The 922,746-nt window shown below is 43.6% G+C and carries 914 protein-coding genes, 1 tRNA gene, 8 pseudogenes, 2 riboswitches and 3 other annotated features (2 of these 928 running past the window's edge); of the genes and pseudogenes, 257 read left to right on the forward strand and 666 right to left on the reverse strand.

Annotated features, from left to right (window positions below; translation table 11 throughout):
• Positions 1–567, forward strand: the final stretch of a protein-coding gene (locus tag NYE58_RS18575; protein WP_341002598.1) for an S-layer homology domain-containing protein. The gene continues 4,359 nt to the left of window position 1, outside the view; the window shows 567 of its 4,926 coding nt (coding positions 4,360–4,926); its start codon lies off the left edge, out of view; the stop codon is at positions 565–567.
• Positions 568–597: 30 nt separating this feature from the next.
• Positions 598–738: a hypothetical protein gene (locus tag NYE58_RS18580; protein WP_248548295.1), complete on the forward strand. Its 141-nt coding sequence runs from the start codon at positions 598–600 to the stop codon at positions 736–738.
• Between the two features lie 117 nt (positions 739–855).
• Here NYE58_RS18580 and NYE58_RS18585 read toward each other — a convergent pair whose 3' ends face one another.
• On the reverse strand, positions 856–3,597 hold the full coding sequence (locus tag NYE58_RS18585; protein ID WP_341002600.1) for a hypothetical protein: 2,742 nt from the start codon (positions 3,595–3,597) through the stop codon (positions 856–858).
• Between the two features lie 68 nt (positions 3,598–3,665).
• Entirely contained in the window at positions 3,666–4,562 is an 897-nt protein-coding gene (locus NYE58_RS18590) for a ketopantoate reductase family protein (protein WP_341002601.1), read from the reverse strand.
• A 161-nt stretch (positions 4,563–4,723) separates the two neighbouring features.
• Between NYE58_RS18590 and NYE58_RS18595 the strand changes: the two genes are divergently transcribed.
• The 12 genes from NYE58_RS18595 (at position 4,724) to NYE58_RS18650 (ending at position 21,414) form a co-directional block, all read left to right on the forward strand.
• Positions 4,724–5,302: a TetR/AcrR family transcriptional regulator gene (locus NYE58_RS18595; RefSeq protein ID WP_076278503.1), complete on the forward strand. Its 579-nt coding sequence runs from the start codon at positions 4,724–4,726 to the stop codon at positions 5,300–5,302.
• A gap of 594 nt (positions 5,303–5,896) precedes the next feature.
• Complete coding sequence (locus tag NYE58_RS18600) at positions 5,897–6,460, forward strand: TetR/AcrR family transcriptional regulator (RefSeq protein WP_076278078.1); 564 nt, start codon at positions 5,897–5,899, stop codon at positions 6,458–6,460.
• A 25-nt stretch (positions 6,461–6,485) separates the two neighbouring features.
• Positions 6,486–7,721, forward strand: coding sequence for an MFS transporter (locus NYE58_RS18605; RefSeq protein ID WP_341002602.1), 1,236 nt, complete (start codon positions 6,486–6,488; stop codon positions 7,719–7,721).
• A 5-nt stretch (positions 7,722–7,726) separates the two neighbouring features.
• Entirely contained in the window at positions 7,727–8,284 is a 558-nt protein-coding gene (locus tag NYE58_RS18610) for an FAD-dependent monooxygenase (RefSeq protein WP_341002603.1), read from the forward strand.
• Positions 8,221–8,937, forward strand: a complete 717-nt coding sequence (locus tag NYE58_RS18615) for an FAD-dependent monooxygenase (protein ID WP_341002604.1) — start codon at positions 8,221–8,223, stop codon at positions 8,935–8,937. Before NYE58_RS18610 ends, NYE58_RS18615 begins: the two co-directional genes overlap by 64 nt.
• A 142-nt stretch (positions 8,938–9,079) precedes the next feature.
• Positions 9,080–10,822: a sensor histidine kinase gene (locus tag NYE58_RS18620; protein WP_341002605.1), complete on the forward strand. Its 1,743-nt coding sequence runs from the start codon at positions 9,080–9,082 to the stop codon at positions 10,820–10,822.
• Positions 10,777–12,414 carry a response regulator gene (locus NYE58_RS18625; protein WP_341002606.1) on the forward strand — a complete coding sequence of 546 codons (1,638 nt, stop codon included), beginning with the start codon at positions 10,777–10,779 and terminating at the stop codon, positions 12,412–12,414. Before NYE58_RS18620 ends, NYE58_RS18625 begins: the two co-directional genes overlap by 46 nt.
• Complete coding sequence (locus tag NYE58_RS18630; RefSeq protein WP_076184975.1) at positions 12,411–14,153, forward strand: extracellular solute-binding protein; 1,743 nt, start codon at positions 12,411–12,413, stop codon at positions 14,151–14,153. The genes NYE58_RS18625 and NYE58_RS18630 overlap by 4 nt, the downstream gene beginning before the upstream one ends.
• 227 nt (positions 14,154–14,380) lie before the next feature.
• Positions 14,381–17,731 carry a glycoside hydrolase family 9 protein gene (locus tag NYE58_RS18635; protein WP_341002607.1) on the forward strand — a complete coding sequence of 1,117 codons (3,351 nt, stop codon included), beginning with the start codon at positions 14,381–14,383 and terminating at the stop codon, positions 17,729–17,731.
• 175 nt (positions 17,732–17,906) lie between these two features.
• Positions 17,907–18,812 carry an ABC transporter permease gene (locus NYE58_RS18640; protein WP_341002608.1) on the forward strand — a complete coding sequence of 302 codons (906 nt, stop codon included), beginning with the start codon at positions 17,907–17,909 and terminating at the stop codon, positions 18,810–18,812.
• 13 nt (positions 18,813–18,825) lie between these two features.
• Positions 18,826–19,761, forward strand: coding sequence for a carbohydrate ABC transporter permease (locus tag NYE58_RS18645; protein WP_081383287.1), 936 nt, complete (start codon positions 18,826–18,828; stop codon positions 19,759–19,761).
• A 90-nt stretch (positions 19,762–19,851) separates the two neighbouring features.
• On the forward strand, positions 19,852–21,414 hold the full coding sequence (locus NYE58_RS18650; RefSeq protein WP_076219240.1) for an ABC transporter substrate-binding protein: 1,563 nt from the start codon (positions 19,852–19,854) through the stop codon (positions 21,412–21,414).
• Positions 21,415–21,516: 102 nt separating this feature from the next.
• Here NYE58_RS18650 and NYE58_RS18655 read toward each other — a convergent pair whose 3' ends face one another.
• From NYE58_RS18655 to NYE58_RS18670, 4 genes are all read right to left on the reverse strand, one after another.
• Entirely contained in the window at positions 21,517–23,277 is a 1,761-nt protein-coding gene (locus tag NYE58_RS18655; RefSeq protein WP_036677200.1) for an ABC transporter ATP-binding protein, read from the reverse strand.
• Positions 23,277–25,028 (reverse strand): ABC transporter ATP-binding protein, encoded by a 1,752-nt coding sequence (locus NYE58_RS18660; protein ID WP_076130605.1) that lies wholly within the window; start codon positions 25,026–25,028, stop codon positions 23,277–23,279. Before NYE58_RS18660 ends, NYE58_RS18655 begins: the two co-directional genes overlap by 1 nt.
• 119 nt (positions 25,029–25,147) lie before the next feature.
• Positions 25,148–26,203 (reverse strand): HAMP domain-containing sensor histidine kinase, encoded by a 1,056-nt coding sequence (locus NYE58_RS18665; protein ID WP_081387692.1) that lies wholly within the window; start codon positions 26,201–26,203, stop codon positions 25,148–25,150.
• The gene (locus NYE58_RS18670; RefSeq protein WP_036677195.1) at positions 26,200–26,874 is read right to left on the reverse strand and encodes a response regulator transcription factor; all 675 of its coding nucleotides are present in this window, start codon (positions 26,872–26,874) and stop codon (positions 26,200–26,202) included. The genes NYE58_RS18665 and NYE58_RS18670 overlap by 4 nt, the downstream gene beginning before the upstream one ends.
• Before the next feature lie 325 nt (positions 26,875–27,199).
• On the opposite strand from NYE58_RS18670, the gene NYE58_RS18675 reads away from it, so the two are divergent.
• Positions 27,200–28,165 carry an aldo/keto reductase gene (locus NYE58_RS18675; protein ID WP_341002610.1) on the forward strand — a complete coding sequence of 322 codons (966 nt, stop codon included), beginning with the start codon at positions 27,200–27,202 and terminating at the stop codon, positions 28,163–28,165.
• Positions 28,166–28,201: 36 nt separating this feature from the next.
• Positions 28,202–29,053 (forward strand): aldo/keto reductase, encoded by an 852-nt coding sequence (locus NYE58_RS18680; protein WP_111504194.1) that lies wholly within the window; start codon positions 28,202–28,204, stop codon positions 29,051–29,053.
• A 119-nt stretch (positions 29,054–29,172) separates the two neighbouring features.
• On the opposite strand, the gene NYE58_RS18685 is transcribed toward NYE58_RS18680, so the two are convergent.
• The gene (locus NYE58_RS18685) at positions 29,173–30,669 is read right to left on the reverse strand and encodes a glycoside hydrolase family 43 protein (RefSeq protein ID WP_341002613.1); all 1,497 of its coding nucleotides are present in this window, start codon (positions 30,667–30,669) and stop codon (positions 29,173–29,175) included.
• Positions 30,670–30,843: 174 nt separating this feature from the next.
• Between NYE58_RS18685 and NYE58_RS18690 the strand changes: the two genes are divergently transcribed.
• The 7 genes from NYE58_RS18690 (at position 30,844) to NYE58_RS18720 (ending at position 41,908) form a co-directional block, all read left to right on the forward strand.
• Complete coding sequence (locus NYE58_RS18690) at positions 30,844–31,758, forward strand: ArsR/SmtB family transcription factor (RefSeq protein WP_341002615.1); 915 nt, start codon at positions 30,844–30,846, stop codon at positions 31,756–31,758.
• A 154-nt stretch (positions 31,759–31,912) separates the two neighbouring features.
• Positions 31,913–32,932 (forward strand): phosphotransferase enzyme family protein, encoded by a 1,020-nt coding sequence (locus NYE58_RS18695; RefSeq protein ID WP_341002617.1) that lies wholly within the window; start codon positions 31,913–31,915, stop codon positions 32,930–32,932.
• Between the two features lie 70 nt (positions 32,933–33,002).
• A complete protein-coding gene (locus tag NYE58_RS18700) occupies positions 33,003–33,926 on the forward strand; it encodes an aminoglycoside phosphotransferase family protein (protein WP_341002619.1) in 924 nt (307 codons plus the stop codon).
• A 226-nt stretch (positions 33,927–34,152) separates the two neighbouring features.
• On the forward strand, positions 34,153–36,804 hold the full coding sequence (locus NYE58_RS18705; protein ID WP_341002621.1) for an endo-beta-N-acetylglucosaminidase: 2,652 nt from the start codon (positions 34,153–34,155) through the stop codon (positions 36,802–36,804).
• Positions 36,805–37,089: 285 nt separating this feature from the next.
• A complete protein-coding gene (ppsA, locus tag NYE58_RS18710) occupies positions 37,090–39,705 on the forward strand; it encodes a phosphoenolpyruvate synthase (RefSeq protein ID WP_341002623.1) in 2,616 nt (871 codons plus the stop codon).
• A 93-nt stretch (positions 39,706–39,798) separates the two neighbouring features.
• Positions 39,799–40,407 carry a TetR/AcrR family transcriptional regulator gene (locus NYE58_RS18715; protein ID WP_076133162.1) on the forward strand — a complete coding sequence of 203 codons (609 nt, stop codon included), beginning with the start codon at positions 39,799–39,801 and terminating at the stop codon, positions 40,405–40,407.
• Between the two features lie 172 nt (positions 40,408–40,579).
• The gene (locus NYE58_RS18720) at positions 40,580–41,908 is read left to right on the forward strand and encodes a metal-dependent hydrolase family protein (RefSeq protein ID WP_341002625.1); all 1,329 of its coding nucleotides are present in this window, start codon (positions 40,580–40,582) and stop codon (positions 41,906–41,908) included.
• A gap of 98 nt (positions 41,909–42,006) precedes the next feature.
• On the opposite strand, the gene NYE58_RS18725 is transcribed toward NYE58_RS18720, so the two are convergent.
• Positions 42,007–42,555 (reverse strand): TetR/AcrR family transcriptional regulator, encoded by a 549-nt coding sequence (locus tag NYE58_RS18725; protein WP_076190311.1) that lies wholly within the window; start codon positions 42,553–42,555, stop codon positions 42,007–42,009.
• 184 nt (positions 42,556–42,739) lie between these two features.
• On the opposite strand from NYE58_RS18725, the gene NYE58_RS18730 reads away from it, so the two are divergent.
• The 3 genes from NYE58_RS18730 (at position 42,740) to NYE58_RS18740 (ending at position 45,580) form a co-directional block, all read left to right on the forward strand.
• Positions 42,740–43,741 (forward strand): NADP-dependent oxidoreductase, encoded by a 1,002-nt coding sequence (locus NYE58_RS18730; protein ID WP_143761937.1) that lies wholly within the window; start codon positions 42,740–42,742, stop codon positions 43,739–43,741.
• 229 nt (positions 43,742–43,970) lie between these two features.
• Positions 43,971–44,723, forward strand: a complete 753-nt coding sequence (locus NYE58_RS18735) for an SDR family NAD(P)-dependent oxidoreductase (RefSeq protein WP_076277330.1) — start codon at positions 43,971–43,973, stop codon at positions 44,721–44,723.
• A gap of 284 nt (positions 44,724–45,007) precedes the next feature.
• The gene (locus NYE58_RS18740) at positions 45,008–45,580 is read left to right on the forward strand and encodes a TetR/AcrR family transcriptional regulator (protein ID WP_076277331.1); all 573 of its coding nucleotides are present in this window, start codon (positions 45,008–45,010) and stop codon (positions 45,578–45,580) included.
• Positions 45,581–45,781: 201 nt separating this feature from the next.
• Here NYE58_RS18740 and NYE58_RS18745 read toward each other — a convergent pair whose 3' ends face one another.
• Entirely contained in the window at positions 45,782–47,491 is a 1,710-nt protein-coding gene (locus tag NYE58_RS18745; RefSeq protein ID WP_076277332.1) for a glycoside hydrolase family 2 protein, read from the reverse strand.
• Positions 47,492–47,640: 149 nt separating this feature from the next.
• Between NYE58_RS18745 and NYE58_RS18750 the strand changes: the two genes are divergently transcribed.
• The 4 genes from NYE58_RS18750 to NYE58_RS18765 all read left to right on the forward strand — a co-directional run bounded on the left by NYE58_RS18750 (position 47,641) and on the right by NYE58_RS18765 (position 51,944).
• Positions 47,641–48,483, forward strand: coding sequence for a helix-turn-helix transcriptional regulator (locus NYE58_RS18750; protein ID WP_076277333.1), 843 nt, complete (start codon positions 47,641–47,643; stop codon positions 48,481–48,483).
• Positions 48,484–48,595: 112 nt separating this feature from the next.
• Positions 48,596–49,378, forward strand: a complete 783-nt coding sequence (locus NYE58_RS18755; RefSeq protein ID WP_341002627.1) for an ABC transporter ATP-binding protein — start codon at positions 48,596–48,598, stop codon at positions 49,376–49,378.
• Positions 49,379–49,673: 295 nt separating this feature from the next.
• Complete coding sequence (locus NYE58_RS18760) at positions 49,674–50,357, forward strand: MarR family winged helix-turn-helix transcriptional regulator (RefSeq protein ID WP_076277334.1); 684 nt, start codon at positions 49,674–49,676, stop codon at positions 50,355–50,357.
• Between the two features lie 234 nt (positions 50,358–50,591).
• A complete protein-coding gene (locus NYE58_RS18765) occupies positions 50,592–51,944 on the forward strand; it encodes an MATE family efflux transporter (RefSeq protein ID WP_076184945.1) in 1,353 nt (450 codons plus the stop codon).
• A gap of 129 nt (positions 51,945–52,073) precedes the next feature.
• Here the strand turns inward: NYE58_RS18765 and NYE58_RS18770 are convergent, their stop codons facing one another.
• Positions 52,074–53,051 (reverse strand): biotin--[acetyl-CoA-carboxylase] ligase, encoded by a 978-nt coding sequence (locus tag NYE58_RS18770; RefSeq protein WP_076190305.1) that lies wholly within the window; start codon positions 53,049–53,051, stop codon positions 52,074–52,076.
• A gap of 247 nt (positions 53,052–53,298) precedes the next feature.
• Between NYE58_RS18770 and NYE58_RS18775 the strand changes: the two genes are divergently transcribed.
• From NYE58_RS18775 to NYE58_RS18835, 14 genes are all read left to right on the forward strand, one after another.
• Positions 53,299–53,850 carry a biotin transporter BioY gene (locus tag NYE58_RS18775; protein ID WP_076277335.1) on the forward strand — a complete coding sequence of 184 codons (552 nt, stop codon included), beginning with the start codon at positions 53,299–53,301 and terminating at the stop codon, positions 53,848–53,850.
• A 118-nt stretch (positions 53,851–53,968) separates the two neighbouring features.
• The gene (locus NYE58_RS18780) at positions 53,969–55,402 is read left to right on the forward strand and encodes a helix-turn-helix domain-containing protein (protein WP_076277336.1); all 1,434 of its coding nucleotides are present in this window, start codon (positions 53,969–53,971) and stop codon (positions 55,400–55,402) included.
• Between the two features lie 161 nt (positions 55,403–55,563).
• The gene (gene deoD / locus NYE58_RS18785; RefSeq protein WP_341004278.1) at positions 55,564–56,271 is read left to right on the forward strand and encodes a purine-nucleoside phosphorylase; all 708 of its coding nucleotides are present in this window, start codon (positions 55,564–55,566) and stop codon (positions 56,269–56,271) included.
• Positions 56,272–56,318: 47 nt separating this feature from the next.
• A complete protein-coding gene (locus NYE58_RS18790) occupies positions 56,319–57,623 on the forward strand; it encodes a purine/pyrimidine permease (protein ID WP_076277338.1) in 1,305 nt (434 codons plus the stop codon).
• Between the two features lie 15 nt (positions 57,624–57,638).
• Positions 57,639–58,820, forward strand: coding sequence for a NupC/NupG family nucleoside CNT transporter (locus NYE58_RS18795; RefSeq protein WP_076277339.1), 1,182 nt, complete (start codon positions 57,639–57,641; stop codon positions 58,818–58,820).
• Positions 58,821–58,840: 20 nt separating this feature from the next.
• Positions 58,841–60,028, forward strand: coding sequence for a phosphopentomutase (gene deoB / locus NYE58_RS18800; RefSeq protein ID WP_076277340.1), 1,188 nt, complete (start codon positions 58,841–58,843; stop codon positions 60,026–60,028).
• Between the two features lie 314 nt (positions 60,029–60,342).
• Entirely contained in the window at positions 60,343–62,046 is a 1,704-nt protein-coding gene (gene treC, locus NYE58_RS18805) for an alpha,alpha-phosphotrehalase (protein ID WP_445671764.1), read from the forward strand.
• Between the two features lie 50 nt (positions 62,047–62,096).
• The gene (gene treP, locus NYE58_RS18810; RefSeq protein ID WP_076277341.1) at positions 62,097–64,067 is read left to right on the forward strand and encodes a PTS system trehalose-specific EIIBC component; all 1,971 of its coding nucleotides are present in this window, start codon (positions 62,097–62,099) and stop codon (positions 64,065–64,067) included.
• 164 nt (positions 64,068–64,231) lie between these two features.
• On the forward strand, positions 64,232–64,951 hold the full coding sequence (gene treR, locus NYE58_RS18815; protein ID WP_036677129.1) for a trehalose operon repressor: 720 nt from the start codon (positions 64,232–64,234) through the stop codon (positions 64,949–64,951).
• A gap of 23 nt (positions 64,952–64,974) precedes the next feature.
• The gene (locus NYE58_RS37520; RefSeq protein ID WP_076277383.1) at positions 64,975–65,052 is read left to right on the forward strand and encodes an RCC1-like domain-containing protein; all 78 of its coding nucleotides are present in this window, start codon (positions 64,975–64,977) and stop codon (positions 65,050–65,052) included.
• Positions 65,053–65,261: 209 nt separating this feature from the next.
• Positions 65,262–66,272 carry a phosphotransferase enzyme family protein gene (locus NYE58_RS18820; protein ID WP_341002635.1) on the forward strand — a complete coding sequence of 337 codons (1,011 nt, stop codon included), beginning with the start codon at positions 65,262–65,264 and terminating at the stop codon, positions 66,270–66,272.
• Positions 66,273–66,409: 137 nt separating this feature from the next.
• Positions 66,410–66,997, forward strand: coding sequence for a DUF1349 domain-containing protein (locus NYE58_RS18825; protein WP_076277343.1), 588 nt, complete (start codon positions 66,410–66,412; stop codon positions 66,995–66,997).
• A 154-nt stretch (positions 66,998–67,151) separates the two neighbouring features.
• On the forward strand, positions 67,152–67,415 hold the full coding sequence (locus NYE58_RS18830; protein WP_076277344.1) for a hypothetical protein: 264 nt from the start codon (positions 67,152–67,154) through the stop codon (positions 67,413–67,415).
• Positions 67,416–67,546: 131 nt separating this feature from the next.
• Positions 67,547–67,735: a hypothetical protein gene (locus NYE58_RS18835; RefSeq protein WP_232061361.1), complete on the forward strand. Its 189-nt coding sequence runs from the start codon at positions 67,547–67,549 to the stop codon at positions 67,733–67,735.
• Positions 67,736–67,827: 92 nt separating this feature from the next.
• Here the strand turns inward: NYE58_RS18835 and NYE58_RS18840 are convergent, their stop codons facing one another.
• Together NYE58_RS18840 and NYE58_RS18845 are read right to left on the reverse strand one after the other, a co-directional pair.
• A complete protein-coding gene (locus NYE58_RS18840; protein WP_076130506.1) occupies positions 67,828–68,640 on the reverse strand; it encodes a class I SAM-dependent methyltransferase in 813 nt (270 codons plus the stop codon).
• 309 nt (positions 68,641–68,949) lie between these two features.
• Positions 68,950–69,633 (reverse strand): helix-turn-helix transcriptional regulator, encoded by a 684-nt coding sequence (locus tag NYE58_RS18845; protein WP_076217678.1) that lies wholly within the window; start codon positions 69,631–69,633, stop codon positions 68,950–68,952.
• A gap of 166 nt (positions 69,634–69,799) precedes the next feature.
• Here NYE58_RS18845 and NYE58_RS18850 point away from each other — a divergent pair, with 166 nt between their 5' ends.
• The 9 genes from NYE58_RS18850 to NYE58_RS18890 all read left to right on the forward strand — a co-directional run bounded on the left by NYE58_RS18850 (position 69,800) and on the right by NYE58_RS18890 (position 82,030).
• Positions 69,800–71,203 (forward strand): MFS transporter, encoded by a 1,404-nt coding sequence (locus NYE58_RS18850; protein WP_076184920.1) that lies wholly within the window; start codon positions 69,800–69,802, stop codon positions 71,201–71,203.
• 21 nt (positions 71,204–71,224) lie between these two features.
• The gene (locus NYE58_RS18855) at positions 71,225–71,581 is read left to right on the forward strand and encodes a HesB/IscA family protein (protein ID WP_076130520.1); all 357 of its coding nucleotides are present in this window, start codon (positions 71,225–71,227) and stop codon (positions 71,579–71,581) included.
• A 23-nt stretch (positions 71,582–71,604) separates the two neighbouring features.
• On the forward strand, positions 71,605–71,889 hold the full coding sequence (locus tag NYE58_RS18860) for a HesB/YadR/YfhF family protein (RefSeq protein ID WP_076217679.1): 285 nt from the start codon (positions 71,605–71,607) through the stop codon (positions 71,887–71,889).
• 146 nt (positions 71,890–72,035) lie between these two features.
• Complete coding sequence (locus NYE58_RS18865; RefSeq protein WP_341002640.1) at positions 72,036–72,842, forward strand: AraC family transcriptional regulator; 807 nt, start codon at positions 72,036–72,038, stop codon at positions 72,840–72,842.
• Between the two features lie 208 nt (positions 72,843–73,050).
• The gene (locus NYE58_RS18870) at positions 73,051–74,361 is read left to right on the forward strand and encodes an NtaA/DmoA family FMN-dependent monooxygenase (RefSeq protein WP_341002642.1); all 1,311 of its coding nucleotides are present in this window, start codon (positions 73,051–73,053) and stop codon (positions 74,359–74,361) included.
• Between the two features lie 25 nt (positions 74,362–74,386).
• The gene (locus NYE58_RS18875) at positions 74,387–75,436 is read left to right on the forward strand and encodes an NAD(P)/FAD-dependent oxidoreductase (protein ID WP_341002644.1); all 1,050 of its coding nucleotides are present in this window, start codon (positions 74,387–74,389) and stop codon (positions 75,434–75,436) included.
• A 25-nt stretch (positions 75,437–75,461) separates the two neighbouring features.
• A complete protein-coding gene (locus NYE58_RS18880) occupies positions 75,462–76,409 on the forward strand; it encodes an ABC transporter substrate-binding protein (protein WP_341002647.1) in 948 nt (315 codons plus the stop codon).
• 133 nt (positions 76,410–76,542) lie between these two features.
• The gene (locus NYE58_RS18885; protein ID WP_341002649.1) at positions 76,543–78,462 is read left to right on the forward strand and encodes an AraC family transcriptional regulator; all 1,920 of its coding nucleotides are present in this window, start codon (positions 76,543–76,545) and stop codon (positions 78,460–78,462) included.
• Between the two features lie 271 nt (positions 78,463–78,733).
• The gene (locus tag NYE58_RS18890; RefSeq protein WP_341002651.1) at positions 78,734–82,030 is read left to right on the forward strand and encodes a chitinase N-terminal domain-containing protein; all 3,297 of its coding nucleotides are present in this window, start codon (positions 78,734–78,736) and stop codon (positions 82,028–82,030) included.
• A gap of 137 nt (positions 82,031–82,167) precedes the next feature.
• On the opposite strand, the gene NYE58_RS18895 is transcribed toward NYE58_RS18890, so the two are convergent.
• Positions 82,168–82,863 (reverse strand): hypothetical protein, encoded by a 696-nt coding sequence (locus tag NYE58_RS18895; RefSeq protein ID WP_076217687.1) that lies wholly within the window; start codon positions 82,861–82,863, stop codon positions 82,168–82,170.
• A gap of 260 nt (positions 82,864–83,123) precedes the next feature.
• Here NYE58_RS18895 and nikB point away from each other — a divergent pair, with 260 nt between their 5' ends.
• From nikB to NYE58_RS18935, 8 genes are all read left to right on the forward strand, one after another.
• Positions 83,124–84,041, forward strand: coding sequence for a nickel ABC transporter permease (nikB, locus tag NYE58_RS18900; protein ID WP_341002653.1), 918 nt, complete (start codon positions 83,124–83,126; stop codon positions 84,039–84,041).
• A gap of 23 nt (positions 84,042–84,064) precedes the next feature.
• A complete protein-coding gene (nikC, locus tag NYE58_RS18905) occupies positions 84,065–84,910 on the forward strand; it encodes a nickel transporter permease (RefSeq protein WP_076279698.1) in 846 nt (281 codons plus the stop codon).
• Positions 84,907–85,692, forward strand: coding sequence for an ABC transporter ATP-binding protein (locus NYE58_RS18910; protein WP_076126508.1), 786 nt, complete (start codon positions 84,907–84,909; stop codon positions 85,690–85,692). Before nikC ends, NYE58_RS18910 begins: the two co-directional genes overlap by 4 nt.
• 36 nt (positions 85,693–85,728) lie before the next feature.
• Positions 85,729–86,577 (forward strand): ATP-binding cassette domain-containing protein, encoded by an 849-nt coding sequence (locus tag NYE58_RS18915; protein ID WP_076217688.1) that lies wholly within the window; start codon positions 85,729–85,731, stop codon positions 86,575–86,577.
• 18 nt (positions 86,578–86,595) lie between these two features.
• The gene (locus tag NYE58_RS18920) at positions 86,596–88,269 is read left to right on the forward strand and encodes a nickel ABC transporter substrate-binding protein (RefSeq protein WP_076277352.1); all 1,674 of its coding nucleotides are present in this window, start codon (positions 86,596–86,598) and stop codon (positions 88,267–88,269) included.
• Complete coding sequence (locus NYE58_RS18925; RefSeq protein WP_341002656.1) at positions 88,269–89,021, forward strand: class I SAM-dependent methyltransferase; 753 nt, start codon at positions 88,269–88,271, stop codon at positions 89,019–89,021. Before NYE58_RS18920 ends, NYE58_RS18925 begins: the two co-directional genes overlap by 1 nt.
• Positions 89,022–89,618, forward strand: coding sequence for a class I SAM-dependent methyltransferase (locus NYE58_RS18930; protein ID WP_076277354.1), 597 nt, complete (start codon positions 89,022–89,024; stop codon positions 89,616–89,618).
• A 255-nt stretch (positions 89,619–89,873) separates the two neighbouring features.
• Positions 89,874–90,863, forward strand: a complete 990-nt coding sequence (locus tag NYE58_RS18935; RefSeq protein ID WP_076277355.1) for an alpha/beta fold hydrolase — start codon at positions 89,874–89,876, stop codon at positions 90,861–90,863.
• An 82-nt stretch (positions 90,864–90,945) separates the two neighbouring features.
• Here NYE58_RS18935 and NYE58_RS18940 read toward each other — a convergent pair whose 3' ends face one another.
• A complete protein-coding gene (locus NYE58_RS18940) occupies positions 90,946–91,554 on the reverse strand; it encodes a TetR/AcrR family transcriptional regulator (RefSeq protein WP_081387564.1) in 609 nt (202 codons plus the stop codon).
• Between the two features lie 107 nt (positions 91,555–91,661).
• On the opposite strand from NYE58_RS18940, the gene NYE58_RS18945 reads away from it, so the two are divergent.
• The 5 genes from NYE58_RS18945 to cydC all read left to right on the forward strand — a co-directional run bounded on the left by NYE58_RS18945 (position 91,662) and on the right by cydC (position 100,074).
• Positions 91,662–93,509 (forward strand): hypothetical protein, encoded by a 1,848-nt coding sequence (locus NYE58_RS18945; RefSeq protein ID WP_341002660.1) that lies wholly within the window; start codon positions 91,662–91,664, stop codon positions 93,507–93,509.
• Positions 93,510–94,059: 550 nt separating this feature from the next.
• Positions 94,060–95,424, forward strand: a complete 1,365-nt coding sequence (locus NYE58_RS18950) for a cytochrome ubiquinol oxidase subunit I (protein WP_076126520.1) — start codon at positions 94,060–94,062, stop codon at positions 95,422–95,424.
• Positions 95,421–96,437: a cytochrome d ubiquinol oxidase subunit II gene (locus NYE58_RS18955; protein ID WP_076126522.1), complete on the forward strand. Its 1,017-nt coding sequence runs from the start codon at positions 95,421–95,423 to the stop codon at positions 96,435–96,437. The genes NYE58_RS18950 and NYE58_RS18955 overlap by 4 nt, the downstream gene beginning before the upstream one ends.
• A 68-nt stretch (positions 96,438–96,505) precedes the next feature.
• Positions 96,506–98,350: a thiol reductant ABC exporter subunit CydD gene (gene cydD, locus NYE58_RS18960; RefSeq protein WP_341002663.1), complete on the forward strand. Its 1,845-nt coding sequence runs from the start codon at positions 96,506–96,508 to the stop codon at positions 98,348–98,350.
• Positions 98,347–100,074 (forward strand): thiol reductant ABC exporter subunit CydC, encoded by a 1,728-nt coding sequence (gene cydC / locus NYE58_RS18965; protein WP_341002665.1) that lies wholly within the window; start codon positions 98,347–98,349, stop codon positions 100,072–100,074. Before cydD ends, cydC begins: the two co-directional genes overlap by 4 nt.
• Before the next feature lie 149 nt (positions 100,075–100,223).
• On the opposite strand, the gene NYE58_RS18970 is transcribed toward cydC, so the two are convergent.
• Positions 100,224–100,715: a DUF1036 domain-containing protein gene (locus tag NYE58_RS18970; protein ID WP_076277361.1), complete on the reverse strand. Its 492-nt coding sequence runs from the start codon at positions 100,713–100,715 to the stop codon at positions 100,224–100,226.
• A 272-nt stretch (positions 100,716–100,987) separates the two neighbouring features.
• Between NYE58_RS18970 and NYE58_RS18975 the strand changes: the two genes are divergently transcribed.
• Positions 100,988–101,581 carry an RNA polymerase sigma factor gene (locus NYE58_RS18975; RefSeq protein ID WP_076277362.1) on the forward strand — a complete coding sequence of 198 codons (594 nt, stop codon included), beginning with the start codon at positions 100,988–100,990 and terminating at the stop codon, positions 101,579–101,581.
• An 85-nt stretch (positions 101,582–101,666) separates the two neighbouring features.
• Complete coding sequence (locus tag NYE58_RS18980) at positions 101,667–102,491, forward strand: hypothetical protein (RefSeq protein WP_076277363.1); 825 nt, start codon at positions 101,667–101,669, stop codon at positions 102,489–102,491.
• A 95-nt stretch (positions 102,492–102,586) separates the two neighbouring features.
• Here the strand turns inward: NYE58_RS18980 and NYE58_RS18985 are convergent, their stop codons facing one another.
• Positions 102,587–102,709 (reverse strand): hypothetical protein, encoded by a 123-nt coding sequence (locus NYE58_RS18985; RefSeq protein ID WP_341002668.1) that lies wholly within the window; start codon positions 102,707–102,709, stop codon positions 102,587–102,589.
• Positions 102,693–103,715 carry an MBL fold metallo-hydrolase gene (locus tag NYE58_RS18990; RefSeq protein WP_341002671.1) on the reverse strand — a complete coding sequence of 341 codons (1,023 nt, stop codon included), beginning with the start codon at positions 103,713–103,715 and terminating at the stop codon, positions 102,693–102,695. Before NYE58_RS18990 ends, NYE58_RS18985 begins: the two co-directional genes overlap by 17 nt.
• A gap of 156 nt (positions 103,716–103,871) precedes the next feature.
• On the opposite strand from NYE58_RS18990, the gene NYE58_RS18995 reads away from it, so the two are divergent.
• From NYE58_RS18995 to NYE58_RS19160, 34 genes are all read left to right on the forward strand, one after another.
• Positions 103,872–104,882, forward strand: coding sequence for a fumarylacetoacetate hydrolase family protein (locus NYE58_RS18995; protein WP_076126539.1), 1,011 nt, complete (start codon positions 103,872–103,874; stop codon positions 104,880–104,882).
• 91 nt (positions 104,883–104,973) lie between these two features.
• Positions 104,974–105,555 (forward strand): TetR/AcrR family transcriptional regulator, encoded by a 582-nt coding sequence (locus NYE58_RS19000; protein ID WP_076277366.1) that lies wholly within the window; start codon positions 104,974–104,976, stop codon positions 105,553–105,555.
• Between the two features lie 363 nt (positions 105,556–105,918).
• On the forward strand, positions 105,919–106,866 hold the full coding sequence (locus NYE58_RS19005) for an ABC transporter permease (protein WP_341002675.1): 948 nt from the start codon (positions 105,919–105,921) through the stop codon (positions 106,864–106,866).
• A gap of 13 nt (positions 106,867–106,879) precedes the next feature.
• A complete protein-coding gene (locus NYE58_RS19010; protein ID WP_036677077.1) occupies positions 106,880–107,749 on the forward strand; it encodes a carbohydrate ABC transporter permease in 870 nt (289 codons plus the stop codon).
• A 66-nt stretch (positions 107,750–107,815) separates the two neighbouring features.
• Positions 107,816–109,402, forward strand: a complete 1,587-nt coding sequence (locus NYE58_RS19015; RefSeq protein ID WP_036677074.1) for an extracellular solute-binding protein — start codon at positions 107,816–107,818, stop codon at positions 109,400–109,402.
• Positions 109,403–109,592: 190 nt separating this feature from the next.
• Positions 109,593–111,332 (forward strand): sensor histidine kinase, encoded by a 1,740-nt coding sequence (locus tag NYE58_RS19020; protein ID WP_076217656.1) that lies wholly within the window; start codon positions 109,593–109,595, stop codon positions 111,330–111,332.
• A 2-nt stretch (positions 111,333–111,334) separates the two neighbouring features.
• Positions 111,335–112,954 carry a response regulator gene (locus tag NYE58_RS19025; RefSeq protein ID WP_341002678.1) on the forward strand — a complete coding sequence of 540 codons (1,620 nt, stop codon included), beginning with the start codon at positions 111,335–111,337 and terminating at the stop codon, positions 112,952–112,954.
• An 84-nt stretch (positions 112,955–113,038) separates the two neighbouring features.
• A complete protein-coding gene (locus NYE58_RS19030) occupies positions 113,039–115,270 on the forward strand; it encodes an FAD-dependent oxidoreductase (RefSeq protein WP_341002680.1) in 2,232 nt (743 codons plus the stop codon).
• Positions 115,271–115,287: 17 nt separating this feature from the next.
• The gene (locus NYE58_RS19035; protein ID WP_339810210.1) at positions 115,288–116,496 is read left to right on the forward strand and encodes a GDSL-type esterase/lipase family protein; all 1,209 of its coding nucleotides are present in this window, start codon (positions 115,288–115,290) and stop codon (positions 116,494–116,496) included.
• Between the two features lie 295 nt (positions 116,497–116,791).
• The gene (locus NYE58_RS19040; protein WP_341002683.1) at positions 116,792–122,398 is read left to right on the forward strand and encodes a golvesin C-terminal-like domain-containing protein; all 5,607 of its coding nucleotides are present in this window, start codon (positions 116,792–116,794) and stop codon (positions 122,396–122,398) included.
• A gap of 341 nt (positions 122,399–122,739) precedes the next feature.
• Positions 122,740–123,681, forward strand: coding sequence for a hypothetical protein (locus NYE58_RS19045; RefSeq protein WP_341002685.1), 942 nt, complete (start codon positions 122,740–122,742; stop codon positions 123,679–123,681).
• A gap of 108 nt (positions 123,682–123,789) precedes the next feature.
• Entirely contained in the window at positions 123,790–130,587 is a 6,798-nt protein-coding gene (locus tag NYE58_RS19050) for a putative Ig domain-containing protein (RefSeq protein WP_341002687.1), read from the forward strand.
• A 207-nt stretch (positions 130,588–130,794) separates the two neighbouring features.
• On the forward strand, positions 130,795–131,472 hold the full coding sequence (locus tag NYE58_RS19055; RefSeq protein WP_076184885.1) for a response regulator transcription factor: 678 nt from the start codon (positions 130,795–130,797) through the stop codon (positions 131,470–131,472).
• Positions 131,469–132,476: a sensor histidine kinase gene (locus tag NYE58_RS19060; RefSeq protein WP_341002690.1), complete on the forward strand. Its 1,008-nt coding sequence runs from the start codon at positions 131,469–131,471 to the stop codon at positions 132,474–132,476. Before NYE58_RS19055 ends, NYE58_RS19060 begins: the two co-directional genes overlap by 4 nt.
• Before the next feature lie 83 nt (positions 132,477–132,559).
• Positions 132,560–133,282, forward strand: coding sequence for an ABC transporter ATP-binding protein (locus NYE58_RS19065; RefSeq protein ID WP_249267692.1), 723 nt, complete (start codon positions 132,560–132,562; stop codon positions 133,280–133,282).
• Entirely contained in the window at positions 133,279–134,052 is a 774-nt protein-coding gene (locus NYE58_RS19070) for an ABC transporter permease (RefSeq protein WP_341002692.1), read from the forward strand. Before NYE58_RS19065 ends, NYE58_RS19070 begins: the two co-directional genes overlap by 4 nt.
• Positions 134,049–134,807, forward strand: coding sequence for an ABC transporter permease (locus NYE58_RS19075; RefSeq protein ID WP_076126564.1), 759 nt, complete (start codon positions 134,049–134,051; stop codon positions 134,805–134,807). The genes NYE58_RS19070 and NYE58_RS19075 overlap by 4 nt, the downstream gene beginning before the upstream one ends.
• Positions 134,808–134,997: 190 nt before the next feature.
• Entirely contained in the window at positions 134,998–135,582 is a 585-nt protein-coding gene (locus NYE58_RS19080; protein WP_341002694.1) for a TetR/AcrR family transcriptional regulator, read from the forward strand.
• A 157-nt stretch (positions 135,583–135,739) separates the two neighbouring features.
• On the forward strand, positions 135,740–136,609 hold the full coding sequence (locus tag NYE58_RS19085; protein WP_341002696.1) for an NAD(P)-dependent oxidoreductase: 870 nt from the start codon (positions 135,740–135,742) through the stop codon (positions 136,607–136,609).
• 63 nt (positions 136,610–136,672) lie between these two features.
• On the forward strand, positions 136,673–137,725 hold the full coding sequence (locus NYE58_RS19090) for an LLM class flavin-dependent oxidoreductase (RefSeq protein WP_341002698.1): 1,053 nt from the start codon (positions 136,673–136,675) through the stop codon (positions 137,723–137,725).
• A 60-nt stretch (positions 137,726–137,785) separates the two neighbouring features.
• Positions 137,786–138,727, forward strand: coding sequence for an alpha/beta hydrolase (locus NYE58_RS19095; protein WP_341002700.1), 942 nt, complete (start codon positions 137,786–137,788; stop codon positions 138,725–138,727).
• Positions 138,728–139,033: 306 nt separating this feature from the next.
• A complete protein-coding gene (locus NYE58_RS19100; RefSeq protein ID WP_076126570.1) occupies positions 139,034–139,960 on the forward strand; it encodes an ADP-ribosylglycohydrolase family protein in 927 nt (308 codons plus the stop codon).
• Between the two features lie 44 nt (positions 139,961–140,004).
• Positions 140,005–141,654 carry a DUF6138 family protein gene (locus NYE58_RS19105; RefSeq protein ID WP_341002702.1) on the forward strand — a complete coding sequence of 550 codons (1,650 nt, stop codon included), beginning with the start codon at positions 140,005–140,007 and terminating at the stop codon, positions 141,652–141,654.
• Positions 141,655–142,256: 602 nt separating this feature from the next.
• Positions 142,257–142,937: a nicotinamide riboside transporter PnuC gene (gene pnuC / locus NYE58_RS19110; RefSeq protein WP_076217644.1), complete on the forward strand. Its 681-nt coding sequence runs from the start codon at positions 142,257–142,259 to the stop codon at positions 142,935–142,937.
• Positions 142,934–143,944 (forward strand): AAA family ATPase, encoded by a 1,011-nt coding sequence (locus tag NYE58_RS19115; protein ID WP_076184878.1) that lies wholly within the window; start codon positions 142,934–142,936, stop codon positions 143,942–143,944. The genes pnuC and NYE58_RS19115 overlap by 4 nt, the downstream gene beginning before the upstream one ends.
• Positions 143,945–143,970: 26 nt before the next feature.
• A complete protein-coding gene (locus NYE58_RS19120) occupies positions 143,971–144,858 on the forward strand; it encodes an NUDIX domain-containing protein (protein WP_341002704.1) in 888 nt (295 codons plus the stop codon).
• Between the two features lie 2 nt (positions 144,859–144,860).
• Complete coding sequence (locus NYE58_RS19125; protein ID WP_076277377.1) at positions 144,861–145,412, forward strand: NADAR family protein; 552 nt, start codon at positions 144,861–144,863, stop codon at positions 145,410–145,412.
• 594 nt (positions 145,413–146,006) lie between these two features.
• Positions 146,007–147,962, forward strand: coding sequence for an AraC family transcriptional regulator (locus NYE58_RS19130; RefSeq protein ID WP_341002708.1), 1,956 nt, complete (start codon positions 146,007–146,009; stop codon positions 147,960–147,962).
• A gap of 74 nt (positions 147,963–148,036) precedes the next feature.
• The gene (locus NYE58_RS19135; RefSeq protein WP_076126583.1) at positions 148,037–149,062 is read left to right on the forward strand and encodes a FecCD family ABC transporter permease; all 1,026 of its coding nucleotides are present in this window, start codon (positions 148,037–148,039) and stop codon (positions 149,060–149,062) included.
• Positions 149,059–150,072 carry a FecCD family ABC transporter permease gene (locus NYE58_RS19140; protein ID WP_076316460.1) on the forward strand — a complete coding sequence of 338 codons (1,014 nt, stop codon included), beginning with the start codon at positions 149,059–149,061 and terminating at the stop codon, positions 150,070–150,072. The genes NYE58_RS19135 and NYE58_RS19140 overlap by 4 nt, the downstream gene beginning before the upstream one ends.
• 9 nt (positions 150,073–150,081) lie before the next feature.
• Positions 150,082–150,939: an ABC transporter ATP-binding protein gene (locus NYE58_RS19145; protein ID WP_076190254.1), complete on the forward strand. Its 858-nt coding sequence runs from the start codon at positions 150,082–150,084 to the stop codon at positions 150,937–150,939.
• A gap of 307 nt (positions 150,940–151,246) precedes the next feature.
• Positions 151,247–151,378 (forward strand): hypothetical protein, encoded by a 132-nt coding sequence (locus NYE58_RS19150; protein ID WP_341002710.1) that lies wholly within the window; start codon positions 151,247–151,249, stop codon positions 151,376–151,378.
• 324 nt (positions 151,379–151,702) lie between these two features.
• The gene (locus NYE58_RS19155) at positions 151,703–153,196 is read left to right on the forward strand and encodes an SMI1/KNR4 family protein (protein WP_341002712.1); all 1,494 of its coding nucleotides are present in this window, start codon (positions 151,703–151,705) and stop codon (positions 153,194–153,196) included.
• A gap of 366 nt (positions 153,197–153,562) precedes the next feature.
• On the forward strand, positions 153,563–155,041 hold the full coding sequence (locus NYE58_RS19160) for a serine hydrolase (RefSeq protein ID WP_341002713.1): 1,479 nt from the start codon (positions 153,563–153,565) through the stop codon (positions 155,039–155,041).
• 210 nt (positions 155,042–155,251) lie between these two features.
• Here NYE58_RS19160 and NYE58_RS19165 read toward each other — a convergent pair whose 3' ends face one another.
• From NYE58_RS19165 to NYE58_RS19180, 4 genes are all read right to left on the reverse strand, one after another.
• Positions 155,252–155,602, reverse strand: coding sequence for a DUF2178 domain-containing protein (locus tag NYE58_RS19165; RefSeq protein WP_341004280.1), 351 nt, complete (start codon positions 155,600–155,602; stop codon positions 155,252–155,254).
• Complete coding sequence (locus tag NYE58_RS19170) at positions 155,592–155,831, reverse strand: helix-turn-helix transcriptional regulator (protein WP_036677000.1); 240 nt, start codon at positions 155,829–155,831, stop codon at positions 155,592–155,594. The genes NYE58_RS19165 and NYE58_RS19170 overlap by 11 nt, the downstream gene beginning before the upstream one ends.
• A gap of 274 nt (positions 155,832–156,105) precedes the next feature.
• Entirely contained in the window at positions 156,106–156,774 is a 669-nt protein-coding gene (locus tag NYE58_RS19175) for an MFS transporter (protein WP_341002715.1), read from the reverse strand.
• Positions 156,775–156,908: 134 nt separating this feature from the next.
• The gene (locus NYE58_RS19180) at positions 156,909–157,832 is read right to left on the reverse strand and encodes a ketopantoate reductase family protein (protein WP_341002717.1); all 924 of its coding nucleotides are present in this window, start codon (positions 157,830–157,832) and stop codon (positions 156,909–156,911) included.
• A gap of 148 nt (positions 157,833–157,980) precedes the next feature.
• On the opposite strand from NYE58_RS19180, the gene NYE58_RS19185 reads away from it, so the two are divergent.
• The 3 genes from NYE58_RS19185 (at position 157,981) to NYE58_RS19195 (ending at position 160,035) form a co-directional block, all read left to right on the forward strand.
• On the forward strand, positions 157,981–158,532 hold the full coding sequence (locus NYE58_RS19185) for a TetR/AcrR family transcriptional regulator (protein WP_341002720.1): 552 nt from the start codon (positions 157,981–157,983) through the stop codon (positions 158,530–158,532).
• 408 nt (positions 158,533–158,940) lie between these two features.
• Positions 158,941–159,174 carry a transcriptional regulator gene (locus NYE58_RS19190; protein WP_076106729.1) on the forward strand — a complete coding sequence of 78 codons (234 nt, stop codon included), beginning with the start codon at positions 158,941–158,943 and terminating at the stop codon, positions 159,172–159,174.
• Positions 159,175–159,510: 336 nt separating this feature from the next.
• On the forward strand, positions 159,511–160,035 hold the full coding sequence (locus NYE58_RS19195; RefSeq protein ID WP_341002722.1) for an MFS transporter: 525 nt from the start codon (positions 159,511–159,513) through the stop codon (positions 160,033–160,035).
• 110 nt (positions 160,036–160,145) lie between these two features.
• On the opposite strand, the gene NYE58_RS19200 is transcribed toward NYE58_RS19195, so the two are convergent.
• Genes NYE58_RS19200 through NYE58_RS19215 form a run of 4 tightly spaced genes read right to left on the reverse strand, consistent with a single transcriptional unit; the run spans position 160,146 to position 162,432 of the window.
• A complete protein-coding gene (locus NYE58_RS19200) occupies positions 160,146–160,613 on the reverse strand; it encodes an SRPBCC family protein (protein WP_076217630.1) in 468 nt (155 codons plus the stop codon).
• A 23-nt stretch (positions 160,614–160,636) separates the two neighbouring features.
• Positions 160,637–161,380, reverse strand: a complete 744-nt coding sequence (locus NYE58_RS19205; protein ID WP_341002725.1) for a pirin family protein — start codon at positions 161,378–161,380, stop codon at positions 160,637–160,639.
• Positions 161,381–161,393: 13 nt separating this feature from the next.
• A complete protein-coding gene (locus NYE58_RS19210) occupies positions 161,394–162,245 on the reverse strand; it encodes a DsbA family protein (protein ID WP_076217628.1) in 852 nt (283 codons plus the stop codon).
• On the reverse strand, positions 162,235–162,432 hold the full coding sequence (locus NYE58_RS19215; RefSeq protein WP_076279732.1) for a hypothetical protein: 198 nt from the start codon (positions 162,430–162,432) through the stop codon (positions 162,235–162,237). The genes NYE58_RS19210 and NYE58_RS19215 overlap by 11 nt, the downstream gene beginning before the upstream one ends.
• Positions 162,433–162,584: 152 nt before the next feature.
• Between NYE58_RS19215 and NYE58_RS19220 the strand changes: the two genes are divergently transcribed.
• From NYE58_RS19220 to NYE58_RS19230, 3 genes are all read left to right on the forward strand, one after another.
• A complete protein-coding gene (locus NYE58_RS19220; RefSeq protein ID WP_076217626.1) occupies positions 162,585–162,959 on the forward strand; it encodes a winged helix-turn-helix transcriptional regulator in 375 nt (124 codons plus the stop codon).
• Between the two features lie 452 nt (positions 162,960–163,411).
• On the forward strand, positions 163,412–164,812 hold the full coding sequence (locus NYE58_RS19225; protein ID WP_341002730.1) for an MFS transporter: 1,401 nt from the start codon (positions 163,412–163,414) through the stop codon (positions 164,810–164,812).
• A 115-nt stretch (positions 164,813–164,927) separates the two neighbouring features.
• Positions 164,928–165,518, forward strand: coding sequence for a TetR/AcrR family transcriptional regulator (locus tag NYE58_RS19230; protein ID WP_254848813.1), 591 nt, complete (start codon positions 164,928–164,930; stop codon positions 165,516–165,518).
• A 162-nt stretch (positions 165,519–165,680) separates the two neighbouring features.
• On the opposite strand, the gene NYE58_RS19235 is transcribed toward NYE58_RS19230, so the two are convergent.
• Entirely contained in the window at positions 165,681–167,498 is a 1,818-nt protein-coding gene (locus tag NYE58_RS19235; RefSeq protein WP_076217624.1) for a GAF domain-containing protein, read from the reverse strand.
• 206 nt (positions 167,499–167,704) lie between these two features.
• Between NYE58_RS19235 and NYE58_RS19240 the strand changes: the two genes are divergently transcribed.
• The 13 genes and pseudogenes from NYE58_RS19240 (at position 167,705) to NYE58_RS19300 (ending at position 183,443) form a co-directional block, all read left to right on the forward strand.
• Positions 167,705–169,297 carry an ABC transporter substrate-binding protein gene (locus NYE58_RS19240; RefSeq protein WP_341002733.1) on the forward strand — a complete coding sequence of 531 codons (1,593 nt, stop codon included), beginning with the start codon at positions 167,705–167,707 and terminating at the stop codon, positions 169,295–169,297.
• Positions 169,298–169,322: 25 nt separating this feature from the next.
• Positions 169,323–170,270: an ABC transporter permease gene (locus tag NYE58_RS19245; protein WP_341002735.1), complete on the forward strand. Its 948-nt coding sequence runs from the start codon at positions 169,323–169,325 to the stop codon at positions 170,268–170,270.
• A 16-nt stretch (positions 170,271–170,286) separates the two neighbouring features.
• Entirely contained in the window at positions 170,287–171,183 is an 897-nt protein-coding gene (locus NYE58_RS19250) for an ABC transporter permease (protein ID WP_076279734.1), read from the forward strand.
• A 24-nt stretch (positions 171,184–171,207) separates the two neighbouring features.
• Positions 171,208–172,191, forward strand: coding sequence for an ABC transporter ATP-binding protein (locus tag NYE58_RS19255; protein WP_076217620.1), 984 nt, complete (start codon positions 171,208–171,210; stop codon positions 172,189–172,191).
• Between the two features lie 9 nt (positions 172,192–172,200).
• Positions 172,201–173,184 (forward strand): ABC transporter ATP-binding protein, encoded by a 984-nt coding sequence (locus tag NYE58_RS19260; RefSeq protein WP_076217619.1) that lies wholly within the window; start codon positions 172,201–172,203, stop codon positions 173,182–173,184.
• Between the two features lie 30 nt (positions 173,185–173,214).
• Positions 173,215–174,510, forward strand: coding sequence for a CapA family protein (locus NYE58_RS19265; protein WP_076217618.1), 1,296 nt, complete (start codon positions 173,215–173,217; stop codon positions 174,508–174,510).
• Between the two features lie 20 nt (positions 174,511–174,530).
• Complete coding sequence (locus NYE58_RS19270) at positions 174,531–175,955, forward strand: amidohydrolase (RefSeq protein WP_341002738.1); 1,425 nt, start codon at positions 174,531–174,533, stop codon at positions 175,953–175,955.
• 25 nt (positions 175,956–175,980) lie between these two features.
• Positions 175,981–177,399 (forward strand): M20 family metallopeptidase, encoded by a 1,419-nt coding sequence (locus tag NYE58_RS19275; RefSeq protein ID WP_341002740.1) that lies wholly within the window; start codon positions 175,981–175,983, stop codon positions 177,397–177,399.
• A gap of 43 nt (positions 177,400–177,442) precedes the next feature.
• Positions 177,443–178,324, forward strand: coding sequence for a DMT family transporter (locus NYE58_RS19280; protein WP_341002742.1), 882 nt, complete (start codon positions 177,443–177,445; stop codon positions 178,322–178,324).
• 164 nt (positions 178,325–178,488) lie between these two features.
• Complete coding sequence (aspA, locus tag NYE58_RS19285) at positions 178,489–179,913, forward strand: aspartate ammonia-lyase (RefSeq protein WP_341002743.1); 1,425 nt, start codon at positions 178,489–178,491, stop codon at positions 179,911–179,913.
• A gap of 16 nt (positions 179,914–179,929) precedes the next feature.
• Entirely contained in the window at positions 179,930–181,330 is a 1,401-nt protein-coding gene (locus NYE58_RS19290; RefSeq protein WP_076307877.1) for a M20 family metallopeptidase, read from the forward strand.
• Positions 181,282–182,601 (forward strand): annotated as a pseudogene (locus tag NYE58_RS19295) (NAD(P)-dependent malic enzyme); the annotation flags it as partial. The gene NYE58_RS19290 and the pseudogene NYE58_RS19295, both read left to right, overlap by 49 nt.
• Before the next feature lie 23 nt (positions 182,602–182,624).
• Positions 182,625–183,443: an alpha/beta fold hydrolase gene (locus NYE58_RS19300; protein WP_305954110.1), complete on the forward strand. Its 819-nt coding sequence runs from the start codon at positions 182,625–182,627 to the stop codon at positions 183,441–183,443.
• Between the two features lie 940 nt (positions 183,444–184,383).
• On the opposite strand, the gene NYE58_RS19305 is transcribed toward NYE58_RS19300, so the two are convergent.
• The 12 genes from NYE58_RS19305 to NYE58_RS19360 form a co-directional block, all read right to left on the reverse strand.
• Positions 184,384–184,917, reverse strand: coding sequence for a putative immunity protein (locus NYE58_RS19305; protein ID WP_341002745.1), 534 nt, complete (start codon positions 184,915–184,917; stop codon positions 184,384–184,386).
• A 15-nt stretch (positions 184,918–184,932) separates the two neighbouring features.
• Positions 184,933–186,810, reverse strand: coding sequence for an asparagine synthase (glutamine-hydrolyzing) (gene asnB, locus NYE58_RS19310; RefSeq protein ID WP_341004281.1), 1,878 nt, complete (start codon positions 186,808–186,810; stop codon positions 184,933–184,935).
• 147 nt (positions 186,811–186,957) lie between these two features.
• Positions 186,958–187,896, reverse strand: a complete 939-nt coding sequence (locus NYE58_RS19315) for an alpha/beta fold hydrolase (RefSeq protein WP_076126624.1) — start codon at positions 187,894–187,896, stop codon at positions 186,958–186,960.
• 278 nt (positions 187,897–188,174) lie between these two features.
• Positions 188,175–188,387 carry a DUF896 domain-containing protein gene (locus NYE58_RS19320; RefSeq protein ID WP_036676956.1) on the reverse strand — a complete coding sequence of 71 codons (213 nt, stop codon included), beginning with the start codon at positions 188,385–188,387 and terminating at the stop codon, positions 188,175–188,177.
• 60 nt (positions 188,388–188,447) lie between these two features.
• On the reverse strand, positions 188,448–188,864 hold the full coding sequence (locus tag NYE58_RS19325) for a MarR family winged helix-turn-helix transcriptional regulator (RefSeq protein WP_341002747.1): 417 nt from the start codon (positions 188,862–188,864) through the stop codon (positions 188,448–188,450).
• Between the two features lie 188 nt (positions 188,865–189,052).
• A complete protein-coding gene (locus tag NYE58_RS19330; RefSeq protein ID WP_036676951.1) occupies positions 189,053–190,147 on the reverse strand; it encodes a HAMP domain-containing sensor histidine kinase in 1,095 nt (364 codons plus the stop codon).
• Between the two features lie 81 nt (positions 190,148–190,228).
• Complete coding sequence (locus NYE58_RS19335; RefSeq protein WP_076126625.1) at positions 190,229–190,867, reverse strand: ABC-2 transporter permease; 639 nt, start codon at positions 190,865–190,867, stop codon at positions 190,229–190,231.
• Between the two features lie 17 nt (positions 190,868–190,884).
• A complete protein-coding gene (locus NYE58_RS19340; protein WP_076280407.1) occupies positions 190,885–191,520 on the reverse strand; it encodes an ABC-2 transporter permease in 636 nt (211 codons plus the stop codon).
• Positions 191,513–192,382 (reverse strand): ABC transporter ATP-binding protein, encoded by an 870-nt coding sequence (locus NYE58_RS19345; protein ID WP_076126629.1) that lies wholly within the window; start codon positions 192,380–192,382, stop codon positions 191,513–191,515. Before NYE58_RS19345 ends, NYE58_RS19340 begins: the two co-directional genes overlap by 8 nt.
• Positions 192,379–192,759: a GntR family transcriptional regulator gene (locus tag NYE58_RS19350; protein ID WP_076126630.1), complete on the reverse strand. Its 381-nt coding sequence runs from the start codon at positions 192,757–192,759 to the stop codon at positions 192,379–192,381. Before NYE58_RS19350 ends, NYE58_RS19345 begins: the two co-directional genes overlap by 4 nt.
• A 155-nt stretch (positions 192,760–192,914) precedes the next feature.
• Positions 192,915–193,592: a M99 family carboxypeptidase catalytic domain-containing protein gene (locus NYE58_RS19355; protein WP_076277587.1), complete on the reverse strand. Its 678-nt coding sequence runs from the start codon at positions 193,590–193,592 to the stop codon at positions 192,915–192,917.
• Positions 193,593–193,772: 180 nt separating this feature from the next.
• Positions 193,773–195,071, reverse strand: a complete 1,299-nt coding sequence (locus NYE58_RS19360) for an alpha-glucosidase/alpha-galactosidase (protein WP_341002750.1) — start codon at positions 195,069–195,071, stop codon at positions 193,773–193,775.
• Positions 195,072–195,328: 257 nt separating this feature from the next.
• Between NYE58_RS19360 and NYE58_RS19365 the strand changes: the two genes are divergently transcribed.
• Positions 195,329–196,192, forward strand: a complete 864-nt coding sequence (locus NYE58_RS19365; RefSeq protein ID WP_341002752.1) for an AraC family transcriptional regulator — start codon at positions 195,329–195,331, stop codon at positions 196,190–196,192.
• A gap of 10 nt (positions 196,193–196,202) precedes the next feature.
• On the opposite strand, the gene NYE58_RS19370 is transcribed toward NYE58_RS19365, so the two are convergent.
• Both NYE58_RS19370 and NYE58_RS19375 read right to left on the reverse strand, forming a co-directional pair.
• Positions 196,203–196,733: a GrpB family protein gene (locus NYE58_RS19370; RefSeq protein ID WP_370510713.1), complete on the reverse strand. Its 531-nt coding sequence runs from the start codon at positions 196,731–196,733 to the stop codon at positions 196,203–196,205.
• 39 nt (positions 196,734–196,772) lie between these two features.
• Entirely contained in the window at positions 196,773–197,993 is a 1,221-nt protein-coding gene (locus tag NYE58_RS19375) for an MFS transporter (protein ID WP_076106745.1), read from the reverse strand.
• Between the two features lie 281 nt (positions 197,994–198,274).
• Between NYE58_RS19375 and NYE58_RS19380 the strand changes: the two genes are divergently transcribed.
• Positions 198,275–198,961, forward strand: a complete 687-nt coding sequence (locus tag NYE58_RS19380) for a GNAT family N-acetyltransferase (protein WP_179086781.1) — start codon at positions 198,275–198,277, stop codon at positions 198,959–198,961.
• Positions 198,962–198,985: 24 nt separating this feature from the next.
• Complete coding sequence (locus tag NYE58_RS19385; protein WP_076277588.1) at positions 198,986–199,294, forward strand: DUF4190 domain-containing protein; 309 nt, start codon at positions 198,986–198,988, stop codon at positions 199,292–199,294.
• Between the two features lie 75 nt (positions 199,295–199,369).
• On the opposite strand, the gene NYE58_RS19390 is transcribed toward NYE58_RS19385, so the two are convergent.
• The 8 genes from NYE58_RS19390 to NYE58_RS19425 all read right to left on the reverse strand — a co-directional run bounded on the left by NYE58_RS19390 (position 199,370) and on the right by NYE58_RS19425 (position 210,869).
• Complete coding sequence (locus tag NYE58_RS19390) at positions 199,370–200,560, reverse strand: Ger(x)C family spore germination protein (RefSeq protein WP_341002756.1); 1,191 nt, start codon at positions 200,558–200,560, stop codon at positions 199,370–199,372.
• Entirely contained in the window at positions 200,553–201,656 is a 1,104-nt protein-coding gene (locus NYE58_RS19395) for a GerAB/ArcD/ProY family transporter (protein ID WP_076218056.1), read from the reverse strand. The genes NYE58_RS19390 and NYE58_RS19395 overlap by 8 nt, the downstream gene beginning before the upstream one ends.
• Positions 201,657–201,693: 37 nt before the next feature.
• Positions 201,694–203,364, reverse strand: a complete 1,671-nt coding sequence (locus NYE58_RS19400) for a spore germination protein (RefSeq protein WP_341002758.1) — start codon at positions 203,362–203,364, stop codon at positions 201,694–201,696.
• 172 nt (positions 203,365–203,536) lie between these two features.
• Entirely contained in the window at positions 203,537–205,735 is a 2,199-nt protein-coding gene (locus tag NYE58_RS19405) for a DEAD/DEAH box helicase (RefSeq protein ID WP_341002759.1), read from the reverse strand.
• Entirely contained in the window at positions 205,732–207,051 is a 1,320-nt protein-coding gene (locus tag NYE58_RS19410) for an ATP-binding protein (RefSeq protein WP_341002760.1), read from the reverse strand. The genes NYE58_RS19405 and NYE58_RS19410 overlap by 4 nt, the downstream gene beginning before the upstream one ends.
• A 15-nt stretch (positions 207,052–207,066) precedes the next feature.
• Positions 207,067–208,623: a TerB N-terminal domain-containing protein gene (locus NYE58_RS19415; protein ID WP_341002761.1), complete on the reverse strand. Its 1,557-nt coding sequence runs from the start codon at positions 208,621–208,623 to the stop codon at positions 207,067–207,069.
• 185 nt (positions 208,624–208,808) lie between these two features.
• Positions 208,809–210,011, reverse strand: coding sequence for an MFS transporter (locus tag NYE58_RS19420; protein WP_036677382.1), 1,203 nt, complete (start codon positions 210,009–210,011; stop codon positions 208,809–208,811).
• Positions 210,012–210,101: 90 nt separating this feature from the next.
• A complete protein-coding gene (locus tag NYE58_RS19425) occupies positions 210,102–210,869 on the reverse strand; it encodes a DUF1836 domain-containing protein (protein WP_036676915.1) in 768 nt (255 codons plus the stop codon).
• 114 nt (positions 210,870–210,983) lie between these two features.
• On the opposite strand from NYE58_RS19425, the gene NYE58_RS19430 reads away from it, so the two are divergent.
• A complete protein-coding gene (locus tag NYE58_RS19430) occupies positions 210,984–212,294 on the forward strand; it encodes a hemolysin family protein (RefSeq protein ID WP_076126650.1) in 1,311 nt (436 codons plus the stop codon).
• 50 nt (positions 212,295–212,344) lie between these two features.
• Here NYE58_RS19430 and NYE58_RS19435 read toward each other — a convergent pair whose 3' ends face one another.
• The 3 genes from NYE58_RS19435 to NYE58_RS19445 are packed head-to-tail and all read right to left on the reverse strand — an operon-like array spanning position 212,345 to position 213,710.
• Positions 212,345–212,878, reverse strand: a complete 534-nt coding sequence (locus tag NYE58_RS19435; protein WP_076309509.1) for a GNAT family N-acetyltransferase — start codon at positions 212,876–212,878, stop codon at positions 212,345–212,347.
• A gap of 24 nt (positions 212,879–212,902) precedes the next feature.
• Positions 212,903–213,331, reverse strand: a complete 429-nt coding sequence (locus NYE58_RS19440) for a GNAT family N-acetyltransferase (protein WP_076274573.1) — start codon at positions 213,329–213,331, stop codon at positions 212,903–212,905.
• Positions 213,332–213,356: 25 nt separating this feature from the next.
• Positions 213,357–213,710, reverse strand: a complete 354-nt coding sequence (locus NYE58_RS19445; protein WP_036677380.1) for a VOC family protein — start codon at positions 213,708–213,710, stop codon at positions 213,357–213,359.
• 191 nt (positions 213,711–213,901) lie between these two features.
• Between NYE58_RS19445 and NYE58_RS19450 the strand changes: the two genes are divergently transcribed.
• Positions 213,902–215,218 (forward strand): TrkH family potassium uptake protein, encoded by a 1,317-nt coding sequence (locus NYE58_RS19450; protein WP_076184980.1) that lies wholly within the window; start codon positions 213,902–213,904, stop codon positions 215,216–215,218.
• A gap of 54 nt (positions 215,219–215,272) precedes the next feature.
• Here NYE58_RS19450 and NYE58_RS19455 read toward each other — a convergent pair whose 3' ends face one another.
• Entirely contained in the window at positions 215,273–215,551 is a 279-nt protein-coding gene (locus NYE58_RS19455) for a hypothetical protein (protein WP_076126655.1), read from the reverse strand.
• Positions 215,552–215,729: 178 nt separating this feature from the next.
• On the opposite strand from NYE58_RS19455, the gene NYE58_RS19460 reads away from it, so the two are divergent.
• The 3 genes from NYE58_RS19460 (at position 215,730) to NYE58_RS19470 (ending at position 218,646) form a co-directional block, all read left to right on the forward strand.
• A complete protein-coding gene (locus NYE58_RS19460; protein WP_038571402.1) occupies positions 215,730–216,962 on the forward strand; it encodes an aminopeptidase in 1,233 nt (410 codons plus the stop codon).
• A 44-nt stretch (positions 216,963–217,006) separates the two neighbouring features.
• Positions 217,007–218,236 carry an aminopeptidase gene (locus NYE58_RS19465; RefSeq protein ID WP_076126659.1) on the forward strand — a complete coding sequence of 410 codons (1,230 nt, stop codon included), beginning with the start codon at positions 217,007–217,009 and terminating at the stop codon, positions 218,234–218,236.
• 227 nt (positions 218,237–218,463) lie between these two features.
• Positions 218,464–218,646, forward strand: a complete 183-nt coding sequence (locus NYE58_RS19470) for a hypothetical protein (RefSeq protein ID WP_076126661.1) — start codon at positions 218,464–218,466, stop codon at positions 218,644–218,646.
• A gap of 74 nt (positions 218,647–218,720) precedes the next feature.
• On the opposite strand, the gene NYE58_RS19475 is transcribed toward NYE58_RS19470, so the two are convergent.
• The 10 genes from NYE58_RS19475 to NYE58_RS19520 form a co-directional block, all read right to left on the reverse strand.
• Positions 218,721–219,413: an AlkZ-related protein gene (locus NYE58_RS19475; RefSeq protein WP_076281756.1), complete on the reverse strand. Its 693-nt coding sequence runs from the start codon at positions 219,411–219,413 to the stop codon at positions 218,721–218,723.
• Positions 219,414–219,438: 25 nt separating this feature from the next.
• Positions 219,439–220,011: a TetR/AcrR family transcriptional regulator gene (locus tag NYE58_RS19480; protein WP_076190237.1), complete on the reverse strand. Its 573-nt coding sequence runs from the start codon at positions 220,009–220,011 to the stop codon at positions 219,439–219,441.
• The gene (locus NYE58_RS19485; protein ID WP_341002764.1) at positions 220,012–220,728 is read right to left on the reverse strand and encodes an MBL fold metallo-hydrolase; all 717 of its coding nucleotides are present in this window, start codon (positions 220,726–220,728) and stop codon (positions 220,012–220,014) included. It lies immediately after the preceding gene.
• A gap of 90 nt (positions 220,729–220,818) precedes the next feature.
• Positions 220,819–221,286, reverse strand: a complete 468-nt coding sequence (locus NYE58_RS19490; RefSeq protein WP_076277594.1) for a DUF6773 family protein — start codon at positions 221,284–221,286, stop codon at positions 220,819–220,821.
• A 2-nt stretch (positions 221,287–221,288) separates the two neighbouring features.
• On the reverse strand, positions 221,289–221,492 hold the full coding sequence (locus tag NYE58_RS19495; RefSeq protein ID WP_036676881.1) for a helix-turn-helix transcriptional regulator: 204 nt from the start codon (positions 221,490–221,492) through the stop codon (positions 221,289–221,291).
• Between the two features lie 1,144 nt (positions 221,493–222,636).
• Entirely contained in the window at positions 222,637–223,239 is a 603-nt protein-coding gene (locus NYE58_RS19500) for a nitroreductase family protein (RefSeq protein ID WP_076143600.1), read from the reverse strand.
• 222 nt (positions 223,240–223,461) lie between these two features.
• The gene (gene pstB, locus NYE58_RS19505) at positions 223,462–224,238 is read right to left on the reverse strand and encodes a phosphate ABC transporter ATP-binding protein PstB (RefSeq protein WP_036687516.1); all 777 of its coding nucleotides are present in this window, start codon (positions 224,236–224,238) and stop codon (positions 223,462–223,464) included.
• Between the two features lie 38 nt (positions 224,239–224,276).
• Entirely contained in the window at positions 224,277–225,173 is an 897-nt protein-coding gene (gene pstA, locus NYE58_RS19510) for a phosphate ABC transporter permease PstA (protein ID WP_076184366.1), read from the reverse strand.
• A complete protein-coding gene (pstC, locus tag NYE58_RS19515; RefSeq protein WP_036687519.1) occupies positions 225,170–226,072 on the reverse strand; it encodes a phosphate ABC transporter permease subunit PstC in 903 nt (300 codons plus the stop codon). Before pstC ends, pstA begins: the two co-directional genes overlap by 4 nt.
• A gap of 90 nt (positions 226,073–226,162) precedes the next feature.
• Positions 226,163–227,098 carry a phosphate ABC transporter substrate-binding protein PstS family protein gene (locus NYE58_RS19520; protein WP_076126671.1) on the reverse strand — a complete coding sequence of 312 codons (936 nt, stop codon included), beginning with the start codon at positions 227,096–227,098 and terminating at the stop codon, positions 226,163–226,165.
• Positions 227,099–227,426: 328 nt separating this feature from the next.
• On the opposite strand from NYE58_RS19520, the gene NYE58_RS19525 reads away from it, so the two are divergent.
• Positions 227,427–228,317 carry a LysR family transcriptional regulator gene (locus NYE58_RS19525; RefSeq protein WP_076277595.1) on the forward strand — a complete coding sequence of 297 codons (891 nt, stop codon included), beginning with the start codon at positions 227,427–227,429 and terminating at the stop codon, positions 228,315–228,317.
• Positions 228,318–228,371: 54 nt separating this feature from the next.
• Here the strand turns inward: NYE58_RS19525 and NYE58_RS19530 are convergent, their stop codons facing one another.
• The 15 genes from NYE58_RS19530 to queF form a co-directional block, all read right to left on the reverse strand.
• Positions 228,372–229,361, reverse strand: coding sequence for a substrate-binding domain-containing protein (locus NYE58_RS19530; protein ID WP_076217760.1), 990 nt, complete (start codon positions 229,359–229,361; stop codon positions 228,372–228,374).
• Positions 229,358–231,142, reverse strand: a complete 1,785-nt coding sequence (locus tag NYE58_RS19535; RefSeq protein WP_076277596.1) for a cache domain-containing sensor histidine kinase — start codon at positions 231,140–231,142, stop codon at positions 229,358–229,360. The genes NYE58_RS19530 and NYE58_RS19535 overlap by 4 nt, the downstream gene beginning before the upstream one ends.
• A complete protein-coding gene (locus NYE58_RS19540) occupies positions 231,139–232,749 on the reverse strand; it encodes a response regulator transcription factor (RefSeq protein ID WP_341002765.1) in 1,611 nt (536 codons plus the stop codon). Before NYE58_RS19540 ends, NYE58_RS19535 begins: the two co-directional genes overlap by 4 nt.
• An 80-nt stretch (positions 232,750–232,829) precedes the next feature.
• On the reverse strand, positions 232,830–233,810 hold the full coding sequence (locus NYE58_RS19545; protein WP_341002766.1) for an ABC transporter substrate-binding protein: 981 nt from the start codon (positions 233,808–233,810) through the stop codon (positions 232,830–232,832).
• Positions 233,811–233,870: 60 nt separating this feature from the next.
• Positions 233,871–234,863: an ABC transporter permease gene (locus tag NYE58_RS19550; protein WP_445671765.1), complete on the reverse strand. Its 993-nt coding sequence runs from the start codon at positions 234,861–234,863 to the stop codon at positions 233,871–233,873.
• 32 nt (positions 234,864–234,895) lie between these two features.
• Entirely contained in the window at positions 234,896–236,395 is a 1,500-nt protein-coding gene (locus NYE58_RS19555) for a sugar ABC transporter ATP-binding protein (RefSeq protein ID WP_341002768.1), read from the reverse strand.
• 225 nt (positions 236,396–236,620) lie between these two features.
• Positions 236,621–237,466 carry a class I SAM-dependent methyltransferase gene (locus tag NYE58_RS19560; RefSeq protein WP_341002770.1) on the reverse strand — a complete coding sequence of 282 codons (846 nt, stop codon included), beginning with the start codon at positions 237,464–237,466 and terminating at the stop codon, positions 236,621–236,623.
• Between the two features lie 32 nt (positions 237,467–237,498).
• Positions 237,499–238,413, reverse strand: coding sequence for a DMT family transporter (locus NYE58_RS19565; protein WP_175618917.1), 915 nt, complete (start codon positions 238,411–238,413; stop codon positions 237,499–237,501).
• A gap of 142 nt (positions 238,414–238,555) precedes the next feature.
• Positions 238,556–239,692 carry a zinc-dependent alcohol dehydrogenase gene (locus NYE58_RS19570; RefSeq protein WP_076217754.1) on the reverse strand — a complete coding sequence of 379 codons (1,137 nt, stop codon included), beginning with the start codon at positions 239,690–239,692 and terminating at the stop codon, positions 238,556–238,558.
• Between the two features lie 81 nt (positions 239,693–239,773).
• Positions 239,774–240,592 (reverse strand): VanW family protein, encoded by an 819-nt coding sequence (locus NYE58_RS19575; RefSeq protein WP_341002772.1) that lies wholly within the window; start codon positions 240,590–240,592, stop codon positions 239,774–239,776.
• Entirely contained in the window at positions 240,593–241,114 is a 522-nt protein-coding gene (locus NYE58_RS19580) for a cysteine hydrolase family protein (protein WP_076138736.1), read from the reverse strand.
• 135 nt (positions 241,115–241,249) lie between these two features.
• Positions 241,250–241,972: a 7-carboxy-7-deazaguanine synthase QueE gene (gene queE, locus NYE58_RS19585; protein WP_036687542.1), complete on the reverse strand. Its 723-nt coding sequence runs from the start codon at positions 241,970–241,972 to the stop codon at positions 241,250–241,252.
• Positions 241,965–242,447 (reverse strand): 6-pyruvoyl trahydropterin synthase family protein, encoded by a 483-nt coding sequence (locus NYE58_RS19590; RefSeq protein WP_076277604.1) that lies wholly within the window; start codon positions 242,445–242,447, stop codon positions 241,965–241,967. The genes queE and NYE58_RS19590 overlap by 8 nt, the downstream gene beginning before the upstream one ends.
• Positions 242,447–243,109: a 7-cyano-7-deazaguanine synthase QueC gene (gene queC / locus NYE58_RS19595; protein ID WP_341002775.1), complete on the reverse strand. Its 663-nt coding sequence runs from the start codon at positions 243,107–243,109 to the stop codon at positions 242,447–242,449. Before queC ends, NYE58_RS19590 begins: the two co-directional genes overlap by 1 nt.
• Before the next feature lie 29 nt (positions 243,110–243,138).
• Complete coding sequence (gene queF / locus NYE58_RS19600; RefSeq protein WP_036687775.1) at positions 243,139–243,612, reverse strand: preQ(1) synthase; 474 nt, start codon at positions 243,610–243,612, stop codon at positions 243,139–243,141.
• Positions 243,613–243,775: 163 nt separating this feature from the next.
• Positions 243,776–243,819, reverse strand: a riboswitch (PreQ1 riboswitch).
• A gap of 311 nt (positions 243,820–244,130) precedes the next feature.
• Here queF and NYE58_RS19605 point away from each other — a divergent pair.
• The gene (locus NYE58_RS19605) at positions 244,131–244,466 is read left to right on the forward strand and encodes a hypothetical protein (RefSeq protein WP_076184379.1); all 336 of its coding nucleotides are present in this window, start codon (positions 244,131–244,133) and stop codon (positions 244,464–244,466) included.
• Between the two features lie 64 nt (positions 244,467–244,530).
• Here NYE58_RS19605 and murB read toward each other — a convergent pair whose 3' ends face one another.
• The 10 genes from murB to NYE58_RS19655 all read right to left on the reverse strand — a co-directional run bounded on the left by murB (position 244,531) and on the right by NYE58_RS19655 (position 255,548).
• On the reverse strand, positions 244,531–245,442 hold the full coding sequence (gene murB / locus NYE58_RS19610) for a UDP-N-acetylmuramate dehydrogenase (protein ID WP_341002778.1): 912 nt from the start codon (positions 245,440–245,442) through the stop codon (positions 244,531–244,533).
• Positions 245,443–245,592: 150 nt separating this feature from the next.
• On the reverse strand, positions 245,593–246,393 hold the full coding sequence (locus tag NYE58_RS19615) for an ABC transporter ATP-binding protein (RefSeq protein ID WP_036687549.1): 801 nt from the start codon (positions 246,391–246,393) through the stop codon (positions 245,593–245,595).
• Positions 246,394–246,448: 55 nt separating this feature from the next.
• Complete coding sequence (locus tag NYE58_RS19620) at positions 246,449–247,483, reverse strand: FecCD family ABC transporter permease (protein WP_076126695.1); 1,035 nt, start codon at positions 247,481–247,483, stop codon at positions 246,449–246,451.
• Positions 247,483–248,538 carry a FecCD family ABC transporter permease gene (locus NYE58_RS19625; protein ID WP_076217749.1) on the reverse strand — a complete coding sequence of 352 codons (1,056 nt, stop codon included), beginning with the start codon at positions 248,536–248,538 and terminating at the stop codon, positions 247,483–247,485. Before NYE58_RS19625 ends, NYE58_RS19620 begins: the two co-directional genes overlap by 1 nt.
• Positions 248,539–248,758: 220 nt before the next feature.
• Positions 248,759–249,766, reverse strand: a complete 1,008-nt coding sequence (locus tag NYE58_RS19630; RefSeq protein ID WP_341002780.1) for an iron-hydroxamate ABC transporter substrate-binding protein — start codon at positions 249,764–249,766, stop codon at positions 248,759–248,761.
• A 203-nt stretch (positions 249,767–249,969) separates the two neighbouring features.
• The gene (locus tag NYE58_RS19635; RefSeq protein WP_076126699.1) at positions 249,970–251,787 is read right to left on the reverse strand and encodes an APC family permease; all 1,818 of its coding nucleotides are present in this window, start codon (positions 251,785–251,787) and stop codon (positions 249,970–249,972) included.
• Positions 251,788–251,911: 124 nt separating this feature from the next.
• A riboswitch (cyclic di-AMP (ydaO/yuaA leader) is annotated at positions 251,912–252,071 on the reverse strand.
• 194 nt (positions 252,072–252,265) lie between these two features.
• The gene (locus NYE58_RS19640) at positions 252,266–252,730 is read right to left on the reverse strand and encodes a disulfide oxidoreductase (protein WP_076126701.1); all 465 of its coding nucleotides are present in this window, start codon (positions 252,728–252,730) and stop codon (positions 252,266–252,268) included.
• Entirely contained in the window at positions 252,727–253,443 is a 717-nt protein-coding gene (locus NYE58_RS19645) for a DsbA family protein (RefSeq protein ID WP_076217766.1), read from the reverse strand. The genes NYE58_RS19640 and NYE58_RS19645 overlap by 4 nt, the downstream gene beginning before the upstream one ends.
• Positions 253,444–253,640: 197 nt before the next feature.
• Positions 253,641–254,957 carry a hemolysin family protein gene (locus tag NYE58_RS19650; protein WP_036687555.1) on the reverse strand — a complete coding sequence of 439 codons (1,317 nt, stop codon included), beginning with the start codon at positions 254,955–254,957 and terminating at the stop codon, positions 253,641–253,643.
• Positions 254,958–255,305: 348 nt separating this feature from the next.
• Positions 255,306–255,548, reverse strand: coding sequence for a DUF7667 family protein (locus tag NYE58_RS19655; RefSeq protein ID WP_341002783.1), 243 nt, complete (start codon positions 255,546–255,548; stop codon positions 255,306–255,308).
• A 128-nt stretch (positions 255,549–255,676) separates the two neighbouring features.
• On the opposite strand from NYE58_RS19655, the gene NYE58_RS19660 reads away from it, so the two are divergent.
• Positions 255,677–255,898, forward strand: coding sequence for a helix-turn-helix domain-containing protein (locus NYE58_RS19660; RefSeq protein ID WP_341002785.1), 222 nt, complete (start codon positions 255,677–255,679; stop codon positions 255,896–255,898).
• 18 nt (positions 255,899–255,916) lie between these two features.
• Here the strand turns inward: NYE58_RS19660 and NYE58_RS19665 are convergent, their stop codons facing one another.
• The 3 genes from NYE58_RS19665 to NYE58_RS19675 are packed head-to-tail and all read right to left on the reverse strand — an operon-like array spanning position 255,917 to position 256,734.
• The gene (locus tag NYE58_RS19665; protein ID WP_076143583.1) at positions 255,917–256,243 is read right to left on the reverse strand and encodes a YolD-like family protein; all 327 of its coding nucleotides are present in this window, start codon (positions 256,241–256,243) and stop codon (positions 255,917–255,919) included.
• Between the two features lie 13 nt (positions 256,244–256,256).
• Positions 256,257–256,544, reverse strand: a complete 288-nt coding sequence (locus NYE58_RS19670) for a helix-turn-helix domain-containing protein (RefSeq protein WP_076143581.1) — start codon at positions 256,542–256,544, stop codon at positions 256,257–256,259.
• Entirely contained in the window at positions 256,537–256,734 is a 198-nt protein-coding gene (locus NYE58_RS19675) for a hypothetical protein (RefSeq protein ID WP_341002790.1), read from the reverse strand. Before NYE58_RS19675 ends, NYE58_RS19670 begins: the two co-directional genes overlap by 8 nt.
• 135 nt (positions 256,735–256,869) lie before the next feature.
• Between NYE58_RS19675 and NYE58_RS19680 the strand changes: the two genes are divergently transcribed.
• Positions 256,870–257,097, forward strand: coding sequence for a hypothetical protein (locus NYE58_RS19680; protein ID WP_340398129.1), 228 nt, complete (start codon positions 256,870–256,872; stop codon positions 257,095–257,097).
• Between the two features lie 71 nt (positions 257,098–257,168).
• Here the strand turns inward: NYE58_RS19680 and NYE58_RS19685 are convergent, their stop codons facing one another.
• The 31 genes from NYE58_RS19685 to terS form a co-directional block, all read right to left on the reverse strand.
• Positions 257,169–257,474: an STAS-like domain-containing protein gene (locus tag NYE58_RS19685; RefSeq protein ID WP_076201060.1), complete on the reverse strand. Its 306-nt coding sequence runs from the start codon at positions 257,472–257,474 to the stop codon at positions 257,169–257,171.
• Entirely contained in the window at positions 257,465–258,358 is an 894-nt protein-coding gene (locus NYE58_RS19690) for a hypothetical protein (protein WP_076201058.1), read from the reverse strand. Before NYE58_RS19690 ends, NYE58_RS19685 begins: the two co-directional genes overlap by 10 nt.
• Positions 258,359–258,459: 101 nt before the next feature.
• Complete coding sequence (locus NYE58_RS19695; protein WP_341002794.1) at positions 258,460–258,822, reverse strand: phage holin, LLH family; 363 nt, start codon at positions 258,820–258,822, stop codon at positions 258,460–258,462.
• Positions 258,823–258,833: 11 nt separating this feature from the next.
• Positions 258,834–259,751, reverse strand: a complete 918-nt coding sequence (locus NYE58_RS19700) for a peptidoglycan recognition protein family protein (RefSeq protein WP_341002797.1) — start codon at positions 259,749–259,751, stop codon at positions 258,834–258,836.
• On the reverse strand, positions 259,738–260,124 hold the full coding sequence (locus NYE58_RS19705) for a hypothetical protein (protein ID WP_341002799.1): 387 nt from the start codon (positions 260,122–260,124) through the stop codon (positions 259,738–259,740). Before NYE58_RS19705 ends, NYE58_RS19700 begins: the two co-directional genes overlap by 14 nt.
• A complete protein-coding gene (locus NYE58_RS19710; RefSeq protein ID WP_076138980.1) occupies positions 260,111–260,305 on the reverse strand; it encodes a hypothetical protein in 195 nt (64 codons plus the stop codon). Before NYE58_RS19710 ends, NYE58_RS19705 begins: the two co-directional genes overlap by 14 nt.
• Before the next feature lies 1 nt (position 260,306).
• Positions 260,307–260,606 (reverse strand): hypothetical protein, encoded by a 300-nt coding sequence (locus tag NYE58_RS19715; protein WP_076138979.1) that lies wholly within the window; start codon positions 260,604–260,606, stop codon positions 260,307–260,309.
• A 92-nt stretch (positions 260,607–260,698) separates the two neighbouring features.
• A complete protein-coding gene (locus NYE58_RS19720; protein WP_341002801.1) occupies positions 260,699–260,917 on the reverse strand; it encodes a hypothetical protein in 219 nt (72 codons plus the stop codon).
• Between the two features lie 63 nt (positions 260,918–260,980).
• Positions 260,981–261,817, reverse strand: coding sequence for a hypothetical protein (locus NYE58_RS19725; protein WP_341002804.1), 837 nt, complete (start codon positions 261,815–261,817; stop codon positions 260,981–260,983).
• A gap of 2 nt (positions 261,818–261,819) precedes the next feature.
• Complete coding sequence (locus tag NYE58_RS19730) at positions 261,820–262,368, reverse strand: hypothetical protein (RefSeq protein WP_341002807.1); 549 nt, start codon at positions 262,366–262,368, stop codon at positions 261,820–261,822.
• 66 nt (positions 262,369–262,434) lie between these two features.
• Positions 262,435–264,564: a prophage endopeptidase tail family protein gene (locus NYE58_RS19735; protein ID WP_341002810.1), complete on the reverse strand. Its 2,130-nt coding sequence runs from the start codon at positions 264,562–264,564 to the stop codon at positions 262,435–262,437.
• A 59-nt stretch (positions 264,565–264,623) separates the two neighbouring features.
• A complete protein-coding gene (locus NYE58_RS19740; RefSeq protein WP_076143554.1) occupies positions 264,624–265,238 on the reverse strand; it encodes a hypothetical protein in 615 nt (204 codons plus the stop codon).
• Between the two features lie 162 nt (positions 265,239–265,400).
• Positions 265,401–266,504, reverse strand: a complete 1,104-nt coding sequence (locus NYE58_RS19745) for an EpsG family protein (RefSeq protein WP_341002812.1) — start codon at positions 266,502–266,504, stop codon at positions 265,401–265,403.
• Positions 266,505–266,621: 117 nt separating this feature from the next.
• On the reverse strand, positions 266,622–268,046 hold the full coding sequence (locus NYE58_RS19750) for a hypothetical protein (protein ID WP_341002814.1): 1,425 nt from the start codon (positions 268,044–268,046) through the stop codon (positions 266,622–266,624).
• A 17-nt stretch (positions 268,047–268,063) separates the two neighbouring features.
• On the reverse strand, positions 268,064–268,858 hold the full coding sequence (locus tag NYE58_RS19755; protein WP_076143546.1) for a phage tail domain-containing protein: 795 nt from the start codon (positions 268,856–268,858) through the stop codon (positions 268,064–268,066).
• The gene (locus tag NYE58_RS19760) at positions 268,855–273,459 is read right to left on the reverse strand and encodes a phage tail tape measure protein (RefSeq protein ID WP_341002819.1); all 4,605 of its coding nucleotides are present in this window, start codon (positions 273,457–273,459) and stop codon (positions 268,855–268,857) included. The genes NYE58_RS19755 and NYE58_RS19760 overlap by 4 nt, the downstream gene beginning before the upstream one ends.
• Before the next feature lie 2 nt (positions 273,460–273,461).
• A complete protein-coding gene (locus NYE58_RS19765; protein ID WP_076143542.1) occupies positions 273,462–273,743 on the reverse strand; it encodes a hypothetical protein in 282 nt (93 codons plus the stop codon).
• A 17-nt stretch (positions 273,744–273,760) separates the two neighbouring features.
• The gene (locus tag NYE58_RS19770; RefSeq protein ID WP_076138964.1) at positions 273,761–274,168 is read right to left on the reverse strand and encodes a hypothetical protein; all 408 of its coding nucleotides are present in this window, start codon (positions 274,166–274,168) and stop codon (positions 273,761–273,763) included.
• A gap of 78 nt (positions 274,169–274,246) precedes the next feature.
• The gene (locus NYE58_RS19775) at positions 274,247–274,798 is read right to left on the reverse strand and encodes a hypothetical protein (RefSeq protein WP_076143539.1); all 552 of its coding nucleotides are present in this window, start codon (positions 274,796–274,798) and stop codon (positions 274,247–274,249) included.
• Positions 274,795–275,205, reverse strand: a complete 411-nt coding sequence (locus NYE58_RS19780) for a minor capsid protein (RefSeq protein ID WP_076201007.1) — start codon at positions 275,203–275,205, stop codon at positions 274,795–274,797. Before NYE58_RS19780 ends, NYE58_RS19775 begins: the two co-directional genes overlap by 4 nt.
• Before the next feature lie 4 nt (positions 275,206–275,209).
• On the reverse strand, positions 275,210–275,662 hold the full coding sequence (locus tag NYE58_RS19785; protein WP_341002824.1) for an HK97 gp10 family phage protein: 453 nt from the start codon (positions 275,660–275,662) through the stop codon (positions 275,210–275,212).
• Positions 275,655–275,972: a hypothetical protein gene (locus NYE58_RS19790; protein ID WP_280752915.1), complete on the reverse strand. Its 318-nt coding sequence runs from the start codon at positions 275,970–275,972 to the stop codon at positions 275,655–275,657. The genes NYE58_RS19785 and NYE58_RS19790 overlap by 8 nt, the downstream gene beginning before the upstream one ends.
• The gene (locus NYE58_RS19795; protein WP_341002829.1) at positions 275,969–276,349 is read right to left on the reverse strand and encodes a hypothetical protein; all 381 of its coding nucleotides are present in this window, start codon (positions 276,347–276,349) and stop codon (positions 275,969–275,971) included. The genes NYE58_RS19790 and NYE58_RS19795 overlap by 4 nt, the downstream gene beginning before the upstream one ends.
• A 10-nt stretch (positions 276,350–276,359) precedes the next feature.
• Entirely contained in the window at positions 276,360–276,710 is a 351-nt protein-coding gene (locus tag NYE58_RS19800; RefSeq protein ID WP_341002832.1) for a hypothetical protein, read from the reverse strand.
• A 51-nt stretch (positions 276,711–276,761) separates the two neighbouring features.
• The gene (locus NYE58_RS19805) at positions 276,762–277,895 is read right to left on the reverse strand and encodes a major capsid protein (protein ID WP_341002835.1); all 1,134 of its coding nucleotides are present in this window, start codon (positions 277,893–277,895) and stop codon (positions 276,762–276,764) included.
• 39 nt (positions 277,896–277,934) lie between these two features.
• On the reverse strand, positions 277,935–278,312 hold the full coding sequence (locus tag NYE58_RS19810) for a head decoration protein (protein WP_340398108.1): 378 nt from the start codon (positions 278,310–278,312) through the stop codon (positions 277,935–277,937).
• A gap of 14 nt (positions 278,313–278,326) precedes the next feature.
• Complete coding sequence (locus NYE58_RS19815) at positions 278,327–279,028, reverse strand: scaffolding protein (protein ID WP_341002840.1); 702 nt, start codon at positions 279,026–279,028, stop codon at positions 278,327–278,329.
• Positions 279,029–279,599: 571 nt separating this feature from the next.
• On the reverse strand, positions 279,600–280,649 hold the full coding sequence (locus NYE58_RS19820) for a phage minor capsid protein (RefSeq protein WP_341002843.1): 1,050 nt from the start codon (positions 280,647–280,649) through the stop codon (positions 279,600–279,602).
• Between the two features lies 1 nt (position 280,650).
• The gene (locus tag NYE58_RS19825; protein ID WP_341002845.1) at positions 280,651–282,150 is read right to left on the reverse strand and encodes a hypothetical protein; all 1,500 of its coding nucleotides are present in this window, start codon (positions 282,148–282,150) and stop codon (positions 280,651–280,653) included.
• Positions 282,151–282,293: 143 nt separating this feature from the next.
• Positions 282,294–283,724, reverse strand: coding sequence for a DEAD/DEAH box helicase family protein (locus NYE58_RS19830; RefSeq protein ID WP_341002847.1), 1,431 nt, complete (start codon positions 283,722–283,724; stop codon positions 282,294–282,296).
• A complete protein-coding gene (gene terS, locus NYE58_RS19835) occupies positions 283,717–284,622 on the reverse strand; it encodes a phage terminase small subunit (protein ID WP_341002849.1) in 906 nt (301 codons plus the stop codon). The genes NYE58_RS19830 and terS overlap by 8 nt, the downstream gene beginning before the upstream one ends.
• 87 nt (positions 284,623–284,709) lie before the next feature.
• On the opposite strand from terS, the gene NYE58_RS19840 reads away from it, so the two are divergent.
• Complete coding sequence (locus tag NYE58_RS19840) at positions 284,710–285,111, forward strand: hypothetical protein (protein ID WP_340398101.1); 402 nt, start codon at positions 284,710–284,712, stop codon at positions 285,109–285,111.
• A 235-nt stretch (positions 285,112–285,346) separates the two neighbouring features.
• Here NYE58_RS19840 and NYE58_RS19845 read toward each other — a convergent pair whose 3' ends face one another.
• The 11 genes from NYE58_RS19845 to NYE58_RS19895 all read right to left on the reverse strand — a co-directional run bounded on the left by NYE58_RS19845 (position 285,347) and on the right by NYE58_RS19895 (position 289,447).
• The gene (locus tag NYE58_RS19845) at positions 285,347–285,541 is read right to left on the reverse strand and encodes a hypothetical protein (RefSeq protein ID WP_076138927.1); all 195 of its coding nucleotides are present in this window, start codon (positions 285,539–285,541) and stop codon (positions 285,347–285,349) included.
• 167 nt (positions 285,542–285,708) lie between these two features.
• On the reverse strand, positions 285,709–286,065 hold the full coding sequence (locus NYE58_RS19850) for a hypothetical protein (protein WP_341002853.1): 357 nt from the start codon (positions 286,063–286,065) through the stop codon (positions 285,709–285,711).
• Positions 286,066–286,128: 63 nt separating this feature from the next.
• Entirely contained in the window at positions 286,129–286,374 is a 246-nt protein-coding gene (locus NYE58_RS19855; protein WP_076143511.1) for a hypothetical protein, read from the reverse strand.
• 677 nt (positions 286,375–287,051) lie between these two features.
• Positions 287,052–287,537, reverse strand: coding sequence for a hypothetical protein (locus NYE58_RS19860; RefSeq protein ID WP_341002855.1), 486 nt, complete (start codon positions 287,535–287,537; stop codon positions 287,052–287,054).
• A gap of 96 nt (positions 287,538–287,633) precedes the next feature.
• Positions 287,634–287,843, reverse strand: coding sequence for a hypothetical protein (locus NYE58_RS19865; RefSeq protein WP_341002857.1), 210 nt, complete (start codon positions 287,841–287,843; stop codon positions 287,634–287,636).
• A gap of 20 nt (positions 287,844–287,863) precedes the next feature.
• Positions 287,864–288,034 carry a hypothetical protein gene (locus NYE58_RS19870; RefSeq protein WP_341002859.1) on the reverse strand — a complete coding sequence of 57 codons (171 nt, stop codon included), beginning with the start codon at positions 288,032–288,034 and terminating at the stop codon, positions 287,864–287,866.
• A gap of 13 nt (positions 288,035–288,047) precedes the next feature.
• Positions 288,048–288,416 (reverse strand): YopX family protein, encoded by a 369-nt coding sequence (locus tag NYE58_RS19875; protein WP_341002860.1) that lies wholly within the window; start codon positions 288,414–288,416, stop codon positions 288,048–288,050.
• Positions 288,417–288,462: 46 nt separating this feature from the next.
• On the reverse strand, positions 288,463–288,603 hold the full coding sequence (locus NYE58_RS19880; RefSeq protein ID WP_341002862.1) for a hypothetical protein: 141 nt from the start codon (positions 288,601–288,603) through the stop codon (positions 288,463–288,465).
• Between the two features lie 52 nt (positions 288,604–288,655).
• On the reverse strand, positions 288,656–288,781 hold the full coding sequence (locus NYE58_RS19885; RefSeq protein WP_341002864.1) for a hypothetical protein: 126 nt from the start codon (positions 288,779–288,781) through the stop codon (positions 288,656–288,658).
• 4 nt (positions 288,782–288,785) lie between these two features.
• Positions 288,786–289,289, reverse strand: coding sequence for a hypothetical protein (locus tag NYE58_RS19890; protein WP_341002865.1), 504 nt, complete (start codon positions 289,287–289,289; stop codon positions 288,786–288,788).
• The gene (locus NYE58_RS19895; protein ID WP_341002867.1) at positions 289,286–289,447 is read right to left on the reverse strand and encodes a hypothetical protein; all 162 of its coding nucleotides are present in this window, start codon (positions 289,445–289,447) and stop codon (positions 289,286–289,288) included. The genes NYE58_RS19890 and NYE58_RS19895 overlap by 4 nt, the downstream gene beginning before the upstream one ends.
• Before the next feature lie 278 nt (positions 289,448–289,725).
• Between NYE58_RS19895 and NYE58_RS19900 the strand changes: the two genes are divergently transcribed.
• Positions 289,726–290,538 carry a nucleotidyltransferase domain-containing protein gene (locus tag NYE58_RS19900; protein WP_076277314.1) on the forward strand — a complete coding sequence of 271 codons (813 nt, stop codon included), beginning with the start codon at positions 289,726–289,728 and terminating at the stop codon, positions 290,536–290,538.
• A 247-nt stretch (positions 290,539–290,785) separates the two neighbouring features.
• On the opposite strand, the gene NYE58_RS19905 is transcribed toward NYE58_RS19900, so the two are convergent.
• The 32 genes from NYE58_RS19905 to NYE58_RS20055 all read right to left on the reverse strand — a co-directional run bounded on the left by NYE58_RS19905 (position 290,786) and on the right by NYE58_RS20055 (position 307,790).
• Positions 290,786–290,989, reverse strand: a complete 204-nt coding sequence (locus NYE58_RS19905) for a hypothetical protein (RefSeq protein ID WP_076277313.1) — start codon at positions 290,987–290,989, stop codon at positions 290,786–290,788.
• Positions 290,982–291,362: a hypothetical protein gene (locus NYE58_RS19910; protein ID WP_341002872.1), complete on the reverse strand. Its 381-nt coding sequence runs from the start codon at positions 291,360–291,362 to the stop codon at positions 290,982–290,984. The genes NYE58_RS19905 and NYE58_RS19910 overlap by 8 nt, the downstream gene beginning before the upstream one ends.
• Positions 291,359–291,589 carry a hypothetical protein gene (locus NYE58_RS19915; RefSeq protein WP_341002875.1) on the reverse strand — a complete coding sequence of 77 codons (231 nt, stop codon included), beginning with the start codon at positions 291,587–291,589 and terminating at the stop codon, positions 291,359–291,361. The genes NYE58_RS19910 and NYE58_RS19915 overlap by 4 nt, the downstream gene beginning before the upstream one ends.
• Positions 291,586–292,047, reverse strand: coding sequence for a hypothetical protein (locus NYE58_RS19920; RefSeq protein ID WP_341002877.1), 462 nt, complete (start codon positions 292,045–292,047; stop codon positions 291,586–291,588). The genes NYE58_RS19915 and NYE58_RS19920 overlap by 4 nt, the downstream gene beginning before the upstream one ends.
• 142 nt (positions 292,048–292,189) lie before the next feature.
• On the reverse strand, positions 292,190–292,570 hold the full coding sequence (locus tag NYE58_RS19925) for a hypothetical protein (RefSeq protein WP_341002879.1): 381 nt from the start codon (positions 292,568–292,570) through the stop codon (positions 292,190–292,192).
• Positions 292,567–292,968: a hypothetical protein gene (locus NYE58_RS19930; RefSeq protein WP_076277310.1), complete on the reverse strand. Its 402-nt coding sequence runs from the start codon at positions 292,966–292,968 to the stop codon at positions 292,567–292,569. The genes NYE58_RS19925 and NYE58_RS19930 overlap by 4 nt, the downstream gene beginning before the upstream one ends.
• 203 nt (positions 292,969–293,171) lie before the next feature.
• A complete protein-coding gene (locus tag NYE58_RS19935; protein WP_144024925.1) occupies positions 293,172–293,351 on the reverse strand; it encodes a hypothetical protein in 180 nt (59 codons plus the stop codon).
• Complete coding sequence (locus NYE58_RS19940) at positions 293,348–295,126, reverse strand: DNA cytosine methyltransferase (RefSeq protein ID WP_341002975.1); 1,779 nt, start codon at positions 295,124–295,126, stop codon at positions 293,348–293,350. Before NYE58_RS19940 ends, NYE58_RS19935 begins: the two co-directional genes overlap by 4 nt.
• Positions 295,127–295,168: 42 nt before the next feature.
• Complete coding sequence (locus NYE58_RS19945; RefSeq protein WP_341002881.1) at positions 295,169–295,591, reverse strand: hypothetical protein; 423 nt, start codon at positions 295,589–295,591, stop codon at positions 295,169–295,171.
• Positions 295,566–295,778: an IDEAL domain-containing protein gene (locus NYE58_RS19950; protein WP_341002883.1), complete on the reverse strand. Its 213-nt coding sequence runs from the start codon at positions 295,776–295,778 to the stop codon at positions 295,566–295,568. Before NYE58_RS19950 ends, NYE58_RS19945 begins: the two co-directional genes overlap by 26 nt.
• A gap of 36 nt (positions 295,779–295,814) precedes the next feature.
• On the reverse strand, positions 295,815–296,837 hold the full coding sequence (locus tag NYE58_RS19955; protein ID WP_341002885.1) for a hypothetical protein: 1,023 nt from the start codon (positions 296,835–296,837) through the stop codon (positions 295,815–295,817).
• Positions 296,838–296,839: 2 nt separating this feature from the next.
• The gene (locus NYE58_RS19960) at positions 296,840–297,373 is read right to left on the reverse strand and encodes a crossover junction endodeoxyribonuclease RuvC (protein WP_076143482.1); all 534 of its coding nucleotides are present in this window, start codon (positions 297,371–297,373) and stop codon (positions 296,840–296,842) included.
• Positions 297,354–297,515: a hypothetical protein gene (locus tag NYE58_RS19965; RefSeq protein ID WP_341002887.1), complete on the reverse strand. Its 162-nt coding sequence runs from the start codon at positions 297,513–297,515 to the stop codon at positions 297,354–297,356. Before NYE58_RS19965 ends, NYE58_RS19960 begins: the two co-directional genes overlap by 20 nt.
• A complete protein-coding gene (locus NYE58_RS19970; protein WP_076143481.1) occupies positions 297,512–297,691 on the reverse strand; it encodes a hypothetical protein in 180 nt (59 codons plus the stop codon). The genes NYE58_RS19965 and NYE58_RS19970 overlap by 4 nt, the downstream gene beginning before the upstream one ends.
• Positions 297,691–297,849, reverse strand: coding sequence for a DUF6906 family protein (locus tag NYE58_RS37525; RefSeq protein WP_179089007.1), 159 nt, complete (start codon positions 297,847–297,849; stop codon positions 297,691–297,693). Before NYE58_RS37525 ends, NYE58_RS19970 begins: the two co-directional genes overlap by 1 nt.
• Positions 297,782–298,009, reverse strand: coding sequence for a hypothetical protein (locus NYE58_RS19975; protein WP_341002890.1), 228 nt, complete (start codon positions 298,007–298,009; stop codon positions 297,782–297,784). Before NYE58_RS19975 ends, NYE58_RS37525 begins: the two co-directional genes overlap by 68 nt.
• A 9-nt stretch (positions 298,010–298,018) precedes the next feature.
• Positions 298,019–298,408: a hypothetical protein gene (locus NYE58_RS19980; protein ID WP_341002891.1), complete on the reverse strand. Its 390-nt coding sequence runs from the start codon at positions 298,406–298,408 to the stop codon at positions 298,019–298,021.
• Between the two features lie 12 nt (positions 298,409–298,420).
• Positions 298,421–299,707 (reverse strand): replicative DNA helicase, encoded by a 1,287-nt coding sequence (locus NYE58_RS19985; protein WP_341002892.1) that lies wholly within the window; start codon positions 299,705–299,707, stop codon positions 298,421–298,423.
• Positions 299,673–300,698 carry a replication protein gene (locus NYE58_RS19990; RefSeq protein ID WP_341002894.1) on the reverse strand — a complete coding sequence of 342 codons (1,026 nt, stop codon included), beginning with the start codon at positions 300,696–300,698 and terminating at the stop codon, positions 299,673–299,675. The genes NYE58_RS19985 and NYE58_RS19990 overlap by 35 nt, the downstream gene beginning before the upstream one ends.
• Before the next feature lie 26 nt (positions 300,699–300,724).
• Positions 300,725–301,333: a 3'-5' exonuclease gene (locus tag NYE58_RS19995; RefSeq protein ID WP_341002896.1), complete on the reverse strand. Its 609-nt coding sequence runs from the start codon at positions 301,331–301,333 to the stop codon at positions 300,725–300,727.
• Complete coding sequence (locus NYE58_RS20000) at positions 301,323–301,517, reverse strand: hypothetical protein (RefSeq protein ID WP_341002898.1); 195 nt, start codon at positions 301,515–301,517, stop codon at positions 301,323–301,325. The genes NYE58_RS19995 and NYE58_RS20000 overlap by 11 nt, the downstream gene beginning before the upstream one ends.
• Positions 301,514–301,693, reverse strand: a complete 180-nt coding sequence (locus tag NYE58_RS20005) for a hypothetical protein (RefSeq protein ID WP_341002900.1) — start codon at positions 301,691–301,693, stop codon at positions 301,514–301,516. Before NYE58_RS20005 ends, NYE58_RS20000 begins: the two co-directional genes overlap by 4 nt.
• A complete protein-coding gene (locus tag NYE58_RS20010; protein WP_341002902.1) occupies positions 301,690–302,397 on the reverse strand; it encodes an MBL fold metallo-hydrolase in 708 nt (235 codons plus the stop codon). The genes NYE58_RS20005 and NYE58_RS20010 overlap by 4 nt, the downstream gene beginning before the upstream one ends.
• On the reverse strand, positions 302,397–303,302 hold the full coding sequence (locus NYE58_RS20015) for a recombinase RecT (protein ID WP_341002904.1): 906 nt from the start codon (positions 303,300–303,302) through the stop codon (positions 302,397–302,399). The genes NYE58_RS20010 and NYE58_RS20015 overlap by 1 nt, the downstream gene beginning before the upstream one ends.
• 3 nt (positions 303,303–303,305) lie before the next feature.
• Positions 303,306–305,297, reverse strand: a complete 1,992-nt coding sequence (locus NYE58_RS20020; protein ID WP_341002905.1) for an AAA family ATPase — start codon at positions 305,295–305,297, stop codon at positions 303,306–303,308.
• Positions 305,294–305,554, reverse strand: a complete 261-nt coding sequence (locus tag NYE58_RS20025; protein WP_341002906.1) for a hypothetical protein — start codon at positions 305,552–305,554, stop codon at positions 305,294–305,296. The genes NYE58_RS20020 and NYE58_RS20025 overlap by 4 nt, the downstream gene beginning before the upstream one ends.
• 212 nt (positions 305,555–305,766) lie before the next feature.
• Positions 305,767–306,036: a hypothetical protein gene (locus NYE58_RS20030; protein WP_341002907.1), complete on the reverse strand. Its 270-nt coding sequence runs from the start codon at positions 306,034–306,036 to the stop codon at positions 305,767–305,769.
• Positions 306,033–306,323, reverse strand: a complete 291-nt coding sequence (locus NYE58_RS20035; protein ID WP_341002908.1) for a hypothetical protein — start codon at positions 306,321–306,323, stop codon at positions 306,033–306,035. The genes NYE58_RS20030 and NYE58_RS20035 overlap by 4 nt, the downstream gene beginning before the upstream one ends.
• Before the next feature lie 9 nt (positions 306,324–306,332).
• Positions 306,333–306,848, reverse strand: coding sequence for a transcriptional regulator (locus tag NYE58_RS20040; protein WP_076133696.1), 516 nt, complete (start codon positions 306,846–306,848; stop codon positions 306,333–306,335).
• A 129-nt stretch (positions 306,849–306,977) separates the two neighbouring features.
• Positions 306,978–307,301: a DNA-binding protein gene (locus tag NYE58_RS20045; protein ID WP_341002909.1), complete on the reverse strand. Its 324-nt coding sequence runs from the start codon at positions 307,299–307,301 to the stop codon at positions 306,978–306,980.
• On the reverse strand, positions 307,302–307,553 hold the full coding sequence (locus tag NYE58_RS20050) for a hypothetical protein (protein ID WP_341002910.1): 252 nt from the start codon (positions 307,551–307,553) through the stop codon (positions 307,302–307,304).
• Positions 307,554–307,790 (reverse strand): helix-turn-helix transcriptional regulator, encoded by a 237-nt coding sequence (locus NYE58_RS20055; RefSeq protein WP_341002911.1) that lies wholly within the window; start codon positions 307,788–307,790, stop codon positions 307,554–307,556.
• A gap of 130 nt (positions 307,791–307,920) precedes the next feature.
• On the opposite strand from NYE58_RS20055, the gene NYE58_RS20060 reads away from it, so the two are divergent.
• Positions 307,921–308,298, forward strand: coding sequence for a helix-turn-helix domain-containing protein (locus NYE58_RS20060; protein ID WP_341002912.1), 378 nt, complete (start codon positions 307,921–307,923; stop codon positions 308,296–308,298).
• 159 nt (positions 308,299–308,457) lie between these two features.
• The gene (locus NYE58_RS20065; protein WP_341002913.1) at positions 308,458–308,703 is read left to right on the forward strand and encodes a helix-turn-helix domain-containing protein; all 246 of its coding nucleotides are present in this window, start codon (positions 308,458–308,460) and stop codon (positions 308,701–308,703) included.
• 188 nt (positions 308,704–308,891) lie between these two features.
• Here the strand turns inward: NYE58_RS20065 and NYE58_RS20070 are convergent, their stop codons facing one another.
• Positions 308,892–309,224 (reverse strand): LytTR family transcriptional regulator DNA-binding domain-containing protein, encoded by a 333-nt coding sequence (locus NYE58_RS20070; protein ID WP_341002914.1) that lies wholly within the window; start codon positions 309,222–309,224, stop codon positions 308,892–308,894.
• Positions 309,225–309,356: 132 nt separating this feature from the next.
• Here NYE58_RS20070 and NYE58_RS20075 point away from each other — a divergent pair, with 132 nt between their 5' ends.
• The 3 genes from NYE58_RS20075 to NYE58_RS20085 are packed head-to-tail and all read left to right on the forward strand — an operon-like array spanning position 309,357 to position 312,103.
• Positions 309,357–310,307, forward strand: coding sequence for a hypothetical protein (locus NYE58_RS20075; RefSeq protein WP_341002915.1), 951 nt, complete (start codon positions 309,357–309,359; stop codon positions 310,305–310,307).
• Between the two features lie 10 nt (positions 310,308–310,317).
• Positions 310,318–310,839, forward strand: coding sequence for a hypothetical protein (locus tag NYE58_RS20080; RefSeq protein WP_341002916.1), 522 nt, complete (start codon positions 310,318–310,320; stop codon positions 310,837–310,839).
• 25 nt (positions 310,840–310,864) lie between these two features.
• Positions 310,865–312,103 (forward strand): tyrosine-type recombinase/integrase, encoded by a 1,239-nt coding sequence (locus NYE58_RS20085; RefSeq protein ID WP_341002917.1) that lies wholly within the window; start codon positions 310,865–310,867, stop codon positions 312,101–312,103.
• Between the two features lie 241 nt (positions 312,104–312,344).
• Here NYE58_RS20085 and gerQ read toward each other — a convergent pair whose 3' ends face one another.
• From gerQ to NYE58_RS20115, 6 genes are all read right to left on the reverse strand, one after another.
• On the reverse strand, positions 312,345–312,809 hold the full coding sequence (gerQ, locus tag NYE58_RS20090) for a spore coat protein GerQ (RefSeq protein WP_036687556.1): 465 nt from the start codon (positions 312,807–312,809) through the stop codon (positions 312,345–312,347).
• 144 nt (positions 312,810–312,953) lie between these two features.
• Entirely contained in the window at positions 312,954–313,385 is a 432-nt protein-coding gene (locus tag NYE58_RS20095) for a cell wall hydrolase (protein WP_076126705.1), read from the reverse strand.
• A gap of 920 nt (positions 313,386–314,305) precedes the next feature.
• Positions 314,306–314,698: a DUF2500 domain-containing protein gene (locus tag NYE58_RS20100; protein WP_036687780.1), complete on the reverse strand. Its 393-nt coding sequence runs from the start codon at positions 314,696–314,698 to the stop codon at positions 314,306–314,308.
• A gap of 194 nt (positions 314,699–314,892) precedes the next feature.
• Positions 314,893–315,069, reverse strand: a complete 177-nt coding sequence (locus tag NYE58_RS20105; RefSeq protein WP_169744776.1) for a hypothetical protein — start codon at positions 315,067–315,069, stop codon at positions 314,893–314,895.
• A 223-nt stretch (positions 315,070–315,292) separates the two neighbouring features.
• Complete coding sequence (locus tag NYE58_RS20110) at positions 315,293–316,582, reverse strand: VPS10 domain-containing protein (RefSeq protein WP_081387523.1); 1,290 nt, start codon at positions 316,580–316,582, stop codon at positions 315,293–315,295.
• A gap of 30 nt (positions 316,583–316,612) precedes the next feature.
• The gene (locus NYE58_RS20115; protein WP_076277012.1) at positions 316,613–317,995 is read right to left on the reverse strand and encodes an amino acid permease; all 1,383 of its coding nucleotides are present in this window, start codon (positions 317,993–317,995) and stop codon (positions 316,613–316,615) included.
• Positions 317,996–318,167: 172 nt separating this feature from the next.
• On the opposite strand from NYE58_RS20115, the gene NYE58_RS20120 reads away from it, so the two are divergent.
• Positions 318,168–319,091, forward strand: coding sequence for an L-lactate dehydrogenase (locus tag NYE58_RS20120; protein WP_036687562.1), 924 nt, complete (start codon positions 318,168–318,170; stop codon positions 319,089–319,091).
• Positions 319,092–319,282: 191 nt separating this feature from the next.
• Here the strand turns inward: NYE58_RS20120 and NYE58_RS20125 are convergent, their stop codons facing one another.
• The 3 genes from NYE58_RS20125 to NYE58_RS20135 all read right to left on the reverse strand — a co-directional run bounded on the left by NYE58_RS20125 (position 319,283) and on the right by NYE58_RS20135 (position 322,203).
• Positions 319,283–320,254 carry a glycoside hydrolase family 113 gene (locus tag NYE58_RS20125; protein WP_256719013.1) on the reverse strand — a complete coding sequence of 324 codons (972 nt, stop codon included), beginning with the start codon at positions 320,252–320,254 and terminating at the stop codon, positions 319,283–319,285.
• A 112-nt stretch (positions 320,255–320,366) separates the two neighbouring features.
• Complete coding sequence (locus NYE58_RS20130) at positions 320,367–321,272, reverse strand: tyrosine-type recombinase/integrase (RefSeq protein WP_076106781.1); 906 nt, start codon at positions 321,270–321,272, stop codon at positions 320,367–320,369.
• A gap of 28 nt (positions 321,273–321,300) precedes the next feature.
• Positions 321,301–322,203: a LysR family transcriptional regulator gene (locus NYE58_RS20135; RefSeq protein ID WP_341002918.1), complete on the reverse strand. Its 903-nt coding sequence runs from the start codon at positions 322,201–322,203 to the stop codon at positions 321,301–321,303.
• 128 nt (positions 322,204–322,331) lie between these two features.
• Between NYE58_RS20135 and NYE58_RS20140 the strand changes: the two genes are divergently transcribed.
• The 3 genes from NYE58_RS20140 (at position 322,332) to NYE58_RS20150 (ending at position 326,312) form a co-directional block, all read left to right on the forward strand.
• Complete coding sequence (locus NYE58_RS20140; RefSeq protein WP_076217746.1) at positions 322,332–323,654, forward strand: APC family permease; 1,323 nt, start codon at positions 322,332–322,334, stop codon at positions 323,652–323,654.
• Positions 323,655–323,852: 198 nt separating this feature from the next.
• Positions 323,853–324,809: an alpha/beta hydrolase gene (locus tag NYE58_RS20145; RefSeq protein WP_341002919.1), complete on the forward strand. Its 957-nt coding sequence runs from the start codon at positions 323,853–323,855 to the stop codon at positions 324,807–324,809.
• 189 nt (positions 324,810–324,998) lie between these two features.
• Positions 324,999–326,312: an outer membrane protein assembly factor BamB family protein gene (locus NYE58_RS20150; protein ID WP_341002920.1), complete on the forward strand. Its 1,314-nt coding sequence runs from the start codon at positions 324,999–325,001 to the stop codon at positions 326,310–326,312.
• 6 nt (positions 326,313–326,318) lie between these two features.
• On the opposite strand, the gene NYE58_RS20155 is transcribed toward NYE58_RS20150, so the two are convergent.
• The 5 genes from NYE58_RS20155 to NYE58_RS20175 are packed head-to-tail and all read right to left on the reverse strand — an operon-like array spanning position 326,319 to position 327,982.
• Positions 326,319–326,702: a hypothetical protein gene (locus tag NYE58_RS20155; protein ID WP_076217743.1), complete on the reverse strand. Its 384-nt coding sequence runs from the start codon at positions 326,700–326,702 to the stop codon at positions 326,319–326,321.
• Between the two features lie 3 nt (positions 326,703–326,705).
• Positions 326,706–326,882, reverse strand: coding sequence for a spore gernimation protein GerPD (locus tag NYE58_RS20160; protein WP_111504304.1), 177 nt, complete (start codon positions 326,880–326,882; stop codon positions 326,706–326,708).
• Positions 326,860–327,474: a spore germination protein GerPC gene (gene gerPC, locus NYE58_RS20165; RefSeq protein ID WP_341002921.1), complete on the reverse strand. Its 615-nt coding sequence runs from the start codon at positions 327,472–327,474 to the stop codon at positions 326,860–326,862. Before gerPC ends, NYE58_RS20160 begins: the two co-directional genes overlap by 23 nt.
• Before the next feature lie 42 nt (positions 327,475–327,516).
• Positions 327,517–327,744, reverse strand: coding sequence for a spore germination protein GerPB (locus tag NYE58_RS20170; protein ID WP_076184389.1), 228 nt, complete (start codon positions 327,742–327,744; stop codon positions 327,517–327,519).
• 13 nt (positions 327,745–327,757) lie between these two features.
• The gene (locus NYE58_RS20175) at positions 327,758–327,982 is read right to left on the reverse strand and encodes a spore germination protein (RefSeq protein ID WP_036687577.1); all 225 of its coding nucleotides are present in this window, start codon (positions 327,980–327,982) and stop codon (positions 327,758–327,760) included.
• A gap of 114 nt (positions 327,983–328,096) precedes the next feature.
• Between NYE58_RS20175 and NYE58_RS20180 the strand changes: the two genes are divergently transcribed.
• Both NYE58_RS20180 and NYE58_RS20185 read left to right on the forward strand, forming a co-directional pair.
• Positions 328,097–328,555, forward strand: a complete 459-nt coding sequence (locus NYE58_RS20180) for an Hsp20/alpha crystallin family protein (RefSeq protein WP_076126722.1) — start codon at positions 328,097–328,099, stop codon at positions 328,553–328,555.
• A gap of 220 nt (positions 328,556–328,775) precedes the next feature.
• Positions 328,776–328,943, forward strand: coding sequence for a hypothetical protein (locus NYE58_RS20185; RefSeq protein WP_169744777.1), 168 nt, complete (start codon positions 328,776–328,778; stop codon positions 328,941–328,943).
• Positions 328,944–329,064: 121 nt separating this feature from the next.
• Here the strand turns inward: NYE58_RS20185 and NYE58_RS20190 are convergent, their stop codons facing one another.
• Positions 329,065–329,970 (reverse strand): GNAT family N-acetyltransferase, encoded by a 906-nt coding sequence (locus NYE58_RS20190; RefSeq protein WP_370511598.1) that lies wholly within the window; start codon positions 329,968–329,970, stop codon positions 329,065–329,067.
• Positions 329,971–330,123: 153 nt separating this feature from the next.
• On the opposite strand from NYE58_RS20190, the gene NYE58_RS20195 reads away from it, so the two are divergent.
• On the forward strand, positions 330,124–330,516 hold the full coding sequence (locus tag NYE58_RS20195) for a hypothetical protein (RefSeq protein ID WP_076217741.1): 393 nt from the start codon (positions 330,124–330,126) through the stop codon (positions 330,514–330,516).
• Between the two features lie 197 nt (positions 330,517–330,713).
• Here the strand turns inward: NYE58_RS20195 and NYE58_RS20200 are convergent, their stop codons facing one another.
• The 3 genes from NYE58_RS20200 to NYE58_RS20210 form a co-directional block, all read right to left on the reverse strand.
• A complete protein-coding gene (locus NYE58_RS20200; RefSeq protein ID WP_076217738.1) occupies positions 330,714–331,127 on the reverse strand; it encodes a VOC family protein in 414 nt (137 codons plus the stop codon).
• Positions 331,128–331,161: 34 nt separating this feature from the next.
• The gene (locus NYE58_RS20205; RefSeq protein WP_341002922.1) at positions 331,162–332,085 is read right to left on the reverse strand and encodes a ketopantoate reductase family protein; all 924 of its coding nucleotides are present in this window, start codon (positions 332,083–332,085) and stop codon (positions 331,162–331,164) included.
• A 255-nt stretch (positions 332,086–332,340) separates the two neighbouring features.
• Positions 332,341–334,113 carry an ABC transporter substrate-binding protein gene (locus NYE58_RS20210; protein WP_248548704.1) on the reverse strand — a complete coding sequence of 591 codons (1,773 nt, stop codon included), beginning with the start codon at positions 334,111–334,113 and terminating at the stop codon, positions 332,341–332,343.
• A 143-nt stretch (positions 334,114–334,256) separates the two neighbouring features.
• On the opposite strand from NYE58_RS20210, the gene NYE58_RS20215 reads away from it, so the two are divergent.
• A complete protein-coding gene (locus NYE58_RS20215) occupies positions 334,257–335,501 on the forward strand; it encodes an MDR family MFS transporter (protein ID WP_076126732.1) in 1,245 nt (414 codons plus the stop codon).
• 163 nt (positions 335,502–335,664) lie between these two features.
• Here NYE58_RS20215 and NYE58_RS20220 read toward each other — a convergent pair whose 3' ends face one another.
• Positions 335,665–336,621: a helix-turn-helix transcriptional regulator gene (locus NYE58_RS20220; RefSeq protein WP_341002923.1), complete on the reverse strand. Its 957-nt coding sequence runs from the start codon at positions 336,619–336,621 to the stop codon at positions 335,665–335,667.
• 111 nt (positions 336,622–336,732) lie between these two features.
• Between NYE58_RS20220 and NYE58_RS20225 the strand changes: the two genes are divergently transcribed.
• Complete coding sequence (locus NYE58_RS20225) at positions 336,733–337,668, forward strand: Gfo/Idh/MocA family protein (protein WP_339243659.1); 936 nt, start codon at positions 336,733–336,735, stop codon at positions 337,666–337,668.
• Positions 337,669–338,024: 356 nt separating this feature from the next.
• On the opposite strand, the gene NYE58_RS20230 is transcribed toward NYE58_RS20225, so the two are convergent.
• The 7 genes from NYE58_RS20230 to NYE58_RS20260 all read right to left on the reverse strand — a co-directional run bounded on the left by NYE58_RS20230 (position 338,025) and on the right by NYE58_RS20260 (position 343,208).
• Positions 338,025–338,495, reverse strand: coding sequence for a DUF3889 domain-containing protein (locus NYE58_RS20230; RefSeq protein ID WP_254848769.1), 471 nt, complete (start codon positions 338,493–338,495; stop codon positions 338,025–338,027).
• A gap of 196 nt (positions 338,496–338,691) precedes the next feature.
• Complete coding sequence (locus tag NYE58_RS20235) at positions 338,692–339,318, reverse strand: type 1 glutamine amidotransferase family protein (RefSeq protein WP_341002924.1); 627 nt, start codon at positions 339,316–339,318, stop codon at positions 338,692–338,694.
• Between the two features lie 109 nt (positions 339,319–339,427).
• Complete coding sequence (locus NYE58_RS20240; protein WP_076190218.1) at positions 339,428–340,390, reverse strand: helix-turn-helix transcriptional regulator; 963 nt, start codon at positions 340,388–340,390, stop codon at positions 339,428–339,430.
• A gap of 558 nt (positions 340,391–340,948) precedes the next feature.
• A complete protein-coding gene (locus NYE58_RS20245) occupies positions 340,949–341,761 on the reverse strand; it encodes a hypothetical protein (RefSeq protein ID WP_076217732.1) in 813 nt (270 codons plus the stop codon).
• 244 nt (positions 341,762–342,005) lie between these two features.
• A complete protein-coding gene (locus NYE58_RS20250) occupies positions 342,006–342,260 on the reverse strand; it encodes a hypothetical protein (RefSeq protein ID WP_076217731.1) in 255 nt (84 codons plus the stop codon).
• A gap of 48 nt (positions 342,261–342,308) precedes the next feature.
• Complete coding sequence (locus NYE58_RS20255; RefSeq protein WP_076217730.1) at positions 342,309–342,734, reverse strand: hypothetical protein; 426 nt, start codon at positions 342,732–342,734, stop codon at positions 342,309–342,311.
• Between the two features lie 66 nt (positions 342,735–342,800).
• On the reverse strand, positions 342,801–343,208 hold the full coding sequence (locus NYE58_RS20260; RefSeq protein WP_256719014.1) for a hypothetical protein: 408 nt from the start codon (positions 343,206–343,208) through the stop codon (positions 342,801–342,803).
• A 319-nt stretch (positions 343,209–343,527) separates the two neighbouring features.
• Between NYE58_RS20260 and NYE58_RS20265 the strand changes: the two genes are divergently transcribed.
• On the forward strand, positions 343,528–343,761 hold the full coding sequence (locus NYE58_RS20265; RefSeq protein WP_076217729.1) for a hypothetical protein: 234 nt from the start codon (positions 343,528–343,530) through the stop codon (positions 343,759–343,761).
• Positions 343,762–343,790: 29 nt separating this feature from the next.
• Here the strand turns inward: NYE58_RS20265 and NYE58_RS20270 are convergent, their stop codons facing one another.
• Positions 343,791–344,744 (reverse strand): hypothetical protein, encoded by a 954-nt coding sequence (locus NYE58_RS20270; RefSeq protein WP_341002925.1) that lies wholly within the window; start codon positions 344,742–344,744, stop codon positions 343,791–343,793.
• A gap of 169 nt (positions 344,745–344,913) precedes the next feature.
• Positions 344,914–345,285: a hypothetical protein gene (locus NYE58_RS20275; RefSeq protein WP_341002926.1), complete on the reverse strand. Its 372-nt coding sequence runs from the start codon at positions 345,283–345,285 to the stop codon at positions 344,914–344,916.
• 428 nt (positions 345,286–345,713) lie between these two features.
• On the opposite strand from NYE58_RS20275, the gene NYE58_RS20280 reads away from it, so the two are divergent.
• Both NYE58_RS20280 and map read left to right on the forward strand, forming a co-directional pair.
• Positions 345,714–346,259: a TetR/AcrR family transcriptional regulator gene (locus NYE58_RS20280; protein ID WP_256719015.1), complete on the forward strand. Its 546-nt coding sequence runs from the start codon at positions 345,714–345,716 to the stop codon at positions 346,257–346,259.
• 7 nt (positions 346,260–346,266) lie between these two features.
• Positions 346,267–347,013 carry a type I methionyl aminopeptidase gene (gene map, locus NYE58_RS20285; RefSeq protein ID WP_076277026.1) on the forward strand — a complete coding sequence of 249 codons (747 nt, stop codon included), beginning with the start codon at positions 346,267–346,269 and terminating at the stop codon, positions 347,011–347,013.
• A 158-nt stretch (positions 347,014–347,171) separates the two neighbouring features.
• On the opposite strand, the gene NYE58_RS20290 is transcribed toward map, so the two are convergent.
• From NYE58_RS20290 to NYE58_RS20325, 8 genes are all read right to left on the reverse strand, one after another.
• Positions 347,172–347,912 carry a class I SAM-dependent DNA methyltransferase gene (locus tag NYE58_RS20290; RefSeq protein ID WP_081387526.1) on the reverse strand — a complete coding sequence of 247 codons (741 nt, stop codon included), beginning with the start codon at positions 347,910–347,912 and terminating at the stop codon, positions 347,172–347,174.
• A gap of 178 nt (positions 347,913–348,090) precedes the next feature.
• On the reverse strand, positions 348,091–349,065 hold the full coding sequence (locus tag NYE58_RS20295; RefSeq protein WP_341002927.1) for a phosphotransferase enzyme family protein: 975 nt from the start codon (positions 349,063–349,065) through the stop codon (positions 348,091–348,093).
• A gap of 227 nt (positions 349,066–349,292) precedes the next feature.
• Positions 349,293–350,165 (reverse strand): AraC family transcriptional regulator, encoded by an 873-nt coding sequence (locus tag NYE58_RS20300; protein ID WP_076220205.1) that lies wholly within the window; start codon positions 350,163–350,165, stop codon positions 349,293–349,295.
• 241 nt (positions 350,166–350,406) lie between these two features.
• Positions 350,407–350,886 (reverse strand): flavodoxin domain-containing protein, encoded by a 480-nt coding sequence (locus NYE58_RS20305; RefSeq protein WP_076220204.1) that lies wholly within the window; start codon positions 350,884–350,886, stop codon positions 350,407–350,409.
• Positions 350,887–350,919: 33 nt separating this feature from the next.
• Positions 350,920–351,771 (reverse strand): hypothetical protein, encoded by an 852-nt coding sequence (locus NYE58_RS20310; protein WP_341002929.1) that lies wholly within the window; start codon positions 351,769–351,771, stop codon positions 350,920–350,922.
• A gap of 60 nt (positions 351,772–351,831) precedes the next feature.
• Complete coding sequence (locus tag NYE58_RS20315; RefSeq protein ID WP_076277031.1) at positions 351,832–352,455, reverse strand: TetR/AcrR family transcriptional regulator; 624 nt, start codon at positions 352,453–352,455, stop codon at positions 351,832–351,834.
• 183 nt (positions 352,456–352,638) lie between these two features.
• A complete protein-coding gene (locus tag NYE58_RS20320; RefSeq protein ID WP_197069683.1) occupies positions 352,639–352,740 on the reverse strand; it encodes a sporulation protein YjcZ in 102 nt (33 codons plus the stop codon).
• Positions 352,741–353,103: 363 nt separating this feature from the next.
• Positions 353,104–353,613, reverse strand: a complete 510-nt coding sequence (locus NYE58_RS20325) for a GNAT family N-acetyltransferase (RefSeq protein ID WP_076184408.1) — start codon at positions 353,611–353,613, stop codon at positions 353,104–353,106.
• Positions 353,614–353,778: 165 nt separating this feature from the next.
• On the opposite strand from NYE58_RS20325, the gene xerS reads away from it, so the two are divergent.
• Positions 353,779–354,861 (forward strand): tyrosine recombinase XerS, encoded by a 1,083-nt coding sequence (gene xerS, locus NYE58_RS20330; protein ID WP_076130054.1) that lies wholly within the window; start codon positions 353,779–353,781, stop codon positions 354,859–354,861.
• A gap of 701 nt (positions 354,862–355,562) precedes the next feature.
• Here the strand turns inward: xerS and NYE58_RS20335 are convergent.
• The 8 genes from NYE58_RS20335 to NYE58_RS20370 all read right to left on the reverse strand — a co-directional run bounded on the left by NYE58_RS20335 (position 355,563) and on the right by NYE58_RS20370 (position 361,896).
• Complete coding sequence (locus NYE58_RS20335; RefSeq protein ID WP_341002930.1) at positions 355,563–356,825, reverse strand: molybdopterin molybdotransferase MoeA; 1,263 nt, start codon at positions 356,823–356,825, stop codon at positions 355,563–355,565.
• 168 nt (positions 356,826–356,993) lie between these two features.
• Entirely contained in the window at positions 356,994–357,500 is a 507-nt protein-coding gene (locus tag NYE58_RS20340; RefSeq protein ID WP_076130052.1) for a DUF4178 domain-containing protein, read from the reverse strand.
• 14 nt (positions 357,501–357,514) lie between these two features.
• Positions 357,515–357,919, reverse strand: coding sequence for a DUF350 domain-containing protein (locus tag NYE58_RS20345; RefSeq protein ID WP_036687618.1), 405 nt, complete (start codon positions 357,917–357,919; stop codon positions 357,515–357,517).
• 123 nt (positions 357,920–358,042) lie between these two features.
• Positions 358,043–358,711 carry a PspA/IM30 family protein gene (locus NYE58_RS20350; protein WP_036687619.1) on the reverse strand — a complete coding sequence of 223 codons (669 nt, stop codon included), beginning with the start codon at positions 358,709–358,711 and terminating at the stop codon, positions 358,043–358,045.
• Positions 358,712–358,781: 70 nt separating this feature from the next.
• Positions 358,782–359,120, reverse strand: a complete 339-nt coding sequence (gene lpdD / locus NYE58_RS20355; protein WP_076218215.1) for a prenylated flavin chaperone LpdD — start codon at positions 359,118–359,120, stop codon at positions 358,782–358,784.
• 24 nt (positions 359,121–359,144) lie between these two features.
• Positions 359,145–360,077 carry a dihydroorotate dehydrogenase gene (locus NYE58_RS20360; RefSeq protein WP_076098788.1) on the reverse strand — a complete coding sequence of 311 codons (933 nt, stop codon included), beginning with the start codon at positions 360,075–360,077 and terminating at the stop codon, positions 359,145–359,147.
• A complete protein-coding gene (locus NYE58_RS20365; protein WP_341002932.1) occupies positions 360,070–360,774 on the reverse strand; it encodes a dihydroorotate dehydrogenase electron transfer subunit in 705 nt (234 codons plus the stop codon). Before NYE58_RS20365 ends, NYE58_RS20360 begins: the two co-directional genes overlap by 8 nt.
• An 87-nt stretch (positions 360,775–360,861) precedes the next feature.
• On the reverse strand, positions 360,862–361,896 hold the full coding sequence (locus NYE58_RS20370) for an NADH:flavin oxidoreductase/NADH oxidase (RefSeq protein ID WP_076218217.1): 1,035 nt from the start codon (positions 361,894–361,896) through the stop codon (positions 360,862–360,864).
• Between the two features lie 187 nt (positions 361,897–362,083).
• Here NYE58_RS20370 and NYE58_RS20375 point away from each other — a divergent pair, with 187 nt between their 5' ends.
• A complete protein-coding gene (locus NYE58_RS20375; protein ID WP_076184412.1) occupies positions 362,084–362,965 on the forward strand; it encodes a polysaccharide deacetylase family protein in 882 nt (293 codons plus the stop codon).
• Between the two features lie 100 nt (positions 362,966–363,065).
• On the opposite strand, the gene NYE58_RS20380 is transcribed toward NYE58_RS20375, so the two are convergent.
• Complete coding sequence (locus NYE58_RS20380) at positions 363,066–363,722, reverse strand: 3D domain-containing protein (protein ID WP_341002933.1); 657 nt, start codon at positions 363,720–363,722, stop codon at positions 363,066–363,068.
• Between the two features lie 400 nt (positions 363,723–364,122).
• On the opposite strand from NYE58_RS20380, the gene ppk1 reads away from it, so the two are divergent.
• On the forward strand, positions 364,123–366,237 hold the full coding sequence (gene ppk1 / locus NYE58_RS20385; protein ID WP_341002934.1) for a polyphosphate kinase 1: 2,115 nt from the start codon (positions 364,123–364,125) through the stop codon (positions 366,235–366,237).
• Here the strand turns inward: ppk1 and NYE58_RS20390 are convergent.
• From NYE58_RS20390 to glgB, 6 genes are all read right to left on the reverse strand, one after another.
• Positions 366,185–367,714: a Ppx/GppA phosphatase family protein gene (locus NYE58_RS20390; protein WP_076218218.1), complete on the reverse strand. Its 1,530-nt coding sequence runs from the start codon at positions 367,712–367,714 to the stop codon at positions 366,185–366,187. The genes ppk1 and NYE58_RS20390 overlap by 53 nt on opposite strands.
• 162 nt (positions 367,715–367,876) lie before the next feature.
• The gene (locus NYE58_RS20395; protein ID WP_076130044.1) at positions 367,877–368,599 is read right to left on the reverse strand and encodes an amino acid ABC transporter ATP-binding protein; all 723 of its coding nucleotides are present in this window, start codon (positions 368,597–368,599) and stop codon (positions 367,877–367,879) included.
• Complete coding sequence (locus NYE58_RS37530) at positions 368,586–369,251, reverse strand: amino acid ABC transporter permease (protein ID WP_232061382.1); 666 nt, start codon at positions 369,249–369,251, stop codon at positions 368,586–368,588. Before NYE58_RS37530 ends, NYE58_RS20395 begins: the two co-directional genes overlap by 14 nt.
• A 105-nt stretch (positions 369,252–369,356) precedes the next feature.
• Positions 369,357–370,175, reverse strand: coding sequence for a transporter substrate-binding domain-containing protein (locus NYE58_RS37535; protein ID WP_036687634.1), 819 nt, complete (start codon positions 370,173–370,175; stop codon positions 369,357–369,359).
• A 326-nt stretch (positions 370,176–370,501) separates the two neighbouring features.
• On the reverse strand, positions 370,502–371,926 hold the full coding sequence (gene glgA, locus NYE58_RS20405) for a glycogen synthase GlgA (RefSeq protein ID WP_076130043.1): 1,425 nt from the start codon (positions 371,924–371,926) through the stop codon (positions 370,502–370,504).
• A 47-nt stretch (positions 371,927–371,973) separates the two neighbouring features.
• A complete protein-coding gene (gene glgB, locus NYE58_RS20410; RefSeq protein WP_339187259.1) occupies positions 371,974–373,911 on the reverse strand; it encodes a 1,4-alpha-glucan branching protein GlgB in 1,938 nt (645 codons plus the stop codon).
• 216 nt (positions 373,912–374,127) lie between these two features.
• Here glgB and NYE58_RS20415 point away from each other — a divergent pair, with 216 nt between their 5' ends.
• Positions 374,128–375,351, forward strand: a complete 1,224-nt coding sequence (locus NYE58_RS20415; RefSeq protein ID WP_076130041.1) for a glucose-1-phosphate adenylyltransferase — start codon at positions 374,128–374,130, stop codon at positions 375,349–375,351.
• Positions 375,352–375,451: 100 nt separating this feature from the next.
• Here the strand turns inward: NYE58_RS20415 and NYE58_RS20420 are convergent, their stop codons facing one another.
• From NYE58_RS20420 to NYE58_RS20445, 6 genes are all read right to left on the reverse strand, one after another.
• Positions 375,452–376,510, reverse strand: a complete 1,059-nt coding sequence (locus NYE58_RS20420) for a GNAT family N-acetyltransferase (RefSeq protein ID WP_081387185.1) — start codon at positions 376,508–376,510, stop codon at positions 375,452–375,454.
• Between the two features lie 6 nt (positions 376,511–376,516).
• Positions 376,517–377,983, reverse strand: coding sequence for a HAMP domain-containing sensor histidine kinase (locus NYE58_RS20425; RefSeq protein ID WP_081387528.1), 1,467 nt, complete (start codon positions 377,981–377,983; stop codon positions 376,517–376,519).
• Positions 377,980–378,678: a response regulator transcription factor gene (locus NYE58_RS20430; protein ID WP_036687642.1), complete on the reverse strand. Its 699-nt coding sequence runs from the start codon at positions 378,676–378,678 to the stop codon at positions 377,980–377,982. The genes NYE58_RS20425 and NYE58_RS20430 overlap by 4 nt, the downstream gene beginning before the upstream one ends.
• The gene (locus tag NYE58_RS20435; protein WP_256719017.1) at positions 378,671–379,951 is read right to left on the reverse strand and encodes a hypothetical protein; all 1,281 of its coding nucleotides are present in this window, start codon (positions 379,949–379,951) and stop codon (positions 378,671–378,673) included. Before NYE58_RS20435 ends, NYE58_RS20430 begins: the two co-directional genes overlap by 8 nt.
• A gap of 34 nt (positions 379,952–379,985) precedes the next feature.
• Positions 379,986–380,711, reverse strand: coding sequence for a phosphonate ABC transporter ATP-binding protein (locus NYE58_RS20440; RefSeq protein ID WP_036687647.1), 726 nt, complete (start codon positions 380,709–380,711; stop codon positions 379,986–379,988).
• 90 nt (positions 380,712–380,801) lie between these two features.
• Complete coding sequence (locus NYE58_RS20445) at positions 380,802–381,938, reverse strand: MFS transporter (protein WP_341004285.1); 1,137 nt, start codon at positions 381,936–381,938, stop codon at positions 380,802–380,804.
• A 178-nt stretch (positions 381,939–382,116) separates the two neighbouring features.
• On the opposite strand from NYE58_RS20445, the gene NYE58_RS20450 reads away from it, so the two are divergent.
• The 3 genes from NYE58_RS20450 to NYE58_RS20460 all read left to right on the forward strand — a co-directional run bounded on the left by NYE58_RS20450 (position 382,117) and on the right by NYE58_RS20460 (position 384,633).
• A complete protein-coding gene (locus tag NYE58_RS20450) occupies positions 382,117–383,034 on the forward strand; it encodes an ArsR/SmtB family transcription factor (protein WP_036687649.1) in 918 nt (305 codons plus the stop codon).
• Between the two features lie 36 nt (positions 383,035–383,070).
• The gene (locus tag NYE58_RS20455; protein ID WP_076277039.1) at positions 383,071–383,817 is read left to right on the forward strand and encodes an HAD family hydrolase; all 747 of its coding nucleotides are present in this window, start codon (positions 383,071–383,073) and stop codon (positions 383,815–383,817) included.
• Between the two features lie 108 nt (positions 383,818–383,925).
• Complete coding sequence (locus NYE58_RS20460) at positions 383,926–384,633, forward strand: DsbA family protein (RefSeq protein ID WP_036687653.1); 708 nt, start codon at positions 383,926–383,928, stop codon at positions 384,631–384,633.
• 142 nt (positions 384,634–384,775) lie between these two features.
• Here NYE58_RS20460 and NYE58_RS20465 read toward each other — a convergent pair whose 3' ends face one another.
• From NYE58_RS20465 to NYE58_RS20525, 13 genes are all read right to left on the reverse strand, one after another.
• Positions 384,776–385,732 carry an ABC transporter ATP-binding protein gene (locus NYE58_RS20465; RefSeq protein ID WP_076218222.1) on the reverse strand — a complete coding sequence of 319 codons (957 nt, stop codon included), beginning with the start codon at positions 385,730–385,732 and terminating at the stop codon, positions 384,776–384,778.
• Positions 385,722–386,708 (reverse strand): ABC transporter ATP-binding protein, encoded by a 987-nt coding sequence (locus NYE58_RS20470; protein ID WP_036687658.1) that lies wholly within the window; start codon positions 386,706–386,708, stop codon positions 385,722–385,724. The genes NYE58_RS20465 and NYE58_RS20470 overlap by 11 nt, the downstream gene beginning before the upstream one ends.
• Position 386,709: 1 nt before the next feature.
• Positions 386,710–387,612: an ABC transporter permease gene (locus tag NYE58_RS20475; protein WP_341002935.1), complete on the reverse strand. Its 903-nt coding sequence runs from the start codon at positions 387,610–387,612 to the stop codon at positions 386,710–386,712.
• A gap of 36 nt (positions 387,613–387,648) precedes the next feature.
• Positions 387,649–388,611 carry an ABC transporter permease gene (locus NYE58_RS20480; RefSeq protein ID WP_036687660.1) on the reverse strand — a complete coding sequence of 321 codons (963 nt, stop codon included), beginning with the start codon at positions 388,609–388,611 and terminating at the stop codon, positions 387,649–387,651.
• Between the two features lie 75 nt (positions 388,612–388,686).
• Positions 388,687–390,828 (reverse strand): peptide ABC transporter substrate-binding protein, encoded by a 2,142-nt coding sequence (locus NYE58_RS20485; RefSeq protein WP_076130036.1) that lies wholly within the window; start codon positions 390,826–390,828, stop codon positions 388,687–388,689.
• 549 nt (positions 390,829–391,377) lie between these two features.
• A complete protein-coding gene (locus NYE58_RS20490; protein ID WP_341002936.1) occupies positions 391,378–392,244 on the reverse strand; it encodes an SDR family oxidoreductase in 867 nt (288 codons plus the stop codon).
• A gap of 2 nt (positions 392,245–392,246) precedes the next feature.
• Positions 392,247–392,750, reverse strand: coding sequence for a hypothetical protein (locus NYE58_RS20495; RefSeq protein WP_175619959.1), 504 nt, complete (start codon positions 392,748–392,750; stop codon positions 392,247–392,249).
• A 116-nt stretch (positions 392,751–392,866) separates the two neighbouring features.
• The gene (locus tag NYE58_RS20500) at positions 392,867–393,427 is read right to left on the reverse strand and encodes a MarR family winged helix-turn-helix transcriptional regulator (RefSeq protein ID WP_076279322.1); all 561 of its coding nucleotides are present in this window, start codon (positions 393,425–393,427) and stop codon (positions 392,867–392,869) included.
• Between the two features lie 200 nt (positions 393,428–393,627).
• On the reverse strand, positions 393,628–394,494 hold the full coding sequence (locus tag NYE58_RS20505; protein WP_076277041.1) for a GNAT family N-acetyltransferase: 867 nt from the start codon (positions 394,492–394,494) through the stop codon (positions 393,628–393,630).
• 130 nt (positions 394,495–394,624) lie between these two features.
• Positions 394,625–394,859 (reverse strand) — a binding site (T-box leader).
• A 196-nt stretch (positions 394,860–395,055) separates the two neighbouring features.
• A complete protein-coding gene (locus NYE58_RS20510; RefSeq protein WP_076277042.1) occupies positions 395,056–396,048 on the reverse strand; it encodes a helix-turn-helix transcriptional regulator in 993 nt (330 codons plus the stop codon).
• 525 nt (positions 396,049–396,573) lie between these two features.
• The gene (locus tag NYE58_RS20515) at positions 396,574–397,029 is read right to left on the reverse strand and encodes a DinB family protein (protein WP_076277043.1); all 456 of its coding nucleotides are present in this window, start codon (positions 397,027–397,029) and stop codon (positions 396,574–396,576) included.
• Positions 397,030–397,188: 159 nt separating this feature from the next.
• Positions 397,189–397,677, reverse strand: a complete 489-nt coding sequence (locus NYE58_RS20520) for a YfbM family protein (protein WP_076130031.1) — start codon at positions 397,675–397,677, stop codon at positions 397,189–397,191.
• A gap of 510 nt (positions 397,678–398,187) precedes the next feature.
• A complete protein-coding gene (locus NYE58_RS20525; protein WP_341002937.1) occupies positions 398,188–400,443 on the reverse strand; it encodes a type IA DNA topoisomerase in 2,256 nt (751 codons plus the stop codon).
• Positions 400,444–400,607: 164 nt separating this feature from the next.
• Between NYE58_RS20525 and NYE58_RS20530 the strand changes: the two genes are divergently transcribed.
• Positions 400,608–401,471, forward strand: a complete 864-nt coding sequence (locus NYE58_RS20530) for a pentapeptide repeat-containing protein (protein ID WP_341002938.1) — start codon at positions 400,608–400,610, stop codon at positions 401,469–401,471.
• Positions 401,472–401,486: 15 nt separating this feature from the next.
• Here NYE58_RS20530 and NYE58_RS20535 read toward each other — a convergent pair whose 3' ends face one another.
• From NYE58_RS20535 to pdhA, 9 genes are all read right to left on the reverse strand, one after another.
• Positions 401,487–403,199 (reverse strand): proline--tRNA ligase, encoded by a 1,713-nt coding sequence (locus NYE58_RS20535; protein WP_341002939.1) that lies wholly within the window; start codon positions 403,197–403,199, stop codon positions 401,487–401,489.
• 400 nt (positions 403,200–403,599) lie between these two features.
• Entirely contained in the window at positions 403,600–405,087 is a 1,488-nt protein-coding gene (locus NYE58_RS20540) for a glutamate synthase subunit beta (RefSeq protein WP_076130028.1), read from the reverse strand.
• A 235-nt stretch (positions 405,088–405,322) separates the two neighbouring features.
• Positions 405,323–405,814, reverse strand: coding sequence for a dihydrofolate reductase (locus NYE58_RS20545; protein ID WP_341002940.1), 492 nt, complete (start codon positions 405,812–405,814; stop codon positions 405,323–405,325).
• Between the two features lie 81 nt (positions 405,815–405,895).
• Positions 405,896–406,876, reverse strand: a complete 981-nt coding sequence (locus NYE58_RS20550) for a thymidylate synthase (RefSeq protein ID WP_076277047.1) — start codon at positions 406,874–406,876, stop codon at positions 405,896–405,898.
• Between the two features lie 141 nt (positions 406,877–407,017).
• A complete protein-coding gene (locus tag NYE58_RS20555) occupies positions 407,018–407,992 on the reverse strand; it encodes a S66 family peptidase (protein ID WP_076277048.1) in 975 nt (324 codons plus the stop codon).
• A 152-nt stretch (positions 407,993–408,144) separates the two neighbouring features.
• The gene (gene lpdA, locus NYE58_RS20560) at positions 408,145–409,557 is read right to left on the reverse strand and encodes a dihydrolipoyl dehydrogenase (protein ID WP_036687684.1); all 1,413 of its coding nucleotides are present in this window, start codon (positions 409,555–409,557) and stop codon (positions 408,145–408,147) included.
• A gap of 2 nt (positions 409,558–409,559) precedes the next feature.
• Positions 409,560–411,215, reverse strand: a complete 1,656-nt coding sequence (locus tag NYE58_RS20565) for a 2-oxo acid dehydrogenase subunit E2 (RefSeq protein ID WP_341002941.1) — start codon at positions 411,213–411,215, stop codon at positions 409,560–409,562.
• Positions 411,216–411,321: 106 nt separating this feature from the next.
• Positions 411,322–412,299 carry an alpha-ketoacid dehydrogenase subunit beta gene (locus tag NYE58_RS20570; protein WP_038571553.1) on the reverse strand — a complete coding sequence of 326 codons (978 nt, stop codon included), beginning with the start codon at positions 412,297–412,299 and terminating at the stop codon, positions 411,322–411,324.
• A gap of 15 nt (positions 412,300–412,314) precedes the next feature.
• Positions 412,315–413,382 (reverse strand): pyruvate dehydrogenase (acetyl-transferring) E1 component subunit alpha, encoded by a 1,068-nt coding sequence (gene pdhA / locus NYE58_RS20575; protein ID WP_038571556.1) that lies wholly within the window; start codon positions 413,380–413,382, stop codon positions 412,315–412,317.
• A gap of 265 nt (positions 413,383–413,647) precedes the next feature.
• Here pdhA and NYE58_RS20580 point away from each other — a divergent pair, with 265 nt between their 5' ends.
• Positions 413,648–414,379: an alpha/beta hydrolase gene (locus tag NYE58_RS20580; RefSeq protein ID WP_076217979.1), complete on the forward strand. Its 732-nt coding sequence runs from the start codon at positions 413,648–413,650 to the stop codon at positions 414,377–414,379.
• Positions 414,380–414,516: 137 nt separating this feature from the next.
• On the opposite strand, the gene NYE58_RS20585 is transcribed toward NYE58_RS20580, so the two are convergent.
• A complete protein-coding gene (locus NYE58_RS20585) occupies positions 414,517–414,981 on the reverse strand; it encodes a low molecular weight protein-tyrosine-phosphatase (protein WP_076184504.1) in 465 nt (154 codons plus the stop codon).
• A gap of 165 nt (positions 414,982–415,146) precedes the next feature.
• Here NYE58_RS20585 and NYE58_RS20590 point away from each other — a divergent pair, with 165 nt between their 5' ends.
• Positions 415,147–415,788: a thiamine diphosphokinase gene (locus NYE58_RS20590; RefSeq protein ID WP_036687693.1), complete on the forward strand. Its 642-nt coding sequence runs from the start codon at positions 415,147–415,149 to the stop codon at positions 415,786–415,788.
• A 294-nt stretch (positions 415,789–416,082) separates the two neighbouring features.
• Entirely contained in the window at positions 416,083–416,583 is a 501-nt protein-coding gene (locus tag NYE58_RS20595) for a C40 family peptidase (RefSeq protein ID WP_076128433.1), read from the forward strand.
• A 45-nt stretch (positions 416,584–416,628) separates the two neighbouring features.
• Here NYE58_RS20595 and NYE58_RS20600 read toward each other — a convergent pair whose 3' ends face one another.
• The 18 genes from NYE58_RS20600 to NYE58_RS20685 form a co-directional block, all read right to left on the reverse strand.
• The gene (locus tag NYE58_RS20600) at positions 416,629–417,348 is read right to left on the reverse strand and encodes a response regulator transcription factor (protein ID WP_076128431.1); all 720 of its coding nucleotides are present in this window, start codon (positions 417,346–417,348) and stop codon (positions 416,629–416,631) included.
• A gap of 116 nt (positions 417,349–417,464) precedes the next feature.
• Complete coding sequence (locus NYE58_RS20605) at positions 417,465–418,505, reverse strand: ThiF family adenylyltransferase (protein WP_341002943.1); 1,041 nt, start codon at positions 418,503–418,505, stop codon at positions 417,465–417,467.
• Positions 418,506–418,578: 73 nt separating this feature from the next.
• Entirely contained in the window at positions 418,579–420,132 is a 1,554-nt protein-coding gene (locus tag NYE58_RS20610) for an ABC-F family ATP-binding cassette domain-containing protein (protein ID WP_036687697.1), read from the reverse strand.
• 114 nt (positions 420,133–420,246) lie between these two features.
• A complete protein-coding gene (locus NYE58_RS20615) occupies positions 420,247–421,740 on the reverse strand; it encodes a serine/threonine protein kinase (protein WP_341002944.1) in 1,494 nt (497 codons plus the stop codon).
• A gap of 125 nt (positions 421,741–421,865) precedes the next feature.
• Positions 421,866–422,882, reverse strand: a complete 1,017-nt coding sequence (locus NYE58_RS20620; protein ID WP_076184506.1) for an SAM-dependent methyltransferase — start codon at positions 422,880–422,882, stop codon at positions 421,866–421,868.
• A 47-nt stretch (positions 422,883–422,929) separates the two neighbouring features.
• Positions 422,930–423,712 carry an ABC transporter ATP-binding protein gene (locus tag NYE58_RS20625; protein WP_076218008.1) on the reverse strand — a complete coding sequence of 261 codons (783 nt, stop codon included), beginning with the start codon at positions 423,710–423,712 and terminating at the stop codon, positions 422,930–422,932.
• A complete protein-coding gene (locus NYE58_RS20630) occupies positions 423,712–424,035 on the reverse strand; it encodes a thioredoxin family protein (RefSeq protein ID WP_076128425.1) in 324 nt (107 codons plus the stop codon). Before NYE58_RS20630 ends, NYE58_RS20625 begins: the two co-directional genes overlap by 1 nt.
• On the reverse strand, positions 424,032–424,376 hold the full coding sequence (locus NYE58_RS20635) for a cyclic-phosphate processing receiver domain-containing protein (protein WP_076184432.1): 345 nt from the start codon (positions 424,374–424,376) through the stop codon (positions 424,032–424,034). Before NYE58_RS20635 ends, NYE58_RS20630 begins: the two co-directional genes overlap by 4 nt.
• Entirely contained in the window at positions 424,373–425,236 is an 864-nt protein-coding gene (locus NYE58_RS20640; protein WP_341002945.1) for a deoxyribonuclease IV, read from the reverse strand. The genes NYE58_RS20635 and NYE58_RS20640 overlap by 4 nt, the downstream gene beginning before the upstream one ends.
• Entirely contained in the window at positions 425,226–426,041 is an 816-nt protein-coding gene (locus tag NYE58_RS20645) for an Fpg/Nei family DNA glycosylase (RefSeq protein WP_076133771.1), read from the reverse strand. Before NYE58_RS20645 ends, NYE58_RS20640 begins: the two co-directional genes overlap by 11 nt.
• Positions 426,042–426,087: 46 nt before the next feature.
• Positions 426,088–426,876, reverse strand: coding sequence for a TIGR01457 family HAD-type hydrolase (locus NYE58_RS20650; RefSeq protein WP_076217983.1), 789 nt, complete (start codon positions 426,874–426,876; stop codon positions 426,088–426,090).
• Positions 426,877–427,160: 284 nt separating this feature from the next.
• On the reverse strand, positions 427,161–428,108 hold the full coding sequence (rnz, locus tag NYE58_RS20655; protein WP_076277053.1) for a ribonuclease Z: 948 nt from the start codon (positions 428,106–428,108) through the stop codon (positions 427,161–427,163).
• A 143-nt stretch (positions 428,109–428,251) separates the two neighbouring features.
• Positions 428,252–431,629 (reverse strand): methionine synthase, encoded by a 3,378-nt coding sequence (gene metH / locus NYE58_RS20660; protein ID WP_370511261.1) that lies wholly within the window; start codon positions 431,627–431,629, stop codon positions 428,252–428,254.
• Positions 431,630–431,808: 179 nt separating this feature from the next.
• Complete coding sequence (locus NYE58_RS20665) at positions 431,809–432,234, reverse strand: FixH family protein (protein ID WP_038571571.1); 426 nt, start codon at positions 432,232–432,234, stop codon at positions 431,809–431,811.
• Positions 432,235–432,496: 262 nt separating this feature from the next.
• Complete coding sequence (locus tag NYE58_RS20670) at positions 432,497–433,282, reverse strand: HAD family hydrolase (RefSeq protein ID WP_076217984.1); 786 nt, start codon at positions 433,280–433,282, stop codon at positions 432,497–432,499.
• Positions 433,283–433,316: 34 nt separating this feature from the next.
• A complete protein-coding gene (locus tag NYE58_RS20675; RefSeq protein WP_341002946.1) occupies positions 433,317–433,838 on the reverse strand; it encodes a hypothetical protein in 522 nt (173 codons plus the stop codon).
• A 49-nt stretch (positions 433,839–433,887) separates the two neighbouring features.
• Complete coding sequence (locus tag NYE58_RS20680) at positions 433,888–434,097, reverse strand: DUF896 domain-containing protein (RefSeq protein WP_036687717.1); 210 nt, start codon at positions 434,095–434,097, stop codon at positions 433,888–433,890.
• Between the two features lie 109 nt (positions 434,098–434,206).
• Positions 434,207–434,620 (reverse strand): LysM peptidoglycan-binding domain-containing protein, encoded by a 414-nt coding sequence (locus NYE58_RS20685; RefSeq protein WP_076128409.1) that lies wholly within the window; start codon positions 434,618–434,620, stop codon positions 434,207–434,209.
• Between the two features lie 251 nt (positions 434,621–434,871).
• On the opposite strand from NYE58_RS20685, the gene lexA reads away from it, so the two are divergent.
• From lexA to NYE58_RS20705, 4 genes are all read left to right on the forward strand, one after another.
• A complete protein-coding gene (lexA, locus tag NYE58_RS20690) occupies positions 434,872–435,498 on the forward strand; it encodes a transcriptional repressor LexA (RefSeq protein WP_036687720.1) in 627 nt (208 codons plus the stop codon).
• Between the two features lie 177 nt (positions 435,499–435,675).
• A complete protein-coding gene (locus NYE58_RS20695; RefSeq protein WP_076128407.1) occupies positions 435,676–436,014 on the forward strand; it encodes a L,D-transpeptidase in 339 nt (112 codons plus the stop codon).
• Between the two features lie 150 nt (positions 436,015–436,164).
• Complete coding sequence (locus NYE58_RS20700; RefSeq protein ID WP_139329870.1) at positions 436,165–436,545, forward strand: hypothetical protein; 381 nt, start codon at positions 436,165–436,167, stop codon at positions 436,543–436,545.
• A 222-nt stretch (positions 436,546–436,767) separates the two neighbouring features.
• A complete protein-coding gene (locus tag NYE58_RS20705; RefSeq protein ID WP_341002947.1) occupies positions 436,768–437,346 on the forward strand; it encodes a hypothetical protein in 579 nt (192 codons plus the stop codon).
• Here NYE58_RS20705 and NYE58_RS20710 read toward each other — a convergent pair whose 3' ends face one another.
• From NYE58_RS20710 to NYE58_RS20735, 6 genes are all read right to left on the reverse strand, one after another.
• Positions 437,347–438,123, reverse strand: coding sequence for a methyltransferase domain-containing protein (locus NYE58_RS20710; RefSeq protein ID WP_341002949.1), 777 nt, complete (start codon positions 438,121–438,123; stop codon positions 437,347–437,349).
• 38 nt (positions 438,124–438,161) lie between these two features.
• Positions 438,162–438,944 (reverse strand): MBL fold metallo-hydrolase, encoded by a 783-nt coding sequence (locus tag NYE58_RS20715; protein ID WP_341002950.1) that lies wholly within the window; start codon positions 438,942–438,944, stop codon positions 438,162–438,164.
• A 238-nt stretch (positions 438,945–439,182) separates the two neighbouring features.
• Positions 439,183–439,335, reverse strand: a complete 153-nt coding sequence (locus NYE58_RS20720; protein WP_179087018.1) for a hypothetical protein — start codon at positions 439,333–439,335, stop codon at positions 439,183–439,185.
• Positions 439,336–439,364: 29 nt separating this feature from the next.
• Complete coding sequence (locus tag NYE58_RS20725) at positions 439,365–439,568, reverse strand: DUF5316 domain-containing protein (protein ID WP_076217990.1); 204 nt, start codon at positions 439,566–439,568, stop codon at positions 439,365–439,367.
• A 430-nt stretch (positions 439,569–439,998) separates the two neighbouring features.
• Positions 439,999–440,688, reverse strand: a complete 690-nt coding sequence (locus NYE58_RS20730; protein ID WP_076217992.1) for a hypothetical protein — start codon at positions 440,686–440,688, stop codon at positions 439,999–440,001.
• Between the two features lie 298 nt (positions 440,689–440,986).
• Positions 440,987–441,487: a hypothetical protein gene (locus NYE58_RS20735; protein ID WP_076217993.1), complete on the reverse strand. Its 501-nt coding sequence runs from the start codon at positions 441,485–441,487 to the stop codon at positions 440,987–440,989.
• A 364-nt stretch (positions 441,488–441,851) separates the two neighbouring features.
• Here NYE58_RS20735 and NYE58_RS20740 point away from each other — a divergent pair, with 364 nt between their 5' ends.
• The 5 genes from NYE58_RS20740 (at position 441,852) to NYE58_RS20760 (ending at position 445,300) form a co-directional block, all read left to right on the forward strand.
• The gene (locus tag NYE58_RS20740; RefSeq protein ID WP_076217994.1) at positions 441,852–442,046 is read left to right on the forward strand and encodes a tyrosine-type recombinase/integrase; all 195 of its coding nucleotides are present in this window, start codon (positions 441,852–441,854) and stop codon (positions 442,044–442,046) included.
• A 677-nt stretch (positions 442,047–442,723) separates the two neighbouring features.
• A complete protein-coding gene (locus NYE58_RS20745; RefSeq protein ID WP_076217995.1) occupies positions 442,724–443,560 on the forward strand; it encodes a discoidin domain-containing protein in 837 nt (278 codons plus the stop codon).
• A 68-nt stretch (positions 443,561–443,628) separates the two neighbouring features.
• Complete coding sequence (locus NYE58_RS20750) at positions 443,629–444,027, forward strand: ATP-dependent DNA ligase (protein ID WP_081387530.1); 399 nt, start codon at positions 443,629–443,631, stop codon at positions 444,025–444,027.
• A 172-nt stretch (positions 444,028–444,199) separates the two neighbouring features.
• Positions 444,200–444,547 carry a hypothetical protein gene (locus NYE58_RS20755; protein ID WP_076217996.1) on the forward strand — a complete coding sequence of 116 codons (348 nt, stop codon included), beginning with the start codon at positions 444,200–444,202 and terminating at the stop codon, positions 444,545–444,547.
• A gap of 420 nt (positions 444,548–444,967) precedes the next feature.
• Positions 444,968–445,300 (forward strand): hypothetical protein, encoded by a 333-nt coding sequence (locus tag NYE58_RS20760; RefSeq protein ID WP_076217997.1) that lies wholly within the window; start codon positions 444,968–444,970, stop codon positions 445,298–445,300.
• Between the two features lie 413 nt (positions 445,301–445,713).
• On the opposite strand, the gene NYE58_RS20765 is transcribed toward NYE58_RS20760, so the two are convergent.
• The 16 genes and pseudogenes from NYE58_RS20765 to NYE58_RS37545 form a co-directional block, all read right to left on the reverse strand.
• Positions 445,714–446,316 (reverse strand): PBSX family phage terminase large subunit, encoded by a 603-nt coding sequence (locus tag NYE58_RS20765; RefSeq protein ID WP_076217998.1) that lies wholly within the window; start codon positions 446,314–446,316, stop codon positions 445,714–445,716.
• Positions 446,317–446,357: 41 nt separating this feature from the next.
• Positions 446,358–446,492: a hypothetical protein gene (locus tag NYE58_RS20770; protein WP_256719019.1), complete on the reverse strand. Its 135-nt coding sequence runs from the start codon at positions 446,490–446,492 to the stop codon at positions 446,358–446,360.
• Positions 446,493–446,615: 123 nt separating this feature from the next.
• Positions 446,616–446,666: pseudogene (locus NYE58_RS37540) on the reverse strand (hypothetical protein); the annotation flags it as partial.
• Between the two features lie 114 nt (positions 446,667–446,780).
• Positions 446,781–447,080, reverse strand: coding sequence for a hypothetical protein (locus NYE58_RS20775; RefSeq protein WP_076217999.1), 300 nt, complete (start codon positions 447,078–447,080; stop codon positions 446,781–446,783).
• 237 nt (positions 447,081–447,317) lie between these two features.
• Positions 447,318–447,566: a hypothetical protein gene (locus NYE58_RS20780; RefSeq protein ID WP_076218000.1), complete on the reverse strand. Its 249-nt coding sequence runs from the start codon at positions 447,564–447,566 to the stop codon at positions 447,318–447,320.
• Between the two features lie 168 nt (positions 447,567–447,734).
• Positions 447,735–447,968: a hypothetical protein gene (locus NYE58_RS20785; protein WP_341002953.1), complete on the reverse strand. Its 234-nt coding sequence runs from the start codon at positions 447,966–447,968 to the stop codon at positions 447,735–447,737.
• A gap of 325 nt (positions 447,969–448,293) precedes the next feature.
• Positions 448,294–448,479, reverse strand: a complete 186-nt coding sequence (locus tag NYE58_RS20790) for a DUF3797 domain-containing protein (protein ID WP_076218001.1) — start codon at positions 448,477–448,479, stop codon at positions 448,294–448,296.
• A 226-nt stretch (positions 448,480–448,705) separates the two neighbouring features.
• Positions 448,706–449,266, reverse strand: coding sequence for a sigma factor-like helix-turn-helix DNA-binding protein (locus NYE58_RS20795; protein ID WP_256719023.1), 561 nt, complete (start codon positions 449,264–449,266; stop codon positions 448,706–448,708).
• A gap of 57 nt (positions 449,267–449,323) precedes the next feature.
• On the reverse strand, positions 449,324–449,545 hold the full coding sequence (locus tag NYE58_RS20800; RefSeq protein ID WP_076218003.1) for a hypothetical protein: 222 nt from the start codon (positions 449,543–449,545) through the stop codon (positions 449,324–449,326).
• 640 nt (positions 449,546–450,185) lie between these two features.
• Positions 450,186–450,569 (reverse strand): annotated as a pseudogene (locus NYE58_RS20805) (YopX family protein).
• Between the two features lie 42 nt (positions 450,570–450,611).
• Entirely contained in the window at positions 450,612–450,752 is a 141-nt protein-coding gene (locus tag NYE58_RS20810) for a hypothetical protein (protein WP_179087019.1), read from the reverse strand.
• 14 nt (positions 450,753–450,766) lie between these two features.
• Positions 450,767–451,213, reverse strand: a complete 447-nt coding sequence (locus tag NYE58_RS20815) for a BC1872 family protein (protein WP_076218004.1) — start codon at positions 451,211–451,213, stop codon at positions 450,767–450,769.
• Entirely contained in the window at positions 451,210–451,416 is a 207-nt protein-coding gene (locus tag NYE58_RS20820; RefSeq protein ID WP_076218005.1) for a hypothetical protein, read from the reverse strand. The genes NYE58_RS20815 and NYE58_RS20820 overlap by 4 nt, the downstream gene beginning before the upstream one ends.
• Positions 451,413–451,703 carry a hypothetical protein gene (locus NYE58_RS20825; protein ID WP_076218006.1) on the reverse strand — a complete coding sequence of 97 codons (291 nt, stop codon included), beginning with the start codon at positions 451,701–451,703 and terminating at the stop codon, positions 451,413–451,415. The genes NYE58_RS20820 and NYE58_RS20825 overlap by 4 nt, the downstream gene beginning before the upstream one ends.
• A gap of 3 nt (positions 451,704–451,706) precedes the next feature.
• Positions 451,707–452,045 (reverse strand): hypothetical protein, encoded by a 339-nt coding sequence (locus NYE58_RS20830; RefSeq protein WP_339243733.1) that lies wholly within the window; start codon positions 452,043–452,045, stop codon positions 451,707–451,709.
• Positions 452,046–452,238: 193 nt separating this feature from the next.
• Positions 452,239–452,582 (reverse strand): annotated as a pseudogene (locus NYE58_RS37545) (DUF7448 domain-containing protein).
• Between the two features lie 167 nt (positions 452,583–452,749).
• On the opposite strand from NYE58_RS37545, the gene NYE58_RS20845 reads away from it, so the two are divergent.
• Positions 452,750–453,244, forward strand: a complete 495-nt coding sequence (locus NYE58_RS20845) for a GNAT family N-acetyltransferase (RefSeq protein WP_341002958.1) — start codon at positions 452,750–452,752, stop codon at positions 453,242–453,244.
• A 143-nt stretch (positions 453,245–453,387) separates the two neighbouring features.
• Here NYE58_RS20845 and NYE58_RS20850 read toward each other — a convergent pair whose 3' ends face one another.
• The 4 genes from NYE58_RS20850 to NYE58_RS20865 form a co-directional block, all read right to left on the reverse strand.
• The gene (locus tag NYE58_RS20850; RefSeq protein ID WP_076220380.1) at positions 453,388–453,696 is read right to left on the reverse strand and encodes a hypothetical protein; all 309 of its coding nucleotides are present in this window, start codon (positions 453,694–453,696) and stop codon (positions 453,388–453,390) included.
• Positions 453,693–453,977, reverse strand: coding sequence for a hypothetical protein (locus tag NYE58_RS20855; RefSeq protein ID WP_076220381.1), 285 nt, complete (start codon positions 453,975–453,977; stop codon positions 453,693–453,695). The genes NYE58_RS20850 and NYE58_RS20855 overlap by 4 nt, the downstream gene beginning before the upstream one ends.
• Positions 453,974–454,420 carry a hypothetical protein gene (locus NYE58_RS20860; RefSeq protein WP_076220382.1) on the reverse strand — a complete coding sequence of 149 codons (447 nt, stop codon included), beginning with the start codon at positions 454,418–454,420 and terminating at the stop codon, positions 453,974–453,976. The genes NYE58_RS20855 and NYE58_RS20860 overlap by 4 nt, the downstream gene beginning before the upstream one ends.
• 263 nt (positions 454,421–454,683) lie before the next feature.
• The gene (locus NYE58_RS20865) at positions 454,684–454,869 is read right to left on the reverse strand and encodes a dUTP diphosphatase (protein WP_076220383.1); all 186 of its coding nucleotides are present in this window, start codon (positions 454,867–454,869) and stop codon (positions 454,684–454,686) included.
• On the opposite strand from NYE58_RS20865, the gene NYE58_RS20870 reads away from it, so the two are divergent.
• Together NYE58_RS20870 and NYE58_RS20875 are read left to right on the forward strand one after the other, a co-directional pair.
• On the forward strand, positions 454,868–455,860 hold the full coding sequence (locus NYE58_RS20870) for a Kelch repeat-containing protein (protein ID WP_076220384.1): 993 nt from the start codon (positions 454,868–454,870) through the stop codon (positions 455,858–455,860). The two genes, NYE58_RS20865 and NYE58_RS20870, sit on opposite strands and share 2 nt — an antisense overlap.
• A 68-nt stretch (positions 455,861–455,928) precedes the next feature.
• Positions 455,929–456,792, forward strand: a pseudogene (locus tag NYE58_RS20875) (ATP-dependent DNA ligase).
• A gap of 186 nt (positions 456,793–456,978) precedes the next feature.
• On the opposite strand, the gene NYE58_RS20880 reads toward NYE58_RS20875, so the two are convergent.
• Positions 456,979–457,656: a hypothetical protein gene (locus NYE58_RS20880; RefSeq protein WP_076220385.1), complete on the reverse strand. Its 678-nt coding sequence runs from the start codon at positions 457,654–457,656 to the stop codon at positions 456,979–456,981.
• Positions 457,657–457,727: 71 nt separating this feature from the next.
• Entirely contained in the window at positions 457,728–458,267 is a 540-nt protein-coding gene (locus NYE58_RS20885) for a hypothetical protein (RefSeq protein WP_341002960.1), read from the reverse strand.
• A 728-nt stretch (positions 458,268–458,995) separates the two neighbouring features.
• Between NYE58_RS20885 and NYE58_RS20890 the strand changes: the two genes are divergently transcribed.
• Positions 458,996–459,337, forward strand: a complete 342-nt coding sequence (locus NYE58_RS20890; protein ID WP_076220981.1) for a hypothetical protein — start codon at positions 458,996–458,998, stop codon at positions 459,335–459,337.
• Positions 459,338–459,612: 275 nt separating this feature from the next.
• Here the strand turns inward: NYE58_RS20890 and NYE58_RS20895 are convergent, their stop codons facing one another.
• Positions 459,613–460,125 (reverse strand): hypothetical protein, encoded by a 513-nt coding sequence (locus tag NYE58_RS20895; RefSeq protein ID WP_076220983.1) that lies wholly within the window; start codon positions 460,123–460,125, stop codon positions 459,613–459,615.
• 189 nt (positions 460,126–460,314) lie between these two features.
• Here NYE58_RS20895 and NYE58_RS20900 point away from each other — a divergent pair.
• A pseudogene (locus NYE58_RS20900) lies at positions 460,315–460,596 on the forward strand (tyrosine-type recombinase/integrase); the annotation flags it as partial.
• 105 nt (positions 460,597–460,701) lie between these two features.
• On the opposite strand, the gene glnA reads toward NYE58_RS20900, so the two are convergent.
• From glnA to mutS, 13 genes are all read right to left on the reverse strand, one after another.
• Complete coding sequence (gene glnA / locus NYE58_RS20905; protein ID WP_036687730.1) at positions 460,702–462,030, reverse strand: type I glutamate--ammonia ligase; 1,329 nt, start codon at positions 462,028–462,030, stop codon at positions 460,702–460,704.
• A 33-nt stretch (positions 462,031–462,063) separates the two neighbouring features.
• Positions 462,064–462,474, reverse strand: coding sequence for a MerR family transcriptional regulator (locus tag NYE58_RS20910; RefSeq protein WP_019910684.1), 411 nt, complete (start codon positions 462,472–462,474; stop codon positions 462,064–462,066).
• A 62-nt stretch (positions 462,475–462,536) separates the two neighbouring features.
• Positions 462,537–463,811 (reverse strand): methionine gamma-lyase family protein, encoded by a 1,275-nt coding sequence (locus tag NYE58_RS20915; protein ID WP_341002963.1) that lies wholly within the window; start codon positions 463,809–463,811, stop codon positions 462,537–462,539.
• A gap of 133 nt (positions 463,812–463,944) precedes the next feature.
• Complete coding sequence (gene hflX / locus NYE58_RS20920) at positions 463,945–465,234, reverse strand: GTPase HflX (protein WP_341002964.1); 1,290 nt, start codon at positions 465,232–465,234, stop codon at positions 463,945–463,947.
• Between the two features lie 254 nt (positions 465,235–465,488).
• Positions 465,489–466,463, reverse strand: coding sequence for an AAA family ATPase (locus tag NYE58_RS20925; protein WP_076098759.1), 975 nt, complete (start codon positions 466,461–466,463; stop codon positions 465,489–465,491).
• A 317-nt stretch (positions 466,464–466,780) separates the two neighbouring features.
• On the reverse strand, positions 466,781–467,437 hold the full coding sequence (locus NYE58_RS20930; protein ID WP_076277324.1) for a YdcF family protein: 657 nt from the start codon (positions 467,435–467,437) through the stop codon (positions 466,781–466,783).
• A 2-nt stretch (positions 467,438–467,439) separates the two neighbouring features.
• Positions 467,440–467,994, reverse strand: a complete 555-nt coding sequence (locus NYE58_RS20935) for a DUF402 domain-containing protein (protein WP_076190185.1) — start codon at positions 467,992–467,994, stop codon at positions 467,440–467,442.
• A gap of 186 nt (positions 467,995–468,180) precedes the next feature.
• A complete protein-coding gene (locus NYE58_RS20940; RefSeq protein WP_076218629.1) occupies positions 468,181–470,739 on the reverse strand; it encodes a transglycosylase domain-containing protein in 2,559 nt (852 codons plus the stop codon).
• 139 nt (positions 470,740–470,878) lie between these two features.
• Complete coding sequence (gene hfq, locus NYE58_RS20945; RefSeq protein WP_036687741.1) at positions 470,879–471,118, reverse strand: RNA chaperone Hfq; 240 nt, start codon at positions 471,116–471,118, stop codon at positions 470,879–470,881.
• Between the two features lie 19 nt (positions 471,119–471,137).
• Positions 471,138–472,118 carry a tRNA (adenosine(37)-N6)-dimethylallyltransferase MiaA gene (gene miaA, locus NYE58_RS20950; protein ID WP_341002965.1) on the reverse strand — a complete coding sequence of 327 codons (981 nt, stop codon included), beginning with the start codon at positions 472,116–472,118 and terminating at the stop codon, positions 471,138–471,140.
• Positions 472,108–472,920 carry a class I SAM-dependent methyltransferase gene (locus NYE58_RS20955; RefSeq protein ID WP_305953964.1) on the reverse strand — a complete coding sequence of 271 codons (813 nt, stop codon included), beginning with the start codon at positions 472,918–472,920 and terminating at the stop codon, positions 472,108–472,110. Before NYE58_RS20955 ends, miaA begins: the two co-directional genes overlap by 11 nt.
• Positions 472,921–472,931: 11 nt before the next feature.
• Positions 472,932–474,917, reverse strand: coding sequence for a DNA mismatch repair endonuclease MutL (gene mutL / locus NYE58_RS20960; RefSeq protein ID WP_076277323.1), 1,986 nt, complete (start codon positions 474,915–474,917; stop codon positions 472,932–472,934).
• A gap of 42 nt (positions 474,918–474,959) precedes the next feature.
• Complete coding sequence (gene mutS, locus NYE58_RS20965; RefSeq protein WP_076184448.1) at positions 474,960–477,689, reverse strand: DNA mismatch repair protein MutS; 2,730 nt, start codon at positions 477,687–477,689, stop codon at positions 474,960–474,962.
• A gap of 207 nt (positions 477,690–477,896) precedes the next feature.
• Here mutS and NYE58_RS20970 point away from each other — a divergent pair, with 207 nt between their 5' ends.
• The gene (locus tag NYE58_RS20970) at positions 477,897–478,694 is read left to right on the forward strand and encodes a GNAT family N-acetyltransferase (RefSeq protein ID WP_076277322.1); all 798 of its coding nucleotides are present in this window, start codon (positions 477,897–477,899) and stop codon (positions 478,692–478,694) included.
• Between the two features lie 14 nt (positions 478,695–478,708).
• Here the strand turns inward: NYE58_RS20970 and NYE58_RS20975 are convergent, their stop codons facing one another.
• From NYE58_RS20975 to NYE58_RS21040, 14 genes and pseudogenes are all read right to left on the reverse strand, one after another.
• Positions 478,709–480,019 (reverse strand): putative amidoligase domain-containing protein, encoded by a 1,311-nt coding sequence (locus NYE58_RS20975; RefSeq protein WP_341002967.1) that lies wholly within the window; start codon positions 480,017–480,019, stop codon positions 478,709–478,711.
• Positions 480,020–480,169: 150 nt separating this feature from the next.
• Entirely contained in the window at positions 480,170–480,727 is a 558-nt protein-coding gene (locus tag NYE58_RS20980; RefSeq protein WP_036687755.1) for an outer spore coat protein CotE, read from the reverse strand.
• 226 nt (positions 480,728–480,953) lie between these two features.
• Positions 480,954–481,976 (reverse strand): HD-GYP domain-containing protein, encoded by a 1,023-nt coding sequence (locus tag NYE58_RS20985; protein WP_051491532.1) that lies wholly within the window; start codon positions 481,974–481,976, stop codon positions 480,954–480,956.
• A gap of 164 nt (positions 481,977–482,140) precedes the next feature.
• Positions 482,141–483,127 (reverse strand): aromatic acid exporter family protein, encoded by a 987-nt coding sequence (locus NYE58_RS20990; RefSeq protein WP_076128366.1) that lies wholly within the window; start codon positions 483,125–483,127, stop codon positions 482,141–482,143.
• 93 nt (positions 483,128–483,220) lie between these two features.
• Positions 483,221–484,057: an ABC transporter permease gene (locus NYE58_RS20995; RefSeq protein WP_076128364.1), complete on the reverse strand. Its 837-nt coding sequence runs from the start codon at positions 484,055–484,057 to the stop codon at positions 483,221–483,223.
• The gene (locus NYE58_RS21000) at positions 484,057–484,833 is read right to left on the reverse strand and encodes an ABC transporter ATP-binding protein (protein ID WP_076142119.1); all 777 of its coding nucleotides are present in this window, start codon (positions 484,831–484,833) and stop codon (positions 484,057–484,059) included. The genes NYE58_RS20995 and NYE58_RS21000 overlap by 1 nt, the downstream gene beginning before the upstream one ends.
• 50 nt (positions 484,834–484,883) lie before the next feature.
• Positions 484,884–485,492: pseudogene (locus tag NYE58_RS21005) on the reverse strand (ABC transporter substrate-binding protein); the annotation flags it as partial.
• A 61-nt stretch (positions 485,493–485,553) separates the two neighbouring features.
• Entirely contained in the window at positions 485,554–485,733 is a 180-nt protein-coding gene (locus tag NYE58_RS21010; RefSeq protein ID WP_143761934.1) for a hypothetical protein, read from the reverse strand.
• Between the two features lie 71 nt (positions 485,734–485,804).
• Complete coding sequence (locus tag NYE58_RS21015; RefSeq protein ID WP_076277318.1) at positions 485,805–486,275, reverse strand: ArpU family phage packaging/lysis transcriptional regulator; 471 nt, start codon at positions 486,273–486,275, stop codon at positions 485,805–485,807.
• A 56-nt stretch (positions 486,276–486,331) separates the two neighbouring features.
• Complete coding sequence (locus NYE58_RS21020; RefSeq protein WP_076277317.1) at positions 486,332–487,009, reverse strand: putative metallopeptidase; 678 nt, start codon at positions 487,007–487,009, stop codon at positions 486,332–486,334.
• Positions 487,010–487,037: 28 nt separating this feature from the next.
• Positions 487,038–487,190 carry a hypothetical protein gene (locus NYE58_RS21025; protein WP_179087030.1) on the reverse strand — a complete coding sequence of 51 codons (153 nt, stop codon included), beginning with the start codon at positions 487,188–487,190 and terminating at the stop codon, positions 487,038–487,040.
• 54 nt (positions 487,191–487,244) lie between these two features.
• Complete coding sequence (locus tag NYE58_RS21030; protein WP_341002968.1) at positions 487,245–487,436, reverse strand: hypothetical protein; 192 nt, start codon at positions 487,434–487,436, stop codon at positions 487,245–487,247.
• Entirely contained in the window at positions 487,433–487,993 is a 561-nt protein-coding gene (locus NYE58_RS21035; RefSeq protein ID WP_341002969.1) for a hypothetical protein, read from the reverse strand. The genes NYE58_RS21030 and NYE58_RS21035 overlap by 4 nt, the downstream gene beginning before the upstream one ends.
• Positions 487,990–488,280 carry a hypothetical protein gene (locus NYE58_RS21040; RefSeq protein WP_341002353.1) on the reverse strand — a complete coding sequence of 97 codons (291 nt, stop codon included), beginning with the start codon at positions 488,278–488,280 and terminating at the stop codon, positions 487,990–487,992. Before NYE58_RS21040 ends, NYE58_RS21035 begins: the two co-directional genes overlap by 4 nt.
• Before the next feature lie 165 nt (positions 488,281–488,445).
• Here NYE58_RS21040 and NYE58_RS21045 point away from each other — a divergent pair, with 165 nt between their 5' ends.
• Complete coding sequence (locus NYE58_RS21045; RefSeq protein WP_341002970.1) at positions 488,446–488,922, forward strand: ferritin-like domain-containing protein; 477 nt, start codon at positions 488,446–488,448, stop codon at positions 488,920–488,922.
• 70 nt (positions 488,923–488,992) lie between these two features.
• On the opposite strand, the gene NYE58_RS21050 is transcribed toward NYE58_RS21045, so the two are convergent.
• The 33 genes from NYE58_RS21050 to NYE58_RS21205 form a co-directional block, all read right to left on the reverse strand.
• Positions 488,993–489,436 (reverse strand): hypothetical protein, encoded by a 444-nt coding sequence (locus tag NYE58_RS21050; RefSeq protein WP_339245853.1) that lies wholly within the window; start codon positions 489,434–489,436, stop codon positions 488,993–488,995.
• Positions 489,429–489,785: a hypothetical protein gene (locus tag NYE58_RS21055; RefSeq protein ID WP_341002971.1), complete on the reverse strand. Its 357-nt coding sequence runs from the start codon at positions 489,783–489,785 to the stop codon at positions 489,429–489,431. Before NYE58_RS21055 ends, NYE58_RS21050 begins: the two co-directional genes overlap by 8 nt.
• Positions 489,782–490,012: a hypothetical protein gene (locus NYE58_RS21060; protein ID WP_341002973.1), complete on the reverse strand. Its 231-nt coding sequence runs from the start codon at positions 490,010–490,012 to the stop codon at positions 489,782–489,784. The genes NYE58_RS21055 and NYE58_RS21060 overlap by 4 nt, the downstream gene beginning before the upstream one ends.
• 44 nt (positions 490,013–490,056) lie before the next feature.
• Positions 490,057–490,422: a hypothetical protein gene (locus NYE58_RS21065; RefSeq protein WP_341002974.1), complete on the reverse strand. Its 366-nt coding sequence runs from the start codon at positions 490,420–490,422 to the stop codon at positions 490,057–490,059.
• Positions 490,423–490,564: 142 nt separating this feature from the next.
• Entirely contained in the window at positions 490,565–490,945 is a 381-nt protein-coding gene (locus NYE58_RS21070; protein ID WP_341002879.1) for a hypothetical protein, read from the reverse strand.
• On the reverse strand, positions 490,942–491,343 hold the full coding sequence (locus NYE58_RS21075) for a hypothetical protein (RefSeq protein ID WP_076277310.1): 402 nt from the start codon (positions 491,341–491,343) through the stop codon (positions 490,942–490,944). The genes NYE58_RS21070 and NYE58_RS21075 overlap by 4 nt, the downstream gene beginning before the upstream one ends.
• A 203-nt stretch (positions 491,344–491,546) precedes the next feature.
• Complete coding sequence (locus tag NYE58_RS21080; protein ID WP_144024925.1) at positions 491,547–491,726, reverse strand: hypothetical protein; 180 nt, start codon at positions 491,724–491,726, stop codon at positions 491,547–491,549.
• Entirely contained in the window at positions 491,723–493,501 is a 1,779-nt protein-coding gene (locus NYE58_RS21085) for a DNA cytosine methyltransferase (RefSeq protein ID WP_341002975.1), read from the reverse strand. Before NYE58_RS21085 ends, NYE58_RS21080 begins: the two co-directional genes overlap by 4 nt.
• Positions 493,498–493,662, reverse strand: coding sequence for a hypothetical protein (locus NYE58_RS21090; RefSeq protein ID WP_341001721.1), 165 nt, complete (start codon positions 493,660–493,662; stop codon positions 493,498–493,500). The genes NYE58_RS21085 and NYE58_RS21090 overlap by 4 nt, the downstream gene beginning before the upstream one ends.
• A 24-nt stretch (positions 493,663–493,686) precedes the next feature.
• Complete coding sequence (locus NYE58_RS21095; protein ID WP_341001717.1) at positions 493,687–494,160, reverse strand: hypothetical protein; 474 nt, start codon at positions 494,158–494,160, stop codon at positions 493,687–493,689.
• An 11-nt stretch (positions 494,161–494,171) separates the two neighbouring features.
• Positions 494,172–494,819: a hypothetical protein gene (locus tag NYE58_RS21100; protein WP_341001716.1), complete on the reverse strand. Its 648-nt coding sequence runs from the start codon at positions 494,817–494,819 to the stop codon at positions 494,172–494,174.
• A 208-nt stretch (positions 494,820–495,027) separates the two neighbouring features.
• Positions 495,028–495,276 carry a hypothetical protein gene (locus NYE58_RS21105; protein ID WP_341001714.1) on the reverse strand — a complete coding sequence of 83 codons (249 nt, stop codon included), beginning with the start codon at positions 495,274–495,276 and terminating at the stop codon, positions 495,028–495,030.
• Positions 495,248–496,600, reverse strand: a complete 1,353-nt coding sequence (locus NYE58_RS21110; protein WP_341001712.1) for a replicative DNA helicase — start codon at positions 496,598–496,600, stop codon at positions 495,248–495,250. The genes NYE58_RS21105 and NYE58_RS21110 overlap by 29 nt, the downstream gene beginning before the upstream one ends.
• Positions 496,590–496,916, reverse strand: coding sequence for a hypothetical protein (locus NYE58_RS21115; RefSeq protein ID WP_341001710.1), 327 nt, complete (start codon positions 496,914–496,916; stop codon positions 496,590–496,592). Before NYE58_RS21115 ends, NYE58_RS21110 begins: the two co-directional genes overlap by 11 nt.
• Positions 496,909–497,832 (reverse strand): replication protein, encoded by a 924-nt coding sequence (locus NYE58_RS21120; protein ID WP_341002977.1) that lies wholly within the window; start codon positions 497,830–497,832, stop codon positions 496,909–496,911. The genes NYE58_RS21115 and NYE58_RS21120 overlap by 8 nt, the downstream gene beginning before the upstream one ends.
• An 18-nt stretch (positions 497,833–497,850) precedes the next feature.
• On the reverse strand, positions 497,851–498,471 hold the full coding sequence (locus NYE58_RS21125) for a hypothetical protein (RefSeq protein WP_341002979.1): 621 nt from the start codon (positions 498,469–498,471) through the stop codon (positions 497,851–497,853).
• 16 nt (positions 498,472–498,487) lie between these two features.
• Positions 498,488–498,676, reverse strand: a complete 189-nt coding sequence (locus tag NYE58_RS37550) for a TraR/DksA C4-type zinc finger protein (protein WP_370511607.1) — start codon at positions 498,674–498,676, stop codon at positions 498,488–498,490.
• Complete coding sequence (locus NYE58_RS21130; RefSeq protein ID WP_076218639.1) at positions 498,666–498,995, reverse strand: hypothetical protein; 330 nt, start codon at positions 498,993–498,995, stop codon at positions 498,666–498,668. The genes NYE58_RS37550 and NYE58_RS21130 overlap by 11 nt, the downstream gene beginning before the upstream one ends.
• The gene (locus NYE58_RS21135; protein ID WP_076218640.1) at positions 498,995–499,813 is read right to left on the reverse strand and encodes a PD-(D/E)XK nuclease-like domain-containing protein; all 819 of its coding nucleotides are present in this window, start codon (positions 499,811–499,813) and stop codon (positions 498,995–498,997) included. The genes NYE58_RS21130 and NYE58_RS21135 overlap by 1 nt, the downstream gene beginning before the upstream one ends.
• Positions 499,800–500,609, reverse strand: a complete 810-nt coding sequence (locus NYE58_RS21140) for a RecT family recombinase (RefSeq protein ID WP_341002980.1) — start codon at positions 500,607–500,609, stop codon at positions 499,800–499,802. The genes NYE58_RS21135 and NYE58_RS21140 overlap by 14 nt, the downstream gene beginning before the upstream one ends.
• Positions 500,610–500,612: 3 nt before the next feature.
• Positions 500,613–502,244, reverse strand: coding sequence for an AAA family ATPase (locus NYE58_RS21145; RefSeq protein WP_076218642.1), 1,632 nt, complete (start codon positions 502,242–502,244; stop codon positions 500,613–500,615).
• A gap of 87 nt (positions 502,245–502,331) precedes the next feature.
• Positions 502,332–502,544 carry a hypothetical protein gene (locus tag NYE58_RS21150; protein ID WP_076218643.1) on the reverse strand — a complete coding sequence of 71 codons (213 nt, stop codon included), beginning with the start codon at positions 502,542–502,544 and terminating at the stop codon, positions 502,332–502,334.
• Positions 502,545–502,559: 15 nt separating this feature from the next.
• Positions 502,560–502,832, reverse strand: coding sequence for a hypothetical protein (locus NYE58_RS21155; protein WP_341002981.1), 273 nt, complete (start codon positions 502,830–502,832; stop codon positions 502,560–502,562).
• Between the two features lie 108 nt (positions 502,833–502,940).
• Entirely contained in the window at positions 502,941–503,216 is a 276-nt protein-coding gene (locus NYE58_RS21160) for a hypothetical protein (protein WP_076218645.1), read from the reverse strand.
• A complete protein-coding gene (locus NYE58_RS21165) occupies positions 503,213–503,560 on the reverse strand; it encodes a type II toxin-antitoxin system PemK/MazF family toxin (RefSeq protein ID WP_076218646.1) in 348 nt (115 codons plus the stop codon). The genes NYE58_RS21160 and NYE58_RS21165 overlap by 4 nt, the downstream gene beginning before the upstream one ends.
• Positions 503,557–503,748, reverse strand: a complete 192-nt coding sequence (locus NYE58_RS21170; RefSeq protein ID WP_076218647.1) for a hypothetical protein — start codon at positions 503,746–503,748, stop codon at positions 503,557–503,559. Before NYE58_RS21170 ends, NYE58_RS21165 begins: the two co-directional genes overlap by 4 nt.
• Positions 503,745–503,915 (reverse strand): hypothetical protein, encoded by a 171-nt coding sequence (locus NYE58_RS21175; RefSeq protein WP_179087480.1) that lies wholly within the window; start codon positions 503,913–503,915, stop codon positions 503,745–503,747. Before NYE58_RS21175 ends, NYE58_RS21170 begins: the two co-directional genes overlap by 4 nt.
• The gene (locus NYE58_RS21180; protein ID WP_076218648.1) at positions 503,912–504,166 is read right to left on the reverse strand and encodes a DUF7667 family protein; all 255 of its coding nucleotides are present in this window, start codon (positions 504,164–504,166) and stop codon (positions 503,912–503,914) included. The genes NYE58_RS21175 and NYE58_RS21180 overlap by 4 nt, the downstream gene beginning before the upstream one ends.
• 21 nt (positions 504,167–504,187) lie before the next feature.
• Entirely contained in the window at positions 504,188–504,709 is a 522-nt protein-coding gene (locus tag NYE58_RS21185) for a sigma-70 family RNA polymerase sigma factor (protein WP_076218649.1), read from the reverse strand.
• Positions 504,706–505,080 (reverse strand): ORF6C domain-containing protein, encoded by a 375-nt coding sequence (locus NYE58_RS21190; RefSeq protein ID WP_076218650.1) that lies wholly within the window; start codon positions 505,078–505,080, stop codon positions 504,706–504,708. Before NYE58_RS21190 ends, NYE58_RS21185 begins: the two co-directional genes overlap by 4 nt.
• On the reverse strand, positions 505,025–505,960 hold the full coding sequence (locus NYE58_RS21195; protein ID WP_076218651.1) for a hypothetical protein: 936 nt from the start codon (positions 505,958–505,960) through the stop codon (positions 505,025–505,027). The genes NYE58_RS21190 and NYE58_RS21195 overlap by 56 nt, the downstream gene beginning before the upstream one ends.
• Positions 505,935–506,123, reverse strand: a complete 189-nt coding sequence (locus NYE58_RS21200; protein ID WP_076277293.1) for a hypothetical protein — start codon at positions 506,121–506,123, stop codon at positions 505,935–505,937. Before NYE58_RS21200 ends, NYE58_RS21195 begins: the two co-directional genes overlap by 26 nt.
• A gap of 56 nt (positions 506,124–506,179) precedes the next feature.
• Complete coding sequence (locus NYE58_RS21205; protein WP_256719045.1) at positions 506,180–506,449, reverse strand: helix-turn-helix domain-containing protein; 270 nt, start codon at positions 506,447–506,449, stop codon at positions 506,180–506,182.
• 159 nt (positions 506,450–506,608) lie between these two features.
• Here NYE58_RS21205 and NYE58_RS21210 point away from each other — a divergent pair, with 159 nt between their 5' ends.
• Positions 506,609–507,025 carry a helix-turn-helix domain-containing protein gene (locus NYE58_RS21210; protein WP_076218653.1) on the forward strand — a complete coding sequence of 139 codons (417 nt, stop codon included), beginning with the start codon at positions 506,609–506,611 and terminating at the stop codon, positions 507,023–507,025.
• Between the two features lie 211 nt (positions 507,026–507,236).
• Positions 507,237–507,464 carry a helix-turn-helix transcriptional regulator gene (locus NYE58_RS37555; protein WP_076218654.1) on the forward strand — a complete coding sequence of 76 codons (228 nt, stop codon included), beginning with the start codon at positions 507,237–507,239 and terminating at the stop codon, positions 507,462–507,464.
• Positions 507,465–507,547: 83 nt separating this feature from the next.
• Here the strand turns inward: NYE58_RS37555 and NYE58_RS21215 are convergent, their stop codons facing one another.
• A complete protein-coding gene (locus NYE58_RS21215) occupies positions 507,548–507,922 on the reverse strand; it encodes a LytTR family DNA-binding domain-containing protein (RefSeq protein ID WP_076218655.1) in 375 nt (124 codons plus the stop codon).
• Between the two features lie 130 nt (positions 507,923–508,052).
• On the opposite strand from NYE58_RS21215, the gene NYE58_RS21220 reads away from it, so the two are divergent.
• The 3 genes from NYE58_RS21220 to NYE58_RS21230 all read left to right on the forward strand — a co-directional run bounded on the left by NYE58_RS21220 (position 508,053) and on the right by NYE58_RS21230 (position 509,883).
• The gene (locus tag NYE58_RS21220; protein ID WP_076218656.1) at positions 508,053–508,649 is read left to right on the forward strand and encodes an Ltp family lipoprotein; all 597 of its coding nucleotides are present in this window, start codon (positions 508,053–508,055) and stop codon (positions 508,647–508,649) included.
• Between the two features lie 210 nt (positions 508,650–508,859).
• Entirely contained in the window at positions 508,860–509,255 is a 396-nt protein-coding gene (locus NYE58_RS21225) for a hypothetical protein (RefSeq protein WP_076218657.1), read from the forward strand.
• Between the two features lie 70 nt (positions 509,256–509,325).
• A complete protein-coding gene (locus NYE58_RS21230; protein WP_076218658.1) occupies positions 509,326–509,883 on the forward strand; it encodes a hypothetical protein in 558 nt (185 codons plus the stop codon).
• Positions 509,884–509,913: 30 nt separating this feature from the next.
• Here NYE58_RS21230 and NYE58_RS21235 read toward each other — a convergent pair whose 3' ends face one another.
• The 6 genes from NYE58_RS21235 to NYE58_RS21260 all read right to left on the reverse strand — a co-directional run bounded on the left by NYE58_RS21235 (position 509,914) and on the right by NYE58_RS21260 (position 515,060).
• Complete coding sequence (locus NYE58_RS21235; protein ID WP_076218659.1) at positions 509,914–510,258, reverse strand: YolD-like family protein; 345 nt, start codon at positions 510,256–510,258, stop codon at positions 509,914–509,916.
• The gene (locus NYE58_RS21240; protein ID WP_076218660.1) at positions 510,239–510,484 is read right to left on the reverse strand and encodes a LexA family protein; all 246 of its coding nucleotides are present in this window, start codon (positions 510,482–510,484) and stop codon (positions 510,239–510,241) included. The genes NYE58_RS21235 and NYE58_RS21240 overlap by 20 nt, the downstream gene beginning before the upstream one ends.
• A 444-nt stretch (positions 510,485–510,928) precedes the next feature.
• Positions 510,929–512,449, reverse strand: coding sequence for an S-layer homology domain-containing protein (locus tag NYE58_RS21245; protein WP_076218661.1), 1,521 nt, complete (start codon positions 512,447–512,449; stop codon positions 510,929–510,931).
• Positions 512,450–513,061: 612 nt separating this feature from the next.
• Positions 513,062–513,502, reverse strand: a complete 441-nt coding sequence (locus tag NYE58_RS21250; protein ID WP_076218663.1) for a hypothetical protein — start codon at positions 513,500–513,502, stop codon at positions 513,062–513,064.
• A complete protein-coding gene (locus tag NYE58_RS21255; RefSeq protein ID WP_076218664.1) occupies positions 513,503–514,147 on the reverse strand; it encodes a S1 family peptidase in 645 nt (214 codons plus the stop codon).
• A gap of 217 nt (positions 514,148–514,364) precedes the next feature.
• Positions 514,365–515,060 carry a hypothetical protein gene (locus NYE58_RS21260; RefSeq protein ID WP_076218665.1) on the reverse strand — a complete coding sequence of 232 codons (696 nt, stop codon included), beginning with the start codon at positions 515,058–515,060 and terminating at the stop codon, positions 514,365–514,367.
• A gap of 208 nt (positions 515,061–515,268) precedes the next feature.
• Here NYE58_RS21260 and NYE58_RS21265 point away from each other — a divergent pair, with 208 nt between their 5' ends.
• Positions 515,269–515,799: a hypothetical protein gene (locus NYE58_RS21265; protein ID WP_341002982.1), complete on the forward strand. Its 531-nt coding sequence runs from the start codon at positions 515,269–515,271 to the stop codon at positions 515,797–515,799.
• Here NYE58_RS21265 and NYE58_RS21270 read toward each other — a convergent pair.
• Positions 515,791–516,000: a hypothetical protein gene (locus NYE58_RS21270; RefSeq protein WP_076218667.1), complete on the reverse strand. Its 210-nt coding sequence runs from the start codon at positions 515,998–516,000 to the stop codon at positions 515,791–515,793. The genes NYE58_RS21265 and NYE58_RS21270 overlap by 9 nt on opposite strands.
• Positions 516,001–516,087: 87 nt before the next feature.
• On the opposite strand from NYE58_RS21270, the gene NYE58_RS21275 reads away from it, so the two are divergent.
• A complete protein-coding gene (locus tag NYE58_RS21275) occupies positions 516,088–516,588 on the forward strand; it encodes a stalk domain-containing protein (protein ID WP_076218668.1) in 501 nt (166 codons plus the stop codon).
• Here NYE58_RS21275 and NYE58_RS21280 read toward each other — a convergent pair.
• The 40 genes from NYE58_RS21280 to NYE58_RS21475 form a co-directional block, all read right to left on the reverse strand.
• On the reverse strand, positions 516,585–518,615 hold the full coding sequence (locus NYE58_RS21280; protein ID WP_076218669.1) for a phage tail spike protein: 2,031 nt from the start codon (positions 518,613–518,615) through the stop codon (positions 516,585–516,587). The genes NYE58_RS21275 and NYE58_RS21280 overlap by 4 nt on opposite strands.
• A 12-nt stretch (positions 518,616–518,627) precedes the next feature.
• A complete protein-coding gene (locus NYE58_RS21285; protein WP_076218670.1) occupies positions 518,628–519,146 on the reverse strand; it encodes a phage distal tail protein in 519 nt (172 codons plus the stop codon).
• Positions 519,147–519,216: 70 nt separating this feature from the next.
• A complete protein-coding gene (locus tag NYE58_RS21290) occupies positions 519,217–519,492 on the reverse strand; it encodes a holin (protein WP_076218671.1) in 276 nt (91 codons plus the stop codon).
• Entirely contained in the window at positions 519,492–520,340 is an 849-nt protein-coding gene (locus tag NYE58_RS21295) for a M15 family metallopeptidase (protein ID WP_076218672.1), read from the reverse strand. The genes NYE58_RS21290 and NYE58_RS21295 overlap by 1 nt, the downstream gene beginning before the upstream one ends.
• Positions 520,340–520,744, reverse strand: a complete 405-nt coding sequence (locus NYE58_RS21300) for a hypothetical protein (protein ID WP_076218673.1) — start codon at positions 520,742–520,744, stop codon at positions 520,340–520,342. Before NYE58_RS21300 ends, NYE58_RS21295 begins: the two co-directional genes overlap by 1 nt.
• Before the next feature lie 151 nt (positions 520,745–520,895).
• A complete protein-coding gene (locus NYE58_RS21305; RefSeq protein ID WP_341002984.1) occupies positions 520,896–521,150 on the reverse strand; it encodes a hypothetical protein in 255 nt (84 codons plus the stop codon).
• A gap of 79 nt (positions 521,151–521,229) precedes the next feature.
• Positions 521,230–521,337 (reverse strand): CD1375 family protein, encoded by a 108-nt coding sequence (locus tag NYE58_RS21310; RefSeq protein ID WP_256719044.1) that lies wholly within the window; start codon positions 521,335–521,337, stop codon positions 521,230–521,232.
• 1 nt (position 521,338) lies between these two features.
• Positions 521,339–521,932, reverse strand: a complete 594-nt coding sequence (locus tag NYE58_RS21315; RefSeq protein WP_341002985.1) for a hypothetical protein — start codon at positions 521,930–521,932, stop codon at positions 521,339–521,341.
• Positions 521,933–521,945: 13 nt separating this feature from the next.
• On the reverse strand, positions 521,946–524,672 hold the full coding sequence (locus NYE58_RS21320; RefSeq protein WP_341002986.1) for a hypothetical protein: 2,727 nt from the start codon (positions 524,670–524,672) through the stop codon (positions 521,946–521,948).
• A gap of 14 nt (positions 524,673–524,686) precedes the next feature.
• Positions 524,687–525,082 (reverse strand): phage tail fiber protein, encoded by a 396-nt coding sequence (locus NYE58_RS21325; protein WP_076219198.1) that lies wholly within the window; start codon positions 525,080–525,082, stop codon positions 524,687–524,689.
• Between the two features lie 12 nt (positions 525,083–525,094).
• Complete coding sequence (locus NYE58_RS21330; RefSeq protein WP_076219197.1) at positions 525,095–525,688, reverse strand: phage tail domain-containing protein; 594 nt, start codon at positions 525,686–525,688, stop codon at positions 525,095–525,097.
• Positions 525,685–530,169, reverse strand: a complete 4,485-nt coding sequence (locus NYE58_RS21335) for a phage tail tape measure protein (protein WP_076219196.1) — start codon at positions 530,167–530,169, stop codon at positions 525,685–525,687. The genes NYE58_RS21330 and NYE58_RS21335 overlap by 4 nt, the downstream gene beginning before the upstream one ends.
• A complete protein-coding gene (locus tag NYE58_RS21340) occupies positions 530,166–530,438 on the reverse strand; it encodes a hypothetical protein (protein WP_076219195.1) in 273 nt (90 codons plus the stop codon). The genes NYE58_RS21335 and NYE58_RS21340 overlap by 4 nt, the downstream gene beginning before the upstream one ends.
• 23 nt (positions 530,439–530,461) lie before the next feature.
• On the reverse strand, positions 530,462–530,809 hold the full coding sequence (locus NYE58_RS21345; RefSeq protein ID WP_076219194.1) for a hypothetical protein: 348 nt from the start codon (positions 530,807–530,809) through the stop codon (positions 530,462–530,464).
• Between the two features lie 5 nt (positions 530,810–530,814).
• On the reverse strand, positions 530,815–531,609 hold the full coding sequence (locus NYE58_RS21350) for a hypothetical protein (protein ID WP_076219193.1): 795 nt from the start codon (positions 531,607–531,609) through the stop codon (positions 530,815–530,817).
• Positions 531,610–531,614: 5 nt separating this feature from the next.
• Positions 531,615–531,995 carry a tail completion protein gp17 gene (gene gp17 / locus NYE58_RS21355; protein WP_076219192.1) on the reverse strand — a complete coding sequence of 127 codons (381 nt, stop codon included), beginning with the start codon at positions 531,993–531,995 and terminating at the stop codon, positions 531,615–531,617.
• Positions 531,995–532,420 (reverse strand): HK97-gp10 family putative phage morphogenesis protein, encoded by a 426-nt coding sequence (locus NYE58_RS21360; RefSeq protein WP_076219191.1) that lies wholly within the window; start codon positions 532,418–532,420, stop codon positions 531,995–531,997. The genes gp17 and NYE58_RS21360 overlap by 1 nt, the downstream gene beginning before the upstream one ends.
• Entirely contained in the window at positions 532,420–532,749 is a 330-nt protein-coding gene (locus tag NYE58_RS21365; protein WP_076219190.1) for a phage head closure protein, read from the reverse strand. The genes NYE58_RS21360 and NYE58_RS21365 overlap by 1 nt, the downstream gene beginning before the upstream one ends.
• Positions 532,746–532,958, reverse strand: coding sequence for a hypothetical protein (locus tag NYE58_RS21370; RefSeq protein ID WP_076219189.1), 213 nt, complete (start codon positions 532,956–532,958; stop codon positions 532,746–532,748). Before NYE58_RS21370 ends, NYE58_RS21365 begins: the two co-directional genes overlap by 4 nt.
• A gap of 6 nt (positions 532,959–532,964) precedes the next feature.
• Positions 532,965–533,231 (reverse strand): head-tail connector protein, encoded by a 267-nt coding sequence (locus tag NYE58_RS21375; protein WP_076219188.1) that lies wholly within the window; start codon positions 533,229–533,231, stop codon positions 532,965–532,967.
• 18 nt (positions 533,232–533,249) lie between these two features.
• Positions 533,250–533,474 carry a hypothetical protein gene (locus NYE58_RS21380; protein ID WP_076219187.1) on the reverse strand — a complete coding sequence of 75 codons (225 nt, stop codon included), beginning with the start codon at positions 533,472–533,474 and terminating at the stop codon, positions 533,250–533,252.
• A gap of 53 nt (positions 533,475–533,527) precedes the next feature.
• Entirely contained in the window at positions 533,528–534,667 is a 1,140-nt protein-coding gene (locus NYE58_RS21385; RefSeq protein ID WP_076219186.1) for a phage major capsid protein, read from the reverse strand.
• On the reverse strand, positions 534,660–535,406 hold the full coding sequence (locus tag NYE58_RS21390; protein ID WP_076219185.1) for a head maturation protease, ClpP-related: 747 nt from the start codon (positions 535,404–535,406) through the stop codon (positions 534,660–534,662). Before NYE58_RS21390 ends, NYE58_RS21385 begins: the two co-directional genes overlap by 8 nt.
• Entirely contained in the window at positions 535,399–536,616 is a 1,218-nt protein-coding gene (locus NYE58_RS21395; protein WP_076219184.1) for a phage portal protein, read from the reverse strand. Before NYE58_RS21395 ends, NYE58_RS21390 begins: the two co-directional genes overlap by 8 nt.
• A 9-nt stretch (positions 536,617–536,625) precedes the next feature.
• Positions 536,626–538,332 (reverse strand): terminase large subunit, encoded by a 1,707-nt coding sequence (locus tag NYE58_RS21400; RefSeq protein ID WP_445671766.1) that lies wholly within the window; start codon positions 538,330–538,332, stop codon positions 536,626–536,628.
• Entirely contained in the window at positions 538,310–538,684 is a 375-nt protein-coding gene (locus NYE58_RS21405) for a P27 family phage terminase small subunit (RefSeq protein WP_076148440.1), read from the reverse strand. The genes NYE58_RS21400 and NYE58_RS21405 overlap by 23 nt, the downstream gene beginning before the upstream one ends.
• A gap of 294 nt (positions 538,685–538,978) precedes the next feature.
• Entirely contained in the window at positions 538,979–539,344 is a 366-nt protein-coding gene (locus NYE58_RS21410) for an HNH endonuclease (RefSeq protein ID WP_445671767.1), read from the reverse strand.
• Positions 539,301–539,660 (reverse strand): hypothetical protein, encoded by a 360-nt coding sequence (locus NYE58_RS21415; protein WP_341002988.1) that lies wholly within the window; start codon positions 539,658–539,660, stop codon positions 539,301–539,303. Before NYE58_RS21415 ends, NYE58_RS21410 begins: the two co-directional genes overlap by 44 nt.
• A 341-nt stretch (positions 539,661–540,001) precedes the next feature.
• Positions 540,002–540,286, reverse strand: coding sequence for a hypothetical protein (locus NYE58_RS21420; RefSeq protein WP_341002989.1), 285 nt, complete (start codon positions 540,284–540,286; stop codon positions 540,002–540,004).
• Positions 540,283–540,549, reverse strand: a complete 267-nt coding sequence (locus NYE58_RS21425) for a hypothetical protein (protein ID WP_341002990.1) — start codon at positions 540,547–540,549, stop codon at positions 540,283–540,285. Before NYE58_RS21425 ends, NYE58_RS21420 begins: the two co-directional genes overlap by 4 nt.
• Positions 540,550–540,634: 85 nt before the next feature.
• Positions 540,635–540,916: a hypothetical protein gene (locus NYE58_RS21430; protein ID WP_341002991.1), complete on the reverse strand. Its 282-nt coding sequence runs from the start codon at positions 540,914–540,916 to the stop codon at positions 540,635–540,637.
• A 112-nt stretch (positions 540,917–541,028) separates the two neighbouring features.
• Positions 541,029–541,283, reverse strand: a complete 255-nt coding sequence (locus NYE58_RS21435; protein WP_341002992.1) for a hypothetical protein — start codon at positions 541,281–541,283, stop codon at positions 541,029–541,031.
• Entirely contained in the window at positions 541,280–541,456 is a 177-nt protein-coding gene (locus tag NYE58_RS21440; protein ID WP_341002994.1) for a hypothetical protein, read from the reverse strand. The genes NYE58_RS21435 and NYE58_RS21440 overlap by 4 nt, the downstream gene beginning before the upstream one ends.
• Before the next feature lie 77 nt (positions 541,457–541,533).
• Positions 541,534–541,767, reverse strand: a complete 234-nt coding sequence (locus NYE58_RS21445; protein WP_076277263.1) for a hypothetical protein — start codon at positions 541,765–541,767, stop codon at positions 541,534–541,536.
• Positions 541,764–541,979 carry a hypothetical protein gene (locus NYE58_RS21450; protein ID WP_076277262.1) on the reverse strand — a complete coding sequence of 72 codons (216 nt, stop codon included), beginning with the start codon at positions 541,977–541,979 and terminating at the stop codon, positions 541,764–541,766. The genes NYE58_RS21445 and NYE58_RS21450 overlap by 4 nt, the downstream gene beginning before the upstream one ends.
• 64 nt (positions 541,980–542,043) lie before the next feature.
• Positions 542,044–542,259, reverse strand: a complete 216-nt coding sequence (locus NYE58_RS21455; RefSeq protein ID WP_076277261.1) for a hypothetical protein — start codon at positions 542,257–542,259, stop codon at positions 542,044–542,046.
• A gap of 99 nt (positions 542,260–542,358) precedes the next feature.
• Positions 542,359–542,628 (reverse strand): hypothetical protein, encoded by a 270-nt coding sequence (locus NYE58_RS21460; RefSeq protein ID WP_076277260.1) that lies wholly within the window; start codon positions 542,626–542,628, stop codon positions 542,359–542,361.
• A gap of 286 nt (positions 542,629–542,914) precedes the next feature.
• Positions 542,915–543,334, reverse strand: a complete 420-nt coding sequence (locus NYE58_RS21465) for a hypothetical protein (protein ID WP_341002995.1) — start codon at positions 543,332–543,334, stop codon at positions 542,915–542,917.
• A 112-nt stretch (positions 543,335–543,446) separates the two neighbouring features.
• Positions 543,447–543,644 carry a hypothetical protein gene (locus tag NYE58_RS21470; RefSeq protein WP_143761931.1) on the reverse strand — a complete coding sequence of 66 codons (198 nt, stop codon included), beginning with the start codon at positions 543,642–543,644 and terminating at the stop codon, positions 543,447–543,449.
• A 26-nt stretch (positions 543,645–543,670) separates the two neighbouring features.
• Positions 543,671–543,741, reverse strand: a tRNA-Gly gene (locus NYE58_RS21475).
• Positions 543,742–544,226: 485 nt separating this feature from the next.
• Here NYE58_RS21475 and NYE58_RS21480 point away from each other — a divergent pair.
• A complete protein-coding gene (locus NYE58_RS21480) occupies positions 544,227–545,669 on the forward strand; it encodes a recombinase family protein (RefSeq protein WP_076277257.1) in 1,443 nt (480 codons plus the stop codon).
• A gap of 32 nt (positions 545,670–545,701) precedes the next feature.
• On the opposite strand, the pseudogene NYE58_RS21485 reads toward NYE58_RS21480, so the two are convergent.
• Positions 545,702–546,130: pseudogene (locus NYE58_RS21485) on the reverse strand (ABC transporter substrate-binding protein); the annotation flags it as partial.
• A 271-nt stretch (positions 546,131–546,401) separates the two neighbouring features.
• On the opposite strand from NYE58_RS21485, the gene NYE58_RS21490 reads away from it, so the two are divergent.
• Complete coding sequence (locus NYE58_RS21490) at positions 546,402–548,105, forward strand: alpha-amylase family glycosyl hydrolase (RefSeq protein ID WP_341002996.1); 1,704 nt, start codon at positions 546,402–546,404, stop codon at positions 548,103–548,105.
• Here the strand turns inward: NYE58_RS21490 and NYE58_RS21495 are convergent.
• Positions 548,092–548,772 (reverse strand): hypothetical protein, encoded by a 681-nt coding sequence (locus NYE58_RS21495; RefSeq protein WP_076277255.1) that lies wholly within the window; start codon positions 548,770–548,772, stop codon positions 548,092–548,094. The genes NYE58_RS21490 and NYE58_RS21495 overlap by 14 nt on opposite strands.
• A 142-nt stretch (positions 548,773–548,914) precedes the next feature.
• Here NYE58_RS21495 and NYE58_RS21500 point away from each other — a divergent pair, with 142 nt between their 5' ends.
• A complete protein-coding gene (locus NYE58_RS21500) occupies positions 548,915–549,154 on the forward strand; it encodes a hypothetical protein (RefSeq protein ID WP_036687997.1) in 240 nt (79 codons plus the stop codon).
• A gap of 2,015 nt (positions 549,155–551,169) precedes the next feature.
• On the opposite strand, the gene NYE58_RS21505 is transcribed toward NYE58_RS21500, so the two are convergent.
• Positions 551,170–551,397, reverse strand: a complete 228-nt coding sequence (locus NYE58_RS21505) for a hypothetical protein (protein WP_038571602.1) — start codon at positions 551,395–551,397, stop codon at positions 551,170–551,172.
• Positions 551,398–551,519: 122 nt separating this feature from the next.
• On the opposite strand from NYE58_RS21505, the gene NYE58_RS21510 reads away from it, so the two are divergent.
• On the forward strand, positions 551,520–552,146 hold the full coding sequence (locus tag NYE58_RS21510) for an FMN-dependent NADH-azoreductase (protein ID WP_076128352.1): 627 nt from the start codon (positions 551,520–551,522) through the stop codon (positions 552,144–552,146).
• Positions 552,147–552,249: 103 nt separating this feature from the next.
• On the opposite strand, the gene rsgA is transcribed toward NYE58_RS21510, so the two are convergent.
• From rsgA to NYE58_RS21530, 4 genes are all read right to left on the reverse strand, one after another.
• Positions 552,250–553,341, reverse strand: a complete 1,092-nt coding sequence (gene rsgA / locus NYE58_RS21515; RefSeq protein ID WP_076133795.1) for a ribosome small subunit-dependent GTPase A — start codon at positions 553,339–553,341, stop codon at positions 552,250–552,252.
• Positions 553,342–553,722: 381 nt separating this feature from the next.
• Entirely contained in the window at positions 553,723–554,394 is a 672-nt protein-coding gene (locus tag NYE58_RS21520; protein WP_076277253.1) for an HAD family hydrolase, read from the reverse strand.
• Between the two features lie 160 nt (positions 554,395–554,554).
• Positions 554,555–555,010, reverse strand: coding sequence for a DUF3939 domain-containing protein (locus NYE58_RS21525; RefSeq protein ID WP_036688004.1), 456 nt, complete (start codon positions 555,008–555,010; stop codon positions 554,555–554,557).
• 120 nt (positions 555,011–555,130) lie between these two features.
• Entirely contained in the window at positions 555,131–555,727 is a 597-nt protein-coding gene (locus NYE58_RS21530; RefSeq protein ID WP_341002998.1) for a DUF2087 domain-containing protein, read from the reverse strand.
• Between the two features lie 179 nt (positions 555,728–555,906).
• Between NYE58_RS21530 and NYE58_RS21535 the strand changes: the two genes are divergently transcribed.
• Together NYE58_RS21535 and NYE58_RS21540 are read left to right on the forward strand one after the other, a co-directional pair.
• A complete protein-coding gene (locus NYE58_RS21535; protein WP_036688007.1) occupies positions 555,907–556,911 on the forward strand; it encodes a YpdA family putative bacillithiol disulfide reductase in 1,005 nt (334 codons plus the stop codon).
• Between the two features lies 1 nt (position 556,912).
• Positions 556,913–557,356: a DUF441 domain-containing protein gene (locus NYE58_RS21540; RefSeq protein ID WP_076219219.1), complete on the forward strand. Its 444-nt coding sequence runs from the start codon at positions 556,913–556,915 to the stop codon at positions 557,354–557,356.
• Positions 557,357–557,426: 70 nt separating this feature from the next.
• On the opposite strand, the gene NYE58_RS21545 is transcribed toward NYE58_RS21540, so the two are convergent.
• The 3 genes from NYE58_RS21545 to NYE58_RS21555 form a co-directional block, all read right to left on the reverse strand.
• Positions 557,427–558,362 (reverse strand): DUF4179 domain-containing protein, encoded by a 936-nt coding sequence (locus tag NYE58_RS21545; protein WP_076128342.1) that lies wholly within the window; start codon positions 558,360–558,362, stop codon positions 557,427–557,429.
• Entirely contained in the window at positions 558,355–558,873 is a 519-nt protein-coding gene (locus NYE58_RS21550; RefSeq protein ID WP_076128340.1) for a sigma-70 family RNA polymerase sigma factor, read from the reverse strand. The genes NYE58_RS21545 and NYE58_RS21550 overlap by 8 nt, the downstream gene beginning before the upstream one ends.
• A 190-nt stretch (positions 558,874–559,063) precedes the next feature.
• Positions 559,064–560,812 carry an ABC transporter ATP-binding protein gene (locus NYE58_RS21555; protein ID WP_076213460.1) on the reverse strand — a complete coding sequence of 583 codons (1,749 nt, stop codon included), beginning with the start codon at positions 560,810–560,812 and terminating at the stop codon, positions 559,064–559,066.
• Between the two features lie 122 nt (positions 560,813–560,934).
• Here NYE58_RS21555 and NYE58_RS21560 point away from each other — a divergent pair, with 122 nt between their 5' ends.
• Positions 560,935–561,450 (forward strand): hypothetical protein, encoded by a 516-nt coding sequence (locus NYE58_RS21560; protein ID WP_038571616.1) that lies wholly within the window; start codon positions 560,935–560,937, stop codon positions 561,448–561,450.
• Positions 561,451–561,562: 112 nt separating this feature from the next.
• Here the strand turns inward: NYE58_RS21560 and NYE58_RS21565 are convergent, their stop codons facing one another.
• Entirely contained in the window at positions 561,563–561,880 is a 318-nt protein-coding gene (locus NYE58_RS21565) for a HesB/YadR/YfhF family protein (RefSeq protein WP_036688019.1), read from the reverse strand.
• Between the two features lie 493 nt (positions 561,881–562,373).
• On the opposite strand from NYE58_RS21565, the gene NYE58_RS21570 reads away from it, so the two are divergent.
• The 3 genes from NYE58_RS21570 (at position 562,374) to NYE58_RS21580 (ending at position 567,615) form a co-directional block, all read left to right on the forward strand.
• A complete protein-coding gene (locus tag NYE58_RS21570; protein ID WP_076184456.1) occupies positions 562,374–564,122 on the forward strand; it encodes an ABC transporter ATP-binding protein in 1,749 nt (582 codons plus the stop codon).
• Positions 564,123–564,180: 58 nt separating this feature from the next.
• On the forward strand, positions 564,181–566,268 hold the full coding sequence (locus NYE58_RS21575; protein ID WP_076219221.1) for an ABC transporter ATP-binding protein: 2,088 nt from the start codon (positions 564,181–564,183) through the stop codon (positions 566,266–566,268).
• Positions 566,269–566,376: 108 nt separating this feature from the next.
• Complete coding sequence (locus tag NYE58_RS21580) at positions 566,377–567,615, forward strand: winged helix-turn-helix domain-containing protein (RefSeq protein WP_076219222.1); 1,239 nt, start codon at positions 566,377–566,379, stop codon at positions 567,613–567,615.
• Here the strand turns inward: NYE58_RS21580 and NYE58_RS21585 are convergent.
• From NYE58_RS21585 to NYE58_RS21605, 5 genes are all read right to left on the reverse strand, one after another.
• Entirely contained in the window at positions 567,607–568,071 is a 465-nt protein-coding gene (locus NYE58_RS21585) for a hypothetical protein (RefSeq protein WP_038571625.1), read from the reverse strand. The two genes, NYE58_RS21580 and NYE58_RS21585, sit on opposite strands and share 9 nt — an antisense overlap.
• Positions 568,072–568,115: 44 nt before the next feature.
• The gene (locus tag NYE58_RS21590) at positions 568,116–568,829 is read right to left on the reverse strand and encodes a hypothetical protein (protein WP_076219223.1); all 714 of its coding nucleotides are present in this window, start codon (positions 568,827–568,829) and stop codon (positions 568,116–568,118) included.
• Between the two features lie 14 nt (positions 568,830–568,843).
• Positions 568,844–569,788, reverse strand: coding sequence for an ABC transporter ATP-binding protein (locus NYE58_RS21595; RefSeq protein WP_341002999.1), 945 nt, complete (start codon positions 569,786–569,788; stop codon positions 568,844–568,846).
• Between the two features lie 251 nt (positions 569,789–570,039).
• Entirely contained in the window at positions 570,040–570,387 is a 348-nt protein-coding gene (locus tag NYE58_RS21600) for a four-helix bundle copper-binding protein (RefSeq protein ID WP_036688030.1), read from the reverse strand.
• 91 nt (positions 570,388–570,478) lie between these two features.
• A complete protein-coding gene (locus tag NYE58_RS21605; RefSeq protein WP_076128306.1) occupies positions 570,479–571,498 on the reverse strand; it encodes a CobW family GTP-binding protein in 1,020 nt (339 codons plus the stop codon).
• Between the two features lie 165 nt (positions 571,499–571,663).
• Here NYE58_RS21605 and NYE58_RS21610 point away from each other — a divergent pair, with 165 nt between their 5' ends.
• The 5 genes from NYE58_RS21610 to NYE58_RS21630 all read left to right on the forward strand — a co-directional run bounded on the left by NYE58_RS21610 (position 571,664) and on the right by NYE58_RS21630 (position 576,401).
• On the forward strand, positions 571,664–572,182 hold the full coding sequence (locus tag NYE58_RS21610) for a MogA/MoaB family molybdenum cofactor biosynthesis protein (protein ID WP_341004287.1): 519 nt from the start codon (positions 571,664–571,666) through the stop codon (positions 572,180–572,182).
• Between the two features lie 503 nt (positions 572,183–572,685).
• Positions 572,686–573,723, forward strand: a complete 1,038-nt coding sequence (locus NYE58_RS21615; protein WP_341003001.1) for an ArsR/SmtB family transcription factor — start codon at positions 572,686–572,688, stop codon at positions 573,721–573,723.
• Positions 573,724–573,747: 24 nt separating this feature from the next.
• Positions 573,748–574,545 carry an ABC transporter permease gene (locus tag NYE58_RS21620; RefSeq protein ID WP_341003002.1) on the forward strand — a complete coding sequence of 266 codons (798 nt, stop codon included), beginning with the start codon at positions 573,748–573,750 and terminating at the stop codon, positions 574,543–574,545.
• A gap of 21 nt (positions 574,546–574,566) precedes the next feature.
• The gene (locus NYE58_RS21625; RefSeq protein ID WP_445671768.1) at positions 574,567–575,586 is read left to right on the forward strand and encodes an ABC transporter ATP-binding protein; all 1,020 of its coding nucleotides are present in this window, start codon (positions 574,567–574,569) and stop codon (positions 575,584–575,586) included.
• On the forward strand, positions 575,583–576,401 hold the full coding sequence (locus NYE58_RS21630; protein WP_076219894.1) for an ABC transporter permease: 819 nt from the start codon (positions 575,583–575,585) through the stop codon (positions 576,399–576,401). The genes NYE58_RS21625 and NYE58_RS21630 overlap by 4 nt, the downstream gene beginning before the upstream one ends.
• A gap of 305 nt (positions 576,402–576,706) precedes the next feature.
• Here the strand turns inward: NYE58_RS21630 and NYE58_RS21635 are convergent, their stop codons facing one another.
• Entirely contained in the window at positions 576,707–579,013 is a 2,307-nt protein-coding gene (locus NYE58_RS21635; protein WP_076128294.1) for a thiamine pyrophosphate-dependent enzyme, read from the reverse strand.
• 25 nt (positions 579,014–579,038) lie between these two features.
• Positions 579,039–580,049 (reverse strand): 2-oxoacid:acceptor oxidoreductase family protein, encoded by a 1,011-nt coding sequence (locus NYE58_RS21640; protein WP_038571642.1) that lies wholly within the window; start codon positions 580,047–580,049, stop codon positions 579,039–579,041.
• 322 nt (positions 580,050–580,371) lie between these two features.
• Between NYE58_RS21640 and NYE58_RS21645 the strand changes: the two genes are divergently transcribed.
• Complete coding sequence (locus NYE58_RS21645; protein ID WP_076277243.1) at positions 580,372–581,715, forward strand: amino acid permease; 1,344 nt, start codon at positions 580,372–580,374, stop codon at positions 581,713–581,715.
• A gap of 20 nt (positions 581,716–581,735) precedes the next feature.
• Complete coding sequence (locus NYE58_RS21650; RefSeq protein ID WP_341003003.1) at positions 581,736–582,512, forward strand: hypothetical protein; 777 nt, start codon at positions 581,736–581,738, stop codon at positions 582,510–582,512.
• 228 nt (positions 582,513–582,740) lie between these two features.
• Here NYE58_RS21650 and NYE58_RS21655 read toward each other — a convergent pair whose 3' ends face one another.
• The 10 genes from NYE58_RS21655 to NYE58_RS21700 all read right to left on the reverse strand — a co-directional run bounded on the left by NYE58_RS21655 (position 582,741) and on the right by NYE58_RS21700 (position 594,233).
• The gene (locus tag NYE58_RS21655; RefSeq protein WP_076194691.1) at positions 582,741–584,192 is read right to left on the reverse strand and encodes a nicotinate phosphoribosyltransferase; all 1,452 of its coding nucleotides are present in this window, start codon (positions 584,190–584,192) and stop codon (positions 582,741–582,743) included.
• A 51-nt stretch (positions 584,193–584,243) separates the two neighbouring features.
• Positions 584,244–584,783 carry a cysteine hydrolase family protein gene (locus NYE58_RS21660; protein ID WP_076194688.1) on the reverse strand — a complete coding sequence of 180 codons (540 nt, stop codon included), beginning with the start codon at positions 584,781–584,783 and terminating at the stop codon, positions 584,244–584,246.
• 29 nt (positions 584,784–584,812) lie between these two features.
• Positions 584,813–585,583 (reverse strand): NUDIX domain-containing protein, encoded by a 771-nt coding sequence (locus tag NYE58_RS21665; protein ID WP_036688055.1) that lies wholly within the window; start codon positions 585,581–585,583, stop codon positions 584,813–584,815.
• 242 nt (positions 585,584–585,825) lie between these two features.
• Positions 585,826–586,275, reverse strand: a complete 450-nt coding sequence (locus NYE58_RS21670) for a RicAFT regulatory complex protein RicA family protein (RefSeq protein ID WP_076128288.1) — start codon at positions 586,273–586,275, stop codon at positions 585,826–585,828.
• A 25-nt stretch (positions 586,276–586,300) separates the two neighbouring features.
• Positions 586,301–587,887, reverse strand: coding sequence for a tRNA (N6-isopentenyl adenosine(37)-C2)-methylthiotransferase MiaB (gene miaB / locus NYE58_RS21675; protein WP_038571650.1), 1,587 nt, complete (start codon positions 587,885–587,887; stop codon positions 586,301–586,303).
• A 273-nt stretch (positions 587,888–588,160) separates the two neighbouring features.
• Positions 588,161–589,255 carry an NADH:flavin oxidoreductase gene (locus NYE58_RS21680; RefSeq protein ID WP_341003004.1) on the reverse strand — a complete coding sequence of 365 codons (1,095 nt, stop codon included), beginning with the start codon at positions 589,253–589,255 and terminating at the stop codon, positions 588,161–588,163.
• Between the two features lie 148 nt (positions 589,256–589,403).
• Positions 589,404–590,249 (reverse strand): rhamnulose-1-phosphate aldolase, encoded by an 846-nt coding sequence (gene rhaD / locus NYE58_RS21685; RefSeq protein ID WP_036688060.1) that lies wholly within the window; start codon positions 590,247–590,249, stop codon positions 589,404–589,406.
• 43 nt (positions 590,250–590,292) lie between these two features.
• Entirely contained in the window at positions 590,293–591,549 is a 1,257-nt protein-coding gene (rhaA, locus tag NYE58_RS21690) for an L-rhamnose isomerase (protein ID WP_341003006.1), read from the reverse strand.
• Between the two features lie 38 nt (positions 591,550–591,587).
• Complete coding sequence (gene rhaB / locus NYE58_RS21695; protein WP_076278116.1) at positions 591,588–593,054, reverse strand: rhamnulokinase; 1,467 nt, start codon at positions 593,052–593,054, stop codon at positions 591,588–591,590.
• Positions 593,055–593,081: 27 nt separating this feature from the next.
• Positions 593,082–594,233 (reverse strand): iron-containing alcohol dehydrogenase, encoded by a 1,152-nt coding sequence (locus NYE58_RS21700; protein ID WP_076219347.1) that lies wholly within the window; start codon positions 594,231–594,233, stop codon positions 593,082–593,084.
• A 358-nt stretch (positions 594,234–594,591) separates the two neighbouring features.
• Here NYE58_RS21700 and NYE58_RS21705 point away from each other — a divergent pair, with 358 nt between their 5' ends.
• On the forward strand, positions 594,592–595,347 hold the full coding sequence (locus NYE58_RS21705) for a DeoR/GlpR family DNA-binding transcription regulator (RefSeq protein WP_076100077.1): 756 nt from the start codon (positions 594,592–594,594) through the stop codon (positions 595,345–595,347).
• Positions 595,348–595,431: 84 nt separating this feature from the next.
• On the opposite strand, the gene NYE58_RS21710 is transcribed toward NYE58_RS21705, so the two are convergent.
• From NYE58_RS21710 to zwf, 3 genes are all read right to left on the reverse strand, one after another.
• A complete protein-coding gene (locus NYE58_RS21710) occupies positions 595,432–596,073 on the reverse strand; it encodes a class I SAM-dependent methyltransferase (RefSeq protein ID WP_076219346.1) in 642 nt (213 codons plus the stop codon).
• Between the two features lie 183 nt (positions 596,074–596,256).
• Entirely contained in the window at positions 596,257–597,150 is an 894-nt protein-coding gene (gnd, locus tag NYE58_RS21715) for a phosphogluconate dehydrogenase (NAD(+)-dependent, decarboxylating) (protein ID WP_036688068.1), read from the reverse strand.
• A gap of 71 nt (positions 597,151–597,221) precedes the next feature.
• The gene (zwf, locus tag NYE58_RS21720; protein WP_076278115.1) at positions 597,222–598,757 is read right to left on the reverse strand and encodes a glucose-6-phosphate dehydrogenase; all 1,536 of its coding nucleotides are present in this window, start codon (positions 598,755–598,757) and stop codon (positions 597,222–597,224) included.
• Positions 598,758–600,501: 1,744 nt separating this feature from the next.
• Between zwf and NYE58_RS21725 the strand changes: the two genes are divergently transcribed.
• A complete protein-coding gene (locus tag NYE58_RS21725; protein WP_341003007.1) occupies positions 600,502–601,389 on the forward strand; it encodes a fructose bisphosphate aldolase in 888 nt (295 codons plus the stop codon).
• Between the two features lie 378 nt (positions 601,390–601,767).
• Here the strand turns inward: NYE58_RS21725 and NYE58_RS21730 are convergent, their stop codons facing one another.
• The 3 genes from NYE58_RS21730 to NYE58_RS21740 all read right to left on the reverse strand — a co-directional run bounded on the left by NYE58_RS21730 (position 601,768) and on the right by NYE58_RS21740 (position 604,802).
• A complete protein-coding gene (locus NYE58_RS21730; RefSeq protein ID WP_076128270.1) occupies positions 601,768–602,130 on the reverse strand; it encodes a DUF1304 domain-containing protein in 363 nt (120 codons plus the stop codon).
• A gap of 162 nt (positions 602,131–602,292) precedes the next feature.
• Complete coding sequence (locus NYE58_RS21735; protein ID WP_143761999.1) at positions 602,293–603,126, reverse strand: hypothetical protein; 834 nt, start codon at positions 603,124–603,126, stop codon at positions 602,293–602,295.
• A 92-nt stretch (positions 603,127–603,218) separates the two neighbouring features.
• Positions 603,219–604,802, reverse strand: coding sequence for a glycoside hydrolase family 43 protein (locus NYE58_RS21740; RefSeq protein WP_076278113.1), 1,584 nt, complete (start codon positions 604,800–604,802; stop codon positions 603,219–603,221).
• Between the two features lie 121 nt (positions 604,803–604,923).
• Between NYE58_RS21740 and NYE58_RS21745 the strand changes: the two genes are divergently transcribed.
• Entirely contained in the window at positions 604,924–605,781 is an 858-nt protein-coding gene (locus tag NYE58_RS21745) for an AraC family transcriptional regulator (RefSeq protein ID WP_076128265.1), read from the forward strand.
• A 7-nt stretch (positions 605,782–605,788) separates the two neighbouring features.
• Here the strand turns inward: NYE58_RS21745 and NYE58_RS21750 are convergent, their stop codons facing one another.
• The gene (locus NYE58_RS21750; protein ID WP_341003009.1) at positions 605,789–607,243 is read right to left on the reverse strand and encodes a glycosyl hydrolase family 28 protein; all 1,455 of its coding nucleotides are present in this window, start codon (positions 607,241–607,243) and stop codon (positions 605,789–605,791) included.
• Between the two features lie 212 nt (positions 607,244–607,455).
• Between NYE58_RS21750 and NYE58_RS21755 the strand changes: the two genes are divergently transcribed.
• On the forward strand, positions 607,456–608,562 hold the full coding sequence (locus NYE58_RS21755) for a glycoside hydrolase family 88 protein (RefSeq protein WP_341003010.1): 1,107 nt from the start codon (positions 607,456–607,458) through the stop codon (positions 608,560–608,562).
• Positions 608,563–608,626: 64 nt separating this feature from the next.
• Here NYE58_RS21755 and NYE58_RS21760 read toward each other — a convergent pair whose 3' ends face one another.
• From NYE58_RS21760 to NYE58_RS21790, 7 genes are all read right to left on the reverse strand, one after another.
• Positions 608,627–609,688 carry a glycoside hydrolase family 76 protein gene (locus tag NYE58_RS21760; protein ID WP_076218845.1) on the reverse strand — a complete coding sequence of 354 codons (1,062 nt, stop codon included), beginning with the start codon at positions 609,686–609,688 and terminating at the stop codon, positions 608,627–608,629.
• A 12-nt stretch (positions 609,689–609,700) separates the two neighbouring features.
• On the reverse strand, positions 609,701–610,756 hold the full coding sequence (locus NYE58_RS21765; protein ID WP_076218844.1) for a glycoside hydrolase family 76 protein: 1,056 nt from the start codon (positions 610,754–610,756) through the stop codon (positions 609,701–609,703).
• Positions 610,757–610,789: 33 nt separating this feature from the next.
• Positions 610,790–611,677 carry a carbohydrate ABC transporter permease gene (locus NYE58_RS21770; protein ID WP_076306116.1) on the reverse strand — a complete coding sequence of 296 codons (888 nt, stop codon included), beginning with the start codon at positions 611,675–611,677 and terminating at the stop codon, positions 610,790–610,792.
• Positions 611,678–611,710: 33 nt separating this feature from the next.
• Positions 611,711–612,598 carry a carbohydrate ABC transporter permease gene (locus NYE58_RS21775; protein ID WP_036688088.1) on the reverse strand — a complete coding sequence of 296 codons (888 nt, stop codon included), beginning with the start codon at positions 612,596–612,598 and terminating at the stop codon, positions 611,711–611,713.
• Positions 612,599–612,662: 64 nt separating this feature from the next.
• Entirely contained in the window at positions 612,663–613,967 is a 1,305-nt protein-coding gene (locus NYE58_RS21780; RefSeq protein ID WP_341003011.1) for an ABC transporter substrate-binding protein, read from the reverse strand.
• Positions 613,968–614,011: 44 nt separating this feature from the next.
• The gene (locus tag NYE58_RS21785; RefSeq protein ID WP_341003013.1) at positions 614,012–615,277 is read right to left on the reverse strand and encodes a glycoside hydrolase family 125 protein; all 1,266 of its coding nucleotides are present in this window, start codon (positions 615,275–615,277) and stop codon (positions 614,012–614,014) included.
• A gap of 246 nt (positions 615,278–615,523) precedes the next feature.
• The gene (locus NYE58_RS21790) at positions 615,524–616,708 is read right to left on the reverse strand and encodes a GntR family transcriptional regulator (protein ID WP_341003014.1); all 1,185 of its coding nucleotides are present in this window, start codon (positions 616,706–616,708) and stop codon (positions 615,524–615,526) included.
• 383 nt (positions 616,709–617,091) lie between these two features.
• Here NYE58_RS21790 and NYE58_RS21795 point away from each other — a divergent pair, with 383 nt between their 5' ends.
• Positions 617,092–618,786 carry a M3 family oligoendopeptidase gene (locus NYE58_RS21795; protein WP_076278186.1) on the forward strand — a complete coding sequence of 565 codons (1,695 nt, stop codon included), beginning with the start codon at positions 617,092–617,094 and terminating at the stop codon, positions 618,784–618,786.
• Between the two features lie 76 nt (positions 618,787–618,862).
• Here the strand turns inward: NYE58_RS21795 and NYE58_RS21800 are convergent, their stop codons facing one another.
• Positions 618,863–621,616 (reverse strand): glycoside hydrolase family 2 protein, encoded by a 2,754-nt coding sequence (locus tag NYE58_RS21800; protein ID WP_076278185.1) that lies wholly within the window; start codon positions 621,614–621,616, stop codon positions 618,863–618,865.
• A 146-nt stretch (positions 621,617–621,762) separates the two neighbouring features.
• Between NYE58_RS21800 and NYE58_RS21805 the strand changes: the two genes are divergently transcribed.
• Positions 621,763–622,692 carry an ArsR/SmtB family transcription factor gene (locus NYE58_RS21805; RefSeq protein WP_076218850.1) on the forward strand — a complete coding sequence of 310 codons (930 nt, stop codon included), beginning with the start codon at positions 621,763–621,765 and terminating at the stop codon, positions 622,690–622,692.
• Positions 622,693–622,819: 127 nt separating this feature from the next.
• Here NYE58_RS21805 and NYE58_RS21810 read toward each other — a convergent pair whose 3' ends face one another.
• From NYE58_RS21810 to NYE58_RS21830, 5 genes are all read right to left on the reverse strand, one after another.
• A complete protein-coding gene (locus NYE58_RS21810) occupies positions 622,820–623,194 on the reverse strand; it encodes an iron chaperone (protein ID WP_076304056.1) in 375 nt (124 codons plus the stop codon).
• A 19-nt stretch (positions 623,195–623,213) separates the two neighbouring features.
• Positions 623,214–623,588: a DUF4180 domain-containing protein gene (locus tag NYE58_RS21815; protein WP_076128242.1), complete on the reverse strand. Its 375-nt coding sequence runs from the start codon at positions 623,586–623,588 to the stop codon at positions 623,214–623,216.
• Between the two features lie 440 nt (positions 623,589–624,028).
• The gene (locus NYE58_RS21820; protein ID WP_341003015.1) at positions 624,029–628,423 is read right to left on the reverse strand and encodes an Ig-like domain-containing protein; all 4,395 of its coding nucleotides are present in this window, start codon (positions 628,421–628,423) and stop codon (positions 624,029–624,031) included.
• A 133-nt stretch (positions 628,424–628,556) separates the two neighbouring features.
• Complete coding sequence (locus NYE58_RS21825) at positions 628,557–629,648, reverse strand: response regulator (protein ID WP_076129707.1); 1,092 nt, start codon at positions 629,646–629,648, stop codon at positions 628,557–628,559.
• Between the two features lie 3 nt (positions 629,649–629,651).
• Positions 629,652–632,762: an ATP-binding protein gene (locus NYE58_RS21830; RefSeq protein WP_341003017.1), complete on the reverse strand. Its 3,111-nt coding sequence runs from the start codon at positions 632,760–632,762 to the stop codon at positions 629,652–629,654.
• Positions 632,763–633,958: 1,196 nt separating this feature from the next.
• Here NYE58_RS21830 and NYE58_RS21835 point away from each other — a divergent pair.
• The 5 genes from NYE58_RS21835 (at position 633,959) to NYE58_RS21855 (ending at position 644,230) form a co-directional block, all read left to right on the forward strand.
• Complete coding sequence (locus NYE58_RS21835; RefSeq protein WP_076219940.1) at positions 633,959–634,606, forward strand: transcriptional regulator; 648 nt, start codon at positions 633,959–633,961, stop codon at positions 634,604–634,606.
• 476 nt (positions 634,607–635,082) lie between these two features.
• The gene (locus tag NYE58_RS21840) at positions 635,083–635,871 is read left to right on the forward strand and encodes a MerR family transcriptional regulator (RefSeq protein WP_076277746.1); all 789 of its coding nucleotides are present in this window, start codon (positions 635,083–635,085) and stop codon (positions 635,869–635,871) included.
• Complete coding sequence (locus tag NYE58_RS21845) at positions 635,868–636,527, forward strand: GNAT family N-acetyltransferase (RefSeq protein ID WP_076277747.1); 660 nt, start codon at positions 635,868–635,870, stop codon at positions 636,525–636,527. The genes NYE58_RS21840 and NYE58_RS21845 overlap by 4 nt, the downstream gene beginning before the upstream one ends.
• Positions 636,528–637,535, forward strand: a complete 1,008-nt coding sequence (locus NYE58_RS21850) for an alpha/beta hydrolase family protein (RefSeq protein ID WP_076277748.1) — start codon at positions 636,528–636,530, stop codon at positions 637,533–637,535.
• 833 nt (positions 637,536–638,368) lie between these two features.
• A complete protein-coding gene (locus NYE58_RS21855) occupies positions 638,369–644,230 on the forward strand; it encodes a bacterial Ig-like domain-containing protein (RefSeq protein ID WP_341003019.1) in 5,862 nt (1,953 codons plus the stop codon).
• A 74-nt stretch (positions 644,231–644,304) separates the two neighbouring features.
• Here NYE58_RS21855 and NYE58_RS21860 read toward each other — a convergent pair whose 3' ends face one another.
• Positions 644,305–645,084 (reverse strand): helix-turn-helix transcriptional regulator, encoded by a 780-nt coding sequence (locus NYE58_RS21860; protein ID WP_076218689.1) that lies wholly within the window; start codon positions 645,082–645,084, stop codon positions 644,305–644,307.
• 120 nt (positions 645,085–645,204) lie between these two features.
• On the opposite strand from NYE58_RS21860, the gene NYE58_RS21865 reads away from it, so the two are divergent.
• The gene (locus tag NYE58_RS21865) at positions 645,205–647,121 is read left to right on the forward strand and encodes a right-handed parallel beta-helix repeat-containing protein (RefSeq protein ID WP_076277750.1); all 1,917 of its coding nucleotides are present in this window, start codon (positions 645,205–645,207) and stop codon (positions 647,119–647,121) included.
• Positions 647,122–647,368: 247 nt separating this feature from the next.
• On the opposite strand, the gene NYE58_RS21870 is transcribed toward NYE58_RS21865, so the two are convergent.
• Positions 647,369–648,535: a hypothetical protein gene (locus NYE58_RS21870; protein WP_076277751.1), complete on the reverse strand. Its 1,167-nt coding sequence runs from the start codon at positions 648,533–648,535 to the stop codon at positions 647,369–647,371.
• Complete coding sequence (locus NYE58_RS21875) at positions 648,532–649,083, reverse strand: RNA polymerase sigma factor (RefSeq protein WP_076277752.1); 552 nt, start codon at positions 649,081–649,083, stop codon at positions 648,532–648,534. Before NYE58_RS21875 ends, NYE58_RS21870 begins: the two co-directional genes overlap by 4 nt.
• A gap of 146 nt (positions 649,084–649,229) precedes the next feature.
• Here NYE58_RS21875 and NYE58_RS21880 point away from each other — a divergent pair, with 146 nt between their 5' ends.
• Together NYE58_RS21880 and NYE58_RS21885 are read left to right on the forward strand one after the other, a co-directional pair.
• Positions 649,230–650,060, forward strand: coding sequence for a MerR family transcriptional regulator (locus tag NYE58_RS21880; RefSeq protein ID WP_076277753.1), 831 nt, complete (start codon positions 649,230–649,232; stop codon positions 650,058–650,060).
• Positions 650,061–650,073: 13 nt separating this feature from the next.
• Positions 650,074–651,099 carry a serine hydrolase domain-containing protein gene (locus NYE58_RS21885; protein ID WP_076277754.1) on the forward strand — a complete coding sequence of 342 codons (1,026 nt, stop codon included), beginning with the start codon at positions 650,074–650,076 and terminating at the stop codon, positions 651,097–651,099.
• A gap of 84 nt (positions 651,100–651,183) precedes the next feature.
• Here the strand turns inward: NYE58_RS21885 and NYE58_RS21890 are convergent, their stop codons facing one another.
• Together NYE58_RS21890 and NYE58_RS21895 are read right to left on the reverse strand one after the other, a co-directional pair.
• Entirely contained in the window at positions 651,184–651,573 is a 390-nt protein-coding gene (locus NYE58_RS21890; RefSeq protein ID WP_076277755.1) for a hypothetical protein, read from the reverse strand.
• Positions 651,574–651,704: 131 nt separating this feature from the next.
• Positions 651,705–653,450, reverse strand: a complete 1,746-nt coding sequence (locus NYE58_RS21895; RefSeq protein WP_076277756.1) for a glycoside hydrolase family 35 protein — start codon at positions 653,448–653,450, stop codon at positions 651,705–651,707.
• Positions 653,451–653,604: 154 nt separating this feature from the next.
• Here NYE58_RS21895 and NYE58_RS21900 point away from each other — a divergent pair, with 154 nt between their 5' ends.
• Positions 653,605–655,059 carry a sulfatase family protein gene (locus NYE58_RS21900; protein WP_341003023.1) on the forward strand — a complete coding sequence of 485 codons (1,455 nt, stop codon included), beginning with the start codon at positions 653,605–653,607 and terminating at the stop codon, positions 655,057–655,059.
• Positions 655,060–655,199: 140 nt separating this feature from the next.
• Here NYE58_RS21900 and NYE58_RS21905 read toward each other — a convergent pair whose 3' ends face one another.
• The 5 genes from NYE58_RS21905 to NYE58_RS21925 all read right to left on the reverse strand — a co-directional run bounded on the left by NYE58_RS21905 (position 655,200) and on the right by NYE58_RS21925 (position 662,244).
• Entirely contained in the window at positions 655,200–656,630 is a 1,431-nt protein-coding gene (locus NYE58_RS21905; protein WP_341003024.1) for an arylsulfatase, read from the reverse strand.
• A gap of 15 nt (positions 656,631–656,645) precedes the next feature.
• Entirely contained in the window at positions 656,646–658,541 is a 1,896-nt protein-coding gene (locus tag NYE58_RS21910) for a family 20 glycosylhydrolase (protein WP_341003025.1), read from the reverse strand.
• Between the two features lie 121 nt (positions 658,542–658,662).
• The gene (locus NYE58_RS21915) at positions 658,663–660,294 is read right to left on the reverse strand and encodes an extracellular solute-binding protein (protein WP_076218680.1); all 1,632 of its coding nucleotides are present in this window, start codon (positions 660,292–660,294) and stop codon (positions 658,663–658,665) included.
• Positions 660,295–660,351: 57 nt separating this feature from the next.
• Positions 660,352–661,251 carry a carbohydrate ABC transporter permease gene (locus tag NYE58_RS21920; protein WP_076129726.1) on the reverse strand — a complete coding sequence of 300 codons (900 nt, stop codon included), beginning with the start codon at positions 661,249–661,251 and terminating at the stop codon, positions 660,352–660,354.
• Positions 661,252–661,275: 24 nt separating this feature from the next.
• Entirely contained in the window at positions 661,276–662,244 is a 969-nt protein-coding gene (locus NYE58_RS21925) for an ABC transporter permease (RefSeq protein ID WP_341003026.1), read from the reverse strand.
• Positions 662,245–662,493: 249 nt separating this feature from the next.
• On the opposite strand from NYE58_RS21925, the gene NYE58_RS21930 reads away from it, so the two are divergent.
• Both NYE58_RS21930 and NYE58_RS21935 read left to right on the forward strand, forming a co-directional pair.
• Positions 662,494–663,933 (forward strand): response regulator, encoded by a 1,440-nt coding sequence (locus tag NYE58_RS21930; protein ID WP_341003027.1) that lies wholly within the window; start codon positions 662,494–662,496, stop codon positions 663,931–663,933.
• Positions 663,920–665,698, forward strand: coding sequence for a cache domain-containing sensor histidine kinase (locus NYE58_RS21935; protein WP_341003029.1), 1,779 nt, complete (start codon positions 663,920–663,922; stop codon positions 665,696–665,698). The genes NYE58_RS21930 and NYE58_RS21935 overlap by 14 nt, the downstream gene beginning before the upstream one ends.
• Before the next feature lie 81 nt (positions 665,699–665,779).
• On the opposite strand, the gene NYE58_RS21940 is transcribed toward NYE58_RS21935, so the two are convergent.
• The 5 genes from NYE58_RS21940 to NYE58_RS21960 all read right to left on the reverse strand — a co-directional run bounded on the left by NYE58_RS21940 (position 665,780) and on the right by NYE58_RS21960 (position 670,368).
• Positions 665,780–667,168 carry a sulfatase gene (locus NYE58_RS21940; RefSeq protein WP_076129730.1) on the reverse strand — a complete coding sequence of 463 codons (1,389 nt, stop codon included), beginning with the start codon at positions 667,166–667,168 and terminating at the stop codon, positions 665,780–665,782.
• Positions 667,169–667,274: 106 nt separating this feature from the next.
• On the reverse strand, positions 667,275–668,108 hold the full coding sequence (locus tag NYE58_RS21945; RefSeq protein WP_340010432.1) for an AraC family transcriptional regulator: 834 nt from the start codon (positions 668,106–668,108) through the stop codon (positions 667,275–667,277).
• A 39-nt stretch (positions 668,109–668,147) separates the two neighbouring features.
• Positions 668,148–669,125 (reverse strand): formylglycine-generating enzyme family protein, encoded by a 978-nt coding sequence (locus NYE58_RS21950; RefSeq protein ID WP_341003030.1) that lies wholly within the window; start codon positions 669,123–669,125, stop codon positions 668,148–668,150.
• Between the two features lie 35 nt (positions 669,126–669,160).
• The gene (locus tag NYE58_RS21955; protein WP_341003031.1) at positions 669,161–669,694 is read right to left on the reverse strand and encodes a chromate transporter; all 534 of its coding nucleotides are present in this window, start codon (positions 669,692–669,694) and stop codon (positions 669,161–669,163) included.
• A gap of 11 nt (positions 669,695–669,705) precedes the next feature.
• Positions 669,706–670,368, reverse strand: a complete 663-nt coding sequence (locus NYE58_RS21960; protein WP_341003032.1) for a chromate transporter — start codon at positions 670,366–670,368, stop codon at positions 669,706–669,708.
• 186 nt (positions 670,369–670,554) lie between these two features.
• Between NYE58_RS21960 and NYE58_RS21965 the strand changes: the two genes are divergently transcribed.
• Positions 670,555–671,754, forward strand: a complete 1,200-nt coding sequence (locus NYE58_RS21965; protein WP_341003033.1) for an ROK family protein — start codon at positions 670,555–670,557, stop codon at positions 671,752–671,754.
• Between the two features lie 63 nt (positions 671,755–671,817).
• Here the strand turns inward: NYE58_RS21965 and NYE58_RS21970 are convergent, their stop codons facing one another.
• The 3 genes from NYE58_RS21970 to tyrS all read right to left on the reverse strand — a co-directional run bounded on the left by NYE58_RS21970 (position 671,818) and on the right by tyrS (position 675,034).
• Positions 671,818–673,062, reverse strand: coding sequence for an anaerobic sulfatase maturase (locus NYE58_RS21970; protein WP_248548786.1), 1,245 nt, complete (start codon positions 673,060–673,062; stop codon positions 671,818–671,820).
• Between the two features lie 219 nt (positions 673,063–673,281).
• On the reverse strand, positions 673,282–673,569 hold the full coding sequence (locus NYE58_RS21975; RefSeq protein WP_036688213.1) for a hypothetical protein: 288 nt from the start codon (positions 673,567–673,569) through the stop codon (positions 673,282–673,284).
• A 205-nt stretch (positions 673,570–673,774) separates the two neighbouring features.
• Positions 673,775–675,034 carry a tyrosine--tRNA ligase gene (tyrS, locus tag NYE58_RS21980; RefSeq protein ID WP_076129736.1) on the reverse strand — a complete coding sequence of 420 codons (1,260 nt, stop codon included), beginning with the start codon at positions 675,032–675,034 and terminating at the stop codon, positions 673,775–673,777.
• A 187-nt stretch (positions 675,035–675,221) separates the two neighbouring features.
• Positions 675,222–675,452 (reverse strand) — a binding site (T-box leader).
• A 152-nt stretch (positions 675,453–675,604) separates the two neighbouring features.
• On the opposite strand from tyrS, the gene NYE58_RS21985 reads away from it, so the two are divergent.
• On the forward strand, positions 675,605–676,051 hold the full coding sequence (locus tag NYE58_RS21985; protein ID WP_038571749.1) for an Lrp/AsnC family transcriptional regulator: 447 nt from the start codon (positions 675,605–675,607) through the stop codon (positions 676,049–676,051).
• 53 nt (positions 676,052–676,104) lie between these two features.
• On the opposite strand, the gene NYE58_RS21990 is transcribed toward NYE58_RS21985, so the two are convergent.
• The 6 genes from NYE58_RS21990 to NYE58_RS22015 form a co-directional block, all read right to left on the reverse strand.
• On the reverse strand, positions 676,105–677,679 hold the full coding sequence (locus tag NYE58_RS21990; protein ID WP_341003034.1) for an acetamidase/formamidase family protein: 1,575 nt from the start codon (positions 677,677–677,679) through the stop codon (positions 676,105–676,107).
• A 240-nt stretch (positions 677,680–677,919) separates the two neighbouring features.
• The gene (locus NYE58_RS21995) at positions 677,920–678,732 is read right to left on the reverse strand and encodes a DNA alkylation repair protein (protein WP_341003035.1); all 813 of its coding nucleotides are present in this window, start codon (positions 678,730–678,732) and stop codon (positions 677,920–677,922) included.
• 108 nt (positions 678,733–678,840) lie between these two features.
• Positions 678,841–679,524, reverse strand: a complete 684-nt coding sequence (locus NYE58_RS22000) for a Crp/Fnr family transcriptional regulator (RefSeq protein WP_076129738.1) — start codon at positions 679,522–679,524, stop codon at positions 678,841–678,843.
• Between the two features lie 82 nt (positions 679,525–679,606).
• Positions 679,607–680,662 carry an LLM class flavin-dependent oxidoreductase gene (locus NYE58_RS22005; RefSeq protein WP_076219534.1) on the reverse strand — a complete coding sequence of 352 codons (1,056 nt, stop codon included), beginning with the start codon at positions 680,660–680,662 and terminating at the stop codon, positions 679,607–679,609.
• Positions 680,663–681,487: 825 nt separating this feature from the next.
• Positions 681,488–682,606, reverse strand: a complete 1,119-nt coding sequence (locus NYE58_RS22010) for an acyltransferase family protein (protein ID WP_341003037.1) — start codon at positions 682,604–682,606, stop codon at positions 681,488–681,490.
• A 27-nt stretch (positions 682,607–682,633) separates the two neighbouring features.
• Positions 682,634–683,578: an NAD-dependent epimerase/dehydratase family protein gene (locus NYE58_RS22015; protein ID WP_076129741.1), complete on the reverse strand. Its 945-nt coding sequence runs from the start codon at positions 683,576–683,578 to the stop codon at positions 682,634–682,636.
• A 101-nt stretch (positions 683,579–683,679) separates the two neighbouring features.
• On the opposite strand from NYE58_RS22015, the gene NYE58_RS22020 reads away from it, so the two are divergent.
• The gene (locus NYE58_RS22020) at positions 683,680–685,326 is read left to right on the forward strand and encodes a glycosyl hydrolase family 28-related protein (RefSeq protein ID WP_076219537.1); all 1,647 of its coding nucleotides are present in this window, start codon (positions 683,680–683,682) and stop codon (positions 685,324–685,326) included.
• 6 nt (positions 685,327–685,332) lie between these two features.
• Here the strand turns inward: NYE58_RS22020 and NYE58_RS22025 are convergent, their stop codons facing one another.
• From NYE58_RS22025 to NYE58_RS22085, 13 genes are all read right to left on the reverse strand, one after another.
• Complete coding sequence (locus tag NYE58_RS22025) at positions 685,333–686,499, reverse strand: DegT/DnrJ/EryC1/StrS family aminotransferase (RefSeq protein WP_076219538.1); 1,167 nt, start codon at positions 686,497–686,499, stop codon at positions 685,333–685,335.
• Positions 686,496–687,629 (reverse strand): GNAT family N-acetyltransferase, encoded by a 1,134-nt coding sequence (locus NYE58_RS22030; protein ID WP_076219539.1) that lies wholly within the window; start codon positions 687,627–687,629, stop codon positions 686,496–686,498. Before NYE58_RS22030 ends, NYE58_RS22025 begins: the two co-directional genes overlap by 4 nt.
• Entirely contained in the window at positions 687,622–688,419 is a 798-nt protein-coding gene (locus NYE58_RS22035; RefSeq protein WP_076277769.1) for a GNAT family N-acetyltransferase, read from the reverse strand. Before NYE58_RS22035 ends, NYE58_RS22030 begins: the two co-directional genes overlap by 8 nt.
• The gene (locus NYE58_RS22040; protein ID WP_081383499.1) at positions 688,416–689,030 is read right to left on the reverse strand and encodes a sugar transferase; all 615 of its coding nucleotides are present in this window, start codon (positions 689,028–689,030) and stop codon (positions 688,416–688,418) included. The genes NYE58_RS22035 and NYE58_RS22040 overlap by 4 nt, the downstream gene beginning before the upstream one ends.
• Positions 689,031–689,066: 36 nt before the next feature.
• Positions 689,067–690,161 (reverse strand): LCP family protein, encoded by a 1,095-nt coding sequence (locus NYE58_RS22045; RefSeq protein WP_341003038.1) that lies wholly within the window; start codon positions 690,159–690,161, stop codon positions 689,067–689,069.
• A gap of 27 nt (positions 690,162–690,188) precedes the next feature.
• Positions 690,189–692,099 carry a polysaccharide biosynthesis protein gene (locus NYE58_RS22050; protein ID WP_076194875.1) on the reverse strand — a complete coding sequence of 637 codons (1,911 nt, stop codon included), beginning with the start codon at positions 692,097–692,099 and terminating at the stop codon, positions 690,189–690,191.
• Positions 692,100–692,173: 74 nt separating this feature from the next.
• Positions 692,174–693,484, reverse strand: coding sequence for a glycosyltransferase family 4 protein (locus NYE58_RS22055; RefSeq protein ID WP_081398283.1), 1,311 nt, complete (start codon positions 693,482–693,484; stop codon positions 692,174–692,176).
• On the reverse strand, positions 693,432–694,694 hold the full coding sequence (locus NYE58_RS22060; RefSeq protein WP_081387638.1) for an O-antigen ligase family protein: 1,263 nt from the start codon (positions 694,692–694,694) through the stop codon (positions 693,432–693,434). The genes NYE58_RS22055 and NYE58_RS22060 overlap by 53 nt, the downstream gene beginning before the upstream one ends.
• Before the next feature lie 40 nt (positions 694,695–694,734).
• Positions 694,735–695,970 (reverse strand): oligosaccharide flippase family protein, encoded by a 1,236-nt coding sequence (locus NYE58_RS22065; protein ID WP_076194869.1) that lies wholly within the window; start codon positions 695,968–695,970, stop codon positions 694,735–694,737.
• 5 nt (positions 695,971–695,975) lie between these two features.
• The gene (locus tag NYE58_RS22070; protein WP_076277771.1) at positions 695,976–696,683 is read right to left on the reverse strand and encodes a CpsD/CapB family tyrosine-protein kinase; all 708 of its coding nucleotides are present in this window, start codon (positions 696,681–696,683) and stop codon (positions 695,976–695,978) included.
• Complete coding sequence (locus NYE58_RS22075; protein ID WP_341003040.1) at positions 696,631–697,389, reverse strand: YveK family protein; 759 nt, start codon at positions 697,387–697,389, stop codon at positions 696,631–696,633. Before NYE58_RS22075 ends, NYE58_RS22070 begins: the two co-directional genes overlap by 53 nt.
• Positions 697,390–697,640: 251 nt before the next feature.
• On the reverse strand, positions 697,641–698,603 hold the full coding sequence (locus NYE58_RS22080; protein ID WP_076219900.1) for a permease prefix domain 1-containing protein: 963 nt from the start codon (positions 698,601–698,603) through the stop codon (positions 697,641–697,643).
• 6 nt (positions 698,604–698,609) lie between these two features.
• Positions 698,610–698,936, reverse strand: coding sequence for a PadR family transcriptional regulator (locus NYE58_RS22085; RefSeq protein ID WP_076129753.1), 327 nt, complete (start codon positions 698,934–698,936; stop codon positions 698,610–698,612).
• A 118-nt stretch (positions 698,937–699,054) separates the two neighbouring features.
• On the opposite strand from NYE58_RS22085, the gene NYE58_RS22090 reads away from it, so the two are divergent.
• Positions 699,055–699,309 carry a hypothetical protein gene (locus NYE58_RS22090; protein ID WP_341003041.1) on the forward strand — a complete coding sequence of 85 codons (255 nt, stop codon included), beginning with the start codon at positions 699,055–699,057 and terminating at the stop codon, positions 699,307–699,309.
• 1,403 nt (positions 699,310–700,712) lie between these two features.
• On the opposite strand, the gene NYE58_RS22095 is transcribed toward NYE58_RS22090, so the two are convergent.
• Complete coding sequence (locus NYE58_RS22095; protein WP_076277776.1) at positions 700,713–701,498, reverse strand: SDR family NAD(P)-dependent oxidoreductase; 786 nt, start codon at positions 701,496–701,498, stop codon at positions 700,713–700,715.
• 199 nt (positions 701,499–701,697) lie between these two features.
• Here NYE58_RS22095 and NYE58_RS22100 point away from each other — a divergent pair, with 199 nt between their 5' ends.
• Complete coding sequence (locus tag NYE58_RS22100) at positions 701,698–702,351, forward strand: TetR/AcrR family transcriptional regulator (protein WP_076220107.1); 654 nt, start codon at positions 701,698–701,700, stop codon at positions 702,349–702,351.
• 140 nt (positions 702,352–702,491) lie between these two features.
• Here NYE58_RS22100 and NYE58_RS22105 read toward each other — a convergent pair whose 3' ends face one another.
• The 23 genes from NYE58_RS22105 to NYE58_RS22215 all read right to left on the reverse strand — a co-directional run bounded on the left by NYE58_RS22105 (position 702,492) and on the right by NYE58_RS22215 (position 733,011).
• Entirely contained in the window at positions 702,492–703,307 is an 816-nt protein-coding gene (locus NYE58_RS22105) for an ABC transporter permease (RefSeq protein ID WP_038574573.1), read from the reverse strand.
• A gap of 2 nt (positions 703,308–703,309) precedes the next feature.
• Entirely contained in the window at positions 703,310–704,341 is a 1,032-nt protein-coding gene (locus NYE58_RS22110; protein ID WP_339243851.1) for an ATP-binding cassette domain-containing protein, read from the reverse strand.
• A gap of 109 nt (positions 704,342–704,450) precedes the next feature.
• Positions 704,451–704,783 carry an ArsR/SmtB family transcription factor gene (locus tag NYE58_RS22115; RefSeq protein ID WP_341003043.1) on the reverse strand — a complete coding sequence of 111 codons (333 nt, stop codon included), beginning with the start codon at positions 704,781–704,783 and terminating at the stop codon, positions 704,451–704,453.
• 1 nt (position 704,784) lies between these two features.
• Positions 704,785–705,207: an SRPBCC family protein gene (locus NYE58_RS22120; RefSeq protein WP_076129854.1), complete on the reverse strand. Its 423-nt coding sequence runs from the start codon at positions 705,205–705,207 to the stop codon at positions 704,785–704,787.
• Between the two features lie 214 nt (positions 705,208–705,421).
• Positions 705,422–710,941: a discoidin domain-containing protein gene (locus tag NYE58_RS22125; protein ID WP_341003045.1), complete on the reverse strand. Its 5,520-nt coding sequence runs from the start codon at positions 710,939–710,941 to the stop codon at positions 705,422–705,424.
• Between the two features lie 31 nt (positions 710,942–710,972).
• Positions 710,973–712,409 (reverse strand): glycosyl hydrolase family 28 protein, encoded by a 1,437-nt coding sequence (locus NYE58_RS22130; RefSeq protein ID WP_341003046.1) that lies wholly within the window; start codon positions 712,407–712,409, stop codon positions 710,973–710,975.
• Between the two features lie 104 nt (positions 712,410–712,513).
• The gene (locus tag NYE58_RS22135; protein WP_341003048.1) at positions 712,514–714,100 is read right to left on the reverse strand and encodes an extracellular solute-binding protein; all 1,587 of its coding nucleotides are present in this window, start codon (positions 714,098–714,100) and stop codon (positions 712,514–712,516) included.
• An 87-nt stretch (positions 714,101–714,187) separates the two neighbouring features.
• The gene (locus NYE58_RS22140) at positions 714,188–715,051 is read right to left on the reverse strand and encodes a carbohydrate ABC transporter permease (protein ID WP_076129850.1); all 864 of its coding nucleotides are present in this window, start codon (positions 715,049–715,051) and stop codon (positions 714,188–714,190) included.
• Positions 715,052–715,081: 30 nt separating this feature from the next.
• Positions 715,082–716,056, reverse strand: coding sequence for an ABC transporter permease (locus NYE58_RS22145; RefSeq protein WP_076217808.1), 975 nt, complete (start codon positions 716,054–716,056; stop codon positions 715,082–715,084).
• A 195-nt stretch (positions 716,057–716,251) separates the two neighbouring features.
• Complete coding sequence (locus NYE58_RS22150) at positions 716,252–718,483, reverse strand: AraC family transcriptional regulator (protein ID WP_341003049.1); 2,232 nt, start codon at positions 718,481–718,483, stop codon at positions 716,252–716,254.
• A gap of 224 nt (positions 718,484–718,707) precedes the next feature.
• Positions 718,708–719,325 carry a glycerol-3-phosphate acyltransferase gene (locus tag NYE58_RS22155; RefSeq protein ID WP_341003051.1) on the reverse strand — a complete coding sequence of 206 codons (618 nt, stop codon included), beginning with the start codon at positions 719,323–719,325 and terminating at the stop codon, positions 718,708–718,710.
• Complete coding sequence (locus NYE58_RS22160) at positions 719,325–720,416, reverse strand: glycosyltransferase (RefSeq protein ID WP_341003052.1); 1,092 nt, start codon at positions 720,414–720,416, stop codon at positions 719,325–719,327. Before NYE58_RS22160 ends, NYE58_RS22155 begins: the two co-directional genes overlap by 1 nt.
• A 65-nt stretch (positions 720,417–720,481) precedes the next feature.
• Positions 720,482–721,684, reverse strand: a complete 1,203-nt coding sequence (locus NYE58_RS22165; protein WP_076129845.1) for an MFS transporter — start codon at positions 721,682–721,684, stop codon at positions 720,482–720,484.
• Between the two features lie 10 nt (positions 721,685–721,694).
• Entirely contained in the window at positions 721,695–722,732 is a 1,038-nt protein-coding gene (locus NYE58_RS22170) for an ROK family transcriptional regulator (RefSeq protein ID WP_076280110.1), read from the reverse strand.
• A 187-nt stretch (positions 722,733–722,919) separates the two neighbouring features.
• A complete protein-coding gene (locus NYE58_RS22175) occupies positions 722,920–723,408 on the reverse strand; it encodes a GNAT family N-acetyltransferase (protein WP_143761973.1) in 489 nt (162 codons plus the stop codon).
• Positions 723,409–723,437: 29 nt separating this feature from the next.
• Entirely contained in the window at positions 723,438–724,640 is a 1,203-nt protein-coding gene (locus NYE58_RS22180; RefSeq protein ID WP_341003053.1) for a Gfo/Idh/MocA family protein, read from the reverse strand.
• The gene (locus tag NYE58_RS22185; protein WP_076217815.1) at positions 724,637–725,497 is read right to left on the reverse strand and encodes a metallophosphoesterase family protein; all 861 of its coding nucleotides are present in this window, start codon (positions 725,495–725,497) and stop codon (positions 724,637–724,639) included. The genes NYE58_RS22180 and NYE58_RS22185 overlap by 4 nt, the downstream gene beginning before the upstream one ends.
• A 12-nt stretch (positions 725,498–725,509) precedes the next feature.
• The gene (locus NYE58_RS22190) at positions 725,510–726,346 is read right to left on the reverse strand and encodes a carbohydrate ABC transporter permease (protein ID WP_076277808.1); all 837 of its coding nucleotides are present in this window, start codon (positions 726,344–726,346) and stop codon (positions 725,510–725,512) included.
• Between the two features lie 84 nt (positions 726,347–726,430).
• Positions 726,431–727,321 (reverse strand): carbohydrate ABC transporter permease, encoded by an 891-nt coding sequence (locus NYE58_RS22195; RefSeq protein WP_341003054.1) that lies wholly within the window; start codon positions 727,319–727,321, stop codon positions 726,431–726,433.
• Positions 727,322–727,425: 104 nt separating this feature from the next.
• The gene (locus NYE58_RS22200) at positions 727,426–728,802 is read right to left on the reverse strand and encodes an ABC transporter substrate-binding protein (protein ID WP_076277789.1); all 1,377 of its coding nucleotides are present in this window, start codon (positions 728,800–728,802) and stop codon (positions 727,426–727,428) included.
• Between the two features lie 32 nt (positions 728,803–728,834).
• On the reverse strand, positions 728,835–729,722 hold the full coding sequence (locus tag NYE58_RS22205) for a DUF6923 family protein (RefSeq protein WP_340033241.1): 888 nt from the start codon (positions 729,720–729,722) through the stop codon (positions 728,835–728,837).
• Between the two features lie 138 nt (positions 729,723–729,860).
• Positions 729,861–730,715 carry an AraC family transcriptional regulator gene (locus NYE58_RS22210; RefSeq protein ID WP_076277791.1) on the reverse strand — a complete coding sequence of 285 codons (855 nt, stop codon included), beginning with the start codon at positions 730,713–730,715 and terminating at the stop codon, positions 729,861–729,863.
• A gap of 184 nt (positions 730,716–730,899) precedes the next feature.
• Entirely contained in the window at positions 730,900–733,011 is a 2,112-nt protein-coding gene (locus NYE58_RS22215) for a glycoside hydrolase family 52 protein (protein ID WP_341003055.1), read from the reverse strand.
• Between the two features lie 173 nt (positions 733,012–733,184).
• Here NYE58_RS22215 and NYE58_RS22220 point away from each other — a divergent pair, with 173 nt between their 5' ends.
• Positions 733,185–734,099, forward strand: coding sequence for a helix-turn-helix domain-containing protein (locus tag NYE58_RS22220; protein ID WP_076217819.1), 915 nt, complete (start codon positions 733,185–733,187; stop codon positions 734,097–734,099).
• Positions 734,100–734,177: 78 nt separating this feature from the next.
• On the opposite strand, the gene NYE58_RS22225 is transcribed toward NYE58_RS22220, so the two are convergent.
• The 5 genes from NYE58_RS22225 to NYE58_RS22245 form a co-directional block, all read right to left on the reverse strand.
• A complete protein-coding gene (locus NYE58_RS22225; RefSeq protein ID WP_175619013.1) occupies positions 734,178–735,014 on the reverse strand; it encodes a carbohydrate ABC transporter permease in 837 nt (278 codons plus the stop codon).
• A 1-nt stretch (position 735,015) separates the two neighbouring features.
• Positions 735,016–735,954 (reverse strand): carbohydrate ABC transporter permease, encoded by a 939-nt coding sequence (locus NYE58_RS22230; protein WP_076129834.1) that lies wholly within the window; start codon positions 735,952–735,954, stop codon positions 735,016–735,018.
• 83 nt (positions 735,955–736,037) lie between these two features.
• Positions 736,038–737,387, reverse strand: a complete 1,350-nt coding sequence (locus NYE58_RS22235; protein WP_076190970.1) for an ABC transporter substrate-binding protein — start codon at positions 737,385–737,387, stop codon at positions 736,038–736,040.
• A gap of 203 nt (positions 737,388–737,590) precedes the next feature.
• Complete coding sequence (locus tag NYE58_RS22240; RefSeq protein WP_341003057.1) at positions 737,591–739,372, reverse strand: cache domain-containing sensor histidine kinase; 1,782 nt, start codon at positions 739,370–739,372, stop codon at positions 737,591–737,593.
• A gap of 32 nt (positions 739,373–739,404) precedes the next feature.
• Positions 739,405–741,006, reverse strand: a complete 1,602-nt coding sequence (locus tag NYE58_RS22245) for a response regulator (protein ID WP_341003058.1) — start codon at positions 741,004–741,006, stop codon at positions 739,405–739,407.
• Between the two features lie 279 nt (positions 741,007–741,285).
• On the opposite strand from NYE58_RS22245, the gene NYE58_RS22250 reads away from it, so the two are divergent.
• The 3 genes from NYE58_RS22250 to NYE58_RS22260 all read left to right on the forward strand — a co-directional run bounded on the left by NYE58_RS22250 (position 741,286) and on the right by NYE58_RS22260 (position 743,974).
• Positions 741,286–741,768 carry a MarR family transcriptional regulator gene (locus tag NYE58_RS22250; RefSeq protein ID WP_076304451.1) on the forward strand — a complete coding sequence of 161 codons (483 nt, stop codon included), beginning with the start codon at positions 741,286–741,288 and terminating at the stop codon, positions 741,766–741,768.
• A 156-nt stretch (positions 741,769–741,924) separates the two neighbouring features.
• The gene (locus tag NYE58_RS22255) at positions 741,925–743,160 is read left to right on the forward strand and encodes an MFS transporter (RefSeq protein WP_341003059.1); all 1,236 of its coding nucleotides are present in this window, start codon (positions 741,925–741,927) and stop codon (positions 743,158–743,160) included.
• A 61-nt stretch (positions 743,161–743,221) separates the two neighbouring features.
• Positions 743,222–743,974 (forward strand): YdcF family protein, encoded by a 753-nt coding sequence (locus tag NYE58_RS22260; RefSeq protein WP_076217824.1) that lies wholly within the window; start codon positions 743,222–743,224, stop codon positions 743,972–743,974.
• Here the strand turns inward: NYE58_RS22260 and ybaK are convergent.
• From ybaK to NYE58_RS22285, 5 genes are all read right to left on the reverse strand, one after another.
• Positions 743,963–744,436: a Cys-tRNA(Pro) deacylase gene (gene ybaK / locus NYE58_RS22265; protein WP_341003063.1), complete on the reverse strand. Its 474-nt coding sequence runs from the start codon at positions 744,434–744,436 to the stop codon at positions 743,963–743,965. The two genes, NYE58_RS22260 and ybaK, sit on opposite strands and share 12 nt — an antisense overlap.
• A 100-nt stretch (positions 744,437–744,536) precedes the next feature.
• Complete coding sequence (locus tag NYE58_RS22270) at positions 744,537–744,788, reverse strand: YolD-like family protein (RefSeq protein ID WP_036688306.1); 252 nt, start codon at positions 744,786–744,788, stop codon at positions 744,537–744,539.
• A gap of 85 nt (positions 744,789–744,873) precedes the next feature.
• Complete coding sequence (locus tag NYE58_RS22275) at positions 744,874–745,692, reverse strand: SPL family radical SAM protein (protein WP_341003065.1); 819 nt, start codon at positions 745,690–745,692, stop codon at positions 744,874–744,876.
• On the reverse strand, positions 745,689–746,222 hold the full coding sequence (locus tag NYE58_RS22280; protein WP_341003066.1) for a methylated-DNA--[protein]-cysteine S-methyltransferase: 534 nt from the start codon (positions 746,220–746,222) through the stop codon (positions 745,689–745,691). Before NYE58_RS22280 ends, NYE58_RS22275 begins: the two co-directional genes overlap by 4 nt.
• Positions 746,212–746,832 carry a bifunctional transcriptional activator/DNA repair enzyme AdaA gene (locus tag NYE58_RS22285; protein ID WP_076217828.1) on the reverse strand — a complete coding sequence of 207 codons (621 nt, stop codon included), beginning with the start codon at positions 746,830–746,832 and terminating at the stop codon, positions 746,212–746,214. The genes NYE58_RS22280 and NYE58_RS22285 overlap by 11 nt, the downstream gene beginning before the upstream one ends.
• A 58-nt stretch (positions 746,833–746,890) precedes the next feature.
• Between NYE58_RS22285 and NYE58_RS22290 the strand changes: the two genes are divergently transcribed.
• Positions 746,891–747,022, forward strand: coding sequence for a hypothetical protein (locus NYE58_RS22290; protein ID WP_256716016.1), 132 nt, complete (start codon positions 746,891–746,893; stop codon positions 747,020–747,022).
• Between the two features lie 23 nt (positions 747,023–747,045).
• Positions 747,046–747,588: a MerR family transcriptional regulator gene (locus NYE58_RS22295; RefSeq protein WP_280753091.1), complete on the forward strand. Its 543-nt coding sequence runs from the start codon at positions 747,046–747,048 to the stop codon at positions 747,586–747,588.
• Between the two features lie 146 nt (positions 747,589–747,734).
• Here the strand turns inward: NYE58_RS22295 and aspA (NYE58_RS22300) are convergent, their stop codons facing one another.
• Together aspA (NYE58_RS22300) and NYE58_RS22305 are read right to left on the reverse strand one after the other, a co-directional pair.
• Positions 747,735–749,159: an aspartate ammonia-lyase gene (aspA, locus tag NYE58_RS22300; protein ID WP_036689072.1), complete on the reverse strand. Its 1,425-nt coding sequence runs from the start codon at positions 749,157–749,159 to the stop codon at positions 747,735–747,737.
• 400 nt (positions 749,160–749,559) lie between these two features.
• Positions 749,560–751,236: a hypothetical protein gene (locus tag NYE58_RS22305; RefSeq protein WP_341003067.1), complete on the reverse strand. Its 1,677-nt coding sequence runs from the start codon at positions 751,234–751,236 to the stop codon at positions 749,560–749,562.
• A gap of 229 nt (positions 751,237–751,465) precedes the next feature.
• On the opposite strand from NYE58_RS22305, the gene kduI reads away from it, so the two are divergent.
• Genes kduI through kduD form a run of 3 tightly spaced genes read left to right on the forward strand, consistent with a single transcriptional unit; the run spans position 751,466 to position 753,888 of the window.
• Positions 751,466–752,299 (forward strand): 5-dehydro-4-deoxy-D-glucuronate isomerase, encoded by an 834-nt coding sequence (kduI, locus tag NYE58_RS22310; protein WP_036688322.1) that lies wholly within the window; start codon positions 751,466–751,468, stop codon positions 752,297–752,299.
• A gap of 34 nt (positions 752,300–752,333) precedes the next feature.
• Entirely contained in the window at positions 752,334–753,089 is a 756-nt protein-coding gene (locus tag NYE58_RS22315; RefSeq protein ID WP_076129821.1) for a DeoR/GlpR family DNA-binding transcription regulator, read from the forward strand.
• Between the two features lie 43 nt (positions 753,090–753,132).
• Complete coding sequence (gene kduD / locus NYE58_RS22320) at positions 753,133–753,888, forward strand: 2-dehydro-3-deoxy-D-gluconate 5-dehydrogenase KduD (RefSeq protein WP_036688326.1); 756 nt, start codon at positions 753,133–753,135, stop codon at positions 753,886–753,888.
• 385 nt (positions 753,889–754,273) lie between these two features.
• Here kduD and NYE58_RS22325 read toward each other — a convergent pair whose 3' ends face one another.
• Positions 754,274–754,714 carry a hypothetical protein gene (locus NYE58_RS22325; RefSeq protein ID WP_341003069.1) on the reverse strand — a complete coding sequence of 147 codons (441 nt, stop codon included), beginning with the start codon at positions 754,712–754,714 and terminating at the stop codon, positions 754,274–754,276.
• Between the two features lie 2 nt (positions 754,715–754,716).
• Positions 754,717–755,241, reverse strand: a complete 525-nt coding sequence (locus NYE58_RS22330) for a hypothetical protein (protein ID WP_076217831.1) — start codon at positions 755,239–755,241, stop codon at positions 754,717–754,719.
• Positions 755,242–755,383: 142 nt separating this feature from the next.
• On the opposite strand from NYE58_RS22330, the gene NYE58_RS22335 reads away from it, so the two are divergent.
• Both NYE58_RS22335 and NYE58_RS22340 read left to right on the forward strand, forming a co-directional pair.
• Entirely contained in the window at positions 755,384–756,034 is a 651-nt protein-coding gene (locus tag NYE58_RS22335; RefSeq protein WP_341003072.1) for an NUDIX hydrolase, read from the forward strand.
• The gene (locus tag NYE58_RS22340) at positions 756,031–756,576 is read left to right on the forward strand and encodes a GNAT family N-acetyltransferase (RefSeq protein ID WP_076129818.1); all 546 of its coding nucleotides are present in this window, start codon (positions 756,031–756,033) and stop codon (positions 756,574–756,576) included. The genes NYE58_RS22335 and NYE58_RS22340 overlap by 4 nt, the downstream gene beginning before the upstream one ends.
• 49 nt (positions 756,577–756,625) lie before the next feature.
• Here NYE58_RS22340 and NYE58_RS22345 read toward each other — a convergent pair whose 3' ends face one another.
• Positions 756,626–758,701, reverse strand: a complete 2,076-nt coding sequence (locus tag NYE58_RS22345; protein WP_339168370.1) for a beta-galactosidase — start codon at positions 758,699–758,701, stop codon at positions 756,626–756,628.
• Positions 758,702–758,856: 155 nt separating this feature from the next.
• Here NYE58_RS22345 and NYE58_RS22350 point away from each other — a divergent pair, with 155 nt between their 5' ends.
• From NYE58_RS22350 to NYE58_RS22370, 5 genes are all read left to right on the forward strand, one after another.
• Positions 758,857–759,762, forward strand: coding sequence for a helix-turn-helix transcriptional regulator (locus NYE58_RS22350; protein WP_341003073.1), 906 nt, complete (start codon positions 758,857–758,859; stop codon positions 759,760–759,762).
• A gap of 69 nt (positions 759,763–759,831) precedes the next feature.
• Positions 759,832–760,704, forward strand: a complete 873-nt coding sequence (locus tag NYE58_RS22355) for a glycoside hydrolase family 43 protein (RefSeq protein ID WP_076277802.1) — start codon at positions 759,832–759,834, stop codon at positions 760,702–760,704.
• Between the two features lie 20 nt (positions 760,705–760,724).
• Entirely contained in the window at positions 760,725–761,711 is a 987-nt protein-coding gene (locus NYE58_RS22360; RefSeq protein WP_076217835.1) for a phosphotransferase enzyme family protein, read from the forward strand.
• Positions 761,712–761,898: 187 nt separating this feature from the next.
• Positions 761,899–762,636 (forward strand): glycosyltransferase, encoded by a 738-nt coding sequence (locus tag NYE58_RS22365; protein ID WP_076277804.1) that lies wholly within the window; start codon positions 761,899–761,901, stop codon positions 762,634–762,636.
• Entirely contained in the window at positions 762,633–763,349 is a 717-nt protein-coding gene (locus NYE58_RS22370) for a glycosyltransferase family 2 protein (protein ID WP_076190933.1), read from the forward strand. Before NYE58_RS22365 ends, NYE58_RS22370 begins: the two co-directional genes overlap by 4 nt.
• A gap of 100 nt (positions 763,350–763,449) precedes the next feature.
• Here NYE58_RS22370 and NYE58_RS22375 read toward each other — a convergent pair whose 3' ends face one another.
• Positions 763,450–765,060: an S-layer homology domain-containing protein gene (locus NYE58_RS22375; RefSeq protein ID WP_081387640.1), complete on the reverse strand. Its 1,611-nt coding sequence runs from the start codon at positions 765,058–765,060 to the stop codon at positions 763,450–763,452.
• A 94-nt stretch (positions 765,061–765,154) separates the two neighbouring features.
• Entirely contained in the window at positions 765,155–766,588 is a 1,434-nt protein-coding gene (locus tag NYE58_RS22380) for an MDR family MFS transporter (protein WP_076277805.1), read from the reverse strand.
• Between the two features lie 231 nt (positions 766,589–766,819).
• On the opposite strand from NYE58_RS22380, the gene NYE58_RS22385 reads away from it, so the two are divergent.
• On the forward strand, positions 766,820–767,515 hold the full coding sequence (locus NYE58_RS22385) for a TetR/AcrR family transcriptional regulator (protein ID WP_076217839.1): 696 nt from the start codon (positions 766,820–766,822) through the stop codon (positions 767,513–767,515).
• A gap of 85 nt (positions 767,516–767,600) precedes the next feature.
• On the opposite strand, the gene NYE58_RS22390 is transcribed toward NYE58_RS22385, so the two are convergent.
• From NYE58_RS22390 to NYE58_RS22405, 4 genes are all read right to left on the reverse strand, one after another.
• Positions 767,601–769,202 carry a hypothetical protein gene (locus tag NYE58_RS22390; RefSeq protein ID WP_341003074.1) on the reverse strand — a complete coding sequence of 534 codons (1,602 nt, stop codon included), beginning with the start codon at positions 769,200–769,202 and terminating at the stop codon, positions 767,601–767,603.
• The gene (locus tag NYE58_RS22395) at positions 769,195–769,908 is read right to left on the reverse strand and encodes an ABC transporter ATP-binding protein (protein WP_036688363.1); all 714 of its coding nucleotides are present in this window, start codon (positions 769,906–769,908) and stop codon (positions 769,195–769,197) included. Before NYE58_RS22395 ends, NYE58_RS22390 begins: the two co-directional genes overlap by 8 nt.
• A 924-nt stretch (positions 769,909–770,832) precedes the next feature.
• On the reverse strand, positions 770,833–772,572 hold the full coding sequence (locus NYE58_RS22400; RefSeq protein WP_076218623.1) for an ABC transporter ATP-binding protein: 1,740 nt from the start codon (positions 772,570–772,572) through the stop codon (positions 770,833–770,835).
• The gene (locus NYE58_RS22405) at positions 772,569–774,305 is read right to left on the reverse strand and encodes an ABC transporter ATP-binding protein (RefSeq protein ID WP_076179894.1); all 1,737 of its coding nucleotides are present in this window, start codon (positions 774,303–774,305) and stop codon (positions 772,569–772,571) included. Before NYE58_RS22405 ends, NYE58_RS22400 begins: the two co-directional genes overlap by 4 nt.
• 150 nt (positions 774,306–774,455) lie before the next feature.
• On the opposite strand from NYE58_RS22405, the gene NYE58_RS22410 reads away from it, so the two are divergent.
• On the forward strand, positions 774,456–775,325 hold the full coding sequence (locus tag NYE58_RS22410) for a LysR family transcriptional regulator (protein ID WP_076182582.1): 870 nt from the start codon (positions 774,456–774,458) through the stop codon (positions 775,323–775,325).
• Between the two features lie 9 nt (positions 775,326–775,334).
• Here the strand turns inward: NYE58_RS22410 and metG are convergent, their stop codons facing one another.
• A complete protein-coding gene (gene metG, locus NYE58_RS22415; RefSeq protein ID WP_076190930.1) occupies positions 775,335–776,981 on the reverse strand; it encodes a methionine--tRNA ligase in 1,647 nt (548 codons plus the stop codon).
• A 44-nt stretch (positions 776,982–777,025) separates the two neighbouring features.
• Positions 777,026–777,287: a binding site (T-box leader), on the reverse strand.
• A gap of 125 nt (positions 777,288–777,412) precedes the next feature.
• Between metG and NYE58_RS22420 the strand changes: the two genes are divergently transcribed.
• A complete protein-coding gene (locus tag NYE58_RS22420; RefSeq protein ID WP_076276228.1) occupies positions 777,413–777,877 on the forward strand; it encodes a DUF4362 domain-containing protein in 465 nt (154 codons plus the stop codon).
• A gap of 61 nt (positions 777,878–777,938) precedes the next feature.
• On the opposite strand, the gene htpG is transcribed toward NYE58_RS22420, so the two are convergent.
• On the reverse strand, positions 777,939–779,819 hold the full coding sequence (gene htpG, locus NYE58_RS22425) for a molecular chaperone HtpG (RefSeq protein WP_076276227.1): 1,881 nt from the start codon (positions 779,817–779,819) through the stop codon (positions 777,939–777,941).
• A gap of 280 nt (positions 779,820–780,099) precedes the next feature.
• Between htpG and NYE58_RS22430 the strand changes: the two genes are divergently transcribed.
• The gene (locus tag NYE58_RS22430; protein ID WP_341003075.1) at positions 780,100–780,522 is read left to right on the forward strand and encodes a VOC family protein; all 423 of its coding nucleotides are present in this window, start codon (positions 780,100–780,102) and stop codon (positions 780,520–780,522) included.
• On the opposite strand, the gene NYE58_RS22435 is transcribed toward NYE58_RS22430, so the two are convergent.
• Positions 780,493–781,368, reverse strand: coding sequence for a LysR family transcriptional regulator (locus NYE58_RS22435; RefSeq protein ID WP_076127886.1), 876 nt, complete (start codon positions 781,366–781,368; stop codon positions 780,493–780,495). The genes NYE58_RS22430 and NYE58_RS22435 overlap by 30 nt on opposite strands.
• Positions 781,369–781,489: 121 nt before the next feature.
• On the opposite strand from NYE58_RS22435, the gene dapA (NYE58_RS22440) reads away from it, so the two are divergent.
• A complete protein-coding gene (gene dapA / locus NYE58_RS22440; RefSeq protein ID WP_076218618.1) occupies positions 781,490–782,386 on the forward strand; it encodes a 4-hydroxy-tetrahydrodipicolinate synthase in 897 nt (298 codons plus the stop codon).
• 148 nt (positions 782,387–782,534) lie between these two features.
• Here dapA (NYE58_RS22440) and NYE58_RS22445 read toward each other — a convergent pair whose 3' ends face one another.
• The 19 genes from NYE58_RS22445 to sleB form a co-directional block, all read right to left on the reverse strand.
• Entirely contained in the window at positions 782,535–783,923 is a 1,389-nt protein-coding gene (locus NYE58_RS22445) for a DEAD/DEAH box helicase (RefSeq protein ID WP_081383205.1), read from the reverse strand.
• 689 nt (positions 783,924–784,612) lie between these two features.
• Positions 784,613–785,185, reverse strand: coding sequence for a phosphate propanoyltransferase (gene pduL / locus NYE58_RS22450; RefSeq protein WP_036688383.1), 573 nt, complete (start codon positions 785,183–785,185; stop codon positions 784,613–784,615).
• Between the two features lie 138 nt (positions 785,186–785,323).
• Positions 785,324–786,289 (reverse strand): dipeptidase, encoded by a 966-nt coding sequence (locus NYE58_RS22455; RefSeq protein WP_076276225.1) that lies wholly within the window; start codon positions 786,287–786,289, stop codon positions 785,324–785,326.
• A gap of 121 nt (positions 786,290–786,410) precedes the next feature.
• On the reverse strand, positions 786,411–786,671 hold the full coding sequence (locus NYE58_RS22460; RefSeq protein ID WP_019910496.1) for a stage V sporulation protein S: 261 nt from the start codon (positions 786,669–786,671) through the stop codon (positions 786,411–786,413).
• Between the two features lie 199 nt (positions 786,672–786,870).
• Entirely contained in the window at positions 786,871–787,665 is a 795-nt protein-coding gene (locus NYE58_RS22465; protein WP_076100408.1) for a TIGR00282 family metallophosphoesterase, read from the reverse strand.
• A 211-nt stretch (positions 787,666–787,876) separates the two neighbouring features.
• Positions 787,877–789,421 (reverse strand): ribonuclease Y, encoded by a 1,545-nt coding sequence (rny, locus tag NYE58_RS22470; protein WP_370510565.1) that lies wholly within the window; start codon positions 789,419–789,421, stop codon positions 787,877–787,879.
• A gap of 316 nt (positions 789,422–789,737) precedes the next feature.
• Positions 789,738–790,463: a regulatory protein RecX gene (locus NYE58_RS22475; protein ID WP_076182595.1), complete on the reverse strand. Its 726-nt coding sequence runs from the start codon at positions 790,461–790,463 to the stop codon at positions 789,738–789,740.
• A 110-nt stretch (positions 790,464–790,573) separates the two neighbouring features.
• Entirely contained in the window at positions 790,574–791,638 is a 1,065-nt protein-coding gene (gene recA, locus NYE58_RS22480; protein WP_076127879.1) for a recombinase RecA, read from the reverse strand.
• A gap of 300 nt (positions 791,639–791,938) precedes the next feature.
• Complete coding sequence (locus NYE58_RS22485) at positions 791,939–793,225, reverse strand: competence/damage-inducible protein A (protein ID WP_341003077.1); 1,287 nt, start codon at positions 793,223–793,225, stop codon at positions 791,939–791,941.
• Positions 793,226–793,333: 108 nt separating this feature from the next.
• Positions 793,334–793,921 carry a CDP-diacylglycerol--glycerol-3-phosphate 3-phosphatidyltransferase gene (gene pgsA / locus NYE58_RS22490; RefSeq protein WP_036688397.1) on the reverse strand — a complete coding sequence of 196 codons (588 nt, stop codon included), beginning with the start codon at positions 793,919–793,921 and terminating at the stop codon, positions 793,334–793,336.
• 155 nt (positions 793,922–794,076) lie between these two features.
• Positions 794,077–794,568, reverse strand: a complete 492-nt coding sequence (locus NYE58_RS22495) for a YajQ family cyclic di-GMP-binding protein (RefSeq protein ID WP_076127877.1) — start codon at positions 794,566–794,568, stop codon at positions 794,077–794,079.
• 210 nt (positions 794,569–794,778) lie between these two features.
• Positions 794,779–794,940 (reverse strand): hypothetical protein, encoded by a 162-nt coding sequence (locus tag NYE58_RS22500; protein WP_169744781.1) that lies wholly within the window; start codon positions 794,938–794,940, stop codon positions 794,779–794,781.
• A gap of 79 nt (positions 794,941–795,019) precedes the next feature.
• Positions 795,020–795,952 (reverse strand): helix-turn-helix domain-containing protein, encoded by a 933-nt coding sequence (locus NYE58_RS22505; RefSeq protein ID WP_076276222.1) that lies wholly within the window; start codon positions 795,950–795,952, stop codon positions 795,020–795,022.
• 93 nt (positions 795,953–796,045) lie between these two features.
• Positions 796,046–796,813 carry a DUF3388 domain-containing protein gene (locus NYE58_RS22510; protein ID WP_036688406.1) on the reverse strand — a complete coding sequence of 256 codons (768 nt, stop codon included), beginning with the start codon at positions 796,811–796,813 and terminating at the stop codon, positions 796,046–796,048.
• Positions 796,814–796,990: 177 nt separating this feature from the next.
• Positions 796,991–797,254: a DUF3243 domain-containing protein gene (locus NYE58_RS22515; RefSeq protein ID WP_036688409.1), complete on the reverse strand. Its 264-nt coding sequence runs from the start codon at positions 797,252–797,254 to the stop codon at positions 796,991–796,993.
• Between the two features lie 137 nt (positions 797,255–797,391).
• Positions 797,392–798,159: an elongation factor P 5-aminopentanone reductase gene (ymfI, locus tag NYE58_RS22520; RefSeq protein WP_076218615.1), complete on the reverse strand. Its 768-nt coding sequence runs from the start codon at positions 798,157–798,159 to the stop codon at positions 797,392–797,394.
• The gene (yfmH, locus tag NYE58_RS22525; protein WP_076276221.1) at positions 798,160–799,440 is read right to left on the reverse strand and encodes an EF-P 5-aminopentanol modification-associated protein YfmH; all 1,281 of its coding nucleotides are present in this window, start codon (positions 799,438–799,440) and stop codon (positions 798,160–798,162) included.
• A gap of 2 nt (positions 799,441–799,442) precedes the next feature.
• Positions 799,443–800,681: an EF-P 5-aminopentanol modification-associated protein YfmF gene (gene yfmF, locus NYE58_RS22530; protein ID WP_254848801.1), complete on the reverse strand. Its 1,239-nt coding sequence runs from the start codon at positions 800,679–800,681 to the stop codon at positions 799,443–799,445.
• Between the two features lie 176 nt (positions 800,682–800,857).
• Positions 800,858–801,724 carry a spore cortex-lytic enzyme gene (sleB, locus tag NYE58_RS22535; RefSeq protein WP_076127869.1) on the reverse strand — a complete coding sequence of 289 codons (867 nt, stop codon included), beginning with the start codon at positions 801,722–801,724 and terminating at the stop codon, positions 800,858–800,860.
• A 172-nt stretch (positions 801,725–801,896) separates the two neighbouring features.
• Between sleB and NYE58_RS22540 the strand changes: the two genes are divergently transcribed.
• Positions 801,897–803,861 carry an AraC family transcriptional regulator gene (locus NYE58_RS22540; RefSeq protein ID WP_076276220.1) on the forward strand — a complete coding sequence of 655 codons (1,965 nt, stop codon included), beginning with the start codon at positions 801,897–801,899 and terminating at the stop codon, positions 803,859–803,861.
• 89 nt (positions 803,862–803,950) lie between these two features.
• On the opposite strand, the gene NYE58_RS22545 is transcribed toward NYE58_RS22540, so the two are convergent.
• The 77 genes from NYE58_RS22545 to NYE58_RS22925 form a co-directional block, all read right to left on the reverse strand.
• Entirely contained in the window at positions 803,951–806,611 is a 2,661-nt protein-coding gene (locus NYE58_RS22545) for an FtsK/SpoIIIE family DNA translocase (protein ID WP_076276219.1), read from the reverse strand.
• Between the two features lie 78 nt (positions 806,612–806,689).
• Positions 806,690–806,902: a YlzJ-like family protein gene (locus tag NYE58_RS22550; RefSeq protein WP_076127863.1), complete on the reverse strand. Its 213-nt coding sequence runs from the start codon at positions 806,900–806,902 to the stop codon at positions 806,690–806,692.
• Complete coding sequence (locus NYE58_RS22555) at positions 806,899–807,666, reverse strand: ClpP family protease (protein ID WP_076136428.1); 768 nt, start codon at positions 807,664–807,666, stop codon at positions 806,899–806,901. The genes NYE58_RS22550 and NYE58_RS22555 overlap by 4 nt, the downstream gene beginning before the upstream one ends.
• A gap of 203 nt (positions 807,667–807,869) precedes the next feature.
• Positions 807,870–809,549 (reverse strand): ribonuclease J, encoded by a 1,680-nt coding sequence (locus NYE58_RS22560; RefSeq protein ID WP_076127859.1) that lies wholly within the window; start codon positions 809,547–809,549, stop codon positions 807,870–807,872.
• Positions 809,550–810,059: 510 nt separating this feature from the next.
• Positions 810,060–810,935, reverse strand: a complete 876-nt coding sequence (gene dapA / locus NYE58_RS22565; protein ID WP_340010494.1) for a 4-hydroxy-tetrahydrodipicolinate synthase — start codon at positions 810,933–810,935, stop codon at positions 810,060–810,062.
• 16 nt (positions 810,936–810,951) lie between these two features.
• Complete coding sequence (gene dapG, locus NYE58_RS22570) at positions 810,952–812,175, reverse strand: aspartate kinase (protein WP_036688442.1); 1,224 nt, start codon at positions 812,173–812,175, stop codon at positions 810,952–810,954.
• A 260-nt stretch (positions 812,176–812,435) separates the two neighbouring features.
• A complete protein-coding gene (locus NYE58_RS22575) occupies positions 812,436–813,032 on the reverse strand; it encodes a dipicolinate synthase subunit B (protein ID WP_036688443.1) in 597 nt (198 codons plus the stop codon).
• A gap of 1 nt (position 813,033) precedes the next feature.
• Positions 813,034–813,930, reverse strand: a complete 897-nt coding sequence (gene dpsA, locus NYE58_RS22580) for a dipicolinate synthase subunit DpsA (protein WP_076127855.1) — start codon at positions 813,928–813,930, stop codon at positions 813,034–813,036.
• 607 nt (positions 813,931–814,537) lie between these two features.
• Positions 814,538–814,984, reverse strand: a complete 447-nt coding sequence (dut, locus tag NYE58_RS22585; RefSeq protein WP_172628834.1) for a dUTP diphosphatase — start codon at positions 814,982–814,984, stop codon at positions 814,538–814,540.
• Entirely contained in the window at positions 814,959–816,227 is a 1,269-nt protein-coding gene (locus NYE58_RS22590) for a M16 family metallopeptidase (protein ID WP_036688449.1), read from the reverse strand. Before NYE58_RS22590 ends, dut begins: the two co-directional genes overlap by 26 nt.
• A gap of 78 nt (positions 816,228–816,305) precedes the next feature.
• On the reverse strand, positions 816,306–817,289 hold the full coding sequence (locus NYE58_RS22595) for a polysaccharide deacetylase family protein (RefSeq protein ID WP_076182607.1): 984 nt from the start codon (positions 817,287–817,289) through the stop codon (positions 816,306–816,308).
• A 235-nt stretch (positions 817,290–817,524) separates the two neighbouring features.
• Complete coding sequence (pnp, locus tag NYE58_RS22600; RefSeq protein WP_076127850.1) at positions 817,525–819,627, reverse strand: polyribonucleotide nucleotidyltransferase; 2,103 nt, start codon at positions 819,625–819,627, stop codon at positions 817,525–817,527.
• A gap of 293 nt (positions 819,628–819,920) precedes the next feature.
• Complete coding sequence (gene rpsO / locus NYE58_RS22605) at positions 819,921–820,190, reverse strand: 30S ribosomal protein S15 (protein ID WP_036656390.1); 270 nt, start codon at positions 820,188–820,190, stop codon at positions 819,921–819,923.
• 148 nt (positions 820,191–820,338) lie between these two features.
• Positions 820,339–821,286, reverse strand: coding sequence for a bifunctional riboflavin kinase/FAD synthetase (locus tag NYE58_RS22610; RefSeq protein ID WP_076127848.1), 948 nt, complete (start codon positions 821,284–821,286; stop codon positions 820,339–820,341).
• A 37-nt stretch (positions 821,287–821,323) separates the two neighbouring features.
• On the reverse strand, positions 821,324–822,238 hold the full coding sequence (gene truB / locus NYE58_RS22615; RefSeq protein ID WP_076127847.1) for a tRNA pseudouridine(55) synthase TruB: 915 nt from the start codon (positions 822,236–822,238) through the stop codon (positions 821,324–821,326).
• Positions 822,235–823,212 carry a DHH family phosphoesterase gene (locus NYE58_RS22620; RefSeq protein ID WP_076106341.1) on the reverse strand — a complete coding sequence of 326 codons (978 nt, stop codon included), beginning with the start codon at positions 823,210–823,212 and terminating at the stop codon, positions 822,235–822,237. Before NYE58_RS22620 ends, truB begins: the two co-directional genes overlap by 4 nt.
• 72 nt (positions 823,213–823,284) lie before the next feature.
• Positions 823,285–823,632 (reverse strand): 30S ribosome-binding factor RbfA, encoded by a 348-nt coding sequence (gene rbfA / locus NYE58_RS22625; protein WP_076127845.1) that lies wholly within the window; start codon positions 823,630–823,632, stop codon positions 823,285–823,287.
• Positions 823,633–823,650: 18 nt separating this feature from the next.
• Positions 823,651–826,320 carry a translation initiation factor IF-2 gene (gene infB / locus NYE58_RS22630; protein ID WP_076276214.1) on the reverse strand — a complete coding sequence of 890 codons (2,670 nt, stop codon included), beginning with the start codon at positions 826,318–826,320 and terminating at the stop codon, positions 823,651–823,653.
• A complete protein-coding gene (locus tag NYE58_RS22635) occupies positions 826,313–826,636 on the reverse strand; it encodes a YlxQ family RNA-binding protein (protein ID WP_036688466.1) in 324 nt (107 codons plus the stop codon). Before NYE58_RS22635 ends, infB begins: the two co-directional genes overlap by 8 nt.
• Positions 826,629–826,937 (reverse strand): RNase P modulator RnpM, encoded by a 309-nt coding sequence (rnpM, locus tag NYE58_RS22640; protein ID WP_036688467.1) that lies wholly within the window; start codon positions 826,935–826,937, stop codon positions 826,629–826,631. The genes NYE58_RS22635 and rnpM overlap by 8 nt, the downstream gene beginning before the upstream one ends.
• 28 nt (positions 826,938–826,965) lie before the next feature.
• Positions 826,966–828,063, reverse strand: a complete 1,098-nt coding sequence (nusA, locus tag NYE58_RS22645; RefSeq protein ID WP_036688470.1) for a transcription termination factor NusA — start codon at positions 828,061–828,063, stop codon at positions 826,966–826,968.
• A gap of 26 nt (positions 828,064–828,089) precedes the next feature.
• A complete protein-coding gene (rimP, locus tag NYE58_RS22650) occupies positions 828,090–828,557 on the reverse strand; it encodes a ribosome maturation factor RimP (protein WP_076127842.1) in 468 nt (155 codons plus the stop codon).
• A 199-nt stretch (positions 828,558–828,756) separates the two neighbouring features.
• Positions 828,757–833,085 (reverse strand): PolC-type DNA polymerase III, encoded by a 4,329-nt coding sequence (locus NYE58_RS22655; protein WP_076276213.1) that lies wholly within the window; start codon positions 833,083–833,085, stop codon positions 828,757–828,759.
• 266 nt (positions 833,086–833,351) lie between these two features.
• Positions 833,352–834,800: a proline--tRNA ligase gene (gene proS, locus NYE58_RS22660; protein ID WP_036688477.1), complete on the reverse strand. Its 1,449-nt coding sequence runs from the start codon at positions 834,798–834,800 to the stop codon at positions 833,352–833,354.
• Positions 834,801–834,825: 25 nt separating this feature from the next.
• Positions 834,826–836,100 (reverse strand): RIP metalloprotease RseP, encoded by a 1,275-nt coding sequence (gene rseP / locus NYE58_RS22665; protein WP_076127839.1) that lies wholly within the window; start codon positions 836,098–836,100, stop codon positions 834,826–834,828.
• A 247-nt stretch (positions 836,101–836,347) separates the two neighbouring features.
• Positions 836,348–837,487, reverse strand: coding sequence for a 1-deoxy-D-xylulose-5-phosphate reductoisomerase (locus tag NYE58_RS22670; protein WP_076182634.1), 1,140 nt, complete (start codon positions 837,485–837,487; stop codon positions 836,348–836,350).
• A gap of 23 nt (positions 837,488–837,510) precedes the next feature.
• Complete coding sequence (locus NYE58_RS22675) at positions 837,511–838,314, reverse strand: phosphatidate cytidylyltransferase (RefSeq protein WP_076276212.1); 804 nt, start codon at positions 838,312–838,314, stop codon at positions 837,511–837,513.
• 20 nt (positions 838,315–838,334) lie between these two features.
• Positions 838,335–839,102, reverse strand: a complete 768-nt coding sequence (locus NYE58_RS22680) for an isoprenyl transferase (protein ID WP_076127834.1) — start codon at positions 839,100–839,102, stop codon at positions 838,335–838,337.
• Positions 839,103–839,180: 78 nt separating this feature from the next.
• Entirely contained in the window at positions 839,181–839,735 is a 555-nt protein-coding gene (gene frr / locus NYE58_RS22685; protein WP_076127832.1) for a ribosome recycling factor, read from the reverse strand.
• Positions 839,735–840,463: a UMP kinase gene (gene pyrH / locus NYE58_RS22690; protein WP_036688491.1), complete on the reverse strand. Its 729-nt coding sequence runs from the start codon at positions 840,461–840,463 to the stop codon at positions 839,735–839,737. The genes frr and pyrH overlap by 1 nt, the downstream gene beginning before the upstream one ends.
• Positions 840,464–840,565: 102 nt before the next feature.
• Positions 840,566–841,216: a translation elongation factor Ts gene (gene tsf / locus NYE58_RS22695; RefSeq protein ID WP_036688492.1), complete on the reverse strand. Its 651-nt coding sequence runs from the start codon at positions 841,214–841,216 to the stop codon at positions 840,566–840,568.
• A 132-nt stretch (positions 841,217–841,348) separates the two neighbouring features.
• A complete protein-coding gene (gene rpsB / locus NYE58_RS22700; RefSeq protein ID WP_036688493.1) occupies positions 841,349–842,050 on the reverse strand; it encodes a 30S ribosomal protein S2 in 702 nt (233 codons plus the stop codon).
• Positions 842,051–842,211: 161 nt separating this feature from the next.
• Positions 842,212–842,868 (reverse strand): endolytic transglycosylase MltG, encoded by a 657-nt coding sequence (locus tag NYE58_RS22705; protein ID WP_341003081.1) that lies wholly within the window; start codon positions 842,866–842,868, stop codon positions 842,212–842,214.
• Positions 842,865–843,443 carry a hypothetical protein gene (locus NYE58_RS22710; protein ID WP_076276210.1) on the reverse strand — a complete coding sequence of 193 codons (579 nt, stop codon included), beginning with the start codon at positions 843,441–843,443 and terminating at the stop codon, positions 842,865–842,867. Before NYE58_RS22710 ends, NYE58_RS22705 begins: the two co-directional genes overlap by 4 nt.
• 49 nt (positions 843,444–843,492) lie before the next feature.
• Entirely contained in the window at positions 843,493–843,807 is a 315-nt protein-coding gene (locus NYE58_RS22715) for a hypothetical protein (RefSeq protein WP_076276209.1), read from the reverse strand.
• A gap of 51 nt (positions 843,808–843,858) precedes the next feature.
• Positions 843,859–845,262 (reverse strand): DUF342 domain-containing protein, encoded by a 1,404-nt coding sequence (locus NYE58_RS22720; RefSeq protein WP_341003082.1) that lies wholly within the window; start codon positions 845,260–845,262, stop codon positions 843,859–843,861.
• Between the two features lie 29 nt (positions 845,263–845,291).
• The gene (locus NYE58_RS22725) at positions 845,292–846,080 is read right to left on the reverse strand and encodes a FliA/WhiG family RNA polymerase sigma factor (protein ID WP_076127824.1); all 789 of its coding nucleotides are present in this window, start codon (positions 846,078–846,080) and stop codon (positions 845,292–845,294) included.
• A gap of 90 nt (positions 846,081–846,170) precedes the next feature.
• Complete coding sequence (locus NYE58_RS22730) at positions 846,171–846,581, reverse strand: hypothetical protein (RefSeq protein ID WP_370510671.1); 411 nt, start codon at positions 846,579–846,581, stop codon at positions 846,171–846,173.
• A gap of 2 nt (positions 846,582–846,583) precedes the next feature.
• Positions 846,584–847,081, reverse strand: a complete 498-nt coding sequence (locus tag NYE58_RS22735) for a chemotaxis protein CheD (protein WP_076219965.1) — start codon at positions 847,079–847,081, stop codon at positions 846,584–846,586.
• Positions 847,074–847,667, reverse strand: a complete 594-nt coding sequence (locus NYE58_RS22740) for a chemotaxis protein CheC (protein ID WP_370511156.1) — start codon at positions 847,665–847,667, stop codon at positions 847,074–847,076. Before NYE58_RS22740 ends, NYE58_RS22735 begins: the two co-directional genes overlap by 8 nt.
• A gap of 36 nt (positions 847,668–847,703) precedes the next feature.
• Positions 847,704–848,165 carry a chemotaxis protein CheW gene (locus NYE58_RS22745; protein ID WP_341003085.1) on the reverse strand — a complete coding sequence of 154 codons (462 nt, stop codon included), beginning with the start codon at positions 848,163–848,165 and terminating at the stop codon, positions 847,704–847,706.
• Between the two features lie 27 nt (positions 848,166–848,192).
• Complete coding sequence (locus NYE58_RS22750; protein WP_076140998.1) at positions 848,193–850,265, reverse strand: chemotaxis protein CheA; 2,073 nt, start codon at positions 850,263–850,265, stop codon at positions 848,193–848,195.
• 34 nt (positions 850,266–850,299) lie between these two features.
• The gene (locus tag NYE58_RS22755) at positions 850,300–851,631 is read right to left on the reverse strand and encodes a protein-glutamate methylesterase/protein-glutamine glutaminase (RefSeq protein WP_341003086.1); all 1,332 of its coding nucleotides are present in this window, start codon (positions 851,629–851,631) and stop codon (positions 850,300–850,302) included.
• 33 nt (positions 851,632–851,664) lie between these two features.
• On the reverse strand, positions 851,665–852,546 hold the full coding sequence (locus NYE58_RS22760; RefSeq protein WP_076276206.1) for a MinD/ParA family protein: 882 nt from the start codon (positions 852,544–852,546) through the stop codon (positions 851,665–851,667).
• The gene (flhF, locus tag NYE58_RS22765; protein WP_076276205.1) at positions 852,543–853,928 is read right to left on the reverse strand and encodes a flagellar biosynthesis protein FlhF; all 1,386 of its coding nucleotides are present in this window, start codon (positions 853,926–853,928) and stop codon (positions 852,543–852,545) included. The genes NYE58_RS22760 and flhF overlap by 4 nt, the downstream gene beginning before the upstream one ends.
• On the reverse strand, positions 853,925–855,958 hold the full coding sequence (gene flhA, locus NYE58_RS22770; RefSeq protein ID WP_036688509.1) for a flagellar biosynthesis protein FlhA: 2,034 nt from the start codon (positions 855,956–855,958) through the stop codon (positions 853,925–853,927). Before flhA ends, flhF begins: the two co-directional genes overlap by 4 nt.
• A gap of 18 nt (positions 855,959–855,976) precedes the next feature.
• The gene (gene flhB / locus NYE58_RS22775; RefSeq protein ID WP_341003087.1) at positions 855,977–857,077 is read right to left on the reverse strand and encodes a flagellar biosynthesis protein FlhB; all 1,101 of its coding nucleotides are present in this window, start codon (positions 857,075–857,077) and stop codon (positions 855,977–855,979) included.
• A 22-nt stretch (positions 857,078–857,099) separates the two neighbouring features.
• Entirely contained in the window at positions 857,100–857,885 is a 786-nt protein-coding gene (gene fliR / locus NYE58_RS22780; protein ID WP_076276204.1) for a flagellar biosynthetic protein FliR, read from the reverse strand.
• Between the two features lie 9 nt (positions 857,886–857,894).
• Entirely contained in the window at positions 857,895–858,164 is a 270-nt protein-coding gene (gene fliQ / locus NYE58_RS22785; protein WP_341003088.1) for a flagellar biosynthesis protein FliQ, read from the reverse strand.
• A gap of 21 nt (positions 858,165–858,185) precedes the next feature.
• Positions 858,186–858,947 (reverse strand): flagellar type III secretion system pore protein FliP, encoded by a 762-nt coding sequence (gene fliP, locus NYE58_RS22790; protein WP_076220247.1) that lies wholly within the window; start codon positions 858,945–858,947, stop codon positions 858,186–858,188.
• Positions 858,944–859,468 (reverse strand): flagellar biosynthetic protein FliO, encoded by a 525-nt coding sequence (locus tag NYE58_RS22795; protein ID WP_076127813.1) that lies wholly within the window; start codon positions 859,466–859,468, stop codon positions 858,944–858,946. Before NYE58_RS22795 ends, fliP begins: the two co-directional genes overlap by 4 nt.
• 9 nt (positions 859,469–859,477) lie before the next feature.
• Positions 859,478–859,843 (reverse strand): response regulator, encoded by a 366-nt coding sequence (locus NYE58_RS22800; protein ID WP_076127811.1) that lies wholly within the window; start codon positions 859,841–859,843, stop codon positions 859,478–859,480.
• A gap of 26 nt (positions 859,844–859,869) precedes the next feature.
• Positions 859,870–861,174 carry a flagellar motor switch phosphatase FliY gene (gene fliY, locus NYE58_RS22805; RefSeq protein ID WP_341004290.1) on the reverse strand — a complete coding sequence of 435 codons (1,305 nt, stop codon included), beginning with the start codon at positions 861,172–861,174 and terminating at the stop codon, positions 859,870–859,872.
• Positions 861,164–862,162 (reverse strand): flagellar motor switch protein FliM, encoded by a 999-nt coding sequence (gene fliM, locus NYE58_RS22810; protein WP_036688529.1) that lies wholly within the window; start codon positions 862,160–862,162, stop codon positions 861,164–861,166. Before fliM ends, fliY begins: the two co-directional genes overlap by 11 nt.
• Positions 862,163–862,201: 39 nt before the next feature.
• A complete protein-coding gene (locus NYE58_RS22815; RefSeq protein ID WP_076100380.1) occupies positions 862,202–862,669 on the reverse strand; it encodes a flagellar basal body-associated FliL family protein in 468 nt (155 codons plus the stop codon).
• A complete protein-coding gene (locus NYE58_RS22820; protein WP_036688535.1) occupies positions 862,666–862,890 on the reverse strand; it encodes a flagellar FlbD family protein in 225 nt (74 codons plus the stop codon). Before NYE58_RS22820 ends, NYE58_RS22815 begins: the two co-directional genes overlap by 4 nt.
• A gap of 89 nt (positions 862,891–862,979) precedes the next feature.
• Entirely contained in the window at positions 862,980–863,798 is an 819-nt protein-coding gene (gene flgG / locus NYE58_RS22825; RefSeq protein ID WP_341003089.1) for a flagellar basal body rod protein FlgG, read from the reverse strand.
• A gap of 104 nt (positions 863,799–863,902) precedes the next feature.
• Entirely contained in the window at positions 863,903–864,286 is a 384-nt protein-coding gene (locus NYE58_RS22830) for a TIGR02530 family flagellar biosynthesis protein (protein ID WP_076221004.1), read from the reverse strand.
• On the reverse strand, positions 864,283–864,780 hold the full coding sequence (locus NYE58_RS22835; RefSeq protein ID WP_076276202.1) for a flagellar hook capping FlgD N-terminal domain-containing protein: 498 nt from the start codon (positions 864,778–864,780) through the stop codon (positions 864,283–864,285). The genes NYE58_RS22830 and NYE58_RS22835 overlap by 4 nt, the downstream gene beginning before the upstream one ends.
• A gap of 33 nt (positions 864,781–864,813) precedes the next feature.
• Positions 864,814–866,295: a flagellar hook-length control protein FliK gene (locus tag NYE58_RS22840; protein ID WP_341003091.1), complete on the reverse strand. Its 1,482-nt coding sequence runs from the start codon at positions 866,293–866,295 to the stop codon at positions 864,814–864,816.
• 24 nt (positions 866,296–866,319) lie between these two features.
• On the reverse strand, positions 866,320–867,237 hold the full coding sequence (locus NYE58_RS22845; RefSeq protein WP_076220696.1) for a MotE family protein: 918 nt from the start codon (positions 867,235–867,237) through the stop codon (positions 866,320–866,322).
• Positions 867,238–867,276: 39 nt separating this feature from the next.
• The gene (gene fliJ / locus NYE58_RS22850) at positions 867,277–867,720 is read right to left on the reverse strand and encodes a flagellar export protein FliJ (RefSeq protein ID WP_036688544.1); all 444 of its coding nucleotides are present in this window, start codon (positions 867,718–867,720) and stop codon (positions 867,277–867,279) included.
• A 9-nt stretch (positions 867,721–867,729) separates the two neighbouring features.
• Positions 867,730–869,043: a flagellar protein export ATPase FliI gene (fliI, locus tag NYE58_RS22855; RefSeq protein WP_036688546.1), complete on the reverse strand. Its 1,314-nt coding sequence runs from the start codon at positions 869,041–869,043 to the stop codon at positions 867,730–867,732.
• A complete protein-coding gene (locus NYE58_RS22860; RefSeq protein WP_036688548.1) occupies positions 869,036–869,884 on the reverse strand; it encodes a FliH/SctL family protein in 849 nt (282 codons plus the stop codon). Before NYE58_RS22860 ends, fliI begins: the two co-directional genes overlap by 8 nt.
• On the reverse strand, positions 869,877–870,893 hold the full coding sequence (gene fliG / locus NYE58_RS22865) for a flagellar motor switch protein FliG (RefSeq protein ID WP_036688550.1): 1,017 nt from the start codon (positions 870,891–870,893) through the stop codon (positions 869,877–869,879). The genes NYE58_RS22860 and fliG overlap by 8 nt, the downstream gene beginning before the upstream one ends.
• Before the next feature lie 4 nt (positions 870,894–870,897).
• Positions 870,898–872,484, reverse strand: a complete 1,587-nt coding sequence (gene fliF / locus NYE58_RS22870) for a flagellar basal-body MS-ring/collar protein FliF (RefSeq protein WP_076127802.1) — start codon at positions 872,482–872,484, stop codon at positions 870,898–870,900.
• Positions 872,485–872,518: 34 nt separating this feature from the next.
• Positions 872,519–872,830 (reverse strand): flagellar hook-basal body complex protein FliE, encoded by a 312-nt coding sequence (gene fliE / locus NYE58_RS22875; protein WP_076276201.1) that lies wholly within the window; start codon positions 872,828–872,830, stop codon positions 872,519–872,521.
• Between the two features lie 32 nt (positions 872,831–872,862).
• The gene (flgC, locus tag NYE58_RS22880) at positions 872,863–873,309 is read right to left on the reverse strand and encodes a flagellar basal body rod protein FlgC (RefSeq protein ID WP_036688555.1); all 447 of its coding nucleotides are present in this window, start codon (positions 873,307–873,309) and stop codon (positions 872,863–872,865) included.
• 6 nt (positions 873,310–873,315) lie between these two features.
• A complete protein-coding gene (gene flgB, locus NYE58_RS22885) occupies positions 873,316–873,723 on the reverse strand; it encodes a flagellar basal body rod protein FlgB (RefSeq protein ID WP_036688558.1) in 408 nt (135 codons plus the stop codon).
• Between the two features lie 388 nt (positions 873,724–874,111).
• A complete protein-coding gene (hslU, locus tag NYE58_RS22890; RefSeq protein WP_036688559.1) occupies positions 874,112–875,512 on the reverse strand; it encodes an ATP-dependent protease ATPase subunit HslU in 1,401 nt (466 codons plus the stop codon).
• Positions 875,513–875,545: 33 nt separating this feature from the next.
• Complete coding sequence (hslV, locus tag NYE58_RS22895) at positions 875,546–876,088, reverse strand: ATP-dependent protease subunit HslV (RefSeq protein ID WP_036688562.1); 543 nt, start codon at positions 876,086–876,088, stop codon at positions 875,546–875,548.
• Between the two features lie 17 nt (positions 876,089–876,105).
• Positions 876,106–877,488 carry an FADH(2)-oxidizing methylenetetrahydrofolate--tRNA-(uracil(54)-C(5))-methyltransferase TrmFO gene (trmFO, locus tag NYE58_RS22900; RefSeq protein WP_076100371.1) on the reverse strand — a complete coding sequence of 461 codons (1,383 nt, stop codon included), beginning with the start codon at positions 877,486–877,488 and terminating at the stop codon, positions 876,106–876,108.
• Between the two features lie 8 nt (positions 877,489–877,496).
• A complete protein-coding gene (topA, locus tag NYE58_RS22905) occupies positions 877,497–879,596 on the reverse strand; it encodes a type I DNA topoisomerase (RefSeq protein ID WP_076219530.1) in 2,100 nt (699 codons plus the stop codon).
• 36 nt (positions 879,597–879,632) lie between these two features.
• Complete coding sequence (gene dprA / locus NYE58_RS22910; protein WP_341003092.1) at positions 879,633–880,751, reverse strand: DNA-processing protein DprA; 1,119 nt, start codon at positions 880,749–880,751, stop codon at positions 879,633–879,635.
• A 225-nt stretch (positions 880,752–880,976) separates the two neighbouring features.
• The gene (gene sucD / locus NYE58_RS22915) at positions 880,977–881,906 is read right to left on the reverse strand and encodes a succinate--CoA ligase subunit alpha (RefSeq protein ID WP_036688571.1); all 930 of its coding nucleotides are present in this window, start codon (positions 881,904–881,906) and stop codon (positions 880,977–880,979) included.
• Between the two features lie 62 nt (positions 881,907–881,968).
• Positions 881,969–883,129 carry an ADP-forming succinate--CoA ligase subunit beta gene (sucC, locus tag NYE58_RS22920; protein ID WP_076219532.1) on the reverse strand — a complete coding sequence of 387 codons (1,161 nt, stop codon included), beginning with the start codon at positions 883,127–883,129 and terminating at the stop codon, positions 881,969–881,971.
• Between the two features lie 352 nt (positions 883,130–883,481).
• The gene (locus tag NYE58_RS22925) at positions 883,482–883,970 is read right to left on the reverse strand and encodes a MarR family winged helix-turn-helix transcriptional regulator (protein ID WP_235219564.1); all 489 of its coding nucleotides are present in this window, start codon (positions 883,968–883,970) and stop codon (positions 883,482–883,484) included.
• A gap of 142 nt (positions 883,971–884,112) precedes the next feature.
• On the opposite strand from NYE58_RS22925, the gene NYE58_RS22930 reads away from it, so the two are divergent.
• Positions 884,113–884,541 carry an organic hydroperoxide resistance protein gene (locus tag NYE58_RS22930; protein ID WP_036688575.1) on the forward strand — a complete coding sequence of 143 codons (429 nt, stop codon included), beginning with the start codon at positions 884,113–884,115 and terminating at the stop codon, positions 884,539–884,541.
• Positions 884,542–884,904: 363 nt separating this feature from the next.
• On the opposite strand, the gene NYE58_RS22935 is transcribed toward NYE58_RS22930, so the two are convergent.
• The 11 genes from NYE58_RS22935 to NYE58_RS22985 form a co-directional block, all read right to left on the reverse strand.
• Complete coding sequence (locus NYE58_RS22935; RefSeq protein WP_076276197.1) at positions 884,905–886,590, reverse strand: YifB family Mg chelatase-like AAA ATPase; 1,686 nt, start codon at positions 886,588–886,590, stop codon at positions 884,905–884,907.
• A gap of 205 nt (positions 886,591–886,795) precedes the next feature.
• The gene (locus NYE58_RS22940; RefSeq protein WP_076218229.1) at positions 886,796–887,305 is read right to left on the reverse strand and encodes a metallophosphoesterase; all 510 of its coding nucleotides are present in this window, start codon (positions 887,303–887,305) and stop codon (positions 886,796–886,798) included.
• A gap of 174 nt (positions 887,306–887,479) precedes the next feature.
• Complete coding sequence (locus NYE58_RS22945; protein WP_051491578.1) at positions 887,480–887,896, reverse strand: hypothetical protein; 417 nt, start codon at positions 887,894–887,896, stop codon at positions 887,480–887,482.
• A 154-nt stretch (positions 887,897–888,050) separates the two neighbouring features.
• The gene (locus NYE58_RS22950; RefSeq protein WP_076127091.1) at positions 888,051–888,437 is read right to left on the reverse strand and encodes a YraN family protein; all 387 of its coding nucleotides are present in this window, start codon (positions 888,435–888,437) and stop codon (positions 888,051–888,053) included.
• Positions 888,434–888,736, reverse strand: coding sequence for an EscU/YscU/HrcU family type III secretion system export apparatus switch protein (locus NYE58_RS22955; protein ID WP_038571992.1), 303 nt, complete (start codon positions 888,734–888,736; stop codon positions 888,434–888,436). The genes NYE58_RS22950 and NYE58_RS22955 overlap by 4 nt, the downstream gene beginning before the upstream one ends.
• Entirely contained in the window at positions 888,733–890,904 is a 2,172-nt protein-coding gene (locus NYE58_RS22960; protein ID WP_341003094.1) for a DNA ligase, read from the reverse strand. The genes NYE58_RS22955 and NYE58_RS22960 overlap by 4 nt, the downstream gene beginning before the upstream one ends.
• 118 nt (positions 890,905–891,022) lie before the next feature.
• Positions 891,023–891,634: a ribonuclease HII gene (locus NYE58_RS22965; protein ID WP_076100429.1), complete on the reverse strand. Its 612-nt coding sequence runs from the start codon at positions 891,632–891,634 to the stop codon at positions 891,023–891,025.
• Positions 891,635–891,821: 187 nt separating this feature from the next.
• Entirely contained in the window at positions 891,822–892,682 is an 861-nt protein-coding gene (gene ylqF, locus NYE58_RS22970) for a ribosome biogenesis GTPase YlqF (protein ID WP_076276195.1), read from the reverse strand.
• A 29-nt stretch (positions 892,683–892,711) separates the two neighbouring features.
• Positions 892,712–893,320 carry a signal peptidase I gene (gene lepB, locus NYE58_RS22975; RefSeq protein ID WP_036688589.1) on the reverse strand — a complete coding sequence of 203 codons (609 nt, stop codon included), beginning with the start codon at positions 893,318–893,320 and terminating at the stop codon, positions 892,712–892,714.
• Positions 893,321–893,618: 298 nt separating this feature from the next.
• On the reverse strand, positions 893,619–893,963 hold the full coding sequence (gene rplS, locus NYE58_RS22980) for a 50S ribosomal protein L19 (protein WP_036688590.1): 345 nt from the start codon (positions 893,961–893,963) through the stop codon (positions 893,619–893,621).
• 147 nt (positions 893,964–894,110) lie between these two features.
• Positions 894,111–894,401: a hypothetical protein gene (locus NYE58_RS22985; RefSeq protein WP_051491579.1), complete on the reverse strand. Its 291-nt coding sequence runs from the start codon at positions 894,399–894,401 to the stop codon at positions 894,111–894,113.
• A 412-nt stretch (positions 894,402–894,813) separates the two neighbouring features.
• Here NYE58_RS22985 and NYE58_RS22990 point away from each other — a divergent pair, with 412 nt between their 5' ends.
• A complete protein-coding gene (locus tag NYE58_RS22990) occupies positions 894,814–895,764 on the forward strand; it encodes a hypothetical protein (protein WP_076218231.1) in 951 nt (316 codons plus the stop codon).
• A 58-nt stretch (positions 895,765–895,822) separates the two neighbouring features.
• On the opposite strand, the gene NYE58_RS22995 is transcribed toward NYE58_RS22990, so the two are convergent.
• The gene (locus tag NYE58_RS22995; RefSeq protein WP_036688596.1) at positions 895,823–896,053 is read right to left on the reverse strand and encodes a hypothetical protein; all 231 of its coding nucleotides are present in this window, start codon (positions 896,051–896,053) and stop codon (positions 895,823–895,825) included.
• 205 nt (positions 896,054–896,258) lie between these two features.
• Between NYE58_RS22995 and NYE58_RS23000 the strand changes: the two genes are divergently transcribed.
• Complete coding sequence (locus tag NYE58_RS23000) at positions 896,259–896,435, forward strand: hypothetical protein (protein WP_155288145.1); 177 nt, start codon at positions 896,259–896,261, stop codon at positions 896,433–896,435.
• A gap of 602 nt (positions 896,436–897,037) precedes the next feature.
• Here the strand turns inward: NYE58_RS23000 and trmD are convergent.
• The 8 genes from trmD to NYE58_RS23040 form a co-directional block, all read right to left on the reverse strand.
• Positions 897,038–897,829: a tRNA (guanosine(37)-N1)-methyltransferase TrmD gene (gene trmD, locus NYE58_RS23005; protein ID WP_036689109.1), complete on the reverse strand. Its 792-nt coding sequence runs from the start codon at positions 897,827–897,829 to the stop codon at positions 897,038–897,040.
• On the reverse strand, positions 897,829–898,353 hold the full coding sequence (gene rimM, locus NYE58_RS23010; protein WP_036688599.1) for a ribosome maturation factor RimM: 525 nt from the start codon (positions 898,351–898,353) through the stop codon (positions 897,829–897,831). Before rimM ends, trmD begins: the two co-directional genes overlap by 1 nt.
• A gap of 89 nt (positions 898,354–898,442) precedes the next feature.
• A complete protein-coding gene (locus NYE58_RS23015; protein WP_036688600.1) occupies positions 898,443–898,673 on the reverse strand; it encodes a KH domain-containing protein in 231 nt (76 codons plus the stop codon).
• A gap of 22 nt (positions 898,674–898,695) precedes the next feature.
• On the reverse strand, positions 898,696–898,968 hold the full coding sequence (rpsP, locus tag NYE58_RS23020; RefSeq protein WP_036688604.1) for a 30S ribosomal protein S16: 273 nt from the start codon (positions 898,966–898,968) through the stop codon (positions 898,696–898,698).
• A gap of 54 nt (positions 898,969–899,022) precedes the next feature.
• Entirely contained in the window at positions 899,023–900,411 is a 1,389-nt protein-coding gene (ffh, locus tag NYE58_RS23025) for a signal recognition particle protein (protein ID WP_036688607.1), read from the reverse strand.
• 21 nt (positions 900,412–900,432) lie between these two features.
• Entirely contained in the window at positions 900,433–900,789 is a 357-nt protein-coding gene (ylxM, locus tag NYE58_RS23030) for a YlxM family DNA-binding protein (RefSeq protein ID WP_036688609.1), read from the reverse strand.
• A 149-nt stretch (positions 900,790–900,938) separates the two neighbouring features.
• Positions 900,939–901,586, reverse strand: coding sequence for a PAQR family membrane homeostasis protein TrhA (gene trhA, locus NYE58_RS23035; protein ID WP_036688612.1), 648 nt, complete (start codon positions 901,584–901,586; stop codon positions 900,939–900,941).
• Positions 901,587–901,642: 56 nt separating this feature from the next.
• Complete coding sequence (locus NYE58_RS23040) at positions 901,643–903,160, reverse strand: carboxypeptidase M32 (protein ID WP_076276193.1); 1,518 nt, start codon at positions 903,158–903,160, stop codon at positions 901,643–901,645.
• A gap of 163 nt (positions 903,161–903,323) precedes the next feature.
• Between NYE58_RS23040 and NYE58_RS23045 the strand changes: the two genes are divergently transcribed.
• The 4 genes from NYE58_RS23045 to NYE58_RS23060 all read left to right on the forward strand — a co-directional run bounded on the left by NYE58_RS23045 (position 903,324) and on the right by NYE58_RS23060 (position 905,139).
• Positions 903,324–903,665, forward strand: coding sequence for an iron-sulfur cluster biosynthesis family protein (locus NYE58_RS23045; RefSeq protein ID WP_076127099.1), 342 nt, complete (start codon positions 903,324–903,326; stop codon positions 903,663–903,665).
• 14 nt (positions 903,666–903,679) lie between these two features.
• A complete protein-coding gene (locus tag NYE58_RS23050) occupies positions 903,680–904,240 on the forward strand; it encodes a beta-class carbonic anhydrase (RefSeq protein WP_036688619.1) in 561 nt (186 codons plus the stop codon).
• Between the two features lie 174 nt (positions 904,241–904,414).
• Complete coding sequence (locus NYE58_RS23055; RefSeq protein WP_081383222.1) at positions 904,415–904,846, forward strand: hypothetical protein; 432 nt, start codon at positions 904,415–904,417, stop codon at positions 904,844–904,846.
• Between the two features lie 8 nt (positions 904,847–904,854).
• Positions 904,855–905,139 carry a YxcD family protein gene (locus tag NYE58_RS23060; protein WP_341004291.1) on the forward strand — a complete coding sequence of 95 codons (285 nt, stop codon included), beginning with the start codon at positions 904,855–904,857 and terminating at the stop codon, positions 905,137–905,139.
• Positions 905,140–905,187: 48 nt separating this feature from the next.
• Here NYE58_RS23060 and NYE58_RS23065 read toward each other — a convergent pair whose 3' ends face one another.
• From NYE58_RS23065 to NYE58_RS23095, 7 genes are all read right to left on the reverse strand, one after another.
• Positions 905,188–906,204 carry a S66 family peptidase gene (locus tag NYE58_RS23065; RefSeq protein ID WP_076218233.1) on the reverse strand — a complete coding sequence of 339 codons (1,017 nt, stop codon included), beginning with the start codon at positions 906,202–906,204 and terminating at the stop codon, positions 905,188–905,190.
• A 159-nt stretch (positions 906,205–906,363) separates the two neighbouring features.
• On the reverse strand, positions 906,364–906,741 hold the full coding sequence (locus NYE58_RS23070; RefSeq protein ID WP_341003095.1) for a hypothetical protein: 378 nt from the start codon (positions 906,739–906,741) through the stop codon (positions 906,364–906,366).
• An 80-nt stretch (positions 906,742–906,821) separates the two neighbouring features.
• A complete protein-coding gene (locus NYE58_RS23075; RefSeq protein WP_036688625.1) occupies positions 906,822–907,172 on the reverse strand; it encodes an Asp23/Gls24 family envelope stress response protein in 351 nt (116 codons plus the stop codon).
• Between the two features lie 28 nt (positions 907,173–907,200).
• Positions 907,201–908,307, reverse strand: coding sequence for an AI-2E family transporter (locus tag NYE58_RS23080; protein ID WP_076276190.1), 1,107 nt, complete (start codon positions 908,305–908,307; stop codon positions 907,201–907,203).
• A gap of 41 nt (positions 908,308–908,348) precedes the next feature.
• Positions 908,349–909,767 (reverse strand): sensor histidine kinase, encoded by a 1,419-nt coding sequence (locus NYE58_RS23085; protein ID WP_076218234.1) that lies wholly within the window; start codon positions 909,765–909,767, stop codon positions 908,349–908,351.
• The gene (locus tag NYE58_RS23090) at positions 909,745–910,452 is read right to left on the reverse strand and encodes a response regulator transcription factor (protein WP_143761880.1); all 708 of its coding nucleotides are present in this window, start codon (positions 910,450–910,452) and stop codon (positions 909,745–909,747) included. Before NYE58_RS23090 ends, NYE58_RS23085 begins: the two co-directional genes overlap by 23 nt.
• Before the next feature lie 155 nt (positions 910,453–910,607).
• Positions 910,608–911,447: a DegV family protein gene (locus NYE58_RS23095; protein ID WP_076218235.1), complete on the reverse strand. Its 840-nt coding sequence runs from the start codon at positions 911,445–911,447 to the stop codon at positions 910,608–910,610.
• Positions 911,448–911,617: 170 nt separating this feature from the next.
• Between NYE58_RS23095 and NYE58_RS23100 the strand changes: the two genes are divergently transcribed.
• Positions 911,618–911,842, forward strand: a complete 225-nt coding sequence (locus NYE58_RS23100; protein WP_076190853.1) for a hypothetical protein — start codon at positions 911,618–911,620, stop codon at positions 911,840–911,842.
• A gap of 308 nt (positions 911,843–912,150) precedes the next feature.
• On the opposite strand, the gene NYE58_RS23105 is transcribed toward NYE58_RS23100, so the two are convergent.
• Genes NYE58_RS23105 through NYE58_RS23120 form a run of 4 tightly spaced genes read right to left on the reverse strand, consistent with a single transcriptional unit; the run spans position 912,151 to position 916,416 of the window.
• A complete protein-coding gene (locus NYE58_RS23105) occupies positions 912,151–912,948 on the reverse strand; it encodes a PHP domain-containing protein (protein WP_305954096.1) in 798 nt (265 codons plus the stop codon).
• 34 nt (positions 912,949–912,982) lie between these two features.
• The gene (locus NYE58_RS23110; protein WP_076100351.1) at positions 912,983–913,816 is read right to left on the reverse strand and encodes an energy-coupling factor transporter transmembrane component T family protein; all 834 of its coding nucleotides are present in this window, start codon (positions 913,814–913,816) and stop codon (positions 912,983–912,985) included.
• Complete coding sequence (locus NYE58_RS23115) at positions 913,803–915,545, reverse strand: ABC transporter ATP-binding protein (protein ID WP_076276187.1); 1,743 nt, start codon at positions 915,543–915,545, stop codon at positions 913,803–913,805. The genes NYE58_RS23110 and NYE58_RS23115 overlap by 14 nt, the downstream gene beginning before the upstream one ends.
• Positions 915,538–916,416, reverse strand: a complete 879-nt coding sequence (locus tag NYE58_RS23120; protein ID WP_341003098.1) for a cell division protein FtsQ — start codon at positions 916,414–916,416, stop codon at positions 915,538–915,540. Before NYE58_RS23120 ends, NYE58_RS23115 begins: the two co-directional genes overlap by 8 nt.
• A gap of 181 nt (positions 916,417–916,597) precedes the next feature.
• Between NYE58_RS23120 and NYE58_RS23125 the strand changes: the two genes are divergently transcribed.
• Complete coding sequence (locus NYE58_RS23125; protein ID WP_076276185.1) at positions 916,598–917,431, forward strand: MurR/RpiR family transcriptional regulator; 834 nt, start codon at positions 916,598–916,600, stop codon at positions 917,429–917,431.
• Between the two features lie 31 nt (positions 917,432–917,462).
• Here the strand turns inward: NYE58_RS23125 and NYE58_RS23130 are convergent, their stop codons facing one another.
• The 4 genes from NYE58_RS23130 to NYE58_RS23145 form a co-directional block, all read right to left on the reverse strand.
• On the reverse strand, positions 917,463–917,723 hold the full coding sequence (locus tag NYE58_RS23130) for a helix-turn-helix domain-containing protein (protein WP_036688642.1): 261 nt from the start codon (positions 917,721–917,723) through the stop codon (positions 917,463–917,465).
• Between the two features lie 15 nt (positions 917,724–917,738).
• Complete coding sequence (locus tag NYE58_RS23135; RefSeq protein WP_076276184.1) at positions 917,739–918,731, reverse strand: hypothetical protein; 993 nt, start codon at positions 918,729–918,731, stop codon at positions 917,739–917,741.
• 736 nt (positions 918,732–919,467) lie between these two features.
• Positions 919,468–919,662: a hypothetical protein gene (locus tag NYE58_RS23140; protein ID WP_076190844.1), complete on the reverse strand. Its 195-nt coding sequence runs from the start codon at positions 919,660–919,662 to the stop codon at positions 919,468–919,470.
• A gap of 142 nt (positions 919,663–919,804) precedes the next feature.
• Entirely contained in the window at positions 919,805–920,044 is a 240-nt protein-coding gene (locus NYE58_RS23145; RefSeq protein WP_076276183.1) for a DUF6809 family protein, read from the reverse strand.
• A gap of 105 nt (positions 920,045–920,149) precedes the next feature.
• Here NYE58_RS23145 and NYE58_RS23150 point away from each other — a divergent pair, with 105 nt between their 5' ends.
• Positions 920,150–920,368: a helix-turn-helix domain-containing protein gene (locus NYE58_RS23150; RefSeq protein ID WP_076100339.1), complete on the forward strand. Its 219-nt coding sequence runs from the start codon at positions 920,150–920,152 to the stop codon at positions 920,366–920,368.
• Positions 920,369–920,742: 374 nt separating this feature from the next.
• On the opposite strand, the gene NYE58_RS23155 is transcribed toward NYE58_RS23150, so the two are convergent.
• Both NYE58_RS23155 and NYE58_RS23160 read right to left on the reverse strand, forming a co-directional pair.
• Positions 920,743–922,464: an AraC family transcriptional regulator gene (locus tag NYE58_RS23155; RefSeq protein ID WP_341003099.1), complete on the reverse strand. Its 1,722-nt coding sequence runs from the start codon at positions 922,462–922,464 to the stop codon at positions 920,743–920,745.
• A 108-nt stretch (positions 922,465–922,572) separates the two neighbouring features.
• Positions 922,573–922,746 carry the final stretch of an IucA/IucC family C-terminal-domain containing protein gene (locus NYE58_RS23160; protein ID WP_341003101.1) on the reverse strand. The gene runs 603 nt beyond the window's last position, so the window shows 174 of its 777 coding nt (coding positions 604–777); its start codon lies beyond the right edge, outside the window; the stop codon is at positions 922,573–922,575.

Here is a 922,746-nt window from a genome sequence, read left to right on the forward strand (position 1 = left end):
GATTTTGGACTCTATGCTGCAGCTAATGCAAATATCCACTTCTCTGATGTTGATTCAGGCTCCACAGTCATCTTGGAAGCTTTGGCTTCCCGTGATCTTATTCATGGCACAGGCGGGGGCAAATTCGAGCCTGCCCGGCAAATTACAAGAGCGGAATTTGTTCAGCTGTTAGTATCAGCGCTAGAACTTCAAGCCGAGAGTAGCAGTACTTTCAAAGATGTGAGTTCAAATGCTTGGTATTACCAAGCTGTCTCAACAGCTCTGGCGCTAAAGCTTGTTAACGGACGTAGCGAAGGCGTATTTGCCGCAAAAGAACCTATTTCCCGCCAAGAAATGGCTGTTATTCTGTTTCGCGCTCTGAGCTTAACTGCTCTCCAGTCGGATATCTCCGGCAAGGCAGCAACTTTTGCCGATGAGAATCAAATCGGTTCTTACGCGATGGATGCGGTTGAGTACCTGCGGGAGACAGGAATTGTCAACGGTTATGCCGACGGTACCTTCAGACCACTGAGCCTGACCACACGTGCGGAAGCCGCTGCTTTAATTTACAGAGTAATGGAATTGTAAGCACCACAAAAGAGCTGGAGCCAAGTTCACTTGGCTCTAGCTCTTTTTGCTTTCGGAAATGATAGTTGGGATGGTGACGGCAGTTTCAAAATCACGATGAATCTGGCTGAGCTGGTGAACAGCAGCGGGATCACACGTAGCAAAGAAATGACCGTAGTCGTTAAGGAATAGAACAGGGACAAAAAATCACAAATTTAGGCAACCAGTCGCCGAAAAAACAGGGATGACTGGTTGCCTTTTTTGAGTTATAAACTGCATTATAAGGGAACTGGAATCTTGAATATTCCTTTAATTACTATACTTTTTCAAAGCATCTGCCATATCCAATTTATATTGATCTACTTTTTTTAAATTATCGATAGTTGCTACAACCATTTGGAAAAGATACTCAGATGTTCCTCCTAATTTTAGATTGTTACGTATTAAATTCATTACAATGTCCAAAACGATTGATGACGGAATGAGGACATCTGTAAGTCTAAACGTATGAGAAAAGGATTGTGACCCTAAAGGCCATGGTAAGTCAATCGAAAAAGAAACCGGCACCTTAATATCCAATTTGAAATTTTTCATATTTAAACCTTTTTCAAGTTGATTCTGGATCTCCCCAAAAATATAATCGTTAAAAATCTCGGAAAATTTAGTAAAAGTAAAGTCGGAAACGTCTCGGCAAAGATCCACGAGCTTACGAGGATTGAACTTGATTTCTTTCACTGTCATAACAACAGGAGGGATGATTGCTTCTTGAATTATAGCTTCGACTGCTCCTCTTAACCCTTTGAAAAATTCATCTTTTACTTTACCGGCACCGATTAGAGAAAAAATGTTAAACGTTAATACGTCAGCGGCTTTTTCAGCGATTTCCATTACTGGTTCAATCAGTTCTTTCATTAGTTTTTCTTGCATCAGCTTAGTTATGAAGTCGGTAATAGTATTTAATATCTTGGCTATTTCATTTAGCCAGCGTTCGATTATGGCGAGTAGTTCATCGATCAAGGCTTGAAACAACGCTGGAATCAGATTTAGAGCGAATTGAATCATATGATCAGTTAAATGATTTATCAATATTTTGGCTATTGCTTCTATTTCAGCCATTTGAGGCATCCACATCGGATCGCTTTGCAAATGGTTGGCAAAGTCCACGGCGTTACCTTTTATTGGAGTAAATATGTTTAAAGCATTCTCAAAAAGCTGTTCTTGTGCTTCAGGTGTCAAAGGCGCTACCATTTCCGCAATAATTTTAACAGCTGCCTCCAACGGTTTCTTTAAAATATCTTGAGCTCCAAGTGGTCCAAGAACATTTGCAGCCTGACCTGCAGCTTCGCGAAGAAGACCCTCGATTTGTTCATTAACTGAAGTCTGAATTCCGTCCATGACATGAATAACGCTTCTTCCAAGCATTGTGAGTAATACGCTGGATAATGCTTCTTGCATAGTTTTTATGTCAAAATTTTGAAATCCATTAACGATCTCTGGAATCAGAACATCAGAAGTCAGTTGTATGCAGGGAATCAGGGCTTGCTCAAACAGTATCTTAATCTCTTCCTCGCCAGCCAAAGTGTTCGAGATTGCAGTTTTTCTAGCACTTATTTCCGTATCCACATAATGATCGAAAGCTTGGTTTATGGCTCCAAGCGTTGATCTATAAGAGTTTTCCCCTGTAGTCGAAGGAAATGAGGGACTAAATAAGAACTTCATTGCATCTTGGGCAGTTCCTGAAACGGCAGGTTTCAGAATTGCTGCTATCTCCCGAACGCTATCTACATGTTGAATGGCAATCGTCAAAGGTTTATCAAGTTGAAATGAAAGAAGATCACCCTGGTTCAAATTTGTGTCAGACGGACGGTTCAAATCTGTATTAATTGCACTTTTGACAGCGGGAGGAGGTTGGTAAGACAATTGTGCCGTAAAAGTAGGGATGGTTGCTTTATCTGCCGCTTCCACTGCAAGGGGGAGCAACAAAGCTGATACCCACAAAGCAGAAATACTTCGGACAAACTCCTTCTTAAGCTGCTCGTTTTGAATTAATGCTGATAATGAGTCTAAACGAACAAAGATTTCATGGTTATCCGGCACTAACTGAAAAGAATTAAAACCTTTCAGGGTTTGAATGACTTCTGTGGTTTGTTCAGCTGGTAAAGAAGCAAGGCCAAGTAAACGAAGGATCTCTTCCTTAAAGAACACATTCATAGTCAAGAAGAACAACGATTGGAATTGCCCCCCAATAAATGTAAGAACGGTTTGCGCTAGTTTTTCGGTATTGCTCCCGGTACCTTCATTTAATTGTCTACTGACCTCATAGGCTGATTTCACTCCTATCCTAAGCATAGTACCGAGCATTAATGCTTGTTCCTGCTGTGTGTCAATAGCTTTATTAACAATGCCCTCAATTAAGCCGTTCCCATAACGATTGACCAGTTTTGCAGGATCGGGGAATTTAAAATTGATGCCACCTCTATAACCACCCCCCGCAATAAATCCCATTCCCGCCTCATAGACAAATTGGAATCCAGATTCCCCTAGAGTAGCTGTCTTATGTAAATTACCAAGCATAACAAAATTGGCATACGCCATAAAACCAACCGCAAATTGGGCATACAAATAACCTTCGAGCTCTGATTCTTCTAACAATAGCTCAATCAATTCACCGGATAAACCATTTCCTGACGGTTTATTCTTCAGGATTTTCAATAACTCTTTAACGGTCATATTCATACTTAATCCAGCCGCTACCGCCGCTTTAAGAACGGCTTGAAGTCGTCCAGATAGCCCGGCTTCGTCGAATAGATCCAGGGGCGTTTGTATCTGTACTTGGAGAAGAAGTGAAACTTCGGCACTCCCCAATATTTTTAATTCAGCCCATTTATTTAATAAATTATTGATTTGTGCCATAGCCTGTGCGCCTAACTTATAGTTCATTCCTCTTCTCAAGCTACCCTGGCCCGCAACTAAGGTCTGTCCCTGAATATTTCCCCAGTTTTGAGTTGTTGTACTTTGTTGAAAGATCTGCTGATCTTGATTCAGTGGCAATCTAACACCTCCATATTTACGTTGTTTTAGTATTAAGTAATATGGGCTATGAACTCATTTGATAACTTTTATGGAAAAATTTGCTTGGACAAAAACGAAAACTTCTCATGAAACTTTTCATCCAATAACATTATTTCTGCTTTTCTGCTGATAGCTTGGTTTCCAAACTTAACATCAATGATAAATTCATTACTCAGCATCTGCCGATACCGGGATATAATCTCTTCTTCCATCAATTCTCCCATTGACTTCGTTTCGGCCGGGATTACAGGGATTCCAGCTTGCTCTACTAAGTGAAGATTTTGTTTGATATCTGTAGCTACTTTGCTAAGAATGCTTTCACTTATTGCTGTCTCAATATCTACCATTCCTTCATTCGTATAAAAATGCTTGTTGACTGCAGCGAGTGCAGCATGTGAAACATGAAATGCTTGAATATCTTTTTGTATTTCATAATGCATTTCAGCTGTTTCGAATATCAAAGCAAGCTCCTTAACTCTTTCGGTCGTTTGTCCATTTATTTCACCAAAATAAGTTTTGGAACCAAATTGAGCGTATAAAATATCCTCTTTAATGTCTCCACCTGCACCAGGGAAACCTGGAAGTAACCGATCACCTACGATCTCTAGCCAGGAATTATAACCAATAGTGTTGGTCAGTGTAATTATTGTTTTGCTCTGATTATTTTTGATCGCAGACAGGGCAGATTCTGCCTGATCATATCGTACAGGAACAAAGATAAAATCATAGATGTCATCATCTGCAAGCTTTTCGACCGTCTTAATGGATAGTTGCTTTATCATTCCGTTGTCGTTGTATCTCAAACCCTTCCGCTTAAGTTCATCCAGCCTTTTTCCCCGAGCCAGTAAAGTGACGTCAAACCCCGATTGTGCAAATCTAAGAGCGTATAAACTGCCAATCACACCCGCCCCAAAAATTAGAAGTCTATTTTGTTTTATGTTCACTATTATCATTCCTTCCGACTAACTAGACACTGATTGTTTAAGCAACATCTGTTTGATAAGATAATAGTATGGCAAGTTTATGCTTACAACCGTCAGTGTAAGAAAAGAGTTGCATAGACAACAAATTCCGATAATTGATGTTTTAGAAAGGGGATATTCAGATGGTACATCAAGAAGATCCGAGAGTAATACGGACTCGCCTGTTAATAAGAGAAGCTTTCAGAAATCTTTTACAGACTAAAGGATTTGATTCAATGACAATAAAAGATATCTCACAGAAAGCTACGATAAACCGGGCTACTTTTTATGCTCATTATGAAGATAAATATGCATTACTCGATGAATTTACAGAACAGTCTTTTCATCAAATGATTCCTGAACAAGTAATAAATGCACGGGAGTTTTCAGATGAAATATGTAACCAGCTGATCTTGTTGACTCATCAGTACATCGTTGATTTTTATCAGAAATGCAGAATGGATTCCAAATCCATTGCTAAGCTGGTGGATGAGAAAGTAAAAAATATGCTGCAGCAAATCATTGAAAACATATTTCTGAGAGGGGATAAATACGATATTGCAGACCGCCAACATACAAAGATCATTTCAGCAATGACAGGTTCAGCGATCTATGGCGCTGCATTTTCTTGGTTAATTGAGGGGGAGGCTGATCAGACCGATTTACTTGTGGACATTGTTCGTCCTTATGTAATGAGTGGCCTGGGACTCTTGATAAGATAGAATAGGAGCGCTTACAAGTATTACTCTCGGGACAAATCCCACGAACATTAAAATTTAATCACTTCGCCAAGATTATTAGAAAGGTGGAACCTATGGTTGATTTTGACTGGTCATTTTGGGAGACGGTATTACTATATTTCATGCTCATTTTTTTCGAATCACCAGTAGGTATAATTATCGTAATTATTTTTGTTATTATTTTTATTATGTTTATAGTTGATAAAATCAAGAGAAAAAGAACAAAGAAAAAACAATGATTAACTTAGCTTTGATATCCATGATTTATATGTGAAAATTTAAATAAAAAGGATCATATTGTACATATCGCACATAATTAATCAGTCATCGAATCCTTAATTGCAAATATCCACGAAAACTAACGCTTCGGACCATTCCGAAGCGTTAATTTTTGTATGCGCAAGTTATGTTTCGTCATCTAACGCATGCCTAAATCCAGGAAATAATAATTCTCAAATTAACTATTTTAAATTTCATGAAAATGATATAAGATAGTTTAACAAATGAAACGATACGTATCGTTCTATAATTACACCCTTTTAAAAACTTAAATAACATCTAGGAGGTGAAATGAATATGAACGTGAAAAACAAAGAACCTCGAAGTAAAAAAGAGATTCTTACTGCAACACTTGAAATGTTAGAATCCAACAGTTATTCATCTTTAACGATTGAGGCGATTGCAGCACAAGCTGGAGTAGGCAAAACAACCATCTATAGATGGTGGGAAAATAAAGCGCGTCTTGTACTGGACGCTTTTCTAATGACCGTAGAATCAGAGTTTGAATTTGATAGTAATAAATCCATTCAGGATAACTTCAAACAACAGCTTGAAGCTTTAGCTCGTATCCTCAATAGCAAAATCGGGAAATCCACTTTAACTATAGTTACAGAGAGCGAAGAAATCGCGAAAGATTTTTACGTATTGTTTTTAATGACAAAAAGAAATGAAGCCAAACAATTACTCCAAGCAGCCATAGATATGGGAGAATTGAAACCAGCAATCAACCTTGATATAACTTTAGATCTGCTTTATGGTCCCATATACTTTCAAATTCTCATCTATAAACAAATTCCGGATGCGGATTACATAAACGATTTGTTGATCCATGTCTTGGAAGGCATCATTGTTGCAAATTAATAGTAAACCGGGGGATATTTACTTTATGAATCAGACGATAGACGTTCAGAATTACAATAAGAACTATTCATTAATGACGATTATTTTATTTTGGTGTGGATTAGTTATTTTAACTAGCATGTATATTACAATTCCATTATCCGAAGTATTTTCACATGCCTTTCAGATTAGCTCGAGTGAGGCAGCCTGGATTGGGAGTTCATTTTCTCTTTGTTATGCTTTGGGCTGTCTTTTGTATGGACCTTTTTCAGACAGATATGGACGTAAAGTATTTTTAGTAGCCAGCATTATTGGGTTAACCGTAGTTACGCTTGCATTAGGATTTGTGGATAGTTTTTACGGGCTTATTATGCTCAGAGGAGTACAAGGCCTAGTGGCTGCTGCTTTTGCACCTATTGCGCTAGTGTATGCAGGGGAGATGTTCCCGCCTCATAAAAGACTAACAGCCGTTGGATTTATAAGCTCAGGACTGTTAATGGCAGGTATAGTAGGCCAGGTTTTTAGTGGGATTGTTAACGAAGCTCTTGACTGGCGTGCTATTTTCTTTATTTTGGGGATTGTGTATGGTATTACTTCAGTGATAGTAATGAGGTTCCTTCCTAAAGATGAAATGCTAAGACCGAAAGAAAATGTTCTGCGGAAGTTTAAACAAATGACAATTCTGCTAAAACAATCACAATTGCTTTTGGCTTTTGCGATAACCTTTATGCTTCTATTAACTTTAGTTGGCATGTACACCGTTTTGGGAAGTTATTTAAGCTCAGCTAAGTTTGGACTTTCCTCACAGGATATCCTTTATATTCGTGCATTTGGAATCGCGGGGATGCTTTTAGCACCCTTTTCCGGAAGAATTGCTCAAAAACTTGGAATGGCCGCTGTTCTAAGGGGAGGCTTAGCATTAGCTGCAATTGGGTTGCTTGCTCTAGGTTTTAGCACGAACCTGCCACTTCTTGTCCTAATGAGCGTTGTATTTGTGGCTGGTATCGCGCTGGTAACTCCAGTTATCATCTCAATCGTTAGTCAATTAGGGGGAAATGCAAGAGGGTCTGCGATTTCATTCAATGCATTTATTCTATTCCTAGGCGCTAGCACAGGCCCGATATTAGCTTTGAAATTACTAAAAACAGAAAATTATTCGTTATCCTTTACTATATTAGGTTCTATTCTTTTATTAGGTTTTTTAATCTCTCTTTTTCTTAGATTATCGGCTAGGGTTCCAGTAGTGAAAAATGAACGGGCTGCTTCTTTACCCACAGAGTGATAGGAATGAATAAAGAAACGGAGATTTGCATAGTTGGTGGTGGACCTTCTGGTCTCTTTCTAGGGCTGCTGTTAGCCAAAAACGGAATTAGAGTTACCGTACTGGAAAGTCAAACAAGCTTTAATCGCAAGTTCAGAGGAGAAGTTCTTCAGCCTCGATTTGTAAGGCTCATGAAAGAGTTGAATCTGGAACAGCGTCTTGAAAAGTATGAGCATATAAAATTATTTAATGCTGAAATATGGAATAATAAGAAATATATCACTCAAATTGATTATGAAAAAGAAATGCCGGAGGGACCTTACGCAATTAAAATAAAACAATCCGTCCTGTTAACTTTTCTTTATGATCTGGCAAAGGATTATAGTAATTTCGAGCTCATTTTTAACGCAAAGGTCACTTCAACTATTAAAAGTGCAAATCGAACAGTCGGAGTAAACGCCTTAGTAGATGGACAAATGACTGCGATCCATGCTTCTTTAGTAGTCGGAGCGGATGGACAATGTCCACGGTTAGGAAGACAAGCGATTTTTCTTTTAAGTATAAAAAAGAAGATTTTGATTTAATCTGGTGCAAAATATCGACTAATGAGTTCAAGCTAAATCAAAAACTCCTTTTCAGATTGTCTGATTTTAGTAACTTCATAGGGCTTCCTTATTCCTCTGATTGTGTGCAGATAGGTTTTACAATGAGGAAAGACCAATGGAATTCCATAAAAAGCAAAGGCATCGAACCATTAAAGCTTGAATTCATAAAGGCCTTTCCTGAGCTTAAAGAAGACATTGAAAAGATCATTGATTTCAAATCGTTTGTTTCTATCCAATCAGAGACTTTCATGGTGGACAATTGGCATAATAAGGGTTGTATTCTAATCGGTGATTCTGCACATTGTTCCTCACCACTCGGAGCTATCGGATTGTCCTTGGCTTTTGAAACAGCGCTGGTCGCTGCTGAACTTATTGTTGCATCAAAATTAGAGCCAAATCATGAATACAAGTGTTTAGATCGTTTGCAGCCCATTCGTAATCGGGAAATTCGTTTTGTGCATTTTGCTCAACAGTTGATAATCAGCATGGCCGTTAAATCCCCTAAAGGGGTTAAAAAATTCTCGCTAGCCTGCATGAAACTGATGGGAAATAGCAGGATCGCAAGATATTTAATGCGGAGATTCTTTTTGGGGAGTCCTAAAATAACGGTTGATAATGCCTTTAAATTTTAACGCAGCCTCATTCCTAAGTAGAGTTCATTGGGAATGAGGTTATTTTAATTTGCTGAAACGCAAAGAATTTGTATAGAAAACGCTTTCTATCCATTGTAAAATACAGGTTGAGGTGTAATTACAAAACAAGGATGGAAATCCCATGCGGATCAAATTTAATATTTTTCAGAAAATGTTAGTGTTGTTGCTGATTCTGCTAACTCCGGTCGTGGCGCTGTACTATTATTCTACCTCTAAGAGCATCAACGTCATACAGGAGGAGCTTATCAAAGCCAGCCTGAACCGGATGGAGCTTTTCGTGGCACAACTGGATGCCAGCATTGAGAAGTTCGACTTAGTCTCCGCACCTATGCTCGTTGACACGAACGTGCTGGAGTACCTTTACAACCTCAACATGAGCGATTATTCCCTAATGAAAACAAGGCTGCTGATCCAAGAGAAGCTGTCGCTGGCCAGCGCATCGGGCAACTGGCGCAATGACGTGACCGTCTATTTCCCGCAACGAGACGATAGTATTTCTTCTTCCCCCTCCTATGAATATGACCTTAAAGAGTTTGAAAGCCGATTTTCGCTAGGGTGGAGCTACAGCGAAGATATGGAGATTGGCTCCGGTTTTACTCGAACTTATGTCACTACGGGTTACAAACCAGCCCGTCCGGACGATCTGGATGTTGCCGTTCGCATTAACCTCTACAAGTGGAGCTTCGAAAATTTGCTTGATACCTACAAATCTGGTCACTCTGACAACCCGTTTTTTTACAAAGAAGGACATGCCATTATCGCCAGCCGATCCGCAGATGGGCCCAAGATGGACCAAATTATCGCGGAATTAGGCGACAGGATCAATAGCCGGGATTCAAGTTTTTTAATTCATTCCTTCGACGGCAGGCCTTATCTGATTACCTATTATTATTCCAATATTCTTGAGTGGCATCTCGTCGATTCAGTTCCACTTAACCAGATTATCGGACCTATCAAGCAACAGAGGTTATTATTTGGAGCTTCTTCGATTATTTTGCTCCTATCCTGTATTACCGCCGCATCTGCTTTGTACTGGAACGTACATCGACCTATCTTCCAACTTGTGCGTGCGGTGCAGCGGATTAAGGAAGGCGATTACGCGTACCGGCTACCGAAGAAATCAAACAATGAATTCACGTTCCTGATGCAGAACTTTAACGAGATGGCGACGCAGATCCAAGATCTCATCGAGAATGTCCTACAATCGCGTATCCTTGCGCGCGATGCCACGCTAAAACAGCTACAAGCACAGATCCATCCTCATTTTCTGTACAATTGTTTGGGTTTCATCATTAATATGACCAAAATGGGAAAGAATCGGGCAGTTATAGACATGGCGTATCATCTGGCCGACTATTACCGGTATACGACGCGAATGGATAATCAAGGAGTCAGCCTGGGTGAAGAACTGGCGTTCGTGCGCATTCACCTCGAGATTCTTCGGCTTCGCAATGAGACACTGTCCTACAGCATCGAACTGCCTGAAGAGTTGGCGGAGCTGCGAATTCCCCGGCTTCTTATCCAACCAATCGTGGAGAATGCGATCGTGCATGGACTTGAGAACGTCGAATATCCAGGCCGGGTTGAAATTAGAGTTTACGTCAATGAAGACCAATTGCACTTGGAAGTGGAGGATAACGGAAAAGGATTAAATAAAGAACGGATGGACCAACTGCAAATGGAGCTTCATATTCCGGCCAGCGAATATGCAGGCTGCGGTCTTTGGAACGTATATCAAAGACTGCAGGGCAACTTCGGTTCAGACGCTCAAATTGAGTTTTGCCCGTCCAGACTGGGTGGTCTAAACGTGAGGCTGATTTGGAGACAGGGGATGAAAGAAGAAACGAAGGAGGAAGAGCATTGAATAGCCTGCTTGTAGTTGATGACGAGAAACATTATGCGGACAGTCTGGCAGATACGATTCCATGGGAAACACTTGGTATCTCCCGCGTTTGGAAGGCTTACAGCGCGAGCGAGGCACTTGCTCTGATAGACTCCTTCCCCATTGACATCCTTATGACGGATATCCGTATGCCACGCATGAACGGCCTGGAACTGATCGAACAGGCCAGGCTTCGTATTCCAGGGCTGAAGTGCCTGCTGCTCACAGGTTATGCGGACTTCGATTACGCCCGAAAAGCGATTGAGCTGCAAGCGCTCGATTACCTGATGAAGCCCGCGAAGGACGAGCAGCTACTTACGGCAATGGGCCGGATCATTAAGCAGCTTGAGCAGGAGCGATCAATCGAACAGGGCTTCCGTATCTACCGAGACAATAGTGCAGAACTGAAAGCAGGGTTGTTGCTCAAAGTGCTCAGCGGAAATCTGAATGGCAAGGCGCTTGCGGAGAAGTTAAAGCTGTTTGACCTCCCTCTTCCAATACCAGGTCATGTCTCTATGTGCCTTGTTCGGTTGGGTTCCCCTTTCGACGGACAAGATCTCTATTCGCAGTCACTGATCCGGTTCGCGGTAACAAACATGCTGGAAGAATTGCTGATGGACCGCTATGACTGCTGGTCGGCTGCGGATGATGAAGGAAACCTGCTCGCTCTGGTATACGACCTATCAGGAGCACCACCCGAACCGGAATGGGTGCTTGAGCGGATAGAGCGATTAAAGAAAGAAGTACAGCGTTTGCTTAAAGGTGAAATTTCTGTAGGAAAAACCGACTGTCTATTCCCGGAAGAACTGCAAGCTAGTTATATGACAGCTAAATCACGATTGGATAGTGACAGTTTTTCGGATGGGCAGGTGCCAGAGCGAAATGAAGAGGAAGCGCGTCTTATGCGCAAGCTCTATGAAACGCCTCTGCTGACACATCTTTTGGAAACGGAGCAATGGGAAGCGGCGGAAGCTAAGATCCGAGCGTTCGTGTCACCGCTTATGCATACGGGTTCACCTTACCTCATGCGCGACGTCTTTTTCTTTCTCTCCAATGCCTTCCAGTATATCGCGAATCGCAGTGGCAGGACGCTGGCCCAAATGCTCACTCCTGAGCAATCGGCTTTCGTAAAAGGAAAAGCAATGCTGCACGCGTCGCAGCTGGAAAGCTGGGCGCTCGACTTACTACGCACACTTCGCGATAAGCTAGGGGAGGAGACCGAGGACCACAGCCAGGTGATCGTCCGGAAGACGCAACTCTACATCCAGAAGGAGCTGGACAAGGACTTGTCACTTACTTTGCTGGCCAAACGCGTCTTCGTACATCCTAACCATCTGTCAAAAATCTTTAAGCAGTGTACAGGCACTACCGTATCCCAATATATTTACGAGCAGCGTATGCTCAAAGCCTGCGAGATACTCAAGCATACAAATAATAAAATCTACCATATTGGTGAAAGCATTGGCTATCCCAATACTAACTGGTTTATTCGGAAATTCCGTGACTATTATCAGGTGACGCCGCAGGAATTCAGGGATAGATACCGATCGGGAATGGAGGGATTGGGCCGGTGAAAAAACAAAAAAGAAAGGCCATCTTTCTATGGGCAGTTCTGAGCGGAGTGCTGCTAGTTTCCGGCTGTTTAAGTAGCACAGGGAAAACGGCACAAAACAGTACATCCAATGGGGAAAAGATTCCGGTATGGGACTTTAAATACGATCCGCCTATAACGATCACAACAGGAATCGTAGACGAGAATCGGCCTAACGCATTCAAGCCAGATGAGAGCCTTACTGACAACGTGCATACCCGCTGGATGGAAGATAATCTGGGAATCGTCACGAAGTTTGATTGGATTGTCAGCAAGTTCGAAGATGCAGATACCAAAATTCGGCTCGCGCTGGCTGTGAATGGCAAGCTGCCGGACACCCTTAGCGCTGAAGGAGACATCCTGAAGTATCTGCTCAAAGCCGACAAGTTGCTTCCGCTGGATGATGCCATCGAGAAGTATGCTCATCCCAAACTTAAAGAGGCGCTGGAGAAGTACGCTTATACCATGGCAGAAGTGACCAAAGACGGCAAGATATATGGACTTCCCCGTTTTAGTGCAGGAGATGAGGGAACGGTCATGTGGATCCGTAAGGATTGGCTTGAGAAACTGTCGCTGAACCCGCCTACGACGATAAGTGAGTTGGAGAACGTGCTGAAGGCATTTTCTGAACAAGATCCTAATGGGAATGGCGAAGATGACGAAGTTGGTCTAGCGGTTCCGCTGAAGGAAGGTCCCTGGAGCTGGATGGGGCAGACAGATGCGATTGCCGGAGCTTTTTCAAGGCAGATGATTAGCACGTCTGACATCAAACTGTTCTGGAATGAAGACGAGAAGGGCAGCTTGATCTTTGGCGCCGTACACCCGGATGCTAAGAAATACCTGGAAACGATGGCATCCTGGATGGCGAAGGGCTATATGGACAGGGATGCAGGCATGCAGGACCCGAGCCAAGCGTCCGAACTGGCGGTTAACGGAATGGCCGGTGTCATGTTCGGCCCGTTTTGGATGGGAGCCTGGCCGCTCGGCGATACAGTGAAGGTCGATCCCGAAGCGGCTTGGCAGGCTTACCCCCTTCCTGCCGGACCAGATGGGTTAAAGGGCAAGGCACAAAAGCCGTTGTACGGTATCTACACGGTGTTCAGCAAGGATTTCACGAATATGGAAGCCTGGTTCGCTTATTATAACAAGTTGCTTGCCAAAAATTTCGGCCCGGATGACCCGTACTTCGATCCCCGATTCGCAAAAGGGTTTCACGAAGGTTACGATTATGTGATCATGAACGACAAGGTCATTACTGTCAATTTCGCCACTGAAGGCGTGCCAAATGATAAGTGGCCGCTTGCGGACGGGTCTTCAATGGATATGCGCTGGATGCTCTATCCGCTGACAGGTGGCGCTCCAGCCTTGCCTTATATGAATGCGGATGCAATCAGAAAATTATCTGAAAATTCGGAAGCCATAGTGACGACGCCGATCGAACAAGCTATTAAAGGTTTAAATTCAGCTCAACTTACGGCGGCTGGGGTGGCGATTGCCGAGCAGGGACTCGAAATCCCAAACCGGTACCACGGACCTTTAACGGACGGGATGGAGAAACACGGAGTGTTCCTGCAGAAACTCGCAACGGAGAGTTATCTGAGCATCATTTATGGCGAGAAGCCGATCTCCTACTTTGATGAGTTCGTAGCCCAATTTTACAAGAATGGCGGCGACGTAATCACGAGAGAAGTAAATAATTGGTACATGGAAAACAAGCCATAATATTGTGGCTTGTTTTCTTCTATGTTCCCTTATTTCTTCTATATAACAGGATTAACTTCGTGAATTAAAATGATTTTATTAGAAAGCGTTTTCAAAAAAAGAGGTGATGGTATACGAAGTTAATCATAGAGTAACTCTCACTAACTAAGTGTAAACTTTCGAACTGATTTTTGTATGAAGCGGAGCGAAGCAGTTTATGCTCACAAAACTTTTTAGGAGGAGAGGTAATGAGGAAAAAAGTAAGCGTGTTTCTGGCATTAACTATGTTTGTGGCTATCTTTTTTTCAAATCCGATCAAGACTAATGCGGCAACCCCCGAAGCGCCTGCAGGGTGGAGAGACTTACTAGATTACCAAATATTCAGTAATATATCCGACGGCTGGGCAGGAGATAGCGGGTTTGGATTGGAGACGGAGAACAGCAAGCTGCCCATTGATACTACAGCAATGTACAATGGATTGCCTTCATTATTGTTGAATGCAAAGACGCCTACCAGTCCTTCCTGGTACAACGCTTTAATTACGGTTGCCGGCTGGAAAGCATATGATTTTACCTCTTATCATCCAAATGGATTCCTTGAGTTTAATATCAAAGGAAATGCGGGCGGAGAGTCCTTTTTACTGGGCTTCAAAGACCGGGTATTCGAAAGAGCTGCCGGCAATGAAATTACCACTACTGTAAACATTAACAACTACGTCAACATTTCTACAAGTTGGACCCATGTGAAGATCCCGTTAAAGGATCTAATTCAGGTCTCCCAAGGAATTGATGTATCTTCCATAGATGCATTATCCATCAAGAATAATGGTTTTCAACCTTTAAAAGTGTGGCTTAATGACATTAGGGTTACGTCTCCCGATAAGGAGAAAGAGTACGCCCCCATCAAGGTTAATCAATTAGGATATCCCGTAGATGGAGTAAAGCAAGCGCTTGTAACCGGTTTTGAGGATGTGCTCGCGGTCGATGCAGGTACTCCGTTTAACATTATTAACGCCACAAATAATTCGACAGCTTACTCCGGAACGCTTGTACTCACCAAAAATTATGATGCTATCGATAGCGGGGAGCGTATTTTTACCGCCGATTTCACAAATTTAACGATTCCGGGAAAATATTATGTTTCAGTGCAGGGTCTCCAGAATTCGCCCAAGTTCACTATCGGCGAAGCTAACGAAATCTATGAACCCTTTTTAAATGACGTAACAAGATACTTCTATTACCAGAGAACCGGGATTAATATTACCAGCCCATACACTCAAAATTATCAAAGAACAGATTTTACTCCTGACACCGCAGTGCCTTTAATGTCTAACCCTTCCATCAAAAAAGATGTTTCCAAGGGATGGTACGATGCGGGTGATAAAGGCAAGTACGTTAACGCAGGAGCCAAAGCCTTGTCGGATCTCTTCTGGGCCTATGAAATGATGCCGGAGAAATTTACAGACAATCAATTTAATATTCCTGAGAGCGGAAACGGCATTCCCGACATCCTGGATGAGGCAAGGTGGGAACTGGAATGGATGCTCAAAATGCAGGATGCTGCAACTGGCGGTTTCTATGCTCGAGTGACCTTTCAGGATGACGACAATATGGTAGACAGAGAAATTATCGATAAGGATACGGTAAGCTCGCGGACTGATATCAAAACGACCGCCGATACAGCTACCGCAGCCGGTGTATTGGCACATGCCTACTTAATTTATCAGAATATTGATCCGGCTTTTGCCCAAAGTTGCTTGGATGCGGCAATAGACGCATGGGGGTACCTGGAAGCACATCCGGAAAATATTCGGACGCCTAACACGGGCAGATGGCCTTACGATGTGACGGATGACGCTTCGAATCGTCTGTGGGCTGCAGGCTCCCTGTACCGATCGACCGGCGATGCCGAATACAATGATTATTTCCTGGCGAATTACACCGATATGGGAATATTTTTTGAGGATACCCTTGATTTCGCCAGTGGTTGGGCAAACACCTGGAATACAGGCTTCTTCAGTTATCTGAAAGCCGCTAATCCGGACTCCGGAGTCTTAAGCTGGTATTCGGATAAATTCCAGCAATGGTTCAATGACAAAGTGAGCAGATATAACGATAGCCCTTGGAAAAGCATCATAAAAGATGGTAACTACTATTGGGGAATCACTATGCAGGTTGCGGACACACCGATGGAAATGATCATCGGTACGAAGTTACTGGGAACTTTTGAGAGCAACCGCGCTATCATTAATGAGATTAACAATAGTCAGTTAGACTGGATTCTTGGCCAGAACCCGGTAGGCGTATCTTTTGTATCAGGTTACGGCGATAACAGCGTGAAATATCCGTTCAGCATCATGTATAGAACAGATGGATTACCTGGTGTACCTAAGGGATATCTTGTCGGAGGACCGAATAAATACTCCAACGACATAACCGTAGGAAACCAGATATCAAGATTTGCAGCCAAAAACTATACCGATAACTTCCAAGAATGGACTACAAATGAACATACCGTTTATTGGAATTCAGGGTTGGTATTCATTGCCGCATTCGCAACCGGAAATAGCAGCAACTCGACCATTAGTCCAACGACTGCTGCCTTTGATAAGAAAACAGCAAATCAAGCTGATATTCCGGTGACTCTAACGTTGAACGGCAACACGCTCACCGACATTAAGAACGGTACGACATCTCTTGTTGTGGACACGGACTATACCGTTTCGGGCAACACGGTCACTCTACACAAGAGCTATCTCGCGCAGCAGCCAATCGGCAAGGCGAACCTCACTTTCCTGTTTAACGCCGGTTCATCTGCTACGCTATCCGTTGCTGTGAACGATTCGTCGGTTATTAACTCAACGATCAGTCCGACGACCGCTGCCTTTGACAAGCAAACCGCGAATCAGACCGACATTCCGGTGACCTTGACGCTGAACGATAACACACTCATCGGCATTAATAATGGCACGACTGCCCTAGTTGCTGGTACGGACTACACCGTATCAGGCACGACAGTGACGATTCAGAAGGCATATCTGGCTGCCCAACCGGTGGGAACAACGACGCTGACGTTCAACTTTAGCGCAGGAGCAAGTGCGAATCTTGAGGTCTCCGTGGTCGATACCCCCACTGCCGAAAGTGGATCTATCAAAGTGCAGCAGTACAATTCTCCTGTTACGGCAACGAGCAATTCGTTGAGCCCACGGATAAAGCTGAAGAACACCGGTACCACTGCCATCAATCTGTCCGACGTGAAGCTTCATTATTATTACACGATCGATGGGGAGAAGGACCAGAATTTCTGGTGCGATTGGTCCACTGTCGGCAGTAGCAACGTAACTGGCGACTTCGTCAAGTTGCCGGCTCCTTTGACAGGAGCTGATCATTATCTGGAAATCGGCTTTACGAGCGGAGCCGGAAGTTTGGCAGCTGGAGCCAGCATTGAGCTTCAGATCCGCGTGAACAAGACCGATTGGACGAACTACACGCAGACGGGAGATTACTCCTTCGATCCGACCGATTCGACTTACACCGATTGGAGCCATACAACTGGCTATATCGCAGGCGCTCTTCAGTGGGGAACAGAACCTCAATAAGTAACGTCACAATTGACGTTACGGCTCAATAGTGAAAACCTGAACTCCCCATTACCGCCTAAACAACGGTGTGGGGAGTGTGTAAGACAGTGAAAGGAGTGCAACAACTCTATTGAAAGCTATGCCGCTTCCTACAAATAGGAAACCAATACGTACTGTACGTAATTTTTCCATCGTGAAGAATATTCGTACTTACTGGATGTTCTACGCAATGATGCTGCCGGGAATCGTTCTGCTTGTAATAAATAACTACATCCCTTTGTTCGGGATCGTTATTGCCTTTAAAACAATCAATTACCAGGACGGAATCCTGGGAAGCCCATGGACAGGGATGAAGAATTTCGAATATCTGTTTGCCTCGAAGGATTCGTACATCATCATTCGCAACACATTGCTTTATAATTCGCTGTTTATTGTATTGAACATGGCGCTTCCTCTAGGGTTCGCCTTGATGCTTAACGAGATGAAGAACCGCTTCCTCTCGAAGCTACACCAAACGATCATGTTCCTGCCATACTTCCTGTCGATGATCGTCATCTCGTACTTAGTGTATGGGTTCATGAGCGACGAGCGAGGATACTTCAACGGCACGTTGCTGCCGGCGCTTGGTCTTGATTCCGTACGCTGGTACTTCACGAAAGAAGTGTGGCCGATCGTTTTGCCGATCATTAACACGTGGAAAAACATGGGGTACTACACGGTTGTGTACATGGCAGCAATCATTGGTATCGACGAGGAGTACTACGAAGCCGCGACAATTGATGGGGCAAACAAGTGGCAGCAGATCAAGAAAATCACGATTCCCTTGATCATGCCTGTCCTCACGATTATGACTTTGCTGCAGGTTGGCCGGATCTTCAATGCCGACTTTGGTCTATTCTTCCAAGTGCCACGTGAATCGGGGGCATTGTTCCCTGTGACAAACGTTATCGATACCTATGTCTACCGCACCTTCCTGACCGTTGGGGATATCGGACTTTCCTCAGCAGCAGGCCTGTTCCAATCAGTCGTTGGTTTCATCTTGATTTTTGTATCTAATTGGGTCGTTCGCCGCTTTAACCGCGAGAACGCGCTGTTCTAAGAGAGGAGCCCTTATGACCAATACAATGAGTAAATCCTTATCTGGGTCCAATCCAAAGAATCAGCTGTCGGGATGGGCGTCAACCCTCATCAACATCTTCTTTGTCATCTATTCGGCGCTCTGTATCCTACCGCTTTTGCTGATTCTTTCGGTATCGTTCTCCGATGAGCAGTCCGTTATGACACACGGATATCGATTTATGCCCGAAAATTTCAATCTGGCAGCCTATCGATTCCTAATGAAAGATATCAGTCAAATCGTTCATTCCTATGGAATCTCACTAACCGTCACGGTGATAGGTACGATACTAAGTGTCATCATAATAGCTCTGTATGCGTACCCCATTTCACGGAATAATTTTCCACAGGCAAAGTATTTTACATTTTTTGTTTTTCTAACGATGCTGATTTCCGGCGGCTTAGTCCCTTGGTACTTGGTATACGTACAGATGCTGGAATTAAAAGATACACTTTGGGCACTGATCATGCCGCTGATCATGTCCGCATTCTGGGTACTGATCATGCGCACTTTCTTTAAGGAGACCGTACCTGAAGCTGTGCTGGAGTCAGCAAAAATAGATGGGGCAGGGGAGCTACGGATATTTATCCGAATTGTATTGCCATTATCTCTGCCGGTTCTAGCAACCGTTGCACTGTTCCAAACACTGACATACTGGAACGACTGGTTCCTAAGCCTAATGTTTATTACAGACAACCACAATATATCCGTGCAGTACTTTCTTTACAAGATGATGGTCAACATCCAGTACTTATCCAGTAACCCGAACGCGATGGCTGAAATTACCCGAGCTGGCGGAATGATCAACTTCCCAAGTGAAACCGTGCGTATGGCGATGGTGGTTGTAGGTGTTGGACCTATCGTATTTGCTTACCCGTTCTTCCAGAAATACTTTATCAGAGGCCTGACAGTAGGCTCCGTCAAAGGCTAAGATTGCCGATCACTTACGTGGGCACGGAAACGGCTAAAACCAGTATATGGTTTAGCATATCATTCTATTTTATGGGGGGATTACTTGAAAATGAAGGATACGAAAAGCAAGGCTTCACTGCTTCTCACACTGATGCTTATTTCAGCATTAGCCACTACGGCTTGCGGCAATTCAAACAACTCGAACAACGCTACACCAGATAATGCCGGAAAAGAAAGCGCCGCACCGAGCTCATCAGCGAACTCAACCACCGATAACACATCCAATGAGCCCTCGAAGCTGGAGCCTTATAAACTAAAGCTGGTCTACGAAGGAGCTCCACAGGCGGACGAGGCTATCGTCGAGGAAGCGCTGAACAAGATCTTGACCGAAAAAATCAACGCGACGGTAGATATCGCACCAATCGATTGGGGAGCATGGGATGATAAGACTAACCTCATCATCGCTTCTCGAGAGCCCGTAGACATTCTATTTACAGCCTCATGGAACGGGTATGCAAAGAACGTTGCCAAAGGTGCTTACTTAGATCTCGGTCCCTTGCTCGATCAGTATGGCCAGGGCATTAAGGATAGCTTGGATCCAGCTTTTCTCGATGGCTCCAAAATCGGCGGCAAAAATTATGCAGTCCCTACGAATAAAGAGTTGGCATCGTCAGGGGGCATTGTGTACCGGAAGGACATTGCCGATGAACTCGGCATCGACATGAGTAAAGTGCAAAAAATCGAAGATTTAGATGCCGTTTATAAGATCGTTAAAGAGAAGAAGCCAACCATGTATCCGCTGTATACAACGGGTGGCACATTCGCCTCTCACTCTTTTGTGGAATTGGATTTTTTAGGTGATACGACGATACCTGGCGCTATCGATAAGAATGGCACGGAAGCGACAGTCAAACCGGCCGAAGAGTATCCACAATACTTAAATGCATTAAAAGTAACCCGTGATTTCTTCCAGAAGGGGTATCTTAACAAAGATGCGGCCACTTCCCAAACGTCATCCCTTGATGCTTATAAGACGGGCAATGTATTTTCCACTGTAGAGCCTCTTAAGCCAGGCAAAGCAGAAGAAATCGCATCCGCGACAGGACTTGATGGCAAGCTTGCACAAATTACTTTAACAGGTAAAACGGTCGCCACATCGGAGACTACCGGCGCCATGTTAGCCATCTCATCAACGTCTAAGAATCCGGAACGCGCCATGATGCTGATTAACCTGCTTCATACAGATCAAGAGATTATTAATCTGCTTAACTTCGGTATTGAAGGTACACACTTTACACTTAATGGTAATGTTATGACGCAGACGGAGAAGTCAGGACAGTACGCACCGGGCGTCGCTTGGGAGCTGGGAAATCAATTCCTGAACTATGTCTGGAGTTCGGAAGCTCCAGACAAGTGGGAGCAGTTCAAAAAGTTCAACGAAGGCGCTAAATCATCGCCGGCACTGGGCTTCACCTTTGACAGCGAGCCAGTCAAATCCGAAGTCGGAGCACTAGCAAACGTTCTAAGAGAATATCAAAAGATGCTTGAGACCGGCTCGGTTGATCTGGACAAAGAATTGCCGAAATTTATCGCCGCCCAAAAATCGGCCGGCCTAGATAAAGTCATTGCTGAAAAGCAAAAACAGCTTGATGAATTCCTTGCCAGTAGATGATATGTGTTCATAGCAAATAAAGGACCTACTCATTGTTCTGGATAAGAACAATGAGTAGGTCCTTTTGACTTTCGTTATTTAATTCACAGTGTCAACTAGGCTTTAAGAGGCTTGGTCGAATTGGCTATTATAAAGCTCCGCATAAAAACCATTTTTGGCAAGTAGTTCTTCGTGGCTGCCGCTTTCAAGGATATCGCCTTCCTTCAGAACCAGAATCACATCGGCGTTCTTAATGGTTGAGAGTCTATGCGCAATAACAAAAGAGGTTCTTCCCTCCATGAGCTTATCCATTGCCTGCTGAATCAAGAGCTCTGTTCTTGTATCGACTGAGCTTGTAGCTTCATCGAGGATGAGCATTGGGGCATTTTTGAGCATCGCGCGGGCGATCGTAAGCTGTTGCTTTTGGCCCGTGGATAAATTAACTTTGTCATTTAGTATGGTATTATAACCGGCACTTAAGGTCTGAATGAAATGATGCAAGCCTACCGACTTACAAGCATCTTCAACTTCTTTATCGGTTACACCTGTTTTGTTGTACACTAGATTTTCCCTGATAGTGCCCTCAAAAAGCCAGGTGTCCTGCAAGACCATACAGAATAGATCATGGATGTTTTCTCTTGTTAAGCTGCTGATGGGGGTATCATCAATATATATTTCTCCGCCCTTTAATTCATTAAACCGTATTAGAAGATTTATCAGTGTAGTTTTACCTGCGCCGGTAGGACCGACTATAGCAATTTTTTGCCCAGGCTTAATCTCTGCAGAAAAATCTTTAATCACAAGTTTATCTGAATTTTCATAAGCAAATTGCACATGTTCAAAATCAACTTTGCCCACAGCAGTTTTAAGATGTCTTTCTTTATGACTTTCATTGTCCATTTCGTCAGCATCGAGGAACTCAAAGACACGTTTGCTTGCCGCGGAAGCCGATTGCAGACTTTGTGCGGCTTGAGCAATCTGAGAGAGCGGTTGTGTAAAGTAACGGACATACAGTATAAAGGCTACAATGACCCCAAAGGATATCGTTCCGTTCATAGCAAGTACAGCACCAACTACACAAACGGCCACAAAACCTAGATTGCCTATAAACATCATAATCGGCATCATAAGACCGGAGAGGAACTGCGCTTTAAATGCACTATCTTTAAGATTCATATTCAGGGATTCAAATGTATTGCGCATTTGCGATTCACCATTGTAGGCTTTCACTACAGTATGTCCTGTATATACTTCCTCCACATGGCCATTGATTTTCCCTAAGTATTCTTGCTGACTTTGAAAATACTTTTGGGATTTTTTCATAATTGCCGCTATGAGGCCAAAGCCAATGATAGTTGCAACAACCGCCGTAATAGTCATGATCACATTTGTTTTGAACATCATGATGATGGATCCCGTAAAGAGGGCAAGGGCAGTTACCAGTGTGCCGACGCTTTGGTTTAAAGCTTGCCCGATCGTATCCACATCGTTGGTAACCCGGGACAGGATGTCACCGGTTGTAGAATTATTATAATAAGAGATCGGAAGTTTGTTCATTTTGCGTGAGAGATCGGCTCTTAAGTTTTTGGAGACCTTTTGCGTAACTGCGGACATAATTAATCCTTGTACCAAAGATAACACAGCGCTAAGGATATAGATAAATACAAGGAAAAGGCCGATAGAAGTTACTGCTTCCATATCAATTCCGGTGACGAGGCCGGCCGTGATCAAGTCTGTCATCTCCGAAAGCTTATCCGGTCCAAGCAGAGTCAGAACCGTACCGATTGCTGCACTAATAATAGCTATAAGAACTACAGGGATATATTTTCTGCAATAGTGGAGAAGTTTGCTCCACGTGTTGAGTTGCTCTTTGCTTTTGTTCATTAAGCTAGCTCCTCCTTTGAAAGTTGTGAGTAAGCAATCTCTTGGTAGACATCACAGGTCTGCATCAATTCATCATGTGTTCCCATGCCTGCCATTCGTCCGGCTTCCAGTACAATGATTTTGTCTGCATCTTTGATTGTACCGATACGTTGGGCAACGATTAGTATCGTTGTACCGCTGGATTTTTTCTTCAATTCACTTCGCAATTTGCGATCCGTCTTATAATCAAGCGCTGAGAAGGAATCGTCGAAGATTAATATTTCAGGACGACGGGCAATGGCTCGGGCAATGGAAAGACGTTGTTTTTGACCGCCAGACAAGTTCGTACCGCCTTGAGAGACATGAGCCTCGTAGCTTCCTTCCATCTTTTCAACAAAATCTGAAGCTTGAGAGGTGTAAATGGCATCAACAACATCCGAGGACAGATCACTGCCATTATCGCCAAAAGCAACATTAGAGCTCACCGTGCCGCCAAACAAAATCGCTTTCTGAGATACATATCCCATTTTATTGCGCAGTGCAGTTTGCTCATATTGGTTAACATTAATTCCATCCACCAACACTTCACCTGCTGTAGCATCATAAAAGCGAGGAATCAGGTTCACGACGGTACTTTTTCCGCATCCGGTTGAACCGATGAAGGCTACAGTTTCTCCTTTTTTCACCGTAAAGCTGATATCTTCAATAACGTATTCTTCTGCATCCGGATATTTAAAGCTGACATTTTTGAATTCGACCTCACCCAACCGATTTGCCTTGGAGGAAGTAAGTGATCCGTTCTCTAAGCTTGGCTTAGTATCCAGCACTTCATTGATTCTTTTAGCGGATACATGGGCACGAGGCATCAGGATAAAAATCATGATCAGCATCATGAATGCCATAACCACCTGCATTGCATAGGATGAGAAGACAATCATATCTGAAAATAAGCCCATCTTCGCCGTACCATTGGCATTTTGAATCAAAATAGCACCAATCCAATATATTGCGAGACTTAAACCGCTCATAATCAGAGAAATACTTGGCATCATCATGGATAGTACATTATTGGCGAATAAATTCGTTCGGGTAAGCTCGCTGTTGGCTACGCTAAATTTATCTTCCTGGTAACTTTCCGCATTATACGCACGAATGACACGAAGGCCGGTAAGATTCTCTCTTGCAACACGATTAAGATTATCAGTCAGTTGCTGCAATTTTTGGAATTTCGGAAGCACTAGCACGATCACTATGCCGACAATAAGAATCAATACCCCAATGGCGACACCGGTAGCAAGCGACCACTGCCAACTCTTGCCTGTAATTTTGAGCATTGCCCAAACGGCAAGGATGGGAGCCTTCACCAGCAGTTGCAGACCAATGACAATCAGCATTTGCACTTGCGTAATGTCATTCGTTGAACGGGTAATTAAACTAGCTGTAGAGAAGTTGTTGATTTCTTCCATAGAAAAAGATTGTACCTTATCAAACAATTTAGAGCGTAATCTTGAAGAGAAGTTAGCGGCAATTTTAGCGGCGATCCCTGCCACTATGATTGATGTAGCTAAGCTGCCGAGGGCACAGAGCAACATCCAGCCTCCGGCTGCAATGATTTCGCTCATTTCACTCCCTGGTATCTGTACAAGACGAGTAATCTCGCTCATATAACCGGGCAATTCCAGATCCAGCCATACCTGTGTGACAATGAATAGGATGCTGATACCGATTAGGGCCCATTCCTTCGGTTTTAAGTACTTAAGTATAGTTACCATACATCTGACTCCTTTATGTGGCGTTGCTAAAATGATAACGAAAGAAGATAAACTGAAAGTTAACTTTTCTGAAAAATAAAAAAACCCTGAAAGAACGATGAGGTTCTCCAGGGCTCGTACTACATTCCAATCGGAATCGTAACTGTAAATGTGGTTCCTTGTAATGGAATGCTTTCGCAAGAAATGGTTCCATGGTGTAGATGAATGATTTTTTTAACAATTGCTAATCCAAGTCCATTGCCTGCAGTCGAGTGGGAAGTATCCTGCTGATAAAATTTATCGAATATCTTGGGAAGAGCCTCAGGATGAATACCGATTCCGCAGTCATGAACTAGAATCACCAGGTTATCATCGTTTTTCTTCATCTTAACTTCAATTTCACCATGCTCAGGAGTGAATTTGATCGCGTTATCCAATAAATTTAACCAAACTTGATTTAAAAGCTCTTTGTTGCCGGAGAGTTCATAATCCTGAATATTAACATTCAGCTTCAGGTGCTTCTTCTCAAATTTGGCAGCCAGTAAAAGCACAGACTGGCGAATTTGTTCCCCAACATTAAACCGCATTTTGTTTGTCAGAATCTTTTGCGTCTCAACCTGCGTCAGCTCCAGTACATTCGAAGCAAGGGAGGCAAGTCTGGTCGATTCCTCAATGACAATATCTAGATATTCATCACGTTCCTCTTTAGTAAGATCATCATTCTTTAAGACTTCAGCAAACCCTTTAATAGATACAATCGGTGTTTTGAATTCATGGGAAAAATTGTTTACAAAATCAGTTCGCAGAATTTCGATACCCCCAAGCTCTTCAGCCATACGGTTAAAGTTCTCTGATAGAATTTCAAACTCTGGCGGGCTTTTGAGCTGGAGCCGCATGGAGAAGTCACCACTGGCAAGACGCTCTGTGGCCTCTATAAATATCCGGATGGATTTTACCATTTTCCGGCTTGTGATGGCTGATATCGTGGTACCGATAATTGTACAAGCGATTAATACCATTATGGGTAGTACGAATCCATCCTGGGCAAGCTCTTCGTTCAACAAACCAAAAACCTGTGCGAGAAAGAAGAGTAGTCCTGTAATCACAACGGTAATAAGAAAGATGAAAAATATGATAAGAGAAAAATAGATGGGAAGGCTGATTCTGTTGCTGAGCTTGTTACTTATTTTGCTCACTGGCTTCGCACCGCCTTGTATCCAAGACCTCTGACGGAAACCAGTTCAAACTCTGGATAAGCGTCAAACCGTTTCCGCAAACGATTGATATGCACATTAACGGTTGTATCCGTACTTTCACTTTCCATGCCCCATATCTCGTCCATAAGCTGGATGCGCGTGAAAATCCGTTCAGGATAGGACAACAACTTATACAACAAATAGAATTCTTTTTGCGGAAGCGTTTGTTTCTCGTCCTCCCGGGTTACTGTCAATGCGTCATAATCAAGGATCACTTTACCCACTACTAATTTACGGGCACTTGCGATTTGCGAACGGCGAAGCAGCGCTTGGATTCTGAGCAGCATTTCTTCGGTATCAATGGGTTTGGTCATATAATCATCAGTTCCAATCCGGAACCCCTTTTTCTTATCTTCAGGCAGCTGTTTTGCTGTAGCCATAAGAATGGGGACCAAGCTATCGGCATCTCTTACTTCCTTGGCGAATTCATAACCATCCATATTAGGCATCATGATATCCAGAATGATTAGATCAATATGCTGTGAATCAAGGACCTCCAAAGCTTTAACTCCGTCTTCAGCTGTTACAACATCATATCCTTCGCGTTTCAGAACAGCTTCAAGAAGTCTTCTTACATGCTTATCATCTTCAACTACGAGTATGTTAATCATTACTGTTCACTCCAATAGTAGGTTTGTATCCATTATTACCTGTGGGGAATTTGTTTTAAAGGGAGCAGAATCAATATTTATCTAATCTTAAGATTTGGTTTGAAATCCTTGTAGTCGATATAAAGTGACTCATACATAGGGAGGATTCAATGAAATGAGAGGAATAGGCAATGATTTAATACTATTATGATATCTGTTTTGTGAAAAATTGTTGCATACTAAAATAGTACCCAAACTAATTTAGCTGGATTAACGTGCTGAAAATAATGCAGACTACGTCGAACGTTGAACTTTGACTGAACTTCATGCGAAAGGAAGATCACAGATGCAAATGCGTAAATTAGGAAATAGTGGCTTGGAAGTTTCGGCAATAGGGCTTGGCTGTATGGGAATGGATCATGCCTATGGAAAGCCAGCCGATCGTAATGAAATGGTTAAATTAATTCGCAGAGCAGTTGAACTAGGATGTAATTTCTTTGATACTGCTGCTTTTTATGGAGATTCCAATGAGGAATTAGTAGGCGAAGCCCTTGCAACACTAAGAGATCAAGTTGTGATTGCAACTAAATTTGGAATTTTAGGACAAGAAGCTGTAGACGGTCAACCTCAACTTATTTTGAATAGCACACCAGATTCTATTCGTGAGCAAATAGAAGGCTCATTAAAAAGGTTGAAGGTCAATTGCATTGATTTATATTATCAGCACCGAGTGGATCCGAATGTCGAACCTGAAGCTGTCGCAGAAACAATGAAAGATTTAATAGCTGAAGGGAAGATTAAAACATGGGGAGTCTCTAATGCACCGATTGATTATATGAAACGAGCACATGCTGTATGTTCGATTACTGCAACCCAAAATCAGTACTCCATGATGTGGCGTGAACCGGAAAAAGAGTTGTTTGAGCTTTGTGAAGAGTTAGGAATTGCTTTTATCGCTTACAGTCCATTAGGAAATGGTTTCTTAAGTGGTAAATATACCAAGGAAACCAAATATGATGAAGGTGACTATCGAAGTTTCATGGGAAGATTCAAACCTGATGTGATTGATCATAATCAAGTGTTATTAGATTTAATTACTCAAGTTGCAAAAAGTAAAAATGCAACACCAGCTCAAGTCGTACTCGCGTGGGAATTAGCTCAAAAACCATATATCATTCCAATTCCAGGCACTACAAAATTAAACAGATTAGAAGAAAACCTATATGGAGCTGATCTCAAATTAACAAAGGAAGATGTAGATAGTCTAAATGAAGCTTTGTCTAAAATGGATATTGATAGTTCACACTTTTAAATAGAGCTATATCATCAACTAATAGGAGGATTTTTTATGCAAAAAGTTATTTTGAACAATGGTGTTGAAATGCCGATACTTGGTTTTGGGGTTTTTCAAATTCAAGATGAAGCTGAATGTGAACAAGCTGTTTACGATGCGATCATGTCAGGTTATCGACTGATAGATACCGCAGCCTCATACCTAAACGAAGAAGCGGTGGGAAGAGCCCTCAAACGGAGTGGAGTACCAAGAGAGGATCTATTTATTACTACGAAATTATGGGTTCAAGATACAGGATACGAACGTACAAAGGAAGCATTTGAAAAATCCCTTTCAAGATTGCAACTTGATTATTTGGATTTGTATTTAATTCATCAGCCATTTGGCGATGTGCATGGTTCTTGGCGGGCGCTGGAGGAATTGTACCGTGAAGGAAAAATCAGAGCGATTGGCGTAAGTAACTTCCAGAACGATCGTCTGATTGATTTGATTATTCATAATGAAGTAACACCTGCCGTTAATCAAGTTGAGACACATCCCTTCTGCCAACAAATTGAAAGTGCTGCATTCATGAAAGAAAACAATGTTCAGATTGAATCATGGGGTCCATTTGCTGAAGGTAAAAACAACATGTTCCAGAACGAAGTTTTAGTATCAATAGCTCAAAAATATAATAAATCTGTTGCCCAAGTGGTTTTACGCTGGTTGACGCAAAGAGGAGTTGTTGTGATTCCAAAGTCTGTCCGGAAAGAAAGAATAATTGAAAACTTTAATATCTTTGATTTTGAATTAAACTCAGAGGATATAGAACAAATTGCGCTGTTAGACACAAAAGAGAGTTTGTTCTTTTCACATAGAGATCCTGTAATGGTAAAAGCGTTAAGTACCAGGAAGCTGGATATCTAATTTTTCTTAGGATCTTGTAGGTTTTGATAAAAGAGGGGTTAACCATAATTAAGGGGTTAACCCCTCTTTTATTTATAAGAACACCCTTAGCCTTGTACAGTTCATTCTAATTTGGAGGTTTAAGAATAAAGGCAGCTAAAATTTGTGAATATCGCATTATAATCTTGGTCTTCTCCAGTGGCGTACAAACCAATAAGCACACCTGTGAATCCTCCGGCTATTTCAGAGGATAGATATTTGGTTTGCGCAGCTCCGAATAAGATCTCAGTACCGTCTACCTGGATATAAAAGTGATAATGCGTTGGACTGCTTTTGACAACTAATGAAGCATGGTTGCACTGACCTATATTTTTTGTTTTTTCAATGGATTTGATATCTCCGATATTCAGCCGTTCGATAATCTCATAACCCTCTGGATGTTTACGCAAGGCCAAGTCATAATGGTGATTTTCGTCCATGTAAAGTGTAATTCCGGCTTCACCATTCGTAAGGCTGACTTCGCATGAAATAATTGCGTTAAAGTCTTTTTGACGAATACCAATAAATGTCGGGGTAGCCGGGATATCTAACGTTACAGCAGTTCCTTTAAGCTTTATTTTATCAGCTTCTAACCTATAATTTTCTGTAACCGGGTGACGCAGGTAACACCAGTCCAAATTCCAATCTGTGTTCTCGAACGTAAAGACTCTTTTCTCCTGCTGAATGACTTTGTCCGCAATACGATCAGTCTCGAAACTTATAAGAGTGGTACCTTCATGACCTGCTGTAAACCATCCCTCCTCGCCAAAGGTAATCGGAGTTAGAAAAACCTCGCGCCCCAAATGGTGATAGGTAAGATACTGGCCAGTCTGCCGGAATCCAAGATGTAACAGCCACCAATCCCCCTCATGGTCTTGTACCAAATCTCCATGTCCAACTCCCTGAAGCTCGTAACCGCCTAAATTTCGATTAGTCAATACGGGGTTATGCGGGTAGGCTTTGAATGGACCAGTAGGAGAATTGCCTCTTGCATAAGTAACCATATGCCCATATTCGGTTCCGCCCTCAGCTGCTAGCAGATAGTATTGTCCATTAATTTTGTATAAATGAGGACTCTCCAAATAACGCCCACCGGATCCTTGCCAGATTGAACGGCTTGGCGACAGCTTCTGCCCGGTTTCAATTTCAATTTCACATTGGACTATACCATTAACTCCGTAATCGTCTGTCCCATTACTCATGAAATATGTTTTGCCGTCTTCAAAATACAAATCCGGATCAATACCGCCTTGATTTACATTAATCGGATCAGACCATTCGCCGTAAATATTGTCAGTCCAGACATAAAAGTTCTGGCGCAAAGTGTCATTAGTGGTCGTCATGTAGAATCGTCCATTATTGTACCGCAGGGTGGGGGCGAATACACCACCGGAGCTGTCCACAGTATCCAGTTGAATCTGGTTTTTTCGGGTTAAGCAATGACCGATTTGGGTCCAATTAATTAAATCTTTACTTTCAAAAATCGGAACACCGGGAAAATATTGAAAGGAACTGCAAACCAAATAATAAGTGTCTTCAACTTTACATGCACTGGGATCAGGATAAAACCCTTTGATGACCGGGTTATTGTATTTCATTTCTCCACCTCATTAATAAATTCATATAAATAAGAATTCAATATATTTAACTACTAAGAAAATTAAACACTATTGCTTATAGGTTTTCAATGAATCAGGGTTGAAGATATACGTTATATTTATTAAATTAATATATATGTAATTTCAATAAGCACAGGTCAGGTGATTATGATGATGATCAAAGCAAACGGCGAAGCAAAATTCATGTCGTTGTATGAAGCGCTGGCAAGCGAAGTCAGATGGAGGATTATGAGCCTCATTGCAGATAATGAAATGAATGTGAAGGAGATCGCGGCTAAGTTAGAGCTTAGCCCTTCCATAGTTACTATGCATATCCGAAAGCTCGAACAAGCTGGACTTACAGGAAGTCACAGGATACGCCTAAACGGAGGAACACACAAAATGTGCTTCCTTAAACAAAAAAGAGTTGAAATCGAACTCCCCACTGCCACTCAAACTCCGAGGATCAGAGAGCAGACCATTTCAGTCGGTCATTATACCTCGTTTGATGTCCATCCTACATGTGGTCTTGGGACACAAGAGAAAGAAATTGGGGTTTGGGACGATCCCCGCTATTTTCTCGATCCCGAGCGGGTCAACGCCGGCATTTTGTGGTTTGGGAGAGGTTACGTAGAGTACAAAACGCCTAACTACTTACTTCCCGGTCAAATGCCCGAGGCCATCGAGATTTCAATGGAAATTGCTTCTGAAGCGCCAGGCTTGAAAGATCATTGGCCTTCGGATATTGAGTTCTTTTTTAACGGTGTGAAGCTTGGAACTTGGACCAGTCCGGCAGACTTTGGAAGAGCGGCACGAGGCATATATACTCCGGATTGGTGGCATCGGAATGTAAATCAATACGGGTTATTGAAGACGATCCGCATTGACACTTCGGGCACATTTATTGATGAAGAAAGGATGTCGGACATTACTGTCGCAGATATTTTGCTACGGGAACAATTCTGGACGCTTCGTTTCGCAGTTGACGAGAAGGCTGTTAATGTTGGTGGTTTGACACTTTATGGGGCTGGATTCGGTAACCATGACCAAGATATTTTAATTTGTGTGTACCTAGGAACGATGACCTAATGAAGCAGGATAGTTCAGTTATAGTTGTTTTCTCCATCCAGTTTATCAGCTGGAACTGGTAAACTATCCATATATTGAAGAAGTTGAGAGGAGAGATATTCTGAATTATAACGAGGTTATTAAAATCGCTGATACACACTTACTTCCATTAGTGATGGAATTGTACGGATTGGAAGGTTATGAAATCAGGCTTATCAATGCACATGAAGGAGGACGGAATGTCGCATATAACTGTGATAAAGCTGATTCTGAAGCAAAAATAATCAGAATTGCCTTCTTAAGTGACAGAAGCCGAGAAGATATTTTGGGTGAAGTGGAATATATCAGGTATTTGTACGAGCATGGCGGCAGTGTTTCGAATGTGGTCAACTCCCAGAAGGGGAATCTGCTGGAAACGTTAACTCTTAATAATCATACCTTTTTTGTCTGCTTGTTTGAAAAGGCCAAGGGGGGGATGCTCGTGGAAAATAATTATCAGTATCGGGAAGGCGTTCCTATTACGGAATACTATTATAACTGTGGCAAAGTTCTTGGGAAAATGCATCAATTGTCGAAGGGTTATACACCTGTCCATTCCCGGTATGATTTTTTTGATAAATACAATGCCGATTATATAGATAAGCTAATACCTGACTCGTTATCTCTTTTGAAGGAGAAACTGGTAGATCTCTTAACAACCTTAGAAGGGATGGACAGGAATCACGAGTCTTTTGGGATGGTTCATTTTGATTACTGCGATGGGAATTATATGATCGATTTTAATACAGGGCAAATAACTGTTTTTGATTTCGATAACTCCTGCTTTTGTTGGTATATGTATGACCTGGCAAATCTCTGGACACTTGGAGTGGGCTGGATACAATTTGAACAAGACACTGATAAACGCAAACAGTTTATGGATGATTATTTTAAAACAGTCCTTGATGGCTACAGATCCGAGACCAGGATCGAAGATTCGATGTTAGACACATTGCCATTGTTTATCCAAGTAACCCTCATGGAAAACATCGTTGATGCATTCGAGGTAATGCGGAACAATGGTGAAGACCCGGAATGCGATGAAGAGCTGTCATATCGTATAAAATGTCTAGAAGACGATATCCCATATGTAGGATTTTTTCATGAAATTTACTCATGTGATGAACCCTTTGAGTATGAGGAACGAGATATTTAGGATGAGGGTGTTTTTGATATGCTGCGGATAAATTCATAGTAGACTCAAATAAGCAGGAGTTGGAGTAAAAATGGCTTACGAAAAACCGGAATTGACCATGAGTGAAATTGAAAAAGTACTGTGGAATCATCTTGGACAGGGAGCGGCTGAGATTACACCGTTGTCTGGCGGCAATATAAGCAACGTGTTTTCTTTTATTTTAGAAGGAAAAGACTATGTTGTGAAATTCAGCGATTTGGAACGAGCATATGAGACCGAACAATTTGTATCCAATTTGCTACTCGACCAAGGTATCCCTTTCCCAAAATGTTTGGGGTTAGGGAGGACTAATCAGTTAACCTATTTGATCATGGAGCGAATGGAAGGTCGCAATCTATCCGATTGTACAGCAGAGGAACAAACCCGTCTGATGCCGGAAATTATCGGCATTTTAACAAGAATGGCCGAAACGGATATTGGGGGAACTAACGGTTATGGTTGGATCGGACCTGACGGCAATGGTTCCTATTCATCTTGGAAAGACTTCGTCATTGCCGTAAATGCGGAAGATCAGACGGGGACATTCTGGGAGAATTGGCATGAACTCTTCCGCACGTCTTGCTTGGAAAGAGAAGTATACGAAGAAATCTATAGTCGTTTGATGACCTACGTACCCTATAATGAATCTAATAGAAGCTTTATACACGGAGATTTTCAACAGTGGAATATGTTGTCCAACGGAACACGGATAACCGGCATTATTGATGGTAATTGCATGTATGGCGATTCTCTCATAGACCTTGCGGTTCTCGACAAGCATATGCCTTGGTGTGATGTCATTAACACATATCAAAATTATCAAAAGAAAGCTAGAATAGTGACCCCGAATTTTGAGGAGCGGCTAATCGGTGCCTATTATTTTAAGGGACTCGATGGACTTCGATTCTATGCTAAGATGGGCTGGACAGAGGCTTATCAGGACACACGGCATTTTCTTTTAAACCTAAAAGCGTAATAACTGACGCTATACCTTATCCTATACATTTAATAGCCGCATAATTGCGGCTTTTTGTATATAAATATCAAATTTCAAGGAGCGAATTCCCCACTGGGATTATAGCCTAGGCTGACGACCTGTAATAAATGCACCTGAACTTGCCATTAATCCACTATCTATAGCTTTGTCCAACTTGATAAAATGTAAGCGCAATCATTTAATCAATCGATTGGAGGAGTATGGCATGAAAAAGATTGGGGCAGGTTTTATATTCTTACTTGTGATGTGCGCAGCCTTATCCACAACTGCGTTCGCGAAACAGCCTTATTCATCCTATTGGTTTCCGGAGCAATTGCTTCAGTGGAGTCCGGCATCCGACCCGGATGCGGCATTTAACCGGAGCACAGTCCCGCTGCAGGACCGTTTTGTAGCAGATGGAGTCAACGCTCATGCAACCAAAGCGCCAAAAGTCATGGCTTTATCAGCACTGAACCCGGGAACAAGCGGAGTTCCATCGCAGGGTTCAAGCAAATTCGAAGCTAACACATTTACCTATTGGCAATATGTTGACAAGCTGGTCTATTGGGGTGGTTCCGCGGGCGAAGGGATCATCGTACCTCCAAGCGCTGATACGATCGACGCGGCTCATAAAAATGGCGTGCCGATCATCGGAACGGTGTTCTTCCCACCAACCGTATATGGCGGGAAGTATGAATGGGTCAAGCAGATGCTTCAGCAGAATAGTGACGGCTCCTTTCCTGCTGCTGACAAGTTGATCCAGGTTGCGAGCCATTACGGATTTGACGGCTGGTTTATTAACCAGGAGACTGAGGGCGGAACGCCGGCTGACGCACAGCAAATGCAAGCTTTCCTAAGTTATCTGGAATCGCACAAGTCAAATTCTATGCACATCGTATGGTATGATTCCATGACTAATGAGGGCAGTATTAGTTGGCAAAATGCACTTAACGACAAGAATGCGATGTTCCTGCAAGACAATAAAAAGCAAATAACAGACAATATGTTCCTGAACTTTTGGTGGAAGGATCTTAAAAGCTCGGCAGAGAAGGCTAGAAGCTTGGGCAGAAGTCCTTATGACTTGTATGCCGGCATCGATGTCGAAGCCAAGGGTTACGATACAAAGGTGAACTGGAATCTGTTGTTTCCGGATAAAGATCCTGCCGTTACTTCCCTTGGTATTTACCGCCCCGATTGGGCTTTTAACAGCGCAGAGAGTATGGAAGATTTCTTCGTACGCGAGAATAAATTCTGGGTGGGTCCAAACGGGAATCCGAGTAACACCTCGAGTGATCAAGCCTGGAAAGGTATCGCTAACGATGTGATCGAATCATCACCAATCAATGAGCTGCCTTTCACCACCAACTTCAACACGGGAAGCGGACAGAAATATTTTGTAAGAGGGAAGCAGGTGCGGGATAAAGGCTGGAACAACCGGAGTCTGCAGGATATTCTTCCCTCCTGGCGCTGGATTGCAGACAGCAAAGGTACCCCGCTTTCACCAGTGCTCGATTGGTCCGATGCCTATTACGGCGGCAGTTCGTTGAAGGTATCAGGCGTGCTGAACCCTAACAATGCGACACATTTGAAGCTCTACAAGACTGACCTTAAGATCGAAGCAAGCACAAAGCTGTCTATTACGTACAAAACACAAAATAAGCCAAGCCTGAAGGTTGGTCTTGCATTCGCAGATCAGCCCGATCAAAATATCTTCCTTAATGTGAAGGATAAGACATCGCCAGACTGGACAACTGAAACATTGAATTTGACCCCATACAAAGGGAAACGGATCGTAGCGTTGTCACTGTATTTTGATTCTAAGAATGCGATTAATAATTACAACATTCAAATTGGCCAGCTCTCCATTCAAAATGCTAATGACCCGATCAAACCACTACCCGCGGTTCGCGATCTTAAGGTCACTCAAACTGATTTTCGCAATGGTATTTATGGAGATGCCAGATTACAGTGGAAACAGCTTGACCAACAGGTCAAGCAATACGAAATCTATCGAGTGCTTCCAGATGGCAGTGAGATGTTCATAGGTGCAACACCAAATCATGTGTTTTACGTTCCTGAGATGCGAAGAATAGACAAAGAAACTATCACAGTATTGAAGGCTGTTGCCGTCAATGGAAGATACGAGCAAGGTCAATCCTCTAGCGTGAAGATCAGCTGGCCGGATTATCCAAAGCCGACTGCGGAGTTCAAAACTGATCAAACCCTAGTCGCTCCAGGCGAGAGCGTAAACTTCACCGACCTGTCGACTGAAGTGACAGAAGGATGGTCATGGACCTTCGAAAGCGGAAGCCCCGCGGTCAGCACATCAAAGAACCCAGTTGTGACGTTCGCTCAGGAAGGCGTTTATAGTGTGACGCTGACTGCAACTAACAGCTCGGGCCAAGACACAATTACGAAAAAAGAGCTCATCACAGTGAGTAAGGAAGCTGGAGCAGTGAAAAATCTGGCACTTGGTAAAACTGCAACAGCCGATCATGCCTGCGGGGAAAAGGAAGGTGCACCTAACGCCGTAGATGGTAAAGTGACGGATAACAGTAAATGGTGCGCAATTGGTAATCTGCCCCATTGGCTTCAGGTCGACCTCGGCGCCGAACATCAACTCAGCGCTTTTGTTATCAAGCATGCTGAGAGCGGAGGAGAGTGGTCCGGTTTTAATACCAGTGATTATACGATTCAGGTCAGCAGTGACGGAACGAACTGGAAGGATGTCGTCAACGTCCAAGGAAACTCGGCTGCCGAGTCGACTGATTCAATTGCGTTAGTAAAAGCCCGCTATGTAAAATTATTGATTCTCAAACCTACGCAGGGAGCCGATACGGCAGCGCGGATCTATGAGTTTGAAGTGAAGGGATTATAATATACCCTATTACGTCATTCTAATATTAAAGCAAATAAACCGTAGGCCACTTGAGGGGCTACGGTTTATTTGTTTTAACACTAATGATAGCTGAAATCAAAAAAAGAACCTGATTTATCTCATCAGATTCTTATATATTGCATATGAAAAGACACGATGATATAATCAACTCACGACTGAAATTCTATAGTTAGGCATAAAAAATGCATCTTATATATTTATATTATCATGCCGTTAAATTCTTGTCAATTTTTTTCTCAATTTAATAGTTAGGAGCGATAATAAATGCGTTCTTTAGTTCTCGGTTTTCAGGAAGTGGACAATACACAGCTTTTGCTCGTTGGCGGAAAAGGGTTAAATTTAGGGAAACTATCACAAATAGAAGGAATACAAGTACCAGAAGGATTCTGTATTACAACAGTAGGATATCACCAAGCCCTCGAACAGAACCAAACGTATCATGCTTTGTTGGATCAACTAACTATGCTAAAAGTAGAAGATCGGGATCAAATCGGTGAAATCAGTAGGAAGATTCGGCAAATCATTGTGGAAGCAGAAATTCCTTCCGATGTTGTGAAGGCAGTTTCTCACTATCTCACCCAGCTGGGTGATGAACATGCTTATGCAGTGCGTTCTAGTGCGACCGCTGAAGATTTACCACATGCCTCTTTTGCAGGTCAACAAGATACCTATTTAAATATCATCGGCATAGAAGCAATCCTTCAGCATATCAGCAAATGTTGGGCTTCTCTATTTACGGATCGTGCCGTAATCTACCGTATGCAAAATGGATTTGACCACAGTCAAGTTTATTTATCCGTTATCGTTCAAAGGATTGTTTTTCCACAGGCTTCAGGCATTTTATTTACCGCTGATCCGATTACTTCTAACCGGAAACTGCTATCCATCGATGCCAGTTTTGGACTTGGCGAAGCTCTGGTCTCTGGCTTGGTATCTGCCGATGGTTATAAAGTACAGCAAGAGAAAATTGTCGATAAGAGAATAGCAACCAAAAAATTGGCTATTTACGGACTAAAAGAAGGCGGAACAGAGACCCGGCAGATCGAACTCGATCAGCAAGAGACTCAAACACTTACTGAACATCAAATTTTACAATTAGCAAGGATAGGCAGACAGATTGAAGCTTATTTTGGTTGCCCACAAGATATCGAATGGTGTTTGGCCGAGGATACATTTTATATCGTCCAGAGTCGGCCAATCACGACTTTATTCCCCATCCCAGAAGCGAATGATCAAGAAAACCACGTTTATGTATCTGTTGGTCATCAACAAATGATGACAGATCCCATGAAACCGCTGGGATTGGCCTTTTACCTGTTAACGACTCCTGCACCTATGCGTACAGCTGGCGGAAGATTGTTTGTTGATGTCACACCAAGTCTTGCTTCATCTGGCAGCAGAGAAATGATCATAGAAGCCTTAGGTAAATCTGATCCCCTCATAAAAGACGCACTCATAACCATCGTAGAGCGAGAAGATTTTATAAAATTTTCGGCAGATAATGAAAAGGCTTCTACTCCGAGTAAGAGAAATACAAGCCTGCCACCTAGTGATTCTCAAGTACAACTCGAAAATGATCCGACAATCGTTTCTGACCTCATTAAGAGCAACCAAGCCTCGATAGAAGAGTTGCAACAAATCATTCAAACCAAATCAGGGGCGGAGTTGTTTGATTTTATTCTGGAAGATATGCAGCAATTAAAGAAGATTCTATTCAACCCACAAAGTATGCGTGTGATTATGGCGGCTATGGATGCCTCAGCATGGATCAATGAAAAAATAAATGAGTGGTTAGGTGAAAAAAACGCAGCGGATACGCTTTCTCAATCTGTACAGGGCAATATTACTTCAGAAATGGGTCTGGCGCTACTCAATCTCGCTGATGTGATTCGGCCTTATCCGGAAGTCATTGATTACTTACAGCAGGTTAAAGATGAAAATTTCTTAAATGAACTGGTTAGCTTTGAGGGTGGGCAGGAAACCCAAGACGCTTTCTATGACTATCTCAGTAAATACGGAATGCGATGTACCGGAGAAATCGATCTTACAAGAACTCGTTGGAGCGAAAAACCAACTACACTTGTCCCCATGATTCTCAGTAATATCAAAAACTTTAAACCTAATGCTGGCCATCGGAAATTTGAGCAAGGTCGACAGGAAGCTTTGAAAAAAGAACAAGAGCTATTAGATCGATTGAAGCAATTACCCGATGGTGAACAAAAAGCGAATGAAACAAAACGAATGATTGATCTCATCCGGAATTTCAGCGGGTTTAGAGAATACCCAAATTACGGCATGGTTAATCGCTACTTCGTTTATAAACAAGCTTTACTGAAAGAAGCAGAACAACTAGTACAAGCGGGAGTTATTCCTGAAAAAGGAGATATATACTACCTCACTTTTGAAGAACTATGCGAAGTTGTAAGCACAAATAAAATGGATTACCAGATCATCAGCAAACGCAAAGAAGAGTACAAATTATTTGAAAAACTAACTCCACCACGTGTTATTACGTCTGATGGTGAAATCATTGCGGGGAAGTATAAACGAGAAAACCTCCCAACTGAAGCTATTGTAGGTTTAGCGGTTTCTTCCGGTGTTATAGAGGGACGTGCGCGTGTCATCTTAAACATAGAGGATGCTGATCTAGAAAACGGAGATATATTAGTTACCTTATTTACTGACCCTAGCTGGACTCCATTGTTTGTATCTGTAAAAGGCCTAGTTACTGAAGTTGGTGGACTAATGACCCATGGGGCAGTTATTGCGCGTGAATATGGCTTGCCAGCAGTTGTCGGAGTGGAGAATGCTACCAAATTGATAAAAGACGGGCAACGAATTCGTGTGCATGGAACAGAAGGCTATATCGAGATATTGTAATGGCTGAATCACGAATGTGGTTTGACAAATTCAATCTTTTGAATTATTTTTTAATAGTGAATTTTAAATTCATTATTAAAGGTGAGGGGCAATATGCAGTCTAAAAAAGATGAAGTGAAACAGGAAATTGAATCCGCCGCTTTAAAGGTATTTTTCCAAAAAGGCTTCTCTGATGCCAAAATGAATGATATTGCCGATGAAATTCAAATTTCTGTTGGAAATATTTATACTTATTTTAAAAATAAAAAAGAGTTGTTCTATTCGGTTGTTCCGCCGTCTTTAGTGGACTATTTGAAGAATGTGTTAGTGGAAAATATTCGCATCGATAACCAGACTTTTTTTGATGATGTTAATAATGAGAAAAAATCAGCTATCGTTCAAGAGCAAATAACTATATTAACCCAGTACAGCAGGCAGATTGTTATTATTTTTGAAAAGAATAAAGGGACCGTATATAGCAATGCCAAAAACGAGCTGATCGATCTGATGATCGAAACTAAAAGGCCCTATATTAAGGATCATTATAAAAGATACGAAATCGGAACCGAAGAAAATATGATTCTGCTGAAGATCATCGCGAACAATGTCATCAATATGATTCTGGATTTATTAAAGCACGAGATGAGCGCCGATAGCCGGAAACGGATTTTTGAGGCATTAAGCTTATACTGGCTGCATGGACTAAAAAGCTTAAACGAATAACGTCAATGCGCCGAATTTAGGTGTGGGGTGGAACTGGCGTACAACACTGCAATGAGGGACAACCAAGTGGATATGCACATTTAGCATCTACGAGGGTCCCTATTTTTTTAATCCAATAATGAATAATTAATTCACTATTGAAGGGTGTAATCATGAAACGGGGGAAGCTACGATGAAGATAGGTTATGCGTTTAAGGACTGCAATGTTATATATGGAGATGCAATAAAAGGCACAGATACCCATATGACTATTTTGATTCAGGAAAACGGGTTGATTCAAGAGATCGGGAAAGCAAGCGCTGTAACTGTTCCGACCCATTACCAAACGATCGATTGTTCGGGGAAATATGTGATGCCCGGTCTCATCAACGCGCATGTTCATCTTTTTGCCGATGGGAAGCCATTTACGCTATCTGCCAGTGAAGGGCTGCTGAATTTTGCGTTTCATCATATTTTGGATACGAGACTGGGCAGAAACGTGTTGAAGAAACGGATGAAAAAAAATGCCCTAACCGCACTGCATTCCGGAGTAACAACGATGCGTAGTGTAGGTGAATTTTTTTATACTGATGTTCTTTTGAGGGATGAGATTAAGGCAAATCAATTTATTGGACCTAATCTTTTGGTGTCTGGGTATTTCCTGAGCGTAACGGATGGCCACGGTGCACCTTATTTGGCTTTGGTCGGTGATTCACCATGGGAAGGGAGAAGAAATGTAAGAATCAATGTAAAAAACGGAGTGGACCTAATCAAAATATGTGTAACTGGCGGGGTTACCGATGCCAAAAGGGTCGGAGAAGCAGGCCGCTTGCAAATGACGGAAGAAGAGGTGGCTGCGATTTGCGAGGAAGCTCATAAAATTGGGATGCGTGTGGCGGCACATGCAGAAAGTACCGAAGGTGTAAGAGTTGCGTTAAAGGGTGGGGTGGATACTATTGAACACGGCGCGGAGATGGATGAGGAAATGATCAGGCTGTACAAAAATAATCCCAGAGCCTTAAAGGGCTACACCGCTGTGATCCCTACTTTACAAGCAGCTTATCCCAGTGCGAAATTAGATCCGAGCCTGACAAAGTTGAATACAACCGTTAAGGAAAATGCCCGGCTTGTGTATGGCTCTATGTTAAAAGGGCTACAGCAGGCTATAGAACATGATATCAAAATTGGTGTGGGCACGGATGCCGCTATGTCCTATGTAACCCACTATGATCTTTGGCGTGAGCTTGATCATTTCATGCGACAAACAAAGCTGAACGCAAGTCAGGTTATTGAACTAGTAACCAAATCAAATGCAGAGATTTTGGGAATCGATCACCAGACAGGGACAATAGAAGTTGGCAAATATGCGGATTTAATCATGATGGAGCAAAACCCATTGGAGAACATAAAAACTTTGTCTGATGTAGCTATGGTTATGGTCAGAGGGAATTTAATACAAACACCCTCTGTGACCAGAATTCAAGCAGTGGACGAGCTGCTGGATACGGTTTGGAGTATTTAGGAGTGAGATAAATGATTGTAGAAGCTAAGCATATTTCAGCAATTCATGAACTCTACGAATTAGAATTTGTAGCCGTAAGATACCCTAAAACTTTGAATTCAAAGACCCTTATTAATTAAACTCCAGATGCGTTCAAACCTGTCTTGGTAGTCAGGTAAATTCCAGGATTCTTTGAAGGATGGGAGGCTAAATACTGCAAACGCAGAGAGAATCGCCTCAGCCCGTTCCAAGTGGGGATCGTGATAGTCCATGAGGCCGTCAATGATTTGGTAGGAATCCCAGAGAACATCGCGTAATACCAGTGGATTGCTATCCACGTATTGAGTATTCAAGGCAAACATCTTGGGATTCTCGTTATAAGCGCGTTTTTTTGCGTTAACAAATGCCCATAGCCAATCGTGAAGCAATTCTTGCGGTTTAGTTAAATTAGTCATATCTAATTTAATTTGTTCTGAAATCATCCGGTTGAACCAGCTCTTAGATACGGCTGCCCAGAGCTCTTGCTTATTTTTAAAGTGCTTATAGAGCGCTGCATGGGTGATACTTAATTCATCCGCAATTTGTGAGAGTGTCACTTCGGATTTTTCCGTGCGTTTAATTAATGCCTCCGCTGTTTCAATAATGAGCTCTTGAGTGATTTTAGCCACCGTACTGCTAACCCTTCTTTCTTCAATAAATTCCCTTTTATCGTTAATACACTTGCGAGTATTCTAACATATAAAATATTCAGTAACAATTGTTGATTTTTGTAACTTATTGTTTTATGCTTGTTGTGTAAGTTACAAAACCAAATAAATGTTACTTTTTTTAACGCATAGGAGGTCATTAATTATGAAAGCAGCACAGATCACCAAATATTCAAAAAAGTTCATAGTAAAAGTGAACGATATTCCAATCCCAGAAATAAGTGATAACGAAGTCTTGGTTCAGGTGAAAGCAGCAGCAGTTAATCATTTGGAATTGCTTATTGGTACCGGAAGTGTAAAGCTGATTCAGGATTATGAATTCCCATTAGTACTTGGTAACGAGCTGACGGGTGTTATTGAAAAAGTGGGTAAGAAGGTGCAAGGTTTCAAAGTTGGCGATGCAATTTATTCACGTCTGCCACTACAAAAAATCGGTGCCTTTGCGGAATACGCGACAATTAATGCAGATGCCATCGGGTACCTACCTGCCAATCTGAATTTTGTGACTGGTGCTGCTGCGCCATTAACAGGATTAACAGCTTATCAAGGATTAAATGAAGAATTAAATGCTAAAGCTGGCGAAAGCGTGTTTATCCCTGGAGGGTCTGGTTCGTTTGGCCAAATGGCCATTCCTATCGCCAAAAGCATGGGGCTCAAGGTCATTATCAGTGGAAATCCAGAAGCACGTGAACGGACAATGGCCGCTGGTGCAGACCAATATATTGATTATACGACTACGAACTATTGGGAACAGCTTAGTGATGTTGATTATGTGATAGATACCTTGGGACCCAGCGAATTTGATCATGAACTTTCAATTATTAAAGCAGGAGGCCGCCTTCTTTCTCTGCGGACCGGTCCTAACAAACGTTTTGCAGAAGATCTGGGCTTCTCTGGCTGGAAACAAAAGCTCTTCACCATCGCCGGGGCTAAGTATGATCATAAAGCGAAGAAAAAGGAGATTCAATATCATTTCATTTTTGTTCGCAGTGATGGCGAACAATTAAAGAAAATTACGAAGATTATTGAAGATAATGGGATTGTACCAGCAGTGGACCCTACAGAATTCCACATAGAAGATATTAACGAAGCACTGACTTTTGTTGCTGAAGGTCATCCTAAAGGGAAAGTTATTATCAGATTTTAAGGAGGGCTCAATTGTTGTCAAAAAATTCTTTACTGATCATTCTAGAATTGATATACTGATGCAAATTAGAGTTAATAGTGTAGTTTTTTACCTTAACTAGAATGATCGTTCTTGAATATTTTGAAGAAATTTATTAAGGGAGGGGGGAATGAGATACAAGTTTAATCGTGAACAAAACTCTATTGAAATGTTGTTAATTGATCAAAAAACTTAAATGGGAGAGAATAATATGAAATATACAGTGATTACAGGAGCAAGCTCAGGAATTGGGTATGAAACAGCATTGGCGTTTGCTGCACGCGGTAAAAATTTAATTTTGGTAGCTAGAAGATTAGATAAATTAGAAGAACTTAAATCAACAATTCAGAATATTGATCCTAATGTAAATGTTATTATTATTTCAAATGATCTGTCTATTACAGAGCAGGCTTACACACTGTATAACACTTTGAAGGTATACCAAATAGAAACCTGGATTAATAATGCAGGACTTGGTGAAGCTTCTTTTGTGGTAGAACAGAATTTAGATAAAGTTGAAATTATGTTACGTGTTAACATCGAATCCTTGACGATCCTTTCTACACTATTTGTGCGAGATTATGCTGATGTAGAAGGAACTCAGTTAATTAACGTATCATCCGCACTCGGATATGCCATTGCTGTTGGGAGCGTTGCTTATTCTGCATCTAAATATTATGTTAGTGCCTTCACCGAAGGGCTTGCAAAGGAACTAGAGCTTAAAGGCGCGAAATTAAAAGCAAAGGTTTTAGCACCAGCAATAACTGAAACGGAATTTGTGAAGAAATCAATAGATGCTGAAGAATTTGATTACAAAGCAAACATGCCTAAATACCACACTGCCAAACAAATGGCGAGTTTCATGGTAGAGCTTTATGATAGCAATGATATGATAGGGATTGTTGACCAGAACTATGACTTCAATCTGAGAGATCAAATCTATCCAATTATATCTGAGTTTTAAATCGAATTAGATATTAGTCACTAAAACGATCGTTGAAGAAACTGGAGCAAAAAGAACTGGCTTCCCTATTCTTAATCGTGGGGTACAACTTTTTTGCACACGCTGGAAAAAGATTGGACTCTGGATTGTTTATAAGCAGACAAAGTAAGAATTCTTCGGTAAGCATCAGTTAAGTTATCATGTTATGAATAAAATCAAGCATCTTGCTTGATTTTATTTACGTTTTATATATTAGTTTGCGGATCGTTTACTTAAATGTATAATGATTGCTTGAGGTGATTACAATGGCAAGAAGCAAAGAATTTGAAATTAATGAAGTACTAGATAAAGCGATAAAACTATTTTGGATGCAAGGTTACGAGAAAACTTCAATGCAAGATTTGGTAGACTGTATGGGAATTCACAGAAGAAGTATCTATGATACATTTGGTGATAAGCACGCCTTATATTTGACGGCACTCCAACGGTACGAATCTACTCAAAACAAAAAAATGAGCTTCTTGGTTGAGAAACAAGAACCCGTAAAGGAGATCATTCGACAATTTCTAGAATCTTCGATGAGGAGCGAAGGAGAACCTCAAGGATGTTTCATAGTTAATTCGGGTGTGGAGTTGGGAGTACTGGATCCGGAGGTTGCATCCTTTGTTGAGAATAGCTATTCAAAAACGGAGAAGTTGTTATATGACCTCGTTCAGACTGGCCAGCAAAGAGGTGAACTTAGAATTTCACTGGAGCCCGAGGCTATTTCCCATTATTTAATGAATGCCTGGTTAGGACTACGTACAATGGTAAAAACGGCAACGGACCATGAGAAATTAACAAGTATTATTCATACCATACTGATCACTCTAGATTAAAACTCCTTTATCTAGCACTTGTATCGAATGCCGAAAATAGACAATCAACTTACTGCTACCCGAGTACGCAAAGAATAGAACCGACTTAATACGCCCAGTTTAACTATATAAATACCGCGTCCGACACCAACTGTAAGGAACTAAGAATGCAGACACTAAAAAAACCCATGTTGACGATGGGCTTCTTAGTCAATGTGGATATTAATCTGTCCAAGATCGATAGATACGGCGCACTTCACGGAAGGATTGTTTAGGTTTGCGGTATTCATTAACCAGACCCTTGTTGTTGAAGCCGCGGGCACGGTCGCGAAAGTTCTTGCTGCTGCTCTTCAGATCGCCGCGGATGTCTGCAAACTGCCAGATGTAAGTCCCGCCAATTTTCGAATCATTTTTGAAGATCGCCAGTGCTTCAGTTACAATATCTGCCTGATAATCCTCGCTGAACAATCTCTGCTCCCAGCCCACATCCCCAAATAGTCCAGCACCACCGAATTCGGTCATGAGCACTACCTTGTCACCGGCTCCCATCTGCTCCGCACGCACATGGAACTGTTCCAGCATGTCTTTAAAGCTGGCTGTATCGCCTTCGTACCAACCAAAATATTTATTAATACCGATAACATCGAATAAAGGAAGTAGAATATCTTCGAGTGGATGCATCGTAGCGTAGGTGACAAGCCTAGTACTGTCGAGTTTCTTCACCAATCCGACTAGAGCTTGTGTGAAAGCATATGCTTCTTGCGTCCGGGTATCAATCTCATTATGAACGGACCAAAAGATCACACTTGGGTGATGCATATGCAAGCTGATCATTTCTTCAATCATAGTCAGTGCACGCTCCTGGAAGAGCGGCTCACTTACTGTTTCGTTCGGCAGAAAGGCTCCCCATATCGGAATTTCGCTCCAGTATACAATCCCTTGCTCATCGAGTAGATCAAGCCAATATGGGCTTTGGGGATAATGAGAACCCCGGACGGAATTGCAACCTAACTCCAAAATGATACTGAGCTCCTTGTGCATCAGCTTCGGAGGGAAGGCGAAACCCCACTCAGGATGCTCTTCATGTCTATTCACCCCCTTAAGATAAACGGGTGAACCGTTAATTAGAATCCGATGATCCTTTGTTTCAATATAGCGAAAACCGATCCGTTCAATCTTGTCGTCTTCCTCTGTCCGCAGTTGAAAGGTATACAGTTCTGGAAGACCTACGTTCCACAAACGTACTTCAGGCATAAGCAACTTGAACGTATGACTGAGGGTCTGGCCAGTTTCAATCTGTACTTCTTCCGAGTGCAATTCATGTCCGCTTTCGGAGAATGTGATCTTTGTAGTGTGCTGCTCCTTAAAGAAGGAATGGAGCCTCACCTGAACAGTGACATCGGCATCTGGTCCATGCAGTTCATAATCAATCTTCAGTTGTTCGATGTAAAGTTCAGGCAAATATTGCAGCTCCACCGACCGTATGATTCCCCCATAATGAAACCAATCCACCTGCTCCGTAGGAATCGTAAGTCGGTCCAAGGTGCTGTCCGTCCGGACGATAATCTCATGTTCTCCTGCTCCTAAGGAAGGAACAATAAATTCAAAAGGTGTAAATCCTCCATAGTGATACCCAAGGTGCTGCCCGTCCAAATAGACATCGGCGTGGCCCAGCACGGCATGAAAGATGAGTCTGACATGCTGCGAATTCACAATCTGTATTTTTTTACGATACCAACCGACACCTTCAAAATCGTACATTCCCAGTTCATTATTCCAGCACGAGGGCACATAAAGAGACTGCCAAGAATGTGGAAATCGCTCAAACCATTTTTCTTGAACACCCGTATTTAACGGATCCTTCATGAAATCCCAAGGCCCATCCAACAGCGCAGTTCTCCGAATTTGATACTCGCTAAAAGTCCTTAACAAGTGTGTTCCTCCTTTTTTTCCTGTAATGTATTGTGAATTTCAGACATCTTGATAATATGGATAGTAACATTTGGAGTTTAAGCATTGAATAGAAAAAAACGTTACCGTCTTGTTTAAATCGCTCTTTTAGTAGCAGGAGGGGATATTAATTGGAAGAAAATGATTACAAGCTGAATGACCTCACAGTGCATATCCATTTTGTACTCGACAAAGCTACTTATCCCGGGTGGGAGGACATCCGTAACATGGTAAATGTGCACAGCTTGTACTGGATTCATGAAGGTAAAGGGGTTTTCCTGACCAATGTTGAGCACAACGTAGAGGCTGGAATGCTAATCTATTTAAAACCAGGCCTTAAACTGTCCATGCGCTCGCAGATGGATGCTCCACTTCGTATAACGATGTTGCTCTTCGATTGTGCAGAGCTTGGTTATGATGCGGTATGGAAGGAAGTCAAGCCAATCGTAAAACTGAGACTTCCCTTCTTAAGCCAATATAACCAACAGCAGGCTGAGGAAATTAGCCAGCTGGTCTGGGAGATTCACCAGGACTGGCTGCCCGGACTAACCGAAGGCATAGCCGTATCCCGGGCTAAAATGCAGATCCTGCTGCATATGCTACACCAGACCGTTCAACCGGACTGGAATCTGATGGAGTCTGGAGCTTTCGCCGCCTTCGAACAGATCAAGAAAACACTCGAGAACGACTATAAGGATCATCACCGGATCGAGAAATTAGCGGAGAAATACGGCATTTCGCCATCTTACTTGCGGAAGATGTTCCTGAAATTTACGGGGATGGGGCCGAAGGAATACCATATGCACTTACAGAACAAGCAAGCTTGTCGTTATCTGGTTTTTACCGATTATCCAGTTAAGGAAATCGCCAAATTATGCGGGTACTACGAAGAATATCATTTCAGTAAGATTTTTAAACAGCTTAACGGGATCCCTCCGACAGTATACCGAAACAAACAGAGAATCAAAGATTAATTGTCCGCAGAACCGCTGGTAAAAAATCTTGAGGTTATGTTTTTTTACGGGAAGGACTTTACCATGTTAATATTGAACTCATTGAAGCATGTTTAAGGAGGGAAAATTGGGCATGATTATATCACTCAAAAATGTATCATGGCAACGTGATACGACAATGATCTTACGCGATATGAACTGGGAAGTGAAGCAAGGACAACACTGGTGTATCGTCGGTTTGAACGGTTCAGGAAAAACGACGATGCTAAATGTAGTGAACGGCTATATCTGGCCGACAACAGGACAAGTCGAGGTGCTGGACCATCGCTTCGGCGATGTGGACTTGAGAGAGCTACGCAAACGAATCGGTTGGGTAAGCACCTCCTTGCAGCAGAAGCTGTACGGCCATCAGACTGCCCTGAACATCGTCCTAAGCGGAAAATTCGCGACGATTGGTCTGTATGATAAGACGAATGAAGAGGATCAAAAGCAAGCCGAGGAGTTAATGGAGTTTCTAGACTGCTCTTCTTTGGCTGGTCGTACATATGATACCTTGTCGCAAGGACAGCGTCAGAAAGTCCTCATTGCACGCGCACTAATGGCCAATCCAGATCTACTAATCCTTGATGAGCCGTGCACGGGACTAGATATTTTTGCCCGTGAACAGCTGCTGCAGATGATCGAGAAGATAACAAAGCAACCTGGTGGACCAACCTTGCTGTATGTAACCCATCATATCGAGGAGATAACACCATGCTTCACGCACACGCTGCTGGTAAAGAACGGTGAAATCTACAAAGGTGACGAGACAGTAAACTGCTTGCAGTCAGATGTTTTGAGTGATTTCTTCGATACCCCCGTTGAAGTAAAGGAACATCATAACCGCAAGTGGCTTACACTTGCCGGTGATAAGTAGCATATCAAGGCACATCGAATAGGCGAGCAAACCGCTCTGAAGTGGTTTGAAGGATTGCTTGCAGATATAAAAAATGAAAACTAATCACAATATAATTTTAAAATAACCCGCGCACCGCGCGGGTTTTATATTTGTTTGCAAGCTTATAAGCCACGTCCATAAACAGTCAAACAACATATTAACGGTACCTGTAAAAAACATTTTGACATATCTAACAGGTACCGTTATAATACAAATCAACAGGTACCGTTATAAAGTTCAACAGGTACCGTAAAAACTTAATGGAGGATTCATTATGGACATGAATACTGAATTGTACGAAAAACTCGCGAAACTGCAATGGCTGTTGCAAAGGCAACACTTGAAGTCTCATGCCACGGTTGGTCCTATGGCCGACGCATCACGTGGGCAAGGGAGGATATTAGCGTTTCTTCGGATGAAAGACGGTATCAGCACCAAAGACTTATCCTATATGTTGGACATCCGTGTATCATCCCTCAATGAATTGCTTGGTAAACTGGAGAAAGCAGAATACATCACCCGTAAACCCTCAGAAACAGACAAACGTATCATTTTGATTTACCTAACGCAAAAAGGACAAGAGGAAGAGAAACAAGAGATAGACAGCGGCAACATATTTTCTCGCTTATCGCCAGAAGAGCAGATAGCTTTCGGGGATTACCTAACTCGCGTCATTACAGCTTTGGAGGAAGAACTTGGATCGGGCGAAGAACGTGATTTGATGGCTATGTGGATGGAAGCTGCCAAGGCGCGCATGGGAACAGAGGAATTTGAAAAAATGATGGCTATGCGCGGACAAATGCACAGAATGTGGGGAAATTCTAGGGACGAACGCTTTAGCGGAAGGTTCCCTGGATTTGGTGGAGAAGGGCGTGGTGACATGCGCGGATTCGGCTGGCCTTCCAGCGATGACAGTAATTCGTCACCTGACAAGTCACATGGCCCGGACGATAAGTAATTAAAGTCTTTTAGCAAACAGTAGCTGAGGCGCTGTCTTTCCACCAGAGAAAGATGAACGGCAAAGGCAGCGTAATGTGAAACTAAAGAATAGTCAAATTTCGTACGCCAAATCTGAAAACTCGTCGTTAGGGTACAGGTTTGCTTGTTGCTGCGTCACGGATCATATTGGACCGATAGTTAGAATTCTAAGTAATTTCAAAAAACAAAATAAAGAAAGATAGTGGTGAACCTTATGGATGCAGAAAACCTCCATTACTTTGAAAAAGCACCTGTCGCAAAAGCCGTAGCTCACTTCGCAGTACCGATGATGCTAGGCATGTCGATGAGTGTCATATACTCCATTTTGAATGCCTATTTCCTTGGTACACTGGGCAATACTGCGATGTTAACCGCACTCGCACTAACTTTACCGTTATTCGCCGCCATTATGGCGCTAGGTAACTTGATTGGTATCGGTAGCAGTGCATTCATCTCCCGTTTGCTGGGAGAGAAAAAATATGATGATGTAAAGCATGTGTCTTCATTCGCCTTTTACAGCAGTTTAGCTCTCGGTCTTATTTTGATGGCTGCCGGCATCCCCTTGATCGATTCAATCGTCCATGGCTTGGGAGCGACGCCTGACTCCTTCGGGTTCACGAAGGACTATGTCACGATTATGCTTATTGGTTCACCATTCGTCGTTCTATTCTTCACGCTGGAGAATATCGTGCGCTCGGAGGGGGCAGCGATCACTTCGATGATCGGCATGCTTCTCAGTGTTGTTGTGAATATTATTCTCGATGCGCTAGTCATTTTCGTCTTCCATTGGGACGTGATCGGGGTTGCATCTGCTACAGTCATTTCTAACTTGGTTGCAAGTGCATTCTACGCCTTCCACATGGGATATAAGAGCCAATTCTTAACCCTCTCTGTTAAATGGTTCAAAGCTTCCAAAGACATTCTGAGCAATGTATTTAAAATTGGAGTACCCGTTTTTGTTATGAGTCTCTTCATGGGTGCAATGTCACTTATCTTTAACCGTTTTCTGGTCGAATATGGGGAGCAGGCCATTGCGGCCTTCGGAATTTCATCACGATTATTACAATTTCCAGAGGTTATTCTGATGGGCTTATGTGAGGGAGTCGTGCCGCTGATTGCCTTCTCTTTTACAGCCAATAAATTACGCATGAAGCATACCATAACATTCACAATCAAAGTGACTGTGGCATTAGCAGCCGTATTCGGCATTATTGTATATCTGATTTCCGACCACTTAATCGGTTTATTTACGAATGACCCGCAATTAATTGAACTGGGCAGCTACATTCTTCATGTAACGTTCTTATCCCTGTTCATTTCAGGAACGACCGCGTTGTTTACGGGGATCTTCCAAGCGACAGCACAAGGAACCGCCGCCTTTATTATGTCAATTATTCAAGGTGTTACTCTGATTCCAGTATTGTATATCGCTAATCGAATGAACGGTTTCCACGGAGTAGTCTGGTCGCTCGTCATTTCAGATGCTGTTGCGTTCCTTGTGGGTGCCATCATGCTGTATGTTCTGCGGAACAAATTGCAGCCTGATTTAGATACTTTAGTACAGTAGAATCCTAAGCTTTAAGTTGATATTTTTAGTTCATCTAAAAAAACCTTGAATCAGCAAGGTTTTTTTGGCTCGTATGATGAAGCAGCCTGCCATGAGGCAGCACTAGCTGCTTTGGAGGCGAAGCTCCAGTTAAATTTTAATGCTAACTTCTCCACTTGAAAGATACTCTTCGTCACCATTCTCATATCTGACTTTCAGATGGCAATCGTCATCGATATCAATGGCTGTTGCTTTACGTTGTTCATTATCCTTTATCACGGTCACAGGTTCGCCAAGTGAAATTAACCTTTTTTTGTATTCGGAAAGAAACAATCTGTCCGTTAAATGTTCATAATATCTCATGAAATGGTTTAGTACTTCTGCAACGAGACGGTTGCGCAGATCACCATAAGGATTGTTTTCTGAAATTACAGTTGTTGCAATCTCGGTAAGATCATTGGGAAAGCCTTCGGAAGGGAGGACTACATTGATACCGATGCCGAGGACAGCATAATCAAGCCAGCCGTTTTCCAGTGACACGGATGCTTCGGTAAGGATCCCGCATACTTTTTTACCTTCCATAAAAACGTCATTTACCCATTTAATCTGCGTTTCTTTACCGGATACGCTCTCGATAGAAAGGGCTACAGCTACAGCGGCGCAAGTGGTCAATAAAGCTGAGTCTGTTGCGGACAGCTTGGGACGCAGCAGGATGCTCATATAGATACCCGTTCCAGGTGGAGAAAAAAATTTCCGGCCCATTCGCCCGCGACCAGCTGTTTGTTCTTCCGAAAGAATCACTTTACCTTCAGCTTCTCCATTTGAGGCAAGGTTTTTTACGGCTTCATTCGTGGAAGATATGGTCTTAAAGACTTCAACACGTAACTTTTGCCCCTGAGTATCCAGGTACTTTGAAATTGCACTGGCTGATAAGATATCCGTTTGTGGTGACATGGAATATCCTTTATTGGTTACAGCTTGTATCGAATAACCGTCTGTCTGTAAAGATTTTATGGCTTTCCAGACCGCGCTGCGCGTCACGGATAACTGAACGGCTATTTCCTCGCCGGAAAAATATTCACCCTTATTACTGTCGAGCAAGGCAAGAATATGTTCTTTTACTGTCATGAACTTAAACCTCCAAAAGTATAACTCTCCGACCAAAACCCATTGAATAGATTAACATCCAACGATTGCGACTGAATACTCTAATTCTATATAACAATAGGAAAAACTCAAGCATGGTATTTTATTCTATTGTAAACCATATATTAATTTATGGTTTACAATAAAGAATAACTCCATTATAATTCAGCTTACTGGACGTATTTACTAACCAGAATACAATCATTGATATCCAATGGAGGTCATTTTTTTGAAGACAAAAGAACTAATTTATGCTGCATTATTCGCAGCACTTATCGCGGTGTTGGGGATGATACCGCCCATCCCCCTCGGCTTCATCCCCGTTCCGATCACTGCCCAGACGCTTGGCGTCATGTTGGCTGGATGTTTTCTGGGGAAACGGATGGGCGCCCTCAGTCTCATTATTTTCATCATACTAGTAGCCATTGGGCTGCCTGTACTGACTGGCGGTCGCGGCGGAATCGCGGTGTTAGTTGGACCTTCTGCAGGATACATATTTAGTTTTCCAATCGCGGCCGGCCTTATTGGCTGGTATTCCGAAAAAATCTGGCCGAAGGTTCGAACTTGGAAGCTGGTAGCTATCAACATAATCTTCGGTGTATTACTAGTGAGTCTGATTGGTGCCCCTGTCATGGCATTGATAACCAATACTTCGATCTGGGCTGGTCTTGTCGGAGCGTTGGCCTTTCTTCCGGGAGACATCATCAAAGCCGTTATTGCAGCCGTCATAACGATGCAGCTGAAAGCAATAAGCCCTATAGAAGAAAAAACACAAATATAATGTGATGTGAAACTCGGGTAAATAAAACCCGGGTTTTTTTATTGAAAAAGAATAGGGTTATGGTTGCGAATTTGTTTATACTATAAAAATTAAACGAAATTGAAGTGGGTGTAGAAAAATGGATAAGGGATTTAATTTAGCTAGTCAACTATTAACGCTGCTTGATACAGAACATAGATGGTTTACCTTAGCGGAAATCGAAAAAAGTTTAGGGATCTCTGATAAGACCATCCGGAAGATGGTGGAGGAAATCAGCAAGCAATTACCATCTACTGTAACCATTGAGGTTTCTAGAGGAAAGGGAATAGTTCTTCAACGTGATGGGCGAAGTACGATTAGTGAAGTGATTTCTTCTATGTTCAGACAAACCATCTTTTATCGGCTGATGGATTTTTTGTTTATGAATGTGGGTCGACTGTCTGTGGAGGAGCTCTCCGAAGCCATGTTTATGAGTACCTCGTCTTTAAAGAAATTGATTGTGCAATTAAATAATGATGATCTAAAAGCTTATAAGCTACGCATTAGTTTTTCTACCCCCATGATCAAAGGGAATGAAATGAATATTCGATATTTTTATTGGAAGTTATATTGTGATGCGTATGAGTTTACAGGCTGGCCCTTTGCGAATGTTGATTTTGCTTATATGAATCAGTTAATCACAAATATAGAAAATGAGAATAACATTGTATATTTTATCAATTCCAAAAGGAGATTATCGTTTTTGTTGGCCATTGTTATAGAAAGAGTGGCTAAAGGAAAATGTGTGAACATCGACGAAAATGCTTACCCTTGGGAAAAGGGGATGTTTTATTTTCCAGTGAAAACTATTACAGGACGTCTTGAGGACAAGCTGTCCCTTGAATTTCCAAACAGTGAAATATTCTTTATGCAATCCATGGTTAGTCTCAGCCAATATCATTATTATGAAGGGTCAGAGATCACTCCGATGAAAGAAGTCGAATTACACAAGGATAAAGAAGAATATCAAATGGGGAATCTGCTTCTAATGTTATTAGCAAAGGTATACCCGAACTTAGATATACAAGAACGGTTTATTTTGGAGATTTACGGTTTCTTTGACAAGCTATTAATCGAAAATGCCATTCCTGAATGGATGATGATTTCAACAAGTCATTTAACAACATATGTTCAAAAGGAATGCCAGCAGATTTATCAAGAATTGCAAACCTGTATGCAAACGTGGAATAAAACTTACCCTTCCGTTTTGTTTAATCATTTTCATTTAACAAAGCTAACCTTAATTGTCCGCTCGAGTTTACGTTATAAAAGTAAGAGGGCCTTTTTAGTGATCGGGGAAGAATTTTCAATTCGTCATTACATAGCAGATTTGATAAAGAAGGAGATTGGGGATCAGTTGATCCTTAATACTTCCATAATGAAAGGCTTGACCGACGAGATCATGCAGCAAAATAATATCGATCTTGTCATTAGTAATATCCCGGTTGCATTAACGACAGTGCCTGTTGTTATTATTTCCACGATCCCCTCTAAAAGAGATTTAGACAACATTCGTAAAGAACTGCTTTTATAATTTGACCAATTATTTTCCGTAAGCTCCGTAAGTTTTTGGTCTAGTTTGTAATGTTAAAAAACCTTATGCTCAATCTAGTTTCGAAACTGATTTTACTTGAAGGCAAATGGAAAGCGATTTCGGTAAACCTCAGTTTACTATTAAAAGTTGGAGGAAGAACTATGAGTAGGCATTTAGGTGCAAATAAGGGAGAAATAGCAGAGCTCGTTTTGCTCCCAGGAGATCCTTTACGTGCAAAGTTTGTGGCAGAACACTTTTTAGAGGAGGCTTATTGTTATAACGAAGTAAGAGGGATGTTTGGATACACTGGATTATACAAGGGTGTGCCTGTGTCGGTTCAGGGGACAGGGATGGGAAATCCATCGATGAGTATCTATGCAACAGAATTGATCGTCGATTATGAAGTTAAGAAATTGATTCGCATTGGTACATGTGGCGCGATGCAGGAAGAAATAAATATCCGCGATATTATATTAGCCCAAGCAGTATCTTCAGACAGTAATATGACGGAAAAGATCTTTTATGGCTGTAATTTTGCACCAACGGCAGATTTCTCATTGCTAATGAAAGCATATCAACAAGCACAAGCTAAAAATGCAAAGGTGTTTGTTGGTAACATCTATAATTCTGATGAATTCTATCGTGAAAATTTAGATCGGCTTCATAAGTTCATGGATTTCGGTGTATTAGCTGTAGAAATGGAAAGTACCGCCCTATACACTTTAGCCCCTAAATATGGTGTAAAAGCGTTATCGATTTTGACCGTCGGCAGTCAATTGTTAAGACAGGAGCACCTAACTCATAAAGAAAGTGAACAATCCTTTTATGAAATGGTCGAAGTAGCTCTTAACACAGTCGTTGAAGGCTGATTTATTGATAAGAGTGCAGTGTTGTTAGAAAAGAGAGTGAGAAAGAAATGAAGGTAATACTGTCAGGATTGCAGTGGATGATTTTTATGATCGCTGGTGCAATTGCTGCACCCATTGCTATCGCAGATTTATATAACTTAACACCCATAGAGACTTCTGGACTCATTCAGAGCACCATGATTACTTTAGCAATAGCTGGATTTTTACAAGGCCTGATGGGTCATAAATTCCCTATTCATGAAGGTCCGGCAGGGTTATGGTGGAGCATTTTTACCATTTACGCGAGTTTAGTGGGGGGACTCTATTCCTCTAACAACGGCGCTTTACAGGCTTTAAGTGGAGCGATGATCATTAGCGGAGTGTTGTTTATCCTAATTTCAGCATTTAAGCTAATGGATAAAATCGCTCGTCTTTTTACTCCAACCATCACCTTTATTTATTTACTTTTATTGATCTTTCAATTAAGCGGATCTTTTATGAAAGGGATGATGGGGATTACCATCGCCCACACCATGTTAGATGTTAAAGTATTCATCCTTAGTGTGATCGTGGTCTGCATTACCTTTTGGTTAGGCAACAGCCGCTTTGTATTACTAAGCCAGTTTTCAATAATTCTCAGTATAGTGATAGGCTGCCTATTATTTATAATCTGCGGTAGTATGCCGGCGGTTTCTCGTGCGGATACTCTATTTAAGCTGCCGGAAATATTCCCATTTGGAACACCCCGATTCGATGCCGGGACAATTACTACTGCATTTTTACTAACCCTATTATTAATAACCAATGCGGTGGCATCCATCCGTTTGATGGAGACCGTTATGAAACCAAAGCAAGGGGATCATCGCCGTTATTTGCGCGCCGGGTTTACTTCTGGAATTACGCATCTTATAAGTGGTGGTTTAGGAGCGGTCGGCTCAGTCCCTATTTCGGGAGCGGCGGGATATGTTGAGCAAACAGGGATGAGGGAGCGCAAATCATTTTTAATAGGCTGCAGCTTAGTGATCTCAATATCCTTGGTTCCGCCCATGATGAATTTCATATCTGCGATTCCAGCTCCCATAGGCTATTCTGTTACCTTCGTCATTTTTGTGAAGATGGTCGGACTAGCGCTAAAGGAATTGAAAAAGGTTATTCATGAAGAGCGAACATTTATTGTCAGTGGGCTTTCCCTTTTAGTGGGTGTAGGTTTAATGTTTATACCTGCATCAGCTACGGCCCATTTATCTCCGATCGTGATCGCCATTTTAAATAATGGATTAATATGCGGAAGCCTGTTAGCGATTATTTTGGAACAAGGGTTAATGTGGAAAGATGCATTTCGATATGAGGATTCCAAGAAAATTAACCGATAATTTGGAGGGCTAAAAATGCATTATCTAATTTCTATTGCTGGTCTGGTTATTGTTCTATTACTGGCATGGCTAGGAAGTAACAATAAGAAAAAGATTAAATATCGTCCGATCATTGTAATGATTGCTATTCAAATAGGTTTGGGATTAATTATCCTAAAAACGAGCATTGGAGAATTTTTGATTAAAGGGTTTGCTGATAGTTTTTCAAAATTACTTGGATACGCCAATGAAGGTACTGACTTTGTGTTTGGCGGCATTGCAAATGAAGGGGCGCATACATTTTTCCTTTATGTTTTGATGCCCATTGTTTTTATGTCAGCATTGATAGGGATTTTGCAACATTACAAAATACTGCCATTCATTATAAAGTATATTGGACTGGTACTGAGTAAAATAAATGGCATGGGTAAATTGGAATCTTATAATGCAGTTGCAGCCGCAATTGTCGGACAAAATGAAGTATTTATTTCGGTGAAAAACCAGCTTGGACTATTGCCAAAACATCGCTTGTATACATTATGTGCGTCTGCAATGTCTACGGTATCCATGTCAATCGTTGGTTCCTATATGACGATGCTAGAACCTCGGTATGTAGTAGCTGCATTGATATTAAACCTATTTGGCGGATTTATCATTTCATCCATCATTAATCCGTATGAAGTTACACCTGAAGAAGATATTGTTGAAGTTCAGGTAGAAGAAAAACAAACGTTTTTTGAAATGCTAGGCGAATATATTATGGATGGCTTTAAAGTAGCCATAGTAGTTGGGGTAATGTTAGTTGGTTTTGTGGGAATCATTGCTTTGATTAACGGGGTCTTCAGTGGCATATTCGGAATTTCGTTCCAAGGAGTGTTAGGCTACGTCTTTGCACCCATCGCCTTTCTTATCGGTGTGCCATGGCATGAAGCTGTTGAGGCCGGTAGTATTATGGCGACAAAGCTTGTTGCGAATGAATTCGTTGCTATGCTTGACTTTGTTAAGATTCAAGAAGGTTTAAGTGGCCGTACTACAGCCATTGTCTCCGTTTTTCTAATCTCATTTGCTAACTTTGGGTCGATTGGTACCATTGTGGGTGCAGTGAAGGGATTGAATGAAAAGCAAGGGAATATCGTCGCACGATTTGGATTAAAGCTGTTATTTGGCGCCACACTTGTAAGCGTTTTATCAGCTTTGATTATCGGTATCATATTCTAGTTGTAGCAAGGAGTATTAACATGAAACAAACACCCCGGTTTAAGCGGATTTTCGTCATCGTTATGGATTCTGTAGGCATTGGTGAAGCTCCAGATGCTGAAAAGTTTGGGGATGCAGGATCACATACATTACGGCATATTGCAGAAAAAATGAATGGGCTACATGTTCCTGCGTTATCCAAGCTAGGGTTAAGTCATATCGACTCAATACCCGGAGTTCCCAAAGTGGAGCGCCCTTTAGCTTATTGGACCAAAATGCAGGAAGCTTCTAATGGAAAGGATACGATGACAGGTCACTGGGAAATCATGGGCCTACGAATTGATGTTCCTTTCAAAGTGTTTTCTGAAGGGTTTCCTTATGAATTAATTAATGAATTAGAAGAAAGAACAGGACGAAAGGTGATTGGGAATAAACCCGCTAGTGGTACAGCTATTCTCGATGAGCTTGGACAAGAGCATATGAACACAGGCGCACTCATTGTCTATACTTCAGCAGATTCCGTGATTCAGATTGCGGCTCATGAAGAGGTTATTCCTTTGGAAGAACTGTATCAAATCTGCGAGATTGCCAGAGAGATTACTTTACGTGAGGAGTACATGCTAGGCAGAGTGATTGCTAGACCCTTCCTCGGGCAGCCCGGAAATTTCAAAAGAACATCGAACCGTCATGATTATGCCTTGAAGCCTTATGGAAGAACCGTGATGAATGAGCTCAAGGATGCCGGGTTCGATGTACTAGCGATTGGCAAGATCTCAGATATATACGATGGGGAAGGTGTCACCAAGTCTTTCAGAACAGTGTCTAACATGGATGGCATGGATAAACTCATGGAGACCCTTCATACTGATTTTACAGGACTTAGTTTCTTGAATCTTGTCGATTTTGATGCACTTTATGGCCATCGTAGAGATCCGATCGGGTATGGGAAAGCGCTTGAAGAATTTGATGATCGATTACATGAAGTTCTAGCAGAGCTATGCGAAGATGATCTTCTTATAATTACGGCAGACCATGGCAATGATCCCATTCATGCGGGTACGGATCACACCCGTGAATATGTTCCTTTACTCCTCTACAGTAAGAGTTTCAATCGACAAGGCGAGCTGCCTATATCGAAGACTTTTTCGGATATTGGAGCAACAGTTGCTGATAACTTTGTTGTGACCATGCCCCAATTCGGTAAGAGCCTCCTACAGGAGCTTAAATAAACTATAATTTGAATAGACACTTTGAATAGAAACAGGATACCTAACTTGTATTAGTAAAAGGTATCCTGTTTGTTTTTTTGTCTACATATCTTTGTATCTAAAAAGCTGCCGAGAAAGCGGCTTTTTTTGTTATTACGGATCAAATATTAGGGTAATACAACGTTATAAATAATCTAGTTTCTACTCATGCCACTCCTTCTATAGTTATAGTATTGACAACCTGTATATACAGGTTTAAACTATGTGAAGTGTTTGAACTTGTATATACAGGTTTAATGGTTGAAATAAAGGAATTCTTTTTGGAGGTGTTCAACTTGAGTCAGTCCCAGTATTCGGAATGGTGGCGCCGCTCCACGGTGTATCAGGTGTACCCGAAGAGCTTTAAGGACACTACAGGCAACGGAACAGGAGATATTAAAGGACTTATTGAGAAATTAGATTATTTGCAGAAGCTTGGAATCGATATTGTCTGGTTACAGCCGGTTTATGTTTCGCCGCAACATGATAACGGTTACGATGTAGCAGATTATGAAAATATTAACCCGGATTTCGGTACGATGGAGGATTTTGACGAGCTAATACAGGAACTGCATAGACGCGAAATGAAGCTAATGATCGATATCGTGGTTAACCATACCTCGACTGAACATGAGTGGTTCAAACAGTCCATTTCAAGCAGGAACAATCCTTTCCGTGATTACTATATCTGGAAGGACCCGGCTCCGGACGGCGGCTTACCCAACAACTGGCAGTCGAAGTTCGGTGGGCCTGCCTGGCAGTTCGACGAAGCGTCGGGACAATATTATCTTACTCTCTTCGATAAAACCCAAGCGGATCTGAACTGGGAGAATGAGAAGGTACGCAGAGCAGTGAATGATATGATGTTATTCTGGGCTAAAAAGGGTGTCGACGGCTTCCGCATGGATGTAATTAATTTAATCTCCAAAGATCAGCGCTTCCCTAACGATGACGGGAGTGTTCCACCGGGGGATGGACGTAAATTCTATACTGACGGTCCACAGGTCCATGCATACATCAAAGCAATGTATGAAGAGGTGTTTGGTCCGTTTGAGATGGTGACTGTAGGAGAGATGTCCTCAACTACACTGGAGCATTGTATCCGGTACTCAAGTCCCGAAGAGCGGGAATTTTCCATGACCTTCAATTTTCATCATTTAAAAGTCGACTATCCGAATGGACAGAAGTGGGAACTGATGCCTTATGATTTCGAGGCAATGAAACGGTTGTTCGCGCAGTGGCAGACCGGAATGCAGAAAGGCGGAGGCTGGAACGCACTATTTTTTAACAATCATGATCAACCGCGTGCTCTTTCCAGATTCACTGATGATAAGGTCTACCGTGTGGAAAGCGCCAAGCTGCTCGCGACAACTCTGCATGGCCTTCAGGGAACACCTTATGTATATCAAGGGGAAGAAATCGGTATGCCGAATCCGGTATGGAAAAGCATCGATGAGTTCCGCGACATTGAGTCACTAAATATGTACCGCATTCTGTGTGAACAGGGGAAAAGCCCGGAGGTTGCTCTCAGCATTCTCCAAGAACGTTCGCGGGACAATTCACGTACGCCGATGCAGTGGGATGACAGCCGGAATGCCGGATTTACCACTGGTACTCCATGGTTGAAGGTAGATGAGCGGTATCCAGACATCAATGTGCAGAAGGAACTGGAAAACCCTGATTCCATCTTCCACCATTACCGCAAACTAATTGCACTTCGCAAGGAGTATGGAGTATTCATAGAAGGTATTTTCAAGAGACTCGATGAAGGTCATCCTGAAGTCTTCGCTTACGCCAGAACAGGAGATGGAGAGACACTTGTTGTGGTCTCGAACTTTAGCAATAAAGAAATCTCTTTCCGCTTTAAAGACAATCACTGGACTGAATTGTCGCCAAGTGGTAAGGACGAGCTTCTGATTGGGAATACAGCAGATGCACCATCATTAACACAAGAGCTTCAGCTTAGTCCTTATGCTTCCTACATGTGGTTAGTCCGCTAACGAGGTGTACTTGAGAAGGAGCACACATCAATTTTGTAAGGAGTGAAGATATGGCTATAGACCGCAAAAATGTTGAAGATATTGTACGGGCGGTTGGGGGCAAGGAGAATATTGAGGTTGCGACGCATTGTGTAACCCGGCTGAGATTCTCGCTGTATGACGAGAGCAAGGTGGATTCGGAAGCCCTGGACCGTAACGAACTCGTAAAAGGACAATTCTCTACGCAAGGGCAGTTCCAGATCGTTATCGGACCAGGAACTGTAGATAAAGTATACGATGAAATGATTCAAATCACTGGTGGTGCCCGCTCTTCCAAGGATGACGTGAAATCAGCGGCAGCACGGAAACAGAATCCATTGCAGCGGGCGATCAAAACACTGGCTGATATTTTTATTCCGATTCTTCCGGCCATCGTAACCGCAGGTTTGCTGCTTGGGATTAATAATATTTTGACCGGACCTGGTATCTTTTTTGATAGTAAGTCATTGGTAGATGTCTATCCTGCATGGAAAGACATTGCTGCGATTATTAACACGATTGCCAGCACAGCCTTCACCTTTTTACCAGCCCTTATCGGTTGGGCAGCTGTTACACGTTTCGGGGGCAGTCCTCTACTCGGAATCGTGCTGGGTCTCATTCTCGTACATCCGGATCTATTAAGTGCCTACAGTTATGCAAGTGCTTCAACTGAGGGAACCGTTCCGACCTGGAATTTGTTCGGCTGGCATTTGGAGAAGATCGGTTATCAGGGGCAAGTATTGCCTGTACTGGTTTCGGCCTATATTCTGGCTAGACTGGAGAAGTTCCTCAACCGCCGGGTGCTTGATTCCATTAAACTACTGGTCGTTGCTCCAGTGACCCTGCTGGTTACAGGTTTTCTGGCCTTCACCATTATCGGACCCGTTACGTTCGCCATTGCCAATGCTATCACCTCGGGTTTGATCTATGTATTTGATCATTTTGCGCTCCTTGGTGGTTTGATCTATGGTGGATTCTATGCACTTCTGGTCATCACTGGGATGCATCATACTTTCTTGGCAGTCGATGTTCAGCTCATCGGCAGTGAGGGAGGCACCTTCCTCTGGCCGATGCTGGCGCTCTCCAATATTGCGCAAGGCGCTGCGGCACTGGCGATGATGTTCGTTGTTAGAGAACAAAAGGCAAAAGGTTTGGCGGCTACGTCTTCCGTCTCTGCATTCCTCGGCGTGACTGAACCGGCAATCTTTGGGGTGAATATCCGCTATCGCTATCCTTTCATCTTCGGGATGATCGGCTCAGCAATTGCCGGTATGCTCCTTACCGTTAACCAGGTTCGAGCTTCATCCATTGGCGTAGGGGGAATTCCCGGTTTCCTTTCGATTTTCCCGAATCAGTGGGGCGTTTTCTTTATTGGCATGGTTATTGTTCTCGTTGTGCCATTTGCCGCCACAGTATTGTACGGACGTTCTGTAGTGGGTCGTTCCGAAAAGAACACAGCTACAGAGGCTTCTAGTACTACGAGCGAACCAGAGGAATTGAGTAGCCGTCATTCCGTTCAAGGGTCACAGGAATCAGTTAATACTCTGGAGCTTGTCTCACCGCTTAGTGGAACTGCAGTATCGCTGGAACAGGTGCCCGATCCTGCCTTTGCTGAAAAGCAAATGGGTGAGGGAATTGCAATCGAACCTTCTGAGGGGAAAGTATATGCTCCCTTTGATGCTACAGTAGCCCATGTGATTAAGAGCAAACATGCGCTTATACTGGAGCATGCCAGCGGTGTTCAGGTATTAATCCACGTTGGAATTAACACGGTGGCGCTTAAAGGTAGCGGTTTTACCAGCCTGAAGAATATTGGTGATAAGGTTCAAGCAGGAGAGCTTCTACTAGAATTTGATATGGAAGCTATCCGCGCAGCAGGTTACCCGGTGATTACTCCAATCATCATTCCTGCAGGTCAGGAGATGGTCGAGAAGATCGAGGAGAAGACCGGACCAGCTACGGCCAAACAAACAAGCATCTTGACTATTCATCTCAAGGGTTGATAAAGGCTATATTGGCAAAGACTTTATACTTTAGAAAGACAGCCCCTTGGGGGCTGTTTTTCTATAAATATAAGAATTTATATGTTCAACGCTATAAATTCCCTTCCAATTGAATCGATGCTTCCAAAGGCATGACGTGATACAATAAAGGGCGGTGATCAAAATTGAGAGAAAATAAATATTTGCAAATTTATAATGAATACAGCAATCAAATCCATTCTGGACAATTGCTGCCGGGAACCAAGCTGCCTTCCGAAAGTGAACTCGCCGAAGCTTATGCCACTTCACGAGAGACCGTGCGCAAAGCGCTGAATCTACTTTTCCGTGAAGGATATATTCACAAAATTAAGGGCAGAGGCTCCTTTGTGCTTGACATGACCCGAATGGATTTCCCTGTTACCGGTTTGATTTCATTTAAAGAAATGGCCGATACCCTGGGTACTGCCTCACGGACACTGGTAGAGCGGACGATACAAGAGCCGGCAGGCTCCGCAATCGCCAGACATCTGCAGATTCCACCTGAAACTCTGATTTGGAAGGTTGTTCGCGCCAGAGAAATTGAAGGTGAACGGATCATTTTGGATAAGGATTATTTTCGTGCGGATATTGTTTCCTTTCTGAGTGAGGAAATCGCGGAAGGCTCAATCTATGAATATCTGGAGCTGGAATTGGGGCTTAAGATCAGTTATGCGAAGAAGCTGATATCCGTTGAGCCTTCTACCGAGGAGGATCATAGACTGCTCGATTTGAAGAATTTTACGCATATTGTAGTAGTACGAAACTATGTGTATTTGGAGAACACGGTGCTTTACCAATATACCGAGTCTAGACACCGGCTGGATAAATTCCAGTTCGTGGATTTTGCTCGAAGGGTGAGGCGATAAGCTGATCCGAGGGTGTCCCAGTTATCAGTGTATCCGCTGGTGCCTTGCATAGCATGGCTCTGAAAAGCGATGGAAACGTATGGATATGGGGCGAACAATGAGAGCCAGCAGAACCTGTTGCAATTTCGCTTGTAGAAGAATCTTAATAGATTTGAAGAGTAGGGAATTTCATGCCTAAGTGGCAATGAATTCCCTATTTTTATAGGTGAGTCAAAAAGAGAAAACTCTTTTCATATTCATTCTTTATCATTACAGCTATCCGTCTAGACTGTTAAAATGATGGAAGTATGGTAGACAAAGGAGATAAGCAATGAATAATGGCTTTCGGATCAATACTGAGGAGAACCGACACCGAACTCTGAGGCAAGTAAAACAAGCGGCGTTTCATGCTTTACAGGAATATGAAATAGACTGGAACTCCATTCACTTCATTCAAGTATCCGAACATGTCACCTTCCGCATTGTAAACGATGTGGGGGAACAGTTCTTGCTCCGCATTCACCCGGATAACAAACAACGCGAAGGAACCATTTCAGAAATTGAGTGGTTGTTGGCTTTGAAGAGCAAAGACCTCCTCTTGCCCGAAGCTGTAATCAATCGTGAAGGGGCCTTTATTACGGAAACATCGGTGTGTGACGGACAACGGTTTTATTCGAGCTTAATGCGATGGGTCGAGGGAAAGCATGTAGACAAAAGCGAACTAACGGAGGAGGTCATCCGTAAAACAGGATCATTGATGGCAAAGCTTCATGAGGCCAGCTCTGATTTTAGTCCTTCCAGCGGTTTTACTCGTCCTTCTTGGGGTGCACTGAGCTTTAAACGGGACTGGGATCACCTAAGTCTACATCGCAAACATTTCATATCGGATGAGGGTTTTAAGTTATATTCCGCAGCCGCCACTAAAGTGGCAACATGTCTCGAAACGTTCACAAGACATGAACAAAATTATGGGATGATCCACGCGGACTTACATAATGGAAATGTCATTTTTCGGGATAATGAACCTTATCCTATCGATTTTGGCAGGTGTGGCTTCGGCTATCATCTTTACGATATAGCTCAGGCTATTATGGGATTATACCCAACACAGAGAGCTTATTTCGTCGAAGGATATCAGAGAATCAGGAAGCTGGAAAATGAATATATAATGAAGCTAGAGTGCTTCTTAGTCATGGCAATAATCGAAGCCTATAGCTTTCATGCAGAGAATCCGCTAGAGACCGAGGGTTTGATTGAAGAGCAGCCATATGCTCAAGCGATTTTGAGAGCGTATGTAAACGGGACAACCTTTTTATTTAATTCTCTGGATACTTCAAAATAAAAGATTAGAAAATGTAATGCGTTATATTTTTCAAATGGTATTATTAGGATGAACTGCTGAAAACTATTTAAATTGTATTTGGATTCTTAGCAATGAAAATGGTTGACAAAACTTTATAAAAAGTGAGGAGTAGAGCAATGAACTTTGAGAAAGAACAGCTTTTTTGGATAAATCCAATCAGTGATTATTCTATTACAGAAAACAGGATTGAATTTGTAACGATGCCGAATACAGATTTTTGGCAACGAACCTATTATGGTTTTAGAAATGATAATTCACCTGCACTGTTAATGAAAACTGCTGAGAAGTATTTTTCATTTATAGTAAGAACAGATTATGATAGTACACATAGATACGAGCAGTGTGGGATAGTCATCTATCAGGACAGTGATAATTGGTTCAAGGCATCGGTAGAATATGAAAATGAGGAATTCCAAAGACTTGGAAGTGTGGTTACAAATCACGGATATTCAGATTGGGCAACAACTGATATCGATGCAAACATTAAAACTATGTATTATAGACTAAGTCGACGCGAAAGTGATTTCTGTATTGAAAGCTCTTTGGACGGGACTATATTTGAACAGATGCGTATTTTTCATTTGTTTGAAGGGAATGAGGAAATAAATTTTGGCTTATATGCTTGTAGCCCAGAGAATTCTTCATTTAAAGGTGTTTTCACCGAAATGGAAATTACAGAGTGTAAGTGGTTGGAGCATAAATAGTCGTTTACGCAGCTGAAAGTGAATATTACTCAAAAGGGCCTTCCTAAAAGGAAGGTCTTTTTTTATGAGCGGTATAAAGTTGTCATCAGTTTCCGATTTCTACAGTTACCCATGTGGTAAAATTAGGATAATTGGATCTTGGGAGGCGAGGACAATGAGTCTTGTGATGATCATTTTATTACTGTTCTTAAATATTCCAGTATATAAATTTTTGTTTCGCGTGTTCTTCGTGGATAATGATGATTATAACGAATCGATTAGGCATACTTTTACACCTAACATCATTTCATTATTCCGGGGAGAGTATTGGAAGGATAGAATGAATACGGCAAGGCTTCAGTTTTTTATACTCATTTGCGGTGGAATTGTTGTTTTGGAATACCTTGTTTTGCATAAAATAATTGATATTTTTCGTTAACTAGAACTTCATTTAGAAACTTCTGCTTATGGTGAGCAGGAGTTTTTTTATCTTGCATAAGCACCGCCCTATTATGGAAAACTTATGTAGTGCGAATAAACAGCATGAATCTATTTTGCGAGGTGATAATGATGACAAATCAAGATCCGCAGGAGCTTCTTAAAAGTAAACACAAGCTGGATGAGCAGAAGAGGCAATTCACAAATTTTGCCCGAAGTGCTTCCGGTCATGGTGAAGCAGAAGCAGGCCAGGAATTCAGTAATGACCGAGTGCCAGATGATCAAAACCGCATGAAATCTGTTGAGAACAGACAAGATTGATCTTAAAAAGCTATCAAATAAGCCGATCCTTTTCTGGATCGGCTTAGAAAAATAATTTTTACGTTGTAAGGTTGTTCAATAGGTATCGGATGCTAGAGTTTTCTTGCTTTAATTACAAAAGTTACAGGAAGCATCTTTGCTTTTTTTGCAAAATCGCTTTTATCGTCCCGCGACTGCATAAGTTCATCATCAGATTGCTCAATCATTTGCTCAATAACAAATCCAGCTTTAGATAGCGCATTCACATAAGTTGATAATTTACGATCCGATAAAGTTAGCGTACTTTCATCAAGAGATACTGAATACCAAGATTCATCGAAATAACATTTTTTAAAAACAAGCATATCATTTTCTGCAACAACACATTTGTGTATAGGGTGAGACCAGCTGAAAATAAATGATCCATCTTTTTTAAGGTAAGAAGCAATCCGGCTAAAAGTACCCTCAAGGTCAGTTGTCCAGCCTATGGCATAAACCGAATATACAAAGTCAAAATAATCCTCTGGCAGGCCACATTCTTCTTCCATGGGTGAGCAAATCAATTTTGCTGAAAGACCGTGCTCCGTCAAAAGTTGCCTAGTCTTTTCGATTTGGTTCTCTGCTATATCCGTACCCCATAGTTCAGATGCATTGCGTTCCCCCAGATATTGCAAAGATTGACCGCTTCCACAGCCTATCTCCAGCAACTTTTTCCCTGAGACATCACCAAAAAGTTGGCATTGTTCTTCCGATACAAATGCTCCATAAAGAGGAAGTGCAGTAGCTCCTAAAACTTCATTTCCTTTTGTATCCCAAAATAAGCTGTTTGTTTCATGAATAGTATTCGTATCCATATCGACCGAGATGGCGACGCCAACCTCACCAGCGCCTATAACGTTTGTTCTATAACCAGAATTTTTGTCCATGCAGACACCCGCCCCAAATATAGATTATATAAGCCTAAACATATCTCCCGACTTGCGCGTAATCCCAATAACATATATCGAACACGAACAAGCTGAGGGATTAACCATAGAATAATCTACCATTTTCCCATGAACATATCCATCCAAAATTTCCCACTAAAATTCCCAATTGTGAAATAAAGCATGATATGACCGTATCAGAAAAGGAAAGTTATGCCCCACGAATTTGTTACAATATGTAAAACCGCTGCAGGGTACCGCTTCAAATTATGAATATTTCAACGGGAACACCTTCCCTTAGTGGCGCGGTCATTCGGCATGGCAGCTTGGAAACAAGAGCTTATTTTGTCTAACCGTATAAACACAGTTTCTTCCTCCCGCTAATATGTACTCCCCCCGTTCAATATGAACATTATTACCTAGAACAGTTTTAAATAGATGTAACTCATTTTTGCATAACCCGGTACATACAGCAGCAGCTTCACAGATCGGGCAATGTTTCTCAATGAATAAAAGACTGCCATCATCCTGCTCCTTAACCTCGGCCATATACCCTTCATTTGTTCGAATCTCGGCCAGTTTCTCCAGCTTCTCTCTAACGTCTGCTGTATCACCAAGATGCTGAAGATATTGTTCTTGCATATTCTTATTTCGAACAGCCAGCAGCTTGTCCAGCCCCTCATTTCCGAAAGCTTCTTTCATGGAATGGATCAGACTGACGGATAAATCCGAATATCCGCTTGGGAAAAACCGATCGGCCGCGGGGGTTAAGATCCATAGCTTGGTTGGCCGCCCCATGGGACGGGACTCTTCTATATTAGTAACTAGCCCTTCTTCTTTCAGCGCATTCAAATGTTGACGAATAGCCATTCCAGATAGCGAAAACTGGGAGGAGAGTGCCATAACATCCATTCCCCCTTGTTGCTTTAACAGATCAATAATCGCTCTTCGGGTCTTGGTTGAGACATCCTTTTTGGTTTGATTTCGGCTCATGTTGCACCTCCTACTGAAACAACTAAATCTACATCACAGACTACATTTTAAACAAAAATGTTGACAAAGTCAAAGCTGAACTGTAGCTTAGACATTATAAACAAAAATGTTTACTAAGTGTCCGGATACGATGTATACATACCAATTTTCTTGGAGGTCACATTTCATGTCGTCTAATCATCAAAGTATTTTCAGCCCACGTTATTTTGCACTATCCATAGGTATTATTCTGTCAGTGATGGCCGTTGGATTCGAAGGCCTGTCCGTAACTACCATTGCCCCTTCAATTGCTGGAGATTTGAACGGCCTTAGCCTGTTTGGCTGGATATTCAGTACTTATCTGCTTGCGCAGATTATCGGAACTCTGGTCGTCGGTCGAATCATAGATAGAAGAGGACCTGCAGTACCGTTCACTATCGCACTTCTTTTGTTTATCGTTGGGTTGATTGCTGCCGCAACATCAGGCGATATGTATACCATGATAGGATCACGGGCCATGCAGGGTTTGGGTGCCGGAGCTATGATGACTTGTGTGTACACAGCAATATCCTTAAGCTACCCGGATGAATTACGCGCCAAAATACTCGGAGCATTTGGTACGGCCTATGTTCTTCCGTCCATGCTCGGTCCATACGTTGCAGGTCTTATCGCAGATCAGTGGTCCTGGCGGTTTGTTTTCTGGGGAATATTACCGATCCTGATGATTTCAGCACTGCTTAGTTTACCTGCGTTCACGAAATTAAAAACACCGAAGACGCAAGGGGATATCGGAGCTTCATCAACTTGGAATGCGTTACTGTTAACGATGGGTACAGGGATTTTCTTAGTTGGTCTAAGCATGCTTCCGAGCATTATGGGATTTGTTTTAGTCATTATCGGCTTAGTACTTATGATATTTCCGCTCCGCAAACTGCTACCGAAGGGAACTCTTACGCTTCGAAGAGGCATGCCAGCTATTCTGGCAACACGTGGGCTGTTCTTCGCTGCCTATACCAGCACACAGAATTTCTTGGTATTGGCTCTAATCGATGTGAAAGGAATAACGCCTTCTCAGGCCGGATTGATTGTAGCGAGTGCTGCGTTGAGTTGGTGCGTCATAGCGTATCTGCAAGGACGGTGGGATTCGGCAGATCAGGGCCGTGGACGGCATACGCGAATTATTCTGGGTGTATTGCTGCTTGCCATAGGGATTACTATCGTATTTTGGATACCCGTTGTGACCGTTACCGTAGCAGTTATTGGACAGATCATCGCTGGAATCGGCATTGGATTGGCGCATCCGATTAGCGGTGTTGTGGCGTTTTCTCAGACAGGAGAAGGAGGTGTCGGCAACACCTCGGCAAATCTGCAATTTGCGGATTCTTTTACACCCGGTGTAGTTATCGGGATCGGCGGTTCCATCCTTGTGGTTTGTCAGGCTGGCGGAATGTCACTCCAATCCGGATTAATTGTAGCAATGGGTTTCCATCTCTTGTTGATTGTAATGAGTTTATTTGCGAGCACTCGGATCTCACCAGTAGCTGAACAAATAGGAACGGGTATCCAATCTTTAGGTTTGAAAAACAAATAAACGAAGGAGGAGTTCACAATGATCATCGAGGTCAGTGACAAAGCATCAGAAAAAATCGCCGAAATCTTATCAAGTGCGAATATCCGAAATCCATTTCTAAGAGTGGGTGTTGATGAAGGGGGATGCAGTGGACTATCCTATACCCTAGTCGTGGATGAGCAGCAAGCAGAAGAGGATATTATATTAAATAAACAAGATTTTAGTATATTGGTTCACCCGAATAGTATTCCATATATTGACGGTCTTGAAATTGACTATGAAGAGAGTGGAATGGTAGGCGGATTCACTATGAATAACCCTAATGCAAAAGCTTCATGTGGATGCGGAGCCAGTTTCAGAATGGCCAATTATCGTGGCGAAATAAAAAAATGTGATTAAACAGCAGGAAGGAGAGAAGAGGAATGATATCATTTGCAGTATCCGAAAAAGCATTGGATTCATTTAAGAATGAATGGGGTTTGGAAGAGGGGCAATATGTAAGAATTTACGCAAAATATGCCGGTGGAGGCTCTGATGCTTTCACTGTTGGAATTAATGCAAGTGCTACACCGATCGATCCCGCATGGGTTCAATCCATTGGCGGATTTCATTTCTTTGTTGAAAAAACTGATGTTTGGATTTTACAGGATGAACTTCTTCAAATTGATTGTAATGAAAACGGCATATTTTCAAGCAAAATCTCCTGAGCATCTTCTTGGGTTGCAGTGTACAGTAGAATATCTACTACACTTCTAGCAATTTCGCATACTATTGTCTATACTGTTTTAAATAAATATCAGAATTGGATCTGATTTTTATAAGAAGCATGGTGCTAGGAAGCAGGTGCAGAGCATTGATAAATTTGGACAAATTAGCAAAGGCATTTACTAAAGGTGTCTATGAAATAGAAGATAGAAGCCGCTTAGTCATCCAGCCCAAAAGCTTATTAAGTGAATTCACCACCGTTAAGCATGGATTTCTATTTATCATTCGCGGGGGAGCCAGAATACGTGTGAATGGAACGGTATATGAATTACGGCCAGGATCAGTTTTTCATGCTGCTCCGGGCATGCAGATGGATTCGCAGGTTATAGGACAATCTGAGCTCGAGTATTACTCCCTTTTTTATAAATTGGATATGCCGGAAGAAATGAATAGTACTCACGAATTTGACTCTCATTTCAAGCTGGAGCCGGGAGCGAATCTAAAAATTATTGAATTACTAATTATGCTCCATCAGAATGCCCATCCATCCGGAGAAATTGGGAAGCTGCGTATCAAGGAGTTGTTCTTAAGCCTGATGCACCAGGTTCTGATTGCGTGCAGTTACAGAGAGAACGATCGTTCTCCGAATCAAAGAATGGTAGACGAAGCCCTTACGTATATTAAACTTCATTATATGAATTCACTTACACTCGGTGAGTTAGCGGAACAGCATGCAATGAGTGCCAACCGCTTCTCTTACCTCTTTCATAAATATACGGGACTACGACCCATCGACTATGTTGTTAATTATCGTTTGGAACGGGCCTGTGAATTACTCAAAGCAGGTAATTTTCCTATCCGCGAGATTGCTGACCGTGTCGGTTATGACAATCCACTATATTTCAGCCGATTATTCAAAAAGAAATTCGGTGTTTCTCCCTCTGCCTATAAATAATGTACATAATGAGCTTCTTGTACTTGAACTACGTCTGCAGCTACTGGTGATAAGCCAGAAGTGCAGACTTTTTTTATTTAGATTAAATAATGATGCATGCTGGATTTGAGATTTGTACATTTGAATTTATTTAAATTTTTGATAAACTCACTTTTGTAACTGAGAATCATTATCAGTAAATTGATTTATAAATGAAAGGCTGGTAGAAATGACAGAAAAAAGACTAAGACAATTATGTATTGGCCTGTCCTTAAATGCAACCTGGATGAAAGGAGACGGCTGGCGGCACCCGGATAGCGGAGTAGAAAAGATGGAGTCTATTGATTACTATATTGATTTGGCAAAAATAGCGGAGAATTCAAAGCTCGATTTTCTTTTCAGGGCTGATTATCTGTATGTTAGCCCGCAGATGTTAGGAGATTCCTCAAATTTCGGCAGCCCAGACCCTGCATTGTTTTTTGCAGCGATAGCTCGTGAAACCGAGCGGATCGGACTGGTAACGACGATTTCCACTACTTTTAATCCGCCGTATGTTGTTGCAAGGCAGCTGCAGTCCTTACACTGGCTGAGCAATGGACGCGCTGGCTGGAATATTGTCACTTCTATTGAAGGCGCCGATAATTTCAGCGACTCACCTATGCCGTCACCGGAAGAGAGATATGCCATGGCTATGGAGTTCACGGATGTTGTATGCAAGCTTTGGGAGAGTTTTCCGAATGAAGCGATTGTTATCGACCGTCAGTCAGGTATGTTTTCGGATAAGGATAAAGTGACTGCCATTAATCATTCCGGGGAATTTTTCAGTGTAAAAGGGCCGCTTACTTTGCCTGCTCACAAGTCAGGAACGCCGCCGCTATTCCAAGCTGGTGCTTCGGATATTGGACGGAATTTCGCCTCATCTGTAGCTGATGCTATTTTTGCGGCAATGCCGGATATCGAATCGGGAGTGGAACTAAGAAATGATCTGAGAAGAAGAGCGGCTGAGCAGGGCCGTGATCCGGATGCTATCAAAGTTTTGCCGGGCTTATATTTTTTCCTGGCCGATACGCGCGAAGAAGCACTTGAATTACATAAAGCTGCACATGCGAATTTAAGCCTTGAACGCAGACATGCTTCGCTCAAATCGGTGCTGGGTCTTGATTTAAGCGGTTATCCCTTAGATAAGCGAGTAACTGCCGATATGTTACCCGATTCCAGTCAGGCTGTCCGCAGCCGGACTCATGCCGAATTGTTACGGCGGTATATAATTAAAAATCAGCCTACAGTGAAAGAAATCTTGGACAGGCCGGAGGTTGTCGGATCTGCACACTGGGTATCTGTCGGGACAGTCGAGGAAGTGCTGAACGATATTATTGAACGGTTTGAAGCGGGGGCTATAGATGGCTTCATCGCCCTGCCAGGCGGCTCGGAACAATCTATGGAGCTGTTTTTTGAGAAGTTGGTACCGGAGCTGGCTGAAAGAGGCTTATTCCGGAGCGAATATACGGGTAGCACTTTCCGTGAGCATTTAGGGATTTAAAAAAGAGAAATGAGGCGATTGAACGATGCATGAAGAGGAATTGTTTGATGTTACGATTATTGGCGGCGGTCCGGCTGGATTATTTGCTGCATTTTATAGCGGACTCCGTGAAATGAAAACCAAAATTATAGAATTCCAACCTGTGCTTGGCGGCAAGGTGCATGTCTATCCGGAAAAGATGATCTGGGACGTGGGAGGCTTACAGCCTATTCTTGGCTCACAGCTTATTGAACAAATGGTTGGTCAAGGGATGACTTTCCAACCGGAGGTTGCCTTTAATGAAAAGGTCACATCCATCTCGAAAGATGAAGCAGGTTACTTTATTTTACACACGGCCGCAAACCGGAAGCATTTCACTAAAACTGTCATATTGGCCATTGGAGGAGGCATTCTGAAGCCGGTCAAGCTCGAAATCGAGGGTGCCGAAAGATTCGAAATCACAAATTTGCATTATACGGTGAAGTCACTTGCCCGCTTTAAAGAGAAGACTATCCTAATATCGGGAGGCGGCCATTCTGCTGTTGACTGGGCGAATGAACTGGCTCCGATTGCCAAAAAGGTATTTCTGACGTACCGGAAAGAGAACTTAAAGGGGCATGAAGCCGATATTTCACGCTTGGCAAACAATGGCGTAGTGTGCTTGTTAAATACTTCAATCGAAAAGTTGATTGCCACACCGGATCACGAAAGAATAGGGACTGTACTGCTAAAAAGTAATGACAACGGAGAGGCATTTGAGCTGTCTGTCGATGAGGTCATCATTAATCACGGTTATGAGCGCGACAAAGAACTGCTGGTGAACAGTGAAATTAAAATGGATCTGTGGGAACACCGGATTTCAGGATCAGTAATGAGCGGGACATCCGTGCCGGGTATTTATGCGGCAGGGGATGTTCTACATCATGATGGGAAACTGCATCTGATCGCGGGGGCATTCCAGGATGCTGCCAATGCGGTAAACCAAGCCAAACAATACATCACACCGGAGGCAAATTCATCCGGGATGGTGTCTTCACATAATGACCTGTTCACGCAGAAAAACCGTGATTTAATGAAGCATTTATATAGACAGTAATGATAACAACTCAAGGGGGAGCCAAATGAAAAGACTATATGGATGGATTGCATCCTTAATTATACTAGCAGGATTACTGGCTGGGTGTTCCGAAACTTCATTCACGCCTACACCAGAAGTTGGCAAGATCGAAGAAGCAGGATGGCCAAGAACAATTGCGGATGCCAGCGACAATGGAGTGGTGCTCAAGACACGACCTGAGCGTATAGCGGTTCTGCATCCCTTGTATTTAGATTACTTTTTTGCTCTTGATACGCCTCCAATCGCATCAACTAACGCAGCGGAAGCGATGAAGGATTTTGCTACTTTACAGCCTTACGCTGGAACTGCTGAAATCATTGATTTGGGCAGCAGCAATGCGAATCTGGAAATGATCATGGAAGCAAAGCCTGATGTGATTGTAACCTTCAAGGGTTCTGTTGATAGCAATTATGAAGAGTTGAATAAGATTGCACCAGTCATCTTAATTGACTACACCGATACCTGGGAAAAAACGACGATGCTGTGTGCTCAGATTGTTGGTAAAGAGACATTAGCGGAACAAGCCATTAAGGAAACCCAAGAAATGATTGCAAAAACAAAAGAACAGCTAAGTAGTCTTGAGAATAAAACCTTTGCTTTACTACGGGTCGACGGAAAAGCTAATTTTAATGCTCAAGGCTCTAAAAACACGATGTACTACAATCAAACTGTAGGCTTCGGGTTGTTGCCACCGAAGGGATATCCTGAAGAGGGAGGAGCCCTTTCTCTGGAAGGGATATACAGCATGAATCCTGATTATATTATTATCCAGCATGATATGGATATCGCAAAGGCAGCCATCAAGGACAAGGAAACTTCGAACGTGTGGAACTCACTGGAAGCAGTGAAAAATAATCATGTTCTTATCTTTGATAACTCACTTAATAGCGCAAGTATCCTGGCTGTCCGTTTGGCTGCAGATCATTTTCTGCAATTGGCGTCTGAACAATAAATTTATATTAAAAAATCCGATTGCACCTTTTGGGGCAATCGGATTTTTGTTATTAAGTTAAATATCTTGACTGTTATTGATAATGGTTATCATTTATGATGAGGATTAGACAGATAACGGAGGGGTAGTCATTATGTACAAAAGCAATGAAATATTGCTTTGGGACCAAGCGACGGTCAAGTTATTGGATGTGCGCCATATTGAAAGGGTTCAAGGCGAAATTCTTCATAAGTACAAGATTCCTGCCAGTATATTTTTACTTTCGGTACAAGGGAGCGCTCAAGTTCAGTTAGATGACTCTGAATTTTCTTTTACAGGATTTCAAGTCCTGCATAGCGGGAAAGGGGCGATACTTAATATTGTTCCGACAAGTAAGAATTTTGTTTACTATATCATTTATTACCGTGCATGGATTCAAGAGGAGGATCTGTTCCAATCACAATATTGTTTTTCCCCTGATGCACCCATTTTACTTTATAACAAAATGCAATTGATGTATCAAAAATGGAACGAGCAAGAAGAGAGACTCAACGTAAAATCACTTTTTTATCAATTCATTCATCAGGTTTTAAAAGAATTACATAGAAAAGAGACTGAGGTGAAACAGACCAGTGTTGCAGTCCAAGTAATCACCTACATTCAGGAGTACTATGCGGAGCCAATTACATTAGATTCTCTTGCGGAAGTATTTAATTTCAGTGCTTATCATTTGTCATCCTTGTTTAAAGAGTACACAGGCATGAGTCCGATTGATTACTTAATTCGGTTTCGGCTTGAACTTGCAACAGAGCTTTTAATGACAACAGATGCTTCGGTCGGGGAAATATCAGCAAGCGTTGGTTATAAAGACGTATATTATTTCAGCCGAATTTTCAAGAAAAGAAAAGGTGTATCCCCTGCACATTTTAGAACAAAAGAGTCACTGCGGCCAAAAGTTGCTGAAAGTCCATTAAACTTCCCCATATCCTCTATTTTTGAACCCATCGTTCAACAGTATATTAATAATGATAATCATTATCATAATACGGAAAAAGGGGAATTACATATGTTTAAAATGACAAAATCTCAGACGACGGCTGCTTTACTGCTTTGCGGTTCTCTATTATTAGGTGCTTGCTCAAGTGGGACGGGTACTGCTACGAAGGAACAAAGTAATGGGAATGGAACCGTAAATCAAGCAACATCAGAAGAAAGTACGAACACTCGAATAGTATCAACGCCTAAGGGAGATGTGGAAGTACCAGCAGAGCCGAAAAGAGTGGCGGCTGACCAATATATGGGGCATTTATTGAAATTAGGAATTGTACCCATCGGAGCAAGAACGTTTATGCTGGATGAAGGCTGGATGGAAAAAGCGGACATACCCAAAGAAACGATCGAGAAAATTGAGGATTTAGGGGATTTCCCTTTAAATCTGGAAAAATTAACGATGCTAGATCCGGACTTAATTATCGGTTCGATCGATGAGAACATAGAACAATATGAGAAAATTGGGACCACTGTTTTTCTGCCTTATTGGGAGGGGTTAAAAACAGCAGGGCCGCTTGATAAATTTAGGAGTGTAAGCAAAATATTCGGAAAAGAAAAAGAAGCAGAAGAATGGATTACGGAATATGAACAGAAAGTAGCTGAAGCAAAGTCTAAACTTGCCGGGGTTATCAAGGAAGGGGAAACCGTTTCGATTGTTCAGTTTTCACAAAAGGCGGTATACGTCTTAGCGGCAAAGGGAGGAAACTATGGTTCTTCCACTATATACAATATGCTTCAGCTGCCTCCAACAGAAAGTGCAAAAAATATGGCGGAGGGATTTGAATCGATTTCATTAGAAGTGCTTCCAGAATATTTAGGTGATTATGTTTTTGTTTATAATGGCGATGCGGATGCTACCAATAAAGCAATGGAAAGTAACATATGGAAAGGCATCCCTGCAGTGAAAAATGGCAAAGTTTATTTGTATGGTGATAATTATCATGATGAATTCGTAATGGAAGATCCTTTTTCATTAGAGCTTCAGCTTGATACGATTGTGAATTTGTTACTTGGTTATCAGTAAATTAGGAGAGCGAAACGGAGCATTTATCCGTTTCCTTTTTTTTTGCTAATATGCCGATAGTCCAATCCTTCATCATAAGCCTCAGCAACTGTGACTTTTTTCATAATACCCTTTCTATATTCGACCCGTTTTATAGGCCAAAAGTATAATTTTTACAGCAGTTTACATAAATCTATCTTTTTTTTAATTGTTTTGAGATAGGATAGTAGATGTCTAACAGGTGGGTATTTATGGTAATTACTCACCGGACTATATCTTGAGGAGGAAGGGTATGAAGGAGAAGAATTCAGTTTGGAAAAAGAGGCTGCTGAACAGCACTCTAGCTGTGGCGGTGGCCGTACCACTTCAGCTGTTCACGTTCGGAGCCGGTTCGGCGGTATTCGCAGAAGGACCAAACGATCCTGCGCCGTACATTGATGCCAAAGTCGTCAATGAGCATGCAGGCCAGAAGATCCTGTTCGACAACACCCATGAGCAGACTGCGGGAGCAGCCGATTGGGTGATTGACGGCGCTTTTTCAGACTTTGGGAATGCCCTTGCCCAGGAAGGCTATTATGTTAAAGAACTCCGCAAGACGACTCCAATTACTTTGAGTGATCTTTCCGATTATGATGTCTACATCGTCGCCGAATCCAACGTGCCCTACAAAGCAAGCGAGCAGCTTGCGATGGCGGAATATGTGGAGGATGGCGGCAGTATTTTCTTCATCGGCGACCATTATAACGCCGACCGCAACAAAAACCGCTGGGATGGTTCAGAAGCTTTCAACGGCTACCGCCGTGGAGCGTGGGACAATCCAGCTAAAGGCATGAATGCCGATGAGGTCGCTTCTGCAGCCATGCAGGGTGTGGTTAGCTCTGACTGGCTGGCGGACGAGTTCGGTGTCCGTTTCCGCTACAATGCGCTTGGCGACATTAACGCAACCAACGTCGTGGCTCCCGATCAAGCCTTCGGCATTACAACGGGCGTATCAGCGGTAGCTATGCATGCCGGTTCCACGCTGGCCATTCTAGACCCAGCCCGTGCGAAAGGTATCGTCTACCTGCCGCAAACCAATGCTGCCTGGGCCAATGCCGTAGACCAGGGGGTCTATAACGGCGGCGGTGTGGCAGAAGGTCCCTATGTGGCAGTTGCTAAAAAAGGCGCCGGCAAGGCAGCCTTCATCGGTGACTCATCTCCTGTAGAGGATGCAACACCGAAATACCTGCGCGAAGATACCGGCGCCAAGAAAACAACTTACGATGGCTTCAAGGAAGTGGACGATGCCACACTGCTGGTTAACACCGTGAACTGGCTCGCCGAGCAGGAGAGCTATACGGATTTCACCCAGGTGAATGGCCTGACGCTAGATCAGCCGACAACACTGCTGCCATTCGAGGAGCCGGCGCTGTCCACTGAGCCGCAGCCGGAGCCTTGGGCTCAACCTAATGCTGGCTACAAATGGTATGATCGCAGCACCTTCAAAGCAGGCTCCTACGGCGGACCGGCAGCCACTGCAAGTGCGGTTTATAACTTCACGCACCAGGCTGTGCTGCCAAATGCACAGAATTTTCAGATTCGGGTGAGTGCAGATAATCTTCCTGCAGGCACAAGCGTATCCGGCTTCCAGGTAGGTGTCTACCAGGTAAGCAGCGGCGCCCAAATCGCCAAGATTCAGAACAGCGACGGTACCTGGCCAAGCAGCTACGGCTATAGCTCCTCATTCAATCTGACAGCTGATCTGAACGGTCATGCCTATAAGGATCTGACGATCCAGATCAAGCCGGGCACCACAGCTGCATCCAATCTGCGCCTCCGCCAGAACAGTACAAACCTCAAGACTGAATCGGTGACGCTGGGCAATGTTCCTGCTGAACCGCTTCCGGCTGAGGAAGATCCCATTCCGGCTACAATCTCTATCAGCGACTCCCGGGCTAAGGCAGCCGGATCACTGGTAACGGTGGAGGGGACCGTGACGACTGAGCCGGGTATCTTCGGCGGACAGTCCTTCTATCTCCAAGATGGAACCGGTGGGGTTTATGTCTTTCAGAGTCAGAGCGGCTTCCACGTTGGCGATAAGGTCAAGGTAACAGCGTCCACCGCATTGTACAACACAGAGCTGGAGCTGACAGAAGCAGTGCAAATTGCGAAGACGGGCACGGCGACACTGCCGCAGCCGATTGCGGCGAGTATGGTGAATGATGCCAACCAAGGCCAATTGGTTCAACTGAACGGTGTGACCGTGGCGAACATTATCAACGCTACGCCAAGCGGCTCCTTTGAATTCGACGCCGTCAATGCCGACGGGACAAGCAATCATGTGCGCGTGGATGCCCGGACAGGCATTACTAAGGATAACTTCCCTTATACAGAAGGACAGAAACTTAATATTACAGGTGTTTCCGCAATTTTTAAAAGCATCTACCAGCTCAAGCCGAGAAGCCTCGATGACTTCGCCGCAGCAGCAGAAGAGGGGGCTCCGGTAACAACGGCGACGCTTTCTGCCGAGCCTAATGCTTCCGGCTGGTTTAACCAGCCGGTCACCGTTACCCTGAAGGCGAATACAGATACAGCTAATGTTTATTACTCGCTGAACGGCAACAAGGAAGCTGAGTACAGTACACCTGTGGACCTGAAGGAAGATGGGCGGCATACATTGACATACCATGCTGTGCCGGCAAAAGGCAAAGCGGAAGATCTAAAGACGCTGAACCTCAATATTGATACGGCTCCACCGGTTGCCGAACTGAAAGAATCCGGTCATGAGGTGAGAGATGTAGAAGAAGGAGCACAGCTTTCCTTTGAATTGACTGCTGACGATGTATTGTCAGGTGTCACCTCGAAACAGCTTCTATTAGATGGAAGACCGATTGCCGAAGGCCAGACCCTGAGCGCCGCCGATTTAGGCGCCGGCCCCCACACCGTGAAATACATCGTGCATGACGCGGCCGGCAATACGACTGAAAAGAGCAATACGTTCCAGGTTATTGGCGGCCAGGTGATTGCGACTGGTAAGCCAGGACAAGCTGTGCTATCCTCCAACAGCAGCTATGCTAATGGACTTAGTGATGGTAACTATACAGTCACCATGAACCTATGGTGGGGTAATAACGGCACGAGTTACAAACTCTATGAGAACGGCACACTGATTGATTCCAAGACACTGAAAGATGTATCGCCGGCTGCCCAGACGGCAAGTACAGAGCTTCATGGTAAGGTGAACGGCACTTATGTTTACACTGCGGAGTTAATCAACAAATATGGTACGACCAAGAGCGATCCGCTTACGGTCACCATAAGTGACTCCGCGCCGGGCAAGCCGATACTATCCGAAGATAACTGGGACGGAGATGGCACCTATAAGGTGTCGATGAATCTGTGGTGGGGGACTAACGCTACAGAATACCGCCTGTATGAGAACGGGGAGCTCATCGACTCGCAGCCGCTGAATGCCCATACGCCTTCGGCACAAAGTGCAGCAACCACTATCAGCGGACGCACTGCCGGTGTGTACGAATATCGGGCGGAGCTGGTCAACGCGGCGGGAGTGACTGCCAGTGATACGATCAAGGTAACGGTCATCCGCTAAACAGACTGACAGTAACAATAAAAGTAAAAAACGAAGAGCGCCGGATTCCAGGCCGCTCTTCGTTTTTTACATTACCATTAGTTCAATTGTGCCTCGCAAAAAGCCCTGGTTCGCACCAGGGCTGCAAATCATGTGGATTATAGGCCGCTATCATCGGTAGTTTCGTAACCATAGTCGAAGGTCTCGATAGTACCATCATCATATTGAAGTGTGAGCTGGTCAATAATAATTGTATGTATTGTATTCTGATATGTAAAATCACTGAAAATAAATAAAGTATCATTGGGCTCAACCGGCCCCACATATTTAAGCGAAAAGCTGCTCTTGCCGTTCAGCTGATCATTGGAAGGATCGCCTACTGGATTAAACGTGCTGATGTGGGCTGTGTAATAATTGATCCTTTTTCCAGTTAAGTTGTCAGCTTCCCAGGTTAGCTTAACAGCATCGGCAGAGTTCGTACTATACTTGAATTCTAATGGCGCACCAATCCCTTGCCCGGATGGGGTATCTGCTACTGGCAGATCTTCAGAGTCATCACCGACGGGTCCAGTATCATCATCCGAAGGCATATCTTCCAAGACAACGGCTTCCGGGGAAGGGGAATGTGAAGATTCAGTAGGATCTGATTCAATAGGATTGGATCCAGTAGTGTTGGATTCAGCAGCAATAGCAGCTTTATCTACGGTACTAGGCGGTATTTCTTCGATAACGGGATTACTTGCCACAGTCTGCCCATTGAAGCGTGTTTCAACGCTAGGGGCCACGTAAATCCCTAAAAGAAAAGCTATCATGATGGATAAAACATAGATGAGGACTAGATTGAACCGACTCAAATACACACTTCCTTTATTGTTATTTTTAATATGAACCTACTTATAATGACATGATTCCTAAGGATTTGACAATATTATTGTGAAAAATAGTTGCGACTGTGCAGAGACCAAATGTTTAAAGATCAACTCATTTAATAGGGGTTGATTTTTTTATGTCCTACATAAAATAAATCAATTTAAGACTATTAATTTAAAAAGATTATGCTATAATCGTAATTATTACGATTAAGATTTTGGAGTTGAATGCCATCAATCGATACTTGTTGCAACGCTTATTGCAGCTCATCCCCGTGCTGCTCGGCATCTCTTGCATTACCTTTGCGCTGATGCATTTAACACCAGGTGATCCAGCGGAGATCATGCTACGTGCTGACGGCATCAAACCTACGCAGGAAGCTATTGAGGCGACCAGACATACACTTGGTCTGGATGGTCCTGTACATAAGCAATATTTTCACTGGTTGAACCGGGTATCCCATCTCGATTTTGGCTTATCTTACAGCAGCGGTCGTCCAGTGTTCACAGAGCTGATGAGTCGTTTTCCGGCAACTTTACTGCTCAGTGCCTGTTCCGTATTGTCCGCTATTCTTATTGCCCTGCCGATAGGAGTGGGGTCTGCATTATATCCGGGTAGAATGCTTGATCGACTGGGAAGAGTATGTGCAATGCTCAGTGTTTCAATGCCAGGATACTGGCTAAGTCTGCTTCTGATTTATTATGGTGCGGTGAAGTTTAAGCTATTTCCTGTGATGGGAATGGATGGGGTATCCAGTGTCATTCTACCTGCCCTCACACTAGGATTTGGTATGGCAGGAGTCTACATCCGCTTGATTCGTTCCAGTCTCCTAGACGTTTTGGGCAAGCGTTACATCACAGCAGCTAGAGCTAAGGGGCTGCAGGAATGGAGAATAATCATTCGGCATGCACTTCGTAATGCGCTTCTTCCGAGTCTTACCCTCCTTGGGGTTAACATAGCGGGGCTATTAGGCGGTTCCGTTATTGTTGAAACTATATTTTCTTGGCAGGGAATTGGTAAGTATGCCGTTGAGGCGATTTTTGCGAAAGACTATATTGTCATTCAGGGTTACGTATTATGGATGGCTGTTGTCGTTGTCCTGATTAACTTGACAGTGGATTTATTACATCTGCTACTGGATCCGCGAATCAGGCTGCGGTGACGATTTAGAAGGAGCGGATTGTCATATTTCGTATTAGCTTATTTAAGAATAAGGGAGCAAGGTTAGGAGCGGGCATAGTACTTTTGTTCATATCCGTTGGACTCTTTGCCCCATGGCTTTCACCTTCCGATCCGCTGCAGATTCACATGGAACACAAACTGGCTATACCTTCCTGGCAATACCCGCTCGGTACGGATCATCTGGGACGCTGTGTCTTATCCCGATTAATCTATGGGACCCGAACCTCCCTGAATTATTCGTTTATGGTGTTGATCGTTGTTTTTGCGATTAGCATCCCTGTTGGTTTACTGGCTGGTTACGCTGGCGGCAAGATCGATCATTTGATTATGCGGATCATAGATATATTGCTTGCCTTTCCCAGCTTAATCCTATCCCTTGCTATTACAGCCATGCTAGGTCCCAGTATGAAGAATCTGCTAATCGCATTTGCTGCTGTCTGGTGGACGGGGTATGCCAGAGTGATACGCAGTATGGTCCTTCAAATCAAGGAAAGTGAATATATTACAGCGGCCAAAGCGTCAGGCACTTCTCATTTACAAATTATTTTCAGGCATATTCTGCTGAACGCAGCCCGGCCTATTCTGGTTCTTGCTTCTATGGAAGTGGGTACGATTATGCTCTCCATTGCGGGTTTGTCCTTTCTGGGTTTGGGAGCTCAGCCGCCTACACCGGAATGGGGAGTAATGCTGAACGACAGCCGTGCCTATATTCAAACGGAGCCGCGGTTGATGCTATTTCCGGGAATGATGATCATGCTGGCGGTTCTGGGCTTTAATCTGTTGGGAGAAGGCTTGCGACAACCAGAGCGTGCTTTCAATTCTGTAGTAAAGTGGGGGGCCAGAATATGATGGCAGAGTCTCCACTGCTGAAGGTCAGTCATTTACGCACCTGCTTTCACACAGGCAGTTATAAAGTTACAGCGGTTGATGATGTCAGTATCGAGGTGAAATCCCGGCAGATTGTCGCACTTGTAGGTGAGAGCGGCAGCGGTAAAAGTGTTACGGCAATGTCCATATTAGGATTAGTAGATTCTCCAGGCATAGTTGAGAGTGGAGAAATCTGGCTTAAGGGTAACAATCTACGTGAGTGCTCCAGCCGTCAGTTACAGAAGCTTCGGGGAACAGAAATGGCTGTTATCTTTCAAGATCCTATGAACGCGCTGAATCCGGTACTTACTATTGGCAGGCAGATCATGGAGACGATTAAACTGCACAAGCGTATATCGGGAAAAGAAGCAAAGCTGCTTGCCATGAGGCAGATGGAGCAAGCAGGGCTCAGCGAGCCTAAATTGCTTTTCAATAAATATCCTTTTCAAATTAGCGGTGGTATGTGTCAAAGAGTAATGATCGCCATCGCCCTGGTATCCGGAGCACAATTGCTAATTGCAGATGAGCCTACAACGGCATTGGATGTAACCATTCAAGCCCAGATTCTTAAAGAGCTGGACCGAATCAGATGGACGAACAATGTCGGCATCCTATTAATTACCCATGATCTTGGCGTTGTTGCGGAGCTTGCAGATTATGTATATGTGATGAAGTCCGGGAAGATTGTGGAATCAGGCAATGTGTTTGAACTCTTTTCTAATCCCGTGCATCCCTATACTAAATACTTAATGGAGTGCAGATAACAACGGCAATATTACATTTTTAGGGACGTGGTGATCTTGAAGCTATTGAAAGCGGTAAGCCTGAACAAGAAATATGGGATGGAAAGGGGGTGGTTCACACGTAATGCCAGAAGTGTTCATGCCGTCAACAACCTGTCTCTCAGTCTGGAGAGCGGTGAGACCCTTGGTTTAGTGGGGGAAAGTGGCTGTGGTAAGAGCACTTTGGCCAGACTTCTGCTGGGACTGGAGAAACCCTCCTCCGGAAGAGTTATGTACCGGAACGAGGATTATACGGATTGGACCTTTAGCGAAATGCGCATGATCCGCAGGAAGATGCAGATGGTGTTTCAGAACAGTCTGGCTTCATTTAATCCGTTGTTTACGGTAGAGCAAATTATCGGGGAGCCTCTTCGAAACTATGGAGAGAGGAAGGCTGGAGCCCGCAGGGCCACGGTAGCAGACACACTTGAGCTTGTGGGACTTGAAAGGCGGCATATTCACCGCTATCCGCATGAACTCAGCGGCGGACAGCAGCAAAGGGTCGGAATTGCGCGCGCAATCGCCTTGCGGCCGGAGTTGATTATCTGCGATGAACCTTTCTCAAGTCTCGATGTCACCCTGCGAAAGCAAATGATGGATCTGCTGCAGGAATTGAAGCATGAGCTGGGATTATCCTATGTATTCATTACACATGACTTGTCAGTTGTAAATCGTTTTTGCGACAGTGTGGCTGTGATGTGTCAAGGGGAAATTGTAGAGAAGCAATCGGGTGCAACCATGTTGCAGCAAGCAGACCACCCTTATACAAAAACATTGCTCTCCTCGGTACCTGTGCAGGACCCCCGCTTAAGAAAGAAGAGACTGGGAGAGGAGTGGCAACCCAGCCATTCCTATGATGTTAAGTAGAGAAAGGATGTACCAAGAATGAGAACGAACCCTAAGACAAAAAACCTATTATCAAAATCGTTATTCTTTATGCTTCTTGTAATAGTTGTGTTGATATCAGGTTGCAGCAACAGTAATAACAGCAATTCTACGGCTAGAGCCAATAATACCGCCAATAATGAAGCTGCACAAGGATCTGAAGCTCAGGACAAGACAGTCACTGTTGCTATATCGTCTGATGCCGGTATAGACCGATTGGATGCCGGTGCCTATGATGGTTCGATGAATGTGCACGCGATGATATATGAGGGGTTAGTGGAGTATGGTGAAAAAGGCGAAATACTGCCGTCGCTTGCGGAGTCTTGGGATATTTCAGAAGATGGGAAAGTATATACGTTCCATCTTCGCCATGACGTCAAATTCTCTGACGGTACGGAGTTTAATGCCGACGCAGTTAAATTCTCCTTCGAACGCTGGATTAAGGATCCAGCCAATTCGTTAAATGTAGCAACTGCGATGCAATCCCTTGTTGTTGTGGACGAACATACGATCACAATGACATTCAACAAAGCGTATTATCCCTTCTTAACCGAGTTATCCTTTGCAAGACCGGTCCGAATTATCAGCCCTTCCGCTGTGGAACCCGCAGGAGATATTACGGGTAAATTCATCAAAGCGATTGGAACTGGCGCATGGATGGCAGAGAGCTACAAAACAGATCAGGAAGCCATACTCGTCAGAAATCCGAAGTATTGGGGAGAAATGCCGAAGCTGTCGAAAATTATTTTGAAGGTAATCCCAGATCCACAGTCCAGAGTACTAGCGCTGCAAGCTGGAGACATTGACATTGCCGGGGGACAAATGGGAAAGATTCCAGTCGAAAGCGTGCCAGTGATTGAAGCGGATTCTTCACTAACTTTGCAAAAAGCACAAGGAACAAACTCTCATTTCATGATCTTTAACTACAAAACGCCCGCACTTCAAGATCTGAATGTGCGCAAAGCTATCAATTTGGCAATTAATAAAAAAAGCATTGTCGAAGATCTTATGGACGGTATCGGCAGTGAAGCTCAAAGCCTGTTCCCGCTGACAGTTCCTTATGTGACGGAGTCCAATAATACTTGGTACGGCTTCAATCCGCTGGAAGCGAAGCAACTGCTAGCAGCTGCCGGTTACACGGATTCGGACGGAGATGGAATTGTACAGAAGGACGGAGCGCAGCTTGAGCTTAATTTCGTGCTGCAGCAGGCTGAATATCCCGAATGGAAGTCCATCAGTGAACTGGTTCAGTCTGAGTTAAAGGAGATTGGCATTAGAGTGAATCTTCAGGTTCTTGAGCCGAATGCTTATTATGATGCCTTATGGACAAGCAAAGCTTATGATCTAATCATGTACCGGACTTATGATGATGCTTATAATCCGCATGCATTCTTGCTGTCCCTATTTCATAAAACAGCTGACGCATCTGCTGTCGTATGGTCTGATCCTGGACTAGAATCACTGATTGACACAGCAGTAGGAACAACCGATATTCAGGAACGTCAGACCGCATATGACTCCATTTTCTCCAAATTGTATCAGGAGGCTATGTTTGCAGCTATTTATTTCCCTGACGATATCTTGGCAGTAAATAATAGAGTGACTGGATTTAAACCGGGGTACTCCACCTTTATGCCGGTCTTCTGGAATCTACTCGACATAGGAGAAAAATGATGTTAAAAGAGATTTCGAAATACTGGACATCAAGCTCGGAGAGTTATGACAAAGTCATACAGACTCAATTCCGCAGCAAAAAAACCATAAACCTCTGGAAACAACTGCTTATTAAAGGGTTGGGAACAACTCCCCAGCAAAAGGTGCTGGATGTGGGAACAGGGCCTGGCTTTTTCTCCATACTCTTATCACAGATGGGTCATCTGCCTACAGCGGTGGATACCTCTCAGGGAATGATCGATAGAGCTTCACGAAATTTTGAGAGTTATGGATATAAAGTTCCAGCTTATGTCGCTGATGCTGCCGATTTGCATATGGAGCTAGAGAATAGCTTTGAGGCAGTGGTCTGCAGGGATGTAGTATGGACGCTTCCTGATCCACATAGGGCTTATGCTGAATGGTACCGGATATTAAAACCGGGCGGGACCCTGATTGTTTTTGACGGCAACTATTTGTATAAAGAGAGCAAGACTGTATTCCGTAGACTTTGGTATGCCTTGTCCTGGACACTGATTCTGCTCACAGAACAAAGAATCCGCCAGCGAAGCAGTCAAGATAAAAGCCTGCTAAGCGAGTTGCCATATGTTAATGTATTACGGCCTGAAGCTGACGAGACAGCGCTGAAACAGGCCGGGTTCCGAACCATAGATGTTCACCGGAACTTTATCCCTGCCCGTGCGATGCCGCTAGATTATTTGAAATACGGTTACCAGAATGTAAACCGGTTCATGATACTTGCCAAGAAGGAGTGAATGATAAATGGGTTTCCTGGCTTCTTCTCTGTGATTCTTTCGAGTGCCGGGCATCTGGTTACTGCGATCGATTGTACCGACAATATGCTGGAAGAAGCACGTGCCCACTCCATTCGGGAAGGTGTAACCGTTACTTTCCGCAAGATGGATTCGCACAAGCTTGACTTTGCTGCGGAGAGCTTCGATCTGATCGTGTGCCGCAATGTCACCTGGAGCCTTACCGATCCGCTGTCAGCCTACAAAGAGTGGAGAAGAGTACTTAAGCCTGGGGGACGGCTGCTAGTTTTTGATGCCAACTGGAATCGCCATCTCTGGGACGAAGAGATGCAGCAAAAGCGAGTAGAGGATCAGCAAACCTATGTAGATAAGGGCTTTGGTGAACTCCCGCATCATAAGGACATAGAGGAGACAGACCGTCTGAGTCTTGTATTGCCGCTGACCAGAGAATGGCGTCCCGAGTGGGATATACGGACTCTCAAAAAAGAAGGCTTCGCTAATATTTTTGCTGAAGAGAATTTGAACGCAAAAATTCTGGATGCGAAACAGCAAGTCTTAAACCGGTCAACACCAATGTTCATGATTTGTGCTGAGAAATAATAGAATAGTGAGAACCTACACATATAATGAAGTAAACAATAAAAAGCAGCGATCTCTAAATGAGAGGCGCTGCTTTTTGAGCAAAAGACAATAACATTATTTCATTTCCGATTTGATGTTGATCTAAAAACTCTTTTTTTTTGACTTGTTCATATTCCGTTCATATTGTCGTCACGAAGGGTACATCTTGATTGATTACACTTTGAATATGTCGTCAAGGCGGCACTTCAGATACAGGGACAAGGAAGGGAAGAGATGAACGTGGCAAATAAGGTGGAATTAAAAACAACAGGGACTAAGAGCCACAAGAAACGGAACCTATGGTTAAAAATAATCGGAGGTATTGTAGGGGCGCTCGTGTTGTTCATGGGCATCGTTTTTATCGTTGATTCTATTAGCGATGGGGTAGAGAAAAAGAAAATCGAATCGTATGGCCAGTATGTCAATGTGGATGGGAAAAAAATGAATGTGCTTATTCAAGGCAGCGGTGAACAAACGGTTGTACTCCTACCGGGACAAGGAACCCCGACGCCTGCACTTGATTTCAAATTGCTGATCGATGAAATTACCCCTAATTATAAAGTCGTGGTGGTCGAGCCTTTCGGTTATGGTTTGAGCGATGAAACCGAGAAGGAGAGAACGACTGAGAATATAGTAAGTGAGGTTCACGAAGCAGTGCAGCAACTGGGTTTAGACCGTTACATTCTAATGGGACATTCCATCGCGGGACTTTACGGAGCGACCTATGTGAACACATATCCGGATGAAGTTCTTGCTTTTGTCGGCATCGATAGCAGCGTTCCCAATCAACCCGGAATGGATGTCAAATTACCTTTGAACGCCATGAAATTTCTTCAAAAATCAGGTCTAATGAGATTGGTCCAAAAAGTGAGCGGAGATCCCTATGAATCGCTTGCGTTCGATGAGCATACCAAAGAACAGATGCGTTTGATATCGAATCAAGTCGCGACCAATCCAACATTGATGAATGAACTGGGCCACCTCGGTTCCAATTTCAAAAATGGAGAAAAACTCACAATGCCAAATGACTTGCCGCTGCTTCTCTTCGTTCAATCGAATAACGAGCACAATAAACAGTGGATTCCGCTGCATGAGGAGCAAGTCAAACAATCCGCACAGGGCAAAATGATCCCAATGGAAGGTTCACATTATCTGCATCATACAAAATACAAAGAAATCGCTGAGGCATTCAAAGAGTACATGAAACAAATTCAAATTCAATAGTAGGGTTGATAATTAAACTGCGGAGCCGAACTTGGTTCCGTGGTTTCTTTGTTTTTTCATTTATAAACACGATTTTTAAACCTTATTCCTGGGACATTGGAGTATGGTATACCTCAAGACAAATTTTGGTCATTTCGTCAATGGATTTTGCAAAGTCTGATTGTATCCATTTAAGGAGAACATTATAGAGGGCCCCCGCTTTAAAGTATATTCGGTACACATTCTCGTCGCTTTTGTCATGAGCAGTAGAAAGCATCATTTCATTCAAGCAATCCAGAATTACATGATCAAACTTTGCACTCTGAAGTGCTTTGTAGATGTTCCGCTGCTGAAAAATAACTTCAAAAAGCACTTTGATAAATTTTTGAGGTTCTTTAGCTTTGCCTGTTAATTCATTGGTGTAAGGTAAGAGTTTTTGATTAATTTCGAAAATAAGCGAATCGACCAAATCCACCAGGATCTCTTGCTTGGAGGAATAGTTGTTGTAATAGGCTGTTCGAGAAACCCCTGCGCGCTTCACAATATCGGTGATGGTGATTTTGTCAAAAGGCTGTTCCTGGATCAAGAAGACTAATGCCGTACAGATGGCTTCTCTTGTCAAACGGTTGGTTTCTTTATTGGAACGATGCTGAGAGGTATTTGGACTGTATAATTCATGATTTGAGATGACATTTCCCCTCCATTTGTACATTCTGATGTTCGTTTCATTGTTTTTCATGAGTATTTTCAATATGCTAAAACCATAAGGCATTACAAATGTAATGTCAAAATAATCGTTAGTTAAAATGGGAGGGCGTCATGTTAGAAATCTTATATAGACGATTGTCAGTGGTGCTGCTTTTGATCCTAGCACTATGTGCTACGGTATTCATTGGCGAAGAAACGGTAATCTCAATCGTGACCATCATCTTTTTATTAGCAGAATTAGGCATCTCTTTTTTACTATTAAAGAAGCGTGAGAAGTTACATGTAGTATTTATTAGTGCGATGGTGGCAGAAGGGTTATTCTTAATCACAAGAAATTTTTGGCTGCTTGCGCTTTCTATCCTCTTGCTGATCATAGCGGGCATATGGAGAGGACTCTTGGGGCAAAAGGTAAGCAGAAGAGTTACTCCGTTTCTAGTGGTTCGTAAAGTGTTATTCAGCATTGCTGCACTTATCGTTACTGCACTTTGGGGTATTGGAGTCTATGCAAAACCTATTACAACACCTGTAGCATTAGCTGCTGATACGACAGTGACGATCGATGAACGCAAATTGGATTCTGCAGCAGTGATGCTCAAAGATATTGAAGTAATGAATTCTTTTGGAAGCCGTACAACCGGCTCTGAGGGTCACAATCAGTTTATTGCTTGGCTGGAGCAACAGGTAACGGATATGGGGCTGCAAGTATTTCGTGATCGCTATACTTTTGACCGATGGGAAGAAAAGAACAGTGCTTTAATGATTGATCAGCAGGCAATTCATGTCTCTTCAGCTTTTCCCTATTCCGGGGAAACTGACGAAAAAGGTGTAACCGGGGAGCTGGTGTATACGAAGCGTGGTGAATATGGCCAGGCCAGCGGAAAAATTGCTGTCATTGAAATTGAGAATTTCAGAAATTTTCCAAGTGGGATCGTTATGAATATGCGGGCTTCATCTCCAATGGACAACCAAATTGCCCCAAATGAAGGCGATCTGGTCCTCACTACAGCATTAAAAGAAGCTAAATTGGAGCAAGCGAAGGAAATGGGCGTAAAAGCTGTTGTTTTAGTCTGGAAAGGGGTATCTGACGTTAAGGTTGAAGAGCAATATGTGCCTTTTACCACCGATTATGCTGGAATCCCTGCGATCTGGGTGAATGAAACGGAAGGGCAAAAGGTTATCAGGGCAGCTCAGGAGCATAAAGAAGGTACGGTTATTTTAGAAGCGGTAATACAAAAAGATGCCCCAACAGAATCCTTTTATGTGAAAATTGACGGTAAGAATAAAGACGAAGCAATTATCGTAAATACTCATACGGATGGGATAAATGTGGTGGAGGAGAATGGCGCTGTGGGCATGCTGTCTATGATTCGTTACTTACAGCAGGAGCAGCCGGAACGTACGATGATATTTGCTTTTGTGACAGGGCATTTTAGATTACCGGAGTTCAAAGGGTCCTCTCAGGCGACTTCTACCTGGATGGAGGGGCATCGAGAGCTGTGGGATGGCAAGAATGGCCATTTAAAAGCTGTAGCTGGAATTACGGTTGAGCATTTAGGCAGCATGGAGTGGAAGGACGATGATACGGGTCATTATAGACCAACTGGACAAATAAGTACAGAATATACCTATGCGGGCAATGAAATGATGGCGGCCATTTGGCTGAAGGCTATTGAAAAGACAGATAGCACACGTACTGTATTATTGCGTGGACATAACAAGTTTGAGTTTGGAGAGAGTCAGCCCTTATTTGAAGCAGGGATACCGGTGATTGCTTTCATTCCAATGCCCGACTATCTGCTCGTGGATAGTGACAACAGAGAGATGGACAAATTTGATGCAAAGCTAATGCATACGCAAATTGTATCGTTGCTGAAAGCGGTCAAGCTAGTGGACGGAACGGAGACGACTAAGCTTGGGAAGTCAGATGGGTATTCTTTTTTCTACGGCCGTACTAAATGATATTGGCAGATCAAGATTTGTCATGACGAAGATGACATTAGCTTTAATTCAAAAAACACTGATGATTTGAGTCAGTGTTTTTTGTTGCAAAAGGGGGATATATTACGGCTCAAAATGAGAAAATATCGTTTTTTTTGCCAGCATCGAAGTAGGAGGGAACTTGTGACATCACATATACACTAATCAATCAATAGCTCCTTCGGGTACTTTTTGTGTTATTCACTGAGTTGTCAGAAAGATTTGACCCTTTCTTGAACGTTTAGGGATTAAGAGATATCTGTGATTGAATTACTTGCAATTTAAGATAAGATGATTTTAATTATTAGGTCACATTATAATTTTGACTGCTCAGTATCAGATAAATCGGGCTCGCCAACTCTTGCTTTGTGAATTTTTTCTCTTTTTACATAGCAAAGAACGATGAACGTCATACTAAAACGAACAGGCAACGATGTCGCTGAACCTTGCTAAACCTGATATTGAATGCAGCCAACAGTTAGCAGGCCTAATCATAGAAAAATGAACAGTGTTTTGAAGGGAGCAGTAAAAAATGGCAATTGATACGGTGCTATGGAGCAGGCTGGTGACAGGCTTGACTCTCGGGTTCCACGTTATTTTTGCGACGATTGGCGTCGGTATACCGCTAATGATCGCTATAGCAGAGTTTATCGGGATTCGGAAGAAGGACCCCCATTATACACTTATGGCAAAGCGGTGGTCTCGAGGATTTGTCATTTCTGTGGCGGTTGGTGTCGTGACCGGTACAGCGATTTCACTACAACTGGCCCTGGTATGGCCGAATTTTATGAAACTGGCTGGGAATGTCATTGCACTTCCGTTATTCATGGAGGTGTTCGCGTTCTTCTTTGAAGCTATCTTCTTGGGCATTTATTTGTATACATGGGGTCGGTTCAAAAATCCGTATATCCATTGGCTGCTGACGATACCGATTGTCGCCGGGGCAGGCATGTCTGCCGTTTTTATTACGACGGTGAACGGATTCATGAACCAGCCTGAAGGCTTTGTCATGGAAGCAGGCCAATTCACAGCGATTAACCCGGTGCAAGCGATGCTGAATACGGCGACGTTCTCCAAAGTGTTCCATGTATTAAGCTCGGCCTATTTGACTGGAGCTGCCTTGTTAGCCGGGATTGCAGCCTTCGCGATGCTGAGAAAAGGTGTGTCCGCATACCACAAAAAATCTTTAAATCTAATGATGGCAGTCGTTTTACTATTCGGTTTGCTGAACACGTTAGCCGGTGATGTGTCCGCCAAGTTTTTGGCCGAGCATCAGCCAGAGAAGCTTGCAGCGGCAGAGTGGCATTTTGAGACGAGCAGCAGTGTGGATTTGGTGCTATTGGGATGGCTGAATGCAGAGCATGAAGTTCTAGGGGCTCTTCATCTGCCGAAGCTGCTCAGCTTCCTGGCCTTTGGAGACTTTAATGCAGAGGTGACGGGGCTCGAGGAATTCCCCAAGGAAGAATGGCCACCGCTTCTCGTTCATTATCTGTTTGATTTAATGGTCGGAATTGGATTTACTCTGCTCGCGATTTCGTTTCTATATTTTCTGTTTGTGTTCTGGAAAAAGCGTAATGAGCTTAACAAATGGATGCTTCGCATCATCGCACTGAGCGCCCCTCTCGCTTTTCTGGCTGTTGAGCTGGGATGGTTTTATGCAGAGATTGGCCGACAGCCGTGGATTATCCGTGGATATATGCGTGTTGAGGAGGCTGCCACGTCTTCACCGAATGTAAGAATTATATTCTTCGCCTTATTGCTCTTGTACATCGTACTCGGCAGTATGTGTGTAATCGTGCTGAGACGCTTGTTCAACAATAATCCGGCAGAAGCTGAGATGGAGAAATGGATGAAGGATCATCCTAATCAATTTACGGAAAAGGGGGGCACTGAATGATGAGTTACGAATTGATTGGCATCTCGGTGCTCTGGCTGTTTTTGTACGGCTATTTAATTATAGCTTCCATTGATTTCGGAGCGGGCTTCTTCGCCTTTTATGCACGTTTAACAAAGCAGGATCATCTCATTAATCGTCTGATTTCCCGATATTTATCACCCGTATGGGAGATTACAAATGTATTTTTTATCTTTTTCTATATTGGCATCGTCGGTTTTTTTCCGGACACAGCCTATTATTATGGCTCCGCGTTACTTGTTCCGGGAAGCATTGCAGTGATTCTTCTTGCGATTCGCGGTTCATTCTATGCTTTTGAAAATTACGGTTCCAAGAAAAACATAGTTTATCTTTTTTTGTACGGAGCTACAGGTTTGCTTATTCCAGCATCGTTGTCAGTGGCGCTAACTTTGTCTGAAGGCGGCTTTATCGTGAAGCAGGGGGAGACGGTTTCTCTAGATTACTGGGCGCTGTTTACCAATCCGTTATCGTGGAGTATCGTTGGACTGGCAATCGTGTCCGTTTTGTTCATTAGCGGCTCATTTCTGACATTTTACGCATCTCGGGCGGAGGATCATTCCGCGTTGAAGCTGATGCGCAACTACGCCCTGTTTTGGAGCACACCGACGATAATCCTCGCACTGACAGCATTTATCTATTTGGGTCAACACAATGAGCGGCATTTTCAAAATATGATGGATTTATGGTGGTTGCTGGCACTTTCCGTTGCTTTCTTCATGATCGCGATGTGGCTATTATATAACGGACGCCGTTACGGATTAGCTTTTATATGCGTCATGTTGCAGTTTTTCTGTGCCTTTTTTGCTTATGGGATTGGGCAATACCCTTATATTCTTGATCCGTATATCACGATTCAGAGCAGTGCAACTTCACCGGCAATGGGTTTAGCGTTAGTTATTGTGTTTATCGGCGGTCTATGCCTGTTGATCCCATCCCTTATTCTGGTCTTCAAACTCTTCCTGTTTGATGCGGATTATGTTAAAGGGAAAAAATAAAGCTGATTAATCCATTACGGTATGTTTGAGGTTTCCCTACAAGCCTATAGATAAAGGAGGTGTGATCTGTGAAGAGGAAATCCAGTCTGATTTCTCAACAAATGTCTTCACAAAGGAAAAACATGGCTCTCCTCGCAATCATTTCACTAGCGCTTGGCATAGCTATTGTGAGTCAGGCTGGACTGCTTGCTGAAGCAGTCCAACGGATTTTTGTCGAGAAAGCTTCATTTTCATCGGTTATCCTGTTGCTCGGCATACTTCTAGCTGTTATGGCTGTGCGCACACTGTTGTCTTATGGAAACGGTATAGTTGGCTTACATATGGCTGCCACTGCTAAGACAAATATGCGCGCTGCCGTGCTGCAAAACTTGACTCATGCCTCCATGCCTTCAACCCTTCGTGGACAGACGGGAGGAAAGGTCAGTGTTGCTCTGGATGCTGTGGATGAGGCCGATAGTTATTTCAGTCAATACATGCCGCGTATGATGGAAGCTGCTATCATCCCGGTTCTGATTTTGGTCGTTACATTTATCCAACATGCCAACACAGGTTTCATTCTATTGTTTACTGCTCCGTTCATCCCGCTGTTCATGATTTTGGTAGGGCTGAAAACGAAGAACAAATCCGAAGAAAAATATGCGCAACTGGCTGAGTTCTCAGGGACGTTTCTGGATTCTCTTCAAGGACTGGTGACATTGAAAATATTTGGACGGGCTTACCGTCAGCAACAGGAGATCGAGCGCAGTAGCTTGGGTTATCGTGATGCCACAATGGGCATTTTGAAGATTGCGTTTACGAATACCTTCATGCTGGAATCGATCGTAATGCTTAGCATTGGCATTGTCGCTCTTGAACTGGCCATCCAGTTGCTCGTTTTCAAAGCTATGACGTTCCACACCGCCTTTCTCGTTTTGCTGCTCGTTCCCGAGTTTTACAACCTGTTAAAGAATACGGGAACGGCCTTTCACAGTGGCCGGACAAGTATGGGTGCGGTTCGTAAGGTGGAACAGATGCTTGAGGAAACGGCAGGGGGGAGCAGGGACGCTAATGGCATTGAAGGCGCATTAACAACCGATGGAATCGACGAGATCGACAGCATGGATAAGGTCGGTGATAGGACCGACAGAATAAGCAAATTGGAACTCACCCATTCTGGAGACCTTTTAATACCGCCGTCCATCGTAATTGACCAACTCCGGTTTCAGTATGCTCCAGATTCTTTCGAGCTTAAGACGGGGCGGATCCAGCTTAGTCCAGGAGAACACATTGCCATTGTTGGTAAAAGCGGTTCCGGCAAAACGACTTTGCTACATCTCATTGCCGGTCTGCTGAAACCAGAATCGGGAACGCTTCTGGTGAATGGAAGTCCACTCTCGCAATACGATGAAACCGAATGGTTCGAACATGTTAGCTACATTACACAGCATCCGTATATTTTTGCAGGCACATTTTCTGAAAATATTGCGATTGGTGCTCGTAGAAGCATCTCCAGAGCAGAAATTGAGCGGGCGGGGGAAGAAGCAGGACTCGCTGCGCTTACAGCCCAATTAGAGCATGGATTTGATACCTTTGTTGGTGAAGGAGGCCGGGGACTGTCTGGTGGGGAAAAGCAACGGCTTGCCTTAGCACGCGCTTTTTTGAAGCGTCCTGCTATCATTTTGTTTGATGAACCCACAGTTGGACTGGATTTGCACACCGAGCGGGTACTGCAACGCTCCATAGCCAAACTGGCAAAAACGGCTACAATGATTACGGTAGCTCACCGATTATATACGATTCAACAAGCCGACAAGATTTTGTTTATGGACAATGGAGTGTTGGTGGACTCGGGACGACATGACGAGCTTCTGGAGCGCCTGCCTCAGTATGCCGAGATGATTGATGTAGAGCGGAAAGGGGGGATATCCTCATGAATGAACTGGCTGTTCTGTCAAAGGCGATGATTCAGGAGCGCAAGGATATCATTCTTTCGATTTTGGGTGGATTTATCGCCGGCATAGCCGGTGTGGCACTCTTTTCTGCGAGCGGATATCTGATTTCGCAAACGGTATTTGCGCCACCGCTTTATACTTTAATTGTACTCACCTCCATGGTCAAACTGCTGGGTCTGCTTCGGGCGGCGAGTCGTTATGGAGAACGCTTGTATTCTCACCGGGCAACATTCTCCATGCTTAGCCGTTTACGTACATCCTTTTTTGCCAAGCTTATTCCTTTAACGCCTGGTATATTGAACAAAAATCGAAGCGGGGATCTGCTTGCGCGGATCGTTGGGGATGTGGAAAGTTTGCAAAATTATTTTTTGCGAGTCGCTTATCCTCCGATCATGGTCGTCATGGTGTTTTTGGCTACGGTGCTGTTTACTTCTACCTTTTCGATCTGGATTGCCGTTTTGTTTGTAATAGGTATGCTGGTAACGGCATTCGTTGTACCGGGAATTGTGTTACTCGGGCAGCGGAGAATACATGAACGCGTTCGTGAGCAGAGGGCGCAGCTGTCCACTGAAGTTACCGAAGTGTTGTACGGTTTCCGGGATTTAAAAGTATATAGTCAATTGGCACAACGGGAGGAGCATCTCCAGCATGCTTCCGCTGTATTGGCAGCTGAGCAGCAACGAGCAGCCGGGCAACTGCTGCGCGGGCAGTCGATGCACACTTTTGTTACGTTTTTCGTTTCCTGGGGAGTGCTTACGCTTGGCGCCTATTTAATTATGGAAGGAGCGCTTGCAGGCGTTTTTCTTGCCATGCTGGTCATGGCATCACAAACCGTATTTGAAGAAGCGGCGGCTATGGCCACATTACCCGCGTATAAAGAGGATAGCGAACACGCAGCCAAACGACTGACGGAAACAGTTCAGACCTTTGATGAGCAGTCTTCGCAGCCAGGTGGCACCTTGTCTGTTGATCATGCCGTTACGATGGAGCTATCCGATGTTACGTTTCAATATGAAGGGGAGTGGAGACCGGCGCTCAGGGATGTATCCCTGCACATTTTACCTGGTTCCAAAACGGCGATTGTCGGGCCGAGTGGATCAGGAAAATCAACGATTATCGAATTGCTGCTCAAGCTGCGAACACCAACGTCCGGTGATATACGGTTAAACGGCATTTCGGTGAAGGAACTGGATGAAACGAGCATTTGGCAAACGGCTACTGTAGTGTTTCAGCAAAGTCATTTCTTCCGGGGAACGATCCGGGACAACCTGCTGCTGAATGGAGAAGAACATGCAGACGAACAATTGTTGGATGTGCTAGCAAAAATGCAGCTGCCCGATACATCGTTGACCGATATGGTGTATGAAAAAGGGGAGAATCTGTCAGACGGCGAGAAGCAGAGGTTGGCTCTGGCGCGATCGATGCTCCGCAAAGGACGGGTATGGCTTCTGGACGAACCCACTTCATCGCTGGATTATGTGACAGAGCATCATGTTTTGAAGCATCTCTACGCACAGGCGGCTAATGATACGCTTCTCCTGATTTGTCATCGGCTAACCGGATTGGAAGAGATGGACCAGATTGTGGTCATGGACCAAGGCAGGGTTGTCGAAACGGGGTCCTATTCGGAGTTGATGGGGCAAAAAGGCTATTTTTATGAGATGAAACAAATCGAACAGCAAATGATCGGAGAAGTTGAGGACTGATGATTTAGTGACCTGACTTCCCTAAACTTCATCTCCTGAAACTATCTCACTTAAAAAAATCAGAAGTAACCCGCAGGAAACAGTTCTACAGGTTGCTTCTGATAAATTCTAAAAACTATACCCTCGCCTTGTTTTCAAAGTAACCTATTCTATAAGCCTCGCAAAGGTCTAATAACCCTACCGATTTTACCCACCTTACCGGGTAACTTTCTTATGCTCGATCTATCCAATTTGAATTTCAGAGATCCTTTTTTTGACAATATAGCATTTCTTAATTTTGATGAATTATTGGTTCTATTCGTAAAAGTTAAAGTATAATTCTGAGAATTCCCAACTTTGAGTTCACGGAAACCTACCCTGTTACAGCCTGTGCCCTGGCATCTTTCTATCCAACACATGTTGAAGACTGCATTAGGAATATACGTGTAGAAATTACCGCTCCACGTATTTCCGGAATTGTCATACGCGTAATAATAGTAACTTTGATTTGCGGATGATCCAGTTACTATAAGTGAACTTCTGCCTGGGACTAATCGGTACCAACCCTTTTTAACATAAGTGGTAGGGCTACAAGTCGGATCATAGTGAGCAATAGCAAGCCAAATATAGTTAGAGGTATTATTTTGTACATAAAGACTCATTTATATCACTCCATTCAATAGATTTAAACACAATGTTAATATATGTAAAAATATATAGAAGTGAAATAGACAGATAGAGCGTTAAAAAAAGATAGACTGTACAAGGGAAACGTAATTATTAAATCAAGCGGACTGCACTAATCTGATAGGTGGTTTACGGAAAAGGATCGTACAAGCTCCTTGCGAAGCTCGATTTAGATTGTAATGATTTTTATTGCAGTCACATTTTAGGTTGAGCTCTTCGTTGTATAGAGTGAAAGGGGGGAGACAGCTTGAATGATACGGAGTTAAATCAGATCATTGCAGATGTGTTGGATGGGAACACAGAACAATTCGAGAAAATCATGGAGATTTATCAAAAGCCGATTTTTCTCTACTGTTATCACATGCTGGGCAATTATGCCGAAGCCGAGGAAAACGCACAGGAGGTATTTTTGAAGACCTTCCGCACCTTGAAAAAATATACCCAATATCAGATGGATTTTGGCGCCTGGGTATACAAGATTGCCTACCATCAATGTATCGACATCCTCCGTAAGCGAAAGTTGGTGAAATATTTGCCTTTCTTTTACCAAGATGAGAAAGAAAATAATGAAGTCGATTTGCATATTGAAGCCAACTATTTTGATGAATCCGTACATCAGGCCATGGCAAAATTATCGGCGGAAGAGCGTAATTTGTTAATCTTACGTTGTGTCGAGGATAAAAGCTATCAGGAGATTGGATTGATTCTCGGTAAAAACAGCGCCAGCCTTCGTAAAAGGTACGAACGTACATCTGCAAAATTTCGAAAGTATTACGCTCAAGTGAAGGGAGTGGGAGTGTATGAATATGGACAGGGATCGGGATTTGAAAAAACTGTTTGATGACGCGCGCATTCCCGACGCCGACTTGACAGGAAAAGTAATGAGAATAATACATGCTAAGTCAAAAGAAAAGGAGAGGTTTTTTATGAAATATAAAGTTGTTCTGACTGCGTGTGTAGGGATGATGTTAATGGCATCCACGGGTTATGCGGCAGTTCAATATCATTCTTTGACCAATAAGGATGGCAAAGTCGTATATGAAACGAAATCGACGAAAGATTACGAAAAAACAGAATCGAAAGATGAGGCAGCGCGGTTCAAGGCATTTTTTGAACTGATGGAAAAGGTGCTTAAGAACGGGGAAGCTGGGCTGTTCTATATGGTTGCCAATAACCCGAATCATCAAACAGATCTTGGAACAAAGTTGACGATCTTCCATGATCCATCTCAATTGCGCGATAAGATTACGGATAAATCCATTAAGATCGCAGACAACATCAATGGAAATTATACATTCCAAAAGGCGGACGTAATCTTTAAAAATGCTCAGGAAGTGAATCCTCCTTCTTCGGAAGAAAAAAAGAAAATGGCAGAAAAGCTGAGAAGGCAGGCGGAAGAATCCAATCAGGGATATGCCATGATGCCGGTTGAAATGACAGATCAGTTTTTCCTTCTCTTTGCTACGTATCAAAATGGCGAAGATAAAATCGGGGTTGATATCACTAATCTGAGTGGAAAGAGCGATCCTACAATGTATATTGACGAGAAGGTTGAATTTAAGCAGGAGAAGGTTCAAGTGAAGGGAGTAGAAATGCTGCATACAGAATTTGCTCCTTCGCAGACGCACGAGCTGAAATGGGTATACGAGAGCCCAGACAAAAAGGTGAAATACGCCTATACTTTACGGGGTGACCTAAATAAAGTAAGCAAAGAAACCCTAATGAAACTTGCCGAAGGCTATTTGGAATAATAAATACAACAACAACGGGAATCTCCTCCCATCCAATTGGGGGGATTCCCCTCTAGTAAACCATAGTCCTTCTTCATTTTTTATCATAATCGTTTCTAAGCACCGATTTTAATTCCATGGAACAATGCAAAAGAACGGCCGCTGTTCGCATCATTTGCGACAGGGCCGTTTTTTTGTTTTTCATAGGTTAGCTGTAAATTGCTATTCTTGCCAAACACTCATAGGGTCCCATGGCTTGATCTGATTGTCATATTTTCCAGCCAAAAAAGCTTTCATGTCTTCCAGCTTAGCAGGCACCTCGTTCCAAACTGGAAGGGGTGGTAACCCTCGTTTGCTTTTCAATAGGATATCCACTGTAACATACAAGCGTTCTGGCTGAATCCAATGAAGGAAGCGGGAAATATCCATTTGCTTGGTCAGAGACAAGGAATCGATTTCATAATTGTAATGCTTGTTGAACTCGCTGATCAGGTTCAAGAGGTAGTCTCTCTGCTCCTTTACGAAATCCAAGCCGCAAATGGCGCCATGCCCTGGAACAACGATTTCGGGTTTAATTTCATCAATAATGCGATCAAGCACTTTAACCCAATTGAGGGTTCCCTCTTCGCTGTATGCCGTACAACCATTAAACACGACATCGCCAGCGAACAGCACTTTTTCTTTTGGCATCCACAACAGTAAGTCACTATCAGAGTGGGCTGGAGCTACGTTGTAAATCATAACTTCCGTATCGCCAAGACGGATGTTGATATCGTCTTTTATCTCAATATTCGGGAGCACCCATTCTACGCCTTCCAGGTCAAATCCTTCAAATTCCGCTGCAAAAAACCGCTCGCCCGGAGTCGATTCCGGAGAATTCTTTCCTCTTCTAATGACGCTGTCCATCCAAGCGATATTTTCGGTGAGACGCTCTCTGGAGGCTTCCTTGTGCATAATAATACAAGCATCTTCAAACACTTTGTTTCCCCAGGCATGGTCGCTGTTATAGTGCGAGTTCACCACATATGCGGGAGAGCCGCCGTTGCTTACTTCCATAAAAGCCTCCCGCATTTCCCGCGCATGGAACAAATCGAAGAACGTGTCATACACCAGCCCTTCACCCTTGTTGATGAACCCGGCATTGGCCCAACTGATCCCGCGATACGGCGAAATACCGGCAAAGACGCCATCTGCGACTTCAATAAATTTAACGCGAGGTTTTTGGATAATACGTCCATACTTCATAAAAATTCTCCTTTACGTATATGTTTTTGGGGTAAAGCATGCCTTTATTATAGAGAGTGGAAAACATAAATGCAAGCATGTACTTGCATGCATTTATGCTGTACGATATGATAGTAACAGAACAACATCACACTACATGTATGGAGGCGCTGCAATATGAAGCTAGTAACCTTTCAAACCAAAATATCCCAGGAACCTTTGTTTGGGCTTGTAATTAACGAGAAATTTGTCGTGTCTTTTGCCGCAATCATGAAAAAGCAGGGAACATTCGTTGACAGTCTTGAAAGTATGGACAGCTATCTTCATTATTTGCCGGCAAGTTATGATGCCGCTAAGGAATTGATGCAATACGCTGTCGAACAGTCGCATCAATTTAATGAAAATGAAATCTGCCCGATTGTAGCGGTAAAACTGCTGCCGCCAGTTCCAAATCCGGCTGCGCTTATCGATTTCGGGCTGACGCCAAGACATCTGAGAAATGCTGGCGTAAATCTGCTGCAAAGAGAATATACAGGGCCGGAAAGAGAAGAGCTTAAACAAAAAATCGCTGAAAAATTCCAGCAAGATCCGAATAAAGTAACTTTCAGTTATTACAAATGTAACCATAATGCATTAATTGGCGATGGAGATACAATTCATTGGCCTTCGTACTCTTCCTACCTGGATATTGAGCCGGAGCTGGCCTTTGTTACAGGGATGGAGAACTGCATTGCAGGTTATGTTATTTTTAATGACAGTACTGTCCGTGATGTGCAATGGCCGGATTTCCAGGGGCTGACCGGACCGACGCGCTGCAAAGATTTTGATCGCAGCAAAGGCATAGGGCCATTTCTGGTTACGCCGGATGAAATCGACAATCCGCTGGTACTGGATGTGAATGTATGCATCGGGGAGAGACTGCACTGGAAGGGGAGCACATCCGAGTATTCTGCACACCCTGCAAAAGTGATGGAGGAGGTTCTCAAAGTTTTCACGCCGCTCCCGGGCACGATTATAGGAATGGGGACGATACCGGATTGCTGCGCAATCGAGACCGAAGAATGGCTGTTGCCCTCTGACCGAATCCAGATTACATTTGATAAATTAGGCACGCTCACGCAATTGGTGCCTGATCATGTCAAGATTACGGAACCAAGCCGCTGGGAAAAAAGAAGCGATTTGCCTTAAAAAACGTTTATCAAAATGATGAACCCCGACCCTGCTGCATATGCAGAACTTGTAGTAGAATAGGATTAACATATGCAAAAGGAGAACTACAATGCAAACTTCAGACAGAATCATTGAAGCCGCGACACAACTCATCAAAAAGAATGGCTATAGGGGAGTAAGCACCAAAGCCATTGCAACGGAAGCTAAAGTCAATGAATCTACGATTTTTCGGCAATTTGGAAGCAAGCAAGGCATATTGGAAGCCATCATTGAAAGACATTCGGATATTCCGCAATTTGAGAAGCTGTTAAAAGAGGAAGCGACCGATAATCCGGAAGTCGATCTGCTGAATGTAAGTCAGCAGTACCGTTTGTTTTTCCATAAAAATGCGGACATCATTTTGATTGGCATCCGCGACAAAGGAATGCTTCCCGAATTAGACAGAATGCTCGCCGATCCGCCGGCAAAGCTTCACTCCTTGCTGGTTGAATATTTTGAACGCTTGCAGAAGAAAAAAGTTATCGCCAGACAGGATGAGCGTCTTGTCGCAATGTCTTTTCTCTCGATGTGCTACGGATTTCAGATGAGTGAGCTGATTCACCGGCAATATCAATCCCAACTCGTCACCGAGGAAGAGTTCTACAAGCATAGTGTCTCATTGTTTGTTAAAGGAATTTTGACTCAGTCATAAGCATTATTGATTTATCCCATTCATCTAATGGAAGAGCATGCAGCGACGGTTGATGATGTGGTAATTATTTTAGTAATGGAAAATAAAATACGTGGATGCATTATATAGAAACTGACCATTAATTAAGCCCAATTTTTTTAGGGGCTTTTTTTATTTGGGAACTCAGGATTGTATTTAGTCTATACCCAAACTTTCGAGTCAGAGTTATTGTACGAGCTTTAATGCAAGACAATCATGCCTATTGTATTGGAATTATCCAAGGCTGTACTTACTTAATATCTTATAAGAAATTCTTGAAATTACAGAAATTTATCCAATAGGGGGATGCTATTATACAAATACAAATAAAGACGAGGTGATGATATGCAAGCAAAATTGGCAGCGGACGCCATTCCCCTCCCCAAAAAGCGGAACTCATGGATAAGGACGATAAAAAAGTATAAAGTGATGTACGCTCTCTTGTTCCCGGCATTAGTTTACTTTGCCGTATTCAAATACTTTCCTATGGCGGGAATCATTATTGCCTTTAAAAACTATAACCTAGCTTTGGGACTATGGGATAGCCCATGGGTGGGATTTAGAAATTTTACAGATTTTATGAACGGCGTTTATTTCTGGGACATCATGAGAAATACGATTATCATATCCCTGTATAAGCTGTTGTTCGGTTTCTCAGCTCCTATCATACTTGCTTTGCTGCTCAATGAAGTTTATACCCAATGGTTTAAGAAAATCGTTCAAACGATCACTTATTTACCCCACTTTCTATCATGGGTCATTGTTTATGGAATGATGGTGGCATTATTAGCCCCAGGGGATGGTCTTTTTAACATGATATTGAAGGAAACTGGAGTTGAACCCATCTCATTCCTAACGGAACCTGCCTGGGGCAGACTGCTGATCATCTTATCTGAAATATGGAAGGATATTGGATGGGGAGCGATATTGTACCTTGCAGCATTAGCAGGAATCGATCCAAGCTTATATGAAGCGGCTAGAATTGATGGCGCTTCCAAGTGGAGACAGCTATGGCATGTAACACTTCCCGGCATTCGAGGCGTGATGATTCTGATGCTGATCCTTAAATTAAGCCATATTCTGGATGCTGGTTTTGACCAAATATTCATGTTTGCCAACAGCTTTAATCAGGAGAAGATCGACATTATCGACACATGGGTATACCGTGAAGGGCTCGAGCGACTTAAGATTGGCTTGGCTACTGCTGTGGGATTATTTAAAGCGGTCATCGGATTTGTTTTAGTGTTGGCAGCGAATAAGCTCGCCAAAAAATTCGATGGGCAAATTTGGTGAGGTGGTTATCAAAATGATCAATTTGACAATCGGAGAAAAGGTCTGGCAAGCATTCGTTTATTTTATTCTTATTTTGCTAGCTCTACTTTGCTTACTCCCCTTTCTATATGTGGTTGCTGTTTCAGTAACACCAGAATCGGAAGTGCTAAGAAGAGGAATTGTTATTATACCAGAAACCTTTACCTTTCTAGCCTATAAAGAAGTATTTATTTCTCATGGTATTGGGCAGGCGTATAAAATTACATTGTTTCGAACGATTGTGGGCACTGCTCTTAATGTGTTCTTTACGGTAATCGCGGCATATCCGTTATCCAAAAAATATTTGCCGGGTCGCAGCCCATTTTTACTATTCATTGTCTTTACCATGATGTTTGGGGGAGGATTAATTCCGACTTATTTACTAGTCCGCTCTCTGGGATTGCTAAACAGTCCGTGGGTATTGATCATTCCAAATCTCATTAGTGCATTTAATCTGGTGATCATTAAAGGCTTTTTCGAGCAATTGCCCGCTGAAATCGAGGAATCAGCGAGGGTAGACGGTGCAAGTGAACTTCAGTCGTTATGGCGGATCATTTTACCTCTGTCCTTGCCCGTCCTTTCCACAATTTCATTATTTTACGCAGTCGGGCATTGGAATAGTTACTTCGATGCTATTGTTTATATCAATGATTCCAACTTAATGCCGCTCCAAGTGATCTTGCGCAACATCCTGCTTAACGTCGCAACACAAAGTGCTGATTCGCTTGCCAATACCGGAGCTGTTAGTACGTTCGCTATACAAATGGCAGCAGTTGTCGTGACTACAGTTCCGATTTTGATCGTTTACCCATTTATGCAAAAGCATTTTACCAAAGGTGTGCTCTTGGGATCGGTTAAAGGTTAAAAAGATATTCCAACCTGAGTTGTTACGGGGAAACCGTGATAATATAGAAGCAAAGGAGAGGTCATTATGCAACGTAAAGCGATTACATTTGCTATTCTGACAGCAATGGTCGGTGTGGGAACAGTATTGTCAGGCTGTGGGGAACAAAAAGAGGTTACATCGACAGCTTCGGGTAATTCACAAGGCCAGTCTAGTCCCTTTGAAACCAAATTGAAAATTTCGATGTTTAACCAAGGAACTTTCAATGCTGCTGCTCCGATTCCTCCCCGTGAAGAAGATATCCAACGCCAAATGTTGGAGAAAGCAGTAAATATCGACTTGGAAATGATGATTCCTCAATCAGGGCAAGCAACGACTAAATTAAATACGCTCATTGCTGGCGGAGATATTCCAGATTTGATCTTTTTAAAGAGCCGGGCTGATCTCGCGCAATATTATGACCAAGGCGTTCTTGCGGATTTGACACCGTATCTGGATCAATTCCCTGAACTGCAGAAACGTTTTAGCAACGACTCCTGGGAGGCGATGTCCTATCAGGGAAAAACCATTGGGGTTCCAGGTTATGATAACGTAAACGGTATTAGTCGAAGCTTCTTTATCCGTAATGATTGGCTGAAAAAGCTGAATATGGAAGTGCCAACAACACCTGACGAGCTATTTGAAGTTATGAAAGCCTTTACAGAGAAAGACCCGGACGGCAATGGCAAAAATGATACGTACGGATTCATAGGCGGTATGAATAAAGAAGGCAATCTGCAAACCTATGGCTTCGATAGTTTGATGTGGATGTTTGGAGTCAATCCTCCCTCAGCCATTGATGTGAAAGACAATGAACCGGTGTTCCTGTTTACCGACCCAAAAATGAAAGAAGCGCTCGCTTATATCAATAAAATGATGGAAGCTAAAGTTGTAGATCCAGACTGGGTGACGATGAATACTCCCGATTTATTGGACCAAAAGTTATTTAAGGGTAAAGTTGGCTTTATGATAAGAGATGCCCGCAGGCTGGAACCAGATTATCAGCAAAAAATGAAAGAAATCAGTGGAGAGGTGCCGGAATGGATCGTCATTCCTCCAATGACAGGTCCTTATGGTGATCAAATTGTAGAGAGAAAATCGTTCCAAGGCAATTCATGGGCCATATCCAAGAAAGCGGATAAGGACAAAATCATTCGGATCTTGTCCATGCTGAATTATCTCTTTACGGACAAAGAAGCATATCCAAATTTTGCATACGGAATTAAAGGGATTCATTGGGATTTGGTAGACGGCAAGATCAAAAATAAAACCTCCGAATTATCAAAGGAAATGAAAGAAAAGTACTTATGGGTCGATCATTATAGAATGCCGCGTCGTGGTGATGATGCTGAGTACTTCAGCTTCCAGAATCCGAAGACGGCAGAAGCTTTTGAAAACAATCAGAAATACGTGGCGGCTACGTTGCCCGGGAATTTATTGACTGAAGACCCGAACGATTCATTGGCTGCTGACCGCCAACGCTACATTAATGAAAGCTTGGTCAAATTTATGACTGGCAAAGAACCTCTTTCGAACTGGGACAATTTCCTCAATACATTGGAAACTAAGTTTGACATGCAGAAGTATAAAGACTCAGTAATCAAGCAATTTAAAGAAGCAGGCTTAATCAAGTAAATCAAACGAAGAGAGCGGCTATAATTAGCCCCTCTCTTTATTGAAATATAAGAAAGTGTAAGTTTTACTTTATACTTTATCCTTCTATTTTTCGAAGAAACGCTTATCGTCCTTAAAAAGGACGCCGAAGGCGTTTCTTCTTATCATATGCTATTATTTGTTTATTACAGATTTAAAAGGAAGATGATCGATGCGAAGAAGAATCAGCTTGCCTTTAAAACTATTTTTTATCGTGTTTGCATTTGTATTAAGCTGCATAATCTTGATAAGCCAATTGTCTTATCGTTATGTCCAAAAGGAAATAAGAACCTCTGACATTTATTACACCAACCAAATACTTGATAAGATTGATCAGTATTTCACAGTTAATTTTTCCTCCTTCCAGACGATGCTGTTCTCGGTCGAGTCATCGGTGAAAGCCAACATTGACAATCCGGACGTGATTAAAAAGCAATTAAGAGAGCTCTATGAACTCAACAGTAATTACGTCAGTAATATTTATTTGATCAAAAACGATTTATCTATTCTAGGCGGAAGTACACCTACCCGAATATTTGATGAACCTTTAGCTGAAAGAGAACCATTGTTTGATGCAGCTGACAAGAATAGAAGGATTACATTTGTCAGTGATCCTTACAAATCTAAATATTCCGGCTGGACAGTTACGATGGTCCGATATCTGAACAGTGCTCCGTTTCCTATGGCCATTGCAGTAGATTTAGATCTAAATGCCATTGAAGATACCTTGTTCAAGATTAATAAAAAAGAACAAATGAATTTGGCTCTAATCACCGCATCGGGAAAAATCATTGCCGGATTTTCGGAAAATAAAGGCCCCCTGAATGTTCAAGATCATACTTTTTCAATCGGTGAAACGTCAGCAGAAGAAATTCTGGATACTACAGAAACAAACCTTCAACTGCACACCAAGGAGGGGATTCAAGTTTCCCTTCTAAAAAAACCGACTGAAAAATTCAACTGGACCATCATCTCAATCAACGATGAATCACGCTTGAAAGCTGCTTTATCCAGATTGGAAACCTATTATATCGAGCTTCTAGCTGCTGGTTTTCTCTTAAGTCTGTTCGTTTCCTTCTTTATTGCCAAATATATAAGGAACCCGCTCTATGCACTCAAAACAAAAATGAAGCGGGTGGAGCAAGGCTCCCTCACAACTACAATATCGATTAACCGAAATGATGAGTTTGGAGATCTCTCCCGAGCATTCGATCGTATGCTGCAGCAAATTGTGGAACTGATTCGGGGAGCAGAGCTTCATAACGAACTTGAACGAAAGCTGGAAATTCAAGTGCTGCAGTCTCAAATAAACCCTCATTTTCTGTATAACACGCTTGGTTCTATCAGTAATGTCATACGACTCGGACAAATAGAGAAAGTAGATGTGGTGATCGAGTCTCTCATTTCAATATTGGAATATGGGATAGCTGACGCTTCGGAGAAGGTATCACTGCGTCAGGAATTGCAGAATGTATCAGACTATATCGCGATCCAGAACATCCGCTATAACCGAAACTTCCAATTAATCGAAAATATCGAAGCAGGGCTAATAGATTTTCCGGTTTTTCGAATGCTGTTGCAGCCCCTTGTGGAGAATAGTATCTTCCATGGTTATAACGGAGGGGGGATCGAAGGCCCTATTACTATTCATGCGTACAGGGAGGGTGGCAACGTCATCATAGAAGTAGTTGATCAGGGCGAGGGAATTCCAACTGATAAAATAAAGCATATTTTAATTTCAGAACCGGGGGATGTGGAATTGAAAAGGAAAAGAATCGGGTTAAACAATATTCATGACCGAATCAGACTTCACTACGGAGAACAGTTCGGGCTCCAAATCATAAGCATACCTAAGGAAATAACCCGGGTTCGCGCCTTATTCCCAGCAGGCTTGTTTAAAGGAGATGCATGATGATGAGAGACTACACCTGCTTCATTGTTGACGATGAAGATCTAATCATTCAGAGATTGGAATTGTTTTTTCACGAGCGCTCCCTTAGGGATAAGCGATTTCATTTAGTGGGAAAAGCGAATAATGGGCTGAAGGGGATAGAGGAGATCGTAAAGCTTAAGCCGGATATCGTAATATCTGATATCGTCATGCCGCGAATGGATGGGATTTCCATGATTGAGCAGCTAAAGCCAAAGCTTCCCCATACCCAATTCATTCTTTTGACCGCTTATTCATCCTTTGAATACGCCCAGAGAGCTATTCAAGCCAACGTATTGGAATACATTGTTAAGGTTCCGCTCAGAGATGCGGATTTGGATCGAGCTTTAGATAAGGCAGCCGGGATTTTAAATGAAGTTAAGAAAAAAGAAGCGGAATTTCAATCTTTAAACGTATCCGTGCTTGAAAATAAATATCGAGTCCGCAAGCAATTTTTTAACGAGCTTATCAGAGGCGAAATCCCTTCTCATCGGGCATCAGATTTTGCCAATCGTATGCAGTTTCATTTCTTTCAAGCCAACTATCGCTGCTTCATTGTCGAGATGAATATGTATGAAAGTTTCCGAAATGATTATTCAGCGTCTGATCAGAACATATTGAGGTATGCGATTACAAATATAATCGAAGAAACGGTGATGAATGGTGGCAGTGGTGTAGCTGCGGATCTATCCGATAATCGGTTTATTGGCTTTCTATCCTGGGAAAATAATCGTAGTGATCTGGAAACGGAATATGATTGCCAGACATTGGGGGGGCAGATCGTCTCCCATTTGCATCAATATTTGAATCAAAGGGTATCCGTCGCTTTTGGAGGTCCACACCGAGGCTGGGAATCCATCAAACAAGCTTACACGGAAGCACAAAATGTGAGTGATGATTTCTATTATCATACAGAGAAAGTAGTAAAAACACCCATGCATCGGTTCCATTACCATAATGACAGAAAAGAAGAATTTCAGCAGAAATTGGCTGATTTTCTTGCTGGGGTGAAAAGAAAGGTTTCCAAGGAAGAGCTGGAGAAAGCATTTGCTGATCTGAACCAATTTGTTACGGACCATAAAATCCATAAGTCCATCATGGCGCCTATGTTAAGAGATTTGTACAGAGACATTATTGTGAAGTTTAAATCGGGGAACAAGTTGGCCGCGGAAGTAGCAGAGTTTCCCATAGAATTTTTAGCTTTTCGGGAGCAGCTTGCCTATATTGGCGACTTTACCTTCGAATATGTACACGCCGGCCAACTTTTACATCGTATAGAAATCATGAGTGCTATGCGGTTTATAGAGAAAAACCTGAAACAGCGATTAACGCTCGAGGCGATTGCCGAGGAAGTGAATTTAGCTCCATCGTATTTTAGCAGCTTATTCAAAAAAACAATGAACGAAGGCGTTATCAGCTACATCAATCGTAAAAAAATCCAGTTAGCTCTCGAGCTGTTAAATGTTCAGGATTATTCTATATTGGAATTGTGCGAAGAAGTAGGAATTGTGAATGAAGGTTATTTTTGTAAATTATTTAAAGAATATACGGGTGATACTCCTAAGCAATATCGGATAAAAATGACACGGTATGAATCCAATTAAGGTTGCAAAAAATGTGTGATTTTTTCGCGAAATCATGTAAAAAAAAAGGGAGCAAAAGGATTACCATGATAGAAGGATCTAATCATGGAGGTTATCAAAATGGAGCTTATTAAAGCAGATGTAACCGTCGTCGGCGGAGGTATTGCTGGGATATGCGCTGCCATTGCTGCCGCACGCCAAGGGCTGCAAGTGTCACTTATTAATGATCGACCGGTTCTTGGGGGAAATGCGAGCAGCGAGGTCAGGGTTCATATCAACGGGTCGGCTTATCTCGGAAACAGTCCATCCTATTATGCACGTGAAGGAGGGTTGGTGGAAGAACTCAAGTTGAAGATTTTCCACTATAATCCGTTATACAACAAGAAGCTGATGCTTTCGCTTTCGGATACGGTCTTGTTGGATATGGTCTATGCTGAGCCTAACATTTCTCTATTTCTGAATACATGCGTGCATGAGACGGGCATGGAGAACGGCAGAATTAAATGGGTGGATGGTCTTCAATTGGCTTCCGAAAGGAAATTTCGTTTTGAAAGCCGAACCTATATCGATTGCTCCGGAGATGGAGTTGTCGGATATCAGGCAGGTGCTCTCTTCCGATGGGGGAGAGAAGCGAAACATGAATACAAGGAAGAATTGGCTCCTGAAGTGGCGGACCATTACACCATGGGCGATACGATCCTGTTTCAAGCCCGTGACGTAGGATATTCCGTTCCATACAAAAGACCTGGCTTTGCGTATGATATTACGAAGTTGACCTTTTTCGATAGTATCAGAAAAGGCTTAAATCATCGGGCTTTTCCAAGAAAAATCAACGGGCTTGGCGGATTGTGGTGGCTGGAATACGGCGGACATATGGATATTATCAAAAATAATGAAGACATCGCGTTAGAGCTGCGGAAATTGGTATACGGGATTTGGGATTATCTCAAAAATAGCGGTGAATTTGATGATGTAGACAATCTCATTTTGGATTATGTATGCCCGATCCCGGGAAAGCGGGAGTCGAGGCGGTTTATTGGGGATCACATGTTGTCTCAGAACGATCTCACAGCAAAGCCGCATTTCGAAGATGCTGTATCGGTCGGTGGATGGTACATGGATCTACATGCTAATAAGGGCATCTACGATGAGGGGCCGGCCACAGCTTGGAATTTCGTGCCTGGATTGTACAATATCCCTTTCCGCAGTTTATATTCACGAAATATTCCTAATCTCATGTTCGCTGGTCGCAATATAAGTGCTACCCATGTGGCTTTCGGATCTACAAGGGTTATGGCAACCTGCGGTTGTATGGGGCAGGCGGTTGGAACAGCTGCTTCGTTGTGCTCGAAATACGAGGTAGACCCTGCTGCTATAGTCGAAGCTCATATGGGGGAGCTGCAGGCGTTATTGCTTCGAGACGGACAAACCATTGTAGGCCTTCAAGAGGAATTGGATTCTTACTTCGCTGACGGATTAACTATTCGTGCCTCGTCTCAGCGCAGCTATGACAATCTTCATCCAACCGAAGAGATTTCCTTGGAGAAAGGGTTATGTTTGGTCTTGCCGATTCAGACATCCGTGGCTGAAAGCGTACGGTTCAAAATTAAAAATAGCTCCAAGCATTCGGAAACTCTACATGTGAAGCTTTTTGGCGGGGAACGGAAGGAAAACTACATTCCAACCAGCGAGTTGAGAGACTACCACTTGGTTATTACAGCCGGTCATGACGAATGGATTACGCTAGACTTGGACTGCAAGAAACCGGCTGACGACAAAATCTACATCATATTGGAGGGCACGGCGAGCCTTGCCATATACGGTAATGAAGAGAAATTGACAGGAGCGGTCAGCTTCCACTATAGGCCGGAAGAGCCGTCCAGGCTGAAGAAATTCAATAAGAGCATTTGCTTTAAGGACCTGGTGCCAGCTCAGAATATGTATAGTCCTGAGAATGTTGTCAATGGCTACTCCAGACCTTATGGCCAACCGAATGGCTGGATTTCTGAACATTCGGAAGGACAGGAATGGTTGGAATTCTGTTTTGCAAGCCCCAAAAATCTGGACGAAATCCATCTTGTTTTTAATTCGCAGCTGGATTTGGAGCATTTCAACGACCCGATTGAGTCCCTTATCCAAGATTATGATATGACCTTGACCTTAGAAGACGGAACCGAGAGGACAATCATAACTCGTGGAAATTATCTCACGTTGAATAAACATAAGATAGATGCGAACGGTGTAACCCGAATCCGGATTAATTTCGGCGCAACTTATGGTTCGCCTTATTTTGAAGTGTTTGCTGTGAAATTGTTTGCTCCTAAAATCGATAAATGAGGACAGGTGAAGTCACGATGAAGGAATTATTCCCTCGTAAAGGGCTCCCCAATATAATTCAAAAATTGGAAAATGGGGATACCGTAACAATCGTCTATTTCGGCGGCAGTAATACACGTTCTGAAGGCTACAGGGTTATGACGGCGGATTGGCTTCGTAAGCAATATCCTAAGGCGGATATCCGCTCTGTGAATGCAGGCATTGATGGGACAGGATCGGATTTGGGCTGTGCCCGTTTGGAGACAGATGTACTGCGTCATCGGCCTGATCTAGTATTTGTTGAATTTGTCGGTAATGATGGCGGAGATCCCGAATCCAAGGCGCGGATCGAAGGGATTGTCCGTCAGATCCGCAAGCGGAGCCGGTTTACTGATATCCTGTTCGTTTATACGCTGAAGGAGCGGGATGTGGCCTTATTTCAGTCTGGAGAATACCAGAAGGGGGCTCTAATGCAAGAGGAAGTGGCCGACTATTACGGTATTCCTTCGATTCATCTGGGCGTAGCGGTCAGTCACTTGGTGTCGGAGGGAAAACTCGTTTTCACCTCAAGGGAAGACGTGTCCATTTCCGGAGCCGTTGTTTTTACACATGATTCGATCCATCCGACTATTCCCGAAGGACATCAGATTTACACGGATACGATCACCCGGTCATTTGAGAAAATTAGAGAACTTCAGGATCATCCAGGAAGGTCAGTACATCACTTACCTCAGAATCCGTTGGTCCCGGCTAATCCTTGGGAATATGCGAGCATGCTGCCATTGGATAGTCTTACCGATTTTTCCGCAGGATGGTCTTACATGACTCCCGATGATTGTGCTTTAGTACGCGAGTACAATTGGTTGTTCCCCGGCCTGTGGCGAGCAGTCGATCCTGGAGAGGCTATTACGGTGCAGTTCGAGGGAACCCATATCGGGTTATTCGATATCGGGGGGCCTGATTCTGGCAGATTGAAGGTGTCGGTGGATGGTGGGGAACCCTTTATTGTCGATCGATTCACACTACACAACGATCATAATCGTAATCAGTATGTATTCTTGCCGGAGCTCCCAAATGGGAAACATACGGTGCGCTTCGAAGTCGATACCGAAAAGACAGACAAAGCGGCTGTATTTGAGGCATGCGGCAATGAACGAAGTATTGAGCATGTTCGGCAGCATCCAGATTGGTATGATCAAACGGTGATCCAGCTTGGGAAGTTGTTATTGGTGCAGCCGCCATTATAATTAATCATAAGGTTTTCTCCAATTGAAAGACCTATATCATACTGACTGCAGTTGAGCAGCCAGTTATGATGTAGGTCTCTTTTTAAAGGAAGACAATGTCGTTTCTTCTTGCTTAAAATCTTATAAGAAATTCTTGAAATCAAAGAAATTTCACAGTTATGTGACATGCTATGATAAAAACGACGGAGCGGGATTAGCCAGAAGAATACGGCTGATTGCTTCTTTATGATCTTCGAACAAAGGAGGGTTTTATTATTTTGAAAGCGTTATCAACTTAAGGGAGGCTGTGAGTTGTATGATAAAAAGGAAGCTGTTTTTCTTAATCGTTTTCATCGTGACGATATTAGTTCCTTTCAGCCTAGACGGAATAAGGACCGCTTATGCAGAGACCTTACCGTATAAGACGATTATTATCGATGACGGGAGCATCACGATCAATGATGTAGTGACACCTGATGTGGGTAACGAGAACAACGGATATTCGGCTCCAAATTGGACCACAAGTACAGGGGTGAAGGGGTATGATAACTCCAGCTCCAAATATACGAGTACAGCAGGCAGAACGATATCATGGAATCCACGATTGGAAGCGGGAACGGCGAAAATTTCGTTATACAAGCTTAACTGGGAAGATAAAGCGGATAGCAATGTAAAAATTGAAATCGTCCACAATGGAACGACGGATGTTCTTTTTATGGATTTGAGACCTTCGTTTGGCGATTCTGTGGGATGGGTTGATTTGGGAGAGTACTATTTTTCCGGAGTTGGTAACGAATTCGTTAGATTAACTCGGTCTACCAGCACAACCAGCACGATACTTACTCGTGCAGATGCGGTCAAGTTCGAAGGGAATATTCAGCAAAAAGAGCCTCATAAGACGATCATCATTGATGATGGAAGCCTGACGATTGATGATGTCGTCACTACTGATGTAAATAACGCAAATAACGGGTTCTCCGCTCCTGATTGGACTACAAGTACGGGAGTGAAGGGATATAATAATTCCAGTTCCAAATTTACCGATGCAGTAGGAAGAAGCATCACATGGAATCCGCGATTAGAAGCAGGGACGGCGAAAATTTCATTCAACAAGCTTGATTGGGCGGATAAAGCAGACAGTAATGTTAAAATCGAAATTGTTCACAATGGGATTACGGATGTCATGTTTATGGATCTGAGACCCTCGTCGGGGCCATCGGCCGGATGGGTTGATTTGGGGTCCTATTATTTCAGTGGTGATGATAGCGAATTTGTCAGACTGACTCGAACACAACCTACGACCGGAAAAATCATTACGCGGGCCGATGCGGTCAAATTTGAAGGGAATATACGGCAGCAAGCTCCGCCGTTGCCTCCGCTGCGCAGCCGTACATTGGCAAATCTCAGTTACACGGAAAAAGGCAGCATCGAGAATGCCAGCTATAAGGCTACCTTTTATGAAGCTGCTTGGGATGAAGGCAAAACCATCGTTCGTGATATGTTCTACAAGGATACGGATACGGGGAACTGGGTGCCTGTCAATAATGTGGCGGAAAGACTTGAAGAACAATGGGTCTTATTGGATGGGAATGCGGGGAGTCGAACCAATTATTACGATACGATGAACAAACGCTGGATTACATTCGACGAGATCAATTTCCCAGACAGCCACACGGCGATATTAACCGATTCTTCACATGAAAGCGATTACGATTTACAAGTGAACTGGTCCATGTCAGGGGACAAACCTGATGTTTCCTTCGCCTTTACACCTCGCAAGGATGGCAATTATGTAATCGGTTATCAGTCCTTCACAACAGAGCAAATCTCAGACGTCAATGAAGTGTTAAATGGTTTTAGATCACACGCCAAAATGGTAGGTTCAGTGGAATCAACAAGCTTAAGGGAACTAAGCGCTCCGATGAGTCTAATTGAGAAGAATGACGGTTCGGGGAATCCATTGACATATGGGGTATTTGTACCGTCGGATGAGCTTCCGGTTGAATTTGAACCGACGGGAGGCGTTACGAAGCAAAGGCTTGGCATGAGCCTTGTTAACAACGAAGGCAGCGTGCAGCCAATCTTGTATGCTCCTCAATTAGGGACCTATTCGCAAATGAACGCAGAAAGCACTTATCAATTTCATATGGGACTAATCGCTCAAAAAAGAAAATTGTATGAGTCCTACGCGGATATTCTTCGCAAAGAGTACGGTTATTCTGCATACCGGGAAAATGTATCAGATCAGTCGCTTACTGACGCGATGTTCAATATGATCGATTTACTTAAGATAGAGCCGCAAGGGGATGACACTGTTGATTATGTCCCGTCACCCAGCGGGTGGTGGAGCCGTGCCAAGGGCTTTATTGACATCGAAAACGAGGATAGCGTTCGAACAAGCTCGAATGCAGTTCTTTTGGGGGCTTACTATTTGACTGGGGATGACCAGCTCTACGATACGAGAGCATTGCCGTCCGTCCAGTATGGCTTATCGCGAAATGGTATAGGCTGGTCGCCTACGCAAAAGCCAGTATACGGTGTGCCGTCGTTATGGAAAATGGCAACCTTGCCGTTTGATTTTTCAAGCGTAACCGCTATCAATCAGATGATGGGTACTTCGGCAGGAATTGGAGCACTGGCACAGGAAGAATACCTCGTGCGTGATCCTGACCAGAAAGACCGGGGTCCTGTCATTCAACCCCTGATGATGTATCGTATGACGGGAGATACGCAGTATTTACAGGCTGCCAAGGATGCAGCCGACAGCTATATCATGCAGCATATTGATACGCCTGCATCCGTCAATGTGAGTAAAAATGAGTTCATTTATTATTATAGCAAGCTGTGGATGGAGATCTTGGAGCTTTACGAGGAAACTCAGGATCCCAAATACTTGAATGCCGCTTATAAGGAAGCCAAACGGTATGCAACGATGTTTGTTGCTCGTCCGGTTCCTGAAGGTAGAGTTACGATTCCGCAGCCTGAGACGTATAATTACGCGGAGTCGTTCCATTGGCCGGAAAGTGGTAAATATCAATATCCTCGGATCAAGCTCCCAGAAGATGTAGCCGGAGGCTTACAAGCGGATAGTTGGCTTGTTTCTCCCAATGGATTGACGTTTGAAGCGGGAAGTACAACTGGCTATTATCGGATGAATGCTCAGGAAGCTCCATTCATGCTGAGATTGTCGCTCTATACAGGTGATAAACTGCTGCAGGATATTGCTCATAATGCAGTTATTGGACGATATTCTAGTTATCCAGGTTATTACTATAAGGGCTTCGCCGTTAGCCAACTTGAGCCAGAGTTTCCTCTGGAAGGCCCAAGCGGGGCTACATCCATCTATTATCACCATATCCCGGGACAGCTCGGGCAAACGATGGATTATTTGATCAGCGAACAAACGTTGAAATCGAATGGTAGTATTACATTTCCTTCTGTTTTTGAAACTAATTTTTTATGGTTCAAATATCACCTCTATGGAAATAAACCAGGGAATTTTTACGGTAATTCCGGCGTTTGGCTCTGGATGCCCAAGGGGATTATCAAGACCAACCATCCTCAATTGAACTGGATAACGGGAGAGAGCGGGAACAAATTCTACATCGGGTTAAGCAACGAATCATCAGCTGAAGTCCAGACTCCGATCGAATTGAATGCGCAAATCATTGGGTTCAACCCGGCACAAGATTATACCGTAACCATCATCCGCGACAATGGCATACCAGAGCAAGTGGTTATGAGTGGCGGAATCATTCAAGCCACGGTTTCAAGCAAGGGAATAACCGCTATCATTGTAGAAGGACTCAACATTGATGTGCCGCTGCACCAGGTCAGAACTGCTGATACATCGGTTGCAAGCTATTTCTTCGATATCCACAGTCCAATAGATGCGGTTAAAGGTATGCTGATCGTCAAGCCCGACGAAACGGCCTATGATGCTTATGTGCAGGCAAAAACGACAAAACCAGCGACGATCCATTATTCCTTGGATGGCGGAGTAACGTATACAACCATTCCAGATACGATCTATCCGATGGAATGGTCGATACGGGTAAACGATTTATCCCAAACCTTCACTTATTATGTGGAATCGGATGGGAAACAGACCCGCAAGCGGACACTCTATTTGCCTGATCAAGTACAAGAAACTCCAGTTCAACCGGATTGGCAGGAGAGTTCATCGATCATTGTGGATAATACGGAGGCAGAGACAGAAGGCGTCTGGATACGGGATACAACGGCTAACGACTATTACTATGATAACTATGTGTACGCCAAATCGACTGCCGGCACAGCGACAAGCAGAATTAAATGGCGGCCTGAGCTGCCGGAAAGTGTTACTTACAGTGTGTATTACAAGCTTCCGCAAATAACCGCTACAAGTGAAAATTGGGCAACGAATGCCTCATTTACCGTTTATTATAGTGGAGGCTCCGAGACGGTTACCGTTGATGAGACAACGGCCAATGGGACTTGGGTGCACCTGGGAGATTATCCTTTTGCAGCAGGCGATAGCGGATATGTCGAATTAACCAATAAGGCCAACAAGTCACGGGTAGTTGCCGATGCGATGATGTGGGTGGATCCAAACAGTATGCCGCAATTGGAGTCTGTAGTGATCCTGTCGGATCGGGGTGAACTGCAAATGACTCAAACCGCACAACTAAGCGTAACCGGCTATTTGGATAACGGTCTGATTGGTGATCTATCACAGGCAAATGTGCAGTATTTCGTTGATCGAACCGATCTGGCTGAAGTGGACAGTAGCGGTATGTTGACCCTTCTAAGTCTCGACGGAGAAACGGATCATATTGAGGTATGGGCCACTGTAACGATTGACGGGGTGACCTTAACAACACCTTCTATGACAATTGCGATCAGGGACTTAACGGTTATTGTCGACAGCACGAATACGACTGGGTTATACACGACAGAAGGATCTTGGAGCCAAAGCAATTTAGCTGGATACAAAATTGGGGTTAAGTCCCGTTATTCTACCGTTCAAGGTTCATCAGCGACGTGGAAAGGCCAGTTCCCAGAGGGGAAATATACGGTCTCCATTTACAAGCTCGTCCATACGACGGCAAATGATAACTATGTCAAAGTGGAAGTGAAGCATCAGTCGGTTACCGAGGTTACGTATATTGATGCAACCGTCGGCTCATCAGGTTGGGTTAATCTAGGAACGTTCGACTTTACTGGAGACGGCAGCGAGTACGTTCGTCTAACCAGGGTTACTCCGACAACGGTAGATCCGCCAACTCTACCTGCCGATATGATTTATACGAGGGCTGATGCAGTCAAGTTCGAACGGCATTCCGTTAGCCCGGAATTGCTTGCAAATGGGGTGCCAGGTAAACCGATACTTTCGAATAATAGCGGTGTTGCGACAGGTATAAATGATGGCAATTATGAGGTTACAATGAATATGTGGTGGGGAAACAATGGCTCACTGTATAAGTTGTACGAGAATGGTCAATTGATCCAAACGAAGTCACTGGCCGATGTTTCGCCAGCCGCCCAGACTTCCATTATTCCTATTCAAGGAAAGCCGAATGGAACCTATGTGTATACATGTGAGTTATCGAATTTGTATGGAACGACTTCATGTGATCCACACACCGTCACCGTGGCTGAGGCGAATCCCGGCAAACCTGTGTTGTCTAGTGACAACTGGGATCAAGATGGCGACTATAGTATTACTGCTAATATGTGGTGGGGCGCGAACGCAGAACAGTATCGATTATATGAAAATGGCGAACTTATTGAAACGCAATCTTTATCTTCACAAACACCAAGTGCTCAATCGGCCATTACACAAATTTCAGGGAAATCTCCTGGCATCTATCAATATCGCGGTGAGTTTATGAATGGAAGTGGAACAACGGAAAGTGATACGATAAAGATTATTGTAGAATAAACTTATGAGCTGAGTGGATGAGAACAATCCATTCGGCTTTTTTATTTCCTGGAATTTAGTATAGAGCTATACAAAAAGCTAATCTTTCAAGGCTCTCAACTGGGTGATATCTACATAATACTGCTCATGCTAGATTAGCAGGGCGTTTTCAACCAAACGTGGTAATTTGAACATGTCAAATTTGTTCTAATTCAGTCTAAATAAGCGCTTACATTAGGGTGTGGCTAAACTTACAATAATGTCTAACCATTTAAATTTGGGAACTTCTCCTGCAACGGCGAAGAATTTCACTGTCATGGCTTTCATGCAAAGCTAGGTTGAATATTGGAGAGGAGGCTGTCATGGGGATTACAAGACGAAAACCAACAGTGATTATCTTGTTTACCGCTCTGATTGTTCTTGCTTTACTCATGTTGGGCTTAACTAACAAAAAGGCGGAACTGCCTAAAAATTGGATATTTACAGTAGATGGATACGCCGTAACAGAGGAAGAATTTCAATCTTTTGTCAAAGAGCAGAGAGCTATAACGGTAGACTATTTCTTCAGAACTTATGGGGCCCAAGTAGATGAGAGCTTCTGGACACGTCAATACGGTAAAAATCATGAAACCCCCTCTGAATACGCCAAAAATTCTGCGATGACAGCATTGCTAATGTCCAAGCAGGAGCAATTTATTGCAGACAAGCGAGGAATCGCCCCTTACCAAAGCTTTGATGAGCTTAAATCCGACATGCAAGAAGAAAATGTTAAGCGAGCTAAGATGGATGATTCAGGAGAGACTTACTATGGGTTGCCTCAATTTGATTTATATCAATACATGCAATATTTAAGTGGCGCCCGTTGGCCGGATTTGATAGAAACCCAGGTAAAGAAAACGAAAATGAGCGACACCGAGTTACAAGTTGAGTATGCATCAAAAAGTGCGGATTATGTTCGTGTAGCTGATAAATTAACGGCTGCGTTAGCGACAGCGGGGCAGGCCAAAGAAGAAAAAGTGCTAAATCGTTTGGATATATCCAAAGAAGATACCGAGTCTCTTAAGTTCTGGGAGTCTTTAGCTGCTGCTTCTATAGGTGAGACAGTAATCGGTAAATATATGGGTGAGGATGTCATTGCTACATTAACCACAAAACCGGAAATCACCAAGCTTAAACTGGAAGAAGTGAAAGATTCCATTCTATACGGATCGGCGGAGTCTGACTTGCGAGCGTTAATTGCAAATACGAATGAATTGAAGATCGTGTATAACGGTAATCGATTCAGTGAGTTAGTAGTGAACTAGAATAGTTAGTTTTTAAGTTTATAAAAATCTATGTCTATTGAGACTTCCATAGATACAGATTTTTTATAAAGTATAAATTTATTAATTTCAAAGGGAGGAAATTTTGGAATGATACGATGGAAATGGATGCAAAAAGCTTTGTCGATAGTTATAGCTACAACGTTGGCATTCCCTGGTCTGTTCAGCTTGGCGCCTTCATCCGAAGTGTCAGCTGCGGGAGGGAGCGAATCTTTTGACTCCGTTGTACTAGAATTGACACAAGCGGCAGGTCAAACAGGTAGGGTAAATCTTACGTATAAAGGTTCACCTTTAAGCAGTCTGGTTAAAGGACCGGTTATTGACGAGGTAAGTTATGATTCCAGCAATTCGCAACTTTTAACTGTTAATAATCAGGGGAACATTACTTTATCTAACGGTTATACATTTGCGTCGCCAGATGCTCCGGGCGTCCCGGTGACAATCACGGCCAGGGCGGGTTATTACACTGACTCAGAAGTGTTATTCATGGAGGACTTCGAGAACAACAATGGTCCGATGACATCTATGAGCAAATTAGGCTCGTCATTCACGCTGTCCGATGCACAGTCCCGTTCTGGATTGAAAGCGATTACACCTTCGGATGATACGAATAATGAAAAGGTAGCTCAAGATGTGGCATTACCGGCTGGCAGCAATTATAAGATGACGGCATGGTATTTTGACCCGTATCCTAATGAGGAGAAGACTGCGACGGATAGAACGCAATTTGCTATTGTAGATGGTAAAAATGCCACCTTTGCCGGGACATTCTATCAAAGTTCAGAGGCAGATGTTATTCATAACCCGACGAAATATACTTGGGCTTATGCACCATCATCAGCGGGTACAGCAGGCAACCGTTGGAAAGATAGCGGGGCTTTACGTTCCACAGGCTGGCATAAATTCGAGTGGCTTATTACACCAAATGGTGCGACGTTACAAATAGACGGAACATTAATATCTGATTCAGCGCAAAGTGATATTTACAGAGCTATGAAGAGCGGTACAACCATTCAGCCTAAAATAGCGGGAGGATGGAATAGCCAGACAGGGAACAAAGCTTATATTAAAAATAAACATCTAATCGACGATTTTTATGTTGTAAAAGATGTGGCTACAACAACAGGAACCAGAACATTAACAGTGAATTTGGTGCCTCCCGGCGGATTGCCAAATTTAGAAATAAGCACTCAGCCAACAGCTGCAGAAGTGAAACAAGGTGAGACAGCAACATTTAGCATTACGGCATCAGCCGCTGCTACTGCTTATCAATGGTATGTATCTGATGATGAGACTGGCTTGAGCGGGACAAAAGTCAGCGGAGCTGATAAGGCAGTATTAACACTTTCCAATGTGGACGCAGCTTCACAACAAGGCAATTTTTATTATTGCGAGGTTTCCTCGGCAGAGGGAGTTGTAGTGAAATCCCATGCTGTACCGTTGTTGATAACCACCAATACGCAGGTGAATGCACCAATTAATCCAACGCTTGACTCGGATTCGGGTATTTATAATGGCGCTTCCAATTACGGGGATACCCTTGTAACACTGTTCAAAGACGGTGTACCTGTTGGTTATTATTTATCGAAAAATGGGGGACCCGACCAGCCTAACAATCATGAAAGGTATCATGTTCTGCCCTATGCAAGGGCACTGGGAGTGGGCAACTACACTGTTACAGCTATTGTCATAAATAATTCGGGAGATATCAGTGAAGAAGTTGCAGCATCCGGAATATTAAAGATCGAGAAATTGCCTACACCGGCAAATGCCAGATGGAACGGCACGTACGCTACATGGGATCGCGTCGCTAACGCATCTGCCTATTCGGTTCAACTCTTCAGTAATGGAGTGGCTAAAGGAAGCCCGATTGCAGCAACAAGCAATGATGCGGCTTTGTCCCCGACTTTAAATGATACATTTAAAATAAAAGCAAACGGCAACGCAACGTCACGATTCTTAGACTCTGATGAATCAGGGGAGAGTGCACAATATTCAGCGAACATTGCGCTAATTCGCCAGAACGATACATTACGGGCAGGAGATAGAACGCGGTTAATGGTTGACACAGCTGATGTGTTCGTTGCTGATAACATCAGCTTCAGTCCGGCGGATCAAGACAAGGATAAGATTGAAGTTGATGATGCCGGATTCGTGACGGTTAAGAAAGGTTATATTCCGACAGGGAACGAAGAAGTTACTGTACATGTGAGCGTTGATTACTTCAATAAGGCTGACACTAAGTTTTACGATGGATTTGAAGGGGAGAAGAAATTTTCAAATGGTTCGAACGGATATGTTCACAGCGATGTGATGTCCCGTACCGGAGGAAAGGCCGCGACATCAAGCGGCGCCGGTCAGGTGGCGACTGTTCCAGGTACCTATAATTATGCCCCTGCAACCGGTAAGACAACAATCGTTACTGCTTGGTACTATGATGATGGCAGAGCGGCTTCCAATGACCACGCTGTCTTTGGCTTAACCCCATCGTCCAATGAACATATCGCAATAAATTATGGCAATGGAGATGGTGACTGGGCGGCAAATCTGACCAATTACGCAGTCAGGCCTGGTTCATCCGGGAGATTCTATCCTGTAGATGTCCAGCGAAGCGAAGGTTGGCATAAATTTCAATGGTTCGTTACATCAACAGGAACAACCTATAAAATCGATGGACAAGACATTCAAAGGCAAACAACAGCTGGCGGAAATTTTGATACTCCAGTTAAGAACAATATTTCCAAGATCGACGCATTGCAGCTTGCTACGAACTGGGGCAACAAGCCTGGAACGGTTAAGGATATACAGAACAGGCATTTTATCGATGACGTATATGTTATCGATAGTGGAATAGCAGCCCAAACCGGAACAGCTTCTATTACGCTAAAGCTCTTGCCTAAAGAGTATAGTCACTTGGAAGACAGCACATATGTTATTGGTCTGGATGACTATAATATCACCGTAAATCCTGATTTAACGGATCTGGCTGGAGTGAAGATCGGCGCTGTAACTCTGCTGCGGGATGTGGATTATACGGTTAGCGGTAATGTATTGAAGATTAACAGAGAATCATTCACAAGAAATAATATCGTGCCGGGAAAATATACCGTTAGACTTGATCTGTATCCTGCCGAAATCACCTTCGAGCTGAACATTGTCCCCCTTGAAGTCCGTGATTATTATCTCTCCAATAACGGTGACGATCATGCAGATGGACGCACACCAGCTACGGCATGGAAATCAATCTCCAAGATTAATGAATATGTATTTATGCCAGGTTCAACTATTTATCTGGATGCGAATAGCGTATGGAACGAACAAATCAGACTGCGCGGCAATGGTGAGGAAGAAAATCCGATTACACTTACAAAATATAATACGACCGACCCTAACCAACGCCCGGTAATTAATGGTGGAGGAACAGCGTCGAGCCCATCAGGCATTTCCTTAAACGGTACCATTGAGTTATATGACGTAAACTATTGGGTTGTCAGTGGAATTGAAGTAACGAACATCGGCAATGCGGCAGGTGACGGCCGCTCCGGTATCGCTGTAATGTCACGGATTTCCAAGCTGGGACAAGGTCAGTTTAATATTCAAGATTATGCTGATGCTCGTATGCAAGGAATCGTCATTCGAGATAACTATGTTCATGATGTTAATGGGCTGCACCAAGCAAATGGGGCAAGTAAGGTATCCGGCGGCATCATTATTAATGGTTATGTGGATATATTGGTTGAAGGCAACAAAACCCTTCGTTGTGATAACGAAGGTATTCGCAATAATGCCTACGGGCCAAGCAATCCAGGTACTAATAACACAGGTATTACTTGGAGTAATTCAAGCTATCCTTGGGCATCCAACGCTGTGTTTAGAAACAACTGGATTTCTAGTTCGGTTGGAGATGGCATTGTTATGTCCGGCGGGAACAACTCCCTTGTGGAACGAAATGTGGTCACAGACAACGGTTATAGCTATTTAAGCGATAAGAGCGGCAATCTGGTTACGAACTGGGGGCCAAATAATACAGCACCAACATATCTAGGTTCGCAAAACTATGCGGCTGCGTGGATTATGGCAAGTAAAGGCACCATCTTCCGCTATAATGAAGCTGTGGATAACCCTTATCATGCAAGTAATGACGGTATGGCTTGGGACATTGACAACTATTGTCAGGACAATGTGTATGAATACAATTACAGCCGAAATAACTATGGTGGTTGGTACTTACAGATGAATGCTGCCAAGGGCAATATCGTTCGCTATAATATTAGCGTGAACGACGGCCGCAGCCCCGATTTTAACAAGAGCTTTAACAGTCTAATATTGCTTGCAGGAGGTTCTTCAACGAGCGAGGAATTAAGTGGCTTATACTATAACAATGTCATCGTCACACCATTGAAGAATAGCAGTTCGTTAGTATTTGACCCGACAGCCTCCAACTTGCACATTTATTTCCAAAATAATATATTTGCCTACACTGGGGAAAACAACCAGGTGGGTCTGAAAGGCGGGGGAACATCAGCTCCATTTGCAGCCGGACGGTTTACGAACAACATTGTATATCCGGCTAATCTTTTTGGCAGTATGAACGCAGGTGGAGGCGGATATCTAGGTGCAGGAGTAACAGCAACAGACAACCGCTATGTAACGGAAGAGGAACTGAATTCTATATTAAAAGACTATAAATCTGCGCCTGAACATTGGATTACCAACAGTGGAACAGTGGAGGCCAAGCTTGATTACAGTGCGATGAACGGATTCCGTCTTGCGGATGGTAATAACCTGGCCTATGGTGCAGGTGCCGAGATTGTAAGCCCATATGTGGATCGGGCGAATGCTCTGCCTCATATGACGGAGAGAACAGACTTCTTCGGCAATTCACTTAGCGCTAGAACGCATTCCATCGGCGCGCACAACCCTTATGCGGTAACTTTTGATTCCAATGGGGGCAGTGAAGTTGCGGTGAAGTTCGCTGACATGGGCGGTACAATTACTGAGCCAACAGCGCCGACAAAAGATAAAACTGTTTTCGGCGGTTGGTATCAAGATAAAGGATTAAACGATGCTTGGAATTTCGATGCTGATCCTGTTACAAGGGATATTGAATTATATGCGAAATGGGCTGAAGACGCAGGTACGGCACCAACGATAATGACGAATTCGCTTGCGGATGGCAAGGTAGGACAACCTTATTCGGCAGTTCTTACCACTGATGGCGATAAGCCGATCAAATGGGCCGTTGTAGAGGGGCAATTACCATCAGGATTGAGCTTGGATGAAGATGTTGGTGTTATCTCTGGTACACCGGATCAATGGGGTCAATTTAAGTTCAAAGTTCAAGCAAACAATGGCGTTGGCAGTGACACAAAACAGTTCAATATAGTGATCACTGAAGATGCCTCAGTTGATACAGCTCCGGAGATTATCACTAAGAATTTACCAAATGGCAAAGTTGGACAACCGTATACAGTAACACTAGCGGTATATGGCAGTGAACCGATTTCTTGGAAGGTCCAGGGAGGAGATTTGCCAGTAGATTTGAACCTAGATGAAGCAACAGGCGTTATCTCGGGTACGCCTCCAGAGGCAGGATATTACGAATTCACGGTTGCAGCAACGAATGATTTTGGTAAAGATGAGCGAGAATTGAGCATCGAGATTAAAGAAGATAAGCCAGTGGATACAGCTCCGGAGATTATCACTAAGAATCTGCCAAGTGGCAACGTTGGACAACCGTATACGGTAACATTAGCGGTTTACGGCGACAAACCGATTACCTGGAAAGTGAGTGATAATTATTTACCTGCTGGGCTGAATCTAGAAGGAGCTACGGGTGTTATTTCAGGCGTGCCTACTGAAGCGGGAACTTACAAATTCAATATTAAGGCTTCCAATCATGCTGGCATGGATACGATAGAGTTAACTATTGTAATTACTGCAAATAACAGTGGTGGCAATAATGGCAATAACAATGGCGGCAATTCAAATGGCCACAGCAGTACGCCGACTCCTTCGCCAGAGTTATCAGTAGCGGAGCGTATTGATGCTACAATCAAAGAGCAGCTGAAGAAGGGCAATTCCATTGCATTGACGATGTCAGCCGGAAAAGATGAGCTTGAGATTCAAAGCGATACGATCGGTGCGATTATTAATGCCGACAAACCGCTAATCGTTACGAATAACACCGTATCTGTTAAATTGTCCGCTGAATTGTTGAAGCAATTGAATACAGGAAAGCGGATGAAGGTTGTCATTAAACCTGTAGATGAAAGAGGCGGAGCTATAGGGCGGGGATATGAATTAAAGATCTTCGTGGATGGCCGGGAAGTAACGGATTATACAGGGCTTATACCCGTAACCTTCGATCTGTCAAAAGAGAAGCTGTCGACAAACGAGCTTAACATGTTATGCGGTGTTATGCTTCAATTGAACGGTAACATGGAGCGTTTAGGCGGCAACTATGAGCGTGAGACAGGTAAATTTACCTTCACGGCAAAAGGACTAGGTTATATCTTCATTACAGCCAAGCCTGAACCTGTGAAATTGGTATTCACTTTAGGAAAGACAGGATATAAATTAAACGGAATCGAAATGAGTATGGACGTTGCTTCAACGGTAGTTAAAGGCAGAACGTTAGTCCCACTGCGCTTCATTGCCGAGAGCTTAGGAGCAAATGTAAGCTGGGATAACGTTACGAAAACCGTAATGATCACCTTGAAAGGTCAGACTTTATCGATTAAGATCGGTGAACTTGCACCAGGAATGGATGTAGCAGCTGAACTTGTAAACGGTCGTACTATGCTCCCATTACGTTTCATTGCTGAGTATTTTGGTGCAAATATATTCTTCGATAATACTTCGAAATCTATTAGTATCATGAAGTAGTATTTCCTAAAATTAGCAGCTACGCTCGAAACCCTCTAACATGCACTGCCATGTTAGAGGGTTTTCTAGTGTGCGCCCGGCATAGACGATAACTTGGCGGTGAATGTCCTCTATTAACGAACAATAAAATTGTCTTAACTGGAAACAATTCTTTAGATTGTGTTAATCTGTCTAATAGTGAACTCGGTTTAGAAAGAGGGAAGTTACTTGAAAAGAAACGTGTTATATATTGAAGATAATGAGAAGATCGGCAGTTGGGTAAAGGAAGAATTGGAACAACGAGGATTTTCAGTACAGTGGCTGCTTTCTGGTGAAGGAGCTGAAAAAGAAGTAAATCAGCATGAAATCGTTATTTTGGATATCATGTTACCCGGTTTAGACGGATTTACTGTGGGGAAACGATTAAAAAAGGCAGCTCCTGCTGTTCCTATTTTGCTGTTAACTGCTCGAACATCGATAGATGATAAGGTAGAAGGGTTACAATTTGCTGATGACTATTTAACGAAACCATTCCATACGGATGAACTAATTGCTAGATTAGAAGTATTAATCCGTCGAAAGGGCGGAACACATTCCGAACGCATTTCATTAGGGAATTATATTGAAGTAGATCCGGAAATCCAAATGGTATTTGACAAACACACAGGAGAAGAAATTATATTGACAGGGAAACAACATCATATTTTGATGTACTTCTTACGCCACCCTAATCAAGTTTTACCAAAAGAACAAATCTATGAAGCCATCTGGGAAGAAGCTTATATCACAGGTGATAAAACATTAATGGTACATATTCATCGACTGCGTCAAAAGCTGGAACGCCATCCAGACTCCCCAGAGATTATTGAAACGTTGAAGGGAATAGGCTATCGGGTGAAACTATGAAACAGACTAAATCATTATTTCGTCGTTTTCTAAAAGGACATTTTCTATTTATCTTTTTACCTCCGATCGTACTTATTTTCTTATCTGCGTTCATTGCGTCTCCTTTTAATGAAGAAGAGCTGAATAAGTTAAATTATTTTTACATTGTACTTCTTGTGTTTGGTTTTATTATTGTCGCATTTGTGGTAATCTCTTGGATTTTCTTCTTGAGACTTCGTAAACGTCTCACCTGCTTACAGGAAGTCATGTCATTTTCAGCTAATCATAATTCATTTCCTAAACCAATATCCGTTCAAAGTGATCGTATGGATGAAATCGACCAGTTAGGAAGTTCTTTTAATTGGATGATTCAGCAGCTTGAAGACAGTCGCAAGCGAGAACATGAAGAGGAATTGTTACGACATCGACTCATCGCGAATTTATCTCACGACTTACGAACGCCGCTTACCATTTTGAGGGGACATGTCACCCGATTAAATAAAGAATCAATGAGTCTAGAAGGACAAAACTCATTATCAGAGATGAACCATACGATTACTAGAGTCGGAGATCTAATGGATGATTTACTTTCCTATACATTGCTTACATCAGGAAAACATCCTTTTGAGCCCACTTCAACAGATATTGGACGTTTAGTAAGAGCATCTGTTGCTGCGTGGTATCCTGTATTTGAAGAAAAAGAAATCCGGATCGAGGTTGATTTACCGACTGAGGCGACTTTTTATTGGGATGCAGATCCTAAATGGATGACACGTGTTCTGGATAATTTATTTCAGAATATTCTTCGCCATGCAGCAGAGGGGAAATATGTAAACATTGTGGTTGATGTAGAAAAAGAACAGATCATTGTTGCAGACAGAGGTCCGGGGATGGATAACTCTTCCTATGAGCGTGGGGCGGGGATAGGTTTATCGACTTCAAATTATATGTTGAATAAAATGAAGCTTAAAGCTGACTTTACATCAAATGAAAACGGCACAACAGTGGCTATTGGTAGAGCTTAACCTAAAGTTAAACCAGAAGTAAACAGCAGGATAACCGAGATGTAACTTTGCTTCTTTATAATTAGAACCATAACAGAAAGGAAGTGTTATGGTTGCTTACAATTAATAACTTAGTCAAACATCGCGGAACTGGGAAAATCTTATCAGGTATCAGTTTTAAAGCTAGACCTGGCAGAGTAACTGGTTTTCTAGGTCCAAATGGAGCAGGTAAAAGCTCTACACTTCGCATCCTGCTTGGATTAGATCGTGCTACCTCAGGGAGTGCACTAATCAATGGAAAGCCATACGCAGAATTACATAATCCTGTATCAACAGTAGGTGCCGCACTTGATGGATTTGGAGCTCATCGTATGCGAACAGGACGGGCACACTTGCGTTGGATTGCTCGTGCCGCAGGATTGTCTAACTCACGTGTCGAGGAAGTTCTGGAAATAGTAGGTCTTACTAATGCAGCCGGAAAAAGAGTTGGGAAGTATTCTCTTGGTATGGGGAGGAGACTTGGAATAGCAGCTGCGCTACTCGGTGATCCAAAAGTATTGATTTTAGATGAACCCGTAAATGGGCTCGACCCAGAAGGAATTCGGTGGATTCGGACATTTTTACGTGAACGTGCTGAGTCTGGAAATACGGTGTTGTTATCCAGTCATCTAATGGGAGAGCTTGCAGAGACGGTTGATGATGTGGTGATTATTAAGCATGGAACTATCGTTGCAGATGGAACATTGGAAGAAGTAATAGGTAACTATTCCACGCTGGAGGAAGCCTTTTTTGCCCTGACATCTGAAAATGCAGGTGAAGTTGTATGAGAGCATTTAACGCGGAACTATCTAAATTGTTCTCCTTACCGGGTATTTGGCTTGCTTTTCTCATTGGAGCGTTTGCCCCAGCGCTTATTGCTGCCTTGGACAGCATAGCACAAAAAGAGGAGATTATAGCTGGAGTTAGCACGCGGCTATCGGAAGTTGGCTATATCGGGTTAGCTCTTGGTGTGCAAGGCGTTATTATTCTTGGTGTGCTTGCTGTCAGCAGTGAGTATTTGACAGAGAGCAGTGAATCTGGTGGAGGACAACAGATTACAACGAGTTTAACTGTTGTTTCATCCCGAATTCATTTTTTATTGGCAAAAGCAGGCGCTGTGACTGTGATCAGCATACTGCTTTGTATTGTTGCTATTATGACAACTGTGTCTGCAACGCATCTTATTCTTGGTGAATATGCCCCTGCATTTGAATGGTCCAGACTTATCGGTGCCATTTGTTACTGGACATTCACTGCTCTTTTAGCACTTGGAATTACTTTTCTAACTAAGAATGGCATCCTCCCGCTTGCTGTGCTCATAATAAATTCATCCGTTGTATCATTTAGTGTCCTGTTGTATAGGGTTACAAAGTTGGCGTTTTACTTACCAGATAGGGCTGGCGCTGAAATGTTTATGTTTACGGACAACACATCCACAGGCAGTTTATTCGAGAGGTTTCACACCCCCTTCACAGGCGGTTTAGTCATGTTTGCCTGGGTAGTCGTTGTTTTCATTGTTGCAGCTATTGTATTCCATAGGAGGGACGTTGCAGCATGAGTGTCTCATCTAGTAGAAAGATAACACAAATCCTGGGTGCTGAACTGGATAAATTAGTTACATTACCATTGATAGGGCTCACTCTTTTGGTTACATTCATTCTTAATTTAGGTTTAGCCGCTGCTTTTACTTCTGTTGATCTACAAGGGGCAGCAGGAACGCAAAATATACTGAATACAGGACTTTCTTCTATGGGATATCTTCAAGCAGGATTCATTATTCTTGGTATCTTAGCTACTTGTTCAGAGTATACAGGGGGACAGATTCGAACTACTTTAACTACGATACCTTGGCGAGGGTTTCAATTATCCACGAAGTATTTGGCCTTGACCATTATAACCATTCCTGCGGCGTCTTTTACTACTGCATCAGGTGTACTATATACCTTTATCATGATGAAAGACACAGCAGTAGTGATTGAAATAGACGAAATGATAAAATCATTAGCAGGTGCAACAGGCTATCTAACTTTAACCACACTTCTCAGTGCAGCTATAGGTGCTTTATTAAGACGAACTACTCCTGCTTTAGTGGTACTGCTTGGCTATTACTTCATTGTCAGTCCATTGTCGAAAGATTTTCTACACAATACTAAATATTTTTTTCCGGATACAGCAGGATATTATATGTATATGCCGCCTTCCTCCGATGAAATAAATGTCCTTACACCAATGGAAGGGACAGGTATTTCCCTGTTATGGACACTGATCTTTATTACAGCAGCTATTATATTTTACCGTAAACGAGATGCCTAACTCTGAACTAGCTGATTTGATCATTAAACTAGAATAATATGCAACAAACATTGATGTTTGGATAAAAGATATTTTTGAGCAATTCAATAAATAAGTATTTGCTCTTAAGAACGGACACCAATATGAGTGTCCGTTTATTTTATAAATCTGGACTGATCAGTTCAGATATGTTATATTTCAATGACGGGAGGTGTTACTTATCGCTAGGACAAAAGAATTTAACAAAGATCAAGCGCTGCATCAAGCCATGCTGTTGTTTTGGAAAAAAGGATATGAAGCGGCTAGCATACCGGATTTACTAGAGGTGATGGGCATCAGCCGATCCAGCCTTTACGATACGTTTTCCGACAAGCAAACCTTGTATACAGATGCCCTTGAGCATTATAAAAAGGGGAATTTCAATAAGCAGGCTATTCTTGAACATGCATCTAGCGTTAGAGATGGAATTCTTCAATTTTTTGAGTATCATATTGCTTCAGCATACGATACCAGCCTGCCGGGCGGGTGTTTTGTTACGAATGTAGCTACAACATTGGAGTCGCCAGATGAAAAAATTAATGAGTTGATAAAGACTAGTTTTTTGGAATTAGAGCAAGCTTTTTGTGACCTTTTAGAAAAAGGCCAGCAACGGGGAGAAATTGATAAAACGACTGATATCAAAGTGTTGTCTTATTTATTGTTGAATTTACATCAAAGCATTAATATTATGGCCAAAGCAGATCAGAATCCGGAACGTGCAAAAGAGATGATTAGCTTTGTAATAGCAGGAATCTAATTTTTTTTAATTATTTCGGAACGATCGTTCCGTTATCATATTCCCCATATTTTGAAGGTGCTAATTAAGGAGTATGTGTTAGACTATATTTTTTTTAATTATTACGGAACGATCATTCCGTTATTGATAAATCCCTCAAAATAAGGAGAGGTGTCTAATGAAAGTATCGTTTATTGGGCTTGGAAATATGGGGCTCCCAATGGCCCAAAATCTGTTGAAAGCGGGTTATGAATTAGTCATCTTTAATCGGACCTCTGAAAAAGTTGAACCCTTAATGAAACAGGGAGCACGATATGCCAAAACACCGCTAGAGGCAGTGAAAGAAAGCAATCTTGTAATTACCATGCTTTCTGATGATACTGCTTTGAAGGAGGTCGTCGAGGGACCAGATGGTGTTCTGAATGGATTGTCGGAAAATGGAATTCACATCTCTGCCAGTACAATCAGCGTAGATCTGGCTCGAAAATTATCCGTCTCGCATGCGGAGCGAAAGCAACACTTTGTGTCTGCCACGGTGATGGGGCGCCCAGATGCCGCTAAAGAAGCTAAATTGCGTATTATTTTAGCTGGTCCGGAACAAGCAAGACAACGGGTACGTTCCCTTTTAACAGTATTGGGTCAAGAGATAGTAGAGATTGGGGATCACGGCGAAGAAGGGAACGTTGTGAAAATTGGCGTTAACTTTCTAATTGCTTCAATGCTGGAAGCTTTGTCGGAAGTGCAGCTAATGGTAGAAAAGCACGGTATTGATTCGTCCCGATTTATGAATGTCGTGAATGCTCTTTTTCAATCTCCAATATATCAGAACTATGGAGCGATCATGAGCGAACAGCGCTTTGAACCGGCCGGTTTTAAAATGAAGCTTGGGTTAAAAGATGTTGCATTGGCTATTGAGGCAGCGAAGTCCGTTCAAACTCCTCTACCTTTAGGTCAGCTTATCCACCATCACTTGTCTGAAGGAATTGCCAATGGTTATGGTGAGTTGGATTGGACGGCTTTAATCCGTTGTCTTGAGCATTCTTCTTAAGAAATTGGGTTGCACCGATGATGTCGGGCGAATTGCTAGAGAAAATATAAGGAGAGATTAACTATGGAAATAGGTGTTACTTCGTTCATAGAAACAAAGCCTGATACTGAGACCGGAGTTGTGATGAGTCACGCACAGCGATTACGAGAAGTCGTCGAAGAAATCGTCCTTGCGGATCAGGTAGGACTTGATGTGTTTGGCATAGGTGAGCATCATCGTGAAGATTATGCAGCTTCATCACCAGCAGTGGTGTTGTCTGCTGCAGCCCCCCTAACAAAGCGGATTCGATTGACGAGTGCTGTGACGGTTCTTTCATCAGCTGATCCTGTCCGTGTGTTTCAGGATTTTGCCACGCTTGACGGCTTATCCAATGGACGTGCCGAGATTATAGCGGGCCGGGGTTCCTTTGTTGAATCCTTTCCGCTTTTTGGGTATGACTTGCATGACTATGAGGATTTATTTAATGAAAACATCGAGCTGCTTCTGAAAATAAGGGAATCTGAGAAAGTAACATGGAGTGGAGGACATCGATCAGCGATAAATAATCTGGGTGTGTACCCGCGCCCTGTTCAGCACTCTTTACCCGTATGGATTGGTAGCGGCGGTACCCAGAAGTCTGCCGTGCGTGCAGGACTTCTGGGCCTGCCATTAGTCCTGGCGATTATCGGTGGAAACCCAACCAATTTTGCACCACTTGTACAACTGTATAAAAAGGCGGCAGCTCATGCCGGACATGATGTATCACGGCTTCAGGTAGGTTCACATTCCATCGGATTTGTTGCAGAAGATACGGAACAGGCAGCAGAACTCTTTTTTCCGTCTACCCAGTACGGTATGAATAAGCTCGGCAAAGAACGGGGGTGGGCGTACTACGATCGTTCCAGCTATGATGCTGCCCGACGCTTTGATGGTGCGTTGTATGTAGGGGATCCGGAAACAGTCGCCCAAAAAATAATCCATCTGCGTAAGCATGTAGGGATTACACGATTCATGATGTATGTTCCCTTAAGTACGATGCCGCATGAGTTGGTTATGCGGGCTATAGAACTGCTCGGTACAGAAGTTGCGCCGCGAGTACGAGAGGAAATTGCCAAGTGGGAAGCTCAAATGGGATAAGGATTATCTATGAATAAGACGTAAACGAACGAATTCATTATTTTATTTGGAGGGATTATTATGAGTGTTGAACCACGTATACTACCAGAATTAAGAGAGGTTTATTCACAATTTCCTGGGTTTGAATTGGAGAAGAATTTAGAGTGGAGCAGGAGCTTAGTGTCAGCTGCATCCGTGGAAGGATCAGAGCATGTAAACACAACCAGGCGCAAAATCCCGAGGGATGGAGGCGAGATGCTGGTGAAAATTTATGAGCCTGCCGGGCGAACGAATGACTTGTTACCTGCCATGCTATGGATTCACGGGGGCGGATACGTGTTAGGACATCCGGATATGGACGACCAATTATGCGAACGCTTTGTTCAGACAGCAGAATGTATAGTCGTATCGGTTGATTATAGGCTTGCTCCCGAGCACCCTTATCCGGCGGCGATCGAAGATTGTTATGCTGGATTGGTATGGATGACGGAGGAGGCAGCCTTGCTTGGCATTGATGTGAATCGGATTGCAATTGCCGGTGCTAGCGGTGGCGGCGGACTGACAGCAGCGCTCGCGCTGATGGCGCGTGATAAAGGAGGACCGTCTCTTATTTTCCAAATGCCATTATACCCGATGCTTGACAACCGAAACATCACATCGTCCAGTCATGAGATTACGGAAGCAGGCGCAATCTGGAACCGAACAGACAACATAGCAGCTTGGAACATGTACCTGGGCGAGGAGAGCGACGTCAGAGGAAAATCTACTTATGCAGTACCCTCGAGAGCGGAGAACTTGGCAGGTTTGCCGCCAGCCTATACTTGTATAGGTCAGCTCGATCTATTCCGAGACGAGACAATGGAGTATGTGGCACGACTTGCACAAGCAGGTGTGGATGTCGAATTCCACCTGTATCCCGGTTGTTTTCACCTTTTCGAAATTTTTGCTCCAGAAACAGAAGTGAGTCAGCGCGCTGTTCAGGGCTATATGGATGCGATGGCCCGGGCACTTCATCCTAGCTAATTATAGGGACTAAAATAAACTGCGAATACGCAGAAAAAGTTGAATGGTTATTTAAGTAGAGACACGTAATTATTCGGGAAAGATTCATAAAAAAGATGAGGTTGTTGATTTTAAAAACAGCCTCATCTTTTGTTATATATTATTGATTTCAAAAAAGGCTTAGATTACTATCGTATTGTTCATTGGAAGCTTATTTCTTCAATTTTTATTTACATGATGCAAAACAGTTTAAATATTGATAGGGTAGGCTTATATATTTGTAGACAGCTTGATCCAAATTATATCTAGTGATAAGGAGAATACAACATGTGGGATAAGATTAAGGGTGGGCTTTACGGCTTATTGATTGGAGATGCTCTTGGTGTCCCCTATGAATTCAGATCAGCGGAGCAGCTCCCACCTCTGGAGCAGATTGAGTTTACTCCTCCTGTGGGCTTTCAGCCCACCTACCGAGATGTTCCTGCCGGCACCTGGTCGGATGATGGTGCGCAGGCACTATGTCTGCTGGAGAGTCTGATCGATAAAGGTACACTGGAGCTAACTGATTTTGCTGACAAATTGGTCGACTGGTATCATGAAGGTAGATGGGCAGTAGCCCAACAAGTTTTTGATGTTGGAATACAAACCAGTCGTACGTTGTCTACTTATTACCAAGGAATGTCCCCTTACGAAAGTGGCAATACAGTTCCTGATGGGAAAGGGAATGGGGCGCTAATGCGCGTGCTACCACTTGCCTTGTGGCACAAAGGAACAGATAAACAACTCGTTCAGGATGCACATACTCAATGCCTTGTAACTCATGCACATATCTGTAATCAGGTATGTTGTGCCTTCTATGTGTTAATTGCACGTGAACTGTTGCAAGAGCAAGACTTCAATCTGTGCTACCGAACTGCTCTTAGCAAGCTTCGAACGATCTACCAGCAGATGCCTGAGCATGAACGGGAGCTCGAAGAGAACATTCATCCAGATAAAGTATTCTATGGCGAAGGATCTGGTTATGTTGTGGATTCCTTGTTCAGTGCGTGTATGATCCTCCAAACCTGCACTTCCTACGAAGATGCCGTCAAACGAGCAGTTGCCTTAGGCAACGACACGGATACAACAGCCTGTATCACAGGTGGTCTTGCCGGAATCCGATATGGGTATGAGCATATCCCTCAGCGCTGGATCAACCAGCTGCGAGAGACAGATCTGGTTGATCAACTGCTGCTCCGTCTTCAATCTGCATGAGGAGTACTAGGTTCTATTAGCACTAACTATGAGGAGGAATGGGAATGAACGCAGCAGTACAGAGGTTTTTAGACGATGTGTGGAGCGAGATGATAACCATATACAACAAAGAGACTATAAGAATAAATGAATTCATAGGAAATCGTCCGCTCCAGGCAGGGATAAAGGATTATCTTCAGGTAGCTTGGCGTGACGGAAAAATACATATTGATGTTGAAGAACCGTTCGATTGGACGGACAGCTCTTATGAAATCGAAGCAGGTCCTTATATCGCCGAACTCACGGATGAATTAATTAGATCTGAACTTTACCCGGCATTATGCAAGAGAGTGGAGGAGCTTTTTTTATCAGAGAAGTTAGGTCCTCGTTTTTTTGATTACCGATTCCAGATCGTACTTTCCTTTGAAATGGAGGACGAAGACTTAACACTTTGCGTGCATCTGGTTAACGAAGAGAAGCTGAACGAACTCCGCAAATCATTACAGAAGTTTATAACATCCAAAATCATGTCTGATCTTCCCGTATTGCCGAGTGTTGATGACCAGTTTTTCTTTTCTCATCACTTGATGAACCCTGATCTTATGAAGCAAGAAGAAAATGCGGTTGGCCCATTAATTGAGCATTTATCCGACAAGCTCAGAAGTAATAGGCGACGCTTAGACGAATGGACGGGCCAGTATACTTTGGCTATGGATAATTGGATTCAAAATATTTTTCTTCCACGCTATTTTGTGCGTACAGGCAGTTTTAGAATGGATTGGATACCTAAAGAGGATATGGCGCTTATGGATCCGAATGCAGATCAACTTTCCTTTTTTGTATATGCCGCTCTGCAAATTGGAAAAACGAAACCGGACATCCGGGAACAATATTTGAAACTAGCTGTCCAGCTTGGTTCAAAACACGCAGCGGAGTATATCCAGGGGGGAAGCGGGAAATTCACTCCAGTATATAAAGGGACCCGTGTTGAAGTTGATAATAATGATGTAACACAGAGCATTGAAGTCCGGATTTTGAACGAGGAGGAAGCAGCTTATGGAGAAGCATTGGATCACATTACCGAATTGCTGCAGCAGGGATTCCCGAAGGAATATAACCTGAAACTGAAAAGCAAACAAAAGAACTATCTTCCTCTAAAAAAAATGGCTAAATCAGATCTTCATCAGTTTTTTGCTGGTGCACTAGCCTATCCGTCTCTTTTTCCTAAGCTGGCTGCGTATGCGGATATCGCTATGGAGCCCTATGCGTGGTATAAGGACACGGAACCGGGTGAAAAGTCGGTCATGCCTGGTACCTATGCTGTACTCGGATTAGGATTATATAGCAAGGAATATTTCTCACTCGTCTCTCGTTATATGGAGATGGTAGATTCGGAGCACCAAATGATACAGGATAGTTATGCGGAGACCTTTATTGATGCGCACGGCGTGGAGGCTGAGCTTATGCCAGTCCTAGTAGACATCCTGCTAGCAGGAAATGAGGAAGCAAGATCTGTCAAAAACTTCGTGATCGATCGGGTCGTGCTAGCAGAAGCGCTGCTACAAGAGCTGTCACCTAAAGAAATATATGAACAAGAGCAGGTACTATACCGGATATTCGGAAGCCGTGCAAAGCTGGAAAAAGCCGTGAAGTCAGAGCAGACGGAACTTGAGCTTAGAGTTATTCTATTGGAGCTACTGACTCTTATAAGTTGATGACGATATATAAAAATGGAATTCCTTATTGGTTCGGGCAGGAAGATGATGATGTTTTTATTGTGCTTCAGTGGAGCCAAGTGGTTTATCATTTTACGCACAGATGAGTAATAGTGATTGGAGTTCTTGGATAGAGAGATTTAAATTGGAAGCGACAAAAGTATTAGGATTTGATGTTGATGAACCCGAAGACGGGTTTATGTAATGAAGTGCACAATTTAATTGTGGGGATGATTTCATGTTTACTGAAATGGTAACTCGTATTTACCTGTTCTCTTAGAAAAAGAGGGTGATTATTTATTGGAGTAGAAAGACGGAATAGTAAACCTTAAAAACAGTCCACCTATTGGTGCGTTAGTTGAACAAGATTAGAGGAAATCCCTTTTAATAGTGGGTTTCTTTTTTATTTTCACAAATTTAAAGTTAGTTCTGTTGAGAAGCCTTAAATAAGTAACTGCCTGTGGAAATAGGAAGAATTTGCTTGCCCTTCGCAGAATTTTCTGTTATTTTTGATAGTAACAATATGTTATTAACAAAATAATACTAAGTATAACTAATTTTTTTCGCTCTATGAATGAGTGGAAAAAGCGGAGGGATGCAAGATGAAAAAGGTGGCGGCTAACTGGAATCTGTTCGAAATTACGTGGTTGATACTATTTACCTCAATCGCTGTCGGGTTTACAGTGATTACAAAGGACTCTTTATTCGGATTCACGGTATTTATTACTGGGGTGTTATGCGTGGTGCTTGCAGCGAAGGGCAACCTGATGAGCTATGTTTTCGGCATGTACAATACCATCGGTTATGCTTATTTGGCCTATATTAACGGTTTGTTTGGAGAGGTTATGCTGAATCTGCTATTCTTTGTTCCAATGAATGTCATTGGCTTCTACATGTGGAAAAATAATCGCCAAAAAGACGGTAGACTGACCATGCGGCAGATGGATCTTAGAAGACTGCTCCTCGTTGGGATGGTCTGTGTAATCGGCTGTTTAGTGCTCGGATTTGGGCTTTCGTTCATTCCGGGACAGAATTCGCCTTACATTGATGCCACTACAACGGTGCTGTCTGTTGTGGCGACCTTCTTAATGGTTAGAAGATTCAAGGAACAATGGCTGGTCTATATCGTGCTAAATCTCTTTACGGTGCTGCTGTGGGCGATTCGCATGCTGGAGGGCAGCGGGGAAGGCCTACTGATGATCGTGATGTGGAGCGCGTATCTGGTCAACGCAGTTTACGGGTACTATATTTGGAATAAAGGGGCGAAGGAGGTGGCGGCATGAACACGCTTGGACTAACACTGGGGAAGTTTGCCCCGCTGCATAAAGGCCATCAGTTCATGATTGAAACGGCGCTACAAGAGGTCGATGAATTGATCCTAGTCATTTACGAAACGACAGTCACTCCGATCCCGCTTCATGTCCGGGCAAATTGGATTCGCAGGCTCTATCCGGAAGTCCGGGTAATCGAAGCTTGGGATGGTCCGGATGGATATTCGGATGACAGGGAGCATGAGGTTCGGGAAGAACAGTATATACTCGGTTTGCTGAACGGAGAGCAAGTAACGCATTTTTACTCGAGCGAATTCTACGGCAAACATATGAGTCTCGCTTTGGGTGCAATAGACCGGCGGGTGGATGAAGCTCGAGAGCGGGTCCCGATCTCAGCGACGATGGTCCGTTCCAATCCATATCAGTACAGGGAGTTCGTAAGTGATATCGTGTACCGGGATTTGATCACGAAATTGGTATTCGTTGGAGCGATGTCAACGGGTAAGTCGACGATCACCGAAGCACTGGCACAGCGATATTGCACAACGTTCGCAAGCGAATACGGACGCGATTATTGGACCGAACATCAGGTGGACCGCCGAATCGGCTTGGAAGCGTTCGATGAAATCGCGGTGGGTCATATCGAGCGCGAAGAACAGGCAATGCTTGCGGCGAACCGGGTTCTGTTCGTCGATACCAATGCGATCACGACGTATATGTTCGCCCTAGATTACCACGGCCGGGCCCCCGAGCTGTTAACCCGGATCGCTCTGGAGAACGCGCAACGTTATGATCTGTTCTTCTTATGCGCTGACGATATTCCTTACGACGATACGTGGGACCGCAGCGGGGATCAGAAGCGGCATGTCTTTCATAAACAGATTATCGCGGATTTGAAGGAGCGGCGGATCCCCTATATTACGCTGCGGGGGAGCCTGGAGGAACGTATACGCAAGGTAGATGAAGTGTTGGCAAAGTTCGAGCCCTACGGGAACTATTTCGGAGAGCTGAACGGTTAAATCAAATATAAAGGAGGCATACCCACTTGGATTTGTTGGATAAGGATGGACTTACGGAATCTGAATTTTTGAAGCAATACAAGGCAGGCGATTACGAGCGTCCTTCAGTGACAACGGATATGGTTATCTTCACTGTGACGGAAGACGAGGCTGACAGTTATCGCAAACTACCGGAAAAAGAGCTACGCGTCCTACTAATTCGCCGGAGGGCTCACCCCTTCCTGGGCAAATGGGCGCTGCCTGGCGGTTTTGTCCGGCCGAATGAGACGACTGAGCAGGCAGCAGTAAGGGAACTATGCGAGGAAACTGGCGTAGAAGACGTTTATCTGGAGCAGCTGTATACGTTCAGTGATATCGGGCGCGACCCACGAACCTGGGTAATAAGCTGTAGCTATATGGCTCTGATCAATAGCGACAAGTTGGAGCTTAAGGCAGGAGATGATGCAGCAGACGCCGCCTGGTTCAAGGTATCCTATCGGCCGCTGCGGGAGCAAAAAGAACTGATTGTGGACGGATACATCAAGACACTTGAGTACGAACTCAAACTAAGTAGTGAAGAAGAAGAACTTTCGGCGGTCGTGGCGAGGACTATGACAGCGAAGACTACATCGACTGGCACGGATTATGAGATCGTATCGAATGACGGATTGGCTTTCGACCATGCGAAGATCATAGCATGCGCTATTGATCGGTTACGGGGAAAAGTGAATTACACCGATATTGCACTGCACTTGATGCCGAAGCTTTTTACCTTGACGGAACTGCAGCAGGTTTATGAGGTAATTATGGATAAAGAGCTGTTGAAGGCGGCCTTCCGGCGTAAAGTAGCCGATCTTGTAGTGGAGACCGATCATTATACCGAAAATGCGGGGCATAGACCATCCCGCTTATATCGGAGAAATTTGGAGGGTTAACGATGATTTACAATATCGATGAGTTAAGAAAAGCATATAACGAGGGAAAAAAGTTCAAATTCGTGTTTTTTTGGGGACATACACCGCCTAAGGACGGGAGCGTTGATAAAAGCTGCTTCAGCCAATGGTGGCTGTGCCCGTTCACGGTAGAGGGAACGCAGTACTCATGCGCCGAGCAGTTTATGATGGCCGAGAAGGCAAGGTTGTTCGGCGATGACGAAATGCTGGAGTCCATCCTTAAAGCTAAGCATCCAAAGGAGATGAAGGCTTTTGGACGTGCGGTCCAAAACTTTGACAAAGATATTTGGGATAAGGAATGTTACAGCATCGTCAAAAGAGCCAGCTTGGCCAAATTTTCGCAGAATCTGAAGCTTAACGATTATCTTAACTCGACGAAGAACCGCATCCTCGTCGAGGCTAGCCCGCGGGACCGTATTTGGGGGATCGGCATGGGCCAGTCCAATCCGGATGCTGAGAATCCCATGAAATGGCGGGGCAGAAATCTGCTGGGGTTCGCACTGACGGAAGCGCGGGACGAGTTGCTGCGGAGTTAGATTTATACAAGATTAAATTAATGGACTTGAGGAAATCAATGACAGGATGAGGGATGACCGTGAAATATACCGATTATATCTGCCTGAAAACAGGAAGATACCAATCAGTAGGAAAGTTTGGCGATAATATTTATGCATATGAGGTCCTTACGGGGGTAACCGACTCCCCGGAGTACCATCAAATTTCTAAGGCGGAATTCGATTCTTTTGAAACTTGGAGCCAAGAGTACATTTCGATCTTAAAAAAAGTATGAAATCATTAACCGCCCCGTTATCTGCAGCGGCTACTTAGGGAGAGCGGAACTTAATCTTTCACTGCTTCGGAATATTTAGCTGTAAATAATATCTTCTACTGACATTATAGAAACGATTCTTCGCTCAGAGGACAAGAACATAGTCTCACTGGATGCCGCGCTGTGCGCGGCTTTTTTTATCGGTACAAGTTCTTGTCTTTTGTTTAGGGCAAGAACTTGTCCCCAATGTCACTTAATGATGATATACTTACCTCATTAATTATGATATTGATAATCAATATCAATTGAATTGATAGGTGATATATAAATTGCAAAAGGTGAGATGAAGGAGCGCAGATAGATGCAAGACGAAGCAGCAGCAAGCCAGGTATTTACACCGGAGATGATCGATACGATGGCCCACATTTGGACACGTTCGATCATTACATTAATAGATGTACGTTTTCAGAATGTAGCGTCCCAATACCCGTTGGAGCAGTATAAAATGCCTAGTAGCATGTTTATCTATGCATGTGGAGGAGAAGCACAAATTCAACTGAATGAAACCACATTTGGAATGGAACGCTTTGGTTTAGTTCACGGAGGGAAGGGGAGCCTGCTCAGTATTTCGCCTAAAGGGGAGAAGGTGAAGACCTTTATGGTATTTTATAAAGCAGAATTACCTCTTTTTTTCAAGAGGCACCTGCAGCAATTACTCGAGGAAGTAAATCCATTTGTTCAACAGTATGGTTATACACCAAGTAATCCTATCTTGCTACTCGATTGGTTTCAACAGATGATGAATGGCTGGAACCGCGGCAAAGCGATGGATCAGTTGCAGGCCAAAAGTTTTCTATATCAATTGATACATGGGGTGTACAGAGATTTTGAGAGTGGGGAGATTCGGTATCTCCAGCCAGATCCAGCCTGTTCTGCCAAGATATATCTCGATAAACATTACATGCAGCCGATTATGTTCCAAGAAATTGCTGATATGTTTGGGATCAGTGGCGGGCAATTGACGCGGCTGTTCAAAAAAAAGGAAGGCATGAGCTTACAGGAGTACCTCATTCAGAGAAGGATTGAAGCTGCCTGCCATGACTTGAAACATACAGAAGCAACCATTAAAGAGATCGCAACAGGATCTGGTTTTGCAGATGAGAAAAATCTGTTTCGGATGTTTAAGAAGTATTACAAGATGACACCAAGTGATTATCGGAAAATAAACGCACTATCTATGCAGGTTGATGGTATTGATAATGATTCTCATTTTCTTTACTATGAGAGGGAACTAGCGGGTCTAGTCCAGTCTTATAGAGAAGGGGAATCAACCATGTTTGGAAAAGTAAGAAGTAAAGAAATGATCTTGGCGGCGACGATGAGCTTGATGCTGTTATTGTCGGCATGTGCGTCGGGAACGCCATCGAATAACGGGGGAACGGTGAATTCAAACCCTGCGCAGACACAACAGACGACACAACCGGAAGCTTCAGAAGCAGTCTCGCAGACGAGAACGATATCCACAGTAAAGGGTGACGTTAAGGTACCGAACAACCCTCAGCGTGTTGTAGTCGATTATTTGGTTGGTGATGTGGTGGCCCTAGGTGTAACTCCTTTAGGGGTGGCGAGAGCGGCAAGGGACGGGAAAGAGGCTGTTTTTGCTAACCAGATTACAGACTCTATTAAAATAGCTATGGAGCCGGAAGATGTCATGACTCTTGAGCCTGATCTGATCATTTTAGCATGGGGCGATGAAAATTATGAAGATTTATCCAAAATTGCCCCGACAATTTATGTCCCTTATGGTGATATGACTACAGAAGAGCGGATACATTTTATTGGTGATGTTTTGAACAAGCAGGAAGAGGCTAAGGCTGTTCTGAGTGCTTATGCCGGAAAAATCGAAGAAGCGAAGCTAGCCCTTCAGAATGCAGGTCTTTCAGACGTGACGATTACTATGGGGGAATTCAGTGATAAAAGTAACTACATCGCTGGAGCCAAGCATGCGGTTGGCGAGCTTGTTTATAATGGACTTAAAATGAAGGCACCTTCAAAAGTTCAAACTGATATTATTGACACAGATAAATATTGGGGAGATATCTCTATGGAGGTCTTGGCTGCTTACATAGGGGATTATCTAATCGCTATAGGAGATACGGAAGTCCCTACTGATAATGCGGTCTGGAAATCGCTACCTGCTGTGCAACATAATCGGATCATATCGGTGGGTACATCGCTATCTTGGTCCACGGATATAATGACTTCCAGTGCATTGATTGATCATATTGTAAATCAATTGCTGGCTATGGCTAGATAAGGATTTTGACGAGGTAAAAAGAAGTACTCCAATTTGTAAATATGACTATCAGTAGGTAAGGAAAGGAAAGCGTAATGAAAAACAAGCCTGAACAAAAACGCCGTGGGGCGGTGAATTTCACCATGTACATGGTGGTAGGGCTTGGATTAACGGTTCTCATGTCGGCGGCGTCGATTAGCTTCGGCGCCGCCGACATGAGGTTAGCGACTGCATGGGAGGCTATTTTCCGATTTGATCCAACGCTCACTGAGCATCAAATTATACAAACCCTACGTCTTCCGCGTACCGTAGCCGATCTGATCGTCGGATGCAGCCTTGCGGTATGTGGGGCTATTATGCAGGGAACGACGCGAAATCCGCTGGCTGACTCCGGGCTGATGGGCATCAGCTCTGGTGCAGCATTCGCGATTGCTCTTTGCCTGGCCTTTCTGCCGGGTTATTCGTATGGGCATATGATGCTGTTTGCTTGTCTGGGAGCAGCACTCGCGACCGGGATCACTTACTTCATCGCGTCACTGGGCAAGCGCGGGATGACGCCTCAGCGGCTGGTACTGGCAGGACTGTCCATCTCTATGCTATTTGGCGCACTCAGTCAGTATTTAGCGATCAATTATAATCTGGGTCGAGCATTAGCATTCTGGACGGCAGGCAGTACAGCGGGGGTTAAGTGGGGGGAATTGCTGATCATCTCACCGCTATTTGTTGGTGGTGTACTGCTGGCGCTGGCGCTATCTCCTTCTGTTACACTGCTCAGTTTGGGGGATGATGTGGCAAGTGGACTCGGTATTCGTAGCGGACTGGTCAAAGGTTTATCGACGATTATCGTGCTTGTGCTGACTGGATTGGCTGTTGTCTTAGTTGGTCCGATCGGGTTTGTTGGTCTGATTACCCCACATATTGTGCGATACATGGTCGGTGTCGACTATCGTTACATTATTCCGGCAGTTGCACTATATGGTGCGTTGCTGACCGTGTCGGCCGATCTGGCTGGCCGCTTGATCAATAAGCCGTTCGAAACACCGATTGGTATTATATTTTCTATCATTGGTGTGCCGTACTTTCTCTTCCTGGCTCGCAAGCAAAGGAGGGAATCTGAATGATCAAGCAGCGTTATACGGTGCAAAGGGGCATTATCGTCAATATAGTGCTTATGGTGCTCATCCTTATGTTTGCTGTCATTAGCATGAATTCTGGCAAAATGAATCTTTCACCGCTAGAAGTGCTGAATGTTCTCCTCGGAAACGGTACAGATAAGCAAAATCTGATCGTGTTCGATTTTCGCCTGCCACGAATCACACTGTCGATCTTGGTAGGTCTGGGAATGGGAGCGGCTGGGGTCGTGATGCAGAGTTTGCTGCGTAATGACATGGCTAGTCCAGGGACGCTGGGGATTAGTTCGGGATCGGGTTTGTTTGTCCTGTTCTTCGTCGTATTCATCGCATCGACAGGAAAGGGCTCCTTTATTGCCCTACCACTACTGGCCTTTGTTGGCGGATTATTGGCGGCGGGATTGATCTTCTTATTATCGTATCGCCGTGGGCGAGATATTTCGCCAATCGGTTTGATCTTAACCGGGGTCGCACTCGGAAGCGGGTATGAAGCGCTGACCACCTTCCTGACTCTCAAGCTGAATGATTCGCAGATGGATTTCATGCTGCATTGGCTGGCGGGAAGCTTGTGGGGCGCTGATTGGCGTTATATTTCCGTACTGGCACCATGGGTCTTGATTTTACTCGGCTATATTTTCTACAAGTCTCGCATACTCAACACCCTCCATCTGGGCAATCAGACGGCAGAAGGGCTGGGTCTTGCCGTGAAGCGGCAGTTTTTGGGGTTGTCGATCGCTGCGGTTGCTTTATCCTCTGGCAGTGTGGCTGTGGGCGGAAGCTTCTTTTTCGTTGGCTTGATCGCGCCGCATATGGCAAGAAAACTGGTCGGGCCCGATCACAAATTGCTCGTTCCGGCTGCCAGCCTGACCGGGGGATTAGTCGTGGTACTTGCTGACACGATTACGCGGACGGTTAGCCTGGGGGGAGATGTGCCGACGGGAATTGTCATTACGGTCATCAGTGTTCCGTACTTTCTTTATTTACTATCGAAGGCCAATTAGGAGGACGTCATGGAAAGTATTACAGCGCAACAAATCGATATTGCCTATAATGACACGCTTATCGTAAAAGAACTGAACTTGCAGATTCCGCGTGGACAGATTACCTCGATTATTGGTCCCAATGGATGCGGCAAATCAACCGTACTAAAGGCAGTCGGTCGGTTGCTCAAGACGAATAATGGTACGGTTTATCTGAATGGCGCCGATATCCGTACGCTGTCCACCAAGGAAGTGGCCAAACAGATGGCAATTCTGCCGCAGACGCCAACCGCACCGAGCGGTTTGACGGTCGGTCAATTAATCGCCTATGGGCGTTTTCCTCATCAACGGGGCTTCGGCAAGCTCTCCAAAGAGGATAAGCAAGTAGTAGCCTGGGCTCTATCGGTTACACAGCTTACAGCATTTGAGCATCGTGAGGTCGATACGCTATCTGGCGGTCAGCGTCAGCGCGTATGGATTGCGATGGCGCTCGCCCAGCAAACCGATCTGATCCTGCTGGATGAACCCACCACCTATCTGGACCTGGCGCATCAGCTTGAAGTGCTGGAACTGCTCTATGAACTAAATCGCAGTCAACAGGTGACGATTGTGATGGTGCTGCATGACCTGAATCTGGCAGCACGCTTCTCCGACTATATGGTGGCGATTCGTGAGGGTCAGGTGGTGGAGCATGGTTCGCCAGAGCGTGTAATGACGGTACGGACGCTGCGTGAGGTATTTGCCATTGATGCCGAGATTATGCTGGAACCACGAACAGGGCGACCGGTGTATGTGACGTACGAGCTCTTGCGTGATAATCGTAGAGAACAAGGTGTGGATCAAGGATTCCCAAAAGCTAAGGAACAGAAGGAGGCGATTGCCACTTGAAAACCGCATGGCGTGTCCTGCGTGCCCACGGAAATACTGGTGCAGTTAGGCATTGGATTTGCCGGTGTCATGATAGCCACGATTCAACGCGTATAACCTTTGTTGTAGCTTCCACAAGCAACTAACTCCATGAAAGTGGGCTAAGGCTTGTTGGAGAGGGGAGAGATAATAATAAATAACAACATATCCTAAATTCACAGCCGCAGGTAACTAGCTTGCGGGCTTTTTTTATTATTCGGAGCACTAGATTATGTGATTAATTTGAGAGAACCAGTATATATAACTCTAAATGAAGCAAGGAGGACTATTGAAGGTATCAAGGAATGCGCAACAAGCAGATTGCCCGGAAACTGCAGATGGGGACCGCAACACAGCAGTTGAGAAGATCAGCTGGTTCAGACTCAGGCGCACAATCACAATAGAATCTAAACGTGCCTGAAATCTTGGAACAGATGTATCACACGGTGAAGACAAATCAGGCTGAACCGTACCATAAATAGGGTGAAAAATTAGTTGTGTATGAAGTTTATATAGAGATAAAATTAACCTCTAAGATGACTCTTAGGTTTTTTCATATGACTTAATACAACAATATTTACAAATTTATGATACGATATTGCTAAATCGGGAAATAGATGCTCCATATTTAAGATAGAATTAATTATTGATAGAACTGTTGAAGATGAATCATAACAAAATGATTGATGATCAACCAAGAATGTTTACTGAAACTATTATGACTCTGTAGAAGGGGGGCCACTATATGTCATTAGCTAATAAAAAAGAAAAGTGTTTCCTTATCGAGACATTAAAATCGCATATACCTAATGTAGAGGAATTACTGAATCCAGCAGTTGAGGAATCAGAAATAAATCTTTTCGAGAGCATGATGAACTGCAAATTTCCAGAAGATTTCAGAAAGTTATACATGAATTCTAATGGAGAAGGAGAGCAGATTTTTGGCGTTATGGCTGGTCTTGGTTGGATGAACATTGAATCGATAGTAAGCAACTGGAAGTCCCTTTTAGAATCAGCTTATGATATTATATCCAGCAAATCAGATGTAATAAAAGACGGGAACTACAGAGAAGGCTGGATTCCTTTTGCTGAAGATGGTGGTGGCTCATTTTTGGCAATAGATTTAGACCCCGGAGAAAAGGGCGTTTATGGGCAAATTATCACGATAGATCATAATTCTCATTTTTCCTATGTTATTGCAGAAAGTTTGGGACATTTCTTTGAATTTATCGATTCGAGTCTCAGAAATAGTAGTATTGGTATTCGTGAAGAAGAAGATGTAATCATATTATCCCGTGAAAGTGGAAGTTTGTTAGATGATATTTTGGCTCTGACTAATTTGAATATCGAAGAGAACAGCCTTATCCCTGTAAGCGGATTTTGGGAAGAGTATTTTAAAGACGATGTTGAAAGTGGTTTTGTATCTTCAAAAACATTGAAAAAAAAGAGACTGGTATTTATTAGAGCTGATCAAGCTCAAAAATACGGAGCAATATCTTTGGATATTTTAACCCATATGGTTAATCTTAAAGAACTTATTATACATGCGGATGAAATTACTAATTTTGATGTACTTCAACGGTTGACTTCTTTAGCAGAACTTGTGATAGGATCAGAAGCTTTTAAAGAGTCTGATTTGAAGTACTTGGTTTCTTTAGATGGGTTAAGGAAGCTAACATTAATAGGACTTCCATTAAAAGATATACATACACTGAAAGATATAAAGAAATTAAAGAGTTTGAGATTATGTAGAATGAACTCAATTGATAGGGGATTAATTGGAACTATAAAAAATTTGAAGGAACTAAGCTTAGAAGAAATGGAGGTTGGCGACCTGCTTTATATTTCAAACCTTAGTAAGTTAATAAAACTAGAGCTCAAACAAGTGACAATACCACATTTATCATTCTTAAAAGCTTTAAAGAATCTAACGGTTTTTGAGACAGATAGCTGTGCAATAGATGAATCACATATAGAGGTTATAGGAGAATTGAAGAAATTAAAGCAGTTCACTTATCCGGTTGGAGATTTAACAATACTCAAAAATTGTATGAGTCTAAAGCAGATTGGAGTAGATGCATCAAGACTTAAAGGTTTGGAGGAAATTTCAGACTGTAATATAGTCGATATAACTATATTTCATGCAACATCGAAAGAGAACGCGAAGTCCGTAGTTGCGGAGTTTAATAAATACTTTAAACTTCAGTCATATGGATGGCAGGTCACATGGAAAGATTAATGAAGCTTGCCTGCACTGAGCTTTATCATTATAGGGTGAAATTTTTATAAAAGAAAGGAGACTAGCCATATTGGTTAGTCTCCTTTCTTTTTGCCGTTAGACCAACGCTGATACCTAATAAAATAGTAATGATGAAGCAGAAAAATTGTAGACATAAGATTTAAACCATTGACCTTTCCGCTAAGCAATCAGAGGGGCCTTTTTTGCGAAACAAGAAATAATATACATGGGTCTGTGAAGTTTACAATTGTAATCTAATTATTGAACGTCTAGCATTAAGTATATTGGAGCGACGCATTAGGCGGATAAGGCGTACTACAGGTTGTTTATATTATCCTCGCATAATTTACTCGAAATGGAGAGCTTATGAAAAAGACTATTGTTTGTGTAATAGCGATACTTATCGTATTCTCAGGATTCGCAACACAAAGTTATGCGGCGTTGTCAGATACGCAATCTGTGGCAATACAGACGTTGTTGGATGATGCCAGTCGTATATCAGGTGTGCCGGGAATGTCAATCTCGATACTAGCTGATGATGAAATTTTCTACTTTTCTTCCGGGTATGCAGACCGTGAAAGTGGGTTGTCTGCAAGTGAGAACACACTATATGAACTGGCCTCGGTCAGTAAAGCCTTTACCGGCATGGGTATTTTGCTGTTGGAGGAACAAGGGCTGCTGTCAATGACTGACACTGTCCAAAAATATTTACCTTGGTTTACGTTAAAGTATCAAGGAAAACCTGTTGATATGCAAAGCCTTACACTCAATAACTTTCTTCACCATACTAGCGGCCTAACAAATGGTAAGCATTCTCAAAATATTCCACAAGGCAATACACCAGATTTGCTGCAAAAGACTGTGGAAATGCTGGTAGATGCTGAGTTGGCGTTCCCTCCCGGTGAACAGTACAACTATGGGACCGTTAATTATGACGTATTGGGTTTGGTTATTGAGATTGTGTCGGGACAAAGCTATGAAGACTTTATGAGGGAACAGGTATTTCAGCCGTTAGGTCTTCACCAGACGTATGTTTATAAAGAAGATGCTCAAGCCACCGGACAGTTGGCACAGGGCTACCGTTCTTCCTTTTTTATGACAACTCCATATAACGCGCCGGATTTTTCCGGGAATAAACCCGCAGGCTACATCATTTCTTGTACAAAAGATATGGCGCGTTGGATGGGCATACAGATGGGTATTGTGAAGGACATACCCGAAATATTCCATACGGTTATCAAAAAATCACATCAGGGTGATATGTCTGTTCTGGCTGTCAACGAAATGTATTATGCGGCGGGCTGGACGGTAAACGCCAACCAAACGATTATAGAGCACCCAGGGGGAAATCCCAATTTTGGAACCGAAGTGATCATACTGCCAAATGAACGAACAGCCGTCTGCTTGCTGACCAATGGCGCAAATATCAATAGAAGCATGGTACTAAAAGTTAAAGAGATATTAGACGGCAATCTAACGCAGTCATATGAAATAAGCGGCACACAGCTTTTGGACATCATTTTATCGTCTACCACAATTATTTTTTGCCTATTGGCCGTTCTGTTCTTTCTCTTAGGATTACGCAGAAGGAAGACGAATGAGCGGCAGCCAATGACAAAAAAGCGAATAATCGTAACAGCTATTTTGCTGATTGCTACGATTGCCCTGTGTATAATGTGCTGTGCATTAGATTGGCCAACGATACTTATTTGGCAAACATATAGTGTTCTTACAGCCTTGATTTCTTCAGCATTATTAACAGCAAGCATTACATGGTTTGTATACACTCAACGGTATAATAGTCTCATAAGAGGCGGGGCAGAGCGCGGTTTTTTTGATTTATAAATACATGTTCTTGTCGCGATCAAAGGACAAGAACATGTAACCATTGCCGCTAGAAGCAGAGGGGGGGAAGGAACATAAAAGGATATTTTTGATTTTAGCAATTTATTTTACAACCCGATTGCACCTATTGAACTTCCATATCACTTAGTTAGCATATTTATCAGCATTGTCTAATCCTCATCCTTAGCTGGTCCTCGCTCTGACCCTTCCTTACGACAAATCCTTTTTATACTGGATGGCCATGTAAATTCCACCTGCTAAAAACGCTAGCGCATATTTGAACAAGAAAAAGATGTTCCACATATACTCTTTAGGAAAAATCATGTCACATAGAATAATTGTCAACAGCATAAAGTAACTGCTTTTCAAAAAGATTTTATTTGTCCGTTCATCGTCTTGCCCAATCTTCTTATAAAATACATAGGTGAAAATCGCACTACCCATGAGCAGTAAAAAACCTACTCCAATGAGAATATTCCAATTTCCCGTAGATTGCTCAGCCCAGGACTTTAAAGAATGAAAAATTGCGTTATGGATATCAAAAATAGACTTAATTTTCATTTTGATCATTTCCTTTCAAATAAGTAAAAACATCGTTTACATCAACATTAAAAAAATCGGCAATTCGAAAAGCCAATAGCAGAGTCGGCACATAATTCCCTTTTTCCATTACGAAAATGGTTTGTTTGGAAACCCCGACTTTCTCTGCTAATTCTTGCTGAGACATTCTGGCAAGTACACGATATTCATAAACCTTATTGGATATCGAATCACCGAAATCTTTCTTCATGACCATCACCTCTTGAATCAAATTATAAACTGATTTTTAACAAATGTAAAGTATACTTATACTTAATTACATAATACATTTATGTTTACCTGTACTACTTTGATTTAACAAAAGCCAGAATGCAAAAAGAACCTGACGAGATTCATGATTCCGCCTGGTTCACATATCGATCTAATGTAATTTATGTTTTTTTGTGGTGCAAATCGATGAATGATTGCCACGATCGTGCAAGAACAATTCACAGTCAATAGCAGACGGATGGCAATCGGATTACTTAACGGATCTGGGATGGACGAAATCCATGCCTTTTAGCACACCAGGCAACAAACAGAGCAAGAAGCAAGAGAAGCAGGAGTGACCAAGGAAAGGAGGTGGTGCCCCATTGATTCAGAAGGACTCCTCCCAATATCCCGGCGCCGGCGGTAGCCAGATTCCAAACCGTTGTATTGATTGGCATCACGATATCCACCCCTTGCTTCCCCGCAGCCTGAGCAAGTGCTGTCTGCAACAATGTTGCCGCACCACCGAATGTCAGCCCCCTCAGCGCAACAGAAATGAAGATAATAGTACCATGCTCACTCCAAAGTCCTAGTACAAGAGATATCAGAGCAAATCCGGTAAGACTGATGAGAACCAACGGACGCAACCAACGATCAATGAAAATCCCAATCACCCAGATACCCACCAGTGCCATAATTCCAAAAACAAGCAGAACCTGTCCGAGATAGGGTTCAAGCCCCATATCATCCAGGAAAGGAGAGATATAGGTATACAAAATATTATGAGCCAGCATCCAGGCAAGAACCACAACCAAGATAGGAATCACCCCAGGTGTGAGTAAAACTTTGAATACTGAAATGCGTTTATCAGCCGACTGTCCCGGATAATAAAGCAGCGACAGTCCAAGACTTGATAAATAAAGTCTTGGACTGTCGCTGTTCAATTATCATTTCCCGGTAGTTTATTCAAGGATGCTACGAAAAAACTATATATTTAGATTTTCATATTCAGATTAATGCCTGATTGAAGGATTTAATGAAAATAAATTAAAAAATACCATACTATTTTAACAAAAAATTACGGAACATGTATTTCCGATTTGATATCATGTTGACTTAAAAATTTCATTAAATCATTACTCAGCTGTACAATCTCATTGTTAGCATTATTCGCATAATCCGGCAACATCATATCCCTAACCATCTTAGTTCGTAGCCATGTCATAAAGAAGAGATCCAAAAATAAGTTTGGAAATTTAAGCACCATTTTAAGTATTGGAGGATCAATTAAAACGCCCGCTTTTTGTATTTCCCTAAGATACGCTTTTAAAGTGACTGTTATTTTGCGTGCCGTCTTTCTGGTTCTGGCTGTTTTTTTGTCAATAATCTTATTCTCAGAATGCAAAAAACTCAGCATGGCAATATCTGATACGGAATGTGTGATTAGATACGCTTGCATATCCTTTTTAATAACGTAGGGAAGCTTTGCTGTTTTAAATAGTTTTGCGAGGTTTTCTATGCGTTCTGTCGCTACACCATTAATTTCTCCAAATGCAGTTGCCGCTATAAAATTTGGTAGAAATCGCGCATGTAATACCCCATCTTTAATCTGTCCGCCGAAGCCGGGAAAAGCTGGTAAAAGTCTATCCCCTATGATATCCAGCCACGAAGAAAATCCAATTGAATTACTAATCATCGTAACTATAATTTTGCTTTGATTATCTTTTAGCGCTAACAATGCTGATTCGGACCGATCATAACGAACAGTAACGAAAATAAAATCGTATACATCGTCATTTTCGAGCGTATCCATGACATTCACTTGTATCGATCTAACTGTACCTTTTTCTATATACTGCAGGCCATTTTCTCTTAATGATGTATATCTATTCGAATGTGCAAACAGGCTAACGTCAAACCCTGCTTCAATAAGCTTAATTGCGTACATGCTCCCGATGACACCTGCACCAAAAATTAAAATTCTATCTTGTTTTGCTGACATATAAACCACCCCAACTTATTAATATTCCCTATTGATTATCCGACAACGCGTTGTATGATGTGATTATAAATCTTCATTATTCCTTGATCAACCATCAGTTTTTTATGATTTGTCGGATGGTATTCTTATTCACTAGTAGGAGGGAAACATGAAAAAGCAACCCCAAATAACGGAGAAAACAAAACAAAAGTTTGTAGAAGTTTTTTGTGAGTTATATAGCCAAAAGCCGATTGAGAAAATTTCGATTCAGGAAATTTCGAATAAGTCAGGATATAACCGCAGCACCTTTTATCAATACTTTACTGACATTTACGAATTGTTAAACTCTGTTGAAAATGACCTATTGAATGAAATGAAAAAAGAATTGGCAAATAAAGAGCTATCGTTGGATACGGTTCAAGACACGCTCTATTGTCTGGATAAAAAAGAACATCTCCTGGTTCTTAATGCCCTTTTGGGTGATTATGGAAGTGTCCGTTTTTTAAAACGCTTAAAAAAAGAAATCGCTTTGAATCAATTAGAATTAAACGTTCCGCAACACCAATCACTAACGCCATACTTCATTGAGTTTTACCTGACAACTGCTCTTTCTTTGTTTCGTCTTTGGCTCCAGCGTCAAAAGGATTTATCGTCAGAAGAATTTTTCAAGTTAGTGGAGAACCTATATTCAAGAGGGTTTACGCCCTATATTAAAGAATGAGTCTGTCATTCAAACCAAATCCATATGTTCTATAACAATAAAAAAGCGCGCATAAGCTTGTTTACACAATATACTCCATAAAAACTGACCTAACTTACTCTTAAGGTGGACGATGTTATAGACCACGAGATGGGGCGTTATTGCTTATATATGCACGGAGTGAGAGATATGAACATCATTAATCAATATAGCAAGGAGGATTTAGAAGATTTTCTACACAGTGCTATTATGCATCATTAATCTCAATTGTGAACAGGAAAATTGGGCTGGAAATAGGAAAACCTCAGATTGAACTAACAGGAAACATGGGGAACTTCATCGTTATAGGACCCTTTATGAAGTATATTCATGCTGGCAATGGACAACGCTTAAGGTTAAGTATTATCTTATGCGGGAGGTCATCACTTCTTGAAATTTGAACTAGGACGTTGCTTACTGAATGAACGATTGATGGAATCCGGGAAGTCAGCGGAATGGCTGGCAAAAGACTTGCTTTTTAAACCGGAACGAGTTTACGACTTTATTGAAAACAAAAGAGTGATGCCACTCAAAATTGCCATATCGATCGCCGATTCCATCGGTTGTGATGTTCGTGCCTTGTATGAATTAATTCCGAATGATAATGAAGTAAAGGGAGATTAATGGAATAAGTGGTAGGTTGCATTAAGACTACGAATGTGATCCATTAAGCTAAGATAATGGGAAACGATAGCTCTATCAAAATAAGAAGGCAGTTGATCATTGTGAGATGCTGCTCGGCATACGCGTAACGCATTCAGCTTTCTTCCCAAAAGCAGGTCGAGTATGGTTTCGCCTCGAATATCGGGAATACCGGTATTGTAAGTCCAATTCTTGAATTCAGGGTTTTCCAAGATCCGGTGTACTCTCTGACGACGATTCTCGGGGTATTTACATTCACTTCAATGATTGGCACAGAGACACTGATTCCGGTATTTATGCAGAACATGCTGGGGTATAATGCTCTGGAATCAGGTCTTGCATTACTACCCGGGTGCGCTCCTGATGGGCGCCATGATGCCGGTTTCAGGCCGGTTGTTCGATAAATTCGGAATTCGCTGCCTTGCCATCACAGGATTTACAATTATCACTGTTACAGGTTTTTTGTTCACCCAGTTGGAAACCGGAACGACTTACGGCTATGTACTGACGGTTTATATGATTAGAATGATTGGTATCTCGCTTGTCATGATGCCGCTAATGACGGCTGGCATCAACCGCTTGTACCGCAAGCTGATCTCTCATGGCACAGCAATGAATAACACGATGCGCCTGGTCGGCGGTTCAATCGGAACAACTATTCTGGTTACGGTCATGTTCAATGCAATCACTTCAACAGGGCAACCTATGCCGGAGGAGATGATAGGAGGTGTATACTCGGCATTTATGGTGGCAACCCTCCTGGCACTAGCCGGAGCAATCTTAACATTGTTTGTTAAAAGCACACCAAAAAGTGAGCAGCAGTTAGCTGCGAAACACGAGTGATGGTAAGCATTGAATAGCTGCAGCCGTCAGGAACACAATAAAGCCCTTTTACCCCGGCTAAGGAGGTGAAAGGGCTTTTTATTGCTTGCCTTCCAGTAGTCTGAATTAGCTTAAAGAGCTCCAACTGTAACCATTTCTCTTATAGAGGAAAGTGTTGTTTCAACGGCTTCAATATAGCTTTTCTCCATTTTATTAGAGAATTCTTTCTCTGCTGCTTTGTTTTGTTCTCCGCTTCTTAGTTCGAAGGTAAAGGTAAATCTTACAGATAAATTGCCATGTTCATCTTCTTCGATTTCATTTTTAATGAAGCCTTTAGTCGGCCCGCCCAGAGGTTCAAAGACGATCATCTGTTCAGGGAAAAAGTTAACCTGTTCATTCATTCTTTCACCGTACAGCACCACTTCCCGCAGAAGTGATCTTTCGTCCTTTTCTACTACTGTGCACTCTGTTATCGCACCTACAAAACGGGTTGCGTCTTCTGCTTTCATAACAAGACCTTGCCATACTTGATGTCTATCCAATACGGGATGATTTTTTGTACTATTGTTAACCGGGATGCTGCTGGATACTGTAAACATGGTATCACTCCTATTTTAGTAATTTATCTTTTTCTTCCACTGAAAGGTCCTGCCAGCGTCATCGGAGCATCTAGTTTAACCAGGAACAGCACAAGAGAAGAGTCCTCAAGAATTTGAATCGTTGACATTTCAGAGAGGGAATAAGTTACCGCATCTCCTTTATTTATTGTAATATCATTCATTGAAATGCTTCCATCCATCACATAAAGCCAAGGTTCCATGCCCTCTATGCTGGGAGGCTGCATTTCTGTTGCCGCTTTAGCATGGGCATCATAAACGATTACTTGTTGTCGAATTTCAAGTGGAGCCTCAACTTCTTTTGGTCCTGCCAGCAATGTCCATTCTCCGTTTGTAGGAATGACAACACGCTCAAAGAACTGAACTTTCGAAGGAAGATCAGCCTTTTCCGGCCGGATAAAGATTTGTAGCATATCGACGGTACTGTTCGGTGTGGACTCCTCATGAAAGAAGCTTTTACCCGCGTTCATCATCATTAGATGGTTAGGAGATACTTCAATCCGGTGTCCGGCCGAATCTTCGTGCAGCATCTTTCCTTTCCACATATAGCTAAAAATCTCATCATTGTTATGCTCATGCATTCTAACAAGCGCACCGGGTCCCAGAATTCCACGATCGATTCTGCTCAGAGGACCAAAAGCATAATCTTCAAGCGAAGGATCTCCCCAGATTAACCCCGGACGCATTAAACGAAGCTGAAAGAGGCTTTGCCCCATTTGATGCCCTTGATTAGCTTTGAGTACTTGCATGGAAATTCCTCCTTTAAATTTGTTCTAAGTCCCATACCCGTCCATGTCCGTTGACATCAGTTTGGGTAAGACCTAAATCGGCTGATTGATTGAGCAAATCTGTTTCCATGTCCGCTAAATCCCGGTTATAAATACTTGCCAATTCCTTAGTGGTCAATGGACCATAGTCCGTAAGCAATTCGCGGACTGAGCGTGGCTCATATTCTACTAAATCAGCCCCTAGCCTGGAGAAAACCTGTAAATAAGTGTCATACGGACGATATCCGTTCAACAGGAGAGTATCCGAATTATCTCCGGCTAACGCATCCAGTAAGCGAATGGCTACAGTCGGAAATCCAGTCACTCCATAGATCCGGCAGATGCGCAAATCCTTTTCGAAAAGCTTCTCAGCTGCCCCTGAATCCAGATCCCGTTTGAATTGTTCGACGTCAAGGCCTGGTATATCATCTGCCAACTGAATATAAACATCATGTTCCTGAATTTTCTTCCGCTCTGTATGAACAGCCCGGCGCAGTCTCCGCAAATAATCATCACCTATGGAACTGCCTTGCATCTGCGCTGCTTTGACCGCGATATTGGAAGGCCATGTGGAAAAATGGGGGTCGGTTATATCTAGCATGACCCGTTCATCACTGGGTTGACCCGTTTTTTCTGATACTAGTCTCCAGTGGGGTGCAACTTGCGCTGTGCTTCCGATTTGATTCTGAGCATCGTAAAAAGCAGACATATCCTTCGTTAGCCCACCCATAACATATTTAAATTGAATTTGCTCGCGATAACGTTCTTTTAATTGATAGGTTATAGGCTCGGATGCCCAGCACCATACACAAAACGGATCGGTAAATGCTATGATTTCAATCTTCATTTTCTTTCTGCTCCTCTTCTATCCGTGAACAAACACCAGTGTTAAGATCACAACCAATCGCTTCTTCATTATCCCAGTTGATTAGAGTAAGCTTAGAGGGACTGCTATTAAGTAAAGCATCATCATCTTCACAATCAAGCCGGGGAGCAGCACTTTCGTATTCAGCGATATCAATCTGTTGCGCCATGATGTTAAGCCTCCTTATGTTTGCATTGAAACAACGTTTGTACCAGCCTCATTTGGTGTCTATGAAGTTATTATGTACCCATGCATCCCAATTGTGAAGTAAGCACAAAATTGTGGTATAGTATCAAAAAAGGTACTAATGGAGGTCTCAAAATGGATTATGAATTCGAAGCATGTCGCGTGATTCCTGTGCTTGAAATCATAACGGGAAAATGGAAACCCCTTATTCTGCGTCATCTGATTAAAGGAGGCACCAAAAGGTTTAGTGAGCTGAGAAGCTTAATGCCAGAGATCACTCAGCGTATGCTCACACTGCATCTGAGGGAGCTGGAGGAGCAGCATATCGTTAAAAGGAATGTCTATGCGCAAGTTCCGCCTAAGGTGGAGTATTCTATTACAGAACATGGTCTAACTCTGGAGCCCGTGTTGGCAGTTATGAATGAATGGGGTACCAAGCACCTGCAATTCATGCAAGAGATGGAGCTTGAGAAAAGGGCCGAGGAGAATGAAATATTGAATTTCGATTGAATGTGGTAAAAAAATATTGAATATATAACTTTATAATAAAGCACGAAAAGGATGTAAAATTACAAAAAAAGGGATCTATTTCCTCATATGATGTGATTCACTTCAATTTCGGTTCGGACTTGAGGCGATAGAGGACTGTGTAAGGCTGCTATTTACCGGCAGCCTTTTTAAATTGCCTAACGGTTGTCTAACGTTAGGAATTCATTGCTATTTCGTTTTGGCGTGACACTATATATAAAAGAGGATATTATCTTTTCGAATGTCAGTAAGTACTGACGGACATATTTGAGGTGAAAGGGGAACTATAAGCGTACTATCTTTTGGAATAAAAGTGTGAATTCAATCGGCAGGAATCGATCCAATTCTACATAAAGACTTATCCTGTTAGAAGGAGGAGCGAGTTTTTTTGTACTTAACGAAAATATATTACCTTTTAGAAGTGAGGCAAACTTATGCAAACTACAGATAGTATTCAAAAAAATAACGGTGAGCGCTTAATGCGAATTCTGGTCTTTACACTGATCATTTCCGTTATGAATGGAACGATGTTTAATGTGGTGCTTCCGGTGATCAGCAAACAATTTCAAATTTCACCGTCGCAAGTGAGCTGGATGGTGACCGGTTATATGATTGTATACGCAATAGGAACTGTCACCTTCGGCAAACTGACAGACAAATACAGCTTGAAGAACTTACTGACCTTTGGCCTCATCTTTTTAGCAGCCGGCTCCTTAGCGGGGATCTTGGCCTCCGCTTATTGGATGATGATCGTCGCACGTATCTTACAGGCAGTTGGGGCATCCGTCATTCCTGCGCTGGCCATGATCATACCCATTCGTTATTTTTCACCTGAAAAACGCGGCCGTGCGTTAGGCACTACCGCTATCGGAACAGCTCTTGGTGCTGCACTTGGTCCGATCATTGCTGGTTTGGTGTCCAGCGCATTGAATTGGCAAGTCCTTTTTGTAATTCCTTTGCTTTCACTGTTTACGTTACCTTTCTACCGGAAGTATTTGGATAATGAAAAAGGGAGTGCCAGCAAAATTGACTTTATTGGCGGAATTCTGTTAGCAGGAACAGTAGCTACTCTGCTGCTTGCGTTAACCAATGGAGGTATAGGTTATGCTGTAACCGGAATTGTTTTATTGATCTTGTTCATCTTACGTATTCGTCATGCTGCTGATCCGTTCGTAAAGCCGGTTGTTTTTAAAAACAAATCTTATTCCTTCGGTTTAGCCATTACCTTCGTATTGACTGCAGTAGGCTTCGGCGTTCCCTTTATGGTGCCGCAACTGCTGTCACAAGTAAACCATTTGTCAGCAGCCGTAACAGGGCTCATTATGTTGCCATCTGCCCTTGTGACCGCATATATGGGACGTAAAGGCGGTAAGTTAGCTGATGAAAAAGGTAATTCCTTTCTGTTGTCTACAGCCGCCGCCCTTCTTATCATTGGTTTCCTGTGCTTGTCTTCCGTTGTAGGCATGTCACCTATATTTATTTCCCTATTCCTAATCTTAAGTGTTCCCGGTCAATCGTTTATGCAGATTGCCTTGTCAAACACCATTTCAAGAACACTGCCGAAGGAGCAAATCGGAATTGGTATGGGCTTGTTATCGATGTTTAATTTCATTGCTGCAGCTGTATCCACAGCGACTATTGGGAAGATTCTTGACTTTGGTACCCCAACTATTCATTTAAACCCGCTGACGACAAATAGCGCTGCTTTCGTATACAGCAATATTTTCCTTGCGCTTGCGTTGCTGGTTGCTGTAATGGCCGTTTTATATTTCGTTCTATTCGGCCGCAGTTCGAAAATGAATACAGCCCAACGTGTGGAAAAGGGCCAAATGTAACCGGTATTAATGAGGTTCAGGTGTGCGCCGGTTGCCTTGACATTTCTTTTGTGAAGGGCTATTATCGCGAGGAATGACAGTCGGTACGAACTGGCTACAAAATGAGGTGGGAAAGTTGCGCAACAACAGCACTTTAAGCACTAGTGATAAATTGCTATTGGCAGCAATCGATTTAATCGCAAGCAAAGGCTACAAAGGAGTAACTACCCAGGAAATTGCTGCGACAGCCGGACTCAGTGAAAAAACACTGTTTCGGCAATTTGGCAGCAAACAAAATCTGCTCGAAGCTGCATTTGACCGTTTTCATTATGCTGAAGAAATGACAAAGCTATTTAATGAAAAACTGATTTGGGATTTACAGACGGACTTGTTATTGATCAGTCGAACCTATCATGAAATCATGAACCGTAACCGCAAAATGATTATGATCAGCATTAAAGAGATAGACAATTTACCGGGATTTCATGAAAGAACAATCAAACACCCCAGACAATTCATGGAGATACTATCGAATTATTTTAAGGTTATGTTCGAAAAAGGGAAGCTAATTGATACGAATCCAGAGCTTCAGGCGTACTCCTTCATTTCAATGAATTATGGGACTTTCCTAAACAACCTGGATAACGGCGGGTTTTTCCCTCATATATCACTTGAATCATTTATTGCGGAGAGTGTGAAGACATTTACTAGAGGCTTGGCGCCTTAAAGAGCAACCGTTTTATGAAAATAGGAGTAACGTAGTGAAGCGATCCTGAGACGTATATTGCAAGCCTTGATCCGAATGGAGCAGTGCTTGCCAATACGTCTCTTTTTGTATTCATTGTGTAATTGCTGAAGATGTTATATTCATTACTCTATTCGTCCCGTGCTAATGCTTTTGGTTAAAGGTATCTTTGAGATGATAAGCCATTTGAATTTTTAACATATCGTCTTTATTGTCGAAGCGTATGTTCAGCACTTGCTGGATTTTTTTGAGCCGCTGATAAAGCGTATTGATGTGAATACCAAGCACCGCTGCTGTATTGATTGCAATTTTATCCTCAGACATATAAATGTGCAAGGTTTGCTCCAACTGGCTACTATGACCCGGTGTGCTTTCCAGAGGGCCAAGGATGTCTGAGATAAACTGGTGGATCTCGGAGACATCCTGTCCAAGGAATAACCGGTTGATACCTATATCCTTATATTGAATACATCCAGATTGCTGCTTGCTGAACATATAGTGCAGGGTTTTTTGAGCTTCCGTATTGCTTTTGGCAATATTGACTATGCCTTTGTAAGGGGTACCCATTGCTGCACTCAGCACGTACTTGCTTGAACTGAACCGCCACTCCTGAATCATACGCTCCATGGATTGTTTAACCCATTCGGCATCTGCAGCATGGGGGAAGGAAGTTAGCATGATTACTTGATTATGAAGTCCAAACGCCATATGGGGTGTGCTATTAAAAGTCTCGTTCAGCTTGAACACAAGCCGCTGGATGTTAATTTCTGTCTGATACAGCTCAAATTGACCGGTTATCTCCAGTATAGAAACCGACATATACCCGGAGAAATCAAGACCTAATTCAACTCCCTTGGCCATCAGCGCATCGTCATTCTGGTTCTGCAGCAACTTAGTGAAGATTTCTTTGGTCTCCTTATAGTAAATGTCAGTGAGGCTGAGTTTCTTGATCATCTCCAAGGCGAACAGCGAGCTGGATTGCTCAAGAGTCACAATGTCCATGCTGGCAATCGGTCCGGTAAGCCTGACCATGATGCACCCCAGCAGCACCTTATCGACAGTAACGGGATGCAGATAAAATTCCTGTTCATGGAAGCTGATTGTAAGCGGTACGTGATCCTCGGTATCCCAAAGCCCTGCAATATCATCAAATTCAAGCTGTATCTGCTGAGAATTGCCGTTATGGGAATGCTTGTTGAGCATATCCACGAAGGACGCCGGCATTTTGATCATGCGGTTCAGCTCTTTGACAATGGCATGTATGCCTTTGTTCTTCAGAGACAAAGCAGTCAAGGCCTCATGAACCTCCAGGCGTTTCTGCAAAATCTGGTTGTTCTCCTGAATCTGGCCGCTCAGCTCCGTAACCTCCTGCAATACATTCTGAACTTCGCTATACAGCTTTGCATTCTCCACAGCGATAGCTACCTGATCGGCAAATACTTTCAGTAATTCGAGATCATAGGCGGTGAACAAGCCCTCATCATCAAACCGGTGCAGCGTTAATGTCCCTCTTCGTTCTCCCCGTATGGTAACCGGAACAGAAATCATGGAACGGGCAATATATTGTTCATCGGTGAGCAGCTTATTACGGAAGTTCTGATTCTCCGGCGACAGGTGCTCCAGTTCATCCAGCATATCGTTCATATTGTAAATCCTAGCAATCCCATCATCAAATACCTTTCCCGACAATGATTCACCTCTGCGTGTATTATGCAGCAGCGAGCTTGCAATATTCCCCACATAAGCCAGTGGAATCAGCAATTGCCGTTTCTCGTCGAATAAGCGGAAGATTCCGCTTGTGCTGAGGGGAATGACTGTCAAAGCAATTTCTAGGATTCTGTTCAACAACTCATCGTAGTTAAGTGTTGAGGTGAGTGTCCGGATACCTTCAATAATATTTCTGAATTCACTGCTGCTGAACAGCAGCTTGCTGGAAATGACAGGGTTTACTTTTGGATTCAATTCGACATCTCCTCACTATTGCGTTAGAATACATGACATTAAAATCGAGATTATAGAGGTAACATACATATATTCTATACTAAAATAGAGGTTTTAAACATAGAAAATTGTCGATAAATCTATAGAATGAAGACAAGTCAGAGTAAATTTGTTTTTATGATAGATTTTCTGACATATCATTAAACATTATTAAAGGGGGCGTTTCAATGAAAAAGGGTACGATGCTGCTGATGATTATGGCGGTAATGATGTTTCTGTATGGCTGCAGTTCTTCCGGTTCGAATTCCGGTTCCGGTACAGCAACCGGCAATTCGGAAAGCAATAGCGGCGGTGCAGCGCTAAGTGATGAATTAAGAATCGCTTATCCGACTCAGCCGTCCACGCTAGACCCGCAGATGGTTACAGGTGGTGCAACCAAGGATGCTGCTCGTCCAATCTTTGAAACACTCCTCACCTTGAATTCTAAGTATCAGGTGGTCCCAATGCTTTCGGAAAGTTGGGACAAGAGTGAAGACGGTCTCGTGTACACCTTCCAGCTGCGCGAGGGTATTCACTTTCATAACGGGAAAGAGATGACTTCCTCAGATGTTGTAGCCTCCATGAATCGCTGGATTACCTTATCAACAGCTGCACAAGGAATCATCGGAGATGGCAGATTCACAACGGATGGAGATTATACCGTTGTCCTGACATTAAATAAACCTTCTCTGGATGTGTTGCTAGTAATGGCAACCTACAAGCAATTTCCGGCTATTATGCCTGCTGAAGTCATTAAGAGTGCCGACCCGAGTTCCGGTATTAAGGAATTCATCGGAACCGGGCCTTACAAGTTCGTAGAATGGAAACAGGATCAATATATTTCATATACCAGAAACGATGATTATCAACCGCTTGATACGGAAGCAGACGGACTTGGTGGCAAGAAGGTGGCTGAAGTTAAGGATATCCGCCTCTCCTTTGTCTCTGAGGACTCCACCCGCATGATTGGCTTACAGTCGGGAGAGTATGATGTTGCCAGTCAGCTTGGAGCCGACAACTATGACAGCATCAAGGATGATTCCAGCCTGAATACAACCCAGGTAATGACAACGAACATCAGCATGAACTTCAATAAGAAGCAAGGTCTGTTTACCGATTTGAAAATGCGCCAGGCCGTAAATGCGGCGCTGAATATCGATGATATATTCATGGCGAATCCGGGCATTCCGGAGTTCTACCGCATTGACCAATCGTACATGCTGAAGGAGCAGAGCGACTGGTACGTGGAACCGGAAGCAGGCCTTTTCAACCAGAAAGACCCGGAGAAAGCCAAATCTCTTCTGGCGGAAGCAGGCTACAATGGCGAAGAAATCCGCTTGCTGGCAACCCGTGAATATGGCTATATCTATGATCAGGCCGTTGTAATCAAAGATCAGCTTGAAAAAGCAGGGATGAATATTAACCTGGTTGTGTATGATTGGCCTACGCTCGTAGCGAAGTTAAACGAGTCCGCTGAATGGGATTTGAATCTTGGCGGTTATACCTCCGTAGTAACACCCTCCCAAATCTCGGCTTTAAATCCGAACTATTACGGCTGGACAAATGACCCGGCCATTACGGAAGGGCTCAGCAAGATGAACGCCGCTGCATCAGAGGAGGAAGAGCAGGCGATCTGGAAAGATGTTCAACAGACCGTGTGGGATTATCTGCCGACCATTAAGTTGGGTGATCTCTACACCTTGACAGCAACAACCTCGAAGGTTGAAGGGTACCACGATTTCGAAGGAATTGTGCTGTGGAATACCAAGGTCTACAAGTAATTTTCAGTCAAGGAGGCGGTACGGAGTGAAAGCATATTTGATTAAACGCCTGTTGTCTGTACTGCCGGTATTGTTCATCGTCTCGCTGCTCGTATTCATGATTATTCATTTGACGCCGGGTGATCCGGCGTCAGTCATGCTGGGAGACGAAGCAACACCGGAGGAAGTGGCGGCCCTGCGCGACCAGCTTGGTCTGAATCTGCCGCTCTACCAACAGTACTTTCACTGGATTGGCAATGCTCTGATAGGTAATCTGGGTTATTCCTATTTCATGCAGCAATCGGTTACGGAAGCGATTTTTGACCGCCTTGGACCAACGCTTTCATTAGCAATTATTGCTCAATTGATTGCAGTTGTTATAGCGATTCCAATCGGTATTATCTCTGCACGGAAACGGGGTACAGCAACAGACCAGTCCTTAATGAGTCTGTCACTGCTTGGGTTGTCGATCCCAAACTTTCTACTTAGCCTGTTCCTGGTGCTGATCTTTACAGTCAATCTGAAATGGCTGCCGGTTGCCGGATACAGGCCGCTGAGTGACGGGTTATGGACGCATTTCAGGTATTTAATCATTCCCGCTACTGCGCTCGGCACGATTACAGCTGCGCTTATTGCCCGGATGACCCGTTCCTCGATGCTGGAGGTGCTGAATGCCAACTATATCAAGACAGCCCGGTCCAAGGGGGTCAAGGAAAGAGGCGTGATCTACCGCCATGCCCTGAGAAATGCATTCCTGCCCGTATTGACAGTCATCGGTCAGACCTTTGCTGGGCTGGTTGCGGGGGCTGCGGTTCTCGAAACCATCTTCAATATCCCTGGAGTCGGCCAGCTGATCGTCAACTCTGTCCAGCGTCGTGATTATTCTGTCATCCAGGGAGCTGTGTTATTTATTACCGTAGCTTTTGTATTTATCAACCTGCTGGTGGATCTGCTATACAGCGTCATAGATCCAAGAGTCCGGTTAAATGGCTAAGCAAGGAGGGCATGAAATGGACGCAATTGAGAATATGAATCTGCAAACTGTGAAAGTCCATATGAAAAAACAGCACCGGAGCCTGATGATGAGGAGGCTGCTTGCGAATAAATCTATGGTGTTCGGATCTATTATTGTCCTGATTCTAGTCATTGCCGCAATTGCGGCTCCATACATCACCAAGTATGACCCTTATGAAATGACTGTTGCAGACCGCTTGAAGGCGCCGGATACGAACCATTGGTTCGGCACGGATAACTTTGGACGCGATATATTCAGCCGGACACTTTACGGTGCCCAGGTATCCATGGGGGTAGGATTTGCCGTTGCACTTGCCACTTCAGCCATGGGGCTTGTGATTGGCCTGTACGCCAGCTACTACCGGTTCCTGGACAATATTCTAATGCGAATCTGCGACGGGCTTATGGCTTTCCCGGGTATTCTGCTCTCCATCGCACTGATGGCCGCGCTCGGAGCCAATGTCACCAATGTCATTATTGCGCTCAGCATTGTCTTTACTCCAGCAGTAGCCCGGGCTGTCCGATCTTCGGCGATTGTCGTCCGGGAGCAGACCTATATTGAAGCCATGAAGGCACAAGGGGCTTCCGGCAGCCGGATATTATGGATGCATATCGCACCGAATACGCTATCTCCGCTGATTGTACAATCCACTTTTATTTTTGCCGAAGCGATCATCGTGGAAGCTTCACTCAGCTTCCTGGGTACAGGAATTCCGGCGCCTTCGCCCAGCTGGGGCAATATTCTGTATGACGGCAAGCTGGTCATCATGAAGGCGTGGTGGATGACGGTGTTTCCCGGCTTAACAATGGTACTGTCCGTGCTTTCGCTGAATCTGTTCGGCGACGGGCTGCGTGACCTGCTGGACCCTCATACGCAGAATGTAAAAAAATAAAACACGGAGAGGAGAAGGCTATTCATGAACAATCAGCTGCTGCTGGAGGTCAAAGAGCTCAAAACGCATTTCAAGACAGAACGAGGCAGGGTAACGGCAGTTGACGGAATAACATTCCATGTCAATGAAGGTGAAATTGTTGGCATTGTAGGTGAATCCGGCTGCGGAAAAAGTGTAACCTCACAATCCATTCTCCGCTTGTTCGACGAGAAATACACAGCCAGCTATGAAGGCGAGGTGCTGTTTGAGGGCAGGAACCTGCTGAAGGAATCCCTTGGCGGGATGGAGGATATCCGCGGCAATGATATCGCCATGATCTTTCAGGACCCGCTCAGTTCACTGAATCCGGTCTACACGATAGGGTATCAAATCGCAGAAGCGGTCCGCATCCATCAGCAGGTATCCAAGAAGGAAGCCCGGCTGCGTGCGGTCCAGATGCTCCGGCTGACCGGAATTCCTTCCCCGGAGAGACGGGTGGACGAATATCCGCACCAGCTGTCGGGAGGCATGCGACAACGGGCGATGATTGCCATGGCACTCGCCTGCCGCCCGAAGCTGCTGATCGCCGACGAACCGACAACGGCGCTGGATGTAACAATTCAGGCACAGATTATGGACATGATTATGGAGCTGAACCGGGAGCTTAACATGGGCGTAATTCTCATCACGCACGACCTGGGCGTGGTTGCTGAATCCTGCAAACGGGTGGTAGTCATGTATCTGGGCCAGATCGTGGAGGAGGCAGATGTGCAGGATCTCTTCGACACTCCACTTCATCCGTATACGAAGGGATTGATGCAGTCTATTCCCCATATGGATGGGGACCGTTCCTTGCCGCTTCACGTCATCAAGGGTTCAGTGCCTTCATTAAATAATGTACCGAAGGGGTGCCGGTTTGCCGCGCGTTGTCCTTACGCCGATGAGCTGTGTCTGTCGAGGATGCCGGAGCTGAGCGAGGCGGACAACGGCCAGAAGGTGCGATGCTGGCATTATGAGCAAATCAAGTAAAGGAGGCGGATGACAATGACCGTTCAACAACCAAGACGCCCTTTGCTTGAGGTAAAGGGCGTCAAGAAATATTTCCCGGTAAAAAGCCCTCTAGGGGCAACCCTCCAGCAGGTCAGGGCGGTTAATGACATTTCTTTCAACATGTACGAGGGTGAGACATTCGGTGTTGTAGGCGAATCCGGCTGCGGCAAAAGCACTATGGGCCGCACCATTCTCCGGCTGACTGAACCAACGGAAGGCCAGGCAATTTTTCAGAACAAGGATCTGTTTGGACTCTCGGAGCGGGAGATGAAGCCGATGCGCCAGCAGCTGCAGATGGTATTCCAGGACCCGTATTCCTCACTCAATCCGCGCAAGCGGATTGGCGCTACGCTGGAGGAGCCGATGATTATCCACCGGATGGGGAATAAGCGGGAGCGTACAGACAAGGTGATGGAAATTCTGCAGAAGGTGGGCATGAATGCCGATCAATATTACCGTTATCCGCATGAATTCTCGGGAGGGCAGCGCCAGCGTATCGGGCTGGCCCGCGCACTGGTCATGAATCCCAAGCTGATCATTTGCGACGAACCGGTCTCTGCGCTGGATGTATCCATTCAGTCGCAGATCATCAATCTCATGCAGCAGCTTCAGCGTGAGCTTAAGCTGACCTTCCTCTTCATTGCCCATGATATCAGCGTGGTCCGGCATATCTCTGACCGGATCGGCGTGATGTACCTGGGGCAGATGGTCGAGCAGGCTCCTACAGACAAGCTGATCAGGACTCCGCTGCATCCTTATACCCAGGCCCTGCTGTCAGCGGTACCGGCCACGAAGCCGAATGAGGTCCGCGAGCGGGTGATTCTCAAGGGGGATTTACCTTCTCCGCTGAACCCGCCTGCGGGTTGCATTTTTCATACCCGCTGCCCTTATGTCATGGACCGGTGCAAGACGGAAGCCCCTCTGAATAAAGAGGTAACCGAGGGACATTTCGTAAGCTGTCATCTGCATTAGCAGGCTGTTTTAAGCCAGGGAGGGATTAAGATGGGAAGTATTTCTTTCATAGCCACCGGAGACAGCTTCATTACAAGGAGGCTGGCGAATCAGGGAGTAAAGTATACGGTTCTGGCTGAATTGATCCAATCGGCAGATGTGCGCTTCACGAATCTAGAAGTCACTACGCACAGGTATGAAGGCTTTCCGGGGGCGGTGAGCGGAGGCACCTGGGCGATTGCTCCGCCTGAGGTGCTGGCGGACCTTAAGGCATACGGCTTCAATCTGGTCGCCTGGGCCAATAACCACAGCCTGGATTATTCCTACGGCGGACTCGAAGCGACGGCTAAATATTTGGATGCCTACGGCTTCGTCCATGCCGGATGCGGAGAGAATCTGGCGAGAGCGGGGGAGCCCAAATATTTGGATACCCCCTCCGGTAGGGTGGCATTAATCGCGGTTACGTCCTCTTTTCACGAGTCGTGGCCCGCCGGAGAGCAGCGTGCCGATATGATAGGCAGGCCGGGGGTCAACCCGCTACGGCATGAAATACGGCAAGTGGTCACTGCACGACGGCTGGAGGAACTGCGGGCCATTGCGGAGGTTACCGGCATCAATGCTGAATACCATTATGCTGTGGAGAGCGGCTACCGTGTGGCCTTGCCGGAGGGACAGCTTCCCTTCGGGAGCTATATTTTCGAAGCCGGTGAGAAGGAAGGTGTGGCTACTTCAGCGCATGCCGGCGATATGAAGCGGATTCTTAAGGCTGTATCGGAAGCGGCTAGGCAAGCGGATGTTGTTCTGGTCAGTATCCATACCCATGAAATGCAAGGCGCGCACCTGGATGAGCCGGCCGATTTCCTGCGCGAGTTCGCACATGCCTGTATTGATACAGGCGCACATGCAGTTATTGGTCACGGCCCGCATAAGGTATGCGGGATGGAGATGTACAAAGAGAGACCGATCTTCTACAGCCTGGGAAACTTTATCTTTCAGAATGAGACGGTGGCGCATTTGCCCGCTGATTATTATACAAAGTTTGGCCTGGACAGTTCCCACGGAACTGCTGATGCGTTTGATCAGAGGGGGCAGAATGATACCCGGGGAATGGCCGCCAATCTGCGGATCTGGCAGTCCTTCCTACCCCGCTGGACCATGGAGAACGGCCGGATTATCGAAATTACGCTGCACCCCATTGAAATGGGCTTCGGCCTGCCGCGTTACCAACGGGGCTGGCCTGAGTTATCTTCAAGTGATGCAGCGCTTCAGGATTTACAGAGGCTGTCCAAGCCGATGGGTACGAACATCCGGATTGCAGGTGGAACCGGAAAGGTAGAGCTACTATAAGAGGGTTAGGAGTGACGGCCATGGGTACCATTGAAATTAGATCTGAAGCTATTGAGCATATCAGCGGAACGATTGAGCATAAAAGAGAGCTGCTGGCCAGTATAAACGACCGGATCTGGGAATTTGCTGAAACGCGTTATGAAGAGGCGCGCTCCGCAGAACTGTTCGCGCAAATTCTGGAGCAGGAGGGCTTTGAAGTAGAGAGAGCCGCTGGAGGAATACCAACCGCGGTAATTGGCAGCTTCGGCACCGGATCCCCGGTGATCGGTATCCTGGGTGAATATGATGCTTTGTTCGGTCTCAGCCAGGAAAAGGGCCTTTCCAGCAAGCAGTCGGTGGTGGAAGGCGGAAACGGTCATGGCTGCGGGCATAACCTGCTGGGCAGCGGGGCCCTTGCGGCAGTCATCGGGGTGGAACAATACCTGTTGGACCAAGGATTGTCCGGCACTGTGCGCTTCTACGGCTGCCCTGCCGAAGAAGGCGGGGGCGGCAAGGGGCTGATGGTTAAACGGGGCTTGTTCGAAGGGGTGGACGCGGCTATTACCTGGCATCCCGGTCCAGCCAATTATATTAATTCCGCTACGCTGCTTGCTACACGCCAGGTATACTTCCAGTTTAAGGGGCGGAGTGCCCATGCAGCGGCAGCCCCCCATCTGGGCAGAAGTGCGCTGGATGGTGTGGAGCTGACCAACATGGGGGTCAACTATCTGCGGGAGCATATGGAGTCTGACTGCCGGATTCATTATGCGATTACAAACACAGGCGGGATTTCACCGAACGTTGTGCAGGCAGAGGCAGAGGTGCTGTACAAGCTGCGTGTTCCCCGCTCCGAGCAGCTGGCAGATTTGTATGAGCGGATTGTGAGAATCGCCGAGGGAGCGGCTCTGATGACCGGTACTGAACTTGTGATCCGTCCCGACTCCGGCGCTTCTGAGCTAATCATGAACCGTACACTGGAGCGGGCAGCCTATGCGGTATTCCAGGAGATCGGTGTTCCTGACTTTGATGCGGCTGAGCTGGAATTCGCCTCCCGCATCCGCACGACGCTGACCGAACAGGATAAGCTGGATGGACTTCCTTCCGGTCTGGAAGGGAAGGCCCTGTCAGACCGGCTGGAGCCTTATTCCCCGCAGGACCACCTGGTCATGGGCTCCTCCGATCTCGGCGATGTCAGCTGGCAGATCCCGATGGTGCAATGTTATGTCGCTTCCATGGCCCTAGGCACACCGCTGCATACCTGGCAGGTGGTTAGCCAGGGAGCTTCGTCTTCGGCTCACAAGGCACTGCTCCATGCCGGAAAGCTGATGGGACTGACAGCGCTGGAGCTGTTCCTGCAGCCGGAAGTGCTTGAACAGGCTAAGGCGGAGCACCGGCATCAGGTTACGGGCCGCAGTTACTTGTGTCCGATCTCAGACGATGTGGTTCCCGGTCCAATCAAACGATAAATTCAATCTGATGGGAGTGGTATAGATGACCCCAATACAGGCGGAAACGCTAAAATTTATAGAAGAGTATATCGATCAGAAGCAGGAGCTGCTGATCTCTGTAAGTGACCGGATCTGGGAGTATGCCGAAACCAGATATGAGGAGCAGCAGTCCGCTGAACTTATGGCGGAGATTCTGGAGCAGGAAGGCTTTGAGGTCCAGCGTGCCGCAGGCAATATCGGGACTGCTGTTGTAGGCAGCTACGGGAGCGGGAAGCCGGTAATCGCTATTCTTGGAGAGTACGATGCCTTGTTTGGGCTCAGCCAGCACCGTGGAGAGAACGCGAATCATCCGGTAGTCCCGGGAGGCAACGGCCATGGCTGCGGGCATAACCTGCTCGGTACGGGCGCGCTTGCCGCAGCGATCGCCGTCCGGCACTGCCTGGAGCAGTATGGTCTTGCCGGTACGGTACGCTTCTATGGCTGTCCGGCCGAGGAAGGCGGGGGCGGCAAAGCTCTGATGGCCAGAAACGGCCTGTTCGAGAATGTTGAAGCTGCATTGACCTGGCATCCGGAGGCAAGGAACAAGGTTACCAATCATACCTCTCTTGCAACCTGCCAGGTGTACTTTAAGTTCAAGGGCCGCAGTGCACATGCTTCCGCGGCCCCTCATCTGGGCCGTAGTGCGCTGGATGCCGTCGAATTGATGAATGTGGGGTGCAACTATTTGCGGGAGCATATCATTCCTGAAGCCAGGCTGCATTATGCCATTACCAACAGCGGCGGCATCTCGCCCAATGTAGTTCAGGCGGAAGCGGAGGTGCTGTACAAATTACGCACTCCACGTTCTGAAGATCTGGCAGAATTGTATGACCGGATATGCAATGTGGCGAAGGGCGCTGCTCTTATGACGGGTACAGAGCTTGAGATTCAATTCGACTCCGGCTCCTCAGAGCTTATTGTCAACAAAACGCTGGAGAAGCTGATGTATGAGCAATTCGTCCAGCTGGGCGGACCGGTTCATAATGAGTCTGAGCTTCAGTTTGCGGAAGCGATCCGTAGTACATTGACTAGTCAGGAGCGGACATTCAATGTGCCGGCCGGGCTGCACGGCAAGGCGCTGGCAGACCGGGTGGAAGAATACGATCCGCAGACCTCCATGCTCTGGGGCTCCACAGATGTCGGAGACGTCAGCTGGAAGGTGCCTACGGTACAATGTGAAGTCACCTCAGTTGCACTGGGGACCCCTTTCCATACGTGGCAGGTGGTCAGTCAGGGCGGAATGTCCATAGGGCATAAAGGGATGCTGCAGGCAGGAAAGGTCATTGGCGCTACCGCACTTGAACTGTTCCTTCAGCCAGAGGTTCTGGCTGAAGCCCAGCGGGAGCATGCCTTGCGCTTGAACGGAAGAACCTATAAATGCCCCTTCCCCGATGACGTAACACCAGGACCTGTTAAGCGCTAACCTTAGGTTAATGCGGTGATACAGCAAGTAAGGGGAATGAACAATGAAAGTATCACGTGCCGGTACGGCTATGCTGGTTATGCTGCTGATTTTGATCTGGGGTGCTTCGTTTCCGGTATATAAAATTGCACTGAATTATGCTCCACCTCTGCTGTTTACAGGTATAAGGACCTTGGCGGGAGGGGCGATCCTGTTTCTGCTGATGGTTCACAAACGGAGCGCATTGAGGTGGAAGGCCAACTGGCAGATATATATTCTTTCTGCGGTCTTGAACGTCATTTTATTTTTTGGTCTACAAATCATGGGGCTTCGTTATCTGCCTTCCGGCATGTTCGCAGTGATTGTATATTTACAGCCGGTTATGGTTGGTGTGCTGGCCTGGCTGTGGTTAGGAGACCAAATGTCAGCCTTGAAGGTGACCGGATTTCTGGCGGGGTTCGCCGGTGTTGCTGTGGCAAGTATCCAGAACTTAAGCGGGAATGCATCTGCAGTTGGGCTGCTTCTTGCCCTGGGTACAGCAATCAGCTGGTCTGTAGGCACGGTGTACGTCAAGAGAGTCAGCGGCCGGGTAGACTTCATGTGGCTTGCGGCCATGCAGTGCTTAATTGGAGGAGTGGTGCTGACGGGTGCCGGTTCCATTACTGAGACTTGGAGCGGCATTGTATGGAACGGCTCTTTTTTAATAAGCCTCCTGTACGCGAGCGTGTTTGGAGTTGCTGTATCCTGGATGCTGTATTTCTTCCTGGTGAATGCCGGCAATCTTCAAAAGATATCCTCTTTCCTGTTCCTTGTCCCCATAGTTTCCGTAACCCTTGGTGCGTTGCTGCTGAATGAGCCGTTAACCGGATTTCTACTGGCCGGCCTAATGCTGATTGCCTTCAGCTTGTATTGCATCAACCGGCAGCCGAAAGTCAAAGATCCCTAAAAAAGAAGATAGAGAGATATAACTCTTGTTCATTTCTCACACTTGTGGATAGTTGCCCCAGTACCGTCCTATGGAACTGCGGACTAACCATAGCGGGAAGTGAACCTCGATGACGCTTCATACCCGCAGAGCTCAAACGCCCAAGTAATCTAGGAGGCAAGGAAATGACAGAGGAAGCATTTCGGATTGAAAGGGATTTTCTTGGAGAGAAACAGGTTCCGCTTGATGTATATTACGGTATCCAGACGGTGCGCGCCCTGGAGAACTTCCCGGTTACCGGTTACCGCATTCACGGGGAATTGATTGTTGCACTGGCTATGGTTAAAAAGGCGGCTGCAGCCGCGAACATGGAGCTCAAGCAGTTGACGCCGAGACTCGGCGAAGTGATTATACAGGCTGCAGGCGAGATTATAGCGGGACAGTGGCATGGTTCGTTCATCGTTGATCCGATTCAAGGCGGAGCAGGAACCTCCATTAACATGAATGCGAATGAAGTCATTGCGAACCGGGCCATTGAGCTTCTCGGTGGACGTAAAGGTGATTATAGGGTTGTTAGCCCAAATTCTCATGTCAACATGTCACAGTCAACTAATGACAGCTTTCCTACAGCGATTCACTTGGCGGTTCTCTCCATGCTGGAGAAGCTAATTGGAACTTTACACGGGCTGCATGCGGCGTTCGAGAGGAAGGCAGCGCAGTTCGATCACGTGATCAAAATGGGACGCACCCATCTGCAGGACGCTGTTCCGATCCGGCTGGGGCAAGAATTCCAGGCGTATGCCAGTGTACTGGGCCGGGACATCCAGAGGATCAGCAGAACGAAAGAGCTACTATATGAAGTGAATCTCGGTGCGACTGCTGTGGGGACGGGTCTCAACGCAGACCCGCAATATATTGTAAGAGCTGTGGAATCGCTTGCGGACATCAGCGGGTTCCCGCTGATTCGTGCGGGACACTTACCAGACGCTACGCAGAACACGGATGCCTATACTGAAGTGTCTGCTACTCTGAAAATCTGCATGATCAATATGTCAAAGGTAGCCAATGACCTGCGGTTAATGGCCTCCGGCCCGCGGGCCGGATGGGGTGAGATTACGCTGCCCGCCCGGCAGCCGGGTTCCTCAATTATGCCGGGCAAGGTAAATCCGGTGATGTGCGAGCTGGTTAACCAGGTGGCATTTCAGGTCATGGGAAATGATCATACGATCTGCCAGGCTTCAGCAGCCGGGCAGCTGGAGCTGAATGTGATGGAGCCTGTGCTTGTATTCAATCTCCTCCAATCCTTAACAATCATGAATCAGGCATTGGATGTATTTAACACCCGCTGTGTGCAGGGAATTGAAGCTAATGAAGAACGCTGCCGAAGTTATGTGGATCAGAGCGTAGGTATAATGACAGCGCTCAACCCGCATCTGGGTTATGAAACGGCGGCAAGAATCGCCAATGAAGCAATTGCCACCGGGAAGTCCGTCCGCGAGCTCTGCCTTCTGTACAATGTGCTGTCGGAGGAGGAGCTGGATCTGATTCTCAATCCCTACCAAATGACCGAACCCGGCATTGCCGGTAAGGAACGTTTGGAATATAGCTGAAAGTGACGTGAGGATTATGGATTATTATCAATTTATATCGGATATCATCGACCAGAAGCAAGGGAAGCTCACGGAGGCCAGTGATCAAATCTGGGACTTCTGCGAAACACGTTACCAGGAGCACCGCTCAGCGGAGGTCTTATGCAAGGTACTAGAAGAAGAGGGCTTCAGTGTTCAGCGAAGCGCGGGAGAGATAGAAACGGCTTTTGTGGGCACTTACGGCAAGGGGGCGCCTATAATCGCCATACTTGGTGAATTTGATGCCTTGTCAGGGATGAGCCAGGTTGCCGGTGTAACCTTCAAAGAACCTTTGCAAGAAGGTGCAAACGGACATGGCTGCGGACATAATCTGCTGGGTGCAGGCTCGCTTGGCGCTGCGGTTGCCGTCCGGCATTATCTGGAGAGAAGCGGCCTGCCGGGAACCATCCGTTATTACGGCTGTCCTGCTGAAGAAGGAGGCGGCGGTAAAGCCTATATGGCGCGGGCGGGATTGTTCAAGGATGTCGATGCAGCCTTTACCTGGCATCCATGGGATGAGAATCTGGCATATAACAGCAGAATGCTGGCCACCTGCCAGATCCAGTTCACCTTCAGGGGCAACAGCTCGCACGCATCTGCAAGTCCCCATCTGGGCCGCAGCGCACTGGATGCTGTCGGACTTATGAATGCAGGAGCCAACTATCTGAGAGAGCATTTGATTTCTGAGGCAAGGCTGCATTATGCCATTACGGATGCCGGCGGACACTCGCCCAATGTTGTGCAGGCCAAAGCCTCGGTATTGTATAAGCTCCGTGCTCCAAGAATGAGCCAGGTGAAGGAAATGATCCAACGGGTATGCGATATCGCCAGTGGCGCAGCCATGATGACCGGAACCCGTGTAGAACATCAGGTGGATGGTGCCTCCGCAGATCTGATTCCTAATTTCACCTTAAGCCGGGTGATGCACCAGTGCTTCACTGAACTCGGTGGTGCGGCTTTTACAGAAGATGAGCAGCGGTTTGCCCGGGGGATTCAGGACAGCTTCTCGGCGGAAGAAAAGCGCATAGTGCGGAACGGAGGCGGAAGGATTCTGTCGGAGCAGCTTCAGCCGTATTCAGAGGAGCAGGGATATGTGTATGCTTCGACAGATGTGGGGGATGTCAGCTGGATTGTGCCTACAGGGCAGGTCTATGTGACCACCTGTGCATACGGCACCCAGCCGCATAGCTGGCAGCTGGTGACACAGGGCAAATCTTCTGCAGCCCATAAAGGCATGCTGCTGGCAGGCAAGGTGCTGGCTGCTTCAGCTATACATGTGCTGCAGCATCCCGCAGTGATTGCTGCTGCGAAATCTGAGCTGAAGGAACAGTTGGACGGAGAGGTATACCAGTCACTGATTCCGCCGGAAGTGCAGCCGGCAGCAAGCAGAGCGGTCTAGCAGAGAAAATCGAGACCATCAAGAGTGTGAAGGGGTTGGAAAGAGTGAAGGACAACGGGATTCTAGGGACCATGAGCTTCAGCATGTCCGAGCAAATATTCGCAGCTCATCAAGGGGGGAAATTATCAGTAGAGCCTAAGCAGACTGTACACAACAGTGTGGATTTGGCAAGAATCTATACTCCCGGTGTTGCAGAAGTCTGCTCTGCAATTCATAGGGAACCGGATAAGGCCCACACATTAACTATCAAGAAGAATACCGTTGCCGTGATCTCAGACGGAACTTCCGTGCTGGGCTTGGGGGATATTGGGCCATATGCAGCCGCTCCTGTAATGGAAGGCAAAGCCATGCTGTTTAAACAACTGGCTGGGGTGGATGCTTTTCCGATCTGTCTGGACACTACCGATACAGAGGAAATCATTCGTACGATTCAAAGAATCAGTCCTATATTCGGCGGGATCAATTTAGAAGATATTAGCTCTCCAAGGTGTTTTGAAATAGAGCGCCGATTAGCTGATCTGTTGGATATCCCTGTGTTTCATGATGATCAGCATGGTACTGCGATCGTGGTGCTTGCCGGATTGTTCAATGCGCTGAAGGTGGCAGGCAAGCAGATCGATCAAATTCGCGTTGTCGTCAACGGTATCGGAGCGGCGGGAATGGCGATATGCCGAATGCTGCTAAGAGCCGGTGTCACCAGACTCGTCCCCGTGGACCGGGAAGGAGCTATCGTACTAGGCGGCCGTTATTCTCAGCCCATGTGGCAATGGCTGGCGGAGCGGCCAGAAGTGGAAGCCATTCCTGGGCTGCTCAAGGAAGTTATCAGGGATGCGGATGTATTTATCGGGGTGTCCAGAGGAGGGGTTCTTACGGCTGACGATGTGCAGTATATGGCTCCCGGCAGCATCGTCTTTGCCATGGCCAATCCGGACCCGGAGATTGCACCGGAGGAAGCTCTGCCTTATGTTCAAGTATTCGCTACAGGACGCAGTGACTACCCCAATCAAATCAACAATGCCCTTGTTTTTCCCGGGATTTTCCGTGGAGCCCTGGACTGCCGGGCTTCCTCCATTAATGAAGAGATGAAGCTTGCTGCTGCCTATGCCATAGCTTCAGCCATTCCGGATGCAGAATTAAGCCAGGTGAATATTGTTCCTGCTGTATTGGACAGAGAAGTCGTCGCGAGAGTGAGGGTTGCTGTGATTAGAGCAGCTGTTTCATCTGGGCAAGCGAGAGTTATGCCTGTAGACTTAATGGATGGAGTATCGTAATCCAAATAATAACGGGAAGGGCTGTGTATTTTATTGTCATTAACTGCAAAATTGTAGGTGAAGGATTCCCGGTAGTTATTTTGCATGGCTGGTCTTTGGATCACAGCGTAATGTCTGGCTGCCTAGAGCCGAATTTTGTGAAACGGCAGGGCTGGAAAAGAATCTACATCGATTTACCAGGAATGGGAGCATCGAAAGCTCAAGCGAACATTCGTAATTCAGATGATATGCTGCAAGCGGTTCTTGACTTCATAACTTTACAAATTCCTGATGAACCTTTTTTGATCTTCGGGTATTCATACGGCGGCCTTATTGCACGGGGTGTTGCACATTATCTTCAAAAAGATGTACGAGGCATGCTCTTAATTGCACCAGTAATTGTAAGTGAACCGTCGGAAAGAAACTTGCCGGAGAAAAGAGTCATCAAGGCCGATAGTTCATTACTGTCGCGTCTACCCCTGGAAGATGCCTCTGAATTTGCTGCCGTGTCCGTTATTCAGGGAGAAGAGGAGTGGGTCAGATTTAATCGCGAAATTCTCTTACCCTCAAGAAAAGCGGATCACTCATTTTTAACTCAAGTCCGCAACAATGGATACGGGTTCACATTTGAAATGGACACTGATACAACGATAAACGAGTATCCTGTACTTATTATTACTGGTCGTCATGACCATATTGTCGGATACAAGGATGCATGGGATATATTGGATGAATATCCAAACGGATCTTTTTCATTGCTGGATTTGGCTGGACATCATCTGCAAATAGAACAGCCCAATATATTCAATGCCTTAGTAAACAAATGGCTTGATGAACTTGAGAGCGGATATATAAATTGCTGAGTTATACCCTTGTAAGAGGAAATGAAATTCTCCACTTGATTTTCAAGCAAATTCCGGATACAAATAATTAGTAGTTTAAAAACAGCCTCCTATTACTACCTAATAGAAGGCTGTTTTAGTTTGTGTTGTACGAATCGTATAATATGGAATGTGGTTTTTGTGTAGTGAATACATTGATCGATTGGCTGCCATTTTATCCCCAGTCCAGTGACACAAATCCTCCTACATAGTGAGTATTGAAATATCAACAATAAGAGGAGTTGTGTAGGTACATTGTGTCACTGAGAAATACGCAAAAGTGCCCACATTTTCGCAAATCGACATAAAAGTATAATTCAATTGCACGTCTGCTTATTTTAATAACGAAAAGTACACAGAAATTGAGCTTGATGGTGACAGATGGCATATAAATACCCAAGCAAATTTTAAAAATTACGATAAAGAAATCAAGGCGAGGTATCAATAAATCGATATTCTACCGAAGAGGTTTATCTGAATGATGGAAAGGTCGCCTACCTTAAAAAATATGTTGTCTCATTAATGAGGAGGATTTGGAAAGCAGGTATTCCCAAGCTGAAATACTATTCATAGACATATGTACAAAATACGGGTTTTGTGAGTAAGTAGTATATAAATTAATGGAAGCAACCAATTAGATCCATAATATTACTAATTAGCTATCCATTACTGATATCTAAGCAATGTTCAAAACTGTTCAAAATAACTGCCCTTTCCTTAGCAATTGATTCTTATTTAGTAATCGTATTATCTAAAACGAGTATTAAGCTTTAAAGCTCATCAAGTCACGCATAAAACTTTAAGTACTAATAATGTTTTTATTGTTTGCATTAGATTACATAACTCTCGATCATATAAAAAGTCAACTATTCCCATTATTTAACTTTTATAATCATCCTCATACATGTTCATCTTTAAACCTTCAATTACAAAGTAACTCTTCAGCTATCCTTAATTGTCTTTCCCGTTCTTTAGTAGCTGCCTCTGCAACTGAAGAATGATCTGATATGTAATTCACCAGTTTTACTGCATAGTCACTGCAAACCATAGCGTGTCCTCGCATATGTCCAGTTGCAATGGCTTGTGCAAAAGAACGGGCAGTATACTTACTAGCCTCGGTTGTGGACTCTTTGGCCAATTCATTGACTATGAATCCAACTTTTCTTAAATCAAAGGCTCTCATCTCACCAGTTATACGCTTTTCTAGCGTTTCTATACCTAAATCAATCCGCGGGTCATTTACAAGTTGCTGGTCCAGATGATCCAGGTGCTCAACTGCTACTTTCAAAGCCCATTTGGCCAGAAACTTCTGCGGCAGCTCTTCAAGCGTTTCTTCAAGCCGATTTCTTAATTCATGGTTATCTACAATCTTTATCTTTGGACTAGTATAAGTAAACATGTTAGTTTCTCTTAATTGCTGTTCATGTTTATTCCATGCATATTCCTCAATATTCAACGAATCACTCCCCCATTACAACACGGCACTATTTAATTGCTTCAGATCTTCTTTTATAAAAAGAGTGTACCATACTGAAAAAATGTAAATTAGCCAGATTCTACGCGAATAGTCGCCTTTATTACTCCGATGCTGGGTAAACATCTCTTCGATGATATTCATATTGAATATTTCTTCAATGCCACTATAGCGGATTTGTTCAAACATTATATTTGAAATTGGAGTTTTGAGCCAATCACGAATGGGTACGGGAAATCCTAGTTTCGGGCGATTCACAATAGCTTCCGGAACGATTCCTTCCATAGCTTTACGCAAAGCAAGTTTTGTTGTTTTTTGCCCAATCCGATTGGACACAGGTATTTTACTAGCTGTTTCGAAAACCTCTTTATCTAAAAACGGGACTCTTAATTCTAATGAATGTGCCATGGACAGCTTATCTGCTTTTGATAAAATGTCTCCAGGTAACCAAAAATTCAGATCAATAAACTGCATTCTTGTCGTAGGATCTAGGTGAGCTGTCTTATCATAAAAAGGCTTAACGATATCCGTGGGATGTAAAAAGCTATTCTGAGCGTGTACCGATTCGTGGAGCAAGTTCATCTTACCGCTTTTGTTAAAGATATTAGCATTTCCGAAAAAACGCTCTTCTAAAGGTGTCAGACCCCGAAGTAAATAATTTTTGCCATAAAAATGATAGGGATATACAGATAATGATTTTCGTAACGAATCCTTTATGAAGTTAGGCATCCAGGTTATCGGTCTTAATGCATTTGGCTCTCTATAGATTCTATACCCTCCGAATAATTCGTCAGCGCCTTCCCCTGATAGGACAACCGTTACATGTTCTTTGGCAAGCTGGTTTAGATGATAGAGTGCAATAGCGGAAGGGTCTGCAACAGGCTCATCTAGATGCCAGACCGTTTTCGGGATACTTTCAAAAAAGTCTTTTTGCGATAAAATGTGAAAATAATGATCTGTCCCCAGTTTGGCTGCCGTTTGATTTGCAATGATTGTTTCATTGTTCAGCCCTTCAAATCCAATCGAAAAGGTTTTTGTTGATTCTTCTGCTCTCATCATTGCAGCTATTGCGGTGGAGTCAATTCCACTGGACAAAAAACATCCTCTATCCACATCACTTTGTAAATGAAGGTTTACAGACTCTTTCAATTTCCGCTGAATTTCTTCGGCATAGTCTGCTAAAGATCGTTCTACCGGTTGAAAATGGGGTTCCCAATATTTCTCGATCTTCATTACACCATCCGAGTTAACCAATAATCGCTCCGCAGGTCCTAATTTATGAATGTGTTCAAACATCGTATCAGGATGCGGGACATACTGAAAAGTTAAGTAGCTGAATAAACTTTGATATTGAAGCTTTCTGGGTACCCCTTGCACTGCAAGTATGCTTTTAATTTCCGAAGCAAATAAAAGATTATTTTCGTCTTTGTAATAATAAAAAGGTTTGATTCCGAAATGATCTCTAGCAGCAAAAAGAGATTGTTCCCTAAGATCCCAAATCGCAAAACTAAACATTCCACGTAAATGATGGACACAGTCCTTGCCGTATTCCTCAAATAAATGCACAATGACCTCTGTATCTGATTGCGTCTGAAAGTGATGTCCTTTTAGCTTTAACTGATCTCGTAGTGTTTTATAATTATAGATTTCACCATTAAAAACAATCCAAAGGGTACGATCTTCATTCGTCATCGGTTGATTACCATCACGTAAATCAATTACAGACAATCTGCGAAAACCAAGTCCAATGTGAGAATCGAGCCATACTCCCTCATGATTGGGACCTCGGTGATTCATAACCCCTGTCATTTGTTTTAAGGTTTCTTCCTGTGGTGGCTGTCCATTATATTTTAATATTCCTGCTATTCCGCACATACTATGGTAGTCCTTCCTATAATAAAGATTAGGATATAGAGTGCCCATAATTGCTTTGATAAATTTATCATTTTTTTCTAAAGGATTCACTTATTTGAAAATACAAAAAAAGAAAAGCTTGTATTAGCAGGCTTTTCTCATTCATTCTTACTTTATCTCTCCCATAAAGCTTCTAAAGTTCTCGACGATATCTTTGGATCGGGTATGGTGCAAATAATGCTCCCCATCAAGCAACATCAATTTCCCGTGTAAGGAGTCTTTAATCTGTTCTTTATGCAGGGATTCCCAGCCTGGAACATCCGTATTTTCTTTCACTAGGAAGAAAATAACAGGAAGATCTTTTGGGAAATTTAATGTTTCCGTTGCTTTGAAATTACTTTTAAAATGCTCTGCTTCGCTGATGATATTTGGATTCATCATGTTTTTAAGTGAAATCATTCTATTTTGTTCTTTAGTTTCCTCATCATCACTTGGTGTAACGATTTGGGCTGGATTGAGCTTTACCAGCAATCTCATAAATCCTGAGTTTTTAAGCAGCTTATAGGTTCCTGATGGAAATTCTTCATCGTTGCCCCCTTGTGTGGGTACGCTGCTGTCGATGCCTACGAATGCACTAACTTCGTTTTCGTATTTGTTCACATAGTCCAGTCCGTAAATTCCCGCTATAGAATGTCCCATCAGAATATAACGATCTATCTTTAATTCTTGTAAAGCTTCATGAAGCTCACTCACGATATTGTCGACCGTTCGTTCTTTTGTGGTGACATCGCTTAGTCCATAACCAAACGGCTCAACTACTACAACTTTATAGAAAGGAGTCAGTTCATCTACAAGTGGTTTGAAATCAATTACTGGTGATGCGGTTCCAAACCCTGGGAGTAACACGACTGTTTCCTTGCCTTGCCCTTGTATGGTAACATTCATCTTTTTCCCGTCGACAGGTACAAGCTGACCATAGGGTTCTATTTTTCCTTTCTCCACTTTATTGCTGATCACATTGACTGTAAAAACGATGACCAGAAAAAGTGCTAGGAGTATGACTATAGCGACTATTACTTTAAGTAAAATTAATAATGTTTTTTTCATACTTTCATTTCCTTCCTTGATGTTTCTTTTAGTTTCTCCAACTTCTGCACCCCTTCATGTTATCCCTTATCTTTTGTCTACTTCATTCTAACAATCCAGTCTTAGATCCTGTGTAACGCAAGTTTAATTGATTCTTAACTTTCAACAGCTCCTAATGATAACGAATTAAGCTTCTGTTAAGATTTATATAACAAAAAACACCTCTAGATATCCGTCGATCAGCCATAGGCTAATCTAACGTTATCTAAAGGTGTAGTTTCCACTTATTAGTTCATTGATTATTTACGCGCTGCACGAAGCTTCTCAGGGGTTACATCGTTTCCATCCGGATCTAAAATTGTCACGCCAGAAAGACTGTTACGAACTTGTCCACGAATTTCACGCAGATAGTCTTCACGCAATGCGATCTGTTCAACCCATTCGCCTTGTGTCAAGCCTACTTCACGTTCTTTCTTAGCTAATTCATTGATGCGAGTCAAACTTGTAATCATCTATGTTCCTCTTTTCTTAGTTTTAATTAGCTTACTAACGGTTATGGCGTAGTTCCAGATTCAAGCTAAATTATCGGCCATTTGTTTCATAAGTCTTCTTAATAATAAACGCTCTTCAGGTATAATTCCGGCTAGTAATTTATCCAGCTGTTTGTTCCAGATCTGTTCCACAGGTTCGCAGAGATTACGTCCGGCTGGGGTTAGATACACTCGGCTAACTCTGCCATCTTCAGGATCTCTTTTTCGAACAACAAACCCATGATTTTCAAGAGATTTTACCATATTTGTTATGGTTGGAGGCTCACAATTCAAGCTTTCACTTAGCTGTATTTGTGTCATTCCATCTGTTCTCCATAACCGGCATAATAACTGTTCTTGACCCACATGAAGATTAAGTTCTCTAAGCAGCTCTGCATAATCTCTACGCATTTCCGCTGATATTCTATCCAGTAGTTCCCTTATCTCATCTTCTATCACAGATATTTCCTCCGTACTGCCTTACAAATTACTTAGCAAGCTAATAATATCACGATTTATTAAAAATTTCAAATAAATGTCCCTAACATTCATCCTGTTTGCTGACCAAACCATTAAAAAAGGAGTATAACCACAAGATCACGTAGATCTCGGTTTTACTCCTGCCCAGTCGACACTTGACTTCGTTCTCAATTATTTTGTGGAAGCCGCACTTCAAACATCGTCCGCACTACACTGCTTTGTGCAGAAACTGTTCCAGCATGTTGTTCCACAATGTTTTTAGTGATAAATAAGCCCAGTCCCGTACTCCCTGTGGGATGCGTTCGCGCTCGATCCCCGGTGTAGAACATATCAAAAATACGCGGCAGCTCTTCCGGATCAATACAATCTCCATAGTTAATGATCTCAATAACGACTTCATTTTCCTCTAAATACCCATGAATATCAATAAATTGACCGTCGCTTCCATATCGCGCTGCGTTGGTGAGGAGATTCTCAAATACACGTGCCAGCAGCTCACCGTCACCCTCTATCTTCAGAGGTTGGGTTACATCCAAGCGGGAAGTAAGACCATTTTTCTCAAAAACGGGATATAACTCTTCATTTAACTGCAAAAGAAGCTCACTCAGGTCGATCGAGGTTTTTTCAAGCGTAAGCTTACCATAGTTCATTCTTGTGATTTCAAATAGCTCATCAATTAATTTTTCCAAACGTTGAGATTTAGTATAAGCGATCGTTGTATAATGTCGGGTCTGTTCTGGCGTTAATTCATTGTCCTTAAGGATAAAATCCAAATAACCTATAACGGAGGTAAGTGGTGTACGCAGATCATGTGCCAGATTTAATACAAGTTGATCTTTACTGCTCTCCGCAAAGTCGCCCCGCTCAATAGCTTCCTGAAGATGGTCAATAGCCAGATTGATATCATGGCCAATAAGGCCGAATTCATCTTTAGATGGGATATCTACCCGCTCCGAGAAATCACCCGACGCCAGCTGATGGATCCCTTTCGAGATTTCCTTGAAATAATTTGCATATGGTTTAGTAAATATAAAAAAGAATAAGATGGCCAAAGGAATGAAGATAATCAAAAACGCATTAACATCACCGATATCCCGCATCAAGTAGCGAACTTTAGTCAATGGATTTTCTAATAAGACCTCTGATCGATAATATCTCTGCAGAATTTTATAGATTGAAAAGGTAATTCCACCGGATACAAGCATACTGGCCATCAGCAGCATAATCATTTTTGTGCGAAAGCTATAGATCATTTTAGGCATTGGTTGTATACCCTTCCCCTACTATTTATCTTTGTAGTGACAATGGTATATGAATTCATTCAAAATCTCAAATCCTTCGAATCAAAGATCTTTCCGCACAAAAATCCGCAGAGAAATGATATATGAACAGCTAAGCAAGAATATATAAGCCAGCCCTAGGATTATAAAGGGAATGACCGTACCTTTCACTCCAAAACTCAGCCATCTGTTCACATCAGGTATCCACTGGATCAAAAAGCTAAACACGTTCGGTCCAAACATAACAATCATCATAAAAACAAGATTAACCACTTGCGCTCCCTTTGCCCCTAACCAGTAATGAATCGGTAAATAAAGCATCGCAAGGAGAGGGAAAATGGATAACGTAATACCAACCTCTTGCCAAAAATGAGGGGTTACGGCTTTACCTGTTACAATAATCAGGAGATAGGTAAAGGACGTGGCTGCCAGCCCAACAAGCGCATACGGAAGGATCGAAAAATATTTGGCACGGACAAGCTCTTGTCTCCTTACAGGGAGATTAACGAGAAACCGTTGCGTCATCTGCTGAGTATCCATTGAGCAGGAGCTTATCAATAACAGCATGGGTGGCATTACCGTAAATAAACTGAAGCTATGATAGTTCGAGTAAGCTATAAAAATAAAAAAGGGGATTAGCAGCATCAGAAATTTACGCAGAAGAATGAAGTCTTTTTGAATTAAAAAAAATGATTTATACACTTTACGTCCTCCTTAGCTTATAACTCTTCCTTGCTAAACAATCGTAGTGAAATCCTATAAGAGCAGTACAATATGGAGAGATAAACAATCCCTATCAAACCAATCGACAACAGATGATCCTGCAGCTTTATGTCGGTAATTGTTAAGAAAAAGGATGAATTTGAGAGTGAAGATCCAGTGTTCAGGGTGGTAATCGTTATTACTACATTAAAAAGGATATTGAAGTAATAGTTTTTGGAACCAAGCCAATAATGAATCGGCAGATAAATAGACGCAGCCAAAGGAATCATAAGTAACGTTAAAGATACCCCTATCCAATAAAACGGGCTAATGGAATATCCAAATGAAAAGGAAATTAGTAACAAAGCTAAAGAGCAAACCAAACCGATGAAACAATAAGGAATAAGTGATAAGTATTTAGCCAAGATAATCTCTTGCCGTCTTACTGGTAACCCTATCACAAACTTTGTGTTGTTATTCTGTGCATCCATAGAACAGGAGTATACGAGCAACAGTAAAGATTGAAAAGTAGCAAACATGCTGGAGTTATCCAGTTGAACATATGCGATGAACAAGATACTCAAGAGAAATATAGGGATAAAATTCCGCAGGAGAATAAAGTCTTTTCGAATCAGCAACAAGAGATTAAACATACAAAGCGTTTCCCTTTACCGTAAAATACATGATTTCTTCCAGAGTAGGTGTTTCGCATATGGCATGACCTCTAAAGAAGTGTTCCCCCTCAGAGCGATTGTTCAGAAGCCCCTCGAAACCAACTTCCGTCTCTCTAAGCCCGATGAACCATTTTCGTACATCCCGATCAAGCAACTCTTTATTGCCTTTTACCAGCATGTATTTGTTGGCTAGAGATTCTTTCATTTCATTAAATACTAGGTGCCCTTCGTTCACAAAAACAATATAGTCCGCGATCCGGTCCAAATCAGTCGTATTATGCGTTGAAAAAAGAATAGACTTCTTCTCATCCTGGATATGCTCACTAAGCAAATCAAGCAACTCTCTTCGGAATATAGGATCAAGTCCTGCAGTAGGTTCATCCATAATGAGCAGATCTGCACCATGTGATAAGGCAATGGCGAGCGAATACTTCATTTTCATTCCTTTGGAGAGCTCCTTAATCTTTTTCCGCGGGGAAAGCTTGAACATCTCTATGTATTTCCTATACGTTTCTTGATCCCAACGACTATAAAAAGGAGCAATAATCTTACTCATCTGATCGATGGTTAATTGATCGTAAAAGTAATTCTCATCGGAGACATAGCCAATCCGATCCTTATTCTCTGCTTCATGGATAGACATCTCCTGGTCAAAAATCTTGACGCTGCCATGATCAGGAAACACCATCCCCATCATCATTTTTATTAATGTTGTTTTCCCTGCCCCATTCGGTCCAATTAGCCCCGTGATATACCCTTCTTTAATACCGAACGTAAGTTCGCATAGGCTAAAATGGCCATATTTTTTAGATATTTGGTCCAATTGAATGACTTCTTTCATTCTGTCTCCTCCTCATAAAGCAATTTCAACATCTCACTAAACTCAGCAAAATTAATCCCCAGCATTTTACTCTCGTCGATAATCTCCTTCATTTTGTTCTCCATAATCCGTAGCCGTTGTTCCCGAATAAACTCCTGATCTGCACCAGAAACAAAGGAACCTTTCCCCACAATTGAATTGATAAGCCCTTCTCTCTCCAGTTCTTCATAGGCTCGTTTCGTTGTAATTACGCTAATCTGCAGCTCTTTGGCTAATAGCCGGATAGAAGGTAATGGGGTGCCAGACACTAACTCTCCTTGCAGAATCATCTGGCGGATCTGGCTGACAATCTGTGCATAGATGGGTTCACCGGAAGTGTTGGATATCAATATGTTCATGGAATCGTGCCCTCACTCCTAGTTTATGTGTTATCAATGTATATATGTAATATATACACTATACCCATTTTTGTCAATTAACTTTCTAGTATCGCGAAAAAGCTGATTCCTAGGATCTAAGAACCAGCTTACACAGTTATCAGATATTTTCTCTATCACAATAATCCCGCACTTTTTAAAAAACGGCTAACAATATCTATCTGATAGCGAATCCGTAGCTCACGATCAAGGCTCCAGCAGGTTTCCACAGTAAATGCTTTAGCCCCTAATATACGGGTAACGGCTGCCCTTGAGGAGCCGGGGCGCTCCCGTAAACGGATATTAAAATGATAAGCGGTTTTGGGAATCGTTCGATTAATGCCTTTGATGACACGTTTTGCTGTACCTGTTCCTCGGCTTCCCGGAGTGACGATGATCGACTGGCCAAGTCGCTTCGGATTTTTTTGTGACAACCCATTTGCTTCATGAAGATCCAGAAACCAGGTGGGACGATATCTTAGTACTAGCTGTAGCAAAGCTGAAGCTAATGGATGTTTTGCCGCTGTTTTGCTAGAACGTGGAAAGGTGCGATTTAAATCGGGTACACCTCTGATCCGTTTGCGGTAAGCTTTTTGATTTATTAGAGGTACTACAATGATCGTGCCCCGGTGTATATACAACCTTCTCTGGTTAAAACGTTCTACAATGATCTGTGCGGCACGAATACTTCCTGTCTCATTCCCATGTATCCCCGACACCACCATAAAGACAGGACCAGGAAGCTCACCTCTAATCACATAATAAGGAGTAGCATAAGCTGTGGACGATGCTAAGGTATAGCTTTCAACGATCATAAAGGATCACCTCCACATTTAGATAATCCATATATGTGTATTCCGATGTCCCCCAGTTGTCCTAGACAGATAAGCAAGAAGAAACGACGTGGTCTTTTTTAAAGATAGCATTTGTTTTTCGTAGAAATACAATCAAAAAAAGCCTGATTTCTCAGGCTTCCTTAGTCCTAACTAGTTAATTTATTTATACGCCGGGAGCCAGTCTCCATGGGCTGTGATCAGCTCGTCGCACATATTTGTAATGTCATCCATCGACAATTCAGCTGCTGTATGTGGATCAAGCATTGCGGCGTGATAGATATGCTCTTTCTTATGGGTAATCGCTGCTTCGATCGTTAACATCTGTGTATTAATGTTTGTACGATTCAGTGCGGCGCACTGTGGAGGCAGATCTCCCACGTAGGTCGGAGTTACTCCGCTTCTATCTACTAAACAAGGGACCTCTACACATGCTTCTTTTGGCAGATTGGTGATGAGACCTGTATTCATAACATTGCCACCTATTTTGAAAGGCACATTAGTTTCGATAGCTTCCATAATATAAGACGCATATTCATGCGAACGTTCATGTTTAAGTTCTTTGTTATTAACCAATTCTTCACGCATTTGTTGCCAACGTTCAATTTGATCTACACAGCGGCGTGGATACTCGTCGAGTGGAATTTGAAACCGTTCGATAAGCTCAGGGTAATTACGTTTGATAAAATAAGGATGATACTCTGCGTTATGTTCCGAAGATTCCGTAATGTAGTAACCGAATTTAAGCATCATTTCATAACGGACCATGTCTCCGTGATGTTCTTGTTGCTTCTCAGCGGCACGGCGTTTAATTTCCGGATACAAATCCTCGCCGTCTTTAGTAACCTCCAATAACCAAGCCATATGGTTAATCCCAGCGATCTTAGCCTGAACACCTGTCTGATCCATACCCAGATGCTCGAACAAGCCCGGAATACAATGCTGCACACTATGACATAATCCCACCGTCTTTACACCGCCATAGGTATTCATCACATTGGTCAGAACTGCCATAGGATTCGTATAGTTCATAAAGAGTGCGTCCGGACAAACCTCCCGTACATCCGCAGCAAAGTCCAGCATCACTGGAATAGTACGCAGGTTACGGAAAATCCCACCTATGCCAACTGTGTCCGCAATCGTTTGCCGCAAGCCATATTTCTTCGGAATTTCAAAATCTGTGATGGTGCAAGGATCGTAACCTCCCACTTGGATTGCATTAATGACATATTTAGCTCCACGCAAAGCTTCTTTACGATCCGTATAGGATTTCACAACACAAGTGCTGCCGCTGCTCTCTTTTATATTATTTAGCATATTCTCGGAATCTTTCAGGCGTTGTAGATCAATATCATACAGGGCAAGTTCAAACCCTTGCAGGGCTGGCGTTCTCATACAATCTCCCAACACGTTTTTGGCAAATACGGTGCTACCCGCTCCGATAAATGTAATTTTAGACATGTGAAATATTCCTCCTTATAGGTGAGGTGAACGGTATTAACATCGCAGCTTTATGGAATAGAGTAAACTATAATTCCCTTATAAACACTAGGATGTCAGATCATAACCGTCTGCTCTCTTCACTAATCACTATAAATGAGAGCGGTCCCAATGAGTATGGAGAAATACAAGAGATATATGGACGTTTGTTGCATTTGTATATTCAATCCTATAATCTAAATGTATTATAAAAGCAATCTTGGGGAGGTTCTAAGTAAATGGCTTCAGAGCATTATCATTTTACAGCAGGGTTTAATCTGGCTCCCGATGATCATGACCTATCTGTATTATTCAGCGGAGAAGGCAAACCCGTTCCTGGCCATAAAATGGGCCCCTCTGTTCATGATTACTATCTCATTCATACAGTAATTGATGGGGAAGGAGTTTTTCAAAGTGGCAGTAATTCGCAGGGATGTAGTAAGGGGGATACCTTTGTTATTTTTCAGGGGGCGTTATTTAGCTATCAGGCAGACATGGATCGTCCGTGGACATATGTATGGGTGGCCTTACAAGGGGAAGCGGTTGAACAGCTACTACACGAAGTGGGAATTACAAGGGACAAGCCAATAATCCACTTAGATAACCTAATAGAGATACATAAAGTATATGAACATATTCGTTTATCCTTTCAGCAATCTGCTTATCCTCGACTGGAGAGCTTAGAAGCTTCGGGTTGGCTGCGGCTGCTAGTGCACAAATTCGGTGTTGCGAACATAAGTTCGCTTCCCTCTCAATCGATAGAATTACCGGATGTTATCGACCGCCAGATCGATCAAGCGATCCGTTGGATTTCTCTGCAGTTTCATCAACAGATCAGTATCGACCATATGGCATCGTCTCTAGGCTATCATAGAGCGCATCTCTCTAAAGTCTTTAAACAAAAGATCGGCATGTCTCCCAAACAATATTTATTAAAGGTTCGTATGGATAACGCAAAAAAACTGCTAGGAGGCACGCTGACCATCGACCAGATCTCTTCCTCGGTCGGTTTCAATGACGCGTTATACTTCTCCAAGCAGTTCCGTAAGTGGAGCGGCATGTCTCCCAGTGAATTTCGAAATCATCTTCGAACGGGCAAATGATTGATCTTTCTTACGTTTCTTTCATGGCTTTAGATAAAATTGAGCTAACAAACGTTGTCTTTCCTTCACAATAAGCATCAATGTCATAACGATGTTGTTCTGCCAAGCGTTGTTTAACCTCTGCATACGCTTGACGCGCTGCTGTATTCGATCGCAGATAGTCTCTGAAAGCGATATGCTCCAAGTAGCCTTTTCCATCCTTAGGACATACATACAGATGATATTTCATAAATCCATCATCCTGAAGTCTTTGAAACGCTTCTCTTCCCTCTATTCCCAAGTTCCCTTGGTGTTCATATCCATGCTGTTGTAAACGTTCTATGATTTGTGGGAGTACATCGTAGCTGTCCATCACAAGATCAAGGTCGATGATAGGTTTAGCAGCTAGCCCTTCAATCGAAGTACTGCCCACATGCTCGATAGAAATAATAAGATCTCCGACATAAGATAAGAGCTGTTCTTTTAATCTATTGAATTCTGCCTTCCACTCTGGGTTATACGGGACAACCTCTATAACTTTCGTCTTCTCAGCGATGATCAAACACCTCCCGGGTATAATAAAAGGTACTGTAATCCGTTTCTAGCTAATCTCTGGTATATCCTCTTTCTCGATCACTCTATAGACGATCCATATGCATAAAGCGGCTACAACTAGCGTTCCCCCCATTAAGCAGACACCACTCCAGCCCCAATGCTGCCATGCAAAACTTCCCAGCGTGGATCCAATCGCTCCACCTGTAAAAGTGCTGACCATAAAAACAGTATTAATACGACTGCGAGCCGCTGGTTCAAGTGCATATATGCGTGTTTGGTTACTGACCTGTGATCCCTGTACCCCAAGATCCAGAATTATAACTCCTGCAATCAAACTCCAGATCGTAAATCCGGCTAAACCAAAAAATCCGTAAGCAATTAATGTAATTAACAGTAGGATTCCTACAATCTTTTTGGGAGCAATTCTGTCTGCTAACCTCCCGATAAATGGAGCACCAGCAGCACCTGCTACACCAATAAGACCAAACAATCCTGTAATAGAGCTACTGTAGTGATAAGGTTCTCCTTCCAGAAAGAAAGCTAGAGAAGTCCAGAACACACTAAAGCCGCCAAACATGCAAGCCCCAATTAAAGATGACTCACGAAGCGTCGAATATCTGCGAATCAGTTGTCCCATTGATTTCAGCAGATCTGAGTACGAGGAATTATTGTCTGGTTTCGTTGCCGGGATTAGCCGATAAAGAATAAGGGATAACAATAACATGACTACTGCGGCAATCCAGTACATCGCTCTCCAGCCGAACATATCCCCTATAATTCCGGATATTGTTCTTGCTAGCAAAATACCAAAAAACAATCCGCTCATTACTGTGCCTATAACCTTCCCCCGCTCCTCCGGTAAAGCTAACTCAGCCGAGAGAGGAATGATGACCTGCGGCACCACCGTAGTTATGCCGATAGCAAAGCTGGCGATATACATCCAAGTGAGGTTTTGTGCGGTAGCGAAACCAATTAGTGACAGTGATACAGCAATAAGAAGTCCTGATATCAGTGTTCTGCGTTCACGAATGTCACCTAGTGGAACAAAAAATAACATTCCCAGCGCGTAGCCGATTTGAGTAAGCATCGATACATATCCCACTGCGTTAGAGGAAGCATTAAATGTGCGTCCTATCTCAGCTAGGAGCGGCTGATTATAATACATATTTGCCACGCTTAGTCCTGATGCAATGGCTAGAATTAGGATGAATTGCTTAGATAGACCTTCTCCTACACGAACAGCAGCGCCTGTGATAGATTGTGTCATGAAATTATGTGCCTCCGTTCACGTATGCTGCTTCAAACAGCGAGCTTTATTTTCCCTAATATATTATAACAGTCAATGTCAACCTTCCTTCTTCAATAGATTAATGATTAGTAAAGGAAAAAATATAAATATCTTCATAAGTACAATTTATAGTAAAATATATAAATCTGAGCTAGGAGTGGATGAACGTGCACCAGAACGAACGAATCATAAACAAATTACAAACGAATCCCTTAAAGAATGTAAGCTTGTTAAAAATGTTAAACTCCTTCCACGAAGTCATGGAAACACATCTAGTTGAGCATGGTGATCAGTGGGGTATTGTATTACTTCTTCCAGCCACAGCATACGCATATGATCATAGGGTATATCCTCAAGCGGATTACATCGTATTTTTGGATTACAGCTGCCCCGATATATTTCCAGCTTTACTACCACTGCTCCCAGCACAGGCGAAGCTTGTTTTTAAACTACAGGATGTGAAGTACCAAGAGGCACTGTCTGCGCATTTTTCTTTAGAAAAAACTCGGGGGTTTTTCTCTTACAGCACAACTGAGGGGTTAAGGTATAGTAAGGACAAAGAGGTGTCAATCAATCATTCATTTGACGACAGACTACTTCCACTTTGGGCTGCTAACCATTACAATAAGGAAGAAATTGAGGAATATTTCCAAAAAGGAGCGTTTTCCGTTTCAATCTTTCAGGGCGACAATCCGGTTAGTACCTGCCTAGCGTTCCGAAATGAAGAGCAGATTTGGGAAATCGGCGCTGTTCATACTTTAGAAGCATTTCAAAGATACGGATACGCGAAAATGGTAGTTCGCACAGCCATACAAGAAACGTTAGAACGAGGCTTTATTCCACGCTATCACGTCCTTGAAAGAAATCAAGCGTCCATTCGTCTAGCTGAATCTATTGGACTTATCCCTTGTGTGCAGCTAGAGCACTGGATTAACTACATTCAATAACAAACTCTATTGGAGGTGATTTTAATGAGCTATCCACCAAACGACAATTTGAACTATTATCAGCCTCCACCCCCTCCGGCACCGACGAATGGCAAATCAATCGCTGGTTTTGTCTTGGGAATCCTCTCTATTGTTGTGCCTTATATTGGTTTTCTGTTAGGAATTATTGCGATTATTCTATCCGCCTTATCGCTGAGGGAAATCCGTAATCGTTATGAACAAGGCAAAGGCCTCGCGATTGCAGGCCTGGTATGTGGAATTGTGGGCACGCTGATGTACGCAATTATTATATTATTCGTCGTTGTGTTTGTTTTTGCAGCTTCTACTTACTAACCACGAAAAGGATCTCAATAGCCATCATCGGCTGCTGAGATCCTTTTCGAGTTAACACGCTATCAAGTGAACCCTTCATTCAGTCGTGGAACCAAAATCGGTGATTTTAAGCTTAACATCAAAGGTCAATGGCATCCGAATAAATTCCTCGTCCCAATGATCCTTGATCTTTTTCCAAACCTGCGGTTTTTCTATGCTGAACCAATTTCCGAACCCTGCCACATCTACTTTATAGGTGGAATGCATTTTGTGAATAAGAGCATTGATTTTTTCGGTTAATCTCTCCTCGAATATCTTCTCCAATTCTTTGAAATAGGCAACTTCCGCGGAATGCTCATTATCATCCCAATTCTCAATAAGACGTCCATCAGACTCAATGGCTACATGAATAGAGAACTTCTCATCCGCAGTCTCCTTCAGCGTAATCTTACTCTTAACTGATTTAATTTCATAAGTAATCGCTTCATTCAACTGATTATAGGTTTTAATGCTCCCACCTTTTATGTCCCCTTTGATCCAGGCTATACTCGCCACATCCTGTTGATCAATATTGCCAATCCACTGTCCTGTGTCTCCCTTGATAATACCTGCTCCGGAAAATTCCACCTCACCTTGTGCCTCCACAACGTTCTGTAAAACAAAGCTTTGCCTGGAGTACATAAGTGCATCTAGATTAGACAACGTTATGCCCTTCATAACTTTACTGGTTCTGAAGTGGTTATGAATCATGTCTGCAAGACGAAAAGAAGGAATCTCCTCCGAAGTTGTTTTAAGTGTGTCGGATGCAGGCCCTTGGCTAAGAAATATAAGACAGCTAGGGCGGATATCATTATCTCGCAGTAAAAAGTCCATTAGCCGTCTGATCTTCTCCTGTTGCACCAGTTTCTCAGATATGACAACAACCTTGAGGTGATGACCTATAATCGGACGGTTCTTACGTATTGAGATTTGGCGGAATATCTCAAGCAGAGAATCCCCTGTCTCAGAAATATTGTGATAATGAGTTTGTGGTGTTGCGCCATCTTTGCCAGAGTTTCCGAGTATTTTTTCAGGCACAATTTGTACCGTAGCCGTCAATTTATTTTTCTTAAAATAGCTTCCTCCGAGTTCCTCAAACTCCCGTTCGACTCCTTTCGGCTCCCCCTTGTCAAGCGCCAATCCCGTATAAACACTCAAGTCTTCAATCTCCTTACTGCTCCAGCAGCCAGACTGCGTAAGCAGAATCACGAATACCAATAGTAGGCGAATAACCCGCTGTCTAAACATTCTGCTTGAGTCCTTTCTTCCTAATGATTAATACAATCGACAATAACAGTGGCAGCATTATAAAGATCAGCACACCCATATAGCCAATCGCATCACCAAGACTAAAGACATCATTGATGCGCTGAGGGATCATCGTACAGATGAAGATGATGGGCATTAAAGCGAACATAACCGGATGGATCTTTAGGTGGAATACCTGAGAGATGCCAAGTGACGCATTAAAGAAAAAGCTGCAAAAATTACAGAACATCTGCATCAGCCAAATGACGAGCAACGGAAATTCAAATCGTTCAAAAAAGAACCCTGATATTTCAAAGCTCCTTACCAAATCTATCGTAGGCCAGGTGCTGGTGATTACAGAATTGATGGATAGGCCGCCGATAACCATCACAACAGTAACCAGATACAATACCAGCGGGATACTTAAACCGACCATCATTCCTTTGACCGCTTGCTGCGGATGTTCCATAAAGGCCGTCATTGTCATCACAACCTCACAACCGGTAAAGATCAGGATGCTCGACTTCATGCCTCGGATCACCGGCATCAGCCCTTCACTCAGAAAAGGACGTAAATGCTGGATATCAAATATTCTGGCACTTAAGATATAACAAATAATCAGGATAAAAATACTGATCGGAAATACAATCTGAAACACGCGGGCCATGGAATTAATCCCACCATAGACCAAATAAGTGCCCACCCAGATGAACGGCATTACAATTGCCCAGATCGGAGTTCCTTCCAGAAGAAAGAACAATGTTACTTCCGCCAGAACGCGGATTTCGAAACCCGCAATCACAATAAAGTAAAGAATCAATATTGTACTCATTACACTGCCTGGAAGATTCCCAACAATTCTTTTAGAATACTGAAAGACAGTCTTCCCTGGAAATTGCTGGCTAAGCTTCACCATAACCAATATGACCAAAGATACGACGATACCTCCCAGCACTACTGAAATCCAGGCATCGGGAGTCTGCACAGCCTTAACAACATTTCTGGGCAAAGTCAAAATTCCCGCACCTAGCATTGAATTGGTCAAGATTATAGAAGCCTGCGAGGTTGTGATCTTGTCATCAGTTCGTTTAAACACTGTGGTCTCCCCTCTGCTCCTGCTAAGAATACATTCTCTAGGACCTGCGCTTTTTCTTCTGGGTCTTCAGCATCTCCGGTCTTCGCTTCATGATCGATAACGGTGCACGAACGAACAAATCCTTCCAGTCACTTAAGCGGAAAGGGGAAATAGGGGTGACGTAAGGAACTCCAAAGCTTGAAAGCCGAGTCAGATGACTGCAAATAAGCAGGAAGAAAAGGATGGTTCCGAACATGCCCAGGACCGCCGCAAATAACATGCCTGCGAATCGTAAGATCCGGAGAGTAATCCCCGCACTGTACATCGGTATGGAAAACGAAGAGATCGCTGTTACAGCTACAACAATTACCAAAAAAGGACTTACAATACCAGCCTGTACCGCGGCATCTCCAATGATCAGACCTCCGACAATCCCCATTGCCGGACCTATGGGCTTCGGCAGCCGAATTCCAGCTTCACGCAAGATTTCAATGGAAATTTCCAGAATCAACACTTCAATTAATGCAGGAAAGGGTACACCTTGGCGTGTTTCGATAATGGAGATCGCCAGTTGTGTAGGAATCAGTCCCGGATGAAAAGAGATAAAGGAAATATACAGCGCCGGAGCCAACAGAGCCAGAAATGATGCACAAAACCGGAGTATCCGCAAAAGTGTACCCGGAATCCAGCGCTCATAATAATCCTCAGGAGACTGCAAAAGCATACTGAACGTCACTGGAACAACGAGTGCAAACGGTGTGCCATCCAGCAAAATCGCGACTCTCCCCTCTAACAAGGAAGCAATCACCCGATCGGGTCTTTCCGTATTCTGTGTCTGCTGAAACGGGCTTAAATAATCATCCTCGATCAACTGTTCCACATAGCCGGATTCCAGAATAAAGTCCATATCAATTTTGGAGATACGTTCCTTCACTTCCTGGAGCAGATCAGGATTTACAATGTTTTTCATATAAGCGATAACCAGGTTCTTCTTGATTTCGCTGCCTACTTCAACCATTTTCATTTCCAGATTCTTATTAAGCCCTTGGCGCCGCAGCATAGAGGTATTCTCACTAAGCACCTCGGTAAAGCCAATCCGAGGCCCACGCAGTAAAGCCTCCGAGGTTGGCTCAGTAATCGCGCGCACGGATCCATGCGGAGAACCCACCAGCAACATCTCACGCATGCCTTCGACAATCAGCGCAGTGTATCCGAATAGGACAAACTCCTGCAGTTGGTCTAAATCCTTGGCTTCACTAAGCTGAGCTAAGGGGAGCATATTCTGTTTCAAGTAGTTGTATATTCCTTCTGAAACCTGCGTTTCGCCAGCATACATCAGATTCTGCAGCACCTGCTGATTGATTAGCTCCTCGTGCTGCATCCCCTCTACATAGACCAATGCGGCACGTGCCTGTATACCTTTAACTGAGAATTCACGAAAATGTACATCACTGTTCTCCCCCAATGCCGTTTTTATCGCTGTCAGATCGGCATCATAGTCCTGGGTAAAAGCAGTAGACACAGGAGGCTGCGGATTTACTTCCCGATTGTCATTCTTCTTCAGTTCCGCATCCTGTGATTTGGCCTCTGTTTCCTTGGAGCGTCCGCTTCCAACATAAAAATACAAATGCCTGTAAAGATAAAAAATCCCAACGGGAAAGAGCAGCGTAATCGCCGCCTGCATAAAAATTGTCCAGTCCGGAATATAAGAGACTATTTTAGGCCACATCGCAATCATCCTCTATAGGAATCTGTTAGTACTATTCTCCTTCCACCCTATTCTTATGCAACATTTGAAACTTAAGGAAAGTTCATATATCAGCATTGGTCCGGACATAACAAAACGCCCGCATAAGCGGACGTCTGCAATTTAGAGTATTTTCAACAGGTACTGCTTAAGGTTAATTAGGTTGCTGCCACTGCTTTAAAACCTCAATCAGACCCGGGACATCTAATCCATCCAAGGAAAAAGCTTTGCGCAGCAGCTCATGCGGGATGAACTCATCGTATTTTCCGAGATAGGGTGCTTCATCTGGGGATAACAATGATAATGGATCTGTGGCAGCCATACTTTCGGCAATGATCTCTGCTTCCAGCGTTTCTGCATCTGTTTTACCAGCAACGACCATATAATAAGGTTCCATGGGATCGATAGAACGCAGTCCCAGAGGGCTCTTCAGATTGTTCTTCAGAAGGCGCTCCAGCGTGCGGAATTGCCGACTGCCCGCCCAGGGCAGAATGAACATGGAATCTCCACCTGCCGGCATAACGGACCGCACAAGCATTCCACTTTCCTTCGCTAAACGACGAGCTCGTTCGATCCGCGCAGCCGCACTCGGAGCTAAATAAGGATACAATGAAGTGGCTCCTAAGATTTCACGGATTTTGGTCATGATGCGTGTATGTACATCCCCACCCGCACCAAGCCACAACGTATCTACTTTGCCGCGTGAGGTTTTCACATAAACGGCTTTATGGCGATTATCCACCTCTTCTACCTTCCAAAGCTTACCTGCCAGAGTAAAACAGTAGCCTGGTGGTGGAACCGTTGTGATCGATCCGATTTCCTCAGTCCCGTTATAGACCACATGCTCTTCATCATCTTTGAAGACCGCGTAGAAGCGGAAGTTATTTACGATCTTCTCTCCCGCCATCCCGATGATCAAGCTGCCTTCGTCCATCTTCTCAATTTGTCCCATGCCTAACATATAGGTCATGAAAATATCATAATCAGTAGGATCTATGGTTTTAAACGAAGGCAAACTCAGAACCGCTTCTTTTAAATCATCCGGTTCGGCCTCACCCATACTTTTCAAAATGCTCATCGTCTGATGGTACAGCAGTCCAACTGGCAGCTGACGCACGACCAGGGGTTCCACCCATTTCTCGCGCACATATAGCTCAATTACCGCTATCGCTCGAAGTAGTGTCCACGGCATCCGCGCCGGAAGCTGAGCTTCCTCGTCCTCTTCCTCGGGCGTGACAAAGATCATCTCGGATGCAGCGTCTCCACGCCTGCCCGAGCGGCCTAACCGCTGCACAAAGCTTGCGCAGCTATAGGGAGCGCCGATCTGTAGCACTCGCTCCAGCTCGCCCAGATCAATACCCAGCTCCAGCGTCAACGTCGCTGCGGCAACAGCCGGTCCGGTGCCTTGCCGCAGCGCGGCTTCCGTCTCTTCACGCAGCATCGCGGAGATGCTGCCATGGTGAACGTGAAATACATCCCGTTCACCACGCTTCGCGGCCGTCCTCCGCATCTCTAGGGTCGCCGTCTCCGCATCTGAGCGGCTGTTGGTGAAGATCAACGCCTTCTTCAGATGCGTATGATCATAAATGAAATCGTAATAAGACTGCTTCGCACGTTCTAAATGCTCCGCCTGCACCTCATCCCGTGCATCCGGGAAAGAGAAATGCTCCACACTTAAACGGAGCTTACGCCCGCCTTGTGGAGCGGACACTTCAACGCTCTCCCGCGTGCCCGCCGCCAGCCACTCTGTGACAGAAGCGTAGTCACTCAGCGTAGCTGATAGTCCGATTCTGCGAGGATGGCATCCCGCCATACGTGAGATTCTCGCCAGCTGGCTTAACACCTGAATCCCCCGGTCAGCTCCCATAAAGGCATGCACCTCGTCAATGACAATAAAACGTAGATCATGGAACAACGCTGGAATAGCATTCGGGCGGTTCATCAACAATCCTTCAAGCGATTCAGGGGTGATTTGCAGCACGCCTGAAGGATTCTGCACCAGTTTTGTTTTATCGGCTTGTGGTACATCTCCATGCCAGTGCCACACCGGAATGTTGCCTTCACGAAGTAAATCATTCAAACGTGTAAATTGATCGTTGATCAAAGCTTTCAGAGGGGCGATATACAAAATGCCAACCGAACCGGAAGGACGTTCATACAGCTCAGTAAGCGCAGGGAAAAAAGCTGCCTCTGTCTTACCTGAAGCGGTACCTGAGGCAATCAGCAGATGATGCGGGGTATCAAAAAGCACCCGGCAGGCATCCACCTGTGCCTCACGCAAAGTCTCCCAGCGGTTCTTATAAATAAACTCTTTAATGAAGGGAGCCAGCCTATAGAACGGATTATCACTCATAATTCAAACTCCGCCAGAAACCCATCCAGTTCATTTTGCTCAGTCTCAGCTGGCTTAGCCGTTTTTTCGCCCACTAGCTGTTCAAAAGTAATCTCCGGATGCTGGTGGAGCGTATGCAGCAGATCCATGAAATCACGAACTACCTCCCGTGGAGTTAAGAGTTCCTCAGCCCCTAATCTTCCAACCGCTTCCTCCATAAAATGAACCAATTGTTCCTGTGATAAACGTGCTTCATAACCATAATGTAGGGCGTGAATCTCTTTAAGCTTTTGCAGCAGTACAAGAATTTCCTCGTGTGATAACATGTCCAGTGCAATGATAGGTCCAGTATAATTGTTCAGACCCGCCGCCCCGTACCGGCCAGCAACCAATCGCGATCGCAGTGCCTCATAACTAAATAATCCACGCCGTCCATCTTCCACAAATTGCGGTGTTCCCCCTATAAAAATCCCAAGGTTCTCTGCCTTCCCCTGCATCGTATCATTGAACATGGTAAGCAGCTTTTCATAGTTGCTCTGACGGGAAATACTGTTCGTAATTTTATAAAGATTGACACCTTCATCAATAAACAGCAGCAGACCTTTATAGCCAATAGCCGCGGTAAATTCCGCCCAAAGCTTCATATAGTCATACCAATTATCATCATCAATAATCACGCCAACTCCAAGCGCTTTGCGGGCTTCTGTCCGAGTTGCAAATTCTCCACGCAACCAGCGAAGCGAATCCTGTTTCTGGTCATCATCGGCCAGCTTGTGTGCATTCCAATAAGAGGCGAGTACTTTGGCAAAATCAAAACCATGTACCAAACCACGCATTTCAGAGGCTACAGCGTAAATTCGCTTCTCTACTTCTTCACCAAGCTGAGGGTGATCAGGCCCATATTCCTTCTCCTGCATCACGGACTGCTGTAGCGTAATAATCCATTTCTGCAGGATGATCTCCAACGCTCCACCATCTGGACGTGTGCGGGTCGATAAATGGCTCATTAGCTCCCGGTAAGTCGCTAGACCTTGTCCTTTAGTTCCTACTAACCTACGCTCAGGGGACAGGTCAGCATCTGCTACTACAAAATCACGATCCATCGCGTAATTACGGATCATCTGAAGCAGAAAGCTTTTGCCGCTGCCGAATTTGCCTGTAATCAGCTTAAAAGCTGCCCCACCCTCTGCAATGTTCTCCATATCTCTTAATATGGCTTCAATCTCCGGCCGACGGCCAACGGCTATGTGCTCTAGTCCGATACGCGGAACAACACCAGCCGTCATCGAATTGACTAGCGCAGTTGTCATTCGTTTAGGTATTTTTAATTCACTCATCCAAAGTTCACCTCATTAAATATTGCGCAGCATAGAGATATATTCCTCAACAATGTCTTCCCCCTCAATGATCAGATCACCAAGAATGTCCATTGCGATCTCATTAATCTCATCAATTAGAAGCTCTGACATCGTGCCATTAGCAGCAGCCAGCTTCAGTAAAGCTTGACTTCCATCCTCATCCAAAAGAGCAAGCAGTGCTTCCCGTTGTAGTGGACTTAAAGCATTGGCAAACTGTTCTGCCTCCGATCCTATGCTAACCGCTTGAGCTTCTTCAATCACCTCTACAGGCAACAATTCTTCCTTACTATCTTGTATTGGATCGATTTCACCGATAGTTGCTTCGAGCTCGCTAGCCTCGTAATCTTGCTCGTCCATATTCTCAACCGTAAGCATTGTCCGTACAATTTCAGAATCACTTTGCAGGCGTTTTAGCTTCTCAGGATCTATGACGACTGTCGGCCCTTTGTCTTCCTGCGTCTCTTTAAGGTACTCACGCTTTAGAAAACGAGTGATCAAATCGTCCATATCGGCATCTACATTAATACCTTTAAGTCGTCCGCGGTAGCCCATCAGTTCCCGGAGTTTATTCTCAGTCAGACGAAATAGCCTTGTAATCAGACTGCGAAGTGGTGGAGATTTACTAATACGTACAACCGGTATAAGAACAGAATAGCCATATAATGAAATATCATATACGGCACTTCGGAATAAATAACGCTCCCGCATCACCGCTGGTCCAGGCGGAAACATCTCAACTAGATTGGAGCCGTGTTTCCGGGTGACATAAGCATTAATTAACGCCACGACCTGCGGAATGTATTGTTCAAGAGCCTCATTGCCTTCTCCGATGTAGAACTTGGATTTACTAATATCATAGTCCGACATTGCCGTTAATACTGCGAAGGTTAGCTGCTCAGGAGCAGTCGTCAGTCCTCTCATTAATTCAAGCTCCGCCAGATCCCCAGCAAGACCACGTGAACGAGCCACAATGATAGAAAGCGGGACATCCAAATGATGTACAAAAGAGAAGTCCGCGATCCAGCCGCCAAGATATTGATCCAAACGTTTATAACTTTCCCGGTAAGCTTCCCAGATCAGATTTAGCTGCCTATAGCCATCATTAGGGTCAGTCCACCCCACGCCATTAATAAGCTCATATACATGCAGAAAAATATAAGAAAGATCTGTTTTCAGATATCTGCCTTGTCTAACTTCATTCCGCCAATAAAAATACCATCTGCTTTGCGTGCCTGTCATATGGCCATATGTAGGCCAGTAACTCTTAAAAGGAACAAAAAGCGCTGTGTCCTCAGTTTTTTCAACTAATTCCTTCGCTCTTGTTACGAACTGCCCTTCGGTGGTACTCACAGGCTCCGGCGTTTCCATCTCTGTATCCCAAAGCTGCAGCTGTAATGAAGGTTCAGGGGTTGAATTTGTTTTGCCATTATTCTTAGAAGATGACTTAGGCAGCGCAGGTTCAGGGGAATTTCGCGGCGGAATCGGTACATTTTGTTCCGTACTTTCCCAGACTAATTCTGTGAAATGCGGCTGTTTCCTATCATTACTCATGTGCGATCGCTCCGTCCTTATAAATAAGGATTAATGTAAAAAAACGGTCCTGTTCACAACTGTGAAGGAACCGTTTTGTTCTTACGTGAATAGTGGTCATCCATACAGGACGACAACATCGTTTCTTCTTGATATTTTAGCATTGTTGATAGATTAACATCAAGTATGTAATGCAGAATCACACTTTAGAGAAGCTCGGTTCCCTTTGTTTCTTTGCCAAGGAACAATACCGCTAATGCACCGATAATAATCGTTACAAAAAATAGCATAAAGATCGAGCCAATCGCCATAGATTTACCTACTAGAACCCCTACCAGCAAAGGTGCGATAATGCCCCCAATCCGGCCAAAGGAAGTTGCTAAACCAGCGCCTGTGGAACGAATAGCCGTTGGGTACAGCTCTGGCGTATAAGCATACATGCCACCCCAAGCGCCAAGATTGAAGAAGGATAAACAAATTCCGGCAGCCATCAGCATGCCTTCAGTAGTCGCATTTCCGAACCATGCAGCGCTAACCGCAGTGAACAACATATAGATGACTAGGACAAATTTACGTCCGAACTTTTCAATAAAGTAAGCGGCAGTAAAATATCCAGGCAGCTGAGCGAGCGTCATAATAAGCACATACTCGAAACTTTTGACCAAGCTGAAGCCTTTAAGTACCATAACTGTAGGCAGCCATAGAAACATGCCATAATACGAGAACACCACCGTAAACCATAAAATCCACAACATAATTGTAGAACGGCGATATTCTGGCGACCATACGGTAGCGATTCGTTTCTTTAAGGAAACGGGTGCCTTTTTAATCTCAGCAAATTTCGGTGAATCATCAATCGCCCGTCTTAGATATAAAGCGTAGAGTGCAGGTACAGCCCCAATTCCGAAAGCTATACGCCAGCCATAATCAGGGATAATGAAGAACGCGATTAATGCCGAAGCAATCCAACCGACTGCCCAAAAGCTCTCCAAAAGCACAACCGCACGGCCTCTCTCCTGAGCAGGCATGCTCTCTGAGACCAAGGTAGAAGCGACAGGCAGCTCTCCGCCAAGACCAAACCCAGCAATAAAACGAAGCACACAGAGGATCGCAAAGCCTGTTGCAAATGCAGATAATCCGCTTGCCGCCGAGAAAATAAGGAGTGTCCACAGCAATACCGGTTTACGGCCAAAGCGGTCTGCTAATATCCCTGCCGCTGCAGCACCTACTGCCATACCGACGGAATTAATACTAGTCAATATACCGATCTGCTCCGGTCCCAGATTCCAATCCTTAGCTAAAGCTGCTACAACAAAAGAAATCATTCCGACGTCCATCGCATCGAACATCCAGCTCAAGCCAGCGCTGAAGAGTAATTTCCTTTGTTTCGGATTCCGCAGCAGTGTCATTTGATTCACTTCGAAGCCCCCTTATTTCAACCTGTTAACCAATAAACTTACTTTTGATTGTTTCACTTATACATTTTAAAATTGAAGTGCTCAAAAATCAAGAAATAAAGCAGCATTAAAGTATTGCCTAGCCAGCGATTGAAAATAACAGGTCTGCACAGAAATTGTGGCGATAAGCAGCATATTACGAACGGATTCTCTCTGCGCTCTCGACAAATGTGTCAGCCGGTTAATTACACGATCTATAGAGCTTTTTAACGAGGTATCTTCTTTCCAAGAGAACTCCTTGTGCAACACTTGATCTACTTTACATTGCGTCTGAATCGATGGATTGCTTTTGATCTCCTCAAAAAGCCCTGCATAGGCGTAATACAGCTTGGCCGGTTCAATTAGATCATCATCATCCCGATCCGGCTTTAGGAACATTAGCTGGAACAGTTGGCGGATACTTTCAAAGTTAAGAGCGGATTTGAGATCATCGATAATAAACAAAAGCGCCGCCTGATTAACCGAATATTTCTTTCCTTCTTTAGGCGAACCGAGATATTCCTTGAAGTCGCGCTTGACCCAATTTTGCATAGCTGTGACGGTCAATGTGGAATACTCTATAAGATGGCCCAATGAAGCAATTTCACCAAGTGAAAAGCCTTTTACATGGCCGCCTTTAATGATCTTTTGTAATATGGGTGGAACATTGGTTGATAAAAAAGCGGGCAACGAAGTCCCCTTTTGTAATTCTTCACGGTGAAACTTTGCCCATGCCTCTTGGAGGATATTCAGCGGTTTCCGGTCTGACAATCCGGTCAATGAGAGCAGTAGACTGGACATCTCCACACGAGTCAATGCAAATGATTCCATATCTGTTTCCCTCCACCATTTGATATTTTACTGAAAAGTTCGTAGAATAGTTCATAAGAACTCATAATAATGAGTATAACCTATTTTAGGAACGAAAGGGATGGTAAAGATTATATGGGTATAGGACTTAGTTTGACGTTGGTGGTTATTTTGATTATTTTAACCGCTTTTTTTGTAGCAACAGAATTTGCATTGGTGAGACTTAGAGGTAGCCAGATCAGTCAAATGGTGCTTGACGGAAAGAAGAATGCCTTGGCAGTACAGAAGGTATCCGCTAATCTCGATGGCTATTTATCCGCTTGTCAGCTCGGGATTACCATCACTGCGCTGGGTATTGGTGCACTGGCAGAGCCTGCATTCGAACAGTTATTGCTTCCTATTTTCGACTGGGCCAATATCAGTTCTAGTGTGAGTCACCCTCTTGCGTTTTTACTCGCATTCATCATTGCAACATTCTTGCACGTCGTTGTCGGAGAACTTGCTCCGAAGACGGCAGCTATAAACATTCCGGAAAAAATCGGTCAAATTACTTCACCGCTGATTATTTGGTTCTACAGAATTTTGTACCCTCTCATTTGGTTCATGAACGGTTCCGCTAATATGCTTGTTCGTCTTTTTGGGATGAAACCAGCTAGTGAGCATGGAGACGCGCATAGTGAAGATGAGATTCGTTTGATCCTGTCCGAGAGTTACGAAAGCGGGAAAATCAATAAAGCCGAATATGGCTATGTTAACCGAATCTTTACTTTTGATGAGATGCTCGCCAAAGAAATCATGGTTCCGCGAACCGATATGGTATGTCTTTTCACCAATCATTCGTTGAAAGAAAATTTCGAAATTATCCGCAAGGAGCAATATACTCGTTTCCCTGTGGCACAAGGCAGCAAGGATAATATTATCGGAATGATCAACACGAAACAGCTCTATTTGCAGTATGATAACAATCCTGATTTTGATTTCCATAGCTTAATTCAACCCGTACTGACAGTATCTGAGGTGACACCGGTCAAGAATCTTCTAACTCGTATGCAGTTGGAGCGTGTGCATATTGCCTTGCTGCTTGATGAATATGGCGGAACATCCGGTCTCATCACGATTGAAGATATTTTGGAAGAAATCGTTGGTGAAATCCGTGACGAGTTTGACGGTGATGAACGCAGAGAAGTCGAAAAAATAAGCGATACTAACTATCTGTTCGACGGTAAGGTATCTCTGTTAGAGGTCAAGGATCTTACAGGGCTTGATTTCGAAGATGAAGAAGTGACCACAGTTGGAGGCTGGGTATACAGTCATATCGCAGATCCAGCCATTGGCAAAAGTATTGTTCGTGACCATGTAACATTGACCATCCGCGAGATGAACAGATACCGTGTCCGCAAGGTTGAAGTTGTTATCGAACAATCAAGCAACACTGAATCATCATAAATTACGAAATCATAACCTTTATTCATAAAAAAAAGGATAGGGTCATCAGATTAAATCTGACACTCTATCCTTTTTTCTTTTTGGAGAATTTTGCTCATATAATACTCATCCACCCACTTACCATCGACAATAAGAGATTTCCGCTTCGTCCCTTCGATTTCAAACCCGCTCTTGGTATACAGCCCCAAAGCAGCTTGATTATGGGTCATGACGGATAACTCAAGACGAACAATCCCATTGTTCATAGCCCAGATGTCCATCTCCCGGAACAGGCCAGCCCCAATCCCATTCCCCTGATATTGTTTCTGAATCCCAATCACTATGTACGCGCTATGTCTATTGCGTCTAACACTTCCACCTCTAACAGACAAGTAACCTGCCAAATGATCGTCAACCTCTGCCCCTATAAGAATTGAAGTTTCTGCTGCCAGAAAGCTTTCGAGCATTTCTTTGACCTGACAAAGACTAGCTTGTCTTTCATCCGGTTCCAATAACATAAATTTGGACTCTTGGTCTAACTGATGCTGAAGTCGAAGCAATTCACCTGCATCCTCCGGCACCAGTTCTCTAAGTGTAACCATCATATCATCACTTCCAATCGTAAATAACTATAAGTACTTCTTGAATACCTTACTGGAGCTGCTATCATAACCAAGAATTTCGTAGAAACGATGCGCTTCTTCTCTCTTTGCAGCACTTGATAACATAATCTTAAGGGCTCCCTTGGAGATTGCTACATTCTCGGCATGTCTCATTAGCATTGCGCCATACCCTTTTCCTCGTACTTTTTCAGCCACAATGACTCTTTCTATGACAGCAAAGGGCCTATCGTCACACAAAGCATCCATACAAAAATGAAGATGTAACGACCCGACAATTGTTTCTTGTTCTTCGCACACATATAGAAAACTCTCCGGATGATCTGCTATCTGCTTCAGCCGCTCAGGAGATACATGAATAGCTGGATGCTCAGGCAGCAAAATCCGATAAAGTTCTTCAATGAAGGTAGCGTCTTCGGTCCTAGCTTCTCTTATCATTCGTCTACTCCCTTCTATACAACGATTAACAACGACAGACCATGATCACATTTCCATCGGGATCTTTAAAATTAAACCAATGATCATGCTCAATATCCGTGAGAATCTCTCCTCCGTTGGCCTTTACATAATCATAAGCAGCATCAATATCCTCGGTGTTAAGATGAAACGAAGGGATGTTTAGAACAGATTCAGCGGTGTAAATCTTACTGTCCAAAACGATGCCCGGTCCCTGCATAGGGACTACATATAAATGACCGAATAATACCTCTCCATCTAATGGGAGTCCAAGCAATTGGCAATACCATTGTTTTGATTTCTCAATATCCTTTACCGGAATAAAAACAGCACCAATCTGATTCAGAATCGGACTTATCATCATTAAGAAAGCCTCCTCTTTTAAGTTGACGGATAGGGTGTTATTCTAGAATAATTCGATAAAATATGTCAATTACCTCCCTCCATTTAGGGAAGGGCTGGTAAGTTGTGTTATAATTCTGTGAGCATTACTCCAATATCACGTACGTCAGGAGAATTACATTGGCTAACCTGAACTTCGGTGGTTTTAAAATGACCCCACCCAAAGTTTTATCACTAGGATTCTTAATCCTTATCACTGCCGGGACTTTTCTGCTTAGTCTCCCGGTCTCCTCAACATCCGGACAAATATCCTTTATCGATGCCTTGTTTATGGCGACTTCAGCCACTTGTGTAACAGGCCTTGCGGTCATTGATACGGGAACTCAGCTAACTACCTTCGGACAAGTTGTTCTACTCATTTTATTTCAAATCGGAGGATTAGGCTTTGTAACGATGGCTACTTTGATTACCTTGGTCCTTAATAAACGGATATCCTTGAAAGAGCGAATCCTTTTGCAAGAATCCATGAACCAAAATTCGATGCAGGGAATTGTACTCTTAATCCGTAGAGTCCTGATCTATTCTCTTGTTATTCAGCTGTCGGGGGCCGTGTTGTTTGCTGGAAGGTTTATGATGGATATGCCCTTTGGGAAAGCAGCATATTATGGGATTTTTCACAGTATTTCTATCTTTAATAATGCAGGCTTTGATCTCTTCGGTGATATTCATGGGCCGTTTAGCGGACTTACTCGTTTTGTAAATGATCCCATTGTTAACTTCACCTCAATGAGTCTCATATTTCTTGGAGGGATTGGTTTTATCGTTCTGTCTGATCTTATGGACTTTCCTAAACGCAGAAGACTCACTCTTCATTCAAAGGTTGTTCTTTGGACTTCTCTTATATTGATTGTTATTGGTGCGGGGCTGTTTTTTTTACTGGAGTTTAATTCTACGCTGAAGCCCTTGAGTGCAAGCGGAAAGTTTTGGGCGACCTTTTTACAAGCGGTAACTCCGCGATCTGGTGGTGTCACCACCATTGAAGTTCCACTTTTACGGCAATCCACACAATTTCTGATGATTCTATTGATGTTTATCGGAGCTGCACCTGGGTCGACGGGTGGAGGAATCAAGATCACTACATTCGCCGTACTGGTTACTGCAGTAGCTGCGCGATTACGGGGGAAAGAAGATATTGTAATGTTCCGCCACCGGATCGCTAAAGAAAATGTATATAGAGCCCTTACTATCACATTAATGTCTCTTATGCTGCTTGTCATCGCTACGATGTTATTATCCTTAACCGAGAGCGCTGAATTTCTAACTGTACTTTTTGAAGCAGTATCTGCTTTTGGAACCTCAGGCTTATCTATGGGCCTTACTCCGGAACTGACTACGGCAGGAAAGGTTCTAGTGATTATCCTGATGTTTATGGGCCGGACCGGACCACTTACACTTGCTTATGCTTTGAAACCAAAAGGTAGTAAAGAACTGTACCGTTACCCAGAAGGTAAGATAACGATTGGATAATCATGATATGGCCAGCGGCTACCAGATAATGCCGCTGGCGTCATATCAATAATATTATTGTTCTTCCACGATTTCTTGTTGATCAAGTGCAGCATCCAGCAACTGATTGTACACATCATCGTTATTCTCCAGCAATGCATCCGTTTCTAAGAACTGTTCCTCGCTCCCAGGCTCACCCGCAAAGCTTAGACTGTAATCCCATTCCGTTCCTCTTGTACTGAAGAAAGTAATTTCATATGGAGCCTTATGATTTTCGAGAGTGAATACAGTCCTCCCTACATAACTTTTATCTTCTTTACGGCTCATTTCAGCACTTACGATCTCTAAATTCATCCACTTATCTTCCTTCCTATCATCAAATCAGCTACCCTTTCAGTATATCATTGAAATGAATGTAATTCCTTCTCTTTGCACTGTAAATTCCACGTAATTGACTTTTTTCATCCGGCGGTTAATAATTTAGTACAATGCTTGTAAAGTACTAAACTATTAGTAAATGGAGGAAATTACAATGACTGATTTTCAGGCTAAGCTTAGTAAATATGCAGATTTAGCTGTACAAATAGGTGTTAATGTTCAACCCGGGCAAATTCTAGTGGTGAATGCACCGATTCTTGCCGCTGATTTCGTACGTCTAATTACCGCTAAGGCATATGCTATCGGAGCAAGTTTAGTTAAGGTGAACTGGAGTGATGCAAGCATTACACGCCAACAGTTTGAACACGCTGCGCCAGAGGTATTCACTCAGCCTCCTACTTGGTACGCAGGTGAAATGACTGAATTCGCCGAAAAAGGTGCGGCTATCCTTAACGTGATCGCTGAAGATCCTGATGCACTTAAAGGTATTGATCCAGTACGTATCTCCAATTTCCAAAAAGTTCGCGGAGCTGCCCTCACCAAATATCGTGAAATGCAAATGTCCGACAAAGTGAGCTGGAGTATTGTAGCTGTTCCTTGTCAAGCTTGGGCGGATAAAGTATTCCCTGAGGTTCCAGCCGAAGAACGTGTAGATAAACTCTGGGAAGCCATTTTCCACACCGTGCGTCTTGACCGTGAAGATCCAGTAGCTGCATGGCAGGAGCATCTTGACACCTTGGAGCAAAAAGCGAATGTACTCAATGCAAAAAAATATAAAAAGCTGCATTACATAGCACCTGGCACTGACCTTAGCATCGAGCTTCCTGAAGGCCATATCTGGGCACAAGGAGACAGCATTAATGCAAAAGGTCATTCTTTTGTAGCCAATATGCCTACCGAAGAAGTCTTCACTGCACCACTAAAGACTGGTGTTAATGGCACTGTAAGAAGCACAAAGCCACTTAGTCATGGCGGCAACATCATCGATGGCTTCTCTATTAGCTTTGAGAACGGCCGTATTGTAAGTGTTACTGCTGAGCAAGGTCAAGAAGCGCTAGAGCACCTCATTAGCATGGATGAAGGAGCGAAATACTTAGGGGAGGTTGCCTTGGTTCCTCATAAATCCCCTATTTCTGAATCCAACATTCTTTATTACAACACATTGTTTGACGAAAATGCTTCTAATCACCTTGCTATAGGTATGGCTTATGCCTTCTGTTTAGAAGGCGGTAAAGACATGAATCCAGAGCAGTTAATTGAGCATGGCCTCAACAATAGTGTAACCCATGTGGATTTCATGATCGGGTCAGCTGAGATGAACATTTACGGGATAACTGCTGATGGAACTGAAGAACCTGTCTTCCTGAATGGAAACTGGGCGTTCTAATTTAAGCACACAAGAGATACAGGATATTGGGAGGAATAGAAACTATGTTGGATTTCAAGCAAAAGCTGGAGAATTACGCATTGCTGGCCGTGAAGATTGGCGTTAATATTCAACCGGGTCAGACACTCGTTGTGAATGCAGATATTGTATCCGCAGAGCTTGTGCGACTTGTGGTTCGTAAAGCCTATGAAGCCGGTGCGAGACTTGTAAAGGTAAATTATAGTGATGAAGTTGTATTACGTACACGTTATGATCTTGCTCCATCTGATTCCTTCCTGGAGCCGCCGCAGTGGCAAGCCGATGAATTAGAGGATCTTGCTAAAAAGGGAGCCGCATTTCTAACCATTATCTCCGCTGACCCAGATCTTTTAAAAGGCGTTGAACCTGGAAGAATTGCCGATAATCAACGTATTTCTGGGCAGACCCTAGCACCTTATCGTGAGTACTTAATGGGGAATCATGCGAGCTGGAGCGGCCTTGCCTTCCCATCAGCCTCTTGGGCGGCAAAAGTGTTCCCTGACGCTCCATCAGAGCAGCAGGTTGAACTATTATGGGACGCCATCTTTAAAGCCACACGTGCGGATCAGGAAGATCCTATTGAAGCATGGAGCCGCCATTTAGATGGACTCAAAACTCGTTGCGCTTCCTTGAATGAAAGTAAGTTTCGCAAGCTGCACTATACAGCACCTGGTACAGATTTAACTATTGAGTTGCCGGAAGGACACATCTGGTGTCAGGCTGGAGCTGTGAACGGTAAGGGCGTCCCTTTCTTAGCCAATATTCCTACGGAAGAAGTGTTTACTGCCCCTCTGAAGTCTGGTATTAATGGTAAAGTGAGCAGCACTAAGCCACTTAGCTACGGCGGCAATCTAATCAATAACTTCACGCTGACCTTTGAGAACGGTAAAGTGATTGATTTTACTGCTGAAGAAGGCGCAGAAACTTTGGCATCACTAATCGCACTGGATGAAGGCTCTTCCTATCTTGGTGAAGTTGCTTTGGTGCCTTTCCACTCTCCGATTTCTGAGAGCGGTATTCTTTATTACACTACGTTGTATGATGAGAATGCCTCCTGTCATTTGGCTTTAGGTGCAGCTTATGCCTTCACAATTCAAGAAGGAATTACGATGACTAAAGAACAGCTGTTGGAAAAAGGAATGAATCAAAGCCATACCCATGTTGACTTTATGATGGGCTCACCTGAAATGAATATTGACGGAATTAACGATGATGGAACAACAGTACCTATCTTCCGTAATGGGGATTGGGCTTAAGGCTTAAACAACACCCGTTAGATCCTAGATAGAACCAACTTCAAACAACCCGCTTAGCTCTCTAATTAGAGAGTAAGCGGGTTGTTTTTGTTTTAATAGCAACATTTCAGGTGGTAAAATGCCCAAATTTGAATAAAAGTTCATTATTTGTTCACACTATTGTTGATTTCCGTTCACAAATATGTCACAATACAGTTAAGGATTGAATTTCCAAGGAGGGGATTATCATGTTGAGAGACCCAGTATCCAAAGAAGTTGACAGCCTCGAAGAAGAACAGCTAGAAATTCAACCACCGGTAGATTCAAGAATTGTTGCATCTAATGCTATTAAATACACTGCCTATGTTATGCTGCTTTTTGGATTCTTGTATTTCCTGATTGCTTACTTGGCGCCTATGTTGGAACCTTAATGTGATGGATATAATTTTATTGGAAAACGCTTACGGTTAATCACTCTCTATGGAGCAGTGATTAACCGTTTTTATTAATTCCATGAGAATGCTTTGTTTGTCCAAGCTATTGCTGTTGGCGACCATACCCCGTTCATCTTCGTTTGTATCCAAGCTACGGCCTCTTCTCTATCCCCTTCAAAAGCGGATAAACCGTTATCTGACATCCAGTGACTGACCGTCTCGAACGAGGTGCTGCTCCAACCATTTACATCACCTTCATCATTCAGGCGTTGGTTGATGCCTGAGATCACCATATCTAACGATCCTTGCAGCTCAGTAACCGCGTTATCGAAGGCTGTTTTCTTTTCTTTTGCCTTCATATCAGCCTCTGCCCGAAGTTTACGTGTATCAATGCCTTCATGTTCACGAACAATCTGCAGTAAGGTCACAGCTTCTTTACTAGCCAACCCATCCTTATACCGCTCTTCAATAGATTTGGTACTGCCTACTGCTGCTACAAATGCCGGGAACCACTCCCTTGAGACCAAAATAGCCTTTTTCTTAATAAACTTTCCGTATCCTGCAAGACCCTCACCTGGAAACTGCGCACGCCATGACCACGGATCTAAATCTGTTCCAGTATGCCAATTCTCGGGCTTAGTTAAGCCGTTTAAAGACGGGTGCCCGGGAATCAGCGCAGCAAGCGGTAAAATCCCCAATTTCGTAATAATCTCTGCTGTTTCCCCATAAGTGGTGACACTACCTTGTTCATATTCCTGACCCATTTGTTCATCATCTCCTAGATCTAATTTAATCTGATTTCATATTTCCAATTCCGGTTATAAAAGTGCTAATCAAGCGGGTTAGACTCTCGTTAGTATCGAGCGCCATACCAAATCCACCCTTTTGCTCCAAAGAGGCGAATCCATGTAGGATACTCCGTAATCCCCTTACGGCATGAAGTTCTCCTTCTTCACCTAATTGATAACTCTTCATCACCTGAATTATAAACTGCAAAATATGCTCACCAGCCGCTTCAAGCTCCGTGTTCTCCTGTTCAGGCGCTCGTAGTGTAGTCTCATACAAACCTGGTCTACTTCTAGCAAAATCCACATATGCCCGGCCCATCGCGTGTACAGCAGCATCTCCATTTAATCCCTCAGCTGCGTTCGACATGCAAGTAAATAATAACTCTAAACCGTAAATGGCGAGCCCGGTCCGCAAATCCTGCAGGCCATTTATATGGTTATATAGTGACGGGGAACGAACACCTAGTTTAGCTGCTAGTGCAGCCAAGGTAACAGCTTCTATACCTTCAGCATCGGCAATTTCTGCTGCTCTAATCACTAGCGTGTGACGATCTAATCCTGCTCTAGGTGACATTTAATTACTCCTATCCTGAATCATTTGTGCCTTACTTATGGCTTTCTCCATCTCTTGCTTTGGCGCTTTAAGTAAGTTGCCGTGACCCACAGCAAGTAAAGCTGGAGATAACTCTAGAAGCTTAATCGCACTATTCAGAGCTTGAGCTTTATTCCATGTAGCCATTGCTGGAAAAGGAAACAGGGGGATGATGGTTCCAGCCACCGCAGTACCCCGGAAGGTCTGAAGAGCATCCCCCACGATTACAGCACCGCTGCGTGAATCAAGGAAAGACATAGAGCCGGGGGTATGTCCTGGAGTGTGAATCGCTGATAATGAGCCAATGGTATCCCCTTCGTGGAGAAGGACATCTGGCTTGGTAGCTATCTTCTTCGGCACGCCTCCCTTAATAGGGGTTTGAGGTTCTCCTTCCCGAAGTGAACGATCTCCACGTAGTAATGCCGAATCTCGCTCAGAGATGTACACCTGAGCCTCTGGACGTTGCTTTTTCAGTCCATCCAGTGCCCCAATATGATCATCATGCGCATGCGTTAAGATTATGCGTGTAAGCTTCTTATTTAGCTTCGCTTCAGTCTCCATAATTCCTTTTAGACTAAATGGCATAGCCGCATCTATTAAAGTCAATCCATCATTTTCCTCAATAATGTAACAATTCACTGGAAAAAAATTGGGCATCCAAGTCAACTGCAATAAATGACCTTCACGTGTTACTCTCATCCTTACCCCTCCGATAAACTAATGGTATTAGCTTAAATATAAACTAATGACATTAGTTTTTCAAGAGGTAGTTATCTTTAATATTAATATTTAATTCTCAATGTTCTTGTCAGCATTTTTGTTGGATTTATTAATTATGTACCACATCGCCCAAGTGATCCCTACAAAAAAAACAACCGACCCCACGAGAGTACTCGATATATTTTTTCTAATATCCACTTCTCCCGCTTCTCTAAAATCAAGCAAAAATGTTAGTGTGGCCCAAATAATTGTGCTGATAACTCCCGATATTAAATGAATCTTCTTAAACCGTTTGAGTTCTCCTTCCTTACTTGGCAGCAGGTATATCCCATCTTTGACACAACGAACGGTAACATACAAGCAACCTAACAGCATAATCCCAAAAGTATCAACCCAATATTTGATGTCCCACTCCAGGATAAATACTTTTACCAAAAGGCTAATCATAAATCCCACTAACACAATCAACAATCCGTGCGTACTAAACTTCTGAATTTCTGTGATAATTCGTTCATCTTTAATCTTTGGCCCTTTCACAACTAATCCTCCCAAAAAATATCGTTTAATGACGTATCCAACGCCTTGCAGATGGCTATGCACAGCTTAATCGTCGGGTTATAGTTACCAGCTTCAATCAAGCCGATCGTCTGCCGTGTAACCCCTACAACTTCCGCTAACTGTTCTTGGGAAAGATTCTTTTGGATCCTAGCCAGCTTCAACTTGATGTTTTTGTTCTCTCCCACTCCATAACCCCTTTTAATGTTTGTCATGCATTCCATTTTCCACCATTGTAATCTATATCGGTCATTATGTACATTATATATTGCATTTAATTGGTGGGATCAACGTTTGACTTTAGGATCGACGTGTCATATTAGGATCGACGTTTCTTATTAAGATCAACGTTTCATATTAGGATCCAGACTTCATTTTCCTTTCCCTCTCCGTCAGGAAATACTTTCTCCCCACCGTTGGATCAAATGGTGAAGAGTGATTGTAACTGAGTCCATAGCCAGTCAGCTGCGATGCCTAACTCGCCGCCTTTGCTAGTATGTAAGCACACTTTTGCCAATAGTTCGGACTCAGATGACCTTATTATGCAAATTCGATTGTTTTCTGCGGGTTATCGGACTCAGTTGCAGCTATTTACTCATAACCACACAGATTCTGCGCTGTTACATGGTAATAAGAGCTATGCGGTCCGATACATCTGCAAAATGACTTAAAAAAGCTCAAATAGCTGTTATACGGTCCGTAACATACTGAGGGTCTTTAGTTAGTTTAGGTTAGTTTGGAGTTAGTTCACATATTCGCCGTTGCATCGGACTGAGGAGTCCTTATTTCGTAGATTTGCAGCTAATTAACGTGCTATCGGACCCAGTTACAGCTATTTACTCATAACCACACCAATTCTGCACAGTTACATGGTAATAAGAGCTATGCGGTCCGATAGATCGGCAAAATGACTCAAAAAGCTCAAATAGCTGCAATACAGTCCGATACGGAGATTTGTAGGAAGCCACAAGAGGTCAGTAGGAGATCACTAGGAAGTAAGTAGAAGGTTGAGCCACATCAGCAGAGGAACCGGCAGCGAATCGTGATCAGCACCCAGTAGCCCTCCCCCCCACCCGACTACGGCTAGTCAAAGCAACAAAAAAAGCATCCCTAAGGATACTTTTGATCTTTCGATGCTTATGATCTTTTTGATATTTCGACGCTTTTACGATACTTTCGATCTTTCGATCTTTCGATCTTTTTGATCTTTCGATGCTAATGATCTATCGATGTTTTTGATCTTTCGATCTTTCGATCTTTTTGATCTTTCGACGCTTTTTCGATGTTTTTGATCTTTCGACGCTTTTAATTTACGAATGCCTTCGACTTTCCTTATTCCACTACGCCATTCTCTGGAAAGAAGTCTACGATCTTCAGCAGCTCCGAAGCGTCTGTGCGTGGACGGCTGTCAGGTACAGTCTCCGGATATCCGGCATGGATCATGGCTACAATTTTTTCGCCGGGCTTCACACCAATTTTAGTGCGGAATTCAGGGTTGTTGATGTAGGGATCAGTCTTCCAAATCGTTCCTACACCTTGCTCCCAAGCTGCGAGCTGGAAGTTCTGTACAAGTGCGGACGCTGCTGCAAAATCCTCGTCCCACTCTCTCTGCCGAGGATCTTCAGGCATCACTACGATTACTGTTAATGGAATATTCGAAATATATTCTTTACGTTTAGCAGCCACTTCTGGATCAGCTATAGCACGTTTTACAAAAGCAAATGCAGATTCAGCTAGGAATTTCGAACCTTCCCCTTGAAAAGCAATAAATCTCCACGGCTCACGCACACCATGATTCGGTGCCCATACCGCTACATTTAATAATTCCTCTAAAAGGCCTTGTGGAAGTGGATCTTTTTTAAAAAGCTTAATCGAGCGTCGTTCTTTTATTATTTCGGCCACACTATTCTGTTGAGTCTGTTGAGATTGCGTCATAAGATCCCCTCCCTAATATAGTAATAATGATAATCATTATCACAAATGATACAGCATCTTTCTGCCTTTTGCAAATAACAAGTAACCATTCGAATCACAGGTATTTTCATTTAAAAACAACCGATATACTTCGCAGAAGCTTTCGGATGTTATTGTTTCTCTGCATATTAACTCTTGAAATCACAAAAAAACACCGTTCCCGAAAGAACGATGTTCACAGCTTCAGCCAAATCGGCCCATGATATATTCTTGCGTCATTTGATTCTCTGGATTGGTAAAGACTTTATCCGTCTTATCATATTCGACAAGGGAGCCTAGATAAAAGTATGCGGTATAATCAGAGATCCGAGCTGCCTGCTGCATATTATGTGTCACAATAACGATGCGAAGCTCTTCTTTTAACTCCTTGATTAGCTCCTCTACTTTACCTGTGGAGACCGGGTCTAGAGCTGATGCTGGTTCGTCCAAGAGCAGGATTTGCGGGTTAACCGACAACGCTCTAGCAATACAAAGACGCTGCTGTTGTCCACCGGAAAGTGCAAGCGCTGAATCTTTTAAACGATCCTTTACCTCATCCCACAATGCTGCTTTGCGAAGACTGCTCTCAACAATCTCATCAAGAGCCTTTTTACCTTTAATGCCATGATACTTAGGTCCAAAAGCGATGTTATCGTAAATCGATTTATAGAACGGATTTGGCTTTTGCCATACCATCCCGATCTTCTGACGCAGCTTAATCACATCCGTACCCGGAGCATTAATATCCACTCCATCAATCCAGATGCTTCCTTTTGTTTTTGAGCCAGAAATTTCGTCATTCATCCGGTTCAAAGAACGAAGAAAGGTTGATTTACCGCAGCCGGAGGGGCCGATCAGTGCAGTAACCGTATTTTCAGCAAATGGAAGGCTTATCCCCTTTACTGCCTCATATGTTCCGTAAAAAATACTCAGGTCTTCGGTTTGAAAAGATTCACGCACTGCTGTTGCCGACGTTCCCATCGATTACTCCTCCTACATCTCTACTTTAATTTGTATGATTAGTTCATTCTTTTTGAAGCTGTAAGCTTTCGATAAATAAATCTTCCAAAATAACGTGCTGCCAGATTGAAGATTAACACCATAATTACAAGCACCGCCGAAGCTCCCGCAGCAATTTGTGCAGCATCTGGAGCTAGACCTTCACTGTTGACCTTCCAAATGTGGACAGCCAGCGTTTCCGCTGGACGGAAGGGATTCAGTGGTGAATTCGCACTAAGTGGATTCCAGTTGGTGAAATCCAATCTTGGACTACTCATCCCTGCTGTGAACATCAACGCAGCTGCTTCCCCAAAGACACGGCCAGCGGACAAGATAGTACCTGTAATAATTGTAGGTAATGCTACCGGAAACAACACCGAGGTAACAATTTTCCACTTTGACAATCCTAGTGCAAAACCAGCCTCTTTTTGTTGTTTTGGAACACTACGGAAAGCTTGCTCTGTAATCCGCACCATCAGCGGTAGATTAAAGACCGTCAATGCCAGCGCACCGGAGATTAAGGAGAAGCCCAGATTGAAATAGTTAACAATCAGCAATAGACCAAACAAGCCGACTACGATGGAAGGGAAAGATGACAACACTTCAACAATCAAGCGAATAAAGCCGGTAATCTTACCGGGACGAGCATATTCCGCCATATAAATACCGGCACCCAGTCCAAGCGGAACTGTAATAATAAGTGTCAGTACTAACAGGAATAAGGAGTTAAATAGCTGCGGTCCGATTCCTCCACCTGCTCGAATTTTTTGCGGTGCGGAGAAAAGAAAATCCCAACTGATATGGCTTAAGCCTCTAAAGAGGATATATCCCAAAAGTCCAAGTAGAATGACAACGATGAGCATCGCGAAAAATACAATAAGACTGGTGGCAATTTTATTTACGGTTCTCGGCTTCAAATTTTATTTCTCCTTTCAAGCATTCTCACAAAGAAGACAAATACGAAAGTCATCAGCATGAGAACCAGTGCCATACTCCACAGTGCATTATTGTGAGGTGAGCCCATGGTCGTGTTCCCCATACCGAGTGTGATCACACTGGTCAAGGTAGAAGCTGACTCAAAGAGTGATTTTGGTACGAATGGCGCGTTCCCGATAACCATTTGTACAGCGAGTGCTTCACCGAAAGCACGAGCCATTCCCAATACAATCCCTGTCATAATGGCAGGAAAGGTTGTTGGAATAATCACCCGCGAAATCGTCTGCCACCGGGTGGCACCAAGCGCATAGGAAGATTCTTTTAAGTTTTGCGGCAATGAAGCCAGCGCGTCTGCAGCCACGCTTGTAATCGTCGGAAGAATCATTACCGAGAGCACAAGCGCGCCTGCAGCTACCCCGATGCCTTGGCCCGGCAGGTTGTTGCGAAGAAACGGTACAATTACACTTAATCCGATGAAACCATATACTACCGAAGGAATCCCTGCCAAAAGCTCAATAACAGGTTGAAGTAATTTTTTGCCCCACCCTGGAACAATCTCAGTCATAAATAACGCAGCGCATAAGCTAAGTGGACTAGCAATCAATGCGGCAAGCAAAGTAACCAGGAAGGAGCCCGAGATAAATGGAAAAGCTCCGAAGGAAGGCGTATCCGCTTCAGGCGACCACTTTGTACCGAAGAGAAATTCAGAAACTGTAGCATTACCACTTGTGAAGGTTGAAATTCCTTTAGACGCTACAAAATATACCATCGATACAATGATTGTTATCAACAGTAATACACAGAAGGACATATAAGTACGTCCAACAAAATCTTCAATATGATGTTTTTCGAATCGTGAGTTCTTTAGTTTCACCCTCAATTGCTCCCTCTTTCTAAAGTGAAAAGAGAGGCAGATGTATCCGCCTCTAATCACTTGAGATTCTAATCAATAACATTGCCTAGAATTAAATTACTTAGCGGTAACAGTTCCTGCAACGTCGCGAACAACTTGCATTTTAACAGCTGGGATGTATCCAAGTTCAACAACTTCACCTGTTTGCACTTCGTCAGTTAAGAAAAAGTCGAGGAATGCTTTTACTGTTGCATTAGGTTCACCATTTGTGTACATATGCTCGTAAGCCCATACTGGGTATTTACCAGAAACAACATTGTCAACAGATGCTTCTACACCGTCAAGACTAAGTGTTTTAATGGAATCATCCAGGTAAGAAAGAGCAAGGTATCCGATTGCCCCTGGAGTTTCACCGATCATTTTCTTAACCGTACCGGAGGAATCTTCTTGAATCGAACCTGGGATATCTTCTGTTTTGGTTCCAAGCGCAAAGCTTTCAAAGGTTGCACGAGTACCGGAGCTGCCTGGACGGTTGATGATTTGGATTTTTTGATCCGCTCCGCCTACTTCAGACCAGTTAGTGATTTTACCAGTGAAAATGTCCACCAGTTGTTGTTTAGTCAAGCTATCCACACCAGCATCAGGATGAGATACTGCTGCGATCGCTACTACTGCTACTTGATGATCTACGAGTGCTGCTGCTTTTTCCGCATCTGCATCTTTTAATTTTTCTTCTGCGAATACGTCAGAGTTTCCGATATCTACTTGTTTCTCAGCTACTTGAGTAAGACCAGTACCACTGCCACCGCCTTGAACTTGAATGTCCACGCCAGTGTTTTTATCCATGAAATTCTCTGCTACCAGCTCAACCAAGGGTTGTAATGCTGTTGAACCTGAAGCCAGAATCGAACCGCTTATTTCAGCGCCGCCGCTTCCTTCGTTAGTTGCTGCAGCGTTTCCTCCTGTGTTGTTAGCCCCGCCGTTACCGCAAGCCGATAGTGCCAGTACGCTTGTTAAAGCCAAAGTCATGATCCATGATTTTTTGAATTGCATTGTTTTGTCTCCTCCTAAATGGTTTGTTAGCATGGCTCCCTGATCAGTTCATACCAAACTGGCTTCGAAAGCTTTAACATGGTGTTGTGGAGCTTGGCCCCCATATGCATGGTTACTGTAAAAGTTCATCAAACGCATATGTTATATGTTGTCCGGGACTTCTTGGCCCCTCTGACTCTTCTTATTCTAGAGCTCGTTCGTTAGAGAAACTTCTTATCTTTGTAAAGCGAACGAAAAAAATACCAATATAAAGTGTATATCTGTATAGATATAATCTATAATGGAGATATAATTTATAATCCAACTTAGTATTATGTGGAGGAAAGTCATGAATATTATGAAATTGAACATCGTAGTTCTAATTGAAAAATATAAAAAAGTAACCGATGTAGCCGCAGAATTAGGCCTTAAACAGCCAACTGTTTCTTTTCATATGAAGAATCTGGAGGCTGAGCTCGGAACCCCTCTATTTCTTTACCGAAGCGGAAGAGTGCTGCTTACGGATGCTGGACGGGCCCTTTATCAATACGCCCTCAAAATCGTCTCTCTCACAGCAGAAGCTGAGCGCACAGTTAAACAATTTTCTTCCCCCTCAAAAGGAACATTAGAGCTGGAAGCCAGTTTTATTCCTGCAACTTATATTTTACCTAATGTGTTAATCCAATTCATGAAACTCTATCCGGGGATTAACAACTCTTTGACTGTTCAAAGCGATGCTTTGTTACGTGAGCGTCTCCGTAGTCGGGATATTCAGATGGCCATTTTACATACTGCGGATTGGCAGGACGAATCTTTTGATTTTCAGCTTATTGTCCGTGATGAACCTGTCCTAATTTTTGCACCTGGACATCCATTTGAAGGCCTAGAGAAATTAACACCTGAACAAATTGCCAATGAGCCGTGGATTCAGCATGAGCAAGGATCTTGTTTACGAGGGTATGCCGATCAATGGGCACAATTCAATCAAATCCGTTTATGGAACCGATCCGAGTTGAATTCTCCAGAAGTGATTAAGCAGTTAGTTAGCGGGAGTGATTGTGTTGGTATATGTTCTAAAGCGGCGGTTAAAGCTGAGATTGAGCTAGGCAAGCTTAGCTATGCCAACCTGCCAGGGATTCTGCCTGAAAGCGGCGGGTTTGTGCTCGGCTGGCGTAAAGATCATATTTTAACACCGTTGCAGCAATCCTTTGTTGATATAGTAACGACTCTTGATCTTTAAAAAAACAAGGAAGCTTCTAAAGCCGCAAACGGTTTTAGAAGCTTCCTTGTTCATTTATTCTATAAAAGGAAACATTAATTTCTCATTTTCACTTAAATACATATTCTCCTTCGTGATGATCACGGAGCCTGTATCTATTATCCGTTCCACTTTCTCACCCTCAACAGCTTCAATCGCCGTCTTCACAGCTAAGTACCCCATATTAAAAGGCTTCTGCATAACCGTGCCAAGCAAGATCCCTTTTTCGAGGAGCTTCACCTCATTGCTAGAATTGTCGAACCCAAATAATTTCACTTTGTCTTGAAATCCCATATCCATAATCGCCTGCCCAGCCCCTAGTGTTGAAGGTTCATTAAGACCTATTATCCCCTTTAGATTTGGCTCGTCCTTTAGTAAATCAACAGTTAACTGGTACGCTTTCCGCACGGAACCATCACTGAATAATGTAGGCTGCACATCATGAACTCCATTCTCTAAAAGGGCATCACGAGCCCCTCTTTCCCTCTCAATTGCGGTGGCAGAGCCTTGTACAAAGTTAACGATAGCGACCTTATCCTCCGGATCAATATATTTTCTTAACTCCTGCCCTGCCTTACGTCCTGCTTCATAATTGTCTGTAGCAATAAAGCTCTCTGATACACCACCGCTTAAGCCCGAATCTACAGTAATAAGCGTAATGCCAACTGATTTGATCTTTTCCGCGATTGGAATGAGGCGATAATAATCTGTAGCTGATAAAATAATGGCGTCAGGCTTCTCCTTAATTGCTTGCTCCAGCAGTTCTATCTGTTGATCTACATCAAGCTCTGTATCCGTTCCAACCGTGCGAACCTCTGCGCCGAACTCCTTAGCCGCTGTTGCCACACCTTGTTTCATCACTTCCCAGAATTCAATACTGCTATCGATAGTCTTGGGCACATAAATAATGGTCCTAACCTTTGCGTCAAGCTCATTTGTAAACATACGATAGGCTAATGAACCCAAAGTAACAATGAAGAGCAGCAGCAGAGTATACAGGCCAATTTTTGACCGTAAAGCGCTCATTGACTCTCCTCCTCATAAATCACAGGTATTCGTAAAGTGGCCGTCGTTCCTTCCTCCATCTCGCTTGCAAAAGACAAACCGTATTTCACACCGAAATACAGCTGGACACGATGGTTCACATTCGCGACACCTACACCGCTGCCAGTCTTGAAATCTGATTTTTGCAGCAGTACCTTACCCATCTGCTCTTCATCCATCCCAATACCGTCATCAATGACCTGTACGATAATATCGTTCTGTTCTTGTCTTGCTCGGATCAGAATGTGCCCTTGCTCAGGATTATGTTTTATGCCGTGATAGATCGCATTTTCAACCAAAGGCTGAAGTACCATTTTTAAAATGCTGCAGGTTAGGATATCTTCTTGTACCTCTATGGAATAAGTGAATTTATTACGATAACGCATGTTCTGAATCGTTAAATAGTGCCGAATATGCTCTAATTCTTTGGCTAGCGGAATCAATTCCTCACCCTCACCAATTGTTGAACGAAGCAGCTTGGATAGAGATGAAGTCATCTCCACCACTTCCTCCATCTTTCCTGTCTCTGCCATCCAAATAATCGAATCAAGTGTATTGTACAAAAAGTGAGGTTTAATCTGCGCTTGCAGTGCCTTCAGTTCACTCACACGTTTCATCTCTTGCTCCAGAACGATCTGTCCCATTAACTCTTTAATCTTCATCATCATAAGATTAAACGTACGAGCAAGCTTGCCGATTTCATTCGTGCTCTCAATCTCCACGCGTATGTCGAACTCTCCACGTTCCGCTTTTTTCATATTCAGCTCCAAATTCTTCAGCGGTTTGGTCAGTGCGTAAGAGAGAAATATCGATATAGCCATAGCAAAAATCAAACTAATTGCTCCCCATAAGGCGGCGGTTCCTTGCATACGTTGCTTGTTCGCGACCAAATCATCCGGATAAGTGACTCCAACTATTTTCCAGCCAAAGCTGGTAGTGTCCACAGTGTACAGTTTCTGATCATTCCCCGTGTTAACCGTAACAGATCCACTCTTGATCCCAAGGACCGTCTCTAATTGTTCGAACTTGAGCTGGGAGTAGATCAACTGCTGTTGTGGATGATAGACAAGGCTACCTGCGGGATCGACGATAAAAACATAACCTCGTTTACCCAGTTCGATTTGTTTACATAGATTATTAATTACACTGTAATTGAGATCTACGAGCAGTACACCTTGTTGATCCGCTTCCGTCATAGCAATCGCATTCGAGAGTTTTCGGCTGATCGAGACTACCCACCGGTATTCATCTTGAAAGATGTGCTGCACATGAGAGGAAGAAACTGCAACGTCAAGTTGATTCATAGCTTTTTGATACCAATCTTGAGCTATTAGTTCAGGAAGCGGTTTCAAAACAGCGTGCTGTCGATCCGAAACGGTCATGCCATCTGAGCCTGCATATAATATAGAGGAAATATCCGAGCGGGACTGAACGACTGACCGGAGATAATGACTGGCAAGCAGTTTATTCTTAAGCGCCTCTTCTTCATCTAATTTCGAGCCTTTTATATATTTCTCTAGATCACTGCTAGTTAACACCAGAGCAGCTATGCTCTCCATATTACCAATGTAATTCTCGATATTTAGTTTTACTTGTTCTATTAATTGAGAAGTATAGGCTACAGAATTGCCCTTGACCGCGGCTGAGGACAGGCGATAGGAAGTATAACTCAGGACAATAGTTGTGCAGAGGATAAGAAGTGAAAAGGAGATTGCAATATTAGTATGAATACTTCGGCTGCGGAAAAAGCGCTGTGATCTCATAGAGAGAGATTCTCCTTCTGCCGGTGTCGATATTCCTTCGGTGTGCTTCCTACATTACGTTTGAAAATAACACTAAAATACTGTGGATCAGCATAACCAACTCTGGCAGCGATATCATATGTCTTCAACTGTGTGACCGTAAGGAGTTCTTTTGCTTTTTCCAAACGGAGTCGAGTCAGATACTCTATAAATGTTTCACCGGTATGCTGTTTAAAAGTTGCACTGAAATAACTGATGCTCATAAAAATATGGCTGCACAGCTCATTGAGTGAAAAGCTGTCATTACAATAATTCTCGCGAATATAAGCTTCTGCGGCTTGCATCTGAGAAGTCCGAACCGTTGTTCTCTGTTCCGATAGTTTAAGTATCAGCGCATGGCAAGTCCTCTCCAGATAATTCCTTGCTTCATCTAAAGTCTTAAGCGCAGCAACCTCTGCAAACATATTATGCGAAACAACTACTGTATTTATGAAGCCGATGTCGACCACATAGTTCATCAAAGAAACCAGCAGCTGATAGATGCTGCTACGGCAGCCTTCTATAGAGGAGGTATTACTTTTAAGCTCCTGAAACCACTTCAACAGAATTTCCGATACAGCAGAAGCTTTACCTGTCTTTAAAGCGGATATAAATTGCTTTTCCCATGAGGTGAAATGCGCCTGATCCAATCCCTTCCCAAACTCAAGATCCTGTATGGAGATAACTTTATCTATGCCTAAAAGGTAACGATATTCTATGGAGGAGATCGCTTCTTGGAAGGATTGTGGAATTTGTTGCAATGTATTATATTTTCTACCGATGCCTATGGTGGATGACAGCTTCAAATATTTATTTAAGCTACCCTGGACTTGCTCTGCAAGATGCTGTGTTGTTACTTCTACCGTCTCTGAATTGCCGGATAATATCGCAGCGATTTTTCCATCTCTCGTCTGGAATACCACTCCCTCTTGCTCTTTCTCCAGCTGCTCTTGAACAATGTTAAAGGCGCCGAAACGCAGTAGCTCTGTATCAAAAGCTAGGTCCTGGCTTCGTTTCTCCAGTTCTATATCTATAACGAGCGCAAGGTACACTTGACCCTGCAACGGAATATGAAAATAACTCAATTTATTCTCGATTTCTTCGCTTTTCATTCGAGTAGTTACCAGCTGCTCCAAGAATCGTTCCCGCAGCAATGGAAGACTCTGATTAAGATGCATACGAAGCTTAACTAAATTCGCTTTTTGTAGATGATCTTCATCTAAATCCTGCTTCATCTTACTTAGAAATTCAGCAAACTCACGTGCATTAATCGGTTTTAATAAGTACTCAGTCACCTTCAGTGTTATGGCCTGCTTCGCATATTCGAAGTCTTCATATCCAGTGACGATAATGACCTTCATATCCCGGTACCTATCCATCACAGCTCTGGCCAATCCCAGTCCATCCATAAAAGGCATACAAATATCAGTAATAATTACGTCAGGACGATGCTGCTCGATTGCTTCCAGTGCATCTCTGCCATTATCGAAATCACCAACCAGCTCAAACCCATATTTACTCCATGAGATCTTTTGTTTGATCCCTTCACGAACCTCATCTTCATCATCAACCAGAATTATCTTATACATCCAACACCTCCACAACTTTAAACTTATCAGCATAAGCATAATAGAGGCCGCCTGCGGGAGGCAACCTCTATTATTAAACTCTATTCGTATAGTAGAGGTTTGATCTCATCGGAATCCATATTGTTTTTATCATACCAGTGGAACCCCGTGTCGATGTTCTTTTCAACCGCTTCCCCTTTAATCGCTTGCACAGCTGCCTTCACAGCTTGATAGCCAATACCAATGGGGTCTTGTGTAACAGCACCAGCCACAACACCACTGCTGATAGCATCCATCAACTGCTTGCCAGAATCAAAGCCGACGACTACGATCTTACCATTCATTTGCAATTCATTTACTGCATTAGCCACACCTACAGCAGAGCCTTCATTAGAGCCATAGATTCCTTTCAGATCCGGATTTGCCTGCATCATCGCTTTCGCAAGGTCTGTGGACTTTAACTGATCTCCACCTCCATATTGCGGCTCTAACACTTGAATATCCGGATATTTTGCTTTCATTTGTTCCAAGAAGCCATCGCGACGCTGTTGCCCTGTGCTGCTCGTTTGGTCATGTATGACAAGGCCCACTTTACCTTTCTTGCCAATCAGTTCAGCCATTTTATCTGCGGCCAAAGCCGCTGCTGCTTTATTGTTAGTCGCTGCTGTTGCTACAGGGATATCACTGTCTACACCAGAGTCAAAGCCGATGACCGGAATCTTATTTTCCTTTGCCTTTTCTAGATAAGGAATCGCAGCTTTGCTGTCCAGTGCGGCAAGCGCAATTGCAGCTGGCTTCTTGTCGAGAGCGGTTTGCAGCATCTCAATTTGTTTATCCACCTGACTCTCATTTTCTGGACCTTCGAAGGTAATCTCAACATCAAATTCCTTAGCAGCTTTCTCCGCTCCTTGCTTCACCGCTTGCCAGAATTGATGCTGGAACCCTTTTGATATGACTGGAATGTATGGTTTGTCTGAACCGGATGCACTCTTGTTACTATCATTGTTGTTACATGCACTCAGCAATGTAGTGACTAATAATAGACAGGCAAGCATGATAAACCCTCTACGACGCAGTTTCATTTGAATCTTCCCCCTCATCATTTGCTTTGTATATCACTCCGGATGGAGATCATACCAAGTTTATTGCTTACGGCGGCGTAGAATATCAGCGTAAACCGCAATAATGATTACAACACCGACAATGACCGTCCGCCATTCCTGAGCCACGGACATAATCTGTAAGCCATTCGTCAGCACACTCATAATCAGTGCGCCAATAATCGTGCCTAGAATAGAACCTACACCTCCACTTAAGGAAGTTCCGCCAATGACCACTGCCGCAATAGCCTCTAGTTCATAGCCAGTGCCCAGTGATGGCTGAGCTGAATTCAGACGTGATGCCATCAGGATACCTGCGATTCCACTAAAAATCCCTGTAATGGAATAGATAATAATCTTCCATTTGACTGTGTTCACACCTGATAAGCGAGTAGCTTCTTCATTACTGCCAAGCGCGAAGTTGTAACGCCCAATTATCGTCTTAGACAAGATTATGCTTGCGATCATACCGAGTAATAAGAAGATAACGATGGTGTTGGGTATACCAGGGATCATTTTACCCATGGCGATCTTGGCGAAGATCGGATCATCGTTGAAATAAATAGGTTTGGCTCCGGTGATGACAAGCGACAAGCCTTTGGTGACCATCATAATCGCCAGAGTGGCGATGAAGGGTGGAATGTTCATCTTCGCCACCATCAAACCGCTGACAAAGCCGCACAGTGCTCCAGCCAGAATCCCACCTACAATGCCTAACGGGACGGGCAGACCCCAGAAGGTAATAATGACTCCAACCATAACAGATGAGAATGTCATTACAGTACCGAGAGCAAGGTCGATGCCGCCCGTAATAATAACAAAGGTAGCTCCAAGCGCTAATACTCCGATTACAGCTGTAGAAACTAGAATTCCGACAAGATTTGAGAATTGAAAAAAGTTGCTGGAGGATATAGAAAATACGATGACCAATATGATCAGACTGGCAAATGCCAATAATTTTTGTTTGAATCCGGATTGCCCTCCCGTTTGCTTCATACCCGCTGGCTGACTAATCTCTTTATCCGCGATCTTCATAGTCCTGACACCTCCGGTTAACTCTTGAACAGTTATGAACGTTTCGTCGCATATTTCATAATCGCCTCCTGCGATGCTTCTTCTGCAGGGAGTTCTCCTGTTATACGCCCTTCACACATAATGATAATCCGGTGGCTCATTCTTAGAATCTCAGGAAGATCTGAAGAAATGATAATGATCGCCTTCCCTTCGCTCGCAAGCTGATCCAGCAGCTTATAAATTTCACTTTTCGCGCCTACATCAATACCTCGTGTGGGCTCATCGAAGATGAGTACATCACAGTCTCTAGTCAACCACTTGCCGATGACCACTTTCTGCTGATTACCTCCGGACAGAAACTTAACCTTTTGACCTACACTTGGAGTTTTGGTGGCTAGCGCTTCAACATGCTGCTCCGCTGAGCTTCGCATCTCCCGCTCCTTCATCCAGCCAAATGAATTACGGAATTTATAAAAGGAGGCAATCGCATTATTCATACTGATATCCATATCCACAAGCAATCCGAAACGTTTGCGGTCTTCGGACAAATACCCAATACCATGCTGTACTGCTTGATGTGGCTGACGTATCCGAACCGATTTTCCATGGAGCATAATTTCACCCTCATCGATGGGATCGGCACCAAAAACGGCACGTACAACCTCGGTACGTCCAGCTCCCATTAAACCAGCGAAGCCCAAAATCTCACCTTTATACAGATGAAAGCTAATATCCTTGAACGCATGCCCTCTAGAAAGATTTCGAACTTCTAAGACAACTTGCTGAGTCTGTTTTGCAATCGTTGGTTTCGACGTTTGATATAATTCACGTCCAACCATCATGCTGATGATCTGATCAATCGTTATTGAATCGGTACGAACGGTATCTACATAACAACCATCACGCATAACTGTAATGCGGTCTGTAATTCGCTTCAATTCATCCATGCGGTGAGAGATATAAATAATTCCCACACCTTTCTCTCGTAGCTGCTTAATCATTCGAAATAACTCGTTAATTTCTGTATCTGTTAACGCGGCGGTTGGTTCATCCATGATCAATACCTCGGCTTGGAAAGACAAGGCTTTAGCGATTTCAACCATTTGCTGATTAGCAACGGTCAGGTCTGATACCAAAACTCTGGGATCCAGCTTCAGATTCATTTGATCAAACAGTACCTGTACCCTGCGATTCATCTCCACATCATCAACGAACCATTTCAGAGCTTTACGCGGCTCTCGTCCAATGTAAATGTTCTGGGCGACCGTAAGATGAGGCATTAAATTCAATTCCTGATGGATGATACTAATTCCAAGCTCCTGTGCTTCACGGGTATTAACAATCTCCACTTCATTTCTCTTGTACCACATTTGACCCGCATCCTTGGAATAGACACCTGTCGCAATCTTCATAAGGGTAGACTTGCCAGCGCCATTTTCTCCTACTAACGCATGAACTTCCCCACGCTTCAGCTCAAATTGACATTCATTCAAAGCATGAACACCTGGGAAAAACTTGTTGATTCCCTCCATACGAAGCAACACTTCGTTCATTTTGATATCCACCTCAAATTCTTTGAGAATGCCTTAACCCTTAAAGTAATCGCTTTCAATCCGGAATATAAAATCATTGTATTCCCTATAAGTTGCCATTGTAATGGAATAATCTCCGTAAAAAAGTTTAAAATTTTATGTTTTACATACAAAAAAAGCTGAACCGAGAGCACCTCAGTTCAGCACAAATGTTATATCCTAAAAATCACATGTCAGCGAACCCTCCTACAGGCTTGCGCCATTTCCAGCCACCAATGTGAAGGTCTTAGGAATTCCCTTATCATACACGTCGGAAGATAGATTAGGTTCTTCTACTAATTGGCGGATCACTAGTCCGCTATTAGCTGCTGCGGTTACAATTTCTCCGAGTGTCCAGCGGCGCCAATACACAACACTATGCTCTTGTTCACCTGCTGGTTTACCTGTGGAAGGCAAATACTTGGAATAGGATACCTTCTTCTCTTCCAATGATGAGTCAAAATAATCTCCGTTTACTTTGTGTTTGCGTACCTTCGCAGTAGATCCCTTCGAGGAAATAAGCTTGGTCGTTACCGGATGAAAATCGCGGAGTACAAATACGCCTCCAGGAGAAAGCAATCGGCGAGCTGTTTCCATGAATAGTGTAAGGTTGGTAAAGTAATGAACAATTCCTAACTCTGCAAAGACGATGTCATATGAACCATCAAGGATGTCTTCTGGCAGCTTAAGAATATCTGAGACGATATAGGTTAGTGGTACCCCTGCTTCTTGGGCAAGATCAGCCGCATATCTCGCATTGGCTTCCGAGAAGTCAGCAACCGTTACTTCCGCACCTAGTAATGAGAGTGCCACGGCCTTCATCCCGTTTGAGCCCATTAAATTCATCATTTTCTTCCCCTTCACCTCTCCAAAAAAAGAAAGGAGCGGGTGAAGCTTTGCACTTGGTTCCTTTATTAATTTTGCAGCTGCTTCTGACGGTGTACCAAACCGAGTTACCCAAGCGGTATAAGTATCTTCGTTCCAAAGCTCTTCGCTTGTTGGCACAGCGTTTTTTTCTGCCTGATTATTTGAATATTGATTCTGCTCTTCCATCCATTGCTACCCCTTTATGTGTAAAATATCTGTTATGAAGCATTCTGAATGGCATCAGCCATCCGGATAGTTTTCCTTCTTCCCGCGTACAAATATACTGCGAGGCCAATCATGACGAGCAGCCCACCTGCCCATTGTAAGGTTGTTAGCTGTTCACCCAAGAGTAAATACGCTAAGATACTGGCTCCCACTGGTTCTCCTAAAATGTTCATTGAAACCGTAGTCGCGGATACATATTGTAGTAACCAATTAAACAAAATATGGCCAAACACCGTTGGCACCACTGCTAACAATACAAAGATTCCCCATTCCTTGGCCGGATAATTAAAAAAGGAAATCCCCATGAACAGATTGTATACGGCAAACACGCCAGCGGCTGATAAGAAGACAATCAAGCTATATAAATAAGAGGGCATGCGCACCACTAGCTTTTGACCGATCAGCATATGTACAGCTACCGCGACAGTGCCTCCGACCGATAATAGATCACCTTTTAGATTATCCGCAGAGATGCCGATATCCCCCCAGCCGATAAACACGACACCGCCAATCGCAATGCCAAGCCCTAGAATAGCGGACAGAGCTGTCTTTTCCTTATACAAAAAATAAACACCCAGCATAATGAATACAGGCTCCAGGGCCATGATCATTGTTGAACTAGCTACCGAAGTATACTTTAATGATCCCATCCATAGCAAAAAGTGCAGCGCAAGCATTGCGCCTGAGAGGATGAGCATTAGCCAGTCTTTTTTACGAAGAGCAAAAGCAGCTCCACTATAGGGTCTTGCAAAAGGCAGCATCAGCAGTGAGGTAAATAATAATCTGTACATGCCTTGTATAGATGCAGGTGCATCAGACCATTTAATAAAAATGGCGGAAAAAGAGATGGCCACAATCCCTATCAACATTAATAGTGGAATCGGAAGTGGCGGTTTTTTAAGTTTCACATGTTACGCGTCCTTTCAATATCTTAAGTCACTTATGTTAATTTAACGCAGACCGTGAAAAAATGCATCTATTTTCATAAGATTTCACTAAAAAAAGCAAAAGCAATGTCATTTCTGACGAAAGCTCATGCTTCTTAAAAGGCTACGGCTTCAGAACAACCTTGATGCAATCCTCTTTTTTCTCACTAAAAACGTCATAGCCATGCTCCGCTTTACTAATTGGCAGGCGATGCGTAATGATATCTGTAGGATCAAATTTATTTTCTTTAATCATCTTATACAGCAACGGCATATAGTGAATCACCGGCGCTTGTCCCATCTTTAATGAAATGTTCCGTTCAAATAGCTGACCCAGCGGGAACATATTGTAATTAAGTCCATAGACTCCTACAAGCTGGATGGTTCCGAATTTACGTACGATATCTGCGGCCATTCTGAATGCACTGAGCGAGCCTCCTTGCAGCTTCAGAACCGTTTCCACTTTCTCCAAGGCAGATATTTTGGCATCTAGACCCACACAGTCAATAACCACATCTGCGCCCCCACGAGTGATCTCCTTCAAATGAGCCTCAATGTCCTTGATCTCTTCGAAATTATAAACTTCAACATTATTGGTCAGCTTCGCATGTTGCAATCGGTAGCCGATATGGTCAACAGCAATGACTCTAGAGGCACCTTTGATCCAAGCAAACTTTTGAGTTAGCAGTCCAACGGGCCCGCAGCCGAGAACAATGACTGTATCTCCCGGCTTCACTCCCGCGCTTTCTACTCCCCACCAAGCAGTAGGAACGATATCCGATAAGAAAAGAAGCCGCTCATCTTCCATTTCTGCATCCTCAGGAACGACAAAAGGGCCGAAATTACCATAAGGAACCCGCAGCAATTCAGCTTGTCCGCCTGCAAAACCGCCATAAGTATCGGAATAACCAAGATAACCGCCTGTGTCCTTGGCGTCATTAGCATTGTCGCATTGGCTCTCCATCTCATGCTGGCAGAAAAAACACTGCCCACAGGCGACATTAAAGGGGATGATGACTCGGTCACCTTTTTTGACTTTAGTTACGTCAGGACCCACTTCCTCAACAATCCCCATTGGCTCATGACCAATAACATAATCATCATGCATACCTGGAATTTCCCCGTTATAAATGTGCAGATCCGAGCCACAAATCGCCGTAGTGGTAATCCGAACGAGGATGTCATCTTTTTTCTCAAGCTTCGGATCAGCTACTTCTTTAACTTTCACTTTTTTCTTCCCTTGGTAGGTTAGTGCTTTCATGCTGTTAATCCGCTCCTTTGGAGATGGTCTAGAGATATAATTTTCATGCCTTTCTATGTTATATCCCTAAGCCCTAACCTCTTATCCATGAAGAAGCGGAGAATACATCATTAGTGCGTAATTATCAGTTACAGCTTCATCTCCAATTAGATCTCCAGAGCGTGTATATACTTTTCGACTGATCTTGTTACTGCGTATATATCCGCCCCAAGGCTCTAGACTAATCCTATGATCACTTTCGTATACTTCATAATCATAAAGCGCCTGTTCATTGCATCTCCACTCCCCGTGTAAATGGCTATCGTCCAGCCAGAGCTTTAGTTGATACGTTTGAGCGGTGTTATTTTTTAATTGAAGATCCAAATAGTTATAAGAACAAGTCGCCCCGCTTCCAAAAGGTTGCGTACGTTGTTCATCTGGAAATACATCATAACTATGACGATGCCGTTCCATAACGGTAAGTGGCGTATGCAGTGCCATCCAATAGATCAGATTAGACAACTGGCATAAGCCTCCTCCAACCCCGGAATGAAAACCACCATAATGCAGCACCATACCCTGCAGATACCCTTTTCGCTTAGTGGGCTTACCAATACTTCTCCAGTAGGAAAAAGTCTCCCCCGGGTGCACAACAAGTCCATCCAGCTTCGCAATTGCCAGCCGTAAGTTAGTTATTTTATTGTATTGAAGCACCATATCTACATTCCGAAGACTTCTTAATAACGGGGTAGCATGAGTCATGGCTGTATAAGATAATGTTTCATCCGTACGCTGCCTCGCTATTTTGCTTCGTCCAGTGCACCATTTCAAATATCTTTTCCAAATAAAATATCGTTTGCCAGCAAACAATCTAAGGCGAGAACGCTGAATAGGCTTCATGGCAGCCTGGGGTGTATTCATCTAGAACTGAACCTCGCTTTCAGCTCGTAACTGGGCGAATCTACCTCCAATTATCGCATTATGATGCTTAACGATCTCCCTACTACTCAGAACCCCATTATCAAAAGTGCTATGAGCGTCTGAAACCAGTACACTTTTATATCCCATGCTGTATGCGCGTCTTATTGTCGTATCCAGACAGAATTCACTTTGCATCCCACAGATCACCAGATTCGTGATTCCGAGCTTCTGGAGTTCATCTTGCAGTTCCGTTCGGTGAAAAGCATCCCAAGTAGGCTTCTCAACGATAACTTCGCCTTCCTGCGGTGTGATGCGGTGACTGATCTGCCAAGTGGGTGTACCTTTTGTGTACTCCTCATCTTCGGTATGTTGAATATACACAATAGGAGTACCTGCTAATCGAGCTTTTTGCTGAAGGGAGACAATCCTTTCCATGACACCCTCTTCATCGTACAGCTTTAGATCATAGGAGAACATGGCTTCTTGAACATCGATAATTAATAATGCTGTTGATTGTTCCAAATGAATAACCTCCAAGAGCTTTTTTCAAAATCATACCAGAAACTGGGACAGACTATCTACCTGCTAGAAGTTACAACTGTTAAAAATAAAAACCGAGTATCTGTAAGCAGATACCCGGACGATTTCATCAATCTTTTACTTGCCACGCTTATTATGCCAGATCAATGCATGCAGCTGTGGAAGTACACGAACCTTGTTCATATCCGAATCCACGATTACTTTATTAAACAACCACTCCAGCCTTCCCAGAAGTCGAGCAGAAATGTTGCCCTCTTCCGTGACATCATCATTACCAGGCTGCAGAAAGAGCTGCACATTCGGATATCGCTGGTGAACGTTTTTCGCATAATCAAAATCCTTATCATCAAACACTACGACCTTCAAGCTATGCGTAGAACGACCCAGTTTCTCCATCTTACTCATGATGTTATCTAGCATTTCCCAATTCGTTGTCATTCCTGAGCTTGGAGGTTTAGGACTGATTGTCAGCACATCCACGTCATTGAACCAATCCTGCCATTTACTCCCCTGAGTTTCTATCGCTGCTTTTATTCCACGCTCATGAAGCAGGTTGATGAAGGTACCCATTCCTTCACCAATCAAGGCAGGATTACCGCCTGAAATCGTAACACAGTCGAAATTATCTCCAGCTAACGCCAATAATTCATTTATGATTTCTTCTGCTTCCATCATGCGAACCTTATTCTTAGCCGTACCATCCCAAGTAAAAGCGGAGTCACACCAGCCGCAGCGATAATCGCAGCCATAGGTGCGGACAAACATCGTCTTCACTCCAATTACCGCACCTTCGCCTTGAATAGTTGGACCGAACATTTCAATTACAGGAATCTTACTCACAATCACAGCCTCCATACAAACGGTAGGATGGCCCTTCATCCGGAACATCTTCAGCCAGCACCTCTGCCCAAGAGGTTGGAGTCTCCCATAGCTTTACCGAGTACAAAGGCAACCCTGCTTGCTTAAGCTTATAGGCAATATATGAAGACATATTCTCCACTGTGGTGCGGAAAGACAACAAGGCTACTTTGGAGCCCGTATTCGTTAACGTTTCTAACACAGCTTCATTTCCCATAGCAAGAAAAGCGTGATCTAAACGATCTACAAGGCTTTGTTGTACTGTCATTTTGATATCGCTGAAATCAATGACGAAGCCTTCATCCGAGTGGCCTTCCGCGGCCATAGGTTTGCCCTTAAGCACTACTTCGAGCTTATAAGTATGTCCGTGCAGGTTGCTGCATTTCCCTTTGTGTCCCACTAACTGGTGTGCCGCGTCGAACGTAAATATTTTGCAGACTGAAACCTCGTTAAGCATTAAGAACCGGCCTCCATTCTCTCCGCCTCATATTGCTCAAGACCACGCTGACGCAATAGACAGGCTGGACAAGTACCGCAGCCACTGCCAATAATACCGTTGTAACAGGTCAGTGTGTGTTCGCGAACATAATCAAAATACCCCAGTTCATCGGCCATTTTCCACGTTTCTTTTTTATCCAGCCACATTAGGGGAGTGTGGATCGCAAACTCATAGTCCATAGATAAGTTCAGCGTAACATTCAATGATTTCACAAAAACATCACGGCAGTCCGGATAACCGCTAAAGTCCGTTTGGCAAACCCCAGTGACGATATGGGAGTACCCCAGTTGTTTAGCTAATATTGCGGCAAAAGATAAAAACAACAAATTCCGTCCATCGACGAAAGTACTTGGAAGCTCATCTCCTTCACCAGCCACGATATCTATATCCTGACGGGTAAGTGCATTGGGTGCCAGCTGATTGAGCAGCCCCAGATCAAGAATATGCTGTTTTACATTAAACTTAGCTGCTATCGCTGTTGCAACTTCGATTTCAGCCGCATGACGTTGATTATAGTTGAAGGTAACTACCTGCACTTCCTCATACTGCTGCAATGCCCAAATCAGGCAAGTGGTGCTATCTTGTCCGCCGCTGAATACGACGAGTGCTTTTTTGTTCATATGAATCTCTCCTTATCACAAGTTGGAATTTAGCGGTTGTCCACTTTTTCTGGATAGAGGTCGTGATTGATTAAGCGGTGTTCCGCCATCGCCTCATACTTCGTACCCGGTCTTCCATAGTTGCAATAAGGATCAATTGAAATGCCTCCGCGCGGAGTGAACTTGCCCCATACCTCAATGTAACGCGGATCCATCAGAGAGATCAGATCATTCATAATAATGTTGACACAGTCCTCATGAAAATCACCATGGTTACGGAAGCTAAACAGATACAGCTTTAATGATTTGGATTCCACCATTTTTTGTTCAGGAATATACGAAATATACAGCGTGGCAAAATCCGGCTGACCCGTTACAGGACACAAGCTAGTGAACTCAGGGCAGTTGAATTTAACAAAATAATCACGCCCGGGATGTTTGTTATCAAACACCTCCAGAATGTCTGGATCATAACCAAACTTGTACTGTGTTCCCTGATTACCAAGCAAAGTAACTTCTTGCATTTCCTCTTTCAATCTTCCTTCTGACACGACAAAAAACCCCTCTCTTTTCCTTCGGCCTTGGCCGGTAATGGAAAGAAGAACGAGATTTCGAAAACTTGGCTCCACTAAGAAGAAACGGAAGCAACATCCGGATAAAGGACAGCAACCGCTTGTACTGTTTAATATATTCTTAGTTTTTTATAGAGGGAGTTCGCGAACCTCTCCTGCACAACTTAGCGCAGACTTCTTCTTAAAGCATATTGCGTCTTGAACTATACCATGGGTAGCCCGCTCCTGACAAGTTCTACTCTTTACTGTTATCTTATACAGATCAGCAAATAACACCAGATTAACGTGGATAGACCTGCGTATGTAGAGATTAGGAAGCTCAAAAACCACGGCAATTTGATCGCGGATTTCTTTTTAATCACATGAACTATTCATATGGTTAATTAAGATGTGGCAAAAAAAAGGATTCAAATCCTAAGAAAGGGGTAACTTATTCATAATAATCTTCGAGCTAAGGGTGGGAGCATTTTATGGAACAAAGTATACAGCAGCTTATGGATTGGCTTAACAATCATTTGAATGAAACAATCGCTATTGAAAAGAAAGAACTTCGTGATCTGGATAAAGTTCATTTCAATTTAGAGGCCGTAGATTTCCGCAGTGCAGACGACGTAATTGATGAATATCTTGGAAGTGCACTGATATTAAGAGGTTTCGGCAGCACACTTAACGCCGATGGTGAACTGGTATCCCTGCCACAATCCACTTATGATTTAGCTGTTGAAGGTCTTCAAATCGTAGACTTAGCCGACCGCAAGGCAGAAATAACTACGGACAGAGCTAATTACACCCTTTCAGTAGATTAAACGAACATGATTATGATAAGCAAAAAGAGCCCACAGCGATCTGCGGGCTCTTTTTGCTTATCATTTATTCTTCTCCAATGATCTCCACTTCAGTTTCCAGCTCTACACCGAATTTATCCTTCACAGTCGCTCTTACATGGTGGATTAGCCCGATGTAATCACTGGCTGTTGCATTATCTGCATTCACAATAAATCCCGCATGCTTCTTGGATACCTCAGCACCGCCGATTCTTGTACCCTGTAAGCCGCTCTCTTGAATTAACTGACCTGCAAAACGGCCTGGAGGCCGCTTAAACACACTCCCACAGGATGGATACTCAAGCGGTTGCTTCGATTCACGTAAATAAGTTAGTTCATCCATTTTTGCCTTGATCGTTAAAACATCACCGGAAGTCATAGCAAATTTGGCCTCAAGTACAATATACTCACCGCTTGCGAATACACTTTTTCTGTATCCCCATTGCAGCTCATCTCCTTGCAGAGTTACCAATTGCCCGTTCTTATTTATAGCTAGTGCACTATGCAGGACATCTTTGATCTCACCGCCATAAGCACCTGCGTTCATATAGAGCGCTCCACCAACTGTTCCTGGAATGCCACAGGCGAACTCAAGACCCGTAAGCTCCTTATCAAGCGCATATCTGGAAACATCAATTATTTTGGCACCACATTGCGCATATAAGAGATTGTCGCGAATTCCCATTTCGGTCAGTCCTGCCGTTTGCAGAACGATTCCACGTACCCCTCCATCACGGATAATCACATTGGAGCCATTCCCAAGTACCGTAAGGGTTATCCCATTTTGTTCTGCATATGTAACAATCTTTTGAATTTCATCATAAGTAGCTGGTGCAGCCAAAATATCAGCTTTGCCGCCCATTTTAGTGTACACGTGATCTTTTAAATTCTCATTACTTTTCACTATTCCTGCAGTCATTAGCTGCTCTAGATCATCTTGAATTTTGTCAATATTCATGTTTTCATGCTCCTTTAACCATGTATAAATGATGGTCCTTGATCTATTTTAAAGAGTTATTATGAAATTGTAGGCAACCACAACTGTAACAACGAACAGGCTCCCTTGTCAATGACGGGAGCCTGTTCGTTGTATGATTTTAGATGATAATTACACAGCTTTATAGGCAGCAAGCTCGTAAGGAAGACACAGTGGCACACCCGTACGTGGATCCGGAACGATATCCGCTTCAATTCCAAACACTTCCCGCAATACATCTGGTGTCATAACCTCAGTAGGTGAGCCTTCGCTAACCACAGTACCGGACTTAATCGCTACCATATGCTGCGCATAACGAGTAGCATGATTCAAATCATGCACGACCATGATAATGGTACGGCCTTCTTCCTCATTCAGCTTTTGCAAAAGTTGAAGAACTTCGAGCTGATGCGCCATATCTAGGAACGTTGTAGGCTCGTCAAGGAATAAAATATCTGTTTCTTGAGCCAACGCCATAGCGATCCAAGCGCGTTGACGTTGTCCACCAGAGAGACGGTCAATAGGGCGATCATGAAAAGATTCCATGCCCGTAACAGAGATGGCGTTGGAGATGATGTTGCGATCCTCTGCGGTCATCGTGCCAAATCCCTTTTGATGAGGGAAACGACCGTAGCTAACCAGCTCAGATACCGTCAGACCGTCAGGAGCTGTTGGGTTCTGCGGTAGAATCGCCAGCTGACGAGCAACCTCTTTAGTTGAAAAGTTATGGATCGATTTGCCGTCCAGCATTACGGTGCCACTCTTCGGCTTCATAATCCGGGCCATCGTTTTGAGGATTGTAGATTTACCGGAGCCGTTAGCGCCCACTAGTGCGGTGATTTTCCCCGTAGGGATAGACAAGTTCAATCCCTTAACTATAGTAGCCTCAGCATACCCAATACTTAATTCTTCTGTATTCAAACGTTCTGACATGATCTACAACTCCCTTAAAAGTTTTATGGAGCTAAGCTCCTAAGTATGAACTAATTTACGCTTTCGACTTGGCGAGTAAATATAAAAAGTAAGGTGCGCCAATAATCGCAACCACAATGCCAGTAGGAACTTCGGCAGGTTGCAATACCCATCTACCAATGGTATCAGCGGTAATCATAAGAAGCGCCCCTGTCAAAGCACTAGCAGGTAATAACACCTGATGACGGGGTCCCACCAGCCTGCGAGCCAGGTGTGGTGCTATCAGGCCGACGAAGCCAATACCTCCGCTTACCGCGACGCAGGAGCCGGCAAGCGCTACGGCTGTTACCAGAAGGAGAATACGTTCCTTCTCCACACGCATTCCTAGACCTAATGAAGTATGGTCCCCTAGATTCAATACATTTAGAACCCGGGCTTTATAGAAGGCGAACGGTAACAGAATCGCGATCCAAGGCAGCAAAGCAAGGACGAATCTCCAATCCCCACCCCATATTTTCCCGGCGATCCAAGTAGCTACAAATTGATAATTATTAGGATCAAGCCTAAGTGCCAATACAAGCTGGCAAGCATTGATTCCTGCAGCGACCGCAATCCCGATAAGGATCAGCCTTGTAGGAGACAGACCATCTGCCTTCCGGTAGGCAAGAATATAGATTAAAGCTGCGGTCAGGCCAGCCCCACCAAGTGCTAGGAGAGGCAAGACAAATACCGGAGCTGCTGTTGTAGCCGGAAAAAACGAGATAAAAATGATTACCGCAAAACCTGCACCAGCACTTATGCCCAGCGTAGCCGGTTCAGCGAGTGCATTACGTGCGAGACTTTGTAGAATACAGCCCGATACTGCAAAGCCCGCTCCAACTAACAATGAAATTACGATGCGGGGTAATCTGAAATCAAATAAAATAAGCTTTTGCTGATGTGTTCCATCACCCATGAGTGTATGTAATACCTCTAGTGGGGATAGACGCATAAACCCTGTATTCATACTGACTATAAACACAACGACGATCAGTATAGCAAGGAGTGATAACACCGTTAGGGCGCGTGTGCGGCGTTCTTTTTCATCTGGAGTAAGGGTTAATTTGGGCATTACAGCTCCCCCTTCCGCTTACTCGCTAAATAAATAAAGAACGGTACGCCGATGATGGCAATTAAGGCTCCTAGCGGTGTCTCATACGGTGCATTTATCATTCTTGCGGCAATATCTGCAAAGATAATCAATAAGCTCCCTAGAACTGCCGAGCAAGGGATAATCCAGCGGTAGTCCACTCCAACGAAATAACGTGTAACATGTGGAATAATTAGTCCTATAAAAGCAATCGGGCCAACCGTTGAAACCGCACTTCCAGCTAAGATAACCACAACAATCATACATGCCAATTGAACTAACCTTGTCCGCTGCCCCAGGCCAACCGCAACTTCTCTTCCTAAGCTGAGCAATGTGACGGATCGTGATAACATCATCGCTGCAATTAAGGCTACGGCCACCCAAGGGAATATAATCTTGATCTGAGTCCAGCTAGCTCCACCCATCCCACCAGCTAACCAGAAGGCTATGTCCTGAGATAAGTTGAAAAGAATAGCTACTCCCTGACTAATAGCAACCAATAAAGCACTAACTGCCGAACCTGCTAATGTCAATCGCAAGGGGGTCAGGCCATTAAAAGAAAGCGAACCGATTCCGAATACGATAAAAGAGGCCACAGCGGCACCGATAAAGCAATACAACATTAGTGAAGTGAATGAGAGTGAGGGTGCAAAAGCAAATACTATGGCCAGCGCTACCCCTGCTCCTGCATTCAAGCCTAACAGCCCTGAATCCGCAAGCGGGTTTCTTGTCATCCCCTGCATGATAGCCCCTGCTACTGCGAAGCAAGCACCGACTAAGGCGCCAGCAATAGCACGTGGAAATCGCAGTTCTCTAATCACCTGATGTTTTTGTAAATCTGGATTGAAATGAAATATAGCTTCCCATACCGTAGCTAACTTGATATCTGCCGCACCCACTGAGACCGAAAGTGCCAATCCGAAGGCAATGGCAGCAAGTCCAAAAATAAGAATACCAATGGCAGCTGCCGGTCGGGTATGTAGAGCTTTTTTGGGTTCATTTTTAATACGATTTGCGAAATCTGAGGGTGAAACCATGAGTCGTCTCCTTATTCAATAGTTACAATGGTTTATATGATAACAACAATCATTCTCATTATCGCAAAAATATTTATGTTGTACAATTGCAGGAACGATTTTTCCGTACTATGGGATTGGTTTATAAAAAAATGGTGCAGATCTTTGTATCCCGAGATACTTGATCTGCACGCCCTTCCCCACCGAAATGATCAGTCTCATTCATGGTGAATTACGACTTTTATTTCACAAGACTTTTTAGCACATCGTCAATGATTTTGCTGCCAGCGTTCGCCCCACTGTAAAGCCAACTGCTTGTTGAGCTCATTTCATGCACATTTCCAGCTTTTACAGCTGGGATGCCCTTCCAGATTGCACTATCTAGGATCTCCGAACCCTCAGTCTTATCACTATTTACAAGGAAAATATGATCTGCGGTCAGCTCAGAAAGCTTCTCTAGTGAGATCGGATTCCAAGTTGCTCTTGTTCCTACTGGGATCTCTGTTACTAAGTTAGGCAGCGTTACGCCAAGGTCTGTATATAATACAGCTCCACTGCTGCGGGTTTCGTCTACAATATAGAAGTTTTTTTGCACCAACCATAAAATAGCCGCGGACTCTTGTCCAATAGCTCCTGCAAGCTGTTCTTTCGCAGCCGCTGCTTTAACATCATAATCTTTAATGGCTTTTTCTGCTTCAGGGGTTTTGTTCAAAATCTCACCCATCTTGAGCAACGATTTGCGCCAATCTTGATTTAGTTCATCCCCAATTACATAAGTGGGTGCAATCTTAATCAACTGATCGTAAATCCCGTTCTGAACAGAAGACTCCGATGGGATGATAATAAGATCCGGAGCAAAGCTGGTTACAGCCTCTAACGGAAGGTCGTAACTAATTGTAGGAACATCCTTCAATTCAGTGGCCAGATAATCCTGAACGCCATTTGTAACTGACCATTGAGCTACTGGAGTTACACCCAGAGTTACCAAAGAGTCTTCTAAATATGAACCCAGAACGCGTTGTGGATTAGCCGGAATCGTTACTTTATGACCCATTGCATCTGTTAACGTCTTAGGTGCAGCAGGTGCCTCTGTAGATTCTGCTGTAGGCGCTGTTGTAGGCGCTGTTCCTGCATTTGATGAGCTTTCAGCATTATTATTACCACAAGCGGAAAGTATTAGCGTCATCACTATTAGTCCGCTCATCGTCACTTTCATGCTTCCTGATCTTTTTCTGTTAAGCCAAAACATTAAAAACCCTCCTATATGTAACTGCTTTGATATTCAAAGGTGACCTTTACCTCTGCTTCACTTTTAAATGATATTGATTCTCATTCTCTGTGTCAACATATAAATTTCAAATTCTGTGGATTTGCAACAATTTCCTTCATATAAAATACAAAAGAGGTTATATTCCGAACGTTCCGGATATAACCTCATCTTTAATCTTCTACTTATTTATTTAAATGATACGGGACAGTCGCTACTACAACGTCTTTTTGATTCATTAGATACGAGCGGATTAAAAAGCTGGTCTGATTATGAAGCACGGCTTGCCACCAATGTTTGGTAATAAACTGTGGAATCAGAATCGTGATGTGATCCGTCGCAGCGGTCTTCCACTCTACCGTATCGATAAACTTCACTAACGGACGAATGATACTACGATATCTGGAACGAAGTACAATCAGGCGTACACCTGGATTCCATTCCTCCCACCGTTGCTCCATCTTATGAATGTCTTCTTCATCAAAGCCTACATACACAGCAACAACATTATCTGTTAGAGACTTCGCATAGCTGATGGAATGTAATACAGCACGTGTAACCCCTGCAACAGGAACAACTACAGTACTTCCTTTAATTACAGGTTTATCCGTAGCCGGACATATACGCAGTTGATCCGCAGTGTTCAAATAATGCTTATGAATACGGTGGAACACGAACATTACAGCAGGTAAGAAAATGAATGCCATCCATACGCTCGAGAATTTAGTAATGATAAATATAAGCGTAATCGTCAATGTAGTCAGCATACCGATGGTATTTACTACAAATCTTTTCACCCATCCAGCGGGTCTTGTTTTGATCCAATGCACCATCATCCCCAGTTGGGATAAGGTAAAAGGAATGAACACGCCAACCGCATATAGTGGAATCAAACCTTCCGTATTCCCATGGAATGCAGTCACAAGTATGATAGACATAACTCCTAGAAAAATAATGCCGTTTGAGAAACCCAGGCGGTCACCACGGACCATAAATGCATGTGGCAGATATTTATCTTTTGCAAACATAAAGGCGAGCAGCGGAAACGCTGAATATGCTGTATTAGCTGCCAAGAACAAAATCACTGCTGTAATCCCTTGAATGAAAAAGTACAATCCGCCACGGCCAAAGGTCGATTCAGCGATCTGAGAGACAACCGTAGCCTTTTCATCTGGCACAATACCATACCAATACGCCAGCACAGTGATTCCGGTAAACATAAAGCCAAGGATAAGTCCCATGATCATTAGCGTCTTGGCTGCATTCTTCTCAGCCGGTGCTTTAAAGTTTGGGATCGCATTAGATACGGCCTCAACCCCCGTTAGGGCTGAACAACCAGAGCTAAACGCTTTTAATAGTAGAAACAAACTTACATTAGATACGGCGCTGCCTATTTCAGGAACATTCGCATGCGCGCCACCCATTGCATATTTAACGATACCGGAGATAATCAGAACAACAATCGAAACCACAAACAAATACACTGGAATTGCGATAAATGAAGCCGATTCAGTCACTCCGCGAAGATTAATGATTGTTAATAAAACGATAACAGATACAGCGATGAGAACAGTATGATTATGAAGACTTGGAAAAGCCGATGTGATCGCATCCGTCCCTGCCGAGGCACTAACCGCTACGGTAAGAATGTAATCCACCAATAATGAACCCCCAGCGAGCAGCCCTGTCGGAATACCAAGATTACTCTTGGCTACGATATAAGCTCCGCCTCCTTGCGGATAAGCAAAAATCGTCTGCCGATAGGATAAAATCAGGATGGCCAGCAGGCCCAATACGGCTAATGCAATTGGCAGGGAATACCAGATGGCAGTAAACCCGGCAGCCACTAGTACAATCAGAATTTGTTCCGTTCCGTAGGCTACAGACGAGAGCGCATCAGAAGACAGAACAGCCAGTGCTTTAACCTTGGATAACTTTTCATGATCGAGTTCATTCGACTTCATCGGACGTCCGATCAATAGTCGTTTTACCTTGCTTACCATGGTGGATACAGTTCCTTTCTTTGGGAGCTGAAACGGAATTTCCGTGCGCTGTTTTCATCGGTGGATTTCATAAATGCAGACACAAAAATAAGCATACGGAAATGATCCGCATGCTTATGCATGGTCATTTTCCCACCTTGCTTACGAGGTTAGCTGGCGGATTCGGGCTGTGGTTATAGCCCTACGGTAGAGATCTGTTCGACCCGGTTCCGATTCACCCCATTGGCATGAATGCCAAGTTTGGTTCCCCCGTTTTTCCTAAGAAAATTCAGCGCATATTCAACTTCTCACAAGGTCTAATATTAGTCTACAAAGTGCCTACAGTAAAGCGTTGAAAAAAATGAAAAAAGAATGAAAAAACATCCAATAAGCTCAAATATAGCGTCTTATTGGATGCTCTCTTTCATTATCTTCAATTATCCCTCTAGCCCGTGATTTTAATACCTTTTCAGCTTTTTTGTAACTTCCAAAGTAAAAACTAAAATCCTAAGCTCTCCTCAGCATCTACTTCAATCACTTCTTCTTCCCTACGTCCATACCAAAGAAGGAGACTTATTAGAGCAAACGCTATTAAAGCTAACAAAGGAATCGTTATAAATCCGAAGTAGTTCAAGTAATCTTTATTACAAGGAACACCAACTGTACAAGGTAGAACTTTACTTAACGCTGGAATCTTCTGTTCCGCATAATGATAGATTGAGATACTGCCACCAATCAAACTTAATGGAAGCACATAAGGAATGATGCGCTTATCTCCACGGAAAGTGGCAATTCCCAACAAAAATAACTGCGGATACATAAAAATCCGCTGAAACCAGCAAAGCTTACAAGGTTCATACTTCAAGACTTCACTTAAATACAAGCTACCAGCTACAGCAACCAAAGAGACGAACCAGGCCAGATAGAGGCAGTTACGCTTGCAAAAAGATAGGAATTTTGTCACTTTGCCTCCACTGCTTTTGCGGCGGTGTTAATTTCAGATGTAATCGCTTCAATATCGAAAGGTTCAGCCGTTTTCACTCCATTAATGTAGAGCGAAGGCGTAGTTGTCACGCCTGCGTCAGTTGCCAACTGAATGTCTTTCTTCAGCTCATCTGCATAAGTTTTCTCTTGGATGTCTTTACGCAACAGATCGTAATCGATCGCTAATTTATCTTTTTCAGCAAGGCTTACCAAGAAATCCTCAGTGGCCCATTCCACGCTCTCATCCCCTTGCTGCGCATACACAGCATCATAGAACTTCCAGAATTCATCCTTATTCTGATGGTATACAGACAATGCAGCTAGTGAAGCTGTCTCAGAGTCAGGACCAACGAAAGCCATATTTACAAAGTAAAGAGCTGCTTTTCCCTCGTTGACAAAATCTTGAACAATTTTCGGTTTCATGGAGCCAGCAAATTGGGAACAAGCTGGACATTTGAAATCACCAAATTCAACAAGCTTAACAGGTGCATCCTCATTACCAATCCTAGGTAGCTCACTGTAATTGAATTCTACCGGTTCTCCTGTAGAGACATTCTTTGCTGCATCTTTCGAAGCTAACATAAACAATCCAACAAAAATGATAACTACTACAGCTATTGAACTAATAACTAAAATTCTCGTTTTCTGCTTCTGTTGCTCCTGTTCTACCCGTCGTTTCTCTTGTTTGCTCAACTGGGGAACATTTGGACTTTTTTTAGGTTTACTCAAGGAGAATTCCTTTCTGTCCTCTAGGGACTAATGTAGTTTTTATCATATACATTTAAAATTATATAATTATTAATCTCTTTTTGGCAAACAGTATGGTCAAAAAAAACAGCGTGACTCCAAAAGGAGAAACGCTGCTCTTATTTTAAAAATATATAATTCCATTAAGCTCCAGCTTCTTCATTCAATAACTGTAACCGCAATAGCTTAATTCGAGAAATTCGCTTATTCTCAGTCTCTTCTACAATAAATAGATGATCATCAAATTCTACGGATTGCCCTTTTTGAGGTGGATTAACCTCCAATTTAGAATACAGCCAGCCGCCTATCGTATCGTAATCCTCAGTCTCCATATGAAGACCTAAAAGATCATTAATCTCTTCAATAAGCATCAAACCGTCAATGGAGTGTTCATCCTCGCCAAGCTTCTCAACACCGGGACGTTCCTCATCAAATTCATCCTGAATTTCTCCAACAATTTCCTCCATGATATCTTCCAGTGTCACCATTCCTGAAGTACCCCCATACTCATCGATCAATATGGCGATTTGTGTCTTCGCACGCTGCATAACTTTCAGCAAAGCGCTAATCTGAATGGATTCCGGCACGGTCAATATTGGACGAATTAATTTCTGATAACTTTGTGGACGATCCTTAATTAAGTCCTTTATATGGATGAAGCCTAAAATATGATCCTTATCACCGTCACAGACGGGATAACGTGTCCTCATGCCATCATAGGCAATCTCAAGGTTCTCCTCAGCAGAAACATGATTATTCAGACAGATCATCTCTGTCCGCGGAATCATGATCTCCCGAGCCATGGTATCCACAAATTCAAAAATATTGTCAACTAACGCCATTTCAGTATTATCTATAAAGCCGCTTTTGTTACTTTCCTGCATGATAATACGAATTTCTTCTTCCGTATGCGCCGTTCCCAGCTCTGAAGCCGGGGCTAATCGGAAAATTTGCAGTAAACCACGCGCCAGCCCATTAACGATCCATATCACTGGATACATGATTTTGTAAAATACATTCATCGGTCCTGCTGTTAGTAAAAGGACAGATTCAGCCTTGTTAACAGCAATGGTCTTAGGTGCAAGCTCACCTAATACGATATGCAAGATAGTAATGAACATAAGAGCAATAACCAAAGATACAACATTAACAGCAGTTTCTCCTAAACCTATGCTTCCTAATAAAGGCCCGATAAGATTAGCTATAGCTGGTTGACCCAGCCACCCTAATGCAAGCGAAGCCAATGTAATGCCGAGCTGACAGGCTGAGAGATAGCCATCCAGGTTGCTGACAATGCTTTTTGCATTAAAAGCTTTTTTACTACCTTCTTCAATCAGGGTATCAATTCTACCACTTCGTACTTTCACCATTGCATATTCGACTGAAACAAAAAATCCGTTTAACAATACCAACAAAATAATAAGACCAACATGTAATATACCGGGTAAAGGGTCGCTCAATTTATACTCCTATCCACCATTTTCCGTACATGGATGGATAGGCCCACCTCCTTCGTTTTTTCAGAGTATTGGCAAAAAGCTTGCCGTTTGTTCCTTTCAGTATCAATTTCCCAATGGTTTCATCTCCAGTCTAGAATCACGTTTTTGAATATATACTTTATTATATTATTACATAGCCCATAAAAACAGGTCAAAACCAGTGTAAAAATATGATCTATTTTTACTGCTCATGGACACATACCTCTTAATAGTAGAAATAGGTACAAACTAACGAAAAGAGATTATGTGATTTTCCCGTGATTTTATCGAGTGATTTTTTGTTATAAACGTGTTTCTTCTATATATATGTTAATTCTTTGGAACCCGTCCCGTCAACCGGAGCACCTCCAGCTTACGTTGAAGATCCAATTGCCACTCATGATCATTCGTAGCGCTCGCCAGTCTGGATTGATTATCGATCATCAGACAGTCCCAACAATACCTAGCGTTCTCCCGTAAGCAGTACTGCAGCTCCTTGGCTTCTTCGAGTGTGAGAGGTCCGGTCATATTAATATGAAAGATCTCTGCCAAGCGTAAATGTACCGATAACATATGAATCACTCTCCTGTATCATCTTTCTAATACATCATATGCCAGTGTATCAGAAAGATGATACGAACATGAGGATATTGATACATTTATTTATGTGATGTATACTTTTGGAAAAAGGAGGCTTGTCCGTGATCAAGAATAACGTCAAGGACATCATGGACCGGCAGAATAAAGGGATTCGAGGAACTGCGAGGGAGGCGGGGTTAGCCATTAACACTGTATCGGGGCTATACCATAATACGTCCAAGCGTGTGGATTTTGAAACGCTGGAGAAGCTCTGTAAGCACCTAAAGGTCAGCACCGGAGAACTCATTGAATACATAGAAGACGAAGAAACCCCGTCAGCATAATCGCTGATGGGGTTTTAATTATGTAGTAACCCGAATTACATTGTCGATCTTAATCCAATTATAATCATTCTCCATTTTGAACTTGATCTGTCGCAGTTGTCGATCAACAGCTAACACAACACCTCTTACATTAATATCCTGCCCTGGCTCAAACAGAGTTATTGTTATCTGCTCATTGTATCTCTTGGAATAAGTAAACAAATGATCAATCAGTTCCCACTCTTGCGCATCGAGTACTGGCTTACTGCGCAGGCTCTGTGCTCTTTCATCACTGATGATGCGTATTTTGTGCTCAGGTAGCATCATTCTGCTACAGTCCCAAATGCTTTCTAGTTTTTTCACCATGATGTCTACCCTCCTAATAATCTGTCCAATAATCTATATTACTTCCATCTATCCCCCATGATATCGCTGCTGGCTGATCCTTTATGCGCTCCCATCCTTCCAATACTAAGGCGGTTTCTGGTTGCTTTCCACTTTGCCACTGAATGTAAGACTCATCGGCTAACTCTTGAAGACCTGCCCTTATTTTGTCTGAAGTCCGTCCGCTCTTAGTCTCTAGCTGTTCCATTGTCGGCATATAGCCGTGATGTACTGACGAATGTCGCATGATCATCAGTAGCTTACGGGCAGTATCGCTAAGCATAACGCTGATCCTGTACAGGTTGCCAAGCAAGGATATTGGAGACTAAGAAGACTCTGGGGGCACATGTTGAAAGGCAAGTGGCTCGAATCCTGCCATCACGGATACCAAGAACCTCAATTTTACGCTGCGTGATTTTGCCGGATTTATCCTCATATACGATTTCTACCGTCTGGCCGATGCATATTTTCATGTGATCGCCTCCATAAATAAGAACGTTTGTTTGTATTATAACCAAACATGCGTTCGTTAATCAATGGGAAAGAATGTATATATCGCTTCTAATCAAATATTAATTTATAATGATAAAAAATACCGGGGTGTGGTTATGGACAAAAAACTAAAGCAAAGTTTGAAGGTTGCGGCTGTTAGAGAGGAAATGATTGTAGTATGGCTCATGAATGGGGAAAAGATAAAGGGAACTGCGGAGGTGTCAGTAGATCCAGAGAGAATAAAGATTAATTCAATTGACGGACCAGTGTGGGTTCCTTTAATTGAGGTGGAGAGTATTTCACGAGTCATCAGATTACGGATTGAAGGAGAAACGAAAGAATGATTCATGTATTCGGAAACAAAAAGAACATTGCCTGTATGGCAATGTTCTGAAATCAAATTATGGAAATCATTCTAAACCCCAAGGGGCTTTTTTTTTTCATTTACTTCAAAAGTAAATCGGCGTTTGATTGCATCATTTATGGCCTTAGATGAATCCACAAAAATAATGTTTCTTTTGATTTGTTCAAAATTGTAGACATCAAGAAGATCAATTAATGCTGAGTTCAGAAACGATGACGAAACGCTATCAACTCCATCAAATGAAAGTGCAACTTTGTTGTTTTTCTGAATTTCGTCGGTGATCAGATGTCTGATTTTGTCTCCGTCAGCATTCGTGTAGCAATGAGCTACATGATCAAGAACTTTAATTAGTCCCATGCGAAATCCTCCCTGTCATTCAAGATATTCTCAATTGTATCTGTTCGCAAGTTAATTTCGATGAGTGTTCCCGGATAAAACACTCGCTTTAATCGGCTACTCATCTGAATACCTTCGTTTTTGTATTTACACTCTAATATACCATAGTTAGAGTGTATGTAAACACTGCCCATGTTATTCAGTACAACATTATGTATTAATGTATCTAACCCGGCCCCTCTATTTCTCGGTGTACTTTTTGTTGAAATTCCTTGTTTCACTGCTTCTTTTATTGCTTGTGCGTCATTCAATGATGGATGAAGTTTTTGTAAGTTGTATGGTATTCCTACACCAAAATCAGAAATTGCAATGCATATTTTATTTTCTTTGGGGTAATGCTGAATAAAAGCACAGCCAATGTGCTCCGTAGAATGATCATTAATGTTGTTGAAAATTTCTTGAAAACACATTTTATAATCAGCAAGGGATTCAGTGGTAATGCCCAATTTCCCGGACATCCAGAATATCACTTTCTGAAACCATTGGTAACTCTCATTTATCGTCACCAAAGTTAGGGGAATCGTTGTTGGACGCGGTTCAGCGTTGGGTCTTATTTTTTCATTCAAGTATCTTTCGAAATAAAGGGAGTCATCCAAATAACACATTGAGTTAATTTTTTCAAAATAGTTTATTTTGGGATATGTATATTCCAGATCTATTCCTTTGTCGATCAACCACTCGGTTATATTACTAAGAACGGTCACACCAACAGGTTCAATAAACTTCAAGGTATTGAACATAAACTCAAATGAATCAGCCTTCGGTTGTCTGTCATCATCGATAATTTCGTTAATGAAATTGTACATCGTAGCTCTGTTCATCTTTTCAGGTAGGTATACTTTCAACAATTGACCCTCTTTTCTTTTGATAGAGTTAACTATACAACATATTTGTAATATTATTCAAATAAAAAATGCCCACCAGCCGAAGCCAGTGGGCATATGAATTATTGCTTGGTTAACACCGTCGCTTTGTACTTCAGGTAAGCATCCTCAACTGCTGCGCGGATTTCCTCAGTGGATACCTTTATCCCTTTGGCTGCCAATTGATCTGAAGAATAGAGAAGCGCCTGCTGTAGCTTCTCTTCTCCACCCAGATCCTTGTAAACGGTCTGAGCAAAGGCAAAACCCTCTGAGGCAATTTTATGCAACAGTTCCCGCTGAGATACAGATAGCTTTGCGTCAAACCATGAATTTGCCTTCTGTTGTAGCAACGCTACTGCTCGCAAAATCACAGTAGCCACTACACCAACAATAGCCAATGCAACGGCAGTAATATACGGTTGAGCTTGGTCAATAATTGGTTGCATTTAAATCTCTCCTATTCTTTTGGCATACCAGCAGCTGCCCGCAGGTGATTCGCCGTATTATTGTAGAACGACATCGCTGTCTTATCTCCCTTAACCTTTGCTGCCATCCAGCCCGGTGACAACCAACGAAACACAAGCTCCTGAACGTTGCTCTTAGGTAGCTGCGTGAAAGGCGCTACTGATCCTGGTTGCAATGGGATGCAAGCAGCCAGCCGAAGATTATTCGCCAGATTGTGCAGGTGTAACGTACCTACCGAATCACCGACCTCCCGAGCTGCGAACCACGCCGGGGAAACATAATCATCAATAAGTGTCTGGGCTACATTGGCCGGCAACTGCACTACGGTAGGCGCCACAATCACAGCTGGCTCCTCCTGCATTTCTCTGGCCACATCATAGAGTAGATCCTTGAGTGTCTTTCCGATAGTCTTCAGTGCCTGGTCAACATCACTCTTGCGGGTCGGGTCCAGCTGTTTATGGCTTGGGATATGAGTCAGCGGGTTAAGCTTCCACATGTCGCAGCAATAGGCCAGATACCAGACGAAACGCTTGTACGCATCAAGGGTATTGATCTTGCCTCCATAGCACAATTCCACTCCTAGAGCGATGTCATTAGCGTCATCCCCATAAAGCTTATTATCAGTGGTTACGTTATATAGGACATGCCATGCACGCTCAGCTGGATCGGGTCCAGTTCCTGTTGGGATAATCTCCAAAATCTTCTTGTCATCGATGAATACCTGTGCGGAGGCTGAACGGTTAATTAGGGTCTGGAAATAATTGAAGTGATTATCCGCTGTGGCTCCGGGATTTCCGGTATCATGGGCAACTAAAAAGCCCGGCGTTCCCGATACAAGTCGGGTGCCGGGCCGAACGTTCTGTCGCTTGTTGATGTAACGTCGCTCAATTGGATATTTATTTTTGATCATATTCTTCATCGTCTCCTTTTTTATCAATCTTCCGCAACTGTACAAACTGATCGTAGCGTCCAGAATGTGTCAACCATGCCAAAGAGATCAGTCCACCAGTTGTCCCAATCTGTGCAATTGTCCAGCCTTGCAGTAGCCACTCAGATAATTCGGGACTGGAGAATCCAAACACGGCAGATGCCCGAATTAAAAAGACGATCAGCATTTTAAACGTGTAAGCCCCCAAGAAAAAAAGCATCGCCAGCATGAAGACACTGACGACGCCTTTTTGAAACCTATCGTGAAAATATGATCTGTGCTTGAACAAGATGTAAATCGCCGTCAAAATTGCTATGACATAAAGCAGCAGCAATAAAACATCAATGAATCCCATGGTGATCCCCCTTATCGTAAACCAGGTATCGAGCAAATCGATTTCGTTCGATCTCTTCCTGTATTTCTTTTGACGACTCTTTATAACGAAGAATCGTCAGTGCCACCCGGCGAGATGCGGTTTCCATCTCTTTCTCTTTCTTTTTATGCCAGGAGAATCGTTTGATTAATTTACTCAACACGTTATCCTCCCCTATCCTGGTCATTACCGCTGGCAGCAGCATGATCTATTTTCAGTCTTTGTAGCACCTCTAGTGTCGGAGCCATAAAGTCGGCTCGTTCTTTATCCAGAATTGCCTGTAATCGGTCGCGGTCCTCTTCAGCGCGATCTAACAGTTCTCGCGGAACTAGATCGCCTTTCATTACTGCCCTCCACTGTAAGATCACAAAAAACAGCAGTACAAGCGCAACCAGATAAGCAAGGCCGTATTTGTCTGCTAGCGGTAGCAGCTTTTCTAAGTTCGATACATCGTTACTATTCATTCCCCCGCTCCCTTCTCTCTCTGTTTAGGTTAAATCAACCTCGAATCGGTTCCGAGGGCGCAAAAAAACACGCTCCATGTTGGGCGCGCCTTCTACGTTACAATTTCATCTGTTTTGCCCTCAGTCTCTTCTGACGGAGGTTCTTTAAGTTTCTGGAGATCTGCAAGTGCTTCACAAACCTTAATATCAATAGCCTCAAGAATCTCTTGGTGTCGGCTGGGATGGTGATTTAGAACGACGGAAATAATATCTACAACTTCTTGCACCGGCTGAGTGAGATCGATGGTTACGCCAATATTTGTTATTTTCATAAGTGTTAGTTCCTTTCTAAAAAAGTAAAAAAGCCCCGCCTATGGCGAGACTCACTGTAAGTATTACAGATCAATGTCGAAAATTATGGTCAATCCACCTGCATCTTCATAGGCCTTTAGCACTTTCTGCATTGCCTGTTTCTGCTGTTTCGAAAGTGTCATATCATAATGACGGCTTTCCCCTGAAGATCTAATAATGACCTTCTCAGCATTTGCGATTTTCCGAACCATATCAATGGTATCTTTATCAATGTACATTTCGTAATACTCCCAAACCCCATTGCTGTTGTTGTCTCTTACGACTTCTGAGTATTCAGGAGCGATCTCGAAAATCTCGCCATCAGCATTAATGGTGTACTTATCAATGAAAACCCAATCATCCCCAGCATATTGGATTTTAAAGCGCGGATTAGAGATAACGCCATCCTTGGACTTTGAGAAATATACATACACATCGTTCTCATCTACGAACTCAGAAGTTGACTGAGCGTAGAAGAATGAGATCTCACGTACTTCATCCTTGCGCTCTCGAAGGCCGGACAACGCTTGTTTGACCTCTTCTGGAGACTTGGTTGGTTCAACTTCATCTGGAGACGGCGAAGATGATACATCCCCCACTTCATTGCTAGTCTCCTTATACAATTCAGTTGTCCAGGTTAAGACTTCCTTGGTCTTTGGATCTTCTGGATAATGACTGTTCAAAGTATCCCCAGCAGTTAGAAGACTTTTGTAATCCCCAGACTCATAATATTTCTTGGCCTCATTATATAAGTTGTCCAGGCTTGGAGCCGCTGTTACAACAGGCGAAGGAGACGGGCTTGGCTCAGCAAGTTCATTATTAGATGAGCACCCTGACAATAGAATAACGACTAGCAGCAGATAATTTATTTTTCTGTTCATTTCTATTTCTGCAACTCAGCAATCTGAGCATCAATCTCGGCGAGTTGCTTTTGAAGATCAGCTAGTTCATCCTTGCGCTGTTCGACCAGTTTTTTATATTCTTCAGCCGACTCTGCTGCTCTTTTTCCAAGGTCTCCGTTGTTTTCCATTTCTTTTGCCATGGATTCATATATTCCGATTGTCTTTTCTAGGTCTGTAATATTAAACTCTTTTTGTTTAATCGCAGCGACTATTTTTTCACGTGATTCAGCATCAGTTATCGTATTATTATTTGTACTGATTACATTTGAAGCATCTGCTTTATCACCCATAATTATTTTCTTCCCCTCCACATTCAGCTCCGTTCCGGTTGCCTCTGAAATGGCACGAACTGGCGCATATGCAGAACCGTTGATAATGACGGCATCACCAATCTTCGTTCCATCCCCCTTCTGAACTGTAAATAATCCTTGCACCTTAGCACCAATTAACGGCGAGCTCGCAGCTGCAAAACCGATTGATCCGCCAAGCATAAGTGCAGCCGACGTAATGATTATAATCTTCTTTTTCAATGTCTGACCTCCCAATATAGTAATATACCAAGTATATCCAAGAGGGCTGCGAGATGGTAGGACATTTTAAGAGACTGCGAATGTACCTCCCCAGTTAACTGCTCCAGCAATACCATGATTATGAGTTCCGAGGTTAACTGTGTGCGAGTGGTTTGCATTGGCTTTTCCAGCAAGTGCTGACCATATAGCATTTAGTTCAGCTTGAAGTGTTGTTCCCGTTGACTCATCCAATATTTTCCCCCACGATGGTAACCTTACAAAATCAGAAATAGGATCTAGCTTAACACCATTACCTGATACAGTTGTTCTCCCATAACCACTCAGAATAAACCCTGACGTCGGAGAATTAAATATTGTTGATTCATTACCGTTAGAAAGTAATCTGATTTTACTGACCCCGCCATCATAAGCCGGAATCAATATCCCGCTGTTTGGATCTGAGTATACTCCGAATGCTATAGATGAAGGATCGATCTCTACTCGTGGATAAATACCAGGTGCAGCCGTTCTTATTTGGGCTCCTGTTACAATTCCACCCGTATAAAATCCCTCTTCGGCGTAAACATATCCCGCAGCACTGACGGTAAATCTTCCGTAGCCAACATTGATGGATGATCCGACAATAGATCCATTCTCCATGTAAGAATTTTCAACCCTGCCAGTAAGAGTAATGGATCTCGCTACTACGTTTCCTGCCATGTCTACTCGAAATGGTGCGCTATTAAAGTCTGCATGCCCTGAGCTGATGCCATTGGTGTTAATCTTGGTGATATTATTACCTTCTCCAATCTCCATAGAGACAAAGTTACCTAGAATACCAACGACAGCCGGAGCTGATACTCCATTTGCGGTTATTGCCGTCATGGCCGTAGCGCCGCCGTCTCGAGTAACAATGATTCCGTTAGACGTCATAATGACTTGATCGAGAGCATTAACAGTAGACTGAAGTACTATCCCTCTACCGTCATACTTAATCTCTGTCTTAGATGCGTTGATGTCGATAACAGCCTGCTTTGCAAACTCCTCGAAAGCTGAAGCGCGAACCCGGCCGCCTGATAATAGATCATTTAGAATCTGTTTGCTCCGCTCGAGATCTGCCAGCACCTGCGTATCATCCCGCATCTGATAATTGGAGAGAGTAGCTTGGCTATGTTTATCCATGGAGAAAGGATATTCTGTAAGTTCCATCACCCGGCAACTCACTCGCTGTAACTCCATATCAGGATCATAAGCGTAGACCGTATCTCCTAATCTCGGTTGTTGCTCATCTGGATCAATCTTATGAATATCTGCTGCACTTACACCTATTTCAAACTCAGGCATTTCCTTTTTACGAAGAGCCTCGCGGGTGGCTATTAGCAACTCTTCTGGATCTTCAATGTTTTGATCGATCATTTCTCCGTCATAGAAGGTGTTGACGTTATTGGTCCAGTATTGAGCATAAGGTGAGATCAGGTAATTGACAGCCATTTTATTGTCTACGATTGCACCAGGAACGGACTGCAGAAGGCTGCGCTCTTCGGTGGTCAGGAAGTCGGCAGATAAGCCAATGAATGTCCGACCGTCCTTCATCTGCGAGAACATCCGTGTTGTCAGATTCGAATTATCATCCTTGAAACTATCGCTGATGATATTCTTACGGATCCGGTACTCAAAGCCATCATCGCTGCCAATACGCTTGTATAGGTGAATCACAGTATTATCCGGTTCGATCTCACAACCATAAAGATTGACAGCGTCCTGCAATGCCGCCAGCGCCGTGGTCGCTCCCCAGTCTTTTACGTCTCGGAGATCGAAAGTATTGTGCAGAACAAAGGTGTACACATAACCAGTTGCGGCGCTAATCTTATCTAACAACACACTAATATGAACACCATACGCCTCATCGACATATTGATCATACGGAATCTTGAAGTCGATCATCTTAAACATGATATGTGTGCAGAGAACTTGAGCGCTGATTATCTTGTTGTTACGATCCCGGGCGCGTGATTGAACGACATAAAATTGGCCACGCTCGTCTTGAACGTGGCCTTTAGGTATGATCTTTTCTTTGTAGTCATCGCTCGTCATCGGAACAGTGAAGGAGATTTCATAATCGCTATTAAGTCGACGTCGGCGTTGAACGTCGGTGGATGCGACCAGCAGGCCGGTTGGGGCTCGGTTGCGGTCAAAGGATTTAAGGTGCTGCTGCATGTCGGTGGCTCCTTTCAATAATTCAAAAGACACTTCAGGATCGAAGTGTCTTTTGAATGTTAATTATGATAGTGATTATTCCAAGCATTTAGGGCAGTCATAATACGTTCTTCCAGTGAGCTCTGAGGCTTAACAGGAGCCTCGTGCCATTTAGCTCCTTCAGCTACACAATGGAGCTTAACTTTATCATTATAGATATCTATGTGCACCTTATCAACACTAAATTCCCCTATATCCTTACCAAATCTCAGCTTTTTAATCGGAGAGATTGGATGTGGATTAGCAGGATAGTTATCATATTGGCTAACATAATAGTACATTCTTGAATGGATTTCGTTCTCAGTAATTTCATTAATTACCGACATCATATCTTCAATTTCACTGAAATCAAGTTCAAACTGGAGTTCTAATTTGTGGATTAGGTTTAATGCTTGCCTTCTTTCGGCACCATTTATTGAATCATATCCGCTTTTGGTTTCCACCTGGTTTCTGAGAATAGATATTAATCCCGCTGATGTATACTGGTCAGTAAATGAGTTGTAGTCATCCTTTAGAACAGAGGAGATTTCCTTAAGTAACATTTCTTGATGTGGCGTCAATTCAGTTTTACCAATTTCAAATTCACTTAACTCTGGCAAAATATTCCCACCTTGTTTGACATCATTTTTTTTCATCTGCGATACCCCTCATCTCAAATTTAGGAAAACAAGAGTTATACGTAGACAATAAAAAAAGGTAACACATTTTTCCAAATTACTAATGAAGGTGAGAGTTAGTGCGCAGTATCGTCCTACTGTCTTTGTAGAACTCTTAATCGGATTACTTCAACAAGCTTATCAATTAAAGATGATAAGCTTGTAAGTCGAGTAAAATTCATAAGCATATTCCGTAATTTGATTGTAACTTAAAATGAAAAAAAAGATCATACAACACACTAATATACCTGCCAGTACTCTTCTGCTATTAATCTCAAACGCTTGCAAAGCAGTCGGAATTGCAAAAATATAAAAGCAGTAAAAGTACATTTCTAGTCGCGGCATTATTGAAAAATAATTCATGTATTGCATTACTTTCAGAGTAAGAAAAACAGCCATAGCCATCATTGGAATCCCGATTTTTTGTTCTGTCTTTTCACCCACTGTCGCACCTATGTTTGGCCTATTCTTTAACTTTGTTATTATGAACAACCAACATAATAATAATAACCCCGTTATTACAGCATATAAAATGCTGCTATGCATGCCGTTTGATGTTTCAATAAAGACATAGTATTCTATCCTCGTGTTCATCAGAGGACGTAATAGATCGATATATTTTATCAAAAATACATAGGACAAAATACATCCACCCATGACAAAAGACAGTTTTGAAAAACTCGACTTAGAAAACTTGTTATAGAAAAAGTAGAAAGGAATTAATATTAAGGCAGTTACGTGAAATAAGGAAGCGAAATAAATCCACAACACATATTTAATTAGTTGTTTTCTTTTTACGTACCTGCTCGCAAACATAAATACACTAAGCGCTATCGATTGCCTGATCGCCGATAAAGAATAGAAGAATAAATCAAAATATGCCAAAAATAAAAACATGGCTAACCATTTATGTTTTGTGAGGTTCTCTTCAATCGCCTTGTATAGTAATACATAATTAAATATAGCAACTACGAGTAATAAGTAATTAAACGGCAACCCTAGATAAGATATAAATTTATTCAAAAAAATATACCCAGGCTCAAACGCATCCAAAGAAATCCCATCTCTAATTCGGTCGAATGCTGCATTGTAAGTGAAAAAGTCCGCACCAAAACCATACCTCAATGAAGTCATAATAATAAGGAATCCGATTGCTATCCTTTTAAAAATATTTGATTTCCTTGGTAAAATTTCACTTAATAGATATAGTGCAGTAGGTATAAAAATAATTAAAAAATAATTCATCTAAGAACCTCTTTCAATTGTTTCGTCAGATTCGGCAATATTTAGAAATTATCTTTGAAACTGAGAATAATGTCAAGAGGTCTTACGACATTTTAGCAAATCCGTTACCATACGCCTTTATGTCACGTTAACCACTTTCCCAAATATCGTGTCTGGCGCGTTATTATAACCTGCATTATTAACATAAGCATTTAAAGGGAAATCACAGTTGATCCAAACCATAGGATATTGACTATAAATAGATACATTGCCAAAAGCGGGGTCTAAATCTTTGCATCCAATAAGCGTAACATTGTGGCAATTATCTGCGCTTAGGAAGGATGCTCCGTTATTTCCCTCATTTAGTAAATTTCCATTGTATCCCAGACACCCGGTTGCTGTGAATTCCGTTACATTTTTTAAGTCAATATGATTATGCTTTGTCAACTCTGATCCACAACCGGACATGACTATTGTGTTACAGTCACTAAATACATAACTAATTAGTATGTCATCTGAAGCACACGAAACAAGGGACATATAGTAGTATTTGTAGAAATAGTACCCGTACCCTGTGCAGCGCAGCGCCCAACAATTACTCATGTATATGCTGGTTCCGTTAAGTGTTGGATTATCAAAGTAGAATCCATTTACACAATTGCTGGCGAATACCTTATCAAATTTAGATACCAAGACTCCACTACCATAAATACCATGGGTTCCAAATCCACTAACCCAAACAGCAGTGAGTGATGTATTAAATACCACACCCCCAATAAATGGTAAGATGCTTATACCGATTTGAACATTAGATTTAACTGCTGAAACATTGTTTAAGAATAAGTTTTCGATATATATACCGTTTGCTGTACATTCAATCGCTGAACCTATCGAAGTTGAAGCGTCGAAATTAAATATAGAACCACTCAGCGGAATTAAGTTTTGTCTATCATCTTGGATGTTTGATCCCACTATACGGATGTTTTTGTTGATGGTTAACCCATTTGTCAATCGAAATGAGCGATCAGGTATATAGATACTGCTACCTGCAGGAGCCGAATTGAAGATGTTTTGTATCGCGTTATAATCATCAGTTATGTTATCGCCTTTAGCTCCCACCATAGGGGGGGGAGGGTATAGAATATTAATCGGCTCCGTCCCAACTCGAAGCGTATTTTCCGCCAACTGCGTAGCAGTCTGTTCCCATTCTTCATTGAGCCGATCCGGCAGCGTGGCATGTGTGACGCCAGTAAAAGGATTGTAACGAGAGGCTGCAGCTTCTGGTCCGCTGTCCCCGGATATGATAGCTTGGTCCAGCTCGGTCTTGATGATATCAAGGCCTTCTTTGATATTCTCAGCACCAATAATCTCGCCTTCATAGGTTACATGCTCTGCCGGATGGGCTGCCGTAGACGCTTTGTGTGTTGTAATGTCGCTCTGCGCCCCAGTGATCCGGCCTTCGTGGTTGGTTAGGTCTGTCTGAATATCGGCATAGTTGTCATTGTGCCGTTGTAGGTTCACAAGATCGAGGAGCTTCGTAATAGTCCGTCGATTAAAAATCATATTCTCAGGCTCCTTTCTTAGTATAGATATTGATAACGGTAGATTACTTCAACAGTGATATTGGGGCTGGCTGCCGTCACTGTGAAGGTGATCTCCCCTGGTTCAAGAACGAAGAACACACCATTGCTGCGGGACCAAGCATTCACCCCATTAAGCCGCACCGAGCATTTATCTAGGTCACTGTCGATCTCAAATACATCATTGACGCCTGTACTACCGGATAAGGTTAAGGTCTGACTGCCGTCACTCATCGAAAGGTTGGTGAAAGCACCGGTAATGCGGATCAATGGGTAAGCCAGGGTAGAGCCTTCATTGTTAACGGTAAAGGTCTGCCCACTCGCCGTGATCTGGAATGAAGAATCGGAGATATAAAAATAGCCCTCCCCGAAGGAAAGGCCCTCTCCATATTCCCGCAGCTCAGTATCTTGTATCGACTCCACCCAAGGATCATCCATCTTCATGGGTATATCAATCTTCCGATTCCCGGTCGAAGTATCAAAAGCCATGGACCCGCGATATTCAGCAACAAACCTTTTTTCCGGTATATCGTCAAATATGACTATCGAAGGTCCGTTCTTAACATCAAACACACTAGCCAGCTTTGCCACGGTGCCATAATAGTCGTCACCCATGATAAATAGACCCAAGCCAATTGGCCGGGCCGCATAGGTACTACCAAAGTTCTTGACGCCATCTCTCCCAGCCAGCTTGACAGTGTTCTCCTCAGTCTCTGGCAAGGGAGGTATATCACGGCTGACCAACAGGATGTCTAGAGTTGAGAGCCAGACACCATTCACAGATACATCATTCATCCGGACTTCACTCCCATCGTCTGAAGTCGACGGGCTGATTTTTCGCGCTCGGTATATACCGTCTCAGTATCGACACGATCCTCTAGTTTCACATCGTTTACACTCATATCAAAATGATTCACGATATGTGTTTCCGACTTGGATATCCCTGAGGCGGCCCCGAGGAGACTTGGCGTATCTAATATCCGGAACAGTCCCCGTAACTGGCTCTGATTGAATATCCCTTCACCACCGTGCACGATAGCCGGCACCGCCGCTCCGATCGGACCAGGAACCACTCCACCCACATCGAAACTTTGAAGCTTTCCTGTATCTGATGTTATTCCATAAAGGTCTCTAAGTGATTGGTTCCGTGCCCCCAGTCTAGCCATTTCAGCTTTATTCCCTGTAGATTTAGCAACATCATAGAGATCTTTATTAGCATTGTATTCAGCAAGATCAATATCTTTTTGCGCGGAAGCTTTGGTTGATGCAATTGCTGCCATCTTTGAATTGTACTGAGTGATAAAAGCATCCAGATCCGTGAGGATTTGAGCATTAGCTGTACCAGCAGAAGAAACACGAAATGCTGCGATTCCAGCCTCGATTTCCTTGATGTCCTCGGAATGGTTTTCGAAGGCATCAATTAAAGCATCATACTGCCGTTCTGCCGCATCCTTCTCATCCTCATAAGCCTGTAATTGAGCTTCCTTTTCATCTTGCAAGGCATCCTTCTGAGAAGTCAGCTCCCGCTTCCGGAGGTCCCGCTCATGATCAAGAACGAATTTATCGCGTTCCTCAATAAGTTTTTTCCGTTCTTGGCGACCGTCATTACCTACAGCAGAAGCCAGTACCTCAATACGAGCATTCTTCTTAGCGAGCTCTTCCTCAAAATCCACATCTTCATTCGCTTCAGCTTCCTTCGCCAACAGGTCATCGATCGCTTTGATCTTATCTTCCTGCGCTGATACAAAAGCCTTTTTTCGTTCTTCAATAGCAGCAAGATCTTTTTTCCTAGCTTCTTCGATTCGCGACTTTTCAGATTTGACGAGTTCTTTAGTTAGATCTAGCGTTTTATCTGTAAGTGTTTTTCTTGCCTGATACAGTGCTTCATCCGCCTTCTCGTAAAATTCAGAATCGGTTGAGTATTTTGCCCGAAGATCAGTCCAAGCTTGTATTTTATACTTGGTCAGTTCTTCTTCTGAAGATCCGTTTAACTCAAGTCTTCTAATCTCTTGTTCGATCATTTTAGCTCGTTTATCATACAAATCTCTTTCTGCTGCTATCGTCTCTGTGGCAACTTCCTTACGAGACGATCTTACTTTATCGTCGGCTGTCTTGTATTCATCTGAATCCTTTTTGTATCGATCACGAACACGGGTCCAAGAGTCTAACTTCATTTGAGCGATCTGGAGTTCCGTCTTACCGCTGTCCTCCATCCGCTTGGACTCCGCATCAATCCAGGTTGCCGAAAAATCATAACGGGATTTAGCTGAATCCTCACCCAGCCTCTTTAGCTGTAATTGCAATGTCCGGGCATCGTCTACAGATTCCTTAAGGAAAGCAGCGTGTTTTTTCCGAAGCGTTTCGTACTTCTCAATCTGTTTATCAGCTGTGAGGTCGTAGTAATCAGCTTGAAATTGAATTGTTTTCAGGTCAGTTTCATAGGCATTCTTTCGGGCTTCAGCAGCAAGCTCAGCTGCAGTTTTACCTTTGGTTGTTTTCTCTTTCTTCTCTTTTTTCGCCTTTTCAGGTGTACTAAGATCAATAGGTGCTCCTGTAGTCGTTCCTGCTAGACTATTGATATCTCCACTTGCCAATTTAGCTCGTCTATCTGAAATATCATTAATTATTGCTTGAATATCATTTTGATTTTTGTAAAGTTGTGCACCCTTTGGTTGGTTATGTCGATATAATTGTTCAGCCCGAAGCGTTTCAGGCGAGTTTGTTGCTACCATTCCTTGGGCGTTGATTACATCTTGAAGGGTGCGCATCAATTGTTCGTAACTTGCAATTTGATCCGCTACAGCTTTCCTCTGTGCTTCTGTTGTTCGTTGGAGAGAATCAAGGCGTTGTCGTTCAAATGAAAGCGAAGCATCCAACATACTGCGCTCGCTTGCAATTTGCTCGTCCACCAACTTAATATTTGTGATTCTCAAAACGCCCTCTTTATCAAGGACTGCATGAAGGTTAGGATAAGCACGCGTCAATGTCTGAGTGGCGTTGTTTAGCTCTTGTTTTTGACTTGCATCCAATTTTTGCAATGCAGATAATGATTGATAAACAATTAGCGCTTTCTCCATACCTTTCAATCGGTCGTTGTTTGCGACTGCGGTTTGGAATGTCGCCGACTGTTCTTTTAGAAGTGCAGGGACAGAATCATTTATTGCTTGATTCATCTCCGTTAGCTTAGCTGTTGCATCTTCAATACCTGCGTAACCCATTCCTCGCAGCTTCTCATCCATCTCCTCAAGTTGATCATTGATATCTATCGCTTCAGACAACATCTGTGGGGTCCCGGTTCCTGTATCCCACGCTGCTTGGATTTCATTTAGTCGCTGTTGTAGCGAAGTTTGCTCTCTAAGCAAAGGGTTAAGTTCTTCAATCTTAGCCCTTAATTCTTCAACCTCTTCGACACTTCGGTTGATTGGACTGGCACTCAATGTTTCGTTAAGCGCGGCTTGTGCTTCTTTGAAGTTCTCAGTTGCTTCCTTTGCCTCATTATATTTCCCGTAAAGAAAAGCAGCGGCAGCTGATACAGCGCCAATAGCAAGAGCGACAGCGCCGATAACAGGGATACTAGCATTAGCAGCGAGAGCAGCAACTTTTACTGCATCTATCGCTTTTTTGAGAGCATAAAAGGCAGTAACTGCTCCTAGTACTAAAGGAGTAACCGTAGAAAACGCGACAATTGAGTTTTGAACACCTGGGCTTAACTCCGTGAATCCAGTCATCAGAGACGTTACTTCTTCAACCGCTTTCCGAATCGCTGGAACAAACATATCACCAACGATGATTCCCGCACTTTCAAATGCTGCTTTCATCTGTTCTGCTGAACCGTTTAATGAATCCATTTGGGTTCCTGCTACTTGTTCAGCTGTTCCGCCAGCGTTTTGGAGGGCTTCTGTATAACCGATGAGTGTTCCTTCGCCCTGTGCAATCAGTGTTAAAAATCCAGATGCCGCTTCTCTGCCGACCAGTGTAGCAGCTACATCTGCTTGTTGTGCCTCGGTTAGACGTCCCCAAACACTCGTTAGTTGACCTATGATATTTGATAATGGAAGGATGTTTCCTGCACTATCTTTAATACTTACGCCAAGCTTCTCCATATACCCAGCTGCTTCTTTGGAGGGAGAAGCCAAAGCCAAAAGCATAGCCCTAAGTTGAGTTCCTGCCATTTCTCCTTTGATACCAGCATTCGATAATTCGCCGATAGCAGCAACTGCCTCTTCAAGACTAATATTCATTGCTGCTGCTACTGGAGCGATATACTTAAGAGCCATACCCAGGTCAGTTACATCCGCATTGGTATCTATTGATGACTTGGCTAATACATCCGCTACCCGGGCAGTCTCCGAAGCAGCCATTCCAAATCCATTAAGTGCTGATGAAGCGATATCAGCCGTAAGGGCTAAATCAGTATTACCAGCGGCAGCAAGTGCAAGAACACCGGGCATAGAAGACAAGATGTCATTAGTCTTAAAGCCAGCTTGAGCAAGTAAAGCCTGCGCATCAGCAGCTTCAGACGCTGTAAATTTGGTTTGAGCACCTAATTTAAGCGCCTGATCTCTTAATGCATCAAATTCAGATCCTACAGCCTGGCTGATTGCGCGCACATTTTGCATGGCTTGCTCGAAGTCTCCAGCTGTTTTAATTGCTTTCGCTATCGCAGCTCCTGCTGCAATGGACAACGCAAGATAGGCAGCACCCATTGCTTCGATCTCAATTTCTGCAGAAGTTGCGGCACTACCTAGTTCACTCATTTTTTCAATGATCTCGTCTATTACATCAGTATTTAAGCCAAGCTCTTCCAACTCATGACGAACATCTTCAAGCTGTCCCTGTAAAATTTCAGGATTAGCTTCATTTATCGCATTTTTAATAGCTTCAATATGTTTTGAACTAGCTCCCAACTCCGATAGCTTACTGCTCAACTTTCCGAAACCGACAGCAGCCTCCGAAGATTTACTACTGAGTTGTTGAAAACCTTCTCCGGCTTTTTTTGCACTATCCTCTAGATTCCATATTTTTTGAGCAGTTTTATCTGATGTTTCAGTGAGTCTCAAGATTGATGATTCTGTATTTACTATCTGTTCTTGGAGTTTGTTCCTTTGGCTACTATCGAAAGTTGTGTCATAAGATTGCTTGAGACTGGCTAGTTTCTTTTGTTGAATTTCGATTTTCGCATTAACATTATCCAACACTGTCGTGAGTTGCTTGATTTGCTTACTGGATGCACCAATGCTGTTAAAGGATGACTCCATCTTTTTAACATCTGAAGCTGTTTTAGTGCCTTGGTCACCAAGACCAGAAAACTCTTGTTTAACCGCCCTTAACTCCTGTTTGATGCTATTTGCATCAGCCACTAACGTAGCTCTCAATTCTCCAAGATTACCTGCCACTATTACCCTCCTCCCTTCATCCGCACAAGCTGCGCTTGATATTGATCTTCTGCCGACATTTTTGGTTTTTCAGGTGCCTTAGGCAGTGCCTGAATATAGCGATTGATGATCTGCTCTCGAACCTTCTTGTCGGTGATGTGTGGGTATGATTCAATTTCAAGCTGTTCGATTACGTTAGATGCATGAGCCTGGTCTTTCAACAGCAACAATTGCGGCAAATCAACAAAGAAGTACTCGTTCTCGATCTGCCATTGTGTCTTGTCGAGTACCGTGCAGCACCGCATCACAAATTCATCGTGGGTTAAGCCCCGGCCTGATTCATCCGCTGTGCGATTGACTGAACGAATTGCTGCATCATCGGAGGGACCAGGCCGCTCAAGTTTTTTAGGGCTGCATTCATATCATTTTTCTTCCATGTTAAATTCAGATATTCGGTGCATTCTGCAAGACTGGCTTGCTCACTTAATTCATCTATCTCGATATCGCTGAGTAGCGATGTGAGTTCATAAATTTCATCGATCATAATTTCTGAACCCGCAACAATAAAAAGCGAGCGGTCTTCCTGCGGTGCCAGAAATACTTTTACAAACAGATCGCCTATGGTTCCAATGTGGTCTGTCAGCTTTTTCAAACGATTTCGGGTAAGCTTCGGAATTGATACGGTTCTATTACCGAGCTTTAGCTTCTCTTTTTTGGTAAGTGGAAACATGATTCATCCCTCATTTCTCGGAATAACGAAAAAAGGAGAAGGCATGTAGCCCTCTCCTTATGTGTGCTGTTTAATTATTTATGCCGTGGCAGTTATATCTCCCCATGTATAGATAAGACCCCTAGGTGTTGCTTCCAATGATGGATAAGCCATTGCCGAGATTGTCATCTTCAGGTTGTCGTCCAGCTTGAAACCAGCATTCATGTCAAACTTAATACCCACGCTTTCAATATAGATAAAGCGTGAAGGATCAGTAACTCCCACAGGCTTAATGACTGCCCGTTTACGTGGCAGCTCCTTACCCGCCAAACCAGTAACCTGGTATTTAATCTTGGTCGGAGTTGTAGCATCAGTTACCTTCAGTGCATGAGGATTGTATTTAGTCACTTTGGCGAAATCCATATCTGGAGTCTCGAAGTTAATCGCACCTGTAGTACCTGTAGCAATTGATTTTACTGGCGCTGTACCCGTCTGATCCGTAGTCGGCTCAAAATAGGTAGTGGTGGTTGTAAAGTTAATACCACCTTGCGTCAAATCAATCGTAACAGCATCCACCTCAGGAGCACCTTCTTCATCTACGCCCCAAATGAATTCTCCTGGACCCGCAAATATTTGGTTAACATCACTCATATCGTTGTTGCCTCCTTTGAATAAAATTCAAAATTAGTTGAATACATAGGATGGTCCTTTTCGTCCAACCCTAAGTAAATTGGATGCATAGTCTCGGTGCTTGCAAAGACATAAGTGCTACCTATCATATAATTTGGCTTGCGATGTAATAGCTTTCCTAATCTCTTCGCCAGTGCCTCAGTTGCTGCCATGTTTGCAGGCGATGTCTTATATGACTTTCCTTTGACGATGATCTGGTACGTCGGTCGCTGAGTCGGAACGTATTTGTCCGGAGGATATCCCCCGGAATCCATCACGTACAAGGTCGGAAGTTTCGCCTCGACGGGATCCGCAGGAATAAAATTAGGATCTGGATACACGGAATAGCCTGCTGCGGTCAGGTAAGCAATCAATTCAGATGCAAGCACGGCATCACCATCCTTCTAGAAGCCCAGAAAGCTCTTCAATAATCCATTGCTCATTCATCTTAATAGCATTCTCCAAAAACTTCTTACCAGGAGAGTATCCGTTGTAATCACCTTTGCTGCGAGTTTTTTCGCCAGGTTGGAATTGAACAACTGCACCGCTTTTTGTCCTTCTGAATCCTTCGTGCTGAACTACTGCATAGGAATTCACATCAACGGTAGCCCCAAGATCGATATACGCCAGCCCGATTAAATGCTTGACCACGTCTATATCCAAAGCTCCTACCAAATCCCCTTCATCGATAGGAGCAAGTCGTTTGGCATCGTGTATGATTTTCAGCGCAATCTTGGTCAGCTTCTCTTCCAATCTGCGATCGATCTCACTTTCTAAGTCATCTAGCCTTCCGATGATCTTATCCAGTCCCTCGATATTGATCGAAAAAGTATTGCCACTATCCATAAAGGACCACTTCCTTAACGTCGTCGGTACCGAGAAACTTCCGAATCTCGTAATGCTTCACATCGATCCGAATTTCTGTTCCAATTGCATCGGTGTAAAGCAGCCAGTCATCGAAGCCGACTGCATTGATTCCCTCCAAGTAGACAGTGTAAGCGATCGTAATCTCCTCGCCCTTTGCGTTCTTAACGAGCTTCTGCTCCTCGACCACCTTGGCATCCTTGATAACTGGATCAGCTGGGATAGGACGCCCCCAATCATCGACACCAGGGTGATAATGGATTACGATCGCAGGATATCCGAAAAGGCTCATATCAGACATCCGCCGTATTGCAGATCGGTGCCGTCATCCTCATCAGGCACAATTTCAAACGCTGGCGTTCCAAGCAGCTCCCGCACGTCCGGCGCGACTACATCACGGGTTCCGCTATACGTAACGCCCTCGCCGTGATCATCCAACGACTTGACCGCATGCTTCTGATATTTTAACGCCGGATCCAGACCTTGCATCTCCCAGATGGATTGTAGCGCCACAATTTCGATCGTCAGCACTGCTGTCGGATACCAACGGGCAAGGTTACGCTCTGCTTGTTTTACAGCCAATGGCTGTTTTGGAGGTTTTTTGTCCCACGCTTCGGTGTCGAGAACATTCTCTTCTATCCAAAGATTTACTTCTTCGGTAGTAGCCATATTCCATCACCTACTTCTTCTCTGCTTCAGCGATAGCATCAACCAATTCCTCAGCTGTCTTATCTTCTGTACCCTCAATCCCAAGCTCAGCAGCTTTCATTTGGAGGTCAGATTCCTTCTCGGCGATAGCTTCCTTTAGTTTGGATTCACCCAAACGTCCAGCATTGGCAACACCGAGCGCCTTTCCTCGATCCCGCAATGCCTGGACCTCGGAATCATCATCTGCCAACGGTTCCACTTCTTCGGCGTAACCTTGAGCAATCAGATCCTTGGCAACCTCATCGTCCACCTTACGGACGATGTCTCCCGGCTTGTTCCATTTACCGCCGTTCTTCACGACACCCTTCAGCTTAATATCCACTTAATTCACCCTTTCTTGATTGATAAAGAAAAAGAGCCCCGGAAGGAGCTCCTAGATTACAGTTGCAGAAACAACACTGTCAGCCCAAGCAAATGCCGGGAAGGACAAGGCTACTCCAGCCGTACGCAGACGAATCGGATTCTTCGTCCAATCACGGAATACGTATATACCCATGTCGCCAGTCTGAACAGCATCGATCTCGGACATCATCTCTTCAGTCGTTTTTGCCCACAGGTAGTTACCAAGCGGTCCATCTGGCAGCATGACGAAACGATTCTGCGGCAGCATGCGAACAGTAGTAAAGCTCAGCTTTCCACCTGTCAGTGCACGATCTTCTGTGCGGGCTTGAGTGTCATATGCAATCAGGGTCGGAAATTCAAGTTCATCAAACACAGATTGCAATTGTGCCTTTGTGAGAGCTGGTGGTTTGGCATTGCCACTTGGGTTGCCATGATATTGCTGACGGATCGACAGGTTACGGCGCAGCAACGTGATGATCTTCTTACTGGTCATTGCGCGAGTAAGCTTAATCCCCTTATCTGCCAAGGTATCAATCCATACCTGAATATCATCCAGTGGAGTGGAGTTCTCGATATCATCCCACTTGTCAGTACCGGTCAGAACCGGCTTCTGGTCGGAGGTATAATTCCAGGATACATCCACCTTCACATTACCTTCGGCATAGTGCACTTCTCCCTGCCATACGGCCGTCATGGCGATCCACTCCCGGCGGGATTGGATCGCTTTCACAGCGTAATCAGCATCATTTAATTGCTCTGTGCGTAGCTTGTTACGCTCAGCATCACGCAAGCCGTAACTCTGGGATGCTTGAAGTGCCATGCGCACCAGTTTCTCGTCCATAGCGCGACCACGTTGGATTTTAGGAATTGTTACCCGATCGCCCGTCAATCCTTCACGAGAACCGTACTCCACTTCCGTTCCCAGTTCGGCAATCTGCGCCATAACAGGAAGGCTCGAACCACTGTTACGGATTACATCAACAGTCAATTCGTCAGTTTCCTCCGGAGGGAACAATACGGTATGAAGATAGGTATTATCTACCTCTAGGTTGCGGGAATAGATCAGAAGATCCTCCCCGGTCAGAGCCTCTTCTAGCGTCAGTTCAATAGGATCACCATCAGCAAAGTGCTGAAGGTCGAGTTTATAACGACTTTTTTTCTGCATATATGTCATTTGAGCTTCAATCCTTTCTATGGTTAGGTATTAGGAAAAAGTGATATTCGGCATTTTTGCACGCAAGGCGGCGTCAACGGTTACAGGCACACGTGCTGCGATGATCTTGGCCACTTCATATCCACCAACAACATGATCACCGTCTTTGACGTTGACAGTGTGTTTCAGGATAACACTAGGAAGCTCACTACCGTCTGCACCTTCGGAATTGTAAGGTACATACTTGCCGGATGCGGTCAGCTTAGCCATTGGCATGCCTTTTTTGATGATTTTGTTGCCAGTCCCATCCGCCGTAACAACAGTAGAATCGATGGTGATCCCATTGGTTACCTCACGGATGACCTCAAAGGATGCTAAGATTTCATACTCGTCCTGAACTGTAACGCGCTTTGTTGGTTGTAATCTCACGATTCATTCCTCCTTTAATTTCTTGCCCATGGGTCATGCACAGCAGATGATCCACCGACAGCCCCACGGCTCTTGGCTAGGTTCACAATGTCCTCTTGCCGTTTCTTCTTGTCCTCGGGAGTTGAAGACGAAATATCAGCTCCAAATCGACCGCTACCCTGTTTCGTTTTGAGCAAATGCGGCTTCTTCTTTGCCAGTGCCTCCAACGCTTCTTTCACACCTTCCAACTCACCCTTATCGTTTTCCTTAACGGCGGTCAGATCGGCGAGCGCTGTTGCATCCTCCCAATCGACAAACCCGAGTTCGCTTGCCAATACCTTTACCTCGGCGGTAAGCAAGCGCTGGAAGATCTTCTTGTTCTGCTCCGTTTCGCGCTCCTTGATTTGCTCGTCAACCAGACGGCTGACCTCGGCAGGGTCAAGTGTTCCCTTGTCTTTATCTTTATCTTTGTCCTTGTCTTTCAGAGGCTTTAACGCGGCTTGCATGGCTTCAACCGAGTCATAACCCAGATCTTTTGCTAACGCCTTCTGAGCCGCTTTTTCGGCACGAGACAGACGGGACTGAACAGTTGCATCTAGTTCAGCTTGTGTGAAGGTCTTCCCCTTATTCGGATCGTTTGGATCAGGGTTAGGATTAGGGTCCGGGTTAGGATCTTCAGCAAAGAACTGCAAATCTAAAGGAATACGTGAAGCTTTTCTGAGGATATATTCTTTCATGGTATAGACCTCCTGTTTAAGTCCGGGTGGACTGCCTGCCGCAGCTTTTATGGCGTCTTCACGGTGTTTTGGACAAAAGAAAAAGCCGCTCATTTGAGCGACTAATTAAATGATGTAAAAAAGACAAGGAATGCTTTCCCTTGTCTCTCTTTAAACTTAACAAAAACTTTTCGCGAGGTCGTAGACATCCTTTTTCGAAATTTCATAAGGTTTGCCTTTTCTTCCCCAAACACGAGGAACAATTACCCCACAACTAATTCTCCTGTCCATTTCTCTAATTATCTTTCCATAACTAGGGATCTTAGACATACCTGCTCTCAGGCATGAATCATAGACAGACTGAACCGTTTCTGTCTTGTTTAAATAGGGGTTACTCAAATGATTTTTCATAACTACCATCGCCTCTTTTCAGAGTCTACACACCAAAATGGTTATCGACTCGATTTGAAAAATAGTAGGCGGTAGTCAGTCAAATGTCTTTTCTCCCCAATATGAAATTACAACAATATCTTGGTAAATTCAAGTAATAATATCTACGTATACCAAAATTAATGAAAAAAATATTCTTACTTTATTTCCGGTTCTTAATCTCAATATTCACCTTCCGGTAAAGCTCCTGCAGCTCGCCATACTTCTTAGTTCCGCGCACCTTATGACCAGCAAACTCCTGTAGGTTCGGCGTATCGTTCGGAAGCACTGCTTTGTAACGAATCCACTGCTTGCGAGTCTCATTCTTACGGGACTTCTCACGCTGCAACTCGTTGTATCGCTTCATGTTGGCTTCGGTGCGGTTGTCCTCAAATGGTCGGATGCTATCCTTAATGGTCTGCTCAATTTCGTCAGCAGGCGTATATTCCTCGACCCATACTGACAGCGAGTGAACGCAATGACTATGATATGGAGGTCGCAGGTCTAACTTAGGGAATCGCTTGTCATTACCACTAATTGAATAAACGCGACCCTGATACTTGGCACACAACGAACAGGTAATACCAACAAAGTTTACATACACCAGGTCTTGACCGTTCTGAACAGCCATATTCTCAGTAGCTGTGACATGTGCCTTACGCTGATGATACTGCACAACCCCAGCCATGTACTTGTCGGCTGGGATCTCAGCACCATTCTTGGCTATCATCCCAGTGATGCCCTGCTTGTTAACCTTAGCAACAGCATTTTGTGTAGCCTGTTTCCGGTTAACACCTTCGATAAGTGACTGTTCATTCGCGATCCTGACAGCATCCTCGATGCGCTGCTTGGCATCACGGTTCATGTGCTCTGACGCTTCAAGAATCGAATAGAATCCATCGTCTGAGATCGCCTGTGCCGCTCCTTGATGCACAATTGCATTAACGCTAACGTCCAATACTTCCCGAGCAATGCCGACAGCAACAAGTTGTGCAGCAGCCGTAGTAGATCCGTTGCGGTATTCTGTTCCTATAAGATCAGCTAGCCCTTGTCCAGCATTATTGGTCAACTCATCAATAATTGCATCCACCTGCTGAAGTAGCTGCTGTTTACGGCGATTTGAAATGTTTCCGTCAAGCAGTGTTTGAATCAAAGCACGCAAGCGTTCATCCGTCTGGATATATAGCGCAATCAGTTCTTCTGTCGTAGCCATACTACACCGTTACCCGGGGCGGCTGTGTGAAGGTGGGGTTCAAGGTATCGACCGCATTCTCATCTTGGATTTTCTGGATCTCAGCCGTGATTGCTTCCTCCGACCAGTCAGGATGTAGACGTCGTACTGTGGTTTCAAGCGACTGAACGCCTTTGTCGTACTTATCTGTTTCTTCTGTATCCTTCTCACTATCTGCCTTAGGCAACATGTCTCCCCATTCAATGACAGGGTTAACAGGTTTTAGATCAGCACTACCCAGCGCATTTTCCAACAGCATACACTTCCGGATAGCATCCTTAATGGCTGCATCGAATTTGCCTTTGATCGCATCTGCTTTGATGACTGACTGTATCCAGAGGTACAGTAGTGCAATTCCGGTATCTCCTTTGCCATCTTCCATGCCAGCAGCCTGAATAGATGTCTTGGATACAGCCAACATATACCGAATCAGACGATTAACGTGTTCGAAGGATTGTGTTGTCTTCGCATCCCAGGTAATGTACTGTGGAATCGCTCCTGTTTTCTCGTCAAATGACACAACCTCAAGATCAGCACCGCGAACAAACCGAGCACCGTAATCCTTCTGATTCTGGTTTGCGACTGTATCCCATAGTGCTCGAGGTATAGCCAGCTTCGGCTTACCATGCTTATCGAAGACAATGGAATCCCGCGTAATTGTCCAGTTAATCTCCTCTTGGATAGTATCGATGTTCCGAAGGGCAGAACGGCCATGGGGATGCAGCAGAGTTTCATCATTTATAACGAAACCACATAACAGCTCTGCTACATCCTTTAATGTCTCATCTTCGGGGATCTCGATTTCATATTCTTCAGCATATTGTTTGATATCAATTTCATCGGCTACTGTTTCGCCGTCCATCTTAAACACCTTCTGCTGAATGGTAAGACCCTCTTCACTCAACTCTTGGCGCTCCACTCGGAGAAACTTCAACTTCTCGCCTCTGCCATCATCCCACTCCTCAATCCAAGCAAGGTCAGCCCCGTTACCATCCTCGTGTGGAAAGTAACGATCACCGAGTAACCATTCGAACCAGACTTTACCCTTGGCGCTCCGTCGGATCCTATAAGCGATCAATCCATCGACCTGATGCTGTGTTACTGCTGCCCATATCTTGTCATTTGGTTTAGATGCGGCAACCACACTAGATACAAACTCCAACTCCGGCCCCGCTTCTACATCAGCTGACACATTGCCAAGCGCTCGGTTAATCAGATCAGCTGGTACCTCAGCAACCAGACTGGCGAAGTTGACCACAACATACTGGTGCTCAGAAGTTATCTTGATGTCCGGCGCAACACCGCGGCGGATCAGACCGGGTCGTGACCGACGAATCACGCGCTCTGTGGTTTGGATGCTTCGGGCACGTGGAAAGATCTGATCATGTTCTCCACCATAGAGCAGCCGGTAATATTTCATGTCCTCAACTTCGACGTCATACGGCGGTGGTGGGAAACGCTTCTTATTGTAAATGATAGTCACGCTACAATCCTCCTTTCTGAGCAATAAAAAAGACCGATTACTTATCGGTCACAGTGCAGGAATATGTGGTTACTTTGCCCTTGCCGTTAATGTTAAATGAGCCTACCTTAATACCTTTCTTCTTCAAGATACCCAACCTCCTTTTACCAGCCCGAAGGCCGTTGATTGGTATACTGCATATCCTTCTCGGTTACAAACGACAGAATCACCGCATCAGCTCGGTCAGGAGAATCAAGACCACGCTTCTTCATATCCTCTTTCCGCTCCAGGGCAATCCGTCCCTTGCTGGTCATACGGTACTTCCGCTGTGTTAACTGAGTGATCAACCTCTCATCATTTGGAAGCTCAATCTCCATTGACCCACCCTGCAGATGTTTGGAAAAGGCTTCTTGGAGAACATCCCTGAGAATGGCCCATGATTCGGTACCTCTGTTCTCGTAATGTTCCAGTTCATCATCGGTAGCCTTACTGCCGTTATTCACTGGGATGACCCACCAATCTGTAAGACCCTCTTCAAGAATCACCTCGTTCAGGCGGTCTGTGACTCCGCCGCCAACTCCACTGTCATCGACCTTGATCTCAACACGGCGAAGAGCTGGCATAACTCTCAGCATCTCCCTGCCAGCAGCAATAACTCTGCCGGCGGTGACCATGGTGTCTTGCTTGTTGTAGCATTGCAGTGGAAATACCTTCATACCGACTCGTGGGGCAATAACCGTTTCATCATCTCCGAAGCGTGCCACGTCCACTCCAATGTGAAGAGTGTCACCTCTCGCTTCGACACGAGCACCTGCCGCAAGTTCTACCAGCTCCAGGGGAATAAAAGCATCTGCTTCAGCCTTCGGAAACTCGCCGAAGACACGGACCCGAATAACATCGCTGTCTGCTCCATATTTATCAATCAGCATCTCGATGTTCTCGCGGCTGGTACGCTTGCTATCCCTGCTATCAACCTTATGGGTCTTGAACCTTGATCGGTCACGATTGTGAGAATCATAAAAAACCCCACTCGTCCGAGTCGGGTTACTACATAGCAAAAGCTTATTTCCGTCACCAGATAGTGTACCGAGTATGGTTTCCATGATCCGGTCATCAATACCCGATGCTTCATCGACTACAAATAGCATGTAATCTTCATGAAACCCTGCCATGTTTTCTGGTTTCGTCGCTGTCCTGGCTGTCGCAAACCAGCGTTCCTCATGACCCACCATATAAATCTTGGTCTTGGTCCATTTCAGCAGGTTCTTTACCAGCGAGCGTTCTAACCACTTGGAAACCTCAGCCCAAAGCACATCATGCAGTTGCTGTTTGGTCGGAGCAGTACAAACCACTTTAGGGTTAGGTCGGCAGCAGAGGAACCAGATAACAAGAGCTGCCTCAAATGCCGTCTTTCCCACACCCTGACCGGAGCGAATACTGGTACGTGGATGCATGGATACATCAGCCATTGCCTTCCGCTGCCAATCGTCTGGATCAAAGCCGAGCATATCCTCGGAGAAAGCGACCGGATCGTCCCAGTATAAATCAATGAGATCAGTTAGAGCAGCGACGGCATTGTACGGTTTACTACTCATGTTGTTCACTCGCTTTCAAGGCTCTGCGCCGCTCTGCAATCTCTCGAATTGCATCAGTCCAGCTCGCGGTTGCACCTTCTGCTCCTTGCATCTTCTGGAGCTCAATCCGGAGGATTTCCGTGCGTACCTGTTTTTCTTCATCGACCGCAATAAGTTTGTTCTTCAGCTCAATAGCGCGGATCTTCTTATCCTGTATGCGGGTTAAGGCTTCTTCCAGCTTCAAGATGTCATCCAGTTTGCGGAATGTCTTCTCCTCCACCTTGGAGAGTACCATTTCATCACGGGTAACCGGAACACTCTTCGTAATGCCTGACTTCTCATCGTGAACGGTACCCATGCCCTTGATGCTCTTAAGCTCTTGCAACTCACTGCGCTCTTTCTCGGTTAGGCCGTCCATCAGGTTCTTGATCCGCTGCATCATGCGACGTTCCCGTACAGAAAGAAGGGTAATAGATTCATCAGCCTGAGCAACTGGATCAGTATTAATATGATCCATTAGCTGCTGTTCGGCTTCAGTAAGAGTGTCTAACCAGATCATTTCATGTTCACCAGTGGTAACGGCCTTCTTGTTACCGAAGGGACCGCCATGGCCGCCCTTGTTACCGAGGGCATTCTTACTACCCGGAGGAGCGCCGCCTTTGTTGCCCAAGGCGTTCTTGTTACCCTTCGGCGCGCCCGTCTTTCTTTTAGAATGTTCCTGTTTATTTGGAGCGTTCCCTTCATCAGTTCGGAACGTTCCGTTCAAATGACCAGACCAGTTATCCTTACTCTTCCAGCCCCGAATCGTACCAGCAGACACATTCAACTGAGCTGCAATTTCTACAAGATCGAGCTGCCCGCCGCTGTCCAGCCATAACTTCTTAGCTTCTGCCCTTTTTGGGTCTCTTTCTCTTGGCATTTACATTTCACCACCCCCGGAATAATCTGTAAACTTTCCATTTACTTGTGCCGATATATCATTAAAACTAATTGGAGGTCAATATATATGTCTTATACTAGAATTTATCAAATTGAAGAAGAATTGCGAAAGATAAAAAAAGTTAATCCCGATAATATTGAAGATGCAAAAAACAAATTGCTTGATTATAAAAATCGTAACCAAGTTAGTGAAGAAGATTTAAAAAACACAAGAATTAAATTTCAAAGCCAACTATCCAGCTCTCCTGCGGTATCAAACGCACTAGCAATATCTGCTATAGCCATCTCCCTGCTTACAGGAGCCTTTGGTCTAGTACAATCCACAGACCCCTTTTATCAAGTTCTATATTCTATAACAACACTCTTGATCGCAGGAATAATGATTTATTTCAATTCTATCAATAGCAACACTTACAAGAAGTGCGCTTCCTACACAATCATGATTGCAATAATTGATGAAATTTTATAGATAATCGTCAGCCGGTTGAGCTTGAACAATTACTAAAGAATCTGGCTTGCTTATGTTAAGTCGGTTTTGCTGTAGGGTCAGGCTCAAACGCATCAACACACCTTATGACTTGTACCGTCCTGCCATTCTCCAACTCCATCCTCACAATTGGACGTCCTCTATCACAAACGCTGAAATCGACTCTCAGAAGGTCATATATAGGCATGAAAAAAAGCACCCGTTAAGGTGCTTCGTTTTATCCTCTTATTCCTTCTCTTACCCCTTTAAGAATCACTTTATACGCATCTGCTACAGCTTCCGCGCTTAAATGAACTTGTGTGAAACTCGCTATTGCCGAGTGTGCAGCGTCAACACCTGAAATAGCTACTCCCCTTGCCTTTATAAGTTCTTGGGTGATCTCAGCTGCTAATTCATAATCTGTCTTAGCCATCTTTTAGACACCTCCCTTCGACATCATAATTCGACGTCTAGGAAGATTTCCCCTTCTGACAAACAGGTCTGCCACAAAACTGCCTTGTTCCTTCCCAGCGACCCCATATGCAACGAGCGCACTTCGCCGGCTGATTCAGATGCTCTTTAACCAGCGGATGCCGGATGCTATTCTTCTTTTTCGCCATGATCATTTTCCTTTCCCGAATACAAGTAAAGCCATTGGCTCATTTCCTGTTTAGAAATCGAACTAGATTTAAGTGCCGCCTCCAGATCGCGTTTCCATGCTTCCGAACCAACGACATCAATCTTTCGTTCCAGATCAGGCTTCGTCTTACCTATCAATGTCCGAGCTGTGGTCTTAAGCGCTCTACAGATATCCCCGATATTCTTACTTTTGCTATCATCCAGTAAATAAGCGAGCAAGCGCTGTTCCTTCTTATTGAGTCTATATGGTCCTGCGAGAGTATCCGCAACCTCTTCACAGGTCATTTCCATATCATTAAGCTCTGCTGCTATCTCCACTAGAATCACCCTTTCGGCATAATAAAAAAGCCGCCCAATTATGAGCGACTTCCGAGTTATGTATTACGGTGCCGTGCTTTGCTGTATTTTTGCTCCAAAATCATCTATTCCGTATTGGAAGAAGAGATACAGCCCTACCAAACCAACAATTCCAACTAAAAACTTGTGAGCTTCACCTTTTACTCGCAGAATCCGTAAGAGTATCGCAGCTGCGAGCATCGGAAGAAGCAGATACAATCCCAACCCTTCAGCTATGGCCAGTGCCATCGCATTAAATGTTTTACTCACTGAATCACCAAAAATATCCATATAACACCTCCTGCCACTTTATTTCGACAGAAGGAATTAAATTCCTGCAAACATAAGTACGGCGTCCGCTAAGCGTCCGCAGCAAATGCGCTTCGCTCTTTGCTTAAAATCTTTATCTCCATTGTTACAGAGGAGAACAACACCATTTTACTGATCCTGATAAATCGAAGTCAAAGCCACTACATCCGATCACAGACAATACGCTCCCGTAAATCTCAACTAGCCTCCTATTTACTCACTCATTCGATAATAGCGGGGGCAGGGATTTGAACCCCGGCTTCGGCCCGTTTCTTGCTGGCGTTGCGTCCAGACACCCCTCATGTATAAGGCGATAATTTATTAGATGCGGCTATCGCTAATCCGCCATTCCCGGAATGGGAGATATTCGCCCTCGGCGCTATCGCTCCTCAACAGGCATTATCCAGTTTTTTGTTCGGCACTTACTCAGGTAGCCGGCTACCTCCACGATCCATACTTTAACCGCTGTGGTCACGGTTCTAGGGGACAAGGGAATTCAAGTACAGAGTAAATAGAAAAGCGAGAGGAGGTACGCCCCGGTTAATGCTACATTGCTGTAGCCGTGCATGTCACTCTCGCCCGATTTCCACATTACCAATATAGCACGGTAGAATCTTCATGTGGTGTTCAGAAAACCCCGCTATTCCGCCATGTTTTCTTCAGTTCCTCTTCAAAATTTCATCGAAGAATCCCATCTGTACTAGGGAGTTCGCTATCATCTTGGTTCCCCTCTCAATGTAACGATCCACGGTGCTGCCTGATGCATAAGTAAACAGGATCGTATTGCTGCGGTTATGTCCTTCAATGAAGCGAGCCTTGATCACCTTCTTTATTCCCTGGTGCGGGATTAGGTTGTATGCCCGGAAGATCATGAACGTATAAACGCGATACCGCTCATACATCCACTTCTGCTTTTCAGTCAGGATCACAGCATTGGCCGTTTTGTCAGCATACAGCTCATCCGCGCTTAGCCTGCGAGCAACCTCTCCATCAACCGCGACCTGAGCCATTTCTGATTGGAATCCGTTAAAATCCTCAATAAACAAAATCATGTCTCTATATCGTTCGAGATAGAACTCGGTTTCTTCGATTTCCTTGTCTGATGCTTTAGCGAACAGTTCCCCTTGTTCGTATACCATCGCCATTCCCCTCATTCCCCTTTATGTTATAATGTCAAGAGGAATGCTTTTCATTTTAGGACCCCCGCCCCGGCCAAGGATATGGGGGTCTTTGTTTGCTTATCAAGCGAATCTTCCATTTCGAGGTATCTTACCATCTTCATCAAGAACGACATTACTAAGTATGATTGCTGAAGACTCTGGCACGCCTATACCGCTGTATTCTCCGCTGTTGATGCGGAATCCAACCTTATCTCGAACTGCTCGGAATGACGCTCCTGAGACTATCGTGCCGCGCGGTGTAGTGAGTGTATCTGTAGTTTTAATGATCATCCTCTTCTCCCTCTTATAACTTAGTCATTATTTGAAATAAACTCGTCTATCTCATTCACAGTATTTCTCACAACATACACTTGCCCATCAGTAGTACATATCCTTGTATGTTCTCCATCATCATCAGCAAAGTACCTTTTGATGTGATCAACGTTAATTCTCATGCCCTCTACCTTAATAAACTTTGCCATCTGTTATCCTCCCTTATACCTCTATTAGTTCTGGATTCTCGTAGATGTTGCCGATGATTTCTTCGTCCAGGCAGTCGTATAATGGCATATCTCCAGCTAGGAACATTCCATCCTTAAAACGGACTTTCACCTTAACACTCAACCCTTTATGCTCCCACAATAAGATATATCCTTCGTAGATCTCCTGTTCATTCTTGTCCTTTAACCCCGTGTACTCTAATAGTTCGAAGTCAGACATCCTCAGTACGTGGTATCCCTTTCCGTCCATTTCCATGTATACGCCCAATACTTTAGTGTCAAAATTAATCATTACCAGATTTTCCGAATGAATCATGACTCCTAATGGCTTGTACCACGCGCGATATTTTGGGACTCTGCTCAATCTGATCGTCTCCTTTGATTGGGGTTTCAGCCCCCTAAATTGTCCGTTACAGTGCTTCCGTAAAGCATTCTTCCCGATACAGCACGCCTTCGATTAATAACCAGCCCGGCTTATATCGTGTTGCTTGATAGGAAACACCTATCAGTAGATCGTAGTTATTATGCCATTTGAAATAAGTGACCTTCATGTCTCAGCCCCCTTATAAGTTCAGTACAGCCAACCCTGCGGCTGTCATTCGTCTATACTTGTACATTCAAGTTCTCCATTTGCTCTATTGCTTTCCCTAATCTCTCCAACTTCTCAAAGTTATTTTTCGCTTCAGCGATTTGCTTGTCTCTAACTTGGTCAGCTATCAACAAACGCAAATCATTATAGTTGTCCTTTAAATCTTCCAATGTCTCTATCACATCTTTCAATTTCACTAGTTTCATGGCTCTCCTCCTTGGCTTTCAGATCTGGTCTACACTCTGAACACCATTCATATCCTTCAACGGGCTTATTTCTTCCACAGCGGGCACAAGACTCTTCATTAAGCCAATCTGTTCCCTCCTTGGGTGCTGGGGTATCTGGGTAAAGGGTGGATATAGCCTCTCCATATAATTCATCGGCATCGCCGCTTATCAACCAATCATTTTCATCGTTTGCCGCCTTAATGATTGATTCCAGTTCTTTTACTCGTGCCTCTGCTGCGTCTGCACGCTCTGAGTATTTTCCAGCCTCAACTATTTGTTTCTCATATGCTGATTCTAAGCCGCCATACGCCCCCAACCAGTAGAACAGTGAATCAAGCACATTGTTAAGGTGGCTAATGTCATACTCATATCTGGCTGTATGGGCCATCTCCATATCCTTTTGCCAGTCCCTTTGTGTCATTGGGCTTCCTCCCCGACATGCGTTTGATCGTAACACCACACGCTGATTTTACCGTTCAAGTTTTTTTTTGTGGCGCTGGTTATGACTCCACTTTCCTTCATATCTCGTAGTACCTTTTTCCATTCCGTTTCTTTAGCTTCGACTTCAAATCTGTTCATCTCTTATATCCTCCTTGTGGGAGAGAGGGCTATTAACCCTCTCTGTCCCTGTATCTTCGTACTGTACAACAATTACTATGACTCTTGATGAAAAAGCTTTATTAAGCTAGCGGGCAGAATAGATATAGTTATGGTAATAACCAAGACCAGCTGCCGCGGATCCATCTGGCAACCTTGGCTAACTAGGGCAGAAGATAGATAGATAGATAGATTGAAATATATGGTATTATAGTGTTTAGAAAAATCTAAAAATAAAAATTCATAATGGAGCGATCTTAATGTTGATCCAATCATTTGAAGACGAAATACTTGAGCGAACCTTGTCCATGTTTGTCGAAAATATCCGAGCCATTCTTAATAGAAAGTTGCGAAGCATTTACCTTTACGGTTCGGCCATCCACAATGATTTATCCCCGGGATACGGGGATTTGGATTTTCTCGTCGTAATTGGTGAGGACCTAAGCCAAAATGAAATCGAACTTTTAAGAAAACAAAGATCCAATTATAGATCATCCCTTCTTAGAAGATCCGTCGATAGACAGATCCCCAACCTCTATACTGATATGCTTGAGGGCGCCTTTCTCACGATTAATATGCTGAGTGGAGAAAAGGGCAGTGGCTTATGGTGGGGAACAAAGCGCGAAACCATCTGGACAGAAAATCAATTAGACCTGTTCACCCTGTACACGATCAAGGAGCAGAGTATCTTGTTGTATGGTGAGTCCCATCTAGACAATATTCCATCTTACTCGAAGGATGAGTTCATTCTCTTTTTTAAAGAATATACCAAGTGCATGCGGAAGTTTGGCAAGGGAAATAGCCTTCATTCCATTGACTGGCTCCTGTTAGCATCCAAATTTATAGCTTGGTGGCAGGAAGGTGTTATCCTGTCTAAAAGCCAAGCAGCAGATTGGGGGCTTTTACATCTTAGTGGCAGATGGAAAGATAATTTGAAGAGATGCAAGGAGCTAAGGAAGAATCCAACCATGGTATCACGTCTAGAGTATTCCGAATGGCTGAGTAATTTGGAGCCAGCCATTATTGAAGCATCACATGATCTAGACAGAGCTCTCGAAACAACTATTCACTAAAGTAGAATCTTTATATTCTTGTAAAAAACAACTTTTTTTTGCTAACGGGAAACGTTGGTTCAACAACTCAGCAGCAGTCTATGACTTTATTTTCTCGTTCAGAGATGCCTTCGTTTAAAAACCGACTCTCCCTTCTACTGCACCGTATTGTCTACTCTTTAGGAGAGGAGGGATACTCCTACTCCCTTAATGATCTGGTTCGGCCCCCGCGTTGCTGGGTTTATGCTGTCGGACGATGGCTTTCAGCCTAATGAGTTACACTCTCTTTCGCCTTCGACATTTCAAGAAGCGCATCATATTCAGTCTTATTCAACTCAACTACCGTTCCTCCGAATTCCGCTTTTACATTTTGAATTTGGCTTAACAGCATAATTCCTGAGTTTGTTTGAAATAATCCGATCAAATCGCCACTTGGCATTACCGCTTTAAAATGCCTCACTTGGTTACTCATTCCCTTTCGCCCCCTGTAGTGTCATATATGCTGCCTCTGCCCTCTCTCGGGGGCTGGCGGTGAGTAAGTCACCAATATCTTCAAGATTTATTGATTCCCATCCGTCAATTTCTTCAGGTTCTACAGCGTCCTTCCATTTGACAATAGATAGATTCCAAACATACATTTTTGCGTCTACCTCTTTAGCCTTTGCCTGTACCTCTAGGCTGGCAGCAGGGTCGGTGCAATAGTCTGGCATTTTGTTTGTCCAAAGAAAGTCAGGTGCTGTTGCCCACATTCCTCCATGACCATCCTCTTTAAAATCAGTCCATCCCATCAACTCCGCCAGCGCCCGGTTAAGCTGCTGGTTGCTCCATTCCTTTACCTGTGTCATGACTTAGCTCCCTCCATTCCGAGCATGATAACTCGCTCACCGATCCCTTTTCCCGTTATTAGGATGCCTTCAACCTCTATTGACTTACTGGGCAGATGAGCAACCTCATATCCTTTATTGCGAATTGATTCTGCTAATGGTCCGATCATACTTGGCAGGATACCTATAGTTTCGTATCCACCGCCCTTGACCAAAACCGTTATTACGATTGGCTTTTCTTGGTTCATGCCTTGTCGCTCCCTTCCTTCAACAGTTCACGTGCTTTACTTCCTCTGTCGCTCGTAACCTTTGATTGACCTCTACCGAAGCTTGGCAGCTCCCAATGTTCTTGATTAGCATAGAACTCCAGTACCTCCCGTTGCCGGACTATGATCTGCTGTGCCTCTGATGACTTGCCCTTAACAAATATCAGTTCGTTGTAGTATTCAGAGGATCTAGCACACTGTTCATCATGAACGGCAAGTATCTTCCGTTTGTCTTCTTTTAGATCCTTGACCTGTTGCTCTGACTCTTTTAGAGCAGCCAGCAGCTCGTTCATGCCTTCACATAAGGCAAACACTTCGCCTCTCAAGTGCGCTTCTGCTCCTCTTGAATTGTCAGCAGCAAACCAACTATCATCAGCAGTTTGTTTGATCTCTTCTATCCGTTCTGGTGTCGGTAAGGAAACTTTTCCTGATTCACTCATTTGCCCCATACCTCCTTATGGCATGCCTTGCAAACTTCCAATTCATTACCGATGAACTTATTTTTCATGACCAGTTCTGAATGTTTTTCCTCACAGAGTTGGCAAAGTGTCCGACCACATTCGGGGCATTTCTTGAGTTCAGTCATATAACCTTTCCTCCGTGCCGTTGTGGACGTGTTGCGTTGTAAGCCATCTTCTCCTTAATTGCTTGCTCCAGATCGATTCCATAACGACCACAGGCGTCAAATACACGAATCACAATGTCTGCCAGCTCGGACGGTATGCCGCATGGTTTCCAAGTATCGTCTGCCATTTCTAAGCGAGTGAGCGTCATCCCGAAAGCGGACTTTTCTTCGTACCAAACCTCTGTAGGCTTCTTGCCATTTCTAAAGTCCTCCAGTGCCTCCGAAGCCTCTGAATGAATCAGGGCAATGATTTCACCAAAACTCCGTTCCTTAACCCACCAACCTTTGTCTACAGCATTACAGTGGGCTTCATTAACCAGCTCATTAATTGTTTTCACGCCTTCGCCGCCTCTCCTTCATCATCCACAACTAAAACTGACGATTCTCTAAGATTCCATCCGCTGTCTTTGCCTTGGCTGATATAAAATACAGAGCTTTCCTCACTGTATGCAATAACGCCTTCTGCCCATTGTTCGTCCTTGGAAAATCTGCCTAATGATAGATTAGTGAATTTGACTCGCTGCCCTTCGAAAAGGTCTTTGCCTTTATCATCAGCACGACCGATATATTGACCGACTGTCTCTGGTCGTACTTGGTAAGCAAACGGGAGTCCTGCCTCGTTGGAAATGTAATACCCCTTTTTCAGATGCCGCACGTCCTCGGGCAGTATTGCTAGATTCCCAATGTGCCAGTTTCCTTCAAGGTCCATGCCCCGGAATTTGTGCTCTCTGCTCATACTGGTTATCTCCTCTCATGATATAAAGCACATAATCAAAAACTATCGAATGGTATTATTTGGGCTGAATAGGTGTTAACTTGAGTAATATAGAGGTGATTGATGTGTCCAAATTTTTATATTTCCTACTTATCTTTGCGATGATTATGGTGTGCGCCCGTATTTGGCGGTCAAGACGTAAGTGAATTGTTTGTTGGGTGCTGTTATACCCCCTTATTTACTAATATCTCAGCAGCAGTGTTAACCTCACTCAACCATCTTTCGTAGGCTTCTCTCCCGGCACCAAGATTTCGTACACATTGCGAACGCAATGGGCAACGATGGCAGTTGTCTTTGAGATTTTCCCGACAGATTTGCTTGGCTGCTTCACTGAGATCTGTCATAGGCTAAACTCCATCTGCCCAACTGCCGGCTTATATCTTTCCAGCACCAACCCTCTACCGGAACCTACACACATCTCAGGTAAGTTTGCTCTTACCAAGGCTTTCGCAAACGGCGGTGGAACAGCATTACCACAACGGGCTACCTGTGCGCTCTTGGAATAACGCTTGCCATCGGCATCCACATTAATGATGTAATTGGATGGGAACCCTTGAGCTGCGAATAGCTCATGTGGCTCAAGCATTCTCATGCCGATATCTACGATCTGATATTCCACACCGTGAATCGTCACAAGCCCAAATCTATCTTTGGTAACTACCGTTTGCAGGGGATCTGATAGATCCTGTCCTACGCTAGAACCGTAGTAAGCAATCAGAAAGGCTCTAACCTCTCCGATATGCAGCCCTCCGGCTGTCACTGTGTGGACTGGCTCATCTGTTGCGTGACCGATATTCGTTCCTCGTAACTTGACCATGTGGCTTGTAACTAAAGCACTCTTTCCGCCTCCGCCAGCTGTCACTGTTCCGATCGGATCATCTATAGCACTACCAACTGACTCTCCGAAATGACGTGCAACGTGAGCTGTAACGATGGCATTATGATCCACCGTTGTGACAGTGGAAAGTGGTTCGTCTACTGCGTTACCTGGTCCTTTATATCCGCCACCATAGTGCTTAATCAAGCAAGCTGCGGCAAGAGCGAATTTGTTACCTCCTGCAGTTACAGTTCCAACAGGTTTATCGAGGTCTAGGACTCGTTTCCCTTCTGGATCTCCGTAGCCCATCTGAATCAGTGTAGGACTAACAAGCAAGTGTTCTGCTTTGGTAGTAATTGTAGTTAATGGATCTTCCACTTCGTATTGCAGGCAGTCACCACCAAATCCAGTCTGACCAATACGAGCAATATAGGGAGTTACTAGACCCCAACCATTCTTTGAAGTGATAGTCTTAAATGGCTCTTCGATAGAATCGCAATAATGATGATTAGATCCACTATGGTTCACCCGCACTATAAACGGATTAGCATTATTGATTACGAACTTCTGAATACCCCGAGCGATTCGACGTAAAGTGTTATCAGCCAGTGGCTTTTTACGTTCAAATATGGATGGGCAAGGAAGCGACCAATCTATAATTTCAGCAGCAGTTCTCCATGGCGCACGCTTGCCGGCTAACACTTCCTGACTATCCGGGGCTCCGTGCGTGGGTTCCGGCCAGACTATCGGGCGTCCATCGCGGCGAGCAATTAGAAACAGTCGTTTACGAATTGTTGGCGCTCCGTAATCGCATGCTCTCAGTTCACGCCATTCCACGTTATATCCTTGACGGCGTAGAGCGTTGACGAAGCAATTGAACGTCCGTCCCTTTTGATCAGGATCGGGATAACCGTCTTTCATCAGCGGTCCCCATGTTTTAAACTCTTCAACATTCTCCAACATGATCACCCGAGGACGTACCGTAGCTGCCCATCTTACTGCGATCCATGCAAGCCCTCGAATGGTCTTTTCTACAGGTTTTCCACCCTTGGCTTTACTGAAGTGCTTGCAGTCGGGTGATAGCCAAACCAATCCTACTGGACGACCTGCTGCAATTTCTCGGGGATCAACGTCCCACACAGATTCACAGTAATGTTCAGTTTCTGGATGATTCGCACGGTGCATGGCTATAGCTGCTGGATCGTGGTTAATCGCTATGTCCACTGAGCGTCCAGTTGCAAGCTCAATCCCTGTGGAAGCACCTCCGCCACCTGCGAAGTTATCAACGATGATTTCTCTCATCTTGGATACACCACCTTGATTTTTTTTGTAAAACATCCCACTCTAAACAATCCTGGACTTACTCCAAAACCCTTTAGTGTCGGTGTTAACTGCTTTATTACGTTTCATTAAGAACTCATAATGTCTAGAACCGTACTTCTCGATCTGATTATTTCGATTCTGAATGATATCAGCGATCAGCTTATCGAAGTCATCTGTACAGTAAAAATACCGGAGGTACCGATCAAGCTCAACATAACTGCGATCGATATTCTTTAGTAAGTTGAAACGATTGGAGACGTCACGCTTGCCCATATGATCACTGATTCTGACGCTATTCGCCACGCCGTAATCGAACTTGAGATAAACACTGTTAGTGGTGTAAGCGTCGTATCTCTGAACGGTTATTCCTCGTGCCTTAACGGCCCGCGCAATCCGGTCCGCTAACTTCCGTATCGATTCATCTTTTGAATGTGATTTGCCCATGGGTTTGCACCACCTTCAGTTCTGCTAGTTCTGCCGAGTATTGATAAAATGCTGCTGCATCCCAGTTGTCGAGTGCTGGGTCAATTTGTTCTTGCAGCTGCTCAATCCGATAATTACGCACAGCTGTCTCCCAAACCACTTCGATATAAGAATTCAAGGCCAGTGCATAGAGTCCAATGAAGAACATGCTGTGGTCACCTCCTTGTAAGAGAAGAAGCAGCTATTAAGCTGCTCCTCCGCTACTTTTCATTTTCTTTGCTGCTAGCTTCCGGTATACGCTATACCGCGATGACAGCTGCCCACTCGTCATACCATTCTCATTAGCGATTTCCCGCCAAACCTTATTTTCCTTAAGTCGTTTCTCCAGTAGGTCGGGGAATGGTACAGGTTGACCGTTATACTCCACTTCAGCAAAGATCGGACGTTCTGCGAGAATGAAGGCGTCAAGCTGTTCCTTGTCGACATCATCAGCCTCATCTTGGTCAGATGATGGTTGCCCTTCACCACTTGCAGGATCGACTGCCGGCTGGCCGCTATCTGATTCCCAATCAGGCGTGAATCCATTACCTTCTTCGTTTTGATTGGAGCCATCTACTTCTTCAATGACCATGTCTCCCGACTCACCTTCAGCAGAGCCGCCATCCTCAGTGACTGGAGCAGCCTCTGCTGCTGCGGAAGGAGCTACACCCTGGGACTGCATCCACTCATGCCAAGCTGCTGCGGAAGGAGCTACACGCTTGCGATATTCATCAATCTTCTCGACGATCTTTCCGCTACTGATTCCGAGCTCAGAAGCGATCTTCATGTATGTCTCACCACTTGCCAAGCGGAGGGAAAAGGCGACAAAGTCATAATCCAAATCCTCATACGTTGGAGCCAGACCAGACTGGATAAACTCTTCAATTACGGATAGGTCAATTTCTGCCGGCTGTTGTTTGATTTCAATCTTCTCAGCGGGTAGGCCCAAATCCATTGATAGTTGTTCTCCTTCTGGCTTAACCTCGGAGACAATACCGTTGTCCACCTTATAGGTTCTGATAGGCTTCTCTGTCCGGGCATTGATTTCAATGTTGTAATTCACAACCGTTGAATCAAAGGACGCTGTAACCTTATCTCCAATCATTTCATGCAGCCATTCAATCTTTCCGCGAAGTTCTTCTCCTGAAACGCAAAGCAAGATGTTCACATCACCGTCTGCCTTCAGATCTACCTTTTTAACAAGCCCCTTGAAATCAAGATATCCCATGATTACGCAACTCCCTTAATATGTTTTTGGTGGTAAGCCCAGCAAAGCGCCAGAGCATCGGAAGGATCGAACAGTCGTTGCTGAACGTCACCCTTCTTGTATTTGCCCTTAGGATCATTTGTTTTGTAGAGAACAGGTACGGCCAATTCGTCATAATCCAGGTTAAACAGCATCTGCATTTCGACAGCTACGGTCTCCTTGTCCGCGTTCCCTTTACCGGTCTGCATCTTCAGTTCAGTTGGACGGATATGAGCAATTTTAATTCCAAGATGTAGAGCAGCCAGAGTGACCATGGAGAATGCTCCGACCAAGGCCAGAACACTGTTTGCATTTTTGAAGTGAACCGGACGCTCCAGGATAACCAAATCCGGTTGCTCCTGTTCAATCATTCGGAAGGTATCTTGATAAATGGCGTCCAACACATCCGGCATAGCGATCTTACTGAAATCCCGCAATCCTAAATCAATTGACTTGCCGTTCTCCATCGTTGCCCAGCCTGCGTAATTTGTGCCGTGGTCAATACCCAGAATCTTCATTATCAGTTCCTCCCCTCTCTCTGCGCGGCTTCATTGCAGTGTCCAGTACATACACCGTACCGATGACATGCCCACGTTTATCAAATACAGCGAAGTAATACTTCTGCTGGAATAAAGGATCAATAGGTCTATCAGGAATCAACTGACCTCACCTCGCTTCCCCATTACTGTTTCAAACTCAGCAATACCCTCGTCAATTTCTGACGAACCCAGCTCAACGAATTCAGAAAGTAGTATGTTACGATCAGGCACCAATCCAGTATGAGTGTACTGAGTAACCATGTAGTGATACACGTGCCAATAGTTCCAGGCACCCATCACACTGCCCTCCTGATCGTCCGCAACTTGCTAGAGTACCGATTTATCAGTACTAACTGAGCGTGTGTATCCCGCTCTACTAGCCAATTCTCAGCAATCAATCCTGCTTCCTTGATCTCCTGCTTTTGTCGGCGTGTTGGTCGTTTCCCCTGCTTCATCACAATTCCCCTTTCTACGTCCTTGTTCCGTTTTAAATATTTTCATGACTTCGACCATTTCCCGTTGATTGAATGGTCCGTGAAATATGCCATTTGTAACAATCACTAAACCATCCTCATGCTGTATTGCTCCGAATTTTAGTTTTGAAAAGTCCAACATGGCAACACATTACAATCCAAGAATGGTCAAAACTTGCCGTATTGCTTGAATAGCAGCTTGATTTTCAGGTGTCTTCCTGCTGTACTGATCAAACAAATGGCACAGCGATCTCTGATCTGCCCGCGACACATTGGTCTGTTCTTCTACGATCTCATAGTCGTTGTCGATAATATTCAGGTCGTTAATAGACCCTTTATTTTCAAGTAATTTCACCGCAAGCAATTCGTCAATTGCGTTTCTAAGTTCAAACGACTCCGGTACGGTGAGCCGAATGTTAGGGGTATCTTCATGAAAAGGAAGCGCCAGGACGATTCCATAGTCACTCCCATAACGTTGAAGCACTATAATGTCATCTTGACTACCCGTAAGAAAGCTAGTGAATTTAACAGTCTGAATCATTTTCATCGCTCCTTAAGCAATTTGCTGCGTTTCTTTTTTAAACCCAAGCTTTACCAAGCCAGTAGGACCATTACGCTGCTTCGCCAGATTAACTTCCATGACGCCCGGGTCCGGTGTGTCCAGATTGTAATATTCATCTCGGTACAAGAGGATAATATCATCTGCTACAGCACCGATAGCCGCACTTCCGGATAAATCCGAAATGAATGGCCGCTTATTCTGCCGGATGTCCACTTCTTGCTTTACCTGAGATAAACCAATCATCACACAGTCACAATCCTTTGCTGCCTTACGAAGCTTCTGACACACCCGATGAAGTCCTGAACCACTGTTATCATTGGCTGCGGCTTCTTCCAGCACTTCCTGAAGGTAATCCACGATAACTAAGTCTAGCCCGTCCTGCCGTTTTAAACGACGCATTTCAGAACAGATATAATCTGCTGTCACGCTGCGACTATCATCGATATGGATCCGCCTTACTAAGTCCATGTGTTGGGAGATCATATCTAAGTGACCCGGTGTTAAATTCCCTGATCGGATAGCCTGCATTGAAATTCCAGATAAGTTCGATAGTGCTCGGTTATATTTCTGCTCCTTCGACATTTCAAGCGAGAAGCTCGCAACCTTGAACCCACGCTTCGTCACTCTCAGTTCGATTTCATTGGCAAATGCTGATTTACCTATGCTGGTTCGAGCTCCAACAACAATCAGGTTTTTTCGTTGAAATCCAAGCGTGAGCCGATCAATACCTTCCCATCCAGTCATCAAGCCGAGGGCTCTGTTCGGGTCTTGGGTTTTAAGTATCAAATCTTCATACCAACTGATAATGTCATCCATCCGAGTATCTTCTTGCAGTGCCTTTGGACGTATATCCAATGCCCGTTGTTCAAATTCGTCCAAGATACCTTCAAAGCTTCCAGCTGAAATGTCTCCAAATTTCCCCTTGTATTCTTCCACCAATACCATCGCCTTTCGGCGGGCATCAGCTTCGATCAACTCACGGACATTTTTTTCTATTCTCCCAGCCGTCACAGCCGCTTGGGTTAATTTAGTTAGATAATCAAGGCCGCCTACCTTCTCAAGATGCTTTCCAAAAACCGTAGCGAAAGTGGTAAATGATAACTCCCGCCCTTGCCTGTGAAGCTCTTGGATCATCTTCATCAGATTTCGATGCCAAGGCTGTGTGAACACTCCCGGCTGAATGGGGACAGCAATCTCAGAGACAAGGGACGGATCAAGGAAGAATGCACCTAGGATTTCAATTTCAAGCAGTTCCGTATTGAGCAAGTCGCTGTTCATCTGCCTTTCGTATGCGCTCCATGATCGGATCGTTTTCAGGGATATCTGTCACTACAGGCGAATCGCGTCCGCCGCCGGCAATAACATCCGGACCACCGCGTTTCCGATATCCCTTCAAAATCCCTCCGACATAAGCCAGAGTCAGAACCTTATGCCTTGTCGCTTCCCTCATCGCTTTCAGCATCCATTCCCCTCCGTAATCGTCGTAAAGAACTCCAAATTCTTCGGTTTCAAAAGGTGTCACCTTGCCGCCTTCGGTGAAGTTTTTTTCATACGCTTGGTAGAGATATCCGAAGGAATAATTAGGGTTGCTGCCGACAGGTTTAGGCTCTGTATCTATTTCAGATAAAGTACCTTTATTACTACTGCTCTTTTTAATAATTGCTTTAATACTTTCTTTAGAGACGCTGAAAGCCTTGATATGACTGGGATAGAGGCGTCTCACGGTTCCCGATTTGGGAACCGGATAGTTCCCTTTTTGGGAACCGCTCAGTTCCCTTTTTAGGAACTCAGTTCCCGATTGTGTAACTGAGTTCCCTTTTTGGGAACCAGTATCCGGTTCCTGATTCGGGAACTCAGTTCCCTTTTTAGGAACCGATTTTGAAAGGTTAGGTGACTGATTTTCGATATTTAAGCTGATTAATTCTTTCATTTTTTTGAGGTCAAAACTTTCAATTGGATCGACCGTCCACTGGTCATAGTGCTTATTAATTTGGAAAATGTTCAAACTTTGTTCCCAAAGAATCACACTCTTTTCGACTAGCCCTAAGAGCTCTGCCCGAATGTGATTCTTCCGGATTCCGCAATATTCAAAATGCTTTAGCTGCGGTATAATTGCCGATGGCTTCCCGCACCCCCAGCTCAACGTCAGAATGAAATCGATGATGTTACGCTGTCGCTGAGTGAACTTCCGCCGGATCAGCTCTCTATGAATTTCGTGGTTGATACGTATGTGGGCGTCCGTGGGCTGGGGGTTCACGTTGGAATCCACCGGCACCGCCTCCTTACCAGTCCTGGCTAATTTTGATATCTATTCTCTGTACCGTACAACCGTGCGTGAGGTGGGCTCCAAGCGGGCGGACCGTACTTGTTGAGGTAACCAAGACGGTTCAAGTAATCATCTACTGGCCTCTCAACATGCATTCCCTTAAGCAGTTCCCAGCAACCGTACACATCATTAAGCGCTCGATGCGCGCCAGTTAATTCAATCCCGTATCTATCACACATGTTCTCGAGCTTGTGTGGGTAAAAATGGCGATCCCGGCTGATAGTCAGGGTATCAATGAAAGGATTGATGAAGGTCCTGCCTGCCAGTCTCTGAAGCGCGAAATGAAGGAATGATAGATCAAAAGCTGCATTGTGAGCAACCAGCAGACTGTCTCCAATCATACGGTTGAGGACACGGAAGGCTGTCTCCTCATCCATCCCCCCCACAAGCATAGAGTCCGTGATTCCCGTAATCTCCGTGATCTTAGCTGTTAGTTTACCTTCAAACTGAATCATGGTACGAAATTCACTTACGACTTCGCCGTCAATGCACCGGATAGCTGCCATTTCAATAACCTGATCACGTTGCGGGCTGAGACCTGTTGTCTCAAAATCAAAAACTGTCACATTACTGAGCATTAGAAACTTTCACCTCTTTCCGATAAAAAATCGTAGTCCACTCATCAGACGCCCCTTGATCTCCATAAACACAGAAGTGAGTTGAAACAATGTCTTCTGCTGGTATAGAAGATAGAAAAACATTTACCGTTGCTTCAGTAGCATTAACAAACACTTTTTGCTGAACAATCTTCAGGTCAATCACCCCCTATCATCCTGCAGGTAAACAAATGGGTATTTCACCCGTTTGACCGTAAAACCGGGATAACCACGGGCGAAGTACTCCCGGGTCTCCCGCTTGAACTCTTCCTGGTCCACCTTCATGATCTTCCAGATCCGCTCGCCCATCATGCTCTTCATGAGTGGCTTATCTTCAATCATCGATCTGCTACCCGGACGAGCGCGCCGGTGGTCTCCTGAATCTCTTGCTTGAAGCGCTCAGCATCGCTGTTTCCATCTGACAAGTGCAGCAACCAAATCTCCTCGACATTCCGGGTATCATTGGCTTTCAAGAAGTCTTTCACGTGCTCCAGTCCAAAGTGTGAGCGAAGCAGCCGTTTCTTCTGTGCCGGATGAAGATTACCTTTAGCTACCCGTTCATTGACGATATCCAGAGAATAATTACATTCACACATGATGTGAGTCAGCCCACTGAAGCGATGCCGGCAGTAATAGGTATCTGTCAGGAAGACTAGCTTATCACCCGCTGTATTCGCCAACAGGAAGCCCAAGGGCTCCTCCACATCATGCTGAACATCAAAAGGTAGAATTGTCCAAGTACCTATTGTGAACTGTTCTAACGCCTTTATGATCTTCAGACGATGTCCTGACAACCCTCTAGCAGTTGCCGTACCTGCGCTGGTGTAAATGTTTATACCTGCTCGCATGATGTCAGGAGCAGCCTTGCTATGATCCAGATGTTCATGTGTGATAAGGCATCCGGCAATGTCTGACATTCGGAAGTTAAGCGCCCGCTGTATCAACTTATAAGGAAAACCGGCTTCCAGCAGAAGCACGGTATGCCCGTCAGATATGCGATAGGCGTTACCCGCGCTGCTGGAGCCGAGACATTGGATGTCAATCATCAGAACTGCATCTCTTGTTCAAGAGGAGGAACATCATCAGCAAAGCCTTGAGGATCATCAACAGGTTGCTTTGTACTTGGTGTCGGCTGTTGTTTAGCTGGCGGTGGAGCAACACCCGGCTTGATATCAATCACTTCTCTGTTCGCACGCTCTGCGATCTCTGCTCTGACTTCTTCGTTAGTCACATCAATACGTTCGTCATACTCGTTTTCTGTCGAGCGATTAATAGCATCGACCAGTAGGTCGCTGTCGTCACTGGTGTTGATGTAAGCCTTGGCCGCACGGTTGATGACAGTCCGCTTTGCCATCTCTTGTGGGAATTTTTTATGGACGGATTGACTTGTTTTACTCTGACTCCACGATGCGTCAACTTCCTTTTTCGTCATGACGGTAAGGATTTCTTCATCATCAACCGACTTCACGACAGCATACACACCTAGAATTTCATTGTCCCGATTTTCAAAATTGGTTTCGTGTTTAACCAATTTTTCACGTCCGCCAGCAACTTCATATTCGAATACGTCACCCTTATAAATCACGTTTGCCCAAATATCTTTGACGTTGGACAAACGTTTAAGAACGGCTTGTGTTCCAAAATAGGAGCGATTAAGCTGAAGCTTGCTGCCGTACACAATGAAATAGCATTGTGTCTTGGCCGGACTTAATCCTTGCACAACCATATCCAACAGTGCATTTGCGACAGATTCCCGCGAGCACACCTCCAGCGCAGGCTTGCCATTCTTATCCTGTACCTCCTGGAGTTTGAAGAAGGCGCTTTTTAGCGCATTGCTCGCATTGTAATTCGCTGGCAAGATCAACCCGTCATCCTGCAACCGTGTAAGGCTCCGATTAACATCATCAGTGATGTCCTTTTGAATAATCGCCACCTGATTACCTGTACTCATTCCTTAAATCGCCTCCTGTATAGCTGCCGTCTCAATACGCAGCTTCTTGTCTACTTCACTTACTACTAGCCGAATGACCTGGGCATCTGTATCAATCAGCCTCGTCACTGCCTCGGCATTATCCACGAAGATAGGAGCCGAGAATCCGTAATGCTCACCCAGCGTATTGATGATGTCTAGACCGACATTGATACGAGCCGCATTGTTGAGTCCACCATCATAAGGAACTCCCTTATAAAGGGTGTCGCATACTTCCTTGATCCCGCCGTTGATTTGATCCTCAAAGAGTCGAAAACGTGCTAGCTTGAATTTGCTGTTGATCTTGGCATCCAGCATGCTGACCTTGGTCTTAGTAAATTCCTCGCAGAGGAATAGCTCGTGCTGTAGTCGTTCGTACTCTGCCGCAAGTTCCCGCTCCTGTTTCTCTAGCTCCATCACCCGCATTTGCGCCCGGCGTACACTATCGAATTTAGCGAGATCACGCTCCATTTCTTCGATCTCAGCACGTTGCTGGCGAATTACGAAACGGGTTGTTGCTGCAGTTTCTTCACCTGAAGTTCTCAATACTTCAATCTGCTGTTTAACTTGAGTAGCTTCAGCCTGCTTCTTGGCATATTCAGGATCGGTCGTTGGGTCCTTGACACCCATTCGCAGTTCATTCAACTCATTATCAGCACCAGTCAACTCTGTCTGGAGAACTTGAAGTGTACTATTTAGAGTCTCTATTTCTACTTGGAGTCTGGCTGTATCTTCCTCAAACTTCTGAGCATCAGCAACGGCCGCTTTACCAGATGCATTAATGCGTTCTTTACGCTCTGCAAGTTTCCGGTTAAAGTCAGCCTCAGCCTTATCGTGCGCAGCCTTGACCTGATCTTCAGGTAAGGACTGTCCGCAGGCTGAGCAGTGAGCATCGTGACCTTCCGGGTGTTCGAAGACAAGGCCTTTAAGTTCAGCGAACTCTGTCCGCAGCCGTTCCGCTTCTTGCCTACGATTCACTGTTGAACGTTCATTCTGCTGGATACGCTGCTGTTTATCCTCGATCTCACGACGATACCGATTGACCTCAATGTGAATCCGGTTCACTTCATCTCGCTTGAGTGCAAGTTTATCCAGTACATCTGAATGCATTCGGCTCTTGATGTCTATCAGTTCACTTTCAATCTCACGAAGCTGCTTTTCCTTAACCGCTACCTCACCACCTGAAAGAATCCGAGAAAGCTCGGCCTCCCCTGATTCCACCCGATTACGTAGGATCGCGATATCTTCCTTAAGGAGCTCTTCATCATCCAGTTCCGCAACATCCGGCATTTGGCGCTGCACTTCACTAATTCGCACCGGCAGTTCCTTGATCTCCTTGTTAATCACAGTGCATCGGGAAGAGATAACCTTTTTATGCGACTCAAGATCGCGATCTCCTAGGATACCTGGTAATGAAAAAAGTTCCTTGTTACCGTGGATGACCTCGGCATCCGTCAGGTCACCACACACTTCCAACAATGTCTTCCGACGGTCTTCCTTTTTCAGTTGTTCATTGAAGTAAGAAGGACTAGTCAGAAGCTTGAATAGATCTTCTTTAATGATAGAATCCACTTCGGTGGTATACTCTCCTTTTTTCACAGGAACACCATCCAAGAAGTAATTCGTCTCGTGACCTTCAAAGGCGTCCGTTGCGGAACCTCGCTTCTTAGTCCACTTCTCGGAGTATACTCGGCGGAAAGTACGTCGACGTCCATCGATGAGGAATACTCCCTCGACCTCATGTTCCAGCTTGTGTTGTAGAACTTTACCAGCTCCATCTAAGCCCTTAATCTCGAAATCAGCCTTGTTTTGACTGTCCTTTCCAAATAAGAGCCAAACAAATCCGTCAAACATAGTGGTCTTTCCAGTAGCATTGTCACCATATACATCAGCGTCCCCGCCATTAGCGGCGAGGACATGATTCTTTATTCCTTTGAAATTATTGAGCGTCAAGCGCTCCAGAACGATACGCTTCAAGCGATTCCCTCCTCGATTGCCATATTGCATTCGGCAATTAGAATTAATTGCTGATCAGGTACTTCCGTATAACGGATACTTTCCAGATAAGTGTGGATAGCATATTCGACTTCAGCCAGTTGATCTGGATCAGCATGTAGCTGAACGGTTCCGGTTTGCTGCCGGATGGATAGTACCAGTGGTGCGTATTGCGTTGGCGGTACAATTTCAATTTCGATACTCTGCCCACTGATATGCGCAGAAAAGGCTGTTGACATTCCATTCCCTCCCTCTTGTGATGTTTAGCCTTTATCGTGTAAGATAAAGGCAGTGATAAAGCAATAACGCTATTCAGTTTTCAAAGAGCAAGGCGGCCCGTGCGAGGGGTCGCTTTTTTTCATTTGATGCGTCAGCCGCATCTCCCAACACCAAACCGGAGGAAGGTTAATTCTAAGGTTCGATGCTGGGAGACAGAGGCCAAAGCCGCTGCTCATATGAATTTTTCTCTTCGCTTTAACTCGGTATCAAATGCCGTTTTTATTGTTGGAGTAAGAAGGCTGCCAGTGATTTCAGAGATCAAATCCCATTTATGTGTTGCCTTCTTATTCTGTTCTACAGCAAGTTTGTAACGGATCGCATCAGTGAATCGACCTAAGTACGCAACATGCGTCAAGTTCACTGCTTCAAACCACCGTTGCCTATAATGGAGATAAGAAGCTACCAGAGCTTCAGCGAATTCCTTTACTTCATGCTCTGTCATGCCGCATCCCCCTTGCCTTTGCTGCGTTCATCGCGTAAAATGGACGCAACGAGATACTTTAAGCGAGTTCTTAACGAGGTCCGCCCTGCCAGGCGGGCTTTTTTCATTTGCACCTTTGCTGCTGCCAGATCCTTCTGATGCAGAGCGATCATCATTTCAAGCCATTTAATGTTGCTTGCTAACTTTACGGGATCAATAACTTCGGCCTGTTGTTTCAATAACTTCAAATTATGCTTAGCGTTTTTGGCTACGAAGCGAGCATCTCTTTCTAAATCCTCAAGTGTCATTTCAAACCCTCATTTCATGTATTGTTTGGCTTTCAAATCTGCACGATGTTCCTTCCAGGTCGACAACCAACTGAAGGAATACTCCTTGCAAAGCACTGCAGCCAGATGGGTCAGCGCCGTAATTGCTTCTACCGTCTCCATCAGCAACCGCTTGATTTGTTTACGCTCTGTATCGTTAAGCTGCTTATTTGTCTTACTGATTGGCACTTGACCGGATGCTTCTAGCACCTCTTTTACTTCCTCAACTGTCTTGAATAGCACGCTAGCTCTATGTAGATCAACATTGTCCAGCCAAGGAGCAGAAGCACCGCCAGTGACTTCCGCCGCGGCTGCCATATAGAGTTGACCGTCATCGTAATGCTCAACTGCTGCACTCATGACTGGCTTTGAAGCCTTACGGGTCCCTCTCGCAATTTTCCCTACTAATGAAGCATCTGCATGAACGATAAGTCCCGCCTTTTCCCTGGTATCACCTGAACGTTTTAGTGCTTGTTCTAATGCTGGTCCGAATTGTCCGATTGCCAACTTTTAATCCTCTCCTTTGTCCGGTTTTGCGGGTTATATCGGACAGAGGCCTGATGTATGATGTTCTTAAGCAATTCCCCTTGCCGCATTCCCTGCCCGCCGCTGCCGATACAGCTCGGCGGGTTTTCTTTATCCGAATGCACGTCTACGTCTTGTTTTAAAATCTTCACCAGCATTCTGATCGATCCATTCGGTATGTTTATCGATCCACTGTAGTAACAATCCTGTTGGTATCCGAGGATTACCAAACTCACGGTTCACTGGGAAGTCTGGACGTCTCATTACCTCGGTAGCCGTAGGTCTACTAATGTCTAGAAGAGCCATGAATTGCTTAATACTAAGTACTGGCGGGAGTGAAGTCGGGACTTGCACGGCGTATGCTTCGATTGCCTTAGATACTACTTTTTCAAGTAGGCGTTCTAGGTCATCGCTATCCATCACGACTACGGACATTTAGATCACATCCAGTTCAGCGAAGAACCAATCGTCCGCATGAGATACAATAGGACTGATTCTTTCGATATTTGATTCCTGAAGAATTACTGAACCAGCGAAACCGCTGAGTTGCACTTTAACTCCAGTAAGCGAATATGCACCACCCATACAGGGAAAGATACCGACGTCTTCCGTGATTCCAGTCAAACCTGAGTGTTTTCCGGCAGTTACTTTAACTTCATCTCCAATGGTTAAAACTTTTGATTCCAATTAAATCACCTCTCTTTCCGTTGTTTGTTTTACATGTGTAACACTCTTGTTAAAAAAAATTTCTCTTGGATCCTTTTTGAGTGCCTCACTAATATTGATAAGTAGTAATCCGGACGGTTCTTGACCTTTTTGCTCGATGTTATATATTGTTTGCCGAGAGGTATTTGCTCTTCGGGCCAGCTCTGCCGCTGACATCCCTATTTCTTCTCGAACTTTCCGGAGTACGTTGTTCAACATGTGTAACACCTCCTTGAACATAATGTATCACATGTAAAACACTATAGTCAAGTATGTTTTACAAGCTATCCGTATATTTTTTACTTTCCATAATGTAAATTAAGTATTACAGGAAGGAGTGAATAATAAGATGTCCGAATTGGGCGATCTCCTTAGAGAATTAAGGGGAAAAGAGTCTTTACGAGCAGCTGGAGAGAGAGCAGGAGTAAGCCATACTTACTTAAGAATAATTGAAAAAGGCTTTGATCAGCGTTCTGGGAGTCCGTCTAAACCAACTCCTGAAACATTAATGAGATTGTCCAAAGCCTATAACTATTCTTACAGTAAATTAATGAAGCTTGCGGGTTATCTTGACGAGGAAATCAAAAAAATGACTGAAGATGAAACAATTGATTACATCAACAATGAAGCTTCAAAACTAGGTATGTCTATTGATGATCCTAGATTCAGAAAATCGCTCAGCAAGGCTTTCGAAATGATCAGGATTACAAGAGACGAGAATAATTAAAAGCTTATCTATCAGTTCTTCTTCATTAAAATTCCGGTCCTCTTGATCTTCCATTTGGATCACCTTCCGTTATTTAATGGATTATTTAATCATATTAACATAGGAACTCATGTTCGTAAATGTTCCAGAAAAATAGTATATTAATAAGGTGGCAGTGCGATGGAACTTGTTCCCGTGCGCTGTCGCATTCCCGAGTTACTGATCAGGATTAAAAGACACCAACCAGCGAACAATAATATCAAAATTAACCAGCAGTGGCTTGCAGACAAAGTCGGTATCAGTAAACAGCAACTGTCTGATTATATCCATTTGCGAGCTGATAACATGACTATGAAGCGCGCTGCGTTAATTGCCTATCATTTAGATTGTTTGGTTGATGACCTGTTTGAATGGGAATGGCGATAGCTGAGTGGCGAAGCCGCTCTTAAGGAACAAGTACCGATAAATCTGTACAATCTTACTTTTAAACACCTCCGTACTTGTGCAATCTCTTGCTTTAATACATAGTCTAGCAGATTATTCAGGATAACGGTGTCGTAAAATGGCGAAAAAAAGCTACCCCTAAACACCATTGAAGGGGTTGACTTCTATGATTATATTTGCTTTAAAACATACGTATGAGTTCCATCTTTGAATGTTATCAACGAACCGTTATTTTCAATCGACTCAATTCTATCAATTCTAGATTCCTGAACTAACGCCGTCCTCCCAATCAAAATAAATCCTTGATCTTTGTAAGCTTCTGCTGCTTCTGCAAGTAATTCGAGATCTTGATAAGAACCATCAGTTGTATGAAAAGCCAATGTAGAATTTGAATGTTTAGTTCGTTGCCATAAGTCTATGTAATTCACATCTTTTAGATCTACATCTATGCATTCAAGCTCATCTGTCTTTTTTATTTGTAATTTTTTTACTCTTCTCTTCATGATGTCTCCCCTGTCGATTCTAGGTGTTTTATAATTTATGATACGACAAAGGGATATCCGATATCATTACATAAAATATTACAGATGATAACAGAAAAAACACCCAACCGATGGGATCACAAAATGGTGAGTATGATGTCAAAGTTGCAAGCACTGCTATTTAAGAATGTGAATAAAAGAGAAGTATCTGATATCTGTGAGGGTGTAAACGGATTAGTTGCTGTAACTGAAAACATGGTTTATTTGTTGAGAGGTAGATTTTTGAAGAGAAAGGTTGTTAAAGCGTATACTATAAAATCCATCACCTCTGTTAGACTCCGTAAGCCTACTATGTTAACGAATGGATATTTTCAGATCATCACTAGCGGTAATGATGATCTGACTGAACGATTCAAAACTATTTTCCACTATGCTAAAGACGAGAACACCGTTATGTTCAAGGCAACCAGTTACGAACATTTTATAAGACTCGAACAACTGATATATAAGTTCAGAGACAACGCTAATGAACCAGCAGTAGTAGAAGCCGCACCTTCCTGTCCATCTGACGATGTTTTCGCAAAGATTGAAAAGTTGGCAAGTCTCAATGAGATGAATATTGTCACAGTGGTCGAATTTGAAAAGAAAATAGGATCTACTTTCTCAAATATGATAGATGATTCTTATCAACACGGGTACCCGTTCCGAGAAAAATACCTCATTGAAGAATCTAAAATGATCGCCCACGATCCGTGTAAACTACATTTCAAACTTGAAAGCTTAGCTCACTTTTATCTGCACCATATGTATACCCAGCCGGACGCAGCAAAAAAGTTCGTCATTATGTGCCATAAAGACATTGAACTTTACTTCCGGTTCTTGGACGCTTGGAGTGTCCAACGTCCTAATGAGAGTCCTCCAGCAGATCCTGTTGCATTCAAGGAACTTACCCTCTACTACGAGAATAAAGGAATGTTCTGGGAGGCTATGGACATTTGTCATGCTGCTCTCCATTATGGAGTAAAAGACTATACAATAGGCGGATATCCCGCTAGGATAGAACGAATTGAAAAGAAATTAGTAAATCAACTAAAAAATTCATAAGAGGTGTGATATGAAGAAATGTCCTTATTGTGCAGAAGAAATTCAAGATGAAGCAATTTTCTGCAAACATTGTAAAAACAGCTTGATTGATAAACCTTTATGGAATCAAACATTGAATACAGATCAGAATCAGAGTTTAACGAAGTCATCAAAGAAGAAAACTGTTTTATTTGCATTAAGTTTAATAATAGTTGGCTTCATAATTATCTTTTTTGTTCTTCGTGATAACTCAAGTCCATCCGCTGTGGTTGGAAACTTCATGATAGAAATCAAAAAAAACAACTATACAAAGGCTGAAAAGTTCTTATCTTCTGAAGGAAAGAAACTCTACAGTGATTACGAATTTAATAAGTTCAAAAACTATTTTGACCCGACTGTCGGCATAGCTATTGCTGACCCTGCATCTCTGACAATATCAGGGAAAGAGGCGAGAGAATACATTTATGTCATGGAGGGTGTTGAAAAATCCAGAACCCTACATGTTAATCTCAAGAAAACTATATTTGGTTGGAAGATAAATACGATTAATTAATCATTTCGATGAGGGGGATCTGCTCATGGCTAGCGTCTTCAAAATACCCGCAAAAAACAAACAAGGCTACAAGTGGAAGTGTGTTATGGAGGGTCCTCCTGATCCAGTGACAGGCAAACGCCAACAGGTACCGCGAGTGCGTGATACCCAGAAGGAAGCCATTGCGGCAGCTCAGGCTGTTGTGGATCGTATGAAGGGTGGAACGGATACTAAGCGAGCAAAGAAAATGAAATTCAATGAAGCTGCTGAAGAATGGCTACAAGATTATTTAGTGACCAGTGGAGTTAAGGGTAAAACTATCGAAGCTCATGTGTCCGACATTAATTTGTTGAATAAATATTATGGCAACGCACTAATCGATAAAATAACACATAGCCAACATCAAAAGATGCTTAACAACATGTTTACTGAAGGATACGAGATAAACTCCATCTATCGTTATCACTCAACTGCAAACTTAATTTTTAAATGGATCATAAAAGAAAACCTACGTGTCGATAACCCATGTCAAAACATTAAGATGCCTAAAAAACAACAGACAGTCTTAGAAGTGAAAAATAATGCCCTAGAAGAAAAGTACCTGGAGAGAAATGAAATCGAAGAGTTTTTAGAAGTATTACAAAATCACGGTCTAGGTGATGACTTGGAGACATTTTACTTTTTGCTGTTTAGTGGAGTGCGTCCAGGAGAGTTTTGTGCACTAGAGTGGCCAGATTTTAATTTCGAAACACATGATGTTCATATATATAAAACACTACACTTCCCTCAAGGTGGTAACGGTGCTTATGAATTAACACCTCCAAAGACCGCTGGATCCGTTCGTACCTTTGATGTGGATGAGTTCATCGTAGAGATGTTTAAGAAGTTAAAGGCGAAACAGTATGCTCGCCATAAAAGATACAAAGAGCTACATGATGATTTTGTAGAAACCCAATTTATATTGACCAATAACAACGGAACACCATTTTCAAATTGGAAGTTAGTTAACCGGATGGCACGTCTAATGAAATTAACAAATATCAAGAAGCATGCAACACCTCATATCTTCCGTCATACACACATCACGATGTTAATTGAGGCAAGCATAGCATCTGGATCTCAGATTGATCTCAAAACGATTATGAAGCGTGTCGGTCACGATGATGCAAAAACAACACTAAAGATTTATACTCACGTGACGGAACGAATGATGCAGAGCAGTAGTGACAAGCTTAAAATTCACTTCCAGAACATATTAAATCACAAGGATCAGCAGGAAATGTGATTTTTCCGTGATTTTAAGATAAAAAATAGACTCATTATCCCTTTATAACACTGGTATATCAAGGAATATTGAGTCTTATACAATTTATTATATTAATATATTGGGGCAAACCGCAAGCATGCGTGTCCTTTCGAAAAAAAATGGGCGATGATTATCAAGATTATTCCATAAATTCATCACAAATAAAAAGAACTCCTAACCTTTTGGCGTTGGAGTTCTTCTCATCGAAGATGGATTAAATTTAGCGACAATTTCTCATCGTTGGAGGATTGCCAATTACACCTGGGTATTGGTAAGTAAGGGGCTCATCGAAGGTAGCATAATCAAAATAAATCATAAGTAAGACGGTGCGTTGGCCGGTCGCAGGGTCACTGATAATAATGTGGTCACGGCCTGCCGCTTCCAGCACACCCTTGTAAACTTTGGCATTCCAGTCTTTGTTGTTCTCATAAGTAAAATAAAACGTACCTACTTTTCCTAAATTCAGGCGGAAAATATTCTCAATGTAGGATTGTTCGAACGTTTGTGGTGGGTTCTGAACTACTACTCCCCCTGGAGTCATTGGACTGCCACTGCTTACTTGGGGTGGCATGCTGCCCATGCCTTGCATTCCTGATGACATCGGCATTCCGGAAGACATTGGCATACCTGAAGAAGAGACACTACCGATGGTATAAGTTACGGGGCGGTAAGGTTGAACGATCATTTACTGAAACCTCCTAAATGTTTATCGGAGCATAGGCTCCCTTGGACACTAATGAAACTTACATTTGGGCACAATTGAAATCACACTAACTTTCTGTGAGAATTACTCATTTTATTGAGTAATTCTCTTTGCACAGTTACCATGCTAATTGCCGATAAATACAGTCGGGCAATCTTCTCCGGTCGGAGTAAAGAAGCAATGGGCTTTAAAGCGGCCTGTGTTTTGTTGGTTATACCAGGTTGCAGGACAATCACCTGCGGGTCTGAAGAACCACAAAGCATTGGTAGCTGGCCAGGTTCTTTCACCAGCAATTACACGTTTGGCTAGACGGATATCTGCTTCTCTGGCTCGCTGGTAGAAGTATCCCTTCTGCGGCGCTTCGAAACCTCCAGGACTTTGATAGACCATATCATTCACATTCCGAATGTTATTAAAGTCCAAGCAATTGCCAAGAATCCGGTTGACGCCAACATTGCCGACCATGAGCATGCCGAGATCTCCATCTTCCTCAGCTTCCGCTCTCATCAACCGCGCCAGCACCTTCACATCTTCCGAGTTCGTTTTGATGACGGCCACGCTGTCTCCTCCTTGGGGTCACTTCTTGTAGCAACCTCGTTCTTAACTGCATGCTGTATAGTATGTGCATTCGCCTAAGAGGTGACAGTTCCCGCCTATTTTTTAGAGTAGGGATCTTTCCTTTTAACTACTCAGCAAATCCCCATTATCTACACTCTAAGCTGCGTATGTCCATATGCTGCATATGTCCGCGCTAAAGCGTCAGAGTCGGGGTCGGGGTCGGTGGCAGCATCAGAGTCGACGTCGGGGTCAGCGTAAGTGCCAGCATCAGAGTCGACATCAGTGTTAGAGTCGAATCGGTGCTGGAATTGGTCTCGGTGTTAGCAACAATTATCAACCTCAGCTTCGATGTTCTTGTTAACGACAGCTTTAGCATCAGAGTCGACGTCGGTGGTAGCGTCGAACGGTGCTGGAATCGGGCTCGGTGTTAGCAACAATGTCCACGTTAGATCAATTTTCTTGTTAGCAACTGCGACAACGTCAGCACCCGCTCAGAAGGCGCTATCGGACACAGCTGACCTTATTCGCGATATTAAATCCACTTTTCGGATTCTAACGGACCCCAAAGCCCCTATTGGCCCGCAAAGCACCGATTATAAGCCTCTTTCTAATGAATAGCTGCATTGGAGTCCGAAACTAGGCTCAAAAGACTGTGAATTTGCAAATAACGTCATCTGGGTCCGCAAGGTGAGAGGGTAATGAAGATCTGACACTTAATAGATGATCGCACCTACAGTGAGCTTTGAGAACTACGAGGTCAGTGAGCTTTGAGAACTACGAGGTCAGTGAGTTTTGAGAACTACGAGGTCAGTGAGCTTTGAGAGCTACGGTATCAATGAGCTTGAATGGTACATAACCAAAACGCAAAACAGCGATCCACCATGAGCATGAGGATCGCTGTTTTGATTTAATACAAATGACTACTCCGCAGTTGAGTATTGTGGCTGTCGTTGGAATCCATGATATCTGGTTCCTTGATAAGTAAGCATTCCTCTATCGCCTTCAGCACTCAAGCCATATTCATGGCCATCTACTTTAAATTCCATGCGACTACCGCCCTCCAGCTCGTACGTTAAATAGTAAGTTGTACTTGTACGAGTTGAGCCATTCTCTTCCTGAAGCTGCTGCTGTCGTACTTCAGTCCGTTTGCTAACGATATGCGCAGGGATTGTTAGTATGGGGGAGCCATTGTTCCTGCCCCATTGAAGCAAGCCCCTGCCTGCTGATATAGCAAGAATACCAATCATAACAACGATAAAGATCGGCATCACCGTTCCGGCAAAATCAAACATCCATGAAAGATCCGGGCCCATTCCCATGACAGTTTCCCCCTTCTTCCTCTTGTTATTCAGCCTAATTGCTGCGTTCTGGGTACTTCTGTACATGTATATGCCTCATCTAGTCCAGAAAGCATTAAATAAGTGAGACTAGATGCAAAAAAGACCACTTCGTTTTCTTAGAAATCAAGAATTCGAGTGGTCTCTATACAGAGTTTTCAGTTATTAAATTAAGCATGAACTAGGTCTAGCAATTTCTTAGTTTCGTCCGTCTGATCGTCTAACATTCCATTCTCAGCCCAGCAAGCTCTGCATTGTTCTTCAGTTTCACAAAGATGAGCGTCATCACAGTTGTAGCAAAGTTGCAAAAGGTTTCTTGTCATATAATCTGTTTCGAATGTTTTCATTGTAATCTCTCCTATTCGATGTCTGAGTTTGTGAAAATTTGAACTTGTTTTCTATGTGTTAAATATATCACAGGTTTCTTTAAAAGTCATGTGATTTTTTTCACATTTATAAAGAAAATTTTAAATAAGTTTTTTCCTTATATTCAATCATTCACAAACAACAATAACCCCCCACTCTTCTAACAACAAAAGAACCTACCATCAGGCAGGTTCTTATTCCTTATTACATTACGCGCCAGCTGATACCACCATTCGTAGTCTGTAACAGTATCGAGCGCTTGTCCTCTTTTTTCTCAATCAAAAGCCACCCCACCTCAGTGGAAAAAAACTGCAGCTTTACAATCTCCGGATATTCCAGAAGCTTAGATCGCAGTACACTGCTCTCTTTAAGCGGTAACCAGGTCGCTCCTTGATCAATCGTATGGTAAAGGGTGTCGCCAAGTATGGTCCAACCGATCTGTGAATTCAAAAAAGTCGGAGCAATTAGACGATTAACACCAGCTTGTGCGTTCAATCCAAAGGAAGCGAATTTCCAATTAGCACCGCCGTTAGCTGTAAAATAGCCATGGTAAGTGATCGTTTTTTCTTTATCCTTTTGACAGCCAACAGACATCCAACCAGTAGACTTACTAGCATCGAAGAACTCCGGTTTGCCAGTAATTACTCGGTCACAATCTTCTAAACGTTCGTTAACTAGAAAAGCTGGCCCGAGGCTCCAGCTCTTACCGCCATCTTTTGTCATAAAGATTTTGGGAAGAGCACCTGTCTGTAGTGTCACAAATCCATGTGTACTATTGCGAAAAATCATTCCAGTGGTGACCCCGGCAAACGGTATCGAATCATTTGGGAAATTCGGATTGTATTGCTCATTCTGCATCACTTCTTCCCAAGTGGCCCCACCGTCTGTCGTTGAAAAAAGTGCCTTGTTCTCTTTATTGGAAGAAGCGTTCCATGAGGTCATCAGCCAACCCTTTCTGGGTGAGTTGAAATATACAGAGGATACTGTATTCACATCTCCTAAAGATGAGATTTTCCAGCTTTGGCCACCATCTGTGGTTCGCAGCACAATCGTTTCTGTCGAGCCAAAAGCACTTCTTATAATCCAACCATGAGATGGATCCGTGAAGAAAATCCCCTTCCCATACACAGGATTGGAGAGGAACTGCACATTTGGTGCTGGTGAAATATTAGCCCAAGTTGCTCCGTTATCCCGGGTCAAGTACAACCGGAGTTCGTTTTTGGTAACCCCCCAGGCCAGACCCTCACTTTCACTAAGCAGCTGAAAATCTGTAAGACGAGTCTGAATTTGATATTTCGGAGCGCTATCATTGTCAATATGATTGGCGTCTGGAGTAATCAGGGTTATCGTCTGTCCTTCTTCAGGTGCCTCTGTCGGCTGGGGCTGCTGAGTAGGTTCCGGGGGAGGAGATGAACAAGCCGTGACCACCCACGCTAACAAAATCAGCATCAATATTAATCTTATTCCCTTCAATCCAGCAATCTTAGATGCCAATAACCTCTCTCCTCTCGGATGGATTGAATCTTATTTATGATTCAAATTACTATTACGATAGCCATATAGTGCATAGATTAGAAGTCCAACAACTGTCCAAATTAGAAAACCAATCCAAGTCTCACTTCCTAGATTATACATCAAAATACCACAAGTTGCCGCACTTAACAGCGGAATGAAAGGTACCCAAGGAACTCTGAACCCTCTTTTTAAATCCGGATGAATATATCTAAGCGCGATTACCCCTAAAGACACTACAAAAAAGGCAAACAATGTTCCTATGCTTGTCAGATTTGCCAACCGGTCCAGTGGGATGAAACCCGTTAACACAGCTATTAAGATACCTACCATCCATGTGCTTCGTACAGGTACCTGTGTTTTAGCATTAATCTTAGATAAACTTATGGGCAGTAGGCCATCACGTGAGATGGCAAATAACAGCCGAGTTTGACCAAATAACATCACGAGCAGTACCGTAGTCATTCCCGCAATGGCTCCAACAGAGATCAGACCGGCAATCATATCCTGATTTACAAAGCGAAGCGCATAAGATACAGGATCACTAACATTGAGATCAGTATATGGAACAATACCCGTTAATACGAGTGAGACAAGAACGTACAAGACCGTACAGATAGCAAGGGATGAAATAATTCCAATCGGCAAATCGCGTTGGGGTCTTTTCACCTCTTCAGCAGCAGTTGCTAGCGCATCAAAACCTATGTAGGCAAAAAACACTGTGGCCGCGCCATTGATCACGCCATGGTACCCAAAAGGGAGAAACGGAGTCCAGTTCTCTGGCTTCACATAGAAAAATCCTGTTACGATAAATAGAAGCACCACTGCTATTTTGATAAAAACCATGATTGCGTTAAAGCGTGCCGTTTCTTTGGTTCCCCGAGTCAGTAAATAGGAAATTAACAAAATGATGATTACTGCAGGCAGATTTATTATTGTACCCGCTTCTGCATTATAAGCCCCCGATAGTGCGGTTGGAAGATGTATCCCAAAGCCCTCTAATAACCCCTGAAAATACCCTGACCAACCGCTGCTTACAGCCGCTGCGGCAACTCCGTATTCCAAGACAAGATCCCAGCCTAAGATCCAAGCTAATAGTTCTCCAAAGGCTACATAACTATAAGCATAAGCACTCCCGGAAACAGGAATGGTCGAAGCAAATTCCGAATAACATAATGCCGAGAGCACACAGGCAAACGCCGCTAGTAAAAAAGAAATTATAAGACCAGGACCTGCATGTTCTGCTGCGGCAACTCCTGTCATTACAAAAATACCTGTGCCGATAATGGCTCCTACCCCAAGCATTGTTAGATCCAGGGCACCCAACGTCTTGTTTAACTGCGTCCCCTCAGAACTTGTGGGTATGTTTAGAGCCTTTTTACGAAATAAATCCATCCTTACATTCTCTCCTGTCTAGTCTTGCTAAGATAATGAAATAAAAATCACATTTTAGTATGGCCTTAATTAGGGTAATGCATTAAATAAGATCAGCTTGAAAACACTACCGTTAACGATTATGATGGACAAGATTGAAACCAAAAATTTGAAATATTAAGGAGATGGAGACATGGCCCCCCCAAAACCCAATCGGGTCGTAGTTATCGGTACTGGAGCAGTTGGTACAACTACAGCCTATACATTATTGTTACGTAGACGTATGCCCGAACTCGTACTTATTGACGTTAATCATCAGAAAGCACTTGGCGAAGCACTGGATATGAATCACGGCATGCCTTTTGTCGGTGGTGTGAAGTTATGGGCTGGTACTTATGAAGACTGCCGTGAAGCAGATATCATTATAGTCACTGCCGGTGCATCACAAAAACCGGGAGAAACCCGGATAGATCTGCTTCGTAAAAATATTTCGATTTTTAAAGATATCATTGAAAAAATTACAAAGTATAACCAACATGCCATTCTACTTATTGCAACTAACCCTGTAGATATTCTGTCTTACGCGACTTTGAAAATAAGTGGGTTTGACCGCAGACGTGTAATTGGTTCTGGTACGGTACTTGATAGTGCTCGTTTTCGTTATTTGATCGGTCTTCACAAAGAAATCGATCCTCGCAGTATTCACGGACAGATCATCGGTGAACATGGAGATTCAGAGCTTCCGGTTTGGAGTCTTGCGAATGTAGCTGGGATTGATCTTGGTTTTGACGAAGCAGAACGCGAAGAAATCTTCCAAGATACCAAGAATGCAGCCTATGAAATTATTGATGCCAAAGGCTCAACCTCTTATGCAATAGCTCTTGCACTGGACCGAATTGTAGTCTCCATTCTTCATAATGAAGGCGCCGTGTTGAATGTTTCTACTTTATTAAATAACTATAACGGGGTTTCGGATGTCTATCTCGGTGCACCTTGCGTAGTAGACCGCTCGGGTGTTCGACAGGTACTGGACCTCCCACTCAATGAAACCGAACAGGCTTTATTCCAGAAATCCGCTGAGAAGCTAAAAGCAGAAATAGCTAAGCTAGAATTGTAAGCGAATATGGCTGGAAACAGCCTTTTTTGACTACAAAAGACACAAGAAACCGTCCTTTTTATATGTGGAGCGTTGCCTCCACTATGAAAAGGACGGTTTTTAATATAACACGAATTAACTTAGCCTGCCAATGACAAAAAGATCCTTTAGCAGGCCAGGCTCACCTGAAATTCCGGATCTTTTTTATCAATTTATTTAGTGATAGGTTGCTTGTAATATTCTTTGAGAACTTGTTCGGCTTTTTTGCCATAAATATCAAAACCACGGTCAATGGAAGCCTCTTCCAAGGCATATAATTTCGTGCTCCAGTCCCACCAGAAGTAACCGGCAAACCAAGGTTCATTCCAGAATGCTTCCAGCGCTGACCGATAGAAGTTGGCTTGTTCATCTTCTGAATACGGTAAGTCTGTGTATGTAAAGTCCCATGGCATGGTGGCACATCCATGAGCACTTCGGCATCCAATCTCGATGAATACGAGAGGCTTGCCAAATTGCTCAGACAGTGACTTAAGCCGCGGTTTCTGCCGCTCCCAACCAGCCAGCATATTCTCATAAGAATCTCCCGGCATGGAGGCTACCGGATAATAAGCGCTGGTTCCGATAAAATCCACCTCATCCAGCCATTCGATTCCTTCTTCTTTGCCATGATTAGCATTATAAATGATCGGCCCTGTATAAAGATTAGTGACCTCTTGAATTAATTGTCTCCATTCCGTAGTTCTAGACTCTGTGCCTACCATTTCGCAGCCGATACAGAACATCTCACATTCAAGCTCTTCCGCCAACTCTGCATAGTGTTTAATGAAATTTGTATAAGAACGGAACCATGCTGCCCAATAAACCTCTCCCTCTTCCGGAAATCCAATCCTAGCTCTCCAAATGCCATCCCTCGAATTCACAACAGGTTTAAGACAAACTTTAAGACCAAGCTGTTTTGCCTGTTGTACCGCATGTGCGAGATCACGATCTGTCACCGTGTAACCGTAATCATAATGAATTTCTGTTGAATGCACTGTGTCTTGCCATGTCCAAAAAGATAAGGCGATCCATTCGCTTCCTGTCTCCGCCAGCTTTCTCATCGAATCTTCTGCATATTCTGTGCGGTATTCGCCTCGTTTTGATCCCCAGCCATAAGTCATCCCTTTTAGAAATACATCCTTCACGATTAGGACCTCCTATAAAAAACTCTTAATAACTGTTAGAATAAATCAATACCGTTATAATAACAAGTTATTTTTTGTTATCAATTTTCTAAGGAGGTTTCTTTCTTTTCTATCACAGCTGGATTTGCAATTTAGACATAGCCTCTTCCTTCTCACGACTGGTAATATGTGTGTATACGGTTGTAGTCTGGATCGAGGAGTGACCAAGCAGTTCCTGTACAGTACGCAGATCTGCCCCTTTTCTCAGCAGCATGGTTGCAAAGGAATGTCGGAGCTTATGGCTTGAATACGGACGTCGCTGTGCTGCTGGCACATCCCTTTGGAAACGATCAAAGGTATCTGCTGCAATTTGCTGAATGCCGCGGATCGACAACCTGCGTCCTTTTTGTGAAATGAACATCGCTTCCTCTTTACTGCGCCAAGGATCTAACCTTTCTGCTAACGCAGAGTCGAGAAAAGGCACTACATCCTCGGGAACCGGCACATTACGCCATTTACGCCCCTTCCCAAACACACGGAGGGAATGTCTTTCTACATTATAATCACTCAAATTCAGCGTGTGGACTTCCCCCACCCGAAGCCCCATATAGGACATCAACAAAAAAACTGCTAAATTGCGCTTTTTGTATTTACCATCTATAGAAGATAAAAACCGACCCAGATCACTTTCATCTAAGTAGACCGGCTCACGATTGATCTCCGTTTTGGATTTCTTAATCCCGGCTGCCGGGTTGTTCTGAAGTAATTCCAGCTCGATCAATGCCTTGAAAAAACAGTTAATCGCAGCATGCTTCCGGTTACGGGTCGCATCACTCACTCCACGTTCGCGGACAGAGGTCAAAAAAGAAATGACATGCAGCTTCTTCACCGTCTCAAGCTTTTTACCATTCAGGCTGTCTAAAAATTGTTTCACATCTACTAAATAGGATTTTTGCGTATAGGGAGTGTACCCGGCATCCTTCATCCAGATGAGAAAGGCCTCCAGCCCTTCTTCGTAGTCTTCACACCACTCATTCATGCCTTAGAGCCTCCTTGTTAACGTTGATCTATATTAGACTTCTCCATTGCTCAGCATGTTTTTGTATCGCAAGTAAGAACTCCGTCAGTACGGGCGATTTCCATTTCTTATGATGATAGGCGATCTGCGTCGTCACACGCTGTGATTCATCATTCCAATTCAACCTGGCAAGTTTGCCTTCGGAGAGTTCATTTTTTACAGTAATTAATGGAAGAAAGGCAATGCCAAGATCAGCCATCACACATTGCTTTATCGCCTCGATGCTCCAAAACTCTAACGTGGGGTCAGGAAAAACACCGTAACTGTTCAAATGCCGTTCAAATAAAGTCCGGTAGGAACAGCCCGTTTCGGTATGAAGTATGGTCACTCCTTTTAAATGAAGGGGTTCTACCTCAGCAAGGTTTAATAAGGGATGATCTGGCGCTGCGATCAGCGTCATCGGCTCATGTACTAATGTTTCTATATTTAAATCTTTATCTTCCGTCTCAGGTTGCAACAAGAACGCTAAATCCAGTTCACCCGAACGGACAAAATCTGATAGTTCCCAGCAAGCTCCAGGCTTCAGAAGAATTTGCACCTTCGGATATTTAGCGCGAAACTCCTTAATAATACCTGGTAAGCGAAAAGCAGCTAGAGATTCAGGAGCCCCAATCCGTAAAGAACCCGTAAGCTCACTATCCGAGCGTAACGCGTCCTCTGCTAAAGTGTGCATTCTGGATATTTCTTGAGCGAACGGGAGCAACCGACGCCCTGCGTCGGTTAGGATAATCTTTTTACTGATCCGATCAAATAATGGCTGGCCAATTTCAGACTCTAGTGCTTGGATTTGTGCAGTAATACTGGACTGTGCATAATCAAGCTTCTGTGCTGCTCTAGTAAAACTGCCCGTCTCCACTACCACTAAAAAGGTAAAAAGATGACGTGACTCCATGAATTTCCCCCTAAATGAAAATGAACCATCGGAATATCGAATGGATACTATTCAAAAATTCTGTTTTTCCAATGGATCTATTATCTGCTACTCTAGAACAAAAGACAAGGAAAGCAGGATAAAAAAACATGAAGGAATCCGGTTCAAACACTTTACAAAAAAACATTGGCATGCCTCAGGCTATTGCCCTTTACATCGGGGCTGTGTTGGGTTCTGGGGTCTTAATTGTTCCTGGTTTAGCTGCAGAAATGGCGGGTCCCGCTTCATTACTGGCGTGGGGATTTATGTCGTTGCTGATTTTGCCGATGGCCTTATCAATGGGTCTGCTCTCTGCTAAATTCCCTAACGCTGGAGGCGTGTCCCATTTTGTAACGCTTGCTTTTGGTCCAAAAGCTGGCTCACTGGTAGGATGGTTCTTTCTGATGTCCGTTCCGATTGGCGCACCTGTTGCTGCACTGACTGGAGCTGGTTATATGACCGCCGCTATGGGCTGGGACGAATCTGCAAGAATTACTATTGCCGCTATTATGTTGGTCATTGGCCTGATTACGAACTGGATTGGTATGCAGGTAGCTGGAAAGGTACAAATAGCGGTAGTTATAGCGATTGTTGCTGTGCTGGTCTTCTCCTTTGCTACTGCACTGCCCCGTATGGAAGTCGAACACTTCACTCCCTTTATCCCACATGGATGGATGAGCATTGGCCAGGCTGCTGCAATCTTATTCTGGTGTTTTATTGGCTGGGAGGCTGTCTCACACCTATCTGAGGAGTTCAAGGACCCACAGCGTGCCGCCGTTAAAGGAGTAACTATCGCCGCTATTATAGTAGGGATTCTATATTTTCTCTCCGCACTAGCAACTGTTGGTACACAAAGCTACCTCAAAGGTGGATCAAGCACTTCACTCGTCTGGATTATTAGTCAGCCTCTTGGGCGCTGGGGAGGATTTATTGCCGGACTTACCGGTCTGTTCATCTGTACAGCCACAATTATTGCCTATGCAGGAGCTGCCTCACGTGTGGCTTATGCTTTATCCCGCCAAGGCTCTGCACCGAAATGGATGGGTAAAATATCCAAACAGTATCATACCCCTATCGGCGGCATAGCTTTTCTTCTGCTTTGTTTTGTATCGGTGATGACGCTATATGGCAGCGGGTCCCTCTCCATCACCACTCTGATCCAGTTTCCGAATGCTACTTTTATCCTGACTTATATCGGAGGTTGTGCTGCAGGAATACGTCTGCTCAAAGGAAGTCGCTTAGGTGTGACGATAAGTTGGATTTCCTTTTTAGCAACAGCTGCTGTGTTTCCTTTTACGGGCTGGGCAATAGGCTATCCGCTACTCATTACTTTGGTATTCGTTTGGATTATCCGTAATAAGCGTAAACAGAGGATGCGTGTCACTGAAGAGATTGGTCCTAAAATGCATGAGGAACAACAAAAGGTGTTGTAAGGCTCTAACTGCGTTTGAACCTCTCCCTAAGGAATAGTTGTGTTGGTGTCCGAAACCGTGCTCAATAGGCGATAAATGCGCAAATAGCGTCAAATCTCTAACTACTCCTAAACTGGCATTCGTTTCAGCCGCTGCTTAGATGGTTATGGAATGAAGAGGGTATACTAGACTATGACCAGTCAAAGGAGACGATAAATCATGCCAAACAAAACTAAGATCATTCTTGAGCCAGCTGCTCAAAAATTTGCCGATGATAATGCGAAACCTCCCTTTCTACCTGACCTTGGGCCAGAAAAAGGCCGTGAAACGGTAGATAGCGTACAATCCAGTGATATATATAAACCTGAAGTTGATATTGAAGATCTAATGGTGCCAGGTGGACCTAATGGTGATGTTTCCATAAGAATCGTTCGTCCCCCAAGCTCTTCATCAGCGTCGCTGCCTGTTATCCTGTACATTCATGGCGCAGGCTGGGTGTTTGGGAATGCTCATACCCATGATCGCCTGATCCGCGAACTAGCTGTCGGAGCGGAGGCCGCAATTGTTTTCCCAAATTACAGCCTCTCTCCAGAAGCTAAATATCCTACAGCTATTGAAGAAATCTATGCAGTACTCCAGTGGACAGCTGAAAAAGGAAGCGAGCACGGATTAGATACTAGCAAGCTTTCTATAGCCGGAGACAGTGTTGGTGGGAATATGGCCGCTGCTATTACTCTAATGGCTAAAGAACGGAGTGGGCCGAAGATAGCGAAACAACTATTATTCTATCCGGTAACGGATGCCTCGTTTGATACTGAATCCTATCATGAGTTCGCCAAAGGCTATTTCTTGCAGCGGGACGGCATGAAATGGTTCTGGGATCAATATACTACTGACCCTGAGGAACGTAATCAAATCACTGCCTCCCCTCTTCGGGCTAGCCTAGAACAACTACGGGATTTACCAGATGCACTGGTCATTACTGGTGAAGCAGATGTGCTACGGGATGAGGGTGAAGCTTATGCCGCCAAATTGCGGGAAGCTGGCGTGAATGTTACGGCTGTCCGCTTTCAAGGCATCATTCATGATTTTGTCATGCTGAATCCTTTAGCCGAGACTCATGCTAAAAAAGGAGCTATCAAGTTAGCGACAACATGGCTTCGTGGAGGTTTCTAAACAAATCAACTATTGACATATTCCTTTACTAGGCGAATTGGTTCCCACAAGAATTCTTGTGCGAAACTGATTCGCCTTTTATTGTTAACATAATATTTATTATGTTAACAAGTGTATTTTTACAATTGAGAAACAAATATCCATTCTCTGCGTCAATATATCATAAATGATGTATAAGGAGCTAAAATCGTGAAATATGTACCGTTTATCCTAAAGACCGTTATATCTTCCTCCTTGCTCGTATCTGGAGCTGGTATATATTTGTCTAGTGCTCAAGCAGCAGTAACAACTCCTGCCTCCTCTTCAACAACCGTCGACTCTATCACCACAATTAAACCCTTATGGCACGACAAGGCAGATGGTCAAGGAATTTATAGCCAACTGGCTCCTATTGCAAATGGATTATTCTATTATTCATCAGGCGGGACACTAAAGGCCGCCGATCTCACTACAGGCAAAGTTAAATGGTCCTACAAAAACGGAACAAATCCTGAGATTATAACGAATAACTCGGTTTTCTTTATCACTTATGAGGGTTATCTTGTAAAAGTTAATGCTCAAACGGGGAAATTGCTTTGGAAGGTTAAGGCTACCAAAGATCCGATCGAGATCGGTGCTTTCGCGGAGTTAGTTAACGGAGTGATATACTTCCGGAACGAGCATGGTGGAATTGCAGCTTATCATCCGGTCACTGGTAAAAAGATCTGGGAGAATAAAGAAATCCCTATGTATGTAGGAAGTATCGACGGCCTTTATAACGGGGTATTGGTCGTATCCAGTACCGTTGATAATAGACGCACACAGTTTTTCGGTCTCGATCCGGCTACAGGCAAGAAGTTATGGAGAATTCAGGGATTTTATAGCTTTGTTGCTTACCGGGATGGTGAATTATTACTCCGCGAACAAGCCAATGCTGCAAATGATGCCTCTAACGTGCCTCTTAAAGGCTATCAGTTGACCTTGGTACATGTTGATGTTAAAACTGGAAAAGCGAAGACCAAAAAGAACTATAAACCGCTCGAAGATGTCAGTAGACTCGGTAATTATTTTACATCACTTCAAGGCTCGTATCTATATACAGCCGATGGAGGTTTAGACCAATGGGGTGGTCATCCACTATACCGCTTTACCTTAGGTCAAGAAACAGCGAGTGAACCCAAAAGTTATGAGGAGTACGGAAATTGGGTGGCTGGTCCAGTGAATAACATGGCTTTTTTCCAAAAGGATGCACAGATTACTGGCGTTCAAATGAACGATAATCGCATTATAAGCTTCAACGGTCCGGACAGTCCCGCGCTTAGCGTTCAATTTCTGGGTAAGGGGATTTACGCTGGCTATGAGAATGGCTACTTCTATATCATAAATGCAGAAACAGGCAAAGCGCTTGGCAAAGTAAAGACCGGAGCACAACAATACGGCACACTATTTAGTGCGAATGGTATTCTCTACATCCAGACGGAGCACGATATATTCGCGATTTCCCTGCCAAAAGAATTAAATTAGTTGTTGTTACTCCTTATCTTTTGCAGCCACTTCTCGTTTAAACTCACTGGTTCGACTCTCCAGATGAACTGACCCGCTGTTTCCAATCTGGAAGGTCGTGCCAGACCCAATCGATAGAATTTTAATATATTGTATATTAATCGTTGTTTCCACGGAATCCTTTAATATCACAAATTCATCCGCTTCATTCCCTTGGTTTGTCCATACAGGGATAGGGATGTCTATGAGTGTAGTATCTTTCGGGTGATTATTAATCTCCCTTATGTTAAAAAGATAATTCTCCTTGCTTCCCAGGAATTTAGATTGAACCCGGTCTACAGATCCACAAATAAAAATAGAACTGTCGGACAGATTGTTGATATAAACATCTTGTATGCGTGAGGTGTGCATAGGTTAACTGCCTTTTTTGACTTGATCTGGAGCGCTCTGAGTATATTCTATTACGCTGTCAAACGCCGAGGAGCAATGAATGGATTGAGTATCCCCTACTAAAAATACTGATGAACCTGAGATCGAAACGACTTTCACTGCATTGACACTAATATCTCTATTGATCACCGTTATCTTCATTCGTCTCCCGCCTTCCGGTTATATTTATTTCCAAATGCCGCTCTACTGCCATAACGATATCTCGTTTGATTTGCTCTACAATAGAAGCGCATTCCTCATCAGTGTATCCACGCCCTTCTTCTGTGGCAGGGAGTTGGTTTACATACTCGTTAATCCGTCCATCCATTTGATTCAGCAGATCCTGAGTCACCATTTGGATATATTGCTCATCAATGCTTAAATCCTTCTCTTTTTCTAAACGTGAAAATTGCGAGGGGACCTCTTCTTGCACATACTTCAAAATCTGTGGGCGAATCTGATCCGATAAGGCAGTTGTACCATCCTCCCGCTCCCCAATAGGTTTACCGTTGATCATCGCTTCATCCAGATTGTTTCCCTCATTCGGTGTAATGCCTATATTTAAAGTGCCTTCCAGCTTTTCGATTTTTAATTGTTCAAAATGATAATTGATAGGTCCTATACTTGCAGATTTATTGTTCTTTATGCTGTCTACATCGCCTTGCAAATCGCGAAGCTGCTTCTCTAACTGTTGAATCTTCTCCGCTTGTAATCTGAGTGTATTAAAAACCTGCTGAGCGTAATACGGATGCATACAACCCCCTCCTATGGTTTATTGTATGCGGGGACAAAGAGCCTAATTCAGATGTGCATATAGTTCCGCCGCTGGCGGTAAGGATACAAGGGGTGAAGCCATTTTTTCCGCTGGAGTCGTTGGAGCCGATGATGGAGCTCCAGAGGTCTCATAATTATGAGACAAAGTATTAATTCGTCCCGATGTCCCTACCTGAAGAACTGAGGAATTAGAGATAGTGCCGATTTTTAGATTATAGATCGATATGCATTGATATACCGTAATGTTCATTTAAACCCCACCCTTAAGGAGGTGATACTTGATCCACCACATCTGAATCCATCGTATTTGTACTGCTGGCCGCATTATTCGTTATATTCGTACCTATAGAGTCACCTATGGAGAAGGAGTTGGCACCGGCATAAATTTTAGAGTTGCTGCTCAGGATAACGGATGCCGTATTTCCTACTAAGACTGTGGAGCTGGGGCCTACGCTATTGATTTTAATATTGCCGATGATTGAAACCACCAAACCACTCCTCCTTTCGGAATGATAAGCTATTCTATGTAGATATTCGCCCAGATGTCACTGAATAAGTCAAACGCCCATACAATGGATAAAAACCGTAGGAGGCGCAGAGCTATGAGTCCCAATAAGACGAACCCTTTAGATTGGATGAATGAAGATCCCTTTTTTAAGAAAAAGTTATCCTTGAAAGCTCTTGAAGAGCAGTGGAAGTTGGATCCTAACCAAATTGACGGGTATGTCGAAAAAGTAATCCGTGAAGCAACTGCAGCGACCTCCTCTTCATTTATGAACGAAACCACAAGTTTAAGTTTTGAGCATATCGACACTCATAATCACCTGATTACCAAAATTCGTATTCCGAACGGAATTCACCCCGAAAGTATATGGGCACAAATCAATCGCACACAAATTAAATTAACAGGTTTAGGAAAAGATCATAGCGAGATTATTCAGTTGCCAGTTCCCGTCATTCCAGATCAGAGCAGAGGCACTTATAAACAAGGTTCCCTGCAATTCAGAATGCCTAAAATGTCAGCGGGAAGATTCAAAGACATCGACATCCGTTATTTATAAAATATCCCTTTAAAATCCACCTGTTTTACTCGTCCAAGCGCCCCATTCCCCTAAAAAAAATGCCTTAAAATCAAAACAGCGTATAATTTAAGTTATACGCTGTTTTTTGAGGGTGATTTTTAGCCCTTTTTCATCCGATTTTCTATTCTTTTCGCTCTTCGAACTTTAAGTTCTTCTTGGTCATAAGATGGAGTATTAAGAGTAAAGGTGGGGGCAAATCATGTCTAAAAACAAACGCGGCAAAGCACTTTGGCGCATTCCATCCCGGGCCAGAGGAACATGTCCGATCTGTGGAAGCACACGTATTAAGCTGTTGTACTTCGGGAAAGGCATTTCAGGTGAAAAGCTTAACGTATGTAAAAAATGTGATGGGAAGCAAAAGGCATGAAAGCATTTAGCAGATAATTCACAGAACGGGTTACCAAATAAAGTGCGACCTTAACCTCGAACCTAAGCTCGACAAAAAAGCTATCGCACTTTGCTTGGTAATCCTTCACTTTCAAAAACTTTTATAGTTCAATCCGATATCGTCTTTCCTCATTCGTTAGAATGAATTCGACAGATTCATATAGCCGTAATGCAGAATCATTTTCCGTAAGCACCATCAGAGATGCCTCTTCCAGTCCGTGGGTTCTAAAATAGCTCAATGCTTGAAAAAGCATGTACTTAGCAATTCCGGATCTTCTCCATGGCTCAAGTACAAATACATTTTCGATGTAGCCACCCTTCTCTTCCTGCCAGACCATTAAGCTACCCGCAACCTTCTCCCCTTCTCGAACAACAAGTGATGTCCAGAGCGGATTTTGTTTAAATTCAGCTAACCGTTCTTTCCCTAGCGGAGTTTCCGGCCAAATCTCAGCTTCTAATTCCAAATAATGCTCGTCTTCTTCAGGCGTCTCCATATTCCAGGTTGCGAATTCAAGTTCCTTAGCCAGAGTGGGTTCAGACAAGCCATCACTTAGATTGTGTTTCATCTTAAATAAGCTATTATAATGAGAGAAGCCCTTCACTTTTTCGAAAAATTGAGTATTCAAGACTTCTGCCGAATCGTTCCCTACACATAGAGTGGTTTTGTAATCCTTTGATAACGTTTCTTTTAATTCGAGTGCTCTTAATAAGAGTGACTGATAAACTTTTTCTAATAAATCATAATCGCCTTCACGTTCTGGTATTGTTTTTAAGTTCAGGTAGATCGAATGTCTGCTATCCTCGGAACGGCCGGGCGGAACAATATTGATGATGCTCACTTGACCTTTGGCCACCATTTTACCGTCCTCGAAAGCGCAATATACATTTTCCCAATTTTCCTCAGTGCCAACCCACCAAAAAACAACATTCCCCTTTGAAGATACTGTGCTATAAAGTTCACCAAGTAATGGCATGTCACCTTGTTCAAAATGACGGATAGTAGTCAATACAAAACCCCTTTTCAAATCATTAATATGGAATATATTTATAATAACATGCATGTCCACACTTGATTTGGTAATGAATTTTTATAACTAACTTCTCCTTGTTGTAACATTTTTTAAGTAACCCCTGTCTTACTTATATAGGGGGACTGAAGGATGAGAAAACGATTTTTTATAGGAATTACGCTATTTCTGATTACTTGTGGAGTTGCTCTTGGTGTAGGGACGATATCAAATCTTCTGAGTCCGTTTAAAAGCTTCTCAGTCATCGTAGATAATCAATCTGATGTTGATATTAGCTCTATCGAAGTAGGATTAATTCGTGCGGATTCAAAGAAATTGTATACAAGTCCAATAAAAGCAGGACAAAAGAAAAAATTCAAACCAAAATTGAGTTTAAATGGTGAAGGTGCTATATATCTTCGATATACCAACTCTAACGGACAGTCTAAAGAACAAACCGTGTGCGGTTATACCGAATATTTATCAGGTCATTCCAAAGTCACGATTACTAATGAACGCACAACCGTTGTTCAGCAATGTAATTAACAGCTGTTACTTTAATTGCTAATATACAGCTAATTTCTTCATTAGTCATAAGCGGGCTGCAACCGTAATTTAAAAATCAGAAGATTCCTCAGACCTTTCCGCTGCCTGAACACTAAGGGTCCGAGTACGTCATTTTACAGACGAACTCGGACCCTTGTGATACAGAATATTATCTGACCGTGCAACACATCAATCGATTACACATTCCCCGAAAGATTTAATTGCCATGACACACCAAATTGATCCGCTACCCAGCCAAATTTCGAACTGAATGGATATTCGCCTAGTGGCATGAGCACCTGTCCACCCTGGGATAATGCTGCATAGACGCGGTCAATTTCGGCTTCACTTTCACAATTCACATATAAGGATACCGCTGGAGTAAAGGTGAATCCATGCTTCACGTAGCTATCTATACACATAAAGACTTGTCCATGTAATGAAAAAGTAGCCTGCATGACACTCCCTTCAGGGCCTGCTTCATTTGCTCCATAACGTTTAATACTGATGATTTCGGAGTGATCAAATAAAGAAGTATAGAAATTCATAGCTTCTTCAGCCTTTCCTTCGAACATTAGAAATGTCATTATCTTTTGATTCAGTTCCTTCATAATCGTCCAGCTCCTTAAAGTAATTTTATACAGATCATCTCATATCATTAACGCTTTCGTATACTTTCAAACGGGCATATACGGTTTCGAGAATAGGATACACAACTTGACCAGATACAGCCATCGCCAAAAGAGCACCATGCAGATGCTCAGCTTCCACTGGCAGATGTTTTAGCATATCCCTATGCATAGAGGAAGTAAATTCGGGTGGGACCGAATCCATCTTTTGCATCGTAGCAGTCACCATATCTGCTCCAACAGGCATTCCTGCACTTTGCGCTACACTCACGATCTCATTCAGAAGCTGTTCATAAATAGTACGCGCTGTAGATGAGGCTAAAATGGGTCCAACCGAGCTATCCATTAAAGTTGTAATCCCGCTTAAACTAGCTACGAATATATATTTCTGCCACACTTCGCGCTGAATATCAGAGCTTAGTATCACAGTGAAACCTGCTTTATCCAAATGACTGAGAAGTTTCTGCGTTCGTTCTGACTCCCCACCCGCCCATTCACCAAACACAATACTATGAAAAGAACTACTTTGTATGATAGCTCCATTAGAACCTAACGTTGTCTCGATATAACAAAGACCACCCAGTACCTTTTCTGCTCCAAAATGCTGCTGCAAAATACCAAAATGTTTATACCCATTAAGGAGCGGGAGAATCATAGTCTGTTCACCGACGAAAGGGGTAAGATCCATCATCACCTGAGGCAAATGATAGGCCTTCACTGCAATAATAATACAGTCAAAAGGCTCTGCCTTCTCCCCATATGTAATCGTCCGAACGGGAGTCTTAAAGTCACCATGCACACTTTTTATTGCCAGACCCTCATCTTCTAACTGCTTTTGTTTAGTAGAACGGACTAGAAAAGTTACATCTTCCCCTTTTTGAACCAGACGCCCTCCAAAATAACCACCAATAGCTCCTGCACCCACGAATAGAAAACGCATGTAAGTCTCCCCTTTTTTCACCTAATTTTTAACAAATAAAAAGACCGCTTAGCTTATCCGCTAAACAGGTCCGAATGGCAAAAAAAGAGTCAAGTATCGACCGTTCTTTTGTCTCGGTCCATACGGATCTGAGCAAAATCCAACGAGTTCACCTCCATGGCTACAAATAAATTACTATTCTTAAATCTGATCCATCTAGAGCGCCATTCGATTCTATCGATACAGCCTCCCTGGAAAGTATAACAAAAGAAAACCTTAAAGCCTAGTTTTAATCCATAACTTAGAGATGTCCAGAAACCCGAAGGAACCGGTGTGCAGACCAAACAGGCTTTGATTTAGCTGAGCTTTTTTATTCATATGACAGCCATGTAGCACCCAGTAATTGTCTCGAAGAATCTCCTCTGCTTGATTCAGTAGTTTCACCCGTTCATCCTTTGGAGATTCTGTGAAAGGACCTAATACCTTCGAAAACAATGAAATCTGGTCCTTTCTAAGCAAAGAGAATAAATAATTAGATTTATTATTAAAGTAGTTAATCATTCCCCATTGCCAATCATCTTCTAAAACCTCTTCAGCAAGCTGGATCTCGGCTGTTGTCTGTATATGATCTGCCTTAAATTCATTGAAAAAATATAACTCAATTTGCAAACCTACGGAGGCAGCGCGTGTTTGGAGCCATAACGCTTCTTCTCGTTCTTCTTTTTTATCCTTAGTTGCTAAAGTAATGACTTCTCCCTGATACCCGTTTTCCGCTAAAAGCGCTCGGGCATGTTCCAAAGTTGGATCTAGAAGCTCTCTCTTACTGCTCTCCCATGGCAAAAAGCTATCTGCTGGAGTGATACGATTGCCACCCAATTCTTTTATTAAAGCCGTTCGACTGTAAAGGATACGGATCACTTGGCGAAACCATAGCTGCTGATGAATTCCCTCTCTATGAAAATTAAACAGAATATATCTGCAGCCTAAGGCTGGGTAATCTATACTGTGATTGCTGATGATATCAGGTAAAAGTTCCCCATGTTCAGGATCTGGCAGCTGGTATTGGCGTTCATTAGAAGCCTCTTTTGGCAAATACCAAATCTCAACACGATCCAGAAGCGGCCGAATTCCGAAATAAAAATCAAAAGCTGCGAGCACCAAAACATCCTCATTCAGATCCAATAAACGGTAGGGACCTGTACCGCTTACTTCACTAGTGATGTCTATATCGTAAGGGAGAATGGACATGTGAATACAACTGAACAGATGCAGAAAAAAGAGATTTGGACGTGACAACACAAACCGGATTCGATGATCTCCTTCAACCTCTACTCGTTCGATATCCTTATAAAGGCTAACCGCAGGGCTGTTCAAGTCGATAAGCCGTTGCAGCGTCTCTTTTACATCTCTCGAGGTCATGATTCTTCCGTGATGAAAGCGCACCCCCTTACGGAGGTAAAAAATATAACTTGTATGGCCCTCATTAGCTTCCCACATATGGGCCAAACCAGGAAGAAAGGTATCGGTCGTTGCGTCATAAGTAACTAGTGTGCTATAGATCTGACCCAGCAAATAGGATTCAAAAGCGGTGTATACATAAGCAGGGTCCAGTACTTCCATATGCCGGTTACGGGTAATCCGCAGGACGTCCAGCCCTGAGGTTGACTCTGCTTCACTACGGAAACCCATCTGTTTATTTAACATCGTTAACAATCGTTCCTTTAAGGGACCGGTCACCTGATCGCTGCTCATCAATTCGATAGCTTCTTTTATCTTGCCTTTACTAACTAACTCCTGAAAGCTATCCTCGAATACCTCATCAATACTTTTTAAAAAAGTAAGTTGAGAGATATGCCCCCTGCCTCTCCCCGGCTGCCATTGAATATATTCCTGCTCTTCCAGTTTCCGCAGCACGAATTTAACATTACGTGGAGTGCAAATCAGGATCGAAGCCAATAAATCTATCGTCACAGGAACAGGTTCATTCACTTTGAAGGAACTAGTAACGCCTGCTGCTAAACATAAAAAATGATTACTTATCTGGTCCAAATGGTTCACTCCTTTAAAGGTGAAATGATCAATGTAATTCTTACACTTTTCCTTCCCCCTTTTATCATTATAATTATACATAAATCAACAAGGAATATGCAGCAACAATATTAGAGCAATAAGACTAGGAGATCGTAATCATTATGAATCAGCATCTAAGGCACATTCACCCACTAGCCTGGACAATTATCATCGGCACCATGTTCGGACGTCTGGTGACCTCGATGAGCATCCCGTTCTTATCCATCTATCTAACCCAAGTTCTCGGAGCTTCCCCGACACAAACAGGGATTACGGTCGCGGTTAGCTCGCTGGCAGGCGTATTGGCCAGTTTTTATGGCGGTTATATTTCTGATATTGTTGGCCGCAAAATCGTCATGTTAATCTCGGTATTTGGCTGGGCAGCCGTCTTCTTCGGATTCTCAGTGGCTCAACATCTATGGGTATTTTTCCTGGTGAACACCTTGAACGGCTTATGTCGATCTGTATTCGAGCCTACTTCACGGGCACTTTTGTCCGATATTACACCACCCGAGAGTAAGCTGCTTGTCTTTAATCTTAGATATGCAGCAATTAATCTTGGTGTAGTATTTGGTCCAATCATTGGGCTACAGCTTGGCTCTGCGGAATCAACTTTTCCTTTTCTAATCGCAGGAATCGTATATGTTGCATATGGAATTGTATTATTCATGCAATTTAAGGCACATCGTTCAAGCATGCCCGCCCGTACACAAGCTCAAGCACCACGTTTACTCGAAGCTTTGACAATCACCGGTAAAGACCGTGTGTTCCTACCTGTACTTCTGGGTACCATCTTTTGTGTGTTAGGATACGGTCACTTCGGCTCAACAATGGCTCAATATTTAGCGATGAATACGCATTTCACCAATGGTGGGCAATTGTTCTCCTATATGTTGTCACTGAATGCTATAACCGTGTTAGTAGTGCAGTATCCCATTGTACGAACGGCAAGTAAATTCCCGCCGATTGTCCCTTTAATCCTTGGGAATATCTGCGTTGCACTTAGTCTTCTCTTAGTGGGGCTTGCAGGTGGTGTGGCTCTATTAATGATCAGTGTAGTTCTGTTCACTATAGGGGAAGTCTTACTCTTTACGATGATGGATATGTTGATCGATCGGATTGCCAAACCTGAAATGAAAGGGACGTACTTTGGTACGATTGGCTTTAATAATTTAGGGAGTGTTATGGCACCTATCTTCGGGGGGGTGTTGTTAGACCATTATGGCGCTCAGAATGGCCTTGCGATCTTCGTACCGTTGGCTTTAACAACAGCTTTTGGTCTTCCTTTTCTTCTCGTAGCGCACAAAAGACTTGTTGCCAGAGAGAAATTAACACTTGGTGTTGAAACTAGAGCAATAAAAGGATAACTTATCTAATTAAATATGTCATTTACTGGATCATATTCACCTTAGTTAACATAATCATTATTATGTTAACTAACTATATGAATTAATTCATTTATCAGAAAATCGGGACCGTATCTTTGCAGAATATGCAATAGCTACGGTCTCTTTTACATAGAAAAAACGGTTAATCATATATTCCCTGCAGAAAACTCAACTGACCTTTCACATATTGCCTTAGCTCTAAGGGCTCAATGATTTCGGAATGTCCTATTATGCTCCAGATATTAGCACATGCACTTTCATAACCAAACATATTCACCTTTAAAATGAATGCATCCCCTTCTTCCCTCATTTCCATGACCTCTAGCTGAGATAAAGAAGACCTTGTTCTCTTATCGGCTCTAATCACAACAGGATAGACCTCTTCCTCTTTACAAGCTTGCTTAAAAACCTGTCCCTGCTGCTTCCAGTGCTCTTCTAATGAAAAATCCATAGGTATAGAGTACTCTTCTTCCAAAAGCTGCGTAGAGGCAATTCGCTCACATTTAAATGTGCGGATGTGCTTAGCTTCTTCACAGTAGGCTATAAGATACCATTCCTCTTTTTTCACCACAAGACCATAGGGCTGTAATTTCCTGCATGATATTTCTCCGCTAACCTTTTGGTACGCAATCTGTAGTTTCTGAGATCGCCAAACAGCTGTCCGAATAGATTCCAGACAGGGAATTTCTATTCGTTCTGTCCACCAAGGTGTGTCATCGAAATAAAAGCGTTTTTGCGCTTTCTGAATGTCAGGTTGGTAGGATGCGGGCAATGTTTTTTCTAATTTCAACAGCGTCGTTTTCAGCTTAAGACCCGATTCAGAATGTCCCCCAGAATAGATGCCCATACCTGTTAAATATAGATTGATTACATCTTCACCATGTAACTGCTTCAGGTTAACTGTGTATCCCTCCATTAAGGAGATGCCACCATTGGGCCCCGACATAGACAACAAAGGAATTCCAGCTTCAGCTAGCACATCAATATCTCTATAGATTGAACGTACAGAGGTCTCCAAGGCTTGAGCTAGTTCATTGGCCTTCATTTTCCCTCTCGATTCCACTAATAATAAAATAGCAATCAAACGATGCAAGCGCATGAGAACCTCCGAGCTTTTCTTTTTTATCTAGTATACTTCAAAATTCTTGCCATGATGTTGTCAGCAATAACAGGTTATGATTAGTTCATTACATAAAGGGAGCTGAAACATATGAAAATTGCCGTATTAGGAACAGGGTTCGGAGCTTATCATGCAGAATTATTGACGAAAAATGAGCGTGTAGACAAAGTTATTGTTTATGGTAGAAATGAAGCTAAGCTGCAAAATTTAAAACAAACGTTAGGCGTTGAGATTACCACAAATATAGAGGATATCATGCTTGATACCACGATTGATGTGATCGATATCTGTCTGCCCGTGACTTTACATAGACAGTATGCCGTTGAGGCGCTTAAACATGGAAAACATGTATTCTGTGAAACCCCCGTATGCTTTACCATTGAAGATGCCCTTGCGATGAAGGAAGCAGAACAATTGTATGGCAGACGAATTCTCGTGAACCAATTTATTAAATTTGATCCTGCGTACAAATATTTATACGAAACCACTTCTAATGAGAAATATGGAAAGCTTTTAGCCTTCACCTTAAAAAGAGAAACGTCTCCTCTCTGGGGGGATCTCGGACTTCATTCTATCTCCACAAATCTGATGATTCACGAACTTGATTTTGTAACGTGGCTGCTTGGATCGTTAGAAGAATACTTTGTGTGGGGAACCGATGGTGGACGAAGTGAACAAGCTTTAGTGCGTACCCATTTTCAGAAAACGAATGTCTCCGCAGAGATCGTTGTATCCTCACAAATGCCAACGGGTTATCCTTTTTCCGTAGGGTATGAGGCTTATTTTGAACAAGGAAAGCTAGTCTATCAAGAAAGTGACGACATGAACGGCACGGTTGAAGGATCATTAATTGAATATACCTCTGCAGGTAAACAGCAACTTTTGTTAGAACAAGCTAATCCTTTTGAAAAGAGTATTACGCATGCTCTCCAATGCTTAGAGGAGGGTTCTACATCAATAATCGAGTTAGACTATGCCTTACAAGCTATGGAATTAGCAATAAAAATAGAAAAAAGGCTTGTGTAAACATAGGGGTTGGTGTTAGGTATCCTTTTTCATGGGTTTTGTTTGTGGGGGTGTAGAACTTATGGAATTAGTGGATAGTAGCTAGGGAGAGGAATAGGTTTTGAGTTTTCTATTGTGAATTTTTCATATGTTGAAATTGTAGAATAAAGTAGTAAATTCAGTCCTTTTTGGTACGCTATGGTTAGTTCTTGTTCATAAAAAGCTGTTATTTCACAGCATTTTGGAGGGGTTTCATCCTTGGGATTAAGGTCGTTCAATTAGAGGATAAGTTAGCTGAACAGGCTGCCTATGATCTCGGCAGTCTGTTGTCATTGTACTATCGTGCCCCATTAGCGTAATCGCGAGATTTATTAAATCTAACGATTAGTTTCAGAAAACTGAATCGATTGGATTGTATCAGTTAGCGGGTCAAATTGGATCGATACAAAAACTCCAAACTCGTTACCTGCTTTGCTTCTAATCCATAGTTTGAATTTCTCTTCAGACTTTTTAGGTGTTAGTTCAGTACGACCAATGTGCTTATAATCAATTATGACTGCATTGTATCGTTTTTGTGTTTCCTCTACTGCAATTTTGCCCCATTTTGCGTATTCAGGCGCAGCCTCTACTGTAACAGTAGAAAAAATAAGTATCGCCAAAAATGATATCAGTATTTTTTTCATAATAACCGCCCATCTGGAGAAGTTTTCAGTAATATCTCCCACTTTATCCAAATGTATTCTTAGACAACTTAACGCCAGCGTACAGTCTACAACTTTATTTTTAAATTTATCAAGATCTAGATTTAGGAAAGTCAGATATAATAAAGGGTTCCACATATTAGTCATGACTAATATGTGGAACCCTTTATGCTTAACTATCGTACTCCGTTAGGATTTCTGTGGAACGAATATTTTAAATCGCGTTGTTACTCATACGGCATCTTGTCCTTACCCATATATAACACACTGTTATATATGGGTAATAGATGTAAAGTCGTTGGGTGTTCCATTCTTGTATATTTACCTGACACTCCCATATCTTTTATTGTATTGAATTCATCAACTCATAGTAATATTTAGAATCACTAGTCTTATAAAGGCTATACCAAGCGTCTAATGTTTTTGGAGAAAACACATCCAAAGCTTTCAAGATGTGTGCAGAAAATTCCAACGGAGCTATCCCAGATGCTGTGATCAGTTTTCCATCAGTTACAGCAGACTCCATTTTATAATGCTTTTCTCCTGTATAAGTGGGACAGATCATTTTAAGGTATTCCAGATCATTGCTTGTATGCCCGCGTGAATTCAGCAATCCTGTCTGGGCAAGTCCCATTGTAGCACCACAAATCGCTGCAACCCATATACCTTCCCTTAAACACCTTTCAGCGATTTTTAAGAGGGGGTGGTGAATGGTTTCTGTCCATGTATCTCCACCGGGTAAAATCAATAGATCGGATCTTTCAATACTGCAATCAACCAATTTGATGTCAGGCAATATTTTCAATCCGCCCATTGTAGTTATTGGAGTCTTATCAATTCCCACGGTAACTATTTTTGATGGGGCCAGCCCCTTTTTATAATATCTTCCCGAGTTCAGTTCGGCAGTTAAGTAACCTATTTCCCAGTCTGCCATTGTGTCAAACACATAAAGATATACCGTATTATTCATTTGCAAGTTCTCCCTATTTTACAATTCATCAAGTGATACCAACCATCGGTAATCAATGATTATCATCATTATAAAATGACTTCACTGACATCCGCTGTCAGTAAAGTTTTTAAAGTTGATAATATTCCATTAACTCCGACACAACACCAACAAGTTTTTCCTTCAAACTCTGTGGTTCGATTACTTGAATGGATTTCCCGTAGGATAAGAGAAAATTAGGAACATAGGTATGAATTGATTTTTCCTCAAGTAAAAAGATTGCTTGATTTGATGTACGCTCTTTCAGATGATGCCCCAAAAACCAATGCAGGCATAAGTCATCCAACGCCTCTGACCTACCTTCGATAATTAAAGCAATTAACCCGTCCTTGCCGACTAAATCAGGTAATAGATTTCGCAAAAAAAATTCCCGAGCCAAAAAAGCTTCGGAACGTTTAAATATGTTTTGAGTCCGCTTGATTTGTAAAATCCGTTCTACCCGAAAGCTGCGGATCTCATTTCTCAGGTGGCAAAATGCAACAATATACCATTTATTGTTCCAGTACACCATTCCATAGGGATCTATCACCCTAGTCTTGGGTTGATCATCACGGCGTGTGTGATAATCAATTTCTACAGAGAATTCGTTTGCTACAGCTTGCTCCAATTCCGCCAATACTGGCTGAATAGAAGGGTCTCCCCTACGGTTTATAACTTCAAATCCGGCTAAATGATGGCTGAGAACACTTTCCTGTTCCTGATTCGAATACATTTTCAATTTGGATGTCGCATTACCTAAAGCCTCACTCAAAGGGTATCCCGCTTCTTTTGCAAAAACAGCAGCATGAAGAAGTGCTTTTTTTTCTTCAATATCAAATAGCAGAGGTGCTCTGATAAAATTATTCAGTAAGCTATACCCGCCATTATGACCAGTGTCGGATATTATAGGCACTCCACTGGCACTTAGCGCATCAATATACCGATAGACTGTCCTTATATTTATTTCTAACTTTTCGGATATTTGTTTTGCGGTCATTTTAACACCCGAATTCAGCATCCATAGGATTGCCAGCATATTATCGTTTTTTGGCATCACATATACCTCATCTTTTATTAGGATCGCACTAAATTATTTGCTTTGCGAATCGCCTGCATCCCTTTATTCATCAATCTTGCAGCCTTTCAATCCTAACGTAGCATTCAATGTGTGTCGACTCCCGTAACTTAAGAACAATCTGCAATTTTTAACATTGCTGCTCTTAGCTCAACTCAACATTCTACTTTACCACAACTTGTGATACAGTTCACCGCGCTGTTTGTAACGGTAAATTTTTAAGCCATCCTTTGCAGAATGCTCTTTCTTTGATCCGCTAGGTTCCAATTGCCCTAACCGCCGTTCAGGGCACTAAAGAATATACACAGCATATACATCACCTGGAAGAATGGATATTTCCAGTTTCAATAAACTTGAGTGATGCGTATAGCCTTTACCAAGTAGACAGTTAATAACGCCTTTACACAAAAACAAACTTACCATGCGTCTGCTCATGAGCAGTAACGCACGGTAAGTTCCATCAATAATAACTCTTTATTTGGTAATATGTTGTATTTTTATGAAAATATCTTCCTTCTTCATTTATTTATGCCGTCATCAGTATTTAAGCTCAATATCCTTCCACATGGTATTCCCATCCTTGTCGAAGCCTGTCATCTCGGTAGCGCTCATCAATTCGCCTGTTTTGACATCAAAGAAAGCGCTCATTCTCAAACTATCATTCTCACGATTAGGAGAATTCGGCGAGATACCCATAACTCTTAGCAGCAGACGTGTTTTGGAGGAGTTAGGATCAGTATTATACCCGCTGATAGTAAAATGATACCCCTTGATCCAGTCATCTGCTATAGCAGGATTTCCTGGTTTCATCCCCAGTCTCTCAACAGCTTGTTTAACTGCATCGGAAGAATCAATTTGAATATCAGATATCGCATACTGTCCTTTTACAAGTAAATTCTTATCGTGCTTTTTCACATCAGTCTTAATGGCCATTCCATTATCGATCTTGATATAAATAAAAACATTCCCTTTCTTGCTGCCAAATTCGAGATTCCAAGCATCTCTTGTTCCATCCGAACCATCGGTTCGTTCCTGGGAAACAGAAGTGTCATCCGTGCTTGTTATGTTAATAAGTAATGGCTCTTCTTCCGTCAGCTTCTTCGCCTCTGAGTACCCAAGGCGCAGTGCCTCCATCGCGGTTACGCTCTTCTTTTCATTGGTTCCCTTATTCGTTATTGTGGCAGCTGGTTTCTCTGTCTCGTTAATCATCTCACTGGTTGTTGTGGCGGCCTGTTCCTCTGATTTGTTAGAAGAGCCGTCGAAAAGAACATTTTTCATACTGAAGAATAGAACGACCATCATCACAATCAATGTAATTAAGGCTATGCTAACATATTTTCTCTTACGCAAGGCTGCTTCTCCTTAGTTAATGAGTATAAGAAACTTTGGTTACGCCATAATTAACTGCTGAAGTAGTTTCCGTACTGTCCACACAATGACGATTAAATTTTCCAATTTTTAACACACCAAAATCATACAATAATGTTTCCTTAAATGCAATTCTAGTCGCATATTTTAAAATAACGGCTATTATTTACATTAACTCGAAACGAAATTGATCCTAGCTCACTGGTTTCAAAGGTTAAACTTGCCCCTATTTATGATACGGTTCTCCTTGCATCACCAACTGGTAAACCACTTTCCGAAAAATCATCGTCCTCCAGAAACCAGAAGACGATTTTTTAAGGGTCGTTCTATCGCTTTCCATGTGCACTTCTTTTATCAATGCACGAAGTAATGCTTTCTTCTCCTCATTCGACGTATCATTGAACAACTCGTTAAATTGTTTCAATGCTTCATGAACCATGTCCTTATTGATATGTAACTGTTTGAAATTGATTTTGAGCAAATGAAAACCGCCCCCAAAACAGCAGGCGGTCAACCAAAACTATTTCATTCACCAGTAGTTTAATACAGAACCGATGTATCCGATTTGTAATATTGGATTTACAACAATGGAGGTTGTGATTAACATATTAACCTTTTGCTCTACTGTTATATTATTAACACCTCTCCAGCGCACAATCATTTTCATTAACACTTGTAACATAATGAAAAACAAATTGAATGCTACGAAGAAATAGCTCTTTATGAATGTTTTGGTGTCATAAACACCGAATAGATAAAAATCAAACGACCTATCAATATGATAATCGTTGTATAGACTAAACGTAATACTAAGAATTAGAAGTACATAACTCGTAGTGATGGACCATTTTAATAACCTTATATGGTCCCCGTTTGCAGCTCTATTAATTAATAATCCAGCTATTATGAAACATATAGTTCCTCCACCAACAATAGCTATTTCTTTAATTTCCATTAAACTCCCCTACCTATTAACATCGCATCTGTATTGTATACGTTCTAATCATTACTCTGTTCCATATTAACTTAAAGACTCCGCATTCGAGTTTAAGCCCAAAATTTCAATCACTTCGACTTGTCCCAACCTTCTTGAACCTGCCATGAAATAACCAATGACTCCAACTTTAATTCGATTTATGTGTACCTCTCTTCTCATCTCGGGGAAAAGTATCCACATTCTTGCAGTACCTTGTTTAGGCACCAGAAGATTTCTATCTAGAATAATGCTTCCGCATTTATCTTCAAATTCAGGATGAATTGCAAATATGCCAGTCTCTTTGATGTCGTCTCCGTCATATGCAAAATCACAACGCAATCCCTGGAACACGGGATGCTTTCTTCCACCCTCTTCTTCGGAATAAATCAGATATTTAATACTAAAATCCGGAGGAAGATTTCTAACCTTCTCATACGGAACCCACACTTCCATGACACAGCACTCTTCTTATCAACCAAAAACTTACATAAATAAAATGTACCATAAAACACTGCGTCATATAACTATTTGTCAGTTCAACAATACCTTAGCATCATTGACTCGGAGCCTCTGCTAGACACTGTATGTCAGCCCAGCCGCCATTCCCTTTAGGACGCTACGCTAGGGGTCTGACAGCAGGACAGCCTACAATGTCCGCCCCTCCACATCAATGAACCGCTCCGCTTGCAAACTCCATCACATAATTTGACGCAATTATTGACTTTCCAAAAATTTAAGTTATTTTATCTTCGACGAAGGAGGTGAATAGCCAATGTTCTATACCAATGATATGGTCTTTGTATCTTGCAGAGCTACTAAAAATGATAAATTTGCTATCTATACATTTGTGGACTTAGCGAGTTGGGAAAGATATCAGTTCCTCGGTAATCAGAATCTTACGAAGGATATCCCTGATAGGTCAAAGGTCGTTGCGTCGTTTACTCTATCAAAAAAAGACACCGGATTTAGTGTCTTTGTACATGCGATTACTGAAGTTAGTGAATAAATAAACAGATAGGCAAGGGTCTAACTTGCTTATCTGATTTTACTTGAATCCGAAAGAATATAGTCCATGTATTGTGCTTCTAATTTTTCACGCTTTAGTAGATAGCGGTCTTTAAGATAATCTACTAAATCATACTCTGAAAATGCTTCAAAACACTCTTTATATTTCTTCTTACTTTCCCACGTTAGATTACCCCATTCATTTTCATGATTGATTAAATAAAACATCATTGCTCGCGTTCTGATATCATCCACAGCTTTGTAGTTGGGTTTGTATATCTTTAGCCCTCGAAATACATTGTACTCCGAAAAAGCGTTAAGGTTTGTTTCAACTAGGGCTGCCTGACCTTCAAGCTTAAACTCCACTCGCCACCAATTTTTCTTAGTTTCAAGGAGATTTTCCTCTTCTCTTGAAACCTCTTCTGGGTTCATACTCAATTTTGCTTTACGTTCCAACAGCTTATTGTAAATGGTAACCCTATAATCGGATTCTTGAGAGCCAATATTCAGCGTCTGTAATTCCAAGCCCCTACCTCTTATATACATTCGCTTTCTAGGATGGTTATCCTCGATAAACTGATACTCTTCTAAATTAAGTTCTATGTCAAAAGCCAAATCTATTCTGGTCGCAGATACATCAGACAATAAAGGAAGTATTTTTCTTTTTAAAAACTGTATTTCTTTTGCTGTTAACTTATTTGGATTGAAATCAAGACGAAATGAACGCGCATCTTTAAATTTAAGTTTATCTATGATTTCGAAAAAACACTTATCGTAAAAAATAAAACCTGACGGTGTTCTTGTTTTATTACCTTTAGTAATTCTGATGTCATATTTATAGTTATCTAATAATTTTTGAAATTTGTCAGGACCTTTATAAGTCCAGTTTCCCAATAATGTTAGTCTATCAATGCTTATTTCAAACACATTCGGTTTCTTATCGTTATCAAACACTTCAAGCCACTTCTCTATCTCTGATTTCAAGACACCACTTCACTTCTTCATAAAAGGCACTTCGGTAAAAATCTGAACCTAGCCGGCTATTAGAGTGTGCCGGCTTTTTTAAAAACGGAAACAATAAAGTGTTTTTAAGTTGTTTATGGCGTCTCATCGCGTAAGGAGACGCAAACACCTAAAAACACATATTGGTTTCTTAAACTATTTCAAGCACTTGTTTTAAACTGTATAATGCTGCGTAACCTCTGTATCCAGACATTCTTAAAAATCCGACGATGGTTAACTGCTCTTTTTGTTCTGCTGATAGGTTAATCTTAGCCAGATTTTTTATCTCCGCTAATGTGCACATATCAATAACGTCTATATCTGGCTCTTCATCTTTTGTGAAATCATAAATTGGCTTTTGGCTGTTAATCACATCTTGCTTAAGATACATCCCGTACTTATTCGGTTGTATTCCCTCGTTCACACATTCACCTCCTTCCTCATATTTGCAGGTAAGTTTTTCAAATCCTACTTCACTTTCAAAAAAAGTCAACAAAAAAAGAGAGGCTTTACGCCCCTCCACCGAATACGGTATGTTACTATCTCTTTACCACCTCATCAATTCCTACTTCCATATGTCAGACGATAACACAGGCAATTCAACTCTCCGCTTTACCACTACTTGTGATACGGTTCACCGAGTCTGATCTTAAACTAAGCTGCCCGTAAGTGAATAAGTTAACATTCATTCCCTCGAATCCTTTGATAGACATCCGCATAGGAAAACTTAAGTTGTTCTCGCAACTTTTTATTTTCTTCTTCGAGCTTCTTCATCTTTCGTTTTAAGGACGCAATGATGGTGTCCTTGTTGTTTTCATCGAACGCCAACAGATAATTGCATTTCTCCGCCTCATACGTTACACTCTTTATATTGACAAATTTGCAGGTCTATAAAAAGGAGGTTAACGTGTCATGTGTCCCCGTACCAAAGAACAAAATGAGCTCATACGTATGCAGCGCAGAGAACAGATCCTCGACTTCGCCGCGCGCACCTACTTCCTTACGGGCGGAAGCTTTGATATTCGCGATGTCGCCCGCGAGGCTGGTCTCGGTTATGGCACGGTATACCATTATTACCCCAACCGGCATTTACTAATAGAAGATGTGCTGAGCAGCGGATTCGAGCGATGTGAGCAAGCCCTGACTCAATGGGCGAACATCAGCCGGGACACCCCTGACGACAGGCAGTTGTTAACGTATTGCAAGTCGTTACTCCGGTTGTGGCAGTCAGATGCCCGCGCATATCTCGTCTACAAAATGGCGGCGGAGCATTATACAGGCTTGCCAGAAAAAGATCGGCATCCTGCCAAAAGACGATTCACGGAAAGACTGTATGTTCCACTCCAATCGATCATCCAGCGCGAAGACGACAGCGTCGACCTTATGCTTGCCGTGTTGGTCAGCTGCTGCGGTCTGCACTACTATGCGAACACTTCCGAGTTGGACATCGATCGAATTGCCCAGCTCGCGATGCAAGCTATTACAAAGGAGTCCTAATACAAACATGGTTATCTTAAAAAGCAAGTATGAAATCGAAGCCATCCGCAAGGCATGCCAGGTTGTGGCCGAATGCCATCGCACAATTGCCCCGCTCATCAAACCGGGCATCACAACGAACGAGATTGAGCGCATATTCGAGGATATTATTTTGAAGCACGGCGCCAAACCATACACGAAGGGCTACAATGGCTATCAATATGCGACTTGTGCCTCCGTCAACGACGTAATTGCACATGGCTTCCCTACAAATAAGCCACTTGAGGAAGGCGATATCGTGACGATCGACACGGTAGCGGAGCTCGACGGCTGGCTCGGCGATTCAGCCTGGAGCTATGCGGTCGGGAAGATCTCACCGACGGCTGAGAAGCTGATGCGCGTCACGAAGGAGTGCCTTGACCTCGGCATCGCGCAGGCACAGCCCGGCAATCGGCTCGGTGACGTGACGAGCGCAATCCAGCGGCATGCCGAATCGAACAACTTCGGTGTCGTGCGCGACCTTCTCGCTCATGGCATCGGTCGTGACCTTCACGAGGAGCCGACCTATATGCATGTCGGCAAGCCCGGCAAAGGCCCCCGCATCAAGGAAGGCATGGTATTCACGATCGAGCCCATGATCACTGAAGGCACCTACAACATGACAATTGACCAGGACGGCTGGACCGCCCGGACGCTGGACCGCAAGCTCGCCGCCCAATACGAGCATACGATCGCCATCACCGCTGAAGGACCACAAATCCTGACCGCGCAATAGAACAATTAGAAGCCGACCAACGAGAGGGTCGACTTCTTTTTTATTTATTGAGCAGAAAACGAATGGCCCGCGGACCGATTGAATTCTTAATGCGAAAAGGATGCGAAAAATCCCCCTCAATCTGAGGGGGGGTTCTATCGCAATGCATTACGTTTCGACTAACATTTCCTACAAACACTAATGATAGATGAAGATGACAGAGAAAACGGCGTTTTATCCCAGTCAGCATATTGATGTTCGACGCAAAAGCCGTGACGAGTTAATAAAGCATGTAGCGTATTCGGATCCGTGAACCGACAAGCAATTCGGGAGGTCGTTCGCTTATACCCCCAATCACGCATCGTGACCCAATGCATGATATGCTGGCCAGCATCGTAACATTGGGTGCCTGATACCTTGACGTTATTTCCATCCTTATCAATAAATGATCCCCATTCTGTCTCCTCTTGATCAGATAAATCCGTTCCCTCCGGATTTCGGGTCTCAAATGCAAAGATTCCATGAGGTTGTAAATGTTTGTGAACGGTCGTGAGCAAATCGCTTTGATCTTGATCACTTAAAAATGCCTGAAAAGCATTACCAGTCAAATAAATCATCGAAAATCGCTTGTCCGATTCGAAGGTACGGGCATCACCTTCCATAAAAGTTACAGTCAGCCCTTTCGCCTTCAACCGCGCATACGCAATCATCGCTGAAGAGATATCTACACCGGTCATTGTTATACCGGCTTTCGAGAGGGGGATCGTTGTTAAGCCTGTACCACAAGCAAGTTCTAACACTTCCCCAGAACTCGATCTGGCAAGCTCAAGATAGAACTGATATTTGTCCATTTCATCGTCAAATTCAAGATCGTAATTTACCGGATCTTGAAATTCTTCAAGATTGCTATGTTCAATCAATACCATTCCCCCTTTCATTCCTTGTTAGAATATAATCGAAATAAATGCTAATCGACAGCCATCGCGCTTAACAGTATTATTTTACTTTTTTTTTGATAACACGTTTGGTGATAAACGGTTATAATCAATTTTTATCAAACATACCAGTCCTCGTTAGTTCAACCCTGAACGTTCCATTTCATATTTTATAAAATATACTTTCACCCTTGAGGAAGGGGCGACAATACTCAGCGCATAATTTGGGCATTCTTTCACGCATCCAGTCATGAACATGTACATTCTCTATTTGGAACACGTAATACCCAATAATAGCGACCAACATTAACCCTTCCAACTGCAGTAGATCATTCGCTGTATTTTCACACTCTTTGTAATACCCCTTTAGGAAAGTATCTCTTCGATCGGTTGGTAGCATCATAGCTCCCATGGCTACATCAAGTAAAGCATAACCTTTTCCGAAAAAGCCAAAATCGATGAAACGCACCTTTCCTTCGGTTGTGATGATGATATTACCCATACACAAATCCCCATGAATAAGGTCCGGGCCAGCCTCCCCGCCATGGTCATCTAACCGGAAGTTGATCAATTGCAGCGTTTGTTCAATGACATTAGCCTCAGAAGGCGTAAATAAATTCTTTTTCACACCCGAATGAATCACACGGATCATCCGTTCATTATAAGCTTTGCCTTGACTCGGGCGAATCTCCATACCTGAATGTTCGTACTGCCGAAAAAAAGTATGCAGTTCTGCTATTTGAGATCCCAGTTCTTTTACCAGTTCAAGATTGTTAACATCATTCATATTCATGTCTCTTCCATCCAACCAGGTGAGGACGGAGCAGTTTAGCAGTTCACCTTCGTATTCAATGATCGTAATAAGTTCACCCTCATTGTTTCTTACGGGAGTCTGTATTTCGTTGGTGCTCCAGCTTCCCAGCTTCTCAAGCATTTGCAATTCTCCAAGAATGCCGCTGTATGTATGTTGCAGACCTTTCATGTCCTCTATAAAAGGTTCATGAATGCGGAGTAAATATGATTTTCCCGTTCTGTCATTAACACGATAGGTTCTGTTCTCGTTATGCCTTAAGAAAATAATCTCAGGCTGTTGGATATCGTACCTGCCTAGTAAGTCCAAAAGCTTCTCGTTCGTCATAAGGGACTCCTTTAAAATAGAAGGATTCATTAATTCAATCTTCGTCTGAGTCATAAAAATTGAAATCTACTACATTCTAAAAATCATTCAATTCACCAATTGTACTTCTACAATATTTTCGAAATATCCTGCCTATAGCTTGACGAAGCTACCGGAATGATTTTTCGCGGCAGCTTCGTTGTGAAAGGATATTCAGCGCTCAGTTTCAATAGTCCAACCAAACTCTTTTATTTCTTAGTGATAGGCACCCATATTTCACTTTTAAAATTTGGCGATGTGATATCTTTGTGCTCATTCCATAGAATTTCAGGCCCTTTAATTAGCTCATATCCCGATGACGGAGCCCATTCCGAATATATTCGCCCCCAGATCTCTTGTAGCGCACTCGGAAAAGAGCCGACGACTGTGAATACAGCCCACATAGAGGCCGCCACTTCCAGCTGATCCAAGCCATTCCATGCGTCTTTCGTAGTGGCAACGCCAATATAATGATCGAACTCTCCTTTTTCCTCCATACGTCCTTCAGAGAAATTTGTAGAGGCGCTTATAAATCCTGAGGGCTCAACATCAGAAAATCTCTTCATCTCATCAATCATTTCCGGCGTCAACCCTTCATACATCGATGCAATCTCCGGATTAACCCCTTGGAAAATGATTGGAACCCGTTTTTTTATACCCACGATGCGAAAAGACTCTTTGTTTTCAATCCGGTAATTCATTTCATTTCCTCCTTTGATAGTCAGCTGAAACGACATCCGAGGGAATGCCTTAAGGGAATGTCCATGGACCCGAGCTTCCGAAGGACTAACCCCATGCATGCTATGGAAAGCCCTAGAAAAGGAATCCGGCGAATTATAACCATACTTCAGAGCAGCATCGATAATTTTGATATTACTTTGTGAAAGCTCGAGTGCTGCCAAAGTTAGACGTCGACGCCGGATGTATTCCGACAGAGTAATGCCTGCTAGGAAGGAGAACATACGAGTAAAATGATATTCCGAACAGCAGGCTATTTTCACAACCTCCTGATAATCAATGGGATTTGTTAGGTTCTCCTCAATATAGCTTATTGCTTTGTTCAGTTGTACCAGCGTATCCATGACGTTGCCTCCCCTCGTTAATTATAAGGTTATCAGAGATGATTTTTATCTTCCCGACTTTATCTGCACGATTCTGTAGGGTTTTTTCATGTTTCGATGAACAGAGACTCAATACGAGGAAGTTACTCTCTTCTCACAAGAAGGACTACTTTTTTTGATTGTCAAAATTATAGTTAACATAATAATAATTATGTTAACTATAATCCGAAGTGCGTTCAGAAGCTCGATCGTCCACTCACTTTCACAACCTTTTCATAGCAAGAGCAAAACGCTCGATCGTCTCTTTTGATAACCCATTTACGTTCTTATTTTTTCCTTTTACCATCCGCAGTACAAACCGATCTAGCAAAGTTAGCTTCTCTTCATAGATCTCATCTCCAAAAACTTCTTTCGTCACCGATTGGTCATATAACACTTCTGGAAACGCAGATTTCAATTCTTGTGAGGCCTGTTCACCTGTTGCTCCTGCACAAACAAACAATCCTACTCGTTTTTTCCCTAGTTCATTTTGATATTTTGTTGTAAAATCAGTCATTTGTTTTTGGATTTTTCCATAATAAATAGATCCTCCCAAGATGACCGTATCATATCGTTCTAGTGTCAGCTCTTTAACATGCATCAAATTAACTACTTCGGTTTCTTCGCCCAGTTGAGATTTTAATAAATAAGCCGCTTTTTCCGCACACCCATATTTCGAGGTATACATAATTATTGTCTTCATTCTAATCACTCCCTGCCGCTTGCTGGTCACTTATTATCTTAAGGGTTCACGTACATGCTTTAACAAAATAACCATACAAGCAGCAATAGCTACAGTCATCGTCGGAAAAATTACACACTCGGCTATAGACACAGCCACACCTCTATAGATCATTGCCACCAGCATTGCCGTAATTGCTAGCAGTAATGTAACTCCTTTAAAAACAACGACAGTTGCCAGTAGGTACCCAAAAGGTTGTCTACGAATGACCATAATCCCCGTTACAATTGCTAATGGGACTAAGATCGCAAGATCCAAAACTTGAATTACCAATGTACTATAGTGCTCTAGCCCTTGTGGCGGTGTTCCCCCCAGTAGTGAATTCAGTATTTTCCCTAGCCAGAGCAATAAAATCATAAAAGCAATAACCATTAGGGAAAAGCCGATTCCTTTAGAAGGTAAACTGTTTTTAAAGTAAGTATGTATGGATTCTTTATCAAAGGAAAATAAGGCTAGGATGAATGCAAAAAAACTTAAAGAAAACAACAGCACATAAACTAAAAACAATGAATTGTACATCGTCAGAAAGCTGTAGGATGCGTAAGTATATAAAAAGTACCCCAAAGTGCCCGTAAGGAGCATCCTCCCCTTTATCGAGCCTTTAATTGTCATGATGAGCGAACTGAGCAGTAAAGGTATGGCAAGAAATAATGTAACTCCATCCTGTGCTTTAGCTTGTGCCGCCGCAGAGACAGAATCATGGCTGTACACTCCTGACCCCTGAAGCTTTACATCCTCGCCCCATATTGACGTGAAAGTATATTTTGTTCCATCACTTATCCCATCTGAAAACAACCCAACCGCTGTTGCAAACACTGCAATAACCGAAATCAACACCGACAGCACTACGACTTTCCTTATATGTTTTATAACACCCTCCCCTTCCTCCATGAAAATATTTAGATTTCACCTCGAGGCAATAGCAACCATTGAATCCAAATGACATGAAATCAGAGCTTCGACCTGATCATTAGGCAGATCCTTTTCGACAAGCAACCGCATAATTAAACCGAACGCTGCACTCCATATCACCTGAGCTGTGAGTTCTACGAAAGCTTCTTCACGGTTTTTTTGTGCTTCAAATCTGAGCAGGCCCTGGCAGAGCATCCCTATCGCTTTACGTTCCTGTGCAGCTCCTCTAAATAGAACAGCCGTGTAACTAAGAACAGCCGGTGCATCGTTTAGCATGACATTCCGGTATTCTACACCCATAGAAAGAGACATCCTGATGAACTTCTCCAATGATCGTTTTAAAAGTGTATCTGGAGGTAATTCCTGCTGTACCTCTTGTTGCACAGACTGAAGCTCAGAAAGCATATCCGTATATTTTTGTTGCAAATAGTTCTCGATAATCTCTTCTTTGCCTTTAAAATAATGATAAATAATTCCCGGTGAATATTCGATTTTCTCAGCGATTTTTCGGATAGACAGCTTCTCTATTCCCTCTTCGGCAATCAATAAAGCTGCATTTTGCAGGATCAGATTTCTCATTTCTTCACGCTCACGTACTTTTCGTTGTTCTTTAGTCATAAATTCGTCTCCTTGTGGATTGAACACCGTTTAATATTTGAACATTGTTTAATATATATTTTGAATTATTTTATGTCAATCTCCTTAGTCACATGTATTCTCCTCCCCCAATGTACATATCGGACATAAAAAATCCGCCAGTCATTTAGACTGACGGAACCTTTAATTTGTGAAGTTAAAGGATTACAGACAGAGGGTTTTAGTAATGATAACCAACAGGATAAACAGAACCAGAATAGCTCCTGTGGAAGTGAAACCACCGTATCCTCCTGCAAATTCGCCCATTGTTGACTCCTCCTTTGTAATTGAGTACATCATAAGATATGCAATATTGCCCTCACTGACTGGGTATTTTGAACACAAAAAATAAACCAACGACCTTTTTTATGGTGAATGGTTTAATAGGTTGACATAATAAATGTTATGTTAACTACAATAGAGAGCATAAGATGCTCCCTACATCACAATTCGTATATGTTCTTAATAGCTAGCCAGTTTTATAAAAAATCACAATTTCCTGACCTTCCGTCTTGACGCTCTCTTTGTCATTCTCTACTGTCTAGCGCTCACTCGCTTAGCCCCTTTTTCAATCCATTTGCCGTTAGTAGCAAGCTCCATAGCTAAAAGAAACCAGCAATATAACGGTTTTTATTTCTTAATCCTATTAATAGTTAATGTGTTGAAGTATTGGCTGGGGTTGCCTTGCTGTGGATTAAAGCGCTCTTGAAACTCTCCATGGGTATAGTCCCCGATCACTTTATGCCAGAAATCACGAGCAGGTATATTCGCACGGACTTGTGAAACCTTCCATTCCCCAGAGTACATATCAAAGAGCTTATGCGCAGCCCATGTACCTACACCACTTCGGCGGTATTTTTGCATCACAAAAAACTCAGTCATATAAAACTGGCCTTCAGGATTACGCAATAACCTGTCCACCAAAGCAAAACCAGCAATATGCCCGTCCACCTTAAACAAATATGCGAATTTATTATTTCCGCTACTCCAATAAGCTTCTAGTCCCGGATAGGCCGGAAATACCCCGTCTTGATTGACATCAAATTCTAAATAACGGGTGAAATCATATAGGTAGAACTGCATTAATCTGCTTATAGTATGCTTACGTTCTTTGGGAACCAGCTCAATTTCAAGTTTCATTATGTGCACCTCTGACATTTATGTTTACTTCACATCATAAAGCTTAGCGGCATCAGGAGCAAGGCTCGGACCTAGTTTCCCCTTCATTCGAAGTCCAATCCGGGACAAAACATGTTAAGATAGAAGGAAGAGATTTTATGCAATCTATGGAAAAAGGTGAATCACATGAGCGTTCAAAAGAACGATGACCGTAAAAAACTTGATCAAAAGCTACCCCTCATGCCCTGGTTCGTTCAGCAGTTTATTGATTATAAACGCCCTGATCTCTCCCCTTCCACACTGCTGGAGTATATCCGGGATTATGAATCTTTTTTCGGCTGGTTGCGTGCGGAGGGCTTATCTCAAGCCGGCTCAAATACCGAGATCACACTTCTAGAATTGGAAACCCTACATATGGACAGTATTGTCGGATACCGGTTGCATCTAACTACTCGCGCCGAGGGAACGAACACTCGAGTTACTGTATCCCGTAAGTTATCTGCATTACGCTCCTTATTTCATTATTTAAGTCAAATCGCCGAGGATGAGAACTTTTATCCATTGCTTAAACGCAACATTATGGCTAAGGTTGAAGTCAAACGAACACATAAGCCAAAGGATACTGCCGCTAAGTTAAAGGGTAAGATTTTGGAAGATGAGGAATTACTGGAGTTTGTGGGGTACATTTATGAAGGTTATGGACGGGATGTGGAAGGTAACAAACAGGCTTATTATTCGTTTCAATTAAATCATGAGCGCGACGCCTGTATTGCCAGCTTGATTCTGAACTCTGGCCTGCGTGTATCTGAGGTAGTTAATCTAAACGTAGACGATTTGGATGTTAACAACAAGCTGCTCTATGTCACCCGCAAAGGGAATAACGACGAAACGTTTAAGACACCTGTCTATTTTCGAGAGCAAGCTAAAGATGATCTAGCCCTTTATCTTAGCTTACGCCAATCCCGCTACAAAACACCCAAGAGAGAAAAAGCCTTGTTTATCTCTCTCCCTAACGGGCGTCAAGAAGGCAAACGTATGACCAAACGTGCAATTCAAGAAATGATTATTAAGTACGCTAAACGCTTTGGTAAACCGTATCTTACGGTTCATAAGCTGCGTCATTCTTTTGCAACAGATTATTATCTGCAAAATGATATTTATAAAACGAAGGAACAGCTCGGGCACGCATCCACCGAAACAACTGAGATCTACGCTCATTTAACGGATAAAACGATGTCTGAGGCGATCGAGCGGCGTGCCGATAATTAATCATCACCAAGGGGAGCTTATACTTCGGATGAGTAGCCGTTCTTCGCTAGTGCAGAGTTGTTATCGGTCTCAGCGGACCTTAAATGCAGGATTATCTCACATTTGGGTGGCTAACGGACCCCAAGGTCGCTATTGGCCTGAAATACGTAAATATGAGCTCCATTCTATGAAATAGCGACGCTGAGGTCCGAAACCCCGCTTAAAAGGTGATAAATAAACAAATAAGATCATCTGGGTCCTTAAGCATCCGCGGGGGATTAATCTCGGCAGAGGTGCAGGCTAATAACTTCAACCAGCAGAGCAGCGACTCTTCCGATAGGAGAATTGCTATGATAGTGTCGCCTACCCGGACATTTCATTCTCGCTTTTTTTTCAAATTTAAGTACAACCGGCGGGCACCCCTAACCCTTTTATTGTTGCACTAAAAACCCACTTACGGTACGCAAGTGGGTTTTCTTATTCTAGTTTCTGGGGTAAAATCTCCCTTTAAACCGGTTGTAAGCGACTATTGGGTTAGCACGAAAACTGTTTTTTGTTTATCTATTGTGAATTTTTCATATGTTGAAATGTTGGAAATAATCCCGTTGACCCAGCAATTATATGTTGATTTCCGTACGTGCGTGGATATCAAATACCTTTAATTACTCCAATACCTGCGGTGATATTTTGTTAATCCTCGATGGCCAGAGTACCCTCCACATCTAGCCCCGAATCTCCCCTGGCAGTTTGATCACTGTTACCTTATCTCCGGCAGATAGCCCTTTTTCTTCTGGGGGTACAACTATCAAACAGTCGCTATCCTTGATCGTGACCGTTACGGAAGATTCATCAATGAGTGCCGGATAAGCAAACAGGCTGCCGTCTTTAATTTCTAACCGAGCTCGCACAAATCTAGTAAAATTATTCACTCTTTTATAATCTGTACCGAGTGTAGCGCTCCATTCCGGTAAAAAAGGCTGAGAAGCACTTTGCATCAGTGAAATCACAGGACGTGCAAACAGTTGAAACCCAACGAAACAAGCCCCCGGATTCCCGGATAAAGCTAACAGCAGCTTACCCCCTCTAACCGCAGCAGTAGTTACGCTTCCCGGACGCATCGTCACTTTGTTGAACAACATATTACCACTTTGTTCGCGAACCAAGTCGCCCATGATATCATAATCCCCCACAGAAACGCCACCCGTTGTAATCACAAAATCATAAGTTTCCAGCGCCATCTGTACTTTACTTCTAGCCAGCTCCAGATCATCCACAATAGCGCCTAACATTACTGGAACACCCCCTGTTTCTTTAACTAAAGCTTCTAGCATAGGGGAGTTACTATTGCGGATTTTGCCAGGCTCCAGCGGCTCATGCACTTCCAGCAGCTCTGTTCCTGTGGCAAAGATGGCTACCTTGGGACGACGATAGACTTTCACGGTATGTAATCCAAACGCTGCAAGAACAGCTATATCCCCCGCAGAGATTAACCTTCCTGTAGGCAATACAAGATCACCTTGGCTTAATTCGAAACCTTGAGGTGTGATATTGCTGTTTGCTTCTAGTTTTTTTCGAATACCAACGTAAGTCTTTCCTTCCTCTTCACGTCTCTCCGTGACCTCCAGCATCACCACAGCATCTGCCCCTACCGGTACTTGTGCACCCGTCATAATTCTTGCGGCTGTTCCCGGAGTTATATCTACCGCAGGCACTGCGCCACACGGAATATTATCCACAATTTCTAACCATACCACTTGTCCATTAACACAGTTACGGGTATCCCCCGCGATAATCGCATATCCATCCATACTCGAACGATTAAACGCAGGAAATGGGTGTGGAGCGATCACTTTTTCAGCCAAATAACGTCCACAACACTCATCCAGCGATACGTCTTCTGATTCTAGCGGATTGGCATATTTGATTATTTTGGCCTGAGCTTCTTTTACTTGCAGCGCTTCACGCTGAAATTTATTATCCTTCATAAAGACCTCCGCTCTGAAACGTCGATGTTTGCAGTAATAGGTATTATTTTAACATGAGACCTCTTGAAGTAAAATTATAAACACAAAAGGCCACCATCCATGTTTATGGGCAGCAGCCTTTTCTACAATATTTTTTCCGGTATAGTGATCCGTTACTTCTCTACTAGTCTAGGATGCTCTAATTACCTTTACATCCCCAGGGATTATTTTCTCCCCTTCATAAAGCATAAACCGTCCATGTTGCCACTCTACACGCAGTAGACGTGAATCATCTGATTGATATTGCCACACATGCTGCTCTCCACCGTTCATAAATGGAGTTTGACCTGCAACAGCAACAAAACCTTCATATTCTTCCTCCAGGAAAAATGTATAGCCATCGAGCTCAAGCGTTGCTGGAACCTCAGCAGGATTATCTAACCGCCCATCGATTGGTCTGTACAATCCATATTGCAGCTGTTCCCGCTCTTCTATATGAAGATAAGCTATCTGGCTTCCATCTCTAAGGGTCAGAACAACAGCATTACGGCCCCGATTATGTGTCCGGCCAGTAACTTCATAGGTGACAAGTGATACTTCACAAATGTCTCCGGGAGACAAATTAAGCATACTTTTTTGAACTTCCTGAGGCGCTGGCTTAGAGAAAAGGTTACCTATACGTTTCCACATACTCAACTTGATCGTTCCTCCTACATAAAGGCAGTAATAATTAAAGCACCCGTAATTTGCAGTGAACCTGATAGCAGGCCATATCCGATTTTACCAAGCTGTGTACCATGATCCAGATCCAGCTTCCCCCAATTTGCTAGTAGAAGTCGAACCGTTCTTTCTAAAATTAGCAAAAGCAAAAATGATACCAACGAAATCAGCAACGCATCTAACAAACTATTAGAAGCCGCTATCGATGAAGATAAAATGAAGGCCTGAGCTAAAAGCTTCATTACAAACCGTGTAGTCACCGCCATATTTCCAGCCTTTAACTCTTCTATATCGTTATAACGAGTAAAAAGTGAATCTATATACATCAGTACAAACAGCAACACAGCGCCGCTCACCGTCCACACGACCATGGACACCAGAATATGGAGATCCATTCTATAGCCCCCGCTTAATCATTTTGCATGCCTTTCATAAGCATAGATAAAGCGAAGAAGAAACGAATTTCTGTCTCCCCTTCGCCTGTGAACACCAGCCGTGAACCGGCTAAAGATCAAATGTTATTGCTTCTCGTATTGTTTCATCAGAGCCGCCAGTTCATCTTCAACCGCTTGATCTTTGTTCAGCTTCTCGAATTCATCATCCAGAGATTTATTGCCTGAACTCATCTCATTGCTGGCTTCAGCCTGAGCTTCTGCTTGCAGCATTTTATCTTCCATACGTTTGAGTCCTGCAGACGCTGAATCGGAACTAAATCCGCTCATTGCCTTGTTGATCTCGGTTTGAGCTTTGGCAGCATTATAACGTGCAACCAATGTCTCACGTTTGTTCTTCATTTGGGTAAGCTGTTTGCGCATCTCTTCAAGCTTGCCACGAAGGTTATCCGCAGAGGCTTTGTTCTGATCAAAGCTGGCTTTGTATTCTACCAGTTTAGCTTCAGCAGCATTTTTCTCTTCCAGAGCGCGGCGAGCAAGGTCAACATTACCCGCTTGAGCTGCTGCATGAGCCTGTTGGGTACGTTTGTTAACAAGCGCTTCTTGTTCTTCATACAGCTGTTTGAATTTCTTCTCAATGGCGATTTGCGCCGCTACAGCTTTTTCTGCATCTTCTAAATCTTCGGTCATATCACGAATGTATTGATCTGTCATTTTAATCGGGTCTTCTGCTTTGTCAATAATCGCGTTCACATTAGACATGGTTAAATCGCGCAATCTTTTAAATATAGACATGGTTTCATTCCTCCAAAAGATAATTTAATTCCTCACATGCTATCTTTTACGTAGAATTGCCACTACCGTTTCATATTTGTTGCGCTAAATATTGATTTACTTTTAAATTCACAATTTCCACGACTTCCATAATACCTTCTTTCGTGAGATTGTCGTAATGAATCCCCATCACTACTGTGACCGTCTTGTTCAGCGCTTCAGCTACTCTGATCGCAATGGGCTCGCTTATCGTGTGCTCTTTATGATGAGGAACCGCTGAAGTCAGTACTTTAACCTGCTCCCCCTCCAGATAAGCAGTACTCGTCGCACCAATATGCCGAACACCTCCACTAATTAAGAGCAAGAGATCACGTCCGACAGCCGTCGCCTTCAGCTCAATATCCTCAGGATCAATCTGGTTAGTAGTCATTAGTATTCCCCTCACTACTTCACTTTATATAATGCCCCGTATTTCCTCTAGTGATTGAATATTTTCTTCAACCATAAATTGCTCAAGCTCTGCAACTAGCTGACTACCTGCACGCAAGTTCATGAAATTATAAGTTCCCACTTGGATAACTGCAGCACCTGCCATAATAAACTCGATGATATCCGTTGCTGAAGTGATGCCACCCATTCCGATCACGGGAATCGTTACGTTTTGTGCGACTTGATGCACCATACGCAGAGCGACAGGCTTAATCGCAGGTCCAGACAATCCAGCATATAAGTTATTGAATACACTGCTTCTGCGCCGGACATCAATCTTCATTCCTGAGATAGTGTTGATGAGCGAGACAGCGTCTGCACCCTCCTCCTGACACATTTGTGCCATTTCAACGATATTTTCGGCTCCCGGCGACAGCTTTACAGCGAGGGGCAGTTTAGTTGCGCGTCTAACAGCCTGTACTACTTTTTGAGCTTCTGAAGTTTGGATCCCAAACGCAATGCCGCCCTCTTTAACATTTGGACAAGAAATATTCAATTCAATCATGTCTACTGCTGTCTTACCTGCACTCGCACGAGCATCTGCATCCCGCTGAATCATCTCAGCTCCAAGAACATAATCTTCAAGTGTGCCTCCACCCAGGTTGACCAAACGAGCGGTGTCGAGTGTTTCCCAATAAGGGCATTCTTTATCTAAAAATGCAGCTACACCCGGATTCTCGAGTCCCACACTATTCAGCATACCAGAAGCTGTCTCGTATACACGAGTGCCGGGATTCCCCGCTTTCGGATTGAGGGTTAACCCCTTGCCAGAGATTCCGCCCAGCAGAGACACATCATACAGCTTGCCATATTCACGGCCAAAACCAAACGTTCCAGAGGCCATTATAATTGGATTTTTAAAATGAACGCCAGCAATTGTTGTGTTCAACTTAGTCATGGAAAAGCACCTCCTCAGAAAGAAACACAGGTCCGTCTGCACAGGCCTTCTTTTGACCATCACGGCAGGATACACTGCAGACCAGACAGGCTCCAATTCCACAAGCCATTCGATTCTCTAGAGAAAGGTATACTTTCGTTCTACTGCCTGCTTCTTCAGCAGCAGTGCCTTTACGTTGAGCAGCTTTAAGCATAGGGTGTGGGCCGCAGACAAAGACATGATCATATTGGCTGAAATCCACACTATCCAAAATTAAACCGCCAACATCGACTACAAGTTCACTTGCAAGTGGGCGAAACGCTTCTGTCCGGTAAGCTTCACGGCTAAAGCCCAAAAAAATATCACTCCCCGGAAGCTGCTTCGCACAATAATAAAGCGGTGCAATTCCGATCCCACCGCCGATGAGTGCAACCTTCCCTTCGACCTGTGGAAATCCATTTCCAAAAGGGCCCTCAAGCTCTACCGAATCACCTGAACCCAGTCGTGAGAATATCTCCGTACCTTCCCCAACTACGTGATACAGAAATTCAACACTATCCTCGTGTACTTCATGTATACTTAAGGGTCTGGATAGGATGGGGTAAGCTCCCCATGCCCGTAACATGTAGAATTGACCCATTGCTCCGCCACTATTCGTCTCTACCTTAAGGTGATACACACCATCTGTCAGCCGTTCGTTACTTAGAACCGTCCCCACGTTATCAAGCTCCTTCAAATTTTATCTTTATTAAGATTGCCTTAGAAGGAGCATAAAATCTGTGACAAACTTCACACCGAAAATGGCCTAGCCTCTTTTCCAAATCCCACGTTCATAAGGTTTAGGTACATCATGTACGCCACCAAGCGCTTCTTCAGCATGTAAAGCCCAATAAGGATCACTTAACATCCCACGGCCAATAGCTACAAGCTCCGCCCTTTTTTCTGCAATGATGGACTGTGCCTCAGAATAGGCTTCAAGCCGTCCTACCGCAATTACTGGCACTTGTAATCCACTGCGAATATATTCTGCCAGATCTGCTTGGTAGGCTGGGCCCGCATTAGGTCCACCATTAGAGCCAATGGGACCTTCACCACCTGAAGACACATGGAACATATCCACTCCAGCATCCTTATATCGGCGGCAAAACGCCAGGGCATAGTCAGCATCATATCCACCATCCACATATTCTTTCGCGGAAACCCTCATGATCAAGGGCATATCTACTGGCACTACTTCTCGGATTGCTGCAACTACTTGTACTCCAAAAAGTGCTGGATCTTGTCCATATTCATCCAATCTGATGTTGGTCAGAGGTGAATGAAACTGGTGAATTAAGTAGCCATGCGCACCATGAATCTCCACAGTATCAAATCCTGCCTCTACAGCTCGACGAGCGGCAGCACGAAAGGCTTCTATCATCTCAAGGATGCCTTCCTTAGAAAGCGCCTGTGGCTGCTTAGAACGAACATCAAATGGAATTGCAGAAGGGGCTACCGGCGGTTCAGCATCGACTGCTTTACGTCCAGCATGACCTAGTTGAATGGCTATTTTTGCCCCATAGGCATGTACACTATCTGTGAGCTTACGATAAGCCTCTATATGTGTATCACTCCAAATCCCTGTATCCCGGTTCGTTATTCTACCGTCCGGATGGACTCCAGTCATCTCAACAATAATTAGACCAGTACCTCCAATAGCACGGCTTACATAATGAACAAAATGCCAATCATTGGGAATGCCATCCTCTTTATCCACCGAATACTGGCACATAGGCGGCATAACAATACGATTTTTCAGTGTTAAACCCTTCAATTCATAAGGTGCAAACAATTCTGACATCCTTGTCCCCATCCTTCCACCTGTCTATAATTGGCCCGGGAATATCCCGTTCTATTTAGTATACACGCATTAGGGTGTGCAAGAAATCTTTACCAGAGCCCTTGAAGAAACGGCATAAATTCATCCTTCAATGGAGATAACAATGAAGAATATGGTGATGATCAGGTAGTAAAGGAGGCATATGGGGATGTATGATCAACGGAGAGTCCAGAAACTGCTAGTAGTATTAGGATCAATCATTGTCCTGCTATTTCCAACCTCTTCAGCAGAGGTTGCTTCAGCCCCAGCTCAGAGTCAGAAATCCTCACAGGATCAAATTAAAAGTACGCAAACCACTGACGAAGACAAGGCGATATCTGCGGGAACTTCTACTACAAATAATTCAACGAGCAGCAACAATAAGAACACTAAGGGCTTGTCTCTGAGTCAGCTATTACACAAATATCCCGAGACCTTTAAGACCAGCGGTCCTAGGAATAAAGTCATCGCCTTAACTTTTGATGATGTGCCTGACCCAAGGTTTACACCCCAATTGCTAGATGTTCTTAAGAAATATCATGTCAAAGCAACCTTCTTCGTGGTGGGAAGCCGAGCTGAGAAACATCCCGCTCTAGTGAAGAGGATGATTAGAGAAGGACATGCTATTGGAAATCACTCTTATGATCATCCTCAGTTTGTGAAGCTAAAGATGCATGATTTCAGATCACAGATCATTGAGACCGAGAACATTATTCAAACCTTAGCCGGATATAAACCACGCTTGATTCGTCCACCCTATGGAGATATCTCTGAGCAACAGTTGAGATGGGCAAAAAATCATGGTTATAAGCTTGTAAATTGGAATGTGGATTCGTTGGACTGGAAGGGACTTTCCAAAACTCAAGTTAGAAATAACATCTTAGCTAATGCTGGAAAAGGAGCAATTATCCTTCAGCATGGTGGAGGTGGGCCGGGTAGTGATCTTCGCGGAACGATTCAGGCTTTACCTGAGGTAATCACGATTATGCGTAAACGTGGCTATTCATTCGTTACCGTTCCTCAATTGCTGCAGGTCTCTAAAAATAAATAAACAAGAAACGGAGGCAGCCGCTAAGGACTCCCTCCGTTTCTTGTTTAACCTATTTAACCCATTTCATATCTCTATAATAAATCTCTATATTTTTATCTAGCTATTTAACAATGTATAATTGTACATATTGATAACCAAAATCGGCTACAAAGCTTTGGCTGCCTGGGATAAAGATATCGATCCGGTTACCTTTAATGGCACTTCCCATATCGGTTGCAGTAGCCAGAAAAGCTTCTTTAGGCAATCCTGCGTGTGAATGTCCGGTAACCAATACTTTTGTTCCGAGAGGAATTACACTTGGATCAACTGCGATGGTTCCTAGCTTGAGTGGGTTCCCGAAATAATCAACGGCACCCCAGCCTCCATTCTCACTAGCCGCTGAGGAATAAGCAGAAGCCTTAACTTGTATCGATTTCTCGTAGTTAAAGGACTTGCCCCATGCTTCAACTGTTTTTGATTCTGGAGTAACATTCAGGCTTGGTGTAAGCACTGGAGTTTCTGTCGTAGCCACAGACTCTGCTTGCATTTTACTTGGGATCGTTATTTTAAGTCCATCGTAAATATTAAGAGCAGCAACGTTTGGATTAGCTTTCATTAAATCATTAACACCGACATTGTATTGCTTAGACAGAGTATAGAAAGTATTGCCTTCCTTTGCAATATGAACGCTGTCTGCAAAAGCAGGAGCGGTGTGCAGCAATGCACTAATTCCCATAACTGCAGCAAGGGTTTTAATGGTTCTGAACTTGTTCTTCATAAATGCCTCCTCTTTAGATGGGCGTAAGCGGTATGACTTCCGTATACGCTCGTGTACATTCCCTGTACTTATGTACATCTTGTGTGATGTCCTGATGTATTGTTGTCATTTGTAAAACTGACAGGACTTAATATATCACAATTTTGTAACCTATGCGCATGTAATTGTTACCATTCTGAAATAACATGTTTAATTATTGTCTTTTGTCCCTTAAGAAGTTAACGTAATTTTGATTATGTTAACTAAAAAGCGACAATCACATCCTATTATATAAGATAATTAAATAATATTCTTTGAGATTTTACATAGATTTAACATTTCGTGCCTCATCCAATAGTAAAATGATAGAATATGATAAATAGATTTGAGATATAGACATCGAAGCATATTTGGAGGTCCCATGAATACAGAAGAGATTAAAAACAATCAGAGCAGTCCAGCCACTGCTTACCTCAATAGGGATTTGAGCTGGATCGAGTTTAACCGCCGCGTACTCAAGGAGGCGCAGGACCCTGATAACCCTTTAATGGAACGTGCCAGATTTCTGGCGATCGTCTCGAGCAATCTGGATGAATTCATAAGCGTTCGTGTGGCGGGAATTCAGGATCAGATCCGGGCGGGCTATACTAAAAAAGATTTCACAGGCTACACCCCTTCCGGGCTGTATAAACGCCTCATCAAACGCGTAACCAAAATCATTGCCGATCAATACCGGACGTTCCGTGATATTTCGCGGAGTTTGCATAAAGAAGGCATCGTATTTGTGGATTATGAGGATCTTACCCATGCCCAAGAGCAGTCCATAGAACAGTATTACCGGGATATCATCTATCCTGTACTTACGCCAATGGCTGTTGATCAGAGCCGGCCGTTTCCACTCGTGCACAGCCAGTTTATCTACCTAGCTGTTGTTCTTACTCGTAAGAATGGTCTTGAAGAGGAGCCTTATTTTGCTATCCTGCAAATTCCTTCTAATCTGCCAAGATGTATCCCTCTTCCCCACCGCTCTAATAGTAAGAAAAGACAATTTGTATTTATTGAAGATGTGATCCGCCATCACATTCAAACCTTATTCAGCGGTTACGAACCTGTTGCGGTTAGTGAGTTTCGTTTGACTCGTAACTCAGATCTTACGATCGATGAGGAAGGTGCAGAGGATCTGCTGGAAGAGATCGAAAAAGAGCTTCGCAAGCGTCGTCGCGGGGTGCCAGCCCGTCTGGAAGTACAAAAAGGTATCCATCCCTATGCTCTTGAGCAGCTGCAAGCGGAATTTGAGCTGGAGGACTTCGTATTTGAAATTGAAGGTCCGCTCGATCTAGGCTTTCTTCGTAATTTTGCCGGAAGCTTAAAAGGTTTTGGTTACATGAACTATCCACCTATTGAGCCGGTTTATCCTGCTGAATTTCAAGAAAATGAGGATTTCTTCGAGGTGCTGCGTGAACGGGATGTATTAGTCTACCACCCTTACGAGTCTTTTGATGCAATGACAGACTTTATCATTCAAGCTTCAGAGGATGAGCAAGTGATGGCGATTAAAATGACCTTATACCGTGTCAGTGGAAATTCTCCACTTATTACTGCACTAGCCAATGCTGCGGAGTCTGGTAAGCAAGTTACAGTGGTTGTAGAGTTAAAAGCTCGATTTGATGAGGAACGGAACATCGCTTGGGCACGCCAGCTTGAAAAATCAGGCTGTCATGTCGTTTATGGTTTGATCGGACTCAAAACGCATGCCAAAGTGACCTTGATTGTCCGCCAGGAAGGCCCTGAACTACGCCGTTACGTGCATGTAGGCACAGGAAACTATAATGACAGTACAGCCAAGGCCTACACGGATCTCAGTCTATTCACCGCCCAAAGCGATATCGGACTGGACGCTTCTGAGCTGTTTAATCAAATGACTGGATATTCGGCTAATTTTGACTGGCATTCCTTCATTGTTGCACCGACGAATATGAGCTTATCCTTGCAAAAGCTAATGATGCGTGAAGCTGAACATGCACGGGCAGGCAGACCCGCTCGCATAATCGCCAAGATGAACTCGCTCTCTAATCAGCAAGTGATAGACGATTTATATAGCGCAGCCCAAGCCTGTGTCTCCATTGACTTAATCGTGCGAGGGGTTTGCTGCCTACGTCCGGGAATAGAGGGCTTAAGCGAAAACATTACCGTACGCAGTATTGTAGACCGTTTTCTGGAGCACTCCCGGATCTATTATTTCGAAAATGGCGGCAAACCTGAGGTGTATTTATCCAGTGCTGACTGGATGACTAGAAACCTAACCCGCCGGATTGAGCTGATGTGTCCTGTCAGAGACAGCGGCATCCGTAAACAGATCGTCAAAATTCTAGAGTTGTCTCTAAAAGATAATGTTAAAGCCAGCTTCTTGCAGGCGAATGGATATTACGAACAACCAGACGACAAAAAGGCCCCTTTCCGGAGCCAGTTTGCTGCGATGGATGTTACACGTTGGAAGGGAAGCCGAGTTTTACCTTCACCGCCCAAGCATTCTTAAATGCTTTTATCGCGTTCTCAATGTCCTCTAGGCCAATTAGCAGTGACGATGCGCCCTCTAAGTCCAGATGAAGCGTATTGCCGTGCAGATTGGCCTTCAGGCCGCTTACAATTCCAATCTCCGTGCTGTCCAGCGCAATGCTAAGCTGGACAAGCGATCCGAGCTTATGAATCCACTCTTCGTCGGATGGCAGCAAAATGTCCTTATGTTGTTGGGACAATTTCTGCTTCCGGCTTTTTGTGCTGTATGAGGCAATCATAGCGCAAAGAATAAGCTGACGGTGGGTAAGTCCACGAATTGGTGAATTCATCAACCAATACAAAGTATGTCTTTTGGATTGGTAATAGTTAATATTCGTTCCCGTACGATGCAGCATGATGGACACGTAAATTAACATCTCGTGCTCTGCTCTATTCGATTCATCTTTAAATGCGTCAAACAGGCTGAGTGCTAGCTTGTTGATATGATCTAAATACCGTTTAGAAGTATGAATATCAAAGCGAATGATCGTGTTTAAGCTATATTCCAATGCACTATCACGCACTGGCTGCTCCGGCTCCAGCAGATCATGCAGCAAGCCTTCTCTGAGCCCTTCCCCGCTGATTACCGCCTCACTCGCCCCAATATACTGATACACCGTATGGAAAATAATCAACCCGGATACAATGATATCCGCCCGACTCTTAGATAATCCATCTAAATCCTTACGTTTTTCGTAAGGCATTGAAGGTAGGGTGTTCATAAAGTACTCGATCGTCTCACTGGTCATCGTATAGCCATGGGAGTTAGGCAATGAGTATGCTCGTGTCTTCTGATCCAGCTTCCCTAAGGAACGAACCGTCCCTCCTAAACCGAATAAAGGAAGTCCAGCTTTGGCATTTAGCCAATCATGCTCAACCAGTCTGCCCAGGACAAAGGTCTGCAGCTTGTGAATCTGCTCATCGCTCCAATTCCCACCTTGACCGAACATTAGGTTGGTATTTACTGCCCCGAACGGGAAAGAAATGCTGTGTTGATAACGCCGCTCACAAAAAAGAGTGATTTCAGTACTCCCGCCACCAATATCAATGACATAACCATCCTCTACATTAAAGGCATTAATAACACCCAAGAAGCCATAATATGCCTCCTGGTGGCCACTGATCACCTCAATCGGAATGGAAGAGGATTGTGACAAAAAGCTTATTATTTCACTTGAGTTAGCCGCATTACGAATGGCTGCCGTTGCACCCGCCCGAATGGTTTCCACTGCAAAAGCGTTGCAGATTTCCTTAAACTGCCGCAAGACCGGAACTATCGTTTCCATGTCCTTTTGTTCCAGTCTATTCTCCTTTGTAATCTTCTCACTAAGGCGAGCGGAGTACTTACACTCCTTGATGATCTTATAGCCTCCTTCGCGCGTTGTATCATAAATTACAAGACGAATGGAGTTCGAACCAATATCAATAATGCCTATCCGGCGTAGATCATCTCTCATTATGTATGTACTCCTTTTCCTGTTGATTGACTGACCATCTATTATACATGGTTTACATAAATAAATGAACTCAGCCCCCAGCGATATATTCCCACATTACCCTCAGGACCCTATAACAAAACGGCCACCGGATACTTGTCCAGGGCCGTTTTGACGAATTCTTTATAATACTTTACTTAAAAAATCCTTAGTCCGAGCATGTGTAGGATTACCGAATACTTGTTCAGGAGTACCCTGTTCAACGATGAACCCGCCATCCATAAACAGAATGCGGTCACCCACTTCACGGGCAAAGCCCATCTCATGTGTAACAATAACCATTGTCATTCCGTCTTCGGCAAGCTTTTTCATAACCTCAAGTACCTCTCCTACCATTTCCGGATCAAGCGCTGAGGTAGGCTCATCAAAAAGCATCACATGGGGCTGCATGGCTAATGCACGAGCAATCGCGATCCGCTGCTTTTGTCCACCGGACAATTGAGCTGGATAAACATCCTTTTTATCTTCAAGCCCTACAGTCTTGAGGAGCTCCATTGCGAATTTATCGGCCACAGCCTGCTGCTGTTTTCTTACTTTAATCGGTGCGAGCGTAATGTTTTGCAGAACGGTTTTGTGCGGAAAAAGGTTGAACTGCTGAAAAACCATCCCCATCTTCTCACGCGTTGCATTGATATCATGCTTCTTTGAGGTGATCGATTCCCCTTCAAAAGTGATCTCGCCACCTGTAGGCTGCTCCAATAAATTCAAGCAGCGCAGAAAGGTACTTTTTCCCGAACCACTGGGCCCGATTACAACGACAACCTCACCCTTTTTAATCTCCAAATCGATTCCTTTGAGAATCTCCAGCTTTCCGTAATGCTTCTGCAGGTTCTTAACGGCGATCATCGGTATTCAGCCTCCTTTCGAGTCTACCTAGGATCTTGGAAAGCGTAAATGTTAGAACAAAATACATAAATGCAGCAATCACGAGTGGTGTCATGCCATCATACGAAATCGTTGTAACTGTACGAGCTTGAAACATCAAATCCGTTACTCCGATAAATGAAATAATCGATGATTCCTTGATAATGGTAATGAACTCATTACCGATTGCCGGAAGAACACTTTTAAGTGCCTGAGGAAGGACAATATGACGCATGGTCATCCCTTGTTTCATTCCAAGTGAACGTGCGGCCTCCGTTTGTCCACGATCGACACCCTGAATCCCGGCACGAAAAATTTCTGCCAGATAAGCAGAACTGTTAATGGAGAGTGTAATCGCCCCGGACTGAATCGGAGTAAACTCAATCCCAAATGTCGCCAGCCCGTAATGGATGAGAAACAATTGCACAAGCATTGGAGTGCCCCGCAAAAATTCAACCCAAGCTGTGGCTAAGAAACGTAACACTCTCCATTTTGACATGCGTAGTAGAGAGACGATAATCCCAAGAATGAAGCCAAATAATACACCAAGAACAGCAAGTAGCAAGGTATATTGTAGTCCAGTCAAGAAAAGATCACGATAATCATAAGCCATTCTAAATAAAGTAATATCCAATATCTTATCCTCCTATCTCCAAAAAAATAGAAAATAGCAAAGTTCCGCTATTTTCTGTAATACACATACAATTTACTTCAGCAGACCTAAAACAATATACATTCCTTACTTCGTGCTTTCAGCAAGCTCGCTGGCAGCCGCTACATATTCATCAATCTTACCTTCTGATTCTAGACGTTTAAGTGTGGCATTTACTTTATCCAGAAGCTCTGTATTGCCTTTTTTAATCCCAATTGCGTATCCATCATCTTCTACTTCAGGCTTAGCATCGGTAATTACAAGACCCGCTAAATTCTTAACAAAAGATTTGGCTACAGGTCCTTCAATAATTGCTGTATCGATACGGTTTGATTGCAATTGCAGAACGATCTCGGAGATTTTACCAAGAGAGGTGATCTTTGCGCCTTCAATCTCTTTGGCGATTTCTTCTTGAATAGAGCCTGTCTGTACACCAATTTTGGTACCCTTCACCGCGTCCATAGTAGCGTATTTATCTTTATCTGCTTCGCGTACTACAATAGCTTGTTCTGCTTTGTAATAAATATCTGAAAGTTCAACCGCTTTTTTGCGTTCTTCAGTCGGGCTAAGGCCGGAAATTACCATATCTACGCGTCCACTGGACAATTCGTTAAGCAGTGAATCAAAAGGCAGATCCTTAACTTCAAGCTCAGCGCCCATGTCGGCAGCAATTTCCTTAGCGATGTCGATATCAAAACCTACGATGGTATCTTTTCCGTCCACTACTTTATGGAATTCGTACGGAGGAAAATCTGCACTTGTTCCCATAATCAGCTTTTTAGTAACTGCACCGGAATTTGCATTACCACTAGCAGCGGTATCATTATCATTTTTATTTTGACCGCAGCCTGAAAGCAGACCTACCGCTAATACCATTCCTAAACTAAGTTTACCCCATTTGTTCATTTCTATATCTCCCCTATTCATATGAAAAAATCTAAGTTGACCCAATGACTGACTTATTATAAATCAGAACGCATGAATATGCAAAGGCATAATTGTGACAACAACTTCCTTTTAATGGATTTCTATGAGGGGAATTCTATAATACGCAGCTAAAAAATCACTTTTATTCACGTTGAAGCTAAATTTATACATTTTTACTATCCCCTATACTGGCTAAATCATTCGACTGTTTATTCCTAATTTCATAAAAAAAGGACTGCTCCCAGAGTATTTACCATACTCCCAGGTGCAATCCCTTATTAACCCATTACAGAATTCGTTAAACTTTATCTGGTTATATCATCGTAGATATCCATGTACTGCTGAGCGGATACATTCCAGCTATAATCTCCCGCGAAAGCGTTTTTTGTGATCTTTTTCCAATGTTCAGGCTGCTTGTAAAAAGAAAGCGCCCGGCGCAGCGTAAACATCATATCGTGTGCATTATAATTGCTGAACGTAAAGCCATTGCCTTCACCGGTTTCTTCATTATAAGCGTGCACAGTATCATTTAGGCCACCTGTCTCACGGACAACGGGTATGCTACCATACCGTAAAGCGAGCAGCTGACTGATGCCACAGGGCTCAAACTTAGACGGCATAAGGAAGATATCGCTGGCAGCATATATTTTTCGTGAGAGTGCATCATTAAATAAGATCTGTGAAGACAGCTTGGTCGGATACCGCCATGCCGCTTCCTTGAACCAACGCTCGTAGGATTCATCACCTGTTCCAAGCAGCACAAATTGAATATCCTCGTGATATAGCAACTCATCCAGCACTCGGGTAAGCAGATCTAAACCTTTGGAGTCCACGAGACGCGTGACCATGGCTACCATTGGGATATTAGCATCCACAGGTAATCCCAGCTCTTCCTGCAAGGCTACTTTGTTCTCCGTCTTCTTGGTCAAATTAGAACGATAACGGGTAACAAGGCTCGAATCTGTCGCTGGATTATAACTTTTAGTATCAATGCCATTCACAATCCCACTTAAAACATCTGACCGTGCGTTCAACAAACCATCCAAACCGTAACCATAATAAGGTGTGCGAATTTCTTCTGAATAAGTCGGACTGACGGTCGTGACCCGATCACTGAATACAATCCCGCCTTTTAAGAAATTCACATTACCATAGTACTCCACACTACCAAAATAGCTGCTATCCAGACCTAACAGCTCTCCAAGTACCTCATAAGGAAACACTCCCTGATACAACAGGTTATGTATTGTAAATACACTCCGCATTTCACTGTAAAATGGATTGTGGCGATAATGCCCCTGTAGCAGCATTGGAATTACGGCCGCGTGCCAATCATGGCAATGCAGTACATCAGGCTGGAAATCAATGGCTGGCAGACACTCCAGCACTGCACGATTATAGAACGCAAACCGTTCACCATCGTCCATATAACCATAAATTCCATCACGGCCAAAATAATACTCGTTGTCGATAAAATAAACGGGGATACCCTCATAGATAATGCGTTCAATTCCACAGTATTGTTTTCGCCAGCCAATTGGAACATACACTTCCGTTAAATGCTCCATTTGAGCGGTGAACTTGTCAGGAATCCCACGATATTTAGGCAAAATCACTCGTACATCTACCCCGGCAGCCTTCAGCGCTTTAGGTAATGCTCCAATGACATCGGCCAAACCACCCGTTTTGACAAAAGGATGGGCTTCAGCTGCGGCAAATAAAACTTTCATGATTATTTCCCCCTTAAACTGTACGGATTCTCTATTCGTACTTAGATCTATAACTCTTTTGCCTCTTTATTCTTACCCATTCGTGACGTTTTTTTAAACACCAGGAAGCTAAGGGGCGGAAGAGTCAGCTCTATGCTGTTCACCTGATTGTGCCATTCCAGCTTAACGCTCTTTTGAGGGACATTGTGCAATCCGGAGCCACCATACTCTACATTTTCTGAGCTAAAGAGCTCTTCATAAGTCCCGGCCCGTGGCACGCCTATACGATAATTGTGCCGTTCTACCGGTTGAAAATTGATGACTATAAGCAGCGTATCTCCTGGTTTCTTCCCTCGGCGTATATACGAAATCACACTTTGATCATTGTCATCCGCATCAATCCACTGATAACCCTCTTGAGAATGATCCAGCTCCCACAACGCTTTTTCGGAGCGATACAGTTTATTAAGTGCAGCCGTGTAGGCAAGCATACGACGATGGCTCTCATAATCCAACAGCAGCCAGTCCAGCTGCTCCTGATCCTTCCACTCGATAAACTGACCGAATTCCCCACCCATAAACAGAAGCTTTTTACCGGGATGAGAGATCTGATATCCCAGCAGCTGCCTGAGGCCTGCGAACTTTTGTTCATAAGCACCCGGCATTTTGTCTAACAAAGACTTCTTGCCGTGAACAACCTCATCATGCGATAGCGGCAATGCGTAATTTTCGGCATAAGCATAACATATTGGGAACGTAAGTAAATTATGATGATAAGGGCGCCCACCAAAATCATGTTCTATGTAGCCTAGCGTATCATTCATCCAACCCATATTCCATTTGTAATTGAAGCCAAGGCCCCCTTCATGCACTGGTGCAGTAACCCCTGGCCAAGCACTGGACTCCTCCGCCATCATCAATGCTTTTGGGAAATAATGAAAGATAGCCTTGTTCAGATTCTGGATAAATTTGATGGCCTCCAGATTCTCCAATCCACCATTAACATTCCGCCGATATTGATGATCCCGCTTTTCGAAATCTAATCGAAGCATACTCGTAACCGCATCTACACGCATTCCGTCGATATGATAATACTCGAACCAAAACAGCGCATTAGAAATAAGAAATGAAGAAATCTCCGGCTTACTGAAATCAAACGAAAGTGTCCCCCAGCCTGGTTTTTCAGCTAACATTGGATCGGCATATTCATAAAGTGGCGCTCCATCAAACATACGTAATCCGTGTGCGTCTTTGGCAAAGTGAGCGGGAACCCAATCTAAAATCACACCGATACCTGCCTGATGCAGCTGATCGATCAAATACATCAACTCATGGGGTTCGCCATAACGGCTGGTTGCCGCAAAATACCCCGTCCCTTGATAACCCCAGGATAGATCATATGGATGTTCTGCCAACGGCATAAATTCCACGTGTGTATAGTTCATCTCCACCAAATAAGGAATTAACAGCTCGCTCATTTCCCGGTAGGTATAGAACTCACCATCCTCTTTTTGACGCCAGGTACCGAAGTGCATTTCATAAATGTTCATCGGTTGTTGATATGGAGCTTTGCTTTTCCGACGCCATGCTGCATCTCCCCAGCGGTAGCCATCCAGTTCTGCTACTACCGAAGCCGTTGCCGGTCGAACCTCAGCTTTAAAAGCAAAAGGATCCGCTTTAAGGAAACTTGATCCATCTGAGGCAAGAATCCTGTATTTGTAAAAAGTTCCCGGCTGTATTCCCGGAAAAAAACGACTCCAAAATCCTGAATCGGGTATCTTATATAACGAGTCCACGCCCTGTGTTCCGTCCCAATCATTATGATCACCAGCTAGTCCTACATATGTCGCATGAGGAGCCCACACGGTAAAGCGCACACCGGTAACGCCTTCTTCAGCGGCAGTGTGTGCACCCAGCATAGAATAGCTGCGATAATTGGTGCCCTCATGGAACAGATAGATATCAGCAGCTGACGGAAGGGTCTCGATTTTTGCTTTTTCAGCCAATTCTACACCACCTTTTTCAATGTGCTTGTACCTATTACCTTACCCGAATATTACCATTTTGAAAATGTTTTGATGTTAAAAGAAAAGATTTTCTGATAAAGAAATATTAATTGTAATTTTTCTGTTTACAAAGCAATATATTTCACCTATGTCGTTTCAAGCGCTTGTCGTAAGTTTATATTACAAGCATTGACAAAATAATGGGAGGGATAACAAATGAACAACAAAAAAGATTGTATCGCCATGTTATTGGCAGGAGGGGAAGGCCGCAGATTGGCTCCCTTGACTTCCAGTATGGCTAAGCCTGCAGTCCCTTTCGGTGGACAGTATAAAATTATTGATTTCCCGCTAAGTAACTGTGTAAATTCGAACATTGATACAGTAGGTGTTCTGACACAATACGAAGCTGACTCTTTGCATAATCATATCGGTGAAGGTGAGCCTTGGGGCTTAGTTAGTCAAAAGGATAAAGGTGTCACACTGCTTCCTTCAGGTGTTGAAGGCAGAGACAGTTATACAGGGACTGCTGATGCGATTTATAAAAACATTGACTTTATTGATAGCCGCAACCCAGAACATGTGCTCATTCTATCCGGTGACCATATTTACCATATGAATTACCGTAAGATGCTGAATTATCATATTGAAAAAGGAGCAAAAGCAACCATCTCCGTAATGGAGGTTCCTTGGGATGAGGCTAGTCGTTTTGGAGTAATGAACGTAAACGATGATCTGAAAATTTCCGAATTCGCGGAAAAACCTAAAGTACCAAAAAGTAATCTTGCTTCAATGGGTATCTACCTGTTCGAGTGGGCTTATCTGAAGGAGCACTTGTTGCGGGATGCAGCTAATCCTAATTCCAGCCATGACTTTGGTAAAGACGTAATTCCTACCATGCTGGATCAGAACGATGATTTATTCGCTTACCGTTTCAAGGGTTACTGGAGAGATGTAGGTACAGTCGGCAGTCTCTGGGAAGCACATATGGATCTTCTGCAAAAAGACAATGGCATGAAGTTAGACAAGACTCATTGGCCTATGTATAGTCGGGTTCGCCGGACTAAGCTTGCAGTTCATAAACCACGTGTACAGAACCCAGCAACAGACTCTCTCGTGAATGAATCCTGCTCCCAAGAAGGTAGTCTACAACGTTCTGTAGTCTTTAATGGGGTAGAAATCGGTAAGATGAGCCAGATCAAGCAAAGTGTTATTATGCCTGGAGTTCGCATTGGCCGTGGAGTGCTGATTGAGAATGCCATTATTGGTGAAGGGGCAATCATTAAGGATGGAGCAGTCATCAAGGGAAGCATAAATAATATCGTTGTCGTTGGACCACATGAGACTGTGGCTGCCAAGCCGGCGGTCCGAAACCAACCTTCCCGTCTGTTTCAGGATGTGTATGAGAAGACAGGACGTTTGCGTGAAGTTCTTCCTTCATAACAACCATTATATAGAAAAATACTTTATATAAAAAGGGGCTGTTGTCCTGGTCGATCATGACCAGAGCAACAGCCCCTTCGGTTGTAAGGAATTAGTGATTTTATGAATTACGGCTAGCCGTCCATTCTCTGTCTAATATGCTCATTTCCACACAATCTACATATTGCTCACCGAATAAAGCAGACTCACGTTGAACACCCTCCCGCTTAAAGCCAACAGCTTCATAAGCTTTCAGGGCAGCCGTATTGAAATCGAAAGCACCCAGAGACAGACGATGCAGGTCCAGACCTTCAAATCCGATTCGAAGCATCTCTTGCATCATCCGTTTACCAATGCCTTTACCTTGAAACTCAGGATCTACTACTACCCTGCCGATACGTGCAGAACGATTAACCCGGTCAATGGCTGAAAAGCTAATATGGCCCACTACCTGCTGCGTAGCTTCTTGAATTGCACAGAAGATAAGACGATCGGATAAGCCTGGATGATTAGCATCCTTTAAGTATTTAACAAGCTGCTCATCCTCTAAAGGATAAGTTAGCGAAGGTCCTGCCCACTGCTTCAGATACTCTGGAGAAACACTCCAGCGCTTTAAGTGTTCAAAATCAGATTCTGATATAAATCTGAGAATCAGACGGTCTGACTCAGCACCTTCCTCAAAATGTTCATATAAGTTCACTAAACGACCATTTCCCATATCGTTAGTGCCCATGTAGTGAAAACCCATGCTCTGATAATAACGATTGAGCTTAATGTTATGTGCCACAGTGTCAAACCTAAGGCTCTTACAGCCTAGATCTTTGGCTAGAACTACTGCATATTTAAGCATTTGCTGTCCAAGTCCTCGGCCGCGGTGGGAGTCTTTCACAGCCAATCGGTGCAAATAAGCGTAGGACTCATCATTTTTACTGCCCCAGTACTGTGGATCACTGAATTGCAACGTGAACATGCCAACTACAGCCCCATCGTCAAGGGCTAAATAAACATGTCTGTCAGCAAAATATCCTGCTATATCGGTCTCGGTAAATTGTCCGGGTGTCCATTGCTTAATTCCATTAAGCTCCATCCACCCCGCCGCTTCTTGCAGTAGCCTCAAGATGTCGCTAACCCGATCTGGCTCTCCACGAACTATACGGATCGAATTCTTCGTTACCCCCATCTCACGTTAGGCCTCCCAATCATCTAATTCAGGAAAGGTAGCTGTCACTTGAGTTACCTCTTCTGTGATAACTTCCGGCTGTGGTTCTGTAAGAGGCAAGATGACGGTAACTTCCGTTCCTTTTCCAAGCTCACTTACCATATCAAGTGTCCCATTATGAAGTTCTACAAGTTGCTGTGAAATCGCTAACCCCAAGCCTGTTCCTCCATTAAGTGCATCCACTTGAAAGAAACGGTCCTTCACTCTGGATATATGTGCTTCACTAATCCCTATCCCGCTGTCTCGTACCATAATCGCTGTTTCTGTAGCAGACAGTCTCTTTGCTGACAGTTCAATACTGGAATCTTCATGTGAGAACTTCACTGCATTGTCTACCAAGTTTAAGAATACCTGTTTTAGCCGATTGGCATCCCCTTTAACAAAGATCGCATCTTCACATTCCAGCAACAGATGTATTCGTTTCTTTTCCGCTTTAGCCCAAACATTCAGTATCGTCTCTTGCAGCAGTACCTTTACATCTACAACCCCAATCGACAGCTTCATCTGGTTCTGCTGCAGCTTAGAAAAGTCGAGAATTTCTTCCACCAGCCCAATCAGGCGTTCACTTTCTTTGGAAATGATGCTGACTCCAAGTTTTGTCTCCTCCGGATCATACCCGCCGGATACCAAGGTTTCACTCCAGCCCTTGATACTTGTAAGAGGTGTCCGCAGCTCGTGAGAAATGGACGAGATAAAATCATCCTTAATCTGATTACTGCGTACAATTTCCTGAGCCATATAATTCAGCGTTGAAGCCAAATCACCAATCTCAAATTTATAGTCTCCCTTAATCCGTACGTTGAATCTCCCCTTCGCCATCTGAGCTGAAACTGCCGTAATATTATTCAGCGGCTTCACAATTGAGTTGGCCAGTCCGAAGCTAAACCCAACAACTACAGCCATAACAGCTGCAGCAATAGCAGTGGACAATAAAGTTAGATTAAGCAAATCATTATTGATTTGTTCTAGTGAAGTAATATACCTTAGGACATACTTATCCTGTCCATGAATCTGCAGCATTTTGGAAACCGCCATCACGCTCTCATTCGTGCCTGCCTGACGCCCTACCCAGCGCCCAACGCTGCCGCCAACGGCTTCTGGTACATCACTGGTCGTAATGGTCCGATCCGGTTGAAAGCCAGTGGAACTAGTGATGATATCCCCATTTAGCGATAAGATTTCCAGCTCCGTCTTGCTCAATGAGAACCTCTCCAGTACTTCTTGTAGCAGATAGATGCTATTATCGCTGGGTATCATGTTCTTTTGAAAAAACGACTCTGAAACAGAAATGTGATTTTTAATCTTGCTGTATACACTGTCATAATAATATGTTCTGATGGCCAGCAGGAAGATAACTTCTACGAGGAGAAGCGCCAAAAAAACTACAAGAATGTAGTGCAGAACAATCTGTCTGCGCATCCCCTTCTTAATCATTGTCCTTGGCCTTTCCATCTATATCCGTGCCCCCATACAGTCTGCAAAAATTCCGGCTCCGAAGGATTGTTCTCAATCTTCTGGCGTAAGCGCCGGATATTTACATCTACAATTTTGGGATCACCCATATACTCCTTGCCCCACACATGATCCAACAGAAGATCGCGGCTAAGTGGAGTGTTTTCCTTTTCAAGAAAGAATTGAATCAGAGAGAACTCCGTAGGCGTCAGTTCAATGGCTACATTATCACGTTTGAATTGTTTGGTAATAAGATCCAAGCTGAAAGGCCCCGAATGAAAAGAAACCTTGGCCGACTGTTCACGATGCACATTTACACGGCGCAGCAAAGATTGAATACGTGCAATTAGCTCCGTTGGGCTAAATGGCTTACTAACATGATCATCTGCACCTACGGACAAAGCGTAAACTTTATCCTGCTCCTGAACCTTGGCGGTAAGAAAAATAATTCCCAAGCGTTCATTAGTCTCCCTAATCCGTCTACAAACTTCAAATCCATCAATGCCGGGAACCATAACATCCAATAACGCAATATCAATATCAGGTATAGTGGTTAATTTATGCAATGCTTCATTCCCGTCAGCAGCCTCCAGCACTTCGAAACCATTACGCTTCAAATTAATGACTATGAAACTGCGAATGGATTCTTCATCTTCCAATATCAGAACTTTACTCATCTATTCCCTTCCTTTCAATAGGGGAGGCAATCTTATTGCTTCCTTCTTTAGTTGTACTTTGTTCTAGCTCACCACGGTAGCCGATGACTTTATCTGAATCCCGCCCAAGCAGCTCCCAGCCTTCATTCTTAGCCTTATCCCATTCCGAAGGAGAAAAGAAGGAAACCTCAGCAAAAGTCTCTCCGGTATCGGTCATGATGAATTTAAGGTTTTTATCCAGAACAGATTTCGTGTCAATACTTACCTTTCCATGCAGCTCTGGATCAAAATTAATAGTAAAGCGATCCGATGGATCACGATATAGCTGGACTGCAAAGGTTAGGCCATCTTTTCCATCCCATTTATAATAGGAGGTGAAATAAGGAATATCTGCGGGGTCGAAATACTCCCATCCTTTTGGCGCTTCAAGCAATCCAACTTCAATAATGCCATCATGATCGATATCTTCGCTTGCAATCAGACGATCTTTGTAAGTCCTCGTATCACCTGGCAAAACCACACGCAGCTTGTTATGCTCCATAAGAACCATTAAGCTGTAGGCGGATTGGAAATCCACCGAAGCGTCTAATACGATTCCTTCTTTATCCTTGGCAATCTTTCCTGCGACAATATTGTAATAATTAGAAAAATACGGATCGATATCCTCAATCTTATCGAGCACCTTAAAGCCATCATTGTACTGATAGATCGAAATGGTTGCAAATTCATTTCTTTTAAAATAAACAACGGTGATGTCTTCAATTCCATCCTTGTTAAGATCATCAAGCATATATTTGGTGTAAGGAAGTGAAAGCACTTCTTCCAATGATCCGCTGGAATAGCTATACACGACGAGGCCTTTTTCTTCCCCGCGTGAATAACCTGTAATGATATTCAGCTTCCCGTCACCTGTCATATCTTTCAGATCGACGGACTCCAGCATAGTTCCATCCCCATCAAAAACAAGCTTTTTGACCCAGGCATCTCCTTGCTTCTCTAAGATCATCCCGTGAATCTCTACAGCTTCGCTTGGCGTTCTATAGAACACCAACGACTCCATAATTCCATCGTTATTGAGATCCTCTGTGAAAATTGAGCTCTCATCATTAACCGGGCGGATCAACTCCGTACCCGCTGGAATATGTGAATTAATAGCAGCCATAAGTGTTGCTTTGTCAGCAGACAGCTGCGGAGCTTTCATCTTCGAAACAGGATCACTGATGAAAGTACAACCCGAAAGTACGGATAACGACAGTGTTGCAGCTGCCAGGCACCTAAGACTTTTTATACTCAACCTCATCACTCTTTTCCTTATCCGTGTCCGAACTTTACAAATTTGCGCGTTCCTGAGACGTTAATCTACGTCCCTTTATATCATGCTTAATTCGTCCATCTTCTAGTACCCATATACGTGAAGCGAAACGTTCAGCCAGTTCAATAGGCAGCACCGTCACTACGGTAAGACCCGTCTCTTTACACAGTCTGCGCAAAGTTTCCAATACACTTTCTGCCGATTTGGGGTCCAGACCCGTAACCGGTTCATCCGCTAGAATTACTTTGGCACCATGAGTTAATGCTCTAGCAATCGCTACACGCTGACGTTCTCCACCGCTTAGCTGGCTAGTCTTCATCTTCGCTTTGTCTAGAAGTCCAAGGGCATCTAATTCATCCATCGCACCCATATAATCATCTGAACGAACCATCCCTGTAACCATACGCCACATTGGCGTCTGTGCGGACTGGCCGATCAGCACGTTTTTCAGCGCTGTGCGGTTAGGATTGAGCTCTGCATTCTGCTCCAGGTAAGCCCACTCCCGTCGAATTTTTCTTTTTCCGGAAAAGGCACTCGCCATAATATCCGTACCGTCCACTCTAAAATTCCCTCTGTCCCACTTCTCTCGCAGCGCTAAACAGCGTAATAAAGTGGTCTTACCGCTCCCACTCGCTCCAAGTATGGCTACGAGTTCACCCGGCTCTAATTGAAATCCTATATCCTGCAGGACCGGATTTTTGTCTTCCCCAACTGCCTTGGCTAAGTGTTCAACTGTGATCATAGTTCAGCCTCTCCCTGTCTTCATCTATAATCTATAGTGTACTCTGAATGTGAGTTCAATTTCCATGCGAGCACTCGTTCTTATCTTACCTCAATTTCTAGGTTGTGGCGAGAATAATAACCCCAGCAAGCCGAACACGATATATAAACCACCCATCAGGGCGAAAATACCGCCGCTTAAGCCCACTTGCAGCAACAAACCACCAATGCCGGGGCCGATAATACTGCCAATACTAAAATGGAAAGAAGCAACCACATTGGCAGCAGGCAGTAGATGTCTTGGTAAAATATCCGCAGCCAGACTTAGACCTAAAGAGAAAAAGGAACCTACTAGTCCTCCTGCGATCATCAGAAGCACCATTGTCAATGTAAAATGATCACCTGCCAGCGGCAACATCGCAAAGGCGATCCCGCCTCCGATCCCGGCAATAATCAGTACCCGCTTGCGGCCAAACCGGTCGCTCCACAGACCTAATGGAAACTGCAGAAGCAGTCCTCCAATCCCCGCAAAAGGTAATAACGCTGCAATTTGATCTGTGCTGTAACCGATACGCAGACCATATACCGGAAAGCTGCTATTTAAGCTGGCTTCCATAAAGCCATATAAAAGGGCTGGAATTAAAGCGAACCAGGCTAAGCTGTAACAACGACCGAAACGGCGAACCTGGCTTTCACCACTCTCCGCTTTATCTGGCCGGGAATCCGGCAGAATTGTAGTCACAAGGATTAAGACTAACAAAAATAGAAATGCGAGAACAATAAAAGGCACTGCCTGTCCATAACGCAGCAGACTAATCCCAAGTGGTCCCAAGCTAAAACCCAGACCATAGGACATACCATATAGTGAAAGATTACGCCCGCGATGCTCGGCAGGAGTCATAAGCAGAACCCAAAGCTGGGCCCCGTAATTAATGGCAGCATCGCCTACACCCACAAGCAGACGCAATACAAACCATACCTTGATCCCTGTAAAAAAGGGAAACATGAGCAAGCTTACTAAGACTAAACTAATCCCACCAGCTATCAATTTTTTAAATCCAACCGCTCCAAGAACACGTTCAGCAATCAAGGTCATTCCAAATGATCCTATGTATAGTGCAGCAGCATTCAATCCGTTCAGTGACGAGGAGACTCCTTTTTGCTCCAAAAGAATGGATAGAATGGGCAGCAACAGCCCTTGGCTAAGCCCTGCGGCTATAGTAGCGGTAATAAGAATCATGAAAGTCATTTTGCTATTACTTCGTACAGATACTTTAAGCCGGTCTGACACGGATGATATCCCCCTATAATAAAAACAATGATGTGATCTAACGCCAATTGGCAAACACCGAACATTATAGTGGACAACCCTCTTCAAAACAAGAGATAATATGTAGAAGTTACGGATTTCTGGGGGTGCATGTTACATGGATTACGAATTAAAAATCGACGTATCGCCGGTTTATGAACTGTTGGACAGTTTTATGATATATGTAACCAGAAAATGGATCTCCAATCTAGACCTCGGTCCCCACTGGGTTAGTGATGTGGAAGATCGCATTACTCCTCATAAAGTAACAGCTCTCATGCAAGCTGCCGAGTGGCCATTTACAGATTATGATGTGTTATATGCTTGGGTTTACAGCCGAGGGCCCGCAACATCAGTGCTGCATTTCCTGGATGATCTGGATTCAGCTTCTATAGAAGAGTGTTATCAGCAGATCGCACCGTTAATTCATGATTTCACCATAGATGAAGCTTCCCGGATCAAGAGCAGCTATAGTCCGCTTCTTAGACTCTGGTATGAGCAATATTTTCGTCATGTAGAACACAAGATTTTACCGTTATTAATTGAAGATGCCTCTGAGAAAAAAATGCTGGAAAGCAAAATGGACCCTATTTCTTTAATTGAATATGCATCCGGTGGTGTAGTTTTCGAGGATATACGGGATCTTAAGACTATAGTATTATTGCCTACCGTTCATAATCGACCAATCAACACCTACTGCTTCTACAAAACTATGGTGATTGTACAGTATCCTGTAGATGTGCCATTGGAAGATGAAAATGAACCACCGATGGTGCTATTGCGCATGACCAAGGCGCTGTCAGATCCAACCAGACTCCGATTGCTTCGGTATGTCGCCCATGAACCCAAATCTCTATGGGAGATGCAGTCCGATCTAAATCAATCCAGAGAAATGCTTATGCATCACCTAATGATCCTACGCGTAGCCGGTTTACTCCGTATCCATCTTCGCGGGGAACAAGACGAGCGCTTCAGTATCCGTCCAGACGGCGCTTCTGAGCTTCAAATGTTTCTAGAATCTTATATTCACCTATAGAACACTATACAGATACAGATCCAAGGAGTGAGAGATATGAAATACACAACTCAACAAGTAATTTTCGATCTAGATGATACGCTGGTTCACTGCAACAAATATTTCGATTTAATTTTAGGACAATATTTCGAGCTCATGACTGATTGGTTTAATGAGTTTGGGCCAAGCACCAGTGAATTACGCAGCAAGCAAATAGAAATTGATGTTGATACCGTCAACACAAGTGGCCTGGCCAGCGACAACTTCCCTAAATCCTTAATCGCCACCTACCGTTATTTCTGCGCCAAATATAACCGTCCGACAGATCGCTTTCAAGAGCAGCAATTACACAAGCTCGGCCTAAGCGTCTATGACCAAGAAATTGAAGCTTACCCTGGCATGGTTGAAACACTCGATACGCTGAAGCAAGAGGGTCATCATTTATTCTTGTATACTGGCGGGGACGACACCATTCAGCAACGTAAAATTGAACAAATGAAGCTGGATGCTTATTTTGACGATCGTATCTATATTCGGAAGCATAAAAATGTTGAGGCGCTTGAAAATATTTTGGCTACCCAAAGCTTTGACCGCAAACGTACCTGGATGATTGGCAACTCGTTACGTACAGATGTACTTCCCGCAGTTACCGCAGGCATCAACAGTATTTACCTGAAGCAGCAAAATGAATGGAGCTATAACCTTATCGAGCTGGAGCAAGAGATGCAGCAAGCCGTGATGACTATTTCGGCCATCCACGAGGTGCCCCCTGTCATTCGCTCAGCCGCTAAATTCAAAAACTAATAACTAGCTACAACGTTACGTAGCATTGTTACAAATGACATATCTTCACTACCTACTGGATGATTATACTATTTTTATAGTATTCCTATATTGTCTAGGAGGTGAGATATGAATAAGAAAGTGTCAGCTAAACAATCTCAGACCAAAAGACCTTTGCTTCCCATGATATTAGGTGTCGTTGTTGTAATCCTTCTCGCTGTAATTGTTTTCATCTTAAGCAATAAGACTGATGATACAGCAGATCTACCCAACTACACCGACGTAAAGGGAAGCATTGTTGTTGATGGGCTGAAATATGAGAAGCAACCTCATCTTGGAAGTCCTGATGCCAAAGTTAAAGTTATCGAATTCGCAGATTTCAAATGTCCCGCCTGCAAAATGTGGACTGAAAAGTATCTGGATACTTTTATTAAAGACTACGTAGATACCGGAAAAGTGGAACTTTTCTTCATGAACTTTGCATTTTTGGACCGGGACTCTTATCTTGCTGCTAGCGCCGGCGAAGCCATCTACAAGCAAAGCAACGAGAAGTTCTGGGAATACCTTCATAAGCTGTACGCTAATCAAGGCGATGAGAGCGAAATTTGGGCCACTCAGAAATTCATTTTAAAATTCGTTAAGAATAACATCGAGGGCATTGATTACGCCCAATTTGAAACAGATCTCAAGAATCATACCTACATGTTCGATGTAAAAGAAGACTTTAAGATCGCTGGTTCCTACGGAGTCAACGGTACTCCTAAATTTATGGTGAACGGAGTGCTGCTTCAGGATTCTTCCTATGAAGGGTTAGCAGCAGCGATTGACAAGCAGTAATCAGTCTTTAAACTGCGCCCTATAAGCTGTTCACTTTGAAAAAAGTGAACAGCTTATAGGGCTTTTTTGTGTGTATGAATTAAAAAAGATGACTTCTGTGATATACAGAAGTCATCTGCTGATTACTTAATTAAGCCACTGCTTATTCTACCAAATGACACACGGCACTATGGCCTTCTGACACGATTTTCCGTTCAGGCTTGACAGCCATACATACATCCGAGGCAAAAGAACACCGCGGATGAAAAGTGCAGCCACTTGGTGGATTAAGCGGTGATGGCACCTCGCCTTGAATCGATACCATCTGCTGCTTCTGCTCCACACTATCCGGAATCTTCAAAATCGAATTTAGCAGGACCTGCGTGTAAGGATGCGTAGGTTTCTTGAACAATTCATCCGCCGGAGCTTGCTCAACCACCTCTCCTAAATAAAGAACCGCGATTTCATCACTCAAATACTCCACTACTGCCAAATTATGCGAAATAAAGATATAAGTCAGGTTAAACTCCTTCTGCAAATCCTTTAGTAGTTGAATGACTTGAACCTGAATAGATACATCCAATGCGGACACCGGTTCATCACAAATGAGCAATTTGGGATTCAGTGACAACGCTCTGGCAATCCCAACCCGCTGCAATTGTCCACCTGACAGTTCATGCGGATAAGCGTATTGGACTTCAGAAGGCAAACCGACCCGCTCAAGTAATTCGATCACACGCTCATGCCGGCTTACTTTAGTTCCAATTTTGTGGATAGCCATTGCATCTTCAATAGCGTCTCCTACCGTCATTCTCGGACTGAGACTCGCCTTGGGATCCTGGAAAATAATTTGCATATCCCGGCGCATCGCCCGCAGCTTCTCTTTATTTGCCTTTGAGAGCTCCACGTCCTCAAAAAATATTTTTCCTTTGTCAGATTCGAGTAGACGCAGAACCATTCGCCCTAAGGTTGATTTTCCTGAGCCACTTTCCCCAACAAGCCCCAGTGTTTTCCCCGCTTCCAGGGTAAAAGAAACATTCTCGATGGCATGCAGCTTTTTTCCTTGTACCCGAAAAGTTTTCGAGACATTTTCTACGCGCAAGAGCGGATTATTGGGCATAGGAAGCGACCTCCTCAGCATGATGGCAGGCGATCTGATGATCGGTGCTAAAATCACGAAGCTTGGGAACTTCATTCTGACACCGTTCAGTTGTATAGAAGCAACGATCGGCAAATGGGCAGCCGGTCAATGTCTGTGTAAGTGTCTTTGCCGTCTTTGGAATAGGCATTATTTCTTTTCCCTTGTGGCCCACTTCGATAATGGAGCGTTTCAATCCAAGTGAATAGGGATGCGCCGCCTCACTTATGAACTTGTCCGTAGTGGCTTTCTCCATGATTTGGCCCCCGTACATCACGATGATTTTGTCACAAAAGTTGGTCGCAAGGCCAAAATCATGCGTTACCATCACTACGCTCATCCCATGTTTTCTGCGTAATTCCTGCAATAGTGCAAGAATCTGCATCTGCACAGTGACATCAAGCGCGGTTGTTGGCTCATCGGCAATCAATAATTGCGGTTCACATGCCAAAGCAATAGCAATCATGATACGTTGGCGCATCCCCCCGGAAAATTCGTGAGGATAACTTTTAAACCGTGATTTAGGATCCGGAATCCCCATTTCATGCAAGAGCTGAATGGTTCGGTCAAAAGCTTCCTTCCGGTTTGCATATTGATGTGTCAGCATGGCTTCCATTATTTGATCCCCGATACGCATGATCGGGTTCAAGCTGGTCATCGGATCTTGAAAAACAACGCCGATGTCACGTCCACGAATATCTTCTAATTGTTTGGGACGCATTTTAAGTAAGTCCTTACCATTAAACTGAGCTGTCCCCGATGTTATTTTTCCATTTTCACGGATGAGCCCAATTGATGACATCAATGTAACTGACTTACCGGAGCCACTTTCACCAACAATCCCCAAGGATTCATTTTCATTGATCGAAAAACTGACGCCGTTTACGGCATAAACTTCATCTTCACTGCGGGAGAACTTCACATGAAGGTCATCAATAGAAAGTAGCGGTTCACCCATATTAATTGCCTCCTTTCGGACTGAATGCTTCCTGGAGACCGTCTGCTACAAACAGAAACGAAAGCAAGGTTATTGCAAAGATACCTGCCGGAAAATACAGCAGCCATGGAAAGCCGAGAATATTCTCACTGGCTTGAGCAATCATACTCCCAAATGAAGGGATTGGCGGCCGAAGCCCCATGCCAAAAATACTTAAGCCTGCAATCTGGATGAGATCACCGGGAATCCCGAAAGCGAGAGAGACACCCATACTGCCGATAACATTCGGCAACATATACCGTCTGGCAATATGCGCCTGAGATGCGCCTAACGCTCTTGCCGCTTCCACCATCTCCCCGTCCCGCATTCTTAGGACCAGACTTCGGATCAAGCGTGCATACCCCGCCCAACCCGGAATTCCAATTGCTAGAATCAAAGATAAATACCCACGTCCCAGCATAATGACTAATATCAAGGCGAACAAAAATCCCGGCAAGGTCATCATAAAATCCACAGCACGCATAATAATCATATCGGCGATTCCGCCGCGCAATCCGGCCCACAAGCCCAATATGATCCCGATAATGAAGCTGACCAAAGTCGCGCCAAAAGCAATAATCAGAGCGCTTCGAACACTGAACAGAATCTGGCTGAACATGTCATGCCCCACATTATCCGTACCAAAAATATGCTGCCAGGTCGGCCCTTGATTGATAGCCAAAAAATCTCCCGTGCGATAGTCATATGGGGCCACCCAAGGTCCAATGATCCCCGCGATCAAAAAAAGGATAACCCAGACCAAACCAATAACGGCAAGACGATGTCTTTTAAATCGCTTCCAACCTTGATAAAACTGGGATCTCTGAAGATTCTTTTTTCTCTTCAAAGCTACATCCGATTGAGTTGCTGCAACTGTGCCAGCCAATTGCTCCCCCTCCTAGGTTCGTATAGTCTGTGCCGCTTATAATCTGACACGCGGATCAATAAAGGCATAAATAATGTCAACGAGTAAATTCATAATCATAATCATGGATCCCAGCAGAAATACAGATGTGATGGCGAGCGGATAGTCGAAACTGGTAAATGCCGTCTGCATCACCTGACCAAGCGCTGGAATGGCGAAAATTTGCTCCACCCAGATCGTGCCCATCACTGTAAAAGCAAATTGAGGTCCGATGACGGTTATCATCGCAGTCAGCGAGTTTTTGACACCATGCTTAAAAATCATCGGCCAATATTTGACACCCTTAGCTTTTGCGGTTCGCATAAAATCCGACCTCATGGTTTCGATCAGACTGCCCCGCATATATCTGGCAACAACACCGACATTCGCCGCAGATAAACAAATAATCGGCAAAATTGCTTGCCTCCAGTGACCCCATCCCGTTACGGGCAGAATCCCTTGAAACACAACACCAAATAACAAAACCATAATCACCGCGAGAACAAATGCCGGAATAGCCTGACCCGTCAATGAGATGGTGCTAACAACATAATCAATCCAAGTGTTACGTTTGAGTGCTGCAATAATGCCAAGCGGAACCCCGATAATTACCGAAAGAACAACAGATCCAAAGGCCAAAAGTGTACTGATCGGCAAAGCCTGCTTCAGTTGAGTCGCAATTTGCAAAGACGGATTCTGCATCGAATTACCGAAATCGAAGGTTAATTGATGCCAAATATACTTCATGATTTGTTGCCACAGCGGTAAATTCAAACCATACCGGCTTTGAAACTGGTCCATGACTTGTTGATAGAGAACAGGGTTTTGCCCTTGCAGCGGAGCCAGTGCCGTAGCCATGGTATTCGTATTCATGAAACCGCCAGGTGAATAATACATCATGGTATAGCTAACTGAAATGACCAAGATTAAAGTGATAATAATTTGTAAAATGCGCTTTGAAATAAATTTCAATATGGTCAAATCCGACCCTCCTTTACCGATTCACGGGCACCATAATTGGCGCCCGTGATTGGTAATTATTCAACCCATTTAGGATTATTCTACAGATAAAAGATGCAGCCCATAGAAGTTGCCCCATGCCCAAGGATTTGATTGCACTCCTGTAATGCCGGGTTTTACCAAGAAGTATTGCTGTTGATAATACAACGGAACAGCATAAGCTTCTTCGAGCAGGTTATTAACTACCTTAGCCGCGATAGGAGCAGCGTCTTCGACGGTCAGCGCATTTACGAATTGCGCTTGCCACATTCTCAAATCTCTTAAGGTATCAGATTGATAACTGTTGTAATATACCTGTACATCAAGTGCATTTTGATTCAACTTGCCACCTGGCGCGTTTGGTGCTACGAAGGTCCAAGCGGTTACAAAGGCGGCATGTTTTTCATCGTTATTTTTAGCATTTTTCCAAAGGTCTACAATCTGTTGCCATTGTTCAGCGGCCGTTGGAAGCCCCGGTTGTTTCAAATAAGGCTGCCAATCTGCAGGCTGCTCTGCTGTCCATTTATCCAAAAAGGCGATATCCTCTTTAGCAGCTTTTTCTAATGCTGCCCAGTCGCTCCATTCCACACCGGCGTTCTTATTATCCGGATCCCCATATTTTTCAATGGCCGGTTTATAATAAGTTTCCTTGGTCCAATCCACGAATTGTTTCGTAGCTTCTAGCGGGGCATCCAGTGTTCCTATGGAATATAGTTGCTGCGTTGCACCCATGTCCAAACTTCCTGGTTCACTCCAGTTGGTTGCGCCCGACGCCAGAATAAAGCCTGGTTTTGCATCGCCCTGAGGTCCGCTGTACTGATAAGCGTTAAACTGCGCCTCATTGAGCTGAACTAGCTCTGTTTTGATACCAAGATTTTGTTGCAGTAATTGACCTAACGCCAAAGCGATTTGTTCACCCTGAGCATCTACTTGCTTGACCCCAACATACAACGATAGGGTTGGCAGACCTTTACCGCCTTCATAACCAGCATCCTTCAATAATTGTTTGGCTGCCTCGAGATCTTCCGGAAGTCCTTGCTCCAGTTTTTCCGTTGGCCAACCTGGTGAAGCAAAGATATTGGTCGCCCCGCCCATGCCGTTCAGCACCGATTCTACGATCGGTTTACGCTGGATCGCTTTGGCGATAGCCTGGCGCACCTCTTTTTTGTCATATGGAGATTCCGTTGTCGGGTTGCTCCAGAGCAAATATTTGATCGCATAAGTCGCTGCAGTATACAGCTGGGACTTTAGCTCCTCCGTTTTCTTCACGTATTGTAAATCAGACGCGCTTTGGATTAGAACGACATCTGCATGGCCGGACATATAATCCTCCACCGGCACGGTTGTCGCCGGAAGAACATGGATGGTCTCTACATTGCCGTGATTAAGCTGGCCGGCTGCACCTACATAATTCGGATTGCTCACCATGACCAGTTCACCGTTAGGTGTAAAAGATTTAACCATGTAAGGGCCATTGCTCACAAAATTCCCCGGTTCAAACCACTTACCAGGGTTCGCTTCGACCGCTTTAGGATTCATAGGCATCGACCCGGAAAGAACCATATCCCCCAGAATAGCGTGAGGCAGCGTGGTCGTAATTTCCAGCGTGTAATCATCAACTACTTTTAGACCAACTTCTTCTTTACTTACAGATCCGGCATGGTATGCATATCCGTTCTTCACAAAATTAAGTACGCTTAGCCAAAGTTGTGCGGTTGTGTTAGCTGGATCCAATTGATACATATAAGAAAAATAAAAATCATGGGCGGTTACTGGATCGCCGTTTGACCATTTGGCATCTTTACGGAGGGTAAATGTCCAAGTTTTTTTGTCATCGGAAACGGTATAACCTGTCGCAATTTTCGGAACGATTTCATTATCCTGATTGTAGCCATAAAGCCCTTCGAGCAAAGTTCCTTGCCCTACCAGAATTTGTCCTTGCCATTGTGTAGGATCGAGCGTCGGGATCTTTGGATTGAAAACGGTTACCGAACTTCCCGCTTTAATTTCAAGATCAGAAGCGCCCTCATTCTTAACTGCCGTTTGACCTACATCACTGGTTGCTTTTACCGAAGTATTGCTATTACCTGCAGCATTTTTACCGTTCTCATTGGCACTATTAGAGGAATTACTGCAAGCAGTCACAGATAACAAAGAAAATGACAGAAGTAGAGCTAAGAACGCGTTCTTTTTTTTCATCCTCAAGTGAACCCCCTCATACATAGTCACGAAACAAAAAAACTAACATTTTATTATCTTGTTATCTATGATGTTATCCTTCACCTTTTCATGCTTTGCCCCCCTAAATTTAAACTCCGATGTTTGTTTGTGAACTTACGAATGTCTTCTTTTGAATATCACTTAGGAAACTAAGAGTAATCGCTTACATTCTAAAATTTTCCACAAAGATTGTCAAGAAAAAATGTTACGTTAGTTAGCATAACTAGTTATTATTAATATAACTTAATCTTATAATATGAATTTTTCGTTAATTTTTTATTAGCTTTTTTAGTGTTATTTCGTAAATAATACTAACTTATTGACGAATTTTAGCTTATTTCTTGTAATGCTGATATAAATGCTATAGAAGAACTAGTTCTATGAGTTGAGTTCCTTAGGACATAATAAAAAGAGTGCATCCCGGCAGTCATTTTATGACCTTTGGGATACACTCTGAACCATTTAGATATGGGAATCGGAATAAAATACTGTTATCGATACAAATATCAGAATAGGTGGACTCCGCCTCTACCGGAAATTATCTAAACACTCATGTAGAAAGGCGTCTAGTGTGCGTGGATCTCTGCCGAGTAAACGCTTCACAGTGTCATTTGGACTTTCTGGCACCATCCTAGACATGGTTTGAATTTCCACAACGTGGTTCGCGAGCCAAGGAGGCAGATTCCCATGCTCAATAAGATTACGGAGTAGTACTTGAGGGTCCATGTTGATGTAACTTATCGGCCGATTAAGCAGGGCAGATAGTCGACTCGCGATCTGGGGATAACTGAAAATCTCCGAACCAGTAAGCGTATATATATGGCCTGATACCTTGTCGTTGGTCAGAACTTCTACGGCAACGTCTGCAATATCGCGACAGTCAATAAAGTTACACGGTGAAACGCCCATAGAGCCGAAGAAAACATTTTGGGTTGTGATCGTTGGTGCAAAGCGCATAAAATTTTGCATGAACGCATAAGGGCGCAATACGGTATGGGTGATACCCGATACCCTCAACGTGTTCTCAATTTCTTGATGCCAGCCCGCCACTGCCACTGGAGCGCTCTGCTCAAAGGCTGGACTGGATATTTTTACGATATGTTTGATTCCAGATTCGGTGGCAATCTGAATGATTGAGGTTTCCAATTCGATTTGTCTTGGACTGTTGGACATGGCAAGGAAGAGCTGGCTAGCACCTGTAAACGCGCGGCGCACCGATGTAGGGTCAGAAGCATCCACAAAAGCGACCTCGATAATTGATCGGCCTTTTTCTCCGATCTGATCACGCAACTTCTCTGGCTCTCTACTCAGCGCCCTGACAGGTACACCAAGATCAACCAAACGTTCCAAAAGCGCACTTCCAATCGTACCTGTTGCTCCCATAATAACTATCATTTTTATCTTCTCCTTTTGGATGAAAAATTAGTTGTGACGGCAAGTCGCCACCGCCATGTCACTATCGTGCTCGCTATGAATCCAGACAACGGGAAATCGATCCAGACACGATTTACCCAGACCAAGTGATTACTCGGTATCATAATTTCTACTACAACAGATGTCACCCATGCAGCGTATAGCCCAAATGAGGACCCGGCCATTGCGAATACCCCTACCACAACCAAGTGAGGTGCACCGATGACCCATCGCAAATGGCCCACTCGACTATGCAACAAAAGTCCAATCATCAAGGCCATCAAGGCGGATGCACCGCCAATAGTGGTCAATGCCGCTATTTGAAGCCCCCTATCTGCAGTAACCAATCCCCCGATACCTGCCATAATGGCAGGAGCAGCATAGGCCATTACAACTTCACGCCATAGTACAAAAGTCTTTTTCTTGGAACCAACAGCCTTGATGCTGTAAACATCATCTGTCTGATTCGGGTATTTCATCTGGTTCATTTACTTGCTCCCTTCTTCTTTGAAATAGTTCAACGATTGATTTCAGCGAACTATAATTAGGCACCTAACTATATAAGAGTAAAAATAGGCTAGCTTCACTAGCCCAATTCTACTCATTACTGATGTTTCCCCTTTGGTTTCGAGCCTAATTCGCCCGTAAGTGCTGAAATGCCTTGTGTAACTCGACCTAGCAAGTCGAGAAATACGCTGCGTTCTTCGATGTTGAGCAACCCCACCATAGCTTCCAGCCGAGCGAAATGCTCAGGAGCCATTTCACGGAGCTTCTTCGCTCCTTCTTCCGTTAAAACAACTGATTTCTGACGGCCATCGTCTGAGCTTAATCGCCGAGATACTAGCCCATCTCGTTCAAGAATGTCGATAAGACCAGTCACTGTAGCACGTGTAACTCCTAGATGCTCCGCTAATTGCGAAGGCAACTCTTCTCCTTCGTTATCTTCAAGATCTGCCAATAAACGATAACGCCCTGTTGATAAACCGAATCTAGAGAAATGAATCTCCGAGGCGTGTCCAAGCATGGCTCCCGCTGCCATTAGCCTAGACGCGACGAGTATAGCCTGTGCGTCTATGTCTAGGTTATAGCGATCAATCTGACGCTTGGATTGTACAAGCGAGGGAATAGCCTCAATGTCGTTTATTTTTTTATTATTGTTGTTCATATTTGTAGTATGGTCCCTAACTACTTTTGTGTCAACACATTTTTTTATACCTCGTCAACCCCGGAGTTAAACAGTTGGATTTGGTTGTAACTCTATATTTCTCCCAAAGCTTGATCAATCGACCTTCAAGATCTTCAATCCGTAGTGAATATTCTGCTCTTATTTTCTAAAGTAGTAGAAGTTCTGTCCGCATCATTCTACTATTCAAATTTTAACTGAAGCGAATCACAGATTGGCATATAGCCTATCTTTTGATAAATGCTATTAGATGTGGGATTTGCTAAGTCGGTATATAAGACGCATCTAGTAAACCCTTTATCCAATGCAAGTTGGCTTATTTGCGCCACAATTGAAGTTGCGTAACCCTTTCCGCGCTCATATGGAGGGGTATATACAAATGCTACGCCAATAGCAGTCTGCATCTCCCTTGTATATCCTGCCATAGAAACGGGTATCCCGTTGTCCTCTAAAATATATAGTTTTTTCGATGCTATTCGGTAGAGGTAAGGGTCTGCATCTTGCGGGATGGACATTTCTGTTTTACCATAACTCCCCGCTGCATAAAATGCTTCAGCCCAGTAAGGGAAAAAGTGAATATCCTTTTCATCTAGCAATCGAACGATACCAACCTTTTGAATGTCTGGGTTTACTGCCGTAAGTTCATATATACGTTGGGTCATGATTGTTTTAAAGGTTGTTCCCTTGCGCAAAGTATATTCTTTGGCAAAATACTCTGCCAAGGTTTTTTCGGTCATCACACCTGGAATTTCACGGTCTTTCAGCCCATCTACAAGACAGTTTATAGCTTCTGGGTTAATTATGTTGTCTGTTGCATAAAGCGTAATATTGTGTGGCGGTGTCATTATGGCGGTAAGTTGTATGCCCCTAGCATCTGAAATCGTTACCATAAGCCAATTTACAGGGTCACGCCAGTCTGTTTTGTCTTTTCCTTCATGTCCAATTATGATATTGCCAAGAGGAATCAAATTTTGTGCTTCATGACGCATCAGCATACCATAGGTATCATTGTAAAACTCATACACATCCGTATACAACTTGAATTGCATTGCAATATCCCCCTTTCATCTGCTCAACGTTTTACCGGATTTTTCGAACCAATTGTTCTTCTTACGGTTTGTTCATTTTTCGCCTGCCAATTTAATAATTAATTTATGAAGACGCAAAAAACCCCATCCCATTAGGGACGGAGTTGCTCCGCGTTACCACCCTGATTGACGTTTATAATAAACGCCCTCTTTGCCATCGTCCAACAACGATGCTTCTTTGTAACGGTAGAATCCCGGTCCCATCTACTATAATTCGGGGGACTGCTCTGAGGTGATTTTTGGATTCGGATATCCGCTGCCTCGCACCAACCGGCAGTTCTCTGAACGGCTTTTCCAGATCTACTTGTCCTCTTCATCGCATTTGGTAATTATTAATTAAGTTTAATATAAGACAATAGGAATTTTCTGTCAATAATTCAAACAACAATAAAGACCTTTAAACTTATATTGCTTCTAAAGCAGATAATCCAACTAATCATGCGACTATATGATTGTGGAGACTACACTCCAGTCTGCTTATTTTCTTCATCAGCACATAGCACCAACCTTTTACTTACCTGCTTAATCTGTTTCGATTAGCTTGGAGGTCAACTTCACTACTGGCCTGATATACTTCAAAAACCGCTCCGGATCGTGATAAACGTAAATGATTCTCCCAGGGGAAGTATCAAAGCAGTAACCAGTGTCTGCAAAATTAAAAGTTGCCATTGCCCTTTCCATTTTTTCCTCTACACTACGATTTTCCTGCTCATAATTGAATGGCCCATGTTCAAAAACAATATACTCGGCTTCGAGAACATCAATCATAAGCATTTGTGGAGGTACTTCACCTTTATAATCAAAAGGAAGACGTACACCAAAACACTCTGTACGTGGAATACCCCAATCGCAGAGTCTGCCATCCGGGTCATTAATGTAAGCCATAATCTGACCGCTGCCACCGTTAGATTCACTCCCGCCATCGTCATCCAATTTGCCCTTGATACTATCGAGTAAGCCGCAAATTGTTTCGCAGTCCTGTCCTGTAATAAGACTTTGCTTTTGCCAAAAATCCCAATACCCATTACTCTCATAGTTTTTAATGTGCAAAAATTTGTGAGTGGGAATGGTTACAAAATAAATGTTAAGATCATCTGTAGATTTCATCATACCAATCTCTCCAAATCCGAAAAAGTAGCGGTCGAAAGAGTTTATTTTTGTACGAAGGGCGACAGGCATAGGCTTTTTCCGGTAATCACTTGGAGTTACACCATATGTTCCCTTGAAAGCCCTGGTAAAAGCTTCATGTGATGAAAAACCATAATCAAAAGCAATATCCAAAATGCTCTTTTCACTATCCCGAACCTCTTTTAGTGCAAAGGCTAATTTTCTATGCCGTAGATAATCCCTAAATTGCATTCCCGATATTTCCTTAAATTTTCTCGTAGTATGAAATTCGGAATAACCTAACTTGTGAGAAAGAAATCGTAGCGTTATTGCTTCACTGTTACGATTCTTAATACACTCGTCAATTTCATTAACGATTATTTGGATTTGCTTGTGCCACTCGTACAATTGGTCTGTTCACCTCGTTTCAACCACTCTATAGTCATTGTAGAGTAATGGAATTTGCATTGCTTGATTCTACTTGCGGAAAAGAGATGACAATTCAAACGTTTTGGTCCTACTATTTCGGAATCTCATCATGAAACGGTACCACTATTTCGTTTGTATCGTTAAGGAATACATATTGAATCTCAGATTTCCTCTTTGCATTTAGTGGTCGGTGTATAACCCTATCGTTCTGTCAAAGTTATTTCCGCAAGCAGCTTAAGCGTGTCATGCATTCGCAGGATGGACAAGAAGCATGGAGTATCGGGAGGCATTAAACAAAAGGGCTCGGACCCGTTGAGACATGGGAGTGAAAATGACATGCCCCTACAGTTGTTCCAAGCCACCGCCTCCTCAATTTCCTTCTTATCTCACATTTAGCTAAAGGGTAAAATCCTACGAATTCATGAGCCTGCATGAGTAAACTAAATCATTTCGGAGGAGTTCAATGCCCATCTCATTCCGGGTAATGGTGATGATTAGGCCCTGTTAGAGTCTGGCGAACGTGATGTAATCGACTTGGACAGGTTCTGCCAATTCCATCCGAAGTGCCCGGTTGATCTGTCCCCGGTGATATTGCCCATGTAAAATGACCTGCGACAAGATATCCCGGACGGACGTTTGGAACGGGACTCCGTTCTGGTTCGCATAATCGACCCTCACGTCCAAATCAGATTCCTCGAGCCCTTCGATATACACACGATATTTCTCGGCGTTTTCTTCGAACTCCGTTCGGATCGCCGTCAGGTCCTCTGCTTCCTCCCACAACGAATATTGCGCACTACCCTTGCCCTGCAATCGGGACAGCCAGACTCGTTCCGCAACCGCGACATGCCGAACCAGCTTCAGAAGGTTCTTGTTCTTCATCTCACTCTCCTCGAGCGCTTCTAAGATTTGTGCGTCCGCCCAGTACAGGTGGTCCATCATACACTTGATCGTCTTCATTTTCGTTTCCCCCTCTTCGTCTCATTGGATTAATTGAACCTACCGTTTCCCGTAATTGGTCATTTATTTCACAAATCATCATAATCTTCATCAGTCAAAGGTTCTATTTTTTATCGCGCTCAATGGAATCAGGAGACGTGTGTCGTCTTTTGGTTAGAATCAGAAAATATAAAAGATGAGACCTTTGCCCTCGGCTACAGTTTGGCTGTAGAAACGCCGGATTTCGTTAAAATGCTGTAGCAGGTAGGCAAAGAACGCATCCTTATCCTCGTCTGAAACAATATCAGGTTCAAGAGGATATACTTCTTCCTTAACCATGGCCGGGAAATCATACCGCAAGCGGAGCTGCGCTTCATCCAGCTCAGAAATAACCTGATGCGCTTCTGCAACTTGCTTGGCACGTAAGGAAAACGCCCCGAATGAGCCAAAATCGATGCCTTTGTCTGATGTCAGCGGAACAACATAACTAAGAGGGGCATCTCCATCGGAAATAACTCCACAAAGCAAGTAGTGAATCGCCTCCCAGGATCTATCAATGTCCAGTCCGGGATAATCGTCTATTTTCAAGCTATTCAATGCAATGTCGCCTGTAACAATTTGCTGCACTAGGTTGTCATCCATAGCAAAGTAATATCCACGCATTCCCATGTTGTCACCCTTCCTTCCATTCTAGTAGTGACTATACTGCCCTATCATAATGTAACCTCTGGATTTATCCCGCAGGATAGAAAAAGAGTGAAGATCAGCCCCCTACGTAATCATAATATCTTGTGCGCACAAGTTACTACATCCCGTTTAAGATAGGTATGTCCTACACTCTTTAACTAATGAATTTTATGTGTAAAATATATAGTCTCCCACAGCTGTCACCGAAACCATATCCCATATACGGCGAGTCCGACTAATAGTCTTGACTACGGACCCAGCTGACGCTATTGGCGAATTTATAGCCCTTGGAGCAAGTTTGCGGACTCCAGCGCTGCTATTCTCTCGCAAGCGGTGCATATATAGCCCTTTTCATGCAAATAACGACTATGCGGTCCGATAGCAGTCCAAAAAGGACGTATTCCCGCGTTTAGGGTCATCTGTGTCCGCTAGCGGCTTCGTACATGCAAATGTGATGTAATCACCCATGATCCATACAAACTTCCAGTTAGACTATGACTCCACTGTTAATTGACCCGTATCCATATTATTAAGCACAAGTTTCCCTTCCAGCGGGGTGCCATCTTCGCTCGCAAGCTTCAGCTTACCCGTACGGCCCTTTTCAATCAATGCCTTTACTTGTGTATCTGTAAGGGTACGCCCGTGGTTCTCTTTCCAGATCACGAACTTGCAGCCTTCTTTGTAATGAGAGCAGCCGTAGCCTTTTTTACCCATAAAAATCATCCCGCCACAGCCAGGACGCGGGCAGTTTCCGATAATTTTCGGACCTGAATTTGCTGATTCTTCTTCGTTAGCTGGTTTACGTTTTCTTGGCGCGGCAGGTTTATCGCTACTTTTACGAGATGTACCTCCACCACTCCGACCTTTAGCCCCTGTATTCACAGAAGGAGTTTCCCCTTCAAAAGAAGTTTTGGACGCCCGAGACTGCACACGAACCTTGTCCACGATCATACAGGCAAATCTTTTTACATTCTCCATAAATTGTCCGTCCGACGCCGTACCTCTGGATATCTCGTTCAAGCGACGTTCCCACTGGCCGGTCATTTCAGGTGAAGTCAACAGCTCGATGCCCGCTCCACGTATCAGTTCAATAGCCGTTCGTCCTTTTTGCGTGATGGCGATTTTTTTGCCTTGCATTTCAATGTATCCGACATTCTTAAGCCGTTCAATGGTTGCTGCTCGTGTGGCTGGAGTACCCAGCCCTGAATCCTTCATAGCATCCCGAAGCTCTTCGTCCTCAATCTGCTTTCCGGCACTTTCCATCGCTCTAAGCAGCGTGCCTTCCGTATAGTGTTTTGGCGGCTGTGTATCTTTCTCTTTAACGATAGCGTCACTACAGATCACCTCATCGACCGGAGCGATTGCGAATGGTTCATTCACTTCAATCTCTTCGTCTTCCTCATCATCCTTGTTTTTTCCTTTGGACGACTTCGTTTTATCTTTCTTCTGGTCCGCGTAAATTACCTTCCAACCGAGACTTAATAATTCCTTAACAGTAGTTTTGAACTTTTCGTCCTCTACATCAGTCATAACCGTATGCACTTTATATTCCGCAGCCGGATAGAACTGTGACAAAAAGCGCCGCACAATCAAATCATACAGCTTTCCCTCATCCGCACTAAGCCCTGTTGCTTTCCGATATGTAGGCAAAATCGCATGGTGATCCTCTACCTTGGAGGGATTGCAGATAAATTTGTTTCCTTTATGAACGAGATTACGATTCGCGCCCTTCACCCATTCATCATAAGCCGTCCCTTGGAGCGCAGATAAAGTCTTATGCATCTCCGGAATATTTTGTTCTGTAACATAGTTAGAATTCGTCCGCGGATAGGATATCACCTTATGCTTTTCATATAATGCTTGTGCGATATCGAGTGTTTTTTTAGCGGAAAAAGCGTACTTCCCGTTCGCCTCCCGCTGCAGCAGCGTTAAATCATACAGTTTATTCGGATACTCTTTCGTTTCCTTAACCTCATAAGAGTCAATACGTCCCGGTTTTCCTTTGACCTTGGCAGCCAGCGCCTCCGCCTTCTCACCATCAGTGAGCCGGTCACCCTGCCACATACCTTTATAAGTCATTTCATTTTGTGTAAAATGGCCCTCTACCTCAAAAAACTTAAGGGATGAGAACGCCTCAATCGTCTTCTGGCGATCATAAATAAGTGCAAGTACTGGGGTCTGAACTCTCCCCACCGACAGCAGCACATTATGTTTCGTAGTAAATGCACGTGATCCGTTCATACCGATTAACCAATCGGCTTCACTGCGCGCTTTTGCTGCTTTGGTTAGATTCTCGTACTCCGCCCCATCCTTTAGCTCTTGAAAGCCTTTGCGGATTGTCTCTGGTGTCAAATCGGAAATCCACAGCCGCTTCACAGGATGTTCAAGCTTCAAATGCCGCTGAATGAGCGAAAATATATGCTGGCCTTCTCGCCCGGCATCACAAGAATTTACTAGCAGATCGCTTCGTTTAGCCAGCTCTCCGATTACCTTCAGCTGATCAATGGTCCGCGCATTAGGAACTAGCTTGAATGGGTCCGGAATAATGGGAAGATCATTAATATCCCATTTTTTGTATTTCACATCATATGCATCCGGCTCAGCCAATCCGATTAGATGCCCTATTGCCCATGTAATAATGTACTGCTCCCCTTCAAGATAGGAACGGTAATTTTTAGCCTTTGGTTCTATTGCGGCGGCGATATTCCGCCCCATGTCCGGTTTCTCCGCAATAATAAGTGTCTTCAAAAACATTCGCTCCTTACCTTCTCGTTCTTAAGTCCAAAATAGGTCCAGTACTCTATTATAACATTAACCTCGGTTTTTTTTAATCGACCGGACTTTTCATAATCTTTCGTTTGATTTAAAATAAGTTGGTATAAGCGTATTCATATATCGGAGGGAAACAAACCTTGTATGAGAATCACAGATTTACAGAACCTTTTTCTGATCGAAACCTCTCTGCCCTAAAGGCGGATTGTGAGCAGTGCTTTGGCTTGTGTTGTGCCGCATTGCCTTTTGCTGCTTCCATAGATTTCGCTAGAGACAAAGACGCTGGACAGCCATGTCACAATCTACAGTCGGACTTTCGCTGTGGTGTACATACAGAGCTAAGAGAATTAGGCTACCGTGGTTGTACGGTCTATGACTGTTTTGGAGCTGGGCAAAAGATTTCTCAAGTCACTTATGCTGGAGAAGACTGGAGGAAAAAGCCGAAAACTGCGAAGCAAATGTTCGAGGTATTTCCGATCATGTGGCATTTGCACGAGCTGCTCTGGTATTTACATGAATCTTTAAACTTAGAAATAACCCGTACAATCCATAAGGAGCTGCAAACAGCTCTCGATGAAACGGAACAGCTCACTTTACTTAATCCTGAAGCACTTGTAAAAGTGGATGTTGCCGCTCATCGAGCAAAAATCAATATGTTACTGTTGCAGGTCAGTGAGCTTGTACGAACTGAGGCTCGCCGTAAACTAAAGAAATCAGCGAAGAATTTCAGTCGAGGTGCCGACCTTATGGGAGCTAAGCTCAAAGGAGCCGATCTTAGAGGCGCCAATTTGAGAGGAGCCTATTTAATAGCCGCAGACCTTAGGGACGCTGATCTCAGAGGTGCCGACCTTATTGGGGCAGACTTTCGCGATACTGACCTCAGAGGTGCTAATTTAGCAGAAGCTCTCTTTCTCACTCAGGCACAGATCAATGCGGCAAAAGGAAATACTCTCACAAAATTACCAGCAACACTCTCCTGCCCTGATCATTGGCATTCCCATTAAATGAAAAAAGATCATTTATATCAGCTGTGAATAGAATTGTTTGATCCGAGACACAGCTTCCATAATTTCTAAGACTTCTTTCCCCGCTGTGTTTCGGTTCAGATACTCTACTCTTCCCTGTGATGCTTCCTTGCCCACAACTATTGATAGAGGTATCCCGATCAAGCTTGAATCTTTAAATTTCACACCAGCGCGTTCATCCCTATCATCAATCAGCGTCTCAATGCCAAGCTTGGTTAGTTGATCATAGAGACCTTCGGCAACCGTCCGCTGCTCACTATCCTTGACGGACATTATCAAGATATGAACCTGATAAGGTGCCAATGCTGCTGGCCACATTAATCCATCCTCATCATGATGCTGTTCAGCAATAGCGGATAAAAGCCGTGAGATACCAATTCCGTAACAGCCCATAATCATAGGTTGACTTTTGCCTGAAGAATCTAAGTAAGAAGCGCCTAGCTTTTCACTGTATTTAGTACCTAATTTGAAGACATGACCCACTTCAATCCCTTGATGAAAATGCAAAATACCCTCCAAACAATGCGGACAAACTTCACCTTCTGCTACATTCCGAAAATCCCCCACATGCCCAAGCGAAAAATCTCTGCCGGGTACTACATTACGGAAGTGATAATCTTTTTCTCCCGCCCCTGTAATCCCTTGAGTCATATCAGCTACTGCCGCATCTGCTAGGACAGTAAGCGTTAAGCCTACAGGTCCTACAAATCCACTTTCAACGCCCGCTAAGGATTTCACAGACTCGTAGTCAGCAAGCTTAATCTCATTCGTTCCTAAATATTTACTTACCTTTATTTCATTGACTTCATGATCACCCCGGACCAGTACAGCAAAAATCTGTCCGTCACCTTCATAGATTAATGTTTTGATAATCTGGTCTGGCCGGATATCTAGCTCCTGCTCTAGTTGCTCAATTGTGCGCAAATCAGGAGTGAGGAATTTCTCTATCTCCGGTACTTGTATGACAACTTCATTTTTTACAGGCCGCACGGACTCTGCCTGTTCCAGATTGGCCGCATAATCACAAACGGTGCATGCAGCAATCGTATCCTCCCCAATATCAGCCAGCGCCATAAATTCATGACTGCCGCCCTCGCCTCCAATCGCACCGGAATCCGCATGGACAGCACGGAATTTCAATCCACATCGCTCAAATATCCGGTGATAAGCCTCGAACATTGGGATATATGATTTATCTAGACCTTCCAGGTTTGTGTCAAAAGAGTAAGCATCCTTCATCAAAAACTCTCTGCCTCTCAGCAGTCCAAAACGTGGTCGGCGTTCATCTCGGAACTTGGTCTGAATCTGATATACGGTAATAGGAAGCTTTCGATAGGAGCTGATCTCATTCCGTACGAGTGTGGTTACTACTTCCTCATGTGTAGGACCTAGTATGAATTCCCGCTCATGACGATCCCGCAGCGTCATCAGCTCCTTACCGTATACCTCATACCGGCCTGATTCTTTCCAGAGCTCCGCAGGCTGCATAGATGGCATCAATACCTCCTGAGCTCCAGAGACATCCATCTCATGCCGCACAATCGCTTCTATTTTCCGTAAAACACGTCTTCCAAGCGGTAAATAAGTATACACACCCGCTGCTAATTGGCGTATATATCCCGCACGCAGCAGTAGTTGATGACTGCTTGTCTCCGCCTCTGAAGGTGCCTCACGCAGAGTTGTTAATAAAAGATTACTTTGACGCATATTTATACCCTCCCTAAAAAATGAACGCTCTAAACGCAAAAAGACACATTCGTCAGGGACGAATGTGTCGTGATACCACCCTTATTTAACCGCCAGCCCGTACATAGTCTACACTTGATTTGGCGATCCTCGATCGAATAACGGCCGATTCCGGCAGCGGTTATACGCTGCAGCTACCCAGGCAGGATACCATCCACACGTATTTGAGGAACCTTTCAGCCGGTGAGTTCCCTCTCTGTTCTAACGCTACTAGGATCGTAAGTCCTTGGTCAATGCTTTTGTCATTTAAATATTGTATTAAATCTATATGAAAATAATATTTCCGTCAAGCGTCGGCTCCAAAAAGAAGCCGCTTCTCCAGCAGGTAAACTGCTTTTGAAACGGCTTCTTGAATTAATGCCTAGACAAGAACGCTTGAGCCCATCAGGTATTTATCCACTTCACGTGCAGCTTCGCGACCTTCATTGATGGCCCAGACCACCAAGCTTTGACCACGACGCATATCGCCAGCAGCAAACACTTTATCCACGTTCGTATTGAATTTGCCGTAACGTGCTTTCACATTGGTACGACGATCAGTCTCCAGGTTAAGCTCCTCAACAATATCTTGCTCCGGTCCATCGAAACCAATAGCGATGAGAGCGAGTTGAGCAGGATATACAGCTTCCGTTCCAGGAACGGGCTGGTAGATTTTACGACCTGTCTCATCCACGATCCGGCGGATCTGCACCGTATGAAGCTCCTTCAAGTTCCCCTCTTCATCCCCAACAAATTTAGTGGTCATGATAGAGAATTCACGCGGATCATCGCCAAAAATAGCTTTCGCTTCTTCTTGCGCATAATCCAAGCTGTACACATTCGGAAATTGCGGCCAAGGATTAGCAATCGGATCCCGTTGCAGAGGCGCTTTTTCATGTGTACCAAATTGAGTGATACTGCCGCAGCCATGACGAAGCGCTGTGGCAACACAGTCAGATCCTGTATCCCCGCCACCCAAGACGATTACATCTTTACCTTCAGCGGATACATAGTTACCATCCTCCAGATTGGAATTCAAGTAACTCTTGATCGTGCCATTTAAATAATCCATGGCATACATAACGCCCTTAAGCTCACTGCCTTCAATGTTGAAACGGCGTGCCTTAGTTGCTCCACCACACAGAACGACCGCATCATACTCATCAACAAGCTGCTGAGCCGGAATGTCTTTACCAATCTCAGTGTTCACTACGAAGTTAATCCCTTCAGCAGCCAGCAAATCTACACGACGTTGTACAACTTTTTTATCAAGCTTCATAGTAGGTATTCCATATGTCAGCAGTCCGCCAATGCGGTCACTGCGCTCAAATACAGTTACAGAATGTCCAGCCTTGTTAAGCTGTGCTGCTGCGGCAAGTCCAGCAGGTCCAGAGCCTACGATTGCAATTTTTTTGCCAGTCCGTTTCTCCGGAGGATTAGGTACAACCCAGCCCTCTTCAAAACCCTTATCAACGATCGCAAGTTCAATTGTTTTGATGGTTACCGGCTGTCCGATCAGGCCCACTGTGCAAGAGCCTTCACAGGGAGCGGGACAAATACTGCCTGTGAATTCAGGAAAGTTGTTTGTCTTATGCAGACGTTCCAGTGCTTCTTTCCAGAGTCCACGATATACCAAGTTATTCCACTCCGGAATTAAATTGTGTACTGGACAACCTGAGGTCCCGCCAGCCATATCAATACCTGTATGGCAATAGGGGGTTCCGCAATCCATACAACGTGCGCCCTGTGTCCGAAGCTCGTCCTCGGATAAATGATGGTGGAATTCTTCCCAGTCCTTTACCCGCTGCTCAGGATCCCGATCACCTGGGAGCTGCCGTTTATACTCCATAAAACCTGTAGGTGTAGACATGTTTACGTTTCCCCCATCCGTTCTCTTCGTGTTGAAGTATAGTACATTGTAGTATATTGCGGCTTCGTATGGTTGTCAGCAACGCAATGAAGTACCTGCACATTCTATTCTATACCTATACATAATCATTTCTAATTTTAATTATAGTAACATTCATCACTTTTGCACAGTAATGGATAAATCTACTGATTATTTGTACTATTTCACATGTTATGTCAGAGAAAACGTTTTATTGCTATTCCGTACGTTCATAAACAAGGAAACGGTAATCATACGGATTCTTCTCATCACGAATTCCCTTGATATTGGAGACCTCTTTCCACATCCTCCAGTCAATCTCAGGAAACCGGGTATCTCCTTCAAAATCCTGTTCGATCTGCGTCAACATCAACTTGTCAGCATACGGCAACATCAACCGGTAAATTTCCGCACCACCGATTACCATCAGCTCATCTTCTTTTCTACCCTCGCTGAGAGCCTCTTCAAGCGTGTGTAGAACCTCTGCACCTTCAGCTGAATAATCAGTATCCCTAGTTAGAATTAGGCTCGTTCTGCCCTTCAAGGGCTTGCCTCCGAGCGAATCCCATGTTTTGCGGCCCATTAGGATTCTTTTGCCTAATGTTTCTGCTTTGAAATAAGCAAAATCCAGCGGCAAATGCCAAGGCATATCGTTATCTTTTCCTATGACATGATTGGCACCCATTGCCCATATTAAGCTAATACTCATGAAGTTCTCTCCTTCCTCCATACTAAAGTAAAAAACTATACTGCCAGAAATAATATTTGCGAATCTTCATTTACAATTACGTTATACTGCGATCGGCGCTTTTATCGAAGGATGCGGATTGTACCCCTCAATGACCAGATCTTCCAGTTCAATATCAAAAATTGATTTCTTCTGTGAATTAATAACCAGTGTAGGCAATGCTCTTAATTCTCTTGATAATTGCTCTTTCACTTGCTCAACATGGTTTGAATAGATATGCGCATCACTAATGCTGTATACAAACTCGCCTACTTCTAGCCCACATTCGTATGCGATTAAATGCGTAAGCAAAGAGTAAGATGGAATATTGAAGTTTGCCCCGAGAAAAGAGTCCGCACTGCGTTGCAGCAAGTGACAGCTTAGTTTACCATTTGCAACGTAGAACTGGAACATAACGTGGCAGGGCGGTAACGCTGCTTTGCTTCCTTTCGTCCCAGCATTTATAACATCTTCCGGGTTCCATGCGCTGACAATTAAACGCCGAGAATCAGGATTTGTTTTGATCTGATGAATAACATCTTGTAATTGGTCAATTGATTCGCCAGTAGAAGATGTCCAATTCCGCCATTGCTTACCGTAAACGTTTCCTAGCTCGCCATATTTGGCAGCAAACTCATCATCTTCTAAGACACGATCACAGAATGCTTTCATCTCTGCTTGATATAATTGATTAAAATCTTCATCAACTAAACAACGATTCCCGAAGTCTGTCATATCCGGGCCAGCATATTCGTCCGAATCAACCCATCTTTTAAAAGCCCATTCATCCCAAATATGATTATTATTTATCAATAAATAACGAATGTTGGTATCACCTTTAATAAACCACAATAGCTCGCTTGCAATTAAACGAAACGGTGTACGTTTTGTTGTAAACAGCGGGAAGCCTTTTGATAAATCAAATCGCATCTGATAACCAAATACACTAATTGTACCAGTTCCTGTACGATCTTCTTTTTTCACACCATGATCCAAAATATATTGTAAAAAATTCAAATAGGTTTGTTCTAACTCATTCGTCAAAGTATTGCACCTCCGTAATATTTCACCTCATATATTATATCTGAAAAATCCGATTTTTGTAGAAGGTAAGATAATTTTTAAATATATTTAATAATCGGGTTACCTATTCAATTATAAAGGATTGATTCAGCAATTGTATCTCTACTCCGCTATCCTAAGCTCCACTCTTGCCCCATAAGCCCGAAGGCTTGCTTGTCCACCCACAGGAAAGGTAATCATCGGCGATGTATGTCCAAAGTCCACGTCTGCAATCACAGGAATATCGGATAATTCTTCTTTTGAGCGGATAATTGTGGTCAGCAGCTTCTTTGACATACGCGATTCTTTTTGGAACCTGCCGATCACCAACCCTTTGACCTCTTCAAACTCAGGCTGATGAATTAGGGATTGCAGATCTCGATCAAAGGTTGCAGGTGCTGACTCATAATCATCCTCAATGAACAAGATAGAATTTTTAAAACTTGGCATATACTCTGTTCCCTGCAAAAGATTTAAAGTGCATAAATTGCCACCAATAATCGTTCCTTTCGCTTCCCCATCATTGATAATGAACGAACCTTCATTTTTAATAAATATCCGGTTTTCCTGATCCAGATACCACTCATCATCACTCCAATGCCTGGAAGGCTGCACTAGAATTTCTTTATTCTCCATCATCAGCTTGCGGAAATATTCGATAGTATATTCATTATCGTGGAGCATCGCAAATGTGGAAAAATGCGGTCCGGAGTATGTAACTAATCCTGTTTGAGCATAAATCGCATTACTTAGTGCAGTAATATCCGAATAACCACATAAACGCTTTGGATTCTCTGCAATGATTGAATAATCTATATAACGCAGCAGCTGGTTACTATTGAAGCCCCCAATGGTCGTTAATATTCCTTTCACTTTGGGGTCTAAAAAGGCTTCGTGCAAATCCTCAATTCTTGAATCGATAGAAGAGGAAACAAAATCATCCGTCTCAAAAGAATTTGTTGAAATGGATATCCGAAAACCTAACCGTTCAAGCTGCTCTTTAGCGATTTTTCTTTGCTGAGCATCGATTAATGACAAACTTCTGGAAGGAGAGATAATACGCAGCTCATCTCCAGGCTTTAATTTATCAGCTCTCATCATTGAACCTCCCTATATTTATAAAATACAGATTAAGTAATTGCTCTTCCTCCCAGTATATCTCTTTTCAAAAAAGTGGAAAACACAAAAAAAGGCGGAACGCATTTGCGTCCGCCTTTCTGTTGCCTGCTAGAGCAATTTTTGGAGAAAAATTATTTCATTACATGAATTGGGTGACCTTCAACCAATTCAGCAGCTTCCATGACGATTTCGCCAAGGGTTGGATGCGCATGAATAGTCAAAGCGATATCTTCAAGCGTTGCGCCCATTTCGATTGCCAAACCAAGTTCAGCGATCAAGTTAGAAGCTTCGATACCAACGATTTGAGCTCCCAGTACCAAATTGTTCTCGGAGTTAGCAACAATTTTGATGAAACCTTCTGGGCTGTTCAAAGATACTGCGCGACCATTTCCTGCGAACGGGAATTTGCCACTTTTCACTTTGTAGCCTTTGTCTTTTGCTTCTTTTTCAGTCAAACCAACGCTTGAACACTCAGGATCTGTAAATACAACAGCTGGGATGACTTTGTAGTCAACAACAGATGTAAGTCCTGCGATTGCTTCAGCAGCGATTTTACCTTCGTAAGAAGCCTTGTGAGCCAAAGCAAGACCTGGAACAACGTCGCCGATAGCGAAGATGGTAGGAATGCTTGTGCGTCCTTGGTGATCAACTTTGATCAATCCGCGCTCGTCGAGCTCAAGACCGATCAGGTCCAGACCAAGTTCACCGTCAGTGTTAGGACGACGACCTACAGTAACAAGCAAGTAATCTGCTGTAACTTCTTTGGACTCGCCACCAACAGAGTATTTCACGGTTACTTCTTTGTCGTTCTGAACAGCACTTTCAGCTTTAGCGTTAGTTACGATTTCGATGCCAGTTTTAGCCATGTTTTTCGCAACAAGACGAGTCATATCTTTATCGAAGCCTGGAAGTACAGTATCCAAACCTTCGATGATTGTTACTTTAGTGCCAAATTTAGAGTACATTTGACCAAGCTCGGCACCGATGTATCCACCACCGATTACGATCATGCTCTTCGGAATTTCTGGAAGTTCCAGAGCTTCAGTCGAAGACAGAATACGTCCGCCGAATGGGAAAGGTTTAAGTTCAATTGGACGGGAACCTGTAGCAATGATGCAGTGTTTGAAGCGGTAACGTGGAGATTCATGATCATTGAACACACGTGCTTCTGTGTCGCTGATAAACATGCACTCGCCGTTAAATACTTCAATTTTGTTGCCCTTCATCAAGCTAGTCACACCGCTAGTCATTTTTTTAACTACGCTGTTCTTGAATTCTTGAGTTTTGGCAAAATCCACTTTAACATTCTCAGCTGTAACGCCGAAAACTTCACCATGCTGTGCGGATTCAAATTGATGCGCAGCAGCGATCAAGGCTTTAGAAGGAATACATCCACGGTTCAAACATACACCGCCGAGTTCCGATTTATCCACGATGAGGACTTTTTGGCCGAGCTGGGCGGCACGAATTGCCGCCACATACCCACCAGGACCTGCACCAATGACCAATGTATCAATATCTAGTGAAGCGTCTCCTACTACCATAATTATACCTCCATAACCAGCAGCTCAGGATTATTGAGCAGCGATTTAATGTAGTTCATAAAGTTTTGAGCAGTCGCACCATCGATAATACGGTGGTCAAAGCTGAGTGACAACGCCATTACTGGAGCAACTACGATTTCACCATTTTTCACAACTGCTTTTTCACTGATACGGCCAGTTCCGAGGATAGCCACTTCAGGGAAGTTGATGATTGGAGTAAAGAACATACCGCCAGCAGAACCGATGTTACTGATGGAGATCGTGCTGCCCTTCATTTCGTTAGCAGACAATTTACCGTCACGGCCACGAACGGCCAAGTCAGTGATGCTGCTAGCAATCATCCAAATGCTCTTACGGTCAGCGTCTTTGATAACTGGAACGATCAAACCGTTTGGTGTATCAGTAGCGATACCGATATTGTAGTATTTCTTGTAGACAATTTCCCCTGCTTCTTCATCAATCATAGCATTGAGTGCTGGGAATTGACGGGAAGCTGCAACAAGTGCCTTAACGATGAATGGAAGGTAAGTAACCTTAACGCCTTTTTTCTCAGCAATAGGTTTCATACGTGTACGGAATGCTACCAGTTCAGTAACATCTACTTCATCCATGATGGTTACGTGTGGAGCAGTGTAAGCCGATTTAACCATTGCGTTGGAGATCGCCTTACGAATACCCTTGAATGGTACACGTTCTTCTTCAAGACTAACGTTACCGCTAGTTGCTGCAGGTGCTGCTTTAGCTTCGGTTTTAGCAGCCTTAGGAGCTTCAGACGACGCTGCTGCTGCAGGAGCTGCTGGTGTAGAACCACCTTTCAAGAAGGCTTCTACGTCTTCACGAGTGATTTTACCACCTTTACCAGTTCCGTTCACTTTGGAAATATCCACTTTTTGCTCACGAGCAAATTTGCGAACGCTTGGTGTAGCCAAAACATCGCGGTCAGGAGCTGGTGTTACACTTGCAGATCCGCCTTCTTTAGCCTCAGCAGGGCTTGTTGCTGCAGGGGAAGAAGTAGTGTTTGCACTTCCTTTTGCTGCATCGGCTTCAGCAGATGCATGACCTTCTTGTTCAGGAACGTCGCCTTCAGCAGCGATAATAGCTACAACTTCGCCTACGCGGCAAACTTGGCCATCTTTAGTCAGAACTTCCAATACAGTACCATTCACTGGACATGGAACCTCAACTACCGCCTTGTCATTTTGAACTTCCATGATGATGTCATCATCCGTTACCTTGTCACCGGCTTTGATATGCATTTTGATGATTTCACCTTCATGCAGACCTTCACCCAGCTCAGGGAAGCGATATTCAAAATTCGATGCTTTGTTAGATGCTGGAGCAGCTGGAGCAGCTGGTGCAGCTGGCGCTTGAGCAGCAGGAGCTTCAGTAGCAGCACCCTCTTGATCAGGCACGTCACCTTCTGCTTCGATAATAGCCACTACTTCACCGACACGGCATACTTGACCGTCTTTTGTCAGAACTTCCAATACAGTACCGTTTACTGGGCAAGGCACCTCAACTACCGCCTTGTCATTTTGAACTTCCATTACGATATCATCATCCGTTACCTTGTCACCGGCTTTGATATGCATTTTGATGATTTCACCTTCATGCAGACCTTCACCTAGTTCAGGAAATCGGTATTCAAACTTTGCCACTTTGAAAACCTCCTCGTGAAATTGGGACTAACCTTATGATTTAAACTTTATAAGATGAAACAACGTTGTCATCCATATGGATGACAACTGTTTCTCGTAAAAATATTTAGAATTCCAAAACTTTCTTCACGCCTGCAATAATACGTGCAGGGTTTGGAAGCCATGTATCTTCTATTTGTGCGAATGGATACACAGTATCAGGACCTGCGATACGAAGCACAGGTGCTTCCAAGTGCAGTAGTGCTTTTTCATTGATTTGTGCGATAACTTCAGCAGCTACACCCGCACTCTTTTGTGCTTCTTGCACCACGATAGCACGGTTAGTCTTCTTCACAGACGCTACAATAGTATCGATGTCGATTGGACTTACAGTACGAAGGTCGATAATTTCAACATTAACGCCTTCTTTTTCGAGTTGCTCGGCTGCTTTGGTAGCTGTATGTACCATCAGCCCGTAAGTAATGATCGAAACGTCAGAACCTTCACGTACTACGTTCGCTTTACCAAGTTCAACTGTATATTCACCTTCTGGCACTTCAGCACGGAATGCATGATAAAGGTTCAAGTGCTCCATGAAGAAGACAGGGTCATTGTCGCGGATAGACGCGATTAGAAGTCCCTTAGCATCATATGGGTTTGAAGGAATTACAACTTTAATCCCTGGGCTTTGTGCGATCAAACCTTCGAGTGAGTCAGTGTGAAGCTCAGCAGCCTTAACTCCGCCACCAAAAGGAGTACGGAATACTACTGGAGCGTTATATTTACCGCCAGAACGCCAGCGCAAACGCGCTGCTTGAACAACGATTTGATCCAGTGCTTCAAAGATAAAACCTACGAATTGAATTTCAGCAATCGGACGGAAGCCTTGTACACCAAGACCAAATGCCAGACCGCCGATAGCGGACTCAGCTAGTGGTGTATCAAAAATACGATCTTCGCCAAATTCCTTTTGCAGACCTTCAGTTACACGGAAAACGCCACCTACATTACCAACATCCTCTCCGAAGATAAGAACGTTAGGGTCACGATTCAGTTCAACGCGCATCGCGTCGCGAATCGCTTCTTTCATATTCATTTGTGCCATTGCCTGATATCCCCCTTATTCAAAATCGGCTTTTTGCTCTTCCAGATGTTTAGGTGTTACTTCGAACATGCTGTCGATCAAGCCAGGTATTGTCATTTTTTCGGTTTGTTCAGCTTTTTTGATCTGCTCGTTAACAGTAGCTTTCGCTTCATCCTTCACGCGCAGAGTATCTTCTTCAGTCCAAAGACCTTTCTTCTCCAAATACTTGGCAAGACGGGCGATTGGATCCTTTTCACTCCATTGTCCTTCTTCTTCTTTCGAACGATATTTACTTGCATCGTCAGAAAGGGAGTGTGGACGGAAACGGTAAGTTACAGCTTCGATCAATGTAGCACCTTCGCCGTTGCGTGCACGTTCTGCAGCATCACGTACAGCACTGATTACTGCAAAGATGTCCATACCGTCAACCTTAATCCCTGGAATACCAGCTGCAACCGCTTTGTGAGCGATCGATTTGGAAGCCGTTTGTTTAGCGAACGGAGTCGTAATCGCATAACCGTTGTTTTGAACAAAGAAGATTACAGGCAGTTTAAAACGACCAGCAAAGTTCAAGCCTTCGTAGAAGTCACCTTCTGAAGAACCGCCATCACCAGTGTAAGTAATTGCAACATTCTTTTGTTTTTTCAATTTGAAGCCCATAGCAATACCAGTAGCGTGCAGGATTTGCGCACCGATGATTATTTGTGGCATCAATACATTAACCCCGTCAGGAATAGCTCCACCATGTTGGTGACCGCGGGAATATAAGAAAGCTTGGTACAATGGAAGTCCGTGCCATACTAGCTGCGGAATATCACGGTAGCCTGGGCATAAGAAGTCTTCTTTCTCCAAAGCGAACTCACTACCAATCATGGTAGCTTCTTGACCGGATACCGGTGCGTAGAAACCAAGGCGACCTTGACGGCCAAGGTTTACTGCACGATCATCCCAAGTACGGGTAAATACCATACGATACATAATTTCTTTCAGTTGATCGTCGGTTAAATCGGGCATCTTATCCTTATTGATAATTTCTCCATCCGGGGAAAGTACCGATAGAGCCTCGACGTCCTCTGTATACACTTCATAAGGAACTTTACTCATTATCTTCACCTCAATAAAAAAATTTGAATATCAGCTGCCTCTGTTATAATATTATTATACACCTGTTTAGTTACTTTCGTCAAAGAAATACTTATAAAATTTATATTCCTTCAAATTTTGTATGTATAACAGGTGAGGAAATTTTATATAACAGTTTAACACTTTTCCAACAAGTAAATGATTAATAACACAGTTACACATTTAATAATTTTAGCGTAACCCTGTGTGTATTGCAAAATTCGACAAGAAAGGTGACGTGACAACGATGAGCGATTCTGTTTTTCTGAAACGCACAATTGTAAAAGAAACGCTTTGGAGTGAACATCTGCAGGAGGAACGTAAATTACGTATCTATCTGCCCCCAGGCTACAATGAAGTTCTGAGTTACCCCGTGGTGTACTGCCAAGACGGAGAAGAATTTTTCAACTTTGGACGCATTGCTACACTTGCTGGACAACTTATTATAGAAGAAGATGTCGAGCCCTTCATTATCGTTGGTGTAGAAGTTAACGTCGCTGTTCGGACTCAAGAATACGCTCCGTTCGGCAGCCGATTCAAGGAGTACCTATCTTGCTTTTCCGAAGAGATTATTCCCTTCATTGAAAAAAATTATCCCGTACGCCGTACACCCGACGAACGAATCTTAGCCGGTGATTCCCTTGGAGGCAGCGTCTCCCTCCATCTCGCTCTTGCTTATCCAGCTATCTTCACACGTATCATCAGCCTATCCGGTGCATTCTATCCCGAATCACAAGCCATGCTGGCTAAAGAAGAAGATCTCTCCTGGCTCAACATTAATATGGTCGTTGGACTGCAGGAAACAGATTACCAGACTGATACAGGGACCTATGATTTTGTTCAGATGAACAGAGAAACAAAAGCATTGCTTGAAGCACGTGGAGCTACCTTATCCTACCGGGAGAAAGACGGTCGTCATCTCTGGGGCTTTTGGCAAAAGGAACTCCCTGAATCTCTACTCTATTTTTTAAACACATAATGCCTTATTGATAGAAGCAAAAAATGAACATCTAAAGAACGTATGTAGATTTCAGCCGTGTTTACGCTTACAGTTTAATCCAGCAAATTTCCTTAATTTACTTTAATACTAATCAGAGAGGCTGGAACCCAACCGGGTTACAGCTTTTCTCTTATCACCATTTCTAGCAACACGTCACAGCCTGCATTGATCAAATCATATACCTGTTCAAAATTACCTGTAAAATAAGGGTCTGGTACTTCTCTCAATTCTTCCTCAGGCAATAAATCCATGAAGAACAAAAGCTTAGCCTCTTCCCCACCAGGAACCTTTCGAACATTCTCTCCATTAGACTTGTCCATGCAGACGATATAATCAAACTTCTGAAAATCCTCGCTACTGACCAAACGCGCTGCCATATTTGCATAGCTAATCTTGTTTTGATCAAGTATACGTCTAGTCCCTTCATGCGGTTCCTTACCTATATGCCAATCTCCAGTTCCTGCAGAGTCAACCAGAATCTTATGTGAAAGCTCTCGTTCATCAATCTTATGGCGCAGAACGGCCTCCGCCATTGGTGAGCGACAAATATTACCCAGACAGACAAATAGCACGTTTACGATTTCATTCACCTCCCAATTGTTAAAACATTAGTAAATATGAATTTATGCACATAAAAAATCGCACACTATCATTTTAGCGTTGTCTTGGTCAATTGTGCAACTTTTCGATCTGCATTATACTGGGACAGGATAACCAACTAGAGTTTTAGAGGAGGAATGGATGTTATGCCATCCAAACGAGTTGTTATTTTTGCCGGTGGAGAACTATCTCCGGATTATTTCGCTCTATTAGATGAAGAAGATTTTATTATCGGTGCGGACCGGGGTGCATTATTCCTCATCTCACATGGATATATACCCGATATTGCGGTAGGTGATTTTGATTCTGTATCGCCTGAGGCTTTTCAGGATATTCAATCCAAAAGTAAAAAAACAATCACTTGTGACGCCGTGAACAAGGATTTAACCGACAGTGAGATGGCACTCGATATTGCAATGAATCAGCAACCTGATTCTATTTTACTATTAGGAGTTACAGGCACTCGAATTGATCACTCCTTAGCCAGCATTCAAATGATGACAAGGGCTCTGCAACGGCAAATCAATTGCTACGTGATGGATTCTAATAACTATGTGACACTTACCGGATCCCAAACAGTCATTGAAGATTTGGGCTACACCTATGTATCTTTGCTTCCATTAACTCCTGAAGTAACAGGGATTACATTAGAAGGATTTCAATATCCTTTGAATGATGCTACTTTAAAGCTAGGGCAATCTCTAGGTGTAAGCAACAAACTGATTTCCTCCACTGGAACAGTTAGAATACGTAGTGGATTATTGCTGATTATCCAGAGCAAAGACTAAATACATAGTGATATAGAAACATCCTTGTAACTTTTGTTTCAAAATTAAAAAGCCGTTAAATCCTTTATATATCAAGGGGTTTGCGGCTTATTTTATTGCCCAAAATATCAAGTTATTAATTTTTTGTAACTTTTAATGAATTTTTAATAAAACGTTTACAACCCAGGCCCAGCCTCACTTTATTGCTGCTCTACCAAATTTTATGACATAGATAACCTGCTATACTACGAATCAGGCAAGCAAGACAAGCCAAGCAAGACAGATTGATATACTAACTTTGGAGGTACTTACAACATGAATAAACAACAATGGATAAAAAAAGCGATTGTTATAGGAATGGTTACTACAATGGGCTTAGGAACAATGATGGCAACTGGTGTAGGTGCAACTAAAGTTGAAGCCGCTACGGTGTCCAAAGGACAAAGCGTTGTCAATTTCGGAAAAAACTTTATGGGAACTCCATACAAATTCGGAGCCTCTACTTCTACTACTAAGGTTTTTGACTGCTCTTCCTTTATGAAACATATCTTTAATAAATATAATGTATCATTACCCCGCACAGCTGCGGCTCAATCAAAAGTAGGAACTGCTGTATCCAAAGCTAACCTTCGTGTCGGCGATCTTGTATTCTTCTCCAGCGGCAGCAGAGCAACTGGTAAAAATGTAACTCACGTAGCTGTATACGCTGGAAACGGTAAAATTCTGCACACTTACGGTAAACCAGGTGTTACGGTTTCTGATCTTAATTCTGGTACATGGAAAAAGACTTATCTAAAGGCTCGCCGCGTACTGTAAACAACAGCTCTATAGTAGAGTCTTTTCTATAAAAGAGAATTAGTCTCAGGATGTGGTGCTGCCTTCGGGCACCCTCATTACATATCCTGTTCCGCGAACAGTATGAATCAACTTGTTCCGGTACCCTTTATCAATTTTTAAGCGGATATGCCTGATGTATACATCTACAACATTGGTATCTGCATGGAATTGATATCCCCATACTTGTTTGAGTATTTCCTCGCGGGAACATATAATCCCTCGATTCGCAGCGAGATAATATAGAAGATCGAATTCTTTATGCGTCATCTTAAGCTCGATCCCTTCACGGGTGACCAGCCTGCGGCTGGGATCGAGCATTAAACCATCTACCTTTAACAGATGTTTTAAATTTCGACGCCGACCCGTGAGGGTTAATAAATTTAGAATTCTACATTTAAATTCACCGGTATGTAGTGGTTTTGTCATGAAATCATTCCCTCCGGCTAAAAAGGCCGCAACTGCTCCGTTACCAGATAATTCTTCGGAAATCACCATGACCGGAAGAATCATTCCCTCATCTCTTACTGCGGAAATGATTTTCCATCCTTCCCATGTTCCCACCTCGCCTAAATCAGCAAGCAGCAATACCGGTTCTACTTCAGAAATGGATAAGCGAAGATCTTCGGGATCTTCGCTTTTTGTTATTTGCAGACCGATATCATTAAACACTTTCGCAATAGCGTCTAGTTCTTCCTCTCCTCTTCCGTTTCCCGCAGACATATACCATATCATTTGCTCACTCACGAAGATCCCCCGTATCCATCAGACATGCATCAGCATCCCATTAATAGATATAGAATCCCCGGAAAACAAAGAGACCATTCCTATGAAATGGCCTGAGGATCTGTTTATTATGCTTTTTATCCAAAATATCGATGATAAAAGCTACGGGCAGCGGCAATATCCTTCGTTCCATGGATCAATGCCCGGCCATCTGCGAAGATCACCATCCGGTAAGGACCTTCCTTAAAGGAAATTAGATAAGGATTGCTCTCTACCTCACCGTCTCCTAAACGAGACAGACGACTGGCTGTTTCCTGCAAGTTAAGTTTCTGCGGCCGGGCAGGGCGGATCTGTACGGTATCCCTGCCACAAAGCACATCACTTCGTTCCGTATTTAAGGCTGTTAGATAAGGGTAGATCGGATGAGTCCCACAAGATGGACAATTCTCCTTTTTAGCACTTTTCACGCCAATTTCTTGATGTTCATTACGCCATACATCGAAAGTCAGCAGTTTATTCCGTAATTGGTCCTTACGGTTACCGAGAAGCTTTAACGCCTCAGCTGTAGCATTTGCAGTAACCAATTGCACGGCCTGTGGGAGAATACCCGCTGTATCACAGGTATCTCCCTCTAGTGGAACTGTACCTAAAAGACAATGAAGACATGGCGTTTCTCCAGGCAAAATCGTATATGTAATTCCATAGCTTCCTACACAAGCTCCATAAATCCAAGGGATATTATTCTTTTGGGCAATATCATTAATGATGAGACGTGTATCGAAATTATCAGTCCCATCCATAATCAGGTCCACCCCTGAGATGAGTCCTTCCAGCTCTTCCTTCCGCACATCCATAACATGCGCTTCTATGACAACCTCAGAATTAATCTGCTGCAGTCTGTTCTGGGCTGCAATGGCTTTTGGAGCTCTCTCCTGCGCATCCATCTCGGTATACAGCTGTTGGCGCTGCAGGTTACTCCACTCTACATAATCGCGGTCAACGATGAGAACATGCCCAACCCCACAGCGGACTAATGTCTCTGCAATCCCTGTACCTAACGCACCCGCACCAACTACAAGCACTTTTGATTTTACGAGACCCTGCTGTCCTTCAGTTCCAAACGGCGCGAAACGTATCTGTCGTGAGTATCGATCTGCTCGCCCAGCGTTATGAAACATACATTATCTCCTCCCCATATCCAAAAAGCGGAGAACAGCAGGATGTCTGCTATTCTCCGGATTTATGATTATTCTATACCTGTACAGCTGACCACTGCTCAACATCCCAAATTTTCGTAACCCAATCTTCATAAAAATCAGGTTCATGAGATACAAGCAGGACTGTGCCTTTATATTCTTGCAAAGCGCGCTTCAACTCTGCTTTAGCAATAACGTCAAGGTGATTGGTAGGTTCATCGAACAGTACCCAGTTGCTTTCGCGCATCAAAAGCTTACAAAGACGCACCTTCGCTTGCTCCCCACCACTCAGCATACTAAGCGGACGTGTAATATGTTCATTTTTTAGACCACAGCGTGCCAGATGCCCACGAACTTCGTTCTGAGTTAAACTGGAGAATTCATTCCAGACATCCTCAATGGGTGTAAGACTAGCTGCTTTCACTTCTTGTTGGAAATATGCAGGGTTCAGATAATCCCCAAGATAGGTTTTGCCGCTGTATGTTGGGATCACTCCCAGAATTGTCTTCAGCAGTGTCGATTTACCCACACCATTGCAGCCAACAATAGCAATCTTCTCACCACGTTCAATGACCATATTTAGCTGTGGCAGCAGCGGACGATCATAACCGATCTCGAAATCAATTCCCTCGAAGACGGTTTTCCCGCTTGCCCGGCTCTCTTTAAACTTAAAGGTCGGCTTAGCAGCTTCTTCAGGACGATCAATTCGGTCCATACGATCAAGCTGCTTCTCACGGCTTTTTGCCCGGCCTGAAGTTGAAGCACGCGCTTTATTCCGCTGTATGAAGTCCTCTTGTTTTTTGATAAAATCTTGTTGCTTCTCATAGGCATCGATATGCTGGTTTTTGTTCATCTCCGCCATATCAAGGAATTTCTCATAGTTGGCCGTATAACGGGTCAATTTACCGAACTCTAAGTGATAAACGACATTAACAACTTTATTCATGAACTCAGTGTCATGGGAAATCAATATAAACGCATAAGGGTACTGTTTCAAATAGTTGGTCAGCCAATCGATATGTTCAACATCCAAATAGTTGGTAGGCTCATCAAGCAATAGTACATTGGGTTTCTCCAGTAGCAGCTTCGCCAGCAGCACTTTGGTTCTTTGACCACCACTGAGAGAAGCAACATCACGATCTAGCCCAATCACGGACAGGCCTAAACCATTGGCCATTTCCTCTACTTTTACATCAATCAGATAGAAATCTCCGATATCCAGTTGTTCCTGAATGTCTCCCATCTGCTCCAGTAGTACTTCTAGTTCCTCAGGCGAAGCATCACCCATCTGCTCTGTGATCTTCAGCATTTCCTGCTCCAACTCAAGCAATGGCAAAAAAGCGTCCTTTAGAACATCGCGAATCGTTTTGCCCGGTGTAAGAATCGTATGTTGGTCCAAATAACCGTAACGCACCCGAGGGGTCCACTCTACTTTACCATTATCCTTCAAAAGCTTTCCTGTCAAAATATTCATTAGCGTCGATTTACCAACGCCATTTGCTCCAACAATTCCAACATGTTCTCCTGGTAACAACCGGAAAGACACGTTCTTGAACAATGTCCGATCCCCAAAATTGTGGGAAACGTCTTCTACAGTAAGTAAACTCATAAATTCTCCGCAAGCTCCTGTCTATACTTAAATAATGCGTAAATCAAATCACATATAAATATATATTTTATCATACTTTAGCGGAACACTGAATTAAATGTTAGTCCCAATAGCCTATCTTAAGAAAAAACCACGGCGTTTTCCAACGTTCCGATCGCCCTTAATGTCCCCTAACAGCTCAGCAATTACATCTGCCAACTTCCCTTTTTGTAAAAATGGATCTTGCTGACACGGTAGATTATAAACTCTATCTATACCTAAAGAATTTCGCAATAGTTCAACAGATTGGTATTCAGCAAGTGGTAACCCCACTCTCCATTCCCGTTCAGGCTGCAGCCCACTCCGTTTAATCCATAATAAAGATTCCTCCAACCGCCAATCGGCGCCAGAAGCAATTAGAATGGGAATATCGCTATGCTTGATTTCTTCCAGCGCTCCATCAAATCCACCCGTGCCCAGATCTAATACCACAAATTGATAAGCTCCTCTCATAAGCTCTGCTACATCCCCATGGTGAGGTCGCTTCCAGTAATGAACCTTCCTCCAGGAAAATGCAAGCTCAGGGCTCTTAGCAGAAACTGAAGCGCTCTGCACATCAACCATATTGTGCATGCGCTCATAAACCGATGAATCCGGTGATAGATCAACCCAAGCTGTTGAACCGATCTGTGCCAGATAACTGCTAATTGCAAATGAAGTATGTGTTGTTCCAAGTCCCGGCCCTACTCCAAGTAAGGCGATCACTTTAGCCTTCCGTTTATCAACCGCTAGGGGCACAGACACTGCTAAAGGATTACCTTCATCCATATCATTCTCCACACGAACCAGCGCTTGAATAACAGCTGTTGCCTCCTGATATCTTTCCTCCGGATGAGGCCGTAATAAACGTCTAATTATAGGAATAAAAGCTTCGGGAACATGGTCACGCAACTTATTTTCCATTCCAGACTCCCAGTGGCTGCATAAGCCTCCGGTAGCCATATACAAAAGTAATGCACCAAGACCATATAAATCAGAAACCGGCTGACTCTGCCCATTCCCATACTGCTCAGGAGCCGCAAATCCTACTGTACCAAGCTTCACCGTATCTTCAACGATTCCTTTTCTAAAATTCCGCGCGATTCCGAAGTCGATTAACATCAATTCTTTTTGCTTAGTTAACATAAGATTGGAGGGCTTTAAATCACGATAAACAATGGGCGGATGATGACCATGCAAATATTGCAGGACTTCTAAAAGCTGTTTAGCTATTTGTAGGATGAATTCACAAGGCAATGGTCCGGGATTATCCTTCATCAGCTGACTTAAAGTTATCCCTTCAATATAATCCATAACTAAATAAGAATACCCTTCTTGATCCGAAAGATAGTAATCAACAATACGTGGAAGCCGCGGGTGATCCAGACACATTAGCATCTCCGCTTCCGCCTCAATGTCTGAAGGTAGTTCTTCTGAGCTTACACTTTCTTTTACAGCCCAACGTTTCCCCTTTAAACGCAGATCCTCCGCAAGATAAACAATACTCATTCCACCTGTTCCAATCTGTTCAATAATTCTGTATCTGGCGTCCATTATCTGCCCTATCCCAAGCTTCGATGCAAAATTCAACTAAACATACCCCCTTTTTCACATAAAAAAAAGAGAAAGCTTCCGCCATTAACGTTGTTACCGCAGATTACGATAACGTTAATAACGGGATGCTTTCCCTTAAGATTTTTAAATTAGGATCTAACTTAGTATTTAATCATATAAAGTGTTATTTCGTCACGATTATGAAACAGCTGCTTGGCCCGTTGAATCTGCATACGTTCGCCCTCAAACATTGCAATGATCTCTTTGATCATCGCTAGTGGTTTCTTATGCATCAGCTTCACAGTCACAATCGCTGTTCCACCTGGGGACAGGCTGTGCAGCAGCCCGGTTACAAGCTTCGCCATCAGCTTAGGACTCCAGCTCATATCACATACAAGCAGATCAAATTCATTATCGCGGAATTTCACTTCTCCGGCATTTTTGCGCAGGATCTTCAGACCCGGGTAATTACGCAGCGATTCATGCATCAAAGCAGGGTCAACCGCTGTTACCTTCATTCCACGCTCCAGCAAGAAAGAAGTCCAGCCCCCTGGAGAGGCACCGATATCAAGCGCATTACGGAAGCTGTAAAAAGGAATAGCGAACTCCTTCTCCGCTTCCATCAGCTTGAACTTAGCACGTGAGATTTGTCCGTCTTCCTTGCGGAAACGGATTGCACCGCCATTCCAGCCGGATAGATTCTCTTCTGGTCTGGACACTCCTGCATATAAGGCATTCCCGTCTGCGTAGACAGAAATGACCCATGCCGGATCTTGTACTGTAAATTCTGCACCCAAGCTCTGCAATTGCTCCTGCAGCCATTCACGAAGTTCGCCCGGACTTTCCTGCCAGAAGGAAGGATCCCCTTTACGAACATTTAGGGATACTTTCTCCCCCTCTAGCTCACTGCGGCGGCTTAAATACACAGCCAAACGCTGTAACGCATCCATGGTTCCTTCATCCTGAAACTGCACAGGCTGTATATGACGAAGGAAAATGGGCAGATTCTGTGTGAGCAATCGTGATACTTCCTCGGGTTCAGACTGCAAGGTGGCTAGAAAGATTTCTCCCGGCAGCAGCAGCGTACTCTTCACTGCGCCGAACAAGCGCCGAAGCTCTTCCTGAGCATATGGCGCAAAGCCGTGATTAGCTGTACAAATATATCGGGAGTACACCATTTCTTCCGGAGCAGTGGTCTGCTCTTCGTTATCATGTCTTAATTCGTTCAAATCGTTTTGCCTCCAGGTCTAATTTTAATCCAGGGACGACCGCTATCCCATTCTACATCAACAGGAATATCATAGGTGGCCAAGATCATTTCTTTGGTTAATACTTCTTCTTTCGGTCCGGAACCAGCTAGCTTACCGTCGCGAATTAAAGCAACATGTGTAAAAAGCGGGACAATTTCTTCCACATGATGAGTTACATATACAACGGAGACATTACGTTGTCTCAGCTTGTCTACTTCAGCCAGCATTTTTTCTCTTTCGTACAGATCAAGACCTGCACAAGGCTCGTCCATAATCAGTAGTTTGGGGTCAGCCATAAGACATCTTGCCAGCATTGCTTTTTTTCGCTCTCCCTGTGACAAGGTTCCAAAAGGATGAAGTGCCATATTGCCCAGATTCATATCCTCTAGCAAGCGGATTGCCTTCTCCTTCACATCGTGTGGAATGCTCTCGTAGAAACGCAAATAAGCGTAAGCTCCTGTAGCGACAACCTCCCACACCGGATCATTTAAAGACATCTTCTCCATTAAGGAAGGACCAATATAACCAATCTCTTTACGAACCTCGCGTAAATCACATTGACCATATTTATTCCCCAATACCTCAACAGTTCCTTTGCTAGGGAATATATAACCTGTCATAATCTCCAAAATGGTTGTTTTGCCCGAACCATTTCGTCCCAAAATGACCCAGTTTTCGCCTTCCTTCACTTCTAACGATACATCGTCCAAGATTAGGCTTTCTTCTCTGCGCAGAGATAAATGTTGTAATGAAATGATCATGATATAACACTCCTTATGTATTCCAGAATCCGCTCAACTGAAACCATTGAATAATAAATATGCGGATTCTCTATCCGGTCAGCAGAAGCCACAAGTAGAGCAGGGACACTGGTAATACGGTATTGTTGGACCAGATTAGGCAACATGTTTACATTTCCGGCAACCATTTGGAGTTCAGCAGGCAATAGATGTGCCGCTACTTCCAACATGCGTTCTGTAGCCTTACAGGTACCACACAGCGGAGTATGCAAAAATACTACCAGCGGTTCTCCCGGTCTCGTGAGTATCTCCAGTAAATCCGCTTCATTCATTTCCTTCATTTCAGACCCGTCTCCCCAGCGATATCATAAAGCTTATCAGAACTTAGGGGACCATTAAACAAGATCATCCCCTCAGGTTTAGCCGCGTATAAGATTTCATACATTTCTTTTCTCCCTAAAACACTGGAGGTGTGTAGATAGATTTCACGGGGGTACAGTCCTTCCAGAACAATCCGTCTAGCCACTTCCCCACCAGAATAATCATCCGGTCCCATATCATAATCTAACGACAAAATACCAACCTCACACTCACGCAACATCAGAAGACATTCTTCTGTTGTCCTGGCTAAAGCAAATCCAAGCGGACCTTTACGGAGATCGTCCATATAGATATGAGTCACTTTCTAGCCCCCGCTTCAAACCAACTGCGAACAGTAGCTATTTCATTCCGATGACTGCCATCTGAACCCTTTTCAGTTTCCAAAACAACAGATTTTTTACGTAATGGATCAGAAGTTATTAAGCGCTTAAGACCCTCTTCGCCGATATAACCTTTTCCTATTCCAGCATGCCGGTCCCGTCTCGAATCAAAGGGAAACTTAGAATCATTTAGATGAACAGCTACAAGATGTGGCCAAAATCCAAGCTGGTTTCCTCGTTCAAGCAAGTCTTCCGTATGCTCAGGATTCCAAATTCCCGCTGCAAAAGCATGACAGGTATCCAGACAAAATCCAATCTTCTCGGGAAACTGGCTAAGCTCACGAACCTTCACCAATTCTTCAAGTGTAATCCCTTCGGTACCATGGTTGCCCGCTTGATTCTCGATTAGCAGCTTGGCGTTACCTTCCCATGACTCCAGCGTCTCATTCATACATTGTATAATATTTTGATAGCCTTGTAACGGCTCCATTCCAGCAAAATGTCCAAAATGAACAACAATACCTAAGGAACCGCAGGCTTCAGCAATTTCCAGATCATTAAGTAGGGAGTCTACATACACCTTTCGAGGGGTAGTGTCATCCCTATTCGCAGCCATATTGATTGCATAAGGAGTGTGGGCGATAGAGGTGATTCCTTTTTCTTGGCAAAAGAGTGCACAATCCCTTGTATCTCGAATATCAACCGTCTTTAACTTCAGACTGCGCGGATTTTTCGGAAAATATTGAAAACTTGTTGCACCGCTCTCCCAAGCAAATCGGGCAGCTCTCCCATATCCACCACGAATGCTGACATGAGCCCCTATTTTGGGTTTAGGCTTCATGCTGACAGTCTGGGCAATAAAATACTTTGCGTCCAGACAGCTCTGTTTTGATAATCGTTCCCCCATCGCGTAGGCAAGGCTCGCCCTCACGGTCATAGACTTTACATTGATCATTATAAGAACCCGTAACCGTATCACCGGTCATAAATGGCATTTCCATGTATCCGCCAATCTCTGTCGCATCAGTTAATACTTTTTGAATGCTTTGATACAGGCGGGAAATGGCTTCAGGTGATAAATTTTGTACTAAAACTGAAGGCAGAAGTCCTGCGTCAAAAGCAATCTCATCCGCATAACAATTTCCAATACCCGCCATTACATGCTGATTCACTAACAGACTTTTTAACGCACCACGCCGCCCTTTTAATATTCCAGCAAAACGTTCCGGCGTCATCCGTCGATCCAGCAGCTCAGGTCCAAGCTTACCCATCGTTGCTTCGCTTTCCTTCACGGATACTAAATGTAAGAACCCTAACCGCAGGCCCATAAAATAAAGGATCTGATCACCAAATGCGATTTCTACTTGGGTATTACGATCCGGCCGTTCTTCTTCTGAACCATAAAAAAGCAATCCACCCAGCATTAAATGTAATAGTAATCTTCGTCCATCATGGAGATGAAACAAAATGTACTTGGCACGCCGCTCTACAAAAACAACACGCGCACCGATCAAGGCATTAATGAAAGCTTCTGTCTCCATGTTAATTGTTTTTTCTCTGTTCACAATTACATTAGTTATCGGAACATTTATAATACGCTGGCTAAGCAGCTGTCTATAATTCTCCATTTCCGGCAATTCTGGCATACTCATCGTCCCCTCTAAGTTGGTGAAGTAAATAAGACCCTAGCTATTATACACCGAGAAACATTTTAAGTTCAGCTAAATCGGCACATATTTCATCGGGAGTGATCCCTGTGATGCTTTTATAGTGCTCCAGATTCTCTGTAGTGGTTAAACCGGTAAGAACAAGGATTGTACGACAGCCCGCATTAACACCCGCAGCGATATCCGTACGCATATTATCCCCAACAACAGCAGCATGTTCAGGTTGAATGTTCAGAAGATCTGTCGCATATTTGATCAGGTGGGATTCTGGCTTACCGATCACTACTGGCTTCACTCCACTAGCAGCCTCAATTGCTGCACCAATCGCACCCGCACCCGGCATAACCCCATCATCTGATGGTAACATTAAATCTGGATTGGTGAGCACAAACTTTGCCCCGCTCAAAATCCAACGCGAAGCTTGAGCTAACGAAGCATAATTAAAAGAACGATCGATACCTTGCACCACATAATCAGGGGATTCTGTGACGATTTGGAGCCCTGCCTCAACACAAGCCATACGCAGTCCCTCTTCTCCAAGTATCGCCACTGTAGCCCCAGGTGATTCCTCAGCTATGTAACGTGCGGCTGCCATAGAAGAGGTACATACCTCCTCAGGTTTCGCCTCAATTCCCATTCCACTTAAGTGGGCAGCAACGTTAGCTGCCGTACGCGATGAGTTATTAGTAACAAATAAAAAAGGGATATCCGCTTCACGAAGAGCTTTTATCAGCAGATCAGCACCGGGAATCATTTTATGCCCATGGTACAATGTACCATCTAGATCAATCAATAATCCTTCAATTTGTTCCATCACTAACCCCTCAGTTTCCACAATAAATTTAATTAATATAATAAATAAATAATAGTATTAACAAACTCGTAGCCTTTGCCCTGCTTGGATTTACAGAAAAACTCAATCCCTTTAGGTGGAAGATATCACCTACTGATTTTCGGCAATATGTCCAGCCATTCGTTCGTCTTTTACTCCGTGATTACTTTAAATCTAACACACTTCGTCGAATGAAATCGAACAACCGTCCCATCCAGCATTTTTTAGCATAGCACTGTCATTTCCTGCGCTTTCCCGGAAAATAATCATTCCCCCTGTTGCCCATTTAGTCTGCGAGGTACCGGATATGCATTAAATTCCTCAGCTAATAATGTCTCTGGGAATAGGAGTTCAGCTTCCTCAAGCAAAGGAATTAACTCTTCATGCGAGCTGTAACGAGAACTGAAATGAGTCAGCAACAGCTGTCCTGCTTTGGCTTGTTTTGCTAACTCTGCAGCCTGACGGGCTGTACTATGATGATATTGATACGCCATGTCAGCCAGATCATGGGCGAAGGTTGCTTCATGAACGATAAGGTCTGCATTAAGAGAGAGTTCTAAGGCTCCCGAACAAGGTCTTGTATCTCCAAGGATAGTAACAATACGTCCTCGTTTGGGTTCCCTGACAACATCAGCAGCACAGATTCGTACACCTTCATCCGTAACAACATCTTCACCTTTTTTTAATTTCCCATAAATCGGTCCCGGTTTTAAACCATAACTCTTAAGCAATTCCGTATTGAGGCTTCCGGGACTATCCTTTTCCGTTACCCGGTAGCCATAGCTGTCAATGCGGTGCTCAAGTAATGCAGCCTCAACTTTAAAGCTATCATCCTCGAATATAATTCCTCCTGTATGCTCTACAATCTCAATCTTATAAGGAATTCGGGATTGGCTCACAGCTAAGGAGATCTCTAAGTAAGCTTTTAATCCAGGGGGTCCGTACACCGTTAACGGCGCTGTCCCTCCCTGATAACCACGACTTGATAATAGACCTGGAAGACCAAATAGGTGATCACCATGCAAGTGGGTAATGAATAGCTTTTCCAGCTTTCCTAGCCGAATCGGTGAACGAAGAACCTGATGTTGTGTACCTTCCCCACAATCGAACATCCAAATACTGCGACGTTCTTCCAGCAGTCTTAATGTAACGGACGTTACATTGCGTTGTAGCGTTGGCACACCTGCATTAGTACCTAAAAAATATAAATCCATTCTTTTTCCTCCCTTCTGCTTATTGGCTCAACCATCTCTTTTCAATTCTAAACGACCTTCTTCCAGCAAAAAACCCCCCAGTTACGGGAGGTTCCGCTGAAAGGGATACAATCCCCTACAGACCAGGTATATAAATGAAAGAATTACAGCTTCTCTACATTAAAATACTGCGCTTCTGGATGGGCAAATACCATAGCCGAAACGGAAGCTTCGGGCTCCATCATAAAGCCTTCTGTAAGGTGAACACCGATATCCTCCGGAGATAACAACTTAAACAGTGGACCTTGATCTTCTAAATCCGGGCATGCAGGATAACCAAATGAAACACGGATTCCTTGGTATCTTGCCCCATGTCTTTGCTTCATCGTCATATCCGCCGGATCCGGGAAACCCCAAGTATCGCGCATCATATGATGGACGCGTTCCGCCAGTCCTTCTGCCACTTCAAGAGCAACCGACTGCAAGGCGTGTGAACGCAGATAATCTCCGCTTTCTTTCAGCTGAGTAGACAATTCACGTACACCGTGACCTGCTGTTACAACTAGGAATCCAACATAGTCCATAATACCACTGTCAACAGGTTTCAAAAAGTCCGCCAAGCACAGATGAGGCTCTACCCCTTGTCTCGGGAAAGTAAAGGTATGCAGGATCTCGGACGTATTCTGTGGATTATACACTATAATATCATTCCCTTGCGATTGTGCAGGGAAGAATTGATACATAGCATGTGGAGTAATGGTACCCTCTAGCATTGCTTGATGGAGAATATCGTCTACGGTACCCTTCAGTTCAACAGTCCGCTGATCTCCAGCAGCTAATTGGGCTTCTACCGAACCCCGTAACCCCAAATGATGACCCAGCAGCATTTGCATATTCACATAGGGGATAATATGCCCCAATGGATAGTTACGCAGTACGTGGCGTTCTAAATCCGGTGGAACAAATACAGGTGCATCTGGAGATATTTTGGAACGCACTGCTCTGGTTAGTTTCGGCAGTTCTTGCTTAGGCGCCACCGCAACCGCTGCTTCTGCCTCCACACGAATTTCCTCGGCAATCTTCTCCCGTTCTTCAGGGTTCATAAGCCGATTGGCAATATCCAGCCCGTCCATAGCGTCCTTAGCATACAATACTAGACCGTCATATTCTGGACGAATACGGGTCTTCGTAAATTTACGGGTCAAAGCTGCGCCGCCAACCATAATCGGAACATCGATCCCTGCTGTACGTAAATCCTGAGCGGTGAGGACCATCTGCTGAGCAGATTTCACAAGCAGCCCGGACAATCCTATCGCATCAGCTTTTTCTCGACGGAAGGCTTCGATAATGGTCTCTGGTGGTACTTTTATACCCAAATTAATGATCTGATAACCATTATTGGAGAGGATGATCTCCACAAGATTCTTACCAATATCATGCACGTCCCCTTTTACGGTTGCCAGCATAATTTTTCCTTTAACTGCTGTCTCATCCTTCTGCATAAACTGCTCTAGATGATTGACAGAAGCCTTCATCACTTCAGCGCTTTGCAGCACCTCAGCAACGATCAATTCATTATTATTAAATAACCGGCCGACTTCCGACATCCCTGCCATCAGCGGTCCATTGATGATCTCCAGCGGGCCAGATTTAGTCAATGCTTCATTAAGGTCAGGAATGAGTCCTTCCTTCGTACCTTCAACCACATAGGAAGCTAAACGTTCTTCAAGTGACAGGTTGGAAATCTTCTCTTTTTTCTCTACTTTTTTACCACGGAAAGCAGCTACAAAAGCAGAAAGCGTCTCATCATTCGTATTATAAATCAGTTCCTCAGCAAGATGACGTTCTTCAGCAGGAATGGAAGCATACCGCTCCACTTTCTCTGTATTTACGATCGCATAATCCAACCCAGCTTTTGTACATTCATAAAGGAATACGGAGTTCAACACTTCACGTCCCGCTTCCGGCAATCCAAAGGAGACGTTGCTGATGCCCAAGATCGTATGAACACCTGGAAGTGCTTCCTTGATCAAACGAATGCCGTCAATCGTTTCTTTTGCTGAACCGATATATTGTTCATCTCCGGTTCCTACAGGGAACACCAACGTGTCAAAAATAAGATCTTCTCCTGCTAAACCGTACTTATTCACTAGCAAGTCATAGGAGCGTTTAGCCACTTCCAGTTTATCTGTCGCCTTAATGGCTTGTCCCGTCTCATCGATGGTACCCACAACAATAGCTGCACCATATTTATGAATGATCGGCGTCACCAGCTCGAATTTTTCTTCACCATCTTCAAGGTTAATGGAGTTAATTATCGCCTTACCTTGACAGTACTGCAAAGCCAAATCGATAACCTTAGGATCGGTAGTATCGATCATCAGGGGTACTTTAACCTTTTTCACAACCAGTTCTAAGAAAAGCTTAATATCTTCAATCTCATCACGGTCAGGGTCTTGTACACACACGTCAATAACCTGTGCCCCACTCTTCACCTGAGCACGGGCAATTTCTGAGGCTTCCTCATATTTACCTTCGACGATAAGACGTTTAAATTTACGAGAGCCAAGTACATTCGTACGTTCACCAACCATGTATGGGCGGTTGTCGTTCTCAATATAGATAGGCTCAATGCCTGAAAGTGCAGGTGGATGATTACCTGTCAGCGGGCGTGGAGGATATTCAGAAAGTGCTTCCTTCATCGCACGGATATGCTCTGGTGTCGTTCCACAGCAACCCCCTGCAATGTTCAGCCAGCCTTTTTCGGCAAAGGCTGCAATCTTGCGAGCTAAAGAATCTGGAGATTCATGATAATGTCCGTTCTCATCCGGCAATCCTGCGTTTGGATAACAGCTCACGGCTGCGGAGGAGATCTCCGAAAGCGAACGAATGTGATCCCGCATAAACTCAGGACCAGTCGCACAGTTGAGGCCCATAGAGATAGGCTTCAGATGTTCTAATGAGATATAAAATGCTTCAATATTCTGACCTGCCAATGTAGTACCCATTGGTTCAATTGTTCCGGAAATCATAACCGGCAACGTGATGCCAGTCTTTTCAAAAGCATTACGAATACCAATACTTCCAGCTTTAACGTTAAGTGTATCTTGAGAGGTCTCCAGCAGCAAAACATCTACTTTACCGTCGATCAATGCCACTGCTTGTTCCTCATAGCTATCAACTAACTCTTGGAAAGTAACGCCTCCAGTTACTGAGAGCGTTTTTGTTGTTGGACCCATAGCCCCCACGACGTATCGCGGACGGTCAGGTGTGTCATATTTGTCTACTGCTCTTCGAGCCAACTCTGCTGCCGCTAGATTGATCTCACGTGCCCGCTGAGGAATATCATATTCAGCTAGCACAACAGAGGTTGCACCAAATGTGTTAGTCTCAATGAGATCAGCCCCTGCTTCGAGGTACTGCTCATGAATCGTCTGAATGACTTCTGGGCGTGTTAATACCAGCATTTCATTACAGCCGTCCAGCTCATCGCCTCCAAAATCTTCTCCAGTAAGAGGCACCTGTTGGATCATCGTGCCCATTGCGCCATCAAGGATCAAAATCCTTTGTTGTAAGCTTTCCTCAAGTGTATATTTAGCCAACTAATAGTCCCCCCAGTAAAACATTAGAGTAAGTTTAGCAGAATAAAGGAATTTCGAAAAGCCTTCCTTTCCACTCTGCTTTATCTGTTATTGCTCAGTAACCTTTGCGAACCTTTGAATCATGGTTTCACAGACAGCTCTTTGCTAGGCATAGAGTGCTGTGTCCGGGCTGTCACATGTGAAGTGACATTATATTGTCCTTCCTTTTCAAGGGTCCCTTCTGCTTGATAGACTCCTTTACCAATTAGCTTTCCCTTAAGCTCTATTTTCTGTCCCTCATCATTTTTATTCACAATTTCGAACAGAACCTCTTTTGCATCATCTACTGCCTCGTTATCTTGGGTCACCACAGCTTCAAAGGTTACCTTTTGATTTACAACAACTTCTTCAGGACTCCATTGTAGTTCGACTTTGATAGGTTCCATAGACATGTTCATATTCATGTTATGTATTTCTGAATGCTTGGTTCCATTTGAAGAACATCCACCTAGTACTAGAAGTGTTGCACCTAATAATACAGCGACTAATTTCTTCGATCTCATCATTTGGAGCCCTCCCAATCATTATCGAATAATAAAAATCTACCAATTCATGTTATACATCTCCATCTATTATACACATTATTATTGGTTTTTCAGTATTTTGCATCAATTCCGCATTAGTCTTGTGACTTAAATCATTTACTTAAAAATCTAATGAAATCCTTATGTTAGTATGTATGTACAGAAAAGCAGCGAGTTTCTTAGGATCTCAGAAACTCGCTGCTTTTATAAAGTCTTTATGTTGGAGCTAATAGCTCTGTATATCTTACAAGGATTGAACTAGTGGAAGAAGTTCCTCAAGGTGATTGATTTCATGATCCGGATGAATATCAAGACTAGGTGCTCTACCTTTTCTATTAATCCAGACCGTGGTCAACCCTGCTGCCAGCCCCCCACGGATATCCGTTGTCAGCTTATCGCCGACCATAACCGCTTGCTCAGGCGTTACATCAAGAAGCTCTAAAGCATGCAGGAAAATTTCCTTATCCGGTTTGCCTTTACCAAAGCTTCCGGAAATCACAATATGATCAAAGAAAGGAATTAACTCTGGCACACCATCTAGTTTCTCTTGTTGCAGTGCAGGACAGCCGTTCGTAAGTAGCAAAAGCTTCACTTGACCCCGTAACTGTTCCAGTACATGCATTGTTTCTTCATAGATGTATGGACGTTTTCTGCGCTCTGCTGCGAATTTAGTTGCCAAGGTCTCAGCTAGTGCTTCGTCTTCCACCCCTAACACTGCAAGTCCGCGACGCCAAGACTCTTTACGATATACCGGTGCAAGCTGCTCCAATTGACGGAATTCTGGCTGTTCACCTGCCGTAAAGTTAGCCCAGAGTGCTTCATAAGGATTAATTCCGATCATCTTTGTAAATGGGAACGTCTCATAAGATTCATACAAGCTACTTGCTTCCTTACGAACTGCAACTTCTAGTTCTTGTGGATCAATCGTATCCCCGGCGGCTTCACAAGCAGAACGAAATGCTTCTTCGACGCTCCGATCATCCCACAGCAATGTATCATCAAGGTCAAATAGTACAGCAGAAATTGGCATTACAGGTCTCCCTCTCCCTTTAACTGGTCTAGTTCTATTCGTGAACTACTTCAATGTTGTGAGCTTTAGCAAATGCTTCTAATCGTGTACTCATCGCATTAGTATCATAGCGATTCATAAGTTTTGTGAAAATCCATTTCTTACGTTTCCCTTTGTGCTTAATGACTACAGCTCCACGCGAAAGGGTGATTTTCTCAATATCTGCAGCTGGAAGTCCGCGTTCGCGATTGAATTTAATAGTGGACAGTCTTGCTTTTTCCACCTTCAAGTACGGACGACGGAAGAACAATAGCGCTGCCAGCAAATAGTACAGTACTACTCCCAGCCAATTAGCCAGCATGCCATTGCCTTTGGCCTGATCAATAGAACCAACTACCCAAAACATAGTGCCAAGTATCACTAACACTACCGGAAATGCAATGTTGCGACCTTTAAAGACTTCGGCATTCTGGGTAGGAGATTTAGAGGCATAAATCGTATCCTTGCCTTGTTTCTTTCTTTGCTTGTTGATTTGCTGTGTGTTGCGTTGAACCATTCTTTCCCAAGAACGGGCCATGTGCGTTCCCCCTAGTCATCCTGAAATATCTATGAAAAGGAACAGCGAGCTAATGTTTAAGCCCCTTGTTACCTTGTTCATGCTCATCGTTATCTACTACTTCAATAGTATTTAATTGTGCTCGGAAGTTATTGCGGATATTCCCCAGGTAAATTTCACGAAGCTTGGCGCGTTCCGCCACTTCCTCTTGATTAAGGCCTACGCTCTTCTGTTTGCGTGCCAATTCGTTAATTCGCGCGACCAACTCATCAATATTCAATACTTTCCCTCCCCCTATAAATTAATTCTAACTCTGCCATGAGAAAAAGAGCTTGTCAAGGTCTACTCCCTGCAAGCTCTACTGGTCATTCTATTATGTTCTCAGAAAATTAATAAATAGGTAAAGTAAGTATGTCTCCAGCGTTAATTTGACTACTCTTAATCCCACTTGAACGTTTAATTCCTTCTATATAAACAACTGTCTTCATATCAGCTGGTTTATTCTTAAGGGCAATACTCCATAGTGTATCTCCACGTTCAACCACAATCCGCTTCTCTTCCTTCATTATAGTCGTCGATCCTGCAAACACATTTCCCACTACTGTTAGGCCAGATAATACTAGCACGAAAATCAATATTAACTTAATAAAGAAATCTTGACGGAACAACGAAATCATCCCTCCAAGCAAACGTTCCGTTATCTCTTTCACCTTAGCGGAATTACGGGCAACGTCATTATGTCCTATAGATTCAACCACTGGGGCCTTGTCGTAGATGCTGCGGTATGTACTGTATTTTAGCATAATCATCATCCTCCAAACACTTGTTCTTACTTTCGAATTTATAATAACACGAACATGTGTTTTGTTCAATACTATTTCAGAACAATTGTTCTCTTTTTTTCGAGAGACTCAAGCGGTTCATTTTATTATCATTTGTCTACCATTTTTTAACTCTAGCAGATTAATATTTATAATAGTTAGAACTTATGTTTGTGCGAACGGTAGTTCTATGTTATAATTTTCCCAAACATTACTATATGGGGTTGATTCCAATGTCAAAGATTTCAAGTCGCCAGCTGGCGATCCTGGAATTTATACGAAGCGAAGTCCGCAGCAAGGGTTATCCACCTTCCGTCCGGGAAATTGGAGAAGCTGTTGGCCTTGCTTCCAGCTCCACAGTTCACGGTCATTTGGACCGGCTTGAGAAGAAGGGACTTATTCGTCGAGATCCAACGAAGCCACGTGCAATAGAATTACTAGGCCAAGAGGATTCAGAGAATGTTCACCAATTCGCGCAGACCATCTCACGGATTCCTGTCGTAGGTAAAGTTACCGCCGGGGTACCTATCACTGCTACAGAGAATATCGAAGACTACTTCCCACTTCCTACTCACTATGTAGGTGACAACAAAGTATTTATGCTGTCTGTCATGGGTGATAGTATGGTGGACGCAGGCATTATGAATGGTGACTATGTGATTGTTCGCCAACAACAAACAGCGGACAACGGAGATATCGTTGTAGCCATGACCGAAGAAGATGAAGCAACCGTTAAGACCTTTTACAAGGAACGTGATCATATACGGCTTCAGCCGGAGAATCCAGCTTATGAGCCGCTTCGCCTTAATCGCGTAACTATTCTCGGAAGAGTCATCGGATTGTTTCGAGATATCCACTAAGTATGCACTTCTAACATAAAAGGCTGTTCCGCATATGCGGAACAGCCTTTTTTCTACGTTTTTTTGCTTTCCAACCACTTACGAACAATTGTTCCCAATGGCTAAAATGGCCATTTTCTATGAATAACCCTTTAGGCGTTCTGCTCATATCCTAATTAGAAAGGAGTGTTGCGTATAATGCCCAACTACCGAATTATTGTAGATCTGACCCAACGAATGTTATATCTTCTGGACAATGATATTGTGATTAGAGGTTTCCCTGTCGGCATCGGTAAGATGTTAACCCAATCCCCAGTGGGTGAATTCACTATTATTAACAAACAACCCGACCCAGGGGGTCCCTTCGGTGTTTTTTGGATGGGACTGTCTAAACCACACTACGGAATTCATGGAAACAATGACCCTTCCTCCATTGGGAAAGAGGTGTCCCACGGCTGCATCCGGATGTACAACGAGGATGTGTTAGCACTCGCTGCTATTGTCCCTATAGGCACACGAGTAACGATAAGAAATTAAATTCGAATGGAGGCTCGGCAACCCCCAAATCACATTAAAAAATGGGGGTCATTACATAAGTAAGTATTTTTTCATTAGCATACTAGGAGTTTGGTGATTATATGTCGAATATTGTTAACAGGATTGCAAATTGAAAAGGATGTGTTTAGTTTGAATAATTCAAAAATTAGAACCCTCGTCGATTTTAAAGTCGATGCACTGGGTAAGCTGTCCGGTTTACTTTTAAATGATGAACAAGCTAGTGGAAAAAAAGTGAATTTGCTCACCTCTTTTGGCAGCATTCAGGGAATCGTCTCTCCAACCGTCTCCAACAAAGAGGATGTATTTGATTTAAAATCTTTGATGGATGATGTAATTGTAGACGAATACATATCTTATTTGGGAGCAGAACACCCTGATAAAAATTTCAGCTATAACTTTGTTGTCCTCAATGACGTTACTGTAAGACCTTATGCTAGTTATGGGACTCCGATCGAATACAAACAGCTGATTGTTTATACCGATCATATCACTGCCTTCAATTTTCTATAGGTTTACATAATCACCTTAAAAAGCACCCTTGCAGCAACCCCCAATTTTGCATCATTTGCAGAATCGGAAGGTTTCTCTGGGTGCTTTTTTTGGGTTAATCGTGAAGCCTATCCTATAATTCCACGAATTTCCCTTTTAAAAGATACTAGTGGAGATCATTCAGGCATATCTTTCAATAAGCAACAATTTGAGTCTAATGAGATAACTAGGAGGTGTGATTATATGCTGATTTTCCTGATGTACTTATTTGCTATTTTAGGAGTTGTTTTAATTCTAAGTGCCGCCATTATAAAATTGAAAACGCTATCTGCTTCATCTGAAATTTCTAAGCTAGTTAATGCGACCTCATCTTTTAACATCAGCTTCACCAAAACATTCATTCCCCCCAATCAATCTCACTTGATCGCACTTAACGAGCCTAATAAAAAATTGGCAATCGGTACCAAAAATCCGAAGAGTAACAAAAAAGCAGTAGCAAAGCTATACTCTTTTGATAATGTAATGGGATCCGAGATTGTGGTTAACGCACTCACCCTTTCAAAAGTATCCAAAAGACATCAAAACAGCAAAACTACTGCAACAAGTGCAGATATTAACATCCTTAAGGACACCGATGAAGAAGCTAATGTGATTGAAGAGCTTACGCTTAAAATATATATGAACAGCAAAGAAACGCCTGTGTATTGTATCTCCTTCTTGCCGGGTTTATTGCCTATTCGACAATCCGACAACCAGTACAAGGAAGCTTTCTCCCAAGTACAGCAATTGCATGCACTGTTCAGGTCAATCGTCTCTGAATAATTAAGTTGCTTTTTGCGCAATAAGATGTGTGAAAATAGCAACGTCCTTGTATGGAGATAAACTGCTTAACTTAAGCTCTAGCTCCACCATTTCTACATGCCATTGCTCATCCATTTTTATTTCATTATCCACAATATATCCGTAGATATTATGTATTCCGTATATACTTCTAATCTCATAACCACACTCCGCGAGCCATTCCACTAATTGATCTTTTGTATAGATGGTAATGTCTGTTTGAATAATGCCGCTATATTCCTGCGTGTTTCCAATACTGTCTATAGCCCCCATAGGATCTTTATTCATAATGGCTTTTTTCATCACTTTTGCCACTGGATTATGAGTTATAAGAGAAAGCATTCCGTTTTCATTTTGTTTTTTACTAATGTCCATTAACAATTGTTTTGGATCATCGAGATATTCAAGCACATTATGGCAAAAAATCCAGTCATATCCGTCCGCTAATACATCTGCATCTTGTAGCGTTGCCGATCTAAAGGCTATGTTAAGACCGTCTTTACATGCAGACTCTTGCGCAATGACTATCATCTCTGGAGTCGGATCTATCCCTGTAACTGTATAACCTTTTTTTGCGAATTCACGACTGGTTATCCCAAAGCCACAGCCGATATCTAAAATAGATTTTGCCTCATCAGAGCTGCAGTGATTGTCAATTTGCTGCCAAGCGGAATGATAAAACAATCTCCCCCAAGGCATTTTAATGTAGTTTAAATAGGAATCTATTGATTTAGTAAAAGCCTTTGATGTAGACGCCATATCGCCATACCTCTCATTTGTTTTCGACATAGAAAAATCTAAAATTGCACACTAAACCCATCAAACTGGTGAATGCCCGTACCATGTGCTACTACCTTTTTCTCACGTAACTCACGAACCGCCTTTTTGACCTCTTGTAAAATAGATGGATCTAAACCCAGTGTATTATGAGAACCGAATACTTGGGTAACTCCTGGAATTTCCGTAATCTTTTCTAAGGATGCCACTAAATCAACCGGACTAGTCGAAGGGTAAAAGGCATAGATTGGCGTAACGTCATACAATAAATCACCTGTAAACAGATATCCGTTGGCATGATCAAAAAGGCTGATATGACCTGGCGAATGACCTGGTGTGTGGTATATTTCTATTTTGCGCCCGCCTATGTCGAGCACATCCCCTTCTTGTAAAAGAGCTGTTGGTTTCCCTTGAAAAGGTATGTAGGTGTTAGGATCAAAGGTTTCAGGAACAGGAAGGCTGATGTCCCGGCTCATATCTTTACGAATCTGGGCAAGGGACAAGCCTTTTATTCCGTTAATCAGCCAATCCGCATCCTCTTTATGTACATAGATTGTCTCGAATTGTCCATGACTGCCAATATGATCTGCATGCACATGCGTAGTTATGACAGCGATAGGTAAATCCGTTAACTGATCCGTTATTCTTTTAATATTATCAATACCTAATCCCGTATCAATTAACGCGGCTTGTTTTTGCCCCAAGAGTAAAAAAGAATGCACCTTTTCCCAATGTCCATATTCACTGATTGCATAGGTGGTCGGATCAATTTCCGTTACTGTAAACCAACGATCTTTAATCAATTACGCTCCCCCATTCCATTTTTCCCTTACATGCTCTTCTCCCTTACAATAATCCGCCTGTTCATCTGCTTGATAGATTTCTTGATAGGGCAAAATGTTGATTTTGCCTGAGTCTGGATATTCGCAAATATCTATTCCCTGGTTCGTTCGGAGATCCAGATACCTGCATGGTGCATCGGAATGATTATAAAGCTGGTGCGCCCCTTCCGGTCCCATTTCAAAAAATATTACATCCCCTTCAGTAACCTAAAGATCTGATATCAAAAACCAAATGCTTGGAACCCACCATTTCAGCTAATCTTTCACTCGTATGCCAAGCAAACTCTGGGATCGGAGACTGTTTTTGAGTAAATGAGACCGTATTTTCATTAAAAATCTTCACCATCTGCAACACTGCTCCTCCTTATGCTGTTCGTTCAATTACAACAAATAAAGAATCCCAGCTATAGCTAATGAAATAAGACCACCTAAAGCGGACCAATTAGCTACTTTGTTTTTAGCTTTACGGTCTCGCTTGGATTCCGAATAAAAGTTACCTCTTTGTTGTGTACCTGTCGTGAAGGCTCCAACACATATACCTGCAATTATAAAAAAGCCCAATCCTATGTAAATAAAAATTTGCATGAACTTACTCCTTCCCAGGAAAGAATTAGTTATCTATATATAAGATATTTTAACATTAAATCCCTCTACTACGTGCCATGACTTTCGGACCCAGATGACGCTATTTGCTAATTTTCAGCCTTTGGAGCATGGTTTCGGACTCCAGTGACGTTATTCCTAAGGATGAGGCTCATATTGAGTGTTTTCAATGCCAATGGCGACTATGGAGTCCTTTATTATCCCAAATGTAGGGTAAAGCTTCATATAAGGTCTACTGGGTCCTATAGCGGGCTCATACGCGAAATTTGCAACCTCAGCAAACGGAAATTGGCGTTCGAATGAAGTAAGGTACCAAAAAAGAAGAAGAAGAAGTGTGCCAACAACCATTTTTTTGATTATGGTTATGGCACACTTCTTCTACTCCATACAACCCCTTCGGTTCTGTTTACACTTAATTCCCTTCAAGTTCAAGTGTTGCAAGTGAAACCATCACCCAAGGTGCAAACTTATTCGACGAATCCCCCTTAGGATTGTGTATCCGAAAAAGAAAAGCTTCCCCCGCCTGATTCTTCCAGACCATATAATCTTCTATCCCTTTATCACCAGTTGCCTGCAGATATAGTTCAGCAAAACCTAGAGGATGTTCAATTAGTTCCCCGCTATGGTCGTTTGCTTTGCCAATTGCAGAAAGCTCGGTTTGTCCCTGCTGCTTCAAAGCTGTAAGATCGTAATCGGCAGGTAAGTGTTTAATTTCGGCATAATAGGTTGGATCCTCAGTTAATGATAAACGACCAGACTGTGAGTCTAGTGTGAAACCCTGAAAAACATACAGGGAATATCCATCACCTTTCCCAAGTGTACCTTCTTGCCCTGAGACCCCTCCCTCCTGTTCACCAAATGCTTTGGTCTTTGGCCGATCGGATGTTAGAGGATCAGTGGCCTCCGGACTGGCGGACTCCTGCGCCTCCATAGAAGGAGTAGCAGAAGGTTCAGGAGTGCTTGTAGCTTCAACAACTGGCATTGTTGCTGCACTTGACGCTGTAGGTTTTGCCTCGTCTGTTGTTTTATTGTTACTACATGCACCGAGAATTGAGGAAGACAGAAGAATACTAGTAACTGTAGTTAATATTATTTTTTTCATTACGCACCTCCTTATTACTATATTAGTTATTACCCACATGAGTGACGTGTCCTCTTATTCTTCAAACCTTTTCTCAATTTTATTGCTACGGATTGAAAAATTTCAAACAATCGACTCGTTCTTATTTACAGCTATGGAGTTGTGCTCGAAATTCAAATTGTTCTAGGACGGTTCGGGCACCTATTATTTTAAGTTCAGAGAGCAAAATAAAAAAAGCCTCAATGGGCGTGTCTATATAATTATTAGTATCAAAAAAAGAAGCACCTCAATCTATTATTGAGATGCTTCTTTGCTAAAATTAAATACTGTAATCGTAATGAGAAAAGTTCAAACGATACTGCGACATAGAAGTAAAGTTTGGATTGTCTACAACAACATAAATGCTTGCTCCAGGTGGAAGTATAATATTACTAAAAGACTGAGTCTCCCAAGTTCCCGCTTTAGCAGTATATATAGGTCCCAGTTCACTGACGCCGTTATAACTAACTATCACACCTGCTCTTGTGGGACCATTACCACTATACCCTCCCACATTAACTACAATTCTTTTGAAATTTGCTGATGTATTTGTCCATTTAAACCAATCTTGATCGGTAGCACTTTGGATGAACAGATCAAAAATTTGGCCGCCATATTCATTAGGTGTTATTGTTATTGCATTCGCTCTACTATCGCCAACTCCAACAACATAAGGAGTGATTTGGGACGTTGAACTATTCTCGTCAGCAAATGCGGAGGCCGATGGAATCAAAACTACTGCTGCAACAAGAAGTACAGATAGATATTTTTTTATTTTCACTATGCTTCCATCCTTCGATAAGATAGTTAATCGGCCGATTACATTTTAATATTATCATTCTTTAGAAAATATACATATAGTTCATAAGTTTCCAAATTATTTAATAGAATATCGCAAATACTGTCCTTTAGTGTAAATATAAAATGAAAAACGTCTATTTCTGTTATTCGACATCTAGATATACATAATTGTGCAGGATTTTATATCCAAAGTTATTTATCAGTTGCCCACATCACCCTGTCATTTTGTGATGTTCCTGAAACGAAAGTATTCGGCGCTTTATTTATTGGATATTCTATCGTGTATTAATTCTTCTTTATTCAATCCATTTTCCCGAATTTAGAAACGGATCGGTCTCCCACCTATGCCGATTCACTCACTAAGACACACTCATGCAGTGCTCCTACTAGAAGCAGACAATGATATGAAGTATGTTCAGGAGCGAATCGGACATGGCAGTATTACAATTACATCTGATGTCTATTCTCACATTTCCAAGAAGATTGAAGTAAGCAGTATAGAAAAGTACAAAGCTCACATAAGATCTATCCTCGATTAGCATCCACTAATTTTTTGTGGGCATTTTGTGGGCACCGTCATTACAGAGATTCCTTACTACTCCCACGCCTACACACAAAAAAAACCTCAACGCCAAAGACGTTAAGGGTTTTAAGATTCTAGTAAAGCGTCATGCATTACCTTCAAGTTTCTTACGCTGTTTGGTTTCATTGTCTTCGTCGACTCCTCCGCAAAGTAGGTGGATAGTGATTGACTTTGATCATCTTAATCAACGCTTCAAGGACTTCTTTTTCTTTTATCCGTTAATGGTTTCATGCAATTGCTCCTTTATCACTTGCCTGCCAAGCTAATATACTTTCCGCTAGAAATACTCTTGGGACACCAGTGTTTAAGCAAGTTGCGCAAATCTTGCCGTCCTTCATACCTTTAATTTTAATTTTACGCTGAGTAATCTTGCCAACTTTATCTAAGTAAACAATTTCAACAGTTTAACCACTCTTTATTTGCATGTTGATACCCCCTAAAAAACAAGAACCTTTGTTCGCATTATAATCAAACATATCTTCTTAAATCAATAGAAATCCTATCACCAAATGTAATTATTATGAATTAATAAATATAACACTCTTTTTATTACATATTTAAAAAATATTGTTTAGACGGTTCTTGTTGCATTATGTATCTTTGATTCCTATAAACATACTAAAGGAGATACATATGAAAAAGAAAATTTACGTACCTATCATTTTATCCTTACTTCTGCTATTTAGTTTTGTTTCTATTACTAAAGCAAATACCACAACAGTATCAAGTTTAATTCCGGTAATGACATCTAATACTTCTCCATCTGGAGTGGTAAGTGCAAGTAGCGAATGGGGGATTGACCATCAAGCATTCAACGCATTTAACAATAACAACAACGACTATGGGTGGGCTTCTAAAGAAGGTGTGCCATATGGATGGATAGCTTATGAATTTGAAAGTCCACAAATTGTTAACTCTTACTCTCTAACAGGTCGTGGCAAAAACGAGAATGTAGCAAAAGAATCACCTAAAAATTGGACTTTCGAAGGATGGAATGGGGAAAACTGGGTTGTTCTTGATACTCAAAACAATATTACTGGTTGGACTACATCAGTGAACAAAGTATTCGCGTTTAATAATGAAAAAGAGTATAAAAAATACAGATTAAATATATCAGAAAATAATGGATACTCTTATTTTGTTACTATTGGTGAAATAAAAATGAACTACACTCCTGCTCCAGAACCAACTATCACGCCTGTACCTACTCCATCTGCTACTCCGGAAGTTCCAACAAGTGACAGAGCAATTTTGACAGTAACTCTAACCACTGGGTTAGAAAAAGAGTTTGATCTACCAATGTCAGAAGTTACTACATTCCTAAATTGGTACGACGGTGCTTCGGGATCTGCTAAGTATGGAATAGATAAGCACGAGAACAACAAAGGCCCTTTTAGCAAACGTACTGAATATGTTGTACACGATAAGATACTTACATTTGAAGTTAGTGAATATACCTTAACAAAATAGCTTTTCCTATCACTTCCCTCCTCCAGCCTTAGTAGCCAGAAGCTATAATTGGATGAAGGAGGTTTTTTATGTTTATATCACCTATGTTATTACAAACTACTGCTGGACCATTCAGTCATAGCGATTTTATATATGAACCAAAGATAGATGGGCATCGTCTTATTTATTCTCAAGAGTCCGGAAAAATCCGGCTATATACACGGCACAATAATGATTGCACTCGGCAGTATCCTGAATTACATCTCCCATTTGCTGAAGATGTTGTTTTGGATGGAGAAGTAGCCTGTGTTGACCCTACAACTGGAGTATCAGATTTCGAAGCTGTTATGAGTCGCTTTCAAGCGAGACGAACTGATAAAATAACTCAACTCACAGGGACTCTCCCAGTGTATTATGCCATCTTTGATATCTTAATGTACAAAGGTAAGGATCTACGTGGACTGCACCTAATGATAGACATTTCCTAAATTCATGTACTACTAGAAGATAGTATGTATTAAATGAATTTAATAACCCTTTCTCTATCTATTATCCCATTTTAATATTTAATAATATATAATTATACATTTTATGTTTACTTTTGGATATAAATACATCATAATTGGATTGTATCCCAAATATAGGAAGGATGGTTGAATCATGAAAAAGAAAATCTTAGCTGGCCTCTTAACTATTTCTGCTTGTTTTGCTTTAGGATCTACTTCATTTGCTGCTGATGCCACAATTCCAACGCCTACTAACTCTTCACCATCGGTAACTTCTGAAGTGACACCTTATGTTTATTATGAGAAAGACATTTACTTAAAAGTAGGAGATTTTGGTTCTGAATATTCGGGTATAACTTGGAATGTAATTTATAATGATGGCTCTACTATTGTAGGAACAGATCGCTTCGTAGTTACTCCGGTTGAACCTGGTATTACCGTTGTAAGCGCAGAGATGGGCAATGCCGTTGTATTTCTTTTTAGGTTCCATGTAAGTTATTAAAAAAATATCTTTTATTAATAAAACTCAATAAAATAACCCGCAGGCATAAGCCCGGCGGGTTATTCTAGGTATGTTCTGAATTCAAACCACCCCCGATCAAAATGAGCTCCAGCGAGCTTAATAGAATCTGTTGAATAATCCTATGCAGCACTCAATTAATCAACTCCCTAAACAATAAAATACCCATCCACTCCGCAGGGTTTAGGTGTTTCTGAACTGTTAAATTAACTTTATTTAGAACATTATTTAAACAAGCTTTATGTCACACAATAAGACAATTCCACGAAAAACAAACCATTTAATTGTTATATATCCTAAATTAATATTCAATAGTCTATTAATCTACTATATATGTTTACTTTTATACATTTATACTACATAATTGGTTTGTGTTCCAAAATTAGGAAAGAGGGTTGGATTATGAAAAAGAAAATTTTAGCTGGTCTATTAACTGTTGCTACCTGTTTTTCGTTAGGGTCGACCTCTTTTGCATCCAGTACTTCTACAGTTCCGAATTCATCACCTTCCGCAAACGAGGTAGTTGCTGCGGGAGAATATTATCAGGCTATTCTTAATCTTAAAGTCGGGGATACAATGTGGGTAACAGGGTATGACTTTTGGTATATCCATACGGATGGTAGTATTGAAGTAAGGCAAGACGGATTGATTACAGCTTTGTCTCCGGGGGCAAGCACTGTAGCCGCAGATTTTGGAAATGGAAATACAATGTATTATATAGTTCTTGTTAAATAATAATCAAAATAAGACCTCTCTTTACTATAGGGAGGTCTTATTTATGCACACTTTAAACTCGAACCTTTCATGGATAAACGAGATCCGCTGATCTTATTGATTCCGGTGTATCCCCCTCTACAATCCCACCATAATCTATAAGATGGCCAATTGGATCAGGTTCCAGCCGAACCATACGGATACCTTGGATTGGGATAGAGCTGCTGTCAAAAATTCCGTATCGCTCTCTAAGACTTTCTTTGTAGCACTCAATTAATCACTGCCTGGCAATAACTCGATAATCAAACTCTTCTTCCCCCCAGTCTTCATATATAGCACCCTCAGCGATACCCCAATCTCCGTCACTCTCAACCCTATGATGCTTTGGTTTATTTATGCTTCTTTATCCACTCAAATAGCTTGCGGTCCTCGTCTCACAGGAACTCATTACATCGATATGTTGTAGTATCCACAAATGTATCTGGGTTCTCGGTATCAAAGAAGCGATGCTTCAACCAATGTTTTTCATTCCATGGGTTAAAAGTAATCGTTAGCTGCTTATAGTATCCTTCCGGCAGCAGAACACGAATTGACATATCCAGCTTATCGAAATCATCCTCATTAAGGATCTGATAGGCTTCTTCAAACCATGCCCAACACAAATATCCGGTGTCCACCGTAATAGAGATGATTGACATCGGATCATCTAGACCTCGGAACAATATCTTTTGACCTGTTGGCTTATATATAGCTTCTAGTGGTACTTTCTTAAATTGCCACTTGTTACCCACTCCTAGCCTATTAGCTGCCCATTTAAGCTGTGCCCAGGTAGAGTCTTTATGAGTATTGAACGTCTTACGCAGAACTAAAGTATTCGCTAAAGGATATTCCATCATCTTTGCAATAATAGATAAAGCGGCTGTAGTGCTCTTTTTCGAACCCCTACCGCCTTTGACTACCCGGTAACGCCCTTTAAAATGCCAAAACTTTGCGTATCCCTTGCCGACGCTCTCCTGTAAGCTAATAACTTTACTCATGAAGATCATCCTTTATGAATACAACCTCAGATTGGACTTCTTTACTGATGGCCCGCAACTTCAAGCTGCATCTTCTTCACGCGGAGCTTAGTCTCTTCATCCATATATTTAAGTACAAACATTCTTTGCTTGTCAGTTAGATCAGCTTCTACTTCTGGTGGATCGCCTCGAGCCACTATTTTTTCCTGTTTGTTGGATTTCGGTTTCTTTTGTTGTACAACACTTTTCTTTGGCTGTTGTACAACGTTATTTGATGATTGTTGTACAACACTCCATTTATCACGCTGCTTCCAGACGACTACCTTCTTTTCGTCAATGTCCAGTTGCTCGGCTATCTGCCTGTTTGTTATTTCCCACCGTGTTCACGCCATATCTCTAGTGAGCGGTCCCGGTTTGGATCACGTGCTCTTGGCATTATATTATCCCCCCCGTATTTAAGGCATGAAAAAAGCACCCGAAGGTGCCTATGCAAATCTATTCTCTAAGAATTTTTGAACTGCTTGTTTTGTGTCTCCATCATAATTAACAAATCTACCTGCTTCATGCTGTTCCTTGTAATCCAGAACGTTCTTTTTAGTCATTATAACTTCTTTATTGTTAATAGAGACCTTCCATTCAAGCGGATGCAGAGTAAGATATTCATAACGAGCAGCCAAGCCTAAACCTTCTAATTCAGATATGCTTTCGTTTAACGCTAATTCAATTTCTTGAGCCAGTATTTCGTGTGCTTTTATTGCTTTTTGTATATTTTCTGCCCAATTCAAAATGATCACCCCCCTCATCGTCATAAATCGACGCACAAGGAAAATTCACCTGCTATTCAATACCCATGTACCTTACTTCGCCGTCACCCCTGCAGCTTTTGGGGTTTAGATTATGGGTTATTTACAATACAAAAAGAGTCGCTTTTCAGCGACTCCCCGAGTTCAAAATATTACTTCAATTTTAATTCTCCTTTCCTTAAAAATATCAGTTAGTCGCTTTTCAGCGACTCCCCGAGTTCAAAATATTACTTCAATTTTAATTCTCCTTTCCTTAAAAATATCAGTTAATAACTCATTCCCGATCTTTGCATTACCTAAAAGCTCAGTGTGGTCGGTATAATTTTGCATAGTAGATGGTTCATTGTATTTTGTAAAAGAAAATCCAGTACTAACCCTACTTATTGAATATCTTTCATTCTCAAAAGTAAATTCGATTTCCCTGCCAATAGAAAGATCGCTTTCTAAATCAGTTATACCATAATCCATTAAACCACCCCCAATCTTAAAATCTATTGATTATACAATAAATTCTATTTAATACCAAGGTCCTCGTACTGGATTTCCGAATACTCCATTAGGGAAGGTCCAGTTATGTCTATGTGGAACTACCGGATGTAACACCGGATTCCCATGATTAGTATAATAAATATCCATTTAAACTTTTCCTTCAGAATCGAAATATCTTCTTTGAATCAAGTCGCCACTTACTACTAAGTCCATACTACTGTATGCACTTTGACTCCTTACCGGTAAAGATGTCCCTATTGATTGGACCGAATGTCCGTAAGGTGAAGGCGTACCATTCGCTTTTGCCTCCTCATAACCCATTGGCCAATCTGCCGCTGAAGCACCGCTTGGAACAACCGAAATAATCAGTGATAAAAACATTAGAGTCATGACAACAATTCTCGAAATTTCACTTTTCTTCGTTGTTACTTCCTAAAATGTATTTTATTATCTGTATAATGCTATCATATTTTAGATATATAGCAAATTTTAGTATAAATCCTTTATTATTAATATTTGTGATCTGTTTCTGATTTACAATAAAAAAAATAAATTTCCCGCTTTCAGCGATTCTCGACTAAGGAAATTTTTTCCTGCCATCAGCAATACAACCATTTCGCCTTATTACCGGATATTTAACAACCACACTACCATATACAGGATTATCACTTTACAAATCAGCATGATTTAGGCAAAAACCTTACAACTAAAATGTAAAGCGCTGTGAATTTGGATTAACCTTTATCGTTTTGCTCCAGCCACACTTACAGGTGCGTTCAAATGAGTTTTCGTCAATATTGATTGTTCCTTCACCTGCTCCAATATTTCCATTCCCACACTTTGGGCACTCAGCATACTTCTTTGAAAGCCTAATCGCCTCTGTGAAATTCATAGATTTCACCTCCAATTTCCAACCGCTTGGGAATATTAAAAAAGTATGCCGCTCTAACGCCCGTAGGACATTGTCGGCATACCGTTTAATGTTTTATGTGGTTGAGCTCAATTAACCGTGAGCTCAACGGTTGGCGTGGGTTTTACACGTCATTCATTATAAGAGTCAAACCGTTAATAGGTTCCTCCTATATATATGTGGCAGCCGGATGGGGAAATTAGCTTTTTTAACTGCTAATGAGAAACAGGCTGTTTTCGGTTGAATCTTTTACTTTCCTTTCTGCATTTCCTACATATTCTTGAACTGTGCTCTTAGATATTGATAGTTCCTCAGCAATTTGTTTAAGAGAAAAACACATCCCGTGTTTTAAAACATAGCACTCTTTTTCTCTCTTGGATAAAGTGGATAAAGCATCATCTATTTGAAATCGTTCTGAATCCGTTAAAGTCGTAGGGCTTCCACACGCTGCTGGTTGGGCATAAGATTGCATTCGCAGTGGATCTACTGGAATTGTTAGTTGATCGATTGATAACCGATGTATGCCACGCCGTGGTCCTGGATTATGTCCTAATCTCAGCCAATCAATAGCTAACTGCACATCTGATAACATGCTATTCAACACGGATATATGACTTTCTATTGCAGCGAGTTCCTTTTCTGCTTCCTCATAGTCTTCTTTAGCTTCTCTTTTTGCTTCAATAAGTTTCTCAAGCTCCCTTTTAATTTCAACTATTGGGGCTTTGCAATTTCTTAGAATCGTCCTAGTTTTCCGATAACTAATTAACATCTCATCCACAATTAATGCCCCTCCCCTTTATGCTATAATATGGTGAGGATAAAGCTGCTATTGCCCTGATGCTTCAGGGCTTTTTTCTGTATAAATACCTTCCACCAACATTGAGAACATCTTCATATTCGTACTGATAGGATATGTGTTATACGGATCTTTGAATCTAACCCAGCTCGGACCCCACGCCAGTAAATTAACAGGCTCTCCAGGGCTTGCAGTAAAGATGAACTGTCTTTGACCTTCTGCTAATGCTTTTTGAGTGTCCTTGTATCTCATTCTACTTACCTCACTTTTAGAGTATCTTGTTCCTCTCTTTATGGGGTGCAGATAAGCCATAAACCCTTATCCGGCCCTCGTTTCACTGGGATTATTCAGTCTGACTCGATGGCGCTGCGCGCAAACTCCCAAAATGAAATTCACTCAGCACTTTAAGAAGACGTTCTACCTTTGTTGCTCTCCATGCTGTCATTGCCCATGTATGAGCTTCTTTAGTGTAATGGTAATGATTCGCTTCAATATGCTACTTGGCTTCTGCTTTGGTCAGGAACATGGTGTTTTCTCGGACGAAATGTTCTTTCTTTTCCGAATGAAGGCTTGCTCCTTCGTCATAATGATCCTGTATCCATTCAAATGCACTATCCTCACAACTGATTTCCTCAAACGCTTCCAGCGCCTCCTCAGATAGTTCTTATTTATCCACGACTTCAACCAGAAAATAATTGATTTCATGTGATTCGCCGTCATTTGGTAGATACACAGAAAATCGTTCTGCATTATCGGATGAGCATTCCACCCATCTTTAATCGCCTACTGTCCAGAAGCCTGGGGCTGCTTGGCAGTCGTTAGCTTGGTTATTCAGTTCAGCCTGCAGTTCCTTCAAGAATTCAATATCAGTGCTCATATCCTCTTCTCCCCCTTATACCTCTATTAGTTCTGGATTCTCGTAGATGTTGCCGATCAACTCAAACCCTTTTGTAAATGTTTTACTGAGCCAAGTTCGTTCTTTTCTTTCAAGGACATTTCGTTTTAACCAGCTATCGTAAACCTTTTAAAAGTAAAAAGAATGTTCGTCAAAAGTGACAAGGTGAATGTTCTCAGCTGTATCAACGAAAATGTCTCCTTCATAAATCTCCTTATCGTTCTTATCTTTCACTCCGGTGAATTGCTGTACCGTATCATTAAGCGCGTTGTCTTCATCAATCAAATCAGTTTTTGAACGGTAAACGTTACCTTTCGCGTCTAACCATGGTGAATAGAATGTCAAACCGTCCCACGCCCGGAACTTAATCTCTCTGCCCATCGTGTATCGTCTCCTTTGATTGGGGTCTCAGCCCCCTAAATGTCACTTTTTCGGAACTTTTGCTGTAGATCCACACTCCGGACATTCCATCCATTCCTCAACACCGCCGCAATCGTCTCCATCAGACCATTGGTATTTCATCTCAGTCTTGCACTTTCGGCACTTCTTCACTTTTTGTTTCATGTGTCTCAGCCCCCTTATAAGTTCAGTACAGCCAAGAGGGCTGCTTTACAAATGGCTTCTGGTGCTGTTGATTGCATCGAAACGACCACCTTATCAACATCACCCTCATGTATCACACAGTCGAACAGCTTATTCATTTTCATTGACTCGCAGTAGATCTTCACATCCATATTTCTGCTAATGATATTCTCTACTACTTCCCATGCTGAGGATATGTCCGTAGACCAACCCCGATTTACAAAGTAGGCGAACGGTATTTCTCCCTTTGGTTGCATGTACCTGAATGCCTCTTCTGCGCTGGTGATGGTTGGCGGAACAATTACATCATTCGACTCGCAAGGGCCGTCATAATCGAATTTCGGCCCTTTTATGCTTCGCCAACCGAAGATATGTTCAGCAATAAGAGCATCCAATTCTTCTCCCGGCTCCTTCGCCAGTATCTCTTCCCTTGTGAGTGTCATTGGGCACCAACTTCCTTAATTACTTGGCAATCATCTTTCTGTATGTGCCGTCCGTATGGATAGTAATCATTTTTCGGTATTAGGAATAGACTGGGATGTTTGATATCTTCATCGACTTCAAAGGTTTCACCAATATGTTCGTGGTACCACCATGGAATAATCGGTGCAGGTGGAGTGTGGAAAATGATCTTTACTGTAGTCATTGGTTATCTCCTTCCTCAACATGCCCCCTAGCAATCTTCAACGCAGCCTGAGTAAGGTCATACGGTAGCACATGGTGATAATTATTGACAATGGTAGCAAGGATAATTTCAGAGTCATCTAACTGTTTACGTGCCAGTTTCACGTCAGACACAAGCTTTGTAATGTCTCCCCGTACTGCCGTGCTGTTGTACTCTTGTTCAATGCTGTTACCTTCGCCATCTCTGGACATTGTGCGGTATTCCTTACTAAGTTCATCCAATAGCTGATTTGTGAAATATGCGTTCATGATCTATTCGCCCTCCTTGGCTTCCAAATCCGGTCTGCACTCTGAACACCATTCATATCCTTCAACGGGCTTATTTCTTCCACAGCGGGCACAAGACTCTTCATTAAGCCAATCTATTCCCTCCTTGGGTGCTGGGGTATCTGGGTAAAGGGTGGACATAATTTCTGATACACCCATGATCGCCTTCCAAGCAAGCCACGTTTCGTAACTCTCGTAAGCAGATGGACGATCATTGTAGAATTTACTGAAGAAATATGAGTTTGCTTCTTGGAATGACCATTCTTCATGACCTTCTGGCAAATTGTAATTCATGATAATGCTGCCAAGTGAATTACCTGCCACCAAACATCTACCGATTGCCCGTTTAATCTCTTTTTCCCGTTCTCCGCGCTCTTTGGCTTCTTGGAGCCAGTACCCTAAAGCTACCTCTGTTAGTTCATATTCAATGATGGTGGAAACGGGTTGTTACACAGTGTTTTTGCATGTTCAAAAATCTTGATTCTCTCCATATCCTTTTGCCAGTCCCTTTGTGTCATTAGGCTTCCTCCCGCAATGCCATTTCTTTGAGATCAACGCTTTCCGAATAGTATCCGTTGGATTGTCCGTACCATCTAATCGTCACATATCCCTGAAGTGTGGCAAGTTTGTAGAACGTCCACGTTCCACTTTCGCTGGCATTATCGTCGTCTTGCGATACTTCCTCTGCCATAAGGATTGGCGAATTAATCAAGTCTCTTCAATCTCAACGCATTCACAACAATCCTGGTAGTGATACATTTTGTATGCTCTGCCACAGTTAGTCTTGAAGATCAGTTCGTCATTCAGAACCTGTGTTATATCAACTACTGTTTTTCCGAGTAAATCTGATATGGAGTTCACGTTTATAACCTCCTTTGGGAGAGGAGGGCTATTAACCCTCTCTGTCCCTGTATCTTCGTACTGTGCATCACTATTTCTCTTCAATAAAACTAATATATGTTCTATGTTTCTTATAATGGTTTAATAAACTATACTTAAATCATTAAATATTCCGGGGGTATAATATAATGCTGTCTGACGCCTTAAAATCGTTAGTTGTATTAGAAATGTACACTAATACTTATGATGAACAATTATCCAACTTCCACTTAACTAAAGAGCAACTCCAATTTACCAGTATGCCTTTGGACAAAATTAACAATCCTAATATTTCCAATAGAACAAAACATGTCTTGATTCTTGAAAATAGTGTTCCCGTGGGTTATTTTGCTTTAGAAGATGGCGATAAGCTTTTAAAATATAGTAATAATTCTAATGCTCGTTTGCTTACATCCTTCTCTATTGATTCAGGTAATCAAGGAAAGGGATTAGCAAAGATCGCTCTTAAACTATTACCTGACTTTGTAAAAAATAATATTCCTCAAACTGACGAAATTGTCTTAGGTGTAAATAAGAGAAACAAGCCTGCTTTGAACCTTTACTTAAAATCTGGTTTTATTGACGAAAACGAATTTTATGAAGGTCCAAAAGGTCCTCAACATATACTACATTTGAGAGTCTAATCAATGTCGAATTAATTACAAATGAGTGAGATTATTGATAGCTATATTTTGTAATACTATCACTAGTATTTTCACATAAACGTAAGCGGCGTAAATAATGCGCCGTCTTTTTATGAGTCCACTTCTTGTTACGCAGTATGCGTCTATTTCAAACTACTTAGCGTGATATATGCCGCTTCTACCCTCTCTCGGGGAGCGGCTTTTAACATAGATATGATTTCATCATCTTCCCATATATCTGCCGCCTCGTACCCGTTAACAACGGTCGCTAAGTTGTACAGATATCCTTGTGCATCTACCTCTATAGCCTTTGTCTGTACCTCTAAGCTGGCAGCAGGGTCGGTGCAATAGTCAGTAATAAGAAAACACCTTGCTGACCCTTCTGAAAATTCTTCGCGTATATATGCGTTTCCGTCAAATTCAATTACTGTCTTATCCTTTACTTGTGTCATGACTTACCCTCCCTAAGTGGCTTAACGTCAGCAACCCACACTGGAAACGATCCTCTATTTGGCTCACAGAAAGCATAAGTACCACCTTCTCTATCAATCCCTTCAGGTGCTACTGGATACCATCTTGCGTATAGCTCCTTTGTTTCTCCCAGTTCGTAACATCCGTCAACCTCAATCGCGATTTCTTTCTCAAACTCTTCTTTGGTATATCTTAATTTTGGTGCTACATAGCAGGATCGAGTATCACATTCGCACCATATTCCAAATCCCATGTTACTCATGCCTTGTCGCTCCCTTCCTCTGCTGGTAGCAGTGCGTCTTGTAACAATCTGTAAGCTGGGTGCTTATGATTCATCATGTCAGATGCTCTATCCATTGCCTCTTGTTGCCGGGCTATGGTCTGCTGTGCCTCTGCAAGCTCTGTGCGCTTCTCCCTGAATTTTTCGTGGAGTGATAGATAGCTTTCTTCCCAATTTTTTGCGCTTTGTTGTGACTCTTCTAGAGCAGCCAGCAGCCGCTCTACCTCATCCCATGCAGCATCGTATCCGACATTCATAAGATTGAATTCACTCAGAATATCTTCAAGCTGTTCTCCGTCTTCTGCATGCGCTAGTTCGCATATTTTGTCGTATAAATCGTTAATTTTCTCCTCCGGCATCCGGGATACTGTCACTGCTATTTGTTTCTTCTCTTCTATCCGTTCTGGTATCATAGGCTTAGTCATCGTCCGTGTCATCCTCCTCGTTATATAGATTGTCGGGGTGTTGTCGGCTGTGGCGTATGTCCTCAAGCATACAAAGGATTGTCGCGTGCTCGGATAGCATGCCGGCGCGCCCGGAGTATTTGAGCCTATTAGTTCGTTTCCTCCACCGCGCCGCGGCTTAGTACCATGCTTGTCAATCCTACGGAGCTTCCGACGTAGATACTGCCGCCGCTTATCCATACCTTGCAGGAGCAGTTCAAGTGTTTCTTCAGCCGATCTCATTCCTAATATCCATTGGATTGACGATCATGGTTTACTTTGTTCTTGGCTGTATAGGCTTCTGCAATCTGCTCGAAGGTAAATCCTAATCTTTGCTCCCCCAAAGCGTAGAAAGCATATAGTGCCCCTTTGAAAAAATGTTTTCGATGCATATCGAAATTCTCCAAAACCTGGTATAACAAAAAAAGCATGCCCACCGCATCTTTCTTTGCTATAGAAGTTGTAAATGGTAAGATATATGTAATTGGTGGGACGCTTGGAAATCCTGTGAATTTGGATTCTGATTACTCAAATAAAGTTGAAATTTATGATCCTGCTTCTGACTCCTGGACTGTCGGAAGTAATGCTTCTATTCAAAGAGGAGTCGGAGCTTCAGCTAATCTAAATGGTAAGATTTATTATTTTGGGGGATTAAATAAAACATCTGAAGGTTTAGGAACAGTTGAAGAGTATAATACTATAACGAATACGTGGTCAACTAAAACCGGCATTCCTACACCAGTGCATGCAGCAGGGGCGGTTACGAACAATGGGAAAATATATTTATTTGATGGAGGCTACTCAAGCAATACATATAATAAAGTGCAAGTGTACGATCCAGCGACTGACACATGGTCAAGTAAACGCAGCGCCCCAACCAGTAGAGATACTGTTTCAGCCATAAATTATCAGGATAAAATAAATGTAATTGGTGGATATTCAAACCCTGCACTCGATACAGTTGAAATATATAATCCAACAAATGATACATGGGAAACAAGTGCAAGTCTTAATACGGGACGTTGGGGATTTGGAAGTGTAGTATTAAACGACTCTATATATGTTTTTGGAGGTAGTACAAAAACAGTGGAGAAGCTTTCGATTGTACCCGAACCGACTTCAACGCCAACGGCGACATCGGAGCCACCCCCAACAGTTACACCTTCACCAACTCCAGGGCAGCAGTCAGGCGATCGTGCAATTCTGACAATAATAATGAATACCGACCTTGAGAAAGAATACGACTTGTCAATGTCAGAGGTTCAAGCATTTTTAAACTGGTATGACTCAGCTTCCGGATCAGCTCGTTACGGAATTGATAAGCATGGTAACAACAAAGGCCCGTTCACTAAACGAACCGAATACGTTGTGCATGACAAGATCCTATCGTTTGAAGTCAGTGAATATACCTTAACAAAATAGCTTTTCCCATCACTTACCTCCTTTATCCTTTGTAGTCACGAGCTACAATTGCATGAAGGAGGTTTTATATGTTTATATCGCCTATGTTGTTACAAACTGCTGCTGGACCATTTAGTCACAGCGATTGTATATTTGAACCGAAGATAGATGGCCATCGACTTATTTATTCTCAAGAGTCCGGGAAGATCCGGTTATATACACGGCATGATAATGATTGCACTCGGCAGTATCCTGAATTACACCTACTCTTTATGGACGATGTTATTTTGGACGGCGAGGTCGCCTGCGTTGATCCAGAGACTGGTGTATCAGATTTCGAATCTGTTATGAGCCGATTTCAGACGAGGCGAGCAGATAAGATATTACAACTCACTGGGACGCTCCCAGCATATTATGCAATCTTCGACATCTTGATGTACAAAGGCAAGGATCTGCTCGGGTTGCCCTTGATGAGCCGTTAGGAAATACTAGCGGGATTAACTCTACCATCTAATAGCTTTGGAGTAGTGCCGCACGTGGAAGGTGCTGGAGAGGCATTGTTTGAGCAGATCGAAACTCGGGGTATGGAAGGCATAGTAGGTAAGCGTAAAAACAGCGTATACGAGACTGGTCGCCGCTCTCACGTGTGGCAAAAGGTTATCAACTGGACCTATGCAGATGTTTTTATAACCGGATATCGCAAACAGGAATTTGGTTGGCTAGCTGCTGTACCGTTCGGTTCATCTGGTAAATTACGTCCAGCTGGGATTATAGAGCTCGGCGCGTCACCGATCCATAAGCAAGTATTCAGAGGCGTTGCCCAACAGCTTGTAAAAGGCGAGGATAAGGAGTTTGTACATCTGGAGGCGCGCTTAAGAGCGAAGGTAAGAATGAGGAACTGGACCAAGTCAGGTATGCTTAGAAGTCCAGTGTTTACGAAGTTTATAGTATAGACAAAACACCCCACCGACCAATTAAGGTCAGTGGGGTGTTTAGCTTTCAGACTTCACAGATCAGTTCGACCGAACTGTTAGTTCAATACTATTCTTTTATTGATCCTAACCAATCGGAAGTATCAATTCATCGCGAACTGAATTCGAAAACTACTCATTGTTTAATAGGACTTGACCAGATTAAGATTATTGAATATTGTAAAAGTCTTTTTCATACCAATACTTAAAATGATTTGTGGAATACGACATAGTGAATACTCCGGTCCATAATTTGCCCCCAACTTCTACTCCGCCTGACACAATAGTCGTTCCTAAATCATAGAAATGTCCATTGATTACCCAGTATATACTTTGGGCAGTAGCTATTTTTGCACTAGCAGTCCCTATGAACGACTTATCAGGTCCTAAAGCTTTATGCGAACCGAGATCGAATTGTACATCAAACAACTCATTAAATTGACTAAAGGAACCTGAGTTATAATACCAAACCAATATTACTAATTCTGGCTTATACAAAGTACCTACGCTTTGTGGAAGTTTAATTTCTTTAATCCATGTGTCAGCATATGTAGAAGCATTTTTCGCTGAATTTTGAGCTGATTTGTCCGGATGAGTCCTTTCAATTTCCGATTTTGAAACACCTCTCATTCTTGCAACCTCAGTAACAGCTTCTTCATAACTAATATCTCTGACTTTCACTTCATCGCCAAGATCGTCAATGTTGTTGAGATCGATTACTCCTTCTAGACTTGGAACTGATTGAACTTCACTCGAAGTACTTTGGGCAAAGGTCGGAAGTGGTACGGACAATAGCATACCGAGAGTTAATGCACTAGATAATAGAATAGATAAACGCTTCTTCATAATATAAATCCTCCTTTTTTGGAATATTTATACTATAACGCACATAATAAGAAATTTTATAGCATTTTTTATTATTTTCTACTATAAATTTTATTTTCTTCCATTATTTTAGCGATTCTATTAGCTAGATCTTTTTCATCAAACCTCGTAGGATTATCTGGTAAATGAAACTCCCAAGTCCTATATCCCTCTTTTGAATTAACAAACCCCGAAACATGGGGACCCCAGCCATCAATTTGAACATCTTCTAGTGTCACATTATCTGCGCGAAACATTGCAACAAGTATGTTTTCTGTTCCAATAAAGAAAACTGGATATTTAATATATTTAAAATAATCTCTATACTCTTTTTTCGAAGCTTCTTCAATACTATCTTGAGAAATGATTAAACCATCGAATATCTCTTCTGAGTGACTTATTAGCTCTTTTAGGTCTTTTTTAACATAATCTACGTTTTCCACTTTTACCAAATCATTTGCACCTACTACAGCTATCTTCAAGGCAATATTGGGTCCCTCTAGATCTTTCTCCATCGGACCAGATATTTTCTGAATAGAACAACCTACTAAAAGAATAGACACACAAATGGCTAAAAAAAGCGATTTAATCATAATGCACTCCTTTTTCGGTAAATTTCTTTAATAAATAAGATTTATTCTTAAATTGGAATTTTATTACTTATATTAAAATATTTATTTTATTATAAGATGGGTGAAATTGCAAATTTTTTAAAAAAATAAGTTTGTAAACTTTTAAAAACTAGTTTAACTATTCACTTGTAAGGAAAATTTTCCTGAACTCTAAATACCCCACCAACCACTTAAGGTTGACGGGGTATTTGTTATACATGCTTATGCCAAAACCATTCTAAATTCAAATTCACTTCTCATGTAATAAGCATCAGCAACCTTAACGCTAACTGGGCTCCATTTCTGGACTGGACCTCCACAATCAATTATGCAGCCAGCTAGATCACCACGGCGTTCAAGTATATCTACCTGTAATTAGCTGTTAGAAATTCTACATCCGTCTTCAAGACTTTGTATACATTACTCAATACGATCACTCCATTTGTATTAATTAAGTTTGATAAAGATAAGTTTTAGAACTCATATGTATTTCACATCATTTACATTCAGGTTATCCACAACACCCCGCCTGCATATAGAATACTAGAATTGGAACATTATGTATACATTACTATGTCATACGATAAGAGTATCACTCGAATTAGAATTAAATTAATATTTAATATCCCAAATATATTATAAATAATCTATTTGGATATATATGTATCATAATTGGTGTGTATCCCAAATATAGGAAGGAAGGTTGAATTATGAAAAAGAAAATCTTAGCTGGCCTATTAACTGTATCTGCATGTTTCGCTTTAGGGTCTACCTCATTTGCAGCAACTGCTCCCACTACAGCTCCTGACCCAATACCAGTTTCTAGTGTAGCAAGTGGACCTACTTTTGAACAAATTACTATTTACATGGATTCAGGAGAACAGAGATGCATCCCTGGCGTTCTCCGTGAACTAATTTATAATGATGGAGCCATTATATTGCATGAAAATGGATGGGTTAGTGCCGTTCAATATGGAGCTGCAAATATATTTGCCTATGATGCATTAGGAAACATAAAGTCATTTACAATTCTAGTAGATAGAGATAAATAAAAATATTATGAAAAAAAAGCCCGCCAACCTGTGTAAGGTTAGCGGGCTACTTTATGTATGCTCTGAATTCAAATCGCCCTCGAACAAAATGAGCTCCAGCGAGCTTAATAGAGTCTGGTGTATACCCTTCTACAATTCCTCCATAATCCATAAGATGACCTACTGCGAAAACCAAAACAAATAAAGCTTGCTACGGAATCCGCTATCAACAAAGCGCCATATAAAAAAACATCATCTACCATGAGGGTAGATGATGTGTTCTAAAGCGCTTTTTTTTAGAATTGTCTAGCACTTACATCAACATCAAGCGAATATCCAGATGTACTATATATATACACTTTATAAGTTCCATCCAGACCATTACCTAACAAATCTTTGAAAGAAACTGTTTTCTGTGCGCCAGCAGCAATTTCTTGATCAGTGAATAGTAACCCATTTCGTTTTACTTGAAATTGAACCGAATGACCACTGTTATTTCGCATCCAGATGTTTAAGTTAACCCCATCTGAAGGTGTACTAGTGAATTCATCATTAAAAGCTCCACCAGTATGGTTCACAGGGATTATCTTATATGCCTCTGAAAAAAGTGAAATTTCTGGTACTTCAATTCCGTCTCCCACCAAAATCTTCGTTCCTGGTCCTTCGTAAATATTATTATTAAAAGTAAAACTTTCTACAGAAGAAACCTCAGATACTGAAGGTTTTTGAACCGTTGGTGAATCTACTAAGCTTGTTATAGGAGTAAAAAGTAATGATGCGGCCAAACCTAGTCCTAAAAATTTGATCAAACTAACTACCTCCCAATATTATGAATAGTTTGGATTTTAATGGTATCAAACCATTATTTGTATTAATAATATAGTATTTAATTACTATAAATAATTCACGAAAATAAAAGGATAATTGAGGTTTTTTGTCGCATTTAATCCATAAATAGATATTAACTCATAAAATGAGTTTATACAATAATTTAGTTTTTTTGTAGAGATGATGGAAACTTCATGCCAAAGTGTTCTTTATTCAATTCCTTTTCGAGAATTTTGAAACGGATCGGTCATCCACCTATGCCGATTCACTCACTAAGACACACTCATGCAGTGTTACTGCTAGAAGCAGGCAATGATATGAAGTATGTTCAGGAGCGACTCGGACACGGCAGTATTACAATTACATCTGATGTCTATTCTCACATTTCCAAGAAAATCGAAGAAAGTAGTATGGAAAAGTACGAAGCCCACATGAGATTTATCCTCGAATAGCACCCACTATTTTGTGGGCACCGGCATTACAGAGGTCCCTTACTACTCCCACGCCCACACACTAAAAAAACCCTCAACGCCTAAGGCGTTAAGGGTTTAAAGGTTCTAGTAAAGTGTCATGTATTGGTTTCTTTCCCACTCATGAACTTGTGTCCGGTAGATATCCCATTCGATTTCTTTCAGCTCGTAGAAGTGAGCCAGCGCATGTTCGCCGAGAGCTTCGGTAATTACATGGCTGCGGATCATTTCGCTTAGCGCTTCTTTCAAATCGGATGGCAAGCTTGGGATGCCTTCTTCAATACGCTCTTCCTCAGACATCACATAGATGTTACGGTCAATTGGAGCTGGAAGATCAAGCTTACGCTTAATTCCGTCTAGCCCTGCTTTCAACATAACAGCAAGTGCGAGGTATGGGTTAGCTGCCGGGTCCGGGTTACGAACTTCAACACGTGTGCTAAGCCCTCTCGAAGCCGGGATACGAATCATCGGGCTACGGTTACTTGCAGACCAAGCTACGTAACAAGGTGCTTCATAACCAGGAACAAGGCGTTTGTAAGAGTTCACTGTTGGGTTAGTAATCGCTGCAAAAGCACGAGCGTGCTTCAAAATACCAGCCATATAATAACGTGCAGTTTTGCTCAGACCTAGCTTGTCACTTTCATCGTAGAACATGTTTTCTTTGCCATTAAACAAGGATTGGTGAGCGTGCATACCAGATCCGTTAATACCAAACAATGGTTTAGGCATAAAAGTTGCATGCAAGCCATGTTGACGGGCAACCGTCTTCACGACGAGCTTAAAGGTTTGAATTTGGTCAGCAGAAGTGATCGCGTCAGCATATTTGAAATCAATTTCATGCTGGCCGGAAGCCACTTCATGGTGGGAGGCTTCGATTTCAAAGCCCATTTCTTCAAGGGTCAATACGATTTCACGACGGCAGTTTTCCCCTAAGTCTGTAGGAGCTAAGTCGAAATAACCACCTTGGTCATTCAATTCTGTAGTTGGGTTACCTCTTTCGTCTGTTTTGAACAAGAAGAATTCAGGTTCAGGACCAACATTCATCGCTGTAAAGCCCATTTCTTCGGCTTCCTTCAGACAACGCTTCAGGATACCACGTGGGTCTCCAGCAAATGGAGTACCATCCGGCATATACACGTCACAAATCAGACGTGCAACACGGCTATCAGTCACCCAAGGGAAGATTACCCAAGTATCAAGGTCTGGGAAGAGATACATATCGGATTCTTCAATCCGTACATAACCTTCGATGGAGGAACCATCAAACATCATTTTGTTGTCGAGTGCTTTTTCCAATTGGCTAACCGGAATCTCTACATTCTTGATAGTACCTAACAGATCTGTAAATTGCAGACGAATGAAACGAACATTCTCTTCCTTGGCAATGCGTAAAATATCCTCTTTAGAAAAGCTCACGTGATCCTCTCCCTTTCAAAACTCTGTATATTATTATTTATTAAAAAACCGGGATAACTCACCTTGAATAAGCGATACCTGTCCCGGTCTTTTACCGGAAACTAGTTCTTGCTTCAGCAAACGGTGAAGCTGCGAATCTGATAGCTCTCTACGTCTAACCTCTGTGTCAGGGGTAATCACAGTAGCTTCTTCGGATTCCTTCGAGACTGGGTTCATTACTTGCTTGATGCCAGCAATGTTAACACCCTTTTCAATCAAGGCCTTAATTTCTAATAGGCGCTCAACATCATTAAAAGAGAACAAACGTTGATTCCCAGAGGTACGTGCAGGTACGATTAAACTGTGCTGTTCATAATAACGAATTTGTCTTGCAGATAAATCAGTTAACTTCATTACAATTCCAATAGGAAATAATGCCATATTTCTGCGGATTTCATCACCCATGACTCATCCAACCTTCCAATGATCTTTTTCTGATCTCATTGTACATTTCCTAATACAGCGTGTCAATGGTGTGTAAGATTTTCTGACAGTAATTTTCGATCACGCATACTTTGGAGTGCCATCAAAACGCCATATTTGACATGGGAGTAGGTTAATCCCCCTTGCATATAGCCAATATAAGGCGCACGGATAGGCGCATCTGCCGATAACTCTAAGCTACCACCTTGTATAAACGTACCTGCCGCCATGATGACAGGATGTTCATATCCCGGCATATCCCATGGTTCTGGAACTACATGGCTGTCTACCGCCGCAGCACGTTGAATTCCCTGCACGAAGGCAATCAAGTGATCCGGTCCATCAAAGGAAACCGCCTGAATCAAATCTGTACGAGGTTCATTCCACGCTGGTTTCGTCTCAAACCCGCAGCGCTGAAATACAGCTGCCGCAAAAATACTGCCTTTAAGGGCTTGTCCAACTGTATGCGGAGCCATGAACAGACCTTGGTATAACCCGCGGGTAGTTCCTAACATTGCGCCTACCTCGCCGCCGATACCAGGAGCTGTAAGACGGTACGCTGTAAGCTCTACTAGATCTCTGCGCCCACAGATGTATCCACCCGTCTCAGCAATTCCACCACCAGGATTTTTAATTAATGAACCCGCTACTAGATCCACTCCAACCTGTGGAGGCTCAAGCTCTTCAGTAAACTCACCATAGCAATTATCAACGAACACAATAACATCCGGTTTCAATGACTTCACTCTCGCTGTCATGTCACCTATTTCGGCTACTGTGAAGGAAGCACGCCAATCATAACCACGCGATCTTTGGATTCCAATTACTTTAGTTTTCTCATTGATAGAGAGAGTTACCTCTTCCCAATCAATCTTACCCGCTGATGTAAGGGCAACTTCCCGATATGTAATTCCGAAGTCTGCGAGTGAGCCTGTCCCATCTCCTGCTTGGCCAATCACCTTGTGTAAGGTATCGTACGGACGACCTGTGATGTATAAAAGCTCGTCTCCTGGTCGCAGCACACCAAAGAGGGCTGTTGAAATGGTATGTGTTCCTGAAGCAAAATGCGGGCGCACCAAGGCTGATTCCGCACCAAAAACGTCAGCATAGACAAGATCCAGCACTTCGCGTCCACGGTCGTTGTAAGCATACCCCGTTGAACCCGCAAAATGATAATCACTGACCTGATGACGTTGAAACGCTTCAATAACCTTCCATTGATTCTTATCGACAATTCGATCAAGAGCTTTGACTGCACCTTCGATTTCAACTTCTGCGGACTCTGCCGCTCCTAAAATATCTTCTGCAAAAACTGCCATTAGTTCTTATTCGCTCCTTACATTTACTTGCCATCATAATGACAGAAAGCGACAGTTGCCTGACGCTTTTTGTCATTAGCTATTATTTTATACCTATACAACAAGCATTTCCACTTTAGGGGAACAAAGAAGATTACGGCTGGTCCACAAAATCAGCAAGCATGTAACCCCATTTATCATAATCCTCTTTATTAAGACGGACGTTATAGATAACATCGTTCTCATCATAGGTGGTTTCCAGAACCTCACCTACTCTGTAAAGCAGGGAAGAAATATCGCCTCGGTCTCCAGGAATGCGAAAATTCAGCGTATCTCCAGCCAACTCATCAGAGATAATTTCAATAATCCGGGTTAAATCCTCCGGGTTAAACGCACTGATCTTCAAAAACCCTGTGCCTGTTGGCAGCATTTCCAGTTGCTCAGGCTCACATAGATCGATTTTATTAAAAAGTATTATTTGCGGTTTGCTAGCTGCCCCTAAGTCCTGCAAAATAGTTTGTACAATCTCCATCTGCTCCTCACGCATTGGAGATGAGGCATCCACTACATGCAACACCAGATTGGCCTCATTGACTTCCTCCAGCGTTGCGCGGAAAGATGCTACAAGATCATGAGGAAGATTCTGAATGAAACCTACAGTATCCGTAAGCACTACCTCTTTGCCACCCGTTAGTTGAAGCACACGTGAAGTAGGGTCAAGCGTAGCAAACAATTGATTCTCAATATAAACATCCGCATCCGTAAGCTGCTTAAGCAGCGTCGATTTACCAGCATTCGTGTAGCCGACTAGAGCAACCTGCACTGCCCCTGCCTTACGGCGGCGTTCACGGTGCAATTCACGGGTTTTAACTACCTCATCCAACTGGCGTTTCAACTCCGTAATCCGACCGCGAATATGACGGCGATCGGTCTCAAGCTTACTTTCACCTGGTCCTCTGGTTCCTATCCCCCCGCCTAATCTGGATAAGTTTTTGCCTTGACCGGATAACCGTGGCAAAAGATAGGACAGCTGTGCCAGCTCTACTTGAATAATACCCTCTCGCGTTTTGGCCCGCCCAGCAAAAATATCCAAAATGAGCTGCGTCCGATCAATAATCTTCAGATCCAGAGACTCTTCAAGGTTCCGTACCTGCGCTCCAGATAATTCCTGATCAAAAATAGCCGTATTAGCTCCAAGACCATCAGCGGCCATGCGGAGCTCTTCTACCTTACCTTTCCCGATAAACCATTTTGAATCCGGTGTTTCCTTATTCTGACGCAACACATCCAGGACTTCAACACCTGCTGTTTCTGCTAATTGTACTAATTCCTGCAGAGAAAGCTCTGGGTCAATACCGGTACGTTTAATTTTATCTGTGACGAGAGTGACCAATATCGCCCGATCTTGAATATCCGTTTCTGTATCATGCGTAGTTATTGCCATTTATTCATGCTCCTTATGACGGTAATAGAATCTTTGTGTACCATTTAATCAGTTTTTCACTTCTTGCTGATGTTATACAGATGAACCTGTTCATTCACAGCGCTTCAAAACATTTTATCATAAGTTTCATTGGTAATATAGGCTGATAATGGAACGGCTCACCATTCTGTCAGCATTTTCTTTATGATAATCTTCAATCTTTTATAAAAGATAAACCGACTAAGCACGTATAAACTTAGCCGGTGTCAATTTATTTAAGAGATTATACTCTCCCCTTTTGAATAATCATCGACCGGAAGAACAAGGTCTCTCGGTAAGATCTCCATCAAAGATTGTTTAGATATTTTGACATGCCTGCTTATTAATCTAACCGCTTGATGGCGGATTGCCTGTTCGAGGATATTGCGTACATAACGGGCATTACTAAAGTTTTCTTCAATAATTTTCTCATTAAGGATTAACTCTTTTAGTTTCCCGTTTGTTTCTGGAGTAATTATATAGTCTCTTTCAGCAGCCATTTTATGTGCAATCAATATCAGTTCATCTGTTGTGTAGTCCTGAAAATCGAGTTGAATTGGAAATCGTGAGGGAAGCCCGGTATTAGCCTCCATGAACATCTCCATTTCATTTGGATAACCCGCTAAGATAATAATGAGATCATCATTCCTGTCCTCCATAACCTTTACAAGACAGTCGATTGCCTCTTTTCCAAAATCCTTATCTCCGCCTCTAGCCAAGCTATAAGCCTCATCAATGAATAATACGCCACCCATAGCCTTCTTAACAAGGTCTCTGGTCTTTTGAGCTGTATGCCCTATGTATTCCCCCACTAAATCCGCTCTCTCTACTTCGATTAATTGACCTTTACTTAATATGCCCATATTCTTTAACAGCTTGGCAACGATTCTTGCTACAGTTGTCTTTCCAGTCCCGGGGTTGCCTTTAAACAACATATGATAAACCTGATTAACTACATTTAACCCCAGTTCTTGTCTCATTTTTTCCACTTGGATAAGCGCATGAATTTCATATATGAGATCCTTCACCTTTTCAAGACCGATAAGCTCATGAAGCTCTTGCAGGATTTCTTTTGTAGATTCTAAATGATTATTTTGAGCCAGCGCGCTCTCCAATGTTTCATTCGTAATATTTGTTGGGTCTTGATTTTTGAAAGTTATATTCATTCTGGAATCATTAATGGTTATCTTTCTTAAATTTTCTTCACCCATTGTAATCACCTCGTTAGAGCATTATATGCAATAACTGAATGACATCATGCACTTGTTTTAAAGAATGGGGTTTCGACATTGGATTCCCTGCTATCTCTCGCATCTTCTACGATGGTACACGAGGATAGAATGACCGAAATGCATAAAAGCCATAAGCAGACATTTATTTTTTTATCATTTCACAACCCCATTATTTTTAATATACAAATAACAAATAGCCCCCATTTAGAGTTTAGTCCATTTGGGGGCTGGCTTTTCTAATCAAGTCTCTTCCGGAATAGGAAGCATTATTAGAAGATTCTGATATTTGGGAACAATTACAGGAACAACTGCTGGATTTTCCATTTCGTATAGGCTAGAATTTCACGCGACTTATGCCTTGTCATCGACAGAACAGTGGATTCTGTAAGCCCCAGTTCAGGATTCACATAACCGAGCTCGTCCGCGATTTCGTGTGAACGCCATCCATGATATGTATGCGTAATAATAATTGCTGAGGACAATCCCTCACTTGTCATAATTGCTTTGCTATACAGAAGATTCTCGTAAGTGCTGGTAGCTTTATTTTCAACAGAAATGGCGCTATCCGGAACTCCATGAGCTACTAAATAATTGCGCATGCCTTGACCTTCGGTATATTTCAGATCAGGTTTATCCAAACCTCCAGAAACTATGATATGCGGGAACATCCCCTCTTGATAAAGCTTAAGCCCGTAATCCAATCGTTCCTTCAATCCCGGGCTAGGTTCATCTCCCCACATCGACATGCCAAGAATGATCCCTGTATCGGCTTTGAGCATAGGATCTGTCGTTGCGGCTTTATTGATATTCCTCAATGCGTACGCACACCACAACAAACCAACTACAACAATAACCATTAAAGCAATAAGCAACGTTCGTTTAGACCAAATTCGGCGTTTTTTGCGAACAATCCGAATCGGGGAAGAGTCTCTTCCATAAACGTACCATTCCATCTTTATTTCCTCCTGAATTCTCCATGATGAAATAATTCGGCACGATGTTTCAAAGAGAGTGAGAAATAAGGGAAAGCATGAGCATCGATGCCACGTAAAATAGTATGGGCAGTCTCCCAGGCTAGCTTATAATCGTTTTCTGAGATGTCTTGCCTCTCCAGTGCTTCCTCCAGTTCATCCTCATCGAGCAAAAACACCTCGCCGTTCCAAAGTACTACCACGTCCAGATACAAATCGTCAAACCAAGGCACACCTTGGTCAGTAACGCCTTGCACTTTACAGGTGTCTATGTACCATTGAACAATATTTTGTTTTTCGTCGAACATAGCCGTCACAATATAGTGACTATCTTTCGGAAAATATTGCAGCCAGGAATAACCTTTATCTGCAATACGATATGTATGTCGTCCATAGCTCTTCCACAGTGGTTCTTTCAGCCCGTAGATGGTATAAAGCGTAATATATCCGCTGAATTCCCGGCTCTCCACATAGCGGCAGGCAAAATGGCGACGCGTAATCCGGCGCCAGTTGGCCCGGTCTCCGAATTTACGTTTCATAGAAATTACCCTCTCCAGTATGGTCTATTCAGCTTAACACATTTAGAGGATACACTCAAAATATCCCGCAAAATACAAGAAATTTTTCTTCTAAACCTAATAAAAACGGCAGTCCAGCTTCGCTCTATAAATAAAGCAAAGCTGGACTGCCATGGATAAAGCTATTGTTCGAAATTCAAATTCGTTTTATTGAGTGGAAGAATCCCCGTTCACAAAACCTGTCTCTGGATCAGGGTTTGTGGATACATTCCCACTCTCACCGCCGGAACCCTCTCCACCGATAGTGGGTTCTGGAGTTGGGATCGGCATTGGTGTTGGCGGTGGCGGGGTGATTTCAGGGATTGTAGTACCACCGTCATTTCCGCCTCCCTCATTGCCGCCTCCGTTATTGCCACCATTTCCATTCTCTCCGTTGTTGCCACCGTCCTCTGGGGTCGGGGTCGGAAGATTAGGATCTATGGTGGGTTCAGGGGTCGGCATTTCATCCTGCACGGATACACTAACCACATTGGAGGGTTCGCTCTCCACTTTTAGCGCAGGGTCATAAGAAGTTACATAATACTCGTAAACCAAACCAGGCAGTGCACTAAAATCGCCTGCGCTGGTAGTCACTGTATTTAACAGTGAGCCAAATTCAGCTTCCGATGTCTCTCTACGATAAATACGATACTCAACGCCGGCAACAGGAACTGCCTCCCAATTGAGATTTACAGTCATCGTAGAAGGATCATATGCTGCTGATAGTCCAGTAACGGTCTGAGCTGTTTCTGGTGTTTCAGTAGGCTCAGGAGCAATCTCGTTATCGAGCTGCGGGAAGGATTTCTTAGGAACATCCTTCAGCGCTTCCTCCATGACCTTACCCCAGAAAGCAGCGGCAAGCGGACTGCTGTTCTTAAGCAGATGCTTTTTACTTGGCTTGTCGTAACCCATCCAGACTGCTGCAGTCCATTCTGGCGTATAGCCTACAAACCATACATCACGGTTCGAGCTGATTCCAGAATATCCACTTTGCGTCGTACCGGTCTTACCGGCAACAGGACGGTCAATCCTAGCTTTTCTACCCGTACCGCTCTCCACGACCTTCTGCATCATCTCAGTCATTTGATAAGCTGTTTCCTTACTCATCACTCGCTCAGGCGTTGTATTCGCTTTGTAGACCGTCTCACCACTGCTGTCAGAGATGGATTTAATGGAATAAGCCTCTCTTAGTTCGCCGCCATTTGCAAAAGCGCTGTAGGCTTGCGCCATTTCCAGCGTATTGGTCCCTTTGCTCATGCCTCCAAGAGCCAGCGAGAGGTTCTTATCCTCATCTTCCAATCCAATGCCTAGTTTCTTGGCAAATTTAAATCCGGTATTCACACCAATTTCATTGAGCAGCCAAACAGCCGGAATATTCTCTGATTTCTGAATGGCATCACTCATGTTGATGCTCTTAGAATATCCGTGCAGGTTGGTTGGACAATAGTTCGCGAAACATTGCTTCTCGTTGCTTAGCGTTGAATTCATGGTGAATTTCCCAGTTTCCAGCGCTGGAGCATAAGAGACAATTGGTTTGAAAGCAGAACCTGGAGAACGACGGCTGCCAGTTACACGACTGTAGCCTTTTTTCTCATAATTCCGTCCGCCAAGGAGTGCGACAATGCTGCCATTCTCCTGATTCACAATCGTCATTGAGCCTTGTACCAGCTCTTCATCTACACTCTTTTCAAAATTATCACTATCTGCAAAAGCATCTTCAACCGTTTCTTGAGCATGCTTATCCATGGTTGTGTAAATTTTGTATCCGCCGATATTCAGATCATCTTCTGACAATCCAAATTTTTCTTCCGCCTCATCTACTGCAAAATCAATAAATGCTTGATAACGCTGTTTCTTTTCTGGCGGCTTATAGTTATAATCTACGGCTTTTGCTTCGTCTCTTTCCTGCTCCGTAATGTACCCTTGCTCATACATAAGCTGAAGCACTACTGCCCGGCGTTCCTTCGAAAGATCAGGGTTACGCAGCGGGTTGTAACGAGACGGGCCTTTTGGCATAGCCGCCAATGTCGCGATTTCCCAAACCTTAAGCTGACTCAAATCACTTTTACCAAAATATCTTACTGATGCTGCTTTAATTCCGTAAATTGTACCCCCGAAGTTAATCCGGTTCAGATACATGGTAATAATCTCTTCTTTAGATTTCTGATTCTCCAGGGCTACGGCAATCGACACCTCAGTTGCTTTACGGAAAAACGTCTTGTCCCGTGTCAGGAAGATGTTTTTGGCGAGCTGTTGAGTAATGGTACTACCGCCCTCTACCATACTTCGTGCGGCTATATCCTTTACTGCTGCCCGGCCAATCGACCATAAATCCACACCAGAATGTTCGAAGAAACGTTTATCCTCTGTGGCTACAAAAGCGTTAACCAATAACGGTGGAATTTCTTCATACTCTACTGGATCACTTTTCTCCAGTGATAATTCGCCGATTAAATTAGCATTGCGGTCATATACCTTAGTCGTTTCATTCACTGTTAGCTTATCCTGGTTCTCAAGCAGAAGCTTTTGACCATTTAGCATAATGAACAGATATCCACCTAATGCACAGAAAATGGCCAATGCCGTAGCGAAGAACAAGCTCCACAGCACACGCTTCTTCGTCAAAAATTTCTTTTTCTTTTTTGGTTTTGATTTTGGTTTTGATTTGGAACTGGACGATCCTCTATCTCTATTGTGATTCGTCCTGGATGTATCGTCTCTAGACATAATGCCTCCTGACTCCCTTTCGGAAATAAACATAAATGGTCTGCCATGAATGAAAAGAACAACCTTCACAGGTTGCTCTCTCACACTCTATTCAAACGATTTATAAACAAGAAAGGTTTCAATTCATTTTTGATAAATGTTATTCTTCACTACTGCTGTCTTGCATCAGTGATACACTACGTTGTGGTGTGAACGTGGAAATCGCGTGTTTATACACCATTTGCTGGCGTCCATCACTGTCAATGACGATTGTAAAATTGTCGAATGCTTTAATTATTCCCCGGATTTGAAAACCGTTGGTCAGATATACCGTAGCAGGGATATTTTCTTTGCGTAGTTGGTTCAAGAATGTATCTTGGATGTTAATGGACTTGTTCATATGACGTACCCCCAATGGTTCAATTAGATTGTTCAGAAGTATATTCAAGACCTGAGAGAAACTTTCCTGCTATTATACCACGTATTTTTGAGAAATTCTCAGAAAAGTTTTGTTCATCTTCGACATCGATCCACTCGATTTCCTTCATGTGGCGAAACCATGACAACTGTCTTTTGGCGAATCGGCGAGTATCGCGTTTAAGCAGTATCACAGCTTCTTCCAGCGTCAGCTCTCCCGCCAGGTAAGCGGCAATTTCCTTGTAACCCAATCCCTGCATGGACACAAGGCTTCTGCTGTAACCGTTATCCAGCAGTCCCTTCACCTCAGCAACGAGACCATCCGCCAGCATGCTATCAATTCGGTCCTCAATACGTTTATATAGTATTTTCCGGTCCATTGTCAAACCTATGAGACATAAGTCATAGGGAGATTCCTTCTTTTGAGCAGCATGAGAAGCGGAAAGTGTAGTGTTTGTCTGGTGTTGAATTTCCAGTGCACGGATAATTCTGCGACGGTCGTTAGGATGAAGTTTGGCTGCGCTGACTGGATCAACCGCCTCGAGTCTGGCATGCAGTGCAAGCGCTCCATGTTCTTCCGCAAATTGATCCTGCTCTTTACGGAAAGCTTCATCAGCCACTGCTTCCGAGAACTGAAAGCCGTAACATAAAGACTCAATATACAGTCCAGTCCCCCCTACGATAAAGGGAAGCTTCCCTCTAGCGCTTATCTCCTCGATGAGTCTAGTGCCCTGCTCTTGAAATTCAGCGGCAGAATACGCATCCTGCGGATCATGAATATCGATCAGGTGATGGGGAATGCCGTTCATTTCGGCGGGTGTAATCTTAGCTGTACCAATATCCATACCACGATAAACCTGCATCGAATCGCCGGAAATAATCTCAGCGTTATAAGCCGCTGCCAGCTCCAGACTTAACCGGGTTTTGCCTACGGCAGTTGGTCCTAACAGCACTAGAACCTTATGCCTTTCTTTAGTTGTCAATGTGTATCACCCCGTACGATGTTTTGGAGTTGCTTCTGAGCAGCTCAGTAAACCCAAGGCGTTCAAATTCGCCACTCAAAGCCTTTTCTTTTAAAAGAACAGTCTTACGGGCAACCCTAACCGCTTCGGCTACACTCTCTGTCGATAAGGCTGCACGGTTAGCGAATTGCCGCAGCGGGGAAATCGAGGCAGAACCCGTCAGTGGCACGCGAAACATAGGATCAAAATAAACAATATCCACACTTCGATCTGGTTGAGACCGTAAATAATCCAAATGTTCACTATGCACGACATTAACTCTGCGTAAAGCCTCATTGACCTTTACTTGCCCAGAGGTGTAATGAGACATCCCTTCACTGAGCAGTGCGTACAGCGGTAATGAGCTCTCCAAAGCGGTTACCTCTGAGGACTCACCACCATGTACAGCAAACAGTAAGGAGTCAGCTCCTAATCCAGCTGTACAATCCAATACGCTATCTCCGGGAAGCATTCGAGCCGCAACAAGCATCGGCTCGATCTCACCCTTTAGAATTCGTTTAGCGCGAACGAAGCCCATGCTCGGATGAAACTCCATAGGCTCCATTCCTAAGCGGTGTAGTCGAACAGCGTCCTGAGATAGAATCAGAATATCCTCATCTCCGTAATGTTCAACCATCCTTGTAATGGAGAGCTTCTCACGTGGAGCATAACTACAACCCGTTCTCTCCGCAAGGCTTTGCGCGCGTTCTACTATTTCCATTATCGGGCTATACCCCGTAGTTATAATCATGGTGCCTCCAGTCTTGCTCTTAACAAATTTCAAAAAATGTATAATTACATAACCCGCTTGAACAATTTCTCTAAATCATAGGATGAAAAAGAGATCACAATCGGCCGTCCATGTGGGCAAGTATACGGTTGTTTGCACTCTGCCAGTCGGGACAACAGAGCCTCCACTTCCTGTTCTGTTAGTTTATGGTTGGCCTTAATCGAGGCTTTACATGAACACAGAATCGATGACTTTTCTCGTAGCTTCGCAAGATCAATCATACGCTCGCTTAAGACCCACTCCGCCATTTCTTCAACGACCGCCTTCTCATCCCCTTCAGGAAACCAATAGGGCAAAGAACGAACAAGAAAGGTCTGTCCGCCAAAGTGCTCAAGGTATACCCCGGCCTGCTGAAACCAATGTAGACGTTCACTAAGCTGACGACTTTCAGAAGGCGTGAACTCCAGTGTAATCGGCAGTAGCAGCTCCTGTGAGGCATCCTCCGGCCGACCAAATTTCTCATAGAAGTATTCGTAATTAATACGTTCATGTGCCGCATGCTGATCGATTAAATAGAGTCCTCCATCATTCTGGGCAATAATATAGGTCCCATGATGCTGGCCTATATAATTAAGCTCAGGAAAGGCTGGAAGTCCAGGCTCTTCTTGTTGTGGTGGAGCCCATAGCTTCTCAACCGAAGGGAGCTGCTTCTGCGCCATTGACGTTTCTTGCGGGCGATAGCTATTGGAATAACTAGTATTCGCATTAGTTTGGCGCCCCTGCGAAGATGAAGACGGATAGCCTGACCCGTAAGCTGGAGCTACCTCGCGAGTCACCTGATGATCCGCCTGACCTTGCTTGCTAAAATCACGGGAATTACGGTCAAGGTTCGATGACTGTAGTCCACTTAAGAAGCTGGCAGATCCCGTGGGGGCTGTATCCTTCTCATCACCATTCGAAGATGACGGCGGAACAGCTCCTTTGGAAAAAGCAAATTGCTCCTGGATAAAGGAGCTGCTGCCCTTGGGTCCGATTGTTTCCTTGCTTGGACGTGGAATCAGACTTTGCCCCAGCAGTATTTTGCGGATCTCCTGCTCAACAAAGGTGTAAAGCTCATTCTCTTTACTGAATCTAACCTCGAGTTTTGCTGGATGTACATTGACATCTACCAAAGAGGGGTGCATATCCAGTTCAATAACTAATAGCGGATAACGGTTAATCGGAAGCAAGGTATGATAAGCACGCATGATTGCTGCGTTCAGACCATTACTGCGAATATAACGTCCACCGACAATAGTAGTGATTGCATTTCGATTGGAACGTGTCCATTCTGGACGACTAATATATCCGGAAATCCGGTAATCCAAGTCTTCTGCCGTAATCGGCAGCATTGCTTTGGCGGCATTGGTTCCGTAAACAGCTGCGATGACCTGCAGCAGATCACCATTTCCGAGCGTATGCAGCAGCTGATTGCCATTATGATGCAAGGTAAAAGAGATCGCCGGATGAGCCAGCGCCATGCGGTACATGGCATCTGAGATATGGCCCAGCTCCGTCTGAATACTCTTCATATATTTCAGCCTTGCCGGCGTATTAAAAAACAATTCACGAACGGCAAGATCACTTCCCCGGCCGGAAGGAGCGTCCTCATTTCGTAAGAGATTGCCACCCTCAATGTCTACTAGGCGCCCTTTGCCGTCATCGGCAGTTGCAGTTAGAAGCGATACCTTGGAGACCGCGGCAATACTGGGAAGTGCCTCTCCGCGGAAGCCTAAGCTTGTGATTTGAAATAGATCGCGGCCATTCAGAATTTTACTTGTAGCATGCCGGTAAAAGGCGGTCTCGCAATCTTCAGGATCAATCCCGGAGCCATTATCTTTAACGCGGATGCTCTGCAAGCCCCCCTCTTCTACCGATACCTCAATTCTTGTACTGCCAGCGTCAATTGCATTCTCGACAAGCTCCTTTACAACAGAAGCTGGCCGCTCTACTACTTCACCCGCAGCTATCTGGTTGGCAATATGCTCGTCCAATATATGAATTTTGGCCATTTCATTCACCTCTTATTTAGGCAATCAATTATTATTAAATCTTTATTGCAGATCCTTAACCTTCATCTTCAGCTCGTTCAACAGACTCATCGCCTGCAGCGGCGTCATATTCATAAGATCAGCGTCACGCACAGAAGAAATAAACTCTTTTAGCGCAGGATTCTCTTGGATTTCAGTTACCGCAACTTGATGTGCACTACCTTTGCGATTCTTGCGTGGTTCTTCCTCACCAAAGATAGACAACTGAACAACCTCATTTTCTACAGGTGCCTCAGTGATGACACTTACGGCTTGCGCTATCGAGGATGCGCTAGCAACTTCTCTTACAGCCGCCTGTCTTTCGAGGCTTCCCCCGTAATGAAGTTCAGAACCACCAGGATGGGCTGCCTGCTCAATGCTCTGCAAGAGACCATAAGCTCGGTCAATAATCCCTTCAGGAAGACCCGCAAGACGTGCACAATAGATGCCATAGCTGCTGTCAGCCGCTCCAGGAACTAGCTTGCGCAGGAAGTTAACTTTATCACCGCTCTCTTGAACAGCCATAGAGTAATTCCGCAGTCCTTTAAGACTTCCTTCCAAATGAGCCAATTCATGAAAATGCGTCGAAACTAGAGCTTTGCAAGAAATAACATCATGTACATATTCAATAACCGCCTGAGCGATGGCCATACCTTCACTGGTCGAGGTACCTCTTCCCAGCTCATCAATAATAATCAAGCTACGAGCTGTTGCTTTCTCTGTCATAACCTGGATATCAGCCATTTCCACCATAAATGTACTTTGTCCACCGATCAAATCATCAGCTGCTCCAATACGAGTGAAAATCCGGTCTATAAGCGGAACTTCAGCACTGTTTGCTGGTACAAAACATCCAATCTGAGCCATGATGCAGATCAGCGCCACCTGACGCATGTAAGTACTTTTTCCCGCCATATTAGGACCTGTAATTAGAAGAATATTACCTTCTTCCTTACTCAGCGTGCTTCCATTTGCAATAAAAGCAGAATCTTTAAGCACCGCCTCCACAACGGGATGACGGCCCCCTTCAAGCCGAAGATCATAACCATCCGAAAGGACTGGCTTCACAAAACGATGTTCGGCACTAACTGCCGCCAAGCATTGATATACATCAATTTCGGCAACCTTTTCCGCAAGATTTTGCAGGCGGGGAATTTGCCCGCTGATGCGATCACGCAGCTCGGTAAAGAGGCTGTATTCCAAATCCGTCATTTTATCCTGAGCTTCAAGAATGAGTGCTTCCTTCTCTTTAAGCTCAGGTGTGACAAAACGCTCTGCGTTGGCAAGCGTCTGCTTACGTTCATATCTTCCTTCCGGCAGTGCAGCCAGATTGGATTTGGTGATCTCTATGAAATAACCGAAGATTTTGTTATAGCCGATCTTCAGTGACTTAATGCCAGTGGCCTGTCTTTCCTTAGCTTCCAGTTCAGCGATCCAACGTTTACCGTTACTGCTAGCTTCCCTAAGCTCGTCCAAACGTTCATGATAACCGGAACGGATAATGCCACCGTCGCGCACTGACACCGGGGCATCCTCGACGATTGCGCGATCAATATCCTCTCGCAGCTCAGCGCATTCATCCATACTTGCACCGATCTCTCGTAAAGTAGCTGAACCGGAGGTCATACATAAATCCTTCAATGCAGGAATTTGTGCCAGCGATAATTTCAGAGCATTCATATCACGGCCATTGGCACTGCCAAAAGCAATACGACCCACCAAACGCTCCAAATCATAAATTTCTTTAAGCGCTAAACGCAGGTCCTCGCGAACGATAAACTGATTGTACAAATAATCGACAGCCTCTAGGCGCCGTTCGATCGGAGCTCGCTGCAATAGCGGCTTATCAATTCTGCGACGCAACAGACGGGCGCCCATCGACGTTTCCGTTCGATCCAGCAGCCAGAGCAGGGATCCTTTTTTGGAGCGTTCGCGAACCGTCTCGGTTAGTTCAAGATTCCGGCGTGTAAATGGATCTAGAATCATATAATTGCCTGGTTCATAAGGAGAAATCTGACTAAGCTGCCCTAACGAACGCCGCTGGGTCTCATTCAGATAAGAGATCAGAAGCGCCAGACATTGTCCACGTTCCTTCTCTAGACGTACCCATGCCGCTTCACCGAACTGACGACGTGCCAGCTCCTCCTCGCGTTTCTCCCAAGGGGTGTAAACTACAGGTTTGGCTAACAGCGGCGTTTCGCTTCGCAGGATCTCCAAAAGTGCAGCGTCTCCGATGATCTCAGCCGGTTCATAAATGCCAATCTCATCACGCAGCCATTCGGCTCCAGATAATACCGAAGTAACATACAGCTCACCAGTTGTTAAATCGCAGGCAGCTAATGCCATCATTCCGTCACTTTCGGTGACGCAAACGAGGTAGTTATTGCTCTTGTCAGCAATGATTTTTCCATCCATCACGGTTCCTGGTGTCACGACGCGTACAATATCCCGCTTCACCATGCCTTTAGTGACTGAAGCATCCTCTAACTGCTCACAAATGGCGACTTTATATCCTTTTTCTATCAGGCGTTGAATATATCCCTCGGCGGCGTGGTAAGGCACTCCACACATAGGGATTTTCTCCTCGCCCCCGCCTTCGCGGCCTGTCAACGTAATCTCAAGCTCCTTGGAAGCCAAAATGGCATCTTCAAAGAACATTTCATAGAAATCGCCCAGTCTAAAAAATAGGAAGGCATCCTTAGCCCCTTCCTTTACCTTTAAATATTGCTCTATCATCGGCGTATATTGTGCCATGGTCAACCTCCATGCCTATTTAATGCTGTCCCCCATTATAACAGAAAATTGATGGACAAAGTTACCCTGAAACCTCACATTAGTACAACGAAAGACTAGAATACTTAACAGACAAACACTTACATGAGGTATATTCTTCTGCTTTTAAATATTGTAAAATCTTAACACAGAGCGTCAGCCCATATAAAAATCAAAGGAGAATACAATATGATACGAAAGCTAACGAAGGATGATCAAGAGCTGCTGATGGCATTGCTGCGGAAAGAGCCGGCGCTTAATTTATTTATCATTGGCGATGTGGAGAATTTTGGGTTTGAGCAGGATTTCATGGATTTATGGGGAGAGATTGACCCAGCCGACGGGCGGATAAAAGCCGTTCTGCTGCGCTTCTATAGAAGTTACCTTCCTTATGCAGATGGCCCTTTTGATGTCGAGGGGTTCGCTGAGATTATCCGAAAGGATAATGACATACATATGATCTCCGGAGCCTCAGAGGTGGTGAAGGCTTTTGACGGGGAAATTAATTTCAAACAAGTAAAACAGCTGTATTTTGCTGAATTAAAAGAAATGAACAATAAAATAAGTGAGTCCTTCTCTTCAGCTGAGCCTATTAAAAAAGCTACGGTTCAGGATGTAGAAGCGATTTGCGCACTCACGGATACCATTGAAGAATTTGAAAGCAGCCGGAATGGTTCAAGAACCAGCCTGCGTAAAACGCTGGAAAGCAACACCGGCCGCACCTATTATATAGAACGGGAAGATAAGGTCATTGTCACCGCTTCAACTTCAGCGGAAAATTCCATGTCAGCGATGATTGTAGGGGTTGCCACACATCAAGCATTCAGAGAGCAAGGCCTTGCTTCGCGCGTAATGGCACAGCTATGTGCAGACCTGCTCTATGAAGGAAAGTCATTGTGCCTCTTTTATGACAACCCACATGCCGGAGTTATTTATAAACGACTTGGTTTTCAAGATATCGGTTCATGGACCATTGTTAACATGTAGACCAAATAGTAAAATCACACTTTTACTTTGCTGCACCATAACTCACGTATATCCCGTGATTCATCCCACGTCCGTTCAGCGGCAATATAGTCGAATAAAGGCTCGATATAGGGGGCGGCAATCTCGTAGCCGCCTAGGGAACGCAGCTGCGCCAGCAATGGGGGGATTGCGACGCGCAGCGGAGATTTATCGCCGCTGTAGTAGGCGATATGCAGGTCTTCCCGGTCGAGCGGGCGTTGCGTCAGGTCCTCATAATGGCTCACGATTAGGTGAGCCAGATAGACCGCGCCTTTAGCGATGACCGGGGATACCAGGAAGCTCGGCAAGGTCCGGTACTCGAAGCCGCCATGCGGCTGAGTCCGGAAATCGCCGAGCACGCCGTATCGGGGACGACGCGCCCCTGCGCGGACGTCTTCGAGCAGAAGCATGGGCAGCGCGAGATAGTTATCGAGCGCGCGCAGCAGCGGCGCCGTCAGCGTCACGCCGCTGAAGTGCAGATGGCCGCCGAGGGCCCAGCCCGTCAGCGGCATGCCTCCCGCCCGCCAGCGCAGCGAGCGGTCGGCGATGAGCCGGTCCGCCAGCGCCGCGGCGGACATCAGCTGCGCCAGCAGTGCGCGCGGTTCCCCGCGCGGCTGAGGGCGCAGCTCGGCGACCGGGAACGCGCCGCGCGTTCCCGGAGGTCCGGCGTCGCAGCCAGCGACGCCGTCCGTGGGCAGGTACCGCGACGCAGGCACGACGCGGCCGGTGGATTCCCGGAGGATGATAAACTCCGGGTCCATGCCCATCAGCAGGCCGCTGCGGTCCGGCTGCTCCAGAGCCAGCTTTCGTTCCAGCGCTAGCGCTGCGGACCGATAAGGCTCGGGCAATCGTTGCCCGGAGGTCTTTACTAGTGGAGTGACTCCCTCCACCACATACCTCCGGTTCCCCATTGCCCTCAGCAGGACCTCACCGCTATCCAGCCCCAAGCTGTACAGCGTGCGGACAGCAATCCGCTGGAGCAATTTCATCACCCCGCGAAGCTCTCCCCGCACTCGGCCTCCCGTGGTATTGCTCTCGGCATTAGCAATCCTCACAGCTTCGCTGTAATTATCGGCGGCCGCACGCATTCCAAGACCTGCACCAAGCAAAGAGATGTGGAGGACAGTCAAATGATAAACCAATATCTTATAACACTGCCTGTGGCCCTTCTCAGTAGCATCTGAAGCATATGTATCGACAAACCGTTTTCCAGAGGGCGTCAGCGTTGCTTCAACCCCGCTTCTAAGCAATCTGGACTCTCTCTCTGCCACAGACAATTCTGAATACACCTTAAGACCTTCATTCATACTCTTTAGCGCCTCCATCCGAGCGTGAACCTTTTTTCATCCTAAAAATAAATAAAAAAAAGGAGGGCATTCGCCCTCTACGCCGCCGCACTCCCTACATATAATGGACCATAACCCATTGATACTCAGTTAACGGCGGCGTATCCTTCCTTACAGCTCATCATCCAGATTGTCAGGGTCCAGATCATCGTAATCGAAGCTATCACCTTCAAAATCATAATCCTTGTCTTCTGGATCATCACTTTGCTCAGTGACATACACACGGACTTTGGTCTCAGCCACCAACTCCACTTCGAATTCGCGCTCTACGCGAAGTGTCACACTGCCTCCGCCTGGCGATACGCCCGCTTCTACACAATTGGGTTCCTGCGTTGCCTCCGCAGAGACCTCAACTGTTGAAGTGCGGTGTCTCGTGTCCAGGTAGGAAAGCGGAATGAGCTCCACATAAGAGACTGTTTCCTTTGCTACCTCGGTCTGCTTGTTCTTGTCGTACGAGTACCAGATGTTTACATCATAAGTACCAATTACTTCGATTCCGTTCCCGGCGGCAACCGCTTCGTATTGGTGGTTGATAATCCAAGCCCCCAAAATACTAGTCGGATGATGTGGCGGAGTCACGGTATGGGTTGCTGTAGAGAACTTACGACCTTTGCCGCAAATTGCCTTCGTAATGATCTCCCTTGTTTGACGTTTATGGCTTAATGACATCTTTGAACCTCCTCCATACAATCATTCACTATCAAGTGTATGCAGGTTCTAGGCATTTGTTGATTGTTAGACTATAAATAAATTTGAGTAAGCCCTCAAGAAGGCTTTTTCAGGAGACTCATAGTTCATTTTATTTCAAAATTTGTACATATATGAGTAGATTCCAAAAATGGTCCAACCTGTTCCGGAGCCATTCCTAACCCCTCAAAAAACCTTAAAACACCAGCTATTGCGGGATTACCCGCACAATTCCAAGTGATCTATGTTTGCTTAAGTCAATAAAATCCTCATCAATATTCACCAGTGGCCGCAAAGGGTCTGTAGCAAGAATCATAACAATTTTTCCTTTTCGCCCATCTGTCAATTCCACTTCGTTCCCTAGCATTGACTGCATTAACTTATTAATAAACACTCTGCAAATATAAGGGTCGAGCTTACCGAACACGCTCTCCTCCATTTGCAGTAATACTTCGTATAAAGGAGCCGCTTTACGATAAAATCGGTCGGAAGTCATCGCGTGAAACACATCAGCCACAGCAACGATTTTACTGAAATCAGTAATCCGGTTCCCAAGCACACCAAATGGATAACCACTGCCGTCCATTCTTTCATGATGCTGTAAGGCTACTAGCGCTTGAGTATGGTTTGTGCCTACCGTATCCCTGATCATCTCATACCCAAAGGTCGTATGCTTTTTCATCAGCTGAAACTCTTCGTCGGATAATGGACCGGGCTTGGTTAATATGTCATCCGGGATTCTCATTTTACCGATATCATGAAGAGTTGCTGCAATGGTCAACATGCTCAAATCCTCAGACTTTAGCTTCAGCCATTTGCCTAGCAGGGTAGATATTATGCCCACAGCTACATTATGTCTGTATGTATAATCATCTTTGGTCTGCAAAGCAGCCAATACTCCGTAGAAGTCATTCTTTTCGCTTACCTGCTGGATAAACGGAATCACTTCATTTCTAACTTCCAGCATAGGAATTCTTTTATTTTTGTTATGACGAATCTGTTCAAAAATATTCTCAATCGCAGCTGTACAATCATCAATTGCAAGCTGGAAAAATTCCGCGCTATCCAGCTGGACGACGTCATGAGATTCCAGAGTGATCTTATGTTGACGAATTAATCTAATATGTTCAGCACTCAATAAAGTCAATGCGGGTAAAACAAATACTCCTTTGTCATTAAAGAGGTTAGCTACAAGTTGTTTTCCGATAAATGATTCCATATCTTTGTCCATACGCCTCACCTGCCAATGCGGAAAATTCGTATATGAATTTCCTGCTTGAATTTGAACTCACCCTATAATTGTTAATCTCTTTCGAAGATCAACTTTTAGTTCATACATATTTTATCGTGATTTCAGGGGCGAATGTTAATACTTCACTTTATTAAAGCCTAATTTTAAGCTTTTTTCCGGGTGAGTAAACGTTTCTCAGGCTTATAGCTGACCGGTATTTTATGGCGTTTCGCAATTTTTAAATACAGTGCCAATTCTCTGCAAAGCTGCAGAATCGCTGATCGCACTTCAAATTCCTCACGTGTCTCTGGCAAATCCATGCTTTCAAACTCATGTTCAAGCTCTTCCAGCAAATGTTCCGTGCGGCCTGTATATTCTTCAGCCAAAACATCTCCGCTAAGCTGGTCGAACAATTCAGCTACCATCTCTCCATGCGGTAAATGGCGATATACTTGAGAAATCAGCTGCATCATACTTTGTATCGATTCCAGCTGCTCCTTACGCATATAGAAATAGACATTCCAAGCTTCATCAGGATGAATTACATGATTCTCCATCTCGCGAGTAGCTGCTGTCAGTCCCCGCTGCACTGCATTATCCGCATCAATTAATTCTTTGCCATCCCACATATACGCAGGCTCACGCAAAGTACGGGCCATTTGAGTAAAAATAACTGAAAAGTATCGATCCACTTCCTTGCGGATTCCATAAATAACTCCCCCAGTCTGTGGCATGTAAATTAAGTTGACCACCCCCGCTGAACCGAGACCTATGGCCAGTAGCTCTACTTGCTGCAACAACACATGTAGCGATAACTCAGCTTGTCCAAACACACGAAACACAATAACAGAGCTAGTGACAATCCCTTCCTTGTAGCCGGACTTCACAATCATTGGAAAGCCAACAAGAACGTACAGTCCAAGTACCCAGTAATGAAACCCTAATATCCAAAATAAAATACACCCAAAAAAGAGTCCCACGAGCGAGGCCAAAAAACGCGCCGTTATCGTCCGGAAACTCCTTTTCAAGGTAACCTCCACACCCAGAATGGCTAAAAGCCCTGCACTTTGTGCATTGGGTATGCCTACTGCAGACGCGAGAAGAACGGACATTAACGTCGCAGCAGCTGTTTTAATCACACGAAATCCCATAACCCTATCTCTCCTTAAAAGCACTAACCGTTAATAGGTAAAGATATAGACATGTTACAAGATTTTGTGAACGGACACAACGTTACATTAGACTTACCGCCGGTATAACAAGCGCTTCTCCAGATACACTACCAGTTGATACATTGCCGTTGCTACGGCTGCAATAATCAGCAGACTGGACATCACAAGCGTGAAATTAAACACCTGGAATCCATATATGATCAGGTACCCAAGACCGGATTTTGCTACTAGAAACTCTCCTACGATAACCCCGACCCATGACATTCCCACATTCACCTTTAGGGTAGAGACCACCGTTGGAAAAGATGCCGGAAGAATCACTTTAAAAAACACCTGAACTTTAGAAGCTCCAAAAGAGCGGACCACCTTCACCAGATTAGGATCCACACTGCAAAAGCTATTGTAAACAACAAGTGTAGTAATAATCACCGTAATCGATAAGGTTGTCACAACGATAGCGGTGAAACCCGCCCCGAACATTACGATAAAAATCGGCCCCAAGGCCACCTTCGGCATACTGTTAAAGACAACCATAAACGGATCAAGCACCGCTGATAAAAACGGAGACCACCAAATAATCACTGCCAGCAGCGTTCCTAACAAGGTTCCCAGAACAAAGCCTACCGCAGTCTCTCCTACCGTCATCCCCAAATGAGGCCACAAGCTTCCACTGATCATATCCTGCCAAATCTGTTTGAAGATTTTTGTCGGGTAGCTGAACAATAACTCATCAATCCAGCCCATTCTTGCTCCCGCTTCCCACAACACAAAGAACAGCAGCAACAGACTGCTTCTTACAGCAATAACCTGATTACGCCGGCGCTGTTTAGTTTTTTTGAAATCCACATGCATTTGCTGCAGCCACAGTTCACGGGAAGCTAAGACACCCGCTTGCTCTGTTCGTTTCATTAGCTTTCCCTCCCTGCGATCTCCATCTCTGTCCATACTTCATGAAAAAGCTCCGCAAACCCTGGCTGATCACGCGCATACAGCGGTGGGGCTGAGCGGATTAGCTCCGGAACAGGAAAAACTTTACGAATCTTCCCTGGATTTCGCTGCAATAAAATAACCCTACTGCTGACCGCAATCGCTTCTGACAGATCATGCGTGACCAAAATAGCCGTGGTTCCCCGGCTGCGTAAGGTCTCTGAGACTAAATCTTCCAGCTGAAGTTTGATCTGATAATCAAGTGCCGAGAACGGCTCGTCTAACAGCAGCAGTCCTGGATTGGTAGCTAATGTTCGTACAAGAGCCACCCGTTGCCGCATCCCTCCGGATAACTGAGAAGGATAGGCCTGTTCTTTCCCTTCTAGTCCCATCTCGCGCAGCAGCTCCAAAGTCCGTTTATGGCTCTCCTCGTTTAAGCTTCCGGTCAGCTCCAGTCCAAGCACGGCATTGTCAAGAATACTCCGCCAAGGAAAAAGATAATCCTGCTGCAGCATATATCCAACCTCAGGTGAAGGGCCTAGAATGGGTTGGCCATTTACGAATACTTCACCCTCAGAGGGCTGCAGCAGTCCGGCAATAATCGATAGGAGAGTCGTCTTACCACAGCCACTTGGGCCTACTAAGCTGACGAATTCTCCTTGCTCGACATTAAGATTTAGATCCTCAACGGCCAGTGAAGCTTCCCGATCGCCGAGATAGGCATGCGTTACTCCCTTTAATTGCACTACTGGAAGCAAGGTCATCCCCTCCTTATAGTTAACAAAATCCATTTAGGATCTTATCTCTCTTATTTAGAGCTACTGCTCTTTATAGTCTTTTCAGCTTTTTCAGCAAAAGTATTATTCACGATCTTTTCTGCTGGAACACGTTCTTTAAGTTCACCTGCGTTGTCCATAACATCTAGCAGATTATTCCATTCTTCATTATCAACAACCGGATTAATGGCGTAGGTGTCCTGTTCCTTGTAGCGTTTTACAGCAGAAATCACAATGTCACGATCCGTTTTATCAAAATAAGTTATTATGGCATCCGTAATTTCTTCAGGACTATGTTCCTTCACCCAAAGCTGAGCACGCTGGATGGCATTAGTGAACTTTTGCACGGTGTCTCCATTTTTGCTAATGTAGCTGTTTTTTGACATGAATACCGTATAAGGTAAATAACCGCTCTCCACCCCAAACGATGCCACTACAGCTCCCCGGTCTTCTCGTTCGAAGATAGAGGCCTGCGGCTCAAACAGCTGCACATAATCCCCAGTACCTGAAGCAAATGCACCGGCAATATTAGCAAAATCGATATTTTGGATCAAGGTAATATCCTTCGCAGGATCAATTCCCTTTTTAGATAAAGTAAACGCGCCTGCCATTTGTGGCATTCCGCCTTTTCTTTGGGGTAAGGTATACTTAGAAATACCATATCAACGAAAGAAAGACCACCTGTTGAAGGTGGTCTTAAATCTATAAGGCCCTGTGTTTTTTTCCAGTAGTTGCCCACATTATACGAGCGAGAAGTTTGTTTCGTTCAGGCTGACTTAATTTGGTGAATGCTTCCTCCATGCTATTGAAAACGACATTCCCTTCATCATCAACAAACCTCATTGTAACAGTCAATTTTTTCTCTTCTTTTATTTTATTCACAGGCACCACCTTCCTATTAAAGGCTATGCTCAAATGGATGTCCCTCTTTACCAACAATTAAGTGTACTTGGTCATGTTTCATCATTCCTGAGTTCAATTTCCTTTTCCACAATCAAATTTAAATGAAGAGCTAGTTTATAAAACGCCTTCCAACGAAGTTTGCCATAGGTTCTCGAACTGATCGGCGGAGCGAATTCGAGAGTGTAAACCTTCTCGTGAGTGATATAGTCATGATCGTTACTCATATATTTTGTCTCTATCAGAAACTTTTCCATCCGTGGAAGCCTATTTACAATACTTTCAATTCTCTTACAGTACTCCTTACGTGCTGCTAAGCTGTCTACGTTGTGTATTGCTATACTCGCCGTCTGATCTGATGTAGTACCTGTATCACTTCGGGGAGTTGCTGACCAAGCTGCTGTTGTAGTTGCTTCGCGTTCTTCGAAAGTAAGGAACTTATTAATGCGATATCGTTCGAACGCCGCCTCTACAGCAGCCTGTGTCTGTTCCCGGTCTATCTCTGGTAAAAAGCTCTGTTGCACTGGGCAATCACCCCTTTGTAAAGAATCCCCCGACAGAAGCCGGGGCGTATATCATCTTAGAACGGCAGATCGTCTTTATTCTCAGGAATTACCGGACCATCTGTATCGTCTTGCTCGGCATCTGCGATCTGATCTAGGGTGAGTTGGTTCTCATCTTCTTCCAAATCAACCGTGCCATCTTGGTTATGAGTTACCTTAACGCCGTTGCCTGGTTGTTTTGGTTGATCCCCGCCCTGTTGTTTAGCGATCACATCCTCAATGGTTAGCTGGTCCATATTCACTTCTTTAATTGCGAGTCCAAGGCGTTTTACGTCCTCAGTCGTTGGACCGTGGCGCTTGATGACCTCAACAAATGCCTCAATATCAGGCGGTACTGTCTTAAGCAATGGGCGCCCGTCAGCTGCTTCCAAAGTGTTGCCGTCCTTGTCCGACTTGAGATCAAGCGTAAAGAGCGCATGATCTAATACGTACCTTTGTTGTGGTTCGCTCATCTTGTTCCACATCTCGGCGTTGAGGTACAGGATAGCGTCTTTTTCCCATGTGCTACGCAGATCATCACCCAGCACCTTAAACTTGCCGAACACTGTCTTACCTTTGGACTTCCACCCGCCGTGCTTCATGAGGATCAGTACCTCTGTGTCTCCAAAATAATGGTGGTGCTTCTGGATCATATCCGCCAGCATTTCATATGTTTCCTCGATTGCTTCTGTGTGAAACTTTTCTGCTTTAGCCATTTATAATTGCTCCTCTCAAATTTGGGTTTTATGAGAAAATAACGACAGCAGCTAGTGCCAGAATCCCTGCAATGCAGACTGCAGCCATATGCATGCTTCTTTCTCTGTTCCAGTCATTTTTGTCTATCGGAAATCCTAAAGATGCTATGATTACAATTGCAAAGATGATCTTAATCCACATTGACGTCAGTCCCCTTATAAGTTCAGTACAGCCAACCCTGCGGCTGTCATTCGTCTATACTTGGACATTCAGGTTTTCCATTTGCTCTATTGCTATTCCTAAGCTCTCTAACTTCTCAAAGTTATTTTTCGCTTCAGTAATTTGTTTGTCCCTAACTTGGTCGACAATCAACAAGCGCAAACTATCATATCTATCCTTGAGCTTATCCAAGGTCTCTATCACGTCTTTTAATTTCACTAAGTTCATGAGTTGCCCTCCTTGGGTGCTGGGGCACCTTTGGAATTTCTCGTTGCATCTTCATGTTCTTTTACCAATCGTTCCATATCAAATCGCAGTGACTTTTCTGCTGAGGTTTCTTTTTTACGAGATCCTACAAATTGCGGTTTATACCCTGTGAAAAACGGCTTGCGACTGATTGTTTCGGATTCATTATCTTCTGTTATTGTGGGTGCTGGGGTATCTGGGTAAAGTACGGATAAAATATGCTTTGCTTGTCTTCGTGTCTGTTCGTCATTTGACTCCATTGCGATGTTGTATAGTACTTTCTGCATGCGAAATTCCCGTTCTCCGCGCTCTTTGGCTTCTTGGAGCCAGTAAGGAAGGGCTGTGCGGGATTCCATGATGAATGTGGTCGTTAAATCATTTTCGCACTCAGCAACAAAATTAAATGGCTCATCGGGCACTGTTTCGTAAATTCTGATTATCCGTGAACCTTCCTCCTGTCCAGCTTCCCAATCGTGTTCGTACCATTCGTTGAGCTGCTTACATAAATCCATATCCTTTTGCCAGTCCCTTTGTGTCATTGGGAATTTACCTCCTCAGCCACCATGCAATCCCGAACTTCATGAAGCATTTCGATTAACACGTCAACTGAATCAATGCTCTTGAAAGTAAAATGAACTTCTGGGTTATGCTCTTCCATTTCCAATCCAGCGTACTCTTCCGTGCGTTCTCCGATCACTCGCGGCTCATGCTGTTTGAAAGACAAGCCGTTTGAACTATTTGTTCCAGTACATACATGGTGAAGCAAAATATCTCCTGCCCCAAACTCTACCGTCTTCATTCCTTCACTGTTCGTTAATATTGGCATCTCTTATATCCTCCTTGTGGGAGAGAAGGGCTATTAACCCTCTCTGTCCCTGTATCTTCGTACTGCGCATCAATTCTTTCTATCATTTACTCGGCATAATCACATACTGGGCTTATGTGCATATAATTGAGGATAAAAATACCTACATTACCGGAGGTTACACACATGAATATGGTTTATCCGTATTGGTTCAGATCACAATTCGTTCCCATTTGGGCAACTTCGACTCAAGATGCGCTTGAATTAATGAGGACTTCAGTCCAAGGGGAGCGAAATGATGAACTTTTTTATGACCAACTCATTCAACTTGCTCCGAATAAAGAACAAGCTGAAATTATTACCTCTATTCGGAATGATGAACGAGGGCATAATCAAATGTTCCGACAAATGTACAGAGAGTTAACTGGACATGAAGTGACAGGAGTTAGCAACGAAGTTCCTGAACATGTTTATTCGTACATTTCCGGGTTGCAAAAAGCTTTCCAAGGTGAATTATCTGCAGTTGAAAAATATCGCAAGATCTGGTTCGGGCTTCCGTACGGTATTTACAAAGACACTTTGTATGGAATTATTCTCGATGAGCAAAAACATGCGGCTAAATATAATAATCTGTTGCTACAAAACCTACATGCAAATCAGTAGCAATTACTTGCGGGAGAGGAGGGATACTCCTACTCCCTTAATGATCTGAATGATCTCTTACGGCTCGCGCCTATTCGGTCGTTACGGGAGCCTGTCGGCCAAGGTCGTTATTTCGTTTCTCCAATGCTTCAATCCAGTCGGCATTTGTCCAGCCTTTTATATCCTCAAACCTAAAATGGTTGCTGCATACCGGGCAAGTCGGAAGCATGCGGTGTTTGCCCCTGCCGTAATGTTGTTGTAGATCCTTGAATAACTTTCCGCTCGGATTATAAGAGGCTATCTCCTTTTTATATTCCAGCATCCTTTCTGTTTCGCGTTGCATGTCATCCCGAACAGTAGCGATGTATAGGATTGCTTCAAACGGATCAATGTAAGCTTTGCATTTGTCGCAGTACACCATTCTGTTTGTAGGATCAACAATTAGTTTTTTCGTGGCACATTTACAGTGCTTTTCAATATTTCGGTTGAGTTGAAGGATCTCCATCCGCACAACATTTTCAGGTAGCTTATCCATTCTGCGCCCCCTGTAGCGTGATATATGCCGCCTCTGCCCTCTCTCGGGGAGTGGCTTTTAACATAGATATGATTTCATCATCTTCCCATATATCTGCCGCCTCGTACCCGTTAACAACGGTTGCTAAGTTGTACAGATATCCTTGTGCATCTACCTCTATAGCCTTTACCTGTACCTCTAGGCTGGCAGCTGGGGCGGTGCAATAGTCTGGCATTTTGTTTGTCCAACGAAAGTCAGGTGCTGTTGCCCACATTCCTCCATGACCATCCTCTTTAAAATCAGTCCACCCCATCAACTCCGCCAGCGCCCGGTTAAGCTGCTGGTCTGTCTTATCCTTTACCTGTGTCATGACTTGGCTCCCTCCATTCCGAGCATGATAACTCGCTCACCGATCCCTTTCCCCGTTATTAGGATGCCTTCAACCTCTATTGACTTACTGGGCAGATGAGCAACCTCATACCCTTTATTGCGAATTGATTCAGCTAATGGTCCGATCATACTTGGCAGGATACCTATAGTGTCGTATCCACCGCCCTTGACCAAAACCGTTATTACGATTGGCTTTTCTTGGCTCATGCCTTGTCGCTCCCTTCCTTATTTTCTAGGGCTGCTCGGGCTAGTTATGGCTTACCTAGCTCATACCATCCAAGTGCTTCGCTTTGTCGGGCTATGGTCTGCTGTGCCTCTGATGACTTGCCCTTAACAAATATCAGTTCGTTGTAGTATTCAGAGGATCTAGCACACTGTTCATCATGAACGGCAAGTATCTTCCGTTTGTCTTCTTTTAGATCCTTGACCTGTTGCTCTGACTCTTTTAGAGCAGCCAGCAGCTCGTTCATGCCTTCACATAAGGCAAACACTTCGCCTCTCAAGTGCGCTTCTGCTCCTCTTGAATTGTCAGCAGCAAACCAACTATCATCAGCAGTTTGTTTGATCTCTTCTATCCGTTCTGGTGTCGGTAAGGAAACTTTTCCTGATTCACTCATTTGCCCCATACCTCCTTATGGCATGCCTTGCAAACTTCCAATTCATTACCGATGAACTTATTTTTCATGACCAGTTCTGAATGTTTTTCCTCACAGAGTTGGCAAAGTGTCCGACCACATTCGGGGCATTTCTTGAGTTCAGTCATATAACCTTTCCTCCGTGCCGTTGTGGACGTGTTGCGTTGTAAGCCATCTTCTCCTTAATTGCTTGCTCCAGATCGATTCCATAACGACCACAGGCGTCAAATACACGAATCACAATGTCTGCCAGCTCGGACGGTATGCCGCATGGTTTCCAAGTATCGTCTGCCATTTCTAAGCGAGTGAGCGTCATCCCGAAAGCGGACTTTTCTTCGTACCAAACCTCTGTAGGCTTCTTGCCATTTCTAAAGTCCTCCAGTGCCTCCGAAGCCTCTGAATGAATCAGGGCAATGATTTCACCAAAACTCCGTTCCTTAACCCACCAACCTTTGTCTACAGCATTACAGTGGGCTTCATTAACCAGCTCATTAATTGTTTTCACGCCTTCGCCGCCTCTCCTTCATCATCCACAACTAAAACTGACGATTCTCTAAGATTCCATCCGCTGTCTTTGCCTTGGCTGATATAAAATACAGAGCTTTCCTCACTGTATGCAATAACGCCTTCTGCCCATTGTTCGTCCTTGGAAAATCTGCCTAATGATAGATTAGTGAATTTGACTCGCTGCCCTTCGAAAAGGTCTTTGCCTTTATCATCAGCACGACCGATATATTGACCGACTGTCTCTGGTCGTACTTGGTAAGCAAACGGGAGTCCTGCCTCGTTGGAAATGTAATACCCCTTTTTCAGATGCCGCACGTCCTCGGGCAGTATTGCTAGATTCCCAATGTGCCAGTTTCCTTCAAGGTCCATGCCCCGGAATTTGTGCTCTCTGCTCATACTGGTTATCTCCTCTCATGATATAAAGCACATAATCAAAAACTATCGAATGGTATTATTTGGGCTGAATAGGTGTTAACTTGAGTAATATAGAGGTGATTGATGTGTCCAAATTTTTATATTTCCTACTTATCTTTGCGATGATTATGGTGTGCGCCCGTATTTGGCGGTCAAGACGTAAGTGAATTGTTTGTTGGGTGCTGTTATACCCCCTTATTTACTAATATCTCAGCAGCAGTGTTAACCTCACTCAACCATCTTTCGTAGGCTTCTCTCCCGGCACCAAGATTTCGTACACATTGCGAACGCAATGGGCAACGATGGCAGTTGTCTTTGAGATTTTCCCGACAGATTTGCTTGGCTGCTTCACTGAGATCTGTCATAGGCTAAACTCCATCTGCCCAACTGCCGGCTTATATCTTTCCAGCACCAACCCTCTACCGGAACCTACACACATCTCAGGTAAGTTTGCTCTTACCAAGGCTTTCGCAAACGGCGGTGGAACAGCATTACCACAACGGGCTACCTGTGCGCTCTTGGAATAACGCTTGCCATCGGCATCCACATTAATGATGTAATTGGATGGGAACCCTTGAGCTGCGAATAGCTCATGTGGCTCAAGCATTCTCATGCCGATATCTACGATCTGATATTCCACACCGTGAATCGTCACAAGCCCAAATCTATCTTTGGTAACTACCGTTTGCAGGGGATCTGATAGATCCTGTCCTACGCTAGAACCGTAGTAAGCAATCAGAAAGGCTCTAACCTCTCCGATATGCAGCCCTCCGGCTGTCACTGTGTGGACTGGCTCATCTGTTGCGTGACCGATATTCGTTCCTCGTAACTTGACCATGTGGCTTGTAACTAAAGCACTCTTTCCGCCTCCGCCAGCTGTCACTGTTCCGATCGGATCATCTATAGCACTACCAACTGACTCTCCGAAATGACGTGCAACGTGAGCTGTAACGATGGCATTATGATCCACCGTTGTGACAGTGGAAAGTGGTTCGTCTACTGCGTTACCTGGTCCTTTATATCCGCCACCATAGTGCTTAATCAAGCAAGCTGCGGCAAGAGCGAATTTGTTACCTCCTGCAGTTACAGTTCCAACAGGTTTATCGAGGTCTAGGACTCGTTTCCCTTCTGGATCTCCGTAGCCCATCTGAATCAGTGTAGGACTAACAAGCAAGTGTTCTGCTTTGGTAGTAATTGTAGTTAATGGATCTTCCACTTCGTATTGCAGGCAGTCACCACCAAATCCAGTCTGACCAATACGAGCAATATAGGGAGTTACTAGACCCCAACCATTCTTTGAAGTGATAGTCTTAAATGGCTCTTCGATAGAATCGCAATAATGATGATTAGATCCACTATGGTTCACCCGCACTATAAACGGATTAGCATTATTGATTACGAACTTCTGAATACCCCGAGCGATTCGACGTAAAGTGTTATCAGCCAGTGGCTTTTTACGTTCAAATATGGATGGGCAAGGAAGCGACCAATCTATAATTTCAGCAGCAGTTCTCCATGGCGCACGCTTGCCGGCTAACACTTCCTGACTATCCGGGGCTCCGTGCGTGGGTTCCGGCCAGACTATCGGGCGTCCATCGCGGCGAGCAATTAGAAACAGTCGTTTACGAATTGTTGGCGCTCCGTAATCGCATGCTCTCAGTTCACGCCATTCCACGTTATATCCTTGACGGCGTAGAGCGTTGACGAAGCAATTGAACGTCCGTCCCTTTTGATCAGGATCGGGATAACCGTCTTTCATCAGCGGTCCCCATGTTTTAAACTCTTCAACATTCTCCAACATGATCACCCGAGGACGTACCGTAGCTGCCCATCTTACTGCGATCCATGCAAGCCCTCGAATGGTCTTTTCTACAGGTTTTCCACCCTTGGCTTTACTGAAGTGCTTGCAGTCGGGTGATAGCCAAACCAATCCTACTGGACGACCTGCTGCAATTTCTCGGGGATCAACGTCCCACACAGATTCACAGTAATGTTCAGTTTCTGGATGATTCGCACGGTGCATGGCTATAGCTGCTGGATCGTGGTTAATCGCTATGTCCACTGATCGTCCAGTTGCAAGCTCAATCCCTGTGGAAGCACCTCCGCCACCTGCGAAGTTATCAACGATGATTTCTCTCATCTTGGATACACCGCCTTGATTTTGTGATTGACCTTGCTCATAGGTTTTTTCCGTCTCCGCTGAATTTCAGCAATAGCATTGTTTTTGTATATTGGCGCAGCTCCGTCATCGTTAAAGGCAATTTCGTAAAGCTGTCCAAGCGTTGCTTTTTTCCAGTTCAATGCTGCCGCCTCCTTACTACCTTTTTACCGTGGCCGATCTTCCCTAATAGGTTTATCCCGCCCTTTTATTAGAGCTTCATATGCCCAGTAGCCTTGCACCTCGCCGTCATATGTCTCGCGAAGCTTGGTCAAGCTGCTGGCTATTGCTCTACATCCAGTAAATACATAGCATTTCTTCAGCGCTTCAATATCCTCGTAAGTAACACGAACTAATGGCTCTCCGAGGAGCTCTTCGGCTTTTTGATAACCCCCATCCCACCATTGACCGTGGCAGTGAATAACTTCGCCATTTTCAAGTGTGATATCAAACTTCCTACCGCCAAAGGCTTCGAATCCTTTAGTCTGTCTTTCGTAGTAAAAGCAACTCACGAAAGTACAGGTGTCATCCAAGCCGATGATTAAATCACCTTGTTTGTAGTAGGTGAAATGAACTGGATTAGAAAGGACATAAGCAATTCCATCATTAAATGTGACTAAGGTTTCAACTTGGTTAGACATACCATTCCTCCTTAAAATAAGCACGTTTGTTCTGTATTTTGGGTGTGACTGCCCGCCGCCGCAGGCTTCCCTGGGCGTTTGTTAGTTTGTGATTTTTCATTGTACGGTACAGGAGCCTTGGCTTCCGGGCTTATAATGGCTTTGATTATTCGTTGTTGATATGATGTGTATAATTCCATGCCTCCGCCATTCTTTACCGTGTAAAGAGCCTGAGCGATCTTAGCAATGATGTAAGCGTCCGTGACGTTGTCGCTACTGTGTTCGTATCCGTAATGCTCTAGAACTCCGGCGGCGACATGCTTCTTTTTTTCTGAGCTCGTCACCCGTTGGTTCCGGTTCACAAACCCCTTGGTCCGCTGTGGGTTAACATCTACAAATTCAAGTCCTTTGCGGTAAAGCATCGAGCGCAGTCCGCCGTGAATCATTCCCGTGGTCACACCTCTTTGCGTTTTCTTGGCTGACTCTTCTATAGCAACGATATCCCCGGGCTTCAGGAGGTTGTATAGCTTGTTTTCCAGCGACACCAACATGCCGATGCTTATCCCTCCCGGCACTCGTTTGCCCACGCCCTTGACGTCTGTCGCCACAAGGACATTGCCCTCTTCATCCAGTGCAACAAATCCGGTTGTCGTGGCTGGGTCAATACCTACAAAGCGCATATCCTCACTCCTTCCGACTCCAAGGAATCAAGTAAATGATGCTCATATATGTTAATCGTGCAGAATATGCGATTCGCTTTTTATAGTAAAGGTGTGTTTCTTGTTTCACTGCTTCAAAGTGTTCTTGACACAATGGCACTAGCGCCCATGTATGTGTACCTGCTGAATGGCAATTAGGACATCTGCATTCTTCCATCTTCCATCCCCCCTATTTGAATTCTTGATACGCAACACCTGCAGCCTTGTATAGCTTGAGGCGTCCCGGGTCTGTAAGAAGCATCTGACCACGGTTGTACTCAAGGACACGTTGCTCTACAAAGTCATAGATTCGTTGCAGTTTGTTGCGTTCTTCCACTGCCAGCGTTAAAGGATCATCCAACAGTTCCGCCTTCTCTACCATCCATGCAAGCGTATTTTCATAGGCTGCATCATCTTCGATTCTTCCTTTGCTGCTCATGCTCTCTCACCTTCTCAGCGAGCTTGTATTTTTGATCCTTGTCCAAGTTCACAAAACGACTGATACTCGGTACGAAGGCCATATCAAATGTGCCTGTCCCAATCTTCCGACCCTTTGCAACGATGATCTCAACGAATCCTTTTTTAGGACTTTCCGGATAGTAATAGTCATCTCGATAGATGAATGTCACAACATCAGCATCTGATTCAATGTCCCCGGAGTCACGCAAGTCTGACATCAACGGCCGCTTATCTGGACGCTGCTCACAACTCCGCCCTACTGCCGATAAGCAGACAACGCAGACCTGTAACTGCCGTGCCATTCGCTTCAGATACTTCGTAATGTACCCAATACGTTCTTTGGTGTTTTCAAAGTTTTTTTCTGTTTGGATGAACTGTAAAAAGTCGATATGGATCACCCAGCGCTTGCCGGGATGTTTCTTTTTCAATGACTTCACTTGTCGGCGGATATACTCTACAGTCGCTCCTGACCGATCATCGATATACAACAACCGCCCGGCGATAATCTCTAAAGCATCCCCATACCGAAGCCAGTCGTTATCAGACATCTGCCCCGATGCTATGCGGTCTCTTTTTATTCCTCCGATACATGATGCAATCTGTTCAACAATCTCCATTCCACCCATCTCCAATGAGAAGACTGCATCCCCCCACCCAGATGACGTTACTGCGTCCACATCATTTGCCATGTAGAGTGTCTTTCCCATTGAAGGGCGGCCTGCCAGAATCTCCAAGTCACCAATTTGATGCCCTTTACTCAATTGGGTGAAATCTTCACTGGCTGCTTTCGCCCCGGTTATACCACCACTGTTGGCACGTTTAGCTATAACTTTTTCATGTCCTTCCAGCAACGTAGCCATATGGACAAGCCCGCCGTCACTGTCTCCTTGCTGCAACTCCTCTAACTGCTCCATCTTGGCTTTAAGCTCAGCGATGTCACCGCCACCGTTTGTTGCAATTTGCCGTCCTAACTCTGCCAATTCCTGCTGGATACGATCGGTACGGACTGCCCGCTGGTAATAAGTGAAACTGTCTGTACTAGGGACAGAATCACGTAGAGCCATGAGGCGTGTAAGCCCTCCAATCCGCTGCAGTCTTGCTCCCCATTTGGATACAAGTACAACAGGATCAAATGGGTTAGCTGCTTCGTCCGAATGTTCCTTTGCATATTGCAGAACCTTGAAAAGGAGTCGGTTATCCTCTTCCTCTTCAGTGAAGTCAGCAGGCACAAGAAAACAATCATCCATCAAGGTGTGATCCTTTAGTAGTGAACCTAGTAGCGCTCGTTCAGCATCAAGATTCATCTGTCTTCACCTTCGTTCTGTAAATAGCATCGATCTTTTTCTGAATGAAGTCCGGTGGTGGACCTACCTTTTCTGTCTCATGATACTCTTGAAGTTCCAAGACTCTCTGCTCCTGCTCCAGCCGTTGAGCCTGGTAAATGGTCATCTCTGTTTTGTGTTCAGTGCATGCGAGATAAATATCTGCTGGATCAGGAGCAAACTTAGGTCTCACCCTACAAAGATTCCTTACAGTTGCATAAGCCACTTCATTAGGAATGTCCTGAAGAATGTCCTGCCAGGTGGATATAACTGCATCTATCTCGTTGTCATTAATCACAAAGCTCCGGTATGCCGAGCGGAGATATTTCAGAATTGCTGTCACGCCGACCCGATCCAATGTTCATCAACTCCCTCTGCATAGCGCGGTCTATTACATCGCCTGTATTTTGGTTTTCTGTTACTGCTGGCTTCAGCATTCCTTCCGGATCTACCACCGGATAATCTTTATAGCGTTTCTGGTTTAGAAAGGTTGAAGGATGAGGAATATATTTTTTATCTGTTTGAAGCAGTTTACAGGTCTCAGCAAAATTGGCTGTATTGTGAATAGCAGTATCCGAATCAAAATCCTCTATCTTGCATAACTTTTCCCATGCCTTTTTTGCGGCTTCTTTAGATATCTTTCTAGGATAGTTACTATAGAAATCATCAAACATCGCTATATTTTCTTTAATACTTTTCTTTAAGATCTTTATTTCTTTTAATGGGGGTCGGATCTGATACCTCGAAACCTCTACTTGGGGGGTCAGATCTGATACCTCGGGGGTACTTGATCTGATACCTCGGATTTCATTATTAAGCGATTCTTGAGGGGTCAGATCTGAACCCTCGGCTGACGTAAACAAGTCTTTTTCACAATCCATTTCATCACCGCTTTTCTGAATAGTCCATTGCTCATAATGTTTATTGAATGATAGCCGCCTAGGCATTACACTCGTTTCTTTTTGAGTAACAAGAATTACTTTTGATTTAATGAGCAGCCCTACCTCCCTTTTGACTGTGCTGGCAGAGAGGCAAGTGAGCTGTTGCAAGAATGTTAGTGCGAAGTCATGGTCTTTCCGGCGATAACCGTAGGTGTACCGCCAGACGATCATGATAATTCTCAGTTGTGTGGCATTGAACTTTCGTTGAGCCACCTGCTCCAATATTTCATTGGCTACACGGGTATAACCATCTTCAAGTTGCGGCCCGTCCATTACCTCACCTGCTTTACTTTAAAAGGGCAATTTGTCATCCCCGTGCCGCTGAAAGTGATCAAAGATCCATTCAGTCAAACGTTCAGCGTCGTTTCCCTCGTCTGCTACAGGAGGTGTGCCCATCCAGTACTTAATAATTTCAGTTACCTCTGTTCGGATATTCGATGGAACATCCTTCTCCGACTCTCGTTCTTCGGTGTATCCGTTGACTAAAGCTGATAGAAAAATCATTACTCTAATTTTTCCTTGCTCTGTTAGACCACGTTCGGACCAATCGATAAGTTTACTCACTCCATAACGTTCTTTGTCTGCATCACTTGCCGTGAAAAACCTACTCGCTATAGCTGCGTTTGATATCCCTTTAATGATTAATTCATCAAGTTCAGCAGCCACTTCCCTTGGTAGTTGTACTTTCTTGCAGTTACGCCAAGCCTCAAGTTCCCACTCTAGCTGCTGATTACGTTCCTTAAGCGCTCCGATATAATGCGGGGCATAATTCGCTGCATACTCACCGTTACGAAGCTTTTCATTTTCTTCTTTAACTCGTTTGATCACCTTGTCCTGTTCTTGGATTGTCCGAGCAGCTTCTGCTAGACACTCAATCATCTTGTATGTTCTTGCTAGTAACTCTGTTGACATTAGCCACACCTCAATTTCATTGTTTTTTGATTCTATATTTCCGATCCTTGCGATCTCTACCGCTTGTCAGCTCACCATAGCAGCGAGGACATACCCGAGTGCGTCCAATGTATTCCTCTCGTTCTGGATTAATCTCTTGACCACACACCTTGCAATCTGGACTGAGGACGTGTATCTCTACTTGTACGGCGGGTTCATTGCTCATAGAGCTGATCCCTAAAATCTACCGCCCACTGTTTTCCATCCTTCGTGTAATCAATCCAGTTGTGGCAGGTCCCAGTATTGACACTAGGACCGCAGAGCATTGCCACATCTTTCACCGTCGTTTTACCGTCGATCTGCCAGCGCCTGATAAGATGGGCACACTGTAAGCCTTTGATGCTTCCACAACGCTCACAGCGTCCACCTGATCGCTCCATAGCTGCGTTGTAGACCTCGTTGCTAATTGCTCCACGTTGTTTGGCTGTGGGCTTATTACGTTTATTCGCTGGCTTCGGCACCGGGTGGAAACCGAAGGCGCTCATTAGTACAGGCTCAATTCTTGAAAGTGTTTGATGCGACTAATCTTCTTCGTTTGACGGCAGTACTCGCACTTTTCGCAGCGTACCGGTTCTACCTTCCCTGACTTAACTTCCTTCACTCTTTCAATGTGATTTCCAACAATCCGCAAGTGAGCAGCGATTGCATCATAATCGAAATAAAGGATTTCATGATCCGGTGGGTCTTGCTTGGTTACAACAACCATGTGAGGCAGCAACCAATCCTCTTCTTTGCGTCCAGATACTTTCCGTTCAACCTCGGCATATACAGACATCTGAATGATGTAGCCGTAGTGATCAAGGAAGTTCTCATAAGCCTGAGCCTCGCGGTTCCAAAACTTCCCGTCCATCTCTTTCATGGTTTTTAAATCAGCGAATATTTTATGTTCAGGTTGGTAACTGTCCAGCATGACCTTCCAAGGGATACCGAACATTTCCGTGGTCATTATGACCTCTTTCTTTCCAGCCAATGCCTTCATTACCAAAGGATCATTCTCTAGGACCTCGATCATTTTATTGCAGTGTTGAAAGTTTGATTTAAGCTGCCCGGCTGTCGGACCACGGCTGCTGTATAGATCCGGATTATCTGCTTTGAATTCATCAAGCGTTCCTTCGTTCCAAGCGTGGACGAAATGCCCCTCCATGAAAGTCACGGAAGCCGGACGAACATATTCTCCATTGATAGTAGCCATTGCCTGAGCCTCACACCCCCCATAGGAGGGAAGGAAGCTCTTGAACTGGCTCACGCTCATATAGTGACGGTTGGCTTCTTGGCTGAAGTAGTTTGATTTATTCAGTTCCATCAGTCGTACCCTCCCCGACCTCTGTAAACTCCCCGTCGATCACAGTTGCTTTGGGATTCAGTGGACTTTCCTGTGCCGGACGCGCCCGTTCCCGTTCCTGGTTAAAGTCCATGTCTGCAGCTTCTTCGAAGGCTTTCTTTTGCTCGATTGTGTCAAAATCCAATTCAATGTTCTTGCAAAGACGGCGGAGTATTGTTTTCTTATACATCTCTCCCGGAGTTGCCACCCACGCCTTGGAGTATTCATTCGTCTTTTTGTTCTTCCGTGAGAAGTTGACTTTGATTTCCTCAATCTCTTTTTTGCTCATGGTGTCGTAATTCATTGAGCCGTCTTCGTATAAGACAATGGCGAAAGCACCTAATATTTCCCCGTCGTTAAACGGGAGTGGCTTAAATGAAATTGACTGCTTACCGCCTTCAATCATCTCGTTAAATTCATCGCCAACTCGCACCAATTTGGCATAAATGTCCTTGATCTTATTAATGCTGTACTTCTTGGCAAGCTTGACCTCACCTTTGTAGTCTGTTTGAAACTCGACGGACCCTCCATAGATAATGGCGTAGCATTCCTTATTAAAGAAATCTAGCCCCAAGAATGCTCCTTTGAGCATCGTTCTGGCTACGCTCATGGCGTTACATTCTGCAATTCCATTGGTATCCTGCAGAACGGTCAGACAGTTTTGCATAAATCTAGTCTTATTAAAACCGGAGGGCAATGCCTCTGATTTAGCATCAATTAATTTTTCAAGATTGCTATGAATTGTGGCTAACTGAGTATTTGGCTGTGCGTTTGTCATTTCTTATCCCTCCACAATTTCGATATTCAGATCTTTGCCCTCAACCGTCGAGAGCAAGAAGTATTGGTAATCATCGTGTTGAGCGTTCTCCAAAATCGATTGTTGCTTGCTTCCGAGGTTCTGGTAACCATCAATGCAGATTACCTTTAGCGGACCTGACTGAGCCTTAGCAAGCTTAAATGCGAAGTCCAGCGCCTCCCCTTCAGATAATCCATCGATAAGTGTGCCATCAATCCGGATACGTCCTTTATCATCTACAGTCAATCCATCCACTGGCAGCGCAGCTGTCTTAAGCAATTCTTTCGGCAGCTCGCGCGCCTTCTCAATCTTTGAAGTTAGGTCAGCGGACCGCGCTTCTTTCGGAGACAACTTTTCACGAATGATATCGCTCATCCGTTCCCACTCTCGAAGATACTCTTTCATCTCAGCCGCTTTATGAGCAGCAGCTTGTAACGGCTCTGGGTCAATCCATTCAACATCTGCAATCACTTGCTCAGCATCGCCTGACTTCGCTTTCTCTGCCGAAATTAGGCTGGCTTCGTGATCTTTGATCTTCTCCAGATCCTTGCGCTCATGCTCCGCGATATTATTAAGTGAAGAAGACTTTTCTGCGATCAATTGGCGGTGCTCGCTGACATATCCCTTATTCAGTTCAACCTCACGTTGGACATCTTCCCGGACGTTGAGTTTTTTCTGTTGATATTGAAGTTTGAGGCGTTCAATCGCCTGCTCCATTTCGTTGTCCAACTGTAGGGACGCATCTGCGATTCGGCGGTCAGCATCGTCAATGATCTTTTGATCCTGCTCGATACGCTCCTCTAACCGCTTGATGCTGTCTTGCAGTGTGTCGCGTTGTCTCCGATAACCTAGAACCCTTTCTTCTGTAGCGTTAGCAGAGCGCTGCTTTATGTCCTCTATTCGCAACGTCAATCCATCAATTAATGTCTTCGCCTCTTCCAACTTCTTATTGGATTCCTGAGCATCTGACAGTTTGCGGTAAAGCTTCTGCAGGTCTACCCCGCGCCACTCTTCGCCATCATAGTTCGGTGGAAGGTCTCGCTTAATCCCTTCGATGTTTGCTCGTAGCAGGTTAATTTCACGATTGATGCTGGAACGCTCTTCGAAATATGCTGATTCGATCTGCTTCAAAATCTGCAGGATATGCAATTGGTAATCTGCTTCGGGCATCTCGCCGAACCAAGCCTTGATATTCTCAACCGTCCAATCGATCTGAAGCATATTCAGGATGATCTCGGTTTGCTCTTTGGAATCCTTCTGAACGAATTCAATCGGACGGAAAATATCACCATTAATCAGTTTGCGTAGGAAAGCTTCTGTGCTGCTAACTGCCTTGCTATCATGCTTAACCTTGAGATAGTCCGCCTTTTCCGATCTAACCTTGCGGGTGATCTGGAGACCGTCCGTCAGCTCTACAAACAATTCAGCCTCTTCATGTCCGTGGCTGATAACTTCTGTACGCCGACTATTATTGGTCAGTGCCTTTTCCAGCGCCTCTATCAAACTTGTTTTTCCAGCGCCTGAGTCACCATCAACTTTATTTATTTTGCCGGGAGATACTTCTAGTTCGCTGATCCCTAGCCAATCCGTGATTTTAATCCGTTTGATATGCAGCATCTTTACAGCCTCCTGATTTTTGTGTTATATTGACCGTGAATTTTTGAATAAGTGTTTGACTAACGTCCCCGGTTGCAGCCAGGGGCGTTATTTGTTATTTTCACCGTTGAGACCACCCAGAACGCCTTGTGTAGCAACGATGTGAAGTGCCTGCGACTCCGAAAAGCCTGCTTTAACAAGTTCCAAGAAGTAAGCTCTGTGAGCCTTTGCTACTGCTCCATAAGCTCCTAGTAATGCTGGTAAAGCCTTCGTCAGCGAATCAGCAGCCAATTCGAACTCCATTCTTTCATGTGGTTTCATTTAACAAGTTCCTCCTTATAGGGCAGCCAGTTCTTCCTCAAGCTGCTGGATTTCTTCGTTGATTGCTTCGACCGCGAATGTTTTGATATTCGCAACCACTCTGGCTGATGCACGGTGACCACTGTACCCCACAGAATCCAAGGTCACTCCGTTATCTCTCCACGAGAATTTGATCTCTTCGGCATTAATCAGTCGCTCAGCTTGCTTGCTTAATTCATCGATCTTGTTGACAATTACAGTGGCTTTCTTAGTGCGATCGGTCATGTACTCCAGTGTTTTTCTGTCCATCGTTTTTCCCCGCTTTCTATTGTTTTTGGGCTCAAAACCCCGATTTTGGCAAAAAAATAATAGGCCTTCGAGATTTCGCCGTTTTTAAGACCTGCCGATTAACCTTGTTCACCTCCCTTTACGTCTACTTGATCTCCTGTCTTTCGCAAATGTAGAATCACTAGGGTAACCTATATTCACCTTCTGAACTGGCACATGTCCCTCTAGATTCTTATTGGCTGCTTGAGGATCGTATCCGATACTTTGCGGCTTGCCGTATTTCCCAAACAACTCTTTGCGCTCCATGTTATGAGCCGTGCGGCAATGATTGACTGTGATTACATCACCTGTATGACCACAATTGGGATAAGGACATCTGACTGTGCTGCAAATGATTAGTGTCATAGAGTTAACCCCAGACTAACGATGAGCGCCTGATCCACCTGCTTCATATCCTCTATGGTGAGCTGAGTGCTACAACTCTGTAGCCTCGTCTTATCGATGGTCCTTAATTGCTCTAACAACACCATTGAGTCTTTTGGCATCTCGTATGATTTGTTGATGTAGTAATGTACTGGTAAATCTTTACGCTTTGAGTGACTGATTGCAGCAACGATGACAGTTGGGCTATACTTATTCCCTTTATCATTTTGAATTATGAGCACCGGACGATTTCCACCTTGCTCATGCCCTTGATAACTATCAAATTTCACCCACCATATTTCTCCGCGTTTCGGTTCAATGATCATATGCACACCGCCAGTTGTTCTGCAGGAGAAGCCCACAAACTATTAACAGCTTCTGTATGTTGGCGGCGTTGTTCTTTAGCAAACTGTTCTGTCTTTGGATCTTCGAGGTATTGCGCAGTCTTCACTGTGTCTAGCCAGAAAATAATTTCCTCTCGATGGAATCTGAGAGCGTCTTTCTTCTCATTCATGCCATACCCTCCAGTTCTAATTGCAATGACTCAACCGCCACTAACATTCCTGCATTCCCAGACCAATAGCTCCGAGCTCTGTCGATAAAACCCTGCATCTGCTCCTTAGTACAGCCTCGACGCTTACAATCCTGTAAAACATTTGATAAATCAGTTGATGCGCTCATTTCAGTTGTGCCTCCCATTCAATCAATTTATCAGTGAAGTGCTGCGCCAGATCCATGTTTCCTGTACAATGCGCCGCTAATGTCGCTTCTTTAATGCCGTCCACCTGCTGGACGATGTTCAAATTATCCATGAGTAAGGGCGTAATCAGTGCTAGTTCTGCTTCTCCGATGATAAGCTCGCCTTTAATGTTGCTATTCATGTAAGTAATGCGAGCTAAAGCGCGATGTGTAGGATGGATGAATACTGCCATTTGCAGGACCTCCATTCTGATTTAAAATCTGAATCCCGATGTTTGCTCGTAACTGGTGCGCGCCCTTTCAATTAGCCGGGATATAAAGGATTGTGTCACTCCCATTTCGACTGCCACTTCCTTCTGTTTGAGTCCGCTCTGTATAAGCATGAGCGCTCGTTTCTCCTGTCCTCGAATGTTCATGAGTGCCTTTAAATCGATCTCGACACTTGTCATGCCCCCATCGCATTTACCTGCCCTGTCATGCCAATTCGGAATTAATTCCAAACTCTCGCACTTAATCGATCGGCGCCCTTTACGAAGATAACCCAACATTTCATTGGTGATGCAACGGCTGGCGTAAGTTGCAAATTTAAATCCTTTGGTTTCGTCGAAGGTTCGAGCTGCCTTGATAAGACCAATAGATCCTTCCTGAAAGAGTTCTAGATACTCCACGCCTGTTGTCTTGTTGATTTTATGAGCAATCGATCCAACCAGTCCCATGTTGTTTTGAATCAATTCGTCCGGCGTCAGTTGCCGTTCAGTTATTGCGGTTGCGCTCATTGGGATGCTCCCTCCTCCAGTTGACACTGGGGCTGTTCCATCAAATAAGTCGGTAGCGTCCATGCATCAATCCAATGGAGAGCCTCTTCATAACGAATTTCCAAGGTGTCGCGGTATGATCTAAGACCACCAAAGAACTTTTTATAATCGCCCCACATGCGGGTTATTGCTCTACGACTGTTTACTGAGTACCCAGACTCGGTTACCAATGCAGCCCATTTAGCAATGTGAACTTTCCCTTTAGCTTGTAATTTGTTTTGATATTCACGAGTACAGATGACCCGATTTTGCAATACTTCGATTTGTTGCTCTCGTTTATGGAGCAATATCAATAACGACTTCTGATCGCGCCATTCTTCTTGTGTTTGCATTTTTGCTTCCTCCCTCTTCAATTGGAATGTTCAAAGCCGCCTTCCATGCCTCTAGACGTGGTATCACTTCTGATTCCCATTGCTCTAAGAACTGCTTGACAGCATCCTGAGAATCCTTTAACTCCTTGGTGCTCCTGAAGTAGTATTCAGCCTGAGAATGCTCTGCGTTAACTGTGGTAAGGATATTTTTGAATGCCTCTCTCAATTTTCGAATAGAATGACGATCATCTTCCAACTTACTAACCCTCTGTTCATATTCATCTCTCAGTTGTTCCATAGATAAGTTCAATGCTATATTCTCTTCAGTCAGCTTTTGCACTTTTGCTTTGTCCTCAGTGGACATAGATCTTTTCTTTTTCAACTCATCAATCTGCGCTAGAAGCTTTTCTTGCTGTTCGGTATGTTGCTGGATTAATGACTGACGATTCGCTTCTATTTCCTCAGCCCGAAGCTCCGCTGATTCTTTCTCCTGCTCCGACTCCTTGAGAGCTTTCTTGACTTCACGCAGCTCTTTAACGGTCATGCTCTCTACCTTCTTGGATTCGCCTGTAGAAGGGACAACATGCTCCTGCTCAACGAATTCAGAGCGGTCGATCGATTCTGGTAGGGAGATCATTTCAAATATTTTCCCGGCTGGTAAATGTGCAGACGTCGCAACATTTGAAAACTGCTCATACGCCTGAATCATTTTTGCTGCTGTGAACCGGTCAATCTCGATTGTTTCCAACCAGTCGATGTACTGACCGTGAACCAGATCGTTCTCCTTCACGTGATTCAGGCGCTTGCCGATCTCAAAGAGCGACTGCCCTGCAACTTGCTTATAGCTGTTGATCTCAGCTGTGATAACCTGCAGATCAGTTGATAGTGTTAGCTGATTCATTCTGCGCCTCCTTCTTTAACTGATAACTAAGATGTCGATACATTTGAATCCATCTGAACCATTTCGATTCGCCTTTTTTGCGCACCCATCCACCTTTAAATTCCAGAACCACAGCAGTTCTATACGAGAGGTTCAGCAGCGCCTGTTTTGATACATGAGCCAAATTATTCACATCCCTATTAAGAAAACTTATTTTATTTTCAAAGGGCATTCCTTCAATTAGGAGGTCTTCTTTTGATATAAAACTCTACTGAATCCAGTTTTCACGGATTCTTTACCGAAAAAAATATGTTCATCAGGTACGTCATACATTGTAAGTAATACCACTAGCAGATCACGCGGTATATCGGCTGAATCAGTTTCATACTTTCGGATTGTATCCACGCTCTTATTTGCTCTTGTTGCAACCTCTTCGCGTGTTAATCCACAGTTTATTCTTGCTGCACGGAGTGTTATTTTGAATGTCTTATTCTGTTTTTCGAGTATCATGTGTGCCCCTCCTTTCTTTTGGTGTACCCCTATAGTAATCCGGTTAAACTGGACTGTCAACCGTAAAAACCGGATTTTTCTATTTGTTTTTTTGGAAAAGTACGCTATAATGAAGGAAATTATCCTGTAAATATGGATCGAGAAAAGGACGGATGAAAAGTGCGTAAGAAATATGCCGAGGTAGAAAAAGTATTAATGGCAGAGATGGCAAAAAATCTAAAATCAGTTCTGGAAAAAAAGAAAGTAACTCAAAAAGAATTGGCTGAAAAGACGGGGCTATCGACTAGCGCTATATCGGACTACACAAATGCTAAGACGCTCATGTCTCCTGGAAATCTACAAATGATTTGTGATGCTCTCGATGTAGCACATGGAGATATTGATCCCACGTTTAGGGGATCTGCACAAATTAAAGAAAGCTCCCCACAGTACTTAACTGGGGAAGCTTTGGGAGAATTACCTATAGAAAATTTACATATACATAATCTTACTCGGAACGGAAAACCGCTTACTGATGATCAAAAGAAACGTCTAGTGCAAATTTTGCAGTCTGCTGCTGATCTTCTGGATCAGTGATACTGCTTAAGTATTCTTCTGCTTCTGTTATGTCTAAACCTTTGTTGTGGAGATGAAGCAGGAGTTCTTCGGTTTTTATTGAATAAATTGTTATACGTCATCACTCCCATGATGTAAATATTTCCCGCCGCGATAATTGGAACAAGCATACCATAAATACGAACAGAATGGGAACACTTTTTTTTCAAAACTAACACAAAAGGAGCAACCCATGGGTTTCAAACTCGGGGATTGTCTCTTGTCTGATCGACTTGACGAGCATGGATGGACACAAGCCTATTTCGCAAAGCGTATGAATGTATCGCGCCAATTTGTAAACAGAATCATTAGTGGAGAGCGCAAGATGTCATTCGAATTTGCGATAAATGCTGCTCATATCCTTGGGTGTCGCACCACCGATCTTTATGTTCTTGAAGTCGTTAATGACAGGAGCGAGTAGATTTTCTACTCTCCCACGAGGATATTGTCACCCTATAGGATAACAACATTTGCGTTGTAATAAGCATACCCTCTTGTCCCGGTTTATACTGTCGTTCCATGTCGTTTTTTCTTTTGCCGTTCACGGTCCTCAAACGGTATTTCGTCCTTAATTTTTTCGATATTCCGCCTCGATACGCTTGTATGCTTCCCTTTTAGATGTTTGTCGAAAAATATTTTTCTTGTTAATTTGTCATATACTTCAGCTTTTTCTAAATTAACGAGATTGGATTTGCTTAATTGTTCGAATCCTTCCAACACAAGAATCTCTGCAAAATCCCTAAGCGCTACAGCCGGACGATACTCATCTTCTTTTGTATGCAGCACTGTGTGCTCTCCCTCTGTCTGTAAAAAGATCACATCCCTTGAATCAATTACTCCAGCTATACCGGATTTTATTTTGACTACTAGTATATCCATGTACCTCACCTCACGAATATCATTTCGCAAAGGTGTGGCAATCATACAAACATTGTAAAAATTTGTAGAAATATTTTCCTTTGTCTGTTAGACTTTCCATGTAAATTACTATCAAATTTAGGGGGAAAACATGAAGAAGCCGATTTATAAGAAATGGTGGTTTTGGTTAGTGCTGATCCTTGTAATTGGATGGATTGGAAGCTTGGGTGAGGATAAAGAACCAACTACTCTCACAGACCCTGAACCTAGCGTTCAAGCCGAAACTGTTATGACAAAAGAAACCGAAAAACCAATTGCAACACCGACCAATGAAGAAGATAAAAAAAATAAAGAAGCTGCTGAAAAGGCGGATGCCGAGAAAAAGGCTAAGGAAGAAGCAGTAGCTAAAGCTGAGACTGAAGCCAAGGCAAAGGAGGAAAGTGTTCCTAGAGAATATAAAGCGGCATTAAAACAAGCAGGATCATATGCAGAAACTTTGAATATGTCAAAGGCAGGCATTTACGATCAGTTGACTTCTGAATATGGAGCAAATTTCCCTCCAGAAGCCGCTCAATATGCTATCGACAACATTGTAGTTGACTGGAAAGAAAATGCATTGAAATCTGCACAATCATACGCAGAAACGTTGGATATGTCAGATTCCGCCATTTATGATCAATTGATTTCAGACTATGGTGCGCAGTTCACTGCAGAAGAAGCGCAATACGCGATAGATAATTTAAAATAAACAAAGCCCTACCGGCCATATGGGTTAGTAGGGATTCTTCTAATAACGCTTCTCTCTTTTTGTCAGAACACTAGACATGTTATAGTATCCATATATATTAATGGGGGACAGTTCATCACGGATAACATAAAGGATTCAATCGATGTAAATACGAAACTAAAACACTACTTCCCACTTCCAACACATCTTTATTTTATGGATATATCTTGTATGAATTCAGTGGCTCATGAAGAAGAACGAGGACACAATTTAACGGGGCTTATAAATGCTCTATACATTCAAGGTCATTTAGATCTTGATCGTTTATTAAACTGTACATGGAAAGAAATATGTCAGGCGCGAAGAATAGGTGTTAAAAAGCACGCACTCTTACTTAGCTTACTAGAACGAATTTCTGCAGATCCCAAGACAATAGAAAATCACAAAATCCCCCCATCAGTTACAATGCACATTGAAGAAGAAATCGGAGAATTGACCTTAAAGGAAATCATTAGAAAAAATAAAGAAACACAAGTGAATTTATTGAAGGTACAAGAAGCAATTGAAAAGGAAGATCGTTTAAAGAAAATTAAAGATAGGCTCCGTGAAATGGGAATGATACATTAAGAAAGTCCTGCTAGAGTAATCAATGACAGGAATAATGTAAAAATATAATTATATGTAGGAGATGTTTAAAATGAAGAAGTTAACAACACTCCTTGGGTTCCTTCTTTTATTAAACACATTGATAATTCCAGTAAGCGCCCAATCTCCCACCCAACACGTAAAAGATGTTGTAACCAAGAAGTATCCAAACGAAAAGATCATATCACTAAAAACGGTGGACCTAAACAACGATAAGAAAAATGAATCTATTATTTTAACAGACTCAGGGAACCTATTCTTCCTAAATTCCAAAGATGTTTTAGTTCTAATTAATACAGGTGTAGCTTATGAGGAAGAAGATTCGGAGATTAAGGTTCTTCCAGCTTCCACCAAGGAAAAACATGTCGCAATTGTAGTGGATACCCCACCTTCTACCGTGGTATATGTATACCGACTCGAAAACGGTACTCTAGTACAAAAACTTCATTTCATTGCTGACATTGGAGTAGACTTCGAAAAGAACGGTGAAATACGTCAAGTATGGAAAAAATATCGACAAAACGGAGGTTGGGATATAGTTTCAGGAACTTTTACTTGGGATACAAAAACTAATAAATATAAGGGTTCAGGCAAGTATATTCTTAAATAAGCAGAAGCCTCAGGAGATCCTGAGGTTTTATTATGTAATAGCTCCAATTACATCGCCTATCATTATCCATTCCCAATCATCACCATAACGAAACTTAATCTGTCTAAGGTGCTGATCTACTCTCATGACTATTCCATGGATTGATCTGTCTTCATATTCACCAAATAATGTAATTGTGATCGGACTACAATCCTCTAAAGATTGAGCTAATACCTGTGAGATCTCCACTAATGCTTGGGGATCTAAATCAGGCTTTATCCGCACCTCTTCTTTAAGCGAATCATCCAGAATTCTTGCTTTATGTTCTGGCATTATCATTCGGCTTCCCTCCCAAAGTCCATTACCTTCAAGTTTCTTACGCTGTTGTGATTTCATTGTCTTCGTCTACTCCCTTAATAACTCTCAACGCTCGTGGCATGTTCTTACCTCTCTGTATGTACCCCTTAATCTCCAGGCGCTCCATGTGCGCATGTATTACCGCTGTAGATGACAACCCTACCTCCTTGGCAAGTTCACGTAAAGTTGGCGGATAGTGATTGATTTCGATCATCTTAATTAATGATCTGAGTATTTCTTTTTCTTTATCTGTTAATGGCTTCATGCAATTGCTCCTTTATCACTTGGCTGCCAAGCTAATATATTTACCATTAGAAACACTCTTGGTGCTCCTGTATTTAAACACGTTGCGCGAATCTTCCCATCCTTTATGCCTTTAATTTCAATTTTGCGCTAAATAATCTTACCAACTTTATCTAGGTAAACAATTTCAACGGTTTGACCAATCCGCATATGCACGTTGACAACCCTATAAAAAAAGAACATATGTTTGTATTATAACCAAACATGCGTTCATAAATCAACGGTAATCAATTTCCACGCCGCCAAAAACACCTCATACCAGTTAAGGTCGACAGGGTTGTTTTCGATTATTTAGACTACACATATCGGTGCCGCATAAGCTAATGACAGGATAGTATTTAATGTTTTAGTAACACAAAAAAACAACACCCTCTTTTTAAAGGGGCGTTGTTTTAATGGAGAAAACCTAATCTGTGATCTCGAATAAACGATATGACATTATGACAGCTTCCTCAATTGTCGTCTTAGCTCTTGGATTAAATAAATTGTTTGAGTCACCTTTTACAACACCCAGTGAACGTAAATATTTTATCGGTTCTTGAGCAAAAGAGGCAAACTTACTTTCATCTTCAAAACGCGAATAGGTATAGTTGTATTCAAAATTTGGACGGGCTTTATCGAGCGCTCGTTTTAACATAACACATATTTCCTCTCTAGTTATTGACTTGCTCGGTTCAAAGCGATCCTTAGATATTCCATTGACGATTCCTAAATTATACGCCTTGATTACTTGTTTGTTTTTAGTATCAAGGAAGGGATTCTTCGCCTGTTCCGGAACATTTTTTCCTATCATTGCCTCATAGTATTTTATTACCACTTCCGAAAATTGTTCTCTTGTAATCGACTTATTAAGATTATACTGAATCACAGGAATCAATAACCCTATTTCTTCAGCCTTTGGTAACTCAGATTGCGCCCATGAACTGGACATCTTGTATTTTCCCGTCACTGGAAATACTGGTATTGGCTGAGCATCTATGAGTTTAATGGGAGTCTTGATATAATAATCAGCCGATTTTTCATAAAAATAATTTTTATTTCCCCATCCCCAAACTTCTCCGTTTTCTCTTATAGCAATAGTTTTTTCACTAGAAACATCTACGTATTTCACCTTGCCCATTATTAATGTCGGTGCTTTTAAGGATTCCTCTGTGTCATTACCGAGTTGGCCACTAGAACCATTTCCCCACATATATAATTCATTATTGTTTGTAATAGCGGCACAAGTTTCTGTTAATGAAAAGTCTTTTACATTGTCTAATACTTTTTGTGGAGTCTGATCGTTACCAATCTCATTGTTATAATTCACTTGCCCCCATAAGTAAAGTTCGCCATTCGAGTTTATTGCAGCTGAATTGTTCATATACGCAGCTATTTTAGATATATTCTTCAAAACAATTTCAGGAGTATCATTACTATTTTTTGTTCCGTTACCCAATGAACCCCAATTATCCCCTCCCCAACTCCAAAGTGTACCATCATTAGTTAGTGCCAATACATGATTTGCACCCGATACTGCTTCATTAACATTATCAAGAAGTTTTGTTTCTTTTTCTGTATTCCATAATTCATCTATTTGATTCACAACGTATTTTTTTTCGAGGACTTGTTTTACTTTACCTACTTTCTCTGGCAGTTTAATAGTTTTGTATGTATCACGAGATAACTCTATAAGATTTCCGTTATCCTTTACTGCCATTTCATCTCCATCTTCTGATATCGATGTTATATGTCCAGTAACTTTTTTCAGTTCATTTCCATCCCAGTACATTAAATCCCCATTACTTTTTAATATGTAAGATCCATCATCAAAGACCTCCACTTGCTTCACCCAAGAAGCATCTGCCGCTTCCACTGGTGGAGCAAATGTAAATAAAGATGAAACAAAGAGAGCTACTGTACTAAATGTAGCAAAAGCTTTAAACATTAGAAGACCCCCAAAATGATTATTTTATCACACAAAATTCTATAAACTTGTTATTAGACGTACTGGTCTTACACTACAATCTATAAGGGTATCAACTCAACCACCATCACATATATCCCTCCTCATTAAGCAGAAATTCGACAAGAACACAGAAATATCCTTCAAAAGTAACAAGAAGGTAGTACGTGAGTAACAACGATCGTACACCATTCAGTTCTCTGAAGGAGGAAACAAAGAAAAATAATAATGCAGCCATATTACGATTGAAACTCAGGTGTAATTTTATGTATTTTTTTCATGTGTTTCTCATGATAACTTATGCCATTACCATCCTAAACTCAAATTCATATCTCATGTAATAAGCATCAGCAACTTTGACACTAACAGGACTCCATTTCTGGATTGGACCCTCACAATCAATTATACAGCCGACCAGTTTACCACGGCGTTCAATTATATCCACTTGAGACTGTTTTAAGGCAATTGTTAGAAATTCAGCATCACTCTCTAAGACTTTGTATGAAGGGCTCAAATAATCAACTTCCTAAACGCCTTAATATCCCACTAGTACAGAGGGAAGGTTTTAACCTTGTGTTAAGATAATCTCTGGATTTATTCACTTTGCTGCCTTCTTGTTTCGCACCATGCTCTCTGTCCCATTTTAAGCATTGATTTAAGTATCAGAATAACCGCTGGTAATATGTAAGAGATCGCCGCACCTAATGACGATGCTATATATCCTGTAAAAACTGTTATTACTGTTAATTCTCCAGCATTAAACTCCGCTAACAACTTCCTTTTTTCATCGGTATAGCTATCTTCATTACAAAAAAAAGATTCAAGTTCTTTTTTTAGATTATCAAAGAAAGTATTTGTCCCATTAACAGTGCCAAATGGGAATGTGTTTTCTGGGCCGTTAGCACTCAATAAAATTTCAGCCACTTCATCAAATGACTTGCCTTGTGTCAGCAAAGCATCAATATTTCTTTTTTGATAATTTGGTAAGATGGATAAATAATCCACATTACTATCAAACAAATTATATATTGACATTTACATCAACATCTCCTTTATGTATTCCGCAGATATAACATGTGTTGTTTGATGCAAGGTTAGAGGATCAACACCAGCTAGCGATATCCCGCTACTGCCCCCTGGTGCATAAGAACCAATTAACATACCTACTATTGAATCTTTAAAAAAAACTGGTCCCCCTGATTGTCCAGGTCTTGCTTGAGTATTAAGAACAAAGTGTTTATTTTTAATCCCTTGTGATTGGATCAGCACTTTCGCGCCTACCTGTGTAGTTTGTTGTGTAAGTACCATCCTTCCATAGTCAGCATGAGGAAATCCGAAAACCGTAACTATGCTACCTGGGCTTATCTCGTCACTTCCACGTAAGTTATATCCAGGCGCTACATTGGCTTGTATTCTAAGTATACATATGTCTTTTATACTATCTACATGTTCTATAGATGCCTTTAGAATATCGACACTTCCATCTGAAGTATCTTGGTAATCGTTTAGTTTGTACTTTGGTATTATAATCGATAAATTGTTCTCATCAGCATTTGTAACATGTTTTGTAGTAGCAATAAGACCATTACCAACGATGAAGCCTGTTCCTAGTAAATTTGCTCCATTGGGACTATTCCTAGCAATTGCTACAACGTAACTGGAAACATCGTTATAGGACATCCATCTTCCTCCTCATAATTGTTATTTCAGGAATAAATTTCGACATAATTAGTGATATTCCTTTTCTACTAAAATTAAATCTTGTATGCACTAATTAATAAAACAATCTTAGTTAACGTTATTATCGGTAATATCAAAGCAGTTACTAGAAAACTCGTGTACCTTCCTGGACTCCTATTACAAATACCCCGCCATTACTGGCAGGGTACAGCCTTCACTATTTGATTTCTTCATCTTCATAATACGAAACAGCAAGTTCCTTTTTCATTTGTTCTTTTAGTGCAATCAGCAAGGAATCTATTTTTTCATTTAAACGTTCACGTTCAACATGTGTTCCGTGCTCAGGGTACTTTGTGTATGTAAGTACCATTGAAATATCCTCAAGCGCTTCTCCGCTCATTGCGGTAACGCTCTTCGATAGAAAAATATCTGAAATCAAAAGATAATTCCTGGCGTCTATAAGGTTTGATTCAGCATCGTTTATATCTAAAATTCTTAAATAAGACCTTAGTTCTTCAACAGCATTTTTCTTGTTTGTTTCCCAATTAGCTAAAATGCTACTCGCTTTACCTTCAACTATTTTTCTATTTTCCATATAAGCTTTTATATCACTTTTACTAAATTCATCAAACGACAAAAACGACCTAAGCCCGTATAGCGCTCTTATATTTCCGTGAGCTATTAATAGTAATTTACATAAATGAGGATATAATTCATGCCTTTTGACCGAATAGAGATTAAAATCATGGGACCTTCTTTGCAATTCGAATTTCAAATTTTCAGTATGTATAGTTAACTTTTGCTTATAGCTTTCTAATTCTTTTTCCGCTTTACTTTTAATATATAACTGAAAACCTCCTGTTATTATTGCAGAAATAGCACCAGAAAATAACAAATTAAACCCCACGTTCATAACAGCACTTCCCTTCTTCTTATAAAAACACCCCTAGTTAGCCAAAGCTAACAAGGGGTGTTTGCCGATACTTTCGGACTGCACACTTCGGTGCTTCCAATACGTGTATTGACACAATATCATGATTGGGACAATCTGTAAATGATTTAACAGGGATCGCTCACCTCTATGACGAATTGTTACTGGGAATACATAAGGAGGGTTTTACATGATTGCTTACCGACTTGATAGACGTAATGAAATGAGTGTAGGACAAACGATTGGGCTACAGATATTTAATGACATTAAGCCACCGTTCTTAAATTCAATTCTTCATAAGGAGTACCCCCAAGGGCTGACAAGTCATGGCGATCAATTTTATGCAAGTACTCTCAGCGCCAATATATTTCAAAGCGCATTTATCGAAAGCATCTTTGAGTATGAACGCCGCCTCAAGTTCCCTGATAAAATATCCCGTTTCCAAGCAATATTTGCTTCTGAGACTGTAAATGAAGCGACTAAATGGGCTGGAAAGTTGAAGACGGGTGATTTTTGTGATTTGTACGAAATTGAATTTGATAATACAAACACAATAAAAGTAGATGCCTCTTGGTTGGCGATGGGCGAATCCGTTCCTTCATTACTTTACACTACTTATTATGCAGAACAATATTGGAGTGGTACGTTTACAGATAATCCAATCTTTGAACTGTTGATCATTCCTCCCGCTAGGGTCCTTCGAAAGATCACTCTATATTGAAAATTTTCCGATACTATGGTCATGGTTTGAAACTACATGCGCCCCTAAAGCGAACGCCAACACCCCATGATCATACGCACCGTCCCTTCTCATCATAATTATGATCGGTCTATATTCAGAGTCTTTGAAATGGGACTCTAATTGTTTCTCCGCTACCTTTGTAATCTCATAAAGCTTCTTTAAATTTTCCGCTGTCTCCATTCTTTAAACCTCCTAATATTTAGTGTAAACCTTCTCCCAACATTTACCGTAATATATGGTAATATGAAATTAAAGGAGCTGAGTATCTTGAAGAAAGCAATCATCGGATTAGTGGCCGGCATGTTAATCGGTTCGGCAGGAATGGCCGCAGCTGCGACCACTCAGACTGTTCAGGCTGCCCTTGCAAAATTTACGTTTTCAGTCGATGGTCAGAAGCAAACACTTAAGAATGATCCGCTTGTATATAAAGGCACTACATATCTACCAGTACGCGAAGTAGCTGAAATGACAGGCTATGGGCTGGAGTATGACAATACGAAAAAATCCATTGATCTTAAATCGAAAGGAGGAACTGATGTGAGTACAGAACTGAAAGCAAAGACACTATTAAAAGGCCGCACGTTAATTGAATTACTCGCAAAGAAATATCCTGATTATGCCACTCCTACAGACAACAAACTGAGTTTGTCTTTGGATGGAAATCTGATTATCGGAGATCAAAAATACGCTCTCCCCTATGACTCACAGTACAACTACGACGTTTCGCCACTAATTGATGCTCGAGTCTTATCTGTAGAAGATCTTTAATAGTTCCCCCCGCCTCTCGAAGCCACGAATATCTGAGAAACTACAGTTGCTACTACACGCCCCAGACTGTCTGGGGCTATTTTTAATTCGTGGAATTTCCCCCGTTCTACTTTCCCGCTTCCATCCTTACTGAGATATGGAATGATGTCGATTTCTTCCCCGCTGGTCTCGTTAAACGGAATAACATTTCCATCTACTGTTATTGTTAAAGACGTTGGTATAGGACCTGAATAAATACCATACTCGATACCATGCGTATGTGCTGGAATCTGGTGCGTGTGCTCCATATTGTGGGTGTGGCTCATATCGTGCGTGTGATCCATATCGTGTGTATGATCCATCGCGTGCGTGTGATCCATTGTGTGTGTGTGATCCATATCGTGTGTATGATTAGGCAGGTCGATCCTATGTCCATGGTTAGCAGGGTTATGAGTATGCCCCGCATGAGCGACCCAAGTAACAAATCCCCCGCCAGATGTAGCCAATTGTGTCCCATTAGCCAGTCCGTGATTGTGACCCCCTTCATATGTTGTGGGATCTGGCGCGAAATCTGGCTCAAATTTGTATGTCCCTGTACGAGTATCAATCACTGCTCCACCTGAAGCCGTTGTATTTCGACTGCTCGGACCTGATGTATCCCTTGTACTTGGTCCCGCAGTATCTCTCGTGCTCGGACCCGCCGTCTCCCTTGAACTCGGCCCAGCTGTTTGTCTGGTACTTGGTCCCGCTGTTTGTGTACTGCTTGGACCGGAAGACACTGACGGGGCCGAGGCAATTGACTTACTATAAGCCCGAAACGCCTCCACCTGAAACGACAACATGACCTTGTTAATCCGCGCCGTTTCCTCTGGAACATAGAACTTTAGGATGGCTGGGTGCGTAGGATCTGCGTTATCTGCAAAGTCCCGTGTATCAAGATTTGTAGCCCCTTGAGCATAAGAATCGTTTATGTGCTGCCTGTTCTGCAGATCAGCAATACTACCCGCAATATCCTCTGTCCGGTTGGCGATCTCGATCTGAACATCACCGGGAGCTCCGATCATATCCCCTTTACCAACATTAACAACCCGAGCAATAAAGTCCTCTCCAAGCTCGTCATCCTTCACTCTTATTCTCGAACCAGTCTTAAACTTATATATTTGCTGTCCAGTCAAACGGTGGATTTCAGAGGCTCCAACACCATAGGAGATACGCGGAACCTTGAGCTCATTAAGCAGCGTCTGACATCGTGCAAGTAGTGTCTCTGCATATTCAAAGCGTCTATCTACAAAGATGGATGAAAGTATACCGTGCTCAGCTTGAGCTGCTGCATCTTCTATATAAGGTAACCCGCCGTTGATATCTGCGAATGTTAGTTGATTAACACCCTCACCGAATCCGAGGCCATATAGCCGAGTGCATAGGTTAGTTGGATCCACTACCTTCTCAATCTCAGTCATGTTTACACCGTACCGAATGTAAGCCGTAACCTCTTCGTTTGGTTCCACAAGATTCAAAGTCCATGGAAATGATGTGGTGTCCCAAGTCCATTGATATTCAGAGTCGAAAGGCTTCGGCACTGAGAACAATGCCCCGAGCAACGTGTCGTTCTCCCAATTGTATTCAAACTGCCGACCGAATCCGACTGTTCCAAGTTTCCAGCGTGGTACCACCTGCTTGGAAAGGATGTACTGAATTACTTGATTTGTGTATACGCCAAGGTTGCCGACTGTATGAGATTGAAATAATACGTCATTCAGCAAGGTAGCAAGCACATGCTCACACTCATATTTGATAACTGGACCACTTTGATTCCTATTCATGGTATTTGGAACGATGCGGAATAACTCCACTCGCTCGTTGTTGTCGTATAGCTCTACGAAGTAAAATGGCTTACATTCTGCGTTCTTGGGATCATCTCCCGGCAAGCTGAAGGCAGCTGTCCATAACGAGTTAAGTGGCATGCTGTATTCGATGTTAAATGCGTTCTCAAGTAAAGCCACACGCCGCATCTGAGCGTCATAAATTGTTACTGGTGCTTTAGGCATCTATAGTCCCTCCTATATGAATTTATCCCGGTGTGTAATCCGGATTAATATCTCACGGCCAGTTGCTGGGTCTGTGTAGACAATGTTGTTATTGCCAAGGTTAAGGTCGAAGAAATCTCCGTCCATCATGTGCAGGGCGTTCTGTCCGTTTTTGGTAAACGTGAGATTTTTAGAATCAATAACTATGCGATCACCAGGAGCAAATGATCCGGTGAATTCGATCTCGTCCAAATGATACCGACTCCCGTTTGCGGTTAGGGTACCAATACCGTGCATGATGGCTTGGTGTAGACGTTCCCGGATAAACGTAGCTTTCATGCCGCCCTCTCCGGTCATCTTGGCAGCGAAACTAATCTCCCGTATAAATGTTGCTTTCAATCCTCCCTCACCATGTAGAGCCGCTGATCCAGTTGCAATGATGTTGGCTCCAGCTTTCAGATTGCCATCACCACGCAGGACAGCACTTCCGAACACAAATACTGAAAATTCACGGTTAAAGGCAATGCGGTTAAATGATCCTCTATTAAACATAGACACGCTCCTTTCCCTGAAAATAAAATAAGCCCCACCATTCAGGTAGGGCGTACTAATTGCTAAGTCATTATTTAGTCGTTCCATCCCTCTTACTAAACGCTAGTTCAAACAATCCCGTTGCTGATAGTCCAGCTAGACCACCAGCCCATAATCGAAGCACTAAGCCTAACTCTGTAAACGGATAAGCAGCTGCGCCGATAAACAGGCCGATAACTAATCCTATCAAGGGCAATATATTTTTAGGCACGTTAAACGAAGTCTTTACGAACTGCACTCCTGCCAACACAAAAACAGCGATCACCGAAGCGAACGCCAGTACATCAGTTAAGTTTTGATTGTCCATTATTTATCCTCCAATCTCGTAATCAAGAGTCCAGCGCGGGCAAGTACCGTTATTACTCGGTAGAAGTCTAAACTGCCACCAGTTGGTGTATCAATCAATCCTGCATCAAAAGCAGCTTGTACAGCATCCTTTGCCCAAGCAGGTATTTCAGTTAGACTAGCCTTGCCCTCCAACTTATCTACCCTAATTAAAACATTAGCAATACTCTTTCCTTGCTCTGTTGCAGCTTGTTTAAGTACATCTTTGCTATTGGTCAATTCAGATACTACTTTCGCTAGTTCCTTCACTTGTTCTTCCAGTTCTGCAATTCTACTCATATCTTCTTCTGCCTCCCCTTTTAGTCGATCTATATTAGCCGTTGCTTTTGCCATTGCTGTTTCAGATGGTTTGCTACCAGCTCTCAGTTGAGTAAGTGTTAAGCCAAAGACCATTTGGAAATGAGGGTAATCCTTAAATGATGTCCAGTCACCGCCCCAATCAAAGCCGAGTTTCTTAGCCTCTTCCACCACTTCTATCCAGTCTTTGATGTTATTTCCGTTGTAGTCTCGGTTCATATCCCATGAAACACTGGACCCATTAGGCAGCAGTAAAGCGAAATCAACAGCCAAACCAAAATTGTGGTAACTGTACCCGCCTTTAGCATTAGTGACGATGCTTCCCGACTTAGTGCGTCCCTGCGCGTACAAAGCATCTTGCTCCGCAATTGTTCGTAATCCTTGAGTAATAACAATAGGCACTCCCCGAGCGTAACAGCGTTCAATTAAAACTGTCGCAGCAGCCAGTACGACCGGATGCAGACCGACCAGGCGTTTAGATGATTTACTCTTTACTTGATCTAAGGTTAGCATTACAACCCTCCTTTAAATAAAAAAGCAATAATGGCAAACACCGTACCCGCCAATACATATTTAAGTAGATCAATAAATACTTTTCGCTCAGATTTACTATCTGTTTGCGACTGCTGTAACAGCTGGAACATACGTGCATCCAAGGTATCCCACCGCCGCATAATCTCGTTAAACTGGATTTTCATTTCAATGGTGGATTCCTTTATTTGCTTTACATCTTCTTCGTGCCGGGACTGTTTTTCTTTCAGCAAACGCAATTCCGTAGTGAAATTAAGATGTTCTTGGCTGAAAACAAAAAGTTCATCCTGCATACCCACTAGACGTTTTTCCACATCTTCCAATCGGTTCTCCATGGTTGCTACACCTCCAGCCCCTCCTTGCTGATTTCCTCCCCCAATGGACATAAAACAACTCCTCTCTCTCTATCTATTGTTCAATATAAATAGCCCCCGGAGATCCGAGGGCATAAGAAAAAACACGCCCGTTATAGGCGTGTCCTATTGCATGTTAGTCTCCAAAACGGAATTAACCTAGTTTAATAGCTAGGGTAAAAAATTACAGATCTCTTGTTTTGTATTTGTACATAAAATAACCTAAAAAAATCATTGCACAAGTAAACAGGCCAGCATATAGTATCCACTTAATCTCATGTGAGGCTAGATACACTGGTAAAAAAAACGTTAGTAATCCAACTGTTAATAGGGGCATAAGAGAAAGTGGAATTACTAGTCGTAATCTAGCCTTCAAGCTATTTTTCATCGCTTTCTCTCTAGCTTTCAATATGTCTTTCGATAATTCTAATTCGTCCATTTCATTTTCCTCCTGCCATAATCTCTGTCTTAACTTACTCATTTTGACATGGAAGAAGATGTTACTGCAACCTCTTATCCTACACAGCCTCATCTAATAATTCTTGCACTGTACTTTTCCAGCGCAACGGTACATCATCAATTGTCTTCAAGTCTTTTTGGATCAAATCAAAATATACTTTAGCCACATTACTCACCTCCAATCAAACCAGCGATTTCAGCGAGTGCTAGTTGCATCTCTGTTTTATCAGCCTCTTGAGCTTCAGCAAGTTCCGTCAGAGCAAGCTTGAGTTCTGTATTCTCGGCACGTAGTTTCTCAACTTCAGTCCGTTCGCCAGGCTTTATTCTTTCTGCAATCTCTTCTGGTGTTAAGCCTTCGACCCAAAGGTTGTCTGGTATCGTAGGTGACGTATAAATAGGCTGCTCGCCTTGCTCTACGCCTTCTGCATAACTCTCCTGCCAATCATGCATTGCATCTACATAGTCACTCTGTGCTTCTAGTACAGCGTCTTGATATGCTTCCCATGCTAATAGATCAAATCGAGGATGATACAATCCGGTGGGCATCGGAACACCTACAAGATAACCGATGATCTCTCTTGGCTGTTCTGGTTCTTCTGGCGTGTCCGGTTCATCTTCGATCTCTTCATCTCCCGGCAGCTCAGGAGCTTCTTCCTGCACTGGCTGGGCATAAATAGGGACGACCCCTATTAAAGAGTCGTCCGGTTCTACATCTTCTATATACAGTCCGTTTAGGTCTACTTTCGATACTGCTTTTCTCATGATATCGCCTCCTTTAATCTAACGGAAACCGTAGACCATCAAATATAATATTTTGCTTTACGTTGACCTCTGTTGTTATATCTCCATTTACACCTACTGACACTGCGCTCGACGTTGGATCTACTTTTGATGTCCATGAGGATGTAAGCATTCTAGTGATTCGCACAGGTCGAAACTGCGTCGGCAAATTAAAAATCTTTGTACCCGCTGGTACGTCAGTAATGTTGTAATATACGTACCCACGAAATTCAATAAATCCTTTATTCACGCGATAAGCTAAATCGAAGGCAGTAAATCCGCTTAGCACTGCGGACGGTGTAATCCAAGGCCCTGCATCCTTCTCCGCTTTTTTTGCTTCAACGACGGATACCCGCGCTAGAGCTTCAGTTACTCCATCCGTAAGATCATGTAGCTGTCCCTTTTCAGTGGCTGCATACACCCCTGTTATGCTTGACACCGGGGATTTATCTAGGCTGATGTAAGAGACGCTGTAGGTAGCAGCTGTATCGTAATTATCCGTCCATGCATAACATGTACCGTCTGCTAACTTATCAATATTCCAAAAATCAGGCAGACCATTTTTAAATACTTGTTTAATTTCGGAGGCACGTTTTTTAAGGTTCGAATCTCCTCCATTACCCGCGTCATTGAGTCCAATGTAGTATACGTCTGATAGAGCATTTTTCTTTGGTCTCGCAGGCTCCCTCGATATATAACCACTGCCTACCTCGATAAAGTTATCGCCTTCGAGCAGAGAAAGAGCGCCATCCTCTTGTACCGTCTCCGTGGTCGGTGTTGCTAGACGGTATAGAAGTTGATACGGTGTCCAGCCCGAAGGTATTGTTGTTGGTAATACTCCTACCGGATTGCCAGCACTCAAAATCTCGACCCATCCTTTTGTTTGTCCGGCCGTACCGTTATATGGATTTGTAGCCACTCCGCTAGCGCCATTGTACATCCGCCAGCCATTAAAATAAGCCTTAATTTCGTCAGGTGTAGGAGTGTAGGAGTCCCCCCAACCGGAGTCTGTGTTGGCAATAGTAATGTATAATACGCCATTGTAAAGTGTTGATTGATCAGCAGCTGAATAAACACCCGCTGAAGGATATAAAGGGTATCCGTTATACTTAGTCACTCGTTCTGATGCGTTTATGCCACTAGAAGTTGGTAAAATAACGCGTACACGTTTGAAACCTGTGTAATTCGTATCGAATAACCACGACCAGTCACCCACAAGATTGGATTTACGCCATAACCTCGTCACCTCATACCGTCCGTTAACCTCACGCAGTATATCCGGTTCGTTGCCGTCATTTGGGCTAGCGTGTAACTCTACTCCACCAAAGGCGATAAGAGAGTCTTCGCGGGGCTGGAATGGTGTAGCGACACTGCCTAGTTCGAGTTGTGGATTGTTGAAGTTGTATGTCCCTATCTGGTTACTTGCCAAATTTATTAATATATAGTAATAACCCTCTGGTACAGTAAGTGGCTGATTTTGAATCCATCCACCACTAAGAACAGCTAAGTCATTCTTTTTGTTACTATCCAAATAACTTCCTACTGCCCCACTATTAGCCGTTATACCCTCAATACTTAAATAGTACGTTTTCCCAGGCATTACAGGAACAGCACAACTGATTGCTTGCCACTCAGCAGTAGCTGTTAACACGCTCTGATATGGTCCGTTTGCCTTAGCGTTCGGGTTAAACGACCATGCCTTATCTGTAAATGGTGGCAACAGATTACGTCCATATCTCCGTACATATAACCCATCTACTCCATTAATACCAGGAGGTACATAAGGCAATAGAGCATCAATAGCAGCGCCTGTGATCGTGGTTCCGATGGCTGCATAGTCTGTTGCGGATACGGCGTATAGGCGTAATTCATCGTAATATACCGTGCTTGCTCCCGCGCTTCCATAACCAACTACAATCCTCAACCCATTGCCAACCAAAGAATTGTTTACTGGTAATTTAAGAGGTACAAACTGCCAACTACCAACAATACTTGTGTTTGGAGAGGTTGAGTATCTTATTGTATTTGTCCCCATATCATATAATGCAATTGTCGGGGCTCCCGCAGTGTAGGACTCAATAAATACCCAAACACCAAATACATATTGCAGCGCCTTATCAATTTGAACTGAGAAGTCACGCGTCATGTAGCTCCCGCCTGTTGAACCCGATGCCATCTTAAACGATGAAGCACCCGATTTTTTCTGAGCGGTAGAAATAGCCGGGAGTGTTGACCCAGCCAACGACCACCCCGTTAAACTCTCTCCACTCCCAGCCCCACCAAGTAAATCTATTAACGTCCTACCCTGTACCTTTAATCCTTTTAGTCTAGCGTTCTTTGTTGCGTTTAGAATTTGCTGTCCAGCTGATAGGATGACATCAGTTGTAGATTCGTTGGTTACTCCTGAAAGGTCCGTTAAATTTTTGCGAAATGCTTCGTGATCGTAGGCGGTGTAATAACGGGCAACCTTCGAACCAATAACCCAAGCCTTTGACGTCGTTCCATCAAATCCCCGCGTACACCCTGTTAGAGAATTCCCTGACTTTCCCGTATAAAGAATAGTCTCTGAACTCTCATCAGTTCCGATTGTAAACACGTTTGGGGCTGCTGGCAGCTTTGTTGCATCTACCACAGCTATTGTTGTAGCTGCTACCGTGAGTGCCGCTGATAGCTCAGTTCCCGGCGAATTGGCTATCGCTGGATACATAGTTTGTTGTGCCAATAGATTCACCCTCCTTAGCTTAAATCAATCGCGATTTGACCAACCAAAAATTTAAAAATGTCATTTACTAAAATGCTGCGTGGATCACCTAGCGGTCCATAATACAATAGGTTTCCACCTGTTGCTGCGTCCCGAATTCCTATGTGCGTGACTTGCCCCCATATAGCAGTTGCTACAGGGTAGGCAATCTCAACACTATTTTTAATTGTCTGGATGCCTCCCACAACCGCAGGGGCGCCAAAAGTTACAGCCTGTCGTGCGTAAGCTCCACCTGTCACCTCTTGACCTGTATCCGCTGCTGTGGGGTTACTCGTATATAAAGCGACGTGTACAGTTGTTGGGCGTGTATAATTCGTATTTCTAAACACCTGATTCAGCAATGCACTAGCTAAATAATTTGATACGTTCAAGATTAACGCCTCCTATTCGATTTGATATTCATTTGTAATCCTGAAATCCGACAGAGTATTGAGCCCATTATTGGTCAAGATAATAACTGCTTTTGAACGGATATTGCCGCCTGATTGAATGATCAGCGTTGTCGGTGAGGTAGTAAGCACTTGCTCGGTGATATGCTCTTGAACCGAATAAGCGAAAGGATCAAAAGCAACCAATTCCAATTCGAACATACCAATGCTGTTATATATCAACCTCTCCAATGAAGCCGATCCAGCATATCTGACCAGATAGAACTTATCCGGTTCAAAAGCACGTCTTAGTTCCAATGTTCTCGGTCTACCATTAGCATCAGTCAGATGCCTTGCAAGAGCTCTTACCCGTTGCTGCAAACCTGCTGCACTTGGCAAATCGTAATTAGTACCATCCGCAACAAATGCACAAGAAAAAGAAAAGACGCGTTCCGTTAGGTCCGCGCCAAAGTCATATTGCCCGTGTTTACCAGCTATTTCTACATTCATATCTCGTGTGCTAGGGAGTAAGGGGTCTTTGGTCTCCTCAAGCACTCGAAACCCTAGATCTACGTCCCGAATACCTCCGAGAGTGATACTACTTGTCATGTTAATCCTAGCCCCCTTGTTGCCCGAGTGAGCGAACTCATTTGACGGCGGGATACACTGGTTTCTATCTGCTTGCCGTCCAGATAGATATTATTGTGTAAGATCATCTCTCTGTCACCCAGCAAGCCGCCTTGTGTTCCACTGGAAGCTCTAGTATCGTTCGCTAACGGCTGAATACGGCTGTCAATTGCACTGAGACTTGGCGAGCTCAGATCCATAGCGGCGGCATCTGCCATGTCCCGTGCAGCACCTTCGACCGCTGACATCTGCCGTTCCATACCTAGCGCTAATCCTTTGCCGATAAACTCACCAATAGCTATCATTACGCGACTTGGAGACTTGATCTTTAGCGTGTCCTTTATGCCATCTGTTGCCGCTTGAGCCGTGGCTGCTGCCGCGTTGTTGATTGCCGCGGTGCCTGACTGCATGCCTTTAATAACACCATTGACGATCTGTAGACCGTAATCCTTGGCTTGAGCTTCCGCCCACTTCTTTTGTGCGGCCGTACCGTTAGCCAACAAGCTATTAAGATAGGCAATCTCATTAGACATGTTCGTTGATGAGGTCGCCGCCTTTGCTGTTTTCCCCACCGTAGCGAGGATCTCATCCACCGCTGCCTTGATGCTGTTCTTGGTGCTATTAAGCCCACTCAATAAGCTCTCCCCGAAGGATTGCCCAGCATCCTGCCATTTCGGATTATATTCCGCTAGTAGGTCGATCAGCTCCTGATTGTTACTGTCGAGCATCAAACGCCGTACCTCAGCTTGTAAAGCCTCTTCGGTGTTGAGCGCAGTGTAATGAGTCTTAGTAGAATCCATCTGAGCAGTAAGGCTGTCAGTGGTCGCTTGAGCCTTCTTCTCTTCTGTGCTCTTCTTAGTCTCATATTCCTGTTTCAGAAGCTCAGCCTTTTGTTCACCTTGTGTCTTAATCCGAGTCATTTCAGATTTCAGATCATCAATCTGAACCTGGCGCTGTTCCAGAAGGTGTTTCCGCTCCCGCTCGGCGAGCATATCATTAAGCTCTTCCTGTATCTTCGCTCTTGATTCAGCAGTATCGGCATCAGTTAATTCTTTCTGTTTATCAGCCAGTTTCTTTTGATAGGCAGCTTCTTCTGAGGCTTTGTCCTCAGCTTTAGTCAGACCCTCGATGCTGTCGATCTGATCTTGCAAGCCCAGTAATTGTGCCTGAGTCTGAGCGTCAAGTGTCTTAATCATCGCTTGATATTCAGCGTCATATCCTGCAATGATGGCGTCTGATGCTGCCTTGTGCTGGTCAATGCGCTTTTGTAAGGCCTCTGTAGCGACCTTTTCCTCTGCTGAATACCGAGCCTTTAGAGCAGTTACGGCAGCTGTGCTAAGTGTTTCAATTGATTTGACCTGCTCGTCATATAGCTTTTTTGCTTCTGCCGCTGCTTCTTTGGCAAGATCAGTCCGGATCTTATTGACCTGCTTATCAATAGCAATGCGCTCAGTGGTGCCAACCTTATAGCGAGTTTGAAGCTTCTCCCATGCCGCAAGCTCCTGCTCAAGGGATATCTCATTGGCTTGTTTCTTAGCCTCGATGTACGTCTTGGAGGCTTCAAACTGCTTCTTGGCCTCAGCAGCAGCTTCCTTGGCGATCTGGTCATTTGCCTTTTTAATTGCAAGATTAATCGTCTGAATTTGGGCACTGGTCTTTGCGTATGCAGATTTGACCTTTTCGAGAGAGGCGATATAAGCCGTTTCATCAAACTCACCCATTTTGTACTTATATTGAGCCGTATCTAAGGCCGCATTGAATGCTTTGTTTGCTTCCGTTGCTGCTTTAGTTGCTGCCGCCGCTGCTGCTTTCTGCGCTTTGGTTGCAGCTGCTGCAGCATCCTTTTGAGCTTTTCCAGAAGCTTTATTTGCGTCCTTAGTTACTTTCTCTGCGGCTTTGGCAGCTGCTGCTCCAGTCTCACCAGTTAGCTGTTCGATTGCCGCTTTAGCCTTACCCTTAGAATTGTTTATCCCTACAGCAAGACCCTCAGATATGTTTTCTCCGTAGCCGGTTGTCAGCCGGGAAGGCGAATGAATACCAAAGAAGTTTTTAATCGAGTCACTGATTTTGGTGGCTACTTCCTTGGTTTTATCCACCACAGCGCTCGCCATACTGCCGATACCATTGACCAGCCCTTGCATGATTTGTTTACCGATTTTAGCGAGGTCGATACCTTTGAAGAAAGACATGACCTTGCCCCATATACTCTCAATGACTCCTTGAATCGTGCCGAAGATATTTTTAACGCTACTGAGCATTCCTTGAAAGTTAGCAGTTATGCTATTCCATATGCCCTTTGCAACTCCAACAACCGCTTGGGATAATGACTCCCAAATAGATGCTCCCAGCGTCCGAAGCCTAGTAAAGATCCCAATTCCCTCAGTGAACATATTCTTGAAGAAATTAAGAACACCGCTAACCATCTTAGAAATCAAACCCGTGGATGAGGACTGCAATCCCTTGAATGCATTTACTATCCCTTCACCCATGCTCTTCATTAAGCCAACACCAGATTTTAATAGGTTGGTGAAGAGCGTCTTCAGTCCACCAAGAAAGTTGAGTGTCATTAAACCCACGATAAAATCAATCGCGCCACCGAGCAGTTGCTTAATGCCTTCCCACATCTTGCTCCAGTCCCCTGTAAAGAGTCCGGTGAAGATCTTAATGAGACCTATTATGATGTCTAAAGCGCCGCTGATAACATTCTTGATGGCTGTCCATGCCATGTCGATGATGAACAAGATGGCTGGCATAATGAATTCGATAACTTTTTTTATTGCATTAAAAGCGTTTGTCACTGCTTGCAGAATCTGTGTTCCGTTTTCATCCCAAAACTTTTTAATCTTATCTATCTGACCCATGATGAAATCACTAATTACTCCCCATACAGAAAGAGCGACATTTTTTATGGATTCCCACGCCGAATTTATAGCATTTCGCACGGTTTCGTTTGTGTTATAAAGATAGGTGAGTCCAGCCACCAACCCTGCGACACCTGCGATTATCAGCCCGACCGGACCTGTTAGCGCAGCGAACACTGGCATTAAAGCAGAAACCGAACTAACAACATGTCCTAGAATTACAAGCAACGGACCAATAGCAGCAGCGATTGCCGCTATCGTGATAATCAACTTTTGCGATTCTGGACTGAGCGAACCGAATTTCTCAGCAATACTAGCAATTTTGTCGATCAGTGGTTGCATGGAATTGACTGCTTCTAGCACCACAGGCATGATAGCATCCCCGATAGTTATAGCGATATCGCTCAATTTGTTCTTAAGAATCTGCATTTGACTGGCAAATGTTTTATAACGTTGCTCTGCTTCATGGGTTAGCGCCGAATTTTCATCCCATGCTTTATTTGATAGATCAACAGCCCCTGCGAACAACTCACTAGCATTACCTGCACGCAGTAAGCTGTCCCGAAGACGGATTTCAGAGATGCCCATTTCCTCCAGCATGTTAATAGCGGAGGTTCCTGCTGAATCTGCATCACCTAGTCCGTTAATAAATGCACCAAGAGCACCAACAGCATCATCTTTGAATGCTTTGCTGAATTGCTCTGATGTCATTCCCGCAATCTTACCGAAGTTCTGTAAATCGACTCCACCGTCAACGATGTTACCCATTTGAGTTTGAGTCATGCCTAAAGCATCCGCCAAGGCTTTAAATTCCTTGCTGTTATTGTCTGCAAGTAATTGCAGATCTCGGAGTGACATGCCTGTCGCTTGTGTGAGAGCATCCATTTTGTTCATTCCTGATGCAGCTACTTGCATGCGGACCATAACCCGAGAAATTGCCGAACCGCCCATTTCCGCCTCAATACCTACAGATGATAGAGCAGCTGCTAAACCTAAGATGTCAGCCTCAGACATACCAACCTGCGAGCCCGCACCAGCCAGCCGTAAAGCCATATCTGTGATTTCAGATTCTGTAGTAGCGAAGTTATTACCAAGCGCAACAATCGAGCTGCCCAGTCGGTCAAATTGGTCCTGTGGCATCTTAGTAATGTTCGCTAGTCGTGCTAAAGCACTGGCAGCTTCGTCACTGGTCATATTAGTTGCAACGCCTAAGTCAACCATCGTCTTAGTAAATCCGAGGATCGCGCTAGTTTTGATACCCAACTGTCCAGCCGCTTCGGCTACTCTTGCGATGTCAGATGCAGATTGAGGCATCTCTTTCGCCATATTCCGGACCCCATCACGTAACTGAGCAAACTCAGCCTCCGTAGCATCAACCGTCTTTCTCACGCCTGCAAAGGCAGATTCAAAGTCAGATGCAACCTTAAGTGAAGCACCGCCGACCGCAACGAGAGGAACCGTCACGAGTGACGTCAAAGATTTACCTACATCAGCCATACCCTTGCCGAACTTATCTACTGACTTCTGCGCTTGTTTCATTGCATCATCCAAGCCAGTGTTATTCCCCAAGATGTTAATGACTAGATTGCCAAGTAAACTCATGATTCCCCTCCTTCCGGCCGCTTGATGCGGCTACCATACTTCTCACGGAATGCCGCTCGATCTGGCGTTTGATTGCCATCTCCCCGAACTCGGCGTTCCTTCTTCGGCTGTTCTTTCGCACCAAAAAGGCCGACCCCAATGCGGCCGACCAAGATGTTCGATTTATTCTCTTCATGCTCCATCCCGTAATCGTAGTACATCATGATCTGGGGAAAGGACATGTGATCTAACATATATTCAGGTGTTGCCCAGGAGTACATTGCACCCATTCGCGCAAAAATACGCCCCAGCTCTATTGGCTGGGGCTCACCTCGTTTTTTCCTGATTCGTCGCCTGCTCTCTCCTTCAGTGGAGCTAGAACGAAATCTATCAATTTTATTAATTGTTCAAAATCAGTGTTGTCAACAATCCATTCCTCAGTGATTTCAGGAAAAGATGGCTTACAGATACAAATGATTTGTTTGAGAACAGCGGAAAAGCTATCATCCCCACCATTCTTTAGTTTGTCTTGATCTTTTGCAATATCCAAAGTTACTCGGGAAGGAATGCGAGATACATCAATGCTCTTCCCGCTCAGAATAACGATACGTTCGGCAGGGACAACTTTATCTAAGTCAAGAATTGTTGGTTGTTTTGACATTATTATTACACTCCCTGTTCATCGTAGATTTCGAATAGTTGTTCGCCAACAGCTCTGGATGAATCTAAAGTACCGTTCATTCGAATTGGCGTCATTGCAGGATCCTCGGCATCCGCTTCAGGAAAGGTGATATTTAAGCCACCTTCTGGTGTAGCTTTGTAAATTGTAATCTGAAATTTCTTTCCTTCATCATCATAGTTAGTGATTCGAGCAACGCGCGGCTTGAAGGTACCCAGACCTCCTGAGAGGAAACGTTGTGCAGAAAGTGGGGTAAATGTGTAGTTAAGCGTCACGGCGTCACCTGGTACGATAGCACCGCCAGCAGTACGGGAAATAACGGTATAACCTGCACTATCAACAGCCAAAACATAATCCGTGCCATCCACTAGCGTAGTCGCTCCTTTCTTAACCGTTACCGCTGTAACGACTGTGCCGGCTCCATTCTTGTTAAGCAATCGTTTCTGAACTTGACTGGTCAATGTAACAGATTCTCCAGTAATTGTTTTTGGAGTTCCTGCGATGGTTTCTAGCTTGTCTATTCCACCACGAACTGTCGCTAATGTGGCGAGGTTGATTTCCATCAAGTCTCCCTCAATACCAGCTGCGTGGTTGTTAATACCTGTCTTGATTACACCTGCATTGTCGCTAGTTACTGTCATCTCATCCCATGTTTCCTCAAAAACAATGCCGTTCATCGCCCCAAGGTCAATGAGACTGTTCACATCTTCGCCAACCTCGAACTTTGCGGAACCGAAACGGATAGAACTTGCTTTCTGAACTGTTGTCATATTACGTCCCATTTTTGTTATTCCTCCCTGTAAATGATTTTGAAATCTGTTGCTATGTGATAGAGCTTTGTGTCACTCTCGTACATGTCCCTGCTGCCTTCCCATACGCCTTGCAACACCCTAACCCCGCCCATGCTCCCTTTGTAACGTTGGAGGGCACTTCGTATCTCCTCTGCTAATTCCTTCGCCTCACTATATTTTGTTGAGAATACAGAGAATTGAAATCTGGGATAAGCTATCGGGATATTATGATGTGCTACTCCTGATATTTGAAGATAAGCGATGGCTGGATAAGTTGGTTTCTCAGGCAGCCAGCCGGGATGAATTCTATTGCCGACAACCGATTGAATCTCTTTGATGGACAGCAAGTAATCTCTCAATTTTGTTTCTATAGCCATTAGGCACCTACTCTCTCAACCACAGCCTTGACGCCCTCTATGAGCAGCTTTCGAACCTTTGCCCTGCTCTTATCCAATGAGGGTCTCATAAACGGGCGTGGTGGCTGGTGACTGCTTCCATACTCGTAAAAGGTAACGTAAAAAGGGGCAGACGCGGAGATATCTCCATTGCGTGCCCCTACAGATACATTTGCGTAATAGTTACCTTTTTTCGATATCCCTATATTCATCTGCAGCGAGAATCGAGTTTTGCCAGTCTCACCGATTGGAACTCTTGAATCAGCCTCACGAAATACTATCTCAGCCGCCTTTGATATAAGGTCTCGAATCTCTTTTGTGATCTCAGTATTAGCTCGCTTGAGCTGCCGAATCACTTCATCTGCACCATCCACACGAATATTTGACCTTGAACTCCGACGTACCATCACTGACGCTCCTTACACATGAGTTGTAGTTCTTGCATATTGAAAGATGGATGGATGATGTAAAGGATCTCGAACTCAATGCTTTTGTAGCGAACAACCATCGTCCGATCAATTCCTTCACGGTACCTTACACGGATGCGGGTAGTAACATCAGCGGTAACCTGTGCTGCAGCAGCTCGGTCCTGCCCTCTAAGAGGTTCTATGCCAGCCCATAGCTTTGCTACTTCAATCCAATTGTCTGTTGGTTGCCCCCAGTCATCTACATCGTCTGCACCAGGAGGGCGAAAGATGGCCACTCGCTTATCAAGTCGATTGACTAGGACGGTCATGCTTCATCATTTCCCTTGTCATTCTTCTCAGGGGATCGCGAAGTGTTACGGGCAGTACGCTTAGTGGATTTTTCATCATCGTTTTTACCGATAAATCCACGCCTCTGTAAATCAGCAGCTCTGTCAGCTTCTGCTTCGTACTTCGATCCAACCTCATAAATATCACCTGAACCCTTATCCCTGAACTTCTTCAATACGGGATATTCCATGCCATATCACCCCGTTTTCAGTTGTAAAATCAAGCTTTCCAGCGAGAAATTGAATTTCTCAATCTTCTCAGATGGATCTCGATGTTCGTAGTTAATTGAACAGTAGAGCATCACGGCCAGTTTATATCTGGCCGTTTCATGCTTGTCCTCTGGTACACCAGCTTCAGCGAGATATTCCTTTGCTGCTGCAACAAAAAGAGCGAGGGTAACATCCTCCTCGCTCCCATCTATTCGCAAATATTCCTTCAATTCATCAAGCTGTAACTCAAGCATAACGGGCTCCTTTCCGCCCTATACGGTCGGCACCCAATCCAAAACGGCAGTATACACCGTTCCAGCGGTTGTTTTTACTTCGAAATTGTACTGTCCAGCTACATTATCATCACTGAACCACAACGTCTCTTGATCATCCGGAGTTAGATTCACTCCATTCTTTTTGATATAAGTGACCGCCCCGACTTTGAGGGAAATCCTCACTCCATCACCATCCAACAGTTCGAACTCGGTATGATTCACACCTTCATGTTCACCCTCTTGGCCTGTTGGGTTAAATGTTGCTGGTGAAGGAGTTAAGACTTTTTTGCGATACGGAATGCAGACTTAAGTTTGATTTTATGATCCAACCAAGCAGTCAACACAAACAATTCAACACCTGTTTTAACGTCCTTGTCGCGGTCATACAGCACTGTTGGATCATAGTTGAAGTGTGAGTAACGGAAATCACCTACAATTGGTTTAACTGCTGCATCACAGAAAACAACAGGCTTTCCAAGAACTTGTTCAGGCTGTGCACTGTACAGAGTTGCACTTCCATTAGCCAAAACCTCAATGATATCAAGATAGTCAGCGTATCTCATCACGATTTTTGCATTGTCTCGGTAGTCTTCATGAAGAGCAGCCAATGCAGCTTTAATTGCCTTATAAAGATCAGTCCCTGTCACCTCAGTGATCCCGTTTTGAGTTGAATAGAAAGACATATGTTCTTCTCCTACTTTAGGTGTTGCAGCAAATGCTACTTTCTTTTCCTTGGCTGCTAGTCCGCTTTCTAACGCTTGGTCAACGGTTTGTACTAGGTTTGTATCAGTAGCAGCTAGAATTGTTTCAGATACTGGAACAAAAACCTTGAATTTGTGGCGACCGAATGTCACCACATCACCATCTGCTTCCAACTCTTTCGCCGTTTCGGTGTCGTCGATAAAGTCATCATCATCTAGGGTGAATGTTACCTTTGGAATTTCGAGATTTGTTACGCTGGTTACAGTTGACACTTCGCGCAAAGGATTTTTGACGAAAGGTTCATGCAGCAATTCATTTGTCATTGTAGATGGTAGGATTTTTTCACCACCAGTAGAATTCCCATCACCAAGGATAGCTTTGATTTCAGGTGATACGCTTTTGCCTCCAACAACAGCGCGGATTAGCCCTGCTTTTGCTGCATTTTTTTTAGCTTTTGGGTCAGCCAGATCGCCTCCCGCCTTCGGCGCTTTAGCGGCGAGTGCAGAAGCTTGAGCTTCTGCCATCTCATCATGCTCTCTTTGTAAAATGTCGAAGCGATCCTTCAAGTTCTTTTCCTTAGTCTCAAGCGCCTTGATATTTTCAATGCTCGCTTCAGGCTTCGAAGCTTCTTCGAGTTTCGCTTGTTTTGCTGCTGCATAAGCATTTCCAATTGTCACCAAATCATTTTTAATATCAAACAGTGTTTTAGCCATTAATAATACCTCCTAGGTATGATTGCAAATTTTGTAATTCTAGACTTGCATTTTTTGCGATTTCATTACGTTTCTCCTCAGTCAACCCATTTTCAGGTGTGGGAGGCTCTTCTTTTTGAGTCATAGCTGCAGGAACGTTACGGTATTTTGCAAACAGATCGCTATTAACACAAGCTGCTATCTGCTTGGCCTCACCAACCACGTCACATAGCCCATAGTCAAACGCCTCCTGAGCAGTAAGCCATGTCTCAGCTTCCATAAGAGTGATCAGATCGTCCTCGCTGAGCTTGTCACCAGCTTTAGTAAGATAAGATTGCCTAATGGATGTATCCACCTTGTCCAACATGTCGGCGGCTTCTCTAAGGTCTTTGGAGTTTCCAGCGGTGTACATCCAAGCATTATGAATCATCAACATGGTGCCTGGTAGCATGATAAGTTCATCACAGTTCATTGCAATTACTGAAGTAATTGAAGCTGCTAGACCATCAACATGGCCCTTAACATAAGCTTTGTGCCGTTTAAGCATATTACCGATCGCTATACCTTCGTACACATCACCGCCAGGAGAATTAAAATAAACATTGAGAATGGAGATATCGCCTAGCGCGTCCAACTCACTCTTGAAACTTTTAGCAGAGTGCGCCGTGTACCCACCACCCCACGATGCAATCTCCTGATATAGATATAGATCAGCTTCATCGTTAGCTTGGTTCTTAAACTCCCAAAACTTGTTACTCATTCTTTGTACTCACCCCCTTTCTTTGCTCAACTGGCGTATCTATTGGATAGAGATCGCCGCTGATATAGAGCTTGTCTCCACCATCTTCTGGTGGTAGTTCCTCCCAAGCACGTGCCTCGTTTGGCTTAAACACGCCTGACCGGATCATCTTGAAGTAGAACTCTCCTCTGGTCGTCATATCTCCTCGCAAAAGAGCGCCGACAGTGAACTTGAAGTACAGTCCCTGTTGACGCTGCTGTGCTGTAAGCAGCTTTCTATTAAATTCTTGTTCATATTGACGGACAATAGGCAGTAACGTGTAAGTAACAAATTCAAGACTCATTTGCTCCATGATGCTGTAACTAGCACCATCAGTTTCACCGAGCATTGTCACTGGCATATTAAGGACAGTAGCCACCCGAGAACGGGTGATCTTCTCGACTTCGAATACCTTGGAGTCGATAAAATTTCTGTTAATCTCCTTGATTTCCACTCCAGGTTCCTGGATAATCACGCCACCATTCTCTTGATAGAACTTTGCAAAATTCGCCCAAATCTCTTTTTTCTTTTCTTCCCCTACATGAGCAGCCAATTTCAGGATGAATGACGCTTTAATTGATGTATCCAGTTGGTCAAGAGTGAACTTCCTGACTGCACCATCAAAATCAATTGTGTTTCTCAGAACGTCTATCGGGCTTATGCCTTTGTAACCGTTTTGTGTGGTCTGAATATGACTTACATGCACCATGTCCATGTTATGGACGTAGTACGTTCCTTTGTCACCTCTGACCATGTACCACAGTTCATTAGTGTCTTGTTCAACAACAGGATCAACGCTTGTCGGATCAAGAACAACAAGTGACTCGACGTTGTAGAATCGGTCATACATCTTAAGAGCATAGCCGTTACCATACACATTTCGATGTGTCTCCAGAAGACGAATAAAACCAAACGATGTCATGTTTCTGTTTGGAGCATTCGCCACCAAGTCGTTCAAATCAGAATAAACCGGGTCAAACTCTTGATATAGTTTGATAGGTAGCACTGCTAAAGAATTAGATAACCGTGATACTCCCGAAAAAATTGTTTCGTTGTTGGCAAGCTCTCCCCCAGCTTTCCCACGGAAGATTGATAAGCCATTGCGGAACCAGTTTGAAAAGTTCTCAGTCCCAGTCGGTGCCTTGTTTCTAACCACATTCCAAGCCAGCTTCATTCGTTGCCCTAAGTTCATTTTTTATCATCACCCCCTTAACAGCTCACTGATTGAAACAAAGGATACTTCACCAGTTGGTGGAGCTACGGCAAGTTGTTTCATTACCTCTACATGGGCATTCAAAAAGGCCGCAAACCCGTCAATTTTACGGTAGCGACCTTGTTTAGTAGGTATTTTATTCCGGTTTCTATCCTCAACTAGTTTGACGTTGTTGATATACCATCTGAATAATCGGTTGTTGTTGTAAATTACTTTTCCGTCAATAAACAGTTCCTTCAAATCATCCATAGCCGGTCCTAATGTAAGGTGTCCTTGTCGGACAACTTCACATTCGAATCCATAGGCTTTCAGCGCCTCTACAAGCCCAAACGCTTTTGCTGGGTCATACATGATCTTTTCAATTCCAAAGCGCTTAGATTGTTCTACAAACCAATCAAAAATGTACTCTTTTTTGACGTATTCGCCCGGAATTATCGTTAAAAGTCCCATTTCTTCGTATTCTTTGTACGGTAGATCCTCATTAGCTTGCTTCACTTTTTCAGCTGGAATCCACGAATGTGAGATAGTAAACACCTCGCCCGTCTCCGGGATCGGAAACTCCAGACAAGCACTAGTAAAATCTTCGCTGTCCGAAAGATCGAAGCCCCCGATACATCCCTTGCCTTCGAATTGCTTCGGGTCACGTTCCTGATTGTTCCGCTTCAGCACTTCGAATGAAAGGAACGATTCCTCGTCCGCTTTGACAAAGATGTTCAAACGCTTGGTGATAAAGTCATTACGTTCAGCAGGAATATGTTTACGATCATCCCATTCCTTTAGCATGTCCTCCATTTTTATGGTAACACCCAAGTTAGGGTTAGCCTTCCCCCAGTTATCAGGATTTTCAATGTCATCCCCTGGATCAAGCTCCGCCATAAAGTAAAAGGCATGCTCAGCAGAAATTACTCCCTCTAGAACATCCGCAGCCTTATCATAATAATCCATCAGCGGACCATCCAACTGATAACCAGCTGTTGTAATGTACAAGATCATCGGCTGTGTACGGGCACCCGTTGAGTTCTTTATGACATTGATTAGCTTGTACGTTTTGTACTCATGGATCTCATCAAAAGCACCCATGCTGCAGTTCTTACCATCAAGCTTTTTACTATCAGTTGCCAACGGTAGAATCTTGGACATTGTCTTCCGGAAACGAATCTCATGTAGCGTCTCATCAAAGTGTTTTCTGAGTAACGGGGACGCCTTGATCATAGCCTTACATTCATCGAACATATCTCTAGCTTGTTCTTTGGAGTTTGCCAGCTGATAGACCCGAGCTCCGTTCTCTCCATCCTTCGAGGCACCGTAAAGAGATAGACCAGACACCATAGAGGTCTTACCGTTCTTTCTGCCCATAAAAATAAGCCCCTCGCGAAAGCGACGAAGCCCGGTATCCTTATGCACCCATCCATAGAGTGAGCCGATTATGAAATGTTGCCAAGGCTGCAGCTCCAGTCGATCAAAGTCACCCATTGAGGGCTTACAGAACTTTTCAATATAACCAACTGGACGGTATCCCTTTTCCTCATCAAAAACAAACGGAAATTCACGAGTTCCTTGCCTTTTTAGATCATTTAAATGGCGTTTACAGGCCTGATAAACCTTCTTCGACGTAATAATAAGGTGCGCTGTGACCGCAGTTGCATATTGTGTGGTTTGAAGTTTAGATGCTTCAATAGCCAGTAAATTCGTCACCTTTATCGCCACCTTCCGGATCAACTACACCGGAGACCTTTCTGTCTGAGGCGGGGGTCAATTTCAACTCGGCTTGCAGCTTCCGCTGGTGTTCAATAATTTTGATTACCATGTCCACAGACTTGTTCTGTCTGTACATTTGCTGTGACCCATTGACAAAAAGCTCGACCACACCACGAGCCTTTATGTCCGCCAAATGCTGCTGTTTTAACTGCTCAAGCAAAGCCAAGTTATCTGTTATCATGATGGTCCGATCAGAAAGATTATCATCAATCTCTAATTCTCGTATCACGATATCAAATAGTTTCTTAGCTGCTCTATCTTTGATCTCCCGTTTTGGTTTGTGTTCCATGACACCCCCCCCTCATATATGAAATGGTCATACGCTGAAAACGAAACTGGGGGCGCGGTCCCCTGTGCCTCTCGTTTTAACTTTTAAGGCAGGGGGGGCTGGTCTTATTTTGTCCCATTTTTCCACCCCATTCATTTTCACATCTATTTATCGATACATTGTCACAGCTTCTCTGAGCCTTACTGAGACGTTATAACATTCATAGGAACACTTGTTAGAGTTATTCCAGAATCCCCCTGTAATGGCACCTTAATTAGCTATAATGTCTTATCTATCATTCGATAGCTATCATCATCAGAACACCTCACTATTTCCTTTGGAAACTATGAACCTCGCCCTTCGATTCGTTACTGGTGTCTCTACCTTTTCCCCTGCAAGACCATGCTCTTTGTTATGGCAACTATTACAGAGGCTTAATAGATTCTCTAGTACTAAAGCAAGATCAGGGTAATCACTCAGTGGTTTAATGTGATGGACCATATCAGCAGGAGTTAATCTCTTACGCTTTATGCAGTGCTGACATAGATAGTTGTCTCTGATGAGTGCTTGTACTCTTGCTATCTCCCATGCTGTAGACCTGTAGAATGCTTTTGATGCCTTATCTCTCTTATAGCGGTCATAGTAACGGTTCTGGTCTCGCCTGCTCGTCACTGTCCTCACCAACCTCTACAGTTACGAAGTCGGAGAGCGGACGTGTTAGCATCTGGCGCACTTCTTTAAAGGCTGTCTCTAAACCCGTTGTATCTATTGTTAACTTGACCTCGATGTCTCCCACAGTACTTGGTGCACCACTCTGAGGCTCTACCTCAGTCACATACCAAACAACTGCAATCTTCCCGTCTGGGGTTGTCGGTGTAAACTTACCTGGTGGTCTGCCTTCGTCTCTCTTATGAACGGTATAGAACTTACCCAAGTAATCTAATGCCTCTGTCACCCTGATCAGTTCCTCTCTGCTGTATACCGCCTTCTTGAACATTCCATTCCCTCCTTCATCTAGTTGAGACTTCTCATAGCAACGTCCATGTGAGTACATACCCTCGGGAAATGTATGAGTATGGGCTTGATCTGCTTTGCTGATCGGCCGTATCCTAGCTGTTGGCTTACACGGATGACCACACTCATCGTAGTAAGTCCCTCGTGCTGGATGGATGTCACAGTGTAAGCACCACTTGCCAGGTGATATGTTACTGCAATAGTGGCATTTATAGGAGTCTTTATATACTGATATAGGAAGATAGAATTCCAGAGGAGATTCCCCTATCCTACTTACCCAAGCAATACCAAAAAAATCTCTGAGTCTCTGTGCTAAAGGACGCTTCAATGCAAGCACTCCTTGACTACCGTTGCTCCAAACTTCATGTAGTGGTTCATAACTGAACTTTCCATGATCTGGTTCAACCAGTACTGGCCTACCAATATAATCAGCATGCTAAATGGATCATGACCATCCAACATAGATGAGTTCCGACTTACATACTTGACTCTTGCTTCGCTAGGATACTTGTCTCTCAGTCCTAGATCCTTCCATAGATCACGAGCCTGTGTGACGTCCTTCCCGACTACAAGGATTAGCTTTGGAGTAGTTGCTGTGTTCACCGTCATACACCTGTGCCTCCCTCAACCGCTGCTCTCACCCTATCCATGCCTACCTTGATCTGGGCTTGAATATCTTTGATTTGCTTCAGTGTTGCTGTTTGATCAACTCTAGGGTTCTGAAGCTTAGTCTGCACCCGTCTGATCTTTGCCTGTAGATCCCTTACCTCCAAGTCAGTATAGAAGGCTACGTACTCATGCTTGCAGTGTGGGCATATGAAGTACGTCTTCTCTATAGCTCCAGGAAGCCTTGCTGTTTGGAAGCCGTTCACCTCGAACTATTTATTACAACCTTCGTTACAAATGGCTGGCATAGCCTTACTGGTTTGTGCTGTGCTCAATGCGATCTCTCCTTCCTTAAATCCCTATGAACTGTTTACGCGTTGCTTTCCAGCACCCACACTTGCATGATAAATCATGCTTTAGCGGCACTCTCTTATGCGGGTCTCCTGTCGGCAGATAGGCTGGCGGATAACTGTACGGCCTGTTCGCATACTGTAACCGGCCCTCTTGATATTCGATTTCATCAAGAACACTTATGAGCTTTGAACGCAACTTCCGGCGTTTGAAGAAGCCTGCACTGTTCATCTCGTCCCGTATGTCCAACGCCTCTATCTTTAGCTTGGAAACATTGACCAATTCTGTCGCTCCTCTCGATTTAGAGCAATCCCATGTACCTTAGTTCGCCCTCACCTCTGAGCTTTTTGGGTTTAGATTATGGGCAGTTCTATTGGATCTCCCTTCAGGAAGATCATTTCTCCCTTAAATGGTTCAGGTTTAGCAATCGACATATGCGACCGAATTTCTGTATGAGCTCCCATATTTGAAAGCTGGTGTAGCCTTCCGAATCCGCCTTTGATACGTATGGACCGTTATCCTTGCCTCCTCGTTCGAGATAATGCAGGTTCCACTCTTCATGTCGGTTCCTCAGTATCTGCTCACCGAAATCAGTAAGCTTTACTTTGACGCTCTGATTGAAGTTCATACGGAAGTCCATAACATTCATGTTTCCTCCTCATCAAAGAAGATCAATTCGCCACAGATTAACTCTTCCATTTCTTCTGGAGTGTAAGAGCCAAACGCCTGAATGAATTCGCCCAGCTTGAGAGTCGCATACCCATCCGTAATTGTGAGATTACCGATACCGTTAACTTTTTCCCAAATTACTGTGTGGTACATAGAAAGGACTCTGACGCCTTTCCATGTGACACTAAATTTTACCTTCTGGTTTAAATCAACTCGAAACTCCATATCGTTCACCCTTCCTCTACTTCACTTACAAATGGTACATCAGCAGCGGACAAAAATTTCACTTCAAGCCTTGTCCAGTACGATTCTGGATATCGGTATTGGTTCCATGCCGGGCAAAAGGCGTCTTTCTTGAAGACCTCCGAAGCAGCTTCCTTAGCCTTCTCCTCATCTTCAGCTAAAACTATAACGAATATAGGACCGTTACTCATATATCCATTGAATACTTGGTATAAATTCACTTCATCACCTCATCTAAGCTTTTCTGAAGTTGATCCTCCATGTTTTTCAAATACTCGGTATACTCTTTCGTGCTTTGTTCATGCCGTTGTATAGACCGCTCATATCGTTCGTTCAGTCTTACGCCTTCTATACCATTCCAGATGGTTAATGTTATAGCCGCTATAAAGATTAGCTGTAACAGAATGCTAATGCGTTTATTCAGATCGTTCACTCCTTTCTGGACATAGAAAAAGCCACCCAGATTATGGATGGCTTTATGTTCTGCGATATGCTGTTTACTCAGCGCTGTGCAACTTAATAAATAATGCTGCTATTTTCAGGAGAAGCACCTTGTCCGAAAAAGGGCTAACAGTTGGTTGTGACTGACCTTGTAGTACCCCATCCTTCCACACCTCAAAAATATTACATTGCAGTAATGATTCCACTTCAAGCTTAGATATTCTATCAAGAAATGTTTCTGCTCCTGCGGCAACTACATCATTCTGAGACATATCCCCATCAGAGCCGAGGTCATACGAACGAAGTATAAAAATGCTGGTGTCATTTACTTTTGTCTTTACGAGTATCGCCTCCTTAATATTAAAAAAGCATCAGTTAGTCGCTTGAGCTTCGACTATATCGATCCCATCAACTAAGAGGTCGGCATTAACTTCATATTCGGTTCTTAAGTCAGAACCAGTAAACTTAATGTACCCTTTGTTATAAAGATATCTAAAAGCTAGTAACTTTTCCACATCAGTTTTCTCAAATTTTTCAGTATAGCGAATGCCACCTGAATTAAAATAGTGCTCATATATTTTTTTGAGTAAAGAATAACGTAACGCCTTTCTTTCATGGATTGATAAAACTATTCGTTCCATAATTTTCACCTCCCAACACCACAATTCGCCATTAGGAAGGATTTTCCTCTAAATTGGTCGAATATTGGTAAATGAAAGGAGGGATGAATAAAATGGCTACTTATATTGTTAATAGTGGACCTGAAAAGGAAGTTCACAGATCAGCCCACACGGTATCTGCATGCAACATTAACCTGATTAGTTCGAGTCACAGGATTGATACAGATGCTGACTACACTTTACTTTACCCTGCAACCTATGACGGTTGTAAACACTGTTACGCTGCAAAACATCGTAAATAAATCTTTTAAAGAGGAGCTGATGACTCCTCTTTTCCTCTCAATACGCCAATACCCTCCATATACGGCACGCCATTACTCTCATGCCACCGAATACATTCGTCTGTGGTAATGCATCCGGATTTGAGATTCATTTGCCATACTCCGTTTTGACTGCCGTCTGAATAAAAATAAGGATATGGTCTATACCCTTGACTCTTCGATAATTCTACGCTTGCCTCGTCTATAAGAGTGTTTGGCGGCGCCTGAACACCTTTCCACTTACCAAAACCGTTCTCCCAATCAGTAATGTGCCCTGACATGCCATGACCACAGCAACACCCCAATGTAACAATGCCCAAGTTGTTTAAATCTTGTATTTCATCTGCAATACAGGCATCTACTACTACATTTCTTTTGCCTTGATTCACATTTATAACTTTCACCATCTTATAGACCCCATGGAGACACATAGCCATCCCCTCCCAAATGTTACAGATGTCCCTAGTTTATGCGTTTCAACATTATGCATACCTTTTAGCTTCGCTAACATTTATGAAGTTAACGAGGGTACAAACAGCCATACACCCAACCACGTTCTTCGTTATCGTCTGGGTTCTCACTTGCTGTAGCTTCTGCTGTATGCCCACAAAATGGACAGGCAAGATTTCCCCCTTTGGACTTCTCCATATTAACTAAGAATTGAGCGCCGCACTCTTCGGACAGACATTCATACTTTTCTAACAACGGTTGTTCCAATATATTACCCCATAATTATTAATCAAAGCGGACAGCGAGACTCGAACTCGCATCACCAGCTTGGAAGGCTGAGGCACAACCCTTATACCACGCCCGCATGTTGCCCCTGACAGACCGCACGAAGGCGTTTCCTACAACCTGTACTCACAGGGAATGTATTTGTCCCATCACTACCTAAAACGCGTGGTACGCGCCCTCAGACGGTGTGACAGGCGGTGATATTGATGCGGGCGAGGGATAAATACTCCACGCTATGAATATGCGCATTGTGGATCCCTTGTACCGTGTATTCCGCCACCACATCTAATAAAACAAAAAGAACAGTCGGCCCGTGTATGCTGCCCTTTGGCTAACCGCCTCAGCTGACAGATGTTTGTGTCGGGTACTGTTCTCTTTGTTTTCCTATGCTATAAGAATAACATATCAATAACCTAATGACTGATAAATTATTGTTATTATTCTGGGATTTTTTTATTAATTTCTCTTTTCTGTTTTTTCCATAATCCAGAAAAATGGTTATTTACATAGAATTTTATCGGTGTTACCTTTAATATCAAATACCATGAAAGGTAGGCATACCTAATGAAGAAAATCGCTTTGTACATACGTGTTAGTACAGATGAACAAGCCCTAAAAGGAAACTCATTAAATGAACAAGAAGAACGCCTTCGCGCTTATTGTCACGCAATGGAGCTAGAGGGAGAAATCGAGACATTTATTGATGATGGTTACTCCGCAGGTAGTATGAAAAGACCTGCTCTAACAAGGATGTTAAAAATGGCACGGGAAAAAAAATTAAGTATGGTCGTTATTACTAAGATTGACCGTCTCTGTCGGAACCTCAAAGACCTTCTCTTGTTAGTGGATGAATTGGACGAGATACAATGTGGTTTCGCTTCTGCTGGTGAACGGTTTGATACATCTACGGCTGCAGGTCGTATGGTTTTACAAATCCTTGGTGCTTTCGCAGAGTTTGAACGTGGAAGGAACAGAGAACGTGTCAGAGAAAACATGCTATCTATAGTCACCAATACAGACAAGGCGGTGTCTCGTCCTTGCTTTGGTTACAATGTGGTTGACTCAAAATACGTAATTAATCAAGAAGAAGCTGAAGTAGTTCGAAAAATGGTCGAATGGATGTTGCAAGGTGAGGGAGCACACCGAGTCATGAGAAGACTCAATGACATGGGAGTAAAAACTAAGGATGGTAAATCATTCACTCAACTTTCAGTAGGGAAGTTGATGCGAAGAGAAACAATTGCAGGTATGTTTGTTTATAACCGTGGGTATTCCCTTCGTGGAAAAAGCCTTATACGCCCAGAGGAAGAGTGGATAGTGATAGAGGAGCATCACGAGCCTATAATTGACAGAGAAACATTTAAACGCCTGCAGATTGCGATTACAGCCAGAAAAACGAGTGGAAAACAGGCTGACAATGAACGTTGGTTACTCACAGGCCTTGTTCATTGCACGCACTGTGGGCGTCCGATGTTTGGCAGGTATCGAAAAAAGCCGAGCGGAAAGGAATACTTCCATTACGTTTGTTCAAGTTACATGAAGCGAGCTGAGTGTTTCCATCACTTTATTGACAGAGACTTACTTGAGAATACAGTATTTGATTATCTCATGGATGCCAAAAATTATAGTGGCAGAACCGAAGAAATAACAACTAAAGACTCTCAGAATGAAGTCGATGCTGCACAATTAAAGGCTGGGCTTAAAAAACTTGATATAAAAATGCAGAGACAGATTGAGCTTTTTGAAGATGCTGATATTAGTAAAGAGGATTTTAGAATAGCGAGGGATCGCATTCATAAAGAACGTATGGCAATTGAGGAAAGACTTCACGAAGCGGAAACTGGGACAAGAGTTGCGTTGGAAAATGAATTTATCAAGCGGTTAGGTTCGATGAATAATGAACTGCACTCTAAAAATCGTGGAGAACAAAAAAATGCACTTCGTCAACTTATAAAAGTAGTTGAAGTGACTAATGCTTCAATAATTAACGTTGATGTGCGGCTGTAATGCCGCATTACATAAGGTATCTCTAAAATTACTTTTGGCTGACCAAGGAAGGTAGAGCCCTTCACTTTATCCCAATTAAAATCTCCATCAGCCTTCCGGGCGAACAGGAATGTTCCATCCCTTTGAGTCAGCTGTGCAAAATTAATGACCGGATCATCCGAGCCCTGCTGATACACGTAAATGGAGGTTTCTGAACCAACCAACGCCACATCAATAGCTCCTGAGAGCAATGCAGTCATCGTTTTATCGCCACCGGGAATCGTCTGCAGTTCTACATCCAGCCCTTCATCTTTGAAGAAACCTTGAGTCAAGGCAACATACTCGGGTGCATAAAAGACAGAGCGGGTAACCTCCCCAATCTTCACCTTTACCGTCTCTGACTTTCCGCCGCAACCGGCAAGTACTGAAAAGCATAAAGTAATGATCATGAGCGACAATGACAGCTTTTTCCGAATCTTCATTCTTCATTCTCCTTTCTTACCGGGTCCTTCGCCCTTGCTTAAAGCATATGCACATGCCTACTGAAAGGTTAAAATCCCGAATATCGTGGGGAATTAAAAGAATATCCATGATATCAGCGGTTTTTAATGATTTTATGGATAAATATCACTGAATTTGCTGTTTTTATATCTGTGCAAACGTTTTACCTGAGGATTTGATTACAGTACTATAAGAATTAAAGCGCTTACCATTTCCTTTATAGGAAAATTGCAGCAGAAGGGGTTATTTTATATGGATAAACGAGCAACATCTATCGCCAAAAAACACACTATAAACGGACTTTTGACTCTTAGCTTAACTGCCGTTCTGCTATCCGGTTGTTCAGGAAATAATAACAATATTCCTTCCTCTGCCTCCCCTTCTCCATCGCCAAAAGCAAATACAGCTCAGAATACTACAACACCTCCCGCTGCAAAAACGATTACCACTGACGAACAGCCCTCAACGGTTTATTATGAGATTTTTGTTCGTTCATTCTATGACTCTGACGGGGATGGCATCGGTGACCTCAAAGGGATTACCAAGAAATTAGATTACTTAAATGACGGAAATCCTGACACCACAGACGATCTGGGGATCGGTGGGATTTGGCTTATGCCTATTAACCCTTCACCAAGCTATCATGGTTACGATGTGACAGATTATCGTGCAATCAATCCAGATTATGGGACGATTGAGGATTTACAAGAGCTCGTTACGGAGGCGCATAAACGTGGGATTAAAGTAATTATGGATTTGGTCGTGAATCATACCTCCAAAGAACATCCTTGGTTCGTAGATTCCGCTAAAAATAAAGACAGCAAATATCGCGACTGGTACATATGGGCTGAAGATCAAGGACGCCCTGCCAATGGAGCTAGTGCCGCTGGTAGTGGCAGTGCATGGCACTCTTTACTGGGTAGTCATTATCTAGGTGGCTTTTGGGAAGGCATGCCTGATCTAAATTTTGATCATACGGAAGTTCGTAATGAAATGAAGGATATCGGTAAGTTTTGGCTGGAACAAGGGGTTGATGGATTTCGTTTAGACGCTGCTAAACATATTTACGAAGACCTTCTAAGCGACAAAAGCCAAGCCACAACTAATAAAAATGTATCTTGGTGGCAGGATTTCCGCAAAGCGATGAATGAAGTGAATCCTCAAGCTTATATTGTCGGCGAAGTATGGGAGAATTCTGCAGTCACCGTAGGGGCTTATTTGGATCAAGCCTTCGACTCTAGTTTTAACTTCGGGTTAGCTGAGACCCTTATTAATTCCGTGAAAACTGAAAAAGACAGCGGGACTGCCTTTACGCTGGAACGTACGTATAATTTGTACTCCAAAATATCTGATAGCCATTTTACCGATGCAATTTTTTTGACAAATCATGATCAAAACAGAGTCATGAGTCAATTAGACAGCAATCTGGATCATGCAAAAATGGCAGCAGCCCTGCTGTTAACCTTGCCTGGAAATCCTTTTATTTATTATGGTGAAGAAATAGGAATGCTTGGTGTAAAACCAGATGAAGGAATTCGTGAGCCCATGAGATGGATGACAGCGGATCAGGTTGAGGGGCAGACTACTTGGGAGGTCGGCAGCAATAACGCTGATGATGTTAGCATTAATGTCGAAAGCCAGACTAACGACAGCAGCTCACTGCTTAAAAGATACCGCGAACTCATTGCGTTAAGAAACGAAGTCCCTGCGCTCCGTGATGGCGGAATTCGAGACTACACTTCTGGCAATGCAGGGGTAATGGCCTACGAACGTATAACAACAGAGGATCAAGTCCTCGTTGTTCATAACCTAACTGGAGATGAACAAATCATTACGCTTCATCCAAATGCCGAGGGTATCTCTTACACCAAGATCCAAAAGACAACTGCTGACAAAGTGACCTTAAATTCAGATCAGCTTACTCTTCCTCCTTATTCAACGGTTATTGTGGACTAGGAAAAGAGGAGGAATGAAAAACCCACTCTGCCACAGAACCACATAATTGTGCTTTCGATATAGGAAGAGCTACAATCCAGTCTTGGGAAGGATCGCTGCTCATGCGCAGCAACCAGCCACTTGAATGATCGCTTATGAAGCTAGCATACTGAAACTTCCAGCCATTTTCACTAGAAATACAGAGTCGCAATTCTCCCTCTGCGTCGAAGCATTTCATCACTTGTGCAAGATGGTTGGAATGGACATCATCTCCTGTCTCTGCAGCTAAACACTCTGAGAGTCTGTGAACCGTAGAGGAATCAGAGCCTTTTTTCAGCTCCTTGAACCTTTTTTTTGACATTAGTAACGCCGGAATCCCGTGAGCAAAGGGCTCCATCGCTCTCTCACATTCGAACAACTCGAGACAAAAGCTCTCTGTTTCCTCTCTGTTCTTCAGCACACACGGAGGAGAGTCCGGTGTATTATTGCAGTAGGCTAGTATTTTATCCTTATGTATTTGTAAACACAGATCTTTAGTTTTCTCCTTCTCTCTATATTTGAATCTACCTATCCTTTCTGCTGTAGACGCAGTATTTAACAATTCATTTAAAACTACTTGGTCGGTTACCCGATCTGGAAATAAAAATTCCGTTAAATCCGTTAAATCCGTTCGTTCTTTCTCATTCACATTATTGTATCCTTCCTGTATTACATATAAATGTATATTAAACTAGCAATCTTTATGTTATCATAAGCTAATTTTAAGGTAAAATTAAGAAACAAGGGGTATGATCATTAACATGAAATACTTGTAGCGAGGTGATTTCAAAATGAGAATGCTCATCACATTTCAGAACAAACTTGTACCTGTGTATTTCACAACAGAAAATAAACAGCCCACTCAAAAAGTACTTAGATTACTTAACAGTACGCTGGAGCTCAAAATTCAAAAGGGCAAAAGTGCCCTCCAGAAATGCCTCAATTCTCTGATTAGTATCGAAATTAAAGGCTCTGAAGCTATATTGCACAGTTACAGTGAAAATGATTCATTGGCGCTATCCCTCTATTAATGGAGGGGTAGTTTTTTTGTCACAACATTGCTGTCCTCAGCTTTCTAATAAGGAACGTCCTAAGTAGCCAAGAGGTGCTGCTTGGACCCGTTGTCTTTTTGATGCTAACTTGATCAAAAATGACACTCCGTTTGATTTAGATACTATTTGCGCATACATAGGCAAACATAGCTTCAACTCTCAAAGTCAGGGACCTTGGTTCGCTGGTTCTGCTTGGTGCTACTTTGTACTGATTTTGTGCTATTTCATGGCACGTTTGGATTGCTGCTTGCCGGCCATCCCCATAGCCGGCTGCTATCGGACTCAGATGACCTTAATCGTAACTTTTGGGCTCATTTGGAATTCTAACGGACCCCAGGGTCACTATTGGCTCGAAAAACACTAATTATCTACCTCAAAAAGCTGAATAGCTGCGCTGGAGTCCGAAACTCTGCTCTAATGCTCATAAATTCGCACATAGCGTCATCTGAGTCCGCGGTAATCTAAATTCGAAACTCAGTTTGCTTTAGTTGCTATTGTCGTGTACATAGTTGGTACTGTCGCGTACATAGTTGCTACTGTCGCGTGCATAGTTGTTACTATCGTGCACATAGTTGCTACTGTCGTGTACATAGTTGCTACTGTTTTAGCTTTAGTCGCTGCTTTTGAACTCATAGCCACTGCTTTCGGACTCAGATGACCTTAATCGTAATTTTTGGGCTCATTTGTAATTCTAACGGACCCCAGAGTCACTATTGGCGCGAAAAACACTAATTATCGACCTCAAAAAGCCGAATAGCTGCATTGGAGTCCGATACTCTGCTCTAATGCTCATAAATTCGCATATAGCGTCATCTGAGTCCGCGGTAATCAAAATTCGAAACTCAGTTTGCTTTAGTTGCTATTATCGTGTACATAGTTGCTACTGTCGCGTACATAGTTGTTACTGTTGTAGCTTTAGTCTCTGCTTTTGAACTCATAGCCACTGCTTTTGGACTCATAGTTGGATGCTTTCGGACTCAGATGACCTTAATCGTAAATTTTGGGCTCATTTGGAATCCTATCGGACCCCAGGGGCGCTATTGGCGCGAAAAGCACTAATTATCGACCTCAAAAAGCTGAATAGCTGCGCTGGGTTCCGAAACTCTGCTCTAATGACTGAAAATTCGCATATAGCGTCATCTGAGTCCGTTGGCCGCTGAGGATACTTGGAAGGTCACTTAGCGAGTGATTTGTTGTCTGACTTAGCCGTTAACTTGGTGTGTAGCTCAGTGGGTTACTCAGCGGGTGACTTGGTGTTACTAGTGTGTAGCTCAGTGGGTTACTCGGCGGGTGACTTGGTGTTACTTGGTGTGTAGCTCAGTGGGTTACTCGGCGGGTGACTTGGTGTGTAGCTCAGTTAGTTAATCAGCGGGTGACTTGGTGTTACTTGGTGTGTAGCTCAGTGAGTTACTCGGCGGGTGACTTGGTGTGTAGCTCAGTGAGTTACTCGGCGGGTGACTTGGTGTTACTTGGTGTGTAGCTCAGTGAGTTAATCAACGGGTGATTAGTTGTGTTAGTCAGTGAGGTGACTTAGCCGTTAACTTGGTGTGTGACTCAGCGGGAGATTTGTTGTGTGACTTAGTAAGTCGTTTAGCGGTTGACTTAATGTGTGACTCAGTTAGTGACCTACACGTTACTAGTTATGTGACTCAGTTAGTAACTTAGCCGTTAACTTGGCGTGTGACTGACTCAGTGTGTAACTTAGCAGTTGACTTGGTATGTTACTCAACAAATGACTTTGCATGGGTCATCAGATTAGATGTAGCGGGTGGCCTGACCCTACTATGTCACCTGCCAAAAGCGACGTTTGTCGTAGGTTGGCTTTCATTTGCTGCCCTTTATGCTGAAGCAATCTGCCAGGACTAAAAAACGCAGAGCAGTGATCCCCCCCTTAACGGGAGGATCACTGCTCTGCTATATTTACGCACTTTTTTAACCCAAGGACTCTGTCTCATTCAGCGAAAAATCTACTATTAGGAAGAGCTAAGCAATTATCAGCTGATCTTGTAATTCTTCTGCTCTGCTTTTTCAGCTTTCTGGATTCGAAGTCTAAATAGCTTCACTAAATTCTGACGCGTATGCTCTTCGTGACAGCTGTCCAATTTTTTAATGATAAACCGATCGATGGACATGTCAATCGCTCCTTTTAGATCATTCTGGAACTTATAGAGACAGGAAATTATTTCCTGTTCTCTTGTATCACCTATTAACCTTGTTTTCATTTTTTCAAACTCCTTAACCGCAAACAAATTTCAAGAACAAAAAAATAATTTACAAACAAAAGATTACATGCTATATTAAATATAGTTAATATTAAATACACACATGCAAGGGAGAAATCATAATGTCTAAAGTTCTATTTATTAAAGCAAACAACCGTCCAGCAGAACAATCCGTAAGTGTTAAGCTGTACAATGAATTCTTGGAGAGCTACAAACTCAACCACCCAGAAGATGAAATCACTGAGCTTGATCTGTTCGCAGAGCAACTTCCATACTACGACAATACCCTGATCACTGGTATGTATAAAGCCGCTCAAGGATACGAAGCAACACCTGAGGAAGCAGCTGGTGCCGCTATCGTTAATAAATATCTTAATCAGTTCATCGCTGCAGATAAGGTAGTATTCGGTTTCCCACTGTGGAACATGACTGTACCTGCTGTATTGCACACTTATGTAGATTACCTTTGCCAAGCTGGTAAAACATTCTCTTACACTGCTGAAGGTCCAGTTGGTCTTTTGACAGGTAAAAAAGCAATCGTTCTGAATGCAAGAGGCGGTATCTACTCTGAAGGTCCTGCTGCAAGTGCTGAAATGGCAGTAAACTTCATCGTTGGTAACCTTAACCTGTGGGGAATTAAAGATATTACACAAGTAATCATCGAAGGCCACAACCAACTTCCAGCACAATCCGCTGAAATCATTGAAAACGGATTGCAACTGGCTAAGGAAACTGCTGCATCCTTCTAAACCATAACCGTTTAGATTCAATTCAATAATGAAGGGCGCCCCTTAGCTTTCAAAAGCTAAGGGGCGCCCTTTTTCAATGTCTATGCCGTTATATCAATTCTTTTTAATATTCATCCAGCTCTTTACGCCATCCGTATCCTCTGGTTCTGGATGAACTCACTTTAGTGGAAGCTGCGCTTTTTCTCTTAAGCTTGGCTTCTTTATTATTTTGGTACAATACTTCTCGTTGTGTTTTTCGGTAGTTGAATAGTCTCTTCTCTTCCAGTTCACCTGTTTGGACTGCTTCCAGTACAGCACAGCCCTCTTCGCGTTCATGTCTACAGTTACTAAACCGGCACTTAGAAGCTAGACCGCTGATATCACTAAACGCTAGATCAAGACCACCTTCATCTTCCCAGAGCTGCAGCTCCCGCATCCCCGGTGTATCTACGATAATCCCCCCATCCGGCAAAACAAACAGTTCACGGTGGGTAGTAGTATGACGTCCGCGGCTATCCCCTTCTCTAACATCCTGCGTAATCTGAAGGTTCTTCCCGCATAGCCAGTTGACCATTGTCGACTTCCCACAACCGGAAGAGCCCGTAAGAGCTACTGTTTGACCCTCACCAATGTAAGGCAGCAGCTTCTCGCGTCCTTCATCTTGTATTGCACTAACAGCATGTACTGATACTCCGGGAGCCGCGCTCTCCATTTCAGCGATTTTACTGTCTGCATCAGGACAAAGATCCGCTTTAGTGAGTAGAATAACTGGATTTGCCCCACTATTCCAAGCCATGATCAGATATCTCTCCATCCGGCGAACATTAAAGTCATCATTCAACGCGCTGACCAGAAATAATGTGTCTACATTGGAGGCAACAATTTGCTCATCTTGTGTATTTCCTGCGACCTTGCGTGAGATCACACTCTGCCGAGGCAATACGCCATGTATGATTCCATGCTCGCCGCCATCTTGCATCGCCAATGCTACCCAGTCTCCAATGGCAGGAAAATCACCCGAGGCTACAAATGTGTGTCTCAGCTTCCCGGCAAGCTCTCCCCACGTCTCTCCTACATCAGTTAACACCTTGTACTTACTGCCAAAGTCACCAACGATTCTCCCGGGAATAAATTGTTTATCCTCTGCATGACTCCACTTTTCATTCCATTTTGTACTCCAGTTTTCATTCCAACCATATTGCTTTATGCTATTCATTCATTTCCTCCTAAAAGATATGTTTATGTTTTTTCTTGCCCCTTGGCGTTTTCCGAGAACACAAAAAGCCGCCGGAAATAAAGACTCCGGCGGCGGTATATAGACATGTGGATTTATTACACCAAATCCAATCTTTCTACACACGCAAAAAAGCCACCGGACCCTATACGGTTCCCGGTGGCTCTAATAAGCGTAATTGAGCTTACCTGCTAAACTGCCCAAATCAATTATTCGGCAGCAGCTGTTCCCGGAAGACACGTATCCACAACAGTTGAGTTCATTACATTTAAAACTGTCATAAAACATCGTCTCCTTCCGAAATTTAAGATGCTGTTATCATAATTGGTGCAGCAGTAAAATGTCAACCCCAAATTTTCCAGATTACAAAATAGCCTCTAATTCTTTCAGCTCACGGATCATTTTCCAAGGTTGGATGTCCAGCTGATCATCCCAAGGATGTTTCCTTTGCAGCCATATCCCTTCAAGGCCAGCCTTACCTGCCCCCCAGATATCATTTACCGGATGATCCCCTATAAACAAGGTTTGATCCGCAGAGGCACCCAGCCTGTCTAAAGCTAATTGATAAATCGCAGGATCAGGCTTCGCAATGCCAACTTCTCCAGATATAACTATAGCCTTGAAGTACTCTCGCAGGCCGAGAATATCAATTTTGGTGTTCTGGATTTCTTTTTTACCGTTGGTGACCAGCCCCAAAGTATATCCACGCTCCACGCAATACTCCAGAATCTCCAAAGCATGCTCCATGGCTGCACCATGATTGATGTAGCTCGCATCATAATACGCTCGGATATGTTCAGCCGACACAGGCTTTTCCCAAGGCAGGATCTCACTAAGTTCTAAGAAAAATCCGTCTTTATCACGGTAGCCATCAGCGTCTCTGTGGATCATATCCTCGATCACGGCCTGCGCTTCCGCAGGTTCAAGATGCCCAAGAAAATCCTGCACGAACTGAGTGCTAAAGCTGCGAAATGTATAGTCGCGATCCATTAAAGTATTGTCCAGATCAAATAAAATAGCTTGTACTTCCTTCATCAAGCAATTCCCCTTACATGCTGTTAATTTTCAAACCTAACCTACAGAATGTAATTGTACTATGCCTTTAGAGACAAAGAAAAGACTATTCAACAAAAAGGATTTGTGGCTTCCCTTTTACTGAACAGTCTTTGTGAAGATTCATATCTGCGTCATTCCTTTACTCGAAATGCTCTGCCCGATGGGTCAGCATCATTTCTTCATCCGTAATATACAACGGAAAAGGAGGTGTTTCTTTTAGATAACTTTCTGTAGATAACAACCGATAATGAACCTCTGGCAACCAGGTGTCTTCAAGCAGTGGTAGCTTGCCTGTATCACTAATATAACTGTCTACAGCAGCCTGAACTAAATCCAGATAATACGGTACTAACTTGTCTTCTTCCTCGAAAATTTCATAGGTCTCTCGAGACATATAGAAATTCCGTTCGGGTATTCCACCCAAATAACGTTTCAGACGACTCATATCGATTCTTTTGTCCTCTAAGATTAATGCTGTTCTATTAATAGGTCCAGGCATATCTTCTTCGAACTTTCGAATCGCCTGTTTCACTTGAGGTAATGTGACGGTTACATGATCTGATTTGGGTTGCTTTTTTGTGCGTTTAAATAACATAACGAAAGTCTCCTTTCTAAATATGTCTCAGATAACGCTTACAATTCCATTTTATTCGAAATTCGAATAATTAATCAGTACATTTCAAATCGACACAGAATGTTAATATTTAAAAGATCATTATTTGACATATTCCCACCGAGTCCATACTTCTCGAGGATTTAGTTCATACTTGTCCTTCTCACGATACATAAACTGATGCATGATGAATTCACGACGAATAGTGGCAAAATCTTCATGAAACTGCTTAATAAACTCAATGATTTCCTTTTCCGTATAAACAACACCTGGCTCTAGCTTCTCAACCATGTATTGAAGCGCTATCAATTTCTTCTTGTATTGTGCGGGAATTTGCCGCAGCCGGCCATCTTTAGAGAAAAAATTACGAATTACAGTATCCTGAAGACTATTCTCAGGCAATTGCTCTTCCATATCCTCAGCTCCTTTCGAAAAAATAAATTGCAGTGAAGCTTCAGCCCCATTATTGATAAACTCCGGATTCAACTTAAAGTAAACTGTATTTTTGTCGCGTCTTTCCTTTATTAGAGCCGCTTCACGTAATTTAGCCGCATGATGAGTGACTGTAGGCTGCGATAAATTCAACTTCTCAGCCAGCGCTTGCCCGTGCATTTCTCCTTGGGACAGAAGCAACAATAAGCGAAGACGCGTTGGATCAGCTAAAGCTTTATGATAACTCACGATTTTCTCCAACTGCACTGGGTTCACGCTCCTAGAATTTCACAATAAATTGATACATTAGATATATATCTAATTATATAATAATCAACGTTGTTCTTGCAATGGTTATTATACTCAATCTGCTCTTATGGAAAAATTCATGAATTTAGGGTAGGATTTAAAGAAAAGATAGTAACAATCAGGAGGTAACCCGCTTTATGAAAGATGTCATTATTATCGGTGCAGGTCCTTGCGGCCTCTCGGCAGCTATTGAATGCCAACGCCAAGGTCTGTCCAGCCTTATCATTGAAAAAAGCTTTATTGTGCACTCCATTTATTTGTATCCAACAAATATGCAATTTTTCAGTACGGCTCAGTTATTAGAAATCGGGGATGTTCCTTTCACTTCGACCAACGACAAGCCTTACCGTCATGAAGCGCTTGTCTATTATCGCCGAGCCGCCGAGCAATATGGTCTAGAGATCGCCGCTTATGAAGAAGCATTATCCATTGAACCGCTTGAAGATGGAACCTTTGCCGTACATACGTCAAATATGCGTGGTGAGCATCAGAAACGTATCACTGCAAATGTAGTTATAGCAACAGGTTATTTTGATCAGCCGAATATGATTGGCATTCCAGGTGAAGAACTACCTAAAGTTACTCATTATTTCGGTGAAGCCCATCCTTACACGGGAATGAAGGTAACTGTAATTGGCGGCAGTAATTCCGCAGTAGATGCAGCACTGGAGCTTATGCGTGTAGGAGCTACGGTAGATATGGTATATCGTGGTGAAAGCATCTCAGAGAATATTAAACCTTGGGTTCGGCCAATCTTTGAAGGCATGGTGCAAAAAGGGAAAATCACTCTGCACTTAGGCTCGCGTGTCACTGAAATTACTGCAAGCTCAGTAATTGTTACGGATCATAAGGGGGACAAGAAAGCATTGGATAATGATTTCGTTCTTGCCTTGACTGGCTTCCGTCCGAGCCGTACCCTCCTCACTTCAGCGGGTGTGATCATGGATGACGACATGGATAAGCCTGCTTTTAACACCTCTACCATGGAAAGTAATGTTCCAGGGTTGTATGTTGCTGGAGTAATCGCCTCCGGCCGCAATGCTAACGAAGTGTTTATTGAGACCGGAAGAGGGCATGGTAAGCTTATTGCAGATCACATTGTGTCAAAAGAAAGTTCTAATCCTAAGGAGTTGAAACATTAAGATGGACATGACCTCTTTGCTTTTGCTTGGACTTGCAGCGCTCGGAGTTATCAGCAGCAATTCCCCTGTAACAATAGCAATGGTCGTCCTATTACTGCTAAGAGTACTTGGCTTACAGCAAACTTTTCCTTGGCTAGAAAAATACGGTTTAACCATCGGGATTATCATCCTGACCATCGGGGTCATGACCCCATTAGCCAGCGGCAAAATATCGCTGCAGACAGTCGGTCAATCCTTCTTGCACTGGAAGTCCTTGCTTGCTATCGCTATTGGCATTCTCGTCGCTTTTCTTGGAGGCCGCGGTGCTACGCTCATGACCAACCAACCCACAGTTGTTGCAGGTCTGCTGATTGGCACGGTGATTGGGGTTGCGTTATTTAAAGGCGTTCCGGTCGGACCGCTGATCGCAGCCGGCATTTTATCACTTATGATCGGCAAAATGTAATAGAACAGCACAAAAAAGACCGCTTTTGGCGGTCTTTTTTATTGTGCCTTTTATTGAACCTTCTTCTTCATTATTCCTCCACCTGAGAAATGGACTGCGGAATTTGCTGCACCGCTCTTTTTTCAACGACTAATAAATCTTCAACGCCATACTCTGTCTTAATTTTCTGCAACTGCTTCAAAGCCTCTTCTTCTGTATTAAAATATCCTGCTTCCACGAGATATAAGCCCTTCTCATCCTTTAACATCCGCACATCCTCTAACCCATATAACATTTCTTCAGCCATACCCAGCGCCTCACCAGAAGGCTGTGAGACCGTTCTTAACGAATATACAGAGCCCCCTTTTACTTCGTCTCCTTTCTCTTTTAACGTAATCACTACCTGTGCTGGCTCTTTATATTCCTTTACCTCATAAGCAACCGAGTCCGTAAGCGTGACATTGAACCGAATAGCCGAATCATCTAGCGTAATTAGTGGATAAGCATCCTGGACATATCGGCTTTGTTTTAATGTCTCCAGATCTTTGACTGCTGAGAATTTTCTCGCCCCACTTACTGTAATCGTCATTGTTGCCGGATTTTCCGTAAACTTTACGTTATATGAGCTTGCTAACTGTTGTGTTTCATCCGGATTTGCAAAATTCAAAATCAATTGATCGCTATTCTTCAATTGTTTCACCGAAATAAAGTTCACATCTACTCCATCCTGAATGGTTCCACCGCCTGCACTTCCTTCCGTAAATTGCAGAACACTGACCAGCTTACCTAGAACCGGTATTTGATCCATACTACTCGCAAAAGCAGGAACCGTATTTACACCCACCGTAAAAGAAATCAATACAGCAGCAGCTACTGATCCTGTCCATTTCAAGGCCCGTTTTGAAGAACTATTTTTCTGTTTATAGATTTTTCCTCTTTCAATTCCTTTACGAGAAGCGAATGATAGTTCTTTAGGAATTTCAATCTCATTATAGGCTTGCTGTAGACGTTCTAGTTGCTTATCCAAAGTACTCACTCTCCTCCATACTTATTTTTAATTTTTCCAAACCTCTATAAATAACGGTTTTGACACTGCTCAGGGGCATATCGAGAACCTCTGCAATTTCCTTTATGGGCAAGTCCTCCAAATATCTCATCACAATCACCATTCTTGATTTTTCATCAAGGCCGCTGAGCGCTTCATGCAAGTCCATAACTTCTTCCCTAGATTTCGGAGCATAGCTGCCTCCCAGCTCTTGATCTATATACACGATTTTTTTAGATTTACGGATAAAGTCCAGCGCACAGTTGACAGCGATCTTGGTGAGCCAAGTTTTAAAATATTGCGGTTGCTTCAATTTATGAATGGAGATATAGGCTTTGAAGACGGTCTCCTGCACAATCTCCAGCGCATCCTCTTGATTCCGCACATAGGAGTAGGCCATTCGGTATAAACGCTCCTGCATGCCGTCAATAAGCGCAGTAAAGCTGTCTTCATCACCTGCTATCGCCTTTTCCTCAAGCGTGGTTTTATTCACGTTCCTCACTTCCTTTCATGATGTTTATAAGCTTTAGACGCACATGATCTCCGAAAAGACTCAGATTCCGTTTAGAATTTTTGCCATAGTATAAGTTACTGTGTGCCGCCACCCTGATTGGAATTCAAAAAAAGTGGCCTTCTCTTTCGAGAGGACCACTAAGGTGTTCAATTATTTTTCCAAAAAAATATTAAGCGTCTAAATGCTGTACGTTAAATAATCGCGCATAACTACCCTCTATCGCCATCAGCTGTTCATGCGTACCCCGTTCAGTAATTTCACCATTCTCAAGTACGACAATCTGATCCGCATGTGTAATCGTTGACAGTCTATGCGCTACAATTAGTGTAGTACGTTCCGAAGAAAGAGACTGCAGCGCTTGTTGAATTAAATGCTCCGATTCCAGATCCAGCGCCGAAGTAGCTTCGTCTAATATAAGAACCTTCGGATCCTTGAGAAATACCCTTGCGATAGCAACCCGCTGCTTCTGTCCTCCGGATAGCTTAACACCACGTTCTCCCACTTCTGTCTCATAACCCAGTGGCAGCTGCTCAATAAAATCATGCGCATTGGCAGCTTTTGCTGCTGAAATGACCTCTTCTTCCGTGGCATTAGGATTACCGAACAAAATATTCTCACGCACAGATCCGCTGAATAAGAAATTATCTTGCAGGACCATGCCGACAGACCTTCGCAAGCTTTCCTGTGTTAATTCCTGTATATCATAACCATCCATTTGGAGGCTGCCTTTACTGATGTCATAGAATCTCGGGATCAAGCTTATAAGGGAGGACTTTCCTCCACCGCTCATTCCTACGAACGCAATGGTCTGTCCGGGCTGAATACTCAGATTAATATCTTTTAAGACCCAATCATTCTCTTCGTTATATTTAAACCATACATTCTGAAAAGCAATCTCACCACGTGCATCCTTTAGCACTTTTGCTCCCGGCTTGTCTACAATATCATAAGGCTCATTCAGCAGCTCAAGCACCCGTTCAAGAGAAGCAGAGGCTTGCGTAAGCACCGTCGAGGAATTAATCAATCTCCGCAGCGGGGAATACATCCGGTCCAGATAGCCAAAGAAAGCTACAAAGGTACCTACTGTCAAATTGCCATGAATGACCTGATAACCACCATATCCGATGACCAAAAGAGGTGCTATATCCGTTAATGTATTAATAATTGCGAAGGTCATAGCATTCCAGCGGGTTTGCGCCATCGCTTTTTTAAGAAAGTTACCGTTGATGTCCTCAAACTGCTTCTGATCCACTTTTTCCATCGTAAAGCTGCGGATGATTGATATCCCTTGAATCCGTTCATGGAGATAACCTTGAATGCCAGCCAGAGCTTGGGAACGATCTTTCGTTAACAGCTTAAGCCGCTTATACAATTTGTTAACTGCAATTGCGTAAAAAGGTAATACCGAGATAGACACGAGCGCCAGCACCGGATTTAAATAAAACATAAATCCCAAAGCAAAAACTAGTGTAAACGTGTCGAGCCATACATTCATCATGCCGACTTCGACCAAATTTTTGGTCTGCTCAACATCGTTAATAAATCTGGAGATGGCTTCTCCCACCTTGGTATTCTGATAATACCGCAGTGACAGCCGCTGTAAATGACTGTAAAGCTTATTTCGCATATCGAACAACACTTTACTTGTGATAAGCTGAGCAAAGTATTGGCGATAATACTCTACGGGCCCTCTTACGATAACAAATAAAATTAAGGCACCACCCAAAATAAGCATCAAATGTGATACCCGTTCCTCAATCCCCATGCTCGGGTTCATTAGGAGGTCATCGACCACGTATTTCAGAATCATTGGCAGTGTTAGCGGAATACTGAATTTGATCATGCCGATAAACAGCGTAAACACAATCAATTTCATATAAGGTCGTACAAAAGTAAAATATGATTTCCATTGCTTCACAGGAATATTCTGTCCCTTCTCTTTAGTGAGTTGCTAAGTACAGTTGACTTTTGCTCTCTACAGTGTTTTTATAATTTTAGATCATAAGTACAATTGCAGTACCGAACTTCAGGAGGATAACGATGTCTAGACAATTTGTGACGGAAGCCGTCATGATGGCGATTTACGGCCAGCTTCTCGTATCGAGCAGCCCTGTAGAATATATAGTGCCTTATACTACCGTGATGGAACTATACGAACTGCGAGACAGCGATGATCCGTTGATGAACCGTCCGGACGACGACAAGCATGTTAAGTTGAAGATTAGTGAGCTCATTGCTTATTTTGAAGAACCGCTCAACGCGAAGAAGATCAACCGCTGTTTAGCTGTGCCTTGGGCGAAAAGCTCAGGTATTCTCCTTGGCGGGCAATCCAAAATCACCATCATTAACAGTATGGATACCGCTGTCTACGGTGAGATGTTCGATCCCATCGAAACAGAGCTTCTGCTGTCCTCACAACGTGAGAAAGTACCTATCCTAACGGATCAATTTGAATTGATTCAACGGATCATCGAGGGTGGAGTTCCAGTTCAGGTGTACGATATTGACGACTTCGACTTCGCTCTGGAGGAAGAAACCTCTCGCAATTTGCACTGATAACACCTATGTATTTCCAACTGGAATACCCTCATTTTAAAGACAGCATTTGAAAAGCCCCTGCCTTTTGGCAAGGGCTTTTCCTGATTAAAATAAACAATCATTAAGACAACTATACCTGCACTTCGCCGGATACCGGCTTTGGTTCGTACTTATATTCAATGTCATCCTCTGACTCAGAGTATACGATAGATAGGTCATAACCTTCCATATACCATAAGTCCTGCTCCTCCATATAGAACACAATATCATCCTGTTTGACCTGAATAGCTGGACGCCCAGGTGCTTCTGTAGCAATGCCCAGCGAAAAACCGGGGTGAAGTCCACCTCCCGAGCTATAACGGGGAAATAAACGAATATAGTCTCCATTCTTAAGGTCCAATTCTCTCTTAAACCAAGCTGCCGCTGCTTGACTAATTTCCATGTTCATTTCTCTCAGCTCCTTTGTATATTCTAATCATAACGAAAATAAGTCGATATTCAAACAACTTTATGCAATTAATGATTTCCCAATCCATTTAAAATTAAGTTTGACAAATTCGCGAACCGGATGATAAACTCTGAACATAACTAAACGTCTTCTAGTTATTACCAAATTAATGAAAGGGGTGAGCGCGGTGTTTACGAAGTTACAGCCATATTATTTTACTATTGTTGGAATTTTTACTCAACCGAATACCGAAGCAGCCCAAGTGATTAAGCCATCCTGAAGTTTTTGCGAGTCTTATGGACCGCATAACTTTAGTTCTTGAAGGTCTCTCACATGCTTGGTGCTGTAACGCACCGTGCGCATGATAGCTGTGAATTACAGGCATATCGTCCGTTTTCGGATGATATGCCTTTTTTGTTTGCTGAAGAGATAATCACTTGCGCTTTTATCAGCATCACAAGCAATCATTACAACCTGAAAGGAAGGGATTTACTTGTTCTCTGTTCTTCGCGATCTCGGCTGGTTTTTTCGCCGAGAAAAAAGGCGTTACCTGATTGGACTCATATTACTCATAGGTGTGGGCGTTCTTGAATTACTCCCTCCACGTCTGCTAGGCAATGCCATTGACGACATAGTACGCGGTTCGATTACTACAGCATCGCTTGCCAAATATATCGGCATGATCTTTATTTTGCTGCTAGTTATTTATTGGATTACCTACATATGGATGCACAAACTTTTCGGAGGTTCCAACCTTGTTGAGCGCCTGCTGCGCTCCCGATTTATGAATCATCTTATGACCATGACACCTTCGTTCTTCGAAAAAAATAGAACTGGTGACCTCATGGCCCGGGCAACCAATGATATCAGAGCCGTCTCAGCTACCGTAGGATTCGGGATGCTTACACTGGTGGATTCTACAATCTACCTTACGGTTGTGCTGTTTGCGATGGGCTTTCTCGTAAGTTGGAAGCTGACCCTTGCAGCAGTATTACCATTACCCCTAATTGCAATAGCTATGATTTTTTATGGTAAAGCTATTCATGATCGGTACAGCTTAGCGCAGGATGCGTTCGGAGATATGAATGACCAAGTGCTCGAATCTGTCTCTGGTGTGCGCGTAATCCGTGCTTATGTCCAAGAGCGTCTTGATGAAAAACGTTTCTCGGATATTACTGAAGATGTTTACAACAAAAATATGGCCGTAGCTCGTGTCGATGCTTTCTTCGAACCAACCATCCGCTTCTGTGTCGGACTCAGCTACATTATTGGTCTTACTTATGGGATTTACCTTGTATTCCGCAATCAGATCACACTGGGTGATCTAGTCTCCTTTAATATGTACCTCGGTATGATTGTATGGCCGATGTTCGCTATTGGAGAATTGATCAACATTATGCAGCGTGGTGGAGCTTCCCTCGAACGTATCGACGAGACGTTAAACTCCAAACCCGATGTTCAAAATGCTGCCCATCCCGTACAAGTTCCCCATCCTACTCGAATCGAGCTTAACGATGTGACTTTCCGTTATCCTTCTTCGACGATAGACAATCTAACCCATGTAAACTTAACCCTGAACCAAGGGCAGACATTAGGTGTAGTCGGGCGTACAGGAAGCGGGAAATCAACACTGCTCAAACAATTGCTCCGCGAATATCCGACAGGTAATGGAGAAATCCTTATCTCTGGTGTGCCTATTCAACAGATTTCCCTGGATCAGCTGCATAGCTGGATGGGTTATGTTCCACAAGAGCAAATCCTTTTCTCCAAATCCGTTCGGCAAAACATTCAGTTTGGTCTAGACAACGCCGATGACGATACGATTATGCAAGCCATTACAGCTGCCGCTTTCCAGAACGACCTGGGCACATTGTCCGATGGTCTGGATACTCTGGTGGGTGAACGTGGTGTTTCCCTCTCCGGTGGACAAAAGCAACGTGTCTCTCTGTCCAGAGCTTTTATCGCTAATCCAGATATCCTTATTCTGGACGATGCCTTATCAGCCGTTGACGCTCGTACTGAAGCTCAGATTATCGACAATATTCGGAATGAACGTGCCGGAAAAACCACATTAATCTCTACTCACCGTCTCTCTGCCGTCCAACATGCCGACATGATTGTTGTACTGGATAACGGACAAATTGTTGAGCGAGGTACACATCAGGAACTATTGGATTTGAATGGCTGGTACCGTGAGCAATATGATCGGCAGCAAGTCGAAAATAACTTGTCAAATGATTAAACTACAACCATAAATAAACGAGCTACGACTACGCAAAACATTTTAGGAGGTGTCACGGTTGACACAAAGTACAGGCAAACGCCTGCTGGAATATGCATTGACCGCAAAGAAAACCTTTATCGCAGCCCTTCTGCTGCTTTCAATCGGGGTAGCGGCAGAGCTGGCAGGTCCATTTATAGCCAAAAGCATGATCGACAATCACATGCTGGCCATCGAGAAGCCCTATTTCAGCACCACGTCTCCCGATAAGGCGGCTGAATATAACAATAGTTTATACAAACGCGGCGATCGCTTTGAGCCCGGTGAAACTAAAGGCCAAGAAATTCGTGTTCTTCAAGCAGGGAGAAGTTTCTATTTTATTAACGAAGCTGTAACACAGCCTGACGGTGAACGAAAGTTCATCGATGGAGAGATGCATATCACCCGTGGTGATAACGAAGTTATCTATCCCGCGGTTAAGCTCTCGGCAGATGAGCTGTTCGCTTTTTACAAACCCGAGCTTCCTGGGATCTATCAGTTGGTCGGAATGTATGCTATTTTTCTTGTAATCTCCATCTTTGCTGAATTCGGAAAAACCTACTGGCTGCAATCTTCGGCGAATCAGGTAATCCGGAAGCTGCGGACAGATGTATACGCGCATATCCAGCGACTACCCGTTCATTTTTTTGACAATTTGCCTGCTGGTAAGGTAGTGTCGCGGGTTACAAATGATACCGAGGCGATTAAGGATCTATTCATTGCGGTCCTCTCCAATTTCAGCACCGGTATTATCAATATAACTGGCGTGTATATCGCTCTGTTCTTACTTGATGTCCGTCTGGGTCTGATCAGCTTGTTCATTGTACCTATTCTTGTGCTGTGGATCGTGCTCTATCGCAAAATTGCGACCAAATACAATACGATCATTCGCTCACGTCTAAGTGAAATTAACGCCATTATTAATGAATCGATTCAGGGGATGTCAATCGTCCGGATATTCCGCCGTCAGAAGCAGCTTAGTGCAGAATTTGAGAACCTGAACGATGATTACTTGAAATATCAGAATAAAATGTTAAATCTGAATGCTTTCACGTCCCACAATCTGGTGAACTCACTACGCAGTCTCTCTTTTGTGATGGTGCTTTGGTATTTCGGACATGGCAGTATTACTGGTTCAACCTTTGTATCCTTAGGCGTTCTGTATGCCTTTGTCGATGTGCTCGGACGTTTGTTCCAGCCTATCACAGGTATGGTGAACCAGTTGGCGAACCTGGATACTTCTATGGTATCTGCGGGACGTGTGTTTACGCTTATGGATGAACCTGGAGAGAATGTTACGGACGGCTCCATGCCACGCTACAAAGGGAAAGTGGAATTTAAGAATGTATCTTTTGCTTATAAAAAAGACTACGTCCTGCGCGATATCTCCTTTGAAGCACGCCCGGGTGAAACTGTCGCTCTTGTAGGTCATACGGGTTCCGGCAAAAGCTCAATCATCAATCTGCTGTTCCGGTTCTATGATCCACAAAAAGGCGATATTACGATTGACGGTCAAAAGGTTACGGATATTCCGAAGCAGTGGCTGCGGAATCACATGGGCATCGTGCTGCAGGACCCGTACCTCTTCACGGGCACCATTGCTTCGAACGTCAGCCTAGGGGATGAACGAATTTCCCGTGAACGGGTAGAACGTGCTTTGCGTGAGGTTGGTGCGGATAAGTTACTCGCTCATCTTCCACAAGGATTTGATGAACCTGTCATCGAAAAAGGAAGTACTTTATCTGCGGGTCAGCGGCAATTGATTTCTTTTGCGAGAGCTCTCTCCTTTGACCCAGCTATTCTCATTCTAGATGAAGCTACCTCCAACATCGATACAGAAACGGAAAGCGTCATTCAGGATGCGCTGGAAGTTCTCAAAAAAGGACGCACCACTTTCATCATCGCTCACCGCTTATCCACGATTCGCAGTGCAGATCAGATTCTAGTCCTGCATCACGGAGAGATCGTAGAACGCGGCAGCCACGATGAACTGATGGCGCTTGGCGGAAGATACTTCCGTATGTACCAGCTGCAAGTAGGTGCTGCTGCTAACAGCTCTGGCGATAACGCTGGCGCAAGCAACCGTCCAGCACTCGGAAACTTGCAACCCTCTCTTGAGAAAATGTAATTTACAACCCTGAGTCACTTCATTGTGATTCAGGGTTTTTTCCTGCTTGATCTTAGAACAGATGTTCTGTATTATGGAAATTAATACATAACCTTGGAGGAGCAAACGATGCTTACTTATAATTTGACTAAGAAACAAGCCAGGCTTTTTCTGCTATCTCATCAAAAGTTAACTGCTGGAGCTATCCCTTCTGGAAAACTTAGTATTTATGACTATGTTCGTCACGTAGGCTGCATCCAATATGACCCCCTTAATATCGCTGGCCATAATCATGAGCTGGTCCTCCAGGCACGGATTCCGGGATTTACGCCAGAACTGGTCCAAGAGCTTCTGTATAAAGACAGGCTGCTCGTTGATGGCTGGGACAAGAACATGTCAATTTATTGTACAGAGGATTGGCCTTATTTTAAGCGGAGAAGAACAGCTGCTGCCTCCCACCATCAGGCTAATGAACCTGTAATGGTCGCTGTAGCACAGGTTCGTGAAGAGCTTCAGAAGCGTGGCCCCCTCTCCTCTCTGGATTTAGACGGAAAGGAAAAAGTAGATTGGGCTTGGGCTCCGACAAGATTATCACGAGCTGCAATGGAAAGCATGTACTTTTGGGGAGAGATTGTTGTCCACCATCGTGTACATACCCGGCGATATTATGATTTCGCTGAACGTTTGTTACCCTCAGAGCTGCTGAGTTCAGCCGATCCAAATGTCACGGAAGAACAATTTCATGATTGGTATGTGTTACGTAGAATAGGAAGTATCGGCTTGTTATGGAATAAATCTGGAGACGGATGGCTGGGCATATCCGGACTGAAGAGCAAAGAGCGTGCGGCGGCGATTCAGAGATTGCTGGAGAAGGATAGTCTCAGAAAAGTTTGGGTCGAGGGGATTAAGGTTCCGCTTTATATCCGCAGTATAGATGCTCCAACCTTGGAGTCTGTGATGCTGCAAGAATCCGAAGAGACTGGGCTTCAACCACGTGATTCATTTGCGGCTGTTTTGGCTCCGCTGGATAATTTGTTGTGGGAACGTGAGCTGGTTCGGCAATTATTCGGATTTCATTACCGCTGGGAGGTCTATAAGCCGGCAATAGAACGAGAATATGGTTACTATGTACTGCCTATATTATATAATGATCGTTTTGTTGGCAGATTTGAACCGGTGATGGATAAGAAGAGTCAAACATTGAATATTAACAATTGGTGGTGGGAACCTGGAGAAAGCCTAACACCGGAGATGATTCCGGCATTAGGCGAAGCTTTAACTGCACTCTCTCGCTGTGTTAGAGCTTCTTCGGTTCATTTTAGACCAGAGGTTGTAACAGCTTGCGGATTAGAAGGATTATTACAATAAGTTTTCCTCCTCTAATCCAAGTTTCGTGAACATTTCTGTGCAGTAGCCTTGCAGTTTAACTTCAAGTCTACTTGCTTTATTTTTAAAACGTTTCAGCTCCCGAATCATTTTAGCCCTTCCGGCAGGCGTAAAGGTTTCCTGTATACGCTCTTTAAAGTAATCATGAACGATGTAATTACGTTGTTTCCACACTTCCTCCAACTGAGCGGTTTCTTGCTCCGAGAAAGGAAAATGATGTTGGATTTCTTTGATGAGTTGGCCGAGTGAATTGCTGAGTTTTCGCTGATAAAGGTCTGTCAGATCTGCTTCTGTTGGCGTTTTTCCTTGTGATAGCTTAGTAAGCAATAGCAAGTTGGTAAGCTGCTGCTCGAGGGCCTGTCCATAATAAACTGCCAGTCCAAAATAGGCGAATAACTCTTTTGATTGTTCACTCTCAGGTACATATGTATCCTTCATCTTTTCCCCCACTTCTGTATCCTTGTTCCTTTTATCTATACAAGTTATGTTTTGTTGTAATCCCTCTGTCTTGATCTGTACAAATAAAAACCGATAAGCAGTGTTATATATACTAATGCTTGTGCAAAGGAACCTAACAACTCCGCTAATGACAATGTATCAGCTTTCATCATGGCCTCCATTACAGGAGTTACTGGCGGCAACAACCAGATCAAAAAATGAAATATACCAGGCAAACTTTCGCTGATTTGTGCTCCGCCCAGTGATAGTATAACGATAGCTAACAACATACCTGTCGCATGACTGCCTTTTTGAACCCAAGAAGATTGAAAGAATAGGGCAATAGCCACACCAAGCATACCCAATAATCCATGTCCTATGAGCGCGAGAATTAACCGATATACCCCGGGTGATTCTGCAAAATGACCCGTTACCCAAGGATAAAGGACAATCAATAGATCTAGCAGCAGCGTTAGAAATGCAAGCGTTAAGATACCACCTGTACTATGTTTAGCCGCACTTCGCATGTGAACAACTGCAATCTGCCGATGAACAGCGTGCTCATGATTCAAAAAACTAAGACTCATCCAAGCGCAGCTTATAAAGAGCATTACTGCTGTAGCGGCATAGCTATTCATAACTGGATTGGGCTTATAAGAATACAATATCAAGACTGCAATCACAATCCCTGCTAACGGGCCGAAATAACGCTGAGATCGAGTATAACTTCGCAGCATGTAAACGATAAACGGATACACGTAAGACCCCCTGTTCAACTCCTAGGATTCATCCATTTTTCTAAGTCATGCGATCCTCCGCGAGGTTCTACCGATTGTATTGAACCACCCGACTCCAAGATAACCCGCAAAAAAGTATCTGATTCTGAACTTGTTACTGTCAACGCCGTACGTTCTATGTTACAACTATCCTTAAAAGTATTTATTGAAATGAAACCTGCCATTTCCTTCAATTGCTGCAGTTTCTGAATCGACAGATTAGACAATAGTATGTATGTAGAGGGTTTTATGTTTAGCTTCTCTGACCCCTGAATTGACTTTACAATTTTCCCTTCATGTATCACATGAACCTGATCCGCAAGCAATTCAATCCATTGGGGTTCATGTACAGAGAAGACTATAGCAGTCCCCTTATTTCTCAAAACGATGAGAAGATCAGCTAACTTATTCATTGAGGGGAGATCAAGGCCCGACATAGGTTCATCAAGAAGCAGCAACGAGGGACTTCCCAACAAGCTTTGAATCAAATTAATTTTTTGCAGCATTCCTTTGGAGAAATTTAGCATCGACTGCTTGCGAAAGTGCTCCAGTTTAAAAAGTTGAAATAACGTTGTTAGCTCCTGTTCGATCAGGACTGGCGCAAGGCCGCTAATCTGACCCATACTTCGCAAGTACTGTTCTGGGGTCAGCTTCAACCCTGGAAACATCTCAGGTGCATAACCAATTCTCAGATTTGGACCCTTACAACTCAGCTTTCCTGAGGAAATGTGGACAAGTCCAGCTAAGATTGACAACAGGGTACTTTTGCCGGATCCGTTTCGTCCGATCAGAGCAGTTACAGTTCCCTTTTCAATAGTGAACGATACATCCTCCAATACGGGTCGGCGTCCATACTGTTTACTGATCTGCTCTAATTCAATTAGGGAAGTAGCAACACCTATACTACCGCCGGCAAAGTTACGATCTACTAAGTTCGCCACTTAACATTCTCCCTTCATATCTACTGTTAATTCTCCGGTTCCCTACGAATTTCCTCTTCTAGGAATCAAAAAAAAGAAAGAACTGCCATAGCAGCCCTTTCTAAAATTTACTTTCAATCCAATATTTCTCCCCTTTTTTTCTACCAATAGCATGAATCAAACAGACCTGGATATAAAAAACCAGACTATTGCTATATTTCTACAGCAACAATCTGGCTATTAGTTCATATATGAGAGTTAAGTTATACGATTTACGCATATACCTCAACAGCATCGCTAATCAAACGGCATGCCTCTGCAGCTTTACGGCAGGCATTAATACATTCTTGGCAGTGATTATGTATATGCTTGCTGCTCTCATCCGCGCATGCTTCACATATTTCTGCACATAGTTTTAAAATTCCAGATACAAACGGACTTTGACGGGTCATTGCTTGAATGGCATAAGAACAAATATCCGCACATTCACGATCGAGCCGCATGCTCTCACGAAGAGATGCAAGATCATATTCTTTTAGGCTTGAGACATAGCTGTAGTTACAGGCATTCATACTTTCGAGACAAGCGTCAATGCACTCCTGATATTGAATTCGGGTCATAGCCTTCAACCTCCTGCATTTTTAATGGTATGCCTTACTATTAACCTACAAGATTAGGAATGAACCACAGCTTCTTCTGAAGCAGAACGGATTACAGGCTTCTTTTGATCGTTCCAGGCCGAACTAAAATACGTCCTTCCATCTCCAGCAGCTTCGTGCGTAACTCACTGGATGAGAAATGTTCCCCGATAAATACAGCTACGTCTGGCACTTCACCTTGAGGTGTGATTTTCATAAAATCAGCTTCACGGTAAGCATATTGAAAAAGAAAGCGACTGGAGGTGTCATTAAAGGTCACAATGCCTTTAGCCCTATAAACATCACGCGGAAGCTCCTTGACGAACTGTTCAAAGGTCTCGCTGTTGACAGGTCGTTTGAAGTAATGTGTGTATGCCATCACGTGATCGTGGGAAGCGTGGGTGGCTCCTGAAGATTGCAGAGCTTCCTCATGCACATGGCTTTCGCTGTCGCTCTCTTCAAGCTGTGTATCCGTAAGAACTCCACCTGCGCTACGCAGGAGCTCCTCTGTGTCGATCTCACAACGCTCCGCTGGCATAATCGGTGCATAAGAATTCCATTTTCGCAGAACGGTTGTGATCTCTTCCGCTTCATCTGCTGAGACACGGTCAGTTTTATTCAGAATCAAAACAGAGGCGCAGCGAATTTGCTCCTGCATCAGTCGATAGGTTGCGCCCTGCTGCGCACGGTACAATTCGAGCAGATGCGCGGCGTCAACGACGGTGATCAAGCTTTTCAGCTCTACTTTTTGATACAGTGAAGTTTCGGTTACGCCATCTACAATTTCCAGCGGGTTCGCCGCACCTGTGGCCTCAATAACAACAACATCCGGTGATTCCTTCTTGATAAGAGTTGTTAGCTCTGTGCTGAGATCCCCTCGAATAGAACAGCAGATACAGCCGCCGAGCAGCTCTGCCATAGGAACGGTTTGCTCAACCAGCAGCCCATCCAGATTCACTTCACCCAGCTCATTCATCACTACTGCCGGGCGTAAGCCCTGATCTTTCCAATGTTCCAGCAGGCGCTGCAGCAGGGTAGTTTTGCCGCTTCCCAGAAATCCTGACAATATATACACAGGTACAACCTGTTCCATGATTCATCGCTCCTTGCAAATTACGGGTATGGTAGCGAGTTTACTACATGATGCCAAAGCACGCAAGCGGCACCCCTATATCCTCAAAAGATTAGCGCTGGATAACGAAACTTGTCTTTGCTTCCCCCATACCCTATCATGAGAACATCTCTAATTTAGGAGCTGATCTCATTGTCATCCGTTGAAGAACATCGGAAGGAAGCACCACAATCCGTTTCCTGCTATATCATTACCATCTCAGACACCAGAACTACCGAAACGGATACCGGTGGAGCATTAATCCAATCCATGCTCGAAGCTGCCGGTTATGAAGTTATAGAGCGCACCATTATTAAAGACAACTATCAAGACATTCGTGAACTACTTTATAAAAACGCTGATCACATTGGAGTTGAAGCCGTGCTGCTCACGGGTGGAACAGGAATTTCTCCCCGTGATACCACCTACGAAGCTGTTTCATCCTTGCTGGATAAAACGCTGCCGGGCTTCGGTGAGATTTTTCGAATGTTAAGCTACACAGAGGATATAGGTTCGGCGGCAATCCTTAGTCGAGCAATTGCAGGTACGATTGGCAACACAGCTATTTTTTCTATGCCCGGCTCCACTGGAGCCGTTAAATTGGCTATGGAACGGCTAATTATCCCGGAGCTTCGTCATGTAATGCGAGAGATATACAAACAATAATCCCACCCATTTTTTTATAAACTAGACAAATAACCAAGCATACCTTTGTTCTGTGCGTATAATACGGTAAGTTCACACACAAAGGAGCTGAAGGAAATGTCAGAAGAATGTCCAAAATGTCCGGCCCAAACTGTCACTGACCCACCTAAGGTGGTTTATCAAGATTATTACCACCCTCAAGTTGTGAATGTTATTCACCCGGTAGAAATCGTTAGACGCCATCACTGTGTCCCAGTTCCTCGCCATTGCTACACCTATTCTGTTAAAGATATCATGTGCGATAACTCCATGATGCCTAGAGGCAGAAGATAAAACTCTACTTCATAACTCTATTAAAAGAATCCTATAAGTGAGAGAAACATCCATGTCCAATGCATGGGGATGTGCTCTCGCTTTTTTCTGCATAAAAGATTTGACAATCTTGACCATTCCCCCTATAATTTTGAACACTTTACGCGAAAGTGGTTTTTGATTAACCAAACAGTTAATCGGAAAGGAAAGAGATGAGCTCACTCCAAACTTTAAATCGAAAGATCAAAACGGTCGTCAGTCCTTTTCATGAGTTATTATGCAGTCTGCATGTCTTCCATCAACCAGAACACCATCCAACAAGATTACAATGGGCTAAGGTGCTCAAGAAAAGAATGCCTCTTGCTCTACAGGAGAACATCCACACACTTGGGCAGTTGTCAGAACGTTGGATCGCTCTGCTAGATTTACCGGACCGTATGGGTGTCCCTATTTCTTGCAATCAAGGAATCACCCTACTCAAAAAACTTCCGGATGCAGAGCTAGTGTATCTATTTATGAATCAAGAAATTGCACTAAGTACCATAGTCGAATGGCTGAATGAATCGGAAAGCAAACGTTCGCTGATGAAGTTGAGTGGAAACGTGAAGTACCTGATAAACAATCTGGCTAGTGTTCGCAAGCTCTTAATCTCAACATTAATTACATACGAACATGATTATTTCGGGCAGGAATGGGACTATATTGAACCATTTATGAACATCTCAGCCGCTCAGTTTCAATACTTAGCCAGTCGTTCCCCGGAAAAGGCATTAAATACGCTCCACCCACGCCTCCTCTCAGAGAACGGGACTCTGACAGTACAAAAGGCTGTAACGTATTACTTTCCTTATGACCAGCTTGGACAAGTGTACGTTTTTCCTTCTACATTCATATTTCCGCATCTGCTTGTTGGCTGGTTCGAAGACACTTTATTTTTGCCTCTCACGGTGGATGTTCCCGGTCTTGCCTTTAGTGAGGGACCGCCGAGTGACCTGTTGCGCCAACTCAAAGCTTTAAGTGATGATACGCGGATGCGAATTCTGAAACTGCTGTGGAAAGGGCCGCATTGTACCAAGCAGCTTGCGCCAATATTGGGTATTTCTGAAGCTGCGGTCTCTAAACAGCTAAAACAACTAAGTGAAGCAGGATTTACCCAATCACAGCGAAAAGGGAATTATTTATTTTATTCAGTGAACAAAGAAGTCTTTGATAATCTGCTCATCCTGCAAAGGCAGTACCTTGAACAATGAGGTTAATGAAAGGTGTGAGTACATATGTGGCATATCGCTATCGCAACCCTAAAAAGAAACCAAAAATCTAATCTTAGAGCCTTTCCCTGGACCTTTACATTCGGGCACATTATTGATGGAGTTTATCTAGTCATCATCTCTTATTTTTCTTATGTGTATCTAATCAAAGGGGATATAGATTCAAAATTTGCTATCTATAGTGGCAGTGAGGACTATCTGACCTATGTAATTATTGGAGGTATGCTCAGTATATTTTCCGTTAGTATGATGATGAACGTATCCAGGGCACTTATTACCGAATGGAGAGAAGGTACACTTGAGGCACTGTTGCTCTCCCCTTCAAGCCGGAGCGGTTATTTTCTAGGAAACGCAGTCCAGCAGTTGTATCGAAGTGGGGCGGAATTGCTGGTAGTTCTCTTCTTTGGCCTTTTAGCAGGACTTCGACTCCCCTCTGTTGACTTCCTATCTGTCTTCGTGGGAATTTTGCTATTTTTACTATCGTGTTATGCGATGGCGCTGGTGCTAGGAAGCATTATGCTTTATACAAGGGACACCTTCATTGTGCAAAATACTCTATTTACGCTAACTGCTCTACTGTGTGGATTTCAGTTTCCAAGGCAATACTTGCCTGACTACTTGCAGGCTATAGGTGAGATTTTCCCATTGACCTATGCGCTACAACTCCTTCGAGGCTCGCTGCTAACTGGAGAAGCAATACGATTACCTGGCATATGGCCAATCATACTGCTTAGTGTTGTATACATAACGGTTGGTCAATGGACAAACCGGCGCATAGAGCGCGGGTTGTTCGAACGATTCTAAAACCTTGGAGGAGTGAAACCATTGATTAATATGCATGAAGTTACTAAGATTTACGAGAGCAAACATAAACTGAGCTGGTTCCGTTCGGAAAAAAGATCAGTGACAGCAGTGAAATCACTATCTTTAGATATCGCTGCGGGGGAAATCGTAGGTCTCCTCGGTCTAAATGGCGCTGGAAAAACCACTACAATACGTATGCTTTCTACTCTCCTAGAGCCAACCTCCGGCAGTATTGAAGTCGATGGAATGTTACTACACAAGAATCGACAGGCCATTCAGCAAAAAGTAAATATGATCGCCGGAGGAGAACGAATGTTGTACTGGCGGCTCACTGGGAGAGAGAATCTTGAATACTTCGGTAAACTCTATGGAATGAACAGCCCTCACATCGCTAGAGAAGCAGAACGTCTTCTGGAGGAAGTAGGTTTGACCCAAGCTGCTGACCAACCCGTTGAACAATATTCTAAAGGGATGAAGCAACGGCTGCAAATCGCCCGCGGACTTATCAACGATCCACAATACTTATTTCTAGATGAGCCCACACTTGGCCTAGATGCCCCCATTGCGAGACAGCTTCGCATTACGATAAGAAAGCTTGCACTGGACAGTGGAAAAGGTATCCTTCTGACCAGCCATTATTTACAGGAGGTCGAAGAACTTTGTGACCGAGTTTATGTACTGAATCGAGGCGAGCTTCTGCTCTGTGACAAACCTGAGCGGATTGTCCATCAGGTTGCAGGCTCGCAAACTGCTCATTTAGAGGTTACAGGCTGGCATGAATCACTTCGTCCCAAGCTACTAGAGCATCTACGAACATTTACTCAGCCTGCGGAATTAATGGGTGTCTGCGCAACAGAAAAACTAGAACTTCAAAATGATGAACTGCAGCGCATTTCTGTAAAGACACCTTCGGCTGATAGAATCATTACAAAGCTCCTGCCATGGACTACTGAGCAGGGGCTTAGCATTAAAAGCTTCGCATCCGAAAAACCTACTTTGGAGGATGCGATTATCCTCCTTTCGGAAGGAAGGGTATCATGAACTTACATAGCTTATGGTTTACCCTTAGCGCGGAGATCACTAAGCAGCATCGAAATAGAGTTAAGGGACGCGCAGTGTTTTTTTCACTTCTACTCTGGCCGGCGCTCACCTTTTTAACCACCTACTTTACTATGCAGCCCTTTAGAACCGGAGCAGGATCAGCACTCTCAAAAGTAATACCAGATGGACGGATTCCCCTTTTTTTGCTGAGCGGATATCTCGTCTTTCAGTTATACTGGACGGTTGTGCAAGCCGCATGGTTATTCGAACAAGAACGCAAAGGGGGCACACTTGAGGTAGTGTTCCTAACGCCAGCGTCAAAAATGGCCTTCCTGTATGGACGTTCCGTATATTCACTATTTCACGGAATATGGATGTTCGCTTGCTTCTCCATTCTGACTTTCATTTTTCTTGCGGACGTAACGACTGTTAACTGGGGCGCCTTAATACCTGTATTAATACTTATCATGATATCAGCGGTTATATGGGGAGCTTTGCTGTGTGCGATATCTCTCTTCTCAAGGGATTCAGGGCTACTCTATTACATCTTTCAAGCACCAATGGAGCTGTTTGGCGGGGTTCGTATTCCACCAGCAGTATTCCCAGCATGGGCAACGGGTTTATCCCTTCTGTTTCCACTCACATATAGTCTGGTTCTTGTGCGCGGGGCGTTATACGATAATATCGGTACTAGCTGGTGGTGGGCTCTCGGCGCTTTAATCGTAGGTAGTGCTTGTCTTGTCATTTGTACCCGCTATCTTCTGGTTAGAGCAGAGCAACATGCAAGAGTAAAAGGAAACTGGACTTTATTCTAACTGTAAATGACCAAGTCTTTAACACATAGGACCTAAGAGACGTTATTTGCTGGTTTTTTAGCTTTTTCAAAAGTTTCGCGGACTCCAGTGACACTATTCCTTCAAAAAGGGTTCATTTTGGGAGTTTTAGGGCCGATAACTGCTATGGAGTCCGTTAGAATTCCAAATGGGAAAGAAAGCTGTGTTTAAGGTCAGTGGTGTCCGAAAACTGCTTCTTACGCGCAAATGCTCCCTAATCACAAAAAAACCCGGCAGACAAATCTGCCGGGTTATTTCATATTTTATATACTGGAGATAGACACAGCTTATAAGTCAGGATGTTCATGTTTTGCCTTGAGACGATTCCAACGGCGCTCAACTTCTTCTTCGAAGCTGTGTAAAGCTGGCTCATTCTCAGGTTTCAACAAATGACGAGTTTTACCCATTGTCTTCAGCCATGCTGAGAGCTCAACACGTTTGCCCTTATCTTCAGGATTATATGTGATATTCGTAGAACCATGCTCTACTTCATATAACGGGAAGAAGCAAGACTCAACAGCTAATGATACGATGTTCGTGCCTTCCTTATCATCAGACATCCAGTTTAGCGGACATGCGATCAGGATTTTACCATACACCAAACCTTCGTTTTGTGCGTACCACTGTGCTTTTGCCGCTTTTTTCACCAGATCCTGCGGATAAGCCTCCGAACCCGTGAAGACATAAGGAATGTTAGTAGCCGCCATAATTTGTGCTGTATCTTTGTGCTGAGTAACTTTACCTTGCTGCTGCTTGCCGATACTGGAGGTTGAAGTACGGTGACCCAGTGGTGTCGAATAGGACTGCTGTGCTCCAGTATTCATGTAACCCTCGTTATCGTACTCTACAATAATCATTTTGTGACCACGCAGTGCAGCTCCAATTGCCGGTCCCATCCCGATGTCCATACCGCCATCTCCGGTTACCATAACAAACGTAAAGTCCTCTTTAAGCCCTAGTCCATCCAGCTCACCGCGACGTTTGCGTTCCCAGAACATCTCTACGACACCGGACAAGGTAGCCGCTCCATTTTGGAAAAGATTATGGATAAACGTTGATTTATGGGAGGAATACGGATACCCCGTAGTCGTTACCATGGCACAGCCTGTATGATAAAGTGCGACGATATCCCCTTCAATCCCTTTGAAGAAAGTCTCCAGTCCTGAGAAAATCCCGCAACCTGGACACGCACCATGCCCTGGGGAGAGCCGTTTAGGTTTCTTCGTCAAGCTGCGCAGTGGCGGAATCCGTACGCTTAATTTGCCTGTTGCTTCATCCTGTTTCACAGTGATTAACCCTGTCTTCAGTGAGTCAAAGTCCATTGGCTTCAGAAGACGTTGCGGAGCTTTATCTGGTGTACCCGGATTGTGGCCATAATAATCAAATGGTATGTCTACTCGATCTGCAGCAACAGCATCTATTGCTAATTGGAAAAAGGCATGACCATCTTCTGCGTAGAAGTCCTTACCACCCAAACCGTAGATACGGCTAATTACTTTAGTCGTAGTGTTGCCATATGTGAACAGGGCTGCCTTGATTTCATTGACCATGTTACCACCATGTCCGCCAACAGAATCTGCACGGTCACCAACGGTGATTGCTTTAACATTTTTCAGCGCTTCAGCAATTTGCTTCTGCGGGAAAGGACGGATCATATTCGGCGAGATTGCACCGGCTTTGATCCCTTGCAACCGAAGCTGATCCACAACATCCTTAATAATCTCAGAGGCAGAATTCATCAAGAATACGGCTACTTCAGCATCTTCCATCCGATATTCCTCGATCATTGGATAATGACGTCCGGTTAACTCAGCAAATTCCTTCGCAATTTCTTCAAAAACTTCACCCGCATTGTACATAGCTACGGACTGCTGATAGCGATTGTTAATATAGTCAGGTTCGTTCATATAAGGACCAACCGTTACCGGATTATTGCGGTCTAAAGTATCGGTAAAGCCTGTTGGAGGTTGTGGTCCAACAAATTTATGAACATCCTCCCGATGAGTAAAAGCTTGAACGCGGCGTTTCTGGTGGGAGGTGAAATATCCATCTGAAGCCACCATTACCGGAAGACGAACTTTAGCATGTTCCGCAAGCTTCAATGCCATTAGGTTCATATCATAAACAGATTGTGGATCCCGGCACATTAAAATAGGCCAACCTGTATTCAAAGCAAAATACAAATCTGAATGGTCCCCGTGAATATTCAGCGGTCCAGAGATCGAACGGCAGATTAGATTCATAACCATAGGCATACGCGTACCAGCTTGTACAGGTAATTGCTCAAGCATGAACATATAACCTTGGGCACTGGTAGCATTAAAAACACGTCCGCCAGCCGTTGAAGCGCCATAACAGATTCCAGCAGAGCTATGCTCGCCATCTGACGGAATCAGCATAATATCATGCTGGCCATTCGCTTTCATCGTATCAAGAAATTGCGCTACTTCTGTCGATGGAGAAATCGGAAAATACCCCATTACATGATAATTAATCTGATGAGCAGCATAAGCCGCCATTTCATTGCCGGATTCATATAGGAATTTCTGCTCTACTTTAGCAGAGCCTACTTCTTTTTCATAATCTATAGCCACGTGTATTCCACCTTTCCTCCGTTAATTAGGCCTCAGTAACGAGATCAAAAATATGCCGGACCGTATGACTCTCTGCGTAGCCTTCTTCCTCACGTTCGCCAGACAAGGCAGTTGTAGGACAAGCTTCTACACATTTTAAACAGCCTTTGCAGTATTGATAATCAATACCTTGCAGGAACATTTGTGGACGTCCCTTCTTATCAGGCTGCTCATCCCAAACAAAACACAGATCAGGACACACCGTATCGCACTGCGCACAATGAATACAATCCTCCTGCTTAAAATGAGGCAGCAAACCGGAGCGTGAAATGCTCAAGTTCTTTAAAAAGCTGCTGCCAGGATTCGTAATGGTACCGCCGATTGGCTGTGTTTCATAACCCAATGCGGAAATATCAGACCGCACGAACTCAGGCATTGTCACGCCCGCAGGCAGTGGGAAATGCATAAACTTAACTTCATTAAATCCACGGTCGAAAGTGGTCAGCGCTGACTGTACTGCCTGTGGATATTTTTTGCCTAGTGATTTCTCTATAACGCCTTTCATAATTTCAGGGTCCAAGAAATCACACATCCGGAACAACGCGCCTAGCATCGCCATATTAACGCGGTTTTTCTCATCTAAGGCGATCGTTGTAGCATCAACGACTGCAATAGTTCCTGCCATCATATTCAGGGAGGATTTCAATTCCTCCGGCGATTTTGCTGAGTTCACCAATACTGTGCTATGTTCATAAATTCCGCTAATTACGTTAACTGTCTTTGCTAATGCTTCGTGAAATACCCCAACAACATGCGGACGCTCAACCGGAGACGTGTCACGAATAGGCGTATTCAAATCACAAAACCGGATATGCGCTTTTACCGCTGATCCCTTCTTCTCCGAACCATATGACGAAAAGCTGACCCCATTCATTCCAGCACCGACAACACCTGCTTCTGCAAGCATTTTACCAGCCAGGTTCGCACCCAACCCTCCAATTGACTCCAGACGAATCTCAAAAAATCCGAGCTCGTTCACTTTTGGTAACTGTACCACCGACATAGCCCCTTTCAGAATGTCATCTAGTATAATATCCTTTTGACTTTTTCAACGATTGTAACTTGATTTTGCAAGACGCGAAGTGACAAATCTTGCATTTTCCAAGTGTTGCCTAAGCTTATTTATCTACTTTCATTTAGCAATAAAATTAAAAATTAAGATGTTAAATTCATCACATTCTTCATGATAAATATCACACACCGATGAAAAATCACCTCTATTTCTACAAATGTGTATCATTTATACTTTTCAACTAGTCCATTTCAGGATAAACTGATTCTTGGTGTAATTTTTTGAACCTACTTAGGAGGCATTAAATGTGAAGTCAAACGAAGCATCATTACAGAAAAAATTGCTTCCACGGCATATCAGCTTTATGGCGATGGGCGGCGTAATCGGTACGGGGATTTTTAAAGGAAGCTCTGAGACGATAAGCATTGCTGGACCAGGGGTTGTTCTCTCCTATGTATTGGCAGGCTTGCTGCTACTAGTCGTTATGGGTGCAATTGCCGAAATGGCCACGGTATACCCGAACAAAAATATGAAGGAATTCATCCGCGAGGCTTTTGGAGAACGGCTCTCCTTTATCGTGGGTTGGCTATATTGCTTCATGTGGTTGACTGTCTGCGTGATCGAAGTGCTGGCGGCAGGAAGCTTCTTGCAGTACTGGTTACCGGATGTTCCATTATGGCTACTGAGTCTAGCAAGTGGTGCTTTAATTATTGGCATCAATATGATGAGTGTAAGCGGTTATGGAGAGACGGAGTTTTGGTTAGCAGGAATCAAAATAGCTATGATTATCATCTTTATTATTCTGGGAGCTGCATTATTGTTTGGGCTATTGCCTATGTCTGAAGGGACCCCCTATTTAAGTAATTTTACGGATTATGGCGGATTATTCCCACAAGGCTGGACACCTATCTTCTCTGCCCTTCTGGTCGTCATGTTCTCCTACGGCGGATCTGAGCTGATTGGACTAACTTTAACAGAAACTCAAGATGCAGAAAAAGTGTTGCCTAGAGTTGTCAAAAGCTTCATTTTACGTGTTATTCTGTTCTACACCATTCCAATTCTGATCATCTGTGGGTTAATTCCTTGGAATCAGCTTAACGAGCATACCAGCCCCTTTGTGCAGGTATTAGCAGCTACAGGACTTAAGGGTGCTGACCATGTTATGAACTTCATACTGATTACGGCTGTGCTCTCTGCTGCTAACTCTGGTATCTACGGCGCCACACGGATGTTGCACTCTTTGGCTTCACAGGGTGAAGCTCCACGTAGCTTAGCAAAGACCTCAGCAAAAGGTGTGCCGATCAACAGTCTTAAACTTTGCGCTATAGTTCTTTTTGTTGGTTCTATGTTAGCGTACTTCGCACAGGATGGACTTTTCCGGCTGCTGATGGCTGTTCCCGGCTTCGTAGTAAGCTTGGTATGGATCAGCATCTGTCTATCACAGCTAAAGCTGCGGAAAACCTATCCTAAAGAGCCAAGCTTTAAAGTGTGGGGGTTCCCTTATATTACGATTTTGACGCTTATCTGTTTGTCGATTATCACGATTTCCTTCCTTTTCGACACTCAGAACCGGATCAGCATAGGCACATGTCTGGGCTTCCTGCTGATGCTTACCATCTGGTCATTCGCTAAATTCCGGAAGAAGAACTAAACTATATATCTCGCACTAACATGAAAAAAGGTGTATCCATTGTTCTTCGCGATTGCGTAGAACGGGGATACACCTTTTCTTATGGGACCGTTGATTTGCCCACTCACACCGGATTCGCCTCATTCTGCGGGATTTATACCGTTGATTTGCCCACTCGCACCGGATTCGCCTCATTCTACGGGATTTATACCGTTGATTTACCTACTCGCACCGGATTCGCCTCATTCTGCAGGAATTATACCGTTGATTTGCCTACTCGCACCGGATTCGCCTCATTCTGCGGGATATATACCGTTGATTTGCTCACTCACACCGGATGCGCCTCATTCTATGGGATTTATACCATTGATTTACCTACTCGCACCGGATGTGCCTCATTCTACGGGAATAATACCGTTGATTTGCTCACTCACACCGGATTCGCCTCATTCTACGGGATTTATACCGTTGATTTACCTAATCGCACCGGATTCGCCTCATTCTGCGGGATTTTTATACCGTTGATTTGCCCACTCGTACCGGATGCGCCTCATTCTTCGGGATTTATACCGTTGATTTACCTACTCGCACCGGATTCGCCTCATTCTAGGGGATTTATACCGTTGATTTACCTACTCACACCGGATACGCCTCATTCTGCGGTATATATACCGTTGATTTACCTACTCACACCGGATACGCCTCATTCTGCGGGAATTTATACCGTTGATTTGCCCACTCGCACCGGATTCGCCTCATTCTACGGGATGTACTTATTCTTTTGGGGGTATGATAATTTGTCGATATACTTTAACTAGTGTTCTGTTGCACAAAATGCAACAAAAGCCAAATCAGATATACGCAGACAAGCTCTCTTATATACTTTTAGAAAATAAACTCGCGGCGATCAAAGTTAACAAACGCAAGCTTCACCAAACATCAGCTTCATCCAAACATCGGCTTCACCCAAACGTCGGCTTCACCCAAACGCAAAAAAGCACGGGAATCTAATCTTCCCGTGCTTCTTTCCATCGAAACTACAAAACCTACTCTATCTCCGGCTGAATATGCTCCGCGATCAATTGTTGCTTGCTGGTCCAGACCTTCTCACTCAGATTCACCCGGTATACCTCTGGATTGAGCTTACGCAGATATTCCGGCCAGAACAGATCCTTCTGCTCCCGATGGTAACGGCGAACTTCATTCAGATCCGGCAAAGTATAGACCTGGAAGCCGTTCACGTAAATCGGCTCAAGCATAGGCAGCGCTTCATAACGCTCCACATACTTGTGCATGTATGGATGCAGCGGATTAAACAGCTTCACCCGACCGCCGTTACGTGGAGATTCCTCTTCCGGGAAGCAGATATAATCTGCTAGCGCTTTGCCATTTTTCCCGATAATCCGGAATACGTCCTTGCTGCCTGGTGTGGATACTTTTTCAGGGTTAGAAGAAATCTTGATTGTCGGTACCATTTCTCCAGTTGCGGACTCAATTTCTACCAGCTTATAGACCCCACCCAAAGAGGGTTGATCCGAAGCCGTAATCAATTGTGTGCCTACACCCCATGTGTCGATGGCTGCACCTTGCAGCTTCAGATCCATGATTGTATTCTCATCCAGATCGTTGGACGCCACAATCTTCACATAATCGAGCCCCGCTTCATCCAGCATATTCCGTGCCTGCCGGGATAGATAGGCCAAGTCACCGCTGTCTAAACGGATACCGATCATCTTTTTACCTTGAGCTTCAAGCTTTTTGGCGGTTCTAATCGCATTCGGCACACCACTGCGCAACGTATCGAAGGTATCAACTAATAGTGTAACTTCATCAGGCATCACCTTGGCATAAGCATCAAAAGCTTCCTGCTCACTGCTGAAGCTCTGAACCCAAGAATGAGCATGTGTACCTTTGGTAGGGATGCCAAACATTTTACCTGCCAGCATGTTGGAGGTTGCATCAAAGCCGCCGATATAGGCCGCTCTAGCGCCCCAGACCGCCGCATCCGCTTCTTGTGCCCGCCGGGTACCAAACTCCAGCAGAATATCATTCGGAGCTACCTGCTTGATGCGGGAAGCCTTCGTAGCGATTAGCGTCTGGTAGTTCATGAAGTTCAGAATAGCGGTCTCCACCAGCTGCGCTTCCATGATCGTCCCTTCCACACGGATTAGTGGTTCATCCGGGAAAATCAACGCCCCTTCTTTCATCGAATAAACGTTGCCCTGAAAATGAAATTGCAGCAATTCTTCCAAAAAAGCAGGAGCGTAATTTTCTTCTTGCTCCGACAAGTAACGGATATCATCTTCGGTGAAACGCAAGCCGCCGATGTACCCCACGATACGCTCTAATCCTGCGAACACGGCATAGCCGTTTCCGAAAGGCAATTTGCGGAAATAAGCTTCAAATACAGCTTTTCGCTTATGGCTTCCATTCACCCAGTGAGCATACATCATATTGATCTGATATTTATCTGTATGTAGCGCAAGTTCTCTCTTCAAGTCCTCATCTCCTAATATCCACGTTGCTGTATGTGTATGTTTTTTATAGTATTATGCCTTAACAACGTCTGCTCCTAAACTTCCCCGGAAATGATTTAGTGCCCATTTATGTCCATCCGCGTTGAAGCTGGCGACCGCATCTTCGTGCACAGTAATAGTAAAACCTTTGTTATATGCATCCACCGCAGTGTGCAAAACACATATATCTGTACATACGCCAATCAAATGAAGGTCAGTAATGCCACGTTCCCGCAGCTTAATCTCCAGATCAGTTCCACTAAAAGCGCTATATCGAGTTTTGTCCATCCAATAGATGGAATCCTGGTCAGCTTCATAAACAGTTTTCAAACTTCCATAAAGCTCCCGCCCTCTAGTCCCTCGTACATTGTGAGGTGGAAACAGTTTACTCTCGGGATGATAAGGATCATTGTCTTCATGTAAATCCACAGCCATTACAACATAATCGCCATTTTGGACAAACTCAGACGTTAATTGGCTGATTCTTGGCTCGATATCGATTGCAGGCTGCCCAACCGGTAAATTCCCATCGACAAAATCATTGGTAAAGTCAATTACTATTAGTGCTCTCATGAGAATCGTCCCTCCCCTGATTTAAGACACTACGTATAAATGGACAACAATGGCTCGTGATCTGTAAACATATACAGCTGAGCCGGGCGTTGTGAGTATTGATTGGAGCTGAGTGCATTGCCCTCTTCATCTCTCACTTCTTTTAATATACCCTGACGGCTGCGTGTTGACGTGATTTTACGAATAAAATTTGGCTCTTTAAATTCCGGCACTACTGTCTGAATCACCTGATAAAGCTCACTTAGCGTAAAATGCCTAGGCAAAAACTGTCTTGCTATCGTTGTCTGCAGCATTTGCTGTTGGATACGTACGTATGCATCCTTGATGATTTCATGGTGGTCAAAAGCGAGCTCCAGTTCTTCTAACGCTTCCTGTAACGTAAATAAACCCACTTCACCCGCATCGTCGGAAGCTTGTCTTTGCTCCAGCATCCACTCTTCTACTAAGGCGAAAAAGGCATGGCTGATAATCCATCCCCGAGGGTCGCGGCCAGGTGTACTATAAACCCCAAGATATTCTAAGTGACCTCCATCGACACCGGTCTCTTCTTTCAGCTCACGAGTTGCAGCATCATATATAGACTCATCTTCCTGACAGAATCCGCCTGGTAGAGCCCACATGCCTGCACATGGCCATTTTTTCCGTCTAATTAACATTACCTTCAACTCACGTAAAGGCAGCGTCTTGGTGACCGTCTTCCGCTCGCGTTTGGTAAGTGTAAACATTACAATGTCGGCCGGAACACCATCCGGTGTACGATATTTTTTGGCGTTATAGGTTAATTCCCCATTGTCGCTCATAATTGCCCCATCCTTTTCCGAAGCTGTAGTTTTACTTATTCGTATCTTTAAATGTACCAAACATGTTCTTCATAAATCAACAGATGAATTCCATTATTTTACATTATCCTACAAAAAAGACTATATGAGAAACGACGTTGTCGTTGAATTATAAGGATTATGTATGTTCATGTACTTCACTTCTACCTCTTATATTGAAATAAAGGGACGGATCTGCATCCGCCCCCTGAACTGAGTGTGGGTTATCCGCATGTGGTCGGAGGCGCTTCAGTGCCGGCTTCCACATTTATTTTTTCCGAAACGGTATCTCTAATCACGGAAATTACCAGCTGAAGCAAATAATTAATGTCGCTCTGGCTTTGCTGAAATTCGTTCACGACTGGAATACCGTCGATCTCATCTTGCAGCACTTCAATTTCACGTTCAATTTTGGCGACCATATCTTTATTATTGAAGCTTTCGAAGGCCACGATTTCTTTTTGTTTTTTCTTAATGGTCGCAATCAGTCCTTGCACACGCTCGTGATTAAGAATTTTTTGCTCAGCCTGCTGAAAATGGCGTACCTCTTCACTGGTTGAGATTAATGATGCTAGTTCTTTAGCTTTGCCCATAATATCCTCGCGAACGATCAGATCACGGGTATTATAAGTTTTCATTCCATATTTATTCAACTGTTGTTCTTCTGTACTCATTAGTCATCTCCCCATTCGTATGTGATTAATGAACAGCTGCGGCCTCCACCACAATATCCCCTTTAATGTACCATGTTTTGGTATCTGTAATTCTCACGTTTACAAATGTGCCGATAAGCTCCTTAGGACCTTCAAAATGGACCAGCTTGTTAGCGCGGGAACGGCCGGAAAGGACTTCGGAGTTATTCTTACTCTCCCCTTCAACCAGCACCTCTACAACTTCACCCAGCATCCGGTCATTAATGATCCGGCTGTTCTCTTTGATGAGATCATTTAATCTTTGCAGACGTTCACTCTTCACCGACATCGGTACATTATCTTCCATCGCCGCTGCTGGTGTGCCCTCACGTGGAGAATAAATGAACGTATATGCCATATCATACCCAACCTCACGCACAAGCGATAGGGTATCTTCAAATTGCTCATCAGTCTCCCCAGGGAAACCAACGATAATATCGGTACTTAATACAGCATTCGGCACACTTATCTTAATCTTGCGTACTAATTCCAGATAAGCTTCCCGGGTATATTTACGGCTCATTTTCTTAAGAACAGCAGTACTTCCCGATTGAACCGGCAGATGGATATGCTCCACCAAGTTGCCGCCTTTGCCTAAAACCTCAATCAATTTATCGTCAAAATCTCGTGGATGCGATGTCATGAAGCGAATGCGTGGAATATCAATCAGACGCATATCATCCATCAGGTTACCGAAGGTGTAATCAATATCCGTAAAATCTTTACCGTAAGCATTTACGTTCTGCCCCAATAGCGTTACTTCCTTGAAGCCTTGGCGCGCAAGCTCTCTCACCTCAGCGATAACGTCCTCTGGACGACGACTGCGTTCTTTACCGCGTGTAAACGGTACGATGCAATACGTGCAGAACTTATCACAACCATACATAATGTTCACCCAAGCGCGCATGCCTTCCCGCTTCTTCGGCAAGTTCTCAATAATGTCGCCTTCTTTGGACCATACCTCAACCACAAGCTCTTTACTAAATACCGCTTCTTTAATGAGGTGTGGCAACCTGTGAATATTATGCGTACCGAAGATCATATCCACGAAGCCATGCTTTGACATAATCCGGTTGACTACGCCTTCCTCTTGGGACATGCAACCGCATACCCCTAACAACAGACCCGGCTTCTCGATCTTCAGGTTCTTAAGATGTCCTAGCTCTCCAAATACCTTATCCTCGGCGTTCTCCCGAATCGCACAAGTATTCAGCAAAATGAGATCCGCGTCATTCCGGTCAGCGACACTGCGGTAGCCCATCTGTTCCAATAGGCCCTTCATCGTTTCCGTGTCATGCTCATTCATTTGGCAGCCATAAGTCGTTATATGATAATATTTGCCCACTCCGAAATTCTGCATCTCTTCAGGAATCTCGAAATCATAATGCACTTCTATTTCTTCCTTGCCGCGCCGTTTTCCTTCTTTATAGTCAGGCTGGCTATTAATTTGCACATTTCTTCCTTTAATCCGGTAAGTAACCTTACCTTCCTCTTCACTAATTACCTTTGCATCACTAAAATCAAAATATTTCGAATAATCCTTAGAACCCTTGCCGGATTTTAAGTCCGGTGAGTTATGGTTCCCCTTTGTCATGCTGTTTTCACGTCCTCTATTGTTCAACAATTATTTTTATACTTTGCTAATTTAAAATTATAACATAATGCTGGCCTAACATAGAAGTGCCCGGTCTATTAATGATGTAATGAAGCGTTGCATATCGACAAAAAAATACCCCGCCAACGTTTGGCAGGGTCAAGTTCTATCATATTAAGGGGGGTATGCTACTATTATAAGCAGATACACTCCTCTTGAAACAGTTACACAACCTCTTACCTAAAAAAATAGTCATTGTATATTCTGCTAGTTTTAGTAAAGCGTATTCGTTGCTTCAGGAGTAAATGGGATGATTTCGTCTATCGCTCCACTCTGTACTTTGGCAGGCCAAGCCGGATCGCTAATAAGCGCTCTGCCCACTGCAACCAAATCAAACTCCTCCCGATCAAACCTTTCAGTTAACTCATCAATATTATCCTCAGGCTTCTGAGCTTTATCTTCCTCGAAGAAATCGCTTTGCAGGCCAATAGAGCCTACTGTAATACACGGCTTCCCGGTAAGCTTCTTAGTCCACCCAGCTAAATTAAGATCAGAACCAGCAAATTCAGGTTGACTGAAGCGTCGGGTCGAGCAATGAAAGATATCTACACCCGCTTCGCTAAGCGGGGCCAGGAAACTTGCAAGTTCTTCTGGAGTCTTCGCCATCTTCTCATCATACGCCCCCAGCTTCCACTGGGAAAAGCGCAGCACGATTGGGAAGTCTGGTCCAACCGCTTGACGGCATGCTTTAATGATCTCGACAGCGAATGTTGTTCTTCCTACCCAATCGCCACCGTAACGATCGGTACGTTTATTCGTTCTATCCCAGAAGAACTGGTCTATCAGATACCCGTGAGCGCCATGCAGCTCGATGCCATCAAAGCCAACGCTTTTGGCATTTGCCGCCGCTTGAGCGAAGGCTGTTACTAAACTTTCAACCTCTTCTGTGGTCAGCGGCTCTGTCACCGGCTCACCTGCTAAATTCAGACCCGAAGGGCCTACAGGAAGGGCTTCAACGTTAGGATACTCGCCGATTGTACGCGCCATCCCCACATGCCAAAGCTGCGGGATGATCTTGCCGCCAGCTGCGTGAACCTCTTCCACAACCTTCTTCCAGCCTTCTAAAGATGCTTCTTCATATATATTAGGAATATCTTGGTGACTGACAGCCGCTGGATGATTTATCGCAGTACCCTCAGTAACAATTAATCCCACTCCACCCTCCGCACGTCTACGATAATAAGCGGCAACATTGCTTCCCGGCACACCCTTCGGAGACTGCGCGCGTGTCATCGGCGCCATTACAAATCGGTTCGACAGCGAAAGATTCCCCACTTGAAAAGGTAAAAATAGTTGCTCTGTATTCATATGTTACCTCCAATTTATTAATTGATTACTTTAAGTAAGCTTATTATCTACCCAAAAGATGGGAAATGCAAATTTTAAGAAAAAGACAACAAAAACCGGACCTCGCAGAATCTACGATTGCCCGGTTTCACCAAATTATAATGACTCTCTAGACTTCAAGAATCCCCGCTTTAGGGGTAACTCCAAATGCTTTAGCTAAATCCCATAGCTGTTGGTCTGTGATCTTTTGTTTGATTTCTCTACCGCCAATCAGGTTGTAGATCGTCGCAGCCTTTTCAACCGTTTCTACTAGACCAAAGGTAGCATCCATGGTGGAGCCAGTGCCAAAAATCCCATGCTGCGGCCAGATGACTAAACGGTGATCCTTCATTTTTTTGGCAGTCTCACGGCCGATTTCACTGCTGCCCGGAACAATCCACGGAATAACACTGACGCCATCAGGGAAAACAACAAGGCACTCTGTGCACATTTCCCATAACGTTTTGGTAAACTTCAGTTCGTCCAGATCATGCGTGAAGGTCATCGCGATAACATTTGTAGCATGTGTATGCAGCACGATACGGTGTGTGGGATCTACTTTCAGACGTTCAATATGACTCATAAAATGCGAAGCGAGCTCACTCGTAGGAACTGCACCATTCCGCAATCCCCACAATACTTCCACACTTTCGCCATTGCCGCTAACTCTTAACACTCCCAAATTCGCTTCAGGGTCTTTAATCACATTTCTGAAATATTTGCCTGAACCTGTTACGATAAAATACTTGCCTGCTAATTCTTTTACCGGAAAGGTGAGTTTGATCGTGCGCAACGGCTCCAGTACATTAATATACTTAGCCACCTCGTTCTCATCCAGCAAATAGCTGACATTCCCACCATTCAGTTCATCCCAGCCAAGCTCCCACATATGACGGGTGATCTCTGACATTTCCTGAATAAATGGAGCTTCACTGCTGGCAATATAACCTTTTGATTCTAACAAGGATGTACTCATAGTCTATTCTCTCCTTTGTATTTGCTGCTCTCCGTATCCACTTCTATCTTAAAGACAAAACGTCTTGTTCATAATTTTTCACTTCAGTAAGCCATTGCTCACGCACCGGTGTACCTTGTGATGCACAGTAGTAATCCCAGACCGCTCCAAACGGATACGATTTGAACTCTTCTACCAGAGCAAGACGTGAAGTATAATCCCCGGACCGCTCGATTTGCTTAAGTTCTTCCACTGGTTCCAGCATCGCACGCAGCAACGCCTTAATAGTGTTGCGGGTGCCAATGACCCATGCCGCGAGATGATTGATACTGCCATCAAAGAAATCCAATCCAATATTCGTACGAGGAAGTAAATCCCCGCGAACCAATTCACGGGCGATTTCCAGCAGCTCATCATCCATTGTTACCACATGGTCACTGTCCCAGCGGACAGGTCTGCTGACATGCAGCAGCAGCTGCTCACTGAACATCAGAATCGAAGATAATTTATTCGAAATCACTTCTGTAGGATGAAAATGTCCCGCATCCAAACAGATCGCTTTTCCATTTGTTAAACCATAACCCATATAGAATTCATGAGAGCCAACCACATAGCTTTCAGAACCAATTCCAAACAGTTTACTTTCCAAGGCATCCATATTATAAAGCGTATCTATTTCCTGACTAAAAATCTCATCCAGCGACTCTTTTAAACGTACTCTCGGAGCTAGCCGATCTACTGGCGTATCTTTATATCCGTCTGGAATCCAAAAATTCGTCACACAAGGCTGACCCAGCTCCCGCCCAAAATGCTCAGCGATCGTACGTGAAGCTTTACAGTGTCTGATCCAGAAATTCCGAATCTCCGCGTCCGAATGACTGAGAGTGAATCCATCGGCTGCTTTCGGATGTGAGAAACAAGTAGGGTTAAAATCAAGCCCTAAGCCCTGCTCCTTCGCCCAATCCACCCAGGATTGAAAATGTCGTGGCTCTAGTTCATCCAAATCTACAGGTTCATCTGTATCTGCGTAAATAGCATGCAGGTTAACCTTATGTTTACCAGGAATAAGAGATAACGCCTTTTCTAAATCTTGACGTAGTTCATCTGGTGTACCCGCCCGGCCCGGATAACTTCCCGTTACCGCAATGCCCCCGCTTAGTTCTTTTTCCTTAAAAAGAAAACCTTTTACATCATCACCCTGCCAGCAATGTATGGAAATTTTAATTTGCGCGAGTCGCTCCAGCACTTTATCCACATCAATACCGTGGGCTGCGTATAGTTTTTTGGCTTCGTTATAACTAGTGATAATGCTCTGATCCATGCTGTTTATCCTCCTAAATTAGTGCAAGTCTGTTTCGCTTAGATAAGCTCATTCACCTTGGACAGATGAAGGCTTCTCCAGCGATTTAGAATGTTATCAAAATGCTTGATCGGCTGCGGAATGTATGATGTTATTTCAAAAGATTGTTCGATAATAGCTCTTGCCTCAGTTATGTCTGCAATGGAATCTGTGCTAATCATCTGCACTACTATATTTCCTAGAGCAGTCGCTTCCGTTGGTCCAGCCTTTACTTCCCTGCCGATAACGTCAGCGGTTAGTTGGCATAAAAGCCGATTGTTCGCCCCGCCGCCGACAATTTGCAATCCCTCGATCCGACGTTCTGTCAGCTCCTCCAACTCTTCCAAATAAGTTAGATAGGATAACGCCAAGCTGTCAAAAACACAACGTGCTAACTGTCCAGGTGTCTCCGGAACGGGCTGCTCACTCTCCATACAGGCACTGCGGATTTCTTCTATCATGTTGGATGGATTAAGAAACCTTGGTGCATTACAAGGGATCAGGCTGCGAAACCCCTCTTCTCCCTGTGCAAGCTCTGCAAGTTCCGCAAAACTATAGCAATTGTTCAGTAATCTGCGAACCTCTTGAATAAGCCATAAGCCCATTACATTTTTGAGGAATCTATAAGTTCCGTAGGCTCCCCACTCATTGGTGTAGTTAGCCTGCATGGCTTTTAGAGAATTTAGAGGCTCCGTTCTTTCTACACCGAGTAAAGACCAAGTTCCACTGCTGATATAAGCTGAGCCTTCTTGAAGTGGAGCACCTAGCACTGCAGAAGCCGTATCATGGGATGCCACACAGATCAGCTGGCATTCAGGCAGGTCATATTGTTGGATTAAAGCTTCGTCAAGAGGACCAACCACTACACCAGGCTCAGTTAACTTTGCAAATTGATCTTTCCTGATATTCAAAAATTCTAATAGGTCATCGTCAAAATCCCGGCTTTCCAGATTCAACAGCTGTGTTGTAGATGCAATCGTAACCTCGTTGATTCTGCGGCCAGTCAGTCGGTAATATAGATAATCTGGTACAAGTAAAATCTGATCCGCTTGCGCTAGCTCTTCTTCTTTATGAACATATAACTGATTCAAGGTATTGATGGATAACTGCTGGATTCCTGTCTTTTCATAGACGGTTTGTGGTGAAAGCTGCTGTGCCACCTGATCCACAGCCAGATCCGTTCTGCGGTCCCGGTAGGCGTATACTTCCTGAACACGATTCCCGTCCGCATCTACCAGCACATAATCTACACCCCATGTATCAATACCGAGCGTACAGGTAGTAATTCCATCGGTTTTAGCCTTCCGAAGCCCGATCATAATCTGCTCTACTAAATAATCAATATCCCAGAAACAGGAACCCTCTTGTTCCGTAAAGCTATTGCTAAAGCGATGAAGCTCTTCTAAGGAAAGAATACCTTCTTGCAATATTCCGCGCACCAGCCGCCCACTTGAGGCACCGATGTCAACGGCGATGTGATTATTCATAAACAATCTCCTATGATAAGGGGTGATTTATAATATTTTTTTGAACAGTGTAATAACTTCTTCTTTAGTAGGAATAAAAGGGTTCCCTGGTGCACAAGCATCCTTCATCGAATTTTCAGCCAGAAGATCAAGATCTACTTCTTCTACACCAAGCTCGGATAATTTGGCTGGAATCCCTACTTCTTTAGACAACGCCTTGATCGACTCAATTACGAAATCTGCGCATTGTTTATCCGTTTGGTTCTCTACATTAAGTCCAATCGCTTTAGCAATGGATCTGAATTTCTCAGGCACATATTTGGCATTTTCTTCTTCCACAAAAGGCAGCAGCATCGCGTTACATACGCCGTGCGGCAGATCGTATACGCCGCCCAGCTGATGCGCCATCGCATGCACATAACCAAGCCCCGCATTATTGAAAGCCAAACCGCCAAGGAATATCGCGTATACCATCTGTTCACGCGCTTCGATATCATGGCCATTCTTCACAGTACGAGCCAGGTTAGCAAAAATAAGCTCCACTGCGGCTAGTGCCGTAGCATCGGTTACCGGATATGCTCCCGGCGTCACCAGCGCTTCAATCGCATGAGTCAATGCATCCATACCCGTGGCCGCGGTAAGTGCAGCGGGTTTATCAACCATAAGCTCAGGATCGTTGACTGAAATCGTCGCAAGGCTGTTCTTATCTACCATAACCATCTTCACTTTGCGTTCTTCGTCTGTGATTACATAGTTAATGGTCACTTCAGCCGAAGTACCAGCAGTGGTATTCACGGCGACAATCGGCAGTGATTTATGCTTAGACTTGTGTACACCTTCATATTCTTTGATATGACCGCCATTTGTGGCAATGATACCAATGGCTTTGGCAGTATCCTGTGGTGATCCACCGCCAATGGAAATCAGATAATCACAATTCTGCGCTTTGAGATAATCAACGCCATCGTGGACATTTTTACAGGTCGGATTGGGTTTCACTTCATCATAGATGGCATATTCAATCCCCGCTTCGTCCAATACCGTCAGCAATTTACCAGCAATGCCACTTTTCATAAGGAATTTGTCCGTAACAACAAGCGCCTTTTTTAATTTAAGCTCTTGGATGTATGGACCAATCTCCTGCAAGCATCCCTTGCCCATAATATTGATCGATGGAACATAATACACATGCGTGCTCATGCTTGACCAGCCTCCTAAAGTTAATTTATCAACACCAAAGTTTTACACACAACTCTGCAAGCTAGAGCGTAGTATTCCGGCTGCAGCGCCTCAGGCTGGCCTCTGAATCGCAACTGGGCCGGCTCTGGTATCTTTCAAATCTAATTACCACTACAGGACTTATTTTCTCCTTCATCGTATGCCTCCAAATCTTTGTTGTCAACATTTTAAATATTATTAATGTTGTTTTTATTTGTTTTATATCCGTTTTGTGAATATTATTGGAAAACAAACATGATTTTACGTTGTTTTTTATTGCAAAACACAGATATTTGGAGCTATGATTAAGGAATATAAAGATTTCGGAAAGGTGATCCCTATGCTTGCAGCTGAAAGACGCAAAAAAATAATTGATCTTGTTCATCAGGATAAACGAGTATTAGTCTCTGATCTAAGCCGGATGTTTGAAGTTACAGAAGAGACGATACGCAGAGACTTGGAGAAGCTGGAGAAGGATGGCATTCTAAGCCGAACCTATGGCGGGGCCATGCTGAATCGTCACACGAACGAGGATTTGCCTTTTGTTACACGCAATGCGCTGAATACAGATATCAAACGGGGAATCGCCCTTAAGGCGCTAGATTTAATCAATGATGGAGATACGTTAATGGTGGATCCTAGCTCCACAGCCTTTGAGTTTCTAAAACTGCTTGGCAATAAAAACAATCTGACCATTATTACGAACTCGATTAATATTTTGCATGAGTTCTCGAATTCTGGGATGGATATCATCTCTACCGGAGGTTCTTTACGTTACCGATCCATGTCACTCGTGGGTCCTGTAGCACATGACACCATTCAAAGATACAATGTGGACACTGCGGTTATCAGTTGTAAAGGAATAGATATGGAGCGAGGCATCACAGATTCTAATGAACCGGAGTGTGAGCTCAAGAAATATATGCTACGTCAAGCTAACAAGGTCATACTCCTGGCCGATCACACCAAATTCGATAAGACCGCCTTTACGAAGCTGATCGAGCTTGGCCAAATCGACTTTTTGATCACAGACCGCCAGCCTTCTGAGGTTTGGTTGAAGCGCCTGAACAAAGAGAATATTGAGCTTCTCTATTAATCGGACTCAAACGCCTTCGGTGCCCAATTAAAAATGCCGTTCCCCAATGAGTAATGGGTGACGGCATTTGTTGTATGGAGATGATTATCTTTTTGTATAAACCTGAGAGATTGGGACTACGTTGACTGTTGATTTGGGATTTTCGCGTTGCACTTGCGTTGTGGTTTTTTTCCTGCAAATATATACAAGCGCTGGTGGAAAATTCAGCAGCACCCACTTCGTGTGTAGGATCTCAAAATGCTGGCTCAACTCTGTTTTCATCCGCGGAAAATATTCATAGGTTATAAACCACCCTCCTTCTTTTAAAGAAGAAATGATCTGTTCCATAAACCTAGTGCGGTCTGGCTTCGAGAAATTCATCAAAGACAAACTACTCACGATACAATCCAGCTTCTCCAGACTGCTGTTATGAAGCGCAAGACGCAGCCGGAGACAATCATTGTTGCAGAAACATCCGGGGAACTCCTCTCTTAATTGACTGCGAAAATCAGGATCTATTTCAAATAAAAGAACATTCATACCGGTCTTTTCTCCACGCGGAATAAACCTTGTGATTGCACCAGTCCCAGCACCCAATTCAGCCATAGAATGCACTTGGTTCCAAGGCACTGGATCAAGCAACGTCTGGGCCAGCCAATGTGAACTGGGAGTCACACTACCATATTGTCGGGGCGCATGCAGAAATTTTTTTAGAAAATGAAGTCGCTCACGAATTCCACTTTGCATGAAATCTCCCCCTTGCTTCCTAACTTACCCTTCTACCCCTAAAATATGTAAACTGCATTAAATTCGTACTCCAACTATACTTCCCATTATCTATTCCCCTTAAAATAAAAAGCCCAAATTTCTCCGCAACATAAATTGCGGGAAATTCGAGCTTGTAAACACTCAATTCAGAGTCGGCCAATCTTATTTAGTTTCCACAGCGTGTCCGCCGAATTCGTTCCGCAGTGCAGCAACTACTTTGCCAGTGAATGTGTCGGTCTCAAGGGAACGGTAACGCATCAATAACGCCATTGCGATAACCGGAGTCGCCGCTTGTAAATCAAAGGCGGTTTCAAGCGTCCATCTGCCTTCACCAGACGAATGCATAATGCCCTTGATCTCATCTAGTTTAGCATCCTTCGAGAAGGCGCGTTCCACAAGTTCCATCAGCCACGAACGGATAACAGAGCCGTGATTCCACACCCGAGCTACTTCCTCAAAGTTGTAGTCAAATTCACTCTTTTCCAGAACCTCAAAACCTTCACCGATAGCAGCCATCATGCCGTATTCGATACCGTTATGCACCATTTTTAGAAAATGGCCGCTACCTGCTTTACCAGCATATAAAAAGCCGCTTTCTACAGCTGTATCACGGAAAATAGGCTCCACAACTTCCCAAGCTTCGGGATCTCCGCCAACCATGTAACAAGCGCCATTACGCGCCCCTTCCATACCGCCAGAGGTACCTGCATCCATAAAGTGAATTCCGTGCTCCTTCAATTCCTCATACCGACGAATCGATTCCTTATAATGCGAGTTTCCTGCTTCAATAACGATATCACCTTTAGACAACTGTGGAGTAAGTTCAGCGATTACAGAATCAACGACCTGATGCGGAACCATGATCCAAATGATTCTTGGTGTTTCCAATTGCTGTACCAATTCTGGAAGCGTTACTGCTCCACTAGCGCCTTTAGCTTTCATTTCTTCTACAGCAGGTGCATTCAGATCAAAAGCAACAACCTCATGTCCATGATCCAGCAAATTTTGACCCAAATTAAAACCCATTTTTCCTAACCCAACTAATCCTACTTTCATGTAAATTCCCTCCGATTTATAGATTCTTGTGATGTATTTTAGCTAAATTGGCAAAAAAAACAGGCAGGGGCTTAAGCCCCTGGCCGTATAGATTCCTGCGCTGCTGCAACTTCTGCTTGAGCGTCGAGAAGATCTGACTCCTGATCTGTATCATCAAACCACCAGCGGTCTTCACCCAAAAGCTCCATAGCCGCATCTGGACCATAAGAACCTGAAGCATAGGTATGAAGTGGCATTAGCCCCTCTTCCATAGCTTCCTGGATTGGTGTAACCCATTGCCATGACAGCTCGACTTCTTTCCAATGAGCGAAGAAAGTGGCGTCACCACGAAGTGCATCAAAGATCAGATTTTCGTAAGCTTCTGGTACGTCTGAAGTTCCGGCTTCATAAGTAGCGAGGACAGGTTCAAGTTTCCCTTTTTGCAACTGATCCTTCGTATTCAACTGAAGCGTAATGGCTTCATTCGGACCGATCTCGATGATGAGTAGATTTGGAACGTCATTTCCTTTATTTTTGTTATTGTTATCATTAAACGGTTCTTTAAATTCTATAACAATTCTTGTTGATTTCTCTTTCATTCTCTTGCCAGTACGGATATAGAACGGAACTTCATTCCACAATGGATCATCTATAAACAAACGCGCTGCAATAAACGTCTCATTTTGTGAGGATTGGCTAATTCCTGGTTCATCTAAGTAGCCTGCAACAGATTTACCTTTAATTTCACCTTCAGCATATTGTCCGCGGACAACATATTGATTAACTTCGTCTTTACTTAGCGGAATGAGACGCTCCATGACATATCTTTTCTTCCCACGGATCTCTTCAGGTGTACTGCCTTTTGGAAGCTGCATCGCCATCATCATGAGCAATTGCAGCATATGGTTCTGGAACATATCACGAAGTGCCCCAGCTTTATCATAATAGCCTGCCCGTTCTTCAACGCCAACAATCTCACTCGCCGTAATTTGCACATTTGCGATATACCGATTTTTCCACAGTGCTCTAAGCACAGGATTTGAATATTTTAGAACTTCCAGATTCTGAACCATCGGTTTACCCAAGAAGTGGTCAATTCGGAAAATCTCCTCTTCAGTAAATACGGCATTCAAGCTGTCATTTAACTCTCTTGCTGTTTGCAAGTCTGTACCAAAAGGCTTTTCAATTATCAGACGCTTCCAGCCCTTCGTAGATCCCAGACCACTGGAGTGAATATTGGCGGCAATTTCCTTGAAAAACTCAGGACCCACCGATAAATAGAACATCCGATTCTCCGGAATGTTAAAAAATTGCTCACGACGTTTAACATGCTCCAGGAGCTTCAAATAATCCTCTGTATTACCTACATCTAGAACACTATATTCAAAAGCTTCCAAGAAAACCTGCAACTGTGGAGATTCTACTGCCGGCTGTCTAGAAAATGTCTGCAAAGATTGCAGGACTTGCTTACGGAAAGCTTCAGTTGAAACTTCTCTTCTTCCTAATCCAATCACTGAGAGAGGACCTGAAATTTGACCATCTAAAAAGAGGTTATATAGTGCAGGATAGATTTTACGTTTTGCTAAATCTCCTGTAGCGCCAAAAAGCACAAATGTTGATGATTCCACTTTCATTCCTCCCGCTATTATATATTATTTATTAACTTACTTTTAATTACTAGCATACTCAGTAGAATCAATCATACGACTGATATTTTTATTCGTCAACCTCATTTCGACATTTACGAAAAGTTATTATTTTCACAAAGCTTCGAATTGGTAATTATGATTAATGTCACACCAATTATCTTATTGGATTATTCGTATTAATTTACTAGGAAATAATCTGCAAATAAGATAACAACCCGCTCCCAGCATGGCTTTTGGCGTTCTGACTTTACACACTCTGATTTAAAATTCTTCATCCAAAGCTGTTTACAACATAAACAAAATTCCCAGTCGCTTAAATAAGCTCATCCTTCCCCTGTGTTTCAAACTAACTTTAAGTAATAGAGTGGTTTGGTCTCGCGCGCCTTGATGAAGACTATGCGATTTGATTCCAAGTTTGGGAATTAAGCATAAAAAGTGACTGCTTCGAGGAATATTACTTGAGAATACTTCAAAGGAATTTTTGCTGAGCACATTGGAGTGACTTGGAGTCTGTGAAGAGAACGATTGGGGATGAGATGACGTTTGCAAAGAGTACCATTGGGGATAGGTTAATGTTGCTAAGAGTACCCTGTGAATGTCTTGAGTTTGCTAGGTGAACCATTGGGATTGTCCTGAAGTTTGCTAGGTGTACCCTGTGAATGTCTTGAAGTTTGCTAAGAGTACCCTGTGAGTGTAGTTTGCTAAGTGTGCGCTTTGGGGGATCGCTTAAAAGTTCGCATAGAGCGTCTTTAGTTTCAGTTTGGAGTAACATTTATGTTTACCCGCATCTCCGACTGCTGCGAGATCGGACCTAACAGACCTTATTCGTCGATTCTCACTCGTCTGCGGTGGCTGCATGTCCAGACCATGGAGGGGATCGGACTCAGGTGGCCTCAAACGTCGATTCTTACTCGTCTGCGGTGGCTACACGTCCTCGCCATCGACGGTCCGGACTCAGGAGACGCTATTTCACAGATTTTGGTCATTTCGCCATGTTATCGGACTCAGATGCAACTATTCGACCCAATGTACTCCTCTTTGGAGCAAATACTTGGTAATAAGAGCTATGCGGTCCGATACTTCTGAATAATGCTTCAAAAACACTAAATAGCTGCAATACAGTCCGAACGATGATGTAGTATCTTCAATCTTGCTAGTCCGGACTCAGCTGACATTATACGACGATGCTTACTCGTCAACCTAGGCTGTATGTCCACACTAACTATGGGTTCGGACTCAGGAGACGTTATTTCGCAGATTTAGCCCATTTCGCCATGCTATCGGACTCAGATGCAGCTATTGAACCAAATCCACCCCTCTTTGGAGCAAATACTTGGTAATAAGAGCTATGCGGTCCGATACTTCTGAATAATGCTCCAAAAAATCTAAATAGCTGCAATACAGTCCGAACGATGCTGTAGTATCATCAATCTTGGCTAGTCCGGACTCAGGTGACCTCAAACGTCGATTCGTTCTCGTTTGCTAAGATTGCAAGTCTGCACCATCTAGGGATCGGACTCAGGAGACCTTACACGTAGATACCTCGTCATCCCCATGGATCAATTAGATCCGGAAGTCCTTATAACGCAGATTCAAACCACCTCACAATAGACTAGTTACCAGCCAAGTTTACAATACCATTTGTTTAGAGCCGGTACATTAAGTGTTATAGTTAATGAACATATAAATTTTCATTCAGTTCACGAAGGGAAGGAGAATTTTCATGAATATGGAGCAATGGGAAAGAATTCGGACGGGACAGGGATTTATAGCTGCCTTGGATCAAAGTGGTGGCAGTACACCAAAAGCGCTGCTGCAATATGGTGTTGCAGAGGACAGTTACTCTAATGAAGATCAAATGTATGGGTTGGTTCACGAGATGAGAACGCGCATTATCAAGAGCCCTGCATTTGATTCAAAGCATATACTGGGTGCAATCTTATTTGAGAACACAATGGATCGTTCCATAGACGGGCAATATACTGCCGATTTTCTATGGGAGAAAAAAGGGATTGTGCCTTTCCTGAAAATCGATAAAGGTCTTGCCGACCCTGAAGACGGAGTACAACTAATGAAGCCTATTCCCGGCTTGAGTGATCTTCTGAAGCGGGCCAACGAACGTAACATCTTCGGTACAAAAATGCGCTCGGTGATTAAAGAGGCTAATCCTTCCGGTATCAAAAAGGTGGTTGAACAGCAGTTTGAAATCGGCAAGCAGATTTTAGCAGCGGGACTCGTTCCTATTATCGAACCAGAAGTTGATATCCACAGTGCTGATAAAACGGCTTCAGAGAAGCTGCTAAAAGAAGAACTATCGGCCCAATTGTCTACGCTGGGCAAAGACGTGAAGGTCATGCTTAAGCTCTCCATCCCAACGGAGAATAATTTCTACCGTGAATTAATGGAGAATCCTCATGTTTTGCGAATTGTCGCTTTGTCCGGCGGTTACACACAAGCAGAGGCCAACGATAAGCTCGCCCATAATCAAGGACTGATCGCCAGCTTCTCACGTGCGTTATCACAGGGACTAGGTGCTGGGCAGTCAGAAAAAGAGTTTAACGCGCTCCTCTCCAAATCTGTAGAAGCGATTTATGCAGCCTCTATTAAATAAGATCCTCATTTAAACCAGCACATAAAAAGAGCTGTTTCCCTGACAGGTGATCCCTGCTGGGTAGCAGCTCTTTTTTATGATGAGAATTTACTTTTAAAGTCTAGAATTTTCATATTAAACGCCATTCTGTCTACTCATTCAGCCCACACAAGCATGCAATGGGTTTGTTAAAGTCCCTTACATCTTATCTAAGGACCACACCTGTAGCTAAAACACATTAATCAACCACTTCTCTGTTGTTTCTTGGTACACCATCCATAATTCCTGTTTTTAATCCAGCGCATTTCCTTACCCAATAATTTCTTGATCTTACGCAAAAAAGGCTTCCACCACGCAAGTACGCGAGGTAGAAACCTAATCGATTACTTCTATGTTATCTTAAATCGAAACCACGAGGATTAATGCAATTAAAGCTGGCAGTCCTTGCATAAATAAAATAGACTTTTTCACCGTCAGTCCGCCATATAACGCTGCCACTATAACAGTTGATAAGAAGAAGATTTCAATTTGATGGCCGAAATTCACATTCGGATGAACCAATCCCCAAATTAAACCTGCCGCCAAAAATCCATTGTATAACCCTTGGTTCGCTGCCAGTGTTTTAGAAGCATCCGCAACTTCCTGTGTCATTCCAAAGACTCGAAGCCCTTTTGGCTTTGACCAAGCGAACATTTCTAAATAAACAATATAGATATGTATTAACGCAACAACACCGACCATAATATTAGCTACCCATACCATCAAAATAACCACCTTATTTTAATTTGTGTACAATTTAATTGTATCACATTAAAACTCAAAAGTGTATACAAAATCCCATAAACAATTCGACACTAAAAAAAGAATAGCCATAATCTTCAAAAAAAGACTATCGCTATTCCATACGTAATGTTTTATGAAATTCTAAAATACTTTTGCAGCAATATAAACGGTTACGCTATTGTAAAAACCATAAAGAGAACCATTGCTCCAGACGAAATTGCTAGGATCTGAAATTCCCGTATTTTGAGACGCTTGATGTCCATGTTTCTCTGACCATAGACCTGAGCTATTTTGAAGCATGAAGTGGTAATCAACGTTATCCTCAGGAATATCGACTTTACCATTACCATTTGAGTCGATCCATCCCACTCTTAGTGCAATTCGATGTTCATCGGAATTAATCGTTGCAGTTCGGCCCGGAAGTATCCGCCAACCCGGTTTAAAGTATAAAGGATTCGTATTGCCATCTTGAACCACAAGACCAGCAGTATAATACACGTTAGTAAAATAGGCAGGATCTCTGACATTTGAGACCCCGTCTCCATCACCAGGGTTGATTGCCCCTGGAAATCTTAAGGCATAACCATAACAGTTAATCCCATAACTATTTTCGGCTGTATACGGCCACGCATGACCATAAGCGGAAGCTAGAGTTGCTTGCGGAGAATCAGGTTCAAAAGTAGGTGTTATTAGCTCCGGTGCTAACAATTCATTATTAATAAGATTGTCATCTGCCGGGGGTACAAAGCTTGATGACTCTTTGAGTTCTCCAACTGTAGTAACATTTCCTTGTGTGTCCACAATAATCGTATCGTCGCCCTTCCATTCTCCAACCCAAACCTTTTCCGGTCCAGAAGTTTGGACTTCTTTCAAATTACTGACGTCGACGTCGATAGGTGCGGCCATTGCAGCAGAGGACAGGGCCAGATTCAGTAAGAGCGTGCAGGTTATTGCGGCTTTATAAGTCTTTTTCAAAATCATAAACATCCCTTTCTATGTAAGATAAGTAAAAATTAACATTTTATCCTAAAATAGACTATGAAGAATGTTATGGTTTTTCCGAACACCTATAAAGCTTTATATTCAAAATAGTCAAAATACGCCGGCTTCGCTTGCTGATCCAAATCCTGAGCACATACCCCGACATAGGAACCGGTAAAGCCAAGCTTGCCGCCATATTCATCCGAAAGCGTACCAAAATCTAAGGGAGTACAGACAGCTGTCCAATTCACCCCGTCTGATGAAGCATAAAACAACAGATCACGTCCATGAATTTCCGCCTTTAGATAATAACGATCCCAATCTTTCACAGATAGCTGCATAGAGGAAATCTCATCGTATTTGCCACCTCTACACAGCACAACGCCCAAACTAGTTCCACGAATCTCATCTGCGGTAACACGCAAATAATAGTAATCACTGTCATCATAATAGAGGACTAACCCAGCCATTTGCAGGAAGCTATCCGGCTCGAATTCCAGACAGGTTGTAGCTAAGCATTCAAAATGTTGAATCGGCCGGGCAATTAAACTCTGATCATGCAGTGAAGCTAACGACTCTCTGCCGCGCAGACGAAGAAAACCCGGACGTTCCTTCAAGCTAACCCAAGATTCATCAAAAGGTACACGCAAGCTTTGGTATGGAAATCCAAGAACCTCTCCATCAAATTCATCTCTGTTTGGCAGCTCCTCAAAAGTGAATATCGGCAGGTCAGGAGCCACGGTCTCCAATGCAGGCAACTTCCCTCCGTGGGCCAATCGCATCCAGCCATCCTCTGTCCATTCACAGCGTTGAATCGCAGTTTCCCGGCCTAACGGATTCATCGTTGACGTTCCCGGAATCGGACGTGTGCATAAATGCGCCATGTACCAGTCCCCATTCTGAGTCTCAACGAGCGATCCGTGCCCTGCTTGCTGAAACGGGTAGGTCAGATCATGCGCCGTGGTCATAATCGGGAAATCCGGATCCGTCTCATAAGGACCTGTGAGGCTTCTGCTTCTAGCTAAGGTGACCATATGGTTGATGCCAGTGCCTCCTTCAGCTGTCAGTAAGTAATAGTACCCATCCTTCTGGTACAATTGCGGACCTTCGGTCACTCCGATAGGTGTCCCTTTATAAATTTCATGGATAGGTCCCGTTAATTTGCCAGTCTCCGGGTCATATTGCTGCATAATGATGCCAGAGAAGTTATTGTGATTTTTACGGAAATCCCAACGCATATTAAGCAGCCATTTGGTCCCATCCAGATCATGGAATAAAAATGGATCAAATCCGCTGCCATTAAGTCTAACCGGCTCACTCCACGGGCCCATGATATCCGTCGCTGTAATTAAATAATTATGCAGATCTTTATATACACTTTTGCGAGATTTCACATCTGTAAATAGCAGATAAAATACGCCTTGGTCATAAGAAAGCGCGGGTGCCCAAATGGAACCAGAGCTTACGTTACCACGCAGATCTACTTGTGAGGCTTCTGTCAGCACACGTGAAATGGAATGCCAATGAACCAGATCCTTGGAATGATGAATTTCTACACCTGGAAACCATTCAAAAGTAGAGGTTGCGATATAATAATCATCCCCTACTCTAATAAAAGACGGATCTGGATGAAAACCTGCCAACACCGGATTAACAATTTTTTGCGTCATAATGTTACCCTCCACTACCGGATTTTTCATAGTTTAACGTATTTATTGTATCGCTTTCATAACGATTAAAGTTATAATGAGATATAAGAAAATGTTTGTATTTTGTCATCTTGGAGGGCCTATGAAGCAGCTGTTCGAACCTGTTGTTTTTGAAGAACATAAGACCTTGATTTGGGATTATAAAATATATACCGACGACTATTACAAAGGTTATTATCACTGGCATCAATGCTGTGAAGTCATGTTCGTGTATGGCGGACAGGGAAACGTTGTTGTGAATCAGCAGATGTACGATATCCGCAGGGGAATGTTATTCTTTTTCCAGCCCTATCAGCTGCACCGGATCTATTCTGAGGTTTCTCCCGAATGTCCTTTTGAACGAACCATCTTCTACATTGATCCACATGTTGCTGAACACCTGCTGGAGGGTTTTGCGAAAAGGAAGGCTTTATTCACAGCGCTTTGGCAAGGGAAAAATACACATTGTGCCTTTGATCTTAAGGATCACGTTGAGTCGGTGGAGTGGATTCTGGAGCAATATAATCACAATAAAAAAGTCAGTCTGACTGAGGATACCGAAGACATTTCACTGTTAATTCTTCAATTATTGAGCAATATAGGAACTGAAGATCAGCATGTATTCCAATCAGGAGAACGGCGAACCTTGCGCTATTCTGAGAAAATCATGAGTTTTATCGAAGAGCATTATCATGAGGAGGTTAATCTGGATCAGTTAGCTGAGGAGATTCACTTGTCCAAATCCTATATCTCCAGAATCTTTCATCAGGAAACCGGAGGAAGGCTTGTTGATTATCTGACTGCCCGCCGGATCAAACAGGCCTGCCGCTTGTTAGGAACGACAGACCTGCCTGTGGAGCAAATCGGAATCACTGTTGGTTTTCCAAATGCCTCATATTTCAATCAACTGTTCAAAAGAGTCCTAGGGACGACGCCATTAAAATATAGAAAAAGTAATTAGATCCAATCTACACAACCGTATTTTTTTCAGTAACGAAGAGTATATTTTTAGCAAAATGATTAATATCTATCAGCTCTGGGCGGGGGGCGTCCACCAGTTCACCATTGATCCTTAAATTGACAAAGGTCACATTTTCAACAGCTCTCTCTTCGTCATATCCATAAATTCGTGAAGGGTTGGCCGTCCCGCTATAGCTGATGTCGCGAAATGTAATGTTCCGGATGCTTGTCCCCGGCTCTGGATTGTAATCCTTGTTATAGACCACCCGCACATCAATTAGCTGCCCCCGCTCAATACGCTCTACACGTATATTTTCATATAGAACATTACATACCCTATTTCGATCCCCGGCATTAATCGCCAGTGCCCCCCAATAGTTCTCTTGCGGTTCGTGATGATTCAAGATATCAATATTTGCAAAAACAATAGACTCAATGGTGTCCCCGTTCCGTTCATGGTCCCCATGTGTACCAATCATTAATGGATGAGCGACATCCGCCCACAGAATGGAATCACGAACGCTAATATTACGGGTATCCCCATAAAAATCCCATCTCGAGCCGTAAATAGCAATACAATCATCCGAATTACGCATAAAAACATCCCGGATTCTAACCTCGGAACTAGACATAATATCAATGCCATCAGACCACCCCCGAGTGCTAAACGATTTGAAATTATCAATCACAATCTGCTCAGACTGCCCGATGAAAATGCTGTAATGTGGCGGATCAATCACGGTAATACCTTCCACATTTATAGATCGTGAAAAAACAATTCGTATCGCTCGAAAGGCCGAGAATCGATGAAAATCCGCAAGATAAATTATACCGCGACCACGAATGGATACATCATGAACTCCCTCGCATACCAAGGAACCTACAAGCACTGAACCTCCGGCAAGATACACCGTGGTTTCCGAAGGGACCGGCAATACTGTTTCTTCTATATAATGTGTGCCTGGAGCGAAATAAAGCACCTTCCTTTTTTCACGAGGATCAGCAGCGGCATTATCCAGCAGCCGTAAAAGATCAGGTTTCCGGTGTAAACCCGGTTGGACTACTAGAACATTAGCATCCTCTGGTTGAGGGGCATCCTTCTCCTTAGGGTTAGCAAATAAATGCAGATTTCGAAAAATATCACCGTTGATCTCAATCGATAACTTTTGCGGACCTGTTAGCTTAAACAAAATGGTATTTCCATGATATTCGTAAGAGATCCCTCGCGAAGCCGGAGCAATGTTCACACAATCAATCTCCGTATAAAGACAGGTGACTTCAACTTCTACTGTACCTTCCAGATCAAAATAAGCCATGGATGCAGGACGCACCTCATGCATATCTACCTTAACCTCGTAAATAAACAAGCTATGCCATTCTCCTTCAGGCTGCCGTACTCTGACCTTATAATCCTCACGTCCCGGGATATCTTTAGGTGCTTTATATACTTGTAAATCATCCACTTTACCATCCTCCTGTTCATTTCGATTGTATCGCTTCCAACACCGATAAAGTTTTAATGTGTTATGCAGAAATGTTTGTATTTTGTCAGTTTTAAATTATAAGCCAACTTCAACATGACAATAATCAAACATTTCCTTATATCAAAACACAACTTTCCTGAGCTTTAGAAAGCTATACTCATAACATCCTAATTACACTGGAGGCAATAATAATGACAAACCCTTATTGGCAGGAAATCATGGGTAGACTTGATACAAAAGTGGAACGTATGGTAGAGCAAATCGGTGATAAGTGCCCGCATTTCGCTGGAAAAGATGGCAAATTTGATGATATCGGTTCAGACTGGTGGACCACTGGGTTCTGGCCTGGACTCCTGTGGATCATGCATGATATGACCGGAAAAGATCTTTACAAGGAGGCTGCTTGGCATTGGGACGGTACCTTGGAGGAATGGTTTGTTAAACCAACGGTTGAGATGCATCACGATGTGGGATTCCAATTCCTTCCGACCGCTGTTATCAAACATACAATTACAGGTGACGAAGATGCCCTGCGCAGAGGGATTGAAGCAGCGAATTTCCTCGCTGCCCGCTATAATCCTGTAGGCAAATTCATCCGCGCATGGAATGAAGATAAATACGGCTGGGTAATTATCGACTGTATGTTAAATATCTCCCTGCTGTTTTGGGCCAGCAAAGTGACAGGTGATCCCCGCTATAAGCATATTGCAATTAGCCACGCCGAAACGACAATGCAATATGGCATACGTGAGGATGGATCCACCAAACATATTATTTCTTTTGACGCAGAGACAGGTGCTTATCTTGAGAATTTTGGCGGTCAAGGCTACTCGGCTGAATCCTCTTGGAGCCGAGGAACAGCTTGGGGATTGTACGGCTTTATCAATACTTATCGCCACACTGGTGATGAACGTTTCCTGAACACTGCTAAGCGGATCGCACATTATTTCATCTCTGCTTTGCCTGAGGATCAAGTCCCTTATTGGGATTTCCGCCTAGAGGATGACACCCGGATGTTCCGAGATAGCTCCGCAGCCTCTATAGCCGCTTCAGGATTATTAGAGCTTGCAGATATCGTACCCTTAGGCGAAAAAAGTCTATATGCAAATGCAGCGGAGCGAATTCTGCGCTCACTGACCGAAAATTACGCAACCTGGGAGCTGCCGGAGCATGAAGCGATTTTATTGCACGGAACTGGCAGTGGCGATTCCTTCATAGATGTATCCCTGATCTATGGAGACTACTATTATATTGAAGCTATCGCTAAATTAAATGGCTGGAAACATCGGATATTTTAATTGCAAATAGTTAATTTAAACAACAAAAAGACACCTCTCTTGAGGTGTCTTTATATATTTCAGGCTATTCGTTCACCAGTGCCGCAGCACCCTCCAGCAGCATCAAGCCGCTGAGCTGAATACTCAGCTGAACCGGAAGCTCCGGTTTCACTTCCCACGATGAACTGCACAGACCCAGTTGTTTATCCAGACCTTTTTCCCACAACTGCATTGCATTGGCCAATATAACCTCGCGAATACGGATATTTACAGGAGATATTTTACAGAGCTGAACCAAATAACGAATCAGAATGCCCTTGAACAATCCAGTATCATCAATGCCTTCATCAGGCAACATCAGATTAATTGGATCGCATAACCGATCAATACATGTATTAGCCGTTCGATTCGCATCTTCTAAGTAATGAACATCACCCGTATTCTTGTAAAGCTCTAGGCCAGCGCCTAGAAACACCCCCTGACAGTAAGTAAACTCCCAATCGTAATCGATCTGGCCATCCCCGAGTCTATTCATCCCATCCCACACAAAACCAGTCGTAGAATCCATCAAATATATCTTGTTCCATTCATAGATACGGAGCGCCCACTCCAGATCCTCTTGCTTATGAAAAAGTTCATATAACCGGGCTGCAAGAATGACGGCAGGTGCATTGGCAGGTGTGTTTTTATAATCTAGCTGATCCTTCTTCCACGCCAGACCTCCACCCAACTGTTCATTCCAAGCCGTCTTAATATCCTCCCATAGATCAAGCACAGCATTTAAATAGGCTTCATATCCTGTTACCCGATAAGCACGCAGCAACGCCAATGCTGTCCATTCCATATCATCATAGTAATTATGCCTGAAAGTCCCCCCGTTATAAGCTTGCAGACTCTGACTTAGCTCCATAATTTTCAAGGAATACACAGGATCTCCACTACGCTCATAACCATCTACTAAAATATCAAGGACATGAGCCTGCCACCAATAATAAAAGTTTTCCCCCGCAACGTTGTACGCTCTGGGATACCATTGGTTCATGATCCCCGTCTCAGCATTATAATAATTACGTAGTAGACATTGTTGGAACCACTCGGACTTTTCCTGCCAACTGACTGCTTCCATGGCTTCCTTTGCTTGTGTCATTAAGAACTCACCTCAAACCTGTTCTTTAGTTAATTCAGCCATCTTCTCCAGCAGCTTGATCGCACTAAGCTGGGAGCTGAGCTGAATCACACCAGCGGAAGTCGAAGTCCAATCTGCGCCAAACAACACTTTATCCTCTGACTTTCCTTGTTCCCAGAGACATTCTGCATTCGCTCGCAGGAAATCTACAGCTTTAACTGCTGCGGAATCAGCTTTGACCCATTCAGCTGTATAGCGAATCAGGATTCCTTTAAACAGTCCCGCATCACCATTTCCTTCATCTGGCAGCACACCTCCCTGAGAGTCAGCAAGTTCATGGGCTGCGGCGGCAAAGGTTAGACGAGCATCCTCTAAATATTCCTGCTCTTTAGTGATACGGTACAGTTCAACTGCTGCGCCAATGAAAACACCTTGGTTGTAGGAGTATTTCCAATCTTTATCGATCTTTCCATCGCCAGTGCGATTCATGCCATCCCATACAAAACCCGTTGCCGGATCTACTAGATGCTCTTTTTGCCATCTGTATATTTTTAACGCCCATTCAAGATTGCCAGCTTCACCAAAAGCTTGATACAAGCGTGCCGCAAGTATAGCTGCCGGTGCGTTGGCTGGTGTATTTTTATAATCCAACTGTGATTTCTGCCAAGCAATTCCACCGCCCATATGCTCGTTCCAACCTGTCTGAATGTCGTTCCATAAAAGAAGGGCTGTATCTTTATAACCTTCCACTCCAGTTGCTTGATAAGCACGAAGCCACGCGAGAGCCATCCATTCCATATCATCATACAACTCATTTGGCCACATACCACCATTTCGTTGTAGCAGACCTTCATGAAGTGCGGAAAGCCTTTTGGCATACCAGTTCTCTCCAGTCCGCTGTAGTCCATCTACCAATACATCCACAGCATGGGCCATCCACCAATAATGAAAAATCGTGTTGCATTCTCCATTTGGACAAGGTGTTTCTATATTGTACATTTTGATCGCTTCATTCCAGAAGAATGAATCCAATGCAGCTTGTGCTTGATTCGCCCGTTCCTCCCAAATCCCTATCTCCAATTGATTCATATAGACTCTCTCCCTGGTTCGATTTTTATTGCATTAACCCTTAATACCACTGAAGGCTATCCCCTGTACAAAATAACGCTGAAGAGCTAAAAACAACACCAATATCGGCAAGATTGCTACTAGCGCTCCAGCCATCATTGGACCGTAGTCTGTTTGAAAATTATAAGAAAAAGCTTGAAGTCCCATCTGAATCGTTGCTTTTTCGGGATCATTCAGCACAATCATTGGCCATAAGAAACTGTTCCAGCCCGCTTGGAAGGTAAAGATACTTAAAGTAGCCAGCGCTGGTTTAGTCAACGGCAAATATATCCGCCAAAATATTTTAAACTCTCCACAGCCTTCGATCCGGGCCATTTCCATCATGTCACTAGGTAAGGTGAGAAAGAATTGCCGCATAAAGAACACAGCAAAGGTTCCAGAAGCGCCCGGAAGAATAATCCCCCAGAATGAGTTCATCAGCCCGTTACCCCCGCTACCAAAAATATCATTTCCTCCAAAAAGAGGAATATGGCGCATGACATAAACCGTGGGGATCATCGTCACAATGCCTGGTATCATCATCGCCGCAAGCAGCACGCGGAATATCGGCTTATTGAGCTTAAAATTCAATTTTGCGAACGCATAACCACTGATAGAACCAAAGAACAGATTCGCCAATACACCCGCTACTGCAAGTACAAGCGAATTCCAGAAATAGAGCGCAAACGGAACCGTAGTAAATGCCTTACGATAGTGTTCTAAGGTCAAATGTGAAGGAAACCACCGGATGGGCATGGCGAAGATCTCTTCGTCAGGCTTCAAGGATGTAAGAACACTCCAATAAAAAGGTAGAAACATTACGATAGCAATAACTATGCACGCTATATAATAGATTGATTTGCTTAAGCTTCTTTTTAATAACGAACTTCCGCTAGTATCCATACCTCTATCCCCCTTCTGCATGGCAAGCCCGGCTTATACAATGGACTCCTCCGCCTTTGTGATCCGCATGTTTATTAGTGAGAAAATGAGAATCGCCACAGCAAGCACAAATGCTTGTGCAGACGCATACCCCATTTGCAATTGATTAAAGCCCTGCTGATAGATCAGATAAACTGGAGTCTTTGTCATATTCGCCGGACCCCCCTGCGTCAGCACAAAAGCTTGGTCGAACAACTGCAACGCACCAATGATGGACATCGTACTGACCAGAAAGGTTGTTGGTCGCAGCTGCGGCCAAGTAATAAACCGGAAACAAGCCAGCTTATTAGCACCGTCCAGCCGTGCAGATTCATACAAATAGTCAGGCACGCCCTGCAGACCTGCCAAGTAGATAATCATATTAGAACCTACCGATTGCCAGAGGGTAAGCATAATAATGGATAACATCGCCGTTCGGGTCTCGGATAACCAAGCTGGACCCGTAATCCCAACATAAGACAACAATCCGTTAACCAAACCAAATTCAGGATGCAAAAGCCAGATCCAAACGGTAGCAGCAGCAACGGCGGATGTAAGGGTAGGCAGATAATTCAATGTGCGGAACAACTTTACCCCACGCCAGGATCGACTAAGCAGAATCCCGAGGAGAAGCGAAATCAGAATATTAAATGGAACGAAAATGATGGAATACAGAAATACATTTCGGAATGTTTTCCATAACAAACTGTCCTCTATCAAACGGCGATAGTTATCAAAACCGATCCAATCGTTTCTACTAAGTACATCGTAGTTGGTAAAGCTTAAATATAGCGCCATTACCACAGGGATGACTGTGAATACTGTAAACAGCAATACCGTGGGTGTAATAAACAGATAAGCCGTCCGCGCCTGATGTTTCTCTAGCTTTCTGATGGAAGCCATTTCAGCTACCCCCTCCTAAGCAAAAGGGAGGCGAAACCTCCCTTCACTTCAAATGTCTTACTTATTATTTCACTACTTCATTATCCTTCAGCATTTTGTCGCCCTCTTCTTGCGATTTCTTCAAGGTCTCATCAATGCTCATCTTGTTTTGCTGGTTAAGCTGCAAATTAGGGGCCAAAGCATCAGTCTCCATCACGGAATATCCAGGATGGTTCGGACGAACCTTGGCGAACTCCAACGTTTCCAGAAACGGCTGCCACTTTGGATCATCCTTGAAAAATGGATCTTCCATCGATGGCTTATAACCCGGCAGGTTTAGACTCGTCTTTGCCCAGAGCAACGCGTTATCCTTGTTCGCTGTCCACCATTTGATGAACTCCCATGCTTCTTCCTTATGTTTGGAGCCTTCTGGAATCACTAGCCCAAATCCACCCATGACACTACCTTTATCACCATTTGGTCCGGCTGGAGGAGGAACGATTCCATAATCCAGGTCTTTACCATATTTGTTATAGGTGCTGAGCATCCACGGACCGGAATACAGCATAGCCACTTTACCTGTGACAAAAGCATCTTGCCCTTCACCAAGTCCAAGTTCGAACCCTACTTTATACACTTTGTCCTTGTTCATTAGGCGATCCCAGAACTCAAGCACCTGCTTGCCCTGCTCATTATTAAAATTGGTCTTTCCATCCTCTGTAAGCATGGTGCCGCCAGCCTGTTGGAGATACATATTAAAAAGTCCCAAATCTCCCATAGAAAAACCTGCAGTCTCCAATTTATTGCCATTCCATTTCGTTAGCTTCGTAGCAGCCGTCTCTAGCTCATCCCATGTTGTTGGAGGCTGAAGTCCTGCCTCTGCGAGCAGCTTCTTATTATAGAAAAGAGCACGAGCATCTACGGTAAGCGGCAGCCCATATAATTTGTCAGCGTATGAAAGCTCACGAAGGGATTCGCTGTAGAAGTCATCTTTGGAAATACCGTCCCGTGTTAAGTATTCGTCAACCGGATGCAGGACGTTTTTTGGAGCATACAATGAAGTTCTCCAGCGATCCCAAAACAGCACATCAGGAGTGCCACCATTGGTTGCGGAAGTCAGAAACTTCGTGATCATATCCTGCTGCAGCACATACTTTAAATGAATCTTATCCTGCGATTTATTAAAGGCATCCACCATGGTCTCAAATTGCTTCTGTCCCTCACCGCCCCAATCTCCCCAGAAGGTAAGCTCTGTCTTTTTCCCGGTACTGCTCCCAGCTTTGCTTGTGTTTCCGGTCTCTTTGTCCGCAGATCCGTTATTGCCACCGCAGCCCGCAGCAAGTGCAGTAGTCATTACCAAAACAATTGAGGTAACCAGCCATTTTTTCATGTTCTCTATCCCCTTTAGAGTCGATTATAAAAACCTTGTTGGTCTCAACCGCGCTTAATCTGCTTACCACAGCGCATGAGTACAAGCTCACAGAACATCATGTTTGCCCAAGAGAACCATGGACGTGTAAATTCATCAGGATTATCCACATGAAACCCTTCATGCATAAATCCAGTTCCTGCATCCGTCTTCTCCAGCAGCTGAAGTAAGGCTTCCTGTTCCTCAAAGCGGGTAGATGTCATTCCCTGCATCGCTAAAGCTATGGGCCAGATATACCGATTTGGCGTATGCGGACTTCCAATGCCAGCAGCCGCTTTTCCTGCGAAAAAATAAGGATTAGTGCTACTTAAAATAAGTTCACGGGTATTTTTATAAATAGGATCATCAGCAGTCACATAACCCAAATAAGGGATAGAGAGTAGACTAGGTACATTTGCATCATCCATAAAATTCACCTGTCCCAGACCATCTACTTCATAAGCATAGACCGCTCCAAACTCTGGATGTTCTACAATTCCATACTCACTTATTCCCTTATTAAGCTGGTCAGATAGTTTTCTAGCTTTCTTTTCCAGCTCCTGATCACCTAAAATCTTACGGGCAATTTCACACACATATCGTAAAACAACCACCGCGAACATATTGGCCGGAACCAAATACCCATATTCACAGGCATCGTCACTAGGACGAAATCCAGACCAAGTCATTCCGGTATAAGCCGTCAACGTCCCTTTGCCTTCTCGAGCTAACGTATCCGTGGGCGGACAGTTCATCCGTTGAAAAAGATATTTTGAATCGCGCTCATGGTTCTGTTCGGTAGTCCATAATGTTATGATTCTTTCTACGCCTGTTACAAACGACTCATTAAACTGACTAGTACGGCCCGAATTCTTCCAGAGCAGATAACTCAGTTGGATTGGATAACATAACGAATCAATTTCATATTTTCTTTCCCAGACTCCCGGGCTCATCTCCGTCAGATCCTCTTGGTGACCATGCCCACTTTCTTCTTCATTGAATGCGTTAGCATACGGATCAAGCTGGATGTAAGTAAATTGTCTACGTACAAGTCCCTCAATCATGTCTGCAATTTCTTCATCTTCGGAGGCAAGGATTAGGAAAGGTCTGACCTGTGCGGCGGAATCCCGTAGCCACATCGCTGGAATATCTCCGGTAATAACAAAAGTGCTTCCGTTTGGCATTCGTTTTAAGGTTGTGTTCCAGGTGTTGGCCATACATTTCTCGAACATTTCGGCTAATTTCGGGCGATCACTCAGCTGTGCTTTTACGCTAGATGCCAGTTTATGCATTGACTCGGGTATTTCTCTAGTTGCTTTCAGTTATAATACCCCCTTTTTCTTTTTAAATTTGAAGCGCTTTCATTGATTAGTATATTGTCATGTAATTAGTATGTCAATATGTTTATTTTATTATAATGATATATCAATACATCTATAATGATAAATATATATCTAAAACAAATAAAAAAACCCATCCAAAAGGATAGGTTTTTATAACAACTAATATATGTTTAATTTGGAGAATAAGCCAAAATTCTATTTAGAGATAGATTGTTTAGCGGAGCTTGCGGATTCACCAGAAATCAACTGAGCTTCCAGCATTATCTTATTGGACACACTCTGCCCGTTCATAATTCGCAATACATTTTCTACTGCAAGCCGCCCCATCTCTTCTTCATTTTGCCGTAAATGGGTAAATGCATAACCCGAACCAAGTGGAGTTGGCGGACTATCAAAGCAAATGATCGAAATATCTTCTGGAATTCGTAGCCCAAGTCGTTGGACCGCAGTTCTAGCCAGCAGCGCAATATTATATTCCACAGCAAAAAGCGCCGTTATTGTTGGATTCTTTTGCATATGAGAAATTAGCCGCGAAATGTCATGTTCAATATTCTCATCGTTGAAGGAATCCGGTAGTGTTGAGGTCAAATCGCTGACCCACAATCCCTTGTCTACAGCTATTCCCCGTTCCGCATGCGCTTGAATAAATCCCTCTACCCGCTCTTCAAGAGCTGTGGTATCCGCTGGAGGTGGAGAGAGAAAGGAGATATGAGTATGCCCGAGATCAAATAAATACTCCGTACCTTTGAGTGCAGCCTGCATATTATCAGTACTGATCGATGCTGCTGCCACTCCTTTTAAATGGCGATCTACCAGAACTAGCGGGAACCGCCCTATCACCAATTTTAGAATCTCCGCATTAAAAAATTCGCCTTGAGCCGGAAAAATGATCAGACCATCTACACCTAAGCTGAGCAACTTCTGAATAGATTTCTCTTCGTTCTCCGGCACCCCAAACGTTCTTCTTAAAACCAGAAAACAATCATTATCACGTGAAGCCTGCTCCATGCCATAAATTAAGCCTGTGCCATAGCTGTTGCCAAAGTCGGTAATAACCAGACCGATCGTCTTTTCCTCATGGTTAAAGGAATTGAAAACAGTTCCGTCGGAGACCGTCCCCGGAGATATCGCTGATTCCATGTAATCGACTGCTGGATCTGCCACAAATGAACCTCTCCCCGGTTTTCTCACAATTAATTGTTCCGCGGCGAGCATTTCCAGAGCTTTTTTACTCGTAATCCGACTAACATTATAGGCTTCAGCCAGTTCTTTCTCAGAGGGAACCCGTTCCCCTTGTCCATAGGATTTATTAACGATAAGCTGCTTCACTTCATCAAATATTTTTTCATACATCGGTTTGGATGATGTTGTCTCACTCATGACTTTCGTTATCTCCTGACTCTAATTTTTTCATCTTATACATAATAATATATCATGATATATTAAGTTTGTCGACAGTTGTGCGCCTACAGCAAAAAAAGAGGGAGGAAGGATGTAAAGTGGAAAAATACAAAACTTCGTATATAAACAGAGATAACCCGTATGCAGTGAATGCTGGTTAAATAAAGGCTAAGTAATCGCTATAAATATCATTTCTACTATATTCTTAGATAATATCAAACCGTATTTCATCTAACAAGTTTTTACACTTTTGTCCATTTGTTCTTTTTTTATTCAAAAACAGCTAACACAGGTCTATCGTAAATTGCTGTTCAGAATATATAATAGAGACTATCTGGTATAGAAAGGAAGTTGAATAGTTAATGAAATTTAATGATTATCGCTATGAGCGCCCGGATGTAGAGAAGTTCAAACAGGATTTTAACAACCTGCTTAAAGATCTCAATGACACCGAGCCATTAGAAGTGCAAAAGGCTTCCGTTACCGCTATTAACAAGCTTCGCAATGAGTTTGACACCCTGCAGACATTGGTTAGCGTTCGCCATTCGATCAATACAACAGATGAATTCTACAAGGCTGAACAGGAATTCATGGACGAGATTGGCCCTATCGTTCAGGAATACATAACGGACTACTACAAAGCACTCGTCAATTCCAAATACAGAGCCGAATTCGAACAAGAATGGGGCACGCAGCTGCTTCAGCTTGCAGAAGTAGCTCTGCGTACTTTTAGTCCAGAAATCATCGAAGATTTACAATTGGAGAACAAACTCTCTACAGAATACGCTCAGCTTATCGCGTCCGCCAAGATTCCATTCGAAGGCGAAGAACGCACGCTGACTCAGCTTACTCCTTTTGAATTGTCCACGGACCGCGATATGCGTAAACGTGCTTCACAAGCCAGATATGATTTTATGTCTGAACATGAAAGTGACTTTGATCGAATCTATGACGAGCTAGTTAAAGTCCGTGACCGCATTGCTAAAAAGCTTGATTACAGCAACTTTGTTGAGCTAGGTTATGACCGGATGATGCGTACCGATTATAACGCCGACATGGTAGCCAACTTCAGGAAACAAGTTCTGGAGCATATCGTACCCGTCTCCCAACAGCTTAAGAAACGGCAGACTGAACGCCTAGGTCTGGATGCCTTGAAGTTTTATGACGAGAACTTCAGCTTCAAGACTGGCAATGCCACTCCTAAAGGAGATCCTGACTGGATTGTAGCTAACGGATCCAAGATGTACAAAGAGCTCTCTCCGGAAACTGATGAATTTTTTACTTTTATGTTGGATAACAATCTGGTGGATTTAGTAAGTAAAAAAGGTAAGCAAGGCGGTGGCTATTGTACTTACTTCAGCCAATACCAAGCACCTTTTATCTTCTCAAATTTCAATGGAACCTCAGGGGATATTGATGTCTTGACCCATGAAGTGGGGCATGCCTTCCAGGTGTATGAAAGCCGAAATATTAATGTACCTGAATATGCTTTTCCTACTTATGAAGCCTGTGAGATCCATTCCATGAGCATGGAGTTTTTTGCTTGGCCATGGATGGAATTGTTCTTTGAAGAGGATGCAGACAAATACCGTTTCAATCATTTGGCAGATAGCCTTCAGTTTATTCCTTACGGAGTTACTGTAGATGAATTCCAGCATTTTGTTTACAGCAATCCTGAAGCAACCCCTGCTGAACGTAAGCAAGCATGGCGAGAAATCGAGAAAAAATATTTGCCGCACCGCAATTATGAAGGTAATGCTTATCTGGAACAGGGTGGATTTTGGCATAAGCAAGGCCATATCTTCGCCTCCCCGTTCTATTACATTGACTATACACTAGCACAGCTATGTGCCTTCCAGTTCTGGAAACGTTCAAATGAAGATTTTAAATCCGCTTGGAGTGATTATTTAGAATTATGTCAAGCTGGAGGAAGCAAATCCTTTATCAAGCTGGTTGAACTTGCGGGCCTGACTTCACCTTTTGAAGATGGCTGCATTAGTTCGGTCATTGGAGAGATTGAAAGCTGGTTAAACAGCATTAATGATAAAGAACTTTAATAATACCTTGCAGTACCGATAAAAAAGCAATCCCTGCTTCTTAGCTGGGATTGCTTTATTTTCATATTAAGGTTATTTAGCGATAACGAATCAACAAGTCCAGTGGATAACGACCTGCATTACGGCCATACAAAGCTAACCCGCCGTCCTCTGCTTGCAGCTCCAAACGGAAAACACGATTGCGATCCAGCTTCGCTGCTAACTGTCCCGGTACACTTGCCTTGCATAGGTAGCCATAAGATCCAGCCTCATCCAGCTTATTCGCTATTGGCTGATAATGCCAAGACAAAATCCCTCTGCTATCAGCCGGATCATCCGGTAAATAGAAAGAACCAATCCGGTGCCCATCCACCAGAACGTTCACTCGGGAAGGATGACGCTCTTCATCCGTCATATAATACGTATTCGGATTATATTCCACCCTCGCATCTGCCCCATGCATAAGATCAAGGCCCATATCATTAAGCTTCGTACCTTCAACATGCCGCGCCAGCAATCGTTTAGCACTTGCTTCGAACATGATTTCGATCTCACCAATCATTGATTTATCTGCTGCATCTGGCAGTGTAACCTCGTATACATACTGACCTTGCCCAGCACCATTGATCTTAGATCCTTGGATAGCATCCCATTGATGCTTAAAGTTATGATCGGTATAAGCTCCCACTGGAATTTGAATAAATTCTCCTTCACCTTTAAACAATACAGTGTTATTACCGCCTCTTACATCAAAAGTAATGAAATTCCGCGTGATCGCTTCACCCTTCTCATTAATCAGAGAAACAGCAAGTATTGCAGCCGCCTCCTGACCAGGCATTGTAATGTTCAAAGAAGGAAGTATAGTGTTTCCAAAGTTATCCCATTTCACAGACATATGTCCACTTTGCGCAGTGACCCGAGTCCCCAAATTGTCGTACCACAGTTCCCATTTCAGCTTCAAATTATGACCGTGATAGCTGTCCGCGAAGCTGGAACCTAGCAAAGGTACTTTAACACTCTGCCCTGCTTCTACTGTCTGGCATGGAGGAGCATCTATCACGATAAAATCTGGGGAATGCAGATCCGCAATCGTCATCCCGGGAACAAAATCCCCATATCCAAAATCCTTATCGCTCCCGTCTAGCCGGTAATAACCATTGAACTCATTCGTAACATCACGGAATTCAGTAAATACGAATCCACATAGCTTATCATGCCGCCGGAATTCATTCATCATATAGCGGTAATGCCATGCCAAATCACTGTCCCCTGCACCACCTTCTATCCCCCACACATTACCGCATTCGCTGTTCATTAGAGGGGCATCAGACTGTACGTTGCCGCCAATACAGTTAAACTCCGATCCCGGGAATGTTTTATCTACAACCTCATTTAAGTGGGCTTGCAGCTGCTCGTAACCATTAATGTAAAAGTGCCATGTATTAATATCCGATTCCACATGATCATAATTACACGGCGAGTTATCCTCAACAATTCTAGTCGGATCAAGCTGCTTCGCCCAGCGATATTTCTCCCGCACCCATTCCTGTGTCTCTTTAAGATAACTACTCTGCTGCTGTACATCACTTGTGAGGCTAGCCTCCTGAGCATCTGTCTTCAAACCCCAGGTCTCGTTGAACATAACCCACGAAAAAATAGATGGATGATTATAATCTCGTTCAATCACCTCAAGGGCTTCACTCTCATAGGAGGCTCTGGCCTTGTCATCCGGATTACCCCAGAAACAAGGCATATCTTCCATAACAAGAATGCCAAGCTTATCCGCCCAATACAGCTTACGGGGTTCTTCGGGCTTGATATGAATTCGCACCATGTTTAGCCCTAAACGTTTCATTAGATAAATTTCATCCCGCATATCTTCATCCGTTGGATAGGTGAAAAACCCTGTCTTGTGATAGGACTGATCAAGAGTACCGTTCAAATATATCGGCTTACCATTTAAGGTGATCCACCGATAATCACGATCTTCAAAGCGGGCAGTCTGAATTTCGCGAATTCCGAAATAAGTGCTGACTGTATCTGTACCAAACGATCCACTAAGCTGCAATTCACCTTCATATAAATAAGGATTTTCTGGACTCCACAAATGCGGATTGGGAACATCGATAGACAGCTTACATTCGTTCACCCCTGCTATAAGCTGCAGCTTCTCTGTATGAACAACAGAATGATCAGCGAATTGCAGCGTAAACTCTGCCGAACCCGTTTCATGCGCAATTATTCTTGTAGTTACCTTCACCTGTCCATCTATACGGGTCACAAACTTTGCATCTTTCATATAAGTTTCGGGACGTGCTTCAAGCCATACAGGCTGCCATATTCCACGGATTTCTCCATATCCTTGTTTGCCCCGCGCTTGATAAGCATGATCGAAATCCTCAGCTCTTACGACAATATTATTCTCACAATTAGCTGCCCAGTAAGGTGTAATATCAAATTCAAATGAACCATATCCACCTTGATGTGAACCTACATGTTCTCCATTTATCCACACATCACATGAATAATCTACTGCCCCAAAACGTAAAAACAATCGTGTTTGTTGGTCAACAGCCTGCCCATTCACGGTGCGGCGATACCAGCCTATTCCTTGTTGATCGCAGCCAATTCCGGATAAGGGACTTACCCAAGAAAAAGGTACAGTGATCATTGAGTCGTAAGCGATTTCAGGATTGGAGTACCATAACGCCTTCATACCTTCATTGTTCGGATCAAACTTAAATGACCATTGCCCATTCAAATTCATCCATTCATGACGTTGCCAATGTGGATGAGGGTGTTCAGAACGAGGAATCGCAAGTGTCTCAGAAGCTAATATAGAAGTTGTCATATGGCGAGCACAGCCTTTCAAAATAAGAAGTTGAGCCCATTTTAGCACCAGTATATGTTTTTCGCAATGTTTATTATGATTTTACAATACTCGATCTTCATTGTACAATAACCTCAACCCATCCTATACGAAAAGGAACAAATATGATGAATGATATTTCACAAGAAACGATACGTTATCCCGCGTCACGCATTTTAGATGTAGCTAAAGCACTGTCTGGTGACGTCCGCGTCCGCATTCTTGAAGCCCTTGGAGAGAAGCCTATGAGTGTCAGTCAATTAGCTGAGACGTTAGGTGTAGCTCAGCCAACGATATCTATCAATGTGCAGACGTTAGAACAGGTTAATCTTATCTCGTCTACACAAGGAGCAAATCGCGAAAAAATCTGTGCGGTCACCTGTCGCTCTATTCAACTCGATCTCCCTTCAAAGCTAGGGGATGGGCTGCATCAAACTGAGGAAATACATATGCCCATCGGAATGTTCTCCCACTGCTCCATACAACCGTCCTGCGGGATGGCCGGAAAAGATGGTGGCGTCATTGGCTCCCAGGATGATCCAAGAGCATTCTACATGCCTGAACGAGTCGATGCCTCTCTCTTATGGTTCGCAGAAGCCGGTTATGTCGAATACTATTTTGCCAACCCCCTGCCTCCAGGCGTCGAGTTGGACGAAATCCGCATTTCGGCAGAAGTATGCTCAGAAGCCCCTTCATTTCGAGAGGATTGGGCCAGTGATATCAGCTTATCCATCAATGACCAGTTAGTCGGGACTTGGACCTGTCCCTCCGATTTCGGGAACCGCAAAGGGAAACTGACCCCTGAACGTTGGAGAAGTGGAACTGAATATGGAGCTCTTACTACATGGAGTGTCTCGGAATCGGGCAGCAGCTGTAATGGTTCTCTCTCATCTCCGACTACAATCAGCTCTTTAAAGCTGGCGTTTAATGAACCTATTCGTGTACGTTTTGAAATTCGGGAGGATGCACTCAATAAACGAGGACTAAATCTGTTCGGAAGTGGGTTCGGGGACTATGCCCAGGATATCATACTGGCGTTTGTACGACGTCCGAAATGAGGAAAAAGAGGCAGGAGTGCCTCGGAAGTGGATCCAATGTTCACCAGCATCAAGAAGAACATCAACAATGGATGCACACTTCCAGCCCTGACCAGATGGACCTCTCTATTTCATACCAGTAGAGACCTTATTTTGCTTCAACTTTTTTTAGATTCTCAGCGACTCGGAAGGTTACAATCTTGCTAATTAATTCATAAGGCATAGGCTTATCAATAGGGAATTGAACGGAACCTTTAGCACCTTTATAGCCTGATAATTCATCTTTAAAAGCATTAATTCCACTTGGAGTTGGATAGAATCCAATATGCTTGGGATAAGCAGCGAAATGCACCAAATTTCCGTGTAATGCAAAAGTAGGCATCTGATAGCTTATTTTTTCCTCTGCTTCCGGTGCCGCCTCTTTTATCACCTTTCTTAACGTATTAAGGATTTCCTGAACCTCAAGCGAAAACCCGGAAATATAGGCATCGATCGATTCATATGTGATTTTACTTTCATCCATGATATAACTCCTCTCTGGATCATCTCCACGATTTGCATAAATGTAGGGCCGCTAAAGCCTCAGCTTCAGTACTTTTGAACAACATTTTATCGCCTTGATTGCATTCGTAAATAAAATCATTCAGACTTTTGCTGTTATAGCTTGTAAATTCTCCTACGATAGCAACTCTCATCTGATAGTTTGTATATTTTTGTGCAATCTCACCAGCAACTCCAGACTTTAGCTCGAAAAAATCATCCGTAATCTGTTCCTTCCTCAGAAGCATTTTATCGCATCCTTGGTATTTCACATTCATCATTAAGTCTAAGGCATCCCTTACATTATTGATTATGATCTCCTCACCAGAGATTATAGCTACCGTTGAATCATTCTTATCATCCACTGTGATTTTCATTCAAGACTACTCCTTTTCCGCGAAGAATTGCTGCAACATTATGATTACTCTGCTTAATCGCAACCGACCATGCAGATTCACCACTTTTTATTTTAGCAGAAATGTCGGCGCCATGTTCGATTTACAACTCTATTAGTTCTACATTATCCGTATGAAAAGCAGCAGAATGTAAGGAAGTATAACCATCACTATCGAATATATTATTCTCCATATTCGCAAGGTGCGGATGAGCTTTCAGGATTTCTTTCAGCCGTTCTGCATGGCCTGATTGTGCTGTCTGAAATACATCATTAATGATTAATTATCGTATAAACGAGCTAAGTTATTTTTTCTGGATAATTAGCTATTCTCCAGCTTGGCTAACCATAAAAAGAAAAGAGGATTCGTTCAATGTTCTTTGAACGAATCCTCTAATGATCACAATTCTGGAGCTCAGTAGATTAGATTAAATCCGACTTTTCAAGTAGCCGCTTCACGATCTCTGCAACCTCAGCTCTGGTCATATCATCTTTCGGAGCAAGCCCTTTACTGCTTCTTCCCATGATAATGCCTGCCTGCAAAGTGTCAGTAACTCCACTGATTGCCCAGTTAGAAACCTCACTACTATCTGTAAATGGAGCTAACAAAACGTCAGCCGATTGAACAGAAAGCTTAGTCTGTAGCGCTGTAATTTTCATCGCTTTAGCAATAATCAACATCGCTTGTTCACGGGTAATATGTTCATCAGGGCGGAACATGCCATCTTCAAAACCATTGATTAATTGATAAGTAAATGCCGTGTTGATCGCACTGTTATACCAATCCGTGGTCTTTACATCTGAGAATGGTGTTGCAGCTTGTTCCATCTCAAGTCCCAGACCGCGTACAACAATCGCCGCAAACTCTGCACGGGTAATGGCTTGATCCGGAGTAAATTGACCACTACCTGTTCCCTCAATGACTAATCGGGAGCCCATATCGTTCACTGCCTCTTTTGCCCAGTGATTAGCTACATCACTAAATTCAAGCGGATGCCAGATTACGGAGTAAGTACCTCCGCTTAGGCTGTTGATAGTAGCAAAATATTTGCCATCAATTACAACCACTTTAGTAGGAACATGGTGTACCGAACCTTCGGAATCAACGTACACTCCAGTTGTAATCTTGTTCGGGTCCATCCCTTCAGGAATGGCTATGGTACGTTTAACATACGTATTGAATTGGGAAAGTTCAATACTCTTATCTCCGTAGATACCTCTAGCCGTAAAATTAACTGGCGCGGAAACTAATGAGAAGGATCCTTTTTGCGCAGCTGATTCTAAAGCTTTAACTTTATCGGCTGTAGGAGCACTAATTTCAATCTGTATCTTAATATCTTGCAAAGCTACCGACTTGCCGATTTGCTCGTTCAAAGCGTCAATATTAATTTGTTGAGCAGGCAGTGTAAATGTCGCATTTCCCGCTTTAATCTCAAGAATCGCTTGATTACCCTGCATATTTTTAACCATTTGTCCGTTTAGTTCGCCAACTATAACATCAGATTTACTATTTGCACCGATAGAAACTACCGTACCTTTACCTTCAGTGGCGAGCTTGTCCTCTAGCTTCTTCTGATCTAACACAATGGTGGTTAACGTTTGCTCATTCCGTTTACCATTCGTTGCGGTTCCCACTATTTCCGCTTTACCATTGATTAGAATGGAAGCAGCATTTACCACAGGTGCCGGAGTTGGTGATGGGGTTGGTTGCGACGGAACAACAACATCACCACCAGATGGAGTGCTAGGAACAACTGCATTGGACTCAGCAGAGGATTCGCTGATGCCAGCTTTATTGATTGCCTGTACCGTGAAGGTATAGCTTGTTCCATTCGTCAAACCACTGATTGTCAGAGGACTTCCAGTTCCTGTAACCGTCAAACCTCCCGGATTAGCAGTTACAATATATCCTGTGATTTCGCTGCCTCCATCGTTCACCGGCGGGATAAAGGTGATGATTGCTTGACCATTTTCTGCTGTTGCAGTTACGGATGTTGGAATTCCAGGTGCTGTAACTGGTTTAACAGGTGCCTTCACAGTAACGGTTGTAGAAGCCGTATAACTACCATCTTTCGTCGTTACCGTTATGATGGCTGTTCCTTCACCAATCGGCGTTACTACTCCATAAACAACCTTAGCTACTGTCTCATCGCTCGAGCTCCAGATCATACCTTTATTTGTTGCATTAGCAGGTGCTACTGTCGCTTGTAGAGTTCCCTCGCCTTCACCCACCGTTAAGTTAAGTTCTGTCTGGTCTAAAGTCACCCCAGTTACGATAACGTCAGGTGGCTTAGGAGCGGCTACATTAACTGTGGTTGTAGCTGTAAAACTTCCATCTTTCGTCGTTACCGTAATAACTGCTGTCCCCTCTCCAACCGGAGTTACTACTCCGTTCACAACGGTCGCGACTGTTTCATCGCTCGAGCTCCAGATCACGTCTTTATCCGTTGCATTCGCAGGCTCTATTGTTGCTTTTAGAATTCCATCAGCTTCACCAGCTGTTAAATCTAGTGTCTCCTGATCTAGCTTCACTCCAGTTACATCCACAACCGGCGGGATTGGAGCACTCACACTAACTGTGGTTGTAGCTGTAAAACTTCCATCTTTCGTCGTTACCGTAATAACTGCTGTCCCCTCACCAACCGGAGTTACTACTCCGTTCACAACGGTCGCAACTGTCTCATCACTAGAGCTCCAGATCACGTCTTTATCCGTTGCATTGGCAGGCTCTATTGTTGCTTTTAGGAGTCCATCAGCTTCACCAGCTGTTAAATCTAGTGTCTCCTGATCTAGCTTCACTCCAGTTACATCCACAACCGGCGGGATTGGAGCACTCACACTAACTGTGGTTGTAGCTGTAAAACTTCCATCTTTCGTCGTTACCGTAATAACTGCTGTCCCCTCACCAACCGGAGTTACTACTCCGTTCACAACGGTCGCGACTGTTTCATCGCTCGAGCTCCAGATCACGTCTTTATCCGTTGCATTCGCAGGCTCTATTGTTGCTTTGAGGAGTCCATCAGCTTCACCAGCTGTTAAATCTAGTGTCTCCTGATCTAGCTTCACTCCAGTTACATCCACAACGGGCGGGATTGGGGCACTCACATTTACTACAGACGAAGCAGTAAAACTTCCATCAGTAGTCGTTACCGTAATAACTGCTGTCCCCTCTCCAACCGGAGTTACTACTCCGTTCACAACGGTTGCAACATTCTCATCACTAGAGCTCCAATTTACTGTTTTGTTCGTGGCATTAGCAGGTGCTATTACGGCACTAAGCGTGTCTCCTACTTCTCCTTCCGTTAAACTGAGTGATGGTTTATCCAGGGTCACTCCGGTTACGATTACATCCCCCGTATTGTTTACGGTCACATTAAAAGTGTAGGTGTTGCTTAATGCTCCATCACTTACCTTAACAGAAATCACACTGGTGCCAAAAGCATTCGCTGCGGGTGTTATTTCTAAAGTTCGTAACTCACCACTTCCACTTATTTTCAGTCCATTATTCGGAATTAAGAGCGTATTCGAGGAAGTAGCTGATACTTGTAGGTCATCTCCATCCACATCGAGGACCTTAAAGGATCGTGAGACCGACTTGTTTTTATCGGTTGTAGTATTCCCCATAAAACCTGTGTCCTGCTTCCAGGTTGCCCCAGTAATTGTGCCGTTCTTAAGGGGAAGACCAGAGGTATTAATAGCGACATTCCCATCATTGCTATTCGCTAATTTATAGTTTAAAGCCAGATTAGGTTCCGAGCCTGTCAAGTCGACATTCATTTCTCGAACAATATCACTTTGGGTCTTGGCTTTACTCCAGAACCTCACGTCTCTCATTCCACCGTTATAATCTCCGTCCTGTCTCCACGTGCTTTTTCCAAGCCAGTTATTCGGACGTGCAACGTTTCCTACTGTACTTAAATCCATGGCCCCTTCTGCCTTAAGTACACCATCCCAATAAATCCGTCCCTTTTTCTGACTGTGATCATAAACAATTGCGACATGAACCCATTTAGAAATCGGGAAATCCTCAGTGACATTAATATCTCCCTTATTAGTGTAGGCAGTGAAATTCATCCGTTTACCGTTAAAACCTACAAAAATATTGTGGTTCTGCTCTGCGATCGATGATTCAAAAAATCTCATCCATGTCTGAAAAGCATCTACCTTCAAAAATCCTTCAACTGTAAAAGAATTCCCATAAATCCGTTGATCCGGGAAGGTCACATAATCCCCGTTACCGTCAAAACTAAGATAGTCTCCACCATTTAGTTCTGTCAGATAAGGTGCATCGTTCACTGGATTTACAGTAATTACGGCTATACCCGGATCTGAGCTGAACGCGGCAGATACTGTGGTATTCGCATTTTTTTGATAATTTTGATAACCGGATGCTGTTGTATCCCATAGCTTAAAGCTAATGGATGCCGTTCCGTTCCAGTCTTTCGCCGGGACAAAACGGATTTTCTCCGATTTCAGCAGCAGAAAAGCATTACTGTTCGACACCGGCTCAATATTATACCAAATTCTTCCTACCGTGTTGTAATACTGCCAGGCCCCTTTGGTATTATCTAAAGCTACTACAGCAATCCCTGTTGACGCTGGATCCGATACTTTTCCTGTCAAAAAACTGGCTACCTCAACTCCTGCGTTGGAATAGTCATCTTCATTGATGGACGTTATTATAGCTGGGCTATTCTCGAGCCAACCGAAACTAGCTTTTGCACTTATGATTGGAGTTTGCATAGGACCCACCCCCTGCACCACAAGTCCAGTACATAACGAAATACTAATGCCTATTTTCATAAATGATGGCTTCAAACTCTATTTCCCCCTCTAGCATAAATCATGTCCTTAATTCGACAATAATCGAGAGTATTATACAAAATTAAGATAAACAAAAAATAAACAAAAAAAGAACCCTCGATAGCCATCCTTTCGAAGGTTCCTTCCATTACAATAACTTCTGTTTCATTAACGCTTTAAGTTTAGGATCGGGTGTTGTTCCAAGCTCTTGCTGCAGCATCTCTTCCAATTGACCAAATTTCCGCTGTGCTTCATTCATTCGCCCTAATTCAATTAATAAGTTGATGATTTCATGATAGATGTCCTCTCGCAAGGAATCTAATTTTAATATTTCTCCAAAATAATGCAGTGCTTGCTGCTGCTGATTCTGCTCCAAATGAAATCTTGCAGCCAGCTCCAGCAATCCTATATATTCATGCTCGAGTCTGCGCGTCCTGCCACTGGCCCATTCATAGGCTTTTCCTTTGAGTAATGCTCCTGTGTATAAAACTTCTGCTTGAATCATCCATTCAACATGTCTTTCAGAGGTTTGCCTGATTTGCTTTAACAATCGCTCAAATTCATACAGATCACAATAAATGCTGCTTTCTACTACATGAATTTCATTCCTGCTAGCTTTTATATAATTGGCGCCGATTGCTTTTCGAATATAATACAGCGTCGAGTTCAGATTCTTCCATGCTTTTTCAGGCTCCAATCCGCTCCACAACGTGTCGATAATTTCCTCCCGGCTAACCGTCCCTTTACTAACCAGAAAAGCAAATAATTCTTCTGTTTTTGGACTTCTCAGCTTGATTAGCTCTCTGTTCTGCGTTCTGCGGTACACTTTTAAACCATTAAATAAAAAAACTTCTAACGTAGGCTCAGCCGTTGTATTTCGATTTATTTTTTTGAGTTTCTCTAACGTCTTAGACAACCGCTCCGCAGTTACAGGCTTCAAAAGATAATCCACTGCACTCAGGTCAAAAGCCTGCAGCGCATACTCATCAAATCCGGTTACAAAAACCACATCTATCGATTCATCCAATTCATGCAAAAGGCTAGAAAGCTTCATCCCATTCGTCTCAGGCATAGAAATATCCAAAAAAGCTACATCTATCGGATTGGCCTTCGCAAAAGCATAGGCTTCCGCAGGATTCAAAAACGTCTCATAGACATCAATCTCTCCGCTCTGCGATAAGATCCGCTTCAGGCGTTTTACCGATAACTCCTCATCATCTACAATAATCGCTCGCAGCATGCCTCAACCTCCCATCCGCTTAAGCTGCTGTATTGGAATTTCAAAAGATACCGTTGTGCCTAATCCTTCAGCACTTTGAATATGAATATTTTTTCCATATAATAGCTTGATGCGCTGACTGATATTCCACAGCCCCACCCCTCTTTTATCTACATCTGACTGCATTACTTTTTTCAATTTATGCTCACTCATTCCAGATCCATTATCCTCCACAATAAAGCTAATCACAGAATTCTCTAATTCTTTTACAGATATAATTACCGTGCCACCCCGCAAATTGGACATTAGGCCATGCCTTATTGCATTTTCGACTAAAGGCTGTAGAATCAGCGGAGGAATCCGGTAATCCGTATTCACTCTCACATCATATTCCACATTTAATCTGGCACCGAAGCGTGCTTTTTCAATATTGATATAAGCCTCTACCAGCTCAAGCTCATTCTCCAGACTCGTTAGTGAATCCAGTTGTTTGAAATCAAAGCTGCTTCGCAAATACTGTGACAGCTGCAGTGTCAACTCTTCGGCCTTCTCAGGTTCCTCCACACATAGTTCAGCAATTGAATTCAGAGCATTGTATAAGAAATGAGGTTTGATCTGGGATCGTAAAAAAGCAATTTCGGCGTCTTTGGCAGTCTTCACGGAAGCTCTCAATCGGGTCAGACTTTTAACACGTGCCATTAGCTCTTCAGCTTCAAAAGGTTTTCCCACATAGTCATTTGCACCGTTATCCATGGACATCTTCATATCGCTCACCCTGTTCTTGGCCGTCAGCATTAACACAGGCAGTTCAAGAGGAGTAAATCTCTCTCTAATCTTTTGCAGAACCTCGTAACCCGAAATGTCCGGCATGGTAATATCCAGTACCACCAGAAAAAAGTCTGTGTTTTTCGCTAGCTCCTCAAGTGCCATCTGCCCGCGATTGACAACCACAATAGAATATTTCTCTAGCTTAAACAGATTGATCATAGATTGCAGATTGGCAAAATCATCGTCCACTACTAAAATGGGCTCATTGATCTCGCCTTTGATATAAAGGGGATAACTACCATGGGAGAAACTTAATTCTTTATAAGAATGTGCCGCCTTAAGGGTTGGCCTCGAGATTGGCTTAACCGCTTTATCCCACCGTGGAAGTGTAAAAATAAACACCGAACCTTTTTCCACTGTAGATTCCACAGCTATGTTCCCACCATGCAGTTCTACTAGCTTCTTAGTAATACTTAATCCGAGCCCTGTTCCACCATGACTATGGATCTCCGCCTCATCCACCTGCTCAAAAGCTTTGAAAATACGCTCCTGCATATCCGGTGAGATACCCAAACCTGTGTCTGCCACACGTACTTCCACCCACTCCTGAATAACTCTGGCACTAATCTCTATTTCACCCTGTTCCGTAAATTTAATTGCATTATCAACCAAGTTGTGGAAAATTTGAATCAGACGATTGCCATCTGCATTCACCATAGGGAAATTCGAAGCGACTCTGTTAACGAGCAGGATCGACTTTTCTCCGAGCAAAAAAGAATGAATACCAATGACGGAATCAACAACGGCTTTCAAATCCAGGTTGCTTTTGTATAATGTGATGTCTCCATACTTCATTTTGGAATAATCAAGTAGTTCATTTACCATATGTGTTAATCTTCTGCCGCTCCCTATGACGATCGCTAGATTCTGCGCTTGTTTTTCATTAACTGGACCCTCAACCCCATCCAGCAGCGTAGCTGTAATGTTCACTATGGCATTTAGAGGTGTTTTTAGTTCATGTGAGGTGTTGGAAAGGAATTCATCTTTAATTTTATCCAGCCCGATCAGCTGGTTTTTCATCTCGTCTATGGTATGGTAGGCTTCAAAAAAACGTAGAACAATCAGCACGATCATGATGATATTAAAAGCCACAATGTAAAACTGCCCGAGCCAAAGGTTCTCTTTTATAGAAAGAGCAAACAAAATAATGTCTATGGAATATAGATTAATAGCTAGAATCGCCATAAACATCAGCAGCAATTTGATTCTATTTACTTCTGCGCTTCTGATATACAGGGTGGCCACTCTACATAACATCCAAATTAACATCAGCTCATATAAAATAATCACATATGGATAAATGACCGTGTAAGAACGAATCGGCAGGATGGCGACCAGAATTATAAAGCTGCCTAAAACAATCGTTATGGCTTGAGTAAATTTTAAAGATATTATGCTTTTGTGCATTTGGTAAAAAAATATTGCGAGCACAATAAAGCAGGAGATGGAGCTTATATCCTTTACTTTGTAGAGCACTATGAACGAAAGTTTAGGGAAAAAGAGTAAGAGTGAACGCTCGCCGATCAATCCATGATATATCGCAAACAGCAAACAAATAGTTGCAAACACAAGTAAAGAGTAATCCTGCTTACGGTATAAGGACGCTGCCCCAAAGCAGATAAAAAAGATAAGGGCAAGTGTGCCTAAAATAGCAACGGTGCTAAATTCACGGGCCGTACTCTTCTGCTGAACCTCCATCATTGCTGCTTCCTCACCAAAGGATAAAGAAACCGGAATGCCCCCATTCACATAATCGAAGTTGGAGACTTGAATTATGATTTCTACATCTCCCTTATCAGACGAAAAAAGCCCAATCAGCGGGATATTCCCTGACCGATAATCAGCTTCATTAGCAGCAGGATTACCATCCTCAATAACTGACTGTCCATTAACAAAAATCCTGCTTGAAAAGCGAATATTTGTTTTTTTCAAGGCGAATACCCCGCTTACAGGCAGGTTTTTTAGAACCATCCGATAGGTGGCGGAACCGAAGGCGGGTAAAGGGCTTCCATTAACGATGTTGCCGTTCCACCGGGAGGGCACCTCCATCCAAGCTGTAGAATCAGGTATATCTGCGCTACCCGCCCTAAAATGCTCAGAAGTTAATAGCTGGTTCCAATAAAACTCCCATTCACCGTCTAACTTGATAATCTTATCCTGTTCATAATCCCAAGCCGCGAGATCCATGACTCCATGCTGCACTTGCAGGTGACTTCCTTGTTTATCGTGACCCATAAGAATGGATAGAGGAATCGCAGATAATAAAATTAAACCAATCAGATAGATAAGTAATGTCCTTTTGAGCATCGTATCGGCCCCTTTTATGGAAGAGTAAAGCTGCAGCAATCACCAGGGCCATCCTGCAACACGTGATGTAGAGTAAAAAGTTTAGATGAACATAGATAATTCTATAAAATTTTCTAATTTCCTTCACAATTCGACAAAGTAACGGACCTTTATTAGGATTTTTTTCGGAAAAAGCGGGACTTGTATGAAAAGAGGGTCTGATATGACCATGATGAGTAGGATGACGGTATGAGCACGATGAGTAGGACGACGAAATGAGCATGATGAGTTTAATGATGAAATGAATGGACCAGTTGGGCGACTTGTGCTACTTTGGCGACTCGAATGTATCTGCCCGGCACTTACGGACTCAGAAGACCTTATTTGTTGAAAAACGAGGGTTTTGACACGCTATCGGACTCAGTTGCAACTATATGCTCATAACTACCCCATTTTGAGTCGATTTGCGGCTAATAAGAGCTATGCAGTCCGTAACTTTTGGAATACGAGCGAAAATGTACGAATAGCTGCAATACGGTCCGTTCATCCCGGAGTTACATGACTTTGGTGACATGGAAGACATGAACACAATGATATCTGACATCTTGGACTAGATAGGCAATTCTGATGTCGTTGGGAACTCTGAATGCTTACGCCGCGCGCATGCGGACTCAGGAGACCTTATTTGTTGAAAAACGAGGGTTTTGACACGCTATCGGACTCAGTTGCAACTATTCGCTCATAACTACCCCATTTTGAGTCGATATGCAGCTAATAAGAGCTATGCAGTCCGTAACTTTTGGAATACGAGCGAAAATGTACGAATAGCTGCAATACGGTCCGCAACGTTCGAAAATGAATAATGATATTGCGCAGAGCACGTAATCCATTTTTGCGGATCAGTAAGCACATAATGCTCGTCCTAGAAAAGCCATGCGGCCGCGCGGGGGAGGAATCCGCTTTTAGAGTAACTATTAACTTCAGCAAATTTAGCTCGTTCACCATGCTAGCTTCCTTCATCTAAAATCTATTAGAATTCGTCATCTTTATACACAGTAACTCATTGAAGAAATCCCCAGCACTCATTATAATAGCAACTATAGGTCGTGAAGAACACGCCGCTTTTATACAATCTCTATCCTGGGTTTAGCTCAGGAGGAATTGTATGGGAGCGGCTTTTTCTTTTTTCAAAAAATTACTTAAGGAGGATATACAAAATGTCCAGATTCGAACAGCAACTAGAGGAATGGTTACAGATCAACTTGGATAAGGAGAACAATCCCCGCAGACAGGAGCTTCTTGCAAAAGGGTTGGGCTATGGAACAGTCGAATTTCTGCGTGCCGTATGGTTTCCTGCTGTAGGAAACTTCAACTACTTGTTCCCCGAATGGGAAGTGCGCGATTTCAACAATGGTTATCGTTATCTTGATCTGGCCTATATGCCAGGTGGAGCAAAGGGCGGAATTGAGATTCAAGGCTACGGTCCGCATGCTAGAGATCTTGATGTACGACGATTCAAAGATTTATGTAGACGCCATTCCTTATTATCGCTAGACGGTTGGACCTTCCTATCCATCGCCTATCCCTCAATCACGGACGAGCCTCAGCTATGTCAACAACTAGTACTCGCATTCATCGGCAAATTCATGGCTTCAGACGCGCCCTCTTCATTAACTTGGTTAGAAGCTGAAACACTTCGTTTCGCAAGACGTCTTCTGCGTCCTTTCACACCTGTTGAACTCACCCATCATCTTAGAGTCACTAATCGCCATGCCCGACGTGTTTTACATGAGTTAGTTGAACAGCAGCTACTAGAGATCGTCGGTGGAAAAGAACGCAATCGAACCTATCAGCTTAGAATGTGATGATTTGATTAGTTTGTTTTGATTATTTTGGTTTGATTAACAAAGTTACGTTCGGACCGTATAGCTCTTATTTCCCAATTATCTTCGTTTTCGCCACGCTATCGGACTCAGTTGCAGCTATTTACTCAAAAACACTGCTCTGACCCAATTCTTCAGCTCATTAAGAGCTATGCAGTCCGAAACTCACGGAAAATGAGCGAATCAGCTAAAATAGCTGCATTACGGTCCGTAATGGCAACTCTAGGGTCATACCAGCAAGGCTCATACAAAAAAATGATCCTGAATCTAATCCGTTGCACCCCCGCATTGTCCTTCCAAAATCTAAGTCTTTTTCATTACCATCTATTACTATTACTAATCATTATTCAGAAAAAAAGTGCTCTGCTTAGTCCGTATTTTAATCAACACTTGACCTTAGGTCTGACCTAAGGTTTATAGTTATTTCATCAAATAACTTACAGTTAGGAGCACCGCCCTTGAATCCGTACCTTACAATTGGCGAACTATCAAAACTTATGAATGTATCTATCCACCAGATTCGATATTTTGAAGAAAAAGAAATCCTGTTTCCATCCTATATAGACAATAATCAGTACCGGATGTACGGCATCGATGAGATCTATCAATTGGCACATATCCTGTTGCTCCGCAAATTAAACATCCCTGTCAGCACCATTAACCAAAGTATTAGTAAATCCGCAACGAATAACTACCAACTGCTGTTAGAGAAATCGTTAAACAAAATCAACTCAGAAATAAACCAATTAATAATGCTGCAACAATTTATACAAAAGGTACTAAAAGAGCATGCAGATTATGGCAACATGGAGGGGGAGTATCAAATTAAACATGTGGACAATCGTTATCTGAAAAAGTGGTTGGTGCTAGAGGATAACGAAACAATAACTGCACGAAGTTTATATGAAAAAAAACCGCAGTACCATCATTTATTTGAAACAGATTTGCATTATGTATACGATTCTGAACAAGTAACCTTATGCTTTGAAACCATTGAAACCACTCCCGCCCCTGACATTGTTTTAGAAAAAGGGTGTTATCTCTATAAAGCATTTTTTGTAACAGACGATCAGGATGTAGATCATGAGATTGCCAAGCTGGAACACTTTTTAAATGGGCATCACTACATGGTATTGGGACCAATCATCATTTTGGAGAAATCGTACCTATCCATGTTTAACAACGACAAGCTTCATTATGAGCTTCAAATTCAAATCGAGCATGCCTTAGATGATACCACTAAATGAGTACAAACGAGGTTATCATCGCCCATTACCAGGAACAAGATCGTGAGGCTGTAAGCAGGCTTTTGGTAGATGCATTTCACGGGAAATTTCACTCTCTCCTCTCTCTCGAGGACAATGAAATTGCTGATCTGCTTATAAGACTTTGGGAACAAGATTCTTCTTCCTTATCATCTAAACAAATAATCGCTTATGAAAACGGAGAAGTGGTTGGCACTATCTACTTAAAATGGCAGGATACGCTATCCCTTAAAAAAGGATCAATTAAACCACTGAATCGGGCTCCCTTTTTGCAGCTATTCAAGAAATTTGGATGCTTAAATGTCTGTAAGTTAATCCTTGGGTTATATTTTTTGGATTATCAACCTAGAGCAAAAGAGTGTTATGTGGCTCATTTGGCTGTTCGGTCCAGTCACCGCAATAAGGGAATTGGCAAAGAGTTGCTGGGTTGGGCGGCGGATTTTGTAAACAGTCATTCTGAGGTTGAAAAGCTAACGCTACATGTTGCCAACAAGAATAAACGAGCCATTAATATGTACCAGCAGTTGAACTTTGAGATCCATAAATCTGACTATAGCGCGGTAAGACATTTACTTTTTAAAGAGCCTGTTTGGCATTACATGATAAAAAAACATCGCTACAATCTGGGGGATCAATGAATGAAAAAGAAAATTAAGCTAACTGTCTGGATGATTACCATTTCGTTGTTGATTGCAGCGGTCCTGTTCGTACTACAGCAACATTCTTTTTCAATGACTGAGCAAAAAATTGAAATAGATACGCCTCAAGGTCAACTAACAGGAACCTTAGTTCTGCCCAAAAGCTACTCTGGAACCGTCGGACTGGTAGTTTTTGTTCATGGGGATGGCCCAGTTAATGATACTTACGATGATGGATATAAACCTTTGTGGGAAAAGCTCGCCTCTGCCGGATATGCTTCCTTATCTCTTAACAAACCGGGTATTGGGGGTTCTTCAGGGAACTGGCTAGAGCAAAGCATGGAGGATAGAGCGCAAGAAACTATATATGCGATTAACTGGGCTAAAGCCTTACCTATGATTGATGATCAAGCTATTGGTTTGTGGGGAGCAAGTCAGGCGGGCTGGGTGATTCCTAAGATTGTTAAAAAAGTGCCTGATCTCGCCTTCAGTATTCTTGTATCCCCCGCCATTCAATGGATTTCTCAAGGACAATACAATACCAGACAAGAGATGATTTTAGAAGGTTTTTCAGAACAGGAGATAAAAAAGAGAGAAGATTATAACGCGCAAATCCTACTGCTACTTAAAGAACAGGCGTCGTATGAAAGTTACTTGCGAATTGCACAATCGGACGATTTAATTTCCAAAGAAAAATGGGGTTTTTTCGCTAAAAATTATCAGTCAGATGCGAGCGGGGATTTAAAAAACTTCACTACACCTGTCCATTTAGTTCTTGGCGGGCAAGATATAAATGTAGATGTTGAGGAAACCGAACGTGTTTACCGTGAAAAAATTCCTGAAAATCTGCTTTCAGTCTTCTTTATTCCTGATGCTGATCACTCTATGCTCTCAAAAAAGAATGCCTCATCACCATTAAGAACATATTTGACCGCTGTCTTTTTTCCACGACATATTGTTGTTGAGCCATATTTAGATGATTTGGTTCACTTTGTAAGCCAGTTTTAATCTGTTTGCCATTCATTATGCACTCTCGCCAGCTGAACTCCCTACGTTCGGACTGTATAGCTCTTATTTGCCAATTATCTTCGTTTTCGCCACGTTATCGGACTCAGCTGCAGTTATTTACTCAAAAACACTCCTCAGATCCACTTTTTCAGCTCATTAAGAGCTATGCAGTCCGAAACTCAGGAAAAATGAGCGAATTAGCTGAAATAGCTGCGTTACGGTCCGTAACGACAACCGCGGAAGTAATGACTGCCCAAGCCCGTGTATTGGCTTTGATTTCCCCAGAATCTACGTATCTTATAGAATACCTACGACTATCACCAATGCACTCCATACGTTCGGACCGTACAGCCCTTATTTGCTGAATTTCTTCGTTTTCGCCACGCTATCGGACTCAGACGCAGCTATTTACTCAAAAGCACCCCTCTGATCCACTTTTTCAGCTCATTAAGAGCTATGCAGTCCGAAACTCAGGGGAAATGAGCGAATTAGGCGAAATAGCTGCACTATGGTCCGTAACTCCAATCGCGGGCGTAATTTTTGCTCAAACGGTTGTGAACCTCCATTGCGAGCATACTTACCGGCAATTTCGGCGCCCGTAACCACCACGCCAGCGTACTAACCACCAGCAACAGACTCCAAAAACTCAACGTAAGTAGCAGAAGCAAAGGCATAAACCGGGTGTCATTAACTCAGATTATCCCTCTCCTGCTGCATAAACAGCGTTATATGGCGTATTGATTATAGCTGTACGCTTTAGTGATAACGTATAATTTCGGATGATCAAGCTTAGCTTTGGTCAAAATCGATCATATAAGGAGAGGTTTTAATCATTGAGAAAACAACAACGTTTGTTAGCCATGCTCGTAACCTTCCTGCTTTTGTGTTCCTCTTTTCCGTTATCGATGTTTGCAGAGGAAGCACCTGATCCTTATGAAGGAATGATTAACATTCAAAGTGAATGGCAAGGCAGCGTATTTGGTGATGTTGGGGGGCAAGACAAGATTACTGCGGCCAACTTTGGCATTACGGAGAACACGGATGGATCAGCAACACTGCGAAGCTCGAACGATAGAGGTAAAGTATCGGGCAGCACGGAAGGTATCGCTTATTACTTTAAAGAAGTTGATCCAAGTGTTAATTTTGAGTTAAAGGCAACGGCTCACGTGGATGCTTGGACAGCCAATAACCAAGTTTCCTTCGGAATAATGCTGCGCGGCAATGTGTGGGATAACCAATTCGGAGCCTACTCTGGAGATTATGTCGCCTTGGGTGCTTTGGATCAAGAAATGAAAGCGTTTCACAAATTGCAAAATACAAGCCTACAGAAACTTGGGTACGTGTTTGATAACGCTAATCGCCCTGCCCAAGGAGAGAATTACGAATTAAGCATCAAAAAGACCGGAAATCTGTATATTGTCCGCATCGGCAATGAAACCAAAACGATCGAAAGCTTTGACGGCTCCATTCAATATGCGGGCCTTTATACTGCTAGAAATACTACGGTTACTTTCCGAAACATTCAATTCAGTCAAGAAGGCCAAATCGAGCTAGGACCTTGGGGCTTCAGCGCCTTCGGAGGCAATACTAGTCCAGCTAAGAACCCCGAACCTATAATTGAAAGTCCAACCTCTGTAACGATAACGACTTACGGCGGCAAAATCTCCAGCAGCGATGAGGGATTATCTTTTTATTCGAAAGAGATTCCTGTGGATGCGAACTTTGAACTGAAAGCGACCGCTTCAGTGATTGCTTTTAATAGCAATAGCACTGTCAGCACACCTAACCAGAAATCCTTCGGTCTTATGCTCCGCGACAGTATTGGGACGAACGGAGATACAAGCACAACCACTTCTAACTATGCGGCGGTGGGTGCTTTGGATCAGGTAATGAAAGGTTTTTATAAAAAAGACACCCAAGTGAAGTTAAATCCTTTTAGCGATATCCAGGCCCCGTCCGCAGGAGCTGTATATTCGCTAAGTATTAAAAAATCAGGAGATACTTATCGATTAAGTGTGGGTGATCAGACCGAAATCATCACACTGGACGATACGTTCACAGATACTCTTTTTGCCGGAATCTATGTAGCTAGAGATGCAACTGTTACTTTCAGTGACATAGACATCCAGCTTGAATCCAAAATCGTAACCAGCATAACCGCTGATACGAGCGCAATGACGAAAACCACTTATCTGGTTGGTGAACCCCTTGATTTGACTGGATTAGTCGTTAAGGCTATTTTTTCTGATGAGAGTGAAGCAGTTTTGTCTTCTACGGATTATATTGTTACAGGCTTTGATAGCAGCAAGGTTGGAGAAAATATCATAACCATTAACTACAACGGTGCTTTCGTGAGCATTCCTTTGCAAATCGTTCCATTAACTATGACCTCATTATCAGTGAAGTATTATCCAGCTAAAACCGTATATTACCCAGGGGATACCTTCGATCCAGAAGGTCTTGTTCTTGTTGCCAATTATAACGACGGCTTCCTGACCAAAGAGCTGACCAGTGATCTTTATTCCCTCTCCATTAACGGACAACCGGTCAGTGATTTGTTACCGTATCTATTTACGCAATCAGGCTCCACAGCGGTATCCGTTACTACAACAGAGGCGCCGGCAATCACAACGACCTTTAATGTGGAAGTAAAAGCAGCGACGTTATCCGCTTTAGAAATTCGAAATGAACCTAAACAAACACTCTACTATATCGGTGACTCCCTCAAACTAGAAGGACTTGTGGTTTATGCTCATTACAGTGATGGTACACAGATTCGGCTGTTGAACAATGAATACAAGGTCTCTCCTCTCGACACCACGACATCTGGGGATAAAAAAATCACAATTACGCATAAAGGCTTAACAACCTCTTTTCAAGTTAAGGTCAACGTTAAAAAACTACTTGGCATCGAAGTCACCAGCTATCCTAAAACTACCTTTTTTATTAACGAAAACTTTGACAGCAAAGATCTCTTCGTATCCAAAGTGTATGATAATTCAGATAGAGAGAAGCTAAACAGCTATACGCTCGACACTTCCAAGTTCGACAATCAGGCAGCTGGAGTGTATGAAATTGGCATACTCCCTACCGATTCTTCTATTATGCCCATTACGTATTCCGTTACAGTAAAAGAAAAGATGGATCCCGTTTGGAAAAGCATTCAATTCGGTCAGTCCACTTCAGCTACTAACAATCAGACGATTGTCAACGAGGATGGATCCGCCCAACTGATCGCTTTGGAAGGCGGCGGTAAAGTCACCGAAGATCATGACGGCATTACCTTCTATTACACCGAGCTAGATGCTGCGGAAGATAATTTCGTGCTGTCTGCGGATATCCAAGTGTTGGCTTTTGCAAAAAATCCATATGACGGGCAAGAATCTTTTGGCATTATGGCACGTGACGTCATCGGCACACAAGGAAATTCTAGCGTCTTTGCATCCAATATAGCTGCCCTCGGTGGTTATAGCGGCGGGACGAAAAGCGATCTGGGCACACAGCTTTTTGTCCGTACTGGAGTTGAAAAAACGGATGGGACTGGCAGTAAAGGGATTCAAACCATCATGCTTCAAAAAGAACGTCCGGTACCTGCCAATACTGTTCCTGCAGCACCTTACCATTTAACCTTAGCAAAGACGAATAGTGGTTTTACAGGACAGCTCAATAATGGCCAGCAAGCTATTCATTTCACACCAGACATTCTAAGCGTACAGGATTCAAAAATGTATGTCGGATTCTATGCTGCTCGTTTAGCCACAATTAATGTAAGCAATATTCAATTAACAGTCACTTCAGCAGCTACAGATTCTCCTAAAATAGAACCACCTGCGACTCCCGTCACACCTAGCTTAAATATACTTTCACTAAGTAAAACCTCAGATCCAGCTTACCAAATGATTGTGCGCTCTAATGTCAACGGAACGGTGACGTTGAAGCAAGGTTCTACGATCATCGCTCAGGATATCGAGGCAATAGCTGGTAAACGTCTTTCTATTCCCACGAGACTTCTTGATCAAGGAGATACGAACTTCAGCATTACTTTTTTACCAGATGATACTCAGTATTTGACCTCTTATGAGAAGATCATCAGCAACTTTACCGTCACCCTAAAAAGTTATAACGAAGATGATGAGATCTACGTATCGCCCACCGGATCAAGCTCCGGAGATGGAACGATCAATCTCCCACTTGATATTGATACTGCGATTGATTTCGTTAAACCAGGTCAGCATATTATTGTGCTTGAGGGTCGTTATGTGCGGAAATCACCACTTGAGATTAAAAAGTACAATGATGGTAAAGCCTCCGCCAAAAAGTATATAGAAGCAGCACCAGGAGCAAGACCTATCTTTGATTTTGACAAAAAAACAGAAGGCGTTCTCTTGAGCGGAAACTATTGGCATGTGAAGGGACTTGATTTCACTCGCTCAGCTGGGAATACCAAGGGCTTTACAGTGGGAGGTAATTATAACATCGTAGAAAATAGCCGTTTCTATGCGAATGGTGACACTGGTCTACAAATCAGCCGAACAGATGGTACCGCGATAGAACTCAGTGAATGGCCTTCCTACAACTTAATTCTCAACAGTACCTCCTTCGACAACCGTGATCCATCCGACAATAATGCCGATGGCTTTGCGGCAAAATTGACTGCGGGTGTTGGTAATATTTTTAGAGGTTGTCTGGCGCATAACAATATCGACGATGGCTGGGACTTATATACGAAAGCAGGCTCAGGTGCAATAGGTTCAGTGCTGATTGAGCACAGCGCCGCCTTCAACAATGGGTTCTTAACAGACGGAACCGTAGGTGCCGGTGATAAAAATGGCTTCAAGCTTGGTGGCGAAGGCATTCATGTCACACATACCATCCGCGATTCCATCGCTTTTGGTAATGGCGCTTATGGTTTTACAAGCAATAGTAATCCAGGTGTGATCGCCATCAACAACATCGGATTTAACAATACGCGTGGTAATATAAGCTTCACCACTTATGATCACATTACTGCAGACTTTACGATTGACGGTTTCTTATCTTACCGAACTGCCAACATTGCAAAAGACCAATATCCAGCTTCTTTAGCTGCGGACAATAATTTCATGTTTGACGGTACGCGATCGGTCAATAAATCGGGTTTAGAACTGAGTGATTCTAACTTTGTCAGCTTAAATCCTGTAGTCAATTACTCTAGGGATGCTGACGGGAATATAATCTGGGGCGATTTCTTGAAGTTCATTCCTTTGGATGGGCCGGAACCAAGTCCGACGGCTTCTCCGAGTCCGACTGTTTCTCCGAGCCCAACGGCTTCTCCAAGTCCGACGGCTTCTCCAAGTCCGACGGCTTCTCCGAGTCCGACTGTTTCTCCGAGCCCAACGGCTTCTCCAAGTCCGACGGCCTCACCGAGTCCGACTGTTTCTCCGAGTCCGACCGCTTCTCCAAGTCCGACGGCTGCCGTGAGTGCAGGCAGTTCCGGAACATCGGTTGGAGATTCGGCCACTACTATACTCCATTTGGACGGTAGCGTAAGGATTGAGATACCTACTACTATGAATGGAGAAAAAGCTAGCGCAATATTGACTGAATCTTCCTTACAAAAGATTATGGCTTTAGCCAAACCTAATTCCGCAGGCCACAAAATCCTAAGAATTCAGCTCGCAGAGGAACAATCGTCAAATGTTGGCTCATTTGAAGTCACTCTCCCTGCCGCAGCATTTCTTGTTGGAGCATCCACATTGCAGCTGGAGATCAATACATCACTAGCTACCTTTGTACTTCCGGATAATCTATTCCCGGCGAAGACACTGGACAATGTGAAGACGGTTACCTTGCTCCTCAAGCCTGTCGATACAACAGGAAGTTTAAAGAAGCAATTGGGTGAAGGTTTGCTTATTGATTACGAGTTACTTTTAGATGGTACAACAGTTCAATTAGAGAGTTTAAATTCGGCCATACAAATTGGGCTTCCTTATCCAGCTGCTGTAGTTCCATTGAACAACGCCTTTATTGTAGTGTGGAACGTCAATGAGCACGGAGTCATCCAACCGGTAGTAGGCGGGAATTATGATTCAGATAAGAAGCAAGCTATTTTCTCAACAACAAATTCTTCTGGACAATACGCCGCCGTTTACAATCACAAAACGTTCAGGGACATAACTGATTCTCATTGGTCGAAGTTTATTGTAGAAGTACTAACATCAAAAGGTGTCATTAATGGTGTAACAGAAACAGAGTTTAGGCCCGACCAGACTGTTACACGTGCAGATTTCGCCCTTTTATTAGTTAGAGCTTTAGGTCTATCTGCAGCAGAAGGAAATAGCTTTGCTGATGTGTCACCTAACGATTATTTTTATGAGGGACTTATGACAGCTCAGAAATTAGGGGTAGTTACGGGCCAAACCGACGGCCTTTACCACCCTCATGACTCCATCTCCAGACAAGAAATGTTTGTTATGGCAGCTAGGGCATTGAAGGCTGCTGAGGTATGGGAATCGAATACGACCGCTTCCTCCCCCTCTGCATTAGACAGCTACACTGACCATAATCAAATTTCTAATTATGCGGCAAATGATATTGCAACGCTGGTATCAGCAGGTCTCATTAAAGGAGACTCTCAGCAGCAGCTTACACCAACTGCCCATTCCACACGTGCCGAAGCCGCCATGCTGATTTACAGAATTATGATGCAAAAATAAAAAAAGAACTCCAAGACCACTATACTCGTGGTTTTGGAGTTCTTTTTATCCTCTTCCTTCCCCCCTTAAGTCTTCTAGTTCATTTCCTTATCAGGCGGATTGGAAACCCGATACCCTTTCGGCGATTGATGGGTGATTTTCTGGAAATTCCGATGAAATGACCGTAAGTTACTATAGCCGCAAAGGTTGGCAACTTCACCAATAGTCAGATTCGAGTTTTTTAATATATAACATGCTTGTGAGATCCGATAGTGATTCAAGTAATCTGTGAAGGGCATTTTCATCAGCTGGACAAATAGCTTTGATAAATACGGGTAATCATATTGCAGATGTTTTGCTACAGCTTTTAATGTGCAATCGGCAGAATAATTTTGTTCTACAAAAAGCAGGATTTTATAGAGCACCTTTGTTTGCGGGGACTGTTTGACCGGAGCAAATGATGTCTGACAGATCAACTGCGCACATACACCATACAGGAAACTTTTCTGGCTATAAATCGAATCCAGCTTTGTACAATCAGGTTCATTCACAGCATGGAGAACATTATCATTTGGTATAAAGCTTTTATAATTCATGTGAAAATCACCTATCAATTCTGTGGAGAAGAGGATTACCATAATCTCCGAAAAATCAATCGTCTCAAATTCATGCATCTGATTAGGAAAAATAAAAACCAGATCATTTTTCTGTACCTGATAGCTTTTCCCATCAATGGAGATAGATAACTGCCCGTCGTTGACATAAATAATCTCAAATGCCCGATGAAAATGAAGTGGAAAATGATAGTTTTTCAATGGAATGAGTTTAAAGTAATCTTTTTCGCTGACACCATGTTTTTCAAAAAAGGGCCACAAGTAGATTCTCCTTCACGGAAACACTAATTTTGTCTTAAAGTGTACTATATAAAGTATAGAACTAACAACGTTATTTCCTATAATATTGGATAAAGTCAACCAAGCGGAGGTTATAGGACAATGGAATATCACGTATCAAAAACTGGTTCAGATCAAGGTCAAGGCACTCAACATAATCCCTTTTTAACCATCAATAAAGCAGCTTCAGTAGCTGTGGCTGGGGATAAGGTTATCGTTCATGAAGGGATATATCGTGAGTGGGTAAAACCAAGATACAAAGGATTAAGCGAACAAAGAAGAATTATTTATCAAGCCGCTGAAGACGAGCAGGTTGTCATAAAAGGCTCTGAGCATATACAAGATTGGCAGCAGGTTGAGAACCAAATATGGAAAGTGATCTTGCCGAACACGTTTTTTGGCAGCTTTAATCCGTATGTTGAGGAAGTGTCTGGCGATTGGCTCGTCACTATAGAGGAGACAAGACACTTAGGCGATGTATATCTAAATGGCATGTCTTTTTATGAGGTCAGTCAGTATGATCAACTGGCAGCTCCTGTCGAAAAGCTGGAGTTCAAGGATCTCTGGACACAAGAGATGGTTCCGGTCCAAAATCCAAAACAGACGACCTACGTTTGGTTTGCCGAAGTAAGCCCTGACCACACCACGATTTACGCTAATTTCCAAGGTGCCAACCCGAACAAAGAACTGGTAGAAATCAATGTACGCAGATCTTGTTTCTACCCTGAAGAAACCGGAATTGATTATATTACTGTAACAGGTTTTGAAATGGCGCATGCGGCAACACCTTGGGCACCTCCAACGGCAGACCAGCCCGGACTGCTGGGCACTAACTGGAGCAAAGGCTGGATTATTGAAAATAATATCATTCACGATGCCAAATGCAGCGCTATCAGTATCGGCAAAGAAGCTTCCACAGGCCATAATTACCGCACCCTTCGAAAAGACAAACCCGGATATCAATATCAGCTTGAATCCGTCTTTACTGCTGAGCGTCAGGGCTGGAGCAAAGAATCGATCGGTTCACATCTTATCCGCCATAATACCATTTATGATTGCGGCCAAAATGCCATCGTCGGCCACTTAGGTTGTATTTTCAGCGAAATTCATCATAACCATATTTACAACATTGCGACAAAACGGGAATTCTGGGGCCACGAAATTGCCGGGATCAAGCTTCACGCACCGATCGATACTCACATCCACCATAACCGGATTCACGATTGTACTTTAGGTTTATGGCTGGATTGGCAGACCCAAGGGACAAGAATCAGCAAAAATCTGTTCTATCAAAATCATCGGGATTTGTTTATAGAAGTAAGCCATGGCCCTTACATTGTTGACCATAATATCTTGACAGCTAAACATGCTTTAGAGAATGTAGCCCAAGGTGGAGCCTATATCAACAATCTGATCGGCGGCAGGATGGTTCATCGAAAGGTACTAAACCGGTCCACGCAATATCATCTTCCGCATAGTACAAAAATTGCCGGTTTCTCACTTATTTATGGTGGGGACGATCGGTTCTATAACAATATCATTGTTGGAAAAGACGGATGGACAGGCGTGGGAACATCACATTTCAATAACTACACCACCTCTTTGGCGGAGTATATCGAGAATGTCCATAAGTTACACGGTGATCTTGAGGAGTTTGAACTCGTTGAACAGCCTATGTTCATTAATAACAACGCTTACTTAAACAGTGCAGAGCCTTTCGAAAAAGAGAATGTAAAGCTGGTTGAAGAAAGCTTTGATCCAGACTTCTTTATTGTAGATCAAGGAGATGAGGGATTCCTTTCCATTGATCTGCCTGATAGCTTCGTTAACTTCTTAGGTGAAGTACATTCAACTGAAACTTTGCCGCGGGTGCGCATCGTGGATGCCGAGTTTGAGAATCCGGATGGCAGCAATATAATTCTGGATACAGATTTTCTGGATAAAAAGAAAGAGAATAAAAGCACTTTGGGACCTCTTACACTTTTGAATAAGGGCAAAAATTATATTAAAGTGTGGTGATCGGTAAAGCAGGTGGCTAGTCCACCTGCTTTTTTCATTGCAATCATTGAGTCTGCTACTTATTGGCCTTAATCTTTTGAATAGATACTTCGTTTTGTTCTATTATGATTTGATATTCAACAATCTCTCCTGCTTTAAATTCTTCGTTAAATTCTTTACTGACCGATCAAAGAATTGATCTGAAGGTCATGGACGATAAATAAAACGAATATAGATAAGTCTTGTGAAAAGTTATCTGAATGATACTCTAATTCAAAATAATAATCCTGCCCGTGATTACACCCTTTTCATCTCTGGAAAATTGAAGTGCCCTAGTTTCTTTATCGTCCGCACTGAAGCTTACGGAATCCGAGTAACCGATTTGCCCTTCCTCAAACATATTTTGGACAAAAAGCTTAACACTCCAGTTATCGTATTCATAATTGAAAGCCCCTTGTTCATCAACACGCACTTCCTTTACAGATTCAGGGATAATCGTGCCGGTGGAGATTTTTTTCTTCATATCCTCTATTTTTTTAATTAGTTCCTTCTCATCATCATCAATAGAGGCAGCTGTATCTATTGAAACCGCTGAATCAATTTTGCTGGCGGCAGAGGGTTCTTTCAACAGCTCCTGTAAATAGCTCTCAGCTTTGACAGGGTCAGCTTTGGTTGGGTCCAGCGGAAGTTCAAATAGAATAGCGGTTCCCTTGTAATCGTTATTAGCGCTAATTTCCCCTGTACTTTCATTATAAGCAAACGCATCTTTGCTGAAAAAAGAACTACCATTACTGACAGCTAGATATACCCCTCGGTCAGCGAATATCTCCACTCCATCACATTCAATCAGCCGGTACATAATTCCATCTATAACAGCCTCGCTATAGCCACCATTCATTGTTGTGATATTAACCTGCCATGGTTTTAGTCCCTTTATAAGCGGTGACACAAAGAATGGATCCTGGCCATACTCCGGTTCACTTGTAGCAGGCATGGGGCCACCGTCTATTCTGGCGATGGATACAACGGCATAGGATCTGTTTGGGTTAATATTCTGATCAGACTTACTAAGTTCTGAAAGACCTTCCCCCGAGACTATTCCATTCAACGTCACGTTATAATCACCAGATATAACCGATTGGTTGATTTCAACAGCATCCCTGCTTTCGAATGCTTTTGCCAGCAGTTGCTGGCCCAGATGCTCAGCAACCTGCTTGGGGCTAAATAGCTGTGTAGCTGCATAAGCCGTTAAAGACATTACAAGCGTGAATATAGCAACCATTAGTCCAATCGAAACTCTTTTTTTATAGGCTGGTTTCATTGGTTTAGTCTCCTTAAACTGTTGGATGATTCTTTCGTTTAATTCCTCTGTCGGCTCTGCTGTAGAAGCTAGCGCTTGCTTTAGCAGTTGATCCAACTTTTCGGAGTTATTCATTGGGATTCAACCTCCAAAATCTTTTTCATCGCCTTGCGGGCTTGGAAAAGTCTGCTTTTAACTGTGCCCGGTGGAATCCTTAGCGCTGAAGCAATCTCATCAACGGTCATTTCTGCGGTATAGTACAGATAGAGCGGTATTTTCAGTTTCTCATTCAGCCGGTCTGCGGCAGCATGAATCATGTGCCGAAGCTCCTGGGACAGCAATGCATCCTCTGGCATAACCTCTCCATCGGAAGTACACGCCAGATCGACCGCTTCATTATAATCTGCTGTAGGTGCAATTCTTTGCCGCCATGCCCATTTTCTGCGTTTGTTTTTGCGTAATGAGATAGCAATCGAGATAAGGAACGCTTTCGGATTTTGGTTCAGGTCCATTTTATGCCGCATTTCCATAGCTTTTAAAAAAGTCTCCTGATAGAGATCGTCCGTATCCACCCTATTCCCCGCAAGCGTAAAACAAAATGCGTAAATTGCTTTGCCATGTAATTTTATTAGGTCACTCAACTCTTCAATTTCCAAGTAGCCTACTCCTTTCTGAATGGCCATTCACCTATATATTGTCGTAACCTTAGAATCGGTTCACTATTTTGCTGTTGACTTTGACCTTAGGGTAAGGTGTTAAGTAGAGCTAGAACCAAACATCGATGTTTTGGCTTGGAAGCTTAATTAAAACGAAAAAAGGAGATGACTTTTTGCTGTCGATTGGAGAATTCTCGAAGATATGCGAAGTTTCTACGAAGACGCTTCGATATTATGATGAGATCGGATTAATTCATCCCGATGAGATTAACCCTGAGAACGGTTATAGGTATTACTCCATTAAACAACTTAAAAAAATGCTTTTTATCAATCGTCTGAAAGGTTATTGTTTCTCGCTGGAAGAAATCAAAGACATTTTACAATGGGAACAGAATCATTCAGAAGAGAAGCTCTACTCAGCCCTTAATCTCAAGAAAAAAGAAATACAGGAGAAAATAAGCGCTTATGAATACACCTTACAACAAATCAATAGTGATGTTTTAAATCTGGAGAAAGGTATTCCCATGATGTCTTACCTGAATGAGATAAAAGTAGAGCTTGTTGAAACTCAGCCTATGAATATTCTTTTTACGCGTCTGATGTTGAGCAGTGATGACTATGCGTTAGGTTATGGACATTATTTTAGCAGGCTATATGAAAAAATCGCCACTGAAAAACTCACTTTGCTCGGTACGCCAATAACGATATATCACAGCCATGAATATAATCCAGCCGGAAATGATACAGAGTTTGCCCTCCCTATAAAAGAGAGTGTAAAAGGTACAAGAGATTTGCCTGATGCTCTTTGTGCGAGATCTGTTCTTAAAGGCGCCTATTCTGAATTGACCTCGGTCTATGCTCAGCTGAGAGAATGGATAGAAAATGAAGGTTATGAATGGGTGAACTCACCTTATGAAATCTACTTAACGGACCCGACACAGGTTGCTGTGCCTGAGGATCTGGTTACCGAGGTCTATTTTCCAGTAAAGAAAAAAAATTCATAAAGGAGTACCTTTCATGCTCAAAAACAATTATCCAACTTCAGATTGGCAAATCTCAGCCCCCGCAAACTTAGGAATGGATGCTAATATGCTTTCAGAGCTAGAATCAAGGATCAAATCCGAGTATAGCAATATCAACGGGATTGTTGTGGTAAGAAATGGAACTATTGCTTATGAAAAATATTATAATGGCGCTAGCCCGAATGATACACATCATGTGGCCTCTGTAACAAAAAGTATCATATCCGCGCTCATAGGCATTGCCATAGAGGCTGGCTTTATTAACAATGCAGATCAAAAGGTACTGGAGTTTTTCCCGGACTATGTTCCAAACGCTGCTCAAGATCAGCAAAAACAAGAAATCACCTTACGCCATCTCCTTACGATGACCGCACCTTATGCTTTTGCAGATTGGCACGAACCGCTGGAGCAAATGTGTATGCAGCCTGACTGGGTAAAATATACGCTGGATATGCTAGGCCAACAAGGAACAATTGGGGATTTCAAATATTCAACCGCTGGAGCACATCTGCTTTCTGCCATCATCACGCGCAGCACTGGACAAAGTGCCCGTGAGTTCGCCAACGAACGTTTATTTAAACCTATCGGAATGAATGAAATCCCGGATTATGAGATGAGCTCATTTGGGTTCGATGATTTGTTTGGGGTTAATATGAAGGGGTGGGTGGAAGACCCAAATCGTATCACCACAGGAGGATGGGGACTTACGTTGTCTCCACGCGATATGGCGCGTTTTGGTTTATTATATTTGAACCATGGACAATGGGAGAATAATCAGATCATTTCGGAGACATGGATTGAGGAATCAACAGCGATGAACCCTAATCATTACGGTTACTTGTGGTGGCTACGCGAAGAAGACGGGGTTTACACCTACTCAGCGTTAGGTGATGGTGGTAATGTCATTTGCTGCATTCCAGAAAAAAAACTTGTCGTAGCCATCGCCTCAGAATTTACACTTCAGCCTCGTGACCGGTGGCCTCTGATTAAGGATTGTATTATTCCGTCTGTTGTAGAGTAAAGAAGATAGAAAACATGCTGGTTGCCACTACTTCATTAACAACTAGGAGAGCAACCAGCTGTCTACACTCTATATCATTTTGCTTCAAGGAAAAATAATATCGCCTTTGTTGCTGCTTACATCAAAAAATCCTACTTTGTGTTTTATAGCCAACTCCCGCATCGCCGTATAAGCTTCCTCAGCTACAGAATAAGCGAAAGCCGCATAGATGACGGATGAGCCAAGTGAGTAGTCAGTCAACCGGTTATCCGTTCCGGCTTCCTCCATCGCCTCAAAAATCTCGTCCTCTACATTCATATTAGGAAATTGCTCAGACAACTCACTATAAAAGCGTTGCAACGCCTCCGATAAAACTGATGGATCATTATAGGCATGGTCTTCCGACCACTGCACTTGCTGCTCATACCACTCCATAAACGCTGCTCTCTCTTGCGGCGCTTTAGACGTCTCGAATGCCATCAAATCATAGCTCATTTAAAATCCTCCTCTAACCCACCCTAATCGTGCATTTTCAGTTCCTATAAATTGTTGGGCTGTTTTGATTATATATTAAAAATCATCAGACCCATACTATAGAATCATGATACTTCCTCACCCGTTAAATATCATGTGAGCTCCGGTGTATCCACAAAAGTAACCACTGGCTCCATTACGCCATGTAGTTCGAATAAGATTAGCTCGTTATCACCTTGACGCAGAAGCGGCGCTGGTAAGTACAGTGTTTTAGTTGGACCCTTCTCCCAGTAGCGCCCTAAATTAAAGCCGTTTATAAAAACCTGACCTTTACTCCATCCATCCAGCTGCAAAAAAGTATCCTCAGGCTTACTGACTTGAAAGCTCCCCCGGTAAAAAGTGGGCTGCTGACGTTGCTCGCAATCTATCGGCGTGAATGATAATCCCTTAAGATGGGTTAAAGGCAAAGAACGAATCGTCCAATCATGCAGGAATTGATAGCCGAGTCTAACGCCACAGGTTATGCCTTTTGGATCACGAAGCAGCGGGCCATAATTTACACGCCCCATATTCTCCACAAGGATGTCGATCTGCAGTCCCTCCGTTGGAACCTCTAATGGAATTCCTCGCGGATCCCAGCGTTCAACTGTACCGACAAAGGCCCCATTCGCGAATACAAGCGCACGATCACGTACTTCTTGAAGGAAGAGCTCCGTACTGCTGCGGGGTCCACTGATCTTCGTCGAATACAAAATGAACCCATAATTCTGATTCAGTTTCTCCATTGGCTCGGGACATGCTCTATGTACTGGGTGAGACAAAACGTCTAACTGAGTGAACAGTGGTGCTGCTTCTGTCATCAACACATTACCATAAGCTTGTGACTTTATTAACGGCGGTAATTCCAGGGGCGGCAACGTTACGTATTTCTCAATTATTGTCCGAGCTGCATAGAATTTTGCAGTTGGCTTACCGGATTCGTCCAGCAGCGTATCATAATCGTAGCTGGTTACGATGGGCTCATATTTGTCAAAAAGATTTGCCCCATTCATAAATCCAAAATTCGTCCCCCCATGGAACATATAGAAGTTAACAGAGGCTCCTAAAGCCAGCATTTCATCCAAAGTCTCCGCTACTTCAGATTCGGGGCGTGTATTATGCGGTTTCATCCAGTGGTCAAACCATCCATTCCAGAATTCCATACACATCAACGGTCCCGTAGGCTGATATTCACGTAGTTTAGCAAAGGCTTCCTTTGCCCGTGAACCGAAATTCACCGTGGCGAACACTCCGTCAATCATGCCCCCTTGGAGCATATGATCTTCAGCTCCATCTGAAGTAAACAGCAGAACGTCCATGCCGCGGGCGATCATTCCTGCTTTTAGATCATTCAGGTAAGTCTTATCACTACCAAAGCTTCCATATTCGTTCTCTACCTGAAGAGCAAGCACAGGCCCACCGTTAGTGCTTAACAAAGGCCGCAGACGTGGAAGCAACTCATCGAAATAGGCATCCAACTTAGATAAATAGACGTTATCATTACAACGCAGCTGTATGTTATTGTCCGCAAGTAACCAAGCTGGCAATCCACCGAATTCCCATTCCGCACAAATATAAGGACTTGGCCGCAAAATCACGTGCAAACCAAGCTCTCCAGCAAGTCTAACGAAAGCCTCGATGTCAGCAAATCCAGCAAAATTGAAGCTCCCCTCTTCTGGTTCGTGTAAATTCCAAGGAATATAGGTTTCAACAGTATTCAATCCACAAGCCTTCAGCTTCAGCAAACGATCCTGCCAATATTCCGGAACGATCCGGAAATAATGAAGCGCACCAGAAAGCAACCGGATGGGTTGTTCGTCTAATGTAAAATGATCCCCTGATATGGATAACTTCCGCATATAATTTCTCCTCCAACATTGAGATAGACTATTTAATTATAGGTAATAAAAATATCAACCCATATGGACGATTCTAATGAAATATATGGAGAATTCATTGGTTGCTAGAGGCTTTTGTGATGCTATACACTATATTCATAGGGGGTTGTTACGGATGTCAAAAAGAACTCATATTTGGTTAATTACCACAGATCAAATGCGTGCGGACGCACTAGGTATCGAAAACGCTTCCGTACTGACACCTGAGCTTGACAAGCTTGCTTCGGAAGGCACACTCTTCACTGGTGCTTACTGCGCTAGTCCTGTTTGCACGCCTTCACGTTCTTCCATTTTTACAGGCAGGTATCCGCATGTTCACGGTGCCTGGAACATCGGTACCACACTCAGAGAAGACGAACTTACCTTATGCGATCATTTAAAGAAAGCGGATTATAAAACCATCGGTATAGGAAAGATGCATTTCCGCCCTCAGATGAAGGGGGACTTTTCACAAGAATATGAAGAGCCTGCTTATCGTGACCGCGGAAGAGCTTCCGATGGAACGTACTACGGATTTGATGAACATCATATTACGGAAGACAATTGTATCGGGGAATATATGGAGTGGCTTAGAGAGCGCAACCCTGAAGCGGCAGAACGTTTCAGCAAGGACCGTTACAGAGCTTCTAATGCTCAAAACGATGTGTGGGAGAGCGAAATCCCTCCAGAGCTACACCAGTCATACTGGATTGCTGAACGGAGCATCGATGTGATCCTCTCTCACAAAACCGAACAACCGCTATTTTTATGGACCAGTTTCGTCGATCCACATCACCCCTTTGACCCTCCAAAAGCTTATGCGGATATGTACGCTGACACTGACATTCCATCTCCAGCCAGCGAAGCAGACGACGTGCATCTTCGTCCTCCACATCTGCTGCGTCAGAGTCAGGGAGGATATTGGCCTGGTGGCGGTGAGGAGCATTCTCTTGATGAAGCGCATATGAAACGGCTCACCCGAAATTATTATGCGATGATTACCTTCATTGACGAGCAGATCGGACGTATTATAAAAGCTTGGCGTCAAAAAGATATGTACGATGATGTAGTCATCCTCTTCACCAGCGACCACGGAGAACTGCTCGGTGACCATGGGCTGATTTACAAAGGGCCGTGGTTTTATGAAGGGTTAACACGAATCCCGATGATCGTACGCGGTCCTGGGATTGCTTCCGGGCAACGGGTCCCTGCTTTGATGGAACATGTTGATATTGTCCCCACACTGCTTGCAGCCGCAGGTCTCAAAACTTCCTACGGAATTCAAGGTGTGTCACAGATGGAGGTGCTGGCTGGAAGAAAGTCCCATGTGCGTAATTCTGCCCTAACCGCTTATATTGCTCATGATCGCGGCATTAACGCTAAGTGTTTGCGTACAACACGCTATAAGCTGGTAATCTTCGCAGGTGAGACCTACGGTGAATTGTATGATTTGAAAGAGGATCCTCATGAGAACTCCAATCGTTTTGAAGATCCCGATTATAGTGATATTCGCCATTCGATGGTTGAATTGCTCGTCCATCGAATGATTCAAGATCAGGACCCTTTGCCTGAACGCCGGAGTAGCTGGTAAATTCACTAACCTTTCTTTCTATCCTTAACAGACTTAGGGCAACCTGAAAGTTCAGGTTGCCCTAAGTTATGATTATTCCCCCAATTGGGATGCCTTTAGAATATGAGAAATTGGGCGTCCGGCAATCCATTCGCCGTTGTTTACAAACCCTTCCTCTCGTCCCTCAGCTCGTGAATAAGACGCTCTCTCCATTCTTTTATGCGCTCGAATTTATCAATACAGCCTATCGCATTAATCTTCTCTGAGGGGTCTGCCGCTAAATCAAAATACTGCTCTTCCCCTGTCTGAGAATACCAAATAAATTTCTCTCTTCCATCCGTTAAGAAGTGGTGGGACTTTTCTCCATAGGCTTGTTCCCCATGAATATAAGATCGCCATAATGTCTGATCTCCCCTGCACAGCGGCAACACACTTTGCCCTTCTACTGTAAATGGTATTTGGACGCCAGCAGCTTCAAGAAATGTGGGCATAATATCGCGAAGCTCTACAATGGAATCAAGCCGGGAGCCGGCAAGAAGTGCAAGCGTTTCTCCCGGATCAAACACTATGAAAGGAATCTTAGCACTTCCTTCATAAGGAAGAGATTTCCGGAAGTAATGGTGATCCCCCATCATTTCACCATGATCAGAAGTAAATAGAATCAAAGTTTCATTTAAAACACCATACTCCTGCAGCCCATTGATCAACCTCCCAATTTGGTCGTCAAGATGCGTAATTAGCGCGTAATACGCGGCACGGGCACGATCCAATCTGCGCTTTGGCAAATTAGTGAACGAAGAAGTTGGATCCTTAGCTGCGTTTAAGGCCGCACTCTCGTCCACCCAATCTCCGATTGGAGGATCAGGAAATTCCAAGTCCTTGTACATATCTAGATAACATTGTGGCGGATCCAAGGGGGAATGCGGGCGAACGAAGGAAGACCATAGGAAAAATGGTTTCCCAGGATCTCTTCTTCGCAAAAAGTCTAGCGACTCGGTTACGCACCAATTCGTTGGATGCATCGCTTCCGGCAAGTGCCAGGGGCGGGCAACCGTTGAGGCGTTGCAATCGAGGCCTAAGTCAGTGATATCCGAATTGGCATCAGTTTGTCTTCGCAGCCACTGCAAATAATCGTCCACTTGATCATAGTGTTCATCATGGAACGTTTGGTTCTTATCCCGATTGTAGTGAAGATATCCATCATGAAGCACCACATTATGGAATCCACATAGATTACGTGCAGGATACACATGCATCTTACCAACACACTGCGTATGATAACCAGCTTGAGCAAGCTCTCCGGCAATCGTATGGGCGTAATTCCATTCAACCTTATCCTGATAACCAACCCGGCCATGTGATCTTTGCCCCATTCCTGTCATGATAGCAGCCCTGGCGGGAATACAACTGGGGGTAGCCGAATACGCGTGCTCAAATAAGATCCCCCTTGATGCCAGAGCGTCCAGGTTGGGTGTCTCAACGACGGGATGTCCCATAATGCTCAGGCAATCAAAACGCATCTGATCTACGGTGATAAGCAGAAGGTTAGGCTGCTTTGTGCCCTTTTGATTGTCCAGATTAGTATCAATCATAACCTCACCCCCTTCTTAAACCCCAGCGATCACAGATGGTGTTGCAATCGTGTGCCATAAATTCGCACTTATCGCCCTGGGGTTGCCCTCGTCAACAAGGCCGTCGAACGTCAGAAGCTCCTCTTCTAATTCAGCAATCTTTTCCACGTTCCCTTCGACATAACGATTGATTCGATGAATCGCCGTTCTGATTCTCTGAAGCAATCCTCCCATACGAAGATCAAAGACATCAAGACCAAACACCTTATTTTCCTGCTCCCATTGCACTCGATAGTCGTCCATGAATTGTCTGGCCAAATCAGATAATTGTGGCAAAGTCACCTTGGCAAAGTGAGCCAATTCCTCTAAATCTCCACGATGATAAGCTTCGCGTATAGAAATCCCGATTTCGCTCTTTATTTCGAGCAAGCGACACAAGCTGGCTTGTACAGAGAATAAAGATTGCCAAGGCGAATTGCGAGTGATCGCCTGTTCGAGCTTTTCTGCACTTTGCTGATAATGCTTCGAATACGCGCTAGGAATAACATGTCGATCGAACAAACCACATAAAATATCTTGATAAAGCAAGTATTTAGCCGGATTGATAGAACATCCCCCCGGTGCCGAATTACCCGGAACCAAGTTGGCCGCATCGAGTGCCATAAAGTCATCATAATTGCCTTGCACGCAGCTACTGAATCTTTCTTTGACATGGTTCTCCACGAAACATCTCGTGTAGCAGAGCTCCGCCCAAAGTTGAAGGGTAGGAAGAACCGAGAAAACGGAAGCTTCAGCGCCATTATCTCCCCATGCGGTAATCAACACTTCTTGAATTCCATACTTAACACAGCTATCATGAGCCAGCAGACTGACATGACGACTGAATTCATTGTTTGGAGCGAAGCCCATCCATTTCCAAGCACCACCTGCAAATCCAATATGATCATTCAACTGCTTATGTTTGCTTAACATCCCGTCGTATTTCTCCTGCGTTTCCGAATAATAATCCCAGTAGATCAAGGTAACATCTTCAGGAATCAGCTTTACAATATCAGGGCTAATTGGACTTTCAGCATCGTAATATTCTCCGGAACTGGCCAGACGGAAAAACATGTCGCTCCACATCATCGTCTGGAAACCATATTTTCTGGCGATCTCTATAACAGTGCTAAAGTGTTTTAACATTAATGAGGTTCGATCCTGATACCCATGCTTATCCAGGTATTTACCAAGTCCCATCATATGAGCTTCGTCCATCCCGATATTTATGCGGCGACTGCTTACATGAGCCGACATAAAAGCAAACATTCGATCAATTAACTCATAAGTTCTGGGATCATCAATAAGGAGAATATCCTGGAAATCCACAAGCGGTGCATGTGCCTGCCATTTCAACGCTTGGCCGAGATGGGCCAGGGTCTGAATACAAGGAACCAGTTCTATGCCAAATAACGCGGCATACTGATCCAGCTCCCGAATTTGATCTCCTGTATATCGGCCTCGCAAATAGCCGAAATAAGGGTATCCCTCCAGTTCGTAGGTGTCTTCTGTATACAACTGAACCGTTGAATATCCCATAAGCGCTAAACGCCGGATCAATTCCTTATATCCTTCATAGTTAAGAACCGCATTTCGCGAACAGTCTACCATGAAGCCTAACTGTTCATAAACCGGCTGTTCATTAATTTCAACTCGTTCTCCACGGCGTACGTTCTCAAGAAATCGGCTGAGTGCCCGGAACAATTGATGTTCCTGTTCATACGCAATGGTGACCTGAGCCTCATCGTAAGATATTTGAATGCCCTTCCCTTGCTTCTTACAAATCACTGGTATCCCTGAGTGTTCCATTCGAATACTCAATATTCCCGCTACTTCTGAAACAGCTGCTAACTGTTTCTCGGTTAACCCTGTCAAATGAATGCTAAGGTTCATAGACTTTACCCTCCCAATCTTATAAGTATGCGGTCAGTAGCGCCGCACAGTCTAAGCCATACTTCAAATAATTAAACGGAAGATCCGGGCTACTTCCGCCCGGATCTTCTCTATTCATCCATTATTCAATACCTTGTTCCTTGGCCTTCTCATTTACTTCCTCTATCATTTTATCAAGACCTTTAGCCTTATAATCGTTCACAATGCTATTCCAGTAACTCTCAACGGGTTCTTTGGAAAGCATGATCTTAAGCAAATCATCATGGTCAAGCACAGTAAATTTATCCTTTGTTGGGGTGGACATATAAGTTAACCGAATGTCGTATTCTGGCACCTTTGTATTGTTCTGAATCCAGTCGATGTAATCGACAGCTTCTTTGCGGATTCCTTCATTAGCAATCGTCGGGTTATCCATGTTATAGCTATCTGAAGTTTCATAAGCCACCAAATTCTTCAGAAATCTGCTAGCTGGATACTTCTCATTTAATGAACCCTTTTCAATGACAACCTTCTGCCCATTTTCGAGCTTATAATCTACACCTTCGATGCCATAAGTCAACAGATCCTTGCCTTCAGGAGACAACACATAATCATAGAGTGCCATGATGCGATCCATCTTTTTATCGTCAATCTTATTGCTGAAATAGCTTTCTGACCAGTATGTTTTAAAGATGGCATGAGAGCGTTCACCATCAGGACCGATAAGCGGCTTGAGCGCCTTCACGCTCTCCGTCATATCCTTATCCGGATAAGCTGTTTTCCAGCGTTTTTCATACATATCGCTATTTAAATTTATGAAACCTCCACCGCTTAGAAGAGCAGCTGCTTTGCCTGCTACGAAATTGTCATAGGACTCTGCTGGTTTGACGAGCGCGATGTCTGGATCGATCAACCCTTTTTCGTACATATTCTTCATGTTTTGCAGCGCTGGCAGCGCATTTTTAGAGAATACAGCAGGGATAAACTTTCCATCCTCTTTGATCCATTTAAAATCACTGCCGCTTCCATCACTAGTAGCAACCGGGTTGCCATACAACCAGAAGAATCCGCCCAGCATCTTGGTAGTTGTCGTCGTAAGACCAGTAATATGCTTGCCTTCCGGATCCGACTTTACGATTGCATCAAGCATGGCTTCAAACTCTTCCCATGTCTCTGGCTCTTTGGTGATCCCAGCCTTTTGAGCAAGATCCCAACGATAGAAGACCATACGATCCAGTGCGCTCCAATCAACACTCGGGAACATCCGGCGAGGCACAGTATAATACTTTCCATCTACTCCTAATCCTTTAATATCTGGCGATTCGAAGTATTTTGCAAGGTTTGGATACTTTGAAAGATCCGGGAGCGCTTTGACAACGCCTTGATTCACCCATTTGCGCTGATATTGCGTGCCGACGGCGTCGATCGCGAAAATGTCTGGCAATTGGCCGGAAGCGGCCCACATTTGAATCTTCTGGGTATAGTCATCCCAAGACAAATTGACAGGTTTTAGTGTGATGTTGAATTTCTCCAATACTTGTTTAGCGATCGGGTCCTTTTCGATGTTAGCAATCTCGGCATCCGCATCCCAAAACCCAAGAGAAATGGTCATTGGATCCTTGTAAGGATTATCCGTGGAGTTAGAAGAATTCGGAGATGTTTCACCGTTTGAACCAGCCTGCCCTTTGCCGTTATTGCCTCCACCGCAAGCCGTGAGTACTGAAGCCAACAAAGTTATACATAATGCCAATGTCATTATTTTCTTTCTATGCATGCTTGAAACCTCCCTTTATACTATTTTAGGATAGAATCAATCTATTTAAAATCTTTCTTATCCTTTTATTGAACCCACCATAATCCCTTTATTAAAATGCTTCTGCAGGAACGGATAAACAACAATAATCGGAATACTCGAAACTACAATCGCTGCCATTTGAAGTGCAGGTGTGTAGACCTTCCCCGTCTGCTCCTGCTCGGCCATCGTTTGTGCCATTTGGCTTAGCAAGGAATTCGAAGTAATGAGTGTCTCCCGCAGATAAATCTGAAGTGGTGCTTTTGCAGCGTCACTGATAAAAATCAGCGCATACCACCATTCATTCCATCTTTCCACAGCATAGAACAAAGCAAAAGTCGCCATGAATGGAGCAGAAATCGGAATAATGATTTTGAAAAGAATGTACAGATCATTCGCCCCGTCCAGCTTAGCCGATTCTTCCAAGCTTTCTGGAATGGTGTTGAAATAGTTTTTCATAATGATTAGATAAAACGTATTGAGACCCGCGGGGATGATCATGACGAGTATATTGTTTACGAATCCTAGATCTTTAACGACTAAGTAAAAAGGAATTAAACCGCCATTGAAAAACATAGTGAACAAGATCAAGCTGAGCATTATGTTTCTGCCGGGCATACCCCGCTTGGATAATGCGTAAGCTCCCGCCACAGAGATTGTCATACTGAACAACACGCCAACCACAGTTACGATGACAGAATTAAAGATGGAAGTCCAAAACTTCATATCCTGAAGCAAAAGCTTGTAAGCGGACAGGTCAAACGAAAGCGGAAAAATATAAAAGTCACTTTTACTAATCGCTTCGAACTTTGCCACAGAGATAATAAGAACATTATAGAAAGGAAAAAATGTTACTATTGCTAGGAGCCCCAGAACCACGAATGCAACGATATCGAAGACACTCCACTTTTTTCTCTTTTTAACCGTTGTGTCGGTCACTTGCTTCTCCCCTTTTCCTGCAGATTAATACAGCCCTTCCTCGCCCATCTTCTTAGCGAACGTATTGGCCGCCCATAAAAGGATTAGGCTGATAATGGACTTGACGACACCCACGGCGGTCATATATCCAAAGTCTCCTCCAATCGTGAAGGAAGTCCGATAAATGTAAGTATCGATCGTGTCGGCAACCGAATATACCGGCGAACTATACAGGTTGAAAATTTGCTCGAAGCTCGAACCTTGGGTTAGTAGTTGTCCAACTTGAAGGATTAACAGAACTGCGACTGTACTCTTCAAACCCGGCCATGCGATGTTTAGCAAACGGCGAAACCGGTTCGCTCCGTCCACTTCAGCCGCTTCAAACAGCTCAGGATTGATCCCTGCCAGAGCCGCCAGGTAAATGATTGAATCCCAACCGATCTCTCGCCACACATGCGTGATATACAGAACGGGTCTGAATGCATTTTCATCGACAAGAGGAGAATTCGGATCTCCACCAAACAGCATGATGATCTGGTTATAAATCCCGTCCTTGCTTAAAATATTGATAATAATCCCCGACAGTACAACCCACGATATAAAATGCGGGAACGTCAGGATCGTCTGAAAAAACCGCTTCATTTTTGTCCTGGAAAACTCATATAAAACAATCGCCAGGATAATGGGCATCGGGAAATGAGTGACCAGCTTCATCAAGCTGATAATGACCGTATTCCAAAACGCCTTGCGAAAATCGGGGTCGGTCAGCAGCGTTTGAAAATTCTCCAACCCAACCCAAGGACTTCCCAGAATCCCCTCACTGTAATTAAATGTTTTGAACGCTAGCGTTACACCGTACATGGGAGCATAGCTGAAGAGGGCATACCAGATTAACACCGGTAGAACCATGAGGTAAAAATACTTGTACTGTAAAATCGTTTTTCCTAAACTTTGCTTTGGAGCACGAGTTTTTAAGTTTCGTTTAGGCGTACGAGCGGTTACAGAATCAGCCAATCTTCTCCCCACCTTTCTGTATGAGTTTGTTATGCTTGTAAGCGATTTATATGGTAAATTATATCGGGAGTGTAAATTCTCTTGTATAGAGAATACAACTCCGATCATGTGGATTTTTCACACCTTTGCGGGAGACCTTCCTGTGGCACGTAATATCGGACATAGTGAGCGTAAGATCGTCCATACCCCCCTTGGTCCACAATCGCTAGGATAAATCTAAGAGCTCTATAAAGAGAGGGGGATTCACTTATGCGTTCAGTAATTATTGCAGATGATGAGAAGTGGATTGTAGAAGGAATTAAAGCAGGAGTGAATTGGAAGAAATACGGCTTTGAAGTGATCGACGATGCCGAAAACGGGCAAGAAGCCCTTCAATTAATTCAATCGCTTCGCCCCACCCTTGTTCTAACAGATATCAAGATGCCTGTTATGAATGGACTAGAGCTCATTCAACGTGGCAAGGCCATCGCGCCGGATACGATCTTTATCGTACTCAGCGGACATGCCGAGTTCGCTTATGCACAAAAAGCAATGAATTATGGTACTTTCGGATATTGTCTCAAACCCTTTGAAATCGAAGAAATTGAAGGAATGCTCAACCGAATAGCCCAGCAACACGATTCCAAGACAGTTAAAGAACAACCTATCCACGACTTCGAACTTTATGAAGCGGTTTGTTCCGGAGATCTTGAACGAATTAACTTATGGTTGGATGAGAAGAAAATACCCTTGTCGAAAGATACCCCTCATATCCCCATTGTTATCCAAGGGTTAAGTTCACCTGTAGATGTCAGGCAGTTCTCTTCCCTGGTCTTCCCAATGAGCCGCCGTCGGTATGGTTACTTATTGGAAGAGTGCCAATACGAAGTCTTCCTCCAGGGTCTTAAACAAACAGAAGTTGTACAAGAGTGCGGAGTCGGGATCGGTCCTCCTATTTCGGATATACAACAATTGGATGCGTCTTTAGAGTCCGCCTCTCATGCTGCTTTCAGTATGTTCACAACGGGGATGCCCGGATGTTACCGGGTGAATCCACAACAGGAAATACCGATCGATGAGAAGCTCAAAGAGATTTCCCGGATTCTTCATAATAAAGACCGGCTCGGTTTCATAGCAGCCATGGAATCGATAAAGAAATTATTCAAAGAGGGAACGTTCACCATTAAAGAAGCCTATTTGCTCTATACATCGATCCTCTACTTATTTCCTCGGGAAGGAACTCGGGTTAGCGGCCGTTTTTTTGAAGGATATGAACAGCTCTATTATCGGTACGGCACGGCTGAAGCTATGATTGATGATCTGATTCTTATGACACTTGATATTTTTATGAACAGAAACGAAACTGATATTTCACGAATCTCAAACCATAAAGTCAAAGAAATCATGTTATACATCCGCAACCATTTCAATCAAGAAATTTCGATCCAGCAATTAGCCAATCAGTTTTTTTTAAGCCCAAATTACTTATGCCAATTATTCAAAAAAGAGGTCGGCGAGACCATCATCGAACATATCAGTCGTTTACGAATTGAATACGCTTGTAAAATGCTGATCGAAACCAACCTTTCCATTTACCAAATCGGTGAGAAATGCGGTTTTCAGGATTATTTCTATTTCACACGAATTTTTAAGCGGCATCTCAAAATGACACCTACACAATATAGGGAACTAAACAATGAAGACATTTAAGAGACTATCCATCCGTACTCAGGTTTTGCTATTCGGGTTATTTATTGTTGCCATTAACCCAATCATCGTTTCACGAGTCTACCAACTATCAAGCGAGACTATCATTAATCAAAATACGCAATACAATACGGAGCTGGTCTCCCTCCTCAAGCAACGGATTTCTGACAACTATGCCAACGTTTCTTCCATGATGATGAATGTGGGTTACGATTCGACCGTCCAAAAGTTCCTAGTCGAGAATGATAAGCTTCGAGTCTACGATCTATCCCAGAAAGTTGAAGGATTGTTGAGCATCGCCCGAAATATGAACACGGATATCTTAGATATTATTGTTATCGGTAGCTCAAACACACGTATTTCCTTAGCAGGAAGAACAAAATATGCTATCGATCTTATGAAAACAGCTGAGGAGGATGGAATCGTTCATTATCGCGGATACAGTCCTCCAGACAAAGTCATCGACAAGAGAAAACTGCTTTTCGGGATGAACATCTTCGCTTCAGGTGACACGTCCCTATATGGTGAAAAAATTGGCTATCTCGCAGTTATTGTAGATATGAAAGCCATTCAAACTGAAATTTCTGAGTATCCCCGATTGGTCGGAACCAGCTTTTTTATGATGGATGATAAAGGCATGATCTACTCTAATAGCAATGAGCCGGAGGATATGCTCCAGCAGTTTCAAACTCGGGCAACTGGAAGGGATGGAGAGTCCATCGTTGAGACGGTTCATGGAAAGAAATATGCAATTCAGTCCTTTAGCTTACCGGAGATCTCTGGAAAAATCATAACCGCTGTTCCTGTCCATAATTTAATGAAAGAACTGGAGAAATTGAAGAAGGTCAGCTATGCTCTTCTAGCCTTAATCTTGCTGGTCGTCTCTGTTCCCTATTCTGTGCTTATGATGAATCTCTTAAGACCGTTGTCTAGGCTTATGCGCTATATGAATCAATTAAAAGGCGGAAGTCTGGGGATATTGAATAACAAGGTCGATTTAAAGGGCTATGCTGAAATTGAAATCATCTCTCGACAGTTCAACGATATGACCACACGGATCCACGATTTGACGGACCAATTAATCGATGCTTCAACTCAACTTTATCTGACCGATCTGGAAAAGCAGCGGGCGGAATATTCGTATTTACAAAGTCAAATTAATCCGCATTTCTTAAGCAATACTTTAGATACAATCAAGGGCGTTGCGATCGTAAAAGGAAATCGGGATATCTTCGAGATGACTACCGCCTTAAGCACAATGCTAAAGTACAGCATCAAAGGCAAAGAGGAGGTAACTCTTGAGGAAGAGCTGAAAATCGCGGAATCTTGTGTGAGGATTTACCAAGGCCGTTTCCCGGACAAATTTACTTACAAGCTGTTGTGTCCACAGGAATGGTTACACATTCCCGTGCCTAAAATGATCCTTCAACCTATTGTTGAAAATGCGCTTGGTCATGGGCTTGAGGCACAAGGACAAGGAATTCTGCTGATCTCCGTAGAGAAAAACGAAGCGGGGCTGCTTGAAATCGTGGTTGAAGATAATGGTGTAGGTATCAATACAACAAGACTGGAACAACTTACGGAGTTGCTGGCTGGTAAGAATATAGAATCAGGAGATCATATCGGTCTCCTAAATGTCAATAATCGTCTAAATCTTAAGTATGGCGATCCTTGCGGCGTTCTGCTGTACAGTAAGGAGGGTAGCGGGACGAAGACCGTTTTGAGGCTTCCCGGATCTTTAATAGATCCACAAAAAGCGAGAACATAAATAGGGAGGTTGCCCATTCAGGGCAACCTCCCTTTCATATGTCTTTCATTCGCCGCATTTATTAGGATATTATTAAGCATCCTATAAGGATGAGCTCAGATACTCTTTGGCATGGTAGGGTCCACCTTCCATAAGTACCGTCCATAATGGATCGATATCACAATCCATGGAGCCCATCATATGATCATGCCATTCATTCAACAGATAGACAGCCTCCATACAAACGTCTTTACGCACTTCGGCAAGATTATGTTGTTCATAAGGATCATGCTTCAAATCAAACAGCATTTCTTGCGGGAATCCATGGTGTCCGTCATGATAGGTACGTATATATAACCAATCCGCAAACCGGACGCTGCGTTGACACACATGCGCGCATTGTGAGATTACGAGATACTCACGCCCTCCCAAATTCCCCTCCAAAATAGCACCTGCATAACTTTCACCATCCCAAGAAGCAGCCGCTTTCAAATTCAAAAGGCTCGCTAATGTAGGTCCTAGATCAAGGTGATAATGTAGCCCCTCCTCCACGATTCCCTTCTTGCCCCCTGGCCAGCGAACAATCATCGGAATACGGCAAGTCGCCTCGTCTGCTGTGCCATGTTCGGAGTAAATTCCTAGTTCACCCAGACTCTCTCCATGATCCGCAGAGATCAAGATAGCCGTATCTTCCATCACGCCAAGTTCTCTCAGCTTAGAAAAAACTTTCCCGAGATGCTCGTCCAGATACTTAACTCCAGCATCATAGTTGTCAAAGATAACACGCAGGTCATCACGGTTCTCTATCTCCTGCTGATGCCTGAAATGCTGCTGATAATGCGATTTCGCGAGCGCATTCATATCTTCAATACTATGCTGCCCCTTCTTATTTCGGTGAAGCTCAAACACTTCTTCCGTGATCCAATCGGGTAAAGGCTCCTTCTCGAACGGATTACCGTAGCTCTCGGGTGTACGATAAGGTGTATGCGGATCCCAGAAATTCAGGTGCAGAAACCAATTTTCGGACTCCCCGTTATCCTCAATCCATTTAAGTGCCACTGGAAGCACCTGCTCTGCCGTCTCATGCCCTCTGCCACCAACATTAAACACTTCTTGGAACCCGGCGTTAAAGGTCCACGCCGAGTGTCGTTCGGAGAAGGTGCTGATCGATGCGGTTTTCATCGCCGCTTGCCTTAATATAGCCGGAAGGCTCTCCATCCCCAGACGGTCATTGAATTCACGTTTGGCTCCTTCTCTACGCATATCAGCAGCGGTTCCGCCATGCCCTACAATCCCATTATGAATGCCAAATCGCCCCGACATTAAGGCGGAACGAGACGGCAGGCAAGGAGCATCTGAACAATAGTAGTTGGTAAAGGTGACACCTTCTTTAGCGATTGAATCGATATTCGGGGAGGTATTCCGATGATAGCCATAACATCCCAGATGGTCCGGGCGAAGCGAATCCAAATCCAAATACAAGATTCTCATGAGTTTTTCCCTGCCTTTCCTTTTCATCGAAATGGTTACGCTCGATTCGGGGAGCTTAGAATGATCTGCTCATGCTTATAAGAGTAAATGAATATGGAAAACTCCGCTATGGAGCAGCGATGTTTGTTTTTGTAAATTCGATACTTTTCCGGTACTCTGCCGGCCCCTTGCCGTATTCGCCACGAAATACCTTGCTGAAGTGTGAAGCATCATAATAACCACATCTCTGGGAGATATGCTCGATTGTATAATCCGTATATTCCAGCATTTGTTTAGCTTGCTGCAGCCGCAATTTTCGCAGCATTTGCATGGGTGTCAGTTTATATATTTTCTGAAATGCCCGGCTAAAATAAACAGGATTCATATGATAGAGCTTGGAAAGCTCCTCTCTACTAATCTCCTGATCAAGCCTCTCCTCCATATATTGCAACGCTTCGTTAAAGCGGTCCGTGATAAAGGGATCTCGTGAAGAGCGGCGCCCGCCAAGCTTGGTACTCTCCATAATTTCATAAAGAAGAAAAAATGCCAATGAACCGACCTGAACATTCCTGAAATCATCTTCCTCCTGCAACCACAGGCTTCGCAACTCGTCAAACCTTCGCTCATATTCGCTTCGATCCCGGACCCGAATCACCTTGCCTAAAGGGAATAACTTAAAAAAGTCATCTCCGTCTTTAACTTTAGCGTTAATATTAAACAGATAATGTACGCCATCCGTTTTGGAGATCACATTGAAAGGCTCGTTAGGACGGTGGATCATCACATCTCCGGCAGAAGCAACATATTCTCCTTCGGAGGATGTCGTCAATACCTCACCTTTTTGGATATAAGAGACGGTATAACAAGACTGGACATAATCGAACAGGATCCGCTTCTGATATTGAATCTTTAGGACGTCCAGCACGCTGATGTCAAACTGACTATGGATGATAGAGGACAAGGAAGTTCCTCCTTCTTATGTAGTAGTCGTAAAAGTGCTCTAACCTGTATAATCAGCCGCACATCGAAAGCCAATATTCCCGGCAGAGCTGTCTGGAGTATTTTTGCTTCTAGCCGCCACCCGATAACGGTTGCAGTAAGATTTATGGCACAAATACGATCCTCCGCGCATTGATCTTGCGACACCACTTACTGGACCTTTCGGATTCACGGCTTCGGAAGATAAATGATAATCCTTAGTAAACCAATCCGCGCACCATTCCCACACGTTTCCTGACATATTATAAAGACCATAGCCGTTAGGCAGATAGGAATTTACAGGTGCGGTACCTGCAAATCCATCGCTGGCATGATTTTTATCGGGAAACTTTCCCTGCCATACATTACAGCGATGCTCTCCGCCTGGTTTTAATTCGTCCCCCCAAGGATACCGTTTCTGAACCAGTCCTCCTCGTGCGGCATACTCCCACTCCGCTTCCGTAGGCAGACGTTTACCAGCCCAGCGACAATATGCATCCGCATCATGCCATGATAGGTGAATAGCCGGATGATCAAGTCGTTCATCTACATGGGAATCCGGACCTTCAGGATGACACCAATCCGCTCCCTCCACCACCCACCACCAGGGGGTTTGAGTGGCTACTTGGGTCACCTTTTTCCCAGTCTCCATGGAAACAAAAGAATGAAACACGTAAGACCATCCAAATCGTTCCGCATCTGTAACATAGTTTGTTTCCTTGATAAAAGCAGCAAACTGCTTGTTCGTAACCGCCGTTGCATCCATCAAAAAGGAAGATAAGGTAACCTTCCTAGTCGGCCCTTCTCCATCTGCGGGGAACCCTTCCTTATCATCCGTCCCCATAAGAAAAGTGCCTCCAGGGATAAGGATCATGTCCGAGAAATCTTTTACCCCTGTTATTCCTTGAACCGTTGTGTTCTCCTTACAAACATCAATAGATTCTTGTTTCGCGACTTGATTTCGACTAGCTGAACAACAAGCCCGTATATTCTCTGACATGATTTACCTCCAATCTGGGATCGTCCCGGCTCTGTCTAAAAAAAAGCTACCCCAAGAATGCCAGAAGCAACGATAATGGTGAGCGGATGCAGCTTATATTTCATTAAACCATAAAGTGCAGCGAATACAATGATCAACATGCCAAGGGTCTGCCAAGTAATAAAAGCATGTTCCACGCTAGTTAAGCCAAAACGAATCGCAGCATAGGCAATCAAGCCTGTAATCACTGGCCGCAAACCATAAAATAACGTTTTAATCCATTGACTGTCCCTCACCCGATAAAAGAAGACGGAAATAACGATGATGATTAAAAATGAGGGCAGAACCATGCCTAATGTTGACACAATCGCTCCTTCGATTCCGGCTATACGATATCCGATCAAGGTTGCACTGTTCGTTGCAACAGGCCCGGGTGACATTCCTGCGATGGAAACTACCTCTTGGAATTCCCCTTCGGATAACCAACCCCCAGCCATGGCTTCATGCTGAATCATCGGAATGATGGCGTACCCTCCTCCAAAAGAAAGAAGGCCAATTTTTATAAAAGTGAAAAATAAACTCCAAATCACATCGCTTCCCCCTAGATGTAATACTCCGGATAATTCGATTCTTCATCAGAAGCTTTCAAGGACTCCTTCTCCGTTCGAACTTGGAGCCCTAAGAGCTGTTTAATTTGCAGATATACAAACCCAATACATAAACCAATTGCAATCACGTAAATGGGATTAATTCCGAAAACCAGTAAAACAACCGGTATAACTAACGCCGTAACAGCGGTAGTCTTGTCAATTATAGCGTTCTTGGCCATTCGATATGCAGCTACTAGGATCAAGGCAATAACAGCACCATTTATCCCTTTCATAGCGGCAATGACTTTTGGCTGGTCTGCCAGTTGGGAGTATACGGCGCTAAGCAAACAAACAATGATAAAGGTCGGAATCGTTATCCCTGCGATTGCAGCAATCGCACCCTTCACACCAGCAAGACGATAACCAATGAATGCTGCTGCATTTACACCTACACCCCCAGGTGCAGCACCAGCTAAAGATAGAATTTCATCCATCTCCTCTTCACCCAGCCATTTTCGTTTAGCGGAAATTTCCCGTTCGATCATAGGGATCATCGCATAACCTCCCCCGAAGGTTACAGGACCAATTCGAACAAATACCCAAAACAACTGAAACAATAGACTTATCCTCAGTTCTGTATTCGGTATCATATTTGTTTTCATAGTTGTTCTCATGGAATCCACCCTTATATAATCTGTCGTAATTTCATTATATCACTTTTTCCCAAAATGGAATTAAGTTTTTTGAACGGTAAAATACAACCAAGGGTTTATGAGTTATACTATATTCATGTTAATAAATACAAACTATATAAAAAACGATCTTACAAGTTCATCCTATATATAGCTTGGAGGTATATCGTGGAAAAGCGCTCGACACACATTCCATCACCAAAAAAACTCCTATACGACCGAATCGCCGAACAAGGCACTGTTTCCAAGTTGGATCTTCTACAGACATTTTCACTTACCAAAAGCACAATGACCCGGATATTAGATGAGATGACGGAAGAAAGCTTGCTGATAGAAAGCGGATTTGGAGAATCTAGCGGAGGCAGAAGACCTATTTTATACCAGATCAATCCTTCCTACGGTTATATAATCGGTTTAGAGATCTCCAGAGTGTATTCTTCTCTTGGTTTATTTGATATGCAAATGAACCCAAAATCAATAGTTCACTGGCGAATGGATCAGGCATTCACACCTGAAAGATTTATAGATCATATCAGTATTCAAATACGCGCTTTCCTTAGGGACCATCAGTTAGTGGACAGTCAAATCATCGGGATAGGAATAGGGGCTGTGGGGCCACTTGATCGGGAACAAGGCTTGATCCTAAAACCGCTGCACTTCCCTTCTTCAGGCTGGAACAATCTGCCGATTTGCAAACTGGTAGAGGAACGGACGGGGTTCAAAGCTTGGTTGGACAACGGTGCCAATTCCGCATTGCTTGGGGAACGATGGTCTATCCGTCACGCAAACATCCAGCATATGCTTTATGTACATGCTGGAGCAGGTCTCCGCTATGCGATGATGTCGCATGGAAGTATTGTTCATGGCACAATGGATATGGAAGATGCAATTGGTCAAATGATCATCCAGACAGATGGACCCCGATTAAATCATGACGGGAACTACGGGGCTCTGGAAGCATTTGTATCTGTGCAGGCGCTAGAACAAAGTGCACGCTCAGAGGCGAAAATGGACAACAAACTGATCCTCCAAAGATATAAAGTGGCGCCTGAGAAGCTGACTTATGATGTATTGGTACAAGCCTTTAGAGACGGTAATCCACACGCGCGTGAATTATTTACCCAAGCTGCCAGCCACTTCGGGATCGGACTCGCCAACGTTATCAACCTGTTTCATCCAGAGACCATCATTCTAGGCGGTGCACTCATTCACTCTCACGAGTTGTTTTTCCAAACAGCGGTGGAGGTGGCACAGAGAAACACTTACCGTTATCCTGAATACCAACCTCACTTCTCCCTAGGTATATTAAAAGAAGAAGCTGTGGTGACGGGTGCGGCAATAATGGCGAGAAATCATATGGTTCTATAACATAACAAAAAGGTTGTTCCCAATCCTTTGCATGACTGTTGGGACAACCTTATCTAGTCAAAGCTATAATGCCTGACAGCAATTTTTGAATTTCTTCCCGCTTCCGCAGAAACATGGATCATTTCGACCCGGAAGTGGTTTTGCACTTTTCCTGTACTCCAGCATCCGCTCCGATCTAAGTCGGTTCGCCAGTAATAACATGCGTTCATAGGCGTATGAGTAGAACATTTTGTAGCTATGGCAGAAATAATCAACCTCAGTCCGATCATTAACATCAAGCCAATTCCGGTTGCGCGGACATCCCCCATTGCAAAAGCTAAGGTACTCACACTTATAGCATGATTCATTCATATTGGGCTTCATTAACAAAAAATCATCATATACTGGGCTGCTTAGCAGTGCTTCCAAGTCAGTTTGGCCGATATTTCCTAGCCTATGCTCTTCATCAATAAAGAAATCGCAAGGGTAGGCATCCCCGTTCGTTTCAAGCACCATCATCTTCGGGCAACATGAGTTGTGAACGCATAACTCTGCCTCACGATGCATGAATACAAGAAGCATATTCTCAAAAATACGAATAGGAAGCTCTGGGTACCCACCGTTGTACCAAAGGTCAAATGTACGGCATAAAAAGACTCCGTATTGTTCAGGTGTAATTCGGAAACGTCCCGCTACTTCACTTTTCTGAGAAACAAAATCCATGCAGGGGATAAACTGAATATTAGGAAATTCGTGTTCTAGATATAATGCCATCAACTCATCTGGTTTCGTCACGTTATCTTCATGAATCACCGTCAGAATACTATACTCCACACCCTCATTCTGTAAATGACGAATCCCACGCATAACTAGATCATAACTGCCTTTCCCCGAACCCGTTACACGATGAGCATCATGAATAGGCTCTGGGCCATCCAGACTAATCCCGACCAAAAAGTTATACCGTTTAAAAAATTTCGCCCATTTCTCATGGATAAGCGTTCCATTGGTCTGCAGTGCATTACTGATCATCGTATGAGGCGGAGCGTACTTAGCTTGAAATGAAATCACTTGTTCAAAATACGGAAGTCCGGCCAATAATGGCTCCCCACCCTGCCAAGAGAAAGTCGCTATCCCTGATGATCTTTTCATGTACTGAGCGATAAACCGCTCCAGAAGCTCCGTATCCATCACCCGGATCGGTTGCTGAGGATGTCCCCCGGCAGTACTGTAATAGCAATAATCACAGGCTAGATTACAATCCTCTGAGACGGTTTTCCACATGACATGAAGGGTCTCCTGCTTAGAGGTTTGTATACATGCAGTCATACGATTCTGCCCCTCCTATGTAATACTATCTTTGTAAAACCTAATTCCTATTTGTTCAATTAAATCATAGATCTGCAAGTCAACGATGAGTAAAACATCATAGCTGGTCAAATAACTGGGCACAAAAAAACTGCACTCCCCATTGTCCGTTGGGACAAAGTAATAAGGGTGTGCAGTTTCTTTGTGGATGAGTCTAACGGTAGTTAGAGACTAGTCTTATTAATTACGGACGTATTCTCTATTCGCTGTTTCCAACATGGATTTCCAATCCGCAAACTTCGTCTCCCTAACAACATGACGATCAAACAGTTCATCAGGTATGTCAGCAACATCTTCTTCTGTCTTTACTTGAAAGTTCCCTTTGGTTACAAACTCATCGAAACTTTTGTAATTGGAATACTTACTCATAAACGCTTCATTAAACAATTTCTCGAAAGAGATGTGATTGGGATCTTCTTGATACGTTTTCTGTCCTTGTAACTCATTCATCAATTCTTCCATGGTCATTGGTTTTTGTCTTCTCAAATTACCACTCCTAATTTTCTGTTATAGTTGTAGAATATCATGTTAATCCATAAATCACACGAATCCTAAGCTTACCATAATTTTGACGATTTCACCTTTCAAATTTCACTTAATATGCAAATAGTCGGCCTCTATACTTAAAATACAACAAAAAACCTTCCTTATTCATAAGGAAGGCTTCTTATTATTAGGACAATTTCACCAGGCTGTAGTTTTTCTTACCTTTACGGATAATGATAAAACGTCCGCCGATGGCTTCGCTGGCTGTAACTTCAAATGCTACATCGCTAACTTTTTCACCGTTCATGGAAATCGCGCCTTTGGTGATGTCTTCACGCGCTTGACGTTTGGATGGCTCAATTCCTAGATCTACCAGCCACTCCACGATATTTTTGGACTCCAATGTCGTTTCGTAGGTCGGCATTTCCTTGAAGCCTTGCTCGATCTCGTCAGCGGTCAGAGATTTAATATCTCCACTGAACAGAGCGGCAGTAATACGTTTAGCCTGCTCCAGCAATTCCTCACCATGCACGAATCTGGTCATTTCTTCAGCCAGTGTTATTTGCGCTTCACGTTTATGCGGTTCGGTCTGCACCTTTTCTGCAAGTGCATCAATTTGTTCTTTAGAGAGGAATGTAAAGTACTTGAGGTATTTCACAACATCACGGTCATCTGTATTCGCCCAGAACTGGTAGAATTCAAAAGCTGTCGTTTTGTTCGGATCCAGCCAAATGGCTCCGCCAGCTGTTTTACCGAATTTTGTACCATCGGCTTTCAGCATAAGCGGGATGGTAAGTCCGAATGCTACCGCCTCAGAACCTTCTTTTTTACGGATCAGATCTAAGCCACTTGTGATGTTCCCCCATTGGTCAGAACCACCGATTTGCAGCTGCACATCTTCATGCTGGAACAGGTGCAGATAGTCCAGGGATTGCAGGATTTGGTAGGAGAATTCCGTAAAGGAAATTCCGCTGTCCAATCTGCTCGCTACAACATCCTTGGCAAGCATCGAATTGATGCTGAAGTTTTTACCATAGTCACGCAAAAATTCGATAACATTGATTTTATGCGTCCAATCGTAGTTGTTCACCATGCGGATTTGATTGTCGCCATCAGTCACGAACAGTTTTTTCATCTGTGCTGTAAGTGCGTCAACGTTGGCTTGGATTTGCTCCAGCGTTTGCAAAGAGCGTTCGGATTGACGTCCACTTGGATCACCAATCGTTCCCGTAGCCCCACCAATAAGAATCACCGGACGATGTCCTGCCAGTTGAAATCTTTTGAGCACCATGAATGGAATCAAGTGGCCAATATGCATACTGTCACCTGTTGGATCTACACCGCAGTACAGGGATACCGATTTTTGATTGGTCAGTTCTCTAAGCCCTTCGGCATCTGTTTGTTGATTGATGGCATCGCGCCATTCTAGTTCGTCGATAATATTCATTGCCTTACACCCCTCAAAATTAGTAGTTATCCTATAAATGAAACATCAGTCCGCCAAGCGGAAACGGTTCGCCCTCCTGATTAGGACGGGACCGTTTCAGCGAGAAATATAAGGAGTATTGATGAAGTGAACCCTATAAATCCTTATATTTAAAAATAAAAAAAATCGTCCCCTTGTCTATTGTAGACATAGGGACGATTGAATAACCGTGTTACCACCCAGATTGCACCCATGAAACGCTTATGCTCAAGCATACCATTGATACCACTCTTGACGAGATATCGTTCGCCATTCCGCTCGGTATTACCCGAGATACTCCAAAGTGTAATTCGCAAGCTTAGTGTGTACCGGGTTTCATCAACCCCCGGCTTTCTGAAACAGGGACTAAGTTACTACTGGGCTCCTTCAACGTATATCGTATATAAGATTACAGCCAGTATAGTGAAATAATTCTTTTATGTCAACTATCTTCAGCAGAGAATGCCGTCACACACTTCTACTGTAAAGCGCTACTAGGCATTTCCACTTTTTTTCTGATACAATTACGAAAAAAGAGGTGAACGAATCCGCATGCTAGATCCTATCGATAACCATATTTTGATGCGGCTGGCCCAAAACAGCAGAATTTCCTATACTGATCTAGCTAAAGAAGTCAGTTTATCAAGTGTCGCGGTGAAAGATCGTATTGATCGGCTAGTCAATCAAGGGATTATTGAACAGTTCTCGATTGTCATCAGTGCTGAAAAGCTAGGAAAGAAAATCTCCGCCTACCTGGAACTTGAAGTAGAACCTGCTCATTTAAATCATATCGTCGATGTATTAAAGGAAAACGAACGCGTAGCTGTATTATACGAAATGACGGGACCATGTATTCTGCATATTCACATCTTGGTAGAGAATCTTGAAGAGATGGAACGGTTTATGCATGAATCAATCTACTGTCTGGATGGACTGGTACGTGTAGAAAACCAAATCTTATTAAAACGTCACAAAAATCAGGACGGATTGAATATATAAGAAAAAGAACCGCCTATAAAGACGGTTCTTTTCTCATATGGATTTTTTTAGGATTATCGAATAATTGCTATTTCGTCCTGCTCTGTCTTAGCCAGCTTAGCTTTATAAAAGTTCACGAAATATTCGCTGACCACGATCTTCCCGTTCACAACACTTATTGGGGCTGCAAGCTTCACTGTCTCTCCGTTGTAAATCCCCGTTGTCGCTCCAACCTTCATCTCCAGAACATTGCCATTGTAGCTTAGCGTAACTGTCTTAGTGGCTGGCTGCCAGCCAACCTTTGCTCCAAAGTTCTCAAAGCTGCTCCGTAAAACCACGGGCTTGCGCTCGGAATCGCCGAATTGACCTTTATCAATTAAGGCGTGTACGCCCCAGTTTCCATCCACCACTTGTGTAATTCCAAAATCAGCTGACACAGACATCAGAGAATACGCTTCATCTTCGCTCAATTCCATTCCAGCCATTAAAAAATCTTTTGTTTTATGAGCGGCATCCTTCATCGCTTTGTCGATGGACGAGTTTTTGAAGATATCCGTCTGAGCACTAGCCCCCAGCTCCTCCAAATAATTGGCGTAGCTGAATCCATGCACAACCCACTCGTTCTCATTTTCAAGTAATGGGAAGTTTAAACCTTTCAGCTTGTTGTTAAGCGATGCTTTTTTATGAAGAATGACTTGTATATCCCCAGTGACCGATGTCTCGATCGCAGTTCCGTTAATCTCCGAATCGCCTTGACCGGCATGCGGGTCACCGATCGACAGTAGTGCACCAGCTACGGATACAGGATAATACATCGTCGCACCTTCCGTAATCCGCCAATCATCTACGTTACCGCCGTTGTAAGATGGTGGAACGGAGTCAACAACATCCGCTTCTTTCGGCGCCACACCCATTGTACCAAAGTGGAGACGAACCGGAATTTTCACACCTTTTAGCACATCGAAGTTCTTATCAATCGTATTTTGGTCAACGATAACACCCGGGTAGTCAATTGTCGGGTGCACTTGACCATCTGGATCGGTTTGCGCAGACCATTTGTAGTTATATACAGCTGTTGCATAATCTGTTCCACCCTCCGTATCCATCTCGTAGATGGTTACTACCTCACGCTTTTTCGGCTCCTCCACCATATCTCCATATAGATAACCCCAGTTCGCTGCGGCATTCACGCCAAATGTTTTGCCAACGTATTGGTCATTCCCATTTGGTCTCAGCTTCATGTCCAGAATCTTAACTTCCAGCACATCTCCTGGTTCAGCACCTTCAACAGCGATGGGACCCGTCATAATATGTACGCCTGGCCCGCGGAGCGCTTCGTTCTTCTCCCCCTCAATCCAGTGGAAAATATCCTCTACTCCCGCATCTCCTTTAATCATCCGCTCGTAATCATCACCAGAGTGATGTGTAATGGCCTCAACCGTTACGATGTCTCCCGAATGCACAGTTAGAGCTGGATCTCCCTTACCTATATTCCCCCATCGAACAGTCTCCGAATTCGCCTTTAGAACATGGGTTTTTGGTTTATACGCACCGTTCGTTGTGTTAGCATACATAACACCAGTTAAAGAATTCACCCCTAAAAACAGGGATAACGTGACACCTACATTACGAATTATTTGTTTTCTCATACGAAAATCCTCCATTCTTTTAATTAGTGTTAGTTTTTATAACATTTGGTGTTTCTGAGTATAACAGATGACTTGAGGATTAACAATATAAATATTTTCACGAATTTCGGTTTAAATAATAAACACGAAGGAGTCTTTCTCTTGAATTATCCAAGTTAACTCCACAATAAAAAAACGCCAACACTTATTAGCTCATAGTGTTTGGCGTTGGATTATCCAGTCTAAAGTAATGTACTAATTTTATTTTTGATCAGTAATACTTCTTGTTGCCCGGGTTACAATCCGCTTTGTTTCCTTGGTACCTGATAGGTACAACCAATCGTCACAAATTTGCTGTACCCATGCCGGATGGCTTTTACTAGCATCATTTAACCAATTGCTTACAGAATCCTGAACGTATTTTGCCGGATCAGAGTTAAGAGGTTCTAATAGCGGAAGGGCAATCGCTGGATTTTCTTTGAGCGCTGTAATATGCTTTGCCCATACCCCATGTGGGCGCGTCAATTCGATCGCAAATCTCCTAATATTCGCGTCCTGATCATGAATCCAAGCCTTTAATAATTCAATGGAAGCATCCAGCTCGGCAATGACTGATTCCCTTAAAGCCATCCATGAAATCTCACGCACCCCAAAATGACCATCCGCTGCAAAAGGACGGATTGCTGTTAGTTTTTGAACTAGACTCCATTGATGATTCTGGCCCACGATATAAGCAGCCCAGCAGCGAACACTATCGGATTTATGATGAGCTAACACAGCAAATAGCCGGGAACGTTCCAGCTCTGATTTACAGTCAAATAGAAGCTGCCACTCACGTGAAATCACCGGGATGAGCTTCATGATTTTCTTTTCCGATAACGCATTCAGCCTTTGTAAAATTGGTTTAGCATCCTGTTCAAAACCTAGCTCATTCAGTACATTTTCCAACAAGACAAGATGATCCACAGCAAGCCATTCCGTTAAATTTACGGTCTGTAAATATCCTTTATTCAGCAGTTCTACAATCTCAACGGGAATTTCAGTAACCCTCCGAGCACCCTTCCTGTGTTCCATGGAAATCGTCCCTTCACTATGATTTGAAAGCTTAAATCACCTTCATGTCATAGCTAGGATACCGTTGTTTCTAAAAATGAAGCTGTAATCTCGTTTACAACTCGATATCTATGTTATATTTCTTTCCAAAATCTTGTCTCGCTGGATATAGATAGTTCTGAACCCTGTCTGAATAACCTCCGCTTTCACCAATTCTTGCAATGCCACTGTTACAGCTTCTCTGCTGGCTCCAATTAAATTAGCGATTTCTTGATGCGATAGAGGAACATTAATTTTGTAACAATTATCCTTATGCTCAACCCCATGCTGATCCGCCAGCTTTAAAAGAACGCACAATATTTTATCATGCAGATTTCCGATGGCTAGATTTTGAGTTAACTGACTCATACTTTTTATGCGGTCGCTCAATACTTGCAATAATGACATCATAAACCTAGGCCGGTGAGAGATGAATTCTTCAAACCTTGCAGGATCAATTGTGCAGATATGGCTTTCCTCAATCGTTTCAATATAATGTTCCTTCGTTCCAAAAGAAATCATACCCATTTCACCAAAAACATTACCCTCACTGAGGATATCCGATGTAAATTGCTTACCGTTTGCGTTTAATTGGTATAAGCGAACCTTCCCTTTTTTCACAAAAAACAGCCCTTCAGAAAAGGTTGACGGTGTTTGGATATATGTATTTTTGGGGACTACTGTTATTCGCGTTAATTCTTCCATTTCAATTAGATCTTCCAGTCCTAACGATTGAAGCAAATTGAATTGAGATAAATAATGATTTTTTTCCATTGCCCCTCCTGTATAAAACGCTATTCATTTCTTCAGTATACCTTACAAAAAAAGCCACGTCCTAAGGACGCAGCTTACTAAATTACCGGTTACTTGCTTCCCAGCGCGCTACTTCTTCCCGCACACGTGGGGCCACTTCGGTGCCCAGCAGTCTAATCGCCTGCATAACATCCTCATGAGGCATCGTGCCGTGCGGCACATGTAAAAAGAATCGCGTAATTCCCACATGCTTGCGCAGATGAATGATTTTATTAGCGACAGTTTCTGGATCACCTACGTAAAGGGCGCCCTCTAAGCTGCACGCTGCATCATAATCTGCACGATGGTACGGAGGTGTTCCTTTTTCCTTCGCCCGCACATTGGTCCGGGCATGCGTTGAAGGGAAAAATTTCTCCAGCGCTAACTGATTAGTCTCCGCTATAAACCCGTGTGAATGCGAAGCGATTGGAAATTTTGAAATATCATGCCCGGCTTCAGCTGCTGCTTTTTTGTAAAGCTGTACATGTGACGCATAATCCAGTGGTAGAACATTCCCTATAATCGCTAAAACAAAAGGCAAACCTAGTGATCCTGTGCGGATCGCAGATTCTGGACTTCCTGCACTCCCGATCCAAATCGGTAAAGGATCTTGAACCGGACGCGGGTAAATCCCCAAATTTTCTATAGCTGCTCGGTGTTTGCCTTTCCAGGTCACTTTTTCTGACTTTTGGATGGCTAATAACAATTCCAGCTTCTCATTAAACAGTTCTTCATAATCCTTCAGATCATATCCGAATAGAGGAAAAGACTCTGTAAACGAACCCCGGCCGATCATAATCTCCGCACGTCCGTTTGAAATTCCGTCCAGCGTTGAAAAGTCCTGAAACACACGCACCGGATCGGCTGAAGACAGGATCATTACAGCACTGCTCAGCCGGATCTTAGTAGTCAACGAAGCAGCCGCAGCCAGTACAACCGCAGGTGAAGACGCCGCATAATCATGCCGATGATGCTCACCTACTCCGTATACATCTAATCCCACCTCTTCGGCAAGTACAATTTCCTCCACTACCTCACGTAGTCGTTCTGCATGACTTATTGTCTCACCCGTTTGGACATCAGGTGTGGTCTCGACAAATGTGCTTACTCCAAGTTCCACTATTCATTTCCTCCTAATATTCTGCACGATGCATTATTCTCTGGATGTAAAAAACCATAAAGGGACTACCTAATTATACTAACTAATTTAGGTCCCTTCGACTATAATCGAAGTTCATCTAATTAGATCCCCCTCACTATAGATCGGACTGAGGAGCCGTTAATTTAATAATTTCATTCATTTTGCTAAATTATCGGACTTAGATGCAGCTATTCGTGCAAAGTAGCTTCCATAATGTGTGTTTTTATGGAAATAAGCGCAATACAGTCCGAAACTATCGCAAAATGAACTAAAAAGTGAAAATAGCTGCAATACGGTCCGACAAACAAGACCTCGTGTGAACTGACCACAATACAACAATTATACTGGGACTTTACCGCCAATGCGCCACAGTGCAGCTAAGGCGTGGTAACGACGAAGTTTGTTTAATTGCATTTACCACCAACGCACAGCGCAGCTAAGGCGTGGTAACGACGAAGTTTGTTTAATTGCATTTTGTGCAACTATATATGCTTTGAGGGTAGCCTTTGTGGATTTAGTTGCACTCTGTACACTTAAATACGAGCACTTGCCTCAATATGGCGGGATTCTAGAATAATAGTTGTAAAATATGCAATTAAACTGCCCTAAAGCTGCGAGCATAAGAGCTTAAATGTACTTTTTACAACTATTTTGCTTTTTTAATGAGAATTGAGAGGATGCTGCTAGTGCGATGTAATCGCGATGTAATAGCAATGTAATTAGCGAAGTAATCGCAATAATACAAAAACAAAAAAGACCACTAATTACCTAAACACAGACGATTAGCGGCCGGTCAAATCCAAGCTAGTTTGCATTCCCAATATTCGGAGTTATCGGCTTATCCAGCGATTTCGGTGGTTTGCTTAGGTTTATCCTAACGCCGATCCGACCGAATACATACGCTCCGCCAGGAATTCGATTCGCTAAATTCATTATAAGTGCCGAGCCTACCACACAACCGACAAATTGCAGCAGAACACTAAATAGTCCAAGGTTTTGCAACCCAAATGAAGCTGGAAGCTTAACGAATATAGCCAATAGCAAAGGATGAAGCAAGTATATGCCAAAAGAATATCTGCTGCTCCATTCCAGTACACGTGGCACTTTCTTCATTTTCGATGCCACGGAGAAGAGCAGCAAAATCATGCTTAAGGCGAATAGAAGCATATCAATTCTTTTGGAGCTATGCGCCGTTATCCAGCCTTGACTATTCACGAACAGCACTAGCGCACCTGTCAGAACCGGGAGCGTGTATACGGCTATGCGGAACTTTTTTAATTTTTCCCGGAACCACAGCTCATTTCGTCCCAAGTAATAGGCTACTGTAAAGTAAAAAATCCAACCAGGTGCGAAAATCCAGTACATTTTATCCCAGAAATAATGGGCGGCTACCGTATCTGCGGGCGTAGTAAAGTTGAAGAAACCCAAATAGATAACGTTAATAAGGAACGATACGATTAGAACATTGCGGGGGTTAAGCCGCTTCGCATACGTCTGAAACCAGAGGAATAAAGCATAAAACTGAAAGATAATTAGTATAAAATAACCATGGAAATCTCCAATCAGCAAATGACGCCAGAGGTAATACCAAAAAGCCTGCAGCAAAGGAATGCCGTCACTACTCGACAGCTCCAATCCTTTTAGTCCTGCATACAAGGTCCCGAAAAAAAAGTAAGGAAATAAAATATACTTGATTCTTTTCTCCCAAAATCTCGCTGGAATTTCATTGGGATAGGCAAATGACAACACGAATTGGGAGATAAATACGAATACAGGTGTGCCAAACGTTAGCAGTAAACCCACCGACTCTACCCAAGATATATTTCCATCGTCATAAACCCGGTAAAGAGCATGCAGCAGGGCTATACTTAAGCAGGCTACACTACGAAGAACGAACATTTCCGAGTTCATTTTGCGTTCCATGCGGAGTGCCCCTTTCAATGGGTGCTTTTAATGATCTACTGCGCTTCCTACACTTAAGCGGTCAGTAATTGTTTTTTCCAGCCCGGTATGAAAGTTATGGTTAGGGAACCAAGACAATAATTCCTGGGCTTTTTGATTGTTTAAATAGCTATGGAGAATATCCCCCGGACGGGGCTCCGCATAGGTTGTCAAGAAATCCCGACCCGTGATGTCCCCTAACATCCGAACCATCGTATTAATCGAGGTTGGTATTCCGCAGCTAATATTCATCGTCTCATTATTCACCCTGCCTTCGGTCTGAACCGCGTCAACGAACGCTTGCGCCACATCCTCCACATAGACGAAATCTCTAGTCTGCTCACCGTCCCCATAGATTACGAGATCCTTCCCTTGCTTTATACGATCCAGAAAAACGGAAACAACGCCAGCTTCTCCATGCGAACTTTGCCTTGGCCCATATACATTAGCGAGACGCAGAATCGTATATTTCAGCCCATGTAAGCTGGCAAACATCCGAATATATGACTCTGGTACACTTTTGGATACACCATAGCAGGACTCGGGATTTAAGGGATGCTGCTCATCAATGCTCAAATATTCCGGGTTCCCATAAACCGCTGCCGACGAGGCATAAACTAGCTTTTGAACCTGATGGATCTCGCACATGCGCAGTACATTCAGCGTGCCAACAATATTCACATTCGCATCAAATAACGGGTTCCGCTGTGATTCTCTGACGTCGATCTGTGCAGCCAGATGAATGACTGCATTTGGCTTTTCAAGGTTAAACACCTCATGCAAAGTCTCATCCCGAATATCGTACTTATACAGAACCGCAGCAGGATTCATATAAGTCAGACCGGAGGCTCCGGATACATTATCTACAATCACAGTTTCTATGCCCTTTTTTATTAGCCGATCAACCACATGGGATCCAATAAAGCCTAACCCCCCAGTTACCAATACCTTCAAAATAAAAAACTCCTTTCGCCCGCTAAGAGTGATCTTTGTACCGTGCATTCCCCGAAAAATTCACATAAAATACAAAATCAAAGGATAAAGGAGTGAAGTATATGGCTACTGCCCCTATTCCAGACAGCTCGGTGACTACGTCCATCCTTTCTGATGGTGCGGTCACATCTATTAAAATAGACCCTGAGACTAACGGTTATGTGAACGTCCGATCGTACGGCGCTGTAGGAAACGGTATTAAGGACGATACAGTAGCGATTCAAAATGCTATCAATGCGGGAAACGCCAAAAACAAAGTAGTAATCTTTCCTCCAGGTGTATATAAGGTATCTTCGGGACGCATGCGTAACCCCTCCATCCTCGACTGGTGGTGTCTTCGAATTCCAGCCAAAACGAATTTAAGCTTTGAAGCCGGCTCCAAACTTGTGCTTGCCCCGAACCCACCCTCAGACACTAGGGTTCTAGTAATCTTAAATGCCTCAAATATTACAATCGCGGGCACCCTTGAAATTGATGGAAGTGCATCGACTGTTAAAACAGCCGTCAACGATCAGCTTCACGGCTTGTTCATTTCTTCTTCGCAAAATATAACGATAGAGTCAGTGTACTCTCACGATTGCTATGGGGATAATATCTTCATTGGGGGGACAGAAGAAATCCCCTCCGTTAATGTGCACATCGGATATGCACGCTGTGAGACTGCTGGACGAAAGAACTTTGTGGTCCATTTTGTAGACCAGCTTCATGTCAACAGAGCGGTTCTGAATAATAGCCGCGGTGGCGCGCCTGGTTTTACTGGTGCTAACTCTCTCGATCTTGAACCCGATGTCTTTAAAGGAACGCGCAGCTTTTATCAGCGATTCGACTCCTTGACAACCATAGGTTTCGGTAACGATCTATCAGCAGGGCTTACAGATGCTATCGCTAGACTCTGGACACTCGACATCGGTTCACTAGATATGCGTGTAAGCGGATCGGTAAGTCCAGCCTTACTGTCCTATGGACTGACGCTGAAAATCAATCACTTGGCTATCCGCTCCACCGATCATAAAGCTAGCTTCGGTCTACAGACGATCTATTCACAATTTATTGATATCGCTAGCGCCAAGTTCGATGGCATCGGGGGCCCTGCGATCTATACAGCGTTTAATGCTGCCGGAGGTAAACCAAGATTGCATATCGGTTCGTTAGGAATGTACGGTTCGGGTTCCACCTTAGCAAGTGGTGTCCGAATCGACGGAGGAGATCTTTATGTGGGGACGATAGATGCACAGGATTTAACGGGCAATACCTTGCATTTATTCACAACGGAGTCTGACGCGATGGCTACTGTCGACAATATGATCGTCCGCAATAGCGGAACCAATCAGGTAGTGCTAGTCTCTTCTTACGGTGCAGCTAAACCGTCTCTGCGCCTCAATAATGTAGCGGTGTTTGATACCCGAGCAGTGAAGGTAAAGCGAATTCTAGAATTCGAAACACTAATCGGCATGCAAGGCACATCACTAGGAACCTTGTATAATCCATATTCGCTCCCTGAATGGTTCTCGACCTACGGTAACTTCAAACGGGCCATTCGCCTCACTGGGGGGGCAGTGTTGCCCGCGGTGTTCATAGTAGAGGGTTCGCCCGAGGGAGTCGTAACCGCCCCAGTTGGCAGTCTGGCCATGCGAACGGATGGCACGGCACAAGCCACTTTTTATGTGAAGGAAAGCGGATCAGCTGCCAGCGGATGGAAGGCTAAATAAGATGAATCAACGGTATTGGTTACATGTCTCTATCGCATAAACGACACGTTCCAAATCCTCATCCGATAAAGAGCTTCCAGAAGGCAGGCAGACACCTGTTGAAAATAATTTATCCGATACACTGTATTCCTCACTGTAAGGATAGTAGTAACTGCTCTCGAACAAGGGTTGTAAATGCAGCGGTTTCCATACAGGTCTAGCTTCGATATTGTGCTGTTCCAGACATGACAGGAGTTGTTGTGAAGAGAACCCCGCCACTTCTTCATCGATGGTCAGCGCACTCAACCAGTGCGTGCTGCGACAATTGCGCGCTTCCGGCATAAAATGAAGACCCGGTATGGAACCTAACCGTTCCCTATATCGCCGGCCAATAGATCTGCGACGCTCTACTCGCTCTTCAAGCAGTTCTAATTGACCGCGTCCTATGGCTGCCAACAGGTTGCTTAACCGATAGTTGTATCCCATTTCGGAATGTTGATAATGAGGGGCAGTGTCTCGGGCTTGCGTAGACCAGAAGCGCGCTTGATCTAAGGCTTCGGTATCGTCGGATACGAGCATGCCCCCACCTGACGTCGTAATAATCTTATTTCCGTTGAAAGAATAGATTCCGAATTGGCCCCACGTTCCGCTGGCCTTGCCTTGGTAGAAAGCGCCCAGTGATTCGGCAGCATCCTCAATCAAGGTAATTCCATATCGGTTAGCTATTTCTACAATGGGCGCCATGTCTGCACTTTGTCCGTATAAATTGACGACAACAGCCGCTTTTGGCAGCAGCCCTTTGTCATTCAAAGCTTGGCAGGCCCGCTGAAAAGCTAGCGGACACATGTTCCAGGTCTCAGGCTCTGAATCGACAAATACGGGGGTGGCCCCCAAATATAAAATAGGATTGGCGCTAGCAACGAACGTGAGCGTAGAACAGATCACGTAATCTCCTTGTGTGACACCGGCTAGACGAAGTGCGAGATGAATCGCCGCCGTGCCAGAGCTTAACGCTAGTGCACCCTTTGATCCTGTGTAGGCGGCCATCTCCCGCTCGAACGCATCAACTTGCGGACCAATAGGAGCAATCCAACCAGAGTGTATCGCCTCCTCCATGTAGACCTGCTCACGACCACTAATATGCGGCGGGGATAACAAGATTCGTGGCAGAATGCTCGTTTGACTAATGCTCATGCGAAGCTCCTTTCTCCATTTGGACCGATTTCTTCAGATGGAATACATATCATATCGAGATCTGGATGCCGATAGAGCGGAAAGTAATTTCCTGATATTCTGGTGTCACAAAAGGATATGATCCGCTCATACAACTCTGGGTAAAAAATTCGTTTACCTAAGTAATAGTCAAGGGGTTCCAGTTGTGTCGCGAATCTATGCTTGAATTGAAATAAGTCGTCATTCCCCTTATATCCCCCGCCAAGATGAAAACATTCAAAGCCATTTTCCATCCCCCACTTGGCTGCTGCGTGTATTAGCAATTTGGTAGGTGACCACTGCAGATAGGCGCGATCCCAACCACATAGGTGATAATGCATCCACGGTCGTTCATGTAACACGATGCTGGTCGCCACCGTTTTCTCCCCATCCATAGCTTCGAATAGCTCTACTCTCCCCTCAAGTAGATGACTAGTATCTTCTATAAATTTTTTGGGAAAATAATAAAAAGAATCCGCCTGTAAATCGTTTAGTGTTCCGTAATACAATTCACTGAAGGACTCAATACGATCCTTCAGATTCGAATTTCGAATCGTAAAGGGTGCGGACTTTAATTTATGAATATTCCGTTTATGATTGCTGCCATAATGCCGGATGAGCTCTGACTCCGAACCCACAGTCAAATCAATATAAATTGTATTCCTATTCCATTCGGTGGTCAGACCACTTTGATATTCCGTAGCGTTGCCAATCAAGGGATGAAATCTTACAAACTCGGTCATGATCTTTTTCTCTCTACAGTAATCCGTGAACGTTTCACTGAATTGCCGGTACAGCTCACTTCGTTCGGCTCCCGGAGGGAGATTCGATATCGGTCCCCCGTATCCATAGGGTGTACTAATGTCGTACCAATCGCCTTCAAGCCCCAGTTGGATTACGGCAGGAAGATGGCTTATGGAGCGAAGTAAGTAAGGATAAACTATGAGCTGGTCTCCCTGCTTAAAAACAAACAGCTCTGCCTGCTGATGCTCTCCATCCTCAAACAGCCGAAAAAACGCTGAGGAGAAATAGATATCCTTCGTCTCTAACTGGTTCAAATAGGCATCCCATTCCGCTGAACTAGAGCTGCCTAACACGATAAAGTTACTCATACAACACCTCTTGATTCTCCAATATTTTGATCATACGTATACTTTCAGTGCTTAAGATTAGCCCGGGGTCTCGCTCACGCAAATAAGCATCTGAAGAAAGCAACAATAGCCTTTTCTCCCGGTCTAAATCCATTAATACGTCTGTCAAAAGATTGCAGCCACTCCACCCTCCACTTTGCAGTTGGATACGATAATACTGTTCACCTAACCGGCCCACAACTGAAGTCTCTTCCTTCGTTCTAATCTTAAGAGAAGAGAATCCATACTTTTGATGATATGCCTCTGCCATCGGATAATCATCTATGATGTACGCCAATGCTTCTCTATCCCTATCAATCGATGGAGCCAAATCTCTTACATACCAGTAAGTCCGGCCTTCCTCTGCAAAACCAAGCCGCAAATACCAAGCATGAGCTTGCTCATTCCACGAAAATACATCAAGTGCCAGCTTCGAAATGCCATCCTTTTGGGCCAACGTCTCCCCGTACGCCATAAGCTTGCCGCCGATGCCGTCTTTTCGATAAGCTGCGTCCACATTCAAGTTATTCAGAACCAGCATCTGCTCCATTCTTCGCCATTCAGCGAATCCAATAAGAAGGTCTTCAGAATAGGCACCAATCAGCAGTGTTGCTGAATGGCTTCCGCATTTACATGCTGCTTTCAAATATTCGGGATAACCGCCACAGGCGAATATGGTTTGATTGTAGACCGACTCTGGCAAGTTGCTCTGTAAGAGCCGGCATGCAAGGTGAATATCATCTTCCTGAAGCGGACTAAACCGCAAATTCATGCCGACCCCTCCTTTTGGTTCATTCTGTACTCATCGAGCGGCAGACTATGCTCACCCGGATTGGCCACAACGTCATCTTGGCGGATCACCTTCAGCACAGTTTTGCATAAGATCAACGCATCTAATCTAAAGCTTAGCTTCTCAACATAGGTAACGTCATAGGAGAGCCGCTGTTTCCACTCCGAAGTATTACGTCCAGATACCTGCGCCAATCCCGTTATTCCGGGTCTTACAGTAAATCGCAGCCGCTCCCGTTCAGAGTAATGCGGGCTGTAACGGATGAGCAAAGGTCTTGGTCCGATCAGACTCATTTCTCCCTTCACAACATTTACTAATTGCGGGAGCTCATCCAGACTCAGCTTTCGAATCAATCCGCCGAATTTGATATAACGCCGAGCATCCGATAACGGCTGGCCCTGCGCATCATACATTTCAGCCATGGTTCGGAACTTGTAGATGTAGAAGGGTCTTTCTCCCATTCCCGGCCGCTGCTGCTTGAACAAAATAGGACTTCCCAGCTTTATCCGAAGCAGCAACGCCACCACAGCCATGACCGGACTAAACACACCTAACATAACGATCGCTCCCACCAAATCGAAGCCCCGCTTCATATGGCGATACATGGTAGTCTTTCCCCCGCCTTTCTCTTATTCCGTAAAAAGACGTTCTGTAAGTGACTTTACCTCTTCCGGATTTGCACTCCAATAATACACTTTGGTTCGGACGAGCGGATCTAGAGCAGAGCTGTTATGGCCAGGAATCTGTTCGTAAGCAAAATCTGCGGAATCCATTCCTTTGAATAGCCAAGCTAAGCTCATCAAATCACTGTCACTAAAACTCGTATCAATAATGTCTTTCTTTTCACGCAGTAGCAGTCCCGCTAGATCAGGAATATGCTCCGGACTTAATAGCTTTTTGGCTACAGCCCGAACGATATTGAATTGCTCCCGTTGGCGGCTAAAGTCACCCTCCGGAGTCGAGTAGCGCTCCCTTGCTAAATAAAGCGTGTGGGCACCATCCAGATGCTGCTCACCTTTCTTGATGGTGATCTCCGGAGTGATGGTCACATCCTGATCAATCAGCATATCGATCCCGCCGATCGAATCGATGAAATCACGAACACCGGAGAAGTTCGTCTTGATGTAGTAATGAATAGGAATATTCATAAAATCACTAACGGCTTGAATCAGTGTCAGCGTACCCTGCTGATTCCCACCCTTTGTTTCACCAACGATATGTGCATGATTGATCTTGGTATAACCGACGTTCTGCACATAAACCCGCGTGTCCCGCGGCACAGATACGATATTCACCTTCCGTTGATCCGGCATCACATGGGCAACCATGATCGTATCTGCCCGCGAGCTTTCTCCGCCCCAAGTGTCTGTTCCAATTAGCACTACATTAAAGGATGAGCTTTTCTTGTCTGTTGGAGATGTCACCGCAGTTGGAGTCTGTGTAGACGTTGTAAGGGTAAGCTCATCCATTTGCGCTTGTGGGGCTGGTGTGCTGAGCGATTGCACCATCGCTTCATTGTCCGTAACCACATTAGAGCTAGGGATCGTCAAGGGGTTAAGTATCGCCTTATTAAAACGATGCTCTGGATTCAATATCCCTCCAATCCAGATCCCCCCAACTACAACCACAACAAGAATAACAATCAGGCTGTATCGTCCCACCCGCCGCATGCGTGAACGTTTACCTGTAATTGCCTTGTCGCGCTTGCCCCATAATCTTGTCATCCATGAATGCTTAGTCGACTTCATAGGTCAGATTCCCGCATGAACTTCGGATTTAATGCGTTCAAGATCATGTGTGCCCACCTGCGGTTCTTCCTGAAAGCCCGAATAGCTTGGAATTAGCTGCTTTAGCAGTTTTTTGATCTGATGACTGCTTGGCATCAGTTCATACCGTTTGCACAAGTTCTCCAGAACCCCCAACACCAAATTCAGTTCAGATCTGGAGACACTTTGCGGGCGGCTAATCATAATACGGTAGTTGTTAGTGACCAATAACCCTTCTTCTTCAGTCAAAAGCTCCTCAAACAATTTTTCTCCAGGACGAATGCCAGTGACCACAATGGGAATATCTTTGTCAGGCTCGAGACCCGACAAGCGGATTAAATCCCTCGCTAGATCGTATATACGAACTGGCTTACCCATATCCAGCACAAACACTTCTCCCCCTTGTGCCAGCACACTTGCTTGAATAACCAACTGTACCGCTTCGGGTATCGTCATGAAGTAACGCACCATATCCATATGTGTAACCGTCACCGGGCCGCCGTTTTCGATTTGTCTTTTGAATAACGGAATGACACTGCCACGACTGCCCAGCACATTACCAAAACGTACAGCGGCAAAAACCGTCTTACTTAAGGAATTCTGATCATTAATGATCATTTCCGCGGCTCGTTTCGTGGCCCCCATAACACTGGTAGGATTAACCGCCTTATCCGATGAGATGAGGATGAACCGTTTAGCGCCATATTTAGCACTCGCTTCCGCTACATTCCTTGTGCCGATCACATTATTTTTAACTGCCTCTACTGGATTCATCTCCATAAGAGGAACATGCTTGTGCGCAGCGGCATGATACACAATGGAGGGGCGGAACTTTTGAAAAACGTTATCGATCCGCGATACATCCTGAATGTCCGCTATAATGGGATGAATGATCTGATCGGGATATAACTGTCGCAACTCTTGTTCAATAAGATAAATGCTATTTTCTCCATGCCCCAAAAGCAGCATTTCCTTCGGACGATACGCAGCCAATTGCCGGCATAATTCCGAACCAATTGAACCGCCTGCACCCGTGATGAGAATACACTCGCTTCCCAAATTCTCACGAATCTCTTCCGTATTAATTTCTACGGGACTTCTCCCCAGCAAATCATTTACGGATACTTCACGGATCATGTTAATGGCCATTTTCCCGTCCAAAATATCGGTCATACTAGGCATTAACTTGATCTGAGCTTTGGTAGATTTGCATATTTCGATGATCTCCAGTAATTCCTTTTGAGGAGCCGTAGGCAAAGCGATGATAATGAACGAAATATCCAGCTGCTCGACTGCCTGGGGAATGAAGTTACGGTTACCGACAATCGGCAACCCCATAAGCTCCAGCTTGCGCTTTGAGATATCATCATCTATGAAGGCAACTGGGTTCATGAATTTAAATCTTGAATGCTTGATATCTTTGGTAACGAGGATGCCTGCTTTCCCTGCCCCAACGATTAGCAGATTGCCTTCGGATGAACCCTTTGTTCCCAGTGTTTCGAATCTATCGTTGATGAGGCGGTTAACTAAACGTAAGCCGGCAATGCCGAGAAATACGTAACCCGCTGCAAAATAAATCGAAATCGGCAATCGATAGGAAGGGACGAATACATGCGCAGATACATTGACAGCGACCACTCCGCAGAGTGTTAAAGCACTCACTTTTAGCAGCTGCAATAACTCACCTATACCGGTGTATCGCCAAATATTGTTATACACCTTGAATCCAAATGAGAACGCTGCGTACACCATAATGTGAATGAGTATCGCCCACGGAAGCATCCACATGTACTGCTCAGGGATTTGAAAATCAAACCGAAGTAAAAACACAAGCCACACTGAAGCCGCTATAATTCCCGCATCCAACATGACTAAACGTACGATCCGCATTTTCATCACTTCTTTCTCCCTAATTAACTAATTATTCGTTTATTCGTTTATTCGTTTGTTGTCGTATATGCGAGAATGAATTATCTATCTGCTGTCAGACCCGTTTGTAATTCAGACGGAAATGGCTTTATCCCTGGTTCTTTCAGCGCTTCTATATAAATCGAGTCCATTTCACGAAGCACCGCTGGCAATCCATAGCGAATAATCCTGTCCTTGTTCGCCTTACCCATTGCTACGGTCAAAGCTGCGTCCGCTCGCAGTTGAACCAGTGCTTTTGCCGTAGCGGCAATATCATCTACTGGAACCAACATGCCCGTTGACTCATGCTCAATCAAATCGCGAATGCCCCGAATATGTGTGCCGATCACGGGTTTGCCTGCTGCCATCGCCTCCATAATCGCCCGGGGTAACCCCTCACGATAAGACACAAGTGCCGCAACATCACACGCTTGTAGCAAATCCGGTATTTCTCTTCGGAACCCCAGAAAATGCACCTGATCCCTAACCTCTAACCGAGTAGCAAGTTCTATAAGGGTTTGCTCGAAAGGACCTGTACCTGCGAATGCTAGATGAATATCGCTTGCTTGATCACCCAAATGATGTAGTGCTTCGATCAACTGTTTTTGGTTCTTGTTAGCATTTAACTCAGCGACGCAGAGAACAACGAATGAAGGATTATCATTGTCACTCTTAGGTAAATCAAATAGCTGGTGACGACTTTCCCCCATCATTTTTGCAATTTCATTATCCCCCTCACCGCTACCGTATACCTGAAGATCAAGCCCGACTCCGCTCACATAAGTTACTTTTTTTCGGACAGGGAATTTCTGAGCACGCTCATAATCTTCACTATTAATGGTGATCAGTACATCCGTCCAACGTGCCATCAAATACTCCAACGGATAATAAAGCATCCAGTTCAGAAAAGGAGCACCTTTAAAAAAATGAAAACCATGAGCTGTATACAATACGCTAGGGACACCTGCTCTATGGGCTGCAATCCGTCCGAGAATCGAAGCCACTGGTGTATGTACATGGACGAACTGAAATTTTTCCGCTTGGAAGCTTTTCGTTAAGATCCGCAGAGCCGTCCAATTCTTCAACTGTAAAGGACTTCGTTGTATAGGTACGTCGTGACATACAATTCCCCGCTGTTCCAAGCGCTGTCTGGCTTCGCCCGGCTGAGCGTAAGCATGGACTTCACACCCTTTTTGCAGCAATAACACCATGTAAGGTAAATGAAAACTCTCGAAATGCCCATATATGGAGGCTACAAAAGCAACCTTTGCTTGTAAGCCACCCTCAGCTGGAATACTCCCGATGTCCTTACTTGAGCTTTTATTGAGGTTGCTCTGCTCGTTGTCGAAGCTTGCGCCCAGTTGACCGTTCAACGTGTTGGGTTCGATAGGGCATCTCTCCTTTCAGGTTTTTGTCTGTTAACCGGATGCAAGCTCCGTTCATCGCCATCATGAACCACCAATACCGCTGGAATAACGCCTCAATACCCATCGATAACCCAATCATCGCCGCATGGGACAACAGCAATGCCATAATAATTGGCCTATGAATGGGATCTGCTGCACGATAAGAACGGATACCCACAATGAAGAACCAAATCATAAATCCTCCATATACAATCAAGCCCAATAAGCCGAATTCAGTCAAAAACCATATTGGCGTGTTGTGGATAATAATGCGCAGTTCGTAATTATAGGAACCAAGCCCAATGCCTAATAATGGACTTTGTGCGATCCAATCCACCGCTTTGTCAATGATGTCAAGACGCGACTGGATCTGGGAAGGTCTGCTGGACATAGACTCCAGCACATTTAGATAAGCGGTGCCTTTATACAGCAGCAGAGCTATAAAAGCTACACCAAACCCCATTCCGATCTTGAGCAGTCTGGAAGGTTTGGTAATCAAAAGTGTAAGTAATACAAGGAAGAGACCAATCCATGACGAGCGCGAGAAAGTCATCATAATGCCCCCGGCTAAGCTTATCGTCGCTAGTATGCTGACCCATCCCCGCAGCAGCTTTATCTTCTCCCCACTCGTCATGATATGAATGGCAAAAGCCGTCACCAGCAATCCCCCGTATGCATTGGGATCAATTAACATGCCGGACAACCGCCCGTCTTGCACCATAAACGGAACCTTTACTCCGCTGAAAAAAGCGAATAGGGCAACACCATTTAAGAGCAGCACACTGATCAGGAAAAATCGGAGCATCTTATATAACCGTTCCCAGCTATCTACGGCTTGCACAAGCATGATGTAGGTCAACAATAGGAGTATGAATCCAATATCTTTTTGCAGTAAGGCGTATTGGGTTATGAAGCCGTTGCGCCAAATGGATACAAAGGAAGCTAGAACAAAAATGAACAACATGCCCCAATGCCATGAACTGAATATCCTCCGGTCCAATTTGAGATGGAATCCAGCGGCAAACAAACCTAACATTAAGAAGAGATCCGACGGGGCGATACGGAAGGCTCCACCAAAATCAAACTGTGCCGGAAGGCATATGATATACCCCATGACCGCAAACAGAAATAAATTATGCATGGTGTAGGGCTTCCCTACAACAGATACAGATGTCATACAAGTCCCTACTTTCCTACTTTCCTATAAAACAAAGAACTTATGCTGCCGCTTCCGACTGTTCCCGATTTCTTACCTTTCCGATGACACGATACAGCACAACTACACTGCCAATCATCTGTACAAATAACGACGAACTAGCTCCCATCGCAGCACCTACTACCCCGTAATGAGGTACGAAGATCAGACAACATAAGCCATTAGTGAATGCTGTGCACAGAAACAATGGAATCTGGGCTTTGTACCTTCCGGTAGCCGTTATGGCGTACCACAGGTAGGATGAAATAAATACCAGCATGGTGGACGCCAGCAGCCAATGAAACAACCCTAACTCTCCTGCCACGTCTGAACTGAATAATAAGGTTAACAGCTTGTGTCCAAACAACCACCCTATCAAACAAGCGACCGAACTAAAACCCAAACCCATCGCTATCATTCGGCTGAGTAAAGTGACAAACTCCTTGTGTCTCCCGGCTGAATGCCACCTGGCAAGACGTGGTGTTATGGCTTCACCAAGTGCGGTGACGACAACATTACAGGCAACAATCATATATGAGAGTGAAGCATAAATACCTAAGTCATGCTCCCCTTTAAAATAGGAAATCGCGTATAATGGGATATTCGTATTTAACGACATCAACGCCAACACCACGCCTAGCGGTGAACTGACGATCAGTAAACTCCATAGGCTTCTTTTGTTGAAGAGTGGCCTGAGAGAAGTGTATATTCTCGCTTTACGAGCATCATATCCAATCGTTATCGCTAACCATCCGATAATCATGACTAACAAGGCAAGAATAAGGCTCTGTGTAGGGATAAATACGAGGATGAAGATTAGAATGGAGAATAACCCTTTTGCCATTCTGGAGATTGAGATTTGATCTAATCTCTCCTCCTTTTGAACGATGCCTAATAAAATATCACTGATTGATTCAACGATTCTATACAGACCGATGAAGAAAATAACCAATGCTGTATTCCAATCCAAACCACTCATTATGCAAAAACCTGCGGTAATCGTAAACGCAAGGGCGGTTGTTATCAGCCGTAAGCCCAGAAAGTCTCCAAAACTGTATTTCCCCGATGAATCAACGATTAATACGGAACGAAGATGTAGATGCGACAGCATAAAGATCGGAGCAGTAACTGCAAGCCCTAGCGAATATTGCCCCACGATTGCCGATGACCCGAATTTATTCAGCAGGATCACAATCACAAACTGAGCACCAGCGTAAGTGATATTCCCGAGCAAATAACGAAGAGAAGCAAATGACATAGACGTCAGACCATTCCTGAAGAAGAGGCCCACTCGGCAAAATCTTCACCACGAATCTTGGAACGCCTGCTCTTTTTCCGATAATTCAATACGGCTCCCAGTAAATGTGCTCCCTGCTGCTCTAACAAGTGCTTGGCAGAACTCGTGTGCTTTAAGAGCACTTTTCCGGATTTCACAACTAGCAATACCCCCTCAGTCATCGTTGCCAAAATAAGGGCATCCGAAAATGGCATTAATACAGAAGATGAGTCGATGACAATCGTATCAAAACGCACGCTCAGCTCTGCAAACAATCGCTTCATTCCTTCAGAGCCTAGTAATTCAGCGGGATTTGGTGAAATCGGACCAGAGGTCAATACAGACAAACCTTCTGCTTCCTCAATAGAAATAATGCAATCCTCTAAGCGGGTATGATCCACTAAGATACTGCTAAGCCCGATCCAATTAGGCAGATCAAATGCCTTATGCACCGTTGGCGTACGTAGATCCCCATCAATGAGTAGAACTGTCTTACCAGCTTCCGCCATGGCAATCGCCAGGTTTATCGCTACCGTTGATTTCCCTTCATCCGGAAGCGAGCTTGTGACTAATAAAGAGCGGATCTCTCCACCAACGCGGGTATAACGAATATTGGAGCGTATGCTTCGGAATTGATCTCCGTTAGATGACTTCGGTTGTTCCAGGCAATATAATTTTGGCGTCTTCTTCTTCATAACTTGTGGCTCCTTCTGCTGATTTGGTTTTCGCTTTATTCCGCCGTTTACGTGGCTTCAATTTGCCCACGGTTCCCAGAAGCGGAAGCTGCAAATCAAGCTGAATATCTTTGGCACTTCTCACGGGTTTCTCCATCATTTCCCGGAGGATAGAGATTGCGATCCCGGTAATCAGCGCCAATCCGAAGGCAACAGCCATATTGAAGACCGGCTTAGGTGAGACAGGATCAGAAGGAACCTTGGCACGGTCGAGAAATACAACATTCTCCACCCCCATAATCGATTGAATATTCGCATTAAAGGCTTCTCCGAAGCCATTCGCGATATCTGTTGCCCGTTGAGCTTTTGAATTGGTCACAATTACCGTTGTTACGAGTGATTCACTATTGGTTCTTGTCTTCACATTTTTGAGTAACTCTTCCGCTGTCATTTTTAGCTGCAGCTTTCTGACAACCTCTTCCGCTATCCTGCTGCTTCGAATGATCTCCCCGTAAGTGGTTACCAGTTTTTGTCCGGCCATAATGTCATTAATTGCTTTCTGCTGCCTGTCTCCTTGAATAAGTATAGAAGCTGTCGCCTCGTATTTCGGCTGTAAAACATAATAGCTAACACTACCAGCGAGCCCGACTGCAGCGATACATAATACAATAATGAACAGCAGCCTACGTTTTACTAGTTTCAAAATGCTGCCCAGTTCGAATTCCATCGATCATTTCTCCTAACTAGTTAATGTATTGTCGCCTCTTTAACAAGATTATTGTTGTATATTCATATTCTCTTTCTCTCAACATATGTCCAAGTCCGTACTTAAAATTTAAATGTCAAAATATTAAAGGGCTCATTTAGCTCACCTGTTAAAATCCAACAAAAAAAGGCATTCTTCCAGCAAAATCAACTGGTAGAATACCTTACATATAATCTATCTAGTTCAGGAATGTACAAGTGCAGTTAACACCATCAGGAGATATCTTTACGTTTCAGAACATGATGAACATTGCTTAACATGCCGGATAGAACTCCAGCAATTGGGAATACTGCCCAATTGACGTCCCAGCGCCCATAGACAAAACCCGTGAACAGAAAAATCGCCGTCGCCAAAGGCCATAATACAGCCCCAACAACTCCAACAAATCGGTTCTCTTCCTGCTTCTCTGCAGTGATATTCGGCTCCTCCAGCAACTTCGTATAAGTACCCTGGATATTCCCGTAATAGATGAACAAAAACACCGCCACAGCTGCAATAAACAGAAAAACAGCGACTCCATAGGGAGCATAGTCATCGTTGACATAGCTAGTGGTAAAGATAAAAGCCGGCGACAGCACGCATAGGCAGACTCCTGTAATCAGAGAAAGACGGTAAGTCGGAGCATAAAGACTTTGGCTCCGTTGAAGCGCCATCTTTAGAGCATAAGGCAGCTGAAAGCCTTGCTCCAGACTCTTAAAGCGATCCAGCTTCATTCCGCTGTGTATAAACATCCCGACCGCGATAGCGACCAGCACGAACATTCCGACCAGCCCCAGCATAGAACCTTTATCACTCATAACAGCCTTATTTTCAAATATTGTATCCAGGGTGATCAAAAACGCCACTCCGCATGCGCAGAGAAAAACGCCGATACCCGTCCATAATCCAGCGCTTCGTCTAGCCGCCGCATAAGCGTAAACCTCTTCTTCCGTCAGCACCGGAATAGCCTGTTCTGGCGCAACTGGATTGATGCCAAGCTCTGCTGTCAGTTCTTCAATATTGCCGAATTCCGATATGACGATACCAATCGCCTCATTCTCCGACTTGCCAGCAAGCTTCAGCTCCAGGTACTTCTCCTCCATCCCTGATAGCAGCTCTTGCTTCAGATGTTCCAGTTCCGGAGTCTTTGGCAGACCCGCAAACATATTATCCAGATATACTATGATCGTCTCCATGCTCTATCACCACTCCTTGATAAATTGGTTTACAACTTGCTGTGTAACCTTCCATTCCTCACATTTTTCTCGGTAATAGGCGAGACCCAAAGGGGTAATCCGGTAATACGTACGCCGCTTGCCAAGACTCTCATCCAGATAAAAGGATTCTATGTACCCGTTTTTCTCCAGTCGGGTGAAGGCAGAATATAATGTTGTCTCTTTCATAACATATTTCTCCTGTGTTAACTGCCTGATATTTTTGGAAATCTCGTACCCGTAAGATTCCCCGTCCAGCAGCATGTAGAGGATCATCGTATCATTGTAGCCGCGTATAACATCACTGCTGATCAAAAATATCCCCCCATGATTACTTCATCTGTCGTAGTAGTTGCAGTATAACATAATTACTACGACAGATGAAGTAGTTAATGGAAAAATAGGCCAACATAATTTGAGGACCGAACCTTCCTTGATTAAATCACAATTGCTGTCTGCGCATGACGTAGCTTCCAATATGAGGTTAGGTATACGAAGGTGCAGGCCAGTAGTGTTTGCGGGGACGATGGTGTTTACTAGTAGGCTGTTTGCGAAGTCGATGGTGTTCTCCAAATGGCTGTTTGCAAGACGATTTACTAGTAGGCTGTGTGCGAAGTCGATGGTGTTCTCCAATTGGCTGTTTGCAGGACGATGGTGTTTACTAGTAGGCTGTGTGCATAGACGGTGACGTTTACCTACTCTTAGTTTGGCGGATGAGGTACTATCGGACTCAGTTGGCGTTATTCGAGGCATTTTACTACTTTTCAGGTTCTATCGGACCTCACTCAATGCACCTATTGGCGCACAAAACATCATATTTAGGGCCCTTTCTAGGGAATAGCTGCACTGGAGTCCGAAACTACGCTAGAACTGCGAAAAACATACTAATAGTGTCATTGGGGTCCGTTAGCCTTGCTTGCCCCATTATCTATTGAAGCAACAAACCAACGCTGGTTTGTTGTCCTTTTTTGAACCTTAATACAATAAGGTTGACTGCAAGAACATAGGTGTTTACCTCCCCTTACTTTGGCGGACGAGGTACTATCGGACTCAGTTGACCTTATTCGCAGAAATTCCCCTTTTTGCTGATCCTATCGGACCCCAATGCACCTATTGGCGCACAAAACATCATATTTAGGGCCCTTTCTAGGGAATAGCTGCACTGGAGTCCGAAACTGCGCTGGAACTGCGAAAAACATACTAATAACGCCATTGGGGTCCGTTAGCCTTCCTTGCCCCATTATCTATTGAAGCAACAAACCAACGCTGGTTTGTTTTCCTTTTTATTGAACCTTAATACAATAAGGCTGACTGCAAGAACATAGGTGTTTACTTCCCCTTACTTTGCCGGACGAGCTACTATCGGACTCAGTTGACCTTATTCGCAGAAATCCCCCATTTTGCTGATCCTATCGGACCCCAATGCACCTATTGGCGCACAAAACACCATATTCGAGCCTACTTCTAGGGAATAGCTGCACTGGTGACCGAAACTACGCTGGAACTGCGAAAAACATACTAATAGCGTCATTGCGGTCCGTTAGCCTTACTTGCCCCATTATCTATTGAAGCAACAAACCAACGCTGGTTTGTTTTCCTTATTATTGAATCTTAATACATTAGTTAGTTAATTACCCTGAACGAGGTACTATCGGACTCAGTTGACCTTATTCGCAGAAATTCCCCACTTTTCTGATCCTATCGGACCCTAATGCACCTATTGGCGCACAAATCACCATATTCGAGCCCACTTCTAGGGAATAGCTGCACTGGAGTCCGAAACTACGCTAGAACTGCGAAAAACATACTAATAACGTCATCTGGGTCCGTACCACAGTGGATGATTATGAGTCGGCGGTGTGATTGAGATTTAGATGTCGATTGTTGATGGTGATGTTGATGTAGTTTGATGTTGTTAGATGATGTTGATTTTGTTGATGTAAATCCAAGCGAAACTGAGTCAAAGTCAGCAAGTCAAAACACAAAACAGCGGTTCTCCCATATTGGGGAGAACCGCTATTTTGTTGTTTTTTTATAATTAAAATACTTGATCATTGCTAACGAATACACCAACTTGAATACGTTGACCTATTAATGTCGTGTACGGAGCATGCGTCCAACAAAATAAAGCATTTGTTTTCGTGTGAAAAAACGTGACATTTGAGCAGAAATATAGTTTGTAAATCCTGGGACAGCAAATACTTTTTTAGCCTGAAGTGACCGAAGAGCCACTTGAACGACATTTTCTGGAGTGTCTCGTTTGCCTACCGAAGCCTCATCGGCTCCCACGACATTAAAAAATTCTGTTTCCGTAGCCCCCGGACATAACGCAAGAAATTGTACGCCCCGTTTCCGATTTTCCTCCCATAGCGCTTGAGTAAATGATAATACAAAAGCTTTTGTCGCTCCATATACAGCCATATTAGGGAGAGGTTGAAATGCAGCTGTTGATGCAACGTTTAAAATCACTCCACTTTTTCTATTTAACATCTCTGGCAAAAACAAATGGGTCAGATCTACAACCGCCAAAACATTTAGCATCACTTCTTCATGTTGTCTCGAACCAGATAGTTGTTCAAAAAGCCCATGCGTAGCAAAACCTGCATTATTAATAAGAATATCAACGTTCAAGCCACGTTCTACACATTGTTGATAGAGCCTGTCAGGGGAACCTTCTTGAGATAAATCAGCAACTAGAACCTCCGCTTGAATTTGAAATTCTCGTTTTAATTTTTCCGCTAAAGCAATCAGTTTATCTTCAGAACGGGCGACTAAAATTAAGTGACTTCCTTTGGCTGCAAGTTCTCGAGCAAACGCTTCACCTATCCCCGAAGAAGCTCCGGTAATCAACGTCCATTTATTTTGAATTGTAATCATTGCTATCCTCTCTCCCTTTAACGACCATTTAGAAACAGTGTTTCAATAAGAATCATTGTATCCAAGTGAGGTTGTGTTGTCAAATAAAGTTCTACACATTTAATTATTGGCTATTTCTCTTCTACATCAGTAAAATAAGGGTTAGAAATAACGGCTATCTAAAAAAAGCTAAAGTAAAGTTCTAAGGAAGTGAAACTACATGCAAAAATCGTCCAAAATATCTTCTATAGATGCTGAATCCGTTACAACCTACCCAAAAGCAAAGCAACGGCATGCGGAAATATTAAGACTGAACATTATCGAAGCCGCTGCGGCCATTATGCATGAATCTGGACCCGAAGGTGTAACCATCCGTAAGGTTGCTGAAAAAATGGAATGTCCCACAAAAATCATTTATAACTTGTTTGGAAACAAGGAAGGTTTAGCGAAGGAGCTTTTTCTGCAAGGGTGTAAATTGTTGGCTGCTGCCTTTCAAGCGGTTCCAAAACAAGACAATCTAAATTTATATCTTCGCGAGCTTGGACAAGCTTATTGGGATTTCTCACGGAATCATACTAGCTATTATATGGTTATGTTCGGAGGAGCCTTTAGCGAATTCAAACCGGAGGAGGAAAGCTTACATGCTATCTTTACGGCACTACAACAAGTGATAGCCCTTATTACAGAAGCCATCGAACAAGGATTTATTAACGAAAAAGACCCTCTGCTTGTTGTGAACCTGGTGTGGGCGTCATTGCATGGCGTCATTCATCTGCATTTAGGGGGACATATTCAAAACGAGGAAACGGCTAAAATATTGTATGATAGATCGGTCTCCAATTTAATTCATACCTTCTTTAAAAAAGATAATTAATTCTAAAAAGGCCTCTTTGCAAGTCCCTACTCAATAAATTCAAGCCGTAATCTTGGGATATCCTTAGATCACGGCTTTTTTAACATGCTAAAAAAACACAAAAAAAACGGCATTTCTGCCGCTTTTCTTCTTCTCTCTAATTATGTCCGGCGCATATATGCACGCACAGTAATAGGTGCAAAAATTGCAACAATCACAGCGGCTCCGATAAGTGAGATAGCGAAATCCCAGCCTACGGTTCCAGAGTTAGCAAGCTCACGGACAGCTGACACAAGATGCGAGATTGGATTGACTTTGACAAACCATTGCAGCCAGTTAGGCATCGTATCTACAGGCACGAAGGCGTTGGATAGAAACGTGAGTGGGAACAACACAATCATTGATATCCCTTGTACGCTGGAAGCGGTTCGGGCAATCACACCAAAGAAAGCGAAAATCCAGCTAATCGACCAGGAGCAGACAATAACCAAAAGCGCAGCAATTGCGACATGCTCCAGACCGCCATCAGGTCGGTAACCCATAATATAGCCCATGACAAAAGTAAGCACAGTAGCGATCGTATATCGAATCGTATCTGCCAACAAAGCTCCGGCTAATGGGGCTATACGGGCAATCGGCAATGACTTAAAGCGGTCAAACACCCCTTTATCCATGTCTTCCCGCAGTTGGACACCAGTGACGATGGAGGTCGTGATTACAGTCTGCACTAGAATACCAGGAATAATAACGGGCAAATAGCTTACTACATCTCCTGATATGGCTCCACCAAAAATATAAGTAAACATTAGTGTGAAAATAATTGGCTGCAGCGTTACGTCGAACAATTGCTCGGGTGTGCGACGGATTTTCAATATCCCGCGATAAGCCATCGTTAACGAGTTACGAACAGATTGTTTGAAGCTCGTATGGTTTTTCAATTGTCGGGTCGCACCTGGACTAATAGTAGAAGTTCTCATACTCATGCTCTTGCTGCCTCCTTATTCATTGATTCTTGTGATGCTTGGGATGCCTCATCTGTAACTCCATGGCCAGTGATCGTCAAAAACACTTCATCAAGCGTCGGTTTCTGCACACTCATCTCCGCGAGTGGAATCCCCGCTTCGCGGAGTGCAATAAGCAAATCAGTGACTAAATCAGCGTTCGCCATCGGTGCAGTAATTTTTCCAGCCTCATTCGGCACAATAGACTGGATATGCAGCACATGTTCCACAATCCGGCGCGCTTGAGCGATATCTTTAAGATTTTGGACTTTTAAGTGCAGCGAGGTGGTGCCCACTGAAGCTTTTAGCTCATCCACGGTGCCTTCTGCAACGACATGGCCATGATCAATAACTGCAATACGATCTGCCAGCTGATCGGCTTCCTCAAGATACTGTGTAGTTAACAGCACTGTTGATCCTGTGTTCACCAACCGACGAATGGTATCCCACATTTGCGAACGTGTCCGTGGGTCCAGACCTGTTGTTGGTTCATCCAAAAAGATAAGCGGAGGCTGGGCAATCAGACTCGCTGCAAGATCCAGACGTCGGCGCATACCGCCAGAGAAATTTCGAAGCGGCCGTTTCGCCGCCTCCGTCAGACCAAACTCTTCTAACAACTCCGCTGCCTTTTGCCGCGCCTCTGCCCGCCCTACCCCTAAAAGACGTGAAAAGATAATCAGATTCTCTGTAGCACTAAGTGACTCATCCACAGAAGCATATTGTCCCGTAACCCCTATCAATTGCCGGACAATCTGCGACTCCTTTACCACATCATGCCCGAAGATTCGCGCCGACCCCGCATCCGGACGAAGTAACGTAGCCAGCATCCGAATTACCGTCGTCTTTCCTGCCCCATTGGGACCAAGAACGCCGTAAATCGTGCCTGCCTTAACGTTCAGATTTACTCCATCAACTGCGCGATTGTCACCAAACGTTTTGACGAGCCCACGCGCTTCGACGGCCCAATCTCCAGGGTTGGGCTCAATTATTTTTTTGCGTTCATTTACCATTACAATTCCTCCAACGTTTTAGTTTGTATTGTGATGGTAACTCCCTTTTATAAACTGAATTTAAACAACACAAAAAACCGGGGAGCGCGATCTCACGCCACCCGGTTTATCACTTCTCGTCTGAGTCATCCTCAACATATTCTTTAAGCGCAAACAATTTATTAGCCCAGTAACCTTCAAAAAAGGCAAGCCAATCTTGCAGCTCCAGCAAAGGTTCTGGCTGAAGCTTATACCGGGTCTCCCGTCCGACTTTCTGACTGCTAACAAGCTGCGCATCGGACAATACCTGTAAATGCTTATTAACAGCGGTTCGGCTGATCGGGTAGCAATCCGTAATAGATGCAATAGACATTTCCTTACTAGCGAGCAGCTTGAGCAGACTGCGGCGGGTAGGATCTGCTATCGCTTGAAATACATCATGTCCTGCTTCAGCAACCGGCATATTAAGCCTCGATATAAGCAGGAAGTTTTTCTTGGACGATTTTTTCCCAGCCGCTGTTCATAAAGCCGCGTACGATTGGATGTGGTTGGCCAAATTCAGTAACTTTTTCAGGGTCCCATCCAGAATGAATCAAGGTAAATTCAGTTTTCCCTTCGATTTCTTTCAGTTCAAAAGCAAGATGCCAATCCTTCCCCCAATTAAAACCAACACGATTCGGAGGATCAACTTCGGTTACTTTACAAGGAGAATCTCCGAATTGTCCAGCATGCAGGATGAATTCATGCCCAACAACAGGCTCAAATGTACTAGGCATCCACCAGGCTGCCATTCCTTCTGCCGTGGCAACAGCTTTCCAAACCTTTTCTATTGGCGCATTTAGTAAAATCGTTTGACGAATTTCTTGTAAGGGTTCTTGAGTTTGCATAATAAATAGCCTCCTGCATTCTTTTAATATAACACCTTTTGGGTTCGCTTTTCATTATAACACCTTTAGGTGTTATGTCAATTTACAGATTTCCCTAATTCTCCGTTCGTTATTCAACGTCTCAATCCCTCAATAGTATCCTTTAACTGCTATAAAAAAGCCCCTCCCTTGGTCATCCCGAAGAAAGGGCCTTCCTATTACATCAGCTCTATGGTCAGTTTCTTGGCTTGACAGTTACTGTGATTTTCTCGCTAGATGTCTCGCCTGATGCATTGACTAATACCGCGTAGTATTCATATACACCTGGTGCCTTATCTTTAAGTTTCGTAACTGTCATCTGAGCCGCAGGGGTAGCAATGCTTAGTGTCTGTGTGTCGATTACTTCTCCGTTCTCATACAAACGGTACTCAGTACCATTCGTTCCCCACCACATATTCATCACAACGTCGTAAGTTCCATCCCCACTCCAGTTGTCGTGGGATACTATAGGCTTGCCCGGCGCTGCATCTGTAACAGTAAGGATTAGCGGATCGCAGGTAGTCGAACCGAAGCTGTTGACTAGCTCGCACGTGTACTTGTAGGTTCCATTTGATTTGCCCAAAATATCCGTACTCATGGCTTGTGCATTCGGTGAGCTGTCCGTCAGCATCTGGGTACTGATCAGTACATCGTTTTCATAGAGCTTAAACTCGGTACCGTTGTTCCCCCACCAAAGATTCATCGTGACGGCATAGCTGCCATCTCGAAGCCCGGTGTCGTGCCCATTATTGTCAGTTAACACTGGCTTTCCAGGGGCTCCACCAGCAAGCGGAGTTGTACTCTGGAGCCATTGTGACCAACGGACTAGAACCTCTGCCTGCTCAGAAGTGAACACCTGATTGCTCTGGAGATTCACTTCACTATTAAAAGCTTCCAGCAAGCTATGAACTTCTGCGCCAGCATGCTGCTGAGCTTTTTCTTTGGCGATCGCCAGCTGCTGCTTAAGTGAATTGGTTACGTTTTCTAAATCTGGAGCACCCGTCTCAGCTGCAAAATTTTTGGTTAATGCCGACAAGCTGTCAAATGTCGCATATACACTATACGAATGCTCTGCCAGCCCGACATTGCCCGCCGCATCCTCGGCTTTCGCAGTTACACTATGAGTTCCCGCTTCCAGCGTATACGCTTTAACATCTGCGAGCGTTGAATCACATGGCGAATAAGTGATGCCTGATACAGTATCAGCTGCACTACAGGTGATGTTTAATGTCTGCTCTATGGTATAGGAACTCTCTCCTTTAATTACCACCTGTGGTGCGGTCCGATCAATCTTCACCACAGCAGTCTTCTGCGGCTGTTCCACATTACCCTCTCTATCAACGCTCCAATAAACTAACTTATGGGTTCCTTCATTGGACAAAATAACTGAATTTCCGGTTTGCTGCTCGCCATCGTTTACTGTGAAATAGGTTGCCGCAACACCAGAGCCCGCATCTGTAGCTGTGAAGGTTACCAACGTATCCTTGTTGGTCCAACCTTGTGGCGCATCATCCGTTGTCACCGGAGCTGTTGGGTCCGCCCCTTTCACTACGCCATAAAAGCGTAATTCCGCCATGTTTCCAAACCAATTACTACTATTATAGATCCGGATATAACGATAGGCTTCTGCGTTACTAATACTTAAGGTCTGCCAATCCATCGTTTTTCCTGCAGGAGAGGAGATTGTCGTCCAGCTTGTATGATCATTCGAACCCTGAACCACAGTCCCATTGATTCGTGTAAAATAATTATCTTGCCTGGAAAGCACCTCTGCCTTGGACAGCTGGACCCTATTCCCTTCTTTAAAATCAAACGTTATAAATCCTCCATATCCACTACCATTTACCCGAAAATCCGTAATTGTGCCTGCATTTCCATCGAATAATGATCCCGCAACATTCCTGAGGTCGGTTGGTGTTCTCCCACTGGAATCACTTAAATTAGTAATCGCAAGCACATTACTAATCAACTCGGTCTCATCGGGAATGTACAGAGAGGAACCATCTGTAGTTGATGTTTTTTCCGGCCCCTCGATTCCCTCCTTTGACTTGTATTTAATACTAAAGTTCACAGGTCCAGGTTGTGCGTTATTGCCCATGACCGCTTCAGCCGTCCAATTGATCTTATCGACAGTAGCAACGGTTGCAACTTGATCCTGAATATTGACATTCACTTGGTTAATTGCATCGCTTGCTTTAAAAGACAATTTCACCGTGTCCCCAGGCACAATTCGTTTCTGGATACTTTGGTCGGAGCTAATGGACACCGCATCAAGCTTTGAATTGATTGTAATATCACCATACAAACGTAGTTCAGCCATGTTTCCATACCAGTTGTTTCCATTGGTGATGCGGATATAACGATAGGGTTCTGTGCTGTTAATCGTCAACGTCTGCCATTCCGGCGTATTTCCTGCTACATTAGAGATCGTGATCCACGTCACATTGTCGTTGGAGCCTTGCAACACTGTTCCATTAATTCTGCCCGCATAATTATCTTGCCTTCCGATTACTTCTACCCTAGACAGCAATGCCTGGCCGCCTTCTTTAAAGTCAAAGGTTAGATATGCACCATAACCACTGCCATTTAAACGAAAATCAGTGATAGAACCTAAATGATTATCAAATAAAACTTTTGCTGTTGCCAAAAGATCAGCCGGATTTCTCCCACTGGAATCGATTAGGTTTGCTATCTCAAGCACATTAGCGACAAGTCCCGTCTGATCTGCAATGAATAAAGTAGAACCATCTGTTGTAAAAATAGTCTCTACTGCATCCGCTCCAGCTGCCGTTTTATAATTGATCTTAAATTTCACAGTACCTGATGGAACATTTTCATTCACCACAAGCTTAGCTGTCCAGTTGATATTGTCCACAGAACTGACTGCAACAGGTTGACCCTGTATATGGGCCGTGGCATTACGGATCATTTCTGTAGACTTAAAGGATAATTGAATCGTATCCCCTGGTATAATTCGATTTCTTAAGCTTTGATCCGAGTGAATGGACACGGACTCTAATTGATTTACTGTCTCATACCGCTGGCCAAAGATTCTAAATTCAGCAATTTCCAGCATAGTACTCGAAGGCTTTATCATTTCCATTTTCAAAAATCGGAATTTTTCATGCTCCAGGCCTGCTTGAACCTCAAGTCTCTGCATCTCTTCAGTAACTGTTGTCAAGCCGGGGGTTAAGCGGGTCCAATTTTCTTTGTCATTCGATCCGAACATTGCAACGCCGCCAATTCTCTCCGGAAAACTAGCTCTTACCTGAAGCTCAAAGCTTTCTGCTGATATTTGAAAATCCGGTCCTAAATCCATGTAATGCGCCCGATCCTGCGCTGTATAATACCCCACAAAACTATCATTTGTGTTGTCCAGCAGATTCGGGACAGCGTTACCAAAGGTTGAGCTAACAAACATATTCGTAAAATTAACACTTCCATCTTTCATTAATGGCGTCAATTCTTTAAGACTTTGCACTGCGAGATTCAGGTCAAATAACTTCTGATAGAAGACCTCGTCAGTGGCAGTAGTAATTACATCCATTACCTCAGCGTGCACTTGCTTATAGTAAGCTAACGTTGCCGAAATGTAAGGCACATCAACATGATAAGGAGAAATGACGGCGTTGACGGCAGATTGCCGATCATTCGCTACTACAACACTAACATCCTTAGCTGTAACCGAAGTTCCATCTGCGGCACTCACTACAAAGGAGTAGGTTCCCGCATGTGCTCCAGACCAAGAGAAGACACCTGAAGTCTCATTGAACACTGCACCCTCAGGTAACTGATCCGCTTGATAGGTAACAACATCCGTTGCACCTGCGTCTGTCGCAGAGAAATCAAATTGAATTGCAGCTGTAGATCCCTCATAGGTAAACAAAGATACTGGTGCCTTTCCTGATGTAAATACTGGAGGGGTAAGCTGTGCCCCAGCTTTTAAATTAATATGGTCAATATCGACTGTTGTTCCATTTCCTTTTACATTAAAATAGACAAGATCGCTGAAGCCTTGGAACTCATTGAACTCATACTGAATATACCTCCATTGCCCCTTTGTATCAGGCAGCGTAACGGTATCGCCAAACACCTCCATGGTTGCTATGCCATTAGTCCGAATCTTAAAAGCAATGATTCGTTCGCTACTGCTTGCACCCACAAAAGCAATTTTACTGCCCTCATCTGTTGCGGTAATTTCAACGTAAGTAGTGTCTCCTTCTTGTTTTGTGGTGGAGTGACCATCAAGCTTCGTGTACCGGTCTTCTAGTTCTCTCAAATCTGGATTCGTTATCACCTTCGGCAAATTGAGCGTACCCTCGCCCTCTGCTTCTTTAGGAATGTACAGCCAATAATCCCCGCCTCCATCCGGAGACTCCCAATAGAAAGGCAATCGCTTAGCAAACATCTCGCTAAAATAAGGAGCTTCAACCTCCATATTTATTCCAGCTGTATATTTATAATAATAATAAAGATCATAGACATTACCGCCAATTCTCCCCCTGTAACCGCCAGCCAAGTGTTTATAGATAATCGTTGGATTTCCATTTACATCTGTATGTGCCGCCACTGGAATCCAGGGTGTATCATGGCCAATCATATACTTAGCAAAGTAGTCGGCAGCTTTTAAAATCCGTTGATCTAGAAATTCATACGGACCCACCGCATTTGGCGCACTAGAAACAGTCCCCTCTACCGGATCTACCTTTGTTTCCTGAGCCAATAATAAACGTGATAAAATCTCTACATTCGTTATATCCCCAGCGCCATGCGCCTGATCTCTGCCCATTTCAACATGCTGAACTACGGGTGGATTAACTTTTTCCCCTGTTACAATATTTGTATCAACCCATCTGAATAAAGCTTTTATCGCGCCATTTTGCCCCTGATCGACAGCGGTTTTATTGACGGTAAACCATTCAACTCCCTCATTGTACCTCTCTGTATTTCCTGTAAAAATATAACCTGACATAGCTCCAAGCAGCGGATAAAGATGCTGGTTCATAAAACGATCATTTGTGTGTTGGAACGTTTCAATAACCGGATTAATAAGATTATTCGTAAAATCAGCGACATCTTTTTCCGTCCATTTCAGCTCTTCAGTTTGAGCACTTGTGTACCTTAAGATTTCCGCCGCAGTAACCATTCGATTAAGTGGAATTCCTGTATGAATATGTGCATCATTAAAATACACGTATTTCTCAGGGTCCATCTGTGACCAAATCCGGATAATATGCATGGCATTGGCTCTGTAAACCTCATCACCCGATATTACATACAATAGAGCTTGTGTATAAGCCTTCAAACCATCCGCTATAAATCTTGAATTAAAGCCCTGGCTATTAAAAGCATCGCTCGCTGGTTTCAACGGATCCGCACCACTTTGATTGTTGGAAGTGACCGTCCTTGAAGCTGCCGGAGAGAGAAGCATCTGATTATAATAAGTGATCCAGGGTTCTTTTTGCGCCCGTACCTGTGTCCTAATATTCTCAAGAATATCCTTGGTCAGGCCAACACCCGGATGTTTGAATCCGCTTTCATCTATAACCTCATTAATGGTAGGTTGGTAATCCGTAATTATCGACAGCTCTGTCGATTCTACTGCGGCTCCTTCTGCCGATAAAGGCACTAGCGTTATCAACAAACTTAAGGAAACTGTGATCCTAACAATACGTTTAAGCGATTTTCCAAAGAGTAGCTCTTTAAATGAATTCATTGTTCTCCTCCATTCATTTACATCCTCTGATTTAATGCGAATAAATACCGCTGGCAAATTCATTCACTACAAAATGTTTGTTATTCAGGTCGACAATAACCTCCCCATTAATCTGAAGATTATAAAAATAAATATCCTTCACACCTCTTTCCTCGTCATAGCCGAATATACGGGAAGGATTGATATTCTTCCCATTGTAGGTGATATCGCTAAACTCTATATTTTCGATACATCGTCCTGGCACCGGATTATAGGTTTTATTCCACACCACGCGGACATCAAACAACTGCCCCAGTTCAAAATCCTCCACCCGGATATTTTTGAAAGTAACCTTACGAACGGTATTGTTGTCCCCTGCACAGATTGCCATAACCCCCCAATAATTTTCCTGCGGCTCGTGATGCTCAAGCACATCGATATTTTCAAACCAAATATTTTCTATAAAATCGCCATTATGTTGGTGATCACCATGAATACCGACATGCATGGCATGAGCAACGTCCGCCCAGAGTATGGAATCTTTAACCGTGATATGGCGTGAGTCTCCATAATACTCTCCACGGCTGCCGTAAATGGCAATGCAATCATCAGAAGTTCTCAAGAACACATCTTTAATATCCACATTTGAGCTAGCCATCATATCAATTCCATCACACCAACCGCGTGTACTGTAAGCTTTGAAGTTATGAATGCGGATATGCTTAGACGCTCCGATATATATACTGTAATGCGGAGGATCAAGCGTGATGATCCCTTCGATCTCAATCTGTTCAGAATGCTGGATTTGAACGCCTCTTAAATAAGTGGTTTTCTCCATATCCGCCAAATACAGAACACCTCTGCCGCGAACAACAACATTCTCAGCATGATCAATCATTATGGATCCGCAAAGGATCGCGCCTCCGGCAATATAAACTGTGGTCCCAGAAGGGATATGCAGCATTGGATTCTCGAATTGATGATAGCCGGGCATAAAATATATCGTCTGACGCTCCCCGTTAGCCCTTTCTGACAAACGCTGAACTTGTTCTGCGATAGCCGCAAATTGATGTATTCCTGGTTGGACAAGCACTACATTATCATCGTCATGTCTAGGAGGGGCTGTCTCCAAGGGGTTGGCAAAAAGATGCAAGTTACTAAAACGTTCTCCATTGATTTCAATGGAAAGCTTACACGGGTGCTCCAATGTGAACAAAAGGGTATTCTCTTCGATTTGAAAGGAGATTTGGGATGCCAAAGGGCGAATAACCGCTTGTTCAATCTGTTGTTTTTTACAATGAACAGAGACCTCCACCGTGCCATCCATATCAAAATAAACCATCGATGTCGACCGAACCTGATGCATATCCACCTTTGCTTCAAAAACAAACAGAGATTGCCATACCCCACCAGGCTCTCTTACGCTTACTGTAAAATCGTCTTTCCCCAGGGCTTCATTCGGCTGCTCATAAATAATTAATTCGCTCATTTCTACCTCCGTTATCTTAGAATCAACTCACTTAAGGGTTTAATAAATAGGCTGGAGCAAGCTTTTGCTCCAGCCTATCATCCAGTACTAATCAGCGAACGCTGCTATTTACGATCTGCCAGCACTTTATTTACCTCATCCGTTACTTCCTGACCTCCGGCCTTTAGCCAGCTATCCTTGAAATTATCAAAATCTTTACCCGTGTTCGCTTCTCCTGTAATTGCTTTGATAACAAACGTATCTTGCAACGTCTTCAGATTGCCCCAATACTTGGGTTTGCTTGTTAATACCGCTGGTCCCAGTACATCTAGCAATGGTGTAACACCTGGAGTGATCTTGTCTCTCAAATCTAGCAATTCTTGTTTTACCGTATGTTTTTCCATTGAAGTGTCTGTGGAGCTAAGTGGATTATAGAAATTGCCCGCTCCCATCTTCGGAGCACTAACCTCTTCATCCGCTTTTGGAATGGCAAGGTCCCCTTCCATATCATAGCTCACACCCAATTGACCGAAACCTGTCAGCAGAAAACCTTCGGAATCCGTAGATACATATTCGAGAATTTCCATAATCTTATGACGTTTCTTCTCATCCTTTTCGAGTTGAACACCGAACAATACCGGTGCCTGTCTTGCACCATACGCGAAAGAATAAGCAACGCCATCTGGAGCTGTAAACGGCTTGCCAGGCACGAATATTTGACCTTTCTCTAGACCAGGTTTTGCGACAAACCCAGATTCTTTATAAAAATTGCCCCACTTCCCGTTATCCACCATACCCACTTTTTGATTAGCAAATTTAATATTGATTTCGTTATTATCACTAGTTATGAATTCAGGATCAATCAGACCTGCTTTGTACCATTTGCTCAATAACGCCAATGCTGATCGCGTCTCTTCTGTAATGCCTCCATAAACTACGTTCCCGGAAGCATCCTTCTTGAACTGATAAGGGGAAACAGCAAATGCTGAGAAGACACTTGTGAACAATTGCTCTGGAAGCTTGCCGCGGCCGATTAACCCGTAAGTATCCTTCTTCCCATTTTTGTCCGGATCTTCATTAACAAATTTGGTGAGTACATCCTCAAGCTCTTCCAGGGTCTTTGGAGGTTCTGAGTAGCCAATATTTTTCAGCCAGGCTTCATTATAGCCCGGAATAAATCCATCAAGACCACCTGGCCAAATTTTCGGGATCCCCCAGTTTTTTTCGTTGTATAAGCCTACGCCCCATGCCCCGGAATCAACCGAATCCAATGCTGCTGCATATTTCGGCATCAGGGATTCAATTTCAGCCTTATCAATCGTCGCAATAATCCCTTGATCTGCCCATTGCACCATATCCGTTTCGTTTGCATCGACCGGGAAGATATCAGGAATATCTCCAGAAGCTAGAAGCACCGAAAATTGTTCTTTCCAAGTTCCACGTTCCAATTTAATATTTTTGATTTTTACATTAAATTTCTTCTCGAGCTCGGTTTGCACATAGTTACCGTCTTCTTCTGGCGTATTAAAGTTGTTCGCCCAAATAATTTCAATCGGAGCTTCAGCTGCTGATGCCCCCCCTTGACCTTGATTCGTCGCCTTCGCTTCGTTAGTGCTATTATTCGCCGCATTCCCGCCGCAACCACTCATGACAAGTGAAGCCGATAGGGCTATCGCAGCAATTCCCAACCATTTCTTGGATGTATGCCTCATATTCTTTTATTTCCTCCCTTTTTTTGTTCATCTATATATTTAGACAGCCCGCGGATATAGCGGACTGTTTAAACCGTTCTGAGCCTTCTAACCCTTAAGTGATCCAACCATAATTCCTTTGACGAAGAAACGTTGCAGGAATGGATAGATCATTAATATAGGCAGCGCTGTAAACATAATAATAGCCGCTTTGACCATTTCAGGAGCCTGCTCATTGGTAGGAAGTGGTAACATCGGATCTCCTTCGGCTGAAATAACAAGCCGTCTTAAGAAAAGCTGCAGTACAATCTTTGATTGATCCTGCATATACAACATTGCATCAAACCAAGCGTTCCAGTGCCCTACTGCAGTCCATAGGGCTAATGTTGCTAGAACAGGCTTCGACAGCGGAATAACAATCGTAAATAAGATCCGCATATCATTAGCCCCATCTATTTTAGCTGAATCCTCCAGTTCCTCCGGTATACCCATAAAGAAATTTCGCAGGAGCAGAAGATTAAACGTGCTGAGCAGGCCGGGGACAATATAAACCCATAACGAATTTATAAGTCCCAGACTTTTGATTAGCAGATAGGTAGGGATAAGCCCGCCGCCAAAAAACATCGTTACGACAATGAACATTGTATAAAATCCCCGGTGCGGCAAATATTTACGAGATAGCGGATATGCTCCCAGTGACAGAAACACGAGTGTCAGAACTGTTCCTACAACTGTGCGGAAAACCGTATTCCCCATCGTTTGCCAGACCGTATCTGTTGTCAGTACACGCTTCCAAGCAAAGAAGGAAACTTCTTTGGGATAGAAATGAATTCCCGGCCGTAGTGCTTCCGCAGGGGTGCTAAACGATATAGAGAGCACATGCAAGAAGGGATAAATCATCGTAATACAAAGAATGATTACAAATAGGATTAGAAAGACTTGGAATACTTTTTCACCAGTGGATAGCTTCAATTGTAGTTACTCCTTCCTTACATTCATTCATTAATAAAGACCTTCCTGCCCCATTTTTTTCGTTATGAAGTTAGCAAATAACACCAGGATAAGACCCACCACATTTTTAAATAATCCAACAGCCGTCGTTAGACTGAACTGAAAGTTTTGCAGACCTATCCGGTACACATAAGTATCTAACGTATCCGCCACCCCATATACAGCTGGTGAATAAAGTGTTAAGACTTGATCGAAGCCAGCATCCAGCACACTCCCTACCCGAAGAATAAGCAGAATAGCAATCACCGGCAGGATCGAAGGAATGGTGATAAATAACGTTTGTTTCCAGCGATTGGCTCCGTCCAGAACTGCAGCTTCGTACATTTGGGAATCGATGCTTGCTAATGCTGCTAAGTATATAATCGTTCCCCAGCCGATTTCCTTCCATATTCCTGACATAACGAGCGTAAAGCGGAAATATTTCTCGCTGCCTAAAAAGTAAATGGGATCAAAGCCGAGCCACTGAATAATATAATTGACCACACCGGAATTCGGAGATAACAAAGCGATCAATATCCCCCCAATAACGATCCAGGATAAGAAATGGGGTAAATAGGATATCGTCTGTGCAACCTTCTTGAAGAAGGAAAACCTAAGTTCGTTAAATAACAGAGCCAATATGATCGGTGCAGGAAAACCAAAAATGATATGGTAAAAACTGATAATAAGCGTGTTCTTAATGATTTTCAAAAAGTCGGGTGAAGCTGTGAACAAATATTCGAAATGCTTTAAGCCGACCCAAGGACTTCCCCAAATTCCATCACGAATAAAATAATCTTTAAAAGCCAGTTGAATGCCATACATCGGGCCATAAGCAAATACGGTATACCAGATGATCACGGGAGCTAGTAATAAGAATAAATATTTGTTTTTTTTGTATTGGCGCCAAGTATGTGTCCACCTCGAGACTTTCGGCTTAAGATTCTCTCCCTGTTTTTGAATGCCAGCAGTGCTTGCCGGGTTCATAGTTGTTTTCTCCTTCCGAATACGATTTTGCGTTAAGACTGTGTCTGAACACCCCTTACGTTAGGGCATTGTAAGCGCTTTTTCTATTGTAAATTCATTAAAATCAGTAAATTATCTTCGTATTGGGGCTATAATTTTTCGAACAAAAGAAAAGACAATCGCGAGACGATTGCCTTTTCCACATGGATTGGAGAATTATGCACTTGAATGGTTCGAATGGTTTGCATTGCCTGCGTTCCTATACTGGACCGGTGTAACTCCGTAACGTGTTTTGAATTTGTTGTGAAAATATTGCGGGTTACGATAACCCACCTGAGCAGAAATCTCAGCCACGGACAGCTGCTTTTTTTCTCTTAATAAATCAGCCGCCTTCTCCAACCGCACTCGGGTTACATATTCAGTGAACGATTCATTCATAACGGTTCCGAACAAGGTAGAAATATACGATGGCGCCAACGAAGCAACCTCAGATAATTTATTTAGCGATAAATCCTCTTGAATATTATCATCGATAAAGATTTTTAATTTATGAATGATCTCTGTATGTGCGTGATTTCCTGACTCTTGAATATAAGCTGTAATTTGTGCCGATAAATCACGAATGGAATCAAGGGTTTCGGCCAACGTCTCCTTTTTGAACTCATCGAACAGACTGGAAGGCGAAACGATTTGTTGCAGATCAAGCTCAATAATGGTCTGATACAGGACCGTAACCAACTGAAGCAGGCCTAACTCAACTGTCTCCAATTGGACATCACCTTTCTCCATGACCCTTTGGAAATCGTCCATAAACCTGTTCATCGTAACGTCATTGCCTGCCTTTAAGGCATTTTTATAAAGATCAAAAGAGAATAAGTGTGGCGTAACATCGTTAAGCGGGATATGTGAATACCGCACAATAGCTTCCGAACCATAGATAAACCGATATCGATAGGCATGTAAGGCATTTTGATACGAAAAGGGGATTTCTTCAGGTGCCTGAACCTTCGATCCAAGCGCTGCTCCAAAGTGTAGTTGCTCAGGCAACACATTTTTTATAAGCTCCAGTTCCTTCAATAATAAAAGCTCCAGCTCTTCGTGATCCTTATTCAACTCACTGAAATAGATAAGCGCCGCTTCCTGGGTATTTAAGCTGACGAATTTATAAAAGCTATAGGCAGCATGCTGTTCATAAAAAGCCCTGAATTCCTCGCAATCTCCCTTAGTTATACGAATATAGCTAGTCATGTAATGACATTGCAAAGGTAAATAATCGTAGTAATCCGAGCCAACGCCTGCACCTAATACCAGATTTTTTAGTTCATTCACTTTAGCTTTAGATTCTAAGGTTTCGATTTTTTGACCTAGCTTTGAGATTGTACTACCAATAATAGCGAATTCATTTTGCGAATAGTTTACGTTGCCTGGATGATAAAAGCTGCGAACATTGTTAACAAGCTTCTTCATCGGAACATATACACGTTTGGAAATCAAATAAGCGAATAGAAGCCCAATAAACAATACCAGGATACAGCTGACAAATATTTGGCTCTTCAGCTGCTTTGATGAGGATACAAATGAATTCATAGGCCGTATTAATACGTATTTCCATTGATTATTCGAGGTTTGGTCATTTTTAAAAGACAACACATATTTGTCGCGTTTATTATAATGAATTTCCTTATTATTCCCTGCTGACTCCATCCATTGCTTAGCAGTCTTAAGCCCCTCTTCGACGTTCGAGCCCGTATGGATAATAGGGCTGCCCTTTTCATCAAAAGCATATAGCTTTTCCATCGGCGAGCTCATCGTGCTGGAAATCATTTTATTGATGTATTCTAAGCTAACGTCAATGTACATGGTGCCGGTTGATGTTTTTGATAAAGCACCATAGGGAAGGGCGATTGCGTAAGTCAACACCTCTTCTTCATCCGATAACGTTCTATATGTCCAGCGGTTTAAGGCTGGTGTCACTGAAGTTTTCAAGAAGAAAGCATCTGGAGAATTGTCCAGCTTCGAATAAAATTGGCTGTTATCGATGATATAATTTCCTTTCTCGAAGTATGTGGATATTTTGTAAACGCCTTCATTAGTAAGCTTGAAAATTTCGAGATCCTTGCGAAAAGCTAATATTCTGCTCGTATTGCCTTCCCATTCACTATCCAGTAAATAATTCAGCATAGATTGATTCTCTAACGACAAGGTAGACACTGCACGGTTGCGGATACTGTTTTCGTATTTTTGCAGCAGCGTATTCTCCACAAAATCACTTGAAGTCATCAGTCGTTGCTTACTGTCTCTGGCAATCTCATCCACCATTAAGCGATTAGCCTGAACATACAGATAACTGCCCACAAGTCCGATTAAAACAACGGCTAATAATGTGAATGAAAAAATCAGATGGGTAAACCATGTGCCTCCATTTCTTAATCTGCCGCCGATCTTCATCACAAGCCCCCCTTTAGTTCATAACCCTATCTCTGTAACTTTCTAAATTGAAAGCATTTATAATTAAAGATACTAAAATGCACCAACTTTAGCCATTATAAAATCTTCTGTTTAAAGATAACGCATCTTATAAAACCGAAAAAAAACAGGCTTCCCCGAAATTAATCGCTGGAAACCTGTTTATTAACCTATACAAAACATCTATCGCGACAAAGAAAGTAACTTCAATGCCCCCGCTCCCTTTTTGAATATTCCTTCACCCATGCAATCCATTCTAACCTGTGCGTATACACAAGGATCACAAAGCTCCCAAGCCATACCCACAGGATAGGAGCAGACCACTTACTGATGCACAAATAGATAAAAAGGAGCAGCATTCCGCTAACCACTTGCACACCATCCGAGACAGGTGAATTCCCTCTGCTTTTGTACCCGCTGCCGAGCACTTTCAACACTGCCAGGATAACTGCTAATGCTAAAGAGGCCTTGAATCCTGTCAACGCGCTCCATACCCCAAAGGTTACGGCAATCGCCTTCCCTCCTTTTCCTTTAAGAAATGGAGAGAAGGCATGACCGGCAATAGGAGCTAAGGCTAGCGGAATAATGAAATAACCCTGACTATAATGACTTTCCATTACCCATAAAAGAGGCAAATATCCTTTTAAAAAATCCAACAACACCCCAAAAATTCCGAATTTATAGCCAGATGACTTCCATAGATTCAAAGCCCCCGGATTACCGTCGCCAATGTCTTTCAAGTTCTTTTTACGCGCAAGACCAAGCCAATAGGAAAACATAAGAGATCCCGACAAAAATAAACCCGCGACCCACAATATGATCATTAGTCCCTAGGGCCTCCCACCTGGATATGCCTTCCTTTCCAGCTTACATGCCTCAGAAAAACAACCTGATAAATCGAATACAGCATGATCAAGATAAAGAAAACAGTTGCCACCACGTGAAATACAGGAATAACGATGCCAAATACACCTACATATTTTATAAAATAAAAGAGCTGGAACATATAAAGGAGATAACCGATCAATAAAGGCATAAACCAGGTAGTATTCGCAAAAATAAACACAGTTTCTGAGATGATGAGTCCGATCACCCAAAGCGCGATTGGAATAATTGTCCGCGGACTTATCGTTGAGGTGCTTAAGACAGCCCCTTTACTGAAGCCTTCAATCTCACTTTTTATCCCCTTCGGATACATACGAAAAGATACTAAGCCATAACCGATAAAATTTCTAATGGGAACACCTGCAGCGATAAACTTCTCTCCTAAAGACAAATCATCCAGCACTTCAGATCTAATGCTTTGATGGCCATTAACTTTTTCATAATCCTGCCTTAAAGCTAGAATACACGAACCGTATAATCCTTTTTTAGCGTTATTCTTTTCAAAAACAGAGGTGAATGTGAAGATCCCCAGCATATTCATGATTAAGGCAAGTTTCTCAAACAGCTTTTCTGTATGATGAAAAGGAACTACCGAAATGACACCTTTCGATAGCTCCCTTGCTTTTAATAATGAGGCCAGAGCGTTAGGCTTTAACCGGATATCTGCATCCAAGAAAGCAAAAATATCGCCCGAGGCTTGTAAATACCCATTCCAGATTGCCCAGCTCTTGCCCGTCCATCCCTCAGGGAGACTGCTGTTGGCAATAACCTTAACTCCATAGCTTTCGGCAATTTCCTTGGTCCGATCCTCCGAGAAATCATCCACAACAATAATTTCATAGGGGGTAATGGTTTGGAGCTGGAGTGAGTCGAGCAGAAAACGCAAATTGTATTCTTCATTTCTTGCGGGGATAATGATGGACAATTTCTCCGGTCCTTGAACATGTTCGTGATCGGCGGCCAATATATTCTTTCTAAACAATATAAAACCGGAGAGACATCCAGCACCTATAATAATTAACAACCACATTTACAGCTCCCCCCTCCTATAGCTATATATATGAAGGGTTAGTCCGTAATATATTCAATTCAAATTTAACCGACATTTACTTTTGCTGAGTATTGATTAAGCTTTTCTGTACACAAGAGCATAACGATGGCGAAAAAAACGATCATCGCAGGAAAAATACCCAGCGTGAATTTCGAAGCTAATAAGCCGATAAAAGGCGGCATCAGCGTGGTGCCGGTATAAGCTGTTGCCATCTGAAAGCCCATAATCGACTGAGCATGTTTCTTCCCGAATCGTACAGGGGTTTCATGTAGCATACACGGAAAAATAGGGGCTAACCCTAAACCTATAATCATAAATCCTACAAGTGAAACTATAGTTGGAAGCGGCAATACTAACAGCACCGTACCGATTAAAGCAATGAGCTGGCCATATCGAATTAGCTGTTTATTACTCATTTTAAAAGTAATGAAACCCGTCACCATTCTACCAAAGGTAATCCCTAGATAAAAAAATGATACCCATGTCGCTGCAGTTGATGCAGGAATGTCTTTAATGTTTACAAGAAAGCTGCTCCCCCATAAGCCCATACTCGTTTCGATGGCAGAATAAAATAAAAAGGTTAACATTGCTAGCTTTACCCCTCTTAATTTCCATGGTTTTGTGTTCTCTGCGGCATGCTCTAGCTCCGGATGATTGAACTCAGGATCACTTTCAGCATTCGGGTGGTTATTGCTCCCAGCCACTCTATCCCATAAAGGCAGTGTAACGAATAGAATAATGACTAAGCTCAATTGTATGTAAGCAACCGTAAGATAACCTTGCCGCCATAGACCTTCTCCAGAGATAAAAGAGCCCATAATAATAGGACCCAGCGTGGCGCCCACTCCCCAGAAACAGTGTAACCAACTCATATGATGGGCTTTATAATGCGTAGCCACATAACTATTTAATCCGGCATCTACAGATCCCGCACCTAAACCAAGTGGAATTGCAGCAATAATTAACCAGACTAACGAAGGTGACCCTGCAAAACCAAGCAACGCTACAGCAGTCATGATACAGCTAATAAGAGTTACTTTCCCTGTACCAAAACGTTTAAGGATAACACCACTCATTAAACTGGACACAATTGTCCCTACTGCAATAACCATCGAAAGAATTCCAGCAGTACCTAATGAAGCATTTAAGTCCATTCTCATCACTGGCCATGCGGAGCCAAGCAATGAATCCGGCAAGCCTAAACTAATAAATGCTAAATAAATAATAATAAGAAAAAAAGTTGCCATAGTTATCTCCTTAATTGTTCTCATCTATTTGTTGTGAAACTAATAAGCCTAATCCAAGACTTTGTAATCCATTCAGATAATCACGTTTCAAGTTACTTACCGCTAACGCTGGAAGATGCTCCTTCGGAACGTATGTTGCACTCCGTTCATAGATTTGATTAAGCATGGCTGGAGCTAATTCATCCTCACAAAAAATAATATAATGCGGATTCAAAATAGAAGTCATAGTAGCCACTAATCGACTAATCGCATCCACACTATGATTCGATTGCATATTTGATCCACCAGGATCTCCAGTTAATGCCTCTATGAAATTTTTATGATCATACTGTGGCAAAAATTGAACTTCTCCTGAAAAAAACGTCTTTCCTCGCACGATTTCACCATTGACCGCGATCCCAGCCCCCGGACCATTTTTCCCTAAATACAGATACATTAGAGATATATTCTCTTTCAAATTTCGTTGCGTCATATAGCCGATTACAGCGGCATTCATATCATTTTCCACGATTGTCGGAATAGATAGTTGATCTTCTATGTGTCTTTTCAAATCTAAATTCTGATATTTCTCATAACCCGGAATCAGAAAAATCTGCCCATGATTCACCGCACCTGGAACTCCAATAGCCACAGATTGGATTTTAGGATTGGCCTTTTTTTCATCTTCAATAAGCATGACCAGTTTACTAACATCTTCCTCAAGAATACTGGGCAAACTCCCTTCTTTGATTACCTCACCAATGCAATTATAGATGGTATAATTGGTTTCATTTTTTTCCAAAAAAACAGCCATCCCTAACCGATAATTCGGATTATAGGTGTATCTTATTGCCCTTCTTCCCCCACTTGACTCATCCAGACCGCTGACCGTTATTTCCCCTGCCTCTTCCATCTGCATTAGAAATTTACTTATCGTTGGGAAACTGTATTGCAATTTATGGCTTAACTCTGCCTTCGTTGCTTTTCCTAGTTCTAATAATGCTGTTCGAATACTTCGGATAATTTCAGATTTCATTTGCTGTGAAGGAAGTCGTTTCTCACTCGCCATGGCTCTCCCACTCTCTCACCTATAGTCATACTGACTTATTAAACGCGTTTAATAAGTCAGTATGACTATAGCAGCAATTAAACCTAACGACAAGTTAATTCTTGAATCAAGCTCCTTTAGTAGGTGCAAGAATGAAATAAGGAGGCGTATAGCCCCCCCTAATTCCTAGCATTTATCATTGTCAAAATCAAAGCCTTTGCAGGATTCGCTCCCACCTTCCAGGATGACTATCGTCTAAGTACACCGGCTGAAATCCTAATTTCAAATAAATACGGATGGCGGGCAATCTGAAATCATCGGTTTCTAAAGAGGCTGCCGCTCCACCTGATTCTCTTATTTTGTGCAAAACAGCAAGACTTACAGCATAACCGAGGCCTTTGCCAGAATATTCCGGAAGCACTCCAACCATATGCAAGTACCAGCTCTTAGGGTCTCCACTGCCTAATTCCCAGGCCGTAGCTGTCGCTACAGGCTGATTCCCGCGGCAAATGAACAACAAGCGATCCGAATACAAGGGTACATGAGCACTGATTTTATGAGTAAATTTAACTTCCCTTGTAAAAGAATGGCGGATAAGCTCTTCCCAGTTCCGTTCATCATCCGGCTCGAAATGACGAATTAGATACCCGGTAGGACAGAGAAAAGCAGGCAAGTCGGACAGTATATCTTTTTTCATTACAAGTTTGGAAAGGGCCTGATTCACCGTCAAATTTTCACCTTCGATCTAAAATCAGGAAAAGCTATAACTTTCCCACCCATCTCTACAGATTCCATAGATAATGTAAACACAGAACTCCAAGTAACGGCATCATATACGTCCACCGAAGGGGTCCGATCCTCCTGAATCGCGGAAATGAATTCCTCAAGCACCATAAAATCACCTCCGCCATGTTTCGTCCCAGCAGCGTATTCGCCCCATTTTTTCCATGTTGGATGATCATAAAGTGGCTGATAGCTGTTTAACGGCTCCCACAATTCCTCTCCATCCTCTATATTTTTGGGCGAAAGATTCCTGAACCAGATCAAATCTTCCTCTTGCTGATGGCGGCCCGTAATATACGCCCCTTCAGTTCCTTGCAGCAAATAATGAGTTTTATTATGAGGTCTAACGGAGGACCAGTCTACACGCAGTTCAATCAGTACACCCTTTTCCGTTTGAATGACCGCAACCGCGCTATCCCCTTGCCGCCAGAAACCTTCACGCGCTGCCGGATGATCTTTTCCATAATGCTCTCCAAAATAATATTGTAAGGATCTTGATTTAGAAACAAAAGTCGAGATGCTTTTTAATCGATCTCCATCAGGCTTATTGAGATTAATCCATTGGGCAACTGGACCTATAGAATGCGTCGGATAATTGATCCCGTTATACTGCTGATGTAACTGCCCCCGCCAAGTCAGAGATCCATCCGGATGATGAGTCAAGTGACGCAAATCATGGATATATCCGCCTTCCAGATAAGTAATTTCACCGAACATGCCTTGATCCGCCATATGTTTAATCGTCAGATTGGAGCGCGAGAAGCAGTAATTTTCAGACATCATATATTTAAGTCCAGTTTGTTCAACAGTTTCAATAAGCTCCCAAGCTTCCTCTAAAGATTGGATCGAAATCACTTCGCTTAGGACATGCTTACCCGCTTTTAAAGCATCCATAGATTGTCTGGCATGCAAATGCATGGGGCTTAAGATAAACACTGCATCTATCGCCGAATCTTTTAACATTTCATGATAATCCCGATAGGTTCGGATGTCCGGAAATTTCTCTTTCCATTGATTAAGAACCCACTCATTCAAGTCACAAGTGGCGGTCAGATGTATCCGATCCGATAGAGAGTATAGTGCATTCATAAAACTGGCCCCGCGATTCCCGCCTACGATGGCTAATCTTACTGGCTGGCGATTCATTGCTGGTCCACCTGCTTTCTGTCCCTTTGAAGTCGATTGATGATTAGTTCCTGATCTCCCGCCTCCCCTTCAGCCTGCGGATATTTTTCATAATCAAAAATGCTGAGGGTAAATAATGAAGACCATTTACTTAATTGCTCGCTCGCCAGACTCACCATCTCTAACCGGATCTCATCTTCAAGCACAGTGAGAATTCGAGCAGCAGGAATATCCAGAATGGAGGCCGTTTGAATGAAATGCCAGTTTTCTTGTCTAACGATGGAATGTACATGATTATGGCCGTTAAAATAAAAACCCACACCTTGCCACTGCTTCAATATTGGCCAAATATCCAAGCTGGGATCCAGTGACATCATCGGTTCGGTTGATCTAGCCGTCGTATTATACAAGGGATGATGGCCAAAAACGAATAGTGGCTTATCTGTAGTCCGCTTCATTTGTGCTTCGAGCCAGGCTAACTGTTCATCATCAAGCGTTCCGCTCCAATCGTCACGATTTTCCCGTGCGGTATCCAGCAATATAATGATCGCATGGGTCTCTTCAATCACACTGTATCGCTGCTGCCGGGTGACGGAAAGGATTTCTTGCTTAGGATAAGTGTACGTATCATGATTGCCAAGAACATGTAGAAAACGCCTGGAATGCTTGCTGTCCTTAATCTTACCCATGATATAATTAAATTCGCTAAATTCTCCTGCATGCACCATATCTCCCACAGAAATATGATAATCGGCTGGGATGGACAAAAATAGATTCATAAATTGCTCGTAAAAAGCATCTCGTGCCTCTTTAATCAAAACCTTGTTGTTTAACAATTCGTCCGGATAATGTAAGTCTCCGATAATCGCCAGCCTCATAAATGCCTCCTCCTAACCTTTAATGCCAGAGCTCATAAAACTACCTATCACTTGCCGTTGGAACAATAAAAATCCAATCATTAAGGGTGCCGAGACAATCAGCGTAGCCGCGCAGACATCAGACCACTGTGCGCCTGATTCCGTGGCTTTTGCGAACATGGCCAATCCTACAGTTAACAAGCGATTTTCCTCTGAATTGGTTACAATTAACGGCCACAAGAAATCATTCCAATGAAAGCTGACCGACACGATGGCAAAGGACACATAAATCGGGCGTGACAGTGGGACATAGATTCTGGAAAGAATATGCAGCCGCGAGGCGCCTTCCACCCGGGCAGCTTCATCGAGCTCATAGGGTAATTGCTTAAAGGATTGTCTTAAGAGAAACACTCCAAAGGAGGAGGCAAAGTAAGGCAGCATAATCCCCAGCTTGGTATCCAGCAGACCCATTTCGTTCAACACCTGATAGTTGGAAAAGATAAGAACATCCGGCGGCACCATAATTTGCACCAAAAACAACAGGAATAGCAGCTCTTTTCCAAAGAAACGTACCCGTGCGAACGCATAAGCAGCCAATGTCATCGTAACGAGTTGCACAGCTAGCACAACACCGCACACCAGCAATGTATTCATTAAAAATCGTCCAAAAGGCGCTCCATTCCAGACATGAATCAAATTCTCAAACGTAAAGCCCCAAGACCAGCCCGAATCGATAGCGACGTCTTTGGGTAAAAAAGCCGTTCTGACCACCCATAGGAAGGGAATGATCCAGACCGCGGCAAAAGTAAATCCAACCGCATGCCACAGTATCTGCTGGATTCGGCGCTTCGTTTTTTCTGAGTTCAACATACGCTCCTCTTCTAAAGCTTTACGTGTATTCTGCCTTAATACTAAGGGCAGCTTTAATGGATTATCCTCCACGGATTCCACCTCCTATTCATAATGAATTTTCCGATCCCAGCCAAAAAACTGCACAGAGGAAATCAGGAGCAGCAACACGATCATGACCACCGTCATCGATGCGGCCATTCCTTGATCGTAGAAATTAAAAGTGGACTCGTAGATATAATAAAGCAGCAGGTTGCTTGCATTGTTCGGGCCGCCTTTTGTCATAATCCAGAGATGGTCAACCAGCTTAAAGGAATTCGTTATCGCCACAACAGCCACGAACAATGTTGTTGGCATCGTGAGTGGAATTGTGATTCTACGAATGGAAGTGAACGTACTGACTCCGCTTACTGCAGCCGCTTCATATAAATCCTTAGGAATCTGCTGCATTCCTGCTAGATAAAAAATCATAAAATATCCGGCTTCTTTCCAAATCATCATGATGACTAATGCGCCCATCACCGTATCAGGTGTTCCCAGCAAATTCACAGGCTGATCTGCGATCCAAGAAGCCAGTCTGGCGAAAAGCCCAAAATGAGGGGTATACAGAAACAACCAAATGTTCGCCACCGCGATCATTGGGATCATATTCGGATAGAAAAAGGAAAGACGTGCCAGTCCCCGCCCTTTTATCGCCTTGTCGGCAAACAGTGCCATCAAGAAAGCCAAAACTATTGAGGTTGGTACTGTACCAAGGGCGAACCATATATTGTTACTGAACACCTTCAAAAAAACATGGTCATGCAATAGATTAGCGTAATTCTCAAATCCTACGAACAAAGGCTCAGGAGTTGCTAAGTTTTTCTCATAAAAGCTGAGCCAAAGGGATTTAAACATAGGGTAATAAGTAAACAAGCAAAGAAAGAGCAGCGAAGGCAACACAAGTCCCCAGCCGAATCCGTTTCGTCTAAGCCTCTCACTCCATCCGGCATTCATACCATTCAATCCTTCCCTGTTAAAGGTTTCTAAGATTATTGAATAATGGAATGACGCCAGAACATGCTACCAAGGCTGTCCTGGCGTACCCCATACCTTAATAATTACTTATTGAAGGGAGCTAGTGCCTGATCTGCTTCTGCTTGCGCTTTTTTGAGCGCACCTGCGGCATCAATCTCTCCTGCCAATGCCGCTTGAATCTGATTTGTTATTGCCGTCGATACTTTACCATGATTATGAGTGGATAATTCCCGGAACGCATATTCCAGCTGGTTTCTTGCAACCAATGCTTGCGGGAAATCCGCCGTATATTTCTTCATTGCATCTGTATCATATGCGGATTTTCTTACGCCAACATAACCGGATGAGCTGCTGAAGAGGGCCGCCTGTTCCGAAGCCGTCATGTATTTGGCGAATTCCCAAGCTGCAGCTTGTTTTTCAGGAGATGTGTCCTTGAAAATATACAGATTGCCGCCACCAGTGGGTGATCCAAATTGCTTTTGTGCAGGTGGGAACGCTACACCGAATTCGAATTTTGCATTATTTTTTACATTGGTCAAGTTGCCGCTTGTATGCATCATCATGGCTGTTTTACCTTGAATGAAATCTGTTGGAACCGTGGCCCAATCAATAACACCTTCCGGCATCGCCTTATATTTATGGGACAAATCCAACCAGAATTGCAATGCCTCCACATTCTCCGGTGTATCAAACATCGCTTTTTTGCCATCGGAAGACATTATGTTTTGCTTCGGATCAGAAGCATTTTGCCGAGCAAGCATTTGAAACATCCAATACGAATCATCATTGCCCGGAATTTCCAGCCCAACGTGACCGTCTTTGTTCAGCTTCTTAGCATAAGTTACAAGCTCATCCCATGTAGTGGGTGGTTTCTCTGGATCAAGTCCTGCGGCTTTGAACATTTCTTTGTTGTAATACATAACAATCGTGCTTCGCTGAAAGGGCAGGCTGTACGTTTTACTTTCAGACTGAGTATCCTCCACAAAGGCGGGATAAAAGTCTTCCATTTGAATGTCCTTGTCCTTCGCAATATAATCATCCAGCGGAACAATCGCATTCATATCGAGCATGCTGTATAGCTCTGTTGACATCATGACCGCGACATCCGGTGGCTGCTTAGCTTGTACACCCGCTTGGATTTTTACGGTATTATCACCGTAATTGCCTGTGTACACGGGATTAACTTTAATCTCTGGGTGCTGTTCCATGAATGCATTAGCCATCCCATCGATTACTTTAGTAAGAGGCCCCCCCACATTAACCGGATAATAAAAGGTAATCTCCACCGGTTTAGCGGCTGGAGTCTCTGTGGATTCAGGAGTTGCTACGATTGCTGTAGGCTGAGCGTTATTAGTTTTCGCTTTGGCTTCAACTGTACTATTATTTGCTTGGCCGCAGCCCGCTACTGCCAGCATAGAAACGGATAATAGCGTCAGAATGATTTTGGATTGCTTTAGCATTTCTGTTAGCCCCTTTTTCGCTTGGATTTGAATTAGAATGCATAATGGCGAAAGTTCACACTAATACGATTTGAGCCTACATCAAGAATATGAAGTTGGGCACCATCAGCGGTGGGCAATACAGCAATTCCCTGAGCTTCAGTACCACTAGGCAGATTGCGATCAAAGGCCACAGATACGTTTCCAGTCTCCGGATCAATCTGGTAAACCGTTTGGGTCGCGTTATCCGTAGAGGCATATAGAACCCCGTTGTACACTTCGGCACCTTGAATTCGATCAATGCTTTGGGAAAGTGGAACGGTTGTGATTACATGCATATCGTCGAGGCTAAGTACATTCAAGACGCTTGCATTACTCCACTGAGCTGTATAAACCTGACCGCGAGCGGCATCCACCGCTACCCATGGTACACCGCCAATATGCAAATTCAGCGGCAAAGCATAGGATGTGCCTGTATATTTCAAAGTGTTCACATCATAAAGGGCGATGTAAGGATGCTGATAGTTTTTGCCGTCTTCAATAGGAGCGTATATTTTACCGTTATAGTAGGAAATATCACCAATATGGTCTCCACCTTGGGAGGCAATCTCCAGTGGAATAGCCAATTCATTCCGTGCTTTTACGGATTTTCCATCAAGTCCAGTCCGTAAGAGCCCATACGAGGAATTAAAGATCCATGAATTCCCGTCTGTAGCCACCCCTTGTCCTCTTTCAAGAGCATCTAGTACCCAAAAGGTTTGCTTGGATACTTCATGCCATCCAGCAGTGATCATAGAAGCTGAAGTTGACTCTGCGCTGGACTCTACCTCGGTGTTTACTAGGTTATCCGGTCCGACAGGTGTGGCAGATGCTACTAAAGATAAAGAACTGGTCGTAAGTACCCCCGCGCAAATCAGACTGAATAATCTTTTTAATCTCATGTTTTCTCTCCTCCTAATAAGGTTGTAGTTCGGCATTTGTACGCCTTACTTCAACCTTATTATAGGAGCTGGCTGCAGCTCTCTAATTGAACAAAACACTTCATTCCTTGAATAAAACTCTCATTTACAAGAATAAAATTAATAAACCATATGATTAGGCTTGGAGGCGCTTTGATTCGCATACAGCTTTGGGGTTAGGCCGGTTTCTCGTTTGAACAATCTAGTAAAATGTCCTTGATCGGCGAAACCCACCTGAGACGCAATTTCCTTCAACCCAATTTTCCCGGAACGAATAAGAAATTTAGAACGTTCGATTCGCAGCCGGATTAAATAGTTATGGGGGGTATACCCTGTCTGTTGTTTAAAAATCCGAATAAAATGTGATTGGCTCATATTAGCCATGGTTGCGAGATCAGTCAGTTGAATCTCATCTTCCAGCCGCTCACGCATAAATTGAATGACCTGAAATATCTCTTGGTTGGCGGGCGTTTTACTGTTTGAGTGCTGGGGGATCACAGAAGAATAGTGTTGTAACAAATGAATAATTAACATATTCGATAAAGAGTCGCTGTATATTTTCCCTTTGGCACCGCCATTCTGCAATTCCTCCAGCATCCAAAGCCCTAATTGCAGCAGCTTGGAATCCTTGACATGAAATTTGCGGTCCAATTGGATATGTCCTTCCTTCAGATAACCTGATTCACGAGCAATCTCTTCGATGACCGCTGGTGTAATTTCAATTTTCAAAAAATAGAGCGAGGTTCTGCCCCAAGGACAAAGAAGGCTCTCATTACAAGGGGTAATATGAATGGTGTAATAGTTTTCGTAGTAGGCTGTGCAGTGAATCCCAATTAAATATTTTGACTCCGGGGATGGGGTGAAAGCTTGCTGCGGGCTATACCATTGTGAAACCTGAAGCTTATCCCAACCAAAAGTATCGCTTGCAAGAACAGGCTGGGTAGTGGTAAAGGACGATTCTTCCATTTCTCTCATATTTCATCCCCCTTTTCCCCTCAATATAACAAGCCTATATACGCTCCGCGTCAATGAGCTGTAAAAGCTATATTAATTTCCTCTCAGCTTCGAAAGGTGTATACTTCGAAACAGCAAAAAAGAGGGGTAGCCCCCTCTTAGTATTTTTGCATATTCCGTTTCTACTTATTGAAACTATCTACTCTTATTTCTCATCCAACCACAAAATCGCTGTAACGCCACGCGGATAATATTTACTGCCCGTGATCTCACCGGAAATAATCTGATCGCTCCAGCTCCAGATGGAAAGCTCCGGATGGGTGAGCCAAGCTACGTGAGCACGATCCGCTGCCGCTCCCCGTTCCTCCCATTCCAGTCCCAGAATGCTGCGGGCGATGAATTGGGAGAGATAGATTTTACTGAGCCAGCTATTATTGCTGGTTGAAGAGATTTTCCAGCCTCCGTCTTCGAATAAGCATACTCCCGGCTGTAACACCGCATGCAGATGCTTGTCGAGTGCGCCAATATAGGCGGCGAACCGTCCATTACGATCAAGAGCTTCTTTGCAGCCTGTAAAGTAAGGGAACACAAGGCCTTCGATAGCCGGAATGATCTTGGAGTCATTGCCTTCTCCAATGACAGCCGGAATATACCCGTCTGCTGTAACACTTGCCACCATTGTTGCGGCGCATTTTTCAGCCTGATCCCCTGCTGTTTTGGACTGTTCCGCACGCCCATGCTCTGCAAATATTTTCTCCATAGCCAAGTAAGCAGCCCAGCATTTTCCTGCCAGATAAATATTGTTACGAGCCTGACCTAAAGACACATCCAGACTATCATACGTAGTAATTTCGGCTCCGCCCATCGTACGTGAGCTATCAAGCCCCATGACACCATTTCTTTGTTCAGGATCTGGATGATCGCGATTTACCATGCTATCCAGGCATTTCTCCATAATACTGAGATTACGTTCCATCCAGCCGCGGTCGCCTGTATGCTCTACATAAGTTGCTGCACTCAGCACCCAGTTAACCAATTGTTCATGTGTCATATGTGAGAAACAACCATCAATGCCATAGACCTCATAAGCAGAATATCCCGGACGTGAAACTACGTTGGCTACACCCATATCATGTGTGAAGCTAATTCCACCTGGATACTCTGTATCATCACCCGGGAAACGCACCGTATCTTCGTAGCTGAATCTTTCCACGAACATATCTAGTTCATTACGTACAGTCCAAGAATTCAAACGCAGCTCATAAAATAACTGATCGACGGTAAGATCAAAGGTATTCATCATCCGGTATTCGCCTTCGTTGACGATCCAAAATGGCTTATTCTTGTAGTCCAGCAATTGCGTGGAGCCATAATAACTACGAATCGCATGCGCTAACATAAAGGTTTGATCTGCGGATAGGTCATCATGAGTAAATCTATCGTTAGCTTGCTCCGCTTCTTGCTTAAGGATATCAAATCTAGCTAATGCATATTCAGCCACTGCCTCTATATTGTTGAAATAATGATTGTAGTAATAAGAAGCATCAATTCCTGAGGTGACATAACCTGAACGGTGAAAACAAATAGCAAAGCGGTAAGTTTCTTTTACTCCGGCTGGAACATCCATGATCAAAGCGCCGACTCGTCCCAGTCCAAAGGTCCAATTCTCCTGCAGCTCCTCCGTTAGAATATCCTCCATCGTGAAATGCAGTGCGGACTTTGCAGTTCCTTTTTCCGCAGCAATCGCAATAAATCTTCCTTGGCCAACGCCTGTAATCTCCGATGATACATCATCCAGTCTTCTCATTCCGCTATACACATCTGTTCCCTGAAAACCAAAGAATGCACGGCGCGAGGTGGCGGATGAGGAGTTGTCCACTTCGAGTTCAACCAGCACTGCAGGCAGCAGCACATCCTTCATTTCTTCTATAGAGGCAGTTTCTGGATCCGGTACAGAACGAACGGGGGACAGAATCCGGAAGGTCAAATCACCCGCACTCCAGCTGTCTGTGGCTACATGAAAATCTCTGGAAATCTCATTCTCTTGAAAAGGGAACAGAATATTCTCCTTATCAGGATTAGGATCCGGATTCTCAATATCATAACGTTTGCTTTCGTCCTCCCCCCCGATTTCATGAAATGGCAGTGTATCATATCCCTTCCCGTCAGCACGTTCTAATCCTATGAATATATTTTGTCTAGGTGGTTTTCCAATCTCCAGATCGAAACCTCCACTAGCTCCTTTGAATCCTAAAGTGAAACTCGCAAATGCACCAATCGGTGAATGATGGGCATTAAAAAATTGATTATGCGCCATAAATAATAACACTCCTTCCAGCATGGTCCCGGATACCTCCGGGCTATATCTCCATGTTATCGATCTTTCCGGAAGTACAACAGGGTTAAAGCCTTCTTTTATTTGGGCAAATCAAACATCGATAAAAACCTATGTTATAATGAAGCCAAACTTTACAGTAAAAGAGGATTGAAATGATCTCGAATGATCCCGCTTTTCATAATTCTATTGATGGCCAGATGTCTCCAGACATCCAAGCGGCTTTCCATATCTTCGCCGCGCATTGGAGAAAAGTAAATCCGGATTGGCAATATCCCGTACACACTCATCCTATGTTTGAGATTAACGTTGTACTGCAGGGTGAGCAACATATGACGGTCGGCAATAAATCTTTTATCCAGCAAAGCGGTGATATTTTGTTCATTCGTCCCGGTGTAGAACATAGCAGCCTCGGTTCGAATGCTAGTCGTGACATGACTTATTACTGCCTACATTTTGATATTGATGATTTGATTTTACGGCGAGCTTTATTAACAGCAGACGCTGTTAGTCTAAGTGGGAATACCCCGGAGCTGCGAGCCATTCGTTCCGCTCTAGATGTCATCATAAATTCTTCCATCCTGTCAGAGTCAAAGGACACACACAGAAATCGCCTGATTACATTGCATGCTTCGCTGCAACTTCTAACCGCGCTCAGCGGCTGGGTACTTTCGGAGATGCCCCTCCTGGCAGATACAGAAGCTACGGAAAATACCGTCGCCTTAGCTAACGCCATCGAAGGATTGCTGCAAGAATCTGTCTCCTCTGCTGCAAGCACAGGCGAAAGAGGCGGCGGTATTGAGCACATTGCGGCAAAACTCGGATACAGTACAACTCACTGCAATCGTGTTTTCCACCAAATTTATGGCATGTCGCCAAGACAATATTTATCCCGCTTGATCATTCGTCACGCCAAACTGCTGCTAATGGATAATAGTCTATCTGTCGAATCGGTCGCCCACCGGCTAGGATACCGGGATGTGTCCCATTTCAGCAAGCAATTCAAACGCTGGACAGGTCTCCCGCCAATGGGCTACCGCCGTTTAACCGCGAATCCAAATACGCTTTAGTGATTGTTACGCATACAAAAAAAAGGGATGTACCCCGCAGCCCACTAAGTGGTTACAGGATATATCCCTTTTTATGAATTAACCCTTCGTTGCACCAGACGCAATCCCCTTAACAAAATACTTCTGCAAGGCGATAAACACAATCAGCACAGGCACAACCGACATTGCTGTTCCTGCAAAAATCATATCCCAACGTGAGGAGAATTCTCCGATATAACGGTAAATTTCCACGACCATAGTTTTAGCCTGTCCTGAAGGCAATACCAGCATCGGCATCAGGAAATCATTCCAGATTCCAAGTCCGTTTAAGACCACCATACTGGCTGTGACGGGTCCTAGCAGCGGGAAAACAATTTTCCAGAATATCGCATAACGAGAACATCCGTCGATCTCTGCCGCTTCTTCAATTTCTCTAGGAATGCCTTTGACAAAGCTTGTATACAGCAGGCACCCAAAGCCCACCGCACCGGCTACATAAATTAGAATTGGACCGGCAAGGCTGCCGTATAACCCCAGCATTCTAAGCTCTTTAAACAGAGGAATCATATACGCCTGAAAAGGGATCATCATTCCTGCTAAAAAGTAAACGAACATGAACCGGGTCCATCTGGCATTTCTGCGTTCAATTGCGTAGCCCGCCATCGGAATAATCAAGACCTGTGCCGCAATAGAAAATGCTGTCAAAATCAGACTATTCAGAATAGCCCGTGGAAACTCTGTTTCGGTTAACAGATATTTAAAGCTGTCCAGATAAAGGGTTTTCGGAAAAGCAATGGCATCCTTCATAATCTCTGCATTACTCTTGAAGGCTGACATCAAATTAAAGAAAATAGGAAAGAAAAAGATAATAGCCACTAATAATGTAACAATGAAAAGTGCGATTTGCCCAACTCTTTTGCGTGTCTGCATCGTCATCTTAGAGCTGCACCTCCCGCTTCTGGAGAACCTTCACTTGGAAGACTGTAATGATAAGTATGATTAAGAACAAGACCATCGCCAGCGCAGTACCAAAACCTTGTCTTAATTCACCAAACCCAACCTTATAAATAATATAAGTTAATGTCTCCGTCTCAAAGCCCGGACCACCATCCGTCATGACGGCAATCTGATCAAAAATCTTCAAGGCACTGATCATCGATAATACCATACATACAGTCATTGACCCCGCAAGCAGCGGAAAGGTAATATGCCGGAACTGTTGCCAGCCCCCTGCTCCATCAATACTAGCCGCCTCATTCAATTCCTGCGGAATACCTTGCAATCCAGCGAGATAAATGATCATATAATACCCCGCGCCTTTCCAAACGGTAGACAAAATAATCGACAGCATCGCATATTTAGGGTTGCCCAACCAATCCACAATCCAGGTTCCAAGCCCAACAGACTCCAGAATCTGATTAAATACACCAAAGTTGTAATTCAGGATCATCGCCCAGACGAAACCCATTACGATCCCACTAAGCAACGTAGGGAAATAAAATACACTTCTGAATAAATTCCGGAACCAGCGTACCTTATCGACCATCATAGCCATTGCAATTGCTGCAATATTCTCTAGAACAACAAGTGAAATGGTCATGATCATCGTATTTTTCAGTGCGTTATGCACCCTTGGACTATTCCAAATTTCCACAAAGTTAGCGAAGCCGATATACCTTACGTTGTCGCTAATGCCATCCCATGAGGTGAAGCTTAAATAGACACTGCCTACCGTAGGGACGATAACGAACAAGGTGTACAAAATAAATGATGGTAATATAAACAACAGAGCGTAGGACTGCCATTTTTTCTTTTTCTTTTTGTGCTGCACAGTGCCTATCAATGACTTGTCAGCATTTACTGCGGATGTAGCCATGGCTACTCTCCCTCCCTTAAAGACCGCGCTTGTTAAAAAGAGAACCTCTGCAGCAGCAGAGGTTGCTCGATCAGGCGCTGCTCTTACATCTGATTAGCTTTCACTTGGTTGTCATACTCTGTATCCGCATCTTTCATGTACTTCGCTACATCTCCATCTTTTACCACGAGATCCTGCAACAGCTTGTAGTACCAGTTACGGAATTGTGGAGGGATTAGATTGTCTCCCCACCAGTTATTGATCGCCAACGATTTCACTACATTCGGGTCAGCAATAAGATCCAAAGCCACCTGCATTTGTTCACTTGTGTCATAGGTTACTTTCTCTTTTGTTGAAGGAATCGCATTTATCGTTGCTAAATAGTTCGAATACTGTTCTGGGGCGAAGAAGAAACGGATAAAGTCTTTGATGGCTTCTGTTTTGTCTGCATCCTTAGCGGCTTCAGCCGATAAAGACCAGCCTGCTGGTGACGGAAGACCAATGACATTGATTTTCCCTTCACGGTCAGGAAGAGCATAGAAGCCAAATTCAAAGTTCGGGTCTGCTTCAGCGATTTGTGTAAACATCCACGTACCGGAGTACAATTGTGCTGCTTTGCCAGAAACAAGAATCGAAGCGGTCTGATTGTCGCCCGTGCTGAGCCAACCTTTATCGACATAATTCTTGAACAATTCTTTGAAGTCCGTTATGCCCTGAACTACATTAGCATCAGTGAAGCTGACCGTTTTAGCGGTACGTTTGGAGTTCCAATCTGCATCTTTCGAGTAGACCTCATCAATCAGGAATTTGTTAACCCAGAAGCCCATATGGAAAATATCTTTTCCGCCTACTACAATCGGAGTAATGCCCGATGTTTTCAATTTTTCTTGGATGGCGATGAATTCGTCATAGGTTTTTGGAAGCTCGGTGATCCCTGCATCCGCATATGCTTTTTTGCTGTAGATAATCCCTTGGGGAGCGTTCACTTGCAGCGGTGCGTTCCACACCTTACCATCCACTTGTGGAGGGGCTTCGAACAAATCTAGCAGATCGGAAGGCAGCTCTACAATCTTACCCGCATCGGCAAAAACTTCTGTATCCCGCATTTCCACCAGGTCCGGGAATTCACCCACAGCATCCTTGGTTTTCAGCCAGTCAAGATAGGCAGCGGATGAAGTTTCGCTCAAATCTTTAATAGTGACATTCGGATTAGCTGCAGTAAACTTTTTGACCGTATCTGAGATAGCTTTTTTGGTGGCCGGATCTCCGGAGGCGTAACCTATCGTAAAGCTAACCTCTTTTTTGGTCTCTTGCGGTGTATTTGAAGGCGTCTCGGATGCTGGCGTATTAGTTGCCTTACTTCCTGCATTATTATTATTTCCACCGCAAGCAGTCAAAACTGTTGTTGTGGCAAGTAACAATACGGATAGTTTCATCATTGTTTTTTTGTACATATCATAATAGCCTCCCCTTTTAGTGAACCGTGGAAACTGAAGCAAGATGTGCGCATCATCTCTCGAAAGCGTTTCCGTTGCTAATAGAATAGCATTCCTTATAAATAGTTAGAATGAACTTTTTTAAGCGGGATATGCGGTGAATTTAAGAATAAGTAAAAAAAAGAACGAAAGACCGCAGTCTTCCGTTCATCGTCTATCCTTTACGCATTCTCCGAATCCGAGATTTTATACGGATCCTCTACAATCGGAAGCAACAATAGAATTGATGTCCCAATATGCTCCCGGCTGCTGATAGATACCCCGTATTCTGCACCGTACACTGTACGAATTCGTTCATGTACATTTTTTAGTCCAACATTTTTGCTAGGCGAACTAGGCTCTTCCAAGGTTTCAGCCAACTGCTGTACCTTTTCCTTGCTCATACCGATTCCATCATCATAGATCGTAACCAACAGCATTTCATCTTTCTTTTCGATCGTCAATCCAACTGTCCCTCTGCCTTGACTGCGCAAGCCATGCTGGATAGCATTTTCAACTATCGGCTGAAGTGACAATTTCAGAATGTACCAGTTCAGATCCACTTCGGGTGAGAGATCGACTACAAGCTCAAACTTATTCTCATACCGCACAGAGATAATATAGAAATAATCCCGTAGATGCTCCAGCTCCTGTCGTATGCTTACCCTATCCTCTCCATAGTCGATTACATATTTCAACTGGTTAGAGAGTGATAAAATCATATCTGCGACCTCATCATTATCTTTATCCACCGCATTCATTCGAATGACTTCCAGGGTGTTGTATAAATAATGCGGACGAATCTGACTCTTCAGAGCATTTAACTCCGTTTGCTTCTGCTTGATCTGGGCAACGTAAGCTTCATCGATATAGGCTTGTAAACGCTCGACCATTCGGTTAAAACCATGGCTAAGTCTACCCATTTCATCATTGCTGTTCACGACCATCTGGGTATCCAAATTACCGGATTCTACGATAGCCATTTGCTTAATTAAGTTCCGAATCGGAGCAGCCAGCCGCCTAGAGAACCAGACGCCCATGATGATCATTGCAATCGCACAAATAAACATCGCTATAAACACCGTCGTACGTGCTGAAAAAAGCTGATCGAATAAATTCGCTCGATGAATTCTGGCAGTCACCGTGCCTTTAAGAAAAGGAATCTCTTCACTGAGAACGATCATCTCCTCGTCCTTTTTAGCCCGAAAAGCCTCTCCATTCGCCGACCTTGTCTCATTCGTGAAATATACATTTCCGTCGCCATCCAGCAGGAATAATTCATCTTGTCTCCCCAGATTTAATTCTCTGAAGAACTGATTAAATAACGAAACATCCACATCCATAAACAAGGTCCCTACTATCTTGGGATCTTTGGTGACACGCCCGGAAATATCAATTAAAGTACGGCCGATGGTGAACACACTGCGCTTTGAACCTGTATAATATTCTTCGGAATGGGTAGGGAAAATTGCCACTTGTGAAGGATTTGGAGCCATTTTAGTTAACCACTCTTGATAAGGCAGCAAATCAAAATTGACCCCTCTGTTTTCTTTTTCCTGATAGTAGAGCTTATCGTCTGACTCCCTATGAAAATAAACACTGGTGATGTAGGAATCACTGTAGAGAACTGTTTTTAGAAAGGTTTCAATAGGAATCGTATTGATCTGCTCCAGCTCATTTACATTATAGGTTTGATTCTGAGAATAACTCTCGATAAAACCTTCATATCGTCCCGTATACATCAGCTTAGAGACCTCATTGTACTGATTAAAAGCTGAATTCAGGTTATAGCTCATATATAGCACCATTTGCTGCAAATTGCTTGTTGTGTAACGCTCGACATATCCGGAAAACGTCTGCACAGAAATGTAGCTAAGTGCAAAAAGCGGAATTAGGCCGACTAATAAAAAGGAAGCGGAGAATTTAACAAATATACTTTTGGATCTTCGGCCCCAGATAAACATGAATGAAGGCATCCCCTTTGCTATCCATCTGACTATTGGCTTTTGAAGGATTGCTTATATTCTTGTGGCAGCTTGCCATATTTCTTCTTAAACATATCGCTAAAATGCCGGGCATTGTTGTAGCCTACACTATCAGCAATCTCATAAACCATCATATCGCTTTGCAGCAATAAACGAAGGGCATGATTCATCCTCACCTCAGTGACATAATTCTTAAAGTTCTGTCCGGTATGTTTTTTGAAAAAGCTGCTGAAATAATAGGAATTCATAAACATCATCCCTGCCATAGATTCCAGTGTAATATTTTCTGGATAATGCTCCTCAATATAAGCCTTCACCTGGGATAGCTGTTTCAGTTCCTTACTGCCCATGCGACTGCCAATTTGCCCGGACATTTTGCTCAAAAGCACACGGAAATCTTCCTCCACCTCTTGGAAGGTAGAATAATTAGCCAAACGTTCAAGAATCGGATTTGTATCCTGAAGTGATGGACCTGCCTCCACACCGAATTGAATAAGCTCCTGTTCAAGCTGCAAGAATGTATTGTATACGGTAGAAACGGCTTGGTTTCTATTCCCGCCTGCCGTCTGCCGGATCGTCTGAAATAATCGCAGGCACTCTTGCTCAATTTGTTCTTTGTGTTGTAATTTCATGGCAATCCCAAGGGCGGACTGGATTTCATGCAGCGGAGCTTGAATCAATGATTCACTCTCATACCTGCTCTCTTTAACAGGAATCACACGATTAGGCCCTGTAAAATATTTATAATTTAGCGCTTTCAAAGCTTGGCGATAAGATTCATCAGCATCATCCATACCGTCAACAGGATTGCCTACCCCAAGGGTCACCTTTAATTTCAGAAAACTTGTAATTTTGTCATGGAGGTCTAAGGCAATTCTCGCTGGTTCCTCAGCATGCTCATGCTGGAGCAGAATACAAAAACGTTCCCCTTTGCGGAACATATAGCTATTATCGCTTTGCTCCACGGTTTCTTTAATAATGTTAGACAGAGCAAAATCAATTAGCTTACGTTCGCGTTCTTCCCATCTGGAAGGCTGCCCCGACGACTCGTCCATCTCTACCAAACAAATACTGACGTAGCGACTTAACGCAATAATTCCCATATCAAGCAAGGTGTCTGCTGTTCCCTTATTGCCGTCCGTCAGCTTGTCGAGCAATTCTTCGATCGTTAATCTGCGGTTTCTCTGTTCATAATGGTTCAGCTTCTCTTTGTTGCGCTCGCCTTCTGTTTCTTGACGAATAAGGGAAACGGCTTTGCTCACAACCTGTTCCAGCTGATTTTTGTTCACGGGCTTCACCAAATAATCCAGCGCACCATATTGCAGTGCTTGACGGGCATACGTAAACTCCTGATAAGCGCTTATAAAAATAACCTTCACCGCTCTGCCAGCTTCATGAATTTCGCGGATGATATCAATCCCTGTATATCCTGGCATGCTTATATCACTAATAATCAGATCAGGATCACAATCCTCGATCTGTTGTTTCAGCTCAATTCCATCACTGGCCTCTCCAACAATGGTGAGTCCAAGCTTCTCCCATGAAATCAGTTTTTTTAGGCCTCGCAAAATCACCGGTTCATCATCTGCGAGCAGTACCCGAATACTCTTCATTATGCAGTCCTCCTACCTTAGAGAAATCATCCCACAGCTGTCCAATCCTCTTAATCTTATGATAACAGACAAACAATCTTTGGTGCAGCTTCAAGCGGATGAACTTTCTTAAGAAGAAACCGCAGTTTCTTAAGAATATTATATCTACGCTTGTTACTACTCACCTGTTATTTTTATCTAAAGTTCAATGAAACAAACTATCCTCAACTTTAATATTGTTGAAATAGAAACAAAAAATCAATATAATTTGTTAATGTAAGAGCGCTGGGAGGACAGGCCATGAACAAAGAAGATCAGGTCATGATGGGTTTCAGGGACGTATATAACAAGATGGTTTGGCTTAATAAGGATAAGATGGAAGACAGTCTTAAGGGTTATAAACCTTCTGAAGTGCATTGCATCGAATACATTGAAAAAAATGCAGATTCCAACGTCACAAAACTTGCAGAGTCCTTTTATATGACTCGCGGTGCCATAAGTAAATTAACTAAGAAGCTCATCCAAAAGGGCCTCATCGAAAGCTACCAAAAATCGGATAACAAAAAAGAAATCTATTTTAAGCTTACTGAGCAAGGGAAAGTAATTTATAAAATCCATGAGGACCTGCACAAAGAGTTCCAAGAGCGGGATAAAGCCGTATTTGAGCAGGTAACTGAGGAGCAATTTGACAGTATGCTTAGCTTCGTAGAAAAGTATAGTAGGCATTTGGATGCAGAAATAAAGAAACAGGGTATAGATTTTAATCCGAATAAATTCGAATAATGAAAATGAAACTCCATGCAGCCGGGCTCTTATGAGAAAGGCTGCATTTTTATGGTCATGATTTTGTTGACACAGAAACAAAATAGTGATAAAAATGGTGATGTGCCAGATTTGTTTCCAAGGAATCAAAACATCAACTTTTGAGGAGAGAATTTAATGCTCAAATTCAGATCACATAATGAACAGAACACAGAGCAAACCGTAGATAAACACGCTCTAATCTTCGGTTTGATCTCTGTGTTTCTGTGCGGAATAGGCTTCAGTATCATCATGCCCGTTGTCCCATTTTTAGTGCAGCCTTATATAAGCAATCCGGGAGAACAGGCTATAGTTGTCACGCTGCTGACGTCTGTTTATGCAGTCTGCGTTTTTTTTGCAGCCCCTGCACTTGGAGCTTTGAGTGACAAATACGGGCGTCGTCCATTACTTTTGGTATGCCTTTTGGGTTCCGCGATTGGATACTTAGTTTTTGGGATAGGAGGAGCGTTATGGGTACTTTTTGTTGGACGTATAATAGAAGGTATAACTGGCGGAAGCATAGGTACTATCTTCGCCTATTTTGCTGACATCATTCCTCCAGAACAGAGAACCAAATACTTTGGCTGGGTGAGTGCGGTTGTAGGAGTAGGCACCGTCATTGGTCCAACGCTAGGCGGTTTACTTGCCAAGTTTGGTTATTCTGTACCTATGTATTTCGGAGCAATAATAACCTTATTAAATGTTGTTTACGGATTCTTTTTTATGCCTGAGAGCCTTGACAAGAACAATAGACTAAAAGAAATTACCTTGGTAAGACTGAATCCATTTACACAGCTTGCAAGCATATTGTCCATAAAAAACTTAAAAAGGCTACTGGTCTCAGCATTCTTACTTTGGATACCCAACGGATCTTTACAGGCTGTTTTTTCACAATTCACAATGGATACTTTCAGCTGGAAGCCTGCACTAATCGGACTGATGTTTTCAATTATGGGCTTCCAAGACATCATTTCACAGGGTTTCATCATGCCTAAGCTTTTGCTGAAATTTAGGGATAAACAGATCGCAATTCTTGGAATGGTTTCAGAGATTATAGGCTACAGTCTTATTGCACTATCTGCTTTGTTCTCATACTATCCGCTTTTTATCGCTGGAATGTTTATATTTGGTTTTGGGGATTCGATCTTTGGGCCTTCATTCAATGGGATGCTTTCCAAGTCTGTCGATTCTAGTGAACAAGGGAGGATTCAAGGCGGTAGCCAATCTATTCAGGCTTTAGCAAGAATGATCGGGCCTGTCATTGGAGGTCAAATATATGTATCACTTGGCCATGCTGCACCCGCTTTTATGGGGATGATCCTGATAGCTGCGGCAATATCCGTTTTGTATAAGGATACGCATGTAAATATGTAATCTTGCAATATCATGTTACAATACAACCTGAACTTATATTTTTAGAAGGCGGTTGATACTGTTGATTTACATCATCAAATTTGTATACAGCTTTGTGCTTCCCCCCGGCCTGTTTATCGTGCTTCTGCTAGGTTTAGTCATTTGGTTATGGAAAAAAAACCGCCGGCCAGCACTAGTTCTACTCGGGGTTACACTATTAATGTATTTCTCCATGACACCCTTAATCAGCGATGCGCTGATCGGCAGTCTAGAACGGAAATATCCGCAGCCGGAAACTTTGCAAGGAGATGTCATCGTCGTACTCGGCGGGGGCGCCAGCTCTGGCACACCGGATATAGACGGCGAGGGCAATTTATACGGATCAGCGGCAAATCGCCTGCTTACTGCTGTTCGCCTCCATCGGCAGACTGGTCTGCCAATCTTATTTTCTGGCGGACAAGTATTCTCCGACAGTGGTAATGAAGCGGATATCGCGCAAAGACAACTACTGGGTCTCGGCATACCCGAAGAGGACATCCTGATCGAAAATCAATCCCTCAACACGGAGCAAAACGCTGTAAATACCGCAGCCATCCTGCAACAAACCGGACTTATAAAACCTATACTAGTTACTTCAGGTTTTCATATGTCCCGAGCGATGTTGCACTTTAAGAATGCAGGGCTAACAGCGCAAGCCTATCCTACGGATTATATCGCCAGCGCTGATATTGCACTGCAGCCCGCCAAGTTCAGTCCATCCCCGGGAGCGATCTCCACAACAGGGTTAGCATTGAAGGAATATTTAGGCCAGCTTGCTGCTCGGCTATTTGATTAGTTCTGTAAATTTCGCATGTACAACCTCAGCGAGTATTTGTGGGGCTACATCCATTTGCTGGCCAATCTTCCCAGCGCTGACAGCCATTGTTTCCAGCCCTTCTGCGCTGCTCTCAATGAACGTGGGGTACAGCTTTTTCATTCCAACAGGTGAACAACCACCGCGGATATACCCTGTCCATTTCTGCAGATCCTTCACTGGCAGCATCTCAATTTTTTTCTCTCCGGCGGCTTTGGCCGCCTTTTTGAGATCCAGCTCTTCGGCAACTGGAATAACAAATACATAAAGATTTGCACCGCTATGAGCGACCAACGTTTTAAAAACCGTCTCTGCCGCTTTTCCAATCTTCTCAGCCACAGCCGTGCCATGGATTAGTCCATCTTCATTGTCATAGGCGAACACTTCATAGCCGATTTTTTTGGCATCCAGCATTCGCATCGCGTTGGTTTTGGTTACTTGCATTGTTGACCTCCCTTTCTATATCCTCTATTCCTTACCTTTATGATCAAAGAGGCCCCAAAGCTATGATAGCTTTCAGGACCTCCTGTTGCTGCCGTGCCCATTAATCTCTGGGATAATTAACCTGCATGATATCCATAAAAGGAACTTTTATGATTTCTTCATGGTTACTGAGGTGTACTTTCCCGGTTCGCGAATCCATTTCCACGATCATGCCGCGTACCTCTTCTTCTTTTCCCCATACGGTCAATAAAATCTCAGAACCTTCTTGCTTAGCTTCAACTAACTGATTACCTAACTCCTCAAGCACAAATTCATCTCTTGTGGGCCGCTTGGCCACCTTTGCTTTTGCCACACTAATCCTCCAATAAGCTATTACGGATATTAAGTATATTAAATACTAAGTATGAATGCTCTCATTTATTATACCATGTTTCAGATTAAGGCTCGAACCCCTTCTGGCTCAAGAATAGCTCCTCTTCGGAAAAAACTTGCTGAAGTCCTTCATACACTCTGCGATATGCTGCAGGATCATACCAATCTTCCAGTTGCAGCTCTTCATATAGGGAATAAATCCCTAATCTCCGTGTGCGTTTGCCGCCGCTGCCGTCGCCCATAAAATAGTCATCCACACAGACTCTATCCACCAAAACCCTTAAGGTTGCTGGAAAAGTTGGACTGCTTGGCAGTACTGGCGCTATAGTAGCTTGAATGGGGATGCCAGCTTCACGTAGAAGCTGTAACGTCTTCAGTCTTGCAGCAATGGAAGGGGCGCTTGGTGTGAATTTTTGGCGAATATCTTCTCGGTCTGTTTCTACAGTTATACTTACACGAACCTTATCCTCTAAACGTAATAATAAATCTATATCTCTGCGAACCAGCGGACTACGCGTCTGCACGAATAGGAAATCGGGCGGATCTTGAACCATAACCTCCAGTAAAGATCTCGTCACCTCTTCCTTATGCTCTACCGGTTGATAGGGATCTGTGCTTGACGACATAAAAATAGAGACGGGACCTTTCGCCTTCGCTTTGTGCAGTTCTTTTTGTAAAATTGCAGCCGCTTCTTGTTTAACATCTACCCACGTCCCCCACTCCTCTTTGCGGAACAGCGAGACAGGCATCTGACGTACATAACAATAGGAACAGCCATAAGTGCAGCCCGTATATGGATTTAAGGAATGACTGTAGCCTGACAGATAACCTGTTCCTTTATTCAGCAAGGTTTTTGGGGAGGTGTAATTGGACTCTATTTTCATATATCTGCTGTATACTCTCCTCTCTCCAACTGAAGTAGCTTGGTCTTCATATCCAAACCACCCCGGTATCCTGTTAATGTCCCATTCTTACCAATAACCCGGTGGCAGGGCACCGTAATCAGAATCGGATTCGCGCCAATGGCAGTCCCTACCGCGCGCACCGCAGCTGGTCTTTGAATATGTGTGGCAATATCCGAATAGGACCAGGTTTGTCCATATGGAATTTCACATAACGCCTTCCACACCGCAAGCTGAAAAGGAGTTCCCTGATAATCAAAAGGAATGCCGAAGCTCTGCCGGTTCCCTTGCAAATATTCACTAAGCTCCCTCACATAAGGCGCCATCTTCTCATCGTCCTGCACCAGTTCACTCCCCGGAAAACGACGTCTAACCCATTCGCTTAATTCCTCAAAGGGTTCCTGCTGCGAGCCCACATAACTTAAACCCTTCTCTGTGGCTGCAATATAAAAACTCCAGTCCTTATCGGTTAATAATGTCCAGTATAGAATAGCATTTGTTTTATTCTCCATGATTCGGTCCCTCCAAATTAAAATCAGAAGCCAACGTTACTTTCTGTTTGTTAAGCTGACGAAACTGTGTGGGCGTATACCCTGTTTTTTTCTTATATAAAGTAATAAAATACGATGTATTGGGCAGACCCACGCGCAATGCAATCTCAGCAACTGCCTGCTCTGTAGTAAGCAAATACTCAGATGCCTTAGCGATTCTCTTTTGCTGTATATAATCCACGGGAGTGATTCCTGTTACTTTCTTAAAGGTTCGATGTAAATGATAAGGACTGCCATGACATACCTCAGCTAACGTTTCAAGGGTGAGGGGGGCCATATAATTATGATCAATGTACTCCGTCATCACAGCTACCCATTCCTTATCAGGAAGACGCTCACCTGTCGGTTTACATCTTTTGCAAGGACGAAATCCGGCTGCCAGCGCTTGTTCAGCATTCTGAAAAACACACGCATTCTCCCGATTGGGTGCTTTGGATTTGCAGGAGGGTCGACAAAAAATTCCTGTAGTCTTCACCGCATAAAAAAATATGTCGTTATAAGCAACATCGTTTTGCAAAATAGCCTGCCATTGCTCCTCAGTCATTTGTTCCTCATCTTCAATCCTGTTCATCGCCTTCACCTCTAATGCAATTATACCCCTGAGCAGGCTCATCTGTACTCAATTTGGAATGGAAAAGCAAGATAGTGAAATCCAAAAGGGTGAGATTGCTCGTAATTACACTTTGTTTAGCGAATACGCACTACCTTTGTCAACCGTGCAGGGAGCCGCTGCTGGACAACGAATATTACTCATAACATGACTACGTGAACTGGAGGAATCGAAATGGATATTCTAAAAACAAAAGATGCCGCAGAGCTGCTGTCAGTTAGTCTAACCACAATTAAACGTTGGGCTGCCATGTTCCCTGATTTTTTTCCAAAAGACCGATTTGGCCATTATGTGTTCTCGGAGCAGCAAATCGACCTGCTCAATCATATTAAAGACCGTATTAATCACGGAGAGGCCTTGGAATGTATACAACTCACACTCACGAATGAGCAGCAAATTTCCACATCACAACAGGAAAACCCACTACAGCACACAGATGCTGAGCCTATGAAGGATATCTTGTCTCGCATCAACAATGTTGAACGTGCACTCGATCAAAAAGCCGATGAAGTAGTATTGATCCAACTGCTCCAGCAGCGTGAGGAGCTTGAGGACCTACGAATAATGATCAAGCAAATCGCGGCATCCATAGAACCGTTGCAAGTGTCTAACGGCAAACCGCTCACCTCTTATGAAAATTCCCAGTCCACTGCCTCTACCAGGCTAACGGCTCCGCCAAGAAAACGCGGCCTGTTACGTTCTTTATTTTTCTTTTAAGCCTGAAATGTAAAAAAAGAACCTACTTCAGACAATCGCGAAGTAGATTCATATAAGTAAAACATATTTAGGATCTCCCCCTGTCACCCTAAACGGTGGCGGGGGTTTGCTTTTTCCAAACAAAAAGCTCGATCCTCCGGAACATTCTACTCTTTATGCAATAAAGCTGCTCCTGCAATTCCCGGGTGTGTCATTTCGTATGGGTCCAGAATCAGATTAAGCTCTTCTTCGGTCAGCACATTATATTTAATGCACAATTCCCGTACAGATTCCCCAGTCAAAATCGCCTCTCTAGCGATCCGCGATACCACTTCATACCCCAGATGCGGGTTCACAGCCGTAATGATTCCGACACTCCGCTCCACATCCCGCTCAAGCTTCTCCTTATTGGCTTCAATCCCAGCCAGACAGAAGTCTGTGAAGACTTGGAAGGAATTGTTCATGATGCTGATGGACTGAATAAGATTGAACACAAGCACTGGCTCCATAACATTCAGCTCCAGTTGACCCGCTTGGGAAGCCAGACAGATCGTATGATCGTTCCCTATGACTTGAAAAGCCACCTGATTAATGACCTCTGCCATAACCGGATTAACTTTGCCCGGCATAATTGAAGATCCAGGCTGGCGTGCAGGCAGTGAAATCTCATTAAACCCCGTCCGCGGACCGGAGGCCATCAACCGCAGATCATTAGCGATCTTGGACATGTTCATCATGCACACTTTTAGAGCAGCAGACACTTCTGTATAGGCATCCGTATTTTGGGTGGCATCGACGAGATGATCTGCCGTTACGAGCGGCAATTCACTGATCTCAGCTAAGTGCTCTACCACCAATTCAATATAACGAGGATCAGCATTTAATCCTGTACCCACTGCTGTTGCTCCCATATTGACTTCATACAAATGATGGCGTGTATGCTCAATACGTTTGATATCTCTTTCAAGCACTCTGCGATAAGCCTCGAATTCTTGACCCAGACGAATCGGCACTGCATCTTGAAGATGTGTCCGGCCCATTTTTATCACAGGATCGAATTCATCCGCTTTTACCGCAAACACATCATGCATTCTGTGCATCGTTACAAGCAGCTGCTCCAGCAGTGAAAGTGTGGCAATATGAATTGCTGTCGGAAACGCATCATTTGTAGACTGCGCCATATTTACATGTGAATTGGGACTTAAGTGACGATAGTCTCCTTTTTCATGGCCAAGCAGTTCTAAGGCACGGTTAGCAATAACCTCATTCGCATTCATATTTAACGAGGTACCTGCACCACCCTGAATAGGATCTACAATAAATTGCTCATGCCACTGACCCTCGATGATTTCTTCTGCTGCTTTCACTACAACTTCTCCAAGCCCTCGATAGAGACGGCCAACTTCCATATTTGCAAGCGCAGCGGCTTTTTTTACAATCCCCATCGCTTTGATTAACTCTTTGTGAACCCGATAGCCCGTAATAGGAAAGTTCTCGACTGCGCGTAGTGTCTGAATCCCATAATAAGCGTTCTTATCTACCTGTTTACTGCCTAGAAAGTCATTTTCTACACGAAATTCAGTTTCAATCACTGTTATATCCCTCGCATTCATTATGATTAGGTTTATTAGAAAATAAGTAAGCGCAATCATTTCTATCTCACTTAGATATTAACCTTTATTGTGACAAATGTCTCTCAGAAAAATAGGGTTTAATGTAATTAATTACTATTTAGTAACCTAACACCGCTATTCTAAAGGGAAATGTGCTTAGGGAGGATTGAATTACCAAATCGTTAGGTCTAGTTTATCCAGATAAATCGTCGTTCACCCCAATTATAAGTATTTTGGACAAAATCACGTTTACGGATACTTAGGTATCTATTGCGGGCTGTGCAATGGGGCATCACATCCTTTCATGTAGCTCCTTATTAAAGAAGCCGGCCAAAAAAGGCCGACTCGGATTACTATTTATCACAGCAATTGTGTTTTTTTATACTGAATAATGATCTAATGAGATCTGGATTCCATTAAGCTGAGCTTGCGGTAATTCTGACTCCCTACTAATACTCAAAACTAAGCTTTCACCATCTATGTTGATATAATTCGCTGCTAATACCTCTCCCACTTCGAAATTCCTTTCTTTATGAGCCATAGCTGCGGCAAAAGCCTCTAAACCAATAATACCACATTCGGCAGCTTTCTTAATGCCCAATGCTTCAACGATTACACCGCCCGGCATCCCTGCGACGGATACCTCTATGAATCTGGACCGTTCCTGCAGCTGATAAGGGTGAGATAAATAAATAATAAAATACGTCTCACCAACCTGCCCGTACAATGTATTAGGCTCTTGTTTCCATTCCCCTTGGGGAAGTACACCGATGATCGTATTCTTCTCACCCTGAGGGATTGGGAATAAAGAAATGATGACATTCTTGTGATAGAGAACCTCCATATAACGGCTTTGATGACGGGGATCTCCCTCATTGTAGCCTTGTCCCGGATGGAAGAAATACAGCTGATTTGCGCTTCCCTCTCCACTCACAGGTAACGAAAAAGCCCAGCGAAGCTGCTCATTATCGAATTCCTCAACCCGCTCCCACATCCCGCCTGCTGCAAACTCCTCTGTAATATAAGCATAGGAATGAAGCAAAGGCTGCGGCTGTGGATCCGTTGGGACAACCTTCTGAGTAATCTTCCTTACTTCCTTTGGTGTCTGGCGATTCATAGCTGCGGCTAATATTTCATCGGATGCTTGATAGAATAATAAACCGGCATACTCAGTGCGCGGCATCCTCTCAGGCAGCTGGAAATCTCCAAACTGAACATAATCATGAAGTACATTAGCATCGCCGGGAACATCATGCGGCCAGCCTCTAGAATGCGCACCAACCCAAGCGCCACGCAGATAGAATTCAGCTCGTACATTCCATAAATGGTCAAGCATTTCTTTAAGGCTCGTAGTAAGCTCCGTATCCTCAGGCGGGACAAGTTCCAACGCGCAGGTGAATGCCTGCACCCAATGCCAAAACCACGGTAGACTGCCGTATTCCGGCATCCCTTTAGTACGAATATAAGCCAGTGTATCCTTCAGACTCTGCCGGCCATCCTCAAGCAATATTTCATCCGCAAACAGGGTGCCAAAAATCAGCTTAGCAGCTGTATATTTAGCTTCATGATGCCCAAAAGTAACCACCGGCTTACGGTAGAAATCACTGCGATAAATATGTCCAAACGCTGTATTCAGAACTATGCGAAGTTGAGCATTTAATGCTCCTCCGTATCTTTTGCAAAAATACGCCAGCAGGTTGCCCATAAGCTCCACTGGTAACTCATGCGGTGACGCATCTCGCGGAACCGGATTCAAACCGAGCGGCCAATGACCATATAACTCCGTGCCGGGCTGCCGGTTCTGAAGCATTAAGATCTCCAGCAGTACATCCTGTGCTTTCTGTTTCGCTTGCTCACGATCAAAAGGCAGCTCAAAAGAATCATCAACAGCCGCTGCAAAAAGATACGAAGCATAATAAAAGTTATTTCGCACATCATCATGGAACCAGAGTCCACTTTCCAATAAAGGGTGTTGCTCTGCTTCCAGTGCTATATTAAAAATAATTTCTTGCTGACGTTCCTTATAAGTACTCTGGATATTTTTCAACCCCGGCATTACATTTCAACCTCCATCGTTTCAGTTTTATATCATCTTCCGGCATTCATGAAAATCGAGCATAATAGCTCTATTGTGCACACTTTCCGTTCATTTTGCAATTGGAAAAACCAATAAATAAACATAAATAAACGAAATAAAAAAGATTAGCACTTGTAAAATGAACATAAATGGACTAAAGTGTACCTATACGAACGATAATATGTACACAAAGGAGATTGAACATTCAATGGAAAGACGTTTCGCATCCCATCCTAATGAAGTAAAACAATTTGACACTGAGCGCCTCCGTAAGGAATTCCACATTCCCGTTATTTTTGCTCCTGATGAGCTAAAGCTTGTCCTAACCCATGAAGATCGTATGATCGTTGGTGGAGCTAATCCTGTAAAAGAAGAGGTTGCGCTAACTACTGACCTTAAAGAACTTGGGGTTACTTATTTCTTGGAACGCCGTGAACTGGGCATCATCAATGTCGGTGGTAAAGGCTCCGTGGTTGTAGATGGCACAGAATATGAAGTGGATTTCAAAGAATGTCTTTATGTAGGTCAAGGCTCTAAAGATGTAGTCTTCAAAAGTGCAGACGCTTCCAAACCTGCTAAATTCTATTTGAATTCTGCTCCTGCCCATCAGTCCTACCCTACTACCAAAACCACACTGGCCGATTCTGAATCCGGTGCGATGGGTGGTCTGGAGAACTCTAACGAGCGGACAATCCACCGCTTCATTCACACAAATGGTGTGCAAAGTGCCCAACTGGTTATGGGTATGACCCAACTGAAACCAGGCAGCATGTGGAACACCATGCCAGCACATACCCATCCACGCCGGATGGAAGCCTATTTCTATTTTGATCTTCCGGACGATTCCGTTGTGTTCCACCTGATGGGAGAACCTGACGAAACCCGCCATATCGTAATGCATAACGAACAAGCCGTTATTTCTCCAAGCTGGTCCATCCACAGTGGTGTCGGCACTCATAACTATACTTTTATCTGGAGTATGGCTGGCGATAATAAAAGATATGATGATATGGACCCCGTATCCATGAAAGAATTACAATAGAGATAAATCAACTACGGAAAGATGAGGCAGGCGGATGAACCCGATACGACGACACGAGATGATTATGGAAGTTATGCTGAACCAAAAAGATGTAACGGTGAATGAACTGAGCGATAAGCTTCAGGTTACTGGAAAAACAATACGCGAGGATTTAAGCAGGCTGGAGGAACAAGGGCTGATCGTACGTGTACATGGCGGAGCTGTGCTGGCACAAAGCGACCAGTTTGGTATTTTGCCCTCCAAGGACCCGCTGGATAAATACTCTGACGAGAAGACGGAGATTGCCTTGCGTGCGCTTGCTCATATTGAACCGGACGATATTATCGCTCTTGACGGCGGTAGCACTACGCTTGAAATTGCTCGGCGTCTGGACAATATGCCACTAACGGTAGTCACCAATGATGTATACATCATCAGCGAACTGGTTCCCAAAGATAACATCCGTCTGGTCGTTCCCGGTGGTTATCGTGTCCGTAATATGTTGGCTGGTCCTGAAGCCGTCTCCTATGTACAAAAGCTTAATATTCAAAAAGCATTCCTTTCATCGACTGCTATTCATATAGAGCATGGGCTCTCCATTTATACCGGAGATTTAATTGAGTTCAAGCAAGCCCTTGTATCTACAGCCCGTAAGGTATTCGCGGTTGTAGATCATCATAAATTCGGCCATACTGCACTGCGTACCTTCGCTTCCCTACAAGAAGTTGACGTGATTCTGACGGACAAAGGGCTCTCCCCCGAAACGGCAGATCAGTTCCGCAGTGCAGGCGTTACCATTGAATGCGGGTAAACCCGGAATAACAATCCATTTACAATAAAGGGGCGTAATTTATATGTCATCATTATTCAGCTTGGCAGGTAAAACAGCTATTGTAACAGGCGCAGCTCAAGGTCTTGGACAAGGAATCGCGCTTGCATTTGCAGAAGCCGGTGCAGACGTTGCGTCTGTCTCCCTTAATTCGAGTGAAGAAACAGTAAATGCAGCAAAAGCTTTTGGAGTAAAAGCAGTTAGTATCGAATCTGACTTAAGTGATCACAGCAAGCTGCAAAGCACTTTTGACCAAGCGCTAGAGCTGACCGGACATGTTGACATTCTCGTAAACTGCGCAGGAATGATCCGCCGTGCACCGGCAAAAGATCATAGTGAAAAAGACTGGTTTGATGTCATCAATTTGAACCTGAACACAGTTTTTCTTCTGTCGCAAATCGCAGGCCGCCACTTCCTGGAAAGAGGATCCGGCAAAATCATTAACATCGCCTCCATGCTCTCCTATCAAGGCGGAATCAATGTCCCTGGTTACACTGCGAGTAAACACGGGGTTGCGGGTCTTACTAAAGCTTTTGCCAATGAATGGGCAGGCTCCGGTCTGAACATCAATGCAATTGCACCAGGCTATATGGCTACTGAAAATACCGCTCCAATCCGTGCCGACCAAAGTCGTTCGGACTCTATCTTAGACCGTATCCCTGCAGCACGTTGGGGAACGCCTGATGATGTTAAAGGTCCTGCCGTATTCTTGGCTTCCGCAGCATCTGACTACTTGAACGGTCACGTTCTTAATGTGGATGGCGGATGGATGGCTAGATAATCCATACAAAAATGGGTGTCCCATAGGGGCACCCATTTTTTGTATGGATATGAAACACTATCGGACACAGCTGAACAATCTGCACACGCAGCAGCTAAAGACTCAACTGAGCGATCTGCGCACGCAGCAGCTTAAAGGACTCAACTAACCAATCTGCACATGCAGCACCTAAAGGACTCAGCTGACCTTATACACCGTTTTATCCGCTATTTGGACAGCTATCGGACCTCATAGCCGCTATTGGTGCAAAAAACACCAATTATAAGCTCTTTCATGAGCAATAGCGACGTTGGAGTCCGAAAACCTGCTCAAAAGGCGATAAATTCGCAAATAGGGGCATCTGGGTCCGAAAATCTCAGTATCAGTGGTTGTGGATCGTTGTGCATCATTTAAATAAGCTTGCTATGGAATTCACATCAAAAGCACTAGTCATTCTAAAGTTTCCCGAACTGTATTTGTCCTTCTTATCAAGATCTGTCACATACAGGAAGTTAGTATCCGTAAGATTCATGCCAAACCTCAAGCTGTTATTCACAATAATACTTATCCAGTAGGTCTCCGTAGATTTGTCCAAAGCACTACTTCTTCTCAATTTTACATCTGAAAAAGCATAAATGATCTTTTCAATTTCCTTCGGATCTTCAATCACTACCTTTTCATCCACTAAAGATTTCTCAATCTCGATTGAGGTGATTTCTGTTTCATCGATTTGATCCAACACTAAATTCTCAAATGAATTATAACTATGGTAGAGATTAATAATTACAGGGATTTCGATTAATAAAAAAATGAGTACGAGAAATTCATAACGTTTCTTCATATTCATAATTATGAACACCCTATTTCTACAAACTCCTCTGGATGAGTGCGAATATAATTGCCGATAATTCTATGCGTATTTGGTGTCAGGTTCTTATATCGTTCGAATAACTCACTAATTACTTCTAACAGCTGAGGGTCTCGATCCAAATCCGTGATGGCCGCATCCGCCCACTCTTTACCCAGTCGATGATTTCTTTCCTCGAGAAATGTCTTTGTTTCCTGAAGCAAAAGAATCATGGGTGAATCGTCAAAAAATCGTATGCCTCCTATCACCCCTGTCCAATACCCTGGCAGGTCTTGCATGTAGGAAATCCAAGCATAATATTCCCCTTCGGAATTACAGCTGTGACCATATAGCACTCTGAACATACATAAGGCTTGTTGCCCCTCTGTGAGCTTCGAGATCACTTCTGATTTGGTCGATGGCGATTTTCCGCGAATCAGCTGAAAGGTAGGCTCCATACAGGCCCATCCTAACCTTTCATCACTTAAAGTGTCCAAGTCTTCCCGCTTCATGGCTACTAAATTCATTTAACTCCTCCTTTGATTAACATCCAAAAATATACATATATTTCTTAACGATGTCAATAAAAATCACTTGGGGACATTAAGCAATTCGATCGTTTTTATGATAGGCTTTAAGCAGTAGATATTTTCACAAAGGAGCTTTTCTATGCATAATGAGATACTTACTATATTTGATGAAGCGGGTCACCGAATCGGTACAGCTCCACGGGCAGAAGTACATCGGTTAGGACATTGGCACGAGACCTTCCACTGCTGGTTTATAAGCAAAACCCAAGAAATCCCCTATATTTATTTACAGCTTCGTAGTGAGCAGAAACAAGATTATGCAGGATTGCTGGACATCACGGCCGCTGGACATTTGCTGACACACGAAACGGTAGAGGACGGGATTCGCGAGGTTCAAGAAGAACTCGGTTTGGAGCTAGCTTTTGATGAACTGATTCCCTTAGGTACGATTCCTTACAGTATGATCAAAGAAAATCTTATCGATAAAGAACGAGCGCATGTTTTTGTTTATAACCATCCTTATCCTCTGGACGATTTTAAGCTGCAAGAAGAAGAGGTCGCAGGAATAGTTATCACAAAGTTTGCCGACTTCCGAAGCTTTTGGCAAGGAGAAATACATAGTCTACAAATCAATGGTTTCAAAGTGGATTCAAACGGACAAAAAATCAACATTCAACAAAGTGTGGATCGGACTCATTTTGTGCCTCATGAAGCAGCCTATTTCACTCGGATCATTGAGGGCATCGAAGCAATAATTCTAACATCACCCATCGTCACGGAGGACATATGATCATTAATCCTCAAACATTTACAGTGAATGGAATCCAATACAGCATTAGATCTGCGGCCTCTCATGATGCTAAAGTGTTATCTGAATTAAGGGTGCGGATCGATGGAGAAACCGAGAATTTAGATCGGGAACCAGGCGAAGCCTTTATTGATGAAAAAGGGTTTGAACAGCTTATTCAAGCCGATTCCGAGAAAAATAATAACCTTTTTCTAGTCGCAGTAGTTGATAATCAAATCGTTGCGTTCTCCAGATGCGAAGGTTATCCCTTAAAAAGATTTGCTCATAAAGTAGAATTTGGAGTATGTGTGCTGCAGGATTATTGGGGATATGGTATTGGAAAAAATCTTCTCGCCGAATCGATTGCCTGGGCTGACACTAATGGTATTCAAAAGATCACCCTAAATGTGCTGGAAACGAACACCAACGCTATTAAGCTATATCAAAAGCTTGGCTTTGAAATTGAAGGGATTTTAAAGAAAGATAAACTTCTATCGGACGGCAAATTGTATAACACCATTATGATGGGAAGAGTTAAGAACTGATTCTATTCAAAAAAAAGGCAGAACCTGAAACTCAGGTCCTGCCTTTTTATTATACTAATGCTTTACGCTTCAACATCGCAAGTCCATTCACCGCTAGATTCAATAGGGCCGGAGCTGAAAGACCTGTTTCCAAGTCTGTGTATTCCGCTCCATCCAGCTCTACCGTTTGCGGACTGCCGCTGAAATTTTGCACAAAAACATAATCACTTTCGCCATCTGTGCGAAGTTGTGCAGTCACACCTGCTGGAAGCTCACTATCCATCGCACGGGTAATTCCTGCCTTAGATGTGATCGCTGCGTATAGCTCAACATAGAACGAAGTGTCTTTCACACGGGTAGCAAGATGGTACGCATTTCCTTCACCAAAACGATTGACTGTAAGCGCTGGACGGCCCGCATAGAAATCGTTGCGATAATGCCCCAAAGCCTCTGCACCTTCCAAATGAATCAGCTCGGCTATCTCATGCGCATCGTAATCACCGCTTAGCTTAAGTTTATTACCTACCTCCATTACTAACCCGTTCAGATCACGGCTGTGCAGCCCTTCTGTCTCCTCTGCCCAAATCCCCAGTGTTCTGCGCAGTGGACCAGGGAATCCTCCCAGATGACATAAATCCGTTTCGTTAACTACTCCTGACCAATAGGTTGCGAGGAAAGTGCCGCCTTGCTCCACATATTTCTCAATGCGCTTTCCATTCTCTTCACTAATCAGATATAACATAGGGGCAACAACCAGCTTGTAGGCAGACAGATCATCTCCAGAGCCTATAATATCAACTGGAATGCCCAGCTCCCAAAGTGCACGATAATGCTGTAGCACCGTCTCCTCATAACGTAATCCGGAATTACGGATGCCTTGCGCATCCTTTATCGCCCAGCGGTTGTCCCAATCGAAAATAATCGCCGTCTTCGCCGGAGTGGACGTACCCACTACTTCCGTCATTCCCGCCAGCGTCTTTCCTACTTCCGCTACATCTTGGAATACTCGAGTCTCGGAGTGGCCACTGTGGTCTACAACTGCGCCGTGGAACTTCTCACTTGATCCGCGGCTTTTGCGCCATTGGAAATACTGCACAGAATCCGAACCATGCGCTACCGCTTGCAAGGAAGACAGCTTGTGCATTCCGGGACGTTTCAGCTTACTGACCGATTGCCAGTTCGTAAGGGATGGCGTGCTTTCCATCAGCAGGAACGGTTTCTTTTTAAAAGAGCGCATTAAGTCGTAGTGCATCGCCGTCCATGCTGCCAATCTAGTATCGTCACCGTCTTCGGTATAATGCCAGTCTGGATAAGCGTCCCATGAGACCACATCCAGGATTTTGGCCAGCTCGCGGTAATCAATGCCATCGATCATATGCATATTCGTCGTGATTGGCAGCTCTGGATTATAAGGACGAACGGTATTGATCTCGTGCTGGCAGAAATCAATCGTCCGTTCACTAACAAAACGCCGCCAGTCAAGATTCAAGCCGTGTACTTGTGTCTCACCATGTGGAGCTGGGGATTCAATCTGTGACCATGAAGTGTAGGTATGGCTCCAAAAAGTAGCCCACCAAGCATGATTCACCTCATCCAAACTGTTATTATATTTCACTTTCAGCCATTCTCTAAAAGCATCCTGGCAGAGCTCGCAGTGACACTCCCCACCGAACTCATTCGAAATATGCCAACCGATAATGGCTGGATGCTGGCTGTACCGTTCCGCTAACTTTGCATTCAGAATTGCAGTTTTCTCCCGGTACACTGGTGAGGTAAAGCAATGGTTATGACGGAAGCCATGCAAATTGTGAACACGGTTACGCTCCACTCTTAAGACTTCTGGATATTTTTGCGACATCCATGCTGGGCGGGCACCACTTGGCGTTGCCAAGATAGCGTAAATCCCATTCTCTGCAAAAGAATCAAGTACACCATCCAACCATTCGAAAGTGAACACACCCTCTTCAGGTTCAAGAGATACCCACGAAAAAATGCCTACGGACATGACATTGCAGCCCGCCAGCTTCATTAATCGGATATCCTCACGCAATACTTCCGGATATTTCAGCCATTGTTCAGGATTATAATCAGCACCGTGCAGCATGACACCAGCTTTTCTGCTTATCGGGGAATGTTTTTTATTCATTGTGTACGATCATCCTCTCAATTCTGCCCATTTATAGAATGGGACTATTCTCTGATGATAGGCTAGAAGCGTAAGCTATCTTATTCAGGAATCATCATTTATACTATTTATAATATAAGAAAATTCATTTCAATCAGTAGGAATATAGTCTCGAAGTGATAGCACAAAATGAAGATGAGGTGATAAACCTGCTGCCTTTTTCTCTGATTGAATTACCGCGCGACTCTGGAACGTTGCCCCTATCCCCCTACTCTGTAGGTCGCCATATCCAATTCCATCATGTGCGCCCAGCAGGATTTCCTGTGTATCAAATCTTTTTAATCCGGACCGGAACCGGGTTATTTCGTGATCTGGAAAGTGGCACAGAAATCATACTGGAACCGGGGATGGCTTTTGCCTTCCCGCCCGATCGTGGTCATGAATATTATCCTACCTCTCATGAACCGTGGCATGTTGGCTTTATCGGCTTTCAAGGCAGTCAAGCTCATGGATTGCTGGAAGCGCTTGAACTGCTCCCTTCTGTTCCTTATCGAACGGATCGTTTTGAACAATGCTGGGAAGAAATCGGCCAAATCTGGCATACGGTGAATTCTCCTGCCCCCAATCGGCAGGACGAGATGTGGATGCAAGAGTTGTCTATCACACTCTATAGACTGCTCTTGATGCTGCGCCCTGCCAAGAGTTCAGAAGTCTCCGGTAATCGTCTAGCCTTCGAGTCGGTCCGAAATGAAGCCCTAACTACAGCCGTCGGGCTGATCAACGAACATTACACAGAACCGCTTCTGATCTCCAATCTTGCAGCAGCAGTCGGGTACTCTGTGCAGCATTTCCAGCGTTTATTCGTGCAGGAATATGGGGTCACTCCGCATAAGTATTTGCAGAATCTGCGGCTGGAGCGGGCGCTGCAATTAATGACGGAGGATGTGGAGATTCCCGTTCAAGATATAGCGCTTCAGCTGGGCATGGAGACTAATTATTTTATACGTGTCTTCCGAAAAAACTACGGCTGTACACCCGGAGTAATGAAAATACGTTTGCTACAAGGCGAGCAAATGAAGTAACGCTTCCAAGCCTAAAGAAGATATTGTAAAATTAAGCAGATGATAGCTTGTAAATTGGGGGCACCTTTAATGAAAACATTATCTGATATTAACTTTAGAGATCCCTATATCCTATCTGTGCCTGAACTTGGACAATACTATTTATTTGGCACAGATGGCCTAACAGCTTGGAGTGGCGCACCTCACGGCTTCGATGTATATATCAGCTCAGATCTTCAGGAATGGTCCGGGCCCATTGCTGCTTTTCGTCCAGATGCTGATTTTTGGGCTGATCATCATTTCTGGGCACCAGAGGTTCACCGCTACAACGGAAAATATTATATGTTCGCTTCTTTTAAAAGACATGGCGTTCCACGGGGGACACAAATATTAAGCGCGGAAACACCTGAGGGTCCTTATCTCCCTATCAGTAATCATCCGATTACCCCTGCTTCTTGGGAGTGCCTTGACGGAACGTTATATGTAGATAAAGAAGACAAACCTTGGATGATCTTTTGCCGTGAATGGATTGAAGTGACGGATGGAGAAATGTATGCCGTTCGGCTGAAGGAGGATTTAAGTGCTACTATTGGCGAACCTATGCTGCTTTTCCAGGCTTCACAAGCTCCTTGGACGGTAGGCGGCAAAGAAGGGCAATACGTAACTGACGGTCCTTTTATGCATCAGACTAGCAGTGGTGAGCTGCTTATGTTGTGGTCTAGCAGTGGAGCTAGTGGTTATGCCATGGGTTTAGCCCGATCCGTCAGCGGTGACATTAGTGGACCTTGGCAACATGATCCTGAGCCTCTTTATGCCAAAGATGGCGGACATGGAATGTTGTTTCGTGATTTGACGGGCAGACTTATGCTGGCCATTCATGCCCCAAATCTCAACCCACAAGAACGGCCGCTGCTTATTGAGGTCCAGGAAAGCTCCAGAACGATTTCGATAAAATCATTGTAATGTAGAACGGAGTAGAACCCTTGGAACAAAAGATTAAGTCCTTATTTAATGACCAGATTGTAAGTGCTGCCTGCACGAAATACGGTATCCCCATAGATGAGCTAAGCTTCATTGGCGGATTTCAAAATTTTGTTTATGAATATCAACTTAGCAATCATCAATATATTCTAAGATTTACTCATAGCTCGCTGCGCAGTATGGAATTGTTAACGGCTGAACTTGAATGGATTCTATACCTGGCAGATCATGGCGTTTCCGTATCAAGACCCGTAGGTTCTCTTCTGGGTAATCTAGTTGAGCAAATAGAGATTGATGATTCATACTTTATGGTATCTTCCTTTGAAAAAGCACAAGGGAAACGAATAGGTTACCCAGACTGCCTGAAGGATCTAGACCTCTATGAGCAGTGTGGCATGATCACTGGACAAATGCACAGATTAGCAAAATCTTATAAACCACAGTCCGAAAGACATGCGTGGCATCAGAACTACTACCTGCAGAATGTAACGAAGTTTATTCCTCCATCCCAAAGTGGCGTTTTAGAAAGCTGTAAGGCGCTTATGAATCGGCTAAAGCATCTCGACGCTGAAATAAATACCTATGGTCTCATCCATGGGGATATCAATGTAGGCAACTTTTTGGTCGACAATGGTAAGCTGACTTTGTTTGATTTTGATGAAGCTCAGTACAGCTGGTTTGTAGAAGATATCGCCATTCAACTGTATTATCTAGTCTACGTTTACGGGGATGATAGTATGGAGGACAGGCAGCTTCAATGTCAGCGTTTTATGGAGCATTTTCTAAAAGGCTACGTTAAAGAGAACAGGATTTCAGAAAATGAGCTGAAGCTAATTCCTCTTTTTCTTCGATTAAGAGAGATTATTGTTTATACAGGGATGTACCGGAGTTTTGATATGTCTAACCTAGATGATTGGACCAAAGATTATTTAACGCAGAGTAAGGCGAGAATCGAGAATAGCGTATCCATCATTGAATCTTATTTCTGAACAAACATCCAAAACGTTTCATATGAATTGTCTCTCTTACAAAACCCACAGCTATCACTGTGGGTTTTGTGTTCTTTAAACAAGTCCATTTTTGCTTTTAAGAGGTTGATATGCCGTTACTCTATCCTAACTTGGACATATCGTATTATGAGACTTTTCCCAAAAATGCATATGAGGGGTTGGTTAAATGAGTGCTGTACCTCACAACAAAGCGAAGCAACAAGGTGTTTCCATTATTACCTGTACCAATCGCCATAATTATTTAAACAACCTACTCCAAAATTTCAGCAGACAAAGATATGCAAATAAAGAACTTATCATTATTATCAATAATAATAAAATTCCACTATCCCCCTACCAAACCTTAGCTAAAAAATACAAAAATATTAAGATATATCGTAAACCTGAACAGCAATCTCTCGGTTCATGCTTAAACTATGCCGTAACAAAATGCAAATATCATACCATCGCCAAATTTGATGACGACGATTACTATGCCCCTCATTATTTGACGGAAAGTATTCTGACCTTAAAAAGAACTAAAGCTGATATCCTTGGAAAACGGGCTCACTATATGTATTTACTAGGTTCAAAGACTTTGATTCTTCGTTTCGCAAATGATGAACACCGAATAGTTACCCATCTCCCTGGCGCTACGCTCGTCTTCAACCGAAAAGTATTCGATCATGTAAAATTTCCTAATAAAAACGTAGGTGAGGATGATCTCTTTTGCAGCAGAAGCAAAAAGAAAGGTTATAAGGTTTATTCTGCAAGTAAAAATAACTTCGTTGCCATACGTAGAAAAAACTCTTCAAAACATACATGGATCATCAGTGATAGTACACTAATAGCTAACCATAAGATCATCCGGAATATTAAAAACTACAGGAATTTTGTTGGACGCCGTCCAAAGATTTCGTTATGAAATTAACTGCTGAATCTACTTCATCTGCCGTGTCTATTCTAACTTGTACAAAACGAATGGATTGTATTAAAACAATATTTGATAACTATCAACGACAGAATTTCAAATCTAAAGAGCTTATCGTGATCATTAATAATGATAGCTTGAAAATAGAAGACTATATACATGCTGCAAAAAAACATAAAAATGTACGGATCTATAAACTACCTGAATATCGTTCACTGGGGTTTTGTCTGAATTTTGGTGTGCACTTAGCGAATTATAGTTGTATCGCTAAATTTGATGACGACGATTATTATTCTGCCAACTATTTAACGGATAGTATGAACATCCTCCATAAAACTAAAGCTGATATCGTTGGAAAACGAGCTCACTATATGTATTTAACTGATAAGAAGCTACTTTTGCTTCGTTATCTTCATATGGAAAATAAACAGGTAACCAATGTTCAGGGTGCGACCCTACTCGTAAAACGAAATGTCTTCCAGCAGATTTCCTTTCCAGATTGGAATAAAGGTGAATGCGTTAAGTTTTGTGCGGATTGTGCTGCACAGGGCTTTAAGATCTATGCAGGAAATAAGTATAACTTCGCTGCGATTCGTAGAAAAAACTCCAAAGATCACACTTGGGTCGTTAGCGACAAGAAACTTCTAGCTCAAAATGTTAAAGTTCTAAACGTGAAAAACTTCAAAAAATACGTAACGCGAGGCTGATTTAATCAATCTAATCCTACCAGCTATGCCTTAGTAACCCAATAAAAAGACTGGACAGCAATATAGTTAAGCGGCTATTCGCATCCAGTCTTTCATATTTTTAAAAAGTATAATCGTAAAATTTCTCTGCATTCCTTAAGCTGGACCATACATCAGAACTTTCTCCGCCTATATACCAATAAGCTACTCCAGCTAGTTTTTTAGTAACCGCTAAGTTGTATTTAGTTATTAATGAACGCCCATCCTCAATCCAGATCGTATGTTTTATAGCTTGTTTCGAGTAGCCCGCGACATATTGTCCCAGCGAAGGATTCCACACGGGTCTCGATGCATAGCTGCTGATAATCTGATTTTGCTCCGGAAGCGTAATATATTGAGAGGATAAAACCGTCCCCTTCTGGTTCAATGTCCAATCCCGATTATATAAGGGCAATGCCAATATAACTTTTTGACTAGGTACAACTTTTAGGATTGTATTCACAGCCCTTTGATCATAAGAAAGCGAGGCATTGGACCCCGGAACTTGACTCCCGTCATAATGCTCATCATAACCCATCATCACCATATAATTCACTTGCTTGCCTAGGGCAGCATAGTCAAAAGCTTCTGTCCAATCCGTTCCAAGATCAGGAGATACATCCATCGACAGGATAACATCTAGCGAACGCATTTTCTCGGCTAATAAAGTAATAAACGAAGTCAAATACACACGATCTTCGGCCGCTACATTTTCAAAATCTATATTTAGTCCATCTAATCCATATTTACTCACTAAAGCAGCTAACTGATTGACTGCCGTATTCCTTGCGGTTGTACTCAACAGTATCTGATGCGTCGCTTCTTGATCCGATCGATTGCCAACCATCGCCCAGACTTGCTTTTTATTCTTTTTTGCCCAAGTTACCAGTGAGGCGTCTGTCGAATCCGTTACTGCCCCTGTTTTCCCAACATAATACCAACGTGGTGATAATGTGTTGACGTTCGATTGCAGAACATGATTCTCAAATTGTGCCGTCGTGAGACCATACTGCCAGCCTATAACAATACGTTTGTCCGGATTACTTTCCAGCTCTGCCGCCCAGCTTGTATGTTGCAGCACCCGATCCATCAGCACTGCCGTCTCTTGCCTGGTTATCGGGTCCGCGGGCCGAAAATTTCCGCTATTATCGCCCTTCATTACTCCGCGATCATTAACCTTAGCTACAGCAGCACTTGCCCAGCTAGCAATTTGTTGCCGATCCTTAAAATTAGTTTGTGCGGCAGTTGCAGTGTTTGTTTGCTTTAGAGCTTTGGCTATCCACACAGCCGCTTCCTGCCGAGTGACTGCTTTTGCGGGTGCAAAAGTAGTTGCCGAAGTGCCGTTCGCCAGTTCAAGCTGAACCGCAGCCTGAATCCAGCCGTAATACCAAGCGCTTTTGGCTACGTCGGTATAAGGAGATACCGGACTCAACGCTGGATCAAGCTTCAACAGTCGATCAAGAACTGTTATAAATTCAGCTCTAGTAATCGATTGAGTAGGTGAAAATTTAGTATTCGAGGTGCCAGTTAATATATTCCGGTTATATAAATCTATGATTTCTTTTTTTGCATAACTAGTGTTTATATCGTCAAAAGGAACCCCGTTATCGGCCGATATATGCTGAATAAATACTCCGGCGGCTAGCACGACAGCGAGGGTTATTATAGTAAATCTAGCAAATATATTTTTCACGGGTTAAGAGATTCCCCCTTGGTTATCAATCTTTGAATTATACCAAGGATACAATCAATAAACATCGCTAAAATATTGGTAGAGTACGATAGGATCAGCTCTTCGGATTACGCAAAAAGAGACTAAGAACCACACCACACAGCGCCAAGCCCAATGAAACTAGGAACGTGTCGTGGAATCCTGCAACCATAGCCGCTGAGGGTAGTTTCTGATTCCCTTGACTCATATGTGTAGCTATATTGGAAGTCAATAAGCCCGACATTATAGCGACAGCAAAGGAACCCACAATTTGTTGCGCAGAGGCAGTAAGTGGGGTAACACGGCTGATCAGATCCTTCGGAGCGGCTTTAAGCACATGTGTACCGAGCTGCATAGTAGTTAATCCTTGGCCAAGTCCCATAATGGCAAAATAACTGATCATAACGTATACACTTGTATCATTTTGTAAACGTGACAAGAGAAAGAGTCCGGTGGACAGCAGCACAAGTCCAGAGAACACAACGGGCCGAGCTCCAAACTTATCAAATAACTTTCCTCCAATAATCATGCCAGCAAAGGATATTAATGCTTGGGGAATAACTAAAAGCCCCGATTCAAAGGAAGAAAAACCTCTGACCTGCTGCAAAAAAATTGGAATTAACAGAATCGAACCAAATAAGGCGAACTGATTAATCCAGGTCAAAATCATACCTTTACTAAATTCTAGAGATCGAAAAGAGCGAAGTTCCAATAACGGTTCTTTTTGGCGCAATTCCACGAAAATAAACAAGACTAAAGCAATGAAGCTGAACGCAAGAGATATAATCGTTATACGATCCCCCCAGCCATCTACTCCCCCTCTATGCACCCCAAATACCAAGCTGGAGAAGGCGAGCGGTGATAAAATCACACCCCAAATATCCAATTTAGCTTTATTCCCCTTCTCTATTACCGGAAGAAATTTCACTCCAACAATCATTGCAATAATGCCAATGGGAACATTAATCAGAAAAATCCAATGCCAGCTGGCATATTCCAACAGCCATCCTGACAGTACAGGGCCAAGAACAGGCGCAATTAACATCGGTAGTCCAAGCAATCCCATGATTGAACCTCTTTTATCGGGAGGTGCGATTTTGAATGACATAGCCATACCAATTGGAGCAATCATCCCTCCGCCTAATCCCTGCAAAATACGAAAGATTATCAGCTCTGTTGTGGATTGTGCCATAGAGCATAATAAAGAACCTATGGTAAACAATACGATCGAAGCTAAAAAAACACGTTTGGCAGTAAACTTATCCGAGAACCAACCGGCCAATGGGATAATTACGGATAAAGCCAGCGTATAACCCGTAATGGCCCACTGTATTGTTTTTAGGCTGGCATTAAAGGTTTTTTCAAGCTGCGGGATCGCTACATTCATAATTGTACTGTCGAGCATAACCAGCAGCATTCCTGTTATAAGTGCCAGTATTACGGGAAGTATTGCTTTTATAGAAAATTCTTTGGTGACTGGTTGGGATTGTTCCACTTGAAGATTACTCATGGGTCTATACACATCCTTTTTAATTTTTACTAATAAAATTGCTAACTGCTGCCTCCTTTTTTTAAAAAATCGCACCTTTAAACTAACAGTGTAAGATTAATATAGCACCCGTTTATTTGCTTGTAAATAAAAATATCTAACACTGTAAGATAAAGCGGTAATCTAACGATGGTAGACCAGCCATTCATCTTCGCTTATGATAGAGAAAGACAGTAACAGGAGGTCGTTTCGATGAGAATCAAAAATCTGCAAATCACTGAACAAGATATAATAAAAGCTTCTTGGGAGCTGTTGGATGATATCGGCATAGAGGCATTTAGTATGCGTAAATTAGCAGAACTACTAAAAATACAAGCCGCCTCTCTGTATTGGCATTTTAAGAGTAAACAGAGCATTTTCCAGACGCTTGCTAATGAGGTCGCCAAAGAAGCCCTCGAAACTGCGAATCTCGAAGGTACTTGGCAAGAACAGTTATTTAATTTTGTGGACCGAATTCGTGGGGTTTTACATAAGTATCCTTGCTCGGCTCAGCTGATGATGAGAACCTTGCCTTCTGAACCAAATTATCTATCTTTACTGAATACTTTGCTTCAGATCGTGGATCATCTTCCTTTAAACGATAGTGATAAATTCTCCTTGATAGCATGCGTGTTAAACTATGTAATCTCATTCGAATTGGACAAATATGAGCAGGATCGAATTGACTTAGCCATGAAAAATGAACCTAATGGAGATGCTAGAGTGGTTTTTAAACAATCGCTTGAGCACTTATCCGGGGATGGACCTAATGTTATAAAACGAATGTACGAAAACAATATTTTTAATGAAATTGGCTCCGATAAGATGTTCTATACAGGTCTAAAAATAATGGTGGGCGGAATTGAACAGTTAGCTAATGAACGACAAGAACAACAAGAGCGACGGTAGAACTTAGGGATTTTTCACGAAAATAAATCTTGCACAAAAAAAGGGCATCCCAGCAGCCAATTTCGGCTTTTGGAATGCCCTTTTTTTAAAGAGCCCGAAATAAAAATTCTCCTGTGGACTGGATGTATCTATACATCACTCCACACGCTACTAATATCACCACACCAATACCTAACATAACGAGATTACCATTTAGATCAGATAAAAGAAAACTAAAACCAAATGGAATCAGCAAGCTGATAAATCCTATAATCATCGCTACAAGGACCGAAGCACTTTGTTTAATTACAGAGACTTCATTGGTCCACTCCAGTTTAGGAAGCTTCAAGTTTACGATCACACCTACCATTGCGGTAAAACAAGCGTATAGGACGGGGATTATTAGCAATAACAAGCTCTCCATCCAGCCAGTGCCCAGAGAAATCATAAGAAGCACACTACTAACAATCACAATCGGCACAGTAATGGTGAGATTCACTGTGATTTTACTTAATAATATAGTTTTTGTCGGAACGGGAGCGCTTTTTAAAATCCAAATATGGTTACCTTCAAGCGAAATCGAACTCGATGTCGTACAGCTTAATGCTACAAAGAGGGAAACAAATAGTGGCGCCAATCTGCTTAGATAATTAGAGAGTTCTGGTATCTCAATAATCTTTCCTAATTGCTCTGAGCTAACAAACAGTAAGGTGATCGCCATGACAAGTAGCATTACCATACCAATACTTGTATTTAGCACATATATAGAAGAACTGAAATAGCGGCGCAGCTCTTTTTTATACAATGTGTAAAGCGGTGAAGAGACTGCAAGTGACCTCATTTGATACTTATTCTTTGAGTAAGAGGTCGTAAGACCTGTGTGTATTGCTTTATATTTGCTGCCAAGAATAAGGGTAAACAGCATAAAAGAAAGTAATGAAATTCCTATAAATAATAGTAAAGGAGCTACCTGATACGAGCAGACAGCATCTACATACATGACCGTCAAAGGATATAAGTTAAAGATTTGATCGGCAATTTGTGTGCTCATATCCGCAAGTAACTGCGGGTCATTCCCATTCATTTGGCTTGAACCCAAAATAATAACAATGATTACGGCAAAAGTCAGAATAAGACTTATTAAACGACTTCCTTTAAAACGTGAGGAAATCCAACTAATCAATGTCCCTATAATCGTTGCAGCAATGATCGGCACTAATGGGATAAATAGCAGCGTTATCATGAAAAATAAATAATACACTACTGCCGGATTTACCTTTATAGCATAAACTACACCTGCTGGCACCATCACCATCAATGAGAACAGTATATTCAGCACGTAGAGCTGAACTACACGGCTTGCTACGATATGGCTCGTTTTGATAGGCAGCGACATTACGAGATCGTAATCTTTGGAGCCAAATAATACCCCACTCGCCTTATAGATCGTTGTAAAAAATCCAATCAAGCAAGTAACAGCCATCATAATCGCAAGCAGCAGCTCTGGCCGGCCTATCTGTTCAAGGGTCTCTGCTATCATGAAGCTATATCCAAACGAAACCACTGCCATCATGACAATCCCTATTAAGATACCGATGCTCAGCAAAAGCATTTTTCGTCTTTCTTTCAAATCTCGTGTATGCAAAGCTTTATTTAACCCAAAGGATGAGATTAGCTGAATTTTCGTCAATCTCCAGATATTAATCATGTTTTATCAACTCCAAAAACACATCTTCAAGGCTGCTGTCACCCTTCACCTCTTCTGTTTTCCCATGAGTGATCAATTCACCCGCTTTGATAATGGCGATCTTATTACAGAGCTTCTCGGCCACGTCCAGTACATGCGTCGAAAAAAAGATCGCACTGCCCTGGCTGCAAATCTCCGCCATGATTCTCTTGAGCGTGTGTGCCGCTTTTGGATCAAGTCCCACAAAGGGTTCATCCAGAACCAGCAGCTTCGGTTTATGAATAAGCGCAGAGATAATCGCGAGTTTCTGTTTCATACCATGAGAATACGCGGAGATCAAATCCCCCAGATTAGAGGTAATCTCAAATTCATCGCTATATTTCTTTATCAATAACTCCCGATCCGCTTTCGATACGCTAAAAAGATCACCAATAAAATTCAAGTACTGAATGCCCGTCAGATGATCGTATAAATCCGGATTATCTGGAATATACGCAGTAATCGCTTTGCAGGCTAAGGGATCTTTTTTAATGGAGTACCCACCAATCTCGATATCCCCCTCCTCAAAATCTAAAACTCCGACCACTGCTCGGATAGTCGTTGTTTTCCCTGCACCGTTATGACCGATAAAGCCGTAGATGTCACCTTTTTCGACCACCAAATTCAGATCATTTACTGCCTTCTTGCCACCCTTATAGCTTTTGGTAAAATGTTTGATTGTCAACATCTTGCCACTCCCCCTCCAATCTCATAACACTCTCAATATGCCATATTTACTGTAGCTTCGTCGTCTTCAATATACGTTTCTTATAATACGTTTAGCCCGTCCAGATAGTTCATTCGTTAGCAAATATTTTATTTTGAGATTTTTACCTCTAACGGGTGGGATAAAATTACGATTAAGTGCAACTCGGTCCGTAAGGGCAAACAAACTACTTTGGGGACGTTGAGATAACTACTTGGGTGACAATGAGATAGCTAACTTTGGAACGCTAAGCGAACTACTTGGGTGACGATGAGATAGCTAACTTTGGAACGCTAAGCAAACTACTTTGGAGACGGTTGGCTGACAGCTTTGGAACGCTAAGGCAGACTGACGATGAGCTAACTAAATTGGAACGCTAAGAAGACTGACGATGGGATAGCTACTTTGGAACGCTAAACAAACGACTTTCTAAGCAATCTACTCCGGATCAGAAGCAATCTACCTTTGGTGGTGGCAGCCATTGCTACGTATCGGACCGAGGCGCCCTTATTTCGCAAATTCACGCTCTTTTCCACCCCGTTCGGACTCAAATGAAGCTATTGTGCCACATCCGCTCCTTTTTGCTGCAAAATCAGCCAAATAAGCGCTATGCAGTCCGTTACTTTGAAAAAAGGCACCAAAACACCATTTAGCTGCAATACGGTCCGTAAGGGGAAACAAACTATTTTGGAACGGTAAGCAAATTACTTTGGTGACGATGAGATAGCTACTTTGGAACGCTAAGCAAACTACTTTGGGACGGTGAGCTAACTACATTGGAACACTGAGCAAACGACTTTGGTGACGGCGGGCTACACCCAAACCAAACCAAACAAAACTAACTCAACCAAAAAAAGCATTCACCCCCAATTTAGGGATTGAATGCTCTTTTTCTTAATGCAAAGTCTAAGCTGATGCGAACTGACTGTTATATAATCTGGCGTAATATCCACCGCTGGCTAGGAGTTGGTCATGCGTGCCACTTTCGACAATGTCTCCGTCCTTCATGAAAAGAATGAGATCCGATTCTCGAATCGTTGACAAACGGTGAGCAATTACAAAGCTGGTCCGACCAGCGATCATTTTTAGAAAAGCCTTCTGAATCCGTACCTCAGTCAGCGTATCAATACTGCTGGTGGCTTCATCCAAAATGAGCATAGGCGGATCTACGAGCATCACTCGTGCTATGGTAAGCAGCTGCTTTTGTCCTTGCGACAAATTATCTCCTGAGCCACTGATCTTTGTATCATATCCCTCAGGCAGGCGTTTAATGAAGCTATGAGCATTTGCAGCCTTAGCAGCAGCGATGACCTCTTCTTCGGTAGCCTCAGGTTTGCCGTAGGCAATATTTTCTCTAATTGTGCCGCCAAACAGCCAGGTGTCCTGCAACACCATCCCGAAATTACGCCGCAGACTGTCACGGGTAATCGTCTTGATATCCACACCGTCAATCTTGATGGAACCCTTATCCACATCATAAAAACGCATAAGCAGATTAACCAGTGTGGTCTTCCCCGCTCCCGTCTGCCCTACAATTGCAACCCGGGTACCTGGTTTCACTTCCAGACTGAAATCATTAATCAGAGGACGTTCAGGATTATAAGCAAAGGATACTTTTTCAAAGGTAATCGTCCCTTGGCTTGTATTCATAATTTTGGCGTCTGTTGCATCCGCTGGTTCAGGCGAGAGGTCTAGAATGGCGAAGATCCGCTGCGCTGATGCCGTTGCCGATTGAAGCTGCGTAATCACACCTGTAATTTCATTAAACGGCTTAGCGAACAAGTTGGAGAAGATCAAAAAGCTGGACAAATCCCCTACCGTCACAAGCCCGCGAATCACCATAACACTACCGATCATCGCGATAACAGAGAAGGTAATATTATTTACTAACCGTGTTGTCGGATTGGACAAGGAACCGTAAAATTGTGATTTCACGCCAGTCTGGTACAAAGTCTCGTTTCGTTCTTCAAACTGGGTCAGTGCACGGTCTTCATAATGATAAGCTGTGACCACTTTTTGTCCGCCAATCATTTCCTCCACGTATCCGTTGAGACCGCCCAGAATTTTAGCCTGCTCCTTAAACATCTTCTGGGAGCGCATCGTAATGAATCTTGCCACAAAAAATGTAACGGGTGCTGACAGAAGAACAACTAGGGTCATTAAAGGACTAATGTACAACATAAGTACAATTGCCCCCACGATAGTGATGATCCCCGTGAGCAGTGTTGAGAAGCCTTGCAGCAGTCCATCAGAGACCGCATCCATGTCATTAACAAACCGGCTGATGCTGTCCCCTTGCGGGTGGTTATCGTGAAATTTTAACGGCAAAACATTTAATTTATCAAAAAGCTCCCGCCGTAAGTCATATACAGTCCGATAGGCAATTCGATTAGTCAGGTAGGTAAGAAGCCATCCGAAAAAGCTGCCGACAATATACACCCCTGCCAGAATCAAAAGCAGTCTAAGTACGGCGTCAAAATCAACCTCTCCCGGCCCGATCATAAAATCGATGGCGCTGCCGATGAGCAGCGGGCCAATTAGACTGGCAATCACACTGAGTATTGCGCAGATTACTGCACCTATAGCTATTTTTTTATAATGCCCTGTGTATACAATAAGTCTTTTCCAAATGTTATTTTTGTTCATTGGCCCGACTCCTCACTTGATAGCTGGGACAGGCAGATTTCTTTATACTCTTCACAACCACGCATCAGCTCCTCATGGGTTCCGACACCGGCGATCCGCCCTTCCTCAAATACCATTATTTTATCCGCTTGCCTTACAGTGCTTACCCTCTGCGAGACAAGGAGTACGGTCATTTCCTGGCTGCTCTCTTTGAGAGCCTTTCGAAGTGCCGCATCTGTGGAGAAATCCAGCGCACTGGAGGAGTCATCCAAAATAAGAATCGATGGCTTTCCTACTACTGCACGAGCTATGGTTAAGCGCTGCTTTTGTCCACCGGATAAATTTAATCCCCCACGAGATACTTGCGTATTCAACCCTTCGGGTAATTTACGTATAAACTCCTCCGCTTGAGCAATAGAGGCTGCCTGCATGATTTCTTCCTCAGTTGCATCTTCCTTGCCCCAACGTATATTCTCAGCGATCGTTCCTGTAAACAGCACAGCTTTCTGCGGTACAATCCCAATCTTCTCACGAAGCTGATGCAGCTTATAATCTCGGACATTCACACCATCCACTTTCACTTCACCTTGAACCGCATCATAAAAACGAGGGATCAAATTCACAAAAGTTGACTTACCTGAACCCGTACTGCCAATCAGGCCCACGGTCTCTCCGCGATTAATTACTAGAGATATATCCTCTAATGCCGATTCACCTGTCGTATTATACCCAAAGGATACGTGATCGAATTGTATAGCAGGGGCAGCAGGGGCAGGTTCAGCAATCACTGCATTTCCTTCCTCAGACACGGAGACCTTAACACCCAGCACTTCATTTACACGATTAGCTGAGGATGAGGCTTTTGTAAAAATAATAACCAAGTTGGAGACCACTATCAGCGCCAGCAAGATTTGAGTGATGTAATTGATGAAAGCAATGATCTCCCCTTGAGACAATCGGCCCCCATCGATATGAATTCCGCCTACCCACAAAATAGCAATGATTGCCGCATTTACTACAAGTGTAGTCATCGGCCCAAGCAAAGCTGAAATCCGCGAAACCCGGATCGCTGTAGTAGTCAAATCATCGGACGAAGCATCAAAACGTTCTTTTTCTGTACGTCTTTTGGCAAAAGCACGAATCACTCGAATCCCCGATAAATTCTCACTCAGTACGAGCGCAAGGGCATCCAGCTTCTGCTGGTATTTTCGGTACAAAGGAGCACTGCGGGTGATAATAAAATATAAAATAATGCCAAAAACCGGTGTTGCCGCAATTAGAATCAGCGATAATCTAAAATCCAAAATCATGGACATTAGGATAGCCCCGATACAGATAAACGGTGCACGAATAACTAGACGAATTAGCATAGCCACAGCAATTTGCAGCTGGTTTACGTCATTGGTAATCCGATTAATCAGTGTAGGTGTACCTAAGGTATCCAGCTCAGCATACGACAAAGAGGTGATATGTCTAAACATCTTATTGCGTAGTGTCGTACCGAATCCCTGTGAAGCCCGGGCTGCATAGTATTGGCATACCATGGAGCAGCCGAAGCCAAGCAGTGACATCAGCACCATTAGGCCACCCATGCGGTAAACATAGGCGCTGTCATGATTGCCAACCCCGTTGTTGATGATCAATGCGACAATGGTAGGCAAAATCAGCTCCAGAATCGCTTCCATCAGTTTGAAGATCGGTCCAATGATCGCTTCTTTTTTGTACGGCTTTAAATATACTGCAATTTTGAACAAATTCATCCACACCCAACATAAGAAGTATTTAACCACTTGAAATATGTATAAGAACAGTTATGATTATGGCATATCTACTCACATATTAATAATATTGGATTCGTATCGCTCCCATACGATTAGCATATCTCAAGTTCGGAGGATTTTTATATGGATATTAGACAACTTAAATATTTTATGGCGATAGCTGAGGAAGGACAGATTACATCTGCAGCCAAAAAACTGCAAATGGCCCAGCCTCCGCTGAGCCAGCAGCTAAAGCTCCTAGAGGAAGAACTCGGTGTAAAGCTAGTGGAACGAGGTCCACGCAGCGTGCAGCTCACTGAAGCTGGAGCCATATTGCGGGACCGTGCCCAACAAATCCTGGAGCTGGCAGATTCCACTGCCCGTGAGCTCACTGATTTTGTCAAAGGTTTAAAAGGAACCCTAGCCATTGGTACTGTTTCTTCCTCTGGAGCTACGTTGCTTCAAGATCGGCTATGTGAGTTCCACAAAACGTATAGAGGTGTGAAGTTTGAGATTCATGAAGGAAATACCTTTAGAATCATTGACCTCCTGAATAAAGGTATTGTCGAAGTCGGGATTGTTAGGACACCCTTTAATGGTACAAATTTAGAATGTCTTTACACACAAGCTGAACCTATGATTGCCGTAATGACACCTGAGTATGACTGGAAAACGGATGAAAACTTTATTGAGATCGGTGAGTTAAAGGATAAGCCGCTTATTATCTACCGCCGTTTTGAGCAGCTTATCCGGGAAACATGTCTTGAGAACGGCTTTGATCCGCTGATTTTCTGTATGAATGATGATGCTAGAACAACACTGCTCTGGGCAAACGCTGGTCTTGGCATTGGAATCATCCCCAAATCCGCTTTCGAATTAACGAGTAACCGTAATTTGATCTATAAAGAAATCAGTAGTGAATCACTACGCACGCGGGTCGCCGCCGTCTGGATTAAGGATAAATACTTATCATCCTTGGCTTCCAAGTTTATTGAAAGCTTCAGGAATGGATAAATACCAGCTCTATTTATTCACTTGCTGTTGATCTAGCCTATCCTCTTCTTCTTTAATACGGCTAATATCAATTCGTTCAAACAATAATTGTAAATCAGTAACCTGTTGGTAAGGGGGCACCGAGCAAGGCTGCCAATTCGGTAGTTCTAACGACAGGAACCCCCTGATCTTGTCACAAGAGAACGGTAGAAACGGATGCAACAAATTCGCTAAGTTCGCAATAATCTGCACACATGTGTATATTGCAGAATCACAAGAAACCTGATCCTCTTTTATCTGTATCCATGGTTTTTGCAGATCGAAATACTGGTTTGCCTTGCGCACATAAGAAAAAATAAACTCCAGCGCATCTTTTAGATTCCCAGCCTCAATAAGCCGTCCTGATTCCAGATACAATAGGTCGATATTGTCCTTCCACCCCTTATCTAATTGCCCATTTGGCACTTTCCCTTCATAAAACTTATCTACAAAAGCCAATGAACGGTTCACAAAGTTACCAAATGCTCCAAGCAGCTCTCCATTATGGCTATAAATAAACTCTCTCCAGGAAAAATCCGTGTCCCGCTTCTCAGGTCCATTGGCAATTAAGAAATAACGAATAGAATCTGGCTGATACCGCTCTAAAATATCAGGTACCCAGACCGCCCAATTTCGGCTAGTGGAGAATTTCTGCCCTTCAAGGGTTAAATATTCGCTAGATATAATCCTGTCCGGTAAATGCAAACCTCCTGCTCCTAATAACACAGCCGGCCATATTAAAGTGTGAAAAGGAATATTGTCTTTACCATGCACATAATAAGCGGTAATCGCCCCTTTTTCCTCTAACCAAAAATCCTCCCAGCTTCCTCCGGACTGTGCAGCCCACTGCTTACTGGCTGATAAATAACCACTTACCGCCTCAATCCAAACATAAATTTTTTTATCTTCAAATCCAGCCACAGGAACATCTACACCCCAAGACAAGTCTCTTGTTACCGCGCGGTCCTGCAGCTCTTCTTGTAAATAACGTTTGGTCAGTTTTATAGCATTTTCTCTCCAAAATTGTGCTTCCTCTACATATTCCGTTAATTCAGACTGAAAATTAGATAAGCTAAGATAATAATGTTCTGTCGGCCTTTCTGTTGGTGTATTCCCACATAATTTGCAGACTCTGTCTAACAAATCGGCAGGATCTAGAATCGTAGAACAATAATCACATTGATCCCCTCGCGCCCGCTCACCACATACCGGACAAGTCCCTTCCACATATCTGTCTGGCAAAAAGCGCTGATCCACCTCGCAGTAACATTGAGCAATGGTTTTTTTATATAAATGACCGTTCTCTAGCAGCTTTGTAAACAACGCTTGCACAACCTTATGATGCTGCTGTTGATCCGTTCGAGTATATAGATCATAACTAAATCCCAGCTGTTCAAAACACTTCAGAAACTCTTCATGATATCTGCTTGCAAAAGCTCCCGGCGTAATCCCTTCATTCGCAGCCTGAACTGCTACGGGTGTGCCATGGCAATCACTGCCTGATACATATAATACGTTATCCCCTTTGGAGCGAAAATATCGTGCCAGCACATCCCCAGGCAACACACTTGATAATCTCCCCAGATGTAAAGATCCATTCGCATACGGCCAAGCGCCACCTATAAACACATTACTCATTAACCTTCTCCTCCTTTTTTTAGACAACAAAAAAACTCCCATCCACAAAGGACGAGAGTTCTACTCACGTGTTACCACCTAATTTTATAAATGCCTCATGACATTTACCTCTTCAGGTACGACGTTAATTAACGTTTATACCCTAGCACTGTAACGGATGCAGGTTCCGGCGCAGCCTACAACCCATAAGGTTTCGATGCGCAGCTCTGAGACCATATTCCCAAGGGTTTTCTTTACTCCTTTTCAGCGACCGGAGCTCTCTGTTGAAAGAATTGCCGTGGTACTCTTTCTCTTCTTTGCTTTTACATATTCAAGTTAGAGAAAATAATACTCAATTTGTTGTTTATTGTCAATGCGAAACATCAAGCTCTCTGTAACTTTTCCAGTTAATCTCCGTCTTTTATATAAATACGTTACAAGGAGGTCCCTCAGTGAAAAAAGTAAATTTGCTTACACTATCTGTTCTTTTACTAGCAGGAGTATGGGGTTGTTCCGATCATAAAGTTAATTCTGTTCCCAAAAGTGAACCCTATACTTCCAAAGAAGCCATCAGTAGAGGGGATATTGTTTCTTTTGAAAAAGTGTACAACCTCGATAAATTCGAGAAATTTATAACTAATCTCTCCAGCAACAAAGCAGACAATATACGCGTTACAAGTTACACAGATGAAGGCGATCCCATATTTAAGGATTTAAAATTTGACGGTAACGTGATTAATTACAGCTATGATACTTCTAATGATGCATTCGGTGGAAGCAACACAGGAGTCAGAACCGATACCTGCTCCGAAGTGACGAGTAAAAAAAGCACACAAGGTGAAATTATCTATTCGATCAGCGGTTGCACAAATAATGACTCTGAAATTGATTACTACCTTTTTCGCACAACAAAATGAAATACTGAAATAAAAAAGACCACCCAATCATAATACAATTGGATGGTCTCTGTACTTCATATTATTTCATGATTTTGCAAATATCATTGGTGAATTGAACAGGATCACTAACCTGTAGACCTTCGATCAACAGGGCTTGGTTGTACAGCAGGTTCGTGTATAAACCGAGCTTTTCATTGTCGTTCTCTGCTGCCGCCTTCAAGGACTGGAACACTTCGTGATGGATGTTGATTTCGAGTACCTTATCCGCTTGCACCTCTTGGCCATTCGGCATCGATTTCAGGATTTTTTCCATCTCGATTGTCAGTTCACCTTCAGCAGAGAGACATACCGGATGAGTCTTTAAACGTTTGGAAGCTTTGACATTTTTCACTTTGCCGGACAGGATGTCCTTCATCGCTTCAAAAAGCTCCTTGTTTTCGTTCTCTTCCGCTTCCGTTGGCTTGTCCGCTTCGTCGGCTTCGATCCCCAGATCTCCGCTGGATACGGATTTAAATTCTTTTTCCTTATAAGACTGAATCATCTTGATCGCAAATTCATCAATATCATCAGTGAAGTAGAGAATTTCATACCCTTTATCCGATACAAGCTCGGTTTGCGGGAGCTTCTCGATTCTGTCGATCGACTCTCCGGAAGCATAGTAGATATATTTCTGATCTTCTGGCATTCTTGAGACGTATTCGTCCAGCGTAACCAGCTTCTTCTCCTTAGAGGAGTAGAACATCAACAAATCTTGAAGGGTGTCTTTGTGCATCCCATAATCGTTATAGACACCAAACTTAAGCTGTCTGCCAAAAGCATTATAGAACTGCTCATATTTCTCTCTTTCATCCTTCAGCAGGCTTTGCAGTTGGCTTTTCACTTTATTCTTAATGTTCTTAGCGATCAGAGTCAGCTGACGGTCATGCTGGAGCATCTCTCTGGAAATGTTCAAGGAAAGATCCTCTGAGTCCACCATACCTTTTACAAAGCTGAAGTAATCAGGCAGCAGATCCGCACATTTGTTCATGATCAGCACACCATTGGAATAGAGCTCAAGACCTTTTTCATATTCCTTTGTGTAATAGTCAAACGGCGTATTTTCTGGAATGAACAGGATTGCATTGTACACTACAGCACCATCAGCACTGATATGAATATGTTTAAGCGGCTTATCGAAGCCGTAACGTTTCTCTGCATAGAAGTTATCATAGTCTTCTGTAGTCAGCTCGCTTTTGTTCTTGCGCCAGATAGGCACCATGCTGTTTACGGTTTGTTCTTGAATAACTTCTTCGAACTCGTTCTCCGTGCCTTCTTTTGGCTTTTGCTCCTTCACGTCCATTTTAATTGGGAAACGAATGAAGTCGGAGTATTTTTTAATGATGGATTTCAGGCGGTATTCTTCCAAATATTCATCATATTGATCTTCTTCCGTATTCTCTTTAATCTTCAAAATCACATCAGTGCCGATAGAATCCTTCTCGACAGTCTCGATGGTATAGCCGTCAGCGCCCTTAGACTCCCATTTAAAGGCCTCGTCACTGCCTAATGCCTTGCTGATCACTATAACGTCATCAGCCACCATAAACGCAGCGTAGAAGCCCACCCCGAACTGCCCGATGATGTTGTGGCCATCTTTAGCTTCGTTCTCTTTCTTAAAAGCAAGAGATCCACTCTTCGCGATTGTACCTAAGTTATTCTCCAGCTCCTCTTGTGTCATCCCGATACCTGTATCGGAAATCGTCAAGGTTCTGTTCGCCTTATCGGCGGTCACTTTAATATAATAATCCTCTTTATTGAAGACCAGGCCTTCATCAGCTAATGCTTTGTAATAGATCTTATCAATCGCATCACTTGCATTGGAAATCAGCTCACGCAGGAATATTTCCCGTTGTGTATAAATGGAGTTAATCATCATTTCCAGCAATCTTTTCGATTCGGCTTTAAACTCTTTTTTGGCCATGAATAAATAAATCTCCTTTCAAAATAACCTTCTTGTCCAGCACATCGTGATTAGCACTCTTCTTAGATGAGTGCTAATTCTTCTTTTTATATAACATAAACTGATTTTCAATGTCAATATTTACAGCGACTTTCATTAAATAAAGCTGTATTTTGCATACAAATTTAGGATTTGATCGATAAATAACATTCAACTTGCACATAGGATGATTCTATGTTTTAAATAGATTAGATACATAAATTACAAATAAAGGTCTAGCATCTTCTCTGGAGGGATTCAAATGAATGAACAAGCACAGTCCATTGTAAATTCTTCAGCAACAAGTCCCATTAAGAATTTGATTGGCAGTGTATTTATCCCCGTACACGATATTGAAAAAGCCCGTAACTGGTATTGCCAAGTCCTAGAACTCCAAGAAGCAGATCATTCGATTATAAACGGTCATTTATGTCCGTTAACTATGCAAGGAAGCACTGGGATCATTCTGGACACCATGCCCATGTGGGGAGGTTTAGATCCTGAAGGGGCTCCTCCAATTACAACACCTGCTCTTATGCTTATAACCGATGATCTGCAAGCCTCTTTCAACTATATAAAGGAGCTCGGTGTAGATATAGTAACCGAAATTCAAGATCAAAAATGGTTTGTAGTAAAAGACCCTGATGGAAATAAACTAATGATTTGCAAACAGCATTTGGATTAGAAATTGCAGTGGTTGTGATTTCCACTTCTTAGGGTGCATCAGAAGCTGCAGATCAAAATGAATTTCGGGATGAACAAAGGACAGCTCAGCCAAGCTTCCCCGTTCAATTTCTTCCTCTGCCACGATTTTGGGTAACAAAGCAATTCCAAGACCATTCATTACACAACGTTTAATGGCCTCCAGATTCGAAAGCTCAAAACCTATGCGGAATATGATCCCGTGCTCTTTTAACAAATTCTCGAACAAACTCCGGTAAATACAGCTTTCCTCCGAGACTATTAGCTCACAGTTATTCAGATCCTGTAGGGTTACCGTATCCATCTGGGCAAGCGGATGATGAATGGGAGCTATCAAAACAAGCGGCTCATCTCTGACGATCGTACGCTCAAGGATGGAATCCGCAGTGGTGCGATCCAACATTAAGCCTAGATCTACTTCGCCATCTTTTATTTTGGCAAGAAGATTAGCTTCCTGCATCGTTTGCAGATGAATATCCAGCTTCGGAAATTTAGTCCTTAGCTGCTGTAGGTAAGGAGGTAAATAAAAAGCCGCTAAAGAATCTATCGTCCCAATAGTTAGCGTACCTCCGATTTGCTGGGCGATGGTTTCTTTTGAACGATCATATAAATCCAAAATCTCCACGAACAGCTTCAATAACTCTTCTCCTGGCGGGGTAAGCCGCAGCTGACGGCCATGCCTCTCTATTAAAGGTACTCCATATTCCTTCTCTATCTTCTGAATCTGCATCGTCACACTTGATTGTGCATATCCCAATTCTTCAGCAGCTCGCGTAAAGCTCTGACGTTTAGCCACCTCGCGGAAGGTTCGTAAATAGGTTAAATCCATTACCTCACCCTAACATCAATATTTTTGATGATCCATATCATTTATTATAGCTAACGACGATGCTACTTTCCATGGTAAAGTGTATGTAGAGGAATTAAAATATTTTGGAGGCCGATAATTTATGCTTACAGAACAACAGATTTATGGAGTTTATGTCCCCGTGGTCACCCCGTTCAATGCTGCTGGTGAAGTTGATTTGGATTCGTATCAGCGTTATGTAAAGAACATTATTAACAACAGCATACAAGGTCTGGTCGTTAATGGAACCACCGGAGAATCGCCCACTGTAACCGTAAATGAAATGCAGCTTCTAGTAAACACTTCCCGTGAGCTTCTACAATCCACATCAATCCCCTTAATAGTTGGTACAGGTACCAATGATACAGCCTCTACGGTTGCACGCACGGAAATTGCTGCAAACCTTGGTGCTGATTGTGCACTAGTAGTCGTACCTTATTATAGTCGTCCTTCACAAGAGGGTATCATTGCCCATTTCCGCAAAGCTGCAGAAGTAGGCATACCAATCATGGCTTATGATATTCCAAGTCGTACAGGTACGGCCATGACGGTAGATACTGCACGTACAATCTTAGAAATGAATAATGTTGTCGGTTTAAAAGACTGCTCAGGCAGTACAAAAATGGTTACAGAGTTAGTCCGTACAGGTGCTAAACCTGTGCTTGGCGGCGATGATTCCCTCTTTTATGAAATGCTTAGCTGCGGAGCAGCTGGGGGGATGCTCGCTACTGCCAACGTTTTCCCGGCAGAATGTCTTCGTATCTTTGAAGCCTTTACATCTGGTCAAGTGGACTTCGCTAAAGAAAGCTTTGAACAACTACTGCCGATCATCCGCCTATTATTCAAGGAATCGAATCCCGCTCCAATTAAATGGATGCTTAGCCAAAACGGCCTACTGTCCTCGGATACGCTTCGCCTCCCTATGACTTCCATCAGCGCAGGACTTCAGCAAGAACTGAGCCCCTATGTTCAGGACAATACAATTGAAGCAACCGCATAAATGAAATAACAACAGCCGTTGTACAGTGAGGAACTGTTTAGCGGCTGTTTTTTGTTGTAAATTATCAGGAAATAAAACATAAAAACCATCAGATTTACTCTGACGGTTTTTTTATTTTGCTATAGAAACGATACGCATTCAAACTAACTTATCTGCTGCTCGTTTTTTGTCTTCCTTTTGTGAACCACTCGGACTTTGGCTTCAATGGAGGGTTAGACTTAGGTTTTGCTTTAGCTGGTTTAGATGCCGCTGATTTTGTTGCTGCCGGTTTTGTTGCCGCAGGTTTAGCAGTTGCTGGTTTGGAATTCGACGGTCTGGAAGACGATGGTCTCGAAGCTGCTGCTTTCGAACCTGACGGTTTCGCCGAACGATCTGTCTTCATTTGCGTTTTACGAGACATCGGATAAGGATGGTCCTTAACTTCCGGAATCGATTTTCCAATCAATTTTTCAATATCTTTAAGGAAAGGAAGCTCTTCAGCTTCGCAAAAAGAAATTGCCGTTCCGCTCAATCCCGCTCTGCCTGTACGACCGATCCGGTGCACATAGGTTTCCGGAATGTTCGGTAAGTTGAAGTTGATTACGTGAGACAGCTCATCAATATCAATTCCCCGGGCAGCTATATCCGTAGCTACGAGAACACGAGTCGCACCGCTTTTAAAATTCCGCAAGGCGTTCTGGCGATCATTTTGAGATTTATTGCCGTGTATGGCTTGAGCAGCAATGTTCACTTTAGCCAGATCGCGGGTAACACGGTCTGCACCACGTTTGGTACGAGTAAACACCAAAGCTGAGACGATGGATTTATCCTGTAACAGCAGGTTCAATTGGTTTTGCTTATTTCCGTTCTCTAATAAATAGATCGATTGATTGATTCTATCCGCAGTAGATGACACAGGTGTGATTTCCACCTTCACTGGATTCACAAGCAATGTTTTGATCAATTTAGAAATCTCAGTTGGCATCGTTGCCGAGAAAAACAGAGTCTGCTTCTTCGTAGGCATTTTGGCGATGATTCGTTTCACATCATGAATAAAGCCCATATCCAGCATCCGGTCAGCTTCATCCAGAACTAAAATTTGTACATATTGCAGATCTACACGTTTCTGATTGATCAGGTCGATAAGTCTACCAGGGGTAGCAATAAGAATATCGGCACCTTGATTCAGTGCGCGCTCTTGCACTTTCTGTGACACACCGCCAACAATGGCAGCAGAGCGGATATCTGTATATTGGCTATACGCTTTTATGTTATCAGCAATTTGAATCGCTAGTTCTCTTGTCGGTGTTAAAATCAACGAGCGGATGCGTCGCACATTATTGGATTTGTTTGGGCTCGATTGTTCGCTTAGCAATTGAATAATAGGCACGGAAAATGCAGCTGTTTTTCCTGTTCCCGTTTGCGCGCATCCAAGTAAATCTCTACCCGCTAATACAGCTGGAATCGACTGCTCCTGTATTGGTGTAGGTGATGTATAGTTTTCTTTGCTTAAAGCCTTCAAAATTGCAGGCACAATATTCAGTTCATTAAATGTCATTGGGTCTCCTTAATTTCTAATACATATATTCTTAACAATAAATCCTTTTGTCGCGTCATAAACCATAATCATAACACAATAAGTTACATAATAATAGATTTTCTTTATCATCACACCAATTTTCATTAAAAATCCATTTCAGGATACTATCCGTTCTGCTCTTACAGAAATTTTTTACTAACCGTAAAATACTCCTCTTCAATTTATCCTGCGGCGTATCTTTTGTTGATCCTGTTGAGACTGTTGAGACTGTTGAGACTGCTGAGTCTGTTGAGACTGTTGAGACTGTTGAGCCTGTTGAGCCTGTTGAGCCTGTTGAGCCTGTTGAGCCTGCTGAGCCATCGGACTCAGACGCCCTTATTATGAGGATTCATGGATTTTGGACACGCTATCGGACTCAAATGCAGTTATTCACACCTTCGAAGCCCAAATCAGTACAAATATAAAGCAATAAGAGCTATGCAGTCCGAAACCTTGGCAAAATAGATCAAAATGCTGAAATAGCTGCAACAGAGTCCGATAAGTACAAGCCGTCGGGTAAACCACACAATCCTTACAGCACGCCGATCAGACACACAATCCTTACAGCTCGCAGATCAACCACACAATCTTTACAGCGCGCCGATCAGACACGCAAAAAAAGCGGAGGATTTCTCCCCCGCTTCTTATCTTTGCTATAACTATGATGACTATTCTACGATTTCAGCAGTATCGCCGTTGTTGGCACCTGCAGCGTTAGCTTCGTCAGTGTCAATATGCATATCCAGTTTAAAGCTGTCTGATACGCGTGCAATTACGTTCTCCAATACGAGACCACGGTCGCCTCCGAGACGAACTTTAAGCAATTGCTTATCAGCAATGCCCCAAGCTTCAGCTTCAGAAGTATGGAAGTGAATGTGACGAGCGGCGATGATAACGCCTTGTTCCAATTCTACTTCGCCAGCAGGTCCTTTAAGCGTAATGCCAGGTGTTCCATCAATATTTCCAGATTCGCGAACTGGAGCTTTCACGCCAAGTGCGAAGGAGTCAGTACGGGAAATTTCTAATTGGGAAGCCGGACGAGCAGGTCCCAAAATTCTTACTTTGTCAAATTTACCTTTGCTGCCGATAACTGCTACTTGCTCATTTGCTGCAAACTGTCCTGGTTGAGAGAGGGGTTTGAACTCCGTTAGTTGATATCCTGGGCCAAACAAAGCCTCCACATGCTCTTGCGTAAGGTGAATATGTCTAGCCGACACACCTACGGGTACAGTCTTACTCATAGTAAAGTCACTCCTTGTATTTTCTCTAGTATCTGTACAAGCCATTAACCATTATACATCTTCTTAACCAAAAATAAAAAGCCCCACGTCATAACGAGGGCCTTTTTTTCGACAATTCATACTTTTAGAACAGGATTGTCATGATTTAGACACCTGAGAAGGTAAGTTTGTGCGCAAGTAGGAGACCGCATTCTCATATAACCAACCTTTTACGGAAGCTTCTGAATAGTAACGTAGCAGGTGCTCCGCAAGCTCAGGGTATTTCCCCGGATGCTCCATATTCTCTACCCAAGTGTCAATGCCGTCAAAATCCGAACCAAACATCATATGCTTTTCGCCACCTAGACTACATACATGATCAATATGCTTTAACAAATCATCCATACGAGCTTTTCCATCATCACATACAAACCACGGATAAAAGGTCAGGCCCATTCTTCCGTCCATTGCAATCAAAGCTTTAATCTGTTCATCATTTAAATTTCTAACATGCCCACAGATTGTTGCGGCGTTCGAGTGGGAAGCTATAAACGGACGTGTGCTTAAGTCGGCTAGCTCCCAAAAACCTGCCTGAGACAAATGCGACACATCAAGCAGCATTCCGCTGTCGTTGCACCATTCGATCAGCTTGCGCCCTTTTTCCGTAAATCCGCCGTTGCGCTGCTCCAGTACACCGTCCGCTGCCCAATTGGCATAATTCCAAGTGATCCCCAAAAACCGCACGCCAAGCTCATAGCAGAGCTCTGCATAAAACAAGTTCCCTTCTAGACCGTCTACACCCTCCAGAGAGAGCATTCCCCATGGAGATGCTCCAGCTGTTCGTTTTCCTACCTCCTCCTTCCAACGCAGCCACTGAAGGCTCTCTGCGCCTATTATTTTTTGCCGGAACAAATCAATTTGTCCTAAAACATTCTCAAAGCTAGGTCTACCTCTACTTGCCGAAAGATATATTGCAAAAATCTGCAATTCCACACCGCCCGCTACCAGCCGATCTCCGGTAACATCCAGCCGAGGATCATTCTTAAAATCCATATCCGGTGATGCTTGCATTTTACTCAGAACATCACAATGAAAATCCGCAACCTGTAGCTTATCGGTTCTCATCCCAAGCCCTCGCTTTCATGCAGCCCTATTCCAGATTCTATGCTTAAAAACGCCAGACTATATATCAAAAGCAAAAAACCTGTTTACATAAGTAAACAGGTTCATCCGTTCTATGCTTCTATTATCTGGGTTCTACAATCAATTTAATCGCGGTTCGATCCTCTCCATCAATCACAATGTCTGTAAATGCCGGAATGCAGATCAAATCTACTCCGCTTGGTGCAACAAATCCCCGGGCAATGGCAACTGCTTTGACTGCTTGATTCAGTGCTCCAGCTCCAATAGCTTGTAGTTCGGCCGATCCACGTTCACGAAGAACACCTGCTAAAGCGCCGGCGACGGAATTTGGATTGGATTTAGCTGATACTTTTAATACATCCATAGTAAGTACCTCCCCTGGGAAAATAATGGTGTTCTTCCACTACTTTAGATGTTATTCGCGAGAGAAGAAATAATTCCTTCTTTTTGCGGACTACTCTGGAGAAAATGGTACAATAGATACTCTTTTTCGATATAATAAATATCACACTTTACCCTTATTCGGCGAAATTACCCGGAAAATCACTTATCTTATCCTACTACTAGCTCATTACCCATTCATCTTCACGTAGCCGTATTTTCTCCAGACGGGTAGCCGCGCCAGTATTCTCGTCTAATTCTGCAAATAAACCGTGAAGCTGCCATTTGCCTTCATCAACAACAAATCGTGCTGGAAGCTGTGTAGTGAACTTATAAAGTACTGCATCTCTTTCCATACCCAAAATCCCTTCGCTTGAACCAACCATGCCCGCATCGGTCAAGTAAGCCGTTCCACCCGGCAAAATCACATCATCATTTGTCTGAACGTGAGTATGGGTCCCTACTACAATAGATGCGCGACCATCCATGAAATAGCCCATGGCGATTTTCTCAGAGGTAACCTCTGCATGGAAATCAACGAGAATGCATTTATGATCTCGACGTAGCTCTTCCACAATTTCTTCACCCACACGGAAAGGACAATCAATCGCAGGCAAAAATGTGCGGCCTTGCAGGTTAACTATAGCCAGCTCTTTGCCGTTACCTTTAACAACTGTATATCCTCTTCCCGGTGTTCCTGGAGGAAAATTAGCAGGACGGATAATCCGGGCCTCATCGTCAATAAACTCGAAGATATCCTTGTTGTCCCATGTGTGATTGCCCATGGTGATTCCGTGAACGCCCCAGTTAAAAAATTCATTTGCGATCGCTTTGGTAATACCTCTACCGGCAGCAGAATTTTCACCGTTAACTATAATTATATGTGGTTGATATTTGCTTTTTAATGAGGGCAACATCTCCCGAAGTGCCTTCCTGCCTACACTACCTACGATATCTCCAATGAATAGTACTTTAATGTTTCTCTCCTCCTAATCTTAACCTCTTCATCTAGCGGATAAGTCTTCATATTTAAAAGAAAAAAGGCCCCGCTTAGGGGCCAATTTTCATCAAATATAAGAAAGTATAAGTTATATCTTATCCTTTAACCTTATATTCCTAGCAGAAACATGTACCAGGAAACGATCATAAATATCGTTATTTCCGAAGCGTATGTTATCTACTTATTGCCTATTTAGCGTATTCAACAGCCCGTGTCTCACGAATAACGGTAACCTTGATATGTCCTGGATAATCCAGTTCACTTTCAATCATCTTCGTAATATCGCGAGCAAGACGGAATGCCTCTGCATCGTCAATCTTCTCTGGCTGTACCATCACGCGCACCTCACGGCCCGCTTGAATAGCAAATGATTTCTCAACGCCTTCGAATGACTCTGAGATTTCTTCCAGTTTCTCTAGACGTTTAATATACGTTTCCAGTGTTTCACGGCGAGCACCAGGTCTAGCAGCCGACAATGCGTCAGCGGCACCAACCAACATAGCAATAACCGAGGTAGCTTCGCAGTCTCCATGATGAGATGCGATACTGTTGATAACAACCGGATGTTCTTTATATTTCTTCGCTAGTTCAACGCCGATCTCAACATGCGAACCTTCCACTTCATGATCCAGCGCTTTGCCGATATCATGGAGTAATCCTGCACGTTTTGCAAGCACGATGTCTTCCCCAAGCTCACCGGCCATCAGTCCTGTTAAATAAGCAACCTCCATGGAGTGCTTCAATACATTTTGACCATAGCTTGTACGGAATTTCAGACGCCCCAGAATCTTGATCAAATCTGGATGCAAACCGTGAACGCCCACTTCGAAAGTAGCTTGTTCACCATATTCCCGAATCCGTTCGTCCACTTCTTTGCGGGATTTCTCCACCATCTCTTCAATACGAGCGGGGTGAATACGTCCATCAGCCACCAATTTCTCAAGTGCCGTACGGGCCACTTCACGGCGGATTGGATCAAATCCTGACAAAATAACTGCTTCCGGCGTATCATCAATAATGAGGTCGATACCTGTAAGAGTTTCCAAAGCACGAATATTACGGCCTTCACGACCGATAATCCGACCTTTCATCTCTTCATTCGGCAACGTAACAACTGAAACCGTTGTTTCCGCTACGTGATCAGCTGCACAGCGTTGGATAGCGAGTGTGATGATTTCACGGGATTTCTTATCCGCTTCTTCTTTCGCCTGCTGTTCAATTTCTTTGATCATTTGTGCCGTTTCATGGCGAACTTCTTGCTCAACATTGCTAAGAATGATACTTCTTGCATCTTCGATGCTTAAATTGGAGATACGTTCCAATTCAGTGACTTGGTTTTTGTAAATAACATCAATTTGCTGTTGGGTTTCATCAATTCGTTTCTCTTTGTTAGCTACTTGTTCTTCTTTTCTTTCAAGCGATTCCATTTTTTTATCCAGAGATTCTTCCTTTTGCAGCAAACGTCTCTCTTGCCGTTGGATTTCATTCCGACGTTCACGAGTTTCTTTCTCAGCTTCAGTACGGATTCTATGGACTTCGTCCTTAGCTTCCAATACTGTTTCTTTCTTCAGCGCCTCAGCGTCCTTCTTCGCATTCTCAACGATGACAACGGCTTCTCTTTCTGCGCTTTGGATTTTAGCTTCTGCAAGGGATTTACGAATAAAATAACCGAACCCAAAGAATATTGCAGCTACAACGAGAACGATAATGACCCAGATCCATGATTCCAGCATCTGTTCACCTCCTCGTTGGTTCCTCTCCAAGGTATATCCCTGGGAATTGTGCAGTTGTTTAACTATCCGTTCATCACCATACAAAAAACCGGTAAACAACCGATTGCCATACTGCACATGCTGCACATGCACACTGCCCGCCTTATCCGGCGATTACATTTCATATGAGTTGTACGTGAACCGTTTAAAACAGTCTCCTTTTTGGGAAGGAAAAAGGATTCTAATTTTATGCCGATTCATGTTATATTTTATTATTTATAAAAAGACATTGTCAAGAGAGTCGATATACGCATTAATGTCAAGAGAATCAGTGATTCTAGTAAAACTCCTCATCTTCACCTTCATAATTGTCTTCCGCAAGTAAAGTATTGATCACTTGGCGAACCATATCGCCCGAAAATCCACGGCGCATAAGGAAGGCTCCAGTCTTTCTTCGCTTATCTGAAGCTTCTCCACGGATGAGATTCCATTTCTTGCGCCCAGTTTCGAGTGCGCTCTCCAGCTCTTGTTCAGGAGTAATATTCTCCAAAGCTTCCGATATAAGGGTTTTGTCAATCCCTTTCTCACGTAGCTCTTGTCGAATCCACATCTTCCCTTTCCGCTGGTTCGCTATTCGTTGCTCTGCCCATTGCTTAGCATATAAAGGGTCATCAAGAAGTCTTTCCTCCTGCAGCCGCTGCACCACTTCCGCAATAATAGTCTCTCCTATTTCCTTCTGGCGTAAACGGCGAGTCATTTCCATAGCGGTGCGTGGTTTACGTTCTAGATAACGGAGGCCTTCTACATAAGCTCGTTGACGCTCATCAGCTACAACAATTTCCAACAAATCAGCCTTCATAAAAGAATTACCAGTAATCATTCGATATTTAATCATGACGTCCTCGTGCACAGTCATGTTATATGCTCCGAAATGTATGATATAACGGTGGTCAGATTTCTTTTGACGTTCTACTTTAGTGATCTCTAAGAGTTCTCCTTCAGGAAAATCAGATAACACCTGCTCATCTTGTTCTTCTGCTTCAAAATCCAGTTGTATTACCATAGTTGTTTGTCACCTCATAGCAATAGATCGGTTATCGTCTTACTTTCATTACTTGTTAAGAAAAGACACCCTGCAACAATCAATCACAGGGCGTCCTATTGCTTAATATACTATTCGATTTCGAGAAGCAATTTCTCTTCTTCTTCTTGCTCTGCAATAATATCTTCATTCTTCGGCGCAGCAACAATAGTGGATAAATTACTTGCTTCACGGATCTTATTCTCAATAATAAGGGCTATATCCTGATGTTCCTTCAAAAACTGTTTAGCATTCTCACGACCTTGACCGAGACGCTCGCCTTCGTAGGAATACCATGCACCACTCTTATTCACGATATCCATTTCAGTACCGATATCTACAAGACTTCCCTCTTTGGAAATCCCTTCACCGTACATGATATCAACATCAGCCTGTTTAAATGGAGGAGCTACTTTATTCTTCACAATCTTGATCTTAGTACGGTTACCAACCACATCGTTCCCCATCTTGATGCTCTCTACGCGACGTACATCTAAACGTACAGAAGAGTAGAATTTCAATGCACGACCACCCGGAGTTGTCTCAGGGTTACCGAACATAACACCGATCTTCTCACGAAGCTGGTTGATAAAGATAGCGATCGTATTGGATTTGCTAATGGCACCAGAAAGCTTACGAAGTGCTTGAGACATCAAGCGAGCCTGCAATCCGACGTGGGAATCACCCATATCGCCTTCAATTTCAGCCTTAGGTACCAAAGCAGCAACGGAGTCAACGACAATAATATCAACGGCTCCACTACGAACAAGTGCTTCGGCGATTTCCAGCGCTTGTTCACCCGTGTCTGGCTGAGAAAGCAGCAATTCATCGATATTTACGCCCAAGTTACGTGCATATTTCGGATCAAGCGCATGCTCGGCATCGATAAATGCAGCTTGTCCGCCTTGTCTTTGCACTTCTGCAATAGCATGAAGAGCAACTGTTGTTTTACCTGAAGATTCCGGTCCATATACTTCAATAATACGTCCCTTTGGAAGTCCGCCTATACCTAACGCAATATCAAGTGCCAAAGATCCGCTAGGTACAACTTCCACTTGCATATGCGTGGATTCTCCCAGTTTCATTACCGAACCTTTACCAAATTGTTTTTCTATTTGACGAAGCGCCATATCAAGCGCTGCACGACGATCTGACAATCAGACCACTTCCTTCACTGTTTATAGTAATATAATAACGTGTTTTTAAGGTCTTGCCAAGCTTTTTTTCGAACATACATTCGTTTTTTTTGTCTTGGGCGTTATTTATCCCTTTTATTGTAAGCCTCCCTCCGGAGATAGAAGTTAGTTAAATTCCCCACTTCACCGGACATCAACGACTTATGATCATGAGTAGCCATCGTGATCAAAATCTCTGCAAATATACAAAAAACCGCAGCAAAGAAATCTCAGTGCCACGGTTCTTCCGTATGTGTTTATTATAACTGGGCTAATCTCCCATTACAAGTCTGAACCCTCAAGAGGTGTCTCCACCTTGCGTTCCTCAAGTCTCCGCCACAGACGATACAGCAGAGCCTTTACAGTACGCAACCGGATATTTTCCCGTGTACCTTTAAGATTAAGCTCATAGACCTCTGTCTTACGTCCCCGTTCAGCCAAGCCGATAAATACAAGTCCAACAGGCTTGCGCTCAGAATAACCCGGTCCAGCCACACCCGTAACAGATAAGCCGAAATCGCTGTCTGCAATCATTCTCACTTGGTCAGCCAACACCTCGGCAACTTCTCGACTTACGGCTCCAGGAGCATTGGGTCCCTCCAAATAAGCACTTGGCACATTCAGTAGCTTTTTCTTTAAGTCATTCGAATAGCAGACGATTCCGCCGGCAAACATCGATGCACTGCCTGGAATATTTGTTATGCTCTCCATCAGCAAACCTCCGGTGCAGCTCTCTGCCGCACTTAAGGTCAGGCCGGCATCCGCCATCCAATCCACAATCAATTGCTCCAGCGGCACATCAATGTTCGCATACAAATGTTCCGGCAAAATCTCCTTGATTTGTTGTTCCAGTATCTCCAGCTTTTTTGTAGCTTCATGCTCAGAAGGGGCCTTTGTCGAAATACGAACAGTTACCTCTCCCTCTTTGGCATACGGAGCAATCGTTGGATCCGTCTGACTGTGAATCAGTTCGATGAGCTTGTCCTCCAGCAGTGATTCTCCGATGCCGGCAAATTTGAGCATTTTTGAATAAAGCGGTGTTTCGTTCGTCAAGGCGTGCTGCTGTAGCCACGGTACTGCTTTATCTACGAACATCGGTTTCATCTCACGAGGTGGACCTGGAAGCACAATATAATATTTCTTCTCATGCTCAAAAGCAATCCCAACCGCAAGACCGATTTCATTCGGCAACGGTGTAGTTCCTTCAATTATAAGTGCCTGTTTGCGGTTATTTTCGGTCATAACGATCTTACGATCATCAAAGAAACGTTGTACATGATCCATCGCCAAACGATCAATATGGAGCATTCTACCTAGCGATGCAGCCAGTGCATCTTTAGTCAGATCATCCTCAGTGGGGCCAATTCCGCCCGTAAAGATAATAACGTCGGCCCGACTCTGAGCGATCTCGATGGCTTGCTGCAGGCGGCTGCTGTTATCACCGACAACGGTTTGAAAGTATACATCGATCCCGATGGCAGCTAGCTCTATAGACAAAAACTGGGCATTACTATTCACGATTTGACCGAGCAAAAGCTCTGTCCCTACTGCAATAATCTCCGCTTTCATACCTGGCTTTCGCCTCCTCGTTATAATGTAGGTACACTGCTTTTGGATTTCAAAAAAGGTAATAGGTGCTTCACCTATTACCTTTCCTTGTATATCCAGCTTACATGCTTACGCATTATGCAGCTGTAGCAGATCCTTATTCTTCACAAAATAATCAATTCCAGAATAAATAGTGATCAGCGCTGCGGCCCAAATAGCAATATCGTCTACAGGAATACTGACAAATTGAAATGGGAAATTATTCAACAACAGCAGTGAGATCGCAACAATTTGTACAACCGTCTTTATCTTGCCCCATTTGCTGGCGGCAACCACTTTTCCCTCTAGCAATGCAATCTGGCGAAGTCCGGTGACTGCAAACTCACGACTGATGATTACAATAGCAATCCATGAATCGCATCTGCCCAGCTCCACAAGTGAAATCAGAACTGCAGATACCAGCAGTTTGTCCGCAAGTGGATCAAGGAGTTTACCGAGATTGGTGACCATATTATATTTCCTAGCAATGTAGCCGTCTATTCCATCCGTGCTGGCCGCAAGCAAAAAGATTACAGCTGCTACCAAATGATTAACAGATAGCTGAAACGAGCCCCAATGTATCGGTTCTGGATAAAAACTGAAATCCACCAGTAAAAAAAACATCATAATCGGGATCAGGCAAATACGAGCTAGCGTGATGCGGTTGGGCAAATTCACTGAAGTTTTCCTCCCCTAAATCGTTCATACAAATTGCCTAAATCAGGCTAATCCATTTCTACTTAAGCAAGTATATTATAGCAATAAATAGGTGTCAAAAAAACAGAAAGCACCCCGCGTTGTTAGTGCTAATAAGCACTGCGGGGCACAAAATTCTATTTCATGTTCATGAATTGTAGATCCAGCGGCAAATCAGCTTTACGCAAGATCTGAATAATCTGCTGCAAATCGTCGCGGCTCTTACCGGTCACACGAATTTGATCCCCTTGGATCTGGCTCTTCACCTTTAATTTTGAATCACGAATCAGAATATTAATCTTTTTCGCATTCTCCTGATCAATGCCTTGCTTAAGCCCTAAACGTTGACGTACAGATCCCAGGGAAGCCGGTTCTACTTTACCGAAATCCAGATTCTTTAGGGTAATGCCTCTTTTCACCATCTTTGATTGTAAAATATCAATAACAGCGTTGAGCTTATATTCGTCTTCAGAGGCGATAATAAGTGCATCTTTCTCCAGCTTCAGACTGCTTTTGCTGTTCTTAAAATCAAAGCGGTTGTCGATCTCTTTCTCTGTTTGGTGAATAGCATTCGTTAACTCCTGCATATCCATTTTGGATACAATATCAAATGAACATTCTGAACTCATTAAACTCCACGTCCTTTATACAATTAGTCTGCTACTATTATAAGAGAATGGTACTATTAAGTCTAATTTTGGATAAATCATTATGTAGCTCACCCGACATAGAAAACAGCCCCACTAAGTGGAGCTTTTCCTTCGAGTGAGTTTGGTTCAAAGGGTAGAAACACGTCTCCACCGGAAGTACGCCGTTGGAGACGTTCATTTCTACAGCTTCTATCTGCTTCGGACCGGATTACGAAACATATCCAGAATTCCTAGCACAATATGTGCAATACCGAATCCGAGAATTCCGTATCCCCAAGCACCTGGTGTCAAATAGTATCCGATGAGACTGACAACAACCCCAAGGCCAGCTACAATCCAGCTAACTGTCATAAGATGTACACCTCACTTTGGCTAAAACTGAAAACAGTCTTATGTTCTCCCTAAAGCCAAAGTCTATACATCCTATTTGTTATTCGCCTGTCCCTTCACTTTGGGTACCTTCACTTCCAGAACCGTCATCAAGATTAAGCAGGAGACGTGAGGACGTCTTCTCATCCGTGATTACTTGACCATTTACGGTAATCTCAGTTGCTGGGGAATATCCAGACTTAATATACATGCCCTCACTACCAAGAACGAAGCTCAGATGATCTCCAGCTCCTGTAGTTCCGAAGGAGAGTTTTTCACCTTTAGAGTTTTCGCCTTTATAAACTTCAAGCCAGCTCTCTCCAGTAGCAACAATCTCAACCTTAACTTCGCTTCCGGCAGGAGCTGTAACCTTAAATTTCGTTGTTTTGCCTGACTTCCCATCTGGTGTAACCGTGATCGATTGAGGAGACGGCGTTGGTGTCGGTGTTGGCGTAGGCTCCGTAGTTGGCTCAGTAGTTGCTTCTGCACCTGCCGAGGAAGTAGGCGCTACTACACCGCCTCCTGATGCGGGTGGAGATGTTTGTGCTGTATTAGGATCCTGCACATTATTGGTGATATTTGTTTGATCAACTTGATCAGGGTCTGCTTTGTTTAAACTAGAAGCATAAATGTAAATCACCACAATAATCAATATAGGGAATGTCCACATCAGCACCGTTGGCAGCCATTTTGCATTCCGTTCGGTTTCGGGTCTACGGCTGCGCTTTTGAATCACCGTCTCCATGGTCGTGTCTGCGGGTGGTGCAGGTACGTTCCCATGCTCCTCGAGCAGTTCGTCAGGACTCATGCCTACTGCTTCTGCATACGTTTTGATAAACGCCCTCACATAAAAACTTCCTGGAAGCACCTTGTAGTCTCCAGACTCGATGGCTTCCAAATACTTTTTGCGAATTTTTGTTACTTCCTGGACATCGTCAAGACTCATCCCTTTTTGCAGACGTGCCTCTTTCAATTGCCGGCCCAGTTCCGACATACCATCACCTCCTGTAAGTTCTATGAATGTAAACTTCCTTAACCAGCTTTATAAAAAAACATGCTCGGAAGTGTATTCTTCATCGTTTGTGTTCTATAAATCATCACTGTAGCTCGTCGTAAATGACTCGTACAAGATTTCTTCCGTTGGATTATTCCGCAGCTCAATAATAATATCAAAGTCATCGTAACTATACTCAGATTCGCGTACGAAAATATCTGGATGCTCAATAACCTTTGTGCTTGGCATGCTCATAACATTTTGCAATAAATTATAATGTTTCTCATTAGAGCGGATCGTACTAACTATACCATCAATTATAAATACATTATGTGGGTTCATCTCATCTTCAGCCAATTGACTGCGCACCGTCTGCCGCAATAATGTGGAGGAGACAAATGTCCAGCGTTTCATAGCACAGACACTGCCAGCTATAATGGATTCCGTCTTTCCTACACGGGGCATACCACGAAGTCCTATAACCTGATTCCCATCTTTTTTAAACAGTTCACCGAGAAAATCAACCAATAGACCTAGCTCATCGCGGGTGAAACGAAACGTCTTCCGATCATCTGAATCCCGTTCAATATATCGCCCATGGCGTACAGCCAGCTTGTCCACGAGCCTTGGAGACCGCAGAGCTGAAACTGTAATATTATCAACTTTTTTGAGCATTTCGCCCATCAGCATAATTTTCTCATCATCATTGGTCTCCAGCAACATTCCGCGAGTTTTTCCTTCAACTCCATTAATCGTCAGAATGTTAACTTCCAGCATCCCTAACATTGAAGCGATATCACCAAGCAGACCGGGTCTGTTCTTGTGAATCTTGTATTCCATATACCACTGTTTATATTCCACTTGTACACCTCATAGATTCCTTTTCCCTACCCTTTGCCAATACAGCAAAAAAAGCTGCCCCGGCAAAGCGGTCTTTTACACGGGTCATGTTAATGATATATAAAATAAAAATGAAAGGCAAGGTCAGTCCTGTAATAATTGCAGAAAAGCTCCCACAGGGGGAGCTTTTCCGCAAACTTAGGCGTTGTCTTTCGCCAACTTGACCATGAGTTTAGCAATCGTTTGCTTTTCTTCATCGTTGCCGACATCCCATAGCTCTTTGATCGCACGGTTTTGAGTGTTTGCTGGATCCACTTTTTCATCAAGGAATTCCCCGATTTCAAAAGCCAGCTTAGAGATTGTGTCTTGACTCATCCCAAGTTTCTCCGCCTGTACAACCCGTTTACCTAGGAATTTCTTCCAGGTGTCAAAATTTTTGATTACGCTATCGTCTTGTGTCATCTTAAATCCTCCTTCATGTTTACGGTCAAACACCTGCATACAGGCTGTAAGCCGCCTTACGAGAGATTAAAAAACAACACTTATAATATGTCTCAGACGATAGATTCTTATGCTGGAGCTTTTCTCCAAGTTAAGCATTACGTAATCCAGCCACCGTTAGGGCTAATGATCTGCCCAGTAATATACCCGGATTCAGGCAGTGCTAAAAAGTAAATCAGTGAGGAGATCTCGTTCGGTGTAGCCAAACGTCCCGCCGGAATCTCATCCTCCAGCATCCGGACCTCATCCTCCTGTAGGTTAGACAACATATTCGTATTAACCGCTCCTGGAGCTACCGCGTTCACAGTTACGCCAGAAGGTGCTAATTCCTTGGCTAACGCCTTAGTAAAAGCATTTACTCCGCCTTTACTGGCTGAATAAGCGACCTCGCAAGAGGCTCCCGATATTCCCCACACGGAAGAAACGTTGATGATTCGACCATAACGCTGGGATACCATGTACGGCATAAAAATCTGGCTGCACATAAAGGTACCTTTCAAGTTAATGGCCATAATATCGTCCCATTCCTCTTCACTCACATCAGCCAGCATCCCATAATGAGATTTACCGGCATTGTTGACAAGAATATCCGGCTGCATTCCAATACTTTCAAGCTTCTCCGCCATTCGTACAATCTGACTGCGATCCTTCATATCCGCATTTACAGTCATTACCTTTGCTCCAAGGGCCATACAACGCCGAGCGACATCATTAGCAGCTTCATGTGAATGCTTGTAGTGAATAACAATATTCATGCCTACAGAAGCAAACCGTTCTGCAATGGCGCCACCGATTCCCCCGCTGCCCCCTGTCACCAGAACTGTCATTTCTCCTAATGGTTTGTTGCTCTCTCCCAAAAGCGCCATTTAAGGACTCACCACTAGTGAAACAGCGAGCTGCTCCCAATTTACATGGGCATGTAAACGCTCATTCACTTCAGCTAAAGTAATCGATTCGTAAATAGGCAGAACTTCAAACAGGTCACCACCGCGGAATTGGTAACGTGTAAATTCATGTGCGATACTTTCAGGGGAGTTCAGCATGCGCAAATATCCGCCTATTTTCTTTTTCCGTGCCCGCTCGAAATCCTTATCAGCAAAGCCAGACTTTAAGATCTGATCCACTTCTTCTTTAATTCGTTTTAGCAGCAAATCCGGGTCTTTGGTATCTCCACCCATAGCTGAAAAAGCATATTGTTCTGAACTATTAAATTCATGGCCAAAGCTGTCTGAGATCAGTTCTTCATCATAGAGTTTTTGGTACAACGCTGTGCTGCTGCCAACCAGCAAATCAAGCATAAGCTTTGTGGCGAGATCACGCTTAAGCGCAGCTTCACCTGTAAGACCATCAACTTTTTCCTTAAATCCAAACATAATCTTAGGCATCGAAACAGCGAGTTTGCTTTCTAAGCGCTTCGTAGCGACTTGTTCCGGCTCCTCTTCAAAAATACGCTTAATCTCACCTTGTTTACCATAAGATTTCCCCTGCTGATTGCTGCGAATCAAGGAGAATACCTTCTCCGGATCCACACCACCCACTACGAACAACAGCATATTGCTGGGATGATAAAAAGAGTTGTAACAAGTGTACAGTGTTTCTTTCGTAATCGTACTAATCGACTCTATAGTTCCGGCAATATCAATCCGAACCGGATGTTTCGAATACATCGCCTCAATAAGGCCAAAGTACACGCGCCAGTCTGGATTATCTGCATACATATTGATTTCTTGACCAATGATCCCTTTTTCCTTTTCTACATTTTCATCCGTAAAATAAGGTCGTTGTACAAAATCAACGAGTGTACTAAGGTTGGTCTCTATGTTCTCTGTTGCCGAGAAAAGATAAACCGTCTGATCAAAACTTGTAAAGGCGTTAGCTGAAGCTCCATTTGAGGCAAAAGTGGCAAAAATATCGCCTTCTGGCTCTTCAAACATTTTGTGCTCCAAAAAGTGAGCTATACCATCAGGAACAGTGGTCTCTTCTCCACCTGCGACATAAAAATGGTTATCTACAGAACCATATTTAGTTGCAAATGTGGCGTAAGTTTTTTTGAATGTTGGTTTTGGCAATACATAAACCTGAAGCCCATTATCCATCACCTCATGATAAAGGGTCTCTTGAAGTCTGTCGTATTGAATCTGTTCCATCTCTATTCCTCCTTCCCTGTCAAGAAATAAATCGTATCCAGCTGAAAGGTCTCCGCTGCAGCTTTTACTTCCCCTGCACCGATTTGTTCCACCTCTTCTAGCAGCTGATCCGCTGTCCGTTCTTTTCCTGACAACTGGCGGTTGAAGTCGTAAGAGATCATCTCAAAAGCAGAATCCGGAATCTCGGAAAGCTGATTGCGGATCATGGCTTTGGTCTGGCTTAACTCCAGATCACTGATATTGCCAGCTTTCATCTCTTCCAATTGTTTCTCTATAATTTCAACAGCTTTGTTGTAATTTTGCGTTTCGATACCTGATTGTATCGTTCCAATCCCCTTGTGACCGTCATAGCGTGAAGAAGCATAGTATGCAAGACTGGCCTTCTCCCGTACATTGACGAAGAGTTTGGAGTGCGGATACCCTCCTAATATTCCGTTGTACATAAGTGCGGACGCATATGTATCGTCCTTGTACGTAATTGATGTGCGCAGACCCATGTTCAACTTGCCCTGACTGACATCCAGCTTCTCCTCTACCGTCCGTACCTCGCTGACGGATACTGGGACAAACTTGGAGCTATATAAGCCCACCTCCGACTGAATGCGTCCGAAGTGATGCTGCACAAGCTTTTCAACTTCCTCAGTAGTCGTATCTCCCACTACATAGAGATCCAAAATAGCTCCATCCAGCCATGAGTTATAGGATTCGTACAAACTTTTTGGAGTAATCCGATCCAAATCCGCTCTTTGACCCAGTGGATGAAGACGATAGGGCTCGTTACGGCACATTTCTTCGATACAGCGTTCTGCAGCATAACGAATCTTATCATTTACGATAGATTCCAGCTTCTTGCGCACTGTTTCACGCTCTGTTGCAACATAGGAGGAACGGAAGCTTCCATCCTCCACCAACGGACGGGTCAGGACTTCTCCTAGGAAAGCAAAGGATTGTTCAAGCAAGCTCTCCTGACTCTGCACGAAGGAGTCATTAATGGTGTCCATGCGAAACTGAACAATCTGATAATCGCCTCTTTTATAAATATCAAAACCAAATCCAGCGCCATACAGCTCCTCCAAACGCTCGCGGAATTGAGTAGTCTCTGGATAAGAAGCGGTACCTCTGCGGAGCACAAATGGAGCAAGTGCTGTAGGGGTTACCGTATCCTCATTAAGTGGGACGCCGGCATAAAGTGAGATGGCGTAGGTCTTGAACGCCTTGGTAGGCATCACGTGAATACGCATACCTGCAACGTTGCCATGCTGAAATACATTATTAGTCAAGTCCAAAACTCCTTTACCGCGTGGATAGTTGCTCATTAACATGTTTATGAATTAATAACCATTCTAAACCATTCCAAAGTAAGGAAGCAACCGGATGCCTCTTCCCGGTTGCTCTCTGGATTTACTTCTTTACTTATCTACATACAGAAAATATGCTGGCCGATAGTCTTGACCTGTGGACGAGTCCAAATCCATTTGGAGGTCGCCGTTTTAGGGTTGAAATAATACAAACATCCACCCGAAGGATCCCAGCCATTCAGCGCTTGCTGCACTGCTTTTCGTGCCTGCTCATTTGGCTCCAAATAAATCTGCCCGTCAGCTACAGCTGTAAAAGCTCCCGGCTGAAAAATAACGCCAGACGGCGTATTTGGAAAGCTCGGAGATTTTACCCGGTTCAAGATTACTGCAGCAACAGCAACTTGTCCTTCGAAAGGTTCACCTCTTGACTCACCATAGACGGCATTAGCCATAATTTTGAGATCATTTTCTGATAATCCCATCGTATTCCCTGAAGACAGAGACGCTGAATCCGAATTATTGGTTGTATTTGTTTTGTTACCGGTGTTGTTGTTTGCTGTATTATTTCCGGTTGCTGAAGCCGACTCTGTTGGCTTCCAGTTCTTAGTTGCGTTATACAATTTCAGCTTAGTCTTAGCGCCTACGATGCCATCAGACTTCATTCCAAACTTCCATTGAAACCACGTTACTGAATTTTTCGTTTTCGGACCAAACTGACTGTCTATTTTCCCTTCATAAAAGCCCAGATGTTTTAAACGTCCTTGCAACTCATAAACATCCTGACCAGAAGAACCGAGTTTAATCGGAGTCGTGCTGAAGGCAGGCAAGGCCTCTTCTTCAGGATGATTTAGTTCATGGACAAATGACGCAGCAGCACTTTGCTTGGTCTGTAGTATGCCATTACCCTGGAGCAGCATTCCTGCAAACGGCGCGGCAGCAAGTGCAAGGGTTAAAGAAGCAAAGATCCACAACTTATGTTTCTTCATAGGGGTTCGCTCTACCTTTCTTTTGTGAGTTCTGCATGGATGGCTAAAGTTATTATGACGACTGTCAGGACATCCTATGCATTACTAAAAAAGAAGTAATAGCGTTTCATTGTAATTGAGAATAATTATCAACTATAATCGAAATAAGAAAACGTTGGAGTTGATATTAATCATGAATTTAAAGGACCACATTTTATTGTGGAACCACGCATTAATAGAAATTATTGATATACGCCATACTTTTCAACGATCAAGTGATCTGAATTCACATTATCAGCTGCCCTCAAGCGCATTCTTATTGATCATAAACGGCAAGGCCGAAATACTGATTGACGAGGTCCCGCACGAGATCGGCAACTTTCATATCCTTCATGGTGGAAAAGGAATGAACATTCAATTTTTACGCACGGAGGAACTACTGGAGTATTACTTAATTTTATATAAAGCAAACCTTTCACTCGCCTCACGCAACAATCTAAAAGCAATTATGGAACACAATAATCCCTTTAATCTTCAATATGGATTTACGCCTACTAGTCCACTGCCCTTATTTGATAAGATGGAGAACATGTTTACTGATTGGGGCAAAACAGGTCTTTTGGATCGGCTGCATGTTAAAACACTGTTTTATCAATGGATTTATGAGCTGCTTAGGCAGCTGCATACGCTGGAAACACAGTTAATACAACCTGATCCGCTAGATCAAGCAATTCGCTATATGCAGACTTATTATAAGGAAATCTTCTCTCTTGAAAAATTAGCTAAAGCGGTAAACAGCAGCCCTAGAACATTATCCAGATTATTCAGAACACGGCTGCAGACTAGCCCTGCTCAGTACTTAATCAGCATCCGCATGGAAAAATCGAAAATACTGCTCCTGAACACTGAGGCGAGCTTGCATGACATCGCAATTGCAGTAGGTTATCCTGATGGCTATTATCTAGGAAAAATGTTCAAAAAATATTACGGAACCTCCCCTGTCCGATACAAAAATAAATTGATCACCCAACCCAGTTGGCGTGATATGCCATCCCAAGGTGCACAAATTGACATTGCCCGAACACAACCTCTCCGTTATATTGATTATGATAATCATTATCAATATAACGGAGAAGGGGAATTACCAATGTTTAGAAATGCCAAACCATCATTACTGCTCACCCTGTTATTATGCTTTACCATAGTGTTAAGCGCTTGTTCCACGGGAACCACAAATTCAAATGCGTCAAGCAATGGGACACCAACCCCCTCAGCAGAAACAAGTACAGGAGCAAATACAGATAAAGCTGCTGTCGAAGCACAAACCCGGATAATTTCCACAGTTAAAGGAGACATTGCCGTTCCCACTAGTCCACAAAGAGTCGTAGTTCTTTATTTGCTCGGTGATGTACTGGCTCTAGGCATTAAACCTATAGGTGTATCCGATGTATCCGAGGGTGCTGCATTTGAAGATGAGCTAAAAGATGTGCAAAAGCTTGGCACCTGGTTTGAGGCTAGCCCTGAAGCAATCCTTGCTCTAAATCCTGATCTTATCATCGTGCCGTCAGAGGAAACTTATGAAGCCCTCCACCAAATTGCACCAACAGTGTTAGTTCCGTATGAAAAAATGTCAACAGAAGAACGGGTGTCCTTTATTGGACAAGTCGTAGGCAAAGAAGATCAAGCAAAAGAATTATTTACTGATTTCCATAAAAAAGTTGAAGACAGCAAACAAAAGCTGCAAGAAGCTGGTATTCTGGATCACACAATATCCATCATGGAAGGTGGAAAAGACAACAGTATGGCTGTTGTGGCAAGCAAACAATTCGGACGTGGTTCGCAAATCATTTATGAATATTTAGGCATGAAGGCGCCGGAAATCATTCAACAGAAAATAGATACGGCGACTGGTGCAGATGGCGAATCCGTATCCTTTGAAGTCCTTGGCAAATACAGCGGTGACTATATCTTCCGCTCCTCTTATGATGGTATGGCTGATCTGACCCAAAACCCAATTTGGAACAATATCCCTGCCGTGAAAGAAGGCCGTTTGATGGAAATTGATTTTGGATTAGGTTATTACAGTGATATCTATTCTCTAAATGTGCAACTGGATTATATTGTTGAAGCTTTGCTTGCTGCACCAAGAGTCAAATAAGTACTCAGGATACAAAAAAGAGATGGTCCACTTCATAAAGTGGCCATCTCTTTTACTGTCTATTGAAGGTTTCGACGGGCTTGTCCAGCTTAGGAGCTGATCTTGTTATGCTGATATTGCTCAAGTGACACCAGCACCTCACGCGGCTTGCTGCCCTCGTAAGGACCGATGACTCCACGAGCCTCCATAGAGTCAATCAACCGGGCTGCACGGGTATAACCGACACGCATACGACGCTGTAGCAGCGACACTGAAGCCTGTTTAGCCTCCAGCACAATTTGTACGGCCTGCTCGTATAATTCATCCTGCGGCTCCTGATCCTCTGTGATTGTATCATCCACTTCAGGAACGATGGACTCATCGTATTCGGCTTCACCTTGACTGCTGACATATTGAACAATAGTCTCTACTTCTTGGTCGCTCATAAAAGCTCCCTGTACACGAATAGGTTTAGATGCGCCCATTGGCAAGAACAACATATCACCTCGGCCTAACAGCTTCTCTGCACCGGGCATATCCAAAATGGTACGTGAATCCACATTGGACGATACGCCAAAAGCGATCCGGGACGGAATATTAGCTTTAATTAAACCTGTGATTACATCTACTGAAGGGCGTTGTGTAGCGATAATTAAATGAATTCCAGCCGCCCGCGCCATTTGTGCAAGTCGGCAAATTGCATCCTCGACATCATTGGCTGCAACCATCATCAAATCCGCAAGCTCGTCCACAATAACAACGATATACGGGAGAATTGCCGCTGGATTCTCAGCCATTAGCTTATTATAACCTTCCATATTCCGTGTTCCCGATTTGGAGAATAGCTCATAACGCTTCTCCATTTCCACAACAATCTTCTTCAAAGCTAGGCTAGCCCGCTTTGGATCTGTGACAACCGGAGCCAAAAGATGGGGAATTCCATTGTACACATTCAGCTCTACCATCTTAGGATCGACCATGAGGAATTTAACTTCATCAGGTTTAGCTTTGTATAAGATGCTTGTTATAATCCCGTTGATGCAGACAGATTTACCGGAGCCAGTTGCACCGGCCACCAATAAATGGGGCATCTTAGCCAGATTGCCAATAATGGTCTGGCCGGAAATATCACGGCCAAAAGCAATCGATAATCTGGATTCAGCCTCCTGAAAAATCTGTGTTTCCATAACTTCGCGCATGGTAACAATAGACACCTCAGAGTTCGGAACTTCTATCCCAATTGCAGATTTACCCGGAATCGGCGCTTCCATCCGAATGTCTTTGGCTGCAAGTGCAAGGGCAATGTCATCCGTCAGATTTACAATACGGCTAACCTTAACCCCAATATCCGGTTGTATCTCATACCTCGTAACCGCTGGGCCTCTTACTACCTCCAGCACCTTAGCCCGTACCCCAAAGCTTTCAAGTGTTGCTTCTAACTTACGGGCTGTCTGCATATAATCATTCTGATCTCCAGCTTTGCCACCATTGTTAGGTTTGGCTAGAAGACGGAACGATGGCAGCTTATATGGCTTCGGTGGCGGTGGTGCTGGAGGAGCAGGAATAATCTCTCCATCTGGAGAAGCACCTAGCAGGCCTTCCAAGTCTATGCTTACATTCTCCTCAGACTCATCCGTAGGCTGCTGCTTAACGGCATTAGGTCCGGCTACAGCAGGTTTAGCTGCTTCACCACGAGCTGCGGGTGAGAATTCACTCCACTCTTCCCGGTCTTCTTCGTTTAACCCTTCTGAACGGATATGTTCAAAGAAGTCACGAATAATAGGCGTCACAGGTTCAATATCCAGATCCGCATCATCAAAATCATGATCGATATCGTCTAATGGAATTACATGACTATCTGGAGTTAATCCCGAAATAATCGGACCGGTTGAAGCACTTGTCACAATTGGACCCTGATCGTCATCCTCAGAATCTGCTTCCACCTGTGAACGCGTGGAGCCTGAGAACCAGCCAGATATTTTTTTCATAAGGACAGGTTGTTTGCGATTAGGCAAATACCGATCGTCTTCGTCTTCTTCCTCCTCGTCATCATAGACAGGCTGCTTCACCTGCCGAGCCTTAGCTGGAGCAGCGGCTCTAGAAGGTCTGGCCGCTACGGGAACCGCCTTCGGACGGTTTGCAGCATGGAGACGAATTCCCTCCACAAACTTAACCAAGCGCACTCGCAAAAGCGTAAAAATCTCCACATAGGACAAGTTGGTAATTAGCATAAAGCTGATCGCCAGCATGACGATCATAAGCAGCTTAGCGCCCAGACTACCAAAAAGCCATAACAGCGCTGCATACTCCAACCCGCCGATGTACCCTCCGCTTATATCCTTACCCAGCATATAGACATTGCTTTCGTTCGAGCCAGGTGAAAGTGATCCCGAAAGATCATTATGTATTTGTGTCATTACATTGCCAGGATGTAACAAAGACAACGGGCCAAGCTTCTGCTCCATTGCAGATATTGTGCTCATAAGGCACATAGACAATAGAAGCAGAAGCACGCCAGTATGCCTGCTGTTCCACGAGGAAGGCCATCTTCGATGGATCATCACCATAAGTCCATAAAAAATGCCGATAAGCGGCAACACAAAATAAAATCTCCCTAATAAGTAACCCGCCATACTTGAAAGTGAGCGCCCTACGGCTGCTTCACCAGACAGTGCAATGACGGAAATAGTTATTAATAAAATTCCATATATTTCATATTTTAAAACGCTGCCGAGCAGCGCTTTTTTCTTCTTCTTTTTTCGTTTAGCCACGCCAGCCACCCCCGGAACAACATTATACCATATAATGGCGTGGCGTACCTATGTTCTCTTTTGTCAGAAAATGAATCTTTATGTTAATGTAATTATCGAACCTGGAGAGAACGCCGGATCTAGATAACGGTTCAGCGGACAATCCAATAATCTCACAATCCGCGCACGTCCTTCCTCCATCGGTTCAACCTGCATCAGCATGCCCTGCACACTAACTTCTCGGGTTGCGGCATAATTGTTAAATGCCCCCTCCCACACCTGTTCCATTGCAACTACTGTGTACAGTGTCATTGCGTAATCCCTCCTGGAGTCGATGCTGAGAAATCCCCGCCGATCATTCGGTTAAGATGCGCAAGTGCCGCTCCGATCCCGCCGACCTCATCCATCAGACCATATTTAACGGCATCCAAGCCCCCCACAGCCGTCCCGATATCACGATTGAGCTCACCTGTCTTAAACATGAGATCACGGAACTGTTCTTCAGAAATACGCGAATGGGAAGTCACAAATTTAACGACACGTTCCTGCATTTTCTCCATATACTCGAAAGTTTGCGGCACTCCGATCACTAAACCATTCATTCGAATCGGATGAATCGTCATCGTTGCACTTTCAGCAATAATCGAATAAGTGGAGGAAACTGCAATCGGCACCCCGATGCTGTGCCCGCCTCCAATGACTACGGTTACCGTTGGCTTGGAGAGGGATGCAATCATTTCCGCAATTGCTAATCCCGCTTCTACATCTCCACCTACCGTATTTAAAATGATAAGCAGGCCTTTGATGTTTTTATTCTGCTCAGCTGCCACCAGCTGCGGAATGATATGCTCATACTTTGTTGTTTTGTTCTGTGGAGGCATAACAATATGTCCTTCAATCTGACCAATAATCGTTAAGCAAAAAATATCAGGCTCTCCACTTGGGACTACTGTTTGTCCAAGCTCCTTAATCGCTCCCATTGTAGTGGGCGGCATATTTTCATTAGGATTCGGATTAGTTTCTCCTGGGACAACTTCCTCATTTTTTGCTCCATTTGATCCTTCGATGTAATTCATCTTCGCAGCTCTCCCTTGTTATATGCAGCTCTAGTCTGCTGTTGCCTTACTAACAATCCTTAGTATGACGTTTCAGGGTGCTGCATTATGCAATTTTCAGCTTATGAACATACAAAAACCCCTTCTCCCGTGGAAACCGTCCAATATTTCCGGGGAAAAGGGGCTCAGCCCTAGCTATATATTCATTGAAGGAGAAACTCTCCTTACACTTCCATGATAATTGGCAAAATCATCGGTCTGCGGCGCGTTTGTTCATATAAGAAACGGCCCAGCGAATCTTTTACGCTTGTTTTAAGGGAAGCCCACTCATTTACTTTTTCACTCATCAGGCGTTGCAATGTACTGGATACAATTCGGTTAGCCTCGTCGAGCAGCCCTTCGGACTCCCGAACATAAACAAAACCACGTGAAATGATGTCAGGTCCAGAAACAATTGCACCATTCTGCTTGCTAAGTGTAACCACGACAACCAAGATACCATCTTGAGACAGCAACTTACGGTCACGCAATACAATGTTACCAACATCGCCTACACCTAGTCCGTCAATCAATACGTTACCAGCTGTTACTTTGCCAGCCTTACGAGCGGCACCGCCCTGGATTTCAACAATTTCACCGATTTCAGTGATGAAAATGTTCTGTGGCTCTACGCCAACCGATTCTGCCAGCAAAGCATGTTTGCGCTGCATGCGGTATTCACCGTGGATCGGAATGAAGAATTTCGGTTTCATCAGGTTAAGCATAAGCTTAAGTTCTTCTTGACTACCGTGACCGGATACGTGAACGCCGGAGTTGGAACCGCTGTAAATCACATTAGCACCAAGACGGAACAATTCATCGATAGTACGGCCTACATACTTCTCATTACCTGGCACAGGTGTTGCCGCAATAATAACGGTATCGCCTGGCAGGATATCTACTTTGCGATGACTAGAACGTGCCATACGTGTCAATGCAGACATTGGCTCGCCTTGGCTGCCTGTGCAAAGAACAACTACACGATTTGCTGCCATTCTATTCATTTCTTCCGGTTCGATAAGCATTCCGTCAGGTACGTTCAAATATCCAAGCTCTGAAGCGATGGATACAACGTTGACCATACTACGGCCAATTACTGTAATCTTACGACCCGTAGATTCTGCTGCATTAACCACTTGTTGAATACGGTGCACATTGGAAGCAAAAGTTGCTACAACGACACGTTGCTCAGCCTTGCGGAAAATGTCTTCCAGCACAATACCGACATTCTTCTCAGATGGGGTAAAGCCTGGTTTCTCAGCATTCGTACTATCTGACAAAAGAGCAAGTACGCCCTTTTGGCCAATCTCTGCCATCCGATGCAGATTTGCAAATTGACCGTTGACTGGGGTGTGGTCAAATTTGAAATCGCCCGTATGAACAACATTTCCTTCCGGAGTCTCAATGCATACACCCACGGAATCAGGAATACTGTGGTTGGTTCTAAAGAAAGTTACCTTAAGTGAGTTCCCCAATTGAATTTCTGAATCTTCGTTGATCAGAATCCGTTTGGTGTCACCCAGCAGGTTCGCTTCCTTCAATTTGTTCTCTACAAGACCTAAAGTCAATCTTGTTCCATAGACTGGAACATTCAAATTCTTCAGGACATAAGGCAGACCACCGATGTGATCCTCGTGTCCGTGAGTAAGCACAATACCTCTTACCTTGTCACGGTTCTCTGTCAAATACGAGATGTCAGGAATTACGATGTCAATACCGAGCATATCCTCTTCCGGAAACTTGAGTCCCGAATCCACGACTACAATGTCAGCTCCGTATTGAATAACATACATGTTTTTCCCGATTTCTCCGACTCCGCCCAATGCGAAAATCGTCAATTTATCGTTGTTGTTTTTTTTGGACAAATGAATCTAACCCTCCTATGATGTTGGACGTCATACTTTTATTGGTAAATATCGAACTTCGATTATTTCAGCGGCGCTGAACACATTTCTTTCAAACAGCCAATAACTTCCAATCGACGAGGAAATTCCTGAAATCTGTAAAATGCGCAATGCGAAAGCTCCCGATTCCGGGCAGTAAAGTTCATATTGAAGCGGACAAACGCCGTCAAAATTCACCGTCGCGCCCCTCGCGCGAAGACATGTCATTTATTTAAACAGACTCATCTTGGGACCTATCCTGTCTCACAATGTATTACATTGACGGAAGATTACCGCATATTTAATTTTAACCGCACCCAGTCACTTAAGATCATTATACATGATTTTTTTGGCAAAAGACAAGTCATCCGCCTCGTATCCAAATTCTTTCCTTAAATTCGCCTCAATATTTCAGAAAAAAAATATAAATGAAAAAACCGGCTCCCTCAATAGAGTAGCCGGTTTAGAACGTACATCAGCAATGATTAATTCTTAGTGAAATAGTGCTTCAATAAAAGCCGCTTCCGCTTCCGTTGGCGAAATAAGCGGCAATCTGACTCCGCCCACAGGGATCCCCTTGAGTCCTAAAGCATATTTTACAGCTGAAGGATTGGGCAGCGGTTGTGGGCATTCAAACATTCCTTTAAAAATCGGGAACAGCTGGCGATGAATCTCTCCAGCAAGCTGAACATTGCCGGAGGTATAAGCGTAAATCATTTCTGACATCTGCGCACCAACCACATGGCTAGATACACTTATAATTCCGTATCCACCGACAGCCAGACTGGCAAGACCTGAGGCATCATCACCCGTATATACACGGAAATCATCTGAACAATCAGAGGCAATAAGTGTTACCTGATCTACAGACGCGCATTCTTTCGTAGCAACGATGTTCGGAATCTCAGCAAGCCGCAGGGTAGTGGCCACGCTCATACTTACACCTGTTCGACCTGGAACATTATATAGAATCACTGGTAATGAAGTCTCTGAAGCAATCGTGGAAAAATGCTGATAAAGACCTTCCTGATTCGGTTTATTATAATAAGGAACGACCAAAAGCACTCCATCTACGCCTATTTTCTCCGCTTCCTTCGTCAGCTGAATGGAATGTTTCGTGTTATTGCTGCCAGTTCCAGCAATAACTTTACAACGTCCATTCGCCTTTTCCAGCACAAAAGAAAACAGCTGCAGCTTTTCCTCATCGCTTAATGTAGGCGATTCCCCTGTCGTTCCGCAGACAACCAAAGCTTCTGATTTCTGTACCTCAATTAAATAATCGACAAGCTGTGAAGTTACATCCCAGTTGATTTCTCCATCCCCATCAAAAGGGGTTACCATGGCTGTTATTAATCTTCCGAAATCCACTTTGAATTCCTCCTTGTCAGCGGTGCAATTCAAACATAGCATGCAGCGAACGCAGGGACTGCACCATATCTTCTTTTTTCACAAGCACCCATATCGTTGTATTCGAATCCGCGGATTGTAGTATTTGAATGTTTTGCGAGCTAAGCGCCTCAACAATGCGCGCCATAATACCAGGCACACCATTAATTCCGCCCCCGATAACAGAAACTTTGGCACAACCCGACAAACTCTTAGGTCGCAAACCCAGCTGCTGTAGAGCAGAAATAGCCTTCTCTGATTTGTCATCAAAAACCGTATAAAGAGCTTCCGTAGGTGTTACATTAATAAAATCAACGCTTATTCCGTTATCTGCCATACTCTTAAAGATTTGCAGCTGCACTCCGGTTCCGTTACCGTCCGGGCATTCCACAGAAATCTGTGTAACATTACTGACATAAGCAATCCCTGTAACGAATCGATCCACAATTCCCCCTGCTTGGATATCGTTAAATCCTTCTGGATTCGTAACCAACGTACCTTCAGCTTCTGAAAAGGTTGAACGAACACGAACTGGGATCTGTGCCTGCATAGCAATCTCAACCGCACGTGGATGAATGACTTTCGCTCCCTGATGAGCCATATTGCAAATTTCAGTATAACTAACGTAAGTTAATGGCTTAGCATCTTCAACGATCCGTGGATCTGCTGTAAGAATTCCGTTAACATCCGTATAAATATCCACCATATCAGCATGAAGAGCAGCACCCAGTGCTGTAGCAGAGGTATCACTGCCGCCACGGCCTAAAGTTGTCAAATCACCCGCCTCAGTCTGGCCCTGGAACCCGGTAACAATAACTACCTTATCCTCACGCAGCTCACGGAGAATGCGTTCCGGACGCACATCCAGAATTCTGGCATTACCGTAGTTGCTATCTGTCAGAAATCCTGCCTGAGCTCCCGTTAACACTGTAGAAGCGATGCCTTCATTCTCCAGCAGCCCACATAGAGTAGTAGCTGAAATAATTTCGCCACAGCACATCAAGAGATCTTTTTCCCGGTCTGGAAGTGCATCTCCGTTCTGCACAGCCCAATCCAGCAAAGTGTCAGTTGCGTAAGGCTCTCCACGACGGCCCATAGCCGATACAACAATTACAAGACTATAGCCACTTGCCAGCTCCCTTTTGACATTGCGGATTACGTGTTCTCTAGCTTGCGGTGTGGATAGCGATGTTCCTCCGAATTTTTGTACCAGAATACCCATGTATAATTCCCCCATTATTATCAAAGCAAACACACTAATCATTCGTGAAAAGATTACGGTACGTGAGCTTATTCGTTAAGTAAGTTGTTAAATGGCTGTACCGCCCTCGAACCTGAGGACGGTAGCAATACTGCTTATATTTTTTTGATAGCAATGAACTTAGCTGGTTCCACTACGTTATCTTGGCATTTCTCATTGCTCATTTGGTGCATCTCCCCTTTTATTGTCCACAACAAAATCAGCCGAACTCTGTCAATTTTCTATGCTGAATGAAACCGTTCGATGATCATCGGCTGTAGTTGTTTACCTTGCAAAGCGGCATAGCAAGCTTCCGGGATAAGATCCATGCGTGCCACGAGCGAGTTAGGTTTACCCTCAGGGTTATCTTGACCGAATGGTACAAAATAAATATGTTTAGCCACCAGAAGCTTAGCAATATTTGCGGCATTTAGGCCCAATCCATCATTTGTAGATATCGCTAGAACTAGTGGACGTCCGTTGCGCATCTGTGATTTAGCTGCCATTAGCACGGGACTATCCGTCATGGCATTAGCCAGTTTACTCGTTGTATTTCCTGTGCAAGGTGCTATTGTCAGCACATCCAGCAGCTTGGAAGGACCCAGCGGCTCCGCTTCAACAATTGTAGAAATGATATCATTCCCTGTTATATCTTTCAACTGTTTTAACCAATTTTGCGATGTCCCAAAGCGGGTGTCTGTTCCTAGTACAGAGGCAGAAACTATAGGTACTACGTTTGCTCCCCCGTCTACGAAGCGCTGAATTTGTGGCATTACCTCAGCAAAAGTGCAATGAGATCCAGTGATCGCATACCCTACTGTTTTTCCGTGCCAATCCATTTTATTCGTCCCCCTTGATTAAAGCCTCGTCCGAAATCGACTGTACCAGCGCATTTGCCATAATAATCCCAGCGCTTTTTGGAGCTACAATGCCAGGGAGTCCTGGAGCCAGCATCGCCTTAATCCCACGTTTCTCAGCATAACGAAAGTCACAGCCGCCTGGTGCAGATGCCAGATCAATAATTACGCAATGCGGCGCAAGCCGCGAGAGCACCTGTGCGGTGATGATCATACTTGGTATCGTGTTAAATATAAGATCCACATCGGGTACGTGAAGCAGCAGCTCATTGGTCATAAAAGGCTTCCAGCCCATTTCCTCAGCACGTGCATAATGTTCTTGTTTTCTGACACCAACCTTTACACTGGCCCCCAGTCCCTGTAGACTTCGAGCCATTGTAAATCCAGTTCTACCTAAACCCAGCACCATTGACTTCGAGCTGTGAATTGTAAAATCCGTGTTCTGAATGGCCATTACCAGCGCTCCCTCCGCTGTCGGGATAGAGTTGTAAATAGCCACATCATCACGATTAAGCAGTTCGATTAACTTCAGTGAGTGCTTGGTACACATCCCGCGCAAGTAACTTTTAGCCATACCGGTATACACTAAACAATCGGATGGCAGCGCAGTGAAATGCTCCTCCAGAATCGTTAAACGCTCAGAAGAAAATAGAGCACTAATATTTCCTTCATCATCACAGCCTACCGTAGGCAACACTAATACATCTGCATTACTCAGCAGCTCTACCGTCAATTGTTCCAGGCTCACCCCTGGGCTAGGGGTCTCCCACTTATCGAACCCGGCAGCGCTTACCGTCGCATCCAATTCCACACATTTCCGAATCACTTCAAGCTGTCTCGCGTCCCCGCCCAGGAACACGATCCTGACGCCAGTAAGCATAGGGATGACGCTCCTTTCAACATACACTATCGACTATAAAGCATCTTATGCTGGGCATAGTTAATGGGTGAAGAGCGGAAATGAAATCCCCGGCACGCATGGCTGATGATGAACTAACGGGTTACGGGTTACGGCTGATGAGTTAAGGACCGAGATGCAACTATTTGTGTATTTTTTGCCTTTTAGGAGGAGTTTCGGACTGGAGTGCTCTTATTCGATATAAACAGGCTCGATATCAGGTGTTTTTGATCAAATAGTGACACTGGGGTCCGAAAACAGCCGAATTAAGCAGAATTGTTATAAATAAGAGCACTGGGGTCCGATAGGGGCTTCGTCTTTAATTTGACGGTAGGGTTAGAGTAGTGGCAGAGCGCCAATGAAAATGCTGAGTTTATTCGATGGGGAAGTCGGGATTAGTTGGAGTAGCAGATGGCACTGCAGATGGCACTGCAGATGGCACTGCAGTTAGCACTTTATAAAATGCTATCTGCTTAACAATCGAAGAAATTAAAGTTTTGGATAATTAACTCTGCATATCAAAAAAAGCTCACGAATCATACCTTGGGCATGAATTCGTAAGCTTTTTAAATGAATTGTAACAACACTCTTACTTGCCAGTATGGCCAAAGCCTCCGGCTCCGCGTTGAGTTTCGGACAACTCTTCCACTTCCACCAAATTAACCACTGGAACGGCTTGAAATACCATTTGGGCAATCCGCTCATTGCGAGCGATAGCAAAAGGCTCCTGCCCCAGATTGATCAAGAGCACTTTGATCTCTCCGCGGTAATCGGCGTCTATAGTTCCAGGTGTATTCAAGCAGGTAATCCCGTGCTTCAAGGCCAGTCCACTACGCGGACGGATCTGCGCTTCAAGCCCCTCTGGCATAGCCAGTGAAATCCCTGTTGGAATTAATGCCCGCTCTCCTGGTGCAAGTACAATTTCACCCGCAACGGCAGCATAAAGATCATAACCGGAAGCTTGCTCCGACATTTTACAAGGAAGATTTACATCCTCGTTTCCAGCAAGTTTATTGATTTGTACGTAATAAGACAAGATCATCTCTCCTAACATTTGCAATAGCTTTATCTGATGAGCCTACCATCGCTAAAGAAAGCGGCTCCGCGAACATATGGTCCAGCACACTGTTGATATTGTCCATCGTCACTAGCTGAATTTTGGCGATCATATCGTCCAATGTATTATGTCTTCCGAGCATAAGTTCATTTTTTCCGATACGGTTCATTCGGCTGCTAGTGCTTTCGAGACTAAGGATGAGGCTGCCTTTAAGCTGCTCCTTACCTTTTCTCAGCTCATCTTCACTGAGGCCGTTGGTAGCAAGTTCGTACATCATTTCCTTGATTAACTCCATGACATCCTTTGTTTGCTTGGGCGCTGTTCCAGCATAGACCGTAAACAGACCAGAATCTGCCTGGGAGCTGTGATAGGAATACACCGAATAAGCTAATCCGCGCTTTTCACGAATTTCCTGGAACATGCGGGAGCTCATCCCTCCGCCTACGGCATTATTAATCAGCACCATAGCATACTGCAGGGGATCGCCAGAACGGACACCTGGTAAGGAAAGACAGATGTGATTCTGCTCTGTTTTCTTGCGGTGAAATAAGAGCTCTCCATAGTAATCTGGTGGAGTCAGCGGCGCACTTGTACCATGATTATCAAAAGAACCAAAATGCTGTTCCAGCAGTTCAATCAATCCATCACTGATGTTGCCGGCAACGCTTATAACCGTATTCTCAATCGTGTATTGTTCCTTCATATACGCCCGAAGATCATCCGGCTTCATCTCCATTAGCCGTTCCTTCAAGCCGAGGATGGAATACGCAAGCGGATGGTCCTTGTAGGCAGCAGCACACATCAAATCATGCACAAGATCATCCGGCGTGTCCTCGCACATGGAAATTTCCTCAAGGATGACATTCTTTTCTTTCTCCAGCTCTTCAGCGTCCATCCGTGAACGGAAGAACATATCCGCTAACACATCTACAGCGATAGGCAGATGCTCATCCAATACTTTAGCATAATAACATGTATATTCCTTTGAGGTAAACGCATTTACATTGCCGCCGATGGCGTCAAACTGCTCAGCAATATCCTTGGCGCTGTACCGATCCGTACCTTTAAAAAGCATATGTTCTACAAAATGGGATATCCCGTTGTTTCCAGGATGTTCATTCCGAGAGCCTGTCTTTACCCAGATTCCGAAAGAAACGGACCGGCCGGTCGGGATTTTCTCCATTACCACTCGTAAACCATTGGATAACACTATTTTTTCCACTTCAAGTCCTCCTGGCTAATAGCCATGTTCTATCTAATTTAATTACACGTGCCTATAATCCTACCAGAAATACATCTCTCACTCAACATTAGAGGGGATTAGCCGCTCTGCTGAGAGCGTTTGACTTACTGTGCCTAGCTGTAACCCTTTTGCTTTGATTCCACGTATCATGGCCTTCAGAGCTTTGGAGGATGCGGCTGTGGGATGCATTAGGACTAGAGTGCCGGGTTCCGCTTTGCTTGTGATTTTGGCAACCACAGATTCAGGAGACGGATTTCGCCAATCTACGGTATCTACGGTCCATAGTACGGTTTTGAGCCCTAAGCTGCCTGCAATTTCTACCGTCTCCTGATCGAAATCACCAGAAGGGGGGGCGAACCATTTATTAGTGACTCCAAGCGATTCCTTTAACAGCTTTTGTGTCTTCTCAATTTCTACAGTAGCTCGTGCACGACTTAAAGTACTCATATTAGGGTGGGTATAAGCGTGATTCTCCATCTCATGACCGCGTTTTAGCATTTCTTTAGCCAGTTCCGGGTTTTTACTCAGCCAGCTCCCATCCAGAAAAAACGTAACTTTAACGTTCTCTTCATCCAAAACATCCAACATTGGCACAATGTACTCATTTCCCCACGCCACATTAATCATCAGCGATACCATCGGCTTAGCCGGATTCCCACGATATATGGGTTCAGCCCCCAGTTGATTCAGGGATATCTGTGGTTCGATCTGCCGATACACAAATTTTATAGGTTCTTTTGGTGCCAAAAGAGCATTCCGATATGTACTCTCTACATCAATTTCAAGCCCGTTATAACCCGGAATCGCCTTCCATACCCGATCAACCACAGCATTCACTGGAGGGGCATTAAGCTTGGCTGCGGCGGTCTCAATCCGTGCCCGAAGATCATTGTTCTCCGCCTTAGAAATATCCTTCCACACAGCTAGGTCATCCTGCGGCTTCAATTGCGCAAGCATGTCCTTTACCGGTCCCTGAGTGCTGCCAATTCCTATCACGATCGCAATACAAGCAACCACTAAAGCCACTTTTTCCGTCTTCATGACGACTTCCTCCCCGGTAGAAACGACTTGTAGTCCGTTCCACACGAATACAAAGACACTTTGTCCCAATCTATGAGACAAGAGAGGAATTTATGTCATAAGAACAGAGGCCAGAGGCGTGATAGTGATGCACATTACTTTATTTCATATAAAAAAAGAGCCAGAACGCAATCGCTTCTGTCTCCTTTTATTATGCTATTAGGTACTTTAGAAAAGGTACCTCTACAATCGAAACTTAAGCTTTAGCTCCAGTTTCCGAAGTCAATACCGCTTTACGCGACAGGTTAACCCGGCCTTGTTGGTCGATTTCGGTAACTTTAACGGTAATTGTATCCCCGACAGCTACAACATCTTCAACCTTAGCTACGCGCTCAGTAGACAATTGGGAAATGTGTACCAATCCGTCTTTACCCGGAATTAGTTCAACAAATGCTCCAAATTTCTCAATACGTCTAACTGTACCCACATAGATTTCTCCAACTTGTACTTCACGCACAAGTCCTTCGATAATCGAACGCGCCTTTTGGATCATTTCTTCATCTGAAGAACCGATAAAGACACGGCCATCTTGTTCGATGTCGATTTTCACGCCGGTTTCTTCAATAATTTTATTGATAATCTTACCGCCAGCACCGATAACATCACGGATTTTGTCCGGATTGATGTTGATAATAATGATTTTTGGAGCATATTTGGACAGATTAGGTCTTGGCGCAGAGATCGCTTCATTCATTTTGTCCAAGATGAACAGACGGCCTTCTTTAGCCTGCTGAAGTGCATCCTGAAGAATTTTGCGATCGATACCGGCAATCTTAATGTCCATTTGAATAGCTGTAACACCTTCTGCTGTACCAGCTACCTTGAAGTCCATATCTCCGAGATGATCTTCCATACCTTGAATATCCGTCAGGATGGAGACATGCTCTCCGTCTTTGATCAGACCCATTGCTACGCCGGCTACAGGTGCTTTGATTGGCACACCAGCGTCCATCATAGCCAGAATGCTGGCACAGATACTTGCCTGGGAAGTAGAACCGTTAGATTCAATCGCTTCTGATACTAGACGAATCGTGTACGGGAATTCAGTTTCACTAGGAATAACCTTGGATAATGCACGTTCTCCAAGTGCTCCATGACCGATTTCACGGCGTCCTGGTGCTCTAAGCGGACGAGCTTCCCCTACGCTGAACGGCGGGAAGTTGTAATGGTGCATGAAACGTTTCGTTTCAGTAGGATCGATTCCGTCAAGAATTTGCACATCACCTAGTGCCCCAAGAGTACAAACGCTAAGGATTTGTGTTTGTCCACGTGTAAACAGACCGGAACCGTGTGTACGCGGTAACAGACTTGTATCACATTCAATCGGACGGATTTCATCAAGTTTACGTCCATCTGGACGAACCTTATCATGTGTGATTAGACGTCTTACTTCATCCTTCACGATATCATGTAGGACTTCTTTAACATCTTTCAGAAGCTCCGGTGCTTCTATGTACTTCTCTACGAAATACGCAACCGCTTCATCATTAACGACATCAATCGCTTCCTGACGCGCATGTTTTTCAGCTATTTTAACGGCTTCCACCAGACGAGCTTCAGCAAATGCACGGACCTCAGTATTCACGTCAGCATTCACTGTATGCAGCTTCACAGCCATTTTTTCTTTACCAGCCACTTTAACCAGTTCTTCAATGGTTGCAACGATCTTGCGGATTTCATCATGACCGAACATAATCGCTTCGAGCATCACATCTTCCGTCACTTCGTTCGCTTCTGCTTCAACCATCATGATTGCATCCTTCGTTCCAGCAACCACCACATAAACATCACTGATTGCTTGCTGAGACATATCCGGATTGATCACAAACTCTCCATTAATCCGACCTACAGCAACGCCGCCGATGGGTCCATCAAAAGGCACATCGGAAATACTTAGTGCTGCTGAAGTACCGATCATAGCAGCAATATCTGGTGCGCAGTCCTGATCCACACTCATTACCATGTTCAATACCTGAACATCGTTACGGAATCCTTCAGGGAATAGTGGTCTGATTGGACGGTCTGTCAAACGGCTTGACAGAATCGCTTTCTCACTCGGTCTACCTTCCCGTTTAATAAATCCGCCAGGAATTTTACCTACCGCATATAATCTTTCCTCATAGTTAACTGTAAGCGGGAAAAAATCCAGATCCTTAGGCTCTTTTGAAGCCGTAACGGTACATAATACCGAAGTGTCCCCGTAACGCACCATAACGGCTGCGTTTGCTTGTTTAGCCAGGCGGCCCGTTTCCAGCACAAGGCGTCTTCCACCCAGCTGCATTTCTACACGTTTTTCCATAAATACCTCCTTGAATAGTAGTAGACCCGCAGTCTAAAATAGCAGGTTCACATATCGATCTAAATGAATTGGAAAGGCTTGTCCCAAAGGGAGGCTGCCTATTCTGTATGCATATAAGAAGAAACGGCTGGGCCTTACTGAAAAGTAAAGTCGCCGTTTTTGCGAATAATCTCATCGATCCTAATATTAAGTTTTCCCTAAATTTTCAAAAAGCAACCCAGCTGTCCCGCTGTCGCTCCGAGAAGGACATACGGTATACAACCAGGCTGCTTTAAGAGTAATCTTATGGAAAATTAACGACGCAATCCCAGTCTTTCGATCAGGGCGCTGTAACGTCTGATGTCTTTGTTTTTCAAATACGCCAGAAGTTTACGACGTTGTCCAACCATTTTCAACAATCCACGACGGGAGTGATGATCTTTCTTGTGCGTACGCAAGTGGTCAGTCAAATTAACGATGTTCTCCGTTAGGATAGCAACTTGCACCTCAGGGGATCCAGTATCGGATTCGTGAGTTTTGTGCTCGTCGATCAATTGATGTTTACGTTCTTGAGTTAATGCCATCCTGTTCACCTCCTTCAATATAATCGCCACTAGCCTCGTCACCGTCGGTGAGAACGTGCAACCAAGCTAAGGTTATGATGCTGTAAGCCAGCAACGTTACTTAGTATAGCATCTCCATTAACAAAAGTAAACGGCTTGTCCGGTATGACTATAAATTATACTCCAGAATCTTCTTCGCGGTTTCTGCATCCTCGCCAATCTGAGTAATCAATGCTCCAATGGAGTCAAACTTCCGTTCTGGACGAATGTAAGCTACCAATTCTACCTTAAGCTCTTGATCATACAGGTCACCCTCGAAGTCAAAAAGATGAACCTCAAAGCTCGGAGTTAACACACCCTCATGAAAGGTTGGTTTAACACCCACATTCATAACCCCGTACAGAACTTTATCCTTATAAAAGACTCGGACCGCATATACACCTTTGGTCGGAATGACAAAATGATCACTGAGCTTCAAATTGGCAGTTGGAAAACCAATTGTGCGGCCTCTCTTCTCACCATGCCCCACTTCACCACGCAGATGATAGCAACGTCCGAACCAGGAGTTTGCCAGCCCCAGATCTCCATTTTGGAGACTTTTACGAATGCCGGAGCTGCTAACCTTTTCACCTTCAAGCAGAAAAGGAGGAGCAACTTCCACATTCATAACACCTTCACCCAGTTTGCGAAGCATCTCAACATCGCCTTCACCTTGGTAGCCAAAGCGAAAGTCAAAGCCAACAACTGCTGTTACAATATGTAGCGGTAAAAGCATAACAGAGACAAAATTCTGTGGACTAACCCGGGAAAGCTGCTCATTAAATTCAACAACATACAGGATATCGACACCCATGCTGGCAAGAATCTCTTGCTTTTCAAAGGGTGGCGTCAAGTACCCTTCATAATCTCCCTTACCCATAACATCTTTGGGATGAGGATGAAATGTAAGGACTGCAGCCGGCACACCTTGTTTACGGGCTAAGGCTACAGCGGATGTAATGACGCTGGCATGTCCACGATGCAGGCCGTCAAACTGCCCTAGAGCAGCCACTTGAGGTTGTGCCCATTCGGCAGCAGTCTCCGGCGACATCGGATAGGTTAACGTTACGGTTCTCACGCTGTTTCTCACCTACAATTCACTTGGTAAAATTGATTTAAGCTTGTGCAAACACCTTTACTGGGGCAATAGCACCTGTCTCTTCCAGCTCATAAATGCCAAGAAACAATCCCTGAAGATCGTATAGCCGAATTTGACCTGTTGTCTTCACTTCTGGAGCAATGAACCGCGAAGACAAACGTTGCCCTTGCAGTGCTGCCTTCTTCTTCTCATCCATAACGGTATGCTTAGGCAAATGCGAAATTGCCTCATCAGCAGCGATTAAATGATCTTCCAATGTTCCGGCTTCCTTGTGCGCGGCAATATCCTCAAGGGATAAACAATGGCTGGCAGAAATTCCTGCCGACATTGTTCTCTCCAGCTTCACCATTACACCCGGCAGTCCAAGCGCACGACCGATATCTACACAAAGTGTACGAATATACGTGCCTTTGGAGCATAATACCCGGAAAGTGATGTCGGGATGATTACCTTCCCAAGTCATATCCGTCATTTCGATTTCATAAATCTCTACTTCGCGACTTTTCCGTTCAACGGTTTTGCCTTCTCTAGCCAATTCATAAAGACGTTTGCCGTCGACTTTCACCGCAGAGTACATGGGAGGAACCTGAGAAATTACGCCTTTGAAAGAGGCAAGTACTGCAAGAATCTCTTCCTCAGTTACATGAACCTCATCAACAGTTTCCGTAATGGTTCCAGTTAAGTCTTCAGTATCACTGGACATCCCCAGTCTCAGTGTTGCCACATATTCTTTGGGCAGCTCCTGAATATACTCCACAACGCGAGTCGCACGTCCCAGACAAAGCGGCAATACACCAGTCACTTGGGGATCTAGTGTCCCCGTATGACCAATTCGTTTCATGCCGAGAATCCGACGTGCCTTGGCTACAACATCATGTGAAGTGAAGCCTGCCGGTTTATAAACCGCCAGAACACCTTCTAATTCACTCATAAATGACGTCTTACCTCCTCAAGCACCTGAGCTATTGCCTCTTCAAGCGTAGCTTCTATACGCGCACCTGCAGCACGGGTATGACCGCCGCCTCCAAACGTTTGCGCCAATGCAGCCACGTCAACTTTACCGGCAGAACGCAGGCTAACCTTGACCGCATGTTCGTGAATAACTTTAAAAAGAATGCCTACTTCCACGCCCCGAATATTACGAGGGTAGTTTACGATTCCTTCCAAATCTTCATTAGCAGCAGCACATTCGATCATATGCTCGGGTGTAACATATAGCCAGGCAATATCTCCTTCAGGAGATAATTCCAGCGTATTTAAGGCTTTATTTAATATTTTAACCTGTGGCAGCGTCATTTCTTCAAGCAATGTCTCAGCGAGTTCAGGACCGTTAACCCCAAGGGATAATAGCTCAGATACAGCTGCCATTACTTTTGGTGATGTGTTGGTATAACGAAAACCACCGGTATCTGTTAACAGACCCGTATATATAGCTGTGGCGATATCAATATCCCATTCGATCTCGAATGTCTTCAGCAGGTCGAACAAAATTTCCGCTGTCGCAGCTGCATCCGGTTTGATTAAATTAACGAATCCATAACCGTTATTTGTTGGATGGTGATCAATGTTCAGGATAAGAGCCTCATTCGCAAAATAGCGATTTGTCAGCCCTACACGCTGAAAATCCGCACAATCCACACAGATGACGTTGCTGTATTGACGGGGCGGTTCACTAGAGGCCATATTGATGATTTCATCCGAATGCCATAGGTATTCCATTCGCTTCGGGATCGGTCCTTCATTCAGCATAGTATATTTTTTGCCCAGACATGAGAGAAGCCAGCCCACCGCAAGGGTGGAGCTGACTGCATCTCCGTCCGGCTGAACATGCGACACTACAAGGTAATCGTCGTGTTCCAGCAGAAACTCACGGGTCTGCTGGAGACTTTGTTCATAGCTCTGCATTCGCCGTCTCCTTTTTAAAGGTTGTTCAAAATAGCATAACGCTATTTTGAACCCCACTTTAATCACTTATTTCTAATCGTTCTTATGAAGCTCTCCAAGAAGCTTCTCAATATGACTGCCATAAGCGACAGATTCGTCGAACTTGAAGATCAGCTCCGGTGTATGCCGAAGGCGAATGGCCTTGCCAAGCTCTGAGCGAAGAAAACCATTGGCTTTCTCAATCGCTTTAAGCGAGTCTGACTTCTGCTCTTCATCCCCGAACACGCTTAGGTATACCTTGGCTTGCGATAGATCGTTAGTCACGTCTACGCCAGTTACAGTTACAAAACCGATTCGAGGGTCTTTCAGACCGCTTTGGATAAGTTGACTAAGCTCTTTCTTGATCTGCTCGCCCACTCGTCCTGCTCTAATTTTAGACATCTATATTCACCTCTTCGCTTAGCGCTCTACAGTTTCCATAAGAAACGCTTCGATAATGTCGCCCTCTTGGACGTCATTATAGCGTTCCAAAGTTATGCCACATTCATAACCTTGCGCCACTTCTTTGGCATCATCTTTGAAACGTTTCAAAGTATCAACCTTACCTGTGAACACTACGATTCCGCTACGGATCAAGCGCATTTCAGCATTACGGGTAATTTTACCGGAAGTAACCATACATCCTGCAATGGTTCCCACTTTGCTGATTTTGAACACGCTGCGAACTTCGGCGTGACCGATAACATTCTCTTTATAGATAGGATCGAGCATACCTTTCATGGCACTTTCGATTTCTTCAATTACGTTGTAGATAATGTTGTGCAGACGAACATCTACTTTTTCTTGCTCAGCAGCTGCTTTGGTCTGTGCGTCTGGACGAACGTTAAAGCCGATAACGATAGCATTCGATGCTGCTGCAAGCGTAATATCGGATTCAGTAATCGCACCAGCACCGCTGTGAATGATCTTCACGCGCACGCCTTCCACTTCGATCTTAGCCAAGGATCCTTTAAGCGCCTCGACTGAACCTTGTACGTCAGCTTTGATAATCACGTTAAGGTCTTTGATCTCGCCATCTTTAATGTGCTGGAACAGATCATCCAAAGTTACACGGGTGTTCGTATTCAGCTCAGATTGACGTTGGGAAGTAGAACGTCTATCAGCAATCGCACGCGCCTTACGCTCGTCTTCAAAAGCCATAAACGGATCGCCAGCTTGTGGCACCTCAGTCAAACCAGTAATTTCTACTGGAGTAGATGGTCCAGCTTCTTTGATCTTACGACCTTTATCATTGACCATCGCACGTACACGTCCGAAGCAGTTACCTGCTACAAAGGCATCGCCGACTTTCAACGTACCGTTCTGAACGAGTATACGAGCAACTGGTCCACGGGATTTATCAAGCTCAGCTTCTATAACAGTACCGCGTGCCCGTTTGTCAGGGTTCGCTTTGTACTCATTAACTTCAGCTACGAGCAGGATCATTTCCAGCAGTTCTTCCAAGTTAATACGTTGTTTCGCAGAGAGGTTAACGAAGATGGTATCTCCACCCCACTCTTCAGGAACAAGTTCATAACTTGTAAGCTCTTGCTTCACCTTATCAGGATCTGCACCCGGTTTGTCGATTTTATTAACAGCGACAATAATCGGAAGTCCAGCAGCCTTAGCGTGTGCAATAGCTTCAACGGTCTGAGGCATAACACCGTCATCAGCAGCTACTACGATAATTGTCATATCCGTAACCTGTGCACCACGAGCACGCATAGCAGTAAATGCTTCGTGACCAGGTGTATCAAGGAACGTGATTTTCTTTTGGTTGATTTCGACTTGATAAGCACCGATGTGCTGAGTGATTCCGCCGGCTTCGCCTAGCGTCACATTGGTCGAACGAATAGCATCAAGTAGTGTAGTTTTACCATGGTCAACGTGACCCATAATAGTAACTACTGGAGGACGAGTCTGAAGATCCTCTTCATTGTCATTCTCTTCCACTGTTTCGAAGCTGTCCTCGTCAACAGGAATCTTCACTTCTACTTCTACGCCAAATTCAGCAGCGAGTAGCAAAATGGTGTCGATATCAAGTTCTTGGTTGATGGTAGCCATAACACCCATCGAAATCAGCTTTTTGATTACTTCAGAAGCATCCTTGTGAAGCAATTTCGCTGTTTCACCAACGGTCATGCTGCCACGAACGATGATTTTCTTAGGCGTGTTATCGATCTTCTCGCGGTGTACCATTGGCTGGTTCTTGCCACGGCCATTCTTACCACCACGACCGCGGTAGTTACCACCTTTACCATCATCGAAACGTCTTTGATTATTATTCGGTCTGCCACCAGTTGTGTTCTTTTTAGGACCTCTGTCATCACCGCGTGTGAAACCTCCGCCTGTGCCAGATTGACCTTGTGGACGGCTGTCAGTGCGTGGTGCACTGCTTTGTCCTTGCGGACGGCTGCCACTTGTGTTGCTGCCTTGTGGACGGCTTCCACCAGTGTTGCTGCCTTGTGGGCGGCTACCACCAGTATTGCTGCCTTGCGGACGGCTGCCACCGGTATTGCTACCTTGTGGACGGTTGCCGCCAGTATTACTGCTTTGCGGGCGGCTGCCACCGGTATTGCTACCTTGTGGGCGATTGCCGCCAGTAGTGCTGCCTTGCGGGCGGCTGCTGCTAGTACTGCTAGTACTGCTAGTACTGTTAGTACGTGGAGCACCGCTTTGTTGCGGACGTGCATTCTGCGTTGAACCTGTTTGTGTTCTGCGGGAATCTTGTCCGCTTTGGGGCCTTGGGGACGTCGTCGATTGGTTGTTGTTTTGGTTACTGTTCATACCTACCTGCTTTTCCTGTTGATTTTTGTTGGCATTCTGAGCACTTTGAGGTTCGGCTGTTACCGCACCGGTTGTTACCGGCCGGCTGCTGGTGCCGGTATCCCGCTTGGCTGCAGCGTTTGATTTGATATCCTTAAAGAACTGTTCAACTTTGTTCACGGATCCATTCTCCATGACACTCATATGATTATTCACAGGTACATTCAAACGCTTCAGAATAGTAATAATTTCTTTACTGCTCATGTTTAGTGACTTGGCGTATTCGTACACGCGCAATTTATCTTTGTTCTCTTCTTTAGTCAATAAATCCACCTCCGACAGTATCTCCGAGTTGCTTGGAGATCATTTCCGCGAATCCTTTATCCGTAATGGCCAGTACTACACGCTGGTCTTTACCAATACTTGCACCGAGTTCATCCCGGTGAAATGCGATTACTAGTGGAATATCGTAAGTTCCGCATTTATCACGGAACTTTTTTTGGGTATTATCTGAAGCGTCACCTGCCAGAACGACCAGCTTCGCCTCTGAAGACCGTACAGCTTTGAGTACAGCCTCGTCACCGGTGACTATCTTGCCTGCTCTCATGGCAAGCCCTAAATAAGAAAGCGCCTTACTCATTATCCTCACTATCCTTTGCTGCTAGAAACTGCTCTTCCACGGAAGTAAACTCCCGGGCTAGCTGGGCGTAGATTTCAGGACTCACTTGACATTTCAATGCACGGTCAAGTGCTTTGTTCTTTTGTGCCAGCTGAAAGCATTCAAGCTTGCCGCATATGTAAGCACCACGGCCTGACTTCTTGCCCGTCAGATCAATCAGCACTTCACCTTCAGGCGTTCTTACCACACGAATCAGCTCTTTTTTAGGCATCATCTCTTGGGTAGCAACGCATTTACGCAGCGGCACCTTTTTTTGTTTCATAACAAACGCCTCCCGTCAAGCAGGTTAATTAATCTATGGAGACGGAATCCTGATGCATTTCATCAATAGAAGATTTCGGTCTGCCGTATTCCTGCTCCGCTTGAGTTTCACTCTTGATATCAATCTTCCAGCCGGTAAGTTTAGCGGCAAGACGTGCATTTTGCCCTTTAATACCGATAGCCAGTGACAATTGATAATCAGGAACGATCACTCTCGCCATCTTCTCCGCTTCAAAGACTTGAACTTCAAGAACCTTTGAAGGGCTAAGTGCATTCGCAACATATTCCTGCACCAGATCAGAATAACGGACGATATCGATCTTCTCACCGCGAAGCTCAGTAACGATGGTCTGAACGCGTGTGCCTCTTGGACCTACGCAAGAACCAACGGGATCTACTTCTGGATTGCGGGAATACACAGCAATCTTCGAGCGGAAGCCAGCTTCACGGGCTACAGAACGAATCTCAACTACACCGTCAAATATTTCAGGAACTTCAAGCTCGAACAGACGCTTCAGTAATCCAGGATGACTGCGGGAGAGCATAATCTGCGGACCTTTTGTTGTATTCTCAACTTTTGTGATATAAGCCTTGATGCGTTCGCTTTGTTTGAACTTTTCACCTGGCATCAATTCGCTAAGCGGAAGAACCGCTTCGATTTTACCAAGATCAATGTAAATGTTCCGCATATCTTGACGTTGAACTAGTCCAGTAACGATATCATCTTCTTTGTCGATAAAAGCATTATAGATAAGTCCACGCTCTGCCTCGCGAATTCGTTGAGTTACAACCTGCTTAGCAGTCTGTGCGGCAATACGTCCAAAATCACGCGGTGTCACTTCAAGCTCAGCGATATCTTCCAGCTGGAAATGCGGGTTAATTTCTCTGGCTGCCGGCAATGAGATTTCAGTCCTTGTATCCAGGACCTCCTCAACAATTAACTTGCGGGCAAACACTTTAATGACACCTGTATTGCGATTCATGTCAACACGCACGTTCTGTGCTGCATTGAAATTACGTTTATAACTAGAGATCAGCGCCGCTTCAATCGCTTCAAACAGCACATCTTTACTGATGCCTCTCTCCCTCTCCAGCTCATTCATTGCTTCAATAAACTCCATACTCATGAATTTCCGGCCCCCCTTTCAAGACGTTAAAAAATAATGGCCAATCTCGCACTTGCGACCTTGGCGTACGGTACTACATGTTCTTTTTTGCCCGCGGAGATGAGCAGTTCCTCGTTCTCGAACGAGAGCAAACGACCTTCAAATTCTTTGAGTCCTTGAATCGGCTCATAAACAGTCACATACACGTCCTTACCTACCGCTTTAGCTACATCCGCAGCTTTTTTGAGAGGACGCTCTGCTCCCGGCGAGGAAACCTCAAGGAAATATGCCTCAGGAATAGGATCATTCTCATCTAACTTCTGACTGAAATATTCGCTAATGATCCCGCAGTCATCAATATCAATGCCGCCTTCTTTATCTACGAATATACGCAGAAACCAATTGGAGCCTTCCTTCACGTATTCAACGTCCACCAGTTCGAAACCATTGTCGTCGAGATAGGGCCCGAGCATCTGCTCTACCGTTTGTTTAATTTTAGATTTGGGTGTGCTCAAAAGAAAATTACCTCCACGAACTTGTCTTTTGCTATATACCAAAGATAAAGAGTGGGTTTCCCCACTCTTTACACAACGGACTTATCTCATTATTACCAAAGAAATTATACCATAGGGAAACTGGACTGACAAGTGCTAGCCCTTGACTCCCCCTTTGGAGCACTCTTTTCTAGCCATGAAATAAGTGTTGTTAAAGCCTTTAAAATAGGGAAAGTTGATTGCTTTCCGGTAAGCCGCGGAAGCAGCCCATGCCGGTCAGCAGCTCAATAACCGTCTTACTTGCCTTTGATTTCTGCTGGAAATCTTCAATAGACAGGAACTCGCCAGCATCTTTCGCAGCAGCTATGTTGATAGCAGCATTCTCACCAATTCCCGCTAAAGCAGAAAACGGAGGAATCAAACTCTTGTCATCAACAATAAACTTATTCGCTTCTGAGCGGTAAAGATCAATGTTTTTGAATGTAAACCCACGTGCCGTCATCTCCAAAGCCATCTCAAGGACAGGCAACATAGCCTTTTCCTTAGGCAAAGCTTGAAATCCTTTTTGCTCAATTTCTACGATCTGACGGCTGATGGCTTCATACCCCTTACAGCACAATTCAATATCAAAATCTGCTGCACGTACAGAGAAATAAGTCGCATAATATTCAATAGGATGATACAGCTTGAAGTAGGCGGTACGTACTGCAGAAATTACGTATGCAGCAGCATGCGCCTTCGGGAACATGTATTGAATCTTTAGACAAGAATCAATATACCATTGTGGGACCTTGCACTTTTTCATTTCCTCGATCCATTCGTCAGACAAACCTTTACCTTTACGAACACTCTCGGTAATTTTAAAGGCCAAGCTCGCATCCATTCCCGCTTTATAAATTAAGAAGAGCATGATGTCATCACGACAACCGATAACGGTCTTAATGTTACAAGTGTTATTCTTTATAAGTTCTTGAGCGTTACCAAGCCAAACTCCAGTACCATGAGACAAACCTGATATTTGCAGTAAGTCAGCAAAGCTGGACGGCTTCGACTCAATAAGCATTTGACGTACGAACTTGGTACCCATTTCGGGCACACCATAGGTCGCAACCGGTGATCTGATTTCGTCAGGTCTTACTCCAAGTGCATCTGTAGAGTTAAACATGCTCATTACTTTCGGGTCATTCATCGGGATAGAAGTTGGATCAACACCTGTCAAATCCTGAAGCATCCGCATCATCGTCGGATCATCATGACCCAGAATATCAAGCTTCAGCAAATTCGCGTCAAAAGCGTGATAATCAAAGTGTGTGGTCTTCCATTCAGCATTGACATCATCCGCCGGGAATTGTACTGGCGTAATATCTTCTACCTCCATATAGTCTGGAACAACGACTATACCACCCGGATGCTGTCCCGTACTACGTTTAACGCCTGTACAGCCAGCCGCCAGACGGCCAACTTCAGCTCCACGCCAACGTTTCTGGTGAAGTTCTTCGTATTTTTTTGCAAATCCGAAGGCTGTCTTCTCAGCTACGGTACCAATCGTTCCGGCACGGAATACATTTTTCTCACCAAACATTTCTTTGGTAAAGTTATGTGCATTCGGCTGATATTCCCCTGAGAAGTTCAAGTCGATATCGGGGACTTTATCCCCTTTAAATCCAAGGAAGGTCTCGAACGGAATATCCTGGCCTTCACCTTTGAGCTTCTGACCGCAATCCGGGCAGACTTTATCTGGTAAATCAAATCCGCTCCGCACACTACCGTCCAGGAACCATTCATTATGGCGACACTCGGGGTTAAGGCAAATATAATGTGCAGGTAAAGGATTAACTTCTGAAATTCCTAGAAATGTAGCTACTACAGAAGAACCTACGGAACCCCGTGAGCCTACGAGATACCCATCCTGATTTGACTTTTTAACGAGACGTTCAGAAATCAAATAGTTGGCAGAGAACCCGTATTTAATAATCGGTGCAAGCTCTTTCTCCAAACGGGCAATAACTACCTCAGGCAGCTCTTCACCGTAAATGGATTTGGCAGTATTGTAGCAGGTCTCGCGAATTTCTTCGTCCGCCCCGTCAATAATTGGTGTAAATAGCTTATCTGGAAATAGCTCCAGTTCTTCAAAACGCTCCGCCAGCTCAACTGTATTTGTGACAACGACTTCCATCGCTTTTTCAGCACCAAGAAATTCGAATTCAGACAGCATTTCATCTGTTGTGCGGAAGTGTGCATCCGGTTTGCGTTGGTCTTTAAGCGGACTAAAGCCCGTGATCCCATTAATCGTAATATCACGATACAGCTTGTCCCGGGGTTCAAGATAATGCACATTCCCCGTTGCGATAACAGGTTTATTCAACTGTTCCCCTATTTCGCAAACCTTCCGGACTACATCGCGAAGCTCATCAGGGCCTGCTACAAAGCCCTTGTCCACCAAGTGCATGTACATGGTCAATGGCTGAATCTCCAGCACATCATAAAAATGAGCAACCTCCATGGCTTCCTCAGTCGTTTTGTTGAGTACTGCTTCAAAAAACTCTCCACGTTCACAACCCGAAATCACGAGCAGTCCATCTCTATGCTCTTCCAGCTTGGATTTCGGAATACAAGGTACACGTTTGAAATATTCCGTATGTGACATGGAAATGAGCTTATAGAGATTTTTTTTCCCTATTTGATTTAGTGCATAAATATTACAGTGGAACGGTCGTGTGTTCGAAAGATCATTACCCACATAATCGTTTAGTCGATCAAGGCGGGTCATGCCCTTCATCTTTTCAGCATCTGCGAGCAATCCTGTTAATATACCGCCGAGTGCTATGGTATCATCAATCGCACGGTGATGGCTTTCCAGAAGAACTTTATATTTATCGGCTAATGTGTTCAGCCTGTGATTCTTCATGCTTGGATATAGTAACCGCGCGAGCTCAAGCGTATCAAGAGATGGATTCGAAAGCACAGGTTCACCTATTTTACGTAACGAGGCCTGAATAAAACCCATATCAAATCTGGCGTTATGAGCTACAAGGATACTATCACCCACAAATTCAACAAACTTACGCAGTACTGGCTCAAGATCAGGAGCATCCTTAACCATTTCATCCGTAATATTGGTCAATTGCTGAATATGATAAGGGATTTTCTCATGCGGATTAACAAAAGTAGAATAACGGTCTACTTCTTTGCCTTCGCACATTTTAATGGCCGCCAGCTCCGTAATATTATTGCGGGTAATCGATAAACCCGTGGTTTCTATATCAAACACTACATAGGTAGCTGTCTTCAAGTCCAAAGGCTGAGCGTTCTCGACAATATTCACAGAGTCATTTACAACATTAGCTTCCACGCCATAAATCATTTTTATCTTATGCTTATGAGCTGCATGGTTTGCATCAGGAAAAGCCTGAACGCCGCCATGATCAGAAATCGCAATCGCAGGATGCCCCCACTGGGCAGCTGTTTTGACATAGGTAGTGATCGGAGTGACCGCATCCATCGTACTCATCGTAGTGTGAAGGTGGAATTCCACCCGTTTCTTAGGAGCTGTATCTTTACGCGCAGGCGGTGCCTTAACTTCCGTTAAATCCGAAGGGATCATCACGAGCTCAGGAATCTGCATAAAACGGTCATATTCTACTTTCCCGCGTGCTCTTACCCATTTGCCATTAGCTAGCTGACTCATAACCTTCAGATCATCTTTAGTCTTCGCGAACATCTTCATTTGTAGAGAATCCGTAAAATCGGTCAGACTGAAAGTGAACAAGGTACTGCCATTGCGAAGCTCCTTACGATCCAGACCAAAAATGGTACCCTGAATTGTAATTTTCTTCTCTTCATCTTGAATTTCAAGAATCGGCACGGCCTGTTCCTTAATTTCATACCCCACTTGAAGCTTAATTACTTCATTAGGATCGCTATCATCAGCAGGAGCTTCTGTTTCCACAGCAGTCATCATCTGCTCAACGATCTCGCGTTGTTCTTGCTGAAGCTTTTGCTGAAATTCTTCGAATGCTTCAACATTATTATTTTCGTTCTCCGCCATTAGTAATTTAACCTTTAAGGAGAGACCGAAATATTTATCATAAAATTTAATAATTGCTCCATCGATGCTTTTTTTGCGAGCTAACTCCATCGAAGTGGAATCACTCATCGTTAACATTAAAGTATCCTCTTTAAGCTCCTGTGAAGAGCGGGTCAGCCAGCCGTTTACCGATGGAATCTCCCGATGTACCCACTCCAGAAACAGTCCCCAATATTCCTGGACAAGCTCCGTTCTGCTAACCTTCTCATCATATATGAACAAAAAGCTTACTTTAGCTATATGCTGTAGCTTCTCACGCATTCTAAGGCAAAATGTCCGATATACCTGTGCTGGAACCAGACTATCTTTCGCTATAACGATTTGCCAGTCCCGGTTGCCACGACTGATCTCAACACGTTCTATATACCCATCCAAAAAGTAGGGGTCCATGATTGCAGGTGGAATTTCACCCTGCTTCATCAAGAGCTCGAACCTTTTTCTTCTCTCCTGGTTTTGTTCCATGCTTTCCTCCCACCTTTAATAACCCAGTTAAAACTATCCATGATATACAGTGAAAGTACAATATGATAAGAAGAAACGATGTAGTCGACTTTTAAAGACGACAACTGTTTCTCGTAAAAATATAAGAATTTATAGCGAAAACCTATAAATTCTTATATTTTAAAAAGCTTCTGGGTTCAAAAAGCATTGGGTTCTTACGGCCCGCCGACTCCTCTCGCCAGAAGCTAAATTAAAATACTACAAGACTGTTGATCGGTGCCTAAAGATTAATATGCCTTTGCAAAAACCACAGTATGCTTGGCTGGTTGGCCACAGCATATGCAGACTTGCTTAGTCTCCGCTGGATCAAAAGGAATATTGCGGCTACCCGCACCTGTCTCTTCCTTAACTTTGGACTCGCATTCTTCGGAACCACACCATCCCGCTAGAGCAAATCCACGTTTTTCGTCCATCGAAGCTTTCATTTCCTCCAAGGAATCTACAGAATAGAAATGGTCCTCACGGAATTTCAGTGCACGTTCGAACATTTCATTGTGAACCTGTTCAAGCATTGTTTGAACCTCTTCTACGAGGTTTTCCTGTTGAATAACCTTCTTCTCACCGGTGACACGTGAGACGAGAACGCAGACGCCATTCTCCATGTCACGTGGTCCAAGCTCCAAACGTACTGGCACTCCACGCATTTCATATTCATTAAACTTCCAGCCTGGGGTAACATCTGAACGATCATCCACACGTACACGAACGCCAGCATTCTTCAATTCCTTGAACAGCTCGTCCGTCCGCCCAATCACAGCTTCGCGGGTCTTAGGAGGTCCGATAGGAATCATAATAACTTGCGTTGGAGCTACCTTAGGCGGCAGAACAAGACCGCGGTCATCTCCATGCACCATAATCAGGGAGCCAATCAAGCGAGTGGTTGAGCCCCATGAAGTAGTGTGTACATACTCCAAATTATTGTCACGGCTTAAATATTGAATCTCAAAAGCTGTGGCAAACTTGGTGCCGAGGTAATGTGAAGTAGCAGCCTGAACAGCGCGTCCATCCTTCATCATCGCTTCAATAGAATACGTATCTACCGCACCGGCAAAACGCTCGGAAGGTGTCTTTTGTCCGGTAATAACCGGAATGGCAAGATAGGTCTCGACAAAATCACGGTAGTTATCCAGCATCCGCATAGTTTCTTCACGAGCTTCCGCTTCATTCTCATGCGCGGTATGCCCTTCTTGCCAAAGAAACTCAGTAGTGCGGATAAATGGCAATGTACGTTTCTCCCAACGAACCACGTTCGCCCATTGATTGATAAGTACAGGAAGGTCACGATAAGATTGAATCCATTTGGAGTACATGTGGCCAAACATGGTCTCTGAAGTAGGACGAACTGCGAGACGTTCCTCAAGTACGTCACCACCCGCTTCTGTTACCCATGGCAGCTCTGGATTAAAGCCTTCAATGTGATCCTTTTCCTTCTGAAAGAAACTCTCTGGAATGAACACTGGAAAATAAGCGTTTCGATGCCCAGTTTCCTTGAGGCGACGGTTCATTTCCTCCTGAATATGCTCCCATATTTCATAGCCTTCTGGCTTAAATACAATACAGCCACGAACAGGAGAGTAATCCATCAAGTCTCCTTTTTTAATAACATCAATATACCAGCGTGAGAAATCCTCGCTTTGCGGCGTGATTTCCGTAACGAATTGTTTATCTTTTGCCATGTAATGGAATGCCTCCCGAAGAAAATTAGCCGCTGATCAAACGTAAAATATCATTATACGTAACAGCAATCATTAATAAAAATAGCAGTGCAAAACCTACAAAGTGAACCATGCCTTCATGACCCGGATCCACAGGTTTGCCACGCAGTGCCTCTACACCTAGGAATGCCAGACGGCTTCCATCGAGTGCCGGAATCGGCAAGAGGTTAAATATTCCCAGATATAGACTCAAAATAGCGGCCCAGTATGTAAGATACTGAATACCTTGTTGAGCAATTTGACCGGTTACCTCAAACGTACGAACCGGACCTCCAATATCATCCATATTGAATTTATTGATCAATTGTTTAAAGCCCAAAAAGATAGCTTCTGTCGTATCGACCATAGCTTTTCCTGAACCTGTTATCGTCTCGCCAAAACCAGCTTTACGAGTAGGCAGCTCAGGAGTGATGCCTATTTTACCGCCTTCTTGCCCTTCCATACTACGAGGAACTAGCGTAACGTTAAGGGTTTCCTCGCCCCGCTGCAGCGTCCAGTTCATTTCTTTCCCTTTGGACTCCGAGGTCAAGCTAATCATTTTTTGGTAATCAGCACCGATCTTCTCACCATTGATGGAGACAATGATGTCGCCCTTTTGGAGTCCTGCTTCTTGCGCAGGCATTCCTTCGGAGACGTCGCCAATCTTAACAAAAGTAGGATTTTCAACTTGAATACCGACCATTTGCAAATGGATGGCGAAGAGTACAAAAGCTAACAGAAAGTTCATCACAGGACCCGCAACAATAGCCAACGCACGCTGACCCACGGTCTTGCTGCCGAATTGACGATCTTTAGGTGCAATTTGTGTCTGTTGCGTCCCTTTAATCATCATCGCTTGCGGATGAACATCATAAGTAGTAACTTCTCCGTCCACATCTAAGGTAATCTGCAATTTATCCTCGAGATCGGTATTCAGCGCCTCACCACGGATAACATTTCTACGGGTGTCTAGTGCATCCAGATAAATATTTTTAACTTTATTGTCTTGTCCGAGCCTTACCGCAATGGTCTGTCCAGAACCTATCTCGACAATCTCAGGATCTTCACCAGCCATACGGGCATAACCGCCAAAAGGCAGTAAGCGAAGAGTGAACTGAGTCTCATTCCGTTTATAAGAAAACAGTTTCGGACCGAAACCGATAGCAAATTCCCTCACGAGAATACCGGCGCGTTTGGCAAAATAATAGTGACCCCATTCGTGTACAGTCACAAGTACAAAAAACATGAGCACCGTTAAAAAAACGACCTGAACCATTTCCAAACGTATCATCCCCCTTTAGGTGTAAGACCGAAGTATGTCCTCTTAATTTATCATTATTCTCCGATCAGGCACAAGAGAATCAACTGTCCCAACCTATTTTTAGGGCAAAGTAAGTATTTCCAGTCAAGCAATAACGCCATCGGTGTCCCTTAAGGAGACGGTACGCGTTTACGCGAGAAATATAAGGATAATGTATAAAGTGAAACTTATACTTTCTTATATTTTGAAAAGGATATCTTTCTACGTTCTACAGCGTAGCTGCCAGTTCTCGAACACGTCTATCACAGGATTCAATTTGTTCCAGATTCGGATTATGCTCGTTATTATGACGATCTAGCACTTCTCCGATAATCTCCTCAATACGCAGGAACGAGATCTCATGACTCAAGAATCGAGCAACAGCTATTTCGTTCGCAGCATTAAAAGCTGTAGTCGCCGTTCCACCAGCTTTTCCACAATCTATCGCTAGCTTCAGTGCAGGGTAACGTTCAAAGTCCATTTCACGGAAGGTCAAACGTCCTATCTCAGCTAACGACAACCGCTGTGCCGGAGATTCCCAACGAGCTGGATAAGTAAGTGCATATTGAATCGGGACACGCATATCGGGATTGCCAAGCTGGGCAATAATACTGCTGTCACGGAATTCAACATAAGAGTGAATGATGCTCTCCGGGTGCAGCAGCACATTCACTTGTTCATACGGAAGACCGAATAACCAATGCGCTTCAATAACCTCTAGGCCCTTGTTCACCATTGTAGCAGAATCTATCGTTATTTTCGCGCCCATGCTCCAATTCGGATGACGAAGCGCATCTTCTACCGTCACATCCTTAAGCTGATCACGCGTGAAGTCGCGGAATGAGCCGCCGGATGCTGTTAAAGTAATGTAGGCAATATCTGAGATGTTCTCGCCATTGAGACATTGATAAATAGCTGAATGCTCACTATCAATCGGCAACAGCTTAACTCCCTTACGATTAGCGAGATTAGTGACCAAATGTCCGGCCGTTACTAATGTCTCCTTATTGGCGAGTCCAATATGTTTGCCAGCTTCAATTGCCGCTAGTGTTGATTGAAGCCCTACGCTCCCCATAACAGCCGTTACGACCATTTCGGCATCGCCGCCAGCCGCCACTTCAACAAGCCCTTCATTCCCGCTGTAAAGCTCTATACCAGAAGGTAGGCTGGATCTAATCTCATCTGCCAGCTCTTTCGTTGCCACAGAGACTCTACGCGGGTTAAAACGACGAACTTGCTCCAGCAATAATGTTGTATTTGTTCCGGCCGCCAAGCCATCTACTTCAAAAGAGTCTGGGTGCATTGCGATGACATCTAGAGTCTGAGTGCCGATCGAACCCGTCGAACCTAGAACACTTATTTTTTTCATAGTTATACTCTCTCTCCCTTCGTTTAATAGTAAGGCATAAGCATTACAATATGTACGAATGGAAATACGATAATCCAGCTGTCACATCGATCAAGAATACCGCCATGCCCTGGCAAAAGTGTACCTGAGTCTTTAATGCCATACGCACGTTTATAAGCTGACTGCACAAGATCTCCAAGCTGTCCTAATATCGCACAAGAAAGCCCAATAAGCAATGCTCGTCCTATCGTCAAGTGTTCAGGAGCAAGCAGCGCAAACACGATAGAAATAAGCATCGAGATCAGTACCCCGCCAACAGCACCTTCCACCGTTTTGTTAGGACTGATGGCCGGCCAGAGCTTGTTCTTGCCAAAGCTTCTGCCTACAAAATATGCCCCCGCATCACTGCCCCAAATGCAGAACAGGAGCAAAAAAGTCCAGAACAAACCATGTCCGTCATCCGATGCACGAGCCACGGCCATATAAGAGAAGCCCATTCCAATGTATACAATACCAGTAAACAGCAAGGCTGTTACTCGAATATCTAATTTATTTTTAGTAAAAACGGTGACCAGAAGGAACAATAACAGCAGAATCCAAATCCCTTGCTCCCAGGACAACGGCTCATTAACACCAAGCAAATTCCATGGGATCATGAAGCTTAGAATAGCTGCGTAACCCAGAACAGTAGTACCGGAAAGCGTAGGAATACCTATCATTTTGACAAATTCATAAAAACCTATAAGAGCCATAGCAATAAGCAGAACCTGATACGGCCAGTTTCCCAGTACACATAACCCTAAAAATAATATTCCGGCAACAATTCCGGTAATCAATCGCTGCTTCAAAGGTTCCATCTCCTAACAAGCTACTTCAGTCCACCATAACGGCGTGTTCGTCGTTGATATTCAGCAACGGCCTGATGCAAATGCTCTTTGTCGAACTCAGGCCAGTACACATCAGTAAACCACAGTTCACTATAGGCAACCTGCCATAACATAAAATTGCTAAGCCGAATTTCTCCGCTTGTACGTATCAGCAAATCAGGATCGGGTAAACCAGCAGTTAATAGTCTGTTGTTAATCAACTCTGATGTAATTTCTTCTGGCGACAATATACCAGCTTGGATATCTTTCCCTAAACTGCGCATACAGCCTTCTATTTCATTGCGTCCACCATAGTTAAGAGCAAAATTTAAGATCAATCCAGTATTCTCTTTTGTTCGAGCTACCGCCTCTTCCATAGCCTTACGGGTATATGAAGGTAAAGCGTCAGCGTCACCCATCATGCGTACTTGAACATTCTTCTCGATTAGCTCATCAAGCTCAATCGCCAGAAACTCCCCAGGCAAACGCATCAAGTAATCGACTTCTTCTTTCGGGCGTATCCAGTTTTCTGTCGAGAACGCATACATCGTTAAGTATTTAATACCTAATTCGTCTGCAGCGATCGTAGCACGTTTGACAGCCTTCATGCCGTTCTGATGACCCATAACGCGCGGTAAGCCGCGCCGTTTAGCCCAGCGTCCATTACCATCCATTATCACAGCCACATGCCGGGGAATGTTATCCGGTGAAATCTCGACTGACTGTTGCCTGTCTTTACGGCTCAGCCACGCTTGAATCCGTTTGATCATTTCCGTTTCCTCCAAGCTCTTATCAGAAAGAGACAAACCCCACCATTAACGGAGGGGCCTTCAGTCTCTTGAATATCATTAAACTTCCATAATCTCTTTTTCTTTGGAAACAAGCACTTTGTCAACTTCGGCTATGAACTTATCCGTTGTTTTTTGAATGTCTTCCTGATGGCCACGGGACTCATCTTCAGAGATACCGTTTTTCTCCATCTTTTTAATATCATCGTTGGCATCACGGCGAATGTTGCGGATCGCAACTTTCGCTTCTTCACCAAATTTCTTAGTCAGCTTAACCAAGTCCGTCCGACGCTCTTCAGTCAGCGGAGGGATAGAAAGACGAATAATGGTGCCGTCATTGGCAGGTGTCAATCCGATATCGGATTTCATGATCGCCCGTTCAATATCAGACATCGATGTTTTGTCCCACGGCTGAATCAACAGTGTCCGGGAATCCGGAGTGCTAATGTTGGCCAGCTGATTAATTGGAGTAGGTGCCCCGTAATATTCAACTTGAATACGATCGAGAAGCGATGTTGTTGCACGTCCTGCACGTAATGTCGCCAAGTCACGTTTTAGCGATGAAATCGCTTTTTCCATACGCTCTTCAGCATTTTTTTTGACCGATTGTGGCATTAATCTACACTCCCTTTAACAATCGTTCCGATCTTCTCACCGAGAACGACACGTTTGATATTGCCTTGTTCTGTAATGGCAAATACAATGAGCGGTATATTGTTATCCATGCATAAAGATGAAGCTGTTGAATCCATAACACCGAGGTTTTTGTTCAGAACATCCATATAAGTAAGCTGTTCGAATTTCTCAGCGGTACTATCTTTGAACGGATCAGCAGAATATACTCCATCAACCTTATTTTTCGCCATCAGAATAACTTCTGCTTCGATCTCTGCCGCTCTAAGTGCTGCAGTAGTATCTGTTGAGAAGAATGGGTTACCTGTGCCTGCTGCAAAAATAACAACACGGCCCTTCTCCAAGTGGCGAATCGCACGACGACGAATGTATGGTTCAGCAATTTGCTGCATCGAGATCGAAGTCTGTACTCTTGTTGGCACATCGATTTGCTCCAATGCATCCTGCAGTGCAAGTGAGTTCATTACTGTTGCCAGCATGCCCATATAATCTGCAGTAGCGCGATCTATGCCGCTTGCGCTGCCCGCGATCCCGCGCCAAATGTTCCCCCCGCCACAAACAATCGCAACCTGAACGCCAAGTTCTACAACTTCCTTGATCTGTTCAGCGATGGAAATAATCATGTCGGCATCAATACCATATCCGTTTTGTCCTGCCAAAGACTCTCCACTTACCTTAAGGACTACTCTCTTAAATACCGGCTGTTCCAAATGTATACCCTCACTTTCTGCAAAAGACGGAACACTACGTGTACGTGTTCCGCTCTTCTGATGCTTGCCTTTATTCAATTCTTCACATTTATGATGAAACTATTATTGATTAACTTGTGCCATAACTTCTTCAACAAAGTTATCCACTTTCTTTTCCAAACCTTCGCCAAGTTCAAAACGAGCAAAACGACGGATCGAGATGTTTTCTCCGATGGTGCTGATTTTTTCATTCAACAATTGGGAGATTGTTTTGTCAGGGTCTTTAACGAAAGTTTGCTCAAGCAAGCAATATTCTTCGTAATATTTACCAATACGTCCTTCAACCATTTTTTCAATGATTTTCTCAGGCTTACCTTCGTTCAAAGCTTGAGCTTTCAGGATTTCTTTTTCTTTCTCAACATCTTCTTGTGGAACTTCTTCACGACGAACATAACGCGGGTTTGCTGCAGCGATTTGCATAGCGATATCGCGAGCAAATTCCTTGAAGGAATCTGTTTTACCAACAAAGTCAGTTTCGCAGTTGATTTCTACAAGTACACCAATACGGCCGCCAGCGTGGATGTAAGATTCTACAACGCCTTCAGTAGCAATACGCCCTGCTTTGTTCGCTGCTGCGGACAGACCTTTTTCACGAAGCAATTCTGCTGCTTTAGTGATATCGTTATTAGCTTCTTCAAGCGCTTTTTTACAATCAAGCATACCAGCGCCTGTTCTTTCACGAAGTTCTTTTACTGCTTTTGCATCAACTGCCATTGTTTATTCCCTCCAGGTAATTGTCGTTTTCTTACATTATTCAAGGCCTTTATCCTAAAAAAAGGGCAGTGAGAGGTTATCCACCTGCCAACCACCCTTTTCATTTAAGTTCTTGTATGTGTTAGTCGCTACTTAAGCAGTAGTTGTGTCTTCGCCTTGGTGAGCTTCAACAACAGCGTCTGCCATTTTACCAGTCAACAATTTAACAGCGCGGATAGCGTCGTCGTTACCTGGAATTACGTAGTCGATTTCGTCTGGATCACAGTTAGTATCAACGATAGCTACGATTGGAATACCCAATTTGCGAGCTTCTGCAACTGCAATACGCTCTTTACGCGGGTCAATGATGAACAGCGCGCTTGGAAGACCTTTCATATTCTTGATACCGCCCAAGAATTTTTCAAGACGATCTTTCTCTTTGCGAAGAAGGATAACTTCTTTCTTAGGTAGTACTTCAAAAGTACCGTCTTCTTCCCAAGATTCCAATTTCTTCAAGCGATCAATACGCTTTTGGATAGTTTGGAAGTTAGTAAGAGTTCCGCCCAACCAACGTTGGTTAATGAAGAACATACCGGAACGTTCTGCTTCTTCTTTTACGGAATCTTGAGCTTGTTTCTTTGTTCCTACGAATAGGATTGTGCCGTTGTCACCAGCGACGCTTTTTACAAAGTTGTAAGCTTCCTCTACCTTTTTGACTGTTTTTTGCAAGTCAATAATGTAAATTCCGTTTCTTTCAGTGAAGATATAACGATCCATCTTTGGGTTCCAACGACGAGTCTGGTGACCGAAGTGTACCCCAGCTTCTAGAAGCTGTTTCATGGAGATTACTGCCATCTTCACACACCTCCTAAGTTTGGTTTATTGTGTGTCTCCTCCGCCATGCGTCATCTTTCAGCAAGACTTTCTTCAGAAGAAAGCACCCCTTGTCGAAATCAACCGGCGTGTGTTTTAACACCGTCAATTACTATACCATATTATCTCAGTGTATGCAACGATCACTTTAAAGTTATTAATTTCTCTATTATCGAGTCAATACTTTCTCCCTTATTAAAGCTATAAGAACCGGATTGAATTTTGGTATTAATCTTACGTTTGTTTGCAGCCTCTAGAAAAGTAGACTTATCTTTAATGACACCAGCCTTCGCTAAAATATCTGTTGTTGCGGTCAATGTGCTGCCAGATGGAATTCGAACAGAAACACTAGCATTTGCTGTGACTTTAGGCGTTACAGGAGCTACAGCGGTTGGAGCGGCACTGGCCTTTGGAGTGACCTTTGGCTGCTCAACCTTGCCGTTAGTAGGCGTAGATGGCTTGTTCGGTGCAATGGCTTTATCAGAGCTCTCAGGCGTTGTAGGTGACACTGCCGGCGTGGGGGAGACTGCAGCAGCCGGCGCAGAGGGGCTGACGTTCTCCTTGCTTTCTGCTGTCGGCCCCCCGGTCTCTGTGACTTCCTCTTTATTATCATTCTCAGCTTCCCCCGAGGAAGGTTCTGCAGCTTCATCGATGACTTTCATATTCAATTTCTCCGCACCCTGTAGAACTTGTTCTTTGGTAAGTGGAGCCGCTCCACCGGAGATCATTAGTTGAAGTAATAAAGCGCCAGTAATTAGTCCTGTGCCTAGCCCGAACAAGAATGAACGGTTCTTAATCATACCGATTCCTCCTGTTTGGCAAGTTGCAGAATCAGTTGCACTTCCCCTCGCTGAAGTCCAGCCGTCTTGGCAATGGAGTCTATCGATTTGCCCTGCTCATGCAGTTCAAACAATCTTGGGTAACGTAATTTTATCGAACTAATAGGTTTCGCTTTCACATCTGGCGACACTGAACTCATCTCTGCTGGGAGAGACGGATCTTCGTTAACACCAACTTTAACCTTCGAACCTTGTTCAACCGACACTGCAAGTTCTTTCAAACTCTTTTCTTCCTCGGCCACTCGTGCTTCTAGCTTTAAAGAGCTGTTCTGCAACTCTACCACTTGACTCTGTAATTCATTAACCTGTCCCTGCAGTACATTATGATGAGTTTGCGATTGTTGTTTAATACTACTAACTAATTGTACCAGTTCCTCATTCTCGCGCTCTATGTCTGCCATATATAGCTCAAGCGCAGCCTCTGTTTCTTTGAGGCTTTGCTGATTAGCTTTTCCTTCCTTAACACGTGCGGGAAGTAAAAGGGCATAAAGAATAGCGGCGACACCTACTAGCACAATATAAACCCATGGTTGCAAGTGCCTTATCTCCTTTTACATATCAGATGTAGATTCATGTAGATTCTTATTAAAGACTTAGATCAATACGTTGTCCTTTGTAAGGATGCTCGGCATCACGGGTTGCAGGCGGGTTCGAATGTTTATCTGAAGAAGAATTGCCACCTGAATGCTGATTGCCTTTTCCACCGCCATCACGTAAAGCGGATTCAGAAGACTCATCCACTTCTGTGCTTCGCATGGCCAATTCCTGGCTTTGTTTAACATTTTGGCCAGCCAATTGATGTTGGTCGATAGCAGGACGTTGCTGAGATTCATTCTGGATCTTGCCCGCCTCCGTGGTGCGAGGCAAAGCAATTTGCAGTTCCACCGGTTTAAGGCTCATCTTAACCCTTCTCTCACAAGTAATGGCCGGCCGCAAATGCTGCCCGCCCGATTAATTGTACGGCGTTAAAGATATATCCCCATCACTGTAAATAAACACAACCCGTTCCGTAGGATCTTTAACAAATCGGGTATATCTGCCGATCATGATCTTTGAACCGCCATAAATGGTTTTGATAACCTCAACTCTCGCTCTACCTGTATCTTCTAACATTCTTTCTATCTCTAGCACCCGTTCTTTAATTCTTTTTTCTTCACGTTGATGGGATTGTTTAGTAGCATTTAATTTGACGCGAAGCGCCACTTTATCCGCAGGGAGCTGTCCGTTAGTAGCCAATTGATTTAATAGATACAAAGCTTTAGAGGTTTTATCCTCGTTCTCCAGCAGCTGCCGCAGCTCTTGACGAAGTTCGTTAATCTCATTTCTAAGCTCTGGAACCACGCCTACCTCAATCACAGTCGCAGTGGACATGGTGTTACCTATAGTTCTTGCTACAACTCTTTCTCCAGACTGAACGATTCCACCCACAATCAAACCTTTAGAGCCGTTACAGATAACATCTCTACCCGCGCGTATATTGGAATGCATAATACTCTGAGAAACAATTACATCTTCCCCAGCGGTTACGTTTCCATCTTGAATGAAAGAAACCTTCACACTTTTCCCAGCGGTAACTTGGCCTTTGTTATATCCGATAATTCCACCAGTAATTTCAATGGAGCCCCCAGAGATTAACTCTGCACCTTCAACGCCGCCTACAACCCGAATGTCACCGGCAGACTTTACAGTGAAGCCTGAAAGGACATTCCCACGTATGACGACTGTACCTACAAAATCAATATTTCCAGTGCTGTAATCCACATCACCATTCACTTCATATACAGGAAACACATTGATTTTCCCGTTATCAGTTAACGTGACCAGCCCATCAATCGCTGCATACATCGAAGTGCCATCATTATCAATGAGTACATTTTTCCCGATTTTAAAATGAGCTTCCTTTCCAGCCTTGAAAGCAAGCTCATCACCAGTAACAGTCATCCCTAACTTTCCAGGCTGGGCAGGGATAATTTTAGCTATTAACTTTCCTTTAAGCACATTACGAAGCCGGACCAAGTCCTTGTAGTCGACCTTACCATCCGCTTTCTCAAGCGGTTTGCGGTCCTCTTCCAGATCAACTGTAAGCATAACTCGTCCATCCGTGCCATGCACAGCAGGATAACCTGCAGCAATCGGAACTTTACTCCAAAAAAACTCCTCAGGATGACTACTAATACGTTCGACAACATCACTCTTGATACCGTAGCGAATATTGTGACTGTGCAGGAAGGCTTCCAGTTCTGTAGATGAGCAGGAAAAATTCTCATCCTTTTTGGAGAACTGCAAATACGCGATTCCTTTGTCCTCCGAAAAAGTTATACTCAAGTACTGATTCAAAGCATATTGACCGATCAAATTTTGCTCCCCCTTGTCACCGCTAACGGTTAATCGTTCTGCATAAGGAGATCACGGTTCTTCTCGAGCGTTCCCCTCAGCCGCAAAATAGCTTTGGAATGCAACTGCGAAATTCTTGAAGGAGATAACGACATGACCTCAGCAATCTCACTTAAAGATAAATCTTCATAATATAAAAGGGACACAACGGTCCTTTCTTTCACCGTTAATTTCTCAATACCTTTGGTGAGCGCTTCGCGCAGGTAGAATTCATTTACCTTGCTATCCGGATTCTTAGCTTTATCGTCCACCAGTATGGACATTCGGGTCTCTGATTCCTCTTCACGAATCGGGTCTTCCAGTGAACAAAGTGACATCACAGCCACATCCTGCAACATATTTTGAAATTCCAGTTCACTAATATTAAGGTATTGGCTCATTTCCTCGTCACTAACTGACCTTAAGTGCTTCTGCTCCAGCTGCTGATAAGCGTCCTCAATTTTTTTAGCTTTTTCCCTAACGGATCTAGGTACCCAATCACTTTGGCGTAATGAATCTAATATCGCACCACGCACACGCCAGGACGCATAGGTCTGAAATTGCAATCCTCGTTTGTAGTCGAATTTCTCAATCGCATCAATTAGTCCCATAACCCCATTACTGGCTAAATCATCTTTGGATACATTTTTGGGTAATCCCACAGCCAAACGACTGGATACATAATCAACAATATGGAGATAACTCTCTATCAGCTTCTTTTTGGCATCAGGGTCTCTGTGTTCTTTCCACTGTTCCCATAGCTCGTCAGTTTCCAATTGAGAAGCTTTACGCTCGTTCAATAGCTTTCACCCTTCCCAAAGTTTAGTCAGCGAGCATTCGCGGCGAAATGTACCTTCCAATAAGATCACCGATTCCGCCTCAGCCCTCACTTATTCTTCTTTCAGGTGACGAACGGCCTTGGCCAATTCTTCAGGATCCTTCATCGAAACTAGCTTAGGAGGTGTAAGAGGCTTAAATCCCTCGCTATTTTCGTTTCCTTGTCCTGGCTTCGGTTTTAGTAGATTGATTAATTCTTCATCCTCATTAGGCGTGCTGATGTCCAGCTTCGCCCCAAGTTCTTCGCCGCCAGTGTCCACTTCATCCGGAGGCGATGTTTGAATCATAATAAAACCCAATACCCATCTTACGAGGAAAGCAAGCAGAAACCAGATGATAAATGCAATTAGGCTTCTTAATAAACTAGTACCCAATACATTGTTACTGTAGGTTACAAAAAAGGTAAATATGAAACCTACCAAACCCGACACCAAGTTTATCAAAATGTTTCCAATCATATTCATAATTATAGTTCCTTAGCGCCTTTTTGCACACTGCGAATAAACAATACACCAGTGTTGCAGGCTATTTCTATCGTACGGCCATAATTGCCGCCTGTGTCTTCTGCGATTAACGGAATTTTTAAATTTTCAAGTGCTAGTTTACAAGATTCAACATTACGAGGCCCGATCCTCATGGTGTCGCTCCCCCCGGCAAAGGCAAACATCTGTGAACCTCCGGCCATCTTGGCTACGATCCGGCTCCGAACCGCCCCAAGCTCTAGCAGACGGGATAAGAGCTCCGGCACTGCAGTATCTGCAAACTTAGCAATGTTTAACTGCCCTTCCCTAGCAATCTCAGATGATGGGAGCATCACATGCGCCATCCCTGCGAGCTTTTTTCCAGGGTCAAACAATGTTAATCCCACGCAGGAGCCAAGACCTGTGGTACGAATTAAACTGTCTTGGCTTCCAACGTTAAGATCCGCCATCCCTACTTTAATAATGCTTTGTTCTTCAATCATTTTCAAAAGGAACTCCTAGCGATTTGAAGATTTTCGGGAATGATTCCGGATCGGGAATAAGGAAAAATTGCCCTTCAATTTCGTTTTTTCCTTCAAAGAAGGTAGTGTCGATCAATAAAGCATCGTCCCCCATCTGCCCGAATTGCAGCAGACCGTAGCTAAGGATAGCGCCAGCCATGTCCATAGCAAGAGCCGGAACCGTTGGATACATAGAAAGTGCGGTGAAGTCTGCCAGAGAAGAAAGATACGATCCTGCTAGAATATTGCCAATTTCGCTTAGTGCAGAAAGCTCCATTTCTCCAAGCTCTTCATCACTCGATAGCTCAATGCCTGCAATACGACTAAGTAAGTTCATAGCCGCTTCTGGTGACAGAATGAAAAATAGGTTACCTGGAGCTTCACCCTCCACACGTAGAAACACCGCATATACAAGTTCTTCGGCTCCGCCAACTTTATCTGTTATTTCTTCAAAGTTAAGGAGCTGTACCTTAGGAACAGCCATATCTATAGGCTTATTCAAGAGCTGTGATAATGCGGTGGCTGCATTTCCAGCTCCAATGTTCCCAACTTCCTTAAGCACATCCATTTTGAAATCCTTATAGTGCTTAAATAGTTCCACAGGTTAGCCCTCTAGGCTTTCTAATTGAACGATTTCGCTTTTGTTAAGCACTTCTGACAAGTTAAGCATAATCAGTAAGCGCTCGTCTCCAATCTTGGCCACCCCATCCAAATACTTTGCCTTGATGCCGCCAACAACATCAGGAGGTGTATCAATAGAATCTCTGTTCAGATCTATAACATCATTTGCAGAGTCTACAATGAAGCCTACTTCCATTTCATTCACAGATACGATGATGATTCTTGTCTGATCGGTGTGTTCAGCCTCTTCGATGCCGAAACGGCCCCGCAGATCAATTACAGGAATAACAACACCACGTAAATTAATTACACCTTTGATAAATGAATAGGTCTTAGGTACGCGAGTAATGGGCATCATACGCTCAATAGTTTGTACCTTTTCAACTTCAATTCCATATTCCTCTACGCTTAATTTAAACACTATCACTTTAATATCTTCAGCCATGGAATGAACCTCCCTGTTCTATCCTAGTTATTTAATAAAAGCGTTCGGATCAATAATAAGTGCTACTTGACCATCACCAAGAATGGTTGCGCCAGATATTCCTTGTACATCAGGCAAATATTTACCCAGATTCTTAATCACAACCTCGTTCTGGCCAATAAAATCCTGTACTGCTAAGGCAACTAATCTTTCTCCCTTACGCACCACTACGATTTCTGTTTCTTCTTCGGTACTCTCATCATAATCTGGTACTGAAAAGAGACGACTTAGCGAAACCAGAGGAATATGCGAATCACGGAATTCTACCATTTTATTGCCATGGATTGTACGGATCTGAGATTGCTTCACGATTCCGGTTTCCACTATAGAGGTCAAAGGAATGGCATACTTCTCGGAACCTAATCGGATAAGCATTGCAGCAATGATTGATAGAGTTAAAGGCAGCTGCACTGAGAAATTTGTTCCTTTACCTGGAGCAGAATAAATCGTTACATTGCCGCCTAAAGAAGAAATCTTAGATTTCACTACATCCAGCCCTACCCCGCGGCCTGAAACATCAGAAATGACCTCTGCTGTACTGAAGCCTGGGGCAAATAACAACTGAAAAGCTTCATCGTCCGACATACTGGCTGCCTGCTCTTGTGTTATAACACCCTTCTTCACAGCAGATTTCAGAACCTTCTCTGGATAAATCCCTGTTCCATCTTCTTCGATCTCAATGAAGACGTGATTACCACTGTGGAAAGCCCGCAAATAGACCGTACCGGTCTCAGGCTTACCAGCAGCAACACGATCCGCAATGGATTCAATACCATGGTCAACTGCATTACGCAATAAATGCACCAGCGGATCCCCGATTTCGTCAATGACCGTTCGGTCTAGCTCAGTTTCTGCTCCTGTGATGATAAGATCTACTTTTTTGTCTAGTGACTTGGCTAGATCACGAATCATACGTGGGAATCGGTTAAATACTGTATCTACTGGAACCATCCGCAGCTTCATTACAATATTCTGGAGATCTCCGCTTACCCGGCCCATATGCTCAACCGTTTCTGTAAGATCACCATTTTGAACCTCAGAAGCCAGCTGTTCCAATCGGACACGGTCGATAAGAAGTTCACTGAATAAATTCATCAACACGTCCAAACGTTCAATATCTACACGAATGGTACGTGATGGTGCCCCACCTGTTTTATGAGCTGCCGGTTTGTTGCCCTCTTCTTTGGTTGGCAGGGGTTTAGCGGCAGAAGCCGCAGGTGCAGCTGCTGCTGGAGCCTCAGTAGTCGTGGCAGCCACTTCAGAGGCTGCTGCTGTTTCTTGACCCAGCTGTTGCAGAGAGTCTTGATCCAATGCTACTGCCGATACTTTATCAATCTCAGACAGATTTAGTATCATAGCCTGAATTTGATCAGCACTTTTTTGAGTTATGTAATAGAGAGAGAAGCTTTGATCAAATTTCTCTTGTTCAATATCCTGAACGGATGGGAAGGATTTAACCACTTCACCTGAACGCTCCAAAAGATCAAACACCATATATGCACGTACTGCCTTAAGCTGACAATCCTTGCGAATGGTTACGTCCACATATAATACTTGATGTCCTTCTTGAATCGACTGTTCTAGAACAGAAAATTGAAACTCATCTAAATGAATCGGGGTTTCAACCGCTTGTGCAGCAGGTCCTGAGACAGAAGCTGCCTCACCACCCGCAACAGGAATCTCTCCCCGGACTATAGCCTGTAAGGAGGAGACGATAGACGAAACATCCGCTTTACCCTCGCCTCCTCCCGTAATATCCTCAACCATAGACTCCAAGGCATCCAAACTTTTGAACAACGTATCAAAAATGAAATCCTGCATGCGCAGTTTGTTGTTGCGTACCAAATCAAGAACATTTTCCATTTGGTGTGTGAGTGAAGCCAAATCTTCAAAGCCCATAGTTGCTGCCATACCTTTTAAGGTATGCGCAGAGCGGAATATTACCTGTACAATACTAATGTCCTCAGGATTCGCTTCCAGCCCCATCATGCTCTCGTTCAATGACTGCAGATGATCGTTCGACTCATCAATAAACATGGATAAATATTGGTTCATGTCCATCAGTGAGCACCTCCCCTTTGAGTTCGCTTTTCTGTTATTTAACAGCTTGCACCAGCCTTGGAGCAATTTCTTGCAAAGGCAGTACGTGCTGGACGCACTGTAATTCCACCGCAGATCGCGGCATTCCATATACGACACAAGTTTCTTCGCTTTCAGCAAAGGTTGAGGTTACCCCAGAGTCGTATAAGGATTTCATCATTCTTGCCCCATCACTACCCATCCCTGTCATTAGTAACAAATGACGTTCTAACGATGTGAGCGGCAGCAATGATTCAAATAAAACATCCACAGAAGGTCGATGGCCATTACGTGCCTCCTCCTTTGTGAGTACAACCGCATATTGCCCTCTAGAGGATGGGACAACTTGTAAATGATAGCCTCCAGGTGCTATATAAGCAGTTCCTTTTTGCAATATCATCCCCTGCTCAGCTTCAATCACTTCTAGCGGGCTGAAGGTATTCAGTCGCTGGGCTAGTGATTTGGTAAAGTTAGGCGGCATATGCTGCACAATAACAATAGGCGCTGGAAAATCCGCAGGAATCTTTTCCAGAAATACCTTTAGAGCACGTGGTCCACCTGTAGAGCACCCCACGGCAACCAACTTTTGCAGATCATTACTCCCATACTTCCGGACCTGAGGATTTGCAGGAGCGTCAGAAGACACTTCCACTTTAGGTTTAGGCAACGGTTTTGGTGGGGTAGCGTTATTCTCTACTCTTGACCTTGCATTACTCTTTTCTGATAAAGGTGGTGGAGTAGGGATTAATGGTTTTGCTGCTCTTTTAGGATCAGTATGATCTAACAGCTGCTTCACCCGCGGTTTTTTGGTCACTTCATTTTTGAGTGAAGCTTTAGGTTCTACCTTGGGTTTGCCGGGCATCACTCTCGGTACAGTTGGCGGTGCGACTTCTACTGGCGATATGTCTGGCAACTTAAATGCAGAAGCACGTGCTTCGCGCTGCTCCCGGGCCATCATAGCCTCTTTCATTTGTTCCCTTAAGGATTCTCCCACTCCCATGATATCCTGTGAGTTGGTAATCGAAGGTTTACGAATAAAGTCAAAAGCGCCCCATTCCAGTGCAAGAATGGTTTCCTTCATGCCCTCTTCATTGATCCCTGACAGCATAATCACTGGCAGAGGGTCTGAGGCCATTATTATTTTCAGCGCTTCCAGGCCGTTCATTTCTGGCATTTCTACATCCATAGTAACCAGATCTGGACGAAGCTCATTGATTTTTTCGATAGCCTCACGACCGTTTTTTGCTGTTGCCGTCACCTGAAAGTCAGCGTCATTTTCAATTAAATCGGAAATGATCTTGCGCATAAATGCCGAATCATCAACAACCAATACTTTATATGGCTTCATATCATTTCCACCTCTGTCCCAAATTCAGAACAACTATTTACTTCGCTTTAACCATTTATGGATAAAGCCTTTAATCCCTTGGACTTTTGTGGTCTTTTTAGAATCAATGGTCAAATAACTTAGGGCAAGCCGATGTATATCTTTTGCAGCAATACTGTTTGGAAAAGCCAATGTGAAAGGCGTTTGCCTTTTGACAGCCTGCACTACATGGGCATCTGAGCTTATATGACCAAGATAAGAAATATCTAATTGCAAAAAACGACTGGCGGCCATTCGGATCTTGTCGCTTGTCGCTATGGCTTCCCTTTCATCACCTGCCTGGTTCACAATCAATTTAAAGGAAGTCTCAGGATAGGAACGATTCACAACCTTCATTAATGCGTATGCATCTGTGATAGCTGTTGGTTCTGGTGTAGTAACGACTAAGCAATCGTCGGCAGAAGTTATAAACTTCATCGTTTCCTTAGATAATCCAGCACCTGTATCGAACAAAATATAATCCATGCTGTCCGCGATAAGTGCTATCTGATTTGTGAAATAATCAAGATCAGACTCTGAAAGAGTAAATAGCTCATCCATTCCAGAGCCACCTGCTATAAAAGGGAGCGAATTCGGACCGTATTGAATAATCTGCTCGATATCCGCTTCTCTTTTTAACAAATGATATAGATTATATCTCGCCGATACGCCCATCAACACATCTATATTAGCCATGCCGATATCTGCATCGAACAGCAAAACCCGTTTGCCCATAGCTTTTAAAGTTAGAGCGAAGTTAAGTGTAAAATTCGACTTACCAACGCCCCCTTTACCACTACACACCGTAATGATCCTGGCGGATGATCCCCCTCTTACAGCTACTTTAGAATCCTGACTGGATACAAGCTGTCTTAAGGATTGTGCCTGATCCATCATGTTTCACCTGTTCCAAGAAGCAACTCACTAAGCTGTCCTTTGGTAGCCATAAGCAGATCATCAGGTACATTTTGACCATCGGTCATATAAGACAAGGTAAGTGGGAAGTCATTCAGGACATTAAAGAGCGGGCCGTAACTCCCCGTCTCATCCAGCTTTGTGAAAATAACCTTGTCCAGTCTATATCTGCCGAAATGCTCTGCAATAAGTTTCATATCTCGGCTTTTGGAGGTCAGGCTAAGCACAAGATAGGTTTCACTTCTCAATTCCTTCGCAAGCAAGCTTTGCAATTCTGCTACTAGCATATCATTGCGATAATTTCGGCCAGCTGTATCCATTAATACTAGATCACAACTCTCCAAGCGAAAGAGTGCTCTTTGCAAATCTCCTGGCGATTGGACAACCTCCAGTGGGACATTGAGGATAGCAGCATAGGTTCGCAACTGTTCAACAGCTGAGATTCTATACGTATCGGAGGTGATAAACCCTACCTTGCGTCCGTGCTTAAATAGCTGTTCTGCCGCAAGCTTAGCTATGGTTGTGGTCTTTCCAACTCCAGTAGGTCCGGCAATATATACAATTTGAGTATCCCGGGCAATTCCATCAGCAATTCGCCCCGTCAGGAAACCGTCAATCTGTTCTTTAAGAGACCCCATAAATTTCTCTGGTCCCCATGTACGCCCTTCATCTACCCACCGTTCCGAGATGTTACTGATCCATTCCTCAACAAGCACAGCATCCATTTCCTGCTCTAACAAAAGATCCCGTAACTCCTGCAGACTGTCTGGCAATTCTCTTCCACCTGAAGAGTGTCTGGCAATTCGCTCCATCCAGAGCTTCATATCTCTAATCTCACGAAGAACATCATTTTCGAGACCGGTGGCAACCTGTGAAGATTGTTCTAATCCTAATGATTCATACAACGCTGATACAGAAGGTTCATCATCCAGATTTAATTCAGGAAGTTTCTGCTCAGATTCTGGCTCTGCCTGCTTGGCTGTCGATTCTTGTACATTAATAGCTTCTGATAAGGCTGCGGCAATCTCCGCAAACGTCCGTGACTCTTCTGGCTTTTCTAATGAAACAGAAGGTACGGAAGGTATAGAAGATGTAGTTGAAGCAGATGACGCTTTTTGATAAGCCTGTGGTACTGCACTCCGTGGAATGTTCATCGCTGGCGCAGCCGGCTTTTTTGGAACATTATTCTTCTCTGCCTTTTCTACTGCTGCTACAACTTCTATTTTTTTCTTCTTAAATAATCCTAAAAATCCGCCGATTTTGATTTCCTTTGTACTTAAAATGACGGCCTCGCTCCCAAGCTCGTTGCGAATGGAAAGCATGGCGTCAGGCATCGAATCGACCACGTAACGCTTTACTCTCATAAATTCACCACTCCGACGCTTTGTATTTCAATGTTAGGCTCTAGCTCGCTATAAGACAGTACAGGAATGTCCTGCATCGTTCGTTCAATCACCTGCCGCAAATACATACGAATGGTTGGTGATGTGAGCACTATTGGCTGTTGCCCTGTCTGCAGCAATCGATTGATCTGTTCACTTAACCGCTGATAGATCGTTTGTGTCGAAGTTGGATCTAGGGCCAAATAACTTCCCTGTTCAGATTGCTGCACACTCTCGGAAATTTTCTTTTCAAGATTAGGTCCAACCGTGATGACTTTCAGCGTTTCTCCTACTTGTGAGAATTGCTGAGTAATCTGTCTAGACAAGGACTGACGAACATATTCAGTGAGAATATCCGGATCCTTGGTGTATGTCCCATAATCCGCCAAAGTCTCAAAAATCGTAACCAAATCTCTGATCGATATTTTTTCACGAAGCAGCTTAGCAAGAACCTTCTGCACATCCCCAATCGCCAATACGGAAGGAATAAGATCGTCGACGAGCACTGGATAATTATCCCTAAGATTGTCCACCAACATCTTAGTTTCTTGTCTCCCTATCAGCTCATGTCCATGACGTTTGATTAACTCCGTCAGATGTGTTGCGACAACAGATGGAGGGTCTACTACAGTATAGCCGGACAATTCAGCCCGCTCTTTAACCGATTCATCAATCCATAATGCTGGAAGCCCAAAGGATGGTTCAATGGTCTCAATACCGTTTATGGATTCATCATCATATCCTGGACTCATTGCAAGGTAATGATTAAGTAATAATTCACCACCACCGACTGTATTTCCTTTAATTTTTATGACATATTCATTCGGTTTTAGTTGAATATTGTCGCGAATACGAATAACAGGTACTACAAGACCCATTTCTAGGGCACATTGCCGTCGAATCATGATGATACGATCTAGCAGATCGCCTCCCTGACCTGTATCCGCCAAAGGAATTAGACCATAACCAAACTCGAATTCAATGGGATCAACCGACAGCAAATTAATGACACTTTCCGGACTTCGTACCTCTTCAATCTGCTTCTCTTCAACAAGTTGCTCTTCGGCAATCTGTTTCTTATTTAAATTTTGTCCCATACGGTAGGCTGCAAAAGCCAGCAATCCGGCCAATGGGAGCGTTGTAATCATATGTATGGGTGTAAAGAGTCCAAGAAAAGCTACGGTAACTGCGACAATATACAACAATTTCGGATAGGACAACAACTGTCCTGTCAGTTCTTCTGCCAGATTACCTTCCGAAGAAGCTCTAGTAACAATTAAGCCGGCCGCTGTCGAAATCAGCAAAGCTGGAATTTGACTCACGAGACCATCCCCGATTGTCAATACAGAATAAGTGGATAACGCAGTAGCAAAGTCCATCCCGTGAACCATCATACCGATGATAAAACCACCGATGAGGTTGATCAGCAAGATGATAATACTCGCAATCGCGTCTCCTTTAACAAATTTACTCGCACCGTCCATGGCTCCGAAAAAATCCGCTTCGCGTTCTACGTTACGACGACGCTCACGTGCCTGGGTTTCGTTAATCATGCCTGCGTTAAGATCGGCATCAATACTCATTTGCTTACCGGGCATCGCATCCAAGGTAAATCTAGCGCCTACCTCAGCTACGCGCTCTGAACCTTTGGTAATAACAATAAACTGCACTACTACCAAAATCAGAAACACGATAAATCCAACAGCAATTTGTCCGCCAGCGATCCAGCTACCGAAAGTAGATACCACTGAACCGGCATCTCCGTAAGTCAGGATCAGTTTTGTAGTCGAGATGTTAAGTGACAGACGAAACAGTGTGGTTACTAGGAGCAGTGAAGGAAAAATTGAAAATTCGAGCGCATTTTTCGTATTCATAGCAACCAAAATGATAATTAATGCGATTGAGATATTAATAACAAGCAAAACGTCCAATAACCAGGACGGGATAGGCAGAATCATCATAAGCACGATCCCGATGATGCCTAGCAAAACTGTTAAATCTTTAGCTTTCAATGTCCTAACCCCCCCGCCTTATCTCCTCTTACCTTTACCTTTAAGCTTATATACATATGCCAGCACTTCAGCCACAGCCTGGAACAGATCATTTGGAACGACATCTCCAATCTCTGCCCTTTGGAATAACGCCCGTGCCAGCGGTTTGTTTTCCATAGTCACGACGCCGTGCTCTTTAGCCAGCTCCCGGATGCGAAGTGCTACATAATCCTGCCCTTTTGCTATAATCTGCGGCGCTTCCATCTTGGTACCGTCATATTTAAGCGCAACAGCAAAGTGCGTAGGATTCGTAATGATTACATCCGCATTTGGAACTTCCTGCATCATACGCTGCATGGCCATTCTACGTTGGCGTTCCCTGATCTTACCTTTAATTAGAGGGTCACCCTCCATTTTTTTGTATTCATCCTTAATATCCTGCTTGGACATCTTCAGACTTTTTTCATGCTCGTACTTCTGATACATGTAGTCTAGAAAAGCCATAACCAACAGGGCAGCCCCGATTTTCAAACCAAGACTCATCGTAAGCTTGGCCGCAAATTTAAAAATCCCCTCCGCACTGATATGCGACAGGGATGCAAAGTTTTTCTTTTCTCCCCATAAAGTGCTATATACCAGATAAGCGATAATTAGAAGCTTAAATATGGATTTCAGGAACTCGACAAACGAACGCATGGAGAAAATATTTTTGAACCCTTTTATCGGATTAATCTTGCTGAATTTAGGGGTGATCCCCTCTCCCGTGGTCATAAAGCCCACCTGCGCCAAATTGCTTACAAGCGCCATAACAAAAACTATTCCAAGTAATGGAGCTAGCAAAATCAGTATTTGTAGTCCATATTGATTAAATAGCAGCGTTATATTCTCAGGAGTAACCTCCATCGTCATTTGATTCTGAAATACGTCCATATATAGCTTCATGAAACGTTCTTTCATAAAACCACCAAACATCATCAAGCTAACTATTGCTGATAACAATACAACTGCACCGGATAGCTCAGCACTTTTGGCTACTTGACCCTTCTTACGAGCATCTTGCCGTTTCTTCGGGGTTGCTTTTTCCGTCTTTTCACCGGCGAATTGTTGAAGATCCAGTCTATACCGCTTCGTCTTAGGCATAATACGCTCCCCTTACGGTCACCTACGGACTCTTCCCCATGAGACTCAATAAATTCTCCATGGATTCGAACATGATATCGAAGAGATTCTGAAACAGCACAGCCAGACCAGGCATGAGCACTAAAAGCAGTGCAAGACCTATAATGATTTTGAGCGGAACCCCAATAACAAATACATTATATTGCGGAGCCGTTCTCGCCAAGAAAGCAAGGCCAACATCAGTCAGAAACAGCGCAGTTACTAAAGGAGCCGACATTTGAAAAGCGAGTACAAAGGACTGCACAAATGTTCGAACCAGAAACTCTGATAAACTACCGTCAATCATGCCTAGAAATAAATCATTATTCATAGGAACCCATTTATAACTGTACACAATAGCATCTAGCAGATGGTGATGACCATTCATGCTCAGAAACATTAGCAGGGCAATCATATATTTGAAATTACCGATAACAGGTGCAGATGTTCCAGTCATAGGATCAATGACATTAGCAATACCGAAGCCAATCTGAATATCTATAAACGAACCTGCTGTCTGAATCGCCATAAACATCAAATATCCAATGAAACCTAGCAATAAACCTATTAATATCTCTCTGGCAATCAGCAAAATATAACTGAAATCCTGCGGGATTGTAAGTCCTGTTCCATTAGCGCTAAAGACAACCAATGCTACAAAAAAAGAAATGCCAATCTTAAAGGTTGTCGGGACCCCTTGTGAAGAGAACACAGGAACGACAACAAAAAAAGCGGTTATTCGACAAAAAATAAGCAAAAAGACGGGTAAACTTTGCAGTAGGGTCTCCATGTTCATTCTTTAACCAATATACATATAGAGATTACCCAAAATTTGGCTTGTAAAGTCAATCAGCTTCGTGACGATCCACGGACCAAATAGCAATAAAGCCAGTAGCACTGCGACGATTTTGGGAACAAACGCTAGCGTCTGTTCCTGAATCTGTGTCGTAGCCTGAAAAATACTGATCATTAGTCCTACCACCAGACCAAGAATCAGCATGGGTGCGCTGACTTCCAGCACTAAATATACGGCTTGGCTTGCTAGCCCGATTATAAACTCCGTACTCATCCCTCATGCCTCCTCTTTAGGTCAGGTGTTAAAACTAAGAAGTAATGATTTAATGACTAAGTACCAGCCGTCTACCAGTACAAAGAGCATTATTTTAAAAGGTAATGAAATCATAACCGGGGGAAGCATCATCATCCCCATGGCCATCAGCGTGCTCGCCACAACAATATCAATAATCAGGAATGGTATGAAAATTAAGAAGCCCATTGTAAAAGCTTTTTTCAATTCACCAATTGCGAAAGCTGGCACCATCACCGTCAGTGGAATATCACTGTATGTAGCCGGTTTAGTAGATCCGGTATAACCGGTGTATTTCATAAATAACAGAAGATCTTTGGTGTTCGTCTGTTTAAACATAAATTCTTTCATCGGATCAGCAGCTTTATCAAAAGCTTCGGTCTGGGTGATTGTCCCCTTCATATACGGCTGCAACGCGTTTTCATTCACAGTGGCCAGCGTTGGTGACATAATGAACAGGGTCAGAAACAGAGCAAGTCCTACCAGCACCTGGTTCGGAGGCATATTCTGAGTACCCAGCGATGTTCTCACAAAACCTAATACGATTACAATTCTAGTAAAGCTAGTCATAAGAACCAGAAACGCCGGAGCAATACTCAGAACCGTAACAAGAAGAAGAATTGATATGGAACTGGTACCACTGCTTGAACCTTCATTACCGACCTGAATATTAACATTAGGTATAGGATCAGCATGTATCGGCGTCATCATAACCACACTGATAATACCGAACAGCAGAATAGCAAGAATTAGCTTCTTTTTCATATATTCCTCGACTCATCCTTAGTAACATCATCCCGAAGCAGCTCTTCCATTTTCTCTTTACGCTCTGGTGCAGAACGAAGCTTGGATTGCAGAGTCTCGTAAAAAGATGATGTTTCACTAAGTTCAATTTCCTGAGATGGAACCTCCCCACGCAGCTTTACCTTAACCTTGGCAATAAGCGGTGCGAGGAAATTATTCTGGTTAGAGGACTGATCCTCAAATGCCGCAATGATCAATGCTACCTCATCCGGATCGGTGACTTTATCCAAAATGGATATATTCTCACCAATCCCGATTAAGTAAAGACTGCTTCCCAGTTCGATAACCTGCATCGACTTATTAGGTCCAAGCCCAATTGCACCAAGCGTTCTTATGGAACGGTTGCTCATAAAGGTCTGATTACGTCGTCCAAGAAAACGAATTAGTACCACTATAAGTACAATGATTATCGCCAGGACAATAATAACTTTAAACAAATTCAGCAGGGTGTTACTGCTTCCGAACGCTTCGGAATATAACATGACTTTATCCTACGCGCCCAACGTTTTGTTAATAGCTTCGATAACCCGGTCAGCTTGGAAAGGCTTCACAATAAAGTCTTTAGCTCCTGCTTGGATTGCATCGATAACCATAGCCTGCTGGCCCATGGCTGAACACATAATAACCTTTGCAGCCGGATCTACTTTTTTGATTTCTTTCAGGGCGGCGATTCCGTCCATCTCAGGCATAGTAATATCCATCGTGATGAGGTCCGGACGCAGTTCCTTGAATTTTTCTATCGCTTGAGAACCGTCCTGAGCTTCGCCCACTACTTCAAATCCGTTTTTCGACAAAATGTCACGGATCATCATTCTCATAAATGCTGCATCGTCCACGATTAGAATTCGGTTAGCCATTTTTACAAAATCCTCCCTAAGTATGCTTATTGTAATTTCTGAATTCGGTCCCACTGGCTGACGATATCCGTAACGCGTACGCCAAAGTTTTCGTCGATAACAACGACTTCACCTTTGGCAATAAGCTTGTTGTTAACCAAAATATCTACAGGCTCACCTGCGAGCTTGTCCAGCTCAATAATTGAGCCTTGTGACATTTCTAAAATATCTTTGATCTGCTTCTGGGTCCTTCCTAATTCTACGGTTACTCTAAGCGGTATGTCCATCAATAAATTTAAATTATTTTCATCAATATGACCAAAGGCCCCACCATTCAGATTTGCAAATTGCACAGGCTGTACATTTACATTGCGATTTGCCTCAGAATTAAGCGGTGGTGTCTGTCCATATGGCATCCCTTGCGGTGGCATACCGTATGGTGGCATCCCAGGCATTCCGTATGCTGGCATACCCGCTGGAGGATAATAATACCCGCCTTCTGGCATCCCTGGATACGGTGGCATACCCTGCGGTGGATATGGTGGTTGCGTTCCTCCTGCGGGCTGTGAGGGCGCCTGTTGCACCGGAGGTGCTGGAGGTGGTGTCTCAGCAGAATTAGTCACGGCAGGTGTTTCAGCCATTGTGACCGCTGCCTCCTCCTCTGCAGGACTAACATCACCAAGAAGCATGGATACCATATCTTTTGCGAACTGAACAGGCAAGAGCTGCATAATAGTAGAATCTATCAAATCACCAATTTTAAGCCGGAACGAAATACGAATTAAGGTCTCATCGTCTGGCAGACTGCCTACTCCTTCTCCGCTGGACATATTCAAAATGTCGATACCCGGAGGCGAGATATTAACAAAACGATTAAAAATCGTAGACATCGATGTAGCAGAAGAACCCATCATTTGATTCATAGCTTCTTGCACAGCGCTAATATGAATTTCGTTCAACTCTTCATCCTGAGGTTCGCCAGCACCGCCAAGCATCAAATCGGCAATGACCTGCGCATCCCTAATCTTAATAACTAGTGAGTTAATGCCTTGAAACCCATCCACATATTGAACGTGAACAGCTACATGCGGTTTAGGAAAAGCAATTTCAAACTCCCCGCGTGTAATGATCGAAACTTGAGGGGTTGTAATATCTACTTTTTTCCCTAGTAAAGTGGAAAGTGCTGTTGCTGCACTGCCAAACGTTATATTACCAATTTCGCCCAAAGCGTCCTGTTCAAACGGTGTTAAATAGTCATCTACCGTTTTCTCCGTAGGAGCTAATGAGCCCTCCGCAGATTGTCTCAGAAGGGCGTCGATTTCTTCTTGGGATAAATAATCTTTACTCGTCAAATTCTTCAACTCCTTCATTGACAATTTCGTCTATTTGCACGGCTACCCGATCTTTAACCATTCCGGGACTTCCGATGAACTTAAGCTTCTCCCCTACCTTAATCGACAGTCCAGAATCTACGTTTCTGTTGAGAGAAATCACATCACCGACACTAAGCCCTAAGAATTCAGATATGGATAAGCTCGATTCTCCAAGTTCAGCAACAATCGGCAGCTTCGCTTTATGAACTCTAGCTCTAATGGCTAGAAGCTCATCTTCATCCCGTGTCTTCTTCTCTGTCACAAACCATTGATGAACAGAAAGTCTGGACATGATAGGCTCTAGAACGACATGCGGTATACAAAGATTGATCATGCCCGTTGTATCTCCAATTTTGGTACTTAGAGAGATTAATGCAATGGTCTCATTGGGCGATACAATCTGCATGAACTGCGGGTTCGTCTCGAGAGCTTCCATCCGCGGATGAATATCCAGCACCGTTTTCCAAGCCTCCTGCAGACTCTCAAAACATCTACTAAAGATACGCTCCATAATTGTTGTTTCGATCTCAGTAAGAGCATTAATCTTAGAAGGTGCAGTTCCAAAGCCTCCAAGCAACCTGTCCAGCATAGCAAAAGCAATGTTAGGATGAACTTCCATTACCATGCGGCCCTCTAAAGGTTCTGCTTCAAAAATGTTCAATATCGTCATTTTCGGTATGGAGCGAATAAATTCATCATAAGGGAGCTGCTCTACTTGAACGACATTAATCTGAACGAAGGTGCGCAATTGGGCTGAAAAATACGTTGTAAGATAACGGGCGAAATTGTCATGTATCCGTGTAAGACTGCGGATATGATCTTTGGAAAAGCGGACAGCCCGTTTAAAGTCATAAGAGCGGATTTTCTTCTGAGTTTCTTCCTTTTTAAGTTCATCGGCGTCCATCTCACCTGAAGAAAGTGCAGCAAGTAGAGCATCAATTTCGTTTTGTGATAGTACATCAACCAATTCAATCACCCCCCCATCAAAGAATTATCAGGAATAAAGCTACACAGAAGCCAAAAGGAATTTGGTGATTTCGATCTGAGTAATTTGGCCCTCAGTCAATGTCTTATTGATCAGATTAATAAGCTTACTGCTAAGCTGATCTTTTCCATTCGCTCCATTAAGGTCCTCAGGTTTGGTATCTGCAAGCGTCTTGATAATTATTGGTTTGATTTTGATCTCTTTTATTTTTTCGAATTCTTCCTTTGATTTCGCAGAACTTAGTTGGAAGGCGAAATCTACTTGAAGGATAAAATCGGGATCAGCAAGATTTGTTTTGATATCAATGATCTCTGCCGTCAATTCGACGATTTCATCTGCAGTTAAATGTTTTGTTTCCACATTTTGAACAGCAGCACTTACCTCGTTCGTATCTTTCGGAAAGATCCTGTCCATTAGTAAAAATGCGGCGACCACGATCAGAGTAATCGCTAGTAATATCGTGATAAGCCACGGCATCATCTTTTTCATGTTAGCTCCTCCATTGACTGGATTTTAATGGTGGCAGCATATGTGCCTATGTCCCTGTTATAATCCCGGATCTTCGTAATAACCTCATCGGCTTTTTCGAGAACGATTAGTCTTTTTCCAGTTACGAGCGTAATATATGTATCCGGGCTTTCTTCTACCATTTCGACCAGTAGGGCATTGATCCACATCGGTGTTCCATTTAATCTCGTTACCGATATCATAACAGGCCTCCTAACAAAATAGGGGGAGGAGTAACTCCCCCACGACTCCGCATGAACCATTTAAGAAAATTTAGAAATTATTGATTAAATTAACGCTTCAGGTTTACTACTTCCTGCAGCACTTCATCAGAAGTTGTAATGATACGTGAGTTCGCCTGGAATCCACGCTGTGATACGATCATTTCTGTAAATTCACTGGTAAGATCTACATTGGACATTTCCAGCTGTCCAGAGATGATTGCTCCGGTTCCATCTTCTGTATTATTTGCTGTAGTCGGAACTAGTTCGCCTTCTGCATTCGCATTAAGTGTCATACGGTATATATTGCCTCCGATTTTCTCCAGACCAGATGGGTTAGTAACCTTAGCTACACCAATCTTCACTCCGGCTCCAGTTGTTCCATCTGCCAAGGTCTGTACAATCGTTCCATCATTAGAAATAGAAAACGCCGTTACATCGTCTCCTAATTGAATGAGCCCACCTTCGGAATCTAAAACATGGAGTCCGTCAGCGGTAACCAGATTACGCGCAGCGTCAATGTGGAAATCTCCAGCGCGGGTCAAAAATGCAGTCTCCTGATCCTCAGTAAGCTTAACTAGAAAAAATCCATCCCCATCGATACGTAAATCTGTCGGGTTATTAGTAGTTTGAGCACTACCAGCTAAGTGAAGAGTATCAACAGATGCAATACTAACTCCTAGCCCTATTTGTTTAGCATTCACCCCACCTTGACCATCCTCACCCGGTGCTGTAACACCAGAAACAGTTTGGCTCATAATATCTTTGAACATAACACGTCCGGATTTAAACCCGATAGTGTTTACGTTAGCAATATTATTACCGATTACATCAAGCTTAGTTTGAAAGCCTCTCATTCCTGAAACCCCTGAATACATTGATCTTAACATGTTTAATGTCCTCCCAGATTATAGAGTCCTAATAACTTTCCAAGTGAATTGGGACCGCGTCAGTCGGTCAGCGGCCGCCTCGGCTTTCCGTTAGGACCAGCCTATTATGAAATCACTATTGCACTATCGATTTGTGTAAATACATTATCTTTGATCGAGTTACCATCCATAGCAGTAACTACTGTGCGATTAGGAACGCTAACGATAAAAGCCAAATCCTTCATTAATATCAAGGATTCTTTACTTCCCTTAGCAGCTGCTTTATCCACAGCAGATGAAATTTGATCCAGCTGGCCGCTTCCAAGCTCTATCCCTCTTTGTTCTAGGCGCTTAGCAGCATGATTGCTGAATTTTAATAGTTTCTGTTGCAGTAGACTCTCAAAAGAAGCTTCCCCCGCCACAGACTGCTTAGGCAGCGAAGATCGTTGTAACGTTGAGGAATGCAGGGACGCAGGATACAGTTGGCCTATAGTAAGCCTGTCACTCATATGGTCGCCCCGCTTCCTCCGCTATTCTCCGGAGTATTACTATCTGTACCAGAACCGCCTTCTGGCGTTGCTGCGGCATTCTGAATTTGTGTAATATCGGTTAAAGCAATTCTGTCTTTCCCCACAACCGCATATTGAATACCATTGCTAACAACGATAGATTCAACATTACCTGTTTTAGGCAGCTTTGTGGCGGCGTCTGTCCATGTAATATCTTTACCGATCAACCCGGATACAGATCCAAGGGACTGATTCATAGCCGTAAGCTGAGTTGAGATATTCATCAATTGCTCCACGGATGTAAACTGGGCCATTTGCGCAATAAATTCTTTATCTTCCATCGGTTGCATCGGATCTTGATTTTGCAGCTGAGTAATCAAAATTTTCAAAAACTGATCCTTACCTAAAGTAGAATTACCCGTTGTGCGTGCACTAGAGTCGGGAGTTGTATAATTCCACTGATCTTTAGTAGAGACCGGAACTGTTGTCGCCATAACCACTCACCTCTCTTTCCTTTGTTATTAAAGTTAAGCCTTAGCAGAAAAAGATCCACCTTGGGACTGATCTTCTTGTCCCGCATTTGAAACCCAGTCCTTCCATTCACCATTCAGCTCTGCGGCTAGAACAGCATCACTGGCTTCCTCTCTGCTTTCTTTGGAGCGTCTACCCTGCTGTCCACTTCCGGAATTAGGTTGGCGTCCTTCCTGCCCCCATTGCGAATTAAGAGGGGTATTATTTTGCGTAACTTCCAGCTTCTCCACTTGAAGACCTTGAGATTGCAATGCAGCACGAAGCTGGTTCATTTGTTGTTCCAGCATGTCTTTAGCGCCGGTATGTTCAGTCATGAACTGGGCAACTAAATGACCATTTTGCATGGTGATCTTAACATCAACTTGTCCGAGATTTTCTGGAAAAAGGGATATAGTCGCTTCAGCGATACCACCTTTTTGCACAATCTCTAATTTACCCGTAATGAAACCTGTCATTTCCTGAGCAAATTGCTGAACCGGAACAGGTGCTGTTGGCACTTCAGCCTTCAGCGGTGCTGTAATTCCTCCGCGCAGAGATAACTGCCCCGCAGTAACAACCTCATGATCCCCTTCGTTAGCTGTAATTCCTAGCGGGGAATCTTGAGCAGATTCTGTTGTCTTCGTTTCCCCGGTTACGCCTGTCTTGATTAACGGTGTGTTCGCAGTCTCTGCTTCAGCTTCTTGCACAGTTCCTGATGTCACAGGCGAGCTTACAACCGTATCATTTTTCACTACAACAGCTTCTCCGGAACGACTGCTCACATTCTGAATTGTTTTATCCGTTGGGTTATTTTTGCTTTCAGTAATAACGGGCTGTTGTATGGAAGAATCAGAATTAACACTCACATTGCTGGTCTTTCCCTTCCCCTTATTAGTGTTAGAGGAGGACTCTTCTAAAAGCGCTGTGAAATTATTCAATAAACTGATTCCCTTAGTTGCTACTTCCTCATTGCCACTTACTGCAGCTTCTTGAATCATAGAAACTAAACTTTGCAAGTCATCTTGAACTGCAAATCTTAATGTATCAGCATTCTGTGCCAATGGTGACAAGCTTCCAGCCACTTCTGCTTCCGTTGTAGTAGTACCATTCTCTGGAGCATGGCTTCCAGATAGAAGTGCAGATACCTGAAGAATCCAAGCTTGCAAGGCTACCAACAGAGCTGGATCACTACTGATACTTTCATCCAGCTTCTCAACATCAGCAGCAAGTTTTTCAAGGAGCTCACCCTTCTGAGTGTCTTGCCCTGCTTGCTCTTCTCCAGTCGGCTGCACTTCCTTTAAAAGGCCTTGCAGCAAAAAAGCTAGATTTCCCAATAGGGGTTCAGCTGGAGTCGACGGGGTGTTGGCATTGCCTCCCATGGTTTGTACCAGGGCTTGAGCAAATGGTGCACCCGTCGTTGTTGTGCCCGTTGTAGTCGATGAACTCCCGTTTACTGCAGTTGCGTTTGCACTCACAAGCGATTGAACGACTAAACTCATTTATTTTTCACCTCCTTTCCCTATCTATTTAGCACCCATCAGACGATTAACAATTTTCGCAGTTTGCGCGCTATCATTTTTAGTCATTTCTCCCAAAATAGATGAACGAACACTATCACTTACGGTATTCATAATCGTCACGACCTTATCAGGGCTAATCTTGTACATTTCTCCTAGTAACGATGCTGCATTAGCAGGAGTCATTGAGCTGAAGGTCTGATTCAACTTTTCCTTATCCAAATTCTTACTGGTTGTTGCTGTTGCTGTTGTGCCGGCATCTTTCTTCAATCTAGATTGAAGGGCTGCGATCGCCATGTCACTCGAAGATGTGGTTTCTTTTAACTTAATTGTTACATCTGCAGCCTTTTGCGGATCCATTTTTTCCAAAATCGCAGTTTTACTCGCTTTATTCATGACACTGAAGATCTGTACCATTTCTTCTGTAGTTAAATTCTCCATGATCGGTGCAGCCTTCGAAGCTTTCATGCCCGCATACAGCTTAGCCAAATCAGAAACCTGTTTCTGATAAGGATCTTCAGTTTCTTCTGTGCTTGCTTCTGCGGTTTCAGCTTCCTTCTTCATTCCCTCAATCTGTGACTCTAGCGCCTGAACCTTGGTATCCTGGGCTGTTTTTTCTTCTGTAACCTTCTTCAGGTTTTCTTCCTGCTGGGCGAGCTGAGCTTTAAGCTCCTTAATCGTTGTCGCTGAGCTCACTTCCTGCTTTTTGCTTTCTTCCTTCGGTTTAGAAGGATCCGCAGGCGGATCAGGAACCCATTTTTCCAGGATAGGAATTTTATTCGCAACTTCAAGCACATTATTACGAATGTCCATATTAAAAAGCGTCAACAGTACTCCAAGCAGTACTAGCGTGAAGATAATCGGTATCATTAAGAATAAGAACCGCTCAAATTTCCCCGCTGACCCTTCATTTTCAAGTTCCATATCATTATCAATATTAGCCACTAGCGGAAACCTCCCGGGTTAGAGGGATTTCATCGCGAAGCGGACGGTTGCCATCTCATCCAGTTCGTTTTGTTCCCGTAAAATCATACTTTGCTGAAACAGTGTCTCAGCCTTGTCTTTTGCCTTCAACCATACTTTTTCATCTAAAACCTTAGTGCTTAACTGATCTTGTTTCTTCTGGACTTCTTGATGTGCACGGCTAATGTCCGTATGCTTACGGGCAATGCATTTATCCAGATATTCCACATACTCCTGCATTTCACGAATCTTAATCATAGGTGTCTTTTGCTCTGCGGCATTTTGTAAGGATAGCATGATAGCACTCCGCTGAAAGATGAGTTCATCCAGGCTTCTTTCCTGTGCCTGCAATTCTCCAAGCGCGCTTGAGAGCATCCATTCTGCCTGTGTCTTCTCATTGCCCTTCAAGTCAACGACTTTTTGAAAAGTATAATGAAACCTCATAATACCGAATCAACTCCTTGAGAACTGTGAAATTAAAGACTGTTGAACTTCAGCCAGCGTAACTTTTTCATTCACCTTTTGTTTGGTGAAATCCCATATACTGTCGATAAATTCCATCGACTCGTCAATTTGAGCATTAGAGCCTCTTTGATAAGCTCCAATATTAATCAAATCCTCTGAATCCTTATAAACGGCCATAAGGCGTTTCACATTCTCCGCTGCTGCAATCTGTTCTTCTGGAGCAATATCCTTCATTACTCGACTTATGCTGGAAAGAACATCTATTGCTGGAAAGTGTCCTTTGTTAGCAATATTTCGATTGAGTACAATATGTCCGTCAAGTATTCCTCTGACTGCATCTGCGATTGGCTCGTTCATGTCATCACCATCAACCAGTACCGTATAGAAGGCTGTTATAGAGCCTGTAGGACCTGTACCGGCGCGTTCCAGCAGTTTGGGTAAGCTGGCAAACACCGAAGGTGTATATCCCCGCATGGCTGGCGGTTCTCCAACTGCAAGTCCAACTTCACGTTGGGCCATGGCATAACGGGTGACCGAATCCATCATCAGCATTACATTAAGGCCACGATCGCGAAAATACTCGGCAATCGTTGTAGCGATAAGAGCACCTTTTATGCGAATCAATGCAGGTTGGTCAGAGGTAGCAACAATTACTACGGATCGCTGCAAGCCCTCTGGTCCTAAATCACGTTCGATGAAATCCAATACTTCTCTGCCACGCTCACCAATCAGAGCAATAACATTTACATCGGCCGATGTATTCCGGGCAATCATCCCCATCAAAGTACTCTTGCCGACCCCCGAGCCAGCAAAAATACCGACCCGCTGTCCCTTGCCAATCGTTAGCAAACCATCAATCGCTCTCACACCAATACTGATGGGTTCCTGCACCCGCGGTCTATTAAGTGGATTGGAAGGAATATTAAAGGTAGAGCTATGTGGCATTCGTGCTGGAATGAGAGAGCCATCAAGCGGCTGCCCCAGACCATCCAGTACTTTTCCTAACAATTCAGAACCTACTTGCACGCTAAGCGGCTTACCAGTGCCCACTACATCACAACCAGGTCCAATCGCCTGCAGTTCACCAAGTGGCATCAATAGTACCTTGTTATCACGGAAACCAACGACCTCAGCTTGCAGCGGTTTGTTTCCTTTAGAAGGGTAGATGTAGCATACATCACCTATACTTGCGTCAGGACCTTCCGATTCAACCATTAGACCGATTACCTGCGTCACTTTCCCATTGATCCTCACCGGATCGAGATTACGAAGTTGCTCCTTATAACGGTTGCTATTAAGCATCGTCTTCCCCATTTCTCTGCTCATCGGTGTCCAGCGCAATTCTTACCAGCTCTTTCTTGATCTCTGCGAGCTGAGTGTCGATTCGAGCATCAATGCTGCCAAAGGAAGAGCGGATAACACATCCTTGGTCTTTTACCGTTGAGTCGGGCAAGATTTGCAGTTCAGCCTGTGAATCAACAGCTAGTGATAATTCTTCCCGAGCAGCATTCACAAAAGCGAACTGCGCTGGGGATACACAAAGTGAGATCAAACCCTGTTCTCGCTTACGAGCCAGATTTTTGCGAATTAAGTCCATTGCGAATTGTGGTTCTACCGTTAACTGCTTGTCCACAATTTTCTCTGCAATATCACAGCTTAACTCTACTAAAAAAGGCTCCGCTTCCTGAATAATCACTTCTCTTGCTTTATACGCCTCAGTCAAAACAGCACGCGCTTCTTCCATCATCTCTGCGATCTTATGCTTCATCTCTTCCTCAGCCTGAGAAACACCTTCCTCATAACCTTGCTGATGAGCTTCAGCTTTGATAGCTTCGATCAGATGTTCATCCTGCTCACGCCGTTGTTTCCACCACTCTTCAGCCTCCGCTTTCGAGGACTCTACAATCTGTTCCGCTTCAAGAGATGCATTCCGAACCTGCTCTTCAGCAAAATCCTGAGCGTCCTTAAGCATTTGCTTACGCGTCTCTTCTGCCTCTTCACGTGCGGGATCATGATAGTCAGTCTCGCTTAAAGTCTCCTCGGGAACGGGCTCCTCAGTTAGGCCCGCATATTGCCGGGCCTGTTCCAGTCTCTTAAAGACATCAACCGGAACATACTGGGAGTGTTTGATCAGCTTAGACAATGATGTCATCTCCTCCGCCACGAGCGATGATAATTTCACCAGACTCTTCGAGTCTGCGGATCGTGCCTACAATACGAGTCTGTGCTTCTTCAACATCACGCAGCCGCACAGGACCCATGTATTCCATTTCTTCTCGGAACGTTTCTGCCATACGCTTGGACATATTTCTGAAAATAACATCCCGTACTTCTTCGCTGGCAACCTTGAGTGCAAGCTGTAAATCCGCATTATCGATATCACGAACAATGCGCTGTATTGAACGATTGTCCACATTAACAATATCTTCGAATACGAACATCCGTTTTTTGATCTCTTCGGCAAGCTCTGGATCTTGAATTTCAAGAGAATCCAGAATCGTACGTTCTGTCCCCCGGTCAACCCCATTCAAGATTTGTACAATTGATTCGATACCACCAGCATTTGTATAATCCTGGGTTACTGTAGCGGAAAGCTTCTGCTCCAGCACACGTTCAATTTGCGTAATTACCTCTGGAGAGGTACTGTCCATCACAGCAATTCTTCTCGCCACCTCTGCCTGCTTCTCTTGAGGAAGTGAGGAAAGGATTGCAGCAGCTTGTTCAAATTGCAGATAAGACAATACAAGTGCAATAGTCTGTACATTTTCATTCTGGATAAAGTTGAGAATCTGATTAGGATCAGCTTTTCGTGCAAAATCAAAAGGTCTTACTTGCAATGTTGCAGTCAGACGATTAATGACCTCCATTGCTTTTGTTGACCCAAGCGCTTTCTCCAGAATTTCTTTAGCGTAGTTAATACCGCCTTGTGATATATATTCCTGGGCGAGGCATATCTGATGGAATTCAGACATGATCGACTCTTTTTCACCGCTGTCCACTTTGCGAACATTAGCAATTTCAAGAGTCAGCTGTTCAATCTCCTCGTCTCTTAAATGTTTGAAAATTTGCGCCGATACCTCGGGCCCTAGTGTGATAAGCAGGATCGCAGCTTTTTGACGGCCACTAAGTCCCTGCTGGCTAGCCTTTGCCATTAGTTCACCTCTGTTCGTCTGCAAGCCATGTACGCAGCAGATTTACGAATTCGTCTGGCTTCTTCTTGGCCAAACTTTCCAATTGCTTACGAACTTGACTTTCATTCGTCACGCTCTCCAAGTTAATAGAAGGAAATTCAGTAGGAACCTGCAATGGAATGTCTTCATCTTCCTCTTCCACAGTCTGTTTACGACTCCGGTAGATTAGATATCCTCCACCTGCTCCAACCAGCAATGCTGCTGCTCCGATAGCCCATATCATCCAAGAAGCGAGACCACCTTTAACGGTGTTGGCATCGGTGCCACCAAATTGTTGCGAGTAGACCGAAACCTTTTTGGTCAAATCAGCGTCTGTATATGTAGTACCTGAATCTGCAAGAGAAGCGCGAACAATATTCACCAAAATATTTTGAATTGCAGCTGATGTTGCATCATCTAAACTTTTTTCTCCTGAAGGTGGTTCAACTGCAACATTTATGGTTAAGTCTTTAACAGTATACGGACTAGCAATAACATCTTTAGTAATTCGGTTAACTTCGAAGTTCCTCGTTTCCGAAGATTCCTCCGAGGTAGAAGTATCCGCACCCGCATTAGAAGGATAGCCCGTAACATCTTGAGAACCAGTGCCAGCCACTCCGCCAGTCGTGTTACCTTGACCCGAATACGAATTACTAATTATTTGTGAACTGATCTCAATCCCCTTCATGTTCTCTGTATCCACAGGGGTAACAAGATCTTCCTTCCGGTTTTCCTTGTCAAAGTTCAACTTTGAGAACACAAGAACATCCACTTTATCAGGACCGGTAAGAGTGCTAAGGAATTGTTTCACATTTTTCTTTACTTCTTCTTCGAATTTCTTCTGAAGAGCGAAGTTTTCTTCAACTTGGTTTGTGACACCAGCCTGTCCACCTTTAGCTGTTGGCATTAATTCAATTTCATTATTTGCAATGGTAATGTTGTCAATTGGTAAATTAGGCACAGCAGTTTTCACAAGATTGAAATACCCGTCAATATTGTCTTGGGTAGGTCTAAATCCTGGATCAAATGAAAGCACAACGGATGCAGACGCCTGCTCCTGATCAGCCTGTGAGGCAAAAACTGTCTCTTTAGGCAAATTAATCAGCACTTTTGCATCTTTAATCCCTTGCATACGTCTCATTAACTGTTCAACTTCACCGTTTAATGCATTATTGTACTTCACGTTAAACTCGCTATCTGTTGTACCTATCATTGACGAATTTTCGTCAAAGACTTTATATCCGATAGAGCCACCTTGAACAATCCCCTGAGAACCGATATCCACCTTGACCCGAGCTGCTTCTGTACTTGGTACAGAAATACTCTTTCCATCTTGACTTAATCGGTATGAAACACCTGCTGAATCTAAGGCTTTCATTACTCCAGCCGAATCCGTACTGTCCAAATCTTGAAATGCTACTTCATATTCTGTTTTTGAAAGCTGCATGGTCATAACTACGATTATTATTAGAATGATAAACAATGTTGAAAAGAATAAAATCTTCTGTTTACCACTAAATCTGTTCCAATACAAGAGAACCTTCTCCCGATATTGGGCAAATCTTTCATTCACAGTGTCACCCCATCCGAAACTAAGCTAGGATTTATTATATTTGAGTTCTCATAATTTCTTGATAGGCTTCAATCACTTTGTTCCGGACTTGTGTAGTCAACTGTAAACTCAGTAGAGCCTGTTGGGAAGAAATCATCACTTCGTCAATGTTCACTTCTCCCAATACAAATTTATTACTCATATCCTTAGCTTGTTGTTCCTGATCAGCCACTTTATTGAGCGCATCCTCAAGATAAGAGCCAAAGCTCTCCATCGAATTAGCAGGAGTGGATGAAACTTCGGAAGTTGTCGGTTTCATAGCAAGCTGCTGTACAGCCTGAACCCCATTAGATATATTCTGTATCAACTGTTTCCCCCCTTAAGTTAATCAACATTCATTTATCTACCAATTTCGAGTGCCTTGCTTACCATAGCCTTGGATGCATTAAGCATCGTAACATTGGCATCATAAGAACGAGATGCAGATAACATATCAACCATTTCTTTGGTAATGTCTACGTTTGGCATATAGACATATCCTTCAGCATCCGCATCAGGATGGCTCGGATTGTATACCGGCTTCAATGGTGAAGTATCTTCTATGATCGACTGCACCTTAACCCCTTCATTGCTATTATTCATTTTCGAATTTAGTATATTCGAGAATTTATTACTTTCGTTCGTTTCCAAAACAACCAACTTACGTCGGTAAGGAACAGCCTTGCCATCCACCACGGATGCTCTTGTAGTTTCAGCATTGGCTACGTTGGAAGAAATTACATCCATCCGCAACCGTTGAGCCGTTAATGCAGATGCGCTGATCCCAAAACTACTTCCAAAGTTCATACTCTCTTATCCTCCTTGAATTACGGCTCGCATCATCGAAATCTGACTGTTAATCTGTTCAACATAAGAACTATACCTAAGCTGATTCTCTGCGCTTAACGCCATTTCGCGATCTACATCCACATTGTTGTCGTTATTGTTCATAGAGGTAGTTTCATCAGTATTTTCAACAGCAGCGGGAACAATTGTGTTGCTGCCAAATTGATAATGCCGGGTATCCGAAACTTTCGCTCTAAGTGTAGATTGGATTCCACTTTCCTGTTGTTGCAGGATACTTTCGAATGAAACATCAGAACGTTTGAAATTGGGCGTATCTTGATTAGCCACATTATTTGCTAGAGCATTTTGTCGTTTATAGGCAGCATCAATGCCTCCCTGCAATCGTTGAAAACTGACACTATTCAGCAATCCCAAGACAATTCCTCCTTTCAAAGCTATCATAATGAAAAGAATTCCACAACTTCCATCAAAAAACCTGCTTGCTTTCGACAAATAAAGAAAAAAATACTCTAAATTTACGGTATTCCGTCGAACGCTGTCGCAATGAATAACACTTAGCATTTTCACATACATTGATTTTCATTTAATTTGTATATTATTACAATAAGAAATAAGCCCTATCTTTTTAGAAAAGACAGGGCTTTTAGCACTTTATTACTATTTATTTACATTTTCAACTCATTTTTTTCTTTTTAATTGCATGTTTTGACATAATTTTACGTTTTCGCGACACCAATTTGTAATTTATCTAATCCGTTATGCCCAAATTCAAAATACATAGATTTTTTGTTTTTTTGTCGCTTTAAAGAATATACTGACTTAAATCACGATCCTGAGCTATACTTGCCAATTTCTCGCGCACATACTCCGGGGTAATAACCATTTTTTCTAAAGTCAGCTCAGGTGCTTCAAAAGAAAGATCCTCTAACAGCTTCTCCAAAATAGTATGAAGACGCCGAGCACCTATATTCTCCATATTTTGATTCACTGAAGCCGCTATTTTGGCGATCTCATGTATAGCATCCTTCTGGAATTCCACTTCTAAATTTTCTGTTTTAAGCAGATTCACATATTGTTTAGTTAAAGCATTCTCTGGTTCCGTCAAAATAGAAACGAAATCCTCTAACGTTAGACTACTCAGCTCTACGCGAATCGGAAAACGACCTTGAAGTTCTGGAATCAAATCTGAAGGCTTAGCAATATGGAAAGCTCCGGCAGCCATAAAGAGTACATAGTCTGTCTTCACAGGACCGTATTTCGTCATAATGGTCGAGCCCTCTACAATCGGCAAAATATCCCGTTGCACGCCTTCACGCGACACATCCGGTCCAGACCCTTTTCCCTGACTTGCTACTTTATCGATTTCATCGATAAAAATAATGCCTGATTGTTCAGCCCGAGTCACGGATTCCTGGATCACATCATCCATATCTATCAGCTTGGCCGCCTCATCCTGAATGAGTACCTTGCGCGCTTCCCGAATAGGAAGCTTACGTTTCTTCGTCCGCTTAGGCAGCAAACTGCCGAACATCTCTTGCATATTCATACCCATCTGGTCATTTCCTTGACCTGCAAACATATCCATCATAGTTGGCGCTGTATCCTCAACATCAATTTCAATGATGTCATCTTCCAGCTGACCAGCTAACAGCTTAAATCTAACCCCACGGCGGCGTTCACTTAGGCTTCCATCCTGCTCAGCGTCTTCTTTAGAGTCCTCTTGGGCAGAATTCCCTCCAAAAATCATCTCGAAAGGATTCTTTTGTGATTTATTTTTGGAAGAGGAAGGGACCAATATAGAAACAATCCGCTCATTAGCCAGTTCTTCCGCACGATCCTTAACCTTCTCCGTACGCTCAAGCTTCACCATACGAATAGAAGTCTCTACCAGATCACGAACCATAGATTCCACATCTCGACCTACATAACCGACTTCAGTAAATTTAGTGGCCTCCACTTTGATGAACGGTGCATTAACAAGCTTTGCTAGACGCCGAGCAATTTCTGTCTTCCCCACACCTGTAGGTCCGATCATCAAGATGTTCTTAGGAACGACTTCATCACGCAGTTCCTCTGCTAGCAGACTGCGCCGATACCGGTTACGAAGCGCAACGGCTACCGATTTCTTGGCTTGCTTCTGACCTACGATATATTTATCCAATTCGGCTACAATTTGACGGGGTGTAAGCGATTGATTCACCATCGTGAATTCCTCCTTGTCTCTATGGCACTGAGTCTATAATTGTTCAACAATAATGTTGGAATTAGTGTACACACAAATTTCAGAAGCTACCTGAAGCGATTCTCTAGCAATATCCGCAGCGGAAAGATTGGGTGCATGACGTTTGAGTGCTCGACCTGAAGCCAGCGCAAAATTACCACCGGAACCAATCGCAAGAACGTCATCATCCGGTTCGATAATTTCACCATTTCCGGAGATCAGGAGCATTCCTTCCTTATCCATAACAATCATCAAAGCTTCAAGCTTCCGAAGAATACGATCTTGACGCCAGTCCTTCGCTAATTCAACTGCAGCCCGCTGCAGGTTCCCATGATGCTCCTCCAGCTTGCCCTCGAATTTTTCGAATAGGGTAATAGCATCCGCAACGGACCCCGCAAAGCCTGCTATTACTTGTCCTCTGTACAGGCGACGGACTTTTCTGGCCGTCGTCTTCATAATAACACTCTCTCCGAATGTAACCTGTCCATCACCTGCTATAGCTGCCTGTCCGTTATGTCTTACAGCACAAATTGTAGTCGCATGAAAGCTGGGTACCATGATTGTAAGTTACCTCCTTAAGATGGGCTTTGTTCGCTATCGACAACCTCCGGCTCCGAATAAGCGAGTCCTGTACGGTTGGCATATTCGGCAAGACTGTCCAGAGCGCGATGAGCTAACATTTCATTCTTTTCCTTCTTATTGCGGATCTTCTTCTCTACCTTCGGCAACAAACCGAAATTGGCATTCATAGGCTGAAAATGCTCTGGATCGGCAGAAGTAATATAAGCTGGCATGCTGCCTAGAACAGTATCCTGCGGGAAGATCAGTCCTTCCTGTCCAAGTGCTGCCCGTGCAGCATTAATACCAGCAATGAGCCCGGAAGCAGCTGATTCAACATAACCTTCTACACCTGTCATCTGTCCAGCAAAAAAGAGTCTTTCCTTGCCTTTCATCTGATAGGTAGGGTGCAGAAGCTTAGGAGAATTAATAAATGTATTTCTGTGCATCACACCATAACGAACATATTCAGCATTCTCAAGACCTGGGATCAGCGAGAATACACGCTTCTGCTCGCCCCATTTCAAATGGGTCTGAAAACCAACAAGATTGTAAAGTGTGCCGGCAGCGTTATCCTGACGGAGTTGCACAACCGCGTAAGGAAGTTTACCTGTATGCGGATTGATAAGTCCTACTGGCTTCATTGGGCCAAATAACGCTGTTTGCTTGCCGCGTTTCATCATGATTTCAATAGGCATACAGCCCTCAAAGTATATCTCTTTCTCAAAATCCTTGAGTGCTGCTGTCTCAGCAGAAATCAACGCATCATAAAACACGTCGAACTCCTCTTCTGTCATCGGACAGTTCAGATAAGCCGCTTCTCCCTTATCATAACGGGAAGCCAAATACACCTTGTTCATATCAATGGTGTCTTTCTCAACAATCGGTGCTGCTGCATCATAGAAGTAGAAATACTCTTCACCCAGCAGCCCTTTTATTTCAGCAGATAATGCCGGTGAAGTTAGTGGGCCCGTTGCAATAACAACAATCCCTTCCTCCGGTATATGCGTAAGTTCTTCATTTATGACTTCAACGAGCGGATGATTATGCAAAGTATGGGTGATCTCACCTGAGAATCCGTCCCGATCTACGGCGAGTGCTCCTCCTGCGGGTACCGCGTGTCGGTCAGCAGCACCTAATACAAGAGAGTTCAAACGCCGCATTTCTTCCTTCAATACACCTACAGCATTTCCTAATCCATTCGCACGCAAGGAGTTGCTGCATACCAGTTCAGCAAATTGATTCGTGTGATGGGCTGGTGTCTTTACTACGGGTCTCATCTCATATAATCTTACCGGTACTCCTAGTGATGCTATTTGCCAAGCGGCTTCGCTTCCTGCGAGACCCGCTCCAATTACTGTTACTTTTGCTGTATCTGACACTGTCTTTTTTCCTCCCATAGAGACTATTAATCTGCTAATTCTTCTTCGTTGTCTAGAACCGCCTCTGTATGATCACAAGATGTACATTGTAGCTTGGTTCCTTGCTTATTACGTTTCTCAATCATCCAAGATCCACATGATGGACATGGTTTTATAGAAGGTCTATCCCATGAAACGAAATCACAACCAGGGTACTGGTCGCAGCCATAGAAAACTCGCCCTTTTTTGCTGCGTCGCTCCACAACCTTACCTTCATGACATTTAGGGCAAGTTACGCCAATATCCTTGATAATCGGTTTCGTGTTTCGGCAATCCGGAAAGCCAGAGCATGCTAGGAATTTCCCAAAGCGACCCAGCTTATACACGAGAGGTTTGCCGCATTTCTCACAGATCTCATCAGAGACTTCATCTTCAATCTCAATTTCTTTCATCTCTTCTTCCGCGAATACCAAACGCTTCTCAAACGATTCGTAAAACTCTGCAAGAACCTTTACCCAGTCTTCTGAGCCCTCTTCCACATGGTCAAGATCCCCTTCCATGTTCGCGGTGAATTCAACGTTTAGGATTTCCGGGAAAAATTGCTCCATCTGCTCTATAACAAGCTCGCCAAGTTCGGTTGGCATGAATTTTTTCTCTTCAATAGCCACATAACCACGCTTCTGGATGGTTTCCAGCGTTGGGGCATATGTACTTGGACGGCCTATACCCAGCTCCTCAAGCGTCTTTACAAGTCTTGCTTCCGTATATCGTGGAGGCGGTTGTGTAAAGTGCTGCTTAGGCTCGATCTCCTGCTTATTTAAAGCATCTCCCGCTTGAAGCGGCGGCAAATACTTGTCTTCATCTGTAGTTCCGTCATCGTTGCCTTCTACGTAAACCTTCATGAACCCGGGGAATGAAACCTTCGAACCAACAGCTCTGAATGTAGCATTACCTGCAGCAATATCGACCGAAAGCGTATCCAGCAGGGCAGAAGACATCTGACTTGATACAAATCGCTCCCACACTAGCTTGTAGAGACGGAATTGATCACGGCTCAAGAACTCTTTGACCATTTCAGGTTCGCGTAATGCCGAGGTAGGACGAATCGCTTCATGCGCTTCCTGTGCTCCAGCTGCCTTTTTAGAATACTGCCGTGGGGATTCTGGCAAGAACTTCTCACCATACTTAGCTGTTATAAGCTCTTTAGCTTCATCCTGAGCGGTGACAGAGAGACGCGTGGAGTCAGTACGCATATAAGTGATCAAACCTACGGTACCTTCTTTACCGAGTTCCACACCTTCGTATAGCTGCTGTGCAACAGACATTGTCTTAGCGGCACGGAATCCAAGCTTACGGGCTGCTTCCTGTTGAAGTGAACTGGTGGTAAAAGGAGCTGAAGGATGACGTTGTCTTTCCTTCTCCTTCACATCACTCACCTTAAAAGATGCGTTCTTAATGGCTTCAAGAACCTCCTGAACATCACTTTCCTGGTTCAGTTCTTTTTTCACACCATTCAGCTTATGAAACTTAGCTTCAAAGACGGAATCCCGGATTCCAAGCTTCGCTGTTATGCTCCAATATTCGGTGGGTACAAAAGCGGAGATTTCATTCTCACGATCCATAATGATCTTCACGGCAACGGATTGTACACGTCCAGCAGATAAACCTTTTTTGACTTTCTTCCATAATAGAGGGCTAATCTTGTACCCTACCAGTCGATCCAGAATACGTCTAGCCTGCTGTGCATTCACGAGATCCATATTAATCTTACGCGGTGTCTTAAAAGCATCTTTTACCGCTTGTTTGGTGATCTCATTAAAAACAACTCTGCATTCTTGTGTATTATCTAAATCCAGCGCATGCGCCAAATGCCAAGCAATTGCTTCCCCTTCGCGGTCGGGGTCAGCTGCGAGATAAACTTTTTTAACTTTTTTACTAGCGTCTTTCAATTCCTTCAATATAGATCCCTTACCGCGGATAGTAATATATTTTGGATTGAAATCATTCTCCACCTCAACACCAATTTGACTCTTCGGTAGATCTCTAATATGTCCCATTGATGCCTTTACAATATATTTACTACCTAGATATTTGCCAATTGTCTTCGCTTTTGCAGGCGACTCGACAATAACTAATGCATCTGCCATAGACTCTTCCTCCTCGTTAACACTCGCACCTCTATATCAAATTACCTTGTAAATAGCTCCTGGTAATTGTGTTACCGCTTTTTTTATGATTAAAGATAACAGAACTGAATGCAAATGTCCAAAATCCCATCCTGTTCTTACAAGCAGATCGTCCAATATAAAAGGGCCTTGATGCAGTATATGGTATAGGTGAGACTCCTCATTTGTCAATTTCTTTTCAATCATAAAGTCGTCTGCTGTCTGTTCGGTAGTGCTATTATTCCCTGTTTTTATTACGTTTTTCGGCAAATAAGAAGTGTATTCTTCTATAATATCTAATCCACTGGTTACCAGCTTTGCACCCTGTTTGATAAGCTCTAACGCCCCTCTGCTCTTAGGTGATGTAATAGGTCCGGGAACTGCGAAGACATCCCTTCCAGCTTCCAAGGCAGCATCGGCTGTAATAAGTGATCCACTGCGACTGTCAGCCTCCACGACCACTGTCCCCCGTGATAAACCTGCTATGATCCGATTACGCTGTGGAAATAATCCAGGATGACTTTTAGTTCTAAGAGGATACTCTGTAACGACAAGCCCATCCTGAGAGATACGCCGCTCCAGTTCAATATTCTCAGTTGGATAGACTTTGTCCAACCCTGTTGCCACTACCGCTATGGTCCCTCCACCGCTTCTTAGCGCCGCTTCATGACAAATGCTATCGATCCCCCTCGCAAGTCCGCTAACCACCGTTAGACCTGCTGCACTAAGCTCCTCCGCGAGAATCTCCCCTACCTTTCGTCCATAAGCTGTTGGCATACGAGTGCCAACCATCGCCACACTAGGAGTTGATAACAGTTCCAAACGCCCTCGATAATAAAGGATCCACGGTGGCTGTGCCGTCTCCTTCAACAAAACAGGATAAGCCGCATCAAACACAGTTACCATTTTCACTGCACATTCTTCCATTAATAAGCGCCTTTTGGCGATCCATTCTAATGTATATATGGAAGCAAGATAATTCGACAGCTTTCCGTTCAATCCGATCGTTTCCCAATCTTTTGCACTACAGCAAAATGCTCGTTCTGACATTAAACCGGCTCTGCGAATCTTGTCGATACTCTTCCAGCCAATCCCCTCCACTTCATTAAAACCAAACAGCAGATCTTTTTCTTCCATATAAGCTTACTCTCCTTTAATGGAAGGGGTTAGCCTTCCCTATTTTGTAACATGAATTAGAGTAATGCAATATTTTCTTGTAATTCAATATTTTTCTATGTCAAAAAACAAAAAAGCAACCTTTTATCCCTTGGATAGGAACAAAAGGTTGCTTACCTCTGAAATAATTATACACGAAAGAAGCCCACTCGCGTAGAGTGAATTCCTTCAATTAAAAAAAAATAATTAATGCGTTGTAAAAGCGCTAAGAATACCGCGTTCTTCAAGCACACTCACCAGCGTTGAGCCCATTTCGGCAGGTGTAGGAGCAACCTTGATTCCGCACGATTCAAGTACGGCAATTTTCTCACTCGCTGTGCCTTTGCCTCCGGAAATAATAGCACCCGCATGCCCCATACGTTTGCCAGGAGGGGCAGTAGCACCGCCAATAAACCCTACAACCGGCTTAGTCATATGCTCGCGAATCCACTCTGCTGCTTCTTCCTCTGCGGTTCCGCCAATTTCGCCAATCATGATGACTGCCTTTGTACCCGGATCCTCATTAAAAAGCTTCAGAATATCAATAAACTCCGAGCCTTTAACAGGGTCACCGCCAATACCAACAGCTGAAGATTGCCCGATTCCACGCGTAGTCAGCTGATGAACAGCCTCATAGGTTAGAGTTCCGCTGCGCGAGACAACACCTACATACCCTGGCATATGAATATAACCCGGCATAATTCCTATTTTGCACTCACCAGGAGTGATAACTCCCGGACAGTTGGGTCCGATCAATACAGTAGAGCGCCCCTCCATATAACGGGACACTTTTACCATATCAAGCACTGGAATCCCTTCGGTAATACAAATCACCAAATCGAGTTCTGCGTCCACGGCTTCCATTATGGAGTCTGCTGCGAATGCCGGCGGCACATAGATTACACTAGCGGTTGCGCCTGTAGCCGCCTTAGCAGCTACAACAGTATCGAAAACCGGAAGGCTAACCTCACTGCCATTTTCAAGCGTGATGTTGACAGATGTTCCACCTTTACCCGGTGTTACCCCTCCAACCATCTGTGTTCCATAATCCAGCGCACCTTTAGTATGGAACAAACCCGTTGATCCTGTAATTCCCTGCGTGATAACTTTCGTATTTTTATCTACAAGAATGCTCATGCCTTAAGTCACATCCCTACTTATATTGTCAAATACGATAACTGGCTTCCTAAATCAGGCCATTATTGCACAAGAGACACAATCTTACGGGCACCGTCCGCCATAGAATCAGCAGCAACAATATTCAGTCCCGATCCGGCCAAAATCTGCTTGCCCAATCCAACATTTGTTCCCTCAAGACGCACAACCAGCGGTTTGGTCAAACCCAGTTGACTAGCCGCTTCTACAACACCGTTAGCGATAACATCACAGCGCATAATACCACCGAAAATGTTAACAAAAATTCCGTTCACCTTTTCATCGGATAAAATGATTTTAAAGGCTTCTGTTACCTTCTCGGTCGTTGCACCGCCCCCTACATCCAAGAAGTTGGCGGGTTCGCCCCCATAATACTTAATAATATCCATAGTCGCCATCGCGAGACCTGCACCGTTTACCATGCACCCAATATTGCCATCAAGTGCAATGTAACTAAGGTCATACTTCGAGGCTTCGATTTCCTTTAAATCCTCTTCATCCAAATCCCGCAGCTCTAGAATATCCTTATGACGGAACAAGGCATTGGAATCAAAATTCAGTTTGGCATCCAGTGCCATCACATTCCCATCCGCAGTCACTACCAAAGGGTTAATTTCGGCAATAGAGCAATCTTTATCCACGAAAGCTAAATATAGCGCTTGCATGAATTTCACAGTTTTGCCTACCAGCTCATTGGGAATAGCGATGCTGTAAGCAAGCTTACGTGCCTGGAACGTCTGCAAACCTACTGCCGGATCAATGATCTCTTTAAAAATTTTCTCCGGATGTGTTGCAGCTACTTCTTCAATTTCAGTACCGCCTTCTTCAGAAGCCATCATGACCACTCGGCCAGTACCTCTGTCAACTACGATACCAATATAATACTCCTTAACAATTTGACAACCCTCTTCAATGAGCAGTCTTTTTACTACCTTACCCTCCGGTCCAGTCTGGTGAGTTACTAGAGTCTTGCCCAGAATCTCAGTTGCGTAACTACGCACCTCATCGATATTCTTAGCAACCTTTACTCCTCCAGCTTTACCGCGTCCACCTGCGTGAATCTGAGCTTTAACTACAACAACCGGTGTGCTCAGTGACTCTGCGGCTTCTACCGCTTCCTCCACTGTATAAGCTACTTTTCCATTCGGTACGGCTACACCGTACTTCTTAAGCACTTCTTTTCCCTGATACTCGTGGATATTCATAGCGGTAGCCTCCTAAAGTAGCGTGGTGACTAAACAGGCAGCCTGTTGTCATCTCGCTTTCCGTTTTGATTGCCGCGGGGTTAGGGATAGGCTGATGTTATACATGCAGCACTATTCCGGAACCAGCAGAAACTGATCTACCACTCGTAAAAAGAATGGCATTATTTCTGCAAGAGACATTGTGTAAATCTATAAGACTAAGCTTATATTTACCTATATGCCATACAAAGGAACCCAGAATAGTGTAACATGTTTTTAAAACGCTTACCTTAAATATATTCATGATTTGTACACATTTTTTCGCTTGATTTCATGCCGGAATGCGAACGATCGCATTGACTCCTTACTACGCTTACTTTTTACTATCTTGGATATTAGCTTCGTGAACACGATTCAGTAAGTCTTTAAACTGATCAAGTAGCTCTATGGATTCATTATTTGTCAGTGTCGTTTCTTCCATCATTTTGCCGGGAATACACACGGCATCACTTTGGAGTGCCCAGCCTTGTTTCGTTAGTGAGATTAATACCTTTCGCTCATCCTGCATCGAGCGTTCACGTATAATTAGGCCTGCAGCTTGCAAGCGTTTCAATAGCGGAGTCAGCGTGCCTGAATCCAAAAATAACGCCTCACCAATCTCTTTTACTGTACATTGCTGCCGTTCCCATAACACAAGCATTACTAAGTATTGGGAGTAAGTTAAACCGATCTTATCCAAATACGGTTGGTACAGCTTTGTAATCTCACGCGAGCAAGCATAAATGGTAAAACAGAGCTGATTCTCGATCAGCAGCTCTGGGGTTGTAGTCATTTTCTGCATATCTTCTTCACTCATTTTCATATTTATTCACCCGCCTTATCTCTTTATTTTATCATAATTCACTCATACATCATAATAATAGCAAAAAATTAATTTGACTTTTATATTAATTGTGATAAATTAGATTGTACACAAACTAATTAATGAATAGGAGAGATTTATTATGATGACAATTCAACAAAAGATGTATGAAACCACAGTTAAAGCCGTTGGGGGAAGAAACGGTTATATAGAATCAGAAAGCCCTAAACTCAACCTTACGATCAGTACACCACGCGAAATGGGTGGTGCCGGTGGTGAAGGCACTAATCCTGAACAATTATTCGCAGCTGGCTACTCCGCTTGTTTTGACAGTGCTCTAAACATGGTTGCTCGTCTTGGAAAAGTTAAGATTGAAGGCAGTGAAGTTACGGCTACTGTAAGCTTTGGTAAAGTTGAAGATGGCGGGTTCGGTATTGCAGTTAAGCTTGACGTGCTGGTTAAAGGCGTTGACAGAGAAACCGCAGCATCTTTGGTAGAAGCTGCCCATGGCGCATGTCCTTACTCCCGTGCCACTCGTGGCAATATCGAAGTAGAACTGAATGTACTGTAAGAAATTATAGAGAAAAATGTATGTGAAATTTGCTAAACGATCTAACCTTCGTTTGAATACGTGGCATTTCACATTCGAAGTCGCTAACGGACACAGTTGATCTTAAACGCAACTTAATCCCATATTTGGGATGCTATCGGACCTCATAGCAGCTATTGGAATGAAAACCACCCAATATAACCTTCTTCCGAAGGAATAGCGTCTTCAGCGTCCGAATCTACGCTCCAAGGGCTAAAAACTTGCAAACAACGTCCTCTAGGTCCGTTCCGTAAGCATCAGTGGATAATAATGGTACGGCGGTGTTCCTCACTACTGGCCCATAGTATAGAGCAGCGATTCTCATTAACGGGAATCACTGCTCTTTTATCGATATTCCTCCGCTAATACCTGTCGATCCAGATTACGGTATTGCACAGCTTCCGCGAGATGTGCAGAAGAAATATCCTGTGCACCCTCCAGATCAGCTATGGTACGGGATAGCTTAATAATCCGATCATGCGCTCGCATGCTTAGACCTAAATTCTCCAAAATATCATACAGCATTCGAGCACTCTCTCGGTTTAGGCTTGCATATTTCCGAAGGGAAGCACCGGAAAGTTCACTGTTCCATGAAATCGCCAGTCGTTTGTAACGTTTAGCTTGGATGGCCTGAGCAGCCAACACCTCCGCACGCATATCTGCTGACGATAAAACATGCCCCTGCCGATTCCATTCCTTCGGGCGGGGAACATCAACCTGTAAGTCGATCCGATCCAACAATGGACCGGATATTTTGGCTCGATATTGGGCAATCCTTGATGGACTACAGGTACAATTTTGCTGGGAGATACCGCTTCCAAAAAAGCCGCAGCTGCACGGATTCATCGATGCAGCGAGCATGAATTTGGCAGGAAAAGTAAAGGAAGCCCGGGCACGACTTATAGTAACCACCCCATCTTCGAGGGGCTGTCGCAGCACTTCAAGTACATTCCGGGAGAATTCAGGCAATTCATCCAGAAACAGAATACCTCGATGCGCAAGACTTACCTCACCTGGCTTGGGAATACCGCCCCCTCCAATTAATCCGGCAGAAGATATCGTGTGGTGTGGAGAACGAAATGGACGACTTCGCAGCAAACCGTTGTGTGCATCCTTCAAATTTCCAGCCGCACTAAAAATTTTGGTTACCTCAAGTGCCTCACTATCCGACAATTGCGGAAGGATACTGGGAAGGCGTTTGATCAGCATCGTTTTGCCTGTGCCAGGTGGGCCGATGAGCATAATATTATGCATCCCTGCAGCCGCGATAGTTAGTGCTCTTTTCACATGTTGCTGTCCAAGCACATCACTGTAATCATCCATTATTTCATTCGCTTCGGAAGAAGCAGCCTCAGAATCAGAATATTTAGGGTTATATTTGAGATGCTCTACAGAAAGAACAAGCACCGGAGGTTGTTCTTTTGCCCCCGTCCCCATACTCACGGATACAGGAAAAGGAAGTGGTGATCCTTCAGATTCTTCTAGAGGAACTAGCTTATCTATAATCGGACCAAAGCTAGCCACAGATTCAGCAGCATTCGCTAACGCTTGCAAATGGTCGATGGTATAAACATTTATGCCACTGATTAAAGCGGCTTCTGCCGCATTGCCTTGCGGGAGCAGAACGGCTTTAAACCCGCTTTTACGCGCTGCTTCAACCATCGGCAGCACACCCGAAACCGGACGCAGACTGCCGTCGAGCGCAAGCTCTCCAATCAAAAGCATCTCTTGAGCTGAAGGCATAATCAACTGGCCACTAGTTATCAGTATCCCTAAAGCAATCGCTAGATCAAAAGCGGAACCTTCTTTACGGAGGTCAGCTGGAGCAAGATTGATCGTAATACGTTGCTGTGGATAGCGGTAACCGCAATTTTTAACGGCAGCCCTAACTCGTTCAACAGCCTCGCGAATCGCTGAATCTGGTAAGCCAATGATATTCGTCTGCGGCAGTCCATTTGCAAGATCGATTTCCACACCAATCATTACCCCTTCAATCCCATACAGACACGCGCTAAACATTTTCCCGTACATAATAAAAACACCTCATCTCCTGAATTACACCCTAATTTGGTGTCATAGCTTCAAGAAAAAAGGTGCTTCCTTATTTTCCAAATATATATTAGCTGTTAAGTACATTATAGAAGTTGTGTCCTAACGCAATCTGTGAGCAATTTATCTTTAGAATAAGAAATTCAAGTTTTACATAAAAGCGAAAGCACATCTCTAAAGACCTACATCAATCCCCTTCTTTAACTACGACCGAGTCCCTAATCTGCTCAAAAGTCAACGGTTTATAGTTCCAATGCTCTACACAAATGTTAAAATGATTGTTTCCCTCATATTTTTGCCCATGAATATGGCCGTGCACATTTACGTAAGGCATATGTTTATTCATGTACATAGGCTCATGTGAGAGGAAAAAGAAATCCTTATAAATCAAAGGATATTCACTAACCTCATCAAAACCTGCATCAAGCCACCAGCTTCGGCTGCGGCCGCGATCATGATTGCCAAGGATCAGGATTTTGTATCCATGCAGCCTGGCCACAATCGCACGAGTTGCCTCCTTATTCAGAAAAGAAAAGTCTCCCAAATGAAATACTTTGTCGTCCGGATTCACTACCGAATTCCAACTTTCAATCATAACTTCATTCATTTGCTCTACATCGTTGAAGGGCCTGGATTCAAAATCAATGATCAACTTATGCCCAAAATGATGATCAGATGTGAAAAAAACCTTAGCCATGTGCACCCTCCTTTTGTTCCTATTCTAATGACAGTATGTATGAAAAAAGCTCCGACTACCCATAAACCCTAGGAAATTCGGAGCCCCGAGGACTTTTCCGCCTAATTTCTCACGAAATTATACGTATCATTCTATGTCATGAGGCGATGACGGAATACCTCTTTATTGTTAATGTTACTTTTCCCAGTCGCGCCGCTTACTCGAACGTTTATTAACATCACTCTGAATCAGTTCAGCTAAAGGAGGCGCCTCCTCATTGTCTATGAGCCAACCACGCATCTCCTTGATCGCTTCCACCTGTCCATTGCCTTTGTCACGCCATGTAAGCAGTTCAATAACTCTAATTACAAGCGCTAAGAGACTGCTATTGCTGTTTTGCGACTTTTCAGCCCGGATTTTTTGAAATAACGCTTCATTTTCCCAATCTATTAATATTTCCTCCGCTATAGTGGGCCGCATTACCGTGAAGGTCTTATTGCAATTATCGCAACAGACGACAGATATTGGCTCTGCTTTAAATTTCACTTCAATCTTCTGCTGGCAATATTGGCATGTAAAACTAACCTGCATTTCAGAAGGTTTATTCTTCACTAGACAGCCCTCCTCATGATGACATTAAAAAGTTACTCCTAATGTTTACCCATTTCTTTTGAGAAATGACCCACAGTGCGGAAGGTATGTAAAGACTTTTTTATCAGAACAGCAGCAAATTCATAAAGAATCGCATGAGAAAATAGAGTTACTCTTAAAACGCCTCGCGAATATGACTAAGTGAAGCTAGGCTAAGATCGTCATTTAACAAGACGCTAATTACATCAAAAGAAACCCGCCGTTCCTCATAACCCTTCATATGCAAATAAACCTGTGTTGTACTCCGAACCTGGTTTATTTTGCGAGCATTCACCGATTCTTCTGGAGTTCCCTGAAGCAGCTCTCCACTGCGGCTACGAACTTCGACAACAACAATACAGTCTTCACGCTCCGCAATGATATCAAGCTCTCCAGTACGACAACGCCAATTCCGTTCCAATATCATATACCCGCTAGAAGATAGGTACTGCACAGCTCCGTTCTCTGCAGCAGTTCCTTTCTCTTTGCGGTTATAGTGCTTTCTTACATAGGGCTCTTTCATTCTTGTCCCCGTTCACCAGCGGAACGATCGCTCTGATACACAAAGCTGAGGATTTCCGCCACCAGCTGATAGAGCTCAGACGGAATCTGTTGGTCCAGATCAAGCTTTGAAAGAACCTCCACGAGGGCTGCATCTTCCTGAACAGCAACCCCGCTCTCCTTAGCCTTTTGCAGAATAAGGTCTGCTATCGCGCCTTGTCCCTTGGCTACTACGACAGGAGCCTCGTTTTGTCCGGGACTATATTTGAGAGCGACCGCTTTTTTGAGCCCTTGTGAAATTGGCTGTACAGGCTCATTCATATACGGTAATCCACTCCTTTGTAAGCCTCAGGAACATAATCAACAAACTTATTAGTATTGGAGCCAGCAAGCTCTTTAGGCAAATTCAATTCTGGCAAGGGTTCGGTTCTTAAACCTGATAATTGATAACCGATGGATTCTACTGCAGTTTTTATATCTTCACGCCGCGTCTCCAGCAGCTCAAGCACCCACGGATGATCATTATGAAGCTTAAGACTAACGATTCGATCTACAACCTGCACATCTACCAATGTCTGCCCTAGCTGCTTCATGTCCAAATCGAACCACAATCGACAGTTAGCTGCATCCAACTCCCCTTTGCGGCCCCGCCTGGACTGGATATGAACCGATGCAGTTTCCTGCCCATCTGGACCTTGCAGCGGCAAGAACAATGTAACCTGCGCGAAGGGAGCAGTCCGATCTGTATTCAGCAGCAGCTGTTGGCCTGTCAGCTGCTGCACTAGCCCGCTCGCGGCATCTTTTACCGCGGGCGGCACCTCGCTGCTGCTCATAAGCTGCAGCAGCACGCCCTTCAACGTGTCGGCAGCTTGCTCCCCCCCGACACTGCCTAGCGCGGCTGCAGCTGTCCCCGCTGCCGCTCGCGCTGTCTCCGCGGCCGGCAAAGCGCCGCCGCGCACGGCCTGCTGCTCGTGCTCCGCACCGAGCAGCTTCAACACCCGCCCCACCCACGACTCCGCATCCGCGGGTGGGGCGGTGTCTGGCTGCACCGGCGAAGCCGCAGCAGCCGTGGTCTCCCCGCGCGGCGCTGCCGGCGCGGGGGCAGGATCTTGTCCCGCCGCGTCAGCGGGCGGGACGTTCGCGAGCTGCGGCATGCTGCCGCGCAGCTCGGTGAGCACGCCCTGCAGCTTCGCGAGCAGGGCAGCCCCGCTAGGCGCAGCAGCTTGGCTTCCCGCAGCAGCTTGGCTATCTGCACCTGCTGATCCAGTGGCGCTTGTAATCGCGCCACTGACACTACCCTGCGCTCTATCTTTATTTAGACTCATTTCATTGCCATGAGTTTCGCTCTGATTAGAACTATTTTGATTGCTTACAATTCCGTCCCCTTGCGTGTTAGCAGCACTACTCTGAGTTCCTGAAGCAAGCGTAGAAGTTATTTTCCCAGTCAAAGGTTCACCAGTATTTCCACTCTTCGAGAGCTGAGCTACCTCACCAGCCTCTTCGGGGACCACTGGCTTGGCAGTTACAATACCGGTTTCATTCTCAGGAGTTTCAGCTGTACTTGCAGCTGCACTTCCTGATATTTCTGATTTCACTGAATTCAAAGGAATTATTGGTTCATCAGAAATAACTCCGGCTCCCGTTGCCCCTCCTGTTGCAGCAGCACTTCCGCTTGTAGTAGTAACACCAGCACTACCTTCAGCAGGTTTACTTACAGGTTGTCCAGTTCCTTTAACCGCCACCTGGTCCATTTCCGCATCAGCATCACCTGCTGATACCGCTTCCCCGTTAATCACAGCGCCCGTACCTGTCGTTACAGGAGCATTCAGCTTTCCGGTTAGGGTACCCATTCCAGTTTTAGCTTCGGCTGTTGTTGTTTCTTCACCGGCGACTTGACCTGCCCAAATCGTAATCTGTTCTTCGAGCGCTGACAAAAGCTGATGAAGCTGCGGACCAAAAACCGCCTGCTGCAATCCTTTCACACTTTCAGGGGTAACCGGCAAGCCCCGCTTTACAGAAATGACAGCTGCATCAAGCCACTCTGAGGTCGGCACGCCCGCAGGTTTCGCACTCATTACAGCATCCAGAATCGCCGCTGTCTCTTTGGTAAGCGGAATACCACCCGACTGCATCGCCAACACAATTTCCCGACCCGCTTTGGAGTCAGTAAGCCCAAGCGATTCCAATGCCTCGCCCATGTTTTGCGGGGTGGCTAACACCGTTTCGCCGAGGGAGACCGGCTTCAATACGGGCAATCCGCCTTCTCCGGGTGCTCCAACCTGTAAGTTCAGGGTCTCTCCTGGCAGTAGTGGTGTTTCCAACTCCGCACGAACAGGTGTACCTTGAATCTGCACAACGGCTTCTTTTCCCGAATCCGAGACAGACAATACAACACCACGTACAACCTGCCCTTCCTTCAATTCCAAAGACTTGGCTGCTCCCGGTTTATTATCCCCGAGCAATCCACGGATCAATGTTCCGATATTCATACCGTTTCTCCTCCCTCCATTTTCTCTCTTCTTACTATATCGGTATTAATCCGACTTTTTTGAGCGGTGAATTTATCCAAGCTTAAACGCCTTTGGCGTCTTTTATATTCTGATATTTCTAAAAAAGGGTTTGCTGTTCAGCAAGAATCTTCCCAATAAAGCTGCGCCGATGCATAGGTGTCGGACCTAACGCCGTAATTTGTTCCCTGTGAAGCTTGGTCGCATAACCTTTATGTATCGCAATCCCATAATCAGGGTATAATTCCTCCCACACCCCTTCACACAGTCTATCTCTTGTTACTTTAGCTATAATCGAAGCTGCCGCAATGGACTGGCTGTTTGCATCTCCTTTTATGATCGCCTGCTGCGGCAACGGAAGATCAACTTTTTCAGCATCGATTAACATATAGTCCGGGGTATGACTAAGACCTTCTACCGCTTTTTTCATCGCCAGACGGGAAGCCTGTTTAATATTAATTTCATCAATCATGCGGGAATCCACATAACCTACACCAATAGCTATCGCCTGCTCCATAATAATCTCGAATAAGGCATCTCTTTTTTTCGCTGTAAGCTTCTTAGAGTCGTTGACGCCATCAATAATAAGCCCTTCCGGCAAAATCACCGCTGCTGCAACAACATCCCCAAACAAACAACCTCTGCCTACTTCATCTACGCCGGCTATACGGCGATAAGACTGTTCCCAGCCCTCTTTTTCATAACTCAACATATCTATCGTACTCACGATCTGTCACCGCCAATTATAAATTATTCTATAAACTACATAAGTCAGCTTACCATAGTAAAGCTCACATGGTCATGTACAAATAACCACTCCAATTTGATCCAAATCAGCAAAAAAAAGAGCCCCCGAAAATTTCCGGATGGCTCTTCCATACCCATTCATTTAAACGCCTTTAAGGTGTTTCCAGCGTAAAACGACCAAGCTTACCTGCCCGCAGCTCATGCAGCAAAGCACGTGAAGCTTTTTCCAGATCAACACGTCCACCGCTAATCAGACAACCGCGTTTGCGGCCCACGGCTTCCATAACTGCAACGATCTCATCAGGGTTCTCAAGATCCTCAGGAAGCTTCTCAATACCAAAGCGTTCTTTAAATCTGGAACCATAATCCTTGACCAAATACTTCACTGCATAAAAAGCAATGTCCTCAATGTTCAGGATTTCTTCTTTGATCGCACCCGTCACGGCCAAGCGGTAACCCACGTCTTGATCCTCAAACTTCGGCCATAAGATACCAGGAGTATCCAGAAGCTCCAGATTACCTCCTGTTTTAATCCACTGCTGGCCCTTAGTAACCCCCGGGCGATCACCCGTAGCAGCGATACTCTTACCAGCCATTCGATTAATCAGCGTTGATTTACCGACGTTAGGAATACCGACGATCAATGCGCGCATAGCCCGTGGGTTCATTCCCCTTGCGATCTGCCGATCAATCTTTTCCTTCAACAGCAGCTTGACCTGCTCCGGAATCTCCTTAACGCCTGTTCCAGTAGATGCGTCCACAGGATGGGCAACATGCCCTTGTTCCTTAAAGTACGCCAGCCACTTCCGAGTAATTTCCGGATCCGCCAGATCCGCTTTGTTCAAAATAATTAATCTCGGCTTGTCCCGCAAAATATCGTCAATCATCGGATTGCGGCTGGAAAGCGGCAGACGGGAATCGAGCAACTCTATAACAACATCAATCAGCTTCAGCTTATCCTCGATTTGCCGCCTAGCCTTCGTCATATGACCAGGAAACCAATGAATGGCCATTGCCGTCACCTCCTTTGACTTCTGTCAACTTAATGGTTAATCAGTGTAATATCTTTTATCGGCCAGAAGATTAAATCTGCACGACCCACAATATCACCCAGCGGCACATAGCCAATCATCCGGCTGTCTGTACTATCCGAGCGATTATCCCCCATAACGAAAATATGTCCTTCTGGTACAGTACCATCCGTGAATTTTTCATTTGGAAAATCTTTATTATTATACAGAGCGTTGTTACTATGCGCAGCATCAATAGCGCCTTGGATGTAAGTCTCGTTAACAACCTCACCGTTAACTGTAACTACATCTCCTTCTACTTTCACAGTATCTCCAGCCACACCAATTACACGTTTAATAAAATCTCTGCCTTCAGATGGCACGTGGAATACAATAACCTCACCCCGCTGCGGAGATCTTATATCGTATAAAATTTCATTAACGATAACACGTTCTCCCGTATGGAAATTAGGCTGCATGGAAGGTCCATCTACAATAAAAGGCTTGAATAAAAGCCAGCGAATCAGTATAACCAGAACTAAAGCAATCGCAATGGCCTTGACCCATTCCAGCACTTCATTTTTCTGTTTACGTGGGTTCTGCTCGCTTGATTCCAAAGTTTCGCTTTGTTCCTGCTGCATAGTTCACCGTCCTCTCTTAATACTACTCTTACTATACAACACAAAAAAACTCCTGCCAAAAACCCCTCCACAGATACTCCTTCAGGAGGCCTTTTCGGAGAAGCTTATCCCCAAGCGTATATGTCACACGCATTGTATACCAAGCTAAAACGCCCTCAGCGTCCTTTTAAGGACGGTATGCGTTTATGCGAGAAATATAAGAATAATGTATAACGTAAAACTTATGCTTTTCTTATATTTTCAAAAAAAAATAAAGCGAAAGGGGCTTGAACTCAAGCCCCTCTCCTCTGTCACTATTCTAGCGACGAATTTCTTTAATTCTCGCTGCTTTACCACGTAGTTCACGAAGGTAATAAAGCTTAGCACGACGCACTTTACCACGACGAGCCACTTCGATTTTTTCGAGTTTAGGCGAGTTGATTGGGAATGTTCTTTCCACACCAACACCGTAAGAAATTTTACGAACCGTAAAAGTCTCACTGATTCCACCGCCACGACGTTTGATTACAACGCCTTCGAACAACTGGATACGCTCACGAGTTCCCTCGATAACTTTTACATGCACCTTCAAAGTGTCACCCGGACGAAAACTAGGGATATCTTTACGAAGTTGCTCTTGCGTAATAGCTTGTAGGATATTCATTAAGGACTTCCTCCTTCCGTACAGGTGTTCTTGCCTCTTCCGGAGAGATCTGAGCTCTCCCTCATTATCCGCAGCGGACCACCGTATTCCACACAACAGAGTTAATAATATCATAAAGGACGGGCTAATACAACTTATTTTTCTATTTTATAACGGTAACATATCTCTTTTTTTTGCCTTAGACTGGCAGTCTTTACACAAGCCGACCACGGTTCCATTGTCTTGAGCATAGAAGATCAACTTCCCATTCTTCTTCTTGCAAGAAGAGCAAGGTTGCTCCCCTGGACTCTGTTTGGCTTTGCGATGACTATCCATTGAGATCACATTACTGCTAGTTGTGCGCAAAGGATCGCTTGAGCTGCTTGTTTTCTTTTTCTGAACGATATAATACCCAACACCCAGCGCTAGCAAGACAAGCAAAATAACTACATATTTCATCTGGCTCCCTCCGCTCTTCATGATTTACTTGAGGTAAGAAAATAAAAAGACCGCCCTGTGATGCAAGTAAGGCAACGGTCTATATCGTATTCGCAAACTAGCCTTAGCACATCTCACTATAAAAAGCGCTTTTCAGTAGCTGCTGAAGATTATATATGAGAGCATCTTCGCTCTTTTTATATGTACCCTTACCCATTTTAATGTGAGCGTAAGATCTATATTTCATTTTAGCACAATTGAAATTTGAAGTGTAGTGAACACTTTTTAAATACCTAGTCTTTGGTCCAGTATATTAACCCGCCTACAGCCGTTTTTACAATAAATCCCCATAGGCTATACTTACAGAAGTACGTACATAACGTAGCGCTTAGGGAAGAACACATATACCCAAAAATAAGGAGGATTTTATTCAATGAAAAAGAGTAATACAACTAGCGTAATGGCAGCTGTAGCCGTCTTGTCCATCGTACTTCTGGCAGGATGCACAGAATTACCGGGTAGGCAATCCGCTAATAATGAATTAGGAAAGAATATTACTGAAGATGTGCAGCAAAATATTGGTGAGGCTGTGAAGCAAGAGCTGGGTAAAGCCGCTGCAAGCGTGGAGCAGGCCGTTCAGGATACAGCTACCAAGGTGGTCGACGAAGTTAAAGCAAACAGCATTAGCAAAGAACTATCCTTATCTAAAGAGATCGGCTCTGCTTCAGTGCTTAGCATGAACAATGCAGTGGGAGAACTAGAGGTTACATCAACTACGGGTGATCAAATTAATGTGAGTGCGACAATCTTAGCCCATAACGGCTCCGCTCATAAAGCTGACCGCCAGAAAATTTTGGATGACGCTGAGATTTCAATAGACGTTAGTGGCGATACTCTGAAGGTATCTACAAATTCCAAATCAAATCCGAAGAAGGATTTATGGACTTGGGCTCAAGACAAATACGGTTATTCAGATTTTAGCATTAACTATACCATTAAGATCCCCACCCGTATGGATGAATATCAAATCACCAATAATGTCGGGCAAATTCGTCTCCGCAATCTGGACGGAAATTACCGCATCGTCAGCAACGTTGGAGCTATTGATATCGAAGGAGCTAACATCACCGGTAAGTCCACTCTAGAGTCTAATACAGGAAGCATACGTATGGATATAGCCGGAATGAAGAGTGATAGCCGTCTTAAAGCGACAACAAATGTAGGTAGCCTCAATGCTGTTCTAGCCGATGGTGTGAAATGTAGCTTGGTGGCTAAAAGTGATCTAGGCCAGATCACCGGGGTTGAGGGTGGCAAACGTGATGTTAACGGAGGAGGTCCTTTGTTATCCTTAAGCTCAGATATAGGTGCAATTACAGTAGAGTAACCAACCACTAAAAACAGACCGTCCGGATTAGCGGACGGTCTGTTTTTGCATCATCATATCAGATTAATGCAATAGCCAACAGCGTGAACAAGCTGAGAGTTAAAATATTGTCAGCAGCATAAGGGTAACCAAAAAATGCAGAAGTCTGCACAGGTCCATTGGATCCTGTTCTTAAGTAAACATTATATCTGTCCACATCTGTAATCACACCTTCATGCTGTCTGCCATCAGTAGTCAGGATACGTACCCTTCTATTCTTACAACGTAAGCAATTATAATAAGCCTCCACTAGTGTACTCCTCCTCATTCGTAATGATATACTCTATGGTGAGGAGTACAGGTCGGTAACGGCTAAGTTACATAGGTCATTTGTTTGGATCGATATTTACTTTCCGTTCTCTGCATTTTTTGTATTCCCAAAGGTTATATATAAGGAAAGACATATTTTCGGCTTGTTATCCGTACCATCCTATCCATTCAAGGAGGCCAATCGAATGAATGTAGCACGTAAACAGTTTATTAAGGAAGGCGTACTGCGTATTACCATCTTTATTATTTTATCATCGCTTACCTATACCGTTCGCAACTATGCATGGGCAGTTACTGTTCTCGTATGTTTTGCGCTTTACGCTCTACTTACAGGAGTATATCGCCTCTTTCGCAAAGAGTAGAATGCGCCTCCACGAATTTTTATAGTTAACCAAACGCCCCCTTTCCAAAGAGTTTTTAATTCTCCTTGAAGAGGGGGCGTTTACATTCTGATCAGAATCACAGGGTTTGACCTCTTAGTAGAGCACAATAAAACCATTAGATGTAGTGAACTTTCGTCCGCTATACTCTAATGGTTTTATTGGACTTGCTTATTCATACTTAATTATTAATCTTATATGTTCAAGCTTTAAAGGGCGAATGGGAATTACGATTTGCGATTTGTATAATAATCGATAATATCATTCACGGTGCGGAGCGGCTCCGCATCTTTGTGGATCGTGTCCACGCTAGGCTTGAATTCTTCACGCGTCTTCGTAGTCACTTCAGTTCATTCCTTTCAATAGTTAAGCTTGCTGCATCGTAAGCTGCATATAGTATTACGCCACCTCTATCTATTACCCCAAATAGAAGAGTTCAACGCACCTATGCTAATTTGTTTTGGGAATTACGCAAAAAAATACGAGATTATAGCCCTTCTTATACTTAAGTAAACATAACAAAAACGCCTCCTTAACGTAAGATACGTTAAAAAGACGTAAAATATGCCTGTTTTATTAAAATTTTACTCCGGCTTGATTTCATTTTTCAGACGTTCCAGTGTTTTCTTGTCTTTCAATGTTAGTTCTGCACTTTCGAGCAAATCAGGTCTACGTTCAAGTGTACGCTGTAACGCTTGCTCTCTCCGCCATACTTCGATGTTGGCGTGATGGCCACTCAGCAACATATCTGGTACCTTCCAGCCGCGAAATTCAGCGGGTCGAGTGTAGTGAGGATACTCCAACAGCCCTGTACTGAACGAATCCGTGATCGCAGAGGTTTCATTTCCAAGCGCCCCTGGCTGTAGCCGAACTACTGAATCAATAACCGTCAGTGCTGGTAGTTCTCCACCCGTTAACACGTAATCGCCAATCGACAGTTCATCTGTAACCAGATGCTCCCGTATCCGCTCATCGTAGCCCTCATAATGACCACATATAAAGATTAGATGCTGCTCTTGTGCCAGTTCCTCAGCAATCTTCTGATTATAGGTCTTTCCTTGTGGGCACATAAGAATGATGCGCGGCTTCACAGAGGAAGGCGACGGGACTGCAGATTCAGAACCATTCTCCAAAGGACTAGCCTCGATCCCCAATACATGTTCTACCGCTGCAAAGATCGGGTCAGGCTTTAGTACCATACCCCCGCCCCCGCCATACGGTGTATCATCCACACTGTTGTGCTTATTTCCTGAGAAATCACGAAAGTTCACAGCATTCAAAGATACAATCCCTTTTTCGCGTGCCTTACCAAGAATACTTGTGCTAAATACGCCTTCGCACATCTCCGGAAAGAGCGTTAGCACATCAATTCTGATCATGGCAATAGTCCTTCCATTAAGTGAACCGTAATTCGTTTGGCCTCAATGTCCACGTTCAGCACTACATCGTTAATTACAGGGATAAGGATGTCTTGACCTTTAGCAGGCTTAACAACCCACACGTCATTTGCACCTGGCTGTAAAATTTCCGTAATTGTGCCAAGCGGTTCACTTCCAGCATCATCCGTATAAACTTCACAGCCAACGATTTGGTGGAAGTAATATTCGTTCTCTGGCAGATCAACCAGATCATTACTTGGCACCTTAAGCAAACTTCCCTTATACTTTTCCACTTCGTTAATATTGGTATATCCCTTAAGCTTAACGATAAACATACCCTTATGCTCTCGAGCGGATTCTACAGTCACTTCGAATTTTGCACTGCCATCCGCAGGAATGACGAACAGCTTCTTGTCTTTAGCGAAACGAACCTCAGGAAAATCGGTATGGGATAATACTTTAATCTCCCCGCGAATTCCATGTGTATTCACAAGCCGGCCTACGGTTAATTCTTCCGTCATATAACCCTCTCCTCTACAAGCTTCATCTATATATTTGAACAAAAAGGAGCCGGGATATACTATCCCTAGCCCCTCATTGTACGCATTATTTAAGATAAAATATCTACAGTTACGCGTTTATCGCTCTTGACTGCTGCAGATGTGACCACTGTACGGAGCGCCTTGGCGATCCTGCCTTGCTTGCCGATGACCTTTCCTACATCATCTGGATGTACGGACAGCTCATAGACAATCAAATGCTCTTTCTCCACAGCCCGTACCGTCACATCTTCTGGATGATCCACTAAAGCCTTAGCAATTACTCCAACTAATTCTTCCATAGAGGACCCTCGCAATCAGTCATTATTTCTGTTGCTTAAGCTCATGAAACTTCTTCATCACGCCTGCTTTGGAAAGCAAGTTGCGGACGGTATCAGATGCTTGCGCACCTGTTTGAAGCCATTTAAGAGCTTTTTCCTCATCGATCTTAACTACTGCCGGTTGTTCAATCGGATTATAATAACCGATTTCCTCGATAAAACGACCGTCACGAGGGGACCGGGAATCGGAAACCACTACACGATAGAAAGGCGCTTTATGCGCTCCCATTCTTTTTAGACGAATACGTACTGCCACGAAAAATCACCTCCTTATAATAGTTTCCAACATTAGTTGGTCAGACATTCAAGATCATTTAAAAGGGAATTTCAGCCCTTTTCCACCACCAAGACCTTTAAGCTGCTTCATGGCATTTTTCTTGGAGGCTTTGCCGCCTCCGCCCATCATGCCGGAGAATTGCTTCATCATCTTACGCATCTCATCAAATTGTTTGATGAGGCGGTTGACCTCAGCGACTGAGGTTCCGCTGCCGGTTGCAATACGCTTGCGGCGGTTATGGTTAATGATCTCAGGCTGTTGCTTCTCCGCCTTAGTCATAGAATGAACTATGGCTTCAACGCGTCCCATTTGCTTATCGTCGACCTTTAAATCTTTAATGCCCTTGGCTTTGTTCATACCCGGGAGCATATCAAGAATTTGATCGATAGGGCCTAGCTTCTTCACCTGATCCATTTGCTCAAGGAAATCATCGAACGTAAACTCTGCATTACGCATCTTACGTTCCATTTCTTTAGCCTTGTCAGTATCAATGTTCGCCTGGGCTTTCTCAATCAGCGACAGCATGTCGCCCATACCCAGAATCCGCGAAGCCATACGTTCCGGATGGAACGGCTCCAGCGCGTCGATCTTCTCCCCTAAAGCGGCGAATTTGATCGGGCAACCGGTAACAGCTTTTACTGACAGTGCAGCACCACCACGGCTGTCGCCGTCGAGTTTCGTCAATACGACCCCTGTAAGCTCAAGCTGCTTATTAAAGCTCTCGGCTACATTCACGGCGTCTTGACCTGTCATAGCATCTACTACAAGAAGTACTTCATCAGGATTTACAACATTGTGAATCTGCTTGAGTTCTTCCATTAGTTCTTCATCAATATGCAGGCGGCCTGCAGTATCGATAATAACATAATCAAGTCCGTTATCCTTCGCATGTTGTACAGCTTGTCTGGCAATTTCTACCGGACTAGTCTGATCACCAAGTGAGAATACAGGAACCTTAATCTGTTCTCCCAGCACTTGCAGCTGCTTGATAGCAGCAGGCCGGTAAATATCTCCCGCAACCAGGAGCGGACGATGATTGCCCTTCTGTAACAGCTTAGCCAGCTTACCTGAAGTGGTTGTCTTACCAGCCCCTTGTAGACCCGCCATCATAATGACGGTCGGCGGCTTGTTCGACTTGGCCAGCTTCGCTTGGCTTCCGCCCATCAGCTCGGTTAGTTCCTTGTTGACGATGTCGATAATTACCATGCCAGGCGTAAAGCTGTCCATGACTTCCTTGCCGATGGACTTTTCTTTCACCTTAGCCACGAATTCTTTAACTACCTTAAAGTTAACATCGGCTTCCAGAAGGGCTAACCGCACTTCACGCATAGCTTCGTTTACGTCTTCTTCGGATACTTTACCTTTACCGCGTAGCTTGCTGAACACATTCTGCAATCTTCCGGTTAAACCTTCAAACGCCATATGCAGATTTCTCCCTTCATGCTACTCTAACCTCTGCAAGCGATCCACGATCTCCGCGAACCGAAGTTTATATTGCTCAGGCAGCATCCCATTCTCCGGCAGTCTGCGCAGCTCTTCTAAATATTTAGTACGACTCTCATGTTTCACTAATAGTCCAAGTTTTTCTTCATAATTCTCAAGGACTTGCTCAGCCCGCTTAATATGCTCATAAACAGCTTGGCGGCTGATTTCAAATTCAGCGGCAATCTCTCCCAAGGAAAAATCATCGTGAAAATAATATTTAAGAAACGTTTGCTGCTTATCTGTAAGCAGTCGTTCATAGAAGGCAAAAAGCAAATTGATACGATTCGTTTTCTCGAGCCTATTCTCCTGACTCATTAAGGACAACCCCTTCGTCAAGGAAAAACACTTTACACCTTCACAACGTCCCTTATGATACCTAAAAGAAAGAGAGATGTCAAGCACTTTTGCTTGTCATCTCTTTCTTTATTAAAAATCCATATTTTCCGCGATAAATCCGCTTGAAATTATTGGATTGGCAGTACATAAATCAATATGGCGAAGAAATGTGTGACACTGCCTGCAAGAACAAATACATGCCAGATCGCGTGATGGAACGGAAACCCTCTCCATACATAAAAAACTGTACCTAGAGTATAAAGCACTCCGCCAGCCATCAGCAGAATCATACCACCGTCCGCTACCACTGCCGATAGAGGATTCCAGGCGATAACAATCAGCCAACCCATAGCAATGTAGAATACCGTAGACATGAACAAGAACTTTTTAACAAAAAACGCTTTGAAGAAAACGCCAAATACTGCGATTCCCCATATAACACCAAATAAACTCCAGCCAAGTGTTCCCCGAATAGCTACTAGCAAAAAGGGTGTATACGTGCCTGCGATAAACAGATAAATAGAGGAGTGATCGAAAAATTCGAACAAATCCTTCGCCTTGCCCTCTTTGAGACTATGCACAAGTGTTGAATTGAGATACAGAAGCAGCATTGTCGTTCCATAAATGGAGAAGCTGACTACATGCCATGCCGTTCCTTTCAGACTTGCAAAAACAACAAGCAGGACAAGTGCAGCGACGCTTAATACAGCTCCGATCCCGTGCGTAATCGCATTCGCGACTTCTTCTCTCCGGGTGTAGGTGTGAGTATTTGCCATATCCATATCCTTCCGTCTAAGCTTTCTTTCTATTATACCACGCGGACCTCACTGGATTACAGTTTGTAAATCTCCGTGTATTTCTCCTCCAAATAATCAGCCAGATAATCTGGACTGAGCGGCTCACCTGTTACTTGTTCGATAATTTGCGAAGGGGTCAGGCTTTTTCCGAAACGGTAGATTTTTTCTGTTAACCATTCTTTAATCGGCAAAAGATTTCCCGCAGCAATCAATTCATCGAAGTTCGGCAGCTCCTTGCGGAGTGTATTCAAGATTTGGGCAGCATACATATTTCCCAGAGAGTAGGATGCAAAATATCCGAAGTCTCCACCGGACCAGTGCACGTCCTGCAATACACCAAGCGCATCATTAGGCGGTGTAATACCTAAATATTCTTGATATTTAGCATTCCATACCTGAGGCAGATCTTTGACAGATAGACCTTCATTAAAAATAAGCTTTTCGATCTCGTAACGCACAATAATGTGCAGATTGTATGTAAGCTCATCTGCTTCAATTCGGATGAATGAATTTTCCACACTGTTAATAGCCCGGTAGAAATCCTCTACATCTACATTCGCAAGCTGCTCTGGGAAATGCTGCTGCAGATCACCGTAATAACGTTGCCAGAACGCACGGCTGCGGCCGATCATATTCTCCCATAGTCTCGACTGAGATTCATGAATCCCCATCGATGCGCCTTGAGCCAGTGGTGTTCCCACTAAATCTTGGCTGATATTTTGTTCGTAAAGCGCATGTCCACCTTCATGCAGTGAGCTGAAGACGGCGCTAGTCACGTTATCAAGTAAATAAGCGGTCGTAATACGAACGTCACCTGGATTCAGCCCTGTAGCAAAAGGATGCACACTCTCATCCAAGCGGCCTGCGTCGAAGTCATAGCCCATTTGCTTCAGAATAAAGTTACCAAACTTTTGTTGCTGCTCTTTAGGGAAAATCTGCTGCAAGAAGCTGGTATCTGGTTTATTGGGTGAAGCAGCGATAGCTTCCACTAACGGAACCAAGCGGCTGCGGAGGCGACTGAACACTTCATCCACCTTTTCTACCGTGAGATCAGGCTCATACATATCTAGTAGCGTATCGTAACGTGTGCCATTTACACCCCAATAATCGATGAACTCTTGTTTCAGAGCTACGATTTTACTCAAATAAGGTTCAAATGTAGCAAAGTCATTGTTCTCCTTAGCTTCTTCCCAGATTGTTTGGGAATGAGCAGACAGGACAGCGTACTCTTCAAATCTTTTGGAAGGAATACTCTTACTGCGCTCATACTCTTTGCGGCAATCGTTGACGATCTTTTGTTGATTAGCTGTAAGCTGGCTCAACACTTCTGGACGGCTGAAAAATGCTGTGAAGTCACCCATCTCCTGTGAAATCTCAAGTCTGAACAATTCTCCACTCAGCATCCCAATCGTACCGGAACGTACTTCTACTCCCTTACGCGGTGCACCTGTGCGCAAATCCCAGTGCATTAATTCTATGGCCTCTGAATATCCACTAATTTTTGCTAATAACTCGCTGAATTGTTCCCATCGTTCCTTAACTTGTTGTTCCATTCTACTCCACCTGCTTTCTCTGTTTTACAGACTCCTCTTGATGATACTTTTTTGAATGAGTATAATCAACTTCAGAGATTACATCTCTAATTTTAAATATTTAATGAGTTACATAAGAAGCAGAGCATGCTTCGAACAAAAATCAAGGAGCGTGAACAGGGCTATGATGATTCAAGTTACACCTCTCGCAGAAAGGAAGTTGAAGGAAAGGCTTGGAGATCAGCCAGGATTTTTCAAGCTCTTTTATGATACGGTAGGCTGCGGGTGTGACGGAATTAATGTGTTACTGATTGTTTCAGAAGTGGAGCAAGGCGATTCTAGGATAGAGACGAATTCTCTTCCCTTTATCGTAAGCCGGCAACAGGAAATCTTTTATGAAGACAAGATGCGACTCGATGCAGAGGAACGTTTCTCTTCCTATAAGCTGGTCAGTGATTCTCAGATTTATGGTAACAATATCATGGTAAGAGATATGCGCAACGTAAGTACAATTCAAGGAATTTAAGGGAGGAAGCTAATATGAGCCACGTATCAGAAATTATTAACTTTAATAAAAGTTTTGTAGAGAATAAGGACTATGAAGCTTATTTAACCAGTCGTTATCCTGACAAAAAAATGCTGATCATCACCTGTATGGACACTAGACTCGTTGAATTATTGCCGAAAGCCATGAATTTCAAAAATGGTGATGTCAAAATCATCAAAAATGCTGGTGCGGTTATTTCTCAGCCTTTTGGTAGTGTTATGCGTAGTGTAATGGTAGCTCTATATGAACTAGATGCTGAAGAAGTAATCGTGGTTGGACACTATGAATGCGGTATGGCCTCCCTCAATGCGGACCATATGATCAATTCCATTAAAGAACGTGGAGTATCTGAAGAAGTGCTGTCTACACTGGAGAATTCCGGAATCAAACTTACAAAATGGCTGCGTGGGTTTGACAATGTCGAAGAAGGGGTAATTCAGACTGTGGACCTGATTAAACGTCATCCACTGCTTCCCCCTAATGTACCTATCCATGGCATGATCATCGATCCGGCAACCGGAGCGCTTGAGCTTGTCGCTGATGGGTATAAGTAACGAATGACGACTCTCTAACTGCTGTTTGCGTGGATCCTGGATCCACGCTTTTTTTGTGCATAAAAGTATAAATTATGATAAATAAAATTGAAACCTTGTGGGGCATGTCTGCGTATTACCGACCATACACAAAAATTCATGCTCACAGGAGGGTTTTCGTACTAAATGAAACCAATGAAACGCGTAATGATGATTCTAATGGCCTTCACTCTGTTTTTTGCAGTGGTTGCTCCAGACTTTGCCGATGCACGTCGAGGTGGCGGCGGATTCAAATCCGGCACTCGCAGCTATTCAACAACCCCAAAAAAATCAACAACAACAAATAACATCAAAAAAAGTGACAGCACTAAAAGTTCCACAGCAGGATCTGCTGCAAATACAAAACGTGGCTTCTTCAGCGGCGGCAGCTTAATGAAAGGCATGATGATCGGTGGTTTGGCCGGATTATTATTCGGTGGAATGTTTGGTGGAATGGGAGCTTTTGGTGACTTCCTAGGCTTTGCCGTTAATATGCTAGCTATCTATGTATTGGTTATGCTCGTGATGTCCTTCTTCCGTCGTAGAAAAGAACGTCGCCGCTTAGAAGAACAGGATGGTCGTTACTAATGTCTACAATTGTTCTAAGCATGGATGAGATCATCAATGCCCTCTGTCTGCACATGGCGGAACGAAAGGCTGTTCGTCCAGAGGATGTTCAGGTAGAACTGAGCTGGGAAGAAGATACCGGTTACTCTGCAGAGGTTTGGGTACAGGGCCGCAGTCAATTTCTAGTGGAGTCCAATATGATTGAAGCGATCCTGCGTTACATGCTCAGTGAATATGGTGTTCGCGCCTATCGTGAAGATGTAAGACTGGACCTGGATGAGGAAATCACAGCGATTGTAACTACAGGGAACTAATGATAGTAAAAGGGACAACCCGAGGGGTTGTCCTTTTTTGATATAACGCTATTCATAGAAATATTGCTTTACCGTCCCTACTCCGTCTGCCACTTCAATTTCTGCATAAGCTCCATTAATAAAAGTAACCTGCGGCGGGACATGACCACAATCGATATCATAAACGATCGGTACCTTAAGCTCTTCGAATAGTTCAGCATAGATATCCTCGGCAGTATAGTTATCCACAGGCCGATTAGCTGGACTTCTGCCAAACATAATCCCCGAACAATTCTCAAACCACCCTGCCAGCTTCATCTGCACTAAAGATCTGCGTAAATCCGCTGTGTTCAATTCACAATTTTCCAAATACCAAACTATAGGTTCGTCATGAATCATTTCTTGCTGAAAATGCTGGAGCTTTCCATAAGGTGTGCCGATCAAATGCCTAATTACATCTATACAACCACCCAACAGACGTCCTTTCATCGTTACAGCATCTGTAGTTAGAGACTTCCAATAAGTCTCCTCTGTCAAATGAAAAACGCATGGCGAAGGCACATCATGCTGCCATTCCCGCTGATATTTAAGAGATGAATGCTGCACAATGGACTCACCCACTGGTGTCTCTAGAACCGCATGCCAGAGGGCTGTAGTATCATCCGAATACTCTCCCCGTAAATCAATGAGATTCGCTCCGTGGGCAGTAGCCAACCCGGTTGTCAGCGTGACCGCAAGCAGCAAGACGCTTATATCTGAATATCCCACGATCCATTTGTCCTGCAAAGCATCAAAATCAATAAACTCCAGAGCTTCAATTAACAATTCCCCGCCCCAAGGCGGAATAAGGACATCGATTCCATCATCTTTGATCATCTCATTAAACTCATGACCACGAACATTTGCTGGTGCAGATTTAGCCTTATCTTGCTTCCATGCCGTTTCGCCGATAATGACATTAAATCCTTGCGACTTCAACCGGCTGGAGGCCAGTGTAAGAAGTTCTGCATTTTGAATGCCTACTCCAGATGAAGGTGCTGTAACGCCTATCGTCGCATTTTTTTTCAAAAAAGGGTATCTAATCATATGCCACCTCCCAGAGTTTGTACCCATTATATCCCTAAAGTGATAATGAGAACACCTTCTTCTAACACATACTTTACGCCTAAAAAAAAGGACCTGGCTGGATGCGTCAACGTATGACCGCAAATCCCGCACATGTCCTTCTTCAATTAAACTCAAGCACTAGATTAAAGAGATAGCAAGCAGTTCAAACAACACAAGCGGTAAAATCACATTATTATTGTATGGGGGACCTGGATAAGGTCCTGGATATGGGCCAGGTCCCGGGCCCGGATGAGGATGATACGGCTGATGAGGGTTGTAAAACCCGCGGGGCATTTGCCCATTAGCTGCAACATTCAGATACAAGTGTTTATTATCTACTCCGGCTATAACGCCTTCATGTACAAAGCCATCTATTGTCTGTACGTTCACCTTATGGTTAAGGTATGGCTTGCAAGATTGATGTAAAGAATCACGGACACCGTGCAGGTGCTGGATCACAGCAGGATCGGCCTGATAAATCACATTTTGTTGCTGCCCAGTGTTAAATGTCGACATGGATGTTCTGACCTCCGTAAATGGATTTGCTCCATTCTATGCAGAAGCCTAGATTACGGTGCCTATTAAATGGGCTATTCTTAGAATGGCAGAGCGACTTTCTCAACCTTAACATTTACGGAAACTAGAGACAGTCCCATCATATTTTCAACAGCATTTCTTACATTTTGCTGCAGCATATAGCAGACCTCTTGAATCACACATCCGTAATTAACTATGACCTGAAGATCGATGGCAACATCCACTTCTTTTACTTCAACGGACATTCCTTTTTTTACATTTTTACCGCTTAGACGTTTAGCCCAGTTGTCCGAGATACTGCTTCCTGACATGCCGGCAATACCCGGTGTGTCCAGAACCACTTGCCCGACGATCGAAGTCACCACATCATCTGAAATATGAATTAGTCCTTGCTCCGTTCCTTCATTCATAGAAATCCCTCCATAATGTTTTATTAACTTATGAGATATCAGAACTCTCCTCTACCTCTATCTCTACCCGGCGTTGCTTGACAAACAAATAATAGGCCTTGGTCAAGACGATTTTAACAATCATATACAGCGGAATAATCAGTAAAATCGCAATGATCCCGCCTAAATCGCCGCCAACTAATACCAGAATAATCGTAGTCAGTGGATGAATATCGAGCTTTTTCCCAAAGATGTAGGGAGCGATTAAATTATCCTGTATCTGCTGCGCTACCAGAACAATGATGATGGACCAGACGGCAATAGACGGTGATTGAATGAATCCGATGATAAAAATAGGGATACTAGACAGTATCGCTCCAATAAAAGGCACGAAGTTCATCACAACTGCGATTACAGTCAACAGCAATGCATATTGCAGGCCAATAATAAGGAAACCAATATACATCAGAACGCCTAAGGCCAAATTAACAAGCACCCGGCCCACGATAAAACCACTAAGCGCACTGTCGATTTCAGTCATCATTGTAGTTCCTTCTTCACGATACTTCTTTGGAAAGAAACTTACAATCTTACGTCCGAATTTCCCACCTTCCTTAAGCATGTAGAATAACATGATCGGAAAGGTGAATAAAATGATCGCAAAATTCGAAACAAAAGAGAACAGTCCTGAAACGTAATTCGTTAACAGCGTAAACCCTTTATTCAAATAATCCGTCAATGTGGAGGCTGGATTCGCATCAGCAGGGATCAACGCAGACAGAAATTCATTATCTTCTAGTTTCAATAGCTGTTGATTCAAGGAGGCAATGAGATTCGGCATATTATCGACGAAATTAACTAATTGTGTGCGAAGTGAAGGCCAAACGCCGATAATAAAAGCAAACAGAAGCACTAAAATAACTACATATACGATGATAATCGCCAAAGAACGATTCAGCTTATATTTCTCCAAGGTATCGATCAGTGGCCGCAGCAGGTAATAAAAGAAACCCGCCAGCATTAAAGGCACTATAATGACACTGAACAAAGACAGGATCGGTGTGAATAAAAAATCTACGCGTGAGCCTAAAAATACAATGCCTAACACTAAAAGGATCGCTAGACAAACTCTGATGAAATTGTTCAGTTTAGCCATACTTTCTCTCCCGTCTTCTGATTTGGATGTCTTCCAGCTCGTTATTTCGGAATCCGGATGGTGAATACCGTAGGTTCCTTCTTTGAGTGACTGAGATGAAGCGTCCCCCCCATTTTCTCTGTATTTTTCATAGCTATCGAGAGACCTAGCCCTGTTCCTCCCGAAGCTGTCCGCGCTTTATCTCCCCGAACAAACGGATCAAACATTGTGGACCACAGTTCTTCTGGAATACCCACTCCAGTATCAGCGATTTCAATCATGACTTCTTTCTCCAAAGGGATCACCTCCACACGCAAATGTGTACCTGGAGGATTATAGATCAGTGCATTGGAGATCAAATTATGAACCACACTCGAGAGCAGCTCCGCATCAAAGTTCAAGAACACATCCTCTTCGGGAACATTTAGATGCAAAACAAAGTTCTTTTGTTCAATCTCTCCGTACGTATCTGCAATGATTTCACGAATAAATTCGCCCAGTTCTTGATGCTCCATTCGTAGCAAGAAATCCGGTGAATCTATTTTTAACAGCTCCAGCATGTTCTGAATCAGCTTAGTAACCTGTGAGGATTTATTATAAATATAGCTTAAATATCTTTTTTGGCGTTCGTCATCCTCGCCTCTACCCTCTACAAGCGCCTGTGCAAAGCCCTGTATACTCGTTATCGGCGTCTTCAGATCATGGGACAGATCAACCATCATCCGTTTCTTACTTTCCTCTGCCTGGCGTTTTTCTTTGGTCGTCTTTTCAATTACGTCTGCCATATAATTAAAAGTCTCTCCAATTTGCGAAAATTCCTTCTCTGCATATAAAGCGATTCGAGTATCATAATTCCCCTGAATCATCTGCTTCAACCCAAGCGTGATGATACGCAGTGGTTTCCTGATTCGCCGCGCCACCCAATAGCTGTACACGATAATTAGCAAAAGAATCATTCCCACACCCAAAAAGACGTAGTATGAAAGCGAATGATTAAAGTAGGCCACGAAGGGATCACTATTAATGGTGATGGTGATAGCTTCCCGCGGCAGCTTCAAGAGCAGCCACTCCGATTCGCTCTGAGCATTTAGCGTGGTCAACGAGTAAAAGTAAGCTTGATCTTCTCCATTTTCCAAACTTTTTAAAAGCTGGTTACTGGTATATTGGGTTACACCGTCTTTTTTTTCTCCAACAACCTTGGTGACCTTCATGTCTTGATCCAAGACCTCGATCCATCCCCCGCTCCGCAGAAGACGTTTGGTTTCTATCCCATGCTCCAGATTATCTCGATAAGCACTAGCTTCCACCTTCAAATCAGGATCAGCGATTTTATTTTTTTCAAAAATATGGGTCACATCAAGATTAATAAACAAATAATATACAATCACGAGAAAAAACAAAATACAGATAAACAACAAAAAATCCAGCGTCAGCGATGATTGTAAAGGTCGTTGATCTCTATTGCTCCATAGGCGCTTCAATTTTGTATCCCAGCCCTCTAATAGTCTTTAAATATACTGGCTTTTTGGAATCTTCCTCAATTTTTTCCCGGATATTGCTGATATGTACCATGATACTATTATCTTCGTACACATAGAAATCTTCCCACACGGCCTCATATATTTTTTTGCGTGTAAAGACTCGTCCAGGCTGCTTCATCATTAGTTCCAAAATTTTGTACTCGGTAGAAGTAAGCACCACAGGTTCACCTGAACGATAGAGCAGACACTGGCTTTGATCCAGCATTAATTCACCTAATACAATCTGTTCAGCTTCTTTTTCCTCAACGACTTGCGCATCGAAATGATGTACACGCCGCAGCAGTGCTCCAACACGGGCTACTATTTCTAATGGATTAAACGGTTTGGAAATATAATCGTCGGCTCCTAGTTCAAGACCCAGAATTTTGTCATGATGTTCGCTTTTGGCGGATAAAAATAACACTGGAAAATGATGCACCTCGCGGATCTTTTTCAATAATTGCAGTCCATCCAGACCCGGCATCATAATATCCAGAATTGCCAAATCAACTTTATGGTTCCGTACCTGCGTTAAGGCTTCAGTACCACTGTTTGCTTCCAAAATGGTGTACTCTTTCTCTAAATATAATCTTAGCAATTCTACAATTTCTGCTTCATCATCAGCGATCAATATTGTATACATGATAATCCCCCCATCTAACTATATTCTGTGATTATTAACAGAGCCTAAACACAATCTAAAGAATAGCTAAATTATCACATAGTAATAAAATAAAAATCGCACACGGGAAACCGTCCCATGTACGATCGTAATTTGTCTGGATTGTGAGGATCACTACTTTAAAAAGCTACGCCAATTCCGCCTTCCCCAGCATAGGTTCCCATAACCGGACCCATGCTTGAGAGTAAGACTTCTTTGAAGGGATGCTTTAGTAAAATGCGTTCTTTTATCTCGAGTGCCAGCTTCTCACAATTACTGTGTACAATAGCGATAACCGCTTTCTCGTAATCATGCTGCTTCTCATCCAAATGCGCTAGCAGACGATTCAGTGCTTTTGGAAGACCCCGGGTCTTCTCCACTACTTCGACAGTGCCTTCTTCGCTGATTTTGAGCAGCAACTTTATATTGAGTACAGACGCTACGGCTCCCGAGAGCCGACTTAGACGTCCGCCTTTCATTACATTCTCCAGAGTGTCCAGCGTAAAATAAGCGTTAACTTCCTCTATCTGCTGAAGTACCTTTTCCTTGAGCTCTTGCAAGCTTGAACAAGTTAAGGACCACTGCGCCGCCAGGCCGACAATCAATGACAGCCCGCCTGAGAAGTTTTTGGAATCTATAACCTCTATTGCATTGGTATGTCCTTCATCCTTATACATTTCCATAGCAATCATAGCCGTCTGATAAGTGCTACTAATATTAGAGGACATACAAATGACCATAATGTCAGTTCCCTCCTCCACTTGCTTGAACTTCTCAAGGAATTCGTTGGGACTTGGACTAGCTGTGGTAGGCAGCTCCTTGGATTCGCGCATTTGAGCATAAAAGTTTTTCGTGTCCGTATCAGCCGGCATTAACTCATGCCCAAAATGAACCGGTAGGTGGATCACGGAAACATTATACTTCTCCATGTAGTCAAGGGGTAGGTCTGAACCGCTGTCTGTTATGATCTTGATTGCCATAATATAAGTACTCTCCTTTCAATATCAGTACTATTATAGCCACCATAAAATGAAATCTCCAGTAACCTTTATAACTTGAAAAATTCTTCGATCTGTGTTATGTCTTTCTTCCTTAACTTGTCCTTATATGATATGGTTTATGAATAAGCGTATAGAAATGGAGTGTATGTATGAGTAAGGGTAGAGTATGGAACAGAGGCAAACATGATGGTACAGGACTATCGAGGAAAAAAACCGTAGATCAAGAGGGTGCAGCTTCTACTGAAACTGAATCCACAGAACCTTCGAATGAACCTTCCAATTCAAGAATTGATACCGTAAAACCGATGAATCGCACGAATTGGGTGACCAGACCCACCCGTGTCAGCAATAAAGATTCGAAAGACAAACGATAATTCATACATTCTAAGATTTGAGGACCCAGATGACGTTATTGGCAAATTTCCAGCCTTTTGAGTAGAGTTTCGGACTCCAGAGCCGTTATTCCGTAGAATGAGGTTCATATATGGTGTCTTTAGTGCCATTAGTGGCTATACGGTCCGTTAGCATCCCAAATGCGGAATAAAACTGCGTTTAAGGTCATCTGTGTCCGATAGTTATCTTTGTACATGCAAAAGTAATAAAATCCAGCGAACAACAAAAAGGGTTGTCCCAGTAGCCATTTCATCATTTCATGGCTTATGGAACAACCCTCTTCTATTTTCTACGCCATATATCCTAACTCCGCTTCATCTCTGGAGGGGGCTTCGCCAATTAACTGCTTCAATAGTTTTTTCATCATTACCGAAGCCTTTACTTTGGTATGAAGACACGGAGAAACCTCTATTTCATAGTTCCCTTGTTTGATAGCTTCCTTCAATTCTTCCACAGTTGAGCAGGAGTCTTGCAGACGATTCACAACACTGCCATATTGCAAACACTGATGACTGTCACTGCCAGCAATCACAGGCACACCCAACTTCTCAGCAAAGGGCGTGATCAGGTTCTTATAAGTCTCCACCCCCTGCATGTAAATATCCTTAGCGTTGAAATCAAAAGCGTCTAATCGCTGAAGCAATGCCGGATCCAGTTGATGTAAAGGCGTAGAAGTTCGGAAGGGGTGGGCTCCGATTTTCCAAAGATTATGTTCATCGGCCATATCAAGCAACTGCTTAAAAGGTATGAAATTCCCCTCCTGCGTATGCTCATCTAGTAAAGCGCGGACAGCTAGAACATTCTCCTTCAGTCCGATCAAGAGGATATGACCTGTCTCCGCGATATCCACTTCCATGCCTGGAAACAGTTTAAGTCCGTTCACATCGTAATAATGCCCGTTATAGGGATAAGTCTGATCCAGCGCATCATACATCACAAAGAAATTAGAAGTATTAAAATGCTCGGTCAATGCTACAGCCTGTAATCCATTTGCCTTGGCTTCGAACATCATCTCCGCAAAATATTCGGGGGAAAACGTAGATTTTTTAGATAATTTACCATGGGTATGCAGATCAATATTCATCATGTCTAATTCGTCTCCTTTGAGCTTGTAAGTTATGTTAATACACCAGTTCAGGGTAGAGATAACCAATACAGAATATCAAGATGACATAAGCAGTGGATCCGGATAAAAAGTACCAGTCGGACCGCTTCATTTTCAAATAAGATAACTTGATCTTCTTCACTTTCTTATTATTAAGGCCGTAGCTAAATCCCCGAGTCTCAAGTGCTTCAATCGTTGTTCGAGAACGTTTAGCTGTGTTCAACATGAGCGGGTAAAATGCCAGAATGACGATTCGCAAATAATACGTGATTGTTCGCCAGTAGAAAATTCCATGTTGAAGCGGTCGTTGCCCTCTCAATCTAAAGGAAAGTAGAATTTGATGGAATTCCTCCAGTAAAGTAGGCAAAATACGATAGCCATAAGATAAGCTGAATGCAAAAGTATCAGGGATTCCTAAAGACAGTAAGCCGTCACTAAGTCGTTCCGGATCAAGACTAGAGAAAACCGTTATACTCGCCAGCGAAATCACCGAAAGCTTAAGCGTCAGTGTCAGCATAGGCAGCAAGGATTCAATCCCCCCGCCGAAAAAAAGCGACAATATAAACATCCAGCCAATCTGGCTGATTAAGCCGAGACATAATATAAAAATAATATAAGGGCTGACCCGGGAGAGGACGGTCGTTAAAACCATAAGCACGAACATCCCTAACAGGATTGTCCGGTTATGTACAAACCAAGGCACGATGGCAAAAAAGAGATACCAGAGCAGCAGAGTTCGCGGGTCCAGCCTGCCCAAAAAAGTACTGCTGCTATTATATGCGGTTCCGAGCAACTCCAATTTGATTTGTTCTACAGATATACGGTCAAGTGCCCGTTTAACGGCTTCCATGGATTGCAGCTACCTCCTTCTTTTCCACTAAACTCACAAACTCTTCTAAGCTACTGCAAATTCTAGGGAGACCGAGCATACGACTTAGCTCCATCAATTGGGTCTGAGCCAGACCCGCACGCCGTAAAAGAAGGCCGTCAGCGAAAATTTCATCCTTCGTCCCATCCGCAATTATCCGCCCTTGATGCATTACAATTATTCTGCTGGCCCATTCAGAGACAAGCTGCATATCATGAGTTGCGATGACGACCGTCTTCACATGATTACGAAGCGTCTCCAGCACATGTACCATTTCTTGTTTGGTCGAAATGTCCAGATTAGCTGTCGGTTCATCAAGCAACATGATAGCAGGCCTAACCGCGGCACCAATCGCCAAGGATACCCGGCGCTGCTGCCCTCCACTTAGCAGTCGGGCATCCCGTTCAGCCAGCTCGCTTAAGCGAAATGCCTTTAGCATCTCATCCACTCTTCCATCCGTATCTGGTAGTTTCCGCGCCTTCAGATAATAAGCAATTTCCTTACGCACAGAATCCTCGATAAACATTTCCTCCGGATTCTGGAATACGTAAGCTACCGTACCGGAGAGACGTTCAGGCGGCAGCCCGTTCACCGTCATTTCTTTAACCTTTACGGTTCCAGCTGTAGGTCTGACAATACCAGCAATCAGCTTCATTAATGAAGATTTACCTGCTCCGTTGTTGCCAATAAGAGCAATGGACTCTTCCTGCCCCAGTTCTAGCTGAATTCCATTCAGTACAGGATGCAGCACCTTATGAATCGTACGGTAAGAGAGGTGAACATTCTCCAGCTGAACGATAGAATTTCCTTCTTTTGCAGCTATGGGGAGCTGCTCTTGCATACGTCCGATTGGAAGTGTCTCCTTGGCATCCTGACGAAGCGTCATGCGGGTACTGCCTTCCTCAGCATTTAAGGGAAGCAGCTTTGACTTCTGATCATCAGGCTGTAGCAGCCAAGCCGCCCGGGTCACATCCGGTGGGTATATGCCCAGCTCTAGCAATTCTTGTACAGATGACAAAGCTTCACGCACAGGCTTCTGCCAGCGCATTTCCCCCTGATCCATCAGGACAACATTTTTGCAATAATCCGCAATAAATTCCGCATGATGCTCAATCACTACAATGGTCTTTCCATGCTCCTCATTCAAACGCTGCAAAATATCATAGATATGACGGGCATGCTGCGGATCCAGCTGGGCTACGGGTTCGTCGATCACCAGAATTTCCGGATCCATAGCTAGGGCTCCAGCTAGAGCGAGCAGATGTTTTTGCCCACCACTTAACTGCCAAATAAATTCATGCCTCAAGTCACTAAGTCCGGTTAGCGCCAGCGCACGCTCTCCCCGTTCCTTGTAATCCGTAAACCCATAATTTAGAGGTGTAAAAGACACATCATCAAGCACAGTCGGTCGTACCAATTGATTCTCGAAATCCTGATAAACATAACCGATACGTTTGGACAGCTCTGCTACACTTTTTCCATCCGCAGATTGGCCGCAAACTGTCACCTCTCCACTGAAATCACCAGTGTAATAATGTGGAATTAAGCCGTTAAAGCATTTGCAGAGAGTAGATTTCCCGGAGCCATTACTGCCGATGATCGCAATAAAATCCCCTTCTCCCAGTCGTAAGTCTACGTCTTGCAGTACTGGTTGTTCAGCTCCCGGATACGTAAAGTTAATTTTGTTCAATTCAAGAATTGTATTACGCATCTGCTTGACCCGCTTCCTGTCTTTTTCGTGCCGAACGCCGAAGCAGTGCAATAATCGCCGTTGCCGCTACTACAGCCGCCACCAACATACTGAGCCAAATCAAGGTCTTTTCATTCGATTCCGCCCCTGCAAGCTCAAAATCACCGAAGTTCCAGCCCGATTCCGATAACAATTCCGAACCCACTGCTACCATCACTAGAAAGGTTCCGGCAATGACCAGCTTAGGAGATAGCCACGCTCCTGTTGCATATTTCATATTCCGCTCACGCGGTTTCATGCCGAGTAATGGTTCAATTTTTCCATATAAACGCGGAACCAGATACATGGTAGGAATTAGCGCGAACAAAATGCCGGAGAAAAGGACATCCTTCAGGAACCCTACTCCCTCAATTACAACGATACTTTCTGCCAGCCCTTTAACAGCCTCTAGCTCTTCTACCCCTACCCACACCTTCACAATATCTATAATGGAGCTAAAAAACTGGTGAATCGCCACGCCGGTAATCGCAGCCACTCCAACTTGTCTTCGATTTTTCGGATCAGACACCATACGGCCTGCGGTGTACATCGCCAGTGAGAAGGTAATGAATTTCTCCAGCTCCCCTAAACCTCCAAATTGGCCTAACATCAATTCCCCGAAGATTACCTCACCAACAGCTGCTCCGACCGCCGCATATAAGGGGTGAAACAACATACATAATGTCAAAGGAATGAAGGCGAAATATTCAATGGATAATTCAATCGGGCCCAGTTTGATCCCAGGCACTAGCTCGGTAAACATATTGGACAACCCGTAAAGCGACATCGACAGTACAAAAATCATCATTTTTTGTGACTGAGTCAGTGTGTAACGCGTTTTTATCGTGCTCATGAAATATTTGGCCTCCCAATAAGAATTTATCTTCATTATAAGAAGGCCATGTCATCACAGCTTTTTTCATTTGTTAAATGAGAGTAATATTTTTTTCAATATTTTTAACGTTGTAAAAATATTTACAACATATTCACACGTTATATTCTATCTATCGCATCATCATAGGAGGATTGAGAGATTGTATAAAGATTGGAACCACCGCGCTTTTTCGCCTAATCAACGGATAATTGCCGACTTTATTCAAAAAAATGAGCAACGTGTGGTCTATATGACCGAACAAGAAATGGCAGACGAGCTGCATTTGAGCATCGCCTCCGTTTCACGGTTCTGGAAAGCTGCGGGATACAAACATGCCAAAGATTTTAAAAACCGGCTCCGTTTCCGCTTTGAATCCACACCTTCTGTAAAAATGCGTGATGCCATGCAGCGATCAGACGATACCTCACTCCCTCAACTGCTGCTGGACAATTGTTCACATCATTTGCAAGAAACACGCCGCTATTTAAGCGACGATGTACTAAAGCGTGCAGTAGATGCGATATCTACAGCTCGGATTATTTATGTATACAGCCCTGGACCTTGCGCCGGATTAGCAGAGCTAATGATCTATCGAATGGCGCGTTTTGGTCTTCAAATGAAAAAAATGGCCCCCAGCGGCCATGAGCTGCTAGAGACCTTAATGCATGCTGACAAACAAGATGTCTTGCTTGTCTTTGGATTTGTGCAAATACTGCCTGAGATTGAAGTCATACTGAACCATGCACGTGAAGCAAATTACCAGGTCATCCTGATCACAGATAGACTTGTATACCCGCGATCCCAAGATGCAGATATCGTAATTTATGCGGGGAGAGGTGAGGTTTGGGAGTTCCATTCCATGGTTGGCCCCACCTATATTATTGAGAATCTGATCCTTGGAGTGGGATTAGCGAATAGGGACAGTAGTCTAAGCAAGCTGGATAAATTGCAGCAATTGCGCGCGCAGTATGGGGGGAAGCTCCCGCGGAGTTAGCTTTAGATTTGACTGCAAGGAGAAGGGAAATTTAATTCATTCCTAAAGCTTCTTTAATTTGTGGGATAGATAAACCGTTTGCTTTCATTTCTTTGATCCAAAGAATGCGCGCGACGGTTTCTTCTCTTTTATATCTGCGTGTTAAATTCTCCTCTGCCTGTTCAAAGGGCAGCATGCCTTCTTCTGTATAATGTTTGAGTGTACTATAACGAGCATTTGTGATTCTTACTAATTCCCCTATCGATACATATTCTGACGCCATAATATTCTCCATGGATCGTTGTCTAGACATTGATAACCAACTCCTTTACAGCGGGCGCTTCGGAATAAGACGCACACCTTGAATTGGCACTTTCATCATTACAAAATGTGGGATCGCATCGTAGAGCAAATTATCAATTTTAAGAGTCGCAATCGATCCTCTCTCCAGCACCTTAACTTCATGTCCATAGGACATTAATCTTGTAATAACTGCGTCTAACCTTTGATTAGAATTATCAAACCAGGACTCTGTTTCTATAAAGACAGCTCGTGATCGCTCCAGGGCAGGGAAGATAAGATTGATACTACTGCCGATAAAGGTCTTCGCAAACTTTGTCTTCAATGCTAAAAAACGTTTGATACCTAACTCAACTCCCTGGCGAATTTGTATAGGAAACAGCGCCTTTGCCCATATGTTACTTTGGTATAGATCATGTAATTTGATATTCACCTCTTCTAATTCGTTCAGCGAGAAGAAATCATGCATACATCCACATTCACGAAGTAGCCATAGCATACAAATGACCTCATCTGTTACTGGGCCCTCTTCCAAAATCTCTGCCCGCATATTCTCTGTAATGCTCGTGTACGCCTCCATATTACTGCGATAGGCTCTAATTTCAACTTCAGCAGAATCAAAATACATGTCGCTCCCTATCAGGCTTGGTATATCTTCAAGCAAATTCATTGCTTGAAGATAATCTGAAATCGCGGTTTCGAACTTTTTTAATTGATGGTTAGACTTCCTCGAAGCCTTCTTTAACCACCAATTTAAGTCACCCGTTACCTCAGCACTATTATGAAGTAAGGGTTGTAGAACAGTTTCTCTATAGAGTGTTGAATGAGATTGATCAAGTGCTTCCTTGTGCAAAGTTAACTTGTTCTCAGATTGTGTAAAACATCCCTCTAAGTAAAGCTCCAATATAACCGCTGCTGCCATGCAGCGCAAAGACACTTTCTTAACAGTAGTCATCTGAAGACTTCTCTGTGCATTAAGCGCGATCAATGAAAAACTTGGTGCTAATTTAAGATCCATCATAACCATCCACCCCTATCCATTAATTCGTATTTACAGGATGATATTTATTCCGTATGGTGAGCGTTTGATTTACTTACTACTTACTACTTATCACTTACAATACACCATCTTTACAATAATTGTCAATGGTCTGGAATAACGTAAAGAAGGCCCTGCCCTTAATGGTCAAGCCCCGATTTTACAGGCACCAAAAAAAAGACCCTAGGCTATAAGCTGCTTCTGGTAATCAACCAGGGTATCTTAGAAATAGGAGGATCAGTTCTAACGGGAATTTATGTAGCCAATGAAGCAATTGGAGCCTCCGGCTGGTCACAAAAAAGAAGTCGCCTTGTAAAGCTAAATAAAGAAGGCTGGCCATGTGAGCCTGCCTTCTTTATTCACTCAGATCAATAAGTAATTTGGTTAACTCTAGATTTTCAACCTTGTCTTCTTTGACGACAAAGGCAAGGGAAGGGAAGGATGATAGAATCCTTCGTCAAGCTTGGTAACGTTCACCCAATAGTTAACAACACCATCTACTTTCTTTTCGCTGCGGGATGCCTCAGGGATAGCCGCAATGATATCCTTTTCACTGCTTCTGATACCGATATTTTTATCCGTCCTAAGCGAAGAAAGAGAGCTAATCGGTATATCAACTACGCCTCCGACTGGCTTAGTTTCTCACTACGGTAAAACTGATCGTCAAATTATCTTTTTCATATAACCAGCGCATGTTAAGAGGTTCCCCCCACTTCCGTCATCCGTTTCGAATAAATTCCCGCTCCGCTTTTTTCAAATGCTTTAATGAATTTTCGAAAGAATATGGAAACTTAGTCCTAAGTTTAGAGAGTTTTTCAACCTCTCCCATAGCGATAGCTTCCTTAATAGCAGGAACCAACTTCGCTTGAATAATGCCCCAACTTTCTGCCTGAAGAAGTTCGTCTATCAACATATGCGGTTTGGAATGATATTGTTCAATTTTTGTTCTCCTCTTCTCGATTTCTACCCTCTAATAGCTCTATCTTTATTTTTTCAAGACATAGCTTCTCCCTTAGAGTGTATAAGTTCATCCTTATGTTCTAATACTTCTATTATCATAGCAGCCCCCGTCTGAATCCGAGAGTATAGGCGGAAGCGGATGAGATAGAGTTCTGCATGCCACTCAGATCCAAGGCTTGTTCAATCATAGTAAAGTCTTCTATAGATAACTTTGCTTTTAGGATGTCCATAAACTCTGAGATTAGCTTGGAGTTCTGTATATACTCGGGATCGCGTAAACACAAAAGTTCACTTGGACAGATTTTCCCGTAATATAAATCCTCCAAAAGACTCACCAGTCATCCCTCCCAAATCATCTCTTCAATCATCTTAGCGAATTTATCGCTAAAAATAAATAGCGAATAATTCGCTAAGATATGCTTGCCTTGGAGGTGTTTAGTATGTATCAACGTATCCGAGATTTGCGTGAAGATAAAGATTTAACTCAAACCCAAATGGCAGAGTATTTGCAATGCAGCCAGAGGATTTATAGTAATTATGAACGCGGTGATGTTGATATTCCCACGGCCATTCTGATTAAGCTAGCAGATTATCATAAGACGAGTACGGACTATTTACTAAACAGAACGAACCAAAAAACTCCTTACTCTAAAAGTTAAATTAAAAGAATGAGTAGATATCGCAGTTTTCAAAGGATTTCATCCTTATGGTGATGAGCATTGTACACAGGAATCCGTGATTTACGCGGAGACAAAGATCTGACACAGCAACAAATAGAGGAGCTTTTACATATTATACTAGCCACCTACTCCCGCAATAAAAATGGAAATTTGGATGTTCCGAGCGCCGTTTTAATTACTAGCTAATTTCTATAAAGTAAGCATCGACTTTATTTTAGGTCAGACAGATAATTCTAAATGCTATCCCAACAAAAAATAATCCGCAGCACAAACAAGCTCCTGTGATAATCACAGGAGCTGTTCACGTTTAGGCTAAAAATAGCCTGAAATTAGCGGTTGCTCTTAGATACCGCTCAGGCCAGCAAGGTACGGGCTACCTGATCCACAATGTAATTGATACCTGTCGGTCCGTAGCAGCCGATCCATGTAGCGGCATCTACCGGGTATATATACGGCCGCTCATCGGAATCCAACATCCCTCGGACGCTTTGCTCTGTCGCAGATATCCCCTCCTGCATCATCTCGTTACTAAGTAAAAAATAATGGCTGGCATGCACAGCCGGCAGTCTATCAACTGTAATATGATAAGCCGTGTCGGAAGTGTCTGCAACAAATAGAGGAGCTGGCAGACCAAGATCCCGGTACAGCACGGCACCTGTGCGATGGGAGGCAGTATGCACCCGTACCAGCGACTCACGCGGACGGATCAAGGCCACGCTCTGACCCGCCAGCGCCGTTGCAAGCTGCTCAGACAGCAATGCTGTTCGGCGCAGGTAATCCGCAATAATACGCTCCACCTCTGTCCGCTTGTCCGTCAATTCACCGAACAGGCCCAGAATCGTCTGCCAGCTCTCATTCCGTTGAAACATTAGGGTTGGAGCAATCCGGCTTAACCGTTCATAATGCTGGGCATGCACCTCAGTACAAACAATCAAATCCGGCCGCAGCCGTTCAACAGCTTGCAGGTCCGGGTACTCATAAGTTCCGAGCATTTCGGTTGTCTTAAGCCTTTCCCTGATATATTGGGGGAATTTTAACGCTGCACTACCCGTTCCTACACTCCCTGCCGGAGATATCCCAAGCGCAAGCAAATGGTCTGCATATTGAACGTCGAGTACGGCGATACGCCTCGGAGAAGCGGTGACGCAATATTCGCCTCGCATATGACAAATTACCGGGCCTTGCAGCGACTGGTACGATGAGGCCAGGCGATCCGGTAGCCCAGAATATGCTAAGAGAGCACCGAACCCTGAAGCAGCAGTGCGCCTGTAGATCTGCGGGGGAACTCCGTGATATTTCTTAAATGCCCTGCTAAAGTAATACATGTCGCGATAGCCCGTTTTTTCTGCAATTAAGCCGATGGGAGCATCCGTATGACGCAACATCCGCTCGGCACTCTCCATCCGCAGCTGGATTACATATTCCATCGGTCCTAGTAACTTCTCCTGTTTGAATCGCCGCTGTAACTGTCTTGTACTGCATCCGGCAAACGCTGCCAGCTCCTTAAGCTCCAGCTCCTGACGATAATGCCCCGCTATATAGGCAGCGACAACATCCACCATATCCGCCTCTGTGCCTTTCTGACCACATTCATACTCCATAATAAGCTCGTAAAGCATTCCTTGCAGTAGCGCATTCGCATGGAAACGCTCCAGCCCTTCGCCCCGGCTCCATTTGGCTTCGATTTGTTCCGCAGTCTGATGCAGTTCAGCCAGGAGCACAGGACGGTGAACAAATGAAGTGCGTAACGGGTGATTGCGCTGCGGAAACAGAACATGGGCAGCCCCCAACATTGGAAAAGCCTTGTACATAATAACGGTATAATGAATGGTTTCTGATCCAGCAGTCAAAGTAAATGCTGATCCCTTGACTGCGTGACAAGCGAAATAGGCCTGGATATGGCAAATTTCGCCATTCATCACAAGCCTACCTTCCCCGCCGCCTGCCAGCAGCAACACATTGGCTGTTAATCCGGTTTCGCTCATAACGCCGCCGGGTGGCAAAGTACCGCTGCGCACATCAAGCATCTTGATCGTTGTATCACTCCATAAACTTGCCTGTTCTTTCAGCGGCATTTCTCTCATCTCCTGACAATAGCATCCTCTGTTAAACGGGCGCACTCGAATAGGATTACATACTTTAGTGAAAGCGCGTCCGCAACATAAGTGAGTGCGTTGCTGTTGTCATTTTAATTGAGATTCATTCTCATTGTCAATTTTCGGACATTTCCCGCAATATTCCGCCGACATCCTGTAATAAAAACAGCAGGTGATACGTTTCTTTTTTGCAACCGGAGCTAGGTCATTGTTCTCTGTGAACCGGGTAAATGGATTGCGTCTTGCGCCGAACAATTGTCC

The organism is Paenibacillus sp. FSL L8-0708 (assembly GCF_038009325.1).
Lineage (GTDB): Bacteria > Bacillota > Bacilli > Paenibacillales > Paenibacillaceae > Paenibacillus_AQ > Paenibacillus_AQ odorifer.

What these genes read in the sequence shown, in the direction of transcription:
- NYE58_RS18595 (WP_076278503.1), top strand. Translation starts at nt 4,724, where the DNA reads ATGGTACATCAAGAAGATCCGAGAGTAATACGGACTCGCCTGTTAATA.
- NYE58_RS18600 (WP_076278078.1), top strand. Translation starts at nt 5,897, where the DNA reads ATGAACGTGAAAAACAAAGAACCTCGAAGTAAAAAAGAGATTCTTACT.
- NYE58_RS18605 (WP_341002602.1), top strand. Translation starts at nt 6,486, where the DNA reads ATGAATCAGACGATAGACGTTCAGAATTACAATAAGAACTATTCATTA.
- NYE58_RS18610 (WP_341002603.1), top strand. Translation starts at nt 7,727, where the DNA reads ATGAATAAAGAAACGGAGATTTGCATAGTTGGTGGTGGACCTTCTGGT.
- NYE58_RS18615 (WP_341002604.1), top strand. Translation starts at nt 8,221, where the DNA reads ATGTCCACGGTTAGGAAGACAAGCGATTTTTCTTTTAAGTATAAAAAA.
- NYE58_RS18620 (WP_341002605.1), top strand. Translation starts at nt 9,080, where the DNA reads ATGCGGATCAAATTTAATATTTTTCAGAAAATGTTAGTGTTGTTGCTG.
- NYE58_RS18635 (WP_341002607.1), top strand. Translation starts at nt 14,381, where the DNA reads ATGAGGAAAAAAGTAAGCGTGTTTCTGGCATTAACTATGTTTGTGGCT.
- NYE58_RS18645 (WP_081383287.1), top strand. Translation starts at nt 18,826, where the DNA reads ATGACCAATACAATGAGTAAATCCTTATCTGGGTCCAATCCAAAGAAT.
- NYE58_RS18650 (WP_076219240.1), top strand. Translation starts at nt 19,852, where the DNA reads ATGAAGGATACGAAAAGCAAGGCTTCACTGCTTCTCACACTGATGCTT.
- NYE58_RS18655 (WP_036677200.1), bottom strand. Translation starts at nt 23,277, where the DNA reads ATGAACAAAAGCAAAGAGCAACTCAACACGTGGAGCAAACTTCTCCAC.
- NYE58_RS18660 (WP_076130605.1), bottom strand. Translation starts at nt 25,028, where the DNA reads ATGGTAACTATACTTAAGTACTTAAAACCGAAGGAATGGGCCCTAATC.
- NYE58_RS18670 (WP_036677195.1), bottom strand. Translation starts at nt 26,874, where the DNA reads ATGATTAACATACTCGTAGTTGAAGATGATAAGCATGTAAGAAGACTT.
- NYE58_RS18675 (WP_341002610.1), top strand. Translation starts at nt 27,200, where the DNA reads ATGCAAATGCGTAAATTAGGAAATAGTGGCTTGGAAGTTTCGGCAATA.
- NYE58_RS18680 (WP_111504194.1), top strand. Translation starts at nt 28,202, where the DNA reads ATGCAAAAAGTTATTTTGAACAATGGTGTTGAAATGCCGATACTTGGT.
- NYE58_RS18685 (WP_341002613.1), bottom strand. Translation starts at nt 30,669, where the DNA reads ATGAAATACAATAACCCGGTCATCAAAGGGTTTTATCCTGATCCCAGT.
- NYE58_RS18690 (WP_341002615.1), top strand. Translation starts at nt 30,844, where the DNA reads ATGATCAAAGCAAACGGCGAAGCAAAATTCATGTCGTTGTATGAAGCG.
- NYE58_RS18695 (WP_341002617.1), top strand. Translation starts at nt 31,913, where the DNA reads ATGGAATTGTACGGATTGGAAGGTTATGAAATCAGGCTTATCAATGCA.
- NYE58_RS18700 (WP_341002619.1), top strand. Translation starts at nt 33,003, where the DNA reads ATGGCTTACGAAAAACCGGAATTGACCATGAGTGAAATTGAAAAAGTA.
- NYE58_RS18705 (WP_341002621.1), top strand. Translation starts at nt 34,153, where the DNA reads ATGAAAAAGATTGGGGCAGGTTTTATATTCTTACTTGTGATGTGCGCA.
- ppsA (WP_341002623.1), top strand. Translation starts at nt 37,090, where the DNA reads ATGCGTTCTTTAGTTCTCGGTTTTCAGGAAGTGGACAATACACAGCTT.
- NYE58_RS18715 (WP_076133162.1), top strand. Translation starts at nt 39,799, where the DNA reads ATGCAGTCTAAAAAAGATGAAGTGAAACAGGAAATTGAATCCGCCGCT.
- NYE58_RS18720 (WP_341002625.1), top strand. Translation starts at nt 40,580, where the DNA reads ATGAAGATAGGTTATGCGTTTAAGGACTGCAATGTTATATATGGAGAT.
- NYE58_RS18730 (WP_143761937.1), top strand. Translation starts at nt 42,740, where the DNA reads ATGAAAGCAGCACAGATCACCAAATATTCAAAAAAGTTCATAGTAAAA.
- NYE58_RS18735 (WP_076277330.1), top strand. Translation starts at nt 43,971, where the DNA reads ATGAAATATACAGTGATTACAGGAGCAAGCTCAGGAATTGGGTATGAA.
- NYE58_RS18740 (WP_076277331.1), top strand. Translation starts at nt 45,008, where the DNA reads ATGGCAAGAAGCAAAGAATTTGAAATTAATGAAGTACTAGATAAAGCG.
- NYE58_RS18755 (WP_341002627.1), top strand. Translation starts at nt 48,596, where the DNA reads ATGATTATATCACTCAAAAATGTATCATGGCAACGTGATACGACAATG.
- NYE58_RS18760 (WP_076277334.1), top strand. Translation starts at nt 49,674, where the DNA reads ATGGACATGAATACTGAATTGTACGAAAAACTCGCGAAACTGCAATGG.
- NYE58_RS18765 (WP_076184945.1), top strand. Translation starts at nt 50,592, where the DNA reads ATGGATGCAGAAAACCTCCATTACTTTGAAAAAGCACCTGTCGCAAAA.
- NYE58_RS18770 (WP_076190305.1), bottom strand. Translation starts at nt 53,051, where the DNA reads ATGACAGTAAAAGAACATATTCTTGCCTTGCTCGACAGTAATAAGGGT.
- NYE58_RS18780 (WP_076277336.1), top strand. Translation starts at nt 53,969, where the DNA reads ATGGATAAGGGATTTAATTTAGCTAGTCAACTATTAACGCTGCTTGAT.
- deoD (WP_341004278.1), top strand. Translation starts at nt 55,564, where the DNA reads ATGAGTAGGCATTTAGGTGCAAATAAGGGAGAAATAGCAGAGCTCGTT.
- NYE58_RS18790 (WP_076277338.1), top strand. Translation starts at nt 56,319, where the DNA reads ATGAAGGTAATACTGTCAGGATTGCAGTGGATGATTTTTATGATCGCT.
- NYE58_RS18795 (WP_076277339.1), top strand. Translation starts at nt 57,639, where the DNA reads ATGCATTATCTAATTTCTATTGCTGGTCTGGTTATTGTTCTATTACTG.
- deoB (WP_076277340.1), top strand. Translation starts at nt 58,841, where the DNA reads ATGAAACAAACACCCCGGTTTAAGCGGATTTTCGTCATCGTTATGGAT.
- treP (WP_076277341.1), top strand. Translation starts at nt 62,097, where the DNA reads ATGGCTATAGACCGCAAAAATGTTGAAGATATTGTACGGGCGGTTGGG.
- NYE58_RS18820 (WP_341002635.1), top strand. Translation starts at nt 65,262, where the DNA reads ATGAATAATGGCTTTCGGATCAATACTGAGGAGAACCGACACCGAACT.
- NYE58_RS18825 (WP_076277343.1), top strand. Translation starts at nt 66,410, where the DNA reads ATGAACTTTGAGAAAGAACAGCTTTTTTGGATAAATCCAATCAGTGAT.
- NYE58_RS18830 (WP_076277344.1), top strand. Translation starts at nt 67,152, where the DNA reads ATGAGTCTTGTGATGATCATTTTATTACTGTTCTTAAATATTCCAGTA.
- NYE58_RS18835 (WP_232061361.1), top strand. Translation starts at nt 67,547, where the DNA reads ATGACAAATCAAGATCCGCAGGAGCTTCTTAAAAGTAAACACAAGCTG.
- NYE58_RS18840 (WP_076130506.1), bottom strand. Translation starts at nt 68,640, where the DNA reads ATGGACAAAAATTCTGGTTATAGAACAAACGTTATAGGCGCTGGTGAG.
- NYE58_RS18845 (WP_076217678.1), bottom strand. Translation starts at nt 69,633, where the DNA reads ATGAGCCGAAATCAAACCAAAAAGGATGTCTCAACCAAGACCCGAAGA.
- NYE58_RS18850 (WP_076184920.1), top strand. Translation starts at nt 69,800, where the DNA reads ATGTCGTCTAATCATCAAAGTATTTTCAGCCCACGTTATTTTGCACTA.
- NYE58_RS18860 (WP_076217679.1), top strand. Translation starts at nt 71,605, where the DNA reads ATGATATCATTTGCAGTATCCGAAAAAGCATTGGATTCATTTAAGAAT.
- NYE58_RS18870 (WP_341002642.1), top strand. Translation starts at nt 73,051, where the DNA reads ATGACAGAAAAAAGACTAAGACAATTATGTATTGGCCTGTCCTTAAAT.
- NYE58_RS18875 (WP_341002644.1), top strand. Translation starts at nt 74,387, where the DNA reads ATGCATGAAGAGGAATTGTTTGATGTTACGATTATTGGCGGCGGTCCG.
- NYE58_RS18880 (WP_341002647.1), top strand. Translation starts at nt 75,462, where the DNA reads ATGAAAAGACTATATGGATGGATTGCATCCTTAATTATACTAGCAGGA.
- NYE58_RS18885 (WP_341002649.1), top strand. Translation starts at nt 76,543, where the DNA reads ATGTACAAAAGCAATGAAATATTGCTTTGGGACCAAGCGACGGTCAAG.
- NYE58_RS18890 (WP_341002651.1), top strand. Translation starts at nt 78,734, where the DNA reads ATGAAGGAGAAGAATTCAGTTTGGAAAAAGAGGCTGCTGAACAGCACT.
- NYE58_RS18910 (WP_076126508.1), top strand. Translation starts at nt 84,907, where the DNA reads ATGATGGCAGAGTCTCCACTGCTGAAGGTCAGTCATTTACGCACCTGC.
- NYE58_RS18920 (WP_076277352.1), top strand. Translation starts at nt 86,596, where the DNA reads ATGAGAACGAACCCTAAGACAAAAAACCTATTATCAAAATCGTTATTC.
- NYE58_RS18925 (WP_341002656.1), top strand. Translation starts at nt 88,269, where the DNA reads ATGTTAAAAGAGATTTCGAAATACTGGACATCAAGCTCGGAGAGTTAT.
- NYE58_RS18930 (WP_076277354.1), top strand. Translation starts at nt 89,022, where the DNA reads ATGATAAATGGGTTTCCTGGCTTCTTCTCTGTGATTCTTTCGAGTGCC.
- NYE58_RS18935 (WP_076277355.1), top strand. Translation starts at nt 89,874, where the DNA reads ATGAACGTGGCAAATAAGGTGGAATTAAAAACAACAGGGACTAAGAGC.
- NYE58_RS18940 (WP_081387564.1), bottom strand. Translation starts at nt 91,554, where the DNA reads ATGTACAAATGGAGGGGAAATGTCATCTCAAATCATGAATTATACAGT.
- NYE58_RS18945 (WP_341002660.1), top strand. Translation starts at nt 91,662, where the DNA reads ATGTTAGAAATCTTATATAGACGATTGTCAGTGGTGCTGCTTTTGATC.
- NYE58_RS18950 (WP_076126520.1), top strand. Translation starts at nt 94,060, where the DNA reads ATGGCAATTGATACGGTGCTATGGAGCAGGCTGGTGACAGGCTTGACT.
- NYE58_RS18955 (WP_076126522.1), top strand. Translation starts at nt 95,421, where the DNA reads ATGATGAGTTACGAATTGATTGGCATCTCGGTGCTCTGGCTGTTTTTG.
- cydC (WP_341002665.1), top strand. Translation starts at nt 98,347, where the DNA reads ATGAATGAACTGGCTGTTCTGTCAAAGGCGATGATTCAGGAGCGCAAG.
- NYE58_RS18970 (WP_076277361.1), bottom strand. Translation starts at nt 100,715, where the DNA reads ATGAGTCTTTATGTACAAAATAATACCTCTAACTATATTTGGCTTGCT.
- NYE58_RS18980 (WP_076277363.1), top strand. Translation starts at nt 101,667, where the DNA reads ATGAAATATAAAGTTGTTCTGACTGCGTGTGTAGGGATGATGTTAATG.
- NYE58_RS18990 (WP_341002671.1), bottom strand. Translation starts at nt 103,715, where the DNA reads ATGAAGTATGGACGTATTATCCAAAAACCTCGCGTTAAATTTATTGAA.
- NYE58_RS18995 (WP_076126539.1), top strand. Translation starts at nt 103,872, where the DNA reads ATGAAGCTAGTAACCTTTCAAACCAAAATATCCCAGGAACCTTTGTTT.
- NYE58_RS19000 (WP_076277366.1), top strand. Translation starts at nt 104,974, where the DNA reads ATGCAAACTTCAGACAGAATCATTGAAGCCGCGACACAACTCATCAAA.
- NYE58_RS19005 (WP_341002675.1), top strand. Translation starts at nt 105,919, where the DNA reads ATGCAAGCAAAATTGGCAGCGGACGCCATTCCCCTCCCCAAAAAGCGG.
- NYE58_RS19010 (WP_036677077.1), top strand. Translation starts at nt 106,880, where the DNA reads ATGATCAATTTGACAATCGGAGAAAAGGTCTGGCAAGCATTCGTTTAT.
- NYE58_RS19015 (WP_036677074.1), top strand. Translation starts at nt 107,816, where the DNA reads ATGCAACGTAAAGCGATTACATTTGCTATTCTGACAGCAATGGTCGGT.
- NYE58_RS19020 (WP_076217656.1), top strand. Translation starts at nt 109,593, where the DNA reads ATGCGAAGAAGAATCAGCTTGCCTTTAAAACTATTTTTTATCGTGTTT.
- NYE58_RS19025 (WP_341002678.1), top strand. Translation starts at nt 111,335, where the DNA reads ATGAGAGACTACACCTGCTTCATTGTTGACGATGAAGATCTAATCATT.
- NYE58_RS19030 (WP_341002680.1), top strand. Translation starts at nt 113,039, where the DNA reads ATGGAGGTTATCAAAATGGAGCTTATTAAAGCAGATGTAACCGTCGTC.
- NYE58_RS19035 (WP_339810210.1), top strand. Translation starts at nt 115,288, where the DNA reads ATGAAGGAATTATTCCCTCGTAAAGGGCTCCCCAATATAATTCAAAAA.
- NYE58_RS19040 (WP_341002683.1), top strand. Translation starts at nt 116,792, where the DNA reads ATGATAAAAAGGAAGCTGTTTTTCTTAATCGTTTTCATCGTGACGATA.
- NYE58_RS19045 (WP_341002685.1), top strand. Translation starts at nt 122,740, where the DNA reads ATGGGGATTACAAGACGAAAACCAACAGTGATTATCTTGTTTACCGCT.
- NYE58_RS19050 (WP_341002687.1), top strand. Translation starts at nt 123,790, where the DNA reads ATGATACGATGGAAATGGATGCAAAAAGCTTTGTCGATAGTTATAGCT.
- NYE58_RS19060 (WP_341002690.1), top strand. Translation starts at nt 131,469, where the DNA reads ATGAAACAGACTAAATCATTATTTCGTCGTTTTCTAAAAGGACATTTT.
- NYE58_RS19070 (WP_341002692.1), top strand. Translation starts at nt 133,279, where the DNA reads ATGAGAGCATTTAACGCGGAACTATCTAAATTGTTCTCCTTACCGGGT.
- NYE58_RS19075 (WP_076126564.1), top strand. Translation starts at nt 134,049, where the DNA reads ATGAGTGTCTCATCTAGTAGAAAGATAACACAAATCCTGGGTGCTGAA.
- NYE58_RS19085 (WP_341002696.1), top strand. Translation starts at nt 135,740, where the DNA reads ATGAAAGTATCGTTTATTGGGCTTGGAAATATGGGGCTCCCAATGGCC.
- NYE58_RS19090 (WP_341002698.1), top strand. Translation starts at nt 136,673, where the DNA reads ATGGAAATAGGTGTTACTTCGTTCATAGAAACAAAGCCTGATACTGAG.
- NYE58_RS19095 (WP_341002700.1), top strand. Translation starts at nt 137,786, where the DNA reads ATGAGTGTTGAACCACGTATACTACCAGAATTAAGAGAGGTTTATTCA.
- NYE58_RS19100 (WP_076126570.1), top strand. Translation starts at nt 139,034, where the DNA reads ATGTGGGATAAGATTAAGGGTGGGCTTTACGGCTTATTGATTGGAGAT.
- NYE58_RS19105 (WP_341002702.1), top strand. Translation starts at nt 140,005, where the DNA reads ATGAACGCAGCAGTACAGAGGTTTTTAGACGATGTGTGGAGCGAGATG.
- pnuC (WP_076217644.1), top strand. Translation starts at nt 142,257, where the DNA reads ATGAAAAAGGTGGCGGCTAACTGGAATCTGTTCGAAATTACGTGGTTG.
- NYE58_RS19115 (WP_076184878.1), top strand. Translation starts at nt 142,934, where the DNA reads ATGAACACGCTTGGACTAACACTGGGGAAGTTTGCCCCGCTGCATAAA.
- NYE58_RS19125 (WP_076277377.1), top strand. Translation starts at nt 144,861, where the DNA reads ATGATTTACAATATCGATGAGTTAAGAAAAGCATATAACGAGGGAAAA.
- NYE58_RS19130 (WP_341002708.1), top strand. Translation starts at nt 146,007, where the DNA reads ATGCAAGACGAAGCAGCAGCAAGCCAGGTATTTACACCGGAGATGATC.
- NYE58_RS19135 (WP_076126583.1), top strand. Translation starts at nt 148,037, where the DNA reads ATGAAAAACAAGCCTGAACAAAAACGCCGTGGGGCGGTGAATTTCACC.
- NYE58_RS19140 (WP_076316460.1), top strand. Translation starts at nt 149,059, where the DNA reads ATGATCAAGCAGCGTTATACGGTGCAAAGGGGCATTATCGTCAATATA.
- NYE58_RS19145 (WP_076190254.1), top strand. Translation starts at nt 150,082, where the DNA reads ATGGAAAGTATTACAGCGCAACAAATCGATATTGCCTATAATGACACG.
- NYE58_RS19155 (WP_341002712.1), top strand. Translation starts at nt 151,703, where the DNA reads ATGTCATTAGCTAATAAAAAAGAAAAGTGTTTCCTTATCGAGACATTA.
- NYE58_RS19160 (WP_341002713.1), top strand. Translation starts at nt 153,563, where the DNA reads ATGAAAAAGACTATTGTTTGTGTAATAGCGATACTTATCGTATTCTCA.
- NYE58_RS19165 (WP_341004280.1), bottom strand. Translation starts at nt 155,602, where the DNA reads ATGAAAATTAAGTCTATTTTTGATATCCATAACGCAATTTTTCATTCT.
- NYE58_RS19170 (WP_036677000.1), bottom strand. Translation starts at nt 155,831, where the DNA reads ATGAAGAAAGATTTCGGTGATTCGATATCCAATAAGGTTTATGAATAT.
- NYE58_RS19180 (WP_341002717.1), bottom strand. Translation starts at nt 157,832, where the DNA reads ATGTCAGCAAAACAAGATAGAATTTTAATTTTTGGTGCAGGTGTCATC.
- NYE58_RS19185 (WP_341002720.1), top strand. Translation starts at nt 157,981, where the DNA reads ATGAAAAAGCAACCCCAAATAACGGAGAAAACAAAACAAAAGTTTGTA.
- NYE58_RS19195 (WP_341002722.1), top strand. Translation starts at nt 159,511, where the DNA reads ATGCTCTGGAATCAGGTCTTGCATTACTACCCGGGTGCGCTCCTGATG.
- NYE58_RS19200 (WP_076217630.1), bottom strand. Translation starts at nt 160,613, where the DNA reads ATGTTTACAGTATCCAGCAGCATCCCGGTTAACAATAGTACAAAAAAT.
- NYE58_RS19205 (WP_341002725.1), bottom strand. Translation starts at nt 161,380, where the DNA reads ATGCAAGTACTCAAAGCTAATCAAGGGCATCAAATGGGGCAAAGCCTC.
- NYE58_RS19210 (WP_076217628.1), bottom strand. Translation starts at nt 162,245, where the DNA reads ATGAAGATTGAAATCATAGCATTTACCGATCCGTTTTGTGTATGGTGC.
- NYE58_RS19215 (WP_076279732.1), bottom strand. Translation starts at nt 162,432, where the DNA reads ATGGCGCAACAGATTGATATCGCTGAATACGAAAGTGCTGCTCCCCGG.
- NYE58_RS19220 (WP_076217626.1), top strand. Translation starts at nt 162,585, where the DNA reads ATGGATTATGAATTCGAAGCATGTCGCGTGATTCCTGTGCTTGAAATC.
- NYE58_RS19225 (WP_341002730.1), top strand. Translation starts at nt 163,412, where the DNA reads ATGCAAACTACAGATAGTATTCAAAAAAATAACGGTGAGCGCTTAATG.
- NYE58_RS19240 (WP_341002733.1), top strand. Translation starts at nt 167,705, where the DNA reads ATGAAAAAGGGTACGATGCTGCTGATGATTATGGCGGTAATGATGTTT.
- NYE58_RS19250 (WP_076279734.1), top strand. Translation starts at nt 170,287, where the DNA reads ATGGACGCAATTGAGAATATGAATCTGCAAACTGTGAAAGTCCATATG.
- NYE58_RS19255 (WP_076217620.1), top strand. Translation starts at nt 171,208, where the DNA reads ATGAACAATCAGCTGCTGCTGGAGGTCAAAGAGCTCAAAACGCATTTC.
- NYE58_RS19260 (WP_076217619.1), top strand. Translation starts at nt 172,201, where the DNA reads ATGACAATGACCGTTCAACAACCAAGACGCCCTTTGCTTGAGGTAAAG.
- NYE58_RS19265 (WP_076217618.1), top strand. Translation starts at nt 173,215, where the DNA reads ATGGGAAGTATTTCTTTCATAGCCACCGGAGACAGCTTCATTACAAGG.
- NYE58_RS19270 (WP_341002738.1), top strand. Translation starts at nt 174,531, where the DNA reads ATGGGTACCATTGAAATTAGATCTGAAGCTATTGAGCATATCAGCGGA.
- NYE58_RS19275 (WP_341002740.1), top strand. Translation starts at nt 175,981, where the DNA reads ATGACCCCAATACAGGCGGAAACGCTAAAATTTATAGAAGAGTATATC.
- NYE58_RS19280 (WP_341002742.1), top strand. Translation starts at nt 177,443, where the DNA reads ATGAAAGTATCACGTGCCGGTACGGCTATGCTGGTTATGCTGCTGATT.
- aspA (WP_341002743.1), top strand. Translation starts at nt 178,489, where the DNA reads ATGACAGAGGAAGCATTTCGGATTGAAAGGGATTTTCTTGGAGAGAAA.
- NYE58_RS19290 (WP_076307877.1), top strand. Translation starts at nt 179,930, where the DNA reads ATGGATTATTATCAATTTATATCGGATATCATCGACCAGAAGCAAGGG.
- asnB (WP_341004281.1), bottom strand. Translation starts at nt 186,810, where the DNA reads ATGTGCGGAATAGCAGGAATATTAAAATATAATGGACAGCCACCACAG.
- NYE58_RS19315 (WP_076126624.1), bottom strand. Translation starts at nt 187,896, where the DNA reads ATGAAAAAAACATTATTAATTTTACTTAAAGTAATAGTCGCTATAGTC.
- NYE58_RS19320 (WP_036676956.1), bottom strand. Translation starts at nt 188,387, where the DNA reads ATGATTACAAGTTTGACTCGCATCAATGAATTAGCTAAGAAAGAACGT.
- NYE58_RS19330 (WP_036676951.1), bottom strand. Translation starts at nt 190,147, where the DNA reads ATGCCTAAAATGATCTATAGCTTTCGCACAAAAATGATTATGCTGCTG.
- NYE58_RS19340 (WP_076280407.1), bottom strand. Translation starts at nt 191,520, where the DNA reads ATGTTTAATCTCTTGTTGCTGATTCGAAAAGACTTTATTCTCCTGCGG.
- NYE58_RS19345 (WP_076126629.1), bottom strand. Translation starts at nt 192,382, where the DNA reads ATGAAAGAAGTCATTCAATTGGACCAAATATCTAAAAAATATGGCCAT.
- NYE58_RS19350 (WP_076126630.1), bottom strand. Translation starts at nt 192,759, where the DNA reads ATGAACATATTGATATCCAACACTTCCGGTGAACCCATCTATGCACAG.
- NYE58_RS19355 (WP_076277587.1), bottom strand. Translation starts at nt 193,592, where the DNA reads ATGATCGTTGAAAGCTATACCTTAGCATCGTCCACAGCTTATGCTACT.
- NYE58_RS19360 (WP_341002750.1), bottom strand. Translation starts at nt 195,071, where the DNA reads ATGTCTAAAATTACATTTATCGGAGCGGGTAGCACCGTATTTGCCAAA.
- NYE58_RS19365 (WP_341002752.1), top strand. Translation starts at nt 195,329, where the DNA reads ATGGCTTCAGAGCATTATCATTTTACAGCAGGGTTTAATCTGGCTCCC.
- NYE58_RS19375 (WP_076106745.1), bottom strand. Translation starts at nt 197,993, where the DNA reads ATGACACAATCTATCACAGGCGCTGCTGTTCGTGTAGGAGAAGGTCTA.
- NYE58_RS19380 (WP_179086781.1), top strand. Translation starts at nt 198,275, where the DNA reads ATGGAAACACATCTAGTTGAGCATGGTGATCAGTGGGGTATTGTATTA.
- NYE58_RS19385 (WP_076277588.1), top strand. Translation starts at nt 198,986, where the DNA reads ATGAGCTATCCACCAAACGACAATTTGAACTATTATCAGCCTCCACCC.
- NYE58_RS19390 (WP_341002756.1), bottom strand. Translation starts at nt 200,560, where the DNA reads ATGTTTAGACAGCGGGTTATTCGCCTACTATTGGTATTCGTGATTCTG.
- NYE58_RS19400 (WP_341002758.1), bottom strand. Translation starts at nt 203,364, where the DNA reads ATGTGGCCTAAAATAGTCTCTTATATTCCGGACTGGACAATTTTTATG.
- NYE58_RS19405 (WP_341002759.1), bottom strand. Translation starts at nt 205,735, where the DNA reads ATGAGTGATAATCCGTTCTATAGGCTGGCTCCCTTCATTAAAGAGTTT.
- NYE58_RS19410 (WP_341002760.1), bottom strand. Translation starts at nt 207,051, where the DNA reads ATGAGTGAATTAAAAATACCTAAACGAATGACAACTGCGCTAGTCAAT.
- NYE58_RS19415 (WP_341002761.1), bottom strand. Translation starts at nt 208,623, where the DNA reads ATGAGTAATGATAGGAAACAGCCGCATTTCACAGAATTAGTCTGGGAA.
- NYE58_RS19420 (WP_036677382.1), bottom strand. Translation starts at nt 210,011, where the DNA reads ATGACACTGCTGCGGAATCCGAAACAAAGGAAATTACTCTTCAGCGCT.
- NYE58_RS19425 (WP_036676915.1), bottom strand. Translation starts at nt 210,869, where the DNA reads ATGGAATCATTTGCATTGACTCGTGTGGAGATGTCCAGTCTACTGCTC.
- NYE58_RS19430 (WP_076126650.1), top strand. Translation starts at nt 210,984, where the DNA reads ATGGGTATAGGACTTAGTTTGACGTTGGTGGTTATTTTGATTATTTTA.
- NYE58_RS19435 (WP_076309509.1), bottom strand. Translation starts at nt 212,878, where the DNA reads ATGATGGTTACACTTAGAGAACTGGTGCCGGAGGATGCAGGTGAATTG.
- NYE58_RS19440 (WP_076274573.1), bottom strand. Translation starts at nt 213,331, where the DNA reads ATGATAAGAGAAGCTAGGACCGAAGACGCTACCTTCATTGAAGAACTT.
- NYE58_RS19445 (WP_036677380.1), bottom strand. Translation starts at nt 213,710, where the DNA reads ATGATAAGTCCGATTCTGAATCAGATTGGTGCTGTTTTTATTCCGGTA.
- NYE58_RS19450 (WP_076184980.1), top strand. Translation starts at nt 213,902, where the DNA reads ATGACCCCACCCAAAGTTTTATCACTAGGATTCTTAATCCTTATCACT.
- NYE58_RS19455 (WP_076126655.1), bottom strand. Translation starts at nt 215,551, where the DNA reads ATGAATTTAGAGATCGTAAGTGCTGAAATGAGCCGTAAAGAAGATAAA.
- NYE58_RS19460 (WP_038571402.1), top strand. Translation starts at nt 215,730, where the DNA reads ATGACTGATTTTCAGGCTAAGCTTAGTAAATATGCAGATTTAGCTGTA.
- NYE58_RS19465 (WP_076126659.1), top strand. Translation starts at nt 217,007, where the DNA reads ATGTTGGATTTCAAGCAAAAGCTGGAGAATTACGCATTGCTGGCCGTG.
- NYE58_RS19470 (WP_076126661.1), top strand. Translation starts at nt 218,464, where the DNA reads ATGTTGAGAGACCCAGTATCCAAAGAAGTTGACAGCCTCGAAGAAGAA.
- NYE58_RS19475 (WP_076281756.1), bottom strand. Translation starts at nt 219,413, where the DNA reads ATGGGTCAGGAATATGAACAAGGTAGTGTCACCACTTATGGGGAAACA.
- NYE58_RS19480 (WP_076190237.1), bottom strand. Translation starts at nt 220,011, where the DNA reads ATGTCACCTAGAGCAGGATTAGATCGTCACACGCTAGTGATTAGAGCA.
- NYE58_RS19485 (WP_341002764.1), bottom strand. Translation starts at nt 220,728, where the DNA reads ATGAGAGTAACACGTGAAGGTCATTTATTGCAGTTGACTTGGATGCCC.
- NYE58_RS19500 (WP_076143600.1), bottom strand. Translation starts at nt 223,239, where the DNA reads ATGACGCAATCTCAACAGACTCAACAGAATAGTGTGGCCGAAATAATA.
- pstB (WP_036687516.1), bottom strand. Translation starts at nt 224,238, where the DNA reads ATGGGAACGTCGGCAACAGCAGTGCGTGAATCTTTTCAAACCGAAGAC.
- NYE58_RS19520 (WP_076126671.1), bottom strand. Translation starts at nt 227,098, where the DNA reads ATGCAATTCAAAAAATCATGGATCATGACTTTGGCTTTAACAAGCGTA.
- NYE58_RS19525 (WP_076277595.1), top strand. Translation starts at nt 227,427, where the DNA reads ATGAATATTATGAAATTGAACATCGTAGTTCTAATTGAAAAATATAAA.
- NYE58_RS19530 (WP_076217760.1), bottom strand. Translation starts at nt 229,361, where the DNA reads ATGAGCGCTTTACGGTCAAAAATTGGCCTGTATACTCTGCTGCTGCTC.
- NYE58_RS19535 (WP_076277596.1), bottom strand. Translation starts at nt 231,142, where the DNA reads ATGAGATCACAGCGCTTTTTCCGCAGCCGAAGTATTCATACTAATATT.
- NYE58_RS19540 (WP_341002765.1), bottom strand. Translation starts at nt 232,749, where the DNA reads ATGTATAAGATAATTCTGGTTGATGATGAAGATGAGGTTCGTGAAGGG.
- NYE58_RS19545 (WP_341002766.1), bottom strand. Translation starts at nt 233,810, where the DNA reads ATGAAACTGCGTCGTAGAGGGTTTATCATGCTTGCCTGTCTATTATTA.
- NYE58_RS19550 (WP_445671765.1), bottom strand. Translation starts at nt 234,863, where the DNA reads ATGAAGATCGCGGATAAAGAGATTAGTCAGCCAGCGGGTATGAAGCAA.
- NYE58_RS19555 (WP_341002768.1), bottom strand. Translation starts at nt 236,395, where the DNA reads ATGAACGAAGTGTTGCTTCGTATGGAGGGAATCAACAAGTTTTTCCCA.
- NYE58_RS19560 (WP_341002770.1), bottom strand. Translation starts at nt 237,466, where the DNA reads ATGGAAGAGCAGAATCAATATTCAAATAATCAGGCAGAAAAAAACGCT.
- NYE58_RS19570 (WP_076217754.1), bottom strand. Translation starts at nt 239,692, where the DNA reads ATGAAAGCACTAACCTACCAAGGGAAGAAAAAAGTGAAAGTTAAAGAA.
- NYE58_RS19575 (WP_341002772.1), bottom strand. Translation starts at nt 240,592, where the DNA reads ATGAATACACCCCAGGCTGCCATGAAGCCTATTCAGCGTTCTCGCCTT.
- NYE58_RS19590 (WP_076277604.1), bottom strand. Translation starts at nt 242,447, where the DNA reads ATGCTTAACGAGGTTTCAGTCTGCAAAATATTTACGTTCGACGCGGCA.
- queC (WP_341002775.1), bottom strand. Translation starts at nt 243,109, where the DNA reads ATGAACAAAAAAGCACTCGTCGTATTCAGCGGCGGACAAGATAGCACC.
- queF (WP_036687775.1), bottom strand. Translation starts at nt 243,612, where the DNA reads ATGCAAGAAGTTACTTTGCTTGGTAATCAGGGAACACAGTACAAGTTT.
- NYE58_RS19605 (WP_076184379.1), top strand. Translation starts at nt 244,131, where the DNA reads ATGGAACAAAGTATACAGCAGCTTATGGATTGGCTTAACAATCATTTG.
- murB (WP_341002778.1), bottom strand. Translation starts at nt 245,442, where the DNA reads ATGAATATTGACAAAATTCAAGATGATCTAGAGCAGCTAATGACTGCA.
- NYE58_RS19615 (WP_036687549.1), bottom strand. Translation starts at nt 246,393, where the DNA reads ATGTCAGAACGTTTGAATACAGAAGAATTAAGTATTGGGTATGCTGAG.
- NYE58_RS19620 (WP_076126695.1), bottom strand. Translation starts at nt 247,483, where the DNA reads ATGCCCAAATTAACCCTTACTCCAGATGAAAAAGAACGCCGCACACGC.
- NYE58_RS19625 (WP_076217749.1), bottom strand. Translation starts at nt 248,538, where the DNA reads ATGGTTTCACCCTCAGATTTCGCAAATCGTATTAAAAATGAACCCAAA.
- NYE58_RS19630 (WP_341002780.1), bottom strand. Translation starts at nt 249,766, where the DNA reads ATGTTTTGGCTTAACAGAAAAAGATCAGGAAGCATGAAAGTGACGATG.
- NYE58_RS19635 (WP_076126699.1), bottom strand. Translation starts at nt 251,787, where the DNA reads ATGGTAAGCAAGGTAAAACGACTATTGATCGGACGTCCGATGAAGTCG.
- NYE58_RS19655 (WP_341002783.1), bottom strand. Translation starts at nt 255,548, where the DNA reads ATGTTATCGGTACATTTACGCTTGGCAGAGATCTTTCATATTAATATG.
- NYE58_RS19665 (WP_076143583.1), bottom strand. Translation starts at nt 256,243, where the DNA reads ATGGTGAAAAAACTAGAAAGCATTTGGGACTGTAGCAGAATGATGCTA.
- NYE58_RS19670 (WP_076143581.1), bottom strand. Translation starts at nt 256,544, where the DNA reads ATGCTTAGCGATACTGCCCGTAAGCTACTGATGATCATGCGACATTCG.
- NYE58_RS19675 (WP_341002790.1), bottom strand. Translation starts at nt 256,734, where the DNA reads ATGAAAATATGCATCGGCCAGACGGTAGAAATCGTATATGAGGATAAA.
- NYE58_RS19680 (WP_340398129.1), top strand. Translation starts at nt 256,870, where the DNA reads ATGGACAAAAAACTAAAGCAAAGTTTGAAGGTTGCGGCTGTTAGAGAG.
- NYE58_RS19685 (WP_076201060.1), bottom strand. Translation starts at nt 257,474, where the DNA reads ATGGGACTAATTAAAGTTCTTGATCATGTAGCTCATTGCTACACGAAT.
- NYE58_RS19695 (WP_341002794.1), bottom strand. Translation starts at nt 258,822, where the DNA reads ATGCAACCAATTATTGACCAAGCTCAACCGTATATTACTGCCGTTGCA.
- NYE58_RS19700 (WP_341002797.1), bottom strand. Translation starts at nt 259,751, where the DNA reads ATGATCAAAAATAAATATCCAATTGAGCGACGTTACATCAACAAGCGA.
- NYE58_RS19705 (WP_341002799.1), bottom strand. Translation starts at nt 260,124, where the DNA reads ATGGGATTCATTGATGTTTTATTGCTGCTGCTTTATGTCATAGCAATT.
- NYE58_RS19715 (WP_076138979.1), bottom strand. Translation starts at nt 260,606, where the DNA reads ATGAATAGTAACGATGTATCGAACTTAGAAAAGCTGCTACCGCTAGCA.
- NYE58_RS19720 (WP_341002801.1), bottom strand. Translation starts at nt 260,917, where the DNA reads ATGAAAATAACAAATATTGGCGTAACCATCGATCTCACTCAGCCGGTG.
- NYE58_RS19725 (WP_341002804.1), bottom strand. Translation starts at nt 261,817, where the DNA reads ATGAACAGAAAAATAAATTATCTGCTGCTAGTCGTTATTCTATTGTCA.
- NYE58_RS19735 (WP_341002810.1), bottom strand. Translation starts at nt 264,564, where the DNA reads ATGCAGCAGCACCTTAAATCCTTTGACCGCAACCGAGCCCCAACCGGC.
- NYE58_RS19740 (WP_076143554.1), bottom strand. Translation starts at nt 265,238, where the DNA reads ATGAAAAAAAATGATGTCAAACAAGGTGGGAATATTTTGCCAGAGTTA.
- NYE58_RS19745 (WP_341002812.1), bottom strand. Translation starts at nt 266,504, where the DNA reads ATGAATTATTTTTTAATTATTTTTATACCTACTGCACTATATCTATTA.
- NYE58_RS19750 (WP_341002814.1), bottom strand. Translation starts at nt 268,046, where the DNA reads ATGATTTTTAATCGACGGACTATTACGAAGCTCCTCGATCTTGTGAAC.
- NYE58_RS19755 (WP_076143546.1), bottom strand. Translation starts at nt 268,858, where the DNA reads ATGAATGATGTATCTGTGAATGGTGTCTGGCTCTCAACTCTAGACATC.
- NYE58_RS19765 (WP_076143542.1), bottom strand. Translation starts at nt 273,743, where the DNA reads ATGCGGTGCTGCACGGTACTCGACAAGACACAATGGCAGATCGAGAAC.
- NYE58_RS19770 (WP_076138964.1), bottom strand. Translation starts at nt 274,168, where the DNA reads ATGTTTCCACTTACCAAAAAAGAGAAGCTAAAGCTCGGTAATAGAACC.
- NYE58_RS19775 (WP_076143539.1), bottom strand. Translation starts at nt 274,798, where the DNA reads ATGAGTGATGTTAACCAAATATTTGCGGGTCCAGGAGAATTCATTTGG.
- NYE58_RS19785 (WP_341002824.1), bottom strand. Translation starts at nt 275,662, where the DNA reads ATGGATAGTGGCAATACTTTTTCGATCAATATCGAGGGACTGGATAAG.
- NYE58_RS19790 (WP_280752915.1), bottom strand. Translation starts at nt 275,972, where the DNA reads ATGAGCCTTTTCGGATATCCTGCGATCGTAATCCATTATCACCCTGGT.
- NYE58_RS19795 (WP_341002829.1), bottom strand. Translation starts at nt 276,349, where the DNA reads ATGGCTACTACCGAAGAAGTAAATCTTTGGATAGAAGAGAATGTTCTC.
- NYE58_RS19805 (WP_341002835.1), bottom strand. Translation starts at nt 277,895, where the DNA reads ATGCAGAAAAAAAGTCGTTATAAACTCGACCTTCAGCACTTTGCTGAT.
- NYE58_RS19815 (WP_341002840.1), bottom strand. Translation starts at nt 279,028, where the DNA reads ATGAAAGAATATATCCTCAGAAAAGCTTCACGTATTCCTTTAGATTTG.
- NYE58_RS19820 (WP_341002843.1), bottom strand. Translation starts at nt 280,649, where the DNA reads ATGGCTACGACAGAAGAACTGATTGCGCTATATATCCAGACGGATGAA.
- NYE58_RS19830 (WP_341002847.1), bottom strand. Translation starts at nt 283,724, where the DNA reads ATGAGTAGTAAACCGTACAATGCCGTCGCTGCTCTAACTGATCTCATT.
- terS (WP_341002849.1), bottom strand. Translation starts at nt 284,622, where the DNA reads ATGCCAAGAGAAAGAGACCCAAAAAGGGCAGAAGCTAAGAAGTTATGG.
- NYE58_RS19840 (WP_340398101.1), top strand. Translation starts at nt 284,710, where the DNA reads ATGTCTTATACTAGAATTTATCAAATTGAAGAAGAATTGCGAAAGATA.
- NYE58_RS19845 (WP_076138927.1), bottom strand. Translation starts at nt 285,541, where the DNA reads ATGGCTAAGACAGATTATGAATTAGCAGCTGAGATCACCCAAGAACTT.
- NYE58_RS19855 (WP_076143511.1), bottom strand. Translation starts at nt 286,374, where the DNA reads ATGGATATTTTTGGTGATTCAGTGAGTAAAACATTTAATGCGATGGCA.
- NYE58_RS19860 (WP_341002855.1), bottom strand. Translation starts at nt 287,537, where the DNA reads ATGGCGATGGTATACGAACAAGGGGAACTGTTCGCTAAAGCATCAGAC.
- NYE58_RS19865 (WP_341002857.1), bottom strand. Translation starts at nt 287,843, where the DNA reads ATGATCATTAAAACTACAGATACACTCACTACACCGCGCGGCACGATA.
- NYE58_RS19870 (WP_341002859.1), bottom strand. Translation starts at nt 288,034, where the DNA reads ATGGCAAAGTTTATTAAGGTAGAGGGCATGAGAATTAACGTTGATCAC.
- NYE58_RS19880 (WP_341002862.1), bottom strand. Translation starts at nt 288,603, where the DNA reads ATGAAGGTCACTTATTTCAAATGGCATAATAACTACGATCTACTGATA.
- NYE58_RS19890 (WP_341002865.1), bottom strand. Translation starts at nt 289,289, where the DNA reads ATGACACAAAGGGACTGGCAAAAGGATATGGAGATGGCCCATACAGCC.
- NYE58_RS19895 (WP_341002867.1), bottom strand. Translation starts at nt 289,447, where the DNA reads ATGAACAGATTTGAAGTCGAAGCTAAAGAAACGGAATGGAAAAAGGTA.
- NYE58_RS19900 (WP_076277314.1), top strand. Translation starts at nt 289,726, where the DNA reads ATGTTGATCCAATCATTTGAAGACGAAATACTTGAGCGAACCTTGTCC.
- NYE58_RS19905 (WP_076277313.1), bottom strand. Translation starts at nt 290,989, where the DNA reads ATGAGTAACCAAGTGAGGCATTTTAAAGCGGTAATGCCAAGTGGCGAT.
- NYE58_RS19910 (WP_341002872.1), bottom strand. Translation starts at nt 291,362, where the DNA reads ATGACACAGGTAAAGGAATGGAGCAACCAGCAGCTTAACCGGGCGCTG.
- NYE58_RS19915 (WP_341002875.1), bottom strand. Translation starts at nt 291,589, where the DNA reads ATGAACCAAGAAAAGCCAATCGTAATAACGGTTTTGGTCAAGGGCGGT.
- NYE58_RS19920 (WP_341002877.1), bottom strand. Translation starts at nt 292,047, where the DNA reads ATGAGTGAATCAGGAAAAGTTTCCTTACCGACACCAGAACGGATAGAA.
- NYE58_RS19930 (WP_076277310.1), bottom strand. Translation starts at nt 292,968, where the DNA reads ATGAGCAGAGAGCACAAATTCCGGGGCATGGACCTTGAAGGAAACTGG.
- NYE58_RS19935 (WP_144024925.1), bottom strand. Translation starts at nt 293,351, where the DNA reads ATGACAGATCTCAGTGAAGCAGCCAAGCAAATCTGTCGGGAAAATCTC.
- NYE58_RS19940 (WP_341002975.1), bottom strand. Translation starts at nt 295,126, where the DNA reads ATGAGAGAAATCATCGTTGATAACTTCGCAGGTGGCGGAGGTGCTTCC.
- NYE58_RS19945 (WP_341002881.1), bottom strand. Translation starts at nt 295,591, where the DNA reads ATGGGCAAATCACATTCAAAAGATGAATCGATACGGAAGTTAGCGGAC.
- NYE58_RS19950 (WP_341002883.1), bottom strand. Translation starts at nt 295,778, where the DNA reads ATGTTCTTCATTGGACTCTATGCACTGGCCTTGAATTCTTATATCGAA.
- NYE58_RS19955 (WP_341002885.1), bottom strand. Translation starts at nt 296,837, where the DNA reads ATGGGATATCTTGATTTCAAGGGGCTTGTTAAAAAGGTAGATCTGAAG.
- NYE58_RS19960 (WP_076143482.1), bottom strand. Translation starts at nt 297,373, where the DNA reads ATGAAGATTCTGGGTATTGACCACGGCACAAATTACGCAGGCTGGGCA.
- NYE58_RS19970 (WP_076143481.1), bottom strand. Translation starts at nt 297,691, where the DNA reads ATGGGTGCCTGGAACTATTGGCACGTGTATCACTACATGGTTACTCAG.
- NYE58_RS37525 (WP_179089007.1), bottom strand. Translation starts at nt 297,849, where the DNA reads ATGAAGCAGGGGAAACGACCAACACGCCGACAAAAGCAGGAGATCAAG.
- NYE58_RS19975 (WP_341002890.1), bottom strand. Translation starts at nt 298,009, where the DNA reads ATGTTGGACTTTTCAAAACTAAAATTCGGAGCAATACAGCATGAGGAT.
- NYE58_RS19980 (WP_341002891.1), bottom strand. Translation starts at nt 298,408, where the DNA reads ATGATTCAGACTGTTAAATTCACTAGCTTTCTTACGGGTAGTCAAGAT.
- NYE58_RS19985 (WP_341002892.1), bottom strand. Translation starts at nt 299,707, where the DNA reads ATGAACAGCGACTTGCTCAATACGGAACTGCTTGAAATTGAAATCCTA.
- NYE58_RS19995 (WP_341002896.1), bottom strand. Translation starts at nt 301,333, where the DNA reads ATGCTCAGTAATGTGACAGTTTTTGATTTTGAGACAACAGGTCTCAGC.
- NYE58_RS20005 (WP_341002900.1), bottom strand. Translation starts at nt 301,693, where the DNA reads ATGATTGAAGATAAGCCACTCATGAAGAGCATGATGGGCGAGCGGATC.
- NYE58_RS20010 (WP_341002902.1), bottom strand. Translation starts at nt 302,397, where the DNA reads ATGATTGACATCCAATGTCTCGGCTCCAGCAGCGCGGGTAACGCCTAT.
- NYE58_RS20015 (WP_341002904.1), bottom strand. Translation starts at nt 303,302, where the DNA reads ATGAGTACAGGTAATCAGGTGGCGATTATTCAAAAGGACATCACTGAT.
- NYE58_RS20025 (WP_341002906.1), bottom strand. Translation starts at nt 305,554, where the DNA reads ATGTCAACAGCCTTTTCTGCGCATATCAGTGGGCAGAGTATCGAAATT.
- NYE58_RS20030 (WP_341002907.1), bottom strand. Translation starts at nt 306,036, where the DNA reads ATGACAGAGCATGAAGTAAAGGAATTCGCTGAAGCTCTGGTAGCTTCT.
- NYE58_RS20035 (WP_341002908.1), bottom strand. Translation starts at nt 306,323, where the DNA reads ATGACACTTGAGGATTTAGAAAGAGATGCTCGCTTCGTAGCCAAAAAC.
- NYE58_RS20045 (WP_341002909.1), bottom strand. Translation starts at nt 307,301, where the DNA reads ATGTCCGTAGTCGTGATGGATAGCGATGACCTAGAACGCCTACTTGAA.
- NYE58_RS20055 (WP_341002911.1), bottom strand. Translation starts at nt 307,790, where the DNA reads ATGTTGAACAACGTACTCCGGAAAGTTCGAGAAGAAATAGGGATGTCA.
- NYE58_RS20060 (WP_341002912.1), top strand. Translation starts at nt 307,921, where the DNA reads ATGTCCGAATTGGGCGATCTCCTTAGAGAATTAAGGGGAAAAGAGTCT.
- NYE58_RS20065 (WP_341002913.1), top strand. Translation starts at nt 308,458, where the DNA reads ATGGAACTTGTTCCCGTGCGCTGTCGCATTCCCGAGTTACTGATCAGG.
- NYE58_RS20070 (WP_341002914.1), bottom strand. Translation starts at nt 309,224, where the DNA reads ATGAAGAGAAGAGTAAAAAAATTACAAATAAAAAAGACAGATGAGCTT.
- NYE58_RS20075 (WP_341002915.1), top strand. Translation starts at nt 309,357, where the DNA reads ATGATGTCAAAGTTGCAAGCACTGCTATTTAAGAATGTGAATAAAAGA.
- NYE58_RS20080 (WP_341002916.1), top strand. Translation starts at nt 310,318, where the DNA reads ATGAAGAAATGTCCTTATTGTGCAGAAGAAATTCAAGATGAAGCAATT.
- NYE58_RS20085 (WP_341002917.1), top strand. Translation starts at nt 310,865, where the DNA reads ATGGCTAGCGTCTTCAAAATACCCGCAAAAAACAAACAAGGCTACAAG.
- gerQ (WP_036687556.1), bottom strand. Translation starts at nt 312,809, where the DNA reads ATGATCGTTCAACCTTACCGCCCCGTAACTTATACCATCGGTAGTGTC.
- NYE58_RS20100 (WP_036687780.1), bottom strand. Translation starts at nt 314,698, where the DNA reads ATGGGCCCGGATCTTTCATGGATGTTTGATTTTGCCGGAACGGTGATG.
- NYE58_RS20105 (WP_169744776.1), bottom strand. Translation starts at nt 315,069, where the DNA reads ATGAAAACATTCGAAACAGATTATATGACAAGAAACCTTTTGCAACTT.
- NYE58_RS20115 (WP_076277012.1), bottom strand. Translation starts at nt 317,995, where the DNA reads ATGGATTTATTTCGTAAAAAGGCTCTAAACATACCCACAAGTTCTGAG.
- NYE58_RS20120 (WP_036687562.1), top strand. Translation starts at nt 318,168, where the DNA reads ATGGCCCCCCCAAAACCCAATCGGGTCGTAGTTATCGGTACTGGAGCA.
- NYE58_RS20130 (WP_076106781.1), bottom strand. Translation starts at nt 321,272, where the DNA reads ATGAATGAGTGGTGTGAAGACTACGAAGAAGGGCTGGAGGCCTTTCTC.
- NYE58_RS20135 (WP_341002918.1), bottom strand. Translation starts at nt 322,203, where the DNA reads ATGGAGTCACGTCATCTTTTTACCTTTTTAGTGGTAGTGGAGACGGGC.
- NYE58_RS20140 (WP_076217746.1), top strand. Translation starts at nt 322,332, where the DNA reads ATGAAGGAATCCGGTTCAAACACTTTACAAAAAAACATTGGCATGCCT.
- NYE58_RS20145 (WP_341002919.1), top strand. Translation starts at nt 323,853, where the DNA reads ATGCCAAACAAAACTAAGATCATTCTTGAGCCAGCTGCTCAAAAATTT.
- NYE58_RS20155 (WP_076217743.1), bottom strand. Translation starts at nt 326,702, where the DNA reads ATGCACACCTCACGCATACAAGATGTTTATATCAACAATCTGTCCGAC.
- NYE58_RS20160 (WP_111504304.1), bottom strand. Translation starts at nt 326,882, where the DNA reads ATGAAGATAACGGTGATCAATAGAGATATTAGTGTCAATGCAGTGAAA.
- gerPC (WP_341002921.1), bottom strand. Translation starts at nt 327,474, where the DNA reads ATGCATCCGTATTACGCTCAGCAGGTTTTTAATACACTCAGATTACAA.
- NYE58_RS20170 (WP_076184389.1), bottom strand. Translation starts at nt 327,744, where the DNA reads ATGAACATTACGGTATATCAATGCATATCGATCTATAATCTAAAAATC.
- NYE58_RS20180 (WP_076126722.1), top strand. Translation starts at nt 328,097, where the DNA reads ATGAGTCCCAATAAGACGAACCCTTTAGATTGGATGAATGAAGATCCC.
- NYE58_RS20185 (WP_169744777.1), top strand. Translation starts at nt 328,776, where the DNA reads ATGTCTAAAAACAAACGCGGCAAAGCACTTTGGCGCATTCCATCCCGG.
- NYE58_RS20195 (WP_076217741.1), top strand. Translation starts at nt 330,124, where the DNA reads ATGAGAAAACGATTTTTTATAGGAATTACGCTATTTCTGATTACTTGT.
- NYE58_RS20200 (WP_076217738.1), bottom strand. Translation starts at nt 331,127, where the DNA reads ATGAAGGAACTGAATCAAAAGATAATGACATTTCTAATGTTCGAAGGA.
- NYE58_RS20205 (WP_341002922.1), bottom strand. Translation starts at nt 332,085, where the DNA reads ATGCGTTTTCTATTCGTGGGTGCAGGAGCTATTGGTGGTTATTTTGGA.
- NYE58_RS20215 (WP_076126732.1), top strand. Translation starts at nt 334,257, where the DNA reads ATGAATCAGCATCTAAGGCACATTCACCCACTAGCCTGGACAATTATC.
- NYE58_RS20220 (WP_341002923.1), bottom strand. Translation starts at nt 336,621, where the DNA reads ATGCGCTTGCATCGTTTGATTGCTATTTTATTATTAGTGGAATCGAGA.
- NYE58_RS20225 (WP_339243659.1), top strand. Translation starts at nt 336,733, where the DNA reads ATGAAAATTGCCGTATTAGGAACAGGGTTCGGAGCTTATCATGCAGAA.
- NYE58_RS20230 (WP_254848769.1), bottom strand. Translation starts at nt 338,495, where the DNA reads ATGACTAATATGTGGAACCCTTTATTATATCTGACTTTCCTAAATCTA.
- NYE58_RS20235 (WP_341002924.1), bottom strand. Translation starts at nt 339,318, where the DNA reads ATGAATAATACGGTATATCTTTATGTGTTTGACACAATGGCAGACTGG.
- NYE58_RS20240 (WP_076190218.1), bottom strand. Translation starts at nt 340,390, where the DNA reads ATGCCAAAAAACGATAATATGCTGGCAATCCTATGGATGCTGAATTCG.
- NYE58_RS20255 (WP_076217730.1), bottom strand. Translation starts at nt 342,734, where the DNA reads ATGGAAATTAAAGAAATAGCTATTGTTGGTGGAGGAACTATATGTTTC.
- NYE58_RS20260 (WP_256719014.1), bottom strand. Translation starts at nt 343,208, where the DNA reads ATGGAAGTGTGGGTTCCGTATGAGAAGGTTAGAAATCTTCCTCCGGAT.
- NYE58_RS20265 (WP_076217729.1), top strand. Translation starts at nt 343,528, where the DNA reads ATGTTCTATACCAATGATATGGTCTTTGTATCTTGCAGAGCTACTAAA.
- NYE58_RS20280 (WP_256719015.1), top strand. Translation starts at nt 345,714, where the DNA reads ATGCAGCGCAGAGAACAGATCCTCGACTTCGCCGCGCGCACCTACTTC.
- map (WP_076277026.1), top strand. Translation starts at nt 346,267, where the DNA reads ATGGTTATCTTAAAAAGCAAGTATGAAATCGAAGCCATCCGCAAGGCA.
- NYE58_RS20295 (WP_341002927.1), bottom strand. Translation starts at nt 349,065, where the DNA reads ATGACGAACGAGAAGCTTTTGGACTTACTAGGCAGGTACGATATCCAA.
- NYE58_RS20300 (WP_076220205.1), bottom strand. Translation starts at nt 350,165, where the DNA reads ATGGATACGCTGGTACAACTGAACAAAGCAATAAGCTATATTGAGGAG.
- NYE58_RS20305 (WP_076220204.1), bottom strand. Translation starts at nt 350,886, where the DNA reads ATGAAGACAATAATTATGTATACCTCGAAATATGGGTGTGCGGAAAAA.
- NYE58_RS20315 (WP_076277031.1), bottom strand. Translation starts at nt 352,455, where the DNA reads ATGACTAAAGAACAACGAAAAGTACGTGAGCGTGAAGAAATGAGAAAT.
- NYE58_RS20320 (WP_197069683.1), bottom strand. Translation starts at nt 352,740, where the DNA reads ATGGGCGAATTTGCAGGAGGATACGGTGGTTTCACTTCCACAGGAGCT.
- NYE58_RS20325 (WP_076184408.1), bottom strand. Translation starts at nt 353,613, where the DNA reads ATGAAACTTGAAATTGAGCTGGTTCCCAAAGAACGTAAGCATACTATA.
- xerS (WP_076130054.1), top strand. Translation starts at nt 353,779, where the DNA reads ATGAGCGTTCAAAAGAACGATGACCGTAAAAAACTTGATCAAAAGCTA.
- NYE58_RS20335 (WP_341002930.1), bottom strand. Translation starts at nt 356,825, where the DNA reads ATGAAGGATAATAAATTTCAGCGTGAAGCGCTGCAAGTAAAAGAAGCT.
- NYE58_RS20345 (WP_036687618.1), bottom strand. Translation starts at nt 357,919, where the DNA reads ATGGATCTCCATATTCTGGTGTCCATGGTCGTGTGGACGGTGAGCGGC.
- NYE58_RS20350 (WP_036687619.1), bottom strand. Translation starts at nt 358,711, where the DNA reads ATGTCTATATTTAAAAGATTGCGCGATTTAACCATGTCTAATGTGAAC.
- lpdD (WP_076218215.1), bottom strand. Translation starts at nt 359,120, where the DNA reads ATGACTACTAACCAGATTGATCCTGAGGATATTGAGCTGAAGGCGACG.
- NYE58_RS20360 (WP_076098788.1), bottom strand. Translation starts at nt 360,077, where the DNA reads ATGACTAAGTTGAACACAACAATTGCTGGCGTTCATTTTAAAAATCCA.
- NYE58_RS20370 (WP_076218217.1), bottom strand. Translation starts at nt 361,896, where the DNA reads ATGTCAGAATTGTTTGCACCTTATGAATTGAAGGGTTTAACACTGAAA.
- NYE58_RS20375 (WP_076184412.1), top strand. Translation starts at nt 362,084, where the DNA reads ATGTATGATCAACGGAGAGTCCAGAAACTGCTAGTAGTATTAGGATCA.
- NYE58_RS20380 (WP_341002933.1), bottom strand. Translation starts at nt 363,722, where the DNA reads ATGAAGAACAAGTTCAGAACCATTAAAACCCTTGCTGCAGTTATGGGA.
- ppk1 (WP_341002934.1), top strand. Translation starts at nt 364,123, where the DNA reads ATGAATACAGAAGAGATTAAAAACAATCAGAGCAGTCCAGCCACTGCT.
- NYE58_RS20390 (WP_076218218.1), bottom strand. Translation starts at nt 367,714, where the DNA reads ATGAGAGATGATCTACGCCGGATAGGCATTATTGATATTGGTTCGAAC.
- NYE58_RS20395 (WP_076130044.1), bottom strand. Translation starts at nt 368,599, where the DNA reads ATGATCGCCGTTAAGAACCTGCAGAAGCATTACGGAAAGCTGGAGATT.
- NYE58_RS37535 (WP_036687634.1), bottom strand. Translation starts at nt 370,175, where the DNA reads ATGAACAAATGGGGTAAACTTAGTTTAGGAATGGTATTAGCGGTAGGT.
- glgA (WP_076130043.1), bottom strand. Translation starts at nt 371,926, where the DNA reads ATGAAAGTTTTATTTGCCGCAGCTGAAGCCCATCCTTTTGTCAAAACG.
- NYE58_RS20415 (WP_076130041.1), top strand. Translation starts at nt 374,128, where the DNA reads ATGAACAACAAAAAAGATTGTATCGCCATGTTATTGGCAGGAGGGGAA.
- NYE58_RS20420 (WP_081387185.1), bottom strand. Translation starts at nt 376,510, where the DNA reads ATGGGGGTAACGAAGAATTCGATCCGTATAGTTCGTGGAGAGCCAGAT.
- NYE58_RS20425 (WP_081387528.1), bottom strand. Translation starts at nt 377,983, where the DNA reads ATGATTAAGAAGGGGATGCGCAGACAGATTGTTCTGCACTACATTCTT.
- NYE58_RS20430 (WP_036687642.1), bottom strand. Translation starts at nt 378,678, where the DNA reads ATGAGTAAAGTTCTGATATTGGAAGATGAAGAATCCATTCGCAGTTTC.
- NYE58_RS20440 (WP_036687647.1), bottom strand. Translation starts at nt 380,711, where the DNA reads ATGATCACAGTTGAACACTTAGCCAAGGCAGTTGGGGAAGACAAAAAT.
- NYE58_RS20445 (WP_341004285.1), bottom strand. Translation starts at nt 381,938, where the DNA reads ATGACTTTCATGATTCTTATTACCGCTACTATAGCCGCAGGGCTTAGC.
- NYE58_RS20450 (WP_036687649.1), top strand. Translation starts at nt 382,117, where the DNA reads ATGGATTACGAATTAAAAATCGACGTATCGCCGGTTTATGAACTGTTG.
- NYE58_RS20455 (WP_076277039.1), top strand. Translation starts at nt 383,071, where the DNA reads ATGAAATACACAACTCAACAAGTAATTTTCGATCTAGATGATACGCTG.
- NYE58_RS20460 (WP_036687653.1), top strand. Translation starts at nt 383,926, where the DNA reads ATGAATAAGAAAGTGTCAGCTAAACAATCTCAGACCAAAAGACCTTTG.
- NYE58_RS20465 (WP_076218222.1), bottom strand. Translation starts at nt 385,732, where the DNA reads ATGCCCAATAATCCGCTCTTGCGCGTAGAAAATGTCTCGAAAACTTTT.
- NYE58_RS20470 (WP_036687658.1), bottom strand. Translation starts at nt 386,708, where the DNA reads ATGGGTGAACCGCTACTTTCTATTGATGACCTTCATGTGAAGTTCTCC.
- NYE58_RS20485 (WP_076130036.1), bottom strand. Translation starts at nt 390,828, where the DNA reads ATGAAAAAAAAGAACGCGTTCTTAGCTCTACTTCTGTCATTTTCTTTG.
- NYE58_RS20490 (WP_341002936.1), bottom strand. Translation starts at nt 392,244, where the DNA reads ATGATAGTTATTATGGGAGCAACAGGTACGATTGGAAGTGCGCTTTTG.
- NYE58_RS20495 (WP_175619959.1), bottom strand. Translation starts at nt 392,750, where the DNA reads ATGAACCAGATGAAATACCCGAATCAGACAGATGATGTTTACAGCATC.
- NYE58_RS20500 (WP_076279322.1), bottom strand. Translation starts at nt 393,427, where the DNA reads ATGAACAACAATAATAAAAAAATAAACGACATTGAGGCTATTCCCTCG.
- NYE58_RS20505 (WP_076277041.1), bottom strand. Translation starts at nt 394,494, where the DNA reads ATGCAATTCAAGTTGTATACGGATGTGTATGAGTTTTACAATGATACC.
- NYE58_RS20515 (WP_076277043.1), bottom strand. Translation starts at nt 397,029, where the DNA reads ATGAAGACGATCAAGTGTATGATGGACCACCTGTACTGGGCGGACGCA.
- NYE58_RS20520 (WP_076130031.1), bottom strand. Translation starts at nt 397,677, where the DNA reads ATGGGAATGCGTGGATATTACTTTGCTATGGATGACAACCTAGTGCAG.
- NYE58_RS20535 (WP_341002939.1), bottom strand. Translation starts at nt 403,199, where the DNA reads ATGCGTCAAAGTAATCTTTTATTAACAACTCTGCGTGAGGCACCTTCA.
- NYE58_RS20540 (WP_076130028.1), bottom strand. Translation starts at nt 405,087, where the DNA reads ATGTCTACACCTACAGGTTTTATGGAGTATAAACGGCAGCTCCCAGGT.
- NYE58_RS20545 (WP_341002940.1), bottom strand. Translation starts at nt 405,814, where the DNA reads ATGAGTATTAGCTTAATATGGGCAATGGGTGCCAATCATGTCATAGGA.
- NYE58_RS20555 (WP_076277048.1), bottom strand. Translation starts at nt 407,992, where the DNA reads ATGAGAGCTGATAAATTAAAGCCTGGAGATGAGCTGCGTATTATCTCT.
- lpdA (WP_036687684.1), bottom strand. Translation starts at nt 409,557, where the DNA reads ATGGTAGTAGGAGACGCTTCACTAGATATTGATACATTGGTCATTGGT.
- NYE58_RS20570 (WP_038571553.1), bottom strand. Translation starts at nt 412,299, where the DNA reads ATGGCACAAATGAATATGAAAGAAGCGATTCGCGACGCGATGCGCGTT.
- pdhA (WP_038571556.1), bottom strand. Translation starts at nt 413,382, where the DNA reads ATGAGTAAAGTTCCTTATGAAGTGTATACAGAGGACGTCGAGGCTCTA.
- NYE58_RS20580 (WP_076217979.1), top strand. Translation starts at nt 413,648, where the DNA reads ATGAGCGATTCTGTTTTTCTGAAACGCACAATTGTAAAAGAAACGCTT.
- NYE58_RS20590 (WP_036687693.1), top strand. Translation starts at nt 415,147, where the DNA reads ATGCCATCCAAACGAGTTGTTATTTTTGCCGGTGGAGAACTATCTCCG.
- NYE58_RS20595 (WP_076128433.1), top strand. Translation starts at nt 416,083, where the DNA reads ATGAATAAACAACAATGGATAAAAAAAGCGATTGTTATAGGAATGGTT.
- NYE58_RS20605 (WP_341002943.1), bottom strand. Translation starts at nt 418,505, where the DNA reads ATGTTTCATAACGCTGGGCGAGCAGATCGATACTCACGACAGATACGT.
- NYE58_RS20610 (WP_036687697.1), bottom strand. Translation starts at nt 420,132, where the DNA reads ATGAGTTTACTTACTGTAGAAGACGTTTCCCACAATTTTGGGGATCGG.
- NYE58_RS20620 (WP_076184506.1), bottom strand. Translation starts at nt 422,882, where the DNA reads ATGGTGTACTCCCGATATATTTGTACAGCTAATCACGGCTTTGCGCCA.
- NYE58_RS20630 (WP_076128425.1), bottom strand. Translation starts at nt 424,035, where the DNA reads ATGAAGGAAATGAATGAAGCGGATTTACTGGAGATACTCACGAGACCG.
- NYE58_RS20640 (WP_341002945.1), bottom strand. Translation starts at nt 425,236, where the DNA reads ATGAAGCCTAAACCCAAAATAGGGGCTCATGTCAGCATTCGTGGTGGA.
- NYE58_RS20645 (WP_076133771.1), bottom strand. Translation starts at nt 426,041, where the DNA reads ATGCCAGAATTGCCGGAAATGGAGAATTATAGACAGCTGCTTAGCCAG.
- NYE58_RS20650 (WP_076217983.1), bottom strand. Translation starts at nt 426,876, where the DNA reads ATGGAACAAATTGAAGGATTATTGATTGATCTAGATGGTACATTGTAC.
- rnz (WP_076277053.1), bottom strand. Translation starts at nt 428,108, where the DNA reads ATGGATTTATATTTTTTAGGTACTAATGCAGGTGTGCCAACGCTACAA.
- metH (WP_370511261.1), bottom strand. Translation starts at nt 431,629, where the DNA reads ATGGGCACGATGATCCAACAGGTGCCTCTTACTGGAGAAGATTTTGGA.
- NYE58_RS20665 (WP_038571571.1), bottom strand. Translation starts at nt 432,234, where the DNA reads ATGATGAGATCGAAGAAATTAGTCGCTGTATTATTAGGTGCAACACTT.
- NYE58_RS20670 (WP_076217984.1), bottom strand. Translation starts at nt 433,282, where the DNA reads ATGCCAATTTCTGCTGTACTATTTGACCTTGATGATACATTGCTGTGG.
- NYE58_RS20675 (WP_341002946.1), bottom strand. Translation starts at nt 433,838, where the DNA reads ATGGCCCGTTCTTGGGAAAGAATGGTTCAACGCAACACACAGCAAATC.
- NYE58_RS20685 (WP_076128409.1), bottom strand. Translation starts at nt 434,620, where the DNA reads ATGCTAAAATACAGTACATACCGCAGCATCTACGACAAGGCCCCAGTG.
- lexA (WP_036687720.1), top strand. Translation starts at nt 434,872, where the DNA reads ATGTCAAAGATTTCAAGTCGCCAGCTGGCGATCCTGGAATTTATACGA.
- NYE58_RS20695 (WP_076128407.1), top strand. Translation starts at nt 435,676, where the DNA reads ATGCCCAACTACCGAATTATTGTAGATCTGACCCAACGAATGTTATAT.
- NYE58_RS20705 (WP_341002947.1), top strand. Translation starts at nt 436,768, where the DNA reads ATGCTGATTTTCCTGATGTACTTATTTGCTATTTTAGGAGTTGTTTTA.
- NYE58_RS20710 (WP_341002949.1), bottom strand. Translation starts at nt 438,123, where the DNA reads ATGGCGTCTACATCAAAGGCTTTTACTAAATCAATAGATTCCTATTTA.
- NYE58_RS20725 (WP_076217990.1), bottom strand. Translation starts at nt 439,568, where the DNA reads ATGCAAATTTTTATTTACATAGGATTGGGCTTTTTTATAATTGCAGGT.
- NYE58_RS20730 (WP_076217992.1), bottom strand. Translation starts at nt 440,688, where the DNA reads ATGAAAAAAATAATATTAACTACAGTTACTAGTATTCTTCTGTCTTCC.
- NYE58_RS20740 (WP_076217994.1), top strand. Translation starts at nt 441,852, where the DNA reads ATGCCGATTCACTCACTAAGACACACTCATGCAGTGCTCCTACTAGAA.
- NYE58_RS20745 (WP_076217995.1), top strand. Translation starts at nt 442,724, where the DNA reads ATGAAAAAGAAAATTTACGTACCTATCATTTTATCCTTACTTCTGCTA.
- NYE58_RS20750 (WP_081387530.1), top strand. Translation starts at nt 443,629, where the DNA reads ATGTTTATATCACCTATGTTATTACAAACTACTGCTGGACCATTCAGT.
- NYE58_RS20755 (WP_076217996.1), top strand. Translation starts at nt 444,200, where the DNA reads ATGAAAAAGAAAATCTTAGCTGGCCTCTTAACTATTTCTGCTTGTTTT.
- NYE58_RS20760 (WP_076217997.1), top strand. Translation starts at nt 444,968, where the DNA reads ATGAAAAAGAAAATTTTAGCTGGTCTATTAACTGTTGCTACCTGTTTT.
- NYE58_RS20765 (WP_076217998.1), bottom strand. Translation starts at nt 446,316, where the DNA reads ATGAGTAAAGTTATTAGCTTACAGGAGAGCGTCGGCAAGGGATACGCA.
- NYE58_RS20780 (WP_076218000.1), bottom strand. Translation starts at nt 447,566, where the DNA reads ATGGATTATGGTATAACTGATTTAGAAAGCGATCTTTCTATTGGCAGG.
- NYE58_RS20785 (WP_341002953.1), bottom strand. Translation starts at nt 447,968, where the DNA reads ATGTTTTTATCACTGATTATTTCGGTTGTTCCAAGCGGTGCTTCAGCG.
- NYE58_RS20790 (WP_076218001.1), bottom strand. Translation starts at nt 448,479, where the DNA reads ATGAATTTCACAGAGGCGATTAGGCTTTCAAAGAAGTATGCTGAGTGC.
- NYE58_RS20795 (WP_256719023.1), bottom strand. Translation starts at nt 449,266, where the DNA reads ATGTTAATTAGTTATCGGAAAACTAGGACGATTCTAAGAAATTGCAAA.
- NYE58_RS20800 (WP_076218003.1), bottom strand. Translation starts at nt 449,545, where the DNA reads ATGAGATACAAGGACACTCAAAAAGCATTAGCAGAAGGTCAAAGACAG.
- NYE58_RS20810 (WP_179087019.1), bottom strand. Translation starts at nt 450,752, where the DNA reads ATGAAACAAAAAGTGAAGAAGTGCCGAAAGTGCAAGACTGAGATGAAA.
- NYE58_RS20815 (WP_076218004.1), bottom strand. Translation starts at nt 451,213, where the DNA reads ATGACACTCACAAGGGAAGAGATACTGGCGAAGGAGCCGGGAGAAGAA.
- NYE58_RS20820 (WP_076218005.1), bottom strand. Translation starts at nt 451,416, where the DNA reads ATGACTACAGTAAAGATCATTTTCCACACTCCACCTGCACCGATTATT.
- NYE58_RS20825 (WP_076218006.1), bottom strand. Translation starts at nt 451,703, where the DNA reads ATGAACGCATATTTCACAAATCAGCTATTGGATGAACTTAGTAAGGAA.
- NYE58_RS20845 (WP_341002958.1), top strand. Translation starts at nt 452,750, where the DNA reads ATGCTGTCTGACGCCTTAAAATCGTTAGTTGTATTAGAAATGTACACT.
- NYE58_RS20850 (WP_076220380.1), bottom strand. Translation starts at nt 453,696, where the DNA reads ATGACACAAGTAAAGGATAAGACAGTAATTGAATTTGACGGAAACGCA.
- NYE58_RS20855 (WP_076220381.1), bottom strand. Translation starts at nt 453,977, where the DNA reads ATGAGTAACATGGGATTTGGAATATGGTGCGAATGTGATACTCGATCC.
- NYE58_RS20860 (WP_076220382.1), bottom strand. Translation starts at nt 454,420, where the DNA reads ATGACTAAGCCTATGATACCAGAACGGATAGAAGAGAAGAAACAAATA.
- NYE58_RS20870 (WP_076220384.1), top strand. Translation starts at nt 454,868, where the DNA reads ATGCCCACCGCATCTTTCTTTGCTATAGAAGTTGTAAATGGTAAGATA.
- NYE58_RS20865 (WP_076220383.1), bottom strand. Translation starts at nt 454,869, where the DNA reads ATGCTTTTTTTGTTATACCAGGTTTTGGAGAATTTCGATATGCATCGA.
- NYE58_RS20880 (WP_076220385.1), bottom strand. Translation starts at nt 457,656, where the DNA reads ATGAAGAAGCGTTTATCTATTCTATTATCTAGTGCATTAACTCTCGGT.
- NYE58_RS20885 (WP_341002960.1), bottom strand. Translation starts at nt 458,267, where the DNA reads ATGATTAAATCGCTTTTTTTAGCCATTTGTGTGTCTATTCTTTTAGTA.
- NYE58_RS20890 (WP_076220981.1), top strand. Translation starts at nt 458,996, where the DNA reads ATGAAAAAGAAAATCTTAGCTGGCCTATTAACTGTATCTGCATGTTTC.
- NYE58_RS20910 (WP_019910684.1), bottom strand. Translation starts at nt 462,474, where the DNA reads ATGGGTGATGAAATCCGCAGAAATATGGCATTATTTCCTATTGGAATT.
- NYE58_RS20915 (WP_341002963.1), bottom strand. Translation starts at nt 463,811, where the DNA reads ATGGCAGTTTTTGCAGAAGATATTTTAGGAGCGGCAGAGTCCGCAGAA.
- hflX (WP_341002964.1), bottom strand. Translation starts at nt 465,234, where the DNA reads ATGGCAATAACTACGCATGATACAGAAACGGATATTCAAGATCGGGCG.
- NYE58_RS20925 (WP_076098759.1), bottom strand. Translation starts at nt 466,463, where the DNA reads ATGGGTGAAGAAAATTTAAGAAAGATAACCATTAATGATTCCAGAATG.
- NYE58_RS20930 (WP_076277324.1), bottom strand. Translation starts at nt 467,437, where the DNA reads ATGGAATGGTACGTTTATGGAAGAGACTCTTCCCCGATTCGGATTGTT.
- NYE58_RS20935 (WP_076190185.1), bottom strand. Translation starts at nt 467,994, where the DNA reads ATGAAACGTAAATTCGGAGACCGGGCCAACTGGCGCCGGATTACGCGT.
- NYE58_RS20940 (WP_076218629.1), bottom strand. Translation starts at nt 470,739, where the DNA reads ATGTCTAGAGACGATACATCCAGGACGAATCACAATAGAGATAGAGGA.
- hfq (WP_036687741.1), bottom strand. Translation starts at nt 471,118, where the DNA reads ATGAACAAGTCCATTAACATCCAAGATACATTCTTGAACCAACTACGC.
- mutL (WP_076277323.1), bottom strand. Translation starts at nt 474,917, where the DNA reads ATGGCCAAAATTCATATATTGGACGAGCATATTGCCAACCAGATAGCT.
- mutS (WP_076184448.1), bottom strand. Translation starts at nt 477,689, where the DNA reads ATGGCACAATATACGCCGATGATAGAGCAATATTTAAAGGTAAAGGAA.
- NYE58_RS20970 (WP_076277322.1), top strand. Translation starts at nt 477,897, where the DNA reads ATGATACGAAAGCTAACGAAGGATGATCAAGAGCTGCTGATGGCATTG.
- NYE58_RS20975 (WP_341002967.1), bottom strand. Translation starts at nt 480,019, where the DNA reads ATGAATGAAGGTCTTAAGGTGTATTCAGAATTGTCTGTGGCAGAGAGA.
- NYE58_RS20980 (WP_036687755.1), bottom strand. Translation starts at nt 480,727, where the DNA reads ATGTCATTAAGCCATAAACGTCAAACAAGGGAGATCATTACGAAGGCA.
- NYE58_RS20985 (WP_051491532.1), bottom strand. Translation starts at nt 481,976, where the DNA reads ATGGACAAAGATATGGAATCATTTATCGGAAAACAACTTGTAGCTAAC.
- NYE58_RS20990 (WP_076128366.1), bottom strand. Translation starts at nt 483,127, where the DNA reads ATGGGATTTCGTGTGATTAAAACAGCTGCTGCGACGTTAATGTCCGTT.
- NYE58_RS20995 (WP_076128364.1), bottom strand. Translation starts at nt 484,057, where the DNA reads ATGAAACGAACAGAGCAAGCGGGTGTCTTAGCTTCCCGTGAACTGTGG.
- NYE58_RS21020 (WP_076277317.1), bottom strand. Translation starts at nt 487,009, where the DNA reads ATGGCTAAAGCAGAAAAGTTTCACACAGAAGCAATCGAGGAAACATAT.
- NYE58_RS21025 (WP_179087030.1), bottom strand. Translation starts at nt 487,190, where the DNA reads ATGTGGATTAAGATCATCTTTGCAATTGTAATCATAGCATCTTTAGGA.
- NYE58_RS21030 (WP_341002968.1), bottom strand. Translation starts at nt 487,436, where the DNA reads ATGAACTTAGTGAAATTAAAAGACGTGATAGAGACCTTGGATAAGCTC.
- NYE58_RS21035 (WP_341002969.1), bottom strand. Translation starts at nt 487,993, where the DNA reads ATGACACAAAGGGACTGGCAAAAGGATATGGATTTATGTAAGCAGCTC.
- NYE58_RS21040 (WP_341002353.1), bottom strand. Translation starts at nt 488,280, where the DNA reads ATGCCAATATTAACGAACAGTGAAGGAATGAAGACGGTAGAGTTTGGG.
- NYE58_RS21045 (WP_341002970.1), top strand. Translation starts at nt 488,446, where the DNA reads ATGAATATGGTTTATCCGTATTGGTTCAGATCACAATTCGTTCCCATT.
- NYE58_RS21050 (WP_339245853.1), bottom strand. Translation starts at nt 489,436, where the DNA reads ATGGATAAGCTACCTGAAAATGTTGTGCGGATGGAGATCCTTCAACTC.
- NYE58_RS21055 (WP_341002971.1), bottom strand. Translation starts at nt 489,785, where the DNA reads ATGACACAGGTAAAGGATAAGACAGACCAGCAGCTTAACCGGGCGCTG.
- NYE58_RS21060 (WP_341002973.1), bottom strand. Translation starts at nt 490,012, where the DNA reads ATGAGCCAAGAAAAGCCAATCGTAATAACGGTTTTGGTCAAGGGCGGT.
- NYE58_RS21065 (WP_341002974.1), bottom strand. Translation starts at nt 490,422, where the DNA reads ATGAGTGAATCAGGAAAAGTTTCCTTACCGACACCAGAACGGATAGAA.
- NYE58_RS21075 (WP_076277310.1), bottom strand. Translation starts at nt 491,343, where the DNA reads ATGAGCAGAGAGCACAAATTCCGGGGCATGGACCTTGAAGGAAACTGG.
- NYE58_RS21080 (WP_144024925.1), bottom strand. Translation starts at nt 491,726, where the DNA reads ATGACAGATCTCAGTGAAGCAGCCAAGCAAATCTGTCGGGAAAATCTC.
- NYE58_RS21085 (WP_341002975.1), bottom strand. Translation starts at nt 493,501, where the DNA reads ATGAGAGAAATCATCGTTGATAACTTCGCAGGTGGCGGAGGTGCTTCC.
- NYE58_RS21095 (WP_341001717.1), bottom strand. Translation starts at nt 494,160, where the DNA reads ATGTCTAACCAAGTTGAAACCTTAGTCACATTTAATGATGGAATTGCT.
- NYE58_RS21100 (WP_341001716.1), bottom strand. Translation starts at nt 494,819, where the DNA reads ATGCGCTTTGTAGGTATTGACCCAGCCACGACAACCGGATTTGTTGCA.
- NYE58_RS21105 (WP_341001714.1), bottom strand. Translation starts at nt 495,276, where the DNA reads ATGAGCAGCAAAGGAAGAATCGAAGATGATGCAGCCTATGAAAATACG.
- NYE58_RS21110 (WP_341001712.1), bottom strand. Translation starts at nt 496,600, where the DNA reads ATGAATCTTGATGCTGAACGAGCGCTACTAGGTTCACTACTAAAGGAT.
- NYE58_RS21120 (WP_341002977.1), bottom strand. Translation starts at nt 497,832, where the DNA reads ATGGACGGGCCGCAACTTGAAGATGGTTATACCCGTGTAGCCAATGAA.
- NYE58_RS21125 (WP_341002979.1), bottom strand. Translation starts at nt 498,471, where the DNA reads ATGTCAACAGAGTTACTAGCAAGAACATACAAGATGATTGAGTGTCTA.
- NYE58_RS37550 (WP_370511607.1), bottom strand. Translation starts at nt 498,676, where the DNA reads ATGAGCAATGAACCCGCCGTACAAGTAGAGATACACGTCCTCAGTCCA.
- NYE58_RS21130 (WP_076218639.1), bottom strand. Translation starts at nt 498,995, where the DNA reads ATGAGCGCCTTCGGTTTCCACCCGGTGCCGAAGCCAGCGAATAAACGT.
- NYE58_RS21135 (WP_076218640.1), bottom strand. Translation starts at nt 499,813, where the DNA reads ATGGAACTGAATAAATCAAACTACTTCAGCCAAGAAGCCAACCGTCAC.
- NYE58_RS21140 (WP_341002980.1), bottom strand. Translation starts at nt 500,609, where the DNA reads ATGACAAACGCACAGCCAAATACTCAGTTAGCCACAATTCATAGCAAT.
- NYE58_RS21145 (WP_076218642.1), bottom strand. Translation starts at nt 502,244, where the DNA reads ATGCTGCATATCAAACGGATTAAAATCACGGATTGGCTAGGGATCAGC.
- NYE58_RS21150 (WP_076218643.1), bottom strand. Translation starts at nt 502,544, where the DNA reads ATGAAACCACATGAAAGAATGGAGTTCGAATTGGCTGCTGATTCGCTG.
- NYE58_RS21155 (WP_341002981.1), bottom strand. Translation starts at nt 502,832, where the DNA reads ATGGACAGAAAAACACTGGAGTACATGACCGATCGCACTAAGAAAGCC.
- NYE58_RS21160 (WP_076218645.1), bottom strand. Translation starts at nt 503,216, where the DNA reads ATGACACTAATCATTTGCAGCACAGTCAGATGTCCTTATCCCAATTGT.
- NYE58_RS21165 (WP_076218646.1), bottom strand. Translation starts at nt 503,560, where the DNA reads ATGATCATTGAACCGAAACGCGGAGAAATATGGTGGGTGAAATTTGAT.
- NYE58_RS21170 (WP_076218647.1), bottom strand. Translation starts at nt 503,748, where the DNA reads ATGAATGAGAAGAAAGACGCTCTCAGATTCCATCGAGAGGAAATTATT.
- NYE58_RS21175 (WP_179087480.1), bottom strand. Translation starts at nt 503,915, where the DNA reads ATGAGCGCATCAACTGATTTATCAAATGTTTTACAGGATTGTAAGCGT.
- NYE58_RS21180 (WP_076218648.1), bottom strand. Translation starts at nt 504,166, where the DNA reads ATGGCAGTATTCATCCATCCTACACATCGCGCTTTAGCTCGCATTACT.
- NYE58_RS21185 (WP_076218649.1), bottom strand. Translation starts at nt 504,709, where the DNA reads ATGAGCGCAACCGCAATAACTGAACGGCAACTGACGCCGGACGAATTG.
- NYE58_RS21190 (WP_076218650.1), bottom strand. Translation starts at nt 505,080, where the DNA reads ATGCAAACACAAGAAGAATGGCGCGATCAGAAGTCGTTATTGATATTG.
- NYE58_RS21195 (WP_076218651.1), bottom strand. Translation starts at nt 505,960, where the DNA reads ATGAATCAGCTAACACTATCAACTGATCTGCAGGTTATCACAGCTGAG.
- NYE58_RS21205 (WP_256719045.1), bottom strand. Translation starts at nt 506,449, where the DNA reads ATGATACTCGAAAAACAGAATAAGACATTCAAAATAACACTCCGTGCA.
- NYE58_RS37555 (WP_076218654.1), top strand. Translation starts at nt 507,237, where the DNA reads ATGGGTTTCAAACTCGGGGATTGTCTCTTGTCTGATCGACTTGACGAG.
- NYE58_RS21215 (WP_076218655.1), bottom strand. Translation starts at nt 507,922, where the DNA reads ATGGATATACTAGTAGTCAAAATAAAATCCGGTATAGCTGGAGTAATT.
- NYE58_RS21220 (WP_076218656.1), top strand. Translation starts at nt 508,053, where the DNA reads ATGAAGAAGCCGATTTATAAGAAATGGTGGTTTTGGTTAGTGCTGATC.
- NYE58_RS21225 (WP_076218657.1), top strand. Translation starts at nt 508,860, where the DNA reads ATGAATTCAGTGGCTCATGAAGAAGAACGAGGACACAATTTAACGGGG.
- NYE58_RS21230 (WP_076218658.1), top strand. Translation starts at nt 509,326, where the DNA reads ATGAAGAAGTTAACAACACTCCTTGGGTTCCTTCTTTTATTAAACACA.
- NYE58_RS21235 (WP_076218659.1), bottom strand. Translation starts at nt 510,258, where the DNA reads ATGAAATCACAACAGCGTAAGAAACTTGAAGGTAATGGACTTTGGGAG.
- NYE58_RS21240 (WP_076218660.1), bottom strand. Translation starts at nt 510,484, where the DNA reads ATGAAGCCATTAACAGATAAAGAAAAAGAAATACTCAGATCATTAATT.
- NYE58_RS21245 (WP_076218661.1), bottom strand. Translation starts at nt 512,449, where the DNA reads ATGTTTAAAGCTTTTGCTACATTTAGTACAGTAGCTCTCTTTGTTTCA.
- NYE58_RS21250 (WP_076218663.1), bottom strand. Translation starts at nt 513,502, where the DNA reads ATGTCAATATATAATTTGTTTGATAGTAATGTGGATTATTTATCCATC.
- NYE58_RS21255 (WP_076218664.1), bottom strand. Translation starts at nt 514,147, where the DNA reads ATGTCCTATAACGATGTTTCCAGTTACGTTGTAGCAATTGCTAGGAAT.
- NYE58_RS21260 (WP_076218665.1), bottom strand. Translation starts at nt 515,060, where the DNA reads ATGAACGTGGGGTTTAATTTGTTATTTTCTGGTGCTATTTCTGCAATA.
- NYE58_RS21265 (WP_341002982.1), top strand. Translation starts at nt 515,269, where the DNA reads ATGATTGCTTACCGACTTGATAGACGTAATGAAATGAGTGTAGGACAA.
- NYE58_RS21270 (WP_076218667.1), bottom strand. Translation starts at nt 516,000, where the DNA reads ATGGAGACAGCGGAAAATTTAAAGAAGCTTTATGAGATTACAAAGGTA.
- NYE58_RS21280 (WP_076218669.1), bottom strand. Translation starts at nt 518,615, where the DNA reads ATGCCTAAAGCACCAGTAACAATTTATGACGCTCAGATGCGGCGTGTG.
- NYE58_RS21285 (WP_076218670.1), bottom strand. Translation starts at nt 519,146, where the DNA reads ATGTTTAATAGAGGATCATTTAACCGCATTGCCTTTAACCGTGAATTT.
- NYE58_RS21290 (WP_076218671.1), bottom strand. Translation starts at nt 519,492, where the DNA reads ATGGACAATCAAAACTTAACTGATGTACTGGCGTTCGCTTCGGTGATC.
- NYE58_RS21295 (WP_076218672.1), bottom strand. Translation starts at nt 520,340, where the DNA reads ATGCTAACCTTAGATCAAGTAAAGAGTAAATCATCTAAACGCCTGGTC.
- NYE58_RS21300 (WP_076218673.1), bottom strand. Translation starts at nt 520,744, where the DNA reads ATGTCCATTGGGGGAGGAAATCAGCAAGGAGGGGCTGGAGGTGTAGCA.
- NYE58_RS21305 (WP_341002984.1), bottom strand. Translation starts at nt 521,150, where the DNA reads ATGGACGAATTAGAATTATCGAAAGACATATTGAAAGCTAGAGAGAAA.
- NYE58_RS21315 (WP_341002985.1), bottom strand. Translation starts at nt 521,932, where the DNA reads ATGAGAAAAGCAGTATCGAAAGTAGACCTAAACGGACTGTATATAGAA.
- NYE58_RS21330 (WP_076219197.1), bottom strand. Translation starts at nt 525,688, where the DNA reads ATGACAAGTAGTATCACTCTCGGAGGTATTCGGGACGTAGATCTAGGG.
- NYE58_RS21335 (WP_076219196.1), bottom strand. Translation starts at nt 530,169, where the DNA reads ATGAGTTTACTTGGCAATCTAGTCATTAACATCTTGGGGAATAACACT.
- NYE58_RS21340 (WP_076219195.1), bottom strand. Translation starts at nt 530,438, where the DNA reads ATGGGTGCAATGTACTCCTGGGCAACACCTGAATATATGTTAGATCAC.
- NYE58_RS21345 (WP_076219194.1), bottom strand. Translation starts at nt 530,809, where the DNA reads ATGTCAAAACAACCAACAATTCTTGACTTAGATAAAGTTGTCCCTGCC.
- NYE58_RS21350 (WP_076219193.1), bottom strand. Translation starts at nt 531,609, where the DNA reads ATGGGACGTAATATGACAACAGTTCAGAAAGCAAGTTCTATCCGTTTC.
- gp17 (WP_076219192.1), bottom strand. Translation starts at nt 531,995, where the DNA reads ATGGCTATAGAAACAAAATTGAGAGATTACTTGCTGTCCATCAAAGAG.
- NYE58_RS21360 (WP_076219191.1), bottom strand. Translation starts at nt 532,420, where the DNA reads ATGGTACGTCGGAGTTCAAGGTCAAATATTCGTGTGGATGGTGCAGAT.
- NYE58_RS21365 (WP_076219190.1), bottom strand. Translation starts at nt 532,749, where the DNA reads ATGACCGTCCTAGTCAATCGACTTGATAAGCGAGTGGCCATCTTTCGC.
- NYE58_RS21370 (WP_076219189.1), bottom strand. Translation starts at nt 532,958, where the DNA reads ATGGAATATCCCGTATTGAAGAAGTTCAGGGATAAGGGTTCAGGTGAT.
- NYE58_RS21375 (WP_076219188.1), bottom strand. Translation starts at nt 533,231, where the DNA reads ATGCTTGAGTTACAGCTTGATGAATTGAAGGAATATTTGCGAATAGAT.
- NYE58_RS21385 (WP_076219186.1), bottom strand. Translation starts at nt 534,667, where the DNA reads ATGGCTAAAACACTGTTTGATATTAAAAATGATTTGGTGACAATTGGA.
- NYE58_RS21390 (WP_076219185.1), bottom strand. Translation starts at nt 535,406, where the DNA reads ATGAGTAACAAGTTTTGGGAGTTTAAGAACCAAGCTAACGATGAAGCT.
- NYE58_RS21395 (WP_076219184.1), bottom strand. Translation starts at nt 536,616, where the DNA reads ATGAACTTAGGGCAACGAATGAAGCTGGCTTGGAATGTGGTTAGAAAC.
- NYE58_RS21405 (WP_076148440.1), bottom strand. Translation starts at nt 538,684, where the DNA reads ATGGAACACAAACCAAAACGGGAGATCAAAGATAGAGCAGCTAAGAAA.
- NYE58_RS21415 (WP_341002988.1), bottom strand. Translation starts at nt 539,660, where the DNA reads ATGTTCAAGAAGGCGGTATACAGCAGAGAGGAACTGATCAGGGTGACA.
- NYE58_RS21420 (WP_341002989.1), bottom strand. Translation starts at nt 540,286, where the DNA reads ATGACGGTGAACACAGCAACTACTCCAAAGCTAATCCTTGTAGTCGGG.
- NYE58_RS21435 (WP_341002992.1), bottom strand. Translation starts at nt 541,283, where the DNA reads ATGAATGTTATGGACTTCCGTATGAACTTCAATCAGAGCGTCAAAGTA.
- NYE58_RS21440 (WP_341002994.1), bottom strand. Translation starts at nt 541,456, where the DNA reads ATGTACCACACAGTAATTTGGGAAAAAGTTAACGGTATCGGTAATCTC.
- NYE58_RS21455 (WP_076277261.1), bottom strand. Translation starts at nt 542,259, where the DNA reads ATGTCTCAGAATGATGTAGTTGCCGCAGGAGCAGAAACATTTCTTGAT.
- NYE58_RS21460 (WP_076277260.1), bottom strand. Translation starts at nt 542,628, where the DNA reads ATGGAACGAATAGTTTTATCAATCCATGAAAGAAAGGCGTTACGTTAT.
- NYE58_RS21465 (WP_341002995.1), bottom strand. Translation starts at nt 543,334, where the DNA reads ATGGTGAAAGTTATAAATGTGAATCAAGGCAAAAGAAATGTAGTAGTA.
- NYE58_RS21480 (WP_076277257.1), top strand. Translation starts at nt 544,227, where the DNA reads ATGAAGAAAATCGCTTTGTACATACGTGTTAGTACAGATGAACAAGCC.
- NYE58_RS21490 (WP_341002996.1), top strand. Translation starts at nt 546,402, where the DNA reads ATGGATAAACGAGCAACATCTATCGCCAAAAAACACACTATAAACGGA.
- NYE58_RS21500 (WP_036687997.1), top strand. Translation starts at nt 548,915, where the DNA reads ATGAGAATGCTCATCACATTTCAGAACAAACTTGTACCTGTGTATTTC.
- NYE58_RS21505 (WP_038571602.1), bottom strand. Translation starts at nt 551,397, where the DNA reads ATGAAAACAAGGTTAATAGGTGATACAAGAGAACAGGAAATAATTTCC.
- NYE58_RS21510 (WP_076128352.1), top strand. Translation starts at nt 551,520, where the DNA reads ATGTCTAAAGTTCTATTTATTAAAGCAAACAACCGTCCAGCAGAACAA.
- rsgA (WP_076133795.1), bottom strand. Translation starts at nt 553,341, where the DNA reads ATGAATAGCATAAAGCAATATGGTTGGAATGAAAACTGGAGTACAAAA.
- NYE58_RS21520 (WP_076277253.1), bottom strand. Translation starts at nt 554,394, where the DNA reads ATGAAGGAAGTACAAGCTATTTTATTTGATCTGGACAATACTTTAATG.
- NYE58_RS21525 (WP_036688004.1), bottom strand. Translation starts at nt 555,010, where the DNA reads ATGTTATTTAAACGCACAAAAAAGCAACCCAAATCAGATCATGTAACC.
- NYE58_RS21535 (WP_036688007.1), top strand. Translation starts at nt 555,907, where the DNA reads ATGAAAGATGTCATTATTATCGGTGCAGGTCCTTGCGGCCTCTCGGCA.
- NYE58_RS21540 (WP_076219219.1), top strand. Translation starts at nt 556,913, where the DNA reads ATGGACATGACCTCTTTGCTTTTGCTTGGACTTGCAGCGCTCGGAGTT.
- NYE58_RS21560 (WP_038571616.1), top strand. Translation starts at nt 560,935, where the DNA reads ATGTCTAGACAATTTGTGACGGAAGCCGTCATGATGGCGATTTACGGC.
- NYE58_RS21565 (WP_036688019.1), bottom strand. Translation starts at nt 561,880, where the DNA reads ATGAACATGGAAATTAGTCAAGCAGCGGCAGCTTGGTTTAAGAGAGAA.
- NYE58_RS21580 (WP_076219222.1), top strand. Translation starts at nt 566,377, where the DNA reads ATGCTTACTTATAATTTGACTAAGAAACAAGCCAGGCTTTTTCTGCTA.
- NYE58_RS21585 (WP_038571625.1), bottom strand. Translation starts at nt 568,071, where the DNA reads ATGAAGGATACATATGTACCTGAGAGTGAACAATCAAAAGAGTTATTC.
- NYE58_RS21600 (WP_036688030.1), bottom strand. Translation starts at nt 570,387, where the DNA reads ATGACCCGAATTCAATATCAGGAGTGCATTGACGCTTGTCTCGAAAGT.
- NYE58_RS21605 (WP_076128306.1), bottom strand. Translation starts at nt 571,498, where the DNA reads ATGGAACAGGTTGTACCTGTGTATATATTGTCAGGATTTCTGGGAAGC.
- NYE58_RS21615 (WP_341003001.1), top strand. Translation starts at nt 572,686, where the DNA reads ATGAGCTCACTCCAAACTTTAAATCGAAAGATCAAAACGGTCGTCAGT.
- NYE58_RS21620 (WP_341003002.1), top strand. Translation starts at nt 573,748, where the DNA reads ATGTGGCATATCGCTATCGCAACCCTAAAAAGAAACCAAAAATCTAAT.
- NYE58_RS21630 (WP_076219894.1), top strand. Translation starts at nt 575,583, where the DNA reads ATGAACTTACATAGCTTATGGTTTACCCTTAGCGCGGAGATCACTAAG.
- NYE58_RS21650 (WP_341003003.1), top strand. Translation starts at nt 581,736, where the DNA reads ATGAAAAAAGGTGTATCCATTGTTCTTCGCGATTGCGTAGAACGGGGA.
- NYE58_RS21660 (WP_076194688.1), bottom strand. Translation starts at nt 584,783, where the DNA reads ATGAGAGCACTAATAGTAATTGACTTTACCAATGATTTTGTCGATGGG.
- NYE58_RS21665 (WP_036688055.1), bottom strand. Translation starts at nt 585,583, where the DNA reads ATGAGCGACAATGGGGAATTAACCTATAACGCCAAAAAATATCGTACA.
- NYE58_RS21670 (WP_076128288.1), bottom strand. Translation starts at nt 586,275, where the DNA reads ATGAGTACAGAAGAACAACAGTTGAATAAATATGGAATGAAAACTTAT.
- miaB (WP_038571650.1), bottom strand. Translation starts at nt 587,887, where the DNA reads ATGACAAAGGGGAACCATAACTCACCGGACTTAAAATCCGGCAAGGGT.
- NYE58_RS21680 (WP_341003004.1), bottom strand. Translation starts at nt 589,255, where the DNA reads ATGAATACAGAGCAACTATTTTTACCTTTTCAAGTGGGGAATCTTTCG.
- rhaD (WP_036688060.1), bottom strand. Translation starts at nt 590,249, where the DNA reads ATGAGTACATCCTTGTTAGAATCAAAAGGTTATATTGCCAGCAGTGAA.
- rhaA (WP_341003006.1), bottom strand. Translation starts at nt 591,549, where the DNA reads ATGGATCAGAGCATTATCACTAGTTATAACGAAGCCAAAAAACTATAC.
- rhaB (WP_076278116.1), bottom strand. Translation starts at nt 593,054, where the DNA reads ATGAATAATCACATCGCCGTTGACATCGGTGCCTCAAGTGGGCGGCTG.
- NYE58_RS21700 (WP_076219347.1), bottom strand. Translation starts at nt 594,233, where the DNA reads ATGAGCACGCATGTGTATTATGTTCCATCGATCAATATTATGGGCAAG.
- NYE58_RS21705 (WP_076100077.1), top strand. Translation starts at nt 594,592, where the DNA reads ATGCTTGCAGCTGAAAGACGCAAAAAAATAATTGATCTTGTTCATCAG.
- NYE58_RS21710 (WP_076219346.1), bottom strand. Translation starts at nt 596,073, where the DNA reads ATGCAAAGTGGAATTCGTGAGCGACTTCATTTTCTAAAAAAATTTCTG.
- gnd (WP_036688068.1), bottom strand. Translation starts at nt 597,150, where the DNA reads ATGAAAGTAGGATTAGTTGGGTTAGGAAAAATGGGTTTTAATTTGGGT.
- NYE58_RS21725 (WP_341003007.1), top strand. Translation starts at nt 600,502, where the DNA reads ATGAATATGGAGCAATGGGAAAGAATTCGGACGGGACAGGGATTTATA.
- NYE58_RS21730 (WP_076128270.1), bottom strand. Translation starts at nt 602,130, where the DNA reads ATGGTATGGGTAGCTAATATTATGGTCGGTGTTGTTGCGTTAATACAT.
- NYE58_RS21740 (WP_076278113.1), bottom strand. Translation starts at nt 604,802, where the DNA reads ATGACGCAAAAAATTGTTAATCCGGTGTTGGCAGGTTTTCATCCAGAT.
- NYE58_RS21745 (WP_076128265.1), top strand. Translation starts at nt 604,924, where the DNA reads ATGAAGCAGCTGTTCGAACCTGTTGTTTTTGAAGAACATAAGACCTTG.
- NYE58_RS21755 (WP_341003010.1), top strand. Translation starts at nt 607,456, where the DNA reads ATGACAAACCCTTATTGGCAGGAAATCATGGGTAGACTTGATACAAAA.
- NYE58_RS21760 (WP_076218845.1), bottom strand. Translation starts at nt 609,688, where the DNA reads ATGACACAAGCAAAGGAAGCCATGGAAGCAGTCAGTTGGCAGGAAAAG.
- NYE58_RS21765 (WP_076218844.1), bottom strand. Translation starts at nt 610,756, where the DNA reads ATGAATCAATTGGAGATAGGGATTTGGGAGGAACGGGCGAATCAAGCA.
- NYE58_RS21770 (WP_076306116.1), bottom strand. Translation starts at nt 611,677, where the DNA reads ATGGATACTAGCGGAAGTTCGTTATTAAAAAGAAGCTTAAGCAAATCA.
- NYE58_RS21775 (WP_036688088.1), bottom strand. Translation starts at nt 612,598, where the DNA reads ATGGCTTCCATCAGAAAGCTAGAGAAACATCAGGCGCGGACGGCTTAT.
- NYE58_RS21780 (WP_341003011.1), bottom strand. Translation starts at nt 613,967, where the DNA reads ATGAAAAAATGGCTGGTTACCTCAATTGTTTTGGTAATGACTACTGCA.
- NYE58_RS21785 (WP_341003013.1), bottom strand. Translation starts at nt 615,277, where the DNA reads ATGCATAAACTGGCATCTAGCGTAAAAGCACAGCTGAGTGATCGCCCG.
- NYE58_RS21790 (WP_341003014.1), bottom strand. Translation starts at nt 616,708, where the DNA reads ATGAGTGAGACAACATCATCCAAACCGATGTATGAAAAAATATTTGAT.
- NYE58_RS21795 (WP_076278186.1), top strand. Translation starts at nt 617,092, where the DNA reads ATGAAATTTAATGATTATCGCTATGAGCGCCCGGATGTAGAGAAGTTC.
- NYE58_RS21800 (WP_076278185.1), bottom strand. Translation starts at nt 621,616, where the DNA reads ATGACAACTTCTATATTAGCTTCTGAGACACTTGCGATTCCTCGTTCT.
- NYE58_RS21805 (WP_076218850.1), top strand. Translation starts at nt 621,763, where the DNA reads ATGAATGATATTTCACAAGAAACGATACGTTATCCCGCGTCACGCATT.
- NYE58_RS21810 (WP_076304056.1), bottom strand. Translation starts at nt 623,194, where the DNA reads ATGGATGAAAGTAAAATCACATATGAATCGATCGATGCCTATATTTCC.
- NYE58_RS21815 (WP_076128242.1), bottom strand. Translation starts at nt 623,588, where the DNA reads ATGAAAATCACAGTGGATGATAAGAATGATTCAACGGTAGCTATAATC.
- NYE58_RS21825 (WP_076129707.1), bottom strand. Translation starts at nt 629,648, where the DNA reads ATGCTGCGAGCGATTATTGTAGATGATGAGGAGTTATCGGTAAAACGC.
- NYE58_RS21830 (WP_341003017.1), bottom strand. Translation starts at nt 632,762, where the DNA reads ATGCTCAAAAGGACATTACTTATCTATCTGATTGGTTTAATTTTATTA.
- NYE58_RS21835 (WP_076219940.1), top strand. Translation starts at nt 633,959, where the DNA reads ATGTCCAGATTCGAACAGCAACTAGAGGAATGGTTACAGATCAACTTG.
- NYE58_RS21845 (WP_076277747.1), top strand. Translation starts at nt 635,868, where the DNA reads ATGAGTACAAACGAGGTTATCATCGCCCATTACCAGGAACAAGATCGT.
- NYE58_RS21850 (WP_076277748.1), top strand. Translation starts at nt 636,528, where the DNA reads ATGAAAAAGAAAATTAAGCTAACTGTCTGGATGATTACCATTTCGTTG.
- NYE58_RS21865 (WP_076277750.1), top strand. Translation starts at nt 645,205, where the DNA reads ATGGAATATCACGTATCAAAAACTGGTTCAGATCAAGGTCAAGGCACT.
- NYE58_RS21870 (WP_076277751.1), bottom strand. Translation starts at nt 648,535, where the DNA reads ATGAATAACTCCGAAAAGTTGGATCAACTGCTAAAGCAAGCGCTAGCT.
- NYE58_RS21875 (WP_076277752.1), bottom strand. Translation starts at nt 649,083, where the DNA reads ATGGCCATTCAGAAAGGAGTAGGCTACTTGGAAATTGAAGAGTTGAGT.
- NYE58_RS21885 (WP_076277754.1), top strand. Translation starts at nt 650,074, where the DNA reads ATGCTCAAAAACAATTATCCAACTTCAGATTGGCAAATCTCAGCCCCC.
- NYE58_RS21890 (WP_076277755.1), bottom strand. Translation starts at nt 651,573, where the DNA reads ATGAGCTATGATTTGATGGCATTCGAGACGTCTAAAGCGCCGCAAGAG.
- NYE58_RS21895 (WP_076277756.1), bottom strand. Translation starts at nt 653,450, where the DNA reads ATGCGGAAGTTATCCATATCAGGGGATCATTTTACATTAGACGAACAA.
- NYE58_RS21900 (WP_341003023.1), top strand. Translation starts at nt 653,605, where the DNA reads ATGTCAAAAAGAACTCATATTTGGTTAATTACCACAGATCAAATGCGT.
- NYE58_RS21905 (WP_341003024.1), bottom strand. Translation starts at nt 656,630, where the DNA reads ATGATTGATACTAATCTGGACAATCAAAAGGGCACAAAGCAGCCTAAC.
- NYE58_RS21910 (WP_341003025.1), bottom strand. Translation starts at nt 658,541, where the DNA reads ATGAACCTTAGCATTCATTTGACAGGGTTAACCGAGAAACAGTTAGCA.
- NYE58_RS21915 (WP_076218680.1), bottom strand. Translation starts at nt 660,294, where the DNA reads ATGCATAGAAAGAAAATAATGACATTGGCATTATGTATAACTTTGTTG.
- NYE58_RS21930 (WP_341003027.1), top strand. Translation starts at nt 662,494, where the DNA reads ATGCGTTCAGTAATTATTGCAGATGATGAGAAGTGGATTGTAGAAGGA.
- NYE58_RS21935 (WP_341003029.1), top strand. Translation starts at nt 663,920, where the DNA reads ATGAAGACATTTAAGAGACTATCCATCCGTACTCAGGTTTTGCTATTC.
- NYE58_RS21940 (WP_076129730.1), bottom strand. Translation starts at nt 667,168, where the DNA reads ATGAGAATCTTGTATTTGGATTTGGATTCGCTTCGCCCGGACCATCTG.
- NYE58_RS21950 (WP_341003030.1), bottom strand. Translation starts at nt 669,125, where the DNA reads ATGTCAGAGAATATACGGGCTTGTTGTTCAGCTAGTCGAAATCAAGTC.
- NYE58_RS21960 (WP_341003032.1), bottom strand. Translation starts at nt 670,368, where the DNA reads ATGAGAACAACTATGAAAACAAATATGATACCGAATACAGAACTGAGG.
- NYE58_RS21970 (WP_248548786.1), bottom strand. Translation starts at nt 673,062, where the DNA reads ATGACTGCATGTATACAAACCTCTAAGCAGGAGACCCTTCATGTCATG.
- NYE58_RS21975 (WP_036688213.1), bottom strand. Translation starts at nt 673,569, where the DNA reads ATGACCATGGAAGAATTGATGAATGAGTTACAAGGACAGAAAACGTAT.
- tyrS (WP_076129736.1), bottom strand. Translation starts at nt 675,034, where the DNA reads ATGAATATTATCGACGAACTAGAATGGCGCGATGCCATCAATCAACAA.
- NYE58_RS21985 (WP_038571749.1), top strand. Translation starts at nt 675,605, where the DNA reads ATGCTAGATCCTATCGATAACCATATTTTGATGCGGCTGGCCCAAAAC.
- NYE58_RS21990 (WP_341003034.1), bottom strand. Translation starts at nt 677,679, where the DNA reads ATGAGAAAACAAATAATTCGTAATGTAGGTGTCACGTTATCCCTGTTT.
- NYE58_RS21995 (WP_341003035.1), bottom strand. Translation starts at nt 678,732, where the DNA reads ATGGAACACAGGAAGGGTGCTCGGAGGGTTACTGAAATTCCCGTTGAG.
- NYE58_RS22000 (WP_076129738.1), bottom strand. Translation starts at nt 679,524, where the DNA reads ATGGAAAAAAATCATTATTTATCTCAATTCAATTTGCTTCAATCGTTA.
- NYE58_RS22010 (WP_341003037.1), bottom strand. Translation starts at nt 682,606, where the DNA reads ATGGAACGCAAAATGAACTCGGAAATGTTCGTTCTTCGTAGTGTAGCC.
- NYE58_RS22020 (WP_076219537.1), top strand. Translation starts at nt 683,680, where the DNA reads ATGGCTACTGCCCCTATTCCAGACAGCTCGGTGACTACGTCCATCCTT.
- NYE58_RS22025 (WP_076219538.1), bottom strand. Translation starts at nt 686,499, where the DNA reads ATGAGCATTAGTCAAACGAGCATTCTGCCACGAATCTTGTTATCCCCG.
- NYE58_RS22030 (WP_076219539.1), bottom strand. Translation starts at nt 687,629, where the DNA reads ATGAGTAACTTTATCGTGTTAGGCAGCTCTAGTTCAGCGGAATGGGAT.
- NYE58_RS22035 (WP_076277769.1), bottom strand. Translation starts at nt 688,419, where the DNA reads ATGAATTTGCGGTTTAGTCCGCTTCAGGAAGATGATATTCACCTTGCA.
- NYE58_RS22040 (WP_081383499.1), bottom strand. Translation starts at nt 689,030, where the DNA reads ATGAAGCGGGGCTTCGATTTGGTGGGAGCGATCGTTATGTTAGGTGTG.
- NYE58_RS22045 (WP_341003038.1), bottom strand. Translation starts at nt 690,161, where the DNA reads ATGACAAGATTATGGGGCAAGCGCGACAAGGCAATTACAGGTAAACGT.
- NYE58_RS22050 (WP_076194875.1), bottom strand. Translation starts at nt 692,099, where the DNA reads ATGAAAATGCGGATCGTACGTTTAGTCATGTTGGATGCGGGAATTATA.
- NYE58_RS22060 (WP_081387638.1), bottom strand. Translation starts at nt 694,694, where the DNA reads ATGACATCTGTATCTGTTGTAGGGAAGCCCTACACCATGCATAATTTA.
- NYE58_RS22065 (WP_076194869.1), bottom strand. Translation starts at nt 695,970, where the DNA reads ATGTCATTTGCTTCTCTTCGTTATTTGCTCGGGAATATCACTTACGCT.
- NYE58_RS22070 (WP_076277771.1), bottom strand. Translation starts at nt 696,683, where the DNA reads ATGAAGAAGAAGACGCCAAAATTATATTGCCTGGAACAACCGAAGTCA.
- NYE58_RS22075 (WP_341003040.1), bottom strand. Translation starts at nt 697,389, where the DNA reads ATGGAATTCGAACTGGGCAGCATTTTGAAACTAGTAAAACGTAGGCTG.
- NYE58_RS22080 (WP_076219900.1), bottom strand. Translation starts at nt 698,603, where the DNA reads ATGGAGACGATCATAGTATATCTGGATAATATGTTTGCGGGTCTGCCA.
- NYE58_RS22095 (WP_076277776.1), bottom strand. Translation starts at nt 701,498, where the DNA reads ATGATTACAATTCAAAATAAATGGACGTTGATTACCGGAGCTTCTTCG.
- NYE58_RS22100 (WP_076220107.1), top strand. Translation starts at nt 701,698, where the DNA reads ATGCAAAAATCGTCCAAAATATCTTCTATAGATGCTGAATCCGTTACA.
- NYE58_RS22105 (WP_038574573.1), bottom strand. Translation starts at nt 703,307, where the DNA reads ATGAGAACTTCTACTATTAGTCCAGGTGCGACCCGACAATTGAAAAAC.
- NYE58_RS22110 (WP_339243851.1), bottom strand. Translation starts at nt 704,341, where the DNA reads ATGGTAAATGAACGCAAAAAAATAATTGAGCCCAACCCTGGAGATTGG.
- NYE58_RS22115 (WP_341003043.1), bottom strand. Translation starts at nt 704,783, where the DNA reads ATGCCGGTTGCTGAAGCAGGACATGATGTATTTCAAGCGATAGCAGAT.
- NYE58_RS22120 (WP_076129854.1), bottom strand. Translation starts at nt 705,207, where the DNA reads ATGCAAACTCAAGAACCCTTACAAGAAATTCGTCAAACGATTTTACTA.
- NYE58_RS22125 (WP_341003045.1), bottom strand. Translation starts at nt 710,941, where the DNA reads ATGAATTCATTTAAAGAGCTACTCTTTGGAAAATCGCTTAAACGTATT.
- NYE58_RS22130 (WP_341003046.1), bottom strand. Translation starts at nt 712,409, where the DNA reads ATGAGCGAATTAATTATTTATGAGCAGCCGAATGAAGCCCTGGGGAAA.
- NYE58_RS22135 (WP_341003048.1), bottom strand. Translation starts at nt 714,100, where the DNA reads ATGAGGCATACATCCAAGAAATGGTTGGGAATTGCTGCGATAGCCCTA.
- NYE58_RS22145 (WP_076217808.1), bottom strand. Translation starts at nt 716,056, where the DNA reads ATGAACCCGGCAAGCACTGCTGGCATTCAAAAACAGGGAGAGAATCTT.
- NYE58_RS22150 (WP_341003049.1), bottom strand. Translation starts at nt 718,483, where the DNA reads ATGAAGATCGGCGGCAGATTAAGAAATGGAGGCACATGGTTTACCCAT.
- NYE58_RS22155 (WP_341003051.1), bottom strand. Translation starts at nt 719,325, where the DNA reads ATGATCATATTGTGGGTCGCGGGTTTATTTTTGTCGGGATCTCTTATG.
- NYE58_RS22160 (WP_341003052.1), bottom strand. Translation starts at nt 720,416, where the DNA reads ATGTGGTTGTTAATTATTATAGGTGCTGGATGTCTCTCCGGTTTTATA.
- NYE58_RS22165 (WP_076129845.1), bottom strand. Translation starts at nt 721,684, where the DNA reads ATGGCAACTTTTTTTCTTATTATTATTTATTTAGCATTTATTAGTTTA.
- NYE58_RS22170 (WP_076280110.1), bottom strand. Translation starts at nt 722,732, where the DNA reads ATGGCGAGTGAGAAACGACTTCCTTCACAGCAAATGAAATCTGAAATT.
- NYE58_RS22175 (WP_143761973.1), bottom strand. Translation starts at nt 723,408, where the DNA reads ATGAAAAAAGATATACTGTCCGACTTGCCTGCTTTTCTCTGTCCTACC.
- NYE58_RS22180 (WP_341003053.1), bottom strand. Translation starts at nt 724,640, where the DNA reads ATGAATCGCCAGCCAGTAAGATTAGCCATCGTAGGCGGGAATCGCGGG.
- NYE58_RS22185 (WP_076217815.1), bottom strand. Translation starts at nt 725,497, where the DNA reads ATGAGGCTGGCGATTATCGGAGACTTACATTATCCGGACGAATTGTTA.
- NYE58_RS22190 (WP_076277808.1), bottom strand. Translation starts at nt 726,346, where the DNA reads ATGTTGAACTCAGAAAAAACGAAGCGCCGAATCCAGCAGATACTGTGG.
- NYE58_RS22195 (WP_341003054.1), bottom strand. Translation starts at nt 727,321, where the DNA reads ATGAATGCCGGATGGAGTGAGAGGCTTAGACGAAACGGATTCGGCTGG.
- NYE58_RS22200 (WP_076277789.1), bottom strand. Translation starts at nt 728,802, where the DNA reads ATGCTAAAGCAATCCAAAATCATTCTGACGCTATTATCCGTTTCTATG.
- NYE58_RS22205 (WP_340033241.1), bottom strand. Translation starts at nt 729,722, where the DNA reads ATGAGATTAAAAAGATTATTCAGTCTGATTTGCGCGGGGGTACTTACG.
- NYE58_RS22210 (WP_076277791.1), bottom strand. Translation starts at nt 730,715, where the DNA reads ATGAGAGAAATGGAAGAATCGTCCTTTACCACTACCCAGCCTGTTCTT.
- NYE58_RS22215 (WP_341003055.1), bottom strand. Translation starts at nt 733,011, where the DNA reads ATGGCGCATAATCAATTTTTTAATGCCCATCATTCACCGATTGGTGCA.
- NYE58_RS22220 (WP_076217819.1), top strand. Translation starts at nt 733,185, where the DNA reads ATGATCTCGAATGATCCCGCTTTTCATAATTCTATTGATGGCCAGATG.
- NYE58_RS22225 (WP_175619013.1), bottom strand. Translation starts at nt 735,014, where the DNA reads ATGACGATGCAGACACGCAAAAGAGTTGGGCAAATCGCACTTTTCATT.
- NYE58_RS22230 (WP_076129834.1), bottom strand. Translation starts at nt 735,954, where the DNA reads ATGGCTACATCCGCAGTAAATGCTGACAAGTCATTGATAGGCACTGTG.
- NYE58_RS22235 (WP_076190970.1), bottom strand. Translation starts at nt 737,387, where the DNA reads ATGTACAAAAAAACAATGATGAAACTATCCGTATTGTTACTTGCCACA.
- NYE58_RS22240 (WP_341003057.1), bottom strand. Translation starts at nt 739,372, where the DNA reads ATGTTTATCTGGGGCCGAAGATCCAAAAGTATATTTGTTAAATTCTCC.
- NYE58_RS22245 (WP_341003058.1), bottom strand. Translation starts at nt 741,006, where the DNA reads ATGAAGAGTATTCGGGTACTGCTCGCAGATGATGAACCGGTGATTTTG.
- NYE58_RS22250 (WP_076304451.1), top strand. Translation starts at nt 741,286, where the DNA reads ATGAACAAAGAAGATCAGGTCATGATGGGTTTCAGGGACGTATATAAC.
- NYE58_RS22255 (WP_341003059.1), top strand. Translation starts at nt 741,925, where the DNA reads ATGCTCAAATTCAGATCACATAATGAACAGAACACAGAGCAAACCGTA.
- ybaK (WP_341003063.1), bottom strand. Translation starts at nt 744,436, where the DNA reads ATGCAAGTAACCAAAACCAACGCGATGCGAATGCTGGATGCCAAAAAA.
- NYE58_RS22275 (WP_341003065.1), bottom strand. Translation starts at nt 745,692, where the DNA reads ATGAAAATAGAGTCCAATTACACCTCCCCAAAAACCTTGCTGAATAAA.
- NYE58_RS22280 (WP_341003066.1), bottom strand. Translation starts at nt 746,222, where the DNA reads ATGGAGAATAAAACAAATGCTATTCTATACTGGACATTATTAACCGAT.
- NYE58_RS22285 (WP_076217828.1), bottom strand. Translation starts at nt 746,832, where the DNA reads ATGAACAGGATTGAAGATGAGGAACAAATGACTGAGGAGCAATGGCAG.
- NYE58_RS22290 (WP_256716016.1), top strand. Translation starts at nt 746,891, where the DNA reads ATGGAAAAGCAAGATAGTGAAATCCAAAAGGGTGAGATTGCTCGTAAT.
- NYE58_RS22295 (WP_280753091.1), top strand. Translation starts at nt 747,046, where the DNA reads ATGGATATTCTAAAAACAAAAGATGCCGCAGAGCTGCTGTCAGTTAGT.
- NYE58_RS22305 (WP_341003067.1), bottom strand. Translation starts at nt 751,236, where the DNA reads ATGCCGGGGTTGAAAAATATCCAGAGTACTTATAAGGAACGTCAGCAA.
- kduI (WP_036688322.1), top strand. Translation starts at nt 751,466, where the DNA reads ATGGAAAGACGTTTCGCATCCCATCCTAATGAAGTAAAACAATTTGAC.
- NYE58_RS22315 (WP_076129821.1), top strand. Translation starts at nt 752,334, where the DNA reads ATGAACCCGATACGACGACACGAGATGATTATGGAAGTTATGCTGAAC.
- kduD (WP_036688326.1), top strand. Translation starts at nt 753,133, where the DNA reads ATGTCATCATTATTCAGCTTGGCAGGTAAAACAGCTATTGTAACAGGC.
- NYE58_RS22325 (WP_341003069.1), bottom strand. Translation starts at nt 754,714, where the DNA reads ATGAATATGAAGAAACGTTATGAATTTCTCGTACTCATTTTTTTATTA.
- NYE58_RS22330 (WP_076217831.1), bottom strand. Translation starts at nt 755,241, where the DNA reads ATGAATTTAGTAGCCATGAAGCGGGAAGACTTGGACACTTTAAGTGAT.
- NYE58_RS22335 (WP_341003072.1), top strand. Translation starts at nt 755,384, where the DNA reads ATGCATAATGAGATACTTACTATATTTGATGAAGCGGGTCACCGAATC.
- NYE58_RS22340 (WP_076129818.1), top strand. Translation starts at nt 756,031, where the DNA reads ATGATCATTAATCCTCAAACATTTACAGTGAATGGAATCCAATACAGC.
- NYE58_RS22345 (WP_339168370.1), bottom strand. Translation starts at nt 758,701, where the DNA reads ATGAATAAAAAACATTCCCCGATAAGCAGAAAAGCTGGTGTCATGCTG.
- NYE58_RS22355 (WP_076277802.1), top strand. Translation starts at nt 759,832, where the DNA reads ATGAAAACATTATCTGATATTAACTTTAGAGATCCCTATATCCTATCT.
- NYE58_RS22365 (WP_076277804.1), top strand. Translation starts at nt 761,899, where the DNA reads ATGAGTGCTGTACCTCACAACAAAGCGAAGCAACAAGGTGTTTCCATT.
- NYE58_RS22370 (WP_076190933.1), top strand. Translation starts at nt 762,633, where the DNA reads ATGAAATTAACTGCTGAATCTACTTCATCTGCCGTGTCTATTCTAACT.
- NYE58_RS22380 (WP_076277805.1), bottom strand. Translation starts at nt 766,588, where the DNA reads ATGAGTAATCTTCAAGTGGAACAATCCCAACCAGTCACCAAAGAATTT.
- NYE58_RS22385 (WP_076217839.1), top strand. Translation starts at nt 766,820, where the DNA reads ATGAGAATCAAAAATCTGCAAATCACTGAACAAGATATAATAAAAGCT.
- NYE58_RS22390 (WP_341003074.1), bottom strand. Translation starts at nt 769,202, where the DNA reads ATGATTAATATCTGGAGATTGACGAAAATTCAGCTAATCTCATCCTTT.
- NYE58_RS22395 (WP_036688363.1), bottom strand. Translation starts at nt 769,908, where the DNA reads ATGTTGACAATCAAACATTTTACCAAAAGCTATAAGGGTGGCAAGAAG.
- NYE58_RS22400 (WP_076218623.1), bottom strand. Translation starts at nt 772,572, where the DNA reads ATGAACAAAAATAACATTTGGAAAAGACTTATTGTATACACAGGGCAT.
- NYE58_RS22410 (WP_076182582.1), top strand. Translation starts at nt 774,456, where the DNA reads ATGGATATTAGACAACTTAAATATTTTATGGCGATAGCTGAGGAAGGA.
- metG (WP_076190930.1), bottom strand. Translation starts at nt 776,981, where the DNA reads ATGAGTAATGTGTTTATAGGTGGCGCTTGGCCGTATGCGAATGGATCT.
- htpG (WP_076276227.1), bottom strand. Translation starts at nt 779,819, where the DNA reads ATGGCCAAAAAAGAGTTTAAAGCCGAATCGAAAAGATTGCTGGAAATG.
- NYE58_RS22430 (WP_341003075.1), top strand. Translation starts at nt 780,100, where the DNA reads ATGAATGAACAAGCACAGTCCATTGTAAATTCTTCAGCAACAAGTCCC.
- NYE58_RS22435 (WP_076127886.1), bottom strand. Translation starts at nt 781,368, where the DNA reads ATGGATTTAACCTATTTACGAACCTTCCGCGAGGTGGCTAAACGTCAG.
- dapA (WP_076218618.1), top strand. Translation starts at nt 781,490, where the DNA reads ATGCTTACAGAACAACAGATTTATGGAGTTTATGTCCCCGTGGTCACC.
- NYE58_RS22445 (WP_081383205.1), bottom strand. Translation starts at nt 783,923, where the DNA reads ATGACATTTAATGAACTGAATATTGTGCCTGCAATTTTGAAGGCTTTA.
- pduL (WP_036688383.1), bottom strand. Translation starts at nt 785,185, where the DNA reads ATGAGTAAGACTGTACCCGTAGGTGTGTCGGCTAGACATATTCACCTT.
- NYE58_RS22455 (WP_076276225.1), bottom strand. Translation starts at nt 786,289, where the DNA reads ATGAGAACCGATAAGCTACAGGTTGCGGATTTTCATTGTGATGTTCTG.
- NYE58_RS22460 (WP_019910496.1), bottom strand. Translation starts at nt 786,671, where the DNA reads ATGGATGTATTAAAAGTATCAGCTAAATCCAATCCAAATTCCGTCGCC.
- rny (WP_370510565.1), bottom strand. Translation starts at nt 789,421, where the DNA reads ATGCTGGAATCATGGATCTGGGTCATTATCGTTCTCGTTGTAGCTGCA.
- NYE58_RS22475 (WP_076182595.1), bottom strand. Translation starts at nt 790,463, where the DNA reads ATGGTAATACAACTGGATTTTGAAGCAGAAGAACAAGATGAGCAGGTG.
- NYE58_RS22485 (WP_341003077.1), bottom strand. Translation starts at nt 793,225, where the DNA reads ATGAAAGCGGAGATTATTGCAGTAGGGACAGAGCTTTTGCTCGGTCAA.
- NYE58_RS22495 (WP_076127877.1), bottom strand. Translation starts at nt 794,568, where the DNA reads ATGAGTTCAGAATGTTCATTTGATATTGTATCCAAAATGGATATGCAG.
- NYE58_RS22500 (WP_169744781.1), bottom strand. Translation starts at nt 794,940, where the DNA reads ATGACAGTTAGCTGGATTGTAGCTGGCCTTGGGGTTGTTGTCAGTCTC.
- NYE58_RS22505 (WP_076276222.1), bottom strand. Translation starts at nt 795,952, where the DNA reads ATGTCGGAACTGGGCCGGCAATTGAAAGAGGCACGTCTGCAAAAAGGG.
- NYE58_RS22515 (WP_036688409.1), bottom strand. Translation starts at nt 797,254, where the DNA reads ATGACACAAGACGATAGCGTAATCAAAAATTTTGACACCTGGAAGAAA.
- ymfI (WP_076218615.1), bottom strand. Translation starts at nt 798,159, where the DNA reads ATGGCGCTTTTGGGAGAGAGCAACAAACCATTAGGAGAAATGACAGTT.
- yfmH (WP_076276221.1), bottom strand. Translation starts at nt 799,440, where the DNA reads ATGGAACAGATTCAATACGACAGACTTCAAGAGACCCTTTATCATGAG.
- yfmF (WP_254848801.1), bottom strand. Translation starts at nt 800,681, where the DNA reads ATGCGTATTCACGTGATGCCTACCAAGGCGTTCAAGACCTACGCCATC.
- sleB (WP_076127869.1), bottom strand. Translation starts at nt 801,724, where the DNA reads ATGAAGAAACATAAGTTGTGGATCTTTGCTTCTTTAACCCTTGCACTT.
- NYE58_RS22540 (WP_076276220.1), top strand. Translation starts at nt 801,897, where the DNA reads ATGAATTTAAAGGACCACATTTTATTGTGGAACCACGCATTAATAGAA.
- NYE58_RS22550 (WP_076127863.1), bottom strand. Translation starts at nt 806,902, where the DNA reads ATGACACTGTACACAGTAGTTGCAATGGAACAGGTGTGGGAGGGGGCA.
- NYE58_RS22555 (WP_076136428.1), bottom strand. Translation starts at nt 807,666, where the DNA reads ATGAATTACATCGAAGGATCAAATGGAGCAAAAAATGAGGAAGTTGTC.
- dapG (WP_036688442.1), bottom strand. Translation starts at nt 812,175, where the DNA reads ATGGGTATTCTGGTACAAAAATTCGGAGGAACATCGCTATCCACACCG.
- NYE58_RS22575 (WP_036688443.1), bottom strand. Translation starts at nt 813,032, where the DNA reads ATGGATTGGCACGGAAAAACAGTAGGGTATGCGATCACTGGATCTCAT.
- dpsA (WP_076127855.1), bottom strand. Translation starts at nt 813,930, where the DNA reads ATGCTTACTGGCGTCAGGATCGTGTTCCTGGGCGGGGACGCGAGACAG.
- NYE58_RS22595 (WP_076182607.1), bottom strand. Translation starts at nt 817,289, where the DNA reads ATGAAGACGGAAAAAGTGGCTTTAGTGGTTGCTTGTATTGCGATCGTG.
- pnp (WP_076127850.1), bottom strand. Translation starts at nt 819,627, where the DNA reads ATGGAAAAACGTGTAGAAATGCAGCTGGGTGGAAGACGCCTTGTGCTG.
- rpsO (WP_036656390.1), bottom strand. Translation starts at nt 820,190, where the DNA reads ATGGCATTAACTCAAGAACGTAAACATCAATTGATCGACGAGCACAAA.
- truB (WP_076127847.1), bottom strand. Translation starts at nt 822,238, where the DNA reads ATGAGTGAATTAGAAGGTGTTCTGGCGGTTTATAAACCGGCAGGCTTC.
- NYE58_RS22620 (WP_076106341.1), bottom strand. Translation starts at nt 823,212, where the DNA reads ATGCAGAGCTATGAACAAAGTCTCCAGCAGACCCGTGAGTTTCTGCTG.
- rbfA (WP_076127845.1), bottom strand. Translation starts at nt 823,632, where the DNA reads ATGTCTAAAATTAGAGCAGGACGAGTGGGCGAGCAGATCAAGAAAGAG.
- NYE58_RS22635 (WP_036688466.1), bottom strand. Translation starts at nt 826,636, where the DNA reads ATGAGTAAGGCGCTTTCTTATTTAGGGCTTGCCATGAGAGCAGGCAAG.
- rnpM (WP_036688467.1), bottom strand. Translation starts at nt 826,937, where the DNA reads ATGAAACAAAAAAAGGTGCCGCTGCGTAAATGCGTTGCTACCCAAGAG.
- nusA (WP_036688470.1), bottom strand. Translation starts at nt 828,063, where the DNA reads ATGAGTATGGAGTTTATTGAAGCAATGAATGAGCTGGAGAGGGAGAGA.
- NYE58_RS22655 (WP_076276213.1), bottom strand. Translation starts at nt 833,085, where the DNA reads ATGGAACAAAACCAGGAGAGAAGAAAAAGGTTCGAGCTCTTGATGAAG.
- proS (WP_036688477.1), bottom strand. Translation starts at nt 834,800, where the DNA reads ATGGCAAAAGATAAACAATTCGTTACGGAAATCACGCCGCAAAGCGAG.
- NYE58_RS22670 (WP_076182634.1), bottom strand. Translation starts at nt 837,487, where the DNA reads ATGAAAAAAATAAGTGTTCTAGGTTCGACGGGTTCGATCGGCACTCAG.
- NYE58_RS22680 (WP_076127834.1), bottom strand. Translation starts at nt 839,102, where the DNA reads ATGATCAAACGGATTCAAGCGTGGCTGAGCCGTAAAGACAGGCAACAG.
- frr (WP_076127832.1), bottom strand. Translation starts at nt 839,735, where the DNA reads ATGCCACAATCGGTCAAAAAAAATGCTGAAGAGCGTATGGAAAAAGCG.
- tsf (WP_036688492.1), bottom strand. Translation starts at nt 841,216, where the DNA reads ATGGCAGTTGATGCAAAAGCAGTAAAAGAACTTCGTGAAAGAACAGGC.
- rpsB (WP_036688493.1), bottom strand. Translation starts at nt 842,050, where the DNA reads ATGGCAGTAATCTCCATGAAACAGCTTCTAGAAGCTGGGGTACACTTC.
- NYE58_RS22705 (WP_341003081.1), bottom strand. Translation starts at nt 842,868, where the DNA reads ATGATTAAGAACCGTTCATTCTTGTTCGGGCTAGGCACAGGACTAATT.
- NYE58_RS22715 (WP_076276209.1), bottom strand. Translation starts at nt 843,807, where the DNA reads ATGAGCCTTAAACCGGTGGAACTGCAAATTGCTTTGCCTCGCACCACG.
- NYE58_RS22730 (WP_370510671.1), bottom strand. Translation starts at nt 846,581, where the DNA reads ATGAATATGATTGGAAACATTTTGATAAACTTGGTGTCGGGTTTGGTA.
- NYE58_RS22735 (WP_076219965.1), bottom strand. Translation starts at nt 847,081, where the DNA reads ATGATTGAAGAACAAAGCATTATTAAAGTAGGGATGGCGGATCTTAAC.
- NYE58_RS22740 (WP_370511156.1), bottom strand. Translation starts at nt 847,667, where the DNA reads ATGGATGTGCTTAAGGAAGTTGGGAACATTGGAGCTGGAAATGCAGCC.
- NYE58_RS22745 (WP_341003085.1), bottom strand. Translation starts at nt 848,165, where the DNA reads ATGGCTGAAGATATTAAAGTGATAGTGTTTAAATTAAGCGTAGAGGAA.
- NYE58_RS22750 (WP_076140998.1), bottom strand. Translation starts at nt 850,265, where the DNA reads ATGGACATGAACCAATATTTATCCATGTTTATTGATGAGTCGAACGAT.
- NYE58_RS22755 (WP_341003086.1), bottom strand. Translation starts at nt 851,631, where the DNA reads ATGAAGCCATATAAAGTATTGGTTGTTGATGATTCGGCATTTATGCGC.
- NYE58_RS22760 (WP_076276206.1), bottom strand. Translation starts at nt 852,546, where the DNA reads ATGATGGATCAGGCACAATCCTTAAGACAGCTTGTATCCAGTCAGGAT.
- flhF (WP_076276205.1), bottom strand. Translation starts at nt 853,928, where the DNA reads ATGAGAGTAAAGCGTTACGTGGTCGATTCGATGCCTGACGCCATGCTT.
- flhB (WP_341003087.1), bottom strand. Translation starts at nt 857,077, where the DNA reads ATGCCTAAGACGAAGCGGTATAGACTGGATCTTCAACAATTCGCCGGT.
- fliR (WP_076276204.1), bottom strand. Translation starts at nt 857,885, where the DNA reads ATGGAGACCCTACTGCAAAGTTTACCCGTCTTTTTGCTTATTTTTTGT.
- fliQ (WP_341003088.1), bottom strand. Translation starts at nt 858,164, where the DNA reads ATGAGTACGGAGTTTATAATCGGGCTAGCAAGCCAAGCCGTATATTTA.
- fliP (WP_076220247.1), bottom strand. Translation starts at nt 858,947, where the DNA reads ATGAAAAAGAAGCTAATTCTTGCTATTCTGCTGTTCGGTATTATCAGT.
- NYE58_RS22795 (WP_076127813.1), bottom strand. Translation starts at nt 859,468, where the DNA reads ATGTTATATTCCGAAGCGTTCGGAAGCAGTAACACCCTGCTGAATTTG.
- NYE58_RS22800 (WP_076127811.1), bottom strand. Translation starts at nt 859,843, where the DNA reads ATGGCTAACCGAATTCTAATCGTGGACGATGCAGCATTTATGAGAATG.
- NYE58_RS22815 (WP_076100380.1), bottom strand. Translation starts at nt 862,669, where the DNA reads ATGAAAAAGATGATGCCGTGGCTTATCACGATATTACTAGCGATTACT.
- NYE58_RS22820 (WP_036688535.1), bottom strand. Translation starts at nt 862,890, where the DNA reads ATGATATCGGTAACGAGATTAAATGGAACACCGATGTGGATCAATGCC.
- flgG (WP_341003089.1), bottom strand. Translation starts at nt 863,798, where the DNA reads ATGTTAAGATCAATGTATTCAGGGGTTTCAGGAATGAGAGGCTTTCAA.
- NYE58_RS22830 (WP_076221004.1), bottom strand. Translation starts at nt 864,286, where the DNA reads ATGAGTGACAGGCTTACTATAGGCCAACTGTATCCTGCGTCCCTGCAT.
- NYE58_RS22835 (WP_076276202.1), bottom strand. Translation starts at nt 864,780, where the DNA reads ATGGCGACAACAGTTCCGGTCTCTACTAAAGATCAGTGGAATTATACA.
- NYE58_RS22840 (WP_341003091.1), bottom strand. Translation starts at nt 866,295, where the DNA reads ATGAGTTTAGTCGTTCAATCGCTTGTGAGTGCAAACGCAACTGCAGTA.
- NYE58_RS22845 (WP_076220696.1), bottom strand. Translation starts at nt 867,237, where the DNA reads ATGGAACTTGAAAATGAAGGGTCAGCGGGGAAATTTGAGCGGTTCTTA.
- fliJ (WP_036688544.1), bottom strand. Translation starts at nt 867,720, where the DNA reads ATGAGGTTTCATTATACTTTTCAAAAAGTCGTTGACTTGAAGGGCAAT.
- fliI (WP_036688546.1), bottom strand. Translation starts at nt 869,043, where the DNA reads ATGCTTAATAGCAACCGTTATAAGGAGCAACTTCGTAATCTCGATCCG.
- fliG (WP_036688550.1), bottom strand. Translation starts at nt 870,893, where the DNA reads ATGGCAAAGGCTAGCCAGCAGGGACTTAGTGGCCGTCAAAAAGCTGCG.
- flgC (WP_036688555.1), bottom strand. Translation starts at nt 873,309, where the DNA reads ATGAACTTTGGAAGTAGTTTTGGGATCAGCGCATCTGCATTAACGGCT.
- hslU (WP_036688559.1), bottom strand. Translation starts at nt 875,512, where the DNA reads ATGGTGAATCAATCGCTTACACCCCGTCAAATTGTAGCCGAATTGGAT.
- hslV (WP_036688562.1), bottom strand. Translation starts at nt 876,088, where the DNA reads ATGGTACCCAGCTTTCATGCGACTACAATTTGTGCTGTAAGACATAAC.
- trmFO (WP_076100371.1), bottom strand. Translation starts at nt 877,488, where the DNA reads ATGGGAGGAAAAAAGACAGTGTCAGATACAGCAAAAGTAACAGTAATT.
- topA (WP_076219530.1), bottom strand. Translation starts at nt 879,596, where the DNA reads ATGGCAGATGCATTAGTTATTGTCGAGTCGCCTGCAAAAGCGAAGACA.
- dprA (WP_341003092.1), bottom strand. Translation starts at nt 880,751, where the DNA reads ATGGAAGAAAAAGATCTGCTGTTTGGTTTTAATGAAGTGGAGGGGATT.
- sucD (WP_036688571.1), bottom strand. Translation starts at nt 881,906, where the DNA reads ATGAGCATTCTTGTAGATAAAAATACGAAAGTTATCACGCAGGGAATT.
- sucC (WP_076219532.1), bottom strand. Translation starts at nt 883,129, where the DNA reads ATGAATATCCACGAGTATCAGGGAAAAGAAGTGCTTAAGAAGTACGGT.
- NYE58_RS22925 (WP_235219564.1), bottom strand. Translation starts at nt 883,970, where the DNA reads ATGAAAATGAGTGAAGAAGATATGCAGAAAATGACTACAACCCCAGAG.
- NYE58_RS22930 (WP_036688575.1), top strand. Translation starts at nt 884,113, where the DNA reads ATGATGACAATTCAACAAAAGATGTATGAAACCACAGTTAAAGCCGTT.
- NYE58_RS22935 (WP_076276197.1), bottom strand. Translation starts at nt 886,590, where the DNA reads ATGTACGGGAAAATGTTTAGCGCGTGTCTGTATGGGATTGAAGGGGTA.
- NYE58_RS22940 (WP_076218229.1), bottom strand. Translation starts at nt 887,305, where the DNA reads ATGGCTAAGGTTTTTTTCACATCTGATCATCATTTTGGGCATAAGTTG.
- NYE58_RS22950 (WP_076127091.1), bottom strand. Translation starts at nt 888,437, where the DNA reads ATGAAAGAGCCCTATGTAAGAAAGCACTATAACCGCAAAGAGAAAGGA.
- NYE58_RS22955 (WP_038571992.1), bottom strand. Translation starts at nt 888,736, where the DNA reads ATGAATGAGCCTGTACAGCCAATTTCACAAGGGCTCAAAAAAGCGGTC.
- NYE58_RS22960 (WP_341003094.1), bottom strand. Translation starts at nt 890,904, where the DNA reads ATGAATATCGGAACATTGATCCGTGGATTGCTCGGGGATAATAAACCG.
- NYE58_RS22965 (WP_076100429.1), bottom strand. Translation starts at nt 891,634, where the DNA reads ATGTTGAGTTATGAAAAAGAGGGCTGGGAACAGTCTTATCGCCGTATA.
- ylqF (WP_076276195.1), bottom strand. Translation starts at nt 892,682, where the DNA reads ATGGCCATTCATTGGTTTCCTGGTCATATGACGAAGGCTAGGCGGCAA.
- lepB (WP_036688589.1), bottom strand. Translation starts at nt 893,320, where the DNA reads ATGCAGCAGGAACAAAGCGAAACTTTGGAATCAAGCGAGCAGAACCCA.
- rplS (WP_036688590.1), bottom strand. Translation starts at nt 893,963, where the DNA reads ATGAATATCCTACAAGCTATTACGCAAGAGCAACTTCGTAAAGATATC.
- NYE58_RS22985 (WP_051491579.1), bottom strand. Translation starts at nt 894,401, where the DNA reads ATGAAATATGTAGTTATTTTGCTTGTCTTGCTAGCGCTGGGTGTTGGG.
- NYE58_RS22990 (WP_076218231.1), top strand. Translation starts at nt 894,814, where the DNA reads ATGAAAAAGAGTAATACAACTAGCGTAATGGCAGCTGTAGCCGTCTTG.
- NYE58_RS23000 (WP_155288145.1), top strand. Translation starts at nt 896,259, where the DNA reads ATGAATGTAGCACGTAAACAGTTTATTAAGGAAGGCGTACTGCGTATT.
- rimM (WP_036688599.1), bottom strand. Translation starts at nt 898,353, where the DNA reads ATGACGGAAGAATTAACCGTAGGCCGGCTTGTGAATACACATGGAATT.
- NYE58_RS23015 (WP_036688600.1), bottom strand. Translation starts at nt 898,673, where the DNA reads ATGGAAGAATTAGTTGGAGTAATTGCTAAGGCTTTAGTGGATCATCCA.
- ffh (WP_036688607.1), bottom strand. Translation starts at nt 900,411, where the DNA reads ATGGCGTTTGAAGGTTTAACCGGAAGATTGCAGAATGTGTTCAGCAAG.
- ylxM (WP_036688609.1), bottom strand. Translation starts at nt 900,789, where the DNA reads ATGAGTCAGGAGAATAGGCTCGAGAAAACGAATCGTATCAATTTGCTT.
- trhA (WP_036688612.1), bottom strand. Translation starts at nt 901,586, where the DNA reads ATGGCAAATACTCACACCTACACCCGGAGAGAAGAAGTCGCGAATGCG.
- NYE58_RS23040 (WP_076276193.1), bottom strand. Translation starts at nt 903,160, where the DNA reads ATGGAACAACAAGTTAAGGAACGATGGGAACAATTCAGCGAGTTATTA.
- NYE58_RS23045 (WP_076127099.1), top strand. Translation starts at nt 903,324, where the DNA reads ATGATGATTCAAGTTACACCTCTCGCAGAAAGGAAGTTGAAGGAAAGG.
- NYE58_RS23050 (WP_036688619.1), top strand. Translation starts at nt 903,680, where the DNA reads ATGAGCCACGTATCAGAAATTATTAACTTTAATAAAAGTTTTGTAGAG.
- NYE58_RS23055 (WP_081383222.1), top strand. Translation starts at nt 904,415, where the DNA reads ATGAAACGCGTAATGATGATTCTAATGGCCTTCACTCTGTTTTTTGCA.
- NYE58_RS23065 (WP_076218233.1), bottom strand. Translation starts at nt 906,204, where the DNA reads ATGATTAGATACCCTTTTTTGAAAAAAAATGCGACGATAGGCGTTACA.
- NYE58_RS23070 (WP_341003095.1), bottom strand. Translation starts at nt 906,741, where the DNA reads ATGTCGACATTTAACACTGGGCAGCAACAAAATGTGATTTATCAGGCC.
- NYE58_RS23075 (WP_036688625.1), bottom strand. Translation starts at nt 907,172, where the DNA reads ATGAATGAAGGAACGGAGCAAGGACTAATTCATATTTCAGATGATGTG.
- NYE58_RS23080 (WP_076276190.1), bottom strand. Translation starts at nt 908,307, where the DNA reads ATGGCTAAACTGAACAATTTCATCAGAGTTTGTCTAGCGATCCTTTTA.
- NYE58_RS23095 (WP_076218235.1), bottom strand. Translation starts at nt 911,447, where the DNA reads ATGGCAATCAAGATCATAACAGACAGCGGTTCAGACCTACCCCTTGAC.
- NYE58_RS23100 (WP_076190853.1), top strand. Translation starts at nt 911,618, where the DNA reads ATGAGTAAGGGTAGAGTATGGAACAGAGGCAAACATGATGGTACAGGA.
- NYE58_RS23105 (WP_305954096.1), bottom strand. Translation starts at nt 912,948, where the DNA reads ATGATGAATATTGATCTGCATACCCATGGTAAATTATCTAAAAAATCT.
- NYE58_RS23110 (WP_076100351.1), bottom strand. Translation starts at nt 913,816, where the DNA reads ATGGAAGCCGTTAAACGGGCACTTGACCGTATATCTGTAGAACAAATC.
- NYE58_RS23115 (WP_076276187.1), bottom strand. Translation starts at nt 915,545, where the DNA reads ATGCGTAATACAATTCTTGAATTGAACAAAATTAACTTTACGTATCCG.
- NYE58_RS23120 (WP_341003098.1), bottom strand. Translation starts at nt 916,416, where the DNA reads ATGAGCACGATAAAAACGCGTTACACACTGACTCAGTCACAAAAAATG.
- NYE58_RS23130 (WP_036688642.1), bottom strand. Translation starts at nt 917,723, where the DNA reads ATGTCTAGACAACGATCCATGGAGAATATTATGGCGTCAGAATATGTA.
- NYE58_RS23135 (WP_076276184.1), bottom strand. Translation starts at nt 918,731, where the DNA reads ATGATGGATCTTAAATTAGCACCAAGTTTTTCATTGATCGCGCTTAAT.
- NYE58_RS23140 (WP_076190844.1), bottom strand. Translation starts at nt 919,662, where the DNA reads ATGTTGATAGACGAACTTCTTCAGGCAGAAAGTTGGGGCATTATTCAA.
- NYE58_RS23150 (WP_076100339.1), top strand. Translation starts at nt 920,150, where the DNA reads ATGTATCAACGTATCCGAGATTTGCGTGAAGATAAAGATTTAACTCAA.
- NYE58_RS23155 (WP_341003099.1), bottom strand. Translation starts at nt 922,464, where the DNA reads ATGCCGCTGAAAGAACAGGCAAGTTTATGGAGTGATACAACGATCAAG.